This is a genomic window from Bacillus sp. AK128 (assembly GCF_053903075.1).
On the sequence record NZ_CP096379.1, the window covers coordinates 1,384,116 to 2,306,861 of the forward strand.

At 36.2% G+C, this 922,746-nt stretch carries 943 protein-coding genes, 3 rRNA genes, 1 other RNA gene, 11 pseudogenes, 6 riboswitches and 5 other annotated features (2 of these 969 running past the window's edge); of the genes and pseudogenes, 797 read left to right on the plus strand and 161 right to left on the minus strand.

Annotated features, from left to right (window positions below; translation table 11 throughout):
• Positions 1-368 carry the final stretch of a radical SAM protein gene (locus M1D60_RS06660; protein WP_456279371.1) on the plus strand. Its footprint begins 460 nt before the window's first position, so 368 of the gene's 828 nt are visible here — the last part of the coding sequence; its start codon lies off the left edge, out of view; its stop codon occupies positions 366-368.
• Positions 369-788: 420 nt separating this feature from the next.
• Here the strand turns inward: M1D60_RS06660 and M1D60_RS06665 are convergent, their stop codons facing one another.
• Complete coding sequence (locus M1D60_RS06665) at positions 789-1,850, minus strand: C40 family peptidase (RefSeq protein WP_456278385.1); 1,062 nt, start codon at positions 1,848-1,850, stop codon at positions 789-791.
• 188 nt (positions 1,851-2,038) lie between these two features.
• Between M1D60_RS06665 and M1D60_RS06670 the strand changes: the two genes are divergently transcribed.
• The 3 genes from M1D60_RS06670 to M1D60_RS06680 all read left to right on the plus strand — a co-directional run bounded on the left by M1D60_RS06670 (position 2,039) and on the right by M1D60_RS06680 (position 7,232).
• Positions 2,039-2,203: a hypothetical protein gene (locus tag M1D60_RS06670; RefSeq protein WP_456278386.1), complete on the plus strand. Its 165-nt coding sequence runs from the start codon at positions 2,039-2,041 to the stop codon at positions 2,201-2,203.
• A gap of 513 nt (positions 2,204-2,716) precedes the next feature.
• Entirely contained in the window at positions 2,717-3,214 is a 498-nt protein-coding gene (locus M1D60_RS06675) for a fasciclin domain-containing protein (RefSeq protein WP_456278387.1), read from the plus strand.
• A gap of 283 nt (positions 3,215-3,497) precedes the next feature.
• On the plus strand, positions 3,498-7,232 hold the full coding sequence (locus tag M1D60_RS06680) for an ABC transporter permease subunit (RefSeq protein WP_456278388.1): 3,735 nt from the start codon (positions 3,498-3,500) through the stop codon (positions 7,230-7,232).
• 59 nt (positions 7,233-7,291) lie between these two features.
• On the opposite strand, the gene M1D60_RS06685 is transcribed toward M1D60_RS06680, so the two are convergent.
• Both M1D60_RS06685 and adh read right to left on the minus strand, forming a co-directional pair.
• Positions 7,292-7,645, minus strand: a complete 354-nt coding sequence (locus M1D60_RS06685; RefSeq protein ID WP_456278389.1) for a DUF779 domain-containing protein — start codon at positions 7,643-7,645, stop codon at positions 7,292-7,294.
• Between the two features lie 3 nt (positions 7,646-7,648).
• The gene (adh, locus tag M1D60_RS06690; RefSeq protein WP_456278390.1) at positions 7,649-9,169 is read right to left on the minus strand and encodes an aldehyde dehydrogenase; all 1,521 of its coding nucleotides are present in this window, start codon (positions 9,167-9,169) and stop codon (positions 7,649-7,651) included.
• 217 nt (positions 9,170-9,386) lie between these two features.
• On the opposite strand from adh, the gene M1D60_RS06695 reads away from it, so the two are divergent.
• From M1D60_RS06695 to M1D60_RS06720, 6 genes are all read left to right on the plus strand, one after another.
• A complete protein-coding gene (locus tag M1D60_RS06695) occupies positions 9,387-9,854 on the plus strand; it encodes a chemotaxis protein CheW (RefSeq protein ID WP_456278391.1) in 468 nt (155 codons plus the stop codon).
• A gap of 209 nt (positions 9,855-10,063) precedes the next feature.
• Positions 10,064-11,314, plus strand: a complete 1,251-nt coding sequence (locus tag M1D60_RS06700; RefSeq protein ID WP_456279372.1) for a DNA polymerase IV — start codon at positions 10,064-10,066, stop codon at positions 11,312-11,314.
• A 14-nt stretch (positions 11,315-11,328) separates the two neighbouring features.
• Positions 11,329-12,267 (plus strand): ribonuclease Z, encoded by a 939-nt coding sequence (rnz, locus tag M1D60_RS06705; protein WP_456278392.1) that lies wholly within the window; start codon positions 11,329-11,331, stop codon positions 12,265-12,267.
• A gap of 204 nt (positions 12,268-12,471) precedes the next feature.
• Positions 12,472-12,795, plus strand: coding sequence for a hypothetical protein (locus tag M1D60_RS06710; protein WP_456278393.1), 324 nt, complete (start codon positions 12,472-12,474; stop codon positions 12,793-12,795).
• 784 nt (positions 12,796-13,579) lie between these two features.
• Entirely contained in the window at positions 13,580-14,614 is a 1,035-nt protein-coding gene (locus M1D60_RS06715) for a methyl-accepting chemotaxis protein (RefSeq protein ID WP_456279373.1), read from the plus strand.
• Between the two features lie 173 nt (positions 14,615-14,787).
• Positions 14,788-14,949, plus strand: a complete 162-nt coding sequence (locus M1D60_RS06720) for a hypothetical protein (RefSeq protein ID WP_456278394.1) — start codon at positions 14,788-14,790, stop codon at positions 14,947-14,949.
• Between the two features lie 547 nt (positions 14,950-15,496).
• Here the strand turns inward: M1D60_RS06720 and M1D60_RS06725 are convergent.
• From M1D60_RS06725 to M1D60_RS06735, 3 genes are all read right to left on the minus strand, one after another.
• Positions 15,497-15,946 (minus strand): PaaI family thioesterase, encoded by a 450-nt coding sequence (locus tag M1D60_RS06725; RefSeq protein ID WP_456278395.1) that lies wholly within the window; start codon positions 15,944-15,946, stop codon positions 15,497-15,499.
• Between the two features lie 212 nt (positions 15,947-16,158).
• Positions 16,159-16,554, minus strand: coding sequence for a secondary thiamine-phosphate synthase enzyme YjbQ (locus M1D60_RS06730; RefSeq protein ID WP_456278396.1), 396 nt, complete (start codon positions 16,552-16,554; stop codon positions 16,159-16,161).
• Positions 16,555-16,574: 20 nt separating this feature from the next.
• The gene (locus M1D60_RS06735) at positions 16,575-17,654 is read right to left on the minus strand and encodes a M42 family metallopeptidase (protein ID WP_456278397.1); all 1,080 of its coding nucleotides are present in this window, start codon (positions 17,652-17,654) and stop codon (positions 16,575-16,577) included.
• 305 nt (positions 17,655-17,959) lie between these two features.
• On the opposite strand from M1D60_RS06735, the gene M1D60_RS06740 reads away from it, so the two are divergent.
• Positions 17,960-18,403 carry a GNAT family N-acetyltransferase gene (locus M1D60_RS06740; protein ID WP_456278398.1) on the plus strand — a complete coding sequence of 148 codons (444 nt, stop codon included), beginning with the start codon at positions 17,960-17,962 and terminating at the stop codon, positions 18,401-18,403.
• 435 nt (positions 18,404-18,838) lie between these two features.
• Positions 18,839-21,898: an efflux RND transporter permease subunit gene (locus tag M1D60_RS06745; RefSeq protein ID WP_456278399.1), complete on the plus strand. Its 3,060-nt coding sequence runs from the start codon at positions 18,839-18,841 to the stop codon at positions 21,896-21,898.
• A 314-nt stretch (positions 21,899-22,212) separates the two neighbouring features.
• Here M1D60_RS06745 and M1D60_RS06750 read toward each other — a convergent pair whose 3' ends face one another.
• The gene (locus M1D60_RS06750) at positions 22,213-22,824 is read right to left on the minus strand and encodes a LysE/ArgO family amino acid transporter (RefSeq protein ID WP_456278400.1); all 612 of its coding nucleotides are present in this window, start codon (positions 22,822-22,824) and stop codon (positions 22,213-22,215) included.
• Positions 22,825-22,894: 70 nt separating this feature from the next.
• Complete coding sequence (gene namA, locus M1D60_RS06755) at positions 22,895-23,911, minus strand: NADPH dehydrogenase NamA (protein ID WP_456278401.1); 1,017 nt, start codon at positions 23,909-23,911, stop codon at positions 22,895-22,897.
• Between the two features lie 130 nt (positions 23,912-24,041).
• Between namA and M1D60_RS06760 the strand changes: the two genes are divergently transcribed.
• Positions 24,042-25,703: a M20/M25/M40 family metallo-hydrolase gene (locus M1D60_RS06760; RefSeq protein ID WP_456278402.1), complete on the plus strand. Its 1,662-nt coding sequence runs from the start codon at positions 24,042-24,044 to the stop codon at positions 25,701-25,703.
• A gap of 89 nt (positions 25,704-25,792) precedes the next feature.
• Complete coding sequence (locus M1D60_RS06765) at positions 25,793-26,818, plus strand: DUF3231 family protein (protein WP_456279374.1); 1,026 nt, start codon at positions 25,793-25,795, stop codon at positions 26,816-26,818.
• Positions 26,819-27,050: 232 nt separating this feature from the next.
• On the opposite strand, the gene M1D60_RS06770 is transcribed toward M1D60_RS06765, so the two are convergent.
• Positions 27,051-27,833, minus strand: a complete 783-nt coding sequence (locus M1D60_RS06770; RefSeq protein ID WP_456278403.1) for a tyrosine-protein phosphatase — start codon at positions 27,831-27,833, stop codon at positions 27,051-27,053.
• Positions 27,834-27,850: 17 nt separating this feature from the next.
• Entirely contained in the window at positions 27,851-29,158 is a 1,308-nt protein-coding gene (locus M1D60_RS06775) for an MFS transporter (RefSeq protein ID WP_456278404.1), read from the minus strand.
• A gap of 139 nt (positions 29,159-29,297) precedes the next feature.
• On the opposite strand from M1D60_RS06775, the gene M1D60_RS06780 reads away from it, so the two are divergent.
• From M1D60_RS06780 to M1D60_RS06815, 8 genes are all read left to right on the plus strand, one after another.
• Positions 29,298-30,740, plus strand: a complete 1,443-nt coding sequence (locus M1D60_RS06780; protein ID WP_456278405.1) for an FAD-binding oxidoreductase — start codon at positions 29,298-29,300, stop codon at positions 30,738-30,740.
• Entirely contained in the window at positions 30,741-31,298 is a 558-nt protein-coding gene (locus M1D60_RS06785) for an MFS transporter (RefSeq protein WP_456278406.1), read from the plus strand.
• 129 nt (positions 31,299-31,427) lie between these two features.
• Positions 31,428-32,393 (plus strand): MBL fold metallo-hydrolase, encoded by a 966-nt coding sequence (locus M1D60_RS06790; RefSeq protein ID WP_456278407.1) that lies wholly within the window; start codon positions 31,428-31,430, stop codon positions 32,391-32,393.
• 311 nt (positions 32,394-32,704) lie between these two features.
• Positions 32,705-33,493 (plus strand): SDR family NAD(P)-dependent oxidoreductase, encoded by a 789-nt coding sequence (locus M1D60_RS06795; RefSeq protein WP_456278408.1) that lies wholly within the window; start codon positions 32,705-32,707, stop codon positions 33,491-33,493.
• A gap of 72 nt (positions 33,494-33,565) precedes the next feature.
• On the plus strand, positions 33,566-34,147 hold the full coding sequence (locus tag M1D60_RS06800) for a hypothetical protein (RefSeq protein WP_456278409.1): 582 nt from the start codon (positions 33,566-33,568) through the stop codon (positions 34,145-34,147).
• A 48-nt stretch (positions 34,148-34,195) separates the two neighbouring features.
• On the plus strand, positions 34,196-34,729 hold the full coding sequence (locus M1D60_RS06805) for a DUF3221 domain-containing protein (protein ID WP_456278410.1): 534 nt from the start codon (positions 34,196-34,198) through the stop codon (positions 34,727-34,729).
• Positions 34,730-34,894: 165 nt separating this feature from the next.
• On the plus strand, positions 34,895-35,365 hold the full coding sequence (locus tag M1D60_RS06810; RefSeq protein WP_456278411.1) for a DUF2243 domain-containing protein: 471 nt from the start codon (positions 34,895-34,897) through the stop codon (positions 35,363-35,365).
• A gap of 3 nt (positions 35,366-35,368) precedes the next feature.
• Complete coding sequence (locus M1D60_RS06815; protein ID WP_456278412.1) at positions 35,369-36,145, plus strand: cytochrome c oxidase assembly protein; 777 nt, start codon at positions 35,369-35,371, stop codon at positions 36,143-36,145.
• 29 nt (positions 36,146-36,174) lie between these two features.
• Here M1D60_RS06815 and M1D60_RS06820 read toward each other — a convergent pair whose 3' ends face one another.
• Complete coding sequence (locus M1D60_RS06820; RefSeq protein ID WP_456278413.1) at positions 36,175-36,375, minus strand: YqzH family protein; 201 nt, start codon at positions 36,373-36,375, stop codon at positions 36,175-36,177.
• A gap of 173 nt (positions 36,376-36,548) precedes the next feature.
• Between M1D60_RS06820 and M1D60_RS06825 the strand changes: the two genes are divergently transcribed.
• From M1D60_RS06825 to M1D60_RS06850, 6 genes are all read left to right on the plus strand, one after another.
• Positions 36,549-37,805, plus strand: a complete 1,257-nt coding sequence (locus M1D60_RS06825) for a DNA polymerase IV (protein WP_456278414.1) — start codon at positions 36,549-36,551, stop codon at positions 37,803-37,805.
• A gap of 14 nt (positions 37,806-37,819) precedes the next feature.
• A complete protein-coding gene (locus M1D60_RS06830; RefSeq protein WP_456278415.1) occupies positions 37,820-38,146 on the plus strand; it encodes a YolD-like family protein in 327 nt (108 codons plus the stop codon).
• 125 nt (positions 38,147-38,271) lie between these two features.
• Positions 38,272-38,796 (plus strand): HD domain-containing protein, encoded by a 525-nt coding sequence (locus tag M1D60_RS06835; protein ID WP_456278416.1) that lies wholly within the window; start codon positions 38,272-38,274, stop codon positions 38,794-38,796.
• A 107-nt stretch (positions 38,797-38,903) separates the two neighbouring features.
• Complete coding sequence (locus tag M1D60_RS06840; RefSeq protein ID WP_456278417.1) at positions 38,904-39,455, plus strand: DUF3231 family protein; 552 nt, start codon at positions 38,904-38,906, stop codon at positions 39,453-39,455.
• Positions 39,456-40,266: 811 nt separating this feature from the next.
• On the plus strand, positions 40,267-41,151 hold the full coding sequence (locus M1D60_RS06845; protein ID WP_456278418.1) for a PhzF family phenazine biosynthesis protein: 885 nt from the start codon (positions 40,267-40,269) through the stop codon (positions 41,149-41,151).
• A gap of 141 nt (positions 41,152-41,292) precedes the next feature.
• Positions 41,293-41,430 (plus strand): hypothetical protein, encoded by a 138-nt coding sequence (locus M1D60_RS06850; RefSeq protein WP_456278419.1) that lies wholly within the window; start codon positions 41,293-41,295, stop codon positions 41,428-41,430.
• A 301-nt stretch (positions 41,431-41,731) separates the two neighbouring features.
• On the opposite strand, the gene M1D60_RS06855 is transcribed toward M1D60_RS06850, so the two are convergent.
• The 6 genes from M1D60_RS06855 to M1D60_RS06880 all read right to left on the minus strand — a co-directional run bounded on the left by M1D60_RS06855 (position 41,732) and on the right by M1D60_RS06880 (position 47,726).
• Positions 41,732-43,348 (minus strand): outer membrane protein assembly factor BamB family protein, encoded by a 1,617-nt coding sequence (locus M1D60_RS06855; RefSeq protein WP_456278420.1) that lies wholly within the window; start codon positions 43,346-43,348, stop codon positions 41,732-41,734.
• 211 nt (positions 43,349-43,559) lie between these two features.
• The gene (locus M1D60_RS06860; protein ID WP_456278421.1) at positions 43,560-43,718 is read right to left on the minus strand and encodes a YjcZ family sporulation protein; all 159 of its coding nucleotides are present in this window, start codon (positions 43,716-43,718) and stop codon (positions 43,560-43,562) included.
• Between the two features lie 121 nt (positions 43,719-43,839).
• On the minus strand, positions 43,840-45,291 hold the full coding sequence (gene hpaB, locus M1D60_RS06865) for a 4-hydroxyphenylacetate 3-monooxygenase, oxygenase component (protein WP_456278422.1): 1,452 nt from the start codon (positions 45,289-45,291) through the stop codon (positions 43,840-43,842).
• A gap of 316 nt (positions 45,292-45,607) precedes the next feature.
• Positions 45,608-46,525 (minus strand): alpha/beta hydrolase, encoded by a 918-nt coding sequence (locus tag M1D60_RS06870; protein ID WP_456278423.1) that lies wholly within the window; start codon positions 46,523-46,525, stop codon positions 45,608-45,610.
• A gap of 94 nt (positions 46,526-46,619) precedes the next feature.
• Positions 46,620-46,751 carry a hypothetical protein gene (locus tag M1D60_RS06875; protein ID WP_275580258.1) on the minus strand — a complete coding sequence of 44 codons (132 nt, stop codon included), beginning with the start codon at positions 46,749-46,751 and terminating at the stop codon, positions 46,620-46,622.
• Between the two features lie 84 nt (positions 46,752-46,835).
• Positions 46,836-47,726, minus strand: a complete 891-nt coding sequence (locus M1D60_RS06880) for a hydroxymethylglutaryl-CoA lyase (protein WP_456278424.1) — start codon at positions 47,724-47,726, stop codon at positions 46,836-46,838.
• Between the two features lie 196 nt (positions 47,727-47,922).
• On the opposite strand from M1D60_RS06880, the gene M1D60_RS06885 reads away from it, so the two are divergent.
• From M1D60_RS06885 to M1D60_RS06900, 4 genes are read left to right on the plus strand one after another with little or no spacing between them, the layout of a single operon-like run.
• Positions 47,923-49,104 (plus strand): acetyl-CoA C-acetyltransferase, encoded by a 1,182-nt coding sequence (locus M1D60_RS06885; RefSeq protein WP_456278425.1) that lies wholly within the window; start codon positions 47,923-47,925, stop codon positions 49,102-49,104.
• Between the two features lie 48 nt (positions 49,105-49,152).
• Positions 49,153-49,839, plus strand: coding sequence for a CoA transferase subunit A (locus M1D60_RS06890; RefSeq protein ID WP_456278426.1), 687 nt, complete (start codon positions 49,153-49,155; stop codon positions 49,837-49,839).
• Between the two features lie 18 nt (positions 49,840-49,857).
• Positions 49,858-50,526 carry a CoA transferase subunit B gene (locus M1D60_RS06895; RefSeq protein WP_456278427.1) on the plus strand — a complete coding sequence of 223 codons (669 nt, stop codon included), beginning with the start codon at positions 49,858-49,860 and terminating at the stop codon, positions 50,524-50,526.
• A 56-nt stretch (positions 50,527-50,582) separates the two neighbouring features.
• On the plus strand, positions 50,583-50,834 hold the full coding sequence (locus M1D60_RS06900; RefSeq protein ID WP_456278428.1) for a YqkE family protein: 252 nt from the start codon (positions 50,583-50,585) through the stop codon (positions 50,832-50,834).
• A 33-nt stretch (positions 50,835-50,867) separates the two neighbouring features.
• Here the strand turns inward: M1D60_RS06900 and M1D60_RS06905 are convergent, their stop codons facing one another.
• Positions 50,868-51,668, minus strand: a complete 801-nt coding sequence (locus M1D60_RS06905) for an MBL fold metallo-hydrolase (RefSeq protein ID WP_456278429.1) — start codon at positions 51,666-51,668, stop codon at positions 50,868-50,870.
• 270 nt (positions 51,669-51,938) lie between these two features.
• On the opposite strand from M1D60_RS06905, the gene M1D60_RS06910 reads away from it, so the two are divergent.
• Positions 51,939-54,188 carry an MASE3 domain-containing protein gene (locus M1D60_RS06910; RefSeq protein WP_456278430.1) on the plus strand — a complete coding sequence of 750 codons (2,250 nt, stop codon included), beginning with the start codon at positions 51,939-51,941 and terminating at the stop codon, positions 54,186-54,188.
• Between the two features lie 27 nt (positions 54,189-54,215).
• On the opposite strand, the gene M1D60_RS06915 is transcribed toward M1D60_RS06910, so the two are convergent.
• The 3 genes from M1D60_RS06915 to mciZ form a co-directional block, all read right to left on the minus strand.
• A complete protein-coding gene (locus tag M1D60_RS06915) occupies positions 54,216-54,749 on the minus strand; it encodes a hypothetical protein (RefSeq protein WP_456278431.1) in 534 nt (177 codons plus the stop codon).
• A gap of 69 nt (positions 54,750-54,818) precedes the next feature.
• On the minus strand, positions 54,819-55,727 hold the full coding sequence (locus M1D60_RS06920; protein ID WP_456279375.1) for an aldo/keto reductase: 909 nt from the start codon (positions 55,725-55,727) through the stop codon (positions 54,819-54,821).
• Positions 55,728-55,952: 225 nt separating this feature from the next.
• Positions 55,953-56,141: a Z-ring formation inhibitor MciZ gene (mciZ, locus tag M1D60_RS06925; RefSeq protein WP_456278432.1), complete on the minus strand. Its 189-nt coding sequence runs from the start codon at positions 56,139-56,141 to the stop codon at positions 55,953-55,955.
• 72 nt (positions 56,142-56,213) lie between these two features.
• Between mciZ and M1D60_RS06930 the strand changes: the two genes are divergently transcribed.
• From M1D60_RS06930 to M1D60_RS06940, 3 genes are all read left to right on the plus strand, one after another.
• Positions 56,214-56,768 carry an NUDIX domain-containing protein gene (locus M1D60_RS06930; protein ID WP_456278434.1) on the plus strand — a complete coding sequence of 185 codons (555 nt, stop codon included), beginning with the start codon at positions 56,214-56,216 and terminating at the stop codon, positions 56,766-56,768.
• A 3-nt stretch (positions 56,769-56,771) separates the two neighbouring features.
• The gene (locus tag M1D60_RS06935; protein ID WP_456279376.1) at positions 56,772-57,935 is read left to right on the plus strand and encodes an endonuclease Q family protein; all 1,164 of its coding nucleotides are present in this window, start codon (positions 56,772-56,774) and stop codon (positions 57,933-57,935) included.
• Between the two features lie 512 nt (positions 57,936-58,447).
• Positions 58,448-59,419, plus strand: coding sequence for an alpha/beta hydrolase (locus M1D60_RS06940; RefSeq protein ID WP_456278435.1), 972 nt, complete (start codon positions 58,448-58,450; stop codon positions 59,417-59,419).
• 99 nt (positions 59,420-59,518) lie between these two features.
• Here M1D60_RS06940 and M1D60_RS06945 read toward each other — a convergent pair whose 3' ends face one another.
• Positions 59,519-60,079, minus strand: a complete 561-nt coding sequence (locus M1D60_RS06945) for a GNAT family N-acetyltransferase (RefSeq protein ID WP_456278436.1) — start codon at positions 60,077-60,079, stop codon at positions 59,519-59,521.
• Between the two features lie 184 nt (positions 60,080-60,263).
• Between M1D60_RS06945 and spoIIM the strand changes: the two genes are divergently transcribed.
• The 20 genes from spoIIM (at position 60,264) to lysA (ending at position 77,126) form a co-directional block, all read left to right on the plus strand.
• Positions 60,264-60,908: a stage II sporulation protein M gene (spoIIM, locus tag M1D60_RS06950; RefSeq protein WP_456278437.1), complete on the plus strand. Its 645-nt coding sequence runs from the start codon at positions 60,264-60,266 to the stop codon at positions 60,906-60,908.
• A 110-nt stretch (positions 60,909-61,018) separates the two neighbouring features.
• Positions 61,019-61,477: a ferric iron uptake transcriptional regulator gene (gene fur, locus M1D60_RS06955; protein WP_456278438.1), complete on the plus strand. Its 459-nt coding sequence runs from the start codon at positions 61,019-61,021 to the stop codon at positions 61,475-61,477.
• A gap of 117 nt (positions 61,478-61,594) precedes the next feature.
• The gene (locus M1D60_RS06960; protein WP_456278439.1) at positions 61,595-61,822 is read left to right on the plus strand and encodes a YqzK family protein; all 228 of its coding nucleotides are present in this window, start codon (positions 61,595-61,597) and stop codon (positions 61,820-61,822) included.
• 7 nt (positions 61,823-61,829) lie between these two features.
• On the plus strand, positions 61,830-62,720 hold the full coding sequence (gene xerD / locus M1D60_RS06965) for a site-specific tyrosine recombinase XerD (protein ID WP_456278440.1): 891 nt from the start codon (positions 61,830-61,832) through the stop codon (positions 62,718-62,720).
• A 230-nt stretch (positions 62,721-62,950) separates the two neighbouring features.
• Positions 62,951-64,102: a phosphopentomutase gene (deoB, locus tag M1D60_RS06970; RefSeq protein ID WP_456279377.1), complete on the plus strand. Its 1,152-nt coding sequence runs from the start codon at positions 62,951-62,953 to the stop codon at positions 64,100-64,102.
• A gap of 4 nt (positions 64,103-64,106) precedes the next feature.
• A complete protein-coding gene (locus M1D60_RS06975) occupies positions 64,107-64,934 on the plus strand; it encodes a purine-nucleoside phosphorylase (protein ID WP_456278441.1) in 828 nt (275 codons plus the stop codon).
• Complete coding sequence (locus M1D60_RS06980) at positions 64,934-65,755, plus strand: purine-nucleoside phosphorylase (protein WP_456278442.1); 822 nt, start codon at positions 64,934-64,936, stop codon at positions 65,753-65,755. Before M1D60_RS06975 ends, M1D60_RS06980 begins: the two co-directional genes overlap by 1 nt.
• A 311-nt stretch (positions 65,756-66,066) precedes the next feature.
• Entirely contained in the window at positions 66,067-67,371 is a 1,305-nt protein-coding gene (locus M1D60_RS06985; protein WP_456278443.1) for a pyrimidine-nucleoside phosphorylase, read from the plus strand.
• Positions 67,372-67,654: 283 nt separating this feature from the next.
• Entirely contained in the window at positions 67,655-68,821 is a 1,167-nt protein-coding gene (locus tag M1D60_RS06990; RefSeq protein ID WP_456279378.1) for a D-alanyl-D-alanine carboxypeptidase family protein, read from the plus strand.
• 108 nt (positions 68,822-68,929) lie between these two features.
• Positions 68,930-69,280, plus strand: coding sequence for an anti-sigma F factor antagonist (gene spoIIAA, locus M1D60_RS06995; RefSeq protein WP_456278444.1), 351 nt, complete (start codon positions 68,930-68,932; stop codon positions 69,278-69,280).
• Position 69,281: 1 nt separating this feature from the next.
• Complete coding sequence (gene spoIIAB, locus M1D60_RS07000; protein ID WP_456278445.1) at positions 69,282-69,722, plus strand: anti-sigma F factor; 441 nt, start codon at positions 69,282-69,284, stop codon at positions 69,720-69,722.
• A gap of 13 nt (positions 69,723-69,735) precedes the next feature.
• Positions 69,736-70,494: an RNA polymerase sporulation sigma factor SigF gene (sigF, locus tag M1D60_RS07005; protein WP_456278446.1), complete on the plus strand. Its 759-nt coding sequence runs from the start codon at positions 69,736-69,738 to the stop codon at positions 70,492-70,494.
• 187 nt (positions 70,495-70,681) lie between these two features.
• Positions 70,682-71,302, plus strand: coding sequence for a stage V sporulation protein AA (locus M1D60_RS07010; protein WP_456278447.1), 621 nt, complete (start codon positions 70,682-70,684; stop codon positions 71,300-71,302).
• Complete coding sequence (locus M1D60_RS07015) at positions 71,292-71,714, plus strand: stage V sporulation protein AB (RefSeq protein WP_456278448.1); 423 nt, start codon at positions 71,292-71,294, stop codon at positions 71,712-71,714. The genes M1D60_RS07010 and M1D60_RS07015 overlap by 11 nt, the downstream gene beginning before the upstream one ends.
• A 36-nt stretch (positions 71,715-71,750) precedes the next feature.
• Entirely contained in the window at positions 71,751-72,191 is a 441-nt protein-coding gene (spoVAC, locus tag M1D60_RS07020; RefSeq protein ID WP_456279379.1) for a stage V sporulation protein AC, read from the plus strand.
• Between the two features lie 49 nt (positions 72,192-72,240).
• Entirely contained in the window at positions 72,241-73,272 is a 1,032-nt protein-coding gene (gene spoVAD / locus M1D60_RS07025) for a stage V sporulation protein AD (RefSeq protein WP_456278449.1), read from the plus strand.
• Positions 73,260-73,610: a stage V sporulation protein AE gene (gene spoVAE, locus M1D60_RS07030; RefSeq protein WP_456278450.1), complete on the plus strand. Its 351-nt coding sequence runs from the start codon at positions 73,260-73,262 to the stop codon at positions 73,608-73,610. The genes spoVAD and spoVAE overlap by 13 nt, the downstream gene beginning before the upstream one ends.
• Before the next feature lie 6 nt (positions 73,611-73,616).
• Positions 73,617-74,201 (plus strand): stage V sporulation protein AE, encoded by a 585-nt coding sequence (locus M1D60_RS07035; protein ID WP_456278451.1) that lies wholly within the window; start codon positions 73,617-73,619, stop codon positions 74,199-74,201.
• Positions 74,179-75,654 (plus strand): spore germination protein, encoded by a 1,476-nt coding sequence (locus M1D60_RS07040; RefSeq protein WP_456278452.1) that lies wholly within the window; start codon positions 74,179-74,181, stop codon positions 75,652-75,654. The genes M1D60_RS07035 and M1D60_RS07040 overlap by 23 nt, the downstream gene beginning before the upstream one ends.
• A gap of 149 nt (positions 75,655-75,803) precedes the next feature.
• On the plus strand, positions 75,804-77,126 hold the full coding sequence (gene lysA / locus M1D60_RS07045; RefSeq protein ID WP_456278453.1) for a diaminopimelate decarboxylase: 1,323 nt from the start codon (positions 75,804-75,806) through the stop codon (positions 77,124-77,126).
• Positions 77,127-77,237: 111 nt separating this feature from the next.
• On the opposite strand, the gene M1D60_RS07050 is transcribed toward lysA, so the two are convergent.
• Positions 77,238-78,104: a DUF1002 domain-containing protein gene (locus tag M1D60_RS07050; protein ID WP_456278454.1), complete on the minus strand. Its 867-nt coding sequence runs from the start codon at positions 78,102-78,104 to the stop codon at positions 77,238-77,240.
• Positions 78,105-78,425: 321 nt separating this feature from the next.
• Here M1D60_RS07050 and M1D60_RS07055 point away from each other — a divergent pair, with 321 nt between their 5' ends.
• Both M1D60_RS07055 and M1D60_RS07060 read left to right on the plus strand, forming a co-directional pair.
• Complete coding sequence (locus M1D60_RS07055) at positions 78,426-78,863, plus strand: peptidylprolyl isomerase (RefSeq protein WP_456278455.1); 438 nt, start codon at positions 78,426-78,428, stop codon at positions 78,861-78,863.
• An 85-nt stretch (positions 78,864-78,948) separates the two neighbouring features.
• Complete coding sequence (locus M1D60_RS07060; protein WP_456278456.1) at positions 78,949-79,071, plus strand: hypothetical protein; 123 nt, start codon at positions 78,949-78,951, stop codon at positions 79,069-79,071.
• Between the two features lie 46 nt (positions 79,072-79,117).
• On the opposite strand, the gene fabF is transcribed toward M1D60_RS07060, so the two are convergent.
• A complete protein-coding gene (gene fabF, locus M1D60_RS07065; protein ID WP_456278457.1) occupies positions 79,118-80,359 on the minus strand; it encodes a beta-ketoacyl-ACP synthase II in 1,242 nt (413 codons plus the stop codon).
• Positions 80,360-80,631: 272 nt separating this feature from the next.
• Positions 80,632-80,781: riboswitch (FMN riboswitch) on the plus strand.
• A 202-nt stretch (positions 80,782-80,983) separates the two neighbouring features.
• Here fabF and ribD (M1D60_RS07070) point away from each other — a divergent pair.
• The 5 genes from ribD (M1D60_RS07070) (at position 80,984) to M1D60_RS07090 (ending at position 85,111) form a co-directional block, all read left to right on the plus strand.
• Complete coding sequence (gene ribD, locus M1D60_RS07070) at positions 80,984-82,078, plus strand: bifunctional diaminohydroxyphosphoribosylaminopyrimidine deaminase/5-amino-6-(5-phosphoribosylamino)uracil reductase RibD (RefSeq protein WP_456278458.1); 1,095 nt, start codon at positions 80,984-80,986, stop codon at positions 82,076-82,078.
• 4 nt (positions 82,079-82,082) lie between these two features.
• A complete protein-coding gene (gene ribE / locus M1D60_RS07075; RefSeq protein ID WP_456278459.1) occupies positions 82,083-82,733 on the plus strand; it encodes a riboflavin synthase in 651 nt (216 codons plus the stop codon).
• A 117-nt stretch (positions 82,734-82,850) separates the two neighbouring features.
• Positions 82,851-84,044, plus strand: coding sequence for a bifunctional 3,4-dihydroxy-2-butanone-4-phosphate synthase/GTP cyclohydrolase II (locus tag M1D60_RS07080; protein WP_456278460.1), 1,194 nt, complete (start codon positions 82,851-82,853; stop codon positions 84,042-84,044).
• Positions 84,045-84,132: 88 nt separating this feature from the next.
• Positions 84,133-84,603, plus strand: a complete 471-nt coding sequence (gene ribH, locus M1D60_RS07085; protein ID WP_456278461.1) for a 6,7-dimethyl-8-ribityllumazine synthase — start codon at positions 84,133-84,135, stop codon at positions 84,601-84,603.
• A gap of 124 nt (positions 84,604-84,727) precedes the next feature.
• Positions 84,728-85,111, plus strand: coding sequence for a GNAT family N-acetyltransferase (locus tag M1D60_RS07090; protein ID WP_456278462.1), 384 nt, complete (start codon positions 84,728-84,730; stop codon positions 85,109-85,111).
• A 36-nt stretch (positions 85,112-85,147) separates the two neighbouring features.
• Here the strand turns inward: M1D60_RS07090 and M1D60_RS07095 are convergent, their stop codons facing one another.
• Positions 85,148-85,672 carry a DUF309 domain-containing protein gene (locus tag M1D60_RS07095; protein WP_456278463.1) on the minus strand — a complete coding sequence of 175 codons (525 nt, stop codon included), beginning with the start codon at positions 85,670-85,672 and terminating at the stop codon, positions 85,148-85,150.
• 217 nt (positions 85,673-85,889) lie between these two features.
• Here M1D60_RS07095 and M1D60_RS07100 point away from each other — a divergent pair, with 217 nt between their 5' ends.
• Genes M1D60_RS07100 through M1D60_RS07115 form a run of 4 tightly spaced genes read left to right on the plus strand, consistent with a single transcriptional unit; the run spans position 85,890 to position 88,244 of the window.
• Positions 85,890-86,669, plus strand: coding sequence for a segregation/condensation protein A (locus M1D60_RS07100; RefSeq protein ID WP_456279380.1), 780 nt, complete (start codon positions 85,890-85,892; stop codon positions 86,667-86,669).
• A complete protein-coding gene (scpB, locus tag M1D60_RS07105) occupies positions 86,656-87,246 on the plus strand; it encodes an SMC-Scp complex subunit ScpB (RefSeq protein WP_456278464.1) in 591 nt (196 codons plus the stop codon). Before M1D60_RS07100 ends, scpB begins: the two co-directional genes overlap by 14 nt.
• A gap of 44 nt (positions 87,247-87,290) precedes the next feature.
• Positions 87,291-87,707: a hypothetical protein gene (locus M1D60_RS07110; protein WP_456278465.1), complete on the plus strand. Its 417-nt coding sequence runs from the start codon at positions 87,291-87,293 to the stop codon at positions 87,705-87,707.
• Between the two features lie 48 nt (positions 87,708-87,755).
• Positions 87,756-88,244, plus strand: coding sequence for a YpuI family protein (locus tag M1D60_RS07115; protein WP_456278466.1), 489 nt, complete (start codon positions 87,756-87,758; stop codon positions 88,242-88,244).
• Positions 88,245-88,295: 51 nt separating this feature from the next.
• Here M1D60_RS07115 and M1D60_RS07120 read toward each other — a convergent pair whose 3' ends face one another.
• Positions 88,296-89,105: a DUF2935 domain-containing protein gene (locus tag M1D60_RS07120; protein WP_456278467.1), complete on the minus strand. Its 810-nt coding sequence runs from the start codon at positions 89,103-89,105 to the stop codon at positions 88,296-88,298.
• A 388-nt stretch (positions 89,106-89,493) separates the two neighbouring features.
• Here M1D60_RS07120 and M1D60_RS07125 point away from each other — a divergent pair.
• From M1D60_RS07125 to M1D60_RS07280, 32 genes and pseudogenes are all read left to right on the plus strand, one after another.
• Positions 89,494-90,123: pseudogene (locus M1D60_RS07125) on the plus strand (superoxide dismutase); the annotation flags it as partial.
• 674 nt (positions 90,124-90,797) lie between these two features.
• Positions 90,798-91,952, plus strand: coding sequence for a serine hydrolase (locus M1D60_RS07130; RefSeq protein ID WP_456278468.1), 1,155 nt, complete (start codon positions 90,798-90,800; stop codon positions 91,950-91,952).
• The gene (locus M1D60_RS07135; RefSeq protein ID WP_456278469.1) at positions 91,945-92,544 is read left to right on the plus strand and encodes a nucleoside recognition domain-containing protein; all 600 of its coding nucleotides are present in this window, start codon (positions 91,945-91,947) and stop codon (positions 92,542-92,544) included. The genes M1D60_RS07130 and M1D60_RS07135 overlap by 8 nt, the downstream gene beginning before the upstream one ends.
• Complete coding sequence (locus M1D60_RS07140; RefSeq protein WP_456278470.1) at positions 92,541-93,071, plus strand: spore maturation protein; 531 nt, start codon at positions 92,541-92,543, stop codon at positions 93,069-93,071. The genes M1D60_RS07135 and M1D60_RS07140 overlap by 4 nt, the downstream gene beginning before the upstream one ends.
• A 267-nt stretch (positions 93,072-93,338) precedes the next feature.
• Positions 93,339-93,956, plus strand: coding sequence for a hypothetical protein (locus tag M1D60_RS07145; RefSeq protein ID WP_456278471.1), 618 nt, complete (start codon positions 93,339-93,341; stop codon positions 93,954-93,956).
• A gap of 227 nt (positions 93,957-94,183) precedes the next feature.
• Entirely contained in the window at positions 94,184-94,915 is a 732-nt protein-coding gene (locus M1D60_RS07150; RefSeq protein WP_456278472.1) for a pseudouridine synthase, read from the plus strand.
• A gap of 189 nt (positions 94,916-95,104) precedes the next feature.
• Positions 95,105-95,626, plus strand: coding sequence for a thiol-disulfide oxidoreductase ResA (gene resA / locus M1D60_RS07155; RefSeq protein ID WP_456278473.1), 522 nt, complete (start codon positions 95,105-95,107; stop codon positions 95,624-95,626).
• Positions 95,627-95,646: 20 nt separating this feature from the next.
• A complete protein-coding gene (resB, locus tag M1D60_RS07160; RefSeq protein ID WP_456278474.1) occupies positions 95,647-97,272 on the plus strand; it encodes a cytochrome c biogenesis protein ResB in 1,626 nt (541 codons plus the stop codon).
• Between the two features lie 17 nt (positions 97,273-97,289).
• Positions 97,290-98,477: a c-type cytochrome biogenesis protein CcsB gene (gene ccsB, locus M1D60_RS07165; RefSeq protein ID WP_456278475.1), complete on the plus strand. Its 1,188-nt coding sequence runs from the start codon at positions 97,290-97,292 to the stop codon at positions 98,475-98,477.
• Between the two features lie 423 nt (positions 98,478-98,900).
• Positions 98,901-99,617 carry a response regulator transcription factor gene (locus tag M1D60_RS07170; RefSeq protein ID WP_456278476.1) on the plus strand — a complete coding sequence of 239 codons (717 nt, stop codon included), beginning with the start codon at positions 98,901-98,903 and terminating at the stop codon, positions 99,615-99,617.
• A complete protein-coding gene (locus M1D60_RS07175; protein WP_456278477.1) occupies positions 99,614-101,395 on the plus strand; it encodes an ATP-binding protein in 1,782 nt (593 codons plus the stop codon). Before M1D60_RS07170 ends, M1D60_RS07175 begins: the two co-directional genes overlap by 4 nt.
• 138 nt (positions 101,396-101,533) lie before the next feature.
• Positions 101,534-101,749, plus strand: a riboswitch (cobalamin riboswitch).
• Positions 101,750-101,925: 176 nt separating this feature from the next.
• A complete protein-coding gene (locus M1D60_RS07180; protein ID WP_456279381.1) occupies positions 101,926-102,921 on the plus strand; it encodes an ABC transporter substrate-binding protein in 996 nt (331 codons plus the stop codon).
• Positions 102,884-103,936 (plus strand): FecCD family ABC transporter permease, encoded by a 1,053-nt coding sequence (locus M1D60_RS07185; RefSeq protein WP_456278478.1) that lies wholly within the window; start codon positions 102,884-102,886, stop codon positions 103,934-103,936. The genes M1D60_RS07180 and M1D60_RS07185 overlap by 38 nt, the downstream gene beginning before the upstream one ends.
• 4 nt (positions 103,937-103,940) lie before the next feature.
• A complete protein-coding gene (locus M1D60_RS07190; protein WP_456278479.1) occupies positions 103,941-105,422 on the plus strand; it encodes an adenosylcobinamide amidohydrolase in 1,482 nt (493 codons plus the stop codon).
• Positions 105,415-106,383, plus strand: a complete 969-nt coding sequence (cbiB, locus tag M1D60_RS07195) for an adenosylcobinamide-phosphate synthase CbiB (RefSeq protein ID WP_456278480.1) — start codon at positions 105,415-105,417, stop codon at positions 106,381-106,383. Before M1D60_RS07190 ends, cbiB begins: the two co-directional genes overlap by 8 nt.
• Before the next feature lie 49 nt (positions 106,384-106,432).
• Positions 106,433-107,440 (plus strand): aminotransferase class I/II-fold pyridoxal phosphate-dependent enzyme, encoded by a 1,008-nt coding sequence (locus M1D60_RS07200; RefSeq protein ID WP_456278481.1) that lies wholly within the window; start codon positions 106,433-106,435, stop codon positions 107,438-107,440.
• Positions 107,440-107,973, plus strand: coding sequence for a bifunctional adenosylcobinamide kinase/adenosylcobinamide-phosphate guanylyltransferase (locus M1D60_RS07205; protein ID WP_456279382.1), 534 nt, complete (start codon positions 107,440-107,442; stop codon positions 107,971-107,973). The genes M1D60_RS07200 and M1D60_RS07205 overlap by 1 nt, the downstream gene beginning before the upstream one ends.
• Positions 107,974-107,991: 18 nt before the next feature.
• Positions 107,992-108,777, plus strand: a complete 786-nt coding sequence (locus tag M1D60_RS07210; protein ID WP_456278482.1) for an adenosylcobinamide-GDP ribazoletransferase — start codon at positions 107,992-107,994, stop codon at positions 108,775-108,777.
• Entirely contained in the window at positions 108,735-109,373 is a 639-nt protein-coding gene (locus tag M1D60_RS07215; protein WP_456278483.1) for a histidine phosphatase family protein, read from the plus strand. The genes M1D60_RS07210 and M1D60_RS07215 overlap by 43 nt, the downstream gene beginning before the upstream one ends.
• Entirely contained in the window at positions 109,316-109,762 is a 447-nt protein-coding gene (locus tag M1D60_RS07220; RefSeq protein WP_456278484.1) for a bifunctional adenosylcobinamide kinase/adenosylcobinamide-phosphate guanylyltransferase, read from the plus strand. The genes M1D60_RS07215 and M1D60_RS07220 overlap by 58 nt, the downstream gene beginning before the upstream one ends.
• The gene (locus tag M1D60_RS07225; RefSeq protein ID WP_456278485.1) at positions 109,759-110,337 is read left to right on the plus strand and encodes a cob(I)yrinic acid a,c-diamide adenosyltransferase; all 579 of its coding nucleotides are present in this window, start codon (positions 109,759-109,761) and stop codon (positions 110,335-110,337) included. The genes M1D60_RS07220 and M1D60_RS07225 overlap by 4 nt, the downstream gene beginning before the upstream one ends.
• Positions 110,334-110,810: an ECF transporter S component gene (locus tag M1D60_RS07230; RefSeq protein ID WP_456278486.1), complete on the plus strand. Its 477-nt coding sequence runs from the start codon at positions 110,334-110,336 to the stop codon at positions 110,808-110,810. Before M1D60_RS07225 ends, M1D60_RS07230 begins: the two co-directional genes overlap by 4 nt.
• Before the next feature lie 2 nt (positions 110,811-110,812).
• The gene (locus M1D60_RS07235) at positions 110,813-111,532 is read left to right on the plus strand and encodes an ATPase (RefSeq protein WP_456278487.1); all 720 of its coding nucleotides are present in this window, start codon (positions 110,813-110,815) and stop codon (positions 111,530-111,532) included.
• Between the two features lie 296 nt (positions 111,533-111,828).
• On the plus strand, positions 111,829-112,137 hold the full coding sequence (locus M1D60_RS07240; protein ID WP_456278488.1) for an Mpo1-like protein: 309 nt from the start codon (positions 111,829-111,831) through the stop codon (positions 112,135-112,137).
• A 141-nt stretch (positions 112,138-112,278) separates the two neighbouring features.
• Positions 112,279-113,490 carry a hypothetical protein gene (locus tag M1D60_RS07245; RefSeq protein WP_456278489.1) on the plus strand — a complete coding sequence of 404 codons (1,212 nt, stop codon included), beginning with the start codon at positions 112,279-112,281 and terminating at the stop codon, positions 113,488-113,490.
• Positions 113,491-113,532: 42 nt separating this feature from the next.
• Entirely contained in the window at positions 113,533-114,111 is a 579-nt protein-coding gene (locus tag M1D60_RS07250) for a histidine phosphatase family protein (RefSeq protein WP_456278490.1), read from the plus strand.
• Positions 114,112-114,206: 95 nt separating this feature from the next.
• Complete coding sequence (locus tag M1D60_RS07255; protein WP_456278491.1) at positions 114,207-114,668, plus strand: DinB family protein; 462 nt, start codon at positions 114,207-114,209, stop codon at positions 114,666-114,668.
• 259 nt (positions 114,669-114,927) lie between these two features.
• Positions 114,928-115,383 carry a DUF4269 domain-containing protein gene (locus M1D60_RS07260; protein WP_456278492.1) on the plus strand — a complete coding sequence of 152 codons (456 nt, stop codon included), beginning with the start codon at positions 114,928-114,930 and terminating at the stop codon, positions 115,381-115,383.
• Between the two features lie 23 nt (positions 115,384-115,406).
• Positions 115,407-115,643, plus strand: a complete 237-nt coding sequence (locus tag M1D60_RS07265; protein WP_456278493.1) for a hypothetical protein — start codon at positions 115,407-115,409, stop codon at positions 115,641-115,643.
• A 179-nt stretch (positions 115,644-115,822) separates the two neighbouring features.
• On the plus strand, positions 115,823-116,374 hold the full coding sequence (gene sigX / locus M1D60_RS07270; RefSeq protein ID WP_456278494.1) for an RNA polymerase sigma factor SigX: 552 nt from the start codon (positions 115,823-115,825) through the stop codon (positions 116,372-116,374).
• On the plus strand, positions 116,349-117,557 hold the full coding sequence (locus tag M1D60_RS07275; RefSeq protein ID WP_456278496.1) for a hypothetical protein: 1,209 nt from the start codon (positions 116,349-116,351) through the stop codon (positions 117,555-117,557). The genes sigX and M1D60_RS07275 overlap by 26 nt, the downstream gene beginning before the upstream one ends.
• Before the next feature lie 235 nt (positions 117,558-117,792).
• Positions 117,793-118,683, plus strand: a complete 891-nt coding sequence (locus M1D60_RS07280; protein WP_456278497.1) for a peptidoglycan DD-metalloendopeptidase family protein — start codon at positions 117,793-117,795, stop codon at positions 118,681-118,683.
• A 175-nt stretch (positions 118,684-118,858) separates the two neighbouring features.
• On the opposite strand, the gene M1D60_RS07285 is transcribed toward M1D60_RS07280, so the two are convergent.
• Positions 118,859-119,107: a 4Fe-4S domain-containing protein gene (locus M1D60_RS07285; RefSeq protein WP_456278498.1), complete on the minus strand. Its 249-nt coding sequence runs from the start codon at positions 119,105-119,107 to the stop codon at positions 118,859-118,861.
• 287 nt (positions 119,108-119,394) lie between these two features.
• Between M1D60_RS07285 and M1D60_RS07290 the strand changes: the two genes are divergently transcribed.
• From M1D60_RS07290 to M1D60_RS07305, 4 genes are read left to right on the plus strand one after another with little or no spacing between them, the layout of a single operon-like run.
• Positions 119,395-120,459, plus strand: a complete 1,065-nt coding sequence (locus M1D60_RS07290; protein ID WP_456278499.1) for a helix-turn-helix domain-containing protein — start codon at positions 119,395-119,397, stop codon at positions 120,457-120,459.
• The gene (locus M1D60_RS07295; RefSeq protein ID WP_456278500.1) at positions 120,434-121,936 is read left to right on the plus strand and encodes a RecQ family ATP-dependent DNA helicase; all 1,503 of its coding nucleotides are present in this window, start codon (positions 120,434-120,436) and stop codon (positions 121,934-121,936) included. Before M1D60_RS07290 ends, M1D60_RS07295 begins: the two co-directional genes overlap by 26 nt.
• 12 nt (positions 121,937-121,948) lie before the next feature.
• Positions 121,949-122,533, plus strand: coding sequence for a CPBP family intramembrane glutamic endopeptidase (locus tag M1D60_RS07300; protein ID WP_456278501.1), 585 nt, complete (start codon positions 121,949-121,951; stop codon positions 122,531-122,533).
• A gap of 4 nt (positions 122,534-122,537) precedes the next feature.
• Positions 122,538-123,197: a LysM peptidoglycan-binding domain-containing protein gene (locus tag M1D60_RS07305; protein WP_456278502.1), complete on the plus strand. Its 660-nt coding sequence runs from the start codon at positions 122,538-122,540 to the stop codon at positions 123,195-123,197.
• A gap of 67 nt (positions 123,198-123,264) precedes the next feature.
• Here the strand turns inward: M1D60_RS07305 and M1D60_RS07310 are convergent, their stop codons facing one another.
• Entirely contained in the window at positions 123,265-123,585 is a 321-nt protein-coding gene (locus tag M1D60_RS07310; protein ID WP_456278503.1) for a hypothetical protein, read from the minus strand.
• A gap of 411 nt (positions 123,586-123,996) precedes the next feature.
• Between M1D60_RS07310 and M1D60_RS07315 the strand changes: the two genes are divergently transcribed.
• The 4 genes from M1D60_RS07315 to M1D60_RS07330 all read left to right on the plus strand — a co-directional run bounded on the left by M1D60_RS07315 (position 123,997) and on the right by M1D60_RS07330 (position 127,250).
• Positions 123,997-125,337, plus strand: a complete 1,341-nt coding sequence (locus M1D60_RS07315) for a hemolysin family protein (RefSeq protein ID WP_456278504.1) — start codon at positions 123,997-123,999, stop codon at positions 125,335-125,337.
• A 305-nt stretch (positions 125,338-125,642) separates the two neighbouring features.
• Positions 125,643-126,080, plus strand: coding sequence for a MarR family winged helix-turn-helix transcriptional regulator (locus M1D60_RS07320; protein WP_456278505.1), 438 nt, complete (start codon positions 125,643-125,645; stop codon positions 126,078-126,080).
• A 32-nt stretch (positions 126,081-126,112) separates the two neighbouring features.
• Positions 126,113-126,664, plus strand: a complete 552-nt coding sequence (locus M1D60_RS07325; RefSeq protein WP_456278506.1) for a hypothetical protein — start codon at positions 126,113-126,115, stop codon at positions 126,662-126,664.
• 127 nt (positions 126,665-126,791) lie between these two features.
• Positions 126,792-127,250, plus strand: coding sequence for a DUF2663 family protein (locus M1D60_RS07330; RefSeq protein WP_456278507.1), 459 nt, complete (start codon positions 126,792-126,794; stop codon positions 127,248-127,250).
• Between the two features lie 32 nt (positions 127,251-127,282).
• On the opposite strand, the gene cotJC is transcribed toward M1D60_RS07330, so the two are convergent.
• The 3 genes from cotJC to M1D60_RS07345 are packed head-to-tail and all read right to left on the minus strand — an operon-like array spanning position 127,283 to position 128,369.
• Positions 127,283-127,852, minus strand: a complete 570-nt coding sequence (gene cotJC / locus M1D60_RS07335) for a spore coat protein CotJC (RefSeq protein ID WP_456278508.1) — start codon at positions 127,850-127,852, stop codon at positions 127,283-127,285.
• Positions 127,853-127,880: 28 nt separating this feature from the next.
• Positions 127,881-128,141: a spore coat protein CotJB gene (locus M1D60_RS07340; RefSeq protein WP_456278509.1), complete on the minus strand. Its 261-nt coding sequence runs from the start codon at positions 128,139-128,141 to the stop codon at positions 127,881-127,883.
• Complete coding sequence (locus M1D60_RS07345) at positions 128,142-128,369, minus strand: spore coat associated protein CotJA (RefSeq protein ID WP_456278510.1); 228 nt, start codon at positions 128,367-128,369, stop codon at positions 128,142-128,144.
• Positions 128,370-128,605: 236 nt separating this feature from the next.
• Here M1D60_RS07345 and M1D60_RS07350 point away from each other — a divergent pair, with 236 nt between their 5' ends.
• The 7 genes from M1D60_RS07350 to M1D60_RS07380 all read left to right on the plus strand — a co-directional run bounded on the left by M1D60_RS07350 (position 128,606) and on the right by M1D60_RS07380 (position 134,981).
• Positions 128,606-129,238 carry a CBS domain-containing protein gene (locus tag M1D60_RS07350; RefSeq protein ID WP_456278511.1) on the plus strand — a complete coding sequence of 211 codons (633 nt, stop codon included), beginning with the start codon at positions 128,606-128,608 and terminating at the stop codon, positions 129,236-129,238.
• 60 nt (positions 129,239-129,298) lie between these two features.
• Complete coding sequence (locus M1D60_RS07355; RefSeq protein ID WP_456278512.1) at positions 129,299-129,694, plus strand: hypothetical protein; 396 nt, start codon at positions 129,299-129,301, stop codon at positions 129,692-129,694.
• Positions 129,695-129,754: 60 nt separating this feature from the next.
• Positions 129,755-130,468 carry a metallophosphoesterase gene (locus M1D60_RS07360; protein WP_456279383.1) on the plus strand — a complete coding sequence of 238 codons (714 nt, stop codon included), beginning with the start codon at positions 129,755-129,757 and terminating at the stop codon, positions 130,466-130,468.
• 286 nt (positions 130,469-130,754) lie between these two features.
• Entirely contained in the window at positions 130,755-131,663 is a 909-nt protein-coding gene (locus M1D60_RS07365; RefSeq protein WP_456278513.1) for a MerR family transcriptional regulator, read from the plus strand.
• Positions 131,664-131,785: 122 nt separating this feature from the next.
• On the plus strand, positions 131,786-132,376 hold the full coding sequence (locus M1D60_RS07370; protein WP_456278514.1) for a genetic competence negative regulator: 591 nt from the start codon (positions 131,786-131,788) through the stop codon (positions 132,374-132,376).
• Positions 132,377-132,619: 243 nt separating this feature from the next.
• Positions 132,620-133,900, plus strand: coding sequence for a Glu/Leu/Phe/Val family dehydrogenase (locus M1D60_RS07375; protein WP_456278515.1), 1,281 nt, complete (start codon positions 132,620-132,622; stop codon positions 133,898-133,900).
• Positions 133,901-134,006: 106 nt separating this feature from the next.
• Positions 134,007-134,981 carry a YpdA family putative bacillithiol disulfide reductase gene (locus M1D60_RS07380; RefSeq protein WP_456278516.1) on the plus strand — a complete coding sequence of 325 codons (975 nt, stop codon included), beginning with the start codon at positions 134,007-134,009 and terminating at the stop codon, positions 134,979-134,981.
• A gap of 340 nt (positions 134,982-135,321) precedes the next feature.
• Here M1D60_RS07380 and M1D60_RS07385 read toward each other — a convergent pair whose 3' ends face one another.
• Positions 135,322-136,293 carry an asparaginase gene (locus M1D60_RS07385; protein ID WP_456278517.1) on the minus strand — a complete coding sequence of 324 codons (972 nt, stop codon included), beginning with the start codon at positions 136,291-136,293 and terminating at the stop codon, positions 135,322-135,324.
• Positions 136,294-136,439: 146 nt separating this feature from the next.
• Between M1D60_RS07385 and prsW the strand changes: the two genes are divergently transcribed.
• From prsW to fni, 9 genes are all read left to right on the plus strand, one after another.
• Positions 136,440-137,111: a glutamic-type intramembrane protease PrsW gene (gene prsW, locus M1D60_RS07390; protein ID WP_456278518.1), complete on the plus strand. Its 672-nt coding sequence runs from the start codon at positions 136,440-136,442 to the stop codon at positions 137,109-137,111.
• Positions 137,112-137,692: 581 nt separating this feature from the next.
• Positions 137,693-138,970, plus strand: a complete 1,278-nt coding sequence (locus tag M1D60_RS07395; protein ID WP_456278519.1) for a cell wall hydrolase — start codon at positions 137,693-137,695, stop codon at positions 138,968-138,970.
• Between the two features lie 12 nt (positions 138,971-138,982).
• Positions 138,983-140,329 (plus strand): germination protein YpeB, encoded by a 1,347-nt coding sequence (gene ypeB, locus M1D60_RS07400; RefSeq protein WP_456278520.1) that lies wholly within the window; start codon positions 138,983-138,985, stop codon positions 140,327-140,329.
• Between the two features lie 96 nt (positions 140,330-140,425).
• The gene (locus M1D60_RS07405) at positions 140,426-141,088 is read left to right on the plus strand and encodes a flagellar brake protein (protein ID WP_456278521.1); all 663 of its coding nucleotides are present in this window, start codon (positions 140,426-140,428) and stop codon (positions 141,086-141,088) included.
• A 49-nt stretch (positions 141,089-141,137) separates the two neighbouring features.
• The gene (locus M1D60_RS07410; protein ID WP_456278522.1) at positions 141,138-141,314 is read left to right on the plus strand and encodes a YpfB family protein; all 177 of its coding nucleotides are present in this window, start codon (positions 141,138-141,140) and stop codon (positions 141,312-141,314) included.
• 327 nt (positions 141,315-141,641) lie between these two features.
• Positions 141,642-142,331: a (d)CMP kinase gene (gene cmk / locus M1D60_RS07415; protein WP_456278523.1), complete on the plus strand. Its 690-nt coding sequence runs from the start codon at positions 141,642-141,644 to the stop codon at positions 142,329-142,331.
• Complete coding sequence (locus tag M1D60_RS07420) at positions 142,318-142,899, plus strand: lysophospholipid acyltransferase family protein (RefSeq protein WP_456278524.1); 582 nt, start codon at positions 142,318-142,320, stop codon at positions 142,897-142,899. The genes cmk and M1D60_RS07420 overlap by 14 nt, the downstream gene beginning before the upstream one ends.
• Before the next feature lie 146 nt (positions 142,900-143,045).
• Positions 143,046-144,185 carry a 30S ribosomal protein S1 gene (gene rpsA, locus M1D60_RS07425; RefSeq protein WP_456278525.1) on the plus strand — a complete coding sequence of 380 codons (1,140 nt, stop codon included), beginning with the start codon at positions 143,046-143,048 and terminating at the stop codon, positions 144,183-144,185.
• A gap of 11 nt (positions 144,186-144,196) precedes the next feature.
• Positions 144,197-145,243, plus strand: coding sequence for a type 2 isopentenyl-diphosphate Delta-isomerase (fni, locus tag M1D60_RS07430; RefSeq protein ID WP_456278526.1), 1,047 nt, complete (start codon positions 144,197-144,199; stop codon positions 145,241-145,243).
• Positions 145,244-145,266: 23 nt separating this feature from the next.
• Here fni and M1D60_RS07435 read toward each other — a convergent pair whose 3' ends face one another.
• Positions 145,267-145,401: a YpzI family protein gene (locus M1D60_RS07435; RefSeq protein ID WP_456278527.1), complete on the minus strand. Its 135-nt coding sequence runs from the start codon at positions 145,399-145,401 to the stop codon at positions 145,267-145,269.
• Positions 145,402-145,519: 118 nt separating this feature from the next.
• Between M1D60_RS07435 and M1D60_RS07440 the strand changes: the two genes are divergently transcribed.
• The 39 genes from M1D60_RS07440 (at position 145,520) to M1D60_RS07630 (ending at position 181,887) form a co-directional block, all read left to right on the plus strand.
• Positions 145,520-146,125, plus strand: coding sequence for a YphA family membrane protein (locus M1D60_RS07440; protein WP_456278528.1), 606 nt, complete (start codon positions 145,520-145,522; stop codon positions 146,123-146,125).
• The gene (locus M1D60_RS07445) at positions 146,122-147,018 is read left to right on the plus strand and encodes a YIEGIA family protein (RefSeq protein WP_456278529.1); all 897 of its coding nucleotides are present in this window, start codon (positions 146,122-146,124) and stop codon (positions 147,016-147,018) included. Before M1D60_RS07440 ends, M1D60_RS07445 begins: the two co-directional genes overlap by 4 nt.
• Positions 147,015-147,200 (plus strand): capping complex subunit for YIEGIA, encoded by a 186-nt coding sequence (locus M1D60_RS07450; RefSeq protein ID WP_456278530.1) that lies wholly within the window; start codon positions 147,015-147,017, stop codon positions 147,198-147,200. The genes M1D60_RS07445 and M1D60_RS07450 overlap by 4 nt, the downstream gene beginning before the upstream one ends.
• 154 nt (positions 147,201-147,354) lie before the next feature.
• Positions 147,355-148,665 (plus strand): ribosome biogenesis GTPase Der, encoded by a 1,311-nt coding sequence (gene der, locus M1D60_RS07455; RefSeq protein WP_456278531.1) that lies wholly within the window; start codon positions 147,355-147,357, stop codon positions 148,663-148,665.
• Positions 148,666-148,680: 15 nt separating this feature from the next.
• Entirely contained in the window at positions 148,681-149,724 is a 1,044-nt protein-coding gene (locus tag M1D60_RS07460; protein ID WP_456278532.1) for an NAD(P)H-dependent glycerol-3-phosphate dehydrogenase, read from the plus strand.
• A 90-nt stretch (positions 149,725-149,814) separates the two neighbouring features.
• A complete protein-coding gene (locus tag M1D60_RS07465; protein WP_456278533.1) occupies positions 149,815-150,060 on the plus strand; it encodes a stage VI sporulation protein F in 246 nt (81 codons plus the stop codon).
• Between the two features lie 683 nt (positions 150,061-150,743).
• On the plus strand, positions 150,744-150,947 hold the full coding sequence (locus M1D60_RS07470) for a DUF2768 domain-containing protein (RefSeq protein WP_456278534.1): 204 nt from the start codon (positions 150,744-150,746) through the stop codon (positions 150,945-150,947).
• Between the two features lie 25 nt (positions 150,948-150,972).
• Positions 150,973-151,692 carry a hypothetical protein gene (locus M1D60_RS07475; protein WP_456278535.1) on the plus strand — a complete coding sequence of 240 codons (720 nt, stop codon included), beginning with the start codon at positions 150,973-150,975 and terminating at the stop codon, positions 151,690-151,692.
• 394 nt (positions 151,693-152,086) lie between these two features.
• Positions 152,087-153,565, plus strand: coding sequence for a stage IV sporulation protein A (gene spoIVA / locus M1D60_RS07480; RefSeq protein WP_456278536.1), 1,479 nt, complete (start codon positions 152,087-152,089; stop codon positions 153,563-153,565).
• Positions 153,566-154,211: 646 nt separating this feature from the next.
• Complete coding sequence (locus tag M1D60_RS07485; RefSeq protein WP_246942210.1) at positions 154,212-154,484, plus strand: HU family DNA-binding protein; 273 nt, start codon at positions 154,212-154,214, stop codon at positions 154,482-154,484.
• Between the two features lie 306 nt (positions 154,485-154,790).
• Entirely contained in the window at positions 154,791-155,360 is a 570-nt protein-coding gene (gene folE / locus M1D60_RS07490; RefSeq protein ID WP_456278537.1) for a GTP cyclohydrolase I FolE, read from the plus strand.
• A gap of 73 nt (positions 155,361-155,433) precedes the next feature.
• Complete coding sequence (gene mtrB, locus M1D60_RS07495) at positions 155,434-155,661, plus strand: trp RNA-binding attenuation protein MtrB (protein WP_456278538.1); 228 nt, start codon at positions 155,434-155,436, stop codon at positions 155,659-155,661.
• A 261-nt stretch (positions 155,662-155,922) separates the two neighbouring features.
• Positions 155,923-156,720 (plus strand): heptaprenyl diphosphate synthase component 1, encoded by a 798-nt coding sequence (locus tag M1D60_RS07500; protein ID WP_456278539.1) that lies wholly within the window; start codon positions 155,923-155,925, stop codon positions 156,718-156,720.
• 3 nt (positions 156,721-156,723) lie between these two features.
• Complete coding sequence (locus tag M1D60_RS07505; RefSeq protein ID WP_456278540.1) at positions 156,724-157,431, plus strand: demethylmenaquinone methyltransferase; 708 nt, start codon at positions 156,724-156,726, stop codon at positions 157,429-157,431.
• A gap of 40 nt (positions 157,432-157,471) precedes the next feature.
• Positions 157,472-158,434: a heptaprenyl diphosphate synthase component II gene (gene hepT, locus M1D60_RS07510; RefSeq protein WP_456278541.1), complete on the plus strand. Its 963-nt coding sequence runs from the start codon at positions 157,472-157,474 to the stop codon at positions 158,432-158,434.
• Between the two features lie 87 nt (positions 158,435-158,521).
• The gene (ndk, locus tag M1D60_RS07515; protein ID WP_456278542.1) at positions 158,522-158,968 is read left to right on the plus strand and encodes a nucleoside-diphosphate kinase; all 447 of its coding nucleotides are present in this window, start codon (positions 158,522-158,524) and stop codon (positions 158,966-158,968) included.
• Between the two features lie 415 nt (positions 158,969-159,383).
• Positions 159,384-160,157, plus strand: coding sequence for a CheR family methyltransferase (locus M1D60_RS07520; RefSeq protein ID WP_456278543.1), 774 nt, complete (start codon positions 159,384-159,386; stop codon positions 160,155-160,157).
• A gap of 540 nt (positions 160,158-160,697) precedes the next feature.
• The gene (gene aroC, locus M1D60_RS07525; RefSeq protein WP_456279384.1) at positions 160,698-161,867 is read left to right on the plus strand and encodes a chorismate synthase; all 1,170 of its coding nucleotides are present in this window, start codon (positions 160,698-160,700) and stop codon (positions 161,865-161,867) included.
• Positions 161,867-162,949, plus strand: a complete 1,083-nt coding sequence (gene aroB, locus M1D60_RS07530; RefSeq protein ID WP_456278544.1) for a 3-dehydroquinate synthase — start codon at positions 161,867-161,869, stop codon at positions 162,947-162,949. The genes aroC and aroB overlap by 1 nt, the downstream gene beginning before the upstream one ends.
• A gap of 2 nt (positions 162,950-162,951) precedes the next feature.
• Complete coding sequence (gene aroH, locus M1D60_RS07535; RefSeq protein WP_456278545.1) at positions 162,952-163,332, plus strand: chorismate mutase; 381 nt, start codon at positions 162,952-162,954, stop codon at positions 163,330-163,332.
• Between the two features lie 252 nt (positions 163,333-163,584).
• Positions 163,585-165,102, plus strand: a complete 1,518-nt coding sequence (gene trpE, locus M1D60_RS07540) for an anthranilate synthase component I (protein ID WP_456278546.1) — start codon at positions 163,585-163,587, stop codon at positions 165,100-165,102.
• Positions 165,096-166,124 carry an anthranilate phosphoribosyltransferase gene (gene trpD, locus M1D60_RS07545; protein WP_456278547.1) on the plus strand — a complete coding sequence of 343 codons (1,029 nt, stop codon included), beginning with the start codon at positions 165,096-165,098 and terminating at the stop codon, positions 166,122-166,124. The genes trpE and trpD overlap by 7 nt, the downstream gene beginning before the upstream one ends.
• Complete coding sequence (gene trpC, locus M1D60_RS07550; RefSeq protein ID WP_456278548.1) at positions 166,117-166,878, plus strand: indole-3-glycerol phosphate synthase TrpC; 762 nt, start codon at positions 166,117-166,119, stop codon at positions 166,876-166,878. The genes trpD and trpC overlap by 8 nt, the downstream gene beginning before the upstream one ends.
• Positions 166,875-167,537 (plus strand): phosphoribosylanthranilate isomerase, encoded by a 663-nt coding sequence (locus tag M1D60_RS07555; protein ID WP_456278549.1) that lies wholly within the window; start codon positions 166,875-166,877, stop codon positions 167,535-167,537. The genes trpC and M1D60_RS07555 overlap by 4 nt, the downstream gene beginning before the upstream one ends.
• The gene (gene trpB, locus M1D60_RS07560; RefSeq protein ID WP_456278550.1) at positions 167,515-168,708 is read left to right on the plus strand and encodes a tryptophan synthase subunit beta; all 1,194 of its coding nucleotides are present in this window, start codon (positions 167,515-167,517) and stop codon (positions 168,706-168,708) included. The genes M1D60_RS07555 and trpB overlap by 23 nt, the downstream gene beginning before the upstream one ends.
• Positions 168,708-169,517 carry a tryptophan synthase subunit alpha gene (gene trpA / locus M1D60_RS07565; RefSeq protein ID WP_456278551.1) on the plus strand — a complete coding sequence of 270 codons (810 nt, stop codon included), beginning with the start codon at positions 168,708-168,710 and terminating at the stop codon, positions 169,515-169,517. Before trpB ends, trpA begins: the two co-directional genes overlap by 1 nt.
• A 16-nt stretch (positions 169,518-169,533) precedes the next feature.
• Positions 169,534-170,622 carry a histidinol-phosphate transaminase gene (hisC, locus tag M1D60_RS07570; protein ID WP_456278552.1) on the plus strand — a complete coding sequence of 363 codons (1,089 nt, stop codon included), beginning with the start codon at positions 169,534-169,536 and terminating at the stop codon, positions 170,620-170,622.
• 300 nt (positions 170,623-170,922) lie between these two features.
• Entirely contained in the window at positions 170,923-172,023 is a 1,101-nt protein-coding gene (locus M1D60_RS07575) for a prephenate dehydrogenase (RefSeq protein WP_456278553.1), read from the plus strand.
• A 14-nt stretch (positions 172,024-172,037) separates the two neighbouring features.
• Positions 172,038-173,324 carry a 3-phosphoshikimate 1-carboxyvinyltransferase gene (gene aroA, locus M1D60_RS07580; protein WP_456278554.1) on the plus strand — a complete coding sequence of 429 codons (1,287 nt, stop codon included), beginning with the start codon at positions 172,038-172,040 and terminating at the stop codon, positions 173,322-173,324.
• Between the two features lie 139 nt (positions 173,325-173,463).
• Positions 173,464-174,360 carry a hypothetical protein gene (locus tag M1D60_RS07585; protein ID WP_456278555.1) on the plus strand — a complete coding sequence of 299 codons (897 nt, stop codon included), beginning with the start codon at positions 173,464-173,466 and terminating at the stop codon, positions 174,358-174,360.
• Between the two features lie 328 nt (positions 174,361-174,688).
• Positions 174,689-175,951, plus strand: coding sequence for a tetratricopeptide repeat protein (locus M1D60_RS07590; RefSeq protein ID WP_456278556.1), 1,263 nt, complete (start codon positions 174,689-174,691; stop codon positions 175,949-175,951).
• A gap of 114 nt (positions 175,952-176,065) precedes the next feature.
• Positions 176,066-176,605 (plus strand): ReoY family proteolytic degradation factor, encoded by a 540-nt coding sequence (locus M1D60_RS07595; protein ID WP_456278557.1) that lies wholly within the window; start codon positions 176,066-176,068, stop codon positions 176,603-176,605.
• A gap of 377 nt (positions 176,606-176,982) precedes the next feature.
• Positions 176,983-177,441 (plus strand): YpiF family protein, encoded by a 459-nt coding sequence (locus tag M1D60_RS07600; protein ID WP_456278558.1) that lies wholly within the window; start codon positions 176,983-176,985, stop codon positions 177,439-177,441.
• Positions 177,442-177,585: 144 nt separating this feature from the next.
• On the plus strand, positions 177,586-178,092 hold the full coding sequence (locus tag M1D60_RS07605; RefSeq protein WP_456279385.1) for a QcrA and Rieske domain-containing protein: 507 nt from the start codon (positions 177,586-177,588) through the stop codon (positions 178,090-178,092).
• A gap of 3 nt (positions 178,093-178,095) precedes the next feature.
• Positions 178,096-178,770: a menaquinol-cytochrome c reductase cytochrome b subunit gene (qcrB, locus tag M1D60_RS07610; protein ID WP_456278559.1), complete on the plus strand. Its 675-nt coding sequence runs from the start codon at positions 178,096-178,098 to the stop codon at positions 178,768-178,770.
• A gap of 92 nt (positions 178,771-178,862) precedes the next feature.
• Positions 178,863-179,630 carry a c-type cytochrome gene (locus M1D60_RS07615; protein ID WP_456278560.1) on the plus strand — a complete coding sequence of 256 codons (768 nt, stop codon included), beginning with the start codon at positions 178,863-178,865 and terminating at the stop codon, positions 179,628-179,630.
• A gap of 85 nt (positions 179,631-179,715) precedes the next feature.
• Positions 179,716-180,297, plus strand: coding sequence for a lipoprotein heptaprenylglyceryl N-acetyltransferase LhaT (lhaT, locus tag M1D60_RS07620; RefSeq protein WP_456279386.1), 582 nt, complete (start codon positions 179,716-179,718; stop codon positions 180,295-180,297).
• Positions 180,298-180,356: 59 nt separating this feature from the next.
• Positions 180,357-181,148, plus strand: a complete 792-nt coding sequence (gene ypjB / locus M1D60_RS07625) for a sporulation protein YpjB (protein WP_456278561.1) — start codon at positions 180,357-180,359, stop codon at positions 181,146-181,148.
• 61 nt (positions 181,149-181,209) lie between these two features.
• Entirely contained in the window at positions 181,210-181,887 is a 678-nt protein-coding gene (locus tag M1D60_RS07630) for a zinc metallopeptidase (protein ID WP_456278562.1), read from the plus strand.
• A 297-nt stretch (positions 181,888-182,184) separates the two neighbouring features.
• On the opposite strand, the gene M1D60_RS07635 is transcribed toward M1D60_RS07630, so the two are convergent.
• Positions 182,185-183,057, minus strand: coding sequence for a YitT family protein (locus M1D60_RS07635; protein WP_456278563.1), 873 nt, complete (start codon positions 183,055-183,057; stop codon positions 182,185-182,187).
• 147 nt (positions 183,058-183,204) lie between these two features.
• Between M1D60_RS07635 and M1D60_RS07640 the strand changes: the two genes are divergently transcribed.
• The 20 genes from M1D60_RS07640 (at position 183,205) to M1D60_RS07735 (ending at position 201,445) form a co-directional block, all read left to right on the plus strand.
• Positions 183,205-183,531: a nucleotide pyrophosphohydrolase gene (locus M1D60_RS07640; RefSeq protein ID WP_456278564.1), complete on the plus strand. Its 327-nt coding sequence runs from the start codon at positions 183,205-183,207 to the stop codon at positions 183,529-183,531.
• Between the two features lie 12 nt (positions 183,532-183,543).
• Positions 183,544-184,344, plus strand: coding sequence for a 4-hydroxy-tetrahydrodipicolinate reductase (dapB, locus tag M1D60_RS07645; protein ID WP_456278565.1), 801 nt, complete (start codon positions 183,544-183,546; stop codon positions 184,342-184,344).
• 10 nt (positions 184,345-184,354) lie between these two features.
• Complete coding sequence (gene mgsA / locus M1D60_RS07650; protein ID WP_456278566.1) at positions 184,355-184,759, plus strand: methylglyoxal synthase; 405 nt, start codon at positions 184,355-184,357, stop codon at positions 184,757-184,759.
• Positions 184,746-185,465: a bacillithiol biosynthesis deacetylase BshB1 gene (gene bshB1, locus M1D60_RS07655; protein WP_456278567.1), complete on the plus strand. Its 720-nt coding sequence runs from the start codon at positions 184,746-184,748 to the stop codon at positions 185,463-185,465. The genes mgsA and bshB1 overlap by 14 nt, the downstream gene beginning before the upstream one ends.
• Complete coding sequence (gene bshA / locus M1D60_RS07660; protein ID WP_456278568.1) at positions 185,465-186,592, plus strand: N-acetyl-alpha-D-glucosaminyl L-malate synthase BshA; 1,128 nt, start codon at positions 185,465-185,467, stop codon at positions 186,590-186,592. The genes bshB1 and bshA overlap by 1 nt, the downstream gene beginning before the upstream one ends.
• A gap of 29 nt (positions 186,593-186,621) precedes the next feature.
• Positions 186,622-187,803: a CCA tRNA nucleotidyltransferase gene (locus M1D60_RS07665; RefSeq protein WP_456278569.1), complete on the plus strand. Its 1,182-nt coding sequence runs from the start codon at positions 186,622-186,624 to the stop codon at positions 187,801-187,803.
• The gene (locus tag M1D60_RS07670; RefSeq protein WP_456278570.1) at positions 187,776-188,768 is read left to right on the plus strand and encodes a biotin--[acetyl-CoA-carboxylase] ligase; all 993 of its coding nucleotides are present in this window, start codon (positions 187,776-187,778) and stop codon (positions 188,766-188,768) included. The genes M1D60_RS07665 and M1D60_RS07670 overlap by 28 nt, the downstream gene beginning before the upstream one ends.
• Positions 188,769-189,074: 306 nt before the next feature.
• Positions 189,075-189,911 (plus strand): 3-methyl-2-oxobutanoate hydroxymethyltransferase, encoded by an 837-nt coding sequence (gene panB, locus M1D60_RS07675; RefSeq protein WP_456278571.1) that lies wholly within the window; start codon positions 189,075-189,077, stop codon positions 189,909-189,911.
• Positions 189,911-190,756 carry a pantoate--beta-alanine ligase gene (gene panC, locus M1D60_RS07680; RefSeq protein ID WP_456278572.1) on the plus strand — a complete coding sequence of 282 codons (846 nt, stop codon included), beginning with the start codon at positions 189,911-189,913 and terminating at the stop codon, positions 190,754-190,756. The genes panB and panC overlap by 1 nt, the downstream gene beginning before the upstream one ends.
• A 33-nt stretch (positions 190,757-190,789) precedes the next feature.
• Positions 190,790-191,173 (plus strand): aspartate 1-decarboxylase, encoded by a 384-nt coding sequence (gene panD / locus M1D60_RS07685; RefSeq protein WP_456278573.1) that lies wholly within the window; start codon positions 190,790-190,792, stop codon positions 191,171-191,173.
• A gap of 132 nt (positions 191,174-191,305) precedes the next feature.
• Complete coding sequence (gene dinG, locus M1D60_RS07690; protein WP_456278574.1) at positions 191,306-194,101, plus strand: ATP-dependent DNA helicase DinG; 2,796 nt, start codon at positions 191,306-191,308, stop codon at positions 194,099-194,101.
• A gap of 78 nt (positions 194,102-194,179) precedes the next feature.
• A complete protein-coding gene (locus tag M1D60_RS07695) occupies positions 194,180-195,013 on the plus strand; it encodes a ComEC/Rec2 family competence protein (RefSeq protein WP_456278575.1) in 834 nt (277 codons plus the stop codon).
• A 313-nt stretch (positions 195,014-195,326) separates the two neighbouring features.
• Positions 195,327-195,497 (plus strand): YpmA family protein, encoded by a 171-nt coding sequence (locus M1D60_RS07700; RefSeq protein WP_456278576.1) that lies wholly within the window; start codon positions 195,327-195,329, stop codon positions 195,495-195,497.
• A 9-nt stretch (positions 195,498-195,506) separates the two neighbouring features.
• Entirely contained in the window at positions 195,507-195,977 is a 471-nt protein-coding gene (locus tag M1D60_RS07705) for a PepSY domain-containing protein (protein ID WP_456278577.1), read from the plus strand.
• A 12-nt stretch (positions 195,978-195,989) separates the two neighbouring features.
• Complete coding sequence (locus M1D60_RS07710; RefSeq protein WP_456278578.1) at positions 195,990-197,177, plus strand: pyridoxal phosphate-dependent aminotransferase; 1,188 nt, start codon at positions 195,990-195,992, stop codon at positions 197,175-197,177.
• A 123-nt stretch (positions 197,178-197,300) separates the two neighbouring features.
• On the plus strand, positions 197,301-198,593 hold the full coding sequence (gene asnS, locus M1D60_RS07715; protein ID WP_456278579.1) for an asparagine--tRNA ligase: 1,293 nt from the start codon (positions 197,301-197,303) through the stop codon (positions 198,591-198,593).
• A gap of 289 nt (positions 198,594-198,882) precedes the next feature.
• Complete coding sequence (locus tag M1D60_RS07720; RefSeq protein ID WP_456278580.1) at positions 198,883-199,359, plus strand: hypothetical protein; 477 nt, start codon at positions 198,883-198,885, stop codon at positions 199,357-199,359.
• Positions 199,360-199,555: 196 nt separating this feature from the next.
• Positions 199,556-200,206: a DnaD domain protein gene (locus M1D60_RS07725; RefSeq protein ID WP_456278581.1), complete on the plus strand. Its 651-nt coding sequence runs from the start codon at positions 199,556-199,558 to the stop codon at positions 200,204-200,206.
• Between the two features lie 41 nt (positions 200,207-200,247).
• Positions 200,248-200,922 (plus strand): endonuclease III, encoded by a 675-nt coding sequence (gene nth / locus M1D60_RS07730; protein WP_456278582.1) that lies wholly within the window; start codon positions 200,248-200,250, stop codon positions 200,920-200,922.
• Positions 200,900-201,445 carry a YpoC family protein gene (locus M1D60_RS07735; RefSeq protein ID WP_456278583.1) on the plus strand — a complete coding sequence of 182 codons (546 nt, stop codon included), beginning with the start codon at positions 200,900-200,902 and terminating at the stop codon, positions 201,443-201,445. The genes nth and M1D60_RS07735 overlap by 23 nt, the downstream gene beginning before the upstream one ends.
• A 15-nt stretch (positions 201,446-201,460) precedes the next feature.
• Here the strand turns inward: M1D60_RS07735 and M1D60_RS07740 are convergent, their stop codons facing one another.
• Both M1D60_RS07740 and recU read right to left on the minus strand, forming a co-directional pair.
• Positions 201,461-204,031, minus strand: coding sequence for a PBP1A family penicillin-binding protein (locus tag M1D60_RS07740; protein WP_456278584.1), 2,571 nt, complete (start codon positions 204,029-204,031; stop codon positions 201,461-201,463).
• Positions 204,032-204,068: 37 nt separating this feature from the next.
• On the minus strand, positions 204,069-204,674 hold the full coding sequence (gene recU / locus M1D60_RS07745) for a Holliday junction resolvase RecU (protein ID WP_456278585.1): 606 nt from the start codon (positions 204,672-204,674) through the stop codon (positions 204,069-204,071).
• Between the two features lie 200 nt (positions 204,675-204,874).
• Between recU and M1D60_RS07750 the strand changes: the two genes are divergently transcribed.
• The 3 genes from M1D60_RS07750 to M1D60_RS07760 all read left to right on the plus strand — a co-directional run bounded on the left by M1D60_RS07750 (position 204,875) and on the right by M1D60_RS07760 (position 206,899).
• Positions 204,875-205,858 (plus strand): DUF2515 family protein, encoded by a 984-nt coding sequence (locus M1D60_RS07750; protein WP_456278586.1) that lies wholly within the window; start codon positions 204,875-204,877, stop codon positions 205,856-205,858.
• Between the two features lie 376 nt (positions 205,859-206,234).
• A complete protein-coding gene (locus M1D60_RS07755) occupies positions 206,235-206,471 on the plus strand; it encodes a hypothetical protein (RefSeq protein WP_456278587.1) in 237 nt (78 codons plus the stop codon).
• Between the two features lie 68 nt (positions 206,472-206,539).
• On the plus strand, positions 206,540-206,899 hold the full coding sequence (locus M1D60_RS07760; protein WP_456278588.1) for a YppE family protein: 360 nt from the start codon (positions 206,540-206,542) through the stop codon (positions 206,897-206,899).
• A 29-nt stretch (positions 206,900-206,928) separates the two neighbouring features.
• On the opposite strand, the gene M1D60_RS07765 is transcribed toward M1D60_RS07760, so the two are convergent.
• Both M1D60_RS07765 and yppF read right to left on the minus strand, forming a co-directional pair.
• Complete coding sequence (locus tag M1D60_RS07765; protein ID WP_456278589.1) at positions 206,929-207,105, minus strand: hypothetical protein; 177 nt, start codon at positions 207,103-207,105, stop codon at positions 206,929-206,931.
• A gap of 74 nt (positions 207,106-207,179) precedes the next feature.
• Positions 207,180-207,368, minus strand: coding sequence for a YppF family protein (gene yppF / locus M1D60_RS07770; RefSeq protein WP_456278590.1), 189 nt, complete (start codon positions 207,366-207,368; stop codon positions 207,180-207,182).
• 197 nt (positions 207,369-207,565) lie between these two features.
• Here yppF and M1D60_RS07775 point away from each other — a divergent pair, with 197 nt between their 5' ends.
• Both M1D60_RS07775 and M1D60_RS07780 read left to right on the plus strand, forming a co-directional pair.
• Positions 207,566-208,081 (plus strand): YppG family protein, encoded by a 516-nt coding sequence (locus M1D60_RS07775; RefSeq protein WP_456278591.1) that lies wholly within the window; start codon positions 207,566-207,568, stop codon positions 208,079-208,081.
• A 174-nt stretch (positions 208,082-208,255) separates the two neighbouring features.
• The gene (locus M1D60_RS07780; RefSeq protein ID WP_456278592.1) at positions 208,256-209,515 is read left to right on the plus strand and encodes an MFS transporter; all 1,260 of its coding nucleotides are present in this window, start codon (positions 208,256-208,258) and stop codon (positions 209,513-209,515) included.
• 1 nt (position 209,516) lies between these two features.
• On the opposite strand, the gene M1D60_RS07785 is transcribed toward M1D60_RS07780, so the two are convergent.
• The 4 genes from M1D60_RS07785 to M1D60_RS07800 form a co-directional block, all read right to left on the minus strand.
• Positions 209,517-209,666 (minus strand): hypothetical protein, encoded by a 150-nt coding sequence (locus M1D60_RS07785; RefSeq protein WP_456278593.1) that lies wholly within the window; start codon positions 209,664-209,666, stop codon positions 209,517-209,519.
• A gap of 544 nt (positions 209,667-210,210) precedes the next feature.
• Complete coding sequence (locus tag M1D60_RS07790; protein ID WP_456278594.1) at positions 210,211-210,783, minus strand: YitT family protein; 573 nt, start codon at positions 210,781-210,783, stop codon at positions 210,211-210,213.
• A 142-nt stretch (positions 210,784-210,925) separates the two neighbouring features.
• Positions 210,926-211,177, minus strand: a complete 252-nt coding sequence (locus M1D60_RS07795) for a sigma-G-dependent sporulation-specific acid-soluble spore protein CsgA (protein ID WP_456278595.1) — start codon at positions 211,175-211,177, stop codon at positions 210,926-210,928.
• 15 nt (positions 211,178-211,192) lie between these two features.
• Complete coding sequence (locus M1D60_RS07800; protein ID WP_456278596.1) at positions 211,193-211,387, minus strand: hypothetical protein; 195 nt, start codon at positions 211,385-211,387, stop codon at positions 211,193-211,195.
• A gap of 150 nt (positions 211,388-211,537) precedes the next feature.
• Between M1D60_RS07800 and M1D60_RS07805 the strand changes: the two genes are divergently transcribed.
• Positions 211,538-211,894, plus strand: a complete 357-nt coding sequence (locus tag M1D60_RS07805) for a hypothetical protein (RefSeq protein ID WP_456278597.1) — start codon at positions 211,538-211,540, stop codon at positions 211,892-211,894.
• Between the two features lie 144 nt (positions 211,895-212,038).
• Positions 212,039-213,166 carry a phosphatidylglycerol lysyltransferase domain-containing protein gene (locus M1D60_RS07810; protein WP_456278598.1) on the plus strand — a complete coding sequence of 376 codons (1,128 nt, stop codon included), beginning with the start codon at positions 212,039-212,041 and terminating at the stop codon, positions 213,164-213,166.
• 113 nt (positions 213,167-213,279) lie between these two features.
• On the opposite strand, the gene M1D60_RS07815 is transcribed toward M1D60_RS07810, so the two are convergent.
• A complete protein-coding gene (locus M1D60_RS07815) occupies positions 213,280-213,570 on the minus strand; it encodes a DUF6509 family protein (RefSeq protein WP_456278599.1) in 291 nt (96 codons plus the stop codon).
• 101 nt (positions 213,571-213,671) lie between these two features.
• On the opposite strand from M1D60_RS07815, the gene M1D60_RS07820 reads away from it, so the two are divergent.
• Positions 213,672-213,848, plus strand: a complete 177-nt coding sequence (locus M1D60_RS07820) for a hypothetical protein (protein WP_456278600.1) — start codon at positions 213,672-213,674, stop codon at positions 213,846-213,848.
• Positions 213,849-214,195: 347 nt separating this feature from the next.
• Here the strand turns inward: M1D60_RS07820 and M1D60_RS07825 are convergent, their stop codons facing one another.
• Entirely contained in the window at positions 214,196-214,822 is a 627-nt protein-coding gene (locus tag M1D60_RS07825) for a LysE family transporter (RefSeq protein ID WP_456278601.1), read from the minus strand.
• A gap of 119 nt (positions 214,823-214,941) precedes the next feature.
• Between M1D60_RS07825 and M1D60_RS07830 the strand changes: the two genes are divergently transcribed.
• Positions 214,942-215,586: an MOSC domain-containing protein gene (locus M1D60_RS07830; RefSeq protein WP_456278602.1), complete on the plus strand. Its 645-nt coding sequence runs from the start codon at positions 214,942-214,944 to the stop codon at positions 215,584-215,586.
• A gap of 47 nt (positions 215,587-215,633) precedes the next feature.
• Here M1D60_RS07830 and M1D60_RS07835 read toward each other — a convergent pair whose 3' ends face one another.
• Together M1D60_RS07835 and M1D60_RS07840 are read right to left on the minus strand one after the other, a co-directional pair.
• Positions 215,634-215,876: a hypothetical protein gene (locus tag M1D60_RS07835; RefSeq protein WP_456278603.1), complete on the minus strand. Its 243-nt coding sequence runs from the start codon at positions 215,874-215,876 to the stop codon at positions 215,634-215,636.
• A 22-nt stretch (positions 215,877-215,898) separates the two neighbouring features.
• The gene (locus tag M1D60_RS07840) at positions 215,899-216,423 is read right to left on the minus strand and encodes a CBO0543 family protein (protein ID WP_456278604.1); all 525 of its coding nucleotides are present in this window, start codon (positions 216,421-216,423) and stop codon (positions 215,899-215,901) included.
• Positions 216,424-216,573: 150 nt separating this feature from the next.
• Here M1D60_RS07840 and M1D60_RS07845 point away from each other — a divergent pair, with 150 nt between their 5' ends.
• From M1D60_RS07845 to M1D60_RS07875, 7 genes are all read left to right on the plus strand, one after another.
• On the plus strand, positions 216,574-216,747 hold the full coding sequence (locus tag M1D60_RS07845; RefSeq protein ID WP_456278605.1) for a Spo0E family sporulation regulatory protein-aspartic acid phosphatase: 174 nt from the start codon (positions 216,574-216,576) through the stop codon (positions 216,745-216,747).
• A gap of 146 nt (positions 216,748-216,893) precedes the next feature.
• Positions 216,894-218,267 (plus strand): spore germination protein, encoded by a 1,374-nt coding sequence (locus tag M1D60_RS07850; protein ID WP_456278606.1) that lies wholly within the window; start codon positions 216,894-216,896, stop codon positions 218,265-218,267.
• Positions 218,264-219,352, plus strand: coding sequence for a GerAB/ArcD/ProY family transporter (locus tag M1D60_RS07855; RefSeq protein ID WP_456278607.1), 1,089 nt, complete (start codon positions 218,264-218,266; stop codon positions 219,350-219,352). Before M1D60_RS07850 ends, M1D60_RS07855 begins: the two co-directional genes overlap by 4 nt.
• Positions 219,349-220,446 (plus strand): Ger(x)C family spore germination protein, encoded by a 1,098-nt coding sequence (locus M1D60_RS07860; protein ID WP_456278608.1) that lies wholly within the window; start codon positions 219,349-219,351, stop codon positions 220,444-220,446. The genes M1D60_RS07855 and M1D60_RS07860 overlap by 4 nt, the downstream gene beginning before the upstream one ends.
• Before the next feature lie 406 nt (positions 220,447-220,852).
• Entirely contained in the window at positions 220,853-221,215 is a 363-nt protein-coding gene (locus M1D60_RS07865) for a DUF2294 domain-containing protein (RefSeq protein WP_456278609.1), read from the plus strand.
• A gap of 113 nt (positions 221,216-221,328) precedes the next feature.
• Entirely contained in the window at positions 221,329-222,336 is a 1,008-nt protein-coding gene (locus tag M1D60_RS07870) for a sodium-dependent bicarbonate transport family permease (RefSeq protein WP_456278610.1), read from the plus strand.
• 11 nt (positions 222,337-222,347) lie between these two features.
• Positions 222,348-222,827, plus strand: coding sequence for a hypothetical protein (locus tag M1D60_RS07875; RefSeq protein ID WP_456278611.1), 480 nt, complete (start codon positions 222,348-222,350; stop codon positions 222,825-222,827).
• Positions 222,828-222,892: 65 nt separating this feature from the next.
• Here M1D60_RS07875 and M1D60_RS07880 read toward each other — a convergent pair whose 3' ends face one another.
• Entirely contained in the window at positions 222,893-224,587 is a 1,695-nt protein-coding gene (locus tag M1D60_RS07880) for an ATP-binding protein (protein ID WP_456278612.1), read from the minus strand.
• A gap of 315 nt (positions 224,588-224,902) precedes the next feature.
• Positions 224,903-225,118, plus strand: a binding site (T-box leader).
• Positions 225,119-225,227: 109 nt separating this feature from the next.
• On the opposite strand from M1D60_RS07880, the gene proS reads away from it, so the two are divergent.
• Entirely contained in the window at positions 225,228-226,664 is a 1,437-nt protein-coding gene (gene proS / locus M1D60_RS07885; protein WP_456278613.1) for a proline--tRNA ligase, read from the plus strand.
• A 281-nt stretch (positions 226,665-226,945) separates the two neighbouring features.
• Here the strand turns inward: proS and M1D60_RS07890 are convergent, their stop codons facing one another.
• Positions 226,946-227,821 (minus strand): LysR family transcriptional regulator, encoded by an 876-nt coding sequence (locus M1D60_RS07890; protein WP_456278614.1) that lies wholly within the window; start codon positions 227,819-227,821, stop codon positions 226,946-226,948.
• A 130-nt stretch (positions 227,822-227,951) separates the two neighbouring features.
• Between M1D60_RS07890 and M1D60_RS07895 the strand changes: the two genes are divergently transcribed.
• The 27 genes from M1D60_RS07895 (at position 227,952) to M1D60_RS08025 (ending at position 256,464) form a co-directional block, all read left to right on the plus strand.
• Positions 227,952-228,740, plus strand: coding sequence for a SagB/ThcOx family dehydrogenase (locus M1D60_RS07895; RefSeq protein ID WP_456278615.1), 789 nt, complete (start codon positions 227,952-227,954; stop codon positions 228,738-228,740).
• A 165-nt stretch (positions 228,741-228,905) separates the two neighbouring features.
• Entirely contained in the window at positions 228,906-229,493 is a 588-nt protein-coding gene (locus M1D60_RS07900) for a GNAT family N-acetyltransferase (RefSeq protein ID WP_456278616.1), read from the plus strand.
• 145 nt (positions 229,494-229,638) lie between these two features.
• Positions 229,639-231,894, plus strand: coding sequence for a DEAD/DEAH box helicase (locus M1D60_RS07905; protein ID WP_456278617.1), 2,256 nt, complete (start codon positions 229,639-229,641; stop codon positions 231,892-231,894).
• A 22-nt stretch (positions 231,895-231,916) separates the two neighbouring features.
• Positions 231,917-233,170, plus strand: coding sequence for a ribonuclease H-like domain-containing protein (locus M1D60_RS07910; protein WP_456278618.1), 1,254 nt, complete (start codon positions 231,917-231,919; stop codon positions 233,168-233,170).
• Between the two features lie 386 nt (positions 233,171-233,556).
• A complete protein-coding gene (locus M1D60_RS07915) occupies positions 233,557-233,874 on the plus strand; it encodes a CotD family spore coat protein (protein WP_456278619.1) in 318 nt (105 codons plus the stop codon).
• A 154-nt stretch (positions 233,875-234,028) separates the two neighbouring features.
• The gene (locus tag M1D60_RS07920) at positions 234,029-234,589 is read left to right on the plus strand and encodes a DUF1273 domain-containing protein (protein WP_456278620.1); all 561 of its coding nucleotides are present in this window, start codon (positions 234,029-234,031) and stop codon (positions 234,587-234,589) included.
• Between the two features lie 84 nt (positions 234,590-234,673).
• Positions 234,674-234,970, plus strand: coding sequence for a cell division regulator GpsB (gene gpsB / locus M1D60_RS07925; RefSeq protein WP_456279387.1), 297 nt, complete (start codon positions 234,674-234,676; stop codon positions 234,968-234,970).
• A 103-nt stretch (positions 234,971-235,073) separates the two neighbouring features.
• An RNA gene (gene rnpB / locus M1D60_RS07930) (RNase P RNA component class B) lies at positions 235,074-235,466 on the plus strand.
• 609 nt (positions 235,467-236,075) lie between these two features.
• Positions 236,076-237,215 carry a THUMP domain-containing class I SAM-dependent RNA methyltransferase gene (locus M1D60_RS07935; protein ID WP_456278621.1) on the plus strand — a complete coding sequence of 380 codons (1,140 nt, stop codon included), beginning with the start codon at positions 236,076-236,078 and terminating at the stop codon, positions 237,213-237,215.
• Between the two features lie 146 nt (positions 237,216-237,361).
• Positions 237,362-237,553 carry a DUF3921 family protein gene (locus tag M1D60_RS07940; RefSeq protein ID WP_456278622.1) on the plus strand — a complete coding sequence of 64 codons (192 nt, stop codon included), beginning with the start codon at positions 237,362-237,364 and terminating at the stop codon, positions 237,551-237,553.
• A gap of 129 nt (positions 237,554-237,682) precedes the next feature.
• Complete coding sequence (locus M1D60_RS07945; RefSeq protein WP_456278623.1) at positions 237,683-239,614, plus strand: ATP-dependent DNA helicase; 1,932 nt, start codon at positions 237,683-237,685, stop codon at positions 239,612-239,614.
• Between the two features lie 65 nt (positions 239,615-239,679).
• On the plus strand, positions 239,680-241,197 hold the full coding sequence (locus M1D60_RS07950) for a carboxypeptidase M32 (protein ID WP_456278624.1): 1,518 nt from the start codon (positions 239,680-239,682) through the stop codon (positions 241,195-241,197).
• A gap of 141 nt (positions 241,198-241,338) precedes the next feature.
• Complete coding sequence (locus M1D60_RS07955; RefSeq protein ID WP_456278625.1) at positions 241,339-241,842, plus strand: LysM peptidoglycan-binding domain-containing protein; 504 nt, start codon at positions 241,339-241,341, stop codon at positions 241,840-241,842.
• 160 nt (positions 241,843-242,002) lie between these two features.
• Positions 242,003-242,581: a beta-class carbonic anhydrase gene (locus tag M1D60_RS07960; RefSeq protein ID WP_456278626.1), complete on the plus strand. Its 579-nt coding sequence runs from the start codon at positions 242,003-242,005 to the stop codon at positions 242,579-242,581.
• 130 nt (positions 242,582-242,711) lie between these two features.
• A complete protein-coding gene (locus M1D60_RS07965) occupies positions 242,712-243,485 on the plus strand; it encodes an SDR family NAD(P)-dependent oxidoreductase (protein WP_456278627.1) in 774 nt (257 codons plus the stop codon).
• 181 nt (positions 243,486-243,666) lie between these two features.
• Positions 243,667-244,770, plus strand: a complete 1,104-nt coding sequence (locus M1D60_RS07970; RefSeq protein WP_456278628.1) for a PRK06851 family protein — start codon at positions 243,667-243,669, stop codon at positions 244,768-244,770.
• Between the two features lie 253 nt (positions 244,771-245,023).
• Positions 245,024-246,106: a type III polyketide synthase gene (locus M1D60_RS07975; protein WP_456278629.1), complete on the plus strand. Its 1,083-nt coding sequence runs from the start codon at positions 245,024-245,026 to the stop codon at positions 246,104-246,106.
• Between the two features lies 1 nt (position 246,107).
• A complete protein-coding gene (locus tag M1D60_RS07980) occupies positions 246,108-246,665 on the plus strand; it encodes an isoprenylcysteine carboxyl methyltransferase family protein (protein ID WP_456278630.1) in 558 nt (185 codons plus the stop codon).
• 129 nt (positions 246,666-246,794) lie between these two features.
• Positions 246,795-250,457, plus strand: coding sequence for a dynamin family protein (locus tag M1D60_RS07985; protein ID WP_456278631.1), 3,663 nt, complete (start codon positions 246,795-246,797; stop codon positions 250,455-250,457).
• Between the two features lie 20 nt (positions 250,458-250,477).
• A complete protein-coding gene (locus tag M1D60_RS07990) occupies positions 250,478-250,672 on the plus strand; it encodes a hypothetical protein (protein ID WP_456279388.1) in 195 nt (64 codons plus the stop codon).
• 3 nt (positions 250,673-250,675) lie between these two features.
• Complete coding sequence (locus M1D60_RS07995; protein ID WP_456278632.1) at positions 250,676-250,942, plus strand: YpbS family protein; 267 nt, start codon at positions 250,676-250,678, stop codon at positions 250,940-250,942.
• Positions 250,942-251,772 carry a sulfurtransferase gene (locus M1D60_RS08000; RefSeq protein ID WP_456278633.1) on the plus strand — a complete coding sequence of 277 codons (831 nt, stop codon included), beginning with the start codon at positions 250,942-250,944 and terminating at the stop codon, positions 251,770-251,772. Before M1D60_RS07995 ends, M1D60_RS08000 begins: the two co-directional genes overlap by 1 nt.
• A 420-nt stretch (positions 251,773-252,192) precedes the next feature.
• Complete coding sequence (locus tag M1D60_RS08005; protein ID WP_456278634.1) at positions 252,193-252,942, plus strand: SDR family oxidoreductase; 750 nt, start codon at positions 252,193-252,195, stop codon at positions 252,940-252,942.
• 37 nt (positions 252,943-252,979) lie between these two features.
• Positions 252,980-253,792 carry a GNAT family N-acetyltransferase gene (locus tag M1D60_RS08010; protein ID WP_456278635.1) on the plus strand — a complete coding sequence of 271 codons (813 nt, stop codon included), beginning with the start codon at positions 252,980-252,982 and terminating at the stop codon, positions 253,790-253,792.
• Between the two features lie 127 nt (positions 253,793-253,919).
• Positions 253,920-254,045 carry a hypothetical protein gene (locus M1D60_RS08015; RefSeq protein WP_456278636.1) on the plus strand — a complete coding sequence of 42 codons (126 nt, stop codon included), beginning with the start codon at positions 253,920-253,922 and terminating at the stop codon, positions 254,043-254,045.
• Positions 254,046-254,456: 411 nt separating this feature from the next.
• Entirely contained in the window at positions 254,457-255,074 is a 618-nt protein-coding gene (locus M1D60_RS08020; protein ID WP_456278637.1) for a hypothetical protein, read from the plus strand.
• A 553-nt stretch (positions 255,075-255,627) separates the two neighbouring features.
• Entirely contained in the window at positions 255,628-256,464 is an 837-nt protein-coding gene (locus tag M1D60_RS08025) for a 5'-3' exonuclease (protein WP_456279389.1), read from the plus strand.
• Positions 256,465-256,497: 33 nt separating this feature from the next.
• Here the strand turns inward: M1D60_RS08025 and sspL are convergent, their stop codons facing one another.
• Positions 256,498-256,635 (minus strand): small, acid-soluble spore protein L, encoded by a 138-nt coding sequence (gene sspL, locus M1D60_RS08030; protein WP_456278638.1) that lies wholly within the window; start codon positions 256,633-256,635, stop codon positions 256,498-256,500.
• Between the two features lie 118 nt (positions 256,636-256,753).
• Here sspL and M1D60_RS08035 point away from each other — a divergent pair, with 118 nt between their 5' ends.
• On the plus strand, positions 256,754-257,212 hold the full coding sequence (locus M1D60_RS08035) for a divergent PAP2 family protein (protein WP_456278639.1): 459 nt from the start codon (positions 256,754-256,756) through the stop codon (positions 257,210-257,212).
• A gap of 40 nt (positions 257,213-257,252) precedes the next feature.
• Entirely contained in the window at positions 257,253-257,516 is a 264-nt protein-coding gene (locus M1D60_RS08040; RefSeq protein ID WP_456278640.1) for a DUF6123 family protein, read from the plus strand.
• A 187-nt stretch (positions 257,517-257,703) separates the two neighbouring features.
• On the opposite strand, the gene M1D60_RS08045 is transcribed toward M1D60_RS08040, so the two are convergent.
• Positions 257,704-258,099 (minus strand): DUF3224 domain-containing protein, encoded by a 396-nt coding sequence (locus tag M1D60_RS08045; protein ID WP_456278641.1) that lies wholly within the window; start codon positions 258,097-258,099, stop codon positions 257,704-257,706.
• A 407-nt stretch (positions 258,100-258,506) separates the two neighbouring features.
• On the opposite strand from M1D60_RS08045, the gene M1D60_RS08050 reads away from it, so the two are divergent.
• From M1D60_RS08050 to map, 6 genes are all read left to right on the plus strand, one after another.
• Positions 258,507-258,908, plus strand: coding sequence for a hypothetical protein (locus tag M1D60_RS08050; RefSeq protein WP_456278642.1), 402 nt, complete (start codon positions 258,507-258,509; stop codon positions 258,906-258,908).
• 47 nt (positions 258,909-258,955) lie between these two features.
• The gene (locus tag M1D60_RS08055; protein ID WP_456278643.1) at positions 258,956-259,546 is read left to right on the plus strand and encodes a histidine phosphatase family protein; all 591 of its coding nucleotides are present in this window, start codon (positions 258,956-258,958) and stop codon (positions 259,544-259,546) included.
• A 42-nt stretch (positions 259,547-259,588) separates the two neighbouring features.
• Positions 259,589-260,227 (plus strand): hypothetical protein, encoded by a 639-nt coding sequence (locus M1D60_RS08060; RefSeq protein WP_456278644.1) that lies wholly within the window; start codon positions 259,589-259,591, stop codon positions 260,225-260,227.
• 132 nt (positions 260,228-260,359) lie between these two features.
• Complete coding sequence (locus M1D60_RS08065) at positions 260,360-260,737, plus strand: RidA family protein (RefSeq protein WP_456278645.1); 378 nt, start codon at positions 260,360-260,362, stop codon at positions 260,735-260,737.
• A gap of 233 nt (positions 260,738-260,970) precedes the next feature.
• Positions 260,971-262,254, plus strand: a complete 1,284-nt coding sequence (locus M1D60_RS08070; protein WP_456278646.1) for a hypothetical protein — start codon at positions 260,971-260,973, stop codon at positions 262,252-262,254.
• Between the two features lie 66 nt (positions 262,255-262,320).
• Positions 262,321-263,061, plus strand: a complete 741-nt coding sequence (gene map / locus M1D60_RS08075) for a type I methionyl aminopeptidase (protein ID WP_456278647.1) — start codon at positions 262,321-262,323, stop codon at positions 263,059-263,061.
• A 181-nt stretch (positions 263,062-263,242) separates the two neighbouring features.
• Here the strand turns inward: map and M1D60_RS08080 are convergent, their stop codons facing one another.
• Together M1D60_RS08080 and M1D60_RS08085 are read right to left on the minus strand one after the other, a co-directional pair.
• Positions 263,243-264,160, minus strand: a complete 918-nt coding sequence (locus M1D60_RS08080) for a DMT family transporter (RefSeq protein ID WP_456278648.1) — start codon at positions 264,158-264,160, stop codon at positions 263,243-263,245.
• A 20-nt stretch (positions 264,161-264,180) separates the two neighbouring features.
• Positions 264,181-264,570: a reverse transcriptase-like protein gene (locus M1D60_RS08085; RefSeq protein ID WP_456278649.1), complete on the minus strand. Its 390-nt coding sequence runs from the start codon at positions 264,568-264,570 to the stop codon at positions 264,181-264,183.
• 153 nt (positions 264,571-264,723) lie between these two features.
• Between M1D60_RS08085 and M1D60_RS08090 the strand changes: the two genes are divergently transcribed.
• Both M1D60_RS08090 and M1D60_RS08095 read left to right on the plus strand, forming a co-directional pair.
• On the plus strand, positions 264,724-265,383 hold the full coding sequence (locus M1D60_RS08090; RefSeq protein WP_456278650.1) for a reverse transcriptase-like protein: 660 nt from the start codon (positions 264,724-264,726) through the stop codon (positions 265,381-265,383).
• 16 nt (positions 265,384-265,399) lie between these two features.
• The gene (locus M1D60_RS08095; RefSeq protein ID WP_456278651.1) at positions 265,400-265,576 is read left to right on the plus strand and encodes a zinc-finger domain-containing protein; all 177 of its coding nucleotides are present in this window, start codon (positions 265,400-265,402) and stop codon (positions 265,574-265,576) included.
• 52 nt (positions 265,577-265,628) lie between these two features.
• Here the strand turns inward: M1D60_RS08095 and M1D60_RS08100 are convergent, their stop codons facing one another.
• Entirely contained in the window at positions 265,629-265,877 is a 249-nt protein-coding gene (locus tag M1D60_RS08100; protein WP_456278652.1) for a DUF2564 family protein, read from the minus strand.
• 126 nt (positions 265,878-266,003) lie between these two features.
• Between M1D60_RS08100 and M1D60_RS08105 the strand changes: the two genes are divergently transcribed.
• On the plus strand, positions 266,004-266,255 hold the full coding sequence (locus M1D60_RS08105) for a hypothetical protein (protein ID WP_456278653.1): 252 nt from the start codon (positions 266,004-266,006) through the stop codon (positions 266,253-266,255).
• Between the two features lie 4 nt (positions 266,256-266,259).
• On the opposite strand, the gene M1D60_RS08110 is transcribed toward M1D60_RS08105, so the two are convergent.
• Positions 266,260-267,366 (minus strand): MGDG synthase family glycosyltransferase, encoded by a 1,107-nt coding sequence (locus M1D60_RS08110; RefSeq protein ID WP_456278654.1) that lies wholly within the window; start codon positions 267,364-267,366, stop codon positions 266,260-266,262.
• Between the two features lie 141 nt (positions 267,367-267,507).
• Between M1D60_RS08110 and M1D60_RS08115 the strand changes: the two genes are divergently transcribed.
• Together M1D60_RS08115 and M1D60_RS08120 are read left to right on the plus strand one after the other, a co-directional pair.
• Positions 267,508-268,080 (plus strand): YkoP family protein, encoded by a 573-nt coding sequence (locus M1D60_RS08115; protein ID WP_456278655.1) that lies wholly within the window; start codon positions 267,508-267,510, stop codon positions 268,078-268,080.
• Between the two features lie 88 nt (positions 268,081-268,168).
• Positions 268,169-269,029 carry a metallophosphoesterase gene (locus M1D60_RS08120; RefSeq protein ID WP_456278656.1) on the plus strand — a complete coding sequence of 287 codons (861 nt, stop codon included), beginning with the start codon at positions 268,169-268,171 and terminating at the stop codon, positions 269,027-269,029.
• A gap of 104 nt (positions 269,030-269,133) precedes the next feature.
• On the opposite strand, the gene M1D60_RS08125 is transcribed toward M1D60_RS08120, so the two are convergent.
• A complete protein-coding gene (locus tag M1D60_RS08125) occupies positions 269,134-269,304 on the minus strand; it encodes a hypothetical protein (protein ID WP_456278657.1) in 171 nt (56 codons plus the stop codon).
• 293 nt (positions 269,305-269,597) lie between these two features.
• Here M1D60_RS08125 and M1D60_RS08130 point away from each other — a divergent pair, with 293 nt between their 5' ends.
• The 3 genes from M1D60_RS08130 to M1D60_RS08140 all read left to right on the plus strand — a co-directional run bounded on the left by M1D60_RS08130 (position 269,598) and on the right by M1D60_RS08140 (position 271,561).
• Complete coding sequence (locus tag M1D60_RS08130; RefSeq protein ID WP_456278658.1) at positions 269,598-270,119, plus strand: N-acetyltransferase family protein; 522 nt, start codon at positions 269,598-269,600, stop codon at positions 270,117-270,119.
• Positions 270,116-270,808, plus strand: a complete 693-nt coding sequence (locus M1D60_RS08135) for a class I SAM-dependent methyltransferase (RefSeq protein WP_456278659.1) — start codon at positions 270,116-270,118, stop codon at positions 270,806-270,808. The genes M1D60_RS08130 and M1D60_RS08135 overlap by 4 nt, the downstream gene beginning before the upstream one ends.
• Positions 270,809-270,991: 183 nt before the next feature.
• Positions 270,992-271,561 carry a hypothetical protein gene (locus tag M1D60_RS08140; RefSeq protein ID WP_456278660.1) on the plus strand — a complete coding sequence of 190 codons (570 nt, stop codon included), beginning with the start codon at positions 270,992-270,994 and terminating at the stop codon, positions 271,559-271,561.
• 43 nt (positions 271,562-271,604) lie between these two features.
• Here the strand turns inward: M1D60_RS08140 and M1D60_RS08145 are convergent, their stop codons facing one another.
• Positions 271,605-272,750, minus strand: coding sequence for a diglucosyl diacylglycerol synthase (locus M1D60_RS08145; protein ID WP_456278661.1), 1,146 nt, complete (start codon positions 272,748-272,750; stop codon positions 271,605-271,607).
• Between the two features lie 211 nt (positions 272,751-272,961).
• On the opposite strand from M1D60_RS08145, the gene M1D60_RS08150 reads away from it, so the two are divergent.
• The 4 genes from M1D60_RS08150 (at position 272,962) to M1D60_RS08165 (ending at position 276,965) form a co-directional block, all read left to right on the plus strand.
• Positions 272,962-274,644, plus strand: coding sequence for a formate--tetrahydrofolate ligase (locus M1D60_RS08150; RefSeq protein ID WP_456278662.1), 1,683 nt, complete (start codon positions 272,962-272,964; stop codon positions 274,642-274,644).
• Positions 274,645-274,723: 79 nt separating this feature from the next.
• The gene (locus tag M1D60_RS08155) at positions 274,724-275,236 is read left to right on the plus strand and encodes a hypothetical protein (RefSeq protein WP_456278663.1); all 513 of its coding nucleotides are present in this window, start codon (positions 274,724-274,726) and stop codon (positions 275,234-275,236) included.
• Between the two features lie 19 nt (positions 275,237-275,255).
• Entirely contained in the window at positions 275,256-276,464 is a 1,209-nt protein-coding gene (locus M1D60_RS08160; RefSeq protein ID WP_456278664.1) for a DEAD/DEAH box helicase, read from the plus strand.
• Positions 276,465-276,488: 24 nt separating this feature from the next.
• Positions 276,489-276,965, plus strand: coding sequence for a glutathione peroxidase (locus tag M1D60_RS08165; RefSeq protein WP_456278665.1), 477 nt, complete (start codon positions 276,489-276,491; stop codon positions 276,963-276,965).
• Positions 276,966-277,183: 218 nt separating this feature from the next.
• Here M1D60_RS08165 and M1D60_RS08170 read toward each other — a convergent pair whose 3' ends face one another.
• The gene (locus M1D60_RS08170; RefSeq protein WP_456278666.1) at positions 277,184-278,101 is read right to left on the minus strand and encodes an AraC family transcriptional regulator; all 918 of its coding nucleotides are present in this window, start codon (positions 278,099-278,101) and stop codon (positions 277,184-277,186) included.
• Between the two features lie 212 nt (positions 278,102-278,313).
• On the opposite strand from M1D60_RS08170, the gene M1D60_RS08175 reads away from it, so the two are divergent.
• The 11 genes from M1D60_RS08175 (at position 278,314) to M1D60_RS08225 (ending at position 290,623) form a co-directional block, all read left to right on the plus strand.
• The gene (locus M1D60_RS08175) at positions 278,314-278,856 is read left to right on the plus strand and encodes an NUDIX domain-containing protein (RefSeq protein ID WP_456278667.1); all 543 of its coding nucleotides are present in this window, start codon (positions 278,314-278,316) and stop codon (positions 278,854-278,856) included.
• Positions 278,857-278,993: 137 nt separating this feature from the next.
• On the plus strand, positions 278,994-279,695 hold the full coding sequence (locus M1D60_RS08180; RefSeq protein WP_456278668.1) for a response regulator transcription factor: 702 nt from the start codon (positions 278,994-278,996) through the stop codon (positions 279,693-279,695).
• A complete protein-coding gene (locus M1D60_RS08185) occupies positions 279,688-280,713 on the plus strand; it encodes a sensor histidine kinase (protein ID WP_456278669.1) in 1,026 nt (341 codons plus the stop codon). Before M1D60_RS08180 ends, M1D60_RS08185 begins: the two co-directional genes overlap by 8 nt.
• Positions 280,714-280,814: 101 nt before the next feature.
• Positions 280,815-281,579, plus strand: coding sequence for an ABC transporter ATP-binding protein (locus M1D60_RS08190; RefSeq protein ID WP_456278670.1), 765 nt, complete (start codon positions 280,815-280,817; stop codon positions 281,577-281,579).
• The gene (locus M1D60_RS08195) at positions 281,569-283,530 is read left to right on the plus strand and encodes an FtsX-like permease family protein (protein WP_456278671.1); all 1,962 of its coding nucleotides are present in this window, start codon (positions 281,569-281,571) and stop codon (positions 283,528-283,530) included. Before M1D60_RS08190 ends, M1D60_RS08195 begins: the two co-directional genes overlap by 11 nt.
• Before the next feature lie 188 nt (positions 283,531-283,718).
• Complete coding sequence (locus M1D60_RS08200; RefSeq protein WP_456278672.1) at positions 283,719-284,048, plus strand: PadR family transcriptional regulator; 330 nt, start codon at positions 283,719-283,721, stop codon at positions 284,046-284,048.
• A complete protein-coding gene (locus M1D60_RS08205; protein ID WP_456278673.1) occupies positions 284,035-285,240 on the plus strand; it encodes a DUF2812 domain-containing protein in 1,206 nt (401 codons plus the stop codon). Before M1D60_RS08200 ends, M1D60_RS08205 begins: the two co-directional genes overlap by 14 nt.
• An 820-nt stretch (positions 285,241-286,060) precedes the next feature.
• Positions 286,061-286,573 carry a GNAT family N-acetyltransferase gene (locus M1D60_RS08210; RefSeq protein WP_456278674.1) on the plus strand — a complete coding sequence of 171 codons (513 nt, stop codon included), beginning with the start codon at positions 286,061-286,063 and terminating at the stop codon, positions 286,571-286,573.
• 318 nt (positions 286,574-286,891) lie between these two features.
• Complete coding sequence (locus M1D60_RS08215) at positions 286,892-287,383, plus strand: sigma-70 family RNA polymerase sigma factor (RefSeq protein WP_456279390.1); 492 nt, start codon at positions 286,892-286,894, stop codon at positions 287,381-287,383.
• Positions 287,376-288,161 carry an ABC transporter ATP-binding protein gene (locus tag M1D60_RS08220; protein ID WP_456279391.1) on the plus strand — a complete coding sequence of 262 codons (786 nt, stop codon included), beginning with the start codon at positions 287,376-287,378 and terminating at the stop codon, positions 288,159-288,161. Before M1D60_RS08215 ends, M1D60_RS08220 begins: the two co-directional genes overlap by 8 nt.
• Positions 288,162-288,163: 2 nt before the next feature.
• Positions 288,164-290,623 (plus strand): FtsX-like permease family protein, encoded by a 2,460-nt coding sequence (locus M1D60_RS08225; RefSeq protein WP_456278675.1) that lies wholly within the window; start codon positions 288,164-288,166, stop codon positions 290,621-290,623.
• 112 nt (positions 290,624-290,735) lie between these two features.
• Here M1D60_RS08225 and M1D60_RS08230 read toward each other — a convergent pair whose 3' ends face one another.
• Complete coding sequence (locus M1D60_RS08230) at positions 290,736-291,371, minus strand: TetR/AcrR family transcriptional regulator (RefSeq protein ID WP_456278676.1); 636 nt, start codon at positions 291,369-291,371, stop codon at positions 290,736-290,738.
• A gap of 128 nt (positions 291,372-291,499) precedes the next feature.
• Here M1D60_RS08230 and M1D60_RS08235 point away from each other — a divergent pair, with 128 nt between their 5' ends.
• The 7 genes from M1D60_RS08235 (at position 291,500) to M1D60_RS08265 (ending at position 299,024) form a co-directional block, all read left to right on the plus strand.
• Complete coding sequence (locus tag M1D60_RS08235) at positions 291,500-293,719, plus strand: MMPL family transporter (RefSeq protein ID WP_456278677.1); 2,220 nt, start codon at positions 291,500-291,502, stop codon at positions 293,717-293,719.
• A gap of 307 nt (positions 293,720-294,026) precedes the next feature.
• Complete coding sequence (locus M1D60_RS08240) at positions 294,027-294,644, plus strand: alpha/beta family hydrolase (protein ID WP_456278678.1); 618 nt, start codon at positions 294,027-294,029, stop codon at positions 294,642-294,644.
• Positions 294,645-294,751: 107 nt separating this feature from the next.
• Entirely contained in the window at positions 294,752-295,213 is a 462-nt protein-coding gene (locus M1D60_RS08245; RefSeq protein ID WP_456278679.1) for a hypothetical protein, read from the plus strand.
• A 172-nt stretch (positions 295,214-295,385) separates the two neighbouring features.
• On the plus strand, positions 295,386-297,077 hold the full coding sequence (locus M1D60_RS08250; RefSeq protein ID WP_456278680.1) for a methyl-accepting chemotaxis protein: 1,692 nt from the start codon (positions 295,386-295,388) through the stop codon (positions 297,075-297,077).
• A gap of 174 nt (positions 297,078-297,251) precedes the next feature.
• Complete coding sequence (locus M1D60_RS08255) at positions 297,252-297,482, plus strand: hypothetical protein (protein WP_456279392.1); 231 nt, start codon at positions 297,252-297,254, stop codon at positions 297,480-297,482.
• A gap of 191 nt (positions 297,483-297,673) precedes the next feature.
• Positions 297,674-298,300, plus strand: coding sequence for an HD domain-containing protein (locus tag M1D60_RS08260; RefSeq protein WP_456278681.1), 627 nt, complete (start codon positions 297,674-297,676; stop codon positions 298,298-298,300).
• Positions 298,301-298,472: 172 nt separating this feature from the next.
• A complete protein-coding gene (locus M1D60_RS08265) occupies positions 298,473-299,024 on the plus strand; it encodes a GNAT family N-acetyltransferase (RefSeq protein WP_456278682.1) in 552 nt (183 codons plus the stop codon).
• 60 nt (positions 299,025-299,084) lie between these two features.
• Here M1D60_RS08265 and M1D60_RS08270 read toward each other — a convergent pair whose 3' ends face one another.
• Complete coding sequence (locus M1D60_RS08270; RefSeq protein ID WP_456278683.1) at positions 299,085-299,636, minus strand: GNAT family N-acetyltransferase; 552 nt, start codon at positions 299,634-299,636, stop codon at positions 299,085-299,087.
• A gap of 255 nt (positions 299,637-299,891) precedes the next feature.
• Here M1D60_RS08270 and M1D60_RS08275 point away from each other — a divergent pair, with 255 nt between their 5' ends.
• Together M1D60_RS08275 and M1D60_RS08280 are read left to right on the plus strand one after the other, a co-directional pair.
• The gene (locus tag M1D60_RS08275; protein ID WP_456278684.1) at positions 299,892-302,969 is read left to right on the plus strand and encodes an N-acetyltransferase family protein; all 3,078 of its coding nucleotides are present in this window, start codon (positions 299,892-299,894) and stop codon (positions 302,967-302,969) included.
• 2 nt (positions 302,970-302,971) lie between these two features.
• Positions 302,972-303,826, plus strand: coding sequence for an amidohydrolase family protein (locus M1D60_RS08280; RefSeq protein WP_456278685.1), 855 nt, complete (start codon positions 302,972-302,974; stop codon positions 303,824-303,826).
• 343 nt (positions 303,827-304,169) lie between these two features.
• Here M1D60_RS08280 and M1D60_RS08285 read toward each other — a convergent pair whose 3' ends face one another.
• Positions 304,170-305,321 carry an ATP-binding protein gene (locus tag M1D60_RS08285; protein WP_456278686.1) on the minus strand — a complete coding sequence of 384 codons (1,152 nt, stop codon included), beginning with the start codon at positions 305,319-305,321 and terminating at the stop codon, positions 304,170-304,172.
• A 632-nt stretch (positions 305,322-305,953) separates the two neighbouring features.
• On the opposite strand from M1D60_RS08285, the gene M1D60_RS08290 reads away from it, so the two are divergent.
• Positions 305,954-306,796, plus strand: coding sequence for a DegV family protein (locus M1D60_RS08290; RefSeq protein ID WP_456278687.1), 843 nt, complete (start codon positions 305,954-305,956; stop codon positions 306,794-306,796).
• A 2-nt stretch (positions 306,797-306,798) separates the two neighbouring features.
• Here the strand turns inward: M1D60_RS08290 and M1D60_RS08295 are convergent, their stop codons facing one another.
• The gene (locus tag M1D60_RS08295; RefSeq protein WP_456278688.1) at positions 306,799-307,032 is read right to left on the minus strand and encodes a hypothetical protein; all 234 of its coding nucleotides are present in this window, start codon (positions 307,030-307,032) and stop codon (positions 306,799-306,801) included.
• A gap of 149 nt (positions 307,033-307,181) precedes the next feature.
• Between M1D60_RS08295 and M1D60_RS08300 the strand changes: the two genes are divergently transcribed.
• Genes M1D60_RS08300 through mobA form a run of 3 tightly spaced genes read left to right on the plus strand, consistent with a single transcriptional unit; the run spans position 307,182 to position 310,374 of the window.
• Positions 307,182-307,823, plus strand: a complete 642-nt coding sequence (locus tag M1D60_RS08300) for an HD domain-containing protein (protein WP_456278689.1) — start codon at positions 307,182-307,184, stop codon at positions 307,821-307,823.
• Positions 307,820-309,718, plus strand: a complete 1,899-nt coding sequence (locus M1D60_RS08305; protein ID WP_456278690.1) for an ABC-F family ATP-binding cassette domain-containing protein — start codon at positions 307,820-307,822, stop codon at positions 309,716-309,718. Before M1D60_RS08300 ends, M1D60_RS08305 begins: the two co-directional genes overlap by 4 nt.
• Before the next feature lie 59 nt (positions 309,719-309,777).
• On the plus strand, positions 309,778-310,374 hold the full coding sequence (gene mobA, locus M1D60_RS08310) for a molybdenum cofactor guanylyltransferase (RefSeq protein ID WP_456278691.1): 597 nt from the start codon (positions 309,778-309,780) through the stop codon (positions 310,372-310,374).
• A 653-nt stretch (positions 310,375-311,027) separates the two neighbouring features.
• Here the strand turns inward: mobA and M1D60_RS08315 are convergent.
• Positions 311,028-312,059 carry a C40 family peptidase gene (locus M1D60_RS08315; RefSeq protein WP_456278692.1) on the minus strand — a complete coding sequence of 344 codons (1,032 nt, stop codon included), beginning with the start codon at positions 312,057-312,059 and terminating at the stop codon, positions 311,028-311,030.
• Between the two features lie 199 nt (positions 312,060-312,258).
• Between M1D60_RS08315 and M1D60_RS08320 the strand changes: the two genes are divergently transcribed.
• The 11 genes from M1D60_RS08320 (at position 312,259) to M1D60_RS08370 (ending at position 321,837) form a co-directional block, all read left to right on the plus strand.
• Complete coding sequence (locus M1D60_RS08320) at positions 312,259-313,377, plus strand: conserved virulence factor C family protein (protein ID WP_456278693.1); 1,119 nt, start codon at positions 312,259-312,261, stop codon at positions 313,375-313,377.
• A gap of 69 nt (positions 313,378-313,446) precedes the next feature.
• On the plus strand, positions 313,447-313,884 hold the full coding sequence (locus tag M1D60_RS08325) for a BrxA/BrxB family bacilliredoxin (RefSeq protein ID WP_456278694.1): 438 nt from the start codon (positions 313,447-313,449) through the stop codon (positions 313,882-313,884).
• 45 nt (positions 313,885-313,929) lie between these two features.
• Positions 313,930-314,721 (plus strand): class I SAM-dependent methyltransferase, encoded by a 792-nt coding sequence (locus M1D60_RS08330; protein WP_456278695.1) that lies wholly within the window; start codon positions 313,930-313,932, stop codon positions 314,719-314,721.
• Between the two features lie 50 nt (positions 314,722-314,771).
• Positions 314,772-314,903 (plus strand): YuzL family protein, encoded by a 132-nt coding sequence (locus tag M1D60_RS08335; RefSeq protein WP_456278696.1) that lies wholly within the window; start codon positions 314,772-314,774, stop codon positions 314,901-314,903.
• A 323-nt stretch (positions 314,904-315,226) separates the two neighbouring features.
• A complete protein-coding gene (locus M1D60_RS08340) occupies positions 315,227-315,820 on the plus strand; it encodes a YpjP family protein (protein WP_456278697.1) in 594 nt (197 codons plus the stop codon).
• Between the two features lie 158 nt (positions 315,821-315,978).
• Complete coding sequence (locus tag M1D60_RS08345; protein WP_456278698.1) at positions 315,979-316,722, plus strand: anthrax toxin lethal factor-related metalloendopeptidase; 744 nt, start codon at positions 315,979-315,981, stop codon at positions 316,720-316,722.
• Between the two features lie 276 nt (positions 316,723-316,998).
• Positions 316,999-317,793, plus strand: coding sequence for a thymidylate synthase (locus M1D60_RS08350; RefSeq protein ID WP_456278699.1), 795 nt, complete (start codon positions 316,999-317,001; stop codon positions 317,791-317,793).
• Entirely contained in the window at positions 317,790-318,278 is a 489-nt protein-coding gene (locus M1D60_RS08355; RefSeq protein WP_456278700.1) for a dihydrofolate reductase, read from the plus strand. Before M1D60_RS08350 ends, M1D60_RS08355 begins: the two co-directional genes overlap by 4 nt.
• 141 nt (positions 318,279-318,419) lie before the next feature.
• Positions 318,420-319,133, plus strand: coding sequence for an AAA family ATPase (locus M1D60_RS08360; protein ID WP_456278701.1), 714 nt, complete (start codon positions 318,420-318,422; stop codon positions 319,131-319,133).
• Positions 319,134-319,215: 82 nt separating this feature from the next.
• Positions 319,216-320,097 (plus strand): GNAT family N-acetyltransferase, encoded by an 882-nt coding sequence (locus M1D60_RS08365; protein ID WP_456278702.1) that lies wholly within the window; start codon positions 319,216-319,218, stop codon positions 320,095-320,097.
• Between the two features lie 39 nt (positions 320,098-320,136).
• Positions 320,137-321,837: a M3 family oligoendopeptidase gene (locus M1D60_RS08370; protein ID WP_456278703.1), complete on the plus strand. Its 1,701-nt coding sequence runs from the start codon at positions 320,137-320,139 to the stop codon at positions 321,835-321,837.
• Between the two features lie 46 nt (positions 321,838-321,883).
• Here the strand turns inward: M1D60_RS08370 and trhA are convergent, their stop codons facing one another.
• Positions 321,884-322,525: a PAQR family membrane homeostasis protein TrhA gene (trhA, locus tag M1D60_RS08375; RefSeq protein ID WP_456278704.1), complete on the minus strand. Its 642-nt coding sequence runs from the start codon at positions 322,523-322,525 to the stop codon at positions 321,884-321,886.
• Between the two features lie 442 nt (positions 322,526-322,967).
• Between trhA and M1D60_RS08380 the strand changes: the two genes are divergently transcribed.
• From M1D60_RS08380 to M1D60_RS08405, 6 genes are all read left to right on the plus strand, one after another.
• Positions 322,968-323,219, plus strand: coding sequence for a DUF2535 family protein (locus M1D60_RS08380; RefSeq protein WP_456278705.1), 252 nt, complete (start codon positions 322,968-322,970; stop codon positions 323,217-323,219).
• A 179-nt stretch (positions 323,220-323,398) separates the two neighbouring features.
• Positions 323,399-323,965, plus strand: a complete 567-nt coding sequence (locus tag M1D60_RS08385; RefSeq protein WP_456279393.1) for an SCO family protein — start codon at positions 323,399-323,401, stop codon at positions 323,963-323,965.
• A gap of 205 nt (positions 323,966-324,170) precedes the next feature.
• Positions 324,171-325,007 (plus strand): SGNH/GDSL hydrolase family protein, encoded by an 837-nt coding sequence (locus M1D60_RS08390; protein WP_456278706.1) that lies wholly within the window; start codon positions 324,171-324,173, stop codon positions 325,005-325,007.
• A 135-nt stretch (positions 325,008-325,142) separates the two neighbouring features.
• On the plus strand, positions 325,143-326,888 hold the full coding sequence (locus M1D60_RS08395; protein WP_456278707.1) for an EAL domain-containing protein: 1,746 nt from the start codon (positions 325,143-325,145) through the stop codon (positions 326,886-326,888).
• A 122-nt stretch (positions 326,889-327,010) separates the two neighbouring features.
• Positions 327,011-327,187 (plus strand): SE1832 family protein, encoded by a 177-nt coding sequence (locus M1D60_RS08400; RefSeq protein WP_456278708.1) that lies wholly within the window; start codon positions 327,011-327,013, stop codon positions 327,185-327,187.
• Between the two features lie 422 nt (positions 327,188-327,609).
• The gene (locus M1D60_RS08405) at positions 327,610-328,365 is read left to right on the plus strand and encodes a hypothetical protein (RefSeq protein ID WP_456278709.1); all 756 of its coding nucleotides are present in this window, start codon (positions 327,610-327,612) and stop codon (positions 328,363-328,365) included.
• A 437-nt stretch (positions 328,366-328,802) separates the two neighbouring features.
• Here M1D60_RS08405 and dat read toward each other — a convergent pair whose 3' ends face one another.
• Together dat and M1D60_RS08415 are read right to left on the minus strand one after the other, a co-directional pair.
• Positions 328,803-329,630: a D-amino-acid transaminase gene (gene dat, locus M1D60_RS08410; protein ID WP_456278710.1), complete on the minus strand. Its 828-nt coding sequence runs from the start codon at positions 329,628-329,630 to the stop codon at positions 328,803-328,805.
• Positions 329,631-329,657: 27 nt separating this feature from the next.
• Positions 329,658-330,707 (minus strand): DmpA family aminopeptidase, encoded by a 1,050-nt coding sequence (locus tag M1D60_RS08415; protein WP_456278711.1) that lies wholly within the window; start codon positions 330,705-330,707, stop codon positions 329,658-329,660.
• Positions 330,708-331,061: 354 nt separating this feature from the next.
• On the opposite strand from M1D60_RS08415, the gene M1D60_RS08420 reads away from it, so the two are divergent.
• From M1D60_RS08420 to M1D60_RS08515, 20 genes and pseudogenes are all read left to right on the plus strand, one after another.
• Complete coding sequence (locus M1D60_RS08420; protein WP_456278712.1) at positions 331,062-331,841, plus strand: undecaprenyl-diphosphate phosphatase; 780 nt, start codon at positions 331,062-331,064, stop codon at positions 331,839-331,841.
• Between the two features lie 137 nt (positions 331,842-331,978).
• Entirely contained in the window at positions 331,979-332,119 is a 141-nt protein-coding gene (locus M1D60_RS08425) for a YjcZ family sporulation protein (RefSeq protein ID WP_456278713.1), read from the plus strand.
• Positions 332,120-332,542: 423 nt separating this feature from the next.
• On the plus strand, positions 332,543-333,544 hold the full coding sequence (locus M1D60_RS08430; RefSeq protein ID WP_456278714.1) for an NAD-dependent epimerase/dehydratase family protein: 1,002 nt from the start codon (positions 332,543-332,545) through the stop codon (positions 333,542-333,544).
• 148 nt (positions 333,545-333,692) lie between these two features.
• A complete protein-coding gene (locus tag M1D60_RS08435) occupies positions 333,693-334,598 on the plus strand; it encodes an NAD(P)/FAD-dependent oxidoreductase (RefSeq protein WP_456278715.1) in 906 nt (301 codons plus the stop codon).
• Positions 334,599-334,764: 166 nt separating this feature from the next.
• Positions 334,765-336,114: an aspartate aminotransferase family protein gene (locus tag M1D60_RS08440; protein WP_456278716.1), complete on the plus strand. Its 1,350-nt coding sequence runs from the start codon at positions 334,765-334,767 to the stop codon at positions 336,112-336,114.
• 12 nt (positions 336,115-336,126) lie between these two features.
• The gene (locus M1D60_RS08445; RefSeq protein ID WP_456278717.1) at positions 336,127-336,807 is read left to right on the plus strand and encodes a CoA transferase subunit A; all 681 of its coding nucleotides are present in this window, start codon (positions 336,127-336,129) and stop codon (positions 336,805-336,807) included.
• A complete protein-coding gene (locus M1D60_RS08450; RefSeq protein ID WP_456278718.1) occupies positions 336,792-337,454 on the plus strand; it encodes a 3-oxoacid CoA-transferase subunit B in 663 nt (220 codons plus the stop codon). The genes M1D60_RS08445 and M1D60_RS08450 overlap by 16 nt, the downstream gene beginning before the upstream one ends.
• A gap of 14 nt (positions 337,455-337,468) precedes the next feature.
• Positions 337,469-338,740 (plus strand): peptidase, encoded by a 1,272-nt coding sequence (locus M1D60_RS08455; RefSeq protein ID WP_456278719.1) that lies wholly within the window; start codon positions 337,469-337,471, stop codon positions 338,738-338,740.
• 300 nt (positions 338,741-339,040) lie between these two features.
• A complete protein-coding gene (locus tag M1D60_RS08460; protein WP_456278720.1) occupies positions 339,041-339,268 on the plus strand; it encodes a hypothetical protein in 228 nt (75 codons plus the stop codon).
• Positions 339,269-339,285: 17 nt separating this feature from the next.
• On the plus strand, positions 339,286-340,413 hold the full coding sequence (locus tag M1D60_RS08465; protein ID WP_456278721.1) for a GerAB/ArcD/ProY family transporter: 1,128 nt from the start codon (positions 339,286-339,288) through the stop codon (positions 340,411-340,413).
• Positions 340,397-341,986, plus strand: a complete 1,590-nt coding sequence (locus M1D60_RS08470; protein ID WP_456278722.1) for a spore germination protein — start codon at positions 340,397-340,399, stop codon at positions 341,984-341,986. The genes M1D60_RS08465 and M1D60_RS08470 overlap by 17 nt, the downstream gene beginning before the upstream one ends.
• A complete protein-coding gene (locus tag M1D60_RS08475) occupies positions 341,986-343,173 on the plus strand; it encodes a Ger(x)C family spore germination protein (protein ID WP_456278723.1) in 1,188 nt (395 codons plus the stop codon). The genes M1D60_RS08470 and M1D60_RS08475 overlap by 1 nt, the downstream gene beginning before the upstream one ends.
• A gap of 95 nt (positions 343,174-343,268) precedes the next feature.
• On the plus strand, positions 343,269-344,126 hold the full coding sequence (gene ablB, locus M1D60_RS08480) for a putative beta-lysine N-acetyltransferase (RefSeq protein WP_456278724.1): 858 nt from the start codon (positions 343,269-343,271) through the stop codon (positions 344,124-344,126).
• 143 nt (positions 344,127-344,269) lie between these two features.
• Positions 344,270-345,697 (plus strand): lysine 2,3-aminomutase, encoded by a 1,428-nt coding sequence (gene kamA / locus M1D60_RS08485; protein WP_456278725.1) that lies wholly within the window; start codon positions 344,270-344,272, stop codon positions 345,695-345,697.
• A 9-nt stretch (positions 345,698-345,706) separates the two neighbouring features.
• Positions 345,707-345,988 carry a YokU family protein gene (locus tag M1D60_RS08490; protein WP_456278726.1) on the plus strand — a complete coding sequence of 94 codons (282 nt, stop codon included), beginning with the start codon at positions 345,707-345,709 and terminating at the stop codon, positions 345,986-345,988.
• A 297-nt stretch (positions 345,989-346,285) separates the two neighbouring features.
• Positions 346,286-349,882, plus strand: a complete 3,597-nt coding sequence (locus M1D60_RS08495) for an SIR2 family NAD-dependent protein deacylase (protein WP_456278727.1) — start codon at positions 346,286-346,288, stop codon at positions 349,880-349,882.
• A gap of 608 nt (positions 349,883-350,490) precedes the next feature.
• Positions 350,491-351,294: a hypothetical protein gene (locus M1D60_RS08500; protein ID WP_456278728.1), complete on the plus strand. Its 804-nt coding sequence runs from the start codon at positions 350,491-350,493 to the stop codon at positions 351,292-351,294.
• A gap of 17 nt (positions 351,295-351,311) precedes the next feature.
• Positions 351,312-352,067: a hypothetical protein gene (locus tag M1D60_RS08505; RefSeq protein ID WP_456278729.1), complete on the plus strand. Its 756-nt coding sequence runs from the start codon at positions 351,312-351,314 to the stop codon at positions 352,065-352,067.
• A gap of 431 nt (positions 352,068-352,498) precedes the next feature.
• Positions 352,499-352,915: pseudogene (locus tag M1D60_RS08510) on the plus strand (lysine 2,3-aminomutase); the annotation flags it as partial.
• Positions 352,908-353,195 (plus strand): YokU family protein, encoded by a 288-nt coding sequence (locus M1D60_RS08515; RefSeq protein ID WP_456278730.1) that lies wholly within the window; start codon positions 352,908-352,910, stop codon positions 353,193-353,195. The pseudogene M1D60_RS08510 and the gene M1D60_RS08515, both read left to right, overlap by 8 nt.
• A gap of 271 nt (positions 353,196-353,466) precedes the next feature.
• Here the strand turns inward: M1D60_RS08515 and M1D60_RS08520 are convergent, their stop codons facing one another.
• The 3 genes from M1D60_RS08520 to M1D60_RS08530 form a co-directional block, all read right to left on the minus strand.
• Positions 353,467-355,020, minus strand: a complete 1,554-nt coding sequence (locus tag M1D60_RS08520; protein ID WP_456278731.1) for an ABC-F family ATP-binding cassette domain-containing protein — start codon at positions 355,018-355,020, stop codon at positions 353,467-353,469.
• Positions 355,021-355,060: 40 nt separating this feature from the next.
• Positions 355,061-355,402 carry a hypothetical protein gene (locus M1D60_RS08525; RefSeq protein ID WP_456278732.1) on the minus strand — a complete coding sequence of 114 codons (342 nt, stop codon included), beginning with the start codon at positions 355,400-355,402 and terminating at the stop codon, positions 355,061-355,063.
• Positions 355,403-355,853: 451 nt separating this feature from the next.
• A complete protein-coding gene (locus M1D60_RS08530) occupies positions 355,854-356,048 on the minus strand; it encodes a hypothetical protein (RefSeq protein WP_456278733.1) in 195 nt (64 codons plus the stop codon).
• 624 nt (positions 356,049-356,672) lie between these two features.
• On the opposite strand from M1D60_RS08530, the gene M1D60_RS08535 reads away from it, so the two are divergent.
• From M1D60_RS08535 to M1D60_RS08580, 10 genes and pseudogenes are all read left to right on the plus strand, one after another.
• Entirely contained in the window at positions 356,673-356,819 is a 147-nt protein-coding gene (locus M1D60_RS08535; protein WP_456279394.1) for a HepT-like ribonuclease domain-containing protein, read from the plus strand.
• A gap of 50 nt (positions 356,820-356,869) precedes the next feature.
• Positions 356,870-356,920 (plus strand): annotated as a pseudogene (locus tag M1D60_RS08540) (hypothetical protein); the annotation flags it as partial.
• A gap of 50 nt (positions 356,921-356,970) precedes the next feature.
• Entirely contained in the window at positions 356,971-357,927 is a 957-nt protein-coding gene (locus M1D60_RS08545) for a helix-turn-helix domain-containing protein (protein ID WP_456278734.1), read from the plus strand.
• 358 nt (positions 357,928-358,285) lie between these two features.
• Entirely contained in the window at positions 358,286-358,855 is a 570-nt protein-coding gene (locus tag M1D60_RS08550) for a lysophospholipid acyltransferase family protein (protein WP_456278736.1), read from the plus strand.
• 268 nt (positions 358,856-359,123) lie between these two features.
• Complete coding sequence (locus tag M1D60_RS08555) at positions 359,124-359,756, plus strand: hypothetical protein (protein ID WP_456278737.1); 633 nt, start codon at positions 359,124-359,126, stop codon at positions 359,754-359,756.
• A 505-nt stretch (positions 359,757-360,261) separates the two neighbouring features.
• Positions 360,262-360,681, plus strand: coding sequence for a DUF2500 domain-containing protein (locus M1D60_RS08560; RefSeq protein WP_456278738.1), 420 nt, complete (start codon positions 360,262-360,264; stop codon positions 360,679-360,681).
• Positions 360,682-361,278: 597 nt separating this feature from the next.
• Positions 361,279-361,965 (plus strand): hypothetical protein, encoded by a 687-nt coding sequence (locus M1D60_RS08565; protein ID WP_456278740.1) that lies wholly within the window; start codon positions 361,279-361,281, stop codon positions 361,963-361,965.
• A gap of 460 nt (positions 361,966-362,425) precedes the next feature.
• On the plus strand, positions 362,426-363,340 hold the full coding sequence (locus M1D60_RS08570) for an NAD(P)-dependent alcohol dehydrogenase (RefSeq protein ID WP_456278741.1): 915 nt from the start codon (positions 362,426-362,428) through the stop codon (positions 363,338-363,340).
• 282 nt (positions 363,341-363,622) lie between these two features.
• Positions 363,623-365,161 (plus strand): tetratricopeptide repeat protein, encoded by a 1,539-nt coding sequence (locus M1D60_RS08575; RefSeq protein WP_456278742.1) that lies wholly within the window; start codon positions 363,623-363,625, stop codon positions 365,159-365,161.
• Positions 365,162-365,334: 173 nt separating this feature from the next.
• Positions 365,335-366,408, plus strand: a complete 1,074-nt coding sequence (locus M1D60_RS08580) for a DUF1835 domain-containing protein (protein WP_456278743.1) — start codon at positions 365,335-365,337, stop codon at positions 366,406-366,408.
• Positions 366,409-366,610: 202 nt separating this feature from the next.
• On the opposite strand, the gene M1D60_RS08585 is transcribed toward M1D60_RS08580, so the two are convergent.
• Complete coding sequence (locus tag M1D60_RS08585) at positions 366,611-367,729, minus strand: metallophosphoesterase (protein ID WP_456278744.1); 1,119 nt, start codon at positions 367,727-367,729, stop codon at positions 366,611-366,613.
• A gap of 327 nt (positions 367,730-368,056) precedes the next feature.
• Between M1D60_RS08585 and psiE the strand changes: the two genes are divergently transcribed.
• Both psiE and M1D60_RS08595 read left to right on the plus strand, forming a co-directional pair.
• Positions 368,057-368,503: a phosphate-starvation-inducible protein PsiE gene (gene psiE, locus M1D60_RS08590; protein ID WP_456278745.1), complete on the plus strand. Its 447-nt coding sequence runs from the start codon at positions 368,057-368,059 to the stop codon at positions 368,501-368,503.
• A 322-nt stretch (positions 368,504-368,825) separates the two neighbouring features.
• Positions 368,826-369,041, plus strand: a complete 216-nt coding sequence (locus M1D60_RS08595; protein ID WP_456278746.1) for a YqaE/Pmp3 family membrane protein — start codon at positions 368,826-368,828, stop codon at positions 369,039-369,041.
• Positions 369,042-369,389: 348 nt separating this feature from the next.
• Here M1D60_RS08595 and M1D60_RS08600 read toward each other — a convergent pair whose 3' ends face one another.
• Complete coding sequence (locus M1D60_RS08600; RefSeq protein ID WP_456278747.1) at positions 369,390-370,085, minus strand: hypothetical protein; 696 nt, start codon at positions 370,083-370,085, stop codon at positions 369,390-369,392.
• A 229-nt stretch (positions 370,086-370,314) separates the two neighbouring features.
• Between M1D60_RS08600 and M1D60_RS08605 the strand changes: the two genes are divergently transcribed.
• From M1D60_RS08605 to M1D60_RS08665, 13 genes are all read left to right on the plus strand, one after another.
• Complete coding sequence (locus tag M1D60_RS08605; RefSeq protein WP_456278748.1) at positions 370,315-370,464, plus strand: hypothetical protein; 150 nt, start codon at positions 370,315-370,317, stop codon at positions 370,462-370,464.
• Between the two features lie 285 nt (positions 370,465-370,749).
• On the plus strand, positions 370,750-372,282 hold the full coding sequence (spoVB, locus tag M1D60_RS08610) for a stage V sporulation protein B (protein WP_456278749.1): 1,533 nt from the start codon (positions 370,750-370,752) through the stop codon (positions 372,280-372,282).
• A 192-nt stretch (positions 372,283-372,474) separates the two neighbouring features.
• On the plus strand, positions 372,475-373,443 hold the full coding sequence (locus M1D60_RS08615) for a Gfo/Idh/MocA family protein (protein WP_456278750.1): 969 nt from the start codon (positions 372,475-372,477) through the stop codon (positions 373,441-373,443).
• Between the two features lie 357 nt (positions 373,444-373,800).
• Positions 373,801-376,329, plus strand: a complete 2,529-nt coding sequence (locus M1D60_RS08620; protein WP_456278751.1) for a GH39 family glycosyl hydrolase — start codon at positions 373,801-373,803, stop codon at positions 376,327-376,329.
• A 645-nt stretch (positions 376,330-376,974) separates the two neighbouring features.
• Complete coding sequence (locus M1D60_RS08625; protein WP_456278752.1) at positions 376,975-379,722, plus strand: glycoside hydrolase family 3 N-terminal domain-containing protein; 2,748 nt, start codon at positions 376,975-376,977, stop codon at positions 379,720-379,722.
• A 74-nt stretch (positions 379,723-379,796) separates the two neighbouring features.
• Positions 379,797-382,133 (plus strand): glycoside hydrolase family 3 C-terminal domain-containing protein, encoded by a 2,337-nt coding sequence (locus tag M1D60_RS08630; protein ID WP_456278753.1) that lies wholly within the window; start codon positions 379,797-379,799, stop codon positions 382,131-382,133.
• Positions 382,134-382,301: 168 nt separating this feature from the next.
• Positions 382,302-383,009, plus strand: a complete 708-nt coding sequence (locus tag M1D60_RS08635; RefSeq protein WP_456278754.1) for an HAD family hydrolase — start codon at positions 382,302-382,304, stop codon at positions 383,007-383,009.
• Between the two features lie 255 nt (positions 383,010-383,264).
• Positions 383,265-384,164 carry a M23 family metallopeptidase gene (locus M1D60_RS08640; RefSeq protein WP_456278755.1) on the plus strand — a complete coding sequence of 300 codons (900 nt, stop codon included), beginning with the start codon at positions 383,265-383,267 and terminating at the stop codon, positions 384,162-384,164.
• Positions 384,165-384,475: 311 nt separating this feature from the next.
• A complete protein-coding gene (locus M1D60_RS08645; RefSeq protein WP_456278756.1) occupies positions 384,476-384,679 on the plus strand; it encodes a helix-turn-helix transcriptional regulator in 204 nt (67 codons plus the stop codon).
• 1 nt (position 384,680) lies between these two features.
• Complete coding sequence (locus tag M1D60_RS08650) at positions 384,681-385,358, plus strand: DUF3169 family protein (RefSeq protein ID WP_456278757.1); 678 nt, start codon at positions 384,681-384,683, stop codon at positions 385,356-385,358.
• 32 nt (positions 385,359-385,390) lie between these two features.
• A complete protein-coding gene (locus M1D60_RS08655; RefSeq protein WP_456278758.1) occupies positions 385,391-386,317 on the plus strand; it encodes an ABC transporter ATP-binding protein in 927 nt (308 codons plus the stop codon).
• Complete coding sequence (locus M1D60_RS08660; RefSeq protein ID WP_456278759.1) at positions 386,310-387,545, plus strand: ABC transporter permease; 1,236 nt, start codon at positions 386,310-386,312, stop codon at positions 387,543-387,545. The genes M1D60_RS08655 and M1D60_RS08660 overlap by 8 nt, the downstream gene beginning before the upstream one ends.
• A gap of 96 nt (positions 387,546-387,641) precedes the next feature.
• Positions 387,642-388,415 (plus strand): MerR family transcriptional regulator, encoded by a 774-nt coding sequence (locus M1D60_RS08665; protein ID WP_456278760.1) that lies wholly within the window; start codon positions 387,642-387,644, stop codon positions 388,413-388,415.
• Positions 388,416-388,671: 256 nt separating this feature from the next.
• Here M1D60_RS08665 and M1D60_RS08670 read toward each other — a convergent pair whose 3' ends face one another.
• A complete protein-coding gene (locus M1D60_RS08670; RefSeq protein WP_456278761.1) occupies positions 388,672-389,604 on the minus strand; it encodes a GNAT family N-acetyltransferase in 933 nt (310 codons plus the stop codon).
• 985 nt (positions 389,605-390,589) lie between these two features.
• On the opposite strand from M1D60_RS08670, the gene M1D60_RS08675 reads away from it, so the two are divergent.
• The 7 genes from M1D60_RS08675 to M1D60_RS08705 all read left to right on the plus strand — a co-directional run bounded on the left by M1D60_RS08675 (position 390,590) and on the right by M1D60_RS08705 (position 398,415).
• Positions 390,590-392,581 (plus strand): methyl-accepting chemotaxis protein, encoded by a 1,992-nt coding sequence (locus tag M1D60_RS08675; protein WP_456278762.1) that lies wholly within the window; start codon positions 390,590-390,592, stop codon positions 392,579-392,581.
• A gap of 203 nt (positions 392,582-392,784) precedes the next feature.
• On the plus strand, positions 392,785-393,141 hold the full coding sequence (locus M1D60_RS08680; protein WP_456278763.1) for a hypothetical protein: 357 nt from the start codon (positions 392,785-392,787) through the stop codon (positions 393,139-393,141).
• A gap of 267 nt (positions 393,142-393,408) precedes the next feature.
• Positions 393,409-394,167, plus strand: a complete 759-nt coding sequence (locus M1D60_RS08685) for a Nif3-like dinuclear metal center hexameric protein (RefSeq protein ID WP_456278764.1) — start codon at positions 393,409-393,411, stop codon at positions 394,165-394,167.
• Positions 394,168-394,211: 44 nt separating this feature from the next.
• Positions 394,212-394,421 carry a hypothetical protein gene (locus tag M1D60_RS08690; RefSeq protein ID WP_456278765.1) on the plus strand — a complete coding sequence of 70 codons (210 nt, stop codon included), beginning with the start codon at positions 394,212-394,214 and terminating at the stop codon, positions 394,419-394,421.
• Positions 394,422-394,863: 442 nt separating this feature from the next.
• Positions 394,864-395,637 (plus strand): GNAT family N-acetyltransferase, encoded by a 774-nt coding sequence (locus M1D60_RS08695; protein WP_456278766.1) that lies wholly within the window; start codon positions 394,864-394,866, stop codon positions 395,635-395,637.
• 360 nt (positions 395,638-395,997) lie between these two features.
• Positions 395,998-397,179, plus strand: a complete 1,182-nt coding sequence (locus tag M1D60_RS08700) for an NAD(P)-binding domain-containing protein (RefSeq protein ID WP_456278767.1) — start codon at positions 395,998-396,000, stop codon at positions 397,177-397,179.
• Positions 397,180-397,218: 39 nt separating this feature from the next.
• Entirely contained in the window at positions 397,219-398,415 is a 1,197-nt protein-coding gene (locus M1D60_RS08705; protein WP_456278768.1) for a GTP-binding protein, read from the plus strand.
• Positions 398,416-399,539: 1,124 nt separating this feature from the next.
• Here M1D60_RS08705 and M1D60_RS08710 read toward each other — a convergent pair.
• From M1D60_RS08710 to M1D60_RS08725, 4 genes are all read right to left on the minus strand, one after another.
• Positions 399,540-399,731 carry a DUF4177 domain-containing protein gene (locus M1D60_RS08710; protein WP_456278769.1) on the minus strand — a complete coding sequence of 64 codons (192 nt, stop codon included), beginning with the start codon at positions 399,729-399,731 and terminating at the stop codon, positions 399,540-399,542.
• Between the two features lie 179 nt (positions 399,732-399,910).
• Positions 399,911-400,687 carry a TerC family protein gene (locus tag M1D60_RS08715; protein ID WP_456278770.1) on the minus strand — a complete coding sequence of 259 codons (777 nt, stop codon included), beginning with the start codon at positions 400,685-400,687 and terminating at the stop codon, positions 399,911-399,913.
• 530 nt (positions 400,688-401,217) lie between these two features.
• Positions 401,218-401,613: a sporulation protein gene (locus M1D60_RS08720; protein WP_456278771.1), complete on the minus strand. Its 396-nt coding sequence runs from the start codon at positions 401,611-401,613 to the stop codon at positions 401,218-401,220.
• A gap of 11 nt (positions 401,614-401,624) precedes the next feature.
• Positions 401,625-401,750 (minus strand): FbpB family small basic protein, encoded by a 126-nt coding sequence (locus M1D60_RS08725; protein ID WP_456278772.1) that lies wholly within the window; start codon positions 401,748-401,750, stop codon positions 401,625-401,627.
• Between the two features lie 560 nt (positions 401,751-402,310).
• Here M1D60_RS08725 and M1D60_RS08730 point away from each other — a divergent pair.
• Positions 402,311-403,519 carry an MFS transporter gene (locus M1D60_RS08730; protein WP_456278773.1) on the plus strand — a complete coding sequence of 403 codons (1,209 nt, stop codon included), beginning with the start codon at positions 402,311-402,313 and terminating at the stop codon, positions 403,517-403,519.
• A 209-nt stretch (positions 403,520-403,728) separates the two neighbouring features.
• Positions 403,729-405,327 (plus strand): aspartate:alanine exchanger family transporter, encoded by a 1,599-nt coding sequence (locus M1D60_RS08735; protein WP_456278774.1) that lies wholly within the window; start codon positions 403,729-403,731, stop codon positions 405,325-405,327.
• A 107-nt stretch (positions 405,328-405,434) separates the two neighbouring features.
• Here the strand turns inward: M1D60_RS08735 and M1D60_RS08740 are convergent, their stop codons facing one another.
• Complete coding sequence (locus tag M1D60_RS08740) at positions 405,435-407,132, minus strand: M3 family oligoendopeptidase (protein ID WP_456278775.1); 1,698 nt, start codon at positions 407,130-407,132, stop codon at positions 405,435-405,437.
• A gap of 211 nt (positions 407,133-407,343) precedes the next feature.
• Between M1D60_RS08740 and M1D60_RS08745 the strand changes: the two genes are divergently transcribed.
• The 11 genes from M1D60_RS08745 (at position 407,344) to M1D60_RS08795 (ending at position 416,041) form a co-directional block, all read left to right on the plus strand.
• Positions 407,344-407,799: a GNAT family N-acetyltransferase gene (locus M1D60_RS08745; protein ID WP_456278776.1), complete on the plus strand. Its 456-nt coding sequence runs from the start codon at positions 407,344-407,346 to the stop codon at positions 407,797-407,799.
• Between the two features lie 213 nt (positions 407,800-408,012).
• Entirely contained in the window at positions 408,013-409,383 is a 1,371-nt protein-coding gene (locus M1D60_RS08750) for an erythromycin esterase family protein (RefSeq protein WP_456278777.1), read from the plus strand.
• Positions 409,384-409,702: 319 nt separating this feature from the next.
• Complete coding sequence (locus M1D60_RS08755; RefSeq protein WP_456278778.1) at positions 409,703-409,975, plus strand: hypothetical protein; 273 nt, start codon at positions 409,703-409,705, stop codon at positions 409,973-409,975.
• Positions 409,959-410,252, plus strand: a complete 294-nt coding sequence (locus M1D60_RS08760; protein ID WP_456278779.1) for a type II toxin-antitoxin system RelE/ParE family toxin — start codon at positions 409,959-409,961, stop codon at positions 410,250-410,252. The genes M1D60_RS08755 and M1D60_RS08760 overlap by 17 nt, the downstream gene beginning before the upstream one ends.
• Before the next feature lie 636 nt (positions 410,253-410,888).
• The gene (locus M1D60_RS08765; protein WP_456278780.1) at positions 410,889-412,748 is read left to right on the plus strand and encodes a glycoside hydrolase family 3 protein; all 1,860 of its coding nucleotides are present in this window, start codon (positions 410,889-410,891) and stop codon (positions 412,746-412,748) included.
• 265 nt (positions 412,749-413,013) lie between these two features.
• Positions 413,014-413,493 (plus strand): hypothetical protein, encoded by a 480-nt coding sequence (locus M1D60_RS08770; RefSeq protein ID WP_456278781.1) that lies wholly within the window; start codon positions 413,014-413,016, stop codon positions 413,491-413,493.
• Between the two features lie 220 nt (positions 413,494-413,713).
• A complete protein-coding gene (locus tag M1D60_RS08775) occupies positions 413,714-414,421 on the plus strand; it encodes an SAM-dependent methyltransferase (protein ID WP_456278782.1) in 708 nt (235 codons plus the stop codon).
• 60 nt (positions 414,422-414,481) lie between these two features.
• Positions 414,482-414,670, plus strand: a complete 189-nt coding sequence (locus M1D60_RS08780) for a hypothetical protein (RefSeq protein ID WP_456278783.1) — start codon at positions 414,482-414,484, stop codon at positions 414,668-414,670.
• A 76-nt stretch (positions 414,671-414,746) separates the two neighbouring features.
• The gene (locus M1D60_RS08785) at positions 414,747-415,433 is read left to right on the plus strand and encodes an HAD family hydrolase (protein ID WP_456278784.1); all 687 of its coding nucleotides are present in this window, start codon (positions 414,747-414,749) and stop codon (positions 415,431-415,433) included.
• A 198-nt stretch (positions 415,434-415,631) separates the two neighbouring features.
• Positions 415,632-415,808: a hypothetical protein gene (locus tag M1D60_RS08790; protein ID WP_456278785.1), complete on the plus strand. Its 177-nt coding sequence runs from the start codon at positions 415,632-415,634 to the stop codon at positions 415,806-415,808.
• Positions 415,784-416,041: a GNAT family N-acetyltransferase gene (locus tag M1D60_RS08795; protein WP_456278786.1), complete on the plus strand. Its 258-nt coding sequence runs from the start codon at positions 415,784-415,786 to the stop codon at positions 416,039-416,041. The genes M1D60_RS08790 and M1D60_RS08795 overlap by 25 nt, the downstream gene beginning before the upstream one ends.
• A gap of 567 nt (positions 416,042-416,608) precedes the next feature.
• On the opposite strand, the gene gltX is transcribed toward M1D60_RS08795, so the two are convergent.
• Positions 416,609-418,273, minus strand: coding sequence for a glutamate--tRNA ligase (gene gltX / locus M1D60_RS08800; protein ID WP_456278787.1), 1,665 nt, complete (start codon positions 418,271-418,273; stop codon positions 416,609-416,611).
• A 46-nt stretch (positions 418,274-418,319) separates the two neighbouring features.
• Positions 418,320-418,557: a binding site (T-box leader), on the minus strand.
• Between the two features lie 428 nt (positions 418,558-418,985).
• Here gltX and M1D60_RS08805 point away from each other — a divergent pair.
• Both M1D60_RS08805 and M1D60_RS08810 read left to right on the plus strand, forming a co-directional pair.
• Complete coding sequence (locus M1D60_RS08805) at positions 418,986-419,645, plus strand: HAD family hydrolase (RefSeq protein WP_456279396.1); 660 nt, start codon at positions 418,986-418,988, stop codon at positions 419,643-419,645.
• 162 nt (positions 419,646-419,807) lie between these two features.
• Positions 419,808-419,999 carry a hypothetical protein gene (locus tag M1D60_RS08810; RefSeq protein WP_456278788.1) on the plus strand — a complete coding sequence of 64 codons (192 nt, stop codon included), beginning with the start codon at positions 419,808-419,810 and terminating at the stop codon, positions 419,997-419,999.
• A gap of 30 nt (positions 420,000-420,029) precedes the next feature.
• On the opposite strand, the gene M1D60_RS08815 is transcribed toward M1D60_RS08810, so the two are convergent.
• Positions 420,030-421,325: an MFS transporter gene (locus M1D60_RS08815; RefSeq protein WP_456278789.1), complete on the minus strand. Its 1,296-nt coding sequence runs from the start codon at positions 421,323-421,325 to the stop codon at positions 420,030-420,032.
• A gap of 108 nt (positions 421,326-421,433) precedes the next feature.
• Between M1D60_RS08815 and M1D60_RS08820 the strand changes: the two are divergent.
• From M1D60_RS08820 to M1D60_RS08875, 12 genes and pseudogenes are all read left to right on the plus strand, one after another.
• A pseudogene (locus tag M1D60_RS08820) lies at positions 421,434-421,641 on the plus strand (hypothetical protein).
• 183 nt (positions 421,642-421,824) lie between these two features.
• Complete coding sequence (locus M1D60_RS08825) at positions 421,825-421,974, plus strand: hypothetical protein (RefSeq protein ID WP_456278790.1); 150 nt, start codon at positions 421,825-421,827, stop codon at positions 421,972-421,974.
• A gap of 131 nt (positions 421,975-422,105) precedes the next feature.
• Positions 422,106-422,705 (plus strand): hypothetical protein, encoded by a 600-nt coding sequence (locus M1D60_RS08830; protein WP_456278791.1) that lies wholly within the window; start codon positions 422,106-422,108, stop codon positions 422,703-422,705.
• Between the two features lie 137 nt (positions 422,706-422,842).
• The gene (locus tag M1D60_RS08835) at positions 422,843-423,022 is read left to right on the plus strand and encodes a hypothetical protein (RefSeq protein WP_456278792.1); all 180 of its coding nucleotides are present in this window, start codon (positions 422,843-422,845) and stop codon (positions 423,020-423,022) included.
• Positions 423,023-423,270: 248 nt separating this feature from the next.
• Positions 423,271-423,783, plus strand: coding sequence for a DUF4367 domain-containing protein (locus M1D60_RS08840; protein WP_456278793.1), 513 nt, complete (start codon positions 423,271-423,273; stop codon positions 423,781-423,783).
• 143 nt (positions 423,784-423,926) lie between these two features.
• The gene (locus M1D60_RS08845; protein ID WP_456278794.1) at positions 423,927-424,433 is read left to right on the plus strand and encodes an NUDIX hydrolase; all 507 of its coding nucleotides are present in this window, start codon (positions 423,927-423,929) and stop codon (positions 424,431-424,433) included.
• A 311-nt stretch (positions 424,434-424,744) separates the two neighbouring features.
• On the plus strand, positions 424,745-425,428 hold the full coding sequence (locus M1D60_RS08850) for a hypothetical protein (RefSeq protein WP_456278795.1): 684 nt from the start codon (positions 424,745-424,747) through the stop codon (positions 425,426-425,428).
• A 64-nt stretch (positions 425,429-425,492) separates the two neighbouring features.
• On the plus strand, positions 425,493-427,082 hold the full coding sequence (gene istA / locus M1D60_RS08855; protein ID WP_456278796.1) for an IS21 family transposase: 1,590 nt from the start codon (positions 425,493-425,495) through the stop codon (positions 427,080-427,082).
• Complete coding sequence (istB, locus tag M1D60_RS08860) at positions 427,079-427,852, plus strand: IS21-like element helper ATPase IstB (RefSeq protein WP_456278797.1); 774 nt, start codon at positions 427,079-427,081, stop codon at positions 427,850-427,852. The genes istA and istB overlap by 4 nt, the downstream gene beginning before the upstream one ends.
• Positions 427,853-427,865: 13 nt before the next feature.
• The gene (locus M1D60_RS08865; RefSeq protein ID WP_456275192.1) at positions 427,866-428,186 is read left to right on the plus strand and encodes a hypothetical protein; all 321 of its coding nucleotides are present in this window, start codon (positions 427,866-427,868) and stop codon (positions 428,184-428,186) included.
• A gap of 130 nt (positions 428,187-428,316) precedes the next feature.
• On the plus strand, positions 428,317-429,207 hold the full coding sequence (locus M1D60_RS08870; protein ID WP_456278798.1) for a hypothetical protein: 891 nt from the start codon (positions 428,317-428,319) through the stop codon (positions 429,205-429,207).
• A 282-nt stretch (positions 429,208-429,489) separates the two neighbouring features.
• Positions 429,490-429,918 (plus strand): hypothetical protein, encoded by a 429-nt coding sequence (locus M1D60_RS08875; RefSeq protein ID WP_456278799.1) that lies wholly within the window; start codon positions 429,490-429,492, stop codon positions 429,916-429,918.
• A 776-nt stretch (positions 429,919-430,694) separates the two neighbouring features.
• Here the strand turns inward: M1D60_RS08875 and M1D60_RS08880 are convergent.
• Positions 430,695-431,837, minus strand: coding sequence for an HD domain-containing protein (locus tag M1D60_RS08880; RefSeq protein WP_456278800.1), 1,143 nt, complete (start codon positions 431,835-431,837; stop codon positions 430,695-430,697).
• 383 nt (positions 431,838-432,220) lie between these two features.
• Here M1D60_RS08880 and M1D60_RS08885 point away from each other — a divergent pair, with 383 nt between their 5' ends.
• From M1D60_RS08885 to M1D60_RS08955, 15 genes are all read left to right on the plus strand, one after another.
• Positions 432,221-433,444, plus strand: a complete 1,224-nt coding sequence (locus tag M1D60_RS08885; RefSeq protein WP_456278801.1) for an MFS transporter — start codon at positions 432,221-432,223, stop codon at positions 433,442-433,444.
• Positions 433,445-433,558: 114 nt separating this feature from the next.
• Complete coding sequence (locus tag M1D60_RS08890) at positions 433,559-434,026, plus strand: NUDIX hydrolase (protein ID WP_456278802.1); 468 nt, start codon at positions 433,559-433,561, stop codon at positions 434,024-434,026.
• A 128-nt stretch (positions 434,027-434,154) separates the two neighbouring features.
• The gene (locus M1D60_RS08895; protein ID WP_456278803.1) at positions 434,155-434,586 is read left to right on the plus strand and encodes a GNAT family N-acetyltransferase; all 432 of its coding nucleotides are present in this window, start codon (positions 434,155-434,157) and stop codon (positions 434,584-434,586) included.
• Positions 434,587-435,077: 491 nt separating this feature from the next.
• Positions 435,078-435,416, plus strand: a complete 339-nt coding sequence (locus M1D60_RS08900; protein WP_456278804.1) for an ASCH domain-containing protein — start codon at positions 435,078-435,080, stop codon at positions 435,414-435,416.
• 9 nt (positions 435,417-435,425) lie between these two features.
• Positions 435,426-435,713 (plus strand): hypothetical protein, encoded by a 288-nt coding sequence (locus M1D60_RS08905; RefSeq protein ID WP_456278805.1) that lies wholly within the window; start codon positions 435,426-435,428, stop codon positions 435,711-435,713.
• Between the two features lie 163 nt (positions 435,714-435,876).
• Entirely contained in the window at positions 435,877-436,749 is an 873-nt protein-coding gene (locus M1D60_RS08910) for a phosphotransferase (RefSeq protein WP_456278806.1), read from the plus strand.
• Positions 436,750-436,887: 138 nt separating this feature from the next.
• A complete protein-coding gene (locus M1D60_RS08915; RefSeq protein WP_456278807.1) occupies positions 436,888-437,424 on the plus strand; it encodes a nucleotidyltransferase domain-containing protein in 537 nt (178 codons plus the stop codon).
• Positions 437,425-437,538: 114 nt separating this feature from the next.
• A complete protein-coding gene (locus M1D60_RS08920; protein ID WP_456279397.1) occupies positions 437,539-438,300 on the plus strand; it encodes a Nif3-like dinuclear metal center hexameric protein in 762 nt (253 codons plus the stop codon).
• Positions 438,301-438,461: 161 nt separating this feature from the next.
• The gene (locus tag M1D60_RS08925; protein ID WP_456278808.1) at positions 438,462-438,989 is read left to right on the plus strand and encodes a GrpB family protein; all 528 of its coding nucleotides are present in this window, start codon (positions 438,462-438,464) and stop codon (positions 438,987-438,989) included.
• 144 nt (positions 438,990-439,133) lie between these two features.
• Positions 439,134-439,415 carry a DnaA N-terminal domain-containing protein gene (locus M1D60_RS08930; RefSeq protein ID WP_456278809.1) on the plus strand — a complete coding sequence of 94 codons (282 nt, stop codon included), beginning with the start codon at positions 439,134-439,136 and terminating at the stop codon, positions 439,413-439,415.
• 336 nt (positions 439,416-439,751) lie between these two features.
• Positions 439,752-440,051 (plus strand): hypothetical protein, encoded by a 300-nt coding sequence (locus M1D60_RS08935; protein ID WP_456278810.1) that lies wholly within the window; start codon positions 439,752-439,754, stop codon positions 440,049-440,051.
• Positions 440,052-440,208: 157 nt separating this feature from the next.
• Positions 440,209-440,682 (plus strand): DinB family protein, encoded by a 474-nt coding sequence (locus M1D60_RS08940; protein WP_456278811.1) that lies wholly within the window; start codon positions 440,209-440,211, stop codon positions 440,680-440,682.
• 78 nt (positions 440,683-440,760) lie between these two features.
• Positions 440,761-440,946 carry a hypothetical protein gene (locus M1D60_RS08945; protein ID WP_456278812.1) on the plus strand — a complete coding sequence of 62 codons (186 nt, stop codon included), beginning with the start codon at positions 440,761-440,763 and terminating at the stop codon, positions 440,944-440,946.
• A 136-nt stretch (positions 440,947-441,082) separates the two neighbouring features.
• Entirely contained in the window at positions 441,083-441,538 is a 456-nt protein-coding gene (locus M1D60_RS08950; RefSeq protein ID WP_456278813.1) for an NUDIX hydrolase, read from the plus strand.
• 129 nt (positions 441,539-441,667) lie between these two features.
• Entirely contained in the window at positions 441,668-441,838 is a 171-nt protein-coding gene (locus M1D60_RS08955) for a hypothetical protein (RefSeq protein WP_456278814.1), read from the plus strand.
• Positions 441,839-442,468: 630 nt separating this feature from the next.
• Here M1D60_RS08955 and M1D60_RS08960 read toward each other — a convergent pair.
• Positions 442,469-443,245 carry a hypothetical protein gene (locus M1D60_RS08960; RefSeq protein ID WP_456278815.1) on the minus strand — a complete coding sequence of 259 codons (777 nt, stop codon included), beginning with the start codon at positions 443,243-443,245 and terminating at the stop codon, positions 442,469-442,471.
• Between the two features lie 329 nt (positions 443,246-443,574).
• On the opposite strand from M1D60_RS08960, the gene M1D60_RS08965 reads away from it, so the two are divergent.
• On the plus strand, positions 443,575-443,889 hold the full coding sequence (locus M1D60_RS08965) for a hypothetical protein (protein ID WP_456278816.1): 315 nt from the start codon (positions 443,575-443,577) through the stop codon (positions 443,887-443,889).
• A 47-nt stretch (positions 443,890-443,936) separates the two neighbouring features.
• Here the strand turns inward: M1D60_RS08965 and M1D60_RS08970 are convergent, their stop codons facing one another.
• Together M1D60_RS08970 and M1D60_RS08975 are read right to left on the minus strand one after the other, a co-directional pair.
• Entirely contained in the window at positions 443,937-444,368 is a 432-nt protein-coding gene (locus M1D60_RS08970; protein ID WP_456278817.1) for a hypothetical protein, read from the minus strand.
• Positions 444,369-444,690: 322 nt separating this feature from the next.
• Positions 444,691-445,572, minus strand: a complete 882-nt coding sequence (locus M1D60_RS08975; RefSeq protein WP_456278818.1) for a helix-turn-helix domain-containing protein — start codon at positions 445,570-445,572, stop codon at positions 444,691-444,693.
• 241 nt (positions 445,573-445,813) lie between these two features.
• On the opposite strand from M1D60_RS08975, the gene M1D60_RS08980 reads away from it, so the two are divergent.
• The 38 genes and pseudogenes from M1D60_RS08980 to M1D60_RS09165 all read left to right on the plus strand — a co-directional run bounded on the left by M1D60_RS08980 (position 445,814) and on the right by M1D60_RS09165 (position 472,250).
• Positions 445,814-446,416 (plus strand): hypothetical protein, encoded by a 603-nt coding sequence (locus M1D60_RS08980; RefSeq protein ID WP_456278819.1) that lies wholly within the window; start codon positions 445,814-445,816, stop codon positions 446,414-446,416.
• 239 nt (positions 446,417-446,655) lie between these two features.
• On the plus strand, positions 446,656-447,084 hold the full coding sequence (locus M1D60_RS08985; RefSeq protein ID WP_456278820.1) for a hypothetical protein: 429 nt from the start codon (positions 446,656-446,658) through the stop codon (positions 447,082-447,084).
• Between the two features lie 45 nt (positions 447,085-447,129).
• Positions 447,130-447,483, plus strand: coding sequence for a DUF3221 domain-containing protein (locus M1D60_RS08990; RefSeq protein WP_456278821.1), 354 nt, complete (start codon positions 447,130-447,132; stop codon positions 447,481-447,483).
• A 152-nt stretch (positions 447,484-447,635) separates the two neighbouring features.
• Entirely contained in the window at positions 447,636-448,067 is a 432-nt protein-coding gene (locus M1D60_RS08995; protein ID WP_456278822.1) for a hypothetical protein, read from the plus strand.
• 76 nt (positions 448,068-448,143) lie between these two features.
• The gene (locus M1D60_RS09000) at positions 448,144-448,986 is read left to right on the plus strand and encodes a DUF2785 domain-containing protein (RefSeq protein WP_456278823.1); all 843 of its coding nucleotides are present in this window, start codon (positions 448,144-448,146) and stop codon (positions 448,984-448,986) included.
• A gap of 129 nt (positions 448,987-449,115) precedes the next feature.
• On the plus strand, positions 449,116-449,283 hold the full coding sequence (locus M1D60_RS09005; protein WP_456278824.1) for a hypothetical protein: 168 nt from the start codon (positions 449,116-449,118) through the stop codon (positions 449,281-449,283).
• A 135-nt stretch (positions 449,284-449,418) separates the two neighbouring features.
• Positions 449,419-449,856, plus strand: coding sequence for a hypothetical protein (locus tag M1D60_RS09010; protein WP_456278825.1), 438 nt, complete (start codon positions 449,419-449,421; stop codon positions 449,854-449,856).
• A gap of 218 nt (positions 449,857-450,074) precedes the next feature.
• On the plus strand, positions 450,075-450,860 hold the full coding sequence (locus tag M1D60_RS09015) for a class I SAM-dependent methyltransferase (RefSeq protein WP_456278826.1): 786 nt from the start codon (positions 450,075-450,077) through the stop codon (positions 450,858-450,860).
• 122 nt (positions 450,861-450,982) lie between these two features.
• Positions 450,983-451,645 (plus strand): Type 1 glutamine amidotransferase-like domain-containing protein, encoded by a 663-nt coding sequence (locus M1D60_RS09020; protein WP_456278827.1) that lies wholly within the window; start codon positions 450,983-450,985, stop codon positions 451,643-451,645.
• A 137-nt stretch (positions 451,646-451,782) separates the two neighbouring features.
• Positions 451,783-452,024: a binding site (T-box leader), on the plus strand.
• A gap of 86 nt (positions 452,025-452,110) precedes the next feature.
• The gene (locus M1D60_RS09025; protein ID WP_456278828.1) at positions 452,111-453,361 is read left to right on the plus strand and encodes an MFS transporter; all 1,251 of its coding nucleotides are present in this window, start codon (positions 452,111-452,113) and stop codon (positions 453,359-453,361) included.
• Between the two features lie 25 nt (positions 453,362-453,386).
• Positions 453,387-453,848 carry a DUF5662 family protein gene (locus M1D60_RS09030; protein WP_456278829.1) on the plus strand — a complete coding sequence of 154 codons (462 nt, stop codon included), beginning with the start codon at positions 453,387-453,389 and terminating at the stop codon, positions 453,846-453,848.
• A gap of 214 nt (positions 453,849-454,062) precedes the next feature.
• The gene (locus M1D60_RS09035; protein WP_456278830.1) at positions 454,063-454,494 is read left to right on the plus strand and encodes an NUDIX hydrolase; all 432 of its coding nucleotides are present in this window, start codon (positions 454,063-454,065) and stop codon (positions 454,492-454,494) included.
• 34 nt (positions 454,495-454,528) lie between these two features.
• A complete protein-coding gene (locus M1D60_RS09040) occupies positions 454,529-455,068 on the plus strand; it encodes a histidine phosphatase family protein (RefSeq protein ID WP_456278831.1) in 540 nt (179 codons plus the stop codon).
• Positions 455,069-455,215: 147 nt separating this feature from the next.
• Positions 455,216-455,575 (plus strand): YciI family protein, encoded by a 360-nt coding sequence (locus M1D60_RS09045; protein ID WP_456278832.1) that lies wholly within the window; start codon positions 455,216-455,218, stop codon positions 455,573-455,575.
• A gap of 161 nt (positions 455,576-455,736) precedes the next feature.
• Complete coding sequence (ribD, locus tag M1D60_RS09050) at positions 455,737-456,159, plus strand: bifunctional diaminohydroxyphosphoribosylaminopyrimidine deaminase/5-amino-6-(5-phosphoribosylamino)uracil reductase RibD (RefSeq protein ID WP_456278833.1); 423 nt, start codon at positions 455,737-455,739, stop codon at positions 456,157-456,159.
• Between the two features lie 125 nt (positions 456,160-456,284).
• Complete coding sequence (locus tag M1D60_RS09055; RefSeq protein WP_456278834.1) at positions 456,285-456,710, plus strand: NUDIX hydrolase; 426 nt, start codon at positions 456,285-456,287, stop codon at positions 456,708-456,710.
• Between the two features lie 196 nt (positions 456,711-456,906).
• The gene (locus M1D60_RS09060; protein WP_456278835.1) at positions 456,907-457,134 is read left to right on the plus strand and encodes a hypothetical protein; all 228 of its coding nucleotides are present in this window, start codon (positions 456,907-456,909) and stop codon (positions 457,132-457,134) included.
• Positions 457,135-457,284: 150 nt separating this feature from the next.
• A complete protein-coding gene (locus tag M1D60_RS09065; protein ID WP_456278836.1) occupies positions 457,285-457,881 on the plus strand; it encodes a protein kinase in 597 nt (198 codons plus the stop codon).
• Between the two features lie 122 nt (positions 457,882-458,003).
• Positions 458,004-458,438 carry a hypothetical protein gene (locus M1D60_RS09070; protein ID WP_456278837.1) on the plus strand — a complete coding sequence of 145 codons (435 nt, stop codon included), beginning with the start codon at positions 458,004-458,006 and terminating at the stop codon, positions 458,436-458,438.
• Between the two features lie 120 nt (positions 458,439-458,558).
• Positions 458,559-459,200, plus strand: a complete 642-nt coding sequence (locus M1D60_RS09075; protein WP_456278838.1) for an HD domain-containing protein — start codon at positions 458,559-458,561, stop codon at positions 459,198-459,200.
• Positions 459,201-459,257: 57 nt separating this feature from the next.
• Positions 459,258-459,911, plus strand: coding sequence for an HAD family hydrolase (locus tag M1D60_RS09080; protein WP_456279398.1), 654 nt, complete (start codon positions 459,258-459,260; stop codon positions 459,909-459,911).
• A gap of 112 nt (positions 459,912-460,023) precedes the next feature.
• Complete coding sequence (locus M1D60_RS09085) at positions 460,024-460,173, plus strand: hypothetical protein (protein WP_456278839.1); 150 nt, start codon at positions 460,024-460,026, stop codon at positions 460,171-460,173.
• Positions 460,174-460,270: 97 nt separating this feature from the next.
• On the plus strand, positions 460,271-460,444 hold the full coding sequence (locus M1D60_RS09090; protein ID WP_456278840.1) for a hypothetical protein: 174 nt from the start codon (positions 460,271-460,273) through the stop codon (positions 460,442-460,444).
• Positions 460,445-460,526: 82 nt separating this feature from the next.
• The gene (locus tag M1D60_RS09095; protein WP_456278841.1) at positions 460,527-461,063 is read left to right on the plus strand and encodes a hypothetical protein; all 537 of its coding nucleotides are present in this window, start codon (positions 460,527-460,529) and stop codon (positions 461,061-461,063) included.
• A gap of 474 nt (positions 461,064-461,537) precedes the next feature.
• Positions 461,538-462,323, plus strand: coding sequence for a class I SAM-dependent methyltransferase (locus M1D60_RS09100; RefSeq protein WP_456278842.1), 786 nt, complete (start codon positions 461,538-461,540; stop codon positions 462,321-462,323).
• A gap of 105 nt (positions 462,324-462,428) precedes the next feature.
• Positions 462,429-462,656 (plus strand): hypothetical protein, encoded by a 228-nt coding sequence (locus M1D60_RS09105; protein WP_456278843.1) that lies wholly within the window; start codon positions 462,429-462,431, stop codon positions 462,654-462,656.
• 221 nt (positions 462,657-462,877) lie between these two features.
• Positions 462,878-463,162: a hypothetical protein gene (locus tag M1D60_RS09110; protein WP_456278844.1), complete on the plus strand. Its 285-nt coding sequence runs from the start codon at positions 462,878-462,880 to the stop codon at positions 463,160-463,162.
• Positions 463,163-463,284: 122 nt separating this feature from the next.
• Positions 463,285-463,467, plus strand: coding sequence for a hypothetical protein (locus tag M1D60_RS09115; protein WP_456278845.1), 183 nt, complete (start codon positions 463,285-463,287; stop codon positions 463,465-463,467).
• Positions 463,468-463,584: 117 nt separating this feature from the next.
• A complete protein-coding gene (locus M1D60_RS09120) occupies positions 463,585-464,088 on the plus strand; it encodes a phosphoribosylanthranilate isomerase (RefSeq protein WP_456278846.1) in 504 nt (167 codons plus the stop codon).
• A 97-nt stretch (positions 464,089-464,185) separates the two neighbouring features.
• Positions 464,186-465,136, plus strand: coding sequence for a GNAT family N-acetyltransferase (locus tag M1D60_RS09125; protein WP_456278847.1), 951 nt, complete (start codon positions 464,186-464,188; stop codon positions 465,134-465,136).
• Between the two features lie 127 nt (positions 465,137-465,263).
• Entirely contained in the window at positions 465,264-465,869 is a 606-nt protein-coding gene (locus M1D60_RS09130; RefSeq protein ID WP_456278848.1) for a rhomboid family intramembrane serine protease, read from the plus strand.
• Between the two features lie 136 nt (positions 465,870-466,005).
• Positions 466,006-466,776, plus strand: a pseudogene (locus tag M1D60_RS09135) (phosphotransferase).
• 135 nt (positions 466,777-466,911) lie between these two features.
• Entirely contained in the window at positions 466,912-467,427 is a 516-nt protein-coding gene (locus M1D60_RS09140; protein WP_456278849.1) for a hypothetical protein, read from the plus strand.
• A 205-nt stretch (positions 467,428-467,632) separates the two neighbouring features.
• On the plus strand, positions 467,633-468,037 hold the full coding sequence (locus tag M1D60_RS09145; protein ID WP_456278850.1) for a GNAT family N-acetyltransferase: 405 nt from the start codon (positions 467,633-467,635) through the stop codon (positions 468,035-468,037).
• 281 nt (positions 468,038-468,318) lie between these two features.
• Positions 468,319-469,173 carry a copper amine oxidase N-terminal domain-containing protein gene (locus tag M1D60_RS09150; protein ID WP_456278851.1) on the plus strand — a complete coding sequence of 285 codons (855 nt, stop codon included), beginning with the start codon at positions 468,319-468,321 and terminating at the stop codon, positions 469,171-469,173.
• A gap of 256 nt (positions 469,174-469,429) precedes the next feature.
• Positions 469,430-470,290, plus strand: a complete 861-nt coding sequence (locus M1D60_RS09155) for a hypothetical protein (protein WP_456278852.1) — start codon at positions 469,430-469,432, stop codon at positions 470,288-470,290.
• An 11-nt stretch (positions 470,291-470,301) separates the two neighbouring features.
• Entirely contained in the window at positions 470,302-471,198 is an 897-nt protein-coding gene (locus tag M1D60_RS09160; protein WP_456278853.1) for a CPBP family intramembrane glutamic endopeptidase, read from the plus strand.
• A 164-nt stretch (positions 471,199-471,362) separates the two neighbouring features.
• A complete protein-coding gene (locus tag M1D60_RS09165; protein ID WP_456278854.1) occupies positions 471,363-472,250 on the plus strand; it encodes a protein kinase domain-containing protein in 888 nt (295 codons plus the stop codon).
• A gap of 142 nt (positions 472,251-472,392) precedes the next feature.
• Here the strand turns inward: M1D60_RS09165 and M1D60_RS09170 are convergent, their stop codons facing one another.
• A complete protein-coding gene (locus tag M1D60_RS09170; protein WP_456278855.1) occupies positions 472,393-472,737 on the minus strand; it encodes a hypothetical protein in 345 nt (114 codons plus the stop codon).
• Between the two features lie 78 nt (positions 472,738-472,815).
• Positions 472,816-473,538 carry a ZIP family metal transporter gene (locus M1D60_RS09175; protein WP_456278856.1) on the minus strand — a complete coding sequence of 241 codons (723 nt, stop codon included), beginning with the start codon at positions 473,536-473,538 and terminating at the stop codon, positions 472,816-472,818.
• 226 nt (positions 473,539-473,764) lie between these two features.
• On the opposite strand from M1D60_RS09175, the gene M1D60_RS09180 reads away from it, so the two are divergent.
• The 4 genes from M1D60_RS09180 to M1D60_RS09195 are packed head-to-tail and all read left to right on the plus strand — an operon-like array spanning position 473,765 to position 477,319.
• The gene (locus tag M1D60_RS09180; protein ID WP_456278857.1) at positions 473,765-474,217 is read left to right on the plus strand and encodes a FixH family protein; all 453 of its coding nucleotides are present in this window, start codon (positions 473,765-473,767) and stop codon (positions 474,215-474,217) included.
• Positions 474,218-474,233: 16 nt separating this feature from the next.
• On the plus strand, positions 474,234-475,220 hold the full coding sequence (locus M1D60_RS09185; RefSeq protein WP_456278858.1) for a hypothetical protein: 987 nt from the start codon (positions 474,234-474,236) through the stop codon (positions 475,218-475,220).
• 4 nt (positions 475,221-475,224) lie between these two features.
• On the plus strand, positions 475,225-475,893 hold the full coding sequence (locus tag M1D60_RS09190; RefSeq protein WP_456278859.1) for a response regulator transcription factor: 669 nt from the start codon (positions 475,225-475,227) through the stop codon (positions 475,891-475,893).
• A complete protein-coding gene (locus M1D60_RS09195; protein ID WP_456278860.1) occupies positions 475,886-477,319 on the plus strand; it encodes a sensor histidine kinase in 1,434 nt (477 codons plus the stop codon). The genes M1D60_RS09190 and M1D60_RS09195 overlap by 8 nt, the downstream gene beginning before the upstream one ends.
• Positions 477,320-477,634: 315 nt before the next feature.
• Here M1D60_RS09195 and M1D60_RS09200 read toward each other — a convergent pair whose 3' ends face one another.
• Both M1D60_RS09200 and M1D60_RS09205 read right to left on the minus strand, forming a co-directional pair.
• A complete protein-coding gene (locus M1D60_RS09200) occupies positions 477,635-478,102 on the minus strand; it encodes a FixH family protein (RefSeq protein ID WP_456278861.1) in 468 nt (155 codons plus the stop codon).
• A gap of 21 nt (positions 478,103-478,123) precedes the next feature.
• Entirely contained in the window at positions 478,124-479,503 is a 1,380-nt protein-coding gene (locus tag M1D60_RS09205) for a PepSY-associated TM helix domain-containing protein (protein WP_456278862.1), read from the minus strand.
• Between the two features lie 366 nt (positions 479,504-479,869).
• Between M1D60_RS09205 and M1D60_RS09210 the strand changes: the two genes are divergently transcribed.
• From M1D60_RS09210 to M1D60_RS09275, 14 genes are all read left to right on the plus strand, one after another.
• Positions 479,870-480,745: a DMT family transporter gene (locus M1D60_RS09210; protein ID WP_456278863.1), complete on the plus strand. Its 876-nt coding sequence runs from the start codon at positions 479,870-479,872 to the stop codon at positions 480,743-480,745.
• 16 nt (positions 480,746-480,761) lie between these two features.
• A complete protein-coding gene (gene nikA, locus M1D60_RS09215) occupies positions 480,762-482,291 on the plus strand; it encodes a nickel ABC transporter substrate-binding protein (RefSeq protein ID WP_456278864.1) in 1,530 nt (509 codons plus the stop codon).
• 70 nt (positions 482,292-482,361) lie between these two features.
• A complete protein-coding gene (gene nikB, locus M1D60_RS09220; protein WP_456278865.1) occupies positions 482,362-483,312 on the plus strand; it encodes a nickel ABC transporter permease in 951 nt (316 codons plus the stop codon).
• Positions 483,312-484,172, plus strand: a complete 861-nt coding sequence (gene nikC / locus M1D60_RS09225) for a nickel transporter permease (RefSeq protein ID WP_456278866.1) — start codon at positions 483,312-483,314, stop codon at positions 484,170-484,172. Before nikB ends, nikC begins: the two co-directional genes overlap by 1 nt.
• Positions 484,165-484,983: an ABC transporter ATP-binding protein gene (locus M1D60_RS09230; RefSeq protein ID WP_456278867.1), complete on the plus strand. Its 819-nt coding sequence runs from the start codon at positions 484,165-484,167 to the stop codon at positions 484,981-484,983. Before nikC ends, M1D60_RS09230 begins: the two co-directional genes overlap by 8 nt.
• Complete coding sequence (locus M1D60_RS09235) at positions 484,980-485,747, plus strand: ABC transporter ATP-binding protein (protein ID WP_456278868.1); 768 nt, start codon at positions 484,980-484,982, stop codon at positions 485,745-485,747. Before M1D60_RS09230 ends, M1D60_RS09235 begins: the two co-directional genes overlap by 4 nt.
• Positions 485,748-485,773: 26 nt before the next feature.
• On the plus strand, positions 485,774-487,123 hold the full coding sequence (locus M1D60_RS09240; RefSeq protein ID WP_456278869.1) for an MATE family efflux transporter: 1,350 nt from the start codon (positions 485,774-485,776) through the stop codon (positions 487,121-487,123).
• Between the two features lie 579 nt (positions 487,124-487,702).
• On the plus strand, positions 487,703-488,662 hold the full coding sequence (locus M1D60_RS09245; RefSeq protein ID WP_456278870.1) for a metal ABC transporter solute-binding protein, Zn/Mn family: 960 nt from the start codon (positions 487,703-487,705) through the stop codon (positions 488,660-488,662).
• Positions 488,662-489,417, plus strand: a complete 756-nt coding sequence (locus M1D60_RS09250; protein WP_456278871.1) for a metal ABC transporter ATP-binding protein — start codon at positions 488,662-488,664, stop codon at positions 489,415-489,417. Before M1D60_RS09245 ends, M1D60_RS09250 begins: the two co-directional genes overlap by 1 nt.
• The gene (locus M1D60_RS09255; protein WP_456278872.1) at positions 489,395-490,315 is read left to right on the plus strand and encodes a metal ABC transporter permease; all 921 of its coding nucleotides are present in this window, start codon (positions 489,395-489,397) and stop codon (positions 490,313-490,315) included. Before M1D60_RS09250 ends, M1D60_RS09255 begins: the two co-directional genes overlap by 23 nt.
• Positions 490,312-491,187 (plus strand): metal ABC transporter permease, encoded by an 876-nt coding sequence (locus M1D60_RS09260; RefSeq protein ID WP_456278873.1) that lies wholly within the window; start codon positions 490,312-490,314, stop codon positions 491,185-491,187. The genes M1D60_RS09255 and M1D60_RS09260 overlap by 4 nt, the downstream gene beginning before the upstream one ends.
• 18 nt (positions 491,188-491,205) lie before the next feature.
• Positions 491,206-491,328, plus strand: a complete 123-nt coding sequence (locus M1D60_RS09265) for a hypothetical protein (RefSeq protein WP_456278874.1) — start codon at positions 491,206-491,208, stop codon at positions 491,326-491,328.
• A gap of 64 nt (positions 491,329-491,392) precedes the next feature.
• Entirely contained in the window at positions 491,393-491,767 is a 375-nt protein-coding gene (locus M1D60_RS09270; protein ID WP_456278875.1) for a metal-dependent transcriptional regulator, read from the plus strand.
• Positions 491,768-491,993: 226 nt separating this feature from the next.
• Positions 491,994-492,755, plus strand: a complete 762-nt coding sequence (locus M1D60_RS09275; protein ID WP_456278876.1) for an alpha/beta hydrolase — start codon at positions 491,994-491,996, stop codon at positions 492,753-492,755.
• Positions 492,756-492,966: 211 nt separating this feature from the next.
• Here M1D60_RS09275 and M1D60_RS09280 read toward each other — a convergent pair whose 3' ends face one another.
• Both M1D60_RS09280 and M1D60_RS09285 read right to left on the minus strand, forming a co-directional pair.
• Positions 492,967-493,725, minus strand: a complete 759-nt coding sequence (locus tag M1D60_RS09280) for a YibE/F family protein (protein WP_456278877.1) — start codon at positions 493,723-493,725, stop codon at positions 492,967-492,969.
• Complete coding sequence (locus M1D60_RS09285; protein WP_456278878.1) at positions 493,722-494,846, minus strand: YibE/F family protein; 1,125 nt, start codon at positions 494,844-494,846, stop codon at positions 493,722-493,724. Before M1D60_RS09285 ends, M1D60_RS09280 begins: the two co-directional genes overlap by 4 nt.
• 232 nt (positions 494,847-495,078) lie before the next feature.
• On the opposite strand from M1D60_RS09285, the gene M1D60_RS09290 reads away from it, so the two are divergent.
• From M1D60_RS09290 to M1D60_RS09305, 4 genes are all read left to right on the plus strand, one after another.
• The gene (locus M1D60_RS09290) at positions 495,079-495,807 is read left to right on the plus strand and encodes an MOSC domain-containing protein (protein ID WP_456278879.1); all 729 of its coding nucleotides are present in this window, start codon (positions 495,079-495,081) and stop codon (positions 495,805-495,807) included.
• Between the two features lie 51 nt (positions 495,808-495,858).
• Positions 495,859-496,026: a hypothetical protein gene (locus tag M1D60_RS09295; protein WP_456278880.1), complete on the plus strand. Its 168-nt coding sequence runs from the start codon at positions 495,859-495,861 to the stop codon at positions 496,024-496,026.
• Between the two features lie 574 nt (positions 496,027-496,600).
• Positions 496,601-497,578, plus strand: a complete 978-nt coding sequence (locus M1D60_RS09300; RefSeq protein ID WP_456278881.1) for a tRNA dihydrouridine synthase — start codon at positions 496,601-496,603, stop codon at positions 497,576-497,578.
• A 306-nt stretch (positions 497,579-497,884) separates the two neighbouring features.
• A complete protein-coding gene (locus M1D60_RS09305) occupies positions 497,885-499,942 on the plus strand; it encodes a catalase (RefSeq protein ID WP_456278882.1) in 2,058 nt (685 codons plus the stop codon).
• Positions 499,943-500,049: 107 nt separating this feature from the next.
• Here the strand turns inward: M1D60_RS09305 and M1D60_RS09310 are convergent, their stop codons facing one another.
• Entirely contained in the window at positions 500,050-501,240 is a 1,191-nt protein-coding gene (locus M1D60_RS09310; RefSeq protein ID WP_456278883.1) for an MFS transporter, read from the minus strand.
• 390 nt (positions 501,241-501,630) lie between these two features.
• Positions 501,631-501,730: riboswitch (purine riboswitch) on the minus strand.
• A gap of 376 nt (positions 501,731-502,106) precedes the next feature.
• Between M1D60_RS09310 and M1D60_RS09315 the strand changes: the two genes are divergently transcribed.
• A complete protein-coding gene (locus M1D60_RS09315) occupies positions 502,107-503,714 on the plus strand; it encodes a glycoside hydrolase family 43 protein (RefSeq protein ID WP_456278884.1) in 1,608 nt (535 codons plus the stop codon).
• A gap of 126 nt (positions 503,715-503,840) precedes the next feature.
• On the opposite strand, the gene M1D60_RS09320 is transcribed toward M1D60_RS09315, so the two are convergent.
• A complete protein-coding gene (locus tag M1D60_RS09320; RefSeq protein ID WP_456278885.1) occupies positions 503,841-504,476 on the minus strand; it encodes a YczE/YyaS/YitT family protein in 636 nt (211 codons plus the stop codon).
• Positions 504,477-504,588: 112 nt separating this feature from the next.
• On the opposite strand from M1D60_RS09320, the gene M1D60_RS09325 reads away from it, so the two are divergent.
• From M1D60_RS09325 to M1D60_RS09340, 4 genes are all read left to right on the plus strand, one after another.
• Entirely contained in the window at positions 504,589-505,041 is a 453-nt protein-coding gene (locus M1D60_RS09325; protein ID WP_456278886.1) for a MarR family winged helix-turn-helix transcriptional regulator, read from the plus strand.
• 25 nt (positions 505,042-505,066) lie between these two features.
• Positions 505,067-505,585, plus strand: coding sequence for a GNAT family N-acetyltransferase (locus M1D60_RS09330; protein ID WP_456278887.1), 519 nt, complete (start codon positions 505,067-505,069; stop codon positions 505,583-505,585).
• Between the two features lie 12 nt (positions 505,586-505,597).
• Complete coding sequence (locus tag M1D60_RS09335; RefSeq protein ID WP_456278888.1) at positions 505,598-506,212, plus strand: FMN-binding negative transcriptional regulator; 615 nt, start codon at positions 505,598-505,600, stop codon at positions 506,210-506,212.
• 535 nt (positions 506,213-506,747) lie between these two features.
• Positions 506,748-508,850, plus strand: a complete 2,103-nt coding sequence (locus tag M1D60_RS09340) for a putative bifunctional diguanylate cyclase/phosphodiesterase (RefSeq protein WP_456278889.1) — start codon at positions 506,748-506,750, stop codon at positions 508,848-508,850.
• A gap of 95 nt (positions 508,851-508,945) precedes the next feature.
• On the opposite strand, the gene M1D60_RS09345 is transcribed toward M1D60_RS09340, so the two are convergent.
• Positions 508,946-509,782 (minus strand): cytochrome c oxidase assembly protein, encoded by an 837-nt coding sequence (locus tag M1D60_RS09345; RefSeq protein ID WP_456278890.1) that lies wholly within the window; start codon positions 509,780-509,782, stop codon positions 508,946-508,948.
• Between the two features lie 299 nt (positions 509,783-510,081).
• Between M1D60_RS09345 and M1D60_RS09350 the strand changes: the two genes are divergently transcribed.
• From M1D60_RS09350 to M1D60_RS09490, 29 genes are all read left to right on the plus strand, one after another.
• On the plus strand, positions 510,082-510,729 hold the full coding sequence (locus M1D60_RS09350) for a DUF1349 domain-containing protein (protein WP_456278891.1): 648 nt from the start codon (positions 510,082-510,084) through the stop codon (positions 510,727-510,729).
• 257 nt (positions 510,730-510,986) lie between these two features.
• A complete protein-coding gene (locus M1D60_RS09355) occupies positions 510,987-511,361 on the plus strand; it encodes a hypothetical protein (RefSeq protein WP_456278892.1) in 375 nt (124 codons plus the stop codon).
• A 421-nt stretch (positions 511,362-511,782) separates the two neighbouring features.
• Positions 511,783-512,244: a PH domain-containing protein gene (locus M1D60_RS09360; protein ID WP_456278893.1), complete on the plus strand. Its 462-nt coding sequence runs from the start codon at positions 511,783-511,785 to the stop codon at positions 512,242-512,244.
• Between the two features lie 53 nt (positions 512,245-512,297).
• Positions 512,298-512,852 (plus strand): GNAT family N-acetyltransferase, encoded by a 555-nt coding sequence (locus tag M1D60_RS09365; protein WP_456278894.1) that lies wholly within the window; start codon positions 512,298-512,300, stop codon positions 512,850-512,852.
• A gap of 148 nt (positions 512,853-513,000) precedes the next feature.
• The gene (locus tag M1D60_RS09370; protein ID WP_456278895.1) at positions 513,001-513,729 is read left to right on the plus strand and encodes a class I SAM-dependent methyltransferase; all 729 of its coding nucleotides are present in this window, start codon (positions 513,001-513,003) and stop codon (positions 513,727-513,729) included.
• Complete coding sequence (locus M1D60_RS09375; protein WP_456278896.1) at positions 513,726-514,184, plus strand: DinB family protein; 459 nt, start codon at positions 513,726-513,728, stop codon at positions 514,182-514,184. Before M1D60_RS09370 ends, M1D60_RS09375 begins: the two co-directional genes overlap by 4 nt.
• A gap of 404 nt (positions 514,185-514,588) precedes the next feature.
• Complete coding sequence (locus M1D60_RS09380) at positions 514,589-515,119, plus strand: hypothetical protein (RefSeq protein WP_456278897.1); 531 nt, start codon at positions 514,589-514,591, stop codon at positions 515,117-515,119.
• A gap of 180 nt (positions 515,120-515,299) precedes the next feature.
• Positions 515,300-515,526: a binding site (T-box leader), on the plus strand.
• A 63-nt stretch (positions 515,527-515,589) separates the two neighbouring features.
• Positions 515,590-516,042, plus strand: a complete 453-nt coding sequence (locus M1D60_RS09385; protein WP_456278898.1) for an HIT family protein — start codon at positions 515,590-515,592, stop codon at positions 516,040-516,042.
• Complete coding sequence (locus M1D60_RS09390; protein WP_456278899.1) at positions 516,035-516,847, plus strand: protein phosphatase 2C domain-containing protein; 813 nt, start codon at positions 516,035-516,037, stop codon at positions 516,845-516,847. The genes M1D60_RS09385 and M1D60_RS09390 overlap by 8 nt, the downstream gene beginning before the upstream one ends.
• Before the next feature lie 141 nt (positions 516,848-516,988).
• Complete coding sequence (locus M1D60_RS09395; RefSeq protein WP_456278900.1) at positions 516,989-517,705, plus strand: alpha/beta fold hydrolase; 717 nt, start codon at positions 516,989-516,991, stop codon at positions 517,703-517,705.
• Positions 517,706-517,850: 145 nt separating this feature from the next.
• Positions 517,851-518,057 carry a hypothetical protein gene (locus tag M1D60_RS09400; protein WP_456278901.1) on the plus strand — a complete coding sequence of 69 codons (207 nt, stop codon included), beginning with the start codon at positions 517,851-517,853 and terminating at the stop codon, positions 518,055-518,057.
• Positions 518,058-518,105: 48 nt separating this feature from the next.
• Entirely contained in the window at positions 518,106-518,411 is a 306-nt protein-coding gene (locus M1D60_RS09405; protein ID WP_456278902.1) for a hypothetical protein, read from the plus strand.
• A gap of 252 nt (positions 518,412-518,663) precedes the next feature.
• Positions 518,664-519,242: a group-specific protein gene (locus M1D60_RS09410; protein ID WP_456278903.1), complete on the plus strand. Its 579-nt coding sequence runs from the start codon at positions 518,664-518,666 to the stop codon at positions 519,240-519,242.
• A gap of 133 nt (positions 519,243-519,375) precedes the next feature.
• Positions 519,376-519,648, plus strand: a complete 273-nt coding sequence (locus M1D60_RS09415) for a hypothetical protein (RefSeq protein ID WP_456278904.1) — start codon at positions 519,376-519,378, stop codon at positions 519,646-519,648.
• A gap of 104 nt (positions 519,649-519,752) precedes the next feature.
• Positions 519,753-519,902, plus strand: coding sequence for a hypothetical protein (locus M1D60_RS09420; protein ID WP_456278905.1), 150 nt, complete (start codon positions 519,753-519,755; stop codon positions 519,900-519,902).
• Positions 519,903-520,035: 133 nt separating this feature from the next.
• A complete protein-coding gene (locus M1D60_RS09425; RefSeq protein WP_456279399.1) occupies positions 520,036-520,464 on the plus strand; it encodes a site-2 protease family protein in 429 nt (142 codons plus the stop codon).
• 139 nt (positions 520,465-520,603) lie between these two features.
• A complete protein-coding gene (locus M1D60_RS09430) occupies positions 520,604-521,116 on the plus strand; it encodes a fructose-bisphosphate aldolase (RefSeq protein WP_456278906.1) in 513 nt (170 codons plus the stop codon).
• A 133-nt stretch (positions 521,117-521,249) separates the two neighbouring features.
• Positions 521,250-521,687 (plus strand): hypothetical protein, encoded by a 438-nt coding sequence (locus M1D60_RS09435; protein ID WP_456278907.1) that lies wholly within the window; start codon positions 521,250-521,252, stop codon positions 521,685-521,687.
• A 138-nt stretch (positions 521,688-521,825) separates the two neighbouring features.
• The gene (locus M1D60_RS09440) at positions 521,826-522,170 is read left to right on the plus strand and encodes a hypothetical protein (RefSeq protein ID WP_456278908.1); all 345 of its coding nucleotides are present in this window, start codon (positions 521,826-521,828) and stop codon (positions 522,168-522,170) included.
• Complete coding sequence (locus M1D60_RS09445; RefSeq protein ID WP_456278909.1) at positions 522,133-522,390, plus strand: hypothetical protein; 258 nt, start codon at positions 522,133-522,135, stop codon at positions 522,388-522,390. The genes M1D60_RS09440 and M1D60_RS09445 overlap by 38 nt, the downstream gene beginning before the upstream one ends.
• A 53-nt stretch (positions 522,391-522,443) precedes the next feature.
• On the plus strand, positions 522,444-522,773 hold the full coding sequence (locus tag M1D60_RS09450; protein ID WP_456278910.1) for a peptide ABC transporter permease: 330 nt from the start codon (positions 522,444-522,446) through the stop codon (positions 522,771-522,773).
• Positions 522,774-522,923: 150 nt separating this feature from the next.
• On the plus strand, positions 522,924-523,196 hold the full coding sequence (locus tag M1D60_RS09455; RefSeq protein ID WP_456278911.1) for a hypothetical protein: 273 nt from the start codon (positions 522,924-522,926) through the stop codon (positions 523,194-523,196).
• 445 nt (positions 523,197-523,641) lie between these two features.
• Positions 523,642-524,208 (plus strand): hypothetical protein, encoded by a 567-nt coding sequence (locus M1D60_RS09460; protein ID WP_456278912.1) that lies wholly within the window; start codon positions 523,642-523,644, stop codon positions 524,206-524,208.
• A gap of 66 nt (positions 524,209-524,274) precedes the next feature.
• Entirely contained in the window at positions 524,275-524,424 is a 150-nt protein-coding gene (locus M1D60_RS09465; protein WP_456278913.1) for a hypothetical protein, read from the plus strand.
• An 87-nt stretch (positions 524,425-524,511) separates the two neighbouring features.
• Complete coding sequence (locus tag M1D60_RS09470; RefSeq protein ID WP_456278914.1) at positions 524,512-524,850, plus strand: ASCH domain-containing protein; 339 nt, start codon at positions 524,512-524,514, stop codon at positions 524,848-524,850.
• A 145-nt stretch (positions 524,851-524,995) separates the two neighbouring features.
• Positions 524,996-525,223 (plus strand): hypothetical protein, encoded by a 228-nt coding sequence (locus M1D60_RS09475; RefSeq protein WP_456278915.1) that lies wholly within the window; start codon positions 524,996-524,998, stop codon positions 525,221-525,223.
• Between the two features lie 367 nt (positions 525,224-525,590).
• Positions 525,591-526,178 (plus strand): GNAT family N-acetyltransferase, encoded by a 588-nt coding sequence (locus M1D60_RS09480; RefSeq protein ID WP_456278916.1) that lies wholly within the window; start codon positions 525,591-525,593, stop codon positions 526,176-526,178.
• 122 nt (positions 526,179-526,300) lie between these two features.
• Positions 526,301-528,097, plus strand: a complete 1,797-nt coding sequence (locus M1D60_RS09485; RefSeq protein ID WP_456278917.1) for a S41 family peptidase — start codon at positions 526,301-526,303, stop codon at positions 528,095-528,097.
• 930 nt (positions 528,098-529,027) lie between these two features.
• Positions 529,028-529,498: a DUF6376 family protein gene (locus tag M1D60_RS09490; RefSeq protein WP_456278918.1), complete on the plus strand. Its 471-nt coding sequence runs from the start codon at positions 529,028-529,030 to the stop codon at positions 529,496-529,498.
• Between the two features lie 104 nt (positions 529,499-529,602).
• Here M1D60_RS09490 and M1D60_RS09495 read toward each other — a convergent pair whose 3' ends face one another.
• Entirely contained in the window at positions 529,603-530,055 is a 453-nt protein-coding gene (locus tag M1D60_RS09495; RefSeq protein ID WP_456278919.1) for a hypothetical protein, read from the minus strand.
• A gap of 154 nt (positions 530,056-530,209) precedes the next feature.
• Here M1D60_RS09495 and M1D60_RS09500 point away from each other — a divergent pair, with 154 nt between their 5' ends.
• The 16 genes and pseudogenes from M1D60_RS09500 (at position 530,210) to M1D60_RS09575 (ending at position 542,430) form a co-directional block, all read left to right on the plus strand.
• On the plus strand, positions 530,210-530,791 hold the full coding sequence (locus tag M1D60_RS09500; RefSeq protein ID WP_456278920.1) for an NUDIX hydrolase: 582 nt from the start codon (positions 530,210-530,212) through the stop codon (positions 530,789-530,791).
• 437 nt (positions 530,792-531,228) lie between these two features.
• Entirely contained in the window at positions 531,229-531,717 is a 489-nt protein-coding gene (locus tag M1D60_RS09505) for an RNA polymerase sigma factor (protein ID WP_456278921.1), read from the plus strand.
• Positions 531,717-532,463, plus strand: a complete 747-nt coding sequence (locus M1D60_RS09510; RefSeq protein WP_456278922.1) for a hypothetical protein — start codon at positions 531,717-531,719, stop codon at positions 532,461-532,463. Before M1D60_RS09505 ends, M1D60_RS09510 begins: the two co-directional genes overlap by 1 nt.
• A 339-nt stretch (positions 532,464-532,802) precedes the next feature.
• Positions 532,803-533,264, plus strand: a pseudogene (locus M1D60_RS09515) (SMI1/KNR4 family protein); the annotation flags it as partial.
• Positions 533,265-533,638: 374 nt separating this feature from the next.
• Positions 533,639-534,175 (plus strand): DUF1572 family protein, encoded by a 537-nt coding sequence (locus M1D60_RS09520; protein WP_456278923.1) that lies wholly within the window; start codon positions 533,639-533,641, stop codon positions 534,173-534,175.
• A gap of 236 nt (positions 534,176-534,411) precedes the next feature.
• On the plus strand, positions 534,412-534,876 hold the full coding sequence (locus M1D60_RS09525) for an NUDIX hydrolase (protein WP_456279400.1): 465 nt from the start codon (positions 534,412-534,414) through the stop codon (positions 534,874-534,876).
• 193 nt (positions 534,877-535,069) lie between these two features.
• Positions 535,070-535,624 carry a GNAT family N-acetyltransferase gene (locus M1D60_RS09530; RefSeq protein ID WP_456278924.1) on the plus strand — a complete coding sequence of 185 codons (555 nt, stop codon included), beginning with the start codon at positions 535,070-535,072 and terminating at the stop codon, positions 535,622-535,624.
• Positions 535,621-536,337: a nucleotidyltransferase domain-containing protein gene (locus M1D60_RS09535; protein ID WP_456278925.1), complete on the plus strand. Its 717-nt coding sequence runs from the start codon at positions 535,621-535,623 to the stop codon at positions 536,335-536,337. The genes M1D60_RS09530 and M1D60_RS09535 overlap by 4 nt, the downstream gene beginning before the upstream one ends.
• 234 nt (positions 536,338-536,571) lie before the next feature.
• Positions 536,572-537,006, plus strand: coding sequence for a hypothetical protein (locus M1D60_RS09540; RefSeq protein ID WP_456278926.1), 435 nt, complete (start codon positions 536,572-536,574; stop codon positions 537,004-537,006).
• A gap of 400 nt (positions 537,007-537,406) precedes the next feature.
• On the plus strand, positions 537,407-537,781 hold the full coding sequence (locus tag M1D60_RS09545; protein WP_456278927.1) for a VOC family protein: 375 nt from the start codon (positions 537,407-537,409) through the stop codon (positions 537,779-537,781).
• 354 nt (positions 537,782-538,135) lie between these two features.
• Complete coding sequence (locus tag M1D60_RS09550; RefSeq protein ID WP_456278928.1) at positions 538,136-538,762, plus strand: NUDIX hydrolase; 627 nt, start codon at positions 538,136-538,138, stop codon at positions 538,760-538,762.
• A gap of 364 nt (positions 538,763-539,126) precedes the next feature.
• Entirely contained in the window at positions 539,127-539,588 is a 462-nt protein-coding gene (locus tag M1D60_RS09555) for an NUDIX hydrolase (RefSeq protein ID WP_456278929.1), read from the plus strand.
• A 350-nt stretch (positions 539,589-539,938) separates the two neighbouring features.
• Positions 539,939-540,247: a hypothetical protein gene (locus M1D60_RS09560; protein ID WP_456278930.1), complete on the plus strand. Its 309-nt coding sequence runs from the start codon at positions 539,939-539,941 to the stop codon at positions 540,245-540,247.
• A 91-nt stretch (positions 540,248-540,338) separates the two neighbouring features.
• Positions 540,339-541,193: a GNAT family N-acetyltransferase gene (locus tag M1D60_RS09565; protein WP_456278931.1), complete on the plus strand. Its 855-nt coding sequence runs from the start codon at positions 540,339-540,341 to the stop codon at positions 541,191-541,193.
• A gap of 128 nt (positions 541,194-541,321) precedes the next feature.
• On the plus strand, positions 541,322-541,660 hold the full coding sequence (locus M1D60_RS09570) for a cell division protein FtsK (RefSeq protein ID WP_456278932.1): 339 nt from the start codon (positions 541,322-541,324) through the stop codon (positions 541,658-541,660).
• 479 nt (positions 541,661-542,139) lie between these two features.
• Positions 542,140-542,430, plus strand: coding sequence for a hypothetical protein (locus tag M1D60_RS09575; RefSeq protein ID WP_456278933.1), 291 nt, complete (start codon positions 542,140-542,142; stop codon positions 542,428-542,430).
• Positions 542,431-542,503: 73 nt separating this feature from the next.
• On the opposite strand, the gene M1D60_RS09580 is transcribed toward M1D60_RS09575, so the two are convergent.
• The gene (locus M1D60_RS09580) at positions 542,504-543,673 is read right to left on the minus strand and encodes an ROK family protein (RefSeq protein ID WP_456278934.1); all 1,170 of its coding nucleotides are present in this window, start codon (positions 543,671-543,673) and stop codon (positions 542,504-542,506) included.
• A gap of 276 nt (positions 543,674-543,949) precedes the next feature.
• On the opposite strand from M1D60_RS09580, the gene xylA reads away from it, so the two are divergent.
• The 9 genes from xylA to M1D60_RS09625 all read left to right on the plus strand — a co-directional run bounded on the left by xylA (position 543,950) and on the right by M1D60_RS09625 (position 555,009).
• Entirely contained in the window at positions 543,950-545,272 is a 1,323-nt protein-coding gene (gene xylA / locus M1D60_RS09585; RefSeq protein ID WP_456278935.1) for a xylose isomerase, read from the plus strand.
• A 72-nt stretch (positions 545,273-545,344) separates the two neighbouring features.
• On the plus strand, positions 545,345-546,847 hold the full coding sequence (gene xylB / locus M1D60_RS09590; protein WP_456278936.1) for a xylulokinase: 1,503 nt from the start codon (positions 545,345-545,347) through the stop codon (positions 546,845-546,847).
• A gap of 25 nt (positions 546,848-546,872) precedes the next feature.
• Positions 546,873-547,904: an aldose epimerase family protein gene (locus tag M1D60_RS09595; RefSeq protein WP_456278937.1), complete on the plus strand. Its 1,032-nt coding sequence runs from the start codon at positions 546,873-546,875 to the stop codon at positions 547,902-547,904.
• A 239-nt stretch (positions 547,905-548,143) separates the two neighbouring features.
• On the plus strand, positions 548,144-549,871 hold the full coding sequence (locus tag M1D60_RS09600) for a sensor histidine kinase (protein ID WP_456278938.1): 1,728 nt from the start codon (positions 548,144-548,146) through the stop codon (positions 549,869-549,871).
• On the plus strand, positions 549,864-550,625 hold the full coding sequence (locus M1D60_RS09605) for a response regulator transcription factor (RefSeq protein WP_456278939.1): 762 nt from the start codon (positions 549,864-549,866) through the stop codon (positions 550,623-550,625). The genes M1D60_RS09600 and M1D60_RS09605 overlap by 8 nt, the downstream gene beginning before the upstream one ends.
• 109 nt (positions 550,626-550,734) lie before the next feature.
• Entirely contained in the window at positions 550,735-552,084 is a 1,350-nt protein-coding gene (locus tag M1D60_RS09610) for an extracellular solute-binding protein (protein WP_456279401.1), read from the plus strand.
• A gap of 416 nt (positions 552,085-552,500) precedes the next feature.
• Positions 552,501-553,379, plus strand: a complete 879-nt coding sequence (locus M1D60_RS09615; protein WP_456278940.1) for a carbohydrate ABC transporter permease — start codon at positions 552,501-552,503, stop codon at positions 553,377-553,379.
• On the plus strand, positions 553,360-554,217 hold the full coding sequence (locus tag M1D60_RS09620; protein WP_456278941.1) for a carbohydrate ABC transporter permease: 858 nt from the start codon (positions 553,360-553,362) through the stop codon (positions 554,215-554,217). Before M1D60_RS09615 ends, M1D60_RS09620 begins: the two co-directional genes overlap by 20 nt.
• A 273-nt stretch (positions 554,218-554,490) precedes the next feature.
• A complete protein-coding gene (locus M1D60_RS09625) occupies positions 554,491-555,009 on the plus strand; it encodes an NUDIX hydrolase (RefSeq protein ID WP_456278942.1) in 519 nt (172 codons plus the stop codon).
• A gap of 559 nt (positions 555,010-555,568) precedes the next feature.
• Here M1D60_RS09625 and M1D60_RS09630 read toward each other — a convergent pair.
• Both M1D60_RS09630 and M1D60_RS09635 read right to left on the minus strand, forming a co-directional pair.
• Entirely contained in the window at positions 555,569-556,219 is a 651-nt protein-coding gene (locus M1D60_RS09630) for a YesL family protein (RefSeq protein ID WP_456278943.1), read from the minus strand.
• Positions 556,220-556,415: 196 nt separating this feature from the next.
• Positions 556,416-556,727, minus strand: a complete 312-nt coding sequence (locus tag M1D60_RS09635) for a YrhK family protein (RefSeq protein ID WP_456278944.1) — start codon at positions 556,725-556,727, stop codon at positions 556,416-556,418.
• Positions 556,728-557,175: 448 nt separating this feature from the next.
• Between M1D60_RS09635 and M1D60_RS09640 the strand changes: the two genes are divergently transcribed.
• From M1D60_RS09640 to M1D60_RS09655, 4 genes are all read left to right on the plus strand, one after another.
• Positions 557,176-557,970, plus strand: a complete 795-nt coding sequence (locus M1D60_RS09640) for a fumarylacetoacetate hydrolase family protein (protein WP_456278945.1) — start codon at positions 557,176-557,178, stop codon at positions 557,968-557,970.
• 182 nt (positions 557,971-558,152) lie between these two features.
• The gene (locus M1D60_RS09645; RefSeq protein WP_456278946.1) at positions 558,153-558,890 is read left to right on the plus strand and encodes an HAD family hydrolase; all 738 of its coding nucleotides are present in this window, start codon (positions 558,153-558,155) and stop codon (positions 558,888-558,890) included.
• A 130-nt stretch (positions 558,891-559,020) separates the two neighbouring features.
• Entirely contained in the window at positions 559,021-559,896 is an 876-nt protein-coding gene (locus tag M1D60_RS09650; protein WP_456278947.1) for an alpha/beta fold hydrolase, read from the plus strand.
• Between the two features lie 146 nt (positions 559,897-560,042).
• Positions 560,043-560,300 carry a hypothetical protein gene (locus M1D60_RS09655; RefSeq protein WP_456278948.1) on the plus strand — a complete coding sequence of 86 codons (258 nt, stop codon included), beginning with the start codon at positions 560,043-560,045 and terminating at the stop codon, positions 560,298-560,300.
• Between the two features lie 115 nt (positions 560,301-560,415).
• On the opposite strand, the gene M1D60_RS09660 is transcribed toward M1D60_RS09655, so the two are convergent.
• Positions 560,416-560,670, minus strand: a complete 255-nt coding sequence (locus M1D60_RS09660) for a hypothetical protein (protein WP_456278949.1) — start codon at positions 560,668-560,670, stop codon at positions 560,416-560,418.
• Positions 560,671-561,116: 446 nt separating this feature from the next.
• On the opposite strand from M1D60_RS09660, the gene M1D60_RS09665 reads away from it, so the two are divergent.
• From M1D60_RS09665 to M1D60_RS09690, 6 genes are all read left to right on the plus strand, one after another.
• Positions 561,117-561,581 (plus strand): DinB family protein, encoded by a 465-nt coding sequence (locus M1D60_RS09665; protein WP_456278950.1) that lies wholly within the window; start codon positions 561,117-561,119, stop codon positions 561,579-561,581.
• 75 nt (positions 561,582-561,656) lie between these two features.
• Positions 561,657-561,902: a hypothetical protein gene (locus M1D60_RS09670; protein WP_456278951.1), complete on the plus strand. Its 246-nt coding sequence runs from the start codon at positions 561,657-561,659 to the stop codon at positions 561,900-561,902.
• A gap of 11 nt (positions 561,903-561,913) precedes the next feature.
• On the plus strand, positions 561,914-562,555 hold the full coding sequence (locus M1D60_RS09675; protein WP_456278952.1) for a hypothetical protein: 642 nt from the start codon (positions 561,914-561,916) through the stop codon (positions 562,553-562,555).
• A gap of 172 nt (positions 562,556-562,727) precedes the next feature.
• Positions 562,728-563,441 carry a hypothetical protein gene (locus M1D60_RS09680; protein WP_456278953.1) on the plus strand — a complete coding sequence of 238 codons (714 nt, stop codon included), beginning with the start codon at positions 562,728-562,730 and terminating at the stop codon, positions 563,439-563,441.
• A 172-nt stretch (positions 563,442-563,613) separates the two neighbouring features.
• Positions 563,614-563,838, plus strand: a complete 225-nt coding sequence (locus M1D60_RS09685) for a hypothetical protein (RefSeq protein WP_456278954.1) — start codon at positions 563,614-563,616, stop codon at positions 563,836-563,838.
• Positions 563,839-564,142: 304 nt separating this feature from the next.
• Positions 564,143-564,796 carry a hypothetical protein gene (locus M1D60_RS09690; protein ID WP_456278955.1) on the plus strand — a complete coding sequence of 218 codons (654 nt, stop codon included), beginning with the start codon at positions 564,143-564,145 and terminating at the stop codon, positions 564,794-564,796.
• A 94-nt stretch (positions 564,797-564,890) separates the two neighbouring features.
• Here the strand turns inward: M1D60_RS09690 and M1D60_RS09695 are convergent.
• Both M1D60_RS09695 and M1D60_RS09700 read right to left on the minus strand, forming a co-directional pair.
• Positions 564,891-566,951, minus strand: a pseudogene (locus M1D60_RS09695) (heavy metal translocating P-type ATPase); the annotation flags it as partial.
• Between the two features lie 94 nt (positions 566,952-567,045).
• On the minus strand, positions 567,046-567,393 hold the full coding sequence (locus M1D60_RS09700; RefSeq protein WP_456278956.1) for an ArsR/SmtB family transcription factor: 348 nt from the start codon (positions 567,391-567,393) through the stop codon (positions 567,046-567,048).
• A gap of 312 nt (positions 567,394-567,705) precedes the next feature.
• Between M1D60_RS09700 and M1D60_RS09705 the strand changes: the two genes are divergently transcribed.
• The 12 genes from M1D60_RS09705 to M1D60_RS09760 all read left to right on the plus strand — a co-directional run bounded on the left by M1D60_RS09705 (position 567,706) and on the right by M1D60_RS09760 (position 577,594).
• Positions 567,706-568,398 (plus strand): thioredoxin domain-containing protein, encoded by a 693-nt coding sequence (locus M1D60_RS09705; protein ID WP_456278957.1) that lies wholly within the window; start codon positions 567,706-567,708, stop codon positions 568,396-568,398.
• A 2-nt stretch (positions 568,399-568,400) separates the two neighbouring features.
• Entirely contained in the window at positions 568,401-568,823 is a 423-nt protein-coding gene (locus M1D60_RS09710; RefSeq protein ID WP_456278958.1) for a disulfide oxidoreductase, read from the plus strand.
• Between the two features lie 63 nt (positions 568,824-568,886).
• Positions 568,887-570,758, plus strand: coding sequence for a copper resistance protein CopC (locus tag M1D60_RS09715; protein ID WP_456278959.1), 1,872 nt, complete (start codon positions 568,887-568,889; stop codon positions 570,756-570,758).
• Between the two features lie 14 nt (positions 570,759-570,772).
• Entirely contained in the window at positions 570,773-571,345 is a 573-nt protein-coding gene (locus M1D60_RS09720; RefSeq protein WP_456278960.1) for a TIGR03943 family putative permease subunit, read from the plus strand.
• A 271-nt stretch (positions 571,346-571,616) separates the two neighbouring features.
• Positions 571,617-572,180, plus strand: coding sequence for a hypothetical protein (locus tag M1D60_RS09725; RefSeq protein ID WP_456278961.1), 564 nt, complete (start codon positions 571,617-571,619; stop codon positions 572,178-572,180).
• Positions 572,181-572,309: 129 nt separating this feature from the next.
• A complete protein-coding gene (locus tag M1D60_RS09730) occupies positions 572,310-572,660 on the plus strand; it encodes a hypothetical protein (RefSeq protein ID WP_456278962.1) in 351 nt (116 codons plus the stop codon).
• Positions 572,661-572,751: 91 nt separating this feature from the next.
• Positions 572,752-573,297, plus strand: a complete 546-nt coding sequence (locus tag M1D60_RS09735; RefSeq protein WP_456279402.1) for an N-acetyltransferase family protein — start codon at positions 572,752-572,754, stop codon at positions 573,295-573,297.
• Positions 573,298-573,689: 392 nt separating this feature from the next.
• Positions 573,690-574,229, plus strand: a complete 540-nt coding sequence (locus M1D60_RS09740; RefSeq protein ID WP_456278963.1) for a GNAT family N-acetyltransferase — start codon at positions 573,690-573,692, stop codon at positions 574,227-574,229.
• A gap of 121 nt (positions 574,230-574,350) precedes the next feature.
• Positions 574,351-574,776 carry a hypothetical protein gene (locus tag M1D60_RS09745; protein ID WP_456278964.1) on the plus strand — a complete coding sequence of 142 codons (426 nt, stop codon included), beginning with the start codon at positions 574,351-574,353 and terminating at the stop codon, positions 574,774-574,776.
• A 317-nt stretch (positions 574,777-575,093) separates the two neighbouring features.
• Positions 575,094-576,038: an ABC transporter ATP-binding protein gene (locus M1D60_RS09750; protein ID WP_456278965.1), complete on the plus strand. Its 945-nt coding sequence runs from the start codon at positions 575,094-575,096 to the stop codon at positions 576,036-576,038.
• A 5-nt stretch (positions 576,039-576,043) separates the two neighbouring features.
• Positions 576,044-576,808: an ABC transporter permease gene (locus M1D60_RS09755; protein WP_456278966.1), complete on the plus strand. Its 765-nt coding sequence runs from the start codon at positions 576,044-576,046 to the stop codon at positions 576,806-576,808.
• Complete coding sequence (locus M1D60_RS09760) at positions 576,809-577,594, plus strand: ABC transporter permease (RefSeq protein ID WP_456278967.1); 786 nt, start codon at positions 576,809-576,811, stop codon at positions 577,592-577,594.
• Positions 577,595-577,716: 122 nt separating this feature from the next.
• On the opposite strand, the gene M1D60_RS09765 is transcribed toward M1D60_RS09760, so the two are convergent.
• A complete protein-coding gene (locus tag M1D60_RS09765; protein ID WP_456278968.1) occupies positions 577,717-578,151 on the minus strand; it encodes a DUF3888 domain-containing protein in 435 nt (144 codons plus the stop codon).
• Between the two features lie 275 nt (positions 578,152-578,426).
• Between M1D60_RS09765 and M1D60_RS09770 the strand changes: the two genes are divergently transcribed.
• From M1D60_RS09770 to M1D60_RS09795, 6 genes are all read left to right on the plus strand, one after another.
• Positions 578,427-578,753: a PadR family transcriptional regulator gene (locus tag M1D60_RS09770; protein ID WP_456279403.1), complete on the plus strand. Its 327-nt coding sequence runs from the start codon at positions 578,427-578,429 to the stop codon at positions 578,751-578,753.
• A gap of 111 nt (positions 578,754-578,864) precedes the next feature.
• Complete coding sequence (locus tag M1D60_RS09775; protein ID WP_456278969.1) at positions 578,865-579,635, plus strand: HAAS domain-containing protein; 771 nt, start codon at positions 578,865-578,867, stop codon at positions 579,633-579,635.
• Between the two features lie 80 nt (positions 579,636-579,715).
• Positions 579,716-580,207 (plus strand): NUDIX hydrolase, encoded by a 492-nt coding sequence (locus M1D60_RS09780; protein ID WP_456278970.1) that lies wholly within the window; start codon positions 579,716-579,718, stop codon positions 580,205-580,207.
• An 89-nt stretch (positions 580,208-580,296) separates the two neighbouring features.
• Entirely contained in the window at positions 580,297-580,692 is a 396-nt protein-coding gene (locus M1D60_RS09785; protein WP_456278971.1) for an NUDIX hydrolase, read from the plus strand.
• A 106-nt stretch (positions 580,693-580,798) separates the two neighbouring features.
• Complete coding sequence (locus tag M1D60_RS09790; RefSeq protein ID WP_456278972.1) at positions 580,799-581,263, plus strand: NUDIX domain-containing protein; 465 nt, start codon at positions 580,799-580,801, stop codon at positions 581,261-581,263.
• Between the two features lie 122 nt (positions 581,264-581,385).
• Positions 581,386-582,270, plus strand: a complete 885-nt coding sequence (locus M1D60_RS09795; RefSeq protein WP_456278973.1) for an alpha/beta fold hydrolase — start codon at positions 581,386-581,388, stop codon at positions 582,268-582,270.
• Between the two features lie 103 nt (positions 582,271-582,373).
• Here M1D60_RS09795 and M1D60_RS09800 read toward each other — a convergent pair whose 3' ends face one another.
• The 3 genes from M1D60_RS09800 to M1D60_RS09810 form a co-directional block, all read right to left on the minus strand.
• On the minus strand, positions 582,374-582,910 hold the full coding sequence (locus tag M1D60_RS09800) for a hypothetical protein (RefSeq protein ID WP_456278974.1): 537 nt from the start codon (positions 582,908-582,910) through the stop codon (positions 582,374-582,376).
• Between the two features lie 246 nt (positions 582,911-583,156).
• Positions 583,157-583,423 (minus strand): DUF3006 family protein, encoded by a 267-nt coding sequence (locus tag M1D60_RS09805; RefSeq protein WP_456278975.1) that lies wholly within the window; start codon positions 583,421-583,423, stop codon positions 583,157-583,159.
• Between the two features lies 1 nt (position 583,424).
• Positions 583,425-584,699: an MBL fold metallo-hydrolase gene (locus M1D60_RS09810; protein WP_456278976.1), complete on the minus strand. Its 1,275-nt coding sequence runs from the start codon at positions 584,697-584,699 to the stop codon at positions 583,425-583,427.
• 468 nt (positions 584,700-585,167) lie between these two features.
• On the opposite strand from M1D60_RS09810, the gene M1D60_RS09815 reads away from it, so the two are divergent.
• The 9 genes from M1D60_RS09815 to M1D60_RS09855 all read left to right on the plus strand — a co-directional run bounded on the left by M1D60_RS09815 (position 585,168) and on the right by M1D60_RS09855 (position 590,968).
• Positions 585,168-585,314: a hypothetical protein gene (locus M1D60_RS09815; RefSeq protein ID WP_456278977.1), complete on the plus strand. Its 147-nt coding sequence runs from the start codon at positions 585,168-585,170 to the stop codon at positions 585,312-585,314.
• 111 nt (positions 585,315-585,425) lie between these two features.
• Positions 585,426-585,968: a DUF402 domain-containing protein gene (locus M1D60_RS09820; protein ID WP_456278978.1), complete on the plus strand. Its 543-nt coding sequence runs from the start codon at positions 585,426-585,428 to the stop codon at positions 585,966-585,968.
• 274 nt (positions 585,969-586,242) lie between these two features.
• A complete protein-coding gene (locus tag M1D60_RS09825) occupies positions 586,243-586,926 on the plus strand; it encodes an HAD family hydrolase (RefSeq protein ID WP_456278979.1) in 684 nt (227 codons plus the stop codon).
• A gap of 177 nt (positions 586,927-587,103) precedes the next feature.
• Positions 587,104-587,820: an alpha/beta fold hydrolase gene (locus M1D60_RS09830; protein WP_456278980.1), complete on the plus strand. Its 717-nt coding sequence runs from the start codon at positions 587,104-587,106 to the stop codon at positions 587,818-587,820.
• A 118-nt stretch (positions 587,821-587,938) separates the two neighbouring features.
• Entirely contained in the window at positions 587,939-588,382 is a 444-nt protein-coding gene (locus tag M1D60_RS09835; RefSeq protein WP_456279404.1) for a site-2 protease family protein, read from the plus strand.
• 253 nt (positions 588,383-588,635) lie between these two features.
• Positions 588,636-589,007 (plus strand): hypothetical protein, encoded by a 372-nt coding sequence (locus M1D60_RS09840; protein ID WP_456278981.1) that lies wholly within the window; start codon positions 588,636-588,638, stop codon positions 589,005-589,007.
• Positions 589,008-589,162: 155 nt separating this feature from the next.
• Positions 589,163-589,717 (plus strand): histidine phosphatase family protein, encoded by a 555-nt coding sequence (locus M1D60_RS09845; protein WP_456278982.1) that lies wholly within the window; start codon positions 589,163-589,165, stop codon positions 589,715-589,717.
• Between the two features lie 108 nt (positions 589,718-589,825).
• Positions 589,826-590,362: a 2'-5' RNA ligase family protein gene (locus M1D60_RS09850; protein WP_456278983.1), complete on the plus strand. Its 537-nt coding sequence runs from the start codon at positions 589,826-589,828 to the stop codon at positions 590,360-590,362.
• 48 nt (positions 590,363-590,410) lie between these two features.
• Positions 590,411-590,968: a YdcF family protein gene (locus M1D60_RS09855; RefSeq protein ID WP_456278984.1), complete on the plus strand. Its 558-nt coding sequence runs from the start codon at positions 590,411-590,413 to the stop codon at positions 590,966-590,968.
• A 157-nt stretch (positions 590,969-591,125) separates the two neighbouring features.
• Here the strand turns inward: M1D60_RS09855 and M1D60_RS09860 are convergent.
• Positions 591,126-591,928, minus strand: a pseudogene (locus tag M1D60_RS09860) (tyrosine-type recombinase/integrase).
• A gap of 150 nt (positions 591,929-592,078) precedes the next feature.
• On the opposite strand from M1D60_RS09860, the gene M1D60_RS09865 reads away from it, so the two are divergent.
• The 17 genes from M1D60_RS09865 to M1D60_RS09945 all read left to right on the plus strand — a co-directional run bounded on the left by M1D60_RS09865 (position 592,079) and on the right by M1D60_RS09945 (position 605,364).
• Complete coding sequence (locus M1D60_RS09865) at positions 592,079-592,765, plus strand: HAD family hydrolase (RefSeq protein WP_456278985.1); 687 nt, start codon at positions 592,079-592,081, stop codon at positions 592,763-592,765.
• Positions 592,766-593,133: 368 nt separating this feature from the next.
• Entirely contained in the window at positions 593,134-593,706 is a 573-nt protein-coding gene (locus M1D60_RS09870) for a hypothetical protein (RefSeq protein ID WP_456278986.1), read from the plus strand.
• Between the two features lie 196 nt (positions 593,707-593,902).
• Entirely contained in the window at positions 593,903-594,421 is a 519-nt protein-coding gene (locus M1D60_RS09875; protein WP_456278987.1) for a hypothetical protein, read from the plus strand.
• 71 nt (positions 594,422-594,492) lie between these two features.
• Positions 594,493-595,455, plus strand: a complete 963-nt coding sequence (locus M1D60_RS09880) for a S66 family peptidase (RefSeq protein ID WP_456278988.1) — start codon at positions 594,493-594,495, stop codon at positions 595,453-595,455.
• 301 nt (positions 595,456-595,756) lie between these two features.
• Complete coding sequence (locus M1D60_RS09885) at positions 595,757-596,896, plus strand: serine hydrolase domain-containing protein (RefSeq protein ID WP_456278989.1); 1,140 nt, start codon at positions 595,757-595,759, stop codon at positions 596,894-596,896.
• 235 nt (positions 596,897-597,131) lie between these two features.
• Entirely contained in the window at positions 597,132-598,325 is a 1,194-nt protein-coding gene (locus M1D60_RS09890; RefSeq protein ID WP_456278990.1) for an erythromycin esterase family protein, read from the plus strand.
• Between the two features lie 103 nt (positions 598,326-598,428).
• Positions 598,429-598,983 (plus strand): hypothetical protein, encoded by a 555-nt coding sequence (locus M1D60_RS09895; protein ID WP_456278991.1) that lies wholly within the window; start codon positions 598,429-598,431, stop codon positions 598,981-598,983.
• A gap of 180 nt (positions 598,984-599,163) precedes the next feature.
• On the plus strand, positions 599,164-599,706 hold the full coding sequence (locus tag M1D60_RS09900; protein ID WP_456278992.1) for a hypothetical protein: 543 nt from the start codon (positions 599,164-599,166) through the stop codon (positions 599,704-599,706).
• Between the two features lie 178 nt (positions 599,707-599,884).
• Positions 599,885-600,073 carry a hypothetical protein gene (locus M1D60_RS09905; protein WP_456278993.1) on the plus strand — a complete coding sequence of 63 codons (189 nt, stop codon included), beginning with the start codon at positions 599,885-599,887 and terminating at the stop codon, positions 600,071-600,073.
• Between the two features lie 89 nt (positions 600,074-600,162).
• Entirely contained in the window at positions 600,163-600,606 is a 444-nt protein-coding gene (locus tag M1D60_RS09910; protein WP_456278994.1) for a hypothetical protein, read from the plus strand.
• A gap of 143 nt (positions 600,607-600,749) precedes the next feature.
• The gene (locus M1D60_RS09915) at positions 600,750-601,199 is read left to right on the plus strand and encodes a hypothetical protein (protein ID WP_456278995.1); all 450 of its coding nucleotides are present in this window, start codon (positions 600,750-600,752) and stop codon (positions 601,197-601,199) included.
• A 387-nt stretch (positions 601,200-601,586) separates the two neighbouring features.
• Positions 601,587-602,540, plus strand: a complete 954-nt coding sequence (locus M1D60_RS09920; RefSeq protein ID WP_456278996.1) for an NAD(P)-dependent alcohol dehydrogenase — start codon at positions 601,587-601,589, stop codon at positions 602,538-602,540.
• A gap of 230 nt (positions 602,541-602,770) precedes the next feature.
• Positions 602,771-603,322, plus strand: coding sequence for a hypothetical protein (locus M1D60_RS09925; RefSeq protein WP_456278997.1), 552 nt, complete (start codon positions 602,771-602,773; stop codon positions 603,320-603,322).
• A gap of 81 nt (positions 603,323-603,403) precedes the next feature.
• Positions 603,404-603,781: a hypothetical protein gene (locus tag M1D60_RS09930; protein ID WP_456278998.1), complete on the plus strand. Its 378-nt coding sequence runs from the start codon at positions 603,404-603,406 to the stop codon at positions 603,779-603,781.
• Between the two features lie 156 nt (positions 603,782-603,937).
• Positions 603,938-604,717 (plus strand): class I SAM-dependent methyltransferase, encoded by a 780-nt coding sequence (locus tag M1D60_RS09935; protein ID WP_456278999.1) that lies wholly within the window; start codon positions 603,938-603,940, stop codon positions 604,715-604,717.
• Positions 604,718-604,821: 104 nt separating this feature from the next.
• Positions 604,822-605,001 (plus strand): hypothetical protein, encoded by a 180-nt coding sequence (locus M1D60_RS09940; RefSeq protein ID WP_456279000.1) that lies wholly within the window; start codon positions 604,822-604,824, stop codon positions 604,999-605,001.
• Complete coding sequence (locus M1D60_RS09945; RefSeq protein WP_456279001.1) at positions 605,002-605,364, plus strand: DUF3221 domain-containing protein; 363 nt, start codon at positions 605,002-605,004, stop codon at positions 605,362-605,364.
• A gap of 703 nt (positions 605,365-606,067) precedes the next feature.
• On the opposite strand, the gene M1D60_RS09950 is transcribed toward M1D60_RS09945, so the two are convergent.
• Positions 606,068-606,799, minus strand: a complete 732-nt coding sequence (locus tag M1D60_RS09950) for a class I SAM-dependent methyltransferase (protein ID WP_456279405.1) — start codon at positions 606,797-606,799, stop codon at positions 606,068-606,070.
• Positions 606,800-607,042: 243 nt separating this feature from the next.
• On the opposite strand from M1D60_RS09950, the gene M1D60_RS09955 reads away from it, so the two are divergent.
• The 3 genes from M1D60_RS09955 (at position 607,043) to M1D60_RS09965 (ending at position 608,848) form a co-directional block, all read left to right on the plus strand.
• The gene (locus tag M1D60_RS09955) at positions 607,043-607,816 is read left to right on the plus strand and encodes a Cof-type HAD-IIB family hydrolase (RefSeq protein WP_456279002.1); all 774 of its coding nucleotides are present in this window, start codon (positions 607,043-607,045) and stop codon (positions 607,814-607,816) included.
• 263 nt (positions 607,817-608,079) lie between these two features.
• Positions 608,080-608,259 carry a hypothetical protein gene (locus tag M1D60_RS09960; RefSeq protein WP_456279003.1) on the plus strand — a complete coding sequence of 60 codons (180 nt, stop codon included), beginning with the start codon at positions 608,080-608,082 and terminating at the stop codon, positions 608,257-608,259.
• A 106-nt stretch (positions 608,260-608,365) separates the two neighbouring features.
• Complete coding sequence (locus M1D60_RS09965; protein WP_456279004.1) at positions 608,366-608,848, plus strand: NUDIX hydrolase; 483 nt, start codon at positions 608,366-608,368, stop codon at positions 608,846-608,848.
• A 560-nt stretch (positions 608,849-609,408) separates the two neighbouring features.
• On the opposite strand, the gene M1D60_RS09970 is transcribed toward M1D60_RS09965, so the two are convergent.
• On the minus strand, positions 609,409-610,407 hold the full coding sequence (locus M1D60_RS09970) for a DUF3231 family protein (protein ID WP_456279005.1): 999 nt from the start codon (positions 610,405-610,407) through the stop codon (positions 609,409-609,411).
• A 519-nt stretch (positions 610,408-610,926) separates the two neighbouring features.
• On the opposite strand from M1D60_RS09970, the gene M1D60_RS09975 reads away from it, so the two are divergent.
• The 5 genes from M1D60_RS09975 (at position 610,927) to M1D60_RS09995 (ending at position 614,213) form a co-directional block, all read left to right on the plus strand.
• Positions 610,927-611,100, plus strand: coding sequence for a serine kinase (locus M1D60_RS09975; RefSeq protein WP_456279006.1), 174 nt, complete (start codon positions 610,927-610,929; stop codon positions 611,098-611,100).
• A gap of 352 nt (positions 611,101-611,452) precedes the next feature.
• Positions 611,453-611,917, plus strand: a complete 465-nt coding sequence (locus M1D60_RS09980) for a hypothetical protein (protein ID WP_456279007.1) — start codon at positions 611,453-611,455, stop codon at positions 611,915-611,917.
• A 261-nt stretch (positions 611,918-612,178) separates the two neighbouring features.
• The gene (locus M1D60_RS09985) at positions 612,179-612,580 is read left to right on the plus strand and encodes a hypothetical protein (protein ID WP_456279008.1); all 402 of its coding nucleotides are present in this window, start codon (positions 612,179-612,181) and stop codon (positions 612,578-612,580) included.
• On the plus strand, positions 612,577-613,395 hold the full coding sequence (locus M1D60_RS09990) for an MFS transporter (protein ID WP_456279009.1): 819 nt from the start codon (positions 612,577-612,579) through the stop codon (positions 613,393-613,395). Before M1D60_RS09985 ends, M1D60_RS09990 begins: the two co-directional genes overlap by 4 nt.
• 287 nt (positions 613,396-613,682) lie before the next feature.
• Entirely contained in the window at positions 613,683-614,213 is a 531-nt protein-coding gene (locus tag M1D60_RS09995; RefSeq protein ID WP_456279010.1) for a tubby C-terminal domain-like protein, read from the plus strand.
• A gap of 152 nt (positions 614,214-614,365) precedes the next feature.
• Here the strand turns inward: M1D60_RS09995 and M1D60_RS10000 are convergent, their stop codons facing one another.
• The 4 genes from M1D60_RS10000 to M1D60_RS10015 all read right to left on the minus strand — a co-directional run bounded on the left by M1D60_RS10000 (position 614,366) and on the right by M1D60_RS10015 (position 618,495).
• The gene (locus M1D60_RS10000; protein WP_456279011.1) at positions 614,366-614,986 is read right to left on the minus strand and encodes a flavodoxin family protein; all 621 of its coding nucleotides are present in this window, start codon (positions 614,984-614,986) and stop codon (positions 614,366-614,368) included.
• A gap of 399 nt (positions 614,987-615,385) precedes the next feature.
• Complete coding sequence (locus M1D60_RS10005; protein ID WP_456279406.1) at positions 615,386-616,741, minus strand: PQQ-dependent sugar dehydrogenase; 1,356 nt, start codon at positions 616,739-616,741, stop codon at positions 615,386-615,388.
• Between the two features lie 453 nt (positions 616,742-617,194).
• Positions 617,195-618,193 (minus strand): LLM class flavin-dependent oxidoreductase, encoded by a 999-nt coding sequence (locus tag M1D60_RS10010; RefSeq protein ID WP_456279407.1) that lies wholly within the window; start codon positions 618,191-618,193, stop codon positions 617,195-617,197.
• Positions 618,194-618,210: 17 nt separating this feature from the next.
• Positions 618,211-618,495 carry a DUF3219 family protein gene (locus tag M1D60_RS10015; protein WP_456279012.1) on the minus strand — a complete coding sequence of 95 codons (285 nt, stop codon included), beginning with the start codon at positions 618,493-618,495 and terminating at the stop codon, positions 618,211-618,213.
• Positions 618,496-619,125: 630 nt separating this feature from the next.
• Between M1D60_RS10015 and M1D60_RS10020 the strand changes: the two genes are divergently transcribed.
• From M1D60_RS10020 to M1D60_RS10110, 19 genes are all read left to right on the plus strand, one after another.
• Entirely contained in the window at positions 619,126-621,273 is a 2,148-nt protein-coding gene (locus M1D60_RS10020) for a hypothetical protein (protein WP_456279013.1), read from the plus strand.
• Between the two features lie 13 nt (positions 621,274-621,286).
• Entirely contained in the window at positions 621,287-622,186 is a 900-nt protein-coding gene (locus M1D60_RS10025; RefSeq protein ID WP_456279014.1) for a hypothetical protein, read from the plus strand.
• A gap of 2 nt (positions 622,187-622,188) precedes the next feature.
• Entirely contained in the window at positions 622,189-624,189 is a 2,001-nt protein-coding gene (locus tag M1D60_RS10030; protein WP_456279015.1) for a protein kinase domain-containing protein, read from the plus strand.
• 15 nt (positions 624,190-624,204) lie between these two features.
• Positions 624,205-624,891, plus strand: coding sequence for a vWA domain-containing protein (locus tag M1D60_RS10035; protein ID WP_456279016.1), 687 nt, complete (start codon positions 624,205-624,207; stop codon positions 624,889-624,891).
• A 13-nt stretch (positions 624,892-624,904) separates the two neighbouring features.
• Positions 624,905-626,059 (plus strand): PP2C family serine/threonine-protein phosphatase, encoded by a 1,155-nt coding sequence (locus M1D60_RS10040; RefSeq protein ID WP_456279017.1) that lies wholly within the window; start codon positions 624,905-624,907, stop codon positions 626,057-626,059.
• A gap of 51 nt (positions 626,060-626,110) precedes the next feature.
• Entirely contained in the window at positions 626,111-627,256 is a 1,146-nt protein-coding gene (locus M1D60_RS10045; protein WP_456279018.1) for a hypothetical protein, read from the plus strand.
• Complete coding sequence (locus M1D60_RS10050) at positions 627,257-629,041, plus strand: PIN domain-containing protein (RefSeq protein ID WP_456279019.1); 1,785 nt, start codon at positions 627,257-627,259, stop codon at positions 629,039-629,041. It begins immediately after the preceding gene.
• On the plus strand, positions 629,041-629,715 hold the full coding sequence (locus M1D60_RS10055; RefSeq protein WP_456279020.1) for a vWA domain-containing protein: 675 nt from the start codon (positions 629,041-629,043) through the stop codon (positions 629,713-629,715). Before M1D60_RS10050 ends, M1D60_RS10055 begins: the two co-directional genes overlap by 1 nt.
• Before the next feature lie 23 nt (positions 629,716-629,738).
• Positions 629,739-631,157: a tetratricopeptide repeat protein gene (locus tag M1D60_RS10060; RefSeq protein ID WP_456279021.1), complete on the plus strand. Its 1,419-nt coding sequence runs from the start codon at positions 629,739-629,741 to the stop codon at positions 631,155-631,157.
• Between the two features lie 17 nt (positions 631,158-631,174).
• On the plus strand, positions 631,175-632,638 hold the full coding sequence (locus tag M1D60_RS10065) for an AAA family ATPase (RefSeq protein ID WP_456279022.1): 1,464 nt from the start codon (positions 631,175-631,177) through the stop codon (positions 632,636-632,638).
• A complete protein-coding gene (gene grpE, locus M1D60_RS10070) occupies positions 632,635-633,702 on the plus strand; it encodes a nucleotide exchange factor GrpE (RefSeq protein ID WP_456279023.1) in 1,068 nt (355 codons plus the stop codon). The genes M1D60_RS10065 and grpE overlap by 4 nt, the downstream gene beginning before the upstream one ends.
• Before the next feature lie 28 nt (positions 633,703-633,730).
• Complete coding sequence (locus M1D60_RS10075) at positions 633,731-635,464, plus strand: Hsp70 family protein (protein WP_456279024.1); 1,734 nt, start codon at positions 633,731-633,733, stop codon at positions 635,462-635,464.
• Between the two features lie 7 nt (positions 635,465-635,471).
• Positions 635,472-636,767 (plus strand): tetratricopeptide repeat protein, encoded by a 1,296-nt coding sequence (locus M1D60_RS10080; protein WP_456279025.1) that lies wholly within the window; start codon positions 635,472-635,474, stop codon positions 636,765-636,767.
• A 112-nt stretch (positions 636,768-636,879) separates the two neighbouring features.
• Positions 636,880-638,217 (plus strand): J domain-containing protein, encoded by a 1,338-nt coding sequence (locus tag M1D60_RS10085; protein ID WP_456279026.1) that lies wholly within the window; start codon positions 636,880-636,882, stop codon positions 638,215-638,217.
• Positions 638,218-638,240: 23 nt separating this feature from the next.
• On the plus strand, positions 638,241-639,419 hold the full coding sequence (locus tag M1D60_RS10090; RefSeq protein ID WP_456279027.1) for a J domain-containing protein: 1,179 nt from the start codon (positions 638,241-638,243) through the stop codon (positions 639,417-639,419).
• Between the two features lie 85 nt (positions 639,420-639,504).
• A complete protein-coding gene (locus M1D60_RS10095) occupies positions 639,505-640,884 on the plus strand; it encodes a CorA family divalent cation transporter (protein WP_456279028.1) in 1,380 nt (459 codons plus the stop codon).
• Positions 640,885-641,176: 292 nt separating this feature from the next.
• Positions 641,177-641,890, plus strand: a complete 714-nt coding sequence (locus M1D60_RS10100; RefSeq protein WP_456279029.1) for a lysophospholipid acyltransferase family protein — start codon at positions 641,177-641,179, stop codon at positions 641,888-641,890.
• A 330-nt stretch (positions 641,891-642,220) separates the two neighbouring features.
• A riboswitch (purine riboswitch) is annotated at positions 642,221-642,322 on the plus strand.
• A gap of 152 nt (positions 642,323-642,474) precedes the next feature.
• Positions 642,475-643,068: a xanthine phosphoribosyltransferase gene (locus M1D60_RS10105; RefSeq protein WP_456279030.1), complete on the plus strand. Its 594-nt coding sequence runs from the start codon at positions 642,475-642,477 to the stop codon at positions 643,066-643,068.
• Positions 643,069-643,087: 19 nt separating this feature from the next.
• Entirely contained in the window at positions 643,088-644,611 is a 1,524-nt protein-coding gene (locus tag M1D60_RS10110) for an NCS2 family permease (RefSeq protein WP_456279031.1), read from the plus strand.
• A gap of 102 nt (positions 644,612-644,713) precedes the next feature.
• Here M1D60_RS10110 and M1D60_RS10115 read toward each other — a convergent pair whose 3' ends face one another.
• The gene (locus M1D60_RS10115; protein WP_456279032.1) at positions 644,714-645,754 is read right to left on the minus strand and encodes a YeiH family protein; all 1,041 of its coding nucleotides are present in this window, start codon (positions 645,752-645,754) and stop codon (positions 644,714-644,716) included.
• 325 nt (positions 645,755-646,079) lie between these two features.
• Between M1D60_RS10115 and M1D60_RS10120 the strand changes: the two genes are divergently transcribed.
• The 6 genes from M1D60_RS10120 (at position 646,080) to M1D60_RS10145 (ending at position 654,074) form a co-directional block, all read left to right on the plus strand.
• Positions 646,080-646,811 carry a GntR family transcriptional regulator gene (locus M1D60_RS10120; RefSeq protein WP_456279033.1) on the plus strand — a complete coding sequence of 244 codons (732 nt, stop codon included), beginning with the start codon at positions 646,080-646,082 and terminating at the stop codon, positions 646,809-646,811.
• A gap of 115 nt (positions 646,812-646,926) precedes the next feature.
• The gene (locus M1D60_RS10125) at positions 646,927-647,982 is read left to right on the plus strand and encodes a TRAP transporter substrate-binding protein (protein WP_456279034.1); all 1,056 of its coding nucleotides are present in this window, start codon (positions 646,927-646,929) and stop codon (positions 647,980-647,982) included.
• A gap of 73 nt (positions 647,983-648,055) precedes the next feature.
• Positions 648,056-649,954 carry a TRAP transporter large permease gene (locus tag M1D60_RS10130; RefSeq protein WP_456279035.1) on the plus strand — a complete coding sequence of 633 codons (1,899 nt, stop codon included), beginning with the start codon at positions 648,056-648,058 and terminating at the stop codon, positions 649,952-649,954.
• Between the two features lie 119 nt (positions 649,955-650,073).
• Positions 650,074-651,264, plus strand: a complete 1,191-nt coding sequence (locus M1D60_RS10135; protein ID WP_456279036.1) for an iron-containing alcohol dehydrogenase — start codon at positions 650,074-650,076, stop codon at positions 651,262-651,264.
• Positions 651,265-651,308: 44 nt separating this feature from the next.
• Positions 651,309-653,090, plus strand: coding sequence for a sulfoacetaldehyde acetyltransferase (gene xsc / locus M1D60_RS10140; RefSeq protein WP_456279037.1), 1,782 nt, complete (start codon positions 651,309-651,311; stop codon positions 653,088-653,090).
• Between the two features lie 72 nt (positions 653,091-653,162).
• The gene (locus M1D60_RS10145; RefSeq protein ID WP_456279038.1) at positions 653,163-654,074 is read left to right on the plus strand and encodes a selenium metabolism-associated LysR family transcriptional regulator; all 912 of its coding nucleotides are present in this window, start codon (positions 653,163-653,165) and stop codon (positions 654,072-654,074) included.
• 87 nt (positions 654,075-654,161) lie between these two features.
• Here the strand turns inward: M1D60_RS10145 and mreBH are convergent, their stop codons facing one another.
• A complete protein-coding gene (gene mreBH, locus M1D60_RS10150; protein WP_456279039.1) occupies positions 654,162-655,169 on the minus strand; it encodes a rod-share determining protein MreBH in 1,008 nt (335 codons plus the stop codon).
• A gap of 209 nt (positions 655,170-655,378) precedes the next feature.
• Here mreBH and M1D60_RS10155 point away from each other — a divergent pair, with 209 nt between their 5' ends.
• The 8 genes from M1D60_RS10155 (at position 655,379) to M1D60_RS10190 (ending at position 665,182) form a co-directional block, all read left to right on the plus strand.
• Complete coding sequence (locus M1D60_RS10155) at positions 655,379-655,960, plus strand: cell wall hydrolase (protein ID WP_456279408.1); 582 nt, start codon at positions 655,379-655,381, stop codon at positions 655,958-655,960.
• Positions 655,961-656,077: 117 nt separating this feature from the next.
• On the plus strand, positions 656,078-656,500 hold the full coding sequence (locus M1D60_RS10160) for a DUF6526 family protein (RefSeq protein ID WP_456279040.1): 423 nt from the start codon (positions 656,078-656,080) through the stop codon (positions 656,498-656,500).
• A gap of 68 nt (positions 656,501-656,568) precedes the next feature.
• A complete protein-coding gene (locus M1D60_RS10165) occupies positions 656,569-657,489 on the plus strand; it encodes an ATP-binding cassette domain-containing protein (RefSeq protein WP_456279041.1) in 921 nt (306 codons plus the stop codon).
• On the plus strand, positions 657,486-658,586 hold the full coding sequence (locus M1D60_RS10170; RefSeq protein ID WP_456279042.1) for an ABC transporter permease: 1,101 nt from the start codon (positions 657,486-657,488) through the stop codon (positions 658,584-658,586). Before M1D60_RS10165 ends, M1D60_RS10170 begins: the two co-directional genes overlap by 4 nt.
• A gap of 561 nt (positions 658,587-659,147) precedes the next feature.
• Positions 659,148-661,814 carry a response regulator gene (locus M1D60_RS10175; RefSeq protein ID WP_456279043.1) on the plus strand — a complete coding sequence of 889 codons (2,667 nt, stop codon included), beginning with the start codon at positions 659,148-659,150 and terminating at the stop codon, positions 661,812-661,814.
• Positions 661,815-661,840: 26 nt separating this feature from the next.
• Positions 661,841-662,716 (plus strand): CheR family methyltransferase, encoded by an 876-nt coding sequence (locus M1D60_RS10180; protein ID WP_456279409.1) that lies wholly within the window; start codon positions 661,841-661,843, stop codon positions 662,714-662,716.
• 42 nt (positions 662,717-662,758) lie between these two features.
• A complete protein-coding gene (locus M1D60_RS10185; protein WP_456279044.1) occupies positions 662,759-664,372 on the plus strand; it encodes an ATP-binding protein in 1,614 nt (537 codons plus the stop codon).
• Positions 664,373-664,639: 267 nt separating this feature from the next.
• The gene (locus M1D60_RS10190; RefSeq protein WP_456279045.1) at positions 664,640-665,182 is read left to right on the plus strand and encodes a hypothetical protein; all 543 of its coding nucleotides are present in this window, start codon (positions 664,640-664,642) and stop codon (positions 665,180-665,182) included.
• 332 nt (positions 665,183-665,514) lie between these two features.
• Here the strand turns inward: M1D60_RS10190 and guaC are convergent, their stop codons facing one another.
• On the minus strand, positions 665,515-666,498 hold the full coding sequence (gene guaC, locus M1D60_RS10195) for a GMP reductase (protein WP_456279046.1): 984 nt from the start codon (positions 666,496-666,498) through the stop codon (positions 665,515-665,517).
• 92 nt (positions 666,499-666,590) lie between these two features.
• Positions 666,591-666,690: riboswitch (purine riboswitch) on the minus strand.
• Between the two features lie 280 nt (positions 666,691-666,970).
• Here guaC and M1D60_RS10200 point away from each other — a divergent pair.
• Positions 666,971-668,017 carry an ADP-ribosylglycohydrolase family protein gene (locus M1D60_RS10200; RefSeq protein ID WP_456279047.1) on the plus strand — a complete coding sequence of 349 codons (1,047 nt, stop codon included), beginning with the start codon at positions 666,971-666,973 and terminating at the stop codon, positions 668,015-668,017.
• Between the two features lie 188 nt (positions 668,018-668,205).
• Here M1D60_RS10200 and M1D60_RS10205 read toward each other — a convergent pair whose 3' ends face one another.
• The gene (locus tag M1D60_RS10205; RefSeq protein WP_456279048.1) at positions 668,206-668,445 is read right to left on the minus strand and encodes a hypothetical protein; all 240 of its coding nucleotides are present in this window, start codon (positions 668,443-668,445) and stop codon (positions 668,206-668,208) included.
• A 549-nt stretch (positions 668,446-668,994) separates the two neighbouring features.
• On the opposite strand from M1D60_RS10205, the gene M1D60_RS10210 reads away from it, so the two are divergent.
• The 6 genes from M1D60_RS10210 to M1D60_RS10235 all read left to right on the plus strand — a co-directional run bounded on the left by M1D60_RS10210 (position 668,995) and on the right by M1D60_RS10235 (position 675,122).
• Complete coding sequence (locus M1D60_RS10210; RefSeq protein WP_456279049.1) at positions 668,995-669,552, plus strand: nitroreductase family protein; 558 nt, start codon at positions 668,995-668,997, stop codon at positions 669,550-669,552.
• 204 nt (positions 669,553-669,756) lie between these two features.
• On the plus strand, positions 669,757-671,544 hold the full coding sequence (locus M1D60_RS10215) for a PAS domain S-box protein (RefSeq protein ID WP_456279050.1): 1,788 nt from the start codon (positions 669,757-669,759) through the stop codon (positions 671,542-671,544).
• Positions 671,545-671,746: 202 nt separating this feature from the next.
• Entirely contained in the window at positions 671,747-672,646 is a 900-nt protein-coding gene (locus M1D60_RS10220) for an ABC transporter ATP-binding protein (RefSeq protein WP_456279051.1), read from the plus strand.
• A 1-nt stretch (position 672,647) separates the two neighbouring features.
• Positions 672,648-673,385, plus strand: a complete 738-nt coding sequence (locus tag M1D60_RS10225; RefSeq protein WP_456279052.1) for an ABC transporter permease — start codon at positions 672,648-672,650, stop codon at positions 673,383-673,385.
• A 7-nt stretch (positions 673,386-673,392) separates the two neighbouring features.
• The gene (locus M1D60_RS10230; protein ID WP_456279053.1) at positions 673,393-674,523 is read left to right on the plus strand and encodes a sensor histidine kinase; all 1,131 of its coding nucleotides are present in this window, start codon (positions 673,393-673,395) and stop codon (positions 674,521-674,523) included.
• Entirely contained in the window at positions 674,520-675,122 is a 603-nt protein-coding gene (locus M1D60_RS10235) for a response regulator (RefSeq protein ID WP_456279054.1), read from the plus strand. Before M1D60_RS10230 ends, M1D60_RS10235 begins: the two co-directional genes overlap by 4 nt.
• A gap of 58 nt (positions 675,123-675,180) precedes the next feature.
• On the opposite strand, the gene katG is transcribed toward M1D60_RS10235, so the two are convergent.
• A complete protein-coding gene (gene katG / locus M1D60_RS10240) occupies positions 675,181-677,364 on the minus strand; it encodes a catalase/peroxidase HPI (protein ID WP_456279055.1) in 2,184 nt (727 codons plus the stop codon).
• An 870-nt stretch (positions 677,365-678,234) separates the two neighbouring features.
• On the opposite strand from katG, the gene M1D60_RS10245 reads away from it, so the two are divergent.
• Together M1D60_RS10245 and M1D60_RS10250 are read left to right on the plus strand one after the other, a co-directional pair.
• Positions 678,235-678,927: a response regulator transcription factor gene (locus tag M1D60_RS10245; RefSeq protein ID WP_456279056.1), complete on the plus strand. Its 693-nt coding sequence runs from the start codon at positions 678,235-678,237 to the stop codon at positions 678,925-678,927.
• Positions 678,905-681,082, plus strand: a complete 2,178-nt coding sequence (locus tag M1D60_RS10250) for a histidine kinase dimerization/phospho-acceptor domain-containing protein (RefSeq protein ID WP_456279057.1) — start codon at positions 678,905-678,907, stop codon at positions 681,080-681,082. The genes M1D60_RS10245 and M1D60_RS10250 overlap by 23 nt, the downstream gene beginning before the upstream one ends.
• Before the next feature lie 209 nt (positions 681,083-681,291).
• Here the strand turns inward: M1D60_RS10250 and M1D60_RS10255 are convergent, their stop codons facing one another.
• Complete coding sequence (locus tag M1D60_RS10255) at positions 681,292-681,678, minus strand: hypothetical protein (RefSeq protein WP_456279058.1); 387 nt, start codon at positions 681,676-681,678, stop codon at positions 681,292-681,294.
• Positions 681,679-682,297: 619 nt separating this feature from the next.
• On the opposite strand from M1D60_RS10255, the gene M1D60_RS10260 reads away from it, so the two are divergent.
• The 5 genes from M1D60_RS10260 to M1D60_RS10280 all read left to right on the plus strand — a co-directional run bounded on the left by M1D60_RS10260 (position 682,298) and on the right by M1D60_RS10280 (position 686,169).
• On the plus strand, positions 682,298-682,573 hold the full coding sequence (locus tag M1D60_RS10260) for a hypothetical protein (RefSeq protein ID WP_456279059.1): 276 nt from the start codon (positions 682,298-682,300) through the stop codon (positions 682,571-682,573).
• Positions 682,574-682,601: 28 nt separating this feature from the next.
• Entirely contained in the window at positions 682,602-683,381 is a 780-nt protein-coding gene (yidC, locus tag M1D60_RS10265) for a membrane protein insertase YidC (protein ID WP_456279060.1), read from the plus strand.
• A gap of 335 nt (positions 683,382-683,716) precedes the next feature.
• The gene (locus M1D60_RS10270) at positions 683,717-684,571 is read left to right on the plus strand and encodes a DegV family protein (protein ID WP_456279061.1); all 855 of its coding nucleotides are present in this window, start codon (positions 683,717-683,719) and stop codon (positions 684,569-684,571) included.
• 227 nt (positions 684,572-684,798) lie between these two features.
• Positions 684,799-685,479: an HAD family hydrolase gene (locus tag M1D60_RS10275; protein ID WP_456279062.1), complete on the plus strand. Its 681-nt coding sequence runs from the start codon at positions 684,799-684,801 to the stop codon at positions 685,477-685,479.
• Between the two features lie 12 nt (positions 685,480-685,491).
• Positions 685,492-686,169: a 5'-methylthioadenosine/adenosylhomocysteine nucleosidase gene (locus M1D60_RS10280; RefSeq protein ID WP_456279063.1), complete on the plus strand. Its 678-nt coding sequence runs from the start codon at positions 685,492-685,494 to the stop codon at positions 686,167-686,169.
• 202 nt (positions 686,170-686,371) lie between these two features.
• Here the strand turns inward: M1D60_RS10280 and M1D60_RS10285 are convergent, their stop codons facing one another.
• Complete coding sequence (locus tag M1D60_RS10285) at positions 686,372-686,794, minus strand: nitrate- and nitrite sensing domain-containing protein (protein WP_456279064.1); 423 nt, start codon at positions 686,792-686,794, stop codon at positions 686,372-686,374.
• Positions 686,795-687,298: 504 nt separating this feature from the next.
• Between M1D60_RS10285 and M1D60_RS10290 the strand changes: the two genes are divergently transcribed.
• From M1D60_RS10290 to M1D60_RS10305, 4 genes are all read left to right on the plus strand, one after another.
• Positions 687,299-687,952 carry an NAD-dependent deacylase gene (locus M1D60_RS10290; protein ID WP_456279410.1) on the plus strand — a complete coding sequence of 218 codons (654 nt, stop codon included), beginning with the start codon at positions 687,299-687,301 and terminating at the stop codon, positions 687,950-687,952.
• Between the two features lie 91 nt (positions 687,953-688,043).
• Entirely contained in the window at positions 688,044-688,724 is a 681-nt protein-coding gene (locus M1D60_RS10295) for a hypothetical protein (protein ID WP_456279065.1), read from the plus strand.
• 194 nt (positions 688,725-688,918) lie between these two features.
• Positions 688,919-689,932 (plus strand): macro domain-containing protein, encoded by a 1,014-nt coding sequence (locus M1D60_RS10300; protein WP_456279066.1) that lies wholly within the window; start codon positions 688,919-688,921, stop codon positions 689,930-689,932.
• Between the two features lie 87 nt (positions 689,933-690,019).
• Positions 690,020-690,676, plus strand: coding sequence for a vWA domain-containing protein (locus M1D60_RS10305; protein WP_456279067.1), 657 nt, complete (start codon positions 690,020-690,022; stop codon positions 690,674-690,676).
• 794 nt (positions 690,677-691,470) lie between these two features.
• Here the strand turns inward: M1D60_RS10305 and M1D60_RS10310 are convergent.
• Positions 691,471-692,526: an SDR family NAD(P)-dependent oxidoreductase gene (locus M1D60_RS10310; RefSeq protein ID WP_456279068.1), complete on the minus strand. Its 1,056-nt coding sequence runs from the start codon at positions 692,524-692,526 to the stop codon at positions 691,471-691,473.
• A gap of 586 nt (positions 692,527-693,112) precedes the next feature.
• Here M1D60_RS10310 and M1D60_RS10315 point away from each other — a divergent pair.
• Complete coding sequence (locus M1D60_RS10315) at positions 693,113-693,448, plus strand: phosphorylase family protein (RefSeq protein ID WP_456279069.1); 336 nt, start codon at positions 693,113-693,115, stop codon at positions 693,446-693,448.
• Positions 693,449-693,897: 449 nt separating this feature from the next.
• Here the strand turns inward: M1D60_RS10315 and M1D60_RS10320 are convergent, their stop codons facing one another.
• Positions 693,898-694,200, minus strand: coding sequence for a nucleotide pyrophosphohydrolase (locus M1D60_RS10320; RefSeq protein WP_456279070.1), 303 nt, complete (start codon positions 694,198-694,200; stop codon positions 693,898-693,900).
• Complete coding sequence (locus M1D60_RS10325) at positions 694,197-695,843, minus strand: DUF2075 domain-containing protein (protein WP_456279071.1); 1,647 nt, start codon at positions 695,841-695,843, stop codon at positions 694,197-694,199. The genes M1D60_RS10320 and M1D60_RS10325 overlap by 4 nt, the downstream gene beginning before the upstream one ends.
• 413 nt (positions 695,844-696,256) lie before the next feature.
• Here M1D60_RS10325 and M1D60_RS10330 point away from each other — a divergent pair, with 413 nt between their 5' ends.
• Genes M1D60_RS10330 through M1D60_RS10340 form a run of 3 tightly spaced genes read left to right on the plus strand, consistent with a single transcriptional unit; the run spans position 696,257 to position 699,108 of the window.
• Positions 696,257-697,060 (plus strand): sce7726 family protein, encoded by an 804-nt coding sequence (locus M1D60_RS10330; RefSeq protein ID WP_456279072.1) that lies wholly within the window; start codon positions 696,257-696,259, stop codon positions 697,058-697,060.
• A gap of 11 nt (positions 697,061-697,071) precedes the next feature.
• On the plus strand, positions 697,072-698,007 hold the full coding sequence (locus M1D60_RS10335) for a sce7725 family protein (RefSeq protein WP_456279073.1): 936 nt from the start codon (positions 697,072-697,074) through the stop codon (positions 698,005-698,007).
• 12 nt (positions 698,008-698,019) lie between these two features.
• On the plus strand, positions 698,020-699,108 hold the full coding sequence (locus tag M1D60_RS10340; protein WP_456279074.1) for an RES domain-containing protein: 1,089 nt from the start codon (positions 698,020-698,022) through the stop codon (positions 699,106-699,108).
• A gap of 587 nt (positions 699,109-699,695) precedes the next feature.
• On the opposite strand, the gene M1D60_RS10345 is transcribed toward M1D60_RS10340, so the two are convergent.
• Positions 699,696-700,601: a mechanosensitive ion channel family protein gene (locus tag M1D60_RS10345; protein WP_456279075.1), complete on the minus strand. Its 906-nt coding sequence runs from the start codon at positions 700,599-700,601 to the stop codon at positions 699,696-699,698.
• A 445-nt stretch (positions 700,602-701,046) separates the two neighbouring features.
• Between M1D60_RS10345 and M1D60_RS10350 the strand changes: the two genes are divergently transcribed.
• Together M1D60_RS10350 and M1D60_RS10355 are read left to right on the plus strand one after the other, a co-directional pair.
• On the plus strand, positions 701,047-701,400 hold the full coding sequence (locus M1D60_RS10350) for an STAS/SEC14 domain-containing protein (RefSeq protein ID WP_456279076.1): 354 nt from the start codon (positions 701,047-701,049) through the stop codon (positions 701,398-701,400).
• Positions 701,401-701,595, plus strand: coding sequence for a hypothetical protein (locus M1D60_RS10355; RefSeq protein WP_456279077.1), 195 nt, complete (start codon positions 701,401-701,403; stop codon positions 701,593-701,595).
• 255 nt (positions 701,596-701,850) lie between these two features.
• Here M1D60_RS10355 and M1D60_RS10360 read toward each other — a convergent pair whose 3' ends face one another.
• Positions 701,851-702,537, minus strand: a complete 687-nt coding sequence (locus M1D60_RS10360) for a cell wall hydrolase (RefSeq protein WP_456279411.1) — start codon at positions 702,535-702,537, stop codon at positions 701,851-701,853.
• A 544-nt stretch (positions 702,538-703,081) separates the two neighbouring features.
• Positions 703,082-703,846 (minus strand): CPBP family intramembrane glutamic endopeptidase, encoded by a 765-nt coding sequence (locus tag M1D60_RS10365; RefSeq protein WP_456279078.1) that lies wholly within the window; start codon positions 703,844-703,846, stop codon positions 703,082-703,084.
• Positions 703,847-704,067: 221 nt separating this feature from the next.
• On the opposite strand from M1D60_RS10365, the gene M1D60_RS10370 reads away from it, so the two are divergent.
• The 5 genes from M1D60_RS10370 to M1D60_RS10390 all read left to right on the plus strand — a co-directional run bounded on the left by M1D60_RS10370 (position 704,068) and on the right by M1D60_RS10390 (position 707,774).
• A complete protein-coding gene (locus M1D60_RS10370) occupies positions 704,068-705,816 on the plus strand; it encodes a M3 family metallopeptidase (protein ID WP_456279079.1) in 1,749 nt (582 codons plus the stop codon).
• 246 nt (positions 705,817-706,062) lie between these two features.
• Positions 706,063-706,257 carry a DUF3221 domain-containing protein gene (locus M1D60_RS10375; protein ID WP_456279080.1) on the plus strand — a complete coding sequence of 65 codons (195 nt, stop codon included), beginning with the start codon at positions 706,063-706,065 and terminating at the stop codon, positions 706,255-706,257.
• Positions 706,258-706,331: 74 nt separating this feature from the next.
• Positions 706,332-706,733, plus strand: coding sequence for an HIT family protein (locus tag M1D60_RS10380; RefSeq protein WP_456279081.1), 402 nt, complete (start codon positions 706,332-706,334; stop codon positions 706,731-706,733).
• The gene (locus M1D60_RS10385; protein WP_456279082.1) at positions 706,734-707,249 is read left to right on the plus strand and encodes a DNA topology modulation protein FlaR; all 516 of its coding nucleotides are present in this window, start codon (positions 706,734-706,736) and stop codon (positions 707,247-707,249) included.
• 153 nt (positions 707,250-707,402) lie between these two features.
• Positions 707,403-707,774 carry a hypothetical protein gene (locus M1D60_RS10390; protein WP_456279083.1) on the plus strand — a complete coding sequence of 124 codons (372 nt, stop codon included), beginning with the start codon at positions 707,403-707,405 and terminating at the stop codon, positions 707,772-707,774.
• 89 nt (positions 707,775-707,863) lie between these two features.
• On the opposite strand, the gene M1D60_RS10395 is transcribed toward M1D60_RS10390, so the two are convergent.
• The gene (locus M1D60_RS10395) at positions 707,864-708,760 is read right to left on the minus strand and encodes a LysR family transcriptional regulator (RefSeq protein WP_456279084.1); all 897 of its coding nucleotides are present in this window, start codon (positions 708,758-708,760) and stop codon (positions 707,864-707,866) included.
• 183 nt (positions 708,761-708,943) lie between these two features.
• Here M1D60_RS10395 and M1D60_RS10400 point away from each other — a divergent pair, with 183 nt between their 5' ends.
• The 3 genes from M1D60_RS10400 (at position 708,944) to M1D60_RS10410 (ending at position 713,356) form a co-directional block, all read left to right on the plus strand.
• The gene (locus M1D60_RS10400) at positions 708,944-709,843 is read left to right on the plus strand and encodes a 3-hydroxyacyl-CoA dehydrogenase (RefSeq protein WP_456279085.1); all 900 of its coding nucleotides are present in this window, start codon (positions 708,944-708,946) and stop codon (positions 709,841-709,843) included.
• A 27-nt stretch (positions 709,844-709,870) separates the two neighbouring features.
• Positions 709,871-711,397, plus strand: coding sequence for a flavin-containing monooxygenase (locus M1D60_RS10405; RefSeq protein ID WP_456279086.1), 1,527 nt, complete (start codon positions 709,871-709,873; stop codon positions 711,395-711,397).
• A gap of 405 nt (positions 711,398-711,802) precedes the next feature.
• Positions 711,803-713,356 (plus strand): histidine kinase N-terminal 7TM domain-containing protein, encoded by a 1,554-nt coding sequence (locus M1D60_RS10410; RefSeq protein WP_456279087.1) that lies wholly within the window; start codon positions 711,803-711,805, stop codon positions 713,354-713,356.
• A gap of 55 nt (positions 713,357-713,411) precedes the next feature.
• On the opposite strand, the gene M1D60_RS10415 is transcribed toward M1D60_RS10410, so the two are convergent.
• Complete coding sequence (locus tag M1D60_RS10415) at positions 713,412-714,521, minus strand: AI-2E family transporter (RefSeq protein WP_456279088.1); 1,110 nt, start codon at positions 714,519-714,521, stop codon at positions 713,412-713,414.
• 214 nt (positions 714,522-714,735) lie between these two features.
• On the opposite strand from M1D60_RS10415, the gene cls reads away from it, so the two are divergent.
• The 7 genes from cls to M1D60_RS10450 all read left to right on the plus strand — a co-directional run bounded on the left by cls (position 714,736) and on the right by M1D60_RS10450 (position 719,853).
• Complete coding sequence (gene cls, locus M1D60_RS10420; protein WP_456279089.1) at positions 714,736-716,187, plus strand: cardiolipin synthase; 1,452 nt, start codon at positions 714,736-714,738, stop codon at positions 716,185-716,187.
• 239 nt (positions 716,188-716,426) lie between these two features.
• Positions 716,427-717,041 (plus strand): TetR/AcrR family transcriptional regulator, encoded by a 615-nt coding sequence (locus tag M1D60_RS10425; protein ID WP_456279090.1) that lies wholly within the window; start codon positions 716,427-716,429, stop codon positions 717,039-717,041.
• 4 nt (positions 717,042-717,045) lie between these two features.
• Entirely contained in the window at positions 717,046-717,192 is a 147-nt protein-coding gene (locus M1D60_RS10430) for a hypothetical protein (protein WP_456279091.1), read from the plus strand.
• 83 nt (positions 717,193-717,275) lie between these two features.
• The gene (locus M1D60_RS10435) at positions 717,276-717,956 is read left to right on the plus strand and encodes a GTP pyrophosphokinase (protein ID WP_456279412.1); all 681 of its coding nucleotides are present in this window, start codon (positions 717,276-717,278) and stop codon (positions 717,954-717,956) included.
• A 35-nt stretch (positions 717,957-717,991) separates the two neighbouring features.
• Positions 717,992-718,420: a DUF5392 family protein gene (locus M1D60_RS10440; protein WP_456279092.1), complete on the plus strand. Its 429-nt coding sequence runs from the start codon at positions 717,992-717,994 to the stop codon at positions 718,418-718,420.
• Positions 718,421-718,669: 249 nt separating this feature from the next.
• The gene (locus tag M1D60_RS10445; RefSeq protein WP_456279093.1) at positions 718,670-719,023 is read left to right on the plus strand and encodes an SCP2 sterol-binding domain-containing protein; all 354 of its coding nucleotides are present in this window, start codon (positions 718,670-718,672) and stop codon (positions 719,021-719,023) included.
• An 86-nt stretch (positions 719,024-719,109) separates the two neighbouring features.
• Positions 719,110-719,853: an alpha/beta hydrolase gene (locus M1D60_RS10450; protein WP_456279094.1), complete on the plus strand. Its 744-nt coding sequence runs from the start codon at positions 719,110-719,112 to the stop codon at positions 719,851-719,853.
• A 229-nt stretch (positions 719,854-720,082) separates the two neighbouring features.
• Here M1D60_RS10450 and M1D60_RS10455 read toward each other — a convergent pair whose 3' ends face one another.
• From M1D60_RS10455 to M1D60_RS10465, 3 genes are all read right to left on the minus strand, one after another.
• Positions 720,083-720,397: a spore coat protein gene (locus M1D60_RS10455; protein WP_456279095.1), complete on the minus strand. Its 315-nt coding sequence runs from the start codon at positions 720,395-720,397 to the stop codon at positions 720,083-720,085.
• A gap of 12 nt (positions 720,398-720,409) precedes the next feature.
• Positions 720,410-720,595 (minus strand): hypothetical protein, encoded by a 186-nt coding sequence (locus tag M1D60_RS10460; RefSeq protein ID WP_163180209.1) that lies wholly within the window; start codon positions 720,593-720,595, stop codon positions 720,410-720,412.
• Positions 720,596-721,030: 435 nt separating this feature from the next.
• Positions 721,031-721,492, minus strand: coding sequence for a DIP1984 family protein (locus M1D60_RS10465; RefSeq protein ID WP_456279096.1), 462 nt, complete (start codon positions 721,490-721,492; stop codon positions 721,031-721,033).
• Positions 721,493-721,657: 165 nt separating this feature from the next.
• On the opposite strand from M1D60_RS10465, the gene M1D60_RS10470 reads away from it, so the two are divergent.
• The 5 genes from M1D60_RS10470 to M1D60_RS10490 all read left to right on the plus strand — a co-directional run bounded on the left by M1D60_RS10470 (position 721,658) and on the right by M1D60_RS10490 (position 727,242).
• Positions 721,658-723,094: a DDE-type integrase/transposase/recombinase gene (locus M1D60_RS10470; protein WP_456277055.1), complete on the plus strand. Its 1,437-nt coding sequence runs from the start codon at positions 721,658-721,660 to the stop codon at positions 723,092-723,094.
• A gap of 617 nt (positions 723,095-723,711) precedes the next feature.
• Positions 723,712-723,814: riboswitch (TPP riboswitch) on the plus strand.
• A gap of 101 nt (positions 723,815-723,915) precedes the next feature.
• The gene (locus tag M1D60_RS10475; RefSeq protein WP_456279097.1) at positions 723,916-725,190 is read left to right on the plus strand and encodes an acetylornithine deacetylase; all 1,275 of its coding nucleotides are present in this window, start codon (positions 723,916-723,918) and stop codon (positions 725,188-725,190) included.
• Between the two features lie 16 nt (positions 725,191-725,206).
• Positions 725,207-725,881, plus strand: a complete 675-nt coding sequence (gene tenA, locus M1D60_RS10480) for a thiaminase II (RefSeq protein WP_456279098.1) — start codon at positions 725,207-725,209, stop codon at positions 725,879-725,881.
• Between the two features lie 322 nt (positions 725,882-726,203).
• Positions 726,204-726,422, plus strand: a complete 219-nt coding sequence (locus tag M1D60_RS10485) for a YozE family protein (RefSeq protein WP_456279099.1) — start codon at positions 726,204-726,206, stop codon at positions 726,420-726,422.
• 124 nt (positions 726,423-726,546) lie between these two features.
• Positions 726,547-727,242, plus strand: a complete 696-nt coding sequence (locus M1D60_RS10490) for a hypothetical protein (RefSeq protein WP_456279100.1) — start codon at positions 726,547-726,549, stop codon at positions 727,240-727,242.
• Here M1D60_RS10490 and M1D60_RS10495 read toward each other — a convergent pair.
• A complete protein-coding gene (locus M1D60_RS10495; RefSeq protein WP_456279101.1) occupies positions 727,239-727,427 on the minus strand; it encodes a hypothetical protein in 189 nt (62 codons plus the stop codon). The two genes, M1D60_RS10490 and M1D60_RS10495, sit on opposite strands and share 4 nt — an antisense overlap.
• Before the next feature lie 150 nt (positions 727,428-727,577).
• On the opposite strand from M1D60_RS10495, the gene M1D60_RS10500 reads away from it, so the two are divergent.
• Positions 727,578-727,760 carry a YozD family protein gene (locus M1D60_RS10500; protein WP_456279102.1) on the plus strand — a complete coding sequence of 61 codons (183 nt, stop codon included), beginning with the start codon at positions 727,578-727,580 and terminating at the stop codon, positions 727,758-727,760.
• Between the two features lie 112 nt (positions 727,761-727,872).
• On the opposite strand, the gene M1D60_RS10505 is transcribed toward M1D60_RS10500, so the two are convergent.
• A complete protein-coding gene (locus tag M1D60_RS10505) occupies positions 727,873-728,976 on the minus strand; it encodes a DUF2515 family protein (protein WP_456279103.1) in 1,104 nt (367 codons plus the stop codon).
• Between the two features lie 547 nt (positions 728,977-729,523).
• Between M1D60_RS10505 and M1D60_RS10510 the strand changes: the two genes are divergently transcribed.
• From M1D60_RS10510 to M1D60_RS10520, 3 genes are all read left to right on the plus strand, one after another.
• Positions 729,524-730,036, plus strand: coding sequence for a hypothetical protein (locus M1D60_RS10510; protein WP_456279104.1), 513 nt, complete (start codon positions 729,524-729,526; stop codon positions 730,034-730,036).
• Positions 730,037-730,105: 69 nt separating this feature from the next.
• Positions 730,106-730,717 carry a hypothetical protein gene (locus M1D60_RS10515; protein WP_456279105.1) on the plus strand — a complete coding sequence of 204 codons (612 nt, stop codon included), beginning with the start codon at positions 730,106-730,108 and terminating at the stop codon, positions 730,715-730,717.
• Positions 730,718-730,933: 216 nt separating this feature from the next.
• Positions 730,934-731,254, plus strand: coding sequence for a hypothetical protein (locus M1D60_RS10520; protein WP_456279106.1), 321 nt, complete (start codon positions 730,934-730,936; stop codon positions 731,252-731,254).
• A 57-nt stretch (positions 731,255-731,311) separates the two neighbouring features.
• Here M1D60_RS10520 and M1D60_RS10525 read toward each other — a convergent pair whose 3' ends face one another.
• Positions 731,312-731,440: a hypothetical protein gene (locus M1D60_RS10525; RefSeq protein ID WP_275580297.1), complete on the minus strand. Its 129-nt coding sequence runs from the start codon at positions 731,438-731,440 to the stop codon at positions 731,312-731,314.
• A gap of 123 nt (positions 731,441-731,563) precedes the next feature.
• Positions 731,564-731,776: a binding site (T-box leader), on the plus strand.
• 54 nt (positions 731,777-731,830) lie between these two features.
• Between M1D60_RS10525 and argS the strand changes: the two genes are divergently transcribed.
• The 3 genes from argS (at position 731,831) to M1D60_RS10540 (ending at position 736,183) form a co-directional block, all read left to right on the plus strand.
• Positions 731,831-733,513, plus strand: coding sequence for an arginine--tRNA ligase (gene argS / locus M1D60_RS10530; RefSeq protein ID WP_456279107.1), 1,683 nt, complete (start codon positions 731,831-731,833; stop codon positions 733,511-733,513).
• Positions 733,514-733,572: 59 nt separating this feature from the next.
• Positions 733,573-734,382, plus strand: coding sequence for a bifunctional DNA-formamidopyrimidine glycosylase/DNA-(apurinic or apyrimidinic site) lyase (gene mutM, locus M1D60_RS10535; RefSeq protein WP_456279108.1), 810 nt, complete (start codon positions 733,573-733,575; stop codon positions 734,380-734,382).
• Between the two features lie 133 nt (positions 734,383-734,515).
• A complete protein-coding gene (locus tag M1D60_RS10540) occupies positions 734,516-736,183 on the plus strand; it encodes a DUF2339 domain-containing protein (protein WP_456279109.1) in 1,668 nt (555 codons plus the stop codon).
• Between the two features lie 425 nt (positions 736,184-736,608).
• Here M1D60_RS10540 and M1D60_RS10545 read toward each other — a convergent pair whose 3' ends face one another.
• Positions 736,609-736,863, minus strand: coding sequence for a hypothetical protein (locus tag M1D60_RS10545; protein WP_456279110.1), 255 nt, complete (start codon positions 736,861-736,863; stop codon positions 736,609-736,611).
• Positions 736,864-736,948: 85 nt separating this feature from the next.
• Here M1D60_RS10545 and M1D60_RS10550 point away from each other — a divergent pair, with 85 nt between their 5' ends.
• From M1D60_RS10550 to M1D60_RS10590, 9 genes are all read left to right on the plus strand, one after another.
• Entirely contained in the window at positions 736,949-737,293 is a 345-nt protein-coding gene (locus M1D60_RS10550; RefSeq protein ID WP_456279111.1) for a YojF family protein, read from the plus strand.
• 12 nt (positions 737,294-737,305) lie between these two features.
• Positions 737,306-737,971, plus strand: coding sequence for a bacillithiol biosynthesis deacetylase BshB2 (gene bshB2, locus M1D60_RS10555; protein ID WP_456279112.1), 666 nt, complete (start codon positions 737,306-737,308; stop codon positions 737,969-737,971).
• Complete coding sequence (locus M1D60_RS10560) at positions 737,964-738,230, plus strand: hypothetical protein (RefSeq protein WP_456279113.1); 267 nt, start codon at positions 737,964-737,966, stop codon at positions 738,228-738,230. The genes bshB2 and M1D60_RS10560 overlap by 8 nt, the downstream gene beginning before the upstream one ends.
• Positions 738,231-738,582: 352 nt before the next feature.
• Positions 738,583-739,608 carry a sporulation integral membrane protein YtvI gene (gene ytvI / locus M1D60_RS10565; protein ID WP_456279114.1) on the plus strand — a complete coding sequence of 342 codons (1,026 nt, stop codon included), beginning with the start codon at positions 738,583-738,585 and terminating at the stop codon, positions 739,606-739,608.
• A 326-nt stretch (positions 739,609-739,934) separates the two neighbouring features.
• Positions 739,935-740,672: a CAP domain-containing protein gene (locus tag M1D60_RS10570; protein WP_456279115.1), complete on the plus strand. Its 738-nt coding sequence runs from the start codon at positions 739,935-739,937 to the stop codon at positions 740,670-740,672.
• 164 nt (positions 740,673-740,836) lie between these two features.
• The gene (locus tag M1D60_RS10575; RefSeq protein WP_456279116.1) at positions 740,837-741,907 is read left to right on the plus strand and encodes an undecaprenyldiphospho-muramoylpentapeptide beta-N-acetylglucosaminyltransferase; all 1,071 of its coding nucleotides are present in this window, start codon (positions 740,837-740,839) and stop codon (positions 741,905-741,907) included.
• Between the two features lie 30 nt (positions 741,908-741,937).
• A complete protein-coding gene (locus M1D60_RS10580; protein ID WP_456279117.1) occupies positions 741,938-742,711 on the plus strand; it encodes a nucleotidyltransferase domain-containing protein in 774 nt (257 codons plus the stop codon).
• Between the two features lie 21 nt (positions 742,712-742,732).
• On the plus strand, positions 742,733-743,392 hold the full coding sequence (locus M1D60_RS10585; RefSeq protein WP_456279118.1) for a hypothetical protein: 660 nt from the start codon (positions 742,733-742,735) through the stop codon (positions 743,390-743,392).
• A 199-nt stretch (positions 743,393-743,591) separates the two neighbouring features.
• Positions 743,592-744,452: an alpha/beta fold hydrolase gene (locus M1D60_RS10590; RefSeq protein WP_456279119.1), complete on the plus strand. Its 861-nt coding sequence runs from the start codon at positions 743,592-743,594 to the stop codon at positions 744,450-744,452.
• 244 nt (positions 744,453-744,696) lie between these two features.
• Here the strand turns inward: M1D60_RS10590 and M1D60_RS10595 are convergent, their stop codons facing one another.
• Positions 744,697-745,104, minus strand: a complete 408-nt coding sequence (locus M1D60_RS10595) for a hypothetical protein (protein WP_456279120.1) — start codon at positions 745,102-745,104, stop codon at positions 744,697-744,699.
• Positions 745,105-745,284: 180 nt separating this feature from the next.
• On the opposite strand from M1D60_RS10595, the gene M1D60_RS10600 reads away from it, so the two are divergent.
• A complete protein-coding gene (locus tag M1D60_RS10600) occupies positions 745,285-745,683 on the plus strand; it encodes a hypothetical protein (RefSeq protein WP_456279121.1) in 399 nt (132 codons plus the stop codon).
• 71 nt (positions 745,684-745,754) lie between these two features.
• Here the strand turns inward: M1D60_RS10600 and M1D60_RS10605 are convergent, their stop codons facing one another.
• A complete protein-coding gene (locus tag M1D60_RS10605) occupies positions 745,755-746,303 on the minus strand; it encodes a hypothetical protein (RefSeq protein WP_456279122.1) in 549 nt (182 codons plus the stop codon).
• 269 nt (positions 746,304-746,572) lie between these two features.
• Between M1D60_RS10605 and M1D60_RS10610 the strand changes: the two genes are divergently transcribed.
• Complete coding sequence (locus tag M1D60_RS10610; RefSeq protein WP_456279123.1) at positions 746,573-747,397, plus strand: deoxyribonuclease IV; 825 nt, start codon at positions 746,573-746,575, stop codon at positions 747,395-747,397.
• A 73-nt stretch (positions 747,398-747,470) separates the two neighbouring features.
• Here M1D60_RS10610 and M1D60_RS10615 read toward each other — a convergent pair whose 3' ends face one another.
• Positions 747,471-748,106 (minus strand): pentapeptide repeat-containing protein, encoded by a 636-nt coding sequence (locus tag M1D60_RS10615; protein WP_456279124.1) that lies wholly within the window; start codon positions 748,104-748,106, stop codon positions 747,471-747,473.
• A 205-nt stretch (positions 748,107-748,311) separates the two neighbouring features.
• Between M1D60_RS10615 and M1D60_RS10620 the strand changes: the two genes are divergently transcribed.
• Together M1D60_RS10620 and M1D60_RS10625 are read left to right on the plus strand one after the other, a co-directional pair.
• Positions 748,312-748,629 (plus strand): hypothetical protein, encoded by a 318-nt coding sequence (locus M1D60_RS10620; RefSeq protein ID WP_456279125.1) that lies wholly within the window; start codon positions 748,312-748,314, stop codon positions 748,627-748,629.
• Between the two features lie 76 nt (positions 748,630-748,705).
• Positions 748,706-749,344, plus strand: coding sequence for an O-methyltransferase (locus M1D60_RS10625; protein WP_456279126.1), 639 nt, complete (start codon positions 748,706-748,708; stop codon positions 749,342-749,344).
• A gap of 905 nt (positions 749,345-750,249) precedes the next feature.
• Here M1D60_RS10625 and M1D60_RS10630 read toward each other — a convergent pair.
• Entirely contained in the window at positions 750,250-751,620 is a 1,371-nt protein-coding gene (locus M1D60_RS10630) for an MATE family efflux transporter (protein ID WP_456279127.1), read from the minus strand.
• A 145-nt stretch (positions 751,621-751,765) separates the two neighbouring features.
• On the opposite strand from M1D60_RS10630, the gene M1D60_RS10635 reads away from it, so the two are divergent.
• The 3 genes from M1D60_RS10635 to M1D60_RS10645 all read left to right on the plus strand — a co-directional run bounded on the left by M1D60_RS10635 (position 751,766) and on the right by M1D60_RS10645 (position 754,965).
• Entirely contained in the window at positions 751,766-752,974 is a 1,209-nt protein-coding gene (locus M1D60_RS10635) for an MFS transporter (RefSeq protein ID WP_456279128.1), read from the plus strand.
• A 126-nt stretch (positions 752,975-753,100) separates the two neighbouring features.
• Positions 753,101-754,096, plus strand: a complete 996-nt coding sequence (locus tag M1D60_RS10640) for a F510_1955 family glycosylhydrolase (RefSeq protein ID WP_456279129.1) — start codon at positions 753,101-753,103, stop codon at positions 754,094-754,096.
• Between the two features lie 467 nt (positions 754,097-754,563).
• Positions 754,564-754,965 (plus strand): hypothetical protein, encoded by a 402-nt coding sequence (locus tag M1D60_RS10645; protein ID WP_456279130.1) that lies wholly within the window; start codon positions 754,564-754,566, stop codon positions 754,963-754,965.
• Between the two features lie 103 nt (positions 754,966-755,068).
• On the opposite strand, the gene M1D60_RS10650 is transcribed toward M1D60_RS10645, so the two are convergent.
• Entirely contained in the window at positions 755,069-755,269 is a 201-nt protein-coding gene (locus tag M1D60_RS10650) for a DUF6199 family natural product biosynthesis protein (protein ID WP_456279131.1), read from the minus strand.
• A 296-nt stretch (positions 755,270-755,565) separates the two neighbouring features.
• On the opposite strand from M1D60_RS10650, the gene corA reads away from it, so the two are divergent.
• The 9 genes and pseudogenes from corA to M1D60_RS10695 all read left to right on the plus strand — a co-directional run bounded on the left by corA (position 755,566) and on the right by M1D60_RS10695 (position 763,844).
• Positions 755,566-756,516 carry a magnesium/cobalt transporter CorA gene (corA, locus tag M1D60_RS10655; RefSeq protein WP_456279132.1) on the plus strand — a complete coding sequence of 317 codons (951 nt, stop codon included), beginning with the start codon at positions 755,566-755,568 and terminating at the stop codon, positions 756,514-756,516.
• Between the two features lie 65 nt (positions 756,517-756,581).
• Positions 756,582-756,788 carry a DUF6501 family protein gene (locus M1D60_RS10660; protein WP_456279133.1) on the plus strand — a complete coding sequence of 69 codons (207 nt, stop codon included), beginning with the start codon at positions 756,582-756,584 and terminating at the stop codon, positions 756,786-756,788.
• A 307-nt stretch (positions 756,789-757,095) separates the two neighbouring features.
• Positions 757,096-757,611 (plus strand): YfiT family bacillithiol transferase, encoded by a 516-nt coding sequence (locus M1D60_RS10665; RefSeq protein ID WP_456279134.1) that lies wholly within the window; start codon positions 757,096-757,098, stop codon positions 757,609-757,611.
• Between the two features lie 123 nt (positions 757,612-757,734).
• On the plus strand, positions 757,735-759,309 hold the full coding sequence (locus M1D60_RS10670) for a peptide chain release factor 3 (RefSeq protein ID WP_456279135.1): 1,575 nt from the start codon (positions 757,735-757,737) through the stop codon (positions 759,307-759,309).
• Positions 759,310-759,353: 44 nt separating this feature from the next.
• Positions 759,354-761,642, plus strand: a complete 2,289-nt coding sequence (helD, locus tag M1D60_RS10675) for an RNA polymerase recycling motor HelD (RefSeq protein WP_456279136.1) — start codon at positions 759,354-759,356, stop codon at positions 761,640-761,642.
• 286 nt (positions 761,643-761,928) lie between these two features.
• Positions 761,929-762,063 (plus strand): annotated as a pseudogene (locus M1D60_RS10680) (zinc-binding dehydrogenase); the annotation flags it as partial.
• A gap of 103 nt (positions 762,064-762,166) precedes the next feature.
• Positions 762,167-762,601, plus strand: coding sequence for a hypothetical protein (locus M1D60_RS10685; RefSeq protein ID WP_456279137.1), 435 nt, complete (start codon positions 762,167-762,169; stop codon positions 762,599-762,601).
• Positions 762,602-762,739: 138 nt separating this feature from the next.
• On the plus strand, positions 762,740-762,982 hold the full coding sequence (locus tag M1D60_RS10690; RefSeq protein ID WP_456279138.1) for a hypothetical protein: 243 nt from the start codon (positions 762,740-762,742) through the stop codon (positions 762,980-762,982).
• A gap of 274 nt (positions 762,983-763,256) precedes the next feature.
• A complete protein-coding gene (locus tag M1D60_RS10695) occupies positions 763,257-763,844 on the plus strand; it encodes a hypothetical protein (RefSeq protein ID WP_456279139.1) in 588 nt (195 codons plus the stop codon).
• A gap of 62 nt (positions 763,845-763,906) precedes the next feature.
• Here M1D60_RS10695 and M1D60_RS10700 read toward each other — a convergent pair whose 3' ends face one another.
• Entirely contained in the window at positions 763,907-764,356 is a 450-nt protein-coding gene (locus M1D60_RS10700) for a cupredoxin domain-containing protein (RefSeq protein WP_456279140.1), read from the minus strand.
• 163 nt (positions 764,357-764,519) lie between these two features.
• Positions 764,520-764,669 carry a hypothetical protein gene (locus tag M1D60_RS10705; RefSeq protein WP_456279141.1) on the minus strand — a complete coding sequence of 50 codons (150 nt, stop codon included), beginning with the start codon at positions 764,667-764,669 and terminating at the stop codon, positions 764,520-764,522.
• 141 nt (positions 764,670-764,810) lie between these two features.
• On the opposite strand from M1D60_RS10705, the gene M1D60_RS10710 reads away from it, so the two are divergent.
• The 4 genes from M1D60_RS10710 to M1D60_RS10725 all read left to right on the plus strand — a co-directional run bounded on the left by M1D60_RS10710 (position 764,811) and on the right by M1D60_RS10725 (position 768,063).
• Positions 764,811-766,130 carry a TrkH family potassium uptake protein gene (locus M1D60_RS10710; RefSeq protein ID WP_456279142.1) on the plus strand — a complete coding sequence of 440 codons (1,320 nt, stop codon included), beginning with the start codon at positions 764,811-764,813 and terminating at the stop codon, positions 766,128-766,130.
• Between the two features lie 72 nt (positions 766,131-766,202).
• Positions 766,203-766,439 carry a spore germination protein gene (locus M1D60_RS10715; protein WP_456279143.1) on the plus strand — a complete coding sequence of 79 codons (237 nt, stop codon included), beginning with the start codon at positions 766,203-766,205 and terminating at the stop codon, positions 766,437-766,439.
• Positions 766,440-766,850: 411 nt separating this feature from the next.
• A complete protein-coding gene (locus M1D60_RS10720; protein ID WP_456279144.1) occupies positions 766,851-767,540 on the plus strand; it encodes a DUF421 domain-containing protein in 690 nt (229 codons plus the stop codon).
• A 322-nt stretch (positions 767,541-767,862) separates the two neighbouring features.
• Positions 767,863-768,063 (plus strand): cold-inducible protein YdjO-related protein, encoded by a 201-nt coding sequence (locus tag M1D60_RS10725; protein WP_456279145.1) that lies wholly within the window; start codon positions 767,863-767,865, stop codon positions 768,061-768,063.
• Between the two features lie 282 nt (positions 768,064-768,345).
• Here M1D60_RS10725 and pepF read toward each other — a convergent pair whose 3' ends face one another.
• Together pepF and M1D60_RS10735 are read right to left on the minus strand one after the other, a co-directional pair.
• Positions 768,346-770,160: an oligoendopeptidase F gene (pepF, locus tag M1D60_RS10730; RefSeq protein ID WP_456279146.1), complete on the minus strand. Its 1,815-nt coding sequence runs from the start codon at positions 770,158-770,160 to the stop codon at positions 768,346-768,348.
• Positions 770,161-770,295: 135 nt separating this feature from the next.
• On the minus strand, positions 770,296-770,547 hold the full coding sequence (locus M1D60_RS10735) for a transcriptional regulator SplA domain-containing protein (protein WP_456279147.1): 252 nt from the start codon (positions 770,545-770,547) through the stop codon (positions 770,296-770,298).
• A 153-nt stretch (positions 770,548-770,700) separates the two neighbouring features.
• On the opposite strand from M1D60_RS10735, the gene M1D60_RS10740 reads away from it, so the two are divergent.
• Genes M1D60_RS10740 through M1D60_RS10750 form a run of 3 tightly spaced genes read left to right on the plus strand, consistent with a single transcriptional unit; the run spans position 770,701 to position 772,434 of the window.
• On the plus strand, positions 770,701-771,579 hold the full coding sequence (locus tag M1D60_RS10740; protein WP_456279148.1) for an MYG1 family protein: 879 nt from the start codon (positions 770,701-770,703) through the stop codon (positions 771,577-771,579).
• Positions 771,580-771,607: 28 nt separating this feature from the next.
• Positions 771,608-772,078, plus strand: coding sequence for a GNAT family N-acetyltransferase (locus M1D60_RS10745; protein ID WP_456279149.1), 471 nt, complete (start codon positions 771,608-771,610; stop codon positions 772,076-772,078).
• A gap of 17 nt (positions 772,079-772,095) precedes the next feature.
• On the plus strand, positions 772,096-772,434 hold the full coding sequence (locus M1D60_RS10750; RefSeq protein WP_456279150.1) for a nuclear transport factor 2 family protein: 339 nt from the start codon (positions 772,096-772,098) through the stop codon (positions 772,432-772,434).
• A gap of 984 nt (positions 772,435-773,418) precedes the next feature.
• On the opposite strand, the gene M1D60_RS10755 is transcribed toward M1D60_RS10750, so the two are convergent.
• Complete coding sequence (locus tag M1D60_RS10755) at positions 773,419-774,171, minus strand: hypothetical protein (protein ID WP_456279151.1); 753 nt, start codon at positions 774,169-774,171, stop codon at positions 773,419-773,421.
• Between the two features lie 210 nt (positions 774,172-774,381).
• On the opposite strand from M1D60_RS10755, the gene M1D60_RS10760 reads away from it, so the two are divergent.
• The 4 genes from M1D60_RS10760 to M1D60_RS10775 all read left to right on the plus strand — a co-directional run bounded on the left by M1D60_RS10760 (position 774,382) and on the right by M1D60_RS10775 (position 777,219).
• Positions 774,382-774,537 (plus strand): aspartyl-phosphate phosphatase Spo0E family protein, encoded by a 156-nt coding sequence (locus M1D60_RS10760; protein ID WP_456279152.1) that lies wholly within the window; start codon positions 774,382-774,384, stop codon positions 774,535-774,537.
• 140 nt (positions 774,538-774,677) lie between these two features.
• Positions 774,678-775,301, plus strand: a complete 624-nt coding sequence (locus M1D60_RS10765; protein WP_456279153.1) for a CAP domain-containing protein — start codon at positions 774,678-774,680, stop codon at positions 775,299-775,301.
• Between the two features lie 317 nt (positions 775,302-775,618).
• Complete coding sequence (locus M1D60_RS10770; protein ID WP_456279154.1) at positions 775,619-776,590, plus strand: ring-cleaving dioxygenase; 972 nt, start codon at positions 775,619-775,621, stop codon at positions 776,588-776,590.
• A 23-nt stretch (positions 776,591-776,613) separates the two neighbouring features.
• On the plus strand, positions 776,614-777,219 hold the full coding sequence (locus M1D60_RS10775) for an alpha/beta hydrolase (RefSeq protein WP_456279155.1): 606 nt from the start codon (positions 776,614-776,616) through the stop codon (positions 777,217-777,219).
• Between the two features lie 71 nt (positions 777,220-777,290).
• On the opposite strand, the gene M1D60_RS10780 is transcribed toward M1D60_RS10775, so the two are convergent.
• The 3 genes from M1D60_RS10780 to M1D60_RS10790 form a co-directional block, all read right to left on the minus strand.
• Positions 777,291-778,223: a 3'-5' exonuclease gene (locus tag M1D60_RS10780; protein WP_456279156.1), complete on the minus strand. Its 933-nt coding sequence runs from the start codon at positions 778,221-778,223 to the stop codon at positions 777,291-777,293.
• Between the two features lie 79 nt (positions 778,224-778,302).
• Complete coding sequence (locus tag M1D60_RS10785; protein WP_456279157.1) at positions 778,303-779,427, minus strand: CapA family protein; 1,125 nt, start codon at positions 779,425-779,427, stop codon at positions 778,303-778,305.
• A gap of 305 nt (positions 779,428-779,732) precedes the next feature.
• Positions 779,733-780,503: an alpha/beta fold hydrolase gene (locus M1D60_RS10790; RefSeq protein ID WP_456279158.1), complete on the minus strand. Its 771-nt coding sequence runs from the start codon at positions 780,501-780,503 to the stop codon at positions 779,733-779,735.
• Between the two features lie 393 nt (positions 780,504-780,896).
• Here M1D60_RS10790 and M1D60_RS10795 point away from each other — a divergent pair, with 393 nt between their 5' ends.
• Together M1D60_RS10795 and M1D60_RS10800 are read left to right on the plus strand one after the other, a co-directional pair.
• Positions 780,897-781,625, plus strand: a complete 729-nt coding sequence (locus M1D60_RS10795; RefSeq protein ID WP_456279159.1) for a CBS domain-containing protein — start codon at positions 780,897-780,899, stop codon at positions 781,623-781,625.
• A gap of 24 nt (positions 781,626-781,649) precedes the next feature.
• Entirely contained in the window at positions 781,650-782,420 is a 771-nt protein-coding gene (locus M1D60_RS10800; RefSeq protein ID WP_456279160.1) for a sporulation protein, read from the plus strand.
• Positions 782,421-782,457: 37 nt separating this feature from the next.
• Here M1D60_RS10800 and M1D60_RS10805 read toward each other — a convergent pair whose 3' ends face one another.
• The gene (locus M1D60_RS10805; RefSeq protein WP_456279161.1) at positions 782,458-782,805 is read right to left on the minus strand and encodes a hypothetical protein; all 348 of its coding nucleotides are present in this window, start codon (positions 782,803-782,805) and stop codon (positions 782,458-782,460) included.
• 158 nt (positions 782,806-782,963) lie between these two features.
• Between M1D60_RS10805 and M1D60_RS10810 the strand changes: the two genes are divergently transcribed.
• The 23 genes from M1D60_RS10810 (at position 782,964) to M1D60_RS10920 (ending at position 810,942) form a co-directional block, all read left to right on the plus strand.
• The gene (locus M1D60_RS10810) at positions 782,964-783,164 is read left to right on the plus strand and encodes a hypothetical protein (RefSeq protein ID WP_456279162.1); all 201 of its coding nucleotides are present in this window, start codon (positions 782,964-782,966) and stop codon (positions 783,162-783,164) included.
• A gap of 39 nt (positions 783,165-783,203) precedes the next feature.
• Positions 783,204-783,440, plus strand: a complete 237-nt coding sequence (locus tag M1D60_RS10815; protein WP_456279413.1) for an OsmC family protein — start codon at positions 783,204-783,206, stop codon at positions 783,438-783,440.
• 160 nt (positions 783,441-783,600) lie between these two features.
• On the plus strand, positions 783,601-783,792 hold the full coding sequence (locus M1D60_RS10820) for a hypothetical protein (protein ID WP_456279163.1): 192 nt from the start codon (positions 783,601-783,603) through the stop codon (positions 783,790-783,792).
• A gap of 105 nt (positions 783,793-783,897) precedes the next feature.
• Complete coding sequence (locus tag M1D60_RS10825) at positions 783,898-786,414, plus strand: DEAD/DEAH box helicase (RefSeq protein ID WP_456279164.1); 2,517 nt, start codon at positions 783,898-783,900, stop codon at positions 786,412-786,414.
• A complete protein-coding gene (gene dacB, locus M1D60_RS10830; RefSeq protein ID WP_456279414.1) occupies positions 786,392-787,912 on the plus strand; it encodes a D-alanyl-D-alanine carboxypeptidase/D-alanyl-D-alanine endopeptidase in 1,521 nt (506 codons plus the stop codon). The genes M1D60_RS10825 and dacB overlap by 23 nt, the downstream gene beginning before the upstream one ends.
• A gap of 56 nt (positions 787,913-787,968) precedes the next feature.
• On the plus strand, positions 787,969-788,565 hold the full coding sequence (locus M1D60_RS10835; protein WP_456279165.1) for a polysaccharide deacetylase family protein: 597 nt from the start codon (positions 787,969-787,971) through the stop codon (positions 788,563-788,565).
• A gap of 13 nt (positions 788,566-788,578) precedes the next feature.
• Positions 788,579-788,869 carry a putative quinol monooxygenase gene (locus M1D60_RS10840; RefSeq protein ID WP_456279166.1) on the plus strand — a complete coding sequence of 97 codons (291 nt, stop codon included), beginning with the start codon at positions 788,579-788,581 and terminating at the stop codon, positions 788,867-788,869.
• 656 nt (positions 788,870-789,525) lie between these two features.
• Positions 789,526-791,065, plus strand: a 16S ribosomal RNA gene (locus M1D60_RS10845).
• Positions 791,066-791,369: 304 nt separating this feature from the next.
• Positions 791,370-794,294: ribosomal RNA gene (locus M1D60_RS10850) — 23S ribosomal RNA — on the plus strand.
• 65 nt (positions 794,295-794,359) lie between these two features.
• Positions 794,360-794,475: ribosomal RNA gene (gene rrf / locus M1D60_RS10855) — 5S ribosomal RNA — on the plus strand.
• Together the 16S, 23S and 5S rRNA genes form the textbook arrangement of a ribosomal RNA operon.
• Positions 794,476-795,267: 792 nt before the next feature.
• The gene (locus tag M1D60_RS10860; protein WP_456279167.1) at positions 795,268-795,675 is read left to right on the plus strand and encodes an ATP-binding protein; all 408 of its coding nucleotides are present in this window, start codon (positions 795,268-795,270) and stop codon (positions 795,673-795,675) included.
• 9 nt (positions 795,676-795,684) lie between these two features.
• Positions 795,685-797,151, plus strand: coding sequence for a SpoIIE family protein phosphatase (locus M1D60_RS10865; RefSeq protein ID WP_456279168.1), 1,467 nt, complete (start codon positions 795,685-795,687; stop codon positions 797,149-797,151).
• 12 nt (positions 797,152-797,163) lie between these two features.
• On the plus strand, positions 797,164-797,460 hold the full coding sequence (locus tag M1D60_RS10870) for an STAS domain-containing protein (RefSeq protein ID WP_456279169.1): 297 nt from the start codon (positions 797,164-797,166) through the stop codon (positions 797,458-797,460).
• A 73-nt stretch (positions 797,461-797,533) separates the two neighbouring features.
• A complete protein-coding gene (locus M1D60_RS10875; RefSeq protein ID WP_456279170.1) occupies positions 797,534-797,989 on the plus strand; it encodes a chemotaxis protein CheX in 456 nt (151 codons plus the stop codon).
• A gap of 21 nt (positions 797,990-798,010) precedes the next feature.
• A complete protein-coding gene (locus tag M1D60_RS10880) occupies positions 798,011-798,370 on the plus strand; it encodes a response regulator (RefSeq protein ID WP_456279171.1) in 360 nt (119 codons plus the stop codon).
• A gap of 279 nt (positions 798,371-798,649) precedes the next feature.
• Positions 798,650-799,099: a chemotaxis protein CheW gene (locus tag M1D60_RS10885; RefSeq protein ID WP_456279172.1), complete on the plus strand. Its 450-nt coding sequence runs from the start codon at positions 798,650-798,652 to the stop codon at positions 799,097-799,099.
• Between the two features lie 10 nt (positions 799,100-799,109).
• A complete protein-coding gene (locus M1D60_RS10890; protein ID WP_456279173.1) occupies positions 799,110-801,671 on the plus strand; it encodes a chemotaxis protein CheW in 2,562 nt (853 codons plus the stop codon).
• A gap of 1,770 nt (positions 801,672-803,441) precedes the next feature.
• Positions 803,442-805,454, plus strand: a complete 2,013-nt coding sequence (locus M1D60_RS10895) for a methyl-accepting chemotaxis protein (protein WP_456279415.1) — start codon at positions 803,442-803,444, stop codon at positions 805,452-805,454.
• Positions 805,455-805,563: 109 nt separating this feature from the next.
• On the plus strand, positions 805,564-806,364 hold the full coding sequence (locus M1D60_RS10900; protein WP_456279174.1) for a CheR family methyltransferase: 801 nt from the start codon (positions 805,564-805,566) through the stop codon (positions 806,362-806,364).
• 4 nt (positions 806,365-806,368) lie between these two features.
• Positions 806,369-807,418, plus strand: coding sequence for a protein-glutamate methylesterase/protein-glutamine glutaminase (locus M1D60_RS10905; RefSeq protein ID WP_456279175.1), 1,050 nt, complete (start codon positions 806,369-806,371; stop codon positions 807,416-807,418).
• A 70-nt stretch (positions 807,419-807,488) separates the two neighbouring features.
• A complete protein-coding gene (locus tag M1D60_RS10910) occupies positions 807,489-807,836 on the plus strand; it encodes an STAS domain-containing protein (RefSeq protein WP_456279176.1) in 348 nt (115 codons plus the stop codon).
• A gap of 437 nt (positions 807,837-808,273) precedes the next feature.
• Positions 808,274-809,944, plus strand: coding sequence for a response regulator transcription factor (locus M1D60_RS10915; protein WP_456279177.1), 1,671 nt, complete (start codon positions 808,274-808,276; stop codon positions 809,942-809,944).
• 80 nt (positions 809,945-810,024) lie between these two features.
• Entirely contained in the window at positions 810,025-810,942 is a 918-nt protein-coding gene (locus tag M1D60_RS10920; protein ID WP_456279178.1) for a beta-propeller fold lactonase family protein, read from the plus strand.
• 65 nt (positions 810,943-811,007) lie between these two features.
• Here the strand turns inward: M1D60_RS10920 and M1D60_RS10925 are convergent, their stop codons facing one another.
• Positions 811,008-812,021 (minus strand): LLM class flavin-dependent oxidoreductase, encoded by a 1,014-nt coding sequence (locus M1D60_RS10925; protein WP_456279179.1) that lies wholly within the window; start codon positions 812,019-812,021, stop codon positions 811,008-811,010.
• A 364-nt stretch (positions 812,022-812,385) separates the two neighbouring features.
• On the opposite strand from M1D60_RS10925, the gene M1D60_RS10930 reads away from it, so the two are divergent.
• From M1D60_RS10930 to M1D60_RS10940, 3 genes and pseudogenes are all read left to right on the plus strand, one after another.
• Positions 812,386-812,499 (plus strand): peroxiredoxin family protein, encoded by a 114-nt coding sequence (locus M1D60_RS10930; RefSeq protein WP_456279180.1) that lies wholly within the window; start codon positions 812,386-812,388, stop codon positions 812,497-812,499.
• A gap of 15 nt (positions 812,500-812,514) precedes the next feature.
• A pseudogene (locus M1D60_RS10935) lies at positions 812,515-812,670 on the plus strand (thioredoxin family protein); the annotation flags it as partial.
• 36 nt (positions 812,671-812,706) lie between these two features.
• Positions 812,707-813,150, plus strand: a complete 444-nt coding sequence (locus tag M1D60_RS10940) for a thioredoxin family protein (protein ID WP_456279181.1) — start codon at positions 812,707-812,709, stop codon at positions 813,148-813,150.
• A gap of 63 nt (positions 813,151-813,213) precedes the next feature.
• On the opposite strand, the gene M1D60_RS10945 is transcribed toward M1D60_RS10940, so the two are convergent.
• Positions 813,214-814,224 (minus strand): DoxX family membrane protein, encoded by a 1,011-nt coding sequence (locus M1D60_RS10945; protein WP_456279182.1) that lies wholly within the window; start codon positions 814,222-814,224, stop codon positions 813,214-813,216.
• Between the two features lie 355 nt (positions 814,225-814,579).
• On the opposite strand from M1D60_RS10945, the gene M1D60_RS10950 reads away from it, so the two are divergent.
• From M1D60_RS10950 to M1D60_RS11080, 27 genes are all read left to right on the plus strand, one after another.
• Positions 814,580-815,020 carry an ACT domain-containing protein gene (locus M1D60_RS10950; RefSeq protein ID WP_456279183.1) on the plus strand — a complete coding sequence of 147 codons (441 nt, stop codon included), beginning with the start codon at positions 814,580-814,582 and terminating at the stop codon, positions 815,018-815,020.
• 25 nt (positions 815,021-815,045) lie between these two features.
• Positions 815,046-816,344 carry a homoserine dehydrogenase gene (locus tag M1D60_RS10955; RefSeq protein ID WP_456279416.1) on the plus strand — a complete coding sequence of 433 codons (1,299 nt, stop codon included), beginning with the start codon at positions 815,046-815,048 and terminating at the stop codon, positions 816,342-816,344.
• A 1-nt stretch (position 816,345) separates the two neighbouring features.
• Positions 816,346-817,419 carry a threonine synthase gene (thrC, locus tag M1D60_RS10960; RefSeq protein ID WP_456279184.1) on the plus strand — a complete coding sequence of 358 codons (1,074 nt, stop codon included), beginning with the start codon at positions 816,346-816,348 and terminating at the stop codon, positions 817,417-817,419.
• Complete coding sequence (thrB, locus tag M1D60_RS10965) at positions 817,406-818,323, plus strand: homoserine kinase (protein WP_456279185.1); 918 nt, start codon at positions 817,406-817,408, stop codon at positions 818,321-818,323. The genes thrC and thrB overlap by 14 nt, the downstream gene beginning before the upstream one ends.
• A 923-nt stretch (positions 818,324-819,246) precedes the next feature.
• On the plus strand, positions 819,247-819,615 hold the full coding sequence (locus M1D60_RS10970; protein WP_456279186.1) for a hypothetical protein: 369 nt from the start codon (positions 819,247-819,249) through the stop codon (positions 819,613-819,615).
• Positions 819,616-819,715: 100 nt separating this feature from the next.
• Positions 819,716-819,985, plus strand: a complete 270-nt coding sequence (locus M1D60_RS10975) for a hypothetical protein (RefSeq protein ID WP_456279187.1) — start codon at positions 819,716-819,718, stop codon at positions 819,983-819,985.
• A gap of 334 nt (positions 819,986-820,319) precedes the next feature.
• Entirely contained in the window at positions 820,320-821,384 is a 1,065-nt protein-coding gene (locus tag M1D60_RS10980; RefSeq protein ID WP_456279188.1) for a M42 family metallopeptidase, read from the plus strand.
• Between the two features lie 127 nt (positions 821,385-821,511).
• On the plus strand, positions 821,512-822,426 hold the full coding sequence (locus tag M1D60_RS10985) for a ketopantoate reductase family protein (protein ID WP_456279189.1): 915 nt from the start codon (positions 821,512-821,514) through the stop codon (positions 822,424-822,426).
• Between the two features lies 1 nt (position 822,427).
• Positions 822,428-824,104 (plus strand): sigma-54 interaction domain-containing protein, encoded by a 1,677-nt coding sequence (locus M1D60_RS10990; RefSeq protein WP_456279190.1) that lies wholly within the window; start codon positions 822,428-822,430, stop codon positions 824,102-824,104.
• A 302-nt stretch (positions 824,105-824,406) separates the two neighbouring features.
• Positions 824,407-825,993, plus strand: coding sequence for a long-chain-fatty-acid--CoA ligase (locus M1D60_RS10995; RefSeq protein ID WP_456279191.1), 1,587 nt, complete (start codon positions 824,407-824,409; stop codon positions 825,991-825,993).
• A 16-nt stretch (positions 825,994-826,009) separates the two neighbouring features.
• Positions 826,010-826,873, plus strand: coding sequence for a branched-chain amino acid ABC transporter permease (locus M1D60_RS11000; RefSeq protein ID WP_456279192.1), 864 nt, complete (start codon positions 826,010-826,012; stop codon positions 826,871-826,873).
• On the plus strand, positions 826,873-827,880 hold the full coding sequence (locus tag M1D60_RS11005) for a branched-chain amino acid ABC transporter permease (RefSeq protein ID WP_456279193.1): 1,008 nt from the start codon (positions 826,873-826,875) through the stop codon (positions 827,878-827,880). The genes M1D60_RS11000 and M1D60_RS11005 overlap by 1 nt, the downstream gene beginning before the upstream one ends.
• Entirely contained in the window at positions 827,880-828,653 is a 774-nt protein-coding gene (locus M1D60_RS11010; protein ID WP_456279194.1) for an ABC transporter ATP-binding protein, read from the plus strand. Before M1D60_RS11005 ends, M1D60_RS11010 begins: the two co-directional genes overlap by 1 nt.
• Positions 828,637-829,344 (plus strand): ABC transporter ATP-binding protein, encoded by a 708-nt coding sequence (locus tag M1D60_RS11015; RefSeq protein ID WP_456279417.1) that lies wholly within the window; start codon positions 828,637-828,639, stop codon positions 829,342-829,344. The genes M1D60_RS11010 and M1D60_RS11015 overlap by 17 nt, the downstream gene beginning before the upstream one ends.
• Before the next feature lie 122 nt (positions 829,345-829,466).
• Entirely contained in the window at positions 829,467-830,708 is a 1,242-nt protein-coding gene (locus M1D60_RS11020) for an ABC transporter substrate-binding protein (protein WP_456279195.1), read from the plus strand.
• A 132-nt stretch (positions 830,709-830,840) separates the two neighbouring features.
• Entirely contained in the window at positions 830,841-831,242 is a 402-nt protein-coding gene (locus M1D60_RS11025; protein ID WP_456279196.1) for a PaaI family thioesterase, read from the plus strand.
• A 217-nt stretch (positions 831,243-831,459) separates the two neighbouring features.
• Positions 831,460-832,626, plus strand: a complete 1,167-nt coding sequence (locus M1D60_RS11030; RefSeq protein WP_456279197.1) for a thiolase family protein — start codon at positions 831,460-831,462, stop codon at positions 832,624-832,626.
• Between the two features lie 34 nt (positions 832,627-832,660).
• Positions 832,661-833,809, plus strand: coding sequence for an acyl-CoA dehydrogenase family protein (locus M1D60_RS11035; protein WP_456279198.1), 1,149 nt, complete (start codon positions 832,661-832,663; stop codon positions 833,807-833,809).
• A 42-nt stretch (positions 833,810-833,851) separates the two neighbouring features.
• The gene (locus M1D60_RS11040; RefSeq protein WP_456279199.1) at positions 833,852-835,036 is read left to right on the plus strand and encodes a thiolase family protein; all 1,185 of its coding nucleotides are present in this window, start codon (positions 833,852-833,854) and stop codon (positions 835,034-835,036) included.
• Between the two features lie 49 nt (positions 835,037-835,085).
• Positions 835,086-836,261 carry an acyl-CoA dehydrogenase family protein gene (locus tag M1D60_RS11045; RefSeq protein WP_456279200.1) on the plus strand — a complete coding sequence of 392 codons (1,176 nt, stop codon included), beginning with the start codon at positions 835,086-835,088 and terminating at the stop codon, positions 836,259-836,261.
• A gap of 35 nt (positions 836,262-836,296) precedes the next feature.
• Positions 836,297-837,061 carry a 3-oxoacyl-ACP reductase FabG gene (gene fabG / locus M1D60_RS11050; RefSeq protein WP_456279201.1) on the plus strand — a complete coding sequence of 255 codons (765 nt, stop codon included), beginning with the start codon at positions 836,297-836,299 and terminating at the stop codon, positions 837,059-837,061.
• A gap of 14 nt (positions 837,062-837,075) precedes the next feature.
• Entirely contained in the window at positions 837,076-837,525 is a 450-nt protein-coding gene (locus tag M1D60_RS11055; protein WP_456279202.1) for a MaoC family dehydratase N-terminal domain-containing protein, read from the plus strand.
• A complete protein-coding gene (locus tag M1D60_RS11060) occupies positions 837,522-837,926 on the plus strand; it encodes a MaoC/PaaZ C-terminal domain-containing protein (protein ID WP_456279203.1) in 405 nt (134 codons plus the stop codon). The genes M1D60_RS11055 and M1D60_RS11060 overlap by 4 nt, the downstream gene beginning before the upstream one ends.
• 29 nt (positions 837,927-837,955) lie before the next feature.
• Positions 837,956-838,906: an alpha/beta hydrolase gene (locus M1D60_RS11065; RefSeq protein WP_456279204.1), complete on the plus strand. Its 951-nt coding sequence runs from the start codon at positions 837,956-837,958 to the stop codon at positions 838,904-838,906.
• 457 nt (positions 838,907-839,363) lie between these two features.
• Positions 839,364-840,734, plus strand: coding sequence for an MFS transporter (locus tag M1D60_RS11070; RefSeq protein ID WP_456279205.1), 1,371 nt, complete (start codon positions 839,364-839,366; stop codon positions 840,732-840,734).
• A 518-nt stretch (positions 840,735-841,252) separates the two neighbouring features.
• Positions 841,253-842,536 carry a histidine--tRNA ligase gene (locus tag M1D60_RS11075; protein ID WP_456279206.1) on the plus strand — a complete coding sequence of 428 codons (1,284 nt, stop codon included), beginning with the start codon at positions 841,253-841,255 and terminating at the stop codon, positions 842,534-842,536.
• Positions 842,537-842,808: 272 nt separating this feature from the next.
• Entirely contained in the window at positions 842,809-843,264 is a 456-nt protein-coding gene (locus tag M1D60_RS11080) for a GNAT family N-acetyltransferase (RefSeq protein ID WP_456279207.1), read from the plus strand.
• A gap of 122 nt (positions 843,265-843,386) precedes the next feature.
• Here M1D60_RS11080 and M1D60_RS11085 read toward each other — a convergent pair whose 3' ends face one another.
• Positions 843,387-843,836, minus strand: a complete 450-nt coding sequence (locus M1D60_RS11085; protein ID WP_456279208.1) for an Lrp/AsnC family transcriptional regulator — start codon at positions 843,834-843,836, stop codon at positions 843,387-843,389.
• A gap of 255 nt (positions 843,837-844,091) precedes the next feature.
• Here M1D60_RS11085 and M1D60_RS11090 point away from each other — a divergent pair, with 255 nt between their 5' ends.
• The 7 genes from M1D60_RS11090 to M1D60_RS11120 all read left to right on the plus strand — a co-directional run bounded on the left by M1D60_RS11090 (position 844,092) and on the right by M1D60_RS11120 (position 851,025).
• A complete protein-coding gene (locus M1D60_RS11090) occupies positions 844,092-844,673 on the plus strand; it encodes a chromate transporter (protein WP_456279209.1) in 582 nt (193 codons plus the stop codon).
• On the plus strand, positions 844,670-845,200 hold the full coding sequence (locus M1D60_RS11095; RefSeq protein ID WP_456279210.1) for a chromate transporter: 531 nt from the start codon (positions 844,670-844,672) through the stop codon (positions 845,198-845,200). The genes M1D60_RS11090 and M1D60_RS11095 overlap by 4 nt, the downstream gene beginning before the upstream one ends.
• Before the next feature lie 367 nt (positions 845,201-845,567).
• Positions 845,568-846,401, plus strand: coding sequence for a halocarboxylic acid dehydrogenase DehI family protein (locus M1D60_RS11100; RefSeq protein WP_456279211.1), 834 nt, complete (start codon positions 845,568-845,570; stop codon positions 846,399-846,401).
• A 170-nt stretch (positions 846,402-846,571) separates the two neighbouring features.
• Positions 846,572-848,356: a S9 family peptidase gene (locus M1D60_RS11105; RefSeq protein ID WP_456279212.1), complete on the plus strand. Its 1,785-nt coding sequence runs from the start codon at positions 846,572-846,574 to the stop codon at positions 848,354-848,356.
• Positions 848,357-848,409: 53 nt separating this feature from the next.
• On the plus strand, positions 848,410-849,624 hold the full coding sequence (locus M1D60_RS11110; protein ID WP_456279213.1) for an MFS transporter: 1,215 nt from the start codon (positions 848,410-848,412) through the stop codon (positions 849,622-849,624).
• Positions 849,625-849,775: 151 nt separating this feature from the next.
• The gene (locus M1D60_RS11115) at positions 849,776-850,495 is read left to right on the plus strand and encodes a nucleotidyltransferase domain-containing protein (RefSeq protein ID WP_456279214.1); all 720 of its coding nucleotides are present in this window, start codon (positions 849,776-849,778) and stop codon (positions 850,493-850,495) included.
• 62 nt (positions 850,496-850,557) lie between these two features.
• Positions 850,558-851,025, plus strand: a complete 468-nt coding sequence (locus M1D60_RS11120; protein ID WP_456279215.1) for an SRPBCC family protein — start codon at positions 850,558-850,560, stop codon at positions 851,023-851,025.
• Positions 851,026-851,094: 69 nt separating this feature from the next.
• On the opposite strand, the gene M1D60_RS11125 is transcribed toward M1D60_RS11120, so the two are convergent.
• On the minus strand, positions 851,095-852,258 hold the full coding sequence (locus M1D60_RS11125) for an iron-containing alcohol dehydrogenase (protein ID WP_456279216.1): 1,164 nt from the start codon (positions 852,256-852,258) through the stop codon (positions 851,095-851,097).
• Positions 852,259-852,409: 151 nt separating this feature from the next.
• Here M1D60_RS11125 and M1D60_RS11130 point away from each other — a divergent pair, with 151 nt between their 5' ends.
• The 3 genes from M1D60_RS11130 to M1D60_RS11140 all read left to right on the plus strand — a co-directional run bounded on the left by M1D60_RS11130 (position 852,410) and on the right by M1D60_RS11140 (position 856,677).
• Entirely contained in the window at positions 852,410-853,819 is a 1,410-nt protein-coding gene (locus M1D60_RS11130) for a M20/M25/M40 family metallo-hydrolase (protein ID WP_456279217.1), read from the plus strand.
• 18 nt (positions 853,820-853,837) lie between these two features.
• Positions 853,838-855,070, plus strand: a complete 1,233-nt coding sequence (locus M1D60_RS11135) for a cysteine desulfurase-like protein (RefSeq protein WP_456279218.1) — start codon at positions 853,838-853,840, stop codon at positions 855,068-855,070.
• Between the two features lie 506 nt (positions 855,071-855,576).
• Positions 855,577-856,677 (plus strand): alpha/beta fold hydrolase, encoded by a 1,101-nt coding sequence (locus M1D60_RS11140; protein ID WP_456279219.1) that lies wholly within the window; start codon positions 855,577-855,579, stop codon positions 856,675-856,677.
• A 293-nt stretch (positions 856,678-856,970) separates the two neighbouring features.
• Here M1D60_RS11140 and M1D60_RS11145 read toward each other — a convergent pair whose 3' ends face one another.
• Complete coding sequence (locus tag M1D60_RS11145; RefSeq protein ID WP_456279220.1) at positions 856,971-857,780, minus strand: HAD family hydrolase; 810 nt, start codon at positions 857,778-857,780, stop codon at positions 856,971-856,973.
• A 514-nt stretch (positions 857,781-858,294) separates the two neighbouring features.
• Here M1D60_RS11145 and glcT point away from each other — a divergent pair.
• The 11 genes and pseudogenes from glcT (at position 858,295) to M1D60_RS11200 (ending at position 871,399) form a co-directional block, all read left to right on the plus strand.
• The gene (gene glcT / locus M1D60_RS11150) at positions 858,295-859,155 is read left to right on the plus strand and encodes a glucose PTS transporter transcription antiterminator GlcT (protein ID WP_456279221.1); all 861 of its coding nucleotides are present in this window, start codon (positions 858,295-858,297) and stop codon (positions 859,153-859,155) included.
• A 292-nt stretch (positions 859,156-859,447) separates the two neighbouring features.
• Positions 859,448-860,242: pseudogene (locus tag M1D60_RS11155) on the plus strand (glucose PTS transporter subunit IIA); the annotation flags it as partial.
• A gap of 59 nt (positions 860,243-860,301) precedes the next feature.
• Positions 860,302-860,568 carry a phosphocarrier protein HPr gene (locus tag M1D60_RS11160; RefSeq protein ID WP_456279222.1) on the plus strand — a complete coding sequence of 89 codons (267 nt, stop codon included), beginning with the start codon at positions 860,302-860,304 and terminating at the stop codon, positions 860,566-860,568.
• A complete protein-coding gene (ptsP, locus tag M1D60_RS11165; RefSeq protein WP_456279223.1) occupies positions 860,568-862,286 on the plus strand; it encodes a phosphoenolpyruvate--protein phosphotransferase in 1,719 nt (572 codons plus the stop codon). Before M1D60_RS11160 ends, ptsP begins: the two co-directional genes overlap by 1 nt.
• A gap of 81 nt (positions 862,287-862,367) precedes the next feature.
• Positions 862,368-863,219 carry a patatin-like phospholipase family protein gene (locus tag M1D60_RS11170; RefSeq protein ID WP_456279224.1) on the plus strand — a complete coding sequence of 284 codons (852 nt, stop codon included), beginning with the start codon at positions 862,368-862,370 and terminating at the stop codon, positions 863,217-863,219.
• 311 nt (positions 863,220-863,530) lie between these two features.
• Positions 863,531-865,714, plus strand: a complete 2,184-nt coding sequence (locus M1D60_RS11175) for a malate synthase G (protein ID WP_456279225.1) — start codon at positions 863,531-863,533, stop codon at positions 865,712-865,714.
• A gap of 66 nt (positions 865,715-865,780) precedes the next feature.
• Positions 865,781-866,536, plus strand: a complete 756-nt coding sequence (locus M1D60_RS11180; protein ID WP_456279226.1) for a fumarylacetoacetate hydrolase family protein — start codon at positions 865,781-865,783, stop codon at positions 866,534-866,536.
• Between the two features lie 43 nt (positions 866,537-866,579).
• Entirely contained in the window at positions 866,580-867,359 is a 780-nt protein-coding gene (locus tag M1D60_RS11185; protein ID WP_456279227.1) for an IclR family transcriptional regulator, read from the plus strand.
• Positions 867,360-867,562: 203 nt separating this feature from the next.
• Positions 867,563-869,347 carry a S9 family peptidase gene (locus M1D60_RS11190; protein WP_456279228.1) on the plus strand — a complete coding sequence of 595 codons (1,785 nt, stop codon included), beginning with the start codon at positions 867,563-867,565 and terminating at the stop codon, positions 869,345-869,347.
• A gap of 1,066 nt (positions 869,348-870,413) precedes the next feature.
• Entirely contained in the window at positions 870,414-870,908 is a 495-nt protein-coding gene (locus M1D60_RS11195; protein WP_456279229.1) for a DinB family protein, read from the plus strand.
• 71 nt (positions 870,909-870,979) lie between these two features.
• Positions 870,980-871,399 carry a universal stress protein gene (locus M1D60_RS11200; RefSeq protein ID WP_456279230.1) on the plus strand — a complete coding sequence of 140 codons (420 nt, stop codon included), beginning with the start codon at positions 870,980-870,982 and terminating at the stop codon, positions 871,397-871,399.
• Positions 871,400-871,575: 176 nt separating this feature from the next.
• Here the strand turns inward: M1D60_RS11200 and M1D60_RS11205 are convergent, their stop codons facing one another.
• The gene (locus tag M1D60_RS11205; RefSeq protein ID WP_456279231.1) at positions 871,576-872,949 is read right to left on the minus strand and encodes a hypothetical protein; all 1,374 of its coding nucleotides are present in this window, start codon (positions 872,947-872,949) and stop codon (positions 871,576-871,578) included.
• Between the two features lie 346 nt (positions 872,950-873,295).
• Here M1D60_RS11205 and M1D60_RS11210 point away from each other — a divergent pair, with 346 nt between their 5' ends.
• The 11 genes from M1D60_RS11210 (at position 873,296) to M1D60_RS11260 (ending at position 884,484) form a co-directional block, all read left to right on the plus strand.
• Positions 873,296-873,742 carry an Lrp/AsnC family transcriptional regulator gene (locus tag M1D60_RS11210; protein WP_456279232.1) on the plus strand — a complete coding sequence of 149 codons (447 nt, stop codon included), beginning with the start codon at positions 873,296-873,298 and terminating at the stop codon, positions 873,740-873,742.
• A 30-nt stretch (positions 873,743-873,772) separates the two neighbouring features.
• Positions 873,773-874,987, plus strand: coding sequence for a M20 family metallopeptidase (locus M1D60_RS11215; protein WP_456279233.1), 1,215 nt, complete (start codon positions 873,773-873,775; stop codon positions 874,985-874,987).
• A 33-nt stretch (positions 874,988-875,020) separates the two neighbouring features.
• Entirely contained in the window at positions 875,021-876,034 is a 1,014-nt protein-coding gene (locus tag M1D60_RS11220) for an ABC transporter ATP-binding protein (protein WP_456279234.1), read from the plus strand.
• Complete coding sequence (locus tag M1D60_RS11225) at positions 876,031-877,044, plus strand: ABC transporter ATP-binding protein (protein ID WP_456279235.1); 1,014 nt, start codon at positions 876,031-876,033, stop codon at positions 877,042-877,044. The genes M1D60_RS11220 and M1D60_RS11225 overlap by 4 nt, the downstream gene beginning before the upstream one ends.
• A gap of 20 nt (positions 877,045-877,064) precedes the next feature.
• On the plus strand, positions 877,065-878,015 hold the full coding sequence (locus tag M1D60_RS11230; RefSeq protein WP_456279236.1) for an ABC transporter permease: 951 nt from the start codon (positions 877,065-877,067) through the stop codon (positions 878,013-878,015).
• Between the two features lie 12 nt (positions 878,016-878,027).
• Positions 878,028-878,948, plus strand: coding sequence for an oligopeptide ABC transporter permease (opp4C, locus tag M1D60_RS11235; protein ID WP_456279237.1), 921 nt, complete (start codon positions 878,028-878,030; stop codon positions 878,946-878,948).
• A gap of 45 nt (positions 878,949-878,993) precedes the next feature.
• On the plus strand, positions 878,994-880,649 hold the full coding sequence (locus M1D60_RS11240; RefSeq protein ID WP_456279238.1) for an ABC transporter substrate-binding protein: 1,656 nt from the start codon (positions 878,994-878,996) through the stop codon (positions 880,647-880,649).
• A 77-nt stretch (positions 880,650-880,726) separates the two neighbouring features.
• The gene (locus M1D60_RS11245) at positions 880,727-881,578 is read left to right on the plus strand and encodes an alpha/beta fold hydrolase (RefSeq protein WP_456279239.1); all 852 of its coding nucleotides are present in this window, start codon (positions 880,727-880,729) and stop codon (positions 881,576-881,578) included.
• Between the two features lie 51 nt (positions 881,579-881,629).
• Positions 881,630-882,895: an amidohydrolase family protein gene (locus tag M1D60_RS11250; RefSeq protein WP_456279240.1), complete on the plus strand. Its 1,266-nt coding sequence runs from the start codon at positions 881,630-881,632 to the stop codon at positions 882,893-882,895.
• A 183-nt stretch (positions 882,896-883,078) separates the two neighbouring features.
• Positions 883,079-883,972, plus strand: coding sequence for a CPBP family intramembrane glutamic endopeptidase (locus M1D60_RS11255; RefSeq protein WP_456279241.1), 894 nt, complete (start codon positions 883,079-883,081; stop codon positions 883,970-883,972).
• 44 nt (positions 883,973-884,016) lie between these two features.
• Positions 884,017-884,484 (plus strand): GNAT family N-acetyltransferase, encoded by a 468-nt coding sequence (locus M1D60_RS11260; RefSeq protein WP_456279242.1) that lies wholly within the window; start codon positions 884,017-884,019, stop codon positions 884,482-884,484.
• A 243-nt stretch (positions 884,485-884,727) separates the two neighbouring features.
• Here M1D60_RS11260 and M1D60_RS11265 read toward each other — a convergent pair whose 3' ends face one another.
• A complete protein-coding gene (locus tag M1D60_RS11265) occupies positions 884,728-886,197 on the minus strand; it encodes a potassium/proton antiporter (RefSeq protein ID WP_456279243.1) in 1,470 nt (489 codons plus the stop codon).
• Positions 886,198-886,428: 231 nt separating this feature from the next.
• Here M1D60_RS11265 and M1D60_RS11270 point away from each other — a divergent pair, with 231 nt between their 5' ends.
• The 3 genes from M1D60_RS11270 (at position 886,429) to M1D60_RS11280 (ending at position 887,944) form a co-directional block, all read left to right on the plus strand.
• The gene (locus M1D60_RS11270) at positions 886,429-887,025 is read left to right on the plus strand and encodes a DJ-1/PfpI family protein (RefSeq protein ID WP_456279244.1); all 597 of its coding nucleotides are present in this window, start codon (positions 886,429-886,431) and stop codon (positions 887,023-887,025) included.
• A 42-nt stretch (positions 887,026-887,067) separates the two neighbouring features.
• A complete protein-coding gene (locus tag M1D60_RS11275; protein ID WP_456279245.1) occupies positions 887,068-887,571 on the plus strand; it encodes a GNAT family N-acetyltransferase in 504 nt (167 codons plus the stop codon).
• A 178-nt stretch (positions 887,572-887,749) separates the two neighbouring features.
• The gene (locus M1D60_RS11280; protein ID WP_456279246.1) at positions 887,750-887,944 is read left to right on the plus strand and encodes a YwbE family protein; all 195 of its coding nucleotides are present in this window, start codon (positions 887,750-887,752) and stop codon (positions 887,942-887,944) included.
• 39 nt (positions 887,945-887,983) lie between these two features.
• On the opposite strand, the gene M1D60_RS11285 is transcribed toward M1D60_RS11280, so the two are convergent.
• Positions 887,984-890,038, minus strand: a complete 2,055-nt coding sequence (locus tag M1D60_RS11285; protein WP_456279247.1) for an EAL domain-containing protein — start codon at positions 890,036-890,038, stop codon at positions 887,984-887,986.
• 279 nt (positions 890,039-890,317) lie between these two features.
• Between M1D60_RS11285 and ade the strand changes: the two genes are divergently transcribed.
• Positions 890,318-892,072, plus strand: a complete 1,755-nt coding sequence (gene ade, locus M1D60_RS11290; protein WP_456279248.1) for an adenine deaminase — start codon at positions 890,318-890,320, stop codon at positions 892,070-892,072.
• Positions 892,073-892,074: 2 nt separating this feature from the next.
• On the plus strand, positions 892,075-892,845 hold the full coding sequence (locus tag M1D60_RS11295) for a TatD family hydrolase (protein WP_456279249.1): 771 nt from the start codon (positions 892,075-892,077) through the stop codon (positions 892,843-892,845).
• Between the two features lie 731 nt (positions 892,846-893,576).
• Here M1D60_RS11295 and M1D60_RS11300 read toward each other — a convergent pair.
• Both M1D60_RS11300 and M1D60_RS11305 read right to left on the minus strand, forming a co-directional pair.
• Complete coding sequence (locus M1D60_RS11300) at positions 893,577-894,536, minus strand: phosphotransferase enzyme family protein (protein WP_456279250.1); 960 nt, start codon at positions 894,534-894,536, stop codon at positions 893,577-893,579.
• Between the two features lie 52 nt (positions 894,537-894,588).
• Positions 894,589-895,521, minus strand: coding sequence for a DMT family transporter (locus tag M1D60_RS11305; RefSeq protein WP_456279251.1), 933 nt, complete (start codon positions 895,519-895,521; stop codon positions 894,589-894,591).
• 182 nt (positions 895,522-895,703) lie between these two features.
• Here M1D60_RS11305 and M1D60_RS11310 point away from each other — a divergent pair, with 182 nt between their 5' ends.
• From M1D60_RS11310 to M1D60_RS11325, 4 genes are all read left to right on the plus strand, one after another.
• Complete coding sequence (locus tag M1D60_RS11310; protein WP_456279252.1) at positions 895,704-896,432, plus strand: gamma-glutamyl-gamma-aminobutyrate hydrolase family protein; 729 nt, start codon at positions 895,704-895,706, stop codon at positions 896,430-896,432.
• 43 nt (positions 896,433-896,475) lie between these two features.
• The gene (locus M1D60_RS11315; RefSeq protein ID WP_456279253.1) at positions 896,476-897,231 is read left to right on the plus strand and encodes an exodeoxyribonuclease III; all 756 of its coding nucleotides are present in this window, start codon (positions 896,476-896,478) and stop codon (positions 897,229-897,231) included.
• A 359-nt stretch (positions 897,232-897,590) separates the two neighbouring features.
• Positions 897,591-897,977, plus strand: a complete 387-nt coding sequence (locus tag M1D60_RS11320; protein ID WP_456279254.1) for a VOC family protein — start codon at positions 897,591-897,593, stop codon at positions 897,975-897,977.
• A gap of 372 nt (positions 897,978-898,349) precedes the next feature.
• Positions 898,350-899,912, plus strand: coding sequence for an acyl-CoA carboxylase subunit beta (locus tag M1D60_RS11325; protein WP_456279255.1), 1,563 nt, complete (start codon positions 898,350-898,352; stop codon positions 899,910-899,912).
• 118 nt (positions 899,913-900,030) lie between these two features.
• On the opposite strand, the gene M1D60_RS11330 is transcribed toward M1D60_RS11325, so the two are convergent.
• From M1D60_RS11330 to M1D60_RS11345, 4 genes are all read right to left on the minus strand, one after another.
• Positions 900,031-900,336, minus strand: a complete 306-nt coding sequence (locus M1D60_RS11330) for a MerR family transcriptional regulator (protein ID WP_456279256.1) — start codon at positions 900,334-900,336, stop codon at positions 900,031-900,033.
• 216 nt (positions 900,337-900,552) lie between these two features.
• The gene (locus M1D60_RS11335) at positions 900,553-900,705 is read right to left on the minus strand and encodes a hypothetical protein (RefSeq protein WP_456279257.1); all 153 of its coding nucleotides are present in this window, start codon (positions 900,703-900,705) and stop codon (positions 900,553-900,555) included.
• Between the two features lie 15 nt (positions 900,706-900,720).
• Positions 900,721-900,858, minus strand: coding sequence for a hypothetical protein (locus M1D60_RS11340; RefSeq protein ID WP_456279258.1), 138 nt, complete (start codon positions 900,856-900,858; stop codon positions 900,721-900,723).
• A gap of 351 nt (positions 900,859-901,209) precedes the next feature.
• Entirely contained in the window at positions 901,210-901,731 is a 522-nt protein-coding gene (locus M1D60_RS11345; protein WP_456279259.1) for a hypothetical protein, read from the minus strand.
• Between the two features lie 292 nt (positions 901,732-902,023).
• On the opposite strand from M1D60_RS11345, the gene M1D60_RS11350 reads away from it, so the two are divergent.
• The 6 genes from M1D60_RS11350 to M1D60_RS11375 all read left to right on the plus strand — a co-directional run bounded on the left by M1D60_RS11350 (position 902,024) and on the right by M1D60_RS11375 (position 908,624).
• Entirely contained in the window at positions 902,024-903,190 is a 1,167-nt protein-coding gene (locus M1D60_RS11350) for a GAF domain-containing SpoIIE family protein phosphatase (protein ID WP_456279260.1), read from the plus strand.
• A gap of 387 nt (positions 903,191-903,577) precedes the next feature.
• Positions 903,578-904,717, plus strand: a complete 1,140-nt coding sequence (locus M1D60_RS11355) for a branched-chain amino acid ABC transporter substrate-binding protein (RefSeq protein WP_456279418.1) — start codon at positions 903,578-903,580, stop codon at positions 904,715-904,717.
• Positions 904,718-904,845: 128 nt separating this feature from the next.
• Positions 904,846-905,832, plus strand: coding sequence for a branched-chain amino acid ABC transporter permease (locus tag M1D60_RS11360; RefSeq protein WP_456279419.1), 987 nt, complete (start codon positions 904,846-904,848; stop codon positions 905,830-905,832).
• Positions 905,833-905,841: 9 nt separating this feature from the next.
• Complete coding sequence (locus M1D60_RS11365) at positions 905,842-907,137, plus strand: branched-chain amino acid ABC transporter permease (RefSeq protein WP_456279261.1); 1,296 nt, start codon at positions 905,842-905,844, stop codon at positions 907,135-907,137.
• On the plus strand, positions 907,118-907,912 hold the full coding sequence (locus M1D60_RS11370) for an ABC transporter ATP-binding protein (RefSeq protein ID WP_456279262.1): 795 nt from the start codon (positions 907,118-907,120) through the stop codon (positions 907,910-907,912). The genes M1D60_RS11365 and M1D60_RS11370 overlap by 20 nt, the downstream gene beginning before the upstream one ends.
• Before the next feature lie 4 nt (positions 907,913-907,916).
• Complete coding sequence (locus tag M1D60_RS11375; protein ID WP_456279263.1) at positions 907,917-908,624, plus strand: ABC transporter ATP-binding protein; 708 nt, start codon at positions 907,917-907,919, stop codon at positions 908,622-908,624.
• A gap of 433 nt (positions 908,625-909,057) precedes the next feature.
• Here M1D60_RS11375 and M1D60_RS11380 read toward each other — a convergent pair whose 3' ends face one another.
• Positions 909,058-909,351, minus strand: a complete 294-nt coding sequence (locus M1D60_RS11380; RefSeq protein WP_456279264.1) for a Dabb family protein — start codon at positions 909,349-909,351, stop codon at positions 909,058-909,060.
• 157 nt (positions 909,352-909,508) lie between these two features.
• On the opposite strand from M1D60_RS11380, the gene M1D60_RS11385 reads away from it, so the two are divergent.
• From M1D60_RS11385 to M1D60_RS11395, 3 genes are all read left to right on the plus strand, one after another.
• Positions 909,509-909,736, plus strand: a complete 228-nt coding sequence (locus M1D60_RS11385) for a hypothetical protein (protein WP_456279265.1) — start codon at positions 909,509-909,511, stop codon at positions 909,734-909,736.
• A 168-nt stretch (positions 909,737-909,904) separates the two neighbouring features.
• The gene (locus tag M1D60_RS11390) at positions 909,905-910,882 is read left to right on the plus strand and encodes a ring-cleaving dioxygenase (RefSeq protein WP_456279266.1); all 978 of its coding nucleotides are present in this window, start codon (positions 909,905-909,907) and stop codon (positions 910,880-910,882) included.
• A 324-nt stretch (positions 910,883-911,206) separates the two neighbouring features.
• Positions 911,207-912,181, plus strand: coding sequence for an HD domain-containing protein (locus M1D60_RS11395; protein ID WP_456279267.1), 975 nt, complete (start codon positions 911,207-911,209; stop codon positions 912,179-912,181).
• Between the two features lie 138 nt (positions 912,182-912,319).
• On the opposite strand, the gene M1D60_RS11400 is transcribed toward M1D60_RS11395, so the two are convergent.
• Complete coding sequence (locus tag M1D60_RS11400; protein ID WP_456279268.1) at positions 912,320-912,790, minus strand: nucleoside deaminase; 471 nt, start codon at positions 912,788-912,790, stop codon at positions 912,320-912,322.
• 367 nt (positions 912,791-913,157) lie between these two features.
• On the opposite strand from M1D60_RS11400, the gene M1D60_RS11405 reads away from it, so the two are divergent.
• The 9 genes from M1D60_RS11405 to M1D60_RS11445 form a co-directional block, all read left to right on the plus strand.
• A complete protein-coding gene (locus M1D60_RS11405) occupies positions 913,158-914,207 on the plus strand; it encodes an XdhC family protein (protein ID WP_456279269.1) in 1,050 nt (349 codons plus the stop codon).
• Positions 914,200-914,832 (plus strand): nucleotidyltransferase family protein, encoded by a 633-nt coding sequence (locus M1D60_RS11410; protein WP_456279270.1) that lies wholly within the window; start codon positions 914,200-914,202, stop codon positions 914,830-914,832. Before M1D60_RS11405 ends, M1D60_RS11410 begins: the two co-directional genes overlap by 8 nt.
• Positions 914,829-915,704 carry an FAD binding domain-containing protein gene (locus M1D60_RS11415; protein WP_456279271.1) on the plus strand — a complete coding sequence of 292 codons (876 nt, stop codon included), beginning with the start codon at positions 914,829-914,831 and terminating at the stop codon, positions 915,702-915,704. The genes M1D60_RS11410 and M1D60_RS11415 overlap by 4 nt, the downstream gene beginning before the upstream one ends.
• A gap of 14 nt (positions 915,705-915,718) precedes the next feature.
• Complete coding sequence (gene pucD / locus M1D60_RS11420; RefSeq protein WP_456279272.1) at positions 915,719-917,998, plus strand: xanthine dehydrogenase subunit D; 2,280 nt, start codon at positions 915,719-915,721, stop codon at positions 917,996-917,998.
• Positions 917,989-919,008, plus strand: a complete 1,020-nt coding sequence (gene uraD, locus M1D60_RS11425; protein WP_456279273.1) for a 2-oxo-4-hydroxy-4-carboxy-5-ureidoimidazoline decarboxylase — start codon at positions 917,989-917,991, stop codon at positions 919,006-919,008. The genes pucD and uraD overlap by 10 nt, the downstream gene beginning before the upstream one ends.
• Positions 919,009-919,021: 13 nt before the next feature.
• The gene (gene pucL / locus M1D60_RS11430; protein ID WP_456279274.1) at positions 919,022-919,975 is read left to right on the plus strand and encodes a factor-independent urate hydroxylase; all 954 of its coding nucleotides are present in this window, start codon (positions 919,022-919,024) and stop codon (positions 919,973-919,975) included.
• Entirely contained in the window at positions 919,972-920,325 is a 354-nt protein-coding gene (gene uraH / locus M1D60_RS11435) for a hydroxyisourate hydrolase (RefSeq protein ID WP_456279275.1), read from the plus strand. The genes pucL and uraH overlap by 4 nt, the downstream gene beginning before the upstream one ends.
• A 5-nt stretch (positions 920,326-920,330) precedes the next feature.
• Complete coding sequence (gene allB / locus M1D60_RS11440; protein WP_456279276.1) at positions 920,331-921,686, plus strand: allantoinase AllB; 1,356 nt, start codon at positions 920,331-920,333, stop codon at positions 921,684-921,686.
• 335 nt (positions 921,687-922,021) lie between these two features.
• Positions 922,022-922,746 carry the 5' portion of an ArgE/DapE family deacylase gene (locus M1D60_RS11445; protein WP_456279277.1) on the plus strand. 535 nt of this gene lie beyond the right edge of the window, so only the first 725 of its 1,260 coding nucleotides appear in the window; it begins with the start codon at positions 922,022-922,024; its stop codon lies beyond the right edge, outside the window.

Consider the following 922,746-nt stretch of genomic DNA (forward strand, 5'->3'; position numbering starts at 1 on the left):
TTAGAAGAATTTTTTCTCCAACCGCTCCCCCCATTCCAGCTAGGCTAAATGTATTAAAGAAATTTGTCAATGAAGGAGTACCATGTCAGGTGGCTGTTGCACCAGTCCTTCCATATTCAGAGAGGTTTGCTGAAATTCTTGCCTCCACAGTTAACCGAGTTACCATTGATGATTATTTTATGGGTGACGGAAGTAAGGGGAAAAGAACGACAAATCTAGGGATTGAAAACATTTATAAAGAAAATAACTTGTCAGATTGGTATCATCCTGAAGTATATAAAAAATTAGTGACTGAATTAGGCAATTACATGTCACAAGAAGAAATATATATTAGCCAAACTGGCTTCTTACCACCAACTAAGAATTAAATCTTCTAGCAAAAGAGGCTGGGACAAAACCTAATACCCTAGTCTCAAAGACGAATAATCTCAAAATTAGTCTACCTATCAAATATAATACTGTTTTCGTTTTTTTTTTATGTTATTAACTAGTTAAGCTGGAAAACAGGGTTGTTCCATTGCGCTGCAGCCGCTCGCTTTCCGCGGGGAGGAATCTGAGCCTCCTCGGCTACGCCTGCGGGGTCTCAGCCTTTCCTCTATCTCCCGCAGGAGTCGAGCGTCTTCCGCTCCATTCCACTAGTTTTAAAAAAAGAATGCAATTATTAACAAATCAATAAAAGTAACAAAAAAGACCCGAACTAGCAGGTGAAAGCTACATCGAAATATCACCTAATTGTTCGGGTTTTACCACTAACTGAAATATTTATGTCCCAGCCTCTTCTTGTCAGCTTATTTAATTACTCGTTTTGCAAATAAATAATTTTTACCCCAATAAGGGTTATTTAGAACGTTTTTAGTAATGATTACACCTTTTGAGGAAGAAGCGTGAATCATGCTACCATCTGCCATATATATTCCAACATGCCCAACTCTACCATCAGAATATAATTGACTATCTGTGAAAAATAGCAAATCACCCTGTTCTAGTTTCTGTACATAAGCACCTGTACTTGCTTGATCTCTTGATGTTCTTGGAATACTAATACCGTTTTGTTTAAAAACAAGCTGAGTATAAGAAGAACAATCAAATAGTCTAGGTGCTTCTGCTAGAGTTGCCCCAAATTTGTAGCCTGCGCCTAAGTATTTTTTTGCCTGATTAATGATATTTGTTCTAACTGTGCTTACTTTCGGTTGCTTGTTCGTAATCTTAACCGGAGCTTTTTCACGGATTGGCTCTATTTCTTTTGTTTTACTTGTAGCAGGAATCTTTAATCTTTGTCCAATCATAATCATGTTTGACTTTAAGTTATTTGCCGTTTTCAAATGATATTCAGTTGTATGATGTGCGCGAGCAATTTCATATAGAGTATCACCACTTTGAACAATATATTGCTGTGCTGGTTTTTGAACCTGTATTGAGCCATTTTTAGGATTAAAAGTCATATAGACATTAAATAACGAGCTACCAGCAGCAATAGAGATGTAAGCAGTGTTTTGATACCAGCGTAAAGGATCAATATGAATATACTCATTACTTTTACGAGCAATGGCACCACCTACTGTTGCTCTTACCATTGTAGATCCATCTGTTGCTTGGAATGTGGCATTATTACGGTTATATTGAATGGAATTGTAACCTAAAATTTTTGAAAGCCTTACAAAAGGTAAATACATTTTTCCATCGATTTTTATCGGTTGTATTCCATCCACCATTTTCCCATTAATTGCTATACCGGCAGTTGGAATTTTTGTTGTCTGGGCATGAGTCATTAATGAACTATTCATACAGAAGACAAGGACTAACAGTACAATGAGAATTCTTTGAAGTTTACAATACTTATCAATTTTCACTTTAATTACTCCTTTTCATTGATATTGTTATTGACTCTATCTTCTGCCAATTAAATTTTTTAATTCGTTTTATGAAATGAAAACATAGTGATGGAGGAATTTGGAATTGATTTGAGTATTACATTAAGTCGAAACAAGAGCATATCCATTTGGAAAAAATGCAAACTAGTTATAGGGTGTTTTCTTCAATGCACCTAAACTTAAGACGTGGTGGTGGGACAATGACTAAAAATAATAAAAATCAACCGAAACATGATAATGCTCTACCAAAAGCAGATGTAGAATTTGCTGAGGCAAGAGATAATGGACTTGAAAAAGTAGCATTACGAGCACAAAGAAATCAAAATAAGTAATTTCGGCCTACATCATCCATTAGGTGGATGGTGTTTTTTATAGGATTATTAAACAATGTTGCTTGAGTTTCGTTCACAGTACTTCGTTTTCCACGAATCTAAGACAGAGAAGTAAACTCGAAAGGAATCAATCTTACTTGGTAAAAACAATGTATAAAAAAATAGAATTAATCACACTTTCCATAAGGATAAAATTGTTAAATAAACGAATACTACTTTTGAGATTTATACATAACGGGGGTGGCGGCAAGCTAAGGAGTAAAACAGTGGATTTAATGTGTACTTAATGTTGGGTAGTCCTAAAAAAAGACTCTGTTAAAGTAGAGTATTGGATTTTAGCAGAGTTGATTGTAGTGGAAGGACGCGAGACTCCTGCGGGAGCAGCGTGACAGGTGAGACCCCGCAGGCGCATGCCGAGGAGGCTCACCGCACGCCCCGCGGAAAGCGAGTGTCCTGTAACGAAAATCAACAACAAGTTTAACACAGTTATAGAAAAAAGGAGGATTTAATTAAATGAAAAAGAAAATGAGTGTAGTGGGATTGATGATTTTCATGATATTGATTTCTTTCTCAACTGGTGTGTTTGCAGCAGAAGAGACAGAAAGTAAAAGTGACATTATTGATACTGCAGTAGAAGCTGGTGACTTTACTATTTTAGCTGCTGCCTTAGAGAAGGCTGATTTGATTGACACTTTAAAGGGAAAAGGTCCATTTACTGTATTTGCTCCTACAGACGAAGCATTTGAAAAATTGCTAAAGGATTTAGATGTAACACAAGATGAGCTATTAGCTAGAGAAGATTTAAAAGAAATTTTGCTATACCATGTTGTCTCAGGTAATGTATTATCTAACGATTTAAAAGAAGGTATGAAGGTAAAAACGTTAGCTGACAAGGAAGTAAAGATTTCTTTAGATCCTGTTCAAGTAAATGATGCAAAAGTTGTGAAAGCAGATATCGAGGCTTCAAATGGTGTGATTCATGTAATCGATAAAGTTTTATTACCTAAGTAAGGGGAAACAAACACTAAGGATTGAATTCAAACCCTATTGGATGAATTCAATCCTTTTTTATTTATTTGGTTTTCGCGAGGGAGATATATAAATAATCCTTCCCCTTTAAATTCATGTCTAGATACGAACTAAGTATCAAAAATGGAAATTATTGCATATTTATTACAATTATTGTAAAATTTTTACAAATAGGTTAAATAATATCGGTAAAGGCCTTAATTAGACTAGTATTCTAAAAGATTACTAACTCCATAGATTTTGAGATAAAAGGGGACTGATTCGTTTGCAGCTACTAGTAAAACAACTTAAAAATTTAATGATTATTTCATTTGTAACCTTTGCGGTAATGTTTATCATTTTAATTCCGAAAGATGATACGGTTTTATATAACCTTCAGTACAACATAGGTGGGGTCATACAATCTGTAAAAGAAACATTTATGAAGGTCATAACTGGTGAAAGTTTAGGAAATGCTCAGTCAGGTGCCCCGGTTTGGACTGAAGTGAATAGATACATGATAAGAAGTTTGAAGTTAATCATTCCATCATTTTTAATTAGCATGATTGTGGGTGTTCTGTTAGGGTTATTTAGTTTTAGATTTAGAGAGAAGTTAGCAGGGAAAATAACCAATTCGACTACGATGGTGGCTAGTGCAATTCCTGACTTCTTTTTATTTATTTTAATTCAATATAGCTTGCTGGTCTTAATCAGAATGGGCTTTCCAAAATTAGACTTATTTGGACATGAGTATTGGTACAATCTCATTTTACCTACCGTCAGTTTATGCTTATACCCAATGATCTATATATCAAGAATATCTTTTTCGATGCTAGAAGCGGAGTCTATTAAAAAATACGTATATACGGCTAGGGCAAAAGGTAAGTCTGAGTTCTACATACTTAGAACCCACCTATTATGGAATATTTGGGGCACGGTATTAGTACAATCAAAAACGGTCATGCTTTATATTTTAACGAGTCTACCAATTATAGAATTGTTAGCTTTCTACAAGGGGGCAGGCCATCATCTTCTTAGTGCTATAAAGCCACCTCAGGACCAAATGCTAATAGTTGGTTTTGTCCTTCCCTTTATATTCATCATGTACCTTGTGATGGTAATAAGTGATTTTGCTGCATATTTTCTTCTACCAAATCATGTTGACAACTCAAAGGCAATGAAACCACTAAAGTCTGGAAGATATAAAAAATATGTTGTATCAATCGTCTACCACTTATCCAATATTTTTTATTTCTTATTCAGAAACCCACTACTATCTTTTAGTAGTCTAGTTTTGATTATGGTGATCTCACTTACTATTTTAGGTCAATATCTTCCTTTTGTAGATAAGGACTTAAATACTGTTTTATATATTATGGACGAAAATAACAAACCAAAGGTACCCCCTATTCCACCTTCTGAAGATTATCTATTTGGTACTGACAGACACGGACGAGATTTATTAAGTTTACTTATACTAGGAGCGAAAGAAACATTACTAATTGTTTTAATCGTGTCTTTACTTCGATTTATTATTTCGATTCCTTTAGGATTCTTTTCTGCAAAAGGTTCGTCAATCTTTAAGTCTATTTTAAAAATATCTCAAATATTGTTTTCCTATTTTCCGATTTTGTTTTTAATCATGATCCTTATGTCATTTAGTGAATTAATGACTCATGAGAGAAGGGCCTATTGGTTTGTCTCCTTTCTAGTTATTGTTGAGGTAGGAAGACTAGGTCAAATTTATCAGAATGAGTTCAAACGAATTAGTGAAATGGATTATATGCAGGCAGGTATTTCAGTTGGTACTAAGGGGTGGAGTCTCTTTAAGGGCTACTATTTTCCTCAGCTGAAGCATAATACGATTATCTATTTTACAACGGATTTAGGTAGATCTTTATTTTTACTTTCACAGCTTGGTTTTGTTTCAGTTTTTATAACACAAAATCTTGTACAGGATGATACTGGGCTATGGGTTCTAGTTAATACCTCTCTAAACTGGCCAGTGTTACTATCCAATTCTTTACAAGATATTAGAGGGGCTACGTGGATTCCATTCTATACCTCTATGTTTATAGCTATTACGATTCTTTCGTTTACTCTTCTTGGTGAAGGATTAAGACAATATTTTCATAAAGATAAGATATATATTTCAAGGAAGACTGTCACTAGTAAAATTGATAGATTACTAACGTTACTTTCACCTGTAAAAAAGTTTAAAGGGAAGAAAGTTGGTATTATATTATCTATATCAATAGTACTTTCTGTTCCGCTCTTTGTGTTCTTATCATCCAACGATGTAATTAGTAATAAAGTAGTAACAACAACAGGCAAAGAGGAAGAAAATTATGATCAGCAAGTTCAAAATATCGCTACCTTTGCTAAAGTTTTCGGATATGTACGTTATTTCCACCCTAGTGACCAAGTAGTGTTCACAGATTGGAATACATTTGCGAGTGAAGGAGTTAGTGAAATTAAAAATGCTACGGATGAGCAACAGCTTATGGCGATCATAGAGAAGAGTTTTTCCCAAATTGCTCCTACTATACAGTTCACGTATAAGGATGAGGAAGCCAAAAATCCATTTATCGATATTCAACAAGACGATCCTAATGTAGAACTTGTGGCATGGCAGCATAGGGGATTAGGAAAACAAGACTCACCATATATTAGTCAGAGAGTTGCTTATAAACCTGGGACTGTAGCGGGACCTCTTTTTGAAGGGTTGCCAAAACAAGAAGAAATCATTGTGAAGAAGATTAGCGAGAACATTACTATGCATCTGCCTTTAGCCATTTATCGTGATGAAAAGATGGTATTGGACAATGCTGAAATGGAGTTCTTTGAGAAAAACCTTCCATTGGATGATGTAGATGTAAGAGTTGGAAATATCATTATTGCTTGGAATATGATAAAGCATTTTTATCCATATAAGAGTGAAATGAAGGAGCCTTGGGATGATGTTTTAATTCCTGCACTTAATGAAACGCTTAAAGCTTCGACTGAGCAGGAATATTTGGATGCGTTTAAAAAGATGTTGGTTGCTACAAATGATGGAAATGCAACGATCAAAATTTTAGGTTCGAATGAAAAAATAATGTTACCATTCCGTGCTACTATAAAAAATGGAAATCTAGAAATTATCGCTGCAAGTCCAGATTCACCATTTAGAGTAGGGGATATTGTCTTAAAGAAAAATGGAAAACCTGTATCCAATCAGTTTATGGCTATCATGGATTTAGAGACAGGTTCTGATCAATATCGGATGTATAAAGCAATAAATTCATTGATATCCGAATATGTTGGAGAAAAAGTCAATTTTACATTAAAACGTGGAGAAAGTGAAATTGACGTTGAAATGAATGTGACAGAAGAAGTGGAAGTAGATGAATTCAACCGAAATATAGCGATAGAAGAAATGGAGAATGGGATATATTATGTGAATCTAGACGGTCTTAAGATGAAAGATTTAGAGCCGTTCATGAATGAACTATTGCAGGCAAAAGGAGTAATGTTTGATTTGAGGGGAACTCCTGATCCATCTACTAAAGTCATATTATCTCATTTGGTAAAGGATCAGGTGATAGGTGCCCAGTATAAAATACCTCATATCATTTACCCGGATTTGGAGAATCTTGCAGGATATGATCAATTGTTTACACAAAATTGGACGTTTGAGCCGAAAGAGCCTTCTTTTAAGGGGAAAGTGGTGTTTCTAGCATATAGTGGAACACATGGTCTAGCTGAATCTTATTTAAGTGTAGTAGAAGAGAATAATCTAGCTGAAATTGTTGGTGATATGACAGCCGGTAGTAGTGGAGATATTTATAAAGCGAAATTACCTGGGAATCTTGTCTTTACATGGACCAGTATGAAAGTGGAAAAATCAAACAAAGATCAATTTCATGGAGTAGGTGTTCGACCAACCATTCCAGTACAGAGCAGTAATGAACAGTCAGAATCGATTCAAGATGAGTATGTAGAAAAAGGGATTGAAGTCATTAAAAGATCGTACAGGTGACAATGTAAAAAAACTGATGCGCTCAAGTGTTTCTACACTCGGTGCATCAGTTTTTTATATTATTTTAGAGAGTTACGTTCTTCCACTGTAAACACTCTTGATCTAGTTAGAAACCTTACACCTTCTGGACCTTCTAAGGAAAACATGCCACCTCTACCCGGAACTACATCAATGATTAATTGTGTGTGTTTCCAGTATTCATATTGAGCCTTACTCATATAAAAAGGGGTTTCACTTATAAATCCTAGCAATACGTCAGCATCACCAATTAAAAAGTCATCTTTTGGATAGCACATCGGAGAGCTACCGTCACAGCAGCCTCCTGATTGATGAAACAGTAAATCTCCATGAATGGACCGTAAATGCTGGATGAGCTGGACTGCCTTGTCGGTTGCGGTTACTTTTTCGACCATTTATTAAAAGAATCCTAATTTTTGTGGGCTATAGCTGACAAGTAAATTCTTTGTTTGTTGATAATGACTTAACATCATTTTATGGTTTTCACGACCAATTCCGGATGATTTATATCCACCAAAGGCAGCATGAGCAGGGTAGGCATGATAGCAATTTGTCCACACGCGCCCAGCCTGAATTTCACGTCCAAATCGATAGGCAGTGTTGACATCTCTAGTCCACACTCCAGCGCCTAATCCATATAGCGTATCATTGGCAATAGCAAGAGCTTCAGCTGGATCTTTGAAAGTTGTAACAGATACAACTGGTCCAAAGATTTCTTCTTGGAAGATTCGCATATTGTTGTTACCCTTAAAAACAGTAGGCTTAACGTAATATCCCCCTTCGAGATCTCCAGCTAAATAGTTTCTTTCTCCTCCGGCAAGAACCTCTGCACCCTCTTGCTTACCGATTTCAAAGTAAGAGAGGATTTTTTCAAGTTGTTCTGTAGAAGCTTGTGCTCCAATCATCGTGTCTGTATCTAATGGATTTCCTTGCTTAATCTGAGCAACTCGAGCGAGCGCTTTTTCCATAAAACGATCATAAATGTTTTCGTGAATTAACGCACGAGAAGGACAAGTACAAACCTCACCTTGGTTTAAAGCAAACATAACAAAGCCTTCAACCGCTTTATCTAAGAAATCATCATCTTGTGCCATTACATCTTCAAAGAAGATATTAGGTGATTTTCCACCAAGCTCTAATGTAACAGGAATAAGATTTTGCGAAGCATATTGCATAATTAAACGTCCAGTTGTTGTTTCACCAGTAAAGGCTACTTTTGCTACTCGGCTGCTCGATGCCAGAGGTTTACCAGCTTCAACACCAAACCCATTAACAATATTCACAACTCCTGGAGGAAGTAAATCCTCAATTAACTCCATTAAGACTAAAATTGAAGTAGGAGTTTGTTCTGCCGGTTTTAAGACCACACAGTTACCAGCAGCAAGTGCAGGTGCAAGCTTCCAAACAGCCATTAATATAGGGAAATTCCAAGGGATAATTTGTCCAACTACACCTAGTGGCTCGTGGTAATGATAGGCTACTGTATCCTGATCGATTTCTGATAAAGCCCCCTCCTGAGCACGAACTGTCCCTGCAAAGTAGCGGAAATGATCTACTGCCAGTGGTAGATCAGCAGCAAGTGTTTCACGGACTGGTTTTCCATTATCCCATGTTTCTGCAACAGCAAGTAATTCTAAATTTTGCTCGATTCTATCAGCAATTTTATTTAATATATTGGCTCTTTCTGTTACCGAAGTACGCCCCCAAGCACCCTTTGCTTCATGTGCTGCATCTAATGCTAGTTCAATGTCAGCTGATGAAGAACGGGCCACTTCGCAAAATGCTTTCCCAGTTACGGGTGTCACATTTTCAAAGTATTGTCCGTTTACTGGTGGTGTCCATTTTCCACCAATAAAGTTTTCATAACGACTCTTAAAATTAACCTTAGCTCCATCTTGACCTGGCTGAGTATAAATCATGTACATTCCTCCTCTTTCTAAATAGGTGCATTGGTGTATATAAACTATGTATAGTAAAGATGTATGCGATTTCATAGATTTGAGAACATAAAAGTGAATTTTTTTTGACACATGAAGTGAGCGGGTTCATAGAAAAATTGGAACCTCTACAAAATCCGACATACGTATAGTATAATAGGTGTAAAGACAGCTAGAGATAAATGATGGAGGTCGTACTATGACAGAAAAGCTTACACTCGATAAAGTGGTCGTATTTCAAACTAAGGAAGAAGAATACGGGATCCCGATTCAGTTTGTTGTGTCAATCGAAAAGTTGCAACCACTCACAGCTGTACCGAATATGCCAGAATATATGAATGGTGTCACAACAATCCGTGGTGAAGTTACCCCAATTCTGGACGCAAGTCAGATTTTATATGGAAAGAAATCAGAACAAACAGATCAAACTAGAATGATCATCCTAAACACTGAAAACGTTTCTTTTGGTTTAATAGTAGATGACGCAAAGGAAATTATTAATATCCCAGAAAACTCTGTCCAGCAACTTAACATGATGGCATCTCTTCAAAACTCATTTTTGATGGGAGTTGCTAATTTAGAAGGTAGATTATTGACTCTAATCGAACCGTCTAAGTTAATGAATTCGTTAGAAGATATGGTAGAGGTAAATAAGCAGTTAAACTAGACCCTTTGTTGGGTCTTTTTTTATGCTCTATTCGTAAAGCTGTTTTCATATAGTTTGTTAGAAATTCCAAAAGCCCGATTTTTACCTAAGTATCAATATGTTGCTGTATGTATTAATCTCTCTTGCTGCTACTCTTTTTCTTATTTGCTTTACTCCTTTAAAAGGGCTTATGATAATGGTAATAAATAAGGGTAATTAAAGGTGTTATGATGAAACAAATGTATCCTAAAAAAGGTCGAGTGATTCTTCATGTTGATATGAATAGCTTTTATGCTTCAGTGGAGATTGCGCATGATCCCTCTCTGTCTGGAAAGCCGCTGGCTATTGCTGGTAATCCAGAGGAGCGAAGAGGGATTATCGTTACCTGCAGCTATGAAGCAAGAGCTTTAGGAATAAAAACGACAATGCCGTTATGGGAGGCAAAACGGATTTGTCCTCAATTAATAGTTAAAACTCCTAATTTTGATCGTTATCGTAGTGCTTCACTAGCTATGTTTGAGTATCTTCGCAGTTATACAGATATGGTCCAGCCTGTTTCAATTGATGAAGGGTATATGGATATCACTGACTGTTTTGAACAAGGTACGCCTCTCGAACTTGCTCGAAGAATTCAATTAGAACTAAAAGAAAACTATAAACTACCCTGTTCGATTGGGGTTGCTCCTAATAAATTTCTTGCTAAGATGGCATCCGATATGAAGAAGCCACTTGGTATAACTGTACTAAGAAAACGTGATGTGAAAGAAAAGCTATGGCCTCTTCCTGTTGCAGAGATGCATGGGGTTGGGAATAAAACGGCAGAGAAATTAAAGCCCTTTAATATCATGACAATTGGAGATTTAGCAGAAGCCGATGTCAGGCAGCTAAAAGGATTACTTGGAATTAATGGAGAGCGTCTTAAATCTAGAGCTAACGGAATCGATGATCGTCCTGTAGATCCAGATGCTATATATGAATTCAAGAGTATTGGCAATTCAACTACATTAAGGTCAGACACAACTGATGAACAAGAAATATTCACTGTCTTACAACGCTTATCAGAATCTGTATCAAGAAGGTTAAAAAGAAAAGAGTCCTTAGCGAGGACCATTCAATTAACCATTCGTTACCACGACCGGAAGACGATAACACGTAGTAAAAAAGTGGGGAATCCGATAGTAGAATCGAAGGATATACTATTGGTGATTCAGCAACTTTGGAAAAAACATTGGAATGAGGAACCCGTCCGTTTACTAGGGATTACCACTCAGGACTTACTTGAAAAAAACGAAGCCTATAAACAGTTAGATATATTTACATACCAAGAAGATGCCAAAAAGGAACCATTGTTTCAAACGATTGAAAAGCTACAAACTAAATTTGGGCAAAACGTAATAAAAAGGGGATTACCATCTAAAACTGAAGAACCTAAAAGCAAGGGGACCAGTTTTAATAAGGATTTTTTACAAGATGATCGTTAGGGAGTGTTACCTGAATGGAATTAATATTTTTAGGAACAGGAGCAGGGATACCAGCAAAGGAACGAAATGTGACTTCTATTGCTTTACAGCTCCTCGAAGAACGAGGTGTGACTTGGTTATTTGATTGCGGGGAGGCTACTCAGCACCAAATACTTCATACGTCCATACGGCCTCGTCGAATTGAAAAAATATTTATTACTCACTTACATGGAGATCATATATATGGTTTACCAGGGCTACTCGGAAGTCGTTCCTTTCAAGGTGGAGAAACTCCGTTAACAATATACGGACCCACTGGGTTAAGGGAGTTTGTAGAGGTCACGATCAAGATTAGTCGTACTCATCTACGGTACCCAATTGAAGTGATTGAAATTGAGGAAGGCATTCTGTTTGAAGACCATCAATTTATTGTAGAGGCAAAGCAACTAGAACACGGAATCCCGAGTTTTGGTTATCGAATTCAAGAAAAGGAATTACCAGGTACTTTACTTGTAGATAAATTGAAAAAAGAATGCATTCCAGAAGGACCACATTTTAAACAACTTAAGCTTGGTGAAACAATTACTCTTTCTGATGGTAGAGTGATAGACGGTAAAGAGTTTATTGGTGAACCAATTCCAGGGAGAGTTATTACGGTTTTAGGTGACACCAGGTATTGTGAACAAAGCGTGGAGCTTGCCAAGAATGCGGATGTCCTTATTCACGAAGCTACCTTTAGTCAAGAGGAAACAGGACTTGCTTATGATTATTTTCATTCCTCTACTCTCCAAGCTGCTACTGTTGCTAAAAGGGCAAACGTTGATAAGCTTTTATTAACCCATATCAGCTCTCGTTATCAAAAGGAAGATATTGACTCTTTAGTGGATGAAGCTAAACAAGTGTTCTCAAATGTTGATATAGCTTATGACTTCTTCTCCTTTCCTATTAATCGAAAGGGGAAAGGGTCAAGATGAAAACGATTTTGTAGTTAGACATTGTAAAGTTACGGGGGACAGGAACCAGATGCTGAATTAACGAAGGAGTCAAGGATCCCTGTAGAATAGCATCGTTTCTGTCCAATTATCCCATTGGAGCTATAAGATCAAAGCCCTTATAAACGCGCACTCGAAACACGAAAAAGAACTTTTAGGAAAATATAAGGCAGGTGACTAGATAAGATGCCAATTCAACATATTACAAAAAAGAGAACCGGAAAAGCAAATAAGCGTAAGAAAGCTGAAGATACAAAAATAGTAGCAATTAGAGCAATGAGAGCAACTTTTTTTCTATTAATAGGCTTGATAATCGTTTTTGTTTATTTCCTTTACGAGAATGGTAGTCTTATAGAACATCTTAGTAATTTAAATATTCCAGGGCTTTTCTCAGCAGGTTTAACAGCAATCATTACCCACCCCATTATTATCTTCTTTTTCTTAATTTATGGTGTGGTATTGCTATGGATAGGTTATCGTGTGGGTCAAAAGAGATCTAAAAAGCAATAGGAAGAATTCAGAAAACTCATTGACAGTCTAGTGCGAAAGTATGATAATTAATCTAATATTGTAGAAATATATCGAAAATTGTAGCAAACAGCAAGAGTTTTCCACACCATTCCATCAATGAGGAGAGTTAACTTGTATGAAAAGCTTAAAATGGAACATCTTATTTTCTTTTGGAATTATTTTAGTTATTCTTACCGTCGTGTCAATCGGGACTAATGCAATGATTGTTAATTACAATCAAAAAGTAGAAGAAATGATAGAAGTAGAGTCTAAACTGCTAGTAAATAATGTGAAACTTAGCGGTAATATTCAAGAGAGAATTGGTTTAATTCGTGGATATGTACTATTTGAAGACCAAGAATATCTAGACCAATTCATTGCAGTTTCTGAAGAAAGTAAATTACTTGAAGAGGAGCTGCTAAAGAAAGTAAACTCAGAGGAAGCTACTAAACTCGTTGAAATGAGTGGTGAGTTGGTGGCAATGATTGATGAAAAGCTAGTGAAGCAGGTTGAGTCAGGTAGTGCAAGCTTTGCATTGTCTGTATTACGTCAGCATGTAACTCCGCTTGGAAGAGAAATTGCAGGAGGTTTTACAGTACTAGCGGATGAAAGAGAAGCCAAAATAGAAGCTTTAACTGATGAGCTAATAACCTTTGGAAATACACTTATCATCATTAATTTTATTTTAGCAGGAGCAGGGATTTTATTAGGTGTTTTAGTTGCCTTATTTATGGCAAGAAGGATCACTCTTCCAATCCTACAAGTGACTGATCGTATGCAAAAGATGGCTGAAGGTGATTTCAGTCAGGCTGAATTAAAAACGAAGGCGAAAAATGAACTTGGAATATTAGTAACCTCTGTAAACCAACTAGTTTATAAGTTAAGAGGTCTAATTGGACAAGTCGAAGAGTCAACCTATCAATTAACAGCAGCTAGTGAAGAGTTATCAGCAAGCTCTGAACAAAGCACGAGAGCAGCTGAACAAGTTTCAGCAATGGCACAATCTGCAGCTGAAGGAGCAAATAACCAATTAGCAAGCTCTGAAGATGTATTAGCTTCGATGCAACAGTTATCTGCAGGCTTGACCCAAGTATCGCAAAACGGTAGAGAAATGAATGGTCTCACGAAAGAAGCATTAACCGCTACGACTAGTGGTTCTAGTAAGGTAACAATGGTTGTAGACCAAATGAATCAAATTCAGAGCTCTGTAAGAGAAACATCAACTAGAATTTCCAAGCTAGGTGATTTGTCTGGTGAAATTAGTAGCATTTTAGAGCTAATCACGTCAATTTCTGACCAAACGAATTTATTAGCATTAAATGCAGCAATTGAAGCAGCACGTGCAGGTGAGCATGGAAAAGGCTTTGCTGTGGTAGCAGATGAGGTTCGTAAACTTGCAGAAGAGTCTCGTAAATCTGCAGAACAAATTACAAAAATGATTCACGAAATTCAACAGGAAACAGGACAAGCTGTTTCCTCAATGAAGGATGGTCAAGAAAGAGTAGAAAAAGGAATTACCTTCACACATGATGTATCTGAAGCGTTCCAATCGATCCAACAATTAAATGAAAAGGTCTCAAGCACTGTTACCGAAGTGGCATCAGCCATTGAACAGATGACTACGGTAAGTGGCCAAGTACTTTCATCCGTAACAGAGGTTTCAGAGATTGCTAAGGAAAGTGCAAGATTTAGTGAAGAAAGTTCCGCTGCAAACGAAGAACAACTAGCAACAATGGAAGAAGTAACAGCATCTGCTGCTTCTCTTGCTCAGTTAGCAGAAGAACTAAATCGCAATTTGAGTAAATTTAAAACGAAGTAAAGACCATATAAATTAAGAGGTACAAATCGAGTTTCGATGAGTACCTCTTTTTTATTTATCCTGAATTAACGATTTTGCAGGATATATTTTCCTTATCCAGAATACTATTATGGGAGTCATCTTTTTAGGAGAAAGACTGTTTGTAAGTCTTCTAATCGGTTAGGGGGTTGATTATGGTTTTCGGAATCATGTTATTTATATTAATTTCATTGTGGTCTATTACGACGACATTAGAAAAGTTGACCGATAAAGTGTTGGAAAGACAAGACAAACGGAATCAATTACTAGAAGAAATAAATAAAAAGCTAGATATAACGATCTCGAATAAGGAATGAATGCCAGCTCCCAAAAAGTAGGAGTGGTAAAGAAAGGTGTGTACAATGAAGTCTTTTCTAGTAATAAGTAATATCATTTTTTGTGGTTTAATTACATTTTTCATATCGTTATTTTTTGCAGAAGGTGCAATAGGTGAAAATTATACGGACAAAAGATTTGTAGCACCCCAATTCTTCTTAATTTTACCAATATGGATGTTAGGGTTGATGTTAGTTTGGAGGTCTTTTACAAAAGTGAAAGTAGAAAATACTTCATATATAAAGATTATACTCATTAACTTTTTGCTTTGGACATCCATTCCTATTGGGTTTATTTTCTCTTCTCTCTTTCTGTAAGAAAGCTGTTTTAGCCGGGATTGCGATATACTTTGCCGTAGAAGCATCATTTGATTTAAGGACTTCACTCCAAGATGCGAGATATTATTATCTAATACTCACTAAATAGATTTCATAGACCACTGTTAAAAGGGCACAAATTAATTTTAAGGCTGAAAAGTAGGTTTACATTTCAATTTAAAAAAGGCCGAATGGCCAATAAAAATAGTTACTACTTGTTTTGGTTAGGTAGGACATAGAATGTTGCTGAAACAGTAGATAGGGGTAAGCCTTCCTTTGTTTTAACCTCACAGTCGATGAAAATAATTGTCTTTCCTTTTTGCCTAAACCTCGCTTCAGCCACAACGGTTCCTTCTTGAACAGATTTTAAATATTGAGTTTTTAGCTCAAGAGCTACAAATGGTGAATCAAGATACTTAAAGCAAAGGTGACCCATACATGTATCTGCTAAGTAAGTAATAAATCCTCCATGAATAAAGCGCAACGGACCAAGCATGATCTCGTGAAGGGGTACCTCCATCGTACACACTTCATTTTCATCATCATAATCAAATGTAAAGTTAAAAAGCTTAAACAGAAATAACTCTTCAGGCTTCATTTGATGAGCTTTAATGGCATCTTTTGTACGTTCTAATAATGCTTTTTCTTCAAGGGAATCCATTAGTTTACCTCCTTGTACTGAAAATTCTGTTATTTTTTTATTGTACTAATTAGCTTGCATAATTACAATGAAAAGGGTTTCGAAAATAATAAAAGCCAGCTTTTTTTGCTGGCTTACTCATTGATCAAAATGAAGGTTGCTCACTTATAAACTGGTTCTTCATCCTAACTAAAAAAATCCCAAAAGAAACAAGTTTTCGAATAGAGCTTAAACTATAGTACTTTTATGTAGAAATTTCGCTGGCGCGGACCGTCAAACTCACAAAAATAAATGCCTTGCCACATTCCTAACAGTAACTTGCCACCTGTTACAATTACTTGCTGTGAAACCCCTACCGTGCTAGCTTTCATATGAGCAGCAGTATTACCCTCAGCATGACGGTCATGCTTATTGATCCACGGGTACACTTCGTCAAAACGACGTAGCATATCCCTTTTTACGTCTGGATCTGCATTTTCGTTGATGGTGATTCCAGCTGTAGTGTGGGGACAATAAACCACCACTACACCTTCTTGAATGTTCTTCTCTCGGATAAAGCCATGTACAATTTCTGTCACTTCAAGCATTTCATCTCGCTTGTTAGTTTGCAGAGTTAATTTCTTAAGCATCTTTTCTTCCTTTCCTACATTTAAATAAAACCAAGTTCTCCCCAGTTTTCATTATCCGTAATTATTCTTTTAAGTAACAAAAAGCCTAGTTCAAAATCTCGTAAATGAGCAACCTCTACTGGGGAATGTGAATACCGTCTAGCAAATGTGATGGCACCAGCAAGAACTCCCTCTCTTTCTAAATGGACAGCAGCTAAGTCCGTTGTTGCACCTGTCATAACCGCTAGCTGATAAGGTATATCCAATTCATTAGCATAACGTATTAGTAATTTCTTAAATTGAGGTGACATTAGGTTACCCCTTACAGAACCGCCAGCTAGTGCAGGGAATACTGGTCCTCTACCAATCCCAACTGGATATCCACTGTTTAAGCTGTCTGGAGTATCAGCACAAGGAATGGTATCTAATACGATTGCAAAATCAGGATTTACTTTATAAGTTGCTATCTTGGCACCACGTAACCCCACTTCTTCTTGAACGGCAATCACGCCAACCAGAGTTCCAGCGAAATCCTTCCCTCCATGTAATGCTTTAAATAATTGAAGTAATAATACACAGCAAGAACGGTTATCGATTGCTTTTCCACAAATTAAGTCTGGGTTTGTAAACTGTTCTATTTCACTTACATATGTAATTTGGTCTCCAATTTGAATCCCAATATTATGTATTTCTTCTTTTGAAGTAGCACCAACATCAACATACAGTTCGTAAATGGATGGAATTCGCGTTCGTTCCTCTGGAGTTTGAAGGTGTCCTGCCTTTACTCCAACTACTCCAAAATGGCCATTCACATTTACTTTACGACCAATTAACAAGGATTCAATCATTCCACCGGTACGTTCAATTCTAATAAAACCTCTCTCATCAATATCACGAACCACACACCCAATTTCATCCGAGTGGGCAGAAACCATAACAGTTGGTCCAGGTTTATTGCCTTTCATATATGCATAAAGATTTCCCATATGGTCAACCTCTACTGAATCTGCATAGGGTGAAAAAAGCTCTACCAGTGCCTTAACAACATTCATTTCTTGACCAGGTGCGCCCTGAATCGCTGCTAGTGATTGTAGCTGTTCTAAAAATTCCGACTTTTCCATTCGTATTTCTCCTTTCTGTTCTGCGTTTCCTATTTATCATATCATATTGAGGTATTTAACATAAAAAGCTCTTCTTCTTAAAGCGTTTTACAAAAGTGAAATATGCTTCATCGCCTTACCAAGGAAAGTAAGTAACGAAAGTCTTTAACTAATTCCTATAAAGCCTGTTTTATAAATCAGAGATGATGTCGAAAATTATTCAATATAAGAAGGAGAATCATCACTTCATAGCTAATTAAACTATGAATGTCCTTTACAAGATAGGTTTGTGAACGGCATTAAATCTTACTAATGAGGTGCATTTTTTGAATTTATCCCTAAAAAGCATTAATCGAGATAACTGGGAGGACGCCATCGCGTTATCAGTAACCGAGGAACAAAAGAGTTATATGGCATCAAATTTGTACTCTATTGCAGAGGTTCAGTTTTTAGAGAATTTCCAAGCAATGGGTGTCTATTTAGATGAATTACTGATTGGCTTTACGCTGTTTGGTATCGATCCTGATGATGGGAACTACTGGATCTATCGTCTCATGATTGATAAGGAATACCAGGGCAACGGCTATGGAAAGAAAGCAGTAGAGCTGGTTATTTCAAAAATTAAAGAAATGAATACAACAAATAATTCCCTCATTATGATTGGGTATCATCCGTTAAATATTGGTGCTAAAGTAACCTATGAGAAGGCTGGTTTCGTTGAAACGGAAATGGCACCATGGGGTGAACAGCTAGCCAACTATAATCTATAAACATTGTTTGAGGAAAGTGAGAACCAACAGAAAAATGATGTTTTAATGGAGTTAAAGAAAGATTTGACTCAGGAGCAGGTAGAGGAATTTAAGGATGAGTTACTTCAGCTAGTAGATAAATGGTTTGAAAGAAAGAAAGTTAATGGTGAAACCAATTTATAGCCTTTCACTTTTTCAATGTTTCCTGTTAAAAAGCCCAAATGATTAAGGGCTTTTTATTTTATATTTATTGTCAATAAAAATTGACTCCTAAGAATCCCGTTCATACAATCTATTTAATTATTTGAACGTGCTAGTTCCAATTAAATCTACAAATGTTAAATTTATGTAAAAATAGTATTATTTTACCATTTTTGAGTTATAATAACTTCTTGTGTGAGATTTTAAAATTGTTAGGTTTATAGATTTAGGTTAATTGGAACTGGAGGAGTTTTTTTGAATTTATTGAAGTTTATTGTTGAACGTAAAATTTTAATTGGATTATTGGTAGTATTGGTTTTAGTTGTCGGTAGCTTTTCACTTACTAAGTTAGATAAGGAGCTAATGCCACCGATTGTGTTTGATGCTGCTTATGTAAGTGTGAATGCTGGAGAAATGGCGGCGATTGAGGTTGAGCGTACGATTACAACTCCATTAGAACAGAAGATTTTGGGGATTGATGGAGTAGAAGGAGTAACGTCAACAACAAATATTGGTCGGAGCTCTCTACAGGTAATCATCGAAAGTGGTCGTGGGGATGATGTGACAAAAGAGATTCAGACAGTAGTGACCACAGCCACATCTAATTTGCCAGGTGTGAAGGACGTTGTCGCAGACCAAGCGGGAACGACGCAAAGCTATGACTTCTTCATGGACCTATCAGCTGGAGATATGGAAGAAATCACGGCTTTCGGTAAGGAAGTTCTAGAGCCAAGGCTAGAGGAGCTTCCAGAAGTTAATGATGTATTGCTTTCTGGGTTTCAAGAAAATGAAGTAACCATTGAATTTTCTCGAGAAAAAGTGATCGAAAAAGGCATCGATATTATGCAGGTAGTCGGGATTATTCAACAGGGGAATAGTGAAGCAACTGTTGGAGAATTAAGCAGTGAAGAGGATGCCCCATCATTGCGTTGGAATACGTTACTTACAAATGTTGAGGACATAAACAACTTAAAAATTCCGAGTTCTACAGGTGTAATTAGCCTAGATGAAATTGCAGAGGTTACCATTCAACCATTAGAAAATTCTAATTTCGTTTGGAAAAATGGTACAAAGGACTTTATTTTCGTTCAAATAGGCCGAGTGTCTGACGCTACTCAAATTGAAATGGCAGAGGCCGTACGAGAAGAACTAAAGAATATACGTGAAGAAGGTCTAGTAGACGGGTTTGAGCTTAATGAAATGGTGGCTCAAGCCGATTACGTAAAAGATTCTATTGATGGTGTTACTAGTAATATCCTAATCGGCGGTCTTATTGCGGTTGTGATTTTACTATTATTTTTACGAAATATAAGAGCTACCATCATTGTAGGTCTTTCCATTCCGACATCGGTGTTATTGACGTTTACTGCAATGTGGTTGTTTGGATATAGCTTTAATATTTTAACATTGATTGGACTTGGGCTTGGAATCGGGATGATGGTTGACTCATCGATTGTTATCTTAGAATCAATCTATCGGAAGAAAGAACAAGGTATTTCAAATTTTCAGGCTGTCATTGATGGGACCAAAGAAGTTGCAACAGCGGTTATTTCATCGATGCTAACAACCATTGTAGTCTTCCTACCAATTGGATTACTTGGTGGTGAAATGGGTCAATTTATGATCATGCTTTCTGCAGTAGTAGCCATCACTTTAATTGCTTCTGTAGTTGTAGCATTTACGCTCATTCCATCTCTGTCAGAGAATTTCTTAAAGCTTGGTAAGAAAAAGGTTAAAAAAGAAGGTCCTCTATTACGCGGATATAGTAAAACTGTTGCATGGGCAGTGAAGAAAAAGCGTTATAGCTTCGCAGTGATCGGAATCTTTTTCTTAATGTTTGTCGGTTCTTTAGCGTTTGTAACGAAAATACCGATGACTATTATGCCAGATGTCTTAAATCGTTATCAGGAACTAATGGTTACCGTTGAAACAGGCTTGTCTCTAGAAGAAAAAGAAGAGGTTGTTGCCGAAATTAATGAAACCCTTGCTTCGATAAAAGATGTGGAGTCAAACTATGTCATGGATAATGGGAACATGCTATATACCGTTATTAATATGACAAAGGGTGATGATATTACAAGAGAGCAGAAAGAAGTAAATGATGAAATATTTAGTTCATTGCGAAAGCTACAAGATACTCTTCCAGTCAAGAGTGTAGTGGGTGCAATGTCTGCTGGGGGCGGTTCACCTGTTCAAGTTAATATTAAAGGTGAAAATTTTGAAGAGCTACAAGCAATTGGTCAAGACTTTATTAGTGAACTAGAGCAAATTGAAGGAATCGTCGGTGTCACGAATTCAATTGAACGTACATCGATTCAAGAAGTCATTGAATTAGATGAACAAGCAATTGAGGATGCAGGACTATCGAAGATGCAAATTAAACAATTTATTGAAACGAGCTTCTTACAAATGCCAGTCGGAGAGGTAACCATTGATGAAGAAAGTCTTGCAATGGTTGTCCAATGGGATGAGAAGATTGACAGCAAAGGAAGTCTTCTTGATTTATCAATTCCAACACCAACTGGTGAAAAAGAACTTTCCACCTTTATTTCTTTAGTGAGTGTGGATACACCAAATGAAATAACACATGTGGATGGTGAGCGTCTAATTACGATTACGGCAGATATTGAAGGACGTGATTTAGGAGCGATCAACCGAGATGTACAAAAGCTAATTCAAAACTTCGAAGCTTCACCAGGCTATTCAGTGGAGGTGGCTGGAGATTTAGAAGAACAACAAAAACTAATGCAAGAAATGCTGATGGTTTTAGGAATTGCCATCTTCCTTGTATACTTAGTGATGGCAGTTCAGTTTAATAGCCTGACACATCCGCTTGTTGTTATGTCAGTCATTCCAATGACAATCGTCGGAGTCATTTTGGGGCTTCTCCTTACACAACGGGAGCTAAGCATCATGTCAGGTATGGGTGTTGTCATGTTAATTGGAATTGTCTTAAATAATGCGATCCTATTAATCGATCGTACCAATCAATTGCGAAAAGAAGGGTACCGTGTAGAGGAAGCGTTGGTGGAGGCTGGGAAAAACCGTGTTCGTCCAATCTTTATGACCACCTTAACAACTGTAGGTGGAATGGTTCCACTGGCGCTTGCTTCAGGGACATCTGGTAATTACCAGGCTCCAATGGCTACAGTTATTATCTCAGGTTTGATGTTTGCAACATTAATTACGTTATTGTTAATTCCATCTGTATATCGCCTTTTTGATTCATTCGGAAAAGGGATTTCAACATTAGGTGGAAAACGACGTAAAAAGTCTCCTAAAGAAGAAAAAGCAGTAACTGAAGCTGCAAGCTAAGTCTATAAGAAAAAGTAATTATATGCATATATGCTTTAAGGCGGTGACTCTAGTGGTCCCGCTTTATTTTAATCAATGATTTATTTTGGGTATTTTCGTAAAGTTTTTCTTATTTTTTTAGCCAAGATTCTCTAGCAGAGTTGATTGTAGTGAAAGGACGCGAGACTCCTGCGGGAGCAGCGTGTCAGGTGAGACCCCGCAGGCGCATGCCGAGGAGGCTCACCGCACGCCCCGCGGAAAGCGAGTGTCCTGTAACGAAAATCAACACCAGATTTTAACATAGTTTTAAACATACCAAATTAAAAGTTATCGAGCTAGAATAATAAATCGAAAGCTAGTAAACCAGCTATCACCCAAATGATTATGGCTGATATGCGGTTTATATTTCGTTGTAGAGACTGACTTGAGTCAAGTTTGCCTGTTAGTCTTCCTATGTAGGCTAATAGGAAAAACCAAAGCCATGATACGGCGATACATCCTATTGTAAATAAATATTTATCCCCACCACTATAAGCTAATGAACTAGTGCCTATTACTCCAATTGTATCTAGGATGGCGTGAGGATTTAACAAGGAAACAGACAACGCGAAGCTGATTTGTTTCTTAGGTGATAAAGGTTGTTGGTTTTCTGTTAATTTTTGTTGAGTCGTGGAGCGCCAAATGGTCCAGCCCATGTAAAGTAGAAAAAGGATTCCGAGACAGATCAGAACACTTTTAAGCCATACAATTTTAAAGATTAATAGTGATACACCTGAAATGGCTAAAATGATTAATAGACTGTCACATAAAGCCGCGGTTAAGATAACAGGCAACACTCTTATATAAGTAGGCTGCGAAGCCCCTTGATTAAATATAAATACATTTTGAACACCCAAAGGTAAAATAAGTCCTATTGCTAATAGGGCACCATGAAATAATGCTATCATGCGATCATCTCCGTTATGTATAGGTAGATTTTAAAAGAACCGAAGTAATGTACTTCGGTTCTCCAAAACGTTACCAGCCACGATCATATTGTTTAGGTGGTTCGATTGAAACACCAAGCTGATTTGCGGCGGTTCTTGGCCAGTAAGGATCTCTTAATAGCTCGCGTGCTAAAAATACTAGATCTCCACGATTATTTTGTAAAATCTCTTCGGCTTGATTCCCTGTTGTAATGAGGCCAACTACACCAGTTGGGATATTTGCTCCATTTTTAATCGTTTCTGAAAATCCGATTTGATAACCAGGGAATACATTAATTGGGGCTGGTACAACAGCACCGGAGCTTACATCGACAAGGTCTACACCTTGTTCCTTCATCCATTTTGCATATGTAACATAATCCTCAGGGGTTAACCCGTCAGGATGGTAGTCATGTGCTGACACTCTGACAAATAGCGGGCCATCCCATACTTGTTTGACTCCATCAATGATTTCACGGAGGAATTGATAGCGTCTTTCTTGATTCCCACCATATTGATCGGTTCTCTTATTAGTAAGCGGTGATAGGAACTCATTAATTAAATATCCATGTGCACCATGAAGCTCTATGATATCAAAGCCAGCTTGTTTAGCTCGGTTAACACCAGCTTTGAATGCCTGAACGGTTTCTCTGATGTCATCTATTGACATTTCCTTTGGTGTTTTCATTTTTTCATTAAAAGCAACTGAAGAAGGAGCAAGGATTTCTCCATCGACTGTGGCCTTTCGACCGGCATGAGCAATTTGTATGGAGGTAGCTGCACCTTGTTCCTTCATCATATCTACTAATTTAGCTAGCCCTGGAATATGCTCATCATTCCAAATGCCTAGATCGCCACTCGAAATTCGACCTTGTGGTGTAACAGCAGTTGCCTCCACCATAATTAAGCCTACCCCACCAACAGCACGGCTTACATAGTGAGTGTAATGCCAATTTTGTACCATTCCATCTTGATCATGTGAGGAATACATACACATGGGAGACATAACAATTCGATTTTTAAGGGTAACATTTTTTATTTGATAAGGACTAAATAATTTTGCTTCCATCTAGGCTCTCCTTTACTAATTGCTATTTTTCTCCATTCATTATATCACTGCGAATTTTAATCACATAGTTAACTGCTCATAAAGAGTGGTATACTATCTTTGAAAATTTGTCGAGAGAAAGGTGTAGGATATGCTAAAGTGGCAGTCAAAAGAACAATTAGTACAGTTGCTATCTACATTAGTTAAGATGCCTAGTGTAACCGGCTCTGCTCAAGAAGTGGAAATGGCCAAGTTAATCCATTCTGAGCTCCAAGGTCTCACTTATTTCCAGGAAAATACTGACCATCTGAAGTTACATCCAATCAGTGATGGTCGTTTGTTTGTAACAGCACTAGTTAAAAAGCCGAATGTCAAGAAAACAGTTATTCTTCTAAGTCACTTTGATGTGGTGGAAGTCGGGGATTATGGAAGTTTTAAGGATTTAGCCTTCCAACCACAAACCCTTACGAATGAATATAAAAAATATAAACATCTCTTCTCAAAAGCAGTTCAAGAAGATATTGAAAGTGAAGATTGGTTATTTGGAAGAGGAAGTATGGATATGAAAGCAGGTCTTACTTTACAGATGTCCATGATTGAGAGAGCAATTGATGGTGAATTTGATGGAAATCTCCTTCTATTATCCGTTCCTGACGAAGAAGTGAATTCAGCAGGTATGATTGGTGCAATCCCAGCATTGGTAAACCTGGCATCTACATATGACCTTACGTACACAGCCTGTCTAAATTCGGAACCGATGTTTTCGAAATACCCAGGTGATGACAATTTTTATATGTACACAGGCTCGATCGGAAAGATCCTTCCAGGATTTTTTTGCGCTGGCAAGGAAACTCATGTAGGCGAACCATTCTCAGGCTTAAATGCGAATCTTATGGTATCAGAATTAACAAAGACTTTGGAGCTTAATACAGAGTTTTGTGAGGTAGTAGATGGAGAAGTAACTCCACCACCAACTAGTCTTTTGCAAAGGGATTTAAAAGAAGAGTATTCGGTGCAAATACCGCATACTGCAGTTACCTTATATAACGTACTTTTTATGAAGCGGTCGCTGAACGAACTAACCAGTTTATTAATGGAGCAAGTAAAAACGGCGGTCCACAACATTGAACAGCATTACAAAAAGCACGTAGAGCAATATCGAAAGCTAGAGTCTTTTACTGAAACAGATATAAAGGTGAATGTTTATACTTATGACCAGCTCCTCCAGCTAGCAATTAACAAGCACGGTAGGGAAGAGGTTGAAAAACGCCAAAGGGATGTAATCGCGAGTCGCTTGAATGAAGATGACCGCGAATTTTCGATTAGGATGCTCCAGGAATTAACGGCTCTTTGTAAGGAAGCTTCGCCAATGATCGTGTTATTCTATTGTCCACCCTATTATCCGTCAGTTTTATCGAGTGATGATGCGGTTGTATCATCAACTAAAGAAGAACTATTATCCTATGCAAAAGAAAAATATGATATTGAATTAAAACCGCTTCATTATTTTTCAGGTCTTTCTGATTTAAGTTTTGTTGGATTGCGGGAAACAAAGGAGGAACTGCATCCTTTTCTATTGAATATGCCATTGTTCAATAAAGGCTATGATCTTCCATTAGAAGAGCTCGAAAAACTACAAGTTCCTGTTTTAAATGTTGGTCCTTTTGGAAAGGATGCACATCAATGGACAGAGCGACTGCATGTCCCAATCAGCTTTGGCATCTTTCCAGATCTGATTTCGAAAACAATTAAAATATGTTTAGATAAGGGGCGCAGAGTTAACGACAACAATAGAAATCGCGAAAAGATGTAGTAAAAATGAATCATTTTACTGTATTACAAATATTCCCAAACAAAGTAGGGAAGGATACTCTCATGATATGTTTTGGGGGTAATCTGTTGATGCAAAATAAAGAAATGAAGGAACATAGTATAAAATTAACTTCTGCCGAATTAGGAGTGCTGTGGTCCTCCTATATGGCTGAAAGTGCTACCATACCTGTCCTTACTTATTTTAATGAAATCGTTGAGGATTTGGAGATAAAAAAAGTGATTAGCTTCGCTCTAGAGAAATCAAAAGAACATCTAGTCACTCTGACAGATCTTTTTAAAAAGGAAAACTATCCAGTCCCGATTGGCTTTTCAGAGGCTGATGTGAACCTTCAAGCACCGAGACTTTATTCTGATACGTATATGCTTTATTTTATCCGAAATTTAGGGAAAGCAGGATTAGCTGCTGATGGGGTGGCCTATTCAATGGCTGCTAGAAAAGATATCCGAGAACTATATCGTCATTATATAGATGAAGCCACTTCCGTAGAGGACTTTGCTAAGGAAGTAATGCTTTCCAAGGGGGTATTTATTAGGCCACCTTATATCGCTACACCAAATGAGCCGAATTTTGTAGAAAAGGGCAGTTTTTTAAAAGGATGGTTTGGTGAAAGAAGAACACTATTAGCAACTGAAATTGCCCATATCTATTTGAATTATACGAATAATGCATATGGTAAATCCTTATTGCTAGGTTTCACTCAAACAGTTGAATCTAAAGAGATTAAGAGTTACTTTGAAAGAGGAATTGAGCTAGCTCGTTCGATCATGGAAACCCTTCGTATCCTTTTAGAAGAAAGTACATTGCCATCCCCAATGACTTGGGATACGGAAGTGAATGAATCGACGATCGCTCCTTTTTCTGATAAATTAATGCTTTTTCATGTAAATACATTAAATTCCATTGGCCTTGGAAACGTAGGGGGGTCTCTGGCTTTAAGTATGAGAAGAGATTTATCCGCCAAATACATAAGCATCCTGAAGGAAATCGCCATGTATGCAGAAGATGGTGCTAATTTAATGATTAAACATGGCTGGTTTGAACGTCCACCGCAGGCAATTGATCGAGAACATTTAAGTAAAGAGAATAACCAGTGAATTAATAAGGAAGTCTTGGAATATAAAAAAAATTGAATCTATATTTGGTCCATTGATTTACGCTACAGCCACTCGCTTTCCGCGGGGAGGGACGTGAGCCTCCTCGCCTTCGCCTGCGGGGTCTCACGCTTCCCTCTATCTCCCGCAGGAGTCGAGTGCCTTTCGCTACAATCAACTCTATGCTTTAACAAAGTCAAATGACAATAATCTTTTCGAAAAGAGACTTTTATTATTAATCAAGAACAAGCTTTCTTAGTTGATTAAGTGTTCCTTTTTCAATCCCGCATCCTTTTATTAGGTAATTCTCAACTGTACCATATTGAGTAAAGATGGGCTGGAAAATATCATCTAAGTAGTCTCGTTCCACGATTAATATAGGCTTAATTTGTTCTTTTGTCACCCTGAAAAAACTAAGCAATTGAATGAATTGTGCTACCTTATCCATTCTTGGTCCTATTAGCTCATTGGAGTAAAGATAGTGTTCGATCACTTGTTCATATTCGACACCGACTACAAGTTGAATGAGAGCTGTTATAAAGCCAGTTCGATCCTTGCCACCGGTACAATGAATCAAGGCAGGGCTATTTTCTGAAGAGGACAACTGCTCGAATACTCGTTTAATCTCAGCATGGCGTTCGGTAGCCATTCCATGATAAAAGTCCTTCATGATTTTATGGAAATCTAACTCCTTTGATTTAATCAGCATTTTCATAAATTCAAGGTGAGTATAATTCTGTGACTGATCATGAATGGAAATAGGTTCTGTTGTAATGGTTGACTTTGTAGGAAGTCGGTCTGGCTTTGACTTTCTTTCATTGTCAGTCCGGAGATCACAAATATATTGAATCCCTAACTTATGAAGTTGTTCTAAATCCTTTATAGTGAGCTTAGATAGCTCATCAGAACGGTAGATGAGACCACGCTTTATCCGGCGGTTCTCCTTAGTCTTTAATCCACCTATATCTCTAAAATTATAGGCTTTTTCAAATACGATGTGCTCATTCTTTATAGCCATATTATTCTTCCTCCGTACTATTGTATAGATTGATTGTTTGTTTTGGTATGATTTGTCGAATAAATACTTGGTAACATGTAGCTACAGTAGGCAGCAGCTACTAGTAAAATAATAGAGTAGATAAAGGTGCTACTATAGCCACCTGTTAGGTCAAAGAAAACACCAGGTAAATAAGCACCGAGTGCCGATCCAATTTGATGGCTTAAGAATAGCCAGCCTACAATCGCACCTACTGATAGATTTTTAAAATATTCAGTTGCAAGTTTAATAGTCGGAGCAACTGTTGCAAAATCGACGATTCCAAAACTAATGGCAAATAAAAGTAATAGGTAAGACTTATTTAAGAAAAAACCAAATGCAGTCGTGTTATAAATAATAAGTAACAGAATAACGATCGTAAGGGCACGGCATCCATATAAAAAGGTGAGCATGTTTTTACAGTTAAATCGATCAGATAAATAACCAGAGTATATCGTTCCAAATATATTAAATCCTGCCAATAAGCTCACAGCAGCTCCTGCAACGACGGGTGTAATCCCGCAATATTGTGCAAATGGGATTAGATGTGTATCAATTAATCCACTAGTGGTGACCCCACAAACGAAAAAGGGAAATAGTAGAAACAGAAATTGTTTTTTCTTTAGTAACATAAAAATGGATACCTGTTTTCCAGAAGTAGTTGATTTGGTAGGTTCCTCTATTCTTTCTTCTACCGTTCCGCCTAAAGGAGAAGTGTCCTTTTCAGAAGGATGAGTTCTTAAGAAAATATACAATAATGGAAAAACAATAAAGGTTAAGAAGGCTCCAAGAACGAGTACCGTTGACTTCCATCCAAGCTGAGTAATAAGTAATAAGGAAAGTGGAACTAGTAATAGCTGTCCACCTGCTGAACCGGCTGTCATAAGTCCAATCGCAAACCCTTTCTTCTCAACAAACCAGTTGGTTATAGCTACCGAACCAGCTACATTAGATGCCCCGCCAAATCCTATCGAGGCAATCACTCCATAGATCAGCATGAGCTGCCATGGACTTGAGGTGAAAAAGGTAGCTATGGTTGATATCCCTATTAATAACACACTAAATGAGAAAATAATCCGAACACCATATCGATCAATGAGTCCTCCAATAAATGGCTGAGAGAAGCCATAAACTAGATAACTAATGAGTGCAATAAGGGAAATGGTTCCTCGACTTGTAGCAAATTCCCCTTCCCATGGTTGTATAAATGCTCCAAACGACAGTCGAACTCCTTGTGCAGATAATAAAGCAAGAAACGACAGTGCTAAAATAATCCACGCGTAATGAATGTAACCGACTTTTCTCATAAGGCACCTTCTTATATTTTAATCCTATCCTGTAAAGATTAGCAGGTTTAAAGAATGATATTCTTCCTGTATCATATCAATAAATTAGTAAAAATTGTATAATCCAAATAAAGAATAAATTTTGTCTGGGGAGTCACGAATGAAGAGACTATTGGTCTGTCTAATTGTAATGGGGTATATTGTTGCATTTTGCTTTTCCATTATAAAACCAGAAAACGAGACTTCTTCGCCATCGTTGATCGAGGATGTAAGCGGTCTTATGCCAGTAAAGGTCAATCAGGTTGTAAATGGAAAGGAAGAAGAATCTATAAAACAAGTAATCAAGGACGCTAACAATCGAGATATGAAGGTATCGATTGCGGGAAAACGCCATAGTATGGGTGGCCATACGTATTATAATGATGGGATTGTCCTAGATATGACGACGTACAACAAAATTCTTGAATTCGATCCTGAAGCGAAAACGATTACCGTTCAAAGTGGTGCAACCTGGGATGATATTCAAAAACATATCAATCCGTATGGACTAGCCGTAAAAGTCATGCAATCTCAAAATATTTTCACAGTCGGAGGCTCTATAAGTGTTAATGCTCATGGAAGAGATATCCGATATGGTTCTTTAATAGATACGGTTCGCTCTTTTCGTCTTTTACAAGCGAACGGGGAAATTATCCATGTAAGTCGGGAAGAAAATTCTGAGTTATTTTATCTGGTCAATGGAGGTTATGGACTGTTTGGAGTGATCCTAGATGTGGAGCTTGAATTAACAGAGGATGAACTTTATACAACAGAAACCAAAGAACTACATTACGATGAGTTCACCGACTATTTTAAAAAGGAAGTACTTGAAAATGACCAAGTCAGAATGCATTTATCGCGTATTTCCACTTCTCCTGAGCATTTCTTGAAGGAAATGTATGTCACTAATTATGTGTTAGCTGAGGACCAATCAAGTGAAGGATTAGCGAAGCATAGTGAATTGAAAAATGACCGAATGACATGGTTAACTAAGTTTTTGCTAGGTCTTTCTAGAAGCTATGATTGGGGCAAGACGATGCTTTGGGATATGCAAAAAGCTTATTTTTTACAAACAAATGGCAGCTTAGTCACGCGTAATAATGTCATGAGATCGGAGTCAAAGTTTTTAGAATATGAAAATGAATCAGATACAGATGTTCTTCAAGAATATTTTGTTCCGATTGATCAGTTTGCTGATTATATGGATGAGTTACGAAAGACCCTTACTCACGAGGATTTCAACTTAGTCAATATAACGATTCGATATGTACAAGAGGATGAAACGGCCGTATTATCCTATGCGAAGGATGATATGTTCGCTCTTGTTTTACTAATTAATCAGGGATTATCGATGGAAGATCAAGAAGCTACCAAGCATGTTGTTCGCAAAATGATCGATGTGACCTTAAAGCATGATGGCAGCTACTACCTTCCTTATATGCCTTATCCGACAAAGGAGCAAATGAAAACCGCTTATCCCCATACGGATGAATTTTTTATAAAGAAGAAATTGTATGATCCTGATGAACGGTTTTATAACTATTTTTATGAGGAGTATAAATAAATGAATGAAAAGAGACTAAGACTGTTAGTGTTCTCTCAAAGCATTACCTTCTTTGCAAGTAGCTTAATTTTTCCTTTTTATATTCTCTTTCTAAAAAACGTAGGGACTTCTTTTACTGCTTTCGGATTATCATATGGACTTTTTGGATTAAGCTCGGCATTTGTCTATCTCCTATTAGGAAAAGTATCGGGGTTTATGGAAAATCGTTATTTATTGTTAATCAATAGCTGGGGAATGGCTTTCATCTTGCTCACTTTTCCGCATGTAACAAGTGTAATTCAGGTATTTACGATCCAGGTTTTTTTAGGCGTTTTAGGAGCCTGCCAAAAGCACGGTGAAAAAATGTTGCTTGCTACCTATACAGACTCAGGAAACCGAGGGGGCAAAATGGGTCATTATCACTTTTGGACGGCCCTGTTTTCTTCCATTGCGATTATTTCTGCAGGATTTCTAGCTGACTACTTTACCATTGATCTCATTTTTTATAGCAGTTCGTTTCTTTACTTTATAAGTGGATTTTTAATTCTTCCTAAGAATCGGAAAGTTACTAGCCTATAATGTTTGGGTAATTCGTTCAATTCCCATCTAATTTCTGAATAATTATTTGAAAATAATGACAAAAGAATGTTTAAACGTTATCCTTATAGTTAGAGAGTCATTTTTAGAAGATAGCTGGAGGGATTACATATGCAAGAGGTCCTAGTGAACCCCTGTGAGATTTATTGTATATCGCTACCCACCCCTTTTCCTGTGGGTGACGTGAATGTACATCTTGTTAAATCTGAAAAGCTTACGCTAGTTGATGCAGGGGTTAAGACAATGGAAGCGTGGAACCACTTTACTAAAGAGTTAGGAAAGCTGGGGTTTACTCCTAATGATATAGAACAGATTGTTATCACCCATCATCATCCTGATCATGTAGGAATGCTAGACTATTTTCCTGAACATATACCAGTTTATGGACATCGTTTTAATCAACCTTGGATTTCTAAGGATTCAGTGTTTTTTGAGCGTCATGATCTGTTTTTTTATGATTTACTTGTAAAGCTCGGTTTAAGTGAAATGTTTTTGCCAAAAGTGAATAAGTTAAGGGAGACATTGGCTTATAGTTGTAACCGTTCTCTTTCTCATCAAATTAATGAGGGAGATTCAATACCGGGACTACCCGGGTGGACCGTTATCGAAACCCCGGGACATGCCCAAAGTCATATTGCACTTTTTCATGAAGAAAGTCAGGTTTTACTCGGTGGTGATTTATTACTCGGTCACATTTCCTCAAATCCGTTAATTGAACCTCCAATGGAGGGCGAGGAACGACCGAAAACCTTATTGCAATATAATAAATCTTTGAGGCGGATTTCTGATTTACATGTTCGTACTGTATATCCAGGTCACGGAGAAGTGGTTACTAATGTATCAACGCTTGTCATAGAACGACTACATAAACAGGAAAAGCGCGCCGAAATAGTTTTAGAGATGGTAAAAGAGAAGCCATTAACGGCCATACAGGTTTGTCAGCAGCTGTTCCCACAAATTTATAAAAAGGAAATTGTCCTAACCTTGTCTGAAACCATTGGTCAGCTTGACTACCTAATAGAAGAAGGTCACATTAAACGAAAAACCGAAAACGGACAATGGCTGTTTTATATATAAGTTTATGCAGCGATTATATGAAAAAACAGTCTTATATTAACATCACTCAAGGACACAAGGCTATTAGTTGCATCCAGGACTTTACTTAGGTTAGTCAAGTTTTTTATGCAAAGCTTTGTTAAAGTAAAATGTTGATTTTAGCAGAGTTGATTGTAGTGGAAGGACGCGAGACTCCTGCGGGAGCAGCGTGACAGGTGAGACCCCGCAGGCGCATGCCGAGGAGGCTCACCGCACGCCCCGCGGAAAGCGAGTGTCCTGTAACGAAAATCAACACTACGGTAACACAGCTTTATGAAAAGGTGGAGTAATCAATGAAATTGAACGGTAAAAATGTAGTAATCACCGGGGCTTCAAGTGGAATTGGGGAGAGATTGGCCTATAAGGTAGCAGAATATGGTGGTACTCCTATTCTTCTTGCTCGAAATGTGGAAAAACTACAAAGTATTTCACAATCAATTGAACAGAAGTATTTACTTTCATGTCCGTTTTATCAACTCGATGTTCAAGATCTCGAGAAAGTGAATCAAACCTTCCAAAGCATGTTAGAAGATAGAGAAACCGTTCATATATTAGTCAATAATGCAGGCTTTGGCATATTTGATGAAGTAGTTGATATTAATTTACAAGAAATGAAGGATATGTTTGAAGTGAATGTCTTTGGTTTAATTGCTTGTACGAAAGCAGTGCTCCCGTCTATGCTTCGTAATAAGGAAGGTCATATCATTAATGTTGCCTCTCAAGCGGGGAAACTTGCGACACCGAAGTCCAGTGTTTACTCGGCAACTAAGCATGCTGTTTTAGGCTTTACCAATAGCCTTCGAATGGAATTGAAGGAGTCGAATGTGTTTGTGACGGCTGTCAATCCAGGACCAATCCGTACGAAGTTCTTTGATATTGCTGATAAAACAGGTGGCTATCAAAAGAACGTGGAACGCTTTATGCTGGACCCGGATGTTGTGGCTGAGAAAATAATCGACGCCATGTACACTTCTACTCGAGAAGTGAATGTACCTGGCTGGATGAGTGCAGCTAGTAAATTTTCGCAAGTATTTCCAGAAATAGTGGAAAAGGTAGGCGGAAAAGCATTTTTTAAGAAGTAGTTAATAAGGTAATTCCTTTACGCACGAGTAATTCCGTGCGTTTTTTAGTACTTGATAAAGTGGGGGGACTGAATGCAAATTGTAGGACGAATCGTGATGATGAGTATTTATTTGGTTCTTTTCATATCCTCTACTGCTTGGGCTGCTGCCGATCCAATAGAGGTAGAAGAAATGAAAAGGAATGCCCCTGTTCAATTGATTGGTAAGGTTGTGGAAGATGAGTTGGATCGTGACTTGACTGTTGACCAGAAATATTCTCAGATTAGAAGAATGACTTTGCAAGTTCACCAGATTATCAAGGCTCCTTATGAAATCGAAACCGTCGATGTTTTCTATACTTATATTCCAGCTTGGCAGGCTAACCAGTATGCTGGTGGTAACCGGGTTGATGTTGTAGTCGGTGATGTAATTGAGATTTGGCTCGAAACAGGAAAGGATGGTTTTGAGCCTGTCCTGGGTGGGGATACAATTGAACATCTCGCTTACGTAAAGGATCGTGTGGAACCTATCCCTGAACCAGTTTCCCATCAGGTAAGGCGTGAAGTGAATCAGTGGTTGGATACACACTTATCTACCATCGTCTTTGGTGCTTTTATGCTTTTAGTAATACTGATTATTTGGGCTCAAACTAAGAAGAATAAATCCGTTAATTAGTGTAACGTTTTGGTGCCCTGTTCGACTTATTTATTGAGGTGACTTGATATGATAAAAAGAACATTTATAGGGGTTATGATTGGGTTATTCATGTTTATCGTAAGCTGTGCGCAGAATAGCTCCAGTGATACAACTAATGAAGTTAAGGATATTACGGGTTATGTGATGACTGTAACTGGTGACATCATTTTAGTGACAGAAAAAACAGATGGCTCGCAGCCTAATGCTGCGGTGTATACGATAACCGAAGAAACGACGATTGTTTCTTCTGATGGTGAAACACTTTCAAAGACCGATCTTACAATTGGTGCAGAGGTGACAGTTTGGCATACTGGTGTAGTCCAAGAATCGTTTCCGACGCAAGCGACAGCTGCTAAAATGGTCGTTAACACAACGGAACAAGCACAAACAATTGCCAAGGCCATTCTTGTCGCAAACGACACTCTAGATTCAAACGAAACATGGTGGGTAAAGTCCGTTGAGGAAAAAGAGAACATGTACCATATTACATTTTCAGTACTGATGGGTGAGGAAGATCCTATTATGGTGAAAGTGAATCAGGATTTTCAGGTTGTTGAGTAATTTGAACCTGTTAGGAGCATTTTATTTTTTTTACAAGGAAAAAGGTCGATCGGTCTTTTTCTTTTTTTGTCCGTTTTTCTACCCCCTTGGTTATCCTTTTCTGTTCTTGGATACACTGGATTTTAGAATCTAGAGTGTGTTACTAAATAAAAGGACGTGGAAACTATGGGGAGTGAGGTAATTAGTCAATCTCATTCGAACTTCTTGTCTCGGAATTTGTGGTCGGGAGTTTTATTTGGTCTTGGACTAGCAGCATTTATAGACGAAACCGTGTTTCACCAGCTTCTACATTGGCATCACTTTTATGACAAATCTACATCTGACATAGGATTAGTTTCAGATGGATTTTTTCATGCTTTTAGCTGGTTCGCAACCATTGGTGGCTTGTTTATGGTTGCAGATCTCAGGCGACGATCTGCTTTTTTACTAAAGCGGTGGTCGGGTGGTTTATTGCTTGGGGCCGGTGGGTTTCAGCTATATGATGGAACGATTCAACATAAACTGATGAGAATTCATCAAATTCGCTATGTTGAAAATGTGTTCATCTATGATTTGATTTGGAATGCTGTTGCCATTGTCATGATTATAGCTGGAATCATCTTAGTAGTTCAATCCAAGAAGACAGCGAGGACCTAGTAAATGCATAGTCATCATCATGAAAGCTACCTTTTAGATCTGGTTTGGTTAAGTTTATTCCTTGTCCTTATTTTTACCTATCTCTTTGTCGCGTCTAGCTTTAAACGGTGGCCCGTTTATCGTTCCGTATTTGGAGTAATAGGTATTCTTAGTATCGCCGTGTCAGTCATTGGACCGTTAGCCAGTATTGCTCATACCAACTTTACTTATCATATGCTTACGCATTTACTACTCGGAATGTGGGCTCCTCTCATGCTTGTACTATCTACCCCTATGACCTTTCTGTTTCGGGTGCTACCTGTGAAAGGAGCACGTCGTCTTTCTGGTTTTCTGAAAACCCAACCAATTCGTTTCATTACAGATCCTTTCGTTGCATCCATTCTTAATATAGGGGGTCTTTGGCTTCTGTATACAACGAACCTATATGAAAAAATGCACGAAAGCATGCTCATGTATGTGTTCATTCACATACATGTTTCCCTTGCAGGGCTTCTATTTACGATGTCATTGGTCTCTATGGACCCAAACCATCATCAGACTAAGTTCCTCTACCGTGCGGTCATATTCGTAGTGGCACTTGCTAGTCATAGCATCTTAGCCAAATATATATACGCCCACCCTCCAATTGGGGTTCCTTTGGCTGAAGCTGAAGCTGGAGGGATGCTCATGTATTATGGAGGTGCTTTTATTGATAGTATATTGATTTTCATTTTTTGTTATCAATGGTTTTATGCCACTCGTCCTCGAGTTGGGCAGATAGAAAAACGAGAGATCATCTAAAGAGCCAGGATTTTGTCTCCTGGCTTTTGTCATTCTTCATTATTTGTCAAATATCCATACACAACATCCTCGATGATCTCATGTAGGTCACCTTTACTGCTCTTATAAATAGTTAAAACTCGCTCGTATAAATAACTATAGTCATTTTCAGATAAAGGAATTGACTCGTCTGTATGCTGATACTGATATAAGCAGTTTCGAATCATCTTTTCAATCAATGGTTTTTCCATATGGACAGCCTCCTGCTATATTCAATCCAGTTATACTATGTCCTCTCTGCTTTTTCAATGTCAAAAGATGATGGCTCCTGAAATTACCATTTGAAAACGAACGTATATTCGCTTAAAATATGGAATATAATAAAAATACGAACGTATATTCTTTTTTTCGTGGAGGAGTAGTAATGGATTACAGTCAATTTCCGTATGAGCGAATTCTTTGTGTTGATATGAAAAGCTTCTATGCTAGCTGTTCTGCGGTGATGCTGGGGCTGGATCCACTAACATGCTATTTAGCTGTTGTGGGAGATACTGAACGTCAGGGGAGTATTGTTTTAGCTGCATCTCCTAAGATGAAGGCAGAATTTGGAATTAAGACGGGCTCAAGGCTTTTTGAAATACCTAAGGATCCACGCATTCAAGTGGTCAATCCTAAAATGGCTACATATGTAAGGATTTCGACAGAGATTACGAAGCTCTTTCATCGCTATGTTCCAAAGGAGGCAATCCATACCTATAGTATTGACGAAAGCTTTCTAAAGGTTGACGGGGTGGAGAAGCTTTGGGGAGATGCGATTACAATCGCTCAAAAAATCCGACGTGATATTCAAACAGAGTTTGGCCTTCCTTGTGCAATTGGAATAGGACCTAACATGCTATTGTCAAAGTTGTGCTTAGATTTGGATGCAAAGAACAAAGGGATTGCTGAATGGACCTTTGAGGATGTTCAAACAAAGCTATGGCCACTTTCTCCACTAAGTAAAATGTGGGGAATTGGGAGCCGGGTAGAACGAACATTAAATCGAATGGGGATTTTCTCAATTGGACAGCTTGCTAACTATCCACTTGACCGACTAGAGAAAAAGTTCGGTGTTATGGGAAATCAGCTTTATTATCATGCACACGGGGTGGATCTATCAGATATTGGTGCTCCGATTATGGAGGGTCAAGTCAGCTTTGGTAAGAGTCAAATATTGCTCCGTGATTACCCAGATCCAAACGAAGTAAAGCACGTCATTTTAGAAATCTGTGAAGAGGTAGGAAGAAGGGCTCGTCAGCATGGGAAGGCTGGTAGAACAGTTAGCCTGGGGATTGGTTATAGTAAGGATGAATTTGGTGGTGGCTTTCATCGTTCTAGAAGTATAGATGAACCGACTAATATTACACTAGACCTTTACAATGTCTGTCTCGAGCTATTTAAGGAGCACTATCAAGGAAGAACCGTACGGAAGATCTCCGTTACGCTCTCCAATATTGTCGAGGATAACGAACTGCAATTGAGCTTATTTTCGAGTAACAAGCCAAAGCAGCGAGCATTAGGCTATACGATGGATGCGATTCGTGCGAAATATGGTTCTGCTTCTATTTTACGAGCCGTTTCCTACACAGACGCAGGAACAGCTAGGCATAGAAGTAAGCTTGTTGGAGGGCATAAAGGATAAAGGAGCGGATAACGATGATTCGAGATCGTGGGAACATCAAGTGGACGGCGATGATGCTTCCAGAGCATGTAAAGCTTTTACGAGACTGGGCAAAAGAGGATGAGTATGAAACGAAGCCTGAGCTAGACGAGCAAAAATTAGAGCAAATGAATGAAGTAATTTGCGAAGCAATGGCTCATGGTGCAGAGCTCTCCATTACGTACTTTGATCAGGTACACCATAAAACAGTGAGAGGCACCATTCATTATGTCGATGAAATGAACCAAAGGCTACGGGTTGTTTCAAAGGAAGGGACAGTCATTCAAATTCCATTTCATTCAATAGTGGAAGTAATAGGTTGATTTAAGGAACACTCAATAACTATTGGGTGTTTTCATCATTTTTACTGATTTTAGAAGAAGTAAATTGCTTTACAATGGTAAAAATGATAACATATCGATAATTTAACTAAAAAGGAGGAATCAGAATGAGAGAGGTTACATTAAAAGATATTTATCTTCATCCGATTACACAAAAGTATGTCAGAAGGTCTGGCATGGCGCATGCGATATCAGTAGCTTATCATTCATTCCGCCTTGCTTTACAATACAATGCAAATCCCGACTGGGCGGCTAAAGCAGGATTTCTACATGATATTGGCCATTATAAATGGTATAAGGACGGGGAGTGGGATTACCAGCAATACCGTGATTGTGACATCCATCCGATTAAGGGAGCTGAGCGAGCGCATAAGCTATTAGTTCGCTTAGGTGAGGATCGCCAGGCCGCAAAGGAAATTGCCCACGCCATTCTATATCACACCGACTCAGCACTTCCAGAGGGACAATTCAAATTTAACTCCTTGCAAAAAATAGTCCATTTAGCCGATGAAAAAGATAAAAAACCAGGTGATCAGCATCATTATTCAAAAATGGATCGACAAAAGGAAATTGCACTAATTGAAAAGCTGGATCAGGAAATCGACCGATCGTTGTTAAAATTAGGAATGTAAAAAGCAGATAGGAACTCCTTGATAAGGGCAAAATGTAGTGGATATGATTTAAATTTCCATACATATCTCCTAGTCTTTTGAAGAAATTAACGTCAAGGAGGTTAGAAATGACAAATCCATTTGAAGCAGTATTAACTACACTAAGAACAGCCATCGATACGACGAATGAACCGAAATCACCTCTACATGTTATTGAGGTAGGAGACTGCTGGAAATATGTAACGACACTTGAAGAATATATTCGTTATGAGGAAGTGGCATTAAACACCACTACAGATGATGAACTGATTGAAATGGTGAACGATGCCCTTCGATTATGTGAGTCACAGGTAAAGAGATTAAGCACATTTATGAGGGAGGAGGGCATCTCGTTACCTGATGTAACATCAGCAAAGCCTAAATCGGAGTCAAAGAGTATTCCCCTAGGAGTAAAGCTAACAGATGATGAAATTGCAAACGGGATTATGGCTAAACTAGTAATGGGTCTAACACTATGCTCGAAAGGCCAAGCTGATTCTATTCGAAATGATGTAGGGAAGATTTGGTTAGAGTTCTACCTAGAATGGTCTACATTTGGTGCAACCTTAAAACAGCTAGCAAGGAAACGAGGTTGGATTAAAGTGCCTCCCTATTATTATCCTCCAGGTTCACCCGTATAATAAAGGAAAAACCGTCTCCTGGGTAGGCAGCTGTTCTTACCTAAACGAGAGTCGGTTTTTATTTATGGTTAATATTCAAAAATAAACAGTTCCTAATTATTCTTCATCGTTAATTTCTCCATCTCCAATCTCATCCTCACCAGGTGCATCATCACAAGCAACTAAAGAAGTCGCAAGAGAAATAGCTAACATAATGGTCAACAATCTTCTCAGCATACTGTTGTAATCACTCCTCTCTAAATGAACTAAAAAGTGTCCATATCTATATAGTAGGTTGTGTTTTTTTGAAAAACTTATGCAGCGCTTTAAAGCAGTGGGGGCCTGGCCCCCACTGCTTTAAAGCGATAAAATGTTCTTATTTAAAGGATGAAATTATATATTGTTAAAAAGGGATCTCCAAACGGACACTTGTGATTAGTTGGGAGGAGTTGACAATAATATGTTGGAACTAAAAAATACAGTAGACACTTTAACAGTAGTAGTAAGTAATTATTACTGGAAGGTTGAGAAAGTAAATGCTGAGAATTAAAGGATCCTTCTTATGGTTGTTATGGACCTTTCTATCGACAATCATAGCCTTTGAATTCTTTTCAATAACAGTAGTTATTAGCTGCTTTATCACTGGAATTATTTTTTGTTGTAGGTCAATGGTGAAGGAGAATATAAGGAATGAACGCTAAAACCCTAGCCTAGGCTAGGGTTTTTATATGGAGGAATCGAATCGTCAATCTCATGCATGCCAAGTGAGAATTAGACATAAGGAAGACAAATAGCTAAAATTTAATTAGTAGAAAGCAAGGGAGCGACTAACATGAAAACCATTCCATATTACATTGTTGATGTATTTGCAGAAAATAAATTTGAAGGAAATCAACTAGCAGTCTTCCTCCATGCGAGCGAATTAACGGACGAGGAAATGCTTTGTATGGCAAAAGAGATGAATTTTGCAGAAGTATCATTTGTTTTGTCACAGGACGAGCTTGGTTTTAATGTCAGGATTTTTACACCGGTTGAAGAGGTTCCATTTGCGGGACACCCTTCTTTAGGAACGGCTTTTGTGATTAGACATCACGTCATTAAGCAACATGTTGATGTAATCAATTTACACTTAAAAGCAGGAGAAATCCCAGTAACGATAAATGACAAGAATACTAAGACAGAGTTGCTATGGATGAACCAGCTAAACCCAGTCTTTTTGGAAACCATCGATCCTCATGAAATTCTTGAAGTATTAAATATTGAAATGGATGATCTTGATCCCCGGTTCCCGATTCAAGAGGTTTCAACAGGTTTACCAACTCTAGTAGTACCTGTAAAAAATTTAAAAAGCTTAGAAAAGTGTCTCATTAATCGAGAGAAGTATTTTAAGCTGGTCAACAAGTTAGACGCGAAATTAATTCATGTATTTTGTCCTGAAACTTATAATCCGAAGAATCATTTAAATGTGAGAAACTTTGGTGACTATTATGGGGTTTCAGAGGAGCCTGCAACAGGAAGTGCAAATGGCTGTCTAGCAGGTTATTTAATTAAGCATAGGTATTTTGATGCTGATGAGTTTGATATACGAGTGGAGCAAGGTCGTGAAATAGGCAGGCTCGGACATCTTTATTTACAAGCACACAAGGATGGTGAAGACATCAATATTAAAGTGGGAGGAAAAGTGATTCCAGTTGCAAAAGGGGAGTTTTATATATAACTAAACACTCCATTTAAGCTTACCTGAGCCATAAGAGTATTTATCATGATTAGGAAAAAAGTAGGAAATCTATTATTTAAAATGGTTAATATTTGAAAATAGATGACTCGATAGATTAGAATCATGGTAGGAGGTGAGTGGATGAGAGAAAGAATTGGAAAACTATTAATTGGATTTGTCGCAGTTGCTATATTTATTGGATTAGCAGAGACGAACACAGAGTATGCGAACAAACAAAATCAAGAGTCAAAAGAGTCAAGGGTAGAACAAAAATTATAATATAGAACCATCTATTTATATAAAAAACCATGGTATCCGCCATGGTTTTAATTATTAAGGCTGTTTTCGTAAAGACTGTTGCTAAGCTTTGTTAAAGCACTGAGATGATTGGAGCGTAAGGCACTCGACTCCTGTGGGAGTAGCGGGACATATGGACAAAGGAATTCGCTTTGTCCTTGGTGAGACCCCGCAGGCGAAGCCGAGGAGGCTCACCGCCCGCCCCGCGGAAAGCGAGTGCCTGCAGCGGAAATCATCGGACCTAGTATAATTAATTTTTCTATAAAAATAGCCATTATTAATATTATTTAATATAGAATGCTCCTATTTGTCCACCTCTATTTGCCACGACCATCATATTTTGATAGATTGCAGGCGAAGCCTCCATGTTTGAGTTAAAAGGATAGTTAGCGATTATTTCTCCGGTAGTTCCATTGAGTACAGATATATTTCCGATTGAGTCGCACTGGATCATAAATGCTTCACCTTCTTCAGTATAGACAGGAACAGGTGATGACCAAGCATAGTTCGGCATTTCCCAGCTCCATATCTCCTCACCGGTCTGTTTATCAAGTGCAATCATAAGACCACCAGCCATTGTCTTGTAACGAGCAATTGTATAAATGACTAAATCAGAAATCTCATGCTCACCGATAACAGGAGTTGCTAATAGTCCTCCATTAACGGGATGATCACCTAGTTGACTGAGTGCAGGTATATTTTTTTGCCATAGGAGCTCACCGGTTAAACCGTTAAGCTTTCTCAGTATACTGTTTCCCGTTGTTCCTTGTTTATCAACCTGAGTGCCTGTATAAAGAACAGGAATTTCATCCATTTCTTCTACTACAAGTGAAGCATCAGTATCATCTGTTGGTCCTAGTGCCCAAACTGGTTGCATGCTCCGTAAATCAATGGCTTGTATGCTCCCACCATTATCAGAAAAGTAAACTAAATTTTTATAAGCTGCCACGGAATTTTCAATGCCTTGATAGTGATTTCCTTTAATTTTATAACGATATTTCATGGTTTCAGGGTGAATCGAAATATGTTGAGCTTCCTGATCAAAGCTTGTGTTTAGCTTCACTGTATAAAATAAACCATTTTCTCCCCCTAGGACCATCGTGTCGGTGTCTCGATTGATTAAGGGTGCCCCGTCAAATGCTCCCCAGGCACGAAAGGAGTAACCATCTGCACCTTTAATAAAATGCAAGAGAGAATGGTCTAGTAAGCTATAGATTCGGTAACCGATTTTTTGCTGACCTGTTTCCGGAATCCCTTGCCCCACATATAAAAGAGGGAATCCTCTCGAATCAATAGAAACACTTCCTTTAATAGGATTGTTAATATTAATTGGCTCCCGGCTTTCTACACCTGTTTCAAGATCGAAAAAGTATATGTGACCATCTAAGGAACCATAAATGACCTCAACAAAATTCTCCTTCTGTTTGAATTCATCTTTAATGTTCATTATTTGTTTGATTTCATCTTCCCATTTTATAATTGAAGGTTGTCCTGTCCATCCTGCTCCACCACCCCAGTTTGGACTAGCACTAGTTTGAAACTCCCATGCTTTTTCAATAGTTGTCGGACGGGCGGGAATGTTCCCATAGGAAGGAGCTGTACGAGTATGATTACCTCGGAATGTTAATACACCCTCTACTTCGGTATATACCTCAGGAAAACTTTGGAGAGGATCTAAAATAAGGTCTCCAGTTAATTCGTATGTAAGTGTAGATAAATCTTGATTTGCAACATCAACAAATGGAACCCATTCTGCTTTTAAAGGAGATTTGCTAGTTGGATTAACTTCTGAATAGGAATGATTGGCCATTTTTATTTCGTTTAAAACACTAGGACTAGACTGGCAGCCTGTTATAAATAAACAGGACAATAGGATGTAGATACCATTTTTTCTACTCAATGAATGACGTCCTCTCTAAGGTGTTGTCTCATCATCATCTATATTCATGAAGTAGATAAAAATTGTACGTTTTTATAAAGAAAATTAGGATTATATGCTCATACCTAAGAGGGTTCACACTATGGAATAAAAAAAGACCAGCTTCAGGCGGGAAGCTGGTCAATAAAGGAGACAAACATCATGACGGTTACTACTTTACTTAAAACTTAAATTAGTTAACGTAAGCAGCGCCAACGATAATTAAAAGAATAAACAATACTACGATTAACGCAAAACCTGTACCTGCACCTGCACCGTAGCCACCATAACCAGCACCAGCTACTCCAGCACCGTAACCATAGCCACCACCATAACCAAATCCGTAACCCATTGTAACACGCTCCTTCTTTTGTTTTATTAGTAATACTTAATTGGTATTACACTATTACTATATGAGCGAATCTATAAATGGTATGGACAAATACACATTAGAAGGAGAAATGGGTGCTAGTCTACATATCTTCTTTACTCAAAAATTCTTTAACAAGATTCGTATAGGGCTCGCGTTCATAGCGTTTGAACAAATTCCCTTGAAGTCTAATCGGATCTCCAAAGAAGAATCGTTCATATAAGGTTTGTCTCGATCCAAACGCACTCATACAATAATCCCAGGCAAGGCGGTATAATTGGACACGCTCCTTGGCAGGTAATGTTGCCGATTGGAGATAGAGATCTAAATCAGGTCGGATCTCTGAAGCAAAATCATCCTCAGTGGGTAGGGAAGCTAAACCACTAGCTCCTAATAACTGAATAATGTCTGTAATTCGAGGATAAATAGTTGGGAAAGTGGTTGCTGCAACGTATAGAGGATCTAAAGCTGGTACCCAGGTGCCAAATTTATCTGGACCACTGTGTAATTCAGAGGATTCCAGCAATGATTTAATGGTTTCAAGGCTAATAATGATTTCACTGATTTTCCCTTGAACATGCTCGTATTCCTGGATTTGAATGGTTTCAACTAGTAAAAGAGCAAGCCCTAGTAAGAACTCTAATTTGGCATATCTTCTTGTAATGACTTGATGGAGAATGAGCGGGAAGAAACTCGTATCTGTATACAGTGTCTGTGCCATTTCCTTGCTGTTATGAAAGAACACGCGATTCCAAGGAACTGTAACATGATCAAACACGACAATCGAGTCAATCTCATCAAATCTTGATGCTAAAGGATGGTCATAGGAGGAATCACGATATGAATAGGGCTCACGACAAATAAACTTTAGACCCTTGGCATTGCTTGGAATTGAAAAAGCATAGGCGAGTGAATCACTTGTCAACCCACCACCTGAGGGAAAGACCATCATCTCATCGGTCATCCCACCTTGGGTAGCAAGAAGCCTTGCTCCCTTTATGACAATGCCGTCTTCATTCTGATCCACGACCTGTGCAGCAATAATGTCATCCTCAAATTCCGAAAAATAAAACGACGAGCGATTTACTTGTGGATTCACAAACGTATGTGTGAACGAGAGGTCCTGCTCCCTTGCCAGCTCATAAAAGTTCCAAACGTTTTGTTCCCAAAGTGTATCATAGTCCCCAAACCGTTCTTTCCCAGCTGCAAATGCCATTAGTGCAGTATTCATATAATCCGGAGATCTTCCCATTAACCCTGCAGATTGTTTAGCCCATTCTTTAATCATCGTTCTTCTAAATTCTAAATCTTCCTTAGATTTAGGTATTAAATAGGAGGCACCGACAGTATGACCTGTTAGTGGAGAAGGATAAGTCATCTTTTTCCTGTGATTCGGATGGAGCTGTACATCATAAAGTCGGGCCTGACTTTTAATAATCCCTTTAAATGAAGGATGATCTGAAATATTACCTGTCACCTTTTCACCGTTTACCCATACATTAGACTTTAAGCGATCAATCCGCTTTATATACTCCTGTCCGGAAATCGCAGACATAGAATATCACCTCTTCCTGAATTCCTGCTCATAAAATATGCAATTGTCACGGTTCTGTTACTGATAAGTACAAGACAATTGGTTTAATTACCTAGTTGGTGGAAAGAGAGTTGAAATGGAATCGTATAATTTATAAATTATGTTAAGAACGGATATTCACCGATGATCATCAATTGAAAGTAACAAATAAAAACCCAAACGAGAGGTGAAGGATACATCAAAATATCACCTAACTAGTTCGGGTTTATCGCTGGTATATTTCTATCCAGCCTCATTGAGTTTAGAGGTAAATAAGACAAAGTACGCTATTATCTAACTAGCTCCTAATCTTCATAAAATCAGCTAAAAAGTCATCAACGACTTGTTCATAAAGCTCCGGGTTATCACCGTAGGAATAAGCATGAGATCCTTTTGGGGTAATCACTAGCTTCTTAGGACCGATTTTCTTATCATATAACTGCTTTGACATGCTAGGGAGGATATAATCATCATCCCTACTATGAATAAAAAGTACAGGACTCTTGATGTTTTCTATACATGAAATGGGTGAGACATCTCTTGTTGTGTATTGATCACGTAATTTCAAGAAGGCATTTCCAAATGGAAGGACCGCTTGTTTTGGTAACTTAAAATCCTTCCGTAACAGGTAGGTTAACTGCTCTTCAAAATCAGAAAAAGGACAATCTGCTATATAAAAATCAGCCCCATCCTCCAGCATTCCCGCATACAGTAAGGTTGTAACTGCTCCCATTGATTCCCCGTGAATCCCAAGAGTAATATCGTCTCCAAAGGTCTCCTTTGTCCAGTTCACAACGGCCTGTAAATCATATTTTTCATAATGACCATAGCTAGTTGTTTTACCACCTGACTCACCGTGTCTACGGTGATCATACATAATAACATGAAAGTTACGGTGGTGAAATAAATACATATATTTGATAGAATTTATTCGATTCATCGTCACGCCATGGCAAATGATTAAATACTGATCTGTCTCAGCCTTACTGGGGATAAAGGTTCCTTTTATGTCATAGCCATAAGGCGAAGGAATGCTAATATCTTCTTTTTCTGTATCCTCGTATTCAGATAAAATGAAACGCTTTTCTCTAATTTCCCGGTCTAGAATATAGTTTTCTTCTTTTTTCTTTATGTACATAATTCGATTGCTGAAAAATAAACCTATGGATACCATATAGGTGAGCAATAATAAGAATAACGTAAAAAACTTCTTCATGTCTTCCCCCTACGAACCGATGATTTTTTCTTATTTAGTGTACCAATTTACATTAGAAAAAGCACACCAAAGGATGTGCTCGTCATCAAGAAGTTTATTGTGGCGTATTTTGTCTGCCAGTAGGATGAATAGCCTTTTCCATTTCTTCGGCAGCCATTACATTTTTGGTGCCAATCGCCTCATTTGAAGGCTTCCCTTTTTGACCATTTTGTTTAGACTTTGCCATACATTCACCCCCTTTGCTTTACTATTACTTAAAGTAGCCAAAAGTAAGTGAATTATGTATTGCAGGGGCTAACATCTTGATCCACTATTCTTCTGGAAGATTGAAGAATTTACTCTCAATGGATCTCGATATATGAGGCTGGATGAGCTTTACAGCAGCCTTAATTCCTCGAATGTCAATTCCGGTTTGAATCCCCATCTGATGTAGCATAAATACAACGTCCTCAGTAGATACGTTTCCTGTAGCACCTTTTGCAAAAGGACAGCCCCCAAGTCCACCAGCGGACGAATCAAATCGGTTTATTCCAGCTTGAAGGGAAGCAAACACATTAGCTAACGCCATTCCTCTTGTATCATGAAAATGTGCGGTAAGAAGGACGTCTGGAAAGTGTTCCTTTAAAGCTGAAAACAGCTCGTAGCTTTCATTTGGAGATGCCATTCCTATCGTATCTGCCACACTCAATTCATCGACACCAGCTTCAACAAAAGAGGAGCATAAAGAGATGACATCTTGTATCTTCACTTTTCCTTCATATGGACAATAAAATGAAGTCGAAATGCATGCTCGAACAAATTTGTCTTGCTCTTTTAAGTCACTGATGATTGGTTGTAGCTCTGCTAAGCTTTCAGCAGTTGTTTTATTAATGTTTTTAAGATTAAAACTATTGCTTACCCCAACAAAAAACGCAACCGATTGGCAATTTTCTTCTAGCGCACGATCAACACCTTTTCGATTAGGTGTCAGGACGATATTTCGAGCTGAATCAGTGATTGCCCGAACAATCTCAGAAGCATCGCTCATCTGCGGCACCCACTTAGGAGAAACAAACGATGTAAGTTCCATTTCCTTAATACCGGCACCCTTTAATGCTTTAATAAATTCAATTTTTATAGAAGTAGGAACGATACTAGCATCATTTTGGAGACCATCCCTTGGCCCTACTTCAATCATGGTAACTTCTTTAGGTAAGTACAATCTAAACACCTCCAAGCTATCTATCTGTCTCTATTCTATTCGTTTAGGAAAAACAATAACAAGAGTTATAGAAAAAAAGATGAAATAAAGGAATTTAGTTAATTTTGAAGAAGTATTATCTATAGAAAAGCGTTTATGAGCAATATTGTAAACGCTTCCTTTAAGTTAAAGGGATGAGTACATAGGAGGAATAGGAATGAATAATAAAGAGGTTGTCATAGTTAGTGCAGTTCGAACACCAATTGGAAGCTTTAATGGGGGATTGGCCCCGGTCAAAGCGACAACATTGGGAGCAATTGTCATAAAAGAAGCGCTAAACCGAGCAGGAATTGCTGGGAATCAAGTGGATGAAGTCATTATGGGGAATGTGTTACAAGCAGGATTAGGTCAAAATCCTGCACGACAAGCAGCAATGGAGGCTGGTTTACCAATCGAAACTTCGTCGATGACGATTAACAAAGTTTGTGGATCTGGCCTAAAGGCAGTCCATCTTGCCACCCAAGCTATTTTGGCAGGAGATGCCGATGTCGTGGTCGCAGGTGGGATGGAGAACATGAGTCAAGCTCCCTATTTACTCGAAGGAGCAAGGGATGGCTTTAAAATGGGGAATCAAACATTAAAGGATAGTATGATTCAGGATGGATTATGGTGTGCCTTTAACGATTATCATATGGGAGTTACCGCTGAAAATCTATGTGACAAATACGAGATTACAAGAGAAGAACAGGACGAATTTTCAGCAAGAAGTCAGCAAAAGGCGGCTATAGCTTTACAGGAAGGTAGATTTAATGATGAATTGGTATCTGTTGAAATTAAAACTAGAAAAGGCACCATTACGATTGATACAGATGAATATCCAAAACCAAGCTCAACACAGGAAAAACTAGCAGGACTAAGACCTGCCTTTAAAAAGGACGGTTCTGTTACGGCAGGAAATGCATCTGGCATCAATGATGGAGCAGCTGCTGTCGTAGTAATGAGCAAGGAAAAAGCCTTAGAGCTTGGTATTACCCCACTAGTAACAATAAAAGGAAATGCCTCAGCTGGCGTTGACCCATCTACAATGGGATTAGGTCCTGTACCTGCAGTTAAGCGAGTGTTGGAAAAAGCACAGCTTGGGCTTGAGGATATTCAGTTAATCGAAGCGAATGAAGCTTTTGCCGCTCAGTCTATTGCGGTACATAGAGAGCTTCAATTTGATCCAAGTATTCTTAACGTGAACGGTGGAGCGATTGCCCTTGGACATCCTATCGGGGCAAGTGGAACAAGAGTGTTAGTTACGCTTATCCATGAAATGAAGAAGCGTAACGTGAAAACTGGGCTAGCCACTCTTTGTATTGGTGGAGGTCAGGGTGTAGCAACAGTGGTTGAAAATTAGTAATCTAAAGGACAATTTTGATCGGATGAAATGAAAGAGGTGAATCAAATGAAAAAGGTCCATTCTTCCTTTACAGAAGCAGTGAAGGATATAAAAGACGGTTCAACCCTTATGGTTGGCGGATTTGGATTAGTTGGAATTCCCGAAAATTTAATATTGGCACTTGTTGAAACGAATGTGTTGGATTTAACGGTAATCTCAAATAATTGTGGTGTAGATGATTGGGGACTTGGATTGCTTTTAAGAAACAAGCAAATTAAGAAAATGATTGGCTCCTACGTAGGAGAAAATAAAGAATTTGAACGTCAGGTTCTCTCAGGAGAAATAGAGGTGGAGCTTGTTCCTCAAGGGACATTGGCTGAGAAAATCCGTGCAGGTGGTGCTGGAATACCGGCTTTTTATACCCCAGCAGGAGTAGGAACCCCGATTGCAGAGGGAAAAGAAATCCGTGTATTTAATGGGAAGGAATATGTACTTGAAGAAGCCTTACTAGCTGATTTTAGTCTCGTGAGAGCTTGGAAAGCAGATAGAATGGGGAATTTGCGATATAACAAAACAGCCCAAAACTTTAACCCAATTATGGCTGCTGCTGGCAGAGTTACCATTGCAGAGGTGGAAGAACTATTCGAAATTGGTGAACTCGCGCCAGACCAAGTTGATACGCCTAGTATATATGTGCAAAGCCTTGTGGTAGGGAACCAGCAAAAACGAATTGAGCGGCTAACGGTAAAATAGGAGAGGAGGTTTTATAGAATGGCTCAAAACCAACTACATACACGTGAATTAATTGCCAAGCGTGCTGAGCAGGAGATTCAAACTGGTTATTATGTAAACCTTGGAATCGGAATGCCTACTCTTGTAGCTAACTTTATTTCGGCAAATAAACAGGTTGTATTGCAATCGGAAAATGGGCTACTCGGAATTGGACCATACCCAACTGAAGAGCAAGTCGATCCGGATTTAATCAATGCTGGGAAAGAAACGGTGACGGCTATACCCGGAGCTGCTTACTTCAATAGTGCTGAATCATTTGCGATGATTCGTGGAGGACATATTGATATTGCGATACTTGGTGGAATGGAAGTATCTGAGACTGGAGATCTCGCCAATTGGATGATTCCTGGTAAGATGATCAAAGGAATGGGAGGAGCGATGGACTTGGTTCATGGCGCTCAAAAGACCATCGTCATCATGGAGCATGTGAACCGAGATGGAGCACCAAAAATCCTGAAAAACTGCTCTCTACCTTTGACAGGTAAAGCAGTGGTTAATCGTATTATCACAGACCGAGCAGTCATTGATGTAACGGAAGAAGGCTTACGATTAGTGGAGGTGGCAGAAGGTTATACAATCGAGGATATTCAAGCCATGACGGAACCTACCTTGCTAATCGATCAAGAGGTTCGATTGAATGCCTATTAGGATTACATCTCTACTATTCTTTGCTATAATATAATTCGTCTGAAAGGGTGAAAGATATGGCAAAGAAAAAACAACAAACAAAGCATATGAAACAGGATGATGACAAACTACTTCTAAAAGAGCGTCTGAATTCTGATTTATTTCAACAGCTTAAGGATAAGCAAAAAATGCTTCAGGAAAATGAACAACGAGCAAAAGAGGAAGCGCTTGCTAGGAAAAAGGAAGAGGCTCGCCTTCGCGAAAAGAATAAATCCTTTGAAGAGCTACTGAATGAAAGTAGCTTAGACTGGAAGAATTACAAAAAATAAAGAAAACGAGACCTTCACGAGGTCTCGTTTTCTTTATTTTTTATTCGCTGGTATTTCAGTTTCATCAAAATTTTCGGCTAGAGTGCTAAGTTGTTCAACAAGAGTATTCCCTGTCATTGGTAACCCATGACCTGTAATTGCCGTTTTTGGCTTTAGCTTCGCAAGCGTTTTAACACTTTGGGATGCAGCCTGCCAGTCCATTGTGAAGTAAGCTGGTGGTCCATGGATTTCTTGCTTCTGGGTCAGAACCTCATATAGAGATTCCTGTTCAACCGTAACAAAGGCATCACCTGCAATTAAAGCTTCATCACGCTCGCGATATAAAGAGATATGGCCAGGCGTATGACCAGGTGTATGGACCACTTTCCATTCAGGTAGAACTGGTATCGAGTTGTCCTTAGGAAGTACGTGAAGCTGTTTACTAATGTTAATGCTTTTTCGTGGAAAGAGCGGGGATAGCTTTGCCACTAATCCCTCCGCTCCCGTGTTAGGCGGTGGATAATTTTCCTGTCCAGTTAAAAAAGGTTCTTCTAAATGGTGAGCATAGACGGGTACATCCCATTTCTTTAATAACTCCTCAAGTGCTCCTATATGATCAAAATGACCATGAGTGAGGACAATAGCTTTGGGTTTTGCATTAGGTCCAAATCTTCTCTCAACCTCTTCGATGATCATATCATGAGAATCTGGCATACCCGCATCTACAAGGACAAAGTCGTGGTTACTTGGGTCACCGATCAGACAGATATTAACAATTTGGACAGGAAAACAATAGAGATCAGGCACTACCTCTACCCCAATTCCACTAGTAAAAGAAGTTAAGGGCATTTTCATTTCATATTCCTCCATTCATATTCTAAAAATAGTATTTCTTAACGAAGGAATAATTATTTTCTAATTCACTTTTTTCAGGGACATAAAACTTCATGGTGTATTTTCGTTACAGGACTCTCCTTCCCGCACTAAAAATACCATATTTACATTAGAGTAGGGAAAAACATTGAAATCCTTTTCATAATTCGATAAAATTCTACTAATGAATGTTAAAATTTAGAAGATTATGTAATTTTATAAAATGGTTATTCGTATATAAGGTTGGTGTATATGGTAGAGTTTATGGGAAATAGGTTTGCTTTCTTTTTACTTGTAGGATCAGCTTTACTCATTTTATCTGCACTTTTATTTGATGGTTTTTTCAATCAAATCTATTCAATACAGTACCATCTATCTATTCATACACTTCTTGAAATCTTCAGTGTAATGGTTTGTTTTTCAATTAGTATGTATGGCTGGAAAGCCTTTGATGATGTGAGAAGTCATGCTTTTTTATGGATTCCGTTCATCTTTTTAAGTATTGGTTTATTGGATTTGTTACATCTTCTGACTTACCCAGGAATGCCTTTTTTTATAACAGATAGCTCAATTGAAAAAACAGGATGGTTTTGGATCTTAGCTCGATTGACAGCATCAATGGGATTATTATTCTTAACATTGTCAGATGGACGTGAATTAACCTTTACAAATCGAAAGGTCATTTCAATTTTAACTATTTCCCTTCTAATGATCAGTTCCTCCATCATATTTACATTTGAAAAAAGTTTACCAGCACTCATCATAAACGAGGTAGGCCCTACAGCCTTAAAGAATGGGATTGAATATTTTTGTAGTCTCATTTTATTAATAACTTTGGTCAACACTCTTAGAAGATTTAATCTTACAAAAGAATCGGTAGATCTTGACCTCTCATATGCACTTGTCTTTCTGTTGCTTAGTGAGTTAACCCTTACGATTTATCATCAGATAAATGATATTTATGTAGTAGTCGGTCATATCATCAAAACATTTGGTTACGCGTATATTTTAAAAGCTTACTTTTTTTCAAAACTCCAGGTTGTATTCCTACAGAAAGCGAACACAGAGAAAACATTAAGGCACACTCAAGAGCTTCTGCATTCATTTTTTAAATACACCCCTGATAGTATTACAATCATGGACATTGAGGGTCGGATTTTAAGTGTGAATTATGGATTTGAAACCGTCTATGGCTGGCGAGAGGAAGAGGTAAAAGGTAAGCTCTTTAGAGAACTCATGCCTAATTGTAAGGACGATATAGATCAAGTAATCGCAGAGATATCAAAGGGGAATAGTCTGATAGCTCATGAAACCATTAGACAAAGAAAAGATGGGAGCCTAATCAACATCAATATGACAATATCACCTGTGAGAAATGAACAAAATGAGATAGTTCGTCTAGCAGCAATTACGCGTGATTTAACGAAACAGAAGAAGGTAGAGAAAAAGCTTCTGGAAGCAGAACGCGAACTAAAGGATACCGTAAGGAGACAACAAGGAATTATTTTTAAATTTTCAAGAATTGATGGTAAGTATATACACACTTTATGCGATGGGGAATTATTATATGAGTTAGAAATAAAGCCAGAGGATATAGTGGGGAAAGGACTAGATGAGCTTGAAACCGAAGAATATGTTCCTACTCTGATTGATTATTATCATCTAGCTTGGGCTGGTCAAGATGTCTCTTTTGAGGTTACTCTTAAAAATAGAATTTGCGTAATCACCCTTAAACCTATAAAAAGAGGCGATGAGGTTTATGAGGTGATTGGATCATGTATTGATATTAGTCAGCTTAAGAAAACAGAAGAGCTGCTCCAAAAGTCTGAAAAACTAGCGGTTGTGGGTGAATTAGCGGCAGGACTTGCGCATGAAATTAGAAATCCATTAACTACTCTAAAAGGCTTTACCCAACTCATCGAGTCACAGGAAGGGCGCGCCAAAAAGAGTTATATAGAGTTAATGCTGTCTGAATTAGATCGAATCGAAATGATTACTAATGAATTTATGGCTGTCGCAAAACCACAAGCTGTTCACTACCGGGAGCAAGACATGACTCATCTAGTTTCACAAGTAGTTAAGTTCTCAAAACCACAAGCCTTGCTATTTGGAATTGAGATTAACGAAAACTATCAAGTGAACGAAGCAAATATTTTTTGTGAAGGAAATCAAATTAAACAAGTATTCATTAACTTGATAAAAAATGCAATGGAAGCCATGCCTCAAGGTGGTAAATTGTCCGTCACGATTGAAGAATTAGGTGACTCACAAGTTCAAGTGAGTATAAAAGATACTGGTGTAGGGATTCCAAAAGACATTCTTCCCCGATTAGGAGAGCCCTTCTACACATTAAAGGAGAAGGGGACGGGGTTAGGTTTAATGGTCAGTTATCGAATTATTGAATCCCATCAAGGCAGAATTAGTTTTGAGAGTGAAGAAAATAATGGAACGACAGTAAGAATAATCTTACCGCTTCTAAAAAGTCTGGAATTAGCGAAATAGAGAATCTCATTATGAGATTCTCTATTTTTATAGCTGATTCTTTATGGTGAAACCTTTTAATTCCTTAGTTATATAATCTGGTAATGGTTCTCTCAAAAGTATTCTTACTGCTTCATGATCAGCACCATGATTAATTAAATACGTTTTTAATAGATTAGCTTTTACTATTCTCCCCATAAGCATATACCCAACATACCAGACAACTGGGCTATTGACGTAAATCTCCTTCCATCTGAAGGCCTGAATTGTTGGTAGGGTACAAAGCTTGTCCTCGTGATAAATGGAAAACCCACCGATGATTTCAATCTCTGGATTGGTATCAAAGAGTAATTTGAACTTGGTTCCAAATGGATAATCTCCACATGAAATTAAGTTGTAGGGAAGTGGGTAAAGCGCATCTGTTACTTCTTCAAGGGAAGCATCTGTCGTGAGATCCCAGTCTCCTACACGATTCCCCAATCCTAAGGAATAAAGTAACCCACTCCCGCCCAGCGCATAGTTGATTTGATGTTGTTCCAACTTATCTGTAATTTTTTGTAAAGTTGTAGTTGATAGATTCATGAATAGAACTCCTAGTGTGAGGTTAAGCCCAAGTCAAAAAGGAAGCTTTAGTGCGCCTCCTAATGCTTTTTATCTATGCTGTTGATAGGTATCTGCAGGTATGATTTGTTTAATAACTTGCATGTCTTGCTCTGATAAAGGATTTGACGAAGCAGCGTCAATATTTTGTTTTACTTGAGTGAGACTACTCGCTCCAGGCATCACTGCGGCAACTGCTGGATGAGCGAGGCAATACTTTAAAGCATATTCTTGAACAGGTCTTGACGGAAGTGCATTCACTAGTTCTGATAGACTGCCCATCAATTGTTCTTTGGAAAGATGTAGATAGCCTTTCTCACTAACTTTGTCAGCCCATGAGTTGGTTAACATTCCTCTAGCAAGCGGTCCTCTTGCAATGACGCTAATCGAGTTATCGTTAAGAAGATTAAGAACCTCTTCTTCAGGTCGTCTGTCTAAGATACTATACTGCATCATGACACTAACAATAGAAGATTTATTTATGTATTCACGAATGACATTTGGCCGAATGGAGGAAATACCATAGTGACGAATTAAGCCCTCAGCTTTTAATTCTTCGAAAGCCTCTATAGTCTCGTCGATTGGATCCTCAATGGTTCCTCCATGTAATTGATACAAATCAATATAATCAGTTTGAAGTCTCTTTAGACTATCCTTGACCGCCTCTTTTATATAGGCTTTGCTTGGATCCCAGCCCCAACCGTCCTGTCCGTCAGTCCAACGGTTTCCAACCTTGGTCGCAAGGATGATCTTTTCTCTGTTTTTCTTAATCGCTTTACCTACAATTTCTTCATTAACTCCACGATCATACAAGTCTGCAGTATCTAAGTAATTGACACCGAGATCAACTGCCTCATCAATAATGGACTTTGCCTTTTCAAGCTCCGTTCCAAGAGACATACACCCCAACCCAATTTCACTAACCAACAAATCTGACTTCCCTATATAACGTTTATTCATCATTATTCCTCCTTTTCAATCTTAGTTAATGGTCACGAGTCATGTTGAATAATACTATCTTATCAAAACATTGATAGTGGGTAAATTTGAATGCTATTCTTTATCTTAAAAGGAGGAATGACAGTTGGGTCATGAGGTAGCGGATCAAGGGAGTCTAAAACTTGGAGAAAAGAGCTAAAGAAACGTTTATTAACCATAGAAAACCATCATTAAGTAGTTCTACTACTACTCTTTCATTGAATGAGTGCGTTTGGTAGAGATGGGAATCACTTTACTCTTTCTTTTTGCCAATCTTTCATCTGTAATCCAATCAGAAATGGTATCGTAATGTTGACTATATTCTTTCAGTTTACTTTGTATTTCCCAAGCCTTACCTGCCATATAAATACCTTGTTTGTGTAAATGTATTTTCACTTAAAATCCCCCCATTCAACTATGTTAGAATGTATGAAGGACAAAACTTAGATAGAACAAGGAGAGAATAAGATGACATCATCCTTTGAAGAAAAAACTCTTTCATCTAAAACATTGTTTGAAGGAAGAGTTATTGATCTAGTATTAGAAGAAGTACTACTTCCTAATGGTAAAACGAGCACACGAGAAATTGTTAAGCATCCAGGTGCAGTCGCAGTTATTCCAATAACAGATGATGGCAAAATTGTGATGGTTCGCCAGTATCGAAAAGCTCTAGAAAGAGAACTAGTGGAGATTCCTGCAGGAAAGCTTGAAAAAGGAGAAAAGCCAGAGCTTACAGCAAGAAGGGAACTTGAGGAGGAAACGGGTTATGGATGTGCCAGCTTGACACATTTAATCTCGTTTTACACGTCACCGGGCTTTGCTGATGAAATGGTCCACCTATATGTTGCTGAAGGTCTTACTCAGAAGGAAAATAAATTAGAATTGGATGAAGATGAATTTGTCGAAGTGATTGCCTTGTCTATAGAAGAGGCGAAGCAATATATACATGAACAAAAAATTTACGATGCGAAAACAGCATATGCGGTACAATATTTAGAATTACAGAAGGCAGTGAACCGATAAGTGATGGAAGAATACTATGTTGATTTACATATCCATATTGGAAGAACGGGTACAGGTAAGCCGGTCAAAATAACTGGGGCCCGTTCGCTAACGATAGAGAACATTTTAATTGAATCAACGGAAAAAAAGGGAATGGACATGATTGGCGTAATTGATTGTCACGTTCCTGAAGTTATCCAAGAATTAGAGGAATTCATCAAGAAGGGAGAGGTCATCGAACTTTCAGACGGTGGGTTACGATTTCAGCACGTTACCCTCATTCTGGGGACAGAGATTGAAATCTATGATGAAAACTGTAAAGGGCCAATCCATGTACTAGCATTTTTACCAAAAATTGCTCAAATGAAAGAATTCTCTTTTTGGATGAGTCAGCGAATGAAGAATATTACGTTAAGCTCCCAACGGATGTATGTCAATGCAATTGAGCTTCAGAAAAAGGTAAAAGAGTTAGATGGTATTTTTATCCCTGCTCATATTTTTACCCCTTATAAAAGTCTATATGGAAAAGGGGTGGAAACCACTCTGCAAGAGGTGTTTGATCCTGAATATATAGATGCTGTTGAGCTAGGGTTAAGCTCAGATACGTCGATGGCAGATCAAATCGAAGAATTGCACCCTTATAGCTATGTAACAAATTCGGATGCGCACTCCTTACCCAAGATCGGACGGGAGCATCAAATCATCAAGATGAAGGCTCCAACTTTTGAAGAGTTAAGAAAAGCACTTCATAATAAAGAGGGTAGAGGAATTGTTGCTAATTATGGTCTTGATCCCAAGCTTGGTAAATATCACCGGACCACCTGTGATCAGTGTTTAACTTTATTAGAGAATACGATGGAGGCATGTCCAACCTGTGGAAGCTCGAAGGTAGTAAGGGGAGTATATGATAGACTGCTGGAGCTAAAGTCATTTAATGGTGTACACGAACCGCGTCCCCCTTATATTCATCAAGTCCCATTAGAATTTATACCTGGTCTTGGTCCCAAAACATTGGAAAAGCTCCGAGATTATTTTAAAACGGAAATGGCAATTATCCACAAAGCACCTGAAGCCACTTTACATGAGCTAGTGCCGCCTGCCATAGCAGAGTCCATTATAAAAGCAAGAAATGGTACACTTTCCTTCCAAGCAGGTGGTGGAGGTAAGTATGGCAAGGTCGAGAAGTAAGAGGCTGGGACATAAGTATTTCAGCCAGTGATAAACCCGAACTATTAGGCGATATTTTGATGTATCTTTCATCTACTAGTTCGGGTCTTTATTTTTTATCTTCAATTAAGTTGTTGATTTTTCATACAATTTTTATAACCTGGTGGAATGGAGCGGAAGGCACTCGACTCCTGCGGGAGTAGCGGGACAGGTGAGACCCCGCAGGCGAAGCCGAGGAGGCTCACCGCCCGCCCCGCGGAAAGCGAGTGCCTGAAGCGCAATGGAGCAACCTTGTTTATCCAGTTTAACTGGTTAATAAGTATGAAAGAAACCAAAAACAGTTATATATGATCGGCAGACTAATTTAGAGATTATTCGTCTTCGTCTTTGAGACTGGTGTATTAGGTTTTGTCCCAGTCTCTTTTTACTATGATTAAATAACCATGGTAAACCGATAATTGGTAACATATTTATTCTCTTTTTCCTAAAGCTTTCTGTTACTATATTCATAGTACTATAGATTAAAAAGGGGAATGAATGTGAAAAATAAAGTATTAAAGATAAGCATGATTGTGGTACTAGTGTTGATTACTTTACTCGGAATCGCAGGTAACTACTTCTATCAAGTTGCTATAAATCGAGGGCAAGATGGACCTGAATTACACGGTGGTGGGGAAAGTGTTGCAGCTGATAGCTTAATGGCTACAGAAGAACAGCAAAATAAACTAGCTGAGCTTATGGAATGGACAGAGCAACAAACCTTTGAAACCGTTGAGATTAAATCTGCTGATGGTTTACTCCTAAAAGGTCGCTTCTTAAAAAATGAAAATTCGAATGGAAAAGCAGTCATTTTAGCTCATGGCTACCGAGGGAATAGTGAGCAAATGCCAGGGATTACAAAGTATTACTATGACCTGGGATATGATGTGTTAAAACCCGATGCCAGAGGGCATGGTATGAGCGAAGGAGATTATATTGGCTACGGTTGGCATGATCGTAAGGATTATGTAAGCTGGGTAAATCTTTTAATAAATGAAAAGAAAGAAACTGCCATCTTTCTTCATGGTTTTTCAATGGGAGCTGCTACTGTCTTAATGACAAGCGGAGAAGAACTTCCTTCTGAAGTAAAAGGAATCATTGCAGATAGTGGGTATACATCAGTGAAGGATGAGTTGTCTCATCAATTAAGATATCTATATCGTCTTCCTGCATTTCCAATTATGGAAGTAACAAGCATTGTGACAAAATTCAGAGCAGGTTATACCTTTGAAGAGGCCTCGGCAGTTAACAGTGTAAAGAAAAACAAATTACCTCTTTTTATTATTCATGGTGATGAAGATAAACTTGTTCCGACTGAAATGGCTGATGAGATATATAGTGTAGCTGTTAGTGAAAAGGAATTATGGATTGTGCCAGGAGCTGGACATACTGAAGCCTATACTGTAGCTGAGCAGGAATATCAGGAGAGATTAAAGCTGTTTTTGGAATCTGCTAGTTTAGAATAGTTATGATAAAACCCTGCTTGGTTCAATGGACCAAGCAGGGTTTTACTTTGCGAAACACCTATGGGGAAATTTAGTCTCTAACGTTACTTTATTTAAGATTCATCGAACCATTGCATATACACATGTATCTCGAATCCCAGATCCATCCACAGCAAGGTCATCATTCCGTAAAATCCCTTCTAGTACGTAGCCTAATCTCTCAGGTATAGCACGACTTCGCTCATTTCTAGAATCCATTCGGATTTCGACTCTTCTTGCCTTTAGTATATCAAAAGAAAAACGAGTGATCGCTTCAACCGCTTCAGTCATGTAACCTTTACCACTGTATCGACGATCAATCCAATAGCCAATTTCAAACTTAGGTACGTCCCAATCTATTCGGTGCAATCCTGAAGATGCAATAAATTCACCTGTTTTCTTATCAAAAACTAGTAAACGTAAATCCTCCCTAAGTAAAAACTTCGCGTGAGCTTCCCGTATGTTTTCCTCTACTTGTTCAACTGTTTGATCTTTTTGGGCAAAAGGTAACCAAGGCTTTAATTCTTCTCGAGATGCAATGACTGCATCATGAACCACCTTACCATCCCCTGGTAGAGGCATTCGAATTAATAATCTCTCACTTGTAAACTCACTTGGGAAATCTAGTAATACTGGTTTCATAATGTCACACTCCACATACATTTTTCAGAGTATATCATACACCTACAAATTCTGGAATATTTTTCTTCTATTAAATTGTCATAGATTTGGAAATGGCTCATAAAATCAAGTAAAGAGCCGTTTAATAGTATTCAAACCGCATAAACCAACAACCAATAAAATGTAAAGTTAATAGGAGGGCCAAATGAAGAACCAATCATTGAAGCATCTGATTTCCAATCATATAAAAGAACATTCCTCAATCTACTTATTTATAACAGTATTATTTATGATGGGTATTGTGTTTGGAGCCATTGTCGTTAATAGTTTAAGTCCTGGCCAGAAACAAGATTTATATCTATATATCAGCCGTTTTTTTGGACAGGTTGTTGAGGGGGAGTTTGCAAACGCGAATGACTTATTTCTTCAAAGTTATATGCATCACCTTAAATACATTGGACTGATGTGGATTTTAGGAATATCCATTATTGGTTTGCCGATTATTTTGATCCTTTTATTCTTAAAAGGAATAGTAGTAGGTTTTACAGTTGGCTTTTTAGTGAATCAGTTAGGATGGGAAGGCTTTTTACTGTCATTTGTATCGGTTTTACCTCAAAACTTAATTGTCATTCCTGCTTTTATTATTATCGGGACGGTAGCTGTATCATTCTCACTCCGATTAATTGGACAAATAATCGCCAAACGTGCGAATCTTCCTTTCATGCAAATTTTTAGTCGGTATACGGGAGTAGCAGTTGTTATTTGTTGCATTGTTGCATTCGCTTCAGCATTTGAAGCATATAGTTCTCCGTTACTTATGAAACATGTTGTAAATATTATTAATAAATAATAATTATTAGTTAGTAATATTTACATATTCCAAATTATAATTATTTTATTTTGACAGTTCCTCCACATTTGCTATAATTAGGTAGTGAACGGCGAGGGAGGGAATATACAATGGAAAATCGCATTGATCGGATAAAGAAGCATCTACACTCTTCAAGCTATAAATTAACTCCTCAGCGTGAGGCAACTGTAAGAGTGCTTCTTGAGCATGAAGAAGACCATTTAAGTGCTGAAGATGTCTACCTCCTCGTTAAGGAAAAATCTCCTGAAATTGGACTAGCAACTGTGTACCGAACATTAGAGCTTTTAACTGAGTTAAAGGTTGTAGATAAAATTAATTTTGGAGATGGCGTTTCCAGATATGATCTTAGACAAGAGGGAGCTGCTCATTTTCATCATCACCTTGTTTGTATCGAATGTGGTGCAGTGGATGAAATTCAAGAGGATCTCCTTGGAGATGTAGAGGAAATTGTAGAGCGTGACTGGAATTTTAAAATCAAAGATCATCGACTGACTTTTCATGGCATCTGTCATCGATGTACTGACAAAGAAGAAGCCGTGGAGGAATAACCTTTCAGATTTTGGAGGGTTTTTTTCTTTTTTTATAGTATAAAGATTGTCCTATCTGGCATATACCTTCTATTAGGATAGTTTAATTTTTAGATGGTTATGATTGGGGGCAAACAAATGATTACATGGCTAAAGTTAGCTTTTAATACAGTGAAAGTCTTTATCTTATTTACGGGGTGTACCATTTTATTTTATTATGGACTTATATGGATAAATCAAGAATACCAAGACTATCACAGATATGATGAGCCCGAGGGATCGGCCATTAAAGTGACTGCAATGGTATCAGAATCTGAAAACAGCTTATTAGACAGACTAAAGCTATTTTATCACTTCGGGGAGTAGAAGAAACTTGAATGATCAATTACAGGATTTCCTTCATTACTTAACAGTAGAACGTGGATTGGCAGCGAATACGCTAGAGTCCTATGAGAGAGACTTAAAGAAATATATCCAACATATAAAGGACGTTGACAAGCTTGATGCCTTAGAGTCAATTTCTAGAATACATATTCTTGGTTTCCTCAAACAATTAAAGGAATCAGGTTTATCTTCTAGAACGCTTGCTAGGCATATTGCCTCAATTCGCTCCTTTCATCAGTTTCTGTTGAGGGATAAAGCTGTATCACATGACCCATCAGTTCATGTTGAAACACCTCAACCTGAACGCACGTTACCCAAAGTACTCTCTATGAAAGAGGTTGAGCTCTTACTTGAAACTCCTAATCAAGAGACTGCGTATGGTATTAGAGACAGAGCAATGCTAGAGGTTCTATATGCTACGGGTATTCGTGTATCTGAGCTTATTGGATTGGATTTAGGTGATATCCATTTAACGATGGGCTTTTTAAGGTGCGTAGGAAAGGGCAATAAGGAACGAATTATCCCGGTTGGACGAGCTGCTTCAGAAGCATTAGAGAATTACTTGGATCGAGGAAGAGTCGAGCTAATTGGTAAAAAGACAACAGACGCCTTATTTTTAAATCACCACGGGAACCGTATTTCACGCCAAGGGTTTTGGAAAATACTAAAACGTTTAACAGCTGAAGCATCCATTAAAAAGGAGTTAACTCCACATACATTACGACATTCGTTCGCTACTCATTTGCTTGAAAATGGAGCAGACCTAAGAGCGGTTCAAGAGATGCTTGGCCATGCTGATATATCGACTACACAAATTTATACACATGTCACGAAAGCTAGAATGAAAGATGTATATAAAACCTTCCACCCACGTGCCTAGAAAAGCTATATTTTCTAGGCCTTTTCTTCTAAAAAGAGAATAATAGATTGAAGGACTTGTAACCAAACGTTATACTTTAAGTTGTCTGACCTCTGACGTTTGAAGTTAGGGAAAGTCGAAAATGTATACTATTTAATGTTATATTGGAAAATATAATGATAGTTAATGAAACCTTAGGAGGGAAGTCTTTGACTAAGAATTATCCTTATAAACGTATATTTCTGATCGTCATGGATTCGGTTGGAATAGGTGAAGCACCGGATGCCAAAGAATTTAACGATTTAGGTTCCGATACACTTGGACATATAGCCGAACATCGAAATGGACTACATATGCCGAATATGGCAAAGCTAGGAATAAGTAATATCCGTGAGATCAAGGGGATAGAGAAATCTCAAAATCCGCTTGCCTACTATACTAAAATGCAGGAAGCATCCAATGGAAAAGACACCATGACAGGACACTGGGAGCTTATGGGGTTACATATAAAAACACCTTTTAGAACCTTTCCAGAAGGATTTCCACCTGAGCTTATTCAACAGCTTGAAGAGCATACCGGTAGAAAGGTGATCGGAAATAAACCTGCTTCAGGTACTGAAATCCTCGATGAGCTTGGGCAGGAACATATCGAGACGGGTGCTTTAATTGTGTACACATCTGCTGATTCTGTTTTGCAAATAGCTGCACATGAAGAGATTATACCGATTGAAGAACAATATCAAATTTGTGAGTTTGCACGAAAAATCACATTAGATGAAAAGTATATGGTTGGTCGAATTATAGCTAGACCGTTTCTAGGTGAGCCAGGTAATTTTAAAAGAACTGCAAATCGTCATGATTATGCATTAAAACCATTTGGTAGAACCGTAATGAACGAATTAGCAGATCACCAGTTTGATGTGATTGCGATCGGTAAAATCTCCGATATTTATGACGGAGAAGGGGTAACACAAACATTACGTACTAAATCCAATATGGATGGAATGGATCAACTAGTTCAAACACTTCAAGCAGATTTTACTGGTTTGAGCTTTTTAAATTTGGTTGATTTTGATGCATTATTCGGACATAGAAGAGATCCAGAAGGGTATGGTCAAGCACTTGAGGAGTATGATGCTAGGTTACCAGAGGTTTTTAACTATTTAAAAGAGGATGACCTTTTAATCATAACAGCTGATCATGGAAATGATCCGACCCATCCAGGAACAGACCATACGAGAGAATATGTGCCATTGCTAGTATACAGTCCTTCATTTAATCAAACGGGTGAATTACCAATCCGTATGACCTTTGCGGATGTTGGTGCCACTATCTCTGATAACTTCCAGGTTCCAATGCCGGAACATGGAACAAGCTTTTTAAAAGAAATAATAAAGGGGTAATCATATGGAGAAATCAGTGGTTGAACAATCGGCTAATTATATTAAAGAAAAGCTAGACAAAACACCCAAAGTAGGTCTCATTTTAGGTTCGGGACTTGGGGTTTTAGCAGAAGAAATAAAAAATCAAATTACAATACCTTATCATGAGATCCCAGAATTCCCTGTATCAACAGTAGAAGGACATGCTGGACAATTGGTGATTGGAGACCTAGAAGGTGTTCAAGTGGTAGCCATGCAGGGGCGTTTTCATTTTTATGAAGGATATAGTCTTCATAAGGTAACCTTCCCTGTTCGAGTGATGAAGGAAATTGGAGTAGAGACGGTAATTGTCACAAATGCAGCTGGTGGAGTAAACACCGCTTTTAACCCAGGTGATCTGATGCTTATCACGGATCATATTAATAATATGAGCCAAAACCCACTAATAGGAAAAAATGATCCGGAATTTGGGGTTCGTTTTCCTGATATGTCAAATGCTTATTGTCCAGAGCTTCAAAAGAAGGCCAAAGCAGTAGCAAGTAAACTAGGAATCGATTTAAAAGAAGGAGTCTATCTTGGCAATACCGGCCCTTCATATGAGACACCTGCAGAAATTCGTATGATTCGAAAGCTTGGCGGGGATGCAGTTGGTATGTCAACTGTACCTGAGGTAATTATTGCAAGACATGCAGGCTTACGTGTGTTGGGGATCTCATGTATATCCAATATGGCTGCTGGAATTTTAGATCAGCCACTTACTCATGATGAGGTAATGGAAACAACAGCTCTGGCAAAAGCAAGTTTTCTCTCACTTGTAAAAGAGGTTGTTAAGGAAATAGGAGGAACGAATTAATGGAGAACATACTAGTTAAAATGAAGGAAGCTGTTACTTACATAGAAGAACAAACAAAACTTAAGCCAGAGTTCGGTTTAATACTAGGCTCAGGTTTAGGTGAACTAGCAGATGAAATTGAAGAAGCGGTCAAAATAGATTATGAAAACATCCCTAATTTTCCAGTATCAACAGTAGAAGGCCATGCTGGAAAGCTAGTAGTCGGAAAGCTAAAGGGTAAAGCAGTGATCGCTATGCAAGGAAGATTCCATTTTTATGAAGGCTATTCGATGCAGGAGGTAACTTTTCCGGTCCGTGTAATGAAGGGATTAGGGGTACACTCCATTGTTGTAACCAACGCTTGTGGTGGTATGAATAAGGAATTTGAACCTGGAGATTTAATGTTAATTGAAGATCATTTAAATATGACTGGTGGTAATCCTTTAATAGGACCTAATGAGTCTGAGCTAGGACCTCGTTTCCCAGACATGAGCCGTGCTTATACGAAAGCTTATATTGAGACAGCAAAAGAAGTGGCAAAAAATCTTGATATTAAAGTTCAAAAAGGCGTTTACGCTGGAATTACAGGACCAACCTATATGACTCCTGCAGAGCTAATCATGCTTCGAAATCTAGGAGCGGATACGATTGGTATGTCGACAGTACCAGAAGTAATTGTAGCAAGTCATATGGGAGTAAAGGTACTTGGAATCTCTTGTATCACAGATATGGCAATTGGCGAAGAACTAGAACCTTTAACACATGAACAAGTAGTGGAAGTAGCAAACCGTGCAAAACCAAAGTTCATTAAGCTGGTAAAGGAATTCCTTGCGACGGTTTAATACGAAATGGAAAGGGCTATTATGGCCCTTTCTTTCGTAAAATGAATCTTTGAAATTGATGAAAGCAACACTAAAAATTAGCAAGGTCTTTTTGTTAACAAGTCTTGATAAATTTTAAAAAACAGGCTCTTTTCGAAAGATTGTTGCTATTTGTAAAGCTCTTTGTTAAAACATAGAGTTGATTGGAGCGGAAGCGAGTGCCTGTAGAGGAAATCAGCGGACCCAATACAAATTTATTTTTTGTTAAAATATCAACAAAGTATGAGAAAACAGCCTGTAAATAGAATCTTTTTACTAAAGGATGATGAACGATGAGAATGGTAGATTTGATTCAGAAGAAGCGCGATGGTATTTCACTATTAAAAAAAGAGATAGATTTTATTATCCAAGGCTACACAAACGGCGATATTCCCGATTATCAAATGAGCGCGTTTGCAATGGCTGTATTTTTTAAAGATATGAGTAGCCAAGAGCGAGCAGATTTAACGATGGCCATGGTCGAATCAGGTGATCAAATTGACTTAACCATGATTGAAGGAATGAAGGTTGATAAACATAGTACAGGTGGAGTAGGCGACACCACGACTCTTGTATTAGGTCCTCTCGTAGCATCCGTTGGTGTACCTGTAGCTAAGATGTCTGGAAGAGGGCTAGGTCATACAGGAGGCACCATCGATAAGCTAGAGGCAGTAGCAGGATTTAATGTAGAGATTACCAATGAGAAATTTGTCTCACTAGTCAACCAACATAAGCTAGCAGTGATCGGTCAAAGTGGAAATTTAACTCCAGCTGATAAGAAGCTGTACGCACTTCGTGATGTAACAGCAACTGTTAACACGGTTCCTCTTATTGCGAGCTCCATTATGAGTAAAAAAATTGCAGCAGGTGCAGATGCAATTGTATTAGATGTGAAAACCGGTGCTGGAGCATTTATGAAGGATCTAGATGATGCGAAGGTCTTAGCAAAAGCAATGGTTGAAATCGGCAATAATGTTGGACGTAAAACAATGGCTGTCATTTCTGATATGAGTCAGCCATTAGGATTTGCTATCGGGAATGCGTTAGAAGTAAAAGAAGCAATCGATACATTGCAAGGAAAAGGACCACAGGATTTAGAAGAATTATGCTTAGTATTAGGAAGTCATATGGTCTGTTTAGCAGAAAAAGCAGAAACTCTTGAAGAAGCAAGAGAGCTCCTTTCCAATTCCATAAAATCCGGGCAGGCATTATCCACATTCAAGACCTTCTTAGAGAATCAAGGTGGTGATGGTTCAGTCGTGGACGATCCAACCAAACTTCCTACTGCTACGCATATCATAGAGGTTCAAGCAGAGCAGGCAGGTTATGTTGCTGAAATTATTGCAGATGAAATGGGAACTGCTGCCATGAAGCTAGGTGCTGGCCGTGCAACCAAGGAATCTGAGATTGACTTAGCTGTCGGTCTTGTTCTAAATAAGAAAATTGGTGACCACGTAGAGATTGGTGAATCGCTCGTCACAATCCACAGTAATCACGAAAAAATAGACGATATTAAGAATAGCGTCTTATCAGCAATTAAACTTGTTCAAAATCCAGTCGAAGCTCCAACACTCATATACGATACTATTACATCATAAGCTAGTGCTTAACAAAGCCATAAATCTCAGCTCAACTTAGAGATTTATGGCTTTTTCTTTCTAAAAAAGAGCGGTTTATAAACATCTGATTAATACGATTGGAGAGTAAAAACAAGCGGTCAAGTTATTAATATTAATAGAGCCGAGTAGTCAAAAAGGATGAGGTGTTTACTTCATTCTTTTTTGTTTGGAAATTAATTTTTCGTTATTTTACTTAAAGTTGTATAAATGTCCTTTTATTGGTAAAAATGTCATCTATAAAGAATGGAGGGGTTCTGTAATGATAAAACAATTTTTACACCGAATCGTATATATGACATTAGCTTTATCATTGATATTTCCTGCTTTAACAATGGCTGAGGAATCACAGGTAGAATTAGCAGAAAAAGCAAAATCAGCAATTTTAATTGAAAGAGATACTGGAACAATTCTTTATGACAAAAACAGTGATGAGAAGCTTCCACCTGCTAGTATGACAAAGATTATGACGATGCTTTTAATTATGGAAGCGATTGATAGTGGAAGTATTACTCTTGATGAAAAAATTCGCACAAGTGAGTACGCTGCTTCAATGGGTGGGTCGCAAATATTCCTTGAAGCAGGCGAGGAAATGACGGTCGAGGAGATGCTAAAAGGAATCGCAATCGCTTCGGGTAATGATGCTTCGGTGGCAATGGCAGAAAGAATTGCCGGATCTGAAGAGGCGTTCGTTAAGATGATGAACGATAAAGTAAAGGATCTTGGATTGAAGAATACCAACTTTATGAATCCAACAGGACTTCCTGCAGAAAACCATTTTAGTACAGCTCAAGATATGGCGTTAATGGCAAAGGAATTATTAAAATACGATTTAATCACAAAATTTACAAGCTTATACGAGGATTACCTACGTCAAGATACCGATAAGAAGTTTTGGTTAGTTAACACCAATCGTTTAGTGAAATTTTATCCGGGGGTAGATGGTTTAAAAACTGGTTACACGAGTGAAGCAAAATACTGTTTAACAGCTACTGCTAAAAAAGACAATATGCGTGTTATAGCTGTCGTAATGGGAGCCCCAACTCCAAAAGACCGAAATGCACAGGTTACCAAGATGCTCGATTATGCATTCAGTCAATACAAGACACATCCTTTACTAGATCGAGCTGCTGTTGTAGGAAAAACAAAAATAAGCAAAGGAAATACAAAGTATGTGGATGTAGTAACATCGGAAAGTATTTCAGTACTAACTAAAAAAGGTGAAAACATTGATGATGTAACACAAGAGGTTGTATTAAATGAGAATGTAAAGGCACCTGTTAAAAAAGGTGATGAGTTAGGGAAATTAATCATTAAGAGAAGTGATAAAAATATTGTCGAAAGCCCGATTTTAGCAGCTGAGGATGTTGAAATGGCGAATTGGTGGCAATTATTTAAACGTTCAGTCGGTTTATTCACGAAGACTTCCTAATATGTTGACTAATTTAGGCGAATTACCACTAGTTTTGTCATCTTGAAGGAATTCAAAATACAAATAGCGAAATGACTCACTAGCCTAAGAATTAAGGAGGAATTAAAAGTGAGTCTTTCGATTGACTTAGAAATTAAACACAGCGTACTTTGCATCCGACTAGCAGGTGAATTAGATCACCATACGGCTGAAGAGTTAAGGGCAAAGGTAACAGCGTCCCTTGAAAAAAATAATATCAATCATATCATCTTAAATTTAGAGCAATTATCCTTTATGGATAGCTCTGGTCTAGGAGTCATTTTAGGAAGATATAAGCAAATCAAGAATGCAGGTGGAGAAATGGTAGTTTGCGCAATTTCTCCTGCTGTAAAACGATTATTTGATATGTCAGGACTGTTTAAAATTATCCGTCTTGAGGAAAATGAAGAATTTGCACTTGTTACATTGGGGGTGGCGTAACATGAAAAATGAAATGCACCTTCAATTTTCCGCATTAAGTCAAAATGAATCTTTTGCTCGTGTAACGGTTGCGGCCTTTATTGCGCAACTAGATCCAACTATGGATGAATTAACGGAAATTAAAACAGTTGTTTCAGAGGCTGTTACCAATGCAATTATCCATGGCTATGAAAATAATCCAGATGGTGTCGTTTATATTTCAGTTGTTTTAGATGAGCATACCGTACATTTAACTATTCGAGATAATGGGATTGGGATTTCTGATATTGAAGAAGCGCGTCAGCCGTTGTTTACTACAAAACCAGAGCTTGAACGTTCTGGAATGGGCTTTACCATTATGGAAAACTTTATGGACCATTTTGAGCTTGAATCTCATGAAACAAACGGTACAACCATCCGCTTGACTAAGCATTTAACGAAGAGCAAAGCGCTTTGTAACTAAGGGAGAACTGTATATGGATGTGGAGGTCAAAAAAGAAAAGAACGAAACATACTTAAAGGATCATGAGGTCAAGGATTTAATCAAGCGAAGTCAGCTTGGCGAGCAAGGAGCGAGAGATTTAATCGTTCAAAAAAATATGCGTTTAGTTTGGTCAGTGGTCCAACGCTTCTTAAATAGAGGATATGAACCAGATGATTTATTTCAAATAGGGTGTATTGGATTATTAAAATCCGTCGATAAATTTGACTTATCGTATGATGTTAAATTTTCAACCTACGCTGTCCCTATGATCATTGGAGAAATTCAACGTTTTATAAGGGATGATGGAACAGTCAAGGTAAGTAGATCGCTCAAGGAATTGGGCAATAAAATTCGAAAAGCTAGAGATGAACTTTCAAAAATTCATGGAAGAGTTCCGACAATCACAGAGATTGCTGAACGTTTGGAGATATCTCCAGAGGATGTGGTTCTAGCTCAAGAAGCAAGTCGAGCACCATCATCAATTCATGAAACAGTTTATGAAAATGATGGAGATCCAATTACTCTTCTAGATCAAATCGCAGATGATACAGAAACAGGATGGTTTGATAAGATTGCATTGAAAGAGGCCATTCGAGATCTAGATGAGCGGGAAAGATTGATCGTTTATCTGAGATATTACAAGGACCAAACTCAATCGGAGGTAGCCACTAGATTGGGCATATCTCAGGTCCAAGTGTCACGACTTGAAAAGAAAATATTGCAACAAATGAAGGACCGAATGGGCGTATAGCCTGTTTGGTCTTTTTTTGTTGATATAGACGAAATAGGAATTGTGCAATTATTTCTAGTTTGGTGCAATTAGCATCGATTTTGACGCAATTATTTGTTGATGTTGGTACAAATACCCAAGCATTAGAGAAAGGTGTAACATGCATACTAATTGTTACAAGGAAATTCTTGTGTAGGATGTGATATCGATGGAAGAAACTCTATATTTAAGGATGCGTCACAAGATAAAGGTTATGCCGAATCACACGGTTACCATCGGTGATCTTGCTCAAATTATTTCTACTGATTCGTTAAAAAAGGTAATCGGTGAAAAAATTGTGTATCACATCAATATGAGTGATAAAAATATCGTAATAATTGACGTGATGACAGTCATTGATAAAATTTATTCGCTTTTTCCGAATGTCGATATTCAAGTAACCGGTTCCTCCCAAACCATTGTAGAAATTGAATATAAAAAGCGTAATTTCTCTCCAATATTTTTTGTTGGCGTCTGGTTATTGCTTTTTGTTGGGGCTGGTTTAGCCATCATGAATTTCCATGAGGATGTTAGTATGCGAGAGGTCCATAAGCGAATTTACTACATCATTACAGGGGAAGAAGTAGAAAAGCCATTATTTTTACAGATTCCCTATTCTATTGGCCTTGGTCTTGGAATGGTTTTATTTTTCAATCATTTATTTAGGAAGAGAATTAATGAAGAGCCCAGCCCATTAGAAGTCGAAATGTTTAATTACCAGCAGGATTTGGATCGATATGTGAGTATGACAGAAAATAAAGAAAGCACTAAAAAGCTGCATGATCATTGAGATGTTTCTTACACTATTTATCGGGCTTGCTGGTGGGTTAGCGGTCGGAGCTGGCTTGGTTGCTTTTTTAACAGTGCTAGGAATTATTCCAAGACTAACACAGTTAACAAAAACGATAAAGTTTATCCAAGCCTACGAATGGGCGATCATCCTCGGTGCAGTAACAGGTGGAGTGTTAAGCTTACGAGATCATAGCTTTAATATATCTGGCTGGTGGACCATGCCAATTGGACTTTTATGTGGGGTGTTTATAGGAATGCTAGCGGCAGCCTTAACTGAAGTGGTTAACGTATTACCAATCCTAACGAAAAGAATAGGTGTATTTGATAAAATCATTATTCTCGTAATGGCGATTGTGCTAGGGAAGGTACTTGGCTCATTATTCCATTGGATTTATTATGTTGATCTATAGAAGGGAGTGTACCACCAAGTGACAGCTGGCTCGAAAATGAAAGATGATTATCTAAACCAGATTAGAAAATTTCAGCCTAAGCCCCCTTATATATCTAATGGTATAAAAGCATTTTTAGTAGGTGGATTTATTTGTACAGTGGGTCAGGGAATACAAAATTTTTTTATTACCTTCTTTAATTTCACTGAAAAAACAGCAGGGAGCCCAACAATTGCGACGTTAGTTCTGATTTCATCCATACTTACTGGACTTGGTGTTTATGATAAAATCGGCCAGTTCTCAGGTGCTGGATCGGCTGTCCCAGTTACAGGGTTTGCGAATTCTATGACTAGTGCAGCCTTAGAGCACCGTAGTGAAGGAATCGTCTTAGGAATTGCCACTAATATGTTCAAATTAGCAGGAAGTGTCATCGTTTTCGGGGTAGTAGCAGCCTATGTTATTGGTGTGATTCGATACTTGATTAACTTTATTTTTTAGTGGAGAACTAGCAACTTGACTCTCAGCAAGAATGACCAGGAGGACGAGTATGAAACTTACTGGCGGCCAAACATGGAATTTTAAAGATGACATTTATGTTCAATCAGTCGGTACAGCTGTCGGTCCTAAGGAGTCTGAAGGTCCATTAGGTGAGTATTTTGATCATTGTTACAAAGATCTTTATTGCTTACAAGATAATTGGGAATTGGCTGAGCGGCATCTCATGTCTCAATCCATAGAGACTTGCCTATCTAAGGCTAGTCTGACTGCTAAGGATGTAGATTTATTTCTAGCGGGTGATCTATTAAATCAAAATGTAACTGCTAATTATGTGGCTCGCATGCAAGCAATGCCTTTTCTATGTATGTTTGGAGCTTGTTCCACTTCTATGGAAACATTGGCAGTAGGCTCGGCTCTTATAGATGGAGGCTTCGCAAATCATGTTCTTGCAGCAACTAGTAGTCACAATGCCACAGCAGAGCGACAATTTAGGTATCCAACCGAATATGGCGGACAAAAGCCTGATACCGCCACATTTACTGTAACGGGTGCAGGAGCAATTCTTATTGGAAAAAGAAGAAGCCCCGTTAAAATCACGAGTGCTACGATTGGTAGAGTGGTTGATTATGGAGTGAAAAATCCATATGATATGGGCTCTGCGATGGCGCCAGCGGCAGCGGATACCATTCAACAGCATCTTAAGGATTTAAATCGAAAGCCTGATGATTATGACTTAATCGTAACAGGAGACTTATCAGGTATTGGTTCTCCCATTTTAAGGGAGCTCTTGAAGGAAGAGGATATTGATATTTCTGGTATCCATAATGATTGTGGACTCCTGATTTTCAGACCGGATCAAGAGGTTTTTGCTGGAGGAAGCGGATGTGCATGTTCTGCTGTTGTAACATTTAGTTATTTGTTAGATCAATTGAAGCAGAAAAAATACAAGCGTATTTTAGTGGTTGCAACCGGAGCGTTACTAAGCCCTGTTATGATTCAGCAGAAAGAAAGTATCCCTACGATTGCTCATGGTGTTGTATTTGAAGCTGTGCAAGAAGGTGACCAAACGTGGAATATTTAATGGCCTTTGTAGTTGGAGGATTTATTTGTGTAATTGGCCAAGTCCTATTAGACTTTGCCAAGCTTACACCGGCACACGTAATGAGTATTTTTGTAGTAGCAGGGGCAGTACTTGATGGTTTTGGTCTCTATGATCGGTTAATAGAGGTAGCTGGTGCAGGTGCAACTGTTCCGATTACAAGCTTTGGACACTCTTTATTACACGGCGCGATGCAGCAGTCAGAGGACCACGGTTTCATTGGGATAGGGATTGGTATCTTTGAATTAACATCTGCCGGAATCTCATCAGCGATATTATTTGCATTTTTAGTAGCAATAATTTTTAAACCGAAAGGATAAGGATTCATGGAACAAAAGAGAAGGGTTATTCTAGTGACAGATGGAGATGAATATGCACATAAAGCTGTTCAACATGCTGCAGCTCAGTTTGGGGGAAGATGTATTTCTCAATCACAAGGGAACCCCTCTCTATTAACTGGACAAAAACTTGTTCAGCTAATCTTAAAAACTCCATATGATCCTGTGTTTGTATTATTTGATGATTGCGGGTATATAGGTGAGGGTGCTGGAGAGCGGGCATTGTTATATGTAGCAAATCATCAGCAAATTGACGTGTTAGGTGTAATTGCTGTTGCTTCTAAATCACATCATGACGAATGGGCCAAAGTAGACGTATGTATAGACCGGTTTGGTGAATTGACAGAGTTTGGCATAGATAAATACGGTCTAAAGGAACTAGATATAGGGAGAATAAATGGTGATACGGTTTATTGTCTGGATCAACTAGAAGTTCCCATTAAAGTCGGTGTAGGTGATATTGGAAAAATGGCAGGTAAAGATGACTTGAAAAAAGGCTGTCCGATTACCTTAAAGGCTGTCGAGATTATCCTAGAAAGGAGTGGATACTATGACCGAGCAAACTCAGAATAAAAAGCCCATTTCTCCAGTTCTGGAGGAAAATGAAAGATACTTTAAAGAGAGAGTTGGAATGGGTACCACTTTTGATATAGGCATCAGAAAATTTAAAGTGGTTGATGTCGATGTGCACATGCTCTTTTTAACAGGGCTTAGTGATACCCAATTTATTTTAACTATTCTAAAGCAGGTTCAAGCTATTGATGAGAAAGAAAACCCAAAGAAAGATCCTGTCAAGGTTATTGAAGAACATATTAACCATCAGCAAGTTGCTAAGGTTAAAAACTTAGATGAAGTGACTGATAAACTTCTATCTGGACTTATAGTATTTTTAATTGAAGGAGAGAATGAGGGTCTTGCAGTTGATGTTCGTAGTTATCCTGGAAGAACACCTCAAGAGCCTGATACGGAAAAGGTTATAAGAGGTGCAAGAGATGGTTTTACTGAAAATATTATAGTTAATACAGCGCTGATTAGAAGAAGATTGCGTGACGAACGTTTACGGCATGAGATATTACAAGTAGGTGAACGGTCAAAAACGGACGTGTGTATTGCCTATCTGGATGATGTAGCGGACCCAGGGCTGGTTAAAGTAATTAAAAAAGAAATAAAAGGAATTGAAACAGACGGATTAACGATGGCAGATAAGACAGTCGAAGAATTTTTGGTGAAGCAAGGGTATAATCCATATCCTCTAGTACGTTATACAGAAAGACCGGATGTAGCAGCTTCTCACTTACTTGAGGGCCATGTTATTATATTGGTCGATACGTCTCCGAGTGTAATTCTAACTCCGACAACATTGTTTCACCATGTACAACATGCCGAGGAGTATCGTCAAGCACCTGCTGTTGGAACATTCATCAGATGGGTTAGATTTATTGGGATTTTTGCGTCATTATTCTTATTACCACTGTGGTTGTTATTGGTTTTAGAACCACATCTATTACCAGATCCATTAGACTTTATTGGGCCCAATGAATTGACAAGCATTCCAATAATCGTACAATTATTTCTAGCAGAGGTTGGGATTGAGTTTTTAAGGATGGCGGCCATTCATACTCCGACTCCATTATCAACTGCCATGGGGTTAATAGCTGCAGCACTAATTGGACAAATAGCAATTGACGTAGGGTTATTCGTTCCAGAAGTCATTTTGTATGTTGCTATTTCGGCAATAGGTTCCTTTGCAACACCAAGCTATGAGCTGGGTATTGCTAATAAAATTTCAAAACTCATCATGTTAATTTTTGTCGCAGTGTTCCATGTACCAGGGTTTGTAATAGCAGTAACTCTATATATCCTGTTACTAGCAAGTATAAAATCTCTGAACACGCCATACTTATGGCCGTTCCTACCTTTTGAACCTGTTGCATTCCTGAAGATATTAGTGAGATCATCGGTACCAGGATCAAAATTACGTCCTAGTATTGTCCATCCACAAAATAAGAGAAGAACACCTTCTTAACTTATTGCACGTACCTTTTAATTATGATACAGTTTGTTTTAATAGCTAAAGTATCTAAACAGTTAATAGCCATTGCTATTAGCTGTTTTTTATAATATTCTTTTTAAATAGTGGATGACGTATATATAAATAGGAATGAGGAGAAGATTATGTTTTTTCACGGAACGAGTACAGTAAATGAAAAAGGCCATTTACAAATTGGTGGAGTGGACACAATTACTCTTGCAAAAGAATATGGGACACCTTTATATGTGTATGACGTAGCATTGATTAAAGAGCGTGCTCGTGGGTTCCGTAAGACATTCGAAGAGTTAAATATAAAAGCACAGGTTGCTTATGCAAGCAAAGCATTTTCTTCCATTGCCATGTTTCAGCTTGTCGAAGAAGAGGGACTGAGCTTAGATGTAGTATCTGGTGGAGAGCTATATACAGCTATTGCAGCAGGATTTCCAGTTGACCGAATCCATTTTCATGGAAATAACAAAAGCCCTTACGAAATCCAAATGGCATTAGAGGCTGGTATCGGCTGTTTCGTTGTGGACAACTTTTATGAACTTTCTCTATTAGAAGATATTTGTCGAAGCCTGCAGAAGAAAACTCAAATATTAATTCGTGTAACACCTGGTATTGAAGCACACACGCATGACTATATTCTGACAGGTCAAGAGGATTCTAAGTTTGGCTTTGATTTACAAAGTGGTCAAGCGGACGAAGCAATTAAATTAATTAACACCTTTGAATATGTTGAATTACTAGGGATTCATTCTCATATAGGCTCACAAATCTTTGAAACAAAAGGATTTGTAATGGCAGCTGAAAAGTTATTTGAAAAAATGAAAGCCTGGAAGGATGAACTAAGCTATATCCCTAAGGTTGTCAATCTAGGAGGAGGCTTTGGAATCCGCTATACAGCAGAAGATGATCCGATTCCAGTTTCTCAATATGTGATTGAAATAGTGGATGCTGTAAAGGCAAAGGTTAAGGAACTTGGAATTGATATGCCGGAAATTTGGATTGAGCCAGGTCGCTCCTTAGTTGGGGATGCTGGGACCACCCTATATACAGTTGGATCTCAAAAAGAAGTTCCTAATGTTCGTAAATACGTTGCGATTGATGGTGGGATGAGCGATAATATTCGCCCTGCCTTATATGAAGCGAAATATGAGGCGATCCTAGCCAACCGTGTCAATGATAATAAAGAAGAAACAGTTTCAATAGCAGGTAAATGCTGTGAATCAGGTGATATGCTAATTTGGGATATTGATCTACCTAAAGCTACTGCAGACGATATTCTTGCCGTTTTCTGCACAGGTGCATACGGATACTCAATGGCAAATAACTATAACAGAATTCCTCGCCCTGCTGTTGTGTTTGCTGAAGAAGGAAAAGCTGAGCTTGTTGTGAAACGCGAGACTTATGAGGACTTAATTAAACTTGATGTGCCCCTCAAGCAGGCATTAAACCAAAAATAGTAGATATAATTAAGCTTAAAGCCCACTAGAAACCTGATTCTAGTGGGTTTTTAATGGTTCGAAAAGTAACCATAAAAAAAGAAGAGGAATCCCCTCTTCTCTGTTTACACATTAACTAAATAATGAGCGAATTGCGTCAAAAACACTAGCAATAAAATCTTGCAGTCTTGTTAAAAAGGTTTGTCCTTCTTCTGATTGTAGGAAGGTTGTTAGCTTTTCTTTTGCGATGTTTAACTGCTCTCCAACTTGATTCCAGTCGATATTTAACTCTTTCATTTTATTAAAAAGGGCAATAAGACTATTAATATCTTCTTCTGTTAAAGTAAGCCCAAGCTCTGCAGCAGCAGCCTCAATAATTGCTCGTAAGTCAGCATCCGTTTGTGGGGCATTTTTTGCAATTTCTTCTTTTATGCTGGCCATCAGTGCAGCAGCTTCTTCTGTTCCAAGCTTATCACCAAGTTCTGCTGTTTTAACCATTTCTTCATTTGCTACTTTTTTAACGTCCTCAGGTATTACCTGGTCAGAAGATAATTCATAGGCTTTTAATAGACCTGTAAGTGCAGCCGTTCCAGACACTTGAAAAGGTGCTGTAATGTAAATGGTGGCATCCTTAACACCTGCTGTAATCAGTGCATTTGTATACATATCCTCCGTTACCCAAGTGATATTATGTGCTTCAACCTGCAACCCCGCCTCGGGTTCCGCGATGGTAATGATTGAGGAGGAAATAGCCTTAGTACCAATTTGGGCTTTTGGAATATAGTCTCCTAAATATTTATGCTCTTCATCGTTTGAAACAGTAATAATTTCAACACCCTCTGGTGCTTCCATTTCTGATAGCAAGGCTTGCTTTTGTTCCTCAGTAAGATTTTCTCCTAATGTTACAACCTGATCTCCTACAACTGCATCTGCTAGCGCAACAACTGGAAGAGTAAATAGCGAAACTAAAACAAGTAAAATAGAAAAATGCTTTTTCAAGGAAAATCTCTCCTTTCAAATAATAACGCCTATATAGTATATACACTGAATGGGACAAAATATAAACCATTATTTTCATATCATATAAAAAATAGTTAGAAATTACCATTATTTGTAAAGTAATCTCTGATCTTATAGGTTGGATTGTTTAAAGTAGAAAGTGGACGCAATAATAGTATAACCGAAAGAAACACCTGAAAATATTTCAGGAGTTCCATAAATCAAGCAATACTTGTCGATTATTTTCTTTTTGCTTTCGTTTGTCGTATACTTAAGAAGTATGATTTTACATATTTGACGTTTGAAAGGAGTTCATTACATATGAGCAAATACGCTGTTATTGATTTAGAAAAAGGTGGACAAGTTAAAATTGAATTATTTCCTAATGAAGCACCTGGAACTGTTGAGAACTTTGAATCGTTAATCAATAAAGGGTTCTATAACGGATTAAACTTCCACAGAGTCATTCCAGGATTTGTTGCACAAGGTGGTTGTCCAGATGGCAGAGGTACTGGTGGTCCTGGTTATACAATCAAGTGTGAAACGGAAGGAAACCCTCATAAGCATGAGCGCGGTTCTTTATCAATGGCTCACGCTGGTAAAGATACAGGTGGAAGTCAGTTCTTCATCGTATTCGAACCACAACCTCACTTAAACGGAGTTCATACCGTGTTTGGTAAAGTAGTGGAAGGTATGGAATATGTGGATGATATCCAACAAGGCGACAAAATGAAGGAAGTAAAAGTAATAGAAGAGTAATATTGGTATCCCCTCATTTTGAGGGGATATTTTATTTTTAATGACTAAAACTATGGGAGATTGAACTGAAAAGGAGAGATCTTACATGGCAAAACGTAATGAAAAAACATCTAAAGAGGTTGACCAAAAAGCGATTGTTAATGAAAAAGCTAAACATGAGAATGAACATATTCGTCATGTTGGCCCAGTGGGTGTGCCTAAACAATAAATACGTATACAGAAAAAGATGTGGGACTAAACCCACATCTTTCTATTTAATTTTCATATTTTCGGAAGGCTAATGTAACATTATGTCCACCAAATCCTAATGAGTTGGATAATACGGTAGTAACAGTAGACTGCTTACTTTGATTTGGAACATAATCCAAATCTAAATCCTCATCAGGTGTTTCGTAATTAATAGTTGGTGGGATGATTTGATCTCTGATCGATAGTAAAGAAAATAATGCCTCAATGGCCCCAGCTGCACCTAGTAAATGTCCTGTCATTGATTTAGTAGAACTAATAGACAGCTGATAAGCATGTTCCCCAAAAACTTCTTTAATGGCTCTCGTCTCATATAGATCATTATAATAGGTACTGGTTCCATGTGCATTTATATAATCTACTTCATTTGGAGAAATTCCAGCTTCTTCTATAGCAAGTTTCATAGCGCGTTGTCCGCCCTCACCATTTGGTGCCGGTGTTGTGATATGGTAGGCATCTCCTGTAGCGCCATACCCAATTATTTCACCATAGATATTCGCTCCACGAGCCTTTGCATGCTCCAACTCTTCTAGGATAAGGATACCAGCACCTTCTGCAATGACAAAACCATCACGGTTCTTATCAAATGGTCGACTTGCCGTGTCAGGATTAGCATTAGTTGATAAGGCTGTCATATTTGTGAAGCCTGCAATAGTCATTTCAGTAATAGCAGCCTCTGTCCCACCAGAAATCATGGCATCTACCACTCCATTTTGAATGGCCCGATAAGCATCTCCAATCGAGTTGGCACCAGAGGCACAAGCCGTTACTGAGCAATTATTAATTCCCTTTGCGCCTAATTCAATCGAAACACGTCCAGAAGCAAGATCCGGAATCAGCATAGGAATTATAAACGGACTGACACGCCTTGGACCTTTATCAAGGAATTTTTTATGTTGTTCCTCAAACTCACCCAAGCCACCAATTCCAGAACCAATCCAAACACCAACACGTTCAGGGGCAATATTTTGACCAATGGAAAGGCCAGAATCAAGAATAGCCATCTTACTCGCAGCGACAGCAAACTGTGTAAAGCGGCCCATTCTTTTTGCTTCTTTTCCATCCATAAATTCCTCAGGTGAAAAATCTTTCACTTCTCCTGCAACCTTTACCGCAAATTGTTCACAATTAATTCTTGTAATAGGGGCAATACCAGATATACCACTTTTTATATTTTCCCAGGTAGATTCAATATGGTTTCCAAGTGGAGTAACTGCTCCGATTCCTGTAATGACAACTCGTTTCTTCATATCATTGCCTCCTTATTTTTACAAATAGTTAGCCCTAACTAGGATTAGTAGAATTAAAAAGGAAGACTAATCAAAGCGAGCAAGCAAATAAACAATTATGTATGTACTAAATCAGACCCTCTACTAAACTACTACCATTATATAGCAATTAAGAACAGTCGGGAAGGTGGCCAGACCAATTTTTCTTGTATCATTTTAAATTCCAAGCTGTAAACTAGACAATAAACCTTTCAAATATGCTATAATGGAAAAAATTAAATATAACCAATTATGAAATCCTTCGGGGCAGGGTGAAATTCCCTACCGGCGGTAACGAATGAATTTAATTCGAAGCCCGTGAGCGCTTTTTTACTTTTTGATAAGAGTGCTGATTTGGTGAAAATCCAAAGCCGACAGTATAGTCTGGATGGGAGAAGGATGTAGGAATACGTAAAAGGTAATTCCCTAGTAGTAGGGAATATTCTGTCCGTATACCCTTTTTTCAATTTTTAAATGAAAAAAGGGATTATTAAGGCTGAACTCATACAAACCTTCAAAACGTGTATACATACATCACCCTTAGGATCTCGTCCTAAGGTTTTTTTATTTTTAGGGGCATAGAAATGGCTCTTAGGAGGAGTTAATATGAATGATCAGGATTACATGAGATTGGCATTGACACTCGCTCAAAGTGTAAAGGGACAAACTAGTCCCAATCCTCCAGTTGGGTCAGTCATTGTTAATAATGGCCGAATCGTTGGAATGGGAGCTCATTTAAAGGCTGGTGAAGGTCATGCTGAAGTTCAAGCAATTAAAATGGCGGGAGACCTTGCAGAAGGTTCAACTGCATATGTCACATTAGAGCCTTGTAGCCATTTTGGTAAGACCCCGCCCTGTGCTGATTTATTAATTACTCATAAAGTAAAGAGAGTTATCATTGCAACGAAGGATCCGAATCCTTTAGTAGGTGGAAAGGGAATCGAAAGACTAAGGAAAGCGGGTCTTGATGTCGAGGTTGGAATTTTACAAGAAGAAGCCAATGAAATATATGATATGTTTTTTCATTACATATCCACAAAGACGCCGTATGTTACCTTGAAAACAGCCGTGACTCTTGATGGTAAAACAGCTACAACAACAGGGAGTAGTAAGTGGATAACAGGTCCTGAGGCAAGAGAGGATGTCCATCGCTATCGCCATTTACATGATGCTATCTTAGTGGGGGTTAATACCGTTATTAAAGATGATCCTAGTTTGACCACTCGCTTAACTGGCGGTGGTGTTCATCCGATTCGAATTGTGTTGGATCATCAATTAAAAACACCGTTAACCTCCAAAATACTAAATGATGGTTTAGCTGAAACATGGATTATTACGACCTCTTTTGTAACGGAAAAACAGAAGGATCCTTTCCTGTCAAAAGGAATAAAATTAATACAGTTGCAGGAAGAAAGAATTTCCATTAGAAGTGTATTATCTACTTTAGGTGAGCATTCCATTACGTCTCTTTTTGTAGAGGGTGGCTCAGAGGTTAATGGAAGCTTCATGATAGAACAGGCTTATAATCAAGTTATAACCTATATTGCTCCAAAGCTTGTTGGAGGGAAACTAGCACCTGGTTTTATTGGTGGCGAAGGAATCCTTGAAATGAAGGACGCCCATCAGTTAACAATCAAATCGATTGATCAGCTTGGTGAGGACCTTAAAATAATCGCAGTTCCGCATGACGGAAAGAGGTGACAGCATGTTTACTGGTATAATCGAAGAAATTGGTACGGTTGATCAAATGGTACAGCAAGGAGAAGCAATCGTACTAACATTACAAGCGAAAAAAGTGTTAGAGGATGTCCATCTTGGAGATAGTATCTCAGTAAATGGAGTATGTCTAACAGTTACATCTTTTACAAATAATAAATTTACTGTAGATATTATGCCCGAAACAGTAAGAGCAACCTCGCTTCAAACGTTACAAAAAGGGTCTTCTGTTAATCTAGAAAGAGCGATGGCGGCAAATGGCAGATTCGGTGGTCATTTTGTATCAGGACATGTTGATGGAATCGGAACAATCCGAAAAAAAACAAGAGTGTCTAACGCTGTATATTATGAAATTGAAGTTCCAGAAGATCTAAGGCGTTTTATCTTATTAAAAGGTTCCATTTGTGTAGACGGTACAAGTCTAACTGTATTTGGTACAACAGATAAAACCTTTACAATCTCTCTAATTCCCCATACTTTAAACGAAACCATTCTCGGACAAAAAGGTGTGGGAGATATTGTAAACCTAGAATGTGATATGTTGGCTAAATATATAGAACAATTCGTATTTTTAAGAGAAAAGGAAGCGAAATCCTCTGGGATGTCCGAAAGCTTTTTAAGAGAGCATGGTTATTTATAACGAAAACTTTTGCCGTTGTAATGCGAGCATTTCTGTTCGGAATAAACACTCTCTTAGAAAATAGCAACATAGTTTACTAAATGAGCCTAACTTAAAGACGATAGGGGATGGATATATATGTTTGACCGTATAGAAGAAGCCATTTACGAATTAATGCAAGGAAATGTCGTCATTGTTTGTGATGATGAAGATCGAGAGAATGAAGGAGATTTTGTTGCACTAGCAGATAAAACAACTCCTGAAGTTATTAATTTCATGATTAAGCATGGTCGGGGATTAGTATGTGCACCGATTACACAAGAAACCGCGACAAAACTAGATTTAGCTCCTATGGTTGGTCAGAACACCGACCCACATGGTACGGCCTTTACAGTTAGTGTAGATTACAAAACAACGACAACAGGAATTAGTGCCCATGAACGTTCAGAAACGATTAGACGACTAATCGATCCTGATACAAAGGCAGCTGATTTTAAACGCCCTGGACACATATTTCCGCTTATAGGAAAAGATGGAGGGGTTTTAAGAAGAGCAGGACATACTGAAGCTGCGATTGACCTTGCTCGTTTATGCGGCTCTGAACCGGCTGGAGTCATTTGTGAAATCATTAAAGAAGATGGTTCAATGGCGCGTGTCCCAGATTTGCGTCAAATTGCGGATGAATTTGATTTAAAAATGATTACGATTAAAGATCTTATCGCTTATAGAAGAAAAAAGGAAAAGTTAGTCACCAGAGAAGTGGAGATAAAGCTTCCAAGCGAATTTGGTGAATTTAAGGCAATTGGTTATACGAACGTGTTAGATAACCAGGAGCATGTTGCCCTTGTAAAGGGAGAAATTACAGAGGATACACCAGTATTAGTTCGTGTACACTCTGAGTGCTTGACTGGAGATGTGTTCGGATCATATCGGTGTGACTGCGGCCCGCAATTACATGCTGCGCTAACACAGATTGAAACAGAAGGTAATGGAGTACTTTTATATATGCGCCAAGAAGGTAGAGGTATTGGCTTAATTAATAAAATGCGTGCTTATAAGCTTCAGGAAAAGGGCTATGATACAGTAGAGGCCAATGAACAACTTGGTTTTGCACCTGATCTTCGCGATTACGGAATTGGTGCACAAATACTTCAGGACTTAGGAATTAAGAAAATGAAGCTATTGACCAATAATCCAAGAAAAATTGCGGGATTAGAGGGCTATGGACTTGAGGTAGTAGACAGAGTTCCAATTCAATTGCCTTCAAAGAAAGAAAATGAGGGTTACTTAAAGACAAAACATGAAAAATTAGGTCACATGTTACATTTTTAAACCCGTTTTGAATGATTGCACTAAAAAATGGCTTTAGGTATGATAATAAAATAAATACAAACAAGTAACTACTAGGAGATGAGTATAAATGGGTAACGTATTTGAAGGGCATTTAATTGGTACTGGGTTAAAGGTTGGAATTGTTGTAGGAAGATTCAATGAGTTTATTACAGGTAAGCTTTTAGGTGGAGCACAGGATGCACTTAAAAGACACGGACTACAAGAAGCTGATGTGGATATTGCTTGGGTACCAGGTGCATTTGAAATTCCATTAATTGCTAAGAAAATGGCAGATTCAAAAAAGTATGATGCAGTGATTACTCTTGGTACGGTCATTCGTGGTTCTACACCTCATTTTGATTATGTTTGTAGCGAAGTAGCAAAAGGTGTTTCCGCAACAACGATGCAATCAGGAATTCCGGTTATTTTTGGTGTATTAACCACGGATACAATTGAGCAAGCGGTTGAGCGTGCAGGTACAAAAGCCGGAAACAAGGGCTGGGAAGCAGCAGTTTCAGCTATAGAAATGGCAAATTTAACTCGCTCTTTCCAAGATTAATGTTTAAAAGGGTAGAACTTAAGTAATAATAGATTTTAGGTGTTATAGATTTTATTACCCAAAATTAATTATTTTCTGTTATAATCTATCCATCAGAATGTTATTTTAGTTATGAGGGGTTACTATGCTAATTCGATATAAGAAAAGTTTTGAGAAAATTGCAATGGGACTTCTTTCTTTTATGCCTACAGAGAAGGAATTAAAAAAACTCCAACTGTCTATGAAGCAGTATGAGAATGAAGAAAACTGGCAATTATTTCTTTGGAAAGAAGAAGACATTATCGGGATCATAGGAGTATCCTTCATAGACGAGAACAATCTCGAAATTCATCATATTTGTGTGAATCCTTCCCACCGACATCAAGGAATTGGTAAGAAAATGGTGCGAGCACTAAAGGATCTATTACCTAACAAAACAATTATACCGACAGAACATACTGCGCCATTCTTTGAAAAATGTGATCAAGCTAATGATGTTCTAGAGGACGATAACAATAATGAATCATAAAAAAGGCTGTCTACTATGACAGCCTTTTTAAATGTCTTATTTTCTTGATCTGCTTTTAAGCTCCTTTTGCCGTAAACGTTCTTCAATAACATCTCTTCGGTTTCGTAACGTATGTTTATTAAGAAGGTATTGATCTTCAAGGTTACTATGAGTTCCCCATACCAAATGCCTCACTTTACATTCTTTTTGACATTCAGAAAGTAAGTGTCGGTCTTTTATGGGTAAAGAGATACTTGAATAGGGTTGTTCAATTTCAATCTCAGTTATTCGATCATCTAGTATTTGTAAGAGCTCATCATAATCAAGGCCGAGCTTTTTAACAGCAGCCTCCTCATTTTTTAGAATGATCGATGCATTTTTCATCATTTTTAAGGATCCTTTAAAGTTGCCTCTTCTTTGATGGTAAAGAGAAACGGCAATCTGTATAAGGGCTACCCAATGAATTTTTCGATTTCCTTGATCATCCTCTTTCCAATATTCCTCTAGCACTTCATGACATTCAAAGTAATCTCGGTCCCCATGAAAGTGAACTAAATAATCGATATACGCTTGTGGATACATCTTCTCACCCTTTAAAGCTATTTGACATGAATTTTTCTATCTGTAGTGTATCATGAAAAAATGCTCGGGGAAAATTCCCAGTTACCAAATTAAATCCAAGTTTTTCTATATAAAATTATATTGGACTAGCTTATAATATCGACTATACTAATTATATCTTGAAGTTTCTGCGTCGTATGGAAACTGATCAAAAGTGGATGGAAATAATAATGGTGGGATGATAGTGCAACAATATAGTGTAAAGCTAGATGCATTTGAAGGTCCTTTAGACCTCTTGTTGCATTTAATTAATCGATATGAAATAGATGTATACGATATTCCAATGGCTGAGCTAACGGAGCAATATTTATTATACATATACGCCATGCAAGAATTGCAGCTTGATATAGCAAGTGAATATTTAGTCATGGCTGCAACCTTATTAGAGATTAAAAGTAAGCTTCTTCTACCTAAGCAAGAGGAAGAATTATTTGATGAGGATATGGATTTGGATATGGAAGAAGATCCTCGAGATGAACTCATGGAACGACTTATTGAATATCGTAAATATAAAGAAGCCGCAGAGGATTTGAAAAATTTAGAGGAAGAACGTGGACAAATGTTCACAAGAGCTCCTAGCGACCTAAGTGAGTATGCGACTGAGGCAGAAGAGAAGGTAAATCTAGACGTCAATATTTATGATATGCTGGGTGCTTTTCAAAAGCTACTTCGTCGGAAAAAACTTCAAAAACCATTACAAACCAGAATTACTCGACAAGGAATTCCAATCGAGGTAAGAATGGAACAAATTATCCAGGAGTTAACCTCCCTTAAAGTTAATGAGAAGAAGAACTTTTTAGATTTATTTCCGTATGAGGATAAAGAGCATATTGTAGTAACCTTTTTGGCATTGCTTGAACTAATGAAGTCAGATGCCATTCATATGGAACAAACTCAAAATTTCTCGGCAATTTTTCTTTCTCTAAAGAAAGGAGAACCTTACGATGGACATTCATAATTGGAAGGCTATTATTGAAGGCTTACTGTTTGCAGCTGGTGATGAAGGCCTAACTATTAAACAGCTATCAACCGTTCTTGAACTACATGTTGAAACACTTGAGGATATAATGAACGAAATGAAAATAGAATATGAAGGAGATTCCAGAGGAATTAGAATAATTGAGATAGCTGATGCGTATCAATTAGCAACAAAGAAAGAGCATGCTCCTTATTTTAAAAAGCTAATGGAAAATCCTTCAAGTCAAACCTTATCACAGGCAGCTCTTGAAACGCTAGCAATTGTGGCGTATAAACAGCCAATTACTCGAGCTGAAATTGAAGATATTCGTGGTGTAAAAACAGATCGACCGATTCAAACCTTAGTAGGCAAGCTTTTAATCAAGGAAGTGGGTAGAGTAGAAGGAACTGGCCGTGCGATCTTGTACGGTACAACAAAAGAGTTTTTAGATTACTTTGGCTTAAAGTCAGTGGAGGAACTTCCTAAATTACCAGAAAATACAACGGATGATTTTGTTCAAGAAGAAGCAGATCTATTTTTTGAAAAATTTGCAGAAGCTTTTGAAGATCTCCCATAAAGTTATGGTAAGATGGAACAAAGAGCAGATAGAAAGGTGAGACTATGCAAATTATAGAATGTTTTGGGAGTGAGTTGGAGAAAGCTCAGCCCAATACCTCAGAAGATTTCTTTAACAGATCCAGTGTAACCTTTATAGAAGAAGGAGAGGAAAAAACATTTCATCTCCTTTATATTCGTTACTTTGATGAAGTGTTTTCAGAGTTTACTCCTTTTACAGAAAATCCTATTTTTACTGTATCGGGAAAAGAGATTATGTTTAAGGATATAGTTGGACTCGTTTGTTTGTTGAAAAGTCCAAGTTTCCGCAGTAGAAAGAGAGTGTATATTAATACTCAAAAGGAATTTGCACAATTTTTTCAGGGTATTGATTACGAAAAGGTTAAGGAAGTCTTTCAACACCTTGCCGATCAGGGAAGCTATCAATTAACATCTCCACTTTTGTTTATCGAACAACCGTAGAGTTTTATACATAAGAATAAAAAATAGGATGATTTGGGGGAGCTAACGATGGGAAACGATATTGTATATAGTCAAATAGAACAGGTTGAGGCATTCCTTAAAGAAACGGTGGAGTCCGTTTCAACTTTTTTAAATGATGTCACAATTTCAACCCTGAAAAGTGAAGGGAACGAGGAAAAGGAAGAGTATTATAAACAGCTTTTATCTGGTTTAAGACGATTAGTTGTTTTTTGCGAAGAAGGTTTGGATGCGTGTCAGGTTGTATTGAAAACAACTCCATTTCGAAAGCCTGCTGCTGAAAAAACATTATACAAAATCTATCATCAATGTATTGAAGAGTTTTTCTCACCGAAAAATGATGTATGGTTTGAAAATAGTCGTTCCGCTTATACGGGGAAAAATGCAATTAAATTCTCTGATGAGGCTCCAGCTTCTTTAAAAGTATTGTTTGCTCAGCTTGAGGGACAATTTCAGAAAGTTAGGGAAGAGTTAGAGTATTATGAAACAGACTATCGAACTAAAATGATGCAATCATAAAATAAACAACAAGAAAAGGGTGGCAATTTGCCATCCTTTTCTTTGTGTTCACTAGTTTCCCGTCCTTGGCTTAGTAGGGTCACAATTCGGTGTGTTAACGACATCTGTTGACTCGGCCAGCTTCATTAAATAATAACATTCTTCTCTAGCCATATGATCTGCCATTAATGGAGTTAATACACTAAGAGTTTGACCTGTTAATTCAAGCTCTTCGATTTCCCGAAGAAATGCTTTGAAAATCGTAAATTCTAAATCTATTTCATGGTGGAACCGAGCTAACGCTGGAAAACTGGTTAAGTTCGTCCTTAGGTAGCCTGCCATCTCAACTGCTTTTAAATAAAAATCCTCAAATTGTTTGGTGAACATTTCACTTTTTTGCTTAAGATCCTTTTCTACACGATCTAGGTTGGCATCAATTGCTCCTGCATGTCCAGCAGCATCTAGTAACCAAAGAAGGTCATGGTGTAATGGATGAACAAGAGGGGGGATTTGTTTATCAGTCAAATAAGTCAATACCCGTAAAAATTCATCAAGCTCGTTTACCATGTGATTTAGAAATGAAGGTGGTAATGAAATGGAAACATCCTTCAATAATAATTTTTCTAAAAGCAGCAGCTTGAATTCTCTTAGCTCTTCTCCCCCTTCTTCTGCCTTAATGGCTAACCCATGTAAGGCATCCTCTGAATGAGCCTTCCTTGATTCAGAAAGAAGGCTATCAAACAAATGTATAAAGGCTTTTGCTTTCTCAATATGTTTTGTTTCCTTTGGAGCTAGAGAATCTCTAATAAATCTGCCATGATCTCCAAGTACCTGTAACCAAAACTGTAGTTCAAATGAGACGGTTTCTTTATATGTTTTCACCAATCCTCCTCCTTCCACTCCATCTTATGTCGATGATTTTATTTACATGTATGTCCATATGGCACTTTTAAAAAGGAGTGACCATATCATAGAGGGGTGAATGTAACTAAGGAGGGATTGGATGGAACAGCAAAAATATTTGGTCTATTTTGAGGAAGTTGTGAAATGGGCAAGTCAATTAAAAGGTGTAATTGGGGAGCATAATCTAACGGCCGAGCCTTTTCTTCAGTTAGACCAAGAGCTGACAGTTCTTGTGTCAAAAGTAGATGAAGTCAGTTCAAATAACCCAGTCACAATAGAAGGTATTGAAGAAGTAAAAGGGATGGTTGCTACTTTATTTCAAAAAGCACAGTTTCTAATTGATGGGAATAATAGAAACACTCTAAACCGAAGAGTACCAATTGGAGAACACGAATTACCGCCGTTACCTTATCCATATGATGCGCTTGAACCACATATCTCGAAAGACATAATGAAGCTCCATCATGACACCCACCATAAAAGCTATGTTGATGGTTTAAATAAGGCAGAAAAAATGATGGAGAAGGCAAGATATACAAATAATTACGACCTTTTAAAACACTGGGAAAGAGAAGCAGCCTTTCACGGATCAGGGCACTATTTACATTCGATTTTTTGGTTTGTCATGAAGCCTAACGGTGGGGGGAAACCAACTGGTAGTTTATTAGGTCAAATCAAAAAGGATTTTGGAAGCTTTGAGCAATTTAAAGAGCATTTCACAGAAGCTGCGAAAAAGGTAGAAGGCGTCGGCTGGGCTTTACTAGTTTGGTCACCAAGATCACACCGTCTCGAAATACTTCAAACCGAAAAGCATCAACTAATGACACAATGGGACACGATTCCTTTATTAGTTCTAGATGTGTGGGAGCATGCCTACTACCTCCAATACCAGGCGGACCGAGCGGAGTACGTTTCAAACTGGTGGAACGTTGTAAACTGGGATGAAGTAGAAAACAGATTTACCCAGGCGTCAAAATTAAAGTGGCAACCATATTAAGGAGGCTTATTATAATTGTCAGCTGACTTGGTTTTGCCGTAAAGGTGGTAACAGTGCTGCTGGTTAGTCTTGTGCGCCGATATATGTTGGGAAGTCGCCGATATATGTTGGGAAGTCGCTGATAAAAATGGAAAGTCGCCGATATATGTTGGGAAGTCGCTGATAAAAATGGAAAGTCGCCGATATATGTTGGGAAGTCGCTGATAAAAATGGAAAGTCGCCGATATATGTTGGGAAGTCGCTGATAAAAGTGGAAGTCGCCGATATATCTTTGAAAGTCGCTGATAAAACAAGGGAAGTGGCCGATAAAAGTAGAAAGTCGCCGATAAACCTCAGAAGTGACCGATAAATGTAAAAAGTCACCGATAAAAGCATAAAGCCTCCACTTCAGCGGTTAAACTATAGTCAATATCGCACAGTTAGTTTAGGAATAGTTTCATATTTAACACAGAATGTAGAGTAAATCGAATAATCTTATAAATTACATCTTCTAAACGCGACTCTGTCGTGTTTTTTTTTTGAGAATCTATCGGAACAGGACAGTACACTCATAGCCTTCTAACCTCTCCCTTGAGCACTAGAGCTTTTCCAATAAAATTCATTTTTTCATCATAACTGGACAGGTCATGCATAAACTTGTACAAAAACATGGAAAAAAGCGGGGGGATTTGCAGATGAGGCTACGGACATCGCTCGTATACATATTGCTATTGTCATTTTTAATTTCAATGATGCCTTCAAAGGTAGAAGCTGCACCTGGTGTAAGTGCTCATAGTGCGATAGTAATTGAACAGGAATCGGGCAGAGTCATCTTTGGAAAACAAGAGCATGAGGTTAGAAGGATTGCTAGTATCACCAAGATTATGACAGCGATTCTTGCTATTGAATCGGAGAAGCTAGAAGAAAAAGTGACCGTGAGCAAAAATGCGGAAGGAACAGAAGGGTCTTCTTTATATTTAGTGGCGGGAGAGAAAATCAAGCTTGAGGATCTGGTATACGGGCTTATGCTAAGATCTGGTAATGATTCTGCAGTAGCTATTGCTGAACATGTAGGTGGAAGTTTAGAAGGCTTCGTCTATATGATGAATCAAAAGGCAGAGGAAATTGGAATGAAAAATACCGTTTTTTCAAACCCACATGGATTAGATGATCATGAAGAGCATTACTCAACTGCCTATGACATGGCGATACTGACAAGATATGCAATGCAAAATGAGAAATATCAAGAAATTGCTGGTACTAAGGTCTATCGTTCACCTCATCCAGAAGAAAAGTGGGACCGTATTTGGAAAAATAAAAATAAGCTATTAACTGGCCTTTATTCTTATTCAACTGGTGGGAAAACAGGTTATACAAAGCGGGCGAAAAGAACATTGGTTTCGACAGCTTCTAAGGATGGGATGAATTTAGTGGCTGTTACCCTAAATGCATCTGGTGATTGGCAGGATCACATTTCTATGTTTGAATTTGGCTTTAATAACTATGATCTAGTTAAAGTTCTTAAACAAGGTAAGCTCTCTAAGCTTGATGATCCATTTTATGAAAATAAAGTTTATTACAGCCATGACTTTGTTTACCCTGTTTTAAAAACAGAAAAAGAAAGCTTGAAAGTAGAGATAAAACTAGTAACTCCAAATGAATCAAAATGGAAAACGCCTCAAGATATTCCAGTACCAATTGGGAAAACAATTGTATACCTTGATAATAATATCATTGGCGAGCAAGCAATCTTTTTTGAAACAGATGAGATGCCTGCACCGAAAAAATCTTTTTTTGATTTGTTTAAAAGCTTATTCTTCTCCTTTTTAGGTGTAGAATTCTATGGTTAATATAATTTGGATGCTCTTAACGGTAATAGGAATTGTTTTTGCTATGATTAACGGGACAATGGAACAGGTAAATGAAGCGGTATTTACGGGTGCTAAGGAAGCAGTAACCATTTGTATTGGATTTATCAGTATACTAGTGTTTTGGTTGGGCCTAATGAAGATTGCCCAAAATGCTGGATTACTAGAATCCTTGGCTAAGCTTTTCCAACCAATTGTACGCCGATTATTTCCAGATGTTCCTATTAAGCATCCAGCAATGGGTTATATCCTTTCTAACATGATTGCCAATATGTTCGGGTTGGGAAATGCAGCTACTCCGATGGGAATCAAGGCGATGGAACAGTTACGTGAGTTAAATGGTGGGAAGGATTCTGCGAGTCGATCGATGATAACCTTCCTTGCCATTAATACCTCCAGCTTGACCCTAATTCCAACTACGGTCATTGCGATTCGTATGCAATATGACTCGGCGAACCCAACAGAAATCGTCGGGACCACATTAGTGGCAACCTTTTTATCAACAATAGGAGCTGTTCTAATTGACCGGTACTTTTATTATCGAAGAGTCAGGAAAGGAGAGGAGCGAAAATGAGTGTCATTTCAACTGTCTCTTTATGGTTGATTCCTTTAATCATCGGATTCGTCCTCTTATATGGTACCTTTAAAAAAGTTCCTACTTATGAAAGCTTTGTTGAAGGGGGAAAGGATGGGTTAAATATTGCCTTTTCGATTATCCCCTATTTAGTAGGGATGTTAGTGGCCATTTCAGTCTTTCGTGCTTCTGGAGCCATGGAATTCTTTACTGGTTTAATTAAACCTTTCTTTGAGATGATTGGAATACCGGTTGAAATTGTTCCTTTAGCGCTAATTCGTCCCATTTCAGGAACGGCCGCACTTGGTTTAACTAGTGATATCATCGCTAACTACGGACCAGATTCATTTCTTGGTAGACTAGCCTCTACATTACAAGGTAGTACAGATACCACATTCTATGTTCTGACCGTCTACTTCGGAGCAGTAGGTATTAAGAAAATGGGAGACGCTCTAAAAATAGGTTTATTAGCAGACCTAGTAGGGATAATTGCAGCACTTGTCGTCGTGACGTTAGTGTTTGGATAAAAAATAAGTAGTTCAGTTTTAAAAGTACAAATTATTTGTACCTTTGAATTGAGCTACTTTTTTGTTTAAAAAATTATATAACAACATGGACTTGTAAAATTAAAAGAGAATCAAAAAAATATAGAGAACACCAGGTGGAAAAATGGTAAAATTAAACAGGTTGATTCTTCATTCAGTTTTTTGCTGCTTTTCAATGTTGGGTTAAAAAGCATGCTTGATTTTAATGCCTGTCAGAAAACAGTCTTTTAATATAGGGAGTTGAATAAAATGAAAAAACTACTTTTACTTGCAATCATAGTTATTCCTATTATCCTGCTAGTAATGTTTTTTAGAAGTAGTGATCCGATACAAACGATTAGTGATGTTAGAGACGGGATCGCTATCAATATAGAAGAGATTGATCAAGTGGAAACGGAAGATGGGGTTATTGTTTATTCGGTTGGAGAGTCAAATAGCGGAGATAATTATATGTACTCAGTTGATCAGTTACGGAAATCAATAACAGGTTATAAATGGCTAGGGGGTGGTGGACATGTGAATCAAGATGTCCCACTCAACAAAGAATTTGCTCTTTCATTACAGTTATTTAATGAAAAACAGAATATTGTCCCCACCATATTCGGTGTTCGGAAAGATCAAGATATCAAAAAGATTAATGTTAGTACACTTGGAGAATCTGTTGATGCAGTTATGCATAGAGGACCAGAGGGTGAAATGTTTTACGTAGTCCATTTTAGTAGAAATGTTGTTGATTCTACTAATTTTCAAATCATCATTACTTACAAAAATGACACAAGTCTTGCTTACGTGATCTCAAGTGATGAAGAAATTTCTAAGTTGCAAGAGGGAATGCCGTTTTATTTGAATAAAATGGACTTTAAATAATCACGCTAAGTAGAATAAAAAAACGGAGCATTTCCTTATTGGGATTTGCTCTTTTTTAGTGTCTTGGCTATTAAACAAACATTCTCGTTATAGGCTATTAATCGATAAATGTTAAAACCGATGAATAAGCCAACCGTGTATTTTAGGATTTGAACATCCACACAATAAAATCATGCTTCTTGTTTATTCGACATAGACAAGCTAATATGTAGAATGAGGTGAAAAACATGGAACGTTTACAAAAAGTTATTGCCCAAGCGGGTGTTGCATCAAGAAGAAAAGCAGAGGAGCTCATCCAAGAGGGAAGAGTAACAGTTAATGGAAAGGTAATGAAAGAACTAGGGACGAAAGTGTCTTCTAATGACAAGGTAGAAGTAGATGGAATTCCTCTTGAACGAGAACAGCCTGTTTATTTCTTGTTATATAAACCAACTGGTGTTATTTCTAGTGTTTCCGATGATAAAGGAAGAAAGGTCGTAACAGACTTTTTCCCACTTTTAAAAGAGAGAATCTATCCGATTGGACGTTTAGATTACGATACATCTGGAGTGCTATTACTTACAAATGACGGAGACTTCGCAAATACATTAATGCATCCTAAGCATGAAGTAGACAAGGTCTATATTGCAAAAGTAAAAGGTGTTCCAACTAGAGAACAACTGAGACTTCTTGCAACAGGAGTTAAGTTAGAGGACGGAATAACAGCTCCGGCAAGGACAAAAATGATTTCTTCGGATAAGAAGAAAAACACTTCAATTATCCAGATTATTATCCACGAGGGACGGAATCGACAAGTGAGAAGAATGTTTGAAGCCATTGGGTGCCCTGTTATGAAGTTAAAGCGAGAGCAATATGGATTCATTACACTTCATGGCTTAACACCTGGAGAATCAAGAGAGTTATCCCCGCATGAAGTTAAACAGCTTAGAGCGCAATCACAGGCAAAAACTAGAAGATAATCCTATTTACAATGATATTTGTCACATAAGATTCATATTCTAGATTCGGTTATTTATGAACAGAATGCTATAATTAAGACGATTGTCCTTATAAGAGAAATAAACTTTTTTTTCCTTAAGAAGAGAGTTTGTTGTCTACACTTGGAATTGGACTTGCAAGCTTTCTAGGGGTAAAGGAGAGAGTGTGTTTTGAAGAAAAAACGGCTTATTCTAAGAACTACAATTTTAAGTGTGCTAGCCTTAGCATTATGCTATACCTTGTATGTCAATTTCTTTACCAGTAAAGAAAAGGTAAAAGTAGGTAGCATTGCACCTAATTTTATATTGAAGGACCTAGAGGGTAATGAGTATGAACTTGAGAACTACCGGGGAAAAGGAGTTTTCTTAAACTTCTGGGGGACCTATTGTAAACCTTGTGAAAAAGAAATGCCTTATATGGAAAATCAATACAAGCATTTTAAGGATCAAGGTGTTGAGATATTAGCGATTAACGTAAATGAAGCCCCAATAGTTATCCAAAACTTCGTCGATCGTTATGAATTGACGTTTCCTGTTCCGGTTGATAAAGGGGATCAGGTGCTAAATGCATATGGAGTTGGACCAATTCCATCCACATTCTTAATTGATAAGGATGGTAAGGTAGTTGATATCATTACTGGATCCATGACAGAAAAGCAGGTTTATGATTATATGAATATGATTAAACCTTAACGGACAAGTAGGTGGGAGAAATGGAGAACGTAAAATGTGAATGTGGTCATGTTAATCCACTTGGTACAGTATTATGTGAATCATGTGGTAAACCACTAGAAGATAAAGCACCCCAAAAACTATTAGATATGAGATATGATGGTAGTGCTAGACGGTCACAGGTTTATAAAAAGTCTATTATAGATAAGATTTGGAATTTCTTTTCCTCTGTAAAAGTAGGGGTTTGGTTAATAGTCATAACTCTGGTGGCGTCTACCTTAGGTACCATTTATCCACAAGAAATGTATATACCTCCAAATGTGACACCAAGTGAATTCTATAAGGATCAGTATGGTTGGACAGGTCAGTTATACTATGCTCTAGGTTTTCATGATATGTATGCATCTTGGTGGTATCTAATTATGATTGCATCAATTGGAATTTCACTAGTCATTTGTTCGATTGACCGTGTTGTTCCATTATACCGTGCACTAAAAAAGCAAGGTGTAACTAGACACGAAAGCTTCTTAAAGCGTCAGCGTTTATTTGCAAAAACAAGCTTTCAGGAAAATCAAAATGAAGCATTCAAAAAAATTGAGGAAAACCTTAAAAAACGCAAGTATAATGTTAGAGAAGAGAATGGAAATATACTAGCAGAAAAAAATCGTTTTTCAAGATGGGGTCCTTATGTAAACCATATTGGACTTATCATTTTCCTTATTGGTTGTATGTTGCGATTTGTACCAGCTATGTATATTGATGAAGTTTTATGGATTCGTGAAGGCGAAACAGAAGTAATTCCTGGTACAGAAGGGAAATACTTTTTGAAAAGCGATTCCTTTAAAGTAGAGCTTTACGATAGAGAAACAGAGCCAGAGGTCTTTGATGCAACTCTAGAGCGTGTTGGATCTGTCGTTAAGAACTATCAGACGGATGCAGTTCTTTATGAGCGTAAAGGGGATATTATTCATGGAGCAGATCCTGAGCTAGAAGTAGTGAAGGAACATCCAATTCGAGTGAATGAACCATTGAAGCATGACGGCTATGCTCTTTATCAGGTAGATTATAAGCTAAATGAATTTAATTCTATGTCTTTTAATCTAGTAGATAAAGCGACAGAAGAAACATTTGGACCATTAAAGGTTAATCTTTTAGATCCTGCCACTGATTATGATTTAGGAAATGGATATCGCGTCGAATTAATGAGTTATTTTGCTGATTTTTACTTTGATGGTGATGGAAATCCTGCATCTAAATCCAAGGTGCCAAATAATCCTGCCTTTGTTTTCAATATGATAACACCTTCAACTCCGGATGGTGAGGTAAGCTTTGTGGCGATCCAGGAAAATATTGAGCCACTTGGTGAAAATCAATATAAGATGGAGTTTGCAGGTATTGAAGTGAAAAACGTGTCTGGTCTTACTGTTCGTAGAGATTATACACTTGGGATCCTTGGTGTTGGAGGAGCGATTTTCATGATTGGTGTTATTCAAGGTATGTACTGGCATCATCGACGTATTTGGATATATCAGAAGGAAAATGAAATCTGGGTTGCTGCTCATACGAATAAAAATTGGTTTGGTATTAAGAAGGAATTAGAAATAGTAGTAGCTGGAACAGGAGTAACTGTGCCAGTTGATCAAACGGACGAGCAGAAACCTGCTTAAAGAAAGGAGGATTTAGAATGGTTGAACTAAGTAGTAATCTACTTTATACAGCATTTATACTTTACTTAGTAGGTACCTTCTTTTTTGGAGGAGCTATTCGAGATAAGCAAAGTGAAGTGAAAATAAATAAATGGAGTAAAATAGGAATCTTTACAACAATTGTCGGCTTTTTAGCCCAACTTGGCTATTTTATTCTAAGATGGATTGCTTCAGGACATGCTCCTGTAAGTAACTTGTTTGAATTTACAACTTTCTTTGGTATGATGCTAGTTTTGGCGTTTATTGTTCTATTCTTTATGTACAAAAGTAGTGCACTTGGATTATTTACGCTACCTGTCGCCATTTTAATTATTGCATATGCTAGTATGTTCCCGCGTGATGTGGCACCACTGATTCCAGCACTACAAAGTGACTGGCTGCACATCCACGTAACCACGGCTGCACTTGGAGAAGCGGTACTTGCAGTGAGCTTTGCATCTGGACTTATTTACTTAATTCGTGTTGTCGACCAAACAGTAAAAAGTAAGAGAACCTTATGGCTTGAAATTATCATGTATAGTTTATTAAGTGTTATAGGTTTTATTATTGCAACAGTAGCTTTTTCTTTATCAAACTACGAAGCTACTTTTACTTGGATGGATCCAAACATTGATCAGGAGGTTGAGTTAGTCTATACTCTACCACCTATTGTTGGACCTCTTGATGGAACTGAAGTTAGTACAGATACGATGCACCCGATCTTTAATGCACCTAGCTGGATGAAGGGGGAAGGGGCACCTAAGAAATTCAATACCCTCATTTGGTCATTAGGAGTTGGATTACTTTTATACTGGGGATTACGATTAGTGTTAAGAAAGAGAATTGCTGCTGCGATTAAACCACTTCTTAAAAATGTAAACCCAGAGATTGCTGATGAAATTACGTATCGCTCTGTGGCAATTGGTTTCCCAATCTTCACGTTAGGAGCACTTATTTTCGCCATGATATGGGCACAAATTGCTTGGACAAGATTTTGGGGATGGGATCCAAAGGAAGTATGGGCTCTAATCACGTTCTTGTTTTATGCAGCCTTCCTACACCTACGTATTTCACAAGGCTGGCATGGTGAGAAGTCAGCATGGTTAGCTGTTTTAGGATTTGTTATTATCATGTTTAACTTAATTGTAGTAAACTTAGTAATAGCAGGCTTACATTCTTATGCGTAAATAACAGACTGAAACAACGATAGAACTTAAAAGCCTTCACCGCTAATGTGAAGGCTTTTTTTAGAAGAAGGACATTTTAATTGGGTAGTTTAAAAGAAATTGGTGTACTTTAGAACTATGTACCATTTATTCCAATAAATCTTGGAATGTAAATTACAAAATAAAGTTTACAGAGACATCCATGAAAGAAATTTTACACCATGGAGTATGAAAGTAATTCTTTTATTTCAAGCAGAGATCGTAGTGGAGGAACGCGAGACTCCTGCGGGAGCAGCGGGTCAGGTGAGACCCCGGAAGCGTAGCTGAGGAGGCTCACCGCCCGCCCCGCGGAAAGCGAGTGTTCTGGAACGAAGATCCCTTATTTTCAGGATACCCTTAATTTAAATAAGGTTTTTCATAAACAAATTGTCGAGGTGAAAATACATGGAACAACTATTAAATATTCTTGTTGTGGATGATGAGGAAAGAATTAGAAGGCTGTTAAAAATGTATTTAGAAAGAGAAGGCTATCAGACCGAGGAAGCGGAAGATGGGATCGAGGCTCTAGAAAAAGCTATGAATAAAGACTATGATCTCATTTTATTAGATGTAATGATGCCTGGTAAGGATGGAATAGAGGTTTGCAAAGAACTTAGAGAATTTAAAGCGACTCCGATTATTATGCTTACTGCAAAAGGTGAAGAAATTAACCGAGTTCAAGGGTTTGAGGTTGGCACGGATGATTATATCGTCAAACCGTTTAGTCCTCGAGAGGTCGTATTACGTGTGAAAGCGTTGTTAAGAAGATCATCACAGACTTCATTTTTACATACAGAACCAACAACAAAGGATGTCCTTGTCTTCCCACACTTAACGATTGATAACGATGCTCACCGTGTGACTGCTGATGGAAAGGAAGTAGGTTTAACTCCTAAAGAGTATGAATTACTCTATTTCCTAGCGAAATCACCTGACAAGGTCTATGACCGGGAGCAGTTACTTAAGGAAGTATGGCATTATGAATTCTTCGGTGATTTACGTACGGTTGATACCCATGTGAAGCGCTTAAGAGAAAAGCTGAATAAGGTCTCTGAAAAAGCAGCAAAGATGATCATTACAGTATGGGGAGTAGGCTATAAGTTTGAGGTCGTCGAGGAATGAAGCTTTGGAGAAGTGTAGTTGGTAAGCTATGGATGACGATCTTGTTTTTAGTGTCATTCGTGTTATCCATCCTTACCTTTATGCTATTGGAATTCTTTGACCAATATTATGTAGAAAAAGCTGAGGATGATTTAAGTCAGGTAGCTAGTAAAATTGCCAGAGTCATGGAGGAGCATGAAGACGAGAGCTTGGCCCGTTCAATTTCCTGGGAGATTGTTGACCCTTTAACAAAAGTAATCATTGCACAAGATGATGAGCATTATTGGTACTCTCCTTCGAAGGGTGAAATGATTGATATCCCGTTATCCTTCCTGAAAAATGATCCGGAGTTATCGAAGGTTTTAGCAAATCAAGAGACGGTCATCAAGAAAACCGAATACTCCTCCATTTTAAAAGGAGGAGACGATTATAATGAAATCATTATTGTTGGGGTACCGTTTACTTCACAGGAAGGAGAGGAAAGTGCCGTATTTCTCTATCAGTCACTTTACGCCGTAGAGAAAACGACTGAGCACACAACAAAGCTCATCTTTCTTGCAGCAGGAATTGCCTTTATGCTGACAACCTTCTTTGCATTTTTCCTTTCCTCGCGGATTACATCACCATTAATTAAGATGCGTGAAGCAGCTTTTCAAATTGCCGAAGGAAAATTTGAAACAAGGCTACCTGTTTTAACCCAGGATGAAATTGGTGAACTTGGGATTGCGTTTAATAAAATGGGGAAGCAGCTTAAATTAAATATTGATGCACTAAGACATGAGAAGGAACAATTATCTAGTATATTAAGTAGTATGGCGGATGGTGTGATTACCCTTAACCGTAATGGCGTCACACAGGTATCAAATCCACCAGCTGAACGCTTTCTTCAGGCATGGTATTATGAGCAAGGCATGGAAGAAAATCAAGATAAAATGGTTCCTGCAGAAATGAGAGAGCTTTTTCGCCGAGTCGTGTCATTGGAAAGTGAACAGCTTATAGAAATGGACTTTCAAGGACGAAATTGGGTAGTTGTCATGAGTCCTTTATATAATGGAGAACAAATTCGAGGTGCAGTTGCAGTAATTCGTGATATGACAGAGGAAAGACGTCTTGATAAGCTAAGAAAAGATTTTATTGCCAATGTTTCTCACGAGTTAAGAACACCAATTTCGATGCTCCAGGGTTATAGTGAAGCAATTATTGATGACATTGCTGGTACAGAACAAGAGAAGAAGGAAATCGCTGAAGTGATCTATGAGGAATCTCTTAGAATGGGTAGATTAGTGAACGAGTTACTTGATATAGCAAGGATGGAAGCAGGGCATATCCAGCTTCAAGAGGAGCAAATTAATGTTCAAGAGTTTTTAGAAAGAGTTGTTCGAAAGTTCCAAGGCCTTGCCAAAGAAAAGTCCATCACACTCACTTATCATTGTGATAACTGTGATCAATCTCAGTTTACATGTGATCCAGACAGGATGGAGCAGGTGCTAACTAATCTAATCGATAATGCGATTCGCCATACTGATCAAACTGGTATAGTAGAAGTAAGGGCAACGATGATAGAGAATGGACTGAAAGTAGATGTCCAAGATTCGGGTTCTGGTATCCCTACTGAGGATTTACCATTTGTCTTTGAACGTTTTTATAAGGCAGACAAGGCAAGAACAAGAAGAAAAGGCGGGACAGGCTTAGGGCTCGCCATCGTGAAGAATATTATTGACGCGCATCATGGTCAAATCTCTGTTCACAGCAAAATAAACGAAGGTACGACATTTTCCTTCTTTTTACCACGAAAATAGCAGATTTTCCGCATGTCTTGACGAAGATTCTTGTTCCATACGAAACATTTTATCGTGTAAACAAAAACAGGAGTAAGAAAAAAACTACTTGTTTCATGATAAGTCATCGTGTAAGATTGGATTGGAATGAGTCGAATTATATACTTTTTAATTTTAGGTGTTCAGTGAATTCTTTTCACTGACTTAAAAGGGAATCTGGTTGAAATCCAGGACTGTCCCCGCAACTGTAAGTGCAGACGAAATGAAAGTAACCACTGTATAAATGAGATGACCCTCTGGTTGTTCCTTATACGGGAAGGTTTCAAAGTAGAGTGAAGCACAAGTCAGTAGACCTGCCTATCATAAAGTTCATGAATCTTCGGGGGTTGAGAAGAAGGAACGATCAACAGTAGTTTATTATATATTGATCGTTTTTTTGCTTGCCCTCATAAAAGGGCAAGTTTTTTTATTTGAATACGACATTAGGGTAGTAAGCCATAAGGGCTTTTACATAAAAATTTTTAGGAATAAAGGGGTCAAATAGGATGAAAATGAAGCAAAATCTATTAATGTTACTACTTGCACTTTTCACAGCTTTTACATTAGCTGCATGTGGTGCTACAGATGAAGCACAAGAAGAGCCAGCAACTACAGAAACTGAAAGTGCTGAAACAGAAGAAAGCGCAGAAGGTACTGAAGAAGAAAGTAGCTTTCCCGTTACCATTACGGACGCTGTAGAAAATGAAATTACGATAGAGAAGCAACCGGAAAAAATCGTATCTTTAATTCCAAGTAATACTGAGATCGTCTATGCTTTAGGTATGGGAGATGCAGTCGTTGGGGTATCAGATTTTGATAATTACCCTGAAGAAGTTACAGCTAAAGAAAAGATTGGTGGAATGGAATTCAATGTTGAAAAGGTGATTTCCCTTCAACCAGACTTAGTATTAGCTCATGGTTCAAGTGCATTTAGCTCAGAAAGTGGATTAGAGCAATTACGTAGTGCAGGGATTACAGTAGTGGTCGTTCCTGATGCAACGTCGTTTGAGACAACTTACGGTACAATTAATATGATTGGTCAGATTACAGGAACAACAGACAAAGCGGAAGAAATTGTTGAAGGAATGAAATCTAAATTAGCTGAGATTAAAGAAAAGGCTTCAGCTATTACAGAAAAAGCTACAGTATGGGTTGAAGTTTCTGGAGCACCTGAAATTTATACGACAGGAACAGGCACATTCATGCATGAAATGCTTGTAGCAATTAATGCCAATAACGCTGCAGGTGACCAAGAAGGATGGGTTATGCTGACAGAAGAGGAAATCGTTGCTTTAAATCCAGATGTAGTCGTTACGACTTATGGAAGCTATGATCCAAATGCTACAGCCAATGTGTTAGCAAGAGAAGCATGGAGTGAGGTTCCTGCCATTCAAAATGAACGTGTCCATGACATTCATTCTGATTTAGTATCACGTCCAGGTCCTCGTTTAATTGAAGGAGTAGAGGAACTTGCAAAAGCAGTATACCCTGAAGTTTTTACAGAGTAACAAGTATGTACCTTATATCATTAGCGGTGTCGTTTCTGTCACCGCTATATTTTTGGGGATATCGATAGGTTCCATATCGATTCCCTTTTCTACTATCTTCTCCATTTTTCTTCAGGAATTCTTTGGTTTCCAATCCGAAATTGATCCGATGCTAGTTAATATCGTGATGTCAATAAGGTTTCCACGCGTTATTTTAGCCTTTTTAGTAGGTGCATCACTTTCTCTTGCAGGAGCGGCATTTCAAGGGCTTTTGAAAAACCCTTTAGCCGATCCGTATACATTAGGCGTATCTTCAGGAGCATCTGTTGGAGCTGTCGTTGTGTTGTTTTTCACCATTCAAATTCCTGGCTTAGGTATGTATACCCTTCCCGTATTTAGTATAGGTGCAGCTTTTTTAACCTTAATTCTGGTATTAGCCTTTGCGAAACTAGTAGAAAAACGGATGACCGTAGAAACGATTATTTTAACTGGTATTATTTTTAGTTCATTCTTAGGATCCTTTATCTCTTTAATGATTGCGTTAACTGGAGATGAGCTTAGACAGATTATTTCTTGGTTGCTCGGAAGTGTTTCGATGCGAGGCTGGGAATACATCAACCTTATGCTCCCTTTTGTAATAGTAGGTGTCATCCTTTTGCTTACCCAGAGTAAAGAATTAAATGTACTTTCATTTGGAGAAGAATCGGCACAGCAATTAGGTGTAAACGTCCAGTTAAGAAAGTTTATGATTCTAGTCAGTGCTTCCTTACTAACCGGGGCATCTGTAGCTGTTTCTGGTACAATAGGATTTGTAGGTTTAGTCATTCCACATCTAACAAGATTATTATGGGGACCTAACCATATTCATTTATTACCATTATCGATGCTGCAAGGTGGCGCTTTTTTGGTATTAGCTGATTTAACAGCTCGGACGATTATCGTACCAAGGGAGTTACCAATAGGAGTCATTACTTCTTTAGTTGGAGCACCTGTTTTCGCTATGATTTTATATTATCGAAAAAAAGCAAGGATGTGATCACATGCTTCAAGTGGAGCAACTAGCATTCTCTTACACGGATGAACAAACCATTAAACCAATTACCTTCTCTGTAAATAAAGGGGAGGTATTTGGCATCCTTGGACCTAATGGGAGTGGCAAAACGACGTTATTAAAACTGCTCGCTAAAACACTTACCCCAACTAGCGGCTCTATTACCATTAATAATCGATCAATTACTGACTTTACCAATAAGGAATTTGCACAATCGGTTGCAGTTCTGCCACAAATCACAGATACGGCCTTCTCTTATACAGTGAAGGAAACGATTAAGATGGGCAGATACGCTCATCAAACAGGGCTTTTTTCAACTTGGTCTACTGCGGATGAAGAGGTTGTGCAAGAGGTGTTAAAAGATACAGGACTTGTGCGGTTGCAGCATAAAGGAATTCAGCAGTTAAGTGGAGGAGAACAACAACGAGTATTTCTTGCCCGTGCGCTCGTTCAACAGCCTGATTTATTATTACTGGATGAACCTACTAATCACTTAGATGTTTCCTATCAGATTAATCTATTTGATGGACTATTAAAACTTAAACGGGAGAAACGGCTGACCGTAATTGCCATCTTTCATGACCTTAATTTAGCTAGTCTATACTGTGACCGGGTTTTACTTTTACATGAAGGGCAACTTGCTTCAATTGGTACACCAAAGCAGATTATGCAATCTACTCTTTTAGAAGAAATATATAAAACTGCTATCATTAGGAAGGATCATCCAGAGCTGGCGAAGCCAATTCTCGGATTACTTCCAAGGCCTATTGGGGAAGAGAATGGTTCAGTTATTGAGCAACTCAGTGTGATACATAGACCGGAATATACCGTTATACATTCAAAGCATGATTTTAAAACTTTATCGTCCGCATTAATTGGCGATGGATTCAGATGGTCTCATACCTTTGTAAATCGTCATGTCGATGCTACGTATGTTTGTTCAGATGCAAAGGTAGAAATGAATCATTATCTAGAAACCAATGGCATTGATTCATCCAATACAGTAGCCATGATGACAGCTGTTAACTTAGAAGATGTGGTCATTCAAAGAGTAGAAAATTCTGCGGGTGCTTTTTTTGTAATGGTGACAGCAGGGACTGGAAATGCTATTGATGCCTCACGTGCCCTAGACCATGAAATCCCGATTCTACATCCAGGCACCATTAATATATTTATCTTACTTGAAGCAAAACTTACAGAGGCTGCATTCGTACAAGTCCTAACGACCGCAACAGAGGCGAAAGCAAAAGCGTTAGCATCTCTACAGGTAATTGATCCAGTAACCGGTACGGTTGCAACAGGAACCTCAACGGATAGTATATGCATTGCGGCTAGTCAAACAGGTATTGAGTATGAGTATGGTGGCCCATTAACCCCAATTGGTAGACAGATTGGAAATATGGTGGCAGAGGCGACTAAAAAAGCAATTAGTCATTACAAGAAAAGAAGGAAAGACCAATCTTATGATTGAACATATTGTTGCAGTAGTCCTTGCATTAATTTTAGATAGATTGTTTGGTGATCCAAGATGGTTACCACATCCAGTAAGAGGGCTGGGCTGGTTAATTAGTAAATTAGAACAAATCTTTAACAAAGGAAACTTTCGAATCTTAAAAGGAACAGTTACTGCCTTTATCGTTGTGATTTTGCCATTTACAATTTCCGTATTTATTATCATATTTTTTTATCAACTTCATTCCGTTGCGGGTGTCCTTGCTGAAGCCATCATCATTTTTACTACCATTGCTCCTAAAAGCTTAGCTTCTGCTGCGATGGATGTGTACACACCTCTTAGAAATGGGCAAGTACCAGAAGCAAGGGAAAAGCTAAGCTGGATTGTTGGTAGAGATACCTTGCATTTAGAAGAAGATGAAATCACTCGTGGTGTCGTTGAAACGGTGGCAGAAAATACAAGTGATGGGGTAACAGCTCCAATTTTTTATGCCATTGTTGGAGGAGCTCCCCTTGCAATGGTCTATCGTGCCATCAATACATTAGATTCTATGCTTGGCCATAAAAATGAGCGTTATCTATTGTTTGGAAGAGCTTCAGCCAATTGGGATGATTGGGCAAATTGGATTCCAAGCCGCCTAACCGGTTTATGTATGGTAACGGCAAACCTCCATGTCTCTTCTGTAACAATCGATAAAATTTTTCCACTTTTGGTTAGAGATGCGAAAAAGCATCCGAGTCCAAATAGTGGCTGGGGAGAGGCGGCTATGGCCTTGTTACTGGGAGTTCAACTTGGGGGAGCTAACTATTATCAAGGGAATCTATCCATTCGCCCGAAGATCGGTCTTCGGTTAAGAATTCTCCATAAGGAGCATATTCTTCACTCCATCGTGATCATGCAACGAACAGTGCTGTTATTTACTTTTCTATCAATTATAGGAGGTGTGCTTTATTACTACCTATCCCTCACATGGAGCTAACCCTATATATCTATATGAAAAATTACAAATTCCTTTCCAAAATGAGGTATTGGACTTTAGTGTAAATGTAAATCCATACGAGCCACCTTATGACCTAACTAGCCTATCTCCTTTTTTTACGGATTGGCTAAAGGAATATCCAGACCCAAAAAGTATTTCTTTGAAAAAGTCGATTAGTTCGTTTGATCAAGTAAGATTTGAACATTTATTTATAGGCAATGGTGCTGCACATTGTATTTTTCTTTTAGCTCAACTATTTAAAGAACAAACAATTGGTGTCATTCAACCCACTTTTGTTGAATATAAAGAAGCTGCGAAGCTCTACGGTTGTACCATAAAGGAAATAACCGTGACAAAAGAAAATGATTGGTTGGTAACAAATGAGGAACTTCTTCCATTTTTAGAAGAAATAGATGTTTTATTCCTCTGCAATCCTAATAATCCTACTGGTACTGTATTAGGTAAAGAAAGGATGGAGGAAGTGATTCAATTAACAAAGGCAACTAATACCTACCTAATTGTGGATGAAGCCTTTTATGATTTTAGCTCTGTGCCATGTTCAATTGCCCATGAAGTGGAAAAACATGCTCATGTCATCGTGTTAAGGTCATTAACAAAGATGTATAAGCTAGCTGGAATCAGAATTGGATACGTGATTGGCCCTACCTCCATTGTCGAAAGACTTAACGCGAATTCACCACCGTGGAGTGTGAATCGTATTGCTGCTGAATTGGCAGAGCATGTTCTCTCTAAAAGGGATTACCCTGATGAAATCAGAAGAAGAACTCAAGTAGAAAGAGAGCGAGTCCTACTGGAATTAGAAAAGCTCGGTTTCTATGTTTCGCCATCTAAGGTTAATTTTTACCTTTTATCTGACATGATTAACCAAGACAATCTAGATGGACTAATTAACCATTTACTATTGAATGGTGTAGTCCCAAGGCATACATATAATTTTCCGGGTCTAGATGGAAAATATATTCGACTTGCGGTAAGAGAGCAGAAATCTAACAACGTATTACTGTCACATTTAAAAGGATGGCGAGAGCATTGCTAGTGTTTGTGTCGGGTGGAGCAAGAAGTGGCAAGAGTACCTTTGCAGAACAGCTTGTTGAGCAAGAAGCCAACTCAGGTCCCCTTCATTATATTGCAACAAGTAAACCAACGGATTCAGAGATGAAGGATCGAATTATTCATCATCAAGATAGGAGAACAGCAAACTGGAAAACATGGGAGCAGCCCACTTCAATCAACGAGCTAGGAAGAAAATTTTCCGATAAAGACTGTATTTTATTAGATTGTTTGACGATTTGGACAGCAAATGAACTATTCAAAAATGGTGTCATACAAGACGGAAGATCTGTATATGAGAGAATACTCCATTCCATTCAACAGTTCAACCATGTTCATTTGCTTGTGATTGTCTCAAATGATCTATTTTCTGACGAGGTTCCTAGAGATGAAGGCTCTTTTATTTACATGAAACTATTAGGTTCTTTACATCAAGAGGTTGTAAGGATAGCTGACTGTGCCTATCAAGTGACACATGGAATTCCAACGAAAATGAAGGGTTCATCATCATTATTGTAACTGGGGGAGGGGTTATCTTTGCTTAAGGGTTTATTGCTATGTATCCAATTTTTCACGATCATCCCCTATAATAAAGAAATAGCTTGGGAAAGAAGGACCATTAGTTGGTGCTTAGCATTATTTCCGTTTGTTGGACTCCTAATTGGGCTGGTCGGCTTCCTACAATATTGGCTACTTTCCACCTTCACTCCTTTTCCAACCATGTTTATTGCTTTATGGATTATGTTTTATTTTATTGCCATAACAGGTGGCTTACATATTGACGGCTGGATGGACTGTAGTGATGCCTTTTTCTCTTACCGAGATCGGGAAAGAAGACTTGAAATTATGGAGGACCCTCGTGTGGGTTCGTTTGCTGTACTGTCCGTACTGTTTTTACTAGCCTTTCGATTGCTATTTTTATACGATATACTAAACCAATCCTTTTCTCTAGGAGTAGCGGGATTACTTTTGGTCCCCCTTTTAATAAGAGGGATGGTAGTCTTTATGTTAGTTAAGGGTCGCCTTACGAGGAACAAAGGGCTTGCAGCGGCATTTCAAAAAGAAGCTTTGCCAATAATCCTACCTTGGACAGGTGCTATATTACTTCTTTTAGTAATTGCTCTTAGTCTTTTGCTTCCCATTTCTTTGTTTTTGAGTGTGGTTCTAGTTGTAGCTTCGGTTGTGTTTGGAACTCTATTTTATAGATTTTGTGTCAAACAGTTTGGTGGGATTAATGGTGATACATTAGGTGCATTACTGGAAGGAGGAGAGACCTTCTTATGGTTCGTACTGTGGCTATTACTCTACTTCGTCATGGGATAACAGAGGAAAATCAACAAAAAAGATATATTGGTTGGACGGATGTACCGCTTTCAACTGAAGGTCGATCTCACTTAACGAGGATGCAGTATCCAGAACCAGACTATATCATTTCTAGTGATTTAAAACGGTGTATGCAAACAGTAGAAGAAATCTATGGTTCTAACCTCAATGTGCCAGTGACTTATTCAAGTAAATGGAGAGAGCTATCTTTTGGTGATTGGGAACGTAAGAATCATCTTGAGTTGAATGGTAATCCTTTATATGAAAAGTGGTTAAATGAATGGGAAGTTGCTCAAATACCGAATGGTGAGAGCTACCCTACCTTTAGAAATAGAGTAATGAATGGGTGGTTGGAAGCAAAGAAACTTCTTGTGGATTTTAATTATAGTGAACTTGTCATCATCTCCCACGGAGGACCGATACGATTGTTCTTGAGTGAAATGGCTCCGAACCGCAAGCCATTTTGGGACTGGAAAGTTGATAATGGAAGTGGTTATCGATTAGTAACCACAGAAGAACGGCTAAGGAGGAACGAAAGATGTATTTCGTTACAGGAGGTGCCTTTCAAGGAAAGCGAAGATGGGTTCAAGAATTAATAGATGCGAAGCTCTCTTCACAACCTCATATTTGGATCAACGGCTATGAACATCCTGTTCCTACTCTAGATGAAATAGACCCAAACATAAAGACTATTATTATGGAGGGTATGGAAAGGCACATACAAATGGCTCTTCATGAAGGAAAGAGTCGTGAATATTGGCAGCAGAAGCTTAAGCCTTTTATAGAGTGGGAGAATGAGTCCCAGGGTAGAACACTCATCCTCATTGGGACTGAAGTTGGATTAGGAATCGTTCCTATGCAGGCGGAGGACCGCATGTACCGTGATGTGGTAGGATGGGTATATCAGGACCTTGCAAAGGAATCAAAACTAGTAGTAAGACTTTGGTGTGGATTACCACAGTTTTTAAAGGAGGAACAAACATGAAGATTTATACAAGAACAGGTGATAAAGGACAAACAAGTATCATTGGTGGAAGAGTGGAAAAAGATGATATTCGAGTACATGCGTATGGAACGATTGATGAAGTGAATTCGTTTGTCGGCCAAGCCATGCAGGAGCTAAATCCTGAATTATTTTCGGATGTTCTAGCAGAGCTTGAAAAAATCCAGCATGAATTATTTGATTGTGGAGGAGATCTGTCAACAGTAGAAGGTAAACGTCCATATCAGGTTACTGCTGAAATGGTAGAATTTCTTGAAACTAGAATTGATGCATACATAGATGAGGCCCCTGAGTTAGAAAGATTCATATTACCAGGTGGAACAAAAGCTTCTTCCATTATTCATATTGCAAGGACCGTTACAAGAAGAGCAGAACGCCATATTGTAAGCTTATCAAGAGAAGAAGCTATTAATAAGGTTGCGCTTCAATATGTAAATCGTTTGTCTGATTATTTCTTTGCTTTAGCACGCGTCATTAACGTACGTGAGGGAGTAAAGGATGTGGAATATGAAAGAAGTGCAATTGTATTTAGAGGTGGTAAGAGGAAGGAAAAATGAGCTCACTTAAGAACAAAGTCATCATAATCGTGTTTTTTGCTTTGTCAGTTGTCGGGGCAGCGATTAAGATTCCACTAGGCATTTCAAGTATTGCACTTGATAGTGCCCCTGCATTACTTGCAGCCATTTTACTTGGACCGATTTCAGGAGCTGTAATAGGGACAATCGGTCATTTAATCTCAGCGTACATAGGAGGCCTTCCTCTTGGCCCCTTTCATCTTTTGATTGCTCTTGAAATGGGGGTAATTATTTTTCTGACTGGGATCTTATTAAAAGGCAGAACGCCCATGATCGGGCTATGCTTTTTTATCATCTGTACAACAATATTAGCACCACTCCCTTTCTACTTTATTTTAAGTCCAGCCTTTTTTTGGACAATATTATCTCCATTATTTATTGGAGCAGGGGTAAATAGCTTGATTGCATTTTTACTCTACAAACCTTTACAAAGCTACTTTAGAAGGAATAAATGATCATGAGAGATGGAATATATCTTCAAGTAGAGAGCGCGTCTGAGTTCGTCATTACGGCTGATAACTCAGGAGGGATTGGCTTAAAAGAACAAGATTTTGTTCAAGTGCCTAATGAAATAGTCGGCTATTTTTCTGCTAGAGTAGCATTGATGGAGAACCTGAGCTTAGGGGGTGCTCCACAAGCAATTATCCTGCAAAACTTCTCTGGAGATGTTGTGTGGGAGGAGTATAGAAAAGGAATTGATCGGACGTTAAGGGAACTAGACCTTCCATCTCTGCCTCTCCTTGGAAGTAGTGAGTCAAACTTTAACCTTGTTCAATCAGCTCTTGGCTTAACGATTATTGGAAAGCGGAATGAAAAGCTAAAAAACAACAATACGACTGAAGCTGCTGACTTTGCAGTACTTGGAACACCTTTAGTAGGACTGGACGTCATCACTAATCAAGATCAAGTACTTCCCCTTCCATTGTTTAACTCATTGCTCTCCCATGAAGGAATCTATGAAATAGTACCAGTTGGTTCAAAAGGAATTCAAGTAGAATGGGACATGCTTTGTCAACGAAATAATCTGCCGTGGACAAACTTAGAAACCGCTGATGGCATCTCTTTAACTCAGTCATCAGGTCCCGCCACTTGTGTGTTAATTAGCTATGACCCAACCCAACTTAATAGTATTTACAACAAAACATCTCGTTACTTTCATCCATTAACGAAGAGCTAATAAAAAGAAACGATTCAAAAATTGAGTCGTTTCTTTTTTTTATAGTTTTATAGCCATCAAGGGTAAAAGGACCAGCTAATGACTTCCATTTACTATTTACTTTTCTCATTTTTTCTCCCTGGCGTTATAAAATTCAGCTGTTTAATTATGGTAAACTAATCAGTGTGATGGCAATCATTGGCTTAAAATCGATAGAGTTGTTATGACATCTAATGAAAATGATATATCTGTTTTTGAAAAAATAATACTTATAAGCGTTGATACACTTCATAATCATTAATTAAGGAGTCCTAAAAATGCGTGAGAGATTAAGACGAGATTTAATCCTATATCAAAAGGCACACAAAAATGTATGGAATCAATGGCTACATTATTTTGCCTTTTTGTTTGCGTTCATTGCTTGGATTTTTATATTTATAGATATCTTAGTGACAATCATATTTGCCTTTTTACATTATGTATTCTCATGGATTGGCCATTTTTACTTTGAAAGAAATAAACCAGCTTCATTTAAATATCCGTGGCTTGGATTTTATGCCGGATTTAGTTGGTTCTTTATCAGAAGCTTTGAATTAATTACTAGAAAAAACGTACTTCCTAAATAATCATAGGATTATTCCGGACCTTTAAAATCATAGACAAGAATAAAAGTTACTTTCTACTTAAAGTTTGTCAGAAGCCTTGTGTTAAACAGATTGTTGAAAAATAGTATAAATTAGGCTTAAATATTTCAAAGGGGGCCTATAATGAGCGATATTATCCTAATTGTGTTACTTATTCTTTCAATTATTGCTTGGGTTATTTTATATCGAAAAGCTGATGAACCAGAGCCATACTTGTTTTTAAAGCTTTTTGGATATTCATTCCTTGGAGCTACTATGATAAATCTAAATGGACTTAAGCTGCCACTTGGCTTTGTAGTGTTTCTCTTGTTTTTTCGAAACATTTCTGTAAATGGAATGATTAAAAAACAGGCTGCTTACATTGGTTTTGTTGTATTTTTAATTTCATTAATAGTTCCTTTTATTGAGGAAAAGTTGTATGAAATTCCAAGAAAAATAGACATACAGGATACGAACTTTTACAGTGGAAGCTTAGTAGAAGAGCTGAATAAGGTAAAAGAAGAATTTATGATGGAAGGTTATGGACTCCAGATGACTGATTTTAGAACGGTGTTTACCAATGATGGTCAATACAAGACTCTAGAAATGTCACTTTTAGAGGATGCCTACCCAATTCAAAATCATTATACAATCCATTTAAAGGAGGACGGGAAAACCTTAATAGTTAAGAGAAGAAAAACAGAGTATCAACATTGGGAAGGGATGAGCTATACAGAAGCGGACTTTTTACTAGCAAATATAGATTTAATAACAAAACCAATGTTAAGTCATAAAGAAATGAAGTATTATGGGCTTCGTACTGATGGGGGGCGGAGAGATTACGCAATCAGAGATCAGGAAAAATACAAAATTCATACAGGTGGAAAAGAAAAAATAGAAAATAATAAACTTCCAGTTGATGGCTATCTTGTTGAAGTATGTGGAACAAGTGAAGAAATTGAACAGGGGCATTCAATGTTTGAGTGTGATATTAACGAGCATTACTTGTTGGATATGCTGGAAAGAGAAGTAGAAATTAATGAATCTACTATACTATCTGTTGCGAGAAATATCTCATCAGAAATTGATCAATGGTTAACTGAGCATATGGGTGACTATATTGCATTTGAGATGAACGGGGAGTATGTATTAAAGCAAGATGGAGTCGAGAAAAAAGTAACAGAACAAGAATACACGCAGGCTCTAAAAGAAACTCCTATTACCAATATCAGGTTTGATAAACAAAAGGAATTTTGGGAAGTCAAGGTTGAAAATCAATATGGAAACCAACCACACACTATGGAATTTGCCATAGATGGTGTGACGCGTGAGGTTGTGTCGTTGGAATTTAAATAAAAATGGTGAATCTATTTATAGGTGAATTTTGGAGGGAAAGTGATGACTACTGTTTGTTTAATCAGACATGGTGAAACGGATTGGAATGTAATAGGGAAATTGCAAGGGAAAACAGATATCCCTTTAAATGCTCGTGGGATTTCACAAGCTGAAGAATGTAGAGAGTATTTTAAAGGAGCAAATTGGGATATTGTGATTACGAGTCCATTGATTCGGGCCAGAAGAACGGCAGAAATTATTAATGAAGGTATTCAAATTCCACTTGTCATTATGGAAGAATTTCAGGAGAAGTCTTTTGGTGAGGCAGAAGGAATGACCGTCGAGGAAAGACATGCTGCATTTCCAGACCGCAATTTTACCAATCAAGAGGAAACAGCGGTATTTCATGACCGTCTGATCAAAGGATTAGATAGGATTAATGAACTTTATAAAGATAAAAAGGTATTACTAGTGGCACACGGGGCTGTCATTCATGCGCTATTGAAAATTCTTTCAAATGGAGATGCTGAAATAGAAAAAACTCCACTACGAAATGCTTGTATGAATAATCTCCACTTTAATGAAGAACGATGGCATATCAAGGATTATAATCAAGTCTCTCACCTTTCAGATATAAAATGAGGCCTTTAGGTAAATTAAAGAAGTACAAACAGGGATAAATTTGATTTTTCCCTGTTCAAAGTGATTAGAAAGAAATAGTTTATGGAGGTACACCCTTGCTAACATTATTTAAGTACAACTGGCAGGTTAGGAATGAATGGTTTGATTGGTGTGACTTACTCTCTAGTGAAGAGCTATTGAGGCCGAGAAAGGGTGGAGTTGGAAATATACTTCACACTCTTATTCATGTAATTGATGTTGAGTATAGCTGGATTCGTGGCATAAAAGATCTACCCGATGTTGAGATTCCATTTAAACATTATGAGACCGTTGATGAAGTGAAAAAATTATGTATTGAGCTTCATAAAGAAGTAAGGGACTTTGTAGAAGGTTGGTCATCGGAAATGGAAGATCAACTAATCAAGGTCAACTGGAGTCATGAGACCTATACAAAAGGTGAAATCTTGAGACATATTATTGCCCATGAGATCCATCATATCGGACAGCTTTCCGTTTGGGCACGTGAACTTGGTTTACAACCAGTTTCAGCAAACTTAATAGGGAGAAAGTATGTTTAAGACAATAGAGTATTTACAGGATGGTTCTAATAAGCAAAGGAACGTTTATAAGACTCTTAAAAATATAGCTGTGTTAAAGTACAGTGTTGATTTTTAGCAGAGTTGATTGAAGTGGAAGGACGCGAGACTCCTGCGGGAGAAGCGTGGTGAAGGAGACCCCACAGGCGGAAACGCCGAGGAGGCTCCCGAACCCGCCCGCGGAAAGCGAGTGTCCTGAAACGGAAATCAACAACAAACTTTAACAGAGAATATAAATATCATGAATGATCTAAAGGAGTTCTCACCTGTTTTATGTGGAACTTTTCCGATTCAAGTGGACATTGAAGGGTCTGATTTAGATGTTATTATGCATGTTAAAGATGAACATGCTTTTGAGTGTAAAGTGAAGAATTTGTATGGTGAAATGCAACAATTCGTCATAAAGAAAACAATAATAAGAGAAACTGGAAGTACAAAGGTGAATTTCTTATTTGAAGGGTTTGAATTTGAGCTGTTTGGTCAACCGCAAGAGGTAGAACAACAACACGCTTATTTACATTTAATTACTGAGCATGAGATTTTAAAAAGAAATCCATATCTTCGGGAACGAGTAATTGGTCTTAAACAAATGGGCTACAAAACGGAACCTGCTTTTTGTAAGGTGTTAGGGCTAGAAGTAGAAGATCCTTATCTAGAACTTCTTCATTATGGACGTGCAAAAGGGTATATTGAATAGAAGCTAGATTGGAGAGAGTAAAAATGAAGATTAAAGAAACTAAAACAGGTGTTTCTATTAATGGATTTGAGTTTGAGGGGCATATTGATGAAGATCAGTCTTGCACAGATTGTCATCACTTTCTAATTTATTCCGATGAATTTGATGCATATTTTTGTCCGAATTGTAATGAGTGGATTGAATCTAAATGCAGTGACCCTACATGTTTTTATTGCCCTAAACGGCCTGATCAACCACTTCCAAAAAAGATGAACACGTAAACTTCGAGTTACTCAAGGGTAGCTCTTTTTTTATTTAGGCTCTTTTTTAAAACTTACACGAAAAATTCTTATAGATAGTCCATCTTGCAAGATGCTACAATAATAGTACAAAAATTTTTCGGAAAACTGTAACTTTTATAATTTATATTCGACTATATGATTAACGGGGAGGGTAAGGCATGAACACCGTGTTTCAAGAGCTTTACGAGAAATACCATCAGGATTTATTTCAGTTCCTTTTTTACATGGTAAGAAATCGGGAGCAGGCAGAGGATTTGGTACAAGAGGTATATATAAAAGTGTTAAAAGCATATGAGCGTTTTGAAGGAAAGAGCAGTGAAAAAACATGGTTGTTTTCGATCGCAAGACATGTAGCCATTGACCATTTCCGAAAGCAAAAAGGTTGGAAGCAGCGTCTTCTCGAAACCTTTGATTGGAGCACACAGCAAGTCCAGGATCACCAACCCTTACCGGAAGAAATTGCGTTACAAAATGATGAAATAAAACTAATGTATCAATGTTTAGATCAAGTGTCTGTGGATCAGCGTGCAGTCATTATTTTAAGATTTATGCAATCCTTATCCATATCAGAGACGGCTGAAGCTCTAAATTGGACGGAAAGTAAAGTGAAAACGACACAGCATCGTGCCCTTAAGATCCTGAAGGGGATTATGGAACAATCAATGGGAAAGGAGGGGAGTTCAGTTGAAAAAATCAGAGTGGAGCGATAAGCAGCTAGAAGAGCTTCTCGAGCAATTGCCACAAGTAAAAGATCGTCAAAGTCCAGAAGAATTATACCGTAAAATTAATGCTCGCTTGCAGGATGAGCAGGTTCGGAAAAAATCAACAAAGACTTGGATGCTCCCAAGCGTAGCCGCAGTGGCTGCCGTACTCCTAATCATCGTAATTGGCCCTTCCTTTCTAAATCTTACGGGTGGATCATCCCAGGAGAATGCAAGTGAGGAATCGGTTAGTGAAGGGGAAATGGCTAGCTTAAACACAGCAGAAGAAAAAGGGGCCACTTCTTTGGCAGATGAGGAAGAGGCAGGTATTACTAGTACGGAAGAAAGTACAGATTTACGAATGCCTACTTCTGAAATTAATCATGTTCTTACTGGAACAAATGGTACTTATGTAACGATAGGTATTATGAATGATCAAGCGTCGAATCTCGTCCCCATTACATTTGTCTCTGAAGATTCGAATGTATCCCGTGTTGATTTGTTGGAACAAGTATTAGACCAACTCCCCTATGGAGATTTTGGTTTAATCCCTACCCCGTTAAGCGAGTTAATGTTTAAGGAGATAGATGGGAATCGTATTGAAATCACATTTCCAAATGCAGTCAATGCGACAGGGGCAGCCTTAAGCAATGAGTACTATAAGGGTATTGAAGAGGTTCTTAGATGGATGGGGTATTCAGCAGCCGTTCTAAGAATGGAAGATGGAAGCGAGGTTGAGATTGGTGAGTATGGAAATATCCCATCTATTGATTCACCTACTTCTTCAAGGGGATATTTCTTATATACAAATGGAGCTGGCTCAACTTATTTAGTACCTGGGAATAGTCCTTCTACTACTATGGAAGAGGCGTTGGAAATAATGAAGATAAATGACGGGCTTTTAGAACCTTCCATTCCAACTGACATCATAATTGAGGATATAACGGAAGTAGATAAAGACAGAATAACAGTTACTTTTTCGCCTGATAGTAATGTAAATCAAGAGAACATTTCTCATGAATTAATGATTAAAGCGATCCTATTAACAGCAAAAGAATTCGGATATGCCGATGTCACTTTTGTTAATACATCTGAAGAAATTGGAGGCCTCCCATTACAAGTAAATGGACAGCCGAACCCAATCCCAGTACCAGCTGCACCAAATCATATCGATTTTCCAATTACTAATTAGAGGCTGATGCCTCTTTTTTTTTGGTCTATTTTAAAACTTGTCCTCATATTTTATAGCATTAATGGAAAACTTTACAGGGTGTGAGTATTTTTTCTGAAGAAAATAGGAAAAGTAATCACTTAGGATTTTGAAGATATTCCAACCTAAAGAAAAAGTGAAACCAGATGCTACAATTTGATCCTTTCTTATTGGGGATACGACAAAGGTAGCAAAAGCTTGGAGGAGGACAAGGAGTATGTTGGATTTTTCAAGACGTATTTTAATTGTATTAATTATGGGATTTTGTATTGCTTGCATGTTTTTAAGTGTAAAGACAGTTAAGGCAGAAGGACAATCCCCTATCATATTAGCTGAAACGATTAATTGGGTATGGCCTGCTTATGGAGAGCTTACCGATCATTTTGGGACTAGAGATGGAAACCATCATGGTATAGATATTGCAGCACCAACCGGAACGGAAACCTTCTCTGTGGAGGAGGGGGTTGTAACAAAGTCATATTATTCATCTACATATGGACATGTGATTTTTGTTAAGCATCCAACAGGATTTGAAACGGTGTATGCCCATTTAAGTGAGCGATTAGTGGAAGAGGGGCAAGAGGTTAAAAAAGGTGATATCATTGGTAAAGTGGGTAATACGGGTAGATCAAGAGGTGCGCATTTGCATTTTGAAGTCCATATGGGGGATTGGAACATTGACAAGTCGAATTCAATAAACCCACTCCTTGCTCTAGATGTATCGGTATTAATCGACGGAAAAGTTAGTCAAGCCATGGCAGAGCAAAAGCAAGCAGAAAAATTGGCCTTATTAGAAACCGTCATCCAGGAAGACCAAGTAGTGGAATGGAGTGCTACTGAGAAGGAGGCTGAACAATTATTATCAACTTCAGTCATCGTGTCCTCAAAGGATTATAATGCAGACGAATTAGTTGAATTAGAAGAGTTGATGAAAAAGGAAGAACAAAAAGTCATCGAAACAGACCTAGTTGTTGAGGTTGAGGAAGGTATGACTCTTTGGGAGCTGTCTGAGGAATATGATATACCAGTCTCATCCATTAAAGAATGGAACCATTTAGTCTCAGATAAGATTTTAATAGGGCAAGAGCTCTTGATTATTCAGAAGTAGGAATGATTTCTTAGTAAAATGTAAGCATACATACATGAATGAGCCTGACTAATATCGGTGCGTGAAACTCACCCATAATTGCTAAAATGAACCAAAATACAACCATAACAAAACAAAAAAACCTCTGGTCAACAGAGGTTTTTTTCGTTAAATAGAGAATGATATACTCTAGGTTCTATTCGAATTTTAAAGCGTCACCATCAAATGGCTCATCAGCGATTTTGATGGAGTCAGTAGGACATCCTTCGAAAGCGTCCATCATATCTTCTTCTAGTACTTCTGGAATTTCAACGATCCCAGCATTGTCATCAAGTGTTACGAATGCAATACCATCATCATCATAGTCATAAATATCAGGTGCTGCTGCACCACATGCTCCACATGCAATACAAGTTTCTTTGTCAACGATTGTATACTTTGCCATTATAAAAACCCTCCTGAATCTAAAATACACATAAATAGTTTATGCTAGAATACCGCTTTTGGGTAAACCACTTACATTTACTTAGTTGTATCTTTGTAAAGTGGAAACGAATTCCTCATACATATTGTAAAACTGTTTGGCCAACTTTTCAACAAAAAAAGTAATGAGAATGCTTATCATATAAGGTTTCACAATATATTAATACCCTTTCCTAGAAAATATAAACTAACCCATTTTTATTGAAAATTTGTTAAAATAAAAAGAAGAAAGTGAAAAGGAAAGTAATCATGAATTATTTATTTTTAACAACTCTATATGGATTAGATAAAATTAATGGAGAGAGAACGATTTATTCGATCTTTCACTTATACAAAGGAAAACGCTCCTCCCAGACAATTCAAGATGCTAAGTTATTTAATTTAGAGCCTTTATTTGGTGTAATACCAGATCTAACAAGAACAACCTTAGATCAAGTGATAAACACTCTAGAGAATAAAGAATATATATCTTCCGTTGGTGATGGTGCATATATCCTCACACATTCAGGAAGAAATGAACTGAACTCTTTTGACTTACCAGAAGCATTGAATGGATGGGCTTATTCAAGCATAGCTCCGGTTCTATGGGAGAGGCTGTCTCTAACTATTCAGTGCTTGTCTTATCTTATTCATCATAACAATCGATTTATTCCCATTAATCGTGATCCAAGTACATTACAATGGGTAAAATCGTTTTTAAGGAAGCAACCGGCAACTAGAGAGTTAACAGCGAAGAAACTTCATGAGGAGATGTTTTCAATCCTTTCTTTATTGGGTGATCAACACTCGACGATACTTGTATATAAACTGACAAGTGTTGAGCGAGTGGGCTATACGAACACACAGATAGCAGAATTATTAAATTTAGACCCATTAAAGGTATCCATCTTATTCCAATCCACCCTTCACTTCATATTAAGAAAAACGGAAGAGAATATAGAGAACTTTCCGGTACTAAGGCAGTTATCTATGATTGCTAATAAGCCTTCTACTTTAACTCACTCTACCTTTAAAACCTTAGAGCTCATTCAAAAGGGAAAAAGTATTGAGGAAGTCGCGGCTATTCGTTCTCTGAAGAAAAATACGATTGAGGATCATGTTGTTGAGATCGTATTAACCAATCCTTCATTTGATGTTACACCTTTTATCACAAAAGCTCATTTCGAAGAGATTTCCGAATGTGTTCAAAGGACAAAAACAAATCAATTAAAAGTTATAAAGCAAATATTAACAATAGAAGCTAGTTATTTTGAAATTAGATTGGTTATGGCCAAAATGGGTGGTGCTCATGAAATTACAAACAGTGCTAAATGAAAAATTCGGGTATAGCTCATTTCGGAAAGGTCAAAAAGAAATCATAGACGATGTAATCTCAGGTAATAATGTTGTGGCCATGCTACCAACAGGGGCTGGGAAATCCCTATGTTATTTATTACCGGGCTATGTGCTAGACGGTTCAGTTGTTATCGTTTCACCTTTATTATCACTGATGGAGGACCAGGTCCAGCAGCTTCAATTGATTGGTGAAAAGAGAGCAGTAGCGATTAATAGCTTTTTATCGTTTGAAGAAAAACGTAAAACGGTTGAAGAGTTGTCTATATATAAATTTATTTTTGTTTCACCTGAGATGCTTCAGAATCCGTACTTTTTGAAAAGGCTGAAAAGTCTCCATATCTCATTGTTTGTAGTAGATGAAGCCCATTGTATATCCCAGTGGGGACATGAATTTAGAACAGATTATCTAAAACTTGATGGAGTAATCAGCGAGCTAGGAAATCCCCCTTGCTTAGCTTTGACAGCAACCGCAACACGTGAAGTTTTAGATGATATCGTTGGCTTTTTAAAGCTTGAGAAGGTGAATTTCCATCTTCACTCGATCGACCGACCGAATATTTCAATAAATGTTGAAAAATTGGCGACAATTGACGATAAGAAAAGTAAGCTATTGGAGTGGGTAGGGAAGCTTCAAGGTCCGGGAATGATTTACTTTTCGAGTCGGTGGTGGGCTGAAAATATAGCGTACCTCCTAAAGGGAGCGGGAATTAACGGAGTTGCTTTTTATCATGGTGGAATGGATACAGAACAACGACTTCTGATCCAACAACAATTTCTATCAGACCAGATCCAAATCATTTGCTGTACAAACGCTTTTGGAATGGGTGTGAACAAGCCAAATGTAAGGTTTGTTATTCATTTTCATTATCCATCAACGATTGAAGCTTATCTTCAGGAAATTGGACGAGCAGGAAGAGATGGAAAAAGCAGTATTGCAATTTTACTCCATACACCTGCTGATCAAGAGTTGCCTGAAGCTCTTATAAACCAGGAATTCCCCTCAAAGGATGAATTAGAGCATATAATAAAAACATTAGAAGAATCATATCAAATTAATCAACCAATCATAGAGGAAGCCTTGCTATCCTATACCACCATGAATGAAACAGCTTGGCGATTTTTAAAATACCAACTAGAAATCGGTGGTTGGTTAAAGGATAACTCGTTAATTAAACCAATTGAACGTGAAATAATCATAAGAAAAATTACTTCGTTTATTGAAAATAGACTGACATACAAGCATACAAAACTTCGGGAAATGAAGAGCTGGATTCATTCATCAACTTGTAGAAGAGAGAACTACTTAACCATATTTGATGAGAGTTTACAAAATAAGATACCACAGTGCTGTGATGTATGTGGTGTGGATGTCCAAATGTACGAGAAACACGAGGAATTCACAAGTACGGGGCTAAAATCTTGGCAACAAGAGCTTCAATCAATCCTTCTAAAGTGAGAGATGTTTAACATGAAAAATCAAGCTGATCTTATAGAACATATGACAGATAAAGAAGTACTTTCGCATCTCTATCTTACTCAATTTTTTTTACTGGCGAGTGCTTCTGTGATTGGCTTTTTTCTCTTTGATTCAAAGGAGTTCCAATCTATTTGGCAGTTGGACATACCAGAAATTCTCTTATATGGCGGTATAACCGCACTAGGTGTCGTATTTATCGATCTTTGGTTAATGAAAACATTACCGGATCACCTCTTTGATGATGGTGGTATTAACAACCGGGTTTTTCAAAAGCGGTCATACCTCCACATTTTTGTTTTATGCTGGATTATTGCTATTGCCGAAGAATGGTTATTTCGGGGAGTTATTCAAACGCATTTCGGTTTAGTTATAGCAAGTATCATTTTTGCTATTTTACATGTCCGATATTTAAAAAAGTGGGTACTTTTTATCATTGTTATTTCCCTTAGTTTTTTATTAGGAATCCTTTATGAAATAACTGAGAATTTATTCGTTACCATTTTCGCTCATTTTCTAATAGATTTTATTTTTGGCGTTAAAATAAGGAAAGACTACTTGATAGCGAAGGAGGAGTGAAGCTATGTCGGATTTGCATGACCATCGTGACCAAGCTCAGATACTGAGAGAGCGGATGAATAAAAAGGAGCTGGAACCATCATCTCCTAATTCTCTCGATGTACTTTCACTACCACCTAGAAGCAAGGTCCATCATGAGAAGGATGAAAAAAAGAAAACAAAAATTAAATTTAGATTTCCTCTCCTTCGGCTACTGACATTTTTGTTTGTGTTATTGCCGATTGCAATTTTAGGCTATACATTTCATCAAGAAAATGAAAATTCATCAGTTAGTAGTGTGATAAAAAAAGATTCTACACATAGTGAAGAAATATCAATTGGTACAAAAAAAGAAGTCAATAACACGATGATCGAAAATGAAACGAGCGGAGAAGAAGATTCGGTGTCTGAACCAATAGAAGATGATGTGGATAATGAAAAACCTTCTGAGGAAACTGGAAATAACACTTCCTCTCCTTCTGAGTCAAAGCAGCAAGCTACCGAGGAAATAGATTACCAAATCATTCGCCATGAGGTAAAACCAAATGAGACTCTCTATTCAATATCACAGCTATATTTTAAAAGCAGAGATGGAGAAAAGATTATTAAAGAGTGGAATCAATTAACAAACAATAAGGTTAAAAACGGCGTAATATTAGAGATTCCGCTAAAACCCACTAAATAATGTTGAATAACAAGTTGTTAAACGTCCAGAGCAATCTCGGGACGTTTTTTCTTTACATAAAATTTAATTAACTAGTTTTCTTCCCTATAATGTCACGAATCATAGTCATAACATTTAAAATGATCGTAAGGATGAGAAGACCTGCTGAAACGAACGCCACAGCATACATTGTGTCCAAAAGAGCACTCCAGTCCTCAACGGTTACCTTGTGATAGGTATAAAAAATCTGAAAACATAAGGCAATACCACAAGCACTAAAGCTAATGATGATGGACAAAGTTTTCCAATTATTCATTTGTTGTTTTTTATCATGTATTAAATGAACGGTTGGAAGTATCAACGCAATCAATCCTAGCACGAGACTTCCAAGATTAAGTAAACCAAACATCTCTTTAATTCCTCTCTGTAAATATATTCTTATTTTTGGAATTATTTTACCATAAATAACCATTAAACTCGCATTAAAAATTCGAATAATACAAAGTTGTAATTATTTGTTCATGAACATCCGTATTCTTATTAAACAAGTGTTAAGAATTTTAGTAAGAACCTTTCAAACTTGGCCATTTGTGAACTTTAATGTTCTAAATTTATTTAAAACCGTGATTATTCATGTGAGAGCTAAAAAATAAAAGAGGCAGTTATCTAGATATCTATTTTTAGGTTAAATCAGTTAAAATCGAGCTTAATTAAACAAAGGTCAACTTTGAGGAATTTTCTTGTTTTAATTATAGTTGTATTAGGGTTCTGTAAGCTTACAGAATTACTTATAATTGAAACCTTTTGGAGGTATTTTTAATTGGGGATAGAGATTTTTATACTTTTAATACTTATTGTATTAAATGCTTTTTTTGCAGCATCTGAAATTGCTCTAATTTCGCTAAATGACAACAAGGTAAAAATGATGGCAGAGAAAGGAGACAAAAAAGCAGTTTTACTTCAACAGCTTTTGTCGGAACCAAGCCGATTTCTAGCCACTATTCAAATAGGAATTACACTAGCAGGTTTCCTAGCCAGTGCATTTGCGGCCGAAAGCTTTGCTGGACAGTTTACTGAATGGCTTGTAGCCCTAGGAGTCCCAGGTTCTCAAGGTGTATTGGAAGTAATATCTGTAGTGGTAATCACACTAATACTGTCTTATTTTACATTAGTTTTAGGGGAGCTTGTTCCTAAAAGATTAGCTCTTCAAAAGGCAGAAGCCATCTCGATGGTAGCTGTTGTGCCCCTAACCATCTTATCTAAGGTATCTTCACCGTTTGTAAAGTTACTGACACTTTCTACAAACAGTATTGTAAGACTTTTTGGGGTGGATCCACATGCAGAGGATGAAAATGTAACAGAAGAAGAAATTCGAATGATGGTAGATGTGGGGAAAGAAAAAGGAACAATCCAGGAAAATGAAAAAATAATGATTAACAATATTTTTGAGTTTGATGATAAATATGTGTCTGACATTATGACGCATCGTACAAATATAGTTGCAATATCCAAGCACTCTAGTTTGAATGAAACAATCCAGGTTGCTAACCTAGAGAAATTCACTAGAATTCCAGTTTATGGTGATAATCTTGATCATATAATCGGAATTTTACATGCAAAGGATCTAATCCAATTTGCTAATAAGGGTGACGACACCACGTTCAATCTTTTAGAGCTTATTAGAGAGCCACATTATGTACCAGCATCTAAAAGGATAGATGAGCTATTAAAAGAGATGCAAAAAAATAACACACATATTGCTATTGTAATAGATGAATATGGTGGAACGGATGGATTAGTAACCATCGAGGATGTTCTTGAAGAGATTGTAGGTAATATTTTTGATGAATATGATGAACCAGAAATGGACGATCAAGAAATAAAGATGATCGATGCAAACACCTACATGATTATAGGAACAACTAATTTGTATGACGTAAGAGAAGTCCTCAAAGTAAACCTTCCATTAGATGAGTTTGATACGTTAAGTGGATTTTTCCTTGGTCAGCTTGGCTACATTCCAAGTCAGGACGAACGACCTACAGTCGAATATGAAAATGTTCTATTCTCCATCGAAGAGTTAGATGAAAAAAGAATCACCAAAATTAAAGTGTCCGTTAAGGATAATGATGATCAAGAGTTATTTTTAAAAAGCTCTTAAAAATAGAGGAACACCAAAGAAGTAGTTTACTGTAGCAAATTTATAATCATAGTGCAAATTTAAAAAACGCAAAGGGGTTGTTCACCCTTTGCGTTTTTATATTACCATTATGTTAAATTTTGTTAATTATAGTTGATGTTAAATTGTTAATGTTATAAAATAGTTAAGTGAAATAAAATATTTAAAAATATAAAACATTTATAATGATTAACAATTAAAATGCGTTGTTTGATGGTTGAAAATAAGGTTGTTTTCAGTAGCTTTATAGATCGGGTGCGGATATAAAAAAGAAAGGATAGTGGAAAATGGATTTAAAAAAGATTCTACTAGAAGCAAATCTTTACGCAGATGAAATTAAAACAGTCATGATAGAGGATTATAAGAAAATATTAGATGAACATGACTTATCAACCAAACAATCAGTAGTGTTAGGGTTTTTAGAGAAAAAAGAAAAGCTAAATATGAACGAGGTTGCTAACATCATTAACGGTACTCCAAGTGCAGCTAGTCAGTTTATCAAGAAATTAGAAAACAAGGATTACGTTCAGAGAGAAGTAAACAAGGAGAACAGAAGGGAAGTATTTGTATTATTAGGAAAGAACGGGAAGAAGTTTTTTAAAGAAATGAATGAACTAGATGAAAAGGTGTTAGAGAAATACTTCTTGCAACTACCAGAAGAAGATATCTTAAAATATCATGAAATACTAAAGAAATTGCACGGTATGATCACAAAAGAATTGTAATGGTTTTCTAACAGAAAAGGAGGTTAAGAGTTATGAATAATAAAGTCATAGAAAAGACAAGTGAAAACTCGTTCATAGAGTCAGTCTCTTTTACGTATCATCAAAAATCAGGGTATGTTGGTATAATGTGCGCCATGATATTCGTTGCGCTTTTAGAAACAGTAGGTGTATCTTTCCTTCTATACAACTGGAGTCCTTTACTGCATTGGATCCATTTGATACTTGGTGTCCTAACAATCGTTTTTATCATTCTTGATTTAAGAGCAGTAGTTAAAAACCCAATTAGAATACAGGGAAACATGATGTATTTAAAAATAGGGGTTCGACCTGAAGTGAAAATAAGTTTGGAGAATATAGAAGAGATTAAAAATGGCAATATTAATTTTGAAAACGATAAGAAGAATAAAGAAGTTTTAGATTTATCCTTATTAGGGTTAGATGAACCTACATTTGAAATAGTATTAGAGGAACCAATTGAATACAAGAGCTTTATAGGTAAAACAACTACTATTCGGAGAATATTTTTTACGGTAGATGAAAAATCGGATTTTTACAATATGATTAACAAATATCGCTGCGTTTAGTAATAAACCTAGTGAAAGTACCTCTTTCTGAGATTTTTTATATGGATTACGTAGACATGCTTCTTCTAAGTTAGCTTGAGCTCGAATATATATGAGACAAGTATCATCTTAGAAAGGAGAGAGGTAAGTGGAACAGTTCATTAAAGATCTTGGTAGTCATACGGATGAACCAACGAAGGTTATGCTTCAAAATGTATATAAGCACAAAGTTAAATTTGATGATTATAAACGAAAGCTGATTTTTTGTACGTGGTGCTCGTTATTTTGTTTTTTAGTGATGTTTGGCTATATCAATTATTTTATTTTACAGCCGAACTCTTCTAATGCTGATCAAGTATTTGGATTAATAGTCTCAAATGGTATTCTTTATGTTTTGATTGGAGTTTTAATTTTTTTAACAGGTCTTGGATCCTATTTAAAGAAAAAGAAAGATAAGCATGAGAAGGAGTACCAAGATTTACGAAAAGAGATTGTCCAAAAAAGTCATCTTCAGTGGAGATACCCATTCGACTGGGAAAAACGAAGTGAAGTATTCGCGAAAATGAAGGAAGTAAAGGATATAAATTTGTATCATGAAAATAAATAGCTGAATTGAACGTTCAATTCAGCTATCATCTATTAGAAAAATTGTTTTTTATCTCGTTCATCCTTAAGTATTTCAACAGCCTCTCTAAACCTCTGCGAGTGAACAATCTCACGCTCACGTAAAAATCGTAAAGAGTCATTTAAATCAGGGTCATCACTCATATTAATAATCCACTGATAAGTAGCACGAGCCTTTTCTTCAGCTGCAATGTCCTCATATAAGTCAGCGATTGGATCGCCTTTCGCTTGAATGTACTCTGCTGTAAACGGATTCCCTGCTGCATTATGATAAAAAAGTGCACTGTCATGATTAACATAATGAGGTGCTAAACCGGCAGCCTTAAGCTGTTCAGGCGTGGCATCCTTTGTTAATTTGTAAATCATGGTTGCAATCATTTCAAGATGAGCAAATTCCTCTGTCCCAATATCAGTGAGTAAGCCAATCACTTTGTCAGGAATCGTATATCGTTGGTTCAAATAGCGAAGCGCAGCGGCTAACTCTCCGTCGGCTCCCCCGTACTGTTCAATTAAAAATTTGGCAAGAGTCGGATTACACGTGCTAACCTTAACCGGGTACTGCAACTTCTTCTCGTAAATCCACATGTAAACTAATCCCTCCTAAATTTAATCGTTATACCTGCCAAGGCCAAGGAGCGTCATCCCAGTTCCAAGGATAGCCTGAGTAACTGTTTCCGTATTGCTGTAGTGGCCCAAACTTCGACTCAATTTGCTTTTTCAAAAGTCCTCTTTGTTGAGCAAATTGATTATATTGTTGAATGGCTTCATAATCATGTGGATGAGTGTCCAAATAAAGGGTTAGTTCAACCAACACAAAATCTACAGCCTGAAGGTCCTCTAATAACGCGTAGTATTCAGGTGGGAGCTGTTTCATTTATTTCTCCTCCCTTAATGGCTTCTCATAAGGGTTATAGTAAGGATCATAAAAAGCTGGCCATAAAGTTCCGGCGCATAGCGCTTCCTTAGGTGAAAATTGAGGAAGCCCATAAGGCTGAAAGCCAATGTAAAGGTTAGGTGGAGTAGGATATGTTTTTACAGGTATGGGTGGACATGGGTCAAATGGACTAGCATACGGATAATAATTTTTTCTTAACGTATACACAAGACACCCTCCTATTCTTCTAAAGTTGAAAAATCATGATGCTTACGTAAAAACATTGATTTCATAAAAATGTATGATGGAAAATAAATAAAAATGTCAAAACGTAAGAGGGTTTTTTTGAAAAGATGTTGAATATAATTAGTAGGGATAAACACTATTGTAAAAAAGGAATGTGAAAGTCAAGGGTAAATTGCTACAGAAAGTCTTTCTGTTTAATTAAAAGGGGTGTCTAGCACATGTTTGTAAAAAGTATTATGATTCCAAAACACAAGAGCTACACAGTAGACTACAATGAAACGCTTCAAGAAACGTTAAAAAAGCTAGAGGGGTATTCGGTTGATGGAGTTCCCGTATTAAAAGATGGTAAATATGTGGGTATGGTAACCAGATACCACGTTTATGAATGTTTTTTTGAAGCTCCTCAAGACAAAGAAACCTATTTAACGAATACAACGGCTGGAGAAATAGCTACAAGGCAAGATATCTATCTTGAAGGCGACGAAATATTTGAGAGAACATTAGTGATGCTGAAGGACATGCCAATTTTAGCAGTTGTGGATGACAATCTAAATTATCTTGGTGTTGTAACACGCTATGATGTTTTAGAGCAATTCCAAAGTGCCTTCGGAATGCACCGTTCAGGAGTTAGAATTGCCTTTTCATCGGTCGAAACAGAAGGACGTATTGCTCGTTTAGCCGAAATTGCTAAACATTACCATGAGAATATTATCTCATTGTCGACTTTTGATGAAACGGATAAGCTTGTACGTAGAATTGTCATGAAGGTTGAGAAAAACGATAACATTGACAAATTCATTAAGAAACTTGAAAGTGTAGGCTTTAGAGTTCTGGATATTACTGAAGATTAATAAATTTGAAATCATGTTGACCCTCTTACCTTCATACACGTATGGTAAGGGGGTTTTTATATGTTTGCTACATTCATCTGTTTATTTATTGGATTGGCTGGAGGCATGATCGCAGCGAGTTCGATTTCACCTAATCTATTGAGCAGCCAATTCGTGACAAACACGATTCTAGACCCTTTCTCATTCTTTTTTGGAATGATCTTTTTCTTTTTTGGCTTTATAGCAAATGCCAAATTAATTAGGGGATCCATTGAGTTGACGTATGCACGATTTAAGGGTGTATCGATTCCTCCTCTCCAACTATTTTTCTCTTATTTAGTCATTTTCAGCTTAACCCTAATAATCTTCATAAATCCTACAATCGGTTTTCTATTTTTATTATTTTCATTGATCTATGGTATGATTTCATTAAAACTTAAAAGATACATACCATATGTAAAAAGACAGGAGATGTAGGGGTTGCTTTTAACCTTCTTTTTTATTTGTATTGTAATTAGCATATTACTTTTAATCTATATGTACATGGAAGCTCATCGGAATGACATACACACCGTCCACTTAACCTTTGATGAGTTCCCAGAAAGCTTAGGTAAGGTGTCAATCTACTTTATTTCAGATATACACAGAAGGACGATTTCGACAAACATGTTGTCGGCTATAAAAGGGAAGGTCGACTTGGTTGTTATAGGCGGAGATTTAACCGAAAAGGGAGTTCCCTTTTCAAAAGTGAACGAAAACATTAAAAAATTAAAAGAACTAGGACCTACCTATTTTGTATGGGGGAATAATGATTATGAAGTAGATTATCATGAGCTAGATTCAACGCTGTTAAGTCATGGAGTTAAGATATTGGACAACACTGCTGTTTCATTTGAATCTGAAAGCGGGGATAAGCTTTGTCTACTTGGCGTTGATGATTATGGATCAAGAAGAGCACGTCTTGACCTGGCATTAATGGATGCAGAACCTAATAGCTTTAAAATACTATTAAGTCATAACCCGGAGATATTACATGTAGTGAAAGAGGAACAAAATATCAAACTTATTTTAAGTGGACACACCCATGGCGGGCAAATCAGACTTGGCAATTGGGGACTACAGAAAAAAGGTGGACTAAAGCAAGTAAAATCTTCCAAGGTCTTTATTAGTAATGGGTATGGAACCACCTTCCTACCGTTACGATTAGGGGCTCCAGCAGAATCCCATCTAATCATCCTATCTAAAAATTAGGCTGTGTTAAACTTTAGTGTTGATATTTAGCAGAGTTGATTGAAGTGGAGGGACGCGAGACTCCTGCGGGAGAAGCGCGGTGAAGGAGACCCCGCAGGCGAACACGCCGAGGAGGCTCCCGAACCCGCCCGCGGAAAGCGAGTGTCCTGGAACGAAAATCAACAACAAACGTTAACAGAGCCAAAAAATAATAGCTAATTGATAGAACAAAACTTGTACAAAGTTTAAACAAGTGGTAATCTTGGCTATAATTCTAATGGATATAAAGTATTATGGAGGATGTTAGATGGTTTCACCTGAAGGGAAGTACAATATAAAAGCAGTCTCCCAGATGCTTGGCATTCAAGCAGGAACCTTGAGGGCTTGGGAGAGAAGATATAGAATCATTGCACCTGTTCGAAACGAAGCGGGACATCGACTATATACAGAGGAACATGTCAAAATTTTAAAATGGTTAATTGAAAAGGTGAACAAAGGGTTTACAATTAGCCAAGCAATTAATTTATTAGAAACTAGTGGATTAATTACTGAGGGTGCAACTCAACCAATTACAGAAGGTGGTCATGACAAGGAGCTTGCTGAGAAGCTAGTTAATAGCTTATTACAGTTTGATGAAAGCCAGGCGCATGAATACTTAAACCATGCTTTTAGTTTATATTCCATTGATAAAGTTGCCATTGATATATTAGGTACCGTATTAGTTCAAATCGGGGAATTATGGGAGAAAGGAAAGATTACAAGTGCACACGAGCATTTTGCCTCATCTTTTCTTCGGTCTCGAATTGGACATATTATGTATACATTACCAACTAATTCCTATTTACCTAAAGTTTTAGCCGTCTGTGGGCCCAATGAATGGCATGAACTGGGTCTATTAATCTTTACACTCTATATACGTAAAAGAGGCTTTGAGGTAATTTATTTGGGAACTAGTATCGAGCCGAAAGATATGGATGTTGTTCTTCAGCAGATTAAGCCTAGGTTTCTGTTTTTATCTTGTACAATGGTTTACAATCTAACAGAAACGTTGGAATTAGCTGATCGAATTAGGAGAGAATATTTAGAAATAGAAATTGGTCTTGGAGGTCATGCTTTTTCTTATCTAGAAGCCGACAAGAGAAAAGAATATGATAATCTATTGCTAGGCTCAACAAGAGAAGAATGGGATTCATGGCTTGAAAGTAAGCTCAAGTAGAATGCTTGTTTTTTTATAATAATTGGGTGTAAACTGAGAGTGAAATGTGATGAACCATCTTACGATCCAATCATATAGTAGTAGTAAGGATGTGGGAGTTGATGGTAAGGAGGTTACCATAAATGCGCTTAGAACGTTTAACCTATAATAAGATTAAGGTATTTCTCACATTTGATGACCTCCTTGAGCGCGGTCTAACAAAGGAAGACTTATGGCATGATGCTCCTAAAGTTCAGGAATTATTCCGAGACATGATGGATGAGGCTAGTATGGAGCTTGGTTTTGAAGCTGACGGACCTATTGCCGTGGAAGTGTTTTCCTTACAAGCACAAGGAATGGTGGTCATTGTGACAAAAGAAGCTGCAACTGATTATGACGATTCAGATGAATTCTTAGATGAGTATATTGAGATGCAGGTTACACTTGATGAAAGTTACGATATATTTTATGAGTTTCATTCATTTGAAGATGTAATTTCTTTAGCAAAAAGAATGTATAGCCTAGGAATCACAGGTGGCTCACTTTCTTCCTATGAAAAAAAGTATTACTTACTATTTGAAGATACTGATTTTGGAGAAAAGAATGTGGATAATATGATTGCTTTGCTAGCAGAATTCGGTAATCCAGCGACTCTTACGACTTACCGAGTTGCCGAATACGGAAAACAGCTAATGAAGGACCAAGCATTGACACAATTAAATCATTACTTTTAAGATAATGGCCAGTATAGGAGTTTTCCTATACCGGCTATCATTTTTTAAACGGTTGATTTCGATTCAATTTTCGAAAAATTCAAGTTATAAATCGTTGATTTATGAAGGATGTAATCGTTTTCAAAAAAATCTTATCTAAAACAATAAAATGTTATTTTTCTTATTTGCATAAGCTAACTGAAGGTGTATACTAAGTACCGAATGGGGACAATACATAAGGTAAAATTTTTGGGAGGTTTATAGATGGTAGCGGAAAAGAACACAGAACGTACTCTTGAAGGTGAAGATAAATTAGATGTCTTAAAATCCACACAGACAGTTATACATAATGCTTTAGACAAACTCGGCTATCCTGAGGAAGTTTACGAGCTACTAAAGGAACCAATTAGATTAATGACGGTAAAAATTCCAGTCCGTATGGATGATGGCTCTGTAAAGATATTTACCGGGTACCGTGCTCAACATAATGATGCTGTAGGACCAACAAAGGGTGGCATTCGCTTCCATCCAAACGTTACCGAAAAAGAGGTTAAGGCCCTATCCATTTGGATGAGCTTGAAATGTGGAATTGTTGATCTACCATATGGTGGTGGTAAAGGTGGAATTGTTTGTGATCCCCGTGAAATGTCATTTAGAGAGCTAGAACGTTTAAGTCGTGGCTATGTTCGTGCAATTAGTCAAATTGTTGGACCAACAAAGGATATCCCAGCACCAGATGTATTTACGAATTCTCAGATCATGGCATGGATGATGGATGAATATAGTCGAATTGACGAATTTAACTCACCAGGCTTTATTACCGGTAAACCATTAGTATTAGGTGGTTCACATGGTCGTGAATCAGCAACAGCAAAGGGTGTTACGATTTGTATCCGAGAAGCAGCTAAAAAACGTGGCATTAATATCGAGGGTGCTCGTGTTGTTGTTCAAGGGTTTGGAAATGCAGGAAGTTTCTTAGCGAAATTTATGCATGATGCTGGAGCTAAGGTTATTGGAATTTCTGACGCGTATGGTGGACTGCATGATCCAAATGGTTTAGATATTGATTACTTATTGGATCGTCGAGATAGCTTTGGAACAGTAACAAAGCTATTTAATAATACAATTTCGAATAAAGAGTTACTTGAGTTAGATTGTGATATTCTGGTGCCAGCAGCTATTGAAAACCAAATCACAGGAGATAATGCTCATAATATTCGTGCAAGTATTGTGGTTGAAGCAGCTAATGGACCAACAACCTTAGAAGGTACGAAAATTTTAAGTGACAGAGACATTCTTCTTGTTCCAGATGTTTTAGCAAGTGCTGGGGGAGTAACAGTTTCTTACTTTGAATGGGTACAGAATAATCAAGGTTATTATTGGACTGAAGAGGAAGTTGAAGAAAAGCTTGAAAAAGTAATGGTACGCTCATTTAACAATATTTATGATACCGCCCAATCACGCCGTGTGGATATGCGACTAGCTGCCTATATGGTAGGTGTTCGTAAAATGGCAGAAGCATCAAGATTTAGAGGCTGGATCTAATTAATTGCATATACGTAATAAATCCCCTATCATTCTGTATGATATGGGGATTTTTATATGAACCTAAAGACAGTGGTATTGCCACCTTTCAAAAAGGGGGATTTACATGAAAAAGGAAGAAATCATAATTGTTGGCGGTGGCCCATGTGGGTTAGCAGCTGCAATAGCTTTGAAAGAAAAAGGGCTTAATCCATTAATTATTGAAAAAGGGAATATTGTAAATGCGATTTACCATTATCCAACGCACCAAACCTTTTTTAGCACAAGCGAGAAGCTTGAAATAGGGAATGTTCCTTTTATAACTGAAAATCGAAAGCCGGTAAGAAGCCAAGCTCTAGCCTATTATAGACGAGTTGTTTCAAAAAAAGAGCTACGAATTCATGCGTTTGAACAAGTAATGAGTGTGAATAAACAATCAGACAACTTATTTATGGTTCAGTCGATTACTCAATCAGGTGAAGAGAATTGGTATGAAGCAAAAAACATCGTGATTGCTACGGGGTATTATGATCATCCAAATTTATTAAACATTCCAGGAGAAGAGCTGGAAAAAGTATATCATTACTTTAAAGAAGCCCATCCATATTTTAATAAAGACGTAGTTGTCGTTGGAGGAAAAAATTCATCCGTTGATGCTGCCCTTGAGCTTGAAAAAGTAGGGGCCCGTGTAACAGTGTTATACCGTGGATCTCAGTATTCATCTAGTATAAAACCTTGGATACTACCTGAATTTGAATCCTTAGTTAAACATGGTCAAATCACCATGCACTTTAACGCACAGATTGAAAAGATTACAAATGATTCGGTTTTGTTTAATAAAGATGGCCAAACGCATGAAATTAATAACGATTTTGTCTTTGCCATGACAGGATATCACCCAGATCACGGCTTCCTTGAAAAAATGGGGATTCACATTGATTCTGGTTCAGGCAGGCCTTTTTTTGATCCAGAAACGATGGAAACGAATATAAAAGGAATTTATATTGCTGGTGTTATTGCGGCTGGCAATAATGCTAATGAAATTTTCATAGAAAACGGCCGATTTCATGGTGACTTAATTGCATCTTCTATTTCGAGATAGGATCTTTTCGTAAAAATTGTAGCTATATACACTTTGTTAAAAAGTAGAGTTGATTGGAGTGGAAGGCACTCGACTCCTGTAAGGAAAAAGGAAAGAGCTTTTTCTTCGGAGATAGAGGGAAGTGTGAGACCCCGCAGGCGTAACCGAGGAGGCTCACATCCCTCCCCACGGAAAGCGAGTGCCTGCAACGGAAATCAACGGACTAATTTTTAAAATTCTTTTTGTTAAAAAGGAACAAAGTTTAGTAAAACAGCCTGAAATAAAAACATGTACATTAAAAATGATGGGACTAATCGAAACTCAATTAGTCTCATCATTTCTCTGTGAAGAAAGAGCCAATTCATATTAGAAAGATCTCTTGTAATTCATTAAAGTCATGTGTGCGTTCTAAAGCTACCATTAACTTGATTCTTGCTTTTTGACCACTCAAGCCGTTTGAGAAAATAACTCCGAGTTCCTTGAGCTGTCGCCCTCCACCTTCGTAACTGTAAATATCCTGGACAATTCCATTAAAGCAACGGGAGACTAGAACAACTGGAATCTTCTTATGTAACAGTGCTTTTAAACCATCAATCATGGCTGGTGGTAAATTTCCTTGTCCAAGTGCTTCAATGATTATTCCGTCAATATCCATATCCCTGAGGGTGTTAAGTAAAGATGAATCCATGCCTGCATAAGCTTTTAAAAGAACAACCTTCTTGCTGATCTGATTAACGACAAAATTTTCACGATTGATTGGAACATGGTGAAACGAAACACCACGCTTTGTCACAATTCCTACTGGTCCATATTGTGGACTTTGGAACGTAGCAATATTACTCGTATGAGTTTTTGTCACGTTCTTAGCAGTATGAACCTCATCATTTAAAACGACAAGGACACCTTTCCCCACTGCTTCGTCACTAGACGCAACCTTCAATGCGGAAATCAAGTTATACAGACCATCTGCACCAACCTCGTTGCTAGAACGCATGGCACCGGTTAAAACGACTGGAATATCAGAGGTAACAGTTAAATCTAAAAAATAAGCTGTTTCCTCAAGTGTATCTGTTCCATGCGTGATGACTACCCCTTCAATTTTTTCATTCAAAGCTGCTTGTTCAATTCTATTTTTTAAAATAAGCATCTCTTTTGAGGTAATGTGGGGCGAGGGTAGATTAAAGGCATCCTCACTAATTATATGACCAAATTCACTTAATGAGCTAAGAGTCTCGTTTAGGGGATGGTTGCCAACTTGTCCAACTGACCCGTTTTGCTTATCTTCTTTCATGGCAATAGTGCCACCAGTATGCAGTAGTAAAATATTCTTCATAACTCCTCCATAAAACTTCAAAATGTTGATTCTCAATTATCTACTATCATGTTACGATAAGGAAGTGAAATTTACTAGTTACATGAAATCTTAATTAAACAAGAAAATAGACTTTTTTAGAGTCGAATAGAAATGAGGAACACAATATGCTGGGGATCATTACAGCTGGTATTGCGCCTGGTGTTGCCTTACTAAGTTATTTTTATTTGAAAGATCAATACGGTTCAGAGCCTGTTTCTATGGTGATTCGAACCTTCATATTTGGCGCTTTATTAGTTTTTCCGATCATGTTTATCCAATACGTACTTACCGAAGAGGGTATTATTCAGTCTGCCCTTTTAAAATCCTTTATGCTTTCTAGCTTGTTAGAGGAGTTTTTTAAATGGTTTATTTTGTTTTTTATTGCCTACAAGCATGTTGAATTTGATGAGATTTACGATGGGATTGTCTATGGTTCATCTGTCTCTTTGGGCTTTGCCAGCGCTGAAAATATTCTATATTTGTTTGCACACGGTGTTGATGTAGCAATGGGAAGAGCACTTCTTCCTGTTTCCAGTCACGCTCTATTCGGAGTGATTATGGGGTATTATCTAGGGAAGACCAAATTTACAATTGGAAATGTAAAACAAAGATTTCTCTGCTTTTCCTTAATGATTCCATTCTTATTACACGGACTTTATAATTATATTATTTACTCCATCGAGGAATGGGTCATCTATATTATTCCTTTCATGATCTTTTTATGGTGGCTTGGCCTAAGAAAAGCAAGATTAGCCAGAGTCATCCAAAATACATCAGCAAAACAACTGTCACAGTAGGCAGTAGCCTGTTGTTAGTATTCTAAATGTGTCTACGCGAAATAAGATACAATGCTTGAAAATCCCATTTTCACTAGGTGAAAATGGGATTTTTTTTATTAATGGAAATAGTAATGGTTTTTTTTGTTGGTAAAAAAAGGCATTTAGTTGATATATGGAGTTTTTCGTTGATAAGCGAGAGTTTATCGTTGATAAAAAGTAAGGAATGGTTGATAAACAAGGGTATTTCGTTGATAAAGTAGTAATTTTCGTTGATAAACGAAATTTGAGTAGTACTCGGATAGATGTATTCAAGTTCGAAAGGGACAAATTAGTCTTTTTATACCTGTATTAGCCAATATTCTTGCTACTTACCTACATAATCTTTCCACTTTGGGTGAGAATCTTGCAGAAGCCCCTAAGAAACTTGCCAGTACCAATGATTATCACTACTTTCCTGCAGTCTTTTTAAAAAATCCATCCATTCTTTGCATTGGGAATCTGTCTACTTTATTCTTTATCATCCAAGTTTTTGAATAAAATTGGCGACAATACAGAAAATACTTCTAGACACCTAAGAAATTGGTTAAGGAGGTAAAAAGATGAGGCAGCAATTAATCTGGAGAATTCCTCTTTGCATCATGATTTGTTTTAGTATTGTTGTTTCTATAATACCAGCTCAAACTAGCTATGCGTTTAGTGATCAAATCATTCAACGTGGAGCTACTGGGGACGATGTTATTGAACTACAAGCCCGTTTACAATATAACGGTTTCTATCATGGTCCAATTAATGGAGTATTTGGATGGTCCACCTATTGGTCAGTTAGAAATTTCCAAAAGGAATTTGGATTGGAAGAAGTAGACGGATTTGTTGGACAGAAAACAAAGGATATGCTTACTAGAGCTACCAAGTATTATAAGGATTTTGTTTATAAGCAAATTGAACAAGGGAATCGGTTTACACATTATGGTGGAATGCCATTGGCCAAGCAATCGGCACCAAGCCCACAAGTCATTGAACAGGCCAAAAAGGCAGCCGAGCAAAAACGTGCTACTCAGTTAAATGCTCACAAACAGGCGCAGCAAGGTCAACAACAAACCCAGCAGCCTGCAAAACAACAAGGAAACCAACAGGCAGAGCAAGGTCAACAACCAGCCGAACAGCCTGCGAAACAACAAGGAAACCAACAGGCAGAGCAAGGTCAACAACCAGCCGAACAGCCTGCGAAACAGCAAGGAAACCAACAGGCAGGGCAAGGTCAACAACCAGCCGAGCAGCCTGCAGAGAACCAAGGGAATCAACAGGCAGGGCAGGGGCAACAACCAGCCGGGCAGCCTGCAGAGAACCAAGGAAATCAACAAGCACAACCAGGAAATCAACAGGCCCAGCAACCTGCAGAACAGCAAGGTCAGGCAAACCAACAACCAGCCGAGCAACCAGCTGAACAACCACCTCAGGAGGAACAGGCAGAGGAACCAGCTCCTGGACCTCAGGAAACAGCTGTGAATATGCCAAATGGTTTTTCACAAAATGATATTCAGTTAATGGCGAATGCTGTTTATGGGGAGGCAAGGGGTGAACCTTATATCGGCCAGGTCGCAGTAGCGGCAGTTATATTGAACCGTGTAAATAGCCCTACATTTCCTAATACAGTTTCAGGTGTAATTTTTGAGCCACGCGCATTTACAGCAGTCGCTGATGGGCAAATTTGGTTAACTCCAAATGAACAAGCTAAGAAGGCTGTGTTAGATGCTATAAATGGGATGGATCCTTCAGAAAATGCAACATATTATTTCAATCCAGATACAGCGACAAGTGGCTGGATCTGGGGAAGACCACAAATTAAACGAATCGGAAAGCACATCTTCTGTAAGTAGAGGGGTGAAATTATGTTAAGAGGAATAATTATTGGAGTACTTGCAGTAGCGATAACTGGAACAGCCTACTGGGGGTATCAAGAACATATTGAGAAGAATGCAATTCTTATTCATGCCGAAAACAATTATCAGCGAGCCTTTCATGATTTAACGTATCAGATTGATTTATTGAATGATAAAATTGGATCAACCTTAGCGATGAACTCTAGGGATCAACTTTCACCATCATTAGCTGAGGTTTGGAGAATTACATCAGAGGCACATTCAGATGTGGGCCAATTGCCATTAACTTTGCTACCCTTTAACAAAACAGAGGAATTCTTAGCAAATATCGGCGATTTTAGTTACCGAGCAGCAGTTCGTGATTTAGGTAATGAACCACTTTCTGATGATGAATACAAAACTTTAGAATCTCTCTATGAAAAATCTGGGGAAATTCAACAAGAGCTTAGAAAGGTCCAGCATTTAGTACTTGAAAATAACTTGCGCTGGATGGATGTACAACTTGCATTAGCGACGGATAATCAACAAGATAATACCATCATTGATGGATTTAAAACAGTCGAAGAAAATGTGGATGCATACTCAGAAGCGGATTTTGGTCCAACCTTTACAAGTATGAATAGTGAGGACGATAGCTTTAAGTATCTAACTGGCGGAAACATTGACGAAGAAAAGGCCAAAGAGATTGCAAGGGATTTCTTAGGGCTAGAAGGTCAAGAAGAGATTCATGTCAGTGAAAATGGTGAAGGATCTAACTTCGGATTTTATAGCTTAGAGATTGACGATCCAAAGGCTGAAACCGAAATATATATGGATATTACTAAAAAAGGTGGTTACCCAATTTGGGTCCTGCGCAACCGAGAAGTTGAAAAAAGAGACATTAGTCTAAACAAAGCAATGGAGAATGCTAAAAGCTATTTAAGTGAGCATGGCTTCAAGGATTTAGAGATGTATGATAGTGCTCAGTATGACAACATCGGTGTGTTTACCTTTGTTTCGGTAAAGGATAAAGTTAGAATTCTTCCAGATTCAATTACCATAAAGGTAGCATTAGATGATGGTAATGTTGTCGGGTTTACAGCTCGAGCATATCTAATGGCACATCATGAACGTGAGCTGCCAGAAGCAACTCTAACTTTAGAAGATGCAAAAGGCAAACTTAATCCTAGTGTTGAAGTGATGGACAATCACCTAGCTGTCATTAAAAATGATTTAAATGAAGAAGTACTTTGCTATGAATTTTTAGGTACAATCAAAAATGATACCTACCGAGTTTTTATTAACGCTGAAACAGGTTATGAAGAAAAAGTTGAGAAATTAAATAATGCAGAGCAAAAATATCAAAGTGAAGTATAGAAATTTTATTATAGGAAGAGTCAATATGGCTTTTCCTTTTTTTTATTCCGTGAGATAATAGAAAGAGCATTTGGAAAATTAAGTGAGGGATTTTTCATGATTAACATCGGAGACACAATCATTTTAGAACCAAAGAATTCCATTGAAAATGAAAAATATAGATGCAAGCTTGTGGAGAAAAAAGGGGAGCTTTTATATATTGATTATCCCATCAGTATGGAGACAGGGAAAACCGTTTTCTTACTAGATGGGTCTCAATTAAAGGGATCTTTTGTAGGCAAAGACAATACCGTTTACTTGTTTGAAACAGAGGTTAAAGGTAGAACCAAGCAGAATATCCCCATGATTGTACTATCATATCTAGAGGAAGAACATTTAGTAAGAATTCAGCGCCGTCAATTTGTTAGAGTTGAGACATCAATAGATATCGCGTTACATCCCATCAAAGGGGAATTCACTCCTTTTGTTGCGATTACAGGTGATATAAGTGCAGGTGGGGTGGCTGTTATTCTACCACCAACTAAAATCAAGATTCCAGAGGGCACTATTTTTAATTTGTGGCTCGTTTTGCCTATGCAGTCAGGTGACTATCATTATATGATCCTTAAATCAAAAGCGATTCGGATTATACCAGGTAGAGATGGCGCACGAGATAAAATGCCGGTAGAATTTGTAAATATTAGTGAGAATGACCGACAACTATTAATTCGTTTCTCTTTTGAAAGACAAATAAATTTAAAGAGAAAAGGGATTAACTAGTATAAAAAATCCAATTCCCTCTCAAACTATTTATAAGGGAGGGAAAGTTATGAAGAATATAGAACGGGTTTTAGTAAAGCTAGTGGTTGTTCAAATTATTTGTCTAGTAATTGCCCAAGTAATCATGACAAATCATCAGCTTTCTCCTTACTTATCAAAAGTAGTAGAGTATGAAGGTGTAACAAAGGATTCCTATAGTAAAGTAGTAGAAACATTCGACCAGTAGTATAAGCTATGTTAAAATGTGAATAACTATCTGTATCAAATCCTTTATCATCAGCAGGTAGAACCTGCTTTTTCTTTTGGAATGAAAGTCTATAATTTTTAGGCTCTGTTAAAGTACAATGTTGCTTTTCTAGCAGAGTTGATTGTAGTGGAAGGATGCGAGACTCCTGCGGGAGAAGCGTGACAGGAGAGACCCCGCAGGCATAGCCGAGGAGGCTCTCCGCACGCCCCGCGGAAAGCGAGTGTCCTGTAGCGAAAATCAACACCAAGTTTTAACACAGCCAATTTTTAAAAAATTAACCATGAACGAGTGTTTTCAGGAGGACCAATGACTACTAAAATTTCTATAGCAATTGATGGACCAGCTGCAGCAGGTAAAAGTACAGTTGCAAAGCAAATCGCAGAACAACTAACATATATTTATATTGATACAGGTGCAATGTACCGTTCTCTTACATACAAGGCTTTAGAGCAAAATATTGATGTTCATCACGAAGATGATTTATCAAATGTACTAACAGATACATCGATTGAGCTAAAGCCATCAGCTGATGGACAACTCGTATACTTAGATGGGGTAAATGTGACAAATGAAATACGTTCTAATGCCGTGACGAATCTTGTTTCATATGTGGCATCACATCGCCTTGTTAGAGAAGAGATGGTTCAACGACAAAAGAACATGGCTCTTAATGGTGGAGTGGTGATGGATGGTAGAGATATCGGTACACAAGTACTTCCTCATGCAGAGGTGAAAATCTTTCTGTTAGCTTCCGTCGAAGAAAGAGCAAAAAGAAGATATGATGAAAATATCAAAAAAGGTATTGAGTCTAACTTAGAGCAACTTAAGGTTGAGATCGCCCAGAGAGACAAACTAGATTCAGAAAGAGAGGTTTCACCATTGATCAAAGCTCATGATGCAGTTGAAATTGATACAACCTCTTTATCAATCTCACAAGTAGTAGATAAAATCATGACAATTGTTCATGAAAGGATTGATGGAAATGAACCTTTATAATCTTGGTAAGCAATTATGTTCAATCATTTTAAAACCTTTATACAAAATCGAAGTAGTCGGGAAAGAAAATATTCCAACGAAAGGCGGAGTATTAATTTGTTCCAATCATATTGATAACTTAGATCCTCCTGTTGTAGGGGTTGCTTCACCCCGTCCGATACACTTTATGGCGAAAGAGGAACTTTTTAGATTACCTATTCTTAAAAGCTTATTACCCACGATTAATGCCTTTCCTGTCAGAAGAGGTATGAGTGATAAACAAGCACTTCGAACCGGTCTTCAATTACTAAAGGATGGAAAGGTACTTGGATTATTTCCTGAAGGGACAAGAAGTAAAACGGGCGAATTAGGTAAGGGCCTTGCAGGGGCAGGTTTTTTTGCGCTCCGTACGGAAGCATCTGTCGTCCCTTGTGCTATAATAGGACCATACAAACCTTTTAAATCTGTCAGGGTGGTATTTGGTAAACCTATAAATATGCAGGAGGTTAAGGACCGAAAAGCTTCTGCAGAAGAGGCAACCGATTTAATTATGGATACAATTGGTGAGATCTTGCAAAAATATAAATAGCCAATCATATCACTTGACAAATATTAGTATTTATTAGAAGTTAGAAAAAGGAGTTTCTTTTAATTTATTTATACATATTAAAATTTATATAGTTTGCAACTCAATAATTTATTAAAGGATTGGGTTGAATAAGGAGGCGCTTGGAAATGGAAGAAATGAATCAGGAAGTAGTAGAACAAACAAACCTAGAGGTAGGTGCAGTTGTAAAAGGGCAAGTGACAAAGGTTGAGGATAAGCAAGTACTAGTAGATATTGGCTATAAGTCTGAAGGGATTGTGCCAATCAGTGAACTATCGAGTTTACACGTGGAGCAGGCTAGTGAGGTTGTATCAGTTGGAGATACTTTAGAATTAAAAGTTACTAAATTAGAAGATGACGCTGTAATCCTTTCTAAGAGAGCAGTAGATGCTGATCAAGCTTGGGGTAACTTAGAAGCTAAATTCCAATCTGGAGAGGTTTTTACAGCTGAAGTCAAGGATGTAGTAAAAGGTGGTCTAGTTGTTGATTTAGGCGTAAGAGGATTTATCCCGGCTTCTTTAGTTGAATCTCACTTTGTGGAAGACTTTTCTGACTACAAAGGTAAAGAGCTTACTTTAAAAGTGGTGGAGCTTGACCAAGAAAAGAATAGAGTGATTCTATCTCACCGTGCAGTGGTAGAGGAAGAACAAAAGTCGAAAAAGAAAGATACAATCTCTGGATTAAAGGTTGGGCAGGTTTTAGATGGGACCGTTCAACGTTTAACTGATTTCGGTGCTTTTGTTGATATCGGAGGCATTGATGGATTAGTTCATATCTCTCAGTTATCACATGAACACGTAAGTAAGGCATCAGATGTAGTGGAAGAAGGGCAACAAGTTAAAGTAAAAGTATTAGCAGTTGATGTAGATAACGAAAGAATCTCCCTTTCAATCAAAGAAACACTTGCTGGACCTTGGGATGAGCTATCAGATAAGGTTCAAGTAGGAGCTGTTGTTGAGGGAACAGTAAGAAGACTTGTATCTTTCGGTGCATTTGTTGAATTATTCCCAGGTGTAGAAGGACTTGTTCATATCTCACAAATCTCTAACAAGCATATCGGTACACCAAGTGAGGCATTAGAAGTCGGTCAGCAGGTAAAAGTTAAGGTTCTTGATATTAATGCTGCAGACCAAAGAATTTCTTTAAGCATCCGTGAATTGTTAGAGGAAGACGATAAAGTTGACTTCCGTGAATATCAACAAAAAGAAGAATCTACAGGCTTTAGTCTTGGAGACATGATTGGAGATCAACTTAAAAAATTGAAATAATGGTGATAACTGTGAGTAGAGCACAACGAAAAATTGATCATATTAAGCATGCGGTCGAAGTAGGTCAAGTCCGTGCTCATGGATTTGAGGATATCCAGTTTGTCCACCAGAGCTTACCCAATTTGTCTCTTGAAGACATTAAATACGATAGTAAACTAGGCGAACTTTCCTTAAGTTCGCCTATTCTTATCAATGCGATGACTGGTGGCGGCGGACAGAAGACATATGAAATTAACCAAAAGCTCGCGATCGTAGCAAACGAGTGTAATCTAACTCTAGCGGTTGGTTCTCAAATGTCAGCTATCAAAAATAGAACAGAACGAGATACCTATGAAATTGTTAGGAAAGAAAATCCAAACGGGATCATATTTGCTAACTTAGGAAGTGAAGCAACTGTTGATCAAGCCCTCGAAGCAATTGATATGATTGAAGCTAATGCAATACAAATCCACTTAAACACTGTTCAAGAATTGGTTATGCCTGAAGGAGATCGAGACTTTACCGGGGCATTAAAACGAATTGAACAGATTGTTAACCATATATCTGTTCCAGTTATTGTGAAAGAAGTAGGATTTGGTATGAGTCATGAGACAGCCAAAACGTTACAAAGTATTGGTGTCAAAATGGTTGATGTTGGAGGTTTTGGTGGAACCAATTTCTCTCGAATTGAAAATATAAGAAGAGAGAGAACTATTGATTTTTTTAATGACTGGGGCATACCAACTGTTCCATCTTTAATTGAAGTCACCACAAATTCACCATTACTTTCTGTTATAGCTTCTGGTGGAATCATGTCAGCATTAGATATTGTAAAAGCCATCAGACTTGGAGCAGGCTGTGTAGGTATGGCAGGTTATCTATTGAAGGTACTGTTGGAACAAGGTGTTGAAGGAGTAATAAATGAAGTAAACATTCTTCATGAAGATATTAAATTAATCATGACTGCTCTTGGAAAAGAAGATTTTACTTCTTTAAAAACCTCACCTATAGTTATCAAAGGTCCTACTCATCACTGGTTAACAGAGAGAGGCATTGATACAACTATATATAGTAAATAAAAAAACAGCCCAAGGCTGTTTTTTTATTTTGTATTTCTATCCCTTGCCGCGTCTGGCCCTTCCATTCTTGTCGATCCAGGATAGTTTAATTTTTGATCTCGATCTGACTCCACTCTTTTTTCTTTTCTAAGTTTTGTCTCTTGGCGATCTTTTCCCATTTTAACCCCTCCTTTTTTTCTTTTTTATCCTTTCCTTTAAATGAAACACACATTCAAGCAACAAGTTGATTATTTTTTAATAAATGAAGAAATAATGGAAAAGATAGGAGGGATGGATTTGGAAGGCATCTGGTTTTATTGGTTCGCATGGATAGGTTGGATTATCCTGACGTTCTTTTTTAAAAAGGATCGGCTCAGAACCACGTTAACGTCAATATTACTGCTGATTTTGATAACGGCACATCATAACATTCCCATTTTACATACAGAAGTATCCTTAGGTTTTCTTGTCATACTTGTGGTGAACTATTGTTCTATAGCTAATTTCTCCTACAAGAAATTAGCATATCTATTCATTTATACAGTGATTCTTGCCTTTTCATATGTAAGCTTTCATTTGTTTAGTATTTATGATCCAGTTTGGGTGTTCTTTCACCCATCCTTTATGGTGGCCATTATTTTAACGTATTTAACACTCCTTTTGATAAAGGAAAAGAAGGAGCGTTATATTCTATATTTATTTGGCTTATCGCATGGTGAGTTATTATATGGATTTATAATGGATTACCACCGGTTTCCGATTACGTTTGGAGGTCTTTCTTTTTTTGATATTTTTGCTATAGGTGCAACATTCATTTCAATCTGGAATGGATTTGAATTACTATCCGCTGCATTAAACCAAACTTTAAGAAAAACAAACAAGAGAAAGGCAGGGATTTTATGAGTGAATACACTTATCCCATTCTATTTGGTGTAATGGTTGGTACACTTACCAGGTTATATATGTTGAAAACAGATTACCGCCAATACCCAACCTATTTACATGGGAAAATTATACATATTGCACTTGGATTTATTGCTGCTGGTCTTGGTACAGTCGCGGTACCCTCTATTATGGAGGAGGATTTCACAGCCATTACCTTTCTTACCCTAGCCGCTTCACAATTTAGGGAAGTCCGCAATATGGAAAGAAATACATTAGCACAATTGGATGGCTTTGAACTTGTGTCGAGAGGAAATACATATATAGAAGGAATTGCAGTCGCTTTTGAAGGTAGAAATTACTTAGTTATATTCACTTCCTTCATATCTACTTTTGCTTACATTGTATGGAATATATGGGCAGGTTTATTAGCTGGTTTGATTGGTTTATTCCTTTCTAAAAAGCTAATGAGTGGAGGAAAACTGAAGGATATCGTTGATATCGAATTCGTGGAACCAAGATTTGAGGGTGCTGGATTATATGTAGATAATATTTACATTATGAATATCGGGATTCCAGAAAGGCAAAAGGAAGTCTTGAAATACGGAATGGGATTTATATTGAAACCAAAAAACTTTAATGCGAGATCAACAATCGCTAATTTAGGTCAACGACAGGCTATTTTACACGATGTATCTACGGCTATGGGTGTTTATCGTGACTCTGGTACCCCTGCACTTGTTCCATTAGCGAAACGTGACTTAGATGATGGTAGAATAGGGGTTTTTGTTTTACCACAGGTTAGGGATCATGAGAAAGCCATCGAGGTTATTGGTATGGTTCCGACCCTAGAAAACGCGATTCGTATGCCAACAGAAGCAAAAGCAAATCAAAAGGGGAAAAAAATTAAATGAATCTTGAAAAGTTTATTTTAGCGATTGTAACAACAAACAAAAATAAGGCAGCAGGTGGAACCGCTATTTTTACTTGTGACACGGTTGCAGAGATGGATGAATTCGCAAAAAATATTGAAGCAATCACAGATGGGATCGCTCATAAATTAAGCGAAGAGGTATATATCATTGTGAAGCATTAAGGAAAACATTGTTCTCTTTGCACATTTTTGGTAGGATTAAAAAGATTAGCAGGTATTGTCCCTTCTGTAAAATATGGAAGGGATTTCCTAGCTTACATGATAATCATTGAAGTGGTTAATACCAATGTGTATGGAATAGAAAGGAAGTAAATAAATGCCAAAACCAGTTATTGCGATAGTTGGGAGACCAAACGTAGGAAAATCAACTATTTTTAATAGAATTGTTGGTGAAAGAATATCTATTGTAGAAGATATACCTGGAATTACAAGAGATCGTATTTATAGTTCAGCAGAATGGCTTAATCATGATTTTAATATTATTGATACAGGTGGAATTGAAATCGGAGATGCCCCGTTTCTAGCTGAGATTCGTCAACAGGCAGAAGTAGCCATTGATGAGGCAGATGTAATTATTTTCATGGTTAATGGTAGAGAAGGAGTGACCTCTGCAGACGAAGAGGTTGCAAAAATACTTTATCGTTCTGACAAGCCCATCGTATTGGCAGTCAATAAAATTGATAACCCTGAAATGAGAACGGATATTTATGATTTCTACGCGTTAGGATTTGGGGAACCGGTCCCGGTATCAGGATCTCATGGGTTGGGAATTGGAGATTTACTAGATGCAGCAGCTGCCCATTTTCCAATTCGAGAAGAGGAAGATTATGATGAAAGCACCATTCTTTTTTCTTTAATCGGCCGACCGAATGTAGGGAAGTCTTCACTTGTAAATGCACTTCTCGGAGAAGAACGAGTAATTGTAAGTGATATCGCTGGGACTACAAGAGACGCTATTGACACGCCGTATACAAAGGATGGTCAGGATTATGTGATTATCGACACAGCGGGAATGAGAAAAAAAGGAAAAGTGTATGAAAGCACAGAAAAATATAGTGTTTTACGTGCGTTAAGAGCGATTGAACGCTCGGACGTTGTTCTAGTCGTTATTGACGGAGAAGAAGGAATTATTGAGCAGGATAAGAAAATTGCGGGGTATGCTCATCAGGCTGGACGAGCTGTTGTAATCGTGGTTAATAAATGGGATGCTGTTGAAAAAGATGAAAAGACCATGCAGGAATATGAAAAGAAAATTAGAGCCCATTTCCAGTTTCTCGATTATGCTCCATTGGTTTTCTTATCGGCAAAAACAAAGCGTCGAATCCATACCTTACTACCAATGATTAACATGGCCGCTGAGAACCATAACTTACGCGTTCAAACCAATGTCCTGAATGACATCATTATGGACGCAGTAGCGATGAATCCAACACCAACTGATAATGGCAAACGCTTAAAGATCTATTATGCAACCCAGGTAGCTGTGAAGCCGCCAAGCTTTGCAGTATTTGTAAATGAACCGGAGTTAATGCACTTTTCATATGAGCGCTTTTTAGATAATCAAATTCGGGCAGCATTCGGATTTACGGGTACGCCGATAAAGATTTTTGCAAGAGCTAGAAAATAAAGTATGAAAGGGAGGATGAACGTGGGGGATGTTACCGTTGTAGGTGCTGGAAGCTGGGGAACAGCATTGGCCATTGTGCTAGCAGATAACGGATATCAAGTCAGGTTATGGGCCCATAAAGCAGCACAAATTGATGAGATTAATCATAAACGTACGAATGAAAAATACCTACCTGGTATTGTGTTACCAGACAATGTAAAAGGATATACGTCACTAAATCAATCTTTAGATGGGATTGAAACAATTATTCTTGCCGTGCCGACAAAGGCGATCCGCGAGGTAATGGCACAAATACGTGAGATTCTTAAAAAACCAATTACAATTGTTCATGTTAGTAAAGGTATTGAACCAGATACCTTTAAAAGGGTGTCTGAGGTCATAACAGAGGAAATGCCAGCTGATTTACTAGTGGATGTAGTCGTCCTCTCTGGACCAAGTCATGCTGAAGAAGTGAGTAGAAGACAGCCGACAACTGTAACAGTTGCTTGTGAGAATATGGTGTCTGCTGAAAAAGTCCAAGATATGTTTATTAACCAGCATCTCCGTGTCTATACAAATCCAGATGTGGTAGGTGTTGAGATCGGTGGCGCATTAAAGAATATTATCGCCCTTGCTGCAGGTATTACAGACGGACTGGGCTATGGAGATAATGCAAAAGCTGCCTTAATTACTAGAGGGTTAGCTGAGATTGCCAGACTTGGTGTAGCAATGGGTGCCAATCCATTAACTTTCGCTGGTCTTACTGGGATTGGTGATTTAATTGTAACTTGTACTAGTGTACATAGTCGAAACTGGCGTGCAGGTAACCTACTAGGTAAAGGGCAAAGCTTAGATGAAGTATTAGAAAACATGGGTATGGTTGTTGAAGGTGTTAGAACGACTAAAGCAGCTTACCAGCTTGCCCGAAAAATGAATGTCAGTATGCCTATCACAAATGCTTTATATGATGTGTTGTTTAATGACAAGACACCGAAGGAAGCCGTTGATTCACTAATGGCCAGAGGGAAAACACATGAAATGGAAGATCTTGCTTCCATTCTAGGAAAACCTTCTAACTAAGGCAAACATAAAATCAAGCCTACTTTTTTATCACAGTTCTGTGAGCTCTGCATAGGATATGGTGAGTCTATGTAGAGGAGGATTTATGTTATGAGCCTATTTGATAATATTGAAAAGAAAACAAACATAAAAAAAGAAGATATATTTAATCTAGCTGACTCTGTAAAGAGTGCAAATTTCCAGGATGAGCAAACGGTGCGTCAATTGATTAAACAAGTTTCTGCCCTAGCCGGTAAACCTGTTGCTAAGGAAAAAGAAGATCAGATTGTAGAGGCAATTATTAGTAATAATATGCCGATGGATATAAATACAATCGGTAAAATGTTTAAGAAATAATTTAGCAGAAATAGGCTACAAGAGGATGCAAATATACTTGGAATCGCATAGAATAATACGAAGCAAACTTTGAGTTGAGCTGCTTTGTTGTATGGTATATCTAGTCGACAAGCTGAAGTGAGGATGCCCCCTTTACTTCAGCTTTTTTGTGTATTTTCGCCTAACTAGTTACAATTAACTTTACTAAACTCTTGAAATACATAGGTTTTGATCCTACTTTCAATAGAGTCTTTATGTAAAGAATGTTAATATAACTGTGTTAATAAAAAATGAACGCCCTTTTGGGGAGGATTGCTTCATGTTCGGTCGTTTATAGGGTGAATGAACGCCCTTCTAAGTAGGATTGCGCCAGGTACGGTCGTTCATAAGAGGAATGAACGCCCTTTTGAGCAGGATTACGCCAGGTTGGGTCGTTCATAGGGTGAATGAACGCCCTTCAAAGCAGGATTGCCCCAGGTACGGTCGTTCATAAGGTGAATGAACGCCCTTCTGAGCAGGATTGCCCCAAGTACGGTCGTTCATAAGTTTAATCAACGTTGGCTAGTCTTAACGCCCTGCAAGATGCCGGTTAGGCAGTCGGTGCAGGACTAAAGCATGCGAATCCAGCCACTCGATAAAATAAGCTTTCTCTAATTATGTAGTTTTATGTTATAATATTTGACGATTTAAGAAGGAGTGAGAGGATGTCAACGGGACTTATAAAAATGTGGTTTGCACTAGGGGCAATGGGTTTAATGTTTCTTTCAGTCATGACAATTATGCTTAGTAGATATAAACTTAAAAATGCTTTTTTTAGATGGACAACCGCTGTTATTGCTTATGCAATGATGATTATAGCAGGAATCGTCATATTTTTTGTTGTGTTTACAGGACCAGTTAGTGAATAAATAGGCTTAGATAAGGCGGAATAAGATGAAAAAATATATGTTTATCCTGATTTTATGCTCGTTTATTTTGTCAGGCTGTTTATATCCTGATGATCGGTTGGCTCAAAATACCGTTCCATATGCTGAACAGCTTGAATCTGTACAAAGAGCTGTAGATCAATTTAAAGAAGATAGTGGTGGTTTATTACCAATTAAAGATCGGGAAATGGGTACACCGATTTATCAGAAATACCCGATTGATTTTGGGAAAATTGTACCACGTTATATGTCAGAGCCACCGTCAACTGCATATGAAAGCGGTGGGATTTATCAGTATGTATTAATCGATGTAGAAGAAAATCCAACAGTGAAATTAATTGATGTAAGATTAGCTGATGAAATTCGGGACTTAAAAACTAGAATTCTCGTTTACAAGCGCTCTAACAACGGCTATCCACCGTTTGAAAAAGTGTTAGCCAATCATATTTTTACAGTTGATTATCAAAAACTAGGCTATGAAGATCCTCCGTTTGTTGTAAGTCCTTATTCGGGAGAAACATTGCCGTTCATTATCGATAATCAAGGTGAAATATATATAGACTATTCGTTAGACTTATACAGAGCTCTGCAAGAGACAGATACTGTTGTTGAACCTGGTGAAGACATTCGACCGATCCTTTTAGAGGACTCCGTCTTTGTTCCGGCTTTTTCTGTACCCTATACAGTTGAAAATAATGAACCAATATTTTTAGAGCCACAAAAATAGTAGTGTAGTCTTGGATAAAATCATAAGCTAAAAATCATGTTTTCCTAAAGAAATAAAAAAATTTAATAAAATTGTCATGAACCCTTCTGTTTAGAATAAACTCTACAGAAGGGTTTTTGTATGAAACGAGTAATCATTACCGAAATAGAAATTATTTCTTTATTTTGTAGAGCCACAAAAAACCCTTTCACAAACGTATGCTTTGTTAAGAAAAGTAAGCCTAATCAACATTTGGCTTTTAACATAGCAAAACAATCTAGTAGAATTCAAAAAAATTTCTACAACAATAGTCATAATTAAATAGGACAACATCATAAGATATATTGTCCTAGATTATTAGTCATTTTTGGATAGATATTATCCCAAGAAGTTTTGAAGATCGGGAGGGGATCACTTGGAAAAGGTAGATATTTTTAAGGATATCGCTGAGCGCACTGGTGGCGATATATATTTAGGAGTTGTAGGTGCAGTTCGAACAGGGAAATCTACTTTTATTAAAAAGTTTATGGAATTAGTAGTTTTACCGAATATTGCAAATGAAGCTGACAAAGCACGCGCACAAGATGAATTACCTCAAAGTGCAGCTGGAAAGACAATCATGACCACTGAACCAAAGTTTGTTCCGAATCAAGCGGTATCGCTTCATGTTTCGGATGGACTAGATGTCAATGTTCGTCTAGTAGACTGTGTGGGATACACAGTTCCAGGCGCAAAGGGTTATGAAGATGAAAATGGTCCAAGGATGATTAATACACCGTGGTATGAGGAGCCGATCCCATTCCATGAGGCAGCAGAAATCGGGACACGAAAAGTTATTCAAGAGCATTCTACAATCGGAGTAGTCATTACAACGGACGGATCCATCGGTGAAATTCCACGTCATGATTATTTAGAATCCGAAGAACGTGTTATTAACGAGTTAAAAGAAGTAGGAAAGCCATTTATTATGGTGATCAATACGGTACGTCCACATCATCCTGAAACAGAACAGCTTCGTCAAAAGCTATCAGAGCAATATGATATTCCAGTTTTAGCGATGAGCGTAGAAAGCATGAGAGAAACTGATGTGTATAACGTACTTCGTGAAGCATTGTATGAATTCCCAGTATTAGAGGTAAATGTAAACCTTCCTAGCTGGGTCATGGTACTTCGTGATAACCACTGGTTACGCGAAAGCTATCAGGATGCTGTAAAAGATACAGTAAAGGATATTAAACGTCTACGTGATGTGGACCGAGTCGTTGGACTCTTCAGTGAATATGACTTTATCGAAAATGCCGGGTTAGCTGGTATTGAGATGGGGCAAGGTGTAGCAGAGATTGATCTATATGCTCCTGATACACTTTACGATCAAATTTTAAAAGAAGTAGTGGGCGTAGAGATTAGAGGAAAAGACCACTTACTTCAGCTGATGCAGGACTTTTCATATGCAAAGGCAGAATATGATCAAGTTGCTGATGCGCTTAAAATGGTAAAGCAAACTGGTTATGGTATTGCTGCACCTGCTTTATCAGACATGGCACTTGATGAGCCTGAAATCATTCGTCAAGGCTCGAGATTTGGTGTAAGACTTAAAGCTGTTGCACCATCAATCCATATGATTAAAGTAGATGTTGAGTCTGAGTTTGCACCAATTATCGGAACTGAGAAGCAAAGTGAAGAGCTAGTTCGTTACTTAATGCAGGATTTTGAAGATGACCCACTTTCAATTTGGAATTCTGATATTTTTGGTAGATCACTTAGCTCCATTGTCCGTGAAGGTATTCAGGCGAAGCTTTCACTAATGCCAGAGAATGCAAGATATAAACTAAAAGAGACATTAGAGAGAATCATTAATGAAGGATCTGGTGGTTTAATCGCTATTATCCTATAAGCCTCGACTCCGTATAGGGGTCTTTTTTTTGCTCTTTTCCAATACCTTGTTGTGTATAGGTACTAAGTCAAATGTACCTTTTTTAAGATGGGGCCATATTCTTTGGCTCTTGTTATTTTAAAAATAACAGTGAGGTAAACCTAATACATAGATAAGAGTTTTAATAGTAGAGAAGTGTTTTGCCTATTTGTTTATGTAACTTTAATCAAATGGTAAAAGTCTTAGCCGAAATCTTCTCATTCATCCTAGCTCGAAGTAAATAAACTTGACGAAATAAAAGAAAAAGTTACTTTTTTTCTTGAACAGGAATTGGCTATACCTTAGACTGAACAGGAGGTTAGCGCCTTTTGTGATAAACTTAATAGAGAGTGTAACGAAATGGAGAAATATGCCTAAATATGAAATATTTCTATTGAAATGTATTGAATTATGTCAAAATATCGTTTAATATAAGGCTTGCAGGCGAATTGCTTTGCTTTTAGAAGTATAGAAACTTTAAAAAATGTGAAGTAATGATAGTAGGCTGTTATTTCACAACAATTAACTAATGTGTTTAATCGCATTTGTAAAAAAACAGAATGAATGTGACGTATATCTCTATAGAGACTATATGCACCGAATATCCATTTGGGAGGAGGTGAATGGCATGAACAAGACAGACTTAATTAACGCAGTAGCAGAAGCTAGTGAACTATCTAAGAAGGATGCAACAAAAGCAGTTGATGCTGTTTTTGATTCAATTTTAGAAGCACTTAAAAATGGTGATAAGGTTCAATTAATTGGTTTTGGTAACTTCGAAGTACGTGAGCGTGCAGCTCGTAAGGGTCGTAACCCACAAACTGGTGAAGAAATCGAAATCGCTGCAAGCAAGGTTCCTGCATTCAAACCAGGAAAAGCACTTAAAGATGCAGTAAAATAATCCTTACATACTAAGGTGAGAGAGTCGCACATTTGTGCGGCTCTTCTTTTTTGCTTAAACAAGTTGCATATGCTAGAATTCTTTTAGTGAAAGAATCTGATTCTTAATCTTTTTTAGGGCTAAGTTAAGTAAATGACCTTGAATAAGTTGATAAATAATTTAAGTGTTAGTCTGCTTCGTATGCATTGTCTTTCTTTTTTCTTTTCTGGAATCTAAATTAATATATATAATCTGTAGTTGATCACTTCTAATCAATTAACAGTGTGAAAAGTAAATATTTTATAAACATTATCGGAGGAACCACTTATGTCTAATACAATCAATTATGAACAAATTGAACATGCTATAAAGTTAATTTTAGAAGCTATTGGAGAAGATCCTAATCGTGAAGGGTTATTGGATACACCTAAACGTGTAGCTAAAATGTACGCAGAAGTTTTTTCAGGATTAAATGAGGATCCAAAAGAACATTTTAAAACAATCTTTGGAGAAGATCATGAAGAACTTGTCCTCGTTAAAGACATTCCTTTCTTTTCTATGTGTGAACACCATCTTGTTCCATTCTATGGTAAGGCACATATAGCCTATATTCCAAGAGGGGGAAGAGTAACTGGCTTAAGTAAACTAGCTAGAGCAGTTGAAGCGGTTGCTAAAAGACCTCAACTTCAAGAACGAATTACATCAACTGTAGCAGACTCTATGGTAGAATCGCTTGAGCCACTTGGTGTGATGGTGGTGATTGAGGCAGAACATATGTGTATGACAATGCGTGGTGTTAAAAAGCCAGGTGCATCCACAGTTACTTCTGCAGTTAGAGGAGTTTTTGAAAATGATGTGTCAGCAAGAGCAGAAGTACTTTCATTAATTAAATCATAATTCTATTATTGACACTTTTTACGGATTAAGGGATAGTTAAGGAAATAAGTTCGTGTTGAAGGGGAGCTATTGGATGAAAGAGCAAACAAATAACGACTTCTTCGTCATTAAGGCAAAGGAAAATGGTGTAAATGTAATCGGGTTAACAAGAGGTTCTGACACTAGATTTCACCATTCCGAGAAATTAGATAAAGGCGAAGTAATGATTGCGCAGTTTACTGAGCATACCTCTGCTGTGAAAATTAGAGGGAAGGCCACCATTATTACTGCACATGGCCAAGTAGATACCGAAGTAGAATAAAAATATGATTGATAGAGCTGTTATGCAAAGAAAAACTTTGTTTAAAACTTGGCACTAGCCAAGTTTTTCTGCTTTTTTACTTTAGCTTCCAATCTATGGATAATTTCATTTTATTGTTTTAAAAGCAATTATTAAGAACTTTTAGACTGTCTATGCTATAATGGATGATGCCTAATTGTATAGCTATTGGCGAATAAATTCGAATATAGTGATACTTCAACGTGGAATACTAGGACTTGACTGGGGACAAGGGTGATAAATGTGAGTGACATCAATAGAAAAAAAACATATATGCTTGAAAAGATTAACCAATTTATTCACCATTCATATTTAAAAAAGTTTATTGATACCCCTAAGGTAGACGAAGATAAGCTGCTCCTTTTAGTAGCTATGTGTGATCACATAGATTATGAAAAGGATAAAACAATAGAAGCTTATATCATCACTACCATGCTAGTCCAAGTGGCTTTAGATGTACATGAAGAAGTATCGACTAAGGATGATCTTGGTGACCTTGAACAGAAGCAACAACAGTTAAAGGTTTTAGCAGGTGACTATTTTAGTGGACTATACTACAGCATACTCGCACAAATTGAAGATATACAGATGATTAAAACTATAGCGACTAGTATTAAGCGGATTAATGAACATAAAATCAGAGTGTACCGGCAGGAATCCTCTTATCTAGAGACCATGATTGATAGCTTGCGAATTATTGAAAGTGAGCTTTTCGTTAATGTTGCACAAACCCTAAAGTTAACAGGCTGGAGCTCGTTAATCGGTGAAATCCTGTTACTTAAACGACTATATAAAGAGAAATTCCAATATATTGATAGAAATTCTTCCTTACTTTCTCATCACTTAATAAAAGAAAATTCTTCTAGCAAAACGGCTGAAAATAAAATAACAGCTAATATTGATCTAATGATCATGAATACACAAGAACGAATTCAATCCATACTAACTAAAACGACTATTGAATCATCCATCATAAAAAGCTTACGGGAACTAATTAGAAGCTTTGACCGTCAAGTGCATCAAATAGTGGAAGAAGGGTGAAATATGCAAGAATCTAAAGAACAGAGAGTTCACCGTACATTTGAAAAGATATCTGATAAATATGACCTGATGAATTCCATTATAAGTTTTCAACGTCATGTGGCATGGCGTAAAAAAACGATGCAATTAATGAATGTTCAAAAAGGCGACCATGCTCTTGATCTTTGCTGTGGTACAGCTGATTGGACAATTGCATTGGCAAATGAAGTAGGACAGACTGGAAAGGTTTATGGCCTTGATTTTAGTAAAAACATGCTTAGTGTTGGTGAACAAAAGGTGAAAGAGCTAAAGTTGGATCAGATCGAACTTATTCATGGGAATGCAATGGAACTTCCTTTCCCAGATGAATCGTTTGATTTTGTAACAATCGGATTTGGCCTTCGAAATGTTCCTGACTATATGCAGGTCCTAAAAGAAATGCACCGCGTACTCAAGCCAGGTGGACAGGCAGTCTGCTTAGAAACCTCTCAACCAGAGCTTCCTGTTTTTAAACAAGTTTATTATTTATATTTCCAATATATCATGCCATTATTTGGTAAGGTGTTCGCAAAGAGCTTTGAGGAGTATTCATGGTTGCAGGAATCAGCTAAAGACTTCCCAGGAATGAGTGAGCTAGCAAAGATGTTTAAAAATGCTGGTTTCTCAAGAGTAGAAGTAAAGGCTCACACTTTCGGTGTTGCTGCTACTCATATTGGTTATAAGAAAGCATAATAACAATAAGTAAATTTGTAGAAAAACTTAGGTGAATCATATGAAGTTAAATAAAATGTATTCGTTTTTGAATACGGACCTAAAGGAAATAGAAAGAGAGCTTCAAGAAACGATTAAGTCTGAGCATCCATTGCTTCAAGAGGCCTCATTACACACACTTCAAGCAGGAGGAAAGAGACTTCGTCCTGTTTTTGTGTTGCTTGCCGGGAAGTTTGGTGATTATGATCTTTCCACTATCAAAAATGTGGCAGTAGCTCTTGAGCTCATTCATATGGCTTCACTTGTGCATGATGATGTAATAGATGATGCCGAATTAAGAAGAGGTCAGCCTACGATCAAATCAAAATGGGATAACCGAATCGCTATGTATACAGGGGATTATATTTTTGCGAGATCTTTAGAGCTCATGACAAATATAGAAAATGCTGAAGCCCATAAAATTCTTTCTCATACAATTGTTGAAGTAAGTTTAGGGGAAATTGAGCAGATTCGCGATAAGTACAATTTTAATCAACATTTAAAAACATACTTACGTAGAATTAAACGAAAAACAGCTTTGTTAATTGCCGTAAGCTGCCAGCTTGGTGCCGTTGCTTCAAACGTACCTCGAGAGGTTCATCAGAAGCTTTTCCTTTTTGGATATTATGTAGGGATGTCCTTCCAAATAACAGATGATATTCTGGATTTTACCGCGACAGAAAAGCAACTTGGAAAACCAGCCGGTGGGGATTTAAAACAAGGGAACATAACTCTCCCGGTACTCTATGCTATGAAGGATGAAAAGTTACGCAAACAGATAGAGTCCGTTCATGAGCATATAGAAGATACCGAGCTTAAAACAATTATATCTGCTATTAAACAAAGCGGGGCAATTGAACGTTCTATTCATTATAGTGATTGGTACTTACAAAGAGCACTAAAGGTCATTGAAGACCTTCCGAACAATACCTCAAAACTAGCACTCATTAATATTGCGAAATATATTGGTAAGCGAAAGTTTTAGCTATATTGCGTAACACCGAAAAGAGTGTTACTATTTTCTTTGGGCTTGAATATAAGCTTATACATAATGTAACAGGAGTGAATTAAAATGGAAAAAACGTTTTTAATGGTAAAGCCTGATGGTGTTCAACGTAATCTAATTGGTGAAATCGTAGCACGCTTTGAGAAGAAGGGATTCCAACTTGTTGGAGCTAAGCTAATGAGCATTCCTACTGAATTAGCAGAAACTCACTATGGTGAACATAAAGAACGCCCATTCTTCGGTGAATTAGTGGACTTCATCACATCAGGTCCTGTTTTTGCAATGGTTTGGGAAGGCGAAAATGTAATTGCAACAGCTAGACATATGATGGGTGCAACAAATCCTAAAGATTCTGCAACTGGCTCTATTCGTGGTGACTATGCAGTAACAGTTGGAAAGAACATTATTCACGGTTCAGACTCTCCTGAAAGCGCAGAACGCGAAATCAATCTATTCTTCAAACAAGAAGAGTTAGTTGAATATACTAAACTGATCAATCAGTGGACTAACTAATTTATAGCTAGAAATTTACCCTTTTGTTTAAGGGAAAGTTATTAAAATAATGGATCTGTTAAAGTTAAGATGTTAACTTTTTAGCAGAGTTGATTGTAGTGGAAGGACGCGAGACTCCTGCGGGAGAAGCGTGACAGGTGAGACCCCGCAGGCGCACGCCGAGGAGGCTCACCGCACGCCCCGCGGAAAGCGAGTGTCCTGTAACGAAAATCAACAACAAATTAAACATAGCTAAAATAATAATAGTGTTCAAACCAGTCATTCATCACGACTGGTTTTTTTCTTTCTGTACTTCCATCATTTTGTAAAAATAAAAAGATTAACTATCTTATTTCCGTCCTGTATAATCAAATTAAATACTAACTATTTAGTCATACTAATAGTAGTAGATCTCTCTTATAAATGAGGTAATAAAATGTCACAGGACTATATTGATTTTATAGAAAATGTAAAAAAGAAAACCGGAATTAACTTAGCATTATATAAAGAAGCTCAAATGAAAAGAAGACTTACCTCTTTATATGAAAAAAAGGGGTTCAAGAACTTCACTGAATTCTATAAAGCAATGACTACTGAACAAAAGCTTTATGATGAGTTTTTGGATCGAATGACGATTAATGTTTCTGAATTTTATCGAAACGGAATGAGATGGAAGATCCTACAAGATAAAATTGTTCCTAGATTACTTCAAGAAAATAAGCGGTTAAAAGTTTGGAGTGCTGCGTGTTCCACTGGAGAGGAACCCTATTCACTAGCAATGGTATTATCTAACTTCATGCCACTAAGCAGCATTTCAATTTTGGCAACTGACTTAGATGAGAATGCTATTGCTCGTGCAAAGACGGGGATATATCCAGAGAGATCTCTTTTAGAAGTTCCAGCTGACATGAAGAGTAAATATTTTTCGAAAGATGGCATGTTTTATAAGGTGGACGACGCTGTCAAGAAGACTGTTACCTTCAAAAAACAAAATCTACTTTCTGATTCCTTTGACCAAAACTTTGATTTAATCGTATGTAGGAATGTCATGATCTACTTTACAGACGAAGCTAAAGATATCCTTTATCACAAATTTAGCCGTGCTTTAAGACCAGGCGGTATCTTATTTGTAGGGAGTACCGAGCAAATCTTTAATCCGCAAACCTACCAATTTGAATCGGAAGATACCTTTTTCTATCGTAAAGTCTAGGCCCTCAAGAGAGGGTCTATTTTTTATGAATGCTGTTATACATAAGAAGGCAATTTAAAAAGAATGATAGTCGTACTTTAAAACTTCCAACTATCAAATCAGCTAACGGGAATGGTAAAATATAGTATCGAGAGGATTATTTTTTAATCAGCCGTGTTAAAGTACAGTGTTGATATTTAGCAGAGTTGATTGAAGTGGAAGGACGCGAGACTCCTGCGGGAGAAGCGTGGTGAAGGAGACCCCACAGGCGGTAACGCCGAGGAGTTTAAAAGGAACTTCTGCTAGGGTCGCTCACGTCCTGTGAGCAACGCAGAAGCCAGCACATCCTGTGCAAGTGCGGAAAGCGAGTGTCCTGGAACGGAAATCAACAACAAACTTTAATAGGGCCTTTTTATTTTATCGAATCCTAATTTTTTAATGATGTATACAAAAAAATGATAAATTATACTTCTCGTATACTTTCAAAGTATGATATATTTGTACTTAACTATTTATCAACACATAAAAGCTTTAAAGCGATAAAGGAGGATGTTCAAGATGATGAGGTATTTAACAGCTGGAGAATCACATGGACCACAACTTACCACCATAATTGAAGGAGTACCAGCGGGTGTTCCTTTAACGGTTGAAGATATTAATGAAGAATTAGCGAGAAGGCAAAAGGGTTATGGCAGAGGCCGTCGCATGCAAATAGAAAAGGATCAAGTGAAAATTGTAAGTGGAGTTCGTCATGGTGTTACACTTGGCTCTCCCATTACATTAGTGGTTGAAAATAATGATTGGAAGCATTGGACAAACATTATGGGAATTGAACCGACCGACTTAGATGAAGCGGAAGTTAAGAGGAAGGTTTCTAGGCCAAGACCAGGTCATGCTGATTTAAATGGCGCGATCAAATATGGTCACCGTGATATGAGAAACGTATTAGAGAGATCATCTGCCCGTGAGACAACAGTTCGAGTAGCAGCTGGGGCAGTAGCTAAGAAGGTTCTTAGTGAATTAGGTATCCAAGTAGGCGGACATGTCCTAGAAATTGGTGGAGTTAAGGCTAAGCCTGCAGAGTACGATAGCATAGAACAGCTTCAGTCTGTTACAGAAGATTCTCCTGTTAGATGCTTTGACTCAGAAGCAGGGCCAAAAATGATGGAAGCTATTGATCAAGCAAAGCAAAATGGGGATTCAATTGGTGGAATTGTTGAGGTAATCGTTGAGGGTGTCCCAGCAGGTATGGGGAGCTATGTCCACTATGATCGAAAATTAGATGCTAAGATCGCTGCTGCTGTCATTAGTATAAATGCATTTAAGGGTGTTGAATTTGGAATTGGTTTTAAAGCTGCTGAGGTACCAGGTAGCTTAGTTCACGACGAAATTCTATGGGATGAAGAGAACGGGTATACTCGTCGTACTAATAACTTAGGTGGTTTTGAAGGTGGAATGACGACTGGGATGCCAATTGTTGTACGCGGAGTTATGAAGCCTATTCCAACTTTATATAAGCCATTAAAAAGTGTGGATATTGATACAAAGGAACCATTTGAGGCGAGTATTGAGCGCTCTGACAGTTGTGCTGTTCCAGCTGCAAGTGTTGTAGCAGAATCTGTCGTAGCATGGGAACTAGCTACGGCTATTATCAACCAATTTGGTCAAGACCGATTGGATTTGGTGAAGCAAAATGTTCAACAGGCTAAAGAGTGGGCGAGGAAATTTTAATGAAGGAACTATTAATACAAACGAACTCAAGGGAATATCCTTTATTAATAGGAACAGATCTGTTTCAACAAAAAGTAATCCTTGATTCTGTATTAAAGGATACACCTTCTACAATATTAATTATTACTGACAGTGCCGTAGCGCCTTTATATTTAACCGATGTTGAAAAATCACTAGCTCAGTACACATCTGTATTTTCAAAGATTGTTCCTAGTGGAGAAAAATCTAAGTCTGTTGATCTATTTTATGAATGTCAAACCATGGCGATGGAAAAGGGTCTTGATCGAAATTCCTTAATCATAGCCCTAGGTGGCGGAGTAGTAGGGGATTTAGCAGGATTTGTAGCGGCTACTTTTATGAGGGGAGTAAGGTTTATACAAGTCCCGACCACTTTATTAGCTCATGATAGTGCAGTTGGTGGAAAGGTTGCAATTAACCATCATCTTGGGAAAAACTCAATTGGTGCATTTTATCAGCCTGAAGCAGTCATTTATGATCTTTCTTTCCTGAAATCACTTCCTGAAAGCCAGTGGAGAGCAGGATTTGCGGAGCTTATTAAGCATTCTCTTATATGGGAGAAGGAATTTTATCCATGGTTACGTGAAAACGTCCCGACTTTAGCTGATTTAAATGGAGCTATTCTTGAGGAAGCACTAAAACGGGGGATTCAAGTTAAAGCAACAGTGGTGAATCAAGATGAAAAGGAAACCGGGATACGTGCCTATTTGAATTTTGGTCATACCCTTGCGCATGCCCTGGAGTCTGAGTTAGGCTATGGAACGATTAGCCATGGTGATGCGGTCGCAATTGGAATGATTTTTGCCATGAAAGTTAGTGAAAGGATTTTAGGTGTATCATTGCCTATAAAAGAGTTACAGGACTGGTTTGACCAACTTGGGTTCCCGGCTTTTCCACCTAATTTATCCGCAAGTTCATTACTAGAGAAAATGAAAAAAGATAAAAAAGCACTTAGGGGAACGATTCGGATGTGCTTAATGAGTGAGATTGGCAGTTTGACCATAAAAGAAGTTGAGGATCAAATTCTTCTTGAAGTCCTTCAACCATACTGTAGGGAGGGATAGCCTTGATAAGAGGAATCCGTGGGGCAACAACAGTTATAGAAAACATGCCGGAGGAAATTTTAAATAAAACAGAAGCTTTGTTAAGGGAAATGGTGGAGGAAAACAATGTGGAACCCTCTGATATAGCAACCATTCTCATAACCGTTACAGATGATATTGATGCGGTATTTCCAGCTAAAGCAGTAAGAAGATTAGTTGGTTTTACTTTTGTCCCAGTGACGTGTGCAAGAGAAATACCTGTTCCTGGCTCACTAGCCTTGTGCATAAGAGTCATGATGACCGTTAATACAACCTTGGCACCACATGAAGTGAAGCATATTTATCAGGAAGATGCAATTCATTTAAGACCAGACCTACGGTTGACAAAAGGTAGTGAATTGTAATAGTATTTAAGATAGTTTAGTAAGAGTATAGATTAGCTTAAAAAAGAGATTCCTATAGAATAATAGGGTAGATGAGAATGAGTTGAGATAGTTGAGGTTAGCTGAGAAATAATGCGATAAATTCTACCCAAAGGCTTATTTGTCTTTGGGTTTTTATATTTTAATATCGTAGAAGAACGAACTTGGTTATGACCATCCTCGACTTCTCTCATTCTCCGAAGCGACTAATCGTTTGGAGGAGTGAGTGAAGAAATGTCCACTTATAATGAAACTGCATTTTTAGAAGATACAAACTACTACCGTACCATTCCAATTTTACAATCTTATTTTGTTGATACGTTAACCCCCATTCAAATTTTTCAAGCATTTAAAGAAGAAGCTGTTTATCTTCTTGAGAGTAATGATGAAACATCACCTTGGTCGAATTATTCTTTTATTGGCTTGAATCCTTTTATCACCATCGAAGAGGTGCAAGATGAGATTCAGGTATTGAATAAACAAAGGGAAATATTGTTTAAAACAAATGAATTACAACAAGCTATTCACTTTGTGAAGGATTTTGTAAAGGTAAAAGAAATTGATCGCGATATTCCTTTTAGAGGAGGAGCGGTGGGCTATATTGGCTATGATGCGATTTCTAGCATTGAAAAGGTTCCTAAGCATGCACATGATGATTTACAGTTAAAAAATTACCATCTATTATATTGTGAAACAATTATTGTGTATTCTCATTCTAAAAAAGAGATGACGTTTATCCATTATGCTCAATTAAATGGTAATGAGGATTTAGAGGAGAAGAAGGCCAGCTATAGCCAAGCTGAGCAGTTAATTCAACAATATTTCAAAGTGCTTTCTGAGCATCAGTACCATCATGAGCCTTTATTAAATCCGAAAGATTTTGATGTGGATTTTTCAAATGTCAAATCTAGTTATGATAAAGAAACCTTCGTAAATCATGTTAATAAAATCAAAGAGTATATTTCAGCCGGGGATGTGTTTCAAACGGTCTTATCACAGCGTTTTGAAATCCCAGTTAAAACAAAAGGCTTTGATTTGTATCGAGTTTTGCGTTTTGTTAATCCATCACCCTATTTATTTTATATTAAGCTTCAAGACTGTGAAATTGTTGGAAGCTCACCTGAGAAGTTAATCCAGGTGTCGGATGGTCATCTTGAAATCCACCCGATCGCAGGAACAAGAAGAAGAGGAAGAACAGAAGCCGAGGACCAAGCTCTAGGAGAAGAGCTTCTAAAAGACGAAAAAGAACAGGCTGAGCATTATATGCTCTTAGACCTAGCTCGAAACGATATTGGAAGAGTAGCGAAATATGGAAGTGTTAAAGTACCAATGGTAAAAGAGCTTCATTATTTCTCCCATGTGATGCATCTTGTTTCAAAGGTTACTGGTGAGATTCGTGAGGATGTCGATCCCGTAGAAGCACTTTTAGCATCATTTCCGGCAGGAACCGTTTCCGGTGCACCAAAGGTGAGAGCGATGCAAATTATTCAAGAGCTTGAACCAGTAGCAAGAAATGCCTACGCTGGTACAGTTGCCTATATTGGTTTTGATGGGAATATTGATTCTTGTATTACCATACGAACGGCTATTGTGAAAAATGAAACAGCCTATGTTCAGGCTGGTGCTGGAGTGGTTGCAGACTCAATCCCTGAGTTAGAGTACAAAGAAACAATTAATAAAGCCAGTGCTGTTATAAAAGCAATTCAATTAGCTGAGAAGACGTTTAGTAGAGAGGAGAGAGTAAAGTGTTAAGAGAGCTTTTACATCAATGTATAGAGGGTAAAACACTTACTTTAGCAGAGGCAGAAGAGGCAATGAATGAAATCATGAGCGGGGAAGCAACAGCAAGCCAGATCGCCAGCCTGCTTTCGATTTTACGACTTAGAGGAGAAACTGTGGAAGAAATTACAGGATTTGCTCAAGCGATGCGCAATCATATGAATACTTTGAATTTAGATATTGAAGAAGAAGTCATTGACACGTGTGGAACGGGTGGAGATGGAGTGTCTAGCTTTAATATCTCAACGGCTTCAGCAATTGTGGCAAGCTCTTTGGGTATTAAGGTTGCCAAGCATGGAAATCGAGCAGTGTCATCTAAGAGTGGAAGTGCAGATGTGTTAGAGGTGCTAGGAATCTCAATCCAGTCCACTCCTGAAGAAGCAGAACAGGCACTTAAATATCACAATATGTCGTTCTTATTTGCTCCTAACTATCACAAAGCAATGAAACATGCAGTAGGTCCAAGAAAAGAAATTGGGTTTCGTACCGTCTTTAACATCCTTGGACCATTATCGAACCCTGCACAGTCAAAACGACAAGTAATTGGTGTTTATGATTCAAAGCTTGCTTTAAAAATGGCAGAAACATTAAAGGCCCTTGGTTCTAAGCATGTTTTATTTGTTACCGGGAGAGATGGTTTAGATGAAATCTCAGTTACAACACATACGGATGTAGTCGAGTTAAAAGATGGCGTAATTACTAGCTATACGATTCATCCAACTGATTTTAACTTACAACCAGGTAATCTTGAAGATATCCAAGCAGATTCGGTTGAGGCCAGTGCGAAGCTGATCCTAGAAGTTTTTAATAACCAAGCTAATGACAGTGCCATTAATACAGTTATACTAAATGCAGGTGCTGCCATTTACGTATCAGGCAGAGTTGGTTCTCTCCAAGAAGGAGTTGACTTAGCTAGAGAAGCGATTGATACTAAAAAGGTGAAACAACATTTACAATCATTAGCTAGTCGTAAGGAGGCGCAACACTATGCTTAATAAAATCGTTGAAGTCAAAAATGAAGAAATGCAACAGTTCCAGCTTCCAATCCAGCAGGAGGTACAGCACTATTCCTTATACAATGCACTCCGAAACGCTAATAGAGAAATTGGTTTAATAGCTGAAGTTAAAAAAGCTTCTCCATCTAAAGGTATTATTAGAGAAGATTTTCATCCCGTTACGATCGCGGAGCAATATGTCCAAGCAAAGACAGATGCGATTTCTGTTCTAACGGATGAGCAGTTTTTTCAGGGAGATAAGAAATATTTATCAGCTATTAAGAAGGTTGTTGATGTACCTGTACTGCGTAAGGATTTCATTGTAGACCGTAAGCAGCTTCTGGAAAGTAAATATATTGGGGCTGATGCGATTCTACTAATTGGTGAGGTATTGGAGCCTAGAAAACTAAAGGAATTTTATCTAGAAGCAGAGGAGTTAGGTCTTGAATGTCTAGTCGAAGTCCACTCCATTCAGACTGTTGAAGCATTATTAAAAGAAATTGCACCCAAAATAATTGGGATTAACAATAGAGATTTATCTACTTTTAAAACGAGTATTGAACACACGAAGGAAATTGTAACCTACTTACCAACAACAAGTCTTGTAATTAGTGAAAGTGGCATTCATACGTATCAGGATTTACAATTTGTGAAGGCTGCAGGAGCCCATGCGGTTCTTGTTGGGGAAGCGTTCATGCGAGAAGAACACCCGGGTATTGGGATTGAAAAAATGTTTGGAGTAGAGCAAAGTTGAATAGACCTTTAGTAAAGTATTGTGGAAATCGAAGCTTTGAAGACTGGTCAAAGGTGGTCGAAAGTAAGGCGGACGTAATAGGGGTCATTTTTGCTCCTAGTAAACGTATGGTTACTGCCGATCACGTTAAAGCGTGGTTGGAACAAATACCGAAACCATCTGATAAAAAACTTGCTGGTATTTTTGTAAATGCGAGTATCGAACAAATACAGGAGGTAACGAATCAGGTTCCTCTTGATATCGTCCAATGTCACGGTAAAGAAACTCCGTCCTTCATAATTGAGTTGAAGGCCACAACAGGACTAGCAGTCTGGAAAGCGATTCATCACGATGAAGAATCATTAGAATATATGAAAACTTTTCAATCCATTTCAGATGGCTATGTGGTTGACACTAAATCCACAAAGGCATGGGGAGGAACGGGCCAATCCTTTGAATGGGAAGCAATCCCGGGTTATCTAAACGAAGCAGCTGCTCAAGGTGTCCCTTGCTTTATCGCAGGTGGAGTAAAGGTAGAAAATATAAAAGAACTCTTACTATATAATCCTATTGGAATCGATCTTGCTTCTGGGATTGAGATGAATGAACAGAAGAATAAGGATTTAATAAAGAGAATAGAAGAAGAGGTTGATAATTATGTTAACAACATTTCCAGATAAATTTGGAAGATTCGGTGACTTCGGTGGTAAATTTGTTCCAGAAACACTAATGAACCCACTCGAAGAGATTGAGCAAGCTTTGCAAGAAGCCAGTAAAGATGAATCATTTAAACAAGAATATATTTCCTTACTTAAGAATTATTCAGGCCGACCAACAGCTTTAACGTTTGCTGATCATTTAACGGAGCAGCTGGGTGGGGCAAAGATTTATTTAAAGCGTGAGGATTTAAATCATACAGGTGCACATAAGATTAACAACGCCATTGGCCAAGCTCTATTGGCTAAACGTATGGGTAAGAAGAAGATCATTGCGGAAACAGGAGCGGGTCAGCACGGGGTAGCGGCAGCAACTGTATCTGCTAAATTTGGAATGGATTGTATCGTCTTTATGGGTGAAGAGGATGTAAAGCGTCAATCCTTAAATGTTTTCCGTATGAAGCTTCTAGGAGCAACAGTCGTTCCCGTTAAGAGTGGTAATAGAACATTGAAGGATGCAACTAATGAAGCTATTAGATACTGGGTTGCTAATTGTGATGACCATTTTTATATGATTGGATCTGTAGTTGGACCACATCCTTATCCCAAAATGGTACGTGATTTCCAACGCATTATCGGTGATGAAGCAAGAGAGCAGTTCCTAGAAAAAGAAGGAAAGCTACCAGACACGGTTGTTGCCTGTGTAGGTGGTGGTAGTAATGCAGCAGGAATGTTTTATCCGTTTTTAGAAGATCCGGTTAAACTTGTTGGAGTAGAAGCAGCAGGAATGGGAGTAGATACTGAACACCATGCTGCTACGATTACAAAAGGGACGACAGGTGTAATTCATGGATCATTAACCTATCTACTTCAGGATGAAAATGGACAAATTATTGAACCATACTCTATTTCTGCCGGATTAGATTACCCTGGAATCGGTCCTGAGCATGCCTATTTAGCAAGTGTTAAGAGAGTAGATTATGTGAGTGTAACAGATGACGAAGCGTTAGAAGCCTTACAAACGTTAACGAAAACAGAAGGGATTCTTCCGGCTATTGAGTCAGCACATGCTTTATCAAGTGCCATTAAACTTGCAAAGGAAATGGACCCATCTCAAACAATTCTGGTCTGCTTATCAGGACGTGGCGATAAAGACGTTCATACTTTAATGGAACGAATGGAAGGTGAAGCATAATGACGATATCAGTTGAAAGAACAATTCCAACAACGAAATTTTTATTTGTACCTTTTATTGTCGCTGGTTTTCCAGATGAAGATACAACGGTAGAGCTAGCTCTTATGCTTCAAAAGCTTGGTGCATCTGCTTTAGAGCTAGGAGTTCCTTATTCAGATCCACTTGCAGATGGTCCAATTATTCAAGAAGCTGCTTCAAAAGCATTAAAAAATGGGATGTCGATTAAAAAAGCAATGAAGCTTGTTAGCGTAATGAGAAAAAAAGGTGTACAAATCCCGATTATTCTTTTTACCTACTATAATCCTGTGCTACAATTAGGCGAAGAATCCTTTTTCGCTTTAGCGAAGGAAAATGATATTGATGGATTATTAGTTCCGGACATACCTTTTGAAGAGAGTGGTCGACTTCGAACCAAGTGTAAGGAGGAAGGAATGTTCTTTATTTCCTTAGTAGCACCAACGTCGGAAAAACGAATTGAGATGATAGCAAAAGAGGCTGAAGGGTTTCTATATTGTGTATCCTCACTAGGTGTTACAGGTGTTCGTAAAGAATTACACGACAGTGTTTATCCATTCCTTGAATCTGTTAAAAAGCACTCAAATATTCCGGTTGCAGTAGGATTTGGAATATCAAACGCTGAGCAGGTGACAAATCTATTACCAGTTTGTGATGGAGTGATTGTCGGTAGTGCACTCTTAAAAAAGCTATCAGAGCTAGAAACTACTATTCAAAATCCAAGTACAAAAGCAGCAGCATTAGAAGAATTTGAGGATTTTGTAAAGTCCATTATATCTCCTATTTCAGTTTAAGAGAGGAGTTTTGTAAATGGAGATTAAAAAGCAGCTATTATCGTTGAAGCCTTACCAGCCAGGTAAACCAAGTGAAGAAGTCAAAAAGGAATATGGGTTAGACAAAATTGTAAAACTAGCATCTAACGAAAATCCATTTGGCTGTTCTCCTGCAGCAAAAGAAGCGATTAAGAGTGCAATTGATGAACTAGCTATTTACCCTGATGGATATTCAACCAATTTACGGGAAACAATTGCAACTCATTTAAATGTAGAAGGAAATCAATTGATTTTTGGAAACGGGTCTGATGAAATTATTTTAATCTTAACTCGTGCCCTATTATCTCCTGAAACGAATACAGTAATGGCTACCCCTACTTTTCCTCAATATAAGCATAATGCAGTAGTTGAGGGCGCAGAGGTTAGGGAAGTAGAATTAATAGATGGAAATCATGACTTAGACGGCATGTTAAAGCAAATTGATGAGAATACGAGAATTGTTTGGGTATGTAGTCCTAATAACCCAACCGGTACGTATATAAAGAAGGATGCTTTATTATCATTCCTTGAACAAGTACCCCAATCAACGTTGGTTGTATTGGATGAAGCTTATTATGAATACGTAGAGGCAGATGACTTATTGGAAACAGTGCCTTTATTACAGCAATACTCAAACCTAATAATCCTTCGTACATTCTCAAAAGCATATGGTCTAGCAAGTCTTAGAATTGGATATGGAATTGGGAATGCTGACTTCATTCGTCAAATTGAACCTGCTAGAGAACCTTTTAATACATCAAGAGTTGCCCAAGCAGCTGCAATAGCATCTATCCAAGATCAGGACTTTGTCGCGGCATGTAAAACTAAGAATCGCGAAGGTCTAAACCAGTTTGAGGCGTTCTGTCAGGAACATAATCTAGGCTATTATCCTTCTCAAGGAAATTTTATTTTAATTGACTTCAATCCTTTACAAGGAAATGAGGTATTCCAATACCTACTAGAGCGTGGCTATATCGTCCGTTCCGGTAATGCACTAGGCTTCCCAACAAGTGTCCGCATAACAGTAGGAACACAACAAGAAAATGAAGAAATCATCTCGATTTTAAAAGAGATGTTGGGGAAGTAATCTATTAGCATGTTAAAGAGTAATCTAGATAGTAGCATAGTTGATTGAAGAGGAAGGATGCGAGACTCCTGCGGGAGAAGCGTGTTGAGAGAGACCCCGCAGGCGCAAAGCGCTGAGGAGGCTCACGAGACCGCCCGCGGAAAGCGAGTGTCCTGGAGCGGAAATCAACAACGAGGTTTAACAGAGCTCGAGATAGAAGCACGAAAAAGTATGAAAAGGCTAAAACAATAGTAACAAACAAAGGATGGTAGGTGCGAACCTACCTTTTTGTCTACATATCTTTAAAAATTAGGTGATTACATGAAGAAACGAGTTTTACTAGTAGGTCTAGGTTTAATTGGTGGTTCCATTGGACTTGCTATAAAAAGAGAGAAAGACGTAACCATTGTGGGCTATGATATTCACTTTGAACGGTTAAAGCTGGCACAAGCTCTTCATGTAATTGATGAGATTGGTACAGAGCTCTCAGATGAAGCAAGGTTAGCCGATTATATAATCATTTCAACCCCTGTTACACAAACCGAGCAGATCTTGTCTGATTTAGCTAATTTACCTTTAAAAAACGGTGTCATTATTACGGATGTAGGGAGCACTAAAAAACAAATCGTTTTAAAAGGTCATGCCATTCAACAGGATGAGGTTTATTTTATAGGTGGACATCCTATGGCAGGTTCTCATAAAACGGGAGTGGAATCCTCAAGAGCTCATCTATTTGAAAATGCTTTTTATATATTAACACCTACTCCAGAAACACCACGCTATGTGATTGATTCCCTAAAGGAGTTGCTTTCTGGTACAAAGGCAAACTTTCTTGAAATGACTCCTGATGAACATGACCAGATTGCTGGGCTGATCAGTCATTTTCCGCATATCATTGCAGCAAGCTTGGTTCATAATGTCGCTTCGTATCAAAGCGAAAGTCATGACATAAGCCGACTAGCTGCAGGGGGATTTAGAGATATAACGAGAATTGCATCCTCTAGTCCTACGATGTGGAGAGATATCCTGATTCATAACCGTGAACCATTGTTGAATATGTTTGATGAATGGATGAAGGAAATGAATTCTGTTCGAGAAATGATTGATCAATTTGATGCAAATCAGATTTATCAATATTTTGAGACGGCAAAGCAATATAGAGATGGACTTCCTAGTAAGACAAAGGGAGCTATACCAGCCTTTTATGATTTGTTCGTGGATGTGCCTGACTATCCAGGGGTCATCTCTGAGGTCACAGCTATTCTAGCAGAAAACAAAATCAGTATTACAAATATCAGAATTATAGAAGCTAGAGAGGATATCTACGGAGTGCTACGCCTTAGCTTTCAAACAGAGGATGATCGCTTAAGGGCGAAGCAATGCTTAGAGTCTAATAAATATGAAACATATGTTACCCAGTAAGGAGGCTAGTATTAATGAAAAAATTAAACTTCTTTGGAAAACCATTAAACGGTGAAATACAAGTACCAGGAGATAAATCAATTTCCCATCGAGCTGTTATGCTTGGATCTATAGCTAATGGGACCACAACCGTTGACCATTTTTTACCTGGTGAAGATTGCTTAAGTACGATATCATGCTTTGAAAAAATGGGAGTACAAATTGAGCGTAACGGTGAAAATGTAACGGTCTATGGTAATGGCTTTGAAGGATTAGTAGAACCTAAGGATATTCTAGATGTTGGAAACTCAGGAACAACTACACGTCTACTTCTCGGGATTTTAGCTGGTCTGCCTTTTCACGCCTGCTTAATCGGGGATGATTCGATTGCAAAACGTCCGATGAAGAGGGTGACTAATCCCCTTCGAGATATGGGAGCTAAGATTGATGGTAGAGAGAATGGACAGTATACTCCTTTATCTATTAGAGGAGGAAGTATTCAGGGATTGAGCTATCAATCTCCTGTAGCAAGTGCTCAGGTAAAGTCATCGATCTTACTGGCTGGCCTAAATGGTAAAGGGGTGACAACTGTTACAGAACCACATCAATCAAGAGACCATACCGAAAGAATGCTACAAGCCTTCGGTGTAACGGTTGAGGTTAATGGTGATACTGTTTCTGTCAAAGGTGGACAATCCTTATCAGGAACTTCCATCTATGTACCAGGAGATATCTCTTCAGCAGCCTTTTTCCTTGTTGCAGGGGCAATCACTCCAAATAGTACAATTGTTTTAAAAAATGTCGGCATTAACCCATCTAGAACAGGGATTATTGATGTATTACAGCAAATGGGTGCAGAAATAAGAATTGAAAATAAACGAGAAGAAAATTTTGAGCCGTTTGCAGATTTATATATTTCGACGTCCAATCTTCATGGAACGGAAGTAAGTGGAGATGTCATTCCACGTCTGATTGATGAGATTCCGATTATTGCATTACTTGCAACTCAAGCAGAGGGAACAACAGTGATTAAAGATGCTAGTGAGCTAAAAGTAAAGGAAACAAATAGAATTGATACTGTCGTTAACGAATTAAAGAAACTAGGAGCTAACATTGAGGCTACTGACGACGGGATGATCATACATGGTCAATCTAGTAAGCTGAGTGGAGCAAATGTTAAAAGTCATGGTGACCACAGAATTGGAATGATGCTTGCAATAGCCTCATTTGTTTCAGAGGGTGACATGTATATTGAGGATACTGAAGCAATCGCCGTTTCGTATCCAAGCTTCTTTGAGCATATTAACGAATTAGTGGATTAAACATTTTACGGACTGCCATACATTGTATTGGCAGTCTTTTGTATGAGTTAATTACTGATTTTATACATACTTTCCTTCTGAAATTCATAGCTTGTCATAAGGGTATTTTTAGGACTAGCTAAAGGAGGGAGACGCAAGTATGCCATATGTCATTGACCGTGCAAATGTAAAAAAAGAACGGGAAATTATCCAATGCTCCTTTACCGTAAAAGAGAATAAGATTGAATACATAAGACCGCATATGGATAATGTAAAACTACTGAAAATGGATGCATCCCCTTATTTATTAACCCCAGGACATATAATGCTCGATTTTACTGTCGAAACATTAACCACTTTTGCTTCTCAAAAAGACTATATGAAGGAATTGATACGGAAGGGCTGCACTACTTTATTAGTTAGTGTAACAGTTAATTATGAAGCAGATTTAAAAAAGGCGATTAAAAGGATCTCTCATTTGATGATTAATAGCCCAATTGACTACTGTATTGGAGTGAAAATTCCAATTAGAGCATTGACCCCAAGCTTTGTGAGACAATGCAAAAGATTAAAAATCCCTGTCATTTTTGTTGAGTTGGCAGAAGTCGACATGTATAACGTGGCGTGGGGATGGATTCGAGATGCGTTGTACCCATACTATCTTTCCATTGTTCCAATATGGAAGGACGTTTCTAGTAAGGGGAAGTTTAAAAAACTGACGGAGAATTGGACAGCTCTTATGAGTGAAGAGAGGATCCCAACTGTTCCAGAGTGCCCTCAAGCAGGAGAGCCCTTACCTCTTAATGTAATAAGGAAAATTGGAATCTCTCCTTTAAAGGGAGAAATTCGTATTGGCGGGGATCTAGATTATAATTTATATGGCCTAAAAAGCAGGGAATTTGCGAATCAGGGAGAAGTTAACTATGATATGAGTAAACCACTTATAACCGTTCATAAAGGACGTGTCATTAGAGTAGTTGACCAATTCTCTATTAATCCTGGATATGGGCAGCGGGTTACAATCAAGGTACCTGGCTATTATTCTGCAAGCTTTTAGTATGAGCTTTTTTCGAAGGATTATAGTTTTGCAACTATCTTTTGACAACTAATTTGTCTTTAATTAAGATTTTTTCAAACGGTTGTTGCTATTTCATCAACTTTGTTAAAGTATTGAGTTGATTGGAGCGGAAGTCACTCGACTCCTACGGGAGATAGAGGGAAGCGTGAGACCCCGCAGACGAAGGCGAGGAGGCTCACGTCCCTCCCCGTGGAAAGCGAGTGACTGCAGTGGAAATCAACGGCCCCAATGTAAACTCCATTTTTTTATAGAATAGCAACGAAGTAAAAAAAAAGTCTTACTAACTTACGATAATTGAGGGAGCTATATGAAAACAATACAAGCAGCACTTGAACTAGTAGAATATGGAGAAGTTGAAAAAGGATTAGCAGAACTTGAAAGATTATTACCAAAAGCATCAGATGATGATAAATACAGTGTAGCTAGCGCTTATTATCAACTAGGTTTTTTAGAAGAAGCAAAAGCTCTATTAATCAGCTTACTCGAAATCTATCCAACTGAAAGTGAGCTCTTACTTTTATTGGCGGAGGTTTACATAGATCTTGATGAAGAAGAGCAAGCTATTGTGCTGTTAGATCAAGTTGATGAAGAAGACGAGGAGTATCCAAGAGCCCTTTTATTACTTGCTGATTTATATCAAATGCAAGGCTTAGATGAAGTTGCTGAACAAAAACTCTTAAAAGCGAGAAACCTCTTACCGAATCACTCTATTATTCAATTTGCACTTGGTGAGTTTTACTCAGGAAGAGGAAATTACAAGCAGAGCATTCCTTACTATGAAAAAGTCTTAGAGTCAGATGATCATGTGGGTGACATTAATGTCCATTTACGATTAGCAGAAAGCTATGCAGCTACTGGGCTATTTGAGGAAGCTTTTACTCATTATGAAACGGGGCTTGAGGACAAGATAGAAATCGATAGCTTGTTTGGATATGCTTGTGCGGCTTTCCAAGCAGGAAACTATAAAACAGCTATTAATAAGCTTCTAGAGCTTAAAGATATGGACCCAGCATACAGTTCCCTGTATCTTGTACTTTCAAAAGCGTACGAAGCAGAGGAGCTAGTAGAAGAGGCTTTAAAGACTACTCAAGATGGCTTGCAAATTGATGAGTATAATAAAGAGTTATATATTCATGGCGGCAAACTTTCCATGAAGCTTGGCAATAACGAAAAAGCGAAAAAACTTCTTGAAAAGGCAAGGGAGCTAGATCAAGAATCAATTGAAGCTTCCTTTTTATTATCAAGAATTTATATCAATGAGGGTGACTATGAATCAGTTGTCCCAATTGTTGAAGCCGCCATTAATGGTGGAGATGAAGATCCACAAATGCTATGGGATTTAGCAACGGCAAAGAAGGAATTAGAAGAATATTTAGATGCATTAAAACACTACCGTGCTGCATATACTTTTTTTAAAGATCAACCTGATTTCTTGGAAGAATATGGTCGGTTCCTTTTAGAGGAAGGTTTAAGACAGGAAGCATTGGTACAATTTAAGCATTTACTCAGCATAGAGAAAACTAGAATTGATATTGAAGAATTAGTCATTCAACTTGAAAATGAAAAGTAAGTAATTTGGCTGAAATTGTAGAATTAGTGAAGAAGGAATTTCTTCAAGAGGCGTTGAATTTTATTAAGACGAACCCCACTATACTAACTCATTAAGAACAGAGGAGGGACAACAATGGCAACCCCTGTATCTGTAAATGAAAAGAAGGAATTTATACGTTGGTTTTTAAATAATTACCAACTAAAAAGAAGAGAATGTGTTTGGATTTTAAATTACTTAATGAGTCATGACCAATTAATGAGAAAAGTTCATTTTGTTGAGCAGGCTCAGTATTGTCCGAAAGGTATCATAATGTCCACTCATTGTGTGGATGATGTTCCATTTCGCTTTTACAAAGAAAATGTGATGACTACCGATGCTGAAAAATCCTTTCACGACATTCGGTTAAATCGTGAGGAAGATATATACATCCAGCTAAACTTCCGTGAGTCCTTCCACTCATCTCATTATGTTCTTGTCCTCGAAGACAATCCTTTTATGCCAAGACATCTAGGAATAAGTGATAAGGACAAAAAATTAGCGGAAAAATTTTTAGAAGAAACAATCTTTACTTTTCAAAGAGATAAATTGTTAGTCATGATTGATGAGGCCCTAGATAAGCAGGACCAGGATGAATTTATCAGACTGACTGAACTATTGAATCGTTTAAATTAACTCTTGTTGTATGGCTAAGCTTTATTGTACTAATTATTTCTGTCTATCAACCTTCGTGAAAATTAAATTTACAAGCGTTTACAATGAAACACCCTGCAGATGCAGGGTGTTTTCTCTGTGTGTAGAGTAAGTCGAAAGCAGATGGAGTAAAGTGGCAAGAAAACCAGGAGGAGTCGAAGGAAAACTCTTTTAAGTATCAATACTCTCCCCTTCACCAATAAGTTTTCTACTTCTTCTAAATTTCTTACCAAATTTAGAAATTTTTGTGAACAAAATTGGAGATACTACTTCATTAATGTATGTACAAGGTTATAGAGGATGAAAATAAACGTAGAATATGGTTTAATAATATCGAGACTTCTAAGGGGAGGATTACGATGAAGTGGGTAACAACGGATATTGATGTGTACGTACAATCCAAGGAATATGTGGATACAGTTATTGTTCCTCTCATTCCAATCGCTACTGGACAACAAATGAAAAATACAGTTCTTAGTGGAGAGTTTATTACGATTCTAACTAATGAGCTTGAAAGGCAATTCAAAGGTAGAGCCTTTCTAGTACCGCCATTTACTTATTTGATGGGAAACGATTCTGAAAAAGAATTTGCGAGGCTATTAGAATGGAAGGATCACTTTTTGGAAAATGATTTTAAGCATGTAGTATACCTAACGAGTGATTCTAAATGGAAGCAATTCGAGGGAGAACTGGGAGAGTCTTTAATATGGCTACCAGCAGTTCCTTTAGAACATGTTGACTCAAAAGTGAAGCAACAAATTATGACAGATCAGATTCAGCAAGTCGTTCCATTATTATTATCTGCTTGGAGAAATTAACAGGATTATACATATTAGTTCACTTTATAGAAAATGATATTATTGACCTCGTATCAATATTGATATATCATGAGTATGTCCTAGTTTTATAAGTGTTAAAAGTATGTCCGAACGGACTTAGCTTTGTATAGAGGGGGGAAAATGATGAGTGAGAAAAAGCATCGGGTTTCAAGACGTCAATTCTTAAACTATACCCTTACTGGTGTTGGTGGATTTATGGCAGCAGGAATGCTTATGCCAATGGTTCGTTTTGCTTTAGATCCGGTTTTACGTCCTGCAACTGAACAGGATTTAGTTCCTGTTGCAAATGTTGAGGATATCACAACTGAACCACAGCGTTTCGACTTTAAAATTGACCAAGTTGATGCTTGGTATAAGTCAGAAGAACCAAAATCAGCATGGGTATATAAAGATGGCGATAAGATTGTAGCACTTTCACCAGTGTGTAAACATCTAGGCTGTACGGTCAACTGGAATTCAGATCCGGCAAATGAGAATATGTTCTTCTGTCCATGTCACTATGGATTGTATGAAAAGGACGGTACAAACGTACCAGGAACTCCACCTCTTGCACCATTGGATGTTTACGTGTCTGAAGTAAGAGACGGGAAATTATACTTAGGTAAAGCACAACCAAAAGGGGGGGCGTAATAGATGTTAAACAAAATTTATGATTGGGTAGATGAACGTTTAGATATTACGCCAATGTGGCGTGATATTGCGGACCATGAGGTTCCAGAACACGTTAACCCTGCTCACCATTTCTCAGCATTTGTTTACTGTTTTGGGGGATTAACCTTCTTTGTAACAGTTATTCAAATTCTATCTGGAATGTTCTTAACTATGTATTATGTTCCAGATATTAAAAATGCGTGGGAATCGGTTTATTATTTACAAAACGAAGTAGCGTTCGGACAAATTGTTCGTGGAATGCATCACTGGGGAGCTAGTTTGGTCATTGTTATGATGTTCCTACATACGCTTCGTGTGTTCTTCCAAGGTGCGTATAAGAAGCCACGTGAATTGAACTGGGTAGTTGGAGTTCTAATTTTCTTCGTTATGTTAGGACTTGGTTTCACAGGTTATCTACTACCTTGGGATATGAAAGCACTGTTTGCAACAAAAGTAGGATTAGAGATTGCTGCTGCTACACCGTTTATTGGTGGAGCGATAAAAACATTGTTAGCGGGTCACCCTGAAATTGTAGGTGCTCAAACATTAACTCGTTTCTTTGCAATCCATGTATTCTTCTTACCAGGTGCTTTACTTGGGTTAATGGGAGCTCACTTTGTAATGATTAGAAAGCAAGGTATTTCTGGACCACTTTAAAAATTACTATACTAGAAAACTTCACGGTAAATACAATTGGCATTTCCAAATGAATTTCCGGGATTTTTCACCTACAAAAGGAGGGGAAATGAATGCATCGTGGAAAAGGTATGAAATTTGTTGGAGATTCACGTGTTCCTGCTGAAAGGAAACCGAATATCCCAAAGGATTACTCTGAATTTCCAGGAAAAACAGAAGCTTTCTGGCCAAACTTTCTATTAAAAGAATGGTTAGTAGGATCTGTTTTCCTAATTGGATTTCTCTGTTTAACTGTCGCTCATCAGCCCCCATTAGAGCGTGTAGCTGATCCGACAGATACAGGTTATATCCCTTTACCTGACTGGTATTTCTTATTCTTATACCAACTTTTAAAATATGAATTTGCTGCAGGACCTTATACAGTAATCGGAGCAATGATTATGCCTGGTTTAGCATTTGGAGCATTATTGCTTGCACCTTTCTTAGATCGCGGACCTGAACGACGTCCTTCTAAACGTCCAATTGCTGTTGGAATGATGTTACTTGGTGTCGCTGCAACGATCTTCTTGACTTGGGAATCAGTTGTTCAAACAGACTGGGAAGCAAAAAAAGAGATGGGTAAAATCGTTGAAGAGGTTCCAATTGATACTGAAGCGGAAGGCTATGCCATTTTGGAAGCCAATACATGCTTATCCTGTCATGGTAATAACCTAGCTGGTACATCTTCAGGGGTATCTTTAATTGGAACTGGATTAACGCCAGAGGAAATTGCTGATATTGCTGTAAATGGTCAAGGTAACATGCCAGCTGGAATCTTCAAGGGTACGGATGAGGAATTACAGATTTTAGCTGAATTTATCAGTACAATAGGTGAAGAATAATAATGATTAAAAGCTGACGTTATCGTCAGCTTTTTTTACTACTATCACTTACTTAGCTTTGATAGGAGGGAATAGATTGATTAGAATGTTTCAACTCTTTCTTGCCCAAAGATGGGTGTTATGGACTTTATTAGCAGTAAATGTAGCAGGAACCATTTATGGCTATGAATGGTACGGGTGGCAGCTAGCTGATACACCTCCGATCTTTTTAATATTTGTTCCAGATAGTCCGACAGCAAGTCTCTTCTTTGCGTTTGTCCTAATTGCATTTATACTTAAAAAAAATTGGCCTATATTTGAAGCTTTAGCTATTGTAACGTTGTTTAAGTACGGAGTTTGGGCTGTTGTCATGAACCTTCTTGTTTTATCGATTCATGGTGACCTTGCTTGGCAAGGATATATGTTAATTTTCTCTCATGCCGCGATGGCTGTACAAGGGTTATTATATGCTCCCTATTACAGAATGAAGCTCTGGCATCTCATTCTGGCTGCTGTATGGACGCTACATAATGATGTAATTGATTATGTATTCTTCATGTATCCTAGATATCGCCTTGAAGAGTATATAGCCTCTATTGGATATTTTACATTTTGGCTGAGTATAGCTTCACTATTAATTACCTACATACTTTGTATACGAAAAAATAGAGTGGAATTATCATTATAAATGGTCTACTCTTGTCCACCTCCTCATACAATCTATTAGTAGTAAGGGGAGGGACGAGTATGAGTAGATGGATGATTATTTTTACATTAATTTTAGTTTTTATGAAGCCTTCAATTGGACTAGCAGATCATACAGATAATTGGGAACAACTTGATGTCATTACAGATCAAGCCCTTCAACTAGTGAAGCATCAGAAATATGATGATGCACAAAAACTACTTTCTTATTTTTCTAATCAATTCTCGAAAGTGACAATACATGAGCATTCTTTTACAATGGATGAAATTAGAGTCATTACTACCTCGTATGAGGAAGCAAGAGGATCTTTAGCTTCTGATGAGACCACACCGGAAGAGCGTATTAAAGCAGTGACGAAATTTCGACTTGTAGTTGATGCTGTTAAATCTGAACATCAGCCTCTTTGGACTGAGATGGAGACATCTGTAATGACTACCTTTCATTCTTTAAAGGAAGCTGTAAACATCGGTGATGACCAAGTTTTCCAGAATGAACTTAATTCTTTTCTTGGAAAGTACGACATGATTTATCCAAGTGTACGATTGGATTTAGATGCAGAGCAATCTGCAAAAATTAACGCTTATGTGACGTATATGGATGAATCTCGTAATGAGTTATTAGAGCATGAATCCAGAGTGGAACACATGCAGGTAATGGAAGAGGAATTAGTTCGAATGTTTAAGCAAATGAAAGAGGATGATGCAGATCCTTCATTAATTTGGGTAATGATTTCGACTGGAAGCATTATCATTGTTACATTATCTTACGTAGCCTGGAGAAAATATAAAGGGGACAAGGAAAGAAAAGAATCGAGAAGAAGGTTAAATGATTGACACCATTACCTGTCTTGCTTACAATTAGGATAGTATAATGTTTTTATGGAGGATGAATGTCATGGGTTTTATCATTTACTTCGCTTTAATTATTATTATCCCACTTTGGGCACAAATGAAAGTGAAAAGTGCATACAAAAAGTATTCAAAAGTGGCAGCATCATCAGGTATGACGGGAGCACAGGTTGCTAGAAAGATCTTAGATGACAACGGCTTATATCATGTAGGTGTTGAAGAAACTCCTGGTACATTATCTGACCATTATGACCCACGTTCAAAAACAGTAAGATTATCAACAAATAACTATTTCGGGAATTCAATTGCGGGTGCAGCGGTTGCGGCTCATGAAGTCGGACACGCGATGCAGGACCAAGAGGAATATGCATTCCTACGATTCCGTCATGCTCTTGTACCTGTTGCAAATATTGGTTCTAATTTTTCTTGGATCTTAATCCTTATTGGTTTCTTTGCAAGTATGAGCGGACTAGTTTTACTTGGTATCGTATTTATGGCAGCTGCAGTTCTTTTCCAACTTGTCACGCTACCTGTAGAATTTGATGCATCAAACCGTGCAATGAACCAAATTGTTTCCGCAGGAATTATCAGAAATGATGAAGAACGTGAAACTCGCAAAGTCCTAAACGCTGCTGCTTTAACATACGTAGCTGCTGCCCTAGTTGCAGTATTAGAACTTGTTCGTTTAGTTTTAATCTACACAGGAATGCAAAGCGAAGATTAATAATAAAAATCCTACTTGAAAACCTCAAGTAGGATTTTTTTAGTCTAAACTTGTTTAAAAGCTTTTGTTTGTCATTAGAAAGTTGTGTAAAAACCTAGAGTTGATTGGAGCGGAAGGCGCTTGACTCCTGCGGGAGATAGAGGGAAGTGTGAGACCCCACAGGCGAAGCCGAGGAGGCTCACATCCCTCCCCGCGGAAAGCAAGTGCCTGCAGCGGAAATCAACGGACTAAATATTAATGTAAACTTTATAAAAAATAATAAAAAACGATTTTGGTGAAAAGAAGTCTTTCCCTTAATTACTCACGCAAAGGCTTCTTATTCTCATCTAATGTAAACCCTTCTCCCAGAACATCTCGTACATCACTGACAGCAACAAAAGCATGAGGATCAACAAATGTAATAATATTTTTTAACTTAACAATCTCATTACGCCCAACCACACAGTATAAAACCTCTTTATCCTGCCTTGTAAAAGAACCTTGTCCTTTTAAAATGGTAACGCCTCGTTCCATGTCTTTTAGAATCTTTTCAGCTATTTCGTTATTCTTAGCTGAAATAATGGTAGCTCCTTTAGCAGAATATGCCCCCTCTTGCATAAAATCAATTACCTTTGCCCCGATGAAAACCGCAACTAGGGTATACATGCCCTGGCGGTAGGAAAGATAAGCTAAAATGGATATAGCGATTATACATAAATCAAATAAAAACATCGTCTTGCCCATACTCCATCCGATATACTTATAAGAAAGACGAGCAATAATATCTACTCCGCCAGTAGTACCACCAAAACGAAAAATAATACCTAAGCCAACACCAAGAAACACACCTGCAAAGAGCGCTACTAAAGTCAAATCGTTCTCAAGTTGAAAATCAACCGGGTAGCTTTGAAAGATCCATAAAAATCCAGATACACTAAAGGTACCAACCATGGTATAAATAAATGATAACCTTCCAAGTATTTTCCATCCTATAAAGAATAAAGGAATATTAAGAATCAAGTTAGAAATGGCGGGGTTAAAATCAAATAGAAAATAAAGTAATAGAGTAATTCCAGTAAAGCCACCTTCTGCTAAATGATACTGCATATTAAAATTCACTAAACCAAATGAAAAGATGGCAGCACCTAGAAGGATGAAAAATATATTGACTAATTTTATACTTCCAAACATATAAAGCCTCCAGTTTGTTATTTTCCAGTTCGTTACAAATTATAGACTACGGCTTGATTTTGGGCAATTGCAACTTTATAGTTTTAATATTTGTCAAATTCTCTTGTTTTAGCTAACATGGAAGAAGAAAAATATGAGGTGACAAATATGGCCAAGACATTACAAGAGATTCAAAAAGAAGTAGATCAATACATAGGGCAGTTTAAAGAAGGCTACTTTACCCCTTTAGCGATGCTTGCCAGATTAACAGAGGAGCTTGGTGAGCTTGCTCGAGAAATTAACCATTATTATGGGGAAAAGCCGAAGAAAACATCAGAAGAAGTAAAATCGATGGAACAGGAGATTGGTGATATGCTATTTGTATTAACTTGTCTAGCTAACTCCTTACATATTGATTTAGAAGAATCACATGATTTAGTTATGAATAAATTTAATACTCGAGATAAAGATCGTTGGACGAAAATAGAGGAATAGGAGCTGTGTTAAATGGATCAGATTAAAATTGTCATTGCAGGACCAAGAGGGAGAATGGGGAAAGAAGCGTTACAACTCATCCATTCAACCGAGCATTTTTCATTAGTTGGTGCGGTGGACCGTGTTAATGGAGGAAAGCTTATTTCAGATATTGATGGTTTACCACCACTTAATGCCCCTATTTTTGAAGATATTGAGACATGCCTTCAGCAGGTAAGGCCTGATGTATTGCTCGATCTTACCACACCGGAGATTGGAAGAAAGCATACTAAGATAGCGTTAGAATACGGTGTAAGACCGGTTGTAGGGACTACTGGTTTTTCTTCACAGGATTTAGCAGAGCTACAAGAACTCGCTCAGCAAAAGGAATTAGGGGCAATTATAGCTCCTAATTTTGCAATTGGTGCGGTGCTTATGATGAAATTCTCTCAAATGGCAGCAAAATATTTTCAGGATATTGAAATCATTGAACTACATCATGACCAAAAGCTTGATGCTCCTAGTGGTACAGGCATCAAGACGGCTGAAATGATGGCAGAGGTAAGAGAGAAAAAGCAACAAGGTCATCCAGATGAAAAGGAACATATTAAAGGAGCAAGAGGAGCAGATTTTGAAGGGATTCGACTACATAGTGTGCGTTTACCAGGTTTAATTGCTCACCAGGAGGTTTTATTTGGTGGTGATGGACAAACCTTAACGATTCGTCATGACTCTTATAATAGAGCATCCTTTATGTCTGGTGTGAAATTAGCTATTGAGACAGTCATGAAAGTGGACTTACTAGTTTACGGATTAGAAAATATTATGGAATAGAGGGAAATTTATGAATATTGCTTTAATTGCTCACGATAAAAAGAAACCAGAGCTAGTCCAATTTTCAATAGCCTACGAGGCAGTATTTAAAGAGCATGAACTTTTTGCTACAGGAACAACAGGCACCAAAATAATGGAGGCGACTAGTCTTACCATTACAAGGTTTAAATCAGGACCACTTGGTGGAGATCAGGAAATTGGCTCATTAATTGCAAAAAATAAAATGGATGCTGTGTTCTTCTTTAGAGATCCGTTAACGGCACAACCACATGAGCCTGATATAACGGCACTTGTTAGACTCTGTGATGTGTATAATATTCCACTTGCAACGAATATGGGTACAGCGGAAATTCTAGTTCGTGGTCTTGAAAGAGGCGATTTAACCTGGAGGCAAGTGATTAATGACGAGTCCTAGTCAAAAGCTTGAAATACTAGCCTTTGGGGCTCATGCTGATGATGTAGAAATTGGTATGGCGGGAACAATTGCCAAATATACTAATAAAGACTTACGTGTTGGAATCTGTGATTTAACTGAAGCGGAACTGTCATCAAACGGGACCGTGTCATTACGTCACCAGGAAGCCAAGAGAGCGGCAGAGATTCTAGGAGTCACATATAGAGAAAACCTAAAGCTTCCGGATCGGGGACTATTTCCAACACAAGAATTCATTAGAAAAATTGCTTTCATCATTCGAAAGTATCGTCCAATTAGTATCTTTGTACCTTACCCAATCGATCGTCATCCTGACCATGGTCAGTGTGCCTCCTTAGTAGAGGAGGCAGTTTTTTCTGCAGGCATTCAAAAATATGAAGTGAAAGATAATCTACCAGCACATAAAGTTTCGAATTTCTTTTATTACTTTATAAATGGATTCCACGCTCCTACGTTTTTAATTGATGTTTCTGATACGATGGAAACAAAGATTGAAAGCTTAAAAGCGTATGAAAGCCAATTTATAAAAACAGCAGGGAGTGTTGAGACTCCTTTGGTTAACGGATATATTGATACCGTCATAAACAGAGAGAGATTATATGGCCAGGAGGCTGGAGTAAAATACGCAGAAGGCTTTATAAGTAAGAAACCATTCCTTTTAGAGGAAGGTTTGTTAGGGGAGAAGTAATGAAGCTTAAAATAGGAATTACTTGTTATCCAACAGTTGGTGGATCTGGTGTGATTGCAACTGAGCTTGGTAAACTTTTGGCTGAAAACGGGCATGAGATCCACTTTATCTCATCTAGTCTTCCATTTCGGTTGAATAAGGTTTACTGCAATATTTATTACCATGAAGTACAGGTCAATAATTATTCTGTTTTCCAATACCCACCCTATGATTTAGCATTAGCTAGTAAAATGGCGGAAATTATTGATCGTGAAGAACTAGATTTACTACATGTTCACTATGCTGTTCCTCATGCGGTTTGTGCGGTACTTGCCAAGCAGATGGCAAAAAGGGATGTCAAGATTGTGACGACTCTTCATGGTACGGATGTGACAGTGTTGGGGTATGACCCTTCCATGAGTGACTTAATTAAATTTGGGATTGAGAAGTCTGATTCAGTCACCGCTGTATCAAAATCTTTAATTGAACAAACCTTTGATTTGTTAGAACCTGATCAACAGATTACACCCATTTATAATTTTATCGATGAGAGAATTTATCATAGAAAAGATGCGTCCGCGTTAAAAAATGCGTACGGGATTCTTCCAGAAGAAAAGGTAATCATACATACATCTAATTTTAGAGCAGTTAAAAGGGTCCCAGATGTAATAAAAGCTTTTGATCATATTCAAAAGCATCTAAAAGCAAAGCTACTCTTAGTTGGTGATGGACCTGAACTAACGGTTGTCAATCGACTAGTAAAAGAAAGGAATTTGACAGACAAGGTCCTTCTTTTAGGAAAACAGGATAAGCTAGAAGATTTATATTCCATGAGTGATTTAAAGCTATTGCTTTCTGAAAAGGAAAGCTTCGGTTTAGTTTTAATCGAAGCAATGGCTTGTGGAGTGCCTTGTATTGGAACAAATATAGGTGGAATTCCTGAAGTTATTATTGACGGGGAGACGGGGTATCTTTGTGAACTTGGAGATGTTGATATGGTCGGTGACCGAGCTATCTCTCTTTTAAAGGATACCCAACTATATGACAAGATGGTTCGCAAGTCGATTGAAAGAGTTCATGAGCAATTTAGCTCACACAAAATTGTTCAGCAATATGAAGAAATTTATAAACAAACATTACAAAAATAGTGGATGTGGTTGTGTTGAAGGATGTCTTTTTGAAGCCAATAGAAATTATCAAAAAGCTAAACAATGAAGGATACCAAGCCTATATTGTTGGAGGGGCGATTCGTGACTCAATCATGGACCGTCCAATTGGTGATGTCGATCTTGCTACTTCAGCACTACCTCAACAAGTAATAGAGATCTTTCCAAAAACGGTCCCAGTAGGTATTGAACATGGGACCGTCATCGTTTTAATAGATGAAACTCCTTATGAGGTCACGACTTTTCGTAAGGATGAAGATTACATAGACTACCGTAGGCCGACGAGCGTTCGGTTTATTGATTCATTGAAAGAGGATTTACAGCGACGTGATTTTACGATGAACGCGATCGCAATGGGATTAGATGGTGAACTATTCGATCCCTTTCATGGACAAGTTGCCATTTCAGAAAGAAAGATTAGAACAGTTGGAAATCCTAATGAACGTTTCAAAGAGGATGCCTTACGAATGCTTCGGGCCATTCGTTTTCACAGTCAGCTTTCTTTTGACATTGAAATAGAAACGCTTCAAGCAATTACTAATAATGCGAATTTAATGAACCATATTTCCATCGAGCGTATAGGTATTGAGCTAGAAAAGACGTTGGTGGGAGCATCCTGTCAATCAGCCATGAGACTAATTAGCTCTACTGGATTGGCGGATTTTATAGGGGGCTTATCCCCTTTTAAAGAAGCGCTCAAAGAATGGCCTGCTCTAGACTATACAGCTTTAAACACAAGGACAGAAAAGTGGACAATACTTTGTCTGAATTTACAAGTTAACGAAATAGAGAGCTTTATGAAAAAATGGAAATTACCTAACAAGGTTGTGAAAGAAGCGATTACAATTGTAGAGGCCCTAACTGAGATTAAGAATATTGGTTGGACGAACGAACTCATGTACAAGCTTGGTGAGGAACTCACCCTTACAACAGCAAGGCTAGAGTCAGTCATGTCAGCTTCAATGGTTGAAAAGAATCTTTCTACTCGACTGAAACTCTACCAACAGCTACCGATTTTAACTAGAAAGGACCTTGTTATTGACGGTCATGATCTAGTTAAGATGATAGGAAAGCCACCTGGCCCATGGATTAGTGAAATGATGATCAATATTGAGTCTGATATATTAAAGGGAACCCTTCTCAACACTAGGGATTCCATAAAGGAGTGGCTCATAAAGTGCAATCAGCTTTAAGGGAGAAATTATTAGAAGTGTTTACAGATGCAGATGGTGAATTTGTGTCAGGGCAAAAATTGAGTGAAGTTTTAGGTTGCTCGAGGACTGCTGTTTGGAAGCACATTGAAGACCTTCGGAAAGAGGGCTATGAGCTTGAAGCGGTTAGAAGAAAAGGGTATAGAATTACAATAAAGCCTGAAAAGATTACATCTAATGAAATACAGTTAGGGTTAAAGACTAAGTATCTTGGTCGAAGCATTCATTATGAAGAAACGGTCACATCTACTCAAAAAATTGCCCACAAGCTTGCTTATGATGGAGCAAATGAAGGGACGATCATCCTGGCGGAAGAACAAATTGCCGGAAGAGGTCGTTTGGATCGCTCTTGGTATTCACCCAAATATACGGGAATTTGGATGAGCATTATCCTGCGTCCTGCTATACCATTACCACAAAGTCCGCAATTAACTTTATTAGCAGCTGTCAGTATTGCACAAGCAATCCAAGAAGTTACGGGTCTAGAGCCTGAAATCAAATGGCCAAATGATATTTTATTTGATCGAAAAAAAACGGTGGGAATACTCACCGAACTTCAGGCAGAGGCAGATCGAATTAATTCGATTATTATTGGCGTCGGAATAAATGTTAACCAATCAGAGCAGGATTTTCCAGACGATATAAAAGAAAAATCGACTTCGCTATTTATTCAATCCGGCAAGAAAGTAAACCGTGCAGAGCTCATTCAAACGATCTTAGAAAAATTGGAGAAGCTATATGAATCCTACTTACAAACTGGCTTTTATCCGATTAAGCTTTTGTGGGAGGCTTATGCTATAAGTATAGGGAAAGAGATTGTGGCAAGTACTTTAAATGGAAAGATAATAGGCATGGCAAAAGGGATTACGGATGAAGGTGTGCTAGTCATAGAGGATGAAAGTGGAAAGACTCATTACGTTCATTCTGCCGATATAGAAATAAAATAGTAATTGTTTGAAAAATCAGAAGCTTTAAGGATAGCCTAATGATAAAATCGTTGATATAATGAACTCGGGTAGTATCCCATGTGGGAACTACACCATTTATTTACAATCTAGTCAAAAAAATAATCTGCCTTGATCCATTAGGACTGGGACAGAGGGATGAATGAAACCGAAAAGTGCTTATGTTATGAATCCTTCTTTCCAATTAAGAAGGGTTTTTTTGCTCTTATGAGTTAGGGCAAAAAACACAACACAACCCATTTACTCTTCGTCGGTTTATTCATTACCTCTATAAAAGGAGGAGAATGAATGAAGCAAACAACTGATTTTATGAAAATGAAACTAGAACAAAAGAAAATTGCTATGCTAACTGCATACGATTATCCTACAGGGAAATTAGCGGAAGAAGCTGGTATTGACTTAATTCTAGTAGGTGATTCATTAGGAATGGTTGTACTTGGCTATGACAGTACAATTCCAGTAACAGTTGAAGATATGATTCACCACACAAAGGCAGTAAAACGAGGAGCAAAGGACACTTTTATCGTAACGGATATGCCGTTTATGTCTTATCATATTTCAAAAGAAGATACTTTAAAAAATGCAAAGAGAATGTTTCAGGAATCTGGTGCACACGCATTAAAGCTAGAAGGGGCTGGGGATGTAGTCGAACTAATCCGCCTATTAACAACTGCGGGCATTCCGGTCATGGCTCACCTTGGACTTCAGCCTCAATCTGTTGCTGTACTTGGCGGGTATTCGGTTCAAGGAAAAGATGCTGAAAGTGCAGCACGACTTTTAGAGGATGCTAAAAAATGCGAAGAGGCAGGGGCATTTGCGGTCGTGTTAGAGTGTGTGCCAAAGCAAGTTGCTGAACATATTTCTTTAAATATAAACATCCCGACAATTGGTATTGGAGCAGGTAACCAAACAGACGGACAAGTGCTAGTCTTTCATGATCTAATTAAATTCGGGGTATCAAGGGTTCCTAAATTTGTTAAAACGTATTTAAATGTAAACGAAGATATTAACCAAGGAATTGCTCAGTATATAGCTGAGGTGAAAACAATGGATTTCCCTTCAGAAAAACATTCCTTTACGATGAAGGAACACGAACTAGCAAGCTTGTATGGGGGAAATAAATAGTGGAAATTATTACAACGATTCAAGAGATGCAGCAAAAGGTAAAAAACTTTCAACATGAAGGAAAGACGATAGGATTTGTTCCGACAATGGGTTTTCTTCATGAAGGCCATTTATCCTTAGTTAAAGAAGCTCGTGAAAAAGCTGATGTAGTGATCATGAGTATTTTCGTTAATCCACTACAGTTTGGACCAAATGAGGATTTTGACCGCTATCCTCGTGATATTGACCGAGATGAAAGACTAGCCCGTCAAGAAGATGTGGACTTGTTATTTTATCCGAGTGTAGAAGAGATGTATAAAAATGAGAAAACTTTTAAGGTGAAAGTTGAAAATAAAGTTGATGTCCTTTGTGGTAGTAAAAGACCAGGACATTTTGATGGGGTAGCAACTGTTCTCATCAAGCTTTTTAATATTGTTCAACCTACCTTTGCTTTTTTTGGGATGAAGGATGCCCAACAGGTAGCGGTTGTTTCGTCTCTAATTCAAGAGTTCAATTTTCCAATTGAATTAGTACCGGTTGACACCATTCGAGAAGATGATGGTTTAGCCAAAAGCTCACGAAACGTTTATTTAACTGAGCAAGAACGGAAAGAAGCGGTTGTTATTTATCAATCACTTCAATTAGCGAACAAATTAATCCAAGCAGGAGAACAAAATCCGTTAACGGTTCAACAGGAACTAATCCAGTATATTAATAATCATTCATCAGCGGAAATTGATTATGTGGAGATTTATTCGTTTCCTGACCTGAAACCGTTATCAAAACTATCTGGATTGGTTTTAATTGCCGTTGCGATAAGGTTTACAAATGTAAGACTAATTGATAATATGACATTTGATATATAGAAGTTGCTGTCATTTGGCAAAGGGGGATTTTACATGTTTCGAACTATGATGAATGGAAAGATTCATCGTGCCCGTGTAACAGAAGCAAATTTAAATTATGTGGGTAGCATAACCATTGATCAAGATTTATTAGACGCTGTTGGAATGGTGGCCAATGAAAAAGTTCAGATCGTGAACAACAATAATGGTCAACGTTTTGAGACATATATTATTTCTGGAGAAAGAGGCAGTGGAGTTTGCTGTTTAAATGGTGCAGCGGCCCGTTTGGTTCAAGAAGGAGATGTTGTCATCATCATCTCTTATGTATTAGTTCCAGACGAAAAGGTAGCCTCTCATCACCCGAAGGTAGCGATTATGAATGAGAATAATCAGATCGTCCAATTATTACATGAAGAACCAGCAAGTACCGTGATGTGAAAAATCCCTTTTTAGGGATTTTTTTTATGCAAAAATAGGTGGGTTTTGCTTCACTAATAGTAATTTTTTATTAATTATGGTATTTTTGAAGGTAGTAAATGGATGTTCCCCTAATCAGAGGTGGTAATAATCGTGAATCGATTTGTAGTGATTGATTTAGAGACAACTGGAAACTCTCCTAAAAAAGGAGATAAAATTATACAATTTGCAGCAGTGGTGTATGAAAATGGAGAAATTGTTCATCAATATTCTACTTTTCTAAATCCATCCCAAGCGATTTCTCCCTTCATTGAGCAGCTAACTGGGATCAATGATGAGATGGTGAAGGATGCACCATTTTTTGAAGAAATTGCTCCCATTATCTTGGATTTACTAGAGGAGTCCTATTTTGTTGCACATAATGTTATTTTTGATTTGAGCTTTTTACAAGAAGAATTAAAACTTGCAGGTTATGGGCCGTTTTTAGGTCCTGTTCTAGATACAGTAGAAATGACTCGTTTTCTCTATCCAAACCTTAACAGCTATCGGTTAGGAGGTTTGGCAGAGCAGTTTGAGTTTCAACATGACCGACCTCACCAGGCAGACAGTGATGCGGAGGTAACGGCTTTTTTATTACATCAACTGTTGCAAAAGCTTGTCAGCTTACCTTTTGTAACCATAAAGAGATTATTAGAGCTATCTGCAAGCTTTACAAGTGATTTGCAAGATCTTTTAGAGGAATTGCTAAAAGCTAAAGAACAACAACAAAGATTGGATGAAGACCAATTCGACATTATAAATGGAATTGCTTTACGGAAATTGATTGAGGTGGAGGAAACGAACCATACAGCTTCAAAACTTTCCTATCCAACTGTTCGTCAACAGTTTGTTTCGAAATTAAAGGAGTCTCAACTGTTTCCAGAGGGTGAGATTCGAGAAAGTCAGTTAGAAATGATGGACCTTATTCAAAAGGCATTCCATGGAAGAGAACATGCGCTAATTGAAGCAGGAGCAGGTCTGGGCAAAACGATTGCCTATCTATTACCGGCTGCTATACATAGTCGATCAAAGGGTAGTAAGGTTGTCATTAGTACGAATACGATTCAGCTTCAGCATCAACTTTTGCAGCGTGATCTCCCTCTAATAAATAAAATAGTAGAACAAGATATATCAGCGGTTGTAGTAAAAGGAAGATCCCATTATTTAAGCTTATTTAGATTTGAACAGCTTTTAAAAGAATCTGATGATAATTATGATAGCATTCTTACGAAAGCTAAAATTCTAATTTGGCTAACAGAAACAGAAACGGGTGATATTGAAGAAATTAATTTACCATCTGGTGGTCAGTTTCTGTGGGAGCGTCTTTCAACCGATTATCCAACAAAAGATCAAATTTCAAGCCATTGGAATTCTCGTTGCTTTTACAGGCAGATGCAAAAGAGAGCTGAGAGAGCGGATTTAATTATTACGAATCATTCAATATTGTGTAGGGATTTACTTCAGGAATCATTTATTCCGGAATATCAAGAGGTCATCATTGATGAGGGTCATCAGTTTATTGATATTGTAGGGGAGTTTTTAGGAAGACAGCTCGACTATGTATCGGCCAGTTATACGCTGAGTAGACTCGGGAGCCTACAAGAAGGTGGAATTGTAAGAGACTTAAGTAAAGTCTTAAAAAAACAACTAACCTCGGATCTATATTCGCTTGATGAAAAAATTGTCTTATTAAAAGCAGAGCTAGATGATTTATTTAGGATGCTTAGATCTTACGCATTATCGAAGGCGAGAAATGATAATCAAGAAGGTACTCGAATAACGTTTAAATTTGAAGCATCTAAACAAGCTGGACTTAAATGGAATGCGATTATTGAATGTGTAAACCGAATTAGGTTTACTATTTCAGACACGTCAATAATCATGGATCACATCTTACATAAAATAGAGAAAAATTTCACCAAAAATTCAAGGCTAACCATGATCGCAACGGACTTTAATCAAATTAAAAATCGCATGTATGAATGGAACCAAAGTCTTATTGGTTTATTTCTCTCAGAAGATGACCAATATGTAACATGGATGGAAATTGATGAAAAAGGTGCTTTTAACTCAACTTCTTTATTTTTACAGCCCTTTGATAGTAGTGACATACTTGCAGATACACTATTAGCTAAAAAAAATAGTGTGGTCTTTACATCTGCTACTTTAAGTGTAAAACAATCGTTCACCTATATGATTGAACGAATAGGCTTAAGTGATTTTCATCCTATTTGTGCATCACTACCTTCTCCCTTTGATTTCTCTGCTCAAGCACAGGTTTTAATTCCAACGGATTTGCCAACAGTAAAGGCAGTATCAAACGAGGAATACATTCAAGCAATTTCTACCCATATTGCGGCGATTGCGAAGGTAACAAGAGGGAGAATGCTTGTCTTATTCACTTCGTATGACATGTTGAAGAAAACCTATTTTCAGGTAAAAGACCAATTCGAACTCGAAGGTATGACATTAATAGGACAGGGAATTAGTAGTGGGGGGAGATCTAAAATCACGAAAACCTTCATGCAAAGTGAACATGCTGTTTTGTTTGGAACAAGCAGTTTTTGGGAGGGGGTAGACTTTCCAGGAGAGACGCTAACTTGTTTAGTAATCGTTCGCTTGCCTTTTACTCCACCAAGTCAGCCATTATTCGAAGCAAAAGCGAAACAATTGGAGAAAAATGGGGTTAATTCCTTTAATGAGCTTTCCTTACCACAAGCAGTTCTTCGGTTTAAACAAGGCTTTGGTCGTCTAATTAGGACAAAAAATGATAAGGGTGTCGTTTTCGTATTTGACAAAAGAATTATAACTACTTGGTATGGAAAAGCCTTTTTACAGTCTCTTCCTGAACTAACAATCAAAAAAGGAAGCTTACCATCATTACTTCAAAATATGAAAAGTTGGCATTAGTCAACAATTTAGTATTAACTCTCATATTAAATGGAAATTTGACACATTCTAATGCTAGACCTTTTTGGAGGGATTAATATGAGAAGAGTCCTTTGGCTATTTTGTGTCGTTTTACTTTTAGCTGGGTTTCAGGAAAATCAGGATATACCGACAAAGATAGAGAAAGTTGACTTAAAGTTAATGAGGGACGAGATAGCAGTTACTTTTGTAGACCTTCCGGATGGAGAAGCAACTGTTATCCAAAATGATGAGGGTAAAGCGATCCTCATTAATACAGGAAATGAGAATTCAAAGGAACACTTAAAAAAGACATTGGATTTATATGGAGTTACCTCTATTGAAAAAGTAATCCTTACGAAGCTTGGTCCCGATTATCAAGGAAACCTTGAATGGTTATTGAAAGAATACCCTATTCAAAAGATCATCATACCTTCTTCAGTAGACAAGGAAGAACTTGGATTAAATGCTGCCATAGAAAAATGGAATATTGGCAAAAAAGAGTTATTTTCGGATATCGTCATAAATGTTCTTCAGGTTATGGACCAAGAGAAATCGATGAACTTTTCGATGAAATTCGGTGAGCATCGTTTCCTATTTATGGGTGTTGCCAGCAAGCTGTTAGAAGAACAATTGATAAAAAGTTATCCTCTTAAGGATGTTAACATCCTTAAGGTAGCCGAATTTGCCAGTAATAATGGGACATCCCAGGAGCTACTAGAAGCAGTTGATCCACAAATTGCGATAATCTTTCAAAAGAAAAAACTTTATCCAAGTGCTGATGTACTAGAGCGACTCCAGAACACATGGATTGACATCTACTATTCAAAGCAATTTGGAAATGTCACGATCAGATGCTCAAAGGAGACGTATGAGGTAATAACTTTAACAGTAGAAAGTATTAATTCATTGTAATAACTCTTCTAGAAAAAAAGGGTGAACGTTCCCTTTATTTCTAGAAGATTGTTTTGCTATTATAAAATTTTTAATGTGAAACAGTGTGTCAAGTATGCAAAACAGCCTAATAAAAAAACCTGATGCGTAGGCAACAGGTTGTAAGTGTGGGTAGGAGAAATTTTTATTTTGAAAAGTGGTAATGAACCATTTTACTTCTGATGTAAACTGTTATAATAGTGGTAGCAACAATGCTTACTTGTTGTAATAGTATTGTTGCCTTCTAAGAGCTGATCTATAACATGCAAAATTTGTGATTATCGGAGGAAATAAAATGGAAAGCAAAATAGAAATTTTACAAACTGTACGAATCAAAAATACTCCTGACTTATATAAGATTGTCGATAGTTTAAATCGAACGTTAAAACACCAAGATTTAATGTTCGGATTAGCACTGGACCAAGAAGACCAAGAAACTGCAGTGTTTACCATTTACAGAACGTAAGGTATTAAGATGAAGAAATGGATCGCCTTATTAATTGTCATTTTCATCATTGTAATTTGGACAAGTATAGATACATATAGAACTGCAAACCTCTATCGTACAGAGCAGGGGGATCAAGCAATAAATGTTGCCAAAGAACAAGAACCAGATCTTGAGATTACCGACATAACTTTTTATAACGGAAACCAATCCTACACCATAATATATGGAAGAATTGGTGAAAAAACTCAAATTTTTTGCGTTCCTACAGATGAAAAAGGTGAAGTTATTATCATTGATCCTAAGAATGGAATTAGTGCAGAAGAGGCTGTTAACCTTCTTACGGAGGAACGTAATCCATCTAGTATCCAATCAGTTAATTTAGGAATTGAGCAAAATGTACCGATTTGGGAAATCATCTATTTAGACCAAAATAATCGATACACTTATTATTATGTTACGTTTGAGGATGGAGAATTTATAAAAAGGTATACACTTTAGGGGGAAGTTTATATGGAATTAGCAAAAAGAGTTGCAGCACTTACACCTTCTTCTACTTTAGCAATAACAGCTAAAGCACAGGAACTAAAGGCTCAAGGCCATGATGTAATTGGTTTGGGTGCAGGAGAGCCAGATTTTAATACGCCAGAGCATATTATCAATGCTGCAGTAACAGCAATGAATGAGGGTCATACAAAATACACACCTACAGGTGGCTTAGCTTCTTTAAAGCAAGCAATCATAAAGAAATTTGAACAAGATCAACAATTATCATACCACCCTTCTGAGATCATCGTTTGTTCTGGTGCAAAGCATGCACTATACACGCTGTTTCAGGTCATTCTTAATCCTGGTGATGAGGTGATCATCCCAACTCCATATTGGGTAAGTTACCCAGAGCAGGTAAAATTAGCAGAAGGTACGCCGGTTTATATTGAAGGCCTTGAATCAAATTCTTTTAAAATCACACCTCAACAAATTAAAGATGCTGCGACGAATCGTACGAAAGCAATTGTTATAAATTCACCTAGTAATCCAACGGGAATGATTTATACTCCCGAAGAGCTAAAAGAGCTTGGTGAGGCTTGTCTTGAACATAATATTTTAATTATTTCAGATGAGATTTATGAAAAGTTGGTATACGGGAATCACACCCATGTATCAATTGCTCAGCTTTCGCCAAAATTAAAAGATAATACTATCATCATTAACGGTGTTTCTAAATCCCACTCAATGACAGGCTGGAGAATTGGCTATGCAGCGGGTAACAAAGACATTATTAATGCCATGACAAACCTTGCTAGTCATAGTACATCAAACCCAACCTCAATTGCTCAATATGCTACTATTGCGGCTTATCAGGGATCTCAGGAAACGGTTTCCATGATGAGAGAGGCTTTTGAAGAACGCTTAACTATTATTTATGAAAAGCTTATCCAAATTCCTGGTTTCACTTGTATCAAACCACAAGGTGCCTTCTATTTATTCCCGAATGTATCGGAAGCTGCAAAGTTAAGTGGTTATGCTTCTGTTGATGATTGGGTAGCAGGACTATTAGAGGATAAAAAAGTAGCCGTTGTTCCAGGTTCTGGTTTTGGAGCAGACGATAATATTCGACTTTCCTATGCAACCTCACTTGATCAACTTGAAAAAGCAGTAGAACGTATGCACAGCTTTATGACAGAGAGAGTTAAGGGCTAATTGGTTAGCCCTCTTCTTTTTTAGAGGCTAGTTTCACAACCGGTTGTGAACAGCCTTTAAACTATACTATAATGGACTATAATACATAATTTTATATGGTACATAGCTTTAGGAGGAAATAAATTGAAAACAACAATAGCTGAAGTAGGAAAATATGTAGGACAAGTAGTTACAATAGGAGCATGGCTTTCGAACAAACGCTCGAGCGGTAAGATTGCCTTCTTACAACTACGTGACGGAACAGGATTCATGCAAGGTGTCGTTGTAAAAAGTGAAGTAGAAGAAAAGGTGTTTGAAGCAGCTAAAGCAATTACTCAAGAAAGCTCACTTTATGTTACTGGCGAAATTCGTGTTGACGAACGCTCTCCGTTTGGATATGAGTTAGGAGTTCACAACATTGAAGTAATTCAAGAATCATCCGAGTACCCGATTACGCCAAAAGAACATGGTGTAGAATTTTTAATGGATCATCGTCATTTATGGTTACGTTCTAAAAAGCAGCATGCTATTATGAAAATTAGAAATGAAGTAATTCGTGCAACGTATGACTTCTTTAATAGCAATGGATTTGTTAAAGTTGATCCACCTATATTAACTGGAAGTGCTCCTGAAGGAACAACTGAGTTATTCCAAACAAAATATTTTGATGAGGATGCTTATCTTTCACAAAGTGGACAACTCTATATGGAAGCTGCAGCAATGGCGTTAGGGAAGGTTTTCTCATTCGGACCGACATTTAGAGCAGAAAAATCAAAAACGAGACGTCATTTAATTGAGTTTTGGATGATTGAGCCAGAAATGGCATTTTATGAGTTTGAGGATAGCTTAAAAGTACAGGAGGAATATGTTTCATTCATCGTCCAATCTGTGCTAGAAAACTGTAAGTTAGAACTTGGTGTATTAGAAAGAGATGTGACAAAGCTAGAGAAAATCACAGCGCCTTTCCCAAGAATTTCGTATGATGATGCAATTGAGTTCTTAAAGAGCAAAGGCTTTACAGATATTGAGTGGGGAGATGATTTTGGTGCTCCGCATGAGACGGCTATAGCTGAAAGCTATGAAAAGCCAGTATTTATCACACATTATCCAACTTCCCTAAAGCCGTTTTATATGCAGCCGCACCCTACTCGTGAAGATGTTGTACTATGTGCAGATTTAATTGCTCCAGAAGGGTATGGAGAGATTATCGGTGGATCTGAACGACTTCATGACTTTGATCTTCTAAAGCAAAGACTGGAAGAACATGGACTTCTTGATGGAGCATATAAATGGTATTTAGAACTTCGCCAATATGGTTCAGTACCACATTCAGGTTTTGGTCTTGGTCTAGAAAGAACGGTAGCTTGGATTAGTGGAGCTGATCACGTTCGTGAAACAATCCCGTTCCCAAGATTACTAAACCGTTTATATCCTTAATAAGTAAGAGCCTCCCAATATAGGAGGCTCTTTTTGTACACAAGGCTGTGTTAAACTTTGTTGTTGATTTTCGTTGCAGGACACTCGCTTTCCGCGGGCGGTCTCGGGAGCCTCCTCGGCGCTCTGCGCCTGTGGGGTCTCTCTCAACACGCTTCTCCCGCAGGAGTCTCGCGTCCTTCCACTACAATCAACTCTGCTAAAAATCAACACTCTACTTTAACAGAGCTTTACACAAAAAATGAAACTTTGAATAGAGTAAACCCGTCAATTTATCAAAAGGGGTGATCTTATGAGATTAAGGAGATTTTTAGGTGGGATGTTCTTTATGCTTTTATTGACAGTTACTGGTTGTTCAAACGCTTTAATGAATGAGAATAAACAAGTAGAAAATGAATTTCCTCCATCTATGACCGGAGTAATCATTAGTAATGGAATCGAGCATGAAATGGAGGCAGGGAGTTTTGAGTGGGAAAGAAAAAAAGGTATAGAGACTGAAGTGATCCAGACAGACCATGCATCTCCGTATCAAATGGCAGACCATTTAGAATCGATTAAGGTAAATCCGAATCAAAAAATCGAAATAAAGGTTGAAGAAGATCCAAATATCAAAGTTTATTTATGGGATGAAAAAGGAAGAGGAAAAGAAATTGAACAAGATGATTTTCAAATAATGACTCCTTCCACTAAGGGTAAGTATATCTATGAAGTACTAGCAGAATGGAAAAACGGAACCATTTCCTACACATTTGTTATAGACGTACCATAGCAGGTTCCCTTTTTAAAAGGCATTATATAGCTATCACATTTGATCCAATCTGTAGAGTATACTCTTTTGGGCGACTCTTGTCACAGCAAACCAAATGGCTCTAGACGACTTTTTCTTAGCCAAGTTTTTCTATCATGTTAGAGGAGTCGTTCATGATATACTTAGTGGAGATGTTCTGATTAAATGGGGTGTTGGATTGAAAAAAGAAAAAATGATTGAATGGTACGAGCAGGGAAGTCTAGCTATCCCGAAGCTCTTAATAAATAACTATGCGAAATTGGGCCTAAATGAAAGTGAGTTTATGTTGCTTTTACATGTCCATTCTTATATTGAAGGTGGGAATACGTTCCCAACCCCAGACGAAATTGCTAGTAAAATGACCTTATCGGTTAATCATTGTGCAGACTTATTAAGGAAGCTTTCACAAAAAGGCTTTATAAAAATTGAAGACAATGAGAGTGATGGGGTACGAGGGGAAAGATATTCATTACAACCTCTTTGGGAAAAGATGCTGATGTTCTTTTTACAGGAATCAAAAGAAGAGGACACAGAGACTAGACGGAGCTTAGAATCTAAACTATATTCACTTTTTGAAAGTGAATTCGGTCGTCCATTATCTCCTATTGAAATAGAAACCTTGTCCATTTGGTTGGATCAAGAAAACCATGATCCATTATTAATAAAGGCAGCATTACGTGAAGCTGTATTATCAGGAAAAATGAACTTCCGATATATCGATAGAATCTTATTTGAATGGAAACGCAATGGAATTACTTCAATTGAAAAAGCAACACAACATGGACAAAAGGTTAGACAGCATCAACAGTCAAGATTAAGACAAACCTAGGTCAAATAGATAGGACAAGACTCAAAAAGGAATGAAGAATTATGCTTAATAAACAACAAATAAGGTTTTGTTTAGATCAAATGGGTGAGATGTTTCCAGATGCTCACTGTGAGCTAAATCATGAGAATCCGTTTGAACTTGTGATCGCCGTTAGTTTATCGGCTCAATGTACCGATGCTTTAGTAAATAAAGTAACAAAGAATTTATTTAAAAAATATAAAACACCAGAGGATTATCTTGCTGTAACAGAGGAAGAATTGCAAAACGATATTAGGTCTATTGGGCTATTCCGAAACAAGGCAAAAAATATTCGAAAACTATCGCAGTTACTAATTGACGAGTACGGTGGAATTGTACCAAAGGACCGAGATGAATTAACAAAGCTGCCGGGTGTTGGACGAAAGACTGCTAATGTCGTCGTATCTGTGGCCTATGATATTCCTGCAATCGCAGTTGACACTCATGTTGAACGAGTGAGTAAACGTTTAGCATTTTGTCGATGGAAGGACTCTGTCCTTGAGGTAGAAAAAACGTTAATGAAAAAAGTACCGGAGGATGAGTGGTCTGTTACCCATCATCGTATGATCTTTTTCGGTCGTTACCATTGTAAGGCTCAAAACCCTCAGTGTGGAGAATGCCCATTACTTGAAGTTTGTAGAGAAGGACAAAAACGTATGAAGGGTGGTAGAAAGAGTGGTGGAGCAGGTGTACGTTAACGTTCCTCCAGTCTTTCTCCATCCTCTCTTTTTTTCAGATTCAGAAAATACGATAGAAGTTCCCTTAGAGAACAAGAGACTTTCTATAACTGAGTTAATAAAGTTTCCCTTTGTATATGATATTTTATATCATCTTAAAATGGATTCGTATAAGCCTTGGGAAGACAGGAAAAGGGCCGTTGACGAGGTCATCAGGCAGTGGGGTGACCATAGTAGTAAAGTAAGAGAGTTATTTAATCTTCGTCAACGAGAAGAGGCCAAACCCTTAATGATTCAAAGCATTGCATACTATCTTCTTGCACTTGCCTGGACAAATAATTATCCATTGGAATCGTTAGTTCACTGGAAAGAAGAATGTAACCGCTATAAGACTCAACCAGTAAATGGAGCCGAGAGATTAGAATATATTATAAATAATCCAGATCATTATCATTCTTTCTTACAGCTAACTGAACTTTTCGAAGAACTTAATAAACAATTTCAGCTCTCAATTATCAAACAAAAAAACAGCCCAAGACCCTAGTCTTGAGCTGTTTTTTTAGTTATTTCCATTATTACCAGAACCAGTTCCAGAACCAGTTCCAGAACCAGAACCAGAACCAGAACCAGAACCAGTTCCGTTATCATTACCGGTGCCATCACCAGTATTTCCTGTGTCACCTTCATTCTGTTCTTCATCAGATTCATCAGGATTTGGATCTGTTTCCTCATCATCTTCGCCCGGTATTAAATCAATCTCATCCTCAATTATCAAAGCAGGGATGATGATTTCCGTTTCAACAGGGTCACTTTGATTCTCAGGATCTGCTTCTCGGTAGGCAACCACTCTAAATTTATAAAGGGCTTCTGGTATTGGATTTTGTACAATAAGTCCAAGTTCTTTTACTGTTTCTAGTAACTCAAATGGACCTTCATCAACTGAGTATTGTACATCAAATACTACCCCTTCACGTTTCTCTTCTGGATAATTCCATCTTAGCGTAATCTCATTAGTCTCATCGCTATAAGCTGCAGTTAGGCCACTTGGAGAATCAAGTTTATTATATGTTTCTGAGACTTCTGTTGGTTCAGTTCCCTTAATAAAATATTCTTTTACAATTTGGTCATCAGGCGTAAACTCACTTGGAAGTTTAGGTGGGTTCGTGCCTTTCTCAACAGCAACCTGAACCACGCTATTAGGTTTTACGAAATCACCTGTCTCTTTACCCTCAGACACCTTCTGGATGACTTCTTTAAACAACTTCTTTGCAATTTGAGTTTCATTCCCTGAAATATAGCCTTTTTCAGGAGTATCATATCCAGTCCAAACGGCTGCTGTATATAACGGTGTATAACCAGCAAACCAAATATCATTAACGCCACCACTTTTAATGTTATACTTCTCTTTTACGTCAGCAGGGAAGTTAGTGGTTCCTGTTTTCCCCACGACAGGTAATCCTGAAATATTTGCAGCTGTTCCCGTACCAGAGGTAACAACCGACCTCATCATGTCTGTAACCATAAATGCGGTAGATTCCTTCATGGCCGTTACAGACTTTGGCTTTAAATCAGCCTCCGTGCCATCCATATATACCACTTTTGTTACAGCATGTGGCTTGTTATATATTCCCTTATTTCCAAATGCACTAAATGCACCAGCAAGTTCTAGAGGGGAAACACCATTAAATCCACCAATAGAATGGGATTCAAATACGTCTCCAACTCTAATACCTAAGCTAGAGGCAAATTCACCAGCTCGTTCAGCACCAACCTCTTGGAATGTTTTTAAAGCGGGAATATTTCTTGAGTCTGCCAAAGCTTGACGAATAGACATTTGACCTTTGTAATTACTGTCATAGTTTTTAATAGAAGAACCGTCTGAATACTTGTATGGCTCATCAACAATTTGATGGTAAGTGGACCATTGTAAGTGTTCAATTGCAGGCCCATAATCCATAACTGGCTTAATAGTAGAACCTGGTTGACGGTTAATCGCAGTAGCATAATTAAAGCCTCTTGCTACTTCTGAGTTTCTACCTCCACCTATTGCTTGGATTTCACCAGTTTGTGTATTTATTAATGCAATACCTGCCTGGAATTCCTCATTAGGATATTCAATAACCTCATTCGTATTAAGTGCCTGCTCAACATAGGTCTGTGCAGCAGGATCTAAAGTAGTATGAATTTCTAGACCTACAGAAGATACATCAATTTCACCTAAGGCTGAAACTTCCTTTAATACCTGATCGATAAAAGCATCATAAGGTTGTGGATCTTTTTGACCCTGAACCAATGTACTATTAACCGGAATAGCCTTCGCTTCTTCCGCTTCCGCCTCTGTAATAAAACCGTGCTTTGCCATTAGTGTTAAGACGATATTACGACGCTTTTCGGCAGCCTCTGGATGATCAAATGGGTTGTAGTTGTTAGGACTTTGCGGCATCCCGGCAATCATCGCTGCTTCATGAATCTCTAATTCATCTAAAGTTTTTCCATAATAAGCTTCGGCTGCTGATGCAACCCCATATACTTGACCATATGAAGGAATACTTGAAAGATATATCTTATTTGCATACATTTCAAAGATTTGTTCTTTTGAATATTTTTGCTCCAATCTTACTGCAAGCCATTGTTCTTGTACTTTACGTTCAATCGTTTTTTCAGGTGTTAAGAAGGAGAGTTTAATGACTTGTTGAGTAATCGTACTAGCTCCTTCCGCACCGAACCCTTCCTGGAAGTTTGCAATGACAGCGCCGACTAATCGGCGTAAATCTACACCATTATGTTCATAAAACCGAATATCCTCTACGGCTAAAATGGCATTTTCCATGAGCTTGGGAATATTTTGATATTGGACATGAGTCCTTTTTTCAATCCCAATTTCGGCAAATTTATTACCGTCTTTATCCAGCAGTTTAGAGGATACTGGGTCCTTTAATAATGCTTCATCAATGGGCGGGGCATCCTTTACAAGTGCAAAGAAAGTGATGCCACCAGCAATCATTCCTACAATACCAAGTATAAAGAATGCAATGATTACTTTTTTAAATATAGAGCCAGCAGAACCAGGTTTTTTCTTTGTTTTCTTTTTGGCTTGTTTAAGTTCTGCTCTTGACTTGTTTTCTGCCATGATCATTCCTGCCTTTCAACTAATAAACACTAAATAATTACTTGAAGTAAATCTGTTCAACCACTGATATATACGGAATACGTGGCTGGTAACCAATTGGTATTAGATAAGCGAATTCTTCAATTTCCGACTTTGTCATTGACTTTCTTCCGCCCTTTAATTGTCGTGTCCAAAAGGTTAATAAATGTTTGGCTTCAAGTAAATAGATTTCATCTGTAGCACTGAACCTTAAAATGACAAAGCAAATTCCACCTTGATCTAATATCTGTTTCATATGGTCGATTTGATGCTGATGAAAATTCTGAAGTGGAAAGGAAGTATTGTTCTTAGTTTCCTTTGCTTCAAAGTCAATATACCTACCCTTATAAATTCCGTTATAGTCTGTGGTAGATGCTTGCTTAAAATATGCTTCCTTTATAACTGCAGCACTTCTGCTTGGATAATCGACCTTAACAATTTGAACGGGTGTCGGTTTTTTATGAATGACTGCAATTTGCCTTTCTAGATAATAAGTATTCGTTTCATTTAGATCTTCTTCGAGGGTCATTCCACGATTACTAAATGAAAATTTCTTCTCAGCGGGTGTTTTCTTTTGAATGGTAGTAGCTTGATAAGCTTTTCCGTTAGGATATCGAATTGACATAATAATCTCCTCCAAATGCAGGGAACACTTAATAGACGAATGTAAAAACTAAGAAGTTACATTAAATTTGTTCACGTTATGTACCAAATCAAGCCTACTTAGTATCATACCAAAAATTAGACCATAAATGTTGTGACAATTCATCATCATTTGTTTCGGTAGTATTGTAAAGGATAAGGATAGTGAGGTGAGAATTCGTGGTGAAAACCTTTACTTTTTCTAAAGAAGAAAGAGAAATAGTCCATCAAGTAAAGAATGTAGTAGATCTTCTAAACACAGATAATATTAGCAGGACTAATGCATATGGTCACTTTTATGAAAGAAACCCAGAAGTGAAATGGGCTTTTCTTGCTAGCATGGTGTCTCGTAATGCCGGTTGGAATATGTGTGATTTAAAAGGCAAATGGTTTCCGAAGGTTCTATCTAGTGAATTGAGACAAAGGTTGTTTTTAACGTATGAGCGAGCAAATTGGTTAATTTTTTCAGATGCTTATCCACAACTATATTTATACGAATTATCAAAAGATCTTAAGAAGGACCTTTCATATCTGCTTCCTTGTTTTTATATTTCACCTTTTATGCAAAAAGCGTGGGAACAGTTTATGAAATATGGACATCAACAGAACCTTTTGCGATCACTCATTATAAATGAACAAAATCTGATTCAAAGACCTGTTATTGAACATCCTGTTTATAAAAATCAAGTGTTTAAAACATGGCTATTTTTACTTCAGGACTGGCTCCATTTTAGTGTCGTATTGTTCCCGTCACGCAAAGGTAATTTATACGGTAGCTCTGTTCACGATTTCCGGAAAATTGATTCTAGAATTAAGTTAGGAAAGAGACTTGCAGCTATTCTATTTCACCCATCATACTATGACCAGATTTTCGAATTTTCTAAATCAGTCCCTCATACAGGCTCTCGGCATGATTATGAGCAATTTGTTTATCAAGGGAAGGATAATGATACTCCCCTTTTACGATCTGTATTCCCGGTGATTGAGCATCACCGTCAGGATTTTAAGGGCTGGTACGCTTCTGAAAAAAAGTTGCTTAAATGGATGGAGCCCTATGATGAGCCCTTAAAAAAAATAGAAATCAATGACTGGTATAAACATAAACAGGAACAGCTTCACTCTGGCATCTATGTGGATTCTCTAATCATGAACTTTTTAACAAAGTAAACTTTCATGTTACCATTTCCCCAAAAACAAAAAATAAAAAGCAAGGATATGCTCCTTGCTTGTAAAGCTTTACACAGAAGGTCGATTTGGGCCTTCTATTTTTTTATCTCCATAGCCAGCTTGTGTTTCTTCAAGACCCTTGCCTGGCTTTGCCTTATTTTCTTTTTTTCCTGCCATCTTAACAGCACCTCCTCTTAACTTAGTTTTCACAACGCGACATTTTTCATTCCAAGTTTTATAGGCCTTGTCGATATGTTGAAAGTTGAAGTGAATTCCTACTTTTATTGCCGAATGAACACTAGTTTTGTCAGGTGTGAAGGGGAAATAAAAATCGTATGGAATATAGTTGAAAATAATTAATTTGGAGGGATTCACGTTGAATAAAATGGTGTCAATGAACGTAATTGAGCATGCTTTTGATGAAGTGTTAGGTAAGATTGATCAAATGGAAAAAACAGTGGAGTCCCAGACGGAAATTGAGATTAATCAGATTAAGCTTGCGCAGCAGGAAAAAATTCTTTTTGTGAATGAGCAATTAGTTAGGCTAGAGGGCGGAATGACTAAGAAAAAGTTTGAACGAGCCATGCCTCTTAAGGTTGTATTCAGTAGATAGAAGTTGTACACCCCTTTTAATAAAGGTATGATGAAAAGTAACGACTGTCTTAAAATAGGTGAGGATGAATGGAATATAAAGAATTAGTAAGATTGACATTACAGTTACAACAATATAATCAAGAACTAGAAGAAATTTTCGAACGAGTGAAGCAAACAGGTGAGGCTGAGGACTTTTTCATGACGGTGAAGCCATTTGCAGATAAGGTAAGGGATTGTTTAGAGGAGTGGGAAAGTTTTGTACTTCCATGGATTAAAAAAGAAAAGCCAAAATATTTTTATCAGCAACAAGTTGACAATTTGAAGGAAAATATTACAACCGTTTCTGTGCAAGCCTTTTTCCCTAAAACCAGTATGAAGCGGTTCAAGGAGTTAATCCGATCCAATCAATATACGTTAGACTCAATCATCCAAAAACTTACCATGTAAAAAAGAGCCGATTGGCTCTTTTTTCATTCTTATAAATCACTATCTTTTGTTACTTGAACAGAGACAGCTGGACGCTCTGCTGTAGCAACGGTTTCAATTTCATATTCAACATGCTCGGTATCCTTAGCTTCTACTTCTTCACCACGAACAGGAATTTCACGGTCATGCCCTTTAGTTTTATGGTTAAATGATTTACCTCTTCCCATAGTAGTCACTCCCTCTTATATAGTTACATTATTAATGTGCATAATTAAGGGTGAAATCACTAAGGTAACTTTTGTCATGTAGACGGTTGTACTTGTTCTCTTACGTCACTTTGTTCTAGCTCTTTTATTATATCTCGATACTCAATGATGGTAAGATCTCCTCTAACGTAGGATCGCTTGGCGAATTGGAGAAGCTCTAAGTTGTCTACGGGTTCCTTTTTATTAACAGCTATATACAAATTACGAAGTTCCTTTAAGTTCATTCAAGCCACCTCCATTTAAGTTGGTACTATCGTAACATGGAACAAGTTGCTTTTATCTTTATTTAAATATTTAGTTTTCCGACAATAAGTTACATTTTTTTGTTAGGAAATTAATGCTTGGTCATTATTCACACATTATATTCCTCCTTACATAAACTACTAAAAACAAGACATTTACCTAAGGAGGAGACATTCTGATGTTTGGAATGAAACAAAAAAGGAGAATGGTTAGAAACCCATATATGCATAATCAACCTGTTTATCCCTATCAAGGTTTTCAGCAAAATCAACAATTTCAACAGAGCCAACAGAACCAGCAAAACCAACAATTTCAACCAATTCAGCAGAGCCATCAAAATCAGCAATTTCAACCAAGCCAACAAGTCCAATCTAACCAGCCAAATCAATACAAAAATTCACAGAATATGTACAATAACCAAAGCAACCCCTATGCGAACTACATGAATTATCCGAATTACATGAACCAACAAGGGACGGCACCTTTTCAGATGCCTTATCCAAACCAAGGGAACAATAAGAACCCACAAACACAGGCTGGGGGATTTACTTCTATTTTAAATCAATTTAAAACAAAAGAAGGCGGATATGACGTCAACAAGATGATGGATACTGCGGGCCAAATGGTCAACACTGTCAATCAACTGAACGGAGTATTTAAACAGGTAGGGTCCTTTTTTAAGCCTAAGGTTTAAGATGAGTAGTGGAAAACTACTCATTTTTTTATATCTGGGGTCAAGATCGACCAAGGAAAGCAGACTACTATAGGCTGTTAAAAATTTATCTTGCAAGTTATTAGCTTCAGGAGTAAACTCCTTTTAGAACTATTTCGAGACGCGAAAAATTTTAAAAGGAAGAGGAACAAATCCATGAAATATTCAATGGACATCATCAAAAAGAATGAACGGTTAAGTATATGGAATGGTGCAGCTTCAATTATTGCTCAAAGCTTTATGACTAGTTTTATTCCTTTGTTTGCCATTCAAGTTCTCGGTGCCTCCAATTTTCAGGTAGGACTAATAAGCTCCATGCCTTCGTTTATGACTATGCTTGCGATGATTCCTGGAGCTATTTGGGTTAGTAAATTAGAGCTAAAGAAGGCATTTACAGGCTACAGTATTTTTGCTGCAAGATTTGGACTATTTTTAATCAGTCTAATCCCGTTTATTCCTTATACAAATCAAGCTTGGATTTTGGTCGTGTTCATTGGATTACTAAATTTCCCTAATGCATTAGCGACGTTGTCCTGGCAATCCTTTATAGGTGATTTAATACCAGATGAACGTAGGGGAAGATTCTTTAGTGAAAGAAGTCAGATTTTAACGATTGTCGGGATGATTACTACATTCATAACAGGAGCATTATTGAATATCTTTGATAAAACGGATCCAATTCCTTATCAGTGGATATTTTTAATCGGTTTTTTATTTGGAATTATTGAGGTTTATTATTTAATTCGTCATATTGAGGTAAAGAGGGTAAGTAAAAAAGAAAACAGCTTAAGCTGGAACATGATATCAGGAATATTTAAGCATAAGCCTTATTTATATTTTCTAATTTGTGCGATTATTTTTAATTTTGGTTGGCAAATGGCCTGGCCTCTTTTCAATATCTATCAAATCAATGATGCTCATGCGACGGCCTTTTGGATTAGTGTTTTTACCGTTGCGAATCAGGTCTCCCAAATTATTAGTTATAAATGGTGGGGAAGACTTTCAGATCGATATGGAAATACAATGATGCTCTTTATTGCATCTGTTGGTATTGGGACCGCTCCATTTTTAACGATTTTATCAACAAATCTCTACTACTTAACCTTAACCAACCTTTGGGCAGGGGCATTTGTTGCCGGTACAGTGATGCTGTTGTTTAATCAACTATTAAAAGTGTCTCCAGAGGAAAATCGCACAGCCTTTTTAGCCAATTATAATTTTTTAATTGCCCTAATGGGCTGTATTGCACCCCAGGTAGGTGTATGGCTTTTAGAACTTTATGGAATTCAGTTTGCGATGACATTTTCATCATTTATAAGATGGATTGGTGCATGTTCATTTTTAATCGTTGTATATATTGAGTTTAAGAACAAAAGAAAAGAGAAGGCACTAAAAGGGCCTTCCGTTTCAGTCTAATCTATTTGTCATTTTGACGCTCAAGGTAGCGTTTACCAAGTAAAGCAAATACTTCGTTATAGGAGAGCCCTGAATTAGCATTTTGTCTCTTTACTTCTTCAACATTTGTATCACTAAACTGTTTCGTTGAAAATGTAGGTTTCTTATTCATTTCAACACCTCCCAGTATTAACGTGCCCACATGAAACGTCGAATATTTTAAAATAGGAGTGCGTATCAATATGCGGAAATGTTGGTGATAGAAGACAATATTAATAGCTACAAGGAGGCTGGGACATAAGTATCTCAGCCAGTGATAAACCCGAACTATTAGGCGAGATTTTGATGTATCTTTCAACTACTAGTTCGGGTCTTTATTTTTTACCTTCAATTAATTTGTTGGTTTTGCATACTATTTTATAACCTAGTGGAATGGAGCGGAAGGCACTCGACTCCAGCGGGAGTAGCGGGACAGGTGAGACCCCGCAGGCGAAGCCGAGGAGGCTCACCGCCCGCCCCGCGGAAAGCGAGTGCCTGAAGCGCAATGGAACAACCCTGTTTTTCCAGTTAACTGATTAATAAGTATGAAAGAAACCGAAAACAGTATATATTTAATCGACAGACTAATTTAGAGATTATTCGGCTTTGAGACTGGTGAAAAAGTTTTGTCCCAGCCTCTTTGTATATATTTATTCGTGGTATCAGTTCTAGAGTATTTAGATCTTTGCATACGAATACGTGCAATAAGTAGTAAAAAGACCAACAAAGCACACGGCCAGAGTGGAATATAGAAGGGAAGTGGCTTCAATCATTTGACTTCCTGTCAAAATAATGGAAATGTCAAAGACGAAAATAATGATACCAACATTAATAGGAGTTACTTTCGATATAAATTGAGCTAGTAAATCAAGACCACCTGTACTTGTCCGATATCGGAGCATTAAACCGATTCCAATCCCAATCAATGAACCTCCAATAATGGCACTGGTAAATATAGATAAGTCGAAGCCTGTTCGAAGGGGTTTTAATAAATCAATAAAAAAAGACGAAAGAAGGAGACCATGGATACTTGTAAAAAAGTATTCACGGTTAAAAATATACGTAAATAAATAAATTGGGATACTCAAAATGATGATAGTTAGACCTGTTTCAAATCCCCACTTATAATTGGCAATCAGGCCAACTCCAATCATTCCACCTTCCATAAGATGGTGAGGTATAATAAAGCCGTTTACACCCAAACCAATTAAAATGCTTCCAATTGTCACAGCAATGATTCTTTCTAACAAAACCAACCATCCCTCTCGTAGGCTGTCTAATCAAGTATATGTACAGGCAATGGTTGTAAGAACTTTAGAATAGAGACAAGAAGGGACACTAAGGAACAAGTATTAACTTGTAACAATAAAAAAACCACCCTGAGGTGGAGTATTAAATTAAAAGTTCATAAACATGATTTAGCTCTTCTAGTCTTGTATAATCTAGCTCTTCTAATGCATATTGAATTTCATCCGGTAAGATCTTATTCAAAAAATGTGCTTCTTCTTGGTCAAGAGCTCTGACAAATGATAGCTCACCCTGCTCAGCTGTTTCTTTTAGTTTTCCATATATAGTCTTAGATATCTCATAATCATCTGTGTAATTTGATAGGATCTCACGTAAATAGGCAAGTGTTGTATCCATAGTATGTCAACTCCATTATGAATTCCCGAAATATTCGTCTAACTTTTGTCTGTCTTTTTCTGTAATGTTTTCACTGTAATAAGGGTTTTCTTCTTCAGGGCTTTGTGGATCGAGATTAGTCTTAATTGCAAAAATTGGTTGCTCCGTTGGCTTTGCAATCATTCGGTCAGACAATGAATCAAAATCAGGTAAATCTTTCTTGTCAGTCATTTTATCACCTCCATTCTTATTGTCCGTTTATTAAAAAATTATATTCCTGTTCTTTTGACTCATCCAATGAAACAAAAAATCTAATATATCGGTCCATATTCCAAGCCCACCCACATACATTGATAGGGAGGATTTTAAAGGAGGGACAACATGTCAAGTTTTAGAGATTATCGATACTTTGGTGGACAACCATTTAAGCAAGAGATTATCCGGGAGTTCCCTGAGGTAGACACAACGATGTTTAAAGAGTCAGCCGTAACATTTAAACAAATGCTAAAAGATGCCTCGACTGTATTAAATGAATTAGCTGAACATAAAGATTTTGCTTATGAGGTGATGTCAGCTGCCCAACATTCTAATACGAGTAAGGTTGAAAAATTAATTGAATCAACAGGTATATCATCCGATGTTAAAACGAGCTTTAACCCTGATGGAATTACATTTAAATTTAAGGAAAAAGTTCCAGGTGCAGATTGTTGTAAGCTTTCCATGACGTTAAGATGGTGAAAGATAAATACCCTCCAAATTGGAGGGTATTTACATCTTCATCTAATGTTCACAATTAACAATTTTTCCAAGTAAATAAACTATCCTCAATTGCAAAAAACTATGGTATCTTGTATGAGTAATTCTTTTTTGCAGGAGGACATCATGATTACTATTGTATTTATATTATTTAGTTTGGTAACGATTATTGGACTTATTCTATTTTATTTATCCTATAAGATGAGATCGAGTGAGACAATTTTAGAAAATTCCTGTTTAAGCGAATTATTTAGCTTTATGACTAACCATGGTGGTCATTTCTTATCACATTTAATGTTCTTAAACGATAAATATGGGTATTATGCAGCCAATCGCTCTGTTTATTTTAGTTTTCAGAAAAAGGCAGGTCGAATTGTTGTACTAGGTGATCCAATAGGAGACCAAACAAAATTTAAAGAGGCCGTCAACGAGCTTCAGGTAATAAGTAAATCAAGCTTCACGAAGCAACCGATTTTCTACCAAATTTCTTCGAATTATAAAGAAATGTACGAACAACTTCATTATAAGGTTATCAAAATTGGGGAAGAGGCAAAGGTATATTTACCTGACTTTAATCTTGAAGGAAAGAAAAAAACAAGATTAAGAACTCCTAGAAATAAACTTGAGCGTGAGGGCTTTATCGTAAAAGTTGTCTCTCCTCCACACTCAAGTAGTCTAATGAATGAAGTTAAGCTCGTTTCCGACGCTTGGTTGGGTAATCGGACGGAAAAGGGATTTTCAGTTAGTTATTTTGACTCTGAATATATCTCCAGGTTTCCAATTGCCTTATTATTAAACAAAGAGGGTCAAGTTGTTGCCTTTGCAACATTACCTAGTCACGACCAAAACGGAGAAACGACTATCCATATAGACCTGATGAGATATCTACCAGATAGTCCTAATGGGGTAATGGACTATTTATTTACATCGGTTTTCTTTTGGGGAAAAGATCAAGGATATCATTATTGCAGTCTAGGTATGGCTCCATTATCAAATGTCTGTGCCAATCGTAATCCGCGAACGCTTTACGAATGGACAGCTAATTTTATGTATGAACATGGAGAATCTTTCTATAAGTTTAAGGGCTTAAAGGATTTCAAAGCGAAGTTTGCTACCCACTGGGAGCCAAGATATATTGCTTATAAAAGAACAACTACAATTGGAGTTCTATTTAGATTAATCGTTCTCATTCACCATAAAAGATCTGAAAAGAGCTCGAGAGCTGTATACCATTTACTAAAAAAAGTAAGTTAAAAAGAGAGAGCCACATTTAAGTTTAGCTCTCTCTTTTAATGTTGATAAATAGTATGTAGCAAAAGAATTACTAGAACAGATAGAACAGATAGAAGACATTCCTTCTCACTTAACTATTCGGTTGGAAGATTGGTCTCACAAAATTGGGAGACCAAAGTCTGTTCGTCCTCCTCAAGTTCAAAATCTAAATAACGATCAGTTAGCTGCTCATGGAAGGATGCTTGAGATACCTTCTTAACACCATCTTCAACCTTAAAAATAGCTCGAACATACACTCCGTTGTCTAGATAAAGCTCATCATCTTCATCAACAGATAAAAATAACTTGAACTCATAAATGTCTCCGGATAATAACCCAGTTGGGTCTTTTAGCTTTTCAACAGTAAATTCTTCAATGGTAAACATTTTTTATCACCTTTACAGTTTATAGTTTCTATATTATTATACACTGAAGGAATAATAGAAAATCAAATAAACTTTTACGCCTTAAAAGGAGTATGAAAAATATGACAGAAAAGAAAAAAATTAGCCTGCAGGATGCGATTAAGCAGCAGCTTGCTAATAAGAAGCAAAACAATGATAGTGGAAAGGCTGGAAATAACGGTGCAGGTAATTCAGCACCCAAAATGAAGAGCCAACATACGAAAAAGCCGAATAATCAACGTAGAAAAACAGGTGCTTAATCAAAAAAAGGAAAGTCTCATATGAGATTTTCCTTTTTTTTTGGTCTTAAAATATTTAATTGATAAGGTCCTAAAACTTAGGGTCTGTTAAAGTACATTGTTGATTTTCATGCAGGTTGATTGTAGTGGAAGGATGCGAGACTCCTGCAAGGAAAAAGGAAAGAGCTTTTTCTCGGGAGCAACGTGACATATGGACAAAGGAATTCGCTTTGTCCTTGGAGAGACCCCGCAGGCAAATCCGAGGAGGTAGGTTTTTCATGATAGTGAAAATACCCCTCACCGCACGCCCCGCGGAAAGCGAGTGTCCTGTAACGAAAATCAACACCAAGGTTTAACACAGCCAAAGCTTAAAAAAGAAGATGCATGGCTTGAAGACCAAAGTAAGCTCCAAAACCAACTAATGAGAGACCTGAGATGATTGAAATAGATCGTAATAACTGAGGGGTTAACAGCTTTCTAAAGCTACTAGCAACTGCAGCCATTGTAAAATCCCATACAAGTAATCCTAGAATGATGGCAAAACTATAAAGCATAAGTTGATCTGTTTCAAGTGTTGCAGATGTTTTCGCAAGAATAGAGCCGTAAATTCCAAGCCAAAAAAGAATAGTGAGTGGGTTCGATATAGACATAAAAAATCCGGTTATAAATGTCTTTATATAGGAATCATGATGGTCACCACGCCCATCTGCCTTTAGTTGAACAGCACTAATAATACTTTCAATTCCTGTGTAAACTAACACAAAAAAGCCAAATAACCATAAAAATGCTTTTACAATTGGAATTTCAATAAAATGGACCATCCCTAAGTAAACCGCACACATATAAACAATGTCAGCTGCAACAGATCCTAACCCAATAATCCAGGCATGGAAGAAGCCGCTTTTGATTCCTCTATCAAGTTGAGCAGCATTTATGGGGCCAATTGGTGCTGCCAAGGATAAGCCTAATAATATATAACTAAAAAACACACTCACTTCTTCATCACTCCTGCCAATGTTGTTGTATAATTTTTAAATAGCCTTGTACCATTTCTATTCAAAACATAGAGGTTGTACTACATAATTATTTAGATTCTATAAAAGGGAGAATAAACATGTCTGAATTTAAGATTAAATCATTGAATATAGGTAAACCTGAGACCCTTCATTATTCAAACAAGGAATACATCTCAGGTGTTGGGAAACATAGCGTCGATAGAGTGTATCTATCAAAATTAGGGTTTGAAGATGATGGAGTTCAGCAAAAAAATCATGGCGGGCCAGATCGTGCTGTTTTATTTTATTGCTTTGAACATTACGATAAATGGAAAGATGATTTTGGGAAGGATTTGACGGTACCAGGATTCGGCGAAAATATTACGGTTTCAGGATTATCTGAGGATGTCGTTCATATTGGAGATGTGTATCAAATTGGAGAGACTATTATTGAAATCTCTCAATCGAGAATACCTTGCAATACCTTGTCTAAGTACAATGATGAAAAATCCCTCCTAGGGAGACTTGTCGAAACTGGCTATACCGGTTATTTAGCCCGTGTAAAAAAAGAAGGCTGGATAGAAAAAGATTCAACGATTACTCTAATCAATCGAAATCCAAATTCTGTTTCGGTTCTGTACTCAAATGAAATCTACTTTCACGACAGAGATAATTTAGAAGGCATGAAAAAACTCCTCGACATAGAGGAGCTAGCGGTGGCTTGGAGAAAAGAAATTGAAAAGAGAGTTAAGAAAATGAGCTAATAAAAAAGCAGGACAAAATATGTTCTGCTTTTCTGTTGAATTTTCATTTAATCTTCTAATGATTGATGCGCTTCCTCCAAATGTCGGAGATGCTCCTGTGCCTGATGAAGGCGGTGCTGTTTTTCTTCAGAATCCCTTATTTCATTCTGGGCAAGATGAAGCTTTTCCTTAGCTACCTGTATATGTATGATCGACTTCTGGCGATCTCCTATATCTGTTGAAGCTTGTGCATGATAGACGGCTTCCTCCGCATGATGCACGGCTCTTAGAGCATCCTCATATATGGACATTTTCATACCCCTTTCTAAAACATTAGTTACGATCTTCAATTGGTACGTCAACTGGAATCTTAAAATACCATAGGAAGAAAAAGGCAATTGGAATTGATAAAATATAAGCTAACAAAGGTCGTTTGTAATAAAGTCTTAGCATCGGAAACATTAACATATCAAATCCAATGGACCACGCTAAAGTCCATCCATATTGATATTCAATATAGCCTGTTTTTGTCATGATCCACTCAATCCCACCATAAATAAAAACCCAATAGAGATAATGAAGAAAAATTTTACGCTTTCCTTTGTCTTCAGGGTAATTACAAATAAACAAGAGTGCAGAACCAGGAAAGATTATAAAGGTATAAAGCATTTCGGTTGTTGTATGGTTGGGCATAAAGTCAGCGTCTAATCTCCATAGGAAGTGACCGGCAGTTAAAAAATTATATGTTAAATTTCCTACTGCGAAATAAAGCATAACGGTATGGTACTTTTGCCAGTTACGCCAATCTCCCCATTTCCAAACTGCAAATATCACAAAAAGCGCTAAGATGATGTGCATAATACCAACCTTTTTCTTGAGTCTATTCTTGTCTTATTTTGGCTAGTTTTAGCGAAACCATTCTATTAAAGTCAAATAATGCTATAATAATTTTTATTTCAAGCTAGTTATTAATGCCCATGAATCTCTAAATAGTAAGGAGTTACCCCTATGAGACAAGAGAAGTTAGTTGAGGCAATACAAGTGAAAAGAGAAGAGATGATTAGAATAGGGATTGCTAAGGGACTCCGTGCTGAAGAGACGATCAGATGTAGTCAAGAGTTAGATCGTTTGTTGAATGTGTATGTGATTATACAAAATGAAGATAATGAGATGACAGGTTAATAAACATATATAACACAAAATGCTTTGCACACACGCAAAGCATTTTTATTTTGTGGCAAATAGTTAGAAAGACCATCATTAGCAGTATATTCCATGCATGAAAGAACAAGCTAAGAAAAGATGCAAAAGAAGGGACTTGTTCTTTTATGTTCTTTAAGAAAAAACAGACTACCATTGATTGGCTTAAAGTCCAATTAGGATCTTCTAAGGATATAGTTAGCCAAACGTTACAAGCTGAACATAATAAAGCAGAAATTTTCTATATTAAAAGCTTGTGTGATGATCAACAGATTAATAATTTGTTTATAGATCCATTTTACGAAGAAAGTTCACAGCAGTATAAAAACTACCTTCACTCTCTTCATAACAAAAAAGATACTAATTCAAATGAAGATATTTTAATAGAGGTTTTACAAGGTACACTCGTAATGCTGTTGGAGAAGGAGATATACCTATTTGATGTACAAAAGGTAATCACTAATGCGGTTAGTGACTCTAGGGTTGAGACTGTCATTCAAGGACCACAAAGCGCACTTACTGAGCATGTATATACAAATATAAATTTAGTTCGTAACCGCTATCCACAACCCTCACTCCGAGTGGAAGAGACTAAGGTTGGAAGGGTTTCACAAACTAAAACGATGATTGTTTACGATGAAAAGCTTGTTCACACAGCGGTTTTAGAGAAGGTACGGCAATCTCTAACCAAAGTTAATGTTGATATGATTCAAGCAGCGGGTGAGTTATCTAAACATCTAACAAAAGCAAAAAAGACATTATTTCCGACAATGATGATTACCGAGAGACCTGACCGAATTGCTCATAATTTATCACAAGGGAAAATAGTGCTTCTAATTGATGGAACCCCCTTTGCATTAATTGTTCCTGCTGTATTTTATGACTTCATGTCATCTATGGAAGATGTATATCAGTCGTTTTGGATTAGTCGGTTTATTGTTTCCCTAAGATATATAGGGTTATTTATTAGCCTGGCACTACCTTCTGTGTATGTAGGTGTTACTGCTTACAACCCAGAACTATTTAGAGTTCAACTCGCTTTAAGCATTGCAGGGAGTAGAATGGGGGTTCCTTATCCTGCCTACTTAGAAGTGTTCTTAATGTTGATTATGATGGAGCTTTTGACAGAGGCGAGTGTCCGGCTTCCTAAAGCAATTGGTTCTACCGCAACAACGGTTGGAGGGCTTATTCTAGGGCAGGCTGCTGTTGAAGCGGGTCTTGTTTCTAACGTAATGATTATAATTGTAGCAGCGGTCGCTATTTCAAATTTTGTTATACCCATTAACTCCATGAGCTTTGCAATGCGCGTGGTCAAATATGCCTTGCTTGCCTTTACGACATTCTTTGGGATGGTAGGGCTTGTATTTAGCTTCATTCTATTAATTGCTTATTTAACAAATTTAGATAGTTTTGGAGAGCCTTATTTAAAGGTATTCTTTATATCAAATTCAAAGGAGAAAAATCTAGCTAAGGAGAGAAAAAGGGAGGCACGAACTAGTTGAATAGGTACTTTTTCTATCTTTTAGTAGTCAATATGTTAGGTAATATTTTTCTACATGTACCCACCATATTAATTCAAAACAGATATGAAGGTACTGTTTTAGGTATATTAATCGGGACGATTATTGGCTCCATTTTTCTTTTTGTATTTACTGTATCATTAAATAAATTTCCTGGAATGGATATTGCGGAGATACTAGAGAAGACACCGAAATGGTTTAGGCTATTGTTCTTATTATTCTTTTCCATGATGTGGTTTTTGGCAGGAGTTCTAACGTTATTAGCCTTTAATAATGTAACGATTCGATTCGTTAATCCAGATATATCTGGACTTAACATGATTTCTATTTTCGCGATTAGCATTATAATTATCATTGCAAGATTAAAATCGGAAAAAATCCTATACACAGTAGAAATCCTACTGTTAATAAATATCCCTTTTCTTCTCCTTATACTAACTCAAGCATTTTTACATGATTATTTAACAATCGATGCAATGATTGAGATAGGAACTCATTTTAAAAAACTCCCTTCCTGGGATGTATTATCCGCAACAACCTATACTTTCTCTGGCTATGCGAATATGGTTCTGTTTAACCGTGTGTTTAAGGATAAGATTAAGGTTCGAACATTGTGGTTTATCCCCATTTTGGGCTTTGTGAACTTATGTATTACTTTCTTTATTCCCATTGGTTTCTGGGGAACTGAAGCTGTAGGTGATCTGACATTTCCGTGGGTGTCAACCGCCGATGCATTAAAAATTGAATTCGGCCCCATCGAACGTCTAATTACAGTATTTATACTTATGTATGTAAGTCTCTCAATTATAAGTGTGATTGTTCACTGGCATGTTGCATTTGAAATTCTAAAAAAAGTATTAAAAACAGGAAACATAAAAGATAAACAAAGAACAATTTTAGAGTGGTCGATTCTTTTCTGCTTTGGGTTAATCGTATATATTGTAGAAAATAACTTTAGAGAAGCCAATATTTTTGAATTTGGTGCAATGTGGCTGAATATTCGCTTCCCTAGTGAAGGGTTACTGGTTGCATTAATGTTTTTTATGGCTAGGAGGGCAGCCAAGTGAAGCTTTATATAAAGAAGTGGATACTCTTAATGATTTTATTTGTGATTCTATTCAGTCTTAGTTCTTGTGGCTATAAAGACATAGATAAGCGCTTTTTTGTTGTGAGTATCGGAGTTGATGAGTCAGAAAAAAAGGAACAAAAATATAAAGTAACCCTTAAGCTCGCAATCCCTACCGCAGACCCTAAAGCTGGAGAACCTAAATTCATCTTGTTAGAAGAGGATAGCAGAACGATTACAGAGGCAGTAAGATTGATGAAATCAAGAATTGATAAGGAACTTGATTTCAGTCATGCAAAAGTCATTATCATTAGTAAAAAGGTTGCGGAAAAAAATATTAAAGAGGTAATGGACTGGTTTCTACGTAGGCGTGACATCCAGGGAATTGCATATATTGCAGTAGGAGATCCAAGTGCAAAAGAAATTTTAAATGTTCAATCTAAAGGAGAAAGATTACCATCCAATTCGCTATTTTTAGTATTTGCAGATACAGGAACAGAGTCACCATATATCGTAACAGAGTACTTATTCGATTTATGGAAGAGGTTAAGAGAGAAAGGGTTGGACCCTTTACTCCCAATAATTGAAGTTCATGATAAGGGAGAATTGTTTGAAGTTGAAAAGTCTGCTCTGTTCAATAAGGAAAGACTGAAAATAACTATATCGTCACATGAGACAAAAACTCTACGGATGTTGATGAATAAAGTGTCAAAGCTAGATGTAGAAGTGAAGTCAGGAGAGGGTGAAGAGGTGTTTATTGCCATAGATTCATCCAAAACTGGAATTAAAATTAATGACGAAAGAGTTGACATTGATATTCAACTAGAAGGAATTGTTGAAGAAGCAACGAATAACATGGATAAATCAGATATTCCAAAGGTAACAAAGCTAGCAGAGAAACAAGTTAAAGAGAGAGTAGAAAATCTTCTACAAAAATTACAAAAGGAAGAACTTGATCCAATAGGTTTAGGCTTGTTATATCGGGCCTCAAACTCTTACGAAAATGAGTGGGAGGACTGGCAACGAATGTACCCAGATATAAAGTTTAATGTAAATATTGAAATGACAGTACAAGGGACAGGTTTATTAAATTAGCAGGTAAAGAGGCCTTAACGAAAGTAAGGGCCTCTTTGCTGGATTTATGATGATACTTGCAAAATGATTTTCCCAAACTGTTTAGCGCTCTCAAGCTCACTATAGGCTTGATTATATTCTTTTTTCGAGTATATATAAGGAATATCTAGAAAGATAAAACACTGAGATAAGCAAGTCATAAAAGTTGACAAATTTTAGAATAAAAGGTAAAGTTAAATAAATTAAATAACCGACTGATATTTTCAAAGCTTCATATTTTACAAGCTTTAGCAGACCGTTAATAATGATATTGACTGGATGAAAAAGCATTTAATTTAATATGAAGTGAGGAAAAGGATACATCGGTGTATTTTCTAACTAGTACGTAGTTAGGGGATATACCGTTTTTTTGTTAAAGGGGGATCTTATGAAATCGAAAGGGTTTGTCGAAGCTGAAATTAGTAAGGCCATAACACAATGGGAAAAAGACTATCTTGGACGGGGTTCAGTCGCTGTAAAATCCGATATATTACGGGATATGATTATTATCACGTTACGAGGAATCTTAACGCCTGCTGAATATACGTTAAGCGAAACAAAAGAAGGCACTTTATCGATTAAAAGGGTTCGTTCAGACCTAGTCGAATCTGGGGTCGAGGATTTAAAAGAAATCATTTTTAGTATTACTGAAGAAAAAGTGAAAAGCTTTTACACCGACATAAGTACCCGAACAGGTGAACGAATAATGGTGTTTCGTTTATTTAATGATTATGAAGCTACATTTGAATAAGGTAGATTTTCAAAAAACGATTTTGTTAGTTGAAAATAAGCCGGCAGTTTCAAATTAACCTCTAAAGTAGGGGTTAATCTGAAGCTGCCGTTTTTCTTTAAGGAGGATGCAAAATGTCAGAAATTATTCTAGGAAACTTGCTTTCACCAGTGGTGATGTTTTTTGTATTAGGAATCATTGCCGCTTTATGTAAATCAGATCTGAAATTCCCACCTGCCTTAAGCGACGGATTAAGCATTTATTTATTGATTGCAATCGGGATAAAGGGAGGGATTGAGCTTTCCCATTATTCAGTGGACTCTGTTTTAGCGCCTATTTTAGGAGCCCTTTTTCTTGGAGGGGTCATTCCATTTATCACCCTCCTTATTATGAAATTTTTGAAGATGGATCTCCATAATTCTATTGGTCTTGCGGCAACATACGGATCAATTAGCATCGTTACTTATGGTGCTGCTATATCTTTTCTTGAGAAATCAGGAACGAGCTATGAAGGATTTATGAATGCTTTGGTTGTACTTATGGAAAGTCCAGCCATTCTCGTCTCCTTATTTCTCTTAAAAGTGATTGAGAAGAACAATCATTCACCAGCCATGTCTTCACATAGTATGGGTGTTCTTCCCTCTAGCTTTAAATTAGTAGATAAAGAGGTTCTACGTGAGAGTTTGTTTGGGAAAAGTATCATCCTACTTGTTGGGAGTTTAATCATTGGAGTAATTCTAGGGGAAGCCGCATTACCAATGGTGAAGCCGTTATTTTTTGATTTATATAATAGCGTCTTAATATTATTCCTATTAAATATGGGGTTAATTGCAGGGTCCAGATTACCCGAAGTAAAAAAACACGGAGTGAAATTGCTACTATTTGGTGTAATTTCACCACTGATTTTTGGAGCTTTAGGTGTTGTTACAGGTAGTTTAGTAGGGTTATCAATGGGTGGCACCATGTTAATGGGAGTTCTTGCAGGTAGTGCATCCTATATTGCTGCTCCAGCTGCTCTTAAAACCTCAGTACCTGAGGCCAATCCATCTATATATTTGGGTTTATCTCTAGGTGTTACGTTTCCTTTTAATCTAATTATTGGTATTCCTGTTTATTATGAAATGGCAAAATGGCTACAATAGGGGGGAGAAGCATGGGGAAAGAAGTAACGAATAAAAAAGCAGTAGTTCTAACTGATTTACAAGAATATGAGAAATTTCTTCCGAGTATCCTTAATTATAATAACGAAGAGCTGATTGTTATTAATAGTTTTGGATCGGTTACTACCCATTCTTATGGATGTCTCATGAGGAGCGTCCTACTTGCTGTCTATACCGAGAACGTAAATCAAATATATATTGTTGCAGATCATGAGAACTCATTAAAGGATTGCAAAGTTGATCTCCTTCAAAAGCTTGACCAATCTGGAGTTTCAAGAGATGTCATTCAGACACTTGAGTATATTGATGTAGTGAATCATGATCTGGTGGAATGGTTAACGGGTCCAGAAAATCCCAAAGATACAGTACAGGAGAATATAGAGATGATAAAAAATCATCCATTACTACCAGAGTCGATAGAAGTTAATGGATATTTGATCAGTAAACAATCAAATGAGATTACAGTAGTTTAAGACTTAACAAAGCTATTAAAAATAACATTTTTATACGAAACACCCAATATAAAAAGCTATGATTTTTATTCATAGCTTTTTATTAATGGGAGAGTTACAGTAAAAGTTGTACCTCTTCCAACTTGACTATTCACTTTTATCGTACCTTTATGATTATTAATAATTTTATAGGAGACCATGAGTCCAAGGCCTGTTCCTTTTTCTTTTGTAGAATAAAAGGGTTCGCCTATTCTCGATAGTAACCTTTTGGGCATTCCTGGCCCCTCATCGATAATGTCTATTTTAATTTGATCTTGAATCTTTTCCAACTGAATATAGATCTTGCCTTTATCCATAGACTCAATAGCATTTTTAACTAAATTAATAAATACCTGTTTTATTTTAATTTCTTCCCCTTCAATACATAAATCTTCCTCTGAATTATTTATTACTATCATATCAATATGTTTGGATAAGGCATCTTGCTGTAACCAAGTCTGAACATTCTTTAAAATTTTATGTATATGGATAGGCTTACTGTTTTCTCGGTAAGGTTTTGACAACATTAAAAACTCACTAGATACTTGTTCAATTTTATCGATTTCATCTTCAACAATCTTAAAATAGGATTCTTTACTAGGATTATTCTTAATTAAATGGATAAAACCTTTAATCGACGTTAATGGATTCCTAACTTCATGAGCAATAGAAGTTGCTAACTCTCCTGCTATGTTAAGCTTTTCGCTACGAATTAATTGTTGTTCCTTTATTTTTTTCTCGGTAAAGTCTAATAAGGTGTGTAAAGTAGCTTCTCCCCCTAAATACCAGGTTGGAATTGACTTCATTTGCAGAGTGAGAGTGTCTCCGGTATTAGTTATAAGGTTAAATTCTCTTATATTTACCTCTGAATTTTCAGGTTCAATTCCAGTTAAAAAAGGAGAGAGTTGTTGTTCTAATAAGTCAAGATTATTCGAAAAGCGTAAAGAATGTTTTCCTTCTTCATTCATAAATACAATTCTTCCATTTTTGCTAATAATGACGCCGATAGGGATTTCACATAGTAGGCTTTTATAAAATTCTTCGTTTTGATTCAATCGTTCATTCTGAACACTGATTAATCGATGATCAACTATTCCCTCCATTAAAAATCGACTATTTTCTGATTTTCTTTCTAGGTGATTGGTTTGATAAAAAGGTGAATGTACAACCTCAAAATCTGTCATCATGTATGAATGAACCTTGAGCATTTCATTCTGAATGGTAGAAGGTACCGTTAAACCGTCATAAGCACAAATACAAAGGAGTTGATGATGATGAAGGAATATGTCAGACCTAGATTCATATTCTCTTAGGTGAGATAGGTTAGCATGTGAATCTGGAAAAACAACATGGCCCCATATCCTTACCTTTAACCCGTTGCTTAATAATGAGTTTAGATGTTGGTGTAGTCTATCTATCGTGTAATCTACATTAAAAGATTCGTCGGTTAAATAGAAACGGTTTGCCTCCATGAAAATGATGGAATTTAGATCAGCCTCAGAAAAATTCATCGTATACAATTTATGTTTTAACTGGTTAAATCTTTCAACTGTATCAATAAAAAGGACCGTCTCACATTTGGTGATTCCATCCACAACAAATTCAATAACATTTTCGATATATTGCTCCTGATCGGTATAGGTATATAAGATATGACCACCATGTTGGCAAATAGATGAACTATTTAATAAATTCCTTAAGTTATTAGGTTGTTCTATGGTTGCTTTTTGATAATTTCTCATATATACCCCCCGTTTGTTCCTTTAAATCTATATAACTTATCTAATTAGAAAATTCACTTAACAATATTTACCCTATTCAGGACTTAAGTAAACCTACCGTTCGACAAAAAAGATAAAAATTAATCAACTTATGTATAATAGAAATAAAATGGGGGAAGATAAAACTCCCTCGTAGAAACCATACATCTAGATAAAGCCTGATTTCACAATAGTGAAGTCAGGCTTTTGTATTTTTGTGATTAAGATCATTAATTGAGAAATATCAGTAAGTAAGGATTGTATTACATGTAACAAATTGATATATTGATTTATAAATAATAATCAATGAAGTGACTAAGTAAATAAGAATTGTGAAACAGAAAATATAGCCCTGGCTGAAAGCTATATCACCCCTTCTTGTTGAACCCTACCACAGAGATGTTAGCTCAAACTAACCGAGTCGTTTCGTTACAAACGTTTGAGGACTTAATATTTTTTATTAATGTCGAACTAAGGTGGTACCACGTCTATAAGCATAAAGACGTCCTTTTTATAGGACTCTTTATGCTTTTTTTATTTGGTGTGACTATTGTTGATTATTTGCAGCTTTCGTTACAAAGCTTATTTAAAAAAGCTATTTCATTCGCAGGAGGAAAAGATAATGTCTGAACAAATGAAGGATTTTTCAAAATGGTATATTAATACCATTCAAAAAGCTGATTTAATGGATTATACGCCAGTTCGAGGATGTATTGCCTTTAAACCAGATGGTTATGAATTATGGGAACATATTCAGAATGAAATGGATAAGCGGTTTAAAGAAACAGGCCACCGTAATGCCTATTTTCCGATGTTAATCCCAGAGTCCTTCTTCCAAAAGGAAAAGGATCATATTGAAGGTTTCTCTCCAGAACTTCCTTGGGTAACAGAAGCTGCCGGAGAAAAGTTAGAAGAACGTTTAGCATTGCGACCAACTTCAGAAACTATGATTGGTCATTTGTATTCAAACTGGATTAAAAGTTATCGAGATCTTCCAGTTCTAATTAATCAATGGGCAAATGTATTTCGTTGGGAGAAGAAAACTCTACCATTTATCCGTACTTCTGAATTCTTATGGCAAGAGGGTCACACCGCTCATGTCGATGAAGAAGACGCACGTAAAGAAACGATGCAAATGTTAAATATTTATAAAGAAGTAGTGGAAGGATTACTGGCGATTCCCGTTTATGATGGGCAAAAGACACCATCAGAACGCTTTGCTGGGGCAATTGATACTTACTCCATTGAAGCCATGATGAAAGATGGTAAAGCGGTTCAAGCGGGGACCTCTCATTATTTGGGGACAAAATTTGCAGAAGCATTCGAGATAAAATATTTAAATAAAGAAAATAAACATGAATATGTCCATACAACCTCATGGGGTACCTCGACACGTTTAATTGGTTCGGTGATTATGGTTCATGGTGATGAACAAGGTCTTGTCTTACCACCAAAAATTGCGCCGACTCAGGTTGTGTTAATCCCAGTGGGGCCATGGAAAAAGAACCCTGTTATTATCGAAAAATTAGATGAAATCTTTACAGCTTTAAAAGATAGAGGAATTCGAGTTCGACTTGATGATTCTGATCAGTCTCCAGGCTTTAAATTTAATGAGTGGGAGTTGAAAGGTGTACCTGTTCGTATTGAACTTGGCCCACGTGATTTAGAAAATAACCAAGGTCTAATGAAAGCCCGTGATGAAGAGGAGAAAATAGCCGTGCCTTTAGAATCATTGGTTGAGAGTGTTCTAAAAGAACTTGACACCATGCAATCACGTTTATTCGAAAAGGCTAAAGCATTCCGAACCAATCATTCACACACGCATATCGATACAATCAAGCAATTAGAGCAACATCTAACAGAATCTGAACAAAATGAAACCATTCCTGGTTGGATTTTAGCAGGTTGGTGTGGAGATGATGCTTGTGAAGAAAGTGTAAAAGAAAACACTAAATTTACAACACGTAACATTCCATTTAACCCACCGACCACAAAGGAAACTTGCATTAACTGTGGGAAAGAATCAAAACACACAGTTTGGTTTGCTCGTGCTTATTAATTAAGCTGTGTTAAAGTACAGTGTTGATTTTTAGCAGAGTTGATTGAAGTGGAAGGACGCGAGACTCCTGCGGGGGAAGCGTGGTGAAGGAGACCCCGCAGGCGGTAACGCCGAGGAGGCTCCCGAACCCGCCCGCGGAAAGCGAGTGTCCTGGAACGGAAATCAACAACAAACATTAACAGAGCCATTAATTAAGATAGTGTATTTAGTATCCAAAATAATTTAGGCTTAGAGGAAATTTCCCTCTAAGCCTAGTTTTGTAATAATGTTTGGTAAAAAAACTACTCCATATCTTTTATAGATTTCCTTGCATGTACAATAAACTCAGCTACACCTGGTGAAATGGACTGAATATCCTTTAAAACAAATCCAATATTTCTTCTTTCAGCTGAAAGTAAAGGGATAGGCTTTAAATCCGAAAGATCTAGAGGAATTGAAAGCTCAGGCAGAATGGTTAACGCTATTCCCTCTCTTACCATAGATATAATCGTTGATGTATCTTGAATTTCATATTTAATAGTTGGTACTAATTGATTTTTGCTAAACTCTTGCCTAATCAGAGTATCACTATCCCCTTTTGGCATAATAAAGCAACTTTCGGTAATTTGATGTAAGGCAATAGAATCTTCTTTCTCTAGTGCATGATGTTTCGGAAGAATAACCATAAGTTGATCGTGAATGAGTGGCACTTCATCAAATTGATCTTGGTTTTCTAAAATCGTAAAACCTACATCAATTTCGTCATTCTCAATCAGTTGGAGAATGTCTTTTGATGTGCTTTCAAAAATAATGAGATCAAGCTCAGGATAGAACTTGCGAAATGATCCTACAATTTTGGGTAAGACCTTTGTAGACACACTTGGAATAACACCGATTTTAATAGAGCCAACATTCAGGCCATTAAATGATGTCGCTTCCTGAACCATGGTTTTTCTAATCTTAATGATTTCTCTCATATGCTTGAGCATTCTTTCCCCTATAGGCGTAACTGATACACCTGCTCGACCACGTTCTAATAACTTCACATTAAGTTCTTCCTCTAAGCCTCTAATCATTTGAGATACCGCAGATTGTGTATACCCTAACTTCTCACTAGCTTTGGTAAAACTCTTTAACTCTACAACTGTAATGAATACTTCAAATTGTAATAGCGTCATTCGAGCCTCTTTCCATTAGTTTTTACTAATGCTTTTATAAAATATATTAATTTTACTAATGCTGTTAATGATTATATAGTAAAAGTAACCAAATAATAAAATGTTTAATTTATGGAAGGGGTAAGGGGAAATGTTGAAAGACTGGGAGTTGGCATGTAAGGAATTTGTGGAAGCTACCTCATATGGTTTTGGTGATTTAGAAAAGGGTTGGCATTTGAAGGTTGATTCTTCGAAGAAACCTCCAACCTATTTAAAGTATGAAGATGCGATTGTGAAAATCCCATTAGGTGAACCTAACTTTAAAGAGGTTCCATCATTGTGGAATATACTGCAAAACAGAAGATCAAAACGTAATTTTCTGGATACGCCTATTACCTTAGATCAGCTTAACTTACTACTATGGGGAACCCAAGGAATAACCGCTGATCTAGGAGACTATCAAGTGAGAACCTCACCCTCAGCTGGTGCTCTCTTCCCGATAGAGACTTTTATGATTATCAATCATGTAGAAGGATTAGAAAAAGGACTCTACCATCTAAATGTACAAGATTGGGTGTTAGAAGGAATTAAACTCGGGGACTTTTCAGAATTCACCTTTGAAGTAACGGAAGAGCAAGAGATGACAAAAAAGGCAGCAGTCAATTTCGTGTGGACAGCGGTAATTGATCGAACTGCTTATAAATATAAGGAAAGAGCATACCGTTACATATGGTGGGATGTGGGCCATATTGCACAAAATTTCCATCTAGTAGCAAATGGATTAGGCCTCGGTTCATGTACAATGGGACACTGGTTTGATAAAGAGTTGAATAAATTCCTTGGGATTGATGGTCAAAAACACTTATCTGTTTTAATGGCATCTGTAGGAAATGTGGAAGGAATAGATTGGTTGAAAGATAGAAGACCTCCTAAGCTTTAAAATAATAAGTTAAATGCTTCTGAGACACTAGAGTACTGGTGTCTTTTTTATGAATTCTCTTTACCCTAATTTACAAATTGTGGTATATTTTTGGTTGAATGTAGGTTAACACACTACTAATAATAGTTTCAGTTATAACTGACGATTCTTAAGCGGTTAACAAGAATGATAAATCCAAAAGGAGTGTTACACGGAATGTTTGTAGATGCGAAAATCGAAACGGATCGTCTCTATATACGTCCATATCAGATTGGGGATGCCCATTCCCTCTATCAAATGACTCTTGAGCCAGGACACTTTACATATATGCCTGAGTCTCCTCCTAAGAATATAGAAGAAATCCATAGATTAATAAAGTGGTCAATTGACTGTAACGAAAAAAATACAACTGAAAAAATCTATAAATTCAATCTATCAGTCTTTCTTAAGGAAACAGGAGAGTTTATTGGTATCTGTGGATTAGGGCCTAATGATATAAATAAGGATGAGGTAGAGGTATATTATAGCCTAGTTAAAAGGTTTCAAGGGAAAGGGTATGCACATGAGGCTGCAAGAGCAGTACTATCCTATAGTTTGAATGTTATTGGATTAGAGAAGGTTGTTGGCCTTGTTCATCCAGATAATATTGCGTCCCTTACTATTATTAAAAGGTTAGGTATGAAATTTTCCCATGAGCTTTCTGACTTTCAAGGTGATTTACAAGAATTTAACGGCTATCACTTATATATGATCAAAAAATCGGAAGTTCAATGATATGAGTGGTTGGAACAATTTACCTGCGTATTGTTATTAAAGTGATTTTACTAAAAAAGTAGCAACGATCATACATGGTCGTTGTTTTTTTTGTTTACGAACCGAACGTTTATTCGTTAAAATAAAAGGATAGAGGTGAAGAAGGATGAAACGATTCGCTAAACAAACGATGCAAGAAATCATACATGAGCTAAAACAAAATAAACAGATCGTCCACTGGCACACGATTGAGGCAAAACCAGCGAAAACTGCTCCGATTCCTCATACGGTCGATCAGAAGCTTTCGGGTGCACTTCAGGCACGAGGAATCAGTGAGTTGTATACACACCAGGTCGAAGCCTATGAAACCATTAAAAAGGGGAATAGTTTTGTTGCCGTTACTCCGACTGCTTCTGGAAAAACCCTATGTTATAACCTTCCTGTTTTACAGACTGTAATTGAAAATGAAGATGCTAGAGCCCTTTATTTGTTCCCGACAAAAGCATTAGCACAGGATCAAAAAAGTGAGCTTAATGAATTGATTGAGCAAATAGGAGTTTCAATCAATAGCTATACGTATGATGGTGATACATCACCTGCAATCAGACAAAAGGTTAGAAAAGCAGGTCATATCGTGATCACGAATCCTGACATGCTTCATTCTGCAATATTGCCACATCATACAAAATGGGTCTCTCTATTCGAGAATTTAAAATATATAGTAATTGATGAGCTACATATCTATCGTGGTGTATTTGGTAGTCATGTTGCAAATGTGATTAGACGTCTTAAGAGAATCTGCCAATTTTATGGAAGTGATCCGCAGTTTATCTGTACGTCTGCAACGATTGCTAATCCTAAGGAACTTGCAGAACAACTAACGGGTACAGACATGGAGTTGATTAATGATAACGGGGCACCATCAGGGAAAAAGCATTTTGCTTTTTATAATCCTCCTGTTGTGAACAAACCTTTAAATATTCGAAAAAGCGCGACACTAGAGGTAAGAGATCTGGCCGGCCAACTGTTGAAAAATAAAATTCAAACCATTGTCTTTGCACGAAGCCGTGTGCGTGTTGAAATTATTCTGACATACTTACAAGAACTGGTTAAAAACGAGCTAGGTCCAAAGTCGATACGTGGCTATCGTGGTGGATATTTACCTGTTCAAAGAAGAGAGATTGAGCGAGGGCTAAGAAAGGGAGAAATTTACGGGGTTGTTAGTACAAATGCATTAGAATTGGGAGTTGATATTGGTCAGCTTCAGGTTTGTATTATGACCGGATACCCAGGAACGATTGCCAGTGCTTGGCAGCAAGCAGGAAGGGCTGGAAGAAGGCAAGGGGAAGCCTTGATTATCATGGTTGGAAGTTCGAGCCCCTTAGACCAATATATCATTCAGCATCCTGAATACTTTTTTGAACAAAATCCTGAGACAGCAAGGATAAATCCTGATAATTTAGTGATTCTACTCGATCATGTGAAATGCGCTGCCTATGAGCTACCATTTAAGCAAGGTGATACATTTGGTGGAGTAGAACTAGAAGATATCTTGGAATTCTTAACAGAAGAAAAGGTGTTACATCATCGTGGTAATAAGTGGTTTTGGATGAATGATGCCTTTCCTGCTCATAACATTAGTCTCCGTTCAGCTTCACAGGAAAATGTGATTATTATCGATCAAACCATAACTGCAAATGTAAAAGTAATTGGGGAGATGGATCGATTTAGTGCGATGACGTTACTTCATGATGAAGCAATCTATTTACATCAAGGGACTCAATATCAAGTAGAAAAGCTTGATTGGGAGGAAAAGAAGGCATTTGTTCGTGAGGTAGAGGTTGATTATTTTACTGATGCCAATTTAGCCGTACAGTTGAAAGTGCTTGAGGCTGATAAGGAAAGGGAAAATGAAAACCTAAAGCTTGGTTATGGAGATGTAATGGTTACGGCGATGGCTACTATCTTTAAAAAGATTAAATTTGAAACACATGAGAACATTGGTTCAGGACCCATTCATCTCCCAGAGGAAGAGCTTCATACAAATGCAGCCTGGTTTACCTTTATAAAGGACGATGAGATGAGTGAAAAGAAACTAGAACAAGGCTTACTAGGAGTAGCACACGCAATCAAGCATATCGTACCTTTACTAGTTATGTGTGATCCAGGTGATGTCCACATAGTTCCACAAGTAAAATCAACTCATTCTGGAAAACCAACTATCTATCTCTACGATCGTTACCCGGGTGGTATTGGATTAAGTGAAAAACTCTATGACAAAATGGAGGATATTTTAGTGGAAGCGAAAAAATCAATTAACGGTTGCTTATGTGAAAGTGGATGTCCATCCTGTGTCGGTTTGGATGCTTATGACACCAATACAAAAACAGCTTCCCTCCGTTTGTTAGAGCAGTTTATATAATAAACCGAAATGAGGTGAAGGCATGTCGTTAAAGCAAAAACTAAACCGAATGAAAAAACATTTAGTAACTGATCAAGTTGAAATTGAAAAGCAGGAAGTTCTTGAGCAACAAGCAGATATCCCTTATTTAGAAGAATGGAATCAATTTGATGTAAAACCATATTTCTTTGAGGGAGAATATATTTTTATTCGTGAAAAGGAATTTCCATTAACGACGTTACATGGCTTATATCCGTTAGGTGACCTTCATGAAGTAGTGAAAAGCTGGAACCAATCGAGCTTTAGTCATCCTTTGTCAGTTGCAGGATTTGAAAGTGAGAACCTATTCTTTTTTGATACAGAGACCACTGGCCTTGGTGGTGGTACGGGGAATACAATCTTTCTACTTGGCTATGCAAGAGTATTTCAAGATAAGGTAATCGTAAGACAGTTATTTTTACCTAGTCCTGCTTCTGAGGTTGCTCTCTATCATTATTTTCTTCAGGAAGTTGATTATACAACTCTAGTCACGTATAACGGGAAGTCGTTTGATTGGCCACAAGTAAAAACAAGACATACGTTGATCCGTGACGAAGTACCGAAACTTCCTAAATTTGGCCATTTTGACTTACTACATGCCAGTCGAAGACTATGGAAAAATCAGTATGAATCTTTAAAGCTGAGTATGGTTGAAAAAGAAATTTTAAATATTTCTAGAAATGATGATATACCAGGTTTTATGGCTCCAATGATTTATTTTCATTATTTAGAGGATCAGAATCCAGAAGGTATATTTGGTATCATGAAGCATAATGAGACAGATATTCTAACTCTGATTACCTTATTTGTTCATATTTCTAATAAGCTTCTTCATGCCAATAAGGGAAGCAATATAGAACAGTTTGAAGTAGCAAAATGGATGGAATCGGTTGGCGAAAAGGAAGCTGCTACCCAACATTATTACGACCTAGTCCAACAAAAAGGTAAAAACCTTTCTTCGGCTAAAATTGCCCTTGCTGCTATATGTAAACGAGAACATAGATATGAAGAATCAATTAGACTCTGGAAAGAGCTTTGTCATTCAGAGGAAAAGGGAGAAGTTAAAGATCGCTTGGCGGCAGCAATAGAACTCGCAAAATATTATGAGCATAAACAAAAAGAAATTCAGACGGCTTTGGATTATGCCATGCTTGCACGTGAGATCTCAGAAAGTATTCCTTTCTATAAGCAACAGGACATAAAAAAGAGGATAAAACGGTTGGAAATAAAGGAGCAAAAATTTTCAGATATTTCCTAGGTAAGCGCAAAACTCCCTATAATTCGGCAAACGGCGCTGTCGAATACTGTATAAATCACGACTTTCTAGAATTTACATGTTGAATTTGAAAAACGCAACTTTTAAAATGAAGCATTGAAAGTTCTTGTATAGGAGAGAGTGACGATGCCGAAAACTTTGCTATTTCTTTTCTTTTTTATGATCGGTTTGACAATCTTTCTGTTTTCCGAATTCAAGACCAGCTTCCATCTTCTATTTGGTTGATCTTATCGGTGTTTTACTAGGCATACGTGGAGTTTTGGGGTAGACAACCTAAAAATAGGTGTTTTCATTAGTACATGTATCCTTGTTTCCTCATAGGCTGTTAATGTAAAACACAATAAGAGAAACCGAAAGGAGAAATTAGCATGCATCATTGTCAACCAAAAGTATTATCACCTATTGTTTACCCAACTAAATGCTGTGTTCAAAATTTCCATGATACAACGATTGTTCCGCATATTCATCCGAGTCATACAACAAACGTAAATCACCATTTATATCAACACAATCACTATTTCCCTCACACTGAATCAGCTGTGAATGAAGTAGCTAATCAACACTTTGTTTGCCCTCCAGGAGCTCCTGTACCACCAGTAGCGCCAGGAACTCCAGGAGTAGCACCAGCACCAGGAGTTATGCCAGGACCAGGATTTCCTGGAAACAACAACATGCTATTAGGCTAATAAAGTATTATAATAAACAAGAACTGGCTTTTAAGTCGGTTCTTGTTTTGTTTTGTTAAGGCTCTTTTCTAAAACTTTGTTGCTTACGTGACATTTTGAATAAAGAGTAACTTTACTGATTATAAGAAGTCCTTGTTTTATAAAGGAGGTAAACATGTTAAAAGTTTTAGCCATAACAGGATATAAATCATTTGAGCTAGGAATTTTCCAAAAAGATCATAAAGGCATACAATACATAAAAAAAGCGTTACATAAGCGTTTGATTCCTTTAATCGAAGAAGGATTGGAATGGATCATTGTGAGCGGTCAAATGGGTACAGAGTTATGGGCAGCCGAGGTGATCATAGAATTAAAAGAAAAATACCCTATACAATTGGCGATCTTAACTCCATATTTAGAACAGGAATCCAAATGGAATGAAGGAAATAAAGAAATGTATGGATGGATTCTTTCCCAAGCGGACTTTGTGGATAGCATTACAAAAAGGCCATACGAAAATCCTGGTCAACTGAAAGTGAAAAATCAATATATTGTTCAGAAGAGTGATGGTTTATTAGCCTTTTATGATGATGAGAAAAAAGGGAGTCCATTTTTTATGGTACAAGAGGCCCAAAAGAAAATGGAGCATCAAAACTACCAGCTTTTTTTTATTACCCCATACGATATTGAAGACATTGTGAATGAAGAACAGTTTAATGATTCTACAAATTGGTAACTAACACTAATATAAAATTGACAATTTGCTGTTTTTTTGAAAAAATAAAAAAGATGAATGGTAAAGGGTATTGAGGTGAATATGATGCTATCAGATAAAATTAAATTAACAGCTAAGGATATTTTAGAAAAAGAATTTAAATCTTCATTTAGAGGCTATAGTCAAGAGGAAGTTGATAAGTTTCTAGACTATGTTATTAAGGATTATGAAGCGTTTCATCAAGAGATTGAAGAGCTTCAGCAAGAAAATCTTCGTTTAAAGAGACAAGCAGAAGAAGTACCAAAGAGACCAACCCAGCCAGCTGGAAATACAAATTTTGATATTTTAAAGCGTTTATCCAACTTGGAAAAGCATGTATTTGGAAGTAAATTGTTTGATTAAACAGTAGCATGTTGACTTACAAGAGATTCTTTGGCAATATTCCCAGTAATTGATATTGCTAAACGAAGTTAAGTGTAATATACTAAGTCTTACTTGATCAATAGCGTTTGGGTAATCGCTGCATGCTAGTCATGTAGAGGAAAGTCCATGCTCGCACGGGCTGCGATGCCTGTAGTGTTCGTGCCTAGTGAATTCATAAGCTAGGGCAGTTAAGGATTCTTAACTGACGGCAGGGAAACGACCTAAGTCCTCTGGATATGGTCCGACTACCTTGAAAGTGCCACAGTGACGAAGTCTAACTAGAAATGGTTAGAGTGGAACGAGGTAAACCCCACGAGCGAGAAACCCAAATTATGGTAGGGGCGCGTTCTCTAAGGAAAATGAACGATGAGAACGACAGATGATGATTCATCTGTAGATAGATGATTGCCACCTGAGTACGAGACGCTTGAGTCAGTCGCTTGGAGTACGATGGTACAAAACATGGCTTACAAAACGCTATTGATGGACTTCAAACTTTCAAATGGTAAAGCTCTCCAGTTAGGGGAGCTTTTTTATTTCGTAAATGGGTATAAGAAAACAAAAACTGCATCAAGATGTAAGTAACAAGGATTATTCTTGATAGAATGTTACCGATAACGCTTTTTTTAAGAATTATAATAAAAACAAAACTTGAATAGGTTGTTGCTATATGAAAGCTTTGTTAAAATATAGAGTTGATTGGAGCGGAAGGCACTCGACTCCTACGGGAGATAGAGGGAAGCGTGAGACCCCGCAGGCGAAGCTTGTCTAGTTGTAGTGCCCAGCTCCTCGAGGTCAAATAACCCTACATCAAGAAATGGGAAAGATCACCCTTTTCTTGATGTAGGAACATTTGCTTGTCGGAGCTAACCGGGGCACTTCCACTTTTCGATGAGGAGGCTCACGTCCCTCCCCGTGGAAAGCGAGTACCTGCAGCGGAAATCAACGGACCTAGTATAAAGTGAGTGTTTGTTAAAATAACAACAAAAAGTTTTATAAAACAGCCTGATGATACATTAATACATAGACTAAAAAATCTAAGAGGCAACATATGTGCTATTTTAGAATAAAGAGGGAGCGTTTTATGGGTAAAGTAACGTTAATTGCAACAGCTGCTATGGGTATAGAAGCAATAGTTGCCGATGAAGTAAGGAGTCTAGGATACGAAAATTGTATAGTTGAAAACGGGAAAGTAATCTTTGAGGCCGATGAATTAGCTATTTGTCGAACTAACCTGTGGCTTCGAACAGCTGACAGAATTAAGCTAAAGGTTGCTGAATTCAAAGCAACCACCTTTGATGAGTTATTTGAAAGGACAAAGAAAATAGATTGGTCTCAGTTTATTCCGGAAGATGCTGAATTTCCGGTGATTGGTAAGTCTGTAAAGTCCAAGCTTTTTAGTGTTTCGGACTGTCAGAGTATTGTAAAACGAGCAGTGGTAGAAAGTCTAAAAAATACATATAAACAGACAACTTGGTTTGAGGAAAGTGGTCCACTTTATCGGATTGAAGTGGCACTTTTGAAGGATGTTGTTACGTTAACCATTGATACAAGTGGAGTTGGATTACATAAAAGGGGCTACCGAGTCGATCAAGGGGAAGCGCCATTAAAAGAAACGTTAGCTGCAACTTTAGTAAAGCTAACCAACTGGACCCCTGATAAGCCTTTCATTGATCCATTCTGTGGTTCAGGTACGATTCCGATTGAAGCAGCTCTGATCGGCCAGAATATTGCGCCTGGCTTCAACCGTGAATTTGCTTCTGAAAACTGGAGCTGGATTGATTCCTCCTTATGGGATAAGGCAAGGGAAGAAGCTGAAGACTTAGCGAAATATGATCAATCTTTAAATATAATGGGGTCTGATGTTGATCATCGGATGATTAATATGGCAAAAGAAAATGCAATCGAGGCTGGATTAGCAGATCTCATTAATTTTAAACAAATGCAGGTTAAGGATATTACCTCAAGAGACGAATATGGAGTTATTGTGGGGAACCCACCATATGGTGAACGTATAGGTGAGAAGAAAGAAGTTGAACAAATGTATAAGGACATGGGGAAAGCCTTTGAAAAGCTCCCTACTTGGTCTGTTTACATGCTAACTTCACATCCGGAATTCGAGAAGCTTTATGGAAAACAAGCGACAAAGAAAAGAAAGCTATTTAATGGCTTTATCAGAACAGATTATTATCAGTTCTGGGGACCAAGACCACCTAGAACCTAAATGATACCTAAGGTAGAGATAAAGGGATATGACTTGACCACTATATCCTTTTATCCTATATTGAGTAGGGGACGCTTACCATGCATAGCCTTTTTTAAGACCGCATATACTGTTAAATGTTTCAAAATTTAACGGGAGTGAGAAAAATGTTAAGTGACCCACTAGATTTCACTAGAATTACAAAGGCAATTGAAGACACAAATAAGTTGTTTGAAGCCGATATGAATTCAGATAATGCAGTTAATGGTGCTATTGTAGAAGCACAAGACCATTTGCGGGATGCCATTTCACATGCCATGTCCGTCGATAAAAAATATTTAAAATACACAAATAGTTAGGCAGTTTTCCCTTAGGGAAAACTTTTATTTTTTATAAACTATTGTCGATACATAAAGGATTTAGAGGTTGTGCTGTAGAATAGTATTTTTGGCCATAAACGAACGAACAGGTTGTTGGAGGGTTATAGATTGATTAGACAAAAACTCCCTTTTGAAGTAGGGAAAACAGATAATTTTTATAATAAGTTGAATGAATGGGTTGGGGATGTCTTTTACGACATTCTCCCGGATGCTGGTTTTGAACTACGTGATGAGCAAATTTTCATGGCTTTCCAACTTGAAAAGTCATTTCGTGATAAGCAAATAATATTTGCTGAAGCTGGAGTAGGTACAGGGAAAACTCTTGTTTATTTACTGTACGCCGTTTGTTATGCAAGATTCACGGGGAAGCCTGCAATCATTGCCTGTGCAGATGAAACACTTATAGAGCAGCTTGTGAAAAAAGAAGGCGATATTGCAAAAATTGATAAATTCTTGAACATTCAGGTTGATGCTAGACTTGCTAAATCTCAAGATCAATATTTGTGCTTAAATAAGTTAGATGATCGAATGAGCGGAGGAGCATCTGAAAAAGAGGAAGACTTATTTGATGAGCTGCCAAGTTTTGTTCATGATCATAGTGGCTTGCAAAAGTTTCATCACTATGGAGATCGAAAGGACTATGCTCATTTTTCAGATGATGAATGGGTAAATGTTGGTTGGGACCCATTTCAAGATTGCTTCGCCTGTTCTAAACGTCATCGATGTGGACAAACTTTATCTAGAGATTATTACCGAAAAGCAACGGATATCATTATTTGTTCGCATGATTTCTATATGGAACATATTTGGACGTCTGAGTCTCGCAAAAGAGAAGGTCAATTACCACTATTACCAGAAGCTAGCTGTGTAGTATTTGATGAAGGTCATCTTGTTGAATTCGCTGCTCAAAAGGCTTTAACCTTTAGAGTGAAGGAACGTACATTAGAGGAATTGTTAACTAGACTTTTAGGAAATGATTTAAGAGAGGAATTTGCCTATTTAGTAGAACAGGCCTTGGTCGATAACGATGAATTCTTCAGAGAGTTGAAAGACCATAGTACACCTGTTAAGGGTTCCACTCGATTAGAGATCAACTTTCCAACCTCCCTTTTATCTGCAGCTGATACGTTATATAAAAGAATTGTAGAAATCGGAGAAGCGTTAGTTTTTGAAGGTGAATTACATACCATTAATCACTATGACTTAAAAATTGTTGAGGAACATTTGGATCAATTAGAGCATTCTCTACAATTATTCCTAAAAACTGATGAAGTCATATCATGGGTTGAACCTGATGCTGAAAGCTTCCATTTAGTGATTATGCCAAGAACGGTTCAAGAGGTACTAAGTGAGCAAGTATTCTCACAAAGAATACCATTTATTTTTTCTTCAGCTACTTTATCCCAGAATGGGCAATTTGACTATATTGCGAATAGCTTAGGAATTAAAAAATATTTGTCCTTTATTGTTGAATCTCCATTTGAGTATGATGAGAAAATGAAGATCTATATAAATAAGCTTGAGGATCACGACCTATTTAATCGAAAGCTTGAGGTTGCTAAACAACAAATCGATCAAACAAAAGGACGAGCGCTTGTCCTCTTTAATAGCCGTGATGACCTTGAACAATTTAAGACAGCTGTTATACATGACAGTGATTATATGTATCTTTTTGAAGGGGATCGAGAAATTAGTGAGTTAGTATCCACCTTCCAAAATGAAGAGGAATCCATTCTTTGTGCGGTTCATCTTTGGGAAGGGTTAGATATTCCAGGTCCTTCACTTTCGAATGTGATCATCTGGTCTTTACCGTTTCCGCCACAAGACCCAGTTTTCCAGTCTAAAAAGAAAACCGTGGAGAATTACCAACAGGAAATTGAAATTCCTTATATGCTCTTGAGATTAAGGCAGGGAATTGGGAGGTTAATTCGTACCCAAGAGGATGATGGCATGATTACCATTATGATGCCAACCTCTACTAGTCCTGAAGTAGTGGCAGAAGTACAAAAAATTTGTCCTACTGAACCTGTTTTTCTTTAGAGGTATTTTTTAAAGAATATAGAACTAATGTACATAGAATCAATGTACAAGAGGGGGAAATATTGATGAGTACTATTCAACAAATTGAAAAAGATTTCTTAGATCATGTAAAAAAGATGACTGCCTATAATGAAGCAATTGGTCTTATCCATTGGGATCTTCGAACAGGTGCACCGAAAAATGGTGTAGAGCAGCGTTCTGAAGTATTAGGAGTACTTTCTTCAGAAGTTTTTGCCTTGTCTACATCAGTTGAGATGGAACAATATATTCAAGCATTAACTTGTCCAGAAGCAGAAGGGCAAATCTCTGAAATTACGAAGAAGTCGGTAGAGGAATGTAAGAAGGATTTCGAAAGAAACAAGAAAATTCCTGCTGCTGAATACCGTGAGTACGTTATTTTAAGATCAAAGGCTGAATCTGCTTGGGAAACGGCTAAAGAAGCTTCTGACTTTGCTGCATTTCAACCATATTTAGAAAAGCTTGTAGAATTTAACAAAAAGTTTATTGGTTACTGGGGCTATGAAGGTAATAAATATAATACTCTACTTGATGATTATGAGCCTGGAGTTACAGTAGATGTATTAGATCAAGTGTTTGGACAATTAAGAAGCAAAATCGTTCCACTTGTTCAAGCTATTGCGGAGTCTACCAATAAGCCAAAAACAGACTTCTTATACCAACCATTTCCTATGGAAAAGCAACGTGATTTCAGCTTAGCGGTCCTAAAGGAGCTTGGCTATGATTTTAATTCAGGACGCTTAGATGCGACGGTTCATCCGTTTGCTACTGGTTTAAATCCTGGAGATGTTCGTGTAACAACTAAGTATGATGAAGCGGACTTTAGATCAGCCGTTTTTGGTACGATTCACGAATGTGGACATGCTCTTTATGAGCAGAATGTTTCAAAGGACCTAATTGGAACGCCTTTATGTGGCGGTACATCCATGGGGATTCATGAATCACAATCTTTATTTTACGAAAACTTTGTAGGTCGTAGCTTCCCATTCTGGAAGAAAAATTATGACCTCTTTAAGCAATATGCTGAAGGTCAATTTAACGATATTTCATTAGAGGACTTCTATCTAGCAATCAATGAATCAAAGCCATCGTTAATCCGTATTGAAGCAGATGAATTAACATATCCACTTCATGTAATGGTTCGTTATGAAATCGAAAAAGGTTTATTCAATGATGAAATAGAAGTGAAGGATCTTCCTGAGATCTGGAACAATAAGATGGAAGAGTATTTAGGCGTTCGTCCAGAAAATGACGCTCAAGGTGTTCTGCAAGATGTTCATTGGTCAGGTGGAGCGTTTGGTTATTTCCCATCTTATGCATTAGGCTACATGTATGCTGCGCAAATTAAAGAAGCGATGTTAAAAGACCTTCCAAACTTTGATCAGCTAGTAGAAGAAGGAAACCTAATGGCAATCAGAGAGTGGTTAACAGATAAGGTTCATCGTCATGGACGTATGAAAAAGCCACTTGAGATTTTGAAGGATGTAACAGGCGAAGGATTAAATGCTGAGTACCTTGTTAGATACTTAGAAAATAAATATAATGCTATTTATAAGTTAGACTAATTGCTATGGAAAGAGCCGGTTCATTTTGGTTGAATCGGCTTTTTTAATTGGGTGTTTTTTAGGCTCATCCTCCTGTAACTTGAGTAGACCACGTTCCGTCTTATAAGTGAATGAACTTAAAACAACAGGAGGAAACAGCAGATGAAAAAAATGATTGCCACAATGTCACTTGGTCTTATGCTCACTTTAGGTATCTCAGGGACGCAGGTAGCTGACGCCGCATCTAATACAGTTATAAAAAAGGGAGATACGCTTTATTCAATTGCCAAGAAACATAATATGACAGTAGAAGATTTAAAGTTAGCGAATCATCTTACATCCAATATCATATATACAGGAAAGAGTTTGAAGGTAAAGGATGCAAATGAAGTGGTCATCAAAAAAGGGGATACCCTATATTCACTAGCCAAAAAGAACAAAACCACAGTTGCTAAACTTAAGGAAATGAATAACCTAAAATCCAATACAATTCATGTCGGGCAGATCCTGCAAGTAAAACCAGAACTAGTAATCCAAATTAAAAAGGGAGACACCCTATATAGTCTAGCAAAAAAATATAAAACAACTGTTGCAGAACTAAAAGAACTAAACAACCTAAAATCCAACAAAATCCATGTTGGCCAAAGCCTTATCATCGAAGAATAATCGATCAATTTCATATTTGCTTTAACACTGTAAAGGATTGGGGGCCAGGCCCCCAATCCTTTACAGTGTTAAAGTGGTGCGTGGGAAGTTTTGATTGTTTAGGGGAGGGCTTTGGTGTAATGTTATATCATATATTTAGAAGTGTGAGGGGGAGTGTGTGGTGTCGAGTCGACTTACGGATATTTTGAGCTTTAATAAAGAATTCGTAGACAATGGGGATTATCAGACATTCAACACAACAAAATATCCGAATAAAAAGCTTGTCATCTTAACTTGTATGGATACAAGATTAATAGAATTACTTCCAAGGTCTATGAACATTGGAAATGGAGATGCTAAAATTATTAAAAATGCCGGTGCTTTGGTATCTCACCCTTTCGGAAGTGTGATGAGAAGCATTTTGATAGCAGTTTACAGCTTATATGCCGAAGAGGTTCTTGTCATTGGACACCGAGACTGTGGTATGACTGGTATGCATGCAACTCCTATTCTTGAAAAAGCAATGAAAGCCGGGGTTGCTCCCGAAAAGATAGATACACTCAAGCATGCTGGGATTGATATTGATCAATTCTTACAGGGATTTGAAAGTGTTGAAGATAGTATCAGAGAATCCGTTGCGATCATCAAACAACATCCATTATTACCAAGTCATGTGGTAGTTCATGGCTTAGTGATTGATCCTAGTACTGGGCAGCTAGAGCTTATTATGGATGGAAGTAAAGTAAACGCACAATGTTGATGCAGTATGGGGAGTTCCACTCATACCAGTTTATAAGCCAGGCTACTGGGCCTCGTGAAGGCAATCACATACACCATGTAGAAGACTTTAAATGACAGATGAAAATTAGCTAATTTAAAGGAGGATCAATATGTTTTTACCATCATTTCAACTTGACGGAAAAGTAGCAATTGTAACAGGAGCAGGAAGAGGGATCGGACGGGCTATTGCAATAGGACTAGCCGAGGCAGGAGCAGACGTGGCCATTCTCTCAAGAACTGAGGATGACTTACATGAAGTAGCAGAATACATTCATAAACTAGGAAGACGAGCCCTCATCATTAAAACCGATGTAACGAGTCGCCCTGATGTTCAACATGCCGTGAACAAAGTTCAAGAGGAGTTTTCTAAAATTGATATTCTCATCAATAATGCTGGTATGAATATCCGTTCAAAGGCATTAGACGTAACCGATGAAGAATGGCAAAAAATTATGGACACTAATTTAAAGTCAGCATTCATGTTTTCGCAAGAGGTTGGTAACAAAATGAAAGAATCTGGAACACAAGGAAAGATCGTTAACATCGCATCAGTGGCAGGTCATGTCGCACTTCGAACAGGAGTCGTCTATGCAGCATCGAAAGCGGCACTCATTCAAATGACAAAGGTATTATCTCTTGAATGGGGACCGTACGGAATTAACGTCAACTCAATTGGTCCATGGTATTTTAAAACAACCTTAACAGAAAAATTGCTCCAAGATGAGAAATATGTAAATGAGATTCTAGCTGTCACCCCGTTAAAACGCGTTGGTGAGTTACCTGAGCTAGTGGGACCTGCTGTATTTTTATGTTCAGAAGCAGCCTCCTATATAACGGGTCAAACACTATATGTTGATGGCGGTATGACCATACAAGGATTTTAAGTGATCCACATCCACCTGTTCATAAAATGAGCAGGTTATTTTTTTGCAATTAAGAGAAAAGGTGCAATAAGTCGAGTAAATACCAAGCACTAATTTAAGCTATTTCACACAGTCACACATCTCCCCCTTCGCCATATTCTAACAGTAGGCGTTCTTCTAGTATGCGAAGGAGATGGTATGAATGGCAATAAAGAATTTTTATGCTGGATCTAATTCAAGTCAAGGGTTTTATTCGTTGTTTGAGGAAGCTACAAAAGACCTCGAAAGACTTTATATACTTAAGGGGGGACCGGGTACTGGTAAGTCAACTTTTATGCGGAAGATTGGCTTAGTTCTTATGGATAAAGGGCTAGATTTGGAATATTTACATTGCTCAAGTGACAACAAGTCAATTGATGGGATGATTATTCCTAAACTTAAGGTAGGAATTGTTGATGGTACTGCACCTCATATTGTCGAACCAAAATATCCCGGAGTAGTAGAGACAATTGTTGACCTGGGAACCTATCGAAACGATGCCTATTTAGCCAAGTATAAAAATATCATAATCTCACTAACCAATGATATAAGTACAAATTATAAGGCCGCTTATCAAACGATGAAGGAAGCAAAAACGATACACCTAAAAAAAGAAGAAATCTATTTGAGCTCTATGGATTTTGAAAAAGCAAATGTGATTACTGAGGATTTAATTCGCTCTATCTTTACTTCGCCATTCGAGAGGGAGAAGGATCCGAAGGTAACGAGGCGATTTTTTGGTGCGTCAACACCAAATGGAGCCGTTAATTTTATAGATAATATTACCGAAGATCTGTCAAAAAGATATATTATTAAGGGTCGTCCTGGTAGTGGGAAGTCCACTTTAATGAAAAAGATTGGCAGTCATGCTGAAGCAGAAGGATTGTCGGTAGAATATTATCCATGCGCATTTGATCCAGGAAGTATTGATATGGTCATCATTCCAGGCTTAAGTGTTGCGGTTGTTGATGGAACAGCCCCTCATGTAGTAGACCCGTTCCGTTTAAATGATATCGTTGTGGATATGTTCCGACTTTGTATGGATGCTAGGATCGAAGAGACGCACCGTAAAGAAATAGGAGAGCTAAATATGTCATATCAAACGAAAATGACACTTGCTACAAATTTCCTGAGTGAAGCAAAGCGGCTTCATGACCGATTAGAGGAATACTATAAACAGTCAATGGACTTTGAAAAGGTCAATAAAAGAAGAGAAGAAGTTCTTCAAGAAATTCTTTATTTAGCAGCAGTGGTGGAAACTACCTAGTAAGAATAAAGTGTTTCCAGAAATTTACGGGATGTAACGAAGCATGATTTGAGTTATAATAATGAAGCACAACAACAACAAGTTTCTCCAAAACGTTAGCTTCCCTGTTCCGGGAAGCTTTTTTTGTCCCCAAAAAACTAACCTTCACCTAGAGTAGTTCACCTTTAATGTTATTGATGACTTCCCTTTTTCATGCATATTTTACCTCTAATAGAAAAAAATAATATAAATCAGCTAGAAGAAGGGGTATGCTATGCCTAAAATAACCTCCGTTGGTGTTTGTGTTCCACCGAATGCATTGACACAGGATACCACAGCAGAATTTGCACGAGAATTATTCCATGAATCCTTTAGGGATATCTCTAGATTGTTAACGGTGTTTGAAAATGGCCAAATTGAAAAACGACATTTTGCAAAAGACCTCAACTGGTTTAAGAAAAGCCATAGTTTTGAGGAGCGAAATAATGCTTACATAGAACATGCTGTCGAATACAGCATCGAGGCAATTCAAAGCTGCTTGGAGCATGAAAAGTACCTAAAGCAAAAAGTCGACTTTGAAGAAATTGAAGCGATATTTTTTATTTCAACCACAGGACTTTCGACACCCAGTATTGATGCGAAAATTATGAACCATTTACCATTCTCCGCTCATACTAAACGGATTCCGATATGGGGCCTTGGATGTGCGGGTGGGGCCTCTGGATTATCAAGAGCCTTTGATTACTGTCTAGCATACCCCTCCGCTAGAGTTCTGGTTGTAGCAGTTGAGCTTTGTGGGTTAACCTTTCAACATAATGACCGTTCAAAAAGTAACTTAATTGGAACATCCTTATTTGCGGATGGGGTGGCTGCTGTACTTGTAGAGGGAGACCAAACAACATCTCAAACTAAAACGAGCATTCCATATATTATTGATACTCAATCTACCCTCATGCCAGATTCAGAAGAAGTAATGGGGTGGGATGTGAAAAATGAAGGACTTTATGTGATCTTTTCAAAGGATATTCCGACTATTATTAGCGAATGGCTAAAGCCGAATGTAGAAACACTATTACAGAAAAATGGACTTGAGTTAACTGATATTAAACACTTCATTGCCCATCCTGGTGGAAAAAAAGTCATTGAAGCATATGAAACGGCCCTTGGTTTTACTAAGCAACAAACGAGTATCTCACAAAAGGTGCTGCAGAATCATGGTAATATGTCTTCTGCAACGGTTTATTATGTATTAGATGAATTTATGAAACAGGATTTAGAAAAAGGGGACTACGGATTAATTGCAGCTCTTGGGCCAGGATTTAGCTCGGAACTATTACTAGTGAAATGGGGAGTTTAGGGTGGTATTTTATCTATTGATCGGATTTATAATTCTACAAAGATTTGCAGAGTTAATCATCGCTAAGCAAAATGAAAAATGGATGAAAGGTAAAGGAGCAATAGAGGTCGGTAAAGAGCATTATCGATTTATGATTTTATTGCATTCTTCCTTTTTTCTAGTCTTACTCATTGAGTTCACTTGGTTAAATAAAGATTTATCTCCCTTATGGCCAGTATTAATCACTTTCTTTTGCTTAACACAGCTCCTTAGAGTGTGGGCGTTAACCTCGTTAGGAAAATACTGGAATACTAAAATCATCGTTCTCCCCAATACTGAAATTGTAAAAAAGGGCCCTTACAAATGGATTCGGCATCCTAATTACCTTATTGTTATGCTCGAAATTATCCTGATACCGCTCCTATTTCAGGCATATTGGACTGCCGTCATCTTTACGGTATTAAACCTGTGGATTCTCTCAATAAGAATACCATTAGAGGAAAAAGCATTACTTTCACAAACCGATTACAATCACAAGTTTCAAAAAGTATCACGATTTTCACCAATCCGATTAAAATAATATAAGAAATTAATTGAAAGGCTAGAAATAACTCTAGCCTTTTTAAGTTGTTTTTTATATGAAAATCATGCTATTTGCAGTAAAATGAATTATTAGAAATGTTTAACGGCATAAAGGGGATTGAACGCCATGAATCAAAAGCTAGAATCAATTCAAATAAAGACTCAAGAAGACTTACTAACAAACCTAACAGGACTATACTTAGAGCTGAAAAAAGCAGGGAACACTGACTTAGCTAAAAAAATGAAGCAATTAGTAAAAAAGGTCTCAGACCGTGAATACAGTATCGGTTTCTGCGGTCACTTCTCAGCAGGAAAATCAAGCATGATCAATGAAATAGCTGGACAAGAAATACTTCCAGCAAGTCCGATACCAACGAGTGCCAATTTAGTGAAGGTTCGCTCTGGAGAAGAAGTGGCTAGAGTGTACTTATTCAATGGAGAAGTAGTCGAATTTCCGGCTCCGTATGATATCAATGAAATTAAAAGTTTTTGTATGGATGGGGATTTAGTAGAATGGGTGGAGATTGGGACTCAATCAACATTTATTCCAAGTGATGTGACCATTCTCGATACACCGGGTATTGATTCAGTAGATGACGCACATAGAATCTCGACTGAATCAGCACTACACTTGGCGGATCTAATCTTTTACATGATGGATTACAACCATGTCCAATCAGAGGTAAGTTTCCATTTCACGAAAAAACTTCAAGAAATGAATAAGCCGCTCTATTTAATTATCAACCAGGTTGATAAACATCAAGAAACTGAGCTTCCCTTTAAAGAGTTTCAAGATGGAGTGCTACAAGCCTTTCACGATTGGGGAGTTCATCCAAATGGTATTTTCTATACCAGTTTAAGAGACAAGGATCTATCCATTAATGAACTAAAAGAGTTAAAGGAGCTTCTTACCTTTGTATGGGACACGAGAGATCAGTCTTTTATAAAGGGAATTATCGATTCTGCGAAGACTCTTATTATTGACCATATTGAATGGCTCGAGGATCGTGGCAGTGATGAAGCTTTAGCATGGGAAGAAAAGCTCTCAAGCTTAACAAGTCAAGAAAGACAAAATATCTCAAAGAAAATAACAGAAATTGAAAATGACATCAATGAACTGGATTCTGAAGTTGAACAATCTAGAATTCAATTTCAGCAGGGTCTGACAAAATTACTAGACAATGCTTACATCATGCCCTTTCAAACAAGAGAGTTGGCAAAACAGTTTTTAGAAAGTGAGCAGCCAGAATTTAAAGTAGGGCTCATCTTTTCTAAGCAAAAAACGGAAAAGGAAAGAGAAGACCGTTTACAGGCATTTTATAAAGATTTAATGGAAAAAGTAGATGCTCAAATTGATTGGCATGTGAAAGATGTACTGACTAAGTTTTGTAAGAATAATGGATTACATGAAGGCTTATTGAACGATGTTTATCAGTTGAATGTTTCGATTGAACCAGCTGATGTACGAGATCTTGTGAAAAAAGGGGCAAAAGTAACAGGAGATGCCATTTTAAACTTTACTAATGATGTCGCTGCTGAGTGTAAAAAGAGATATCGAGCAGAAGCGTTACACATTCTTGATGGATGGTTAGAAGAGCTTTCCATTGAGATAAAAGGAAAAACACAGACACTTAAAGAGGAGCTTGCTCAATACAGTGATTATAAAGTAGCCATTCAAAAGCTACAGCAACGTAATCATGAACTGCAGCTTGCCAAAGATTTGCTAATGGATATGTTGGATCAGGGACCAGAAAAGGATCTTGAAGAAGAAAAGCAGGAACTTCTAAACTCGCTTGAATATAAAAAGGGATCTGTGAGTACTAGTTTCAAGAAAAACAGCGAGAAGCAGGAAGTAGAAGCAGAGACAAATGAGCACATTCAAGTAGAGGCTCAGGTTGGAAAAGTAGATGCTTCAGAAATGGTATCCAAAATCAATACGGTAACCCAGTCTGTTCAACAGTTAAAAGGACTTCAAACTGTTGTCCAACAGCTTAAAGAAAAGGCTGGTCGACTATCAAATCAATCATTCTCAGTTGCTTTATTTGGTGCGTTTAGTGCTGGGAAATCTTCATTTGCCAATGCATTAATGGGTACAAAGCTTTTACCTGTATCCCCAAATCCAACTACAGCTACCATAAATAAAATAAAGCCAGTAACAGAGGAATTTCCTCATGGAACGGTTCGTGTTCAGCTAAAGGACTTGAAACAGCTTGAAACCGATTTAGCCTTTTCATTAAAGTTTTTCCATTATACGTTTACGAACCTATCAGAGGCGATTGAAAAGATTCCACATATTCTTAAGCTTGAGCATATTGACCCTAGGCAAAAGCCGCATTATAGCTTTTTAAACGCTGTTCTAAAAGGCTATCAAAGCATAAAGGATGACTTAGGTGAACTTAAATTTGTGAGCTTGGAAGACTTTAAGGATTTTGTTGCCAATGAGCAGAAATCCTGCTTTGTTGAATGGATTGAGGTGTATTATGAATGTGAACTGACAAAACAGGGTATTACGTTAGTAGACACACCTGGTGCTGACTCAATTAACGCTAGACATACAGGAGTTGCATTTGAATACATTAAAAATGCAGACGCAATCCTATTTGTGACGTACTATAACCATGCATTTTCAAAAGCAGACCGAGAATTCCTCATTCAGCTTGGTCGTGTAAAGGATGCATTTGAGTTAGATAAAATGTTCTTTATGATTAATGCAGCAGATCTTGCTTCGTCAGTAGAGGAGCTACAGGTCGTTCAAAATTATGTGAATACCCAACTAGTGTCCTATGGAATTCGTAATCCTAGATTGTATCCAGTCTCAAGCTTGTTAGCTCTTAAGGAAAAGGAAGGGCAGGCGGTCCAAGATCAATCGGTGATGGAGGACTCGGGAATTGTAAAATTCGAGGATGAGTTTAAGCATTTCATTCAGCATGAGTTAACAGAGCTAACGGTTACGTCTGCTCAATTAGATCTCAAGCGAGTTCACCAAGTGGTCAAAGAATATATTCAAATGGCAACTATCGGTAACGATGAAAAGGATTCGAGAAAGAAACGATTAGAGGCAGAACAGCAAGAAATCGTAGCACATCTAAAGCAAGTTGACACGAGTTCTTCTAAGAAAGCAATCGAGATGGAATTAAAGGAATTACTCTATTATGTTAAACAACGTCTGTTCCTACGTTTCACAGATATGTTTAATGAGTCCTTCCACCCGTCTGTTCTTTCAGATGAAAATAAAAATATTAAACAAGCACTAGTTGACTGTTTGGAGGAATTACTAGAGTTTGTAGCATTTGATTTACTACAAGAGCTAAGAGCGACAAGTGTAAGAGCAGAAGGGTTTATCAAAAATCAATTACAGTTTGTCCATCAAAAAGCAAATCAGAGAGTTAGTGAATTTCATGAGGGATTAGCGTTAACATTTATTACACCTGATCAAATAGAAATTCCTGAACTGTCATCAATTACTCAAACATTAGATCAGCAGCAATTAGCAAAGCCACTTTCCAGCTTTAAAAATGCCAAAACGTTTTTCGAAAACAATGGTAAAAAGAAGCTGAGAGAAGAGCTAGATCAACTGTTACAAGAGCCTGTTAGTAACTATTTAGAGGGTCAGTTGAAGGGAATGTCTACTTATTATGTAGATATCTTTATGGACCAAATATCTAAATGGGAGCAGCACTCCATTACAGAAGTAAATCATTATTTTGAAGGGTTATTTGATGTAATGTCTGATAAGATGGATGTTGAAGAACTAAGAACCATAGAAAAACAAGTATCGCACATGATTTAGGATGATAGGGGGAGAGTAAAATCAAACAACAGTCCTTTCATGCCTGTGCTACATGTATTCATTATATAACTGAAAAAACTGAAGGAAACATGTCCTATCGTTGCTCACGATTAGGCTATGAAACCAAACCGCATTACCAATTTAGTTGCTGGACTCCTAAAGAGCAAGTCAAAAAGCTTATGGAGAAGCGGGGTTTATTTAGGAAAGGGGAATAAAGAATGAGTGTCCATCATGCGATAACAAAGCATTCAACTAAGCAACATGAGATTTTAAAGAACTTTTTACAATTAGATCAACTACGTGAAATGTATATAGAGGAAGCTGTTTCATTATGCAAACAAGGTTCGAGCTTTTCAACTGAGCCAATTAATCGTGTAACGGCTGAAATTAATAATCTAGCGAAACAGGGAGTCGTACCTCAAAGAAAGCTTGTAACAGTTGAGATGGTAAAAGAATACGTCTTAAAGCAGGAGATGAGTCGTTAATGTCTCACTTAAAGTCCTTTGATTGGGTGGTAGAACATCTAAATGATGAGCAAGTAAGAATCATTGATTGCAGGTTTCAATTAAATGACCCCAATGCTGGTATAGAGGCTTATAAAGAAAGTCATCTATCAAATGCAGTCTATCTTCATCTAGAAAAGGATTTATCAGGTCCAGTAAATACACATGGTGGTCGTCATCCATTACCAGATAGTCAGCAATTGAGTGAGACGTTGGCTAGCCTTGGAATTGACAAAGGAACTACCGTCATTGCATACGATGATCAAAACGGTGCAATGGCCTCAAGATGCTGGTGGCTCCTCCAATACTTAGGGCATGAAAAGGTCTATGTAATGAATGGATCGTTCCAAAGCTGGAAAAATCAAGGCTTACCTTTATCATCAGAAGTGAAGGAATTCCAAAAAAGAGAATTCCAGCCTAACATCCAAAAACATTTATTAGCAAATGTAGAGGATGTACAGGATAATTTACACACTAATGCCTCAGCGTTAATTGATTCAAGAGAGGAAAAACGGTATAAGGGTGAGATTGAACCGATTGATAAAAAAGCAGGACATATCCCAGGAGCATTAAACTACTTCTGGCAAGAAAATATTGCCTCAGACGGAACTTGGAAACATCCTAAGGAGCACGAAGAGAGATTTAAAGATCTATCCAAAGAGCAATCAGTCATTGTGTACTGTGGTTCCGGAGTTACCGCTTGTCCCAATGTACTAGCACTAAAAGAAGCAGGATATCAAGATGTTAAGCTTTACTTAGGAAGCTGGAGTGATTGGATTACGTACGAAGATAATCCGGTTGGAAAAAAATAATAAATGTGAATCGAGCAGGAGACTACTACATTGGTTTCTTGCTCGATTTTTTATTTGGTTCTAGCTTAACAGAGCCTACTTAAAAGAGTGAATCACTGAAAAAATATAGCACATTATCCTCCTGATACTGTAAAATATTACCTATATAACTCTTTGTTAGGAGAATGTTCATCATGTGGATCAATAGAACTTATTTAAAGGCTTTGTTAAATTACAGTGTTGATTTTTAGCAGAGTTGATTGAAGTGGAAGGACGCGAGACTCCTGCGGGAGAAGCGTGGTGAAGGAGACCCCGCAGGCGAGAAGCGCCGAGGAGGCTCCCGAACCCGCCCGCGGAAAGCGAGTGTCCTGGAACGGAAATCAACAACAAACTTTAGCAGAGTTTATTTAGAAACGATGACTCAAATAATAAGGAGAATCAATGATACATACACAAAAAATTGCCATTGTAACTGGTGCTAGCCATAGAAACGACATCGGTACTGCTATTACTCACAAGCTCGCGTCCCTAGGAATTGATATCTTTTTTACCTATTGGAATGCTGAAAAAGAAAGGCCTCAAACACTTAAGAGAGAGCTTACAGATCACGGGGTTAGAAGTGAATGTCTTGAAATTGATTTAAGTCTACCAACTGCTGCCCAAACGATTTTAAAAGAAGCAACAGCCTCTTTAGGTAACCCAACCATATTAATTAATAATGCTGCTCATTCTATAAATGGTGGGTATTTAGAGCTTGATGCTGGCTCATTAGATCAGCATTACGCGGTGAATATGAGATCAACATTTTTACTAAGTGTTGAATTTGCCAGACAGTTTCAACAGGAAAAGCTTAAAAATGGAAGAATTATTAATCTAACATCAGGTCAAGACATAGGAGCTATGCCTGGTGAACTAGCATATGCTGCCACTAAAGGGGCAATCTCAGCGTTTACTCGTTCATTAGCAATTGAGCTTGGACCAATCGGAATCACAGTAAATGCCGTTAACCCAGGACCGACTGATTCAACCTGGATGAATGATGAGATAAGGAAACAGCTTCAACCTAAATTTGCAATGGGACGAATCGGTTTACCGGAGGATGCAGCTAATGTAATCGGATTTTTGGTAAGTGAAGATGCGAAATGGCTGACAGGTCAAATTATTCATTCAGAAGGTGGGTTCCACCGCTAATAAGTGGAACCATTAAAAAGTTTTAGGAAGTGACTATATGAAAACTACTGTTATGAATAGAGAATTAGCAGATTCGATTGAGAATGCTGAAATAGAAATGTTTGAATCTAGACTAACTGCTATTCAATCGTTAACTGGTAATCCAATGGGGGTTGAAATAAAAAAGTTTGGACATGCTACTTGCTTTTCTGTTCAACAAATTCCTGGGCCATCCTACAATACTGTAAAAGGATTAAGAGCAGGAGATGAACCGTTCGTAGAAGAAATTTTGAGCTTTTACAACGAAAAGAACATTCCTGTTCGTTTTGAATTAACTCCCGGACATACATCACCCGAACTACTAATGTATCTTAGTAAACAAGGCTATTATCAAAATGATTTTCACACAGCCTTGTACCAATCCCTGGACAACACAAACCTTGAACCAAACGATCATAATCTTTCCATCCGCGAATTAGCTGGGGATGAATTTCAGGTGTTTGCTGAACTCTATGTAAAAGGATTCGGAATGCCTCCCTTCTTAGTGGAAGATGTAGCGCAAAATAATCAGGTGCTTCATGGGAATCCGGACTGGACATTTTATCTGGCGAGTCTGGGTGAGGTACATGTAGGAGTAGCTGTTGTGTTTATAAAAAACCGAATAGCAACCTTAGCCGCTGCTGCGACATTACCAGAATACACAAAAAAGGGTATCCAAAGCAGTCTGATAAAGGCAAGAATGAATCAAGCCATTCACAATAAATGTGTCTATATACTGGGACAAGCGCAATTTGGCTCTACTAGCCATCGCAACATGGAGAGAGCAGGAATGAAAATTGCTTATACAAAGGCAATCTGGGTTAAAAATTAATACTTAACTAGATATGTCAAAGTGAAGTTTAGATTAATTCAGTGAAAGTTAGTTATAGCCTGTACCGTCATATTTTCCTGATCACTTGGAATACTATTTTTTGAACGCTAATAAAGGAGATGATAGTATGGGCAGAACGAAAAATGCAAATGCGAATGCACAGCGTAACAATAATGCGAAAAAAGACAATCAACAAGAATTCACATCATATGCAGAAGTAGAGGCAGCAAAAGCAAACTCTAAGAAAAAGTAAACCTTACTGTAGTAACATGAAAAACTAAAAACATACATCTGGTCCTATCTAAAGTGGATAGGACCTTTTATTTTTTCAGAAAGTCTATGTTAAAGTACAATATTGACTTTTAACAGAGTTGATTGAAGTGGAAGAACGCGAGACTCCTGTGGGATAAGCGTGGTGAAGGAGACCCCACAGGCGTTTACGCCGAGGAGGCTAAAAGGAACTTCTGCTAAGATCGCTCACGTCCTGTGAGCAACGCAGAAGCCAGCACATCCTGTGCAAGTGCGGAAAGCGAGTGTTCTGGAACGGAAATCAACAACAAACTTTAACAGAGTTTCAGAAAAAGGAAAATTCACAATATTTATCTCCTGTTTTTGGAAGATTTCTGATAAAATGATTAAGAAGTAAATAGAAGGAGAATCACATATGTCTAGTTATACTATTACTAAAAAGAAGAAGCAATTTGACCGGTCTTCATTTCTTGTAATGCTTTCGATTGTTCTTGTATTATCATGTTTAATTGTTCCATTTGTTGCTATTTATACATATCAGGATATGTTTATAAATAAAGTACCATCTTGGTTCTTTGCAACACCTAAGATTAATTATTTTATTTTTGCTGGAGCACTTGTATGGTTTGCTTTATTAATTATTGCCTTTCTTATTTACCAAAACAAACAATTAATGGCGGATAAGATTGTCAAACTGTATCCTTTTTATCTATTAATTTTACCAGGGCTACTTGTCATGTTCCTATCTCTTCATAATTACTTTTATTTAAATGAAGAAGGAATCCATAGTAGGGGGTTAACTGAATTTACTGAAACTACCTATAAATGGGAGGATGTAGAAGAGGCCAAGCAACTTCAAATCGTAAAAAATGGGGTAATGTTTGAGGGAGATCTCGTATTTGAATTTAAAAATGGTGATACCTTTAACTTACCTGTTACTAAAGAGGTTCAGTTAAATAAACGCCGAATTTATACTGCACTAAGGGCATATGATATAGAAGTACAGCGTGTTCTTCCTGAAGGTCAAGAATAGCTAAAAGAGTGCTAAAAGAGTCTGGGACATAAGTATTTCAACCAGTGATAAACCCGAACAAGTAGGTGATATTGTGATGTATCTTTCACCTACTAGTTCGGGTTTTTATTTATTACCTTCATTTAAATTGTTTAATTTGCATACTATTTTTATAACTTAGTGGAATGGAGCGGAAGGCACTCGACTCCTGAGGGAATGGCGGGACAGGTGAGACCCCGCATGCGAAGCCGAGGAGGCTCACCGCCCGCCCCGCGGAAAGCGAGTGCCTGCAGCGCAATGGAACAACCCTGTTTTTCCAGCTTAACTGGTTAATAAGTATGAAAGAAACCGAAAACAGTATTATATTTGATAGGTTGACTAATTTAGAGATTATTCGTCTTCAGACCGTGTATTAGGTTTCGTCCCAGCCCCTTCTATTTTAGAATAGGTGGAAAGTCATAGAAGTCCCCACAATGAACCACATATATATGGTATAATGGACAAGTTGTTATTAACTATTTAATGAGGTGTTAAAGTGGAACAATCCAATAAATCAATTTTGCTAGTAGACGGAATGGCCCTATTATTCAGAGCATTCTTTGCAACTGCAGTTAGCAATTATTTCATGATAAATAGTAAGGGTATCCCAACAAACGGGATCCATGGGTTTGTTAAACATTTATTCACAGCGGTCGAGCATTTTAATCCAAGTCACGTAATCTGTTGTTGGGATATGGGAAGTAAGACTTTCCGAACAGAGGAATTTTCAGATTATAAAGCAAACCGAGCGGAGCCACCAGTAGAACTTATTCCGCAATTTGATCTAGTAAAAGAAGTAGTAGAATCCTTTGATATACCTAATATAGGATTAAAAGGATATGAGGCAGACGATTGTATCGGAACATTAGCGAAACAATATAGTAGTATGGATCACAAAGTAACAATCTTAACTGGAGATCAAGATATTTTTCAATTAATTGATTCAAATATCTCTGTTGCAATAGTTCGGAAGGGCTTTGGTAACTATGATGTGTATGATTCTGATCGATTAATGGAGGAAAAAGGAATTACGCCAATCCAAATGATTGACCTTAAAGCTTTAATGGGAGATCCGAGTGATAACTATCCTGGAGTAAAAGGAATTGGTGAGAAAACAGCAATCAAACTTTTACTTGAATTTGATTCCATTGAAGGTATCTTAGAAAATCTTTCAAAGTTAACGAAATCACAGCAAAAGAAGATTGAAGATAGCTTAGAAATGCTTCATTTATCTCATCGACTAGCGCGGATTCATTGCGAAGTACCAGTTGAGTGTACATTAACTGATGCTGAATATAAAGTAAATAAAGAACGTGCCCTTACAACATTTCGGGAGCTTGAGTTTAAAGGACTAGACCGTTTATTAGGTTAATTAGGAATGGGGTAACCCCATTCCTCCTTTTTATTAAATCTTTGTGTTATCTTTTTTCGCTTTATTCTCTAATTCTGTCTTAGGGTCTGGTGTGCGAATATCTGCACCAAATCCTTGGGGGTTAACACCAGAGAACGCTTCAGTTCCGCGGTTAGCATTTTTTTGTGCCATGGTTACTCACCTCCACTTCTATTGTTTGATGAACGGAAGCCAAATATGTAAGGAACAATATTGGGTAACATGAATAGTTTTTCATCACAACTTAGAAACTAATGTTGAGGTGAAAGACATGAATAAAGGAATGGTAACGGCGATCACAACGATAGGTTTAGCTCAATTTATAAAAATACCGTTAAAAAAGATAAAAACAGGGCAATGGGATTGGGGAACGTTTGTCGAAACAGGAGGCATGCCTAGCTCTCACTCTGCTGGAGTTACTTCATTAGCAACGTTTATTGCGTTAAAAAAAGGAGTACCCACAGTTGATTTTGCTCTTGCCTCTGTATTTGGAATGATTGTCATGTATGATGCACAAGGCATTAGAAGACAAACAGGTGAATTAACTTTGTTGGTTAACGATATGGAAGAGGAACTAGAACAGATGAAAGGTGAAGCAGATCATCACTTTCATGATAAAAAAGATAGAAAATTAAAAGAAATGTTAGGCCATCAGCCTGAAGAGGTGCTCGGTGGGGCTATACTAGGATTGCTTACAGGTGCAATTGGTCACTTTCTAACGAAAAAATAAAGATATTGATTGAGCAGTAAGAGTAAGGATGGGGAAAACGGTGGTTAAGCTAGAAGAATACTTACAATTTTTAAAGCAAAAAGGATTTATTTTTGGGGAAGAAGAGCTAGGCTTTATTTCATTTGGACAAAGATATTCAGGAACAAATGATATTCAGGTTATAGCCGCAATCGAAATAACACTTAAAGCTCAGAAGCATTTTGATGGAAGTTATTTTGTCGCTTTATTAGAGCAGTTAAAAAGTGAGGACATCACAACCCGTAAGACAGCTTTTCAATATGCCGAGGCAAAGGGAATCATATAAAGAAGAAATCTCTACCAATACTGTGGAGAAACAATCAAGAACACTAATTAACAGGCCAAATCGCATATGATTTGGTCTCTTATTTTTTATTACATAACTTATAAGAAGTTAAGTGAGTAACAAGTAGTTGAAAAAGGACATTTTTGGAATCAAGAATGTCCTTTCTACTCTGCTTAGAGTATTCTTGTTAGAGTTCAAATTCTAGAATCAAATGACTAGTTTGACCAGCAAACTTATAATTATAGGATCCCTTCAAGCTTTCTAAGTCACCAGTCGCTTTAAAGATTGTTCCGGGCGAATCTAGATGCCCTTTATCAAATAATCCCTGTTCTATTGCCGTAAATGTCCCTTGTTTTCCCATATAAGTTCCTTCAAAATGAAGGAATCCAGAGATTTTTGCAGTGGCCAAATGACCATCGTTTAAATTGGATTCTAAATAATATAATAAGTATTCAACTAAAGCTTTTCCTTTTAATTCACCATCAATTTCATATTCAACGTGAGCAATATTAATAGGGAAAACATCACCATTGTCATGAAGTGATTTTTCATCCCATTTTGTTACTGTAAATGATACGTCCACTCAAGTAACCCTCCCTTCTCCTTATAAGTAGTAATTCCTATAGTTTACCAGAATAATCCATTAGATTCGAGTGATGAAAAATATTTTACGTTTCTTCTTTGTTAAAATTACACTAGAGAATAACTGATACCATAATAAACTAATAACGGCCACTTTTCTATGCAGGATTAGTGGCCGTTATCATTTAAGTAAAGGAATTCTTATTTGTAATTAATATCAAATCTCTTTATAAATATGTAATTAATATTATTCAATAAAAATACATTGATAAACAATAAATTATGTAATATTATGGAATTATTAGAAAAGTATTAATCATGCAATTGAACTCATAAAATTATCTGCAATGACAGTTCAAATGGAACTCTTCACCTGTTCCTAAAGTGAAAATCAAAGGAGGAGGAAGAATGGTACTTAAAAATATTACTAATCTTTATAATTTTTTATTGTCTATAGGGGCTTTTTATATAAGCGTAATGATGTTTTCAGGAAGTGGAGTTTTCGCTACCTTTCCACAAGAATGGAAAGGTATGCTGCTCTTGAATGATTGGGTAGGTTTCGCCATATTTACAATTATAATTTTTGGACTTGGTAATGCTATCGCTTTAATTTATGGACTAATTATAAAAGATAATAAAATATTTATAGTTACAATTTTTATGGGAGCATTATTTTTGATCTGCATAATAATGCAAATTATATTGGTGGGAGAATGGTATTTAGCAACGGTACAATTTTTAGTAATTAGCCTCATACAAATATTGCTTGGTTCATATGGTTTTGTTACAAATAAATCATTTTTTCACTAGAAAATGAAGAGGCTTATTTGAGGAAGCGCTTGGGGGAAAAGAAAATTATGAGTACGTTTATTTATATGGTAAGACACGGGGAGTCGCCAAAGGAAGGAATTGAAAGAACAAGAGAATTAACCGAAAAAGGTTACAATGATGCTCAACGAGTAACTGCCATTTTAAAAGATGAGCATATTGATGCAGTTGTTTCTAGTCCATACTTAAGATCAATTCAAACTGTCGAAAAGTTAGCTAAACAACTAGGTAAAGAAGTGTTAGTATTTGAAGATCTAAAAGAGAGGAAATTCTCTTCTGAGGACACTAGAATATCTGATAAAGAATTGCTTCCACTGCTAGAGAAATCCTTTTTAGAGTGGAATTTTACTTTAGAGGGTGGAGAATCAAATGCAGATTGTCAAAAAAGAGCTGTTAAAGTATTAAAAGAATTACTAATTACCTTTAGAAATAAGAAAGTAGTAGTAGGGTCTCACGGGGCTGTTATGACATTAATGATGAGATTCTTCGATCCTAATTATGACTTGAAGTTCCTACATAGCACCTCTAAACCTGATATTTATAGGATGGAGTTTAATGGAGAACTATTAGTGAAGGTTAAGAGACTATGGAGTTTAGACAATGGTGTTATCAATCAATAATTAGAAGTTGTTTAATGGATGGCCACTTATCTAGCAGGATAAGTGGCCATTCTTGTTGAATTAGAGGGGAGATTTATAGAGAGTATCTTGAAGAATACAAATACAAAGGGTTCAGATCATATTAAGGGGGATGATACTATAAAAAGGAAGAGGATGTTTATAGTTTTCATATGCTTTGTAAGTTTAGTTAGTTTCGGAATTTGGTCCTCCATTCCAAAGGAAATCAACCATGTATTTGATGGATTCGTATACGGAGTTGGAGGAGAAAATATCCAGATAAATGAAAAAGTTATCATAACAATAAAAGGGAGTTTATATAAAAAAATATTTAATCAAGATCGTTTTAAAGGAACCATTGATATTAAAGGAGAGGTGCCAACAAATATAATAATAGAACATAAAAAAGTAGAAGTTGTTTTTCTTGGTAACAGCGGTAATTTATTTTTTAGGGATTATTCCCAACCAAATAACCACAAAAGCTATGGTAATCTTTATATAAATAGAGATTTTAGTGAACTAAGTATTATGGTTTATGAATTAGCTGAATCGGAAAGAAGAAATCCTTCGTATAAATGGGAGCCTGAAGACGGGCTAGTAATTTCTGCACCAGCAAAAAACAGAAAAGAAGCATTAAGCATATCAAATGAATTAATAGGGGATTTGCTGAAACCATTAGAATAGAATGATTAAGTTGGTTTGCTACACGGTTGGTTAACGTTTTCAAGTAGGGAATAAATTTAGTAGAAAAGTGATGGAGAACCCTATGTATTACGTATACCACAAAATCTAATAGGTTTATTAGGAGGAGTTTATATGTCAAGAAAGGCTTTTAATGCAACTGATGCTGTTGCTGTTGGACCTTACTCACATGCAGTAGAATCAGGAGATTTAATATTTCTGTCTGGGCAAACCCCAGTAGATTCAAAGACGGGTAGGCTTGTAGAAGGTGATATTGTAGAACAGACAAATCAATGTTTTAAGAATCTTTTCAGTGTATTGGAAGCTGCAGGGTTAACTCCTGATCATGTGCAAAAAGTGAATGTGTTTTTAACTGATATGGATAATTTTACTGCAATGAATGAAGTGTATTCTAAACAATTTTCTGAGCCATATCCTGCTCGTACTACTATAGGAGTGTCGTCCCTCCCTCTTGGTGCACAGGTTGAAATCGAGATGATAGCTAGAAGATAAAGTCTAGATTTTGGTGTTTATGCTAACTGAAAGAGTTAACTAACAACGTTGATCAATTACAAAGAGGTGGACATCGAAATTCAGTCCAAATGTCAGAAGTAATGCAAAAGAGGTTAGAACAAACAACTGAAGATTGGTTCACACCAAAACAATCCCTAAAGAAGAGAGAATGAATAGAAAGGTAATTTCAGGAAAATCTATGATAAGATAGAAATCCGAAGGGAGAAAAAGCAATGCCCCATCAGAAGTTCCTTTCTTCTACCATCAGACCTCGCTATGCAAAAGGAGCATTATCTACATTTGGAGGCAACTCTGTTTATCCCCGCATTCCTTGGGTGGCAGCTTGGTGGTCATTTACCTTTCCTGGATTTGGGCATATATTTATAGGTAGGTACCTGCCAGGTTTTATTTTAATTCTTTGGGAGCTTGTGGTAAATACTCAGTCCAATTTAAACCTTGGTATAGCTTTATCCATGCTTGGTCGGTTCGATGAGGCAAAGTCTGTCATAAATGAGGAGTGGGTTCTGCTTTATATGGGAGCATATATATTTAGTATCTGGGATAGCTATCGCTCTGCTGTTGAAATAAGCAAAAGTCATATACTCTCCGAAGTGGAAGATGCACCTGTTGGACCTTCCAATGTTAGCGCCTTGGACATAGTTGTTATACATAAGAGAAAACCCTGGTTAGCAGCGGTATGGTCAACTTTATCGCCTGGATTAGGACAATTATATAGTGGTCATACGATTGCGGGCACATTGATCTTGGGATGGTGGATTTTTGTTACTTATAAAGCCCACATGATTGGTGCATGGTTTTATTCGTTTACTGGGGATTTTAGCAATGCAACTGGAATGGTAGACTGGCAATGGTTTCTTTTCATACCTTCTATGTATGTATTTTCCATATATCATGGCTATACGGCTGTAAATGAGAACAATTTATTATACGATATTGAACAAGCACGCTACCTTAGAGTGAGGGATGAAAATTTGGCACAACAAAGACAAAATACGCTAGATGAGGATTCAGTAAAAATCATTGCCACTTTTGAACACACACCCTTTGTGGAGATGGCCATTCACGATATAGAGACAATGGGAATACCGTCGAAGAATATTATTGCATTGCCTTTTGAAAACCTTGAATCCCAAACGTTTATCCTTGACTCTATTCATCGGGCTGATGGTAGAAGTGTTCTGGATGGAGCTATGGTTAGCGGAACAATATTTATGGTTCTTGGAACGATCTATGGATTCGTATGGTACTGGGGACCAGTTATTTGGGGCTTACTGGGCTTGTTAGGTGGTTTCTGCTTGGGATTATTAATCGAAATAGCTTTCCAAAAAAAGAAAATAAAGCTTTTTGCTAACCGTAAAAGTGAAGTTTTTTTGGAGGTAACATGCCAAACCTCTATGAAAGAGCAACTGTTTAAAGTTCTTAAAGCAAGGAAGGCAAATTCTTATCTAATTATGCCACAGCGAATTTTATCTGATAACATGACAACAGAAGGTTAATAGATTTTAATTACATTTAGCGTTACGTTTCGTACAATAAATGTAAAAAGTGAGTGAGGATATACGATGATTGCAAAAACAGAAGCAGATTTTAATGGTTTGAAGGAAATAGGCAAAATTGTTGCCTCCATTAGAGATGAAATGGTACAAAGAACAATTCCTGGCATAACGACTAAAGAACTTGATGATATAGCCAGAGAACTTTTTAAGATAGCAGGTGCAGTTTCAGCACCAAAAGGTGAATATGATTTTCCTGGCTACACTTGCATTAGTGTGAATGAAGAAGTGGCACATGGTATTCCTAGCCCACGGGTTATTCATGAAGGAGATATTGTAAATATAGATGTATCTGGTTCCAAAAATGGTTATTTCGCAGATACAGGAATCTCGTTTGTAGTAGGGAAAGGAGAAGAAATACTAACCCAAATATGCGACGTTGCTAAAAAGGCATTTGAAGCAGGGCTCAAGAAAGCAAAGCCTGGTTCCAAAAAAAGCGGAATCGGAAAAGTAGTATTCCAAACAGCGAGAGAGAATGGATTAACTGTTATCAAAAACCTAACAGGACATGGTATTGGACGTACTATACACGAAGAACCTGACCACATTTATAATTATAATGATACATGGGATGATGAATTATTAATGGAGGGGATGGTTATCGCATTCGAACCATTTATCTCGACCTTTGAAGAAGAAGTATTCCAAAAAGAAGACGGATGGACCTATGTTACAGAGAAAAGCTTTGTAGCCCAATTGGAACATACAATTATCATTACAAAAAATGGTCCGATTATTGTTACACTTTAATTGAAGCCGACCTTCAATAAGAAAAAACCAAAAAACAGAACACTTGGGGAAAATCCAAGTGTTCTTAGTGTGTGATCTTTCCACTTACTTAAAGTGCTATACCTTTTAAAGCTCGGTAAGTCAGCTCACCTGTTTTTTTTACTGTCCTCCACGGTATTCTGTGTGAAGTGAGTTTATCTTTTTATGAAGCACTTTGAACAGTAGCTTGAACCACTTTTTTCTTACTCGGCCATTCTGATAAAATCATCCCAATAAAGATAAATATACACCCTGACACGGCAATCCATCCTAATCGTTCATCTGCCCAGAAGTAAGCAGTAATTGCTGCGAAGACGGGCTCCGTTGCAAAAATGAGCGCAACCCGTGTCGGCGTGGTATATTGTTGAAGCTTTGTTTGAGCAAAGAATGCAAATGCAGTGGCTAAAATGGAAGTAACTAGTAGTGCGATCAGTACTTCGCTCTTCACTAAAGTTTGAAGGTTAAAGCCTCTTTGCCAATCCTCAAATAAAAAGGCACATATACTAGAAAATAACGCTACACCTAGAATTTGACCGATCGTTAATAACAGCGTAGGAAATGCATTTGTATATTTTCCAGTTAAGATGATGTGCATAGCAAATGCAAATGCACAGCCTAAAACCATCAAATCACCTATATTCAATGAAAAGGTATCTCCAACCGTTAGCATAAATAAACCAAAAGCTGCAATAATGGAGCCTATAATAGCAATGGAACGCGGTCGTTGTTTTAAAATAAGCAAGGATAGTAAAGGCACTAATACGACACTTAGACCAGTGATGAAACCAGCTTTTGATGATGTAGTATATAATAACCCCATTGTTTGTAGCGCATATCCTAAGAAAAGACTCATTCCGATAAAAAATCCAGCTAGGAGAAACTTAATATTAATTGCCGAAAGCTGGTCTCGTTTATAAATAAAAAACCATATCATTAGAATAATGGCAGCCAATGAAAAACGGATTGCATTAAAGGTAAACGGTTCTAAAAAAGAAATAGCTTGTTGTACTAGAACAAAGGTTGCTCCCCATATAAAGGCAACAAAAAGTAATATACTGTCAGCAAGTAAACGAGTTTTCATACTGTAATTCCCTTCTTTTGTTACTGATTATCTCTTATTGCTTTTCTAGCAAGCTCATCAGCGATTTGATTCTGATTACTAGGTATCCATTTCATAAAAAACAAATCAAACTGTTTGGTTAGCTCTAATGCTCTCTCTAGCAAGGGAATATATTGTTTGTTTTTTACATATTCTTTTTCAATTGCCCGGTCCACGAGCTGTGAATCCGTTCGAAAAGATACAATCGAAAACTGTCTTTCAAGACAAATTTCTAATCCTTTTATTAAGGAGTAATATTCTGCCTCATGATTTGACATAACGCCAAGAGGGATGGAGTGCCTTTCTAATACACCGTTCCCTTTTATATAAATACCTGCGCCAGAGGGTCCAGGGTTACCAGCACTTGCTCCATCTATATACACTTCGATCAAGTGATAACCTCCTTAATAAATATCCATAAAAAATACTATATCATTGATTTTTCTTATATTGAAGAGGAATATACAATTACTGTTTAGAATAATGAATAAGCAGGAAAAAGTAAGGGAAAATGTAGATACTAAGGTTTTGGAGGATGAAGTAGGGTGAATGTTTGGATTGAATGGAAGTATAAAACAGCAAAGAACCAAGAAATAACGTTAACAACTGAAACAATACCAGCAAAAAAAGCTTTACTAATTTCTGAGGACTTTCTGAAAACGGGGCGTACGAAGGACTTAGTGTTCTATGATGAACAACATACCATGTGGACGAAAAAAGAATTTGAAAAACTTCTAAAGGAAGTGGAAGAAGAACCTCATCATATCGAGGTATTCTTTGATGGTGGGTACGACCTAGAGACAAAGAAGGCTGGGGCTGGAATCGCGATCTATTACACAAAAAATAATCAAGATTATCGAATCAGAGAGAATAGTGTACTGGATGAATTAGACAACAATAATGAGGCTGAATATGCCGCCTTCTGGAACGGTGTATTACGTTTAGAGGAGTTAGGTGTACGCAATATAGGTGTTCATTTTAAAGGCGATTCTCAGGTAGTCTTAAACCAATTATCAGGTGAATGGCCGTGCTTTGAGGATGAGTTTAACAGATGGCTGGATCGGATTGAAGAAAAGCTAAAGGAGCTTGGAATTAAACCGACGTATACGGCTATTTCAAGAAAGGAAAATAGAGAAGCCGATCAATTAGCTACACAAGCGTTACAAGGAGTCATGGTGTCAAGTCATCTCAATCGATCGGAATAGAGAGGAGCCGGGTTAGATGAGACAGCGGAAGACGATTATTGAAGTAAGTGAATTGTTAGATACTTTTTGTGAGAATTGCTTTCTTCACTCTTATTTCAAAAAGGAATATGGGAAATGCCAGGCTCATAAATTTTGTATTAAGGAATGTACGGTTGGCCAAAAGCTAAAAGAATACGGAAAAATCCTCTCATAAAAAAACTTCAGTTGGTAAGGAATACATCCTACCATCTGAAGTTTTTGTTTTATTATTGCCTTGCTTCATTTAATTGCTGTTCACATTGAGTGAGTGAGAGATCTTGTTCGTTAAGAAAGTCCTGGTCTACACCCGTTTTGTTATTAAGTGCATGAGACAGCTGAGCTCTTGCATCCTGAATGGCTTGCCCGGCTTCTTCTAGTTGTTCCCGGTCCATACTCATTGTTGCGGTACCTACCATTTTTTGAGCTGCCTTAACTGACATTGCTACCTGAGTTAAATCATTATATGGTTCTGACATAAAAAACTCCCCTTTCACTATATCAAGTTTAGCGTCACCAATTTAGACGGAACTATACCTAAATCATGACTACTTTTTATAGAGGCTTCATAAGATGATAGAAACCTTTCTTTTAGGAGTGTTCTTATGCTTAGAGCCAATATTAATGATCAACAAGTTGTGATTAGATTTCCTTTATCCTATCTGCAAAGAGAAGAAATTGAGGAAAACCAGATTATTCAAGAGGTCTACCATTTAGGTGAACAGCTTCTATCATATAAGGATGATTGTTTTGCATTAGAAACAAAAAACGGAGATTTAGTCATTGTTTATGTTCAATCAGGTGAGGTTCTTGATATCCAAATTCAGCAAGTAGTTTTGCAAGGGAATCGTTTATAGCGTTCTATCCCATGGATGCCTTTATGAAATCTGTGACAGTAAAATGGCTGATTTCTTGATGATATCGGGCCATTCTCTTAGAATGCTGACCTACAAAACCTCCTGAATTCAACCTTTCTAATAGCTTGTCTTCAAAATGAATGGATTCATTAATTGGCAAGATCGTGATTAATTGATTCTGGCTTAATACATCCACATTGATTTTTTCCTGTCCGGGAAGATAATCATATATAAAAATCGGCAATCGTTTGGTCAGACATTCACTAATTGTTATTCCACCAGGCTTTGTTAAGACTGCATCAACTGAATGATAAATTAGATTCATTTGTTTCTTCGATGTAATATACGGGAAGGGTGTAATTCGAGGGTGTTGTTTATTTAGTAGCCTTGTATAAAGGCTACTATTATTTCCGCATAGAACATAGTAATGAATCTTTCCCTCAACCGGAATCCTGGAAAGCAAATGTTCAATTTTCCCGACCCCTAAACTCCCCCCAGATAATAAAACGGTAAAATCATTCTTCTTAGGACCCTCATGTTTGATTTGCTTTTGAAATTCAGAATGAACCGGAATTCCAGTTTGATATATAGATTGTTCGGGGACTCCTTTAGTTAGTAAATACTCCTTCATGGTTGGAACTGATATAAAATGGCCATCCACTTGCTTTGTACCCCATATATGATGAATGAAAAAGTCAGTATAAACATTAATAATGCTGGCAGAACACTCTCCATTTTGCTTAAGTCTAGATGATAAATAAGAAGGAAGAGCATGCGAACAGATTATAAAATCTGGTTGATGTTCGTGAATTAAACGACGCATCGAAGATAAAAACAGCCATTCATAATGAATGAATCTTTTTTCCTTGTGTAAGGAACGATAAACAGATTGAACATAGATCCAGTGATAGAGAGAGGGGAGTGTGTCAATCCATTTTAAATAAACAGTGGAGATTAACCGTTCAAGCTGGTTGTTTGCAGCACTTAGCAATTCTACACTTTTATACTGGATGCCTAAACCGCTTTGATCAAACTGCTCAGAAAGGCTTGTAATGACCTGATGATGACCAGAAGGTATTTGTAAAAGTGGGAAGAATAGAACCTTGGGCATAATGAACTCCTTAACCATAATAGTGCTTATAGTATGAGATAAATAAGTGTTTTTATGTTAAGCTCCCTTAAATTCCCAAAATAAATGACAATATAATTGGTGAAAATGATATCAACACATTGAAAGAAGGGGAAGTGTGTCGTGAGTAACGTCATGAAAAGCTGGTTGCTTTCCATATGGTATTTACTTGATCCAATTTATTATTCATTTACGAGGCTGACATATGTTCAGGATGATTTAAAGCAAAACTTAATTTTCCGTGTTCGAGTGACTAAATATAAAGGAAGAGAAGTTGTTCTTGCTGATGGAACTGTTATACGGAAAAACGATAGGCTGTTAAAAATTCACCTTCACAATGCAAAGCTATTAAAAGAGCTACATGAAGTCCAGTGTGAAATAAAAAGAGGAAGGCATATTTTTCAAGCTGTGTTAACGGCATTACCAGCCTTAGCTTCCTATATTGAAGAACATCCTGAAAAGGACCACTTAAAGGCTGTGATTGGAATTACAACCCTCCACCGTGGCTGCAGAAGACTTGGTTTTGAAACCCATGATATTAAAAGTAAATTGTATCACCTATTTAAGAAGGCGACCTTTATTTTTATTTATATTTTATCTGCGACTACATTATCTAGAGAATCTATGCAAAAGCATCAACCTAAATACTTATTCATGTCTACAAAGGATTTATCAAGACGTTATCGTATTGAATAATTTTAACTTAGATTTACAGAAAGTTAACAAGAACTACCATACCAATCCGTACCTTCATTTGCTATACTCTTTAACGAGGAGGGGATATATGATGGTAGTTCTTTTAATGATCACTTTCTTTGTTATTGGCATGATGATCTACGGCTATAAAAAAGGAAACCAGAACACAAAAGAAATCTCTATTCAATATTTAAACTCTGTCTCTACTAATCCTTCAAAACTAAACTCTACAAACATATCTGTCCTACATCTCTCAGACTTACATTTAGAAAACATCTCCATTTCTCCAGATGAACTGTATGAAAAAGTTAAAGATCACAATATTGACTTAATCGCATTAACAGGAGACTTCTTAGACCGTAAACGTACGATTCCAAAGTTAACGGAGTATTTAGAGGTTTTCCAAAAACTTGAACCAACCTATGGAACGTTTGCTGTATACGGAAATCATGATTATGTTCTAAGAGAAGAGCCGTTTCAACAGTTAGAAACTCTATTAAATGATTATGGTTGTAAAACACTTCGTAATGAAACGATTACGATTCAAACTAAGGATGGTCGTCTAAACATTATTGGGATTGATGACTTCAGTACAAAGCGAAGTAACTTAGAAGAATCATATGAAAATGTCGAGGATGGTTATAATCTTGTATTAACGCATGATCCCAATATTGTCATGCATATGAAAGATTATCATTTTGATTATTTATTATCAGGTCATTTTCACGGTGGACAAATTTGTTGGCCAAAGCCATACCACCTAGTGAAAATGGGGAAGCTAGTTCGCTTAAACATGGTAAAAGGCCTACATTATTTTGATGGAAAGCCGTTTTACATCAGTGAGGGACTAGGACAGACAGGTTTAAATATTCGTGTAGGAAGTAGACCGGAAATTACCTTTCACCAAGTAAATGTATCGACTGCACAATCTTTAGAAATGACATCTTAGAAACTATCGGGTTTTCTCGATAGTTTTTTTATATGATTATAATGACAAGTTTTAAAATCTAATTAAATTACGGCCTGTATATAGGCCGCAATTCTACATATTATTTATAAATTGTCTCGTTCACCCTGTGGGTTTGTTTTATCACGCTTTTCTTTGTTTCGTTTATTCCCTTTGTTGTTATCACCAGGAACAATCTCTTTTGCAAATTCCTCTAAGTTATTTCCTCTTCGCGGAGAGTTTTGATTAGAGCTTCCTTTATTCGGAATTTTAGTCATAATAATCCTCCTATTTTTTTATTTAGGCTCTGTTAATGTAGAATGTTTAGATCCAAGCACAGTTGATTGTAGTGGAAGGATGCGAGACTCCTGCGGGAGGAAGCGTGACAGGTGAGACCCCGCAGGCGAATGCCGGGGAGGCTCACCGCACGCCCCGCGGAAGCGAGTGTCCTGTAACGAAAATCAACAACAAGGTTAAACAGAACCTTTATTTAAATCATCTTTTAGTATTCCTTGATCTTGTTTTAAGTATGTTGAGTATTTTAGCTTTGTGCTATGATAGGAGTAAAGGGATGGGGAATTTTACCATGAGGATCCGCGAGATAAAAGTAGAGGATGCACCATTATTTTTGAACTTAGCGAAACAATTAGATGAAGAAACTGCCTTTATGCTATTTGAGCCAGGTGAAAGAAAAACAACTGTTGAACAGCAAGCTGAAGGCTTAAAGAGAATACTCTCGCAGGAAAACTCCATGATTTTTGTAGCTGAAGAGAAAGACCAACTTGTTGGATTTTTAGGTGCAATGGGTGGAGGAAATAATAGAAAAAAGCATTCTGCCTATATTGTGATTGGAATCTTAAAGGATTTTCATGGAAGAGGAATTGGCTCTGCATTATTTGACACCCTATTTGTCTGGGCAAAGGAAAAAGGAATATATAGAACCGAGCTAACGGTGATGACTCATAATGAAAAAGGAATTGCCTTGTACGAAAAAATGGGCTTTAAACGAGAGGGAACGAAGAAGGCGTCTCTTCGAATTAATGGGAAATGGGTCGACGAATATTACTACTCACGCCTATTGGAGGAAGCATGATGTTTGAATGGCATAATGAAGCGGCGAAGCAATGGGATGACAAAGCTGATTTTTGGAATCAAAGTAGTAAGGATATGTGGAATCATGGCAGTCGACAAACCATCATTCCGTTCCTTAAAAAATATAGCCAGTCTGGTTCAATTTTAGATGCTGGTTGTGGGGATGGTTATGGATCCTTATTACTAGATAAGCAAGGTTTCCAAGTTACAGGTGTGGATGTATCCGCTAATATGATTGATAAGGCAAGGAAATTAAATCACGATACTAGTAGTCAATTTCTAAAAGCTGATATTGCAAGTCTACCGTTTCCAGACGGTACCTTTGATGCGATCATGGCTATTAATTCACTAGAGTGGACAGTCGATCCCTTACATGTACTAAAAGAATTCAGCAGAGTTCTGAAAACGTCAGGTGTATTGTGTATAGGTATACTAGGTCCAACAGCAGGACCGAGACATAATAGCCTTCCTCGCTTATATGGAGAGAATGTGATCTGCAATACCATGATGCCATGGGAATTTGAAAAGCTTGCAAAGGATGATGGGTATCATCTAGTTGATGCACATGGAGTATACAAAAAAGAAGTGAAGCCAGCGAATTTATATGGTTTATCAACTGAGCTACACCAAGCTTTATCGTTTATGTGGGTTTCTATTTTTGAGAAAGGCTTTGTTAAAGAACATTCATGATTTTAGCAGAGTTGATTGAAGTGGAAGGACGCGAGACTCCTGTGGGAGAAGCGTGTCGAGAGAGACCCCACAGGCGCAGAGCGCCGAGGAGGCTCAAGAGACCGCCCACGGAAAGCGAGTGTCCTGGAACGAAAATCAACACAATGTTTAACAGATTCTTAGAGGTGGAGGGTGTTCTTAACTATGCTTACATATGGTAAGAAAGGGATCTTCGTCATTTTATTATCCTTTATCACGGTAGCTTGCTCCATTATGGAAGAAAAGGATATTGTATTTATTCGCCAACATGTAGATCAATTCGATGTTCAAACCGTCCCTTACGAGGAGAAAGTCAAGTTGGAACTCACAACGGAAGAAATACTAAATGGGTTAGAAGAACCCATTAAACTCAATACCATACACAACACAGATGTTTATCTGACGGAGATCGTCGAAAGAGAAAATTCATTGAACGGTAATGCTGAAGTTATTATTAATATTGGTTTCGATAGTGTGTATCAATCTCCGAACGGAACGATGATCAGTTTATTTCAATTGAACCCTGAAGAAAACACATATACAACTGGAGATGTAAAATTAGAGGCTTTTGATAATGAGGGTGAACCTACTAGTTTTGGAAGCGGTATGGGGGATCATGAAGGGGAGTATGAGCAATTCGTCGGTTATGTGTTGGAAAAAGAGACACTCATGACTAGCGACACATGGACGTTCGAGATAAGTGGTCTCAACCTTTTACATTATAGTGAGAAATAGCAAATGCTTGGATTCGTCTTCCAAGCACTTGCTATTTAGATAGCTATCGTGCTTTAGTTTGATGGATGTGACTCCGATTTTCGTATTGTAGTAAAATATCTTCTATAATGGTTTGTGCAGAGTTGCTTTTAGAAATATCCTTTAAATTGTTCTTCATTGATAATAATCTTTCTTCGTATTTTAATAGATGTGTAACCTCGTTTAATAAATACTCCGGTCGATCTACTATGATAGCAGCACCCTTAGCTTGAAAATACTTGGCATTTTCGTTTTCTTGCCCAGGTACTGGCTTATAAAGCACTAATGGTAGACCGATGGAAGCTGCTTCACTTAACGTGATTCCACCTGGCTTTGTAATCATACATGTTGAAACTCGGAATAACTCATCCACACGTTCTACATAACCAAAAACAAATAGTCGATCTTTATGCGAAGCTACTAAATGATTGAGTTCTTCTTTCAGAAGTCTGTTACTCCCACACACTACAATCAATTGAATGGAATCGGCTTGCAATAAGCTTTCACAATGTTCCACTGTATGTTTTAATACTCCGTGAGCACCTGCCATAATGAGGATGGTCTTTTTCTGAGTATTCAACCCGTATTTTTTATAGAGAGAAGAAAGAGGTTGACCTTGAGTAAATGAATCTCTAATAGGGATTCCCGTCACAAGAACTTTAAAACCCTCCACACCCTTTTGGATCAATCGATTTTTTACTTCTTCAGTTGCAACGTAATACTTTTCGATCTCTCGATGAATCCAAATTTGGTGTAAACAAAAATCAGTCACAACATTGTAGGTTGGAATTATTGATTTTCTTTTTGTTTGTAACTCTGGTACGACAATCAAGGGGAATGTATTGATAATAATGTCTGGTTTCTCCTGGTCTAATAGAAGAGAAAGTCGCCTTTTACCAAAATTCCTATACCAATAGGCAATCTTTTTATCATGAATCTTTTCAATTCCATAATAAAAAAGGCGATAGAATTGAGGGCCAACAGTAAAACATTTTAAATATAAATACTTTGTAAATTCAGTAATAATGGGGTGAGCTTCAGCGAACAGGTCAATTACTTTAACATTGTCAATGCCTAATTCATGGAGTTTTTGTTCAAGCGTATGTGCTACTTGAACATGACCATTGCCATATTTAGCTGTTAAAATTAAAATCTTCGGCCGTTCCCTCATTAGCATGCTCCCCCTTGACTCAGTTTGATATATGTTAACCTTATCACATCCATGTAACGTGAAAATAAAGAGAACATATAGTTATATAAAGGGCTCAATAAGTTTTTGTAAAAGTATATTAAACTTTATGGACGTAAAGAGTTATAATGAGAAAGGTGATTTAAAGTCCTATATTCAGCTTTTGAAAAATGAAAATAGCGGGGGTCTCAACATGGGAAAACAGGTATTATCAGACATCGAGATTGCACAGCAGGCAAAACTAAATCAAATTTATAAAATTGCTGAGGAGCTAGACATTAATCAAGAAGAGCTTGAGCCGTACGGTCATTATAAAGGAAAGCTAAACTTATCATTGCTTGATCGATTAAAGGATCAATCGGATGGTCATGTGGTCCTAGTTACAGCAATCAATCCAACTCCTGCTGGAGAAGGTAAATCAACGGTAACAGTTGGGCTTGGACAAGCTTTACATAAATTAGGAAAAAAAGCGATGATTGCAATGAGAGAACCTTCCTTAGGCCCAACAATGGGAATTAAGGGTGGTGCCACTGGTGGGGGGTATTCCCAGGTGGTTCCAATGGAGGATATCAATCTTCATTTCACAGGAGATCTCCATGCCATTACTACAGCGAATAACGCATTATCTGCTTTCATCGATAATCATATTCACCAAGGAAATCAACTTCAGATTGATGCTAGAAGAGTAGTATGGAAGCGGGTTGTTGATTTAAATGACCGTTCACTTAGAAAGGTGATTGTTGGTCTTGGTGGACCTATTCAAGGTGTTCCACGTGAGGATGGCTTTGATATAACTGTTGCTTCAGAGATCATGGCAGTATTTTGTTTAGCAACAGATTTAAAGGATTTAAAGATAAGATTAGGACGAATTGTTGTAGCCTACAATTTCAATCGAGAGCCGATAACAGTTAAGGATTTAGGCTATGAAGGTGCACTAACGATGATTCTAAGAGACGCCTTAAAGCCAAATCTTGTTCAAACATTAGAAAACACTCCTGCGATCATTCATGGAGGTCCATTTGCTAATATTGCACATGGATGTAATAGTGTCATTGCGACGAGGTTAGCCGCAAAATTAGGGGATTATGTCATTACAGAAGCTGGGTTTGGTGCGGATTTAGGAGCAGAGAAGTTCTTAAACATAAAGTGTCGGGCTGCAAACATTAAACCGAGTGTAGTTGTAATCGTTGCTACGATTCGAGCATTGAAAATGCATGGAGGGCAATCGAAAGACCAACTAAAAGAGGAAAATGTTCAAGCATTACAAGAAGGAATTTTAAATCTTGAAAAGCATATTGAAACCATTCAAGGGTTTGGATTGCCATTTGTAGTAGCCATTAATCGTTTCATCACTGATACGGAAGAAGAAATTTCTTGGTTACAGCAATGGTGTAAGGAAAAGAAAGTAAGAGTGGCTTTAACTGAAGTGTGGGAAAAGGGCGGAGAAGGTGGAATTGAATTAGGAAACCAGGTAATTGCTGCCATTGAAGAGGACGATAATAAATTCACCTTCTTATATGATGCGAATGAATCTATCGAACAGAAGATAACGGCGATTGCCCAGAAGGTATACGGAGCCAAAGGTGTGGATTTTACAACTGCCGCAAGAAAACAAATGGTTCAATTTGAAAAAGCTGGTTGGGGGAACCTCCCGATTTGTATGGCTAAAACACAGTATTCCTTATCAGATGACCCTACCAAGCTAGGACGCCCCTCAGACTTTACGATTACAATTCGTGAGCTTAAGGCATCAATTGGTGCAGGCTTCATCGTCGCATTAACAGGTGATGTCATGACAATGCCAGGTTTACCAAAGCAGCCTGCTGCCTTACAAATGAATGTTGATGAAGAAGGAAATATGGTAGGTTTGTTCTAAACTTCCAGATTAAGTATGATGTGACTAATCACTGATATAATAAGACTAACAGTTTGAGTCTGTAAAGGAGAGAATGCTTTTGTTTGATCCCACGATTTTTGATAATTTAAAGGTAGTGGTAGAAGGTGCCGTTTATGACCGGGATCTCGAAGGAGAACTAACGGTTATAAATAGGAAGGATATGATTGATCTTGCAACTATGTCTAGACACTATCTCATCACATTTAAGCTACCTGATCAAACTAGAGCATGCTGTTCATGGGAGTTGGCTTCAACAGTAAGTCAGCTTTCAAGCGAACTGTTGGTCTTGAATAAAGAGAAAATGGGTTGTTCCACTGAAATTACCTTCAAGATGGATCTTGATCAATCGAGTGGAGATGTGACAGGTTTACAATCAATTGTTTCAAATGTATGGGGAGACCGTGAAATAAAAACAAAAATAATTTCTGACTTTCCTGAAACAGGACAAAACGAAGTCGAGATTAAGTTAATATTTAACCGAACCATTCAAGAGGAAGATATAGATGATTTACTAGACATGTTCCACTATATGGAGAAGACTTTACATTTGCTTCAGGCAAATGGTTATTAATCAAACTAGGAGAGTGCAAATGGAAACTTCGATTAAAGAATTTCGCTCATTCCTTTCTGAGGCATGGACAAAGGCAGGTTTTTCTGAGTTTACTAAAGTTCAATCAAACGCGATACCAGGAATGCTTCAAAAAAAGGATATGATGGTTGAATCACCACCTGGTACAGGAAAAACTCTAGCTTATTTACTACCGATTTTTGAAGCATTGAATGAAGAAGTGAAGAGTCCTCAAGGAGTGATTGTTGCCCCGACGAAAGAATTAGCGATGCAAATTCACGAGGAAGCTCAAAAATTCTTAAAGGATAGTCCCTTTTCCTCAGCTTCGTTTATTGGAGGAGCGGATTTAAAGAGACAGCTGGAAAAGCTCAAAAAGCATCCTCAAATTATAATCGGGACACCACATCGGATCGTTGAACTGATTGAGCTAAGAAAACTTAAAATGCACGAAGTAAAAACAATCGTATTGGATGAAGCTGATCAGCTATTAGGCTCGGGTGCAACAAAAGAAATTGATCGTATCATTCAATCTACGTTAAAAGATCGTCAGCTAGTTGCCTTTTCTGCAACGATTCCACAATCTACGATGGACCAGCTTGAAAAAAGAATGAATAGTCCAGAGAAATTAACCATTGAAACAACACTTGAGCTTAAGGAAAAAATTAAGCACCTCTACATAGTCTGTGAACGTCGTGAGAAAATTGACTACTTACGTAAGCTTTTACACACAGAACCAGATATGAAAGCTATTGCCTTCATCAATGATTCTTTTCATCTAGAAGCATTAGGCGAGAAGATGAAGTATAGAAAAATTAGTGCTGGTATTTTATACAGCCAGTCCACACAAGCAGAGCGGGAAGCAACGATTAAGAAGTTTAGAATTGGTAAATATCAATTACTGCTGGCAACCGATGTTGCTGCGAGGGGACTTGATATTGAAGGAATTACTCATGTGGTTCATCTCGATCTTCCTGAGGCTATTGAACAATTTGTTCATCGTTCAGGGCGAACAGGAAGAATGGGGGCAACGGGTACAGTTGTGTCAATCGTTACACCGGGTGAGGAACAAGGATTGCTTCAATTTGATAAAAGACTGAAGCTAGGTTTAGAAAAGGTAGCTTTATATAGAGGCCAATTGACGGATGAGCAGTCAAAACGTCCAGAAAGAAGTAAAGGTACTGGATCACCGAATCGTCCGAAGAAGAAGGTCGTAAATAAAAAGAATCGTTAATCATGTTAAATGGGGGGAGAAACAATGTCCGTTTACGACTACAACGCCTTAAATATTATGGGAAAAGAAGTTAAGCTTTCTGACTATAAAAATAGAGTCCTTTTAATAGTTAATACGGCAAGTAAATGTGCGTTAACCCCGCAATTTAAGAAGCTACAAGAACTGTACAATGATTATAAAAATACAGGCTTAATTGTACTTGGGTTTCCTTGCACCCAGTTCCGTAACCAAGAACTTGGCAATAACGATGACATTGAGGAATTTTGCCAAGTGAACTACGGAGTAACCTTTCCCATGTTTGGAAAGGTTGATGTTAAAGGGGAGGATGCCCACCCCTTATTTCAATATTTAACAAAAGCGAAAAAAGGGTTTCTAGGCTCTGAAGCAATTAAATGGAATTTTACGAAGTTCTTGATCAATAAAAATGGTGAAGTCGTTAAGCGATACGCACCTACAACGAATCCAGCGACCATTCGGAAGGATATCGAGGAATTACTTTAGTGGGGACAGGTGTTAGAGCAACGAAACAAGCGGATTTTTCCGGCTATTGCAATTCCAATTATTTCGACTTCGATTTCTTACTAATCCTATTCTCAAGCGAAAAAGCATGATGATTAAAAAATCACCATGCTTTTTATTACGTTATTTGTACTGTTATTGATGATTTTGTACTTCAGAAGAGGAATCGTTATCTAGAATGATAAGTACTCTCTTACTTATTAGCTCGAGTATACTTCTGAATTTCCTCTTGCAACTGCTTGTTTTTTTACAGGGATGTAAAGATCCATCTCTTTATCCACTGCTCCGTAGCATCTTTCATCATACAATTCGAATTCTACTGTTCCATCATGTTCATAATTTGATTTCGGGAACCATTCTGTAAATATTTGATTCCAGGTGGACTGAATAGAAGAGGTAAACGATTTCTCATCTGATTTAGGTGTTGTGAATACCGCATATTCTAGTTCTGGAATTGTTATAGAAACCATTCCTTCAGGTACATCTGTCCCCTTTGGAACTTCCATTCCAATTACATATACAAATTCACCCGTTTCAGGATTAAAATCCGTACAGATTCCTAACTCTTGATTTTGATGAATGGGATTTGGAATTTTACATCCTAATTGATTCTGCATATATTGTTGCCAAAACTCTGGGATGTCTCTATTATTCTGGCCGTCTACATTTCTCGTTTTAAGTTCATAGCCAATAATATGAAGCTCTGGTTTTTTTATAATATTTGGTTCCATACAAATACCTCCTAGAGAGTGAGTAATAACAAGGCGAGCTTTTCCTATTAGTGGTCCAGATAAGCACTTGGAGTCACGATATTGTCTGGGTGAAACAGCGTAGAATTTTTTGAATGCTCGATTAAATGATTCAGGATATTGAAATCCAAGATCAAAAGCAATATCAATCACCTTTTCGTCTGTGTAAAATAATCTCTCTGCAGCGTTAGTAAGTCTCCTTTTACGAATGTAATCCATCACCGACTCTCCGACCATTGTCTGAAAAACACGGTGAAAATGAAAAGGCGAGAAACAAGCAACCTCAGCCAGTTCTACTAACGTAATTGGGCTATTTAAGTTTCCCTCAATATAATCAAGTGTTCTTTGTATACAGACCTCATATTCCAATGCACTCACCTGCCTTATATTCACTATAACAGTGGTAGTAAATAAGTTCTTAACCATTTTTGCTATATTTGCTATATTTTTATATCAAGGAGAATTACCGCTCTTGGTCAAGTTACTTACAAATTGTCCAAAATAGTATAAAATGAATTGGAAATAATATCAAACTAATATACTGTTTTTTAATCTATTAAGTAGAGGTTTAGTAAGGAGAGATGTTTCTAGTGAGTGAAGAACTATTATTTAATATATTCTTAGAAGAGATTGAATCAAATCATACATATTGTAAGGTCAAACATAGAGAAGCAGTAAGGGCAATTATTCTTCATGATCATAAAATCCTCTTAATTCAGTCGAATAAAGGAGATTATAAATTTCCGGGTGGAGGACTCGAAGATAATGAGAACCATTTAGATGCTCTAATTCGTGAGGTGTCAGAAGAGACTGGTTATATCAACTGTGAAGTCAAAAAAAAGATAGGGACATATATTGAAAGGAAATTAGATGAATACGAAACTGATACATTATTTCAAATGTCCTCATATTATTATATTTGCCAATTAACAAATAAGGAAAAAGTAGAACAACAATTAGATGACTATGAGCAAGCTTTGCAATTTACACCAGTATGGGTTCCTTTAGACAGTGCGGTTGAACAAAATGAGTCACTTATTCATGAAAGTGAAATGAATGGATGGATTAAACGAGAAACACTGGTTTTACAGAAGCTAAAAGATATGCAAAAGAGTTGTCTGTAGAGGCAGCTCTTTTGTAAATGAGACTTTGTCCTATCTTAAAAAGTGATATTATGGAGAGAAAAGAAGTCCTCATCATAATAGTATTTTAGCCTATTATAAAGGTTGTTTTTCAGCAAATAGTAAAAAGGAGCTCTACCATGTACAAACTTATGCTTGTTGAAGATGACATTCAGTTAAGTAGACTGATGAAAGATAACTTGGAGCGGTATGGGTATAACGTTCACCAATCCGAAAATTTCCTGAGTATAATAGATGAATTTATTAAAGTTCAGCCAGACCTAGTTTTATTGGATATTAACTTACCTTATTATGACGGCTATCATGTATGTAGGAGTATTCGTAGACAATCCAAAGTACCCATTCTCATCATTTCAGCACGTAGTCAAGAATTAGATCAGATTATGGCTCTTGAACTTGGGGCAGATGATTATCTGACAAAACCATTTACCTTTGAAATGCTGCAGTCCAAGGTGAAGGCAACAATCAGAAGAGTATATGGGGAATATGCCTCGGTAGAACAGGCGGACACTTCTGTGGGTGACATGAGTATAGATCCTAACAACCTGACCCTAGCTTATCAGGGGAAAAAAGTTGAGCTTAGCAAAAATGAATATAAGCTATTGAAAAAGTTAATGGATCAACCTAATGTTTTTGTTTCGAGGGAAGAGCTGATCGAGGAAGTCTGGGATTCTGTTCATTTTGTCGATGATAATACGCTTACGGTCAATATTAGTAGAATTAAGCAACTTATTTCAGAGCTTGGATTGAATGGAACGATAAAAAGTAAACGAGGGGTAGGGTATATGCTTACATCACCTAAGGAGGATAAAAATGCTTAACCATACCCTACAAAAGTTTATAAAAGATAGAATCCTACTAATTGGGTTTTTCCTTTTAAATATGATATGTGTAATCGCATTTTTTCATCTGAGTGAGTCATCTAATACGGAGTTACTATATCCTTTTAGCGTAGGTATCTTCTTATTAGCTTTGTATCTCGTTATAGACTGGTTCCGGTATTATCCGATGAACAGTCAGATGGAAGGCATGTTAAATAACCAGGACGTACAGTTAAAGCCACAATCAGAAGAGCAGAAGTTGTATCAGCAACTATTAACGAAAATCGTCTCCGAGAATACTAAAAGAACCTCAGAAATGAAAGAACAAAATAAAGAACGAATCTATTTTTTATCTCATTGGATGCACCATTTAAAAACACCCGTTTCCGTTATCGAGCTCATGATTAATGATGAATTAAAAACAACAGAAACTCCTCAGGTATACGAAAGAATTCTTCAAGAAAATAATCGATTACTCACTTCTATCGAACAAGGTTTAACGATGATCAGAATTGATCGTTTTGAAAATGATTTAGATATTAAGTCTGTGGATTTGTTACCCTCTTTAAGAAAATTGATAAACAACCGAAAGAGAGAATTTATCTATAACTCAATATTTCCTTCTATTGAATTTGAAGGGAAAACTACATTTATCGTGACAGATTCCAAATGGAACGAAGTGCTACTAGATCAAGTCATTTCAAATGCCATCAAATACTCAAGTATAAAAGAGGGAAGTAAGAAGCTTTCCTTCATCATCAGAGTAGATGAAGAGCATACAACCCTATCAATTATAGATGAAGGGATTGGAATCCCTACATATGATGTACCAAGAGTCTTTCAACCTTTTTTTACAGGGGAAAACGGTAGAGAACTTTCAAATTCAACAGGGATTGGACTATACTTATGCAAGAAAATTGCGGATCGGCTTGGTCAAACAATCTCCATTCATTCAGAGGTCATGGTTGGAACAACTGTTACGATTCGCTGGGTAACAGGAAAGCAAGGTAAGCACTAAGAAACCTTACAAAACTGTAAGGTTTCTTTAGTCTCTTCAATGGCTATCGGGCCTAATCTTGTTTAGGATGATGTTATAGTCACTTGTTTAAGGAGGAAGCTGTGAACATTTTAGATGCTAACAATATTGTGAAAATATATGGTGAAGCGGGGAGCGCTGGCTCTACAACTGCACTGGACGGGGTAAGTCTTTCTGTTCAAAAAGGAGAGTTTATTGCGATCATGGGTCCGTCTGGGAGTGGTAAAACCACATTACTGAATCTATTAAGTGGAATGGATCAACCTACTTCAGGTGAAGTTACCATCTCTGGTGAGAATGTAAGCTCCCTAAATGTAAACAAATTAGCTCTGTTTCGGAGAAAGAAATTAGGGTTTGTGTTTCAGGATTTTAATCTCTTAGACAGCTTGTCTGTCAGAGAAAATATTCTACTTCCCATGATCTTAGAAAAGAAAACGGTAAATGAAATGGAGAAGCAAATTCAAGTCTTAGCGAATCTATTTGATATCAAAGGAATTTTAGAGAAATATCCGTACAATATATCTGGTGGCCAACAACAACGTACTGCTGTATGCCGAGCACTCGTGAACGAGCCAGAGCTAATTTTTGCAGATGAACCGACCGGGAATTTAGATTCTAAATCTTCTGCAGTCATTATGGAGTGCTTTGAGAAAATCGTGCAAGAGTTGTTAACAACGGTATTAATTGTAACTCATGATGTGTTTGCCGCAAGTTATTGTCAAAAGGTCATTTTTATCAAAGATGGTACCATTCATTCCTATATTGTAAAGAAGGGAAGTAGGGAGGAATTCTTAGATCAAATTATGGATAATGTAGCGATCTTAGGAGGAAAAGCCTATGACCTTTAATCACATCATCTGGAAGATGGCAAAAGCTCATTATAAGAAATATCTATTTTACTTTCTATGCAACAGTTTAACGGTAATGGTGTTCTTTATGTTTTCGTCTATCTATTTTAATGAGAGCATTGTTCAGGTGAAAAAACTAGATTCCATTAAATATGTGTTAACCGTACCGGCTGTTTCTTTAATAGTTTTTACTGTATTTTTCATTCACTATTCACATAAGATTTTTATGAAAAGAAGAAAAAGTGAGTTTGCTTTATTTATGTCAATTGGGATGTCGGGGAAAGATATTGGAAGGTTATTACTAGTAGAAAATGGAATCATTGCTCTCTTGTCCATTGGTTCAGGTCTCTTAGCAGGTGTAACTTTTTCTAGACTATTCTTTCTCATCTTAATTAATACTTTGGGGTTAGAGGTAGTTCCCTTTCATGTGAACAGCAGTATGTTCCAGTATACGGTGATCATCTATCTAATTGTATTTTTGGTCGCAGTTGCACATTCTCTTTTCCTTACTCTAACAAATCCGACCGTTTATTCCTTAAAAAGTGACAGAATGGCTGAAGAGGGAAAGTTTAATAGTCCACTACTAGGCTTGATCGGACTATTCATTCTGTTTGGTTCGATATTGGGCCTCTATTTAACGTATACCGGGCTTTATGGTGGTTATTTCCTTCTATTATGGGCTCTTTTAACTTTGCTAGGTTTGTTTATTTCTATAAATCAATTCTCTAGTTTTTTTATAAAACTAGCTAAGAAGTATCCATCTTTTTACTATCGGAGATTGTTTCTTCTTACAAATCTAGATTATAAATTTAAGCAGTTTACCTCTATTTTTATGCTCGTCACCGTTATGATTATGGTCACGATTTTATACAGTACGATTATTTTATTCACCTACTTAGAATATGAAAAAGAAGTATTGATTGCTAATCCATTTGATATAGCGCTCATACAATCCGAACATGAACAGTTATCTAAAGAAGAGTTATTTGCAATGGTTGATCAAAGAGAAAATCCGGTCCAAGAACATCTAGCTATACCGATTTATACGTATATAAAGAAGCTACCTTATAACAATAGTGATTACCATAATGAGGATCGTTTTGTGTTTATGTCCTCAGAGTATTTTAACAAGTTAACTTCAAGAGCAATAGAATTGAAGGATACCGAATTTTTATACTTTATAAATGAACAGCGACAATACGTGGGAAGTACGAATTTTAGTGAGAAACTTAACCTTCCTATTCTAGGGGAGAAAAAAACGTTTAGTCTTAAAGATATAGTGGTTGGGAAGGAACTCAACTATGTTGGTAATCTTCGAGAATTTCTAATCGTCAGCCCAACTCAATTTGAGTTAATAAAAAAGTATATAGAGGGAACCTCTTCCACGATTCATCTACTCAATGTTCAAGATTGGAAAGCAACAATGGGGGTTGTAAGAGAGTTAGAAGAGAAATTAACTAAACCTAATATAAATGATCATGCAGAAGATCTCTCTGTTTCTTCAAAAGTGGAGGATTATCAATACAATAAAAATGCTAACGGGGTATTATTTTTTGTGACATCGTTTATTAGTGTGATTTTCTTCTTTGGCTCGTTTATTTTACTTTATTTACACTTATTTTCCGAAGTTGATAAGGAAAAGGAAAAATATAAGAAGTTGTTTAAAATTGGAATGACCTTCAAAGAAATAAAGAAAACTGTTTCAACAGAAATCACAATCCTATTTTTTATCCCTACTATTCTTGGAACAGTTTTGTCCTTTTTATACATTGTAGCGATGGCAACAGATATAGGTGGTGTGATTGAAAATCCGCAAATTCTTGTTCACTTCTTAATCATAGCTAGTATGTATCAATGTATTCAATTCGGCTTTTTCTTATACGCGAAAAGAAAAATGGTTTTGTTAACTGCGTATAACGGGGAATTTAGACGCTTTTCATCTTTGAGTTGATTGCATAAGTTAGTAATCTAATTCAATATAGAAATCAAAAAAGTCGAATTCATTGCTAGTGAAATTCGGCTTTTTTATTTTAATTTAAATGATTTACAGTTGAAAATTCATGAAGTATTATTATGTTATACGATATATCGTTACGCATAATATCGTCTGACATACTATTGAGTTGAACAAGAGAAGGGATGAAAAAAATGACATATAATGGTGGGCCGATGACCGAAGCAATGTATTATGTACTACTATCCTTAATGCGTCCTAACCATGGTTATCAACTTATGCATGCGATTACGGAAGTTTCGAATGGAAGATTAAAAATGGGTCCAGGGACACTTTACGGAGTTCTCTCAAGGATGCAAAAAGACGGACTAATTTCACTAGCAGAGAATGATGGCAGAAGGAAGACATATCAAATTACAAAAGTAGGAGAACAAGCACTGCGTATAGAGTATAGTCGATTAAAATCCTTGATCATAGACAGCAAGATTTTGGAGGAAGGTGATGAGAATGAATAAAACCGTACATAAAATTCGTCCTAGTGATTATTGGCGAATCGGTGAGCATGAAAGCTGGTTTGCAGAAATGGCGGCTAAAGGTTTACATCTAAGGAAAATGGGGATCCATTTTGCCAAGTTTGATAAAGGTGAACCAAAGAAAACAAGGTACAGAATAGATGTATTCATGAGGAAGAAGACTTCACAAGAACAAATTAAGATTTATGCTGAAAGTGGTTGGGATTATGTAACAAGCTATAGTTTTTTTCATGTGTTTTCATCACCAGAAGAGCTCGATGCACCAGAACTTCATACAGACCCCGCCGAGCAATCATATACATTAAAAGAACTAGATAAGAAATTAGTTTTGAACGCTATTACAATAATTGTCGCAATGATTTTAATAATCGGTATGTTATCTTCAATTTGGTTTCTTGATGGGACACCTACCTTTATTATGGTCGACGGCGGGGCTATTCAACAATCAATCCTAGCAATCTTTTTTTTGTATTTGGCCTATCAATCGCTTCAAGCATCCATTTCCATTCGTGCTTTGAGAAGAAATCTACTTGAAGGAAAACCGATCGATCACCATGCTCCGTGGAAAAAGCACTATAAAATACATTCTACCATGGCTTTTCTCTTTACATTAGTAATTGGATTGAGCGCTATCATTCCATTCGTTCAGCTTGTGAAGATGGATACAAAAACATTACCCGAAGGAAATCTTGACTTACCGATTATTAGGTTAGCTGACGTAGAAGAGAATCCAGCTCTAATTCGTGGGGAACCTTCTTATGAGAGTGAAGGTGTGGATTGGGGCAACCGGTATACGTTTGATTGGAGTCCATTGGCACCCGTGCAATATGAAACAGATGAACAGGGGCTGGTTCCTGGAACAATGTGGAATGATGGAAGTGGTGTATATTCACCGGCAATTCATACACAGGTGTATCAGCTAAACATACCGACTCTGGCGGACAATCTTGTCTCAGATTTAATCGAAAGATACAGTTATGAAACTAGTAGAGAAGAATATGTTGAAACAAAACATCCAGACTTGGATCTTTTAGTTGTTCATGAAGAGAAGGAAATGAAAGAAGTGTTTGCATTCAAAGGAAGAGCGGTCATGTATGTAAGGTATTATGGCTATGCAGATATAAATTCAATCATAGATAACTTAGTGGAGAAGATTAATTTAATTTCGGAATAATACTGAGTTTGATAGTCTTTTGTTATCAAGCTTTTTGACAAATGAATCCTACTCTTTTTTATCTAGGCGGGGATTAATCCAAGAAGGATTAACCCCTTTTTTGTAGAATTTATTCAATGATTAATTAGCATAAGATAAAATAAAAGTATGTTAGAGACGAAATAGAAACAGTGTATAAGATAATAATAGTCAAAATTGACATGAGGTATTATTTATTAACTGGTAAAACTGAAAATTCTACCAAGAAAATGTGGAGAACTATGATAAAAGAACCTCCAAAATTTAAAAAGTGGGTTTTAATCTTTAGCGTTTGATCAAGCTGAAACTGCCGAACTAGTACCTGAAAATGTATGAATAGAAGAGGCGGATTTTTTCTTTTTTTCAATATATGCTCCTACTCGAAAGAATACAAGAAATGAATATGGCATAGTCCATCTTGGTATTATGGGTACTTTCTTTAAAGTGAAAGACGGACAATATGATGATTCAATTTGGGTAAATTTCTTAAAGTAATGGATGTACTCTTTAACAATGTTCTTTAAGAAAGGCCTTTTTGTTAAGATTCTTGCTTTAACTTACCTTTGTTAACAAGTATAGTTGATTGGAGTGGAAGGCACTCGACTCCGGCGGGAGAGTGAGGGAAGTGTGAGACCCCACAGGCGAAGCCGAGGAGGCTCACATCCCTCCTCGCGGAAAGCGAGTGCCTGCAACGGAAATCAACGGACCAATTTTAAATAGTCTTATAAAAGAAGCAACAAAATATCTGAAAATCCCTAAGAATACCCAGGGTGACTTTTATGTTCAGTTAAGAGGGAGCTAGATGGATATGAATGTAAAAAGTAATCAAGCTATCAAAATAAGACCTATAACTATAGATGATTTCGAAAATGTTCTAGCATGGAGTAAGGATCTTTCGTTTTGCTTAGCAAATGATTGGGAGAAAAATAGAGACGAGAAAGAATTATATAGCTGGTGGCTCCATTGTGTAAATAATCTTGCTGAAGACTTTATTCGATTGGGAATTGAAATGGAAAATAGACTAATTGGTTATGCTGACCTAGCTTGTATTAAAAATACCACGGCTGAATTAGGCATTGCAATTGGTGAAAGCTCACTATGGGGTAAAGGAATTGGCTACACTTCTAGTAAATGTATGATGGACTACGCTTGTACCCATTTAGGAATTACAGTCTTTACTGCAGAAACACACGAAACAAATATTCGCTCAAGAAAAATGCTCATCAGATTAGGATTTAAAGAAGTTAGTAGAATCGGAACTGAAGAGTACTTAGGAGCAGAGAGTCAATTAATACAATTCAGGCTTTCATTATGATAAAGCACTAACACAAACGATTGGGAGCGATAATCCAAAGAGGGTTATCGTTTTTTTGAGGGTATTTATTTTTACTTAGGCTCTATTTCTGATTCAAAGATTATTTCACTAAGGCTGATTGACATTCTTTGTTACTTTTTATAATTACGTGATTTAAATCTCTCATTCTACAATTGAATAAAATATAAAAATTTTTGAATCAAAACGATTAGTTGTAGAGTCTAACAGTTTGGAAGGGGGGCGGTTTTCATAGTAAATCATACTATTTCTCTTATTGAACAAGCGAAAAATGGCGATGAGGAAGCCTTTTATAATCTTATAGATCAGAAAAAGACTGAACTTTACCGCATGGCATTTATCTATGTACAAAACGAAAATGATGCCATTGAAATATATCAGCAAACCATCATTCGAGCATTCGAGGGATTACCCAAGCTGAATGAACCTAAATACTTTTCTACTTGGATTACACGTATATTGATTAACTGCTGTAAAACATACATAGCAAAAAGGAAGAAAATGGATCTTGTTGATCCGACGAGTTTCGAAACAATGAACACCATATCATACTCCAATATTGAAGAACATTTAGACCTATGGAGTGCACTTTATCAGCTTGATGAAAAATATAAAACGGTTCTATTATTACGATTTTATCAGGATTACTCGATTACCCAAATTGCTTCAATTTTACAATATCCTGAAGGAACAGTGAAAACCTATATTAGAAGAGGGTTACAAGCATTACGATCACAGTTAAAGGGGGCGTATATTGATGAATGGGTTCAATCCGTTGAAAGAAATGATTGATACAATTCCTGTTCCAGAAAAGCGATTATCTGAGGTATTGCGTATTGAAGGCATGACCAAAATCTTTAGACAGAAGGAACATAATGTAACGGCCATAAAGAATATCCATTGTACTATTTACGAGGGGGAAATGGTAGCGATTATGGGAACGAGCGGTTCTGGTAAGAGCACCTTACTTAATATGATTAGCGCAATTGATGAGCCCACGGAAGGTGCACTTTTCTTATTTGGGAAGCAAGCAAATAACGTGTATAAAGAGCCGAATGCTTCTAATTTTAGGAAAGAAAATATTGGCTTTGTATTTCAGTCATTTCATTTACTTAAAGACCTGACCGTTGAAGATAACATTTCTTTGCCGCTCATTCTTAACGATGTGCCAAGTAAGGAAATCAAAATCCGTGTAGAAAATATAATGGAAAAATTACAGATTTCAGCATGGCGTAAGCACCTTCCGCACGAACTATCTGGTGGTCAAAAACAACGTGTTGCCATTGCTCGGGCGATTATTACAAATCCTCCTATTTTGCTCGCGGATGAGCCAACAGGAGCACTTGATGTCAATACAACCGATGATATTTTACATCTTCTTGTCAGTCTGAAAAAGGAAATGAATCAAACCATTTTACTTGTTACTCATGATCCTTATGTTGCAACATTCGCAAATAGAATTCTCTTTTTTCATGATGGTAGAATTGTTGATTCTTACCATAATACCAATACAGATGAAGATTTAGATAATATTTTATCCAAATTTAAATCGTGTACTCGAGGTGATTGATCATGTTTAGTATTCGTAGCATTGCGATGAAACTATTTCGTGCTGCTTGGGCTCATGTTGCTACAAGTATTAGCATGATCGCAATTAGTATTTGTTTAATAATGACAATGAGCCTTTATATTTGGAATGCTAATGCACAATTGCAAGAGGAAATTCACGCAGTGTTTGGAGATGCTGATTTAACAATCGGATACAATCCTGAACAAGAAAAAACTATTTCAACCGCACTTTATAATCAATTAAGCTCTCTAGATGGAATTGATATGGTATCACCTGTTTTGATTGCGCAAACAACTGTAGAACAGATGGATTCTGTATATACTCTCGGGGTTGAGAATGATGATCTTGTAAAAAGTAGGTACCATTTTTCAACAGACCTAAAGAGTAATGAAATCATCTTATCAGAAGGAATTGCCAAGGTATTACAGAAGAATATGGGGGACCAAGTCCTCGTTCAAAATACGACCTTTATCATTAAAGAAATACTACCAACTGTAAAAATGGCCGAAGAAACAAGCTTTGTACTATTGCAGAATTCCGTTGTAAAAGAGTGGGTTCCGTATGCGGATCATGAAACAAAGGGTCTTTTTGCGTTAATTGAAGCCGATCATCCTTCAGAGATTGGTAGAAACATAAAGCAAATAGACAGCAATTTGAGAGTAGACATTACGAACGAGTATGATTTTGTGAAAATGAATTTGCAGTCTTTAATGATTTTTATCATTGTTTTATCAGTTTTTATTTTAATCATCACAGGGATGTTATTACTATCAACCTTCCAATTACTATTCTACAAATTAAAGGAACAACTAATGGTTTTGAGATCTCTTGGTGCATCTTCTAACCAAATTGGGAAAATTATTAACACGCAACTATCTTTCATTATCTTATTAGGAGTCATCATGGGAACAGTAGTCAGCCTATTGGTCATCAAATTAGGATTGCCACAGCTGATTTCATTCTTATCACTACCAATTGCTAGAAATGATTTTCCTGCCATTCTCGTGTTATCTATTGGGTTCATTAGTTTTGGAATTCTTCACCTTATCACAAGGTGGCAGATTAATAAGGCAATGAAGCTCCTTCCTTTACAAATCGAAAGTGACAATGAAGATCTTCAGTTAAAATTGACTACTTTTAGAGTAATGGTGATTAGTGTGATGTCATTTATATCACTTTTTTGTTTCGTTACCGGACAGTTGCAAGAGAATTCAGGTGGAAAAGGCCCTTTACTGATTATTTTCGGCTCGCTTATTCTATGTGGGGTGGTTCTTCTTCTAACCCCATTTATTTTAAAAGCGCTTTTATCAATAACCTTACAGCCTATCCGAAAACTTTTTGGAAATGAAGTTTATTTAGCTAGCCAGCAACTATTACCACAAATTAAGCGCAACTCAACAGTTGTTCTAAGTTTAATTGGATTAATGGTGATCTTAATCTTTGGCAGTTCCTTATTAAAAAGTATTCAAGCCAACGAACAGGAGTACATTCAAAAGAGTTACGAGACTCCGGTTATTTTAAGTAATGAGATAGAGGATCAGTCTATAACACCTACTATAATGAACGAAATAGAAGACCTGCCTTCCATAACTTACGCATATGCCAAAAGTAATTTGAGTTTAATAGAATTTGAAAAAGACGGAAATTCCTTTAGTAGTGATTATACAACCATTGATGTTGATACATATACAAAGATGAACCGAATAAAACAGGTTCATGGAGACTTAACCAACGGACTGATTATTACAAGTAAGTTTGCCGATGAAAATCTGCTCTCAGTGGGAGATACACTTACCATTCATTTACCAGTCATATCAACTTCAGAGCTTGTAACAGCTGGGACGCACCAAGTAGTAGCAATCATTCCTGAGCCACTTAATCATGCTGATGTTTATATTGATTGGTCTTCCACCATTACCAAACAAGAGCAGCCGATTATAAACGAAATTATGGTGGAAACCACAGATACAAAACAAACAATAGCCGAATTACAAGGAATCTTAAACAAGTACCCTTCTTTTCTATTGAGAGATCAAGACACCATGTTAAAGCAAGCAAAGGAGATGTTTGAACAGCGTTGGAGTTTGTTTGTGGGAGTTTTCATTGTTTTGATTGGGGCAACATGTATAGGTGTAATTCAATCCTTACTTCATACCATTTATGTGAAGCGTAGTGACTACGCCGTTCAACGTCTTGTTGGACTTTCGCCTAATGGTTTAATAAAACTTATCCTTACCCAAGTACTGTCCTTTGTGCTATACGGCTTAACAATAGGGACGTTCCTCGGTCTTCTTTTAACAAGGATGTTATCAATAATTGATCCTGAGGGTCAGCTGAGGTTTAATTATTCGACACTTATTATAGTAAACACGTTCTTACTACTCGCCACGCTATTTGTTTTTACAGCACAAGGTTACTGGATCAGTCGAAGTAAACTTGCATTGGAAATGAAGAATATATAAAAAAAGTAAAAGGGCTGTGAAAGTTATTATAGCTTAGCCCTTCGTAAATCAGGCTGCCATTTTATGATGGCAGCTTATTATGTTTATGCGAACGTAAATAGGACTATTTCTCCTAATTGGATGGGTTCTGTGGAAATAAGCCGTTCCAATAAAAATCCATGATCTGACTGGCTGTTTCTTCTATGGTCGGAAACAGGCCTGTTTGGTCCGGATTGCGGTAATTACCGACCTTCAGTAAAGAAGTATAGCTTTGGACAGCAAATTCAGTATGAATCTCTGGAATTTCATTGTTATTAATTGAATCAGTAAAGGCCTTTTTAAGTGCATCGAACATTTTAGACTCTGCATTGTGCATATCCTGGAGTTGCTTCTCTGTCAATGAACTCTTAGCTTCTCGTAGAAAACCATCTAGGTCAATGTTAAAAGTTGCTCTTAAATGAGCTTCTGTTACACGATAAAGTCTTTGGCGTAATGGCTCAGGCTCAAGAAGCATTTGTAACATGTATCCTCGAATTCGAGTCATGAGCAAAACCATTGCCTCTGTGAACAAATCCGCTTTACTTTCAAAGTAATAGTAGATGGTTGCCTTCGTCACGTTACATTTTTTTGCTACATCATCTAAAGAGACATTCTGAAACCCATTGCTTAAAAACAGTTCTAATGCTGAATTAAGGATGATTTCATTTGTCGGTGTTGTTTGTTCATTTGAACGCGGTCTTCCGAGCGAGCGTTTTTTCTTCTCTTTCAAGCATGTCCTCTCCTCACTATTGAATCTTTTATATTATAGCACGTAGAGATATTTGTTGATAATTAACTTACCAGTATATATAATTTAAGTGCGTACAGGAATTAGTTGTAATAAAAGGGGAGAATAGAATGTCTATTAAAAAAATGGTGGAGTTTATCACTGGGCCAAGAAGTCGCTGGCTGACATTAGTGATTTGGGTATTTATTGTATTTTTATTAACTTCTGTGTGGCCACAAGTGAATAGTCAGGAAACAAATTCAAGTCAGCTACTTCCTGATTCAGCTATGTCTGTGGAAGCAGAGCGTATCACCGAGGAACAGTTTCCAAATGAAACAGGGGTTCCGTTATTGGTCGTGTGGTACCGTGATGGTGGGCTGAACGAAAGGGACTTTGAGCATGTTCAAGCATTATACAAGGACCTAAAAGAAAAACCTCTCGATTATCAATCAATGGTTCCAGACTTTGGAAGTGTCCCACCAGAAGTACTACTACAGTTAACTTCTGAAGATGGCGAGGCCCTATCTACACCTATTTTTTATGATACAGAGGCATCGGTGGACGAATTACAGGAATCACTGGATGTTATAAATGAAAAAATAAAAACGCTAACTGGTAAGGATTCATTTTCACAGGAGTTAACAGAAGGTGGATTGCATGTTCGATTTACAGGACCAGTTGGCATTCAGACAGATGCCACTGCCCTATTTAGTCAAGCTGATGTAACATTGCTGATTGCGACAGTCTTGCTTGTTTTATTCTTATTAATCATCCTCTACCGTTCTATTATTCTGGCATTAGTCCCATTGATTGGAGTGGGCTTTGCCTACGGAGTCATTAGCCCTTTACTAGGGTTTCTAGCAAGCAACGGGTGGATCGTGGTTGATGCACAAGCGATTTCTATTATGACGGTTCTACTTTTTGGTGCTGGAACCGATTATTGTCTATTTCTAGTGTCAAGATACCGTGATGAGCTACAACTCGAACAAAATAAATACAAGGCACTTCATTTGGCGATTGCTAATTCAGGTGGGGCTATTCTAATGAGTGCGTTGACCACGGCATTAGGACTTCTTACTTTAGGTCTAGCACATTATGCATCCTATGACCGATTTGCTGTTCCATTTAGTGTGGCCATTATCATCATGGGGATTGCTGTATTAACGTTGCTACCGGCGATTCTTTCTGTACTTGGCCGAGCGGCATTCTTCCCGTTTATACCAAGAACAGAGTCGATGTTTAAAGAGTTAGAAGCAAAAAAAGGAAAGCCAGTGCGTCGACCTAAGTACCGAAGCGCGTTTAGTAGAATGGCAGGAAGAGTTGTCACAGAAAAACCGTGGGTGATTATTACCATCACATTTATATTCCTAGTTGTATTAGCAGCCTTTGTACCTAGAATTGAATATACGTATGGTGTGTTTGAATCGTTCCCTGAGGATATGCCGTCTAGAGAAGGAAATACGATTATTGCTGAACACTACCCTGTTGGTGAAATTGCACCGGTGCAATTATTAGTGGAAACGGACGGTCAAGAAGTTTCCATTGAGGAAGAACTATCTTTATTGCCTTATGTAGAAGAAGTTAGTGAGCCTTTAGTTGGAGAAAGTAACGAAAACATGAAGGAATACAACATCATTCTATCTATAAATCCTTTCTCGAATGAGGCGATTTCTGTAATCCCTCGATTGAAAGACCAAGTAGAAACTATGTTACTAGAATCAGGTGTCGACCAAGCAGAAAGTCGAGTTTGGCTTGGAGGAGAAACCGCAAAGCTGTATGATACAGAGCAAATCACAAGTAGAGACCAAAGTATCATCATTCCTGTTGTGTTAGGAATTATAGCGATCCTACTGGTAGTTTATTTACGCTCTTTTCCTGCGATGCTTTATTTATTACTAACTGTCGGATTATCATTTTTATCGGCACTTGGACTCGGTTGGCTTGTCATTCACTATGGTTACGGAGCAGAGGCAATGCAAGGATTAATCCCTCTTTATGCGTTTGTCTTCTTAGTGGCTCTAGGGGGAGATTATAACATCTTTATGATTTCGAGCATTTGGAAAAATCGTAAGAAGATGTCACTGAAAAGAGCCATTTCAGAAGGGGTTGAAGAAACGAGTAGCGTGATTACATCTGCAGGTCTCATCCTGGCAGGAACGTTCGCAGTCTTAGCGGTTTTACCTTTACAAGTATTGGTGCAATTCGGAACGGTCACAGCGATTGGAATCCTGTTAGACACATTTATTGTCAGACCTCTTCTTGTCCCAGCCATTACAACAGTCCTTGGGAGATTTGCTTTCTGGCCAGGTGAGTTGTGGAAGAAAGAAGATGGCGAGAAGGAAGAAGCATAGTCGAAAAGTAAGGTGATAAAATTAGATTCTTCGTTAGTAATTATTTTGTCCTTAGGATATGTAGTGAGAAAACAGCTTTTCCGTAAAAAGGGTATAAGTATTCAAAGAGTAACACTTTCATCAAGTGTTGCTCTTTTCGTTTTAGAATTTTTTATGTCAGCTATAAGAGATTAGAATTCATACGTGGTAGGATTAATTATTGCGAATAAAGTAACTTTAGAAATATATCGGAGTTTACTTGAAGAAGGAATATTGCCTTATAGTCAAGAATAAATCACTCTATAAAACACTAGGGAGCGAGATAAGGGTGACAAATTTTAAAATCATTGGACCTAAGATTATTCCTTTTAGATTGATTGAACAAAAACAAGAATCAACTACCTTAGTCATTGTTTTACCTGGGGCAGGGTACACAGTACAAGCTCCATTGTTACACTTTACAACAGCTCTTTTTTACAATAAAGGTTTTGATGTATTACATATCAACTATACATTTAGTAGGGAAGAGATGTCTGCTTTAAAGGAAAGTGATTTCGCTAGAGATGTTCAACTTGCAATTGAAAGCGCAATTAAGGACAAAAAATATAGCAATTATTATGTAGTGGCTAAATCAATCGGAACAAAAGCTTTGAGTTATCTACTCGATCATACAATGTTCAAGGATGCGAGAATAGTATGGCTGACTCCCATACTACAAAATGATGCCGTTTTTCATGCAATGGTAAACAGTAATCAAAGAGGACTTTGTATCATTGGCGATAAAGATAGTTGCTTCATTAAGGAACGCTTTGAAAATTTAAAACATAATCAAAATCTACTTTTAAAAGTGGTCGAAGGAGGCAATCACAGTTTAGAGCTTGATGGAGAACCTTTGGAATCAATTGATGTGTTAAAGGATGTAGTATTTGAAATAGATAAATTCTAGTAGTCTACTGTTTTTTTTAAGGCTTATACTAACAGGATTAAGTTCAAAAAAAGGTTAAAGTACAAAGTGAATTTTAGAACCTCTTCTATGATAGGTGGGGAAGCATTTTGAGAAAGAAATATTGGGCAATATTAACCATCTCAATTTTTATTATTTTTTATTTAGTGATGTTATATTTTAACAGCAGTAAAGTTGCTAGGAATTATGTGAGTGAACACAACTACTTGATCCTCTGGTCACACGGAGATATACATACATTTACGTTAAATCAAACGAACTTACTAGAAATGCCTCAAAATTATATTTGGAGTTTACAAGAAAAAAGCCCAATCCCCTACCTAGGCAAAGAGATTACCACTGAACAGTTTTTTGGTTTTCATCCCCGATATGGTCTAAGGTACCTCAATGTGATGAAGGTTAATCAAATGTTTATAGGTGGGTATTCTGTAGAATACAGACTACTTCCAAGCAATGGATCGCCTGAGTCTATAACTGGGGAAGAGGTTTCAAATGGCAGACTTTACAAATGGAAGAACAATATTGAATTAGAATTGAGTAAACTGGATTAAGATCATAAAATGATAATCTTCTTAGGTTGCAGTCTTTATATCAAGTTACAGTTTGTATACTAAAAATGAATTTTTAAGCCACTTTGATAGACCATGGTAGTCCTACTATATTAAATAAAGATTCATTAAAAATAGCCGATATATTTAGTAGGCTAAAAACTAGGGGGACATCATGAAGATTAAAGCAAAATTATTTTTAATTGTTTCATTATTTACTTTGGCGGTTGTCGTCATCGTTGGTTTATCAGCGTTTCAACTTAATAATACTAAAAGTACGTATACAGAAATGCAGGAAGATGAAGCAGTTCAATTGTTACTAAAATCTATTCAATATCGATTTACAGGGATATCAAATGATGAAAGGGCTTATTTATTAACAGGAGATATGGAACTTGTTGAGGGAATTGAAGAGAAAATAGGTAAGATTGAGAGTTATTTTACTGAATTAGAGAAAATGAGCCACCTGGAATTAAGTGATCAGGAAGACTTTCAAACCATTAAGGAAACCTTGGCTGTTTATTTTGATAAAAATAAAGAGATGGTAGACGAATATAAAAGTGGCAATGTCGAACAAGCTTTAGAAACTCATATGAAAGAACAAAGAAGTATTCGTAAGGAACAAGTGGATCCTAGTATTGAAAAAGTTATAGAAAAATTCGAGAAAGAAATAGCAGAAGATAAAGAGATGTTTGCTCAAAAACAAAAAACAGAAAACATGATCTTTTATACTGTTGTTTCTGTTTTACTAGTAGCTGGACTTGTTTTAGCATCTATCATCATTCAATCCATCATAAAACCAATTAAGGTAATGACGAAATCACTTCAAGAAATTGCAGAGGGAGAAGGAGATCTTACTAGGGAGATTTCCGTTTCTTCAAAAGATGAATTAGGATTGATGGCTCAATCATTTAACAAAATGATATTTAACCTACGTGAATTAATTAAACAAGTTGGATCAAATGCTGAACAAGTAGCAGCTGCAGCTGAGGAATTAACAGCAAGCTCAGAGGAGACAACTCGTGCCACTGAGCAGATTTCATCTACTGTTCAAGAAGTGGCAAGTGGTTCTGATAGACAGATTACTAGTCTAAAAGAAACGTCTAGATCAGTAAGTCACTTAACAGGGACGGTCACTAAAATAGCTAACAGTTCAGAACAAGCATCACAAACTGCTGATATTGCTTCGCAGAAGACAGTTGTCGGTAATGAAGCGATTAAAAAGATTGTGATTCAAATGAATGGAATTAATCAGACAGTCAATCAATTATCAGACGAGGTTACTAGATTAGGTGAGCGTTCTAATGAAATAAGTAACATTGTTGAAACAATTACAGGAATCGCAAATCAGACTAATTTACTTGCATTAAATGCAGCAATCGAAGCTGCTAGAGCAGGTGAACATGGACGTGGCTTTGCAGTTGTTTCTGATGAGGTTCGTAAACTAGCTGAACAGTCAGCAGCATCTGCTCAGCAAATATCAGAATTAATAGAAACCATTCAATCAGATACGACTCGTACAGTCGAATCAATGAACGAAACGACTAATCAAGTATCACAAGGAATTTCACTTGTTCATAGTACAGGCCAGTCATTCACTGAAATTCAGCAATCAATTGCCGAAGTATCCATCCAAATTCGAGAAGTATCTCAATCTGTTATGGAAATGGATCAAAACACCAAGGATATGGTTAAAGATGTTCAAATTATAAAAAATATCTCAGACATCACTGACAGAGGAACCCAAGAGATGGCATCTGCAACAGAGGAGCAGGTGGCATCAATGGAGGAAATTGCAGCATCCGCAGCTTCATTATCTAAGATGGCTGAAGAGTTACAAACATTAATTGGAAAATTCAAAGTGTAAAATTACATTCAGCGTACCTCAAAATGAGGTTCGCTGTTTTCATAAGTTGTGTATTTTACTGATTTAAAATGTTTTGTATATCCCCTCATGTTACTATATTTTTATACCGTTAAAGGTAAAATATGTTAAAAGTGAATTAACTTGTAAACTAGTATCATGAATAGCATAAATGGGGTGATTTTCTTGAGTAATGACAATCAATCTAAATTAGAACAATGGCGGTCCAAATATGCAGCAATTGCGACAGCAATAACGTGTTTATGTACGGTAATCATGAGCTGGGGAAATAATTGGATCCTTACAGGTATTTTGGGATTAGGGGTAGTGGTTTGTGGAACGATGGGATTTTTTGATATAAAGCGTTCTAAAGAGGAAAAAAATAAAAAGAGGACTTTTTCTAAATAAAGAGGCTTTAAAGTGCATGTAGGTAAAGAATGGTGAACACTTATTTAATAAAAATTCTTAAAGAGAAAGAAGCTTAGAGATTAATAGTTGAATCTATAGTAATGGCTTATTTTAGTTGAACACTTTTTATATTAAAAGGTATTATAAAGTTGATGGTATATATTAACAATTAGTGGGAGAGGTAAAATATCATGAATAATGACCTTATAAAGGTGTTGGAAATAGTCAGGTTAGGGGAAAAACTAAAATATGAAATGAGACATAGTTGGTTATCTAATGGTAGACAAGAAAGTGTTGCAGAACATACTTGGAGAGTTTCATTAATGGCAATGTTAATAGCGCCGTATTTAAAGGAAGAAATAGACACATCTAAGCTTTTAAAAATGATTATTATCCATGACCTTGTTGAAGCAGAAGCAGGAGATATCCCTGCTTTTGATACTCTAGATAATTCGGAGATAAAGGAACAAAAAGCCTTAAATGAAATAAAAGCAATCGAGAAGATTAGAGATACACTTGGCAATGAATTGGGAAATGAATTATACTCCCTATGGTTTGAATTCGAAGATAAGGTTACATATGAATCCAAAGTAGCAAATGCCTTGGATAAACTCGAAGCACAAATACAACATAATGAAGCTGATCTTTCATCTTGGATAGAAATTGAATATAACATGAGCTTCCTGTTGGATAAACATGTTTCTTTTGATCCAGTTTTACAACAATTGAAAGACTTAATTGAAACAGAAGCAGAAATGAAGATGAGCAGTGCAGGAATTGATGTTAAAAAAATTAAGGATAGTATTTTTATAAAATAACCGAACATTATTTACTAACCGAGAGTTTTATATATGAGGATTTATAGGAAAGGTGTGATTAAGATGAAAAACGTACTATTAAACAAGGTGATTGAAGAGTAGATAGAAGTTTAATATCTTCTTTTCAATTTTCAATTTGATAAATTAAAACACATGTGAAAAGAGGATCTGTATGTATAGAGATAAAGAATTAGCAATTCGTCCAGTTGAGGAAAAAGACCTGCCCAAACTTTGGGAATTAATTTACAAAGAAGATGCACCAGAATGGAAAAAATGGGATGCTCCTTATTTTCCTCATGAATCGATTCCTTTTGAAAAGTTCATGGAAACTGCACCAACTTGGGTTGGAAAGGAAGATTTCTGGGTTATTACGACTAATGAAGAAGTAAGTGGAATTGTTTCTTATTATTTTGAGGATGAACAACGCAAATGGTTGGAATTAGGGATTGTAATCCACGAAGGTCATAATTGGAATAAAGGAATAGGGACTCGTGCACTCAAGCTTTGGCTCAATCATATCTTTACATCGCTTCCACTTGTCAGAGTGGGTTTAACTACGTGGTCTGGCAATGAAAGAATGATTCGAGTTGGGGGAAAAATAGGGATGCAAATGGAAGCACGAATTAGAAAAGTTCGCTTCTATGAAGATAACTATTATGATTCAATTCGGATGGGAATTTTAAGGGAAGAATGGGAAGCATTAAGATCCGCTATCAAAATATAACAAAAAACAAACAAGAGTTGACGGTTCAACTCTTGTTTGTTTTTTGTTAACAACTTATTGCTACTTCACACCGAATCTCTCGATATACTCTTCTCGTAAAATTGAACAATAGGCCAAATCCTCATATCTATCATTCTTCAAGACATGCTGGCGAAAGGTTCCTTCATAGGTCATGCCTGACTTTTCCATTACTTTTGTAGAAGCGGGATTTCTCGTGAATGCTGCTGCCCAGATCTTATTCAACTTCTTTTCTTCAAAGCCAAATCGGAGCATTAATTGGGTTGCTTCTGTTGCATAGCCTTTTCCCCAATATGGAACACCAATCCAATATCCTAACTCAGCTTTAGCATCATGGCCCATACCAATTGAAATGGCTCCAATTACCTCATTTGTTTCTCTAATCACCATAGCAAAGCTAAAGGATTTGTTTTCTGCAGCAAGGTCCTTATGGCTATTAATCCAATCAACAGCTCCTCCCTTTGGATAAGGGTGAGGTATATTCAAGGTTGTATCTGCGATTAATGGGTCCTTCGCTAATTCTTCAACCTTTTGTGAATCTTCAAGTGTAAAGGGTCTGAGTAGTAATCGGTCAGAAATAAGAGTAGGAATCATAATAGTACCTCCTTTAATAGTAGGATTATTATAGGAGGTACTTAACATATCGTCAATCATTTTTTAACAGAAATTACCTTTACAACTTAATTCGACCTCCTTTATAGTAGTAATGTGGTGTAAAAACCATATTTTTCCTAAAAATATAAAAAGGAGGAGAAGGACATGATTAAGAATGTACTTGGCAATGAACGTAAGGGTTTTGATGGGAATAGGGAAATTGATACGTAGAAAAATAGAATCGGAGGATTCATCATGGAGAAAATAAAGCAAAAGATTAACATAGTGGAGTATCATGAAGGCTTGGCTGCTGGAGTTGCGGATATGTGGAATCATAGTCGTGAAGGCTGGGGCGGAGATTCACACGTGACGACGGAAGAGAAAGTCAGAACACAAGAAGGGAATTCTAGTAATCTCAATCTCTATTTAGCGATGGAGGATGACAGAGTTGTTGGCTATTGTGGGTTGTCTGAGTATAGGGAGGATGAAGGAGCTCTTTATATTCCACTATTAAACGTGAGAACGAATGATCATGGAAAGAAAATTGGTAAGAAACTTGTCCTAACTGCGATTGAACGGGCAGTTGAATTAGGGTGGCCAAGATTGGACTTGTATACATGGCCAGGGAACACAAAGGCTGTGCCGTTGTATAAAAAATGTGGATTCTTTTGGGAGGATCGTGATGATACGACCCATTTAATGAATTTCATCCCGACAGTACTACAAACAGAGGCAGTTGCTGATTTCTTCCAAATTAATAATTGGTATGATGCAAGCTCCAGAGTGATTGAAGTGACACCCGATGGAAGGAAGGACAATGACTTTAGCTACTATGAATATAAGTGGGAAGGTCATGACCAGACTTTACGGATGGAATTTGAGCGGACGGGAAGAGGCTTGAGATTAATTGAAACGGATGATTATGTGATCTCATGTGAAGTTGAGAACTTCAAGCTTGTTACAGATGCAAGTTATAAGGTTAGCTATCATGTGCGGAACAAAACCGGTGTACCATTACACATAGAGCTTGAAGGGGAAAATCATAGGCTGATTCAATTTCCATTTAAGCAAACTGCCAATGTTGAGGATGAAACGGTTCTAGAAGGAATGTTTCGATTAAATGGATTTGAAGAAGAACAAAGTAATTGGCGGACACATCCTTCTGTCATTACGAATCTAAAAATTAATGGTAAACAAGCAAGGTTTGCAGTAGGAATTTTACCGAAGCTACCAGCTAAAATGAAAGGAATCGTCCCTGAGTCACAGTGTTTCCTGAACGATACGAGCGTATTTTATGTGGATATCGAAAATAACTACCAAGAAGAGGCTAGCTTTACCTTACTTTTCCCAAAAGAGGAAATGCTTCAGTTAGGAAATGAAAAGTATGTAGCTAAAGTAGCTGCAAAAGGTAAAGTATCTATTCCAATTTCATATAAGCTAAATCAATTTGGGTTTTATTCACCTGAAATAGAGGTGGAGGTTCTAACACAGTCTGGTATAGCAACGCGATTTACAAAGAAAATTGGAGTAGGGTTTAAGGGGCTTGGTGCTCAATTTAGCGGTGAATGTGATGATTATTGGCATATTTACAATGGTCTCTATCACTTATACTTAAGCAAATTTGATAGCAAACTAATTCCAGGTAGACGAACGACTGATAGTCAAAATACGTTTAGTATGTTCCCGAAAATTGGTAAGCCATATTCTGGTGAGTTTTCAAAGAGAAAACCTAAGAGTATTCAATATCAAGAGGAAAATGGGGCAATGGTTTTATATGCTACTTATGAATCAACTGAGTTTCCTGGACTTGATTTGATCAGTGTTTCAAAGCTATATGCAGAGGGACTAGTAGAACAATCTTATAAGCTTGCTAACCACCTCGATACGGAAACTGAACAAGAAGCATGGGTATATCAACCGATTGTCCATCAAATGTTTAAGCCAGTTTTCCCGATGAATCATCAAGTTATTGAAGTAAATGAGCAGGCTTATGCAGATTTTGGACTATGGAATAGTAAAAATCTTACTGAATCATGGTTATTCTCAAGACACAATCCATACCCTCATGGGATATGCTGGCCGAAAGAAGCGAAAGTTAACTTTGAAAGCTGGTATATGTATGTCGAGCATAACGTAGGAAAAGTACCGGCTCAATCAGTGGTTGAAACAAAACCTGTCTATTTATCAATAGGAGCCTATCAGACTTGGGAAGAATTTAGAGATTTTGCCACAAGAAAAACACAGGCAATGGTAACTCCTGTAGATGATATGATGTTAGCTGGAGTAGAGGCGAACGGACAACAGGTTGAAATTAGTTTTATTGATCAGAAAGAAAGCTTATTTGATGGGAACATTTCAATAAACTATGGAAGCAATAAGGTTAACAAGGAATTCAAGTCAACGGATCAGAAAAGAAGTATGATGGAAAAAATCACTTCCAATAATACGTTGTCATCTGTGAAGGCAAGCTATGATTTGAATGGAATTCATTCTTTTAAGAATGCTCTAGTGTTCACACCAAATAGTGGTAGGGTTCAATATAGAAATGAACTGAGAGAGAATCATGAGGTCACTGTTGCAAGTAATGGAATGCTATCTATTTCTGCTTCAGCTTCGTTTTATCCGGGGTTATTTTCATTAGTTGCCCACGATAAAGAGTGGTTAGATTCTTCTTTTCCTACCTTAAAACCAAGAGCTTGGTGGAATCCATGGAGTGGTGGAATCCGTTCATCGATTCAAGGTATGAGCCACAAATCCTTTGCAAAAGAGGAGACAACCGTTTCAGAAGGAAGCCTCTATGATTGTAATAATGTAGAGTGGAAGGGCCTAAAAATTACTTCTAATGTACAAGTGAAAGAAGAATATAAAGGGCTTGAAGTACAGCAATATTATGTCATGCTTCCGAACGCTCCAATCCTAGCGCATGTAACAAAGTTCGTCCAAAACACTGGAACGTATTTTCATCATAAAAAGTGGTTTACGGAAACCTGCTTTCTACCAGGTGAAACCCTTGATCAAGGATGGATTAAAAGCAATCGTGAAAAGGGTACGTACTTTGCAGGGAAAACCGAAATTGCTGCCTTAATAAGTGAACATGTTATAATGGGCTCAACAATAGATGACCATATTTTACAGATGATTATTGACCGAGACGTTGTGGAGTCGGAGACTTATATGAACAAGGAAATTCAATCACTGGCAGTTTGGCATTTACTTAGCCTAGCAAGCGGGCAAGAGTGGATCTCATCTCCGAGCTTCTATGTGGCGATGGATACACTACTTTCTGAAGATGAGGTTAAACAACTGCAAAGGATTCAGCTAAGAGAGGTTTAATTATGAAAATCATTGATGCACATATTCATTTTTCTAAGATCGGTAGCTTTCATGAAACAGCAACTTCCATCTCAAAGGTGGATTATTCAAATGAAGGACTACAAAAGGAATTTAAAGACAACAATGTTGTACTCGGTATTGCGATGGGAGTAACCGAGACGAGTGGAGAAGGGTTTCCCGACTCTGCTTCTTCCTCCCCAATGGGGATTGATTTAGCTCCAGAGATACCGTCTAATGTTGTGTACTGTGCTGGAATCAATCCATACCGATTGGATGAAATGGCCTTAACAAATCTAAGGGATGAACTTGAGAAACCAAACTGTGTAGGAATTAAGATTTACTTGGGGTATTATCCGTTTTACGCATATGATGATGTGTATGAGCCTGTTTATAAACTGGCTAAGGAGTACGATGTACCAGTGGTTTATCACACAGGAGACACTTATTCCGAACGAGGGAGATTACGCTTTTCGCATCCGCTGACCATTGACGAGGTTGCCGTTAAACATCGGGAAATGACGATTATGATGGCTCATTTCGGAGATCCATGGGTGCTGGATGGAGCAGAGGTAGTGTATAAAAATCGTAATGTGTATGCAGACTTGTCAGGACTTGTTGTGGGTGAGGATGGAGATATAAAGAAGCTTCAAGATACAAGGTTTTTTGACCATTTACTGCATGCCCTAACGTTCACTAATAACTACGAGAAATTCTTATTTGGAACGGATTGGCCATTGACACCAATCAAACCATATATTGAATTTATCCAAGATATCATTCCAAAAGAATACCATCAAAGCGTGTTTTACGACACAGCGCTTAAGGTATTCCCGAAGATAAAACCATTCTTAAAATGAGTCTATTTATTTAGGCTCATTTTTTTCTTGTTCGGGTTCAAAGGCATCTAACCAATCATCATAATAATAAGTTTCAGTTACTTCCATATTTTTCATACTGCCTCTAAAATTACTTTCCCTATCATGGAAATCGGATGTCAAAACAATTCTTCCGTTGAAAGAATACTCTTACACTCCATGTCAACCGCATACCAAGTGGAGGCATCATTTTCTGACTGTGCTTCAATACAAGACCTAGAGGTATCTTAACGTAAGGAGAAGTATAAAATGATTGCTCGACTTAATTTCCATAGTAAGTATTAATTCAACAAAAAAGCCTTACTCCCTGCAAAAGGAATAAAGCTTATATACTTTCAACTTCTGTTAAAGGTAATTTTATGGAAACCTTTGTTCCATGAGGTAGACTTTCAATTGTTACTTCACCATCATGACCTTTAATAATTCTATTTGTCATCGTTAATCCCAATCCTTTAGCATTATCTTTAGTTGTATAAAAGGGTTGATTGATCTTTTGTAGGTCAGATATAGGAATTCCAGATCCATTGTCTTCAACTTCAATCATGATGCTATCTTCTAATGAATAACAACGAATATGAACAAAACCGCTGTTTTCTTTCAAAGACTCAATCGCGTTCATGATAATGTTTTCCAAAACGAACTTAATTTGTTCTACATCTATGACGATCCCTGGTAGCGGGAGATTGACACTCATATCGAATTTAATAGAAGAGTATTTGTTTACTTCCATAGAATGAAGTAAATCAGAGATCACATTTGTAATATTTACTTTCTTTCTATCTGGATATTGTGGGCTTGTCTGTAATATGTAATTACTTAAAGCCTTTTCAATTTTCTCTAACTCAGATTCTATTAAATCTTGATATTTGAGTAAATAGTTTTTACTTATAGAAATTTTAAGGAATCCTTTTATAATCTGAAGAGGGTTCCCTATTTGGTCTGCTAAATCAGCTGATAACTCTCCCACAACAGATAAACTCTTTGATCTAATGACAGAAGCTTTATCTATAGGTTTTTCTAAGAGTAGGTCAACGACTCGCGCAAGTAATCCAGCTAACCTGTTCATATCGCTAATTTCTGTTTCATTGAATGAATAGCGTGATGGGTCTGCAGCACAAAGAGTTCCATATAAAGTTCCATCATACAGTTCAATCGGGATCGCTAAATAGGATCCTATTTTCAATTCTTTTGTCACCCAGCTGTCTTTTAAACGTTCATCAACTGACGTGTCTTCAACGATAAAAGGCTCACGGTAATTTTCAAAATTAACGTATTGACAAAGAGAATCTCCGTAGCTCACTGTTTGGCCAGCTTCTAAATCAATACCCTCATTATTTAAAATCTTTGATACTTCAAAAATATCATTTTTTAATCTAGTAACAAAAAACGTTCTTGTACCAACAACAACCGTTGCTAAATATAAAATATCACTGATTACTAACTCTAATTGATCTGATTTTTCAGCCGTACCAACCATTTGAGTTCATCCTTTTAGGTGTGTCATCGTTAAAAATTAGGCTCTGTTAAAGTTTGTTGTTGATTTCCGTTCCAGGACACTCGCTTTCCGCACTTGCACAGGATGTGCTGGCTTCTGCGTTGCTCACAGGACGTGAGCGACCTTAGCAGAAGTTCCTTTAAGCCTCCTCGGCGTTATCGCCTGCGGGGTCTCCTTCACCACGCTTCTCCCGCAGGAGTCTCGCGTCCTTCCACTCCAATCAACTCTGCTAAAAATCAACACTGTTCTTTAACACAGCTAAAAGTTAAGAAAGGAGTGTTAAAAACGGTATGTATAGATTTCTAGTTGAATATCACACATTTTTTTTGAATCTTCTATTATATTAATATTATCATTTTGATGATAATAAGTCTTTGTTATTAACTTATTTAGCAGTCAATCTAATTGTCCTTAGAAGCTTCATCTCGTTACTCTAATAATTCTTTAACAGACTAATCCTTGTATTTTTGGTCATCACTTGCACCAATAGTTTTTTACAATAATAGTTTTTTGTAAGCTCCCTATTTTGATAGGTTTTTTCTTATTTTTTAAGAGAAATAAATGAATAATTACCGGGAATTTATTATACTTTGAAGTAAAGGGGGTTGTTTTATATGAAAATTGCTTGGGTTACAGATAGCACGGTTTATCTAGAGGATCGACTAAAGGATCATCCTGATATTTATATTGTTCCTTTATTAATTTTATTTAATGAAGTGGAATATAAAGATGGGAAAGATATAACGTTGGAAGAGTTCTTCGAGAAGCTTGAAAGCTCTCCGCAATTACCTACTTCCTCCCAGCCTGCCGTCGGTACGTTTGTGGAGTTATACGAAAGATTAAAACAAGACTATGATGCTATTATTTCTGTCCATTTATCTAGTAAGCTAAGTGGGACTTACTCCTCTAGCATACAGGGAGCTCAAATGGTTGATAAAGAGATTAGTGTTATTGATTCTAAAATATTATCCCTGCCAATGGGTGAGATTATTTCACACGGATTAGAGCTTCAAGATCAAGGTAAAACTTACGGAGAAATTGTGGAGGAATTAACAAATCTCTCTGAAAAGCATAAAACCTATGTAACAGTGGGTAGCTTAGAACAGCTACATCGTGGAGGAAGAATGAATGCTGCTCAATTTTTAATTGGCTCTGCACTTAAAATTAAACCAATATTGGCTGTAAACAACGGTGAAATTGAAACGGTTGAAAAGGTTCGCACAGAAAAAAAGGCCCATCAACGAATGGTTGATCTATTTGTCGAAGCGAAAGCAAAAGATCCGTCTATCTCAAAGCTATCGTTAATTTATGGGAGAACTCCTGATGTGGCAAGTGAGTGGAAGGAAAAGCTCCATGCTGAATTTCCAGACCTCCGGATTGAATTATGTCCTTTAGGCTCAGTGATTGGCGTACATGCCGGTGCTAATACATTTGGTATCAGTTGGTTTAATAAATAACCTTACTTCATTAATAGATAATGAACTTCATGTGGAGAAATAGTATACGTAGAAATGAGCTGATAGCCAATACTTAGGAATTGAGCTAACGTCTCAGCACAATTAGATGAAGGTGGCTCTGTAGGGGCATGGAGACTTGTATGCATACCAATAAACTGATTTTGTAAGGGCATACATCGCAAAATAACAACATGCCTCCCATACCAAGCTGTTCCAATCTCTCGTTTGGTGACCATTTCGTTCATCTCCTTCATTAAAAATATGTTCTCACTCTACATAGTTTATGGAATTTCCCTATGACTTGCGAATTGTCCAGAGAATAAAATTCCTACCTCTTTCTTTTAATGTTAAAATAGGAATAATTGTTTGGAATAAGGAGTAGATCATGAGCGAAGTTATTAAACATACACAGGATTTTGTTAGAAATATATTGGAAAACGACTCGAGTGGTCATGATTGGTGGCATATTGTTCGGGTATATAATATAGCTAATGAGCTTGCTAAAGAAGAACAAGCTGACTTATTTGTCGTTAAAATGTCTGCCCTCTTACATGATGTCGCAGATGAAAAGCTTAATGAATCAGAAGAAATAGGTATAAAGCGGGTTTCTGATTGGTTAGATTCTTGTCATATAGAGCAGGAGAAGAAAGATCATATCTTATATATTATTCAAAATATGTCTTTCAAAGGTGGGAATCAAGCACCTCTTACATCGATTGAAGGGAAAGTGGTTCAGGATGCTGATCGCTTAGACGCCATTGGGGCAATTGGTATTGCGAGAACCTTTGCTTATGCAGGGACTAAAGGTGATGTACTTCATGATCCTACACTCCAAGTAAGAGAAAACATGACCAAAGAAGAATATCGTAAAGGAAAATCAACACCTATTAATCACTTTTATGAAAAGCTCTTAAAATTGAAAGACTTAATGAACACAGATAGTGCTAAACGAGTAGCAGAACAAAGGCACCTATATATGGAACAATATTTAAACCAGTTTATGAAGGAATGGAATGGACAAGCATGAAAATGTTAACAGTGGAAAATGTCTCAAAAAGCTATGTGGAAAAACAATTATTTCAAAATATTTCTTTTACGATTACTGACAATGAAAGAATCGGGATAATTGGTATTAATGGTACTGGGAAATCTACATTACTAAAAATAATTGCAGGCGTAGAAGTTGCAGATGAAGGCTCAATCACTTCTTCAAAGGATTACACGGTTACATTTTTATCACAACAGCCGGAGCTAGTCGAAGACTTAACGGTGATTGAGCAGTTATTTCATAAAGATACGCCAACGAATAGAGTGTTAAAGCAATATGAAAAGGTGTTATCGGATTTAGAACTGAATTCATCAGATGAAGTGTTGCTAAGTAAGCTATATACGCTTCAGCAAGAGATGGATACGCTCCAAGCGTGGGACGCAAACTCCAATGCCAAAGCAATCTTAACAAAGCTAGGAATTACTGATTTTCATCAATCCGTTAATGAGCTATCGGGTGGACAGAAAAAACGAGTGGCTCTTGCACAGTGCTTAGTCGAAATGCCAGATTTATTGATATTAGATGAACCGACTAACCATCTTGATGCAGAATCAATTGAGTGGCTTGAGGAATGGTTAGGGAAATATCAGGGATCACTGTTATTTGTTACCCATGATCGATATTTTCTAGATCGTGTATCAAACAGAATTATTGAACTGGATCAAGGAAAGCTTTATAGCTACAAGGGGAATTACACCGATTTCTTAGAAGCAAAGGCGATTCGAACGGAAGAAGAACAGAAATCATGGCATAAGCACCAACAACTATTTAAGCAGGAGCTTGAGTGGATGAGAAAGGGTGCAAAGGCTCGAACCACCAAACAGAAGGCAAGAATTCAACGGTTTGAACAGTTAGAACAAGTTGACGGTCCTGCTCAAGGTGGAAAGCTCGATGTTAGTTTAACGACCAATCGTCTAGGTAAGAAGGTCATTGAGTTTAAAGATGTATCTAAATCATTTGATGAAAAAGTATTAATTAAGGACTTCAGTCTTATTATCAAGCCGAATGACCGGATTGGAATCATCGGCCGAAATGGAACAGGGAAATCGACGTTATTAAACATGGTGGCCGGAGAATTTTCACCTGATGAGGGAGAAATTGAAAAAGGGTCAACGGTTAAAATTGGATACTACACTCAAGAGAATAAGGATATGGACCATAGTCTTAGAATGCTCGATTATATAAGAGAAACTGCATCTGTGATTCATACTAAGGATGGTTCGACCATTTCTGCTTCACAAATGCTAGAACGGTTTTTATTTCCTCCTTCTACCCATGGGACTCCGATAAGCAAGTTATCAGGTGGAGAAAGAAGAAGACTGTACTTACTAAAAATCTTAATGGGTGAGCCTAACGTTTTATTATTAGACGAACCTACCAATGATCTTGACACAGAAACATTAACGGTACTAGAAGACTATCTTGATGAATACCCAGGTGTCGTTATTTCCGTTTCCCATGATCGCTATTATCTGGATAAGGTAGTGGATCAATTATTAATTGTAGAAGGTCAAGGGAGAATTTCAAGTTACTTTGGCTCATATAGTGACTACTTGGATCTTAAGAAGATCGAAGAAAAGGAAGCGACTGAAAGAGAGAAGCGAGTCATCGAAAAACAAGATGACAAGCCTGAAAAACCTAAAAAACGAAAGCTTTCCTACCAAGAGCAAAAGGACTGGGATCGTATAGAAGATGTGATTGTTGAATTAGAAGAGAAGATTGCTGCCATTACAAAGGAAATTGAACTGGCTGGATCTGATTATGGTAAAATCTCGACACTAATGGAACAAGAACGAAAGCTAAAAGAGGAATTGGATGAAGCACTAGACCGTTGGACATATCTATCAGAATTGGTAGAGGAATTGAATCAATAATAATACTGGGGATTTCTAGGAGGTGTCTAGAAATCCTTTTTTAAAAGGACGTGATACAGTTGATTACTCAAATATCGGGAATTATTTTATCTGGTGGAGAATCGAGAAGGTTTGGGAAGCCTAAGGCATTTGCTACATATGAGGGCATACCTTTTTGGAGGCACTCCTATCACGCCATTAAACCACATACTGAATCTCAAGTGATTGTTAGTCATGAAACACTCAGAGATCAGTTTGTAGAGCAATCTAACCTTCCTGTCATATTAGATGATCCTTCTGTAAGAGCAAAAGGTCCGATGGCAGGGATTTATTCAGGGATGAAGGAGCTTCAGGCCGAATGGTATGTAGTAGTATCCTGTGATATACCTGCTATAAATGAAGAAGTCATACAAAAGCTTTTAGCCTATACAAGTGATTCTGTTCAGGCAGTAATTCCGATGATTGACGGAAGGTTTCAGCCACTGGTTGGGGTCTACCATTCTTCAACCTTCCAGGTTATAGACCAGTTATTACATAGTAACCATTTTCGAGTCATCACAATGCTTGATCAAGTAAAAACCCTATACGTTACCGAAAAGGATTTACAAGTTGACCCAGCTATATTTCAAAATATTAATGATCATGATGCGTATGACGAACTGCTAAAGAAAAAATAGCTAGACTCTAAACGGTTCTGTTTACGTGTAGAAACATTTTTTGCAGAGTAAATAAAAGAACGGTTTTCATAGAAATATCGATGTAGCACCCCAATTAACATCATGACAAAAGCTGTCATTGTGCGAATTAGGGTGCTATTTGACTTGTTGTATAGGATAGTAGATTTTTTAAATCATAAACCAAGAGGTTCACATGCATAAAACTTCAAAAATTCAGTCTTTCAAGAAAGGGTATTTTTGCAGAAGATGTGAAACTTTTCATAATGAATTTCGTATTAACAACCATCAGAGAAAAATGGCGAAAAAATAATTGATAAGTTGATATTGAATATATAAATAGAAGAGGTGATATAGTGAATTGGATGACATGGATTGCAATGATTATTGCCGTGGCAGTTGTATTCGGTTTCTTTAATAGTAAAAACAAAGGTGATAAGTAAATTTGCAAGCCGATTGCTCTATTTTAATAGGAAAAAAACGCTTAGATTAAGCGTCTTTAGGTTCCTATTTCTAATGACTATTTATGGTGCTAAAATTACTGTGTTTTGGTATGTTATTTCAGCTGTTTTTATTTCCCCTACTGTATCGGATACGTATAGACTGACTCAATACTACTTTATTTCTAAGTATTTTGTTGTTCAGATATAAGTTAATTAATTATATTGAACAATTCTCTTAGAACCTAGGTATCTTTGCTGCCAATAGGATGTACCCATCTTACTAATGGTTACTCCCTTTGATCCGGAGTGAATAAACTTCCCATCTCCTAAATAAATTCCAGCATGAGAAGGTCCTTTTTTATAAGTTTGAAAAAAGACAACATCTCCAACACTAGGCTTAGCTACTGAAACAGCAAAATTCCAAATATCACTTACCGTTCTTGGAATCGAAATCCCTTTTTGGGAATAGACGTACTGTAGGAAACCACTACAATCAAACCCACTTGGACTTGTTCCACCCCATTTATAAGGGGTTCCAATAAATTGAGTCGCAACGCCCAAAATAGAGGCATCAACAGAATGATAAGTATCATTTTTAACTTTTTTTGTAACGATTGTTTTCCCTTTGACATCAAGCTTTTTAGAAACGATCGTTTTTCCTTTCACATTCTGGTTAGCAAATAAATGCTTTAAAGTAGTAACTCCAGCAATCCCATTAGCTGTCATTCCGTTTCTTTGCTGATAGTTGGCGATCGCATCCTTTGTTAAAGGTCCGAAAACCCCGTCAACTGAATAAGAATAATAACCAAGCTTTTTTAATTTCTCTTGTACCTGGGCAACCTGAGTACCTTTGTCACCACTTAAGAGCTTACTAGATGTAAATTGCTGATAGGTTTTCGCACCATTAGAGAAATAAAGCCTTCGCAGTGTCATCGGCCCAGCTACTCCATCAACCTTTATGTGGTGAACAAATTGAAATTCTTTAACAGCAGCTTGAGTCTGGGGACCATAGTTCCCGTCTAGTTTACCTGTGTAAAATTGAAGTGCCTTTAATTCTAATTGAAGAGTTTTAACAGACATTCCCTTATGTCCATACCGCAGAGTTTGATTTGTTTTTTCGGCTTCATTATTTGATATAATCGGAGGGGTTTCCGATGCACTTGCTTTTTCAGGTCCTAACAATACAAAACCAGCTGCTACTGTTGAGAGTACGAGTGCTCCTCCAACCCCATTACGCTTGTTCATATTTAGCCTCCTAGATGTATCATCTTGTTGTGTAATTAACTCTAGCTACTTAATCGATATTTATAATAAAAAAAGATTATGACAGAATTTTTCGTTTTTTTATTCTATGGATTGAAATATCACAAAATACCTATGAATGGATTCGGTATATTACGTATGGTACTATTTCTATAAGAAAGTAAAATGGAGGAATTTATTGATGAAGATTAAAACAATCGAACCAACTCCTAGTCCTAATACAATGAAAGTTATTCTTGATCAAGAGTTGAAAAGTCATGAACGAAATAACTATACAAACAAAAACATAGAAGATGCTCCAAAGATTATTCAACAGATATTAGCTATAGATGGGGTAAAAGGTGTATACCATGTTGCTGATTTTCTTGCTTTGGAACGAAACTCGAAGTTTGATTGGCAGGACATTTTAGCCGAGGTGCGTCAGGTGTTTGGAGAGGAAGAAAGTGTAGAAGCTGGAGAGAAAAAGATCAATGATACGTTTGGTGAAGTAAAGGTTTTCCTTCAGATATTCAAAGGAATTCCAATGCAAATCAAGCTCTCAGATGGAATGTCAGAACAACGTGTAGGTCTTCCGGACAGATTCAAAAAGGCGGCAATGGAAGCCGAGTCTGCCTCTTCAAACCTAGTCATGGAACGTGAGTGGAAGGAGCAGGGAATCCGCTACGGTGACATGGAGGATATCGGTACTGAAGTATCGGAAGAAATTTCAGCTGCTTATCCACAAGAACGTTTAAACCGATTAGTCACAATGGCTCATTCTGACCAAAGTACTAATACGCAAAGGAAAAGCTACCAAGTCACACTAGACATGCTTGATGATAAGGAATGGACGAACCGATATGCACATCTAGAGCAAATGAATCCAACCGAAGCAGATCTTCCTGTATTAGCAAAAGCATTGGATGATGAAAAAGCATCAATCAGGAGATTAGCGACTGTTTATTTAGGAATGATAGAGAGTGAGGACGTCCTACCTCTATTATTTAAGGCTTTAAAGGATTCTTCCGTCACTGTAAGAAGAACAGCGGGGGATTGCTTATCTGATGTAGGAAACAAAAAGGCAATTGGTCCAATGATTGACGCATTAAAGGACAAGAATAAGCTCGTTCGATGGAGAGCAGCGATGTTCCTTTATGAAGAAGGCGATGAAACAGCTTTACCAGGATTAAAGGAAGCACAGAACGACCCAGAGTTTGAGGTAAGTATGCAGGTTAGAATCGCAATTGAGCGTATTGAGGGTGGCGAGGAAGCTAAAGGTTCAGTGTGGAAGCAAATGACTGAGAGCAGAAAAGGGTCATAAAAGTTGCTCGTTGAAAAGGCGTATAGTATTCTTTAAATTACAAAGAGATTTATAAGGGGTGTTGTTTACATGTCAATGGCATATGATGAGTATATGAAACAGGTTGTTAAACCAATGAGAGCAGAATTAGTAAACGCTGGATTTCAAGAATTAACAACAAGTGACGAAGTAAATGAATTTTTAAAGGATCGTACAGGAACAACTTTAGTTGTAGTAAACTCTGTTTGTGGTTGTGCTGCTGGACTAGCTAGACCTGCTGCAACACAGGCCATTCTTCAATCAGATAAGAAGCCTGAAAACCTAGTGACGGTATTTGCTGGTCAAGATAAGGAAGCTACAGCTACTATGAGAGAATATTTTGATGGCTATGAGCCTTCTTCACCTTCTATGGCACTTTTAAAAGGGAACGAGGTTGTTCATTTTATTCCTAGACACGAAATTGAAAGTCACTCAATGGAAGACATTATGAACAATTTAACAAGTGCATTTGAAAGACATTGTCAATAAACGGGATGCCTATATAGGCGTCCTTTTCTTATAGGAGATCACGATATGATAATCACAACATCCTCTAGAGCCAATCATTTGTTAGTTCAAAAAGCTATACAATTAGCAGAAGAGTGGGGAGAAACCTTTCATCGTAGAGGTAGAGATTCTATCCAAGATTTACAAAATGAATTTCATGAAGAGGTATTAGTAGTAGGGAAAGAACGGATTGAATTATTTGTTCCGAATGATACACATCCAATCTTTTTCCATCCTAATTCAGCAATGTTTCGTGTGAAAAGATTACGTAGTGGGGGAAACGATCCATTTGTACAAGCGTGCGCCTTAAATAAAGGGATGACCTTCTTAGATTGTACGTTAGGTCTTGGTTCTGACTCAATTGTTGCAAGTTATTGTGTGGGGCCAAATGGGAGTGTAACTAGCCTTGAAGGAAGTAAGACACTTGCCAACCTAGTGAGTACAGGTTTTCAAACCTGGGAAACACAAGTACCTGAAATGAATCAAGCAATGAGAGCAATAGAGGTAATGCATACCTCCTATCAAACATATTTACAAGAATGTAATTCTGATTCAGTTGACATCGTCTACTTCGACCCAATGTTTGAAGAGACTATTCAGGAATCAGTTGGGTTAATTGGAGTTAAACAATTTGCTTTATATGATGACATAACGGAACAGACAATCAAGGAAGCGAGACGAGTCGGAAGAAAAAGAATTGTGTTAAAGGATCATTGGAAAAGTAGCCGATTCGAAAAACTTGGCTTTGTGCCAATTCGAAGAAAAAGTGCAAATTTTCATTACGGTATCATTGAATTAGGTAAGGAAGTAAATGGATAGGATAAAAGAAGGAGACATTGGAAACGTTAAGGGTGATGGGGGTGAACCATATGCCTAAACGTAAAGCTGATCCTTCAAAGGGTCCATTAAACTCTCCTAATGTAGAGGGTCAAGGAACGACAACCACTGAAACTGGCTCTGTTACACGTGATTCTGCAAGAAAGAAGACGAAAATTAAGTAAGGTTCCAAAACTCGCTGCTAGCGAGTTTTTTTATGAAAAAAACCAAGGATGAGTCATCCTTGGTTTTCTTACTGTGCTACTTAATCAGAATCTGTTGCAGAAGCATAAATAAAGTATGTTAATGTAGCAAAGCTTAATACTGATAAAATTAATTGAATGTCCATTGAATTTACCTCCAAGCTATTATATGTACTATTTTTAATCTTACCATGTTTTTATGATTTTATGAAATCGGATATTTGGAATAATTATGAACGATATTTATAGGCTAATAGATTGAAATATAGTATAATGAATGCAAGAAATAAATAGAGGTGAGTTCGTTGCCAATTTGGATTAGAAAATCATTCGTTGTCATATTTACGATTCTTACATTTGGTCTTATCACACCACCCCAAATTATTATTGCAGAAGAGAAATCAAATGAATCCTCGAAAGCGAACGAACTTGAAGAAGTTAATCAATTAGAAAATGGATTTATAGATCCTTTTATAGAAGAATATGCCAATCTTACTCCATCTTTTTTCGATTATGCCATTCACCAGGCGGAACTGCAATCAAAGATGAAATTTGGACCAGTTATTGAAGAATCAATTGGAGATGAATTCAGAACAGTAATTCTACCTAAAATAGAAGAAGTCATTATGACCCTTTCTACAAGATTAGATGAAGAACAATTACAAAATTTGGTTATCTCAAAGAATCCAACAGGTGGAATGAGCGAAAAAATCTTTCACATTTATGATGCACAAAGTGGTCAAGATATTATTCGCTTTCACGTAAGAAGAGATCATCCACCTCTTGATGGTTACTACTTTAATTTTCACTATCACACATTTGAAGATTCCTTTCACACACACCATGAACTAGGAAGTATCTACTGGGACAAAAATACACCGCCAAACTGGCAGTCTTAAAAAGCGCACAATTAGTGCGTTTTTTAGTGTCCTTCTTTTATCCATTTCCATCATTTTCTATTATTCTACCACTCTATAATATGATAAACTTATATTATCTGAATATTATATAAACTATTGAAACTGTTACTACCATCCATGGAAGGGATTTAACAACTATGAAAAAAACAGTCATCATCATGATCAGCATGATGCTATTATTTATACCCATCCTTGTAGGATTCGAGCAGACCAAAGCAAACGGTGGAGTTTTACTTGTTTACGATAAAAAAGCATTGGAAGCGATTACCCAGTTGCGTACTACCGAATATGTGAAGAACATCGTTGTTCTCCCCACTGAAAGTTATGAAATGGATGAAGTGGTACCCATGATTAATAGAATATCCCGCATTCATCCTTCCATTCTAAAAAAGGCCGCAGACCAAGGCATTAAATTAAAGCTTTTTGAAGGACCATTAACTAATCAACCGGGCTACACTGAATTAAAAGGAGTCAAGCCTAGGGGCTATAAACAGCTTACCTGGGATCAAATTCCGGGAGCTGGCGGTTCAAAAATGGCACTTGCTAAGATTGGACATAGCCATAAAGGTGAAAGTCATGGATCAGTAAATCTTGAGCTACATGAACTCGCTCATTCAATTGATCAACATGTTTTCCATTCCTTAAGATACGAAAAAAGGTTTAGAGATATATGGCATGAAGAAGCAAGCTTACTTTTTCCAAATCAACCTTATTTTATTGATCACGCTGAAGAATATTTTGCGGAAGTATTTGCAATGTTCTATTTAAATGGAAGAACAAAATTAGAAATTGTCCAAAAAGCACCGAAAACATATGAATATATGAAGGAGCTCGAACAACGAAAAGAAACAGACTTACAGCTTGCCTATACGTTTCGTTAAGCTTTGCTAAGTGGCGAAGCCTTTTTTAATGGCTTTGTTAAAGTAGAGTGTTAATTTTTAGCAAAGTTGATTGTAGTGGAAGGACGCGAGACTCCTGCGGGAGCAGCGTGTCAGGTGAGACCCCGCAGGCGCATGCCGAGGAGGCTCACCGCACGCCCCGCGGAAAGCGAGTGTCCTGTAATGAAAATCAACAACAACCTTAACATTCTAATTAAAAATTAATAGTTTTCGAAGACAATTTCAAGTAAAATTAGTAGAGACGAAAGGGTGATTCTCGTGAAACAATACTTAGACCTAGGAAAACATATACTAAATAATGGTGTAAAAAAAGAAGATCGTACAGGAACAGGGACGATTAGTACATTTGGATATCAAATGCGTTTTAATCTTCAAGAAGGATTCCCATTAGTTACAACTAAAAAACTTCATCTAAAATCAATCATACATGAATTACTTTGGTTTTTAACTGGAGATACTAATATAAAATATTTACAAGAAAACAATGTCCGCATTTGGAACGAGTGGGCGGATGAAAATGGTGACTTAGGCCCGGTGTATGGTCATCAATGGCGTTCATGGACCGTCAAGGACGGAACAACTGTCGACCAAATCACAAATCTAATTCAGCAAATTAAAACCAACCCTGATTCTAGAAGATTAATTGTAAGTGCATGGAACGTAGGAGATGTGGAGAAGATGGCACTGCCTCCATGTCATTGTTTATTCCAATTCTATGTGGCTGATGGAAAATTATCGTGTCAGCTATATCAAAGAAGTGCTGATTATTTTTTAGGGATTCCATTTAATATTGCATCGTATGCTCTATTAACGATGATGATTGCGCAGGTTTGTGATTTAGAACTTGGTGAATTTGTTCATACCTTTGGTGACGTTCATATTTACACCAATCATTTAGAACAAGTGGAACTTCAACTCTCAAGAGACCCTAAGCCAATGCCTACTATGAAAATTAACCCGGCAGTAAAGGACATCTTTGGGTTTACGTTTGATGATTTTGTATTGGAAAATTATGAAGCTCACCCACATATAAAAGGGGTTGTTAGTGTATGATTTCATACATCGTAGCAATGGATGAAAATCAAGTAATTGGTAGAAACAATGAACTACCATGGCATCTTCCGGCTGATTTAGCTTATTTTAAAAGAGTTACCATGGGTAAGCCGATTATTATGGGAAGAAAAACACATGAATCAATCGGGCGTGTTCTACCTGGAAGAGAAAACATTATTGTTACTAGAAATGAAAGCTATCAATCAACTGGTTGTAAAGTTGTCCATAGTATAGATGATGTTAAAGGGTTAGAAAAGGAAATAGCCGAAGAACTGTTTGTCATCGGTGGTGCAGAGCTATTTAAAGAGCTTCTTCCTGTCACGGATCGTTTGTACATCACACATATTCACCACGAATTTGAAGGTGATACCTTCTTTCCAAGAATAGATTGGAACGAGTGGACCGTCATTGAACGAGAGCCAGGCATAAAGGATGAAAAAAATCCTTATGATTTTGAATACGTGGTGTATGAAAGAAAAAAGTAAGTTGAATATATGCAGATAGAAGACCAAATCTAAATATGGATTTGGTCTTTTTGCTATTTAAGTTCCACCAATTAGCATCCCCTTACAATGTAAGGATATGGTAAAATATAGTGAGTAAAAATAATTCCTGAAGGTGAAAACATGTTTTTAAAAAGAATACAACTACAGCACGAACTGATTCCGTCTTTTAATAAGTATCCATTTTCAATTCCCTCCATTAAAAATTTCCAACAACTGGATTTAAAGAATAAAGTAACCTTTTTCGTAGGAGAAAATGGTTCTGGAAAGTCTACCCTCTTGGAAGCAATTGCAGACAAATGCGATTTTAATACGGCAGGAGGGGGGCGGAATAATTATTATGAGGTGGATGCTTCAGAATCGGCACTTGGAGATTACATAAGGTTATCTTGGCTACCGAAAGTGACAAATGGTTTCTTTCTTCGAGCTGAATCTTTTTATCAGTTTGCATCGCATGTTGATTCACTGGGGGATTATGATGCTTATGGTGGTCGCTCTTTACATGAACAGTCGCACGGAGAATCCTTTTTCTCACTCTTCTTAAATCGGTTTAATGGAAAGGGCATTTATTTATTAGACGAGCCAGAGGTTGCACTATCACCTCAACGACAGCTTTCCTTTTTAAGAATTATTCATGATTTAGTCTCATCAGGCGATAGTCAATTTATCATAGCCACTCATTCACCCATTCTATTAGGCTATCCGAACGCAACCATCCTTAGCTTTGACGATGGCGAAATCAAAGAAATCGAATATGAGATGACGGAGCATTATCAAATTACAAGATACTTCCTAGAGAATCGAGAAAGGTTTTTACGAGAGATTCTAGAAGATTAACTTTATTATCGCTCTCTTAATAGATTTAAAGAAGACCATGAATTGAAAAAACAATTTTTACCCAGTAAAGGAGGGGAGTATTGTGTTAGAAGTCAAACCCATACATAAAGAGGATTTAGAACTTGTAGCTAAATTTATATCAGAGCTGAATAACTGTGAGACCTCACATATTGGATATTGTGGAAAAGTTAGTAATGAGATTGCTTATGCTTTAGTAAATGATCTGACCGATATTCCGTTTACCGATAGTTTCTTTGCTGCCTATGATGATAATCAATTAGTCGGAATTCTAGGTTTTGATGCTTCTCTCGAAGACCATATTGCGGAAGTTTGGGGGCCCTTTTTAAAGGAGGATTATTTGGATTCGGCTACTTTACTTTGGAATGAGATGAACAAGACTATTCGACCTGACATTCATACATTACATATGTTCCCAAACAAAAAAAATAGTCCTGCAATCAAACTAGCTAAAAGTCTAAATTTTACAGAACACAGTGAGCAGACGATTCTGTCCTCCTTTCGAGGTGACTTTAGTAAGCTGGAACATTCGGAGAGTGTGGAATTAACACAAAATTATTTTGCTGAAATGATTCAACTCCATGACCACGCATTTCCTGGTACCTATTATAGTGGAGAACAAATAGTAGGACGGCTCAATAATGAGCGAAAAGTGTTTGTCCTTACTTCCGGAGAAGGTCTATTAGGTTATATATATGTTGAGGCTGAACCTGAGTTTGGAGAAGGAAGTATTGAATTCTTTGCGGTAAAAGAATCGGAACAAGGAAAAGGGCTAGGCGGGCATTTATTGAAAATCGGGTTAAACTGGCTATTTACGTTTAAAATGATTGATAATATTACCCTTTGTGTGAACTCAACGAATAAACAGGCGGTTAGTCTTTACAAAAAGGTAGGTTTTAAAGTAATCCATGAATTGCGTTATTTTACTAAGAATGTATTAGAATAATAGAATAGTAGATTTCCTAATAGAGAAAGGAGAAATGAAATGAGTACCGTTTATATAGAAAAATACGATTTGCAAGATTTACCCAGAATCGAATCGAAATTAGAGAGCTTTGTTCAATTTCCATTTGAATCAGTGACAGATGTAGAAAATTGGTTAAAGGATGTCTCTGTATTTTTTGACGAATTACAAGAAATTCTAGATGGCCATTATATTGATTTCCAAGCACATAATCAAGATGAAAAGGCGAAAAGGAATTTTGAGTATGATCAAGAAAAAATTGAACCTTTATTGAAAGCATACACAGCCCGCCTTGATGAAAAGTTAATGAATTCGACTTTTAAAGATATGCTAGATCAAGAAAAATATGGTCGGTTATTACGAAGTAAAGAAAATGCGATAAAGCTGTTTAGAGAAGCGAATATCAACCTAGAAGTAGATGAAGATCGTCTTGCTACACGTTATTTTGAACTAACAGGTGGCTTAACATCAGTTAGGGACGGAGAAGAAAAAACAATCCCTGAGTTGTTTCCTTACCTGGAGGATCCGAAAAGAGAGACGAGAAAAGAAGCCTTTGAGAAAATCTTCACCTCGCTAATTTCAGTTGAAGATGATCTGCAGGAAATCATGAATGAGTTAATGGAAATTCGAAAAAAGAAAGCATCGAACTCAGAACTCAGCAATTATCGTGATTTCATGTTTAAGAAGTACGAACGATTTGATTATACGGCAGAAGATTGTAAGGTACTAGCTGAATCGATCCGTGAACATGTATTACCAGTAGTGAAGAGGATTGAGGAAAAGAAGAAGGATGAACTAGGGGTTGATGTGCTAAGACCGTATGATCTCAAAGCTGTCCCAGCAGACCGTAAACCACTTAAACCCTTTTCTACTCGTGACGAGCTAGTTGGTCGAACGGCACAGGCATTAGGTGAATTGGACCCAAGGTTCGCTGAACTGATTACCTTAATGGATGAAAGAGGTATGTTAGACCTTGAGACACGTAAGAATAAGTCTCCAGGAGGATTCTGTACCTCGCTCCCTGTCTCTGAGCTATCGTTTATTTTCATGAATGCTTCTCATACGCATGATGATATGTTGACACTATTCCATGAAATGGGTCACTGTATACATAACGATATGAAGAGAAGCCTTCCACTTTCATATGACCGGGATACCCCGATGGAATCATCTGAACTAGCAAGTATGACGATGGAACTATTGTCTTTGGACCAATGGCATTATTTCTATTCTAAGAAAGAGCAAAAGCAAGCAAAACTCGATATGCTAAGAAGAATTGTGACGTTCCTACCGGATGGAATTCAAATAGATCAGTTTCAGCATTGGATGTATGAAAACCCTGACCATACGGCAGCAGATCGTATGAAGAAATATGTTGAGCTATCAAAAAGTCTTTCATCCGATGTGGTTGATTGGAGTGGCTACGAGGATGCCCAAATGAAGGAATGGCTATTTGTCCTTCATATCTTCGAAGTACCGTTTTACTATGTGGAATATGTGATTGCGCAGTTAGGTGCACTTCAAATGTACAAAAACTATAAAGAGAATCCAGTGGGCACACTTGAACGATATAAACAAGCTCTTTCTCTTGGAAATACAAAATCTTTATACGAGGTCTATGAGGCCGCAGGTATTCGGTTCGATTTCTCTGGAGCGATGATCAAGGAATTAATGGAGTTTGTGGAAAATGAAATAAATGAGCTTGAAAACATGAAGGTGTAAGGACGAAGTAAATAAAAAAACGTACAGTTCAACTGTACGTTTTTCATTATGGTAATAAGTAGAACAATACAGCGAAAAAGTGAGCTGCAGAACCACCTATAACAAAAATGTGCCAAATCGCATGATGGTATTTAAAGCCTCTCCAAACGTAGAAAATAGCTCCGAGTGTATAAAGAACTCCACCGACAACAAGTAACGTAAGTCCATTACCTGGAAGGTTTTCAGCTAATGGTTTCCATGCAAATACAATCATCCAGCCTAGCAATACATAAAGTAAAGTAGACATGTGTAGATATTTTTTAACGAAAAATGATTTGAAGATCGTACCACCAATAGCTAATCCCCAGACAACTCCGAATAAAGTCCAGCCTAGCCAACCTTTAACTGCAATAAATAAGAAGGGAGTATAGGTACCCGCAATAAAAAAGTAAATAGAAGAATGATCGAGAATTTCAAAGAAATCCTTAACCTTTCCTGGGGGGAAACTGTGAACCAACGTTGAAGCTGTATATAAGAGCACCATTGTCGTACCAAATAAAGTAAAACTAACAACATGCCAAGCCGTACCATATAACGATGAAAATACAATTAAAACAACAAGACCAGCAATACTAAGCAATCCTCCAATGCCATGTGTAATGGAGTTTGCAATTTCTTCGCCTTTAGTGAAGGTGTGTGTTGTAGCCATTCACTATCATTCCTTTCAACATCAACATTACTTACTCTTACTATAGTATAGGATTTGAAGTGATAATACAATTGAATTGTCGGGGGCATGAACTAAAATCTACTTAAAAATAAGTATATTAGTATAGTTAGTTTGGTGTAATACACCAGTTATATTTGGTTATTCTCTAATGCTTCATACTAGAAATTGTTGCTTTTTTAATTTGTGTCAGAAAAAGTAATGTTTATAATTTCTTGAAAACTTGATTGAGTTGTAAAGTGAGCATCCTAAAGCAAATATCAATCCAACAAGATTATTATTATAGTGTAAATCTCAAACAAAATGTATCCGTTTTCATATCCAAAAAAATAATAAAAAATATATTAATTTTTACAGGAAAAGACAGACTTCGTAACGATTTTACAGTATAATAAAGGAAACGGTTAAAAAGAAGGTTGGTACTTTGCTACTTAAGAGTCTAGAATTTACTCATCAAAGTGGTCAGAAGGTCAAAGTCACAGAAATTCCAGTATGGGAGGAAGATAATCTTTTTACATTAAAGATTAGAATTAGACTTCAGACGTTCATAACGAAGATTAGTACAGACTCAAATCCAAAAAAGATATACTCATTTAGAGATCATTTGAAGAAGACTTTAAAATGGCATGAGTATACAGAAATTTACAAAATTGATATTCTTAAGAACAATGCATAATTGGGGACCTTTTCAAAAAGGTCTTTATTTTTTTGCTATTATATATAGTATGATGATGAATTGGTTTATAACAAATTTGTGACAACTTGAAAGAAACTTTTATTATGATGCTTATTTTTGCTATGATAGAGTCGGTTGTACTACATATTTAGAAAAAGGTGAGTTTATTGAATAGAAAAATGTTAGTCGTTCTTTTCATTTCATTGTTAGTAATTTTAGCAGGCTGTGGTGGAAATGGACTAGATGTACCAAGTGATGCAACAACGGTCCAGGACTTTACTTATATTAACCAGAATGGTGCTGAGCTTGGCTTAGAACAATTAAAAGGTAAGGCATGGGTGGCAGACTTTATTTTCACAAACTGTGAAACCGTATGTCCCCCAATGACAGCTAATATGTCCAAGCTTCAAGGGATGGCAAAGGAAGAAGAACTCCAAGTAGAGTTTGTGTCATTTAGCGTTGATCCCGAAAATGATACACCTGAAAAATTAGTAGCCTTTGGTGAACAGTTTGATGCTGATTTCTCTAATTGGAACTTCTTAACTGGTTATTCACAAAGTGATATTGAAGCTTTTGCACCCAAAAGCTTTGCCACTCACGTCCAAAAGCCAAAATCTACAGACCAAGTTATTCATATGACTCGTTTTTATCTTGTTAACAAGGATGGAATCGTTGTTAAAAGCTATAGTGGGCTAGAAAACCCGCCTTATGATGAAATGATTGAAGATATTAAAAAGCTGCAATAGTCAAAGTCTCCCTAACTTTAGGGAGATTTTTTTGTATCTAATGTTGTACCAGTATTCCTAAGGGTGTTAACCAATCACCTCTTAATATTGGTAGTAAATAGATAAGGAAAAAGCTTGTCCCTCATTATATAATAAATGTTTATGGTCATTGATTTAGTAAAAGGTTGATACACTATAGTATGGGACACTACGAGGAGGGACAGCATTGTTTAGACTTGTCATACTACTTTCCGTTGCTGTCATGCTTATGGTTATGTTTAATTCCAAGAGTAACGAGCCATTACAAGCTTCAGCAAATCATTCCTATATAGAAAGAGGAAGTAATTTATATAAAAAAATAGATGCTTCCTTTTTCCCGAGAGATTTAAAGATTGTCGCATTGGGAGATTCATTGACTTCAGGGTTCGGGGACCAGTCAGGTAATACAGGCTATATAACTGTTCTAGAGCAATTGCTACAAAATCAACGAGGCGTAGATGAAACGTCTGTGAAAAACTTTGCAATTGAAGGACATCGTTCAGACCAGCTCCTAGAAGAATTAGAGAGATCTGAAGTCAAGTATTCATTAAGTAAGGCTGACTATATCTTGGTAACCATTGGTGGAAATGATGTCATGAAGGTAGCACAGGAAAATATTTTTGATTTAACAAATGAACCTTTTTCAGAAGGAAACAAGCAATATCAAATCAATTTAAATCTAATCGTCTCTAAAATTAAAGAGGTTAATTCTGATGCACAATTGTATTTTGTTGGGATTTACAATCCATTTGCGACCATGTTTTCAGCTGTTCCAGAAATAGAACATTTGATAGAAAGCTGGAATCAAAGTACAGAAAATACCTTATCAAGCTATGATGATACGTATTTTATTCCCATTGCTGATGTGTTTGAAGGCAAGGAAGAGCATTATTTATATGATGACTTAATCCATCCTAATCAAGTAGGTTATAAACATATGGCTAATCGGATATTAACATATATCTCTCATTATGATCTTACAGCCACATATGTAATCGCAGAAATAGATGAAGAAGAATATTAAAAAATGAAGGTTGCATCTCCCAAATTGTAAAAAGGTATTGCATTAGCTGTCGAATCACGCTTATGATAAATGTATAGCTTGTATACAATGAAGTGAACGCCTTTATAAAGGCATCACTATGGGAGAGCGGCTAACATGAATTCGGATATCCCCTTTATATTAATAGGTGCCATCATACTAATTAGCATTATCTTTATGGTTTTTACATATGGTATTCGATTTAATAAAGCTGCAAGAAAGCAGAAGAAATACGAACAAGTTTTTTTGAATCACCCGGATGCGATTTTTGAAGTCAATCCAGTCGGAAGAATTGTAGCCTCTAATGTAGTTGCCCAACAACTGTTAAAACAGATTACTAATGGTTCAATGGTGAGGGTGCAGGACTTATTTGAAAAAAATGAATACCTTAAAATGAAACAAAAGCTTTTGCAGGATCATACAGTCCAGTTTCAAAGACAGTTATTCTGTAAAAATGGTAAACCCATAGACTTAGATATCACGGGTATTCCATCCATTGTTAATGGTAGACTTCATGACATGATTTTTATTGCAAAAGATCAAACTGAGCAAAATAAAGCACAAGAAATCATCCTGCAGATCGCTTATCATGATGTATTAACAGGTTTGCCTAATCGGCAATCATTCGAAAACCTTCTAAAAAAGGCAATTGAACATGCTAAAACTAATAATGGACAACTAGCTTTGCTTTCCATTGATTTAAATAATTTTAAAATGATTAATGATTCTCTCGGCCATTCAAATGGAGATATCGTTCTTAGAGAGGTAGGAGATCGTCTTAATAGGAAACTAGACGGACAGCTCCTGGCTAGAATGGGTGGAGATGAGTTCTTTGTTTTAATTGAGGGTCAGCACATAGATGATGTGTACTCACTTTCTCAGAGTCTACTAGATGAAATTCAGATGCCATTATTTGTCTTAGGTAAAGAACTAATGCTGAATTGTAGTATTGGGGTCGTTCAGTATCCAGAAGGTGGTGCGACACCTAATTTGCTCATGAAAGCTGCTGATGTGGCAATGTACCATGCCAAAAAGGAAAAAAAGAATATTAGTATCTATGAGTCTACGATGAATGACTCAAGTCATTTACTTGAATTAGAAAAGTACTTAAGAAAAGCGTTACTATTCGAAGAGTTTGAATTATATTATCAGCCACAAGTGGATGTGAAAAATGGTCGATTATTAGGAGTGGAGGCACTAATCAGATGGAACCATCCTGTATTAGGTGTGGTGTCACCTGGTGAATTCATTCCACTTGCTGAAGATACTGGTTTAATCATTCCAATTGAAAAGTGGGTATTAAGACAAGCCTGTATTCAATTAAAAACCTGGCTTGAGTCTGGTAATGAACCGTTTCGCGTTGCGATCAATATATCCGCTCAGCATTTTAAAGAGCAATTAGTTGAGCATGTATCAGAGGTTCTTCTAGAGACCAATATTCCACCTTCACTTCTAGAGTTAGAAATCACAGAAACAATGGTGATGCAAAATCCTACCGAAACGATTGAGAAGCTAAAACAGTTGAAGAAACTAGGAGTGTTACTTGCAGTAGATGATTTTGGAATGGGCTATAGCTCATTAAAATATATTGCAGATTTCTCAATAGATCGAATCAAAATTGACCGATTTTTTATCATGGATTTGTTGGAATCCGATAAGAAAAAGGCGATCGTCAGAACGATCATTGGATTAGCACAGAATATACAGGTTGAGGTCATTTCAGAGGGTGTCGAATTACAAGAACAGGTAAGTCTATTAAATGACTTAGGCTGTTATCAGGCACAAGGTTACCTATACAGTAAACCTTTCCCTGCTCATGAGGTGCCACTTCGCTATGAGCAATTGCTTAAACATGCAAATTAAAATATGGTACATTGTTAAATAGAGGAGAAGGAAGGTCCATTCACTGTCGTGAAGCAACCTTCCTTTTTTATAACAAAAGGATGATGAAGATCCAATGAAAGATAAGGAGATCGAAAAACGATATGGAAAAGAAAGAAGTTGAATACAAAATTCTAGAATTAAAGGATGAATATCTTCAACTCCAACATAATCTCGAAAAATTGGAGTATGTAAAAGGCAACATGACGCCATTGGAAAAACGTTTAACGGAAGTAGAAGAGGAGTTAAGTTCTCTTAATCAACTGTTACGGACAATGTAAAGCAGGTAATAAAAGCAGAAAAACATTTACAGATTAAATCTGCTATCAACAGTTTGCAAATAAAGTCAGAGCTAATTGCTCTGACTTTTTTGCGTGCTTTGGCTTATAATGTCTCTTGTTTGTGTTTCTTCACAACCATATATTGCCTACCTCTACACATAGCAAAACACTTACAAAATACTTCTAAACGACCACACAATAAGGAGGATACTCATTACCCCCCAAGCTGCGGTAGCTATTATCCACCAAACTATAGATTGGGTAGATGAAATTTTCTTATATTCCTTATTATTCTATTATTTTTGACCGTTCATATCCAATGTTCTTTGGAATAAAGGACAAAAAAATTTGTTTTCTGATTTAGAAATCATAAAACGAAATATGGGGAGAATATATATATCCTACTTCTAGAGGTGTCAACTATGAAGTTATTATTAACAATATTCCTTTTCTTCCTTGTAACCGTATCTCCTATATATAGCGTTCAGGCTGAAGTGAATCTCAAACTTGAGGATGTTAGTTCAATAGAAGTTAGTCAATTCTCCGGAAAATCTCGTTTATTCCAAATAACAGATGGTTATGAAGAAAAGATTATGAGAAAGGTGCTAAATTGGTTAAATGAATCAAGCCTCGTTAAGAGTGAAAGTAGTGTAGACTCACCCAAAATACCTATCTCTCTGACAGTAAACATGAGAAATGGAGAGGTTATTGTGATTCAACCTACATATAGGTGCATCTTAGAAGAGAATCAAACTAAAATATGTACACCCGTTGATGGCGAGATTCTCTTATACAAAGGTGAACACCTGAAGGCTCAATTAAAATCACAAGAACTGTATGATTGGCTTATGACCGGTTGGAAATATGAAGTGGAAGGTCCTCCAAAACAGGAGCTATTAGAGGAAGTGATATATACAAGGTACCTCACCTATCTGAGTGAAAAAGACTATTCAGATTTCTTTATGTGTCCAAAAATTGATCATATTGAACGAATCAAAGGAGATACCCGTAGACATATCGTTTACGCAAGTGCATTAAATTATGGAGGCCACCACGGTGGAAACTACGACCGACTTAAAATCGTTTTAACTGATACACCAGAAGATGGTGTTCAAATTAAACAAGTCAAGAAACTGAAAAACATTTCAGAAAATGAAAGTTTGGAGCAATGTAAGTAAGGGGGGAGTCCTTCATCGGGGAAATGAACGCCCTTTTCAGTGAAATCGAAGCAAGTTCGGTCGTTCATAAAGGGAATGAACGCCCTTTCTGGTGAAATTGAAGCAAGTTGGGTCGTTCATAAAGGGAATGAACGCCCTTTTCAGTGAAATTGAAGCGAGTTCGGTCGTTCATAAAGGGAATGAACGCCCTTTCTGGTGAAATTGAAGCAAGTCCGGTCATTCATAAAGGAAATGAACGCCCTTTCTGGTGAAATTGAAGCAAGTCCGGTCGTTCATAAAGGGAATGAACGCCCTTTCTGGTGAAATTAAACCGAGTTCGGTAGTTCATCAGAGTAAATAAACAGTGATGTCGTTAAATTAGCTAGAAGCAATGAACTAAAAAAGCTCAAGCCCGTTTAATTTGGCTCAAGCTATGTTAATCAACAGTATATTGGTTATTAATACAATGTTTTAAACGCATCCTGTAGCTGATGTGTAATGTTAAAATGAGTGGGTAATGACTGATCGTCCACTTTGTTAATAGGTAGTACTTCAGATGTGGTGCTTGTAATAAATGCTTCATCCGCATTCTGAAGAAACTCTACTGTAAAGTGTTCTTCATGAATCGGAAGGTTTAGTTGTTCAGCTAATTGAAAAACAGCCTTTCTTGTTATGCCATGAAGAATATGCCTAGTAGCCGGTGTGGTGTAAAGAGCACCGTCCTTTATCACAAAGAGGTTACTACTAGAACCTTCTGTCACATAACCATCTCTTACGAGGATAGCTTCCTCGCACCCTTTGTTTACCGCTGCTTGCTTAGCCATTACGTTAGGGAGTAAATTGAGAGACTTAATATAGCAATTTGCCCAACGTTCATCATCCATCACTAGTACCGCTACACCGTTTTTCTTCTTGGTTTCATCTAATTGCTTGGATGGCTTAATGACCATGGAGTATACGGCCGGCGTGTCCGGATAAAGGTGAAGTCTTGGTGCGATTCCACGAGTCACTTGAAAATATACATCCACATTCTTCTCTTGTGAACGATTGATGCCTTCAGAGATGATTTCCTTTAATTCCTCACGAGAATAGGGAAGTGTCATAGAAATTGCTTCTGCACTTTTCTCAAACCGATCTAAATGTTCCTCTAGCATAAACGGCTTTTCATTATACACTCTTACTACCTCATAAATACCATCACCGAATTGATGACCACGTTCTTGGATTGGAATGACTCCTTCATTTACTTCCGTCAGAAACTGATCCTTATAATAAGCAATTTCCATACATTTTTCCTCCTGTAGCATTTCTTCCTACAATATATCATTAATGAATGTTCGTAAAGAATGAATCGTTCGATTATTCCGGCCTTCGGTTGTTTCTGCTGCTAGCAAAGAATTTAGGATTGCTTCTTCAGTTGCATCAGCAGCGGCTTCAAATACCGAATCTAAAGCATAATCCTGAACAACCTGCTGTGAGGAGAAAATGGCTTTGTCCTCATGTCTCACTTTATGAGCGGTAGTAAAGCCAATCGCAAGATCACCACTCCCGTGTCCAATATAGGATCCCGTTTTACCTAAACCAACAGTAGTTCTTTTTAAAACTCTTTTAATTTGTCTTTCGTTAAGTGGTACGTCGGTTGCCACAAGAATGATAATGGAACCTTGTTCTCGTCCCTCTTTATGTTGAAGCTCAGTTTGTAGGCGTTCAACAGCAGGTCCCACATGTTTGCCGGCAATCGTTAAGTTTTCCATCTTACCGAAGTTCGTTAACACCATTACCCCGACAGTAAACTCTTTTTCTCCTAAAGAAACTAATCTTGAGGCAGAACCTATACCTCCTTTTAGTCCAAAACAAACCATTCCTGTTCCTGCACCTACGGCTCCTTCTTCAAAAGTACGGTCAGCTGAATGGATGGCATCTAGTACATGCTCCTTCGTAACCGCAACATGACGAATATCGTTAATAAGCATATCGTTACATTCACAAACTAGACCATTTACAGTTCCAGTCGTTCTCCCAATTGAAGGGTTATGTGAAAGTGTATAATCAATCACACCTTGAAGTCCAACGCCAACGGCTAAAGTATTCGTTAAAATGATAGGCGTTTCAATCGTTCCTAGTTCCTCAAGTTGGATCGAGCCAACCGTCTTTCCAAAACCATTAATCGTATAAATTGCACCAACAACCTTTTCCTGAAAAAGGTTTCCTCCATGAGGTAACACAGCTGTGACACCTGTTTTTGTTTCATCATTCATAATCGTAGTATGACCGACCTTTACTCCATCTACATCCGTAATCGAATTGGTTGGACCATTTGGAAGCCTACCAATATGTATTCCATAATCCATTGCTTTTTTCATTTTAATCCCCCTTAATTAAAATTTATTTTAAAATGGACTCTTTGCGTAATATTGTTGCTTTTTTTAGCTTTGTTAGGAACCTAGAGTTGATTGGAGCGGAAGGCGCTTGACTCCTGCGGGACGAAGAGGGAAGTGTGAGACCCCACAGGCGAAGCCGAGGAGGCTCACATCCCTCCCCGCGGAAAGCAAGCGCCTGCAGCGGAAAGCAACGTACCAATTTAATATTTGACCTAAGGTAAGGAATCAATAACGTAAACACCAGACTTAAAAATTAAGATAAACATAAAGATAAAGTTTTGTTTGTCCTAGTACAAGAATAAGATAATATATCACAAAATTGAAGGGGATTTGTTTATGACGAAAATAGAAGCGTTTATTTTAGGAATCATCCAGGGGTTTACTGAATTTTTACCGATAAGCAGTACCGGCCATCTGTTCATAGGCAGACATCTATTTGGACTCAATGAAGCGGGGTTATTTTTAGACACGATGCTTCATGTGGGTACACTTGCTGCTATTTTAGTAGTTTATAAGCATGAGTTTATATATATAATAAAAAATCCAATTAGCAAACGCACGTTTTTACTGATTGTAGGGACAATCCCGGCAGTTGTTATAGGGCTAGCCTTTAAGGATTATTTTGAAGCTATATCCGATACGGGCGTTACAATTGGTTGGGAGTTTTTAGTGACAGGTCTATTTCTATGGTTTGCTGATAATATAAAAAATGGCTATAAGAAGATGGAGGATATTAGCTACACTGATGCTTTTTTTATCGGGACCTTTCAAGCAGCGGCGATTCTTCCAGCCATTTCAAGGTCAGGCTTAACGATTGTTGCTGCTTTGATTCGGAAGCTTGACCGCGAGACCGCAGCTTATTTTTCTTTTTTATTATCAACACCGGCGATTGCAGGTGCGTTAGTCCTGCAGTCAGCAGATTTGTTTAATGGAACGGTTGAAAATATTAGTTTATCTGCTTTAGGTGTTGCCTTTTTGTCGTCTGCTTTTTTCGGCTATATAGCTGTGAAGTGGATGATTGCTTACTTGAAAAAACACTCTTTAAAAGTGTTTGCTGTTTATGTATGGGCATTAGGACTTCTTGTAATTAGTTTGCAATGGATGGGGAAATCTTAGGTCTTATAGAATTATAGACTAGCCTCACATCTTTTTTAGGTAGAAAACCTAGTAAAATGGGCATTCGCACATACGCTATTAACCCACTCCACATATGTTATGAATGTAAGCTTTAAAATTAAAAGGAGTGAGTGAATATGCATTACGGTTACGGTAATGATTGCTTTACAGGATATGGTTACGGTTATGGTGCTCCAGTAGCAGGAAACAGCTTTGCGTTAATTGTTGTATTATTTATCTTGCTGATTATCATCGGCGCATCTTATCTAACTGTATAATTATATGTGAAGGGTGTATCCTCAGGCGGGGATACATCTTTTTTTGATTATATAGTTTAGGAAATATATGAGTGTAAACATCTTTATAGAAATGACTTAGCAATGTGAAACAAGTATCGCAGGAGTGTCATCAGACTGAAAAAAATATAATATTTGAGTAAATATACTCAGTTGATTGGTTCTGACTTACTACAAAGTACCTATTTTATTTGAATAGTTTTGAAATTTAATGTAGAAAAAAAACTATTCTTAGTATATGATTTAAGTAATTTACGTAGTTTTTAGTGCATATTTCTTGCAATTCCAGTTCATTTCGTTATACATAACTCATGAAAAAGACAACCATAGAATACATATAAGTAGATAGTCCATAACAATTTACTAACAAGTAGTAGAGGAAGCCATTTTAAAGGAGCGAAAACCATGAATATCCTCATATTAGGGGGCACTAAGTTTTTAGGTAGACATCTGGTAGAAGAATCTCTTAGACGTGGACATGAAGTCACTATTTTTACAAGAGGTAAAACAAATGCAGAGCTCTTTCCTGAAATTGAACGCTTAACCGGAGATCGTGATGGAGATCTATCTAGTATAATCGGAAGAAAATGGGATGCAGTTATTGATACGAGTGGTTATGTACCAAGAGTTGTTGGGCAGTCCGCAGCTATATTAGCTTCAGCTTGTAGTGTATACACGTTCATTTCATCCATTTCAGTATATAAAGATGTATCCAAACCAGGTGTTACCGAAGAAGCGGAGGTATTAACCCTAGAGGATGAATCAATTGAAGAAATAACGGGGGAAACATATGGAGCACTAAAAGCCTTATGTGAAGAGGAAGTGAAGAAAACATTTCCTGACCGCCATTTAATCATCCGTCCAGGATTAATTGTCGGGCCCCATGATCCAACAGATCGATTTACCTATTGGCCATCAAGGATTGCTGAAGGTGGAGAGGTATTAGCACCCGGTGACCATGATACACCTGTGCAATTTATTGATGTTCGTGATTTATCTTCGTTTATCATACAGCAATTAGAAAATAAAGTAGTTGGTACCTACCATGTAACGGGACCTAACGAGCAGCTTACCATGGGTGCGTTCTTAAATGAATGTCAAAAAATTTTAAACCCGAATGCAAACTTAACATGGGTATCAAAAAGCTTTTTAGACGAAAATGAAATGAAATATTGGACGGATCTGCCACTTTATATACCACTTGGAATAGGTATGGACGGTTTTTCGGCGGTGAATCTTGATAAATCCCTATCGGCCGGTTTAACGTTCCGTCAAGTACAAGAAACAATTCGAGACACCTCTGAATGGGCGAATACGAGAAGTGAAGAATACCAAATGGTAGCGGGAATTTCGCGTTCAAAAGAGGCTGAATTATTAGAGGCATGGAAAAAAACAGAAGCTGTGTGAATATATAACCAAATAAAGGAAAAACTACCTCCTAGTTATCAATTAGGAGGTTTTTTTGTACTCCTTTCATCCTATTTTAGAAGAATGCTCATGGTAACTGGTTAGACCCAGTTACTTTTCTATTTCGGTTAAAAGGAGGAATCTATAGATGAAGTCCTATCCATGCATGATTGTTGGAGGTGGAATTGCAGGTTTACAGGCAGCGATTATGTTAGGTCGGTACAGTCATGAGGTAGCGGTCATTGATAAAGGAGAAGGCCGGTCCACTTTATGTAGATGCTACCATAATGTACTCGGTTATCCTGATGGTGTTGACGGTGAACAATTAAGAAAGCTTGGTAGGCAGCATGCAGAGAAATATGATGTTCATTTTATCCAGGATGAAGTGGTAGAGGCAAATAAGAATGGTGATTACTTTAACCTGAAGACAAGCTCTAACCAGGAATTCCAATGTCAGTACTTACTCATGGCAACCGGGATTCAAGATCGTCTCCCACTTCATATTCCTAATCTAAAAGAATGTCTCGGAATATCCATCTACATTTGTCCGGATTGTGATGGGTATGAAGTGAAAAATAAAAAGTTAGTCGTAATGGGCTCAGGTGATGTTGGGGCAAATATGGTTAAGACATTAACATATTTCACTAAGGATATTACGTATGTGAACCATGAAGGAACACCGGTGGATGGAAATTTACTCCATGACTTAAAGACTCAAGGAATAAAAATAATCAATGAACAAGTAAAAGCAGTGAATCTGAATCAAACCTCAGATTTTACGGGAATCACGCTAGCTTCTGGTGAAGAAATTCAAGCAGAACGAGGCTTTTTAGCTTTTGGAGGCAGTAAAGTCAATACTGATTTGTTAAAGCAATTAGGAGTAGAGCGTTTAGAAAATCATCATATTGCCGCAGATCCTAGGTCAAAAGAAACGAATATTAAAAATGTATGGGTCGCTGGTGATATTGTCGCACATTCCGAACAGTTGACGATTTCAATGGGAGATGGAGCACAAGCGGCTATTTGGATGCATAAGCGAATTGTAGGTCAGTGACGGAACAATTGTGTCCGTCTTTTTTTGCGTTTTTTTCTAAAACTGTGTTGTTATCGTGACATTTAGTTAAGGGGAACAATATATACGAAAACACCCTTTTTTATTTCATCAAAAATGAATCCCTCGAATAAACTTTAAGGAAATACGTTGGTAGGGGGGAATTAAAATGGTGCATTCTCGCCTCATAAAGCCACTACTTGATGAAGTTTATCCAGTCATTAGCCATGGAAAAGGGATCTATCTATATGATGCAGATGGAAAGAAATACGTAGATGGTTCTTCCGGTGCCATTACAGCAAGTATAGGCCATGGTATACCCGAAATTGTCGAAGCCATGAATGAGCAGGCAAATAAAGTTTCATTTGTTTACCGTTCCCAGTTTACCAGTTTGCCAGCCGAACAATTAGCAGAAAAGCTATCAAAGCTCATACCAAATGCTGATTATTGGAGCTTTCTCGTTAATAGCGGCTCTGAAGCGACAGAAACAGCCTTGAAAATTGCCATTCAATATTGGCAGGAAAAAGGCGTTAAAACTAAACAGAGAATCCTTTCGAGATGGATGAGCTATCATGGTATTACTATCGGTGCTTTGTCCATGTCAGGCTACCAAGCACGAAGAGCACGGTTTGTTCCACTTTTAGAAGACTACCCTACAGTGTCCCCACCCTATTGTTATCGTTGTCCCTTTCATGATACCTACCCCAATTGTCAGCTGAAATGTGCAAATGAATTAGAACGAGCGATCACTCGAATAGGTGCAGAACATATTGCTGCGTTTATCATCGAGCCTGTTGTCGGGGCTGCTGGTGCAGCTTTGACTCCACCGCCAGGTTATTATGAGCGAATTCGTGAAATCTGTGATCATCATCATATTCTCCTTATTGCCGATGAAGTGATGACAGGGATCGGAAGAACGGGAAAAATGCTCGCTCTTGAACATTGGAACACAATTGCAGATATCGTCACACTCGGTAAGGGAATGAGTGCGGGCTATACACCAATTGCTGCGACCCTTGTTGAAACTAAGATTTTAGAGCCTATTCAAAATGGTTCCAAACTAATCATGAGTGGACATACCTTTAGTGGAAACCCTCAATCAGCCGCCACTGCTCTTGCTGTATTAGAGTATCTTGAAAAACATGATGTGATCAAACAAGTTGTAGAAAAAGGGGAGTATTTAAAAAGTAGATTAATAGCTCTTCAACAAAAATACCACTGGATCGGGGATGTAAGAGGGAAAGGACTTCTCATCGGGGTAGAGTTTGTCCAAAATGATCTAAAGCTTCCGTTTCCAAAAGAGTTAGGTATGACAACCTTGGTGATCGAAAGGGCAAAGGAGCATGGCTTGCTCGTTTATCCTGCGGCTGCAGGTGAAGATGGGGTACAAGGAGACGGGATTTTACTGGCTCCACCGCTAACGATTACGAAAGCTGAAATGGATGAATTACTTCATCTACTTGATTTAGCACTCAATGATATTACGTTAGAGTTCCTACAAACAGGCATCATAGCATAAGGAGAAGAGGCTATGACGAACAAACAAAAATCAATTGATGATTTATTAGATGGTATAAAGGATGGTTGCACCATTATGTTTGGCGGGTTTGGAGGAATCGGGACACCACCGACCATTGTGAAAAAAATCCTAGAAAAAAATGTGAAGCATTTAACCCTGATTGGAAATGATACGGGTTTTCCAACGATTGGAATAGGTCCGTTAATTGTAAACAATCAAGTAAAGAAAATTATCACATCTCATATAGGTTCAAATCCGATTGCCGGTAAGCTCATGAATGAGGGGAAATTAGAAGTTGAATTTTGTCCACAAGGTACGTTAGTCGAAAGAATTCGTGCAGGAGGAGTCGGGTTAGGCGGAATCCTAGTTGACGTAGGGTTGGGAACGATTGCCGAACGTAATAAAGAAAAGCTAGTAGTAAATGGGAAGACGTATATCATAGAGCCAGCTTTAACGGCTGATGTTTCCATCGTCTTTGCTAAAAAGGGAGATGTATGTGGAAATCTTGTTTATGACAAAAGTGCTAGAAACACTAATCCACTTGTGGCCATGGCTGGAGAAATAACCTATGCAGAAGTTGAAGAGCTCGTCCCTATTGGTACTCTATCCCCTGAAGAAATCGTCACCCCTGGCTGTTTTATTAATGGTGTCATTCAAAGTGAAGGGGTGAACTGGAAATGGGCATGGGAGTAGATCTGCGAAATAAAATTGCGTTTCGTGCAGCTCAGGAAGTAAAAGAAAATATGGTCGTAAACTTAGGAATTGGTATTCCTTCCTTAGTCCCTAATCATCTCTCATCTACCTTACATGTAATGTTCCACGCCGAAAACGGCATATTGGGGATGGGACCTAGCCCTGAAATAGGTAGTGAAGATGAGAATTTATGTAATGCAGGAGGATATCCAGTAACGGTCGTCCCTGGTGCATCATATTTTGATAGTTCGATAGCGTTTGCCATCATTAGACGAGGGTTAATAGACCTAACAATCCTTGGTGCACTTCAGGTAAGCGAACAAGGAGATTTGGCGAATTGGATTGTCCCGGGAAAGAGAGTTCCAGGCATGGGGGGAGCCATTGACCTTGCCCAAAAAGCAAAGAAAGTCATTGTGGTAATGAACCATCTCAATAAAGATGGTAGTTCAAAGGTCGTGAAAAACTGTACACTACCACTTACCTCTACTAGATGCGTAGACATGGTTATTACTGATCTTGCTGTCATAGAAGTAAAGGAAGATGGAATGTGGTTAAGAGAGATTATGCGTCCCTATACATTAGAGAATGTATTAGAACACACTGAGGCGACTTTATTAATAGATCCAGACTTAAAATTTATCGATTAAAGGAGAGAAACTGATTGGATGTACAGGGGAGAATTCATGAATGGCTAGAAACAAACAAAGACAGGGGGGTGAGACTGTTAAAAAGACTTGTCCAAGAGCGAAGTATAACGGGTGAAGAAAGCAAGGCACAAGCCATCATTGTTGAAAAGCTCAGAAAGCTAGGCTTAGAGATTGATATATGGGAGCCTGATTTTACATCTTTACAGAACCACCCATACTTCGTCTCACCTAGAACCAACTTTTCGGGAAGCGCTAATGTAGTCGGAGTGAAAAGAGGAGAAGGTGGAGGGAAGTCTATTCTCTTAAATGGTCATATTGATGTGGTGCCTGAAGGAGATCTCAAACAATGGACATATGAACCATATAGTGGTGAGGTCATCAATGGGAAAATGTTCGGAAGAGGTACTACCGATATGAAGGGTGGTACTGTTTCGATGCTTTTAGCCATTGAGGCTCTTCAAGAATTGAACCTACCAATAAAGGGGGATATCATTTTTCAAAGTGTAATAGAAGAGGAAAGTGGAGGAGCAGGTTCCCTGGCTGCTATTTTACGAGGATATCAAGCAGACCTAGCACTGATTCCAGAACCGACGAGTATGAAAATATTCCCGAAACAGCAAGGCTCGATGTGGTTTTGCATAACGATTACGGGTAAAGCTGCACACGGAGGCACTCGCTATGAAGGAGTAAGTGCCATAGAAAAGAGCTTATTAGTCGTTGAAAAGATACTAGAGCTTGAGAAGCAAAGAAACGAACGCATTCAAGATCCACTCTATAAGTCCATCCCGATCCCTGTGCCGATTAATATTGGGAAAATCAATGGAGGCAATTGGCCGTCCTCTGTCCCAGATTGTGTAACGCTAGAGGGGAGAATAGGAGTAGCACCTGAGGAAGAGATGGAGGAAGTAAAGCAAGAATTTGAAACCTTTATTCAGAAGTTAGAAGCATATGATCAGTGGTTCGAAACAAATCCAGTCGAAGTGACTTGGTTTGGAGCTAGCTGGGTACCAGGTACCATCGATTTAGAACACCCTGCCATGATAATCCTTGAGAAAAACTTTGAAAAAATTAAACTACAAAAGCCCGTGATCGAGGCGTCACCATGGGGAACAGACGGTGGATTATTTACGAAGGTTGGCCAAATTCCAACCATTGTCTTTGGACCTGGTACAACAGAAGTGGCTCATTATCCAAACGAATACATCTTAATAGATCAAATGATCGAAGCAGCAGAAATCATCGCAAATATGATGGTGGAGTGGTGCAATACGGAAGACGATAGCTAACGCTGTCGTCTTTTTTCAAAGGCTCTTTTCTAATACTTTGTTGCTTTCGTGACCTTTAGTTTAGCTAAAGAACCTGTTTGAAAAGCAATTTGAATATAGATTAGAAAAGAGCAACTCTCTTTATTTATAGTAAGAGCTTGATACTAAGGTAAAAATCCGGCTTTTGGGATTTTTACGAAAAGCAACAATCTATACGAAAACAGCCTTTTTCAACGGACGTTTATGGTAATACTTACATAAAAATCTAATGATTGGTGAAAATAAGCGTACAAATCTTTGTTGTATTTAATCGGAGGTACAATGGTCACTTTAGCCTTACTCCTATTTTATGGTGGTTCCGTTCTCATTCTTTCTTATATTGATACTTTTTTTTATGATATTTCATTAATAGAATCTGTCTCTTTTATGCTATACCCTGAAGGTGCAACCAGAGAAAGTATCGTTGTATTGGCAATGATGGCAGGGATTATTTATTCCATAATCGTGGATTATCGACATCGTAAAAACAAACAAACGGTCTCAAAATGAATCAAGGGGAAGTAAATGTGAACAATGAATTAATTGAAAAAATATCACTATGGCAATTATTTATCCTTATCTTCATCTTTGAGATGGGTAGTGCGATTATTGTTGGGATTGGAAATGATGCGAAACAGGATGCGTGGATTGCGATCTTCCTTGCTTCCATAATAGGAGTGGGAATTGTCCTTTTCTACCATCAAATTTCATCAAGAGTGGAAGGAAAGAACCTTTTTGAAATCATGGTGTGGGCAATGGGGAAATGGATGGGGAAATTGCTGACATGTTTATACGTTTTTTATTTTTTTTATATTGCAGCTAGAGTTCTAAGAGATTTTGGTGAGCTTCTAACATCTTCAATTCTCCCACAGACTCCGATTGAAGTGACTATGATCATGGTTATGCTGATTATTACCTATGTCCTTTATCTAGGGATTGAAGTGTTAGGAAGAACAGCTGAAATATTTTTACCTTATGTCATCCTCTTTATTTTCGGTATTGGGCTAGGTATTTTAATTTCAGGAGAGTTGCACTTTGAAAACTTATTACCGATTATGCCTGAGGGAGTGGGGCCGATTGCTAAAGCCATTTTTCCGTCCCTACTCACGTTCCCTTTCGGAGAGTTGATTGTCTTTACACTTCTATTTCCATATGTATCAAAGGCTAAGTATGTAGCCAAAGTTAGTGCAGGTTCGGTATTGGCAGCTGGGTTATTGCTTGTCTATTCTTCCATTATTCAAATCACGACCTTGGGTGCTGATATGAAAAATCGAGCTAATTTTCCATTGCTTTCGGCAGCAGGGGAAATCTCCTTACTGCAGTTTATTGAACGGATTGATTTATTGATCGTTTTTATTATGATGTTCGGAGTCATTATTAAAGTCGCTGTCTTTACCTATGGTGGGTTAAAGGGCTTAGAGTTAGTATTTTCACGTCCTTATCGCTCCTTTACTTTTCCATTTTGTATGTTAATTGCCTATCTAGCAGTAGTGGTAAGCGATAACTTTGCAGAGCACTTAGAAGAAGGGTTAACCTTTGTTCCCAACTATTTACACCTACCTTTTCAGTTAGGCATACCTTTTCTTTTATTCCTCATCATTTTATTGAAAACTAAAGTATTAAAGGGGGGACAACAGCATGATCAATCTAACTAAGCTTTTTTCCTCTCAAAAGTCAAACCAACCTACCACTAGTCAAGAGCTCCTGTCAGAAGGGGAAGAGGCGAAAGAGCTATCCTCTTCTCTGACAACCAATTATGAGCTCCTTAAAAGAACGTTTCAAAACACCATTGATTTTAATCAAAGCAATATCAAAGTAGGCGGACAAAATGGGTTTATTTGTTATCTGGATAGTATGATTGACTCGAAACAGCTCGCAGACAAAATAGTCGATCCGTTATGGAACTCGATTGAACAGGAAAAAGAGATAAGTACAAAAGCCTCGTTCAATGAATTTCGTGAAACGTATTTTACTGGAATCCCTTATGAGTTTGTGTCAAAGGAGCACGATGCGATTTGGTATCTTTTATCAGGATACGTAACCTTATTTGTTGAGGGAGTAAACGAGGGACTAGCATTAAAAATATTTGATATCCAATTTCGGGGAATTGCTGAACCCAGTACTCAGACAATCATAAGAGGGCCGAAGGATAGTTTTACTGAATCAATGGAAACCAATGTGAGCTTAATTAGAAGACGAATAAAAAACCCTCTTCTCCGGTTCGAATCAACGATTGTCGGGAAGGACACTCAAACGACAGTGGTAATTGGTTACGTAGATGGGATCACAAATAAAGACCTAGTGGATGAAGTACGAAAACGGATTAATAGAATAGATACAAGCTATATTTTAGATTCAGGTAATATTGATGAATTCATCACCGATAAAAGCTTTACCGTTTTCCCCATGTTATATAATACTGAACGTCCTGATAGTGCATGTGCGAATTTACTAGAGGGAAAAGTGATTGTCATAGTAGATGGTAGTCCTTTTGCATTAATTGCACCAGTTGTATTTACCGACTTTTTTCAATCAAGTGAAGATTATTACCAACCTTTTGTCATGGGTTCATTCATCCGGTTTATACGGTTTGTGTCTTTTATGATTGCTCTGATCTTTCCTTCTATTTATGTCGCACTATCTACCTTCCATCATGAGCTACTACCCACTTCCTTATTAATTAGTGTCCAAGCACAAAGAGAAGGGGTGCCTTTTCCAGCTGTAGTAGAAATACTAATGATGGAATTTACGTTTGAAGTCCTAAGGGAAGCGGGAGTGCGGATGCCAAGAGCAGTAGGACAAACCGTATCAATAGTAGGTGCACTTGTTATTGGACAAGCTGCTGTTGAAGCAGGATTGGTTTCTAATGTACTAGTTATTGTGGTAGCCTTTACCGCCATCGCAAGCTTTGTTTCGCCCATCTACAATTTTTCAATTTCCACTAGATTGTTACGATTTGTCGTCATCATATTTGCAGCGGTTTTTGGATTGTTTGGTGTTCTTGTGTTTCTTGTCCTCATGGTGATTCATTTGAGTAGCTTGCGTTCTTTTGGAGTGGCTTATTTAGCCCCGGTTGCACCATTTATCCTAGAAGACCAATCAGATGTTTTTGTACGTTTTCCTTTCTGGGGTAATAAGGAACGCCCAAGTTATTTGAATAGCAAGGCCCCATTAAGGCAAAAGAACAGTAAGTCACCGAGTCCTCCTTCAAAAGGAGAGGATACCTGATGAAAAAAATACCATCCCTCTTTCTTCTACTTCTCATTATCTGTCTTTTATCCGGATGCTGGGATCGTACTGAACTAAATGATGTCTCGATCGTAACTGGAATCGCAATTGATAAAGGGAAAAATCACAAGTTCAAAATGACTGTAGAGGCAATCAATCCTTCAGAAAACGCGAAGCTTCAAGCCCAAGGATTTGCACCTTCCATTACCTACTCTCAGGAGGGTGATTCACTATCTGAGCTAGCAAATCGGATGAATGTAGGAATGTCAAGAAAGTTGATTTACTCCCACACAAGAGTGGTTGTCATTACAAAGGACATTGCCAAATGGGGCTTAATAGGTTTCTTAGATTATTTAGAACGCAGCGGAGAATTTCGGAATGATTTTAATATAGTCTTATATGAAGGTGAGGAAGCAGCTGAAGCGCTTAAAATTACATATCCTCTTCAGAAGATTTCCTCTTTAAAGTTGGATCGACAAATAGAAACCCTCCATCAAAACTGGGGTGGGGACCCGAACATTAGACTCACTGACTTTATTTCATCAATTACTTCAAAAGGCAAGGATCCTGTTCTTGCCACCATAAAGATTAAAGGATCACCAGAGAAAGGAAAGTCAGTCGAAAATATGCAAAAAGTAGAACCTGATGCCCTCATTGAAGTATCCGGTCTTGGTGTTTTTGATGATGATAAACTTATTAGTACCTTACCTATAACTGATACAAGAAATTATTTATGGGTTAAAGGGTTACCAGCCACGAATATGAGCATTCCCTGTGACGATCAGGACGGATTCTTTGATGTGAAGATTAGAAGGGCCCATTCAACAATCAAAGCAAGCTATGAACAAAATAAACCAAAGTTTAAGGTGCTTATAAAGGCAGAGGGTAAAATAGAGGGTACACAATGTGCGGTGAATCTTGAGAAAATTAAAACCTATCAGGATCTTGAAGAGAAAACGATGGAAAAAGTGAAAAATGACGTAATAGGCACCATTAAGACGATGCAAGAAATGGAATTAGATATCTTTGGATTTGGTGAAGAGTTTGAAAGGCAACACTATAAAGAATTTCAAAAACTGATGGCAGAATGGGGGAAGCATTTTGCCAATGCAGATATTGAAGTGGAAACGAATATACATTTAAGGCGTTCAGGTGTAAGAAACAAAAGCTACCACTCTGAAAATTAGGAAAATAATTGGTAAATTCTTATTCAATCATAGGGCCTATTCATAAAAGTATCCCTCCTCTCGTAGGATGTAAAGACAGAAGAGGAGGGATACGATTGCAAACTCCAGCGTTTTATGAAGAACAAATCATTGATAAAAAGTCCTTTTATGTTTCGGCTGTTTTTGATCATTTTAATCATCGCTTAAGAGTTGTCGATTACCGTGGGAATGTGGAAGATATTGCGAGTGAAATCATTAGTCTATCAAACCTCCATCAATATACAAAGGCAATCATTCACTCAAGACGGGAACATGTGCATGTTTTTGTAGAAAAGGGATTTTTATTAGAAGCTATTTTTGAAGGGTTATACCACGGTAGTCATGCCTATGCGCTAACGAAATACTTTAATCAGGATCGAAAGTATAATGAGCACTGGGTTGAGGAAGATGAGATCTTGCACAAGGTGTTAAAGTCAACACAAAAAGCTAGTTCAGAAAGTTTGCCTTTCCAATATGTGTTAAGAAAAGGGACCCCAGCAGATGCAGATGAATTAGCTAAGCTTTACAGTGAGACTTTTGAAATTTACCCGACACCACTGAATGACCCTAATTATCTGAAAAGCTTAATGGAAAACAATGTTTTATTTTACGTAGTTCAAGCGAATGATTCAATTGTAAGTGCAGCCTCCGCTTATATTGACCGACAATACTTTAATGCGGAAATTTCAGACTGTGCAACCCGTCCTGAGCACCGAAAACATGGGTTAATGAAGCACTTGATCAGTAGTTTGGAACAGGAGCTTTTAAAGGAACGAGTGTTTTGTGTATATTCCATGGCAAGGGCGCTTTCCTATGGAATGAATTCTGCCCTCAAACACTTACAATATAAATACAAGGGAAGAATGACAAATAACTGCTATATTTTTGATAAGCTTGAGGATATGAACGTGTGGGTGAAGGATCTATCCGAGTAGAAATTCCGCGTAGGTTTTGTGCATAAACAATTCTGTGCACAAAATCTATCCATTTACATTTTTGAAAGCGTTAACAATCTGATAACCCTTTTTTTGTCCTTCACATATACTTATGTAAAGTAGGTTAAGGAGGAGGATTTCTCTTGAAACATGACGTTTATAAACCGAAACGCCATTGGAAGGAAATTGAGCTCTGGAAGGATGTATCAGACGAACAATGGAATGATTGGCTCTGGCAGTTAACCCATACTATTCGTACGTTAGACGATTTACGAAAGGTAATTGATTTAACACCTGAAGAGGAAGAAGGTGTTAAAATTGCTACCAAAACGATTCCACTAAATATTACTCCCTATTATGCTTCTCTCATGAATCCGCTTGACCCAAGATGTCCAATCCGTATGCAATCCGTTCCCTTATCAAAAGAAATCATGAAAACAAAATATGATTTAGAGGACCCACTTCATGAGGATGAAGATTCACCTACCCCTGGTTTAACTCATCGATACCCAGACCGAGTACTATTTCTAGTCACCAACCAATGCTCGATGTACTGTCGATACTGTACAAGACGAAGATTTTCAGGACAAATCGGAATGGGCGTCCCGAAAAAACAATTAGACCAAGCAATTACTTATATAAGGAATAACCCAGAAGTACGTGATGTACTAATATCCGGCGGAGACGGCTTATTAATCAATGATCAAATACTAGAATATATTCTAAAAAATTTACGCGAAATTCCTCATGTCGAGATTATCCGGATTGGAACTCGCGCACCAGTCGTGTTTCCACAAAGAATCACCGAAAAGCTATGTGACATCTTAAAAAAATACCATCCTGTCTGGTTAAATACTCATTTTAATACATCGATTGAAATTACAGAAGAAGCAAAAAAGGCCTGTGAAATGCTAGTCAACTCAGGTGTTCCCGTTGGAAATCAGTCAGTCATCCTAGCCGGAATTAATGATAGTGTCCCGATTATGAAAAAGCTCATGCATGATTTAGTGAAGATTAGAGTAAGACCATACTATATTTATCAATGTGACCTTTCTGAAGGAATTGGACATTTCAGAGCACCGGTTTCAAAGGGACTAGAGATTATGGAAGGCCTTAGAGGTCATACATCTGGTTATGCAGTCCCGACCTTTGTGGTCGATAGTCCTGGAGGTGGTGGGAAGATTGCCTTACAGCCTAATTACTTGATTTCACAAAGTGCGGATAAAGTGGTGTTGAGGAATTTTGAGGGAGTAATCACTTCTTATCCGGAGCCACAGAACTATGTGGCAGGTACAGCTGAAGATTATTTCAAGAGTGTCTATCCTGATTATGAAAAGTATAAATCCAATGTTGGGATATCTGCGGTTATGAATGACAGTAAGTTTAATCTTGTACCGGATGATCTTAATCGATTAGATCGTAGACAAAAGTATCAAGAAGATCCAGCCCACTCTTCACTTAAGGATAAACGTGACAAGCGCGATGAACTGAAGGAAAAGAAATTTCAATCCCAGCAGCAAAAATCTACCGAACTTGGTGATCAAGATAAAGCATCTTCGGTTAATGAGTAGGTGATAGTTATGAATTTAAAATGTGAGTGGTGTGGAGGTAAAGCAACTTCTGGAGAAAACAAGGTTTATTGGGAGTTGCCGGATGGTTCAAGGGCGATTGAAATTACGATGACACCAGCTGTTGCTTGCAATGAATGTAAGATGGTGTATCAGAATGAAGACATTATTAAAGAAATTGAGGATCAATTGCTTTTAGTGGATACGAAAAAGATAGATAGTTCGATAGGGTTTAAGGAACTGATGGAATTGGCTAGATTGTTGAAGAGGAATTACTTTGATTTTTCTTCTTAAATATATTAGCGTTGAAAGGTACTCAAGATGGGTGCCTTTTTATCGTGTTTATGGAGGAAATTTACAAAAACATGTCGAAATATGTGTGATATAGAAATTTCCACATAACATCAATTATAGGTTGTGGAATCATTTTTTGTCTCAAAAGTTATATAGAAACAAGTACATAAAAAAGTAGTCTTTTGATATGTTTTATAAATATTTTTTCGATCCTTTTTATCCATTTTATAAAGAAACTAATAAAGTGGAAATTAGTCGTCGGAGGTTTGGAGAGCTTTTATCGAGGGAGATGGATAGATGGGTGCTGAGTTAGTTCATACCTACATAAATGATATTGCAAAAAGGTTACATGATCCTAATAAATATGGATCTACTTCAGTTATGGTGGGAGCAGGGTTTTCTAAAAATGCAATAAGTTTAGCAGAGAATACGGTTTCACCAAACTGGGAAGAGCTCGCAAAAACGATGTATGAATCGCTGTATCCACGTCCTGATAATAAGGATGAAAGAGAAAAATGGGAAAAAGTATTGGTGAAAAAGACATCTGGGAAAAATGTTTTAAAGCTGGCTGAAGAGTATAAGGTAGCTTTTGGTAGAAATAAACTAGATAAATTTATTGAAGACAGCATAGAAGATGATAAATTTATTCCTGGGGATTTACATGTAAAGTTACTAGATTTGAATTGGAACGATGTTTTTACTACTAATTATGATACTTTACTTGAAAGGTCAATAGATAATATTTCTGTCCGAAAAAATTATAAAATATTAACTTCACAAAATGATCTTCCGGGCAGTACCCACCCAAGAATAATAAAACTACATGGGAGTATACCGAATGCAAAGCCGTATATCATTTGTGAGGAAGATTACAGAACCTATCCGGTGAAATATGCTCCATTAGTAAATACTGTACAGCAGTCTATGCTTGAAACTCAACTTTGCTTACTTGGCTTCTCCGGGGATGATCCCAATTTTCTTAATTGGTTAGGGTGGTTACGAGACAATATGGGGGAAAATTGCCCTCAAATATATCTCTGTGGAATTTTCAGTGAGATGAGTGAATTTGAAAGGAAGATGTTGGAAAGTCAGAATATCACTGTTGTAAATTTAGAATCCCTTATAGAAAATAAATCAGCTAACAAACATTATGATGCGATTAATAGATTTTTAGAATTATTGAAAAATTTTGGAAAGAAACGAAATATCTTTAAAGAGATACCATTCAGACATGACTCATTATGGGAAATTGCTAAAGAGGAATATTATAATACGATGCTTAAGTACACTGAGGAAGTAAATTCCGAAGTATCCAAATACTTAGTATTGCCAGTAAACGCAATAGGTGATTTTCATAAACAATTGTATTATCATTTTGAGTATGTACTCAGACAAGAAAATGATCAAAATAAATTTGCTTTAGTTAGTAATATAGCAGTCTTGTTGAGAAAGTGTTATATGCCACTAATGGATCATGATAGCAAACAGATTCAAAAATTATTAAATGATTACCCTTTGGAGAATTTACCTAAAGATTCAGAGACAAACAACTTTAAATCATTGTGGTTTGAATTAGTAATGTATCTGGCAGAAATGTATCGAGTAGAAAGTAATTTTGACCAATATCATGAAGTGATGAAATTGATTGAGTCTAACATTAGTCAAATGGATACACAAAGAAAGTCTGAATACCAAATAGAGAGATGTAAGTATTATATTACAGAATTCAATTATACACAGGCGCTAGAGTATGCGAAAAAGATTGAAGGAGATCTTTCTTTTGAAATGCAGATAAAAAAAGCATGTCTTTTAAGTCAACTCAGAATGGTGGATGATGCTCTAGATATATTGAAAAAGTGTTCTGCGTCAGTGGCACAAAAATCCTATTCGGAAAATAAAACAGCTGCATTGATGAGTTATATAAATCTTTGTGCAAGATCTCTTAACTTGTATGGTAACAGCTTAAGTGCCTTCTCGGATCAAGACTTTTCAGATAATAAATATAATGTGAGGAAAATTCTTATTGAAAATAAAGAGAAGTTGATTAATAGTTTGTTTGCAGCAGAACACAAGAAAAGAGGGGAGTCACAGGCATTCAACCCTAATACATACACAATTACTTACGGTACCACACCAACTGAAGTTACAGATGCTTTCATTGACGCTTTCCGTTATTTGCTTGTTCAAGATAATTTGTGCCTGCCCATATATAGTGATCATAGACAACTCATAGCCAAAGCTTGTACTGATTTAATTTCAACTAGTGAAAACCCTCTTTGGAAATGGTCTTATATCATTAGAACAGATGATGCAAAAATAATTAAGGCGTTTTTTACAAAAGAAAGAATAGTAACAGCAAGTATTGAGTGGACTCGTAAATTATTTGACCAACTAATATTTCTGTTAGATTACCTTCAACAAAAAGGGTACAGTCATCAATTTAAGCGTATAATATCTCAGAAAGCGATTTTTGTTGTTTTACCGAGATTATGTTGTGTACTAGATAATGATAGGATTATAAAATTCCTAGACAATATTTATGAAACTATATCTAAAATCGATGATATAAATAAAAATGATATTATTAACGCCTTACATGGAATATCATTTTATTTTAATTCAAATATATTAAAGGGAAATATTGATAAGGTCCTAAAGCAATCTTCAACAAATGATATTCATTTAGCGGGATTTTTCCAAGATATTAAGATGGATGATATGCAGGACCAAGTTTCACATGATTTAATTTTAAAGATTATTGATGAAGTAGAAAGTGAAGATATTAATATTCGTGATAATGGACTAACAAAGCTTGTATTGTTAAATGAAAGCAATCTGCTGTCAGAGTATTACGATAAAGTTTCTTCAGCGATTTGGGGCCAAATCGGTAAATTTGATATTCCAAAGTCTAAGATTTATTCTATTATGTTGTGGGAGGAGTTACCTCACAAATCAGAAGTGCCTTTTAAAGAAATGTATATCTCATATCTAAAGAACCCTAACTTTCCTCGTTGTGTGGAAGGAGGGATCATACACGGTTACGTTAGCGTAGATAGTGCAATTCAATCATATAAAAATAGTTTTTATGCATTGTCATACTTCAGAGACAATAACTATACTACATTTGAGTGGGATAACAATTTAATCATTACTATATTGGAGTTTCTTTTTGAATACTTAGAAAATGAAAAAAGTTTAATCATTGATCATAAGTATGACATATTTGGGCAAGGAAAAGAGGCCCAGAAATATTTCTCGAAATTGAGTGAGTTAGTGGCTTATGTTTGTACTCAGGCTTCCATTTCTGACTGTTACGATAATTCTGTAATGGACCTTGTTAGAAAAATAAAAGGGGTACTTCAGGAAACAGAAACTTCAATATTATGTATAAATATATTAGAGAAACTTGTTAGTGATAATTGGCTAGACATTTATAAAGATATTATGAAGCAAATTATGTCGGGCTCTCTAGACCATACATCACAAGCTTTTACTGCTTTAGATATTGTAGTTGTATATAAGAAATACAAAAATAAGGACATTAAAATAGAGAATGAATTACTAGATCTTATTAAGTCCCTAAAGTATATGGACGTAAAAAATAGTCGGTCAATTTTATTACATATTTCACCAATAATTACTAGAGAAATGTTCTTAACATCTCAGTTTAAAAATGTAATAATTTCATCATTACATGATTGCTTGGACATCTATGAGATTGCAATTACTGACATTAATAAAGACTATTTAGATGCTTTATTTAATTTGTCAAAATTGGCCAATCGGTATTATATCGAGCTACAAAATCATCAAATTCAAATTCCTGAAGAGATGTATCAGTTGATTGATAAACTGAGAAAGTTACCATTTAATGAAATTAGAAACATGTGGTAGGGAAATCAATTTTATTCCAAAATCTATAGTTAGAAGGAATAAGTATCCATGAGGTCCAACCCACTTATTACTAATGGATAAACGTGATGAGCTGAAGGAAAAGAATTTTTTATCCTGTAAATAGAAATTAACCTAACTGGTTGATCAAGATAAAGCACCAGCGGGTAAATGAGTAGATGTAAAGTGTGTGAAGGAAAAACAGAATTTAATCGGAACTGCCTGATGGGTAAAGGGATATTGAAACAATTTGATACCAGCTGTTGTTCGCACTGAATGTGAGAGTCTATCAAACAGAAGAAATAATTAAGGAAATTGAGGATCAGTTGTTCCTATATGGTAGCTTATTAGTTTTGAAGAGCTAATGGAATTACCTAGATTGTTTAAGAGGAATTATTTTGTTATTTCTTATTTAAATGGATTAAGGAATCATCAGGGGTGACTTTTTGCTGTATTTATGGAGGATGTTTGCAAATTATGTCAAATATATCTAACGTACTTTTATTCATAAATTTGATGGATTCCATTAGTTTGTGTCCGTTTTTATTTTGAGGAATTTGCATAGTGGATTTAATATAAGCTTTTAAACTTTGTAAAGGGGACTATTCTAGATGAGCGAAAATAATCAAAAGTTAGAAGTTGTAGGCGATATACTAACACAAGCTTCAACTTCAGGTGTATTAGGAAACACTTTAGCTCTAGCGCTTAGTGGGGCAGAAGACTTAAATTTACTACTTAGCATTGGTATTCCAGCTATAGGCGCAACATCTGCTGTGCTTAGCTCAGTTGGATTGAGGGAAAATAATAAAGTAATAGAACTAGAGATTGAGAAACTAGAGAAGACAATTAGCAAAATTAGAGAGAAACTTGAAAAGCACGGTAAAGAGAATATGGTCAATTTATTTGGTGCAAGGTTGAATACCGATATGTATCAATTTATCAAAAACATCTTAAATGAAGCTATCAATGCAAAAACAGATGCTATTAGAGAGTACTGTGCATCGTTTATTGTCTGGGTTGGTGGATGTGATTACGAAAATGAATTAGATTACAGAAAGTTATATAGATCCTTAAACATAATTAAAGAGTTAGATGATTTAGATTTTGACTTATTAAATATCTATGTATTAGGCCTTCAAGTTTATAAGGATAGCAAGAATATGAAGCTATATGAAAGGTTAATTTATTATAAAGAGCTCTTACTTAGGAATGAATCCATCTTAACTCAAGAAATTAAAATATCAATTAATAAGCTTGCTAATTTGGGATTGTTCCAGAAAAGTAGTGAATTATATTCCTATGAGAATCTCGAAACAAAAACTAAAATGATCGAGCAAATAGAAGTAGTTAATCCAAGAGATATAACAACAGGGGTATTTGATGATTTTAATAAATATGTCTTTACATTCTTTTAAATAAGGGGTGAATACTGATGTTAGAAGTATACAATTACGATCCTAATTTTCTTTTTTCATTTAATAAGTTTAATGTAGGGAGGGTTAAGTTAATCTTTTGCATCCGTGAAAAGGAGAATTACCCACGGCAACATATATTATTTATATTACAAAACGGTTTTGCGAGTACAATTAATGAAATAGAAGTTATTGCAAGTCAAGTTCAGAAAGAAATACTTAATAAGTTATCACTTTGCATAGTTAACGATTTTGAGGTTTACATTGTAAACCCTAATAAAAATGGAACAAAAAAAGTTAAAGATTTAACAAGTATTAAATTTCCAGATGGGCTAGATAGAACAGTAACATTTTCAGGGGATATCAATTTTAAAGATTTAGGTATTACAAAGGATGAACTCGCAGATACACTTAATGAGTATATTGCAGATTCATATTTACCATATCAACTCTTAAATCCAAAATTATTTATAGAAGACTTTAACGATAACTCAACATACTATGTAAAAAATTTGTTATTATACCTATTTTTAAGAGAAGTTAAGAATACTAATTACACGGATAAAGTCTTTAAGTCAAGACTAAGGCAAATAAGTATTGCCTTTGTAAAAAGTTTAGATGATGAAAATACAGAAGTTTCCCAAAGTTTATTTAATAGTAAACTGAGTTCACTAAAAAGTGAAGATGGAGTTAATAGTGATTGTTATGATGAATTAGAGAAGATATTCGATAAATTTACTAAAAACTACGATAAAATTAAAGAAGAATTCGTCTAATAAATAAGAAGAACTTTATTGGATCAAGCCATCTTTTTATAAAGATGGCCTTTTAAAATTGATACAGAATCAAATATCCGGTCACAATGTCCAAACCAGACTGAAACGTGTTTATACAATTAGTTGAGTGAACAGTTTAGCTAACGGGATTAAGTCCCACGGGAGCGACGTTTTTCCCCCGACTACTGTAATAATAAGACCATATGAAAAAGGTCAACCAGAAATATCTGGCTAACCTTATTCGAACTGGGGTTTTTAGATTAACAAGATTGTCATTTATAACAGGGACTTTTGTTGAGTGTTACAACGATACTATACAAACTGAACTGCTACTCAAGATAATAAATATAGTGTCTTAATAATGCAAATTAAGATGATAAAAATGATCTTGATTTGCGTTTTTTAGTGTTTTCATACTTCCTTTAAAAAACGCAGTCCCGACTTTTGTAGTCGATAGTCCTGGAGGTGGAGGGAAGATTGCCTTACAACCGAATTACTTGATTTCGCAAAGTGCGGATAAAGTGGTGTTGAGGAATTTTGAAGGGGTAATAACATCCTACCCAGAGCCTCAAAATTATATACCTGATACAGCGGAAGAATATTTCAAAGGTGTATATCATGATTATGAAAAGTACAAATCAAATGTTGGGATTGCTGGAGTTATGAACGACCAGAAGTTTAATCTGGTGCCAGAAGATTTACAACGTCTAGACCGGAGAGAAAAGTATCAGGTAGATCCATCTCATTCGTCATTAAAGGATAAACGTGATAAGCGCGATGAAATGAAGGAGAAGAAATTTAAGGTAGAGCAGAAGAAGTATTCCGAAAGGCCGACTGCAAATGAGTAAGGAAATGACTTGTGAGTGGTGTGGGGCCGAAGCGAGGGCAGGTAGTGGGACTGTATATTGGGAGTTGCCTGATGGGACAAGAGCGATAGAGATTACGGAGGCACCTGCGGTGGTTTGTTCTGATTGTGGGATGGTGTATCAGACAGAAGAGGTGACGAAGGAGATTGAGAATCAGTTGTTTTTGGTGGATACGAAGAAGATTGATAGTTCGATAGAGTTTAAGGAATTGATGGAATTGCCAAGGTTGTTGAAGAGGAATTATTTTGATTTTTCTTCATAGGCATCAACTAACTGTCAGTTGACACTCAGAAATAGGTGTCTTTTTTTATTAAGGGGTTAAGAATTATTCAGTTCACGCACTAAATCCATGTTGAGTGTGTAAAGAAATTAGTAATAAAATAATATGCATGCCACTTAGAAGCTGTTGTAAAAACCCGAAATTGAAATAGGTAGACCTCATTCCTAACTTTAGTTGGGATGAACTCATAAGTTTATTTAAAATTTGCAAAGATGTTAAAAGGGGTACCGAGTTGTTGGGTACCCCTTAATCTTTAAAATACTTTCGTAGTCCAATCCTCACAATTCCAAATATCGGTCGCAATTTCACGATAGAAATCAGGTTCGTGGGATACCATCAAAATACTTCCGCGATATGCTTTTAGAGCACGCTTCAATTCTTCTTTTGCGTCCACATCCAGGTGATTGGTAGGTTCGTCTAGAATTAATAAATTCGTTTCGTTGTTTAAAATTTTACACAAGCGAACTTTCGCTTTTTCACCACCAGAAAGGACTTCGATTTTACTTTCAATATGTTTCGTCGTTAATCCACATTTTGCAAGAGCAGCACGGACTTCAGCCTGATTCATACTCGGGAATTCGCTCCAAATCTCTTCAATACAAGTGTTGTAGTTGGACTGCTTCATTTCCTGCTCGAAGTAACCGATGTATTGATACTCACCTCGTTCCACTTTACCCGAAAGCGGATTAACCAGTCCAAGAATACTTTTTAAAAGAGTAGACTTACCAATACCGTTTGCACCAACGAATGCAATTTTTTGTCCGCGTTCCATTTTCAAATTCAGGGGGCGAGAAAGTGGTTCGTTGTAACCAATTACAAGATCTTCCGTCTCGAAAATCCAACGACTAGCTGCACGAGCTTCCTTAAAGTTAAACTCTGGTTTTGGCTTCTCTTTCCCTAATTCAATAACTTCCATTTTGTCGAGCTTCTTCTGACGAGACATCGCCATATTACGAGTCGCAACACTTGCCTTGTTACGAGCAACAAAATCCTTCAAATCAGCAATTTCTTGTTGTTGACGCTTGTAAGCAGACTCAAGCTGCTGCTTCTTCATTTCATAAACTTTTAAGAAGCTGTCATAGTCACCTACATAGCGATTCAACTCTTGGTTCTCCATGTGATAGATCAAGTTCACAACATTGTTCAAGAATGGAATATCATGTGAAATCAAGATAAATGCATTCTCATATTCCGTTAAATAGCGCTTCAACCATTCGATATGCTGTTCATCCAAATAGTTTGTCGGCTCGTCGAGTAATAGGATTTCAGGCTTTTCTAGCAAAAGCTTAGCCAGCAGCACTTTGGTACGCTGCCCACCGCTAAGGTCATTCACATCCCTATCAAGACCAACATCGTCTAATCCTAGACCACGAGCAACTTCCTCAACCTTTGCATTAATTTGATAGAAATCATTACTATCTAAAGTCTCTTGTAGCTCTCCAACTTCTGCAAGTAAGGCATCGATATCAGCACCTTCATCACCCATTTTTGCATAAAGCTCATTGATTTCTGATTCAGCATCAAAAAGATATTGAAAAGCAGTATTCAAAGCGTCACGCATCGTAGTCCCTTTTTGAAGTACAGCATGCTGATCTAAATAACCAACCCTAACTTTTCGTGACCACTCAACTTTCCCCTCGTCAGGTTGCAACTTCCCAGTGACAATATTCATGAAAGTAGACTTACCTTCACCATTTGCCCCAACTAGTCCAACATGTTCGCCTTTTAATAGTCGAAAAGACACATCATTAAAAATTGCACGATCACCGAAACCATGACTTAAACTTTGTACATTTAACACGCTCATTTTTTTTACCCCTTATCTAATGTCACATGTGGATATCTTACTAGATTTTAGCTGCTTTTTCTATATTGTAGTTGTATTTTATGAAAAATATTATTTGATTTTTGCGCAAAAATGAAGTCTGCCCTGAGAAATACAAATCAAAATCTTCAGGTACCAGATTAAACTTCTGGTCGTTTATCACTCCAGCAATCCCCACATTTGAACGACTAGTTTGGAAAGATATAATTAAAGCAATAAAATTTTTTATCCAATTGATGATTAATATAAGTGCATCAATTATATTTATCTTATTTATATAGGCTACTATTGGGGTTACAATAATAGTTCCAATCACTGTTCCAAGTACCGTAGAAACAGTTGGGTGTTTTAAAATTTCTTTCATCTTTGCAATTCTCCTTTAACATTAGAACTGCCTATCCATTTAATACCACGCAAATATATAAGTTAGGATAATGGTGAGTCTCATGTTCCTCTTTCTCTAGGCAAACGGAGCTTTCAACCAATTAATTAAACTATTTTTGACCATTTTGCGTTAAATTAGAAAAAATAATATATATGATCCACCTGACTTGACTTATTCATGGTCTAGGTTAGTTTGGTTTTAGCAGTATTAACATTTTCTCCTTTGTGATTTATTTGTGTGTTGTAAGAAATACAAATTTTGTTATTAATTTTATAACTCTGACTAAAGTAGACAAGGACTAAATAAGGCAAAAAAAAGAGAGGACTTTGCTCTCTTTTTACTCTCAATATTAATTTTTAAAAATATATTCTATCCAGTTATGGAGATACTAAGCTTTTACTTATACCCTAAATTTCACTACATGTAAATTCTATCTCATATTCTCATAAAGTAATATTCCAATTATTACGACTGCTAGTGGACCAACGTATAATAGAGTAAGACGTATTAAGTTACCTCTTCTAGAAGCTCGATAGTCTGTTTCTGCATTTCCTGCTAACTTTACTGTTGCAAAAAATGCCCCTATTAATAGAATAACTGCCAAAATAGTTAAAAAAATAACCATAAGTGTTCCTCCTTATCTATTATTGTGAGTTCCCTGTCTAAAAGGGTGATCTATAATTGATGTTCTACAAAACTTAACTCCCTTTATCTAATGAATACATATTTTGCACATCAAGAAATTGTGCTCCATACATATTTCTATATTATAAATTTACTAATCTACCAGTTTAAAATTGTTTATAGTTTATTACTTCCCGTAAATATTTATTTCAAACAAATAAAAACTTCTGTTCATTTAACTTCCTAGATTAAACAAGATGCACTAAGCGATGGGTGCATTTTGCAATGAGGAAAATCTATAAGGAAATACTGTCAGCAATCCCGGAAAAGTTTAGTTTGCCATGAATTGCTTATTTACTAAATTCAGAAAATGATATAGTGGAATTAAAGGTAAGAAGAATGAAGGGATTTTTTGTGCTATACGATATTCTTCAAGAGAAACGTTATTTAATACTAAAAGTAGCAAAAAATCATGGCATTAAAAATGTACGCGTTTTGGTTCGCTTTTAAGGTTAGAGGATGGCCCAAATAGTAATCTTGATTTACTTGTCGATTTTGATAATGGTAGGAGTTTATTTGATTTTTCGCTTTAAGCATGAAATAGACATTGAATCTTATCTTCCAAATGGTAAAGCAGATTTTTCCTAGCTCGAAACTAATTCAAGATGCTGTTATTCGTAATTTAGAGATTATCGGAGAAGCTACTAAGCGAATATCGAAAGAATTTCGAGACGAACACCCAAATGTCCCTTGGCGGTATGTGATAGTGTAAACCACTACTATAGGAAAAACCTTCAGCTGCTTTAGTTAGCTGATTTTTTTATACTTACTTTAAAAAATGCAGTCCGGACCTTCGTTGTCGATAGTCCTGGCGGTGGTGGGAAGATTTATTTACAGCCGAAGCTACAACAGGAAGCGGGACTGTGTATTGGGAATTGCCTGATGGAACAAGAGCGATTGAGATTACGGAGGCACCTGCGATTGTTTGTTCTGATTGTGGGATGGTGTATCAGACAGAAGAGGTGACGAAGGAGATAGAAGATCAGCTGTTTTTCGTGGATATGAAGCAGATTGGTAGTTCGATAGGGTTACATCAATCTTCCATTCCCATTTATGAGTTAGAAGGAAAAACTGCCGATGAGTTTCACGATCATGGATCACTATATCAAATAAGCATCCCCCTTTTAGGGAAACCAATAATGGGATATTTGGGAGAAGAGCGATCGTTAGATGGTAGAGCTGTCACAACGGTTGGGGAAGAGCATAGAAATTTTACAAACAATGATCGAATCCGGCTTCTAATTGTAAGCATTGAAAAAAGTTTAGTTCAAAAAATATATAGTGAGAAGACAGGTGACACATCCGAAATTGAATTTGCAAGGTGGGGTAATAATTCCTCAGAATCTTTTATTAAGTTAGCTGAAAGGGCGTTTAAAGCTAGACTTGACTTTCATAGTGATGTGTTAGAAACTCAGCAAATTGAACTAGAGCTAGTCTCACAATTATTACAGCTCCAAAATGGTTCTCACACAGATAAGTGGAAAGGTTCAAAACATATGTATGAAAACCCTTCCCTTATGTATTTGATAGATTATATTCATGATAACTATAGAGAAAATTTAGTTCTTGATGAGCTGTCCTTCGTGAGTAAGCTTAGTAAAATGCATATTAACAGACTGTTTCAAGAAAATATCGGCACCTCGCCAGCTAAATATATTAACGCTTTAAGAATAGAAAAAGCAAAGGAGCAACTAAAGAGAACAAATCACGGTATCACTTCCATTGCGTTTGAATGTGGATTTGGTAGTTTAAGTACGTTTGAACGGGCATTTAAACGAATCTATCATTGCTCGCCGCAAGAGTTTCGAAAAAGAGTATAGTGCGCACTATGTATTTACCTATTCTTGTTGGGAAACTTTTTTGTATATGGACAAAACTTATAGAAGATTGGCAGTTCGATAGAGTTTAAGGAATTGATGGTATTGCCGACGTACTGGACTTGCTAGTGAATGGTTACAAGAACGTGGGTTTAAAATTAAAAATATGACAGGCAGAATGAGTGAATGGAAGGGCGATATAGAAGGATTCGTAGATTTATAAAAGTGTTTATATAGAAGCGGATGAGAAAGTTTTTAACAGATTGACAAAAAACAATGGTGAAAAGTTATTCTATATGCTATTTTATGAATCATAAAAGATATAATCAAAAATATTTAAAAGAAAAAGGGAGAGAATCAGTTGGTTTATAAAATTGTACGTAGTTTGGTTCGTTGGTTTTTACATATTCGTTTTAACGTAACAATAAAAGGAAACGAAAATATTCCAGAGGGTGCGGTTATTTTGGCGATGAATCACCAGACAAACTGGGACTCACTCTTGGCCGGGACACACACCCCGAGGAAAATGTATATTATGGCAAAGGAAAGCCTATTTCGAAATAAATTCGCTGCGTGGCTCATTACCGAAATGGGGGCATTCCCTGTTAATAGAGAAAAGGCGGATATTAAATCGTTAAAACATACATTAAAACTATTAAAAGATGAAAAAATTTTTTCCTTGTTTATCGAAGGATCCAGAAGCCAAACAGAGGATATGCAAGACCCGAAAAAAGGAGTCGGCTTTATTGTCTCAAAAAGCAAAGCACCAGTAGTTCCTACTTACATATATGGGGTTCGAAATAGATGGGGAGGGAACGCAGGAGTTATATTTGGGAGACCGATGTATTTTGAAGGGGAGACAGACTATGAGGAAATATCGAAACAAGTAGCCGCAGGGATACAAAAGTTAAAAGAAAATCTTCCATCATAAATTCTTACAAAGAAAGGAAGCGCCGTATGCATAGACCGCGCTTTCTTTTATTTGCCTTTGCCAGTTGTTTTTACTTTCCTTGAACGTAAATAGATGCTTCTGAAAATAACATTTACTGCGTAGTACAACCAGATTATGCAAGACAACAGGCTGAGCGACAACAGATACCGGAACTGTTTATTGGGAGGTGCCTGATGGGACAAAAGAGGAAATATTCATTTGCGTTTATCATACGGCATAGTAAGTGGAAAGATTTAAAGGGGGAAACATGAAGAACTTTTTACTGAGTTTATTTTTACTTGGCCTACTATTTATGACTGCTTGTTCTCACCATGAAAAAACGATAAACGAGGATGAAAGTATTATATTATCTGATAAAGATGTGTTACTACAAAAAAGTAAAAAAATATTTAATAACCTAAAGGAACTAAATTGGACTGAGTTATCTAAATATGTTCACACTGAGAAGGGATTAACTTTTTCGTTTTATGCTGATATGGGTAGTCCTCATAGTAACGAAATAACATTTACTAAAAATGAAGTCGAGAAATTTAGTTCTGATGAAAAAATATATACATGGGGTCATGATTTTTCTGACAAAGCTTTTAAATATACTCCAAATGAATATGTTAAAAACTATTTGTTCTCCCATCTCCAAGTTAATCCAGTAGAATATACCGAGATAACTTATAATGATTATTATTATGAGAGTGGCGGGATAACAAATACAATTCATGAGTATTACCCTAAAGCTATTTTCGTAGAATATCATTCACCCCCTCCAACTAATTCTTCTAATGAGTATACAGAATATCAATGGCAATCATTAAGGTTTGTGTATGAGAAGGTTGAAAGTGAATGGTACTTATTTGCCATAGTTAGGGATGTCCACAGTCCTTAAATCTATTCAACAAACGAGGTTGTGAGTTCTGATCAATAGTTACTTGTTGTGCTAAAGGTGATTTTGGTTTCAAAAATTTTCCAATATTATGGTAGTATCTATAGATAGGAGGTGAATACATGAGTAGAGATAACGCTGATAAAAATACTTTTATTAGTACCATCTTAGGATGGACTGTTGATGCAGTCTTATATCTACCGAGGGTTTTGATTACCTTTGTGAAAGCCGTTTTTTAATGTTGTTTTCACTATGAGAGTAAGGAAGTTGTTGCCAGCTTCCTTTTCTTTTTTAGTGGATAGTCATGAAGCTCAAAAGGATGATAAGAAATTTAAGCAAGTGCTATTGCAAATATTGTTCAGTATTACTTTTACTGTTATTTTATTTGTGGTTGGATTTTGGATATTGACATTTCTATAAAATTTAGCAGTTGCAAATATCTATACTATGAAACTTTTAATATTCTTACTCGTATATGATGAAAAGATGTAATAGAAGGAGTGGTTACATGCCAGGTTCGTTTCTTATGGGTGATCTTATGTTTCAAATCGTCCCTATTTTTATTGCAATTATTTTTGTGTTTGTTATCGGTAGTATAATATTTTCAGTTTTTAAAGGGATTGGTCAGTGGCACAAAAATGAGCAGTCTCCGAAACTAAGGGTGTCGGCTATAGTTAAATCAAAACGAGCAGATGTCTCCAGAAGTTCGAATATGCATCATCATCAAGACAACCATCACCACCATTCTACAAGCACACATACAAGATATTTTGTTACGTTCGAGTTCGAAAGTGGTGACCGTTTGGAGTTTCATGTTTCTGGTAAAGAGTATGGTTTACTTTCTGAAAATGACATAGGAATATTAAACTTTCAAGGGACTCGATATTTAGGCTTCGAGAGGGAAAAAGTAATGCAAGAGAATAAATAAGCAGAACGAAAACTCTCAAAAAAACCTCAATTTTATTTATCCTATTTTGTTACAAGTGTGTAACTCAACATACTTACTATAAGAACGACGTTTGTGGTCGATAGTTCTGGAGGTAGCGGGAAGATTGCCTAATAAAAAATCTGACTATTGACAATTTTTAATTATTATGGAACTATTATATAGAAAACCCCACAAACCTCTATCCTGTAACCAGATTTTTCTTCTCTGATTAATTATTCTAGTTTTTTTAATCTTCCTCCAATTGATATTTCAAGTTTACTTACTCTTTTATCACTTTTCTTATTATCTACTAGTTCATCAATAATCATTAAATATATTTAACATAGGAAGGAGTGGTAAATCATGTAATCTATTAAAGAATTCAATCTTTTAAAGGGTATGTAAACAGAAAAAATATTTCTGAGTATGAATTGAGTTTAAGGGAGGATATGTAACGGGTGAGGATCTATTTGGTTAGGATAAGTGAAAAAGGAATTGTCTATGCACACTTTAATATGTTACCGTATTGTACAGTTTATTTCACTGATCCTGCATAGTAATTATTTGGTAAATCCATTTAGGAAGGTAGATTTTTTATTGAATGCGAATAAATCTAAGAAAGTTGTCCACTTCTCTGAAAATGTTAACGATCAACTATGGGGGATTATAGAAGATTTGACATATTTCTCATTTGAAAAATTCGAAAAAACAATCTCATCAAAATTAGATCACTTTTTCAACCAGTTTCCAATAAGTGAGGAAGAAAGAGAATATTTATATCCATATTATTTTTGGTGGATGGTTTTTTGTTCAAGTGGAACTATTTCTAACAACAAAACAATTTACCAGCTGTTTTTACAACAAAATCAATGGAAATTTAAAAAGAAACCTCATCTTAAAAGTACTCTTTTAAAGTGGCAAGATGCAATCCCTAGTTTCTTTGTTATAGAAGAAATAGCATCAAAGAGGTTTTTTTGCTTGGTGGATATTTGTGATCACCGAGAGTACAAGATAGTATATGTACCCCAGGATACGTTCAACCAACCAACTAGCTGTGACATGCTTGCAGGGATTATACTCCCCTTAGCTGATGGCGGATATTTTTCCGTTATTGACCCCCTGATTATTCCAGATAAAGTAAAGACTCCATTCATTTCAAAACTTAAAAGCTCCTACCAAAGTGATTCTACAATGCCTCCTAGAGAATTCTTCTCAAAAAATTATCCTCAAATATTAAAAATGACTATAGAGTATTTAATAGAAAACAAAATTAAGATTCAGTAATCATTAAGTAAACAGATTATAATTAAGTATTGTGTGAATGCTAACGGATAATTTATGTATATAATAATGTTATAATATAGTTAGAATAATGTTCACACCTGCTGTAATTGATGATATGGATAAGGGACTACATTGTGGTCCCATTTTTTATTGGATAATATCAAACATCCACGACTCTTACTGCGCAACAGACCAAGTTTGATATATGTTCCTCTGACCATTTTCTTGGGTTATTATAGGTTGTCTTAATGTGGGTGCCTCAAGATGGGGAACCTTATTTTATTACATAGAAGAATTTTCTTATTTTCTATGTAATATGATTTGAATAGTACCTTTATTTATAGATGAAGTAAGCAAGTATTCTGTATTTTCTTCACCTATTAGAAGTGCCCTTTTTAAAAGGGAAAATTCCTGTTATTTATAATGATGATTCAATAACAATAACAGAGGGAGCAAATACATGAAAGTAATCGTATGCAAAAAATCAGGTCCACCGGATGTATTGAAATTGAAAGAAATTAATAAACCTACTCCAAAACCAGATGAAATTTGTGTCAAAGTGTATGCCTCTTCTGTTACAAGAGGAGATGTCATGTTACGTAAGATTCCGCGCTTTATTCTATTCCCTATTGGGTTAATGTTTGGATTTAAGGCCATGCAGATACCTGGAGTTGAGTTTGCTGGCGAGGTTGAAGATGTTGGTGAAAATGTTAAGGATTTTAAAAAGAGCGATCAAGTATTTGGCACTGCGACTGGATTAAGATTTGGTGGTAATGCCCAATATGTATGTGTTCCGGAAAAATCTAAGACAGGGGTTGTCACCAAAAAGCCTGAGAACGTTACTTACTCAGAAGCTGCTGTCATTCCAGTTGGGGGCATGACAGCACTGTATCTATTACGAAAAGGAAATATAAAAAAAGATCAGAAGGTTCTTATATATGGCGCATCAGGATCGGTAGGTTCATATGCAGTTCAACTTGCTAAGTACTATGGAGCTAAAATAACCGCTGTATGTAGTACAAATAATATAGATCTAGTAAGATCTATAGGAGCAGATGAAGTGATAGATTATACTACGGAAGTATTTACAGAAAGAACAACAACTGACTATGATATTATTTTTGATGCTGTAGGAAAGATATCTAAGTCTATATGTAAAGATATCTTAGTGAAGAATGGAACTTATATCTCTGTAAAATCGCCGACAAAGGAAAAATTAGAAGACTTGTTGTTCCTTAAAGAGTTGGTAAAGGCAGAGAAAATAAAACCGGTTATTGATAGGGTGTATATGTTAGACCAGGTTGTAGAAGCTCACAGATATGTAGAGAAAGGACACAAAAAGGGTAATGTTGTCATCACGGTTGAACATAACTAAAAGATGTTTTTTGGATTACCAAGTGTTTGGGAGCAGCGATTCGTAATAGTTAGGATTCTAGTTGAAAACTACAAATTAAGACGATAAAAATCATCTTAATTTGTAGTTTTTTTATTGATTTTTATACTTACAATAAAAACTAGTTTAGAAATGTATATGTAATATTTTATGAGTTGGAAGGGTTGTGGTGAACCTCCTAATATACTATTTAAATGACGAATGATTCGGAAAATTCAAGGAAATATGTGGTATTATAGTAGAAAAAGACTTTGGAGAGGTAAAATGAAATTAGGTGCAAAGCTAGTACTTACAATGTTAGTTTCAACACTTACATTCTGTCTATTAACCGGGATCATCTTTATATTGGATGGCATGCAGGGGATCATACTTGGTGTGGTGGGTGGTATAGTATATATTAGTCTATTTTTCTATTCATTCATTTTACTTGTTAGTGGGAAGTGTTCCTTTCTATTTTGGAAGGGTCGGGCTGGCTCTCTGCTTGTAATGATGTTAACGGTCTTCTTCTTTTTGTATACGACTGTATTAGTGTTGATTAACACCTATATAGAGATAGAGCATAAAGCAGCGAACCTAGGATTAGTGGGGAAAACTAGGATAGCTGTTAATCTTTTTATACCACTAGGTTATATGGACGATTTAAAAAAAGAACAGTTTCGTGAGATTACATTCCAATACCAAGCGGGCGATGAGGAAACGGTTCAGTTTATTAAAGCCCTTTATCCAAAAACAAGGGAAAAAGTAGAAACATACTTAGGGGATTTTTCTTATGAGCCATTAACCATTTTTATCTATCCTGATATACATACTCTAGCTAAATATACATCCCTTGAGGAAATAGGCGGATACTATCAGCGCAGTAATAGATCCATTCATGTTGTTAGTAAAAAGCAATATAGTGCTGACTATCAATATGAAGAATTAATAAAGCATGAATACACCCATTATGCATACGATATGTTTTTAAAGCAAAATAATATTAGCAGCTTTAACATTCCTTTATGGTTTACAGAAGGAATAGCTAATCTCGTGGCGAAGGATGGGCAAGTAGATATTAGTTTTACAAAGACTAGTTTTCGTGAGTTAGATACTAGCACTAATTTTCATCAAGCTAGAAAGGATTACGATCCCTATCTTCAAAGTTATTTTGCTGTTCGGGAGCTTGTGTTAGAGCATGGGCCACAAGTACTTCAGAACCTCTTACTACAATCAAAACATCAAGACTTTTATGAAGGCTTTACAGCTGTTACAGGACTGACAATTGTTGAATTTGAAGAGACATTTATGAATAGAAAGGAAAAGGTTCAATCGCTTCAAGAAGCATCATTTGCGGCTTCACAGACCAAGGATTATGCAGAGGCAGAAAGATTAATTCTGGAAGCATACAGTTTGGATTCCGAAATACTTGATCAATATGATTTTCTTCCACATCTATATATAAAGCAGCGTAAGTTCGATGATGCCATTCAATTATTAGAGAAAATTAAAGATCATGATTATTCAGGTGTAAGAAACTATAGGCTTCTATCAGAGTTATACTTATTAAAAGACATAGATAAGGCACTTGAGTATGCAGGCATTTATGAGCAAGGTGTTAATGGTGGTGGGGAGTATGGAATGAAGTGGTTACAAGCTCTTAGCCAGCTAGAAGGATACCAAAACCCTGAAGGATATATCACTTTATTAGAGAGTGATTTAATGACATATCATGAAATAAAGATTGACCTGTTAGCTCTTCTAATAAGAAATCATCCAAATGACAGTCAATTAAAACAATTGCAAGCCTATATGAAGGAATCATGACCACATTTTGTGAGGTACTTGCTCTGTTCAACTTGGTGTCTATTTTCACGCTTGTGAAATTTCATAGCTTGTAGTAGTGGTTGGTAATATTTAGTAAAACGGAGGTGTGCGTAATTAGAACTAAAGCCAATTTCCCATTTATCTATTTTTTTGTGGAACCTAATGTAGTTTACGTGTATAAAATTGTAACGCTAGATTATTTAACTGTTTCGGATATGACTGAAAATGGAGAGTGGCAAACATTTGAGCTAGACCATGAAGATGAATTCAATGCTTTTAACCACGAGGAAAACAAAGCACTTGAAGGTAGAGGCTATTTTTTAAATCAAGATTATTTAAACATGATGGTTGAAGAAACTAATAAACACATTCAAAAATACCGTAAATTACATATTGTTACAGAATCTTCAGATGATGTAGTATACAAGACTGGTGCTGTACATATTGTTGCCTCAGAATCAGCAGCAGGTACTTTAAGAGTAGGATTAGAAATACCTAAGCAAGTGATTGGTTTACCAGACTCACTTTCTATTGGACCATTGTGGAAGTTGGATGAAAATGTAGGACAAACATTTCGCAATGAATGGATATACGAACACATCAACTATGAACAAGATGACAATGAGTATGAAAATAAATTTTTCAATATATTGCGCGAGATAGAAGATATTCCTCATCAAGTTCCAATCTACTTATGGTATGGAGATAATGCAGATGAACAAATTGGATTGCGGTTTCTTCTATATATATTGCGGGGCAAAACAAATGAAATGATTATTTTGAACTCTACTGAACTCTATAAAAAATACATAATTCCCAATGTTGGTTGTCCGGAAATATTCCATACAAGTCAAATCGAACCGAAGGATATAAGATCTCTATTTGAAAAAAATAAGGAAAAGCATCCTTTATCTGAACAGGAACGAACTCAATTTCATATCGAATGGAAATCCTTATCACAAACAAAGGGAACCTTGCATTTATGGAAGAATAAAAAAATAATAGGTGTCGATGAAAATCATTATGATCTACTGATATTAAATACCATTAAAATGCTTCATGATGAACAGGAAAGAAAGGACTTTATTAAGGTAGGAATGTTGATCGGTGAGATTCTAACTGACATCAACAGTCTAATTAATGCTTACTATTTAGAGTATAGGATTCGCCATTTAATATATAGTGGGGTGCTTGAGCTTAAGGGAATACCAAAATCAATGAGACACTATAGCGTTAAACTACGGTGAGAAGTATCATTATTTCAATGGAATTTATAACTATAGTACGTGTAATTGATCCTGCAAATAGAGAAGAGAGTTCATCTTTATTTGCAGTTTTTTAATGTTTTCATACTTCCTTTTAAAAACCGAGGCATCAACCATTCCACTACTTCCCGAGGGAGTCGAGTGGCTTCCTTTCAATCAACAAATCACTATTGCTTTTCATAACCTAGCTTCCTTGAGTAAATGTTGCCTTAACCTGGATAATTTCGGAACGTGATCCAATGCGAACTGGAGGTCCCCAGAAGCCATACCCAGAGGACACCAACGTATGTAGTTGCTCTTTTTTCAAGTAGCCCCAGTCAACTTCGTATATTTTATCGGTGATTAGGTTACCTGGAACCACCTGTCCGTGGTGCGTATGGCCTGAGACTAATAAGTCGATACCGTTTTGCTGTGCAATATCGAGTTCATATGGCTGGTGGTCAAGCATAATAACTGGTTTTGATAAATCGATACCTTTCACAAGTTCAGAAACCGGGAGTCTATTACGGTCTGTAAGATCCTTTCGTCCTATCAGTGTAAAGCTATCCTCAACCAACAACGTCTCATCATACAGAACCTGAATATCACTATCTTCTAGTACGTTAATCAGTTGTTCCATCGTGCCATCATGCCTATCATGGTTGCCTAACGAAGCATACACACCGTATGTGGATTGAATACCGACCATTACTTTGTCTATACCTTGCTGAATATACTGTTCAATATTATCATCGAAAAGATCCCCAGGGAATAGCACAATATCAGGTTGAAGTATGTTGATTTCCTTTACAAGACGTTCAGCATGGTCCCTGTTTGATAATAAACCAAAGTGCATGTCAGATGCTATGACAATAGTAAGCTCATTTAGTTCACCCGCAGAAGCTGCAATATTCATTTCGTAGCTGTTCACTTTTGGATTGTAGGCATTGTAAGAGCCATAACTTACCAAACCTAGTAGGAGTAAAAAAGTTACAATTCCTGTCCAATTCTTTACAAGTTGGTGTGGGATTCGGGTAAGCCGCAGTAACCAGCCGCTTAGATGAGCCAATGGAAGTAGAATAATCAATAAATAGAATAATGCCATCCAATAAGCACCTAAAATATCAAACAAGACAAAACCGAAAATCCGCCCTACAATGAAAGAGGTTGAGACAATCGTCAGCGTAATAATATATAGTATTTTGATAATACGTTTATAGGGACTTTCTGTAGGCTGAAACAAATTCCAACCGGCCCACCCAATGTAGGATACGAGTGCTCCGTACAATAGGATTGATGCAATGCCTATAAAAACAATTCCCATAACATAACTCCATTCCATTTTAGGTAGCTAATTGCTTTAGCCTCTTACCTAGTATTGGAACAATTAATTCATTCTATGATACCCTCTACTCTAACTTTATAGTGGAACATTGCACTAGCCTGCAATAGTTCCATGTTGCAATTAAATTAGCGTAGTAGATTAAATACTATGCAGCATTTTTCTTCATTTTTGGGTCACTCTTGAAAGGTCTATCCAAACGAGTTTCGTTTTAAAAGAATTTGGGAACCAGTTACCGCTAAATATACCATTGATATGAATCCTGTTTAAAGGCTATGTTTATTATAATAAAGAGGAAAGGGTGTTAAAATGAGAAAAAAGTTTACATACGTATTAAAAATGGCTCCGAAGTTTTTTCAAATCGTTTTAAATGTGTCTCTTCTTTTCTTAGCAGTAATTCTCTCATTTTTATTAGTACAAGAGTTGTTCACTTTCTCTTACATATTATGGACGGATGGTGTTAATGATTATAAAGAATTTCTAGCAAGAATTCTTATTTTTTTCCTATACTTTGAGTTTATTGCAATGATCGTAAAATACTTCAAAGAGGATTACCATTTTCCATTAAGATACTTTTTGTATATTGGTATTACGGCAATGGTTAGATTAATCATTGTTGATTATGATAACCCCATAGACACGTTAATTAATTCACTTGTGATATTGGTGCTCATTATTGGCTATTTCATTATGAATATTACACCACGGGAAAGACCTGAGGTAAATGCCTTGTTAAATAGGGAGAAGGAAAAGTAACTTCCCTCCCGAACTCGACTAGGAACTAAATGTTGCATATTAAAAAAAATTACATATTACTGTAACATGTGTCGAAGAAGAATGTTGTTAAGTTCTTGTGATACAGATTATAACAACAACGCCTTTTACCGATACTTTTTGATGATTATGTAAGATTCTTATGTAAATTCCCTGTAATAGTCGAGAAATTCTCATGGCTATGGCTATATTGATGACGAGTCTCCTTTTGTAATTTCAATTTATGGCTAATATGTGCTTAGGAATAAGTTAAAAAGCATGTTAAAATAGTGGGATAAATTACAGTTATAGGAGCGTGTTTCGTATGATGTATCTTCTAGCGATAGTGTTGCCTCCAGTTGCGGTTCTGTTTGCAGGTAGACCGTTTCAGGCGTTACTTAATCTTATATTAACATGTTTCTTCTGGCTTCCTGGAGCTATTCATGCGGTATTAGTCGTAAAGGATAAGAAGGACGATAAGCGTATGGAGAAGCAAGCGAAACTGATCGCTAAGGAACGTGCTAAGTACGATCAACAATAACGGGAGCCACTAACTTTTGTATAGTTAGCAGTACTTTTCCAACTAATATGATACTTCGCTAGTACAAGAACACTTTTTATAAAGTGTTCAGGAAAGAGACGATTACGTTTAGCGTAATCGTCTTTATAATTTCCTGCTGTCTGTTTTTACTTATTTCTGCTCTGCAAAATAATGATCGACTTCAACAACCAATTACATCTTTACAAAAGAATAGTGGTGATACCAAGGATTAAATGTAAATAACTTAGGTTGATACCTAAACAGGCTCGTTAGGAGCATGAACGAAGAAGTTAGGTATGTTATTGCCACTATAAGAAAACTAATAAACCGACCATTACAAATGCTCTCTCAAGCTCTCTCCTTATAACGATGTTTCCAAATTACCAGCGCAATCCATATACAGCCTATTGCTATGACAAGTCCGTGTATTATTCTGAGTGGCTGGGTGGCTACATATTGGGGAAGGTATAATATAAATCCAAGCGCGAGCGGGATACCAGCCCATTTTGTCATGGTTCCGGATCTCCAAATTGAAATCGCAACCAAGGCTGAACCGATTGCAAGTAACGTGAGCCCAATCAGAATCATAAGAAACCCTGGACCAAATCGGATCGCATTTGCTAGTTCTAGCACGCTATCTCTATTTTGATTAAGTGCTTCCTGACCAATTACATCAAGCGCGAACACCTCTGCACCGTAAAACGGCAACGTACATCCCATTCCCACATAGCAAAAAAGGAACCCATAGAACGCAGTCTTTTGCGCATTTTTGTTTTCGATAATGTCATATAATCCGAGCAACCCAACTGGTAATAACATAAAAGCGATAATTCCGAGTACATGAGAAAGTAACCAGGACAATGATGCAAAAGCTGCAGCCCCCTGCAATGTTGTCTCATCTGAAAATGGTCGAAGTGTAGGATACAAAAAGAATAAAATGCCTGAAAACAAGAGTGCAATCACGGCAATTTGATGAAAAGCTCCCATTGATTTCGGTTCGTTAATCGTTTGTTTCAACGCCGAAACAGTCTTTAAATGATTCATTTTTCTCTCTCCCTATTGTAGAGTTGACTTAAAACTAACGGCATTAGTTTTAATGTAATTATAAGCTAACTATGTTAGTTTTGTGTGAAGATAATGTAAATTTCTTAAAAAATCTTGTGGATGACTGGAGTAAGAATGTGAGGAATGATTCGTATTATACGTACATCATAAGGTATATTATATGTATTGAATTATTTCTTCTTAAAGACAAGAAAAGTAGGTGAACAAAGTGGGGAAATATCAATTGGATAGCAAAGGTCAGGTGGCTGTGACAAAATTTCATGAAAAACAGACGCCTGCCAAGTTTGATAAAAAGCAACAACTTGAAAAAATTCGTGCGGAGTATTTGAAAAAAAAGCAAAAACAAACAGATCAATAATATGAATGAAAACATAGGAAGACTAAAATCTCCCTATGTTTTCTTTTTTTTTACAGAGACTTCCATGTAAGAGAAAAGGATCAGGAGGATCATCCCATTCATCGTTAAAGGACAAACATGATATTCCCATAACTCAATCCATAGATGCAACACTTATTAAAATGTATACAGTAGAAAGAGGAGAAGGAATATTATCTTTTCACCCGTTGTATTGATTAAACAATACATTATCCACCTTTTAACTACATATACATTGGAAATGGACAAGTTAAAGGGTGAGTTTATGTGGCAAAGCAAAGCCTTATACAAGGTACAATAATTCTAACTGTAGCAGCATTTTTTACAAAAATACTAGGATTCCTCAATGGAATAGTCATGGCAAATGTTATTGGTCCGGAAGGTGTAGGACTGATTATGATGGCTACACCAGTAACAGGATTATTAATAACATTAACAACCATTGGATTGCCTGTTGCTATATCTAAACTTGTAGCGGAAGCAGAAGCAAAAAAAGACTACCAACGGATAAAAAAAATACTGGTTGTTTCGTTAGCTACAACAAGTATTATAGGGTTACTTTTGATGATAGTAGCATTTTGGGGAGCTAAATTTTTATCTTCCACTTTACTAGCAGACCCCAGAGCCTACTATTCTCTACTTGCTGTAATACCAATTGTACCTATAATAGCCATTTCATCAGTCATTAAAGGTTACTTTAGAGGTAAACAAAATATGACTCCTATTGCACTTTCTCAAGTTATTGAGCAGGTTGTGAGAATTGTGTGTATCCTTATAATAGTTAAGCTGTTGTTGCCTTACGGGATCGAATATGCTGCTGCTGGGGCTGTTTTAAGTGGAATAATTGGTGAAGCCATATCACTTCTTTACCTTTTATCTATGTTTAAACGGATCAAACGAAAACAGTTTAAATTACGGCGTTCATTTATCACCCAAATAAGTAAAGGGAAACATATTTTCTTTGATTTACTCCAAACGGGGCTTCCTACAACAGGTAATGGGCTAATACAATCAATAATAGGGGTTTTTCAACCTATTATTATTACTCAAAGTTTGGCTTTAGCTGGTGTTGGAACCGTACTTGCTACACAACAATACGGAATTGTTATGGGGTATGTTTTACCTTTGTTAATGCTGCCGGGATTTATAACAAATTCTGTGTCTGTTCCTTTAATTCCGTCCATTAGCGAAGCGAAAGAAAGAAACCAACTATCACTCATTCATAAAAGAATTCAGAAAGCCGTTAAACTATCTTTAGTTGTAGGAGTCCCATCAACCATTATCTTATATTGCTTTGCAGAAGTTTTAACGACTGTCATTTACAAGTCTCCGGACGCGGGGATACTGTTAAAAGTTATGACTCCTTTTTATCTCTTACAATATTTTCGAGCTCCTTTACAGTCAGTCTTAATAGCCTTAGGAAAAGCGAATGTCGTAATGATCAATGATTTAGTCGCTACAAGTTTTAAGCTCATTTTAATATTTGTTTTGGCTTCCAATCCTGACTTTGGAATATTTGGTGTATGTATAGCCATTAGTGCAAGTGTAGTATTAGGGACAGCCCTTCATTTTTTATCAATAACAAAATTAATTGGATTTACTATTAATTTAGCTGATTTTATAAAGGTTACTGTTTCTGGTATAGCTATGGGATCTGTGGGTATAGCTGCTTTTAGATACTTAAGTGAAGATGTAAAAAGTCAGATCGTAATACTAGTCATAACTTTGTCGTTATCACTGTTAATATATCTATTATTCTTAATAAGTTTCAAAGTCATTAGTTTTAGAAAAAAGGTTTAAGAAATATTTAGCAAATTTATTAAGCTATGTCTTAGTCAAATCTACTTGTAGTTAAATAATCATTTTTGGCGTCCACTCCTTTGGGGTGGTTTTTTCCGTATTAGACTACTTCATGATTTAAAGGAGGTAGTCTATACTTAGTTGTAACACGAAAGTTAATTTAACTTGTTATGAAATAGGAGGCGCTTTACCTTGGATAAACGATTTGGGTGGGCATATATTGGAAGTGGAAGTATAGCACAAAAAACAGCTAAACAAATACTTGCTACAGGTGACCATAAGATTATATCAGTCTGGTCCAATCAAAAAGAAAACGCAGATAAATTTGCTAAGAGATATAATTGTTTAGCGTTTGAAAAGATGGAAGATGCTATACAGGCACAAGGGGTTGAAGGTGTTTACATAGCGACACCACACACTGCACATTTTAATAATGCATTACTAGCTTTAAAATGCCAAAAACCTGTCTTAATTGAAAAATCAATTACAGTAAATTCAAAAGAATTAAAGATACTTTTAGAATATGGAACAAAACACAACTTGTATGTAGGTGAAGCAATGTGGATGAAATTTAATCCATTAACCAAATTTATAAATGAATATGTTAACGCAGGGAATATAGGTGATATTTTAGAGTTAGATGCTAGTTTCTGTGTTTGGACCCCAAGAAGAGAAAGGGTTATTAAACCTAAATTAGGAGGGGGGGCTTTACTTGATTTAGGAGTTTACCCCATAACATATAGTCATATGTTAGTAGGAAAGCCATCTGCTATTAATGCCAGTACGAAATTAAATAAATATGGTGTAGATGGTGATGATAAAATTAAACTAATTAATATAAATGACTCAGTAAGTAATATTTCAACTTCCATCTTTAAATATAGTATGGTCCAGGCAAATATTATAGGAAATAAGGGTAAAATAAAGGTGCCTAATTTCTTTTCTGGTAACATAGCAGTTCTAACATCGAATGGAAAAAAGTTAATCCATAAAACAGATCGTAGTAGTTATACCTATCAATTTAATAAGGTAGCTCAGGATATAAGGCTCGGAAAATTAGAAAGTGAAGAAGTAAAGCATAAAGATAGTCTAGAAATAATGGGAATCATGGACGAGTGTCGAAAGCAATTTGGTGTTTATTACGAAAATGATAGAATCTAAAATTGAAGAGAAATATAAATTGGCCAGATTAAGGCAAAGTATGTTTACATTTAATAATAAGATAAATTATTAGTAGATAACTATAAATAATTTATCTTATAAGATGTGTTTGAAAATCCAAAGAATGAAAAAATACATGCTTGTTTATTTCATATAATGATTAGATTATATATTAGATATAACAGTAAACAATAGGAGCTGTCATAATGACAGCTCCTATTTACAGTATTTTCGATTAAAACTCTTCTTTTTGAATTATTTAATTATTACACACTTGTAATATGGCTAGTCTACTTAGTTGTTAACAGTTTCTGATTATGCTAAAGTAAATTTAATTTTCGGGGGAGGAGAAAGAACATGGATACCCGTTACCAATATGAGCAAATAGATTACCAAGTTGATTTGCCAATTAAAATTTTTACACAAACCGTTGAACGTTTTCCATTTCATTGGCACGAGGATCTTGAACTCCTTTTCGTTCTAGATGGCTCCTTAGAGATAAGGGTTAATCGGGATAGCTTTCACCTTGAGGAAGGGGATTTGTTCCTTGTGAATGGGAACGAACTCCATTTCGTTACCTCTAAAACTGCAGTAGGAAAAACACATGTTTTAGCTCTTCAAATTGATCATAAATATGTAAAAAAACATAATATTAATCTTTCTGAAAAAAGGTTTTATTTAAACTCAAAAGAGATGCAAACTAAATCTACATACACACTTGATCAGATTAAATACATATTAGCAAACATGATGGATCTCATACTTAACAGCAAAAATCTGTACCACTTAAAAATTGAGAAATTATTACTTGAGTTGATCGTCATACTATTGGAACATTATGAACTCCCTACACAAACCAAGGAAATAGAAATAGATCGCGATCAAAGACTGTTAGAAATTCTAAAATATATGAATCACCACTGTATGGATTCTCAATTAAGCTTACAGGGAATTGCAGATGAGTTTGCGTTAAATCCACAATATTTATCAAGATATTTTAAGTTAAATGTTGGGGAATCTTTCAAAAAGAAACTAGATAGCATCAGGCTAAATAAATCATTATTTTCATTAAGAACAACAGATGAGACGATTACAGAAATAGCACTAAAATATGGCTTCCCAGATAGCAAAGCTTATTACAGGGTATTTAAAGAAGTAGTCGGAATTACACCGATGCAATACCGAGAGGAATATAAAATTGATATTGAAAAAAACATTCCTAAAGATTACCTGAATATAAATAGCCGTGAATCACTGGCGAATTTATTCAAACACCTAGAGAAAAAAGACAACAGAAATGATGAAAATAGAAAAGACTTGATATCTGCAAGGGAACAATATCATATTGATCTAAAGCAATCTAAAGGAAAGATTACTCAAACCTTTACTAAATTAATGACCTTCGGATATGCCCCTCACGCTCTGAGAAGGGATTTCACCGATCAGCTACATCAAATCCAAGAAGAAATAGGGTTTGAATATGTTCGATTTCATGGAATCTTCGCCGATCAACTTCTTGTTTATAATGAGAAGCAGGATGGAACCTATTATTTTAATTTCAATCATATTGACTCTCTTTTAGATAATTTATTACAAGCAAATGTAAAGCCTTTTATTGAAATAGGCTTTATGCCAAAGGATCTAGCGAGTACAGAAGATAAGATTTTCTGGTGGAATGCGTTCGTTTCCCCACCTAAGGATATGAAACGGTGGTTAGCATTGTTAGACGCTTTTTTCAAACATATCATTAACCGCTACGGTTTAGTAGAGGTAAGAACCTGGTATTTTGAATTTTGGAATGAACCTGAGGTTAGAAGTTTTTGGTCGGGAACCGAAGAAGAGTTTTTTGAGTTGTATGGAGAAAGTTATAAAAAAATTAAAAGCATTGATTCTGAAATAAAACTAGGTGGATTTGGGCTTATGTCACTTGCGGGCAACTGGTTGGAAAGCTTTGAGTCTTTTATGAAGAAAAAAAATCTCCACATAGATTTTATTAGTTTTCATGTTTATAACCTTTCTATCAACAAAAAACCAATAAAAAAACCACTACCTAAGCTTGATAATGTTAGCGTTTCAGAAAATCCTATTGAACAGTTCTCTGAATTTGGAAGTGTCATGTTAGGGGATGAACATAATCTTACTAATAAAATTGACCAGACGATCCAAAAACTTAAAACATACCAGTTCGCTGATGAAATATGGATTTCAGAATGGAATGCAAGCATAAATAGTAGAGACTTACTACATGATACTTGCTACATGGGTACGTTTGTTGTTAAAAATTCCATTCAAAACTATTGGAAAGTGTCGGGGATGGGTTTTTGGACTTTTACAGATATATTTGAAGAGTTTCAATTAGAACAACCTTTATTTCATGGTGGGTTTGGACTTATGACATATAATGGTATAAAAAAAGCTGCCTACCATGCCTATTATTTTCTAAGTAAGTTGGGAGACGAATTGATTTATCAAGAAGATGATATCATTGTGACAAGAAAAGGGAATGATTATCAGATTTTACTGTATAATTATAGTCATCCAAATCAACTATATCGATCATTTGACTATTCCCAATTAAATCAAACCAGTCGCTATACCGTATTTGAAACTGAAAATAAAAAAAATCACGAATTACTTTTGTATGGTTTAAATGGAAGCTATCTAATAAAGAAACAATTTGTTAATAGAAAACAGGGTTCCTCCTACGATGCGTGGGTAGATATAGGGGCACCACAACATCTAGATACAGATATGCTAAATTATCTTAAAGGAAAAGCAAAACCAGGAATCCATATAGAATCAGTAACAGTAGAGGATCAATATACCTTACTTACGACCCTTCAACCGCACGAGGTTCAGTTTATTGAAATAAAGCAAAAGTATTAATAGTGGGGATACTTTTATCTAGCATTCGCAATACAATTTTTACTACATCTACATAAAGTGCAATGGGCAATGTCAATATGACAATGCCCATTTTTTTATTGTTTTGGAAATTATAAAATAATCGATTTGTGGATAACTAGTGTCAGTGCATTTCAATCCAGCTCCAGCGCCCAGCCCCTCGAGGTTAAATAACCTGAAGAGAAGAAAATGGAAAGATCACCATTTTCTTCTCTTCAGAACATTTACTTGTCTGGGCTAAATGGGGCGCTTGCGCTTTTTGTTCTGAAAAAGTCAAAAATCGGAATAGCATTTCTTAATTAATGGAATGTACTCGATGACTTTGGATAGTATATTGTAGCTAAGGAGTAAGACAGTACTCTTTCAAAATCAAATCGATCTATTATGGAAAAGGTGGGAGGGATAAATAAGATTAGATACGATCTTTAACCTAAACAATAGTGATGGAGATAAGAGTTTTTTAGAATGAAATGGAAGCGTTATCTCGTTAAATTAAAGTGGAGAGAACTAGTTGTGAAAGATTGTTAGATTTTATTTCGGTGGAAAATTTGCAATTAGAGATTCGGACACTTTATATAAAAGTTTACAACTAGATTTGCTTTGAAATGAAAGGTAGGAGGGGTCATTATGATTGAATACTTTAAAAAGAGACAAGCAAGGAAGCAAGAAATATTGCAACGTGTGAGGGAAGATAAGGCTAAACGTAAGGAAAGAAAGCAAGAAATTGCTGCTATGTCAGAGGCTGAGCGAAAAGGAGCAATTGTAAGCGATAAACATTTGCGAAAAGAACAAAAACAACAACAAAAAGAAGAACTAAAATCATTAAGCCGTAAAGAAAGAAAAGTAGCGAAAAAAGAAGCTAAAATATACAAAAAACTTAAAAATAGACCAAGACGAATTGCGGGATGGTCAGTTGTTGCGCTGCTAGTACTAACAGTTGGTGTAACAGTAGGACCAACAGTTTCAAGTGTCGTTGGGAACGTTACTGGTAAACATATTACGATTGATACAACAAGTGATGAAGGTATTAAAGCCAGAGAAGCTGCTGATGTTGTTTCAGAAAAAATTGCAAACGAAGGTTTAGTTTTATTAAAAAATGAAAATAACTCACTTCCGTTAGCTGATAAAAAAATCAATGTATTCGGTTCAACTGCATTTACTTTTAAATATGGTGGTGGTGGTTCTGGTGCTTCAGACCAAACTCGTGCTGTTGATTTATTTGATGCGCTGAAGAATGCAGGGGTTGAATATAATCAGGAGCTATATGACTACTATTCTGGATTGCCGGAATTAGAAGGAGTAACAGGTGAGTCAGATACTGGTATTGTTCAAGTAGTAAAAGGGATGTTAAGTAGTAGCGAAGCAGCTGGAGAACCAGATGTAAGTGATGCTGCCTTAACCCAAGCGAAAGAGTACTCTGAAAATGCGATGATTATTATTCAGAGTGAAGGTGTAGAAGCATCAGATGTAAGTATGGATCAATTAAAGTTATCAGATGAAATGCATGGCTTAGTCAAAAAAGTGGCTGAAAACTTTAGTAATGTTACTCTTATTGTCAATGCTGGTAATACTTTAGAGTTAGGATTTGTTGATGAGTATCCAAGTATTCAGTCTGTTCTGTGGGTTGGAACACCTGGACCATTTGGAACAAACTCACTTGCTAAAGTACTTTCAGGAGAATTAAACCCTTCTGGACGTATCACTGATACGTATGTATATGATGTGGAATCTTCACCAGCAAGTGAAAATTTCGGAGATTATCAGTATGAGAATTTAGATAAAGCTTATCTTAATTATGAAGAAGGAATTTATGTAGGATACAGATTCTATGAGACTTATTATCAAGGGAATGAAGAAGGATACAAACAAGCGGTTCAATTTCCTTTCGGTTCTGGTCTAAGTTTTACAACATTTGATTGGAATATCGTGAATTCACAATTAAATAATGATTCTATTGAATTACAAGTAGAAGTGAAAAATACAGGCGAAGTAGCTGGTAAGGATGTGGTTCAAGTCTACTATTCTGCTCCTTACACACCAGGTGGAATCGAGAAGTCTGCCATTAACTTAGCTACATTTGCAAAAACGAAGTCACTAGAACCAGGTGAGTCTGAAGTAGTAACGATTAAGTATGATACAAGAGATATGGCTTCTTACGATATGGCAAATGAGAACTATATTTTAGAAAAAGGAACATACCAAATTAAACTTGGTAAAAATGTTCATGTGATTGACAGTACCCTTGATTTCGAACTAGCTGAGAATCTTGTCTACAAAGCTGATGCTGATACAGGAACAGAATACAAAAATCGTTTTACTCAATCAGAAAATGAATTAACGATTCTTTCTCGTAACGATTGGGAAGGGACATACCCATCAGATGAGGATGATTCAAAAGTTGCATCAGATCAAGTGATTGAAAGAGTTCAAGGACATGAGTTCAATAATGATATGGAAATGCCTACAACAGGTGCTGACAATGGTCTCAAATTAGAAGACTTAAAAGGTTTAGATTATGATGACCCTAAATGGGACGAATTTTTAGACCAATTAACTGTTGATCAAATGATCGACTATGTTACAGAAGGTGCTTATCATACAAGAGAAATTGATGAGCTAGGTATTCCGAAAACAGTATTAATGGATGGACCTGCTGGATTTAGTTTCTTTTTTAAACAATTTGAAGCAGGTGCATACCCAACAGAAATCGTAATGGCATCAACTTGGAATAAAGAGTTAGCCTACGAGATGGGTGAAGTGATTGGAAAAGAAGCAAAAGCATACGGAATCCATGGGTGGTATGCACCAGCTCTTAATATTCACCGTACTCCACAGGGTGGAAGAAACTTTGAGTATATGTCAGAAGACCCTGTTTTAAACGGTATGATTGGTGCTGGTATGTCAAAAGGTGCACAGGATCAAGGTGTTACAGTATTTATGAAGCACTTTATCATGAATGAGCAGGAAACCAATGCAAGATCCGGGCTTCTAGTATGGTCTAATGAACAAGCGATGCGCGAAATTCACCTGCGTCCTTTCGAAATGACTGTAAAAGAGGCTGGCGTAACTGGTGCAATGTCTAGTTTCTCTTACATTGATGGAAAATGGGCAAATCCAGAATTATTAAATGGAATGCTAAGAGATGAGTGGGGCTTTGAAGGCGTAGTATCTTCAGATGCGGTGTTCGGATTCATGGAACCACAAAAAGCTATAACGTCTGGTAATGACTTAATGTTAGATGTCTTATCGGTTACAAAGAACAAACAACTATTAGAAGAAGCATATAATGAGAATCCAGAAGCGATTACAGTAGGACTACGAACTAGCATGCATAACTCACTATATGCAACACTTAAAACATATCTTTTTAACTAACGTATTTTGATATATGGAGAGAAGGCGGCCAAAATTCGCCTTCTTCCTATTTCTATAGAAAAGTGGTGTGAAATATGAAGTATAAAGATTTAATAAATCAGATGACTTTAGAAGAGAAAGCTTCCCTCATGTCTGGACAAAACTTCTGGAATACAAAGGCAATTGAACGTCTGGGAATACCTTCCATTATGCTAACCGACGGACCACACGGACTGCGTAAACAGGGTGGGAAGGCTGATCATCTTGGATTAAATAAAAGTCTACCAGCAACTTGTTACCCAACAGCTGCAACGCTAGCAAATAGCTGGGATAAGTCACTTGTTTATAACGTAGGACGTGATATTGGTAAGGAAGCTCGCAGTGAAAAAGTAAGTGTCTTGCTTGGTCCGGGTTTAAATATTAAACGTAATCCACTATGTGGACGTAATTTTGAATATTTTTCGGAAGACCCTTACTTGACTGGTGAACTAGCTAGTGAAATGGTAAAGGGAATTCAATCAAATGGTATTTCAGCTTGCCCTAAGCATTATGCTGTGAATAGTCAGGAGCATTTGCGAATGACAATTGATGAAATTGTTGATGAACGTTCGCTCCGAGAAATATATTTAACAGGATTTGAGAAAGTTGTAAAAGAGAGTAATCCGTATACAATGATGTCTTCTTATAATAAGGTAAATGGGGAATATGCAAATGAAAATCAACATTTAGCGAATGACATTTTGTATACTGAATGGGGCTTTGACGGTGTGGTTGTAACGGACTGGGGAGGAAATAATGACCGTGTTGCAGGGTTAAATGCTCATAATCAGTTAGAAATGCCATCTACTAACGGAATTACTGATAAGGAAATTGTTGATGCAATCAATGCAGGAACATTGGATGAATCCATTTTAGATCATGCCGTAGATCAGTTACTGTCTCTCATTTATAAAGTACGTTTAGATGATCAAGACCTAGGACAAGTAGATTATGAAGAGCATCACAACAAGGCAGTTGAAGCTGCTCGACAGTCTATGGTACTTCTGAAAAATGAAAATAATATTCTTCCACTTAAAGCGGGAACACAAGTGGCGGTTATTGGTGATTTTGCAAAAAATCCAAGATACCAAGGTGCAGGGAGTTCATTAATTAATCCCTATAAATTAAGTAGTGCGTTTGATAGTTTAGAAAAGTCTTCTTTAAATATTGCTGGGTATGCACAAGGATTTAAGCGTATGGGAGAAAAGAGCAGTAAATTATTGCAGGAAGCAACAAGTCTTGCGAAATCTGCTGAAGTAGTGCTTTTATTCATTGGTCTTGATGAAAGCAAAGAGGCAGAAGGTGTAGATCGAGAGGATTTAAAACTAGCTGAAAACCAGTTAGAGCTTGTTGAGTCAATTGTTAAGGTAAATAAGAATGTCGTCGTTGTACTATCGGGTGGAGGTGCCCTTGAATTACCATTTGCAGATCAAGTACAAGGGATGATTCACACTTATCTTTCTGGACAAGGTGGGGGTGAAGCAATTGTTGACATATTGCTTGGTAAATATAATCCAAGTGGTAAATTAAGTGAAACATTCCCACTTCGTTACAATGATGTTCCATCCTCTCCGTACTACCCTGGACATCAAGCAACAAGTGAACATAAAGAAGGACTATTCATTGGATATAGATATTTTGAAACGGCAAATGTACCCGTCCGTTATCCATTTGGGTATGGGCTATCTTATACTACCTTTGAATACAGTGATATGGTGCTTGATGACTTAACTGTAAGATTTAATTTAACAAATACAGGTGAAGTTGCAGGAGCAGAGGTTGCTCAACTGTATATTGAAAAGGTGAATTCAAAAATTTTCCGATCAAAGATAGAATTGAAAGCTTTTGACAAGGTCTACTTAGAACCAGGTGAAACGAAGCAAGTGACACTAACATTAACGAACCGAGATTTTTCTTATTATAATCCTGAAATGAAGGATTGGGAGGTTGAATCAGGGGTTTACAAGATTCTAGTAGGAAGTACAATCCAAGAGATTCACTTAGAGGAAACTCTGGAGTTGGAAGGTGTTACTCCAACTGTATTCTTAAAGACCGAATTTCCAAACTACGCAGAGGCTAATGCAAAGAAAATTACTGATTCTGAGTTTGAAAAATTATTAGGTAGAAAACTTCCAGCTAAAAATTGGGATCGTCATAAAGATTTAGGAATGAATGACACGATTAACCAAGCCCAGTATAAAAACTGGGTAGGAAAATTGCTTTACCATTCTATTATGTTTTTCCACTATTTCTTTAAAAAGATTGGAAAACCATTAACGGCAAATAATGTGTACTTTGTGATCAACATGCCATTTAGACAAATTGACCGCTTTTCGGGTGGGAAAGTGAGTAAGAAGAATGTTGAGAGAGTGCTGCGGTGGATTAATCGATAATATTGAAACGTTGATCTTTAACAATAACTAGAAACGGCACCTTTCCCACTTGTCAGGGTAGGTGCTGTTTTTAGTTTGTTGGATTAGATGAAGGGTGAAGTTAGTTTGCTCTCTGTTTTCTCTAGCCAATAAATAAATGATATCATCATAATATAAGGAGGGCTATGAATGGATACGATAATTTTTGATGTCGATGATACACTATATGATCAAGCACAATCTTTTCATAAAACGGTGAGGAAGCTTTTTCAAGAGCCATTTTCAGACGAAGAAATCGATCAATTATATAAAGCTAGTCGTAAGTATAGCGAGATTTTATTTGATCGAAGTGAAGCAGGTGAAATATCCCAATTTGAATGGCAAACCGGACGAATCATGGCTGCCTGTAAGGATTTTGACATCCCTATAGATACGGAAAAAGCGACTGTTTTTCATGAAACGTATGTGACGGAGCAAAACAATATTACCTTGTTTCCGGAAGTCGAAGAACTATTAAATGTGCTTTACAAAGAAGGGAAACAGCTTGGAATCCTTACAAATGGTGAAGAAAAACATCAAGCAATGAAAATTAAACAACTTAGTCTTAGTCGGTGGATTCCGGCAGAGATGACGTTTATTTCTGGTACGATTGGTCATGCAAAACCGAAAAGAGAAGTATTTGATTTTATTGAAGAGAAATTGAAACTTGACCAAACCAAAACCGTGTATATCGGGGACAATTTTGAAAAAGATATAATCGGAGCAAAACAAGCAGGCTGGCAAGCGATCTGGATGAATCATCGTAAGAAGGATTTACCGACAAATACTGCCTATAAACCAGATAAAGAAGTACATAGTGCTAAGGAGTTATTAGAATTATTTACGAAAAAGGCCTAGGTCTTTTTCGTAGAAATCAGTGATTTTTATCTACAAAAGTTTCTTTGCTGTGCACTACAACCATACTTGTAACTAAAAAATATTAAGGTTAGGCGATCACTTTTCGGTGGTCGTCTTTCTTATTGGCTGTTTATCAGCTTCGTTTTTACTGGAACATAGATTATCTCGCGGCTTTCCAAGTTTGTGAAACCTTTTCGTTTTGTCACCGTATTACCATGTAATAAGTTTTGGTAGAATTTGAGAGGGTGAATATCTATGAACATAGCTGTCATACAATTAATTATTTTTCAATTGGTTTTACCAATTGTGTTTATCATTCCCTTTTTCAAAGGGCCTATGCGTAGTAAGTTGGAATGGATCATCCAATCCTTATTTACGTTGTCCTATCTATCATGGATTTTTTTCTCGTCGCCTTGGGATTGGTTCAGCTATTATTTAAGGTTTCTATGGCCTGTACTGTTCGTTCTGGGACTCTATCTTTCTTGGAAAAAAGTAAGAAATGAACCATTTAAAATTACGTACACTCGGAGCCAAAAATGGTCTATTGGTATATATGTTTTACTTGCACTAATTTTTGGCATGTATCATTTCTCTATATTTGGTGGTTATGGAACAGATGAAAAAGCGGTAGAACTAGATTTTCCATTGAAAAATGGTACCTATTATGTTGGACAGGGCGGTGGGAGTATACAAGTAAACTATCATTATGCCTATCTACCACAACAGTTTGCCCTTGATATTGTAAAACTAAATGCTTTTGGTGCAAGGGCAGCGGGTGTATATCCTAACGCGTTGGAAGAGTATACGATATTTGGTGACGAATTGTATAGTCCTTGTATGGGTCAAGTGATTGAAGTGCGGAATGATGCACCTGATTTAATACCACCCAATGCAGATCCAGAAAGACCAGAAGGGAATTATGTCAAGCTATATTGTGAGAATGAAGAAGTTGATGTTTTCATCGCTCATATGCAAGAAGGTAGTGTTGATGTAACAGTTGGAGATACTTTGCAAAAAGGACAGTTCATTGGATTAGTTGGAAATTCAGGAAACACAAGTGAACCACACCTCCACATTCATGCTGAAAGAAACGGTGAAGGTGTACCTATCCACTTTAATGGTAAGTTTCTTGTTAGAAATAGTATTGTGAGGTAAATCGGAGTTGGAAAGTTTGTACATTCAGATTAAAACTGGGTATAGGTTTAGCAATTGGTTCCGGTTTGGATGAGGATGCAAAGAAAAAAGGAAAAACGATATGGACAGTATGAAATTGAGAAATAGTATATCCCAGCGCACAAGGGATTAGTTTATTCAAATTCGTTTATAAGACAGTGTAAAAGAGGCGTGAATCTTGAGGAGGATCGCTTTTTTTATTGGATTAATGACCTATATATTTATCATTTTGACAAGTATAGTTGTCAAAATGATAAATATGATTTACACTATTAGTGTGAGGTGATGCGAATATGAAAAGCAGACTGAAAGAGCTACGTGCACGGGATGGACTAAACCAAACACAACTTGCAAAGCTTGCAAAGGTTTCAAGGCAAACCATTAGTTTAATTGAACGTGAGGAGTTTATACCGTCCTTATTAATCGCTGTTCGGATTTCCCGAATCTTTAATGAACCTGTTGAAAATGTATTTTTAATAAAGGAGGAAGAGTTATAACATGAAAAACTGGATACGGATCCTTTTAAGTGCGGTCGGCGGATTTGTCGTCGTAACATTTTTATTAAATGGTTTTACCTTTGATTTCACTGTACATGGGACTACCATTGTGGTAGGTATGTTAGTGCTTATTTTCCTATTGCTGGTGATAAGTCTCGTGATCTACAGACAAATCATTAATCTAAATCGTAAAGAAGTTTATGGTGACGATGAAGACGAAAAAGATGTGCTGATTTACAAGAAGTTTACAGATTACTCATTTTTTGGTCAGGCTAGTCTTACTTTTTCTCTTTTAGCTTTATGTATATCAGGTACTGTAAATACAGAACTTACTCTCACCATTCTAGCTATTCTAGGAATCTTTATAAGTTATTTTTTATCTATGCTTAGTGCTCGTCTATTACAACTGGTTTATCCTGAGCGAAATCTTCCGAAACTATCAGAAGCAAACTATGCAGAAAGACTCTTAGAAGCGTCAGATGAAGGTGAACGACATGTCATGCTAATAGGACTCTATAAATCCTACAATTTACTTTCTATATCTTTAGTCATTGCTATGTTACTTTCAACTGTCTATTCGATTTCGTCGGGTCAATCTCAACTATTTTCAATCATGGTAATGGGAGCAGTTTTACTGCTTGTTCATGGTAAGTATTGTGCATCAATTCGAAATAAATAAGCGTTTCACTAACAAAAGAGGGGGAATCAGTGATGGAACCTATTTTAAAGGTCGAGCATTTAAAGAAGTCATTTAAAGACACACAAGTCTTAAAGGATATCTCGTTTGAGGTGAATAAGGGAGAAATAATGGCTATTCTTGGTCCTAATGGGGCAGGTAAATCCACAACCATACGAAATATTATGGGGATTATGTATCCGGATGAAGGTAATATTACGTTTAAAGGAAATAAGGAAATTCCAAGAAATAAGATTGGTTACTTACCTGAAGAACGTGGCCTTTATAAAAATGTGAAGGTAATGGATATTCTCCTTTACTTAGCGGATTTAAAGGATTATCCAATCAAAAAAGCGAAAGAGCGGGCCCTTTTATATCTTAAGAAATTTGGACTAGAAGGGAAAGACAAATCTTCTCTTGAGGAATTGTCAAAAGGAATGGGGCAAAAGGTTCAGTTTATCGCCTCTATTATACATGAACCAGAGTTTTTAATACTTGATGAGCCTTTTTCTGGACTTGACCCGGTCAGTCAGGAGTTATTTAAACAAGAGATTAGGAATCTAGCGGCAGGTGGTACTGCTATTCTATTATCTTCTCATCAAATGAATCTAGTTGAGGAGATGTGTGACCGATTGTTCTTAATCCATCGTGGGGAAAAGGTGATCTATGGGACGATGGATAATGTGAAAAAGGAGTACGCAAATTTCAAGTGCACGATCAAAGGAAGAAACAAAGTGGAAGATCTTGAAAAGCTACCTAAAGTTCAACGTGTCGAGCAAAGGGAAGGCGCCGTTATTTTATACTTAACGAAAGACATAGAAGTGGCAAGCTGGCTGAGGAATTTACCAGATACATTAGAAATAAATGAATTATCTATAGACAGAGTTTCTCTTCATGAAATCTTCATTGATATTGCTACTGATAAAAATTTGTTAAAGGAAGGGGCTGAGGTCGATGCGTAATGCTCTAAAGGTTGCAAAGTGGGAAATAAGAAGAAACATGAAAAATAAATCCTTTCTTATTGGATTGTTCTTAACGCCTATATTATTTTTAGGCTTTATGTTAATTGGGAGTTTATTCGGGGATTCTGAGCCAACTGAAGAACCAGTAGTACATCTCCTTATTAATGACAGCATCGGTGTATTTAACACTCTTGAAGAAACAGCTAAGACTTTAGATTTGAATGTGGAACTAGAGCAGACTGATACAAGCAAGGAAGTTATGATAGAAGATCTGAAGCAAATGGAAAACACTGCATATATTTTCATTAATGAATCTTCTTATGAAAGTGGTTTGTATTCTGTCTACACGAGCGAAGAGATGAATTCATATTTTATGAGCCAAATTCAAGCATTTGCAACACCTTTAAAGGCAGTCCAAATGAGAGATTTGGGTTTATCAGATGAAGAATTGATGGCTGTTTCAAAAGAAATTGTTTTTGAAGAAGCATCGTTAACCGAAGAGGTAGCTAATGAAGAAAGCGGTGAATCGTTAGGTGGAGAATCGTTAGAACGTGTGATACCTGGAGCATTTGCTGGAATTATTCTTTTATCCATTGTGTTCTCAGGAATGTATATATTCCAAAGTGCTTCCCAGGAAAAGAAGGATAAAGTTGCAGAAATTATCTTATCTTCTTTAACACCAAGTGAATTAATGCAAGGGAAAATAATAGGTTATTTTGGACTTGGGATGATCCAGGCAATTGTTTACTTAGTCTTTGGATTACCGATTGCACTGTGGAAGTTAGACATTCCTTTGTTTGAGTATCTATTAGTTCCAGAACTTCTCTTATTTGTTGCGATCGCGATCATGGGGTACTTTCTTTATGCAGCTATCTTTGTTGGAGTTGGCGCGACGATGGCAGACATGTCCTCAGCGGGCAACTTTCAAGGCATGGTAATGATGCTTCCTTTCTTACCGTTTATGTTTATAGGTCCAGTATTTAGTGACCCGAGTGGTTTCTTTGCACAAGTGGGTACCTATATTCCTTTTAGTGCACCAGGTGTATTATTATTACGTCTAAGTTTATTAGAGAGCTGGCCATGGGTTGAGATTGCTATTTCATTAGCTATTTTATTAGTTAGTATTTGGGTGTTTATGAAGCTTGCAGGTAAAATCTTTAAGGTTGGGATCTTAATGTACGGTAAAAATGCGTCTCCAAAAGAAATGTTAAAGTGGTTACGTGCTTAATTCTTACTTTTTCTTGATATAAAATTAAATTCCTACTTGAACCTCCAGTTACGTGAGGGGTTAAAATGGAGCTATATCTTAATAGGGGGAATGGTAATGAGCACAAATACTAGCTTTTCTATTGGAGAATTTGCAGAAAAGACAGGAATTTCTATTCGCACGTTGCATTATTATGATGAGATGGGACTATTACGCCCTGAAAAGCATCCGACTTCAGGGCACAGGATTTACAATCATCAAGATTTAATTACTCTTCAAAAAATCATAAGTTTAAAGTTTCTAGGCTATAGCCTTGAAAAAATTACTCATCTGATACATGAACAAAGCTTTACTGTTGATTTAACAGATACATTGTCCCAGCACCTTCAAGCACTAGAAAAAGAAAAAGAACAAATCGAACAATCTATGAAGACTATAAAGAGAGTCATTAAGTTGCTTGAGGATGAAGGGGAAGTAGATAGCACAATACTGTCAAGCCTAATACGTGGGATGCATACAGAACATATTCAACATGAATGGATGGATCGTCATGACTTATCTTATGTGACAGAAGAGTTGTCAAAGAGATCTGATGAGGAAAAAATTGCATTAGATAAGACATTTATTCAGTTTTCAAAAGAAGTAAAGCAATTGGTAGGAACATCTGTAGAGGATCCAAAGGTACAAGAAGTCGTTCGTGCCTATATAGAGACTTCTTTCGCATTTCTTGGTGAGGAATTGATGCAACAGCTTGCAGAAGCTGATGTGGAAGAAATGGATATTCAAGAAATTGAAGGAATCGTACCCTCTCCATTTACTGAAGAAGAACAGCAGTGGTTAAATGAGGCAATGCAATTTTATATGAAGCAGGTAGAAATGGAATCTAATTAGACTCATTATTCTCTCTAATATTTTGAAAATGTTATAGAGGGAAAGAAGATAAATAAATTAAGTACTTTCTTTGCTGGTTTGATTGGATTACACCTTCCAATCCATTTGCATCATTGTTTTGTAGTTAATTAATCAAATTTAAAGTGTTGTGTCAAAGTGAGAGAAAAGGCAGTTGAAATGAATAAGGGGCAGTGGACAAGTATCTTACCCGTTTTTTCTAGTTGGGAAGTTAGGACCTGTCTCATGCCCCTAGACATTAGATGTTTTTTTGAAACAATGCAACTTCGAATATTGGCTTAAATCCTGCTTTTTCATATAGGAGATTTGCTTTTGTTAAACTATTAGAGTCAACCGAAATTAATACTGTTTTATTTCCTCTTTCAAAAGATTCTCTGAAAACTGTATTAATAAGAGTCAATCCAAGTCCATGTTTACGCCAGGGACGTTTTACACCTAATAGGTCTATATATATATCTTTTCCATCAAATATTTTACAAATAATGAATCCAACAAGTTCATTTTCCGCATAAGCCACAAACCATAAACTCTGATCATAGTTAGGTGTGCTTTTCTTCATGATCCACTCTTCATATGATTGTGTAGTAAAATCCCTCGTATCCTTAAAAACTTCTTGGTGAGCTGAATGAAGTAGAATGGCATCAAGTTTGTGTTCATATGGACGTATAATTAATCCATCTGGTATAGAAACAGACTCTGGCATTTCTACCAAATCAATTCGCATTCTTTTATATAGCCTATTAAATTGGTAATCTTTTGATTCCACAAGCTTGATAGCAGCCTTATTGTTTGCAGGAATAACATTATCTAATTTTAGTGACAGGTTATTTGAATCTTTAATTTCTATGGCACGCTTATCAATTAACTCTAATAAATAAGAACCGATTCCTTTGCAATTGTATTGAGGGTGAACATATGCACTTGAGTATAGGCTATCTCCTCCAGAATCCTCAATAAATCCATAACCCACAATTTCCTTTGTGTCAGTTGTTTCGATAATCCATACATTTGTGTGGATGGGAAGCTCGTTCCATAAATCGATTACATCTTGTATCTCTATGTCTGGAAATCCAAATTCATCAACATCCACAGTAGCTACAAAGTCAGTAACTCTATCAGCATCCTCCAACAACGGTGATCTTACTATAAAGTCTTTAAGTATAGGTTTCATAAAGTTATCTCCTTTTCAAAATAAAAAATCGTAAAATATAATTCTACGATTTGAAGTGGAGGAGGTAAAAGCACAGTAAGCTAGGAAAACGATATGATAATAGACGTTCCGCTACAACTTACATGCTTAATCATTTTAAGTAACCCGTAAAAGGTATCCACAAAAATGACATAGTAATCCCGTACTCTTCAAAAAGTAGAGTGGTGTTCTTGTTTAAGTTAACAAGGACATGGGGAATTACTTTTTCATCACCAATGGGGAAACCTCCTTCATATTTGCTACGTTAATTATATGTAAACTATTTCAAAAATGTCAATCGTTTCCTTTTTTTAGCAGTGGTATAAGACTTTCCTATGAACAAGACTGAGAACACTAAACATATGGAATGAGAGTAATAATTTAGTGTGAATTAAAAATATTCAAATAACAATACTGAAATATTAATTCAAATCTTCTAGTAATTTTTGGTAATCCCAAAATTCTTTACGGAATTAGTCCATCACTATAGGATGGGAAGCAATATTTCTGTAACGTGGTTTTGTCCTTTTTTGTTTGGGAAGTAAGATGTGAATGTCATTACAAACGTTATTATAGCAGCGATTTATTCGTTTCAAAATAAAATATAAACTGCAAAAAAATAATACAAACAAGGTGACTTCTCTTCCGTATTTTGGTTTAATGGACTTTAAAAATTCACTTTTTTGACAATGGCAAGAAGTGTTTACAAAGATGAACGATGATAGTACTATCATAATAGTAATATAGTAACAAACGATTAAAACTTAATAGTTTATTTGGCAAATGATCTCAAAAGATGGGACGCAAAACTAAAGGGGCTCCATTTTTTTCTTCTAAAAGAGAGAGTGGTTTTTTGTTACTTTAAAGAGCCATCCATTGTCTTTTTACTTTAGTTCGGTAACTTGTTAAAGTGATAAAACCAAATGGACGATTACTATTTTGATAACAACAGGAGAGAGTTAGACACATGAAGAGTATTAAAACAAAATTAGTCGTTTCTTTTTCAATTTTAATTTTAGTCATTTCACTATCATTAAGTTATTTTATTCTCCAGAGAGCAAGTGATTCTATTCTGAGTGAAGCTGAAGAGGGATTACAGGCAATTTCAGCTGAAGGAGCGCGCTTGGCAGAGAGTAGAATACAAACCCAACAACAAGCATTACAAATGTTGGCTGGTACTGAAGCTATCATAAGCATGAATTGGGACCAACAACAGCCATTTTTAAAACGGCAATTAGAAAAAACCAATTTTTTAGGACTGGCCGTTGTTAGTAAAGATGGTGTCGCTCGATACCAGGATGGTACAACAGCAAACATAGGAAATGAACCATATATAAAGAAGGCTCTTAGTGGAGAGGCGAATATTTCCGATTTATTTTTTAGTACTGTAACGGGTCAACCAGAAATCGTGTACGCTGTCCCTATTGAAAATAATCAAGGAGAAATTGTAGGTGCTCTTATTGGGCAAAGGGATGGAAATGCGCTGAGTGCCCTTACAAATGCAATGAAGTATGGTGAACAAGGTTACGCTTATATGATTAATGCTAGTGGAACTGTTGTTGCCCATAAAAATACAGATATGGTATTAGATCAGTTCAATCCAATTGAAGATGCAAAAGAAGATAAAAATTTACAGATTGTTGCTGACTTATTCAATAGAATTCTTCAAGAAAAAAGTGGTGTAGGTAATTATGTTTTTAAAGGAAACCATTTATATGCAGGTTATGCCCCAGTTTTAGGTTCTGAATGGATCTTAGTTATTACAGCCGATGAAACTGAAGTATTAGATGCTATTCCAGATCTTCAGAACAAAATCATGCTTGTCACTCTTATTATTTTAGTAGTGAGTATTTCAATTACTTATATAATAGGCAGTTCAATTACGAGACCTATTATAAGCATTAGTAAATACTCAAAGAAATTAGCAAATCTTGATATTCGAGAGGATGTTCCAGATTCACTTATTCGAAAAAAAGATGAAGTTGGTAGTTTAGCAAAAACATTGCAAACGATCACCAATAATTTGAGAGAGATTATTAATGAGATAAGTCAATCATCGGAGCAAGTATCTGCATCATCTGAAGAACTTACAGCTAACTCACAGCAATCAGCAAGTGCTGCTGAAGAAGTAGCAAGAGCAGTTGCAGAAATAGCAAATAGCGCATCAAATCAAGCTCGAAGTACAGGAGAAGGATCTTCTAAGGCGGTCTTCTTAGGTGAGACCGTAGAAAAGGATCAACAATATGTAAAAGAGCTAAATCAAGCATCACAGCGAGTATCTAAAGTTGTGGATGAGGGATTAGTAGAAATAGATAAGTTAACAACAATTGCTGGAGAAAGTAATATTGCAACAAAAGAGGTTCAGGAAGGAATCTTAAAAACCAATGAAAGTGCTAAAAAGATCGAGGAAGCAAGTAGTGTAATTGCATCTATCGCCGAGCAGACAAATCTATTAGCGCTTAATGCTGCGATTGAAGCAGCTCGAGCTGGTGAAGCAGGAAAAGGGTTTTCAGTGGTAGCAGATGAAATTAGAAAGTTAGCAGAACAATCGACTGCCTCTACGAAAACAATTAATTCAGTTGTTAACGAATTACAGCATAATTCTAAGATAGCTGTTGAAATAATGGAGAAGATGTCTGTCATTTTTCAAGAGCAAGCCAATAGCATCATGGCTAGCAAAGAAAAATATGGTTCAATCAACAAAGCTATGAAGGAATCAAGTGAAACTGTCCAAAAGCTAATAGAGTCAAGTAAAGATATGGAAGCAGTGAAGGATTCTATCATCATCACACTAGAAAGTCTATCTGCGATTGCAGAAGAAAATTCAGCGTCAACAGAGGAAGTGTCGGCATCAATCGAGGAACAGACAGCTTCAATTGAAGAAACGTCTAGAGCAAGTGAAGAGCTGTCCCGTTTAGCACAAGACTTACAATCTGTTATCGCAAAATTTAAGATATAATGTATAGATTCAAGAGGCACTCAGTGATGGGTGCCTTTTATCATGTAAAAATTTAGCTTGGTTTGTACTAATTTGTGATTTACTTAATTTATGAAATCTAACGTGAAATAGATTATTACACATTAAAAGGTATCTAATTCGGTTGACTTTATGAAAGAATGTACATAAAAGATTCTTATAAACTTATTAAGGGAGCAGGTAAAATGTCATTGGAGATTATTTTTATATACAACGCTAAAAGTGGTATTTGGAATGGAATTCTTGATAGTCTTCATAAACGAGTTTCGCCTGAAACCTATCCGTGTGAGCTATGTCAGCTAACTTATGGACTAATTTCAATGAACAGAGAGTGGAAGAACTTTCTGCAGACTCTTCCATATAAAGTTACGTTTCTACATCTTGATGAGCTTCAAAGTGACTTCCCAAAAGTTAAATTTCCTGCTGTATTTTTAAAGGGAATCGAAGGTTATGAATTACTTATTAGTAAGGAAGAGATGAGAAGCTGTAAAGATATAGGAGATCTCATAATATTAATGAACTTAAAATTAGCAGATTTGTAGAATTTATATGAAATGCCTATGTTAAAGTAGAATATTGATTTTTAGCAGAGTTGATTGAGTGTCCTGTAACGAAAATCAACAACAATGTTTAACACAGCTTTTGAAATAAAGACTGAGCCTAAATAGGTTAACTATAAATTGGCCTTCTGAATCTTTAACTAAACTTAAGGTTAACGGGTTTTCAATTGGATATTTATGTTAAATTATAATTACAAGAAGAATAACAGAATTGGATACAAAGCATGGTGAATTAGAGGAGGTAAATATATGGATGTGTCATATATAGTTGAAAGAATTAATGATCTTTTTAATGTAACAAGTAAAGAAATCTATTCAAGTGAATCTGGGATTACATACCAAGCAAAAAAGAAAGTTAAAAAAATCGGATACTGTGTAAACCTAACTCTTGATACTATAGAGGAAGCAAGAAGTCATGGGGTTGATATGATGGTGACACATCACGATGCATGGGATGAAATATATGGATTAAAAGAGGCATGCATAGAAAAACTAGAAGAGTATGGTATAAGTCACTACTATAATCACTTGCCACTTGATGACTGTAACTTTGGCACAAATGATAGTTTACTAAAAAAGTTGGATTTACAGATTGTTAAAAGAACCCATGAATGGGAAGGGTTATATTTTGGTAGAATCGCAGAATATGATCATGAAATTGAGTTTCAAGAATTAGTAAAAATTCTTGAAACTCTACTTGAAGAGCCAGTAAAATCATGGAGGTTTAATGATAAAAAGGTGAAGCGAGTGGGATTAGTCTGTGGTAATGGAGCGCCAACCACTTGCCTTAAGGAAGCAGTTGAAAATATGTGTGATGTATACATAACAGGCGAATGTAATTTGTATACGATTCAATATGCTAAGTTTAAAGGGATCAATCTAATAATTGGAAGTCATACTTTTATAGAATTTTTTGGAATTCAAAGTTTAGCATTGAAATTAAGTGAAAACATAAAAGAACTTGAGCTAGTGAAGCTTGATGAAGAGCATTATGAAGCGAATTTATAAAAAGAAATACTTTGAGGCTTTTGGGATTTGGGAGGAATTAAACATTGGTAAATAGAAACGTTCAAAAAATTATATGGTTTGCACTTGCGATACTAGGTTTAGGAAGTGGAGCAATGACTTTAACTATTTATAAACAGAGCACATTATCAGTTTTGGCTGGTACTATACAAATATTAGGCGGAATTATTCTTTTAACAGTTACGTATATGGCCTTCAAGAAAAAGGACGAGAGTCGTTCTATTTCAAACAAATAGAAACTATTGAAAAAATAGAGTAAGTAGTAAAAACAATGAAAGCTAAGTAAATAGTCAAGGCTACGTTATGAAAAAGTATTAATCACAGGATAGAGCGTTTAGAAGGATGCTGGATGTTTGTGAATGGGTCTATACACTTGGATTCGCAAACCAAATCGCACCTAAAATAACATAATGACAATAACTGTTGTTAACGCACTAATTAATACGTTAGTTGGTATGTCATTTCCTTTAGTAATTTTAAAAGAGCCATCAATTAATTGTAATTTAAAGTTAAAATAAACATAGAGTTGTGAAGGTTTGTTTTTAAATGAAGCAGGATTGTTTAATATGATATCAATGTTAAAATTTAAAAAAACTCAATATTTTCCATTACTCATGTAATTACTATGGTAGTATGGTTTAGTAAAATGAATTTACTTTTAGGGAAAGTAGGAATTTAATGATTTATGAAGCAGATTTCAATGTAAGGCAAAAATTAGTACCTATGTTTGAAAAGATTGATAGCTCTATTTTACTTTCATATCTCCAAGGACATATGGGGACTGCTTGGGTGGACGACCTTGAGAATCCAACAGTTGCTCAGATAACTGTGGGGATTTTTGTGTTTTATGCTGGGAATCCCAATGCCAAGGAAGCCGAAGAATTACTCTTCAATCTTCCAGAATTTACTCTTGCAATTGTTGATTCTGATGTATGGAAAAAACGTTTAGAAACAGTTCATATCTACAATATTGAGAAGTTTCAACGATATAGGTTTAAAAAGAATCCCGAACATTTGGACAGAACGCATATAGAGAACCTAATGTCTTCGTTACCAAAAGGCTATGAACTTATGAGAGTTGATAAAAATATAGCACAATCATCATCTTTCAATGAACTTTCAGAAGATTTCACAAGTCAATTTAATTCTATTGATGACTTTGTTAATAGAGGGTTAGGTTATGCTATTTTAAACGAAGGAAAAGTTGTTTCAGCGGCAACATCATTTAGTATATATGACGAAGGGATTGAGATTGAAGTTGCTAGTCACCCAGTCCATAGAAGGAAAGGTTTAGCGACAATCGTAGCCTCTGCCTTAATATTAGATTGTATTGATAGAGGAAAGTACCCTAGTTGGGATGGAGCGAATTTTGAATCTGTTGAATTAGCTAAAAAGCTGGGTTATGTATTTAAAGAATCGTATGATACATATTTTATTGATAATAATAAATAGCTATTATGTGATAAATCCACTTTAAGATAGGAAATAGGAAACTAAAAACGCTTGATTTCAAGCGTTTTTAGTTTCCTATTTCCTATTCTAATTAAGGTGCTAAAAGGTCAACCTTTACAAATTTATATTCATACATTATGAAAACCGCCTGTTTATGAAAAAATTTATTATATGGATGAAGCACAGTAATAGTTGCGACGGATGTTGTAAAAGTAAATTCCCCAGAAATTAAACGAGTGTTTTCAAATCAGATTCTTGGACCAAATCCTTTATTAAAATAAATATAATGAACTTGAATTTATTTAAGATATTATATACAATATAAATCGTAATAATTACGATTTAAAAAAGGGGATTAACATGTTTGATTGGATAATTGTGGGGGGCGGGATTCACGGCTGTACAATTGCTACATATTTATTAAAGAGTGGTGTGGCACAGGTAGAAGATCTCTTAATTATTGATCCAAATGAAAGGCTGTTATTTAACTGGCAATGTAATACGGACCGAATAGGAATGGAATATTTACGCTCTCCTGGAGTTCATCATATTGATGTAAAGTCATTTAGTTTAGAGAGGTTTGGTAAACAGTTAGGAGATAGAAAATGTTTTTATGGTCATTACAAACGACCATCTCTCGACCTATTTAATGAACATTGCATGAATGTGATAAGAGAAACGAGATTGAATCAAGCATTTTACCAAGGAAAAGTGGTGAGTCTTAAACGACATGGCCAAAGTTGGAATGTTCATACAAACAAGGGGACTTATTTCTCTGGGAAAAGAGTCATTGTTGCAATTAGTACTAGTGGAGAGCCGGTACTACCTGAGTGGGCAAAGACGATAAAGGGAGACGCATCAAATCATTTACATCATATTTATGATCAAACTGATTTAAGCTTAACGAATCTTAACATACCAATTGTTGTCGTTGGAGGAGGGATTTCAGCAGTTCATACAGTTATTAAGTTATCTAGTCTTTACCCAGGAAAGGTTTCATTGCTAAAACGTCATCCGTTTCGAGTCCATGATTTTGACAGTGATCCAGGCTGGCTTGGCCCCAAAAATATGAATGCTTTTAAGAAGATTAATGATTACAATGAACGAAGACGGATGATCCAAAACGCACGTCATCGAGGCTCCATCCCAAATGAACTTCACCTTAAAATACGTAAGTTAGTAAAGGAAAGAATGTTATTTATTGTAGATGGAGAAGTAAACAGCTTATCCACCTCTCATTATAAATACAATTTTTTATTACATCTTAATGACGGCCAGCAAGTAATGAAAGCTAACTCCCTCATTTTAGCGACTGGATTTCAATCAACATTGCTAGAACAAAGCTGGCTAAAGCAATTAATAGTTGACGAAAATCTGAGCTGTGCTAACTGTGGTTTTCCAATCATCAATGAAAATCTAGAATGGTGTCCTCATTTATATGTTACTGGTCCTCTAGCAGAGTTAGAAATAGGACCCGTATCAAGAAATATATCAGGAGCTAGAAGAGCAGCTGAAAGGATTGTTTCTACCTATACCTATTAAATCGTAATGATACTTATTATCAAAATCGGAGGATAGAAAATGATTAATAAAATTCCAGTAACAGTTCTAAGTGGATATCTAGGTTCTGGAAAAACAACCTTACTTAACCACATTTTAGCTAACAAAGAAGATAAAAAGATTGCTGTAATTGTAAATGACATGAGTGAGGTGAATGTTGATGCGGCATTAGTAAAACAAGGCGGGTTTACAAGAACAGAGGAAAAGCTAGTTGAACTCCAAAATGGTTGTATTTGTTGTACCCTCCGTGAAGATTTAATGATTGAAGTGGAGAGGTTAGTTAAAGCCAGTGATATTGATTATATTGTAATTGAATCGACTGGAATATCAGAGCCAATTCCAGTTGCACAAACTTTTACGTACATAGACGAAGAGCTTAATATAAATCTTTCGGAATATTGTAGACTAGATACTATGGTAACAGTTGTGGATGGAAACCGATTCTGGGATGACTTTGCTTCTGGTGATAGCCTGTTAGATCGAAAAGAAGCCACTGATGTGACAGATACCCGAGATGTTGTTGATTTGATAATCGACCAAATTGAATTTGCAAATGTGATTCTACTAAATAAGGTTGATTTAATAAAAAAAGAGGATCGCCAAGAGCTACATGCTGTATTACAAAAGCTAAATCCTCATGCCAAGGTTATTGATACAATTCAATCAAAGATCGACTTAGGTGAAATATTAAATACATATCTTTTTGACTTTGAAGAGGCTAGTAATGGTGCTGGATGGATTAAAGAGCTAAATGAAGAGCATACTCCAGAAACCGAAGAGTATGGTATAAGTTCTTTTGTTTATCGAAGGAAAAAGCCATTTCATCCTGAGCGATGGAAAAGATGGTTAGAGACATGGCCGGTAGACGTAGTTCGAGCAAAAGGGCTATTTTGGTTAGCTTCAAGAAATGATATCGCTGGTCTATTGTCTCAAGCTGGAACATCTATCATTATCCAAGGAGCTGGAGAATGGGTTGCAGCTTATTCTAAAGAGGAGAAAAATTATATATTACAAGAAGAGCCTGAACTTTTAAAGAAATGGGACGACAAATATGGAGACCGTATGACAGAGTTAGTTATGATCGGTATAGATATGAACCATCAAGAAATTTCTGATTTGCTTGATGAATGTTTGTTAGCGGATAAAGAAATGGAAGAAGACTGGTCAACATTTAAAGATGAATTACCAGCATTATATATGGCGGGACATACCAGTTAGTCCTCTTTACTTAATTTCTTGATATTGTTCAATTGGAGCTGGGTTTAGATAAAGGTTTGTGAGATGACAATCCTTCTTTATGGAGAGAAAAAGGATTATCATCAAAAAGTTAAATAATCCTTTTTTAGAAAGGTCCAAATAATCCACGTCTAAATCCGCGTACATATCCTGGTACAAATCCAGTTCTATATCCAAGTCTATAACCACGACGGTATATTGGAAGTGGACGAACAAAACGAGGTCCGAAAAAATGGCATTAAAATCCCTCCCTTCTAACTTGTCATAGTTTATGAAATGAAAAAGTTATTCGTATAGGTTAGGGACTAGTTTTGATTAGATATTAAAATCCATGGAATTGCTTTCCTGATTTTGTTAAATACGCACTAAAGAGAGGTAACCCATAAGGTATTCTAACTATGGATTACCTCTTGTTTTTCTAGTTAACAAAAAATTACGGGATTTTTTCTTGAAATCTATAGATCAAGTGGAATGGTGGACTAAAGTGATTATTAAGGGTCTAAATAACTAGTACATTTAGTTGAAAGCAATAAAAGAAAAGCGTGTAGTTCTGTTAATTTAACATTCTCTAACACCAAACTATTATTTTATATGGTGTAGATTGAGAAGGGATACTTTTTGTGGAAGGTCCATAGCTTACAATTAAATTTCGGTTTGAAGGGTTGACCATTAGTAGAACATATGAGAAATCATCTATGGAAAAGGGTTTAAGTTTTAAATTTTGAAAATTTCTACTTTTCAAGCTTAAATAATTCCTCCAAAACTACATTTATAAGTAAGTGTTTATATACTTCAATAGAAACAGGACAGTAACCTTCTATGAGATTAAAAATGTTTTTTAGGAACGTGGGAGAGTGGTTATCCTTGAAAACAACTTACATTAGTTACTTCGTAAAGATAAAGGTCAATGCTCTTCTATAATACAGATTGTGAGACCTCTCACTTAAGGTAACGTTCAATAAGAACATAAAAGCAAAAAACGCTTGGACACAAACTCCAATCGTTTTTGTTTTCTATTTCAAATGCTAACTAGGTGTTAAAATACCTGTTTGGTATGTTATTTCACTCGTTTTTTTACGTTTTCCCCACAGTATTGGAACCGTTTACTATGAATCAAAGGACCTTTCAAAGATAATTTCAAAATATGCGGCAGAACCATATCCTCTAGTAGCAGGTGCAAATATTTGGACAAATCTCCAACCATCCTTTGCATGGTTAACAATAACATCTTGATAATCCTCTTTTGGCTTACTGTTCCAATTACTAAGGTCCACCTTCACAAATTTATATTCATACATGATGAAATCCTCCTGTTTATGATTTATTTATTATACGGATGAAGCACTGCAATAGTTTCAAAGAATGTTGTAAAAGTAGCGTTGCCAATATAAACATAACAAGTTACTGTGGAAAATTAAAAAACCTGAATCCGGTATACCAGACTCAGGTCTAACAAGTTGCTTTAATATTAATGTTACTATACTGCCGGTGTGTTTTCTTCTTTTTTCTCTTTTGATAAGAACCAACCAGCTGCGGCAATTAGGATAAGAACTACATAGAATGTAACCTTCCATTCAGGTGATTTCGCAAAACCAACTGGTAAAATAGCAAGGTCAGGATGAGATAACGTAAATACAGCTAGCTTAACTCCAACCCATCCTACTATAACAAATGCAGCGATTTCCAATCCTGGTCTCTTTTGAAGTAATGTTACAAAGTAATTAGCGGCAAATCGCATGATAATTAATCCCATTAATCCACCTGCAAAAATGACAAGGAATTTCCCACCATCTAGTCCTCCGATTTTTGGGAGATTTGTATTTGGTAATGTAACAGCTAATGCAACTGCTGCAAGGATCGAATCAACTGCGAAAGCAATATCAGCTAACTCAACTTTAAATACAGTCATCCAGAATCCAGACTTTTTCTTTTCTTTTACTAGACCAGCTTTTTTCTTTTCTCTATTAACCAATATCTTTCTGAAAATATGATTTAAAGCTATGAATAAGAGGTATAGTGCACCTAGTGCTTGAACCTGCCATACATCAACAAGGAACGAGATCGCAAACAGTGAACCGAAACGGAAAACAAAGGCACCTACAAGCCCATAGAACAACGCTTTCTTTCTTTGCTCTTCTGGAAGATGCTTAACCATAATTGCAAGCACAAGTGCGTTATCAGCTGCCAATAATCCTTCTATTGCGATTAATAAAAGTAGTACCCAAGCATATTCTATTAAAATTGAAAATTCCATTTATAAACTCCCCCTTAATAATGAACCAATTAATCTGTTAGAAAGGATATAGGGTTAAATTAAATATCCTGCAAAGATTACTCAAAAATTGTTGATTTTATCCTCTTAGTAAAAGGCTGTTTTCGTAATGATTGTTGCTATGTGAATTGCTTTTGTTAGAACATTGAGTTGATTGGAGCGGAAGGCACTCGACTCCTACAAGGAAAAAGGAAAGAGCTTTTTCTTTGGAGATAGAGGGAAGCGTGAGACCCCGCAGGCGAAGCTTGTCTAGTTGCAGTGCCTAGCTCCTCGAGGTCAAATAACCCTTCTAGAATAAAAGGGAAAGGCACCCTTTTTTTTCTAGAAGGAACATTTGCTTGTCGGAGCTAAACGAGGCACTTACACTTTTCTAGTGAGGAGGCTCACGTCCCTCCCCGTGGAAAGCGAGTGACTGTAGCGGAAATCAACGGACTCAATATTAATTTATTTTTTGTTAAAATAGCAACAAAGTATGCGAAAACAGCCTAGTAAAAAGAATCTATTACTCTAGTTTAGACAATCCTTATAAGGTCTTGATCTCTACTTTCTACTCCTTTATTAAACGTAAGCTTTGTATGAAAACGATATGATATCTCATCAGATGAAACGGGAACATCATTCGGTAATATAAAAGTAAATGGAAATTCATTTTCTTCGGTTGAGTTAATTAGTTTTTTTGTGAGTATTGTTGTGAAGTCAATAACCTTTTCATTCTTTTTAGTCTGGTTAACTAATACCAAATCACTGTCAATACGAGTAATTTGCTGACCAATTGTCCCACCTACAATTTTAAAATATCCTTTAATTCTTTCTCCTGGACTATATGTTTCTTTTGGTAAAACAAGATCGATCCTTGCTGAACCGACTCCTAATAGAGACATGTATTTCCTTAGTATCAACCATTCCACCTCCTAAGAAATTATTTGAAGCTAATTATTTTTTGCTCAACGCGCTTTTCAATCTTTTCAACTTGAACCTTATCTTTTAATAGCTCTTCTTTGTTCTTCTTTACTAACTCCATAAAATTAACCTTAGTTTTTCTCATCTTTATCTTCTCTCCTTTTTTAATGATCATTTTGAAACATCAGGATAAATTGGGTGAAAATACAGGAATAATATTGGTAACTGATCACTTCGTGCACAAAAAAAACCTTTACCAAGAATGGTAAAGGTTTAATAAACATAAAATAGACCTTTACCGATATATGGTAAGGTCTTGCTAACAACATAAGTTGCCAATAAAGCCGAGAACTATTGTTCCGCAATGACGACTTTATTGTAAAAGCTACTCCCCTTAGGAGATAATATTTAACTGTTAGGATAATATTATGTTAAAGTTATGATTCTGTCAATTATAATTTTTTTATCTGATCTTTTTAATATTTATTAAAAGTAGATGGGTCTCTAGGTCGTTATTTGGGTTTCCTGCAGGATAGAACCTAGTAAACTGGAACAGTCCTAAATTATGAGGAATTCAAAGAACACCGAGGTCGATTAAAGACATAACTTAAAAGAATCTAAATATACCAATGAGTAGTTTGTGATTCACCCCGGAGTACAAAAGTACATCTTAAGTAAGTACAGTGAGGAGATAATGTAGTAAACATGACAATATTACTTTTGGTTATTATTTATTTAGCGTTTATTAGTTTAGGTTTACCAGATTCAATATTGGGAGCTGCTTGGCCTGTCATGCAACGGGACTTTGGAGCTTCCCTTGATACTGCAGGGTTACTTTTCATGACCATTGCAGGGGGAACGATTGTTTCAAGCTTATTTAGTGGTAAAGTAATAAAGCGGTTTGGAACTGGAATGGTCACATTTTTTAGTGGCTTAATAACAGCAAGTGCTTTATTAGGCTTTTATTTTGCTCCAACCATTCTTTGGTTAGTTGTATGGGCTATACTTCTTGGAGTAGGTGCAGGAGCTGTTGATGCAGCATTAAATAATTATGTTGCGATCCATTATAAAGCACATCATATGAGCTGGTTACATAGTTTTTGGGGCGTTGGAGCCACCTTAGGTCCTATTATTATGGCACAGTTTATCTCAGGGCAACATGCTTGGAGAAACGGATATCTTACAATCTCAATCATTCAGTTCGTGTTGGCAGCTATTCTTCTATTCTCATTACCCTTGTGGAATAAAATAACGAAGAACAATCAAACCAAGTTAAATGAGACTTCAGAGGACATCCCAATTCAGTCTGGTCATGAAAATACCGAACAAGTAAAGCCATTGCAAATAAGAGGAGTAAAGCTATCAATGCTGACCTTTCTTTTTTATTGTGGGGTTGAAACAACAATAGGGCTATGGGGGAGCAGCTTTCTTGTAAATGTTAAGGAATTACCTGCGGTGACAGCGGCACAGTGGGTGTCATTCTACTGGGGAGGACTAACGGTTGGTAGATTTCTAACTGGATTTCTTATGTTCAAGATCGGCAGTCGTATGCTAATTCGATTGGGTCAAATAATAGCACTAGTTGGATCTTTACTTCTATTGCTTCCATTGTCGTCGACAATTTCTCTTGTTGGTTTTATCATGATTGGACTTGGATTTGCACCAATTTTCCCATGTATGTTACATGAAACACCGTCACGTTTTGGGAAAACTCATTCCCAAACTATTATGGGCTATCAAATGGCTGTAGCTTATACAGGTGGTACCTTTCTGCCACCTCTTCTTGGTATCATTGCGTCGAATACAACAATTGGAATCTTCCCGTTTTTTGTCATGGTATATATTGCGGCTATGCTTCTCACCTCAGAACGATTAAATACTCTACTAAGCAAAAGGGATGTAGTGTCTAATTAAAGAGTTTTAAATAATAATAACAGCTACTGATTCTTCATGGATCAGTAGCTGTTTGTTTTTGTTGCTTAAGAAGGAAAAGGTATAAAACTCAACCTGTTTCAAGCTATTAGATAAACTTAATTCAATTATCACCTTATGATTCTTACCTAAGAAGCCATACTACATAATGCACAATTTAGCTGCTAAGGTAAAAACTGGGGGTATTTAGAATGAGGTGGATGGAAGGGTTCTTAGAGGAACCACTGTTTTTGTTATTTTTCATTCTATTTTTAGGATCATGGATTGGCCAAATAAAGGTCAAAGGCCTTAGTCTTGGCTCAGCTGGAATCCTTCTCTTTGCAATGGTTTTTGGCCATTTTGGCTATCAGGTATCCCCAATTGTTCAAAACTTTGGGCTAAGTTTATTTGTTGTAGCAATAGGACTTCAGGCTGGACCACGTTTCTTTAGGATGATTCGTACGAGTGGAATGATATTTGGACTTATAAGTATTCTAATTGTTTTAATAGCTGCTATAACAACAGTTATTGTTTCAAAAATATTTAATCTTTCGGAAGCGTTAAGTATTGGAATCATGACAGGAGCATTAACAAGTACACCCGGCCTTGCAGCAGCGCTTCAGGCAACTAATGATCCCAATGCATCAGTTGGTTATGGGATTGCTTACCCCTTTGGTGTAATCGCAGTAGTCCTTTTTGTTCAACTATTGCCACGTGTATTAAAGGTAGATGTGTATAAGGATTTGCAACAGAAAATGAACCCCATTAAAAATGAAGAATCACCAGAAATGATATCAATTGAAGTGACGAACCCAACAATTAACAAAAAGACCTTGCAGGAGCTAAAACTCCATGAAAATTACTCGGTTGTGATTAGTCGTGTAATCCGAGGCAAGCGTAGTATCATTGCTCTGAGTGACACGGTTCTATTAAAGGGGGATCGGCTTGTCACGATTGGTAATAGAACAGAACTAGAAAAATTTTGTAAATATGCAGGGAGAGAAGTGCCGTCTGACTTGCAAAATGTTGATCATATTAAGCTACGAAAAGTAGTAGTCGATTCGTATGACATGATCGGTAAAAACATCAAGGAACTTAATCTTAGAAGAAACTATGGAGTAACCGTAACACGAATTGAACGCGCCGGTATAGAATATAGCCAAAACACTAGAATGCGTCTTGAACGTGGTGACGTTTTAACTGTAGTAAGTAGTGAGGACCGACTAAATGATGTTGAGAATCTATTCACTCGAAATAAGTTGACGGTTACTAATGTCCATATCCTTTCACTCAGTATCATTCTATTATTGGGAATTTTGTTAGGCATGGTTCCAATTCATATACCTGGTTTAGGAACACTTACGTTAGGAGTTGCTGGAGGACCATTGTTTGTTGCTCTAATCATAGGGCATTTTGGGAAACTAGGTCCAATTAAAGCAAGATACTATCAGCCTTCTAATCAAGTTATTGGTGATATAGGTCTCGCCTTATTTTTAGCAGGAGCTGGTACAACAGCGGGACAAGGTATTGTTACTGTGATTCAAACTGAGGGAATCCGTTTAATTCTGGCTGGGGCTATTATTACCATTGTCCCCATTTTTATAGGATTTCTTATTGCTAGAAAGATCTTTCACTTAAGCATGATTCATGCACTCGGTGCCCTTTGTGGTGGAATGACAAGTACACCTGGATTAGGAGCGGTTAATCAATTGATTGAGTCAGAGGATCCAGCAATTGCATATGCAGCAGCATACCCATTTGCCCTTATTTTAGTAGCGGTAGTATCTCAGTTATTACTCTTCTTTTTATAACCTTGGTCGCAAATGATGAGTAAAGCAAAAGGCACAACTAGTTCTTCTCACTAGCTGTGCCTTCAAAAAGAAATTTTTATCAGAATCCGTGCCTGATTTCCACTTTGTTAATGAATGTCTTGAATGACTTTCTCCAGGAATTCACCCATTCGCTTAACAGCCGGCTCTGTAAAATCAAAACTTACGCCAGTTTCTTCATAAACAGCTGCAATGGATTGGTTGTAGTCCGCACTTGCACCTTTTTTAAAGGATTCAACAGCTTTCTCTGGGTTTTTCTGATAGTTTTCCAGTAATTGTAGGGCACCAAGCATTGAAATTGAGTACTCAATATTATAGAAAGGAACTTGGAAGTAATGAAGGGTTCCTGCCCAGCTCATTCCAACTTCTTCCTCAAGCCCAGTAGTATCAACTGGATTTAAACCATAACGTTTTGAAATTTCATAATATTTTTCATCACGCTCTTTAGCGGTGTGATTAGGATTCGTATACATCCAATGCTGGAAGAGATCCCCTGCCAATGGGCCGTATAACATGGTAAATGCACGTCTTAGCTCTTCACGCTGTGCGCTCTTAAAATCTTCTTCCTCTGGGTAAAAACGATCCAGCTTATCCAATAAAAGCAATTCCATCCCATGAGAATACAGCTCAGCAATTTCCATACGCTGTTGGTAGTCTTCAATAGGGCCGTGTTCGGTAAACTCGAGGTACCCATTCACCGCATGACCCATTTCATGAATTAATGCGATTAAAGAGAAAAAGGATGGACTAAAGTTCGCAAAAACAAAGGTATCCCCTGAAACTGGTAGTGAGGTACAGAAACCTCCAGGGCTTTTTCCTTTACGATCTCCAAGATCTAGTAACCCATTTTCTCTCATATAATCAAAACGGTCTGCAAAATAAGGGTCAGTCTTACCTAGCATCTCTGAAACTCCATCCATAAGAGTAGAAACCTCAGCGTATGGTGGATTTTTCATCAATTTAGCGGTGTTATCCCAAGGGCGATAAGTATCGACACCAAGCTTAGACTGAAATACCTCAGCCAGTCGATTCCAAGCTGGAATAATATGCTTCTCTACATTTTCATGAAAGTCATAACAATCCTGGACACTATATTCACGGTTTTTCACCACAAACATATAATCACGATAATTTTCAAACCCTGCATTTAAAGCAATTTGATGTCGTAGCTGAACGAGCTCGTCCATGATTGCATCCATATCAGGCTTAATTTGACGATGGGCTGACATCATTGCGTGATAAGCTTTTTCTCGCACGTCTCTGTCTAGATGGTCAAGTTTAGATTGGATAAACGGAAAAGGCTTTTCCTCTCCTTCCCATTCAACCGTTAAACCTCCCATGATTTCACTATACTTCGTATTAAGTTCTTGTTCTTTTACCATTAATGGAATGTTTTCTTCTCTAAACAATTTAACTTTGGACTCGCGAACACGTCGCATTAAGCCGTAACGTTTTTCATCTAATTGTTGTAAATATGGAGACTCACAGAATTTCTCATTTAGTTTTGCTTCATATTTCATTAATAGTGGTTGGATAACTTGCTGATCATGAAGATAAGTCGACTTAATATCTGGATCCTCTGTGTTTCGGTAGAAGTCGACTAGATGACCTGTTGTCGCCTCTGTGATTTTAATCATTAAATTCTTTTCTTCTTTTAACCACTTTTCTAGGTCGGAAACAGATTCAATCGGAATATCAAGTAAACGTTGAATTTGAGCTTCTAAACCTATTACATCTTGCAAATCAATTAATTCTTTATAATATGTATGACCTAAATCTTTTGTCATGAATCATTCACTTCCCCTTTTTAATGATCTCACTATTATATTATCGAATCCTAGTTCTTAAATCTAGTTTTTTGAAAGAGGATGGAGTAGTGAACAAAGAGAGAACTGATTTACAAATAGTACCAACTGGATTATCATAAAAACTATATAATCAGTTTATTAGGAATGCTGATATAGGTATAACTTAGTAATGGTAGAAGGTGGACTGTAAATGACAACAGTAAGTGTAAGAGACTTATCTTTAAATAATTTCTATAAATGTATAAATCTAAAGCTAAGAGAAGAACAGGAAAAACAAGTTGTTTCAAATTTATATTCGATTGGTGAGTCAAAGGTTAATCCGTGTTATACACCTTATGTTATATATCTAGGTGAAGAAGTAATTGGGTTTGTAATGACAGATTATGACCCATCCTTGGAGGATCAGAATAAGTACTGGGTTCCACGTATGATGATTGACCATCGTTTTCAAGGAAAAGGGTATGGAAAGGAAGCAATGGAGATTGTTATAGAGAGACTGAGTGTAAACGAAGATTGTAAATATATTAGATTATCAACTGAACCAACAAATATTAATGCTATAAAGTTTTATGAATCAATAGGGTTTAAAAATACGGGTGAATTATTAGAAGAATCAGAGGTTATTTTAGAATTTAGCGTTCTATAATGCAGTATGCTCGATTGTTTACATTTCCTTTATTAAAGGCTGTAATTCTAGTTTAGAAGGCTACTGATCCTAAAAGGATTAGTGGCTTTTTTTGTGGATATGTTTAGTTCAATAAGGAGGATTTTATTTCCTATTAAAGAATATCTAGTTAATAAAAATTTCAGTTTCCTTAAATTAAGTTTGTTGAGAAAGGAGAGGTTTACAATTCGAAACTTGAAATGTTTATTCTTATTATTCTTGATATCATTATTGCTTCTAGGCTGTACGACCGAACCTGAATTATCAGACGAAAATATGACTGTAAAAGAAATTGATGGTGAACCTGAAGAAGATGAGAACATATATAAGGAGTATTTTAACGAGTATGGGTTTCCAATTGATTTAGGAAAAGCTCAGAATTTCGACTTCTTAAAGGATCTACTTAAAGATAAAAAGTATCTATTTCTGGGTGAAAATGGTCACAGTATTGCAGAATTTAATCAAGTTAAGACTGAGCTAATTCCGTATCTGCACGAGGAACTAGATTTTGATGTGTTGGTATTTGAAACAGGCTTCCCCGAAGCGAATATCGCATACTCCGCAGCAAAAGATCTCTCTTATCATACTCTAATGAAATATTCAGTTTGGGCTACTTGGCATAGTGATGCTACTCTTCAACTCTTTAAATATATAAGTGATCAAGCACAAACAGATGATCCATTAATATTGACGGGTTTAGATATTACTAGCTTCACTTCAGAATACGCAGGTACAAATTTAACAGAATATGAACTAGGATCGTTCTTACAAGAATGGTTTCTACCCATTAACTCAGATATGGCTGCATTAGTGAAAGATACAGAAGAAAAATATGCACAAACCTCTTATCTTACTAGTCAGGAAGAACGAGAAGAACTAACTCAGAAATATAAACAGGTTCTACAATTTGTTGAAGAACAAAAAGAGAGTCTTCTAGAAACTTACCCTAATAGCCAAGATATGATTCCAACATTAATAGAATCTATTAAGCATAGGGTGTGGGTCTTACAAGAAGTTTATGATGAAGGATATTTGGATTTAACAGAATACACCAATGATTATCAGAAAAATATAAGTTTACGAGATCATGCAGCTCTAGAACAATTCATTCAGCTCACTGAAGAGAGGTATCCAGATAAGAAGATATTATTCTGGTATCATAACTACCATATTATGAAAGATGCAAATAAGATTAACATGGTGGATCAAGACCTAAAAACAATGTATGAGCCTATGCCAGAATATTTAGGGACCATTCTTCCAGATTCTATAAAAGAACAGAGCTACGTATTGGGATTATTTATGGATTCAGGTTCTATCGTTTCTGATGGACAAAGGTATAGTATTCCGCCAAAGGAGAAAAGTACGGATTTGGAATGGATTCTGAAGCAAAATGAAGATCATGCATTTTGGGTTGACCTTAGCAATGAAAGGACCAGACCTGAATGGTTAAATGAGACATTAAGTACCTATGAAGAAGGTTTTTTTGAGTATAAGCTCAATCCAAGTGAACAGTATGATGGGTTATTATTTATTGAAACTGTTAGTCCTACTATTTACAGATAGAACTCTTAAAATAGATACTATTCAAGGGAGAACATTAATTAAACATACAGAGAAACCTATTTCCAGTGAACCGTCAGTTCACGACTATATTCCAAATGGAATATCAATTATTACCAGTACCCTCATTCCTAATGTTAGGAGGTTCTCGTGGGGTGAAATGAGCAGTTTATTCTGAAATGTTTAAGTAACATAAACAAGTTTGACCTGGATTTAATCGTAAGGATTTTTGAGAGTATTGGATGCCAAGTTAATAATGTATTACTTTTGAATAGAATTCTTTTAGAGAAATTTGATATAATTAAACTGAGGTGAAATCTAAATGAATTCAATGAGTGATCAGGCAAAACAAGAATTATTCAGTGCTCTAAATGGAAGAGAGTCAGGTGTTTTTGTTATGAATGGTAAATTAGTATCTGTTGAAGTAGAAGGTGATTCAGAAAGAATAGAGCATACTTTAGATTCTGATTTAGCACAAGAAATTGAAGAATATCCTGAACTTAAAGATTCATTGACTAGGTATTTAGACAACCCAGATATGAAAAGGTATTCTGGAAGAGAGCTGAAATCTAAGCGTAATGGAAAGAGAAAATAAAAAGCCTTATACTGTTCTTTTTACAGAGGAATTTGAATTTTGTTTAGATAAAATTCAAAATTTCTTTTCTGAGCAAGGAGAAGAGACTTTAAACTGGTGGTACGTTAAAGAAGATGAAATAATTGATTATATTGATAATAACCTTTCTGGTAATCCTTTCATAGGTCAATTAGTTGAAAGAGGAAGCTTTAAAGGGCTAAGAAGATTAATATACGGTAAAAGTAGACATAAAATGTTAAACTATATCATTTACTATACAGTACATGAAAATGAATGATGGATATATTGATGTAATTACCATATTACCTTCAAGAACTGAAAGAAAGCGTATAAAGAGATAATGTAAAGGTTGTTGCTAATATAAAGTGACCACCTTTTTTATATCTTAAAAAAACAGTGACTTTCTTAAGCAAAAGGGTGCACTTCATAATAAGCGAAATCAGAGATCAGCAGCTGCTGGTCTCATTTAATAAACCATTGGGAGGTGTTAAATTTAATGTTGAACATCCAATAACACTTTGGATTTATATAGCCTATTACTGTTTATCAATATACTTTTGTTATAAGATCGAAGTATTCTTTTTAGAGAAAACACGCTCTTATATAAAGAGTCTTTCAAGTAGCTACCTGTTTAGTTTTTTCTTTTGTGTTATTGGAGTAATTATATGGATTATTCTTTGGTTCCCATGTAGCAAAACAATAATTTTAAAACTCTACTCAATAAATTGAGCAGGGTTTTTCTTTGTTCTACCCTTATAATGGAGGTTTTAAGTCAAGAAGATAACCCATTTTTTTATAGACTTATGTCGCTATATTTTGCTACTAAAGGGACAAACTGGGTGGTAATAGTCATCAACCTCCTCCTAACCAGAAAAGTGGTACAATAGTGAAAGCGAATACACTTTATAGGGGGATGATGAACGTGACTGCTAAGCGTGTGGTCTATATAGTAATAGCTGTTGCTATAGTACTTGCTGTTTTTCTAGTACTAGCTTTGAACAAGGACGAAGTAAATGGACTGAGCGGAGGAGAGGAGCCGGATAGTGATGCAATATACAAGAATTCTTCCGCTCAAGTAGAAGACCGTGTAATAGATCTACTAACAAGAATGACATTGGAGGAAAAAATCGGTCAGATGGTCCAGCCAGAGCGGGCTGCTGTAAAGCCAGGTGACATTACTACATATGGGATAGGATCGGTCTTAAGTGGTGGAGGCTCTGTACCAGAAAAGAATACACCTGAAGGCTGGGCGGATATGGTGGATGACTATCAACATGGCGCACTGAATACGAGACTTGGCATACCTATTATTTATGGTATTGATGCCGTCCATGGGCATAACAACGTTAAAGATGCGACAATATTCCCACATAATATTGGTTTAGGTGCTGCTAATGATGTGGAGTTAATGAGGAACATTGGTAGCGCAACAGCAAAAGAAGTACGTGCGACAGGGATTAGTTATACTTTTGCACCATGTTTATGTGTACCGCAAAATATTCGTTGGGGTCGTACGTATGAAGGGTATAGTGAGGATCCAAAACAGGTGGCAACACTCGGAACTGCCATCGTAGAAGGGCTACAAGGCATGCCATCAGATCGTGACTTTCTCAAAGGGGAAAACGTTGCTTCTAGTATTAAACATTTTGTAGGTGATGGTCTTACTTTAAATGGAATTGACCAAGGAAATGTGACTGAATACTCAGAGGAAGAGCTTGGGGTTTATATTCAGCCTTTTAAGGAAGCGATTGACGCTGGTGCTAGAACGGTAATGGTTACTTTTAGTAGTATTAATGGGTTGAAAACTCATGGAGATTATCACATGATTACCGAGGTGCTTAAAGGCGAGCTTGGATTTACCGGATTTGTTATTTCGGATTACAATGGTCCACAGCAAATAGTACCAAATGATTTTAAAGAATCTATTAAGCAAAGTATTAATGCTGGAATCGATTTGTTTATGATACCTACCGACTGGAAGCAGTTTCTGTCTGTAACTAAACAATTAGTAGAAGAGGAAGAGGTATCCATCGAAAGAATTGACGATGCCGTAACGAGAATTTTACGTGTCAAATTTGAAAACGGGTTGTTTGAAGAACCGTTAGCCAATCGAGATTTAGTTGCTGAAGGTGTTGGGCAAGCAGAACATCGTGCGCTTGCTCGTGAAGCTGTCCGAAAATCTCAGGTATTATTAAAAAATGAAAATGATACACTGCCATTATCAAAGGAATCCGATATAGTTGTTGTGGGTAGAAAGTCAAATAATATCGGAATTCAATCAGGTGGCTGGACGATGCAGTGGCAAGGGTCCACAGACGCTAATCTAACTGAAGGAACTACTATTTTTGAAGGAATCGCCCAAGCCGGCACTGCCGTTTCATACAGCGAGGATGGTTTGGATGCTGCAAAGCATGACGTGGCAATCGTTGTTGTGGGTGAAGAGCCCTATGCAGAATACGAAGGAGACCGCGAGAATTTAGTACTCAGTGAGGAAGATTTGCAGTTACTAGAGACGGTCAAAGATTCTGGTACTCCGATGGTGGTCTTGCTTTTATCCGGGAGACCTATGATCATTACAGACGAAATGAATGATTGGGACGGGTTCGTTGCGTCATGGCTTCCAGGTTCAGAGGGAGCAGGTGTAGCGGACGTCTTATTTGGAGACTATCCTTTCACCGGAAAACTTTCATACACTTGGCCAAGAAATATGGATCAAGTGAATCAACATGATAAAGAAGATCCATTATTTCCATTTGGTTATGGATTAGAGTGATAGGTTTGTGAAAATGCTGCAGTGACAATGTCGCTGTGGCTTTTTTTTTGTAAAAAATATGCAGCCTCTTTTTTAGGCCTCTTCTAAAAGTAGGGATCGCCTATGTTTATAGGATGGATTTTTTGCTTATGAAAATTTTCAGCAAGAAAATTACCAAACATTTCTAAACAGCAAATTTAGGGAAGTTTAGCCATTAAAATATAATAATAAGAGGAAAGAATGTAAATACTAACCCCAAATCTTTTTTTGAGGGTGTGATTTATTAATGAAAAACATCATAGTCATTGGAATGATTACAGTAGTAATCCTATCTTTACCGCAATTCACTGAGGCGAAATCAAGGGAAGAGCCTATTTCGTTTGAGTCTGATGAATGGACCCTAACTATAGATGAAGCTGAGATGATGAATGGACATATGTCTGAAGATCATGAGAATGCGGATTTTTATTCGTTGAGAATTGTTAACAATAATGGTGAAAAACATAATGTGACTGTACATACTTTTAGAAAAGAAGAAGGTAAAACGTATGATTATGGAATGTCTGTGAATCAAACTAAAGGAAAAAGTGTTGAAGCTGCAAATGAAGAAATTATATATGTTCAAAACTTTCCTGTCCCAAAAAATACAAAGGAATATTCTGTTTCTATTATGTGGCAAACTGAAGGCTCAGACCGGTTCTACAAGCAAGACTTTAATATTCCGGTAAGGTTCTATAAAAAAGAATTTAATGTTCCAGTAAGGTAATATAATAATTGTTCAATAAAAGCGCTAATCCAAAGAAGCAGGATTACCGCTTTTATTGAACCTTTTTAGAGTAGCAAACAAGTTGAATCACTCGAGAAAAGGATTTCTTTATAAGGTAAATAGGATGGTTTGTGTAATAAAAAAAAGTAAACATAAAGGTAACAATTTCCATTTTATTAATGGTAAAATAAATTCAATCTTTTGGAAGAGGTGAGTTTAGTTGAGTAGAGCTGAGCAGTATACAAAGTTAGATTTAGAACGGATTATTTTTATTGGTAGAACCTTTGAAGAGTATTTGGAGATGTTTTCGCTTTCAGAGGAAGAACTACAAGGAAAGAAAATACTCGATTGTCCAGCAGGAGCTTGTTCATTTACTGCTGTTGGTAATAAATTAGGTCTAGACGTAACAGCCTGTGATATTGCCTATTATCATTCGGGTGAAGTCCTGAAAAATAAAGGCCTCCAGGATATTGAACACGCAATGGAGCATATACAAAAAGCTCGAAGAAATTACAAATGGGATTATTTTAAAGATATTGATAGTCTTAGAAATCATCGTTTGAGTGCATTACTAAACTGTGCGAGTGATATGAGGGAATCTAGCGAAAGATATGTTCCCGTTACCTTACCTTTGTTACCGTTTAAAAATGAAGAATTTGATATTCTTCTCTCCGCACATTTTCTATTTATGTATGCGGATCGATTAGATTATCAATTTCATATAGAAACGTTAAATGAATTAATGAGGGTCACGAAAGAGGAAGTGCGTATTTTCCCTTTAGTTGATTTAGAGGGCAAAAGATATAACCATTTAGATAGCATAATAAGTTACCTTATTGATAATGGCTGTAAAATAGAAGAAGTTAGAGTACCATATGAATTCCAGAAAAATGCTAACTCGATGTTAAAGATAAAAAAAGGTTATTAAGATAGGGCGGCGGCGTAGGCGTTCCCCCCTTTAAAAAGAAATTTTGTTTGAGTAAAAGGAATGATAGTTTCGGAAGGTGAATCACTAAGAGTAGTCATCAATTTAGGACGTATTAATGATGAGAAAATCTCTAAAATCTATGTGAATCATACGGATGGAAAAGTATCTGGCCAAATTTTAGATGAAAGTCAAAAAACGGAGCCAATATCGGCTCAGTTTAAGGTTAGGGGTATACACATAGGGTATTAAACATTGGGAAATAGAAGAATGAAAGTACAACTTTATAAACCGAAATATATAGGAACTATCTTTTGGGGGAGATTTTTTGTGTGCTAAAGCATTATTTTTAGATTTCTATGGAACTGTGGTACATGAAGATGGTGAGATTATCTCAAATATTTGTAAGCAAATAAAAGAAAATTCAAAGACAGAGGCCACAATATCGGAAATTGGGGGCTTATGGTGGAATAGTTTTTCTGAGTTATTTCAAGAAAGTCACGGCAAGACTTTTCAAACACAAAGAGTATTAGAGACTATCTCTTTAAAAAATACACTTTCTCACTTTGGATCTTCGTTAGATGAAAATGTATTAAGCGAACTAATGTTTAATCATTGGATGAAACCTTCTATTTTTAATGACTCATTGTATTTTTTTAAACGAAATACAACTCCCGTCTATATACTCTCGAATATTGATACTTTTGATGTGAAAACAGCAATTGAATTTCATAAATTAAAAGTCAGAGAAGTTATTACGAGCGAAGATATAAAATCATATAAACCACGTCCGGAAATGTTTGAACAAGCCCTTAAATTAAGTGGTCTATCAAGAGACGAGGTTCTACACGTTGGTGACTCTCTTTCAAGTGATGTTACAGGAGCAACGAATGTGGGGATTAAAAGTGTTTGGATAAATCGCAATAACAAAGAATTTAGGGGTATTGATAAACCAACTTATATTATAAATAAGCTAGATGAATTGCTTGATCTTGAGCTGCTTGTAAAAAACTAAGTGAAGTTTCAGCTTCAACATATGTGCGAGTGTTCAATAAGAGCATTCGCTTTTTGACTAATAGGTATGTTTAGTGGAATAAAAGCCTCACAGTATGATTAATCTTGACCTAACGGCGCAGGAGTGTTGGCAAGGTAATTACACTTTATGTATAGAATGATATATTGAAATGTCTATTATAGATTTGGAGGAGCAATAGTGGAGTGGTATAAAGAAGATTTTATAGTTAGTGACGATAAAGAAAGAATAAATTTTGAAGATGTCTCTAAGTTACTATCTACAACATATTGGGCATCGAATAGAGAATTAGAGCCATTGAAAAAAGCATTAACAACTCTTTATCATTCGGGGTGTATCATAACGGAAAACAAGTAGGGTTTGCTAGGATAGTTACAGATAAAGCTGTTTTTTCATGGATATTAGATGTTGTTGTGGATGATCATTACAGGGGTAAAGGGTTAGGAAAATGGTTAATGGAATGTATATTTGACCATCCAGAAATTAAATTTACAGCATTTGCTTTAGCAACATCAGATGCACATGATTTTTATAAAAAGTTCGATTTTAAGGATAACGTTTGTATGACGAGGCCTTTACTGTCCAAATAAGTATCGTTCAGTTTGTTTTCTTCGTTTCAAAAAAAGCAACCGATCGTAAGCAGGATTAGTAGCTATTTTTGTTGAAGTTGAGTTACAGGCATAATTTTATGAGAATTTTTTACCTGGAGGGAATTATCTCAGTACAAAACGATGAAATTATTCACTATTAATGTTACTTACTATAATAGGGTTAAGTGGAGTTTCATTAATTCTTTAAAAATAAGGATGTTCAAGGGAATTAATACAAAAAGATCCACTTATTTTTAAGTACCATATTTACGAGCACAACAAGGGCATTAGATTCACAGAATAGGATTTTATTAGAGGATACAATATTAAGAATATCGACCTTTGAAACCTTTCATACACCTTACATAAACAATGCTGCATATGCCCAATCAGCATTTGAGGCAGATAGTAGGATTTTTTTACGACCAATAGAAGTGAACCGTGCCATAAATAATAGTAGAGCTTAGGCTGGTAGTGCTTAATCTGAAGGTTGTGGCTATATAAAATAGAGTTAAAAATGACCGGGAAAGTGATGTCCGGTCATTTGTTGATATTCTTTTAAATTGGTTAAATGGAATCACCGAAAAATGTCTCCATTCTTGAAAGAACCCTTGTTTCGCCCATTACTTTCATAATATTAAACAAATCAGGTGTATTGGTTCTGTTAGTTAGAGCGACCCTAATTACCATTGCTACATCACCAACATGCCCTTTGTAATTGTTAGGATTGGCTTTATATTGCTTCATATCCTTTGCGAATCCAAGTTCCCCAGCAAGTTCTTTAATATTAAGGAACCAAGCCTCCTTTTCATTATTAAACCGATAAGATTTGCTGAAACCTAGTACAATTTCTTTCGCAACATCAAAATTTACACTTGTAGGTAACTTGTATCCACTCAATACTTTCTTTTCAAACAATTCATCATAAAAGAATGCAATCATTGGCTTCACATCTGACCACTTTGAATAGTCTTTCCTTGGTTTTTCAATGGTTCTTCCTATATTTAGAATGTTTAAAGTGTAATCTTGATTCCTGTCAATTAAACTATAAAGCTCAGAATCAAACTCCTTGGACCAAGTGTATAAATACTCAAGGACTTTTTGACCCGTGAGCCTGGAGATAACATCCTTACTGATGTCATCCAGTTTATTCATATCAAATAAAGCACCACTAGCATTCATTTTCTCAGTATGAATAAAAAACTCTCTAAATGATTGATTAGGATTTGCCATTCTCCATTCTTCAAAGTTGGAATTAATGAGATTCATGAAGTATTCACTGATAGCGATTCCTGGGTATCCTTGTTCTTTGTAGTACTCAGCCGTACCATCAAGATCCTTACGCTTACTAAACTTTCGTTTAGAAGCTCCGATTTGCTTCATGATGGGAGCAATATGACCGAATTCCGGTATTCTAAAACCTAAGGTTTCAAACAATTGAATATGGATCGGCACTGAAGAAAGCCATTCATCGCCCCTAATGACATGGGTTGTACCCATCAGAAAGTCATCTATGGCATGAGCGAAGTGATAGGTTGGTAAACCATCCGTTTTCATAATCACAATATCTTGGTCATTTTCAGGTACCTCAATCGGACCTTTCACCAAATCATGGTACGTTATTCTCCTATCTGATGACCCGGAAGATTTAAGTCTTATAACAAACGGTTTACCATTTAAAATCTCTTCCTTGGCTTGTTCAAAAGTAATATCTCGATGTTTGGCCCATTGACCATAGTATCCTGTTGTTACTTTTATGTCTTGTTGGTTTTCTCTTATCTTTTGTAAATCGTCCGTATCACAGAAGCAGGGATACGCTAATCCATTTCGCACTAGATGCTTAATAAACACCTGATAGATTTGTATTCGTGAGCTTTGTTTATATGGTCCGTAATCCCCCTTATCTTCGCCTGAAAGCTGAGGTCCCTCATCAAAATGAATATCAAAGTATGACAATGAATTAATGATGTTTTCGAGGCTGCCATCTATTTCACGCTTTTTATCTGTGTCTTCGATACGAAGAAAAAATACTCCATTACTTTGGTGGGCTAATCTTTCCGATATTAAAGTTGCGTAAAGTCCGCCAATATTCAATGAACCCGTTGGGCTCGGTGCAAAACGTGTTACCAAAGCCGATGAGGGTAAATCTCTTGGCGGGTATAGTGAATAAATATCAGCAGGTACTTGCCTGACATCCGGAAATAACAGTTCTGCTAGATTCTCATTTGACATAATGGGTTTCTCCTTTAAATACAAAATAAAAAAGCCCTTCATCCTATATAAGGACGAAAGACTTGCTTCCGCGTTACCACCTAAATTGGTTAAAAACCCGCTCATGATACAGCCCTTCATGATCTGGCTGTAAATTTCTTTAACGGGAAATACCCGATAGACCTACTCCAATTTTTCAGTCACTGCTCCAAGGCTTCATTCATTAAGCTCGAATGCCCAATTTCACCAGAATGGGCTCTCTAAGATTCGAGTGATTAATTACTCTTCCTCTTCGTTGCATTTTTACAATATGTTGTATAATTAGAGATACAATAATACATTTTTATCCAATTGTCAATAATACTATTCGGATTAAAATCACAACATTTTGCTAACTACTGTCCTTTGATTGGTAAACCACTCGCTAAAATCGAGAAGTGGTAAGAAGACTACTAATAAAGGTTGAATTATTATTACGCAGTTTGAAAATAATGTACTTAAACAAACGGATTCTATGATCCAAGAAGGATTATCGCTTATTTTAGTTGAAGTTATTAAGCTAAAGGGAAGAATAGTTCAGTGGGTATTATTGTCAAAATCCTCATTAAGTTGTTAGAATAAATAAATAATTGGATAGATAAGGGGAAATGATCACAGGATCTCCTAAAATGATTGAAATGTATAAATAAAAAAAATCATAAATGGAGGATTTTATTTGCGAGGTAAAAAGGCAATCCTATTTGATTTAGATGATACCTTACTTAATAGGGATGGGGCTGTAGAAATACTGTTCTCAATTATCTTAGAAAAGTGTTATGAAAATATTAAACATTCAGTTGCAACCGAAATGTTACATAGATTCAAAGACTATGATAAAGAAGAATACGGCTATAGTGATAAAACAAACGTTTTGGAATCACTTTTTAATTATTTTCCACCCCAATATAGATTGCCACGGGAACACATTCAAGAATTTTGGAATCATTATTTTCCTCAGTGTTTCTCTGTAAACCAAGATGTTTTAAATATCGTCAATTTAATAAAGATGCATGTTAAAGTTGCAATTATCACAAACGGCACAACTCAGAGACAGAATGCTAAAATACATAACACTAATTTAAATAGTTGTTTTGATATCATCATTATTTCTGAAGAAGTGGGATTAAGTAAACCTGACAATCGCATTTTTGAAATGGCATTAAAAAAACTTGATGTCAAACCGGAAGAGGCATTATTCATTGGCGACGATATTGAAAAGGATATTGCGGGTTGTCAAAATGCGAATATTGACGGGATATGGTTCAATCCACATAGAATCAAGAATGATACCAATATAAGACCATATGCCGAAATCGATTCTCTCGATAAATTACTAACTTATTTTACATATTAAGCTTAATCAGATTTTCTTCTTTTTTGCCCAAATAATGATATTAACGTTAGGATTATATGAAGGATTACGTACTATTCAAGCTAGCGGAGCAGTAACATAATAGAACTGATTGAGAATTTAAAATGGCAAAATTATTTTGTTATTGAAAATAGGGGGAGAAAAATGGAATTTTTAATATATGGTGCAATCTATTTAAACCCTATATTTGCTATAGTATTTTGTCTGAATTTAGTAATAATCATTAGGAAAACCTCAGCTAATCCTGAAGCTGAGACTGCAAAACATACATTTTGGATGACTATATCGTTAGCATACATTATTGGAACAATTACAACTGCGATTCTTATGCAATAAAATGGGGAAGTAATTTTTTATGATGAATAGTTAAGAATTTATTCTTACATTACTTTTAGAGTAATTGTTTGTATCATACGCGTTTTCTTCTGTAATTTTAATGTGTGCAAGTTTATAGACGTTAATATAAATATAGATTACTAAGATACCGATAGAAATAAAAATATATGTTATACCTATTTCAGGGATGTATTCCATTCCCAAAATGAAAAAGCTAGATAAAAGTCCACCTAAAGCTCCTACTAACCCAAGAATTGATAAATGTGTTCCTCTACTTTGCTTAGGAATTGCTTTAGCTGTAATCGCTTGTAATGTGGGCAAATAAATTAAACCTCCAACAGATATAAACATCATTCCCAGTAATAAGGATACCGGATGTATAAAATAACTTAAAAAGATATATCCCACTACCAATGATAGTAAACCTATGATTAGACTGCTTCTATCAGAAAGCTTTCTTGTCAGTTTAAGTATTATACCTGCCCCCAAAGTTATTATGATTGTGTCTTCTAGGTTTAAGTATCCAATCATTTGATAACCTGATATATTTAAACCTTCGACAGGATAATTAGAAACGATTCTTATACTTAAATAATTTGGAAATTGTTCTTTAAGAATATTTAATAATAGTTGACCTATACAAAGAAAAATGAATAAGTGTGAAAAAAGGTTAATAATACTAGGTTTTCTGTTTGTTATCTTTTTAGGCTCATCAACTTTGAGATTTAATGATTGATTATTAGATTCTGCTAATATTTCTTCTTTTATAAGGAATTTGGTGAAAATAGCAGAGATCAATGAAGTGATACCTACCAAGAAAAATAACCAAAAAGAATAGTTTTCAAATAGAAATCCTCCCAATAGACTTCCAACAGCAAAGGCAACACTTGAAAACCACATAAAGTATGTATATATAATTTTTCTATTATGATCATTACTTGCATCAATAATTAAAGCAGCATATGCAGGGTTTGCGGCACTTTCAAAGAAATAAACAAAACTAAATGATATTAATATAGGTATTGCATAAAAGTAATGTAACGAATCAAAAAAGCCTACAATAATAAAACCAATTCCAGCTATGATCTCGCTGGTTATGATCACTCTTTTTCTACCAAAACTATCAGTAAATCTCCCTCCTATAAGATATCCTGTCATACTAATAATTCCGATAAATATAATCATAGTTGTTGTTAATGATGGTCCGATTTTTGCAGAAAAATAAACAACAGTATATGGCATGACAGTTGTTTGTGTAAGTACAGTAAAAAATTTTAATAGCATACGAATACGAATAGTTTGATTAAAAGATAAAAATTGTTTCATTACTAACATCCTCTTATATTCCCATATCATAAAACTATAGTACTACTGTATAAATTTAGTATTCTATTAAATAATTGTAACATCATATCCATAATTTGTTAATTTGAAATTATAAGGAGAATAGTCAATGATTTCGTTATAGCATTAACAATTTGTGCAGATTGCAGTTATCTAATTCGGTGGGTAAAAGTGGAAGATTGGGTGGCTTTTTCGGATGTAATACCTGGTATGGCTAGGGCATTTTGGTTTTAACAATTGATTGTTTCTATTTTATTAAATATAGCACCTATATTTAGAACGAAAACGAAAGAAATAATGACTTATTATCACATCATTTATTTAATATTTAATTATTGTGTGAGTCTTTATGTATAACGAACGAGATGCATATTCTTAGGAAGGATTAAGCACCTTATTTATTTAAAGTAAAGGAGAAGAAGAGTTGAGTAGTACAATAGATGTAGAGTCATATATTAAAGTTTAGATAAGGGGGAATTATGTGGGTATTTTCGGAATTATGGGGTTCATAATCGGAGCTATGGGATTTATTTTCGGACTTATTGCTTTTACTACAGCATTGACTAGTAGTAATAAAATAAAAGAGCTTGAACAGAGAATTGATGATTTAGAGGGAAAACGAAAACCGTGAACGATGTCTTGTGGCTTTGTTCCAAGAAGAGATTGACGCTTTTTTGTTGAAGTTACTGTACTAACGAGCAGATTAGTGAAAGAAGGATGGCTTATTCCGAAAAATATGCAATTTTAAATGGGAGGAGTTTAATGAAAAGAATTTTAAATTTAAATACGGTATATATTGTTGCAGCAATAATAGTTCTTGGTGTTTTGTTCATACCTCGAGCAGTGGATATATACAACCTTCGGACACATGGGATAAATTATTTTACTAATGAGATTGAAAATTATCACAATAGTGCACACCCTATTGAAGGAGAATATTCAATCGAGATTGGTTTAAATAATTTAGATAATAACAAAGGAAAAGAGCTTTTTGATGATGGGGAAAACCAAATTTATGTGTCGAAAGTAATCGCTCATAATACTAATGAATATGAATTGTTCTTTAGGTCAAGTGGAAGTTCTAGTTTAGGTGGTGCAACAATAATATCAGGTGTTGAACACAAACATAATAATGAAGGTTTAATAAGTAAATTTCAAGCGAAAGCAGAAGCAACGTATAGAGGTGATACTTATAAACTAATTCCTTCTGAATATTCAGGCTTAAACTACAGTGATGCAGATGAGTTTAGCTTTTATTTGGAGTTACCAGAAGAGTTAGTTCATGATTTTGAAGAAGAAGGAATGATTGATGTGACAGTTACAAACTTATATATAAATTTATGGGCAGAGAAATCATTTTAAACGAAAGGGTGCGATTGCTTAACAAATAGCGGTTGCCTTTTTTATTACCGGTGCAGGTAAAGAAGGATGATCTATTAATTGTGGAGAATAACCATTCATTCAAATAAGAATAAGAACAGTTCTAAGGGGGAGTAAAGATGACTTATATATTCCTGGTGATTATACTGGCAGTAATTGCTACTGTCACAATGAAAACAATGAAGAATAAGAGATTTCCTTCCAATAACTATACACCTTTTAATAACATCGTGAGCGGCAAGAACGAAGATGAGCCAAATCACCCTACTCATTATCAAGAAGATAAGAAAGATTTATAGGGGCAGCCGAAACATATAATACAAAAATAAAGGTAGTGAAAGATAAATTGGTTAACTTTTCAACAACTATGATAGAACGTAATTAACTTTCAATATATGGAATGGAAGGCTAAAGGATGCTTTAACGTAAGAAGGAGTTGTCAGTTGCGACAGCTCCTTCTCTTTTTGAAACAATATCTGGTGATTATATAAGTAAATATACATAGGGAACACTATAAGTAGAAATTTAACGAAATGAGGGAATAAAAGTGAAGTGTTTTCTAAGGTTAGTATTAACTTATATTGTAATCATTGTAATCACTTGTGTACCTTTGGGAGTAGTACAAGCAAAAGAAATTAAATACAATCATAATAGTATTACGATTACTGAAATCAAAGGAAAAGTTGATTTTAAAGTTATTTCTCCAAAACAGATTCCCGATAGTTGGACATTAGAAATAAAAACTTATCCTTGGGTAGAGAAAGATAATATTAATTCTTTTAGGTTACATTACATGGATAAAAATGATGAGAACTTAATGATCGGTATCGAAGAAAGGAAAGCAACACCTAAGGAAATTGAAGATAAGACACCGAATAAGATAACTATAAACGGAAATAGTGGCAATTTTATAGAGTGGGGAAATAGTGGGGAAAAATTAAATGGAAAGATTATTGTAGGTGGAAAGCTTTGTTGGGTACAAGATGGAACTTATATAGAAATGGACAGTTCAGATATATCAATGGATAAGATGATAAAAATCGCAAATTCAATGAAATAGCTTATTCAATAAAAGGGGACGATTGCTTAAACAAGACAGTCGCTTATTGTGCTAAAGTGAAGTTTAGTTGAACAAAAACAGTTGATTTTGTGTTAACAGTGAGAATTTATTATAGAAATAAATAACTCAAGGTGGATAAAAAAATGGGAATGTCAGATTACTATAAAAACCTCCGTGAAAAAGTCGGTAATGGACTAATTTTTATGCCAAGTGTAGCAGGACTTGTTCGAAACGATTTAGGAGAAATTTTATTACAAAATAAAGGAAATGGGGAGAAGTGGAGTCTTCCTGCTGGTGCAATTGAACTTGGAGAAACGCCTGCCGAAGCAGTTGTTCGTGAGTTATGGGAAGAGACAGGATTATATGTTGTGCCAAAGAAGTTATTAGGCGTGTTTGGTGGGAAAGACTTTCGATACCAATATCCTAATGGTCATCAAGTAGAGTACAACGTCTTTATGTTTGAGTGCGTTATTCAAAGTGGAGAACTAAGTCCAATAGATAACGAAACTGCTGAACTTCATTATTTTAGTCCAAGTAATATGCCTGAACTTGCTTTACCTTATCCAAAAGAATTATTTTTACAAAGGAAAAATACTGATTTATATTTTCAGTGGGATGAACAGTGGTTAAAAAATCTTCCTCAAAAATAACTATTCCTTGTTCCAATAAAGGGTGCGAATGTTGAAGAACAAAGGATCAGTTGATGCTGATCCCTTATTCTTTATTGGATCGTTTAGTGAAAGAAGTCGATGTTACTAGTAATACAGTTGACAGTCCTTTTCAGTTAGCGATATTCCTAGATATCTTTTAGATTAATTTAACTTCCTTTTCACAACAAAAACTCTTTCGGCCTAAGTAACTCATGTATAAATTCCATAGGGTTAGGGTCTTGAAATGAAAATGGATATTCATGTTAGTATGAATAGATAAATCAAATAGAGAAAGATAGGCGGTATGTACAATGATTAATCCTTTTAATAAAAAATTGTACCCCTGGACTAATAGTGTTTCAATTTATGAAGCTTTGAAGGAACAAGTTGACCAAATTGGTAAAATAGAAAACGATAAATTACCAGATGAAGATGAATTTTGGGGAGACAAACCTTTTCGGTGGGTGGCTGGTGGCTTAGATAGTATTATAGGTCGTAATTCCATTGATAATAGTCAAGCTGAAGTAATGAATTTAGTGCAGTTACTTATTAACCAGACCAATAAACCTTCTAATAAACATAGAAAGAAATTATATTTAAAGATAATGCAAGATAATACCTTAAATATTATAGATGAACTTTTAGACGCAATACATGGGCAGTCTGTAATTAACGATGAGAACTTATATAACGAAGCAATATGGCTTGCTGAAAATGGTGCACATCGGAACGTAGTTAAATTTGGAATAGCTTTATTGGGACTATTTAGAACGGATAATCATTTATCGTTATTACAAACGTTAGGAAAGCATGAAGAATTTACTTTGTTTACAGCAGTAGCTATTCAAAACAGTATAGAGGATTCAAATAACCAATTATTTGTACTAGCAAAATATGTAGATGGCTGGGGGAAAATTAATCTTGTCGAACGCTTAAAACCTGAAACTAGGGAAATTGTTTATAGTAACCTAAAAATGGACCACAGTAGTCATTGAAAAATCCCCCAGTATATAATAATCCCACAAAGAAAAATATTCATTATGTGGGGAGTCTGGAGAGTTGATTACATTGAAGAAGAAACAAGAGGTCCTACTTATGTATTTAAGGGAGGGCAGATCGCAGAGAGAGATTGCTAGAATGCTTGAAATTGACCGTAAAACAGTTAGTAAATACATAAATGAGTATGAAGACAGGCGGAAAGAAATTGAAGAAAACAAAGATTCTATTCATGTTGGGGAGCTGATACAAGAACTAGTTGAATCTCCAAAATATAAAGTAGAAAATCGTACAAGCCGAGTTATGACAACGGAAATTAAACAACAAATTATGGATCATCTTAGGGAGAATGATGAGAAAAAGCAAAAGGGTTTGAGAAAGCAATTAAAGAAACCTATAGACATCTATGAGGCTTTGGATGCCGAAGGTATAGAAATTAGCTATAGTACGGTTCTTCGAACCATTCGTAAGATAGAAAAGAAAGTTAAAGAGGCTTTCATCAAAGGCTCCTATTTACCAGGAGATATTTGTGAGTTTGATTGGGGTGAAGTGAAAGTAAACATAAACGGAAAGTGGACAAAGCTTCAAATGGCGGTATTTACATCTGCCTTTGGGAACTTCCGAATGGCCTTCTTATTTACGAAGCAGAAGATGGAATGCTTCCAGGAAGCGCATGTTCTCTTCTTTAAAGAAACTGATGGCGTATATAAAACAATGGTCTATGACAATATGAGGGTCGCTGTTAAACGCTTTGTTGGTACAGAAAAAGAGCCAACAGATGGCCTCTTAAAGCTATCAATCTATTATGGGTTCGATTATCGCTTCTGTAACGTTCGCCGTGGAAATGAAAAAGGGCATGTTGAACGAAGCGTTGAAGTCATCCGAAGAAAAGCATTTGCGTTCCGTGATACCTTTGAAACCCTTGAAGAAGCAAATCAATATCTGTATCAAGTTTGTGAACGGCTTAACCAAAAACCACAGCCATCCAACCAAAATCAGACTGCGAAACAGTCTCTCATACTAGAACAGGAACTTTTCCTCCCTCTTCCCCATCCGTTCGATGCAGCTCGTGTCCAAGACGTGCGCGTGGACAAATATTCAACCGTCGTCATTGATCAAAGCCATTACTCGGTTCCTGATCATTTAGTCGAACAAAAGGTAACAGTGAAAATCTATTCAAATCGAGTTCTCTGTTTCTATGAGGGGAATAAGATAGCTGATCATGTCCGTCTTACTGGGTGTCATGAGTGGAGGCTACAACTTGAACATTATCTAGAAACGATAAAGAAAAAGCCTGGTGCATTAGCTGGTAGCACAGCATTACAACAGGCAGACGAAAAACTAAAAAATATATACAAGACTTATTATATCAGCCGCGAGAGAGAATTTGTAGAGTTAATACAATATTTAAAAGGAGAATCAAGTGTTAGTGAAATTGAACAATGTATTGAAGAGCTTCGCCGAATTAATCCTGTGCATGTAACAACAGACAAGATTAAAGTTTTATGTGCAAAGAATAAAACGAAATTATCCTCCAGTCTGCCTATTTCAAAGGAATCAAAGGAAATAAATGATCAAGCTATTGCTCACCTTAAAAAGTATGATGAGCTATTCCAGATTGAGACACTAGGAAAACAGGAGGCCATTGCATGAACAAATCAAAACAAAGAATCGATGAGATCTGTACTTACACAAGTGAGTTAAAGTTACCTATGATCAAACAGACTTTTCAAGAGGTCATTAAAGACGCGAATCAAAAAGAAACATCATATGAAGAGTTTCTAGCTTTACTATTACAAAAGGAATGGGATTTCCGTCAGGAAAATGCACAATATAATCGAATTAGAAGAGCAGAATTTCCTTATAAAAAATATTTAGAGGATCTTTCAGTCGAAGATTTACCTGAAGATGCCCAAAAGAAATATAAACACCTTAAAACGCTAGAATTCATAAATGAAGGCAGGAACTTAATTTTAGCAGGTAATCCAGGTACTGGTAAGTCGCACATGGCCATAGGCTTAGGGTTAAAAGCTTGCATGGAAGGTTATAAGGTTTGGTTTACTACGGTTCCCTTATTGATTAATCAGATTAAAGAATGTCGATCTGAGAGAACTCTTCGTTCTTTTCAAAACCGATTCGAGAGATTTGACCTCGTGATAGCGGACGAAATGGGCTACATCTCATTTGATAAAGAAGGAGCTGAGTTATTGTTTACTCACCTCTCACTGAGGGCTGGACAGAAATCAACTATCATTACAACAAATCTATCCTTCGAGAGATGGGGAGAGATCTTCCAAGATCCGATTATGACAGCTGCCATGATTGATCGGTTGACCCATCAAAGTTATTTTGTAAATATGAACGGCAACTCTTACCGAATGAAACAAACAAAAGAGTGGCTAGCAAAACAACAATTAGGGTAAGGGAGAATTATTAATGAAAAGATTAGAAGCAGTGGAGACTATGATTTTCTTTCGGTCTTATGGAGTGAAGTGCGAAGAGAATCTAGTCCAGCAGTGGTTGATAGAAAGTCAAACCGAAAGAAAATCTTCTGTAAGTGAAGAAGATTTATATCAGTTTAATGAATGGTGTAGATGGAAAGGTACTCCTTATGAAGAAGGAATTGATGAAAAAACAAAAATCGATAGATTGCTTGAAGAAAATAAAAATCTAAAAAACGAAATTAGAAATCTGCGGAATGAAAAGGCTAGAATAATAGAGCAATTAGAAGTTCACTTAGAGAAACTGCCCTTTTAATAAGTCCTTCCTCTGCCTAACTGGAAAAATTAGGTGGGGGAATTTTAAATGATTATGTGGTGGAATTTTGAGTTGACAATTACAGGAAATAAAACAATGGTTACTCAAAGAGGGTTATAAGAATAATATAATGTACGAATACCTAGCATATATTTGTGCAGTTAAAGGTGAACTACATAATGCTATCAATAATGATGAAATTGATATAGAGCTATATGAAGGAGCTGGAGATATTATTTCTGCTCTAATTGATGGTGGACCTGCAGAAGAGATTGATGACTATGAACATGCTCCGATTGTAATTAGAGATTTCTTAAGACATTCTGTTACAATGTGTAACTCGATACAAAAGCTGAATGATGTTTTAGATATATTTGGCTTTTTAAAAGATGAAGAAGATTGGATCAAACGTTTTTCAAAAGCTTGGAGCCCAGAGCAGAGAGATCAATACATAATATTATGCAAAGATATTTCAAACGAAAAGAAATGGGAGTCAATTATTTGGGAAGGATTAGATTCTGAAGATCGTCTTACTCATTGGAATTGTGTGCGGGCAGCCCAAAAGTTAAATATAGATATATGGGATAAATTATTTAGCCAGTTAACAAAAGAACCAGTTAATAGTTCCTTATATTTTGAACTGATGCAAACTGACAAAGAAGAACGTGTAGAGAAACTAGTGAAGTTTGCAACTGAAAATCTACCTCTTAAAAAGATTGCTTCTGGACCGGGGGAAGAGATGGGGTTAGGGAAAGATTTTGAAGCACATAGTTGCCTAGATTTTATTCTACAAGATTTAGATAAGTTTGACGGATTAGGAAAACAGTTAGTTTTTACAGGCTTAAGAAGTTCAGTAATAAGGAATCGGAACATGGCAATTAAAGTATTGGAAAAATGGCCAAGTTCAATATGGGGGGAAACATTAGTATCAGAAGTGAAAAAGTTATTAAGAATTGAACCTACTTCAGATATTAAGGATAGATTAAAGGTACTAATTAATGAAAAAGGTATAAAATACTGATCTTAAATTAATAACTTTAACACTTATTCAGCAAAAATGGTGCCAATTTTGAATAAGTAAGATGAAAAAAGAACAGATCACTTGCTTCATATTACAAGAATACTGTTCAGAAACGAATTAAAAAAGTACGATTTCCACAGAAACGGTAATCGTACTTCTTCAACTATAGGGTGCGATGATCCATGAAGGATTTTCGCACCTACTTCTTGAAGTAAAGGAGAAGAATAGTTAAAGAAATAAAAAGGTTTAAATGATAAAAACTCCAAAAGGGGATTATAGATAATGAGTATTGTTAACTATCTTGGTTGTAATTTTGTGTTACCAGTAGATGTCAGTGACGAGAAGGTTAGCTTTGAGGAAGGTTTTTTAGAGGATCAAGATAGAAAGATGGTAAAGAAACATTTTACAACTAATAATATATATGAAGTCTATACTGATTTGACTGTTGGTATTTCTTTTATTGCAGATAACCATGACTTTTATTTTAAGAAAGGTGACAAAGAAGAGGCTAAAGAGAGTTTCCTTAATTTATGCTCTTTCTTAAATAGATACCTTAAAGACGGAGAATATTGTGAATTTTATACCTGTTGGCATGGTGAAGAGGAAGAACAAAGAGATCATAATTTTGACCAAACAATCTACTTAAATAATATCGACATTAATAATGTCTCGATAATGGAGAGAACACTATTGGTAATAAGGAAGAAATAGTTATTCAACTAAAGGTTGCAATAGCTAAACAAGGGGCTGCCGAATGCGACAGCTCTTATTGCGTTAAAGGGCAGGTTAATTTAGCATTGTTATTGTTCTTTTTGTGAAAAAATGAGTGGAAGGAGTTAGGGGATTATTATGGGTAACCTAAAAGAACTGTGGAAGATTGGTTCCGTAATTTTCGGAGGATTGTTCATATTAAATCTATTGATAGACAAAACAGTAGAACTTCCACTTTTGTTTATCTTTCTAATATGCCTAATACTTTACCTTTATAAGTCTCTTAAAAAGAACTGAATACTATAACTATACAACAAACGAATTGATAAAAGTTGTCCAATAATGAGGAATAGGTAATATCCAATATCCTTATTGAAGTAACGGGAGTTTAGTTCAAGAAGGGATTTCTTTAAGGAATATAAAAACTATGAAAACACAAGAAAATTGTTATTGCATCTGTTGTCTAAATAAGCATCTATTATCGAGCTTAGTTTATAAAGATATTTAAACGCAAAAAACGCTTGGTCCTGAAATGAATGAAGCGTTTCTTTATTGAATATCAACCTATGTTTTTACAGAGCCTAATTATAAGTACAGCAGCTGTTTAATAATAGAGACCACTAGAAGCACAATGTAACTGATAGATAAGGATGGGATCGAATTTCTCGTTTTTTGAGTCATAATAGACTCCATCAAATATAATAACAGTTCCCAATTTCTCTTGGTTCTTCATTTTCAATAACTTTATAAAAAAACTATATAATCAAGATGATATTCTAGGAGTTTACTGGATAAATTTCATTTATATAATATACAATTTTTTTCGTCCTTTTATTCTTCATATATTCGATATATCCTGATAAATCAACAATATCAAATAAATCATCATCTGATTTAACAAAGACGCCTCCTACATATGAACTGTAATTTTTCTTTTCCTGAACAATTATTATATTTCCCTTTTCAGTAATCTCTTGATCTGTGTCTAAAACCTTATAATCTAAGCTATCATCCATTGATAAATAAGCATTGGCTAAATCACTAATTAAAACTTCCTCATTATTGGAGAGGTCTCTTATTACATCTACAATATCCATATCCGTAACACTTATATAGTCTTGAAAACTCACATCATATAAATCTGAATTTAAAATATTTTTAAGATGATTATTAGCAACTTTTATATTTTTTTTAAGACATAAATTGAATATCTCTTTTAGTAAAATATCTTTCCCAATAATGAAAGGATGACCAAACCCTTTATGATATAAAGCATTTTTTATCCTAATCATTTGTTCAATTTGCTGAATACCATTGTTTGTGATACAAACCTTATTGTCTTTAATTATAAAACATGATAATAAACTATCTAAATTCAACGGTTTTAGATCAATTCTGGAGTAGTAGAGGTCACGATTCCAGAAATCTAGTTGATCAAGAGAGATACTACCAAATAGTATCTCTTCTATTAATGCAAACTTTCCATCACGTTGTAGAACACTAATTATATCCTCAAACAATTTTGGCGTTCTTCGCAGTATTAGATCTAATTCTCTTGACTCTTTTACTATCTTTACAGTCCAATCACCATGATCCTGTCCAGTAATTCCCTTAAAGCAATGAGAAAATGGTCCATGACCGATATCATGAAGAATCGCTACAAACCTAGCTAATTTTTGCTCGTAAATACTTAATGAAAGTTTATTTTCATCAATCATTTTATCTAGGGCTAAATTTGTTAGGTGATATAAGCCAAGTGAATGCTCAAATCTTGTATGTGTAGATTCCGGGAGTAAAAAGAAAGTATTACCTTGTTGTTTAATTAGTTTAAGTCTACTAAAAATTTTTGTGTTTATTATATCTATTATATCAAGGTCTACTATTTCTATATCTCCATATAGATTATCTTTAATTATCAAACAAATTTCTTCCTCTCTATAATACATATTTTTTTACATAATAATTATGTAGAAATATTTGGAAGATGTAAATAGTATAAACATTTCTAGGAGAAAAAACAGTACGATATCGAACCGGGCAATAACCAAAATGGAGAAAGAAATTTTAGTAGACGTTAAGCAAGAGAATTGTACATATAAATACCCCTTTTAAACAATCGGGTGCGTTGATTCAAGTAGTGATTGACACTATTTTTATAGAATTGATTGAAAGGTAAGTTTACTTCAACAAGAAGTTCTTAACGAAAATAATTGTGGTCACTCATACGTAAGATTTTACAAGTTTTTATGAAAATAAGTCTGAAGATTATGATATATTAAAAGTAAAAATTTGGAGGTTTCAATTGAAATACTCACGATCATTTTACATGCTATGGTCAGGTCAATCACTAGGGGTTCTTTCTGATGTATTGTTTACCGTTGCACTGACTGCTGCTGTTTATGTCCAAACCAACTCTGCAACAGCAACATCACTAATACCTTTATCATCATCAATAGCTAGATTAATTAGTGGATTTATTGCTCCTTTAGTCATTGAAAAAGTCCCTTCTAGAAAATTATTGGTACTATCACAAGCCGTGAAGGCAATCATCGTAATAGCATTCCTGTTTCTAAATATTACAGCGAGCCTATTACCCATTATTGTTTCAGTTGTAGTCCTTTTAGCCATATTTGAGGGATTTATATCTCCTACAAGATCTAGTCTCCTTCCGAGGGTCGTAAACAAAGAGAAAATTGTAAATGCGAACAGTCTAATTTCTACTACGGATTCTACACTTTATCTGGCTGGTTGGATGGTAGGTGGTGCTCTTGTTTCTCTTTTAGGTAGCACTGTAGTTTTATGGATGACAGCTCCGTTAATGGCACTAGCTGCAATCCTATATCAATTCATAAAGGTTAGTTCTATATCGGTTCAAAATGAAAAGAGAAGTGTGATCAAAACGATCCAAGAAGGCTGGGTTATCCTGTGGAAGAATAAGCTCATTAGAGGGATAACTGGAATGAATATATCGGAAGGACTTGCAAACGGTGTTTGGACAGGAGCGATCTTATTAGTTTACGTTCAGGAATTCCTTAACCAAGATGAAGCGTGGTGGGGATTCCTTAATTCGAGCTATTATATCGGTTACATTCTAGGGAGTATTATAACTTTAAAACTTTCGAGTGTAATTAATAATCACCTTGGTAAAACCATTATAATTGGTGGTTCTCTAATGGCATTTCTAACAGTATTGCTCGCTTTTATTCCAAATCCGTGGATAGCCTTACTAATCTGTGTGCTTATGGGGACAGCATATCAAGCAAGGGATATAAGCCAGAACGTCATATTTCAACTTTCACTAGAAGAAAGTCAGTTAGCTAAAGTCTATGCTTCTTCGGGGACTCTCATTTCAGCTATATCGGGAGTCGCAATTTTAATAATGGGATTTGTTTCTGATTTATTTGGAGTCGCAATGGCGTTTATAGCAGCAGGAGTTTTATACTCGATTTCAGCAATAATTGGATTAATGCAAGGTAAGTTGCGAATCTATTCTCAACCTAACAATTCTACAGCCACAAACATGTGATGATTACTCATAGAGGTTTTTGTACAAGGACAATAAAAGTAGTAATTGTCCTATTCTTATTCAGCTAAAGGGAAGTTTGTTTAATAAGAGATTTAATTATATGGAGGCTAAAAAGTGGATTACATACAACACTTAAGATCAATGGTAGGAACCGAGAAGGTAATTATGGTTGTTGCGGGTGCATTTGTTTTTGATAAAGAAAATCGAGTGCTGATGCAAAAACGGTCTGATAATGGACAATGGGGTTTTCCAGGGGGATTTATGGATCTAGGAGAAAGCATTCTAGATACCGCTAGAAGAGAAGTTTATGAAGAAACGGGACTTAACATAGAGGAACCAAAGTTATTTGGGATTTATTCTGGTCATCAATACGATAAAACATTTTCAAATGGCGACCAAGTTTCATTGGTGCAAATTTTATTTATTTGTAATCGATACAGTGGGAATTTAGTTGAAAACAACGAGGAGTCAATCCAGAATAAGTTTTTTCCACTTGAAGAACTTCCAGTAAATATATTTAACGAACATAAAATATTTATCACTGACCTATTATCAAGAAAACCACAGCCGATTATTAGTTAGTTAGCCCTTTATACAACTAAAGGGAAGGTTTGTTTAATTAGATTATACGATTAAATTATATTGAATAGCATTTTCAAAAATATAATTATTTAAGCCTATTTAGATTTTGAAAGGTAGTTGAATTTCCTATGATTCGTGAAGCTGAAAGAACAGATAAGGAGCAAATTTCCGAATTATATCGAATGTTAGTACCGAACAGTAAAAAAAGAAATGTTCTTGAAGAACAAATTGATCAAATTAGAAAGGACCCAAACAATTTTTTACTTGTTTTCGATGAAGGGGGAGAAATTTTAGGGACGCTAACAATGAATATTTGTCTTCAAGCATTACATGGATATAGTCCTTATGCAGTAATAGAGAACATTATTGTTCATGAGAATCATAGAAATAAAAAAATTGGACAAAAACTTTTACAATACGCTGAGGAATATTGCAAATCAATAGATTGCCATAGGATTATGTTACTAAGTAACTCGAAACGCCATAGTGCACACAAGTTTTTCGAGAGAGAAGGATACGACGGTAATGTAAGTAGAGGATTCAAAAAATATTTAAAATGACTTTGGCTAATTTTATTTATTCATCAAAAGGGTTTATGGTAGAGCCTTATGCAGCACCAACTAGTAATTAATCTTGTTGAGCTAAAGGAGAAGTTTAGCATAAGAAGGAATTTGTGGCTAATAACAAGAATACTATTACCAAACTGTACGATAACTAGCTGCCAACATTGTTAGGCAGCTCTATTTATAAAATTATAGAAGTTTTTAAACTTAGGAGAGGATATATCTAACAATGCAGGTACTTATATATATTTTATTTGGTATGATTTTGTCATATGCCTTAATGTTTCTTGGGAATTTCGGTATGGTCCTATTAGGTGGAGGTGCCTTTGGTTTACTACTGTATATTTCTTTGAACATTAATAAGAGAAATAACTGAAGTATATGGATCATGGTTATCTATCAAAGATTTCCGAACCTTCTTCTTGAAGTAAAGGGTTAGGTTAACACAATTAAACGATTGATGACATAGATAGAGAGGTTAAATCTGAATGATACATCAAATGGGGTTATATGGTGAGTATTTCAATTCTATTAAAGACGGTAAGAAAACAGTTGAAGTACGCTTATATGATGAAAAAAGAAGAAAAATTAGGGTTGGAGACACGATTGAATTTATAAAGGTTCCTGAACAAGATGAAACAATAAAAGTACAAGTAACTAACCTAAAAATATACGATATATTTCAAGCGATGTATGAGGATATTCCGTTTCAAGATTTTGATTGTGAAGGTTGGACCTTGGAAGAAATGATAGAAGGAACATATGAAATTTACTCTCCTGAACAAGAGAAAGAATGGGGAACGTTAGCAATTACAATAAAATATTAAAGCCTTATAGTGTTTTCTATTGTTACTGGATGTTCGAGTGATGATGATAAAGGAGTCGAACTTGTTATTTCTCAATTCACTGATTTTGGTTTAATCGCATACAAAGATTTAAAAGATCCAACAGCAGAAAATCCTTCTTATAATATTCAACTAAATGATGATACTGATATATACATTAATGATTCAAAAGGGAACATAGATGATTTAAAAATAAATCAAATCATTCTGATTAAGCTAGAAGATGGAATTTTGGATGATTCAACAGAGACAGCCGTTGAACTTAACATTGTTGAGTGAGTCTGAAAAGTTGAAAATTCTTATTCAACTATTGAACTAGAGCGTGCGGTTTTTAAATAACAAAGGATCGGCTTTTTATTCAAGTAACGAGGAAGGATAGTTAAAGAAGATGGCGAATTTTAACTTATATAGTATTACAAAAATTACTAATGAGGATTAACAGATGGAAAAAATTAATGAAATCATTGATATTCTAATTAATAAAGATTTGATAATAAACGATGGTTTAGAATTGAAGGGGTTAGAAAGTGGCACAACTGATGGTGTATTATATACTCTCCTTTATAATAAAATACCAACCTATGTGATAAAAATAGATAACCCTTTGATTATAACTGCAACTCAGGATTTTCTTGTTGAATACAATGATGTAAGGTTGTTGCCAGATGTTCTTTTTACAGACAATGAAAAAGAATTTATTGTCTACTCTTATATATTTGGGGAGACCCACTATAATCGAGGTTCTAAAAGGGAATGGATGACAATTTTAATAAAAGAACTTTTCAATAAATACAAAAAGGTGGATAAAGACACACCTTGGGGTAGAATCAATGGAATCCATAGAAATACTTGGTCAGATTTTAACCAAAGTAGTTTGGAGTCTGCTCAAAAGAATATAGGAGAATTCCTTCCAAGTGAGGATCATAAAAGAGTAGAGTTTTTGGTAAATAAATTGAAAACCTTTCATAATCAAGAAGAAAAGTATTATTTACATGGAGATACTGGTGTACATAATTTTGTATATTTGGACAACCAAGTAAAAGGAGTTATTGACCCTTCACCATTAATCGGACCGAAAATTTACGATTTTACTTATGCATTTTGTTCTTCGCCTGATAGTCTAAATTTAAGCACGCTATTTTCATTGTTTTCGTTGTGGAACAATCAGGCTTCTATTACAAAGGAACGGCTATTGGATGAAGTTCTTTTTCAGTTATATACACGTATTGGAGTATGTATTAAAGTTCATCCGCACGACCTAAATGGTTATATGGAAGCCTGGAAAGAATGGAGGGAATATCTCCCCTCTAACTAAATAGTGTTTCTTCTTGAAGGGTGCGTTTCTACAACAAGTGGAGACGCGTTTTTACTAACGGAGCAGTATAGTGAAACAAGAATGAAAATACAACAAACTCTCAAGTTTGTTGAGAATTAGGGGAGTAGGGGATTTTGCATGATACATGAAATTTTAGATAATCAAACAAAGTTACAAATAGAAGTATTGGGTGAGATTAGTACAATGTTAGAAACTATTGAAATTGAATTCTGGTTGCGAGGCGGATGGGCAATTGATTTTCTACTTGGAAAGATTTCTCGCCCACATAACGATATTGATTTAGTAACATGGATAGATAACAGAGAACAGTTAGAAAATCAACTATTAAGAGCAGGTTTTGAGCAGATACCCGTTAAAGAGGAATTTCGTAATAGGCAGTCTGATTTCCGTAAGGGGAATGTAGAAGTCACATATAGTTATATAACCCAAACCGTTGACGGAAACCTAATTATGAACGGATTACCTGAATGGATATGGCGAACAGATTCCTTGATATCTCAAAGTATAGTCTTGCATGGGATTTCAGCAAAGGTCTTAAATCCAAAACAGCTTTTGGAAGAGAAAGAAGTATATGAACAAATTGGTCGCCCATACCGACAAAAGGATGCAGAAAGCAAAAAGATATTGTACAGTATAATATCCGAGCTTAAATAGATTGAAGAGTGTTACTTTAAGTAACAGGTGCGATGATCCAAGAAGGATTTTTTGCACCTTCTACTTGAAGTAAAGGGAGTTTAGTTTAAGAAAAATCAACATAGGGGGAGAATGATGAACTTAGAGCGGTTTGAACAGCATATTAAAAAACTTTTTGATGAAAAATTATTAGAAGAACTTGAGGATGATTACGGTTTTACTAATAAGTCGAATAATTTGATTTCAACAATTGGATATTCAACAAATTTATCAATCGAAACTATTGAAAAAGCTGCGGAAAACAATGTTGATTTGATGGTTACTCATCATGATGCCTGGGATTTTATTTATGGATTAAGAGAGGAATGCCTTAAGAAATTACAAGAGCATAATATTAGTCACTTCTGGATACACGGTCCTCTAGACTTTAGCGAATTTGGCACCTGTACTTCTCTTATGAAAGTTGTTGGTATAGATAACATTATTAAATACTCGGTTTATGACAATGGGGATGTTCCTGGGATAGGAGAATTTAGCGATCCTATTGATTATAATCTTCTTATTCAAAAAATGAGAGAGGAGTTAGATGAGCCAGTTAGAGCTTGGAGGAATAATGATAAGAAAGTAAAGAAGGTTGGAATGTTAACAGGTGCAGGGCATTCTACAAACCATATAAAAATGGCAGTTGAAGAAGGTTGTGATACCTATATAACAGGAGAAGCAACCTTATACACTATTCAATATGCTCAATTTGTGGGGATTAACCTTTTGGTTGGCAGTCATACTTTTACAGAAATATTCGGTGTAGAAAGTCTCGCAAATAAACTCCAGAAGCTAGATAAAGACATTAAACTTGTTAAGTTAAAGGAAGAGCATTTTGAGTTCAATCATAAATGATGTTTATGTTTTTCCGATTATGTGAAGAATACCACTTAATAAAACGGGTGCGAGTGTTCAATGAGTACAGTTTTTCTTGTGCTAAAGGTAAGGATTGTTGAAGAATAACTAATTTATAATGAAGTCCAACAAATGAAAAAAGTATAGGGAGGGTAGTTCTTATGAGAAAAACTAAAATACTTCCTTGGAATGAAGAGTGGACAAAGTTATATAGTCTCGAAGAGGAATTATTAAAAGAAATATTGAAAGATGAAGTAGTTGAAATTTTTCATATTGGAAGTACCTCGGTACCAGCAATAGGCTATGCAAAACCAATAATTGATATTTTAGTTGTTGTTAAGAATATTGGAGAAGTTGATTTATACAATCAGGAATTGCAGGGATTGGGGTATGAACCTAAAGATGAGAATGGAATTCCAGGAAGAAGGTACTTTCCGAAGGGAAAAGAAAATAGAACCCATCACTTACATATATTTCAGAGTGGTAATACAAATATAGAAACACATTTGGATTTTAAAGAATATTTAATTAAGCACCCAGAAGATGCTAAAAGGTTTGGAGATATAAAAATTGAATTGTCAAAAAAATTCCCTGAAAATCATTATAAGTATCAAGCTGAAAAACAAGAATTCGTTAATGAATTAGTCACAAGGGCAAAAAAATGGGCTGTAAAAAGAAATTCTTATTAAAGTAACGGGGGCATTCCTTCAATAAGAAGTGCTTTTTTTTATGTCAGTTAAAAGGAAATTAATGTTAAACTAAAGAAGCAGATTAGTTAAATAACGATGTGTTATAATAAATGGATATATTTGCTATTTTAGGAGGGGATTTAAGTGGAAAACAACACACTATTAGAAAAAATATTAGAAGCTGTAAAGTCAGATATTAGCCCGAAAGCGTTTAACACTTGGTTTAAAAGTACAAGCCTTGAAGTAAAAGGAGATAACAATTTAATAATTTATGTAGCAAATGAATTTGCTTCAGATTGGGTTAGGAAGAATTATTTTAAATTACTACAGACTACTGCTGAAAACCTATTAAAAAAGAAAGTTGAAGTAATCATTACCTCTAAAAATAATGAGGAAGCCTCCGACACAATCGCTTCTTTACTTTAATAAATTGAAATAACGATACTTTAATAGTGGTATCGTTTTTTTCTTATTCAATTACCATGAAAATAAACTTCTGTGATATCGGAAAAAAGCAATACTAAAAAAGACGCAGCTCATTCAATTTTTTTAAAAGGGAGAGCGCCGATCTTGAGTTCATTTATAGATAGTTGACTATAGGGGTGCGATTCTTCCAGAAGGAGATTGCACCTTTTTTATTGAACTAAAGGTAAGGTTAGTGGAAGAACAGTTTTACAATAAAAGGAATCAATTAAAAACTCTTGATATATTATTTTACCAACTAGATTAAGGGGGAATTCTGTGAAGAGCATAATAAATATAATGATAATTATAGTGTTTTCTATTGTTACTGGATGTTCGAGTGATGATGATAAAGGAGTCGAACTTGTTATTTCTCAATTCACTGATTTTGGTTTAATCGGATACAAAGATTTAAAAGATCCAACAGCAGAAAATCCTTCTTATAATATTCAACTAAATGATGATACTGATATATACATTAATGATTCAAAAGGGAACATAGATGATTTAAAAATAAATCAAATCATTCTGATTAAGCTAGAAGATGGAATTTTGGATGATTCAACAGAGACAGCCGTTGAACTTAACATTGTTGAGTGAGTCTGAAAAGTTGAAAATTCTTATTCAACTATTGAACTAGTGCGTGCGGTTTTTAAATAACAAAGGATCGGCTTTTTATTCAAGTAACGAAGAAGGTTTGTTGAAGAAGGAATTTAGTCAGTAGCATAAAACCAAAGTTAAGATTGGGGAAAATAGAATGAACGTGTATTGTAAAGGAATTATAAATCAGATGGATATGGCAGTTGATTCGGTACTAAAGCTGATAAATACTATAACCGAAGAAGACTTGGACATCAAACCTACGGAAGAAAAATGGTCAATTGGTGAGCTGCTCGTACACATGTCGGTTATATGCAAAGCAGATTTCCTAATTGGTTTGGGGGCATCGGAGGAGGAACTGGACCTTTATTATGAAGAGACAGAACCAACAGCGAATCTAAAGTCTATAACTTCAACACTTATAGACAATTATGCTTTTTTCAGAGACGGTGTAGCCGGACTTGATGATGCAGAGTTATTGCGAGAAACTACTTCCTTTTTTGGGGCTGTCCATTCGCGGTACGAGTGGTTGCTTGATACTCAGGCGCATTTTTACCATCATCGAGGTCAGCTGCATTCCATGATCGTTCACATTCTTAAGCTGGAACCTAACGTACAGCTATTTGAATGATATACAGTTATTTTTTGTAGAACTTCTAACTAACGGGCAGTATTGTTTAAGAGATTAGAGAAAAGAGGTGACTTTACTTTGAAGTATTGGCTCTTATTTTTTGGAGTTATTATTACTATTATATTTGGTGGAGGATTTTTAATTCGATTGGTGAGAGATAGCGAATTTTTTATTGCCGAGTGTATTGGTGGAATTATTGGTATTATTATTTTGTTAATAGGGTTATTTAAAAAGGGTTCAATGAAGCCTGATAATTTCTTATGAAAGTAACGGGGGCGATTGCTAAACAAGAGCAGTCGCTTCTTTCGCTAACGGGAGTTTAGTGGAAAATGAAGGGGAATTCTTTACGGTTGTCGAAATATGTTTTTAGAAAAAAATGAGTTTTATCAGGGAGGATAATATGGGGTATATAGAAGGTTTACGCAAAGTAGCAGGAAACCAACCATTAATTTTAGTAGGAGTTGCAGTAGCTGTTATAAATGAAAAAGGTGAATTCTTATTACAAAAACGCAGTGACGGACTTTGGGGAGTTCCAGGTGGATTTATGGAATTAGGTGAATCTACGGAAGAAGCAGGAAGAAGAGAAGTATTTGAGGAAACTGGCATTGAAGTAGGTAAACTTGACTTAGTGGGAGTTTTTTCAGGAAAACAGTATTTTGTTAAATTACCAAACGGGGATGAATTCTATCCTGTTACAGTTGCATATATTACAAAAGAAATAAAAGGTGGATTTCTTAAGGCAGACGGTCAAGAAACTACGGATGTAAAGTTTTTTAAAGCTAATGAGTTACCAGAAGGACTAAATCCTTTAATAAAAAACCTCATTAACCAATATTCCCTGTCATTTTCACAATAATTAATAACAAGACTGTGAAGAAGTCTACTTAAAGTAAAAGGAGCGATTGCTAAATAACAGCAGTCGCTATTTTACTATCGGAGCAGGATACTAAAGAAAATACAAACAAATTAAGAAAGGGGGATTAAAATGAAGTTATTAGGGGCTTTTTTTGCTTGGGTATTTATTTTGTTTATAGAAATTATGTGGTTATTGATTGAGTCATCAGATGCTAAAAGCGAGGTGATTTACGTTATCATAGTTATAACCTTAGTTGTAGGTGCTACGGGACTTAACATTTTCAGTAAAAACTCTAAGTAAAAAACTAAACTATTCAATAATCTTGATTATTCCTATAACAGAAGCCAGTATTCTTATTGCGTTAACGGGGGCTTTAGTTGAAGAAAGAGTCACTTTTCAAACAGCGAATTTCTTATGGATTTAAATCCCTATAAGAGAATGAATGAACCATAATGGATAAAACCCGTTATGGTTTTTTGCTGCAATTCGCAAGTGAATTCGCTACATAAATCACATGACTACAATATATATTTCATTGTTGTTTTGAAAAGGTATACGAATTAAGGTGTGAAAACACCGTAAAAATGAATCAAACGTTATTATATCAACAAAAAAGAGCATACGAAATTTGTTGCGAATTCGTATGCTAAAAATATTGTTTTTTCTTAGTTTGCACTCCAAAACTGAACTACTTATTCCAATAACTATACACCTTTTGATAATATTGTGAGCGGTCAGCACGAAGATGGTTTGGGTTACCATGCTCATTATCAAGAAGAAAAGAAAGAGTTATAGATTCTGCTCGTTGTACTTCTTGTATTGTTCTATAGGGAGACTTGTTTAAGAAGTTGCTCCTCTTCCAATTACTCAGTAAAGAATGGACAGTTACTGAAAAATGCTCCATAAGGAGCATCAATAACTTGCGAATTCCTATCTAAACACCGAGTTAACTACTTGTATTAATTTATTTTTAGCTTTAGGGTCTCCCATGTGGTTTTGAAATCTAAAGCAAACAGAATACTCAAGACCATCATAAACAAAGTCAATTTGATAACCATTTGAAAGTTTATGGACGTATGCCTCTTCACCATTTTTAATTTTCACTTTATCAGACCCTTGATTTATAGGGCTAACGTTTTTATTTTTGAGTTGAGATGCTTTAAGTTTTAGTGTGCTTTCGTTACTCACATACTCTATAGTAATCTTATCATCGATGATGTTGCTTTTCACATGAGTAATATCATATGGGAAATAGGAAGGAACAAGGACTGTCTTATTATATTTGCTTCTGTAGGTTTTTGTTGCTCTAAGTTCGTTCATAAAGGGGTTAGCAGCATCAGATACTACTGTGATGTTAGAGACTTTATTATTGGTTAAGGTTACTTCCCAAATAAATGCGATTCTTGTAATACCTTCATCACTATTCTCTAATTTTTCTTCTTTAAAGTGCCCAATTAAGACCATTGTATCTTTTTTAGAGGAAGGCAATCCTTTTATTCTTGAGATAGGAGTATCTTCCCTAATATCTGGGATTGTGACATTTGGTAATACCAGTGTCGTCAATTTTTCTTGATCTCTATGGACGATTGCATCAATAAATTGAATTCTGACAAGATCACTGTAAATCTCTTCTGCTTCTGAATTCATAGGGAACAGAACTGTAACTATTAATAACAAGCTTAATAACATATGCAATTTTATTTTCATGTTTAATCACCCATATATATCATTTACAATTGAATATATAGTTATGTGATTATGGAAAATTACAACAAAATAAGGATGGATTGTTAAATTCTTAGGTACTGTATTAAACACAATTATGGACAAGATTGAAAAGTAAGAATGTCAGACAAGAAAAGACCATTGGGAATACCTCTAGTGAGAGGTAGAGAGGTTTCCTTCTACTCGACTTGTCCATTAAGGGTTGTCGCTCTTACTTCTACTAACGAGTAGAAGAGATAAATTAAAAACTGTAAAGGGGAATAATCTTTAAACATTTTTTAATCTTTATTGTCACTATCTTAGGATTTCTCATGTCTAGCTGTAATGATACTACAAATAATAGCAATACGGCTGTTTTAGCTACTACGGAAATTCAAGAAACAGTTAAAGAAGCATTTAGGTTTGAAGATATTGAATTAATTGAATCGGATAAGAAGTCTAAGACCTTTGATTATTCCATAACAGAAGAAATAAACTACAAATTTGATGGAGGGACAGTTTACGTATTCTATGGATTTGAAAGTAAAAACGACATTAAAAAGAAGATTGAATCTACTTTTAACGGGTTCTCTTTTCGGAGGGAAAACTTGTTTTATATTACTGAATTGACATTAAATCGCAGCTAATTTAACATAGCAAATCATACAAAAAAAAGCAGGCATGACCTGCTCTTTTAGTTATTCAACAAAATATCTTTTAGTTTTTGAACATCTTCTTCATCTAATGTTCCTAAAGCATTCTTTTCTCTGTCAAGTATCGTTGCTGATGCATCGCCTTGATTAAACCATATAAAATATTCAAATAATCTCTCTGGCATATTTTTGTCAAACGTGAAAAATAAAGTAGCTTTCACATCTTCCTTTCGAGCCATTTCAGCCTTCACGTTCTGTTCCCACTCAATTCTTGCAATTATTTCTCTTAAAGTTTTAATCTTTGCTTCTTCTGTAATTATCTTTTCATTGTCACTGTTTTCACCAGTGAATAATTGAACATCAACTCTAGTTAGTTGCTCCAAATCAAACTCTTTAGGGACTTCATCTGAACATCCAATAAGTGATGTTGGGAAGATGGTAAATAAAAACAAAATGACAAGAATTTTCTTCATTCAAAAGACCTCCCGTATAATTTTACTTTTAGAAGAGAACATAGAAGTTGATGATAAGGTAAAAGCAGTTCTTAACTCAATTTAACGAATAGGGGCTTACTTAAAGAAGATTTGATGCTTGGGAGTCCAAATATCCAAGCAATTCTAGTAATGCTACTACTAGAACTGATTAAGGTACTAAAATCACTCTGATTTTGGTAGGTTATTCCCTATTGTTTTACATTTCCCCTCAGTATTCGTAAATCTCTATGTGTTACCAATTCTTTAACGTATAATAAACCTCCGTTTGAGTTAATAAAGGGAAGAGTGTCGCCCTTCACTCTTAAGAAGTTATATCTATCATGCTACCTTTTTGATTAACAACCATCTCCGTAAAACCTTCACGATTTAACATTTTGAAAATGATATAAGAACTTTGATAGCAGTTCTTAGCCTCTTCTAATGACCTGTTTAATTTTTCTAGCGCCATGCCCTTTTGAAAATATAGTTGTCCTAACACGCTCATATCCTCAGTCTTTACGGAGTGAATTATGCCTTCACTTGCGTAATATAAACTTTGTTCAAACTGTTGATTCATATAATACGTTTTTGAGAGGTTATACAGAAGTTTTAAGAGAAACTTAGGTTGTTGTCGCAAAAAATCTTTCTGGTCAAGAAGTTCATGATAGTGTGATAGGCTTGTCACATATTCACCGTTTTCGGCGTAAATGATCGCAATACTATTTTGTATCTTAAAATCCTCTAAGCCTCTTCCGTATAAAGGATGAGTAAGATCTTGTAAGGATTGAAGCTGATGGATGCATTCTCTCCAATTCATGGCACCTGTATGATAACTAGATATAAGATGAACCCATGAAATAAACTGACTAAATTGGTAGCCCCTGTTCATGTTTTGTTTACGTTCAAAAGAAGTAATAGATAGAATCTCCTTATACTCTTTTAATTTTAAACGTTCGTTAATATAATCAATTGTTTCGTTAATATATAGCTCCGATTCATTGAGGAGTATCGTAATAAAATAATCTAATCCTACCTTTAGGCGAAGGGATAATGAATACAAGATGTCTATGCTCGGATATACTTTGCCAGCCTCAATTCCAGATATAGTTGGTTGCGTACAGATCCCATCAGCGAGCTGTTGTTGCGAGTACCCGTATTTTTTTCTAAGTCGTTTGATCTCTTCACCTAATAAAACTGCATTCACTGTTAACCCTCCACAAAATATAAGATATTTTATAAATCCGACCCTTATTAAAAGATTTGAATGATAATTCAAGTTAAAGAGCGTATACAGGCTAAAATAAAATCCTAATCCTATTATGACATGTATTACAATAAAGAATAAATAAAAACTGATTATTTCAAAAAGTAGTGAAAGATAGAGAGGACATAAAAATGATTCTTATAATCCATAGTCTACTAACTGTATTAGAACGGATACAGAAATGAAAAAGATACTCTTTTCGGTTGTTGTCATATTTAGTTTGTATTTATTAGTACCACTACATGACTATCATGTAGAACTCATCCATGCAATACCATACAACGATGTTAGGATTGTCCGTTCTATTGAATTAGAAGAAGGTTCAAATGTCGTTCTATTTGAGGACAAGACAACCCGTTCATTTGGAATAGTCAAAATTGAAACAAAATTTGGCTTTTTATATAAATGGGATTTCGGAATAGCAGATTCTAGAGTAGATGAAGGAGAACCTTTTCATGCTAGTGGTTTAGTTGCTGGCGATGAGTTGATATTAGCGGTAAAAACAGCACAACATTCTCGTATCGTGAACATTGTACTTAGTCCCGATTCAGGTATTGAGGGAAGAATTAATGAATACGAACTCTCTCTTGCTGAAAGTAAACCGGAACATGAGAACTATAAACAAGAAATAAAGAATGGTTATGCGTTGTATGTGCTAAATGGTCAAGATTTGATTATGGGAAGCGCAACTATAACAGCTTTTGATCAAAAAGGCCATTTAGTTGTAAAGGAATCTATAGGTGGGGATGTAGACTTTATAGATATAAGAGAAATATTACAATAGTACTAGAGTTGATAAAATGAAGGTTATTCGGAATGGGACTTGGGACCAAGTATGCTAACCGCGAGCGTAATCAACTTAGTTATTTAATGCTAAGAATCTCGATTATGAATGAAGGGAAATAAAAGATAAGAAGATTGTAGTGTTATTAATTAAACGGAGCAGGTTAATTAAAGACGAAACCCTTAACCAGATTAAAACGTAAAATTTTCATATGTATTTATTATGTAAGGGGGAGAATTATGAAATCTGTATATAGCAATCTCTTATATGCTCTGGTGTTGTTCGGGACAATATGTTTAATGGCATACATTGATTTAAGAACAGAACTTATTGCGAAACAAGACTATCGAGTATGGAAATGGATTGTCATTAAATCAGTTTTGTATATACCTGTTGGATTTATCCTTGCTTTTCCTCATTTTTTCCAACAGCTTAAAAATAGCGGAGTTTGGAAGATAGATTATATAAAATTATTATTACTGGCTTTGCCTGCATCATATCTTACGTTTTACCTTCCAGTTCATTTCCTTAGTCCACTAAACACGATAAATGTCCCTTGGTTCATTGTCTCTGGGATAGAGTTATACAAATTAGGTGGAACGATTTTAGGATATGTTGTCTTAACTAGTCTCTATAAAACTGAGCATAATAATGGCTTATTCAACTAAGGTAAGATTAGTTGAATAAGCCATATAGATAAAAGGGGATGAACCATGATGAAGAGAATGGCAGTAAAAGTCCCAATACTTTTTCTGGTGTTAATGATAGGGTGGTGGAATGGAATACCAGATTCAACAGGAATCATTTATAGCATTAGTGAAGATAGTATTCTAGTTATAAGTGGAATTGAAAGAGAGGATATCTCATCTGAAGAATGGTTTGAAAATAATAAACCAGCAACTGATTACCGAATCACAGAAGATACTAAAATCGTTTTAAGGAGTGGAAAGGAAGGCTTATTAACTAGATTAAAAGTTGGTCAAAAAGTAAAGGTGTGGAATAGCGGTTACGTTCAAGAGTCCTATCCTTCTCAGTCAACAGCAAAAAAAATAAGAGTGATAAGATAAACTGTAAAAAGTTGTTTATGATAAAGCTTAGATGAATAAGTTTATCAACCAATGTCCTTAAAGGGTGCGAATGCTCAACAAAGGACAATGGTTCTTGTGCTACCCCTTTAGTATAAGAAGGATAGAAATAAAGATATATCAGATTTTTAATAATGAAAATGGTTGTCTACTTAAATAAGGGGGTGTTAAGACTGAAGAAAGTCACTCTATCTATTATATCCGTAGTTATGATGTTGGGACTAATCGCTTGTTCTATCCAAAATGACGAAGTGGATAATAATGACCAGAAAGTTGCTAATAAAAACGAACAAGAGACTAACGTTGAAAAGGATGTAAGGGATGTGGTTTGGGCACAGTTGTCCTCAGTAGATAAAGAAAGGATCGCTGGTTCTTGGGAAGATGGAAAGGTGTCTAAAGTTACCTTGAACGAAAATATGATGAGACAAGTCAAGGAACAAACCTACGAAGGAAAAGAAGTGTATGTCATTGACTTTCCTACAAAATCCATATCTAAGCCCCACAATATATTGGTGTATGCAGATGTAAACACATTGAAGTTCATAGGATATGGTCTGGTAGATTAAGTTGGATATTAATAAATATTCTTAATCATAAATAGAGAAAAGGTTTTGTTTAGTGTAGTTCCTTGGAGGCTAAAATATGAATTTAAAATCACGACTTTCTCATTTAAAAAATGAAAATTTGCACCATCTTCGTTTCAAAGATTTAGAATGCTTAATTGATGAAATGTTAGATAATATAGGGGCAATTGACCCTGAATTAAGAGACACCCTCATATATCCAACTTTTATTAAGATTATAGACCAAGGGGGATTGACTAAGGAGCAACATCAATACATATTGAACCACTGCTTAGATGACCAACACTTATTATATAAAATCGGAGAAAAGAACACAGACTCCGTTTTTACACGTTCTTTTTCTTCTTTAGTAATCGCCGGATTATTGTCAAAAGATCGCCAAATAGGGGATTTCTCTCATGAGTGTATCAAGAATGTCTATCAAAAAACTGAATGGTATCTAAAGAATGAGCAAGATACCAGAGGTTTTGTAGAGGAGAAAGGTTGGGCTCACAGCATAGCACACGGAGCAGATTTATTAGTGTCTGTTGTTCGACATCCAAAATCTACAGAGAGTTGCTCATTGGAAGTTCTCAATATCATCAGTAATTGCTTACTTAAAGATGCAACGTATATAGATGATGAAGATGAACGCTTAATTTTTGTAATAGAAGCTCTTATTGAACGAAATTTAGATGAAAAAATGCTGAATGAATGGATTATCCAACTTCTGAATCAACTCGAATGGATTAAAGAACAAGAGAGTACCTCCAATCGCTATTATCGTACTAAATTCAATATCTCCAATTTCCTAAAGGCGCTTTATTTCAGAATGGGGTTCAAAGAAATAGGGTCAGGTGTAAGGGATGTAATTAACGATGAACTAAAGGTACTTCATGAAAAGGTGTATGGTCCATTTTAATCATGCTGTCGATTAGGAGCGGAATAACTGTGAATTTCAACTGGACTGTGGTTAAGAATGTATTTAGAGAGGCTTGCTTTGTTTTAGACTCTCTAAAATTTTGAGGTTAAAATTAAGGGGAATAAATTAATGAAATCAGATTTAGAATTGATAAAAGTCATTTCACTTGTTGTTATAGCAATCAGTACATCAATAATTGCATTATGGGTAAGTCAGATTCCCGATTTATTGGGAATTATTAATGATAATCTTCTAGGAATTAATACTAGTTTATTTGATTATTTTAATAGGGAATAGTGGAACTTAGATTGTTGATAGGTTTTTTCTAAAGGGAAAGATTTGTTTAACAGGGAATATATACAGTAGGTGAAAAAACAAGAAGAAGTTAGCTTAGGAATTGAGTATTATTGGTCTAAAGATAGGAGGACATAAATGAAAAAGAAATGGTATTTAATCATTGTTGTTGTAATAATAGTCTTTTTGTCTATTAAATATTTTAATGACCATAGAGAAAAAGGTTTAGATGATGTAATTAGCTACGATATATCTAATTTCGAATCTTTATCATTTAATGAAGGCACAGAACGGTTTGAATGGAAAACTGACAAAAAGGAACACGCTGAAGAGTTTAAAGATTTTTTAAATCAATATCGAGTAAAAAGGATGAAAGATTCCGAGTGGAATAGCGATGTTTCACAGGAAGAAGGATTTATAGTTAATATCTACTCAAAAGGTAAACAGATACCGATAACTGCTTCTATTTATGAGAAACGTGTACATTTCTTTAATGAAGGTAATTATTACAAGGTTATCAATGAACAAATTGATATTGAATGGGTCAAAAATTATATTACAGAACACTCACATTAAGAAAATAACGTTAGTTCGTTTATTATTGTTCTTCAGCGAACGGGTGCTAATCTTTAAGAAGGAGATTAACTCCTTTTTATTGAAGGAAAGGGAAGGTTTGTTCAAGTAGATCGTCATCTAGGCGGTCTTTTTTTATTCTTTTCAGAATATAGGAGTTCCTATTTGGAATATTATGTTAAAATTGTAAAAACTAAATTTTTTTAAAATGAGGGTTAATCATGATAAAGCTTATGGATGGGGGAATTGGATTGTCCACTGAAATTCTTAAACAAAACAAAAATAGCTGGGATGAAGTAGCACATCACTTTAATGGAAAGGGTGCATTACCTAGTTATGGTCCTTATGCACAAACCGAAGACGAGTTATTACTTTTTGATGAAATAAAAAATAAAAAAGTTGTTGAAATTGGTTGTGGAAGTGGTCATTCATTGAAATATATGGCAGATAAAGGTGCCAGAGAACTTTGGGGAATTGACTTATCAGAGGCCCAAATTAAAGTAGCAAAGGATACTGTTAATGATGTAAAAGCTAATTTATTCTGTGCACCAATGGAAGATGACATCGGAATACCAAAGCAATATTTTGACGTGGTTTATTCTATAAATGCTATTGGATGGACTACAAATCTTGCTGCAACTTTTGGGCTCATTTATTCATATCTAAAGCCTGGTGGGTACTTTATATTTAGCTGGGATCACCCTCTCTATGCTCATTTGAAAAGTCAGAATGGTCAAATCTACCTTCATGGGTCTTATCAAAATGAAGGAGTTATTAAATATCCTAACTTTAAGGGAGAAGATGCACCCGTTGTAATTCCTAAAAGAAAGATGGCAACCTACATAAATGAGCTCATAAGAGCAGGGTTTACAATAGAGTCTGTCATTGAAAGTGATGTTTCAACTGGAATAGATACAGAAGGTGAAGAGGTTTCTGACCGTTATTATTCTCTATACAAGGCTAGGAAATTTCCTACTACTATGATTATCAAAGCTATTAAAAAATGAATTTTTCATCTTGAGCTAACGAAGAAGGTCTGTAACACAAGTAATTTATGTGCCGAAGACGCAAAAAAGACACTCATACAGAACTGTAAGTGGAAGAAAGAACAAAAAAATGGGGGATAAAAATGAAGGTATCAATACTAACGAGTGGTTTTCCAAATGGATTCACAGATGATTTCGTTAATTGCATAAAGGAAAACTATTCTAATGATGGGTCGTTTCTTTTTATTGCATCTGATTTTTCGGGACATTCTAAAACAGATAGATATTCAGATGCAATTTTAAATATGTTTAAGGATAAAGGAATTGTATTTAATGAATTCCTAATCATTGATGATAGAATAACCACTGAGAAGGCAGTGCAGTGTATAAAGAAGGCAGATGTTATTTGGCTTTCAGGGGGAGATACACTCAAACAGATTGCATATTTAAAAGAATATAACCTAATTCCATTTTTACAAAGAAGAGAAGGTGTAACCATTGGAATGAGTGCAGGTTCTATAAATATGGCTAAAAGAGTTGTACTGGCAAGGGATATAAATAACAATATACCAGAGTTAGGTATATATGATGGCATTGGGCTTGTAGATATTAACATCGAACCACACTTAAACTCTGCAATAGAAGAGCATATAGAAGAAATTCATGAAGCATCACAGTTTGCTACAATTTACGGACTTTATGATAACTCATTCATTAAGATTGTCGATAATAAGATTGAGATGTTTGGAGATTGTTATAAATTCGAAGATAAGCAAGTAGCCCAAACGATTGATTACTCCCACTAACGAAGCGTTAATTCTAGAAGGGATCAACGCTACTTTTATAGAATTTTTTGAACTAAAGGTAATTTTTTTTAAATAAGAATAGAAGTGAAAATTCCCTTTACATATATTGTAAACATCTGTAAAATTAGAACAAATTAACAAATGCAATGAAGAGAAGAGTAAATAAACCGTATTCTTTCCAGAGAGCTCCGTTTGCTGAAAAGGAGTAAGAATAGGTTATTGAACCAAGGCTCTGAGCATCACATTGGAACCAATTGGGTATGGTGTGGCGGGTGCTCCCGTTATAGGGCTAAGGTATAAAATTGTACCTGAAAAGATTAATATGGCGACATATTAATAAACTGGGGTGGCACCACGAAGATAAAATCTCGTCCTCAAGGCTTCATAGTCTTGGGGGTGGGATTTTTTATTTACTCTTTTTTAGAAAGATCTATGTCTTAACTTGCTGCCATTGGGGGGAGAGCATTGAATTTAAAGAAAATAATAGCGCCGTGGAAATATCCATCAATATTATTAGTCGGAATTGGTGTCTCGAATATCGGTGAGTGGATATATTTTATTGCTCTTAATCTAATTGTATTCGACATGACAGGTTCACCCTTAGCAGTTTCTGGATTATATATCATTAAACCTTTAGCTACTTTATGTACTAACTTTTGGGCAGGAAGTTTGATAGACCGTCTCAACAAACGAAAGCTTATGGTTTTACTTGATATAGTCAGGGCTTTATTTATAGCTTTATTGCCATTTTTTTCAACAATAACTCCAATCTATTTAATCGTATTTATAATCAACATTGCGAGTTCAATGTTTGGTCCAACATCTATGACTTATATAACAAAATTAATACCACAAGGACAACGAAAACAATTTAATTCACTCTATAGTCTAATTACATCTGGTGCATTTTTAATAGGTCCAGCAGTAGCAGGAATGTTATTTTTAATTGGAAATCCGATATTTGCAATCTATACTAATGCGATTGCTCTATTCATATCAGGTGTAATCACATTAGTCATGCCAGATATTGAGAAATATTCAACTGTCTCTTCTGCAAATGAAAGAATATCATTTAAAGTAATTAAAAAAGATTTGTCATTGGTATTTGAGTATAGCCGACGGAACAGATATATTATGACCATTTACTTATTGTTTAGTAGTGTTATGGTCATAATGGCAAGTGCTGTGGATTCCCTTGAAGCAGCTTTTGCTAAAGAAGTGCTTTTTTTGACAAACAGTGAGTATGGTTTTTTAGTAACTATTGCTGGAGCAGGTATTGTTTTTGGTGCCTTAATTAACTCTTTAATTGTAAAGAAAATTCACACCTCTGCTTTAATAGGTTTCGGAACTGTCTTGGTTTCAATAGGCTATATTATATATTCTTTTTCAAGTTTATTTACAGTTGCGGCCATAGGGTTTTTTACTCTTGCCTTTTTTATAGCTTTTGCTAATACAGGGTTTCTCACTTTCTATCAGGAAAATATACCAGTGGATGTGATGGGAAGAATTGGAAGTGTTTTTAGTTTAATTCAAGCTGTTTTAGTTATTATAGCTACCAGTATTATGGGGATTGCTGCACATCTAGCTTCCATTCAAATGGTTGTTATTGCAGGTGTTCTTGTCATGGCGAGCTTATCTATTGCATTATGTGTGATTTCCTTATTACCATCGAGGAGTCATTTCTTTCAATCTGAACTTATTGCTAAGGGCACATAGTATATTAATAGAAAGGTGGATACTTTTGTTAAATGCTTATTGGAGGAACTTCATATATATCTTTGAACATAAATTGAATGTACTTATTGAATGTTGGAAGGAAGGATTATATATACAAGGTATTATTCATGACTTTTCAAAGTTTTCACCAAAAGAGTTTTGCCCCTATGCTAAGAAATTTTTTTTAGGTAGAGAACTAAGTGTCGAAGAAGAAATGAAATGGAAGTACGCTTGGCTTCATCACCAACATAAAAATAAACATCATTGGGAGTATTGGGTTGTAGATCCGAAAAACAAAAAAGCCCTACCTATGCCCAGAAAATACCTCCTAGAAATGGTCTGTGATTGGCGATCATTTTCAAGGAAGTGGGGAAGGAAGGTTGAAAATTCAACCTTGGACCTTTCCGAGAAGATTGTATTACACCCTGATACAAAAATAGAATTGCAATTTATTATGAAAAGGGTAAGAGAAAAGAGTGAAAAGTAAATTTTGCTTTATCTTTCGTTACTTTTTTAGTTCATCAACATTGTGAATATATGTACTAATGGGTGCGTATGTTGAATAACAAAAAGGGATTAGCTGCTGCTGATCCCTCATTCTTTATTGGGTCGTTTAGTTCAATAATCAAATGTTTTGAAAGGAAAATAACAAAACTTTGATTAAGTAATAAAGATAATTTATTGGGGGAGGGTACTTAAAAATGTTTTTCGTAAATGTTGAAGGTGCTATAAGGAAAAATGATAAGTGGCTAATAATTGAAAGAAGCAAACATGAGGAACATGCAGGCGGTCTGCTTTCCCTTGTTGGAGGTAAGTTGGATATAGAAGGAAATTCATCAGATATATTAGAAAGAACATTAAAGCGTGAAATTTTAGAAGAAGTCGGTGTGGAAGTAAAAGACAGGTTAACTTATGTACACAGTACATCTTTCGTTACAGATGCTGGTGAGAATGTAGTGGATATTGTTTTCCTTTGCGAATATGATTCTTGTGAGGCATTTCCTAAAAGTCCTGATGAGGTAGAAGAGGTATTATGGTTAACTACTGAAGAAATATTAAGACACCCCAAATCACCAAACTATTTAAAGGAAAGTATTAAATGTGCCGAGGCTTTGCTTTCAATTCAATCGTAATGTTAACTTTATACATAATATTGGAGTGGTATAATTGAAGAAAATTTATGTTATTAGGCATTGTGAGGCTGAAGGACAGCCACCTGAAGCACAACTTACAGAAAGTGGTTTAAAGCAATCCATAGATTTGACTAATTTTTTCGCTGACATTAAAGTTGAACGAATAATATCAAGTCCTTATAAACGTGCTATCCAATCGATACAACCACTTGCCAATCAGTTAAATATTGAGATAGAAATTAACAGCAAACTAGCAGAACGTTTGTTAAGTCCTAAACCTCTTTCGGATTGGTTTGAAAAGTTAAGAGCAACATTTGAGGATTTTGACTTAAAGTATGAAGGTGGAGAGTCTAGTCAAGAGGCGACGGATCGGATTGTAAGTGTTCTAAATACCGTTATAAATAAAGGTGTTGAAAATACTATTATTGTTACGCATGGAAATATAATGTCCTTACTATTAAATTATTATAATAAAGAGTTTGGTTTTGAAGATTGGAATAAGTTAAGTAATCCAGATATTTATCTTCTAAAAACAGAAAACAATGAAATAACTTTTGAGCGAATATGGAATTGAAATATCAACGGAGATTGTGAATATTTTCACTTCAACTAAAGGGGCGATGATCCAAGAAGGATTATCGCTTATTTTCGTTGAAGTTATTAAACAAATGAAGAAGTAGAGTTTAATAATCTCAAAAGAAAAATTAAAGGAGAAAAGCCTATGAGGTATTTAATATTGTTAACTCCATCAATAAATTGGAGAGATGGAGTAGTTCTACATAATCAACCGTTCATGCCTGAACATGCAGTGTATGTCCAAACCGAATATAATAAAGGGAATATAATTTTAGCTGGCCCATTTGGAGGTTCAGCTGGAGGAGCAATTGTTATTGATGCAGCTAAGGAAGATGATGTTATTAAATTTGCTGAAAATGATCCTACAGTTAAAAATGGGATCTTCAGTTATAAGATAGAAAAATGGGATTATAAAATGAGTAAATATGAAAATGAAAGTCCAGATTTTGACCAGGGATATATAGATTACAAACATAAGATTCAAAAAGAACTAGGGATTATTTAGTATATTATTAGTTCAAGTAAAGATTGCGCTCCTGCAATAAGGCATGAGTTTTTTTGTATGCTAATGAATAGGAAATTAATGCCAAACTTAAAAAGCAGCCTAACGAAAGAGTAACGTTAATAAGAGGAGGGCAAAAATGCATTATAATTGATGAAAAGTTCATGTATGAAGCCATTTTAGAAGGTAGATTAGCTAAAGGTAAAACAGGTGGAAATCCTCCTGTTGGAGTTATCATAGTAAAAGATGGAGAAATAGTGGGTAAGGGTCATACAAGTATGCAAGGTGGAAATCATGCAGAAGTGAATGCATTAAAACAAGCAGGAGATAAAGCTAAGGGTGCTCCATTATATAGCACATTAGAACCATGTTTTCATTATGGTTTAACACCTCCCTGTTGTGAAGCTGTGGAAGAAGCAGGAATTAAAAGAGTTGTAATCGGTATAATAGATCCTTATTTTAAGGTGAATGGAAAAGGAGTAAATTTCCTGAAAAAACAACATATTGAAGTAGTTACCGATCTTTATACTGATGAAATTAAAAGAGATTTAAAAGACTATTTGACAAAGGTTACTACTGCTTTGTGAAGATTTTCACTTAAAGTAAAGGGGGCGTTGATCCAAGAAGGACATATCGCTTATTTAAGTGGACTGATTAAGCTTATAGGGTAAGGATAGTTGAAAATGGATATATCTTTTTAGGGGGTTGCTTTATGTTTGTAGTAAATGTAGAAGGTGCTATACACCGTGATGGTAAATGGCTTTTAATTCTGAGAAGTGACAAGGAGGAACACGCTGGAGGTTCTCTTTCACTAGTTGGCGGAAAGTGTGAAATTGAAGGTGTTTCATCTGATATTCTAGAGAGAACCTTAAAACGAGAAATTCTTGAAGAAGTAGGTAGCGAAGTTACAGGTCTTAAATATGTAAATAGTTCCTCCTTTGTTACTGAATCAGGCATCAATGTAATTGATATAGTTTTTCTGTGTCACCACAAAACGGGAGAACCTTACGCAAAAAGCATTGAAGTTGATGGTGTAATTTGGATGACTACTTCTGAAATTCTTGCTCATACGAAACTACCTGCATATTTAAAGGAAAACATTAAACTAGCCGAGAAAATGGTACAAGAAAGTTACTAAATGAATTATTAGTATTATGCATTATAGAGGGCGCTGAACAAGCTGCCGCCCGTTGTTCCAGTATAGGGGAAGGATTATTCTTCAAGAGGAGATCGCACCTTTTTTTATGGAAGTAAAGGGTAAGTTTACTTCAAGAAGGTTCGATTGAAATTTGGATAATTATGTTATTATAGGGTAGATATTGGGGGGATATGAAATGAAGTTTTTCATAAATTTATTGCCTTTGCTATTGGTGATTTTAGGGGTTTTAAATTATATGTATTTTGTTAAAGACATTGTTTCAACTGTTGTACTTTTAACTCTTGGTGTAATAGTTTCGATATTTAATCTATTTAAAAAGAAATATACGATTGCTTTATTAAGCATTGCAATTGTTATAGGGTTGGTAGGATTGTTTTCGCATCTGGTCAATTCGGGCATATAAAATTTATCTTATTAGGCTAAAAGGGGCGATGATCCAAGAAGGATTATCGCCTATTTATGTTGAAGGTATTAAACAAACGGGAAAGGTTAGCTCAAGAAGGAAGAAATCGATATTTATTACTCTGCATAGAAGTATGAGGTGAAAACAGTATTGCTTGAACATTTAATTCAAAATTGGAAAGTGTATTGTAAAAATGAAAACTTTGTTGGTATAGGGTCCACAAGGAAAGTTTATAGAATTGCCGATTATGTTGTAAAAATACATTTGCATCCACTTGGATATAAACAATCATATAATGAATTAAACATCTATACTTCAATGGTGGCTAAAGGTCTTGATATGTTACTTGCTCCAACATTTTACGTTGATGAATATATTTCTGTACAGAAATACTATCGACCTTTAGATCTCAAGGATAATCAAACCTATGAGATAAATTTACAAGAACATCATTATTTACTGCCAAATTTTTATAAAGGTGTATTACATATATTAGATCAAGACTTTGACTGTTTTGATCTAAAAGACAGTAGCAATTATGGCTTGAATAACGATGGCAAACTCGTCTTTACGGATTATGGAATGACGAAGAGTTTATATGAACAGGAGTGGGTTCCTTTAGCTGAAGAAGGTGTTCTTCCGCAAATTCACTTTGATTTCTGCAACGTTTGTGGACGGGAAAAGGAGCTACGGATGTATGGGGAAAATGACATAGATAAACGCTGTCATAATTGCGGTAAGGAGTAAAGTGAATGATTGTAGTAGATTTGCGAAGAAATGTACTTAAACAAACGGGGGCGTTGATCCAGAAAGTATTTTAACGCTTTTGGATGAAAGGACTCTCAATTATAAATTGGTGGAGATTGTTGATGATTAGAAAATTATTAAGTTCCATATTATTGTTCACATTCTTGTTACCACTTCTAATATCGAATAAATCCTTCGCTGAATGGGCACATTCATTTGTTGTCTATGATGGTTATGTTTATGTGGTTAGTGATGAGTACGTCACAGAGATTGAAAAAGAAATAGGAAAAGTCACAAAGCATTCAGATATTGAGGGTACTTATTATGGTAATTTTTCAAATACTTATAAAAGAGGTACAAAATATTATTCAATAAAGAATGTAAGTACAGAGATTGCAATAGCTGTGGATGATAACGGTGCTTATATAAAAGCTATAAGAGATGGGGAATATGCAGGAAAAAGTATATATAGTCCTTTTTATATGGCAATAGGTGCGATATTATTCTTTGTAATAATAACATACATAGTAGAAAAGAAAGGTAGAAAACCCTTGTAGGAACAAGGGATTGCCCTTTCCTTATTGAAGTAACGGAGAAGGATAGCTTAAAAAGGAAAATGATGCTTCAGTAGGGAATGAGTTATAAATACGGATTTAAAAGAAAGGGAAAGAAATCCCATGAAATATATATTGGATAGAAATTATGCAAATGAGCTTATGGAATGGGCATATAACCAAAACCCAGGACCCTGGTATAAACATTCTATAAATGTCGCAAGAGCTACTGAGAACATCTTGATGGAATTAAATAAACATGGGTTTGAACTTGATGTTGTTTTAGGTTATAACGCAGCCCTTTTGCACGACATAGGTAGGTATAAAGGATTTACCAAATCTGTTATTCATTCATACGATGGGTACAATTATTTCAAGGAATTAGGTTTTACAGGTAATGCAATTATTTGTGTTACCCATTCATTTCCCTGCAAGAATGATCATATAGAAATAGCAGCCGATTGGAGCCTTGTTCCTAAACACATGAAAATAAAGTTGGTTGAAATTCTTGAAGAGAACAGCACATATGATTTTTATAATAAAGTAATCACTTTGTGTGATGCTCTTGCTGATTCCGAGGGCTATACTACACTTGAAAAAAGATTGGTATCAGTTGGTTTACGTCATGGAACAACTTCAAACACTTCCTTGCACTGGAAGGGATTTTATACAATTAAAAATGAGCTTGAAGAATTGCTCGATAAAAGTATATACAAACTGCTCCCAGGCGTAGAGGATTCAATATATACCAACATAGATTTCTAGTTTCAAGGCTTCTTTTATATAGTAGGTATATTAATATGATAAAGGGTGTGTAGGGGTATTAAAGCGATTATTTTTGATTTTGATGGAACACTTGCTGATACTTTGCCAGTTTGTTTTTATGCATTTCAAGCTGTATTTAAGACCTTTGATAACAAAGAAGTTACACCAGATGAAATAAAGGCAATGTTCGGTCCTTCTGAGACTGGAATCATTAGAAAAAATCTTATGGATACAAATCCTGACAAAGCAATTGAATTATATTATGAAAAATATAGCGAAAAGCACCAAGAGCTTGTTATTGAGATTGAGGAGATTAAGGATTTACTACTGTTTTTGAAAAAAGAAGGGTATAAATTGGGGATTGTAACAGGAAAAGCTAGTAGAAGTCTGATTATCTCTTTGGATTGTCTTAATATGAATGACTTATTTGATGTGATCATCACAGGTGATGATGTTACTATACCAAAGCCTCATCCTGAAGGATTGAACAAGGCATTGGCACAGCTTAACATAAAAAACAAGGATGCTATTTTTTTAGGAGATAGTGACGCTGACATTTTAGCTGGTAAACAAGCAAACGTACATACAATCGGAGTACAATGGTTGCCAAATTATCAGACATTAGAATTTAGTGTTCAACCAGATCAAATGTTAAGTAACATAAGTGAATTCATAGAATCACTAAAAAATTTCAGGTATGAAAAAGAGTAAAAAAAGCCTTATTCAAGTAACGGGTGCGATGATCCAAGAAAGGATTATCGCTTATTTTTGTTGAAGCTATAAACAAACGGGAAGTTTAGTTCCACAGAAAGGGGGAATCTATTTGTTTTTTACATGGGTTATTGGAATCATTAGTATAATTTATTCTTCTATATGGATTGGCGGTGCTCCCTCACCTACAGATGTGTTTTCAGGTTTTATATTTGGTGCCTTAATTGATCTGTACGATCTAATTAAAGAAAAAAGAAAATAATCTATATTAAGCTAAGAAGTTATTTTAACTAACGGGAAGGATAATTCAATAGGTTAAAGTATATTTTATTGAATAAAAAAATATGGGGGTAATCGTTTTGGATTTATTTATATTTGGAGTTATGTTTTTGTTACTTTTAATTGTTATCGGTATTTATTTAGCTAATAATAAAATCGAAAAAATTCTTATAGAACTTAAATTTGGATCTGTTCAAAAAGGAAAATACATTGAACTCTTAAAAGAAATTAAGGAAGAATTACAAAAAAAGTAACATCGTTTTTATTAAACTAAAGGGTGGCTTAAGTTTAATAGCTAGATAAACGGAAATGCAGCTAAGTAATGGAGGTGTTGGAATGAATTTTTTGAGGAAAATAAGATTTGTTATCATAGGTGTATTTATTCTATTAGTTTCGGTTTTTATTTATATAAATCAAACCTATTTATACAATCCATTTACTTTTCCAAAGGGGAATATTGATGAATATCCTCATTATTCTTTTGTACCATTCAAAAAACCAATGGTTATGGAAGCAATGAAACGAGAAACAGATGGTGAACGAAGCTTTTATCAATATGTATCAGATGAGAAGGAAATAAAAAAATTACTCAGCCAGTTTGATGAGGCACATAAACATATAGGTAAATATGACATTGAAAGGTATATATCTGAGCTGCCTGAAGATAGAGGTGCAGAATATACGATAATATTTAGGCAAGTTGAGAAGTGGGAGGATGAATTAGCTCAGGGGAGAATATTAATACAATTTTTTTTCTATGAAAAAAATGATGTTTTCGAAATGTCTGGTGTTCATTTTTATAAATTAAATGAAAGTTTTAAAGAAGACATTTTAAGTGTATTATCCGATAAGGATAAGTGGATAACTAATTAAAGTTTTATTGTGCTAATAGGGGCGTTAATTTAATAAGGATTTTAAACGTGAAGCATGATCCAAAAGGGTTAATGCTTTTTTTGTTGAATATTATTAATAAATTATTGATTAATGGGAGGACATCATGGATTTATATTTCCTATTCAATATGTTAAGGAATATTATAGCTACATTTTTTCAGGATGGAATTTGGGTTGTAGGATTTTTTTATTTGTTAACTAAGACCTTTAACAGTGAAAGAATCAGGAATTACTCCAAAAATGTAATATTAGTTGTTATGGTAATATTACTCATTTATTCAATAATAGATAGTATCTAAATTTATATTTCCTTCTTCAGCTAAAGAGGAAGGTTTGTTCAAGTAGATCGTCATCTAGGCGGTCTTTTTTTATTCTTTTCAGAATATAGGAGTTCCTATTTGGAATATTATGTTAAAATTGTAAAAACTAAATTTTTTTAAAATGAGGGTTAATCATGATAAAGCTTATGGATGGGGGAATTTGCTTGTCCACTGAAATTCTTAAACAAAACAAAAATAGCTGGGATAAAGTAGCACATCACTTTAATGGAAAGGGTGCATTACCTAGTTATGGTCCTTATGCACAAACCGAAGACGAGTTATTACTTTTTGATGAAATAAAAAATAAAAAAGTTGTTGAAATTGGTTGTGGAAGTGGTCATTCATTGAAATATATGGCAGATAAAGGTGCCAGAGAACTTTGGGGAATTGACTTATCAGAGGCCCAAATTAAAGTAGCAAAGGATACTGTTAATGATGTAAAAGCTAATTTATTTTGTGCACCAATGGAAGATGACATCGGAATACCAAAGCAATATTTTGACGTGGTTTATTCTATATATGCTATTGGATGGACAACAGATCTTCCTGAAACTTTTAGGCTTATTTATTCATATCTAAAGCCTGGTGGGTACTTTATATTTAGCTGGGATCACCCTCTCTACGCTCATTTAAAAAGTCAGAACGGTCAAATCTACCTTCATGGATCTTATCAAAATGAAGGGGTTATTAAATATCCTAACTTTAAGGGAGAAGATGCTCCCGTTGTAATTCCTAAAAGAAAGATGGCAACCTACATAAATGAGCTGATAAGAGCAGGGTTTACAATTGAGTCTGTCATCGAAAGTGATGTTTCAACTGGAATAGATACAGAGGGTGAAGAGGTCTCTGACCGTTATTATTCTCTTTACAAGGCAAAGAAATTTCCTACTACTATGATAATCAAAGCTATTAAAGGATGATCTTTTCATCTTAGCTAAGGGAGAAGGATTGTTTAAGAGTTGGTAGAATTATAACAATGTACAAATAATCATAGTTTAGTGATATTGAAGGGGAAGTGTTTTTGAATGGACCAACTAGCTTTTACGGGTTCAATAGGAATTTGGTTAGGGATATTCTCAGCCTTTATGTTGACCGCATGTCTTTATTTCGCTCTTACATACTTCGAACACCTAAAAGAGGCAGATGATCGTCTGATAAAACAATCAAAGCTTCTTGCAGTAATTACTCTTTTTCTTGCTTTGTTAGTTCCTGGCTTTCATCAATTATATCTATTCTACCAAATGATGCAATAAGAAGTAGTTAGCTTGTAATGTAAGGTAATGTAATGTACTAAATTATTGGGGCTAATATGAATGAAGAAGAACAGCTACTGATCCAAGAAGGATTAGTGGCTGTTCTTATTGAAGTATAGGCACGTTTGTTCAATAAGAATTCACGAAAGGAACGGTGATATGATTAGAAGTAAGAAGATATAATTTACACTACATAAATAAAAATATATGGGGGAATAGTTATGTGGATAATATTAGGTATTATTGCAATAGTTGCAACTGTTATAAATCTTTCTTTGTATGCAGCAGGAAAAGATTATAAGCTTGCAATGGCGATGGCATTATCATTTACAGCATTAACAATTTGTGCAGATTACAGTTATCTAACTCGGTGGGTAAAAGTGGAAGATTGGGCGGCTTTATCGGATGTAATACCTGGTATGGCTAGGGCATTTTGGTTTTTGACAATTGTTTCTATTTTAATAAATATAGCACCTATATTTTTAGAACAAAAACGAAAGAAATAATGACTGATTGTCATCATTTATTTAATATTCAACTATTGTGTAAGTCTTTATGTATAACGAACGGGGTGCGTATTCTTAGGAAGAATGAAGCACCTTATTTATTAAAGTAAAGGAGAAGAGAGTTGAGTAGTAAAATAGATTTAGAGTCATATCCTAAAGATAAAATTAGGGGGAATTATGTGGGGTTCATATTAGGAACTATGGGATTTATTTTCGGACTTATTGCTTTTACAACAGCATTGACTATTAGTAAAAAAATAAAAGAGCTTGAACAGAGAATATATGATTTAGAGGGTAAACCGTGAACAATGTCTTATGGCTTTGTTCCAAGAAGAGATTGACGCTTTTTTGTTGAAGTTACTGTACTAACGGACAGTAGAGTTGAAGAAGCATGGTGAAATAACGAAAAAATGGAGAGGCAAATGGATAAACAAAAGTATGATGAGTTTATTATAATTGCAAAAAAGCTAAATGATATTAAAATTGTTCCATTGTTAATGGGGTCTGTGGGTTTAGAGGTCATTACAGGAAAGAGTTGGGATGCACAAGACTTAGATATACATGTGCCTGGTGATAAAAGAGGTTGGGAAGTACCGCCCGAATTAAATATACATAACTGGAATGAAATAGTGAACATTATGAATTTAATGGAATATAACTTGATTGATTTACATGAACATGAGTTCTCGAAAGACGGATTATCAGTTGAGTTTGGTATAATTGACACTTTGCCAAGTTTTGCAGGAGTACAATTAGAAGATTTAGAAATGCATCAAATGGGAGATGTAAAGTATTATTTACTAAATCCGAACCAATATTTAAGTGTTTACGAATCTTCATCCAAGGACAGTTACCGAGCAGATAACAATAATAGTAAAGATTTTAGAAAGATAGACTTCTTAAAAAGTATGATATACGCTAACTAAAATCTTATTGCGAACGGGGGCTATTCTTCAAGAAGGAGAAGGGCTTTTGGCTTTGGAAGAATAGATTTAGATAGTAAACGAGAGTGAAGTGATGACGATGTACAATGATGAAATATTAATTAAAGAATATAATTCTGTTCATAACGATTCTATAAATCAATTGCTTACTATTTGTTTTGGAGATGATAACAATTCCAAGATGTATTTCGAACGAGGATGGAAAAGTCCTAGTAACCTTTGCACCTATGTTGCTTTACACAAAAATGAAATTGTAGGTGGCATTACAAGCTGGAATACAAACTTCCATCCAAATTGCTCTTATATTTCTATTATTGTAGATCCTTTGTTTAGGGACATTGGTATGGAAGATCAGTTATTAAAATTAGTAGAAAGTAATCAGGATATTAATTTCCCACTTCAAACCTTGATTTGTGAAACTAATTATTTCACAAAAGAGTTTTATGAAAAAAGTGGTTTCAAAGAGATTAGACGAACTTATTTGCCCATATTAAAAATAACTAAGATTCAAGAATTAGATGTGAAATTCATAGAAAAGTATAGTAATACTCAGATCTCTATTGAAACTTTAAATGATATTAGAAAAGATGGACAATTAAAAAAGAAGCTAATCTCCTTCGTAAAAGAAACTTATGAAGCTACACATAAGGATAATCCTCCAAGAAAAAATGATTTACATGCTTGGGAGAAGTTAATATTCAGTAAAGATACTTTGGTGAATCATAGTTACATTGCATTATCTGAGAATAAAGATATTCTTGCATTTGCTCTATTACATGAAGGTGAAGATGATAATACCCTGGAATTTGGGTGGAGAGGCACTAAGAGAGAAACGGATTTAAATTTAATTATTTTATTAACTGCCATTCAAATAAGGTCTACCAAAAGTGAGGGCTATAAATACATTGTAGGTGAGATTGATACGACTGACTTATACTCAATAGAGATGTTTAGAAATTTCCCCTTTTCTCCGTCACCTTCGTTAATTACTTATCAAAAAGAAATTGAAACTACAATTGCCAGTTTGTGAAAAAGTGTACTTAAGCTATAGGGTGTTAGTATTCAATAAGAGCATTCGCTTTTTGACTAGCGGTAAGGTTTGTGTAATAAGGAGTTTCAGTAAATGTACATAAAAAGTGATAAGAGTTGGTGATATATTGTTTAAAGTAAGAGAGGACATTTATACATTTATTAGAGTGTATCCGATTACAACTATAGGGTTATCTAGTTATACCCTTTTAGCAATCATTGCTCTAATAGGTGGGTTCGATAATGAAACACGCCTACTATTAGGTGCATATGACAAACAAAAAATTAATGATGGACAAATTTGGCGTTTGTTAACCTATTCATTTGGTCATATGAGTTTACTTCATTTTCTTATAAATTTTCCTTTTCTATTAATACTTTCAAGACCTCTTGAGAAGCTTATAGGGAGTAAATTAATCCTATTTACATATATTATGCTCAGTGTTTTTGCAGGTTTAATAATTCATTTGTTTTCAAATTACCCAGTACCGTTAGCTGGTTCCTCTGGTGTAGGTTATGGTTTTTTGGGAATATATATATTTGTGCTTTTAAAAGAAAGGCATTTATTCTCTCTTTTTGATAGAAGATTTATTCTCTATTTTACATTGTTTGGGTTTGTAGGAACTATATTAACACCAAATATTAGTATATCAGGGCATCTTGGAGGTTTTTTTGGGGGACTATTAATTGCACCTTTACTATTCAAAGTTAATACGAAAATGAATCCTAATTAGCATTGTATTTGGTAAATAGGAAAAAAGGCTTCTTCAAGTAAAAGAGGGCATTAATTCAAGGAGGAATAGAGTTTTTTTGTTGAACTATAGTGCAGGAGAGTTTAATGAGAGTTAATGTGAGTACGAAAATGAAGAAATGCTAACAGGGGGTAACGTCTCGAACGTATATCTTTCAGAAGATACTGTTCGGCGAGAATTAAAGACTAATAGTGTTAAAACTCATAAACTTTTTAAACATTTGGAAAGAAAAGGTTTTTATTTTGCGCCGAAGTTTTTAGGAATTGATGAAAATAATAGAGAGATTTTATCATTTATTGAAGGAGAAGCTGGTAACTATCCTTAAAAAAAATATATGTGGACTAATGATGTTTTAATAGAAATAGCGAAAATGCTTCGGCTTTATCATGATGCTGTCGTTGATTTTCCATTATTACATGATTGGAAACAGATGGATAATACTCCGAGTAATATAGAGGTTGTATGTCACAATGATTTTGCTATCTATAACATTATTTTTAATAACAAAAAGCCAGTAGGTATTATTGATTTTGACGTTATTGCTCCTGGTCCGAGACTTTGGGATATAGCATACACTCTTTACACTTGCGTTCCTTTAAGTAGGCTTCATCATAATGAAACAGGGCAGCCTGTCTATTATAATTCAACAGAGGATGCAGATCGAACAAAACAAAGAGTTGAATTATTTTTTGAATCTTACGGTATTGATGGAATGCGAGAAGGATTTTTAGAGATGGTGTTGTTGCGATTAGAGGGATTATGTAAATACATGAAAAGAAAAGCTAATGAAGGGGATATGGCTTTTCAAAAAATGATAGATGAAGGGCATCTTGAACATTATGAAAACGATATCAAATTCATTCGTGAACATGGGGAAGAGTGGATATAAAGGTGAGAAAATTTTTATGTGGTGTTGTATAAGAGGTAGATTTCGGGTCAAATCATCAAAACGAATGTAGGATTTTTATGGTGAAATTGTAAACCATGCAAATATCAAATTAAGGGTTTTAAATGGAGGTATATAGTGAGAAAAACTCTTTTTACTGTTTCGGCTTCAGTATTAATGGCCCTTATGCTTTTTTTAAATGGATGTTCTACAAAAAATGAAACATCTCTTGCTCAACTAATTTATAATAATATTCCCGAAAGTGAAGGGGTTCAAGTGGTATACCATATTGAGGTGATTGATTATGGTTTCCTTGTCTTTTATCGAAGTAATGGCGGTTTAAGAGCAGGAGTAATAGATCAGAAGTTTAATTGGATAACAAAATCAGGTGAAGCTTCTCTCAATCCAGAAAAAGGTTTGTCAGCTGTTTTCTCGAACAGAGAAGAAGTCCTTTATTTCTCATATGGTGTGGTGAAAAACCCTGATATAGTTGAAGTTACTTCGTCTAATGATAAAAAAGCTAAAATTATAAAGACAAATGAAGGCATTAGATTATGGTTTATTTCTTATGATCAGCCACTAGATTCCATATTACCCGATATTATAGGTCTTTCAATAGATGGTGAACAGTTGGTAAACAGCAATGATGAATAATCGCTAACGGGTGAGAATGTGAAGATGAACACTCTAAGATTAGTAGTTAGCCTAATTGAAGAAACAGGTAAATTATATAAAGGAAATTTTTCCATTGTGGAGAATAGTAATATAGTAGCACTTTAAAGCTAGGAGGTAATTTGTTGTTACTTTATAATTGATATTTATCAACTTTCTATACTATTAAAAAATAGGAGTTGATTTTATGATCTATAAAACGTCTATAGAAGATATAACACCTGATATGTTGATAGGTTTTTTCGTCGATTGGCCTAATCCACCAAGTCCTGAAACGCATTTAAGACTATTGCAAAATAGTTGGAAGATTGTTGTAGCCCTAGATGGAGAGACTGGAAAAGTAGTAGGATTTATTACTTCAATAAGTGATGGAATTCTTAGTGCCTATATTCCGCTTCTGGAAGTCCTTCCAGAATACAAAAATAAAGGAATTGGGAAAGAATTAGTTAAACTCATGCTTAACGAATTAAATGAGATATATATGATTGACTTATGTTGTGATGATGATTTGGTTGAGTATTATTATAAATTCGGAATGATTAAAGTAAATGGGATGATCGTAAGGAATTACGAGATGCAATCAGGGATTTAATTACAGAAAGTGGATCGTCTGATGACGGTCCCTTTTTACTTATCCGTTAACAAAATTTCTCATATAGTTGCTCCCTATAAGAACATGTGTGAGGTTGAAACAAACGGGAGTTTAGTTGAACAAAATATTTTCTATCATTCTTGGGAAAAATTTAAAACTAAATTTTTCTTTTTTACGTCTATATTGTAGATGGAGAGATATGGAAGAGAAGGTATTAATTTAACTTTCTTTTAAGTTAGGTTATAAATTCTTACATTAACTACAAAAGGAGCTATTAAACAATGAAAAAGGTTTTCTTAGGAATTTTCCTAGCATTGATTTTATTTATAACTACATCAAATACAAATACCTATGCAGCAGGTGTTCAAATTAAAGTTGACGGTGTTCCTGTCTTATCCGATGTGGAGTCAGAAATAAAATACAATAGGACAATGGTGCCTTTACGTGTAATTAGTGAAAATTTAGGAGCTAAAGTCGAGTGGTTTGATCATAACATCACTATTACTAAAGGCGACATGAAAGTAGTCTTAAAACCGAATAGCAAAGTAGCTTTAAAAAATGGTAAAACAGAGTTGTTAGATGTGAGCCCATATATCAAGAATAACCGTACAATGGTTCCGCTTCGTTTTCTATCAAAAACGTTTGGTTGTAAAGTTGAGTACAAAAACTCAACAGTAACAATCGATACCGAACCATTATTTATTAATGGGGTAAAAGTAAATGTATTGCAAAGAGAATACCGCATGACTATGGGGGGCGTAGTAGAGCAATTCCAAGGAAATGTATATAACACAGCATTTTATGATATTTTTGTTAAAAATAAAGGTGAAAAGGTTAACCCTCCTACTAGATACGCATGGCATATACATAGTGTTGAACCTGGGGACTATTATAAAAATGGTCAATTTGACTTTCTAGACAAAGAAGGGAAAAGTATAAAACGCTTTGATATATACTCTTTAGTTCAACCTTATCAAGAAGAAACTTCGTCTGAACTACCTGAAGTCTTGATGTATGACGCTAATGAAAATCAATGGTATTTGTTTAACAAAGATGCAAGTGAATCTATTCTTCAGTTAATTGAATCTGCATCAAAGAACGGTTTCCGAACAATTATTAGTGATACAGTAGCATGACCATATGACTGTTCCGTTCCCCTCGATAAGTAGTTAGAATTAAGTAAATCTTTTTTTGAAACAGACCTTCTTATTTTCAGAGGGTCTTTATTTATTTTCAGCTTTCCTTACTAACCACTATGAACATCTATTATTAAATAAGGCGAAGATAAATGGAAGAATTCTGTAAACATTTACTTTGCTAAATATTCCTAGTATTCGAATCTAGTTTCAGTCTGATATGATGAAAACATTATATAGGTAAGGAGAACGAAACATGAGACAAGTATTGCTGCCTCTCAACAAATGGGTTATTTCTATTGTACTATTTTTATTCATTTTTAATGGAATCGGCTACTATGTTCTCTCATCTGAAGAACACTCCGAAATTGAAAAATCTCCTAAAGAAACGATTACGGTTACAGACGTCTCTATAACAGTCGTGAATAACGGGGAATACGATCATCAACTTATGAAGGATATCATTGAAAAGATAGAATCCTCAACAAAAGCCATCCTAGAGGCAACACAATCTCATTTAACACCCATTCAGAATGTGACACTGGTGTTGGAGCCCTATACAGAAGGTGAATCTTATTTGCCTCCTTACATCTCTCCTACCATTTATGATCCTGATCAACTATTTATTGAAACATGGAACATCGAAGAACAATTGTTATATAATTTGTTTCCAAAGCGAGCAAAAACGAGTCCATTTACAACGATTGGACTTGGGTACTATTTATTTTTAGAGGAAAATCCAACAGAAGTGATGGATGCTCATGATTACTGGCTGATTCACGAGGAACATCACGACCAAGTCAGTTTGCCCTCTCTTTTTGTCAATCATGACTTCACAGAAGATGTGATTTACCAGGATTATGGGCCACTGCCACAAGCACGTTATTACGGTGTTGCTTCTTTTTCAAAATATTTAATAGATACTTACGGAATCGATCTATATGTTTCTCTATATGATTCACCAAATGTAATAGCAACCATGAATGAGAATTACGGTGCATCCTTAGAGGAATTACTTTTTGAATGGGATGACTATATTAAAACAAAACGGTCTTATTTATCTACCTATCAGATCAATTCGTATCAATATGAATATCAATACCTTTATGAGGAATAAAGGAGGATTATATGCAAACTAGTTTTTCGCAATTCACCAAACCGGTGTTAATCGGCATGCTTCTTGTCACAGTGGGAGCCGAACTTTTGTTATGGGGAAGTGGGTATAGCTATTTTTTAGATGAACTCTATATGTATCTCTTAATTGCTTCAATCTTTCTAGCCGTTCCCCTTCATAGAACATGGAAAGAACAAGACATTAAAAGGTCAAGACTGTATTATTTGTTTCAATTTTGTACGGCTTTTTTAGTGTGCTTCACATTAACTTATTTACTAGACCATTCTACTGCTTCTTATTTAGATGAATTTATGACAGGGTATCAAGAAGATACAGAAGACCATTTAGGATATGCTCCTACTTTTTACGAAGATATATACTTTGAAGAAGAGGATGGGGACTACAGTACTTATCATTTATTTGAAAATCTTGATTATTACGGTTCCTCTATAACGCGTAGTGTGTTGGCTGGTCTAGAAGAAGTATCCAGAATTTCATATATCTTGCTTACCATGTGTTTAATTTCGTTAATTTATCGTCGGTATAAACCAGAGAGAAGTCAATTTCCAGCATTATTAACTGGTCTTTTTCTCTCATCCCTTATGTTTGGAATTGGACATATTTTGGCTAACGAGTACACGTTTTCTGAGAGCTTTGGGAGTTTTATCTATTATACAAACGTTGGTCTCATTCTTGGTGTTCTTTTAATTTGGACAAGAAATCTATGGATGATGATTGCCGTTCATGGACTCTATAATCTTAGTATGAGCTTGAATATATATTTCTTTGAATACAGTAGCCTAATTATTATTCTGCTAGTCTTTCTTATGTGGACAGTGTTTGGCATTGTCTTGTTCAACAAACGTCGCCTTCCAAACGTTCAACAAGAGGTAAAACAAGTTCAACTGTAGGGTTTATATACTTGTTTGGGTAGCTCAAAATTTCAATAAGCTAAATAAATATAAGAATAGCCTAGTTTATATGGGACTAGGTTATTTTTTAAGCAGCTAAGATTACTTAAAATTTACCTTGATTATCATAGCAGGTTTGATTTCTATATAGGAGGGTTCGTATATTGGAAGAAATTCAACAAACTAATTTAGTTACTTTCACACTTGATAAGGTGGATTTTCAACTTCAAGAAGAGCATACTTTTGATTGGTTAAAGCAGTTGGGTACTATTTTTTGTGTGTTTGATAAGCAAGATTCAGGAAATATTAGTTTCGGTGTTGAAAGAGATAAACGAAAGTATTTTGTTAAATATGCTGGATCAAAACCTATTAACTTCACTGGAAACCCTGAGGATGCTGTTGAAAGATTGAAAAAGGCTGTGCCAGTTTACCAAGCGTTAGAACATCCACACTTAATAATGTTATTAGATCACTTTTCCACCCCAAATGGGTATGCCTTAGTATTTGAATGGTTCGAAGGTGAATGCTTACATTCTCATTGGTCATTTGGTGGTAAAGCAAAATATACAAACCCTGAATCACCATTTTATCGTTTTAAGAAATTAGGAGTTGAAAAATGTTTAGAAGCTTTAGATGTAATATTTTCTTTCCATACTTTTGTAGAATCGAAAGGATATGTTGCAGTTGATTTTTATGATGGTAGTATTTTGTATGACTTTAGAAACAATAAAACAAAAATATGCGATATTGACTTTTATCGGGTTTCACCTTCTATAAATAATTTGGGAGAAGATTTTTGGGGTTCAAAACGTTTTAAATCACCAGAAGAATATGCATATGGGTCTCCAATTGATTCTGTTACCAATGTTTTTAATCTTGGAGCAATTGCGTTTGGATTAATAGGGGGTGAAATGGATCGGTCTATTTCTAAATGGGAGGCTAATCTAGGGCTTTATGAAGTTGCATTAAAAGCGGTTGAAGAAAATCGCAGTAAAAGATATGGAACTGTAAAGGAATTTTATGATGATTGGAACTGTGCCTTAAATAAATAAAACCATGATTCAACCGAAGAACTCTAAATGTTAAGGTAAGTCTTTGTTAACAGTAAGCCAGCTTGTTTTTAAGTATACTAATTTAAGGCTCATGGATGAATAGCCTATATAAAAGAATATACATAAGCCGAAGAAATAGTGTCTATTTTCCTTTTAGTACCCAAAAGCCAACTAATATAATGGCTATTCCCATTGCTGTTCGCCAGTTAGGAATTTCCTTTAGAAATAAATAGCCAATTGCCACGCTAACTATAATTTCTAACCCTTTAGATAAGATCAGAGAGAAGGTTAGATTATTTACAATTTTGGTTAGAAACTTTACTCCGTATCCAATCATCATACTGGCAGATAGAAAAAAGGGGAAAAGTTTAACATAGTACCACAAAGTAGATAAAAAATGAGCATCAATATGTTTTGTGTGATAAGCATAAATAGCATTAATAATGATTAATCCACCTATTATTAACAAAAGGGCAAGAAATATCATACGTGTTGGTCTCCAATATGCTAGTTTCTATAATTGTTTCCTAAAGGAAAAATATTTATGTGAAGACCTACGTAAAATTTACCTGAAAAACTCCGTTAACCATATCATAGTAATAAATCCTAAGATAAATGTAATGGTGGCTGCTCGTTCATGTCCATCCCCATGACTTTCTGGAATTAATTCCTTATATACGACAAACAACATGGAACCAGCAGCAAAAGCTAACCCATATGGAATTACATATTGAAAGATTTCTCCAAAAAAATGACCGAAAATTCCCGCGCTAAATTCGATTAATCCAGTAACCGAAGAAAACAAAATTGCCTTCATACGACTAATTCCCTGTGTAACCAAGAATAACGCAACTAAAAATCCTTCAGGAATGTTTTGTAATCCAATGGCAAAGGCAACAAGAGGCCCCAGATCAAGGTCACTACTTACATTGGATATACCAACAGATAAACCTTCCGGAAAATTGTGAATCGACATGGCGATCATAAACAACATGACATGGGCATGTCCAACTGGCTGTTTAGAATGATCTAAATCAGTATGAGGAATCAGAACTTCTATTAAAGTAAGCACAAATGTCCCTATTAATATACCTACAATTAAAGTGGATATATTAGATAATTTGATTGCAGATGGAATTAATCCATATGCGGATGCTGCAACCATAATCCCGGCAGTAAAAGCTAATGTAATATCTTTTCCTTTATGAGATAGGTTTTTAATTAATAGTACAGGGATAGCACCAAGGGTTGTACAAAATGAAGATATAAAAATTGGTAAAAGGGACATATTGTTTCCTCCACAATGGTAATTGATATATCCTATGTAGGTATAGGGAGAAAGATGTTAATAGTTAGATGTATAAAGAGACTTACAGTAAGTTGGATAACCTGGATAGAAAGTAAATGTGAACAGAAGCCTAAATTCACTTAACTTCACAATGATTTCACATTCTTTTATTACAATAATCTGTATATTGATCATCGTTAATCAAAAAGAAAAGGAATGGTATGATATGTTTAAGAAAATATTCTTCATATTGGCAATGGTTATGACGGCTTTAGTAGGATGCAGCGGAGCAGGTGAGGGAAATCTCAATGAAAACCAAAGCAACATGGCTGTGTTAGAAGTTCATTTAACTGTTAATCCAGAGAATCCAGAGGTTAATGAAGAAGTGACATTTAAAGCACATGTTACTCAGGGTGAAGAGAATGTTGAAGATGCAAATGAAGTGATGTTCGAAATTATAGAGTCAGGTCAGGATACTAGTGAGATGGTGGAAGGAGATTACCTTGGAGAAGGAGTATATAGTATAGAAAAAAACTTCCTTCATGAAGGGAAATACTTTGTAGTAGCTCACGTCACTGCTAGAGATATGCATACGATGCCAAGAGTAGAGTTTCATGTCGGTTCCCAGGAAGTAGAAGCTTCAGAAGAAGAGAGTAACGAAGGTTCACATAATCATTAATAAGTGAGGTTTGTTTATGAGGAAGGCTTTAAAAGGAACCGTTTTATATAAAAGCTTAGTTACACTATTCTTTCTGGTAATTGTAATGAGCGGCTGTGTACAAAAGATTTCTTTACCAAAAGATATGGAATACGTGCTAATTACTCATTTGAAAAGCCCATCTATATCGATTTACAGCTTGGATGAAAAAGAGATAATAGAAACGATGAATGTCGATTTTACTGTCAAGGCAATTGGGAAACAAGACAGCGATCAGGCAATCTTCACAAAAGAAAATGAAAATGGCATATACTCTCTTAACTTTTTAGATGGAACCATTAAGGAGATTACTTCAGAAATTGGGATCGGAATCACGAATATTCTTGATACTTCTGAAACGGATTATATATTTTTAGCTGATACAAAGGAAAATAAGGTTTACTTTTTTGATAAAAAGAAACAAATCATTAGCGATGAAATAACAGTAGGTAGTTCTCCCATGTCTATGACAATTAATCCTGCTAAAAATCATCTATATGTGTCCAATTTAGACAGTGCCACTATTTCAGTGATTGATATAAAGGAAAAAAGGGTTGTAGAATCTTTTCCTGTCATAGACCGACCATCAGGAGTGTTTTTTGATGGAAATCGTTTATGGGTTGGGGGCCATGGTCCATATGGTGAGCTTAACAAAAGCATTTATTTATATGATGTAGAAACAGGTAAGGAAGAAAACCAGATAGAAGTTGGGTTAATGCCAATTGAATTATATAGTGTGACAAAATCAAACGTTTATGTGATCTGTCATGGTTCAAATGAAGTATATCAAATAGATACACAAGAGCAACAAGTAAAGGCTATTATTGATGTCAGTCAAAACCCTTATCACATCATTAGTGATGAGAAAAATCTTTATGTAACAAGTATCGATGGAAATCATCTTTCTATTATAAATTTAGATAACTTTACTCTAGATCGGCAAATTGCTCTTCAAGATGGTCCCTATTTAATGCTAAGAAGGTGATGGATTGAAACCGTATAATATACTGCTTGCAGATGATGAAGAACAAATGCTCAATCTCGTAACCTCTTATCTTGAAAAAGAAGGTCATCGTGTAGTGAAGGCATTGAATGGTAAAGAAGCATTGGTCAAGATGACCCAAGAAATTGACCTTGTTGTGTTAGATGTCATGATGCCAGTTTTAGATGGATTTTCAACCTGTCAAGAAATTCGAAAGCATTCAAATGTTCCCATCATCATGCTAACAGCAAAGGGTAGAGAAATGGACAAAGTTCAGGGCTTGAAGATTGGCGCAGATGATTATATTGTTAAGCCATTCAGTCCGAAAGAGTTAGTGGCCCGAATAGAGGCATTAATAAGAAGATCAGTTGGATTTAAACAAGAAAAGCTCTTGCAATTTAATGAATTAGTAGTTGATGTAGAAGGACATAATGTGACAGTTAATCAATCTGAAATTCTGTTAACTAGAAAAGAATATTTGCTACTTGAGTTTTTGCTTCAGAGTAGGGGTCAAGTTTTTTCAAGAGAACAACTGTTAGACCATATATGGGGATATGATAGTGTTGGTACGATTAGAACAGTTGATACCCACATAAAAACACTTAGGTTGAAGCTAAAAGAAGCTGGTGGTTATATAAAGACCGTATGGGGTGTTGGATATAAATTCGATGTTTAGAAATAGCTTCACCATAAAAAGTAGAATATGGATTACTGTCACTTTAGTCTCTTTTATGATGATTGTGATTGGTGTATCTCTTACTTACTTTCTCTATGAGAGACTTTACGTTGATAAACAAATTGGATTATTAGAAAAACAGGGTGCATTATTAAAAGAAGTTTATTTGGATGAGCAGGAAAGTGAAAAATTCACTCAACTTGCGAACTGGATGAAAGATACTTTAAATATTAATGTGATTGTCACGGAAGATCCTATGCAACTAAGTGCTGGAATTCCATTTCAGGATGAAATGGAAGATAATTTAATTACGTTTGACGAAAGACAGAATTTATTAAAAGGGTCTGAGGTTTTAATAATCCGCAACCATCCTCAATTTGATCAAAAGATTATCGCTTTAGCAGTCCCGATAATTAGTGAAGAGATATTAGTCGGAGCCATTTTTTTATACATGTCAGTTGATCAAGTGTATGAACCATTTAAACCAATTCAGACTTTACTAATCATTGTTTTATTACTCTTCCTCTTATTGTTAATATGGGGTGGAAACAGAATATCTAGCTCTATCATTAGACCTCTGAAGGAAATCGAAATGGTTTCTGGCCAAATGGCAAAAGGAGACTTAACTAAAAGAATTCCAATAAACCATCATGATGAAATTGGAAAACTTGCAGATAGTTTAAACTCAATGGCTCATTCTCTCCAGCAAGTCGAAGTTCAACGAAATGAATTCTTGCAAAATGTCTCCCATGAATTACGAACTCCTTTAAGCTATATAAAAGGGTATACCGAAGCAATTTTGGAAAAGGTCGTTGAAAAGAAGGATGTAGATAAATATCTACTCATCATTCAGAAGGAAACTGAAAGGTTGAGAAGACTAGTTCATGAACTTCTTGATTTAGCTCAGCTTGAAGGCAATTCATATCCAATGAAAATGTCACCGATTGCTTTTGCACAGTTAATTGCAGATGTTGTAGACAGATTTGAATTAGAGGCCAAACAAAAACAGCTTCATTTCAATTTAAATCTCGATGAAGGGGTCATTATTGAAGGGGATTCAGATCGATTAGAGCAAGTCATCTCGAACTTAATTGATAATGCAATTAGGTACTCACCTAATAATAGTCAAATTCAGGTATCCTTAACCATAAGAACAAATGAATCAGAATTGATGATCAAGGATTTTGGTTCGGGAATATCGTCTGAGCATGTTCCAAGATTGTTTGAACGTTTCTACCGAGTAGAAAAAGCCAGGTCACGAAATGAAGGAGGAGCCGGTCTAGGACTTGCCATAGTACAAAATATTATTAAAAAACATAGAGGAAATATAGTAGTAGAATCTGAGGTTGAAAAAGGAACTACATTTAGAATTTCCTTACCACTTATAATGGAAAAGAGGATGGGACATAAGTATTTCAGCCAGTGATAAACCCTAACTATTAGGCGATATTTTGATGTATCTTTCACCTACTAGTTCGGGTCTTTATTTTTTACCTTCAATTAAGTTGTAGATTTACATACTAATTTTATAACCTAGTGGAATGGAGCGGAAAGCGAGTGCCTGAAGCGCAATGGAACAACCCTGTTTTTTCAGCTTAACTGGTTAATAAGTATGAAAGAAACCGAAAACAGTATTATATTTAACCATCAGACTAATTTATAGAATATTCGTCTTTAAGACCGGTGATTAGGTTTTGTCCCAGCCTCTTTCTTGTTAAGAGCTATCTATCAGAAAAAGCTATTAATGATGACTTTCTGAAACATCAGATTCAACTTTTAACCCTTTTTGCAAGAACTCTAGTTCACTTTTTGAAAGTTCACCAACTATAAATTGTTTTTGAGGGAATATGATAGACCCAGCACTACTTGCGTGTACTTTGACAAAATATAATCCATCTTGGTCAAAATCCTTAGTCACACGATAAGTTCCTTCTCCTATTTTGCTTGCTTCTTCCATTGGATAATGAACACTTCTGTCTTGCTTCCAAATCTCAAGATGAACATAATCAGGATTTGTGACTTTGCCTTCATTCTGAATTAGTACAACCTCAATGGCCTCTTGTTGCCCAGCTGAAAAGTTCTCAGGAATAAATACTTCTGCTTTAAGCGGGTTTTCTTTTTTATATAAGTCAGCAACACCCTCATTAAGCGAACATGCGCTTAACATCATACTGACGAGTAAAACTAGAACTAGTAAGAATTTCTTCAAGATTTGACCTCCTTTCTTAGTTTAAGCATTAAGAAATTTCTTTACTGCCGGAATTTTTTGAATGATAAGCCAGTCAACGATCCACACAATTAGTAAAGATAAGCCAACTAATGGAAATATGATCCCTAGAACCACTAAAATGAGTAAAAATGTCTTCTTTTTGAAGACTCGTGGTGCTTTCGGTGCACCCATCTCTTTCTTTGGCTTTCGTTTTAACCATAAATAAAATCCACTCGCAGCTACTAAAATAATCCCTAAACAAATAAGTAAGCTGATTAATTGATTAATAAAGCCGAATTCAGTTCCTTTATGCAAGGTAATTCCTAGTGCAACCATTTGTCCGACAACTCCGTAGTGATCAAAACGATAATCAGTTAAAACCGCACCTGAATATTGATCAACATGCATCGTGATTTCATCTTTAGCTTTAGGAGGATAAGCAGAAATGGTATAAACACCTTCTTTTGAAGAAGGAATACTTATCGAATATGTTGGATGGACTCCTTCTCGATTGGCAATGGTCATGACTTCATCAATAGAGAGTGGAATAAATCCTTGTATATCTGATTTCGGAACATCCAATGTCCCAGCTGCCCAAGGTACATCTGCAATGTCTTTCGTCTGTACCGTTGACGTGGGTGCACTACCTGCCCAAATAGAAGGCGGATAACCGGCTCCAGAGTTTGTAGCGAGTGTTTGAAAATGAGCACCCCAAAATCCAGACCATGGTAAACCGGTCATAATTAAGAAGACCATTCCTGCTGAAATCCAGATGGCAGGAACAGCATGGAGATCTCTCGCCAAAATCTTTTTCCCCTTGGTTAGTCTAGGAATAATTACTCCAAAAACTTTCTCCTTCTTTCTCGGAAACCAAAGGTAAATACCTGTAATTACTAAAACGATGGCCCAACAGGAAGCTAATTCTACCACTCGATCTCCGAGTGTACCGGCCATTAACTCTCCATGTATTTCTTCAATTTTATTCATGATTCTATCTTCATTATTTAATGATCCAATCGTTTTTCCTGTATATGGATCCATAAAAACAGTTAAAGATTCACCATTTGAAGTGGTAATCTGTACTTCACTAGACCGAGCTTCATGCTCTCCAGGACGATATTTAGAAATAACAGCATTAGGGTATATTTTCCTTACTTCCTCTAACTGTTCAGTAGCAGATACCCGTTCACCTTGTGTATTTACCTCATAATACTCCTGATAAAGTACTTGTTCAATTTGGGGTTTAAATAAATAGATAGACCCAGTGATTGCTAGAATGATAAGAAAAGGGGCAACAATAATTCCTGCATAAAAATGCCATCTCCATATAGAGTGATAAAGAGATAAATCTCTCTGTTTCTTATTTTGAATAGAAGGGTTTTCCTTCTTCACCAATTGCATATCACAATTCTCCTTTAAAGTTCGAATGTTAATTCTTCTAGATTATAAAGAGTAATTGTGAGGAAAGTATGAAGTTTATAAAAAAACAATGCCTAGTTTTACAAGTATAAAAAAATAGATGTTGGAATACATTTAGGCATGATTAAAACTAGGATAATCTGTTGTTATGCAAATAAATCGTAATATTTACGATTTAATCGTTGACTACAGATCAAACAGGAGTTATATTAATTTATGCGATATAAATCAAAACGATTACGATTTAAAAACACTTATTTTCTAGGCTTGAAGGAAGATTTATACACTGTAAATCGTAATCATTCTATTCTACTTAAAATGTAATCCATAAGGGGGTAATGGGCATTTGTGAAACAAGGAATTATTCTTGCAATTGCTTCAGCTTTTATATTTAGTATTATGAATGTCTTTGTAAAAGCAGCTAGTGAAACCATTCCAGTATCTGAAATTGTATTCTTTCGAAGTGTCATTGGAGCTGTAATCATCTACTATCTAATGAAACGGGCTAAGATTTCACTTTCAAGGAAAGGAATTCCTATGCTAGTGCTTAGGGGTTTGCTAGGAGCTCTGTATCTTCTTGCTTACTTTTTCACCATTGCTCATATACCACTGGGAGATGCAAGTATATTAGCCCATTTGTCTCCATTCTTCGCAATCATTCTCTCCAGTTACTTTTTAAAAGAGAAAATGAGCAAACAAATGATTATACTTTTTCCAGTTTTTATTTTAGGTGCCACGCTGTTAATGAATCCCTTCCAATATGGTTCATATACGATATATGCATTAGTTGGAATTTTAAGTGCATTTTTAGCAGCTTGTGCAGCAACGTCAATTCGCATTTTAAGTGTAACCCATCATAAATACGAAATAGTATTCTACTTTTTAGCCGCAGGCACCATTGTGTCTGTTCCTCTAATGTGGAATGAATTTGTGATACCTAGTTTACTAGGATGGTTCTATCTGATTTGTGTTGGTGTTGTTTCTTTAATAGGGCAGATTGTCCTAACGAGTGCCTTCACGCATGAAAATATTATTGTCGTCGAGGTTGTCCGATACATAGGAATCTTTTTTAATGTCATGTGGGGATTTGTCATATGGGGTGAGACGATCAGTATCTTATCTGTCATTGGTGGTGCGTTAATCATCGCGGCCTCGATCGCATTATCACGCCAGAAGAACAACGTGGTTTCTCTAAAAAAGAAAGTCAGACCAATAAAATACTAGAGTAGGAGTTGAATACATGTTAAACAAGTATCTCATGTCTTTTATGTTGATCGTTTTATTTATGTTAGCTGCAGGTTGTAGTACGAATGAGGAAGATAATGATTCATCGAAAAACGAGGAAAAGTCGATTACCTTATTATTTAGTTTTGCTTCTTCAACCATTGATCCTCATCAGGATTGGATGGGTGTACGTGCTGGGATCGCAGAAACGTTAGTGAAGATTGATGAAAACCTTACGATTCAGCCTTGGTTAGCGGAGTCATGGAAACAAAATGATGAAAAAACCTGGACGTTTACGTTGCGTAAAGGAATAACGTTTCATGATGGGACGCCTGTAGATGGAGAAGCTGTCAAAGCTTCATTTGAAAGGCTTCTAAGTGTGAATGATACGATTGGTAATAGCTTGAAAATTGAATCAATGGAAGCAAGCGGACAAGAAATTACCTTTAAAACAACGGAAAATTACCCAGCATTTTTATCAGAGCTAGTACATACGAATGCTTCAATTGTTAAAGTTGATGCTGAAGATATCAGTGAAAGACCTATTGCGACAGGTCCATTTAAAGTCATTGATTTCTTATCAGAGTCTGAAATTAAGCTAGGAAAATACGACGGCTACTGGGATGGAGCAGCAAAGCTAGATAACGTTACCATTAAATTTAATTCAGATGGCAATGTCCGTGCTTTAGCTCTTCAATCAGGTGAAGCGGACATTGCGTACCATTTACCTCCTGAAGCCCTAGAGCCTATTGAAAGTAGTGACAACCTTCGAGTAGAGTCAGTATCAAGCTTACGTGTTCATTTTATTTTATATAATCAAGCTAAGCCAGCCCTACAAGATAAAAAAGTTCGACAAGCATTAGACCTATTAATTAATCGCCCTGTTATGGTAGATGAGATTATGAATAGCCATGCTACTGCAGCAAACGGCCCGTTTAACCCGTCCTTCCCATTTGCTTCAGACGCGGAACCTAATAGCTATGACCCAGATCAAGCTCAGGCGCTATTAAAAGAAGCAGGTTATCAGAAGAATGATGCTGGAAAGCTAGAAAAAGATGGTGAGGTTCTTCAGCTAACGCTCGCTACTTATCAAGGAAGACCTGAGCTTCCTTTAATGGCTCAATATTTACAAGCAGAAGCGGCCTCGCTAGGAATCGATATAAACATCGTAACCGTTGAGGACGTTGATAGCTATCTATGGGAGAAACAAGAGGAATGGGATATGGTAACTTATTCTAACTTGACCGCTCCAAGAGGAGATGGTGGATACTTCTTTAATGTAGCCTACTTACCAGGAGGCTCTGTAAATCCAGGACAGATCGATATAACTGAATTAAATGAATTAACGCAACAACTAAATGGAACAGCTGATTCACAAGAACGTGTGGCTTTACAAAAGCAAGGTGTGGCCATCATTCAAGAACAACTTCCTCAATCCTTTATTCTACATCCGCATATTATTGTTGGTGTTAATGAACGGATAAAGAACTGGAATCCAGGATCTGAGGAGTACTATCTCATTACAAATCTAATGGATGTTGAATAAATAGGAAAAATAGTGAAGGTGTCTTAGACATTTTCACTATTCTTCCGTTCAGGGAGTAGGAGGTGTTAGGATGAAAACGGTAGTGTCCATTGTTACTTCTAGGTTATTACAATTACTGATCATGGTTTCAATCCTTTCTTTTGTTACGTTTGTATTAATGAAAGTCACACCAGGTGATCCCATTCGGGAACTACTAAAGGTTGAGGATGTGGTTGCTACTAAAGCTGACGAGGAAAAGCTAAAGAAAGAGTATGGCTTTGATCAACCCATTCTTGTTCAATATGGACAATGGATTTACAATGTTATGCAATTAGATCTTGGAGAATCTATTATTTCCAAACGCCCTGTTATGGAAGTAATCCTTAGTAGGCTCCCGGCGACGGTTTCTCTAGCCGCAGGAGGGATGATTGTTTTGTTTCTTATAGCAATTCCATTTGGGACATTAGGAGCTATATACGAAGGTCGATGGCCTGATTTTATTAGCCGGTGGATTGCCATGTTAGGTGCTTCTGTGCCTAGTTTTTGGCTGGGCCTTCTATTAATCTATCTTTTTTCATTAAAACTTAATCTCTTGCCTGTAATGGGTCAAGGGACGTTCTCTCATTTTGTGTTACCCTCGATTACAATGGGCATTGCGATGGCTCCTATATATATACGTCTTTTACGAGAACGTCTAATCGCTACTTTACAAAGTCCTTATATAGAGGCGGCTAGGGCAAGGGGATTAAGTAAAAATCGTATCCTATTCTCTCATGCCTTGAGAGGAAGTCTTATTCCGTTAATCACCATGTTTGGATTAAGTATTGGGAGCCTTTTAGGTGGTATTACCGTCATTGAAATACTTTTTTCTTGGCCAGGAATGGGAGAGTTGATTGTTACCTCAGTCGTGCAACGTGATTATCCAGTCATTCAAGGTTATATCCTAATTGTAGGGGTTTTAGTTGTCATCACAAATCTAATCGTTGATTTATTATACGTAGTCGTGAACCCACAGATTGACCAAGGAAAGGAGTCATTGTAATGGAAGAACCTGTTTTGATGATAGATAAAACGACTAAGCGTTACAGAGATCCAAATATGTTGATAGGTATCTTCCTTGCAGTGTTATTAGCGGTGGTAACCATTCTGGGTGGCTTGCTGGTGCCACACGACCCTTTTGAAATCAATATGAATAATAGATTACAAGAAGCTTCTGCAATACATTGGTTTGGTACGGACCAATTAGGACGGGATGTGTTTTCTAGAATCATCTATGGGGCAAAATTAACGGTCGGTCTTAGTTTGTTTACGATTGTATTGGCCGTTTGTATTGGGGTGCCTATAGGTCTTTTCTCTGGATTTATAGGAGGGAAAATTGATGCGTTCTTGATGAGAATAGTAGATGGAATATTAGCTTTTCCTGACTTTATCCTGGCCATCGCAATTGCTGGTATTCTAGGTGCTAACTTAACAAATGTAATAATAGCGATTGTTTTAGTAAGATGGATTGTTTACGCACGAGTAGTTCGAGGTTTAATATTGGCTGAGAAAGAGAAGGAGTATGTACTAGTTTCAAAAGTCTCGTTTTCTAGCACCTTTAAAACAATAAGGATGCATCTACTTCCACAAGTACTTCCAGATATTATTGTCATGGCAGCAATCGATGTTGGAAAAGTAATTCTACTCATTTCTGCCTTCTCTTATATTGGTCTTGGTGCTCAACCTCCTATTCCAGAATGGGGAGCGATGTTAAATGAAGGAAGGACCTTTTTTCAAGTGTTACCTTCCCTTATGATTTATCCCGGTCTCGCCATTATGTTAACCGTACTATGCTGTAACCTATTAGGCGATGGATTGAAGAATCATTTTGATATCCGGAAAAGGAGGGGGAATAGTGATTAATACATTAATCTCTATACAAGACTTGCAGATTAGAAGTATGTCTACGGAAAAAGAACTAGTAAAACATGTAAATTTAGAAATTAGAGCAGGAGAAATGATTGGACTAATTGGAGAGAGTGGTAGTGGGAAAAGCTTAACGGCTAGAGCACTTATGGGCCTCCTCCCTTCAAATATGAATGTTAAAGGCAAAATATTATATAAGGATACTAATTTACTAACTAAACAACCTAAACAGCATAAACATTTGCTCGGAAGTAACATAGGCATGATTTTCCAAGACTACAGAGGTAGCTTTACACCTTTTATTAAGATTGGAAAGCAAATGATTGAAACGATTCGAACCCATGAAAAAATGACTAAAAAGGAAGCAAAAGATAGGGCTCTTGCCGTTCTTGAAGAAATGGGACTAGAATCAAAACGAGTGTTTGATAGCTATTCGTTTCAGTTAAGCGGGGGTCAAGTGCAACGTGCAGCCATCGCGATGGCAATTTCGTTAAAACCAGATCTACTTATATGTGATGAAATGACGACAGCGCTAGATGTAATGAGTGGTGAAAGAGTGTTAGATTACATTGATCACATTAGAGATACCACAGGTTGCTCTATCTTAATGATTACCCATGATTTAACGTTAGCCTATAAGAGGACTGACCGCATGTATGTTATGAATCAGGGTGAAATAGTAGAACACGGTTTACCTGAGCAAATTCGTTGCCATCACAAACATCCATATACTAAAAAACTTTGTTCTTGTTTACTTTCTCTTCCAGCAAAAGAGTTATTACCACAGAAAAGAGTGCAAACCGTATGAACTTATTTATTGAGGGGCTTTCAAAACAATACTCAAGAGGTGTTCGGGCATTACAGCAGATTTCATTAACAATTTCAGAAGGTGAAAGTGTTGGGATAATTGGTGAAAGTGGAAGTGGGAAAAGTACGTTAGCGCGCATTCTATTAGGCTTGGAATCTTTTAAAGAAGGATCAATTACATATAACGATAAGCCAATTGCACCCAAGAATCGTGCAGCATTAAGAGAATATCGTAAAAATGTACAAATGATTTTTCAAGATTCAACAAGCACTTTAAATCCTAAATTACCAATATGGAAAAGTTTGCTAGAGCCATTAGAGAATTATAAAGAAGTATTACCTTCTTTTCTAGATCCGAATTTTAGCAAAATAGAAAAAGCTGAAAAGCTATTAGAAATAGTCGGATTAGAAAAAGACATGACCCATCGTTATCCGTGGGAATTAAGTGGAGGTCAAAAGCAGCGTGTTAGCATTGCTCGTGCGATCAGCCTAGAGCCTTCACTGTTAGTCTGTGATGAGCCAACAGCTAGCCTAGATGTAACAGTTCAAGTTCAGATTTTACAGCTACTAAAAGAACTTCAACACAAAACAAATATGACCATTCTATTCATTTCACACGATATAAGAGCAGTTGCGTATTTATGCGAACGACTCGTCGTGTTAAAGAATGGTGTAATCGTGGATGAATTTAAATTAGAAGAAATCTATCAACAGGAACGCCATTTTTATACAAAAGCATTAATTCAAGCTGCTTCATTTGAATAGTTTTACGTTTTAAGCAGGAGGAGATTATGAACTTAGCAACTAATTCAATGGCAATCAAAAACACTGCCTATAGCCATAGGGAGTACTTAGTGTTAGCCATTCCGCTTATTATATCAGGAATTTCAACACCCATTTTAGGAGCGGTTGATACAGCTGTAATTGGAAGAATTCCTGACCCGGCGTCCATTGGTGGAGTTGCGGTTGGAGCTGTGATCTTTAATACGATGTACTGGCTACTTGGTTTTTTGCGAGTCAGTACAAGTGGATTTACTGCACAGGCAGAAGGAGCAAATAACCAAAATGAAATGATGCTATCCTTTCTTAGGCCAATGATTTTAGCAATCGTATTTGGCTTATTCTTTATTATTCTTCAGACTCCCATTTTAACCATTGCACTCTCCTTAATAGGAGCAAGTGAAGCCGTATCATCTTTTGCTTCCGATTATTTTTCAATTCGAATTTGGGGTGCACCGTTTATTCTGTTAAGCTACGTCATCATTGGATGGCTAATAGGTATGGGGAAGGTCCGTCTAGCTTTGGCTACTCAAATATGGATGAACGTTTTAAATATTATTTTAGATTTTGTGTTTGTATTAGGGTTAGGAATGGGAGTGAAAGGAGTTGCTTATGCGACTCTTATTGCTGAGGTAAGTGCTGTAATTCTAGGAGCAGTCATTGTATATATGAAGAATAGGGATAAACTAGCTCATATAAAGTTATCGATGTTAATAGATACTGAACCTATTTTAAAAATGATGAAAATGAATCGTGATTTATTCTTGAGGACGGTCTGCTTACTTACTATGACTGTCATGTTTACTTCAATAGGGGCAAGCATGGGAGAAGTCACATTAGCAGCCAATGCTATTCTTTTGCAAATCCACTATATTATTGCTTATTTATTTGGTGGTTTTGCGAATGCTTCTAGTATTTTAGTAGGTAGAGGGATTGGCAGACAAGATCAGCTACTGTACAAGCGGGCATTTACTCTTTCGGTCCAGTGGGGAGCGGTATCTGCAATTTTCCTGAGTGGTGTAGTTTTTATTTTTGGTGAAAGTATCATCTCGTTATTTACAATCATACCAGAGGTAAAGATTTTGACAGCAGACTTCTTAATCTGGATGCTACTATTCCCAATCTTTGGTTTCTGGGGACTGCAGCTCGAAGGAATTTTTTCTGGTGCGACCGAAGCAAAGTCGATTAGAGATTCAATCGCAATAGCATTGATTATTTATTTAATGGCTCTATGGTTGTTTGTTCCTTTGTTTCAAAATCATGGACTATGGTTGGCGTTTGTTACATTTAGCTTAGCGAGATCTATCTTTTTAACGTTATTTGTTCCAAAATTAACCCGTGAGAAGTTTGCAAGTCAATAATAGACCAAATTCTATGCTTAGTTATACTCCCGAATTAGTGGAAAAATGATAATTGCGTAACAAGTAGAAATAATTGCGTGGCTATCACAACTAATTGCAGAGAGATTGCATGTAATTGCGTGGGATTCTGACGTAATTGCGTGTGTTTTAACCATAATTGCGTAAACGGTCGAAACTGGTGCAGATTCTAATTGGCAAACAATACCCAGAAAAAGATGGTCATCTCACATACGATTACTACATCAAAGTAGAGATAAAAAGAGTAGGCCATTTTCAGCCATTTATATTTCAAATTCAAAAAGAACTCTTCAAAGTTAAATCTTTGAAGAGTTTTTTTATAAGTAGAAGCTCAAGTACCGATTTACCTGTTTAAGTGAGCTCTTCAGTTAAATCAGCCTTCGTTAAAACAAGTGGACAAACAGTTTTTTATTTTTTCTGAAATTAGGTATTGACAGAACTTGCCGTTGTGAATTAAATTTGCCTTAAGGAAACTTTATAGCATGAGACAAAGATTATATTTTTTTGACTCAATGTTTCCCTTGTGCAACATTTATAAAACAATCCAAGGAGGCGTTAGGAATGAAAAAGTTAACAGCATCTTTTCGTTTTTTAGTTTTAGGATTAGGAATTGCACTCTTTTTAGGTGGGTGTAATACAGCAACAAGTAATCAATCAGATGAGAATGAGTCGAATGAAGACGTAATTGAAATTGTTGCGACAATTGCACAGATCGCTGAACCAATGGAGATTATTGGGGGCGATCGTGTAGAAGTGGAAAGTCTAATGGGTCCTGGGGTGGATCCTCATTTATACGAAGCGACACAAGGTGATATCTCAACTCTAGAAAAAGCAGACATTATTTTATATAACGGACTGCATCTAGAAGGTAATATGGGTGAAATTTTTGAAAAGCTAAGTGAAAGTAAGCCTACATTAGCTATTGGAGAAACAATTGAGGAAGACCGATTATTGGAAGATGAGGAAGGTGCAATAGACCCACACATCTGGTTCGACCTAGATCTATGGAAGGATGCACTAGAACATGCAACTGAAGAACTAAAGAAATATTCACCTGATGATGCAGAATATTTTGAAGAAAATAAACAGGATTACTTCGCAAAAATCGATGAGTTAAAAGCCGAAGCAGTTGAAAAAATGTCTAGTATTCCAGATGAACAACGTGTACTTGTAACGGCTCATGATGCATTTGGATATTTTGGTCGGATGTATGACATTGAAGTCGTTGGTTTACAAGGCTTAAGTACAGAGGATGAAGTAGGTGTATCAGATATTCAATCGACAGTACAGTTGTTAATTGAAAAACAAGTTCCAGCCGTATTTGTGGAAAGCAGTATTAATCAAAATTCAATTAAGGCAGTCATTGAAGGTGCAGCTGAAGATGGACTTGAAGTTTCGCTAGGTGGAGAGCTTTTCTCAGATGCTATGGGTAGTGCAGGTACGTTAGAAGGAACTTATCTTGGTATGTATCGACACAACGTTGATACAGTTTATGAAGGATTAACTGGAGTTGAAAAATAATGGATGTATTGAAAGTTAACCAATTATGTGCGGCTTACCGTAAGAATACCGTTCTTCACGATGTCTCGTTTACCATTAAGCCAGGTACATTAACGAGTATTGTTGGTCCCAATGGGGCTGGAAAATCCACACTTATTAAAGTATTGCTGGAGCTACATCCTAGTTTATCTGGTGACGTTACCTTTTTTGGATCATCCTTGAAAAAAGTGAAATCAAAAATAGGTTATGTTCCCCAACGTGGTTCTGTTGACTGGGATTTCCCAACGGATGCGCTAGATGTTGTTATGATGGGCATGTATGGACAAATCGGATGGTTAAAGTGGCCGAACAAAAGTCATAAGGAGAAGGCACTTGAAGCATTAAATAAGGTTGGGATGGCAGACTATGCGCATCGTCAAATAAGTGAACTATCAGGTGGACAGCAACAACGAGTCTTTTTGGCAAGAGCGTTGATTCAAGATGCGGAATTGTATTTCATGGATGAACCACTTGCTGGAGTTGATGCAGCAACAGAAAGAGCGATTATGAAAATCTTAAACGAATTAAAAAATAATGGAAAAACGGTTTTAGTTGTTCATCATGATCTTCAAACAGTAGAAGATTATTTTGATCAGGTGTTATTTTTAAACCGTACAGTCGTAGCGCAAGGCGGTGTCTCTTCCACCTTTACAACAAAGAATATTGAAAGAACTTACGGAGGGACGGCTCGCTTAATAAAGGAGGGAGTTGGAATTGTCAATCCTTCTCTCCAGTAACTTTCAATGGGTCTTAGTTAGTACATTACTCCTTGGTGTTGCTTCAGGCGTAGTGGGTTGCCTCGCTTATTGGAAGAAACAAAGCTTAATGAGTGATGCGTTGTCGCATGCAGCACTACCTGGAGTGATTATCGCATTTATGCTGTTCCAGGTAAAAGATTTATTTGTGTTAATAGTCGGTGCAAGTCTAAGTGCATTACTTGGAGCATTTTTTATCATGGCAATTAAATCTACAACACGGATCACGGAAGATACAGCCATGGGGATGATTCTAGCCGTATTTTTCGGAGGAGGGATTATTCTTCTTACCTTAGTGAACCGAAATGGTGGGGGCAACCAGGCTGGGTTAGACGACTTCATTTTCGGTCAGGCGGCGGCAATGGTACGATCAGACGTATTATTAATGTCCGCTCTTGCCTCCGTTGTTATCTTAATTATTATCATTGGATTTAAAGAGTGGAAGCTTTTCTTGTTCGATCCAAACTTTGCTAAGGGTCTTAATCTTCCACTAAAAACAATGAATGTGCTATATATGATCATCCTTGTTCTTACCATTGTTGTAGGCATTCAAGCAGTTGGGGTTATACTCATGTCAGCCTTGCTCATTATTCCACCTGTAAGTGCAAGGTATTGGACACATTCTTTTAAGATGATGATGTGTTTATCTGGGATATTTGGTGGAGTAGCTGGGGCGATTGGGACGACAATTAGTGGCCTTGGATCAGGCTGGCCAACGGGACCCTTTATTGTAGTTACTTCTGGTTCTATCTTTCTAGTATCCTTATTTTTAGGAGTTAAAAAAGGTCTTGTCGTTGAATATCTCATGTTACGGAATAAAAAGAAGGAAGTATACAAACCGTTGTCTAGCACCTCTTTAGAAAAGGAGGGGAGACCATGACCATGTATACAGTATGGATACTACTAACAGCTTCACTAGTGGGAGTTTCTTGTGGAATTATTGGTGTGTTCTTGATTCTACGTAGAATGGCGATGATGGCTGATGCAATCAGTCATACGGTACTACTTGGGATTGTTGTCGCTTATTTATTGACACATAGTTTAAGTGGTATGCACATGTTAATTGGCGCTGCGATAGCAGGAATATTTACCACATTCCTTGTACAGTTGCTCCATTCAGGGGGAGTACAGCAAGATGCATCCATTGGTGTAGTGTTTACAACTCTGTTCGCACTCGGTGTTATTCTGATTGCAACGAAGGTTGGAAATGCACACCTTGATGTACAGCATGCTTTAATGGGGGAAATTTCGTTTATCCCTTGGAATACCATACAAGTTCCAATAATCGGAGAGGTCCCTCTGGCAACCTTTATATTACTAATTGTCTTGTTTATAGTCTTGCTAGTCATTGGGGTCTTTTATAAGGAATGGAAAATTACTACATTTGATCCGGCTCTTGCAGCTAGTATAGGGATCCCAGTTCTTGCCATGCACTACCTATTCATGACGCTGGTTTCCATCACTACGGTTGCAGCTTTTGATGCGGTTGGTGCAATAATGGTTGTCGCGATGTTGATCACTCCTGCTGCATCGGCTTACCTTTGGACAGATAGACTTCTTGTGATGATCGTCTTAAGTTCATCTTTCGGCATTGTATCAGCTATTATGGGCTATTACTTTGCATTATGGATTGATACATCCATTTCAGGATCAATGGCGTTCGCAACAGGTATCGTGTTTTTCATTAGCTTTATTTGTTCTCCAAAACATTGCTTATTGGCAAATTGGATTAAACCATCAACAGTAAAGTGAGGAAAGGAGGGAGTAAACATGAGTCAAAGCCCAAGAATTCGAAATAAAATTCTCAAGTACTCTATAATCTTTAAATGTATGGGCATTATTCATGAAGAAGATTTTACTACTATTAACCGCAAGCCGTCTGGAGATAGATAAGGATCATTAGAGATTAGAAGAATCCCTTTGGAAAATAACCTGCATGGGAGGCATCAAGAAGGTTATGGGTTCACCTATTCAAGAAAAATACCTTAAGGTCATATATGATAATTTAAACGATGAAGGGTTTATTAGGGTTTCTGAACTAGCCAAATCATTAGGTGTCACAGTTTCTTCTGCTTCTAAAATGGCCAAAAAACTAAGTGAACAAGACTATATAGATTTCCAACGTTATGGGAACATAACCCTTACAGTTAAGGGAATAAAAGAGAGTAGGCAGATCTATAGGAAGCATGATGTTTTAGTTCGATTTTTTCGCCTCATTGAAATCGAAGAAGAAAAGATTGAAGACGAAGTAAAAAGTATCGAAAATATGATAAGTCTTGATGTGGTTAAGAAGATTGAAGCCCTCTTGACAAATAAAAAGATAGTAACATAGATTTTTACTAGGTCAACAAGTATTGGGAAAGTTATTAAATCGTACACTAAGGTGCTAACAATTAGTCACAATTAAAGTATAAATAATTGTCCCATAAACCAGGCGCTCTTCATTCATAGGAAGTGCGCCTTTGCTTATGAGAATATTTACTCCTAGCTTGACTTGTTAATTGATAGTGATTATCATTTACGTATTATACCATGGATACAAAAGGAGAGAATGGCGGTTGGATTATTTTTCTTTTCAATCAAATTTTACAAATACAGAGTATGACATAAATGTCTATGTACCTGAGGTAGAAGCTCCTGAAAATGGATTTCCTATCATTTATGTGTTAGATGGATCCTCTTACTATTACTTCGTTAGAGATACGGTGAGATTACAGCATGGTAACTCTATTAAAACAGGAGTAAAACCGGCTATAGTAGTTGGTATAGGTCATAGAAAAGAAGAAATGCGCAGAAAGAGATTTATAGATTTTACTGCACAAGCTGAACAACTAGTAGTGGCAGAACATGCAAAGGGGAAAATTCCAGAAGAGTATGGGGGAGCTGAGCTATTTTTATCATTCATTGAAAAAGAATTAAAACCATTGATTGAACAACAGTTTACAATTAACTTAAAGGAGCAATCACTATTGGGTCACTCTTTAGGTGGTTATTTTACTCTGTGGTGTCAATTTAATCATTCCTCACTTTTTCAGAATTATCTTGCGATTAGTCCATCTGTTTGGTGGAATGGAAAAGAGTTAGTCGCTATGTGTAAAGAATTTATAGTTAAAGAAAAACACCCTAACGTGCTTACCTTTATTGCAGTCGGTGAACAGGAAGGATTTATGGTAGAAAATGCTCGGGAAGTGGTAGAAATTTTACAGACGCAAAACCGTAAAGTAGAATGCTACGTTGCACCAGCTGAAAATCATGCTTCAGTCGTACCTACTGTAATGAGTCGTGCTCTTCGTTTTGCCTTAACAAATGAGTATAAATGATAAAGAGTAGCATTTTGTCCAACGGAAGCTGCGTGCCAAGATCATACTCGTGATTTGTAGTTTAGCCAGTCACTCATAAATAGGTGGAAAACAGGTTACCGCTAGGGGATATCCTGTTTTTATAACCTAATCCAGTGGGCTAAATAATCACCGAGGTACAGTTGCTACTGTAACTTAAAGCGTTGGTCAACTTATCCAGGATGTCTTCTCATTATTTCCCTCTCCCCACTAACACCAAGGCTGTGATATAGGAAGTAATTGGAATCACGATCATCACACCAATTCCTGCACAAAGTATGGTAATCATTTCAGCACTAAATACCTTAGAATTCACTATTTCCCCAAGTGGATAAGATAAATCTTTAAACAAGATAAACAATGCTAAGGACCCACCAAAGAAGGCGAAGAATAGGGTATTGGTGCTTGTCCCGATAATATCTCTGCCAATACTTAATCCTGATCTGAACAAATCTTTCCTAGTAATGGTTGGGTTATGGTAATGTATTTCGCGCATAGGTGAGGAAATAGCAATGGCTGCATCTACAATGGCACCAATTGTACTTATAATAATGACAGATACGCCAATTTGTACAAAATCAATCCCAACATGAAGAGAAAACCCACTAAGCTCTCGAATTTCTTCTTCACCAAAACCTTGAATCATAGCTTTCTCAGTCACAATCAAAATGAAAAATAACAGAATAACCGTTGTAATAATAGAAGAGAGAAAAGCTGTCTTTGTTTTTGTGTTGATGTCATTAATAAAAAATAGATTAATACAACTAATCACTGCACATGCCACTAATGTTAAAATAGTCAGATTTACATTGGGATCATGCATAATAAATATGATGATCATCAATACTCCAAAATTGAAGAATAAAGCAAGAAAAGACTTTATCCCCTTTTTTCCACCAATTACTGTCATCAATAGAAATAGAATGATTGATAATAATACTAATGCATTCATAATCTAGCCCTCTTTCTATTAATGAAGAATATCGTCGTGTAAATGCCAATAGGAATAGTTAGCACAATTCCTATCCCACCAGCTAAGGCTCTAGCTAATTCTAATGAAAGATTCATGGAGAGAGTGTAGCCAAGAAGAGAGTTGTTTTTTAAATAGAGAATAAGCATAGGGATTGAACCACTTATATAGACGAAGAACAAAATATTTGTCATCGTCCCCATTATATCTTTTCCAATCTCCATTCCTGAAGCTCGTAGCGCCTTTACTGATATCTGGTTATTCTTTTCATACAAGCTGAAGATCGAGGAAGACATAGTAATCGCTATGTCCATTACTGCACCAAGAGAACCGATGAATAACCCTGCCATGTATACCATTTGATAGGGGCGTGATAAAAATTGGACGAGGCCATTCCCTGATGTGCTCCAAATAACAATGTACGCAATGAAAAGAGAGCTAAAAGTTCCTAACAGGGTGGCTATGATCGCTGAGTACGTTTTTTCATTAAACCCGTTAACGAGTAACAAAGAAATACCAGTAAATAAAATAATACTAACTCCAGAAATCCACAAAAGGCTTATTTCCGAATGATTAATGTATACATCTAAGGCATATGAAAGTAAAACTGCATTTATTGCCAAACTTAAAATAGAAAAAAGCCCTTGCTTTCTACCAATAATCAGTAATGTAATAATAAACACCCAGGCAACGAATACAACATATGTATCACGTTTAAAATCTTTTATAGTTCCAGTTAATTCTTGAGTTGCAGTCTCGACCTTATCAATTGATACGAAAATATCCTGGCCAACTTGAAATTCATCATCATAAGCCTTCGACAATGAATACTCATTAGGTAACTGAATAAGCTTCCCTTTAAACTCACTATTTTTTAAGACGGCCGTAATTTTTTGAGTGAATGAACGGTCCTCATTACCATACATATCAACAAGATTGGTAGTATCTATTAATTCGGTCTTTGTAATCTCGGCTATTGGTTGTTCATAAAATGAATAATTGTTGTGTACAAAAACAATCGAGATGACAAAAGAAAGTATCAAAATTATATATATAAAGAGTTGTTGTTTCGTAATCTTCTTGAATTGATTTACAACCTCCAAAGCTAAACCTCCAACTACTACAGAATGATAAATTCAACTTTCCTTTTGTGACTATATCATAATACCACCAAATGTTTTAGTAATGTAAGGAAATGTAAAAGGGTAATCTATAACATATTCTTTGGAATTTTATAGATTGTTCTGGAAATCTCTATTAGTAGATCGCAGTAGAGGATGAAAGATAACTCTGTTACACTCATGGTAGAATCAAGTTCATATTGGAGTGAATCAAATGTTAATTGGTCATATAAAAGAAATTGTTCGCCACCCAGTAAAATCTCTTCGTGGAGAAAGTGTCCATGGAACCAAAATTATGGAGTATGGTTTATATGGTGACCGAAGCCATGCATACATAGACGATTCTAACCAGAAAAATTTCTTAACCATCACACAATTTCAAGAAATGGTTCAATATAAAGCAAGATTTGTAGGAGAAGAATCGATGGAAGTATACCCAAAAGTGGAAGTAGTCACGCCTGAAGGGAAGGTTTTTGATTGGAAAGATGAAGATTTAATTAAAGAAATGGAAAACAAATCAAATCGATTAATTTCTACGAAAGAATATGCTCCATCTCATGTACCGATCGGACCAATTGAGGTAGAACATATTCTACTAGCAACAGATGCTTCCTTAAATAAGTTGAGTGAGCTTTTGGGAAAAGATGAAGTTGATTTGAGGCGTTTTCGTCCCAATTTATTTATTTCGCTAAATGAGAAGGAACCTTTTATTGAAGAAAATTGGATTGGAAGACGTATTAAAATTGGATCGGAAGTAGAATTGGAATTTGTAGGACTCTGTAAGAGATGTATGATTATTACGGTTAATCCAGATACTGCTGAGCGAGATCCGAGTTTACATAAAACGATTATAAAAGAAAGAAATAATAATTTTGGAGTGTATGCTTCCGTAATTAAAACGGGGGAGATTTATGTAGATGACGAGGTACATCTTCTTGTTTGAAGGCAACCGTTTTTATGATTTGTTTGTGAAATATGATATGGTGTAAAGTTATTGTATCCAGGCCAGGAAATTAAGAAGGGGAATGAATCTATTTGGCTAAAAACGAACCCGTATGTTGGAATAGATGAAATAGGTGCAAATGAAATCTCAGCTCAATTAATCGAAGCAAAGGAACAGTTGCTCAATTTAGATTATTCAATACTCCAAGCGTTGGGTTGATTACCTTAAAGACTAAGTAACCAAAGGAAAACACAAGTTACTATTAAAATAAATCTCAGTCCGGATCTTGATCTCGTTTTTTTATGATTTCGAGGTCTTTTTTCTTTTAATTGATTTGTTATTTTTAGTTGGCTCTTTTAAAGTTTGTTGTTGATTTCCGTTCCAGGACACTCGCCTTCCGCACTTGCACAGGATGTGCTGGCTTCTGCGTTGCTCACAGGACGTGAGCGACCTTAGCAGAAGTTCCTTTGAGCCTCCTCGGCGCTCACGCCTGCGGGGTCTCCTTCACCACGCTTCTCCCGCAGGAGTCTCGCATCCTTCCACTTCAATCAACTCTGCTAAAATCAACACTGTACTTTAACACAGCCTTAAGGTAAGACTTGATTTCAACTTAACAAGTGAATGGTTAGTTATTGGTTTATGATGACTATGAAGTAAAAATTAACATGTTCAATTAGTTTGATAAAAAGTATATAAGCATGGTATAAGTGTAAAAGAAGCAGGGACATGTTGCTTTTTAATATTGGGATAAGTGTTGAATGGTTTCCCACAATGAAAGGATTTGAATCTTGAAATGAATGATAATTTTTGGCGTGATTTACCACGACCTTTTTTTATACTAGCACCAATGGAAGAAGTGACGGATGTTGTGTTTCGTCATGTAGTGAGTGAAGCAGCGAGACCTGATGTGTTTTTTACAGAGTTTACAAATTCGGAAAGTTATTGTCATCCAGAAGGACAAAAAAGTGTACGTGGACGTTTGACTTTTACAGAGGATGAACAACCGATTGTTGCCCATATATGGGGAGACAAGCCTGAATACTTTCGTCAAATGAGTATTGGTATGGCGGAGCTTGGGTTTAAAGGAATTGATATTAATATGGGCTGCCCTGTACCTAATGTAACGCAACATGGAAAGGGAAGTGGTCTTATTCGCAGGCCTGATGTTGCGGCAGAGTTAATACAAGCAGCCAAGACAGGAGGATTACCTGTAAGTGTAAAAACAAGGCTTGGATTCAAGGAGTTAGACGAATGGAGAGACTGGTTGACTCACATTTTTAAACAAGATATCGTCAACCTCTCGATCCATCTACGTACAAGAGAGGAAATGAGCAAAGTAGACGCTCATTGGGAACTGATCCCCGAAATTAAGAAACTTCGTGATCAGGTGGCACCTGATACACTCTTGACGATTAATGGGGATATCTCTGACCGTCAAACTGGCTTAAAACTTGCTCAACAATATGATATTGATGGGGTGATGATTGGACGTGGTATTTTCCATAATCCATTTGCCTTCGAAAAAGAGCCAAAAGATCATAGTAGTAAGGAATTGCTAGACCTCTTAAGATTGCATATGGACCTCCATGATCAATACTCAGGTTTAGAGCTCCGTAAGTTCACAGCGCTTCATCGTTTCTTTAAGATCTATGTCAAAGGATTCCGTGGAGCAAGTGAATTAAGAAATCAACTGATGAACACAAAGTCAACAGATGAAGTGCGTACATTGCTCAATGACTTTGGATTCAATAACGATGGCATGGGAGAATAATAGAATTTTCCTAAGTAGGGCTTGGGCGGGACCTCAAAACACACTCTTGGCTTGTCGAGAGTGTTAACAAATTTAACACTCTAACCAATTAATCCCTGATTTTCGCATAGAGACCCTGCGATTTCAGGGTCTTTTTTGTATTAACTTTCAACTGTTTATCTTAAATTTTCTTCTAATTATTTTTCCCTTATTAATTTTGATCGAATTATTGTCATTCCTAGAAAGGGCGTAGTCTGGTATAAGAGGAATAACTTTGCAATATATATGAATGGATATACTTCTTAAAATCCTTAGGCAGGTGATTACATGGATCAATCATCAGAATTTAATAAAATGGACGAGAGTAATAGGAAAAAAGAACAACTCGATCAATTTCGTGTGGAAAATACCGGTAAGAGAATAACAACAAATGAAGGACTAAAGGTTTCAAATAATGAGAACACCTTAAAAGTGGGCGACCGTGGTCCTGTTTTAATGCAGGACTTTCATTTCTTTCAAAAGCAGATGCACTTTGACACGGAACGAATCCCTGAACGAGTTGTTCATGCTAGAGGATTTGGAGTGCATGGGGAATTTGAATCCTATAAGTCGATGAAAAAGTATACAAAGGCTGGATTCTTGCAGGAACCAGGGATTAAAACACCTGTGTTTGCAAGATTTTCTACGGTTCAAGGTGGCAGAGGGTCCATGGATACTGCACGGGATATACGAGGCTTTGCGGTTAAGTTTTATACAGAAGAAGGAAATTATGACTTTTTAGGCCTTCAATTTCCCATTTTTGTTATTCATGATGCCTTTAAATTTGTGGATTCGCAGCATGCTCTTAAGCCAGAACCGCATAACGACATGCCAACCGCTTCCGCAGCACACGATAACTTTTGGGATTTTGTAGCTAATAACCAAGAATCCGCACATTTTGTTATGTGGGCAATGTCTGATCGAGCTGTTCCGAGAAGTTGGAGAATGATGGAAGGGTTTGGCATCAATATTTTCCGATTTGTTAATGAACAGGGGAAATCGCACTTCGTCAGGTTTCATTGGAAGCCTGTCCTCGGTGTTCACTCCTTCCTCAACGAGGAGTCTCTTATCATTGGCGGAGTGGATCCAGATTACCATAGACGAGATCTAAGGGATGCAATTGAGCGTGGTGCTTATCCTGTCTATGAATTTGGGGTACAGATGATTGCCGAGGAAGACGAGCATAAGTTTGATTTTGACGTAATTGATCCAACCAAGATTTGGCCTGAGGAATTAATACCCGTAGAAAAAATTGGAAAAATGACACTGAACCGAAATGTAGATAATTTCTTCGCTGAAACAGAGCAAGTGGCTTTTGATGTAACCAATCTTGTTCCAGGAATTAACTTTAGTAATGATCCAATTTTACAGGGAAGAACCTTCACCTATAAAATTACACAACAACATAGGCTTGGAGGATCAAATTACCCTGATTTACCGATAAATAAATCGCTTTGTCCTTTCCATAATAATCAGCGAGACAGCTTTAGCAGATATCGAATTGATGTTGATCAAGTAAACTATTATCAAAACTCTATCGCAAACAATACACCTGGCCCAACACCTACAGAGGAAGGTGGATTTGTTCATTATCCTGAGCAAGTAAAAGGACCTATAGTTAAGGCGAGTAGTGAGTCTTTTAAGGATTTCTTTTCACATGCACGCTTTTTTTGGAATAGTATGTCTCCTGTTGAGAAGCAGCACATTATTGAGGCATTCAGTTTTGAACTTGCTAAAGTAAAAAGGGAATCTGTTCGCCAACAAGTAGTAGATATGTTTGTAAACGTTGATCAGGAAATGGCAACTATCATTGCCGAAAATGTTGGAGCAAACCCGCCAACTGGTCAGCATGTTCCCGTTACAGCTTCTTCCCCTGCTGTAAGTCAAGCGAATACGCCTCATTTTCCCCATACCTTAAGAGTGGGTGTACTTATTGGTGACGGGTTTAATGGGCAAGAGGTAAGAAAAGTGATCGGCACTCTGAAACAGCATGGTGTATTCATTGGATTTATTAGTGACAATCTTGGTATGGTAACTGGGGAAGATGGTACCAAAATAAAAATTGATCAAATATTTGTTTCAACTCACCACGCTCTCTATGATTCTCTCTATGTAGTGGGTGGGTATACGAAAAATCAAACAAGCTTCAATATTAACGTTGCTGAGTTTATAAATGGAGCCTACAAATACTATAAGCCAATCGGTGTGGCAACAACTGGACAGTCCTTTATTCAACCATCGGAATATAATAATTTAGCTGGTGTGGTTTTTGCTGCGGAAACCCAAGACTTCGGAGGAGAATTTGTTACTGCCATCGCTTCCCGACGTTTTTGGGATAGAAGGTAAGTTAAGTTAAGTAGTCTAAGAGAGTGTCTTGGAATTTGGATACATAGAAGCAGCACCACTCAGCTATACTGAAGTGGTGCTGTTTTTATTTAATCTATATCCTAAAATCAAGCATTAAACTGTTGACCAGAAAGTCTAGAAGTCTGGTTTCTAACGGTCATAGGTCTTGTTAAAGAAAACACTGCACACATTAAAGCAATAATTACGAGGACAGCTCCATACCAAGAAGTATGAGAAACGGTCCCGGTTTGACTCAACACGATCCCACCGAATGCGGAACCTAGTGAAATACCGATTTGTAATGCTGAATTATTAAAACTTTGCTGAATGTCAGATGTAGCAGGGTCTGTCTGAATCAAGTAGCTTTGCTGTGGTGGAGCTAACCCCCAACTTAATGCTGCCCACAACATCATCATCGGTATAAATAGAACGAGTGAGGAAGTTGAAAATGGCAATATAAACAGTATGACAGCAAATGCACTAATTACAGCGATGATGCTTTTAGGAGCACCTATCGAATCCGAAAGAATTCCTCCAAATGCTCCACCACTTACCGCGGCAATCCCAAACAGTAAATAACATAGACTAATCCAATTAGGGCTCAATTGCAGCTCTGTTTCTAAGAATGGAGTGAAGTATGCATAAAGCGTATAATGCCCTGCCAACATGAACATTGTTGCCAAATGGGCACTACCTATTTTCAAGCTAGCTACTGCTTTTAATTGTTGGGAAAGTGGAATCGTATTTTCTCCAGGGATTTTCTCAAGAAAAATTGAAATCAGAACAAAGGATCCAATCGATAAAAGAGCAATTCCAAGGAAAATAACTCGCCAGCCGAACGTATTGGAAATCAGAATACCTAGTGGAACTCCCATAACAAGCGAAGAACTAATCCCCACATAAATCAGACCTAAGGCCTTTGCACGATGTTCTGGAGAAACAATCTTGGCCGCAATAGTTAAGGAAAGTACAACAATTAGAGCTGTACTCATAGCGGTTAACACCCTTGCGGTCATCATAAACGTAAAATCCGAACTGAAATAGGTCATGATATTCCCTAAGAAGAACAGAAAAAGGGAAATTAAATATAATTTTTTTCTTTCTATTTTGCTAGTCAAAACTAATAACACTGGACCAGCAATAGCATAAATAAGTGCGAAAACCGTGATTAATTGTCCAGCTGAGCTTAATGAGATCTTTAAATCGTTTGCTATGGTAGGGAGTATGCCTCCTACGATTAATTCAACCAGTCCAACAGCAACCGTTGATAATGCGAGTATAAAAACTTTTATATTCATATTCTTTTTTTCTTCCTTTCTGCGAATAATCAAAATGAGACTTTTTAGAAAATAGCTCTGTTAACATAGGTGTTGATTTTCGTTACAGGACACTCGCTTTCCGTGGGGCGTGCGGTGAGCCTCCTCATCGAAAAGTGGAAGTGCCCGGTTAGCTCCGACAAGCAAATGTTCCTACATCAAGAAAAGGGTGATCTTTCCCATTTCTTGATGTAGGGTTATTTGACCTCGAGGAGCTGGGCACTGCAACTAGACAAGCTGCGCCTGCGGGGTCTCACCTGACACGCTGCCTCCCACAGGAGTCTCGCATCCTTCCACTACAATCAACTCTGCTAAAAATCAACACTCTACTTTAACAGAGCCCAAATAATAAAAAAAATCCTGATTACAAAAAATGAGCGATTCATTTTCTGTAATCAGGATTTTATGGTTCCTGGTAGAGACCCTCAAGCCATATTATTGAGGTTATACAGGTATAACTTATTTGGTTAGGAAAGCACTTTGAACAGTTTACTAGGTTTCACATGATTTTTCAAGTGTTAATTTCTAAATACAGACTATCTTAGCAAAGAAGGTTGTTATTTTTATAAAAAACCTGAAGGTAGTTGGTGCGGAAAGCAAGCACCTGAGACGGAAATTAACGGACTGGATTTTCAACTAAAATAAGAAGAAAATACGCGAGTAAGCATTTACTATAAAACTAAAATCATACTAAATATTAGATAAAAGTATACTATTTTTAGAACATAGCCTAGCTGATGATTATTGCATTGCTGTTCCTAATAATACATGATATCTTCAAAATGACAGCGCTTTTATTCTGAAAAATCTGTACACATACTTATCATAAAAATCAGTAGGAGGCACTTATGGCAACGATTATAAATCCGATTTTACCAGGCTTTAATCCTGATCCGAGTATTTGTCGTGTTGGAGAAGACTATTATATTGCTGTATCTACATTTGAATGGTTTCCTGGAGTTGGAATCTATCACTCTAAGGATTTGAAAAATTGGCGTTTAGCTTCTAGACCTTTAAACCGATTAAGTCAATTAAATATGATGGGAAATCCTGATTCTGGCGGAATCTGGGCACCACAGCTATCTTATAGTGATGGGAAGTTCCATTTAATTTATACCGATGTAAAAGTAACTGAAGGACATTGGAAGGATTGTCATAACTATCTTGCGACTTGTGAGACGATTGATGGTGAATGGTCAGATCCTATTTATCTAAACAGTTCAGGCTTTGATCCTTCACTTTTCCATGATGAAGATGGAAAGAAATACTTAGTCAACATGAACTGGGATCATCGTGTTGGCAATCATCCGTTCTATGGAATTGCTCTACAAGAATATAGCCCTGAAGAACAAACTCTGATTGGCAAGACGAGAATTATCTTTAAAGGAACAGATGTTAAACTAACAGAAGCACCACACCTTTACCGTTTGAATGGCTACTACTATTTATTAACAGCTGAAGGTGGAACAAAGTACGACCATTGTGCGACAATTGCTAGATCAAAAAGTATTGAAGGACCATATGAAGTCCACCCTGATAATCCATTAATTACATCGTTCCCTTATCCAAGGAACCCATTGCAAAAAGCAGGGCATGCTTCAATTGTTCAAACACATACAGACGAATGGTTCCTTGTTCACTTAACGGGTCGTCCATTACCTGATGAAAATAAAGCGTTATTAGATCCTCGGGGCTTTTGTCCACTGGGTAGAGAGACGGCGATTCAAAGACTAGAATGGAAAAACGATTGGCCGTATGTAGTAGGAGGTAATGAGCCTTCACTTGAAATAGAAGGACCTAACATTCCTGAAGTGAAGTGGGAGAGCGACTATCCCGAAAAAGATGAATTTGATTCAGAAACACTAAATGCTCATTTTCAGTCTCTACGTATTCCATTAGGTGAGGAGATTGTATCTCTGAAAGACAATCCGGGACACCTTCGTCTCTATGGTAGAGAGTCACTAACATCTAAGTTTACTCAAGCGTTTATTGCAAGACGCTGGCAGCATTTTAATTTTATTGCGGAGACAAAGGTAAAGTTCAATCCAGAAACGTTCCAACAATCTGCTGGTCTAGTAAACTACTACAATACCCAAAACTGGACATCATGCCAAATTTCATGGAACGAGGAAAAGGGAAGAATCCTTGAATTGATGACATGTGATAACTTCACATTTGCCCAACCACTACGCGGAAATGAAATTGAGATTCCTGAAGATATGGAATATGTGCACATCCGTGTGGAAGTAAAGACAAATGTCTATCAATATTCCTATTCATTCAATGGTGAAGATTGGATGTTGATTCCAGTTACATTCGAGTCATACAAACTGTCTGATGATTATATCCAAGGCGGAGGATTCTTTACGGGTGCATTCGTCGGTATGCAGTGTCAAGATACTTCTGGTCGAAAACAAGCTGCAGACTTTGACTATTTTATTTATAAGCCTGAATAAGTATTGGATTGCAATAGAATGATTTAAAAATAATCCAATTAGAGATCAAATCGTCTTTGATTTGGTCTCTTCTCTTTTTACTTGCGATGTTAAAATACTAGTTAATCACATAAACTAAAAACCATCCTAGACCGAATGGTTTTTTTGTTTATCAAGAATATTAGAGTCTAGTAAAATCCGATTTAATACTATTTCTGTATATGGCATAAAGTAGTTAAGGATTAGGCCGCCTAAACAAACGGTTAAGATCGTACCAACACCAATTGGGCCATTGAATAGTAAGGCCATTATCAAGAATATAAGATAAATGGAGGTTCTTGAAATCAGTATAGACGTTCTAGTTAATTCTTGGATGATTAAGATTAAACGGTCGATTGGAATAGGTGCAAAATTTGTGTGTAAATAAATAGCTGTCCCTATTCCTATAACCATTAAGCCAATTCCAAAGTATACAAGTTTGATAGACCAAAGTTCAGGTGTAATCAAATCCTTTAATAGAAATAGCCACATATCAATGCCAACACCCGTTATAAATGCGGTTAACAACCCCAAAACTTCAGGTCGTCGCCTTTTTAAAAATGAGTTGCAACACATTATGATAATAGCTATTATGATTTCCCAACTTCCCACTGTAAGCCCAATATTTATTGCTAGTCCTACCAATAGAGCATCATATGGTGAAGTCCCAAGGTCTGAATATATAGTAATTGAAATTCCAAGGGTTAATAGTAAGATTCCTATTACATAAAAAACATATTTCACTGAAATCACCTCTTTTTTAATTATTTTTGTTGCAAATGCAATAAAATAAAGTTACATTAACTATATGGTGAGTTTGTTGTATTTACAACAAAATTTTTCTAAGGAGATTATAATGAAGGAAATTCTTCGTGAAATTGGTATGATCGCAAGGGCTTTAGATTCGATTAGTAATATTGAATTCAAAGAATATGACCTAACAAAAGGGCAGTATTTATACGTTGTACGAATATGTGAAAATCCAGGAATCATCCAAGAAAAGCTTGCTGAGCTGATAAAAGTAGATCGCACAACAGCAGCCCGTGCTATAAAAAAACTTGAAGCAAATGGTTTTATTGAAAAGAGAGATGATGAAAACAACCAGAAAATTAAAAAGCTCTTTCCAACAGAAAAAGGAAAGAATATTTATCCATTCATAATAGGAGAAAATAATCATTCCAATAAGGTTGCATTAGAAGGTTTTTCTGAAGATGAAGTAGAGAATCTTTACAACCTTCTTCAAAGAGTAAGGAAGAATGTAGAAGTCGATTGGGAATTTGTAAAAAAGGGAAACAAGAGAAATTATTGATTAAATAGAAGGAGTGACAATATAAATGACAACAACTATAAAAAAGTGCACACTTGAAGATCTAAAGACACTTCAAGAAGTGAGTTATGAAACTTTTGACGAGACGTTTAAGGACCAGAATTCACCCGAAAACATGAAAGCCTATCTGGAAAAGGCGTTTGACATAAAGCAACTAGAAAAAGAATTAACTACGGTTTCCTCGCAATTCTTTTTTATTTATTTCAATGATGAAGTAGCTGGATATTTAAAAATCAATATGGATGATGCTCAGTCAGAAGAAATGGGTGATGAATCACTTGAAGTTGAGCGGATTTATATCAAAAGCAGCTTTCAAAAATACGGGCTGGGCAAAGAACTACTCAATAAGGCGTTAGAAATTGCAACCGAGCAAAATAAAAGGGAAATTTGGCTAGGTGTATGGGAAAGAAATGAGAATGCAATCGCGTTTTATAAGAAGATGGGGTTTGATCAAACGGGTACCCACTCTTTTTATATGGGGGATGAGGAACAAATTGATTTAATTATGACCAAAACGATTATATAAAGGTGGGTTCTTATGTACATTCCAAAGCATTTTAAGGTCACAGATGTAAATGAGATTTGGGAGTTTGTTCAGCAACACTCTTTTGGAACAATTGTAACAACTGAACAAGGGAAACCAATCGCTACACATTTGCCATTGGGGTTAAAGAAGAACGGGGATGATTGCTATCTTACAGGACATTTGGCTTATGGAAATCCGCAGTGGAAAACATTCGAAGCTAGTAAAGACGTGCTAGTTATGTTTCAAGGCCCCCACTCCTACATTTCTTCTTCTTGGTATTCGCACGAAAATGTTCCAACTTGGAACTATCAGTCGGTACATATTTATGGAAAAGCAAGTCTAGTGGAAAAAAATGAATTAATAGATGATTTAACAGCAATGTTGTATAAGTATGAACAGAAGCGTGAAAATCCTGTACTATGGGACACACTTTCTCCTGACTTATTAGAAAAACAACTTAAAGGTATTGTTGGTTTTAAGATTAAAGTGGAAGAAATCCAGGCTGCATATAAATTAAGCCAAAACCGGAATGAAACTGATTATAAGAACATCATTAATCATTTAAAAGATGATGGAAATCCAAATTCGAATCAAACAGCAGAACAGATGGAAAAAAGGTTGCGTTAATCGCAATCTTTTTTAGTTATGGTTAGTAGCAATTTTTTCATTTTAAATTCTTACGGAGCATGATGGAACATTAATAATCTATCATCGAATCCAGTAGGTTTAACGATTTAAAGAGGGTATTTTAATTTTTTTGCTCTGTTAAAGCTCGTTGTTGATTTCCGTTACAGGACACTCGCTTTCCGTGGGCGGGTTCGGGAGCCTCCTCGGCGTTACCGCCTGCGGGGTCTCCTTCACCACGCTTCTCCCGAGAAAAAGCTCTTTCCTTTTTCCTCACAGGAGTCTCGTGTCCTTCCACTTCAATCAACTCTGCTGAAAATCAACACTGTACTTTAACACAGCTAATTTTTTTTAGATAGCAAACTGAACTCTATCTTAGAATAGTGAATAAACTCTCATGTAGAGTACTAGTATTTTGATATATATCCAAAAATGTGATAATTTGTATAAATATTGAAGATTAACACCTATTGTTAAAATTCTCATATTTTGGCCGATAAATATTATAATAGCAAAATATCTTACAAGAGGTCTTACTATGAAACACTTACTTCCTTGGAACTTTGATTCCCATCATATTGTGTATTATACGATTTGTTTATTCATAATATTGACCACACCCATAATCATTAGGATCATTTCACAAAAAAAGTTACCCCATATTCCTAGAAAATTTAGTATCTTTTCTACGGTTTTATTCGTTCTGCTGACATTCACTACATTTTTCTTAGGACAAATAGCTCATGTTGTGTTTGTGGACAAGGAGCATGAGATTATTGAAAGCTATGCAAAAGATACGGGTAGTCTGATTGGAACGGAATTACTAGAATTCGGACACGAAGCGCTACATTTCAATACTAATAGCGATGATGAGCTTTATCAAACGCTCCTGACCAAAATGACAACCTGGCAAGAGAAATTGGAAATCCAAAGTATATATACGTTAAAGAAGAATAGTCAAGATGAAATCTACTTTGTTGTTTCTCCGCCAACAGATTACAATAATGATGGTTTAATAAATGCTGATATTGAACAAGTAATCCCAATCGGAAGCATATATGATGAAAATATTCCCGAGCTTAAAGGAGCATTCTTGGGTGACTTCATGATGCAAACTGTTCCAACAGTTGATTATGGGGTCAGTAGTATAAGTGCTTTTTATCCAATCATCAACCAATATTATCAAGTAGAATCTGTACTAGTATTGAATTTTGATGGTGATGATTATGCCAAACGTGTAGAAGAAGAGCATCTAAAAATTAATATATTAATCATCTCTCTTTTAATTATTGAGGGACTTCTCTATTCCTTGTTTTACCTTTCTTCAATTGAAAAGCTAAAGCTAAAACAACATCATAAAGAACTTAATCAACTAGCTTATTTTGACTTATTAACTGGATTGCCGAACCGAAGATATGTAAATGATGTAATGAACATAAAAGATCATGATGAGATAGCTCTATTATTTATTAGTTTAGATGGTTACTTTAAGGTAATAGATTTATTGGGATATGGAAAGGGAGAAGAGTATATCTCAAAAATTATAAATACAATAAAACCCAAAATTGATCACTACGGAATACTAGTTAGGTGGGGTGAAAAGGACTTTGTTGTACTTGTTCCCGAATTTAGTAATTGTGATAATCTACTGGCAACTTCACAAACAATCCTAAAACATTTACCTACATCAATTAGAATTGGTGAGAGACAGTTTGAAGTAACACCAGCTATAGGAATAAGTATCTATCCTAAGGACGGGAATGATTGGTCAACACTTATTAAAAATGCAGATATAGCCAGATTTCATTCTAAACAGTTAACTAATGGAAATATTAAATTTTTTGAAGAACAATTACTAGTTAGTATTCATGAAAAATTGTCTTTTGAGATGGATTTCCGCAAAGCAATAGAAGCTGAACAATTTGTCGTTTATTTTCAACCTCAAATAGAATTAGTGTCTGGTAAATGGATTGGTCTAGAAGCCTTAGTGCGATGGAATCACCCTGAAAAAGGTCTTCTATCACCCTTTTATTTTATTCAACTTGCTGAAGAACTACATCTAATTGATCAACTTAGCGTTTGGATTTTTGAACATGCATTCATGCAAATCAAGGACCTTAATGATGAGTTAAATATGAATCTAAAGATTTCCGTTAATCTATCACCAACTCATTTTAAAAGTAACACCTTATTAAGCGATCTACAATCAGTGGTTCAAAAATCAGGAATTAACCCGGCTTTAATCGATTTTGAGATTACAGAAGGAGCACTTTTAGATTTTAATCATTCTATTACAATTTTGAACCAAATTAAAGATTTAGGAATGTCCATTAGCTTGGATGATTTCGGAGCAGGCTATAGTTCGCTTAGTTATCTAAGTAGATTACCAATAGACCGATTAAAGATTGATCGACAATTTCTACAGAACAATGACTTTACTAACAACACATTATTGAATTCTATTGTGAATCTTGGTCATAATCTAAACCTAATTGTATTAGCAGAAGGGGTAGAAACAAAAGAACATGTGGAACTTTTGAGGGAATTCGGATGTGATGAAGTACAGGGTTACTATTATTCCAAACCGGTATCGCTAGAAGAGTTAAAAGCATTGCTTCTAACATACGAGGATCATTCTTAATTGATTACCGGGTAGCATGAGTGTAGGATATTAGTCTAAAAGCACAAGCTCTAAAAACTATGAGCTTGTGCTTTTTCATGATATCAAAACAAACATTATTTTACAGCATTTTTTATAAAAGTATAGAGGCATAAAGAGGCCAACTGGGTTGTAAAAAGAATCATACTACCGACAACCTGTTCCCGTTGTGGGGGAAAAGGAAGTAGCGCCTCGACAAGATCTTCTTCGATAATGGGCTCTGCTAATTCTCCTAAGGGTAAGCAAAGTTCAAGTGAAGTGATTATTAAATCCATGTCTGTATAAATAGAATAGAAGCTTTGTTTAGATAGAAAAAATACAGCTGCCAAAGGGATGAATAAAATGATATAGCCCATATAATATATCTTCCGATGCTTGTTGGTTAACCGATTTAATTCTTTTATTGGCGGGAAAATAGCACACCAAAATATAAGGGCAACTACAAACATCGCAAATAAATAAAAATAATGTAAGAAGAGGTTGATTCTAACGTAATCAAAGATAACTGGAATATGATAACTAATAAATAGTACGTGAAACAAAATTAATGAACCAGTTGGTTTCATGAGTCTAAGCAATAGCTGATCTAAAAAGGGTACAGAAATTGCTTTTTTTAGAAACTCACCTTTTAGCCCTATAGCGAGTAAAGGAGCTGAAAGGAAAAAAAGCATAATCATTTGGATCATATGTGCTCTAAATTGAATTCGTCCTAATAAGTTTAATGGACTACCTAAAGCAAAGAAATAAATGAAAAGCCCCAATACAAATAAACCTGATTTAAGCCTTGTGTGAGTAGGGGAAGTTGGTAATAAAAAAAAGTACAAAGCAATGGTCAATAAAATAAAGTAAAGCACACCGAAATTCCATTTTTCATGATATGTGAAGTCTTCTAAAATCGTTTGAAGTATATCCATGTGATCTCAACCCTTAAATAGTAGTAGTTGCTCTTATTTTAAAGAAGTACATGTGAAGTGGATGTGATGTTCGTCACTTTTATAACAAGAAAGGGAGAGGGAATAAGGGGAGAGACTGTATAGAAGCTATTTTGAAATGATAGGTGCGAAAAATGTAAATTATTAACATAAAAATGCAGTGTATGATATTATATCTGTACATTCCTAAAGAAAAAAAGGCCTTTCATCAACAGGAAAGTATGCTCATATAAAAACCAAGATTGGGAGCACTTGTAAGTAGAAAACACTTTTATGATGAGGTGATTTTTTTGAGTACAAATATTATCCTTAGTGAACAGTTTGAAAACAACAGATTGGACAATAAATTAGTGTGGCAATGTGAACCTAAAGAATGGTTTATAGACAGGAGCACCTCACAACTCGTTATAAAAACGGATGAAAACACCGACTATTGGCAAAAAACACATTATAATTTCGAAGCAGATAATGGTCATTTTCTATATACCGAAACAAATAAAAATTTCAGAATAACTACAAAAGTCAAGACATTACCTAAATCAAAGTATGATCAAGCAGGACTGATGATCAGAATCTCGAAGGACGTATGGATGAAAACGTCATTAGAATACATACCAAATGGAAAAAGTAAATTGGGGGCAGTTGTGACAAACCACGGCTATTCCGATTGGTCTACACAATATATAGATTATGAATATGAACACTTGTATTTCAGAATATCAAGGATTGGTCAAAACGGATACGTTGACTATTCACTTAACGGAGAAGCATGGAATCAAATACGTATTGCTCACTTAGATATACCAGGAGACTCTGAAATTAAAGTGGGCTTATATGCATGTAGTCCACAAGGGAGTAACCAAGAAGCCAGATTTGACTATATAGACATTGAACAAATTTCTAATGATCCTAACGAGGCTTATTTATAATTGAAGAGGTGCTAATATTAGACTGTTTTTATGATGTTGATCTTAGTTTTCATAGTTTGAATGTTAAGATAAAAGTTACATACTGGCAAGACGATAACGGCGAGAACATTTTAATATTTAGATTCCTGAACATCATGAAGATTCATGATAGCTATCGACGGATTTAATAAAACAACTAGAATGGTAGTTCATTAGCATAGTTAGTTTATTAATTAGTAATCGTTGTGAATTAACCATAGAAGGATTGGGGGGCTTTAATGTTTTTAAGGAAATTTTTAGTATCTGCTTTAACCACTGTCTTAACTGGATTTTTTCTTAACCTATTTTTTGCAATAATGGATGGCTTTGATCATTATGATTTATTTGCTGTTTTTGGAGTTCTTCTTGTTGGTGTGGCTCCATTTATACTTTTTATTGGCTTACCAGTATCAATCCTATCTGACTATCTAACTAAGAATTTAAACGGCAAACAAAGAAATAAAAAAGCATTTTTGATTCATAGTATTTTTGGTCTAATTATTGGTGTAGTCCTTTCTTACTTTTTTGAACACTTCCTTCTTAGTCCATTAACATTAATAGCCGCATTAATATTCTGGATCGTTGATGAAATTTTTAGAAAGAAATTCAAGTAACGAGAAATTATCTTCAATAAAGACTTGTACTCTTATCCAATTAATAAAACGGTCACTAATCTAAGAAGGATTAGTGACCGTTTTTTGAAGGGAAGGTTAGTGGAAGATGATGAAACTTTTAGTTGTTTGAATCGTATTTATTTGAAAGTCTCTTTTGGTAAAGATTGTTGTTATTTGATTAGCATTGTTAAAGCATTGAGTTGATTGGAGCGGAAGGCACTCGACTCCTGTGGGAGATAGAGGGAAGCTTGAGACCCCGCAGGCAAAGACGAGGAGGCTCAAGTCCCTCCCCACGGAAAGCGAGTGCCTGCAGCGGAAGTCAACGGACCCAATATAATTTCATTTTTTGTGAAATAGCAACAAAGTATGCGAAAACAGCCATTTGAAAAGAGAAAATTATATAGGGAGGAGCTTTTACTTTATGATCTTTCGTTCAAAAATAGATACCTTTTTTATCAACTTTATGTCAGTTGTTGTACTCGTTATTGCTGTAGTATCATTCTTTCCATTATTCGTCGAAGGCGGGACACAATTAGCAGTGGTTCTAATTCTCAGTTCAACTTTCCTTATTGTGTCAAGTTTAATTTTATGGACTGCTTTTTCAGTTAAGTATATTTTCTATCATGATTATTTACTCATAAAAGGTGGACCGTTTAGAAGTCAAATTCATTACGAAAACATAACAAAGGTAACACCTACAACTGATATATTTACAGGATATAGAATTTTATCATCGAGAGATGCACTTGAACTTTTCAATAAAACAACACTTTTCGGAAGTGTTAAAGTTTCACCTAAAGCGAAAAGAGAATTTATTAATGAATTAAAAACTAGATGTCCCAACGTAAAAATACAAGGTTTTGAAGGAATACAATTAAAGTAACGAGTGGCTATTGTAAAATTAGAATGGAACTAATATTTAGATGAGGTGTTTATTTGGAAAGCTTTACTTACACAACAGAAACAGAGAGATTAATAGTAAGACCATATAGCAAAGAAGATTATTCAAATTGGTTAACTCAATTTAATAATAGAATGCCTTCACAGCACAAGTATGATGACGGTAAAGTAGATATGAGTATTTGTACTGAAGAATGGTTTAGAGATTTGGTAGATAACCATCAACAGATGGCTTTAGAGGATAAAGTGTATGTCTTTGGCGTTTTTCGAAAAGAAGACCATGCTCATTTGGGTGCAATAGACTTCTCTACAATTATGAGGGAAGATTTTCAATGGGCGAGGATAGGTTATACCATCCATAATCAATTTTGGAGAAAAGGTTATGGAAAGGAATCTGTTAAAGCTGCAATAATTCTAGCTTTTGAAAAGCTAAATTATCATCGTATTGAAGCACATATTAATCTTGATAATAATCCTTCAATAAGATTAGCAGAAATTGTTGGAATGCAATTTGAATGCATTAGAAAAGGTTTTATTTATGAATTTGACGAATGGACTGATAATCTAATTTACTATATTAATTCAAAGTAGCTCTTATTAAACGGTACAATTGAAGCTGTTTCAGAAGGAAGAGATGAGTATATGAGGAGGCTTCGAGACTCTTTCTTTATTGAGATATAGGTAAATTTAGTACAAAAGCACGGGTTGAATACTGTTAAATAAATTTTGGGGGTGTTATATGAATAATAGAGTTAAAGATGCCTATAATCAGCTTGCTAGAGATTATGAACATAATGTAGATACTAAGAACGTATATAACATTGATTATGAAAGACCTGCTATGATGAAATTAATTCCAGCAGAAATAAAAGATCTGAAGGTTTTTGATGCAGGTTGTGCAGCAGGCTGGTATACACTTCAGTTAATTAAGCTTGGTGCAAAAGTGATTGCTTCAGATATAAGTCCCGAAATGGTAGCAGCTACTAAAAGGCGTATTGGAGAAGATGCTGAGGTTTTTTGTTTAGATATAGAGCATAGACTTCCTTTTGAAGATGAATCTTTTGATCTTATTGTAAGTTCTCTTGTACTTCATTATGTTAAAGATTGGAGTAAAACCTTCAACGAATTTCAAAGAATATTAAAACCAGGTGGAAAATTGCTCTTTTCAGTACACCATCCATTTATGGATATTAAACTGTCCGAAAATGACGATTACTTTTCTACTGAACTTATTATCGATAAATGGAAGAGACAAGGGGAATTAATTGAAGTTCCATTTTATCGACGACCTCTTAATATAATATTAAATGAAACGCTTAAGTACTTCTCAATTGAGAAGGTAGTCGAGCCTCAACCTACTAAGGAATTTAAAATAAAAGAGCCTGAAAAGTATGAAAGATTAATGAAGAATCCGCATTTCATAATTGTAAAGGCTATGAAAAGTAATAAAGGGAGATATGATTTATGAGTGAAGAACAATTATTTCAACAAATGAAAATGTGGCGTAACTGGACTGTTGAATTTCTTCGTACAATTCCCGAAGAAATCGCCGACCAAATTCCTCATGGTCATAACAATAGTATCCGTTGGAACACTGGTCATATTTTAGTAGGTTGGGATCATACAATGTTTTCAGCTGTTGATAAGGAGAGACAAATGCCCCTGTCTTATCACTTGATGTTTCCGAGAGGAAGTAAACCAGAAAATTGGACAGAACAACCTCCGACAATGGATAAGCTTATTAAACAGTTGGAAGAACAACCTATTCTTATTGAGCATGCGTGTAAGGACCACCTTGATAAACCACTTAAAGAATCTTTTTTAGGTATGAGAACATTGGGAGATATGGTAGTTTTTCATATGAACCATGAAAATCTACATATGGGAATAATTAAAAGTATGAAGCAAACTCTTTTAAAATAATTACATTTTTATTAAGGGAGCGTTGATCCAAGGATTAACGTATTTTTTTTGTTGAAGTTATTAAACTATTGGAGCCGATTATCAAATTCGTAATAGTTGTGACTTATTCCTAAAGATTAAAGACTTGCTGACAGCCGCGAATAGAAAAATTAATGTTTATACACCTTGATGTGTAATCTATGTGGCTATATCTGTAAAGTGTTCCTCTTATATTGAAAAACCAAAAACCGCTTGTTAAGCTACCTTTGGAACATGGCTATGTATATCGATGAACGAAAGGCGAATTACACCTACTCTTTCGTCAAAGTTTATCCTTACCATGACTAATGGTAAAAGTGTTGATGTAACAAGAAGTTATTACTACATTTTTAAAGAGTATTTCGGAATATAGAGGAGGCGATTACATGGTTTTTCCTATTTATTTTCTCGCATTGTTTGCAATTCTAATGATATTAGTCGCTACCGTTTTCATCTATTTTCAAGTCTATAAACGGCATATTAACAAGGCTTTAGGAGCAAACGAAGGCAAGCGTACTTCAATGGTCCCTCCATATACTATCGCTGCTATCGTTATGACCATCATAGTCTTCCTTATTTGCATATTGATTAGCTATTTTGTCGGATATGTTAATGCCTATAAAGATCACGAAGAAGATGCATGGGTGATGTCACATTCTGATATTCAGACATTCTATGCAGAAGTAAATGAAGTTGGCGAGAACACACTATTGGTTGAAGGTATTTCCCTCAATGATGAGAATTATCGAGGTGAGTTCCAGTATGATGTATGGGGAGAAGTGAGTATATATCGGCAGGATACTGTGATCCCACTTTCTGATTTGTCAGAAGGTGATTTGGTTTCAATTACACTAGTCACTGACCGCACTGGTATTACAGATATCTTCAAAATTCAGCTATTAGCTGACAAGAAGTAATCCCCGTGTTCGGACAATATCATATCATTGTCATAGGGGGGATGTTGTGAAAAATAAAAGATGGTTCTTATACCCTGCTTATGGCAATAAAACATACAACTATTAAAAGGTAAGTTAGTTCAATAAAAAATGTTGACTGAATGTTTAGTATATTGTATGATTAGAAAAATTTTACATAATACAAACACAGTGATTAGGAGTATTAAGGAACCTTTATTGTTTAGAGAGCTACCGTTTGCTGAAAAGGTGGTCAATAAATTCCCCAACTCGCCTATGAGTGGTTAGACTGATATGTAAGTCTAGACGGTTTACTTCCGTAAAGAAGTTATTGAGAAGGTTTGTTCAAGTATTTTTAGGCAAACCAAGAAGAGTGGTACCACGTTAGGGTTAATCCTGTCGTCTCTTTATGAGATGATAGGATTTTTTATTTTTTCTATAAAAATATTAAAACAGGATATGGGGGATGTTTCATGGTAGAGTGTTTTATTTGTAACAAACATAATGGAACCATAAAAGTTGCTGGAAATAGCATTTTTGAAGACGAGTATATTTATGTTGGACATATTGATAATAATGGGAAACCAAACTATTTAGGACATCTAATGATTGACTTGAAGAGACATGTGCCTACTCTTGCCGATATGAAACCAGAAGAAGCCAAAGCGTTTGGGGTTATTATGGCTAGATTAAGTAAAGCTCTTAAAGAAGTTGAAAAGGCTGAGCATGTATATGCTCTTGTGTCAGGTAATGCCGTTCCTCATCTTCATATGCACTTGGTTGCTCGCTATCCAAACACTCCTGAACAATATTGGGGTCCTTTTGCAGTCTATGACTCTCCAAATGCAAGGATGGGCGAGGAAAATGAAGTGGTGGAGCTATGCAATAGAATTAAAGTTTATTTAGAGACAAATCCATATGAATAGAATAGATAAAGACGTAGAATACACATGGGTAGGAAGCCAAGAAAATTTCGTAGATACATTAAATATATATAAGATAAGTCATATTGTCTTAGGACGTTTTGGAGGTAATACTGCTGCTGGTCAATATAAGAATGAAGATGGTTGTATTGCATGGGTTAATGAGGAGTTAGATTATGAGTTTGTAGTGCTTTTAGATGCACATTCTTCGGCTGAAAGTGCTGAATTAGTAGTGGCAACTATTCAATCTCTAAAGGAAGAAATTAAAAAGCTACTTACGTTTACACCTCGAGAATCCTATGATTGTCTTTATAACCTATTTTTGACTACTTTTGAAAGTAAGAGTTTTAAAGAAGCTTGTAGAAATGTACAAGGAGAAACAGCCTTTTTATGTGTTGTGAGAAAGTATAAATTCATTTGGTGGTTCTCAGTTGGCGATTGTGTACTTTATTTAAATCACCCAGAGTTATCAGATCTAAATGAATACCAACAAAACCATCGTAGTTTCTATGAATGGATTGGAAAAGTGAATACTTTTGAGTTAGACGTACCTTGTTTCAGTTCAGGAACAAAGGAGCTTAGAAAAGGGAGAAATCATATATTTTTAACTACTGACGGGCTTATAGAATGTCCTAACACAAATTTTAGTAATCCAAATGAGTTATTTAAACCATTTGATAGTTTCACAAATGATGAAAGTGTACGGAGGTTGTTGGAGGAAATAAAGAAGAATAATGTCCGTGATAGCACGACAATCTTATCATGGTTTGTTGACATTAACGAGGTAGGAAGTCAACCAAGCAATTGAAGTATATTCACTAACGGGTGCGCGTTGTTGATCCTAGAAGGGATTGACACTATGTTAAAAAAATCTATTTAACTAATAGCAGTAATGTTCAATGATATAAAATTCTCTACTTCATGTGAAACTTTATTGGGGAGGATCATCATGGCTTTATTAGAATGTGTGGCTAAAAATAATAGTGTTTCTATTCATTACTTAGAATCTATGGATTATACCTCTTACTTAACCCCTTTAGTTTATGTTCCAGGGGGATTGGGTTTTGCGGAAAAATTTAGAGATGAGATGAACTTACTTTCTCCAAGACGATGTATTTCTCTTAGTTTAAGAGGTAGAGGGAAAAGTGATGGACCTCTATCAGGCTATACTTTTGAAGAGCATGTTTCAGATATTGAATCAGTTGTATTAAATAGTGGAATTGATGGATATTGTTTAATGGCTTATTCTATGGGGGTTCCTTATGCAATTAAATTTGCTTCAGAAAATCCAGAACAAATAAATGGGTTAATATTATGCGATTATCAAGCAAAGTATCCTTCAATTCCAGAGTCGTGGGTAGAATGGGTTTTATCTAGAGGGTTAATAAAAGAAGAACGTCGCCACGTGGTAAGGGGGATCCAACATGATTCCAAAGAAATTTATTTATGGGATGAGTTGAAAAAAATTACTTGTCCAGTTTTAGTTATCAAAGGTGGAACAGAACAGGCACTCTTAAAAGAAGAAGCTACTGAAATTTATAAGAATCATTTAAGTAATGTGGATATAGTAGAGTTTTCTGATTCAGGTCACGAATTATGGATTCCAGATTACAATAGGTTTTTGACCAAGATTGGACAATTTTTAGAAAAAGTTGATAAAGAATGAGTGATCAATTAGGAAATAAATGACTTTAATAAACATTAAACCATAAATCCTCTATTGACGTAACGTAGTTTAGTGGAATAATACTTTTCTTTAGGCCTTACTTGTCAGGAGTAAGGTTTTACTTTTGGTTAAGGGAGAAGAAAAAATGTGGGAATATCTTGTAGCTAGAATAACAGCCTTAATTACTTTAGGTATCGGAACATTACTGATTGTTCTATTTCCTATAATTTATAAAGAGAATAGGTACTTTGCGTGGGTTAGTTTATTAGTTGGGATTTTTATGATCGCGATTCTATTATATTGGATTTTTGGTTACGAGGTTTATAGAGATGGTTTTACTCCACCTTATTAAACAATAGAAGTATGTTTAATAGAATAGGAAGGGGAAGAGTTTAAGAAAATGGCTAAAAAACAGAATATTATTGGTACGATACTTTTCTTTTTTATTATTTTTTCCATCATGACAAACCCATCGAAACAAGATTATATCAACTATACCAACTTTGATGAAAAAAAGATGGAGGAATCCCATGAACAACTTAATTTTGAAGTAGAAAGAATCAATTTCTTCTTATTTTCAACTTACGCAGTAAAAGAGTTAACACTTGATCACTATGGTATTGTTCATTTAGGATTTTCGGGAAATTTTTTTCAAATATCTGAGGGGCAATACGATTACCCATGGTGGTTAGAATTATTCAACTAAAGGGATAGTTGAACAAGCTAATTCTGGGTAGAAGACACCTTAAGAGTTTAGTGAATTAGGAGGATATAATGTTTACTTTTTTAGTAGAAAACGAATGTTGGATTATATTCTTAAAACACACAAGAAAGAGGCTAAGCTAACACGTGCGAGTGCTTATAAGCACTTGCTTCTTGTGCTAACGGTAAGGTTTGTTCAAAAAGGAGATCGCTTTTTTGGAAGTAGGATAAGCAATTTCTATATGGGGGAGATAGCGTGAATTATATTTACCACATGGTTCCAAAGGATATGAAGGGTTTGGAGCTACATCCATTGAATCAACTTAAAAATGAATATCCCGAACTCTTTGAAAGGTATATTCAAAAATATTTTGATCACCCTGAGAGACCAAAACTTCTAGAGAAGAAGGTGCCTAAATTAGACTGCTTATGGAATGACGTATTGCACTTTCTACCTATACACCCCTTCCACGTTTATAGTGCTATCACTGACTTAGGAATAAAAACTAAAGAGGAACAACAGTTTTATAAAATACCTATCCATAAATTACAGTCAAATAAAACTGCTATATATCATTATTCGAAAGAAAACTATGGTGGACCAGCTGCTGATATTGATGTGAATGAGATTGAAATTTTAGATACTGACGAGTATGAAGAACTAATAGAATTACCAAGGGATACTATAGAGTATTACAGAGTTGAAAACGAGAAAGGAAATAGATTCGGACTTTTTCCTTATATCCCTCATGTTCTAAGCCTTGGGAAAGTTAATATAGAGGATGTGGAAGTCATAACCTGGAATGAAAAACCGACCTCTATTAACCTACATTAGTTGCTCGTTTGTTTCTTTCACGCTACGGGTTCGGATTGAAGAGGAAGTCCCTTTTTTGCTAACGGAGAAGAAGAGTTTAATAAAGGTATTTCAGTTGATGAGTAAAAAATTTAGTTAAGGAGTTAGCGAACAAATGAATAAAATAAGTCGGTGGTTGATTGTGTGTGTTCTAATTTTATTTGGAGTTTTATTGTTAAACAAAGGATTAGATTTAAGGTCACTTGGAACGAATGTTGATGGAGATGGCATTGGAGTATACTTTTTAGGTTTTGAAATAAATGATAGAGTACCAGAAGAAAGTATCCCATCATATGCAGTTGGATTTTTCATATCAAGTTTTTTAGTGGTAATCGCTTCGCTTACTTTTGTTGGAATGAATTTGAAGTCAAGAAAAAAGGAAAGTTAATTTTTTATAACTTTTGACTAACGGATGCGATTCTTAAATAACATAGGATCGCCTTTCTATTCAAGTAACGGGTAAGGTTAGTTTCACAAGAAAGGGGGATCTATTTGGTTTTTACATGGGTTGTTGGAATCATTAGTATAATTTGTTCTTCTGTATGGTATGGCGGTGCACCCTCACTTACAGATGTGTTCCTAGGTTTTATATTTGGTGCCTTAATTGATCTGTACAATTTAATTAAAGAAAAAGGAAAGTAATCTATATTAAGCTGAGAAGAGTTATTTTGACTAACGGTAAGAAGAGTTGAACAAGACATAAAGGTGAAATTCAATCAGTAGAGGGGGAAACAATATAGAATTCGCATTAACATTCTTACTATTTGTTGCAATTATCCTTCCATTTACCACCTTTGTCCATGAACTTGGTCATGCCTTAGTAGCATCTAAATTACTTAAAGTACCCGTGGAGATTAGATTAGGGAAGAAATTTAAAGGTAATGGTTTTACTGTTGGAAGATTAACCATAAAGGTACAACCATTGAGTGGGTGGGTTGGGTTTTTTAGTTATAACGTTTCAGCAGAAAAAGGCAATAAGGCTAAAAGTATCGCCATATTCCTTGCAGGTCCGTTTTCATCACTATTATTATGTTGTATTTGCTTTCTACTAATTTCTTATGTTAGTTTTCCTACGGTTGTTAACTTTATAATGAAAGCAATTATGAATGCAGCACTAGCTCAATTTGTAATTACAATAACACCGATAAGGTATCCATCTTTTTTGGTGCATATAGTGGAATATCCAGCGATGGTTATAAAGTAGCAAAATTACTTCAACGTTTGCTTGTTGCATTAACGGGGGCAATTCTTCAAGAAGGAGAATTGCTTTTGCTTATTCAAGTAAAGGGAAAGTTAAGAAGGTGTTGGGGTTTTATGGTATATTTGTGTGGGAGGTGAAATTTTTGCGAAAATTATGGATGTTGCTTTTCTTATCATTTTTACTTTTTTTCACTACTGCTTGTAACATTTCACAAGAACCCAAGATAACTATCGAAGCAGTCGTTTCAAAATTAAGTGAAGAAGAATTTGATTATTTTGGAACACATGGATTAGACAATCCTACAAAGGATGATTTTCGCAAATTCACCTTTGATTTTGAAGTTGAACACTCGACAGAAATTATAAGAAAAGTTGAATTCCCTGAACGTAAAAGTTGGAAAGAGGCTATAAATACAATAGACAATAATAAAGATAGATATTGGTTTGGCGAAGGTAATAGCCAAAATAACGATAGTGAAAACTTTGCAAGTTATGGGAGTGAATTTGTCTTCTATTCCAAGGGATTGAGTGAAGAAGAAATTATAAATGCTTTTAATTCCATCATTTTAGAGCTTTATCTGGACACAGAAGAAGGAGAAAGTATTACAAGTGAGTATAATGTTGGTGATTTAATTGAATTTGATACATTAAACTAATGGGGGCGTTGATCCAAGAAGGGATTAACGCTATTTTTATAGAATCTATTGAACTAAAGGTAAGGTTTGTTGAAAAAGAATTTCAATGTGAATAAATAAAAGGGGGATAACTGCTATCGATAAGAAAACTATTGTGGGTGGGATTGTACTTATTATTTTTGTAGGTTACTTTTTATATGAACAATCAAAGAAAACGACTTATGAAGAAGTTATAGCTAATTTGATTGATGAAGATGAAAAGGTAGAACAGATAATAATTTATAGTCAAATACCACTTGTAACAAAAACTGCATCAGCTACAATAAATGACCCAAAATTGATAGTTAATATTTTAGATCAACAGATAAAGTTAAAAGAAATAAACACACTGAAACTTCCTCCAATTATGACCACTTTAGTTTTAAACACTGATAAAGACTCATATGAAATAGGATTTGATGCAGGAAGCATAATGATAGGAACAGTACGATATAAGACAACAGACCCAATGACTAATCCGATCAATACTGTGTTAGGAGAAGAAGATTTAGATTGGGAAATTATCGAGTACACACCTTTTATGTGGAGATAAAGTTAATAGACAAGATTTAACTAAACTGGTGCTAGGTTTTCAATAACAGCAGTCGCTTCTTGTTCTAAGGGGTAAGGCTGATGGAATAACGAAACTTTGTTTAAGATTATTCGTAACTAATATTAAAAAGTTACGGTTTTGAAGAGAGGTGTAAAAGTTATATATAAAATTTTTTGTTTTATTATTGTTATTTATTTAATTTCCTTAACAGGGTGCTCGGATTCACCCAAATATAAGGATGAAGATATTGCTGCTATTGTAAGAGGAGAGAAAATAACCATTGGTGAATTACGTTTTTTATATCCTGATGATAAGGTACTGGACATGATTGATGATACTATAAAAGCTAAATTAGTAGTGCAAGAAGCTAAAAAGTTGAACATCGATGTGTCTAAAGAAGTAAAAGAAACCGTTGAGGGGTTTGCTGTTTATCCACCTGATCATAATGATACGGAGACTGCAAATTCAATTCGAATTTGTTGAACCACAAGCTAAAAAGCTTGGAATGGCTCCAGAAGAATATTTTAAAAAATACATTGAAAAAACAACTGAAACCAGCTTGTATGTAACTGCATATGTACAAAAACTATTCCGTGAACCAAATGTTGAGAATATTGAAGAATATGATGAAAAAGTAAATAATCATCTGAACGAACTAGTTGAAGAAAATAAAGCCAAAATTAAGATACTAATTAGCAACTGATGGAATTGCTTCTTCAACTATAGAGGGAAATGGTTTAGTATGGGGGGAGTTAATTGGACTTTAAAATTGAACTTTATGAAATGATCATTTTTATGCTTGTGTACGGTGGTCTTTTTTTACATACATTACGTTCAATCTCTTCAAACAACAAAATATTATTTTATATAAAGTCAGCGTTCCTAATAATTTGTTATGTTTTCTTTATTACTATTGTTTGGTTCACGTACAAAAGCGAAGAACATCATATTAACAACCATAGTGGATATGAACCGATTAGTCTTACAAGTGAAACAATTTTTATGATAGTAGGTTTTAGCATCTATAGCCTAATTCTGTTATTGTTAGGTGTTTATTTGAAAAGAAAGAGGCATAAAATTACATAAATCCCTTTTCAGCTAACGGGGACAGTTGAAAATGTAATTGGCCACTGATCCTAGCAGGATTGGTGGCCTTTGTTGTTGAAGTAGAGGGTGAGTACAGTGAAGAAGGGATTAGAGAACCAGAGCGGAATTTTATTAAATCGGAGGGGTTATATGACAAAGGGTCATTTTAATCGATTTGTAACTATTGGGGCTACATTATTTATAACCGGATTTATACTTTTGTTCTTCAGCACAAACTTTGGTACATCAATGGCTGACAATTGGCTTATGGAGCAGCAGGGTGGAACGGATACCGCTATGTTTCATATTAGGATTGAAAGCTATATAAATAACTTTGTAGTTTCTGGAGGTATACTTTTCGGTATTGGGCTTTTCACTCTTATCCTAACTTATTTTATTAAGATGATTTTTACGAAAGAATAGTAAACACTGTTTAAGAAAAAACAAGAGGTCAGTGTCTAAACAGATATTCTTATTGAACTACAGTCGCTCCTTGTGCTACAGGATAAGAATTGCGGAGTAATTTATATTAGGGGGAAGTTATGAAAAAAGGGTTAATATTTTGGGGGATATTGATATTAACAGGGTTTGGAACCAACTTTCTTATTCGTTTTCTGAGGGACGGAGATTTTTACTACGCCGAATTTATTGCGAGTCTTATAGGTGTTATTATAATTTGCATTGGGATAACTCTGAAAAAGAGTTCTAAGTCGTCAAACGATTCTTATTGAAATTTTGGGTGCGTTTGTTCAACAAGGAGTATCGCCTTTCCTTATTCAAGTAAAGGAGAAGGTTAGTGCAGTTAGTAGGAAAAGATATAGTTCTACTCTTATTAATAAAAAAATGTTAAAATTTCTATATTTTTGAGGTGTATTTATTGAATATTCAATTCGCAAAATTATTAGGTGAAATGACATTTATAGATAGAGAGAAAAAATTTAGAAATGCTGATGTAGTAATCTATCACCCAGGACACTTTCCTGAATTAAATGGACATATTCTCAGACTATACCAAGAAGAGCCATTTAAGAAAATAATGATCCCAAATGTACATAATAAATTTCTAAATGAAGATGAATTTTTCTACCACAAAAAGTTGCTTGTGGAATTAGGAATACCTGAAGATATTCTTTTTCCAATTAGAGGAGAAGCAGAATCGGCAAATGATGTAATAAGAAATGCAATGTTTCAAATAGATAATAAAACAGATAAAAACATACTTTTAGCAGGGAAGACATTTTTTATGAGCAGATTTTTATTAATTGCTTCCCTATATGCAATGGATGACGTGATTTTAGACGTATTTCCATTAGAAGATAATCGTGGATTGAATAAAGAAACTTGGTATTTATCAGAAGATGGTAGGAAACGAGTTATAAACGAGTATCAGATGATTTCTCAATTTTTGAACAAAAATAGCCAAGACATATTTTAAAAACTAGAATAACCGAGAGCAATTGTACTAAAGGGTAAGTTTAGTTTCACAAGAAAGGGAATCTATTTGGTTTTTACATGGGTTGTTGGAATCATTAGTATAATTTGTTCTTCTGTATGGTATGGCGGTGCACCCTCACTTACAGATGTGTTACTAGGTTTTATATTTGGTGCCTTAATTGATCTGTACAATTTAATTAAAGAAAAAGGAAAGTAATCTATATTAAGCTGAGAAGAGTTATTTCGACTAACGGGTTAATACAATAAGACAGATTGTTACATAAGTAGAGAGGTGAAATTTAGAATGATACATCAAATGGGGTTATATGGTGAGTATTTCAATTCTATTAAAGACGGTAAGAAAACAGTTGAAGTACGCTTATATGATGAAAAAAGAAGAAAAATTAGAGTTGGAGACACGATTGAATTTATAAAGGTTCCTGAACAAGATGAAACAATAAAAGTACAAGTAACTAACCTAAAAATATACGATACATTTCAAGCAATGTATGAGGATATTCCGTTTAAAGATTTTGATTGTGAAGGTTGGACCATGAAAGAATTGATAGATGGAACATATGAAATTTACTCTCCTGAACAAGAGAAAGAATGGGGTACGTTAGCAATTACAATAAAATATTAAAACCTATTTTACTTCACGGGGGCATTGAACCAAGAAGGATTAATGCCTTCGCTTATTGAAGTAAAGAGAAGGGTGTTTAAGAGTTATTAGAATTATAAAAGGTATAAAGCATAATTTAGTAAAATTGAAGGGGATGTGTTTTTAAATGGAGCAATTAGCTTTTACAGGGTCAATAGGTATTTGGTTAATAATCATATCAGCCATTAAGTTGACCGCATGTCTTTATTTCACTCTCACATACTTTGAACACTTAAAACATGGTGAAGACCGTCTGATAAAACAATCAAAGTTATTTGCAGTAATTACTCTTTTTCTTGCATTGGGAGTTCCTGGGTTTTATCAACTATATCTATTTAACCAAATGATGCCATGAGCAGTTGATTTGTGATGAAATGTACTTAAGTTATTGGGGGCATTGTTTCAAGAAGTATTAGTGCCTTCGTTTATTGAAGTAGAGGGCAGTTTAACATAAAAATTTAGTCTTTACTTTTATTAGAATTTTCTATAAAATCATTATTATTAGGAAATATAAGGAATTAAAGGAGGGGATTTATATGAAAACTAATAAATATATATTGAAAGTCTACACGATGGTTTCTTTCCCTTCCCTGAGAGAGTAAATAATTTTAAAAATTCATTTTACTAAACAAGACCTTCGTATTCCGAGGGTCTTTATTTATTTTATGGTTTTGCTTTTCATCCTAACGATGACAAACTTTTACTAAAAGGAGTAAGAATATATGGAGATAAGAAGATATAACGCAGATGATAAAATAGGTTGGGTACGTTGTAGAATACTGTCATTTCTCGATACAGCTTATTTTGATAACGTGCTAAAGGAAAAAGAAAAGTATATAAATCCGTCTATTGAATTAGTCACAGTGATTGAAGGACAAATTGTAGGTTTGATAGATATTGAATATGAGAAACAAGAGGGAACTGTTTGTTCAAGAGGAACAGGACTTGGTGGAATGATCTGGCATATAGCAGTGCATCCTGATTTTCGCAGGAGAGGAATAGGTGCAAAACTTTTATTAGAGGCTGAAAAAATATCCAAAGAAAGTGGAATAAACCGTCTTGAAGCATGGACGAGAGATGATGATTGGGTTCGTAATTGGTACGAATATAACCATTTCGAAAAGGTAGATTCATATTTACATGTATATATTGATGGTGAGGAAGAATTCAAGGGAACTCTACAAAGTGAATTTCCTAAGTTTTATCCAGTTCATGCATTTGCACATTACGTTGGTGATGATAGAGATGCTATGAAGAAAAAGTTTAAGCGAGTTCATGAATGTTTCTGTTATGAAAAACAGTTAATATAACTTCTTAAAGTAAAGGGTAAGTTTAGTGCAAAAAGTCGCCATTTCTTAATTATTAAACACATACTGCCAGAGTTGATTGTTGATAAATAGTTACATAACAATGTTGGGGAGGTTTAAGGTAAATGAAGAGAATACTTTTGTTGTGTCTAATTTTTATAATAATTGTTGGCTGTTCTTCAAAAACTCCTAACCAACCATTTGATCCTATTAAAGTCTCAAAAGAGAAGCCATCTCATGAGCAATCAATTGAGAACATATATGCTTTTTCAAAACTTTATGGTTATGTTAGGTATTTTCATCCTTCTAGTGAGGGGGAAGAGATGAATTGGGATCAATTTATTCTTTACGGTTTACAAGAAGTAATAGATGCAAGTAATACAAAACAGTTAGAGGAAAAACTGTTCAACTTATTTTCACCGATAGCCCCTACTCTTAAAATTTCGGATAACTATGAGGAATTAAAAGAATCAGTTGTATTAAAGACTGAAGAGTCAGATGATTATCAGCTTGTAGCATGGAAACATAATGGTGTAAGTGGTTCTAATAAGGAGGCTAAATTTCTATATAATAGTGAGAGGATATTATCTACTAACTCTAATTCCATAAATATACTAGGTCATTCAGTAAAAAGTGATGAGTATATACTAGAACCAATCAACAATAGTTTATTTGTAAAACTACCTATCGTTCTCTACGTGAAAGATGACATCACTGTAGGAACAACCGATGTATCTCGAAAAAATTTCAATAAGCTTCTATTAGAATTTGAAAGTCATACAAATAAAGATAGGGTAATAGGTAATGTAGCAGATATAGTTGTTGCCTGGAATGTTTTTCAACACTTTTATCCTTATTTTCATACAATTGATATAAACTGGGAATTGGAACTGAATAAAGCTATAAAAGCTATACTATCCAATGAGGATTTTAATGTTACGTTAGATAAAATGTTGGCAGAACTTAGAGATGGTCATATTAAAACGGTTGATAAGAGTGTATTATCCTATCTTCCGTTTAGTGTTGACTACATAAATAATCAAATTGTGGTAACTAATGTTAAAGAGAACTCTCCTATTAAAATAGGGGATACCATTCTCTCAATTGATGGAGTAAATTCAGTAGAGAAACTGAATCAATTGGAAGGTGAAATTTCAGGTTCACCGCAATTAAAACGTTATCGTGCTTTACAATATATTCTTTCTAATACTCTGAGTTCAAGCGTCATAGAAGTAAAAAGGGGAAACAAACTAATTAAAGAGACAATAAACTACTCTGAATATTATCCCTTATATGAGCAAAGTATTTATGAAACAGGCAGTGAAGTCGATTCCAATATTTTCTATATTAATTTAGTGGAAGGAAAGATGTCCGAATTTCTTTCTTCTCTAGAGAAATTAAGAAATGCAAAAGGGGTTATTTTTGATTTAAGAGGTTATCCAACAACAGATATTTTTGAAGTGATTCAATATTTGATAGAAATTCCAGTTGATTCACCTCCTATGAAAGTTCCAGTTAATATTTATCCTGATCATAAAGAAATAATAGGATATAAAAGCGAATGGGGTTGGAGCCTTACTCCAAAAGAGCCAAAACTTCAAGGTAAGGTTGCTTTCTTAACGAATGCCGGGGCTATTAGTACCCCTGAAACTTTTATGGGAATTGTAGACCATTATAACCTCGGTAAAATCATTGGACAGCCAACTGCTGGTGCAAATGGAAACATTAATAATATTCAATTACCAGGGAGCAAGAAAGTAATCACTTGGACTGGTTTGGAAGTGACTAAGCACGATGGCTCACAGCTGCATATAGTTGGAATTCAGCCTGATATTACTGTCGAAAGAAGTATAGAGGCAGTGCTTGAGGGAAGGGACGAATATATTGAAAAAGCAATTCAATGGATAAATCAAGAGAACTAAAGAATGGTCTGAATTTTAGTGCGTCAATATATCTCGGTTGGTAAACTTATGAGTAACTGGTTTCCTTATTTGGAGCAACTTATTATGTATATTCTGAAATAATAATGAAGAAACCTTATGACTTGACATAAACATAAGCAACTAAATAAAGTCGAAGCAAAATACGAAAATGAGTTGTAATGATGCAGTACAGCAAGAAATAAAAAAGGACGAATGCCACAAATTGTTGTTCGTCCTTCTTCAACTGTAGGGGGCTTATATGTAGTATGATTTTCGACCGTATTAAACATTAAACGTAATTAAAGATACAAAACAGCCTATATTTTATCTTTGTTTACTTATTATATTTAGTAAATAATTATAGTTTTCAACGTAAACAACGATGGACTTTACTTGGAGGGGTGGGTATGATACGCTGGCTAGCCTGATGAAACCTTAGCTTCAGCCTTTCAAGACAAATCGTACCCACAGAGGCTCCAAGTCAAGTCCTTAACCACATTTTTTTTGTTACATGTAAACAATGATAAGGGGTGCACCAGATCAATGTTTTGATGATGATACTATATATAAGCACTCATTCCTTCAAGTAAACGGTTCCGTTTCTGTAGAGAAAAATATGAAATAGCATACTAATTAACAGACCAAATCGCATATGATTTGGTCTGATGCTTTTTCCTTATATATCAATGTTTATTGGGTATAAACACTTGGAATAGAATACTAAATCGCACCTTAAATAGCATACTGACAATAGCTGTCAACGTGCTAATTACTATGCTAATTGGTATGTCGTTTGCCATAGTGATTTTTTGAAGGTCCATCCATTAATTGTAATTTTATGTTAAATTAAATATAGAGTTTGTGAAGGTTCTTCTTAAACAAACGGGTAAGGTTTCTTTAATAAGTAACATTATACGAGGTGGGTTAATAATGAAAAATTTTTTTATTTTATTCGTTTTAATATTATTTAGCATACTTACTATAGGGTGTCAAAGCGAAGATGATTATAAGGATTATTTTGTAAGTGCCGAGGAATACCTTCATGAGATCGATAACTTTAAAAAAGATATCACTAAAATTGTTCAAAATAACGAAAGGGATTTGTCGAAGATCAACCGCATTGAAGGTAGAATCGAGCAAATGAAAACAAAAATCGAGCTGATTAAGAATTTAAATCCACCTGAAGGCTTAAAAAATGGGCATGACGCTCTACTTACCTATAATAGAACTATTGAATCTTCACTGAATAAATCTTTACAAGAAATGAAAAAAGAAAATTTCATTTCCGAACTATCAAAAGATTATCTAATGGGGGATTATATCACCGCCGTTCAAAATAATTTATCTCACCATATAAAATATTTGATACTGGAAAAGAAACAAGTTAAAGATGGCTCATGAACGTTGTTTCATGAAGGATTTTCACACCTTCCTATTGAAGTAATGGGAAAAGAAGGGAACTCTATAAATTTTTCAATTCCCTAAGAGCTAAATATACATACTAGTTATTGGAAAAATTCAAAGCCACCAACTTTATTGAAAGAGTGTGAATTATCAACTTCTTCTATATACCCGTTTATTCTAATAGTAGGTTTTTCAATCAATAATTCTTGATTACTCATTCCTACAAATGGGGTAAAAATAGTTAAAGTTACTTCTTCATTTGGTTCAATGTTTAATTTGTTCCCCCTTGCCTCAACTTTAAATTCATTTCCTTTAGAGCCGGTGTCAGTTTTAATTGGGTAATAAAGATAAACATTGTTTTGCTTGATCACATAGTCGCTACCGTTTACTAAATTAATTGTATAACTTATTCCATCTTCCATTTCTTGCTTTTCCACTAATTTGATTTTGATTTTTTCTATATCATCAGATGTGAATATTCGGGTTTGGTCATTACTGCATCCTATGATAAATAAAGTAATAAAAATATATAATATTAAGAATTTAGTCTTCATAATAGCACCTCTATCTTACATTTTACCATATTAATCCATTGTTGGAATATATAGTTTTTGACTAACGGAGGCGATTACTGAACAAGAAGCAATCGCTTTTTGATTAATGGTAAGGTTTGTTAAAAAATAAGCGAAACTAGAGGAGAGGTTAAATATGATAGTTCCAAATAATATACGAACATCAGGTGCTTATGTTTTATATAAAGGGTTATTTATATTTCAAGTTGGTCCAACAAAAGAAGGTGATAAACTTGGAGTGGTAAGGTTGGGAGGACATAGGGAAGAAAATGAAACCGCACTGAATACAGCAAAACGTGAAGTTTTTGAAGAGGCAAAAGTTGAAATAAACCCTTTCAATCCTAATGCGACATTTCATCTCAATGAATGGGAGGAGGAGCCAATTAGAGTACAAATAGATGAACCTATTGCTCCGATTTTAATTAAAGGGAACGAAGAGTCCTCGTATACAGTCATGTATCTTTCTAATACATTTAGTAAACCAACTCCTTCTTCAGAAACAAATGGATTATTATTGCTTTCTCCAGCAAATGTGCACCTTATATGCAATAACAGAATTACTTTAAGAGATTATCTTAAACAGAACGGGATTTCTATTCTAAAGTCAGAGCTAAATCAAAGTTTAGTCTTAGAACCTTTTCCTCAATTATTATTCCTTTCGAAGTTGTTAAGTGAAGAAACAGAGCTAATGAATCAATTTATTAGAACATCTAACTAAAATAACGCGGGCGATGATCCAAGAAGGATTATCGCTTATTTATTTTGAAGGTATTAAACAAACGGGTGAGGATAGTTAAACAAAGCAATGGAACCTAGTAGTAAAGATTTATACATTAAATAGGGGGGGGATTTTATGGGGAAAAGTTTTCAGTCTTTCTCGGTCGTAATTTTAGGGGTGTGTATTGTTCTAGGAAGTTGGCTTATTTCCAGTTCATTAAACTCCAATAAAGGAGAGGGACAGTTCAGATATGAATTTTAAGAGGAAATAACGAATGATATTCAGGCATAGCGATATACACCAGTATAAAATATATTCCCTTAGATCCGGAAATGAATCTTTGGGAATTTATATTTCATATTTACGGTTTGTTTTTGTAATTAAAAGTCACCAAATCTTATTTTCATGTGTGTTATAAGTGAAAGGAGTTGAAAGAGTTGCAACAAGCAGTTTGGTCAACTGAACAAGATATAGAGCGAGTTGTTGATACGTATGGAAATATGCTATTTAGAATATGTCTTGTCATTTTATGTAATGAGAAGGATGCAGAGGATGTCGTACAAGAAACTTTTATTACTTATCTAACAAAATCTCCCTCCTTTCACGATTCAAAACATGAGAAAGCATGGTTGATCACTGTTGCCACTAATCGCTGCAAGAATATGAGAAGGTTCAATCTTATGCGCAGGCATATAGATATCAGTGATTTGCAACTATATTCTAAGGATGTTGAAAGCTATGGATTGCTCGACCATCTAATGAAATTGCCAAATAAGTATAAGATTGTATTACTACTATATTATGTAGAGGGTTATAAAGGAGATGAAATAGCGACTCTACTAAACATTACATCGTCTGCTGTTAAAAAGCGATTGCAACGTGGGAGAGTGCTTATCAAAGAAAATTATCGGAAGGAGAATAGTTGATGGACTTTGACAAGATGAAAGATGCTGTTAAATCTATTGAAATGCCAGAAACAATGAAAAGCCGTGTTAAAAGGAATAGTTTATTAGACAAAGAAAAGTCGGTTCGATTTAGTCCTAAAAAGTGGATTTCAGTAGCAAGTGCAGTTGCTGTCTTATTATTCATTATAATTGGCCTTCCGTTACTGGATAGGAATGGAAACGTAGTTACAAATTTTACAATTACAGCCCATGCATCTACTGATGATGGTAATGAGCTTTATACAAATCTTTCAGAAGAAAAAGCTATTTTTGAACTATCAACAGAACAAAGAATGGGTGTTATAAGTAGTGTAGGTGGCAGTGGGTTAAATTTAAATTTTACTGATGTTATTCTGAAATTAACTGGAGATGAAATTGACTTAATCACTTATACTATAAGCGAAGGTATGTTTATAGAAGATGTTATCCTTACGGCTAAAGAGTATAAAGACAAAGACTGGTTGGTATCTGAAAAGATATTTATTATTTCTAGATCAGCTGGTTCAGATCTATATCAAGGTATAAAGGAAATCGGAAATACATATTCTGTCCATTATAATGAACAAGATAACCATGAATATTCACTGGCAATTCCCCATGATGGTAATGGAGTCATAGCTGATGACATTATAATCCAAGTTATTGTAAAGTATACGGATGGAAGTATTAAACAACAAAATATTCTTCTTACGCAAGAATCCGATTCCATTTCATTAACTCTTATTTAAACCTAGAAAATAATCTTGTTAGTAATCTAAAATTTACAGGAACCTTTGAAACTATTCCTTAACATAGGGTGTAATAGTTAAACAAGGAGATCCAAGTGGGGTCGCCTTTTCTTATGGTTAAAATTCTGATTCTACTTTTGGGATATTATGTTAGTTTTTATATAGAAGTTATTATTCTTACGGGGGCATTCCTTCAATAAGGAGTGCTTTTTTTATGTCAGTTAAAAGGAAAAAAATGTTAAACTAAAGAGCAGGATAGTTGAGGAAGAATTGTTAAATAATCATTTCAAAATATAGGATGATAAACGGTGTTTATTTCATTTTAGGGGGAGTAATGAAGTGGTGAAAAATATATGGCAAGAAGATGATGAATATTTTAAGTTGGCACCTTTAACAGATAAAGCAGTAGAAGAAGCAGAAGAAAAACTTAAAGTAAAGTTGCCTACATCCTATATTAATCTACTTAAAGAACAGAATGGTGGATATATTAACTATGATTCTTACCCTTCTGATGTCCCAACATCTTGGGCAGATGACCATATTAATGTAGACCATATTTTAGGTATAGGTGAAGAGAACGGTATATTAGAAAGTGGATACTTAATACAAGAATGGGGTTTACCAAAAAATATAGTTTTAGTTTCAGGAAGTGGGCATTCGTGGGTTGCATTTGATTACAGAAATAAAAAAGAAGAACCTCCAGTTATATACATTGATGTGGAATCTGAACAGATTATTGAATTAGCTCCTAATTTTGATACATTCTTAAATAGATTATACGTAGAAGAAACAGAAATTGAAGATGCATATTTTGAACAAGTTGAAAGAGATTGGACTCCCGAAATACTTAATATATCCTTATCAACTACCAACGAACAAGAAATTACCATTGCTTTAAACTATCTTTATGAAAATACAAAGGGAAATGAACACTTCATTGAACAAAAGTTAATTGTTCTCCTTCAAAATCCAATGCTTGAAATTAAACAGTTAGCAGTCAATTTTGCTAATCATTTCAATGAAATAGGGATACTGTCTTCTAAAGGGGTTAAGGAAATGGTTACCATCATAAGAAAAGACACCGAAATCGAGTATTATGCAGATATGTATTTCAGTGAAAATTGAGGTGTACTTCTTCAACAAAATTATAATTTAAATCAATTAGGGGGGATATTTTGAGCAACTTTGAAAAGGAATACCTTACAATTGCAGCTGGGCAATTTAAACACTTTAAGGAACGTGCCGAAAAGGGTTTACAGCAATTATCAGAAGAAGAATTACACTGGAAGCCAAGTGGAGAATCGAATAGCATTTCAATAATAATCAAGCATTTAAGTGGGAATATGCACTCTCGATGGGTAGATTTTCTGAATACTGATGGAGAAAAGTCTTATAGAGATAGAGACTTGGAATTCATTGATAATAATGAATCCAAGGAATATCTAATGCAAATTTGGGAAGACGGATGGAAATTACTTTTTAATACAATTGAAAATCTTAAGGCAGAGGATCTAAATAAAACTGTTACTTTAAGACAACAACCTTTAAGCGTTCTTAAAGCAGTTCAAACTGAAGTGGCTCATATTAGTTATCACTTAGGACAAATTCTTTATATTGGAAAACAAATAAAGGACAAGGATTGGACTATTTTGAGCATTCCTAAGAATGGTTCAAAAGAATTTAATGATAAGGTATCAGCTAAAAAATTATGAAATAGCTTTTTTCTTCTTTAACTAATAAGCGATTTGTCGATGGCAGGTCGCTTCTTCTATTGCCAAAAGCAAGAACGTGAAATTTTGCACTTAAAGTAACGGGAGCTAATCTTGAACAAAAGAATAGCTTCCTTTTTATTGTAGTAAAGCAGCAGTTAAGTAATAAACAAGTCAAAAAAACAAGGACTTTCCATTGTTAATCAAGAAACTGTTATTAACAGAATATGGGGGAATGTATTATGCACACCACACCGAAACATCTAATTGCAGTTTCTGCTTATGTTACTAATGAAAAAGGAGAAGCTCTATTAGTCAAGACCCACTGGCGGTCTGATACTTGGGAAGCTCCAGGAGGACAGGTAGAAGAAGGAGAACCTCTTGATAAAGCTGTATCTAGAGAAGTATTAGAGGAAACAGGAATAGTTATTTCACCTATTGGAATAACAGGTGTGTATTATAATGCCACAAAACATTTATTATCAGTGGTGTTTAAGGCGGAATATGTAAGCGGAGAAGTAAAAATTCAGCCAGAAGAAGTTAAAGAAGCGAAATTCATTAAGCTTACCGAAGAAAATATAGATAATTACATAACTCGCCCGCATATGAAATCCCGTACACTTGATTCTATGAAAGCAATCAACTTTATCCCATATGAAACTTGGGAAGTAAATCCTTATAACTTGATTGGTAGATTAATTTAATTATTCTATTAAGGGTAATTGCAAGCATAAAGCAATCGGATTCTTGTGCCAAAGGGTTGAATTTCTTTAGGAAAGAGATGTGCTTTTTTGGTAGAAGTTATTAAGCTAACGGGTAAGGTGAATTCAACAGTTATTGCAACAAAAATCTAACTTTTTGTATGTGAATAGAAAGATAATTAAGGGAGATAAAGAGATGGAAATAGCAGAATTACCGAAAGTACAATTAAGAGAATTAACTCTTGAAGACGTGGAAGACCGTTTTCAATGGTGTTTAGATAAGGAAGTAACAAAGCATTTAAATATGCCAGAGAGGTATCCACCTTTTAGTAGAGAAGAAACTACAATTTGGATTAAAATGTGCATAAACAAAACAAATGGATATGAACAAAAAGCTATTGTCACAGAAGAGGGAAAACATATTGGCTGGGTTGATTTAAAAAACATCGACAAGTTAAACAAACACGCTGAATTAGGGATTGCAATAGGAGATAAAAACTATTGGGGTAAAGGATTTGGTCTTGCTGCGATGAAAGAAATGCTTTTATGGGGATTTAATGAATTAGGACTAAATAAAATTTGGCTTAGAGTTGAAGTAGACAATGAAAAAGCAATAAAATCTTATAAACGTATGGGCTATGTAGAAGAAGGTATTTTAAGACAAGATAGAATAAGAAATGGAGAATTTGTTGACCGACTTCGTATGAGTATGTTGAAAGGCGAGTTTCTTCAAAAGGAGCAGATAAAATGAAATATAGACCTGAACCAACAGAACCGGCATTTCAGTTTATTGAAAAACATTTTCCCAATTGTCAGGGAGCTATGTTAGCTGGGAGTGTTGTTCGTGGACAAGCAACTGAAACATCTGATTTAGATATAGTGGTTTTTGATGAAAGTTTATCTTCTTCTTATCGTGAATCACTTATTGAATTTGGATGGAATATTGAATTATTCGCACATAATTTATCGTCTTATCGTTTCTATTTTGAAAGTGATTGTAAAGAAGCAAGACCTTGTATGCCAAGAATGGTAAGCGAAGGGAAGATTTTAAAAGATACAGGTGTGTTGACAGAAATAAGAAAAGAAGCTAAAGACTTATTAGAACAAGGACCAAAAGAGTGGTCAAAAGAAACAATTGATATGAAGCGATATTTTATCACTGATGCGTTAGATGATTTAATCGGTTGCCAACAAAACAGGGGCGAAGGGATTTTTATTGCAAATAAACTTGGTGAGTTAGTTAGTGAGTTCATTCTTCGTAGTAATCGTAAATGGATCGGGTCATCAAAATGGGTTGTTCGTTCATTAGTTCATCACGACAAGGAACTTGCAAACGAAATCGTTGAAGCATTTGACACGTTTTATAAAACAAATGATATTGATAAGATAGTTACCCTAATTGATAAAGTTCTTAAACCTTTTGGTGGGAGATTATTTGTGGGTTTTTCTTTAGGAAAAAACTAAACCTTATTGTGCTAACGGGGGCGTTTCTGCAACAGCAGTAGGTCCTAAATTGCCTTGGATTATAAGGTTTATCATTATTTTTATCGGTGTCGGATTTACTATGTATTCTATATTAGGGCTGCTATTTGGTTTAGTTCCTTCTTAAAGAAACGGGTGCGAATATGAAAGGACCAGAAAGTATTTTAACGCTTTTGGATGAAAGGACTCCCAATTATAAATTGGTGGAGATTGTTGATGATTAGAAAATTATTAAGTTCCATATTATTGTTCACATTCTTGTTACCACTTCTAATATCGAATAAGTCCTTCGCTGAATGGGCAAATTCATTTGTTGTCTATGATGGTTATGTTTATGTGGTTAGTGATGAGTACGTAACAGAGATTGAGAAAGAAATAGGAAAAGTCACAAAACATTCAGGTATAGAGGGTACTTATTATGGGGATTTTTCAAATACTTATAAAAGAGGTACAAAATATTATTCAATAAAGAATGTAAGTACAGAGATTGCAATAGCTGTGGATGATAACGGTGCTTTTATAAAAGCTATAAGAGATGGGGAATATGCAGGAAGAAGTATATATAGTCCTTTTTATATGGCAATAGGTGCGATATTATTCTTTGTAATAGTAACATACATAGTAGAAAAGAAAGTTAGAAAATCCTTATAGGAACAAGGAAGTGCCCTTTCCTTATTGAAGTAACGAGGCAGTATTGTTGAATAAATAAATTTATTTTCATTAGAAATTTAGGAGGATATAGATGAATGATATTATAAAAAAACCCCCATTTCTAAAATATAGTTTTTTTGTTACTTTCGGCTTTTTATGCCTTTCATTAGGATATATTCTAGGAAAGTGGATTATTGCATTTTCCTAATAAACTTTTCCGGATAACAACAATTTGCAGGTCGTTAATGAGCTCTTATTTAACAAACCAGTGCTATTCTTCAAGATGAGAATGGCTTTTTTTTTGCAGTAAAGGATAGGGGAATTCAATATATTGGAAGGGAAAAGGTATATATAACGGGAATTACTTAATATATCAGATTTATAAAAAGTGAGGTAAATTATGAGTAAATCATATATTGAACAAGTCCATTATATTAGAATACCTGTAAAAGATTTAGAACAGTCTGCCCAATGGTATAAGGATGTATTAGGGTTACAGTTATTAACCGTTACTGATGATCCATTTGCGATTATTAAAGTAAATGAGGGACCTTTTTTACTTATCTTAGTTCCTACAGACGATGAAACATTTTCACATTTTACAATTAATAATGAATCGGCTTTTAGTATCGGTTTTTCAAGCCCAGAATTATCTGAATTTCATCAACACTTAATTAATAATCAAGTTATGGTCGAGGATATACAAGAAGATAATGGTCATGCCTATTTCCACTTTTATGATCCAAATGGTAATAAACTTCAAGTACACTGGTAAGATTAATAGCTCTGTAAAAAAGGATTATTTATTAAACTGAGAGAAAACGCTGGAATACTGGTCATATTTTAGTAGGTTGAGATTATTCAATGTTTTCCACCTGTTAATTGGGAGGGACTAATGCCTCTATCTTATCACTTGATGTTTCTAGTGCGGAAGCAAACCAGAAGATTGCACAGAGGAACCGCCGTCAATGAATATGCTGATTAAGCAATTGGAAGAACGTAATTGTTCTTATTGTACTAAAGCGGGCAATGATCAAAGAAGGAGTATCGCTTAATTTAGTAACAAACGGTAAGTAGAGTTTGAGAGAGCGAGAATTAGAAATAGAGATATTCATAGGAGGAAAATTTGATGGAGGAACAAGAGCAATTAAAGATTTTTGATGATAATAGAAACCATATAGGGGTAGCTTCTCGGAGTGATGTACATAAGAACGGATATTGGCATGAAGCATTTCATTGTTGGTTCATTAGTAATGAACAAGGAATAGATTATATCTATTTACAACTTCGTAGTAAAAATAAAAAAGACTATCCTAACCTATTAGACATTACTGCTGCTGGACATTTATTAGCTGAAGAGACAGTTCAAGACGGAGTAAGAGAAATAAAAGAAGAAATAGGAATTGATTTAGCTTTTGAGGATTTAGTTCAGCTAGGTGTAATTGAATATTGTGTAATTAAAGACAATTTTATTGATAAAGAATTAGCAAATGTTTTTATATATATGAGCGAAGGAACTTTAGACGACTTTACACTTCAAGTAGAAGAGGTTTCAGGGATGGTAAGAGCTAAATTTACCGATTTTGCTGAACTTTGGTTTGATGAAAGAGATGAAATTAGAATTAATGGATTTGAAATAAATAATGATGGAAATAAACTTATTATCGAAAAAAATGTAAACAGGGATAAATTCGTACCACATCAAGTCTCTTTTTATAAAGAAGTTATTCAAAAGATACAGGAACATATTCGTTAAAATTACCTTGTTTCATTTTTGGAGTGAGTGTTAACAAGAGCAGTTACTTCTTGTGAATACAAGGGTAATAAGGAGTGACAATTTTTAAGGTATTTCTAATGTAGATAGAAATGTTTTTCTTTTCGGTGATTTTCTTACTAATCAAGGGTTATTAGGATGGAGTTAGGTTTTAAGATAGGAATGAAATACAAACTACTTTGCCTTATGGAGTTGGATTTCAACTAGCATTAAACCATTTAGATCCACCACGGCCTTATACATATAGTGGAAATTGTTGTATTAGATATTATTCTTGGGATAAATATTGGTTATCGGTAATAATAACTTTTATTTCTCTTATAGTGATATTTAAAGGGGGAATGATATGAGTTACGTTATGGAATTAAGAAAGTTAGTGGGTACCAGACCATTGTTACTACCAGGATCAGTAGTATTAGTTATAAATGAAGATAATGAATTGTTGCTACAACATAGAAGAGATGGAAGTTGGGGAGTACCTGGTGGACTGATGGAAGTAGGTGAGAGCTTAGAAGATACTGCAAGGAGAGAGGTTAAGGAAGAAACTGGTCTTGAAGTAGGAGAGATAGAGTTACTTGATGTATGTTCAGGTCCTGATTATTTTTTAAGGTTACCTAATGGTGATGAAATATATTCAATTACTGCTGTTTACTTAACTAAACAATCAAAAGGAACCATAATAATGGATGATAGTGAGTCAATTGAATTACAATATTTTAACATTAATGATTTACCTAAAGGTTTAAATGAGGCAAATCGGAAGTATATAGAAGTATATCTAAAAAAAATGAAAAATAATCCTTGTTAAGCTAAAGGGTACGTATCTGGAATAGAGAAGGAACCGCTTCTTTTTTTTTTACCTAATAAAAGGAAATTAATGTTACGATTAACTTAATATTGAAAAACAGGGGGAATAGAAGAGACAATGAAGGATTTTTTTATAGTAACAGCACTCTACATTAATCCAATATTATGTATCTTTCTAACTTTCAAATTTGTTCAGTTACTAAAGCAAATCAAACGTGGAGAAGATAGCACTCAATTGAATACTTTTTGGGTTGCTATTACTTTGTCAGTAATTGTTGCCTCTCTTACATGGAGCATGTTTTATTTGTTTGAGTAGAGTTGAACGCGGCTGTTTTATTTGGGGGAATTAATATGTTTGTTAAAGTTTATAAATATCACATTCAGAATGATAAAGTGGACGAATATTTAAGTATTCAAGAAAAAGCTTCTAAAATTTACGGTAAGTATATAGATCTTCAAACTACTTACCTTCAAAGCATAGACGATCATACAAAATGGTTGGAGATCTCAAAGTATAAAGATGAAAATGAGTACCAAAAAAGTATGGACCTTATCAATAAAGAGTTTGAGATCAAAGAACTATTTAAAGCGTTTCAATGTCTTTTAGTGAGTGATAGTGAAATAAGTGAAGAGGATTTTATTATAAGAAAAAATCGATGAATTCCTTCTTTCAGTAAAGGGTGCTATTGTTCAAGAGGAACCGTTGTTTATTGTAAAAAAGAGTTGCTTTATTATGAGTGAGGTGTTGAAAATGAATTTTAAAGTTTATGATAATGCTCATGAGTTTGAGAGAAAGATAGAGTCGTTTTTATTGGAGAGGGAAGATGTATTCAGTCTTTTTTACGGTGTACTGCAAGCGATTAAGGCTGGTAATTATGAGAATCCATTTACGGCAACAATTGAGGAAGATGGAAATGTATTAGCCTTTTTTCAAATGACACCCCCGCATCCGTTAAATCTTATTTTTGTCGATGAAAACCGTTTAGAAGAACTAATAGATTTCTTCATAATAAATATGGTAGAACTTGAAATTGAATTTAGTTCAATTATCAGTTTAAAAGAATGGGCATACAAAGTCGCGGAAAAGTGGGAGATTAAAACAGGTAAGCCTCATCAACTACTTATGGATCAGGGATTGTATCGTTTAAATAAGGTCAATGAAACGCTTGAATATAGTCCCGGTTCTTGGCGTTATGCCGAAGAAAGTGATTCTCCACTAATAGAGAAGTGGTTTAACTCATTCGAAAATGATGCTGGACTGCCGATTTCCCCAATCGAACAAGTGAAAAAACGTGTTGCCATGTTTCTTAAGGGACAAGAGATTTTTATTTGGGAGGATAAAGGAAAGATTGTATCTATGATGAAGAAGTCACGTCCTACAAAGAACGGTGTAACCGTAGGTCTGGTTTTTACACCAAAGGAAGAACGCAAAAAAGGATATGCCAGGACGCTTGTGGCAGCGGCATCAAGAGAACTACTTAAAGACTTCAAATTTTGCGTCCTGTACACAGATATGATGAATCCGACATCTAATAAGATCTATAGGGAAATTGGCTATAAAAAGATTGCAGACTCTGTTCACCTCGGTTTTGATAAAGGCAACTAATTCTGTTCCAATAACAAATCAATATTGGATAATGAAAGTTAATTTATTTTTAATAGGTCTTTTGTTAATTGGATTTGTTCTTAATCTAGCAAAAGGAATATGATACTTTTCAAAAAAGGTGACAAAATATGAAGATGTTTAATAAAATTATTGATTTCCTCAATAGACAAAAAGATAAAGACTTATGGGGGGATAGTAATAAGGATTTAACCCAAGATGAAAAAGAATATTTAGACAGAATTCCAAATCAAAATCCATATGGTATGGTAGGATTGATTATTAGTGGAATTGCTTTTATGTTTCCTCAATTTGGCATTTCTCTATTAACACTTTTCTTTTGCATGATAACGTTTTTTACTTTTGATAAGAAAAAAGAAGATAATCCTTGGACGTTTTTCATAGGTATAATGCTATCTTTGTTGGGAGTATATATGTTCATTATAGGTGAAACTCCTCCTCTCCTGTAATGATTTAAACCGTCTTCATGTCATAGAGCTTAGTAAAAATCGTAACAAGTAGGTTAGTAATTACATTTGAATGCTTATTTCAGATAGAGGTAAAAATGACTCCTCAAATTAGTTAGTTTGAATAAAAAATAAACCGATTAGACAAATAAAATAAGAGGAGGATAGCACATTAATATGGGGAAATTAAAATGGTTCTTTTACTTGATTGCAGTCTTATTAATTGTCATTCCAATATCTTTGGTTCTGATGTCTGATGATGTTACATTCAGTTCCGCTTTTAGTAACACAGTAATTACTTCGTCAATCTTATTAGTGATACTTGGGAAGTTGATCAGTATATTTGAAAAGAGAAAAGATAATAAAAGTTTTGTTTCAGATTTTGGAATAATAATAGGAGTATCTATTGTGTTAATTACCAGATTGATTTAATTAAGGATATTGAACGTGAAATAGATATCGGGCTTGGTAGGGGATAAAAATTGAACCCAAATAATAATAAATCTCAAGAAAATCCTTTTGTGTTAGTAATAATGAGTGTTGTTGCTATTTTATTAGGTTTTAGTGGTGTCGACCGTTTGTTTAATAATGATTTTTTAATCGGAATACCTCAAGTGATTTTAGGTTTTGTAGCTGGAACCCTAGGATTTAAACAATATTGGAAAACCAAAAAACGAGGAGGCTCACCGCACGCCCCGCGGAAAGCGAGTGTCCTGCAACGAAAATCAACAACAAACTTTAACAGAGCTAAACACAAAAAGCCTGGATTTTAACATCCAAGCATTTCTCATTTTCTAGTCAAATACTTAACCAAATCGATCCAGAGAGATAATCTCTTTATTAATTCTAGTTAACCTGCTCAAACAAATTATTAGCAAGAAACGTTTCTATTGTTTGAGCGGAAACACCTAAAGCCGAAGAATAGATAGATAGGTCAGAAAACCGTATGTCCAGATGTGAATTACTATGCTTAAGTGTAGTAGCCTTAACAAAATCAACCATGGGCTCCATTAACCATTCCTTTGCCATGGCAAGTCTATTTCCGATAATAATTTGCTCTGGGTTAAACGTATTAGAAATATTATTAATGCCGATTCCTAAGTAATGACCAATTTCAGTAAACAAGGCTTGTATTTCTGTTGACTTGTTTGCTTCCTCGATTAAGTATTCTAATGTGATGTCGTTATTAGTCTGTATGAGTGAAGAAGCAGAGTTCAATAGAGACTGCTCTGACGCGTACTGCTCCCAGCAGCCCTGACTTCCACAGGTGCATTCTCGACCGTTAACATGGATAATCATATGGCCCATTTCACCTGAGAAACCTTCTGCCCCTCGGTAAAGCTGGTTGTTGAGAATAAATCCAACCCCAATTCCGATGCCAGCACTTACGTAAATGAGGTTTTCCTTTTCTTTGCCTGATCCGAAAACCTTTTCTCCATATGCACCAGCATTTGCTTCATTTTCAATGAGGACTGGCAGGTTAAACTCTTCTTCAAGTTCACGTTTTAGGTTACTATTTTTCCAACCAAGGTTTGGTGCCAGCAATACTTCCCCTTCTTTATTCACAATTCCAGGGACACCTACACCGATCCCGATGACACCATAGTGGCTAGCGGGTTTTCCCTTTATGAGGGAATGAATGATTTGTTTGACAATCATCATACCCTCCTCATAAGATTCCTTCTTAATCGTCTGCTTTAATTCGGAAATGATATTGCCCTCAAGATCTGTAAGGATTCCTAATATATAATTAACCCCAATATCGATACCAATTGAAAAGCCAGCATCTCCATTAAATAGAAGCATAACAGGGCGTCTGCCTCCACTTGATTCACCTGGGCCTGACTCATAGCAAAGGTTAGCATCTAACAATTCACTGACAAGCGAGGAGACAGTTCCTTTGGTTAACCCAAGTTGCTGAGCAAGTGTCGCACGGGAGATGGGAGCCTGTTCTTTAATCATTTGTAATATAGTCTGTTTATTATTTGCCTTTACTACTTGCTGATTCCAAGTCATATCGTTACTCCTTAACCTAACACTGTTGCGATAGTTTGTCTTTTTAGTCTGTTTTTTAAAATCATTGTTTTAAGGCGTAGTACACCAATCAAGTAAACTTCACCTAATTTTCTACGAAAGAATAGCCTATTAATAAAATACTATAAACTTGTGGAAATTTCTAAATTTTATTGACTAAAAACTTAGTTCGTTCTCTAGACAAACTAAGTATACGTTGTTATAATCCAATTGTACAGATGTAAACGATTTCATATATACTAATTGGAGGAATGTTAAATGAGTTTCTTTGAAAATGTGAATCAAATTAAATACGAAGGTCCAAATTCAAACAATCCATATGCATTTAAATATTACAATCCAGAAGAACAAATCAATGGTCAGTCCATGGAAGAGTTTATGCGTTTTGCTGTATCCTACTGGCATACGTTCACAGGTGAAGGAACAGATCCATTTGGTCAAGGCACGATGGTAAGACCGTATGATAAGTTTTCAGGAATGGACTTAGCAAAAGCTCGTGTAGAAGCTTCCTTTGAATTTTTCGAAAAGTTGAATGTTCCTTTCTTCTGTTTCCATGACTTTGATGTAGCACCAGAATCAGAATCACTACAGGAGACTTTCAAGAACTTAGATGAAATTGTTGTGATGATTAAGGATTACTTAAAGACTAGTAAAACAAAGCTTCTATGGAATACAGCGAACATGTTCTCACACCCTCGCTGGTTGAGTGGTGCGGCAACATCTCCGAATGCGGATGTGTTTGCATACGCAGCTGCTAAGGTGAAAAAGGGATTAGAAATTGGAAAAGAGCTTGGTGCAGAAAACTATGTATTCTGGGGTGGCCGTGAAGGGTATGAAACATTATTAAATACGGACATGAAGCTTGAATTAGATAACTTAGCTCGATTTTTTCATATGGCAAAGGACTATGCGAATGAAATTGGTTTTACAGGTCAGTTTTTAATTGAACCAAAGCCAAAAGAGCCAACAAAGCATCAATATGATTTTGATGTAGCTACTGGTCTAGCTTTCTTACAAACTTATGGTCTAAAAGATACGTTTAAGTTTAATATAGAAGCAAATCACGCAACGCTAGCTGGTCACACATTTGAGCATGAGCTACGTGTAGCACGTATTAATGGAATGCTTGGCTCAGTTGATGCAAACCAAGGTGATACATTACTAGGATGGGATACAGATGAATTCCCAACAGACTTATATTCTACTACATTAGCAATGTATGAAATTATTAAAAATGGTGGCCTTGGTTCAGGTGGTCTAAACTTTGATGCAAAGGTTCGAAGAGGTTCATTTGATCCAGAAGATTTATTCCTAGCGCACATTGCTGGAATGGATAGCTTTGCAGTCGGAACGAAGGTAGCTCAAAAGCTAATTGATGATAAAGTGTTAGATGATTTTGTAGCAGATCGCTATAAGAGCTATACAGAAGGGATTGGACTTGAAATCGTGGAAGGAAATACAGATTTCAAAAAGCTAGAACAATATGCCCTTGGTCTTGATGGCATTACGAACAAGTCAGGAAGACAAGAAAACTTGAAAATGATCTTAAATCAATACTTACTAGATGCATATCGCGGATAACAAACAATCAATGCTGGACTACATAATGTAATCCAGCATTTTTTCCTAGAAAATTTTAAAAGGGTGAGAGAGATGAAATATGTCATTGGTGTGGACCTAGGAACAAGCGCTGTAAAAGTGTTGCTAGTCAATCAAAGCGGTGAAATAATAGATGAAGTTTCAAAGGAATATCCATTAATCCAGGAAAAAGACGGATATAGTGAGCAGGATCCAAATGAATGGATTGAAAAAACGACAGCTGCTTTAAAAGAGCTTGTTGAAAGGTTTGCAGGAGATGTAAGCTCTATTGAAGGAATTAGTTTTTCAGGACAAATGCATGGTTTAGTGTTGTTAGATGAAAATCAACAGGTTTTACGTCATGCTATTCTATGGAACGATACAAGAACGACGGAGCAATGCAGGCAGATCTATGAACTTGTAGGTGAGGAAAAGCTTTTACAAATCACGAAAAATCCTGCTCTTGAAGGATTCACTTTACCGAAGCTACTATGGGTGAAACAATATGAATCTGAAACGTTAGAAAAAGCAACAACGTTTATGCTCCCAAAAGATTACTTGCGTTTTAAAATGACAGATGAGATTCATATGGAGTATTCAGATGCGGCGGGTACATTGCTCTTGAATATTGCAGAGAAAGAATGGAGCCAGGAGATTTGTGAGTTAGTGGGTATTAATAAAGATCTTTGTCCACCATTAGTTGAGTCAACGGCTTGTGTCGGTTCGATTACAGAAGCGTTTGCTGCACAAACTGGCTTGAAAACCACGACAAAAGTGTTTGCAGGTGGGGCAGATAATGCTTGTGGAGCGATTGGATCTTCTATATTATCAGAAGGAAAAACACTTTGTAGTATTGGTACATCTGGTGTCGTTCTTTCATATGAGGAAACGAAAGACCGTGATTTTGCAGGAAAGGTTCACTATTTTAATCATAGTAAAGAAAATGCTTTTTACACGATGGGTGTGACATTATCAGCTGGACATAGCTTAAGCTGGTTTAGAGATACATTTGCTCGTGGAGAAGAGTTTACAGCTTTGTTGAAAGATTTAGCCAATGTCCCGATCGGTGCAAATGGGCTGTTATTCACGCCTTATTTAGTAGGAGAAAGAACTCCACATGCGGATGCCACTATTAGGGGAAGCTTTATTGGAATGGATGCTTCTCATAAACGGATTGATTTTGCACGTGCCGTTATAGAAGGGATTACGTTTTCTTTACGAGAATCGATTGATATTTTCCGTGAGAGTGGCAAAACGATTGATACGATTATTTCCATTGGGGGTGGAGCCAAAAATGATACATGGCTTCAAATTCAAGCAGATGTATTTAATGCTAAAATTGTGAAGCTAACTAATGAGCAAGGGGCAGCAATGGGGGCTGCCATGATCGCTGCATACGGGGTGGGTTGGTACCAATCACTTGAAGATTGTGCAAGTGAATTTGTAAGCTATGATCAAACGTTTGAACCTATTAAAGAAAATGTTGAAAAATATAATGAGCTTTATCATTTATATAAAATGGTTTACTCTCAAACAATAGAGCTAAATACTGGCTTGAAGAGATTTAGAAATAATTAATGCAAGAGAGGTAGATGTAGGGAACATGAAAGTGATAGAAAAGATCTTCGGTTCATTAAACGGGAAAGATGTAAAATCCTATACAGTTACAACCGAGAATGGGTTAGAACTTACTTGTATAGAGTATGGATGCGTCATTACAAGTATAAAAGTACCAGACCACGCGGGGAACCTTGAAGAAATTGTACTCGGTTATGACACGATTGAAAAATATGTGAGTCAATCGCCACATTTTGGTTGTATCGTTGGTCGAAACTCGGGTCGAATTGAAGGGGCTTCCTTTGAATTAGATGGTGTTACCTATTCTCTTTCTAAAAATAATGGAGAGCATAATCTTCACGGTGGCCCGAACGGGTTAGATAAGGTGATTTGGAGTTCTTCGGTTGAAACAACTGAAGACAATGTAAAAATAATCTTCGCTTACTTAAGTCCAGATGGTGAAGCAGGGTTCCCAGGAAACCTCAACGTTACGGTTACGTATACGATTAATCAAGACAATGAATTACTTATTTCGTATGAAGCCGTCTCTGATCAAAAGACGATCGTGAATCTAACTAATCATACGTATTTCAACTTAAGTGGCAATTTAAAGACAAACATACTAGATCATGAACTGACGTTAAAAAGCGGTAGTTATTTAGAGCTTGATTCGACTTTGATTCCAACGGGTGTTGAGGTACCAGTAGAAGGAACTGTATTTGATTTTAGACAACCTTCTTCTTTTAAAAGAGGAGTAGACTCAAATGATGCCCAAACGGTGATGGTTGGTGGAGGGTATGATCATCCATTTTTGTTAAGTACCAATCATGACAAAGAAATTGAGTTGGTAGATCGAACAAGTGGAAGGAAGCTCGTAATAGAAACAGATGAGCCTTCCGTTGTACTCTACACAGCCAATTCATTAGGAAATGAATTTTCGATCCGAGGAAGACAATCGGAAAACTATTTAGGTGTATGTCTCGAAACGCAAAAGCCACCAAATATGATTCCTTCTTTTATCATAGAAGCAAATGAAAAATACAAAACAAAGACAAAATACTCCTTCCAACTAAGCTAAGGCTGCAGTAAGAAGAGTCCTATCTAAGAATTAAAAAGAAGGGGAGTTATGATTCACATCGAATATTCTATGTGATACATTTTTCCCCGTCTTGTAGGATTTGCAAAATATTAAGCGTTTACATTGAAGTGATAATCTTCAAATCTACAAACCAATCCATTAATTACAAACAGTTAAGGGATTTCCTTAACCAACTTTTTAGATTAATAAACTGCTATTGTTTGAGAGGATGAAACACGATGAAATCATGGCTTAGGAGATATAACACACTACGAAACAAAATACTATTTATCTATCTATTTGCCATGATCATCGTGTTAGCCTTCGTCGGCATGATTACGTATACCATTGTTTTAAAGCTGATCACAAATAATGCAGAAGAACAAATGCAGCAAACAGCGGTTGAAGCGATTGGTAGAATGGATTCTCTCTATCAACAGATTAATAATCTAAGCATCCAAGTTGCCACAAATTCCAATGTTCAGTCCATGCTAATAGCTGAACAGTCAGGTACAGAGCCTACCTTTTCTGACCGTCAGTCACTAGTGGATAAAATTAATAGAATACAAATCTATTCAACTGGTATTGCTTCTGTTGACCTTTATTCAAGTGACTTTGATAAGCTTGTTCCCCTTGATGATATTCGTTTATCAACACGCTTAGAGCATGACTGGATTTACAGTGCCCAAAAGGCGAATGGAGGGCTTGTTTGGGTCGGAAGAGATTCAAGTTATCCTTATAATTTCCTGGCCATAAAAAGTGTAAACCTAATTGATCGAGATTTCTCGATTGGTGGCTACTTACTCATCGAAATAAACCCTGATTATTTTCAGCTTAAACATTCAAGTGATTATATGATTCTAGTTGGAAATAACGATCAGATCATTGCATCCAATTACAACGGAGATATAGATGGAATTTTAAGCCATGAAGATACGAGGGTTAGTCTAAATGAAAATGATTATATGGTCGTTAAACAGCAATCTAGTTTAACGGACTGGACACTAGTTATGTTAATGCCATTCGACGAATTAATGGAAGGTGTCTCAGTCTTACGAACGGCCACTTATATCTCAGGAGTTTTTGGTTTCTTCTTCTTCCTAGTCTTGTCTTATATTATTTCTACGATGATCACTAGGCCCCTCTTTAAATTAACCAATACAATGAAGAAAAGAAGAAAGGGAGAATTATCCTTCAATGTCGAGTCCTCTCAAACATTTGAGATTAAAGAACTCAACAAAACGTATAACGAAATGGCGGAAGAAATCAATCATTTAATTCAAGTGGTTTTCGAAAAGGAGCTACTTCGAAGCCGGACAGAATTAAAGGCGCTACAATCCCAAATTAATCCTCATTTCCTCTTTAATACGTTAAATGCTATTTATTGGCATTTAGAAGAACAAGGTGATGAAAAATTAGCGGAGTTAATCATCTCGATGTCGGAGCTATTTCGTTATACGATAGATCACAATTCTAATGGTGAATGGGTGACCTTGAAGCAAGAATTGGATCATATTGAAAAGTTCATGAAGGTAATGAAATTTAGATTTGATCATATTACCTGGACCATTGAAATAGACGAGCGATTTGAGAATGTTAAAATACCGAAACTATTGATACAACCTTTAGTAGAAAATGCAATTATTCACGGGGTGAACAATAAAATCGGTAATGGATTTATTAAGGTGGTCGTTGAAAAAATTGAAGAGAAGAACAAGCTTCTTTTTAAGGTGATTGATAATGGAAAAGGAATGGATCTTCAAACAATAAAAGGGTTATACGGACAGTTTGAAGACCACGATTACGCTCAGATAAAGGGTAATGGTATTGCCATCAAAAATGTGAATAAGAGACTAAAGCTTTATTATAAGGAAAATCAAGAAGGTTTGAAGATTGAAAGTGAAGTCAATAAAGGCACAAGTTGTACGTTTGAAATTCCATTAGATGGAGGTATGGATCATGCGTAAAAACATACTGGTTGTTGATGATGAGTCCATAACACTACAAGGATTAAAGAAAACACTGGAAGGCTGGGCAAATTCTAATAAGGAGATATTAATAGCGCCAAATGCGGCCTCAGCCATTGAATTGTTTCATACCAAAAAGATTCACTTGCTTATAACAGATATTGATATGCCAGAAATGACAGGACTGGAAATGTTAAAAGAAGTTAGGAGTAAAGGGCAGCTTCCAGTAGTCATTGTTATTTCAGCTCACTCAGATTTTAAATATGCTCAGGAAGCAATTGAGCTAGGAGTAGTCCATTATTTGCTAAAACCTATTAATAAACAAAAGTTGATTGATGTGGTTGAAAAGGCCTTAGAAATAGAAGATAAACGAATTAGAGTAAGCATCATTGAAAAGGTAGTAGATGATCAACTCATCCATATAAAAGAGGATGAGCAAATTGATGGCCCAATTGAAAAAGCGATTAAATACGTAGATTCCAATCTTTCTAATCCCATTAATCTAAAGGAAGTTGCTGGACATGTACATTTAAACCCGAGCTACTTTAGTGTCTTATTTAAAGAGCAGACGAATATGACATTCAGCGAATACATCACACGAAGTAGAATTCAAAAAGCGAAAAACCTATTGTTAACCACGAATTTATCGGTAAACGAAATTGCAGAAAAAGTGGGATATAATACACCAAAGTATTTTATCAAAATCTTTAAGGAGTACGAAAATGTGACACCAAGTAGGTATAAAAGGAAGTAATCTAAAAATTATGGAATTTTAACTAATCAATGTTACCTTACTAGGAAAACCCTGTGGTGATACTATTAAGTTGTACTAATCAATATGGAAAAAAACAGGGGGTAAGATGATGCTAAAGAAGAAAGCGTTTACACTTAGTGCGATTCTTTCAATAGTTTTTGCACTTGTATTAGCAGGATGCTCAGGATCACAGGAAAGCAGTGGAAATGATAATTCAAACTCAAACTCAAACTCAAATTCAGATTCTGAGTCAGAAGAGCAAGTTACAGTTAACTTTATGCACTTATGGCCAGCAGGTAGCTCCAAGCAACATAACATGATTGTACAAAACATTATTGCAGAGTATGAGGACGCAAATCCAAATGTAAACATCGAAGAGGAAGTTCTTTCAAATGATCAATATAAAGAAAAAATTAAAATACTAGCTTCTTCCAATAAGTTACCGGATGTTGGATTGACTTGGGCTGCAGGCTTCTTGGAGCCATATGTAAGCGGTAACAAGTTTGCGGAATTAGATGATGTATTAGGAGATGGTTTATCAGATTCATTCATCTCAGGTACAACAGAAGCTTATGCAGTGGATGGTAAGACATACGGATTACCGTTAGAGTTAAACATTGCACCTATATATTACAACAAAGCAATTTTTGCTGAACATAATTTAGAAGTACCAGAAACATATGAAGAATTTAAGAATGTAGTGAAGACATTAGCAGATGCAGGTGTTACGCCAATTACAGTCGGAAATAAAGAACCTTGGACTGGTTCTATGTGGTACATGTATTTAGCTGACCGTTTCGGAGGTCCTGAAACATTAACGAACGCGATTAACCGCTCAGGCACATTTGAAGATCCAGCTTTAGTTCAAGCTGCTGAAGAAATTCAAAACTTAGTGGATATGAATGCATTTGTAAAAGGATATAACGGACTTGGAAATGAAGAGGCGAAAGGTCCATTCATGAACAACCAAGCAGCAATGTATCTTATGGGTACTTGGGAGCTTCCAAACTATACAACAAATGAAGATGTTCCACAAGAATTCAGAGATTCAATCGGTTTCTTCAAGTTCCCAACAGTTGAAGGTGGAAAAGGCGATATTGATAGTTTTGTAGGTGGTCCTGGTGTAGGTCTATTTGTATCAGAAAACTCTGAGGTAAAAGATGAGTCGAAAGATTTCGTTAAGTTCTTTGTAGAAAAATGGGGAGAAGTCTCCGTTACAGATGCGGGTGTAATCCCAGCAACAAAGGTTGATACGTCTTCAATCGATTTACCAGAAATGTATATTGAAGTATTAGATGAATTAAGTAACGCAAGCAATATCACATTATATGCAGATGTTCAAATGAGCCCAGCAGTAGCACAAGAGCACTTAAATATGATCCAATCTTTATTTGGAGGACAAATTTCTCCAGAAGAGTTTGCGAAAAAACATGAAGAAGCTCTAGCTGCAGAGGAATAAGATTTAAACTTTTACTAAAAAGGACATATCTTGATCTTCCGATATGTCCTTTTCTAGTAATCTATAATTTGCTAGTAAAGAGCTCTAACATCCAGCAAGGGCTAAGCAAATAGCAAATGCTTTTTTTCTTTTGAATCTGTTAAAGTAGAGAGTTGATTTATAGCAGAGTTGATTGTAGTGGAAGGACGCGAGACTCCTACGGGAGCAGCGTGACAGGTGAGACCCCACAGGCGCAGCCGAGGAGGCTCACCGCACGCCCCGTGGAAAGCGAGTGTCCTGTAACGAAAATCAACAACAATGTTTAACAAAGCCTTTCTTTTTGGCTGATTCGTGGGAAATTAAGATTTCTTAGGGATCAGTCAAAAATAAACAAGTGCACTGAACTGATAACTATTTATTTTTAAGGGGATGAAAGAATGAACAAAGTCATGTCTAATAAACTCATCATTACTATGTATGTACTCCCCGCGCTACTGTTAATCATGGTATTAATCTATATCCCTATCATCTTAACTGGATATTATGGACTTATGAAGTGGGATGGAATCGGTGAGATGTCATTTATTGGCTTGGATAACTATATTAAGCTCATACAAGATGGAGATTTTTGGAGTAGTGCCCTGCACTCGTTTCTATTAGCACTCTTCTCAGGAGTAAGTTTAATCGGTTACTTGGCTATTTCTCTCGTTCTGGCAACGAAAATTAAAGGTGCCAATACGTTTCGAAAAATCTACTTAATTCCGATGCTATTATCATCAGTAGCAATCGCCCAGCTTTGGTTAAAAATCTATCATCCTTCAAACGGTATGTTAAATAGCTTTTTAATGGCAGTGGGAGTCGACAACCCACCAGCATGGTTAGCCGAGCCAAAGTATGTTCTATTCGCTATTTTTGTACCCATCATTTGGCAATATGCTGGGTTTTATATCATTATTTATTATGCTGCTTTAAAGAATATCCCAGATTCAATAGTGGAGGCAGCAAGAATTGATGGAGCGTCTCCTTTACAAATTGCCTATAAGATTAAGCTGCCATTAATTGCTGGAGTGATAAAAGTAACGATTGTTTTAGCCATTGTTGGTTCACTAAAATACTTCGATCTCATTTATGTAATGACCGGTGGAGGCCCTGATGGTGCTAGTGAAGTAATTGCATCGTATATGTATGACAAAGCCTTCGTAACCTATGATTTCGGATATGGTAGTGCAATCGGTTTCTTCTTACTACTAATCTGTTTAGTGGTGACATGGTTGATTCGCAAACTTACAGCGACAGATGAAGAAATTCAATACTAAGGAGGGGAATTCAGTGAATAAACTAGGATATGCAATTCTGTATACAATATTAGGCATCTTTGCTTTTTTTCAAATCTATCCATTAGTTTGGCTTGTATTTTTCTCCCTTAAAGATAATTCGGAAATATTCAATGACTCACCATTTTCATTACCGTCAGATCCGAAATGGGAAAACTATGCGACTGTTTGGACTCAGGGGAATATTGGCGTGTATTTCTTCAATAGTGTATGGATTACCGTTACTTCTGTTGCCCTTACCGTAATTGTTGCAAGTTTAGTAACATTTGCGATTACTAGAATGAACTGGAAATTAAATAAATTGGTCCTTGGGTTATTTATGGTAGGACTAATGATTCCCGTTCACTCTACATTAATTCCGTTGTTCGACTTTTTCTTACGAGTAGACTTAATCGATCACCCTCTAGCGGTTATTCTATCGTATGTTGCCTTTAACTTACCGCTCACGATCATGATTTTGCTCGGGTTTTACTACACGATTCCTCGTGAGATTGAAGAAGCGGCTATTATGGATGGATGCTCGGTACACCGACTCTTTTTCCAGATTACTTTACCAATCACGATGCCGGTAATCTCAACCACCGTCATTATTAATATGATCTATAACTGGAATGAATTTGTGTTTATTAATACTTTCATTAGTGATGATAATTACAAAACGTTAACGGTCGGAATCCAAAACTTCATCGGTCAGTATATGACAGATTGGGGAGCAATTGGGGCAACGCTTGTAATCAGTATTTTACCAATCCTTCTAGCTTTCTTATTTTTTAGCAATAAGATTGTGGAAGGAATTGCGGCTGGGTCTGTGAAAGGTTAAGAAATAGCCCAAATGTAATAAATGTTGTTTCAGTGAAGCAACATTGGAAATGTCATATCTTTTAGCAACTGAAATAGCACCATAACTCACATCTAGACAAGGATATTGTCATCTTGTGAGTTATGGTGCTATTTGTTTTTAGTCAGTTTCTAAGAAACTCCATGATTTTATGCATTATATGGTAAAATATACTAAAAAATAATGAAATTAGAATGTAAGTGTGTATTAATCTTAATAAAGAGAGAAATGTCTAATGAAGGTAGAGGTAGATTTATGGAATTATGGGATGTGTATGATATAAATCGAAGCAAAACGGATCGTACATGGGTTCGTGGAAAAGAGCTTGAACCTGGAGATTTTCATTTAGTTATTCATGTATGTATTTTTAATTCAAAAGGGGAAATGCTCATTCAACAAAGGCAATCCTTCAAAGAAGGTTGGCCTAACCTGTGGGATCTCACGGCAGGAGGAAGTGCCATTGCTGGGGATACAAGTCAATTAGCAGCTCAAAGAGAACTGTATGAAGAGATTGGATTAAAACTAGACTTCCAGCATTTACGACCGCACTTAACGATTAATTTTGAGAATGGATTTGATGACTTTTATTTAATCCAAGAAGACGTGCAATTACATATGCTTACGTTACAGTATGAAGAGGTTCAAAACGTAAAATGGGCAAGCAAGGAAGAAATTTTGTCGATGATCAAAAACGAAGAATTTCTTCCTTACTATGAAAGCCTTATTCACTTACTATTTGATTGCCGGGACAAGCGTGGAACTATTCAAAGGTAAAAGAGAATGACTCCCCAAAAACTAAAGGGAGAGGGTGTGGAATAGGAAACTTTAACTAAAGCAAATAAATGTTAGTTTAGTCAGCAGCAAAATTTATTATGAAGAATTGCACTTTATCAAAAGGATAGCTTTAATGGCATAACCAACCAAAGCAAATAAAAACAAGAGCCTTAGCGATTTATTCCTCGAGCTCTTTTTGTGTGCTTTTGTATCGTTAATGCTCGTACTATGTATACTATGAAATTAGGACTGAGGGTCCTCTATAATCTGGTGCGGACCCTCAGTCCTCTAATTCAAGTGAAATTGGTGAAAATGCCGACAAAGTGGACCCAGTGTCCTCTATTTGCTCAAATGCGCGTAATTTTCACTATAATTGCTCTAAATAGAGGACTGTGAGTCCGCAACAAGTTCAAAACGACTAGAAATCGCTGATATAGAGGACTCAGGGTCCGCATGAGAGTCTACGCGGACATTTGGTTTAGCTTTTTGACTTTATTGTGTGAAACTCTTTAGTTGTTTAGACTGCATATAAAGGTCTTACAATAGCAGAAGGAACCTTCTAGTCAGAATGTTCTTCTTCTTTTTTCGTTTGTTGCTGCTCTTTCTTTTTATCAACATGATTAAATGCTTGATAGCAAGCCCACATGATGACATATGCGGATGCACTACCGGCAAAGAAAAATGCTAATGGTGGGATGATTCGGAAAATAGAATACAGCAACACTAGCCCAAGTGCCATGACGATATTATAAAAAGGGTTTACTAGAAATAGAAGTAGAGAGTTTTTGAACAATTGAACAATGGTAATTTGATAGTGTACATAAGTAGGCAAAATATATAGAACTAGGAACAAAAAGACGCCCACCAGCAATAAAAATGGATATTTGCTAAATTGTACGAGCGGTTCTGTACTTGAAAAGATGATTTTGCTTTCTATATAGATGACCAGGCCTACGCTTACTAAAATAGCACCAATGATATTTGCTTTTACCCAGTCATTCTTGTAAGAGTTCCAAAATGCCGGAAAGATTTTGATATCGATCTCACCCTTAATCCATTGTCGAACGACTGTGAACATGGCAATCGTGGAAGGAAAAGTTCCAAGAGCAACGAGACCTAATACAGAAAAGGAAATCCATAGCAAATTGACATACGCTAACCTCATAATCCATTCACAAACTCTGTATATAAAAACAGTAACGTAATTCAAGTTTAGGACAACTCCTTAGGATTAACACTACTTCTATTATAGCTTTATATGGTTGTAAGGGACATAGAAATAATCTTGAAGCTGGATATATGCTATGTAGAAATGTAGGTTAAGAAGACAATACTAAGGATTAAATATAAAACTATGTTCCATCTACCCTATCGATAGCCAGATTCGTCCGTCAAATGTGATTTTCCTATTCACTATTGTAGTTATCTTCATTACCTAACCTCATTAAATGTATATCTCTAATGATATGAATGACCGACCGGGTAACCATTAGGATACTTCCGGCTAGAAAAAAAGATATAGCGATTACTCTGTTTATTTTAATTAAAAATAGGATACTTCCAACCATATATAGTAGGCCTTGGAATATATTATTTAGGTAGTAGAATAATTGATAACGATTTTTTATGATCATTTTCTTTTTTCTTAATTGAATTTGAATAGTTTGTTCATCTAATGTGGTTCTGTTTTTTAGCTTCTTTAACATTTTTTCACCCATTCGGTATTTCTACTCTTAATTTTCCCTTTTGTGTGGTTTTAAAACTATTATTCTTTTCATGTGAATTAATAGAATGAATTTCCTATCACATCGTAAAGTAGGCTAACCTTGTTATTATGATTAAGCATTTGAAGATTAAATGTAATGACTATGGTAAAATTGGTTTTCATAATTTTTATGCACAAAACAACCTTTTAAAAAAACCATACGATATAATGAAAGTAATATTTGTGTATTTAGGAGAGCTTTTATAACAATTGTAAACATGATGGAATATAAAGATGTTATAATGAACCGTTACTTTCAATTGTAGATAGCGTTACCAAAAAACACTATTTGAAGAAATTAATTCACACGCGTAGAATTAAGATGGATTAAAAAAAGAGAAAAGAACGAATAGTAGTTGAAGTAAGTACATTTATCAAGTATGTAAGGGAGTTCATGTTTTATGAAAACATTACAACAAGTGAAAACAATAGTTCGATATCAAAAAGACGAAAAAGTGTATTATGGATTAGTTGAGAATGATGAAATTATCCAGCTTGCCAGCGATTTTTCCGAAATTGTTAAAAATGAGTTAAAATATGATGGCGTAAGGCTTAAATATAATGAAGTAAAGATTTTGGAGCCAGTTGTTCCTTCAAAAATTGTAAACTTTGGTTGGACTTATGCTGCACACGCGATAGAGACTGGTGGAGAAGCCCATCTACGTGAACCATTTCTGTTCCTTAAGCCAGCATCCTCAATGATTCCAGATGAGGGTGAGATTATTCTTCCATCTACTGATTTAACAAATCAGGTAGAATTAGAGGGAGAAGTTGCACTTGTCATTGGAAAACGAGGAAAAAATATAAAAGAAGAAGATGCCTTAGATTATGTGTTTGGCTGTACAATTTTTAATGATGTAACAGCAAGAGACCTTACTAAAACAGATCCGCAGTTTACAAGAGGAAAAGGCTTCGATACGTTTGGTCCATTAGGTCCCTATATTGTAACGGGAATCGATCCGACGAATCTACGAATTGTCACCAAGTTAAACGGAAAAGTCGTTCAAGATGGTAATACGAATGAGATGTCATTTTCGATACCTTTTCTAATTAGCTGGATTTCAAAGGTTATGACCCTGGAGCCGGGAGATATTCTCGCAACTGGTTCACCTTCAGGAAGCTGTCCAATGAAATCAGGCGACACTGTAGTCGTAGAAGTAGAGAAAATCGGTAAGCTTCGTAATTACGTTAAGTAGGCCTAGGCCATTGTAACAATAACTTGTAAAGGATTGTTATAGTTATAATAAAATGACTTGTAGGGAGAGCATGTAAGTGCTCTCTTTTTTCTGTATAAGCTTTCAAATTCGACTAACCTTTCATCATTTATTAAAATAGTAGATAATAATAAAAGATTCACCTACTTAATAAGGAGACAACTATGACCAAAAATAAAGCAGCTTTTTTTGACATCGATGGTACGTTTTATCGGGACTCATTACTTATTGAACATTTCAAGAGAATGATTAAGTATGAAATTATATCGCCATCTGTTTGGCATGAACAAGTGAAACATACTTTTCAGGATTGGGATAAGCGTCAAGGTAATTATGATGTGTACCTTCTCGATGTTAGTAAAATTTACGTTGAACATTTAACCAATGTATCAAAGGAAGATATTGAGTTTATAGCAAAGCAGGTGATTCGCCTAAAAGCGGATCGAGTGTATAAGTACACTAGAAAGCAAATTAAATGGCATTTGGAAAATGGCGACAAAGTAATCTTCATTTCCGGGAGTCCTGATTTTCTCGTATCTAAAATGGCTGAAAAGTATCATGCTACTGATTATCGTGGGTCGACTTATCATATTGATGAGCAAGGGTTTTTTAATGGTAAGGTTCAACCGATGTGGGATTCTGTGAATAAAGAGAAGACCATCATTGAGATGGCGGAAAAGCATAATATCGACTTAGACCAAAGTTATGCGTATGGTGATACAAACGGTGATTTAACTATGTTCAAATATGTTGGGAATCCTGTTGCAATTAATCCTGCTAAAGAATTATTAGCAGCGATAACCGATCAGGAAGATTTAAGAAACAAGATACGTATTATCGTCGAGAGAAAAGACGTAATTTATCAAATTGACCCTAAGTCAAATTCTGTTACTTTTGATTAGGGATATTGTGACTCAAAACTTAAAAGGTTTTGGGTCATTTTTGTATTAAATGTAAAAATATCCCTATCCTTTGATGATATAATATATATAACGTTTTAAAGGCAGTTAACCATCTTTTGGAGGTAAAACCATGATACAAAGAATATCATTGGAAAACTCAATGAACATTAACGTCAAGCACGAACTTAACAAGCACAATCAAACTATCTTATTTCTGCACTTTAGTGGTGGAACTTTACATATGTGGAATGGTGTCTTTCCTCTCTTTGAAAACGAATATAATATCATCGCACCAGATTTTCGTGGACATGGAGAGTCAGATAAACCTCCAACAGGCTATCATATAGATGATATGGCTCATGATATCGTTTTACTACTAAGAGAGTTAAAGGTCTCGAAATGTCATATTGTTGGAAGTTCGATGGGGGCGGAAGTAGCTCTAAGTATAGCAGCATCTCACCCAGACTTAGTCAGCTCAATTATATGTGAAGGAGCTCTATGCAATGAGTTTGGACCACTTGGATTATTTAATGGAAGTAAAGAGGAAATCATTATTGAAAAGAATAGACAGAATATCGAACTAAAGAAGAGAGTCATGCCTATGCATGAAAGTAGACCAGATTATGTTGAAGAACTAGTCCAATCATTTAAGAAACAAGGCTTTTATAATGAATACTTTTCAAGATTCATAGACAGTTGTATAGAAGAATCAGCTGAAGGCTTTTATACAAGCCATTATAGAAATCACGTTCGAATAGAATATATACAAAAGTATTGGGAGCTAAGGTTTGAAGATTACTATAAAAGGGTAACATGTCCTATTTTATTCCTTCCAAGTTCGGAGGAGTGGCAAAACGAAACAATTAAAAAATCTTTGGCCGCCTTTACTTCTCATTTACATAAATACGAGATTTCCCATATTAAAGACTCCGTCCATGCCTATGTATGGATGCAACAACCTAAAATTGCAGGTATAGAGGTAAAAAGATTCATAGAATCTATTTAATGTTCGGATGTAGGGTTTTTGTTAATTCTCACGGTACGGTGTTTTATACGGAAGTTTAATGTCATTAATATGAAACTTAAATAAGTTGCAAACCGTATATAGAAATAGAGTGGGTTGTATCGATTTCTAAAAAGGAGTGAATGAAAATGGTACCGATTATATTATCAATTATATTAATCATTTCATTTATCTTTTCCTTATCTATTTTGCTTAAAAAGAGAAAGAAGGCAGGTATAACAGGGGTAAAAAGTGCCTTAACGTCAATTTGTTTTTATCTAATTGGACTAATAAATCTTCTCGCGTATTGGTTTAATTTTATAGGGTTATTAAATTGGACTATTACTGTTATTTTGTTGATTTTAGGTGCTTATTTTACAAAATATATGCCGGTATCTGAGAAATGATCAAAAGCTAATTGTTCTAATTAGGATTAACAAATTAAGATTTTATGATTTTATGTAACAAAAAGCAATATGGAGAAAGTTACATATTGCTTTAATTTTTCCTCTTATAAGAAATTTAAGTTTTGTACATTTTAGTTTTTAGTAACCTAAACGATTTTTGAACAAATTCTTTGATCTGAATTTTTCCTTTTACAAGCTCATATTCAACCTCAAATTGATCTCGATCACAAAGGTACTGTTCTCCGTTCTTATCTGTGATTAGATAATCCCCTGGGAGCCCCTTCATTGTACCATTCGATGTCTCAAGTGTTAGAGATCTTTTAAGTTTCACAGCTTCAACGATAATTGGTTTTTTTCTATACTTAGGCAATGGAAACCCACCTCCTTTTCTATACAGTATTAAACTATGCAAAAAGGGGCGAATGTGTATAGGCTATAGTTGTCTTAGTGCGTTTTTAAAATAAGATTCGAATTATTGGTTATTATATGGACTTAATAAGTCGTTCATTTTATGAGACGCATTAATTTAAAAGGCTCTTTTAAAAAGATGGTTTTATTTGAATAGCTTTGTTAAAACATTTAGTTGATTGGAGCGGAAGGTACTCGACTCCTGCGGGAGATAGAGGGAAGCGTGAGACCCCGCAGGCGAAGCCGAGGAGGCTCACGTCCCTCCCCGCGGAAAGCGAGTGCCTGCAGCGGAAATCAACGGACCCAGTATAAATTTATTTTTTGTTAAAAAAGCAACAAAGTATACGAAAACAGTCATTTAAAAAGAGTAATTCCTTCGCTTATTGAATAATGGGAGCAGGTGTACTAATGAATTGTAGTAGCGTTTTGTACCAAATCGAAGTTGCAATCAAAACAGTCATCAAAATAATAGATACATTAGATGAAGGCGATTTACAAAAAAGACCAACAGGTAGCAAGCATTCTGTCGGTGAGTTATTGGAACATATTGCGGTGATTTGTGAAGCCGACTGGAGAATTTCTAAAGAGGCAACCCAAGAAGAGATGGAAAAATTTTATTCAACTATATCATATAAAAGCCTAGATACAATTAAGGTTGGCTTGCTTACTAACTTTGAATCTCTTAAAACAAATTATATGAATTTATCGGATGCAGACCTTCTATTTCAAACTACTTCTTATTGGGGAGTCACTTACACAAGGTATGAATGGTTGTTACAGATCTTATCACATATTTATCATCATAGAGGGCAATTACACGCAATGTTGGTCCACTGTTATGATCAAGACCCGAAGATCTCAATGTTTGAATAACATGTTCAAAGACTGAAATGACAGCAATCTTCGAACTTAAATATTTACACTAGTTGTTACCAGGGAGGTAAGAAAATGCAGTGGAAATTAAGAATACCAATGATGCTTTTCATTTTTGGATTAGTTTCAGGAATTTATCAATATTACCCAAATATAATAATCTTCAAAGAAAATTACCTTCTGAACAGTATACAATACTTAGCTTCAGTAGGACTCCCAATATATTTGTTAGAAAAAATAGGCGTAAATGATAAAAAGGTAAACTTTCTATTTGGTATTATAATAATTTCAGGACTGTTAATAGATTACTATACGATGTAGGAGGAGATGTATTGAATAAATATCTGAAAATTACACTTGGTGTATTGGGTGTGATCTTGTTAGGGATTGGAATACTTGTCATTTCCTTTGTTATAGAAATGAAGCCTGATCATGATGAAGAAGAAAAGGTAAAGGCTCAAGCTGAGCAGTATTTAGAAGATGCATTTACTGATCAATTTGAGGTATATGATACTGTGTATGACAATATGGGAAACTTTGAATTTGAATATGCGGCGAAGGTTAGGGATCACAAAACTAATACAACATTTTTAGTTTATTATGATGACGAAACACAACAAATGGTCGACACTTACAATGCTGATAAATGGAGGGATGATATAGAAACTGAATTACGTCCATTTATTATAGAAAATTTTGGTGAAACAGCTAATTTGTTAGTCTATATCAATGATAAAATTGGCCAGGAATTGGGGATTGACCCTGTTAATCCTAAAAGTTACAAAGAGTTCGACATTACACCTACCATACGTATTAGTGTTCCCCGAAACAGAAGCGACGAAGACGAAATACTTCTTAATGAGCTCATATCATTTATAAAAAGCGAAGGTGGATTACAACATGGTTTAGTTATCTTAGAGTATATTGCTGAGAATGGTGTAATTTTAGATGATGAATGGGGAAAAGAGTTTTAACAGTATATTTTTCTCGAATTACGATTGCGTTGATCCAAGGGAATCTATCTGAAAAGTTGGTTGCATGTCTATCCCAAAAACATACTTATGACAGAACGGATTACCTACGAATAAAAGTGCACTTCAAAAAGATTAATAACATAATGACCTTTAGGAGTTATGAGGTGAAGGTATGAAGAAAAAATTAGTCATCGGAACTTTATTATTGATAGTAATTATTTTAATTCTCTTAAATATTTATCAGTATTTTAAAGATACAATCCATTCAGAATTATTATCAGATTTAGAGGGTACGATTTACTATACCGAAAGAGTTGATGGCGTACTTACTTTATTTAAGTCGGATGCTGCACTGAAGAATAAAGAATTACTATATAGCCATAAAGGAAAAGGAAAAGACAGTTACGGAGACTATAATGATAATATCTTAGACTTTTATTATGATAAAACCAGTAAAACTATTTACTTTATAGCTATGGACGAAGGTTCATGGAGTTTATTTTCCTTAACGGAAGGAGCAAATCAACCGATTTTGCTGGAGAAAGAAATTATGGAAACTGATACAGATTATATAGAAAATCAATTTAAAAACCTTACAGCTTCTTCGAAGAAAGGGACCCTTTATCTTTCAGAAAATGGAAGTGAAAAAACGATAAAGAAATTCTATGGGATATACGATGAAAAATTAACTGGATATCACCCTATTGGGTTTTCACCAGATGGAAAATATTTAGTTTATTCTTCAATGGAACATTTGACACCATTAGGCAGCCTGTTAGAAGGTTTTGTTAGTAATTCTTTTGGGGAAATTTATATAATGGATTTAACAACAATGAAGAGTACCAAATTCATAGATGCTTATAAAATCCAATGGATTATAGAGTGAATTTATTTATGTCTTAGGCTGTAAAAGACCAAATATTACATCTTTAATTTTTACGATCTTGTGGATTAAATTTCATATCGCACCTCGGAAAGCGAGTGTCCTGTAACGAAAATCAACAACGAAGTTTAACACAGCCAAAATTTAAAGTTAGAAGAATTAAAGGAGTGTAAAGATGTATTTATTATTATCGATCATTCTAGCTGGTATTCTAGGATTTGTCTTACTAATGATGGGTCCTCTTGTAGGTGGTTTAATTGCCTTCGCTATTGTAGGAGGTTGTTTGTTTAGAGGCCTATATTTACTTCAAGATATCCACAAAAGATTAGAAGTAATAGCACCCAAAAGAGACAAAGTTCAAAAGGCTATTGATCATTATTTAATGGAAAAAGATAATTAACGTGACTATTAAAATTAAGTTATATGATTGATTAGCAACCAGTCGTGATTACATGGTTATAGAAATTGATGGATATGATCGTCATTTTCTTCTTAACTTTTACAAGTATTTTGTAGACTCCACAATTTTGAGCAAGTCCCATATGATGTCAATATCAAGGTTGAGTTTGTTATTGATACTAATACAGAAAGATTATACTCTCCGTCCTATTAAGGAGATGAGTAAAAAGGAGTTTTAGAGCACATTTTAGGGGACTCTATATAAAACAAATCTCCTTTGTGAAGATGATCATGTAGGAGGCATCATGAAGAAAAAACTATTTTTAATTATACTATTTATTTTTGTACTAATTTGTATAATGTATTTACAAGATAAAGCTTTGGGGAAACACGTTACTGTAGAAGAAGTTAAACAGTACTTTGTAACTTATGAAACCGTTGTTCAAGACTTTTTTAAAGACCCCTCGGAAGTGAAAATAGAAAAGGTATATAAGGCAGAGGATGAGTTTACTAAATCTTACTTCTCACTAGCAACTAGAGATAAGAGATTTTATGAAAAAATCTTACATATAAATCCTATACCTAGTGAAAATGAATTAGCTGAATTAAAAGGAAAGTATTCTTTAGTAGCTGATTTTAACAAACAGATTGAAAACATAGCTATAACAGAAGTATTTAAAGCTAATGACTTTTCGAAATTACTTCAAAAGGCCAAAGAAATAGAATACTATCAGGATGAAGATATTTCTATAAAGGTATTAGACGAGGGTCAGTATTTAATCACTATAGATGGAAGTTTTAATACCGATATAGTAAGAAACTATTTTATTATAAAATCTGAAAATGGTAATTATTTTTGGAAATCTCCAAATCCTTATTCAATTCAGTATAGAGATCAAGAACTAACAATACATTCTGGTGGGGTACGCTATAAAATTATTACTGATCTTGTTCAATAATGTTTATTTAATGATAGTGTAGTCTCGTGTAATCTTATACTACTAGAAAAGAGCTGACAGTTTTCTGTTAGCTCTTTCCTTATTTGTGAAATTGTTATTTTAATGGATTAATCTTCAAAAGTCTCATTGCATTTAGTACCACAAGTACAGCTGCCAATACATCGGCTAAGGCTACTACAAGTAATGAGGCAAAGCCAGGTACAATTAGGATCATGGTTAAAAAGTTAATACCATTTGAGAACCAGATGTTTTGTTTAATATTTCGAAGAGTGGCTCGACTTAATCGAATGGTAAAAGGAAGCTTTGTTAAGTCATCGGCCATTAACGCAATATCAGCTGTTTCTAGTGCTGCATCTGTTCCAGCTACTCCCATTGCAATTCCTAAGTTTGAAGTAGCAAGTGCCGGAGCGTCATTTATGCCGTCACCGACCATGGCAATTTTCCCGTATTTTTTCTGTAGTTCCTTAATTGCCTTCACTTTGTCTTCAGGAAGTAACTCAGCATGAAATTCATCCACTCCAATTTTAGAAGCAATTGCTTGGGCAGTTGCCTTGTTATCACCTGTTAACATAATGGTACGTTCAATGCCTGCTTCTTTTAGGCGAGCAATGGCATCCTTACTAAGATCACGTACTTCATCAGCAACGGCAATGACACCAAAAATCTTTTCCTTCGTTCCCAGTAGCATGGCTGTTTTTCCTTCTTGTTGAAGTCGCTCCACATCTGCTGAAAATTGAGTAATGTCAGTACCTAACTCACTGAATAACCTTGGATTTCCAATATAGTAGGTGATTCCATTTACTACACCTTGAGCTCCTTTTCCGGTAATAGAAGTAAAATTCTCTGCACCAGGGAAAGACAGTTTTTCACGCTCTGCCTTACGGACAATGGCTGCAGCTAATGGATGCTCTGAATATTTTTCCAATGCTGCGGAGATGGATAGTAAATCTTTTTCCGATGTCCCGACAGCAGTAAGGATATCTGTTACCTCGGGGCGCCCAACAGTAAGGGTTCCTGTTTTATCAAAAGCAATGGCTTTAATAGCTCCTGCTTCTTCTAGAAATACCCCACCTTTAATTAACACCCCGTTATTGGCAGAGTTCCCAATCGCAGAAATAATGGAAACTGGACTTGATATGACGAGGGCACACGGACAAGCTGCAATTAGAAGTGCGAGCCCACGATAAATCCAATCTCCCCATACTCCGTCAAAAAATAGAGGTGGAACAATTGTAATTAGTACAGCTAGTGCAATAACAATAGGGGTATAAACTTTTGCAAAGCGATCAATATATTCTTGGCTTTTTGCTCGTTGACCTTGGGCTTCTTGAACAAGATGAATAATCTTAGCTAAGGTAGTATCTTCAACACGTTTGGTTACTTTTACTTGAATAGAGCCTTGTTGGTTGATCGTTCCAGCGAATACTTCACTACCTACTGTTTTTTCAACCGGCATGGATTCACCAGTAATGGCTGCTTGGTTAATAGAAGATACCCCTTTAACGATTGTCCCATCCATGGCGATTTTTTCACCTGGTTTTACGATCATAATATCATCAACTAGGATTTCTTCGACAGGAAGAAGCAGTTCCTCTCTATTTCTAATAATGGATGCTTCTCGTGGAGCTAACCCCATTAATGCCTTTATAGAGTTACGGGCTTTTTCTAACGTATAGACAGAAAGGGTATTACTAAGTGAGAAAAAGATAACGACTAATGCCCCTTCAATCCACTCACCAATTGCAATTGCTCCGATGACTGCAATTGTCATTAAGACATTCATATCAAAATTTAGTTTTTTAAATCCGTATAGTGCACTTCGAGCCGTCTTATATCCACCAATGATAATCGAAAGGGCCAATAAGCTGATTTCGGCTGTTGAATAGCCAGCCATTCCGATCAACCAGCCTGCAAGAAAAAGAAGCATAGACGTACCCGTAATAATGGAATCCTTGTGTGACAGGAAGAAAGGCTTTTCTTCGTCTTCTTCCTTAGCCCCCATAGGTTTGGCGGAGACTCCTTCTTTCTCGGCTTCTTTTATAACCAGTTCATGTGGTACGTCACCCTCGACAATCAGGTTTGAGGCGCCAAAGTTAATGGTAGCTTTAATGGTACCGGGTAAATCAGACACTCTCTGCTCAACCTGAGCAGCACAGCCAGCTCAGTGAAGGCCTGATAAAAGATAGGTAGTTCGTGGTGCTGAGTTCAATTGTTCTTCGGTTTTCATACTACATTCCTCCTTTCAAAAACTATTTGATCAATTGATCATTCTGATTACACGTTGACATTTCTCCAGATAATCCCTTGAGGATTACCTCAGCTTGTAACAAGAACTGTTCAATCTCATTATTCTGAATACTGTAGAATGTATATTTTCCTTCCTGACGACTTTTTACAATTCCGCAGCCTTTGAGACAGGATAGATGTTGGGAAATGTTTGATTGATTTCCACATTTACCTGAGGTAAACTCAACGATTTCTGAGACTGTTTTTTCTCCTTGTTTTAAAGAATCCAGAATGGAGAGTCTAGTCTTATCGCCAAAACCTCGAAAAAATTTTACTTGTAGCTCTATGAAATTAGTTGATTCATCTGTCATAAAGACACCACCTTGTATATTGTATTAGTGACTGCTAATATGATATATTAAGCACATATTAGCAATTACTAATACGTTAGTCAATAATTATGATATTAAGGGTAAAGGAATATGTGAATCATTTACCAGGCCTATTTAATTGTGTTCGAGGATTGAGGTACCTTATGATAATATACGATGTCAGTGTAGTAAGGTCCGGTCAAGCAGGGCTTGAATTCAAAAAAATTAATAGAATTGTCATGTTTTGATAAGTAATTGAGGTTCAACTTGCCTTATAATTTGAAGGAAACTTAAGAGTTTGGAGCGATGATCATGGGAAAACAGCAAAAAAAGAAGATGACTCCAGTTAAACTAGCAGTCTTCATCACAATCGCAACATTTATTTTACTTTCAGCTTTAGTCGTCCTTTCAAACAAGGCTAATGATTCTGCCGGAATCGTTAAGTTTGAAAAGACACCACCAATTGAAGGACAACCAATTCTTGGTGATCCGGATGCTCCTGTGACTGTAATAGAGTTTGGTGATTTTAAATGCCCAGCATGTAAGTTATGGGGCGAAACTGTATATAATGACCTTGTAAAGGATTATGTGGACACTGGTAAAGTTAAATTTGTTTATATCAATGTTCTGTTTCATGGTAAAGAATCACAACTGGGTTCCCTTGCGGCGGAAACAGTTTGGAAACAAAATCCAGACATTTATTGGGAGTTTCATAAGAAGTTGTTTGAAGCACAACCGAGTAGAGAACAGCATGATGCCTTATGGCTAACAAAAGAGAAGGTCGTAGAAATCGCTGAATCTATTTCAGAGATGGATGTAGATCAATTTAAGTCGGAGTTAGAGAAGCTTACAGAAATTGAAGAATTGAATAAAGACAATAGATTGGTAGAGGAATTTGAAGTAAGCCTTACACCAACTATTTTCGTTGAAGGGACAGCTCTTGAGGACCCATTCGATTACGACAAAATAAAAAACCTAATTGAACAACAAATGAAGGAACAATAAAAATGAACCAAATGAATCCTCAAAAGAATCAAATGTTCCTCTATTTAGCTTGGTTTATTTCGCTAGTTGCTACATTTGGGAGTCTCTATTTTAGTGAAATAAAAGGATTTATTCCTTGTGAATATTGCTGGTATCAGCGCATCTTGATGTATCCACAAGTGTTAATCCTTGGAATTGGAACATTTCAAAATGATCAATCCGTCATAAGATTCTCCTTGCCTTTATCCATTTTAGGTTGGTTTATATCACTGTATCACTACCTTGTACAAAAAGTTCCGGGTTTTGCTGAAATCAAACCATGTAAGAGTGGTGTACCATGTTCGGGTGAGTATATCAATTGGTTTGGGTTTATCACCATACCATTTCTTGCATGGGTAGCCTTTAGCCTAATCATCATATTCTTATTATTAATGAGAAAAAAATAATCAATTGTTAAGGGTTCGATAGGAAGAACCCTTTTTATTTTATTTTTGAAAGAAGTGTTATAAATGAAACCAAAACCTCTACTATTACTTTTCTTATTGTTCATCATACAAATCACAACGGTGCATGAGACTATGGCACATTCTACTTTAGTAGATACCTACCCTAATAACTTTGAAACAGTAGATGATAGTCCTACTTCTGTAGAGGTGACTTTTAGAGATCCTGTTGTTGTTCATTCTAATTCTATACAAATCCTACGATCAAATAATGAACCAATTCAGATATCCGATACTAGATTAGATGAAGACGATAAACATATAGTTGCCACATTAGGTGAAGACTTAACTGATGGATCATATACGGTAAATATAAATGTGATCGCGTTAGATGGTGACATTATCACTGAATCCTTCCAATTCACCGTCAAACAAGAGCAAAAAGTTGATCAGCCACTAGAAGTGACTCAACAGTTTCCAATGGACGGACAAATTCTAAACACATCTACGGATTACATTGAATTACAATTCAATCAACCAGCTGAATTAACTGCGATCGGACTTTTTAATTCGGAAAAGGAAGATATCAGATTAAATCAAATAATAGTAGATCCTAATAACCTTTCTATTATGAAGATTCCTATTCATGAACCATTAAAAAAAGGGACATACCAAGTAACGTGGTATGCGAAACCTCAAGACTCTACAAGTTATTTATCAGAAGAAGTAGATGTTTTTTACTTTGCTGTGGAAGAATATACACCTATTACTCGTGATGTCCTTAGTGTAATGGGAGATGACCGGTCATGGTTAAAAGAAATAAGCTTAAAACAGATGGCTTATTTTTTTATTTTTTTATCTATGATGTCCCTATTTGGTGGAACACTGTTAACGGCAAAAGTAGATTCGGGTCAACATAAAAGATGGAATAAAGTCATCTATTCTTTATCATTATTACTAGTAGTAGGGATCGTTTTGCTCCTATTTTCTCAAAAGCAGGAGTTGCAGCAGATAGGGTGGATTGAATTTTTCTCCATTAAATTTGTTTGGATTCCATTGCTTCAGCTCCTTATTGTCCTATTAGGAGTCTTGATGAAACGTTATCGAATTATTTTGTTTGGAATCGGTTTATTACTCACGCCTTTTTATATTGGTCACGCTACTTATCCTCAATATGGAGGTTTTCTTACTGTTTCCGTAAGTCTCTTACATGTGTTCACTGCTTCTATCTGGCTTGGTGGAATACTAGCATTGTTAATTCCATCCTCTTCTAACTTTGAAGCGTGGATTAAATTAGCTGGGCCTCAGTTTTCAAAATGGGCAATGGTATGTTTACCAACCACGATCATTACAGGAATTTGGATGACATTTATTTTTGTCCCTTCATTTAATTTTGCTAGCTTGTGGAGTAGTGATTGGGGAAAAGGGATCTTATTAAAGTCACTAATCACCATGTTTGTTTTTTTACTTGGGTTTATTCAGAGGAAGGCTCTTCTTCAGTTGGTTGGAAAAGGAACAAGAATTTTTAGAGGAAGACTTTTATTTGAAGCAATCTACATTCTATTACTGCTTATTTTTGTTTCTAATGTAGTCGTATCAGCACCAAGTGCGGCGGAAAGAGCCATTTATCCGATTCACCAGGAACAGGATTCACCTGAATTAAGTGTTGAAGTGGATCCGTTAAAAAAGGGATTAAATGAATTAACCCTGAAGTTTGACAATACCCTAATTAAGAATGTCGATATTACCTTTGTCATGCCTCCTGATTATGAGGCGACTTACCGTGCTTTTCGAATAAATGATCAAACCTTTAAGATTACTGGTAACATCATTCACACTGCAGGAATAACAGATCTTATAATAAAGGCTTACCAAGGTGATGATACTGTATTTAATTATAGCTACCAACTAGTTGTGCCAGGTGAGATAAGTGAGTAGGGAGAGTAATAATCATGCAAAGGAAATACATCTACATTATTATTTGTGTTCTTGTTGCAGTGATAATTGGAATGATAGCTATTGGTTCATTACCTGAAAAACAAAACATAGCTGAGGATTTTCTAAAGGATCCAGAAGAATATATGCATGAACTAACAGAAAAGTATGAGAATCACCAGGATCATTCACATACGCATGAAGATAAAGAAATTGATTTAGAGAGTCTTGAGCAATTAAAGTCCAATGTTCTTGAGATGGACAAAATTACTGTGTCCGATGATGACTTTGTTATGATGATGGTTTTGTTGGATCAAGATCCTGATTCATTTGTAGGAAAAGAAATAGAGCTAAGTGGTTTCATCTATCGTGAACCTGAATTTGAAAATACCCAGATGGTTATTGCTAGATATAATGAAGGACATGATGGAGAGATTTACGGCATACTATCAACGACTCAACAAGCAGATGCTCTAATTGATGGACAATGGGTAGGAGTAAAAGGTACTCTTCAAAAAACAAGATATATGGCTAGTGAGGTTCCATACATCGTCATTAATGAGCTACAGTTAATGGAGGAACTCAAATAGAGCATAAATTTTCGTCAGAAGTATTCTCAAGTGGATGATTTCAACAAACTACCTCAGACTTGATTAACGACTACTGTTCCTGCTTGGATCAGTAGTCGTTATTTTTTTTGAAAAGAGAAAGATGCTCTCATTAGTTTAAGTTATAATCTAAAATATACCATTTAGCATTTAGATAGATGTTTTTATATCATTTGATGCTATTTTAAAGAAGGTTCTCATTTAACCAAAGGGAGTAACATGTAAATCAATTTTAGTAATGGGGGTTGTTTTCATGAGAAGGGTTTCGTGGGGAGTTACTGGAGTTCTATTTGCGATTGGAATTTATTTATATTTTTCATCAGAACAAGCACGCCTAACAGAAAATATATATCACCAAGAACAAGGTTATGAATTGACATTAATACAAGAAGCTTTCCCGGTGGAATTTCAATTTGAGGAACATTGGTTAAATTTAGTACCTGGTGAAAATAGAGAAATAAATAAAGTCTTGCTTACTAAAGAAAACTCATCTGTCATACTAAAAAAGGTCTTTAGAGAAGAATCAACTGAAGATTATGGTGTTGAGTTGGATATTACACATAGCTTCCAAGATCCTAAACACGGTAGATTTTTAAGTTCCAGGGTAATTGAAAAAAACTCGTTTACATCAAACACGGCTTGGGACTTTTATACAATGGATGGTAGGGAATTAAATTCAAGATTGATAGTAAGTGGGGCGAGTTATGGTCCATCTGAGCTTTCCGCGGTACGAATGAGTTCAACTGAATTAGATCAGTTGAATACCCCTTTTATCATTAAATGGGATCTGTATCTTTACCAATACGATAAAAACTAAGCTCTTACCTGTATGATTCCGAAGTTAAAACCACATTCAATCTAGGAGAATAGTACCCTATATTATTGGATTAAGGGGAAAGGAATTTAGCTCATTAAGTTATTATTCTTTCATACTGTGGGGTGAACGATGAAATATGATTATGTAAAGCTTTTCATTTTAATAATACCTATTCTGCTGTTAAATGGTTGTAATACAAATTTCAAGATACCATTGATAAATGAGAAATTTGATTTGGTTAGTGTTTATGAAGATGAAACTTTGATATATGAAACAAATGATTCCAAGAAGATTGAAGAAATAATTCATAAGATAAACACAAGTAGAAGAGATTCAACCCATACATGGCAAATACCTGAGTCTACAGGTAAGATCATCTTTCTAAATGAGGACAAAGAAGAAGAGCTGGTTCTTAATTTACATAACGGTGGAGATGTTACATGTAAAGGATATTATATTTATTCGGGTCTGAGCTTTTGATCTCAAGTTTGTCAAGGAAGATTAGTTGAAGTAGGAAATAAGAGACAAGAAGGTTCTTACAGTAAATCGTATAAGTAAGGAGGAGATTTTAATTAGATTAAATCCAATAGAATTTCATATTAGTAATTTAAGTTATGTGATTAGGTTAGCAAAAGAGAACGATGCGAAAAACTTGTCTGAAGTACGATTGCAGATAGACGGTGAAACAGAAAATATGGATAGAGAAAAAGGCGAAGCATACATAGACGAAGTGGGTTTTAAACACCTAATCAAAGAAGACACCGAAAGTCCCTATAATCTATTTTTAGTTTGCGAGACCAATGGTGAGATTGTTGGCTTCTCGAGGTGTGAAGGCAATCAGTTAAAAAGAATGTCTCATAAAGTTGAGTTTGGCGTATGTGTACTAAAAGATTTCTGGGGATATGGTATTGGCACCAACTTGTTAAGAGAAACCATTAGATGGGCTGATACAAACGAAATTAAAAAAATCACTTTGAATGTCCTTGAAACCAATGAAAAAGCTATAATGCTCTATAAAAACCATGGGTTTGAAGTAGAAGGAGTATTAAAGAAGGATAAGTTACTATCCGATGGTAATTATTATAATACCGTAATAATGGGTAGGCTCAATGAATAATTAAAACTATGAGTTCTCATTCTTCAGCAAACGAGTGAGATGCCTCCCATAATGAATAAACGTTTTTTTATTGTAGTAGCTGTGTTAAAGTACAGTGTTGATTTTCAGCAGAGTTGATTGAAGTGTAAGGATGCGAGACTCCTGCAAGGAAAAAGGAAAGAGCTTTTTCTCTGGAGAAGCGTGGTGAAGGAGACCCCGCAGGCGACGCGCCGAGGAGGCTCCCGAACCCGCCCGCGGAAAGCGAGTGTCCTGGAACGGAAATCAACAACAAACTTTAACAGAGCCATTGTAGAAGAATAATTTAAGCAGGAATTACGTTGTTAATGTTAAATTAATAGTTTCATAAGAAAGTTTATAGAATAAGTATTTTTGATAAGAAGGAGAAAAAGGTAATGGGCAAAATTGAGTTTGTAAAACTTACTAATGAATCAGATGAACTGGTAAAATTCTATACAAAAAATAGTTGGGATTTTCATGCTGATCCATCACCATCAGGAGATGAAATAATGAGCCGTTATGAATCAGGCTGGTATGAAGATGACAAAGAAACTTTTTGGATACAGAAAAATGGTGAAAACGTAGGGATCATTATTATCAGTGATATTACCGATACTATTCCGTTATTATATGATGTTAGATTATCTAATGAGGCACGCGGAAATGGTTATGGAGAGCAAGCTGTGAAATGGGTGACTGATTATATTTTTTCAAATTCTGAAGAGAAAATTAGAATAGAAGCATATACTCGTCACGATAATTACGGAATGAGAAAAGTGTTCTTTAAATGTAACTTCCAAAAAGAAGGATATTTAAGGAATTCATGGGAAAATGATGATGGTACTGTGGATGATTCTCTAATTTATGGAATCATTCGAGAGGACTGGGAGCAAGGTAAGAAAACACCTATAAAGATAGATGAAATTGATTTTTAAAAATCTTCAAATTACATAAGCGGGTACTAATTCAAGCAGGATTAGTGCTCGTTTTTTTTGAACTATTGATAGTATATTTCTGCTACATGCTCAAAAAAGGTGAAAGATGGAGGAATTATGAATGGAACTAATAAGACAAAGACTTTTACAAGCATTGAGTTTAACAGATGACTTTTTTAATCATATAAATGAAGGTTGTTTAGGCTTAAGGATTTCAGACGCACCCTCAAATACAATTGGAGAACAAGCATATTGTATTATTGGGGCGAGGGAAAGCTATTTAAAGGCTTTAAAAGTAGGTCACTGGGCAGGATTTGATTGTAGTCTAATTGAAACTAATGATCAAACACTATTAATTAGCAAATTGGAAGAAACTCATAGAAACATAGAGATATTTTTAATAGATAGTAGTGTAGGTGAAATTAACTATAATTTATTAATTGATTTATTAGAACATGAGGTTCAGCATCACGGGCAGTTAATTCGCTATGCTTATGCTAATAAAATTCAGTTCCCAAAAAGCTGGAATATTCGATATACTGTTTAGGTTTTTCCTACAACAAACAGGTGCGATTGCAAAACAAGCAATCGCTCTTTTCATGATAGTGAAATCTATTCGAAGAAGCAGCAAGGTACCCAATCATTCAATTTCGGTACCTTTTTTAGTTTTCACAGGATTATTGTTCTATATCTACTAAAATCTCATGTTAGTAAATATAATAAGGCTTACTATTTTTGAACAATTGTAATATATAAATTTCTATTAATACTTTTATTATTTAGAAAAATTAAAAAAGTCATTCACGATAGGAAATTAAATATGGTAAAATTATCTAGCTATTATAACTATTAAGAGGTGAATATATGACAAAGGTAATTGAAGTTAAGGGATTATCGCGCTCTTACAAGCTAAAAAAGGGAACAAAAACGGCATTGGATAGCATTTCCTTTGATGTTGAAAAGGGCGAGGTGTTCGGTATATTGGGACCTAATGGTGCTGGTAAAACAACAACGATTAAAATCCTAACAACCTTACTGCTACCATCAGAAGGTGAAGCTAGAGTACTAGGATATGATGTTGTGTCAGAAAGTCACAAAATTAGAGATCAGATTAATTTTGTCTATGGTGGAGAACGAGGGGTCTATGGTCGTTTGACAGCTAAAGAGTATATGCATTATTTTTGTACGCTATATAAGATTAAGAATAAGGATCAAGCTCCATTAATTGATGAGTTGCTTGCACTCGTTCAGCTAGAGAATACGAATGAACAAAAAATACATACCTTTTCAAAAGGAATGATTCAGCGTTTACATATTGCAAGATGCTTAATTAATAAACCAAAGCTGTTATTTTTAGATGAACCAACGATTGGACTAGATCCGATTGGAGCAAAACTATTACGAGATTTAGTCAAGGAACTATCTAAACAGGAAATCACTATTATTCTCACTACTCATTACATGCAAGAGGCAGATGAGTTGTGTAACCGAATGGCTTTTATAAAAGAAGGGAAAATTAGTCTCATCGGTGAGCCTAAGCAAATTAAGGAAAGCTGTAATCACCTTAACCTCTTTGAAGTGACGATGAGTTTGTACGATACAGAAACTATTAAACAAGACTCATATTTTACTAAACTTGAGATGGAGCCAATTAAGGAGCCATTTTATCAGCTAAAAGTGGAAGTGGAGGATTCAAATGTAGAGGCTCTAACAGAGAGACTAGCAAAGTATGGTGAAGTGTTAAAAATACAGAAGAAGGATATCTCACTAGAAGATGCCTATATTTATCATATGAAGGACGTTGGGTGAGGTCTATGAACTTTTTATTTTTAGTAGCTAGAGAGATTAAGTACTTTACCAATTTTAATAATAAGATGTATCAGTTTTTGCTTTTCTTTCAGCCCCTTATGTTTCTTGCCATTATCTACTTTTTAAAGAAGCTACGTGGAGATGTAAATACAGATAGCTTTGTCGTGGCAGCTGCCTTAATAAGTATGTGGAGCTATGTTCTTTATTCATCGGGATCGTCATTAATATCCCAAAAATGGAATGATACTTTAAAGCTGTTGATTGCAGCCCCCGTATCTTTGTTTCAAATTATTTTAACAAAGGCGATAAGTAACTCTTTTATTGCATTGATTTCTATGGCGCTCAGCTTCATTTATGCGAAGCTTATTTTTCAATTTACAATTCAGATAGGCAATTACGGCTTGTTTATATTATCAGTACTCATTCTTGTTTTTTCCCTAAGTGTAGCTGGGTTAATTTTAGCCATCGTATTTGTCGCGTTTCAAAATGTATTTGACTTTCAAAATTTAATTTTAACACCGATGATTTTATTGTGTGGTGTGTTTGTACCTGTACAAGAATTTCCTCTGGTTTTAAAAGTACTTGCTTACCTTATTCCCATGACATGGGGAGTTAAAGCTGTTCAGGATACATTACTTCTGTCCCCAGAAATGTTTATAACGATGGGACTATCAATCGGGGTAAGTGTCGTTTATTTAGGGATAGCCTATTTCATCGTTAAAAAGATAGAGGGCGTAATAAGAGAAAATGGAAGTATGGGGGCGATCTAAATGATATTATCCTACAAGTATGGATTTACAAACATTTCCTATAAGGCTCTTTATTCCTTCCAAACCTTACGTTTGTTTATTTTATTTCGAATTGTAGATCCGTTTCTGCATTATTTATTCTTTGCAACTTTAGCAAGCGCATTGGTTGGGTCTGATTACTTAACGTATGTAGTAATTGGGAATATTGCTTATTATACATGTCATACGATGATGATTAATTTTATGAATATGTTTAGGCTAGAGCGGAGGTTTGGTACGCTAGAATTGAATATTGCCTCACCTACTCCAACACTTTTTATCATCCTTAGAAAAGCGGTTGTGCCATTATTAGACGGGCTGTTTGTGTTTATAATAGGACTTTTTATTGGAAGTATATTATTTGGACTGCCATTTCCGTTTGAACGATTTGGAGAGTTGATGCTCCTATTTGTGGTCATGCTGTTCTCAATCCTATGCTTTTCCCTAATATTTGCATCGATTAGTTTACTTTTTGAAAACGCAAATCTATTTTTAAATATGGCAATAGCTGTGTTCCATGTGTTTTGTGGAGTCAATTTCTCGGTAACTCTATTACCTGAGCCAATGGAAATGATAGCTAGAATTTTGCCGTTAACTCACAGTATTGAGGCATTGCGATCCATTTACGGGGCTGAGTCTTATGCGGTAATGCCTTTACTAGTTACTGAACTAACCATTGCATTATGCTATCTTGTTGCTGGTATCCTTCTCGTCTTCATAATGGAAAGAGCTGCAAGACATAATGGGTCATTGTTTAAAAATACATAGGTTGTGACTTATAAAGTGGATTGAGTATACCAAAAGTATTTAAACATGAATTATATAAGTAAATCCTTATTTGAACCACATGGTTTTAATTTTAAGACTAAGAGAGGGTGACTTAGCCTCTCTTAGTTTTTTAAAATATGTTTCCAATGATCAGGTAGTTCATAGTCCTTTAGATGCTCAAACTTTGTAAGCTTTATTTGTCCACTTCCATTAATATAGAATGTTAATCGGTCTAGCCCAACCTGGATATGGGGCCCAACTACTGGAAGAACATTCATAGTCACAATAAATTCAAAACTTCTATACCCTCCAATTCGTTCAGCCTTTTCTATATAGACTTGAAAAGGGTATACAGTAGGTGGATCGTTTAAAAGGTGTTTGTAGTATTCGTTTATGGCTCTATCAATTTCAACACTTAGTAATGAAACAAATATGTCTTGGTACAATTCTTCTGTTGATTTTACAGGAGGCGGATCGAAAGTTCCCGCATCACACTTAAAGCCCATACTCATTGAAAAAATAAAAACTAACCCTACGATCATACCTAACCTTTTCATCAAGATACCTCCAAAAACGTTTATTTAATTTTTCCCTATGAAAGGAATTAATATTTAACTCCAGCAAGGAGCGAATAGTGCTTATTAATGTGCTTGTAACAAAATAAGAGCCTATTGACAAAGAAATAGAAAAATTTTACACTAAGAACAGCTACCATGTATAACAAAGTAGTTATTTTTATAAGAGCTATCTTGTTTTACCAAATACCTAAGAGTAGTGCTTTTGTTTTGTTCGCTACCTTGTATAACAAGTTAGGTAAGGAAGGGAAATGAAAATGTCGAACAGAAGCCAATTGTTAAAGGGAATTTTAGATGGATGTGTCTTGGCTGTAATAGAAAAGGAACCTGTCTATGGTTATGAATTATCACAGAAATTATTACAAGTCGGCTTGGCAGATGTGAGTGAAGGAACGATTTATCCCGTATTATTAAGACTCCAAAAGAATGGACTCATTCGAGGAGAAATGCAACCATCCGAATCAGGCCCCAATCGGAAATATTACTTTCTAACAGAATCGGGACAAAAGGCTTTAGACAACATTACTGAAGAATGGCAGCAAATCTCAAAGCCGGTAAACAAATTACTGATAGGGAGAGAATAGTGATGAACGCCAATGTATTAATAGAGGAAAACAATAGAAAAAGAAAGTTGTTAACTCCTGAAAATGAATCCTATTATAGTGATCTGCAAAAAGATAAGGGTGTGAAGTAGTATGCTATCTAAAAAAAGCGAGGAATTTACTGATAATTTAAGAATGTATTTAATGATGTCAGGCAAAAATGAACGAGAAATCAAAGAACTAGTAGAGGAGCTTCAGGAACACCTCAAAGAAGCTGAGAAAAGTGGAAGAAGCATAGATGATATTATCGATCAAAGCCCTGAGGAATATATGGATTCACTGAAACGAGAAATGAAGACAGATTATAAGCAACTGATAAAACTTCTACCTATCTATTTTCTCGGTGTGATTGCCTATCTCCTAATGGGACCTGCAATAAGAGGGGAATTTGAAATAAACATTATACAGGTAGCTGGATTTCCAATATTAGCTGCCGTTGGGTTAGTCGTTTACGTGTACTTTCTTCAGCAAGCTGGTAGAAAGCAGTATTCTAATAAGAGGTTTTTTCTTGGGGGAATGATTGCATATAGTTTGGTTTCCGTTACTGCCATCCTCTTATTACTTGCAAGTAACTTTATCGTCGATCCGTTTTTTATAGGTAATGGAACTTCTGATGTCATTGTTATTTTGATATGTAGTTGTATTTTTATCACCACTGCCATTTGGAGTAAGTCATGGGTTTCCATTTGGTTACCAGCTATCCTTTTTATTCCAGATGCTTTTAGCCGTTTTACTAGCTTGAGTGATATTTCAATTCTATATATCAGTATGGGCTCTTTCCTATTAATCTTTGTGGTGATCTTTTTAACTCTCTGGAGACTAGAAAAACAGAAAAAGGTAGAGATGGAACAACCTAAAGGATAATAGGCAAAAGAGGTGTTAAAGGAAAATAGTCATTCACTAAATAAAGTATTAATATAAACTTATAAAATGGAGAAATTTAGATGACTACCATATATGTTAATTGGGGAGAAGGCAAAATTAAATTGACTTGGAAACCTGAAAAGCTACTCCCGCCAAGAGAATTAATAACAAGTGTTCATGGATTTTGTTTTAGGGATGGAAATATATTATTAGTCAATTTAAGTAACAGAGGCTGGGACTTCCCAGGGGGGCATATAGAAAATGAAGAAACCCCTGAAGATTGTTTAAAAAGAGAAGCTTATGAAGAAGGTTATGTCACAGGGAGTTGCTCATTATTAGGGCATATAATCGTTGATCATAACGAAAACCCGAACTGGGATGAAAGTAGCCCGTACCCTAAAGTAGGGTATCAAGTTTTTTATAAAATGAATATTGACTTCTTACATGACTTCAAAGGAAAGTACGAGTCAGTTGAAAGAATTCTAATAAATCCAAGTGAAGTACCGGATTATTATCTTGGTTGGAATGAACTATACGAAGGGATACTTGATTTTGCGTTAAAGCAGGAATAATTTAACCAGTTTGATAGAATCGATATTGGTTATAGTTTTTTTTGCTTATTTAATTATGTGTAAAGCTTAGGTAGGCAAGGGTGTGAGTAGTGCGAAAACGATCTTCTATAGTCATTATTCAAAATAATAGGGTTGGACTAATTAAAAGAATTAGAGAAGGTATTGTTTATTATGTTTTTCCTGGTGGTGGTATAGAGCACGGGGAAACACCTGAAGAAGGAGCGAAAAGAGAAGCATTAGAAGAATTGGGAGTAGAAGTTAAACTTATGAATTGTATTGCAGAGGTTGAATTTAATGGAACTCAATATTTCTTCCTAGCTGAGATAATTAATGGTGAATTCGGAACTGGACAAGGGGAAGAATACTTAGATCTAGATAGGGATAGAGGAATATATTTACCTATATGGGTTGATATAAATAAATTATCATCTATTGACGTAAAGCCTAAAGAAGTTGCTTTAAAAATTCAAGCCTTATTCAAGTGAAAGGGAGTTGATCCAACAAGGAATCAATCCCTTTTTCATTAGGGATGGTTAAGGTTTATTAAGCTTTACCTATTATGATAAAATTGGGATAAAATAGGGGGTAACCATGAATATTAGAAATTCAGCAAAAGCTCTCATACTTAATAATAATAAACTCTTACTAACAAAAAATAAGGATGATGACGGTTATTTCTATCTCTTTCCTGGTGGAGGGCAAGAACACGGTGAAACACTTCATAGTGCTCTTATTAGGGAGTGTATGGAAGAAATTGGAGAAGAAGTGGAAATAGGCGAGCTTCTCCATGTACGAGAATACATAGGTAAAAACCACGAACATTCATCCTTCGATTCTAATTTTCACCAAGTTGAATATTACTTTGTTTGCAATCTTATAAATGGAGAAAATACTCATGCAGTACCGACTAATCCTGACAGTCATCAAGTTGGAGTGGAGTGGATTCATATTGATCATTTACTAGAGTATAGGATTTATCCGAAGGAACTAAGGAAACATGTTATAAAATATGTAAAGAATGAAAAAACTCCCGTTTATTTAGGAGATATAAATTAGAATCGTTGTTTAGTAGGTTAATATTAGGGAAGCTATGAAGGTCGTAGAAAGGTTCCGATAAATATTACCTTAAAGAAAGTGAAGTCACAATAAGTCGAGTTAATTAGAGGAGAGGTATTGCAATGGTTTCTATTTTTAAAAATGAAGTGGTTGAAAGGGAATATCATCATTTTTATGATAAATCTTTAGAGTTGGCAGGAATCTCTTATTCTACAAAAAACATACAAACCTCATTTGGTGAGACTTATATTCTTGTCTTCGGAGATTCAAATAAGCAGCCATTATTGTTACTTCATGGAATGACCATGAGTAGTACGATGTGGTATCCAAATATTCAACATATCATTCAAGAACGGCAAGTTTTTGCAATTGACACAATAGGGGATTTTGGTAAGAGCAAAGCTATGAATATCATAAAAAATAAGGAACAAGCTGCGCAATGGCTCCTTGAGGTATTGGATGGGTTGAACATAGAACAAACCGATTTGGGTGGACATTCAATGGGTGGATTTCTAGCATTAAATTTTTCCGTTGTGTATCCTGAACGGATATCAAAGCTCTTACTTTTTGCCCCTGCAGGAACTTTTTATAAGATGAATCCACTCTTCTTTATTAAGATTTATCCTGCATTATTGTTTCATACTGAAAAGTGGATTGATAGAGCTTTTCTTTGGTTTTCAGGTAAGGGTGAACTTCTTCACCCCATTTTTCGGAGCCAAATTATAGCAGGTTACAGTTATGCCAAGCCAGCTTTACATATCATGCCTTCCGTTTTCTCAGAAGAAGTTTTACGAGATTTCCCTCTCCCAACCTTACTAATTATAGGTGAGAAAGAAGTCATCTACCCTGCTAAAAAAGCAATTGCAAACGCTAAACGGCTAATTCCTAAATTGGAGTCCCATATAATTCCTGGTGCTAATCATTCTCTTACCATAGAACACTCTGATATTGTGAATGAACATATAATTAATTTTCTTGTAAAAAATTCAAAAAAACTAGCGAATTGAGTGGGGACCTGGTCCCCAATTGTTTAAACTACAACTTTTTATGAAATGAGTAAGGCATTTGTTCATCACTAAATGGAAAAAGTATGATTCTGTCTGAACTTGATTATGGGTTTATCGAGTTTGCTATCTCTACTAAGATTTCGGGAGTTACTTGGTCTGAGACACCTTTGTTAATGTTTAAGACATACTGCCAGTCTTTCTTCTCAAATACTAATAGATTAAATCCTTTTGCGATGTTTGTACTATAATACGCCTTGCTTCCATCTCTAAGTTTTAAGGTTTGTTCAATATGCTCCTTTCTGATTGGTAAACCGTATTTCACTGGATGAATCCTAATCATATAGTGATTTTTCGGTTTATCCTTATGAAGATATTCAATCTCAAAGCCATCGTTTATATCTCCTTTCAAGTCACTAAACCTACCAAAGCTGTGTGTAAATGAAATAGGAGGAATTTGTACGGGTAAAGGAATATCTTTTTTAAAGTGCTCTTTACTTTCAAATAAAGCAAGGTTAACTTCTTTGAAGCCAAACTCATAAAATGAATCTTGGAATTCTCTGCTTGTATAGTTAGCATTAGCAAAGTTTGAAAAAGAAATTGTTGTTAGAACAAATATAATACATGATAGGAGAAGCCTCATCTTATCAGTCCTTGTATTTTTTAAGATAGTATTCGCAATTTATACGACAAATATAATAATTGCATGATTAGAAGAAGTTGTTATTGAAGTATAGGGGAAGGATATTACTAGGAGATGTGCTTTATAGCATTAAACTTATTCATAACAAAAGGAGCTGGATAATCCAGACTCCTTTCTATGTGTATTGTTCACATTGTCTTTTAGTGTTATTAGGCACTCCAAATCCTATCAAGTTAAGCTAAAAACTCACTGTTTTTTAAACTTACTACCTTTACTCTTGGATCGAAGCTTTGACATCAAATCATCTACTTGTTGTTGTTCAGTAGTTGTCATTTGCTCGTTTAATTTTATTGAAGTGATCTTTTCATTTTCGATTATGAGGTCAAAGTATGACTTCACCTTACTACCCTCTGGAAGTTCAGTGCTTGGTATAATGAACTCCTTTTGAATTTCTTCAACTAATATAACCGCAAATTGATCATCTTCAATTCTGTCTAAATAGCCCTTCAACATGTTAACCTCCTATGCAAGCAAGTCCTTGCGCGTTAATATCTTTTACTCTCGATGGACCAATTCCACTTATTCGAGTTAGATCATCAATTGAATGAAAAGGTCTCAGGTTCACCAAATCTTCAGCTCTTGCTGGACCGATGTGAATGATTTCTTGAACTTGTTCAATACTTGCAGAGTTTACGTCAATGCAACTGTTAGTTGGAGATTTTGGTTCGCTTTTTGATTCCTTCTTGGTAACTGTATCATTGCTGCTTTGTGGTGAAATCGTGCCATGATGTTTGGTTAGTACGTTATAGTCTACCCCGTCTGTTGTCACAATAATTGTTCCGTGTACATCAGTGCCATATAGCTCAATACCGGAGCTTTGAATGAGTTCCACTACTTCGTTATGCGGATGTCCATAGCTGTTATCTAGGCCCGCACTGTAAATCGCAACGGATGGGTTCACTTCGCTCAAAAAAGTTGGATGCGTTGAGGTTGAAGAACCATGATGACCTAGTTGAAGGATGTCTGCTTGCATGTTAAATCCGCTATTTAGCATGTTTATTTCATCACCAGTGCTTGCATCTCCTGTAAAGATAAAGCGTATCTCACCATATGTGATCATCATGGAGATTGACTCATCATTATCATCTTCTGATATGGTACTGGGGTACAATACATCAATCTTGAGTGGACCTATTTCAAACTCGTCTCCCATTCTCGGTTCATAGTAATCTGCTCCGCTTGCATCAATTGCACGTATTACCCTTTGGAATGTTTGCGAAGGATTCGTATTACCCGATAACCAAACTTCACCAACGTCCATTGTGTTCAAGACTTTATCTAATTGCCCGATATGATCAGCATCAGGGTGTGTGCCAATAGCAATATCAATTTGTGATATGTTTTGGGCAATAAGATAATTCACAACATCGCTTCTATTCCAGTTCCCTGCATCTATGAGAATCGTATAATCTTCACCTTCATGAGAGTATTGAAATAATGTTGAATCTGCTTGCCCCACATCCATGTAATGAACTTTAAGTTCAGATAGATTGTTAGGTGCTTCATTAGGATCATCAACGATTTCAGTATCGATATTTTCTTTTTGCTTCTCTGGAGGTGTTGAATTTCCCCCTTTGTCTTCAGATTCATTCAAATCGCCAGTTGATTCTTGTTCAACAGTATCCGTATCCGTACCAGTATTGTTTATATTATTGGGTTCTTGAGTGCATCCACTTATAAAAAAAATAGTGAATATACAAAAAAGAGTCAACAGGTTGCGTATGTACATATGATCCCCCTTTTTCTAGTAATAATCTTATCATAGACTTACATACATCATAATATTTGTATGGCTTCTGCGATTTAAAGATACCCTGGAAACTAGGATACTGATCATCATTTAAGTATTGAGTGATATAGAAAATGCAATCACCTCTAGCACCCAACAGTGAAGAAATAGCGTGACCGGTCTTGTCAAGAATGCATTACAAAAAACCACTAACGCTTGTTAGTGGTTTTCCCTGTAATGGAGACAGTTCCATTTGTAGATTTTAGGAGAAAATTACTTATTGATCGATGCAAGAGTTGATGCTGAATTTATCAAATAAAAGTGGGGTTTTTCACTAAGGAAGACGTTGATCTAAGAAGGATTATCTCCTATTTTTGTTGAAGGTATTTAACAAACGAAGAAAGTAATTCACATTAGCATAGAAGTAAGGAAAAGTATTACAAAACTTAGGAGAGGATGTAATTACCGATGAAGGTGTTTCTATATATTTTATTAGGTATGATTTTTTCATATGCCTTAATGTTCCTTGGGAATTTCGGTATGGTTTTATTAGGTGGAGCTACCTTTGGTTTACTGTTAAATATTGCTTTAAACATTAACAAAAGTAATAAATGAATTCATGTTCAATTTATGGAAATAGGTAGCTCTTATTGACTAAAGGAGTTTAGTTGAAGAACAAATAACGAAAATTAGCTTCAATAATAGGGGGAAGTTTGGGGGATGAGGATGCTTAAAAGAAAATATGGAGACCGCTCGGAATGGAAACGAATTGTGAAGAGGAAATATGCACAGTCATATCTAGAAACTACTGAATTTAAGGGCTATATAACTTTATTAAATACATTAAAAGTCACTGAACCATTATTTGTCAGCTATGGGGAGAGAAAAGTATGTATAGTTGACGATGGGTATATGTGGCTTCAACAATTTCCTTTAGAGAAAAATCATTCTGTAACTACAATGTTTGATGCTAATGGGAATATTGTTCAGTGGTATATTGATATATCCCTTCGTAATGGCGTAGAAAATAATATTCCTTGGATGGAAGATCTATTTTTAGATATTGTTCTATTACCATCGGGAGAGATAATTGAGAAGGATGCTAACGAACTTGAAGATGCTTTAGCAGTAGGAATTATTGATAAATCTCTTTACGATTTGGCGTGGAGTGAAGTAATCACCCTTAAAAGTTTAATAAGTACAGGTAATTTCGACTTGATAAACATGTCAAACAACCATAAAGAAATTTTATCAAATATTTTGAAGTAGATATTTACATGCTGAAGATGTAAAAAGCAAATTATACATAAGCCCATATTCAATGATCTAGGCTAAGTTAACGTGTAGTGATTGTTGAACAATCATAATTTCTATGCTTATTGAAGTAACGTGTGTGAAAGGCAAATATTAACGATAGTTGCTTCTTGCCTAACGGTAAATTAGGTTAATAGAATTGATATTAAATGGATTGTTAAATTTAAAGGAAATCCGATTTAAATATAGAAATCTACTAGGGGAAATGCCTCAAAAAGTGGAGGTTAAAATGATTTTCTTTGATATAGACGGTACTTTACTTGATTATGATTATGCAGAACGGGAAGGGATTTTAGACTTTTTCCGAACTAACCCTTATCTATTTTCTTTTTCGGAACATCAGGCTATTGAAGTTTGGAAGAAACTTTCTAATGAATACTTTGAGAGATTTTTAGCTAATGAGTTGTCGTTTCAAGAACAAAAGAGGGCACGTATGATTGAACTTTTTAAAAGGGTTGAGATTAATCTAACCAATGAAGAGGCTGATGAGAAGTTTGAGATTTATATGTCTCTTTATAAGAAAAATTGGAGGGCTTATTTAGATGTCATAGAGGTTTTAGACAAATTAAAGACACTAGGTTATCCATTAGGTGTTATTAGTAATGGTGATTATCAACAACAAGTTGAAAAATTACAACGTATGGGTGTAATTGAATATTTTGATTGTGTTATCACTTCAAGCGAAGTAGGTGCAGCCAAACCAGACAAATCAATCTTTATGGAAGCCTGTAAACATACAAATACTCCAATTGTAAACTGTTACTATGTTGGAGACAGGTTGGACACTGATGCGTTAGGAAGCATAATGGCTGGAATGAGAGGAATATGGATCAATCGAATAAAAGATAAACAACACCATCCAGAAGTTATTGAGATAAATTCTCTCCAAGAATTATTAAAAGTTATCGCATAAACCTTTTTTATCTTATATTTGGAAAAATATTAAAACCATCTTTCAACTGCTTAATAAATAAAAAATGGGATTTGCTGCGGTCGCTTTTTTGTTCAAGGATTTGTATAGACAATATTTTCGGAAAGTAATGTTAATAGAGAAAAGAAGTCATTCATTTAAATTTACTAGGAGGATAATATGATATTAAATAAACAGATAATTGGGAACGGAGAGGAAACAATTGTGTTCCTACACACTCTATTGCAGTCAGGAGTCAATGATTTCGATGAACAGGCAAATTATTTCAAGGATAAGTATAGAGTAATCTCTCCTGATTTACGAGGCCAAGGTAAATCAATATCTAATCGTTTTGATAACTACATAGAAGAATGTGCAAATGATTTATATGAAACACTAACAAATCTAAATGAAAGAAAGGTCCACTTGGTAGGCTGTTCCTTGGGTGGGGTAGTTTCAATTGTTTTTGCAAAGAGGTATCCTGAAATGGTAAAAACATTGACATTATCTGGAGTAACAAAAGATAAACCTTTAAATTGGGAAGAAATTTCTAAAGAAGAAAAAACAAATGCTGAAAATATCTTAAAAGACCCACAGAACGTATCATATTTTGATAGTCTACATCCTCATAATCATTGGAGAGAGCTGCTTGAATCTACCTTTGATCCAGAGTGGTATCCTTTTGTGCATACAGGAAATCTGAACGGAATAGCCTCACCAATCCTTTTATTGATTGGTGAAGATGCTATGGATGAAGTGAAAAGTGCAATAGCATATAAAGAAGCATACGAAAACGTCAAAATTGCAATTCTTCCTTTCGCGGGGCATATGGTTCATCATCAACAACCAAACTTATATATTAGTGTACTAAATAACTTTCTTAATAGTTTAGAATGATCACATTAAGTTAGGAGAACAGTTTCTTAATAAACTTTAGGGGAATTCAATTAGAAGAGGAGGGAACAATATAGAGTTCGCATTAACATTCTTACTATTTGTTGCGATTATTCTTCCAATTACTACGTTTGTCCATGAACTTGGTCATGCTGTTGTAGCTTCTAAATTACTAAAGGTACCTGTGGAGATTAGGTTAGGAAAGAAATTTAAAGGTAATGGTTTAACTATTGGAAGATTAACCGTAAAGGTACAAGCAGTGAGTGGGTGGGTTGGTTTTTTTAGTTATAACGTTCCACCAGAAAAAGTCAATAGAGCTCATAACATTGCTATCTTCCTTGCAGGCCCATTTTCATCACTATTATTGTGTTGTATTTGCTTTCTACTAATTTCTTATGTTAGTTTTCCTACGGCTATTAACTTTTTTATGAAATCAGTTATGAATGCGGCTCTAGTCCAATTTATCATTACAACAATACCAATAAGGTATCCATCTTTTTTTGGTGCATATAGAGGAATATCTAGTGACGGATATAGAGTAGTAAAATTACTTCAACGCAGATAAAGTTTGTTTGCTTTTTCCATTAAGGAGGGCGATGATCCAAGAAGGATTATCGCTTATTTTTGTTGAAGCTATTAAACAAACGAAGAATAGTTTAGTAAGTAGATGAAACCAGGAGGAATTGTTAATGAGGAAATCCATGAAATGGTTTAAGAAATACAATGATTCTACTAACATAAGTACTTTAGTGTCCCAGATTCCTGTATTTAAGGGGTAGGTATAGTTGTGTAAGATTATAGAAATGGAGGTGGTTTCAATGGAAAAGAATAGAAATACATTAATTATAATGTTAGCTCTAGTTTTGTTCTTATTTGTTGGTTATCAAACTTTTGGATACATATATTCAGAGTTTCTTTACCCACCAAAATATGAGATCTCCATCGTTGAAGGTGATGAAGAAGTCATTAAGCAGTTCCGTCAATTTGAAGGGAACGACAGAATTATCGTTATTGAAAATATGAGTAAACAAGAGTTCTTAGATAAATATGGAAAGACCGAATTGGCAGAAATAAAAAGTTCACCATTAGTGAGGATCTACAAATATACAAGCGTAAAAACAGGTAAAGTAGAATTAGCAACAATTAACGTTAATGAAGCGATTGATTACCTCACAGAAGAATTGAAGTAGTAAAAATAAGGTTGATTCCCAGATGAAAACTGTCATTCAGCAAAGAATGTTTAATGGCTCAAGTTGAAAGGGAAGGTTTGTGGAAGAAGGAAATTAATTACATATGTTGAATTTATCTTTTTATAGAAATTTCGGACCCTATAGGAGAGGTAAAGTTGCAAACAAACTTGTATTTTGTACGACACGCACATTCAATATATACACCAGATGAGTTATTAAGGCCCTTATCAGAACAAGGACAAAGGGATGCAGTAAGAATTACTCAACTTCTAGAAAAGGTAAGTATAGATTATGTGATTTCGAGTCCATATAAAAGAGCTGTTCAAACAGTAGAGGGAATCGCAGATCTTTGTGGTAAAGAGGTTATTATTGAAAACGGCTTTAAGGAACGATTATTATCTGAAGGCCCTGTTGAGAATTTTGATATAGCAGTCACTAAAGTTTGGGAAGATCCCACCTTCTCTTGGCAAGGTGGAGAATCGAATAATATTGCACAGAAACGTGGAGTACAAGCAACACTCAATGTTTTAAAAATGTATAGTGGAAGTAATATTGTAATAGGAACTCACGGAAATATAATGGTTCTAATAATGAATTATTTTAATGAAAAGTATGGTTTTAATTTTTGGAAGGCACTAGAGATGCCTGATATGTATAAACTACTTTTTGACGGAACCACACTGAAACAAGTAAAACGTATCTGGAAGTAATTATGTACTGTTGTAAAATAGTTAAAATCCTTATAGAGCTAAGGGAAGGTTACTTGAATAAGCAAAAAACTGAGTTTGTTTATTAACGATTTGTAAGGGGAAGTATATATGCAATTTTTCATTGGGATTGTACCACCAGAGGAATACAAAGAAAAAATAAAGAAATTTCAACGAAACTGGGCAAGTAACTCACTTCCAGACGTTGTTGAACCTCATATTACAGTGAAGGCACAAGGTGGCTTAAACACAGAAAAGAATTGGTTAAAAGAAGTCGAAAAGATATGTCAAGGCACCTCTCCATTCAAACTAACATTAAATAAACCAGCCTTTTTCGGTGAAGTTGTCATGTATTTAACCGTTGATTGCAGAGAGATCTATGAGTTACATAGAAAAATTGTTAATGTTATTTCTCCTGGAAATGAATTAATAAAAAAGTATTTGGAATTGGAACACTATGTACCTCATTTAACCTTAGGACAGACTAACTGGGGATTAACCAATCTAGAATTAAAAGAAATGGCAAGAATAGCTGAAGAAGAACTAAGTCCTTATCCAACATTCATTATTGACTTTTTAAGAGTGTACCAGGAAGTCGAACCACATAAATATAGAAAGCTTCTAGATATTCAACTGAAAAAAGATTAGGTATAAAATGTAATAATGCCTTATTCACTTAACTAAGGGGTACTACTAATGACAAATCCGATTGATTGCATCACTGACTTTATTTTTGTTGAAACAGAACTTTCCTCAGCTGATGTAATTTTAGTTCCTGGATCAAATCATCCTCAATTAATGGAAAAAGCAGCTGCTTTGTATAAACAAGGATTAGCACCATTTATACTCCCATCTGGCGGATATAAGCCACACGTTGGAACTACTGAATGGGAATACCTACGCAACATTGGAATTGAGCATGGAATACCTGAAGAATCAATATTACAGGAAGATAAGGCGCAACATACTCTGGATAATGCTCGTTTTTCTTTAGAAATCCTTAAGGAAAAGGGTCTACAGTTTAATAAAGTTATAATTGTTTGTAAGGCTGCACATTCTCGACGAGCATTATTATGCTATCAACATGAATTTCCAAAAGAAGTAGAGTTTCTTGTTTGTCCTGTTGTCGATAGGTATGAGATTACTAAAGATAACTGGTTTCTTTCTGAAGTAGGAATAAATCGGATAATGAATGAAGTACAGAAAATCGGGAAATATTTTGGAGAACTAATTCCAAGTTGGGTAAATCGATAAATACTAGGGCGTTAATCCAAGAAGGGTTAACGCCCTAGCTAGTAGAAGATACTACATTAAATGAAAGTATAAAAGAAAAGGAGAGAGTTGAGTTGTTAGTATATAAGGGTGCGAGAGTTAGAGAGCAACACTAATAAGCGTTGCTCTTAATTTTTATCTAGAAGTATTTTTGATAAAATTCCTTTCTAAGTCTTCCACTTAGTTGGGCGTAAATACTAGTGGTTTCAGTTCTTTCATGGCCTAATAAACTTTGGATAACCTCAAGAGGAGCTCCGTTATTCAGCATGTGGGTCGCATAGCTATGTCTAAGTTGATGGGGATGTATTTCTTTATTGATTCCAGCTCGATTTGAGATACGTTTAATAACATACCGCATTTGTGCAATGCTCATCTTATGAGGAAATAGTTCCGTAACAAAAATAGCAGGGTCCTTGTCTTGTCGGCTTTCTACATAACGTTTCAACCATATGTCACAGCGAGTATTAAAATAAACCTCTCTTTCTTTGTCGCCTTTACCTCTAACGATGGGAATTTCTTCAATTCTACAGCCGGTCGAAAACATAAATTCAAATAATAATGCATTCTCCATCAGTGTTATACACGCTTCAAGTAATAGCTCTATTTCTCTTTCAGTTAGAAACTTAGGAATACGCTTTCCAATCTTAGGCTCTTTTATTTTGTATGCTGGTATTTTTGGTATGTGTCCTTCTTCATGTGCCCAACGAAAGAGTGACTTCATAGACCGAATCCTATGGGCAAGACTAGAAGGTTTAAGGGTATTGCTTAGTTCAGCTAAGTGTATCCTTTAAGATCTTCCGTTGTTACTGAACTGATCTCAACATCGCCAAAATGTCTTGCTAATAAATTTGTCTGAAGTTGGTATGCCTTTAATGTTTGTTTTGAAAAAATTTCAATTTTCTTATCAGCTTCATATCCTTCCCAGGCTTTAATAAAATTCATATACATTCCTCCAATCTCATTAGGTTGATAGAGGAATTATTGCCAGATTTATGGAATATAAGCCTATCAAGTATTTAAGGTCGACTATTTCATGCATAGAAGATGAGTTTTGTGAAAGAAAGATATAACGGTTGGAGGGAGTCGAGAGAATTGGTTAAGGCGGTTTTATTTGATTTAGATGGGACATTGCTCAATAGAGATGAATCAGTAAATAAGTTCATTGACAATCAGTACGAGAGATTATATAAGTTTTTAAAACATATTCCAAAAGAGGAATACATAAAGAGATTTATTGAACTCGAAAAGCGTGGATATGTTTGGAAAGATAAAGTGTATCAGCAGCTGACTCAAGAATTCATGATTACAGAAATAGATTGGGAAGGTTTGCTTCAAGATTATATTAATGAGTTTAAGTATTACTGTGTTCCCTTCGCAAATTTAAATCCAACAATGGAAGAATTAAAGAGTAGAAACATTCTTTTAGGTATGATTACAAATGGGTACGGACAGTTTCAGATGGGGAATATTAGAGCGTTAGGAATTGAGGATTATTTTGATGCTATATTAGTTTCTGAATGGGAAGGTATAAAAAAGCCTGACCCATTAATATTTAAAAGAGCTTTAGATAAGCTTAATGTAACTCCAGATCAAAGCATCTTTGTTGGAGACCATCCTGAAAATGATGTTAAGGCTTCACAAATTGTTGGAATGAAAGGTATATGGAAAGAAGATTATCAATGGGACAATGTTGAAGCAGATTTTATTGTTAAAGATTTAGCAGAGATACCATTAATTATTGCAAAATTAAATGAGAACAAAGTTGAAAATATTAATTAACGGGACGATTCTTAAAAAAGGAAAATACTCTTTCTTCTTCGAAAATAGAGCAAAGAGATGAGATTGATTTGAAAAAGTTAGAGATAAAGGGGATTGCTGATCAGAGTAACCACTTCTTTCGCTAACAGGTGCGATTGCTGACCAGCAAGTCGCTTGTTGTGCTAAAGGTAAGGATTGTTTAAGAAATCGGGGGAGGGGAATCTGTTGGAAAGAAAACTTAACGTTAAAGAGGTTAGTATTTAATCTACAAAAAAATATAGATTAGAAGTGCGGCTGTTGAAAGGCAGTCGCTTCTTGAGCTAAAGGGAAAGATAGTTGAACAAGAGCTATGGACTTATACGGTAAAATTAAACAAAGGGGGAAAACCAATGAAAGTGTTTCGAGTTTTATTTGTTGGTATTATTTTATCTGTTATTATGCCTTCTTGTTCAAAGCAAGAAAATCTCACCAACTTTAATAAGGTTAATGTGGAAATCGTTACAGATGTATCTGTTAGTGGCAAAATAAATGTTGATGATAAAAAAGGGCGATATGTAACACCAACTTCACTATATTATAATTTTACAATACAAAAGCCAAATCTTATGACATCCAAACAGTTTCATGAACTTTTTAATCAATATGAATTCATCGTAGAACCTTCCGCTGAACTAAAAAAAATACTTCAAGAAAATGTAGGTCGGAATATTTTTGACCTTGAAAAAAATAAAGCAGGAGCTAATGTTGATTATATGGCACAACGAAATATGACGTATAAAGACAATGAAATTGATTTTTCCATTGCCTATTCTTTAGGAGTAAAAGAACAAAATCCACTTGTACCTATGTTACCTAACGATAAAGTATTAAAATTGATTGAACAAAATGCGTTTGAATCATCATTAGTATTTAAATCAGAGGATGGAGAAGAGGTTAGACATAACTTAAGTGAGTTTAAATGATAGGTTTTCATTAACGGTTGCTTGATCCAAGAAGGTTTAAGGCACCTTTTTGTTGAGATCCTTATTAAGGGAAGTTTAGTGGAACAAGAATTTTTCAATTTTGACAAATATTTCTTAATAAAGGAACATGGCACTATTAAAGAAATAATAATCCAGCAGCAAGTCATTGGATTAGAGTGTTTAAGGAGAGGGTATTTTGAAAAAAAGTATTAAATTTTTATTGTTTTCAATATTGGTTGCGTTAATGGTAAGTGGTTGTTCATCAGATACTTCTACTGAACAAACTACACAACCGTTAAATGAGAAGGAAATAGAAGAGTTGGCAGCAAGCAAAGATATAAATGTAATTGCACATAGAAAAGTTGGAGAAAGTTTTAGCGTTATTCTGTTTAACGGGGGCTTTTACACAGCCTATAAGCAAAATGGAGAAATACTTTCAAGACCTGTAAAGTATTCAGGAAATTCGAAGGTCTCCGTGGGAGGTGTTTCGACTGGTATTCCCTTTGTCACTGTAACAATAAATGATAAAGAAATTGCCAAAAAAGGAAAGACCATTGAAGTACAATGGGAGGATGGAATAACGACCACTGAAGTATTACAAAATCAATCAGCAGTAATAATTCCGTATTCCAATCAAAACACTAAAGGTGAGAAAGGCTTTAGTAGTATTACTATTTTAGATAAAGACGGTAAAGTGATATACAAAACCAGTTGATTTGCGGTGTTGAGCTAATGGGTAAGTTTACTTTAAGAGAAGGAATAAAATTAAAATTAGGAGAAGTATCTATGTTAGCAGCTAAACTCAAAACAGGAGATGAAATACGAGTAATTGCTCCAAGCAGAAGTGCTAGTATCTTATCTGAGGAAGGTATACATATAGCTAAAAAGCGTTTAGAAGAATTAGGATTTATTGTGACGTTTGGAAGACATATATTTAATCATGATTTACATAATTCTTCCTCTATTAATCAACGACTTGAAGATTTGCATGAAGCATTTCAAGATAGTAATGTAAAGGGAATTTTAACGGTCATAGGTGGTTTTAATAGTAACGAACTACTGCCGTATATTGATTATGAATGTATTAAACGAAATCCTAAAGTGTTTTGTGGTTATAGTGATATAACAGCAATTGCAACTGCGATCACAACAAAAACTGGATTAGTTACTTATTCTGGGCCGCACTTTTCTAGTTTCCAAATGGAACAAGCTCAAGAGTATCAGATTGAGTATTTTAAGAAATGTTTAATGCAAAGTGAAAGCTATATTATTAATCCATCTACAGAATGGAGCGATGACCTATGGTTCTTGGATCAGGATAATAGAAAGTTTGAAATGACAAACTGGAAAGTTTATAACAACGGAGAAGCTCGTGCCCAATTATATGGTGGGAATTTGTGTACACTAAATCTACTGCAAGGGACAGAATATATACCAAGTCTTCAAGGTAAGATTTTATTTATAGAAGATGATGAAATGACGATTCCTGAAACATTTGCTCGTGACTTAACATCATTATTACAAGTAGCAGGGAAAATAGAAGGACTGGTCATTGGACGTTTCCAACGTGCATCAAAAATGACAGAAGAACATCTTAAATATATTCTGGATAAACATCCTGTATTGAGATTAATTCCAGTCCTTTACGATGTTGATTTTGGGCATACACAGCCAATTATTACATTTCCAATTGGTGGGTTTGTAGAATTAAATAGTGAAGAGCATCAAATAAAAGTCACTAAATTCTAATTAATAAAAATTAGTTTTATACAATGTGATTAACTAACCAACTGTGTGCGATCAATATATTAAAAGGCCATTAATGAAGCAGGATTAATGGCCTTTGTTGTTTAAGTAAAGGTAAGAATAGTTTAGTGGGTATTATTGGTAAAGTCCTAATTGAGTTGTTAGAATAAATAGCCAAAATAAATAAGGGGAAATTCCTATATGTACTCTATTTTTAATTTCATATAACGTAGAACCAGAGGACCTCCTAAAATGATTGGGAATGCACAAATAAAAACAAATCATAAATGGAGGAAATAAAATAATGGTTAAACAAGAATTAAGAAAAAAAGAACTTGATAAGTTTTTTGATTTCTTAGAGAGTAATCGGTTATTTAGTGGAGTTGTACTTTTGTCTGAAGAAGGTAAAGCTTTTTACAAAAGGGCTGTAGGAAGGAAATCAGATTCAGAAGAAAATTCACTCGATTCAGTTTTTGAGATTGCCTCGATTTCAAAGAGTTTTACTGCAATGGCAATCATGATGTTAATCGACCAGAAAAGAATTAGGCTTGATGATGACATAACAGAGTTTTTTCCCTCACTCCCGTATAAAGGTATTACTATAAAAAACCTTTTAAATCATACCTCAGGACTGCCTGACTATATGGAGTGGTTCGAAGATACATCTAACTGGGATCATAGTAGAATCGCTACAAATAAGGATGTATTAAATTACTTAAAAGAGCAGAAACCTGAAGTATTATTTAAAGTTAATGCAAAGTGGGAGTATTGTAATACTGGTTATGTTTTGTTAGCAGAAGTAATTGAAATGGTTTCTGATCTAACTTATGGTGAGTTTCTTCAAGATAAAATATTTACCCCTCTAGAAATGAGGAATACATCAACTCATTCGCAATTTATAGATAATGAATTAAAGAATCTTTCTATTGGTTTTATTTATGATTGGGAAAAAAATCTATATTACCTTCCAAATGAGTTAGTTGAGCACAAGTATGTTCACTTTTTTGATGGTGTAAAAGGTGATGGCGGTATTAAGTCTACTGTTGATGATCTTTTCATATGGGAAAAATCAATATTAAATAATAAGCTTCTTTCACAAGAAGTTAATTATCTCTTATTAGAGCCTGCTTCTATACTAGGAAACGTTACAACAGGATATTGTCCTGGATTGCATGATAAATATGGTGGGTATGGTCTTGGATGGAAGTTAGAGAATCATCCGAAATATAAGGATATTGTGCTGCATGATGGTTACTGGGCAGGTTATTGTACAGGACTGATAAGTTACAAAAACTATAATAAGTCCATTATCATGTTATCTAACTTAGATTTTAAAAATAATAAGTTAATAAAGATTCCACATATGGTTACGTTAGCTTTAGAAAACATTTTATTTAATGAAAAAGTGGATATAGAAGAATTTAAGAAGCTAATCAATTTATAAGTCCAAAAGAAGGAGGACTCTTTCCTTCCTTTTTTAATACCAATATATTTATAAACCTCAAGTTTGTGAAATCTTTCATTTGAACTATGGGGCGATTCTTAAATAACAAAGGATCGCCTTTTTATTCAAGTAAAGGGAAAGGATGAGTTTAACAAAAAATCTCAAGAATCTTTTGCTATGTTAAAATTATTGTAAGTCTTGGAGGTGTTGACATATAAAGTTCCTAAAGGTTCTTTTGCTTATTTTTATACTTATGGGTTGTAGTACAGTCCATCCAGAAGAAGATATTGTTATAAAAAGAATAGAAGTTCAAAGTGAAAGGTATAACGACCTTGAATTTCTAGAAGATATTTTAAGGGACAAACGAATAGTCATGTTAGGTGAAAGCTCTCATGGTGTTTTGGAATACAATCTTCTTAAAGGTCGATTAGTTAAATATTTACATGAAGAAATGGGTTACAATGTTTTGGCTTTTGAAAGCGGTTTTGCTGAATTAGCATTTATGAATAATAGTCTTGATGAACTAAGCCCTGAAGTTGCAATGCAAAATTCTTTATTTGGAGTTTGGCATACGACTGAAAATGTAAGGTTATTTTCATATCTGAAGGAACAGCAATCAAGTAAACAGCCTCTTTCAATAGCAGGATTTGACTTCCAACGCTCCAGTCACTACCCCTCTGAATACCTCCACAATTATTTTGTTGACTTAGATCCTGATTTGGCAGAGGGGTTTAAAAGAGTTGAAGAATCCTATCTTGACCTAGTGAGAAAAAACTTCCCAGAGGAAGAAAAGATTGCCCTTATTAATCAATATAAATCACTTTCAAACATGATAGAAAAAAAGAAACTAGATGAAAATGATAAGAAGATTTTTATTAAAGTAATCGAGCAAAGAATCTATACCCTTACAGATATATTCACTCCTGAATACAATGAGGATATTGGTTATTCCATTAATGTCAGAGATGAAGTAATGGCAGACTATTTTATGTATTTAATTAAAGAATTGTATCCCGATGAAAAATTTATTGTCTGGGCACACAACTCACATATAATGAAAAACAAGTCAAAAATCAAACCTGACTATGAGCCATATTATGTCCATAATAGTTTTGTAGAAAATTTACCTGAAAGAGTAAAAGAAGAATCCTATATAATCGGGTTTTATATGTATGAAGGTCACCACAAAAGTTATGATGGTAAAACATCTGAAATTGATAATAAGCATCAAGAGAATTCAATCGAGAACTATATGTATGTCCCTGAATATGATGCAACTTTCTTGGATTTAGCTCTAGAAGGAGATAAGTGGTGGAACCGGGAGACCTCTAGTAAATACTGGGGAGAACTTGAAGAGTCATTTATTCCGAGTGAACAATACAATGGTCTTATTCTCATAAATGAGGTGAATCCGCCTTTTAAATACTAAGTTTTATAAACTTCCCTTTTTAAGCTAATGTTAATGGAAGATCGAAACTTTGTTTAAGATTATCCGTAACTAATATTACTAAGTTACGGTTTTGAAGAGAGGTGTGAAAGTTATATATAAAATCTATTGTTCTATTATTGTTATTTATTTAATTTTCTTAACAGGGTGCTCGGATTCATCCAATTATAAGGATGAAGATGTTGCTGCTATTGTAAGAGGAGAGAAAATAACCATTGGTGAATTACGTTTTTTATATCCTGATGATAAGGTACTGGACATGATTGATGATACTATAAAAGCTAAATTAGTAGTGCAAGAAGCTAAAAAGTTGAACATCGATGTGTCTAAAGAAGTAAAAGAAACCGTTGAGGGGTTTGCTGTTTATCCACCTGATCATAATGATACGGAGACTGCAAATTCAATTCGTCAATTTGTTGAACCACAAGCTAAAAAGCTTGGAATGGCTCCAGAAGAATATTTTAAAAAATACATTGAAAAAACAACTGAAACCAGCTTGTATGTAACTGCATATGTACAAAAACTATTCGGTGAACCAAATGTTGAGAATATTGAAGAATATGATGAAAAAGTAAATAATCATCTGAACGAACTAGTTGAAAAAAATAAAGCAGAAATTAAGATACTAATTAGCAACTGATGGAATTCCTTCTTCAACTATTGGGGCCATTTTAATCAGCAATTTATTTTGATAGTATTTTTACAGATGATAATTATGGACTATAATTTAATGAAATTCTAGTACTCAAAGATGGACACTATAACTATAAAGGTAGCAGCATTGTCTTAATTGAAGCGGAATAAGAAGGGGAATGTTTTTATGTTTAAACTAAAGACCATCTTAATCTTTTCATTAGTCATTAATTTGATTCTATCCACATATCTTTTCTTACAGAATAGACAAGTGGAAGAACACTTAATACAATCATCTCGCGAATACATTGGTGGTTTAGAAAGTGTAAGAACAAACCTAGAATATATACTAAATAATAAAGAACAATATGTAAAATCAAATGATAGAAATGCTTTTTATACAACATACAATGAACTATCAATAGCAAATGAAACATGGTTAATGAACGAACATAATCTTAATAAAAATATCACCATGCCCAATGGATTAATAGAGTTCATTAATTATCATACACAACAGGATATGTATAACTTCTTGGTAGAAACTCATCGTCAAGATGTATCATACGATGAGATAGAAAACCTTGAACACTTTTATCAACACCTAGATAGTTTCCTTGAAGGTTTAAATGGATTTTGGGATGTAGACGAGGACTTGTCTCTAACTCAAATTCAAACTTTGATCAATAAAGCATATGAAGATTCAACTATTGAAGAGTGGAGAACGTAAGATATATGGGCAGCAGTATCTATTATAATGGTACATTCTTATACAACGAACAGGGGCTAGTCAATAATGAGATGGGGTACTGATCCAAGGAGGATTAGTACCTTCTTTTATTGAAGTATAGGGAAGGCTAGTAAAAAAAGAGAGTAAAGTAAGGATCTGAACTTTAAGGAGGATAAATATGGAATTGATTTACGGTCTAATTTTTTTATTTATTTTTTATTTGATTATAAAAACAGCCGTTACCAAAGGTATAGATGATTCAAGAGTTATCAAAGAATTGAAAAAAGAAATTAAAGAGTTAAAAAAACAGATGTCAGAACAACAAAACAATGAAGAATCTAAGCACATCATAAATAGGAACGTGTAAACAGTATAATAAAGCTAACTTCTTTAATAAGATTTTTAGTTTTAAGGTAGAGTGAACTAGAAACTCTCTTTGTACAAGTGGAGGTCTGAATGAAGAAAAATTATGTTGTTTTTATTAGTATTTTATTATTTCTAATGGGTTGTAGTAGCAGTGTTTCTAATGAACCCATAAGCGAGGAAAAGCAATTGTATGATTTTATCTTATCAATCGAAACAGATAAGGGTGTTTATGAAAAAGGAGATACAATTGAAATTTCTTCATATTTTGAATATGTTGGTGAAGAAATAAAGTTTAATGAAAAGCCTCAAATTTCAATTGTTATAGTAAACAAAGAAAATGGAAGTGTTGTTAAACAGGTTGCTTTTGATGATGTTAAAATAACTATGAAAAAAGGAGATAAATTTACTAAATCAATTAAAGCTCTTGAACTTCCTAAAGGAGATTATCGATTAAATGTAGGAACGTCTCCTTTTAGTGTTGGTCCGGGAAGCTATTTAATAAATACTATTCCGAGAGAATTTAAAGTAAAGTAATTCAACTAGAGGGTATGATTCTTAAATAACAAAGGATCGCCTTTCTATTCAAGTAACGTGAAAGTTTAATAGGGATTATAACAAAAGGATGCTTTGAAACTAAAATTGTTTTTAAACGTAAATAAAGAAAGGAGGCGTTGTTCTTGAAGGATCCTAGATGGAAATCTATTTTTTGGAAGTTACTTTGGACGATGGGACTTATCATCTTAGCAATCATAAGTTTATATATTGTAAACCATTTCAAACAATTGGCTGATAATACATTCAATTTAATTCCATTGCTTTGGACTAATTTATTCGTTTCGATCATATTTGGAGTCTATGTTGCTCTTATTTTAGTAAAAAGATGGTCGCTTAAGTTAAATCTAGCTTTATTATGGTGTATAACCATTCCTTGTATATTAGTTTCGTTTTGCTATCCTATATTGGCTACAGTTAGCTCTATATATGATAATTTACAATTTTCATTCATTCCTTATTGGCTAATAAGAATATCCACAATAGAAGTGTTTGGTATTATTGCGGGTAAATCTCTAATGTTAGGTATTTTTAATGCTCAACCAACAGGTGATGATTCGGTCAAAAATTTGTGACGTATTTAAAATAACGGTCATTGAAACACGGCAGAATAAAACTTCTAGATCGTTGAACTTCCTTTCCTTATTAAATGGAAGGTTAGTGGAAGAAGGATTAGTAAGAATTAAATCAATGTGCCGTAATGAATTATATCTTGCGTTAGCGATCAATTCTGTATGCAGCTTTAATCTTTGAAAATAAAGACTTTAAGGAGAAAATATTGGGTTAATGTTATATTTTATTTTTCGGGTGGTTGTTCTGTGCGTTAGCCATCTTGAACTGATAAAGTAGGTTAAAAAATTTTTTATTGAAGAGTCCGAATATTTAGAAATACACCATATAATAAGGGAAAGAGTTTCTATTAAATAAACGCTTTAAAATAGAATTATTATGGAGGTATGCAGGTGAGAGCAGCAATTTATAGTAACTATGGTCCCCCTGAAGTTATGAGTATAAAGGATATTGAAAAGCCATCCATCAAGGAACAAGACAGGGTGTTGATTCGTGTTCACAGTGCATCTGTCAATACTATGGACTATTTGTACCGAAAGGGTTATTTACCAACAAGGTTGGATAATGGACTAACAAAACCAAAAAGTCCCATATTAGGCATAGATGTTGCGGGTACTATTGAGGATATCGGTGAAAATGTTCGCAAATTTAAGGTGGGTGACCACGTTTTCGGGAGTTGCTTCGGGTCCCATTCTGAATATGTCTCTCCACGTGAGAATTTTCTATGTCATATGCCGAAAAACATAACTTTTGAAGATGCTGCTGCTATTCCGTGTGCTGCTCAAACTGCGTTACAAGCATTGAGAGATGTAGCACAGGTAAAGCAAGGACAAAGAGTCTTAATATATGGAGCATCTGGAGGAGTAGGGCATTTTGCTGTTCAACTTGCAAATTACTATGGTGCTGAAGTAACTGCCGTTTGTAGTACCTCCAATTTAGACTGGGTTAAGGATCTTGGGGCTCATTATGTCCTTGATTATACTAAGGAAGATTTTACTGATCATAGAAATAAATACGATGTTATTCTGGATGCTGTTGGTAAGCGAACCTTTTTCAGTTGCTTACGTTCTTTAACAGATAATGGTGTATATATTACTGAACACTTATTTTTCCCTAAATACCATCCGTTTCAAGTGATGATAGGATCATTTTTTGGTAGAAAAAAGGCAAAGATTCATTTTACAAAACCCAATGATGGAGACTTGGCTTTTTTATGTAATCTTGTGGAACAAGAAAAGTTAAAACCTGTTATTGAAAAATGTTATCCATTGGAACAGATTGTAGCGGCTCACCAGCACATTGAAAGTGGGCGTACAAAGGGAAAGATTGTTCTAAGAGTCACATAGGCTATATACATAATAGATGAGTTGTTGGAGTGAATTCCATTTAAAAAAACAGGGCATTTTTATTGATTGTGAAAAAATGTACTTAAACTATCTAGGGCGATTCTTCAGGAAGGAGAATCGCTTTTCCTTTTTGAAGTAAAGCGTAAGGTTGAAGAAGGAAATTACATTATTTTACACATGTTTATTGTTAAGCATGATACGATTAGGTAAAAGACTTTTAGGAGGCCAAGATGAGAAAGTTACTAATTGGCGCTGTGATAATGGCTATCTCTTTTTGCTTATTTCTAATCTATAATCACAAGGAACTCCCCACTAAAGAAGATGTGTTTAACATTTCAGATAATTGGTCTCAAAAAACTGAGGAAGTTTATCTGGTTAAGAAGATAGATGATAAGTGGTTAACCATTTTCAGAAGTAGTCATCTTACTATGATTAGTCGATTAGAACAAAACTGGTTGGGAGATTGGGAGTTTAAATATGGTGCATCATTAGTTTCAACTTCTTATCCTCCCGATACAGACGTAGACTTTACATGGAATGCTCAAGGTAGAGCTGATGTACCCATGTCATATTACTTTGGACAAATTAACAATTCTAAAATACAAGAAGTCAAAGTTGAAATTGAAAAAGATATCTTTGATAACGCGATAATAATTGATATAGGAGAGACTCATTTTTTCTTTTTAGAATCAGAAGCACGAACGTTATTACCGATTAACATTAACGGGTTTTCTGAATCTGGTGATTTAATATATTCTACAATAAAAGATTGGATGAAGTAACTGTGGTGTCATGGAGCGGAAAGCTAGGTAACTGGCACGTTCTGTGTGGAGCACGGGGAATTTTGGAGAAGGAGATATTTTATGAGAAAAATTAGCCTTATTTCTATTATTCTTGTATTTTTAATTGTTGGTTGTAATCAACAGCCTGACATTGACATTAGTTCAACAATAGGGAAATCTGAAGATTACTTTAGACAATTAGAGGAAATAGATACAGTAGCCTCAGCATTTAATGGTAAAAAAGACATTAAGTTTAGACTTATGGTTGAAGGAACCCCAACAGAAGAAGAAGCAACCATCTTGTTTAATGAAATACTGGATAGATTTAAGGAATACTCTAATCATCATGATATATGGGAGTATTACAATGGTTATTTTGATATAAAGAATTACGACGATGGTGTAATTTACGAAGCTACCAAAGTTATAAATGAAGAATTAGAAGTAGAATCTAAGTAAACACAAAAAAATTGTACGAGTTGAACGAATGGTTGCATTCAAATGTTTAGCTTAAAAAGCTTGTGACAAACGTAGAAGCATCCTGTAAAAAGTGAAAATGATGTTTTTCACTTTCGTGTTGAATAATGATGTTCTCGATATGCAAGGAGGTAAAATATGGTGTTACTTAACCCAACAACTTTAGCAAATTGGTTACCACCACATTCAATAGAATGGTACAAACAAATTAGTAACCTTCAAGGTAAATATACATATCCTTGGAATTCTACTCTTACAGAACCCAATGGAGAATCAATATTTGATAAAGAAGTAGTTCAAAGCATAGTAGATAAGAAGGTATTAGATGTCGGATGTGGACACGGTGAGTTCACACTTAAATGTAGTTCTTTTGCAAAAGAAATAGTAGGTTTTGATGTAACAGATGATTTTGTGAAAATCGGTAAAGAAAATAAAAAGAAAAATGTATCTTTTGTTGTTGGAAATACAAAAAATGGATTGCCTTTTGAACCCGATGAGTTTGATTTTGCGTACAATCGAAAAGGACCTACTTCCGCATATCCTTCCCTCAGAAAAGTTGTAAAAAAAGGTGGGAAACTTATCGGACTTCACCCTGGTGATGAGTTGGGAAAAGAATTACCAATCTTATTTCCTAATTTATTCGAAACGCTGCAAGGTACTCCAATTTTAGATAGGATTTATCAAAGACTTGAAATAAGTAATTTCTCTCATATAGACGTTAAAGCTATAAATAGTATTGAATACTTGCATACACCATTAGATGTAATAAAATTACGATGCTTTGGTCAAACTCCTAAAGTTTATGAAACATTGAAAGAAGAAAACCAATCTGAAATATCTAAGATTTTCGAACAAAATACTACAAAAGAAGGTTTACCAATAACATTCTCTCGTTATATAGTTCGTGTAATTGTTTAGTTATTATATCTATCATCTTGAGCTAAAGGGAAGAATTGTTGAAGAGGACTTCATTGTAACTTTAGGGGAATGAATTTTAATCTGTTAAACTGGAGGGAGAAAAAATGACTTATATATTCCTGTTGTTACTTCTTGCGATTATTGCGATTGTTACAATTAAAACGATGGAGAAAAAGAGGTTTCCTTCCAATAACTATACACCTTTTGATAATATCGTGAGCGGCCAGGACGAAGGTGGTTTAGGTCACCATACTCATTATCAAGAAGAAAAGAAGGAGTTATAAATGCTCTTCTCAAAATATATAAGAAGAAGTTTGGTTTTACTACTTTTCGGTTCAATAATAAGTGGTTGTTCAGTAGAAAAATCTAAATCTAATCATCCTGATACAACAGGATACATTCTTGAAGTAGAAGGTAACAGGATGTTGTTGGCAGAACGCATAACGTCTAAAGAATTCGATGAAATAAAAGATACTCCATTAGAAGAGTTGGTCAATAAAGAAAACCTATATTTAATTTATATAACTTACGATGATGTGAAAGATTTTAACAAAGGAAATGAAATTGACATTTGGTTAGAAGGAGAAGAGATAGAAGCTAGCAATCCTGGCCAAGCCAAAGCAGAGAAAGTTGTATTAATTGAATAAGTGCTGTTCTTAAGCGAAAGGTAAGGTTAGTTAAACAAAAAGAGGAAAACAAGGGAGTGGGTTTTATTGAACAAGAGGAAGAGATATTGGATTTTAATGCCGCCTTTTCTTATTATAATGCTGGTGTTTTTCTTTACTCTACCGAGCCAGTATAAAGGATTTTCTGTAGCTGTAGCATTAATTTTTTGGATAACATTATGGATCTGGAACTATTTTGGAGAAAGAAGAAAAAGAGGTATCGAGCAATAATATTTTCACAAACGGGGGCATTGATCCAGGAAGGATTAATGCCTTCGTTTATTGAAGTAAAGGGAAGAATACTTAAATAACGAAAATTTTTTGGAGTGGTAACTGTAAATAGATATAAGATTGTGTAGGGAAGTGAGTAAATTGGAATTCTTAATTAGTTTAATTATAGGGTTTTTATTCTTAGCGGTTGGTATTATAGCATTTTTTCCTCCTCCTAAATTGCCTTGGATTATAAGGTTTATCATTATTTTCATCGGTGTCGGATTTACTATGTATTCTATATTAGTGCTATTTGGTTTAGTTCCTTCTTAAAGAAACGGGTGCAAATATGAAAGAAGAGCAGCTACTGATCTATGGAGGATTAGTGGCTGCTCTTGTTGAAGTAAAGGGTAAGGATAGTTCAATAAAACAACAATTAAAAGCTTGGTTCTACTACCGAGCTTCCTCTATTTATTCACTTAACACAAGAAAAAACCAATACTACTGGTATTCTTTGTCTTCTTTCAAACTCTTCTTGATTACTAAAATACTCACGTTTCGGAGTGCCTTCTTGTAAGTCAACAATCGTAAAGCCTGCTAAGGTAAGAGACTTAAAGTATTGTTCAATGGAGCGATGAAATTTAACCACTGTTTGTTCAATCCAAGGTTCTCTTCTTTCACCTTCAATAAAATAATCATCTACAATCCAATTCCCTCGTTTATCTCCTGTTTCTTTACTAATGAAGGAAGATGTAGTAAGTGGATGTTGAACACTGAATATAAATTTACCTTTATGTTTTAGTGATTTATAAACATTATCAAACAGTTCATTGATATTTGACACATAGTGAAATGCAAATCGAGAAGTTACTATATCAAATTCATTAATAGGGTAACTATAAGACTCCATAGTATTATGTTGAATTCTCCCGTTTTCTCCAAGAATATTTCTATTGGCGCAATCCACCATTTGCTTAGACCCTTCAATTCCTGTATAAGAACCCGCACCTTGCTCTAAAAGTTCTTTACCAAAGGATGCATCACCACAACCCAGGTCTAAGATATATTTATCTTGAAAATCTCCAATGAGTTCATAAATAATGGGTCCCTCGATAGCATTGTTGGGGCTATCTTTTCTTTCTCTTCTCTTCATATAATTTGAAAAGAAATCCTTTTGGTCGTAAACGCTAGCTCCTCTATAGTCCATATACATTTTCTCCCCCCATTTAAACATCTTTACATATTTTAACATATTACTTGTAATGCCTGTTATGAAAATTAGTTTCTAAGTCGGAAATATAATGTCTTTACAAAAGTGCGTTTGGTCCCTAAAGGGTCAATGCATTTTCTTATTTAAGTAAAGGGAAGTTTCTTGAAGAGGGATTCACTGTTCATAGGTCGAATATTAGAAGGTATTACATTTTTTGGGGACTATATTAAGGGAGATCTTATGAGCTATAAAATTGTATTTTTTGATGTTGATGGGACTATTACAAACCACATAGATGGCAGTATTCCTGTTTCTACAATTGAAGCTATAAAAACTTTAAAAACTAAGGGACTTAAAGTTGTGGCTGCAACAGGAAGACCACTTTCAATGTGTAATGAGCTGAAGGAATTAGGTATAGAAACATTTATTACGGCAAATGGTGGATACGTCAAACACATTCAAGAAGTTATACATAAAGTACCAATGGATAAAAGTATTATTGAAGAAGTGATTGAATATGCAAAATTAGAGAATAACGGTTTGTCATTTTATACAGAAGGTTTCAATATGAATGGTGTTACAGAGGAGAAAATATTAAAAGCTTTAAAGGAAACATTGTCTCTAGATACATACCCTGAAGCTAATCACCTTATTCATAAAGAAGATATATATTTATTGTGTTTGTTTGCAAATGATGAAACTGTTGAAAAGTATAAACTAAAGTTTCCTCACCTTACATTTAAAAGATGGCATCCTTATGTGTTAAATGTTTTACAGGAGGAAGTTTCAAAGTCCTTAGCTATAATGAAAACTCTAGATTTCTTTGGTATTGATAAATCAGAAGCTATCGCGTTTGGTGATGGCGAAAATGATATTGATATGTTGGAATTGGTCGGGTTAGGTATAGCAATGGGGAATGGAAGCGAAAAATTGAAAAATGTTGCGGACTTTGTTACTAACCCATCAAGTAAAGATGGTATTAATTACGCATTAAAAAAGTATGGAATTATTTAAAATATAATCCTTGTTTCGGAAAGCGTTCTTTCAATTAAGAACATCGCTGTTTTCTTATTAAAAAACGAACCAGGTATTTTGTGTTATGTGTTGGAGAAGCACTATTTTCTATCATTTTTGGAATAGCTGTCGGGCAGTTTGAAATACTTGGTCTAACCAAAACGCACTTAGAACAAAAAGGAGCTTTGGTAATAGAAAGGTTAGCTTGTTAAACAAAAGGGTGCTTTATTTGAACAATTATTATTTCTTCGGGAGGTTTTTGATTGAAGAAACCAGTTGGAGTTCTATTAGAAGGAACTATATATAATAGCGATGGTAAGGATTTAGGAAGTAATCATTTCATGGATGTATTTATTGAATTCATTGAAAGCAAGGGTTGGAGTTTCGGTGGAGGTATCTACCAGATAGATGAAGAGGGTAGAAAGATAGATGATATTGATTAGGTTCTTCAAGTAACGGGCGCATTTCTTCAAGAAGGAGAAATGCTTTTTTAATTGAACTTATTAAAATAACAAAGCTGTTGAATAAAGTTACTGGAGGTTAAAGGGTATGGAGATGCCAACACATATTGTTGCAGTAGGCGGTATCGTAGAGGATGAACAAGAAAATATCTTATTAGTTAAAACTCATCATGGAGGGTGGGTTTTCCCAGGTGGACAAGTTGAGGTTGGAGAAAACTTAATAGATGCTTTAACTAGAGAAATAAAAGAGGAAAGTGGCATAGACGTACATGTATCAAACTTGATTGGTGTATATTCCAATACAGGAATCCATAAATGGTATGATGGTATAACTGATGTTCCAACTAAGCTAATGTTAGATTATGTTTGTAAGCCAATCGGAGGGGAACTAGCTACTTCTGATGAAACTACAGAAGTTAAATGGATAAAAAAAGAAAACGTGTTGGATTTTATTTCAGCACCAGCAATTCGTACTAGATATAAAGCTTATTTAGACTTCGAAGGGAAAATTAATTATATGGAATACGTGACTAGACCAGGGTTTGATTTAAAGCTTAATAGGAAAGTATAGTTTGTTATTGAAGTAACGGGTGCCTTAGCTCAACAAGCACTCTCAATTATATCCTGATTTTTTTGCTGCTGAGTACAACGATACTTGTATTTGAACAATCTTATGAGAAGGGGCGGTCGCTAACTAGGTGAGCGTTTTTTCGTATTAGACCTAATACTATGCAATAAGCAGTGTCGTTCTAGAGGATTATGATTAGTGGGAGTTTCACTTAATCTAACCGCCCCATTAGTAAAAAGGTCTATATAAAGAGGCAAGCATAAATATGCTTACCTCTTTAAGTACAATGTGAACATGAATATGACTTGAATATCTAATAATGCTTATGTTAAAGTTGGCATTCTAAACAATGAGTTAATTCTCGAGTTTGTTTTGTCTATAACAAATGCCATTTTAATAATCCATTCAATTAAGATTGAAAATAAGCAAATTAGAATATTCACAGTGTAATCCCTCCACATTGATTTTAGTGTTAATTAATAACACTATTGATAGTGTTCAATTTAATATAGAAATTTATACTTTCTTGATATGAAGAGGCCATTTGATTATATAAATATATTTTAACTTTTTATTATCTTTGCTCTGTCCTCCATTTGAGGGGGTTCCTCCATCCATCCGTTTTTAATCATAAGTTTTATTCCTTCATTACCATAAAAATATATATCTTTCGCAATTAAGGATTGTTTCACGGTTAGATCATTCCTTAAACTAAATAAAGCTCCAAAGCTACTTCCCACAATACCAAATCCGTTTAAAAGGAAAATACAAAACATCATGAGCTTTTCTGAAAAAGGAGAAGTTGTAGAATTAGTTACTGTGCCTCCAGAGGTAGCAGAAAACGGAATATCATTATCAAGAAGAATTTCTTCAAAGATTTTAATTTGTTTTTTCGCAAGTTCTTTACCTTTTACAAAGTATTGCTTAATTTCATCGTTATTGGCACATTGTGCAAATCCAGTGATTAGTTGCATCCCAATATTATTTGTTTCTATTCCATGGTGAAGTGTCCCCAATTCAATGACGTTTAGAGACCTGTTTTCATTGAAAAGGTGAAAACCATTTAAGTAACTTTTATTTTTTATAAATTCAGTCGTTTTAGGCATAGTTAGTTTTGGAGGTAATGTAAGAATACCGTTTTTAAGCAAATAGAGAGTGGAAAGCTTATAAATTTTTTGAGTAATTGAAGTGAGACCTTCATATAGCGAAATTATATCTTCTCGATACGCCATATTTATATTTATTGTGTACAAACCCATACTAAGTTCTTTTAAAACGCGTAAAAACATAATATCAAATCCATTATCATATAACTTTGGGGCTTCTAGGTTAACATCTTCTTTGGTAAACCCCTTAGGTATAGCTACACCTTCATTTTCGAAAATTTGTTGCATTTTCCCTACATAAAGATCTAGCTCTTGCCATAACCCCCCCATAATATTTATTGCTTGCTGATCAGTAGATTTTTCAATGAAGTATTCTAAAACCCTTTGAATTAGGGTTTTTTCTTGATATGTTAGCCATAAAGCTCCAATTTCTGATGAGCTTAGGGGATTTTTCAACTGTTAGCACCTCCATTGTTTTGGTTCTAGTATGCCAAGAAAAATTCTCTATTATTTAAATATATATTAATAACTCTGCAAGCGTTCAATAAGAAGGGATAGCTTTTTTACTGACGTGAAAAAAGTGGGAGGCATTATTTTTGTTTTATTCCGAGTGGTATAGCTAAGAATAAAAAAACTTCTAAAGGGTGTTTTCGAATGCATATTATTCTTACGCTTATCAGCATCACAATGGGTAAAGAAAGGACTATAGGTACTGGATGAAGTTCTATTCAAGAATGCAATATGAGAAGGGGCGGTCATTTATTAGGTGATCGTCTTTTCGTTTTAGACCCTATACTGCGCATTAACATTTTTCATAATTATGGAAAATACAAATAATAATTTGTTATTTTCTGGTATGATTTTAGTATGAAGTAACATGACATTGTGAAGCTGTTCACTTACGCTAAAGGGGAAGGTTACTTCAATTAGGAAAGACGAATTTATATTGTTGTTTAAATTGGAGGATGGAAAGAATTGCGGTTATTACTTGCTATTTTACTTATTTTGATTGGGAGTTTATTAATTGGGTTAACAGTAAACAGTTTGGGCAAGACAGGTAATTTAATTATGAATCTAATAGGAATAGGATTCCATTTAGGGGCTATCTTTGTTGTAAGAAGAAAGAAAACCAACAGTCATTTAAGATAAGAATTCAATGAACTATGAAGAAATGGCAACTCATTTTAAAGTAACGGGAGGTACCCAAAAGAAAGAGAGGTGTTTTATGAGTCGAATAATAGACAAGAATGCTGGTCCCCCATATATTGAATATCTTTTTATTAGGTACTATCATTTCTGACATTTAGAAGGTTATCCTGGGTTGAAATGAGGAGAGCATACGTTAAGGAAGAACTTTCTAAGCATCATAAGCAAGTATGAACAGGTTATAAGAGGTAATGATGTCTATGTTCTATAGTTGGTTCTCGTTTGATTAAAAAAAGATTGTGAAGAAATATACTTAAACTATAGGGTGCTTATCTTGAACAAGGAGTTGTCGATATTGGCAACACCTATTGAGTTAAAGAAGCAGGTTAATCTGAAAACACGTACTGTCAAAAGTTGTGATGAGGGGATTTTTATGAGAAAATTTTTATTACCGTTTATATTTTTGGTAATCCTATTATTATTTGCGTGCGAAACGAACGATAATGAACTAACATTTATAGGGAAAGGGAATAATTGGTCAGCAGAACTTACTGTTAATCAGGATGAAGGTAAAGAAACTTATAAAATTCAGCTTAATTATAAAGGTGATAACGTAGAAGAAATTGAAACTTTTCACTACAATATTAAATCCCAAAATGGAGCAGTAGATTACAAACAGAATAATGCTGAATTGAATAAAGAAGGCATATTTAAAAATAATCTTTTAAGTGAAAATAGCCCTTCTACCAGTGCAGAAGAGGATTTAGTGATTGAAATAGAATGGAATGACAAAAGCGAAAGTTTCAATTTAAGAAATTAGTAAGGATATGTGAATAATTGTACTTAAAGTAACTGGGGCGATTGCTTAACAAAGGCATTCGCTTATTGTGCTACTTGCCAAAGGGAAGTTTACTTTAAGAAGGAATATTAAATCATCTGATGAATATAAAGTTCATATGCACTTGAATGATTCTCAACCCCCATGAGAATATGCTGAAACCAATAAAAAGGAGCTAGTCATGAATAGTCCAATTTAAAATCCCATTTTATTTGATTTATTTGAATATGAAGGGGGTTTATCATGAAATCAAATAAAAGTTTTGTTTATTTATTGTTAGGTCAATCTATCTCTAATATCGGTGATGTACTGTATATAGTTAGTTTAACTAGTATGTTATTTAGTCTAACGGGATCTGCAATAGTGGCTTCATTAATTCCGTTTTCAATAACCACGTCAATGTTTATTTCTAGCTTATTAATACCTATTTTAGTTGGTAAAATCAATTTGAAGTATCTAATTTGCTATTCGCAATTAGGGAAGACAATTATTATGGTTGGTTTAAACCTTTTAATAATGACTGGGGTATTGGATACCAATTATTACTTGATTTTTCTAATCATTGTTCCCATTGCTCTCCTAGATGGTTGTGCAAACCCATTAAGGCAAGCGATGGTTCCCTTTATGTACTACAGGAAGAATTGATTCGTGCTAATAGTATAAGTGAAACTGTTACACAAACTATTCACATGATTATGTGGTTTATTGGTGGTTTGTTAGTAACCTCTTTTACTTCAACTACAATTCTATGGTCAGTGGCTGTATTATTTATTGTTTCCACATTTTTATTGAGTTTACTTGATCTTATAGAACAAGAAAATAAGGATGAGATAAAAATGAGTGAACAATTTTTAGAGGGATGGAAAACAATTGCACACGATCCTGCTCTTCGAAAGATAGCAAAAATTATGTTTTTAGAATCAATTGCTGATACTGTTTGGGTTGCTGCGATTCTACTTGTTTTTGTAGAACAAGCATTAGGAACTGATGAAAGCTGGTGGGGTTTAATAAATGGGGCTTTCTTTGTTGGGGTTATTGTTGGTAGCATTTACTGTGTAAAGTATAGTTCTTATATAGAAAGGAATCTAACTACTTTCTTTTATATGAGTACCTTTGTAAGTTTTGGATTAACTATAATATTTAGTATGACGAGTATACCCTTACTAGCAGTATTTCTCTCTGTAATAATTGGGATTGCTGGTCAATTAGAAAGTATTCCACAGCAGACTATTATACAAAGAACTGTACCTGCCAAGCGTCTGGCAACTGTATATTCTTCTCTTGGAACCATTGTGACAGGAATCTTTGGCGTTTCGGTTTTAATAATGGGCACAATAGCTGAGTATTTTGGCGTTAGATATGTATATCTGATTGCAGGTGCTTTACTTTTAATTGTTTCTATTATTGCCTTTAGAGGAAGACATGAATTTATTACGAATACCAGTAAGGTTGAGGTCTAAACTAGTAAAGGGTAAAAGCTAGAAATCTAGCTTTTGCCCTATTTTTATTGTGAAATGGATATGAATGACATGGATTAGCAATAAGTAGGTTAATTAGAAAGGAGTACTAAATAGTTCTTGAATAAGAGGTAGCATTCCTTAAATGAGCAGGAATTTCTCTTCGTCATATTGAAATAAAAGTAAGGTTCATTGAATTAAAGGGGAATCGAATGACCTAGTTTTTTGTTGTTCCGCTATCGAAGCAATATAAAAAGAAACGCAATATCTTTATTTGGAGGCAAAATGAGATGCAATATACATATCCTACAACTATGTTGGGTTCATCAACAAAACCGTTAGAGATTAAAGTAGGGACAACAAAAATAGGAGCCATTCAAGCTTACTATAAAAACATTTTTGTAAAGATTGTTGATAATATTGGTTCTAGTCCGCCGTTACTTCTTAGATACCGAATACATGATCATAATGGAATTGAAAGAGTACATGCAAAACTCTCTGGGTTCATAAAGAACAAAAGAGAACTACAGTATATAGATCAACATCAAACTGTACATCAAGTTGTGATGGAAGATACTAAACATTTTGATGGTTTTGGTGAAAAAGGTGTAATTGTAACCTTTAAAGGAAGTGAGTACCGAATATCTCGAAACTTTTTGAAGGCAGCTGAGTTGCATCTAGGAGAAGAGTTAATTGCAGATTGGAGAATAGAAGTTTCCGATAAACGTGTTTTAGTAAACATATATGATAAAAAACATATTGAACACGAATTTTTGATTATAGGATTATTTCATACTTGGTTTTATGCAACTAAAGGGTAGTGGATTCAATACGATATAGTCACATTCAACTAGGAAAGACAAGACAATACAAGAAATGGTCCAGCTTTATTTACTGGACCATTTTAATGTACAACTTTAAGTGTAAATTACTTACTAGTGTCTTCTATACCATCATCTTTCTTTGACAGAACTTACTCCATAACATTCCCTTCAGCAGGAATAGGATGTTCTTCTAACATACTGCCAAAGTGAATAAGGTTGTGTGACATCATTTCAATATGTTGGCTTGTAAATTCATTATTCATTCCTTCTGCTTCAATGAATGATGAACCAGGACCCGCTTCTCCAACCCAATAGGCATCTGCATTAGGCGGTACGGTAAATCCTAAATGGGATAAACCATAAAGGATCGATTTAGAAGCGTCTTTTGCTCCATCCTCATTACCAGTAACAATAACTCCTCCAACTTTATTATAGTAAATTTGTTGTCCCTTCTCATTGGTGACTCTACTACCACCTAATAAACGTTCCATCGCTAATGTAGCTAAACTACTCTTTTCTCCTAGCCACAGAGGTGTCCCGATAATAACGATATTGGCTTCCTTTATTTTATTGAAAATATAAGGCCACTCATCTTTTGGACCTACATTTTCGGAGATTCCCAAAGGAATTGAATAATCAGCAAGTCTAATTACTTCTGTTTCAACATTATTCTTGTCAAAAATCTTTACGGCTTCACCTATTAACGCTCTCGTATTGGAAGTTTCATCACTCTTTTTTAATGAACAATTTAAAATCACTGCTTTTAACATATGTTACGTCCTCCTATAGTTTTTATAAAATGAATTTTTAAGTTTTTTTAAAAAATGTTTATAAATTGTTACAAAGTATATGCCTCCTTAATTTTCCTTTGTACTAGTTTAATAGCCTCAATGATGAGTATTTAAACGTAAATCTTTAAAGAAATTGGATGATGAATCTAGGAACCGAATAATAATAGTTTTGAATAATGTTACGGAAAACGAGGGTTACTAGTACCTATAGTTTGTAGAAACCTTAGGGCGGGTTTCCCAGAAAACCAAGGTTAAAAAGAGCAAAAAAAGAAGCAGTAACCCATTAAGGTTAAGACTGCTTCTAACAAGAAGTAAATGTGATACTAAGGTTTATATGAGTTGAGTAGATGGGTTCCCAGATAGAATGAAAATGACCCATCATCTAATAATTTCAAATATAGTTCCTTGGTTAAGATCTGTCACTTTCATAGAATTATAGACTCCTAAATAAAGTCTGGTTTGATTTGAATTTGTTCCTAGACTAATAAAATATGCCGATTGTGATCCAAAATCATAATCAGTTTCAATCATCCCAAAGTCATTTAGAGTACGATCTAAACTTGCTCGCGTATAGGCTAACGCTCCTCTAGCTGGAGATTCATTTTCTCCACTCCGGGATAAATCAGTAAATAGTACGCTTCCTGTTAATTCTGGTATTTCATACCCCATATAGGGCTGGACTCCCGTAAGTGCAGTTGCTTCAAACTTATCGGGGCGGGGATCCATATGATAGTAACTAGTTAGAGGAGGAAGACGATTAGTGGAGAGCCTTACAGCTTCATCATAGTAAGCCATCGTTTTCTCATCTAAAGATGAATCTGAGGAGCATTCTCCTATAATGGAAGTAGGGAAGGGACCTTCCCATCCTCGCCATCCAAAGTTAATCAAGCCTTCTTTGTTAGATTCAGTTTTCATTAAATTAGCTTGAACAAGCTCCTTAACAGGTATTGGTTTATAGTATACAAATGAAAAAATGGATTCTGCTAATTCTTGACCGACATTTCCTACATACTTTACATAGTTATTATTAAATCTTTGAAAGGAGATCCCAGGTATATTCCGAACCCCTTTGGCAATCACAGTGAGCGTTTCCTGGATGGGGGTTGGGAGCTCATTAAACTGTGTAACTACAGGTGGATCAGTGATAAATGTATTTTTAGAGATGTCTATTTCAATAATTTTACCGGCAATTTCCATGTTATCCTGGCTTAAGTTAAATGGATCATACGCTGAACCACCATCACCGCTGGTTAACACTAGCTTTCCTGTTTCAGGAGAAAAATTCAAGCTATTGACACCATTATGATTAAAGAAGGGTCTTCTCAGATTAAGTAGTGTTCTTCGTTTCCGAGGTTCATCATTTGTTTGTAAAACCCATTCTTCAACCGTATCAATATGGTCATATTGAGTTTCTCTGTTTTCCCATTTTAGGTTTAAGGTACTAGGGTCACATGGATCAGGCTTAAAAGAATTAGTAAGAGCTCCAGGGCCTTCTGTCCCAGCAACAGAATAATGAAGATAAAACAAACCGTTATAATAAAACTGAGGATGAAATGCTAGTCCTAACAAGCCTCGTTCATCATAACCACCACGTTTTTCACCTAGTTTTATAATTCGTGACCGAATATCTAAAAAAGTTTTTACCTCTTCATCACCGATGTAAAAGATTTCTCCAACTTGGGTTGCCATAAATAATCTTTCCATCGTGTCACCGGGGAGGACGGTTGTTTTCATAACAGTGGGTAAGTTTATCTTACTAACAATAGGTTGTAAACGTACCTTAACTTTTTTCAACTAATACTCACTCCTTCATTTGCTATCTTTTTATATAGTTAAAATCCCCGAGCCACGAGGGAGTTGCCGATATCATGGAGGGTTTGGCTGATATTCCTGTAAAGTCGCCGATATATATGCCGAAGTGGCCGATAAAATTAGCAAAGTAGTCGATATAATCAAAAAAGTCGCTGATATCAGGAATTTAGTGAAGATTGAGCAGCATTCAGATTCATTTCGGCAGAGTTTTAGAGCGATGGAACAAAGTTTGTATCAAATTATGATTCAAAGGAGCCATTTAGTACCAAAATAGCTTTAGGATTCTATGACCATTTCAATAAATAGAGCGGGAAAAGTGTGATATTGGTCACCTAAATAAAAAAAGAATACCCTCCATTGGAAAGGTACTCTTTGCTATAAATCAAATTCTTTAGCTATTAATTCATAAGATCGTATTTTATCTACTAGTGAATGGGTAATGGTGACAATCATGATTTCATCGGCTTGATAGGTTTTTTTCAAATCGATAAGCTTTTGTTTCACTTCTTTTGGATTGCCGATCAATAAGTTTTTCTTCCTTGTTTCAATCGATTCTTTTTCTTTCTCATCTAGTTCGTAAGCCTTTGCTTCTTCAATCGACGGAATCCCTCGATTTCCTTCACCTTTAGCCATTTGAAGGGACCATAAAATTGTGCTTAGAGCAATTTCTTCCGCTCTTTCAGTAGTTTCTGCACATATAACGGATACGGTTACAATGACGTCAGGCTTTTGCCCTTTTCTTTTCGGTTGAAAGGTATCTCGATATTGTCTAATAATTTCTTCGCCGTCTCGATCACTCATAAACTGACCAAAGGTATACGACATCCCGTTTCCTGCTGCGAGTAATGCACTTTTTTTACTCGTCCCAAGTAGCCAAGGAACTGGAGGACTTATTGGCAATGGTGAAGCTTTCACTTTTGTATGTTGATGGTCACTAGGGAAATCATCGTAAATAAAATGAAGCAATTCTTTAACTGCGTTTGGCATATCATATACCTTTTGTAAAAAATTATCGTTTAATGCATTCGTCGCCTCAGCTGATCCACCTGGTGCTCGGCCGATTCCTAAGTCAATACGGTCAGGAAATAATGTTGCCAGCATATTGAATGTTTCAACAACTTTATAGGGTTTATAATGCGGTAATAACGTTGCGCCAGACCCTATACGTATGGACCGAGTATGTGCTCCTATATAACCTAGCATCACTTCGGGTGCAGGACAGGCAAGCCCTGGTAAATCATGATGTTCCGCGATCCAATACCGAGTATATCCAAGCTTTTCACCAGCTTGTGCTAGTTTCGTCGAATTAAGTAATGCATCTTGAGCGGTTTGGTTAGACGAAATCGGTGATTGATCTAATATGCTCAGCCTCATGGCAGTTCCCTTCTTTCTCATTTCCTTACTTCTAGGAGACTCAAGCTAAACACCCCAACTTGATCTTTCTCGTACAAATTAGTAAATGAAGTAGAGTATTGCCGAATGCTACCCTGAAAGATTAAATCCTTTTCAGGCACTTTCACTTCAAAAGTTCCTTTATATAGTAAGGTGGTAATGTCATGATAGTCGTCACTTGTTACGTTAAACATTACTGAAATCATGATTAATCCGTCTATGTTATCTTCTGAGTAACTGTTGATTTTAATAGGAAGGTTATTCAAGAGTATTTCCTTTACCAATACGACATCTCCCTTACAATCTTTTTCATCATTTTAAACCAAAAGAAAGAGGAATTCTAATAAGGTATTTTCTAGTTAGTAAGGTGGAACATAAATCTAATCAAAATGTAGATAAAATAAAACAGGTACAAGGGTTCCAATATAAGATTATAGAACGTCATGGCTATTGAAAGACCGATGTTTAATGCTGAAATAATATTGCTACATATTACTAGCAATTCAAGGTCTTTCCTTCCTCACTTCCACCTTCTTCTAAAGGTTAGAAGTGGTATATTCAATGCCACAATCTTACGAATCATATGTTTTAGAGTAAAAAATAGAATAGATTATATTTTTTCACTCAACAAATTATTCGGAACTTGCATTTGATGTCTTACTTGACCTATAAGTACCGTAAAGATAAATCCTTAGGATAAAAGTGCTAGATTCCTGGTATTTCGAAGTAGGTAGAAATTCTAAATTACCGATCATGATTCCAATTGAATAAATGTTAATAGAACTTTGAACAGCAAACAGCGATAATTACCAATAAAAATACAATTAAAGGAGATGAAAATTTCGATTTTCTATTACAAAATTATTACAAATGTGATAAATTTGAACTATATTATTCGACACAAGGAGCGTTTTATGACAAAATACTACCTTTTATTAGATGAAAGTGGTGACTTTGTAAAAGACCTTGATGGTAAAGAAGTACCATCTATAGTTGGTGGGTTATTATATTCTAATAAAACAGGACTAAACCTCGACAAGATAAGTGGAATTTTTAAACGATCTTGTGAAAAGCAAAACTTAGATTCAGTGAGTTATCACAGTACAGATTTGCCTAAAGCCTCGTTTTCGAGATTTACGCTTGACTTACTATCAGAACTTAAAGCTAATGGTGCTACATATGTTATTTTTGAGAATCTAGAACGAGTAAAAATTGTTAATGCTACAACAACTTATATTAATATACTCTCCGAAGGATTAATTCAACTCTTCCAAAGCCTGGCAACAGCTGAAGAAATTATAGAGATTGAGATTATTGCTGCATTGAGGATGGAACCAGTTCATGGCATAGACGGAAAATCATATTTGCGTAGAATTCCTATTGAAGAGTATCAAATTAGGCTAGAAGAGAAGCTGGTCGTTGGTCTAGCAAGAAAAAATCTGGCTTCCTCCATTCATAATTGGAAGTGGTCTTTATCACTGGGTTCTGCTAGAAAGGATAATCACCTTAAAGTGGCTGACACTATTTGTCATGCTTATTTTCGACAAAAACAAAAGTTCTCCTCTGATCAACAAATAGAATTACTAAATTTGTTAGAACAAGATCATGTGTACACCTTATTTGATCATGAATCCTCCATCTCTATTAGAAGGCTACTATCAAATGGAATGGTAGGCATGGCAGTATTTGAGTGGATTGTTGCCGAAAGATTTTCTAGTCGCAAGGATCATAGTCATTTTTATGAAAAGGAATTCCTCGATTTAATCCTTACTAAGCTTGAACAATTACCGCACCAATCACTTAAAGCGGAACTGCAAGTTTTTCTAACAACATTACAAAATTTGAATCATGTTGAAAGAAACTTTACCAAGGCTGAAGAAACCTTAAAAAAGGTGACATCCTTACTAATACCCAAAATGAAAGAGCGAGGGATTAAAGCTCATTTATTTTATCTAGATTCATATTTAAGCCTATTCACAACCGCTACTCACCAAGGTCATATAAGACTAGCTGAAGAACAAATTGAAAATATACAAGAAGTTCTTCCAGAATTGGGTAAAAAGTGGGAAAACATTGATTACGTAATCGACTTCATGCTTCGTGAAGCAGTTCATGATTTAAATAAATACAATTTTGAGCGTGTCATTGAAAATATGACGAAACTAGAAGAATTTATTACACAAATGCTTTCACTACTTCCAATAGCTGGAGAAATTAGTTATTTCCAACAGGATGACCTTTATTCTGATTTGCTTGGAAAGACACTAGGAAATCGTATGCAAGCCTATTTTATGAGAGCCAGCTATAGTGAGTCCTCTATAGAAGACTATGAAAATGCTAAAAGAGATTCTGAACTAGCCCTTGAACAATTCAAAGAAGAGCATCATAAAAGTAGACAATTTCAGTACCGTGCACAAATTGAAAGTAATCGAGGGAAAGTTGAGGCATCTTATAAGTATTTATGTCTCTCATACTCACTGCCTCAGTCAACTACTTTCGATGAGTTTCTTCGTTATATACTTAAACAACCGAAATCTAGCTTTCTATTTGGATTCATGCATTATACTCGCTTAATGGCTGCTACAGATCAGTCACAACAAGTTGCTGAGTCCATGTATAAAGCTTTAATCAGCAATGATGTGTTGAAGCATCACTATTTTACGTCAGTTGAAAACTTTCATCCAAAGCAAATTATTTATTGGAAGATTGGTAGTTACTTAGCTAAAAATGGAAGCTTCACTGCTTCTTTAAGTTATTATGAGCAAGCAATGGCAATTTGCCAAGCAGATTCCGAATGCTTAACTCTCCGTTCTATCGGTATAGGGATTGCATTTGAGCATGCCTCATATCTATTCCTCGGAGATGCTAAAGTGCTAAAAGAAGCAAAAACTTCACTTAGACTAGCACTTAGATTATACGACCAATTCATGGAGGAGGAACTGCCACTAAGTATGAGTGCTTTCTTTCATAAATGGAGATCAAAAATAAACCAGCTAGAACAGTTAAAAGATAAAGAGAAAAGTAGCGTGCTGTTTTCTCTTTCAACACAAATTCCGTATTAGAGGTGTAAAAAACATGGTAAATCAATTTTTAAAAGCAACTGAGGAATGGTTATGTTCAGAACTACGTCTATCAGAACCGTCTTTTATTTGGGCTCAAGCAGAGCAAAGAGTAATTGACGAAATTCATGATGTAAAGCGCTGGTTTGATTACTTAAAGGAAATGGATGTTATTCCACAATATTTCCGCATTGAGGCTTTTACAATTCCTCGACTCGATTCATTTGAGGGTGACGATATACTTGTTGTTTATAAAGAAGGCTCTCTTTGGACAGGTTACCCTCTATCTAGATTTACTGCCTTTACAAACAAGTGGAATAAGCAGGGACTTATTGAATTTTCACAAACATTATTTCCGTCTAAGTTTGTGGAGCAAACACTAGACCAGGATAAAATTCTAACGGAAAATAATCATTCGGATTTTACTAGTCTTGGTGGCTGGGGTTCTATTAATGCAGAAATCTCTGATGTTGAAATAGAGGATTATTATATTGAGGAAGATCTTTTTAATAATGAAGACGAAGAGACAAGCAATGATAAAAAGATTGAAGCGTACTCTGTAGTTGGGGATGAGTCTTTTGAAGATGATTTTGATGATGATGAATTCGATGGTGATTTCACAGAAATTGAGTTAGAGGATTCTGAATTTGATGAAGACATCGATGTTAAGAATGAAACTAACCATGAATCAGAAAATCATGTTGACACAGTATACGTTTCTCAACTACTAGAAGGAATTAACGGAAAATTAAATACAAGCATTTCAACTGTTGAGGAATGTGTGCAGGAAGCAATAGATTTAGCAGCTCAAAAGAAAGGCTCCAAGAAACTTGTTCGGTTGATTTTGGAAGTGGAAGAGGAATTAATAGAGTTAAAAGATCAGCTAACTAATTCAACAGATTCAGATGAGGAATAAGTATGAATATTCAAGATATTATTAAAAACTATAAGCTTTTCATTGATACAAGTACATGGATGACACCTCATGCCAATGAGTTTTTAGAGAATAAATTGACAAGTATTCTATTAGCTTCAAGTAAACAAGTTATTCTTCCTCAACGTATTGTTCAGGAAGTAAATAAGATGATGAAAAATGAAGATCGAGAAAAAAGGCATAAAGCAAAGGCGGCAGCTAATCTACTAAGGATTTACTTGAATCAGGGAGTGGCAGCTGTGTTTGGGGACCCAAGTGACCCTTTTGCCGATCAAACGTTTTTATATGTTTTCCAACAATTTAGAGTAAAGTACAACTTGGCATTAATTACACAAGATCGTGGTTTGGCACATGATATCTTAAATTTAAATAACCAGCATGCAGTTCAAGGGAAGCGTATATACGCTTTTAGAATAAATGAGTCTGGAAATATAGAGGAATGGAATTTAGATAGAATTTCATCAAGGTCCCAGCAACCTTCTGCACCTTCTCGTCCAACGAAGACGAAGGAACACAGATCAGATCCACCACCAAAGCCGCACGAAAAATTCATATTAGGGACAAAGGTTATTACGCAAAAAGAAACACCAATGTCTGTCAGTAAAGTACCTGAAAAAAATGAAACTGTGTATTCAAAGTTGTATGGAAGTCTGCGTTTAAAAGAAGAAATTGGATCGGGTGGAGAAGGGAAGATTTTTCTAGCTTCAAATGGAATGGTTTGTAAGGTTTATAAAGAAGACCGAATTACACACGAGCGCTACTATAAATTAAAAAGAATGCTAGAAGTCCCAATCAATAAAAAAGGGATCTGTTGGCCAAAGGATATCTTAACCAATAGTAGCAATGAGTTTGTAGGATATATTATGGAAACAGCTGAAGGGAAACCTATGCAAACATCCATATTCCTTCGTCCAGTTTTAAATAAAAACTTTCCAACTTGGACACGTAAAGATCTTGTGCAGCTCGCTATTACCATTATAAATAAAATTATCTACCTTCATGAAAGAAACATAGTCATTGGAGATATAAACCCAATGAATATACTCATTAAAAATGAAAAGGAAGTCTATTTTGTTGATACGGATAGTTATCAAATTGAAAACTACCCGTGTCCTGTAGGAACGATAAATTTTACAGCGCCAGAGTTGCAAGGTAAGAATTTTTCTACTTTCTTAAGAAGCTTTACTCATGAATATTTTGCCGTTAATACGTTAATGTTTATGATTATGCTACCTGGACAACCACCATATTCACACCAAGGTGGTGGTACACCGGGAGAAAATATTAAACAAATGGGCTTTCCTTATCCGCTTGGTGAAGAAGGAAAAGGAACTGTTCCAGATGGTTCATGGAAATACATTTGGAGTCACTTACTCTATGACTTAAAAGATGCTCTATATAAAACGTTCACTGGTAAAAATAGAGCCACACCTGAAGAACTAAGAGATCTACTTGTAAAGTACCGACAAACCATATCTAAAGGATATCTTAGTGATGAGCTCTTTCCAGATAGTATGAAAATACCACAAGGAGAAGAAGCTGTTTTAACTTGTAATGATTCCATGTGCAAAAATCCGCAGGTAAGAGTGCATACAAAATATAAGAATAAAATAGAAAGTCGGGGAAGCCGATACATCTGTGATAAATGTAGGTTCAGAAGGAAAATCTGGAGAACATGGGAACAAACGCGCTCAGGTCAAGTTGGAGAAGTATCTTCAAGTTCTTCTGTATCAGAGGTTAGAACAAGAACAACACCTTCTAGAACGCCAAATGTACCACCTAATCGTAGTCACACGACACAGACAAGAACGATCCCTAAAAAGAATCCAACAAGCAAACCAAAACCAAATCAACAGGTACCAAGAAACAATCCTGTTCCCAAAAAACCTGTAAGTTTAAACCAAAACACGAAAAAACCTAATCAACAACAGCCCCAAAATGTTTTGGATAAAATAATCAAGGCACTAAAATTTTTAAATAAATAATTGGAGGAATTCACAATGTCACACCATTCACAAGAAGAATTTTTACTCTCTCAGATTGAGCTTTATGAAAATCCATCTACTAGACTACCAATCTGCTTAGTTCTGGACACAAGCTATTCCATGAATGGAGAACCAATTAAAGAGCTAAATAAAGGTGTAAAATTATTTATGGAATCAATTCGTAAAGATGATATCGCTTCTGCTTCTGCAGAAATCTCAATGGTAACGTTTGGTGGAGAGGTTAAGCAGCTATTTGATTTTGGAAGCATTAATCGTCAAACCATTCCACACTTAACAGTTGATGGATTAACTCCTATGGGTGAAGGTATAAACTTAGCCATCGACCTATTAGAACGTAGAAAAAATATGTATTCTCAATCTGGTGTTAGCTATTTCCAACCATGGATCGTTATTATGACAGACGGAGCACCTACTGATGATATTTCATTAGCTTCTAGACGTACAACAGATCTAGTTAATAATAAAAAATTAACCATTTTTCCATTAGGTATTGGTCCTAATGCTGATATGGCAACATTAAAGCAGTTTTCTCCAAAGAGACCACCATTAAAAATCAAAGGGCTAAACTTTGTTGAATTCTTTGAATGGTTAAGTAGTAGTGTGTCAGCAATTTCTGCCTCTACTCCTGGAGAAGATGTAAAGCTTGATGTAGATGCCATTCAAAAATGGGCAGTTCTGTAAAAGGAAGTTTTATATGACCATTACACATTGGAAGTTGGCTAATGCCCAAGTCGTTGGGCGTAGCCATCTTAAACAACAACTACCATGTCAGGATTATACATTGAGTGTGCAAACGCCCGATATGACCATATTAGTTTTAGCAGATGGTGCTGGTTCTGCCTCTTCTTCACATATTGGCTCCAAAACGGTTGTTCATAAAATGATAAACGTTCTCCAAATGCATTTTGAAGATATGTTTAAGGAAGAGGATCATCAACTGCTTCGTAAGAGAATTATTGGGATTCTCTTAAATGAATTAGAAGGCATTGACGATTTTAGTGGGAATATTAAGGATTATGCCTCGACGCTTCTCTATGTTGCAATTAAAGGTGATCGATACTTAGCTGGCCATATTGGGGATGGTGTGATTGGACTGCAAGTTGCAGGAGGGAATTTCAAGGTACTTTCGAACCCTGAAAATGGCATGTATGCAAATACTACCTATTTTATTACTTCTGATGAGGCTTGGAAATTCTTGAGACTATATAAAGGATCCACTGAAGAGAAGACTGGCTTTATTTTAATGTCAGATGGTACAGCAGAATCTTTATTCAATAAACAAATACAAGGCTTTGCACCTGCCATTACAAGAATGCTAGACTGGCTTCGAGACCATTCCAATCAAAAAATTTCAGTAGTTCTTGAAACAAACCTAGAAACAGTTATTAAGCAACAAACGCAAGACGACTGTAGTATTGCGCTTGCAAGTTTAGTAAGGTTGGGAACAGAAGAACTGTTGAATAGACCCTCTGATTATCTGACTGACTTTATAGGCATTCATAGTCATTTAATGAAGCAATCATTTGTTGAAATCAGTCAACAAGAACCAGCACTAACTGAAAATCTTCAATTAGTTGATGATATTGATGAGGAAATCATCCAAATTAATGATGAACGTGAGCTTGGAGACATGGACCTTGATAATAAAAGGGAGGTGGAATCTGAGGAAATAGATTCTACAGAAACAGTTTCTGTAGAAAAGCTAGAAAACATGGAAGAAATTCAATCCTTAGAATCACCTGAAGAAGAGTCTGTAAATATAACCCAAAGCTTAAATGACATAACATCAACAAGTAAAGACATTATTGAAAATGATGAATTAGAAGTATCTGAAGAGAACGAGAAGTAAATAAACATTACTTCTCTTCTTATAAAAACCACATGAAATGGAAGGTGAGATATGGAAAAGCTTAAGAAAATGCGCTTTATTGAGCATAGAGCGATCCAATCCATTGACCGCATATTATTCGTATTAAGCTTCGGTTATCTATATTTATATTTTCAATATGGATATGCCATCGATATGTTATCAACAATCTTTATTATAAGCATCCATGGCTTTAACTTTCTTTCAAAGGCCAAAGCAAACTCCTTGTTTGCAGCCTTTGGATATAGTCTGTTATCTTTTGCTATTTTGTATTATTATTACCCGAATGTTGGAGACATGAAACTACTTTTCTTTCTGCCATTTATTCTATTTTTTGTCGTCTTGTTTAGTAATTTCCCAAGTACTTTATTAACAGGATTTTTAGTAGGCTTTTGGGTCCTATTGTTTTATTTTGCGTTTACAAATGGATGGTCAGGAATTTATACAATATTAGCTAGCTATGCTAACTATAACATTGTTATAAATCACATTTATTTTTTATTCATGACAGCTGCCATTATCTACTTATTTTCTAAAACTAAACCATATTATGGGGTAACAAAGACAACGAAGATTGCCCAATTATTAGTCTGGCTAGGAATACCGTTTATCCTTGTAGTTATAAATGATTCACAACCTGCTGAAGGAATACAAATAGCGGGGATCTATATGTTATTAGCTATTGTTATATACCGGTCTTTTATAGCAAATAAAATAATACTTTCCTCCATTGCATATGCAATGGTGACATTTATTGGTTGTACGTTTATAAAAGAGTATTTTAGCATAGAGAATTTTTACTTTGTTTTAATAGCACCATTACTAATTCTGTTGTTAGTAAACTATTATAAAATGAGTGTTCGATTTCTAATAGGATTTGTGTTTACTTATTGGTTCATTCAACTTTTGATTTTTTATAAAGGTCTTGATAATGGAGTAGTTATAACATTAGAAGGAATTTTCTCTAGAGATGGAATCATGTCTAGCATAAAATATGGATGGATTCCAGTTATTGTTGGATTATTCTGGTCCCAGAAATCTTCCTCTATTAATTTGATAATTCAATACTTGGAACGCACAAACCGGAAGATAAAACAACGAAAAACAGTAAAAATGGATCGTAAGCCAGTTCATAGTCAACCGGTTCATCCAAATACAAAAGGCTGGGAAGAGTTGTAGATGAGTAAAATAGCTATTAATTCAATTGATCTATTAAAAATAACCAACCAGTATCGTATCTTTATTGATACCTGTGTATGGATGTATCCTCCTTCAAAGGATTTTTTAACTAAGGCCCTTCCAGAAGCGTTATTTGTAAGAAAAGCAACAACAAAGATCCCTTATCGCGTGATTGAAGAAGTGATACGTAAATCAAAGGATCCAAATAAGGAAACAAGAAAACGAGCGAAATTTGCTTCAAGAATGATTAATCTTTATATTAGAGCAGGCCTAGCAGAAGTATTAGGCGATAAAGAAGATCCGGATGTAAATGATAAGACCATACTTTACGTCTTTCAAAAATATAATGATCGCTATTTATTCTGCTTATTTACTAGAGATCGAAAGTTAGCTGATGATGTATTTCATTTAAGGGACCAAAAAGCGGTAGATAACAAAGAATGTCTAATATTTGGGATAAAAGAAGATGGCTCTACCTATCAATGGGATTTTGATAAAGAACCCAACCAACAGCCTGTTTTATTTCATTATAAAAATAAACCAAGCTTTAGTAGAGAGCCGGTCTTTGATAGAACACTTTTGACTAAATACCCTTTAAACGTTAGGAACAATATCCAGGTTCAACTAGGTGATACAATTCAAACGCTACGACATGGCGAATTGACCATCGGCGAAGAACTTGGTGCTGGTGAAGATGGCACGGTTTACAGAGTAAAGAAGGGACTTGTGTGTAAGATTTTCCATAAACAGAGGCTAAGCCCCAATATGTATCTAAAACTTATGGACATGCTCTCGATTCCAGTTCATATTCAAGAGGTTAACTGGCCAACAGACCTTGTTTTTACGAAAGATAAACAGTTTCTTGGTTATGTTATGAAGGAAGCAAAGGGAAATTCACTTCAAAAGGCACTGAAAACAAAGTCTAATTTAGTGAAATTATTTCCGGAATGGAATAGACAGCATTTAGTGGAATTAGCCCTTTCCTATTTAAGAGCAGTAGGACAGCTTCATGACCATGGGATTATATTGGGGAGTGTCGATTTAGACCACGTCTTTGTTAAAAACGAAAAAAATATTTCATTGACTAATACTGATGGCTATCAAATAAATACCTTCCGCATTGACCGTTCTTTAGTGAATTTCACTCCACATGAGGTACTAATTAAAAATGAAGAAGAATTACGAACAAAAGAACATGATTATTACTCAGTGGCAGTTGTTTTATTTGCTATCTTGTTTCCAGGAAGAATGCCATATACCTTCCAAGGTTCTAACGCAAAAGCAGAGCATGTTATAAATAAACGTTTTGAGTTTCCTTTTCACCCTTCGTTCATACCGAATTATGAAAAGAGTCCTTGGGCATTAATTTGGGCAAGTCTACCTTTCCATCTACAGCAGCTCTTTTATGAAACCTTTGTACAGAACCAGCGAATCCCTATAGAGGTTTGGGAAACAGGTATAAGGTTATATCGTGATAGTTTAAAGAATGAAGAACTGCCTACAGACCTTTTTATTATCGAAATGGATAAAATAACTGGGAAAAAGGTCTTTGCTAAATGTATGGCTTGTAAATCATACTTACGTATTTCAGAAAATGAGTATAAAAGGATTACCGAAATTAATCCAAATCCATTATGCGAGAGATGCTATAAGCTTTATACGATTAAGCAACCATCGAAGGTCGAACAATCCAAACCAAAAGAGAAAAAGCTTTACTGGACAGAAAAGACAAGCTTTCTTGAAGCAATTTCTACCTTTAGAAGTGAACTAGGGAGTGACAAATAGTGGATGATTTAAGTCTGAAGAGTGAGGAACTACTTAATAACCCCTCCACAAGATTGCCGATTTGTTTAGTGTTAGATGCAAGTGGATCAATGATTGGAAATCCACTTAAGCAATTACGCCTGGGCCTACAGCAACTTTTTAACGACCTATTAAAAAATGAGGTTTCAAAGGCATCTGTAGAGATTAGTATTATTACGTTCGGAGAAAATGTAAAAACGGTATTAGAGTTTCAACCAATTAAACCAACCATCCGATTTAAAATATCAGCTGGTGGAACCTCCCCAATGGGAGAAGCGATGAAGTCCGCCATCACTCTGGTAAAGAACCGTGTTACACTCTATAAAACTCACGGCCTTCAATATTACCAACCATGGATTGTCCTATTATCAGATGGTTCACCCACTGATGAAATAGAAGATTCAATTTCATATACCGTAAATGGTTTGACAAATGGAGATTTTACAATTTTTCCAATTGGAATTGGAGAACATTCAAATCTTGACATCTTAAAACGTTTTTCACCATCAAGACCGCCTCTTGTATTAAACGAGGTAAAGTTTAAAGAGTTTTTCTCTTGGTTGAGTGAAAGCTTAAATCGAGTTTCGGAATCACAACCCTTTGAAAAAATTGAATTTCCTTCTATTGAGGATTGGTCTGCGCTGAAGAAGAAGTAGATGATGGAGTGAGGTGAAGAGATATGAGCAAAACATACTATCAAATGTTAGAAATTGAAACAACTTCTACAGAAGAAGAAATCAAAAAAGCCTATTTTAAGATCATTAAAAGATATCCAGTTGACCAATATCCAGAAGAATTTAAATCCATTCGAATTGCCTATGATACTCTACGAAACTCTCAATCTCGTAAAGAATATGAAACAAACTTGGTACATGGCGACCTAGTTGAACAGTTACAAAATGAAGCTATGGAAGCCTACTCTAACGATGATTACAAAAAAGCACAGAGATTATTTAAAGAGATTCTAATGATTGTACCAACTCTAACTAATACACGTAATTACTATGCATTAAGCTATTTGTTTTCAGAAGAATATAATCAAGCACTTCAGCAATTTAAGATTGTTGTTCAAGAAGATTCAGATAATGAAACCTACCAGCTCAATTATGGGAAAGCTCTTGAAAAATGTGGGCTCGAAGAAGAAGCGATTAGGCTATACAAAAAGATGTACATTATGTCTCCTGATAATATGGACCCATTGTTTGCGTTAGTTGATCTCTATTTAGATAGAAAAGAAGACAATAAAGCAGTTAGAACATTAGACCAGGCCATTTCAAGTCAAGAGAAAACTGGAAACTTTCACGTTTTTTACTATTTAGTAAAAAGACTTAAGGTCTCAGTGACTCTTCGAAACAAAATAGAATTAATGAAATCTATCGAGTTATGTAAAAAGCTACTATATAAGCATGAATCAGACCGTGGTTCTATGATGGCAGATTTAACTGATTTAAGCATTGATTTATATGACCGTAAGTTATATGGATATGCAAAACCGATCCTTGAATTTATTCAACAGGAGCGTTCTGAACCTAATGAAAAATTCAATTCGTTAGTTGAAGAAACCATTAATAGAGCAAACGTTTATGATGAGTTTGAACTACTTGAGCGTGATGACAAAGTTATAAAATGGGTGAAGAATATCTTTATTCTTTATCTCCACGGTGATGAATTTACAGAAGATGAATTCGATGAATATACAGATAAAACCTTTGACAATCTATACGACAGTTCGTTTTACAACGCCGAAGAAACGTTAAAATCCATTAAACGAGTACTTATTAAATATCCAAGTCTCTATGAAACAAGAGAAAATGTCTTAAATAACTCTATGAAAACTTGTAAGGATTCTATTCAGAGTCAGGAAGAGTTTGAACGACTTAAGAATGATTACGATGTTTGTCATCCTGTGAAACGATTAGTTGCATATTACCTTATTTATTTTGATTCGGATGATGAAAAAGAAGAAATGTTTGCATCTATTAAAGCGGATTTTATTGAGGAAACAGATTATACGCTGAAAAGATCAGTTGATCGCTTAGAGACACGTTATCCTGCTCTTTACCGACTCAATGAAAAATTCTTTCGTGGCCTACAGTAAAAGAGGAGGAGACCAATTTGGACCATTCGAGACTAGAGATGTTGCATGATTCGATGAATGCACTAGATAAAGAAATACGAGAGGCAATATTAGCTGAAGATACTTCTCTTGTACATTATCATCTATTTCGATGTTACCGACTGATTGAAAAAGTGCAATTAGAAAACAAGCATTCCCTTCTACCATTTTACCATTTTATAAGTAAATGGCATCAACGACTAGCTCAAATGTACGAAAGCAAAGGCTATATAGAGGAAGCAGAACGAGAGTGGTTATCTTCTATATCCTTTCATGTAGGAGACACTGATCAAAATCCTTATGTACAATTTGCACATAGTACATTAGCTGTTCAGAATCTATCAGTAAGTCGAGAGATTAAGGAGCATATGCCTTATATATCTATGGAAAATATCAAAAGTGTACAAACATCCTTACGAAAAGCCAAGTTCTCTCTAAAAACTGCTACCTTAAAATCTGGTATTAATGATTCAACAAGTTATATTCTCGGGTGGATTGATGAAATGGAAAAAGCCCTTGAAGCAAGAGACGACTTAAAAAGTGATGAGTCACAAGAGTTCACTAAACCTGTAGTAGAGGATGTATTAAGAGAGCTTGATTCCTACATTGGTCTCGAAAAGGTGAAGCAAAGAGTCCGAGAGATTTGTAATCTAGTCATCTTTAATAAATTGAGACAGGATCAAGGACTAAAAGTAGAGCAACCTAGTCTACACATGGTATTCACCGGAAACCCTGGTACAGGTAAAACGTCAATTGCTAGAATTATCGCTAAGGTGTTTAAAGCGCTGGGCGTCTTGAAAAAAGGGCATCTAGTGGAAGTAGGCCGAGCCGATTTAGTTGGTGAATATGTTGGACATACTGCAGTAAAAACACTAGGGAAATTAAAAGAAGCAAGAGAAGGTGTATTGTTTATTGACGAAGCTTATTCACTAGTTCGAGGACAGGGTAATGACTTTGGCATTGAAGCAATTGATACGATTGTGAAGGAAATGGAGGACAAGCGTAAAGAATTAGTCATTATTCTAGCTGGTTATCCAAATGAAATGGATCGTTTCCTACAATCAAATCCTGGTCTACAATCACGTTTTAACAGCCATATCCTGTTTGAGGATTATAGTATTGATGAATTACTGGAAATCGGTAAAATTATGCTCCAACAAAAGCAGTACCAAATGACAGATGAAGCTGCCCAGGTCTTTAGAAAGATTCTCGTCCAAAAAGTAAGTGAAAACCCTAAAAGTCATGGGAATGGTCGACTAGTCCGTAACATCATTGAAGAAGCAATTTTATGTAAGGCAAATTATGTTGTGACTTGTAAGCAACGGAACCTCCCATATGGCCAACTAGATGAAATTGAAAAGATAATCATGAACATGGTTTTGTTAAATATGACCACACTGTCAGATGCAGAAAATCTAGTAAAAGGTAAATACCAAATGGATCCAAAGGGGCTGATAAATTGAGTTCTAATAAAGGACCATATTTTAAAGGACTTTCTTTGGAAGATTTAAAGAGATTGGGTATAGAAGAAATAGAAGAAAGACAAACAGTACAGATTATTAGAATTTACGGACATCAACATCAAAACTATTTCAAACCATCTATATCATACGAACCAAAAGTAATACCAATTAAGCGAATCTATCCTGAACTACAAGTGAAAAACGATTTTTCTTTACTAGATGTGGCCAAAAGCATATCTGCATACTTTAACCTAGTATCAAAATTGACGATATTAAACTTGCGTGAATGGGCGATCAATTCCATTAATTACTGTAAGATTACAATGAAAGATCATGTTACAAGCAAAGACTTTCCGGTTGAAAAATGGGAGAAGGAACTTGATCGAATGAACCAACAGCTAATTAACAAATTAGCCCTTTATTTTGAGGAAGGAGAGAAAAACTTGAACGAAACAATGCAAGAAATACTTGAACAAGAAAAAGAAAGCCTTCAGCCATTAGAAGAGTTTTACTATAACCCCGAGGCAGGTCAGCCTAATTTTTTAGTTAATCTTCAAGAATCATTAGCAGAATTACAAGAGCAAATTAAGGGTGACTTTAAGAATAGTAACCGTATCACATATAAGCTCATGCAGGATTTCCAACAGCAATTAGAAGAGTTTGGTCAAATGTCTGATGAAGATCAAGAAAGTAAGATTGAAGAAGTTAAGTTAGAATCAATGAAAAACATTCAACAGATGAAACTGGTTGCTATTGAAATTTTCGATATGTTAGATCTAGTTTATCAAGCAACATTAAAAGTGAATGAAACAAAATGGAGTAACGAGATTGAAAAGGCGATTTTAAAGATTATGTCGTTATTAGAAGCTCATGGTATTGTGGAAATTCCTGTCCTAGGACAAGTAGTTGATGGGAAAACAATGGATACTATTGGAACTGTTTCACAGCACGAGCTTTCAGATTCGATAGAAAAATATCAAGTATTTGCAGTACATCAGCGAGGATTTATGGATAAATCAACAGGAAAAGTTCTACGGAAAGCTAGTGTTACAACAGTCTTATAATCTATAAAACTATTTGGAGGAACTAATAATGGCAATTATCGGTATTGACTTAGGTACAACAAATTCTGCAGTAGCTTATTTAAAAGGAGAAAAACCTGAAATCATTCCTAATACAGAGGGAGGGCGTACAACTCCCTCCGTATTCCAAATCAATCATTCAGGTGAAATAATTATAGGGCAAAACGCAAAGTCTTCAATGGTAGCTTTACCAGAACATACTGTTACTGAAGTTAAAAGGTTAATGGGTAGTGATAAGGAAGTAACTGTTGGAAGCGATAGTTACCGTCCAGAAACGATTTCCGCACACATTCTAACATACTTAAAGAAAAGTGCAGAAGAATTTTTAGGTGAAGTTGTAACAGAGGCAGTTATTACAGTTCCTGCTTATTTCTCAGATTCACAACGTAAAGCGACTCAGAAGGCTGGAGAAATTGCTGGATTAAAGGTAGAACGTATTATTAACGAACCTACAGCTGCAGCAATTGCTTACGGGCTTGAAAATATAGATAAAAACCAACACATTTTAGTTTATGACCTTGGTGGAGGTACATTCGATGTATCCGTTGTTGAAATTTTCGAGGGTGTTGTAGAGGTTAAAGCAAGTGCAGGTGATAACAATCTGGGTGGTGTTGATTTTGACAATGCACTAACAGATTGGATTATTCAGAATTTCAAACAACAAGAAGGTATTGATTTAAATACTTTAGATACACAAGTAGATATAAATCAAAGAAAGACTAGAATAAAACTAGAAGCAGAAAATATTAAGAAAAGTCTTTCGAGTCAATCGACTGTAAATATTAATATACCTTTTATTGCCATGTACAATAATGCACCTATAAGTATAAATATGAATATTACACGTGATGAATTTGAGGATTTAATTAAGGAAATGGCTTTAAAAACGATAGCAGAGGTTGATAAAGCACTAGAAGATTCCCGCCTATCGGTATCAAATATTGATGAAGTATTACTTGTGGGAGGATCTACACGAATTCCTTTGATACAAAAACTTGTTGAAGATAAGTTTGGTAAAAAGTCCAAGAAGGATATAAATCCAGATGAAGCTGTAGCACTTGGAGCGGCTGTTCAAGCTGGTATAAAATCAGGTCAAATTGATACTTCTAAAGGAATTATGGTCATCGATGTATGTCCATATACACTTGGAACAGAAGTGGTTAGACAAATAGGCGGACAAACAGTACCAGGATTCTTCGATCCAATTATTCCAAGAAATAGTACGATACCAATTACAGAAAGCAAAAGATATTACACGGTTAATGATAACCAAACAAGTGTGAACGTAAATGTATTCCAAGGTGATAATCAATATACAGAACAAAACATATTCCTTTCTGACTTCGTACTAGAAGGAATTCCATCTGCATCAAGAGGCCAAGAAGCAATTGACGTGAAATTCTCTTATGACATTAACGGTACTCTTCAAGTAGAAGCAACGATTGTGAGTACTGGAAGAAAAGCTTCAGCTATCGTCAAAACACAAGCTGGTACAATGACTGAACAAGAAGTAAACGCTGCTAGATCTCAAGTTGAAAAAGATTATCAACAATCTGAGCTTTTCAAAGAAGTAAAGAGTGTTATTACAAGAGGGGAGCGCATGTTAAATAGCGTAGATGGGCTTGAAAAAGAAAAATTAATTTCGCTTCTTCAAAATATTAAAATTGCACTAGAAAAAAACGATCGTGCCTTAGTTCAAAAATACGAAGAAGAGCTAACAGATCTATTAATTGAATTAGTATAGGGGTTGTATGATGAAACAACTATCTAACAAATACAACAAAGCGATAGCATTAGTAAAAGAAGACCGATTAGAAGAAGCTAAATGGATTTTAGAATCCATTTTAGCTTCTGCTCCTTTTCATTCCGAGACCAATTGGACTGCAGGTTTAGTTGAGATCATGATGGGGAATCCAGTTGCTGGTTTAACATATTGGGAGCGAGTTAATGTCGTAGGATTTCCTCAACTTGTTGAAAGAAAAGAACAAGTCCTTTCAACATTAGGAGCCTACGAAGAAATCCGTGTTGTTTATAACCAAGCGTTATCTTTAGTAAAGGAAAAAAAGGTTGAAGAAGCAGAAACTGTTTTATCACCATTATTCCAACGTAAGTCATCTTTTCCATTACCTCAACACGTGTTTAGATTGTTTTTTATTGTTCTTGTTGAAAATGGGAAGATTGAAGAAGGGTTTGAGTTTATATCAAAATCACCTGACTGGATCCAGAAAACCCCTACTATTAAGCGATTAATCCATGCTGTTAAGGATGGTATGCTAGCTGAAAAGACAGAAGTTGAACGCGAACAGGCAACTGTATTAGCCATGCAACGCAAGAAAAAGAGAAAGCAAGGAAAAATTGTGTTAATAGCTAGTGTTATTGCTGCTTCAATTATTGGAGGATCCTATGTAGCAAGCAGAGAATGGAAGTCCATCCCTACTAATTATGAAGTGGCTTCAGTATCAGAAGAAGCAAGTGCTGGTACAAATCAATTTGAGCAAAAAATTGCTGAGCTAGAATCAAAGTTAACTAGTGTTGAGTCCGAAAAAGAAGACTTGAAGAAAGAACTTGAATCAGAATTAGCTAAGGTGTCCCAGTATGAAACGACTGAAGACTTATATGAAAAAGCAAATCTTGATGTTCCTTCCTTGCGATCTAAGAAGGCAAGACAAGAGTTTAATAGCGGTTATTCCTTATACAAAACAGGACAATATAAAGCCGCAAAAGAAAAGCTAGAGTTAAGCCTTCAGCTAGATTCAACTCAGTACTTTAGTGATGATAGCTTATACTATCTTATTCAAACCGTAAACCAATTAGGCAGCCTATCTGGTGATTCAGAGTTGTTTCAACAATTCTTCCTAGCTGATTCTGAACACTTTACAGAATCGCCTTACCAAGATGATTTATTAGTAATTCAAGCTGACTCTTATTACCGTGAAGGAAATAAAGAGGAAGCTATAGCGATTCTTTTGAAGATACAAGAGCAGTTCCCTGCAGAATGGACGTCTTCATACGCTAGGAAACTAGTAAAAGTAATTCAAGAGGGTTAAGCTTTAAAATTATGTTCTGGAGATAAATGAGTTCATACTTGTTTATCTCCATCATGATAAAGACTTATGATTACTGAAATCTATAAAGAAGGTTCTTAACGGGGGCAATGAAATGAACTCGGAAAATTACTATAAGGTACTAGGTTTATCTGAAACTGCCACAGATGCAGATATTAAAAAAGCCTATTTTAAAAAGATTAGACAATTTCCAAATGAAACACATCCTGTGGAGTTTCAACTTCTAACAAAAGCCTATAAGATCTTGTCTGACCAAGAGCAGCGTACTCACTATGATGCACAACTTGAAGAACAGCGTGCACAAAACCGTTTCACTACAAAACCACACCCTCCTGTTCAAACAGACACAGCAGAACAACACACGGTTCATACAGGAGTTCCAAACAACCAATCTCAAGCAACAATTCATTCGAATCAAGGTGGTAAAAAGAAAAAACCAGTTCTGCAAATTCTTTTAGCGATTGCAGTCGCTTACATTCTATATACGACCTTCTCACCTTCAAAAGAGGTAGCTGAACCAGCTCAAACTGTTGAGGAAGAAGTAGACTCTGCAATAGAAAGTGTAGAATCTAGTAATTCTAGCCAAGAAACTGAATTCACAGACGAGGAATCTGAAACAACAGTTGGGGAAACCACATTTGAATCCGAGACAATTAAAGTTACTATTCCATCTGAAGAAACAATAGGAGATTTCCTTCACCAGTACTTTCTAACGTCTGTTGAGGTCATTAATGGAGTTGTGGAATTTTCAATAGTGGAACCTTTCTTGGATCCAGCAGGAAAGAAATTAGATGAGCAGCGATCCTATACTCAGTATCTACTTGAAAAAGGAATTACCGAAGAATTCATTAGTATGTTTGTAAAAGATATACAGTCTAACGAAGAATTTATTGTGGTAACCACTGAAGAAACCTACGATATTTTCTATTCGGACGGAAGTGCCAAAAAGAAATCCTTTGAGAGTCGATACAACTTAAGAGTGCAAGGGCAGCAATTATTTGTGAATGAATTATTATCTACAAATGAATTAAGCAGTGAAGACTTAAGTGGACCTGAATTGACGATTGACTTGTTCAGTATGGAGCAATTTCTAAACAATTACCTTGTAGATAGTGTAAATGCTATAAATCACCAAGATTTTTCATATGTAGACCCTTACCTTGCTTATAATAGCAATCGTTATAGTGAGCAACTAAATTATACAAATTATTTGATAGATAAAGGGATTACTGAAGAGTTAGTAAACTTTGAATTAGTACAGGTTGAAGATCTAGGTGATCAAACATATGAAGCAACAACTATGGAATCATATTATATTTATTATGCAGATGGTACAACTTCTTTTAAGGAGTTCGAAAGTAAATTTCAAATTATTCAAAATGATAATTGGTTTGAAGTTTCAGATTTAATTTATACAAATGAAGTTCAATAAGTAACAACAGCGGGGGCAATGGCATGAATTCGGAAAATTACTATGAAATTTTAGGTGTATCCGAAACTGCGACAGGTGCAGAAATAAGAAAAGCCTATATTAAAATGATAAGACAATATACGAATGAAACTCACCCTGAAGAGTTTCAAATTATTAATAAAGCATATAAAACATTAGAAGAGCCAGAAAAAAGAAAACAATACGATATATCCATTCAAGGTGGAGGAAAGTATCAAGAAAATATAGATAAAGTACAAGAATATTTTGAAAGAGAACAATATCATGTCGCTATGCAACAAATTGAAAATATGCTTAGAGACTATCCAGATGATCCGACGGTGTTAGATTTACAAGCACAATGTTATTATTTTCAAGAAAGATATGATGATTCTGAAAGAATTTTAAAGAGATTATTATTGGATCATCCTCAGAATGAACTGTATGTCTCGCAATTAGCATCCTTATACTTTTCAATTGAGGAATATAGTAGAGCGATTAGCTTTTATGAGAGATTAACTAAATTAAACCCAACTGAAAACAATTATTATTTACGATTGTCTAATTGTCACTATCAATTAAATAATTTTAATGAAGCTTGCCAAGTTCTAGAAAATAAATTATCTAGCCATGGTGAAGCAGTTTATGATTTTCCTTTATTATCAGAACTATACTTTTTAACGATTCACAAAAATGATGATCGCTATCACAGTAGAGTGGTAAGTCGGATCGAATCACTAGCGAAGAGTCCTGAAGAACGAAAAACGCTACTAAATTTAATGATTGATGTAGCTTTTGAAATTAATACAGAGCATTATTTGTTTAAAGAGCTTACTTATTTGATTAAAAAGATTAATCGTAATCAAGATGCAAATGTGTCTGATTGGGTTGAAGAAGCAGAAGAGAAAATGAATCCAAATAGAATCTATTATGGTGATTCAGAGGCTCCTCGCCAACAATCTAGCTATCAACCTACTAATCAAAACCACTCAAGTACTACAAACTCTAGTGATCCGGTAAGAGGATCTATTGGAATGTCTATCTTATTAGGTATAATTGCATCATTCTTCTTAACGCCAATAGTTGGTATTATCGTAGGATTTATTTATTATTATAAAGCAGAAAAAATAAAAGAAATCTTAAGCTGTTTAGGGTGCTTAATTGTTGTTTTATTTGTACTTGGTTTAATATTTGGTGGATTTTAGTATGTATAAGAAGGAGAAGTTGTAAATCTCGCAGCTTCTCCTTTATTTGTAAAGTCCATAAATTGAATAGAGAAGGTGATCCTTTATGCATCCAGAAGTTACAAAATATATTACATTTTTAATTATACCATTTTCATTTGACAAGGATTATAAGCAGTTAGTTAAAGAGATGAATCCGGAGTATTTTGTTCGGAACGAGATACAAACAGAACGTTTGTTTGAACATGTTGAAAAGCTTGTTTCTAGTGAGAATCATCCTGAAACAATAGGTTCTTATTTCTCCATGACCCAAAAAGCCCGTTCTAAATTTGGTTTACCAAACAAAAATGATTACATGTTAACTTGTAAAACGAAACAAGAAAAATATGAATTTTGTATTCCTTCTTTAGATTTATATTTATTTGAAACTCATGTAGGATTTTGGGTAATTAAATTAGGTTTTCCAGAAGGGATTAAAATGGAAACCTTGATAGAAACTATTTATTATGCAAAAAAACTAGAGCAATTTGAATACCATCTATCCTTTACCAAAAAGATAGGGAAAGATGAATTTTTTGAACAGAACGTACATATAGGCAACCTTATTAACGAATTGTCTCAGCCATTTGAAGTTTCATCTTACTTTGAAGGAAAAAACACACCATCACAGGCACTTGTATATAGCTCAGCAAAAATTAACACTGAAGCAGAAAATTTTTCATTCTTAACTTCCTATCTATTTCAATTGCGACGAAGCTTTAAATCAACCTATAAACCGAGCATTATAGAAAAAGATTTAGATAAGAATCCTGGTTTGCTACCTTTGTTTGATAATAGTTATTGGGGAATTTCTCTTGAGGGATTAGCCAATATTATTACCAAAACAAATGACCCTAAAACGGAAACGTTTTTTAATACAAGTTATTTGCATCAAATAGAGAAAACATATTTTTATATTTACATCCTTGCACTTCATCAAAAGTATGCACTGTTGCGTTTATCAATTGTTGCATCAAAGCTTTCTTACGATTTAGAGCAAGTGGGAGAAGAAAACTATAAAGAGCAAAATAGTTTGATTTCAAAGCTTCGCAATCAAATTGTCCGATTTATGCTTCGTAGTTCCTATAATCAAGTTTCTAATATTACCCATTACGGGCAATTATACGAAATGATAAGAGAAAATCTTCGAATAAATGATCTTTTTAAAGAGCTACATGATGAGCTTGATGCTCTATCGTCATATACTTATGCAGCAGAACAAAGAATGCATCATAATGAAGAGCAGGAAAAGATTGTAGCAACTGAAAAATTTAATAATAAAATTACAGCTATCACTATTTTTTTCCTTCCAGTTACAGTAATAACTGGATTTTTCGGGATGAACTTGAACTTTATTTCTGATATAGCAGAGCATTGGTGGATTTTAATTCTATCTGCAATTTTAGTATATCTTATGGTGGTACTGTGGTTTAGTGAGCAGAAGTAAATATATTCATTGATTTATTCTAGATTCAAAAACCATATAAACCTATTAGTGGCGAACTACTACTAATTAAAAAGGTCAATGAAGACAAACTTGTAAGAAATTGATGCACAGGGAGAGTCCTATATAATTTGGAACTTGACCTGATAAATTAGTTGAATAAAATAACTGTTATAGACAAAGAACACTATTATAAGGCAGTATATAAAAAGAAATAGTTCATTTTACTACTTTTATAATGTGCGAGAGCATCGGTGTTAGCCTTACTACCTCGTAGACTGAATGGAGAACAATTATGTTACGAACAATTTATGGATTTAGTTATATGTGGCTTTATTTAGCTTATTCAATTCCTACATTACTCAAGTGGAAGAGGAGTTCTTTAGACCACTTATCTGTTAAAGAACGAGACGAGCTGGTTCATGACATTCCTAAACGTTGGGCAAAGGGTGTTGTAAAAACTTCAGGAGCAAGGGTTTCAGTGGAGGGTGAGGAATTCATCCCAGATGGTCCGGTTTTATTTGTTTCAAATCATCAGGGGAATTTTGATATTCCTTTATTAATTGGCTATATCAAGAAACCAATCGGATTTATCTCGAAGATTGAAGTAAAGAAGCTACCGATCATATCCCATTGGATGGAAGTCCTGCCGTGTATTTTTATGGATCGAAATAACCCAAGACAATCAGTAAAAGCAATGAAAGAGGGATCAGAGTTACTGACAAAAGGCCACTCGATGGTGATTTTTCCAGAAGGTACTAGAAGTAAAGGTGGTCCAGTTGCTCCGTTTAAGTCCGGGAGTTTTAGACTTGCGACAAAATCAGGTGTACCGATTGTACCAATTACAATTGATGGTTCCTACAAACTATTTGAGGAAAAGGGATTTTTGTTTCAACCAGGAGATGTCAAAATTACCATTCATCCACCTATAGTAAGCGAAGTATATAATCAATGGAACATAAATGAGTTAGCAGAGGTTGTACAGGAAAAGATAGCATCTAAACTATAAGAATTCTGCGGTAAACTACGTTTAAAGCCTATCAAGTCATGATTTAAAATGTTCATGACTTGATAGGCTTTTTATATATCTTCTAAGTTAATTCAATGCTTATTTTAGTAGGCTATAAGGGGAGTAGGTTTAAAGCTAATAAAGTCTCTTGCAATAGCCATTATTGTACTTAATTAATCTGCTCTTTCTGAAATTGTTAAATTGTAAAATTTTCACTATTATGTAACTAATATCCGAACTGAAAATTCCGAAAAGTAATTTTTGTTCGGAATTTTGACTAAAAGTATTCCAATTTAGTGTGAATTAATTTATAATCACTTCCATACCCGAAAATTTAATATAAAATACACTTGTATAATCGTGGGGATATGGCCCAAAAGTTTCTACCAGGTTACCGTAAATGACCTGACTACAAGTGATTGTTCTTACAGGTATAGGGTTATTTCGTTACTCTTTATCTAGGTTTATTTCAAATTGTTAAACCGAATGGTAGGAGATCACTTTAGTAGAAAGGGATCTTCTTGCTATTCGTTTTTTTTGTTTTAGGGTTTATGTTGAAAAGTTGTGTAGGGAGGTAACTCTGGGTGGATCAATTAAAAACAGCAATTTTAGAAAAAGGAACGGTTCTTTCAGGTGGCGTGTTGAAGGTCGACCATTTTTTGAATCACCAAATTGATACGAGTTTGATGATCAATATTGGTAAGGAATTTGCGGCTAGATTTAAAGAGAGTAAGATTACTAGAGTCCTAACCATTGAGTCATCTGGTATTGCACCAAGCTTTATGGCGGCACATGAATTAGGAGTACCGCTTGTATTTGCTAGGAAAAAGAAGTCACTGACGATGACGGATGATGTGTATACAAGTAATGTTTTCTCTTTTACGAAGCAAGAAACGAACACGATTACGGTATCTAAAAGCTTCCTGACTCCTCAAGATCACGTATTAATTATTGATGACTTTCTAGCGAATGGGCAGGCTGGGTTAGGGTTAGCAGACATTGTTGGACAAGCAGGTGCTACGGTGGCGGGATTTGGTATTGTAATTGAAAAATCATTTCAAAATGGTAGAGAAAAGCTAAAAGAAAAGGGGTACCGTGTTGAATCCCTTGCTCGCGTTCAATCACTACAAGATGGAAAAGTAATATTTCTCGAGGAAGCAACTATACAAAATTCATAATAGATAGGAGAAAAACATCATGAACCAGTCCGTTAACTATCCTTTATATAAAAAGGAAGATACAGATGCATTCTTTGCCCTTTTTCAAAATAACTTAGCCAACTTTGTCATTATAGCTGTGACAATGCTTGGGATGGGCTTTCCGGCTAGTATTGTGTTTGGAAAAGTAATCCCTGGTGCAGCTGTGGCTGTTATGGTTGGTAACTTATATTATGCTCATATGGCAAAGCGCTTGGCTCAAAAAGAGGGAAGAACAGATGTTACAGCTCTTTCATACGGAATAAGTACGCCTGTTATGTTTGTATTTTTATTTGGGGTTTTGGCTCCTGCAAAAGCATTAACAAATGATCCTGAGCTTGCTTGGAAGATCGCAGTAGCGGCTGCTTTTTTAAGTGGATTAGTGGAGGCATTAGTAAGTGTTACTGGGAACTGGGTTCGTAATCAAATCCCAAGAGCCGCCATGCTAGGTGCGTTAGCAGGGGTAGCGCTTACGTTTATCGCTGGTGAGATGTTATTTAATACATTTTCAATTCCGGTAGTAGGGTTAGTCACACTCGTCATCATTATTGTCGGGGTTATTGGAAAAGTAGCCATGCCGTTTAAGATTCCTACTTCACTATTTGCGATTTTAGTTGGGACGATTCTAGCATTTACTTTAGGTTATCAATCTCAAGATAAGATTGTCGAAGGTCTCGGTAATATTGGTTTTTATCCGATTTTACCCACTTTAGCTGGACTTGATGGAATGAGTTATCTTTTTGGTAGCTTAATCGGTTTAATGGCTGTTATCTTACCAATCACTTTATATAATGCGATTGAAACCATGAATAACGTAGATGCAATGAGTGCTGCTGGTGATTCTTATGATGTTCGTGAGTGTCAGGCAGTGGATGGTGTTGGAACTATGCTTGGGGCTGTGTTTGGAGGGTTATTTCCAACAACTGTCTATATTGCGACTGTTGGCTCCAAAGCGATGGGGGCAGGACGAGGATATAGTATTTTAAATGCTATTGTATTTGGTATTGCTGCAATGACAGGAGTCATCGCGCTATTAGCGGCTATTATTCCGGTAGCTGCAGTTGCTCCAATTTTAGTATTCGTTGGAATTTCAATGGTTAGTACGGCATTCCAATCTAACGAAACAAAGTACTTCCCGGCAGTTGCAATTGCTATGCTACCATACTTCGCAAACTATGTGATGACACGTTTTAATAATGCTGCAGGAGAAGTTGTGGCAGGTATTTCAGGAGGGATAGTACCACTTGGGCAAGGGGCAATGTTTACTGCAATAGTTTTAGGTGCTATTACTGTATTTGTCATTGATAAGCAGTATGTGAAAGCTGGTATGTTTTCATTAGTAGGTGCAACGCTATCGTTCGTTGGGTTTATGCATGCTCCTAAATTAGCATTTAATGCAGCGCCGCAATTCTCGATGGCTTATGTGGTAGTAGCTGTGTTCTTAGGATATTGTGCATATCAGCATGTAAAGTTGACCCGTAAAGAAAAAGTAGACCTTTCTGTTGGACAGAAAGTCGCTATATAAATATATTATTACAGTATCAATTTTAAAGCTCTCCTTAATTTGGAGAGCTTTTTTGTGAGCACACCCTTAGATGTGGTCTAAGGGAGAGCCCACAGAGCATTGTTAAACTAAAAACAATAAAAATGGACCTAACAATCCAAGTAGAACTGTTCCAACTACCCCTAGAATAATTGGTTTAGGCCCAACTTGCTTGAAATCGGAAAAGTTAATGCTAAGACCAAGTCCAGCCATAGCCATGGATAATAAGTAAACACTTAGTATAATCAGCATGGTAGTGATAGAAGATGAAAGGATCCCTAATGTGTTAATAACACTCATTGCTAGAAAACCAAGAATAAACCAAGGAATAGGTAAGTCTTTAAAGGATTTCTTTTGGGTTTTGGTTTCTTCGTTTCTAGTAAATAAGTACTCCATCAAAAAGGCTACTGGAATGAGTAGGGCAACCCTACCTAGTTTTGTTAGAATAGCCGTTTCACCGCTAACATTTCCTCCAGGAACTGCTGCTGCAATTACGTGAGCTAGTTCATGAAGGGTTGCTCCCACAACCACACCATAGGAATAATCGTCCCAGCCTAGAAATGGATAGATGAAAATATAAATAAGTGCCCCAACTGTTCCAAGGATAGCAATACATGCTACTGCTAGTGCAGTGTATTCTTTTTTGCTCTTAATTAATGGAGCAACCGCAACAATTGCAGCTGCACCACACACCGCTGTTCCAACCGCTATTAATGCAGCAAGGTGCTTTTGAACATTAAGTGCTTTTCCTAACGAAAGCATGACAACTAATGTAAAGACAATCACAATTGCATCAATTAGTATGATTGAAAATCCTGCTTCTACAATTTGACTTAAATTCAAACGTAGACCCATTAAGATAATCCCTACTCTTAAGAGTTTCTTGCTACTAAAGGTAATACCGGGATTCATGATCGTTTGAACACCCATCACAGATTTCCACGTCATCCCTAACAGGATGGAAACAATCATTACTCCCATAATAGAAAAGAAAGGTAGTCTTACAATTTGCCCTGCTATGATGGCAAGTACTAACGTTAGTAGAATTCCCTTCAGTTGCTCTTTTGCTAACAAACTTTCCCTTTTCTGGGGGAGTGGAGACTGTAGCTGTCTTTCTAGTTCCATTAGATTCTCTCCCTTTCATTTATTTTTATTTACCTTAGCATAGATATATGGATATAAATCATCGGAATCTTTTATAAGAGTTATAAGGATTCGTAATAGACTAATAAAAGATTAGTAACTTTACGATTATACACATTGAAAAAAGATGAGTACATAAGTATAGATTCATTATTTGATATTGTAATAACACTTATCACGAATAGTAATCTTTTAATTCTGAAAATTAGCTTGATATTTTTTTCCAATTCATGCTTTAATTGTATTAACAAAAGCTGATCTTGTTCAACTGGTCCGTACGTTATTACCTCATGAAAGGAGGACGAAGATGATTAATTCAGATAGTCCAATACCTCTGCATCTTCAAATTAGTCAATGGTTAGAGAAGGAAATTAAAAAAGGGATTTATGATGAACGAATTCCTAGTGAAAGAGAATTGATGGAACGGTTTTCAGTAAGTAGAACCACAATAAGGGAAGCTGTCTCAAGGTTAGTAAACGAAGGAACCTTAACAAAGATTCATGGAAAAGGTACGTATATTTCGAAGAAGCCTCCTGTTCATGAATGGCTTTCTCAATTAAATAGTTTTTCAGAAACCGTAACTAATATGGGAATGAAGCCTGGTAGCAAGCTTTTGTACTCAGGAGAAGATATTGATTCTGAACAGGCAGCTGATGTATTTGATCAAGATCATCTATATACAATCAGACGATTACGTTATGCAAACAGTACTCCCATTGCAATTGAAAAGCATTACTATAGAAGAGATGTAGGTATTAAACTTACAAACTATGATTTAAATACAGCAACAATTTATGATCTGTTGGAGAATCAGTTAGGCATTGTACTTTCTGAGGCAGAACAATTTATCTCTAGTGAAACAACAAATTTACATGATTCTAAGCTATTAGAAGTAATGCCTAATTCAAGTGTACTAAGTGTTGAGAGGATTATTTATGATCAGCATGGCCAGCCAGTAGAATTTTACCAAGGTTATTTCCGTCCTGATATGTATGTTTTTCGCCTTAAGACAAAGAGAAAATCACCACCTTCCTTTTAATTCGGAGTCAATCAATTGGACATAGATTTTAACTGGTCCGGATGTCATGATGTTTTAGCAGTAAAATGAAAGCGTTAACATTTAAGCGTTACTATAAATTGAGGGGGAATTGTTGATGAGAAGTAAACGAAAAGGATTCCTGTTCTTATTCATGTTTGTACTTACAATCAGTGTAATTAGCGGCTGTGGGAACGAAAATGCTGGTACAAATAGTGACAACGGAGAAGTTATTGAGATGAGACTTGGTCAATCTAAGGCAGGTAACCATCCAGTTTCACAAGGTATTGATAAATTTGCTGAACTGGTGAAAGAAAAATCCAACGGAACGATCATTATTGAAACCTTTCATGACGCTGTCCTAGGCAGTGATCGAGAAGTTATAGAGGGAGCTCAGCAAGGAACTCTTGAACTAGCAAGCTCGTCAACTCCTAATATGTCAAGCTTTACAAACCTTTTTACAGCTTGGGATTTGCCATATATTTTTGAAACAAAAGAAGAGGTGTATAAAGCAATTGATGGTGAACCAGGAGATGTAGTTCGTGAAGAGATGGAGGAATCTGGATTCAAAGTAATCTTCTTCCCCGATTACGGATTCCGACAGGTTGTTAATAATGTAAAACCTGTTAAACTTCCAAGTGATTTAGAAGGATTAAAAATTAGAACAACCAATTCACCAATTGAACAGGCTGACTTTTCACAATTTGGAGCCAATCCTACTCCAATTGCATGGGCTGAAGTATTTACAGCATTACAGCAGGGAACGGTTGAAGGAGAAGGAAATAGTTACTCCTTACTATGGGATACGAAGCATCAGGAAGTACTGAAGTATGCTACAGAAGTTAACTATAACTATAGCTCTGATATTGTTGTGATGAATAAAGCAAAGTTTGATAGTTTAACAGAAGAACAACAAGAGATTTTAATGGAAGCAGGAAAAGAAGCGGTTGAATGGCAGCGAAACCTTGCAAATGAACGTGAAGCAGAAGCAAAACAACAATTTATCGACTTTGGAATTGAAGTTTACGAGCCTTCTGAAAAGGAAATGAAGGAATGGAAAAAGGCAGTTGAGCCTGTATGGGATGAGTTTGTAACAGAAGGAAAAGCGGAGCCAGAGTATGTAGATCTAATATTAAAAACATTAGGTAAAACGAAAGATAGTATTTTTGAATAATTATAAAAGCTATAGCTGATTTCATTTCATTGCCGAAATGAAATGAAATCAGCTTCACTAGGAGGTGAGGCATTTGGATCAAGGTGCAGAAATTGTAAATTCTGTTGATACTACTTCAGTAAAAAACAAAAAGTATTCTTTTATAAGAATACTAGATAACCGATTTGAAGAAGCGCTAATTGTCCTTGGTTTCTTAACTTTTATTATCCTAATCAATTTTCAAGTAATAAATCGGTACCTCTTACCTTTCATTGAAATTGCTAATATTACTACATGGACAGAGGAACTATCTCGTTACGTATTTATTTGGATTTCTTATTTAGGAGCAAGCTTGGCGATTAAAAAGAGAGAGTCCATTCAAGTGGATCTTATAGTTGGAAAGTTTCCAGAGCATATTCAGAAGTCCATTCATGTTGCCAACAGCTTGTTTATTTTATTCTTCAGTTACATCTTAATTAAAGATGGTTTTCAGTTGATTACCTTCCAATTTTCAACACAACAAACTACACCAGCTTTAGGTATTCCAATGGCAATTCCGTATAGTGCAGTGCCAATTGGTTTTGCCATTATAGCGTTTCGAATCATTCAAAACTTACTAACAGATATTAAAGGGATGACAGTAAAGGATGGTATGATCTCTTTGGTATTGGCTGGTATTATGGCAATACCTATCTTCATCCTCGGAGAATCAAATATTACTCTATTATTATTCGGATATTTCACATTGTTTATTTTAATTGGCATGCCAATTGCTTTTGCACTTGGAATCTCAACTCTCTCTACAGTGTTAGCTTCAGAGGTAATTCCCATTAGCTTTTTCCCGCAAACAGCGTTTACTAGTATTGACAACTTTCCTATCATGGCGATTCCTTTCTTCGTTGCAGCAGGAATCATTATGGGTGGGGGAAGTTTAATTAAGAAGCTTCTTAAGCTGTCAGATGAATTGCTTGGCTTTCTACCTGGTGGTCTAGCGTTAGTGGCAGTTGTTACGTGTATGTTTTTCTCTGCCATAAGTGGTTCTGGTCCAGCTACAGTTGCTGCAATTGGAACATTATTAATTCCAGCAATGATCAAACAAGGCTATAGCCCAGGCTTCGCTACAGCGATTATCGCGACAGCAGGATCAATCGGAGTAATCATACCTCCAAGTAATCCGTTTGTTATATATGGGGTAGTTGCCCAACAATCCATCTCACAATTGTTTATCGCAGGAATCATTCCTGGTGTATTAACAGGAGTTGCTCTTATGATTGTTTCATTTTTCATCTCTAAGAAGAATGGTTGGAGAGGAGAAAATAGAAGCTTTAATCTGCAGAATATGCTTCGGGCTCTATGGGATGCTAAGCTCGCTTTATTAGTGCCAATCTTAATCTTAGGTGGTATTTATGGTGGTATTATGACACCAACTGAAGCAGCTGCAGTAGCTGCCGCATACGGTCTGATTATTGGAATGTTTGTCTATCGTGATTTGAGTTTAAAGTCTGTCTATAAATGCTTATCTCAAGCGGGTATTACTTCATCTGTCATTATTATGTTAATTGTTATGGCTACTATATTTGGGCGCCTTATCACAATTGAACGGGTAGCAGAAACCGTTGCCGCATTTGTGTTGAGTGTAAGTGAGAACAAATTTGTCATTCTTCTCTTAATAAATGTATTCCTTTTAATAGTTGGGTTTGTATTAGAAGCACTTGCAGCCATTGTTATTTTAACTCCAATTCTACTCCCAATGATCTTGATGTTAGATATCGATCCGATTCATTTTGGATTAATTATGGTATTTAACTTGTCAATTGGATTTATCACTCCACCTGTTGGCGTAAACCTCTTTGTCGCAGCCGGTGTTGCCAAATTAAAAATTGAACAGGTAATTAAAGGAATTGTTCCTTTACTAATTACCATGATTATTGTTCTATTACTGATCACGTATATTCCTGAAATTAGTTTATGGCTAGTTGGATTTATGAAGTAGTTTGTAAATCAAAGGAGGGTATGGCTTGATGAAGCTCAGAATCTTTTTACAGTTGGGGAGATCACCCTAGAGCAATATATACATCCGCAATTGTTTGAATAAGAGAGAGGAGGAAGTGAATGACGACTATTTCGTTACCACGCCATATGGAATTTGGTCCCGGTTGTTTACAACAACTAGGTAAATTGGCTAGCTCACAAGGAGCTACACATGTCTTTGTTGTTATTGATGCTTTTTTAATATCAGAATCATTACGATATGATCAAAAAATCCAACAAATCTTGCTTCAAGAAAATATTAAGATGACGACTTTCTCTGATTATCGAGGTGAACCAACTACTGATCATTTGAAAGCTGCCTTGGCTACATTAAGTACCACTGATGCTAATTGTGTGGTTGCTGTAGGTGGTGGGAGTGCAATTGATTTAGCAAAAGCTGTTGCTGTATTCGGAAAAAATTCAACTGTAAAGTGGGAAGACATTCCGAACTTAGGAAAGGTAGATCGACTTCCGTTGATTGCCGTACCTACAACAGCAGGAACTGGTTCTGAGGCTACAAAAGTAATGGTGATTACCAATTCTGAAACGAGTGTAAAAATGAACCCTGGTCATCACGACTTAATTCCAGATGTTTGTATATTAGATGCTCAATTGACGGAAAGTTTACCACCATCGTTTACCGCTTACACAGGTCTTGATGCTCTGACACATGCAATGGAAGCTTTCGTCTCTAATCGCTCTAGCTCAGTAAGTGATCATTTCGCTAGAACCGCAATAACTATGGTTGGGAAGGCCCTTTCTTCTGTTTACCATGATGGAAAGAATATTAATTCAAGACAGGAAATGCTTACTGCAAGCTGCTACGCAGGGATTGCCTTTTCAAATGCTTCAACGAATCTTGCTCATGCTGCAGGGCGGCCATTAGGTGCAAGATTTCATATCCCTCATGGACTAAGTGTTGCCTTATTATTACCTTTTGTCATGAGGTTTGGATTAGATGTGGCAGAAAATCAATACGCTGAGGTTGCGGTTTGTCTTGGAGAAGATCGAACACAATCTACTTCATATTTAGCTAATCGTGCAGTTGAAATAGTAGAAGAGTATAACAATGAGTTTCAAATATGGAAGGATGCTCTTACGTTTGTAAATAGTGATGAGCTTGAAAAAAGTATCCCCGTTTTAGTTGAGGACGCTTTAAGTGGAAATGGAATCTTAACAAATCCTAGAGTACCAACAAAGGAAGATGTTACGCACGTATACAAACTGCTAGTAGAAAAGTTAAGAACGGCTGAACTGGTACGTACGTCATGACGAGATGATAATAACTGATCAAACAAAAATGAGGAGGAATCATAATGGCAAAATTAGAATCTGAGGTAAAAAACGTGAAGAAACAAAAACAAAAGATGACGCCAAGTGAGGCAATTGTTGAAACATTAGTAGCAGAGGGTGTAGAAAACGTATATGGGATCGTTGGATCAGCATTTATGGATATGCTTGATTTATTTCCAACGGCAGGAATCCGTTTCGTGCCGGTTCGACATGAGCAAACAGCAGCTCATGCAGCAGATGCCTATACTCGTGTAACAGGAGTAGCTGGAGTGGTAGTAGGTCAGAACGGCCCTGGTATGACAAATATGGTAACATCTGTTGCCGCAGCATATCAGGCACATACACCAATGGTTATCATTTCACCTTCAGCTGGAACACCAACCATTGGTTGGGATGGATTCCAAGAATGTGATCAAGTATCTGTATTTAGTAGTATTACAAAAGAAACGGTTCGTGTTACTCACCGAAGTCGTGTAGCAGATTGTTTACGTACAGCATTTAGAATTGCTTATGCTGAGAGAGGACCTGTTTTATATGATATTCCTCGTGATTATTTCTACGGAGAACTAGAGGATTATATTTTAGAGCCTCATCAATACCGTGTAGATTCTCGAGGTGCAGGCGACCCTCAATCATTACAACGTGCTGTTGAATTATTAAAAGAAGCAAAAAATCCTGTGATTATCTCTGGGCGTGGGACTGTTGATTCAGATGGAATCGAAGCTGTAAAAGAGATTGCGGAGCTTTTGACAGCCCCTGTTGCAGTATCCTACATGCATAATGATGCTTTCCCAGCTAATCATCCTCTTGCCGTTGGTCCGATTGGATATATGGGTGCAAAGTCAGCCATGTACTCTTTACAAAAGGCAGATGTTGTGTTAGCAATTGGAACAAGACTTTCCGTATTCGGAACATTACCTTGCTATGATATTGACTATTTCCCTAAGGAAGCAAAAATCATTCAGGTAGACATTAACCCTCGAAATATCGCAAGGACTCATCCAGTGGAGGTAGGAATCATTGGAGATGCAAGGGCAGCTAGTGAAGAACTTGCGACTCTATTAAAAGAAGCATTGGGTGATAGAGAAAGTAATCAACCACGTTTGCTAGAAACTACTAAATTGAACCAAGAATGGTTACAGGAATTAGTAGATTTGGCGATGGTAGAAGGAAGCCCTATAAATCCAAGAAGAGCATTACTTGAATTAACAAAGGTCTTGCCTGAAAATACGATTGTATCAACCGACATTGGGAATGTATCATCAACGGCTAATGCTTATTTACGATTCAATGAATCAAGAAGACATATTGCTGCATTAACATTTGGTAATACAGGGTTTGCTTATCCGGCAGCATTAGGAGCTAAGATGGCTGAGCCTAATACACCAGTTGTTGCGATCATTGGTGATGGTGCTTGGGGAATGAGCTTACACGAAGTAAGTACTGCTGTTGAGCAAAATCTACCTGTTGTAGCATGCGTGTTTAATAATGAAGCATGGTGCGCAGAAAAGAAAAATCAAGTAGATTTCTATAATAATCGTTTTATTGGTTCAGATATTGATGGGCCAAATTTCGCGGAAGTTGCTCAATCAATGGGTGCAGTCGGAATCCGGGTAGATAAAGCTGAGGATGTTGGTCGAGTTGTTGCCGAAGCACTTAAATCAAATAAACCAACTGTCATTGACATAATGGTTGATGGTACACAGTTAGCACCTCCATTTAGAAAGGATGCTCTTGCACTTCCAACACGTTATTTAACAAAATACAAACACCTTGACTTTGAAAGCTGGAAGGGCCAAGAATAATAATTTTATTAACCAAAATCTCCTTATTTCTATAAGGGGATTTTGGCTATTTCATAGATTGGTGGGGGAACTATGAACTATGAAAAGTTACGAACCTTTATAATCGTTGCAGAGAAGAAAAGTTTCTCAGAGGCTGCTAGAGTCCTTTATTTATCTCAGCCAACCATAACTTCACATATAAAATCCTTGGAAGAACATCTACATACATCATTGTTTGAACGTTCAACGAAACAAGTAGAACTGACACAAGCAGCCAAAGTTCTCTATCAATACGCAAAAGAGATTATTAAATTAATAGAGAATGCAGAGAAAGAAATTACCAGCTTGTCCGATAAAGTATACGGTGAACTAAATGTAGCATGTAGTTTAACAATTGGTGAAAATATATTGCCGCAAATACTAGGGGCATTTAAAAATGATTATCCAATGATCCAAATCAGTGTAGATATTACAAATACGAATAAAATTCTAACCAATATCAAGGATCGCAAATATGATTTGGGGTTGATTGAAGCACCAGTAGAGGATCCGGATCTAGTTCTTGACCCCTTCTTAGAAGATGAATTAGTGTTAATTGCTAAACCTGGATATTTTGACAAAGGGAAGATTAGTATTAATATTCAAGAACTAAAGAGTTTTCCATTAATTTTACGAGAAAAAGGGTCTGGTACCAGAACGGTCATGAACCAATACTTACTTAAAGCTGGTATAAATCCTGAGGAGCTTCAGGTTCATTTAGAGCTTGGAAGCACAGAGGCTGTTAAATCGGCAGTTGAAGTAGGTCTCGGTATTTCGATTCTTTCTAAAAGTGCTATAAAGAAAGAACTTAAACTGGGACTTCTACAGACCATGCCATTAAAGGATTTAACCCTAACACGATATTTTTATATTGTTTACCACCGAGATTCCATATTGAAGTCAACCGTTGACGTTTTTTTGCAAGAGATAAAAAAGATAAATAACTCAATCTTCCTGCTGTTGTAATATCTAATTAGAATCTATTCTTTCCAATTATTTAAAATAGCCGATTATTTCATTCAGTTTCGATGACATAATCGGCTATTCTATTTCTTATTTCGCTGCTTTTAAAAGCTTGTTAATAACCGATAACGATCTTCCGGTTCCAATTGCTACTGACTCAAGCGGGTTAGGGGCGATATGAACAGGTACCACAATCTCTACACGTAGCCAATCTTGAATGCCATTCATTAAAGCGCCACCACCGGTTAATAACACACCACGATCCACCACATCCCCAATGAGCTCTGGCGGACATGCTTCAAGTGTTGCGCGTATGGCATCAAGTATTTGAAGTAACGAATCCTTCATGGCTGCCTGCATTTCATAGGATGAAACAGAAATCGTTTTTGGTAAGCCAGTCACTAGATCACGTCCACGGATATCCATTCTAACTTCAGTGTGTTCGAGTAGGGCATATCCAATCTCAAATTTCATTTCTTCAGCGGTACGTTCGCCGATTAGTACATTGTACGTTTTACGGATATATTGAATAATATCATCATCAAATTGGTCCCCGCCAATTCGGACGGAATGACATGAGACAATTCCCCCGAACGAAATAATCGCCACTTCAGTTGTACCGCCTCCAATGTCAACAACGACATTAGCAATGGGTTCATCTACGGGTAAATCCGCTCCAATAGCTGCCGCAACAGGTTCTTCAATTAAGAAAACTTGATTGGCACCCGAGCTTTTAACAGCATCCTCAATTGCTCTTTTTTCAACAGATGTGGCACCAGAAGGAGCGCAAATAACAACATTTGGTTTTCTTAATGACATGCCAAGCTTTCGGGATGTCATTTTCATGATTGTTCTGAGCATGGAGGTTGTAATATCATAATCTGCAATCACTCCATCTTTTAAGGGACGAATGGCTTCAATATGATCTGGTGTTCGACCAATCATCCGTTTTGCCTCCGAACCAAGTGCTACGACTTTTTTAGTGTTTTTATCAATAGCTACCACTGAAGGTTCATTGAGTACCACACCTTTTCCTTTACTATAAACCAATATATTAGCTGTTCCTAAATCAATTCCAATTTCAGCTGTAGAAAACATAACAATACCCCATTTCTTGTTCTTACTATAGTGTTTGTAGAATTTTGTTGGTTTTTGTGGGTTGTTATTGTTTTGAAAAAGGAACGTCATCTTTGTCATATGCCTGTCATAATACGACCAATCATCTACTAAGGAATTGTTGGATATATATGTTACCCTAGATATAGGCCTGTTCCTAAGAAACTAAAACAGGAGGTAATGCGATGAACATAACCATTCGATTCATGACAATATGTATAGTGGCAATCAGTTTGGTCGTTCCAGCAGGGACCATAAGTAGTGCATCATTACTAGATCAACAAACGAAGCAGACGTTGAAGAAGCTCTATGAACAAGATCTAGCGGGAATAGAAATGCCAACCTATCAGTTTTTAACTGAGGAGCTTTCAAATAAGCATCTTAATGAGGAAGAAATGAAGAAGCATAAGATAGTAGTTTCAGAAGCTGAAAAGAACTTACTAGCACGTCTCGTTTTAGCCGAGGCAAAAGGCGAGCCGTATTCAGGAAAAGTCGCAGTAGCAGAAGTGGTATTAAACCGAGTAGAGGACGAGCAGTTCCCGAATTCAATAAACGAAGTAATATATGAAGAAAATCAGTTTGAACCTGTTCAAAATAACTCCATTGAACAAGCAGCTGATCAAGAGTCGATTGAAGCAGTTGAAGAAGCCTTACTTGTAGAAAAGCATGACACAGTGGCCCTGTATTTTTATAACCCTGAAACCGCCTCAGACCATTGGATTCGAGAAAGACAAGTAATTGACACAATTGGGAACCATGTGTTTGCGATATAGCTCTTGTGAAAGGTTTACTACATTATTTGTGCTTAAAAGTATGCCTTTCTTACGTACTTCTTTATAATAGAATCTGAGATACATAATCTTAGATTCTAATGAGGAAGGTGTAAAAGGATGGAACAGGAACAAAATTATAACAAGCACGCCATGATTGATCCACTTTTTCATTACGTTTTGGCGCCACTAGCTTTACTTACTGTCATTCTAGGTATTATTCAAATTGGTAGTGGATTTTCAATAACGAATTTATTGTTATTGATCGGGCCGGTTTTGTTTTTACTCATTATTGCGAAACTAAGACTTTATGCATTAAAGCTGCAAGACCGTCTCATTCGTTCTGAAGAAAATTTCCGTTATTTTGTTTTAACGGGGAATCGGTTGGATCCTCAAATTTCGATGAAACAGTTAATCGCATTACGATTTGCGAGCGATGACGAGTTTCCTAGATTGGCTGAAAAGGCAGTAAGTGAGAGTTTAACACCAAAACAAATCAAGCAATTGGTTGAAAATTGGCGTGCAGATTACCATCGCGTATAATAAAGATAGAAAAAGACCTCTACCTATTGTTGTAGAGGTTTTCTTTAGGATTGAAAGGTGTGAGAAGAATGAAAGAAGACATGATTGAAGTGGATGGATTAGTCAAGAGATATGAAAAACACACCGCTGTAAACGATTTGACATTCACCGTTAAAGCTGGAGAGGTATTTGGGTTACTTGGACCTAACGGTGCAGGTAAAACGACAACAATTGAAATGCTTGTTGGACTTCGGAAGCCTGATGAAGGCACGGCAAGACTAGCTGGCTTTGATATACGTAAGCAGATCGGACAAGTGAAAGAAGTGATCGGTGTACAGCTGCAATCCACTTCTCTTTTTGAGTTATTAACCGTTCAAGAAATTATGGAGATGTATGCCAGCTTTTATCCAAGTCATGTATCAATACCAGAATTAATTAATGAAGTGCTTTTGTCAGAAAAGAAGAAAGACCGAATTAAATATTTATCTGGTGGTCAAAAACAACGATTAGCCATTGCACTTGCCATTATTCACGATCCTAAAATTGTCTTTCTTGATGAACCTACAACAGGTCTAGATCCCCAAGCACGCAGAACACTATGGGATATCATTGAAAAGCTGAAAGCAAGAGGTAAAACGATTGTCCTGTCGACTCATTATATGGATGAAGCCCATGTACTATGCGACCGAATTGCAATCATGGATCAAGGTCAGCTAATTGCACTAGATCCACCTGCGACTTTGGTTAAGAATCTTCAATCAGATAGCGCGGTTGAATTCTCCCTTTTACAAAATGAGGATGCTTCTTTCTTAGAGTCCTTACAAGGTGTAAAGCAGGTAAGTAATCGCAATGAGCGCTATGTTTTATACACTGATTCGATTCAATTAACATTAACTGATTTGATTCAACAAGCATCCAAGCAAAACATTAACCTGCAAGATCTCCAGACGAGAACGGCAACTTTAGAGGATGTCTTTATACATATGACAGGAAGGAGCTTACGAGAATGAAAGCATACTGGCAATTAACATTAGCCCAGCTCCGTATCTTTGCACGAAACCGGCAAGTTCTCTTTTTTACCTTACTTTTTCCACTTATTCTAATGATTGCACTAGGATCATTTGTAGGAAATGGTGGTGGTGTCTCCATTTCACTTACGATTGTGGACCGAGATCAAACAAATGCTTCAGAGGAACTTGTTTCTCTTCTTAAAGAAAATGAAGCGGTAAACGTAAATGAATCTGATGATTTGACTGAAGCACTGGATTCCTTGGAAAAGGGAGATGTACAAATTGTAATGGAGTTTCCCGAAGGCTATGGGGAGTCTGTCACAACTAGATCAGATATTGATCCAGCCTATATCTTACCTGTTTACTATAATGAAACGAATATGACCGCGTCTGAGCTAGGCCTTACAGTGGTGAATGCGACCATCGATGAATGGAGTAAGGAAGCTACTAATTACACTCCAATTGTGGAAGTGGAAGCAGAGGGGATTCGTGCTCTTGACATTGGATATATAGACTTTTTAGTTCCGGGAATTGTCGCTATGATGATTATGAGTAACAACATGAATGGTGTTGCAGGTCAAATATCAGCGTGGCGTGAGCGTGGTATTTTAAGAAGAATGCAAGGCACTAGACTCAAAGCTTCGACATTTATTGCCGCTCAAATTACAGCAAGGCTTTTCTTAAATGGTCTACAAGCTTTACTTGTTTTGCTGGTAGCAAACTTAATCTTTGGAGTCAATGTGAGTGGGTCCTGGTTGGTATTAATCGGCTTTGTTATTTTAGGAACATTAGCTTTCATGGCGCTTGGCTTTATCATCGCAGGTATTGCGAAGAATCCTGAGAGTGCTGGACCCATCGCTGGATTTGCAACATTTCCGATGCTATTCCTAGGTGGCGTCTTCTTTCCAATTAGCAATATGCCAGATTTTCTCCAACCTATTGTAAAAGTATTGCCAATCGCTCATTTAAGCACGGCTCTCCGTGAAACAATGAATGTAGGAACACCCATTACGGGACTTTGGCTAGAAGGACTGATTCTCAGTACATGGGCAATAGTTGCCTTTATCATTGCAAGTCGTACTTTTAGGTGGGAATAAATCTTTCTTAATAAAATAGAAAAAGTCCAGTAGGAGGCTGGGGTATGAGTATTTCAGCCAGTGATAAACCCGAACTGTTAGGTGATATTTTGATGAATATTTCACCTACTAGTTCGGGTTTTTATTTGTTTATTATTAATTGATTTGTTGATTCTGAACACTATTTTAAAACCTAGTGGAATGGAGCGGAAGGCACTCGACTCCGGCGGGAGATAGAGGAAAGGCTGAGACCCCGCAGGCGTAGCCGAGGAGGCTCAGATTCCTCCCCGCGGAAAGCGAGTGCCTGCAGCGCAATGGAACGAACTTATTCTCCCAGTTGAACTGGTTAGTTAGTAATAAAGTATATTAATTTAGAAAATCAATGTAATTATGACCTTGTCATGGTTAATCAATTATCTTCAAAAGATTATATAAGCTTCTATGGAAAAACATTTTCGACATATACTACCAAAATTTTGATATTTAGGATAAATATTTACAATCTTTTGTAAAAATACAGCATAATGATGGTATATTAAAGTATAGTCTAAAAAACCACATAGAAGAGAGGTAGCACACTTCATGAACTTTAAAACTATATTATTCACCGGTTTTGGAGTTGTTATCATTGCAGTAGGTATGATCATAGGTATTATTATTAATACATATTACAACCAGACACAGCAGATGAATGAACTGGTCAACGATCGTTATTTTAAGATTGAACATGCTAATACGATTCGTTATGAATTGGGCTCTATCGATTTAGATATCTTGACTGAGAATAGTGAAATTGACATACATTCCATTGAATTGTCTGATAAGGCCTTTCAAAGTGCTAATCAAAAATTAGTAGAGTTAGAGAATATCATGGAATTCCAACAGGCGAAGGATATTTTAGCAAAACTTTCTAATCATTATGATTCCTTTAAATTAAGTTATGACGAATTAATTGCAAATAAATTTACCAGGGATGCGAGCTTACTAGAATCAGCTAAAGAAGATAAAGAACAGATTATAAAGACGGCTGAAGAGCTAATCCATTTCCAAGAAACAGTAATGCAGGATACGTTAAAAGAAACAGAGCAAGCATACATTAATGCATTTAAAACTATTATCATCTTAGGGATCACAGGCCTTATTCTTACTGTTGCAATAGCACTTATAGTCATAAATAATATTACAAAACGTTTAAGGAAGTTTAAAAACGTATTAGTCACGTTGGCAGATGATAATGTTGGTTATACAAGAGTAGATGTTCATTCAAATGATGAAATTGGCGAAATCGCCAAAGCTTATAATGAATTGGTAAGTACTCTTGAAAAGCAGGAACTGGTTGAACAGCAATACCGTAAGAAAATTGAAGATCAGAACTGGTTAAAAACAAGCTTTGCTGACTTATCTGTGCTTACCCAAGGGGTTAATGATTTACATATTGCTGGCGAACGCTTTATAGAAAAAATCTCTCAAACCATAGGGGCTAGTTATGGGGTCCTATATTTAATACAAAAGGATGAAGAGAATCATTATTTAGAAAAACTTTCTTCTTATGCTTATACTCCATTGCAAAATGGTAAACCAGGGATAGACAGAATCAATATAGGTGAAGGGTTAGTTGGTCAATCTGCCAAAACAAAAGAGATGATTCTTTTAGAAAATATTTCTGAAGATTACATTAAAATCTCTTCAGGACTTGGTGATTCAAAACCAAAGAACATCATCATTGTTCCTATTGTTCTGGATGATGAATTGTTAGGTGTTTTAGAGCTTGCTACACTACAATCTATTACAGATCTTCATCAGGATTTCCTTGAGCAGGTAAACGATACGGTTGGAATAACGTTTAGCCGAATCTTTAGGCATAAGCAGGTAGAAAAGCTTCTAGAGGAATCACAAACTTTAAATGAAGAACTTCAAACACAATCGGAAGAATTACAGCTTCAGCAGGAAGAATTGCGAACGATGAATGATGAAATTGAGGCACAGTATCGAAGTTCCGAAATGAAAACAAGGGAATTAGAAGAAATAAAAGAGTCTCTTGAGAAGAAGACAAAAGAGATTATAACGAGCTCAAAGTATAAATCGGAATTCATGGCAAACATGTCACATGAACTTAGAACGCCTTTAAACAGTTTATTAATTTTATCGCAAATGCTGCTGGAAAATAGAGAGCAAAATCTAAACGCTAAACAATTGGAGTATGTTAATACCATTTTCACATCTGGACATGACCTGCTTCAATTAATAAATGATATTTTAGATCTCTCTAAAATTGAATCAGGAAAGATGGAGATTGTTGAGGGAGAAGTGTTTATAACTGATATCGTTCATTCTCTAAATGGTCAGTTTATGCCAATTGCCAAGAAAAAAGGATTAGCGTTTAACGTAAATACGGATCCAGGTTTGCAGGATATTATTTATACAGATGAACAGAAATTAAATCAAATTTTAAAGAACCTATTATCCAATGCTTTTAAATTTACAGAAAAAGGCCAGGTACAATTACAAATCTCTTACACTACTCATGAAGATGAAAAAGGCATTGCATTTTCAGTTATTGATACAGGGATTGGAATTCCAAATGATAAACTTTCTGTTATTTTTGAAGCGTTTACTCAAGCAGATGGAACAACAAGCCGAAAGTATGGTGGAACCGGGCTTGGATTATCAATCTCCCAAGAACTTGCAAAACTATTAAATGGGACAATTTCCTGCCATAGTTTAGAGAATCATGGAAGTACCTTCACTCTATTCATTCCAGAAGGTGAAGGGATAAGATCAAACGACGTAGAAAATGAAGCTTCCGTTACAATCCCAGCATTTTCTGACTACAACTCCAACCCTGAAGTGGCTGTAACGAAGGAAGAGCCTTCTTTAATAGGTAAAAAGGTCCTTGTTGTGGACGATGATATGAGAAATATTTTCGCTCTGACAAGCTCGTTAGAAGCAGCAGGAATGGAAGTAACTTTTGCAGAGAATGGTAAAGATGCAATTAGAATTCTACAAGAACAAATAGAAACGGATATTGTGTTAATGGACATCATGATGCCCGAAATGGATGGGTATGAAGCAATGAAGATCATTAGACAAAAGCAGGAATATGCAAATCTACCAATCATTGCCCTAACCGCCAAGGCTATGAAAGATGACCGCCAAAAATGTATTGATGCGGGTGCATCTGATTACATTAGTAAACCTGTTAATCTTGAACAATTGTTTTCAATTATTCGAGTTTGGTTACATCATTAACTAGATTAGGTGATGCTATGACTTATATGAATGAATATCAACATGAAGTAGCTTCAACAATACCAACACAAGATTGTTCAGACTTGGAACGAATAGAAATTCAATTACTGTTAAATGGAATTTACTTAAAGTACGGGTTTGACTTTCGAAACTATTCTTTTAGCTCGATCCGAAGGAGAATTTGGTATCGAATTAAAGCAGATAAGCTTGGAACCGTGACTTCGTTACTAGAGAAAGTGTTGCACAATCCTGAAACAATGAATCGGCTATACGCTGACTTTTCAATCAATGTAACCGAAATGTTTCGTGATCCTTCATTTTTTAAAGCTTTCCGGGAAAAAGTTGTTCCTGTTCTAAAAAATCTCCCTTCTATAAGAATTTGGCATGCGGGATGTTCCACTGGAGAAGAAGCTTTCTCTATGGCCATTCTCTTATACGAAGAGGGTCTCTATGAGAAAACGAGAATTTATGCAACCGATATGAATGGAAAAGTTCTTGAAAAAGCTCGAACCAGGAAGTTTCCCCTTCATCGAATGCAGTCGTATACAAGTAATTACATTAACTCTGGTGGGAAGAACGCATTTTCAGAGTATTACACAACAGATGAGGAGCATGCTTGCTTTCATTCACATTTAGCAGAGAATATTATTTTTGCCCAACATAACCTTGTAACAGATGGCTCGTTTAATGAATTTCACGTGATCATTTGTCGTAACGTTTTAATCTATTTTGACCGGGATTTACAAGAACGTGTCCATCAGTTATTTTATGATAGTTTGGCCACTTCAGGAATTTTGGGTCTTGGAATTCGAGAGGGCCTTTCTTATTCGAATTATGAAAAACGCTATATGGAGATAGATAAAAGTGAGAAGCTTTATCAAAAGCAAAGTCTCTTAAAGTAGCTATATCAAAAACATAAGGACGAGATGATGATGGAAAAACCCATGATAAACATTTTAATGGTAGATGACAGACCGGAGAATTTACAAGCCCTTGAGGCTGTATTAGGATCATCAGGTTATCAATTAACAAAAGCCAATTCAGGTGAAGAAGCTCTGAAGTGGCTATTAATTAAAGAGTTTGCCATTATCCTTCTTGATGTACAGATGCCTGGTCTGGATGGATTTGAGACGGCTAAGCTAATCCGTGCACGTAAAAAATCAAAGGAAATTCCAATTATTTTTATCACTGCATTGACTCAAACACCAGATTATACAATCAACGGGTACTTAGCAGGGGCGATTGACTTCTTGTTTAAACCGTTTAATCCCTATATTTTAAAAAGTAAAATAGAAGGCTTCGTTAAAATATATGAGACGAAGTGGGAGCTGCAGAAACAAAATGAGTTATTACAGCTGCAGTCGAAACAATTAGATGAAGCACATTCAAAACTAGAACAATTGGTTGAGCAGCGAACACAAGAACTTCGCTATACAAATGAACAGTTGGAAAGGGAAATTAAAGAGAAAAGACAAGCTCTTCAACTAGTACAAACGAGCGAAGAAAAATATAGACTTCTAGTTGAAAATTCACCTTTGACAATTATCTTACATGAATTACATAAAGATTGCTGGACTTTCATCAATCAGACTGGGATTAAAATGTTTGGGGGACAAAGTTCAGAAGATATTCTCTCAAGAACCCTGTTTACATTTGTATCTCCGGATGACCATGCAGCTGTGAAAGAGCGAATTCAATGGTCTATGCAAGGGGAAAAAGTTGAAGATAGTGAATTAAAACTAATCCGACTCGATGGTGACATCATCCATGCAGAGGTTACGATTATTCCTTTTGAATATGCTGGTAATGCTGCTGTACATATTGTTGTTAGAGATTTAACAGAAATTAAAAAGACTAATGAATATATATCTCAATCTGAAAAACTATCTGTTGTGGGAGAACTTGCCGCTGGTATTGCACATGAAATTCGGAATCCATTAACAAGCTTAAGAGGATTTACTCAATTGCTGGATTCTAAAGATGACATGAATGAGCCATATTTACCGATTATGCTAGGAGAAATAGACCGTATTAATACCATTGTGAGTGAGCTATTATTGCTAGCTAAGCCAAATGAAGGGGATTTTGGAAAAGTGGAAATATCTGATCTTCTCCAAAGAGTTGTTCTCCTTATGAATGCCCAAGCAAACTTACAAAACATAGAAATAAAATTTCATAATTTTGCAGAGCAGAAGCATGTTATTATTGATGGTTTAGAAAATAAACTCAAGCAGGTCTTTATTAATCTCCTAAAGAATGCGATGGAAGCCATGCAAGGTGGGGGAGAAATCACTATTACTATCACAACAGAAGGAAACTTATTAAATATTGAGTTTTCTGATCAAGGTTGTGGGATCCCTGAAGAATTTCTGTCAAAACTAGGCCAGCCATTCTTTACCACAAAGGAGAAAGGGACTGGACTAGGCCTAATGGTATGCAAAAGCATTATAGATAGTCATAAAGGACAAATGACAATTAAAAGCATGGTCGGGAGCGGTACAACCATGACTTTAATATTCCCGTTAAGTGGAGTTGAGAGAAGGGTAGAGAGTATATAGCGGCTCTTTGATAGAAATTTTGATTCCTAACTGAAATTTCTGTTTAGTGCCCCAAATGACCGACTAAAATACACACAACTGCAGTAACACCATGACATTACCCGTAAACGTACTATTAATGCGATGATTACGGGTAATTTACTATGTTGATTTTAGATTTTATATAAATCAACATAGTGAATTTTTTATGTTAAAATTAATAAGAAGATTGTGTTAGATTGTCTTTACGGAGCAGTATTGTTGATAGAAAAAAGGGTGGAATCATATATGATTGAGAAATTAATACCAAGAATACGATTAGCCTTGTTTCATCTATATTTTGTTCTTATCTTTCAAAAAAAGAAACGTAGGCTAAAAGATGATCAAATTCTCATTAGAAACATGAGACATTTACATATGCGTTTAATTCAAGCAGGATATCTAGATTCTGAAAACAGGCTTGGAGATCAATTATCAAAATCTCAAAGAGTAAAACAATTAGCTCTTATTTTCAGTAATGAACAGGGTAATGAAATGACTAAAGAAGACTTCTACATTGAAGTATCGAGAAAGTGGAGCCGAACTTTTAACTCTACAGCGGAAAAAATATCTTTACTAACTTTTATTGGATTTTTGCTTTTGTGGCTGTTTCCATTAATTATAGGTATTCAATCCATTTCAGGTGTATTTATGTTGTTGTATATAACCATCTTGATTGGATGCCCAAGTATTGGCTTATTTTTTGCGTTATTGATAACAGGGTGGAAAAGATGGCTACTCACCTTAGCACACCTATTTTCAATGAGCGTCATAATCTTGTCCTTGTTGTGATTACCGGAAAATCAATTTTGAGGATTCACCCTTCATTTAGAGAGAAAAAATCAGAGGTATAAATAAAAACCAGCTTCCGCATTATTAATCGGATGGAAGCTGGTTTCTTTTTTTCTTTTATCATGGATCTGTTAAAGTTTGTTGTTGATTTCCGTTCCAGGACACTCGCTTTCCGCGGGCGGGTTCGGGAGCCTCCTCGGCGCGTCGCCTGCGGGGTCTCCTTCACCACGCTTCTCCCGCAGGAGTCTCGCATCCTTACACTTCAATCAACTCTGCTGAAAATCAACACTGTACTTTAACACAGCCTTTATCATATAAATTTAAAGGTTAACTTAAAACACTTTATCCCCATTAAAAATAGAATTTTTAACAATCACATAATCAACGTGACGAATTGCGTCTACCTTAGTTCCGCCCGCATATGAAATAGAGGACTGTAGATCTTGTTCCATCTCTGTTAATGTGTCTTGTAGGGAACCTTTATGTTCAACAAACATTTTTTTGCCTTCTACGTTTTTCTTTTCACCTTTTTGGTATTCAGAAGCTGAGCCAAAATATTCCTTATAAGACTTGCCATCTTTCTCAACAGTTTCACCTGGAGACTCTTCATGTCCGGCAAAAAGGGATCCAATCATGACCATTGTTGCACCGAAACGAATCGACTTCGCTATGTCACCGTGAGTACGGATTCCACCGTCAGCGATGATTGGTTTACTTGCTGCCTTTGAACACCAGCGAAGTGCTGCTAACTGCCAGCCGCCTGTACCAAATCCTGTTTTGATTTTTGTGATACATACTTTACCAGGGCCAATACCCACTTTTGTCGCATCAGCGCCAGCATTCTCAAGTTCTCTAACTGCTTCAGGTGTTCCAACATTACCTGCAATAACAAAGCTTTCAGGTAGATGCTTTTTAATATGTTGAATCATTTGGATTACGGCATTTGAATGTCCATGCGCAATATCAATAGTGATATATTCAGGTGTAAGTTGTTCTTTCACAAGCTCTTCAATAAATTGATATTCTTCTTCTTTCACACCCACACTAATAGATGCAATGAACCCTTTAGATTGCATATCTCGTACAAATGAAATCCTTTTTTCAGGCTCGAAGCGATGCATAATATAGAAATAATTATTCTCTGCAAGGTAAAGGGCTATTTTTTCATCAATAATGGTTTGCATATTAGCCGGCACAACAGGAAGTTTGAATTGACGGCCTCCTAGTGTCACGGTCGTGTCGCACTCTGAACGACTAGTTACTACACATTTTGCTGGAACTAACTGAATATCCTCATAATCAAATACATTTTCCATGATCTACACTCCTAAGTAAGAATTTAAGTAAATAATGTCACGTAATATATGATTTCTCTAAACTACATAGAAAAACCTAACTAAAAATGGGTACAGTAATACTACCCATTCGTAGTTAGGAATTATCGGCTCCTAGTAGAAACTCTTAGACCATGCTTCTAAGAATATACGAATACTTTTCATTTCATTTAACTAACTCCAAAATTGATTATATACGAACTTTATAAGTATGTAAATAATAAATGTTCGTGATTTTTAACAAAATATATGTGAATTTAAATTTTCAACTTGAAAACATCGACTTTTTGATGAATCGGGCAGGAGAAAAATCGATAGTACTTACATAATAGAAACTACCATAGGTTTTTATGAAATTAGATTATAGTGAAGATCAGCTGTTATACTAAAGGCAAAATTACATTGAAATTGATATCTATTTATAACTAAGCTATGACTAGAAAGAGTTGATTTGATGAAAAAGACGAAAGAATTTTATAGAGGTTGTCTTTTAGGTGGTGCGATCGGTGATGCCCTTGGGTGGCCGGTTGAATTCCTAAGCTATAAACAGATTGTAAAGAGATTCGGGGAAGAAGGAATACATGATCTTGTTTGTAGTACAGCTGGAAAAGCTGAGATCACAGATGATACTCAGATGACTCTTTTTACTGCAGAAGGAATTCTTCGCTCAGAAACAAGAGGGATGGAAAGAGGTATTTGCCATCCACCATCGGTAGTCTATTATGCCTATCAGAGATGGCTATGTACTCAAGGGTATCAAAAGTCAAAGGAACTAGATTGGGTTTATGATGGATGGCTGATTGAAGTAAGAGAACTCCACGAGCAAAGAGCACCAGGGAATTCATGCTTGTCAGCCCTCTCAAGTGGAATTCAAGGTTCCATTGATGAACCAATAAACAACAGTAAAGGCTGTGGGGGAGTCATGCGAGTTGCACCTGTAGGGTTATTTTACCCTACAAATAATGCATTTAAGATGGCTTCAGATTTTGCAGCTTTAACACATGGACATCCATCTGGATATTTATCAGCTGGAGCCCTTGCTTATCTTATTGCGAATATTATAGATGGAACAGAACTTGAAACAGCTGTGAAAGAGACATTAATAGAACTTCAAAAATATAAGCATCATGAGGAATGTTTTAATGCTCTTGAAAAAGCATTGCGTTTATCCAAAAGAAATGAAAAACCGTTAGAGGCCATTACTAGTCTTGGAGAAGGCTGGGTGGGAGAGGAAGCGTTGGCAATCTCCGTTTATTGTGCATTAAAATATAAAAATGATTTTAAGAAAGCATTGATTGTCGCTGTAAATCATGGAGGTGACAGTGATAGTACCGGAGCTATTACTGGAAATATATTAGGTGCGTACCTAGGATTGGACGGAATACCAACAGAGTGGCTTGAAAAAGTCGAGTTGAAGAATGAAATTGCACAAATAGCGGATGATTTGTTTAGTGGATATAAAAAGGAAAGAAGCTGGTGGGATCAATATCCTGGGTATTGATTTGCCTATGTTATTTGTAAAAGGTAGGTTTCGTCAGCAAGTTGTAAAAGTTCTCCTCATTGGGAGAGCTTTTTGTTTAGGAGGGAAACTGAGAGGAGTTAACTTTCCAAATAGAAAATGCACCCACTCCAGGGTGCAAGATTTGCTTCAAGAAGGGTGCAATAATATTGCAAAATCCATAAACTATCTCATAACATTTTTATTTTCTTTTCAAACATAAGAGAATGAGCTTTACCAACTTTTTCTTCTAAGTATTCAAGTGAGTAATTTCCTGATGGATCAGACAAGTCTCCAATGGCACGTGACAAGTTATCAATAATTGAAACTAATACCTCAGGTGGTCGTTCATCATTCCGGAAATTTACTTCATCCATAATTTCATGTGCTTGTTTTTGTATATTTCTTAACCGCATACCGTTTGATGCCATAGAATCCCCCCTATATTTTATTTCAACAAAGTATATGAGGGGAAAAGTGGTTTTTTGACATTTTTAAAAAATAGCTCCGTTAAAATTTGTTGTTGATTTCCGTTCCAGGACACTCGCTTTCCGCACTTGCACAGGATGTGCTGACTTCTGTGTTGCTCACAGGACGTGAGCGCTCTTAGCTGAAGTTCCTCCAAGCCTCCTCGGCGAAAACGGCTGTGGGGTCTCCTTCACCACGCTTCTCCCGCAGGAGTCTCGCATCCTTCCACTTCAATCAACTCTGCTAAAAATCAACACTGTACTTTAACACAGATTATAAAATAGTAAACATATATTGACATTGATAATCGTTATCAACTAAAATGTGCTTATGTTGATAATTAATCTCTTAGAATTACAAGACAGAATAATATAATGAAAAGCTGAACAAAAATAGAAGCTTTTTAAAGGAAATGAACGACTCTTGGAAAGACAAAAAGCTATTGGATTTTTACATATAATCTAGTAAGAAAAACGAGTATAAACATTTTGGTATTAAAGGAGAATCGGAATATGGAAGTGACAAAATCAAATTTAGCAAAAATTATTCGTGAACGACGTTCGATAAAAAGTGGTTACACAGATCAAGACGTTTCCCAGGAGGTAGTGCTTGAACTACTTAATGATGCAGTTTGGGCACCCAACCATGGACTAAGAGAGCCTTGGCGCTTTATGTTTGTTTCCGCACAGGAAAAGGAAGCGTTTGTAGAAGAATTAGTAGAAACCTTTCCACCTGATATGAAGGAGAATCGAAGAAACTACTTCAATCAGCCAACCGCTTATCTGATTGTAATCATGGAAGAGGACCCTAGACAAAAACAGTGGGAAGAGAACTTTGCTGCAGTTAGTTCGCTTATTCAAAACTTTCAGCTGCTAGCTTGGGAACGTGAATTAGGAGTAGTATGGAAAACGAATCCTCATATATATGACCCAAAAGTCCGTAAACTTTTAGATGTCAAGCCTGGAGAAAAAATTGTCGGGTTTTTACATATGGGTTATTTTAATCAAGTACCTGAAGCAAGACTTCGAAAAACAGCTGAAGATAAGTTTACGGTTTATAAGTCAAAGTAAGGAGTCATCCTAAAATCTAAGAAAATGACAGTTCAGAAATTTATATAAGAAGGCTTACCACCGAAACGCAAGAGTTATCGGTGGTATTTTTTTACTATTCTAAAGTAATTCTTATAATAATCTGATATATTAAAATTCTAAGACTTTAAACAATATTATAATAGATTATTCTACATATATAGATTTATAGATTAGGGGACTATTATGGCAAATAACTATAAAGAATTAGATTTAATAAATCAGGAGTTATATTATAGAGCTTTTTCTTATGCTCCAATTGGGATGGCCTTGTTAGATCAGTCAGGAAATTTTATAAAGGTGAATTCTTCATTATGTGATTTTCTTGGTTATAAAGAGGAAGAATTGATGAAAAAGAACGTGATAGAAATCAGCTATCCAAAAGATTTACAAGTTGATTTAGATTTAGATAGAAGATTGGTAGAAGGTGAATTCAATTCCTTTGAAATGGAAAAACGCTATATACATAAGAACGGGGATATTATCTGGGGATTACTTAAGGTCTCTAAGGTAGAAGTTTCAGGGGAATTATTTACGATTGGACAGGTCGTAGATATAACAGCAAGCAAACAAGCTGAAGTCGAAAAGCAACGTTTAAAATCCTTTTATGATTTATCATCTGAAGGAATTGGAATTTTTGACTTAGAGGGTAATATTATTCAGGCTAATAAAGCTTTTGAAAAGATATTTGGATATGAAGAATCCGAAATTATAGGGCGTAAATTACCTGTCACACCAGAATTTACGAAGAATGATGCTATGTACTTAATCAAAGAAACGGTTGAAGGAAGAATTGTTAATGACTTTGAAACCATTAAACAAAGAAAGGATGGGCGGTTAATTACAACAAGTATAAATATGTCACCAATATGTGATCATCCTGGCAATGTGATTGCTCTTGCTGGAATGGTTAGAGATATCACCCATCAAAAGGAAGTATCTAGCCTTTTAGAATCCTTCTTAACAAATAATCTTGATCCCATCCTTATCTTTGATGCAGAAGGGAAGCTAATTAAAACAAATAGTGCAATGGTGCAAACCTTTGGTTGGAGCACTGACGAACTAATTGGACTCAATATGGGAGAATTACCCTTAATTCCTGATAGGTATACTCATGAAGTAGATGAGATTAAGAAAATAGTCAAAGATGGGGGCGGAGTCCGTGAATTGGAAACGGTTCGCCTTCAAAAAGATGGAGCTTTATTGGATGTCTTGATTACGAGTTTTCCTATTAAAGATCATCAAGATTATATAAATGGATTTGCAATCATCTATAGAGATATTACCGAAAGGAAAAAGTCGGAGGAATTAGTCATTCAATCTGAGAAGTTATCTATTGCTGGTCAGCTGTCAGCAGCCATTGCACATGAGATTCGTAACCCCATCACGGCAATAAAGGGTTTTATTAATTTACTTCAAAACTCAGAAGAAAAAAAGCTATACTATGATGTTGTTAACTCTGAAATTGGTAGAATAGAACTCATTTTGAGTGAACTCTTAACGTTAGCTAAGCCACAAAAAGTCGTGTTTAATCAAGCAGATATTAGTGAAATTGTAAATCAAGTCATAACCTTGTTAGAAGCAGAAGCCAATATGAATAATATAGAGATTATCAAGGGATTTGAAGAGAATTTACCGGGAACAATTTGTGATGAAAATCAAATTAAACAGGTGTTTATTAATATTATTAAAAACGCAATGGAAGCAATGCCAGAAGGTGGCCAGTTAAAAGTAGATATACACACTGAAAATAGAAGAGTGTTGATTCGATTTTCGGATACATGCTGCGGCATTCCAAAGGAAATCTTAGCAAAAATAGGTCAACCTTTTTATACGACAAAAGAAAAGGGAACAGGTTTAGGGTTTATGGTTAGTAAACGGATTATTGATGACCATAATGGTACTATTCACATTTCCAGTGAAGAAAACAAAGGGACGGTTATCGAAATTAACTTACCAATTGATGAAACATAATGCTGTTTTTTTGTCTCTAAATAAGAAACAAGAAAAATTTATAAGTAAATTAAAACGTGTAGTGGGTCTCTGCTACACGCTTTTTTTATGTTTCATACTAATGAAAAATGACACTTGTCATATGAAATCGATGACACTGTATACTAAAATGCCATTTTCTATGATTGTAAAATGGACCTATCGTTATCGGAGGTGTTGCAAGGTGAGTGAAATCGTAATGGTAAATACAGTAACAAAGGTATTTGGAGATAATAAGGTAGTGAATGATGTGTCATTCTCTATTTCAAAGGGTGAGGTTGTAGCCATTTTAGGTCCTAATGGAGCAGGTAAAACGACAACCATTTCCATGATATTAGGATTGTTACAACCTAAGAATGGTGAAGTTCGACTATTTGGTAAAAATCCAAAGGAAAAAAGTGTAAGGGAACGGCTAGGGACAATGCTGCAGGAAGTAAGTCTAATGCCAGGGGTCACGGTGAAAGAGTTAATGAAACTTGTTCAAAGCTATTATCAAGATCCACTGCCGTTTAAAGAACTACTATCGTTAACAGGGCTAACAGATCATGACTTACGAACATTAACAGAGAAGTTATCAGGTGGTCAGAAACGGAGAGTGAATTTTGCTTTAGCGTTAGCTGGTAATCCCGACTTGATTATCTTCGATGAACCAACCGTTGGGATGGATATTCAATCAAGAAAAGCATTTTGGACAGCAGTGAAGAACTTAGCTGCAGAAGGTAAAACGATTATTTTTACGACACACTACCTTCAAGAAGCTGATGAGTTTGCCGAGAGAATTCTGTTATTTAAGGACGGCGAAATTATTGCAGATGGTACGCCAATGGATATTAAAGGGAGAATAGCAACTAAAACTGTTTCGTTTAAATTAGATTCGACTATGAACATTGATTTCAACGCTCAACCATTTGTGACTCAGGTTTATCAAAAAAATGAGCGAATCTATATGCAAACCACAGACTCAGACTTAGCTTTGAAATGGCTTGTGACAGGAAACTTTGGCGCAGAAGAAATCGAAGTGGAGCGGGGAAGACTTGAGGAAGCGTTTGAACATTTAACCAGTAGCCAAAAGGAGGTCATTTAAAGTGAAGGCTTTTATTGCACAATGTAAAGTAGAGATCATTCGAATTGTGAGAAATCGTTATTATGTATTCTGGTCATTAGTGATGCCGATTTTGTTCTATTATATTTTTACGAATGTTGTAAATACGAATTTACCTGATCAAGAGCTTTGGCAAGCACATTATCTAATGTCAATGACAACATTTAGTGTAATGGGTACGTCTATTATGACACTTGGTATTCGGTTAGTGCAGGAAAGAGCACAAGGCTGGAGTATGTTTATGAAGGTAACCCCATTATCAGAAACCAGTTATTTTATAGCTCAAATGGTAGGGCAAACCTTTATTCACTCCTTATCCATTATTGTAATCTTTTTAGCAGGAGTGGTTTTGAATGGAGTATCCCTAACATTCGGACAATGGCTTTTAAGCGGACTGTGGATCTTGGTTGCTGCTGCTCCTTTTCTAGCACTAGGCAGTTTAATTGGACTCATGAAAAAAGTAGAAACGGCTTCTGGTGTTAGTAATCTGATATATATGTGTTTAGCTATATTAGGTGGGATGTGGATGCCGCTTGATATTATGCCAGATCTTATGCAGTCAATTGGGCAATGGACTCCATCCTATAATTTTGGTGACGGTGCATGGTCGATCATTCGAGGTGAGTTACCGAGTTGGATAAATATAGGAATATTGGTATTCTTTATGGGCTTTTTCATGATACTATCTAAATATATTCGAACAAAACAAGAAGCGGTGTGAGGATGTAATGAGTAGTAAATTTTCAATTTTTCCTAGAAGATATGGGTTTTTCCCCTATATTTGGCTAGTGTATCTTTCTTTTCCCATTTATTTTGTATCAATCGAACAAGGACTTAAGCAAGTCATTGGGTTTGGCTTGCTTGCGGTCTTTCTTGTCACATACAGGCAGCTTTACAATTCACCACAAGAAAAATTATTTGCTTTTTGGCTTGCTATTCAATTGTTGATTATCTTTGTTTTTTGCTTGTTTTATAATCTGAATTTTATATTTTTAGGATTTTTTGCTGCGAATTTTATAGGTTGGTTTACAGACAAAAAGCAATTTAGAATCGGGTTAGGAAGCTTGTTTTTTGTAGAAATAGTCCCGATTGCCATTACTATTGCTAGAGAGGGCTACTCGTTTCAATTATTTAATGTAATTCCATTTGTCATCATTATGTTAGTGACGCCTTTTGGTATACGCTCTATGTATAAAAGAATGGAATTAGAAGAGCAATTGGATCAAGCAAATCAACAAATAGAAGAATTGGTAAAAAGGGAAGAGCGGCTCCGAATTGCTCGCGATTTACATGATACACTAGGGCATACGTTGTCCCTCTTAACCTTAAAAAGTCAATTGGTTCAACGACTTGCTAAAGTTGATTCAGAAAAGGCGAGATTAGAAGCAAAGGAAATTGAACGCACCTCAAGAGCAGCACTAAAACAAGTACGTGAACTCGTGACAGATATGAGAGCAACGACGATAACCGAAGAACTGCTCCAAATACAGGAAATACTAAAGGCTTCTAACATTAATTATCAATATAATGGAAAGGAAGATTTTGAAGGTATTCCTTCTGTAACACAGAATATTTTATGCATGTGTTTAAGAGAAGCCATTACTAATGTTGTTAAGCATAGTCAGGCAAGTAATTGTGACATTTCTATTAGTCAGGAAGATTATCATTGTTCCGTGGTGATTCACGATGATGGTATTGGCTTAGAAGACGAACATGTCATTGGAAATGGATTAAAGGGAATGAAAGAACGACTTGAATTAATAGACGGCTTATTTACGATCCGAGGTAAGAATGGAACAAGGGTAGAAATAACGCTTCCTATTATTAAAAAGGGGACAAAGGAAGGAAAAGCAGTATGATTACTTTATTTATTGCCGAAGACCAAGGCATGCTACTAGGTGCACTTGGATCCTTACTAGATTTCGAGAGTGATATGAAAGTAGTAGGGGAAGCGCAGGATGGAGAAACGGCTATTCAACAAATTTTAAAATTAAAACCCGATGTTTGCCTTTTAGACATTGAAATGCCTAAAAAAACAGGATTAGATGTCGCTGAGGAAATAGCGGAGCTGCTTCCTAGCACGAAAGTCATTATTTTAACAACATTTGCGCGACCTGGCTATTTTGAACGAGCTGTGAAAAGTGGAGTGCACGGATACTTATTAAAAGATGGTTCTGTAGAAGAATTAGCTGAGGCGATTCGAAATGTTATGCAAGGGAGACTTGTGTTTAGTCCAGAGCTCTCATTCTCAACGATCCGTGAAGAGAATCCATTAACTAGTAGAGAACAAGAAATTTTACGGTTAGCGGCAGAAGGAAAAACAACGAAGGAAATCACGCAAGCTCTGTTTCTATCAACAGGTACAGTCAGAAACTATATTTCTGAAATTATTCAAAAGCTAGAGGCAAAAAATCGCATGGATGCAGTAGGCATTGCTAAGGGAAAAGGCTGGATTTAAGGTAAAGAAAAGGCTTAGAGAATATCATTCTCTAAGCCTTTGTTAGTTACTGTTCCTATTATTTTAAATCAAAACGATCTGCGTTCATTACTTTTACCCAAGCATTTACAAAGTCACGAACGAACTTTTCTTGGTTGTCGTCTTGAGCATAAACTTCAGCGATTGCACGTAGTACTGAGTTTGAACCAAATACTAGGTCAACTCTAGTTGCTGTCCGTACTACTTCACCAGTTTTACGGTCACGGCCTTCGAATACGTAACCGTCAACTGACTTCCACTCAACAGCCATGTCAAGTAAGTTTACGAAGAAGTCATTTGTTAATGAACCTACACGGTCAGTGAAGACACCGTATTTCGTTCCACCATGGTTTGTACCTAGAACACGCATACCACCAACAAGTGCAGTCATTTCTGGAGCAGTTAATCCTAGTAATTGTGCCTTGTCAACAAGTAGCTCTTCAGAAGTTACACTGAATTGCTTCTTCTGGTAGTTGCGGAATCCGTCAGCAACTGGCTCTAATACGTCAAAGCCTTCTGCATCTGTTTGCTCTTCCGTTGCATCGCCACGTCCTGGAGCAAAAGGTACCGTTACATTAAACCCAGCTTCTTGTGCAGCTTTTTCTACTGCAGCCGTTCCACCAAGTACGATTAAATCAGCAATACTTACGTTCTTGTCTAAATGCTTTTGAATGTCTTCAAGAACAGAAAGAACTTTTGCAAGTTGTTCCGGTTGGTTTGCTTCCCAATCCTTTTGAGGAGCAAGACGGATACGTCCACCATTTGCACCACCACGGTTATCTGAACCACGGAATGTGCTAGCAGAAGCCCAAGCAGTTGTCACTAGTTCGCTGATTGTTAAACCAGAATCTAGGATTAATACCTTGATTTTTGCTACTTCTTCTTCTGTTAATTCATAATCAACAGTTGGAATTGGATCTTGCCAGATTAGTTCTTCAGTTGGTACTTCTGGACCTAAATATCTTAGAACAGGACCCATGTCACGGTGTAATAATTTAAACCATGCACGAGCAAATGCATCTGCGAATTCTTCTGGATTCTCATAGTAACGACGAGAAATCTTCTCGTAAGCTGGATCCATACGAAGTGCCATATCTGCAGTAGTCATCATCGTTGGTACCTTGATCGATGCATCTTCTGCATCTGGTGCAAGATGATCTGCATCAGGATTAATAGCCTTCCATTGGTGTGCACCAGCAGGGCTCTTTGTAAGCTCCCACTCATAGCCGAATAATAATTCAAAGAATCCATTATCCCATTGTGTTGGGTTAGCCGTCCAAGCACCTTCAATACCACTAGTGATGGTGTCGCGACCTTTTCCGCTTCCGTGAGTGCTCATCCAACCGAAGCCTTGTGCTTCAAGTGGAGCTGCTTCAGGGTCTGGACCAACATGAGCTGCATCTCCAGCACCGTGTGCCTTACCAAATGTATGTCCACCAGCTACTAATGCAACTGTTTCTTCATCGTTCATCCCCATACGTCCAAATGTTTCACGGATATCATGAGCACTTGCAAGTGGATCTGGGTTACCGTTTGGTCCTTCAGGGTTAACATAGATGAGACCCATTTGAACAGCAGCAAGAGGATTCTCAAGCTCACGATCACCTGTGTAACGGTTATCACCTAACATTTCAGTTTCAGAACCCCAGTAGATATCTTCTTCTGGATGCCAGATGTCCGCACGTCCACCACCGAAACCAAACGTCTTTCCACCCATTGATTCAATCGCGACGTTACCAGTTAAAAGGAATAAGTCAGCCCAAGAAATCTTGTTTCCGTACTTTTGCTTAATTGGCCATAGAAGACGACGAGCTTTATCAAGGTTACCGTTGTCAGCCCAGCTGTTTAATGGAGCGAAACGTTGGTTACCAGTTGAACCGCCTCCACGTCCGTCACCTGAACGGTACGTTCCTGCAGCATGCCAAGCCATACGGATAAAGAATCCACCGTAATGTCCATAATCAGCAGGCCACCATTCTTGGCTGTCTGTCATTAAATCATGAAGATCTTGTTTAAGAGCTTGATAGTCTAGCTTTTTGAATTCTTCTGCATAGTTAAATTCTTCTCCCATAGGATTAGATTTTTTGTCATGCTGATGAAGAATATTTAAGTTTAACTGGTTTGGCCACCAGTCTTTATTTGTTGTACCGCTTGATTGTGGGCTAGTAGCTGCTCCGTGAAATACCGGGCACTTACCAACGTTTGCATTGTCCATACTTTTCATATGTACTTCCCCCTTGTTAAAAAAATTAGATTAGAACAATAATTATACCTGAAAGTAGAAACTAATAACTTCTAGATAATAATTATTACAATGTAATCATTATAGTAAACTATTAAGAAAAATGGAAGGAATATAACTCATATTTATAAAAAAAAAATATTTCCATGAAACTTTTGTTCACATTTTATTGATAATAGAGTGGAGGTAATTGAAAATATTCAACTAGCTTTCTTCTTAAATATAAGCTCTTCTATCATTCAAAATTGTACTACCTCTTATCTATACGGTAAGTATAAGTGTAAGTATAAGTGTAAAATGCTTATAAAAAGGAATAAAGGAAATGCTGTTTTTATACTTTGTTGCTTTCTTAAAAATCATTTAATAATTGGTCCGTTGATTTCCGTTGCAGGTACTCGCTTTCCGCGGGGAGGGATGTGAGCCTCCTCGGCTGCGCCTGTGGGGTCTCACACTTCCCTCTATCTCCCGCAGGAGTCGAGTACCTTCCACTCCAATCAACTCTAGTTGTTAACAAGGTGTATAAGTAGCAACAATCTTTACATAACGAAAAGAGCCATGTGAAAAGAAAATGGAATGTTTACGTATTTAGTTTTTTTATACTTTTAGAAGGAATTTTGGTTTATTCTTTGTGATACATTATTTAAATTCCTCTCTATATAAGCTTCTAATTAAAAGAGCGTCTAATCATAAATTAGTATGAGTTCGTCCTTAATTAAAACTATAAGTGACAAGAAATCTCTTAAATCGTAAGAAATTCTTCATAATTTCGATACCTTTTATGTAAGAACTGTTGTCTATACTAAATTTATCGTTAAATGATACATACCAAAGGAAGAACAAGGAGGTGGTTGGATGAATCAGCATGTTGTGTTAGTGGTAGATGATGATCAGGATATCCGTGATGGAATTGAGATTTATTTAAAGAACGAAGGGATGAAGGTGTTAAAGGCCAGGGATGGTATAGAAGCCTTGGAATGTTTAAACGAGCATGAGGTTCATTTGATTTTGTTAGACATTATGATGCCTAGAATGGATGGTATTTCCGCAACGTTTAAAATTCGTGAGCAGCGAAATATCCCGATCATTATGTTAAGTGCTAAAAGTGAGGATACAGATAAGATTTTAGGTCTACAGGTTGGTGCGGATGACTATGTTACAAAGCCATTTAATCCACTTGAACTTATTGCTAGAGTAAAATCTCAACTAAGAAGATATGTAACTTTTGGGGAATTTAAAGGCAAAAATCAAACGATTAACTTAAATGGGCTTATGATTGATCAGGAAGCGAAAGAGGTTAGCTTATTTGGGGAGCCGGTCAAATTAACACCAATCGAATATAGAATTGTTGAGCTCTTAATGGTCAATGCCGGTCGAGTGTTTTCGATCTCTGAAATATATGAAAAAGTTTGGAATGAACCTTGTTACAATGCTGAGAATACGGTCACGGTTCATATAAGAAGAATCCGTGAAAAAATAGAAATTGATCGAAAAAATCCAAGATTTTTGAAGGTGGTATGGGGAATTGGATACAAAATGGAGAAATAGGATTGTTCTCGTGGCTTGGTTAGTTTTGTTTACGTTTGGGGTCAGCGGTTTACTTACAGCCCTATTCAGTGAAAATGATTATATGAAAGAAAGCTATTTCGAAACCAGACAATTTGAGCGAACGATGGAGAACTATACTAGGTATCTACTTACGTTTGGTGTAACAGATCAGTCTATGGAAGAAATGAAGGAGAATATTTCGGTTACAGAGCAAGAAATCGAGGAATATAGAAATGAATACGGAAGCCTAGCAGACCGAGTGGTTAGTATAGGGCAACAATACGATCATAGAATTGACGAAGCCCAGGCAACTAACAAACAGGATGTTGCTGAGCTTTATATAAAAGAGAGAGACAATAAAATTGATGAAATTACTAACATCTTTGAAAACGATGAGTATGTAGTAGGAGAAATTATTGAAGAAAAAGAAGCAAGAATTCATGAGTATTTCACAAATCTCGAGCGATATAGAGCAACGTTTGAATCATACGATGAAGTATTTGCCTATTATCTAAAAGATACGTCTAGCGGTAAAGTTTATACAAATCTATTAAATAACAACCTCTCAGCTTTTAACACAAAGAATATGCACTTTACAACAAGTTATCCCTTACAAGATAACGATTATATAGAGCCTCTTGTTGCTGGGTATGTGGATCTAGTAGATGATTCCTATGGATATTCTCATTCACGGTTTGAAGGGAAGATTGGTGTTTCTAAAGATGCCCCACAAACAAACCAGGTTATTCAAGCGTACGAGAACTATGGTAAGGAAAGAATGTCATATTGGATTTGTTTACTAGTAGCGATAATCGCATTAATTTCTAGCTTGTTTATTGGTAAAAGAACTGGAGTTTGGTCTAAAATTGCCCCGAGAGATTGGCAGAAAAAATATAATAAGATTCCACTAGATTTGGCATTATTATTATTTGGTACGTCTCTAATGGCAACGTTTGGCATCATTGGAAGTGGTGGTACGTATCTCTATTCCCATTTCAACTTGGATGATCTACTTCTACTCTTGTTCTGGGGAACTATATTTACGGGATTAACCATAATGCAAGCAAACTATCTATATACACGGCTTAAAAATAGGAAAACGGAAGAAAGTGTTTGGAAAGATACTTATATAGGAAGATTGGGTCAATTATTCAAAAATGCATTCTTGAATCGAAGAGTAGGTACACAAATCACCCTTGTTTTATTATTCATCTTTCTGTTAGGAATAAGTTTTGGACTTGGTGGTCTTGAAGAAGGGTTTCTAATTGTAGCTTTTCTTGCATTTTTTATTATAGGGATTCCACTTTTTATTTTGATTTTAAGAAGAGTAGGTTCCTTCAATAAAATAGTGAATCATGCAAGGGCTGTATCAACTGGGAATTTTGAACCTGATCTAAGTATAAAAGGAAAATCAGTCTTATCTGATTTAGCTAAGTCAATCAATATTATGAAATACGGAGTAAAGACATCACAAAACGCTCAGGCGAAAAGTGAAAGGCTGAAAACAGAGCTTATCACAAATGTTAGTCATGACTTAAGAACACCGTTAACCTCTATCATCACTTATACGGAGTTACTTAAAGATTTATCGATTAATGATGATGAGCGCAACTCATATATAGAAGTTATTGATCGAAAATCGAAGCGTTTAAAGGTGTTAATAGATGATTTGTTTGAAGCATCAAAAATGGCAAGTGGTGCAGTTGAACTAACAAAATCAACCGTTAACATTGTAGAATTACTTCACCAATCTCTTGAAGAATACCATGATTCCTCTGTTCAATTACGTATTTCAACACCTGACCATCCTGTATTGGCATTTGTAGATGGACAAAAGCTTTCGAGAGTACTAGAAAATCTAATAGGGAATGTTGTCAAATACTCCCTTGAAAATACTCGTGCTTATATCTCAATTGTAGAAAATGAGAATCAAGTAACCATCACATTTAAAAATATTACAAAATATGAGTTAAGTGAAAATATCGATGAATTATTTGAAAGATTTAAACGCGGGGATGATTCCCGACATACGGAAGGGTCCGGTTTAGGTCTAGCCATTGCCAAGTCCATTATCGATTTACATGAAGGTGATTTGGATATAGAAGTAGATGGGGATTTATTTAAAGTAACCATTGCTCTTCCCATCAAGGGATAAATTAGTAAACTCCTCTGTAACTACTAAACGGTTCCGATACTGTGGGGAAAACGTAAAAAAACAGGTGAAATAACATACCAAACCACAGTTATTTTAACACCTTAATTAGCGTTAGAAATAGCAAATAAAAATTGCTTGGAGCCTTTCGTACCCAAGCGGTTTTTTGTTTGCTATTTTCTTATTAAAACCCGTAAACAGTTAAAATAGTTTTAATCGAAATGTTTTTTAATATCTTTAAGGCTTTGTGTCTTTATTAGCACTTCTTCGTTTGGTCCACCAATTATAATTGAAGGAAGTGTCTTAATATCGAAATGAGATGTATATACAGGATCAGGGTTAATAAAGTAAACTATATGGTCTACCTTACAAGAATTCAGAGATTTCCTTAGTTTGGATTTAAAATTTTCTGTAGGTTCTTCTTCTATAAATACGGTAATTGTTTGTTTTCCATCAGTATTTGGACTTATACCAAACTCTCCTTCTGAACTTATGTGCACTTTTTCCTCTAATACTTCACAAGAATTGCTATTATCTGTACAACCAACCAACATTAATATGAAGAATAATATTGCCGTTGATTTATAAATAGAAACCATCCCCTTACTGTATATCCTAATGTACTTAGTACTTACAAACGCATATTAAATTTAACATAAAATTACTATTAACTGGTGGTTCTTTAAAAATTATTAGTGTATCAAATGACATACCAATTAACATAGTAATTAGCACGTTGACAACAGCTGTTGTCATTATGTTATTTAAGGTGCGATTTAGCATGCGAATCCAAGTGAATATACCCAATAAACATTGATATATAAGCAAAAAGCAACAGACCAAATCATATGTGATTTGGTCTGTTAATTAGTATGCTATTTCATATGTTTCTCTACAGAAACGGAACCGTTTATGTAACTACAGGGGAGTTTTATTTTCTATTCAGGGTTATATTAAAAGCTTTCAACAAAGAAACCTCTTATAGTGGTCATAAAAAACGTGCCAGGATTTCTCCTGGCACAAATAACATTGGGTAATATTAGATTACCACACTTACCATATTATTCCAATACTTAAATTGGAAATATTTTCTATAATTTTAATACCTTTATAGTTTAAAGCCATTTGGATAAAAATCAGAAAATCTGAAACCAAGATGAAAGGTAATCCGTATTATTACAGGAAGGTAATTTTAGTATTTACAATGAGGTGTTTTCATTGTTTGAAATGTTGGAGACCATTTACATACCAAGTGCTTATACGATTTATGTCAGCATGATATTTAGCATGATTTTCGCTTATCTTTTCTACATTAATACAAAAGCAAACATTACTAAGCGTAAATTCGATTATATAGAAATAGAAAATATACATCATGACCTTATCCAAACTGATTTACAATGTGGTATTGATTCAGTTTTTGTTTGGTTGATGAATTTATATAGGAAGTATGAATCTACTAATGATGATGAGGATTCTTTATTTCTTACCTAAGAAAAATTAAAATTAGGGAGGAAATAAAGTGTATTTTAAAAAATTTAAGGTTTTATTCTTGTTAATTGTAATGGTAGGTGTACTATCAGCTTGTCAGTCATCACCTGGTGAAGATAACCTATTCCAAACGGGTTTAGTAAATCCATTCATTCAAGTGATCGATGCTTTGGCTTCGGTAAGTGGGGATAATTATGGAATTGCGATTATTGTCATCACCATTCTAATCAGACTACTCATAATGCCTTTTATGATCAAACAGTATAAAGCTCAACAACTAATGAAGGGTAAAATGGAAAGCATGCAACCTGAAATGCTAGAGATTCAAGAAAAGTTGAAAAACACCAAGGATCAAACAGAACGACAAAAGCTTCAGCAAGAAATGCTTTCCCTATATAAAAAACATGACTTAAATCCATTTAATATGGGATGTTTACCTCTTCTCATCCAAATGCCTATATTAATGGGATTGTTTTACGCGATACAAGGTTCTTCTGATATAGCAAGTCACTCATTTCTATGGTTTAGTCTAGGTGAGCCGGACTTTTTCATCACGTTGATCGCTGGGGTGGTTTACTACCTTCAATTTAAAGTAACCCAATCAACATTACCATCTGAGCAACAAAAACAAATGAAGTTATTGGGATTACTGTCACCGATTATGATTATTATTTTCTCATTCAGTGCTCCAGCAGCCTTACCTCTATATTGGGGAGTGGGAGGATTATTCCTGGTCATACAATCTTTTGTTACGAAAAAAATTTATTCTTCAATCACACAGGAAGAGATAAGTGTTGAAAAAGTTAAGTAGAAATACTGTTATTATGTAAACTTAAAGATTCACTCCTCTGTCGCATACTACAGGGGAGCTTTTTATGTTTTTATAATTCTCTATACAAAAGAGTATTCATACAAGGTAAATTTAAGATGGTAGAAGGATAGTTTAAGAATTTATAACATGATAAAGACGGTTTGCCAAAAAACAGTAAATGAATAGCATGTTGGAAAGTTATGAGAATAACAGGAAGTTTGAAAGCTATCAATATTTTGATCACCTAAATAAGCCCAACACTTTTCCTTTTATTGTTAGGTAGAGTAGGTCATAATGAAGAGGATATACTTTATTGTTATGAGAGGGGATGTACGATGAGAAAAATAGTTTTCTCAACAGAGAGTGGTGCAGATTTACCAAAAGATTACGCTGATCAACATGATGTCCGAGTGGTTCCGATGCACATCATCATGGAAGAACAGGATTATTTAGATGATGGCTCTTTACCAGTAGAGGATATTTATGATTATTATCAGCGCACTAAGAAAATACCCTCTACAACGTCTACCAATCCCCATGAGTATCAAAATTTGTTTTCGGAAATTAGACAGGATTTCCCTGATAGTATCATTATTCATATTGGTTATACGTCAAAGGCTTCTTCTTCTTTTCAACATGCGGTCATTGCCGCAAGAGAATTTGAGGATATCTTTCTTATTGATGCATTGAACGTCACCGGTGGATTAGCTGTAATTGTTATGTATGCTGCTAGACTTTTAAAAGAAGAACCTACCATTGAACCTGTTCGATTGATAGAGAAAATAGAAGCAATTGTTCCTAAATCTAAGTTGGCCTTCGTTCCCGGGAGTCTAGAGTTTTTAAGAGCGGGTGGAAGGGTAAGTAATTTTGCTTACCTCGGCGGGGCTTTATTAAAAATAAAACCGTGTATCGAATTAATAGAAGGAAAACTTGTATCAACTAAAAAATACCGTGGAAATATAAATGTGGTAGCAGAAAAGCTGATGCAGGATTATCTATCACAATATGATATTGATCAGGAACAGCTTTATCTCATTTATTCAATTGGTCTTGAGGAAGAAATCAAGGAACAGATGTATGAAAGGGCAAAGGGGTTTGGGTTCAAAAATGTAACATGGATTCAAGCGGGTACTATGATTTCTACTCACGCCGGCCCTGGAGGATTCGGAATTGCAGGATTAGAACGGTAGGACCGCATGGAAAAACAAAGTGGCAGATTAATAACTTAGTGGTGACCTCTTCTGTAGAAATCTACAGGAGAGTTTTTTAATTTCCTCAGAGTTCGTAACCTGTTCGTGTCTTTATAAAAATAATACAAAATATGGATATAAAGCGGCACATTTAGTAAGATGAATAATAGATTTAGAATGTTTTTTCATTAAATTAGAATGATAACGTTTAAGGGGAGAATTCAAGAATGATTAAAGCAATCGTGTTTGATTTTGATGGACTAATTGTGGATACAGAATCTGTTTGGTTTACTGTTTTTAAGGAAGCGATGCTCGAGTATGAGTACGATTTACAGCTAGAGGAGTTTGCGATAAGTATTGGGACGACAGACGATGTACTGTTTCAAAAGCTAGCTACTTCTGTTGCAGTACCTTTTGATCCAAATGATATCAAAGAGAAAACAGAGTTATTATATGAAAAGAAAATGAATGAGTTAACACTAAGAGACGGTGTGTTAGATTACCTACAATCGGCAAAAGAGCTGGGATTAAAAATCGGGTTAGCATCTAGCTCGAGCAGAACATGGGTAGAAGGATTTTTAAATCAATTTCAAATTAAAGACTATTTTGAGGTTATTAAAACAAAAGATGATGTGAAAAAAGTAAAGCCAGATCCGGAACTCTATATACAAGCTGTTTCTGCATTAAATGTGAAAGCAAGAGAAACGTTAGCATTCGAAGACTCTAAAAATGGTCTACAAGCAGCCATCTCCGCAGGTTTACATTGTGTCGTTGTTCCCAACCCTGTTACTAGCTTGCTAGACTTCGAAGGGCATTTGCATAGGGTGGAGACTATGGATCAGGTAGGACTAAAGGATTTATTAAACCAATTAAATGAAAAAATTGAACATAGGACTAGTGGTCTGTAGGAGAGAATATATATGAAGAAAATCGGAATTATGGGTGCCATGCAGGTAGAAATCGAGCTCATATTAAAAGAAATGGAAATTACACAGGAATATAAATTTGCGGGCTTTCCATTTTTTACAGGCGTATTAAGAGGAAAAGAAGTAGTCCTAACTCGATGTGGGGTAGGAAAAGTAAATGCCGCTGCCTGTACGCAGCTGCTAATTGATAAATTCAGTGTAGACTACATTATTAATACGGGGATTGCTGGTAGTTTAAGAGAGGATGTAGGAATCTGTGATCTTGTTCTGTCCACAGACGTCACCCACCACGACGTCAGGAAAGCCCAAATGAAAAACCTCTATCCTTTTCAAGAGTCGTTTATTGCAAGTGAAGAGCTAATAACTCTAGCAACAACAGTATGTGAGAAAAAAGGAATTAACTATCATTCTGGTAGAATCGTTAGTGGTGAATGCTTTGTAGATGATTCAGAGCTTAAAAAGAATTTAATTAATGAATATTCTCCAGCTTGTGTAGAAATGGAAGGCTCTGCAATTGGGCATGTGGCGTACATGAATGAAGTGCATTTTATTGTTCTGCGCTGTATATCAGATCTTGCTGATGATGAGGCGGGTATGACTTACGAGAAGTTTGAGGAGATAGCGGGGGAGAAGTCGGCTTTGGTTGTGGTGGGGATGGTAGAGTTGGTCTAATATTACTTTACATTAGAGTCAATCAACAAAACTTCTAAAAGCTGATACATTATGGATGGATGGAGCAGCCTCCGATTAGGAAAGGGAAGGTTAAGTAGAAACTAGTATTACCTTTATGAACTTTCTAGTATCCGTTTAAGACCAATACAAAAAGAGGGAACAGGTTGATATACAACTGTTCCCTCTTTTTGTATTGTATTATTTAGAGGTGGAAACGCTGAATTTGTTTAGTAAGCTGATCAGAAAGTGTAGCTAAATCGTCAGCTCTTCTTGCTACCACGTCCATTGCTAGCTTGTCAACTTTTTCTCGGTGCGAAGACAATTGGTCCTTGATCTCAATTGCTCCTTCAAGCTGACTTTGAAATTCACTACCATGTGACGCTGAATCAAATGTGTCTAGAAATGAGTTGAGGTCTTGTAACTTTTCATCCGTCAAGGTTCGTTGGTCTTTAACTTCGTTGCTAAACTTTTGTCCATCACTACCCATAAAAACACCAGTAGCACCGCGTTCCTTCTGCATTTCATGTACGTATGCACTAATAGTTGTAGATAGATCAATTAATTCTTGTAGTTCTGTAGTTTCGTTGGCTGTCTTCATTCGTTCCGCAATACTAATCCCTGCCAAGCTAATATCACTATTAACGGCATAGTGACTAGGATTAACAGCTTTCTACTTATTTTCATGACTTTTCTCCTACCTATAATATGATGTATTTTTGGCGAATGAGAAAATTATAAAACACTAGTTGGTTATTAAGTAACAGGATGGTATCCTATTTTTCGTGTTACATAGGAAACTGTTCCTATTTTGATACATTGATTGTTGAAAGTCCTCGAGAGGAAAAGTGGGAAGAGGTGGCAGAAAAGAATATTCTTAAATAAATTGGAAGTTTTTTAAGTAGCAAACTAACAGGATAATATAATTACTTGGAGAATACAATTAAAAGTAAATTATTTTCCATTTTATTAAATTATCCATAGTCCTAAAGGAGGGCCAAAAGTGTCGTCAAATTGGGAAGAAATTATAAAGCTTGGTGCTGAAGGCGTTGATAAAAATATAGAACTTGCAAAGAAGCTTAAACAATATCTACAGGAATCCAATTATACCGTTGTACTAACAGGAGCTGGTATGAGTACGGAGTCTGGGTTGCCTGATTTTAGATCTGCAAAAAATGGTATGTGGAAAGGTATTGATCCTTTAAAGCTAGCAAGTGTAGATGCACTTGAAAATAACAAGAATGACTTTTATAAGTTCTATAGTAAACGAATTGTAGATTTAAAAGGAGTCCATCACCATATAGGCCATGAAATTTTAGCAAATTGGGAGAGGAAAGGGATCGTTAAATCCGTCATCACTCAAAATGTGGATGGTTTACATCAGCAAGCTGGTAGTAAGAAAGTGTATGAGCTTCACGGTACACTTCGACAATGCCATTGCCATGATTGTTTCAGGAACTATTCTTGTGACGAGTATGCCGCTGGAACTATTCAATGTAAGTGTGGAGGAACTATTAGACCTTCTGTTGTATTATTTGGAGAAGGTTTGCCTGAAGAAGCTATCCTAGGAGCAGCCGAAGAGACAGCGAAAGCCGATTTGTTTATCGTATTAGGTTCTTCTCTCACCGTATCACCGGCTAACTGGTTTCCAATGGATGCTAAGGAGAATGGGGCAAGGTTTGTGATTGTGAATATGGATCCAACTGAATTGGATGAAATGGCTGATTTGGTTATTAATGATATAAAGATTGGTGAATTACTCAGAACATTGAATGATAGATTGTAAAGTTATCAAAATAGGAAAGTATGAAGCTGCCTATATACAGCCAAATTATGACGCTAAACAATACTTTCTAACCTAAAGGAGTGATAATACAATGAAAGGTAGTCAACTACATCTAAGAAACTATGTTAATAACCATAGTAGTCTATTAAATAAAGCAGTCTTCTCTTGTTCGACATCGCTTCTTTCTTTTGTAAGAGGAGAATTGGACATTGAGTGGAAGTCTCCTCTTATGGAAGAGGGGTATAAGGAGTATCAGGATGATTTTCTTACATTATATTTTAATAATGTAAATGATTCTAGTAAAGCAACAAAGGATATAAGGGAGTATTGGCCTGCAAAAGGTCCAGTATGGGATGGAGTCGGCATTGTAGAGGGGCACGAACAAACTGGGTTAGTTCTAGTTGAAGCGAAAGCACATATAGGAGAGACTCATTCAAAGATAAAGGCAACATCAGATGCAAGCATATCAAAGATAACTAATACATTAAAAATTACTCAACGCGAATTCCACTCTAATTGCTCAATTGATCCTTGGTTAGAGGAATATTATCAGCTATCTAATCGCTTAGCATTCTTACATATTCTTAATGACAAATTGAAAATACCGACGTGGCTGGTGTTAGTTAACTTTAATGAAGATGAAACTTACATTAAGACGTCTAAGGAAGAGTGGCTTTCCCATTATCAACATGTTTTCGAAACGTTAGACATTAAACATGATTCTAAAATGCTTTCAAATGTTTGTATGGTCTACCTCCCAGGGCTTTCGTGAAAGATGGGAATGTATAATGAATGATTCTAAATTAGTGATCGGCCAGATGATTCAAGCAGATTGTCTATACCGTTTACTCGTGAGTAACACAGACATAAATTACCCTAGTACTTACTTACATCATCTGAAAAAAATTTTTTAAAGTTCTTTGTGTAGTAAAGTGTGAAACTCAAAACCAAAAGGAGACGAGATAAGTGCCATTAGAAATTGTTCGTCAGGATCTTACGAAGATGAAAGTAGACGCGATTGTGAATCCCACCGATACAGAATTGAAAATGGGTGGAGGTGTTAGTGGTGCAATTTTCCAAGCTGCCGGTGTGGATGAGCTGAAACAAGCATGTGATGAAATTGGTGGATGTTCAGTTGGCCAAGCTATTATAACGGATGGCTTTCAGTTGCCTTCCAAATACATCATTCACACAGTAGGTCCAGTGTGGAGGGGTGGTTCTGATCAGGAAGCCAAACTGTTAAAGAATTCGTATACTCATTCTCTTGAACTAGCTGAAAAATATCAATGTGAGTCAGTTGCCTTCCCACTCATTTCAGCAGGCTTCTCAGGATATCCAAAAGAGGAGGCACTTCAAATTGCTGTAACTACGATTAGTGAATTTTTAGTGAATCATGAGATGCTTGTTTACCTAGTCGTTTTTGATAAAACTTCTTTTGGGTTAAGTCAACACTTATTCCAATCAATTAGTGAATATATAGATGAGAACTATGTAGAGGAAGTAGAGGCTAATTTCAGTCGCCGTAACGAACTCTTTACAAATGAACCATTGCTAGAGTCTGAGATAATATCGGAAGAAATCGATGAAAAACAGAGTGAAATCGTAATTGAAAATAGCTTACTGCATCTAGTAGAGGAACTTGATGAGTCCTTTTCGGAACGTTTACTTAGGATGATTGATGAAAGAGAAATGACAGATGTTGAGACTTATAAAAGAGCAAATATCGATCGTCGCTTATTTTCGAAGATTCGGAATGAAGTGAGTTACTCCCCTAAAAAGAAAACAGCCATTGCCTTTGCCATCGCTTTACAATTAAATGTAGATGAAACAAACGACTTACTGTCTGCTGCAGGATATACCTTGTCACATAGTAGTCTATTTGATGTCATTATCAAGTATTTTATCAATCAGGGTAATTATAATATTCATGAAATCAATGAAGCATTGTTTGCTTTTGACCAACCTTTATTAGGTGCTTAAAAATGTCGCTTTTCATGCGACCAACTCAAACTGAATTCTTGGTATCCTTCATTTATAAGTTAAATGAAGAGTGGAGGATGAAATGGGATGAAAAAGGGTATAACCGAGATAGTGTTCATTTTAGACAAGAGTGGTTCAATGTCAGGGCTAGAAACAGATACAATTGGTGGCTTTAATTCAATGCTGAATAAACAAAAAAAAGCCGAAGGAGAAGCTTTTGTCACGACTGTATTATTTAATCATGGTTATGAGTTATTGCACGATCGCATTAATGTAAGAGGTATATCACCTATTACTGATAAGGATTATGAAGTAGGTGGGACGACAGCATTATTGGATGCAATCGGCTTTACCATCCAAAAAATTGTAAATGTACAGAAGCGCACCAGTGTAGAAGAACGAGCGGGTCGGGTGCTTTTCATCATCACAACGGATGGTATGGAAAATGCCAGTCGTGAATTCTCCCCTAGCAAAATAAAGAAAATGATTGAACACCAAAAAGAGAAATACGGTTGGGATTTCATGTTTCTAGGGGCCAATATTGATGCCATTTCAACCGCTGCACAATTTGGCATCGATGAGGACTTTGCAGTTGACTATCATGCGGACAATGTAGGCACAAAATTAAACTATGAAATGGTAAGTGAGGCAGTAATAAAGCTACGACACGGGAAAAAAATCGACCGAAGCTGGAAAGAAGGAATTGAACGAGATTATAACCAACGTTCGAGAAACGATTACTAGGGGGGAGTTCTGATAGTGAATTTCAGTTAGCGAACTCGTGCTTAAGATTTTAAGATTGTTAGACTTATTAGTAATTGAAAAAGGAGTGGTTTCAATGAAAAGGTCAGCTATCTTTGATGAACATATGAAATATAGGGATATACAGGTTTTTTAACAATTAGCCACTCGTCTGTGTTATTCCGAAATAGATCTAAACATTCCGGTTCGTTTGGGAACTTTGACAGCCATAATACTTCATCGTAATTTTTATAACTAGAAACTGGCTTTTGTTTAAGTTGTGCTAGTTCTTTTATATATTGAATTAAATTAATCGCTTGTTCATTTAATGGTAATGTAGAAATCGGGTCCACCTCAATTCAATTTATCTAAGTTTCTACTAAGAAATTATAAGGATATTTTATCATACGAGATAGCTGATGGTTTGGATTTGAATTAATTGGCAATGGGAGATTGGGCCAGGAGTAATAAGGATGTTCATTAAAACTGGATTCACCATTCGTGAAAGAAGGGATAAGTTGTCCCTTTGGCTCTTCATATAAAAATAAGAGATTAAAAAAATTCTAATGACGGATCCTGACCTACATTACGCTGAAGCTTAGTGTAATGAAGGTCAGGATCCTCCCCCAATTACCCTCTTTTTTCAATAACAATAATCGTTTGGAATTTATAGTAGATTCTCAATTCATGGGACAAAGTCTCACTACGTCCCTCGGGATTGTAGCAATTAAAGACAGTCTATACATACTCCAAATACTAGTCATTATAAAAAACTGTAAACAAAGTAGAACACCTCACTATATGAGGAGTCCTACTTTTCTACCAATAATTCTTATAAGCATTTCCCGGTCCAATACGAGCTCTTTGATTCCAGCTGCTGCTAGCAATTCTCTCGTATTGGTGTCGTTGAATTGTAGATTTTTCCCCCAATAGTCATAAAATACACTCATTGGTTTATTGAAGGATTGTTCTTCTGGTGACAATTCTCCTGTATAGTCCATTGGAACCATCTCTATATTAGGTATATTAAAATGCTCCCGAAGTAGTTCGAACATGACCTTGTTACTTGGTGGATTGGAATTGGTGATATGGTAGATTGTATTACCTTTTGCATAAGCTAACGCTGCTGTAAGCACATCAACCACGTAATCTACAGGCACCAAGTTTTGAGCAGTGTCTTGATTGCATAAAAACTTGAAGCTTCGATTTTGTAATTCTTTTTTTCGGTCTAATTTTCTTTTCAGGAGTTCAAGGCTTTTAATAACTCCATACAAAGCAAAGGAAGTCTCGGCTTCTCCTGTTTTAGAATCACCAATAATAATGGAAGGCCTAAAAATACTAATATTGAAATTTTTCTGGTACTCAAAAACTAAATGTTCTGCATGGCATTTGCTTTCTTCATAAGGATTGATAAATTGATTGTCAACTGGGTGTAGTGTTTCTGCCCCAAATAGTTGCTGTCCAAGTGTATATGCCGTACTTACATGGAAAAAGTTTTTCGCTTTAATTTCCTTTGACAGCTCTAAAATATTTCTAGTTCCTTCAAAATTAATGGCAAATGTTTGATCTTTTACGTTCTCATCAAAGGATAGGAATGCTGCCACATGGTAAACTGTGTCAATAACTCCTCTTAAAAAATTTACTACTTCAACAGGTAGACCTGCTTTCCTTTTAGAAACATCCCCTTCGACCAAAATCAGGTTCTTTTGGAGATCTGTCGGTATAGAAGAAAATAGTGCCTCGGCCTTTTTCGAGTTTCGAATCAGTCCATAGACGACATGTCCTTGCTCTAGCAGATTTTCTGTTAACTTTTTACCAACAAACCCTGTTGCACCTGTCACAAATATGTTCATCTTTTCTCCTCCGAATTCGTTCTTGTTTTATAGAACCTAAAGTTTTTGAGTTTAATATATTAATATACAAGACTAGTATTTCATAAATAGAAAATTCATAACTTCATAGCTAGTGGGCACCAACTCACAAACCACCCTAATGTATTCTAGCATTACGTAAGATATTCTTTCCACAATAGTGCTATTTCTTTCACAACGTTATCTAAGTCACTTCTGCCATCTTTACCTTGCGTGACAACTTTGTGTGCAGCGTAATTCTAATCTTGCATTAGTTCATCTTTAAGAAGAACAATTCGTACATAAATTGCTTATTTAGTTCTCCGTTTCTTCCCCAATCGACCTCTCCAAAACAAACCTTGTACAAGCATGTTTTACTTTGGTTTGAGACTACAGTGTGCTCTTCAATGGGCTTCTTTTTTATCCACAAGTCTTCACCCTATAGATAGGTTAACTTGATTTTATAACGAAAGCGTAAAAATCTACTAACCCTTATTTCTGCTAAATATGGAATTTAGCTCCTATTTGCTAACAAACTTCCTATAATGTTTATAGAGCGAGACTATTTGGGGTAGCTTCAAGTGGCGACTTGACGGATTATTATATCAACACTTGTATCTTAACATCAAAGAAACCAGTTAATTTAATGGAAAACTTAAAGCTCAAGGCCAAAAAATTATGGGACAAAGTCCCTGTCACTATGTCCCTGAAAGAGATCCTAATAAAAGAATATTCTCCAGCTTGTGTGGAGATGGAAGGCTCTGCAATAGGGCATGTGGCATACATGAATGAAGTACCGTTAATCATAATACATTGCATATCCGATCTTGCAGATGAAGAGGCGGGTATGAGTTATGAGAAGTTTGAGGAGATAGCGGGGGAGAGGTCGGCTTTGGTTGTGGTGGGGATGGTAGAGTTAATATAGTAAAACGTCTGTTCAATCCTGACCACCGATATCTTCAGAAAAAAACGAGTTTATTTAAGAAACGATAAAACACTCATAAATGGTGATAAATCATAGTTTAAGAGTGTTTTTTACTAGTTGAGAAAAAAGGTGGGCTTTGAACCCGATTGACACATTTTTTACACAACGAATCTCATATAATAATAGTTATTTCCAGTGTGGAATATACTAAATAACTTAGATTAGCTAGTTTTTTATGTGTAATAAAGCTATGTTTGCAAGATCACTTACAAAGATAATTTAAAGTATAATATAAGTATTGATGAGATGTACTTGATTTACTAATTAAATAGTAGTTAGGAATATCACAACCCCTTAATACGTTGTAGACTAGATACTGTGTACCAACATATGTAAGGATACTGGCCTTTAATAAAAAGGCCCAATGTGAAAGAGAAAGTACCCAATACTCACTCAAGTGGATACTTCTTTCCATTCTTCACTATCTTTTCTTCTACAATCTCTTTAACATCCAATCCAAGGTCAGAACACAACATAAATGAGTAGATTAAGACATCAGCGATTTCTTCACGGATGTTTTCTTTATTAGTTTTTAGTGCATCCTCGCTATTAATCCATTGAAAGTCTTCAAGAAGTTCAGCTGCTTCAATAGAGATAGAGATAGCAAGGTCTTTGGGATTGTGATATTGTCTCCAGTTACGCTCATCTCTGAATTTGTTAATCTTATTGATTAAGTGCTTAATATCGCTCATGCCTTTCTTCTCCTTTCTAAATCTAATAGATGTTTTCTTAGTTTTGGATCTGTAGCATAAATGTATAAGCCGCTGATTCCTCTTTTCATTAATACATTGATGGAATTGAGGATGATTTCTTCCTTAATTTCTTGGTTCTTCTCTTGTGATAAGTCAGAGCGTGAAGCAAATGCCCCTGTATCTTTGTATTTAGAAACTTCAATAAATAGTTTGTCTTCATCTTCATTATAGCTAACCGAAGGGCCAAGAACTACACCGACATAGTTAAGATCAAAGCCTTGAACAGTATAGATAGAGCCTACTTCTTTAATGGATTCCGGATTCTCAGCCCATGCTACATTATTCATTGTGTTATTCCAAGGCATGTTTATTCCTTCTTCATCGACTATATATAATTTCTTATCTTTCTTATGTAAGTAGTCAAAGGTTGAGACAATACGCGATAGTCCAACTTCATTATTCTTACTTTCTATAGCCGTTTTAAAAGACTCAGCATCTTCGAAAACCTTAAGCTCAAAAGAAGAGTCTGTTTCTACCGGAAGTGGAAGAACGTCTTTGGCGACAAAATGATTAATCCAATTTATTGTTTCAGGACTAGCATTCATCCTCATTTGGTCTGTTAACTTTACGGTTTTTGCGGAATAGTGTCTCGTTATTTCCTCAAGCAAACTATTGTTCCAATAGCTTTTTATCTTCAATACTTGCTTTGGATCAAAGATGACGATGGTAATCTTGCTACGTTTAATAATTTCATCCAATTGATTTTTATAGTTAAAATTGTTATAGCTATCTTCCTTCGTCAATAGTAAATGCGCCTCGTCAATGAGAACAATATCTGCTAAAGTATCCGATTTCGTTTTCTCATTAATAAACGGTGTTGGCTTCATGAGATTCTTTTTCTTTATATTTGGCAAGCTGTTGGCAATATTTTTATACGTCTTTAGCATCTCGCCATTATTCACAAGCAAGTAATTATCGGTTCCTTGTAGAAGAGAGCTATTATCCTTAGATAGATCCTGAAGAGTATTAAACAAAGAGCTTAATAGGACACTTTTACCCGTCCCAGCATCTCCTTCAACTGTAATTACATGGTTGCCTTCTAACTTGATATGTTCCTTACAGAAATTAAGAATTTCATTTTTAATGTCTAGCTGCAGGGGGGATAATTCCTTATAAGGTGATAGTTTATAAATATCTTTATTCCTAAGGTTTTCAAGGGTATCACTCACAATTTTCTCCTCACGAAGCTTCTCCCAAATTGATTGAAAAAGATCTTCATTATAGAAAGATTTCTCATAATAATTGTGCATTTCCCTTAAGCTGGTCTGACTAACATTTTGTAGTTGATAGTAGTTATCGGCAATAAAATAATTTATCAAGTTTGACTCAATATTATACGTAGCTGACTGATTAAACTTCTTATGTCCGATTAATATAGTGCGGTTCAAATCTTTTCGCCTTTTATCCTCTAAATGATTCTTCAGCCTTCTGGTAGCCTGAACGGTTTGTCCAATATAAGCTGATGGCCTTTTTTTCTCGTTATAAAGAATATAGACGATAGGATAATTATTTAGATGAACTGTCTTAACGGTATAGTCAGCATCTCGAAAAAAATCTCTCTTTTCAAATACTAATTCACTCATACTAGGGCCTCATAATATCTTTTTAGATAATAATAACATATTTTAATGTAAAGAAATTAGCAATTTATGGATTTAAAAGGATCATCTAGTATATTATATAAATATTATATTCGTCGGTATAATAGGTGAAAGAAAGGGAATCATCAATGGATTAAACTAGGTTACAGCCTAATAGTTTTTATCTTAAAATGAACCGCTAGAATAATTAGTCCAACTGAATGTACAATATAAGAAAATTTATCTAGAGATTATTGTTAAACTTTGTATATATATGTAATTTTATGGTAGTGTATAGGTGGGACGTTAAAGCTCTTAAGCAAATAAAATAATATAAATCATGCATATAACCTTTTGAACTGATAGCTGAAAATGTTAAACTGAATGCTAAAGTAGTTAGGGAAAGTGTGATCAGTATGAATTCTATGTACTTAAATAGATTCTTTAGTAAAAAGTATTTGTTGAATTCGTTGTTTACAGATGAATTCATTGCAGAATCATTTAATGATGAAATAAACAAAAATTATAAATTTTTGACAAAAGATTATAGGAATGAGTTTTTCTTTAAAAATACATTATTTAATAAGCTAGTGTTGGGTAAGTATAGTTTAAATACTACTTCTGCATTTAGTGAGGTTGTTGTTGGTAAATCAAAGGCAGATTTTGTTTTAATTAATCATAGTAAAGGGATGGTTTACGAAATAAAAACTGACCTAGATAATTTAGACAGATTGGTATATCAATTGGATGATTACTCCAATGCCTTTAGTGAGGTGTACGTTGTAACTTCTGAGAAGAATTATTATCCCGTATACAAAGTAGTAAAAGAATCAAATCCATCTGTTGGCATTATTGTTTTAACAGATAATGTTAGCTTAAGTGTTAAGAAAAAAGCTATTAAAAATGATAGTAATCTTAATCATGAGGTTTTATTTAAGTTGTTGAGAAAAAAAGAATATGAACAAATTCTATTATCTAAGTTTGGATCCTTGCCCGAAGTAAAGCCTGTACAGTATTTCAAAGCATCTTTGCAATGGTTTATAACTATAAACATAAATGAAGCTCAAAGATTGGTATTTAATCAGTTAAGGCAGAGAATTGATACAGAAGGGTATCACCTTTTAAAGCAATTACCGATCCCGATTAGATGGCTAATTTACACGGGTAATTTCAATTATAAAGAGTTACGTGAGATATCTGGAAAACTAAATATACACTAGGGGGAGAGATAATGTATTTTCCGATAATTAGAGGAAGACAATATGATTTACTAGCTATTAGGGAGCTACAAGCAAGTAAAATTTTAAATGAAAGAATCATTCCAATCATTGAGCCTATTAAGTTAAGTTCTACTTTATTGTCTACTGTCAATCTATTCGAAGAGAACCAAAGAGATTTAATTATTATTGCGAATCCCAAAGTTGGTTCGTTTACGGGTGAATTAGCTCTTCCTAGTGTTTATCAACAATTTAGAGAAATAATGCTTAATGATTCAGTTATTATTGGACACTATTGGAATAAAGAATCAGATAATCAAATTAAGCAGCTTCAACAAGAGTTTAATATAAAACTAGAGGACCTAGCCATTATCCATTCTGAGAGAAGTCTTGTACCTATGTATAGAGAAGTTTTTAACGAAGAAAAGGCTCTATTTAATGTAATTCCAACTGATAACGCTTTTAAAAGGCAATTGCGAGGTCAGGACATAGTGGGAGTAGATGATAAATTCAACAAGCTCTCCAGAAATGTAGATTACATGGATCAAGAAAATGAGTTCTTTTCAGAAGAACATCTTTTTTTCAAAGATGAAGGGTACATTGGATTTTCAGATTTTTCTATTGTAGGAGCGGAATATAATGAAAGTGGTTTTGCACCATATGCGGTAGCAATCCACATTGTTTATCCAAATTCAGAAAATGCACTAGAAATTATGCATTTCGTATCAGATTCTAACAGCGATACAAGTGACCCTGCAGGTAAGTTTTCAGAAGCCTTGGAAAAATTAATAGATTGGTATCAACAATTTATTTCAGATGAAAGAATGAATACTATAGCTATGAAGTGCTTTTTGAAACACTATGAAGAAGGTACTTACCCTGGTTTACCGACTCTGAAAAAGTTATCTATTATGCATCATCTGGAATTAATCGGTAGTTTGATAGACTAGGAGATGGAGTATATGAATTGTTGTGTTAAATGTTTCATGTCTTCAGAAATAAAAAGTATCATAAAAAGTTTAGGTAAGACTGGTGGTTGTGATTTTTGTGGCAGTAACAATGTACATGTTTATAATCTTCATAACGATAATGGATTAGATGATTTGTTTTATGATATTTTAAGCATATTTAAATTAGGTACAGATTTAATTGCTGACGGTTTTTCTCAATATAAATTAATTAGTATAAAAGATGAGTTTGAGAGAAAATGGAATATCTTTAACAATTTTGATGGTAGAAAAATTCATCTCTTTTTAAACTCACTTCTTGAACGAAATTATGCAGATAAACTTAATTTTCTAAATAACCAAGTTGGAATTATAGAATGGATGAATGAAAGATATCTCGAAAAGAAATCGGTATTAAAAGGATATTCATGGGAAGAATTTGTAACTTATATTAAACACGAAAATCGATTTCATTCAAATCATGTAAATTATGAGGTACTAAAAGATTATATAGAAAGACTTACAACTAATGTAGAGGAAGATACTTTCTATAGAGCAAGAATTTCAAATAATAAAGAGTTAGATGAAGATGAAATGGGAGCACCTCCTCCATCATCGGCAACAGCTGGTAGAGCGAACTCAGAAGGAATTAGTCATTTATACTTAGCAAGTGATACTGGTACAGTAATTAGTGAAATACGCCCAAGCCTGAGTGATACTGTTTATATCGGCAAGTTTCCAATTAGTCAAGAGTTAAAGGTAGTCGATTTTAGATTACTAAAGAACTTAGATGTTTTTGCATTCACTGACCCTACAATGTATGCAATAAACTTAGATACATTTAATGAAATGGCCAAAGCTATATCTAAGCCAGTTCGTAGTGGGGATAGTAAGTTAGATTATTTACCTACGCAATTCATTGTTGATTACATAAAAAGCCTGAATGAAACTGAATCAGCAGGCTTTCATGGTATTGTCTTTGAGAGTACATTAAGTACTACAGGTTATAATCTAATGATTTTTGACCCTAATCTATTAAGGTGCACAAGAGTGGAAAAAAGAATAATTCAAACCCTAAACTATACTCATATTCAATGTGTTTAATGAATCTTGACTTATTATATAGAATTATATAATTTCAGCCAAATTAGGATAAGACGAGCTGATTTTTAATTGTTTAATTAGAGTATTAAAATTGAACAAACAAAACACCAATGCTTTTTTTGCCTCTTAAATAATCATGGTTAGCCATATCATAAGTAGTATCTTTAGGTAAACACCACTACACCATTATATATCTGCGATCACCACCCAAGCCATGTGGAGTGTGTGTCCATTTAGTCATAAAATAAAAATCTGCAATTTAGCATCCAATACACCTTAAAAATATAGGAGTATTTAAGCACCCCAATAATAGTAAGGAGTCCTAATAATGGACTCCTTTTATTTTGAATACAAGTTAGCAGTCTATAATAATGCTGCTGTTTGTAGAGACTATGTTTATAAATGGGATTTGTAATGGTAGTACAAATCAAGTGGATTGTCCCTGAAGTTTAAACAAAAAGACCAGTTCTTTAAGATGAATTTTTATTTTACTTAGAAAGAAAGTAGTATAAAACGTGTGATTAATCGCACGCGGTTACTAAGTCATTAAGCGAGCTAAACAACCCCACTGTTATGTTCACCAATAGTTACTCCCTCTGATGAACATTTACATCCATCTTAGGCAATCCAACAACATCGAACGTAGCTGATGCAAATTGAATCTGCTCAGGACTGTTATCAATCTCCTCTAGAATCCTCGTAAAGAGGTGATCTTTTGTCGTTCTTCTTGTACGGTAATCGACCACATAGCGAAGGGTGTATTCTACCCAGTTATCATTTGCGATGACGGTCACCATAGGTTGGGTGCTGGCATCTTCAATTAAGTATTTTTTTACCATGTCGTTCCAGTGCTGTTGCGCTTTGATTGAATATTCACCTGTAATTTCCATTCCGACTCTTGAAATTAAGTTTTTAACCTCACGATAATCGCTCCCATATTTAATCGGTATTTTAATTTCATCCCAAAGAAACGGAAAGTCATTTGAGTAATTATAAAGGGGTTGTTTAAAAACAAAACTATTGGCAACCCGAACAATTCGACCATTATACAAATCACCATCTACCCATTCGTTGACTTCCATGATTGTCGTTCGTAATATGCCGAGGTCGATCACATCCCCTTTAATGCCTCCCATTTTGACACGGTCACCCGTCTTGAAAATATTTCCGATTAAGATGGAAATCCAACCAGCGATACTGATGATGACCTCCTGCAAGGCGAATGCGATTCCGGCACTAGCCACACCCAGCACGACGGTAATTCCTCCGAGTTGGTCACTAAAAACAACGGCAATAAAAATGAGAGCAATTACATAACCGAAGATGTTGATCATTTTTCTCGTTTTATAAAAATTGTCAGGTTCCTTCACGTATTTGTTCATGCTTTTCTGAAGTAATTTCGTAATAATAATGACGAGCGTAATTCCAATAATGATAATGGCTACTTTCGTTAGCAGTAGGTTGGATAAAAGTTCTCTTATACTTTCTTCCATGTAAGTTGCTCCTTTCTTATAAAAATAGATCTATCTTAATCAAGAATTCTATGAAAATTTCCTGTGTGTTTTGGAAGAGGAGGTAAAACCTACTCGGGTAAGTGATTGATAGACCCTCAAGATTTGTATTCCTCATAAATTTCCCTATCTTAGAGTTTATAAACGGTTGGCACCGAAGTTAAACATTATTTGTCTGTTTTTAATAAAATTAATAGCCTCTATGTACCTACTATTTCTTATTCAAGGCTTCAAGAATGGACCGATTATATAAAAGGTTTTAAACTTTCTCACTAAGGAACCATCAATGGTTTTTTCTAGGTATAGAAGATTTCTACGTGAACCCTAATGTTTAAATCCTATTAAACTGAGGTAAAAGTTAAGTAGACAAACAATTTGGATACTGGTGATTTTCAAAAAGCCAGCTACTAGTTAAGGAGGAATTAGAATGCTATCCATTAAAACGAATGACATGCCTAAGGTAATAGAGGTGGAAATAGAAGGAAAGGTAACAGAGGGAGATATTAATGAATTTAAGGACTACTTAAAACAGAAGGAGCAAAAAGAAGATGGTGTTAATGTGATGCTTACCGTTAACGAAATGAAATATTCTTTTGAAGGTTTTATAGAAGATATTAAATTTGAAGCCAACCATTTGGATACATTCAACAAGGTTGCTGTTTTAAGTGATAAGAAATGGATAAGTGCCTTTGGTAAACTTGCTAATCAAATACCAGATATCGAAGTCGAAAATTTTGAACTCAGTGAGAGAGATAAGGCTGTTGAGTGGATTACTCAATAGATGGAAAGGAATGAGACGATGTATACACTTAACAAAGGAAGTGCACAAATAGAACTAGTAAATATCCTAGAGGATGCATTAAATCGTGAGTTAACATTAGATGAATTAAGATTATTTAACTATGAGAATAAGAAGGACCAGATCATTGGCCTGGAACTCATGAAGGAACTTGTTAATATGCATAAGACTTATTAGCACAGAGATATATAAGAAAGAAGAAGCAGTCCAAATTATCATTCGGACTGCTTCTTCTTTAGATTAGTATTCGGGGTGACCTTTTACCAGTTCTACGAAATTATCTATATAAATCCACTTAAACGAGGAAGTGAGAAAGAAAGTGTAACAGTAAACTTCAGCATGGAGCTTAGAATTACTGACCAGCAGACTTGTTTAAAAATAATCCAATTGAGTTCTTAAACCCCATTAACATCTGAACTAGTGTAAATCACGTCAATATTTAAATACATGTTGTCCAATCACAAAGGCAGTTGCTCGGGAGTCAAGCCATCGACTTGTTGCTATGGTTGGATTATAAAAGAATAGTGAGTCTCCTGCAATATTTCTCATATGTGATAGAGCAGCATGAACAGCTTGAATTGATTCTTGATCTGCTGGTTTATTGATTTGTCCATTTGAAACAGGCTGGAATTGACCTCGTTGATAGATGACTTCTCTAATTGTGTTAGGGAATTTAGGGCTTTCCACTCGATTTAAAACGACATTGGCTACTGCCACTTTGCCTTCAAATGGTTCAGTTTGAGCTTCAGCTCGTACAATTCTAGCCAATAAATCTATTTCATAGTCAGAGAGACTAAGAGTGTTAGACGTGGCCTGTTGGATTTTAACAGTGTTACTGCTTTCTTGGGAGGTTTCATGATAAATTTCCGCTGTGATTTCTTCTTGCATTAGTAATTCACTAGAGCTTTGATCTATATTTGTATGAATAACTTGTCCGACCAAAATCAGATCAAGGTTTTGAATTTGTGGGTTAGCTTCTGCTAATTCTTGTAATGTTAAACCATATTCCTTTGCGATTTCTGTCATTGTGTCCCCTTTTTCTACAGTATATGCAAATGCAGAATCAGCCATAAAAAGAGTAGCTAAAAATACTAGCGCAAACATTAGTTTTTTCACAATACAGTCCTCCTAAAGGTTTCATTATTGGGTATCTCTTGTATGTCCTATTTCTATGAATGAAAAAAATTGAATAGTATTACAGCTTGGTTACATGAATGTTACAAGAGGTTATCAATATGTAATTAATATAAATGGTAGAGGGGTTATTCTAAGATTCCTTACTGATAAATAGTAATAAGGGCTTAGCCAAAGACCAATGTCGGATGAGTAGAATATAATGTTGAAACAAAACAATACCCATAAACAAGACTGAAAGTTATAATTGAGAGAGGCCATTTGGTTGTGGTATTTAAATTTAAATAGGGAGGGAAGTATATGGCACTTTTTAATTTCTTTAACAATAAATGTGCAATTTGTAAGAGAAAAATAAAACCGTTGCGAAAGTATCTTAGTGATCATGGTAAACAAATTAAAGTTTGTTTAGAATGTTCTACCTATGCTGAAAGAAGAGCCTATAAAAAAGTGAAGTGATTGAGATCCTCTGTAGGAAAACAATCACTTCACTTTTTTTAATTCATAAATGAAAATTGTTATTTTAAAAGGTTTAAAACATCCCTGGTATGATAAAAGCAAAAAACAAACCATTCCCTATACCGTGTGTAACTGCAGCCATCCAAGTGCTTTTGTATCTTTGCGCCATAAATGAAATGAGGAAGCAGGTAGGAATAAGAACGATAAAGTTCCATTTTAAAAATGCATGAAAAAAGAACAGCCATAACGCCCCGTGAATCACCCACGCCCATTTTCCAAAGGCGATTTCCTGACGAGGCAGAATATACCCTCTCCACCAAAATTCTTCTCCTACTATATTGCAGACTAGACAAGCTAGCCATACTAATAGTATCCACCAGTTGCCTTCCAATGGAGTACCCATAAATTCAGTGAATGGTAGTACGAGAGTTTTAGTAGGATCAATAAATTCAGGAAGTATTTCCGGTGGTGCAAAGAAAGGAATGGAAGCTAGTAGTTTGCTAGTGAATTTGAGCATTTCCTCTAAGACCATGATTACTAGGAATGTTCCTATCGAGATCATCCACATTTTCTTATTCATCGCTTGAAGACGAAACCTTTTTACGAATGCCTCTTTCGTAACTGGATTTCCTTCAATTTTATAAGCGATTAAAGAAGTAAAGAAAAGTAATCCGAGGAGCCCGTACAAAGCTAAAGGAAAACTTATGATTAATGGAATGCCTATTGAATCCAGATAAGGTACCCCGTAGTAGATGTTTATATAAAGGATGATACTAGGAATACCGAAATAAAGCAGTGATTCACCCAGATACATTGGTTTTAGTTCTTTAGCACTCACAAATCATTCTCCTTTTGGGTTATATCTGAATTCATAGCCTATACTTCATAAAAATAATTGTAAAATTTTGTTATTCCTTTATAAAAATACCACAACTTCCCTCACTGTAATAGTCAATTTCTAAATTTTTCATTTTAATGTTAAGTAAAAGTAGTTGGGATTTTATGTTAATATTATAGAGTGGGAGTTACCTAACAATAATGATAAGAGGTGGATGGGGTTTGGAAACATTCAATTTATCAACTCGCTGGAATTTGGATCATCTTCAATGTGGTCTTGACTTGGAAAAATTTAAAAATCATTTATGTAATATTAAAGAAAAGTTAATAGAAATTGAGGAGTATTCAAATTCAAATCCCTTATATGAAAGTGACCTAATAACAATCTCTCAGTTAATTAAGCAGATTGAATCAGCTGAATCCTTTTATTATTGTTTAACCACAGAAGATATAGAGCCATCTCAATTAACCTCATTAAATGGAATCATCTCAATGTTAAAATCACAAGTTTATTCCGTTATCTCCAATTTGCAAGAAAGACTAAATAATTTGAGTGAAACACAGTTTACTGAGTGGGCGAACCATGTTAAACAGCCTAATTTTCTTGCTGAATTGGTTAATGCTAAAAAAAGTGCAAGCAAACAAGAAAAGATATTTTCAAGCTTTGCTAGAGAAACATTAAGTGGTCTTGAAGACCTTTATGTACAAGTCCGAAATAATATAAAAGTAAAACTAGATGCTGATAATGGAGTAAATGAATTATCTTTTACTGAAGCAATTAATTTATGCCTAACACACCCAGAGCAATCTAAAAGGCATCATGTATTCAAAGAACTAAACAAAACCCTTGAAACACAAGAGAATATCTTTGCTTCGATATATAATCAAATGGTAGGACTAAGACTTAATGAAAACAAGATAAAAAAGGTAGATTTCCTTACCGAATCTTTAAAATTAAATGGCATATCTAGCACAACACTTACTGCAATGTGGGATGCAGTAGAATCGAATATACAAGAGCTTTCAGGTTATTTCAATTCCAAAAAGAAAGCTGGAACTGGTAAAATCTCTTGGCATGAATTGATGACATCATCTCAGAATGTCTCTATTCAGTTTACTTTCTCACAAGCTGTTGATGAAATAACAAAGTCTCTTTTGCAAATTGATACTAACATGTGTGAATTTGTAAAAGAAGCAATAACAAAAGGATGGGTAGATGTAGAGCAACGTAAAACTAAACCACCTGGTGGATTTTGTGCTCCATTTATTTCAGAAGGTGAATCACGCATTTCATTAAGTTTTGACAATAGCATAGATAGTGCTAGAAGACTTGCACACGAACTTGGTCATGCTTGGCATTTTAAACAAATGAAAGATACCCCTTCACTACAATTTTCAGATGATACGTTTGAAATGACCATGGCGGAAACCTCTTCAATCTTTTTTGAAACTGCATTTATTGATCATATAATTCAAAATGCTAAAGAAGCTTCGGTTAGAAAAGCAATTCTTGGTTCAAAGATTGAGCGGAGTCTAAATTATTTAATGTCAATAAGAGGAGCTTTCTTATTTGAGGAAAAGTTTTATAAGTGTAGAAAAAAAGGAAAATTAGATGCAAAACAGATAGAAGAACTTTCGTTAACATGTCAAGAAAAAGCATATGGAAGTAGTTTAAGTGAATATGAGCCTTTTGTGTGGATTAAATATGGACAGTTCTATCAAGCGACTATTCCTTTTTATAATTATCCTTATTCTTTTGGGTTTTTATTAAGTATTGGACTCTTAGAACTAGCTAGAGAGGATAAACAATTTAAACAAAAGTTTCAGGGGTTCCTAAGTGAAACAGGGATCCTGCCGCTCGAACAGTTATTTAAGAAACATTTCCAAATTGAAATTTCACAACCAGATTTTTGGCAACAATCGGTACAAAGATTAATACAAGATATAGGACAATATAACCGACTTTCGTGAAGTATTGTATTTATAGTAACGGTGAGTGATTGCTGAACAAGGGCAGTCGCTTCTTTCGCTCGGTAAGGTTAGCTGAATAATATAAATCTAATATTATGAAATTAGGAGAGTGATTGTATTAGAATTCTTACAATCTTACTATTTTTCAGTTTTTCTGTTACAGGTTGCTCTGAGGAAACACCAACAACAGAAGGTTATGTACTTGAAGTTGAAGAAGGAAGAATATTAGTTGCAGAGGGTGTTACATTGGAGCAATATAAGGAAATCAAAGGTAAAACTCTTCGTAAATTGGATGAGGTAAAAATCTCATTAATTTATCTTAGTTACGATCAATCTAGTATTTTAAGAATAGGTAACAGAGTTGAGGTATGGATTGAAGGGGGTATTGATGAGTCTTTCCCTGCTCAAGCAAGAGCAAAGAAGATTGAAGTGAAAAAATAATATGCCCTTTAGTTGATGTTAAACCAAAAGAAGTTGCGTTGACTATACAATCGTTGATCAAGGGGGATACTGCTGTGAAAGATTGCGTGTTTTGTCATCCAAGATTAGAACCAAATCAGAACATAATAATGAGTAATGACTATTGTATGTTTTTACAGTTAGACCAATCTAAAATAAAAGGAAGCCAACTCGAAGGTGCAGGACTTATTGTTCCAAAGGCACATAGGGAAACAGCTTTCGATTTAACTCAAGAAGAGTGGAGTGCTACATATGAGCTTCTTCATGAGGCGAAAAAATACATAGATGAAAACCATCGACCCCAAGGATACAATCTTGGATGGAACTGTGGGGATGTAGGTGGACAGCATATTTTTCATGCTCATTTTCATGTGATTCCACGATATGAAGATGAACCACTAGCGGGAAAGGGTATAAGATATATGTTCAAAAGTTCAGAGAATAATAGGGTGAAGTAAATGGGAAAGATGATACCAAAGAGAATACATATTATTGGATCTGTAGGAAGTGGGAAGACTACGTTAGCAAAAGATTTATCTTCAAAATTAAATATCCCGTATTATGAATTAGATAATGTAGTTTGGATTAGGGATCAATCAGGAGATATAAGAAGAACGGAACAGGAAAGAGAAGAGTTTCTTGATAGTATTATACAATCTGAAAGCTGGATTATTGAAGGAGTCCACAATGAGGATTGGGTAAGGAACTGTTTTCATAATGCAGATTTAATTATCTTTTTAGATCCCAATTATTCAGTAAGAACTTATCGAATCATTAAAAGGTTTATTAAACAAAAACTTCGATTAGAGAAGTCCAATTATATACCAACATTAGAAATTTTTTTTAAAATGTTTAAATGGAATCGGTATTTTGAAGAGGTGGGAAAAGTTAATTTTTTCAGTAATTACGCTAAACATAGAGACAAGATAGAAGTTGTTAAAAGCACTAAAAGGATTATGAAATACTTTAACTGATGGGAGCGATTGCTAAATATTATGCAATCGCTTTTTTTGTATATGTACTGGATAGTTTGCCAGTTAAATAGAAAATAATGTTAATATATTCTAAAGCGACCGAGGAGTGTGCCATTTAAAACAAAGAGTTAGAATGTTGAAAGGAGATGGAAGATGGCTAAAAAAATTGGAAGTGTGGTCTTTGCAATCGTCATCATTTCTCTTATATTTATTTGGGTAATCTTCAACAATAAAATAATAGAAGAGAATAAGTATGATAAAGTAAGCATTACAAAATCGGGAGAAATCATTCAAGTTATCACGAATAAAGACGATATTCAGAGACTGATTTCTGAGATAAATAATAGCCCAAGAACATTAACACTTAGAAAAGGGTTTAAATATGACTATTTACCTCATGGTGTAGTAACATTTGAAAATCAGAAAGAGAAAATAGAGGTAGGTATTGTATACCCAATAGGGAATATTTTGACTAGATACTGGGATATTAAAACCGAGTTTGATTTAGAAAGTGAACCTAAGTGAAACAAACTTTCTATTTAAATAGTGTGTTAGACTAATAACCCCAGTAGCCCGTACAAGACAAAAGTGGAATTCAATGGATTGAGTTCTGCTTAAAACCTAGATAAAAGATTAGCTGTAAACTGTTTAATAATGTCTGTGACCTCTTTTTCCTTTTGGGTTACCCTCCAGATATAATTGGGTAGCGGGAACATGTCATCATCTATTTTGTAGGGAATCGTAATAATTTCATTTTTTACATGTGGCGGCAAGGAGTGGATGATATATTGGGTCGAAAGGCTAATGGCCTTTCCATGAATCACCATATGTAACAAAGCTTCCATATTATTAGAAATGAGAGCAACTTGGTTTGTCTGATCGCCTAAGAATAGTTTGTCTGCAATCATTTTGATGAAGGGGTCATTGTATAAAACGATGGTTTCGTTTTTGATGTCGTCACTGGAAATAATGGTATTAAAACGTAATAACGAGCTTTTGGGTACAACTAGTACGGCTTCATCCTTCATTACTGGATCCCAGGTTAATGCTTTGTCTTGGTGCTTGGTCCCGAACGAAACAAAGCCCATATCTGCATGTCCATTCTTCACATGGCTAATAACGACGGTCGTATCTCCTTCGATAATTTGAACATTTAAATAAGGAGAACTCTCGCGAAACTCCAGCGTAGTGTTTAAAAGTAGTGGAACTAAACCAGGAATCGTCGCAACTAGAATATTTCCTTGATTAATATTTTTAGTCAAAGATATGTCGTTTTTCATTTGATCGACAGTCTTTAGGATTGTTTTAGCATGTTGAATGACTTTTTTTCCTGCTGGTGTAGGGATCACACCTTTTCTAGTACGTGAAAAGAGCGACACCTCTAAAGCGGTCTCTAGTTGGCTAATCGATATACTGATGGCTGGAACCGTGATATGGTTCTTTTTGGCTGCCTTAGTAAAGGAGCCCATTTCTCCTACATCAACAAGATATTGAAGCTGGATCATATTCATTTTTTTTACTCCCTACTAAATATTCTATATATTTTATTTTAGCAAACTCTAAGTCTTCGAGTATAGGAGACTATCTAATTAAGTAAAATTTAATTGAGATTAAATCTTTTTAAATTTATTTATCTGAAAATTCATACTAATATAGTAGTATAGACAATAATGATTGATAAGAGGTGAAACGATATGGATTTCAAGAAGATCATGGTAGCAGGAAGTGGAGTATTAGGAAGTCAGATTGCGTTTCAAGTTGCTTTTAAAGGATTTTATGTAAGCGCTTACGATATTAATGAAGACGCCATTGTACGAGGTAAGGAAAGAATCTCGAACTTGATGATTCGGTATCAAGATGAGATAGGGGCTACAGAGGAAGAAGTCCGTTCTGCCTTTAGTCGTATTACTTTTAGCAGTGATTTAGCAAGTGCAGTGGCTGAAGCTGATCTCGTCATCGAAGCAATCCCTGAAGTTGCTTCTATCAAAACTGATTTTTATCAGAAGTTGGCGAAAGTTGCCCCTGAGAAGACGGTATTTGCTACGAATTCTTCTACCTTGTTACCAAGCCAGTTTGCTGAAGCGACAGGAAGACCGGAAAAGTTTTTAGCCTTACACTTTGCGAATGAGATTTGGAAAAATAACACGGCAGAGATTATGAAACATCCTGGAACAGACGCAGCCGTTTTTCAAGATGTCATTGGATTTGCGAAGGCCATTGGAATGGTTGCCTTACCTCTACATAAAGAGCAGCCTGGTTATATTTTAAATACATTATTGGTTCCTTTTCTTGAAGCGGCTCAGATGCTGTTCTTTGGAGAAGTTGCTGATCCTGAAACGATTGATAAAACATGGATGCTCGGAACAGGTTCTCCGTATGGTCCGTTCGCTATTTTAGATGTGATTGGCATCAATACGGTCTACAATATCGTACTTGCAAAAGCGCAAGCAACAGATGATTTAAGATACCATCAGGTCGCTCACGTGTTAAAAACAGAGTTTATCGATAAAGGAAAGCTAGGTAGAGAAACAGGAGAAGGCTTCTATAAATATCCTAATCCGTCTTTCATGGAAGCGGATTTTTTGAAAAGTTAGGGATTTACCAACAAAGGGGGTAAAAAGATGAATGATGAAAAGCTATTTAACGGGAAAAAGGAAAAACAGAAAGCGAACGTCATTATAATCGGAACTGGCTTTGGTGGAATCGGGACGGCAGTTAGGTTGAAACAGGAGGGTTTGGACGACTTTATTATATTAGAGCGTGGAAATGATGTAGGTGGCGTATGGCGTGATAACCAATATCCTGGCTGTGCTGTTGATGTGGAATCACATCTTTACTCATTTTCGTTTGCACTTAATCCCAACTGGACACGTGTCTTTTCTCCACAACAAGAAATTCATGCGTATTTAAAGGACTGCGTCCGTAAATTTGGCTTGGAGGACCAAATGAAATTCCAGCACGAGGTAAAAAGGATGGATTGGAATCATACGAAGGGTGAATGGATGGTTCATACGAGTAAAGGAGAGTTTAGTGCTCGTTTCGTTGTCGGTGCCTTTGGAGCACTTAGTGACCCAATGATTCCAAAGCTAAAGGGAATCGAATCATTTAAAGGAGAAACCTTCCATTCCGCTACTTGGCCAAAAGGATTTAATTCGAAAGGAAAGCGGGTGGCAGTGATAGGGACAGGAGCGTCGGCGATTCAGTTTATTCCGGAGATCCAGCCAGATGCAGAATCTTTACATGTTTTTCAGCGAACGCCTGCATGGGTGCTCCCTCGGTTAGATGGTCCAATCAGTTCGACAAAAAGAGGTATATACAAGAAGCTCCCGATTCTCCAAAAGGCAGTTAGGTTAAAAATCTATTTGCAGCGTGAATTAATGGTATTGGGTTTTAAAGATCCGAAAAAGATGAACCAAACTAAAAAGATAGCTCTTCAACACTTGCATGATTCAATAGAAGATCCCGTGCTACGTCAAAAGCTGACACCAGACTATACAATTGGCTGTAAAAGAATTTTGCTTTCGAATAAGTACTACCCGGCCCTTTCACAACCAAATGTTCATGTAAATACGAATGGTATTTCTGAGATTACAGAAGATGGGATTATTGACAGCAATGGAAATAGGACAGAAGTGGATACGATTATTTATGGTACAGGGTTCAAAGTGACCGATCTTCCTTTTGCACATCATATTTATGGGAAGAGAGGGCATTCACTTGCAACAGAGTGGAAGGGAAGCCCTAAGGCTTATATGGGAACAACCATTGCAGGTTTTCCAAATTTGTTCCTACTTCAAGGTCCGAACACAGGTCTAGGTCATTCTTCCGTTGTGTTAATGATGGAGGCTCAAATTGAACATATCATCAAAACGATGGAATACTTAAAACAAACCAAGCTCGATATCATTGAGCCCAAACAAATGGCTCAGCAAAGCTTTGTAGAAGAAACGAATAAAAGTATGGAAGGAACCGTATGGACTGCCGGCGGGTGTGCCAGCTGGTATCTTGATCAAACTGGACGGAACTCCACTTTATGGCCAGGGCATACATTCTCGTTCCGCAAGCTAGTGGCTAAGGTGAACCCTGAAGACTATGTGACTTGTAAAGCATCAACAATCGGAGATCATGAGGAGACCAAAGCCATGTAAGTTTGATATATGAAGAGAGTGGTTCGTTTCTCGTGAAATAATACTAACCTTATAGATTAATTGAAAGGCGATTAGTTTCTACTACAAGTTGGGTAGATGATTAATCGCTTTTTTTCTCTTTTTAAGAGGTTGTTGTATTAAATGTATAAATAACAAAGTAATAACCCGATTGATTGGAACGGAAGGTGCGAGACTCCTGCGGGAGCAGCGGGACAGGTGAGACCCCGGAGGCTTAAGCCGAGGAGGCTCACCGCCCGCCCCGCGGAAAGCGAAGCATCCTGGAGTGGAAATCAATCGACTGAGTATAAGGCAACAAAATATGTGACAAATTTACTAGTAAATATTTAATAGCCTAGTATATAATTAGTTGAAACTAATTCCTAATGTAATGGAGTAAAATAAATCATGAATCAAGAAATATATGGTTACGTAGTCGCTACCGTATTAGGTGGTATCCTAAGTCTATTATTATGTATATATGCCTATGTGAATATCAAGAATTCACCAGGTGGGAAATACTATATTTTAGCTACATTCATGGCTTCATTTTTCACTTTTTCATATGCTCAAGAATTATTAAGTACGAATCTTGAACAAATACTGTTCTGGGTGAAAATGGAGTATCTAGCACTTCCGTTTATTCCAGTATTTATTTTTCTAATGTGTATGGATTTTGTTGGGAAAAGGCCGAACCGTTTAGTCACTGTGTTTCTTTACGGAGTACCATTGCTAACCATTACGTTGCAACTAACCAATGATTTTCACCACTTATACTACAAATCTACTTCATTAAGAAGCGATACGGCGTACCCGATTGCACAGCTTGAAGGTGGGCCGGGGTTCCTTATTCATTCTTTATTTTTATATGGATTAGTGACAGCAAGTATCATTATATTATTAATGGAGTTTAAGACAGTATCCTCCAAGTTTAAAATTCAATTACTTCTATTGATGTTCGGTGTACTTGTTCCGATTATTTCAAGTGTTTTTTATATTATGGGCCTAAGTCCGAATGGAATTGATGTTGGTCCGGTATCGATGTGTGTCTCCTTTGTTTTTCATGGTATCGCCTTGCTTTCATTTAAGACGTTTGATATCGCTCCGATTGCTAGAGACCGTGTTTTTGAGAGTATAAATGAAGGTGTTCTAGTTCTTAATATGAAAAATGTCTTAATCGATTATAATCCATCTATGCAACAGGTCTTACCAACACTAAAACCTATCAGTATTGGCAAGCCTATTAAAGATGTTTTAAATGGGAATCCAGAGGTCCTTCATGTAATTACGAGGGAAATAGAGTCTGACTATCAATCAACTCAAAATGGCCAAACATACTATCATGAAGTGAAATTCAGCCCGGTCTTAAATAAAAAGGGTGTGCAGATCGGAAAAATAATATCATTTATGAATGTTACCAATCGGGTGTTGTTAGAGGCGAAATTAAAGAAAACGGCAAGTATAGATGGCTTAACCAACATTTATAACCGTTCATTTTTTATTCAAGAGTCTGAGAAGTATGTAAATAGAGGAGCAAAGGTTTCCATTTTAATGTTTGATATCGATCATTTTAAGAGGGTGAATGATACATATGGACATGCTAACGGAGATAAGGTTTTATGTCATGTAGTAGATGTCGTTAAGAATTCTATAGATGAAAAGAGTATTTTCGGTCGATTCGGTGGGGAAGAATTTCTCGTTTGTATCCCAGACGCTTCATTAGAAGATGCTCTAATTACAGCAAATAAAATTCGCCTTAATATTGAGAGTTCGTATATTAAAATCAATAACCAACCTATTTTTGTTACTTCTAGCTTTGGGATTGCCACGTCTGGCTATCCTCAAAAAAACCATTCCATACAAGAATTAATCCAACTAGCAGATCAAGCCCTTTATCTTGCAAAGGGGAATGGACGGAACTGTGCAGTACCGTATACTCCTTTAGTAAATAAGGTTCATTGAAAATGAGAAATGCCCCAGGCTAATTAGCTTGGGGCATTTCTGATGAGTTTTAAATTTAACCAGTTGGTGGTGGATCTGGTGAAATAGCCAATTTTCTGGCTCGTAAAAACTTGATTAAGTTTAATATAACCGTCTTGCTTACTGCATAGGTTGGGACAGCTAAAATCATCCCTAGCACACCAGCAATATTACCAGCGGCAAGTAATAGAAGAATAATTGTTACTGGATGAGTATTGAGTGTTTTCCCAAGAATCAACGGGGAAAGGAAATTTCCTTCGACTTGTTGGGCAACCACGAGAACGATTAAAACTAAAAAGGCTTTTGTAGGAGAATCGAATAATCCTACGATGACAGCAGGTGCACCACCAATTAGTGGACCTACATAAGGTATAATGTTGGTAAACGAAACCGTAATTGCCAGTACAAGTGCATACGGTAAATCAATAATGAGATACCCTATAAAGGATAGTATTCCTACAAAAAGACCTACTGTGAACTGCCCTTGAATGTACGATGAAAGAGTACTTCCTGTTTCCTTTAAGATGGTAAGTCCTTCTTTTCTATATTCGGTCGGTATAAACTTGGAAACCGCAATAGGGAAGTTGTGTCCATCTTTGAACATATAAAATAGTAATAGAGGAACCGTAACTAGAATAATCGCTATGTTTGCTACTAAACTAAGAATATTTTGGAAGCTACCAGTAATGAGCGTCGGTAACTCATTAGCAAAACCAACGAGTCTTAATCTTGCATCCTCTATTAAATCTTGTTGCTCAGTCATAAATAATTGGAACTGGGCAGATTGCGATAATCTCTCAAAATATTGAAATGCTTGGTTTGTATAAACAGGTAGAGCATTGGCTAGTGATGTAAACTGTTTCGTAATTGTTGGAACAAGATTAACAGATAGAAGAACAATTACTCCCACAAACAATACATAAATAATAATGATGGCAATGATTCTAGGAACCTTAAACCGCTGGATTAGATTCACTATAGGGTTTAATAGAAAATACAAAAAACCTGTAATCAAAATGGGGAAAAACAATGTGGTAATAAAAATCCCGATTGGCTGAAATAAAAAAGTGATCCTGGTTGAAACATAAACAATTAATACGATTAGCAGAATTTGAATGAGCCAATATTGTAATCTTTTTTTGGACATGGTTTACCTACTTTTTTTAGAATAATTTGGTTAATTATATCAAAAATAGGCTATTAGAACAATGAGTACTATTTTAAAGTGACTGTGGAAAGATACTATTTCAGTGTTTAGTGATAAGGTTTGTTCATGATACAATTTTATTGTTAAGTTTTAGAACTGAAAATTGTATCCTACAATTAGGATTGTCAATGACTTAAGTGACAGAGAGGTATGTATGGAAACTAGTAACGTATTCACACTGATTGTTCCAATGATTACGATTATAAATATTGTTCTCGCTGCAGGGGTTGTGTTTTTAGAAAGAAGAGATGTTGGTTATACTTGGGCTTGGGTGATGGTCTTATTTTTTATCCCGATTCTAGGATTTATTGTTTATATCTTTTTTGGTCGTCAGTTAAAACGGAAGAACTTCTATCGGCTTTCATCTGAAGAGAGGGAGTTTCTTCAACTGGCTGCAGACAACCAGCTTTCTTCTTTGCATGATGAAGAAAAAAGATCTCCTTTATTACATAAATATGCTGATTTAGTACGAATGAATTTAGCTTCCTCTAATGCTTTATTTTCAAATGATAATGAGATTGTCATTTTTAATGATGGAAAAGAGAAATTCCGTGCTTTGCTTGACGATATCAAAGGCGCAAAGAAAGAGATTAATATCGAATACTACATCATTCAACCAGATTCATTGGGGAGGAAGCTAAGAGAGGAGTTAACGAAAAAGGCCAAAGAAGGAATTAAGGTAAGACTTCTTTATGATGAAGTAGGTTCGAAAAGGATTTCTCCGAGGTTCTTTCAGGAATTACGTTTAGCTGGTGGAGAAGTAGAGGTTTTTTTTCCATCCATTCTAAGGCTCGTCAACTTCCGTATTAATAATAGAAATCACCGGAAGCTTTGTATCATTGACGGGGAAACGGCCTATATTGGTGGTTTCAATGTTGGAAATGAATATCTCGGTATGGATCCAAAGTTTGGGTATTGGCGAGATACTCATCTTAAAGTAAAAGGTGATGCGGTTAATAATATACAAGGTCGATTTATACTGGACTGGCATCAAGCGGGAAACCACGAAAAACTGAGCTATGAAGAATTTTCCTTTAACACCGAGAGGCATACAGGCGATAGCTACGTACAAATCGTTTCAAGTGGTCCGAATTCGAAAACAGAACATCTAAAGAATATGTATATCAAGCTAATCCTGACTGCAAAGAAAAGTATCTATATCCAGTCTCCGTACTTCGTTCCGGATTCAACCTTCATGGATGCCTGTAAAATTGCCTTATTATCTGGCGTCGATCTAAGGATTATGATTCCGAATAAACCAGATCATCCTTTCGTATATTGGGCGACTTGGGCCCATGCTGGAGAGTTATTGAGTTATGGGGCAAAAATATTATTGTATGATAACGGGTTCTTACACGCTAAGACCATTGTAGTTGATCAAGAAGTTGCATCAGTTGGGACAATGAATATTGATGCCCGTAGCTTTCGCTTGAACTTTGAGGTAAACGCGATTGTATATGATGAAAAAATAGCGAACCAGCTTTACGAACTGTTCCAAAAGGATAGTGAGCTGAGTAAAGAACTTACTCTTGACCAATATCGAGAAAGAACATTATTAATTAAGCTAAAAGAAGGTATTTCGCGACTTCTTTCTCCAATTTTATGAGGAGCGGTTACACCAGTTTGAAAATTTAAATCATTAGACATGGCGTTCATCTACTAGGGTGGGCGCTTTTCCTGTTTTAATCATAAATTAGTTTATCCCAGAACCAGAATGGGGAAGGTTATATATATGACATTTATGTGACACTATGTCACTTCACGTTGACACATGACACGGTGTCACCTATGATGGAGATATAGTTATTGTGACACCATGTCACATATCTAGATTGGAGAGAGATTATGCCAAAACAGACGTTTTTTCATTTACCTAAAGAGAAACAGGATACGTTAATACATTCGGCAAAAATAGAATTCTCACGAGTCCCTCTTCATGAAGCATCGATTGCCAATATTATAAAAAGTGCAGGTATTCCAAGAGGAAGTTTTTATCAGTATTTTGATGATAAAGAGGATTTATATTTTTACCTGTTGAGTGAATTTACACAGAGCACGAATAAAAAAATGATGGCCATTCTTGAACATAAGCAAGGCGACTTACTCGAAACGATTATTGAAATCTTTCAATATATGGTGAAGAACCATCATAATCCAGAAAATAGTGCCTTCTTTAAAAATGTATTTTTAAATATGAATTATAAAATTGAAAACACCTTAGCAAGAAGCATTTATGAGCAACATCAAAAAGATCAATTCTTAAGTGCTGTTAAATTAGTCAAAACAGATCATCTCAATATTGAGACGGAGCAAGATTTACACCATATGATTGAGATTTTACTCTCTGTAACGATTCATCATTTAGTTCACACGTTTGTCCTAGACTTATCTGAAGAAGAAGCAATAAACAAATATATGAGTCAAATTGAATTACTTAAAAAAGGTTTTCATAAGGAGTGAAATAGTGGAAGCGGATGTTGAGAAGAGGAAGATTGATTTTAAAAAAATAGTGGAAAAACTGCAAGGACAAGGTATTAATGCTCAAATCATTAGAAGGCCCAGAAAAGTACTAAGCTTTAGTGAAAATACGGTCAGTAATAGTAAGAGTTAATGGTTTCTAGAGAAATTCATTTCTACTAAAGGAGTTCAATAAAATTGGGAAGTGTAAGATTAGAAGAACCATTCGAGAAGAGAATGGATAAAAAAGAACTGTTAACGTTTATCATGACATACAAATTTGCCATTGATGAAATTACAACAAAGCTGAATATATTAAATGAAGAGTTTAAATATGTTCATGATTATAATCCAATTGAAAGTATAAGCTCTAGGGTAAAAACTCCAGAGAGTATTTTTCAAAAGGTAAAGAGAAAGAACTGTGAGTTATCTATTGAGTCTATTAAGGAAGAAATCAGAGATATAGCAGGTGTTCGAATTACTTGTTCCTTTATATCTGATGTGTACAAAGTGTATGAGATGCTTCAAAGACAAAAAGATCTAGAAGTAATCCAGTGTAAAGATTATATTAAAAACCCTAAACCTAATGGTTATCAGAGTCTTCACCTGATTATTAAGATTCCTGTTTTTATGTCAGACAGAGTGGAAAACACGTATGTCGAAATTCAGATTAGAACGAAAGCGATGGACTTTTGGGCAAGTTTAGAACATAAAATTTATTATAAATTTGGAAAAGAAATACCGGAGAACTTAACTAATGAGTTAAAAGAAGCGGCCCTTTCTGCTATCGAGCTAGACAAGAAGATGGAGAGGCTACATGAAGAAGTCAAACAATTTAAAAATATCGGAAGCGAAAATAAATCAATGCTAAATATCCAAATCAATGGAAAAGATCTTATTCAATCGTTTATAGGTTGATGGAACTGTTTGTTACTAGTAAGGAGGTAAGTAATATGAACTTTTTCAAGTTGGAAGTTCCAAACTTCGCCAAGAAGGAGATCGAAAAATTACAGGAAGTAATCGCTCCAGTTGTAAAGAAAGCTTCCCGCTATGTTTTTTGGTCCTTTCCTTTAATCGCTGTATCGCTCATTAATATTTTTGTGCTTTTATTTGTTACGGGGTTTGATGAATCATTAACATCCTCTTTAGTCATCTATGCAATCCTTGGAGCGCTTGGCATGGCTCTATCGAAAGAAGCAAAACATCAGCAAGTGGAGATACAGAGAAGAAGTAGAGACTATATCGTGGATCGAATCAAGAATAGTGATCATGTATCGGATCGTGTAAAGGAGAAATATATAACACTTGTAAAAGAAAATCCTCTCCAGATTATGAATTACTTCGTGAATTTTCTAGAAGTTGAGAATAGATCGAGTAAATAATAAAAACCAAGGTGTTTCAACAGTAATTTACTTTGAAACACCTTTTTTAAAAGTGGTAAAGTTTGTTAAACTAGTTCTTTCAATAAGATTTACCATATGGTATGTTTTAATCAAGATATCATTTGCACCCTAGGCATAGGTGGAAAAGTAGTATGACTTACATATTGATTACTACAGTATTATTTGTAAGCGATTTCAATTCATGCCTCAAGAGAAATAAGTTTACTAGATTAAAAGGAGATGATTTTAATGAGTAAAGAGGTAGTAACGTTAACTGAAACAATGGAAAAGATTGAGAAAGAGGTTAATCAAAATCCAAACCCGATTTCAGGTGTAAATACCATCTATCAATTTAATCTTAGTGGAGACGTTGAAGGTTCTTTTCAACTACAATTACAAGACGGTAAGGCGAATGTGACTCAAGAGTTAGCCACACCTGCTGATTGCACGTTAATCATGTCTTATGATAGTTTCCAAAAATTCTTGGCTGGAAAGTTAAATGGGACGATGGCCTTTATGACAGGAAAGCTAAAGATAAATGGTGATTTAACAAAAGCTATTAAGTTGGAAGCCATTTTAAAAGAATATAACTTTAGTGAGTAAGATAATCCTTAGTTTTAATAGAATCAAGGTAGATAGAAGTAAAAAAAATAAAAACTCTTTATTATATCCGCACGGGAGGTATGAACATGTCTGAACGCTATCCAATCTTAAAAGATGCAGAGCCATTTTATTTTGAAGGGAATAACATTGGGATTTTAGTGTCTCACGGTTTTACCGGTTCCACACAAAGTATGCGTCCGTTAGGTGAAGCATATGCTGCAGCTGGCTATACTGTTTGTGGACCTCGTCTAAAAGGACATGGTACGCATTATGAAGATATGGAACAAACCACTTTTCAAGACTGGATTGACTCAATAGAAGAGGGGTATCAATGGTTAAAAGAGCGATGTGATACGATCTTTATGACTGGTTTATCAATGGGAGGGACGCTGACCCTTCATATGGCAGCCAAGTACCCAGAGATTCGTTCGATTGTTCTGATAAATGCTGCGATCGATGTTCCAACAATGGAGCCCGTTTTACAGTTAGAGGGAGTTAGATTTTTGGATGCGATCGGTTCTGATATTAAAAAGCCAGGAGTCGTTGAACTTGCCTATGAAAAGACACCTGTTCAATCTATAAAAGAGCTGTTAACCTTTATGAATGAGGTAAAAGGAAAGCTAACGGATATTACGTGTCCGGCACTCATACTAGTATCAGAAGAGGACCATGTGGTTCCACCAAATAACGCTCAATTTATTTATGATCGAATTGGATCAGAAGTTAAAGAAATCCATCACTTGAAAGATAGTTACCATGTTGCAACACTTGATCATGATCAGGAAATTATTATCAATAAAACGTTAGAATTTTTTAAGAAGTCACTATAAGTAGTCATAATTGAGTTTCTCGCATTTATTGCGAGAGGCTTTTTTAGTTGCGGTTAACCCCAAGCGAAAGAAATAAGCGGAGTTTTTCCGGCTATTGAAATTCCAATTATTCCCACTTTGATTTATTACTAATCCTATTTTAAAGCGAAGAAGCATGATGATTAAAAAATCACCATGCTATTAATTGAGTTATTTGCATTTCAAAAGAGAACCTGTTAGGTTGATCTCTTTATTGAAGTTGATTTTGATTAGTCATACCTTGATTCATTTGCTGATTCATGGCATTCATTTGGTTCCCTTGTGTGAATTGTTGCTTTACTTGCTGTATAGTTTGTTGACTTGCTTGAGAAGCGGGAGTGTAGTAATTGCGTTGGACTGCAGCTTGATAAACCTCCCATTGCTTTTGCTCATCTGAATTTCTAATTTGCTCAATTGTATTACGAAGTTCCTTATTATCACACTGGGCAATCACTTGTGCATAACTTGCTAGACTTGAGTTTAAATTTGACAGGTAATCAGATACCATATCCTTTTCTTTCATCATGTTTATACCCTCCTATCCTAAAAATGACATTAATTGTTGTTTTGTTTGTCTTGCACTTTGCGCATGCTGTTGTAACATTTGCTTAATTTGTGGATCCTGACATTGCTGGGCATATGTATCTAATTTGGTTGCACAAGTTTCATGGCCGCCAATTAGATGACGAAGATTTTGAAGCTCAAGCTCATTTAAATTTGCCATCCTAATCCCTCCTTTCTTTTACCCATCTTACTATTTGTTTCGAGGCGTAGTTTTATGCCTGTATGTAGATGGTGAAGAGGAGAATATTTGACTAGAATTTGTAAAGATTAAGAGTTGGCTTGAGTATGAAATTTTCCAATACTTGCAATTTGTTTTAGGATATTTTTTAAATAATAAAAAGGGAATCAATCCCTTGAGATCAATGCCCTTAAGTTAAACTTTTTTCCCCTATCCACCCTCACGAAACGAAAATCAATACCCGGTTGTTAGTTGTGTTTGGTCATTTGTACTATTGTTACAGTACTGGGTGTAAATTGTGAAGTGAGGAGTTGAACCTCAGGGTCACCCCTAAACCCTTGCCATCAAGTACAACTTTAACCCGTTGTTAGGTCGGTATTCGCCTTTTCATGTTTCGCTACCAACTTGAAATAATGATTAGCTCTCTAATAAGTCCGTTTTCCAGTTTAATTCTTGTAATTTCACGTCAAGGTTTCTATAGCGCTGTGCTAGTTCATCCACATACTTTTGAGTTTCTTGCACATTGATCGTCGTTACATACTTAATTTCAGATCTAGAATAGCGATCATGTCTCATGGTTGCTTGTCCAAGTAAGTCACTATATATCTTCCGCTCTTGTCCAAGCAAATCTCTACTTGTCAAAGCATCAGCAAGAGATTGTTTCTCATCATAACTAGTATGTAAATTGGTTCTATTTATACTTTTGATTAAGTGATTTAGCTTCTCTAGGAGCTCCGTTAGTTCTTTCATTAGAAGTTTTGGCTCCTCATTAGGAAGGTCTCCTTCTTGAACCCTTATATTTTGAGTTAGTCGATTCTTCAACTGTTCAATCCTTTTTTGATAATCAGAACGCAAAATTAATGCCTCAGCCAATTTCATAAAATTCCCCTCCTAGATGATCTCGTATTGTCAAAACTTTTATAAGAAATAGGTTATAGAATACTGTGATAGAGGGCTTTATAAGCAAAAAAATTGCCACCCCCTGAATTCTAAGGATAATTGAGGTTACGACACTCTCAACAACCTTAGAAAGGAAGCGACAATTTGTACCCTCAAATTATAACCTATTTATTAACTTTTATAAACTACCAAGAACAAATTATTCGAACATTACTAACCTTACTTATTGGAAAAAATATGTTTGATAAACCGACTGAACAGCCTATAAATAAACCTTATCGTAAACTCCAGGTTGATGATCTGCCGATCATTGAAATTCCAGAAAAACAAGATTATCAAGTTCTCCTCAGGGAATACGTAGAGAAAAATGGTAAACCCTTGAAACCTGTACGCAGGCATAAGAACACAAAGGTTACGGTACCAAAATCTACGATCTGTCCAAAGTGTGGTGCTCCATCTACTTACCTTTATACCAATAATGGAGATAAAGGGCAGTATCAGTGTAAGGTCTGTTCCTGTCTGTTCAGTGATAAAAACCGTTTTTCAAAAGAAGCCGTATTAAAGTGCCCGCATTGTTCCAAAAATCTTGAAAAGATCAAAGAAAGAAAAGACTTTCACGTGTTCAAATGCAAGAACGATGAGTGTCCGTATTATCAAAAAAAGTTAAACGCGATTTCATCTAAAGAGAGAAATCAATTTAAAAAACATCCTCAGGCATTTAAATTAAGATACATTTTCCGTCAGTTTCACATTGAATTTCAACCACTGTCGAAGGATTCTCCAAAGAGACCAAAGGTTGATTTATCTAGGCTTCATGCTTCGCCACATACATTAGGACTGATATTAACCTATCATGTCAACTATGGCCTTTCGGCCCGTAAAACAGCTGCCATTATGCAGGATGTTCATGGTGTGCTTATTTCACACCAGACCATATTGAACTACGAAAACAGCGTGTCATTAATGCTTAAGCCTTATGTGGATCATTATCCATATGAACTATCTGATCAATTCTGTGGTGATGAAACCTACATCAGAGTAAACGGCCGATGGCACTACCTTTTCTTTTTCTTTGACGCGGTGAAAAAGATCATCCTTTCCTATCCAGTGTCAGCAAACCGAGATACAACGTCTGCCATTCGTGCAATTGATGAAGTGTTGTTAAAAATGAAAGACATTCCTGAGAACCTTACATTCGTGGTAGATGGTAATCCCATCTATCTACTAGCACAACACTTTTTCGCTCAGCACGGAATCTCATTTGATGTCACACAAGTTATTGGGCTAACCAATGAGGATGAAGTATCAAAGGAGTTCCGACCATTGAAACAAATTATTGAGAGACTTAATCGCACTTTTAAGAGCAATTATCGATCTACTCACGGGTTTGGATCGGAACATGGATCAGTATCCTATGTCACCTTATTTGTGGCTTATTTTAACTTTCTAAGACCACATGCTTCTTTGGAAGGAAAGGTGCCAGTCGTTAATCCAGAACTATTAGGGCTTCCTAATATGCCTGCACGGTGGACAAAATTGATTGAGTTAGCACAACATTGGATTGTAGAACAGACTGCCTAACTTTTTGTTTAGCAGAGCCCTAATTCAGCAATCGGCGGAGCGAACTCTTGACAAACCGAACTTGCCAATGGTTTAAAATGGAAATAACCAAGGGCTATTTGGCTTGCCATCTTTTTGTCCCCTTCGCCCTTGTTAAACTACCATCAAACCATTGGCGTGTTTGTCAAGAGCGGTTGCGTGGCCCTCCATCCCAATAACTAGGAGAGGGTTTAAATCTTCAGGTAGTTTTCATAGAACTTTTGACACTACCGATGATCTTATATACTATTTCTCTCTTTTTCATTCTTTTTCCTGCATGAATAAGGTGAAAGGACCAATCGGTAAGGATTATAGCTATTGGAATACTTGTTAAAACATTGAGTTGATTGGAGCGGAAGGCGCTCGACTCCTGCGGGAGATAGAGGGAAGTGTGAGACCCCGCAGGCGAAGCCGAGGAGGCTCACATCCCTCCCCGCGGAAAGCGAGTGCCTGCAGCGGAAGTCAACGGACTCAGTACAAATTCATTTTTTCTCAATATAGCAATAAAGTATGCTAAACAGCTTTTGCTTATTAAGGAGAAAAACTTACAGTTGAGTTAAAATCCATAATCTGCTAATGTTTTAGATGAATAGAATAGTGTAAAACACTAGGGGTGCTTTTTATAAGCTGAGAAAGACAAATGTCTTAACCCTTGAACCTGCTCTAGATAATGCTAGCGAAGGGAAGTGGTACGTGACATAACGATAACGTGGAAACACGTCTAAGTATATTACCCACTTCAGGATTTTTGAAGTGGTTTTTTTTGTTGCAAAACAAAATCAGTAATGAAAGGAACGATTGAAATGAATCAAAAAGTAGATTCATTGATAGAACTAGTGGATCAACGTCAAGATGAACTTATTGCACTACTAGAGAGACTAATCCGTTTCAAAACGCCAGCACCTCCAGCAAGAAATACTGAAGATGCCCAGCAGTTTATTGCTTCTTTTTTAAAGGAAAGAGGATTTGATGTGGATAAATGGGATATTTATCCTGGAGATCCGAATGTGGTGGGTGTTCTAAAAGGAACGAATTCTACTGACTATCAAAGTTTAATTATTAATGGTCATATTGATGTGGCTGAAGTCCATGAATCAGAACGGTGGGAAAAGGATCCTTTTACTCCGATTGTAAGAGATGGTGTCATCATTGGCAGAGGAGCCTCAGATATGAAGGGAGGTCTCGCTGGTGCAATGTTTGCGATTCAACTTCTAAAGGAAGCGGGAATTCAACTACCAGGAGACTTACTGTTTCAATCAGTTATTGGGGAAGAAGTGGGAGAAGCTGGAACATTAGCGTGTTGTCAGCGTGGATATAAAGCTGACTTTGCTCTAGTGGTCGATACGAGTGATTTACATATCCAAGGTCAAGGTGGAGTCATCACCGGGTGGATTACGGTGAAAAGTAACCAAACCTATCATGATGCCACCAGGAAACGGATGATTCATGCCGGTGGAAAGTTGTTTGGAGCGAGTGCTATAGAGAAAATGACCAAAATTATTCAAGGCTTGCAGGAGTTAGAAAGACATTGGTCAGTGATGAAGAGCTATCCTGGCTATGAGCCTGGTACCAACACCATTAATCCTGCCGTGATTGAAGGAGGAAGACACGCTGCATTTATTGCGGACGAATGCCGATTATGGATTACTGTTCACTTTTACCCGAATGAAACTCATGAACAGGTTGCTAAGGAAATAGAAGAACATATTCAAAAGGTTGCTGAGGGAGATATTTGGTTAAGGGAAAACCCACCATTGTTTGTTTGGGGTGGAACTTCGATGATTGAGGATCGTGGAGAAATCTTCCCGTCTTTAGAGGTTGACCCTAATCATAAAGCGGTGAAAACATTAATGAATTGTCATGAATCTACTCTAAAGGAACAAGCCATTCTCGATGTATCACCAACTGTTACGGATGGTGGATGGTTTGGGGATGCAGGTATTCCAGCCGCTATCTATGGACCAGGAGATTTAACCAACGCTCATTCAGTAAATGAGCAATTATCTATTAATCAATTACTAGCTTATACAAAAGTATTAATACGATTTATTTATGAATGGAGTCATACCAAAAAATAACGGAGAGTGAATAAAAATGAAATTTACCGAACGTCTGTATCATAATATTCAGCCAGACTGGCAAAAAAATCATGCCCATCCGTTTGTCAAAGGAATGGGTGATGGAACACTTGATAAAGAGAAATTCCGATTCTATATGATTCAAGATTATTTGTATTTAATTGATTATGCAAAGCTGTTTGCCTTAGGCGCTATTAAAGCCAATGATCTAGAAACAATGGGGAAATTTGCAGCATTATTAAATTCGACTTTAAATGAAGAAATGTCTCTACACCGTAGCTATGCAACTAAATTTGATATATCAAACGAAGAGATAGAAAATGCAGAGCCATCCCCAATCACACTCGCTTATTCACACTACATGCTTCATCAGGCACAAAACGGCACATTAGCCCATCTTGTGGCTGCCTTGCTACCATGCATGTGGAGCTATTGGGACATTGGTAAAGAACTAAGTAAGATTCCAGGAGCAGCTACCCATGAGTTTTACGGAGAATGGATTAGTATGTATAGCTCAGAAGAATTCGGTACGCTAGCAACCTGGTGTATAGACTTACTTGATGAATTAGCAGAAGGAAAGCCTGAAAAAGAACTATTAGAATTAGAACAAATATTCCTTAACACAACTCGTTTTGAATACATGTTCTGGGATATGGCATACAACCTCCAAATGTGGCCAAAAGAAAACTAACATATTTACGGATAGAATGAGATAAGGACTGCTTCTTTTTACAAAAGATTTGTTAAAGAACATTGTGGATATTTTGCAGAGTTGATTGAAGTGGAAGGATGCGAGACTCCTGCGGGAGAAGCGTGGTGAAGGAGACCCCGCAGGCGGAAACGCCGAGGAGGCTCCCGAACCCGCCCGCGGAAAGCGAGTGTCCTGGAACGGAAATCAACAACAGAGTTTAACATTCTTTACAAAAAATCGCTTAACGATTGGACAAAATATAGGTCTCTGCTATAATGATAAACTACAGATTACAAGCGAATGATGTAAGGAGGCAGTACCCTTGACCAAATCTTTTTATCACTTTTTATTAAAATATAGGGCATTAAAACCCAATGACGAAATTTCTGAATTTGCCAATGCTGCCTACGAGGACCATGGTTTCCCCAAGCAGTCAACAGACTATTATGAATTAACGAATTACCTAGAATTAAACGGTTTTTATTTAAAAAGTATGGCTGTGTTTGATCATGCATGGGACTTATATAAACATAACGGATAGTGCTCAACCTGAGCACTATTTTTCTTTTGCCTAGAATATCCAAATCTGATTTTCTTCTTTTCTTATTCGCGATTCCTTATATTTTGCATATACTACACTATCAATTATTACGATGTCTAAGGGAGTGATCACCTTGAAGAATAAAAAACCAAAATTTAAGGTTGGAGACATCGTCGTGATTACTATTTTTGGCACTGTTTGTAAAATATCTAGCGTAAAGAAGCTAGATGGTATGTTTGTCTATGAATTAAGCAATAAAGAAGGCATTTACTTAGAAGACACACTGACAAGTATTCGAGAATACGATGATACAATCCCTAAAAAAGAGTCTCTTCAGATTGAATTTAAATATTTTTTCGGAGACATTGTCCAAGTAGAAGGATATGAGGGAGATCTATTTAGAATTGTAGGACTCAGAACTGAAATATGGAGATATAAAAAAGATGCATGGGAAGATATAACCTATGAACTATCCAGGATATCTGATGGAGAGTGGTTGGAGGCTAGTGAGGAAGAACTTGTGTTAATAGCCGACCAAGCGGATGCTCCTGTATTTCTGCAAAAGTTAGACGTGTCTTATAAAAAATCAAAAGAAACTAAGGTGATGGAGTTGTTACAGGCTATGAATCTGCAACGAAAGACAGAAAAAGAACTCCTTCGGTTAAAACGAGAGCGTAAAGCTATTATTGATGGTTTGCTAGATGTATATAACGACTACAAAACTCTTTATGAGCTTTTTGAAGAAGAAGAATATAAAGATGTAATGGATCTCGTGATGGATAATTTGGTGAAACTCACCACAGATAAATCAGCCAACTAAAACTTAATCATAAATTGAATAAAAATCCATAGAAAATAAGGAATCCCACCAAATAAAATCACCTTAAACATGCCGTCCGTAATTTTTTCCATAACTTCATCGAAAGAAGAGTACTGCTCAATTATTTTCACTTCATTTGCTGGGCGTTCTAACTGATTCCTTTTTAACTCTAATAACTTGTCCATTGTTTAGCCTCCTATTTAGCTTGTCCATTTTATATTTACTAACATCCTATGATTTCCGTTTTAGAATAGAACTGATTTATTCGAACGAATATGAAACTTTTTATCATAAAAATGGAATGGACAACATAAATCGAAATAAGGGGTGATAACATGAAAGAGATTGAAGTGGTGATAGATACTGAGGAGCTAGCTGAGTTTATTTATGAACAACTTCTTCTTAGAGGTTATGTCCCTAGTGATGAAGAAGTCGAAGAGGTTGCTGATGTGGTGTTTGATTACTTATTAACAAAACAGGTTGTTGAAGAAATTTGGGAAGAGGAAACCGATTCATGAACGGCGATTCATTCGTCGTTTTTACTTTTCAATAGCTCACCAAAAAGAGTAGCGCTTAATGTGCTACTCTTTTTGGATGAATTCTAGCTGCCGACACTAGTTCGGCGGCTTTTTACGTTACTATCTCCTTAAGATTTTTCAAGACCTCTAGGTGCTCAAGATCTGATTTATAGTCCTTTGTTAGTTTATAAGAATAAGGAATATAGTACTCTTTTAACTGTACAATCATCTTGTTCGAGGTGAACCAATCAGGAAAGTCCTTGAAGGTGTGCGTAAAGTTAGGCCATGTTTGCTCTAGGGTAGGACTGTAGAATAAGTGTTCGTTCGTTGAAACTGTCGTGAAGATATCTGGCCAAAAGTCTGCTCTAGAACCACTATGAGGGGTAAGTTCAGCAAATGAAAAAGCTGGCTTTAGTATACTGTGAAATAGGATTCCATAAAGCTTCTTACCCGTTTCAATTCGAGCATCTACATCCTCGAAATCGTGGACAGTTACTCCTGCTAACTCCATATTTTTACGTTTGTAAGGAAATAAAACATCAGTAAAACCGAGTCGTTCCTGACCTTTAAATAGAATCGTGTTTAAAACCTCTTTTTTGTAATAACTATTTTCAATTAAGCGTGTTTGGATATAATTTTGTTCATTTATAATGAGTGCGATAGTTAAAAGCTGAGAATTTTGAGATGTCCAGAAAAAATCCCAGATAGGTGTCATGAAAGCTGAAACCGAGAAATGGGGAAGCAAGTGAAAGAGAGGCTTCTTCACTTTTTTACTATGTTCATAAAGCAATAATTGCGGATATACGTCGTGAAATATTAGAGCATTTGCCTTTTCAAGAAATTCAAAAAAGGTGTTTGATTGACCATCTGGAATGAACGGACTGATTAGAGAACCTTTTAAATCCGTCATATTCCATCCACCATTCCGAGATACCATATGAGCTAGAAATGACCAATGGATTTCCTTATGCCTTTTGTAAAAATCAAGATAAGCCTTCGTTCTTGTGATGTTATTGAGGTTCCACTCTTTCGTTTCTTTTTGTATACGTTCAATGATGTGCTGATCAGTGATTTGGAGTGGTTTAGAATCTTCTTTTGGTGAAAGCAAATTTGATTTAAGTGATTCAAATTCTTTATTAGTAACAGTTGACTTTATTTTATAACGAGACTCCTTACTAGGATGTAAGGAATGGAAAATCTTCTTCAATAGATCCACCTTAATGCCCTCCTCTATTGTCAAAATATGAGGTAGGGCTGTTAAGGTGTTTAATTTTTCATATAAAATATTTATTATTTTCGTACATATGTCATGTTGCTCTCTCAAGAGTCTCGCACATTTTGATCCAGTAGTTGTTTTAACAAAAAAATTTTAAGAATATAGTCCCTTACTTTCCGTTGCGGTCACAAGATTCGCCGGGTAGGGTAAGAAGGTTATTTTCATTAACGTGAAAAAACCTACCTCCTCGACCTCTAAACTGTTCCGTTTTGAGGTGCATTATAATAAAATGACAAACTAATTGGGATTGGGATTGACGTGTGTCAATTCTTATTATATAAAGGGTTTTTGATATATTTCATAGAATAATGCCATATGAAATCTAAAAGATAATAGTTGTTGTACACCATAAAAAGGGTGTCATTTAGCCTGTCATTTTGATGACAATTTAACCGTCCTTTCAATTAATAAATTAATTAATAGTTATTATAAAACACAAGAGTTTATTAACGAACGGAGCAGTTTAGTGAGGGAAGGGGAGAATGTCATGTTAAAAAAAATGGGAATCTTTATAGCGGTAATTGTGATTATATTAGTCGGTATGCTACTGTATTTAAAAATTAATCCTCCTTTAGAAATTCGAGGTCTTGGTGGTAATGCCGAACAGGCTGAAAATAACCCAAGTGAAAAAGGAAATCCTTTTGTAATTGTGGCTCAACCAGAGAATAAAGGATTCGTTAATATAAGATTAAAAGAAGTTCTTATAAATTCGAATGAAAAGCCTATTAAAGCAGAACTTGGAGTTGGTCGTTCTAATCATATGGTAATGGTTACACAGGCGTTAGGAAATATCGGTGAAGATGAAGCAATCAGCTTTCATCAGATAAGTGAATATCCAATAAGGCCATTAAATAAGGTCCAAAATAATCAAGTGAATTCTAATACAATTAAGCATTATGGTATTTCAGTTTTTCATGATAAAAAAATAAATAATCTTATCATTAAATATATTTATTTTGGAATACCTTTCGAAAAAGAAATAGACTTAAATGCAGACTAATATTCTAGGGGTGCTTTACTTGAACACAGTTTATGCTTTTTTTGGAACATTAAATTTGAGGTGAAGGACTTGCAATTTACGAATGAACAGTTAAAAGCAATAATTTCAGAAGAACCAATTGGCGAAACATTTCCATATAACACAAAGGATAAGAACGAAATTGAAAAGCATATTAAAAATCTTTTTTGTACTCTTAATCGTTCAGAATCCTTCAAATGTGAAGCTATCTTTGATCATTATGGAAGTGGTTATGCTTCCTATGTCGATTTATTTTGTTATAGAAGAGATGGAAGTAGTAAGTTAAGTGAAAAATATATTGAAAAGGATTCTCTTACTTCTATCCAATTCGAAGGGCTTGTTATTTACATAAGTCGTTTAGCACCCGTTGCCATTATTGGAAAAGATGAACGTTATAAGTACATTATAGATAATGACAAAATAAAAGATGAATTTTTCGGTGCAATGAGCATGATTAGTAAGCCAGAAGATGTATTGGATGAACCACCACATTTTATGGTAGATGAATTTCGAGAAATCAAACAGTTATTAAATCATAAGGGCTATACCATTTTAAATAAACAATATTTGTCTCAAAACCTCCCGTTTAAAACGAAAATTGCGACGCTTACAGAGCCAAGGCAATATAAAGTGTTCGATGCTATTTTTTATTGGATGGATTAACTTTATGTGTAGCATCATCTTCAATTATTAGGGGCATTTCTCCAAGAAGGAGAAGTGCTGTTTTAACTAAACAATGTCTTTGTAAGCTAGATCAACTTTTATATCATAATAATTTTTTATTAGACAAAAATTTCACCCGATAGATGACGATATTTGACAATTTTTTCTATGTAATTTATGTATGATGGTAGAAAAGCATGTCTTGGGGTGAGGGAAATGATCGATCCAATGACAATTTCACCAAGAAAGAACGAAGTAAACTGCTATGATGTCACATTATTACAAACGCCTAGGATTGGCCAAAAAAAAGGATATCGTTCGGTTTACCGCTTAAATGTTCATGCGGGCAACCATCATGAAGCAATGTATGAAGTGTTTAAAACATTTAATGTAAAAGAATTAATGCCACAAGGAACAGAAGCTAGGTACATCCGAACTGGGGATATTTTGTATTTTGATGAAGGACGAGATGGTATGACCTATTATCAATTAAAGCCTGAAGGTTGGCGGAAAATTGGACGAGTTCATGTCAGGTAAAGCTTATTAAAAGTAAAACAAGAAAAAATAACTTTTTCTTGTTTTACATGGTTATGCTTAAGTGTTTTTTCTTTCCTTGGCAGAGTTTTCTTTGCCGTGTGCATTTTCCTCTGCAATGATTGCTTCCGGTGGAATATGATTGTTTTTCTTTGGCTGATTGACACGATTACGGTGTTTTTTACCCATGTTGATTCCCTCCTTTTTTGTCTATAGTATTTTTTGTAATTAGTGAAATAAAATTGATGGTAAAAAATACTGTTAAAAAAATAGTTGATGAACTGGAAAATTTATGTATAATTAATAAAAAATAATGAATCAACGATGAAGAGAGTAATAACCAATGCTCTAGAAAAGCGAATCAGGGATGGTGTGAGCCTGGTCTAACATTGCTTATGAAGCGCACTTCTGAGATGTATACTCAATTCGAAAAGAGTATGCCGGCTTATAGCCGTTACCTAGTAAAGTGGTTCTTTTTAAGAACAAACAGAGTGGTACCACGGGAATTAAACTCTCGTCTCTAATTTATAGAGGCGGGAGTTTTTTGTATTCCCACGATTAAGTAAAGGAGGAAGGCATATGTTTGTAAAGAAAACAGCAGAAGTTCTGTCTGAGTATATTTCCCTGAGTGAATTGGAAATTTATTTGGCATTAGAAAAACCTAAGCATAAAGGTTACGGGGATCTTTCGTTTCCATGTTTTATTTTGGCGAAAAAATTAAAAAAGTCACCTACCCAGATTGCAAATGAGCTGATCGCTTCAATCAATCATCCATATTTTAGGGAATTAGAATCTGTTGGTGGTTATCTAAACATCTTCTTGGAACAGGAGACTTTATTTGAATCAGTTTTAGAAAGCATTCATAAAGAGAAAGAAAAGTATGGCTATAGTCCAAAAGGGGAAGGACAGAAGATTGTAATTGACATGTCTTCTCCTAATATCGCGAAGCCTTTTTCAATGGGGCATTTGCGGTCAACAGTCATAGGAAATGCCATTTCAAACCTTTATGAAAAAATGGGGTACCAGGTTACTAAGATTAACTATATTGGGGATTGGGGAACCCAGTTTGGAAAACTTATTGCCGCCTATAAGAAATGGGGAGATGGTGGTGATCTTACTAATCAGCCTATAAAAGAATTATTAGCGCTTTATATAAAATTTCATGAGGAGGCAGAAAAGAACCCATTATTAAATGATGAGGGAAGAGAGTGGTTTAAAAAGCTAGAGGATGGTCATGAAGGAGCGACAGAGCTATGGAATTGGTTCAGAAACTTGTCCCTTGAAGAATTTGAGCGAATTTACAAACTGTTAGATGTAAATTTTCATCATATTCAAGGAGAGTCGTTCTTTAACGATAAGATGGATAAAGTAATTGAGGAACTTAATGAAAAAGGATTATTGACAGAGTCAGAAGGTGCTCAGATTGTCTCCCTTCAAGATAAAGAGCTACCACCTTGTTTAATTGTTAAGCGGGACGGTGCGACTTTATATGCCACTCGAGATCTGGCTGCGGTTTTATACCGAAAAGAGGCTTATCACTTCAATAAAGCTATTTATGTAGTAGGTCAAGAACAATCGCTCCACTTTAAACAGATCAAAGAGGTCCTTAAGAAGATGGATTATGAATGGGCGAATGAATTGATTCATGTTCCTTTCGGGTTGATTTTAAGTGATGGAAAGAAAATGTCGACGCGTAAAGGAAAGATTGTCTTACTAGATGAAGTGATCAATGAAGCCATCTCCTTAGCAAAAAAGAACATTGAAGAAAAAAATCCTGATTTACAGAACCAATCAGAGATCTCCACGATGATAGGCGTTGGTGCAATTGTCTTTCATGATTTAAAACACCATCGAAATCATGACTTTGAATTTTCTCTAAAGGAAATGCTAGCTTTCGAAGGAGAAACAGGACCATATCTACAATATACCTATGCCAGAATTCAGTCTCTTCTTAAAAAGGGAGAGTTTAAGTCACAAGCAAAGCATTCTATTCGTGCATATGACCAGGAAGGGTGGGAGGCTGTTAAGTTACTTTCCCAGTTTCCACAAGTAATTGAGAAGGCCTGTGACGACCATGATCCATCTCATATTGCCCGTTTTACACTTGATCTTGCGAAGGAGTTTAACTCGTATTATCATTCCGTCAAGATGATTGACTATTCCGATTCACAAGGAATGAGATTACAGCTCGCGTACTCTATAGGGGTTGTTTTAAAGGAGTGCCTAAGACTTCTTGGGGTTAAGGCTCCAATGAAAATGTAAATTTGGTGATTTGAATTGACGGCTACTACAAAAGCTAGATAAAAAAGTAGGTGATTTATATGCCCGAACTTCCAGAGATGGAAAATTATCGAAGACTTTTAAGTAGACAGGTTCAGCACAAACCCATTACAGATGTACATGTAAATCGAGAGAAATCCATTAATGTTTCTGTCAGTGAATTTCATCGTCGTGTCGTTGGTCAACACATCGTCGAAATCAAACGAAGAGGTAAACACTTGATTTTTGAATTGCAAAACGGAGATTCTCTTTTGTTACACTTAATGCTTGGTGGGACGATGTACTTAGGCTCAGAAGTGGATCAACCAAAGAGGACGAAGCAGGTCATTTTTGATTTTCAAAATAGTGAATTGTTTTTTATTGGACTAAGGCTTGGCTATCTTCATCTCTTATCAAGGGAACAACTTGAAGCTGAATTTAAGGATCTTGGTCCAGAACCATTGGATCCATCCTTCACATTTGATGTATTTAAAGATAGAGTTGGGAAGAAAAAAGGTAAGCTAAAGCCGACACTATTAGATCAACAATTCGTCGCCGGAATAGGTAACTGTTATTCAGACGAAATCTGTTATCATGCACAGTTACTACCGATGAGGAAGTGGAATGAGTTACAGGATAACGAGCTACAGCAGCTCTACTCAAGTATAGGTTTTGTTTTAAATCGTGCACTTGAGCTTGGAGGTTATATGGAGATGCCTTTATTTAAGCTTGATCAGTTAACAGGTGGATATAATGAAAACTGTCTGGTGTATGATCGTGAAGGAGAGAGCTGTAGCCGGTGTGGTCAAACGATTGTTAAGGTTGAACTAGCATCTAGAAAATGTTTTTATTGTCCGGGATGCCAACACTAAGAGTATTGACTGTAACTTAAGAAACTTGCATCTAAAAGAGAAACTCAACGATTTCAAGCAGGTAAATAAAAGAGTAAAGAGAATTAATTAATAGTATAACTAGGGAGAAATGCTATTAAGAAAGAGGTTCTCAATGACTGAACAAGAAAAGATTCAAGAATTAGAGAAAAGAGTATACCAGTTAGAAAAAGAAGCACATGATTTAAAAATGAGCTTACTTCAATTAAAAAGAGAAAGTCGTATGGAGACGAAACAAACTCCCTTAAGTGAGGAGCAAGCTACTTCCATAAATACTAATTCTCAAAAAGTTCAAGAAGAAAAAAGAGTTATTGATTGGGAAAAACAAATTGGTCAGGTTTGGATGCCTAGAATTTTTATCTTTGTATTGTTATTAGGAGTTGTATGGGGATTTAAGGCGGCTTCAGACTACGGATATTTAAATCATACCGTTAAGATTGGTATTGGGGTCATTTCAGCTTTCGTATTATTTTATCTTGGGCAACACCAAATTAAGAAGAGTAGAGTGGCCCTAGGGCAGGTTTTACTAGGCGGAAGTATTGTATTACTATTTATCGTTACGTTCGCTGCACATATGTTATACGGGATGATTTCTACACTTCCTGCCTTGCTATTAAATATAGTATGGATTGTTTTAGGAATGTTTTTAGCACATCAATATAAGTCTGAACCATTGGCGGTTCTTACCGCTGTTGGTGGTTTCCTAATCCCATTCCTTCTTGAAAGTCAAAACCCAGCAGTACTTAATTTTGTCCTATTCGAAACCCTATTGTATATTGCTTTTTTACTATTTGCGCTAAAGAAGTCTTATCCAATTCTATACCATGTGGCGTTTGGATTATTGCATATAACCCTTTTAATCGGGGCCCTTGTTATCCAGCCAGACCAAATTGAACTATTCGGGATAGCGGTAATGATCCAGCACATTGTTTTATTAGGAACATTCATTTGGAAGCACACATTTATTAAGCATCAAATTCCAGTTTTATTTACAAGCTCTGTTTTAACCTTTACCTGGATTAGATTTACCTTTTCAGTCGGTGAGTTTGAACTCTTCACTCTCTTGATGTTTGCAGGATATGGGATTTTGTCGTTTTTTTATTGGAAAAAGGACAGAATTCGCTTATCTGTAACTATAGCGGTTGCTACTGTTTCTTTATTGCTATTGATGGTAAGTAGATTTGAACTAGAAAATATTACTGGTTTGCTAATTGTTCATGGGTTGATCTCGTTCTTCCTAGGTATCATTTCAAAGTCAAAACTTCAGCAAGCAATTGGTGCCATTATATATATTGGCAACTCATTTCTAGTGCTTAGTAAGACATTTGAAGAAATCTTGTCGGTTGAATTTGTTAACTGGGTCCTACTTATTGGATCAGTTTTCCTGATAAGAAGTATGATATTACCTAGGATGGAAGTTAGAAGAGACTTAGAGAGAACCAAGATTGATCAGATTGTCCATATTATCTTACTAGTTCTCATTCTATTCTTCATCACGCAAACAACAGATGCACTTACAGTAAATCTATCAGTAAATGTACAGTACATGTCGATTTCCTTTGCATGGGCAATTTACGCCTTGACCTTAATTACTTTAGGTGTGAATAAAAAACATAAACGTTTACGTTTAGCCGGATTATGTCTATTATTTGTCACCTTAGCCAAGCTAATCCTTATAGATCTAGCATATATTTCATTACTAATTAGAGCGATCTTGTTCTTTGGGATTGGAGTAATCGGGGTAGTGGGGTCAAGAATTTTTTATAAGTCTGGTTCCAATTAAAAGAAGCTGGGACATAAGTATCTCAGCCAGTGATAAATAAACCCGAACTATTAGGCGAGATTTTGATGTATCTTTCACCTACTAGTTCGGTCTTTATTTTTTACCTTCAATTAATTTGTTGGTTGTGCATACTATTTTTATAACCTAGTGGAATGGAGCGGAAGGCACTCGACTCCTGCGGGAGTAGCGGGACAGGTGAGACCCCGCAGGCGAAGCCGAGGAGGCTCACCGCCCGCCCCGCGGAAAGCGAGTGCCTGAAGCGCAATGGAACAACTCTGTTTTTCCAGCTTAACTGGTTAATAAGTATGAAAGAAACGAAAAACAGTATTATATTTGGTCGGCATACTAATTTAGAGATGATTCGTCTTTGAGACTGGTGTATTAGGTTTTGTCCCAGCCTCTATGAAATATGTAATCGTTTTGAATTATGATGCAGTTCCATCTGATGCAATCAATGTTACCTCACTTAATAAAGAGGCTTCGTCAGCTAAGATTAAGGACCCATCCCTAATAAGTCCTTTAAATTGATGAATAGGAAAAGCACCGCGAGATTTTGATTGTTCCATTTCGATTTTAACTGTCTTTTCATTAAGTTGGATAATGCGTAAAGTTTGTGCTTTACTAAAATTAGGGATAAACTTTTCAGTAATAGAGAAAATCATATTTTCTTGTAATTCCAATATTCTCACCCTTTGTTAAGATTTACTAATTTTAATGTGTCCTTGTATGATTGAATACATACATAAAAATATGGAGGATCGAAAGATGGAACCAATTATAAAAGAAAAAGTTCAACAAGCAATTGATCAGTTTGCAAACAAGCCCGTATTTTTACATTTAGAAACAACCAATGGTGCTTATGCAAGTCATTTACATGAAAAGATGGTAGTAGGTGCATATATCCGTAATGGGAAAATTGAATTTGAACATGGCAAGATTACGGGAGATGGCCCATACCGTGTAGGTCTTAAGATGGATTTAGGATGGATTTACGCTGAAGGTTTAACTGATTGGGAAATTGATGACCTTGGCAGACTTTTGGTCGCCGGTCATGATGGAGATGGAAAGCTTGCGGTAGCCTTTCAGTTAAGCTTAACACCATTTGAATAAGGAGTGAAACAAATGAAGGAACATATATTAGTTGTATTACCTCACCCAGATGATGAAGCCTTTGGGGCAGCAGGAATTATTTCTCTACATACTAAAAAAGGTGTCCCTGTAACTTATGCATGCGCAACACTTGGTGAAATGGGTAGAAACATGGGAATTCCTCCGTTTGCTAATCGAGAGACATTACCTAACATTCGTAAAAAGGAGTTAGAGGAAGCTTGTGAGGCAATGGGCATTCAAGATTTAAGATTTCTTGGATATCGTGATAAGACATTGGAATTTGAAAAAACGGAAGATGTAGCCGATACCGTTTTTCAGCTATTACAAGAGCTCCGTCCATCATTAGTTATTACACATTATCCTGGCTATGCTGTTCATCCAGATCACGATGCTTGTGGGGCTGCTACAATCCTTGCGGTATCTAGGTTACCAAAGGATGAGAGACCACCTGTTTATGCCATGGCATTTTCGAAAAACTGCCGAGAAGAGCTGGGAGAACCAGACATCTCGATTAATATTGAAGAAGTAACAAAGAACAAGATTGCTGCTTTAGCTGCCCATAAAAGTCAAACGAGCCAGATGATGAATGGTTTGGAAGAAAAGCTTGCAGCGGGAGATCAAGATTTAAAGAAATGGTTATCAACAGAATCATTTTGGACGTATCATTTTAATGACTAAATCAAATGAAGAATTATTAAACTCATTCAAGCTTTTATGGACGAATAGAAGATTTAATGAGGAAGAAGAGGCCAGTCATATTATCAAGCAGGCAATTATAACTGATCTAAAGGATGAGTTATCTCATCCACGAACAAGAACGACTCCACATAAAAAGTTTTATCTGGCCGTAAAAAGAATCACTCACTCTTCAATTCCAGAAGAGGATCAGCTGCAAATTATAAAGCTATATATAGAAGAGTTAGAACAATTATCTTAAAATCCGCAAATTTTGCGGGTTTTTTTGGATATATTATAGGACTAGGGTTAATTTATGTACATATTTATGAAAAGTGAAAAAAAGACACAAAATATTTTGTTTTATGCCGATAATTATACTTGAAAAGCTGTACTAGAAAAGGTTACTTTTAATATATGGCTCTTTTCTAAAACGTTGTTTCTTTCGTGAAGTAGATAGGGTGTTCAACCAGTCTTATAAGTTACTGATTAATGAGTAGAAAGACCAACTTTCTTTATAGCTCCATCTTATTCCTAAGGGATTTTTACGCAAGGAACAATCTATACAATAAACAGTTCACTATATAAACCGGTTAAGAAAGACAGGAGCAATCATGAAAAAATTCGCGGTGATACTTTTACTTCTCATTTTAGCGATTTACTTACTTCCAAAGAGTGTACCAATCATACTTGGATTGATCACTGCGATTATGTTTGAGCCTCTGGTATTGTTCCTACAGAAGCGCTGGAAGGTAAAAAAAGTACTTTCAGTGGTCATTGTATTTATTTTATTCTTATCTGTAACAGGCTTTTTAGGTTATTTAGTGTTTGCACAGCTTGTCGAACAATTTTTATACTTTTCAAAGAATCTACCTTTCTTACTAGCTAAATTAAATGTAATCATTGCTTTATATATGAACCAATGGGAGGTATTCTCAGCCACGGTTCCGAAAGATGTAATTGATGCAATAGAAGGAAGTTTCCGTTCACTAGAGGATTCGATCCTGAGTGCTACATCTACTATTACACAATCTATTCTTTTATTTGTTACGACGATACCGGAGCTATTAATTGAAATATTGGTTTATTTAATTGCCTTTTTCCTATTTAGTTTAGACCTACGAAAGCTAAAGATTCAAATACTTTCGTTTTTCTCTGATGAAACTAGGGATAAATTTCTTCTCATGTATCATCAGTTAAATAAAGCGGGTATTGGTTTTTTAAAGGCACAACTCCTATTTAGCTTATTAACCTTTGTATTAGCTTATTTTGGGCTATTACTACTAAATGTTGAATACACAATCCTGCTATCCATCGTGATTGTTTTTGTAGATATTTTACCAGTATTAGGAACAGGCTCAGTATTAGTTCCCTATGCAGTTTACTGTTTTATGACCAATCAGCAGGATACAGGTATTGGTCTACTCATTTTATTCCTAGTCATCACTGTGGTTAGAAGAGTAATCGAGCCTAAAGTGTATTCAACCAATATGGGGATCAGTCCTATTGCCTCATTAGTAAGTATGTATTTAGGCTTCCAGGTCCTTGGATTTATAGGCTTAATACTGGGTCCAGTCGTTGTAATTATTTATGAAACATTAAAACAAGCAGGCATTATCAAGTTTCGATTCAAACTATAAACGCTCCTATGGGCGTTTTTTTGTTGGTAAAAAATATGTTACCTCTGTTATCTTTTTTTAACAATTGTCATAATTCTTTATGTATTAAAAGTATGTCAATATGTATAAAACGGTAAAATATATTAAGAATGGTTAAAATTAGGAATTTTGCTTCTTGAGGTATTTTTTTAAAAAAAGTATAGTAATTCTAGTTTTTTTGACTAAAACAGGAAATTATCATAAATACCATTTCATAGAATGGTAGATTTGACCAAAATTATTACAAAAACCTCGTGCTATGATGTACCCGTAACAAAGTAGTTTTCTAAAACGAGGAGGTTTTTGGATTGAAAAAGACATTATTGTCGGTAGTGGTAGCAGGGACAGTCCTGATCGCAGTTCCAACTGCTGGGGCAGCCCAACATCAGGATGCAGAGACATCAGTTGTTCAGTCTCGTTATGTGGTTTCCCTTTCAAATTGGAATGAGTTTGTCCAAAAAATGTTCAAGTACTATTACTCACAACCATCCAATCAACGTACAAACAGTAATCAGACCATTGTCAAAGAGCCAGTCGAAGAAAAACAACAAGAAGTGTCTAAGGAACAACAAGCAGTAACGACTGATCAGCCACCAGTCTCACAGCCTACTAATCAAGCACCGGTACAAACGCAACCTGAAACGGTAAAGGAAAACACAAATACTTATTCTATTAGTCAATTTGAGCAGCAGGTTGTCACTTTAACCAATCAGGAACGTGCAAAATACGGTCTAAAGGCATTAACCCTAGATACAAAGCTTAGTGAGGTTGCTAGAGCGAAGTCATCTGATATGCTCAATAAAGGATATTTTTCACATACAAGTCCGACTTATGGATCACCATTTGAGATGATGAAACAGTTCGGGATTAGCTACCGAACAGCTGGTGAAAATATTGCGATGGGTCAACGTTCACCTCAAGAAGTAGTACAAGCATGGATGAACAGTGAAGGACATCGTAAAAATATTCTAAGTCAAAGCTTCACACATATCGGAGTAGGACATATTGAAGGCAATTATTGGACACAAATGTTTATAGGGAAATAAATGGCCAGAAAAGAGTACTCTTACGTTGAGTACTCTTTTGGTCACTAAACGGATTTTTTAAAAATTCATATTTCTAAACTAAACTTCCTCATTTCCCTATATAATGTAGATAGAGTGTAAAAAAATAGCGAAAAGAAGTCTACAAACAAGTGAGGTTATACATAATGAAAAAAAGAATGGTTTTTACAGGTGGAGGAACAGCAGGTCATGTCATCTTAAACTTAGCGTTAATTCCACATTTTAAAAAAGAAGGCTGGGAAATTAGTTACATCGGTTCCGAGAATGGGATTGAAAGGGAGTTAATTTCTAAGGTTGACGGAGTGACGTACTATCCCATCGCTACTGGAAAGCTAAGACGATATTTTGATTGGAAAAATGTAAAAGATCCTTTCAAGGTGATAAAAGGAACGCTTCAGGCTTATCGTATTTTAAGAAAGTTGAAACCGTCTATTATCTTTTCAAAGGGTGGGTTTGTATCCGTTCCTGTTATTTTGGCTGGAAAGTTAAATAAAGTTCCCTCAATCATTCATGAATCAGATGTAACACCTGGTCTTGCCAATAAAATAGCCATTCCATTTGCAACAAAGGTATGCGTAACTTTTAAAGACACGGTTAAACATATAAAAGAATCCGGTAAGGTCGTTCATACTGGTGCGATCGTGAGAGAAGAGATTTTTAAGGGGAGTAGAGAAAAAGGACTGAAAGACTACCTGTTTCTAAAATCGAAACCAGTTCTCCTTATTATGGGAGGAAGCCTCGGCTCTAAAAAAATTAACGAAATGGTTCGTGCAGGCCTCCAAGAGCTGTTAGAACGTTTTCAAATCGTTCATATTTGTGGAAAAGGGAATGTAAAGCATTCTCTTCACCAACAGGGCTATAAGCAAGTTGAATATTTAACGAATGAGCTTCCTGATGTGTTAGCGATGACAGATATTGTAATCTCTAGAGCAGGCTCTAATTCCATCTTTGAATTTTTAGCGTTGAAAAAGCCAATGGTCCTCATTCCCTTAACAAAGGAGCAGAGTAGAGGGGATCAAATTATCAATGCTGAGTCGTTTAAAAAAGCAGGATATGCCGAGGTTCTACAGGAAGAGAAGCTTACCAAGGAAAAACTAGTGAAAACATTAAAACAGGTACTAGACAATAAGGATCAATTCTTAACAAACATGGAGAAATATGAAGGGGATTTTTCAGTTAACCCTATTCTCTCTCTCATTAAAGAAGTTTCCAAATAGGCAAAAAAGCGATTTAAAAGCGGTGAACTTATGAAAAACGAGATTGATGATTCTTTGAAGGCTATTGAAAGGGAATATGGAGTTCAGATTATTTATGCCTGTGAGGCGGGAAGTCGAACTTGGGGAACACATCATGATGAAAGTGATTATGATGTACGTTTCTTATATATTTATCCATTCAGGAAGTACCTAGAACTAGATACACCGAAGGATTCGATAGAGGAGAAAGGCTCGCTTCATCTTGAATGTGTAGGATGGGAGCTAGGGAAGGCACTTCGTCTTCTTCGGAAACAAAACCCTTCAATTATTGAATGGATCCATAGTCCTGTTGAGTATGTGAACTGTTTTCAAATCAAGGAAAAGTTATACTCAATGCATCAATCTTACTTTGATAAGAAGCCCTTGCTTTATCATTATTTAAACATGGCCACCACCAATTTTTCCTTGTTACAAAAAAATAGACATGACATCAAGTTGCAGCTTAATGTCATTCGACCATTATTGGTATGTGACTTTCTGTTTTCTAACGATCGCTTTCCGCCGTTGCTTATGGAGAAACTACTCCATGAGCTTAAGGAAGACAGGGTAAGACTTAAAATTTCTAGTATTATCTCTTTAAAAAAACAAGGTGTGCTTGAGGGAATCGAATTCGACTCATTCGTTGAAAATTGGGTAATTGACCGTTTGGAAGAGTTTAAGGAAAAACTGACAAATGGTGAGTATTCAGTATCATTTTCTAGTAGGGAGTTTACCCATGAGTTAAACAGATTGTATCAAGACATCGTGTTAGAGGATACAAAATGAATAAGTGATGTGGGGGAGAGTATGAGACTGAGAAAAACTAGACTATGTTTATTTTTCTTCATCCTTTTTGTTATTTCTGGCTGTTCATCTGATGAATTAAGCCAATTACGTGAAGAACGTGATCAGTTACGTAGCAAAATAAATCTGTTAGAAAAAGAAAATAAACAATTAAGGAAGGAAGCTAGTCAAGTACCATCTAATCAGGATATGCTCACTTTTACCTATCTAGATATAAAAGAGTCTCATCGATTTATTCCAAAAGAGGTTCCATTATTAATCCTACCTAATAAGGAATCACAGCAGCTTAATCAGATTCAGCCTAATACGGTTGTTGAAGTACATGATTTTGTAGATGTAAATGGAGAAGTGTGGCTACATGTCACCATACCAGTGTTTGATACCCCCATCAATATGAAGGGGTGGATCAAAGAAATAGATACTCAGCTGTATACAACAGAAATACAAGACCTGGTATCCCAACCTATTTTCTTAAAAAAGGGAACCCCTGTTTATCAGTTTGGTTTATTTAACGAACTACAGGCTGTTGAACCAGTTGAAATCGACATGGACCAAAACTGTTTCGTATCTGATCGACAGGATGATTTTCTTGCACTAGGCTGTGCAGGAGGTACTTCCTATATCGTAAGTAAAGAATTTGTTGTTTTTCCTGAAGTGAAATAAAATTGCATCTTTTCTCGCAGTAATCCGTTCGGCTGAGAGGGAGAAAATTTAAATTGGTAGGCAAATTAACTCTGGTTTTGATAGTCGAATTAGCAATATAAAAAAGCATTACCTTAAAAATATTTACAAGACGATTTGAAATAGAGTTAGAAGATAATAAATAATTTTAATATAAATAGTTTACAAGGGAGGCGTTTGCTTGAACGAATTTAAAATAACTAAAAACAATCATACATATCATGGATATGAGTTTGGTGACAAGAAAAACCCAACTCTTATTTGTCTACATGGGATGACAGGTGACGCAAAAAGCTTTTTAGGAATTATTGAATTTCTTAGTAAAGACTTCCATTTCATATTATTAGATAACCCAGGTCACGGAGAAACGGAACCATTAATAAATGAAGAGGATTATTGGTTTTCTTCACTAGCAAATAGAATGGATGAAGTTATAACCCCTATTGTCAATAAGCCCTTCTATATTTTGGGACATTCTTGGGGAGCAGATCTTGCACTAAATTATACAAAAGTTTTTCCGCAGAGAGTAAAAGGAGTCATTCTAATTGATGGTGGGTATAATTTTCCTGAAAATGTAGAAGGAATGACAGAAGAAAAAGCTCTTATAGATTGGGAGAACTATATTAAATCATCCAATTATAACTCATGGGATGAAGTAGTAAAAACTTATCAAGAATATACAACAAAGGAATGGGACAAAAATCTTGATTCTATTATTTGCTCTAACTTTAATAAAATCAACGGAAAATACGAATTGAAGGCTGATGGTTTTAGTCTTCTTTCAACCATAAAGGCATTTTATAAAGAACCCTGCTCCACTACATTTGATAGTATCAAATGTCCTGTACTATTGTTTCATGCAACCATGCCAGAGAACGATTCTTCTATAGTTAGGGCATTACAAAAAATAAAAAATAGTATTAAAGATGTAAAAATAATTGGGATTAAAAACACCAAGCATAATATTCACTGGGATAAACCTGAGACAGTTGCAAAAGAAATTTTAGAGTGGAAAAAAGAGAAGGAGTTCTTGAAATTTTAAATAAGGTATAGATTCCTTATACTGTAAATTTGAGTAAATTATGAACTTGAAAGTACAAGTTTTAAAGCATAACGAATAATTATCCGTTATGGTTTTTTTATGTTGTTTGGTAGTTGAATTCGTTACCTGAAAGTGAATGTTTTTTTGTGTTTTGTACTTCAAAACGGAACTGCTTATCATAACCTTCTGATTCTTTTGCTTTGGCTTCTTACATCACACCCACCGTTTGTTCAATAAGAACACATCAACGACCAGCAAATTGGTTGCCGAAGATTTTCTCTAAATGATGTAAAATCACCTTATTCTTGCCTGCATAATGAACAATAATGTTACCCTTTTTAAAATAATGAGGGTCTGATATATAACTAATTGAAGCATTTCCAATATTCCCATCTGGATGAATAGCAGAAGCATCTTTTTCCATATCACCTTTTGTTGGATACTCATATATCAGAATATATTCTCCTTCTACATCAATCACATTTGGTGGAACCGAAAAGAATGGGTCTTTTTCGTTATTTTCAATTATGCTAAATTTCACTTTTGCTTTTTCAAGTTCCTTTCCAAGTTGAGCAAAATCAAATAAATCTGTGTTGTTTGAACACCCAAATAATATTGAAAAAAGAATAACATTGATATATATAATTCTCATTTGCCACACCTCTTTTTAATACATTGTGTGACCTAAAATTATTAATTATACTGGGAGGCTTATCTCCACTAAACTCTCGTTAGCAAAATTGACGACTGCTGATCAACAACTAATTCCCTTTACTTTGAATAACACATATCGAACCTTATCAAGTAGATACTACCTATTGAGGTGAAAGCAATGATATTAAAGTTATTACTTGCTCTAAATATCTTAACAGCAGTTCAACTGAATATTAGTCAAGAATCTCCTTCGCAACCACCTAATCCAAAGGTATTAAGTATTAGTACAGACTATCCTAATGATGGAAATTGGATACAGATACCTAAAGGGACTAAGGAAATAACCTTTGAGGTTAAAGCTGCAAACACGGAAACCGTTTTATTTTGGCTAATCCCTACTGGTACTCAAACATGGGCAGAAAGAAAACTAATAGGATATGACATTAAGGAAAACGAATACGATCATGACTTTTCTTTGACTTGGAAAATTGATATACCTGATCTTCATGACCATTTACATATTCAAGCAATAGGAGACGGTGTATCAAATCACATTATAAACTTATCAATGAACTAATATTAGTTCAAAGTCTGTACGAAAAGCGTTTCTGTTAATTAGAAACGCTGCCGTTGGAAAAGAGATATAAGTTATTGTGTTATCTGTTCAATTATTTCGCCGTCTGAAGATAAACCTGTAATAGTCGAGCCTACAAGGTCTTCTCCATTTGTAACTAAAAACCAAAACTTCTCGTTATTGTTATATTCAATGATCTTGGCTCTAAAATCAGTTCCAACATTAGTTTTAACATTCACTTCTTTTATTTGAGGATCAAGTATTTTCCCTCTGATTAAATCGGTATAGTCTGAAAAATGAAATTCTAAGTTCGAAAACCCCCAATCTAATTTAGATGCATGTGAAATTTCACTAGTGCTACTACTCACAAGTTGCCAACCAAATAGGTTTTTCTTAAGGAGAGCACTTCCAAAATGGAGGGTTTCGTGATTACCCCATTCATAAAAACCAATTGCTAGATTGTTATCTAAAAATTCAATGTGAGCAATGTTCGTCATGGGTTGATTTAATGTGTAGATAACCTTTTGAATTTCTTGAACATCATCTTTTAATGCTGAATTGATTAGATAGACACCAAATAAAATCAAAATAATAGATAAGAAAATTATTAGTTTCTTAGACATAGTAACGATCCTCCCGTACAAAAAAGTTTATGAAATATACTAATTATATGTATAAGTTCATTTACCAATATATATAGGCTTCTTCCACTAAAGGGAAGTTGAATTAGTCTTCCATAGAATAACACATTTACGGAATATTCTTATCAATGTTTAAACATTGAACATCTAGAAATTAATTAATTAGCAACCGAACGGGTGTATTATATTTCATTTTGAATAAGAAGATTGATTCTGGTAAATATAAACCCATTAATAATGGGGTGATTTAATTGTTAGCAGGCTGTCATGTTAGTATTCGAGAGGGATATCTAGGGGCTGCGAAGGTGGCCTATCAATTAGGTGCGAATGCGTATCAGTACTTCCCTAAAAACCCGCGGAGTTTAACGATTAAGGATTTTAATAAAGAGGATGCACGGTTATGTAAGGAATTTTGTGAGAAGTATAAGATTCAGTCAGTTGCACATACCCCGTATCCAACAAACCTAACACCATCAGACGATAAACGAGAATTAAACGTCCACTCTCTATTAAACGATTTAGAAATAGCAGAAGCATGTGGGTCCATCGGGGTCGTTGTTCATTTTGGGTCTCAAATTGATCCTGCCCAGCCATTAAAGGCGTATGAACTGATGATTAGTCTCTTGAATGAAGTATTATCAAAATGGGAAGGGAAAGCCATGCTTTTAATTGAGAATGTTGCAGGTAAACCTGGAACGATGGGTACCTCAATAGAGGAGCAAGTTCAGGTCAGGAGCCTAACCCAATACCCTGAGAAAATCGGCTTCTGTCTGGATACATGCCATGCTTTTGCTAGCGGTGTATGGACAGGGGAGAAGCATATCCCGTTTTTGGAAAAAGGTAATGATCTAGACTATTTTTCACATCTTCGGGTAGTCCATTTAAATAACTCGAAATATGAAGAGAATTCTGGTAAGGATCGTCATGCAGAAATTATGACCGGAAAAATAGATCCCGAACATATCGGACAATTGGTAAAGTCAGACGAGGTTAGAGATCTTCCATTTATTTTAGAAACCCCAACAGAAGATCATCAGCAAGAAATACAAGATATTCGTGCTTTCCAAGCAAGGTAGTTTTAAGAGGACAAAGACCAAATCGAATATGATTTGGTCTTTTGCTTTTGTTCAATGTAAGAGTTCATAATAGCTAATCAATAATGACTAAGCCTAATAAAGAAGCAAATTGAATGGCCTGAAAGGTCGATACTTTGCACCCTCTAAGATCAGATAGTGAAACGGTAAGTGATTCAAAAGTAGAGCTACTAATATCAATTTCCTTTAATGATGTTTTCTCAAAATTAGCTTGGTTCAGGTTACAAGTATTAAATTCAACCTTTTTTAATAGGCAATAATAGAAATCTGACTGAACTAGAGAAGACTCTTTAAATATGACTTTCTCTAATTTTGAATTACCGAGTGCAGCTAAGTTGAGCAAGGATTGATTAAACTCAACGTTACCAAATCGAGATTCCGTTAAGTCTACTCCCAATAATTTACAGTCCTTAAATATCGATCTGTGAATGGTAGCACTACCTAAGTTGGCATTTGAAAAATCACAATTCTCAAAAATGACATCGGTCATGTCGATTCGATTAAAATCAGTATTATTAAACTTACAATTTTTAATGATCATTTTAGACAACCGAACTCTATGTAACACTTCATTATCAAAATTGGAATCATTAATGCTCCCCATTTCAAGCTCGGGATCTTCTTCATAAAAAATATCATGAAAATTCATGGAAGATAATTCGTATGGGATTTTTGGCGAATCAAGTTTCATATGGGACCTTCTTTCAGAAGATTTTTTAAATATAGCTTATCCTCTTACTAAGTTTAAAAAAATATAAACAATATTAAAAGACTAGATTTATATGGGAACTTGTGTGCAATTTATGTAATTAACCTAATATACCTTCGTAATTGACTAGATGTATACAAATGTATACAATTTGATTAAGTTAGATTTTTTTAAGAGGGGGTGAATTATGAGGCACGAGGAGGAAGATGTTCATATTGAAGGACGAGAGGATCGTAGAAGAAAGAGAGACCATCGCATACACCATCATGGGCCAAAGACGTTTCGTAGGGGACGGGCCATTGCTTTTTTAGAAATGTTACACCTTAAACGTTCGACGATTAGACAGCAACTAGATCAACCAGAATTTCAATCTATTAATCAAGTGTTAGTAGGAGAATTAAAAGCTATTGACATGGTCATCAACGAATTCAGTCAATTATTTGAAATCCAAGAAAATGAAGCAGTAGAGCCACGTAGTAAAAGAGATGAAACAGATCTGACTTGAGCCAGTTTGTAATTAATAGTTGTTGTCATCTATTGGAAAATGTATTTAATTTTAGATTAGAATGGGGTTATAGAAAATGAGAAAAGTTAATTCGTACATAGATTCCGTTTTTTCTTTACAAGACAATTTATTAGAGGAAGTCATCTCGACCATAAAAGAAAACGGAATGCCATCGATATCCGTTTCACCTTCCTCAGGGAAATTACTGACCATGCTCGTAGCTATTTCAGGTTCAAAGAATGTGTTAGAGATTGGAGCACTTGGCGGTTATAGCGGGATTTGTTTAGCTAGAGGATTTGGAAAAGAAGGAAAGTTAACTTCACTAGAATTAGAAGAGAAGTATGCAAAGCTAGCACATAACAATCTATCAAAGGCGGGTTTTGGAAATCAGGTTTCATATTTAACAGGTCCTGCTTTGGAAAGCCTTGAAAAATTAGTAAATGAAAATAAGAAATTTGATTTTTTCTTTATCGACGCTGACAAAGATAACTATAAGCATTACTTAGAATACTGCATTAAACTAGCTGAGCCAGGGGCATTAATTATGGCTGATAATGTTCTTTCACGTGGTAGTGTAGCTGACCCAGATGCTGAACTAAGACATTCCACTAAGTCTATGAGGGAATTCAACGAGATTGTGGCCAATCACCCACATTTAGAATCGATTTTAGTTCCGATTGGTGATGGACTAACAATGTCTAGAGTGAAGAAATAGAGGGGATTGGGACCTTTTTAAGCTGAATCGACCGAGGTCGATTGTTCATCGGGTAAATGAACGCCCTTATTGGGTGAATTGAACCGTGGATGGTCGTTCATCGAGGTAATGAACGCCCTTTTGAGCTGAATTGAGCCGAGGCCGGTCGTTCATCGAGGTAATGAACGCCCTTTTGAGGTGAATTGAACCGAGGCCGGTCGTTCATTGGGTAAATGAAAGCCCTTATTGGGTGAATTGAACTGAGACCGGTCGTTCATCGGAGTAATGAACGCCCTTTGTGAGCTAAATTGAGTCGAGGCCGGTCGTTCATTGGAGTAATGAACGACCTTGTGAGCTGAATTGAGCCGAGACCGGTCGTTCATTGGAGTAATGAACGCCCTTGTGAGCTGAATTGAGCCGAGACCGGTCGTTCATCGGGTTAATGAACACCCTTTGTGAGCTGAATTGAACCGTGAATGGTGTTCAGCCGGGTAATGAAAAGTCCTTCATAAGCAAGATGAAGGACTTTTAAGAGCAAACCACAACCAGAAAAGTCCTTCATAAGCAAGATGAAGGACTTTTAAGATCAAACCACAGCCAGAAAAGTCCTTCATAAACAAGATGAAGGACTATTAAGAGCAAACCATAACCAGAAAAGTCCTTCATAAGCAAGATGAAGGACTTTTAAGAGCAAACCACAGTTAGAAAAGTCCTTCATAAGCAAGATGAAGGACTATTAAGAGCGAACCACAGCCAGAAAAGTCCTTCATAAGCAAGATGAAGGACTTTTAAGATCAAACCAAAGCCAAAAATACCTTCATAAGCAAGATGAAAGCCCTTCAAGATTCATACATTCAAAAAGGCGTGGATCCCTTACCGGGGGAATCCACGCCTTTTATAAAACCTCGCTATTTTTTTGTCTTACTTCACTCAGCTGCCACATGGACTAACTTCTTATCATACTTTTTCTGAATATGGCGGAGTCTTAAAAATAACAAAATGGCTCCTGCGGTTAATCCTGAGCTAAGTCCAATCCAGTAGCCAAAGGCTTGAAAGTCAGTGTATGTTGCGAGTACATAACCTAATGGAAGACCGATGATCCAAAATGAAATAAGAGAAAGGACTAATGTTGTATTTACATCCTTGTATCCTCTTAATGCTCCTTGAATCGGTGCACCCACTGCATCAGATAACTGGAAGAATATGGCGTAAATCAGGAAGTGCTGGGCAAGGGTTATGACGGCCATGTCCGTGCTATACATAGTAGCAATCACATCATTAAATAATATGAGAATAATTCCGGTTATGATGGAGAAGCCAAGTGCGAGACCAATACCCATATAGCTATACTGCTTAGCATCTCTCGTTCGCTTTGCACCAATTTCAAATCCTACACATATGGTAAGACCCATTGAAATGCTTAAAGGAATCATATAAAGGAATGAAGCAAAGTTTAAGGCAATTTGATGGGCGGCAATGGTAACCGTATCATATTCACTCATTAGGAGAGTAACCGCCGAAAATATACTGGTTTCAAAGAAAATCGAAAACCCGATTGGTACTCCAATTAAAAGTATTTCCTTCCATTTTGCAAAGGAAACTCGGAAAAAGGTCCGGAAAATTTGATACTCAACAAATGGAGACTTCTTTGCCACCATCCAGATTGCTATACCGAATATACACCAATAGGTAATCGCGGATGCATATCCCGCACCAATTCCACCTAAGCGTGGGAATCCAAATTCACCAAAAATAAGCAGATAATTAAACATGGCATTGATGGGAAGTGACGATAGTGTTATAAACATCGTCATTTTCGTTTGACCTAACGCGTCCATAAAGGAACGAAGAACCGAATACATAAATAATGGAATCATTCCAATGGATAAGCCTAGTAAATAATGATAGGCGATTCTACTAACCTCTGGTTCAAGATTCATAGCATGTAAAATGGGCTTCAGAGTTAAAGCTCCAACTATGAAAATGATAAAGGGGATAATGGTCGCTAAATACATTCCTTGCATTACTGTGTTAGGTACATCGTCTTTCTTTTTACTGCCAATTAATTGGGCAACGATCGGGGTGATCGCAAGAAGAATCCCACTTAGTCCTGTATAAATTGGAACCCAAAGGCTAGACCCAATGGCTACTCCAGCAACATCTGATGAGCCTGCACGACCTGACATCATGATATCTAAAAAATTCATCGCAAAAAGTCCAAGCTGGGTAATTAAAATCGGAAAAATAATCTTACAAAACAGTATTGTTTTCTCTCTAAAGCTGTCAGTCTGGTACATAAACGCTCCTTAAGGAAATACATAATTAAACCAAAATGAATTATAACACAAAACCTACATTTGGTTAAACTTTCGTATGGCGAAATACTTTTTAAGATGGTATATTTAGTAAAGAACTAAGTATACAGGAACGGGGAAAGAACACATGTGGAAAAACAGAAATGTTTGGATCTTGCTTACTGGTGAATTTATTGCTGGTATTGGATTATGGACAGGAATTATTGGTAACTTAGAGTTCATGCAAAAGCATGTTCCTTCTGATTTTGTTAAAGCTCTCATTTTATTTACTGGTTTACTTGCGGGAGTAATGGTTGGTCCGTTAGCAGGTAGAATAATAGACTCAGCAAGCAAGAAGAAGGTATTAATATACGCTGGATTTGGAAGGATGGTTAGTGTCTTATTTATGTTTTTAGCGATTCAATTTGAATCCATTTGGTGGATGGTAGTTTTTATGATCGCCATTCAGCTCTCGGCAGCTTTTTACTTCCCAACGATTCAGGCATTAGTACCGGTTGTTGTTGCTGAAAAAGATTTATTGCAGATGAACGGTGCACATATGAATGTAACGACGATTTCAAGAATTATTGGCACAGCCTTAGCAGGAGCAATGCTTGCCATCATTAGTTTATATTCTCTTTATCTTGCTTCGTTTATTGCATATGGATTTCTATTGATTTCAACGTTCTTATTAAAAATTGACGAAGATACAGTGAATCAAAAAGCGAAGAATAATAAAAAGTCAGCAAGCTTTAAAGAAGTGATTCCGGTTTTAAAAGGAATACCAATTGCGATGACGGCGCTTATTTTAACAGTGATTCCGATGTTGTTTCTTGGTGGTTTTAACCTAATGGTCATTGAGATTAGTGAACTACAAGACGATTCAACGATTAAGGGGCTTATTTATACAGCTGAAGGAATTAGTTTTATGATTGGTGCATTTTTAGTGAAGAGAATTACTGAGAGATATAATCCAACTTCACTCATGTTTATCTTTACTACAATCGTTGCTCTAACACAGCTTTCATTATTTTTTGCAGATAGCAAAATCTTATCATTAGTCTCATTTGCGGTATTTGGGTTTGCGCTTGGATTTTTCTTCCCAATTGCGGCAACCATTTTCCAAACGAAAATTCCAAAGGACTTCCATGGTCGTTTTTTCTCGTTTAAAAATATGTTAGATCGAGTTATGTTTCAGGTCGTACTTTTAGCAACAGGTTTATTCTTAGATACAATTGGTTTCCATTACATGGTTTTAGTGTTTGGTACAGTATCACTTGCGTTAGTTGCATACTTCTCCGTGAAACACTCAAAAACTGTCATTAAAGAGCCTGTATTAAAACAACAGGAGTTATAAATAAACAAAAATTCCTCTTGACCTATGTCGAGGGGTTTTTTGAATTAAGAAAAGTTCTATTTGTTTATTCATTTTGTATATGAAATAATATATAAAGGACAGATTTAATCATTTGGAGTGTTCAAATTGAAATATATCGTATTCTTTCTAGGATTAGGAATTGTGTTACTGCTATTTTTTTCAGCTAACGGGAATAACAGTAACGAGGAAAGTGATTCGTTAGAAGATCAAGGTTTTGAAAATAGAAAAATGGATGCGAAACCTATTGGTATTGATTTTGCAGGTCATGAATTTTTTCAACCTCTAACTGAGCCTGTCACACACTTACATGGACTAGGCTATCCGAATAATCAAGATGCATTATTTATTGCTACCCATCATGGAATTAAAGTTTTTTCTAATGGGAAATGGTATGAGACGCTTGACAATCAACATGATTTTATGGGATTTCAGGCAACCGCAACAGGATTCTATAGCAGTGGTCATCCTGCAGAGGGTTCTGATTTAGAGAATCCACTCGGATTAATGAAAAGTGAGGATTTCGGTAGAACTCTCGAAAAAATTAATTTTTATGGAGAATCAGACTTTCATCATTTATCAGCTAGCTATTTCACACAAAGTGTTTACATTGTTAATACAACACCAAATAGTCAAATAGGCACGGGTTTGTTTTACAGTTCAGATGGAGGGAATGTATGGGAGCAAAGTCAACTTGATGGCCTTCCACCTTTATCAACACATTCTATTGCCACACATCCAAAGCTTTCAAAAATTGTTGGGATTTCAACACCTGAAGGACTTTATCTTTCCCATAATAAAGGAAATTCATTTTCTCTAATTTCTATGGAGCTTCCGGTAGGAGCCTTGTATATAAAGGATGAATCGATCTTGTACATAATGGTTGATGGAGATGAACAAGCACTTCTCGAACAATCATTAGAATCGGATGATGCGACGGAAATTAAACTACCGCGAATTGAAGGAGATTCGATCTTATACATAGCTGTTAATCCATTAAATGAAGAAGAAATCAGTTTTTCTACAGCTGATGGAAATGTGTGGATGACAAAGGATTACGGAGAGACCTGGTCAAATATCTTAAATGAAGGAAGATTACCCTAGAACCCTCTTATATAAGGGTTCTTTTTTAATATGCGATCATTTTGTACACCCAATTTTTACTAAAATATATTTCTTTTTAAAGCGGATACTAACTTAAATAAAAGCTCTTTTATAAAAATGCTGCTTTTAGTCCACTTTAGATTTGGCTTCTAGAGAGATTAGAAACAACAATTGATATGAAAGCAGCCTTAAAAAAATAAGGGGGGATTTTCATGACAAAACGTAACCGAAAAACAAAATCAGGTTTACAAAGTGCAAAAGGTATTACTGAGTTCTCACAGGAACTGACAAAGGATACAAATAAGAGCGTTGAGAAAACAAAACCACACTAAAGACGAAAAGTCGTGAATAATAATTGTTCCTTCTAGATAAAGTTCTAGGAGGATTTTTTTATATGAGAAAGTATACAGAATGAATTTAACTTCTCCGTCATATGATGTAGCAGGTAGTGGAGGAGGGAATAAACGATGACAAATCAAATACAGGAAGATCGTATAACTGAAAAGCTTTTAGAAAGATATGTGTTTTTAAATAATTTAACAAAAGATGCAAAAGAAGAAATGGACAAGATAAAACAGGTGTTCCATGCTTTTTTTGATGAGAAGTCAGGTGTAAATGCGAAAGCAGAAGTAACGATTGGGGATTATTTTGTTCAACGCCAAATACGTGTCTCAGAAAGCTTTGATGACGAAAGAACAGTTGATTATTTAGAGAAAGTAAATTTAAAAGATTGTATCCAGCATGTGAAAAAGCCTGATGAGAAAAAAATTGAGGCTGCCATCCAGCTAGGATTATTAAACGGACCTGAGATGAATGAGCTAAAGATAAGTAAAGCTACCCAGGCCATTTCAGTTAAAAAAATTAAATAGTTTTTAGGAATGAGTGTCTATGAAAATGGAGCATTGAGTGATTAAGCGATCGATGCTCTTTCTTTTCAATTCATGTAGGAACTTCTCTGTTTTATTATGCACTTTATAACCAAAAGCTAGTAATAATAACACTGATCCCTACAAGGGAAAACATAATTCCGCCAAAACGTGTTGACCAAATATATAATCCTGAAGGGTCGTCACCATCATTTGTTTTCCATTTCTCTGTAATCATCCAGAAGATGGAAGGCTTAATGATCATGAATAAACCAAAAGCTAGTAGGAATATGCCAAGTAACATCATTAGAATTCTCCCTTTCGTACATTACTTTAATAGGATGTTGAGTCCTAACCACTTACAATAAGACTCCCTCTGTCTACTCTTCCTAAGAATCATCTATTATTAGTACGTTACCTATCTAGAAAAGTTTCAACTTAAAATATAGATATCCCCGTTATTGAAGCATCAAACATCTCTCCAAGACTGAACTTCTAAGAAAAGGTTCATCATATACAATCTTAATAAAACCAATCCTTTTGACATGCAACCAGTTGTCCTGTTAATGTTTTAACAAACTGGATTATTAAAAGGAGTTACATATGCTTCAAACATTTATAGTTAACCAACATGGGGAAAAGAAAATAACGAAGAATGTAGTAGAATTCGATTTATCTAATAATCAATGGATGTGGCTGGATCTGACTGACCCCACTGATGAAGAAATTAAGATATTATCCAATGTGTTTGCATTTCATCCTTTAGCAATAGAGGACTGTATTAATCATACCATTCAAAGACCAAAGCTTGATTATTTCCATGACCATAGTTTTTTTATCGTTCATGCATTAAAGGAAGATTTAAGAAAAGATGAGTTAAGTATTTTTATAGGTGAGAATTATATTGTTTCCTTTCATTATAGTGATCTTCAAGAAGTCAATCAGGTTTGGAATCGCCTCATTGCAACTAGTAACATAAGTGATTGGGATCATTATTATATCTTCCATCAGTTACTTGATAAGGTGGTGGATAATTACTTTCCGATACTTTATCAGCTTGAAGATTCATTAGATGTGTTAGGGGAGAAGAAACGACAGGATAAGAACGAGAAGCAATTAGATTTGTTGTTTGAAATAAAGAGTAAACTGATTTCAGTTCGGCATACGATTAATCCAATGAGGGACTTATTATACCGAGTGTTAAATTCACAACATTTAGATCGGATCACAGAACGTAAGGAATATTTTTCTGATATCTATGATCATTTACTAAAGCTTTCCGAAATGGTTGATTCTAATCGAGAAATGACTAATGATCTACGTGATAGCTATTTATCTGTAACGGCCCATCATCAAAATCAGATTATGCAAACGTTAACGGTTATTACAACCATCTTCATGCCTTTGACCTTTATCGCAGGTATTTATGGAATGAATTTTGAAAATATGCCTGAATTAAGATGGGATGCTGGGTACTTTATGGTCCTCGGGACTATGGCAATCATTGGGTTTAGTATGTATCTCTGGTTTAAAAGGAGGGGCTGGTTTAGATAAATCTACTTTGAAAATACGTCATTTTTGTGTATGATAAATGAAACGATTTTTTCAGGAGGCTACTTATGATTCATCTAAATTGGAAAGAAAGACAAACGGTTAAACAAGTAAAATGTGTACATACAGACGCAGAGAAATATATGGTTAAAAATGTACTAACTGCTGGAAAAGTGTATGAAGTTAAAAATGAAACGGAAGAGTTTTATTTTCTTGTAGATAACACAGGTACAGTTGGTGGATTTTATAAGGATTATTTTGAGGATGTAAAATAGCATTGATAAAGGGCTAACGACGTGTGCGTTAGCTTTTTTTGTTTGTCCTTGTATTCTTATTAGTGCTAACAAAACAGGGGTTTTTATTAACTTGGCTAATCCAACATATTAAGGTATAACTGAATTAAAATTTTTCTGTCTCTATACAAAATATTACTTTTAATAGCTTAGTAAATCAACGGACTACATATTAAGTTTGAAATTATGTTAAAAGTAGCATAGTCGTAAAAACAAACTCATATATAAAGGGTTTTTCCCCTCCTAGATAGAATATTGTAAAGTAATATCTAGTAAGGGGGCATTAGGTGTGGAACAATTAAAATACCCAATTGGAAGGTTTCAGGTTCCAAGTGACATTAATGAGCAAGTGATATCAACAGGAATTGAGTCAATTAAACAGCTTCCTATCGTACTAAATGAAAAGGTAGTAAATCTTACAGATGAACAGCTTGACCTCACTTATCGAGAAGAAGGATGGTCAATTCGTCAGCTTGTTCATCATATTGCGGATAGTCATATGAATAGCTTAATCAGGTTTAAACTTGCTTTAACAGAAGATGCACCAACTATAAAACCCTATGATGAAGTTCAATGGGCACTACTCCCTGATAGTCATATCGCTATTCACTCGTCTCTTCGAATTATTGAAGGGGTACATGAGAGATGGACCACCCTTTTGCAATCTTTAAAGCATGATGACTATAGCAGGGTATTTATCCACCCGGAACTTGGTCAAGTTCCGTTATCTACAGCCTTATTTCTCTATGTTTGGCATGGTAATCATCACTTAGCTCATATTGATCTAGCCATTCAACCAAAATAACGACAAAGCTACCGAAGAAATCGGTAGTTTTTATGTGCAAATGGGCTAATTTATTGACTTTTGTTGCATTTTTCGGTAAAATTATCATTCTGATTTGAAATATTCTGTAAAAAGAGGGACGGCATGAAAACAGAATCTACTAAAGATAAAATATTGTCACGAAGGACCTTTGCGATTATCTCCCACCCAGATGCTGGGAAAACAACATTGACTGAGCAATTGCTTTTATACGGTGGTGTAATTCGTGATGCTGGTACGGTAAAAGGAAAGAAGTCTGGGAAATTTGCTACATCAGATTGGATGGAAATTGAAAAGCAACGTGGAATTTCCGTAACATCAAGTGTGATGCAATTTAACTATAAAGATCGAAACATTAATATACTCGACACACCAGGGCATCAGGATTTTAGTGAGGATACGTATCGAACGCTTACTGCGGTTGATAGTGCGGTCATGGTAATTGATTCTACAAAAGGAATTGAAGATCAAACGATTAAACTATTCCAGGTATGTCGAAAGCGCGGAATTCCGATTTTTACTTTTATGAACAAGATGGATCGTATAGGGAAAGATCCTCTTGAATTATTAGCTGAGCTTGAAGAAGTGCTAGGGATTGAATCTTACCCGATGAATTGGCCGATTGGAATGGGTAAAGAGTTCCTAGGAGTATATGATCGCTTTTATAACCGAATTGAACAGGTTCGTGTGGAGGAAAAGGATCGCTACATCCCTCTTGATGAAGATGGAAGAGCATCTGAATCTGCCCCTATTGTTCAAAATGATCTATATCAAAAATGCTTAGAGGAAATTGAACTGTTAAGTGAAGCAGGAAATGAATTCTCTAAAGATAGAATTAAAAATGGAGAATTAACTCCTGTATTTTTTGGAAGTGGACTAACCAATTTCGGTGTTCAAACATTCCTTGATACGTATGTTGAACTAGCGCCATCACCGCAGCCACGACATTCAACAGAGGGCGATGTAGACCCTACAGAAGCTCCGTTTTCAGGCTTTATTTTCAAGATACAGGCTAACATGAATCCTGCTCACCGAGATCGTATCGCCTTTTTACGTATTTGCTCTGGTAAATTCGAAAGAGGAATGAATGTAACCATTTCTCGTACAGGAAAGCAGGTTAAATTATCTCAGTCTACTCAGTTTATGGCTGATGATCGACATACGGTTGATGAGGCTGTTGCTGGCGATATCATTGGCTTATATGATCCAGGTACGTACCAAATTGGAGATACGTTAGTGGATGGAAAAGACTTATTCCAATACGATCGACTTCCACAGTTTACACCTGAGCTATATATTAAAGTTACAGCTAAAAATGTTATGAAGCAAAAGCAATTTCAAAAAGGGCTCACTCAGCTTGTACAAGAAGGTGCCATTCAGCTCTTCCGTTCTGTGCAGCTCGAGGAATATATACTAGGAGCGGTTGGTCAGCTTCAATTTGAAGTATTTGAGCACCGAATGAAAGGTGAATATAACGTTGATATCTCGATTCAGCCAATGGGCTCAAAAATTGCGAGATGGATTGACGGAGAAGTATCCGAGAATTTATCAAGTTCTAGAAGCTTACTAGTTAGAGATCGTTATGATAAAAAAGCCTTTCTATTTGAAAATGATTTTGCATTAAGATGGTTTGAGGAAAAGAATCCAGAAGTTAAATTATATAATCCTATGGAGGTTTAACGTGATATCACGTTAAACCTTCTTGTCCTGAAAGGAGATTGTTGATGTCTTTACCAGAACATCCGGATTACCAAGATGAACTAAAGCGACTACAGTTTACGAGAAATTATATCGAATCAATTATTATTGCAACGGAAACCTCGAAGGAGAATTACCGTGAGAAAATGGCTGAAGCATTTCAGGATTTAAATTGGCTGGATAGTAGTTTAAGCTATTCCAGTATTTTAACGAATGCTCAGTTTATGGAGCGGTCTGCAGAAGAGGTAAGAAACCTTAAAAAGATTCGACCTAAACCTTATTTTGCTAGAATTAACTTTAGACATCATGATCGACATCAGGACGAAATTTTATATATCGGTAAGGCCTCAGTGTTTGACCGGGAAACCCAACAGCCCATCATCGTAGACTGGAGATCCCCAATTGCGAATGTGTACTATGATGGTAGACTTGGTGAAGTGGAATATATGGCTGAAGGTGAGACCTATGAGGGATATCTGTCTTTAAAAAGGCAGTACGAGATAGAAGAAGGCTCTCTTCAGAGTTACCGGGATGTGGATTTGACCACGAATGATGAGCTTCTTCAAGACTCATTAGCAAAAAGCTCGGATAATCGTTTAAGCGAGATTGTCTCAACGATTCAGGCGGAGCAAAATGAAATTATTCGCGCGGATTTAAATCGGCCCATTATTGTTCAAGGTGCGGCTGGTAGTGGGAAGACCACGATTGCATTACATAGAATTTCTTATTTTATTTACACATTAGGTCAAGAGTTCGATCCAGAGAATATGATGGTGATTGCACCTAACCGGTTGTTTATTGATTATATTTCTGATGTTCTTCCTGAACTAGGTGTAGATCGAATTCGTCAGACTACTTATATTGACTATGTTCAACAATGTATTGGTAAAAAAATAAAGGTGATTCCACAAGAGAAAAAGCTTGTGGCAATGGTTCAAGACGATCAAGAAACGGTTGAAACGATTAAATGGATTTCGGCTTTTAAAGGGTCATTTGAATACCAAAAAATGATTGACCGGTATATGAAGGAAGTTCGGGCAACTTTTTTCCCTGAAGAAGATTTTGCGGTTGAAAAGTTCAGATTGATGACAGCGAAAAAGCTTAAGCATCTTTTCTTGAATGAGTATGACTACCTTCCTTATTATCGGAGGGTTGAGCGAATTAAAAAAGTGCTCCAAGGTGATGTAAGGCGAAAGAAGAAGCAAATGCTTCATAAGGTTCAAGTAATCTATGAGCATAGACTTGATGTTGCCTTATCTATTAAGGAACCTCTACAAAGAAGAGTGAAGGTTTCGGCTTGTATGGATGAAAAGGATCAACGTCTAGGTGAGTTAACGAAGGCAATTAAGTCCTCTGTTACCACCTATATGAAACAGTATCCTAAACAGACTTTACTAGCTTACTATCAAGATTTCTTTGAACGTGATAGATTTACAAGATTAGCTGACGGAATCTTATCCAAAAAAAAGGTACATGAATTTCTTACTTATCAGGAAGCACTTTTTAAGAAGAATAGTTATGAAATTGAAGATTTAGCCTCTCTTTTATATTTACAGCATTATTTATTCGGGGTTACTCCTGAGTTAAAGGCTAAAAATGTAGTTATTGATGAAGCGCAAGACTATAGCTACTTCCAGTTTTCTGCATTAAAATCGTTGCTAGGGACAGATATGTTTACAATTGTTGGGGATCTTGCACAAGGAATCCATGCCTATCGTGGAATGACTGACTGGCAAGTACTAGTAAATAAAGTCTTCCCACGTGCGAATTATGTTACGATGCAAAAAAGCTACCGAACAACAGTAGAGATCATGCAGGCAGCAAACGAAGTTCTTGATTTAATGGAAGAAGATATACCTAAGGTAGAGCCTGTAGTAAGGCATGGTGAAAAGCCGGTATTCATACAAACAGAAGAAATGGACGACGTGATTCAGTCTATTTTAAACAGGATTCAAAATCATAAAGAAGAAAAATGTAAAACCTTTGCAATTATCACGAAAACTGAACGAGACGCAAGAGCCCTTCATATTGCTTTTAAACAACAAACCAAACAAGAAACTAGTTTATTAGTGGATATGGATTCAATGGCAAGCAGTGAGGTAGTCATCATACCTTCCTATATTGCAAAAGGCTTAGAGTTTGATAGTGTTTTTATTGTTAGCAGGGAGGATTCCTATTCCTTAACAGATGTTGATATAAAACTTTTATATGTAGCCATGACTCGACCGCTTCATCGTTTAACCCTTATAGGTAAAAAGAAGAACGATCTACTACTTAATTGGGTAAAAGACCATTTAGTTGAGTCGGAGACATAAGCTAGTTGTATGAGAACTTGGTAGCCAACTAAAATGATCCTGTAGAGAAGCATACGAAATAGCATACTAATTAGCAGACCAAATCGCATATGATTTGGTCTGTTGTTTTTCCCTTTATATCAATGGTTATTGAGTATAAACACTTGGAATCTCATGCTAAATCGCACCTTAAATAGCTTATTAAAATAGCTGTTGTCAGCGTGATAATTACTATGTCATTTGCTATAGTGAATTTAAACGGCCATCAGTAAATTGTAATTTTATGTTAAATTAAAAATAGAGTTTAATCGCAAAATATATTGAGGCAGGAAATATCAAACCCATAATTGATAGAGTTTTTCTTTTTGAAAATACTCAAGAAGCTATGGAATATGCAGAGTCTGGAAGGGCTAAAGGGAAGATAATAGTAAAAATCAAATAGTTAAGTTAAAGGATGAACTCCCATGCTAGGCGAATCTTTCATATTGAACGGAGAAGTTTAATGAAAGAAGGACTTAAACTATAATTTGTAGGTGTTGAATCATATGCATAATTGGAAATATAAAACCACAAATGATTTTTTTGACTACTTGGATTTTCACGACTGCATAGTTGAGAAGACAATAGTTGAAAAAGGCACAGTCATTATTGATTTTGAATTTGTGTATGTTTCCCCAGAACATCCTCTTAATCCATATGGTGTAGCAAAATCAACAGATAGATGCAGGCTTACTTTCAATGAAGTAATTGATAGTAATGGGATTATTCACTTTGAAGATGGGACGGAAAAGCAAGTTCAAATAACTGACTTAGAAGAAATGGAATTCTTGCAGTTCAACCATAAACCATTAGAAAGTTATATCATTTTTAAAATGTTTGGTACTGATTGGAGAACACATCAATTTTGTAGTATTCAAATTAAAGCAATCGGTTTTACTTTAGAATGGAATGATTTTAATGAAAATGCTTGGTATGTCTAAAACCAATTAGGACATCTTTGGTGAAATTCTTATTGAAGTAAAGGGGGCATTTCTTTAATTAGCAGTCGAATATAAGTTTATATAAATAAGCATTTCTTCTATGGTATAATAGTTTTATATGTTTAAAGAGGTGATTATATGGATAATGAACAATTGTTAAAAATCATCTTAGAGCGGTTTGATAAAGTTGACCTACAATTTAAAGAAGTACTAAATAGGCTTGATAGTATTGAAAGAAGTCAACAAGAAGATGTTCAAGGAACTTTAAACGTAATATCTAAGAAGGTTGACGGAGTTATGTATGACGTTGAGTTTTTAAGTGAAAAGACAGGTAAACACGACACTAAAATTAATAGCCTAGAAAAAAGAATTCAGTCTTAACATTGGCTGGATTTTTTTATTTTATATAGATGTGAATTTTATGTACTTAAAGTGACGGGGGCTATTATTCAATAACAATGGTTTAATTTTAGAAAAATTGAACCATTGGAAACAAGTTGGGGTTGAAGTATTGAAAATTGGAACAGTATTAATTTGTAAGGTACCACACATTACACCTGAAGCGTGGTTCCATATAATATTGTAAAGTTAAAAGGACTGTTAATGTAATATATAGAATTATAAAGGTAAAAGGATGAACCATGGAGGAGAATTAATGAGTGAAAAGTTACTACCCAATTTCGTTATTAGTCATACTGGAGTGGTTTCCAATGCGTTTTTAGAAAGAGGGATTAATACGTTTCACCAAGCCTTAAAATACATAGGAGAACTTCCCTACGGTAGGAATAATAATCGGACAGAATGTATGTTAGTTCTAAGCGAGAATAAAGGGACCTGTAGTACGAAGCATGCCTTGCTTGCCCAATTATGTATGGAACAAGATGTAAGAGACATTAAACTATACACAGGCATTTATGATATGAATGAGGAAAATACTCCAGGTGTAGGGGGTGTTTTACAACAGTATGGGTTGAACTCCATTCCTGAAGCCCATTGCTACTTAAAGTATCAGGAAGGTCGGTTTGACTTTACAAGATTATCTGTAAAAGGTGAACCGATTCAAGAATTTTTGACTGAACTAGAAATCATTCCGTCACAGATAGGCGATGACAAGGTTCGCTTTCACCGAAGCTATATACCGACATGGCTAAAAAATAAGGACCTTGTACATAAATTAAGCGTAGAAAAGTTGTGGGAAATAAGAGAAGAATGTATTAAGGCTCTATCCGAACTTAATTGTTAGGGATTAGGAAGCTTGAGAATGTTGTCCTCAAGCTTTTTTGCTTGGTTTATGAGATGAACTCGTTAATCCACGACAATATAAGCAATCATTGGTCCGTTATGGTCTATATCAGCATGAGCTGTACAAATTAACCGGTATGTACCTTCTTTAGAAAATGTTAACCGGAGAACCGTTTCTTCCCCTTTTTTAACGACTCCTTTTGCATTCGTACCTTCAATGAAAAAAGGATGTTCTTTTCCATTTACTCCGAAAATACTGAGAGTTATTTCTTCATTTTTAGGAACAACAATCGTTCCAGGATCGAAGCGATAGGATTCTATTTCTTTTCCATCGTCTGTTTTTGAAGAAAATTCTCCAGTTACCATATGAAAGGTATATACGTTATGCTCTAAATCAGTCTCTCCGTCAACTGGCAAAGCACTTGGTCTAAAAAACAGTAGACTGCACATGACTAATACCAACCCCAAGGCTGCATAAATAATCCAGTTTCTTTTTATAATAACAAATCTCATTCATACCCCTCCTTAAAATTTCACTTAGTTTATATGTATGTGAATAGAAGGGGGTTTTGTCCATTTTTTTCATAGACATCCATGAGAAATTGAAATTAATCATGGATGAACTCATTTTCGTATAAAACAACCGTGTATATAAAGGCGAAAAAATAGCTCTCTGTTAGGCAGACTTTCTATCATCTTCATCTTGGATTGATGGAGCTTGATTTAACTCCCAGTAATAGACTTTTGGAAAACCAACATATAACCAAAGGTCTTTTAGCAGTGATCCTCCTACGAAATAAACAAGTTGCCAGTCTATTTGTTTCATCTTTATGCACCTCTTCCGTTGATTACTATTAGCATACATATCGACTAAGTTGTCTTATGATATTTTTTTCTTTACAAGTGGATAAAGCGGGAGTATGATTCTTGACATAATACTATTTGAACGTATGGTGAGGTCCTTGTGATGAAAATTAAATATATTAAGTTAAATCCCTCTCAGCTACTTGTGCTTGTATTTACGGTGTTTATATTACTAGGCACAGTGCTGTTAATGCTTCCAATTTCAACGAATGAATCCATTACCTGGATTGATGCACTATTTACTGCAACGTCAGCGATGACAGTAACGGGGTTAGTGGTATTTGATACAGGTACCGTCTATACCACATTCGGTGAGGTGATCATCTTATGCCTTATACAAATTGGCGGCTTAGGGATTATGTCATTTGCGGTCCTCATTTTTATCGTATTAGGAAGAAAGATTGGGATGAAAGAACGAATACTCGTCCAGCATGCATTAAATCAAACGTCCCTTGGTGGGGTTATTAATCTAGTTAAATATTTATTTATCTTTTCGTTTTCAATTGAGATCATTGCCATGCTTTTCTTAGCCATTAGATGGGTTCCAGAGTATGGGTGGGGTGATGGTTTATATTACAGCCTTTTTCATTCCGTTTCTGCATTTAATAATGCTGGTTTTGGACTATGGCCTAATAACTTAATGAGTTATGTAGGTGATCCCATCGTAAACATTATTATTTCACTTCTGTTTATAATTGGTGGGATTGGATTTACTGTTTTATTAGATATTAAAAGCAAAAATAGCTACAAACGACTGTCACTTCATACCAAACTGATGATTTGGGGTTCACTATGCATTAATGTGTTTGCGATGTTAGTGATCTTCGCCATAGAATATGGTAATCCCCAAACTTTAGGTTCTCTTTCGTTTATAGAAAAGCTGTGGGCTTCTTATTTCCAAGCAGTTGCCCCTAGAACAGCGGGTTTTAATACCCTTGATTTAGCGGCATTAAAAGAACCGACGATTTTACTTATTATCATTCTGATGTTTATTGGTGCGGGAAGTGGTTCAACCGGTGGGGGAATCAAGTTGACCACCTTTATCCTGATCATATTTAGTGTCATCTCATTTTTAAAGGGGCGCGAAAATATCGTGGTTCTTAGAAGGACGATAAAAGAACAATTAATCGTAAAGGCATTAGCAATTACCGTGATTTCGTTACTCTTTGTCGTGTTAGGAATTTTTATTTTGAGCTTAACAGAAAACGCCCCTCTATTATCAATCTTTTTTGAAGTCGTATCGGCATTTGGGACAGTTGGCTTAACACTAGGTTTAACCTATACATTAACACCGATAGGGAAATTGGTTATTATTGCGATCATGTTCTTTGGCAAGCTGGGTCCATTAACGATGGTATATTCCCTTGGGAAGCCTAAGAAAGAAAAAATTAAATATCCAAATGAGGACGTTTTAACTGGGTGAATGGAGACATTCACCTTTTTCCTTTTTAGGCCATAATCTAATGAAAGAACGTAAACAAAAGGAGATATGCATATGCCTTCATTCGTAGGTGGTGTTCAAATTCATAATGTAGGGGACGGTGCCTTTACAGTAGGGGATGCTTTTAGAATTTCTCCTAATGGTGTCTCCCATGATAAAGGAGGAGCTGGTGCTTTTAATACAGGTTCATTTATGAATGTTTCAAGTAAAAGAAGTGTAACTGGTGTGTTAGATTCCGATATTAGTGATCAAATGACAACTTCACTTCGTCCGTTTTTATTAAATATATAGCTGTGTTAAAGTACAGTGTTGATTTTTAGCAGAGTTGATTGAAGTGGAAGGACGCGAGACTCCTGTGGGAGAAGCGTGGTGAAGGAGACCCCGCAGGCGGTAACGCCGAGGAGGCTTAATGGAACTTCTGCTAAGGTCGCTCACGTCCTGTGAGCAACGCAGAAGCCAGCACATCCTGTGCAAGTGCGGAAAGCGAGTGTCCTGGAACGGAAATCAACAACAAACTTTAACAGAGCCAAATATATAAGTAGAAGAAACAAGGCTACTAGAAGTCATAGAGTTCTAAATTGGCACTTTCAATAGTTAAATTATAAATCAAACTAATACGTTCCAATCCGATTAGTATGTATATAAAACCCTTTGATGAGTCACTTTAATAGTATCTTATTTAAAAAGGGAGTATGGACTGAAATGGATTGGAGCTTACTTTGGAAAGCAGCCATTATTGTTCTGGGTGGTACACTCTTACTTAGAGTAGCAGGACGTAAATCAATATCACAGATGACCATTGCGCAGGTAGTAATTATGATTGGGTTAGGCTCACTATTAGTCCAGCCTATCGTAGGAACAAACGTATGGATGACTGGTTTAGTGGGTTTCATGTTAGTGCTTTCATTAGTTGTTATTGAATTTTTACAGGTGAAATTTAATTTTATTGAGAAGTTTATTACGGGTCAGTCAAAAATTCTAATTGAAAATGGAGACATTAAACATAAAAATCTGTCAAAATTAAGAATGACGGTCGACCAATTGGAAATGCAACTGCGTCAAAATAACGTAACGAATTTCTCAGATGTCCAATATGCAACCTTGGAGCCAAATGGTACGGTAGGATTCGTTTTAAAGCCTAGTAAACAAAATGCAACCAAAGAAGACTTAGACCAAATTAGAACAGATATACAACAGCTTAAACAGTATATGGATACATTAATACCGAAAACTAAGGTTATTTATAAAACTTCAAAGGACACCAAGGCCATTAACAAAACACCATCTATAGCTAGTCAAACAAATTACAAGCAAAAGCCCACGGAAAATGGCTTATTTGAAGAGGTTACGCATAAGGGACATAAACAAGAACCGCCTGAATTTCTTCAATAGGGGTCCTTTACTTGCTATTTAGACCAAACTGTTATATAATATATTCTTAAGCAAACATTACTTTTTGAATTTTTCACATATTTTAAAAAAGTGATCATGATTTTGGTACTTTTTTACAATATGTGATTTTTTTATGAATGTTTGGCATATACTATAAATGTTGGAGGTTTTTATGGAAAAGCAGTAAAGATTTAAAGTAGGCTGAGATAAGCAAAGTCTGTTCTTTGCACAAATCGTAGTCTGTATTTTTGATTTTCAATAAAATAAGGTGTGTGTTCCGAGTTGCGTAACCACTACTCTTATTGTATAGGGGGCAAAAGTAATGGTATTTGGAAAAAAACCAATGGAAGAAATAAAAATGGCTGTCACAAAAGTGTGGGAGTGTACATCAGATACATGTAATTGCTGGGTAAGAGATAATTTTAAGAGCAAGGAAATTACTACATGTCCAATTTGTAGTAGTCAAATGGAAGCTTCAGAAAAAGAACTGCAAGTCATTCATAACCACTCCGTAGCAGAATAATGTAATCCCTTCAATGTATCCACTTAATTTTTAAGACTTTTCCATGATCCCAAATTATTAAACAATATCTTATAGAAAAAAGCACTAATTTTTCTATTCCTAATTCTCACTGGCATGACCTAGGAGTCATAAGGATGGAGGAGAGGTAGGGCTTTCATTGTTTTAGGATTTACAAAAGATTAAGTTTCATTCTTTACTAAGACCACCTAGAAATTGAATTTACTATGTAAAAACCCCTATTCAGAATTTCTCTGAAGTAGGGGTTTTTTATGGTTTACTTTCTTAGGCAAAGCTTTTTTCTAGTTCATCAATCAGTGTGCCCACATAGGCAACAGCCTTTTTAATAGCATCCGGTTTCGTCATATCTAGACCTGCATATTTAATTAATTCCTGTGGAGTCATCGTTCCACCAGCTTTAAGAACCTCTAACCATCGATCAACGACTGGTTGACCTTCTTCTTTGATGAGCTGTGCAACAGCTGTTGAAACTGTAAGACCAGCTGAATAGGTGTATGGATATAGTCCCATATAGTAATGTGGCTGACGCATCCAGGTTAATGATGCACCTTCATCAATCTCTACTGTATCTCCCCAGAATGATTTCAACACGTCTGCTTTTTGCTCGCTAAGGGTAGTAGCGGTTATTGATTTTCCTTCTTCAGCTAAACGATACACTCTGCGCTGAAGCTCACCTTCTAATAAGTGAGTAACAAAATTATGATAGTACGTTCCTAGGAATTGAAGAATAACCCAACGTCTCATTCTTGGATCCGTTGTATTTTCTAAAATATGCTGACCTAGTAATAACTCATTCATTGTAGAAGGTGCTTCTACAAAATAAGTAGATGGTCTAGTGTTTAAAATCGTTTGGTTTTTATTAGCAAGGTAGAAGTGACCAGCATGACCAAGTTCATGTGCAAGGATAAATGCACCTCTCATTGTGTCTATCCACGTCATTAAAATGAACGGATGTGACCCATAAGGACTTGCACAAAATGCACCGGTTGATTTTCCGATATTATCTGGTAAGTCAACCCATCGTTCGGATAAGCCTTTTTCCATAATTTCTACATATTCAGGACCCATTACCTGAAGGGACTCTAAAATAATTTTAGATGCTTCTTCATATGTGGTTGCTGGATTAAAGTCAGGGTCTAGAGGAGCCTTTAAATCACAAAACTTTAACGTATCAAGACCAAGTACTTTTTTCTTTAATTTAGCAAACTTCTGCATATGTGGAGCTAGTTCTTGCTGAATAACATCTAACTGGTTGTTATACATTTCTTCAGTTACCTGTTGGGGTTTAAGAAGCATATCCGTAACTGAATCATAACCACGTAATTTTGATAGAGTAACTTGTTTCTTGATCTCAGTCGCGTAGGTAGCCGCATATGTGTTTTTATACTGCTTTAATGTCGATGTAAATGAATCAAAAGCTTTTCTTCGTAAATCTGTATCAGATGAAAGCTCGTAATGATCTTCAAATAATGCAAACGACACAGGCTGCTCATTACCATTCTGATCTACAATGGAGTCGAACTGCATATCAGAAGATTTACTTCTAGAGTAAATCATATAAGGCGCTCCGTGAACTTCCCCTAGTAAAGCAAGTGCTTCTTCAGTTTCAGGTTGAAGTTGATATGGCTTTGCTTCTAAAATATCCTTCAAAACCTTTCGATATGTAGTTAATTCATTATTTTCAGCTAAGTAGCTCTCGACTTGACCGTCAGGAAGACTTAAAATCTCTGAATTAAAAAATGAAACAGCTGCGTTTACTTTAGCTAAAACGGAGCCAATTCTTGATGTATCAGATTGATTTACTGGATTCGTCCCATCTTCTGAAATTCTTAAGTTTGCATAGGTTGCAATTCTTACTACTTTTTCTTGTAGAAGCTCCTGAGCTTTTATACAATTTAACAGGTTTTCTGCACTTTGACCAAGCTTTCCTTTATACTGTGTTACGTTAGGAAGAGCCTCCGTTACTTCATCGATTGCAGCCTCGAAGTCTTGATAGGTTGAAAATAAGTCTTCTAATTTCCATGTGGTTTCTACTGCTACTTCTGAACGGCTTGGGCGTTTGACGACTGTTTTTTCCATTTGTCTTGTCTCCTTTATACAAAAGTTATTTCGTGTTGCTAATTAAATTTCATTATAGAACATACAAGGTCGTATTGTCAGTATTTTTTAAAAATTGTCAAAAAAAAAGAGAGACGAAGTTCGTCTCAGCTAAGATTATAAAGTGGGCTGATCTCCATATAGTTCTTGATAAGCAGTTTCTGCTGCTTGTTCAGAGCTAAATAATGCATCATCGTCCTCAATCACATGGAAGGTTTCATGAAGAAATAGCGCTAATTTACCAGGGTCATGTGGGTGTTCGACAATTTCTGCCTTTTTAACATTAGCAACTGAAGCCGTATGTGGGTTATGATAAATGACGTAAACCTCATCGCCTGATCTGGTTTCTTTTGGATCAATGGTTTCCATAGAAGTACTCCTCTCGATATGAATTTTGTTTTAGTGTATGGTAACTGGGAAACGAATATAAGAGGTAAAATCGGGAAAAATGATTTTTTAATAAAGTTAAAATTAGGGGAAATTAAGTAGTCTTAAAGCATATTAAAAAAGGTGGTAATTTTGGTGAATATAAAAAAAGTAGGCACACATAGTGGGAGCTTTCATGCTGATGATGTTGTAGCATTTGTTATTTTAGATGAGTTATATGGTCCTTTAGAGCTAGTCAGGTCTAGAGAAGATGCAATTCTTTCAACTTGTGATGTAGTATTCGATGTAGGGGGTGGTCAGTATGATCATCATACGAACGATAAGGAATACCGTGAAAATGGAATACCTTTTGCAGCAGCAGGTTTAGTGTGGAGAGATTTTGGAAAATTGCTTTTAGAAAAGAGAGGGTTTCAGCAGGATTCCATCAATAGAGTGTTTAACTATATTGATGAGCAATACATACAAGGCCTAGATGCAATCGACAATGGGGTGCGTTTTAAGCGAGAGTTAATTATCCCAGATTTAACTTCAGAGATACAGCGATTTAATCCTAAATGGAATAAAGCTCAGGATGAAAATGAACAGTTCCAGAAAGCTGTTCAATTTGCGAGAATTTCTTTTGTTAATTTACTTGAGGACCAGTTATCGAGGCTTGAAGCGGTAGACATTGTGAAAGAAGCCTACACAAATCGAACTCAGAAAGAGCTATTAGTGTTAGAACAACATTGTCCTTGGCAAGGCTCGTTGATGGATATGGATCGAGAAGAAGAAGTTAAGTTTGTCATTTATAAGGATCCAAGAAAAGGTTATTTAATTCAGGTGGTCCCAGTTGGACGAAATACATTTGAAGCTAGAAAGGATTTACCAGAGGACTGGGCTGGGAAAGACGCAGATGAATTAAATCAAATTATCGGTATTGAGGATGCCATTTTTGCTCACCCTGCTCGTTTTATAGCGGGAGCCAAATCGAGAGAAAGTATCATGAAAATGGCAGATTTAGCATTAAAGGCTTAATAGTCATAGAGGAGAAACGAAAAGACAAATGGTTGAGCTAAGAGCAGTTAACAGAGAAGAGAAAAAAATACTAGAAAATCTTTTTGAATACTATGTATACGAGTTCAGTCCTATCATAAACATAGATGTTTCAAGCGAAGGTAATTATGGGTTTGGTAAAATAGAAGAATATTTTTCAAATCCTAATTTTTATCCCTATTTTATTATGGAGGAACAGCAGCTAGCTGGATTTTGTATCGTAGAAAAAATGGTTGAGAAAGATTTTGATTACCGAATTGATCAATTCTTTATATTAAAAAAATATGGAAATAAGGGAGTAGGTAAAGCTGCTGCGATAAAAGCCTTCGAATTATTCCGTGGAGACTGGCAAATCACTCAAACAGAGACTAATTACCGAGCTCAGGCATTTTGGCGCAAGGTTATCAAGGAATACAGCCAGAATACATTTGAAGAGTCATATGATGAGCAGAGACGGTCCGTACAAACATTTACAAATTAAGAAAAGGGGAAGCCAATATGTTAAAACCAGAAGATCTAGCACAGATGCAATTAGATGCCTATAATGAACAGGATATTGAACGATTCGTTTCTGTTTATAGCGAGGATGTACTAGTACGAGAATTCCCATCAAATGACGTTATGCTATCTGGAATGGAAGAATTCAGAAATAGATATGCCAATTTATTTTTAACTAATCCAAATCAACATGCCGCTCTAGTTTCAAGAACTGTAAAAGGAAACATCGTGATTGATCACGAACACGTAACCGGCAGAGCAAATGGTGTTGATACAGAAGCAATTGCTATTTATGAAGTAGCCAATGAGAAAATTGTTCATGTTTGGTTTGTGAAATAGAGCAAGACCTCGTTCATAAGGTAGATGAACGCCCGAAAGAGTGAAAAAAGCATGAGGAAGGTCGTTCATTAAGTAGATGAACGCCCGGATGGGAGAAAAAATGGGGGGGAGGTCGTTCATAAGGTGGATGAACGCCCGAATGAGAGAAAAAATCATGAGAAAGGTCGTTCATAAGGTGGATGAACGCCCGAATAAGAGAAAAAAGCATGAGGAAGGTCGTTCATAAGGTGGATGAACGCCCGGATGAGAGAAAAAAGCATGAAGAAGGTCGTTCATAAGGTAGATGAACGACCGAATGAGAGAAAAAAGCATGAAGAAGGTCGTTCGTAAGGTGGATGAACGCCCGGATGAGAGAAAAAAGCATGAAGAAGGTCGTTCATAAGGTGGATGAACGCCCGGATGAGAGAAAAAAGCATGAGGAAGGTCGTTCATAAGGTAGATGAACGCCCGAATGAGAGAAAAAAGCTTGAGGAAGGTCGTTCATAAGGTAGATGAACGCCCGAATGAATGAAAAAATGGGGGGGAAGGTCGTTCATAAGGTCGATGAACGACCGGATGAGAGAAAAAAGCTGGGGAAAGGTCGTTCATAAGGTAGATGAAGGACGAAACTACTGGAGAATCAACGAGAAAAGTCCTTCATCCCGCCGATGAAGGACGAAACGACTAAAGATCCCACGAGAAAAGTCCTTCATCCTGCCGATGAAGGACAAAACGAGAAAGATCCAATAAGAAAAGTCCTTCATCCCGCCGATGAAGGACAAAATGAGTAAAGATCCCACGAGAAAAGTCCTTCATCCCGCCGATGAAGGACAAAACGAGTAAAAATCACACAAGAAAAGTCCTTCATCCCGCAGATGAAGGACAAAACGAGTAAAGAAACCACAAGAAAAGTCCTTCATCCCGCCGATGAAGGACAAGACGAGTAAAGAAACCACGAGAAAAGTCCTTCATCCCATCGATGAAGGACAATCCCTCGTCCAGGTGTTATTGCTTTGTAATTTCCTCTTTTGTCTCTTCCTCATTATGCTCGATATAATCGGTATCAGACTTACTTCTGAAAAAACCGGTTGTGAACTTAAAGCTGTTTTCTATTTTGTCAGTGAGGAAAGAGAACCTTTCGAAAATGACGCCCTTTAAGTACTCGAGCTGTCTTGAGATTTTTTGAGTTAGGGCTTCCTGACTGTCTAGGCGCTCCATTAAAGTTTGGTGGAACGCTTCTTGAATTTCAAGTTTTTCTGAAAGAGTCTTACATAGATCTTCTTGGCTTACGAGCTGCTGATGAATAAATTCAAGCGTTTGATCATTTGCTTTAATATGCTTTGAAAGCTCTTGAGTTGTTTGGTCCTGCGCGTTTAATCCATCAAAAATCACTTGGCTCATAAGCTCATCATTATTCATTTTCTTCCGTAATTCTTGACTTAACTGCTCCACATGGTAAATACGCTCTAATATGAATTGACTAGTTTGTTCTTGTTCTCCAAGACGGTTTTGTAGCTTTAGATTTGAATCCTCATGCTTTGAAATGAATTGATTAAAATGATTCATATGCTCTAATTTTGTATCATGCATTTGATGATTCATTTTCAAAATAGACGCACTTAGTGTTTGGTTCATCTCTTTTTGTTGCTCCATATATTCCTTGATGTCACTTGTACGAAACAAGTATTGATTTGAACGTCTATTGTCAAGCGAGGATGTAAATAACTTTGCTTGTGCAGAGTTGTTTTCATTAACCATCTGATAATCACTCCTCTAACAATATGTTGGATCAAAAAATGTTATTCTATTGTATGAGTTTGAGACTTGTATACGTGCAAAAAGATTATTCACTTTCTAGTTCCTCAATTGAGAAATTTGTCTTTTTATAGCTTTATTCGTCGAATGGATATTAAACTTTATCAATTCCTGTCATAATAGAAATTGTATTTGAAAAAAGGACGGGTTGAGATGAATGATACAAACCTCAAACAAGAAATTGAAAAAAAGAGAGATGAAATGACACAGCTTGGTATTCAAAAAGGCTTAACTGATGCAAAGACGATCCAGTCGAGTCAACAATTAGATCACCTATTAAATCTCCTTCAAACAAATAAAAAAGATTGAAATTTTTAAGAAGCCATTGGCTTCTTTTTTGTTGTGTGCCACATAAAAAAGTGGCTAAATTTTAAAAAGATGAATGGTAGATAAAAAAGGCGACAAAATAAGTATTGGTTGAAACTATTACTTAATAATTGGAGGAAAACATGCTAAGAAGAATTATTGCTATTATGTTTGTAAGCTTACTTCTATTCCCAGTGTATTCAAATGCTCAAATTAAAATGTTTAAAGAACCACCATTTTCACATTACAAAGTTTCACCTGGGGATTCATTTTGGTTTATTGCTAAACGTTATGGGCTAGATTACCGTGAATTGATGAGACTCAACCCTGATGTCCAACCAACAAACATGCATGTGGGCGAGGTCATTCGATTAAAAGATACTGCTTCAAACCATAATGCATTTGAAGACCAAGTTGTGCAATTAGTTAATCAAGAACGAGCAAAGCAAGGCCTAAAGGCTCTTACTCATCGAGCAGATTTAAAGGCTGTAGCTCATAAGAAGGCTGAAGATATGATTAACTCAAACTATTTCTCACATACGAGTCCTAATTACGGATCACCATTTCAGATGATGAAAACGTTCGGTATTAGTTACACAACAGCTGGAGAAAACATTGCTAAAGGTCAAAAGACACCACAAGAGGTAATGAATGCTTGGATGAACTCACCAGGCCATAAAGCAAATATTCTCAAGCCTGAATTTGATTCAATTGGTGTAGGTTTTTACCACGGGGCATGGGTACAAATGTTTATAAAAGCAAGATAAAAAGAAAAAGCACTCCTTTTTTAGGAGTGCTTAATCATCAATTGAAGGGAATCAATAAAAAAGACGCCATAAAGGCGTCTTTACGCATTGAGGCGACAGACTGCACGCCACATCGTGCATTCGCGCTAATCGCGAGTGTCAGTCGACTTACACAATTCAGCTCATCGCTAAATAAATATAACATCTTCCATCAAAAAAGACAAGTACCATTTATTTCTTGTTAAGCCCAAATAGTTGCAAAAAAATAGAGAATCTATAACAATAGAAGATAAGATATCTTTAATTCAAACTAATTTTTATTGCTAGGAGGTACACTTATGGATTTGAAGCCTCTTAAAGGGCAGCATCATGTTTCAGCCATTACTGCAGATGCGAAGAAGAACTATGAATTTTATACAAAAACATTGGGGTTAAGACTTGTTAAGAAAACAGTGAATCAAGATGATACGTCTGTTTATCATTTATTTTATGCAGATGAGCGGGGAAACCCTGGTACGGATTTGACTTTCTTTGAAATCCCTCGTGCTGGTCATACTTATTATGGAACCAATAGTATTTCATCAACATCATTACGCGTACCGAATGATGAAGCATTACAATACTGGAAATCTCGATTTACTGAACTAGGTGTAGAACATGAAGAGATTTCTAATGAAACAGGACGTGCTACGCTAACTTTTATGGACTTTGAAGGTCAAAGGCTCATGCTTGTATCTGACCAGGATAATCAAGGCGTCGAAGGTGGGAAGCCATGGGATCAGAGTCCAATTCCTCAAGAATACGCAATTATAGGACTTGGCCCTGTCTTACTTACTGTTTCTAAGAAGGAACTGACAGCTAGGGTTTTAACAGAGATCTTAGGGTATCGTGAAACAAGAACCTTTACGGCTTATGGTAATGAAGTAACGGTATATGAAACTGGTGAGGGTGGTACAGGTGCAGAAGTTCATCTATTAGAGCGCTCTGATTTACCAAGAGAGAGACCAGGTCGTGGCAGTGTCCATCATGTTGCATTTAGAGTAGAAAGTCAGGATGAACTCAATAAGTGGGTGAGCTTTTTAAAGGAGCAACGAATACCGAATTCAGGATTTGTTGAACGCTACTATTTTAAGTCTCTATACTTTAGAGAACCAAATGGAATCCTGTTTGAATTAGCAACAGATGGTCCAGGATTTGAAAGTGATGAATCGTTTGAACATTTAGGTGAAGGATTAGCACTTCCGCCTTATTTTGAGGATCAGCGTGAAGCGATCGAAGCTAAGTTAAAACCACTGGATACAAAAGAATAAACGACAGAAATGAGGATATAAAAATGGAGCATGTGTTTAAAAAAGGGACTTCCGACCAAACGTTATTATTACTTCATGGAACGGGAGGGAATGAGAGAGATTTATTACCACTTGCTGAAATGATAGCACCTGATGCTTCTGTTCTGGGGATTAGAGGCAATGTACTGGAAAACGGAATGCCACGCTTTTTCCGTAGACTTAGAGAAGGTGTCTTTGATGAGGAGGATTTAATCTTTCGAACGAAGGAATTACACGAAACGATTAATGAGCTGTCTGAACGCTATGAATTTAATCGTGATGAAGTTGTAGCCATTGGATACTCTAATGGTGCCAATATTGCAGCAAGCCTTCTTTATCATTATGAGAACTCTTTAAAAGGGGCAATATTGTTTCACGCAATGGTGCCTTTACGAGGAATTACGCTACCTAATTTAAGTGATACACCTGTATTTATAGGAGCTGGAAAGCGAGACCCGTTAATTCCTGCGCCTGAAACGAAGGAGTTAGCCGAGGTATTAAGAAAAGCCCATGCAAATGTAACCGAGCATTGGGGTGAAGGTGGCCATGAATTAACAAGAGAAGAAGTTGATCAGGCAAAACTTTGGTATGGTGAAAACATAAAAGCATAAATGTGACGCGAGACCTTTTGTACTAGTTGCAAAGGGTCTTTTCTATGTAGAAGGAAGAAACAAATCTACCTTCATATTGTAGTTAGCCTTTTTAAATCTTGAATTGTTTGTTCATCCCATATGACGATTCGTGATGAATGCTGTAAATGCTCCTCATACGATTGAAGCAATTGCTGATACCATAATATAATTTCTTTTATATTTTTTCTGAGCTCAACTGAAAATAAACCAGACCTATTTGTACTAATATTTTGGTATTTTGCAACAACTTTTTTGACCTTTTTAATATATTTAAAACCGTCCTTTAACATCATATATTCACGATGTTCCTGAGATAACAGGCGTACATCCTTTTCAACCATTAGCTTAATTAATTTATTTAGATAGATGGGATCATCTGGAATGTCAGTACCCAATACATAATGGTTGAGCATGAGTAAGTCAGTTTGTTTTCTATCCGTTAGGAATGATTGGTAAATTCTAAAGGTATTGTATGCATCATACATAGGATGATGGGGCTCGCCAATAAATTCTAAGTCAAATAGTCGTAAAGCATTTTCTACAGAATAGGGGGTTTTTGAAACCCGCTTAGAAAAAACAGCTTGGAAGTCAATATAACGGTCTTCGATTTTCTTAAAGATTGAAGGTGGTAATTGATGTCTCACGGTATCATGCTGAAGCCTGGTTAAATCACTTTGAGACCATGAAAAAAATCGAGATTTTTTCATCCCATTTACCCATCTTAGAAATTCGTGTAGAACATCTACAAACGAATTGGCATTTACTAAGTCTTCATCCCTGATTCCAGTTAGGTTGGTACAAAAAGCGCTAAGTGGTTTAGAATGTATGGGTTTTATATAGCGATCAAAAAATTCGACTTCTTCTGTTTTACAATTATATTTAACCGCACCTAATCGTATTGCTTCCATATCTTCAAAAGGCATTCCTTGGTCCGAACATAGCATTTCAAAATCAAAGAATACAAATTGTTGAATCTCTGCCATACAATCTCCTCCTTTCTATCAAGGGAATTATAATGGAGATCATGCAAAAGAGATAGGGACAATATTTTCCTCAACGGTTTTATTTAGAGCTTTCATAAGCTACCCAAACAGGTTCACTAATTTGTGCTGAAAGTTTATAGATTTTTGACATGACTCGCTTAGCTTCCTCACCTTCTAGAGGAGTGGGTTGATAATTATTTCTGGCTGTTGTTGATGAAATTCTAAAAGGAACCACTTTAATTTCCTTTTCGTCAAGAAGGTCTCCATCCTCTAAGTGGAATGTTTGTTGAAACACAAACGTGTCTTTATCTGAAGGATTGCGATTTCCACCGAACATGAAATTACCTAAGCTATATACAATAAATTTTCCATTATGTTCTTCAATTCCTTGGACAACATGGGGATGGTGTCCAACAACTAAATCAGCCCCCATATCAATTGTAAAGCGGCCAATTGACTTTTGAACTGAATTTGGAACATAGCTTCTTTCTTCACCCCAGTGGAAATGAACAATGATTATTTTCGCTCCCTGTTCTCGTAAATGTTTCAGGTCCTGTTCAATGCTATTTCTCAATTCTGTTGTATCATTCCAACCGTTGTAGCCTAAAGCCCCAATCTTAACATCTTTAATGGTTGTTAGATAATGGTCACCGTTACCAAAATAACCGACATTATGAGCTTTGAGGTTTTCAACCGTATCCGTGTATCCTTTCTGTAGGTAATCATAAGTATGATTGTTTGCTAGATTCACTGCTTCTATGCTGCCAAGATTAAGAATCTTCGTGTATTCCGGATTGCCCTTAAATCTAAATTTTTTATCTGCTTTTTGATTAGAGTTGGTTAATGTCGTTTCAAGGTTTACAGATGTGAAGTCATCTTGACTAAAAAGTGAGCTAATGTTCTCGACAAAAAAGTTTAAACCATTTTGATCAGCTTCGTGGATAAACGTTTGGTTGTAACCAAAGCTCTCGTCACTTCCAATTGTAAAATCACCGGCAGCACTAAATGTAATTGTCTTTTTGACGGGTTTAGGGGGTGGTGTTCTCTCTGTAACTGCATAGTGAACAGTAGGTTGAGGAGTGACTTTCAGCTCTTCTTTAGGATCTTCGTCAATTGGATTCATCCCAGTAATGGTGATACTACTACATGATGATAAAACCAATAAACAGACTAATGATAAAAAGCTATATTTTACTATTTTCATAAATAGATCCTCCAATTAATATCCGGAATAAACTTCCAACAAAAGTAAATAAATGGATATTAATTGGTATAATACGTCGCGTTAATTTTGTTTACCTTCTTGGTGACAAAAGAAGTCAAAACATTCTAAAAACATACAAAAGACGCAGTTGATTTCGAGTTGGTTTTACAGGGAATCAAAACTAACTATTAATATCCATTACTTGTTTATTCCATGAAATAAATGGCTAGAACTTATTTAAGAACTTAATTGATTTGATTAAAAGAGTGAAAGGTGAAAACAAAAATGAGCTAAAAGAGTAAGTTTTACTCTTTTAGCTCATTTAAGAATTTAGTCACAATTTTATTCACTTCTTCAGGACGCCTTGTCGGTACCTGATGAGATTCACCTTTTACAATATGGATTTGGATATTGGAAAGCTGTTCTTTATATAACTTTTGATAAGTATTGATATGGTCTGCTTTACTTCCATAAAAAATGAGCACCGGCATTTTCATTTTGCTCACATCATTTTTACAATTGAATTGAAGAGATTCCTCATAATAGTCAGACCAGACCTTGCTGTTGGATTTAAGCATATGTTCTTTAAGAACTTTTCGGAAGTGTTTATCCTTTGTGTGACTAATGGCAAGTACAGTTGATAGAAACTTTTTACTTTTGTTTATGGCATAAATCCCAAGCTTGTGTTCAGTCTTGAACGTTACATTATCTACTATAGGGTAAGCTCCAGACATAATAATAGCTTCTACCCGATCTGAATAATGGATTCCAAGATATTGAGAAATGATTCCACCCGCTGAATAACCAAAAATAACCGCTTTGTCTATTTTTAAATCATCCATGAGTTGGATTATATCTTCGGCAAATCGTTTTACAGTAACTTGTGATTTTCTGTCATAGGAACTATCACCTTGTCCCATCAGGTCTGGCAAGATGAGTCTGTATTGGCTGGATAAAGGCCTCTGATAGTCAAATACTTTTCGACCCATACCAGGGGGATGGATAAATATAATCGGCTTGCCACTACCAACATCTTCATAAGCCATTTTTTCATTATTTATAGTCATAACCTTCATATGCTTTTCTCCTATTTTTGGCTACCTAAGACCCTAATCAAGAAGGCTCTGTGCATTTTTTAGCCTTTTCTTTTAGTTTTCACTCAAATGAATAGATATATGACTAAAGTGACATTTTTTTAGTAATTGGCTCTGTTAAAGTACAATGTTGATTTTTTTGCACATTTGATTGAAGTGGAAGGACGCGAGACTCCTGTGGGAGTAGCGTGACAGGTGAGACCCCACAGGCGCAGCCGAGAAGGCTCACCGCACGCCCCACGGAAAGCGAGTGTCCTGTAACGAAAATCAACAACGAGGTTTTAACACAGCCTAGTAATTAAAAAGGTTAGTAAACCAGTCAGAATCTTTTGTATAATAGGGGTAGTTAAAATTGCAAGTGTAAGGGGAATACATATGATTACATCAAGCAGTACCATTAAAAATGCAGAGCGATTTGAGGTGGCATTTAACCAAATTCACGAAGCGTTAAAACGAATAGTAAAAATAAACGATGATCGATTTGTTGTATTGGTAAGAGTTGGATCGAAACACCATCAAATTATTGATACATATAAAGATGACTTAGAGCAATATGCTAAGCTTAGAAATTCACTTGTCCATGATAAAATAAAGATTGGTTACTATATTGCTGAACCACATGAAAGCATTGTCGAGCATATTGAAAAAATAGCTACCATTTTTAATAGACCCAACCATGCGTTGTCAATTGCTACAAAGAAGGTTATATTTTTTCAGTATGAAGACAGTATTCTAAAGGTGATACAGGGAATCAAGAAGTTCTCTTACTCACAATATCCAGTATATAAAGGTAAGACATGTATGGGGCTATTAACGACCGAATCAATTGTAAAATGGATGGCGACAAATATTGTAAATAATAGTATATTGGAGTTATCAGATATAGTCGTAGCTGATATCATGCAATATGAAGAGCATCACCCCATTTTATTTGTTCCTAAATCAACGAATATATTTGAGATAGAAGAACATTTTGAAATGGCTCATAAACAAAAAGCAACTCTTGAGGCTGCTATTATTACCGAAAATGGTAATCGTGATGAAGCACCACTTGGCGTGATCACAGCTTGGGATTTAATTGAAATTGATTATACAGTTGATTGAAAATTAGAATGGGGGAACTGAATCATGTCTCTATTTAACAAAGTGTTAGCAAGTGTTGGGATTGGGGCTACTAAGGTTGATACGAAGATTCCTAGGGGTTCATACACGATTGGTGATGAAATCAATGGAGTTATTGAGATAACTGGTGGGAATGTTGAACAACCAATTGATGAGATTTATTTAACTTTAATGACTCAATACATAAAAAAGTCAGATGATAAGGAATATGCTCAAACTGCTGATATCGCGAGGTTTAAAGTAGTCGAGAAGTTTACCATTTTACCAAATGAGAAAAAAGAAATACCATTTTCCATATCATTACCTTTGAACACACCCGTGACACAGGGGAAGACAAGGGTTTGGATTCGAACAGGCTTAGACATTAAAAATGCAATTGATCCTAAGGACCAAGATTTTATTGAAGTGCTACCTCTACCTGTTATGAGTGCTGTTATGCGTTCTATACAAGAGCTAGGTTTTAGAACCCGTGAAATCGAGTGTCAACAAGCACCAAGACACTTAAGAGGATCACTGGAGTTTGTTCAAGAATTTGAATTTGTCCCAGTAAGTGGTGCATTTCGTGGTAGGCTAGATGAACTGGAGGTCGTATTTGTTCCGAGTTCAAAGTCTCAAATAGAACTTTTCCTTCAGATTGACCGAAAAGCAAGAGGATTAGGTAGTTTCCTTTCTGAAGCTTTAGAAATGGATGAAAGCAATGTTCGATTAACCATTTCTCAAGCAGATCTTCCTTCTTTGACGACAAAATTATCCGATGTAATCAAGAGATATGCATAAACAAAAAAGGCTCATCCTTGCAGATGAGCTTTTTTTATTATTTGTTGTCTGTTTCATTTTTTATCGTCTTTAGTGCTGCCTCTGCATCAAAGCCGGAAAATTCGTCTCCAAATTCTATATTTGCAAGGTTGATTTTTGGTTCGAAGCTTGATGAAAACTTATCTTGAGCTTGACCTTTAACCTTTTGAAACAGATCCTTCGTTGTATCCACCACTTGTGTACTGTTTGTTCTTTTCGTTAACATGCCAATCACGGTACCAATTAGTATATAAGCCACAATAGACCAACCGGAACGTTGCTTTCGTCTTTTTGAAAATATATTTAACAAGTTATTCATTTTATCGCTATTTGCTAAAAGGGGAATTATGGTGTTTAACATATTCATTCAAATTTCCTCCTTACTTAAAAAGTATTGGTTCTTGAATAGCTTGTTGGAAAATGTGTTTTTTTATGTAGGTAATTGATGTCATCAAAAGGTTCTTAGAAGGGATTTTATCAATTAAGTAAGAATATAATGTATACAAGCCACATCCAAAAAGGAGAATGTATTTGACTAACCCAATTGAATTAACAAGGATAACTATTACGCAAGAGAAACCACCTCATCGATTAGCCTATATTGGTAAATTTGAACAGCCTATCGATTATGGAGTTCACGGTGGGGTGCAGGAGTTTTATGGATATAAGCCTGAAACCGAGATGCCATCTACTCTTGACCATATTGTTGCTGCAGCTGGTGGCTGACTAACTGGAACATTATCTGGCGCGCTGGCAGCGCGTAAAATTCCTCCTTATCCCAATAAGGTAAAAACTCAAGTTGTTGGAACGATTGAAGCTCCTGAAGGTGTGTTGAAAATCACCAAAATAACATGCCATTATGAAGTAAAGGTACCGTTTGGTAAGAAGGACGCGGCTGAAAGAGCTTTACAGGTGTTTGAAGCAGGCTGTCCTGTCGCACAAACACTTAAAGGATGTGTAGAATTTGTACACTCTTGGGAAATAGAAGAATACGATCAGTAGGAACCTCACTTTGGTGGGGTTTTAATTTTTTTAGAAATAGCATATTAAAAATATATAATTAGATTAACTTGGAAATTAGATGCTTATTCAATATAATAGCATTAAGTAGCAAGTTGCTAGCAAAATGATAAGTGTTTGATAGAGAGGGAGTAAAAACTACATGAGTAATGAAGAACGGATTCAATTAAATGTTAGAATTTCGATGGAAACATCGCAAAAATTGGATGAAATAGTAGACTATTATCAGCAAAACTTGAAGCTCGGTCGAATTTATAAGGGAGATGTTCTGACTGACATTATTGAAAAATCGTATGAGATCATGAATAAGCAAAAACAATCGAATAAACGATAATAAATGTATTGTTCGTAAGAAATTATTGACCTGAGTTAAGTTTTTCTAATAAAAAAGCAAAATATAAGTAAAATAATTAAAACTAATAAAATAGGAGTTAGGCTTGTGACAAACCTCCAGTCTCTATACAGTAGAGCTATTCAACAAACAAAAGAAAAGATATATGAGGATTTGGATCGTTATCTAGAACAATTTGAAACGGTGCCTACTTATCAACAATATTTAAGAGAACGTGAACAATATATCATCCAAATTTGGCCAAATGTGTGGTTAAATACTGCATCGAGTCACGCCTCTTTAAAAGATAAAAAAACATATCTAACCAACTATAAAGAATATGACATAGAAAATATTAATAGGAAACAGATCAATCAGTTATTTCGAACAGAAATAAGAGAGTATGATCCATTTGATGCTATTACTTGGCTTAATCAGGTTTTTGAAGAGAACGAAGAGGTTTGGCAGAAACGGTATCAACATGTAAGAAGTGCTTTTATCAAAAAAGAACGAAGACGGAAAGAATTAGAGTCGAAAAAGCATATCAAGTTTACTCTTGAAAAAGAAGTCGAAGATTTACTGAGTGAAAACTATTTAGAACTGTACGTTAATATCCGTTATTTTATTGCTAGGAAAATCAAGATGGATCTTTCTAAGAATGGGTTGATCTTGGATTCTCCGTTTACAACTCTCCATACGTATTTATTTGATTCCATGAATGAATTTTCTGTACAAAACCCCTATCAGTTTGATGAATTTGACGAAGAAGATAAATATAGGGCATTAGTGTTTGATTATATAGTAAATAATGCTCCTAGCTATGTTCTTCCACTTCTGTCGATGGAGATCCAAGATTCTTATCGTACTGTTTTTGAAATAGAGTTATCCCATACAGTATTAAAGGAACAGGTTGCTGAGTCCTTTAATGACTTAAGTAACGAAATGGTCGATGACTTATTGGATGAGTATGTTGAAGACCTTATTAAAATTGAACAGATTCCGTTTGATTATAAAACTCATAGTGAACTTCTACTAAAGGATTTAGAAGACCGAGAAAGTAAAATGTTGAAAGAGCAGGAAGAAATCGAACGCCAAAAAGAAGAAGAAGCTAGAATGCTTCATGATATATTTGGACGTGTTTATAATTCTTCTATTAACCCAGATATTCGTTACATCCTTCACATTGGTGAAACGAATACAGGGAAAACCTTCCAAGCGCTACAAAGAATGATTCAAGCAAATAGCGGTTTATACTTGGCACCACTCAGGCTCCTGGCTCTAGAAGTATACGATAAATTAAATGCAGAGGGAGTTAATTGCTCTTTAAAAACAGGGGAAGAAGAGAAGATTATTAAAGGAGCTCACCATATATCATGCACGGTGGAGATGTTCCATGAGAAAGATTATTATGAAGTTGTAGTCATTGACGAATCTCAAATGATTGCCGATAAAGATCGAGGCTTCTCTTGGTATAAAGCTATTACAAAGGCCAATGCAAAGGAAGTTCATATAATTGGCAGTTATAGTATGAGTCAGATCATTTTACAAATAATCGGAGAGTCTAATGTAACTGTTCATGAATATTCAAGGGACACCCCTCTAAAGGTTGAAGAACAGGAATTTAAGTTAAAACAGACAAGGAAAGGAGATGCACTTGTTTGTTTCTCAAGAAAAAGAGTTCTTGAGACGGCATCTCAGCTACAGAAGGATGGAAAAAAAGTAAGCATGATTTATGGAAGTATGCCCCCTGAGACAAGAAGGAAGCAAATTCAATTGTTTATTGAGGGGACTCATACCGTTATTGTCGCAACAGATGCAATTGGGATGGGCTTAAACTTACCTATACGAAGAATTGTCTTTCTAGAAAATGAGAAGTTTGATGGTATAAGTCGCCGTAGATTAACTTCTCAAGAAGTCAAACAAATCGCAGGACGTGCAGGTCGGAAAGGTTTGTATGAAATAGGGAGAGTAGCTTTTTCACAAGATATTCAACTAATGTCCCGATTACTTGAACAAGAAGATGAGCCTATACACACCTTTGCCATTGCTCCCACATCAGAAGTGTTTGAGCGATTTCAAAAGTATTCACGGAATTTAGGTGACTTTTTTTATTTGTGGGATACCTATGAAAGCCCTGAAGGAACAAAAAAGGCCACGCTTATAGAAGAGCGGGAGTTATATGAACTAGTACGGGGTACAATGGTGGAGGCAAGGTTATCCTTACAGGATCTCTACAGTTTTTTACATTTACCTTTTTCATCTTACGAGCCAATCTTAACCAAACAATGGCGTGATAAGTTGATGTCAGTTGTGGAAGGCACTGAACTACCAGAACCCCTTATCAAATTTGATAACTTGGAGGAATTAGAGTTATCTTACAAAGCGGTTGGGCTTCATCTTTTATTTCTATACCGTTTAGAAATGAGGACTGAAACTTCTTATTGGGAGAAAATTAGGGCAGAAATCAGTGATAAGATTCATGAAATTTTAAAAACAGATGTTCAAATTAAACAACGTAAATGCAAGAGATGTGGTGAGGATCTTCCACCTAAGTTTTCTTTTCAAATTTGTGATAAATGCCATCATAAACGCTTTGAACGATATAGAGTATACGGACGTAAATAGTCTATTAAAGAAAAGGAGAGACACCAAGATTATCATTAGAATATTAATCATCGTTTTATTACTTTTCGGTTCTAGTCTAGAGATTACTTATCAAAGTGGATTTGCTCAGGAAAACTTCGATATAACGAGTCAAAAATTAGACCAGTTGTTACTTTCCGAACCTTCGTTAAAGGGTGCCGTTGCTAGTATCAGTATAAGGTCTGCTTCTACTGGTCAGCAAATCTATGACCATAATGGGGAAATTAGACTAAAGCCTGCATCTAATCTAAAACTACTAACCGCAGCGGCAGCCTTATCCGTATTAGGTGAGAAGCATAAGTTTGGAACTGAACTACTAATCGATGGTAAGGTAGAAGCGGGAGTGCTAAAAGGAGATTTATACTTTAAAGGTAAAGGCGATCCTACTTTAATGGTGTCTGACCTAGAAGAAATGGTAAAGGAGCTTAAAAGTAAAGGTATTACAAAAATAAGCGGGGCTCTTATTGGGGACGACACTTGGTTTGATAACGAAAGGCTGTCGATAGATTTACCGTGGAGTGATGAAACGACCTACTACGGTGCACAAGTCTCTGCGATTACTTTATCACCTAATGATGACTATGACGCTGGTACAGTCATTGTTGAAATAAAGCCTAACCCTACTGAAGGTAAGCCGCCAATTGTAGAAATAACCCCGCAAACAAATTATATGAAGATTGTAAATAGCGCCGTTACTGTAAAAGCAAAGGATACTAGGGATCTAACAATAGAACGAATGCATGGAGAAAATACGATTGTGATATCTGGTAAAATCCCTCAACATGGCGCAAGAGTGAAAGAATGGGTATCTGTATGGGAACCAACAACATATACTTTAACTCTATTTAAACAAGTTTTAAACGCGAACGGAATTGTTGTTGATGGTCCTATTTTAGTTAATGAAACTCCAACACATGCAGAAAAACTAATCACTCATTCTTCAATGGAGCTATCGGAGTTACTCATTCCTTTTTTAAAATTCAGTAACAATGGTCATGGTGAAGCATTAGTTAAGGAAATGGGGAAAGTGGTAAAAGGCGAAGGAAGCTGGGAAAAAGGACTTGAGGCGATGCTTGAGGAGCTTGAAAAATGGGGAGTAAATACATCTACCATGCTCTTAAGGGATGGTTCAGGGATCTCACATGTCAATTTGATTACAGCCAGTCAATTATCAAAGCTCTTATTTATGATTCAAAAAGAGGAATGGTATAATTCATACTTGAATGCCCTACCACTAGCTGCCTCGAGTGATCGGCTATTAGCAGGAACCCTATTACATAGGATGACTAATGTATCTGAACAAGCAGTTGTTAGAGCTAAAACTGGTACACTTACAACGGTGAGCTCACTATCGGGTTATCTAACAACGAGAAATGGAGAATCTCTAATCTTTAGCGTCCTTCTCAATAATTTACTTGATGAAGATGATGGTAAAAGAATAGAGGATCAAATCGTAGAGATCATAGCGAATAACAGTTAATGTACATGGGAGACGATACGATGATAAATAATCCATGAGTAGTAAAGGAAGAGATCGTGTACGATCTAGGAGACAAGCGTTGGCTTACTAATTTAAATCAGATAAAACCTATTGGTAAAAAAGTAATGTTGACCTTTGATGATGGTCCGGGCAGACACTTACCTTCTATATTAGATGTGCTGCAGGAGAAGAACGTGAAAGCTCTCTTCTTTTGGCATTCCAGACTCTTATATAATGAGCGGCCATGGAAACGAGTAGTAGAAGATGGACATAAGATCGGTTCACATGCTGCTAATCATAAAAATTTGACTACCTTATCAAAAGAAAGACAATACATGAACATAAAGACTAGTGTTGATAAGCTAGAACAAACAATCGGACAGAAGGTACATTATTTTAGACCACCGTTTGGTCAATATAATGAAGAAACGATGAAAATCATTGAAGCATTAAACTTAACACCAGTCATGTGGGACATAACTTCCTACGATTGGAACCATAAAACCAATCCTACCTGTATTAAAACGAATGTGATTGATTATTTAAAAGAGGGCTCAATCATTTTACTTCATGAACTCCAACAGACAGCAGTGGTTTTACCTGAGTTAATTGACGAGATTAGAAATAAAGGTTTTGAGTTTGACGTATTATAAGGAGGAATCTAACATGATTATTATTCATGCGCATATTTTCGTAAAGGCTGAACACCGTGAAGGTTTTTTAAACGATGTCATTAATTTGGTTCAACAATCCCAAGCTGAGGAAGGAAACATAAGCTATCAACTTTATGAAGATACCTCAAAGGCTAATAAATTTGTCATGTTAGAAGAATGGAAAGATGCTGAGGCTGTAAACTTCCATTTCAATACACCTCATTTTAAAGAGTTTGGGAAAATGGCAGAACAATATTTCCAAGAGCCCCCACGAGTAAATAAGTACGAGGCGACAAGCCAATAACCGTTATAGTTTAAGAATAAAGAAAGAAGCTGTGAAACTGTGGAACAATTACAGATTTAATAAATTTTGATAAAACATAGATCAACCAGTTGAAAGTGCTTGGGTTTTTACTCAAGCATTTTTGTTTTACACCAGCAATGTTAAAAGAAGACTTAGATAGTAAAATGGAAAAAAGTTCATCTTGAATGATTTTTATGAAACGTGGTATATTAGTTGTCCGGCTCACGAGAGTGAAAAGGAATTAAGAAATAAAGTTAAATGGAAATAAATTCATCTTGAATTGATTCTATGAAACATGGTATATTGGATGTCCGGCTCACAAGAGTGTGAAAAGGATTAAGAGATATACAGTTAAATGGAAGAAAGTTCACCTTGACTTGATTCTATGAAACATGATATATTGATTGTCCGCTCAAAAAAAATGATTGAAGAAAATGAGTGATCACAGTTAATTGGAAAAAAGTTCACATTGAATGTAATCTAGTAAACGTGATATACTAATTATCCGCTCAACATTAAGAGCTATGAGTTCTTTGAAAACTAAACAAAACGTCAAGCGTGTTGGTATTCTATTAAATACCAACGACAATATTTAAATGAAGGTTATTTTCGCTAACGCGAAAAAACCTAGCCGGTGTAATGAGCAATCAAACACTTTATTGGAGAGTTTGATCCTGGCTCAGGACGAACGCTGGCGGCGTGCCTAATACATGCAAGTCGAGCGAATCTCTTCGGAGATTAGCGGCGGACGGGTGAGTAACACGTGGGCAACCTGCCTGTAAGACTGGGATAACTTCGGGAAACCGGAGCTAATACCGGATAATTTCAGACACCTCCTGGTGACTGAATAAAAGATGGCTTTTAGCTATCACTTACAGATGGGCCCGCGGCGCATTAGCTAGTTGGTGAGGTAACGGCTCACCAAGGCGACGATGCGTAGCCGACCTGAGAGGGTGATCGGCCACACTGGGACTGAGACACGGCCCAGACTCCTACGGGAGGCAGCAGTAGGGAATCTTCCGCAATGGACGAAAGTCTGACGGAGCAACGCCGCGTGAGCGATGAAGGCCTTCGGGTCGTAAAGCTCTGTTGTTAGGGAAGAACAAGTATCGTTCGAATAGGGCGGTACCTTGACGGTACCTAACCAGAAAGCCACGGCTAACTACGTGCCAGCAGCCGCGGTAATACGTAGGTGGCAAGCGTTGTCCGGAATTATTGGGCGTAAAGCGCGCGCAGGCGGTCCTTTAAGTCTGATGTGAAAGCCCACGGCTCAACCGTGGAGGGTCATTGGAAACTGGGGGACTTGAGTACAGAAGAGGAAAGTGGAATTCCACGTGTAGCGGTGAAATGCGTAGAGATGTGGAGGAACACCAGTGGCGAAGGCGACTTTCTGGTCTGTAACTGACGCTGAGGCGCGAAAGCGTGGGGAGCAAACAGGATTAGATACCCTGGTAGTCCACGCCGTAAACGATGAGTGCTAAGTGTTAGAGGGTTTCCGCCCTTTAGTGCTGAAGTTAACGCATTAAGCACTCCGCCTGGGGAGTACGGTCGCAAGACTGAAACTCAAAGGAATTGACGGGGGCCCGCACAAGCGGTGGAGCATGTGGTTTAATTCGAAGCAACGCGAAGAACCTTACCAGGTCTTGACATCCCTTTGACCTTCCTAGAGATAGGAATTTCCCTTCGGGGACAAAGGTGACAGGTGGTGCATGGTTGTCGTCAGCTCGTGTCGTGAGATGTTGGGTTAAGTCCCGCAACGAGCGCAACCCTTGATTTTAGTTGCCAGCATTCAGTTGGGCACTCTAAGGTGACTGCCGGTGACAAACCGGAGGAAGGTGGGGATGACGTCAAATCATCATGCCCCTTATGACCTGGGCTACACACGTGCTACAATGGATGGTACAAAGGGCAGCAAAACCGCGAGGTTGAGCAAATCCCATAAAACCATTCTCAGTTCGGATTGCAGGCTGCAACTCGCCTGCATGAAGCCGGAATCGCTAGTAATCGCGGATCAGCATGCCGCGGTGAATACGTTCCCGGGCCTTGTACACACCGCCCGTCACACCACGAGAGTTTGTAACACCCGAAGTCGGTGAGGTAACCTTAGGGAGCCAGCCGCCGAAGGTGGGACAGATGATTGGGGTGAAGTCGTAACAAGGTAGCCGTATCGGAAGGTGCGGCTGGATCACCTCCTTTCTAAGGATAAGTGGAAACTTTCGTTTCCATAAAATAGCGCTTGAACGTTTTGTTTAGTTTTGAGAGAATCATCTCTCAGTTAGATAATGAAACTTTTTGCTAACGCAAAAACTCATTATTTAACCTTGCGCTTGCGTCTGCAAGATTAATCAATGATGATTGATTCCTCAGCGCATGGCAGCATGAAGTAATGCTACGAAGTTCATTCATGATGTGATTGAAGTCAGTAGCCATGTTCCTTGAAAACTAGATAATAATTCGTATGTAAGAAAGTCAAGAAATTGATCGAATGATCTTTAACAACGGTTAAGTTGTTAAGGGCGCACGGTGGATGCCTTGGCACTAGGAGCCGATGAAGGACGTGACTAACAACGATATGCTTCGGGGAGCTGTAAGTAAGCTTTGATCCGGAGATTTCCGAATGGGGGAACCCACTGCTCGTAATGGAGTAGTATCTTCACCTGAATACATAGGGTGATGATGGCAGACCCGGGGAACTGAAACATCTTAGTACCCGGAGGAAGAGAAAGCAATTCGCGATTTCCTGAGTAGCGGCGAGCGAAACGGAAGAAGCCCAAACCAAGAGGCTTGCCTCTTGGGGTTGTAGGACACTCAACATGGAGTTACAAAGGAACGAGGTAAGTGAAGCGGTCTGGAAAGGCCAGCCATAGAAGGTAACAGCCCTGTAGCTGAAACTTCGTTCCCTCCTGAGTGGATCCTGAGTACGGCGGGACACGAGAAATCCCGTCGGAAGCAGGGAGGACCATCTCCCAAGGCTAAATACTCCCTAGTGACCGATAGTGAACCAGTACCGTGAGGGAAAGGTGAAAAGCACCCCGGAAGGGGAGTGAAACAGATCCTGAAACCGTGTGCCTACAAGTAGTCAGAGCTCGTTAACGAGTGATGGCGTGCCTTTTGTAGAATGAACCGGCGAGTTACGATCCCGTGCAAGGTTAAGTTGAGAAGACGGAGCCGCAGCGAAAGCGAGTCTGAATAGGGCGATTGAGTACGTGGTCGTAGACCCGAAACCAGGTGATCTACCCATGTCCAGGGTGAAGTTCAGGTAACACTGAATGGAGGCCCGAACCCACGCACGTTGAAAAGTGCGGGGATGAGGTGTGGGTAGCGGAGAAATTCCAATCGAACCTGGAGATAGCTGGTTCTCTCCGAAATAGCTTTAGGGCTAGCCTCGAGTTTGAGAGTCTTGGAGGTAGAGCACTGATTGGACTAGGGGCCCTCATCGGGTTACCGAATTCAGTCAAACTCCGAATGCCAAAGACTTATACTCGGGAGTCAGACTGCGAGTGATAAGATCCGTAGTCGAAAGGGAAACAGCCCAGACCACCAGCTAAGGTCCCAAAGTATACGTTAAGTGGAAAAGGATGTGGAGTTGCCCAGACAACCAGGATGTTGGCTTAGAAGCAGCCACCATTTAAAGAGTGCGTAATAGCTCACTGGTCGAGTGACTCTGCGCCGAAAATGTACCGGGGCTAAACGTATCACCGAAGCTGTGGAATGTCTAACGACATTGGTAGGAGAGCGTTCTAAGGGCGTTGAAGCTAGACCGTAAGGACTGGTGGAGCGCTTAGAAGTGAGAATGCCGGTATGAGTAGCGAAAGACAAGTGAGAATCTTGTCCACCGAATGCCTAAGGTTTCCTGAGGAAGGCTCGTCCGCTCAGGGTTAGTCAGGACCTAAGCCGAGGCCGAAAGGCGTAGGCGATGGACAACAGGTTGATATTCCTGTACCACCTCCTCACCGTTTGAGCAATGGGGGGACGCAGGAGGATAGAGAATCGCGCGATTGGAAGTGCGCGTCCAAGCAGTTAGGCTGGTAAGTAGGCAAATCCGCTTACCATAAAGGCTGAGCTGTGATGGCGAGGGAAATATAGTACCGAAGTTCTTGATTCCACACTGCCAAGAAAAGCCTCTAGCGAGGTGAGAGGTGCCTGTACCGCAAACCGACACAGGTAGGCGAGGAGAGAATCCTAAGGTGATCGAGAGAACTCTCGTTAAGGAACTCGGCAAAATGACCCCGTAACTTCGGGAGAAGGGGTGCTCTGGTAGGGTGAAAGCCCGAGAGAGCCGCAGTGAAAAGGCCCAAGCGACTGTTTAGCAAAAACACAGGTCTCTGCGAAGCCGCAAGGCGAAGTATAGGGGCTGACACCTGCCCGGTGCTGGAAGGTTAAGAGGAGAGGTTAGCGTAAGCGAAGCTTTGAATTGAAGCCCCAGTAAACGGCGGCCGTAACTATAACGGTCCTAAGGTAGCGAAATTCCTTGTCAGGTAAGTTCTGACCCGCACGAAAGGTGTAACGATTTGGGCACTGTCTCAACGAGAGACTCGGTGAAATTATAGTACCTGTGAAGATGCAGGTTACCCGCGACAGGACGGAAAGACCCCGTGGAGCTTTACTGTAGCCTGATATTGAATTTTGGTACAGCTTGTACAGGATAGGTAGGAGCCTGAGAAGCCGGAGCGCCAGCTTCGGTGGAGGCGTCGGTGGGATACTACCCTGGCTGTATTGAAATTCTAACCCGCAGTCGTAACCCGGCTGGGAGACAGTGTCAGGTGGGCAGTTTGACTGGGGCGGTCGCCTCCTAAAATGTAACGGAGGCGCCCAAAGGTTCCCTCAGAATGGTTGGAAATCATTCGTAGAGTGTAAAGGCACAAGGGAGCTTGACTGCGAGACCTACAAGTCGAGCAGGGACGAAAGTCGGGCTTAGTGATCCGGTGGTTCCGCATGGAAGGGCCATCGCTCAACGGATAAAAGCTACCCCGGGGATAACAGGCTTATCTCCCCCAAGAGTCCACATCGACGGGGAGGTTTGGCACCTCGATGTCGGCTCATCGCATCCTGGGGCTGTAGTCGGTCCCAAGGGTTGGGCTGTTCGCCCATTAAAGCGGTACGCGAGCTGGGTTCAGAACGTCGTGAGACAGTTCGGTCCCTATCCGTCGTAGGCGTAGGAAATTTGAGAGGAGCTGTCCTTAGTACGAGAGGACCGGGATGGACACACCGCTGGTGTACCAGTTGTTCTGCCAAGGGCATCGCTGGGTAGCTATGTGTGGACGGGATAAGTGCTGAAAGCATCTAAGCATGAAGCCCCCCTCAAGATGAGATTTCCCATTCTTTGAAGTAAGACCCCTGAAAGACGATCAGGTTGATAGGTCTGAGGTGGAAGCGTGGCGACACGTGGAGCTGACAGATACTAATAGGTCGAGGACTTAACCATATTTAAACGACATTCTTGCATACGATATTATCTAGTTTTGAGGGAATAATTTTAATCCCTTATTGTCTGGTGATGATGGCGAAGAGGATACACCCGTTCCCATTCCGAACACGGAAGTTAAGCTCTTCAGCGCCGATGGTAGTTGGGGCATTGCCCCTGTGAGAGTAGGACGTCGCCAAGCAAAGAGAAAAAGCGTAGCTATTGCAGCTACGCTTTTTTGTTGCCAATTTTAAAATAAATTACTTGCAAATATGTAATAATATGTAAATATCGTTTTTAAGTCTGCCATTTACTATATAAAACATAAAGATCGTTGATAAGCTATATAGTTTGGTTGATACTTTTGGAAAGTCAGATTATGTAGATTCAATTGGTTTCTGCGGAATTATTATAAGAAATCGTGAAATAAATGAAAAAATCGCGGAAATAAGATAGATTTTCATGGAATTAACTTAAAAACTACGGAATTAGATGTATTTTTCGTGGAATTATCTTAAATCTAAAGAATTAGATTCATGTGTTCGTCATGGATTAGCCTTTGTATCAGCTGTTTATAGTAACATGCTTTATCTATAGTGATCTTATAGGGAAAAAAACTAAATTAAAACTCTAAAATTTGTTATTTATGTCATGTCTTATCATGTACGTTACATACCAACAGGCTAGATCTCAAGCACCAATGGTAGTTGGGACATTTCCCCTGTAAGAGTGGGATGTCGCCAAGCCAAGTAATTTGCCACAAGTGCAGCTACTGTAGCTGCGCTTTTTTTATAAAAAAGCAATCGAAGTAATGAATTATTTAATCTTAGGAAACCTGTGAGCAATAAAAGGAGCAAGAATGATTTGTACATAAAATGAGAGAAGAGTAGCGTATGAATTCAAATATTTAATGGCTCATCTTATATAAAATTCACATATATTAAAGCTGCTAGCAGATACTAGTAAAAAAGTCGAAAAAAACGGTGACTCATATATGAATGTAACCTATACCTTTTCAACCTATAATGAATTTCAATCGATTTTATTAAATGTGGAAGATTTTTTATCTAGATATGCTAGTGAAAAGAAGAATTACGCTATGTTTTCAATTGTTGAGGCAGTTAATAATGTCTTTGAGCATAGCCATCGACCTGAACATAGTCTAAACATCACCTTATCTTTGACCTCTAAAGAGAATTGTTTAATTATTGAGAGTAGTCATAATGGGATTGAATTTAATTTTAAAAATAAGCTTGAAAAAATAGGTGATCCTGATACGTATTTTCAAGATCATTTAAGTTCCTTACGAGGAAGAGGAATTGCGATTATGAAGAAATGTGCGGATCAACTTCAATATTTTGATAATGGCAGGAAAATTATGCTAAAGTTTCAACTTAAATAGGTGGATATCATGATATTTAAACATATGGAAATTTTAGAAGAGTTAATTGAACATGCTCCCGATTTAATCATGATTTTAAATACAAAAGGTGAATATGTTTATGTCAACAATACACTTGTTCAAACCTTTGGACGTCCAAAGGAAGCTTATTTAGGTAACCATTTTACTAAAGTAAATAGGCTCACCCCTGATTCATTGGACTATTGCATCAATATTTTTCCTGAAATTATAGATGGAAAGACAAGAGTGATAAAAATAAGAGCTCTAAACATTTATGAAAAAGAAATAACCTTGAGTGTTAACTGTAAAATGATTCACTCGAATGGGCAGTCTTTCCTGTATCTAATCCTGCGTGATAGTACAGAGGAATATATTTGGGAGATTGAAAAGGGAGAGTTGTTAGAATATAACGATTTACTTGGTTTTACTATGAATCAGATTGGTGTTGGAATTCTTATCACTGACCCTAAGCTAGATGATAACCCGATTATTTATGTAAATGAAGGGTTTAAACTCATGACTGGTTATTCAGAAGATGAAGTTATTGGAAGAAATTGCAGGATTCTTCAGGGGCCTAAATCAAATCAGGAAACTGTAAGTAGAATGAGGAAAGGCATTAATCAAAAGACTCTAGTTCATGAAGAGCTGGTTAATTACCGGAAGGATCAATCTACTTTTTGGAATGAACTTACAATTAGTCCTGTTTTTTCAAAAAATGGTGAAGTAGAATATTTTATTGGAGTTCAGCAAGATGTAACGGCCAGGAAGACGTTGGAACTTGATTTACAATACGACTTAAAGTTAGCAAAAAATCTACAACAGGTATTATTAAGTAAGCCTTTAAAGGAAAAGGAAATACATCTTATTGGATATTATAGGCCTTCTCAAGAATTAGGCGGAGACTTTTATAAATATGAACAGATTCAAGATGGGCTATATATTGTTTTTATTATCGATGTAATGGGACATGGCATCACTTCATCTTTACTAACAATGTCAATACATACTGAAATAAGTTCTATATTGAATAGAAAAATACATAAGCCTGATGAAATTTTGAAGCTCTTAAATAAACATATATTGCAAATGTTTTCAGATGAAGCCAATCCTGATTTACTTAAGTATTATTTTACCTGTGTTTGTCTTTTGATTAATACCAAGGATAAAAAGATTGAATTTGTTAACGCAGGGCATCCTGATTTTATTCTTGTCAAAAATGGAAAACCCGCATTTTACTCTTCGACTACCATTCCAGTTGGCTTATTAGAGGATGCATCTTTTAAAGTAGACGAAATAGATTATGAACCAGGTACAGAAATATTATTATACACGGATGGCCTATTAGAACATTCTCATTTACAGAAAGAAGATGTAGGATTTAAGCTCATTAGTGGTAATCTTGGAGAGTTGTTTGATGATCTTCAAGATCAAATGCCAGAAGATGATATTTGTATCATTCATATTGATTTAAAATAAGGAAGGTTATTCATGAAGAAATTTCAAGTCCAAGAAAGTGTGATAAATTATGGCAATCATCGTTTACTGGCAGAGTTATTATTGTCTAACTTAGAAGATAGCCAGGAAGGATTAGAAGTTGATCTTTTATGTGTGGATAGTATTGATAGTACCGGAATTTCCATTTTTGTCAAATTATTTCACGAAGCTAAAGACTTAAAGCGAAAAATAACATTAATCAATGTAAATGAAAAAATATTAGAGGTATTCTATATGACTAGACTTCAAACTCTTTTTGAAATAAAAAGCTTAGAGACTAGGAATACATGACTATTTTATAGGAACCTAAAACTCGTTATAATCCCTTTATACATTGTAACTAAATGGAGTAAGGGGGGAGAAGATGACATATACAGGTTCAAAGTCTGTAACTGAGCTTCAGGAAGGCATTCTTGAATCAATCCAACATATCATCCCTGTTGTATCTAGTCTTGAGGGGCTAACTTACATACAGGATTATATACCTTTTGAACACGGTGTATTAGTAGGTTTAACAGGTGATTACAAAGGCAAATTACTTTATAAGGCTGAAGAAGAGTTCTTTTCGAAAATGGCAGAAAAAATGTATGGAATGGAGCTAACGGGAGATATGCTTACCTCCTTCATTGGAGAGTTTGGGAATATGCTATCAGGCCGGTTCTGTACTTTTGTTTCAACCAATGGTGGAAATATTGATATTACAGCACCGACAGTTGTAACAGGAAACTGTAAGATTTCTGGTTTTAAGGAAGGCTGTGAGTTGGAGATCTCGTTAGAAAAAGTTGGTCAATTAAGAGTATATATTTTATTAGACATCTAAACATAAAGGGGAAAACAAATAATGGCAAAAGTACTAATTACAGATGATGCAGCGTTTATGCGTATGCAATTACGAGATATGATTACAAAAGCTGGTCATGAAGTTGTTGGGGAAGCTGAGAATGGTCAACAAGCAGTAGAACAGTATAAGCAGTTGATGCCAGATTTAGTAACAATGGATATTACCATGCCGGTTATGGACGGTGTTCAAGCAGTTAGAGAAATAAAAGCATTTGATCCTCAAGCGACCGTCATTATGTGTTCGGCTATGGGACAACAATCCATGGTGTTAGAAGCTATTCAGGCTGGAGCAAAAGATTTTCTCGTAAAGCCTTTCTCACCTGATCGGATTTCGGAAGCGTTGAAAAAGCTATTTTCATAGTTTTTAGCTAGACCACTCGCTTTTTAGTGAGTGGCCTTTTTAATTTATAGTTGTTAGTTTAAAATAACCACCTCCATAAGAAGAATCTCCTAGTATATAGGAATCACTTCCTATATAGCCTAACGCAGGACTATATAACTAGTGTTATATAGCCACCCCTTCCTGTTATTTATTAGTGATAGTACTTAAAAAATAGGAATACCATCTAGTGCAAAAAAAACTAAATCGGTTGCAAAATAGTTTTATAAGGAAATCACAAAAAGTTAGGAGGCGATAAAATTGACGGATGCTAATCAGATCGGTAGGGTTCAATTTGTCGTGTTTTCCGTAAATCAACAACTTTATTCTTTATCAATAGAAGAGGTTGTTGAAATACTCCGTGTACCAACTATAACAAGTATCCCTGGAATAAATGAAATGATTGAAGGAGTTATTAACTTAAGAGGAAGTATTATTCCAGTTGTAAGTCTTCATAAGCGTTTTAATTTACAAGTTCCAGTAAAACATAAAAAAAATAGAGTGGTCATCGTACAAGGCGAAAATGAAAACATTGGATTAATGGTCGAAGATGTTAGGATGGTTACCAAATTTAGTGCAGACCATGTTGAACCACCACCAGGTATGAGTATAGACGAGGATATATTTACAGGCTTTGCAAAGCTTGATGGTCAGGTGATTGGAATTCTTAATCTCAAAAAAGTGTTATATGAGCATCAAATTATAGGATAGGAGGTGCAATATGGCTGATTTCGATTTATCTGCTTATCTTGGTGTATTTTTAGATGAGGTAGATGAGCAGCTACAGTTACTAGATTCAGAGATTTTAATACTGGAAAAAGAACCAAATAAACTCGAAACAATTCAAAATATTTTTCGAGCTGCCCATACTTTAAAGGGATCATCAGCTTCAATGGGATTTGAACAGATGAAGGAGTTTACTCATCATCTTGAAAATATTTTTGACCTTGTTCGAAATAAGAAACTGGTCGTATCACCAGAGTTAATAAATGTCATCTTTGAAAGTATTGATTTTATAAAAGAATTAAAGGAAGGAATTGTAAATGGAAATCTTGATTCCATTGATATTCAACCTTTTGTGAATAAGCTAAGTCAATTTAACAAAGACAGTGAAATAAAGGTGGAAACTACTAAGAAGTCAAAGAAACCAGACCTTTTAAAGGTGGAGCTTGATGATTATCATAAAGCAGTTATTCAAAGTGGTATGGAGTTCGGACATAACGCACTAGAGATTACGATTAAGCTCTCGCAGGAAGCGTTAATGAAAAATGTAAGAGCCTTATTAATTCATAACAACTTAAAAGAAGCTGGAGAAATCGTGGCAGCTTTTCCCTCAATTGAAGTGATGGAAAAGGAAGACGACTTTGATGGTGAAATGAATTATATTCTTCTCACGATGCAAACGAAACAAGAAATCCTAGAAAATATTAATCAGATTTCTGATATTAAGTTTGTAAACATAAATGAGATAACTGAAGCTAATATCAATCAAGGCGTGGAAGTTAATGAAGAGGAAGATTTATCAACACTTTACTCATCAAACTTAGAAACGAACTCGGATTTGAATGTAAGTGGTAAAAATCAGAAGACAAAAATTAACCCGACAGTACGAGTTGATGTTGATAAGCTGGAACACTTAATGAATTTAGTGGGTGAACTAGTTATTGACCAAACGAGATTAGTAGACGTAAGAGGCCGTTTAACGGAAAGAGAAACCAAGCAAGAAGATGACTTAGACATTCTTGATGAAGTCACCAATCACCTTAGCAGAGTCATTACAGAGCTGCAAGAAGGAATGATGAAAACAAGAATGCTCCCTATAGAGCAATTATTTAACCGATTTCCCCGCATGGTTAGAGATACTGCTCAAAAAGCAAATAAAGAAATTGATTTTATTTTGCAAGGTAAAGAAACGGAGCTGGATCGCACATTAATCGAAGAAATCAGTGATCCGCTTATCCACCTATTAAGAAATTCTATTGACCATGGGATTGAAAGTCCTGCTGATCGTGTAAAGCTAGGAAAACCAACTCGAGGTAGAGTAGAACTCCGCGCAGCACATGAAGAAAACCATATTGTTATTTCCATCAAGGACGATGGAAAAGGAATTGATCCTGAAAAAATTAAGCAAACTGCAATTAAAAAGGGAACGATTACAGAAGAAGAAGCTGCCAAGCTGAATGATAAAGACTCTATGTTCTTAATCTTTAAATCTGGAGTTTCTACAGCAGAGAAAATAACCGATATCTCCGGACGTGGTGTAGGTATGGACATTGTCCGTGCACACATTGAAAAATTAAACGGAATTATTGATATAGACTCGACTGTTGGTGTAGGTACAACCTTTACCATCAAACTACCATTAACCTTAGCAATTATCCGATCATTACTAGTGAAGTTTGGTAGTAAAACCTTTGCCATTCCTTTAGTCAACGTATTAGAAATCATTCGATTAAATAAAGAGGATATACAGATGATTAAGGAAAAAGAAGTTGGACTAGTAAGGGGAAGAGTTCTTCCACTTGTAAGAATGAAAGACAAGCTAGGTATGAAAGACGGTCAAATAACACCCGAACAAAAGAAACGGGAGTTTGTCATTGTGGTAGGAATTGCTGATAAACGAATTGGTTTGATTGCAGATAAAACATTAGGAAACCAGGAGATTGTTATCAAGTCATTAGGACCTTATATTGGTTCTCCACGTTATATAGCGGGTGCAACCATTATGGGAGATGGAAGTGTTGCCTTAATTTTAGATGTATCTTCTGTTGTGAGAGAACAAGGTACACAGTACCTAGAAAATGTGGACAGTCAAGTTAAGAAAGAGTTAGCAGATGAGGGCCAATATGTTACCTTCAAGCTAGCTTCTGAAGAATATGGAATTGAAATTCATCGAGCTAAAGATATAGTGTCTGTTCCTGTGATAACAAAGGTTGTAGACGCTCCAAAAGACTTGTTAGGGATTATTAACCTAAGAGGAACGATGTTACCAGTGGTTGACTTGAGAGAGAGATTTAATCTATCAGCAGTAGAACGTACGAAAAAATCAAGAATTATTGTTGTAGAAAATGGAGATCAAGATGTTGGATTCCTTGTTGATGAAGTGACACAAGTTCTTAAAACAAATAATCATTCCATTGAAAAGCCACCGATTGAAAGTAAATATAACCAATCAAATTTAATAAAAGGTATTAGTAAGATTGAACAACGAGTTGTCATGATTCTAGAGTTTGATGAAATCTTGAAAACAGTAAATCTAGAACAATTAACTAGTGAAAACTAAGAATTATACCATATCGATAGATCGATTTCATTAAACTTATCTAATAGGAGGCCATTGGCTATGAGTATTTTTAAAAAATCAACGATTCAGAAAGAACAATTCTTAAGAGCAACTTCTAATATAGAACAAGACTTAACTCAGCTTACCGAAGTTATTGCACAAATTATGAAAGGAAACCAAACTCAAGCGTCTTCCTTAGACGAAACGGGTTCAATGATGTCCAATCTCTCACAATCTATTACAGGTGTAGTACAAAACGCTGAAAATTTAAGACAAACAACTACAACTGCATTTAGTTCTTTAGAAGGAATTTTACAATCTATTAAAAATCTAGATCAAAATGTAAGCAGTAGTTCAAGTTCACTTGAAGAAATCTCTGCTGCAATGGAAGAAATGGCTAGTCAAATTAAAGGTGTAGCAGGTAACGCGGATCAATTAACCTCTTCTGCAAAAGATGCTACTCATGCGATTCAAGAAATAGCAGTATCCATTCAACAGGTCTCAGGAAACTCTGTGAGTACAACGAACTCAGTTGAAAATGTGTCAGTTGCGATGGAACAAATGAGTAAATCGATTGTTGGTGTTGCTAAAAATGCAGAAAGCTTAACAAACTCAGCAAAAAGTACGAGTGCGGCAATCCAAGAGCTAGCTGCATCAATCGAACAGGTGGCAGGTAATTCAGGTAAAACAGCAGCCTCTGTGGAACAAATCTCTGTTTCGATTGAACAGATGGCTAATTCTATTAAGGGTGTAAAAGAAAATGCAGAAAGTTTAACATCTTCTGCAACAGAAACAAATAATGCGATGCAAGAAATGGCCGCTTCGGTTCAACAAGTTGCTGGAAATGCAACCAGTACTTCAAGCTCGGTAGAAGAAGTATCAGCTGCTATTGAAGAAATGGCAGCATCAATTGAACAGGTTGCTAATAATGCAGAAAGTTTAACATTATCTGCAAAAGAAACAAATGATGGGATTCAAGAGATGGCAGCATCGATTGAACAAGTTGCGAAAAACGCGTTAAGTGCTTCTGGGGCTGTCGAAGAAGTATCAGCAGCAATTGAAGAAATGGGAAGTCAAATTAAAGGTGTAGCAGGAAATGCAGAAGTATTAGCTATTTCAGTAGAATCTACAAGTTCATCCATTGAAGAAATGGCAACATCGATTCAACAAGTCGCAGGTAATGCGGCAAGTACTGCGGGTTCTGTAGAACAAGTATCAGCGTCAGTTGAGCAACTAGGTGGACAGGTTAAGGGTGTTGCGGGAAATGCAGAAAGTTTAACTGCATCTGCTCAAGAGGTAAGTGCAGCTATTCAAGAAATGGCAGCCTCCGTTCAACAAGTGGCTGGTAACTCAAGAAGCACAGCGATGTCTGTCGAAGAAGTATCAGCGGCAATTGAAGAAATGGGAAGTCAGGTAAAAGGTGTAGCAGCCAATGCAGAAAGTTTAACTAAATCATCAGGAGAAACATCAGCGTCTATACAAGAGATGGCAGCCTCCATTCAACAAGTTGCAGGAAACGCACAAAGCGCTGCTAGTTCAGTAGAACAAGTATCAGCATCAATTGAACAAATGGGTAAATCAGTTAAAGGTGTTTCAACCAATGCAGAAAGCTTAACTAAATCTGCAAGAGAAACGAATCAATCTATTCAAGAAATGGCGGCTTCCATCCAACAAGTAGCAGCTAATGCAGAAAATGTGAACAAGCTTACAAATACTGTTGCCCATGATGCTCAAAACGGAAAAGGTGCAGTTCTTGAGTCTGTTGACGGGATGAAGGAAATCGGTGAAGTCGTTCAACAAGCTTCAACAGTTATGCAAAGCTTAGGGAAAAGCTCTGATGAAATTGGAAGTATTATCGAAGTTATTGACGATATTGCTGAACAAACGAATCTATTAGCTTTAAATGCTGCTATTGAAGCAGCAAGAGCAGGAGAGCATGGTAAAGGCTTTAGTGTAGTAGCTGATGAAGTTCGTAAGTTAGCGGAAAGAACAGCTTCTGCAACAAAAGAAATTGCTACTTTAATAAAAGGAATCCAAGCGGAAACCTCGGACGCAATCAAAGCCATTGAAGTTGGGGAACAAAAGGTTGAACATGGTTATAAGCTTTCGGATCGCGCAAGTGAGGCCATTACTAAAATAGTTGTTGGTGTGGAGAGCATTACAAATGAAATCTCTCAAATCACAACAGCTACAAATCAACAGGCAGTACAATCACAGGATATTGTTAAATCAATTGAGAATGTTACACTACAAGCCGATCAAGTTACTCAAGCAACAGTTGAACAAGCTGCTGGAGTTGAAGAAATTATTAAAGGTGTTATCAGTTCACGTGAACAAGTGAAGCAAATTACAGATGCAACAACTGAACAAGCAAAACAGTCCGGACACATTGTGAAATCAGTAGAGAGTATGACAAACCAAGTTGAGCAAGTGACTCAATCCGTAAAAGAACAAGCGGCTGGTGTGGAAGATATCATTAAGGGGGTTACAAATGCTCGTGAACAAGCAAGACAAATTACAACCGCAACAGACGAGCAAGCAAAGCAAGCTCAAAATATTGTAAAGTCAGTAGCTAATGTAACGTCACAAGCAGAATTAGTAACAAATGCAACGAAAGAACAAACGATCGCAGTAGAGGAAATCATTCTAGGCGTAAGAAACTCGCGTGAGCAGGTTCGCCAAATTACGACGGCTACAGCAGAACAAGCTAAACAAGCACAGGGTATTACTGAAGAAGTGTTTAGCATGGTTAACCAAACGAAGCAGGTTACTGAATCGATGAAGGAGCAAGCAGCAGGTGTTGAGGACATCATTAAGAGTGTAATCAATGCACGTGAGCAGGTAAAGCAAATCACAACTGGTACGCAAGAGCAAACAAAGCAAGCTGAATTCATCGTGAAGGCAATGGTAAATGTAACAAATCAAGCAGAACAAGTGACTCAAGCTACAGTTGAGCAAAAGGACAGCGCGAAGGAAGTCATTCGTGGGGTTGCTAATGCACGTGAACAAGTGAAGCAGATTACTACAGCTACATTAGAGCAAGCAAAACAAGCCCAAGAAATTGTTAAAGCAGTTGAAAGTGTAACAAATCAGGCTAGTCAAGTAACGGTAGCAGTGGCTGAACAAGCAACAAGTGTTGATGAAATTATTGCAGGAGTAGTAGAAGCACGTGAGCAAGTGAAGCAAATTACTGTAGCGACAGCCGAGCAAGCAAAACAAGCTGAAGGAATTGTTGCTTCTGTTCTAAATGTTACTGAACAAGCTGAATTAGTTGCAACTGCGACAGTAGAGCAGGCTGGTGGAGCAGAGGAAATTGCTCGTGAAGTGATCAATGCAAAAGAACAAATGCTACAAATTACTCAAGCTGTTTCGGAACAAGCGAAGCAATCAAGTGAAATTGTATCTATTATGAGTGATGTAACGAATCAGGCAGAAATTGTAACACAATCCACAAAGGAACAAACAGCAGGAGTAGAAGAAATCGTCAAGAGTGTGGTTAGTATCACAGAACAGATGGCTGATATTACTCAAGGAACAAACGGGTTAACTTCAGAAACTGATGATGTTGTCAAGTTGATCGATACAGTAAAAACTCAGTCTGCTGAAGTTACAGAAGCATCAAAAGTACAAGCGGATGAAGTTAAAAATATAGAAAGAACGATTAAAGAAACAAGTTTCATGTTTAATCAAGGTGGGAAAGATATCGAGAGTGTTTCTAAATTTACAAACAATATGAAGGATAAGAAGTTTGAATTACAGCAACTAGTCCAAGCTATTAAGTAAAATAATGTAACCGTTGGTGTTCTAAAAAACACCAACGGTTAATTTTACAAATTTAGGTCTACTTATAAAGCATTTACTAAAGAACTAACAGTCATAAGGGGAAGAGAAGATGGAGAATATAGCGCTAAATCAATTAGGAAAACTAGTGTATGATTATTGTGGATTAAACTACTTATCTAATTTATCTTCATTAGAATCAAAAATTGCCAAGAGGCTTCAGGAGTTAGATATGTCTCTTTGGAGCTATATTCGCTTATTAGAAAATTCTAAAGAAGAATGGGATTTTTTAATGGTATTGTTGACCATAAATGAAACGTATTTTTACCGTGAAGATAAACAGCTTTCAGTTTTTCAAAAGACTGTTCTACCAGCATTAAGAGAAAAGCAAGTGAATCCAATAAAAATCTGGAGTGCGGCTTGTTCTACTGGTGAAGAGCCATACTCTTTAGCAATGAGTATTTTAGATTCAGCGATTTACACTCCAAACGAGGTTAGTATAACAGGGACAGATATTAACAAGAAAGTATTACAAACTGCTATAAATGGAATATATAATAAACGTTCCCTCTCCTTTAGAAGAATCCCAGAAGCTTGGCTTTCAACTTATTTTGAAGAACAGCCTAATGAATACCATATTAAAGAGAACATAAAAGAGATGGTATCGTTTAAATATTTAAACCTACTAGATGAACACTTAATGCGAGATCAGAATCAATTTGACGTTATCTTTTGTAGAAATGTCCTCATTTATTTTGATGCTGATACCATCAAAAAAGTTGCAACTTATTTTTATCATTCACTAAAAAAAGGTGGTTTACTTTTTCTAGGACACGCTGAAAATATAACAAACATGGGCATTGGATTTGAAACGATTAGCACGGATGGTACCTTCTATTACAGAAAGGGGTAACTAAATGAACGAAAAATATGGCGTGTTGATTGTTGATGATTCTGCTTTTATGAGAAAAACGATTAGTACATTTATAGAAGATAGTGATGAACTTTACGTGGTGGGCAAGGCGCGAAATGGCGCAGATGCTATTGAGAAGGTGAAGCGTCTAAAACCGGACCTTGTAACGCTTGATATAGAAATGCCAGAATTGGATGGCTTAGAGGCGTTAAAAATTCTAATGACAGAGAATCCCGTTCCAGTTGTCATGTTAAGTAATGGGAAAGATTCTACTCTAGAGGCTTTTGAATTAGGGGCAGTTGACTTTGTATTAAAGGAAGCTCTAGTTCAACCTAACAATAAATCAGCTATTCAAGATTTTTATGAACGGTTAGTCGTTGCAGCCAATGCAAAGCTTCAACTCCCAATAAAGAAAGAAGATGTTCACCCTGAAGTCGATCATGATAATGAGTCTCCTAGTAGGAAAAAAGATCCTTCAAATAAAGAGTTAATTATTATAGGTAGTTCCACTGGTGGCCCTTCCGCGTTACAAACAATATTAACAAGATTCCCAAAAGATTTTGATCTGCCAATTGTCGTCATTCAGCATATGCCACCTGGTTTTACTAAGCCGCTTGCCGACCGGTTTAATGGGCTTTGTGAATTACACGTAAAGGAAGCAGAGCATAATGAAGACCTTGTTGCTGGTACTATTTATATTGCTCCAGCTGGTCTACAAACAACATTGAAAAGAAATGATCGAAATGGTTTCACCATTAAATTGAAAATAAGTGCAGGAATAGAAACTTTATATAAACCATCTGTGGATGTGACATTGCTTTCAGTAGCAGGTCAAATTAAAGAGAAACTCGTCACCGTTATTTTAACAGGAATGGGCGATGATGGCTTAAGAGGGTGTAAAGCCGTTAAGGAAGAAGGGGGCCATGTATTAGCAGAGTCAGAAGAGACATGCGTTGTATATGGAATGCCTAAGGTAGTGTTTGAAGCTGGTTTAGTTGATTTACAAGTTCCGCTACCGAAAATGTTTGATAAATTGATAAAGTTTATAAAATAATAGTAAAATGATATTATATAGTAAGATTAATTCTCTGGGCTAAATGCTAATAAGAAAAGGGTGTAAACTTATGTTCCTTATTGATAAGGATTTAGTAAAGGTTTTAAAAATTGAAGAAGAAATTACAATTAAAAATAATGAGCAATTTAAATTAAATATGTCTAAATTTCTAGTTGAATCGGGACCGTATATGGTATTGGATTTAGACCAAGTTAAATACCTAAATAGTTCAGCTTTAGGGATTATCGCAGATACGGCTATGAAGGCGCGAAAAGATGAAAAAGAGCTGGTGATTTCGGGGGTAAAACCTCCTATTAATGAAATTTTTAAGATTGTAAAATTTGAAACGTTTATGAGTTTATTTACTAACTTAGACGATGCTGTGAACTATTTCCATAAACAAATAGAAAATAACTAAACATTCTGCCACAAGAAACAATCTTGTGGTATTTGTTTTTAACATTGTTTTATTAAAGGCTCTGTTATCGTTTGTTGTTGATTTTCGTTCCAGGACACTCGCTTTCCGCGGGCGGGTTCGGGAGCCTCCTCGGCGCTTCTCGCCTGTGGGGTCTCCTTCACCACGCTTCTCCCGCAGGAGTCTCGCGTCCTTCCACTTCAATCAACTCTGTACTTTAACACAGCCTTATTAAAAAGGCTGTTTCTTATAGATTACTTAAAATTAAGATGTTCTTTTCTAGTTAATACTTAATTTGCTTTTAAAACTTGTCTGTACACCAAACTAAATGTCACGAAAGCAACAAATTTTTAGAAAAGAGTCCTTAAAAAAGGGTAGAAACTCTTTCGTTTCGGTAAACTAAGATAACAAGCTAGATGTGATTGGAAGGATGCAAAGAAATGGACATTGTAATAGATTTAACCGAGACATACTCTGATTTTTTGCCGGTTCCGCTTATGGTTATTACCGAAGACGGGATTGCTGAAATTGCTGACCATATTGAAATTCAAACACTTGAAATAATTAAATCATCGCAAATATTAGTTGATTTACTTTCTGTGGGAAAGCGAATCAATAGACCTACGATCATAACTCCTATGAAGGAACAGTTTGCTAATTTGAACTTTGCATTATCCCCTATATTCAAACATAATAAAAAGCCGCACTATATAATAAGTGGTCCTTTTGTTGAACAACAAAATGAAATGAATTATTTTGAAGACTCTTTAATTCCAATTTTAAATCCAGACCAAAAAGATACAATTTTTAAAAAAATGGCAACATTAATGAGTCTCATTTCATGCTATTCAGAAAAAGAATCATTAGAGACGAATCAATCTCGGCTTGTCGATGTTTTTTCTCTTATCAGCAAACAAAAATACGAACTTGAAGGACATGAGTCTTATGTTAATACGATATTCAGTAATTTAATTAAAACTAATAAAATCGATTTCATCGGGGTTGCCTGTAAAAATACTGAGGAAATGTTTGAGATTAAAAGTATATTGGGAAAACAAACGGAAGAATTAGAGGGAAGAATGTTTCATGTTGGAGAAGGTGTTTTAGGCCAAGCTGCTGTATTTGGAAAAGGTCAGATTTATACAAATATTAAAGATTCTCCTCGTTTTTCATGTTTTCATCAATATGGAGTTAGACCTGTAAACTTCTTTAGCCTGCCGGTACAAAATGGAGAAATCATCGATGAAATATATTTTGGAGGAACCTCCGGAGACCAGGAGATTTCTCAAGAGTTAATAGAAATTATTGAATATCTTATTTTTTATATCAAGGAGAAGCAACAATATTGGGTCAATGAGCGTAAAAGTAGGGAAAGAGAGTATACATATGAAGCCTTCTTTGACTTACTTCATTCCTCTTTACATACAAATAACGCGAAATCCATTATTTTAAAACTACTAGATTTTAGTAAAAAGACGCGTTTGATTGAATTTTGCTGCTTTACTTTTAATAGTGGTGAATACTTAAGTCGTGGAAAAACAGATGAAAGGGTTCAAGCTCAACACAATAAGTTACTAAGTTCAGGGGAACTCATTAAACGTAGGGATATCAGTAATAATCAAATTATATCCCACTATTCACTGTCTTTATATCAAGACACAGGTGTGTTATCGGTAGTGCTTAACGATTTGGAGGAGCATGATACAACGATTACTCTTATGCTTTTTGACCTATTGGTCGCCTTATTTACTAAGAAGTTTACTGAACCTTCTTCTAAACAAGAACAGCCAATCTCAGTACTACTGAAAGAATTCGACACTGAAAATCTATTGGTAGAAGAACATCATTCTAAAGTAAATCTAGACGTAGTAGATATTGAAAACATGATTGATATAGAAAGTGTAATTAATCAATTAGCATTAACCTCTCGGGAAAAAGAGATTCTTCATTTAATTTTAGAGGGATTAAATAATCAAGAGGTAGGTAGCTATTTAAGTATTAGTGTTCATACTGTAAAAAACCATATTACCAATATCTATAAGAAATTGAATGTTACCGACCGTGTACAAGCGATGACTAAAATTTATCGAATAAAGTATGGTGACGAGTAGAGGATCAATCCATAATAGTTGAAACATTGAAAATATAGTTTATGATGGAAGTATACTTTCAAAAAGGGAGATTTGTTATTATGGCAGAATACTTAATTGTCCTAAATAAAGATGAAGATACGGTATCGGTGATTGATGTAGCTTCAAAGGAAATTGTAAAAACAATTGAAACTGACTATAATCCTCATGAGGTTGTCGTGTCATTAGACCAGAAAAAAACGTATGTTGCGTGTTCACTTGGAAATAAAATTAATATCATAGATAATGAAACGTTTGAAGTGACGAAAGTAATTGAGCATCCTGACTTTAATTTTCCTCATGGTCTAGGGTTAACAAAGGACGGAAAAAAGCTTTACTTAGCCTCTACATATAGTGAAAAGATTTTTATCATTGATACTGAAACAGATGAGATTACAAATGTATTTCCAACCTTTCAAAAGTATTCTCACATGATTAGCTTTTCACCAGATGGACAAAAGGTTTATGTTCCGAACATCGGAAGCGATAATATTACTGTAATTGATGTGAATAAGGAAGAGGTTATTAATCATTTCCCTGTAGGTAAAGGGCCAGAAGGTGTTGCGGTTCATCCAAATAACCGAGAAATATATGTCGCAAATCAAGATGATCATACACTGTATGTCATGGATCTTGAGACATATACGGTTACTCATAAAAGAAGAATAGGGGCAGTACCTGTAAGATTGGTTTTTTCACCTGATGCAAAATATGTGTTAATACCTAATCGGGAATCAGGGGATTTATCAATCATTGAAACAGAGCATAAGCTGAAGGATATGGTTAGACCGTGGGAAATTAAAAGGATTCGTGTTGGTGTTTGGCCAGGTGGAGTTGTATTTAATCCTGAGGGGACTTTAGCTTACGTAGCCAATAATAAAACAAATGACATTTCAATTATTGATATGAACGAGCTTAAAGAAATTGGACGTATTAAAGCAGGAATTCACCCAGATGGGATTGCTTACTTATCTAAATAAAGTAATTCTTATCATAGAAAAAGGCAGTGGACCAAAAATCCATTGCCTTTTTACATTAATGTTAATTAGTCCTGCTTAGCAACCTCTGCAACAATTTCATAGGAGCGTAACCGAGCCTCATGATCAAAAATCATTCCATTTACCATTATTTCATTTGCTTGAGTTTTATTTAAGAATGCTTGAAGTTGATTTTTAACGGTATGAGGATCTCCAACAATAGAAGATTCTAGTCTCTCTTGTAGAGCAGTTCTTTCATGCTCACTACAAAGCTCATAAACATCGTCAACTGGTGGTGGTAATTGGCCAGGCTTATTGCGAATTAACTTTAAGAATGACTGTTGCATAGAAGTAGCAAGCTTAAGCGCTTCTTCATTTGTATCGGCTGCCACAACATTCACGCCTACCATGGCATAAGGCTCATCTAATACTGATGAAGGTTTAAAGTAAGTACGATAAAGATTAAGTGCCCCAACTGTATTTTGGGGAGCAAAATGACTTGCAAATGCAAACGGAAGTCCAAGTTCTCCTGCTAACTGTGCACTAAAACCACTAGAGCCAAGTAACCAAATTGGAATGTTTAAACCTTCACCAGGAATAGCTCTAACATGCATCCCACCCGTTGCTAATGATGGATCAAAATAAGCTCGAAGCTCGGCTAGCTGTTCAGGGAAATCTTGACCATCTCTTCTTGGATCACGTCTAAGAGCTTGAAGTGTAAGTTGATCGGTACCAGGTGCACGTCCTAGGCCGAGATCAATTCTTCCAGGAAATAGGGATTCCAGCGTTCCAAATTGTTCTGCAATGACTAATGGTGCATGGTTAGGAAGCATGATTCCACCGGACCCTACTCGGATTTTGGAGGTTCCAGCAGCCACGTGCCCAATTACAACTGAAGTTGCAGAACTAGCAATTCCAGGCATATTATGATGCTCTGCCAACCAAAAGCGTGTATAACCCCATTTTTCACTGCTTTGTGCGAGACTAAGTGTATTCTTTAATGATACAGAAGGCGAACTACCTTCGACTATTGGAGATAAATCCAATACTGAAATGGGTATATCTTTTAGAAGTTTTGACATATTCTATCAGCTTCTTTCATTATATGATATGTATTCAGCAGTCTTTCCTTTGTTTATAGTATCAGTTTATTTTTCTCATTTAAACTATTTAACCTTGCTACTACCCTTTAAGTGAGTGCTTCAAGTGGGGGTAGATGCCGATATAAACAGTATTTTCGCTGATAAAATGAAAAGGTCGCTGATAATATGAACTAAGTGGCCGATATCTAGGCAAAAGTCGCTGATATAAATGTGAAAGTCGCCGATAAGACACTAAGTTTAGCAATTGTAGATATGTATTCTTAATGCTTTAAAATAAGTTAAATCATTTGTTAAAAGTTCACAGACTTTGTAAACTGAATATATAAAATAAGGAGGGATATGTGTGCTTTTATCTAAAATTGAAGATTTTACGCTTATGGATCTTCATGGAAAAGAAGTATCTATTACAGAATACCGTGGGAAAAAAACATTAATTTTCATGTGGGCTTCCTGGTGAAGATGTCGTGAGCAACTGCCAGTTTGGCAGGAATTTTATGAAAAATATAAGAATGAAAACTTTGAGATATTATCTGTTTCTGTTGATATCCAAGGAGCCGAGGTTGCTAAGTCTTATACAAATGGAACAACGTTTACAACTGTAGTCGATACAGAAAACAAACTAGCCAACATATTTGGCTTTAAAATCGTACCTAATGGTATTTTCTTGGACGAAGAAGGTACAATCCGTTTACTAAAGCAAGGCTTTCGAGTTACTGAGGCAGAACATACAGAAGCAGTAGAAAAGCTCATTCGAGGTGAAGTCGAAAAAGTGGATCTTGATGATCATTATTATGAACCGAAAAATACGTTACTTGGTTTAGAATTACAGCTGGCTCAAACTAGATTTAAACTAGGGATGGAATATTCTAAAACTGGAAAGAAACTTGAAGCTCTTCATGAGTTAGACGCGGCATTACGATTAGATCCAGATAACTTCCTGATTCGAAAGCAAAGATGGTATATCAGACATCCAGAAAAGTTTACCCCAACGATAGATATTGATTGGCAACAAGAGCAGTTAAAAGCAGAAAAGGAAGAAGAAAGCAAGCTACAGGGACTAGATTGCGGTCCGGAAGGCTGTATGATTCCGGGTACGGAGCAGAAATAAACATAAAAAGGAGTAGATATGGTAGGTTGACTACCGTATCTACTCCTTTTTTTAGGGTGTGTTTTACGCAAAGCGGTAATAAATCAACACAAAAGTAGAAAGTACAAAAATAAAGTTTAGGAAGACGAAAATCATTTGGTCCAGCGTGGTTTTATGCATTTTAAAGGGAGGATTATAGAATGATACTCCTTCGATAATAAAGATAATCAAGATGATGTGAATCATAAAGTGACCAATAATTTCTGTTATTCCAAACAGCATTGTCGTTAATACGAAAATAACGGTGACTACTAGGGCTAATAAACGGTTTAAAATTCCTACAACTAGTAAATATCCAACGATGAATTCGACAAAAGCAGCTAGGACGATAAAGACACCAGGATCAAAACCGAAAGTTGGGACTTGGTGATTCACTACAATATCTAGAGACATAGCTGGATATACCCATTTTTCTACTGCTACCCAGCAGAGAGATAATCCTGTCCCCAAATATAAAAATGGAAATCCAATTGATTCGTATTTAGTACGCCCTACTAACAACACCCCGATAATGGCTACATAAAAACCGTAATCCAACATGTGAAAAATACCAACATCAATCGTCATATAAATAAATAACCCTAATAAGACGATTGCTGCAGCTTTCGTGGAGATATGGTGTGGGATTAAAAGTAAGGCAATTGCTACCCAGACCAGAATTACTATAAAAGCTTCATCAATTAAAAACTCCGGTGCGAAAACAGTCCCATTTACAACCTGTATAACTAAAGCTAGAGCCGTTCCATACTTTAAGATATAACGAGAGTACCTTCGTAACCCTGATAATTTCTTGTCAAGAAGCATGGAATATTTCCAATTCATAATGTGGGGTAATACCTGTGGTAAGATCGCTAAGACTATTGCAGCAAGTAGGGAAACCCCAAGAAACAAAGGCGATAATATATTCTCAATTGTTTCCTTTGTGGGGTCTAATTCAGTGAACCATTTAACATGCGCACTTGCTAGAAATGGAGTCAGGCCAATGAGACCTACAATAATTAAAATAAGCGAAATCTTTTTAGTCAAACTTAACACTTCCTTGTAATAAATAGTTTGGTTCTGTTCATGGGATCCTTTTGGATGAGTGGCCTTGTATTAAAGGGGAGTAAAAGGATGTATTGTTAAGATTTTACCACCTTGATTCTGCACGGATATGTTTTATGTACCCTCATGTACAAAAAATTAACTATTGAGCAGGTCTTTTTTAGTATGTATCTATCATGGACGCATAATCCAGTGTTATTTTGCATGAATAGTCGTCTTTGTATGAAAGATAATGGTAAAAGAAACAAAATGAATATTTTTCTTTTAGAAAAGGGGTTGTAAAAGATATTTTTCTACTCTATAATGTCCATATCAGGAAAACAAATGTTCATATACGGAGGACTAAATGAACACAGAAAAGTTTTATCTCATTCACAGTGATATTTTACCCGAATCAATTTATAAAACAATTGAAGCTAAAAAGCTGTTTGAATCAGGTGAGGTTGAGACGATTAATCAAGCAGTTGAACGAGTTGGCTTAAGTAGAAGTGCCTATTATAAGTACAAGGATAAGATTTTTCCTTTTAATGCGGCTACATACCAACAAATTGTGACTGTTTCGTTTACCTTAGAGCATAAATCTGGAGTTCTCTCTCAAGTGCTCCGATTTGTAGCTGATAAAGGTGGAAATGTATTAACGATCAACCAAAGTATTCCCTTGCAAGGGATAGCAAACGTAGTTCTTTCAGTTGATACCGCCTTACTGAATATACCTACATCAGAGTTTTTGGATGAATTGCAGAATATCGATGGGGTTAAAAGGGTGATCGTGGTTGGACAAGGCTAAAACTCAAAACGGAGAGGTGAAAGTTATGAATGACAAAAAAGTAAAAGTAGGCTTGATGGGATTAGGTACAGTAGGAACAGGAGTCATTCGTTTAGTTGAGGGTCATCAAAACGACCTCTCACAGCAAACTGGACTGCAAATTGAAGTCGCTAAAGTTCTTGTTCAAAATCGCGGAAAAGAAAGAAGTATCAATGTTAATCCGGATGTGATGACGACCGATCCATATAGTCTTTTACATGATCCGGAAATTGATGTGATTGTTGAAGTAATGGGTGGCATAGAACCAACCTTAGAATATATTTTAGAAGCTTTAGAACAAGGAAAGCATGTTGTGACAGCTAATAAGGACTTAATGGCACTACACGGAACAGAAATACTAAAAAAAGCTGTTGAAAAAGAATGTGATGTATTTTATGAAGCAAGTGTGGCTGGTGGGATTCCCATCCTTCGTGCTCTGGTAGAGGGTTTTTCGTCAGATCGCATCACTAAAATGATGGGAATTGTGAACGGAACTACTAACTATATTTTAACAAAAATGAGTCAAGAAGGTGCTTCCTATGATGATGTGTTAAAAGAAGCACAAGAATTAGGCTATGCTGAAGCAGATCCGACTTCGGATGTTGGTGGACTCGATGCTGCAAGAAAAATGTCTATTTTAAGTACGTTAGGTTTTCATGCAGGTATGAATCTTGAGGATGTGTCATGTAAGGGGATTACAGGCGTAACAATTGAAGATATTGAATATGGAAAGAAACTAGGCTATGTTATGAAATTAATTGGAATCGCACAGCAAAATGATGAGTTGATTGAGGTCAGTGTGGAACCTACTTTTGTTAAGAAAGCTCATCCATTAGCTTCTGTAAATGGAGTCTTCAATGCAGTTTATGTTTATGGTGAAGCAGTCGGTGAAACGATGTTTTACGGACCAGGTGCTGGTGAATTACCTACTGCAACTGCGGTTGTCTCCGATTTAGTTACTGTGGTTAAAAACATGAAACTTGGTGTAAACGGTAGAGGAATGGTCGCTCCTTATAAAGAGAAAAAGCTTAAAACGGATGAGGAGATTGTAGCTAAGTACTTTATCAGATTTATAGTGGAAGATAAAAGTGGAGTCCTTTCACAAGTAACGAAAACAATGGCAGATCATGTTGTGAGCTTAGAGCAGGTTATGCAACAGCCGTATAATAGTGGTAGCAAGGCTGAATTAATTATGGTTACTCACACTTCTTCTAAGAAGAGCATTCAAGATGTATTAAAGCAACTTAAAGAATCTGACTATGTAAATGAAATTAAAAGCTTTTATCGTGTAGAAGGCGGTGAGTAAAGTGTCAGGAATTATTAGTAGATATAGGGAGTTTTTACCGGTAACGGATCAAACTCCTCTTTTGAGCCTTCATGAGGGAAACACTCCATTATTATTCGCTCCGAGACTTTCTGAAAAGCTTGGAGTGGAATTATATTTTAAATATGAAGGACTAAATCCAACAGGTTCTTTTAAGGACCGTGGAATGGTAATGGCAGTAGCAAAAGCAATGGAGGAAGGTAGTCACACCATCATGTGTGCTTCTACTGGGAATACATCTGCAGCAGCAGCCGCTTATGCTGCAAGAGCAAATCTAAACTGTTTCGTACTCATACCTGATGGGAATATTGCACTCGGTAAGTTAGCACAAGCCATGATATACGGAGCAAAAATTATTGCTATTAAGGGTAATTTTGATGAAGCTCTTTCCATAGTGAAAGAAATTACATCTACACAACCAATTACCTTAGTGAATTCATTAAATCCTTATCGCCTAGAGGGACAAAAAACAGCTGCATTTGAAATATGTGATGAATTAGGAGAAGCCCCTGAAATATTAGCAATCCCAGTTGGAAATGCTGGTAATATATCAGCCTATTGGAAGGGCTTTGTTGAATATGAGAAACACGGGAAGATACAAGCACTTCCAAGTATGTATGGCTTCCAAGCAGCAGGAGCAGCTCCGATCGTTCGAGGTGAGGTAGTAACTAACCCAGAAACGATAGCAACAGCTATTAGAATTGGTAATCCTGCGAGCTGGAATTTAGCTACTAACGCAATCCAATCTTCTAATGGTTTAATTGATGAAGTAACAGATGAAGAAATTTTGGATGCCTATCATTTATTAGCATCTACAGAAGGGATTTTTGCTGAACCAGCATCGGCTGCTTCTTTCGCAGGGATTATTAAGTTAAGAAAGAACAAACAGCTGGAAGCGGGTAAAAAGGTGGTTTGTGTGTTAACAGGTAATGGCTTAAAGGATCCAAACTCTGCAATTCAGAAGGTTGCTTCAGAACCAGTCAAAGTGGATAGTAACTATCAATCTGTACTCGAAATCATTGAGCAATACTCTGGTGAGCTTTATGGAAAAGTATGATGTAGTCGTAAGGGTACCTGGTAGCACTGCAAATTTAGGTTCGGGCTTTGATTGTGTAGGGATGGCTTTTCAGCTTTATACGACCATTAAAATGAAAAAGGCTTCAACGACTTCTATCCTATTAAAAGGGGATAATTTAGAAGGGATTGCTGCCAATAAAGATAATCTTATTTATAAAGTTGCACAGCAAATTTTTCAAAAAGCACAGTTTCATTGCCCAGAAATTGAAATTGAAATTGAAAGTGAAATTCCGTTAACCCGAGGATTAGGCAGTAGTGCAGCAGCTATAGTAGGGGCTGTAACAGCTGCCAACGTCATAGCGGGAGAGCCTTTTACGGCTGATGAGTTATACCATTTCACAACCGAACTTGAAGGCCACCCTGATAATGTGGGTGCATCGCTGTTGGGAGGAATCGTAATCGCGACATGGGATCAAACCAGGGTATCTTATATCCGAGTTCTTCCTCCTGAAAATATGAAGGCGATTGTGGCAATCCCTCATTTTGAGCTTTCAACGAAGCTTGCAAGAGATGTGCTACCGAGCTCCTATTCTAAAGCAGATACCGTTCATGCCATCGGTCATTCAGCCCTTTTAGCCAGTGCTCTTGTTAGTGGAAACACCTCTGTTTTGTACGAAGCAATGAAGGATCGTATTCATCAACCGTATAGAACTAGTCTAATACCTGGTATGGATGTGTTATTAGAAAACTCAGAAAAGCATGGTGCGTTAGGAATTGCTTTAAGTGGGGCTGGTCCTACGATTATCGCCCTTACCGACAAAGAAGATCAAAGATTAGCAGATTACATGCATAATGTTCTATTAGAACACGGTATTACATCAACGATTACGACCTTAAGTCCAGATCTTGAAGGAATTCGTATTCAATCATTTGTAAACTGTTAACGAGCTTTTAGAGGCTATCCATGAGTCAGTGTACCTTTTAGAGGGAAATTTTTTATAAGAAAACAACACTAAAATACTATAGTTAATAGCACCCCAATTAACATCTGGACAATGGATTTTGTCCTCATGTGATTAAGGGTGCTATTTTACTTGTTATGTAAATTGTAACATTAGTGTGTTTTAAGAAAATTCAGTCGGTAATAGCATCTTATGGTAAAATTCAATTAAAGATTATGATATGATTTTTCAACTAAAGGATAATGAATTTGTCTTTACTTTTGGCTCTGTTAAAGTTTGTTGTTGATTTCCGTTCCAGGACACTCGCTTTCCGTGGGCGGGTTCGGGAGCCTCCTCGGCGTTACCGCCTGCGGGGTCTCCTTCACCACGCTTCTCCCACAGGAGTCTCGCGTCCTTCCACTTCAATCAACTCTGCTAAAAATCAACACTGTACCTTAACACAGCTTTACTTTTAATAAAAGGTAAATAGATTAAAAAATTGTGATAGGTGTTTTTGTTTAACAATGGCAAGCAAGAAGGAAGTGGTATTATATGAGGATTTCTACCTTATTATCCTTGGTTATTTTATTCATAACTTTCGGAGTTTATTTTTATTCTATTGAACCGCTATTAGATTATGTATGGCAACGATTTTTGATTTTCATACTGCTTCTTATTACAGTACATTTTTTAGTTAGAAAGCTGGAATTACATTATAAATTTCTAGATAAACGAATTAATAAACATCTTAGCGTGTGGATCGTTATTGGTTTATTTTCTATTATTATTATAATTGGAATGATATAAAAATAGTTTGGTGAATTCTTAACAATGAATAATCTTGAAATAAGAGGAAGCTACTATTGTTTACTTTGTTGTTATTTAATTAGTTGTTTAATATAAAACTTAATAAAAGAGGTTATGTTATGAAATTTTTAGGACCACTGGAATTCATTTATATTTTGGCTTTTACAATCTTATTTGCTTATAACTATTTCCCCAACATTCCACTTGCGAACCATATCCCAAATGGTTTGCTTATTTCACTTATATTAGGACTTTTCTTGTTTAGTCTTATATTCAAGAAGTACAGAGAAACAAATAATAAAGAGATACTAAAATGGCAAGTTTTCATGACCATCTATATCTTTTTCCTAATGGGGCTATTTACAATTTTAGGTGGGCAATCATCTTCTGGTTTATCCTTTGATAATGGTTTTCTATGGATCGTCTTTTTGTTTTCACTTTTTGAAATGTATTCACAATGGAAGAAGGTTAAAATGTCAGAAGCATAGGTGTTCAACTTATGTTTTGTAGATAGAGTTAAAGAACGATTGTTGAATATGATGACACATCAACAAGTATTTAGCAAAGTTATAGAAAGGGGAATGTAAAGTGAGACTAGAACTACCTGTGAGACTGAGGAATCCGTTATATTTATGTGTAATATTTATATTTATTTCAGGATTGAATTTTTTTGATACTTTAGAATTAGGATTCTGGAAGTATATCATAGGTATAATACTTTTTATCCCAGTAATGTGGATATTAGAGAAATCTGGACTTGCTGAAAAGGAAGTTCCTATTTGGGTAGGGGCTTTTATTATAATACTAGGGTTTTCATTTGGATTCTTTCTAGATACGCTTATTGTAAATAGTATTTAACAGGTGCAAGAGTTTGAAAGAAACACAAATTGGTGTTGCTCCCTTTTATAGTAAGTATTTTTGATTTAAAAGTAATATTTGGGTCTTTACCGAGACCTCCGCCTGTTACAATATGGTTTGTTCTGCTTACACCCAATACAACATCGAGAATAAACGCTAAACCGTTTATTACTTTAATAAGAAATAAAAAACGCAGTTACATGAGAATGATATATGTAGTGATGTCCAAGCCTTATTAGTACTTATTTCGATTGACGAAAGGTTTTGGAATAAGGTATTCTTAACAAAAGGTAGTTTAACGGGTTACAGTATTAAAGTAAAGGTGGAAGATACGATGAAACAACTTGTAAAAGAATTAGCAGCGATACACGGACCGTCTGGCTTTGAACAGCCGGTTGTTCAGTTTATCCTTGAAAAGCTTAAAAACAAAGTTGATGATGTTCGAGTTGATAGTCATGGAAATATTATTGCCAGAAAAAAAGGAAAGACTGCCGGTCCTAAAGTGGTCATTACGGCACATATGGATGAGGTAGGATTTATTGTTAGAAAAATTGATGAAAATGGCTTACTAAGATTTGAGCAATTGGGTGGTCATGATGAGCGAGTTTTACCAGCTCAAAAGGTACAAGTTCGCACAAAAACAGGTTTTTTAACAGGGGTTGTTGGCACTATTTCCGCCCATTATAAAAAGTTTGAACAGGATAGCAGAATTAAGAAATTAAGAGAATCATACATAGATATTGGTGCCGAATCAAAGCAGGATGCAGAAGAATTAGGTGTGAAACTAGGAGACCCGATTACTTGGGCACCAAGTTTTGATTTTTTAGGTGACGAGCGGACAGGGAAGGTCGTAGGAAAAGGGTTTGATGATCGTGCCGGTTGTGCGGTCATTTTACAGACACTAGAAGAATTGGACCAGTTTACAGGCGAGGTTATTGCTATTTTTGCCGTCCAAGAGGAAATTGGACTAAGAGGTGCAAAGATTGCTATTGAATCTGTTGAAGCGGACCTTGCAGTTGCTGTAGATACCACTGCAGCTAGTGATACACCTGAACCTGTTCAAGATGATATTATCCAAATCGGTAAAGGAACAGGAATTAAGGTAATGGACTTTAGTCTAGTTGCACACCCTGCCATTAAAGAAAGATTGGTCGAAGTGGCTGAATCAAATGGAGTTGATTTCCAATACGAAATCTTCCCGGGTATCGGTACAGATGGAGGAGCCATCCATCTTGCCAATAGTGGAATTCCAACTGGTGTCCTGTCGATTCCATCCAGATACACACATTCAGCAGTTGAGGTTATTTCACTAAAGGACTTAGAAGCTACTAAAGATGTTTTAAAACATTTCATTCTTTCTTTAAAAGAAGATGATCAATTTACATTCTTAAACTCATAATTTGTATGCTGGTAGGAGAAAAGCTCCTACCTCTTTTTTTTGCAGGAAAAAACGATCCATTGCCGAATATATATACTAAGAAAATTAAAACTATTCTCATAATAAGACTTCAAGTAAGGGGGTTTCTATGAAGATTGTAGTTGTCGGAACAGGAGCAGTTGGTGGATTTTATGGAGGGCTTTTACATATAGGAGGAGAAGAGGTTACCTTTATTGCAAGAGGAGAGCATCTGTTAGCCATGCAACAACAAGGCTTGAAACTATCTACTCAACAAGGTGAATTAAGTATTCGAGCTACATTTACTGATAAATATAACGAAATTGAAAGAGCCGACCTCGTTTTATTAACGGTAAAATCTACAGAAACCAAATCGACACTAGAAAAAATCAGTCACTTTTTTAATAAAGGGAATGCACGCATCCTTACTTTGCAAAATGGTGTTGATAATGAAGAAGTACTAATTAATAGTCTTGGTATCGAGAGAGTATTGTCAGGATCAGCCTATATTTCTTCCCAAGTAAGAGAACCAGGACATGTTATCCAACAAGGAAATCATGCGGTATTCATCGGTGCCTTACATCAATCACAGGAGGAACTTGTTGAAGCTTTAGCTCTTACACTCAATAAATCAGCAGGAAATGCGATTGTAACGGATCACATCCTGAAGAAAAAGTGGGAAAAGCTTCTTTGGAACGTGACATTTAATCCATTGTCAGCAGTTTCCAAAACAACAGTTGGCGAGATTCTCGATCATGAACATCTCAGTCATGTAGCTAATCATGTGCTAGATGAAGCAATGAAAATAGCGGACAAATCTGGCATACCGTTACCTGAGGATATGAAGAGTAGAATTTTTAAGGATGCTGGTTCGGTTCGGGGGCATAAAACATCCATGTTACAGGATCGAATAAAAGGAAAACCAATGGAAATAGAATCTCTATGTGGCTTTTTTGTTAAAAAGGGTCAAGCGCTAGGTGTTGAGGTTCCTGTCATTCGTACTATTTATTCATTACTTGCTTTTATTGATGAAAAGGGTGATTAAGATGATCAGTGAAAAACTGGACCTGGGCTTGTTTGATTATATAGTGACAACGGAAACAGGTGTGATTGTTTCTTATCAGATTAACGATGATGAAAGTTTGTCAGAGCACCTATCTATAAACGAATTGTTGAAGGATGCTTTTGATTATTGGGATGAAAAGGAAGATCATATTATTTTAGCTAAAAAAGATGAGTCTTCGTATATGTTCTTTTGTAAAGACTGTTTCACTAGCAATCTACATTATAGAATATACGTCGTTAACCACGGTCAGTATTTGTCTCATCTTGAAGAGCGGGTAAAGGAACTAGATAAATCAAATCGAGAGCTAGATGCAATCATTGAAAGCTCCTATGATGGGATTTATATTACCGATAAGTTTGGTAACACGTTAAGAACAAATTCTGCCATTGAACGCCTTACTGGAATTCCTAAGCATTATTATATAGGTAAGAACATTAATCACTTAATTAAAAGAGGGATCCTTGAGGAATCTGTAACACTTAAGGTCATTGAACAAAAACAAACTGTTTCGGTCGTTCAAAAGAATTTTAATCAGAAGGAAACATTAATGACAGGTAATCCGATCTTTAATGAAGATGGTGAAATTGAAAAGATTGTTACCAATATCCGAGACTTATCAGAATTAAATCAGGTTAATAAAGAATTATTAAAGGTTCAACAATTAAATGAACAATATAAAGAAGAGTTAAATAGATTAAAAACCTTTACAGGCCCTGACCAAGATGTTGTCTTAAAGAGCGATAAAATGATTGAGATTTATAATATGGTAGGCAGACTCGCTAATTTTGATACGACCATTCTTATTTTAGGTGAAACAGGTGTTGGGAAAGATGTGTTAGCCAGGCATATATACAGAATTAGCACGAGATTGAGGGAAGGACAGTTAATCAAAATAAATTGTGGTGCGATTCCTAAGGAGCTACTTGAATCTGAGTTGTTTGGATATGATCCCGGCGCTTTTTCAGGTGCAAATCGAACGGGTAAAGCAGGAATGTTTGAGTTAGCCCACAAAGGAATGCTGTTTTTAGATGAGGTTGGTGAGCTTCCATTAGATCTACAAGTAAAACTATTACGAGCTATTCAAGAGAAAGAGATTATGAGAGTCGGAGGAACAAAATCAAAGAAGATCGATGTCCGCTTAATCGCTGCAACTAATCGTGATTTAAAGGAAATGGTTAAAAAGGGTCAATTTCGAGAGGACCTTTATTATCGCTTAAATGTTGTCCCAGTATTTGTACCACCACTAAAAGATCGACAAGATGATATTCTACCTCTAGTTCACTATTTTATTGAATCCTATAATAAGAAATATCACGTCACCAAGATTTTAGACAAAGAGCTACACAATTTCTTTTATTATTATAGCTGGCCTGGAAATGTCCGGGAGCTTTCTAACTTATTAGAACGTATGATTTTAACTATCCCACATGATGTATTAACTGTTGAAGACTTACCGGAAGAGTATAAACTAAATCAGGATCTAACTCCTGTAATGACCGAAGAGAAATCTTTAAAGGAAACCGTTGAATTAGCTGAAAAAACTGCCTTACAAAGAGCGATGCTTAAGTATAGAACGACATATGAAATTGCAAAACATTTAAAAACAAGCCAAGCTTCAGTGGTTCGGAAGCTTCAGAAATATAATTTATCTCAATAATTAAACTTTTTTTCTTATCATCTTGAATGGAAAGGGATAATATTTCGCAAAAAAATGAATGCGCTTCCAAAAATAATTCATTAGTGAATTTATAATTCATTATTGAATTAACAGACAAACCATTAATTGTTAGAAAAATGTAAAAATTTAATTCAATTTTGAATCAAGTGACAGATTTGTGAATTTTATTCATAGGTTTATCACTTGTTTCATTTTTGGCACACTTCTTGCTTTGTTATAAGGTATAGAAGTTTGTGCCTTTTTTTATCTATATCAATTAACTTACTAAAGGGGGAAGGTTAATGGAAAGACCTTGGTTAAAGCATGTTGTAGAAGGAAACCCACTAGAAATTGAAATACCTGAAATTTCATTAATACAATTATTTCAACAATCCGTACAAAAATTTAAGGACCATACGGCTGTTACTTTTTATCAAAAGACGTTTACTTACGGTGAGCTTTACCATTGCATTCAACGGGTAGCTAGTTCATTGGCAAAACGAGGTGTGAAAAAAGGGGATAGCGTAGCAATCATGCTTCCTAATTGTCCGCAATATCCTATTTCCTATTATGCGGCATTAATGTGCGGTGCGACTATTGTTCAAATTAACCCGATGTATAAATCCTCTGAATTACTTTATGTGTTAAATGACTCTAATGCAAAGGCATTGATTGTACTAGATCAGCTTCTACCGGTTGCTGAAGCCATTTTAGATCAAACTCCTGTAGTGAATACGATTACCGTGTCGTTTGAAAAGGAAAGTACGTTTAATCAACTCCTTCAGGATCCTGATGTAAAACTGCCGACTGTTGATATTAATCCAAGAGAAGATGTAGCTGTCCTACAATATACGGGAGGAACTACAGGACGTTCTAAGGGAGCGATGTTAACACACTACAATTTAGTTGCTAATACGCTACAAAGTGCTGCGACTGCTCAAATTAAAACACGCCTTGGAGAAGAACGTGTACTAACCATTTCTCCATTATTCCATGTCTATGGAATGACTAGTGCCATGAACTTAACATTTCTAAATGGAGGGAACTTGATCCTAGTCCCTAAGTTTGAAGTAGAGCAAGTTGTAAAGATCATAGAGGAAACAAAGCCCACGGCCTTTCCTGGTGTACCCACCATGTATATTGCTTTACTTACCTATTATAAAAGTTATCAGTTTGACCTTAGCTGCTTAACAACATGTACGAGTGGATCGGCACCATTACCAGTCGAGGTAATCAATCAATTTAATGATATTAGTGGAACCGCAGTAGCGGAGGGTTACGGTTTATCTGAAGCTTCACCTGTTACTCATAGAAATCCTATATCAGGCCTTCAAAAGCGTGGAAGTATCGGTATACCGATTCCGAATACTGATGCAAAAATAGTAGATATTGCAACAGGAGAAGAGGATTTACCAATCGGTGAAGTAGGAGAATTAGTGATCAAGGGTCCGCAGATTATGAAGGGATACTTAAATATGCCTGAGGAGACAGCTCAAACCATTAGAGATGGTTGGTTATACACAGGTGATTTGGCCATGATGGATGCAGATGGATTCTTCTATATTGTTGGACGTAAAAAGGAAATGATTTTAGCAAGTGGATTTAATGTTTATCCAATTGAAATTGAGGACGTGATCTATAGCCATCCAAGTGTGCTAGAAGCAGCAGTCATTGGCATCCCTGATGAGTATAGAGGAGAAACAGTGAAAGCGATTGTTGTACTAAAGGAGAACACTACATTGTCTGAAGAGGAACTTATTCAATATTGTCGTGATCGATTAGCGGCTTATAAAGTTCCAAGTATAGTTGCATTCGTAGAGGAACTTCCAAAAACAGCTGTAGGAAAAATTTTAAAGAGAAAATTAAAGGAACTTTACTCAGCCAAGTAAGAAAAGGAGGCACGAAATGGATATTTTAATTCAACAAATATTTAATGGCCTTACAATTGGAAGCGTTTACAGTTTGGTCGCCTTAGGCCTTACTCTAGTTTATGGAATTCTTCATATACCAAACTTTGCGCATGGTGCTCTATATATGGTTGGGGGCTATGTAACATTAATGTTTATGGAAAGCTTTGGTTTTCATTATTGGCTAGCTATCTTCTTTTCTATTATTGTGATTGGACTTTTAGGAGTAGTAATGGAAAGGCTAGTGTTTAATCCATTACGCCATGCTCCACCGATTCACGATAAAATCGCTGCCATTGGTATGTTACTTTTCTTAGAGGCATTAGTTCAGTTAGTTTGGGGTGCCGAATATAGAAGAATGATTTCACCGTATGACAAGGTAGTAGAGTTTTTAGGATTAACGGTTACCATCCAACGATTATTAATTGTATTTACAGCTATTTTAGTAATGGTGCTACTATATCTATTCTTAAAGAAGACAATGACTGGAGCAGCTATTATTGCAATGTCTCAAAATCGAGAAGGGGCTTTCCTTGTTGGGATTAATGCCAATAAAGTTGCGATGATCACCTTCTTTATATCAGGAGCGTTAGCTGCGATTGCTTCATCTATTGCATCACCTATAAATCTAGTATTCCCGGGAATGGGGCATCTCGTTATTTTAAAGGCATTCGTCATCATTATTATAGGTGGCATGGGAAGTATCCCAGGTGCAATTATTGGAGGCTATATTATTGGGTTCTCTGAAAGCCTAAGTGCAACCTTTATCTCTAATGATTACAAGGATTTAATTGCCTTCTTGCTACTAGTGGTTATTTTAACGATTAGGCCTAAAGGGTTGTTTGTTAAGGGGGTTCAATAATGTCGAGTTTATTAAACAAGAGAAATTTAACAATAGTCCTGTTGGTCATTGCGATCATTATTCCTCTTGTTACGGAAAATCAATACTACTTACACATTTTTTCCACTGTATTCATTTGGACGATCGCTGTTTATGGCTTAAATATGATTGGTGGTTTTACAGGTCAGCTTTCACTAGCTCATGCAGGATTTTTCGCAATTGGAGCTTATTCATTAGGGGTGTTGACTGTTAAAGTAGGTCTTAACTTCTGGTTATCATTTATATTAGCGATTATCATTACCACGATTGTCGGGTTTTTAATCGGGTTGATTGCCTTAAGAACGAAGGAACATTTCTTTGCGATTTATACACTATGTGTAGGTTACATCATTTATTTAATCATCTATAAATGGGAAGCGGTTACAGAAGGAGTAAGAGGTTTAATTGGGATCCCGGCACCAACACCGATTGGACCCATCACCTTTGATTCTCCAAAGTCAGTCTATTACTTGATGCTTTTCTTCATGGTCGTAGCCATCTTCTTATTTAAAAGAATTATTGATTCCTTAGTTGGACGTACCTATATTGCGATTCGTAATAGTGAGGAACTTGCTCAAACAATTGGAATTGAAACGATGAAGCAAAAGCTAATTTCGTTTGTGTTATCGACTTTCTTTGCTGGTTTAGCAGGAGCGTTATATGCATCCTTTGTACGCTTTATTGGTCCAGATATTTCGTACATCAATATAACATTTGATATGCTTACTTATTTATTAGTAGGTGGCATTGGGACGATTTCAGGACCATTAGTCGGTACATTTATTATTGTTTGGGTATCTCAATATTTACAGTTTCTACAGGATTATCGAATGTTAATCTTTGGACCGATTCTAGTGCTGTTAGTTATTTTCTATCCTCGTGGTATCGCTGGAGGAATTCAGACTTGGTTGGCTACTCGGAAGGTTAAGAAGGCTAAGGCTCAGATCCAGGTTTCACAGAATTCTGTAACAGTAAAGGAGGAGAAATAATGCTAGTTCAAGTAAAGGGATTAACCAAGAATTTCGGTGGATTAACAGCAGTGGATGAAGTGGATTTTGAAATCGAAAAAGGAAAAGTTACCGCAATTATTGGACCGAATGGTGCAGGTAAATCTACCTTTTTTAACTTGATCAGTGGCTTTCATCAACCCTCCTCTGGGTCAGTTATTTATGATGGTACGGATATTACTAAGTTAAAATCATTTCAGATTGCCAAATTGGGAGTGGCAAGAACGTTCCAGACTACCCATTTATTCGAGCAATCCACCGTCTTAGATAATGTCATCATAGGTCACCGGTTGAGAACTAAATCTAACTTGTTTGATGCGATTTTCAATACCTCCAGATTGAAAAAGGAAGAAAAGGAAAGTAGAGAGAAAGCATATGAAGTTTTAGATTTTGTAGGCTTAACAGAAATTGCTAACCATCCTGTAGCTGGGATCTCGCAGGAAGCAAAAAAACGAACCGCTTTTGCTTTAGCGCTAGCTACTGATCCGTCAATAGTATTTCTAGATGAACCTGCTGCTGGTGTAAATCCTGATGAAACGGATGGTCTTGCAGAGCTCATTAAAAAGATGGTTAAAAGTGGTATTACCGTTTGTCTAATCGAGCATAAGATGCAAATGATCATGAATCTAGCAGATAAGATTATGGTTTTAAATTATGGAAAGAAAATTGCTGAAGGAACTCCAGAAGAAATACAAAATAATCAAGTTGTAATTGAAGCTTATCTAGGAGGTGGGGATGTTGCTGAAGCTAACTAATGTATCTGTACATTATGGATCCTTTCAAGCGCTGCGGAATATTAATCTTGAGGTAGAGCAAGGGGAGCTCGTAGTCCTTTTAGGTGCTAACGGAGCAGGGAAAAGTACCATCTTCCGAACCATCAGTGGCTTAAGTAAGCCTTCAGAAGGAACCATTCATTTTATGGATCAGAACGTCGGTGGAATGTCAGCCGACCGCTTAGTAGGGGCCGGCATCGTCCAATGTGCGGAGGGAAGAAAGCTGTTCCCGCAGATGACCGTTTATGAAAATCTCCTTTTAGGCGGATATGTGAACAGACGAGATAAAGAAAAGCAAAAGAAATCCTTACAGGAAGTTTATGAACTGTTTCCGATTTTAAAGGAAAAAAGAAATGACCCAGCTGGTTCATTAAGTGGTGGTCAGCAGCAGATGCTAGCAATTGGTAGAGCTCTGATGGCACATCCTAAGCTCATTCTTTTAGATGAACCTTCAATTGGATTAGCTCCTCTAATCGTTGAGCAAGTATTTGATGTAATCAAACGGATTAATAAAAATGGTACAACTGTGCTACTAGCTGAACAAAACGCGAATGCAGCACTTAAAATAGCAGATCGTGGTTATGTAATTGAAACAGGAAAACTCGTTTTAGAAGGAAAGAGTCAGGAATTGTTTGAGAATGACGATATTCGAAAGGCATATATTGGGGCGTAATTCTTTAGAAGTAATAAACCCTCAAAGATTCATGCCATTTAAAGGAGGTGAAGGCCTGGTCAGTTACTATTGTTCTTCTGGAATCCTTACTAAACTATTAAGTTATTAAAGGGGGAAAAGTAATGTCAATGTTTAAAAGATTTTCTTTGCTTGCTGTTTTACTATTAACTTTTATAGTCGTTGCTGCTTGTAGCACAACGCCGTCTTCACAACCTGCCGAAGAGGAACCAACTGATTCTGGTACTGAAACAGATACAGGCGGTGAAGCAGCAGAGGAAGAAGAAGCTGGTGTTGTAAATATTGGTTACAGTGGACCGTTGAGTGGACCAGCGGCATTCTATGGGGAAAACACATTAAGTGGTGTAACAATGGCCGTGGATGAAATTAATGCAGATGGTGGTTTCGAGGTTGACGGTAAGAAATATACACTAAACCTTGTAACTTTAGATGATAAATACTTACCAAATGAAACTGGAGCAAACGCTAAGCGTTTAGTACAAGAAAACAAAACACCGATTATTTTTGTTCCGCATAGCGGTGGAATATTCGCGACTCAAGTATTTAATACACAGGATAACTTTATTATCGGAGCTTATTCTAGTGAACCAAAGATTACTGAGGTTGGAAATCCTCTAACACTTAGAATCCCTCCTAAATACAGCTCTTATATCGAACCATTTTCTAAGTATCAAATGGAGCGATTCGGTAAGAAGCTTGCCATGCTTCCTACAGCAACTCAATATGGAAAAGATTGGGCAACTGCTCTGGAACCAGGCTGGAAGGATTTGGGTGGAGAGGTCGTTTATAAGGGGTCAATTGACTTTAGTAAAGATACGGACTTCTTTACAATCGTTACAAATGCACTAAAAGAAGAGCCGGATGTATTATTCGTTGGTGGACCATCAGAACCAACAGCATTAGTTATCAAACAAGCTAGAGAACTTGGCTTTAAAGGTGGATTCCTGATTATGGACCAAGCAAAGCTTGATGAAATTGAAGCGGTACTTGGTGGACCAGAATTAATTGAAGGATCTGTGGGTGTACTTCCATTAGTTAATTCTAGATATGAAGGAAATGAAAAGTTCCTTGATGATTACAAGGCTGAACACGGTAAAAACCCTGGTTCAGAAGCTGGTTATCACTATCTTGCTACTTATATTTTTGTAGAAGCGATGAAGGCAGCTGGTTCAGTGGATGATCCTGCGGCAATTATGGCGAAGGTACAAGAGGGATTAGGAAATGTTCCAGCTGATAAGAAGATTTATGAAATTGAAGAAATTGAAGACAATGGTGGTTTAGTAACCCCTCTTCGTATGGGTGTAATTGAAGATGGAAAGATTGTTGATGTTTCTTTAGAACAATAATTATGGAAGCGCTTAAATTATAAACAATAATTCATAGATGGTCGTTTCTCCAATGCGACCATCTATGTTTTTGGGAAAATTTATAAGGAAACCGCTCTTTACGTACTGCTGGATTGAAAGGGAGTGAAAAAAGTGACGTTAAATCATGAAACGAAAAAAACTGGTCAAAGTGAGTTCTCAAATTTATTAGATATAAAAACGGTTCAATATGAAAAAGGAAATGTCGTTCTTCAGCTACGCGTTGATGACAAACATATTAATGGTATTGATACCGTACATGGGGGAGTGATTGCTACTTTAATAGACAATATCATTGGTGCTACTATTTCTTCCATTGTGAATCTACCATCTACTACCATCAACCTTACTATTCAGTATTTATCCCCTGCAACAAGTGGGACATTAACTGCTAAAGCTAACATTCTTCACCTTGGGTATAAGCTTGTGACGGGTGAAGGGATCATAACGGATGAGAGCGGAAATCTTATTGCTAAAGGTACAGGTACCTTTAAAATTATCCATCCAAAGAATTAAAGTGTCTTGATTCAATAATGAATTATTAATACAAATTTGAATTAAAATGCGTAATAGATTGCTATATATATGATTCAAAAATGAATTAACAAGAGTGTAAGCCCTTATTATTACTAAATGATAAAGTTGGCATGGTTCTTGCTTAATTATAATTGATTGAATAAAAGGAAAAGGTTTTCATTTTTTTATATCCAATAACAGAAAGGGTGGCTCATAAATGACCAAAGCGGTAATTGTATCTGCAGTCCGAACACCAATCGCCAAAAAAGGAGGAGCACTTGCTGGATTAGACCCTTCTATTTATGGAGCTCATGTGTTAAAAGAGGCTTTGAAGCGAGTTAACGTAAACGGTGAAGATGTAGATGATGTTATTCTAGGAAACTGTTTATCTGGTGGAGGCAATATGGCAAGACTCACTTTACTACAAGCAGAACTTCCTTTTACGGTTCCAGGCTTGACCATTGATCGACAGTGTGGTTCAGGAATTAATAGTGTTGCCTTGGCAGCCGAAGCTATTGTCGCTGGTAAGGCGAACATTGTGGTAGCAGGTGGAACAGAAAGTATGTCGAGAACTCCTTATTTACTAGCCCCACAAGAACGTGCATTTGATAGAATGCCACCTAGATTTATTTCTCGTCAATTATCACCAGATTTTGTTGGTGACCCACCAATGGGAATTACAGCTGAAAATCTAGTGGAGAAGTACTCCATTACAAGACAAGAACAGGATGAATTTTCATTAAGAAGCCAACAAAGAATGGCGGCTGCTATGGAGAATAACCTGTTTGAAGAACAAATAGTTCCTATTCCACTTAAAACAAGAAAAGGCGAAGTACTTTTCTCAACAGATGAACATCCTCGTCCTGGGGTAACATCAGAGGATCTTGCCAAGCTTCCACCGGCATTTAAACAAGGAGGAAGTGTAACTGCTGGAAATTCATCAGGTGTAAACGATGGTGCCTCCGCACTCGTCATTATGTCTGAACAAGAAGCCGAAAAAAGAGGCTTAGAGCCTTTAGCATATATTACAGATTGGGCAGTAGCAGGTGTCGATCCTAATATTATGGGAATTGGTCCTGTACCAGCCGTTCAAAAATTATTAGCACAAACGGGTAGTGAATTGGCTGATTACGATTTAATTGAAATTAACGAAGCGTTTGCAGCTCAGGTGTTAGCATGCGATCGTGAGCTAAAGCTTGATATGGAAAAGGTAAATGTAAACGGTGGAGCAATAGCTCATGGACATCCGATTGCGGCAACTGGAGGCATGCTTGTCACAAAGCTTGCGTATGAAATGAAGCGCAGAAATGTTGCCAAAGGGATTGTAACTGCTTGTATCGGCGGTGGTCAGGGAATCGCGCTGGCGTTGGAAAGAAAGCTATAAACGATTAGTTAACTCTACCGAAAGGAGTGAAAGAATGGATTTTCAATTGGATCAGGAAATACTATCTCTAAAAAACACAATTAGAGATTTTATCAAATATGAAGTAGACCCTTACGCCATGCAAATCGAAGATGAAGATCATATTCCAGAGGAAATTATTCAAAAGTCAAAGGAAATGGGTTTATTTAGCTTAAGTATCCCTGAAGAATATGGTGGACTTGGAATCGGCATGGTTGGTAAATGTGCTCTTTATGAAGAAATTGGTAAAACTCATAATGGTTATACGACTTTAATTGGTGCTCATACTGGAATCGGCTCAGTCGGAATTGTTGAAATGGGTAGTGAAGAGCAAAAGAAAAAGTATTTACCGAGGATGGCAGCAGGGGATTTAATTGGTGCCTTTGCATTAACAGAGCCTCAAGCAGGGTCACATGCCACAAATTTAAAGACAACAGCAGTGAAAAAGGGAAATAAGTACATTTTAAATGGAACAAAACATTATATAACAAATGCGACTGTTGCGGACGTTTTTACGGTTATGGCAGTCACCGACTCGACTAAAGGTGCGAAGGGAATTACGTCCTTTATTGTTGAGAGAGGGATGCCAGGATTTAAGATTGGAGCTGTTGAACGAAAGATGGGCTTACGTGGCTCTCATTCAGCAGAGCTTGTCTTTGAGGAATGTGAAGTTCCGGAAGAAAATGTCCTAGGTGAGGTTGGTCAAGGTTATGTGAATGCATTAAAGATCCTTGCAAACGGAAGGGCTGGGCTTGCAGCAAGGAATCTAGGTTCATCCCAGATGTTATTGGATATGTGTATGGCGCATGTAGAGGAAAGGGAGCAGTTTCATGTTCCGATTATCGAGCATCAAGCAGTTGCCCATATGCTTGCTGATATCGCATTAGAAATAGAAGTGCTTAGGTCGTTTACCTACCGAGTAGCTTGGATGGTAGACCGAGGTGAAAAGGTCATTAAGGAAGCTGCCATGCTGAAGCTTTTCGGTTCTGAGGTGTATAACCGGGTAGCTGATAAGGCCGTTCAAATCCATGGTGGACTCGGATATATCAGAGACTTTCCTGTGGAACGATTTTATCGTGATGCACGAATTACAAGAATTTATGAAGGAACCTCTGAGATTCAAAAAAATATCATCGCATCGCAGCTCAGAAAAGAATATAGCTAGTTTCTTTTTATACTAGTCAGCTAGTTTACAAGGAGGGATTACATGAATGAGGAGTTTGTGATTGTTAGTGCGGTTCGCTCTCCAATCGGTCGATTCGGAGGGGCACTTAGAAATATGAGCTCCGGTCATTTAGGATCGATCGTGATCAAAGAAGCGATCCAAAGAGCAGGTATTTCACCCGAACACGTAGATGAAGTGATTTTAGGAGAAGTAAGACAATCGACTGAATCTTCAAATGTTGCACGTGTAGCTGCCCTTCGTGCAGGTATCCCAGATTCTGCACCTGCTTTCTCCATTAACCGTCTTTGTGCTTCTGGTATGCAGGCAGTAGCCTCTGGTGTTCAGCAACTTGCATTTGGGCAAGCAGAGATTGTGGTGGCTGGTGGAACAGAATCGTTGAGTAGAGCTCCTATTTACTTGAGAAATTCAAGATTCGGAGAGGGAAATCCAGTTCTTGTAGATTCTAATCTCGAAAATGGACAGCAACCGATGGAGATCTATGGAACCAAGCTTGGAATGGGTATGACAGCAGAAAATGTGGCTGAAAAATACAATATTTCTAGGGATGATCAAGACTTATTTGCTCTAAATAGTCAGCGGAAAGCAGCTCGAGCCCTAGAAGAGGGCATATTCAAGGATGAGACAGTCGCAGTTAAGGTTAAAGAGAGAAAGAAAGAATTTTTCTTTGATCAAGATGAGCATCCAAGACCAGATACAACCATAGACGCCTTGCAAAAATTAAAGCCTGCTTTTAGAGAAGATGGTTCTGTTACGGCAGGAAATGCGTGTGGTCGTAATGACGGTGCGGCTGCCATGGTGATTATGAAAGCGTCTAAAGCAAGAGGACTAGGTCTTACTCCTTTAGCTAAAATTGTGGGTTGGTCAACGGCAGGGGTTTCCCCAGAGGTGATGGGAATTGGTCCAGTTCCAGCGATTCAAAAACTACTTAATCAGACAAACAAAAGTTTATCTGATATTGGATTAATTGAGCTGAATGAAGCATTTGCATCCCAAGCACTAGCAGTTATAAGAGAAGCTAATCTTGACCCTGAAAAAGTAAATGTAAATGGAGGGGCAATTGCACTTGGACATCCACTTGGTGCGACTGGCTGTAGGATTATGACAACGCTTCTTTACGAAATGAAAAGACGTCAGGAGCAATTTGGCATCGCTACTCTTTGTGTCGGCGGTGGGCAAGGAATGGCTATCTTATTAGAACTAGCGTAATGAAATACTTAACTAAAATATAAAAACAAACCGAAATGGAGTGGAGAATATGCATTTACGTTTAACAGAAGAACAAAAAATGGTTCAAAGAACCATTCGTAAGTTTGTTGAAAAGGAATTAATCCCACTTGAGAACGATGTGCTAAGAAATGAAAGAGAAGGAAAGCCTAGTCTACCACCTGGTAAATTAAAAGAGCTTCAGCTTAAAGCAAAGGAAGCGGGTTTCTGGGGAATTAACACCCCTGAGAAATATGGTGGTGCAGATTTAGGACAAATGATGCTGGCCATCGTGCTTATGGAAGTTTCTAAAACGTTTGTTCCTTTTTCATTTGGAGGATCTGCTGATAACATTCTTTATTATGCAAATGAAGAACAAAAACAAAAATACTTATTACCGACAATTAACGGTGAGAAAAAATCATGCTTTGCTATGACAGAGCCAGGTGCAGGATCTGATACTAGAAATATTAAAATGACAGCTGTCAAAGAAGGTAATGAGTGGGTTCTTAACGGAGAAAAGACCTTTATTACAGGTGGAAATGAAGCAGATTTCGTTATGGTTATTGCCATTACAGACAAGGAAAAGCACCAAGCAACAGGTCGTGATGGTGTAACTTGCTTTATTGTCGATCGTGATATGGGTTGGAAATCAGAATATATCCACACAATGGGTGAGTGGGGACCTGCTGGACTTGTGTTTGATAATGTCCGTGTTCCAGAAGAAAACATTCTTGGGGACGTAAATGGAGGTTACAATTTAGGTCTAGAGTGGATTGGTTTTGCCAGATGGATTGTAGGGGCTAGAGCCGTAGGTGCTGGTGAAAGATTATTACAAATGGCAATAGATTATGCAAAAGAAAGAGAAACGTTTGGAAAACCAATTTCGGAACGTCAAGCGATCCAGTGGCAAATTGCCGATTCGGCTGTTGAGATTGAAGCGGCACGATGGCTCGTTTTAAATGCTGCATTTACTCTAGATGAAGGAGAAGATAACCGTCATCTTGCATCTATTGCAAAGCTTTATGGTGCTAATATGGGGAATAATGTTGTCGATCGTGTTTTGCAGATTCACGGAGGTATGGGTTATACAAGAGAGCTTCCTATTGAACGCTGGTACCGTGAAGCAAGACTTTGGAGAATTTATGATGGAACTGACGAGATCCAGCGCTTAATTATTTCTAGAAATCTATTAAAAGGTCATGTGAAGGTAGGACAATTTATATAATTTATAGAATAGATTAGTAAAGGAGGAGGAAAACAATGGCAGGAAGATTTGAAGGTAGAGTAGCTTTTGTTACAGGTGGAAGTAGAGGAATAGGTCGAGCTATCGTTGAACAATTCGCGGAAGAGGGTGCGAAAGTAGCAATCATTGATGTGAATGAAGAAGCACTGAATGAAGTGAGTCAAGTTTTAAAAGAAAAAGGTTACGAGTTCTATACAAAGGTAGCGAATGTAGTGAATGGGGATGAAGTAGAGCAAGCAATGGAGGAAGTCTTCAACGCTTTTGGTTCTATTGATATTTTAGTAAATAACGCAGGTGTTATTCGGGATAATTTATTATTCAAAATGACTGAAGGTGACTGGGATACAGTCATGAACGTTCACTTAAAAGGATCGTTTAATGCGGTTCGCTCTGTTCAAAAGTATATGGTTGAAAAGAAATATGGAAGAATTATTAATATTTCTTCAACCTCTGCTTTAGGTAATCGTGGTCAGGCAAACTATGCAACAGCCAAGGCTGGTCTTCAAGGTTTTACGAAAACGCTTGCAATTGAGTTAGGTAAATTTGGAATTACAGCTAACTCAGTTGCACCAGGTTTTATTGAAACTGATATGACAAGAGAGACGGCAGCTAGGATTGGAATATCATTTGATGACTTAATTAAAGCAAGTGTAGCTAAGATTCCGGTGGCACGTAGTGGTAAGCCTACCGATATTGCAAACGCTGTGGCTTTCTTTGCTGATGAAAAGTCGTCATTTGTAAATGGGCAAGTGATTTATGTTGCTGGTGGCCCTAAAAATTAATTGAGGTGAACAATATGTATCATGATGCGATTGGAAAGCGTTCTGAGAAAGTAAGAAATGTTGTTGAAAGAGGAGCGGTACGAAAATTTGCAGAGTCGATTGGTGATCCCCATCCAATCTTTATGGACGAGGAATTCGGCAAGCAATCAAGATATAAAGAAAATATTGCTCCTCCCACTTTTCCAAGGATTTTCGATTACGGAGTGATTCAAGATTTGAAACTACCATCAAAAGGGTTGATCCATGGTGAGCAAGTCTATCATTATGAAAGGCCTTTATTAGTGGGGGAAGAGCTTAATTGCTATCAAGAAGTAAGTAAGTACTATGAAAGAAAAGGTAATTTTGGTGAGATGGGCTTCTTGGTAATTAAGGTATATGGTGAAACCTTAGCGGGAGAACTTGTCTTTACAGCCGACCAGGTTGTCATTATCAATGAAGCTGTAAGAAAGGCGATGAGCGTATGAGTAGTTTAATAGGATTACAGGTTGGAGAGTCACTCGAGGATATTCAGTTAACTCCTGTATCAAGATTGGATTTAATTAAATATGCAGGAGCATCTGGTGATTATAATCCTATTCATACGATTGACGAAGAAGCAGAAAAGGCTGGATTGCCAGGAATAATTGCACATGGAATGTGGACAATGGGGAATTTGGCAAAGCTTTTCACACCTTTCTATGAAGAAGGATTTATTCAAGACTATCAAATTAGGTTCCGGAGCATGGTGTTCCTTCAAGATGTGATTACATTAAAAGCGGTTCTGAAGGAGAAAACAGATGATGGACTTACCTTTGATGTAGCAGCTGTAAATCAGGAAGATAAGGTAGTTATTAAAGGCCAGATAAAATTTTCAACCTATTCGTAAAATAAAATGGTGATTAGGAGGAAAGAACGATGAGTTTACATCCACAAGTAGTTGGATTGTTAGAAATGTTTAAGGCTAGAAATATACCACCGATTGAGGACCAAGGTTTACAAGCAGGGAGAGCAGCGTTCGTTGAGTCTACTAAGCTGTTAAATAAGTATGAAGAAGTATTACGTGTAGAAAATAAGAAAATCAAAGGGTATCAAGATGAAATTGATATCCGCATTTATACACCAAACGAAGAAGCTGATTTACCAGCTTTCGTTTACTTTCATGGTGGAGGATGGGTAATTGGAAATATTGATACCCATGATCCTCTTTGCCGTATGTTTGCAAACGAAGCACAATGTAAAGTGATCTCAGTTGACTATAGCTTAGCACCTGAACATAAATTCCCAACTGGTGTGGAGGATGCTTATTTAGCTACTAAATGGGTGTATGACAACGCAGCTGACCTTGGCATCGATTCGAATCAGATTTCAGTTGGTGGAGACAGTGCAGGCGGAAACTTGGCAACAGTCGTTTGTTATCTAGCAAATCAAAGGAAAGAATTTTCTCTTCAACAACAATTACTATTCTACCCTTCAACTGGTTTTGGACCAACTGAATCATATGAAAAGTTTGGTGAAGGCTACTATCTAACAAAATCTACTATGCAATGGTTTGGGGAGCAGTACTTTAATCAGCCGAGTGAAACACAGAGTCCGTTGGCTGCCCCTGTGTTGATTCCTGACGATGAGGCAGCTCTCCTTCCACCAGCTTATATTTTAACAGCAGAGTTTGATCCATTAGTGGATGGTGGACAAAATTACGCAAACAAGCTCCAAAATGCTGGTGTTAAGACTACCTATGTTTGTTACCCTGGCATGATTCATGGTTTTATGTGTATGACAGCTGTAATTGCTGATGGAGAAAAAGCGATTAGAGAAGCGGCCGGATACTTAAAAAGCCAGTTTTCAAAGAATGTCCCAAATGTATAAAATGAGGGAGGAGGATGAGCATTTTGTTCATCCTCTTCTGTTTTTTGAATTTCGATAATCGAAGCTTTATCCCTTTATCATTTCCAAAAAACTGTATATGATGGAGTTAGAAGATTTTTACTTTAGATGGTTCTGTTAATGTACAATGTTGAGTTCTTAGCAGAGTTGATTGAAGTGGAAGGACGCGAGACTCCTGCGGGAGCAGCGTGTCAGGTGAGACCCCGCAGGCGCATGCCGAGTCTAGCTACAGTGCCCAGCCCCTCAAGTCAAATAACCCTACATCAAGTAAAGGGAAAGTTCACCCTTTTCTTGATGTAGGAACATTTGCCGGTGGGGGCTACCCAGGGCACTTCCGCTTTTCAATGAGGAGGCTCACCGCACGCCCCGCGGAAAGCGAGTGTCCTGTAACGAAAATCAACAACGAAGTTAACAGAGCCTAATAATTAGGTGGGTTCGCATGTCATCGATATCAGTTTCTTTGAAAGGCCAAGAAAATACAGAAGTGATCCAAGAAAACAAGATCATTTTATTATGGAGCTTTACTGTTTGGTTAGTTGTCATGAACACAACGATGTTTAATGTCGCTCTACCTTCCGTATTAAGTGATTTGTCCTTAACCTCTTCTACTGCTTCATGGATTGTTTCAGGTTATTCCATCGTATTTGCCATATCTACGCTAACCTACAGCCGTCTATCAGACTTCATTCCCATCTCTAGATTATTATTGACTGGTTTAACTATTCTAGGAATTGCCTCAATTATTGGTTTTCTTGCCCAGCATTTTTACGTTCTATTATTAGCACGAGTACTACAGGCTGCTGGGGCTGGAGCTGTACCTGGATTAGCAATGGTATTAGCTGGAAGATATATTCCCATTTCACGAAGAGGTAAGGCTATGGCTTATATAGCATCAGCTGCTTCACTTGGATTTGGATTAGGACCTGTATTAGGAGGAGCCATTACTCAGTATTTAGGCTGGAACTTTCTTTTCACCGTAACGGGATTTGTCATCCTGTTAATCCCCATCTTTGTTAAGCTACTTCCCGTAGAGCCGGTAAAACCTATAAAGTTTGATACACTGGGGGGACTATTAACGGGTATTGGTGTAACAGGGCTATTACTTTTCCTGACAACCTTCTCCGTTCCTATAATAGTTGGGAGTATGATAGTGCTAGCACTAATGTGGTGGCGTATCAATAAAGTGGAGGTTCCTTTTGTGCAACCTCAGCTGTTAAAAAATGGGCAATTCACTAAGCTATTATTCATTGGATTTATTGCCTTTATTACTCACTTTGCGACACTTTTTTTAATGCCACTCATCTTATCAGAGGTATTTAATAAGGAACCTGCAGCTGTGGGTATGATTATCTTTCCTGGTGCTATTCTTTCAGCCATCGCCGCTCAATTCATTGGTCGATTTATTGATCATGTGGGGAATAATCCGGTAATCCTTTTTGGCCAAGTGTTTTTAATGATCTCAACCATTTTATTTTCTTTATTATCAACGGTTTCACCTTATTCCGTTCTATTTATCTATATGTTTACTAGCATTGGATTTTCTGCGCTTACCTCAAGTATCTCAAATGAGGTTACAAGAATCTTATCTAGAGATGAACTAGGGGCAGGGATGGGAATGACACAGCTGGTTCAATTCTTTGGCGGAGCTTTTGGGGTTACATTAACTGGACTACTGTTAACTTTGCAAAACGGTATATCATCCAGACTCGTTTATTTTAATATATACGGGGGGATTACCTTGCTACTGCTCATCTCCTTAGTATCGTTTGGGCTATATTTTTATAAAAGTAAACGATTAGAAAGTAATTGATTTTCCACATAATGTATGATACATTATGTGGAAATTAGAGGTGACAAGTATGCTAATCAAAATAAAACTAGCATCATCATCACAATTTCATCATCATAAAAAATAGTCTTGCTATTCGATTTCTAAAAAATCGTACATAGGAAGACTATTTATCATGAAACCGCATGGATTAATATTTCTTAATCTTATGCGGTTTTTTATTTTTTTCTAACAAAGAATGGTCTTGTCAAGGGAACCCTGTTAAAACATTTGCTAGGCGAGGATACAATTTTGGGATTTGTTTAAACTTTTGTTGTTGATTTTCGTTCCAGGACACTCGCTTTCCGCGGGCGGGCTCGGGAGCCTCCTCGGCGTTTCTCGCCTGTGGGGTCTCCCTTACCACGCTTTTCCCGCAGGAGTCTCGCGTCCTTCCACTTCAATCAACTCTGCTGAATATCAACACATTACTTTAAACAGACCTCAGAAAAACTAAATATACAAAATCAGTATTTTAGAAACAAGTAGGAGGAAAAAGAAAAATGAAGAAATTAGATTATCAAAATGTTAAGGGAACTCAGGATTATTTGCCAGATGCAGAGGTGGTAAGACGGGAAATTAGAAGAGTGTTAGAAGACGTCTTTATCCAATACGGTTGTAAGCCGTTAGAAACACCGATTTTAAATTATACAGAACTACTTGCTTCTAAGTATGGAGGTGGTGCTGAGATATTGGAGGAAATGTATACATTAACAGACAGAGGAGACCGGGAATTAGCATTAAGGTATGACCTTACGATTCCTTTTGCCAAGGTGGTTGCGATGAACCCGACAATCAGAATGCCCTTCAAAAGGTACGAAATAGGCAAGGTATTCCGCGACGGTCCTATTAAAACGGGAAGGTTTCGAGAGTTTACTCAGTGTGATGTTGATATTGTCGGGGTTGAATCTCAGTTAGCAGAAGCGGAGTTAATGGTAATGGCATTAGATGCCTTTACAAAGTTGAATCTTCAGGTCGTAATCCAGTATAATAACCGAAAATTACTAACAGGAATGCTTGAAGTGTTTAACACCGAATCTAATCTAATAAACAAAGTGGTGCTAATACTTGATAAAATTGAGAAGATCGGTTTAGAGGCTGTAACTAAGGAGCTTACAGAACTTGGTCTCTCGGCAAATACGGTTGAATTAATTAAACAGTTCTTAACGAATAAAAATAATTCAGATTACAGCTATTATGACCCATTTGCCAATGAAAATAATCTAGTAAAGCAGGGCTTATTAGAATTAAAAGAGCTAGACTCTTATTTAAACTTCCTCGGGGTAAATAAGCAATGTGTATTTAATCCATTCCTAGCTAGAGGCTTGGAGATATATACAGGTACCATTTATGAAATATTTCTATCAAACCAAGCTATAAAATCTAGTATTGGTAGTGGCGGTAGATACGATCAAGCGATTGGTGGGTTACTTGGGACAAACGAGAGATTTTCAACCGTAGGAATTTCTTTCGGATTAGATGTAATTTATACAGCTTTAAGTGTTTCGGAAAATAAGAGTCCTCGGAGCTCGTGTATCGATTATTATGTTATCCCTATAAAGACGGAAAAAGAATCGTTTCTAGTAGCTACTTACTTAAGGAAACGAGGATTTAAAGTAGAGCTTGAAATGAGCAATAAACGGATTGGAAAAGCCCTTGATAAAGCAAACAAAGAGAATGTTCCTAAGGTAATTATTATCGGTGATGACGAAGTGGAAAATAATCAATACTTGGTAAAGGATTTGGCTACGGGTGAAGAAAGTCTGGAGTATTTTAAATATAAATAAATGGCTGTTTTCGTATAGATTGTTGCTTAGCGTAAAAATCCCAAAAGCCGGATTTTTACCTTAATATCAAGATTTTACTATACATATAAAGAGTTGCTCTTTTCTATTCATTAATCAATTTGCTTATAATACTATTTTGTACATTCAAACTACATGTAACGAAAGCAACTAAGTTTTAGAAAAGAGCCAAATAAATGGAGTTTTGCTAAAGGAGATTATTCCTTTTCGCAGAATAAGAGAATGGTAAAATAAACGGTTTAAGGAGGATTCTTATGGAAATAAAAATAGATGATTTATCAGGTGTAAAGGTGGCGGAGTTGATATTGAATCACCTTCAAAGTATGACCCTTCATTCTCCACCTGAAAGTGTTCATGCCCTTAATCTGGATGGTTTAAAGAAGCCGAACATCACAGTTTGGAGTGCCTGGGAGGGAAATGAACTACTAGGTTGCGGGGCATTAAAAGAACTCAATTCTCATCATGGAGAAATAAAGTCTATGAAAACCGCTTCAGGACATCTAAGGAAAGGTGTCGCTAAGCAAATTCTCGAACATATAGTTGAGGTTGCTAGGGAGCGAGGGTATCAAAGGGTCAGTTTAGAAACAGGTTCAATGGAGGCTTTTGCCCCTGCTAAAAAGCTTTATGAACGTTTTGGGTTTCAATATTGTGAGCCATTTTCAGATTACGTAGAGGATCCAAATAGTGTGTTTATGACGAAGGAGTTGTAAGAATCAATTTCAAAAGGTGAATATTATCTCAAATGTTTTAGAAAAACCAAGTCAATTGATTTGGTTTTTCTATTTATATGTTTAGGTTTAATGGTATATAAACAGTGGTTTTAATAAGTCTATTACAACTTTAATCCTGTCCGACTCTTGAAGCGTCGCAATAAAATATGACTTTCAACTCGAGTGATTCCTTGTAAGCTATATAACTCCTCATTAATAAAATGTTCAAGCTTAGAAAAATCCTCAACCAAAACATGCATATGGAGAGTACTTGGACCTGTCATTTGGTAGCAACTTGCAACAGCTGGGTTATCAACTAATGTTTGAGCAACTTGGACAAGCGAAGCGGGTTCACAATCAACCTCAAAGAATGCAGAGACTCCTTTTCCAACTTTTTCAGAGTTAATGACCACTGAAAATTTCTCAATCACGCCACCCTCAATTAACTGATTTACTCTTTCTCGGATTGACACTCTTGATAGATTTAGTTGTTTACCAATATCAACATAGGACATTCTTGCGTTATCAGTAAGTAGTTGTAGTATTTTTCTATCTATCTCATCTAGTTTCATATGATCATCACCACTTTTTATCAAGATCTAGTTAAATTAGTTTGTTCCCATTTATTATAACATTTGTATGTCTTATTATCATATTACCTTTCGTTTGTAAGTTAAAACTACAAATAAACTTTCCATATGAAAATTATATGAAATTTGTTAAACTAAATAATATGTGAAAAATATGTGAATACAAATCTGTAAATCTAAAAAAAATTGGTACAGAAGCGGGCAGGTTATATTTAAAGAGAAAAGGGTTGATAAAAGTTGAAGCATGCTCAATTATTTTTAGCATTTTTTCGAGTAGGGATGTTAGGGTATGGTGGAGGTCCAGCGTCTATCCCGCTTGTTCATAAAGAGGTAGTTGAAAAATACAAATGGATGAATGATGATGAATTCGCAGATGTGCTGGCTTTGGGTAATACGCTACCTGGTCCGATTGCTACAAAAATGGCGGGTTACATTGGTTATCGTGTATCAGGAATACTCGGAATGATTAATGCTGTATTAGCAACGATTGTACCGACGATTATCTTAATGATTGTTTTATTAACGGTTCTTGCTCAATACAAGGATCTCCCTTGGGTTAGTGGGATGTCGAAAGCCGTTGTCCCAATTGTTGGAGTAATGCTAGCAAGCTTAACATGGGATTTCTTTAAGAAGTCAAAGGATACTTTAGGATGGATGTACGCAGTGATTATTGTCATCGCTAGTATTGTTCTAATCGAACTTCTCCATGTACACCCTGCTATCTTGATTGGTAGTTTACTAGCTTATGCTCTACTTAAAAAGGATAAGTCAACTAAAATTGAACAGCCTGTCGAAAGAGAAAGAGGTGTTGGTTTATGATTCTATGGCATATATTCCTAGCTTTCTTTATCCCGGGGATTGTTGGATATGGAGGAGGACCTGCTTCGATTCCTCTTGTTGAAAATGAAGTCGTTGAACGGTATGGGTGGATGACAGTATCCGAATTCAGTGAAGTACTAGCGCTTGGTAATGCACTTCCTGGACCGATTGCTACAAAAATGGCAGGGTATATTGGTTATCAAGAAGGTGGAATTCCTGGAGCAATTGTAGGAATTTTTGCAACGGTTGCTCCTTCGCTTATTTTAATGATTATTTTACTTAGTGTTTTATACAAGTTTAAAGACTCTCCAAAAGTAAAGAGAATGACAAACTATGTACGCCCTACGATTGCTGTTTTATTAGGGGTCATGACATATAGCTTTTTCTCTACTTCTTATGTGGATGCTGGTTTAATGCAAACGATTATACTTATCGTGATAGGCTTTCTTTTATTGGAAAGATGGAAGGTGCATCCAGCTTATGTAATTGTAGGAGCACTCGTTTACGGAGGAATCTTTTTACAGTAACAAGTATGGTCAGACAAATCAGTCTGGCCTTTTTGTATGTCTATAATAAATGGCTCTCTTAAAGTTTGTTGTTGATTTCCGTTCCAGGACACTCGCTTTCCGCACTTGCACAGGATGTGCTGGCTTCTGCGTTGCTCACAGGACGTGAGCGACCTTAGCAGAAGTTCCATTAAGCCTCCTCGGCGTTACCGCCTGTGGGGTCTCCTTTACCACGCTTTTCCCGAGAAAAAGCTCTTTCCTTTTTCCTTGCAGGAGTCTCGCGTCCTTCCACTTCAATCAACTCTGCTAAATATTCAATACTTTACTCTAACACAGCTAAATAAATAAGAAGGAAGGTGAATATCATTTAGAAAAACGAGGTGATGGTGTGGTTAGGTATCGATACGGCGTTCCCGAAATAATGGAGTCCGGGGCAACAGGCAATTTGAAGGTTCTATACGAGGATATTAAATATGTGCTGAAGGTTCCCATTGTTAATTTTATTTTTCGAACACTTGCTTATTATGATCATTTTTTACAAATTGGCTGGTCACAAGTAAGGGGGAATATGGTAACTAGTAACATGGAAGAGGCTGCAGCATCATTGCGATACCCAGAAACTTCTTTTCAGCCTCCTGCTGTTGATTGGGGAATTTTTTATACTTTGGGGACAATCGGAAAAATAAGAGGGACCATATTTACTTTTAACTATGTTAATACAAAGCTACTACTAATTGCTACAGCATGGGAGGAAGCCTTAAGCCATCGCCCTATACTAGGAGGAAAAGCAAATAAAGGGTTCCTACAGCCGGGGGTCCTGCCAGGACTACCTAGTATTAACCTCGTTAATATACCAGAAGCTTCTAAAGACGTTCAGCAGTTACTTATTGATATTATAAAGACGAAGAAGGGCTATGATGCTGCTAGTGATTACCGGGCTCTTGCTCAATATCCTAGGTTCCTAGAAGTTGCCTGGCCTTCTATGAAACCTCATATTGGCTCAGATGAATATATTTTAAATAGTCATTCGATTAGAGAGAAAGCGAGAACGCTGGTTCATCAGCAAATGCCATACCCGGTGACATTAACGCCTGAGTACTTATACTCCTTTTATTCACCGAAGGATGTAGCTGGAATTATGGGAGTCGTCGCTATGTTTTCTAGTTTTCTTAGTGATTTAATTATTGATGGAGAATATCTTCGGAAATGTATATCAGTATAATACAAGGTAGAAGATATAAGCGTTTATAGTAAGAAATTGACTAGGATCAATTAATGTTTTTTTTGAGACGGAATATTTCGAACTATTAAAAAGCAGATACAAAATTCTTCTATTCATAGGCGAATATTGGTAAAATAAAATAGATTAATGAATAAAAAGGAGACCAATAAATGATTACATTTCCCAAAACTGGTATTGATAGCTTTTTTCGAACAATCAATATAGTAGATTTTGACGTACATAGCTCAGAAGAAGAAATCATCTATTCAACCAATTTAAATGGTTATTATAATGTGTGGGCAATGAATCTTGAAAAAAGGTATCCTTATCAGCTGACAACAGCTAATCAAATGAATTCATTTGTAAAATATAACTCGAAGAAGGACCTTCTTTTAACTGGATATGATCATGATGGTGATGAAAATTATCATATTTATGCCCTGCAACCTTCTGGTGGTGAGGCTGCACCACTTTTACAAGCTGAGGGAGAAAAGTTTTATTATGGAGATCTCTCTAAGGACGGAAGAAACCTATATTATATAACAAGTGTAGATAATCCAAACTTCCTTTCCATTCGTCGCTTAAATTTAGAGACTGGTGAAAATGAAATCCTAATTCAAGGGGATGGCGGTCCTAGCTATTTATACGCGGTAAGTCCAAGTGAATCTTCTTTTGCTTATTCAAAAGAAGTTGGGAACACCAGTTCGTTTGGCTATATATTCTACAAGAATGAGTCTATCGCTATTACTCCTTCTCAAGAAACCCCACATCGGGTCAGAGAGGTTGAATACTTAGATGAAGATCACTTATTAGTACTTACAAATTACGGAAGTGAATTTTCTTATATCGCGAGCTTTGAAATTAGTACTCGCACCTTTAAAAGGCTTTTTGAATTGGAAGGTCATGAATTATCAAAGCTTACATTAGACCGAGCTAAAAATAAGGTTTACTTTGTTGCACAGCGTGGTGTGGAAGACCATTTATATTCATATGACTTAACTGCTTCAACTTCACAGCTAGTAGAAAAGCCGTTTGACATGGTTGATAAACTCGTCATTGGTGAAAAAGGGACGGTATTTGCTTTAGGCCGCTCTACCACAAAACCAGCTAATCTATTCCGAAGCTATGATCTAGCTCAATGGGAACAGTTAACCGAACACCAAATAATTGGAGTGAAGCAGGAGGAGCTAGCAGAGCCTGAAGTATTAACGTATTCTAGCTTTGATGGACTGGAAATTGAAGCTCTTTACTTTGCGCCACCAAAAGATCACGATAACGGTCACACGATTTTATGGCCGCATGGTGGACCTCAGTGGGCTGTTCGAAAGACGTTTAGTCCTCTTTTCCAATACTTAACGACACAAGGATTCCGGGTGTTTTCACCTAATTTCCGCGGAAGTACGGGGTATGGTGAAACATTTGTGAAGCTTGTAAATAAGGACTGGGGTGGAGGTCCGCGTTTAGATATTGTGGCAGGTATGGAATGGTTAAATCAGCAAGGAAAATCAAGTGCTGATAAGTGGTTCTGTATTGGAGGTAGTTATGGAGGCTATATGACACTTCTTCTTCATGGCCGCCACGCTGATCTATTTAAAGCATTTGTTGATATATTTGGACCAAGTAACCTATTTACGACAATTGAGACAGCGCCTGAGCATTGGAAAGCTGCTGACCGAGAGTTAATTGGAGATCCCGTCGAGGACCGAGATAAGCTTATTGAGGATTCTCCTATGACATATATAGATCAGATGACGAAGCCGATGCTTGTCATTCAAGGTTCAAATGATCCAAGAGTGGTTAAGGTAGAGTCAGATGTAATTGTTGAAGCCATGTCAGAGCGTGGTCAAGATATCGAATATTTAGTTTTAGAGGATGAGGGGCACGGATTTTCTAAAACAGAAAATGCATTAAAAGTTTACAGTTTAATGGTGAGTTTTATAAAAAAATATATTTAATAATTGGGGCGAGGATGGTAAATCATCCTCGCTTTTAAGGGTGGTTGAAATATGTGAATACAAAGAAAAATAGTAGTCTTTTACTAGCCGGAGTAGGAATATCAACACTTGGGGATTTTATTTATTTGGTTGCCATCAATATCCTCGTGTTGCGATTAACGGGATCTCCAGCAGCTGTTGCAGGTTTATGGATTATGGGTCCTTTAGCATCCATACTGACAAAATTTTGGTCCGGTAGTTTGATAGATCGAATGAATAAACGCTCCTTAATGATCGGTACAGATTTGATTAGAGCGGTGTTGATTCTATTCATTCCTTTTATTTCTTCCATTTGGCTATTGTATCTTTGTTTATTTTTACTTTCGGTTGCCAGATCATTCTTTGAACCGACTTCAATGGCATATATTACGAGCGTGATTCCAAAGGAAGATCGTAAGCAATTTAATTCATTTAGGAGTATATTTACATCTGGTGCATTTCTAGTAGGACCGGCAATAGCAGGGGTATTAATTGTTTCTGTTTCAATAGAAATGGCGATTTGGTTGAATGCGCTTTCGTTCCTTGTTTCCGCCATCGTTCTTTTGTTTTTACCTAATATTGATCAGAATTCAAAAAACTCACAGGTTATTAAATTTAGGGATTTAGTTAATGACTGGAGACATGTGATTCAGTTTAGTCGAACTCATATTTATATTATAAAAGTATATGCTATTGCCCAATTTTTTATGGTTATTACGCTAGGCTTGGATGCTCAAGAGGTTGTATTTACACAACAGGTATTAGGATTAACAGAAACACAATTCGGTTTATTAATAAGTATTACTGGAATTGGTTCAATAGCCGGAGCCACTTTTGTTTCACTTATAGCAAAACGAATGTCGATCCAATTATTAATAAGCTCAGGTTTTATACTCGTTGCAATTGGCTATATTATTTACGCCTTTTCGTTTTCGTTTGTATCTGTTGCAATTGGTTTTATCATTTTAGGTTTTTTTAATGCTTTTTCAAATACAGGCTTTATGACCTTTTATCAGAACAATGTGCCTGTAGAAATGATGGGAAGAATCTCAAGTGTTTACGGTGTAGTGGTAAGTATTTTCCAGATCATCTTCATCTTATTAATTGGTTTTACCGGAGAAATGATTCCATTACGCTATAGTATCATTTGTTCATCCTTATTGGTGTTAGGGAGTAGCATCTTATTGGCTTTCATGGTACATCGTCCGGCAAATAAGCATTTTTATAGTGAGGAAACTGTACAGGGATAAAGAGTACAGACATACTTCACTTGTATGGTTTGGCAACAACTTACGTCTGACCCCAATAGAAAGCATTAATCCAAGGAGGATTAGTGCTTTTTCATATTGAATTACTAGTTATTAACTATAAAACTTTTTCTGAATCTAAGAGGTGAAAGAAGTGAATCGTTTTCAAAAATTGAATCCAATTGAAGCAGCTCAGCTATTTATCTCAAAACAATATCCTAATTGTCAGGGTGCATTATTAGCTGGTAGTGTTGTGCGCGGGGAAGCAACTGAAACATCGGATTTAGATATTATTATATTTGATCAAGAGAAACGTTCTTCTTACAGAGAGTCATTGATCGATGTAGGATGGAAGATTGAAGTCTTTGTCCATAATTTAGATTCTTATAAGATATACTTCAAATGTGATGCTGAAAGAGCAAGACCATCCCTTCCTAGAATGGTAGTTGAAGGAATGGTTATAAAAGATATTGGAGTAGTAGACACAATCAAGAGGGAGGCACAAGAATTACTAGATAATGGTCCGGTGAATTGGTCAGGAGAAATGATCAAAACTAAGCAATATTTCATTTCAGATGCTCTAGATGATTTGATTGGCAGTACAGACCGAGCAGAAGAAATCTTCATAGCTCAGACACTTAGTGAATTAGTAAGCGAATTTGTCTTGAGAACCAATCGGAAATGGATTGGTTCATCTAAATGGGTAATTCGCTCTTTAAGGCAATATGACGCTAGATTTACAGAAAGGTTTGTTTACGCATTTGACACTTTTTATAAAACTGGAGATAAAACTAAAGTCATTCAACTAGTGGATGATACGTTACAGCCTTATGGAGGGAGATTATTCGAAGGATTTTCATTAGGCAAGAGTTGAATCCTTTAAGTGACCTTTTTGTTTTGTCTCTCTAAGAAATCACTCCTGAAAAGAGGGAATGTATGCCGACTATTAAGCATGAACAATTAATAAAAGCACCATTGGAATTATGTTTTGATCTTGCTAGAAGTGTTGATATTCATATACAAACTACAGCAAAAACAAAAGAAAGAGCGGTGGAAGGTGTAACGGAAGGTTTATTACAGGAAGGAGATACCGTTACTTGGGAAGCTTATCATCTTGGCGTTAAACAAAGGCTAACCGCTAAAGTTACCCATATGGAAAGACCTTATAAATTTGTAGATATCATGGTAAAAGGTGCCTTCTCTTCTTTTACCCATACCCACGAGTTCGAAGTAAAATCAGGTGGGACTTTAATGATCGATACATTCGAATATAAATCTCCACTAGGACCAATTGGGGCTTTAGCTGATTATTTATTTTTAGAGAGATACATGAGAGATTTTATAGCTACTAGAGCTCGTGAACTAAAAGTGATTGCTGAGAGTTTTTTAGAAGAAGAAATATAGAAGAGGTAGAAATATAAGAAGAACGCTAGAATTTCCTCCTAGCGTTCTGGCAAAGTTATTTTTTCACCATTACTCATTTCTAAAAGCTTTTTTAAATAGGTCTAAGTATGCTTCCTTTGAAATCTCTCTTGCATTGCTTGGTGTAGAACCGTTTAAAAATGAAGATTCAGCCAAGTAGTCAAAATCCTCTTCTTTTACCTCAGGAAGGCTTGCAAAACTCGGGATTAAAAGGTCTTCCGCTAATTGCTTCATCTCAGTCACTAGTTTTTTGGTAGCCTCCTCATCGGAATCCTGTTCTGAAGAAATTCCAATGGTTCTGGCAATTGTCGCGTGCTTTGTAATGTCTGCCTCTGCATTGTATTCCACAATATAAGGAAGGAACATAGAGTTAGCAACACCATGCGGGGTATCATACAAACCGCCAATTGCCTCTGCCATACAGTGGACGGCAGCTACATCAGCATGAGAGAATGCCATTCCTGCAATAGTAGAACCAATCATCACCTGATTTCGTGCCTCTTTATTACTTCCTTCATGAACAGCTGTTCTTAAATGAGGATATATATGTATCATCGCTTGAAGGGCAAGGCCATCAGCAATAGGGTTGGATCGTTTACAGGTATATGCCTCAATGGCGTGAACGAGCGCATCCATACCGGTTGACGCAGTTAAATGCTTAGGCAATTTATATGTCAATTCAGGATCAACAATGGCAAGCTTAGGAGCAATGTGAACATCCTTAATGGTAAACTTCGTCTTTTTCTCCGTATCTGTGATCACAGAGGACCTGGTAACCTCTGCACCTGTTCCTGCAGTGGTAGGAATAACAACCAAAGGAGTAACAGCTTCAGGCACATTATTTCTACCAGCATAAACCTGTGGTTTTCCGCCTAGTTTTTGCAGAATAGCAATCGCCTTCGCTGAATCGATTACAGAGCCACCGCCAATCGCAACAATTAGATCAGCTTCAAATAGTCTTGCAGCCTCTCCACCATTCATGCAATCAATATCCTTTGGATTAGGTCTTACCTGATTAAAGATTTCAATCTGATACTCTTCTTTTAATAGAAGGCTTGTTAACTCATTAACTAGTCCTATTTGTTCGATTCCAGGGTCAGTTACGATTAAAATCTTGTTTCCAGTCATCGTTTCTCTAATCAAACTGCCTGTTTGCGAGAATAAACCCGTTCCTAATTTGATTTTAGTTGGTAAGAAAAATTCAAATGTCTCCATGTATGTACCTCCGTATACTAGATAATAGGATTCTATCATAATCACCTTTAAAATGTTAAAATATTTTATCGAAATTATCTGAAAAAGGAAAAGGGATTTTTCTTTCGTATCACGAATTATAAAACATACCTATTATGAAGGAGTGAGTAAAATGACTGATCAATTAGTAACGACTTTAAAAACTCTTACCAAAAATGTAGTATCAGATTCAATAGAAACACTTAAGGATTATTTACGATTACCAACTATCTCTGCTCAAAATAAAGCAATTCCAGAAACCGTTAAGTTTGTGGTTCAATTATTTGAACAATCCGGTGGAGAAGCAAAAGTATTAGACGAACTAGGCGGAAACCCTGTTGTTTATGGTTTTTTCCCAGCGGGTAGTGGTGGCGATTCAACTAAGACACTACTTTTTTATAATCATTATGATGTTCAACCTCCTGAGCCATTAAATGAATGGAATAGTGAGCCTTTCGAACCGACTATTGAGGATGGAAAGCTATTTGCTAGAGGCGTTTCTGATAATAAAGGGGACTTGATTGCTAGACTAACAGCGATTAAGGTGCTTCAACAGTTGGAGGGTGGCCTTCCTTGTAATATTAAATTTATGGTCGAAGGTGAAGAGGAGATTGGTAGTCCCAATCTAGCTCCTTATTTAAGAGAATATAAGGATTTATTTAAGGCTGATGCTTGCATTTGGGAGTTTGGTGGAAAGGATGAAGAAGAGAGAGTCAACATGGTCGCTGGAATTAAGGGGATGGCTTACATGGAGCTAACATGTATTGGTGCTGACATTGATATGCACTCATCTGTAGGCGCTTATGTTGATAATGCGGCATGGAGATTAGTTCAAGCTTTAGCTACTATGAGAAATGAACAGAATGAAATTCTTGTAAAAGGATTTTATGATGGTATAACGGAACCAACTGAGCTTGAAAAGGAAGTAGTCTCAAATCTACCGTTCAGTGAAGACGCGGTTAGTAATCTTTACGGTTTGAAACGTCCACTTATTACTGCAGCAAAAGGAATTGATCCAAGGGAAGCCATGGTGTTTCAACCAACGATGACTATTTGCGGGATTGAAAGTGGCTATACAGGTGAAGGGGCGAAGACAGTATTGCCAAAAAGTGCAAAGGTAAAACTAGATTGCCGCTTAGTACCAGGTCAAGATCCACAACATATTTTTGAAAGTATTCAAGCTCATCTAAAAGAGCACGGATTTACTGATGTGAGTGTTGTTCTCATTAATGGTCAAAAAGCTTACCGTTCCGACTATAACCATCCCTTTGTTAAACATGTATTAGAAACGGCTAGTGCGGTGTATGAAAAAGAAGCTGTACTGGCACCAAACTCTGCAGGAACTGGACCTATGTATGAGTTTGGAAATCAGCTTCAAGTGCCAGTGGTTAGTACAGGTGTAGGCTGGATTGAATCAAAGGCCCATGCTCCTAATGAATCGATTCGTTTGGCCGACTTTGAGGAAGGTGTTGTCCATATGGCCTATATGCTGGCTGGATTCTCATCTGCTATGAGTAAAAATCCATTAGAAGCAACTAAATAGATAGTAAGGAGAATATAAATGAGTCAATGCATACGAACTTTTCCAATTACTGAAGTACGTAATCAATTTCCAGCTTTAAAACGAACCTATAATGGAAAAACTGTTACTTATTTTGATGGACCAGGTGGTACACAGGTAGTGAAGTCGTCAATTGAGGCAATTTCTGCTTATATGGAAAATGGCGGTGCAAACCTTCACGGTGCATTCCCAACAAGCCGTGAAACAGAAGAAATCATTACTGAAGCCAAGCAAGCTATTGGTGATTTTCTAGGTGTAAAGGAACAAGAGGTTGCCTTTGGTGCCAATATGACAACATTAGCACTTGCAATTGCCAGATCATTAGGGAAAAAATGGGGACCTGGTGATGAAATTGTCGTAACCGAGATGGATCACCGCGCTAATGTTGACCCTTGGATTACGATGGCAGAAGACCGTGGAATCAAAGTTAAATGGATACCCGTAGATACCGAAGCGCTTACCCTGAATTTAGAAAACCTTAAGGAAATCATTAATGATCGAACTCAACTTGTGGCAGTTGGGTTAGCTTCTAACGCAGTAGGGACAATTAATGATATAAAGGAGATATCTAGTCGAGTAAAAGAAGTAGGTGCACTTCTTGCGGTCGATGCGGTACATGCTGCTCCGCATATACAAATTGACCGAGATGCTCTAAATATAGATATTCTATTATGTTCAGCGTACAAATTTTTCGGTCCACACGTAGGTGTTGCAGCCATTAGAGAAGAGCTCTTTGAGAAGCTTGAGCCCTTTAAATTAAAACCAGCACCAGGCTATATTCCTGATAAGCTAGAAACAGGTACTCAAAACCATGAAGGAATTGCTGGTATTAAGCCGGCGATCGAGTTCATTGCTAGCTTAGGTACTGGTATGACGCGGAAGGATAAAATAGTTTCAGGTATGGAGTTAATCGATTCGTATGAGACTAAACTTGTAACAAAACTTCGAGAAGGCCTTTCGTCACATCCAAAAGTAAATTTGTATCAAGCGGATTCATCTGTACCGAAAACTTCAACAGTTGCCTTTACGGTAGATGGGTATACACCACTTGAGGTATGTAAGACGCTGGCAGAAGAACATGGGATTTTTATTGCCGACGGCCATTTCTATGCAACCACACTAGCAGAAAAGCTTGACATTGTTGAAAGTGGGAGCTGGATTCGTGCAGGCTTGGCACCTTACAATACGGAAGAAGAGGTTGAGTTATTTATTCGGGCGATTCATCAGCTCTAATCCAACTTCTAATCTAACTAGTTCTGCTTTAGTAAAAGAACATTATGGTATAGATAAGCATGTAACACCTCTTAATGGCATCTTGACAACTAATGATATTGTCGTGTAATTAAGGAGCTAGTTTTACTTGTCAATTCAAGAAAATTGAGAAATTAAAGGACGATAACATTAATTGTAAGTAGTTCAGTTTGGAGGTGGGAATTTCTTTTTCGTACCCCTAATTGAACTACTTTTTTCGTTGTAATTTAATATCCCTACAACCACAATATAACGGTGTGATTAAAAATATATACAATTATTTTGAGATAGCTTATAATTTTCCCATAAATAACAAAAAAACCATTAATTGGGTGTATTCGTAATTAAGATAGATCTGTAAAGGTGGAGATGGTTTCATTTATTTTAGCAGGAGTTTTTAACCTGCAAAAACGTAGTAGAACCGATTAACCAGAAGTGGATTTTTTTAGTTAAAAGGTTAATAGTGAGGAAGAGGAGAAGGCTAATGAATGGGAATACTTAAATGGATTGGTATCACCATAGGAATTATTTTACTTGTTTCAGTAGTAACCCTACTAACCTTTCGTGAGGTAAATCAATGGATGCTGAAGAAAGAAAGTGAAAAGGTAATAGAAAACGGTGGTGTGAGCGAGTTAGTAGAATTAGAGATTAATGGGACAAAACAGTATTTATTCATCGAAGGGAAAAGTGAAGAAAAACCAGTACTTTTGTTCTTGCATGGTGGACCAGGGCAACCCTTTCCGTTCGGTGTTGGTATGAGAGGGGCTTACCCCGAGTTTACAGAGCACTTTGTAACTGTATATTATGACCAAAGGGGATCGGGTAAAAGTTACTTCAAGGACATACCAATGGAGTCTATGAATATTGAACAGTTTGTTGAGGATACGGATATCGTTGTAGAATATGTAAAAAATCGATTTAACAGTAATAAAGTAATAATTGCAGGTTTATCATGGGGGACAATCGTAGGCACCAAATACAGTGTTCTCCAACCTGACAAAGTTGGCGCCTATATTGGTCTGTCTCAATTTGTGAATCAAACGGAAAACCAGCAACTTGCAATGGACTGGCTCATAGAAGCGGCCGAGAGCAACGAAGATGAAAGGATGGTCCAAGATCTTACATCCCTTGGGCAGCCGCTTTTGGTAGGAGAAGAGGAAGAACTACTAATGAAGTATCTCTCCAAATATGGAGGAGATAATTATAGTGATGAACATACGGAAAAATCTAATATTTTCAGTATGATTAAACCAGCACTTTTATCCCCTGACTACTCCCTAGGGGATATTTATAAATCGATGTTATCTGGTCCAGTCTTCAGCCTGGTAAAGGCAAAGCAACTGCAAGCAGAGATTAATGAGGTCAATTTGAAGAAAGAAGTTCTCGAATTACAAATGCCCGTATATATTTTTCAGGGTAAGCATGACAAAATAACCAATTATGACCTTACTAAGGAATATTTTGAAGATCTGTCTGCTCCTGCTGGCAAGTATTTCATTACACTTGACCAGTCGGCCCATTATCCAAATGAACATGATTTCAGTCTTATTAACAAAAAACTAAAAGACATTTCTGAGGACTGGCAATAGGATTTACAAGGGAAAAAGATCATACAACATTCAGGCACAATTAATTTAGTAACCTAGCCCCCCTAATAATGATTGGTGTGACTTACGCTAAACTATACATTTCATGCAAAGGTTAAGGAAGGAAATCTATAAAAGTTAACTTTAGTCAAAAAGCTTGAGGTTTGTGATCCTCAAGCTTTTTGTGGTGTTAGTTATAATCTTGTTTATATTAATATTACCAGTCCTAGTGTTTAGATCTCTTCACAAAAAAGGACTATGGTGTCCCTTTGTTATACAGAACTCTATATTCGAAGTTACTTATTAGCAGCACCTAGTGAAGAATTGATACCTATAATCTTTTCTATTGCTTCTCCCACTGAATCTACGACATAGTCAGCATGCTCTTTGACTCCAGGCTTTGCCTCACTCATCGCAAAGCTATACTTAGCCACCTGAAACATCGGAACATCATTAAAAGAATCCCCAATGCAAGCAATTTCGTGTAGTTGAATTCCAAGATGTTGGGCTAATTGTCTTACGGCATTTCCCTTACTAATATTTTTCGGCATAAGATCTAACGTATACTTAGCAGAAATGAAGGCATCTATTTCATTAGGATAGGCTTCTAGCAACTCTTTTTGTAGTGCTTCGATCACCTCGTCCTTGCCGGAAACAATAATTTTAGATGGGTGGACACTTACTCCAATTTCGTTTTTTAAGTTAGGATTAATTTGGAGTGGGGAAAATAACACCTTTTGAATTTTTTCCACCATTTCATTATTTCGATCTATAATTTCAGAATCTCTTGTTGAAACCAATGTTAGCACGTCCCGATCGATCACGTGGTTATAAAGCTTTTGAGCAAGAGAGGCATTGAAAAAAGTACTATGTAAATCTGTTTGGTCTTCCATGACAATAAATGCTCCGTTTTGACTAATTCGATGGAAGGTGTGATTGATCATTTCAGCAACTTCCAGGATATCTGAATCCTTTCTACCGGTCGCTACACAAAATTTGATCCCTTCTCTTAATGCTTTATGTATACACGTTATATCATGCTCTCTAACCTTAATACTCTCATCAAGAAGAGTACCATCTAAATCACTAACAATTAATTTGATCATGTTTTTTATATCTCCTTTGGTTACAATAAGCGAAACATTCGTCAATATAAGCTACTTGATTTTAGACCATGTTATTCTAGCTTAACTGCGTAAGTCAAGAAGTATGCATGTTCTATTAAGTGGGTTTCGGATATTTTTTTAAAAGGCTTTGTTAAACTTTGTTGTTGATTTTCGTTACAGGACACTCGCTTTCCGCGGGGCGTGCGATGAGCCTCCTCGGCTACGCCTGTGGGGTCTCATCTGTCACGCTGTTCCCGCAGGAGTCTCGCGTCCTTCCACTACAATCAACAGTGCAAATAATCAACATTGTTTTTTAACACAGCCAAAATCAAAATAGTTTAGCCTTAATTAAGAAAGTTAACATTTAACTAGCTTAACGTGGAGTTTGTTGGAGCGGAAGGCTTGAATATACACCCTTGTAAAAACAAAGTCTACAAAATCAGTCTTTTCTATTGACCACGAAGGTGAGATTCCGTACATTAATAAATAGAATCATTGGTAAGAAGGTGTTGAAATGGGCGGTTCTTATGTTGTTAAAAAGGTTTTAAACAATAATGTGGTCATTGCCAATAGCTTTTCTGGCCAGGATGAGGTTGTCTTAATTGGAAAGGGAATAGGTTTTAATAAATCAAAAGGAGACAGTCTAGATGTTTCTCCGGTAGAAAAGATATTTATATTAACTAGTGATAGAGAGCAAGAACAGTATAAAAAGCTCCTTCCCTATATAAACGAGCAAATCATTGAGTGTATGAATGATGTTATTCACCTTATTACAGAACGAATTAGAAGAGAATTAAATCAGCAATTACTAATCTCACTAACTGATCATATCTCTTTTGCAGTTAAAAGATTACAGGATGGCTTGGAAATAAAAAACCCGTTCTTAATGGAAACAAAAACACTATATCCAGAGGAATATAGCATTGCCGCAGAAGTGGTCGATCTCATTAATGAAAAGCTTGGATTATCCTTTCCTGAAGGAGAGATTGGCTTTATTGCTTTACATATTCATAGTGCCATATCTTCCCGAAACCTATCAGAAGTAAATCAATACTCACAGCTGACACATACAATGGTGGAAGTTATTGAAAATACGCTGAATGTTAAACTTAATCGCGAAGGGGTTCAGTATATTCGTCTTGTTCGTCACATACGATTTATGATTGACCGGATTAGATCAGAAGAAAAAGTTGAGATTTCAGCAAATATTTCAAAAATCTTGCAGGCAGAATATCCGATATGCTATAATCTCGCTTGGAAGCTGATAAAAATTGTACAACAAAAAATTCAACTGAAGGTAGCGGATGCAGAGGCGGTCTATTTGACCTTGCACTTGCAAAGGCTTTCAGCTAAAAATGAAGAAATAACCTTATAAAACGTGTTACTGATTCGATCAGGCATGAGTGAAGAATACTGATAGATTTTTACAATTGGGGAATAATACCTTTGTAATTCTATCGGATTTTTCCTCATGCCTTTTTTATTTCTCATTTATATTGTAGAAGAATTTTGTTTGATATCTTTAATTTGAGGAAAAGTTATAAATGGTGACGTTTCTACATAATGATGGACAATATTCTGTAACCATTCTTGGGGAAATAAAGATTGGAACCAGTCAACAGGTTAATATATCTAAGGGGGAAACAGTGTTCAAGAGTGTCTTTGGTACGGTAAAAGCTGAGGAGCTTCCATTAAATATTATTGAAGCGATGGGTGGAAAAGAAAATATTTCTCATCTAGATGCATGTATTACTCGTTTGCGTGTTAATGTAAATCATCAAAAGCAAGTAGATAAGGACCGTCTTAAGAAGTTAGGAGCTTCAGGTGTAATTGAGGTTGGTAATAATATTCAGGCGATATTTGGACCATTATCTGACAATATAAAAACTCAGATGCAGGACATTATGAGTGGTAAAACACCAAGACCAATCGCAAAGTCTACTGAAAAAGTAGTAGAACAGCATATCGAAGAAGTAAATCCAGAAGCTTTACAAACAAAGCCTGAAATAGAAGAGTATATAAATCCTTTAACCGGTAAGGTCATGCAGTTGGATGAAGCTCCAGACCAAGTTTTCTCACAAAGAATGATGGGAGATGGCTTTGCTGTGTTACCAACTGAAGGGATCGTTATTTCACCAGTTGATGGAACGATCGTAGACTTCTTCCCAACGAAGCATGCAATTGGAATTGAATCAAAGGATGGTAGAGAAATTCTAATTCATGTGGGAATTGACACAGTCAATTTAAAAGGTGAAGGGTTTACAGCACTTGTTTCTCAAGGTGATGCCGTTACGAAAGGTCAAGAGTTGTTGGAAATTGACTTGGATTACCTAAAACAACATGCACCATCGCTGATTTCGCCGATTATTTTTACAAACCTAAAGCAAGGACAAATGGTTACACTAAATAAAGTGGGTAATGTAACCCGAGGAGAGAATGTAGTAAAAATTCAAGGTTCATAAAAAATAGCAAACTCGTTTCATGAATTTTGCAATATAAACCAAAAGGGAGATGTCTTAACATGGCAGAAAAAACATTTAAAATTACAGCAGAATCAGGTGTTCACGCAAGACCAGCAACAGCTTTAGTTCAAACAGCAGGACAATTCAATAGTGATATTAACATCGAATATAATGGTCGCTCTGTAAACTTAAAGTCAATTATGGGTGTCATGTCATTGGGGATTCCTAGTGGAGGAGAAATTAAAATCAGTGCAAATGGCGATGACGCTGATCAAGCAATTACTGCTCTAACAGAAACGATTAAAAAAGAAGGACTTGATGAATAATGGGGAATTCAATTGCGGGTATTGCTGCTTCACAAGGAATCGCCATTGCTAAAGCTTACCATCTAGTTCACCCTGATTTAACAACTGAAAAAAAAGAAGTGACGGACATTGATGCAGAAATTTTAAGACTTGATCAAGCAATAAAGGAGTCTGCAAACGAGTTGACTGCTATTAAGGAGCATACATTAAAGGAGCTTGGACCAGATAAGGCTGCTATTTTTGATGCTCATTTATTAGTTGTAAATGATCCTGAACTCATTCAACCTATTAAGGATAAAGTAAAGAATGATAAGGTGAATCCAGAGTTCGCATTACGTGAAGTTGCTGATATGTTTATTAGCATGTTTGAAAATATGGACAATGAATATATGAAGGAGCGTGCTTCAGATATTCGTGATGTAACGAAACGAATATTAGCACACCTATTAGGGGTTAGTATTCCGAATCCAAGCTTGGTAACAGAAGAAGTAATTATTGTCGCTGAGGATTTAACACCGTCTGATACCGCTCAATTAAATCGTCAATTTGTTCTTGGATTTACTACCGATATCGGTGGTCGTACTTCTCACTCGGCCATTATGGCTCGTTCCATGGAAATTCCAGCGGTGGTTGGAACAAAGAGTGTTACGACTGATACAAAAAATGGCGATATCATCATCATTGATGGTTTAGACGGCCATGTAGTGGTTAACCCAACTGAAGATGTGTTAAACCAATATAAAGAGAAACAACAAAATTATCAAAAGCAAAAGGAAGAATGGGCCAAGTTAAAAGGTGAAAAGACCACTTCTCGTGACGGTCATCATGTGGAGCTTGCAGCTAATATCGGAACGCCTAAAGATGTAAAAGGTGTCCTAGATAATGGCGGTGAAGGGATTGGTTTGTACCGAACGGAATTTCTCTACATGGGTCGTGATCAGCTTCCGACAGAAGAAGAACAGTATGAAGCTTATAAGACTGTTCTTGAAAACATGGGAGACAAACCTGTCGTTGTTAGAACGTTAGATATTGGTGGGGATAAAGAGCTACCTTACTTACATTTACCTAAGGAAATGAATCCGTTTTTAGGATTCCGCGCGATCCGTCTTTGCCTTGAAGAACAAGATATTTTCCGTACCCAACTCCGTGCATTATTAAGAGCAAGCGTGTATGGTAATTTAAAAATTATGTTCCCGATGATCGCTACTTTAGATGAGTTTCGTCAAGCAAAGAGCATCTTATTAGAGGAAAAAGAAAAGCTTACAACGAATGGCACTAAAGTATCTGATTCCATTGAAATCGGAATGATGGTTGAAATTCCATCAAGTGCTATAATAGCTGATCAATTTGCTAAAGAAGTGGACTTCTTTAGTATTGGAACGAATGATCTGATTCAATATACAATGGCTGCAGATCGAATGAATGAACAGGTTTCTTATTTATATCAACCTTATCATCCTGCGATTTTGCGTCTAGTTAATATGGTGATTGAAGCAGCTCATAAGGAAGGCAAGTGGGCTGGTATGTGTGGAGAAATGGCTGGAGATCCCATCGCAATTCCATTATTACTTGGATTAGGTCTTGATGAATTTAGTATGAGTGCAACCTCGATATTGCCTGCACGCTCACAGCTAAAGGGATTATCAAAAGAGGACATTGCGAAACATAAGCAAACCATTCTCTCAATGAGTACAACGGAAGAAGTCATTGAATTTGTAAATAAACATTTTATGAAGTGAGAGTAAAGAGTAGGAAAAACTTTGTTTTTTCTACTCTTATTTTTTTGCAGTTGAAATACAATAAGAAAAGGAGGGGATTACATGTTGGACGTTGGATTAGTTTTAGAAGGCGGTGGGATGAGAGGCCTCTATACAGCTGGGGTCCTTGAATTTTTTATGGAGAAGGATTTATATTTCCCATATGTAATTGGTGTTTCTGCGGGTGCCTGTATGGCGGCTTCTTATTTGTCTAGACAGAAGGGCAGAAATAAAAAGGTGAATATTGATCTAGTTAGTGACCCGCGCTACCTTTCTTTTCGAAATTTACTCCGCCAACGTGAGATTTTTGGAATGGATTTCTTATTTGATGAGGTGCCTAACCGGATTGTTCCCTTTGACTTTGATACCTTTAAAAATGGATCGGAAGAGTTTTTGGTAGGAACCACTGATTGTCAGACAGGGGAACCCATCTATTTTAACAAAAGAGAACATGGTGAAAATATGCATAAGATTATTCGAGCATCAAGCTCTGTACCCTTTATCTCTTCTTGTGTTCACTATGAGGATAAACAATTACTCGATGGAGGTATTGCTGATCCGATCCCCATCAAGAAATCACAAAATGATGGCATGGATAAAAATATTGTTGTTTTAACAAAGCGGGCTAAAAGTAAAAAACAGCCGAAAATATCCACACTTATCAAATATAAAGATCATCCTAAAATTCAAGAGGTCCTCCAAATCCGCCATCATATATATAATCAAACCATTTCTTATTTATATTCTGAAGAGAAAAAAGATCATGTCTTCCTCATTCAACCTAGTATGGACCTACCTGTAAGTGCAATCGAAAGAAATCAAATTAAACTATACCAGCTATATATATTAGGATATATGGATGCTAAAAGACAGTATAAAGAGATCTTGCAATTTGGAGATCGTCAACATATTTAAATTAGCTAGCATTCGTGATGTTGGAATTTTTACTCAATTCAAAATAATAATTGAAAAAAGAGGTAACTAATGGTTTAATTTAGGTAATTAATTAGTTGCTTTTTTTATTTAAAATTAGAAACGGTGTTTGTTATTACGAAACAAAGGGGTGTGTAGATGGTTGTTTAAGGAACAATTAAATGAATCGATTCCCACATTGCTTTAATTAGGTAGACTGTATTGAATTATGAGCTTTTATCATGGTAAAATTTTTTTATCATATATTAAAACGTTGTTTGGTAATAGGAAACATTCAAAAGGAGGAGTTTTTAATGAATCAATACGTAAAAGTAGGAAAACTTCAAGTAGATTTAGGATTTTTTGAGTTTATTAATGGTGAAGTTCTTCCAGGTAGTAATGTTGAAAAAAATCAATTTTGGACAGGATTAGAGGCTTTGGTTACTGAGTTAACCCCGAAGAACAAGACTCTATTAGCTGAGCGAGATGAGTTACAAGAGAAAATAAATCAATGGTATAAGAACAATAAAGAGTCTTTTAGTTTTGAAGATTACAAGACTTTCTTAACTGAAATCGGCTATTTAGAACCAGAAGTAGATGATTTTACAATCACTACGAAGAATGTAGATGAGTCGATTTCTGTTCAGGCTGGACCTCAGCTTGTCGTTCCTGTTAATAACGGTCGATATGCGATTAACGCAGCAAATGCAAGATGGGGAAGTTTGTATGATGCACTATACGGGACAGATGCCATTAGTGAAGAAGAAGGAGCAACCCGAAGCGGAGGTTATAATCCTATTCGAGGCGATAAGGTCATTCAATATGGTAGAGAATTTTTAGATCGAGTCTATCCATTGAACGTTCAGTCTCATATGGATGCCGTCCAATATTCAGTTTCTACTAATGGATTGCTCACTGTTACTTTATCAAATGGAGTCACAACAGGACTTGTTAATGAATCTCAGTTCGTAGGTTATCAAGGTGATGCTGAAGCTCCGTCGGCGGTTCTTTTAATAAATAACGGCCTTCATGTTGAAATCCAGATTGACCACAGCCACCCAATCGGCAAGACAGATGATGCGGGTGTTAAAGACCTATTAATGGAATCTGCTATCACAACCATTATGGATTGTGAAGACTCTGTAACTGCGGTAGATGCAGAGGATAAGATTATTGTGTACCGGAACTGGTTAGGGTTAATGAGAGGAGATCTTGCTGCTACCTTTGAAAAAGGCGGTAGAACAATGACACGTACATTAAATCCAGATCGAAAGTACTCGACTCCTTCTGGTAATGAGTTACTATTACCTGGGCGTTCACTAATGTTCGTTCGTAATGTTGGACACTTAATGACGAATAGTGTGATATTAGATGAATTCGGTCAGGAAATTCAGGAGGGTATTCTCGATACAGTCGTTACGAGCTTAATAGCCAAGCACTCTCTTTTAGGTAATGGTCCCTATCAGAACTCATCTAAGGGGTCGGTTTATATTGTGAAGCCGAAAATGCATGGGTCAAAAGAAGTAGCCTTTGCAAATGAGTTGTTTGATAAGGTTGAGAATTTACTTGGCTTAGAACGAAATACTTTAAAAATTGGTGTGATGGATGAAGAACGTCGTACCAGCTTAAATTTGAAAAATTGTATACGTCAGGTTAAGGACCGTGTAGTCTTTATCAATACAGGTTTCCTGGACCGGACAGGAGATGAAATTCATACGTCAATGGAATTAGGCGCGATGATCCGTAAGAATGATATGAAATCGACTAGTTGGCTCCAGGGTTATGAAAAATCAAACGTTTTTGTTGGTTTAGCAACTGGATTCCAAGGTAAAGCTCAAATTGGTAAAGGAATGTGGGCCATGCCAGATCTAATGGCAGAAATGATTAAGCAAAAGGTGGGTCATCTTCATGCAGGTGCAAATACTGCTTGGGTCCCATCACCAACTGCAGCAACACTTCATGCCTTACATTACCATGAGGTGGATGTCGTTGAAATTCAAAATCAGCTTGTTACACAACAAAGTGATTTAAGAAATGAGATATTGCAGGTTCCAGTAGCTGAAGCACCCAATTGGAGTGCAGATGAAATCCAGCAGGAGTTAGATAATAATGCACAGGGAATCCTTGGTTACGTGGTGCGCTGGGTTGAGCACGGTGTAGGGTGCTCAAAGGTTCCAGACATTAATAATGTTGGGTTAATGGAAGACCGAGCAACTTTACGAATTTCAAGTCAGCATGTAGCAAACTGGTTACATCATGGAATTTGTACGAAGGAGCAAGTGCTAGAAACCTTACAGAGAATGGCGAAAGTAGTGGATGAACAAAATGCAGGGGATCCTGAATATCGTCCGATGGCACCTAATTATGAACAGTCGATTGCTTTCCAAGCTGCTTGTGATCTTGTCTTTGAAGGATATAACCAGCCTAACGGTTATACGGAACCCATCCTCCATAGAAGACGCATTGAGGCAAAGGAAAAGTTTGCTGTTCAAAAATAAATTTGTAAAAGGGGCATGATTTAGTGCCCCTTCCACCATTAGTAGAAAAAGAGAGGGGAATATTTTATGAAATTTGCAAGATTCTTAGCCAATAATGAAACGTATACAGGTGTTTTAACGGAAGAAACCATTAAAGTTATAAGTGGAGATCTATTTTCGAATTGGGAGTATACAGGTGATACATATAAGTTAGCGGAAGTTAAACTACTTGCTCCAATAGAACCCACTCATATTATTGGAATTGGGGCGAACTTTGTTACAAAGGTAGAGGAACTGCCTAGTGAACTACCTGAAATTCCAGTCTTCTTCTTTAAACCGACGACCTCTGTTATCGGCCCGGAGGATGAAATAATCATCCCTAAAGGAATTGATGATGTCAAATTCGAATCCGAACTTGCTGTTGTTATTGGGAAGAAAGCAAAAAATGTCGAGGAAGCTAATATATTAGATTATGTTTTTGGATATACAATTGGAAATGATGTGACGGCCCCCCAGTTTTTTCATGAAGCGGGACATTGGGCAGTTGGAAAGGCATTTGATACTTTTACACCACTAGGACCTGTCATTGAAACCGAGTTGGACCCTTTCCAGGTTAGGGTTGAAGCTTATTTAAACGGTGTTGAAAAGCAGAACAGTGGTACGGAATTAATGATTGTTCCTATCAAAAAAATGCTTTCCTATCTATCACATGTGATGACACTACAACCAGGAGATGTAATCCTAACAGGAAGTCCGGTTGGTGCTGAAATGGTAGGAGAAGGTAATGTAATTGAATGTACGATAAAAGAAATTGGAACATTGAAAAACTCTTTTATAAAATAAAAGAAAAATGTGGTACTGTAAGAATTTCCTGAGGTGATTGTTGATGGATCGAGATAATATGGTAAAGTCTGTGAGTAGGGCATTAGATATTTTTCACCTTGTCAGTCTGAAAAAAGGTGGACTAGGAGTTACTGAAATTGCTAATCAAATGGATATAAATAAAAGTTCTGTTTATCGAATCCTGTCAACGTTAGTCCAATATGGATATGTCGAACAAGATGAGGAAACAGGGCGATATAAACTCGGTTACAAATTCCTAGAAATCAGTACAAAGCTTCTTGAATCCATTGATTTGAGGACTGAAGCAAGACCATTCCTACAAGAGCTTGAAAGGGAAACCAATGAAGTAATTCACTTGGTAGTGTATGATCAGGGTGAAGTAGTTTATATTGAAAAGCTTGACGGTACCCAGACATTGCGTACACATTCAAAGGTAGGGAAAAGAGCACCTATGCATTGCACTTCAGTAGGAAAAGCAATCTTGGCCAATTTACCATCTAGTATCGTTTTGGATATATTAGATCGTAAAGGATTACCGATGCATACGGATAAAACGATAACAGATAAAGATGTCTTTCTTCAAGAATTGGTCAAGGTTAAACAAAATGGGTATGCACTCGACCAGGAGGAAAATGAGAACGGCATTTCCTGTATGGCGGTTCCTATTTTTGATCATCTAGGTAAAGCAATAGCAGCTATGAGTATTTCCGGTCCGACGATTCGGATGACTGGTGAGAGAATGGAGCATCTTCAGGGAAAAATGAAAAAAATGGGCCATGAACTTTCAACTAGGCTTGGTTATTCGTCTAGTTCCCTCGGATGATAAAAAATGAACCAAAAATATGAATCGAGTACAGATTCTCTTGTTAGAGTCTGTACTTGTTTTTTTAGTTGATTATGAATTTATAAAATGGATATTTTTTACAAAATAATTTAGAAACCGAAGTGAAAAACAACCTAATCATGGTGGATTATCGTATAATGATAATGAGTGTTAAATCTTTTAGAAAGCAAGGTGTTGAGAGAATGAACTTTAAAAAGCCAGATGTTGAGAATTTCTTTAGAACATTTGCCATTCAGAATTTTGCCGTAAGTCCTGATGAAAAGCAGTTAATTCTTAGCACGAACCTGAGTGGAAAGTACAATCTTTGGGGAATGGATTTACCCAATCAGTTTCCATATCCATTAACTTTTATAGACCAAAGCTGTCAAGAACTTACATATGATCGTGAAGGTAGATTTATTATTGCGGGCTTCGATCAAGATGGGGATGAAAATACACAGCTATATGCTCTACCAACACAAGGGGGCGAGCTTAAGGAGCTACGTGTTCTAGAGGGTCATCGTCATATGAACCCGATCCTATCAAAAGACGGGAAAACCATTTATTATACATCCACAAAGGAAAACGAAACTTATTTAAATTCATATAGCTACGACTTTGAGGCTGATCAAGAAGTAAAAATTAATGAGGGTAAAAAAGCTGCTACGTTTTTAGTAGATGTGAGTCCAAACGAGCAACTATTTGTCTATCAAATGCTTTTTGCTAATACATACACGCTTGCCTTTGTAGAGATTGATGGAGAAGAGGTACTATTAACACCTCCGACTGAGGCGCAGCACACCGTTTCTAGTGTTGTGTTTACAAGCGATACAGAAGTCTATCTTTTAACAAATTATGAGGATGATCATAGCTACTTAGCTAAATTTGATATCCAAACAAAAGAATTTACAAAAGTGTTATCTCTTGATAAAGAGGACCTTTCAAACCTTAAATTCAATAAAGAATTAAATCAATTATTTATCACTAGCTCTAGTGGCGTGGAGGATAAACTTTATCAATATGACCTAGCTAATGGTTCATTATCAACGATTGAAAAGCCTGTCAGTGTGATTGAAAAGCTTGTTGTGACAAAAGCGGGGAATTTATATGTTCTTGGTCGTTCTGCGACGAGTCCATTAAATATTTATAAGCGTTCTGCAAACGAACAGAACTGGGTAGCTTGTACAAACCTTGCTGTTCCAGGTGTTGCTGAAAGTGAACTAGTTGAGCCTGAAGTCATTACGTATCCTTCTTTTGATGGTTTAGAAATTGAAGCATTATTTTTTAAAGCTAGAGAAGAAGTTAGTAACGGGCATGTCATCCTATGGCCACATGGTGGACCTCAAGCTTCTGAGCGGAAATCATTCCGAGCATTGTTCCAGTTCTTGGTGAATCGTGGATATAGCTTATTTGCTCCAAACTTCCGTGGTTCTTCTAACTATGGATTATCTTTCATGAAGATGGTGGAAGGTGACTGGGGTTATGGCCCAAGACTTGATAATGTCGAAGGGTTAGAATGGATGATTAAGAATGGCTACGCCGACCGTGAGAAAATTCTATTAATGGGCGGTAGCTTTGGTGGTTATATGGCGTTATTACTACACGGCCGTCATCCTGAATATTTCAAAGCAGTGGTTGATATTTTCGGTCCTAGTGATTTATTCTCATTTATCGACTCTGTACCGGAACACTGGAAGCCAATCATGAATCAGTGGGTAGGCGACCCTGTGAAGGATAAAGAAAAGCTTACTGAATATTCACCAATTACTTATCTTGAAAATATGACGAAGCCGATGCTTGTTATTCAAGGAGCCAACGACCCTCGCGTTGTAAAGGCTGAATCAGATAAGATAGTAAAAGCACTTCAGGATCAAGGTGTTAATGTTGAATATTTAGTCCTAGAGGATGAAGGTCATGGCTTCTCTAAGAAAGAAAACGAAATTAAAGTTAATCGTACCATTCTAGAGTTTTTTGATCGGTTTATCTAAATAGATTGGGTTGATTGTAATTAAGAGGCGTGAATTCTGGGAATTCATGCCTTTTTTCTGTTTTAGTAGCAAAGGGCTACATGTATATATTATTTAGGTTTGATGGATGAAGGCCAAAGCTTGTATGGAAAGTAGGGGGAAAGTCCTTCATAAGGGGGATGAAGGCCAAAGCTTGTATGAAAAGGAGGGGAAAAGTCCTTCATAAGGATGATGAAGGCCAAAGTGTGTCTGGAAAGCAGGGGAAAAGTCCTTCATAAGGGGGATGAAGGCCAAAGCGAGTTTGAAAAGCAAGGGAAAAGTCCTTCATAAGATCGATGAACACCCGTACCAGCAAAAAAAGCAAGCAAAAGGTCGTTCATAAGACCGATGAACGCCCGAACCAGTGAAAAAAGCAAGCAAAAGGTCGTTCATAAGTCTAATGAACGCCCGAACCAGCAAGAAATGCAAGAAGAAGGTCGTTCATAAGTCCAATGAACGCCCGAACCAGCGAAAAAAGCAAGCAAAAGGTCGTTCATAAGACCAATGAACACCCGAACCAGCGAAAAAAGCAAGCAAAAGGTCGTTCATAAGACCGATGAATGCCCGAACCAGCGAAAAAAGCAAGCAAAAGGTCGTTCATAAGACCGATGAACACCCGAACCAGCAAGAAATGCAAGAAGAAGGTCATTCATAAGACCCATGAACGCCCGAACCAGCAAGAAATACAAGAAGAAGGTCGTTCATAACACCGATGAACGCCCGAACCAGCGAAAAAAGCAAGCAAAAGGTCATTCACAAGACCAATGAACGCCCGAACCAGCGAGAAAAACAAGCAAAAGGTCGTTCATAAGACCGTTGAACACCCGAACCAGCGAAAAAAGCAAGCAAAAGGTCATTCATAAGACCGATGAACACCCGAACCAGCGAGAAATACAAGCAAAAGGTCGTTCATACTAACCCCAGTTCGCAGGTGTCCGTTTATTGAAACAAGATTAATAAATTTATAGATTTTTCCGATTATTCTTTAACCATTATGAGCTTAGATGGTATAATTTACTAAAGTGAAGTTACTAAGGGGGCTCTTTTAATGAATGATAATGAACAAATTAGAGAAGATTTGATTAAAAGTGTAAGCGGATTCACAGATCAACAGTTAAATGAACGTGTTGATGAGGATAACTGGTCGATCATGCAGAACCTTGAACATCTGCTCTTAATGGAGCGTCTAATTACGAGTTCCATTTCTTATCAATTAGCTAATGAGAATAGTAAACCGACCCAGCCAAAGCCTATTCATTTTACGATTAATCGCTCTAGAAAAGTAAAAGCCCCATCTAATCTGGAACCTTCTAGTGCGTTTATTAGTTTGACAGAAATCGTAAATAAGCTTTCTGAATCAAGGGAGAATCTTATACAAGTCGTTAAAGATGTGAGTGATGAAGTTCTCGAAAATAAATCGTTTGACCATCCGATTTTTGGAGGATTAAGTTTAAAGCAATGGGTTGAGTTTATAGGTTTTCATGAGAAAAGACATCTTGAGCAAATCGAAGAAATTAAACAACAGTTAAAAGCCACCAACTAGTTATTCGTTGGTGGTTTTATAGTAATAGATTACAAAGGTCGTAAAAAAATAATAAAAAAGGAGAATGTAAGATGTACAGAAAAATATTACTAGCTGCTGATGGTTCTGAACACTCTAAACGAGCTGCAGAAAAGGCTATCCAATTAGCTAAATGTAGTCAGGATTCCAGCATAGTAGTTGTCTATGTTGTTGATCCAGGACGTGCTAAGTCAGACGTGTTATCAAACTGGAATTCTACTGATGTTCAAGGTGCTAGAAAAGAAAGAGTAAAAGAAGTTGAATCGAAAATAAAAGAAGGAGGCGTGGCATATCATCTAGAAGTGCTTCATGGAGATCCTGGACCCACGATTGTAGACTTTGCAAATAAGAAAAAGTTTGATGTAGTGGTCATTGGAAGTAGAGGATTAAACGGTTTACAAGAGTTTGTGCTTGGTAGTGTTAGCCATAAAGTAGCTAAGCGTGCTAATTGCCCAGTATTAATAGTCAAATAGTTAGGTTGATCTATTTGTTGTTATGAAAAGTTGCAAGGCTATGTTAATAGTCCATTTATTAATTATTTCTACAACAAAATGTAAGCGTTATCATAGGACGGGAAATCCATTTGAAAATCCTCTACGATAGTAGGACTTTTAAATGGATTTTTAAATTAAGATTTACTATCAAATTATTACAACCATCCCATTATTAAAAAACAAAAGGTAACAGATGTTAAAATTGCTGCAAGTAAAATTGAGAATAGTACGTTTTGTTTAATGATAGCAAGGGGTTGTAAATTCATCAAACGAGAAGTCATTAATACCTGGCCTGAAAAGGGCGACATTTGAGTAGCGGATGTCCACGCAATCAAGAGGATAAGTGCCATATATTCAGGACTAACACCAAATTTTTCAGGTGACAGTGAACTGCCAATCCCAATCACAATAATGACAGGATGAATGCCAACTAGGGCTAACAGAATGGTGAGGAGCACAATATAAATACTTAATAAAAAAATGGACCCTAATGAGGCATTGAATAGCATATTCGAAATAAAAAAACCGACATCAGTTTGAGATAGTGCCATTCCAAAGAATCCAGCACTAATGAAAACAGCTAATTCATTTTTTAATCGAACAAAAGAATACTGAACTTGTGAAGATACATCCTGTACAAATGGTCTAAATACTTTTGTAAACAGTGCCCAAATGAATGGGAGTGTGATTGCAAGTAAGGAAACGACTGTAATCATATTAACAGGTAGCAAGTAATCTAGTAAGAAGGATAGAGAAATTAAGACCACACAAAATATAAAAAAGGGTTTAAGCGATTGTCTGTAATGAGATGAGGAAGTACGCTTATTATTCTCAATGATTGGGTCATTAGAAAACTGTATTCTTTTAAATAAAATCCAACTAATTAATAGTGAAATAATTGCTAAAATAAAACCAAAACCACCAATATCAAACCAGGATAAATCAAATAAAACAAGGATAAGTCCAATATTTACAAAGTAAGGTGACCATAGCATACAAAAGCCAAAAGCTCTCATAATGTTTAAAGTTATTTTTTTATCTTGATAATATGAAAAGCTTTCAGTAGAAATTCTTTTTACAATCGCAATAGAGCCATAATTTAAAATCACCCCCGTCATAGCTGTTAAAAAATAGCTTAAGCGATAGGGATGCTGGGCTCCAGTAGCTTCTTTTTCTTGCACTTTTTCCTTTAATGCTGATAAATAACCTGAAGAAGACATAAAGGTCCCAATAATGGGGATCAGTAAAAATAAGGATAATAGATTCATATTTTCACCAAATCCAATGATTGCCTTAGTAATTGGAACAGATTGAATGATTAAACAAATAGTTCCGATCAAGATTAAGGTGCTAATGATGATTCGATTGGCAACAGAAATATAAAAATATGAGAAGATTAATAAAATAGCACCTAAAACACTATATGTATATTCAAGAATGCTACTCAAAAAAAAGTTAGATATCACATATAACACGGTTGTTACATAACAAAGTACACCTAAAATACGTGATGATCGTTGTAGTTCCATATTCCCCTCCTTAAAACTTTCTTCAAAACAGCTGGTTCCCTTTATATTATCATGAACTCCATCCTATTTTGTTACAAAACCACTTTTTAAGCTCCATTTTAATATGAAATCACAAAATTACCACATTATTACATATTTGTCTATATGCATAATTATAAATAAAATAATATTGTAAATTTTCTAAAAATTGGTTGATTTTTCAAGAAACCTGTTTTATAGTACTAACAATAGTTTCATTTTTCAGTAAATTAATGATCATTAATTACTCAAATATGAGAAGTCTTGTTACATATTCTACGAATTACATCCAAGATTAACGCCTTCTATACGAAAGGGGGTAATTTCCTTGAATGGTCAGATCGATGACTTAGATAGGGGAATTATAAAATGCCTATCAGCAGATGGAAGAATGTCCTTTACTGAAATAGCGACACAGTTAAATGTCACGGAAAAAACAATAAGGAGTAGGTATAAAAACCTATTAGACCATGAAATCATGCAAGTAGTAGGTGTTGTCAATCCTACTGCAATTGGTGTTAAGGCTGGAGCTATTATTGAATTGAAGGTCGAATTGGTAGCGTTGGAATCGGTCATTGAAGATTTGAAAGATCTAAAAGAGGTTAGATTTATTACCACTGTTTCAGGAAAATATCAGCTAATTATACAACTTGCTGCCCCTACTCACGATGACTTATCTGTAAGCTTTAAACGGATTCGAAATATCCAAGGAATAGTAGAGATGAATAGCATCATTCAACTTCAAGTGTATAAAAATACATTTCAGTATATTTAGACTATTAAAAATATAAAAGGATGTGTTTTAATGCTAGAACATTGGAAAGCAAGTTTAGAAGGTTTATATGATCAGATGGTTGAGTGGAGAAGAGACTTTCATATGCATCCGGAATTATCGTTTCAAGAGGAAAAAACTCCTCAAAAAATTGCCGAATATTTAAAAGGTCTTGGTATTGAAGTGAAAACGGGAGTTGGTGGACGAGGGGTAGTCGGCACAATCCGAGGTGGAAAACCTGGAAAAACGATTGCCCTACGTGCTGATTTTGACGCACTCCCTATCAATGACGAAAAGGATGTCCCTTATAAGTCTACCGTACCTGGAGTCATGCATGCATGTGGTCATGATGGTCATACTTCCACACTTATGGGAGTTGCTAAGGTATTATCTGAAAACCGAGAACATTTACATGGAAATGTTGTACTTATCCACCAACATGCAGAAGAACTAGCACCAGGTGGGGCAATTGCAATGGTGGAGGATGGTTGTTTAGAAGGGGTAGACGTTGTATTTGGAACACACTTAATGTCAAACGCTCCATATGGAGGATATGCCTATAGAAAAGGTGCAATGATGGCAGCTGGTGATGCTTTCGTTATTAAGATTCAAGGTAAGGGCGGTCACGGGGCTTCACCACATGAAACAATTGATGGCATAGCCATTGGTACACAAGTGGTTAACCAGCTTCAACATATCGTTTCAAGGCAAATCAATCCATTAAAGCCAGCTGTTGTTTCAGTAGGGTCTTTTCATGCAGGAGCTGCCTTAAATGTAATTGCTGATTCAGCTGAAATAAAAGGTACTGTTAGAACATTTGATCCCGAAGTTAGAGACCATATTGAAAAAGAAATAAAACACATTGTGGAAAGTGTATGTTCAGCTTTTCATGCAAGCGCAGAAGTTAGCTACAAAAGAGGATATCCTGCTGTAGTTAATCATGATAAAGAAACAGATGTTTTTGTAGATGTCATGAAAAAATCAGTTGGTGTAGAGGGTTTAATGAATATTGATCCTATTATGGGCAGTGAGGATTTCGGATACTTTATACAAAATAAACCAGGTATGTTTTTCTTTACTTCAGCAGGAAATGAGGAGATTGGTGCGTGTTACCCACATCACCATCCTAAATTTGATTTTGATGAAAGAGCGATGGTAATGGCTGGGAAAGCACTCCTATCGATTACCCATCACTATTTAGTAGAGAAGGAGAATAGTGAAGAGAAGTTTCTAGCTGAGCAGGCGTAAGCAGAATAGATAAAGCAAGGGGGGGGCGAAAAAGTGGGAGAGTATTTATTGAATGTTGACAAGCTTCAAACTGTTTTCAGAACAGGGAAAGGAGAGGTGACTTCAGTAGAGGAAGTAAGCTTCAAGCTTAAGCCAGGTGAAACCATCGGAATCGTTGGAGAGTCTGGTTGTGGTAAGAGTGTTACATCACTATCCATCATGAGGCTCCTTGGAAAGCATGGATTGGTAAAAAACGGTTCCATTCATTTTAATGGAAAGGATTTAGCCAAGATTCCTGAATCAGAAATGAGAGCTATACGTGGGAATGAAATATCAATGATTTTTCAGGAACCGATGACTTCTCTTAATCCTGTATTTACAATCGGAAATCAGTTAACTGAAGGAATAAGACTTCATATGAAGCTAGGCAAAAAAGAGGCAAGGAACTATGCGATTGAAATGCTAAGTAAGGTAGGAATCCCTAGACCAGATGCAATTATGGATGAATATCCACATGCCTTATCTGGTGGGATGAGACAGCGCGTTATGATTGCGATGGCACTATCCTGTATGCCGAAGCTCCTGATTGCAGATGAGCCGACAACAGCTTTAGATGTTACGATTCAGGCGCAGATCCTAGAGTTGATGAAGAAATTAAGGTCACAATCCAACACCGCTATTGTGTTAATCACTCATGATTTAGGTGTTGTTGCGGAGATGGTCGACCGGATTATCGTGATGTATGCAGGTCAGGTTGTAGAAGAAGCCGATGTTTACACTTTATTTGATGACCCGAAGCATCCTTATACTAAAGGTTTAATAGGTTCCATTCCACATATTGAATATGATGCAGAAGAAAGGCTTGTTTCCATTCCAGGTGCTGTTCCAAGCTTACAAAACATGCCTTCTGGCTGTAGATTTCATACTAGATGTGAATTTGCAACCGAACGCTGTGTACAGGAGCAACCAAGCTTAATTCATACAGATGAGTATGAAAACCACAAAGTACGCTGTTGGTTGGTGGAGGAAAGTAACGTAGATCAACCAGGGGAGGAGGTCCAAATATGAGTGTGCAATCAGTCATTGATGTGGAAGAAGCAGGCACAAAGACTGCCCCTTTGTTACAGGTTCGTGATTTAAAACAGCATTATCCAATTACAAAGGGAATTCTATCTAGAACAGTGGGGCACGTAAAAGCTGTTGATGGTATTTCATTTGATATTTTTCCCGGTGAAACCTTAGGCCTGGTTGGTGAGTCTGGCTGTGGGAAATCAACGACAGGGCGAGCGATTGTTCAGCTTGAGAAACCGACTGAAGGGGAAATCCTTTTTGATGGCCAGAACTTAACGAATCTATCAGTCTCAGAGATGAGGAAGGTCAGAACGGATTTGCAAATTATCTTCCAAGATCCTTATTCTTCCTTGAACCCTAGGAAGCGAATTGGTGATTTGCTCAGTGAACCCCTTTTATTCCATAAGCTTGCCAAGCCTTCTGAGGTGAAAAAGAAAGTAGCAGATATTTTAGAAATTGTTGGATTACCAAGGTCCTATAGTAGTCGTTATCCACATGAGTTTTCTGGTGGACAACGTCAGAGAATAGGAATTGCTAGAGCCCTTATTCTAAATCCAAAATTAATAGTTTGTGATGAACCTGTATCTGCACTCGATGTTTCCATACAAGCTCAAGTGTTAAATCTATTAAAAGATTTACAGAAAGAGTTTAAGTTAACATTCCTTTTTATCGGTCATGGATTAGGTGCCGTCAAGTATATAAGCGACCGAATTGCCGTTATGTACTTAGGTAATATCGTGGAAATAGCCACTACAGAAGAAATCTTCAAAAAACCAAAGCATCCTTATACGAGTGGATTGCTCAGCGCTTACCCTATTCCAAATCCCCATATGCGAGGACGTGAAAGGGTCGTGATTGAAGGGGATGTACCAAGCCCGGCAAATCCACCTAAGGGGTGTAAATTTCATACCCGTTGTCCGTTTGTTCAAAACAAATGTATTGAGGAAGCGCCAGCTTTAACGGGAGCCAATCACTCCGTTGCCTGTCACTTTCCATTAAACGAATAGGAATGAAGGGAGGGTAAAAAATGTTTCAGTATATTATTCGACGAGTGTTAATAGCCATTCCGGTATTGATTGGGGTAACCATCTTTAACTTTTTCATTATTAATCTAGCACCGGGTAATCCGGTTGATATGTTTGTGAATCCAAACATGTCAGAAGCTGATAAGGAAGCAAAAAAGGAAGCACTTGGATTAAATGATCCATTATGGGAGCAATACGGCAGGTGGATGGGGAATATGGTACAGGGTGACTTTGGCTATTCCTTTGCCTCATACGAGCCTGTTATGAATAATATTATGGACCGGATGGGACCAACCATTTTACTTATGGGAGCAGCATTAATTATTGCCTATCTTATTGCCATTCCTGTTGGAATTCTGAGTGCGACGAGACAATATTCCTTTATTGATTATTTAACCACTTCTGTATCATTTTTAGGTATATCGATTCCGAACTTTTTCTTAGGTCTAGGCGCAATCTATGTTTTCTCTATTGTATTTAAGATTCTTCCAACAGGTGGAATGACTACCCTCGGCTCCTCTGGAGGTTTTATGGATGTATTTATGCACTTAATCCTTCCGGCCACTGTGCTAGGGACTGCGATTGCAGGAAACATGGTTCGTTATGTTAGATCCAGCATGCTAGAAGTTTTGGGTCAGGATTACCTCAGAACCGCACGTGCAAAAGGATTACGTGAGTTTCTAGTAAATAATAAGCATGCTTTAAGAAATGCATTAATTCCAATTGTCACAGTAATAGGATTAGATATTCCGATGTTGATTGGTGGAGCGGTAGTAACAGAACAAATATTCCAGTGGCCAGGGTTAGGTCAGTTAACAATTCAGTCAATTGGTTCACGTGATTATCCAACACTAATGGCTCTGAATTTCTTAGCTGCATTTACAGTCTTGTTTTCTAACCTTTTAACTGACGTCATGTACTCAGTTGTGGATCCTCGGATTAAATACAACTAAGGGGGGAAGTAAATGTCATTGCCAAATTTAGATGTAGATAAATCCCAGGTTGTGATCAACACAGCTAACCAAGAAGGTTTAGGTAAAGAGGAAAGCTATCTAAGGGTTATAACGACCCGTTTTCTTAAACATAGGCTTGCTGTTTTAGGCTTAATCATGTTTGTAATCATTGTCTTAATGGCTATATTTGCTCCTCTTATTGCTCCTCAGGACCCTTATGAGGTTGGTTATGAGTTTGAAGCAAAGCCTTCAGCGGAACACCCACTTGGAACAGATCAAGTAGGGCGTGATGTATTAAGTCGTTTGATATATGCATCAAGAGTCTCGCTATCAGTTGGTGTCGGTGCTGTTGCTATTTATGTAGTAATAGGAACAATACTAGGTGCAATGGCTGGTTATATGGGTAAATGGGTAGATATGCTAATCATGCGTATCACTGATGTATTTATGTCATTCCCATATCTAATGGTTATTCTAGTGTTAGTTAGTGTGATGGGGCCGAGTTTATTTAATATCATTCTAGTTTTAGGACTGCTTGGTTGGCCACCGATTGCGCGATTAGTCAGGGGAAGTGTGTTATCTCTTAAAGAAATGGATTATGTTAAAGCGGGGGTAGCATTAGGATATACAACACCAAGAATCTTACTAAATCATATTTTACCTAATGCAATTGCTCCGATCCTCGTTAATGCAACCTTTGGTATTGCATTTGCGATCATTATGGAAGCATCGTTAAGTTTCTTAGGAATGGGAGTTCAACCACCTACGGCAAGTTGGGGGAATATGTTAACGGAAGCTCAATCGTTAACTGTATTAGCTCAGCAGCCTTGGTTATGGGTTCCGCCGGGATTAATGATTGTCTTGGCTGTAATTTCTATTAACTTTATGGGTGATGGCCTTCGTGATGCAGTTGATCCAAAAAGCTTTAAGTAGTTAACACTTCTTATATGTAACTATTAAAAAAATGGGGGGAAAAACATGAAACACTCAGTTCAAAAGCTATTGAGTTTACTAGCAATACTTTCTTTATTATTTATTGCAGCTTGTAGTGGTGCGACAGATCCAGCAACTAGTGAGGAACCTGCAGAAGGATCTTCTGAACAACCGGCGACTGTCGAAGGGGACCCAGGTACCATGTTTATCGGGTTAGTTAACCCACCTACAGGATTCAACCCTATTAACTCTGGAGACGTAGCGGCGATGTTTATTCAAAAGTTCTTCCAGGATACGTTATTAGAAATGGATGGACCTTTAAACTTCGTACCCCGCTTAGCCGAATCATTTGAATCGACAGATGGACAGAATTATACGATTAAAATCAATAAAGATGCTGTATGGTCTGATGGAACTCCAGTAACAGCAGATGACTTAGCGTTCACAATTAACACAATTGCAAATCCAAAATCAGAAACATCTCAAGGTGCTAATATCTCCATGCTAGATGGCTTAGAAGCTAATGGTAAGTTACCTGAAGGCCAAACAGAGCTTTCTTCTATTAAGGTTGTTGATGAAAAGACAATTGAATTAAAGACAGCCGTACCTGTTGATCCTAACTATATGAAGGAAATGTTTGGACTGAACATTCTAACATTACCAAAACATATTTTAGGTGATGTACCGGTCGAGGAGCTTGCTACACATCCATATATGCAAAACCCTGATGTAACAAATGGAGCATTTAAATTTGTAAAATATGAAAAAGATCAATACGTAGAACTAGAAGCTAATCAAGATTATTATGCTGGTTTGCCTGAACTTGAAAAATTATTTATCAAAATCATGCCAGCTCCAAACTTAGTTGCTCAGCTACAAACTGGAGAACTTGATTTTAACGTATCAAAAGGTATTGGTAAAATCGCTGTTCAAGATTACGATACAGTAGCTGCCTTTGAACATGTTGAAACATCTGTAGAACCAACGATTGGTTTCCAAACAATGATGTACAATACTGATAAATTAAGCACAGAAGTACGTAAAGCACTATCTATGGCAGTTGACCGTCAGGTTTTAGTAGATAAGCTATTAAAAGGATATGGTGAATATATTGATGGACCTTATTCTTCTGTTTCTCCATTCTTAGATAAGAGTGTGGGAAGTATTGATTATGATCCAGAAGCTGCAAAGAAAATGCTAGAAGATGCAGGATTTGATTTCAGTAAGCCATTAGAACTAGTTGTACCAATTGGTAATAAAGTGCGTGAGCAATCCGCTCCGATTATCGCACAAAGCTTAGCACAAATCGGTGTTAAAACGGAAATTACAAACTATGACTTCCCGACAATCATGCAAAAAGGTGCAGCTGGAGAATTTGATTTACTTTTAATCGGATTTACATTAACACTTGATCCTGATGTATCGAGCGTATACTCTACAGGATCTACTTATAACTTTATGCAATACAGCAGTTCTGAAATGGATAGCCTACTTCTAAAAGGTAAGCAAGAAGCAGATCCAGAAAAACGTAAAGCGATCTATAGTGATATACAAAAGCTAATCATCGATGATATTCCTGTTCTAACGTTATATTCTGACCATGACTTTGCTGGTGTGAATAAGCGTGTTGAATTTGGTAAGCCAAAAACATTTGGTACGCACCACGACCTACAAAAATGGGCAGTTAGTGGGGCAAACTAATCGTTTTACCTGAAAATGAGAAAAGACGTCGTTCCTACGACGTTTTTTCCTTTTCATTTCATAAAGGGAGGGATTTCATGTTCACAAGGATTAATGGTTGTCAGATTTATTATGAAGTACACGGAAAAGAAGATGGTAAAGCGATATTTTTTATCCATGGTGCTCCAGGTTTAGGTGATTGTCGTGCAGACCTAAGTGCCTTTCGTTCTCTTGGTGATGAGTATAAACTAGTGTTTTTAGATATGAGAGGATCTGGTAGATCTGAAGAGAAACCGCCTTATACACATGAGCAATGGACTTCAGATATTGACGAATTAAGGAAACATCTCAGCCTTGAAAAGATTATGATTCATGGTGGCTCATACGGTGGGTTCCTATCACTTGTATATGTTCTTCATTATCAAGAGAATGTTTCTCATGTGTTTTTAAGGGATACTGCTGCTAATCAGGACTATCATCACCTCTCCACAGAAACAGCACTAAAGGCCAACTTACCTGGAGTAACAAAAGAAGTCTTAGATCGGCTTTGGAAAGGAGAGACTGAATCCAATCAAGATCTTAAAGAAATTTTCGGTGCCCTTTTACCACTTTATACCGTCGAACAAAATCCAGATCAAATTCAAGAAAGAATTGACTCGATCTATTACCACTATGAAACTCACAACTATGCTTTTAAATTTAACCAACCAACTTACAATTTGCGAGATCAGCTTAAACTAATTCGTGTTCCCGTTCTTATATCTGTAGGAAGACATGATTGGGTAACGCCAGTCGAGTGTTCTGAAGTATTGGCAAAAGAAATACCTTTTTCGAAGCTCTTAATCTATGAGAATAGTGGCCATTCACCTCATGCCGAGGAAAATGAGAAATATCTAAAGAATCTACGTCAATTTATCAATGAAACCTCAAATGAGGAAGTGGCTCAATGAATTAACAATCAATTCAGGAAAAAGAGACTTATAACGAGAGGAAGATGAGAAATGACAGTCACAATTATTAAAAATGGTAGATTAATAGATGGTAATGGTGGGGAGCCGATTGTGAATGGAGCTATTGCATTTGAAGGTGAAAAAATAGTCTATGTAGGTAAAGAGTCTGAATTGCCCCCTTTTAATGGAGAAGTAGCTTATATTGATGCAGAAGGAGGAACCATTCTCCCTGGATTTATTGATACTCATGTTCATATGATGCTTGAATACGAGCCTGTAGAACAACGATTAGCGACTCCTTTTTCATATAATTTTTATAAAGCCATTAATTATATGAAAAATACAGTCAATGCTGGAATCACAACAGTCAGAGATTGTGGTGGAACAGATGTAGGCGTAAAACAGGCAGTCGAGAATGGAATAATAGTAGGCCCGCGTATGCAGGTAAGTATAACGGCGTTAACAACAACGGGTGGTCATGGTGATTCATGGACTGCCTCCGGACAAACGGTTAAACTCCTACTTGATGAATATCCAGGGATGCCGAGCGGAATTTGTGATGGTGTTGAGAGTGTTAGAAAAACTGTGAGAGAAATCCTACGAGCAGGTGCTGATGTGATAAAAGTACATAGCACAGGTGGAGTATTAAGTCCAACTGACCACCCTGAATTTACACAGTTTACGATCGAGGAACTAAAGGTAATGGTCGAAGAAGCGAAATTCCGTCGAGGATTAAAAGTAATGGCACATGCACAAGGTGCGGAAGGTATTAAAAATGCAATTAAAGCTGGTATTCATTCAATTGAACACGGAATTTATATTGATGATGAATGTATTGAGTTGATGCTAGAAAACGGGACCTACTTAGTTCCGACTTTGTTAGCTCCTGTTTCAGTTCTAGAACTTGCTGAAAAAGTTGGTATGCCTGAATGGGGAGTAAAGAAGGCGAAAGAAGCAATCGATGCCCACAGAGAAAGTATTGCAAAGGCTTATAAAGCTGGTGTAAAAATTGCTATGGGTACAGATGCAGGGGTTATGGCACACGGTACGAATTTACGAGAGCTTGCGTTAATGACAGATATCGGGATGACTCCTATGGAGGCAATTGTTGCTACAACAAAGGTGGCTGCTGAATGTATGGGGTGGGAAGACCGAATTGGAACCCTGGAAGCAGGAAAGCTAGCAGATATTGTGATTAGTAAAACTAATCCAATCGCAGATATTCGTTCATTAGAAGATCATGACAACATTAAAGTGGTGATCCAAGGTGGGAAATTATTGAAATCCTCACCAGTTGCAGTTCAAGCTACGGTGTAGGTATGTGGGACATTCGTTACGTCTGGGAATAATTAACAGCCTTTCAAAAAGAGTGTTTTGTCTTCGGCAAAACACTCTTTTATCATTTATTATAAATTTACATAAAAAAAGGAGGATTTTTTATTAGATGGGAGGAATAGGTAATTAAATTAAAATACGATTTTTTCTAGGGAGGACCAACCTATGAAAGCAAAGTTAACTCCTGCTAAAAGAATTTTTATTGCCTCAATTACAACTCTCTTAGCTATGTTTGTTGTCGCCGGGAGCCTTTTATTATTTGGTTATTTAGATGACATGATCGAAAGTAGAATCATTACATTTATCGTGAATATCTTTGTAGCCATTATTAATATTTCAATTCTGTCATTTCTACTTCGGAAATTAGATGGAGCCGATATTAGAGATTTAGGCTTCAAGATTGATCGAAGAGGACTAGTCTTTGTTACAGTAGCCTTTGCCTTAACGGTAATCTTAATTGTTAGTTACGTGGGACTATTAATCAATTTTGGTCTAATTAGTGGTATTTTTAACAAAGGATTATTAAGCGAACTAAATTTTTATTTATTGGTAGTAGGTTCATATTTGGGTTGGATCGTTGCTGCTTCTCATGAGGAAGTATTAACAAGAGGATATTTCATGAAGAATCTTTCCCATCGGAAAATAATTTCAGTTTTATTAATTTCATCATTTCTTTTTACAATCATTCACATTCCCTTTAGAGGGGTCAATCCTTTTATGTTAGTAACCTGGTTTCTGGGTGGTATTTCATATGCTTACTTATATCTAAAATCAGGAAGTTTAACCATATCAACACTAGTTCACGCTATTCATAATCTTACTAATGATCTAGCCTTCTATAATATTGAATCCTTTTCATTATTTAGTTTAGGGGAAAACCTTACCTCCATTTATAAAGGAATCTATGAATTGCTATTATGTGTGGTCATCGTTTTATTAACTTACATGTTTTATGGGAAGAATGGTTTTTTTACACCAGCAAGCCATTTAAAGAATTTTTGGGCTAAAAAAAATAAAATAGATATAGACACCGAAGAGTCTACTAATCTACCTATTTAGTAGGTTAGTGGGAGATATTGAAACTATGAATGGAGATAAAGAGTATGTCTTTAACAATTAGAAAGATAACAGAAGAAGACGAATCATTTATTCTGGGATTATCTACAAGGTTTACTGAGTTTGATTTCATGGAGTGGAGAGATTCTAAAAAGATGCAAGATGCCCAATTAATAATGGCAAAAGAATCTATTACTAACTTAGATGAAGACTCTGATATGTTTGTGGTTGAGGATGAAATGAAAAACTTATTAGGATTCCTTCACCTAACGAAGAACATTGACTATTTCACTGGGGAAAGTCAAGGTTATGTATCTTCTATCGTTGTTTCCAAAGAGGGAGAAGGCAAGGGGATTGCAAAATTGCTAATGGATAAGGCGGAAGAATGGTCAAAAAGTAAAGGCTATAAACAATTAACTTTACATGTATTTGCTCAAAATGAGAGAGCCGTGAAATTTTATGAAAAACTTCAATATGAAACTGAGATTATAAAGATGGTTAAACCATTAGATTAATAGAATCAAGAAAACCAAGATGAATGAGCCTCTTGGTTCTTTTCTTTAAGCTGTGTTAAAGTACAGTGTTGATTTCTAGCAGGGTTGATTGAAGTGGAAGGACGCGAGACTCCTGCGGGAGAAGCGTGGTGAAGGAGACCCCGCAGGCGGTAACGCCGAGGAGGCTCCCGAACCCGCCCGCGGAAAGCGAGTGTCCTGGAACGGAAATCAACAACAAACATTAACAGAGCCTTTCTTTAATTCCTAACTATGGTAAATAAACATTTTCTTTATTTTGCTAATACTGTCTTTTTCCGCCAATATATACATGATATCACCAACAAGTACTCTAGTATCACCACGGGGAGCGATCAGCTTGTTATTTCTTATTATCGCATTAATAACTACATTTTCTGGAAGAACTACCTCTTTAAGTGGTTTATTTATAAAAGAAAGATCATCTCTAACTTCTACCTCTATAATTTCTGCATTGGATTTACCAATCGATACAAGCTCAAGAGTATGAGGCGAGCTCACCCTTTCATTACCCTTTAATCCAAGTCTAGTAGCAAACATAGGAATGGTTGATCCCTGAATAAGCGCCGAAGTTAACACAACGAAGAATACAACATTAAATATAAGTTGGCTATGCTCGACACCTGCTATCATTGGAAACGTAGCTAATACAATCGGTACTGCTCCGCGAAGACCGGCCCACGAAATAAACACCATTTCTTTCGTATTGAACTGAAAGTAAGGAATGGATGAGAAAACTGCAATAGGGCGTGCAATAAAAATAAGTATAAGCGATAAAAGTACTCCCTTCCAAATCATGTCCCAAGTCATTAATTGGGAAGGGAATACTAACAATCCTAGAATGATGAACATGACAATCTGCATCATCCAGGCAAATCCTTCATTAAATCTGAAAATCGCATGGCGATAGGTTAAATCTCGATTCCCTATGACGATTGCCGCAACATAGACAGCTAATAAACCACTAGCATTCATCATGGCCGTTACACCATACGTTAGGATGGCAAAGGCGATTGCAAGTACAGGGTAAAGTCCACTTGAATCTAAATTAATCGAATTGATTGATTTTGAACCAATCCATCCAAAAATAAAGCCTAGTACTAAACCGATTCCCATTTGCCAGAAGAATGATAAAATTAAAATGAAAATGTTCGCTTGGTCATTGACAATTAATTGAATGACAGACAACGTTAAGAACACTGCCATTGGGTCATTGGAACCTGATTCAGCTTCTAATGTAGCTGAAATCTTATCTTTAACATTTTGACCTGTTAACACAGAAAAAACAGCTGCTGCATCCGTTGAGCCCACAATAGAACCTATCAGAAAAGCTTCAAGCCAGCCGATCCCTAATAGCAATTTTGCACTAACCGCAACCAATACGGTTGTTATAATTACCCCGATCGTTGCAAGGGAAAGTGCAGGTTTCGTTACTTTCTTAACCGAACTCCATTTAGTTTGAAGACCACCCTCGAATAGAATAATCACTAATGCAAGTACACCAATCAGTTGGGCGATATTAGCGTTATCGAAATAAATAATACCTAGAACATCACTTCCCATTATGATTCCGAGGATAATAAACAATACAAGAGCGGGTACTCCAAGCCTTGTTGAGAATTTGGTCGTAATGACTCCAAGTAGTAATAATAATGAGAACAGTAATATGAAATAATCCGTATCAAAGTGATGGAGCATAGGGACCTCCTTGTAATTTGCAATTTAAATAAGCGCACAAATATGTATTTTATTATTATACATTAAGGGATTAATTGAAGGTAGCGATAGCTAAACCTGAGCATTAAAAACATTAGTGTGAAGTCCTTTAAGGATAAAGGTTTTACGGGTCTGTTTGTTGAATTTAGACTTAAACTAACAATTGTTTTGTATATAGTCAGACGCATTATATTAAGAAAAGGGGGAGATTTTATGAAAAATAAACAGTGGAAAGTAGGTATCTTTTTATTTGATGAAATTGAAGTTCTGGATTTTGCTGGTCCTTTTGAGGTTTTTTCGGTAACTAGTTATGAAAATGATGATAAACCTTTTATTGTCAAAACCATTTCAGAGAAAGGAGAACTGATTCATGTCAGAAATGGATTAAAAGTTCAACCAGATTACGGATTCCATCATATGCCCCAGTTTGATATTGTTATTATTCCTGGTGGGCTGGGGGTTAGAGAAAGAGAAATTTACAATGATCGTGTAATTACGTGGATCTCAGCTGAAATGGAAAAGGTCCAGCTAATGACATCTGTTTGCACAGGCGCCCTTCTTTTAGCGAAGACAGGTATTCTTAATGGTAAAAAAGCGACTACACATTGGGCTAGTCTTGAACGATTCAAAAATGAATTTCCAAAAGTGGATGTCCAAGAAGGTGTGAAATTTGTGGATGAAGGTAACGTTATTACATCTGCTGGAATTTCTGCCGGTATAAATATGTCCTTTCACATTGTCAAAAGATTAGTGGGTGCAGAAATCGCGATGTCTGCCGCTAAAAGAATGGAATATGATATTCATTTGTAGGGTGTAATCTATGAAATTTATTTAATTTTTGGGGGAAAAGAAATGTCAATTCCAGTTGTTAAAAGATACATTGATCAATATCAAAGCCAAGTGGTTAATTTAATACTTGAAATACAACAAGAAGAATATAAGATTTCTATTACAAAAGATGATCAACCAGATTTATTTCAAATTGAAGAGTTTTACCAGTCAGGTAATGGAGATTTTTGGGTAGCTATTTATGAAAATTCAGTGGTGGGGACAATTAGTTTATTGGATATAGGTAATGACCAAGTTGCCTTAAGAAAGATGTTTGTAAAAAAAGAATTTCGAGGAAATAGCTTTCAAACTGCTAATTCATTATTACATACTGCAATCAATTGGGCACGCCAATGTAAAGTGAAAGAGATTTACCTTGGAACAACTCCACAGTTCCTAGCGGCGCATCGTTTTTATGAAAAGAATGGATTTATCAGTATAAATACTGAGGATTTACCTAATCAATTTCCTGTTCTTGACGTTGATAAAAAGTTTTATAAATTTAACCTAGAGACTGCCCTCTTATAGAAGAAATCTTATGACACTAGACTTTCTTGATGGGAAGGCTGTGTAGTTTATAGTAGCCTCATAATATTTTTTAGCAAGGATAACCTAAGGTAAAAGGAAGATTAGGTTTATGGGAATATCCTTTATAATGTTTCATTACCACATAATATGTTACGGTATAAAATAGAGGTGAAAAAATATGACTGGTACAAATCGTCAGGCTATCAAACAAGGACTAAAAGTTAAGGTTGTACAAAAGCAAGATCAACGTACTGGAACTCTTACTGAAGGAATCGTTTCAAAAATACTTACCAATTCAACAACCCATCCACATGGAATCAAGGTAATGCTGACATCGGGAATTGTTGGAAGGGTAAAGGAAATTATAGAATGAGCTAATCATTCAAAAAAGGTAGGAATCCAAAATGGAAACCTACCCAAAATTTTTCTGGTTTTCAACTAACTTTTGATTATTTCTAATCTCAAGAAACTCTCTAATTCGAGGTCCTGGTAAGGGAGCGCTAATAAAATATCCTTGAGATTCCTCGCAGTATTCTTTTGTTAAAAACTCGAACTGCTGCTCTGATTCAACGCCTTCAGCTACTGTTTTTAAATTCAATTGCTTCGTTAAGGTTAAGATGGCTTTAATTATAGCATCGCCACTTTGTATTCCGATGTCTTGAATAAATGACTTATCAATTTTCACGTAATCAATTGGTAGCTGCTTTAAGTAGCTTAATGAGGAATATCCAGTTCCAAAGTCATCAATAAAGATTTTTACACCAATTGCTCTTATTTTTGATAAAGTTTCTATGATTTCATGCTGATTTTTCATCATTTCGCTCTCGGTAATCTCTAAGCTGAGCCATTTTGGTTCAAGTTGAGTCTCCGTTAATATACTATTCACCCGTTCAGTAAAATCATGAAGCTGTAATTGTTTTATTGAAACATTGACAGCAACCCTTGTCACGATGAGGCTTTCTTCCTGCCACTGTTTATTTTGTATGCAGGCATTTCTCAGCACCCAGTCACCAATTTCATTGATTAAGCCGGTATCTTCAGCAATTGGAATGAATTCTAATGGGGGAATTGCCCCTAATTCAGGGTGATTCCATCTAAGCAAGGCTTCAACTGCTCGAATTTCATTCGTTGATAATTCAATAATAGGTTGATAGTGAAGCTCAAACTCATTTTGTTCTAGTGCACGTCGTAGATCATTCTCAAGTCGAATACGATGGTCTGCTTTAGTGTCCAACTCTCGCGTATAAACAGCATAACCGTTTCTACCATTGGATTTTGCCTGATACATTGCAAGATCTGCCTGCTGAAGGAGAGTGTGGTAGTTCTCACATGCTCCAGTAATACTTATACCAATACTACTCGTAGTCGTTAGTACCATATCATTTAATTCAAAAGGCTTTTCCATAGCTTTTATAATTCTTTCGGCAATCTCAATGGGTTCATTATTATCGTTAAGATCTGGAAGGAGAATCGTAAACTCATCCCCACCTAATCTAGCAACTGTATCAGTTTCTCGAACTTGACTTTTTAGGCGTTCTGCTACTAATTGTATAAGTTGATCTCCCGTTTTATGGCCGAACGAATCATTGATTAACTTAAATCGGTCGATGTCAATAAACATAACTGCCATTTTCCCAGCTTGCTTTGTATAACTAAATGAGTGAGATAATCGGTCTTCAAATAAGCGTCGATTAGGAAGATTTGTAAGAGGGTCATAATAGGCAAAGAAATTCGCTTGTTCTTCTGCCTTTTTCTTTTCTGTTACATCCTTGCCAATCCCGTATACACCGACGATTTCATCATTTACAATAATTGGAATGCTTGCACAGGATAATTCTACTCTTTTTCCTTCTTTATCTAATATAGCTATCTCAAATTGCTGTGTGTTTCCCTTTTGAGCTTCGCTGAAATGATTCATTGCCTCTGGGATATCTTCTACAACAATAAAAGGAGTAAAGGATTGACCAATAACATCTTCGGGCTTGTATCCCGTGATGTGCTCACAAGCAGGATTCATGGATATAATTTGGCCATTTAAGTCAATAGAGTAAATCATATCAGAATTATGGTAGAAGAAAGACTCATACCGTTTTTCACTAAGTTTTAATTGTTCTTCTAAAATAACCTGTTTTGTCACATCAATAATTGATCCTATAATGATATATGAATCAGAAAGCAAGTGGCTGTAAACTTCGAGATGAACTAAATCCCCGTTTTTTTTCATACCCTTCAATCGGTAGGCTGTTTTTAACTTAGCCTTTTCAAGTCCGTTTTGAATAATATATTCGTACGAGTCAAGATGGAAAAGACCAGCTAGTGTAATACGATTGTTGGTGAAATCGTCAACTTCGTAGCCAAATAACGTTGAAAAAGCTGGATTCACATAATTAAATTGTTCCTCTTGATAAATAAATTGAGGTATTAAAGAATGTTCGATTAATTCCTTATAAAAATTAGTTGATTGCATATTTATTCATTCCTTATAGATGGTCTTTTGACTCTGTATAATTATTAAATATAGTGGATATTAGATTGGGAAATTAGAATAATTCTATATATAAAGACTATAATCAATAAATATATCCGTAAATAGGAATCAGTTCCTAAAAGTAATGTCAAGATGTTAAATACCCTATATCTACTGAGAAGAGCAAGGGAATTAATTGTTAAATATTCTCACATGGAAGAGGCCTAACTAGAAGCCTTGATGTATACTAATTAAACATCTAAATAAGGGGGATTTTTTATGATAATTGGGACTGACGGCCTTCAAAGAAGAATTTCAATAGCTGCCAAACGAGAAAAAGCCGATTTAGTTATAAAGAATGGTGGGGTCGTAGATGTTTTTAATCAAGAAATAATTTATGAAGATATTGCTATTGCGGACGGAGTTATAGTAGGGATGGGAGTTTTTGAGGGGATAGAAGAGATTGATGCGACAGGTAGATTCATTTGTCCTTCCTTTATTGATAGCCATGTACATATTGAATCTTCCATGGTTATACCTAGTGAATTTTCCAAAGTGGTAGTTCCTCATGGTGTAACGACTATTGTTGCGGATCCCCATGAAATTGCGAATGTTAGTGGAGTGGAAGGGATTCAATTTATGCTTGATTCTTCGGAAAACCTTCCTTTAAATGTATTTTATATGCTTCCTTCATGTGTTCCTGCCACCCCATTTGAAAATGCAGGGAGTGTACTAACCGCAGATGACCTCCGCCCCTTTTATCAGCATCCTAGAGTTCTAGGGCTTGGAGAAGTCATGGATTATCCATCCGTGCTTCAATGTGATGAAGGAATGCTCAAGAAATTGTCAGATGCTATTAAGTTAGGCAAGAAAATAGATGGTCATGCTGCAGGGCTAGATGCTAAAGCGTTGAATGTATATGCGACAGCAGGGATTAAAACTGATCATGAAACGGTCTCGGTACAAGAAGCACTAGAGCGTTTACGAAGAGGAATGTACCTTATTATAAGGCAGGGTTCCGTCGCTAAGGATTTACCAAACTTAATTGAGGTGGTTACCGACAAAAATGCGAGAAGATGCTTGTTTGGAACGGATGATAAGCATATTGATGATTTGATTCATGAAGGTAGTATTGATCATAATGTTCGATTAGCAATCAAACATGGGGTACATCCAATTAATGCTATTCAAATGGCCTCTCTAAGTGCTGCTGAATGCTATGGTCTCATAACAAAAGGAGCTGTTGCACCTGGCTATGATGCTGATCTATTAATTCTAAATAATTTAGAACAAATTGAGATTGACCAGGTATACTCTAAAGGAGTATTGGTAGCTGAGAAGGGGAACTATTTACCCGCTGATGTAATGTCATTGGAACCTCCTACTACTATTACACAAAGTATCAATATAAACCCAATATCAAAAATCGACTTGCAAATTAAGCTAGAAGGAACTAATTTTGCTCATGTGATTGAAATCATACCTAATAGTCTGGTAACGAAGCATGTAGTAGAAGAGGTCTCGGTTATAAATGGAGAGTTTGATTATTCAATAGTTAAGGATCAATTAAAACTAGCTATTTTTGAGAGACATCATCGAACAGGAAATGTAGGACTAGGGATAGTAAAAGGACTTTCTATTAAAAATGGAGCAATCGCAACAACAATTGCTCATGATTCCCATAATTTAATTGTTGCCGGGACAAATGATGAGGATATTTTGTTTGCAATCAGTAGTCTAGAAGAACAAGGAGGAGGTCTAATTGTTGTGGAGAATCAAAAAGTTCTAGCCTCGTTACCGCTTAAACTAGCTGGGATCATATCTGGTAATCCATATCAAGAGATTTACAATCAGCTCCATGAAATTAAGGACGCTCTAAAAAAAATAGAGGCATCTGAACAATTTAATCCATTTTTAACTCTGTCATTTCTAGCATTGCCGGTCATACCGGAACTAAAATTAACGGACATGGGATTGTTTGATGTTAAGAGTTTTAAGCATATCGAGATTGCTTCAAAGAACAGGGAGGTATAGAGTTGTTCGATTCCCATATACATCTTGATCAATATGAAAATATTGATCAACACATTGCTAGCTGGATGATAGCAGGTGTTAGCGGTGTGATAGCAGTTTCGTCTGATCTCTCTTCCTCTTATCGAACCCTAGAGCTTCAGTATAAATATCCGAATTTTGTCCATGTAGCAGTTGGTTTTCATCCTGAGAGAGAACTTCCAACAGACTCTGATTTTAGAGAATGGGAAGCACTTGTAAGCAGTGAGCGGGAAAGAATTAGTGCGGTTGGAGAGGTTGGCTTGCCACATTACCAGTTAAACGAATTACCAGGTACAATTGAGCATTATCTCGAATTTTTTTCAGAATGTATAGCAGTTGCCTCACGTCATGAATTGCCAATTGCTCTTCATGCAGTTCATGACAAGGCATTGATGGTATACAACGTATTACAGGAGTACCAAATTAAAAATGCCCATTTTCATTGGTTAAAGGCTCCGCCTGAAGTGGTAGATCTCATCGTAAATAGAGGTTATTATATATCGGTTACTCCAGAAGTATGCTATCGAAATCGGGACCAAGTCTTAGGTAAGAACGTCCCACTATCACAGCTATTAATTGAAACCGATGGTCCTTGGAACTATAACGGTCAGTTTCGAAATCAAGAAACTTCACCACTGTTTTTAAAGGAAATCATTTCTTCTCTTGCCTTAATAAGGGGGCAGGCTATAGAAGAAATTCTTGAAAAAACCATTCAGAATACAATTAAATGTTACCGTTTGAATCCTTTTAAATAATCCTGTTCTTGAAAGAGACATAATAAAAGGGCCTAGGACAAAATCTAATACACCATTACCAGATCCGAATAATCTCTAAATTAGTCTACCTATTAAATATAATACTGTTTTCGTTTTTTTCATTCTTATTAACTAGTTAAGCTGGAAAAACAGGGTTGTTCCATTGCGCTGCAGCCGCTCGCTTTCCGCGGGGAGGAATCTGAGCCTCCTCATAGAAAAGTGGAAGTGCCCGGTTAGCTCCGACAAGCAAATGTTCCTACATCAAGAAAAGGGTGCTCTTTCCCATTTCTTGATGTAGGGTTATTTGACCTCGAGGAGCTGGGCACTGCAACTAGACAAGCTACGCCTGCGGTGTCTCAGCCTTTCCTCTATCTCCCGCAGGAGTCGAGCGTCTTCCGCTCCATTCCACTAGTTTTAAAAAAAGAATGCAATTATAAACAAATCAATAAAAGTAACTAAAAAGACCCGAACTAGCAGGTGAAAGATACATCAAAAAATCACCTAATTGTTCAGGTTTTTCACTAACTAAAATACATATGTCCCAGCCTCTTTTTAAAGGAAGGCTGTGTTAAACCTCGTTGTTGATTTTCGTTACAGGACACTCGCTTTCCGTGGGGCGTGCGGTGAGCCTCCTCGGCTGCGCCTGTGGGGTCTCACCTGTCACGCTACTCCCACAGGAGTCTCGCGTCCTTCCACTTCAATCAACTGTGCAAAAAAATCAACATTGTACTTTAACAGAGCCTAAAGGAAAAATCTATGTTTAGTAATGAGTTATTTTTCTTTAGTTGCGATTCATAAACTTGCACTAAATTTTCTTTTTCAGTTTCATTCAAGGTTGAATACTTTCTATTCATTATAAATAAATGCCTTAATTCTAAGAAAGATTGAAAATAATCTATCCATAAATAATCAAACAAGTTTTCACTCTCATATCCAGTTAGAAACTCTGTGATGAAAAAGTTTGCAAAGTCATTTCGATCCTTAGGAGAGATTGAAAAATTAAAGGTTTCATTATAAAGAGTCTTTGCTATATCATTAATAAACCAGCTATATTCTGCATCATCAAAATCAATAACTGTCAAAGAGTTATCTTTCATAAGAAAGTTTTGATGATGAAAATCAGAATGGATTAGACCGTAATGATTAGAATTTGATGGTAATGAAATGATATGTTTTTTTATTTGCTCATATTTTTTTTTGAATGTAGGATGATTTGAAGTTATTGTTTTTAAATATTTATTCTCAAACCAATGCTTCCGTTGCGATGTGTGAGGAGGAGAGTATACTTTTGATACTCTATGAATCTTCCCCATACAGGCACCCCAGTTTTGAATAATTTGAGGGGTGAAGTCTTTCTGATCAAGCAATCGTCCAATTGCCTTATGGAAAGCAATTATTGAATAATAGCTATTTCCGTCGATGAATTTTTCGACAAAGATTCCATTCTTTGAATGAATAGGGACAGATACTGGGACGTTGGATTGAGACAGAAAGTGAAGCCAGTCTGCTTCAGCATTTACTTCTTCATGACTTCGATGGTTATCATGAATAATCTTTAGAATATATTCTTTATCATCTGAGCAATAAGAATATACAAAGCTTTCGTTTCCGTCTAAATTTTCAAGTGAATCTGGGTCGATTTTATATAACTGAATAACTTCCATTAGTAGCTTTTGATTCAGTTGCTTCATTGTACATCACTCCTGAACCGCTTCTTTATTTTATTATTTCCCCAACTTAACTTTAACTTGCTATATAGGGTTGTTTTTTCTTGGTTTTAACAAACAACCTTTTATTACTAGTTCCAATATAAACGCCTGTCAGTACAAATGCCGCACCAATTCCATGTGCCCAGGTGAACGTTTCTCCTAAAAAAAGGGTGGCCATGATAACCGCAGATAGCGGCATTACGTTAATAAAGATAGAAGCTTTTGCGGCTCCGACTTCCTTGATGCCATTGTAATACATAACGAAAGAAATAACGGTTACAAACACGCTCATATGAATAATCGCAATCCATGCATCAAAACTTGCTAGTTGAATATCCTGCCAGCTTGTCTCGATGAAGGCGAAAGGGAATAACATAACTGTTCCAAATGCTACAGCATAAGTAGTGGACACAATTGAACTGAATTTTTTTAACACAATCTTACCAATAACACTATATAAAGCCCAACTAATAACAGCGCCGACTAATATAAAATCAATGGGTTCAAAACCGAGTCTGATGAGCGAAAGAAAATGACCTTCAGTTACAATAAATGCTACCCCAGTCAAGGCAACAATCATCCCAATGATATTATTCTTGGAGATTTTTTCTTTTAAAAATAATCCCGATAAAATAACAATTAATACAGGATTAGACGCAATGAAAATTGAACTTTTAATCACGGGTGCATGCTTACTTGCTAGAAAAAAGAAAATATTATACAGAGCAATGCCGGTTAGTCCAAGTATGGCAAATAATCCATAATCCTTTATGGTTGGTTTAATTCGCTTCTTATCCATCACCCACATGATTGGAAATAAAAGAATAGCTGCTCCTAAAAATCGTAAAAAAGCAACGGTTGCTGGTTCAAAGCTTTGAACTGCAAATTTACCTGCTATAAACGCACTCCCCCAGGTTGCTGTTGCGATTGTTAACATCCCATATGTTAGCCAAAGTTTCTTATTCAATTCAATCCCTTCATTCTTTGCAAATTTTATAGTTGTATTGTAACATCTTTTCGTAACTCGAAATAACTTTTTTTCATATTAAGTTTCTATTTTTCCTCCTTTTAAATGATTGTGAAAAAGGGTCGATTGTCTTATAGTACTAGTAGGTATGGTAGTTTAGTAGGTTAATGGAGGAACAATCTATGAAGAAGCCTATAATAGGAATCACGGGTGCTTATGTAAAACATAATCAACATATGGAAGGGGTGTATGTTCATCATGATTACCACAGAAGTGTGGCAGCGAATGGTGGACTCCCAATTATCCTTCCTTATATAAATTCTGAGCTTGCCATTGAGATGATCCAATTATGTGATGGGATTATCTTAAGCGGAGGAGAGGATGTCGAACCCTCCTTTTACGGAGAAGATCCACATATTCATTTAGGGGCGACTATTCCGGAGAGAGACCAAGTGGAGATAACGATTGCAAAATATGCTATTGATCATGATATTCCACTATTGGCCATCTGTAGAGGTGTGCAAATCCTCAATGTAGCCTTAGGGGGGACGTTGATACAGGATATCCCTAGTCAGTCAAAGGACCCTATTCAACATTCACAAATTGTTGACCGTGGAAGGGATACGCACTGGGTAAACATTACTAGTAGCAGTAGGCTTTATTCAATATTCGGTAGTGAAAAGTTGCGGGTAAATAGCTTACATCACCAGTCCATTCATACACTTGGTAAGGATTTATGTGTTGTCGCTATCTCTTCTGATGGAATTATCGAGGCAGTTGAATATACAAAGCCGTCAAGATTTACTCTAGGTGTACAATGGCATCCTGAGTCTATGACAAAGTCGAATGAATTAATGAATGAGCTGTTTGTTGAATTTCTCAAATGTAGCCAAAAGGCTATTACTCTATAATAACAACAACCAAGAGATTACTAGAAAGTAAGGAGTTTTAAAGATGAAACTAATATCTTGGAATGTTAATGGTCTAAGAGCCTGTGTGAAAAAGGGGTTTTTGGAGTATTTTCATGAAATGGATGCAGATATATTCTGTGTTCAAGAAACAAAACTACAAGAAGGCCAGATTGATTTAGAGCTAGACGGATATTATCAGTTTTGGAATTATGCTGAGAAGAAGGGGTATTCAGGTACAGCGGTCTTCACAAAGCATCCACCATTGTCTGTTTCCTATGGAGTTGGAGAGAAAGAAGAGCAGACCGAAGGAAGAATTATCACTCTTGAGTATGATAACTTCTATTTAGTAAATGTTTACACTCCTAATTCACAAAGAGATCTAGCTAGACTTCCTTTCAGACTGGACTGGGAAGTTGAGTTAAGAGCATACCTACTAAAATTAGAAACTGTGAAACCAGTCATCCTTTGTGGTGATTTAAACGTCGCTCATCAAGAGATGGATTTAAAGAATCCTAAATCTAATAAAGGAAACTCTGGGTTCACAGAAGAAGAACGAGCAGAGATGACGAAATTACTAGAATGTGGATTTATTGATTCTTTTAGACATTTGTATCCAGATAAAAAAGATAGCTTTACATGGTGGTCGTATATGAGCAAGGTAAGAGAAAGGAATATAGGATGGCGAATTGACTATTTTATCCTATCGTCCAAACTACAAGAGGTATTAAAAGATTCCCAAATTCACTCTACTGTTTTAGGAAGCGATCACTGTCCAGTTTGTATTGAATTAGATTTGTAGACATTCACAAAAGCGATCAACTAAAGAAATAAGAGCTTAGTTGATTGCTTTTTTATTTTCTGGCTGTGTTAAAGTACAGTGTTGATTTTAGCAGAGTTGATTGAAGTGGAAGGCCGCGAGACTCCTGCGGGAGAAGCGTGGTGAAGGAGACCCCGCAGGCGTGAAGCGTCGAGGAGGCTCCCGAACCCGCCCGCGGAAAGCGAGTGTCCTGGAACGGAAATCAACAACTAACTTTAACAAAGCCTATTTTTAAAGGGGAAATTTAAGTTAATACTTAAATTCAGACAACTTCTATAACAAAACTAAAAATGGTAATATAATCATAATTAGATAATATTACAAGATTTGGAGTGACTAAAGTGGCAATCAAGTTAGATATGGTTGGTATTGTGGTGAAAGATATGAAGCAGTCATTGGAATTTTACCGGACACTGGGGTTTAACATTCCTATAGAGGCTAACGAGGAGCAGCATGTTGAAGTCAATCAGGATGGTGTTCGTTTAGCTTTTGATACAGAAGAGATTGCAAGAGGAGTGTATGGTACTGGAAGCTTTGAGAAGGAACCAACTGGTCATCGGGTGGAACTTGCCTTTAAATGCAGTACCGCTAATGAAGTAAATGAACTGTGTGCGTTAATTGTTGAAAAAGGATATAAGCTACACAGGGAACCTTGGGACGCCTTTTGGGGACAGCGTTACGCAATTGTTGTAGATCCGGATGAAAACCTTATCAGTCTATTTGCTTAAGAGAAGGTAAAAAAGGCGGATTTTTCTATTTTAGTTCTTCTATAATATAGAGATAAAAGTTTCTTATTTCTATGATTACCAGAGTGGGGAAATTTAAATACTTCTTTATTACTCAAAACATTGGGGGGACTCAATGTTTTTTCTTATTGGAGTGTTAAAGGACAAATAAGGCATTTATTTTAAGCGAAAAATAGAAATCTATAGATAAATGAGAATTTAAGTTTGAATGTTCAGAAAATAATGTCAGATATATGCTATAATATCATCAGTTAATTTAGTAAAGTTGTTAGGTAGATTGATTATTTTACATACTAACCATTTAGTTAGCTCGGAAATGAAATCGCATACAAAATGTCAGGAGGAATCACTATCATGGATCGTCCAATTAATAATCTTGTGAATGAGGCAATTGAAGATTTATCAAAAAGAAAACAGCAAGCAAGTTTAGGTGGTGGATTAGAAAAAATTATCCGTCAACATGAAGCGGGGTTTTTAACTGCAAGAGAAAGAATAAACAAACTAGTTGATAAGGATTCTTTTATGGAATTGGGAATGCTTAATCATTCAGAAATAGTCGGTTTGGAGAATAAGTCGGCTGGAGACGGATTAGTGGTTGGTATTGGCAAGATAGGTGGCAGACCAGTAGTCGTACAAGCGGGTGATAAGACCGTTTTTGCTGGAACAGAGGGCACGGTTCATATTAGGAAAGCTAAAAAGATTCATGAATATGCATTAAAGCGGGGATTACCTATGTTTAATCTTCAGGAAGGGGGAGGATTAAGGATGCCAGATGGTATGGGGTCTGATGGTATTAGTGATAAGCTTTTCCCTAATGAGATGCTTACACATAGTCGTCAGGTCCCACTCATTACGGGAATATTGGGCGATAGCTTTGGAGGACCAACATGGGCAGCAGTATCTTCAGATTTTGTTACTCAACTTAAAGGGACTTGTATGGCAGTAGCCGGACCGAGAATGTTAGAGATGGCAACTGGACAAAAGGTGTCTACAGAAGAATTAGGAGGCTGGGACATACATGCCAGTCAAACCGGACAAGTGGATTTATTCTCAGAAACGGAAGAAGGATGTATTGAACAAATGAAGGAATTCTTTTCGTATATGCCTTCAAATGCCACAGAAGAACCACCTATGAAGGCAACTGATGATGACCCCAATCGACTTCTTGAGAACATTTCTTCGATTTTGCCCGACAAGGCCAATAGAGCCTACGATATGAAAAAAATTATTGCTGAAATTGTTGATGACCATCAGTACTTTGAATTTAAAGAACTCTTTGGTCAAGCTTTAATAACGGTGTTTGCAAGGCTTAACGGAAGAGTAGTTGGTATAGTGGCAAACCAACCAAAAAAATACGCTGGTGCTGCAGGTGTCCAAGAATGCGAGAAAGCGACAGATTTCATATGTCTATGTGATTCCTTTCATATCCCACTGGTTTTCTTACATGATACTCCTGGATTCAGAATTAGTAATGAAGCAGAAAAACTTAAAATCCCTACTAAGATTATGGTGTGGAACCAAGCGTTAGCTCAATCTACTGTACCAAAATTATCGGTAGTAATACGAAAAAGCATTGGAGCAGCCTATGCAAATATGTGCGGTCCTACGATGGGAGCAGACTTAGTGGTAGCATGGCCAACAGCCGAAATTAATTTTACAGGGCCAGAGGTTGGGATAAATGTCGTGTATGGCCGCCAGTTACAAGATGTTGATAATCCTAAAGAGGTAAGAAAGGAACTATTAGAAAAATGGGCCTTTGATAGTTCTCCTTACAAGGCAGCAGGGAAGCATTTAATTGATGACGTGATTGACCCAAAAGAGACTAGGAAATTTCTATGTCTTTCCTTAGAGGTAGCTTGTTTAAAAAATGGGTCTATGAGCGAACGTAAATTAGCAAACTGGCCAACTGGCTTTTAATAGCTTTCAGAAAAAGAGGGTTAGCTGAAACTGTTTGGAGATAAGTAATCCAAATAAAAAACTACAGACTTGTGTAGATCTGTAGTTTTTATTTGGAATACATTATAAATCATGTTCTCTATTTTCGCATATTAAAGTGAGCATTTAATTGACCGCGAAGCATTTGATTGCGAACATCACTTTTTTTCATTTCGTTGATCATATCCTTTTTAATCTCAACTGTTTGAACACCCTCTTCACGTTTATCCGCAATTTTTAACAAAATCTCAACATCTGTGAAAGAATATACTCTTGTTCCTCTTTTTGTGCGTTCGGGAAACAACAAGCCACGCTCTTCATAGTAACGAATTTTTCGTTCGGATAGTCCGGTTAATTCACTAACAATTCCAATTGTAATGACTTTCTTATCCTTATAAGAAGACATAAGTCCTCCTCCTTAACATTCTCTGTTTTAACTCCGTAGACAAAGGATATTAATTTTAAAAATAGTAATCTTAATCTATTATCTAACTTTTCTAAAAAAACCTCAATCTATATGTAAGATATTCTGACATAATTTGTGAGGTTTTGGTCAAAAGAGGGAGCTGAGGTACTTAAATTAGGAATTGCATAATAAAAAAGCCATCCTGTACGATGGCTATTAACGTTTCTTTGTCTTCTTAAACATCTCTTCAAGTTCCTTTAGTGTATATGAGTAAGGATTCTTCTCGGAAGATTGGAATACACCCTCGCTTTGGAGTTTTGATACATAGTATTGTTTCAGTTTTTCTACTGCAAGTAGAAGCTGTGTCATGAACTCAACCTCCTTTTAATGGTTTTGGACAGTTCTGAGGATTTCGTAGGCTTTTGACCCTAATAATTGAATTAATTCTTCAAACAACTCATCTCTTTTTAAATCTAATTCAATGATCTCTTCTGCTAATTTGATTCCTTTTGTTTGATCCATAACTGAACCTCCATTGGATTTATTTGTCGTACTATAGATTAATAGCTGTCAAGTTCGTGTATCGGTTTCTTGTTCAGCTTTCCTTTTAGAATTTTATATTACAAACAGCTTAATCGAAATAAGATGAAGTTTCATTAGGTTTGTTAGGATATCTGACAATGTTTTGTAAAGCTTCATTTTCTTTGTAAAGTAAAGAAACATTAAGAGGAATTTAGTGGAATTAGAGGAGACGAGTTGGGTAAAGGAGACTCCGCAGGCGATAAGTGGCGAGGAGGTGTTTTTTTTAGATAGTGGGGGGTCAACAACAAGGTTTACAGAGAAAAAATAAAAAAAGGCAATGGTAGCCTTTTTTCACAAATTGTATATTCTTTTAAAATTGTTAAGTATTTTTCTTTGTTCTTCAAGTGAGCTATCTGGCGCAACCTCTAATTGCTGCAAACGTTTTACTACTTGATTATAGCGGTGTTGAAGAATAAATTGCTGAAAGGCCATATGGAGATGAATATCTCTTACATTATCTGCTTTCATTCTAAGAGCAGAACTCAAATTATCATGAGCCATCGTTTTGGCTGTATTTCGAAGCTCTAAAGCAATCTCCTCTTCTGACATCTCAATTGTACTTGGGTTACAATTAATAGTTACAGGTTCTATATCGTTTAAACTTGCGACGGTAATTGTTTCATTAATTCGATCGTCGATGAGTGATAACATTACTTTCACGTGGTTTTTCATAATAACAAATTGTTCATAGATGGTTTGTTTTAGTTGTGGATCTTTTGTATGGCAATAGTAAGTCTTTAGCTTTGGTAATACACCCTTGTGAACAGATAAGTGTTCTGACATAAGACTTAGATCTATAGCTTTTAATATCAACCGTATCAGCCACCCTTCCTACAATTAAATATATATAGAAATTTTGTAAATCATGTATGGAAAGTTATATGCTGGTCAAAATATATGTTATGTTTCTTTTAAGTATTTAAGAAATGGTTGCTTTTGGTTGCAGATAAAGTGAATTGGGTGATATATGGAGAAGCAGAGGGGTTTATACCTCTGTTTTTTTGCTTTGAAAACATTTAATCTAGGAATCGAGTGGGATAGTCATCTGTATAAAGTTGAGTTATTATATTAATAATACTATTCTAATAAAATTGAGGAATTAATAATGACAAGACCATATGAAAGCACTTCCTTTGAAGAAATATCTAATGAAGTTATCCAGTTGTTAAAGGATTCCATTGAAGTAAATACAGTATTTATTGCTAATAATGACAAGAAATTTAATTATATTATGAAAGCGTATAACAGAGAATATGAGCTTTTGCAGGAAGGGGATACTTCACCGTTTGATGAAGTACTTTGTAAATTGGTTGTGGATCAACCTGGGGAGCCAGTAGTGATTAATAGTTTGCGAGAACATTCTCTTACAGAATCACACCCTATTACCAAGAAAATGGGTGATGGCTGTTTTTTAGGGGTGCCTATTTATACGGTAAAAGGTCGGAATGTAGGGACTGTATGTGTTTTTGATTCAAAACCATATCATTTTAAGCCTTTAGAAATTAGGTTAATCAAGACATTAGGTGGATTATTGAGTCAGTCACTAGTATTACATGTGCTGAATAATGAGTTAGAACAAAAGCAAGAAAAGATGGAAAATGATTTGCAGGTTGCTCAAGAAATTCAACAGGTAGTGTTACCGAGTTATTTGGAAACGGATGATCTTATCATAAGAGGGTTATATAAGCCAGCAGAAAAAGTTGGTGGTGATATGTATATATGGCATGAATTAGGTGATCAACAATACGCGGTAATGATGGTGGACGTTTCGAGTCATGGTTTACCAGCTGCGCTTATTTCAATGTCTATTCAATCGTTATTTCAACAGCAGATTGAGAAAGGTGCAAACCCTATTGAAATTCTATCCCAATTAAATAGCCATATGAACCGTTTCTTTGAGGAAACAGGGCAGTATTACTGTACATGTATATATTTATTAATAGACGTGAGAAATCATCTATTAACATATTTAAATGCAGGGCATCCTGAAGCATATTTATTTTCTAAAGATGGCACGCGTACTCCGTTAACATCTCAAACTCATCCATTAGGTTTTTTTAAGGAGATACAATTAAAGACAACAACGGTTCCTTTAGAAAAAGGAGCTAATCTTCATGTTTATACAGACGGCTTGTTGGAGCTCATTGGCCTGTTAGATTCAGTTAAGTCTAACCGTTTGAACGGGGAAGAGACTCTTCAGGAACTATCTGAAAAATTACCTGATCAATTACCTGATGATTTATGTTTTCTTCATATATCGGTTAAGGATTAATCTTATACAAGATGCCCCCACTTGATTTCATTCAATCAAGTGGGGGCATTTTGTTTATTGTATAACTATATTTAAAGGTTTTGTAAAGGCTTTCAGTTAAGTTGTATATTTATTCACTTAAAAGTTATTCGGATATTTTACTTCGTTAGCAGAAAGTTACGGTATGCGAAGTATGAATGCCGGTATAAAGGTATTTTCTTATTTTTTAATTTGTCAATGAAAAAAATTTACTATTTATAAAAAATAATTGTTGTCAATAAATATAAAAATAATTATAGTATTCTTAAGTTTCAAATATTTTAAAAAAATTAGAAATTTCAGGGGTGGGTCAGTTTGGTTAGAAAGAAAACAAAGGTTTTATCGTTACTTGCAACAGCGTCGTTAGCAATGGGGTTACTTGCTGGATGTGGTGGTGAAACAGCATCTGGTGGAGACAGTAGTGGTTCTGTTATTAAAATTGCAACACAATCACCTTTATCGGGTGGTAGTGCAACGCTCGGGGAAGCTATTAAACTAGGAGCACAGCTAGCCCTTGAAGATCACGCAGACAAGTTTAAAGAAATGGGATTTGAACTACAGTTAGTCCCTTACGATGACCAGGCTGATCCAAAGAAAGGTGTAGCCAACGCAGAATTAATTGGTGCTGATAGTGAAATTTTAGCAGTTGTTGGTCACTTAAACTCAGGTGTTGCCATTCCTTCATCTGTAACTTATGAGAAGTATGCGATTCCTATGGTTTCACCAGCTAACACAGCAACTGATGTTACAGACCGTGGGTTAAAAGTAACAAATCGTATCGTTGCAAGAGACGATTTCCAAGGCCCTGCAGCAGCAGATTTTGCCATTAATACATTAGGAGCAAAGAAAATCTTTATTATCCAAGATAAAACTGCATATGGTACAGGTCTTGCGGAGGCATTTAAGGGTGCAGCTGAAGAGTTAGGTGCAGAAATCGTTGGATTTGAAGGAATTACAGTAGGGGAAAAGGACTTTAATGGTGTACTTAACATCGTATCTTCTAAAAAACCTGATCTTGTATATTTCGGCGGTCTATATTCTGAAGGTGGTTTAATCATTAAGCAAGGTAGAGAAAAAGGAATTGATGTTCCTTTCATGGGTGGAGATGGTTTGGATTCTTCTACACTAGTAGAAATTGCTGGTGATGCTGTTCAAAATACTTATATTACTTCTGTTGCTGGAGATACATTTGCAACTGATGAAGGTAAGAAATTTGCTGAAGACTATAAGACTAAATTCAATAAAGAAGTAGAATCATATTCTGCTTATGGATACGATTCAATGGGAGTTGTATTAAAAGGAATTGAAGATGCAATAAATGCGAATGATGGGAAGCTTCCTACTCGTGAACAGGTTCGTGATGCCGTTCGTGGTGTAACTGATTTCCAAGGTGCTGTTACAAAAGTAACATTTGATGACAAAGGGGATAACGATTACGCTCAAATCTTTATCTATAAGTTCGATGAAACAGCTTATCCTCCTAAGCAAGAATCAGTGGTTAGTAAATAATCTCTACTTAGTTCACAACTAAATTAAGTTTTTAAAATTCATATTTTAAGGATGTAAAAAATTAATAATGGCAAGAGGGTATGCCTTTGGTCATACCCTCTTTTTACTAAGAAGGTAGGTGCATGATAATGCTAGCTGAGGTACTACACACATTACCGCAGGTTTTAATCGATGGGTTAACATTAGGAGCTGTATACGCCATTGTTGCATTAGGTTACACAATGGTTTACGGCACATTAGAGCTCATTAACTTTGCGCACGGAGAAATATTTATGACAGGTGCCTTTATTGGTACGGCTATTTTAATAACAATGACAGGGTTCGGATGGATTGCCGTTATGCCCGCCTTATTAGCACTATTACTTGTCCTTGTTATAACATCTGTACTTACTGGCTTTATAGGGATGGGTATTGAACGCGTTGCCTATCGACCGCTAAGAAAGGCCCCAAAGTTAATCACTTTAATTACTGCAATTGGAATTTCTTTTCTATTGCAAGATATTGTCCGTTTTATAACGGAATTAAAGCGTGGAAACTATATTTTGACAGGTCCAAGTATGTTTACAGATCGAATTGATATTAAGACCTCGACGTTCACTTCAATGTTTAACGATTCTTCATTTAAAGAATCATTTATCATCGTGTTCGTCATTGCGATTGTAATGATGATTTGTCTGGACCTATTTGTAAATAAGACAAAGTATGGCGTGGCGATGCGTGCAGTTGCACAGGATCGTGATACGGCATCATTAATGGGTGTGAATGTAAATAAAATCATCGCCCTGGTATTTTTTATTGGTTCAGCTCTTGGAGGAGCAACGGGTGTATTATTTGCCGTTCAATATGGAACCATTGATCCTTACATCGGGTTTATTTTAGGGTTAAAAGCTTTTACTGCTGCAGTATTAGGTGGTATTGGAAACATCCGTGGGGCAATGTTTGGTGGACTACTTCTTGGTTTACTTGAAATGTTTGCTGCTGCTAACTTAGCTGTTTTAACAAATGGAATGATGGGTGCTGAATACAAGGATGTTTTTGCTTTCGCTATACTAATCATTGTGTTAATTTTCAAGCCAGAAGGCATCTTTGGTAAAGTCGTTGCGGAGAAAGTGTAGGTGAAGAATATGAAATCATATATTGAAAAAATAAAGGATAATAAACTAACACAAGGAATTCTACTAGCCATCTTTATATTAGTAACTTCACTGAGCCTTTTCTTAGCACAAAAATCAGTTATTGCTTTCTTACTATTGCTTAGTTCATTACTATTACTTCATTTTACTAAGTTGAATCATACAACAAAATGGATTGTTGCAGGACTCGTCCTTATTGTCTTATTACCAGTTTCAGCTAGTCAAGGTTCTGCCTATCAATCCTACATGGAAGTAGTAACACTTGTTGGGATTTACGTGGCTATGGCTCTTGGATTAAATATTGTTGTGGGTCTTGCTGGATTACTAGACTTAGGATTTGTAGCATTCTTTGCGGTTGGTGCCTACACTTACGGCATTTTCGCTACTGCTCAGGCTGCTGAATTTATGCCTTTTGGAACCTTTCCTTTAGGTGGAGGAAGCTTCTGGATCTTTATTTTACTAGGATGCTTCGTTGCAGCATTATTTGGGATTCTCCTTGGAATTCCCGTTTTACGTGTAAAGGGTGATTATTTAGCGATTGTTACACTCGGTTTCGGTGAAATTATCCGAATAGTCTTTAACAATCTTGATCGTCCAGTTAACATTACAAATGGTGCAATGGGGTTATCTTCCATCACACCACCTCAATTATTTGGGATTACTTTCATCTATCCTAGTCAATTTTATTTTATTGTTTTAGGGATTTTAGTTATTGTCTTCCTATCAGTAAGACGACTAGAGTACTCTAGAATTGGTCGATCATGGAAGGCTGTCCGTGAAAATGAAATAGCAGCCCAATCAATGGGTATCCATTTAGTTCGTACAAAGCTAACTGCGTTTGCGGTAGGAGCATCCTTTTCAGGGATGATGGGTGTCGTGTTTGCTGCAAAACAAACCTTTGTTGATCCTACGAGTTTTACATTGTTAGAATCTATTACGATACTAGTAATGGTAATTCTAGGCGGGATGGGATCGGTTCCGGGTGTTATTTTAGGAGCTGCCCTCATGACCATTTTGAACATGCAGGTTTTAACTGAATTAACAAACTGGCTTAATCAGTTAAGTCTTAGTGGTGTTATAAGCATTCCAGATGCACTTTCACCTGCAAAAATGCAGCGATTTATATTTGGTGCTATTCTGATTCTATTTGCCTTATATAGACCACAAGGGTTATTGCCAGCCAAAAATCCAGTTTTTAATAAAGAGCTTTTTAAGAAGAAGTCTTCAAATAACACTGATATCCCGGTACAAAAGGAGGGTGCAAATTATGTCCATCCTAACAGTTAAAAATTTAACAAAAAGGTTTGACGGACTTGTTGCCAACCAAGATGTAAGTCTGACAGTCGAAAAAGGTTCTATTACAGCTGTAATTGGACCAAATGGTGCAGGAAAAACAACCTTTTTTAATATGGTAACAGGTGTTTATCAACCTACCGAGGGTAGCATTTTGTTAGAGGATCAATCAATTGTAGGAATGAAACCCCATTCCATTTCTAAGAAAGGAATTGCTAGAACCTTTCAGAACATTCGACTATTTGGAAACATAACGGTCTTAGAGAATGTAATGGTTGGAATGCATAACCATCTAAAAGTGGGTCTAGTAGGTACAATCCTCCAACTACCAAGGTTTAAAAAAGAGGAATTAGCAGCACAAACTGAAGCGTATCGTCTTCTTGAATATGTAGGCTTAGCTAATCATCTTAATGATGATGCCGATAGTTTACCATATGGTGCACAAAGAAGGTTAGAAATTGCCCGTGCTTTAGCGACAAAGCCAAAGGTACTTTTATTAGATGAGCCGGCTGCGGGAATGAATCCAAGGGAAACGAAGGAGTTAACTGATCTGATTCATCGGATTAGAAAAGAATTTGATGTGACAATTGTCCTTATTGAGCATGATATGAAGCTGGTAATGGAGATCTCAGAGCAAATATTTGTGTTAGATCACGGTGAAAAAATAGCCGAAGGAAACCCTGATCAAATTCGAAATAATCCGAAAGTAATTGAGGCTTACTTAGGTAGTGGTGCTACCACACCATCGGTTACTTCTATAGGAGGATAAAGGTATGCCAATACTTGAACTGAATAATATACACGCATACTATGGCGGAATTCATGCTTTAAAAGGAATTACTCTACATGTTAATAAAGGTGAAATTGTATCGCTAATCGGAAGTAATGGGGCAGGGAAATCAACCACATTAAAAACAATTAGTGGTGGAGTTAAGCCGAAAGAAGGAACGATCCTGTTAAACGGGAAAAATATTTCGGAAGTACCTCCTCATGAAACAGTTGTCTCGGGCATTGCACATGTACCAGAGGGTAGAAAGATTTTTCCGAGATTAACCGTAAAAGAGAACCTAGAAATGGGTGCCTTTTCGGTAAAAGATAAAAAACTTATTGCGGAAAGAATGGAAAAGGTATTTCATTACTTCCCTCGGGTCAAGGAACGTGTGAATCAGCGCGGAGGAACCATGAGCGGTGGAGAACAACAGATGCTTGCAATGGGAAGAGCGTTAATGAGTGGCCCCAATATATTAATGTTGGATGAGCCATCAATGGGCCTTGCACCCATTATTGTTGAACAAATTTTCACGATTATTAAAGAACTGAATGAGTCTGGAATGACCATTTTATTAGTTGAACAAAATGCTTACCAAGCGCTTCAAATAGCTAATCGAGGGTATGTCATTCAAACCGGTGAAATAAAAATGACAGGAACGAATCTTGAATTACTAGGTGATGAACAAATTAAGGAAGCCTATTTAGCTTAAGAGGGGCACTAAATAAGAAGAAGAGGCTGGGACAAAACCTAATACACCGGTCTCAAAGCCGAACAAACTCTAAAATTAGTTTACTATCAATTTAATACTTTTTCGTTTACTTTGTTACTGATTAAAGAGTAAAGGTGGAAGGACAAGGTTGTTACATTTCGCTTCAGACACTCGCTTTCCGCGGGGAGGAATCTGAGCCTCCTCGGCTACGCCTGCGGGGTCTCAGCCTTTCCTCTACGCCCCGCAGGAGTCGAGTGTCTTCCGCTCCATTCCACTAGTTTTTTAAAATAGTATGCAAAATCAACTAATTAATTGAAGGTAACAAATAAAGACCCGAACTAGAAGGTGAAAGATACATTAAAAATTCACCTACTAGTTCGGGTTTATCACTGGCTAAAATAATTATCTTCCAGCCTCTTTGTATTTATAGTAACTAGATTTCTATATCCACGCCGATGCTATCAATTCTACCTGCTTCTCGGATGAACGAAGCTACAGCTTGATGATCTTCGTTTGTTGTATATGCATCAAGTGCTGCTTGGTCCTCAAACCTTACCATTAATACAACCTGATATTCCTTGCTTCTTTCAGCAAGATTTAGTCCCGCATGAATTTCTACAATTCCAGTCAACACATTTTCCAATGCTTTAAAACGAGTAACAACCTCTTGTAGAGTTTCAGGAGTTGTTGTATCTGAGAATTTTATAAGTACTGTACGTTGGATCATTTCGATTCCTCCCATTATGTATTACCTGTTTATTTTACAGTTGTATATGAGGGATTTCAATTGATTAACTAAAAAATCGTCATTACGTCAACTTATATGAATAAACTACTATTTTAAGTTCAATCTATGTACATATATATACATTGGAGGCATTATCGTGGACGAATATAAAATTAATCATATGATTGTGGATGAACATTTTCAAGGGGAAGAATCTGTAACGGTTGAATTTACGTATCAACAAAATAATTACAGTATTACCTATAACAAGGAAGACTTTGAAGTGATTAATAGTTGGTACTTTAAAGAGGATCAAACAATACCCGCTAATCTTTCTGATACCATCATTGAATCTATTAGAGAAGAAATAAAGCATATGGTTTAAGAGAAGAGAATGGATAGGGAGAGGAAGTAGTGTTGAAAAAGGGCTTAATCAATTTTGACAAATAATAAGCTCTGTGATATATTTATCTCGAATTAAAGATATATTAATTAAAGATATTGATTGTTAGAAAAAATTCCATTAATTTATATAAGGTTGGAGGAATGAGAAGTGAACGGTTTAAAAGGCGTGCATCATGTTACAGCCATTACAAGTAGTGCAGAGAAAAATTACCAATTTTTCACTTATACTTTAGGGATGAGGTTAGTAAAGAAGACAGTGAATCAGGATGATATTCAGACCTACCATTTATTTTTTGCCGATGATACTGGTAGTCCTGGTACTGATATGACTTTTTTTGATTTTCCTCGTATTCCTAAGGGAGTACATGGAACAAATGAAATTTTTAAAACATCCTTCCGTGTACCAACGGATGCAGCTTTAGAATATTGGAAAGATCGATTTGACCGTCTTGATGTTAAACACACTGGAATTAAAGAACAGTTTGGTAAAAAGACTTTATCCTTTGTTGATTTTGATGACCAACATTATCAGTTGATTTCTGATGAGTATAACAAAGGAGTAGCGTCAGGAACACCTTGGCAAAAGGGGCCAATTCCTTTAGAATTTGCGATTACTGGTTTAGGACCAATTTTTATTCGTATTGCCAATATAGATTATTTTAAAGAGATGATGGAAAAGGTTTTATTATTTAAGGCAGTTGCTAGAGAAGGCTCGTACCATTTATTTGAAGTCGGTGAAGGTGGTAATGGTGCACAGGTTATTGCCGAACACAACGTACTACTTCCTCAAGCACAGCAAGGCTTCGGTACCGTTCACCATGTAGCATTTCGTGTAGATGATCGCACTGTTATCGATGAGTGGAATGAGCGTCTACAAAGCTTTGGTTTTCAGACCTCTGGATATGTAAATCGATACTTTTTTGAATCTTTATATTCTAGAGTGGCGCCTCAAATTTTATTTGAATTTGCAACTGATGGTCCTGGCTTTATGGGTGATGAGCCGTATGAAACGCTAGGTGAAAAATTATCGTTACCTCCATTTTTAGAAGCGAAGCGGGAACAAATAGAAAAATTAGTACGTCCTATTGATACGGTTAGAAGTACGCTTGATCTTAAAAAGGAATAGTCAAAAAAATCTTCCTCTAGGCGAGGGAGGTTTTTTAGTTGACAGAAGTAGTGAATTGGTATAATTTAGGTGTTGTTATATTACGAGCTGTTAAACCGTGGGTTAGCCACTCTCACTTAGCTGGGCCGGTTTCGTATCTTTTTTTAGATATGAAGTCGGCTTTTATGATTTCTAAAGGATACGAATGCTTTATCATTGAAATCACCCGGAGTAAAATACAGAGGAAAATCACCCGTTAATATTCCGAGAGAGTTTAGATTAAGCAACAATGGTTTTCGAAAAGCCATACTACAATACCCTTTCATAAAGGAGAAAAAAAATCCCATGCACTATATTTTTAAAGACCCTAAACAAATTTACGATCCGTTTTACCAGCTTATGACTCCAACATTCCCTTGGGAGTATGAATTATTTCAAAGTAGATCCGTTAAAAGGTTAAAATACCTATCTCATTATGGGACAGGCTCATTTATTTCGGCTGTTAAACATTCTAGGTTTGAGCATACAGTGGGGGTATGGAGTATCATTGCTCATTTTTTTCCGGATAATCATGAGCTACGAATCGCAGCGATTCTCCATGATATCGGTCATCTTCCTTTTTCTCATGCTGTTGAACGTACTCTTGGATTTAATCATCATTTGATTACAGAGGAATATATAAAAGGTGATGAAGTTTCCTCCATTCTAGAGAAATATGACTTTAAGCCTGAAAGGATTATTAATCTTTTAAATGAAGATACACCACTATCCCATAAGACAGCATATTTAAGTGCGGATCACTTAGATAGCTTTTTAAGAGATTCCTATATGTTAGGAAAACTAACTAAACATCCATCAGAGCTAATCAAAAGAATTTCTTTTTCTAGCCACTATGTGGAAACCGATCTTGAACATGGTGTGACCATTATGAAAGCTATTCTAGATGACCACAAAAGTTTTTTAGAACCAACTTGTTTAGCTTTGGATGCTCTTTTAGCTAAGTCCATATCCTTATATGGAAGTCACCACGATGTTCAATTAGAAACGATTCAACAATTGACGAATTATGAGCTATTAGAAACTCTTATTCAGTCGAAGAATAAGGAGATTGATGAATTGTTAGACATTATCATGTACAATCCTGAGAGAATCGTAGTTAGTAAGGATGAATTTACCGGTGCTGAAATGGTTGAGGTGAAAAAGGTATACGATAAAACACCTCTTGTAAACGGTCTCCCACTAACAACTCTTTTACCTGAAGCAGAGTCAATGTTAGAGAATATTCGTTCACTAAAGAGACCATATTACTATTCGTATTAAGGTGTCGGTTAACCATCCAGATTAAGCTATTTCAGTCGTAGCTTTAGTAACAAGGTCTTACATAAGGATGGGTAGTAAGGAAAAATAACAGAAACAAAAAACAAGTTTACAGCAAAGTTCTGTAAACTTGTTTTGCATTTAATAGGTGATCTTTTCTTGAGATTTTTCCCACGTTCTAAATGGAAGATCACCTTGATTTAAATACACTTTTTGCATTGGAATTTTCCGTTGTTCCATGGGTAAGGTAAGCTCTTCATAAATAAATTGATCGTCAAAACCAATTTGGGCGGCTTCCTCCTTGGTTGCAGCATAATAGACTGCTTTTGGTCTCGCCCAATAGATTGCGCCGATACACATCGGGCACGGTTCACAGCTAGTGTATATTTCACAATCATCAAGCTGGAATTTATTCAAATATTGGCACGCTGCTCTAATTGCTTGAACCTCTGCATGGGCAGTGGGGTCATTAGATGCTGTAACCTCGTTTCTTCCTACTCCTATAATCTTTCCATCTTTCACTACTATAGCCCCAAATGGCCCTCCATGATTAGAAATCACATTCTCTGAAGCAACCTTTATTGCCTTTTCCATGTAAAAATACTCATCCATATATTTCGCTCCCTTCTAATACCATACCACTCATTTTGTTTATTAATTTTGAGAACAAATATTTAACAGAGCAAACTTTAAAAAGAGGTAACATTCATTATTCTATATTTCAGTTTGATAATCTCTTAGTTCGTTAGATTTCCTGACACTATTTTTAAAATCACTGAAACAAACGGAAGTTAATTTTTAATTTATTCTTTTTTAATAACTTGGTTGATTGCTAATAGGATTGTTGAAAATATTCTTTGTTAGATAATCTTACATATTTATTTAATTAGTTTACTTTAGGTCATATACTTGTAAAAATAAATATTCTAAAATTTCTGTAAAATTAATTTAACTGTTATTTAGATAGAGGAGGAGATCGATGGAAGATTTTTATAAAATCTTAAATCAACTCGAATTTCTTACGAAAGAGGATGTGCTTGCTACTATTATTGATGTTCAAGGCTCTGCCTACCGAAAAGAGGGGACATCTATGTTGTTTAAGAAAGATGGAACAAAGACTGGATTAATTAGTGCAGGCTGTCTAGAAGAGGATCTCTCTTATCGGACAGAAGAAATTGTGAAAAATGGAGTTCCACAAACCTTTACTTACAATTTACAAGCTGAAGGTGATCAACTATGGGGGCAAGGCGCAGGTTGTAATGGTGTTATAAAGGTATTGTTAGAACCAATAACTGGTAGTTTTACAAGCCATTTAAAAGCTTTAAAAAATCATTTAGCTAAAGGAAACCGGGTTACATTTATTAGAGAACTGCAAGGGGGAAATCCTACATCTTCTTACTTATTTTATTCAAATAATGGTGCCATGTTTGGGGAATGGGATCAGCCATTAAGCCATTCGTTAAAAGGTACCATCTCTACTTTTCATCAAATGAACGTAAAAAGTGGCATACACTATTGTTCTAAATTTTCGACTCATCTTTATATCCATTCATTTAAGCCAAAACCTCGTCTAATCATTTTTGGAGCAGGTCAAGATGCTATACCTATTGCATCACTCGCCTCTAAAACAGGTTTTTATGTCATTGTCTCCGATTGGCGTCCTGCATTTTGTAAAACGAATCATTTCCCTCATGCAGATCAACTAATCGTTGGATTCCCAGAAGAAATACTAAGAGAAGTTAGCTTTACTATTGAAGATTCCGTTTTATTAGTAACACATAATTTTGAAAAGGACCGTGAATATCTTCAGTATTTAACAAATCAGGAGTTAGCTTACCTAGGAATATTGGGTTCAAAGAATCGCACCAAGCGGTTATTCAATAGTGAAGAAATTCCTTCATCTGTTACGAGTCCAATAGGTCTATCGATCGGTGCAGAAGGGCCAGAAGAAATAGCAGTAAGTGTAATTGCACAATTAATCCAGCTTCAAAGGAGTAAGCAAAGGAAAGGGGTGTTGTCTATTGAGTAACAATAAAATCATTGGAATTTACTTAGCTGCTGGTAAAAGTTCAAGGATGGGCCAAGATAAACTTTCGTTATCTATGGGTGATAGTAAGGTAGGGATTTTAGCCTTAAAGGAAGCAGTCAGCTCCACTCTAGACCATACGATTATTGTGACGAAGGAAACACAACCCTCACTTTGGATGACAGACCATTTAAAACAACTCCCGCCTCATAAAAACTGGACGTATATTGCATGTAAAGAAGCAGAGTATGGGCAGGCGCACTCCTTACAAAGTGGAATTATTACAGCGATGAAAATGGGAGCTACTGGAGTAATGGTTCTTCTGGCCGATCAACTATTTCTCACAAAAACTACTATAGATCATCTTATCCATAGATTTAAGGAGAACCAGGATAAAGATTTAACTTTCGTGGCAGCACGCTTCAGAGAAGTACCGAGGCCGCCGATTCTTTTTTCAAAGAGTGCATTCCCCGAACTTTTAACTTTAAAGGGGGATCAAGGAGCTAGGACGCTTATTAAAGAAAAGAAGCTACATGGAATTTTCATTGATTATGAAAATGAAACTGATTTTATTGACATTGATACGAAGGAAGAATATGAAAAATGGAAAGGATCTGTTGCTACATGAATAACCAAGAGGCAAATGTATTGGATTCGACTGTTTGGATACCTGAGACTTTAGACGAGGCTTGGGAATTAAAACAACAGTTTGGTACTTCTTCGGAATATGTGGGGGGTGGCACACTTTTACAAACGAAATGGTTTAAAGAAAAAAATTGTCCACCAAATTTAATAAGTTTACTGAAAATAAAAGACCTCCATGGTTATTCTACTGAGGAAATTAACGGGATTGTGTATACACGTATTGGTGCTTTAGCCACACTTGATCAAATAAAACAAAACCATCAATTATTAGCAGAGACTCCGTTATTAGAGGATGTGATTAGAAGTATAGCTGCTCCTGGTATCAGAACCCAAGCCACTATTGGAGGAAATATTGCTACTGGGATGGGGGATGCTATTCCAGTTTTATTAGTATTAGACGCCCATGTTTCTTTATTTAATGGTAAAAAACATGAGTTAATTTCATTATTTGATTATGTAAAAGGGGTGAAGTTCCTATCAAATGCACTTATTACCTCCATTTATCTACCAAAAAGCAAACCTTCTAGTAAAGAGGTTTATTTTTATAAAAAGGTAGGTCATCGAGAGGCCTTTACACCTAGTATCGTCACCGTTTCTGGTTATTGCCGACTCAATTCACTAAATGAGGTAGATCATATTAAGCTGGCTGTCAGTGGTAGTCGTATTCATCCACAACGTCTCTTACAGAGCGAAGAAGCTTTACATCGTAAAATTTTATCAAGTGAACAATTAAGTAAGGCAATCCTTTCATTAAGAGAGGAGTTCAACCCAGAATCAGATGAACTTTCCTCATCGTTCTACAAGAAAGCAGTCGTCACTAATATCATATACTCAGAGCTTGCTAGACATGTATAAGTAGGAGGGATGTTATGGGGCAAACAGAGAGCCTTGCGAATAAAAAAATGAGAGTTCGTCCGGATGGCCCTGAAAAAGTGACAGGAAAAATGAAATACTTAACGGATCTAAAATTTCCTAATATGTTATATGGGAAAATTTTAAGAAGCACATATCCTCATGCTGAAATTATTTCTATACGGACCGAAAAGGCGAAGCAAATTCCTGGGGTAAGGTCCGTGATTACCTATCATGATGTGCCTGGCATAAATGGATATGGATTGATTTTCCCAGACCAGCCTGTCCTTTGCGAGGATAGAGTACGATGTGTTGGTGACGCTATTGCAGCGATAGCAGCCGACACGGAGGAAATTGCTATAAAGGCTCTAAGTGAAATAGAGGTGGAATATAGGCCACTTCAAGTGATTGAACAACCAGAGAAGGCACTTATGCCTGATTCAATAAAACTGCATCCGAACGGTAATCTTCTTCATGAAGCTTCCTATACAAATGGAGATGTCGAAAAAGGTTTTAGAAACAGTGCTGTAATTGTGGAAGAAACCTATCAATTACCACGACAAATACATGCATATATGGAAACTGAAGGCGGGGTTATTGTACCAGAAGAAGATGGTACACTTTCTGTCTATGTTGGTTCTCAGCATGGTTTCAAAGACCGGTTTCAGTTGGCAAGAATACTTGACCTTGAAGAATCTTCCATCCGTGTTATTTCCAGCCCGATTGGAGGTTCCTTTGGTGGTAAGGATGAATTGAACATTCAACCCTATGCAGCACTATTAGCTCTTATCACAGGCTGTCCTGTAAAAATTCATCAAACTAGGGAGGAGTCTGTTAAAGCGAGTATTAAGCGTCACCCTATGAAAATTACAATGAAAACCGGAGTGGACCAAAAAGGAATGCTACTTGCTCACCAAGTAAAGATTGTAGCTGATACAGGGGCATACGCATCATTAGGACCTGCGGTATTAGATTTTGCTATAGAGCATGCAGCTGGCCCTTACCTGTTTCCAAATATTGAAACAGTTGGGCTATCTGTATTTACCAACAATGGTGTAGCAGGAGAGTTTAGGGGATTCGGTGGCAATCAAGTAACATTTGCACTTGAAGGACAAATAGACCGTTTGGCAGATCAGCTGGGAATGGATCCAATTAAATTAAGAGAAATAAATCTAAGAGGGGTAGAGGATAAGGGACCAGTTGGCCAAAGAATTGCTCCAACAAACGGAGCAGCAGAAGTGTTGGCTTCTTTTAATCAATTAAACTCCACTAAACGATATAAAAGCATCAATGATCCATGGAAGGTCAGAGGGACTGGAATTGCATTAACTATGCATGGTGGTGGACTTGGTGTTGGGAGGATAGACCCTGCTGGTGGTAGATTGTCCTTTACAAAAGAAGGAAAAATTGAAGCTGCTTTTGGGTTTGAAGAGTGTGGCCAGGGCCTTTTGTCTGTAATTGAAACCCTTTTACTTGAAGAATTCCAATGTGGAAAAGAAGAACTCAAAATAACTGTGGGAGATACGGCATTGGTTCCTGTCTCAGGTTCTTCAACTGCATCAAGGGCAACTAGCATGGTTTGGCAAGCTCTTCAAAATATGAAGGAACCCTTTAAAAACCAAGTACTTGAGTTTGCTTCACTAATTACTGGCGTACAGGTGTGTAATCTAAAGCTTGGAGCTTGTGGTATTTGGATTAACGGGGAAGGAGAGAGGGAGGGTCCAATCATTACCTATACCGAGCTTGGAAAAAGCATCCCAGCTGAAAAGATGATTTCAGTTCATACTTCCTTTGACTTTCCAACAAGTCCAGACCCCATCATCGGGAGCCATTATTTATATTCATTTGCTGCTGTGAGGGCAGCGGTAGAAGTTGATCTCTTATCTGGAAGAGTAAAGGTTTTGAGTTTAGATCAAGCAGTAGCAGCTGGTCCTGTCATCAGTCCATTAGGCTTCTTAGGTCAAATTGAAGGAGGAGGCATTATGGCACTGGGATATACATTGATGGAAGAATCGAAAATGAATAACAGTATATATGTCACAGACAATTTTGATTCCTACTTCTTACCAACCATATTGGATGCGCCAAGTCATATGGATATAACGGCAATTGAACAGTTAGTTAAAGGTGATATGCATGGACCAAGAGGAGTAGGAGAGATCGGCACGGTGGCAGTTGCCCCAGCCATTGCTAGAGCAATATTTGATGCAACGGGCTGCTGGGTCAATCAGTTACCAGTATCCCCAGAATATTTACTAAAGAATATTCAACAAGGGGTGATGCAACCATGGATGTAAAAAAACTTCAAGAAACAAAAAATGTATCTGAGTGTAATTCGAGCATGCCGATCACTCTTTTTGTTAATCAAACCAACTACAATTTACAACTGCGCCCTACAAAACCACTTGTTCATGTATTAAGAGATGACCTTGATTTAACAGGAACTAAAATTTCTTGTGGGATTGGCAGGTGTGGGGCCTGTGCTGTCCATCTTAATCATCAACTTGTCCATTCCTGTTTAGTAATGGCATATCAGGCGAACGATTGTTCTGTTTCGACCATTGAAGGGTTAGAAGATGAACACCTTCATCCAATTCAAGAAGCATTTCTAGAAGAAGGTGGATTTCAATGTGGTTACTGTACGCCAGGTATGGTGATGGCCACTAAAGCATTGCTTGATCAAACAACTAGCCCAACTGATGAAGAAATTCAAGAAGCATTATCTGGGAATCTTTGCCGTTGTACTGGCTACGGGGGAATTATTAGATCTGTTAAAAACGCAGTAAAAAAATTAACTGAAGGAGAACAACAAACCATGGAGATTTCCCAAGTGAACAAAATGGATAAGGAATCATTCATAAGTAAGGTGGGATGGGTTTTTGAGCACTCACCTTGGATAGCAGAACAAGCATGGGAATCTAGACCTTTCATGAATAAAGAGCTACTTTTAGAGACGATGAAAGATGTTGTGAAGAACTCTTCATTATCTTTACAATTATCATTATTCCGGGCCCATCCAGATCTGGGAACAAGATTAAAAATGTCAGACATGTCAATGAAGGAGCAAGCTAATGTTGGCTTAGATCAGCTTAGTAAAGAAGAATATAATGAATTTCAATCTCTAAATAAAATATATGTAGAAAAGTATGGTTTTCCTTTTATTATGGCAGTAAAAGGTCAAAACAAAGAGACCATTTTATCATTAATGAAGCAACGAGTAAGTTCAACTTATGATAAAGAGCTGTCGACTGCTCTTCAGGAGGTTTTTAAAATAGTAGACTTTCGCATAAACGATATCATCCAATAAGGGAGTGGTAGGTATGAAGAGAACCATGTATTACGGAAAAGCCGATGTATTTGTGTACAGAACTTATGCAACACCGTTAACTTGTGTGAGCATGATTCCTGAGTCCTCTTTTTCAGGACGAAGTAATCATCTGTTCTGTTTAAATGTTAAGGTTGCTGTAGAGGGGGAGGCCTTCTATTCATCTTTCAAAGATGGAGATAATTCATTGGTTGTTGCAACAGATTCCATGAAGAACTTTATCCTTACGCATGCTGGAGAGTACGAGGGTTCGACACCGGAGGGTTTTCTAGAGTTCGTGGGAAGAAGATTTCTTGAGACTTATCCGCAAATGACCGGAGTGAAAATGTCAGGTGAACATATTCCTTTCGATGATCTTCCTGTTGCAACAGAGTTAGGTTTTGAATCAAGTCCTTTAGTGTTTCGTTATTCTCTAAATGAGCAACCGGTATGTACGGTTGAATTAAAGAAGGTCAATGGAGAAATTGTTGTTAATCGTCATCTTAGCGGCCTAAAGCGCCTTAAACTAATTAAAATAAAGGGAAGCTCCTTCTATGGATTTGTGAAAGATGAATATACTACTTTACCGGAATCGTTTAATCGACCTCTCTTTGTCTATTTAAATATGGAATGGCATTATCATGATATAGAAAATGCTAAAGGAAATACATTTGATGGATATGTGGCAGCTGAACAAATCAGGGATATCGCCTATACAGTTTTTCATGAAGAAAACTCTCCCTCCATTCAAAATCTAGTCTATAAAATTGGTCAACGGATACTAAAGAGGTTCCCACAATTATCGGAGGTTCGATTTGAATCAAATAATCGGACGTGGGAAACGATCTTAGATGAGATCCCTGCCTCTCCTGAAGGAAAAGTGTTCACTGAACCTCGCCCTCCATTTGGGTTTCAATGCTTTGAAATGACAAGAGCGGATATAGAACAGGAGGAGGAGTCATTGTCATGACCCATTCTCTCTCCACACACGTGTTAGATTTGAGTATAGGAAAACCTGGATATGGAATGTTTGTTGAGCTGTGGAAACAAGTTAATCATCAATTTGAATTTATTCAAAAAGCTTGTACTAATAAAGATGGGAGACTAAATGAGCCTCTTCTTAAAGGTGATACGATGGAACTTGGTATTTATGAGCTTCGTTTTTATGTTGGAGATTACTACCGTTTAAAGGGAGAAATGACTGAGGGTTTATTTTTAGAATGTGTTCCAATAAGGTTCTGCATTTCTGATCTGCAATCATCCTACCACGTCCCTCTTTTGATTTCGCCAGGTGGTTATAGTACCTATAGAGGGAGTTAGATTGCGTGAATAAAGAAAAGTTGGTGAGAAACGGACTTGTTTTTTCTGAAGGACGATTTATGAACGTAACGATTCACATCAAAAATGGTAGGATTCTATCACTTTATGAAAAATACAAAGAGCCCTCACTAGACTCATCTGTTGAAGTAATTGATGCTACAGGGTGTATAGTCGTACCTGGTTTTATTGATTCACATGTGCATTTTAATGACCCAGGACGAACCGATTGGGAAGGGATTGAAACAGGAAGTCGGGCAGCGGCTGTTGGTGGAACGACTACCATTTTTGATATGCCATTAAACTGTTCACCATCCATCATTTCAATGGATACTCTTGCTAGAAAAAGAGAGTATTTGAAATCAAAATCTTTTATTGATTATAGACTTTGGGGGGGAATAACTGATACTTCTCTAATAGAAGGAGAGCTTTTTGACATGAGTCGCGAGATTGTCGCATGGAAGTTGTTTATGTCATCTAGTGGAATCAATGATTTTGAGTATGTACGTAAGGGACGGTTACCTATAGCTATGAAACTAGCAAAAGAACATAACAAAATTTTAGCTTTACATGCTGAATGGCAGGAAGAAATTAATCTACTAACGAATTTATATAAAGGATCAGCTATAAATGAACGACGAGCCTATTTGGCAAGCAGACCGGTTTCATCAGAAGAAAAAGCAGTTAGATATTCGTTAGAGCTAGCACAGATATATGGAACGTCGGTTCATTTTGTTCATATTAGTTCAGCAAAGGTGATTAAGCTTATACAAGAAGGGAAAGAAGCGGGTATAGATGTAACAGTTGAAACCTGCCCACATTATTTAGTATTTGATGAAGAAGATTTTGTGAGAGAGGGTGCCTTGTTAAAATGTGCCCCTCCACTAAGACGCAGGGAAGAAGTAGAGGAACTTTGGGAATGTATTGATAACGGATGGATTGATACGATTGGATCTGATCATTCGCCTTGTTTATTTTCTATGAAGCAAACAGATTCTATTTGGGATGCTTGGGGAGGTATACAAGGTGTTCAATTTACTTGGCTTGCATTTTTGGATGAAGCAATCAAGCGTAACGTCAGTTTGGAATCAACACTCTCTTTAGGGACAGCCAATGTCGCACATCGATTCGCAATAGACGATAGAAAAGGGAGCATTTCACCTGGTTTAGATGCAGATCTTGTATTCATTAGCTTAGATGAAGAAACACACGCAAATAAGGAATCCTTTCAATTTCGAAATAAATTCTCTCCATACGAAAATATGACATTTCAGCTAAAGATTAAAAAGACATTTCTTCGTGGTGAAGTGATTTATGACGATCAATTGGGGGTTGTTAATGAACCATTAGGTATTTATATTTAAGCTGTGTTAAAGTACAGTGTTGATTTTAGCAGAGTTGATTGAAGTGGAAGGACACGAGACTCCTGTAAGGAAAAAGGAAAGAGCTTTTTCTCGGGAGAAGCGTGGTGAAGGAGACCCCGCAGGCGGTAACGCCGAGGAGGTAGGTTTTTTCACAATAGTGAAAATAACCTTCAACTACCGCCCACGGAAAGCGAGTGTCCTAGAACGAAAATCAACAACAAACTTTAACAGCCAAAGAGAACATGTAGGTGAAAATCCCTTTTAAAAAAACCATATAAATTGAATGTGAGTCATATAAATGAACAACATGGGCCTTAAGAATGAGGAGGAATTTAATGAATAGAGATAAGGAAATGTTGAATAAATGGATTAACGATCAAAAGGAAGACATGATTGAATTTTTACAAAAACTAGTTCAAATACCTTCGGATAACCCTGCTGGGGATTGCTATCCAATTGCGAACTTCTTATATCAGCAGTTAGAAAGTCTTGGTTTCCATGATGTTTCCCTGGTTGAGGTAGATGAAGCTGAAGTAAAGAAGACGGGAATGATTAGTCTAGCTAGTGTTATTGCTAATACCAAGTTTGGAAGTGGTAAGGGGAGTTCAGTCACTCTTAATGCACACGGAGATGTTGTTCCACCGGGACTTGGTTGGTCAGTCGACCCATATGGTGGGGAGATTATTAATGGGAAGATGTTTGGAAGAGGAGTGGCCGTTTCAAAATCTGATATTGCCGCTTATACATATGCTGTACTTGCCTTAAAGAAAAACCTTCTAAGTACAGAGCTTGATGGTATGATTGATCTAGCGTTTACTTTTGATGAAGAAATTGGGGGAGTACTAGGACCAAAAGGGATCTTAGATCAAGAGCTTATAAAACCAGATCTTGCCATTGTTGCTGGCTTTACTTATTCAGCTGTGAATGCTCATAATGGATGCTTACACTATGAGATTACAGTAACTGGTAGGTCCGCACATGCTGCTTTACCTGAAACCGGAATTGATGCTATAGAAGCCTCTACAAGCGTTATGAACGCATTGTATGAATATCGGAAAAC

What these genes read in the sequence shown, in the direction of transcription:
- M1D60_RS06670 (WP_456278386.1), top strand. Translation starts at nt 2,039, where the DNA reads ATGCACCTAAACTTAAGACGTGGTGGTGGGACAATGACTAAAAATAAT.
- M1D60_RS06675 (WP_456278387.1), top strand. Translation starts at nt 2,717, where the DNA reads ATGAAAAAGAAAATGAGTGTAGTGGGATTGATGATTTTCATGATATTG.
- M1D60_RS06685 (WP_456278389.1), bottom strand. Translation starts at nt 7,645, where the DNA reads ATGGTCGAAAAAGTAACCGCAACCGACAAGGCAGTCCAGCTCATCCAG.
- adh (WP_456278390.1), bottom strand. Translation starts at nt 9,169, where the DNA reads ATGATTTATACTCAGCCAGGTCAAGATGGAGCTAAGGTTAATTTTAAG.
- M1D60_RS06695 (WP_456278391.1), top strand. Translation starts at nt 9,387, where the DNA reads ATGACAGAAAAGCTTACACTCGATAAAGTGGTCGTATTTCAAACTAAG.
- M1D60_RS06700 (WP_456279372.1), top strand. Translation starts at nt 10,064, where the DNA reads ATGAAACAAATGTATCCTAAAAAAGGTCGAGTGATTCTTCATGTTGAT.
- rnz (WP_456278392.1), top strand. Translation starts at nt 11,329, where the DNA reads ATGGAATTAATATTTTTAGGAACAGGAGCAGGGATACCAGCAAAGGAA.
- M1D60_RS06710 (WP_456278393.1), top strand. Translation starts at nt 12,472, where the DNA reads ATGCCAATTCAACATATTACAAAAAAGAGAACCGGAAAAGCAAATAAG.
- M1D60_RS06715 (WP_456279373.1), top strand. Translation starts at nt 13,580, where the DNA reads ATGGCTGAAGGTGATTTCAGTCAGGCTGAATTAAAAACGAAGGCGAAA.
- M1D60_RS06720 (WP_456278394.1), top strand. Translation starts at nt 14,788, where the DNA reads ATGGTTTTCGGAATCATGTTATTTATATTAATTTCATTGTGGTCTATT.
- M1D60_RS06725 (WP_456278395.1), bottom strand. Translation starts at nt 15,946, where the DNA reads ATGGATTCCCTTGAAGAAAAAGCATTATTAGAACGTACAAAAGATGCC.
- M1D60_RS06730 (WP_456278396.1), bottom strand. Translation starts at nt 16,554, where the DNA reads ATGCTTAAGAAATTAACTCTGCAAACTAACAAGCGAGATGAAATGCTT.
- M1D60_RS06735 (WP_456278397.1), bottom strand. Translation starts at nt 17,654, where the DNA reads ATGGAAAAGTCGGAATTTTTAGAACAGCTACAATCACTAGCAGCGATT.
- M1D60_RS06750 (WP_456278400.1), bottom strand. Translation starts at nt 22,824, where the DNA reads ATGATAGCATTATTTCATGGTGCCCTATTAGCAATAGGACTTATTTTA.
- namA (WP_456278401.1), bottom strand. Translation starts at nt 23,911, where the DNA reads ATGGAAGCAAAATTATTTAGTCCTTATCAAATAAAAAATGTTACCCTT.
- M1D60_RS06760 (WP_456278402.1), top strand. Translation starts at nt 24,042, where the DNA reads ATGCTAAAGTGGCAGTCAAAAGAACAATTAGTACAGTTGCTATCTACA.
- M1D60_RS06765 (WP_456279374.1), top strand. Translation starts at nt 25,793, where the DNA reads ATGCAAAATAAAGAAATGAAGGAACATAGTATAAAATTAACTTCTGCC.
- M1D60_RS06770 (WP_456278403.1), bottom strand. Translation starts at nt 27,833, where the DNA reads ATGGCTATAAAGAATGAGCACATCGTATTTGAAAAAGCCTATAATTTT.
- M1D60_RS06775 (WP_456278404.1), bottom strand. Translation starts at nt 29,158, where the DNA reads ATGAGAAAAGTCGGTTACATTCATTACGCGTGGATTATTTTAGCACTG.
- M1D60_RS06780 (WP_456278405.1), top strand. Translation starts at nt 29,298, where the DNA reads ATGAAGAGACTATTGGTCTGTCTAATTGTAATGGGGTATATTGTTGCA.
- M1D60_RS06785 (WP_456278406.1), top strand. Translation starts at nt 30,741, where the DNA reads ATGAATGAAAAGAGACTAAGACTGTTAGTGTTCTCTCAAAGCATTACC.
- M1D60_RS06790 (WP_456278407.1), top strand. Translation starts at nt 31,428, where the DNA reads ATGCAAGAGGTCCTAGTGAACCCCTGTGAGATTTATTGTATATCGCTA.
- M1D60_RS06795 (WP_456278408.1), top strand. Translation starts at nt 32,705, where the DNA reads ATGAAATTGAACGGTAAAAATGTAGTAATCACCGGGGCTTCAAGTGGA.
- M1D60_RS06800 (WP_456278409.1), top strand. Translation starts at nt 33,566, where the DNA reads ATGCAAATTGTAGGACGAATCGTGATGATGAGTATTTATTTGGTTCTT.
- M1D60_RS06805 (WP_456278410.1), top strand. Translation starts at nt 34,196, where the DNA reads ATGATAAAAAGAACATTTATAGGGGTTATGATTGGGTTATTCATGTTT.
- M1D60_RS06810 (WP_456278411.1), top strand. Translation starts at nt 34,895, where the DNA reads ATGGGGAGTGAGGTAATTAGTCAATCTCATTCGAACTTCTTGTCTCGG.
- M1D60_RS06815 (WP_456278412.1), top strand. Translation starts at nt 35,369, where the DNA reads ATGCATAGTCATCATCATGAAAGCTACCTTTTAGATCTGGTTTGGTTA.
- M1D60_RS06820 (WP_456278413.1), bottom strand. Translation starts at nt 36,375, where the DNA reads ATGGAAAAACCATTGATTGAAAAGATGATTCGAAACTGCTTATATCAG.
- M1D60_RS06825 (WP_456278414.1), top strand. Translation starts at nt 36,549, where the DNA reads ATGGATTACAGTCAATTTCCGTATGAGCGAATTCTTTGTGTTGATATG.
- M1D60_RS06830 (WP_456278415.1), top strand. Translation starts at nt 37,820, where the DNA reads ATGATTCGAGATCGTGGGAACATCAAGTGGACGGCGATGATGCTTCCA.
- M1D60_RS06835 (WP_456278416.1), top strand. Translation starts at nt 38,272, where the DNA reads ATGAGAGAGGTTACATTAAAAGATATTTATCTTCATCCGATTACACAA.
- M1D60_RS06840 (WP_456278417.1), top strand. Translation starts at nt 38,904, where the DNA reads ATGACAAATCCATTTGAAGCAGTATTAACTACACTAAGAACAGCCATC.
- M1D60_RS06845 (WP_456278418.1), top strand. Translation starts at nt 40,267, where the DNA reads ATGAAAACCATTCCATATTACATTGTTGATGTATTTGCAGAAAATAAA.
- M1D60_RS06850 (WP_456278419.1), top strand. Translation starts at nt 41,293, where the DNA reads ATGAGAGAAAGAATTGGAAAACTATTAATTGGATTTGTCGCAGTTGCT.
- M1D60_RS06860 (WP_456278421.1), bottom strand. Translation starts at nt 43,718, where the DNA reads ATGGGTTACGGATTTGGTTATGGTGGTGGCTATGGTTACGGTGCTGGA.
- hpaB (WP_456278422.1), bottom strand. Translation starts at nt 45,291, where the DNA reads ATGTCTGCGATTTCCGGACAGGAGTATATAAAGCGGATTGATCGCTTA.
- M1D60_RS06870 (WP_456278423.1), bottom strand. Translation starts at nt 46,525, where the DNA reads ATGAAGAAGTTTTTTACGTTATTCTTATTATTGCTCACCTATATGGTA.
- M1D60_RS06875 (WP_275580258.1), bottom strand. Translation starts at nt 46,751, where the DNA reads ATGGCAAAGTCTAAACAAAATGGTCAAAAAGGGAAGCCTTCAAATGAG.
- M1D60_RS06885 (WP_456278425.1), top strand. Translation starts at nt 47,923, where the DNA reads ATGAATAATAAAGAGGTTGTCATAGTTAGTGCAGTTCGAACACCAATT.
- M1D60_RS06890 (WP_456278426.1), top strand. Translation starts at nt 49,153, where the DNA reads ATGAAAAAGGTCCATTCTTCCTTTACAGAAGCAGTGAAGGATATAAAA.
- M1D60_RS06895 (WP_456278427.1), top strand. Translation starts at nt 49,858, where the DNA reads ATGGCTCAAAACCAACTACATACACGTGAATTAATTGCCAAGCGTGCT.
- M1D60_RS06900 (WP_456278428.1), top strand. Translation starts at nt 50,583, where the DNA reads ATGGCAAAGAAAAAACAACAAACAAAGCATATGAAACAGGATGATGAC.
- M1D60_RS06905 (WP_456278429.1), bottom strand. Translation starts at nt 51,668, where the DNA reads ATGAAAATGCCCTTAACTTCTTTTACTAGTGGAATTGGGGTAGAGGTA.
- M1D60_RS06910 (WP_456278430.1), top strand. Translation starts at nt 51,939, where the DNA reads ATGGTAGAGTTTATGGGAAATAGGTTTGCTTTCTTTTTACTTGTAGGA.
- M1D60_RS06915 (WP_456278431.1), bottom strand. Translation starts at nt 54,749, where the DNA reads ATGAATCTATCAACTACAACTTTACAAAAAATTACAGATAAGTTGGAA.
- M1D60_RS06920 (WP_456279375.1), bottom strand. Translation starts at nt 55,727, where the DNA reads ATGAATAAACGTTATATAGGGAAGTCAGATTTGTTGGTTAGTGAAATT.
- M1D60_RS06930 (WP_456278434.1), top strand. Translation starts at nt 56,214, where the DNA reads ATGACATCATCCTTTGAAGAAAAAACTCTTTCATCTAAAACATTGTTT.
- M1D60_RS06935 (WP_456279376.1), top strand. Translation starts at nt 56,772, where the DNA reads ATGGAAGAATACTATGTTGATTTACATATCCATATTGGAAGAACGGGT.
- M1D60_RS06940 (WP_456278435.1), top strand. Translation starts at nt 58,448, where the DNA reads ATGAATGTGAAAAATAAAGTATTAAAGATAAGCATGATTGTGGTACTA.
- M1D60_RS06945 (WP_456278436.1), bottom strand. Translation starts at nt 60,079, where the DNA reads ATGAAACCAGTATTACTAGATTTCCCAAGTGAGTTTACAAGTGAGAGA.
- spoIIM (WP_456278437.1), top strand. Translation starts at nt 60,264, where the DNA reads ATGAAGAACCAATCATTGAAGCATCTGATTTCCAATCATATAAAAGAA.
- fur (WP_456278438.1), top strand. Translation starts at nt 61,019, where the DNA reads ATGGAAAATCGCATTGATCGGATAAAGAAGCATCTACACTCTTCAAGC.
- M1D60_RS06960 (WP_456278439.1), top strand. Translation starts at nt 61,595, where the DNA reads ATGATTACATGGCTAAAGTTAGCTTTTAATACAGTGAAAGTCTTTATC.
- deoB (WP_456279377.1), top strand. Translation starts at nt 62,951, where the DNA reads ATGGATTCGGTTGGAATAGGTGAAGCACCGGATGCCAAAGAATTTAAC.
- M1D60_RS06975 (WP_456278441.1), top strand. Translation starts at nt 64,107, where the DNA reads ATGGAGAAATCAGTGGTTGAACAATCGGCTAATTATATTAAAGAAAAG.
- M1D60_RS06980 (WP_456278442.1), top strand. Translation starts at nt 64,934, where the DNA reads ATGGAGAACATACTAGTTAAAATGAAGGAAGCTGTTACTTACATAGAA.
- M1D60_RS06985 (WP_456278443.1), top strand. Translation starts at nt 66,067, where the DNA reads ATGAGAATGGTAGATTTGATTCAGAAGAAGCGCGATGGTATTTCACTA.
- spoIIAB (WP_456278445.1), top strand. Translation starts at nt 69,282, where the DNA reads ATGAAAAATGAAATGCACCTTCAATTTTCCGCATTAAGTCAAAATGAA.
- sigF (WP_456278446.1), top strand. Translation starts at nt 69,736, where the DNA reads ATGGATGTGGAGGTCAAAAAAGAAAAGAACGAAACATACTTAAAGGAT.
- M1D60_RS07010 (WP_456278447.1), top strand. Translation starts at nt 70,682, where the DNA reads ATGGAAGAAACTCTATATTTAAGGATGCGTCACAAGATAAAGGTTATG.
- M1D60_RS07015 (WP_456278448.1), top strand. Translation starts at nt 71,292, where the DNA reads ATGATCATTGAGATGTTTCTTACACTATTTATCGGGCTTGCTGGTGGG.
- spoVAC (WP_456279379.1), top strand. Translation starts at nt 71,751, where the DNA reads ATGAAAGATGATTATCTAAACCAGATTAGAAAATTTCAGCCTAAGCCC.
- spoVAD (WP_456278449.1), top strand. Translation starts at nt 72,241, where the DNA reads ATGAAACTTACTGGCGGCCAAACATGGAATTTTAAAGATGACATTTAT.
- M1D60_RS07035 (WP_456278451.1), top strand. Translation starts at nt 73,617, where the DNA reads ATGGAACAAAAGAGAAGGGTTATTCTAGTGACAGATGGAGATGAATAT.
- M1D60_RS07040 (WP_456278452.1), top strand. Translation starts at nt 74,179, where the DNA reads ATGACCGAGCAAACTCAGAATAAAAAGCCCATTTCTCCAGTTCTGGAG.
- lysA (WP_456278453.1), top strand. Translation starts at nt 75,804, where the DNA reads ATGTTTTTTCACGGAACGAGTACAGTAAATGAAAAAGGCCATTTACAA.
- M1D60_RS07055 (WP_456278455.1), top strand. Translation starts at nt 78,426, where the DNA reads ATGAGCAAATACGCTGTTATTGATTTAGAAAAAGGTGGACAAGTTAAA.
- M1D60_RS07060 (WP_456278456.1), top strand. Translation starts at nt 78,949, where the DNA reads ATGGCAAAACGTAATGAAAAAACATCTAAAGAGGTTGACCAAAAAGCG.
- fabF (WP_456278457.1), bottom strand. Translation starts at nt 80,359, where the DNA reads ATGAAGAAACGAGTTGTCATTACAGGAATCGGAGCAGTTACTCCACTT.
- ribD (WP_456278458.1), top strand. Translation starts at nt 80,984, where the DNA reads ATGAATGATCAGGATTACATGAGATTGGCATTGACACTCGCTCAAAGT.
- ribE (WP_456278459.1), top strand. Translation starts at nt 82,083, where the DNA reads ATGTTTACTGGTATAATCGAAGAAATTGGTACGGTTGATCAAATGGTA.
- M1D60_RS07080 (WP_456278460.1), top strand. Translation starts at nt 82,851, where the DNA reads ATGTTTGACCGTATAGAAGAAGCCATTTACGAATTAATGCAAGGAAAT.
- ribH (WP_456278461.1), top strand. Translation starts at nt 84,133, where the DNA reads ATGGGTAACGTATTTGAAGGGCATTTAATTGGTACTGGGTTAAAGGTT.
- M1D60_RS07090 (WP_456278462.1), top strand. Translation starts at nt 84,728, where the DNA reads ATGCTAATTCGATATAAGAAAAGTTTTGAGAAAATTGCAATGGGACTT.
- M1D60_RS07095 (WP_456278463.1), bottom strand. Translation starts at nt 85,672, where the DNA reads ATGTATCCACAAGCGTATATCGATTATTTAGTTCACTTTCATGGGGAC.
- M1D60_RS07100 (WP_456279380.1), top strand. Translation starts at nt 85,890, where the DNA reads ATGATAGTGCAACAATATAGTGTAAAGCTAGATGCATTTGAAGGTCCT.
- scpB (WP_456278464.1), top strand. Translation starts at nt 86,656, where the DNA reads ATGGACATTCATAATTGGAAGGCTATTATTGAAGGCTTACTGTTTGCA.
- M1D60_RS07110 (WP_456278465.1), top strand. Translation starts at nt 87,291, where the DNA reads ATGCAAATTATAGAATGTTTTGGGAGTGAGTTGGAGAAAGCTCAGCCC.
- M1D60_RS07115 (WP_456278466.1), top strand. Translation starts at nt 87,756, where the DNA reads ATGGGAAACGATATTGTATATAGTCAAATAGAACAGGTTGAGGCATTC.
- M1D60_RS07130 (WP_456278468.1), top strand. Translation starts at nt 90,798, where the DNA reads ATGAGGCTACGGACATCGCTCGTATACATATTGCTATTGTCATTTTTA.
- M1D60_RS07135 (WP_456278469.1), top strand. Translation starts at nt 91,945, where the DNA reads ATGGTTAATATAATTTGGATGCTCTTAACGGTAATAGGAATTGTTTTT.
- M1D60_RS07140 (WP_456278470.1), top strand. Translation starts at nt 92,541, where the DNA reads ATGAGTGTCATTTCAACTGTCTCTTTATGGTTGATTCCTTTAATCATC.
- M1D60_RS07145 (WP_456278471.1), top strand. Translation starts at nt 93,339, where the DNA reads ATGAAAAAACTACTTTTACTTGCAATCATAGTTATTCCTATTATCCTG.
- M1D60_RS07150 (WP_456278472.1), top strand. Translation starts at nt 94,184, where the DNA reads ATGGAACGTTTACAAAAAGTTATTGCCCAAGCGGGTGTTGCATCAAGA.
- resB (WP_456278474.1), top strand. Translation starts at nt 95,647, where the DNA reads ATGGAGAACGTAAAATGTGAATGTGGTCATGTTAATCCACTTGGTACA.
- ccsB (WP_456278475.1), top strand. Translation starts at nt 97,290, where the DNA reads ATGGTTGAACTAAGTAGTAATCTACTTTATACAGCATTTATACTTTAC.
- M1D60_RS07170 (WP_456278476.1), top strand. Translation starts at nt 98,901, where the DNA reads ATGGAACAACTATTAAATATTCTTGTTGTGGATGATGAGGAAAGAATT.
- M1D60_RS07175 (WP_456278477.1), top strand. Translation starts at nt 99,614, where the DNA reads ATGAAGCTTTGGAGAAGTGTAGTTGGTAAGCTATGGATGACGATCTTG.
- M1D60_RS07180 (WP_456279381.1), top strand. Translation starts at nt 101,926, where the DNA reads ATGAAGCAAAATCTATTAATGTTACTACTTGCACTTTTCACAGCTTTT.
- M1D60_RS07190 (WP_456278479.1), top strand. Translation starts at nt 103,941, where the DNA reads ATGCTTCAAGTGGAGCAACTAGCATTCTCTTACACGGATGAACAAACC.
- cbiB (WP_456278480.1), top strand. Translation starts at nt 105,415, where the DNA reads ATGATTGAACATATTGTTGCAGTAGTCCTTGCATTAATTTTAGATAGA.
- M1D60_RS07215 (WP_456278483.1), top strand. Translation starts at nt 108,735, where the DNA reads ATGGTTCGTACTGTGGCTATTACTCTACTTCGTCATGGGATAACAGAG.
- M1D60_RS07220 (WP_456278484.1), top strand. Translation starts at nt 109,316, where the DNA reads ATGTATTTCGTTACAGGAGGTGCCTTTCAAGGAAAGCGAAGATGGGTT.
- M1D60_RS07225 (WP_456278485.1), top strand. Translation starts at nt 109,759, where the DNA reads ATGAAGATTTATACAAGAACAGGTGATAAAGGACAAACAAGTATCATT.
- M1D60_RS07230 (WP_456278486.1), top strand. Translation starts at nt 110,334, where the DNA reads ATGAGCTCACTTAAGAACAAAGTCATCATAATCGTGTTTTTTGCTTTG.
- M1D60_RS07235 (WP_456278487.1), top strand. Translation starts at nt 110,813, where the DNA reads ATGAGAGATGGAATATATCTTCAAGTAGAGAGCGCGTCTGAGTTCGTC.
- M1D60_RS07240 (WP_456278488.1), top strand. Translation starts at nt 111,829, where the DNA reads ATGCGTGAGAGATTAAGACGAGATTTAATCCTATATCAAAAGGCACAC.
- M1D60_RS07245 (WP_456278489.1), top strand. Translation starts at nt 112,279, where the DNA reads ATGAGCGATATTATCCTAATTGTGTTACTTATTCTTTCAATTATTGCT.
- M1D60_RS07250 (WP_456278490.1), top strand. Translation starts at nt 113,533, where the DNA reads ATGACTACTGTTTGTTTAATCAGACATGGTGAAACGGATTGGAATGTA.
- M1D60_RS07260 (WP_456278492.1), top strand. Translation starts at nt 114,928, where the DNA reads ATGAATGATCTAAAGGAGTTCTCACCTGTTTTATGTGGAACTTTTCCG.
- M1D60_RS07265 (WP_456278493.1), top strand. Translation starts at nt 115,407, where the DNA reads ATGAAGATTAAAGAAACTAAAACAGGTGTTTCTATTAATGGATTTGAG.
- sigX (WP_456278494.1), top strand. Translation starts at nt 115,823, where the DNA reads ATGAACACCGTGTTTCAAGAGCTTTACGAGAAATACCATCAGGATTTA.
- M1D60_RS07280 (WP_456278497.1), top strand. Translation starts at nt 117,793, where the DNA reads ATGTTGGATTTTTCAAGACGTATTTTAATTGTATTAATTATGGGATTT.
- M1D60_RS07285 (WP_456278498.1), bottom strand. Translation starts at nt 119,107, where the DNA reads ATGGCAAAGTATACAATCGTTGACAAAGAAACTTGTATTGCATGTGGA.
- M1D60_RS07290 (WP_456278499.1), top strand. Translation starts at nt 119,395, where the DNA reads ATGAATTATTTATTTTTAACAACTCTATATGGATTAGATAAAATTAAT.
- M1D60_RS07295 (WP_456278500.1), top strand. Translation starts at nt 120,434, where the DNA reads ATGAAATTACAAACAGTGCTAAATGAAAAATTCGGGTATAGCTCATTT.
- M1D60_RS07300 (WP_456278501.1), top strand. Translation starts at nt 121,949, where the DNA reads ATGAAAAATCAAGCTGATCTTATAGAACATATGACAGATAAAGAAGTA.
- M1D60_RS07305 (WP_456278502.1), top strand. Translation starts at nt 122,538, where the DNA reads ATGTCGGATTTGCATGACCATCGTGACCAAGCTCAGATACTGAGAGAG.
- M1D60_RS07310 (WP_456278503.1), bottom strand. Translation starts at nt 123,585, where the DNA reads ATGTTTGGTTTACTTAATCTTGGAAGTCTCGTGCTAGGATTGATTGCG.
- M1D60_RS07320 (WP_456278505.1), top strand. Translation starts at nt 125,643, where the DNA reads ATGGATTTAAAAAAGATTCTACTAGAAGCAAATCTTTACGCAGATGAA.
- M1D60_RS07325 (WP_456278506.1), top strand. Translation starts at nt 126,113, where the DNA reads ATGAATAATAAAGTCATAGAAAAGACAAGTGAAAACTCGTTCATAGAG.
- cotJC (WP_456278508.1), bottom strand. Translation starts at nt 127,852, where the DNA reads ATGTGGATTTACGAGAAGAAGTTGCAGTACCCGGTTAAGGTTAGCACG.
- M1D60_RS07340 (WP_456278509.1), bottom strand. Translation starts at nt 128,141, where the DNA reads ATGAAACAGCTCCCACCTGAATACTACGCGTTATTAGAGGACCTTCAG.
- M1D60_RS07350 (WP_456278511.1), top strand. Translation starts at nt 128,606, where the DNA reads ATGTTTGTAAAAAGTATTATGATTCCAAAACACAAGAGCTACACAGTA.
- M1D60_RS07355 (WP_456278512.1), top strand. Translation starts at nt 129,299, where the DNA reads ATGTTTGCTACATTCATCTGTTTATTTATTGGATTGGCTGGAGGCATG.
- M1D60_RS07360 (WP_456279383.1), top strand. Translation starts at nt 129,755, where the DNA reads ATGTACATGGAAGCTCATCGGAATGACATACACACCGTCCACTTAACC.
- M1D60_RS07365 (WP_456278513.1), top strand. Translation starts at nt 130,755, where the DNA reads ATGGTTTCACCTGAAGGGAAGTACAATATAAAAGCAGTCTCCCAGATG.
- M1D60_RS07370 (WP_456278514.1), top strand. Translation starts at nt 131,786, where the DNA reads ATGCGCTTAGAACGTTTAACCTATAATAAGATTAAGGTATTTCTCACA.
- M1D60_RS07375 (WP_456278515.1), top strand. Translation starts at nt 132,620, where the DNA reads ATGGTAGCGGAAAAGAACACAGAACGTACTCTTGAAGGTGAAGATAAA.
- M1D60_RS07380 (WP_456278516.1), top strand. Translation starts at nt 134,007, where the DNA reads ATGAAAAAGGAAGAAATCATAATTGTTGGCGGTGGCCCATGTGGGTTA.
- M1D60_RS07385 (WP_456278517.1), bottom strand. Translation starts at nt 136,293, where the DNA reads ATGAAGAATATTTTACTACTGCATACTGGTGGCACTATTGCCATGAAA.
- prsW (WP_456278518.1), top strand. Translation starts at nt 136,440, where the DNA reads ATGCTGGGGATCATTACAGCTGGTATTGCGCCTGGTGTTGCCTTACTA.
- M1D60_RS07395 (WP_456278519.1), top strand. Translation starts at nt 137,693, where the DNA reads ATGAGGCAGCAATTAATCTGGAGAATTCCTCTTTGCATCATGATTTGT.
- ypeB (WP_456278520.1), top strand. Translation starts at nt 138,983, where the DNA reads ATGTTAAGAGGAATAATTATTGGAGTACTTGCAGTAGCGATAACTGGA.
- M1D60_RS07405 (WP_456278521.1), top strand. Translation starts at nt 140,426, where the DNA reads ATGATTAACATCGGAGACACAATCATTTTAGAACCAAAGAATTCCATT.
- M1D60_RS07410 (WP_456278522.1), top strand. Translation starts at nt 141,138, where the DNA reads ATGAAGAATATAGAACGGGTTTTAGTAAAGCTAGTGGTTGTTCAAATT.
- cmk (WP_456278523.1), top strand. Translation starts at nt 141,642, where the DNA reads ATGACTACTAAAATTTCTATAGCAATTGATGGACCAGCTGCAGCAGGT.
- M1D60_RS07420 (WP_456278524.1), top strand. Translation starts at nt 142,318, where the DNA reads ATGAACCTTTATAATCTTGGTAAGCAATTATGTTCAATCATTTTAAAA.
- rpsA (WP_456278525.1), top strand. Translation starts at nt 143,046, where the DNA reads ATGGAAGAAATGAATCAGGAAGTAGTAGAACAAACAAACCTAGAGGTA.
- M1D60_RS07435 (WP_456278527.1), bottom strand. Translation starts at nt 145,401, where the DNA reads ATGGGAAAAGATCGCCAAGAGACAAAACTTAGAAAAGAAAAAAGAGTG.
- M1D60_RS07445 (WP_456278529.1), top strand. Translation starts at nt 146,122, where the DNA reads ATGAGTGAATACACTTATCCCATTCTATTTGGTGTAATGGTTGGTACA.
- M1D60_RS07450 (WP_456278530.1), top strand. Translation starts at nt 147,015, where the DNA reads ATGAATCTTGAAAAGTTTATTTTAGCGATTGTAACAACAAACAAAAAT.
- der (WP_456278531.1), top strand. Translation starts at nt 147,355, where the DNA reads ATGCCAAAACCAGTTATTGCGATAGTTGGGAGACCAAACGTAGGAAAA.
- M1D60_RS07460 (WP_456278532.1), top strand. Translation starts at nt 148,681, where the DNA reads ATGAACGTGGGGGATGTTACCGTTGTAGGTGCTGGAAGCTGGGGAACA.
- M1D60_RS07465 (WP_456278533.1), top strand. Translation starts at nt 149,815, where the DNA reads ATGAGCCTATTTGATAATATTGAAAAGAAAACAAACATAAAAAAAGAA.
- M1D60_RS07470 (WP_456278534.1), top strand. Translation starts at nt 150,744, where the DNA reads ATGTCAACGGGACTTATAAAAATGTGGTTTGCACTAGGGGCAATGGGT.
- M1D60_RS07475 (WP_456278535.1), top strand. Translation starts at nt 150,973, where the DNA reads ATGAAAAAATATATGTTTATCCTGATTTTATGCTCGTTTATTTTGTCA.
- M1D60_RS07485 (WP_246942210.1), top strand. Translation starts at nt 154,212, where the DNA reads ATGAACAAGACAGACTTAATTAACGCAGTAGCAGAAGCTAGTGAACTA.
- folE (WP_456278537.1), top strand. Translation starts at nt 154,791, where the DNA reads ATGTCTAATACAATCAATTATGAACAAATTGAACATGCTATAAAGTTA.
- mtrB (WP_456278538.1), top strand. Translation starts at nt 155,434, where the DNA reads ATGAAAGAGCAAACAAATAACGACTTCTTCGTCATTAAGGCAAAGGAA.
- M1D60_RS07505 (WP_456278540.1), top strand. Translation starts at nt 156,724, where the DNA reads ATGCAAGAATCTAAAGAACAGAGAGTTCACCGTACATTTGAAAAGATA.
- hepT (WP_456278541.1), top strand. Translation starts at nt 157,472, where the DNA reads ATGAAGTTAAATAAAATGTATTCGTTTTTGAATACGGACCTAAAGGAA.
- ndk (WP_456278542.1), top strand. Translation starts at nt 158,522, where the DNA reads ATGGAAAAAACGTTTTTAATGGTAAAGCCTGATGGTGTTCAACGTAAT.
- M1D60_RS07520 (WP_456278543.1), top strand. Translation starts at nt 159,384, where the DNA reads ATGTCACAGGACTATATTGATTTTATAGAAAATGTAAAAAAGAAAACC.
- aroC (WP_456279384.1), top strand. Translation starts at nt 160,698, where the DNA reads ATGAGGTATTTAACAGCTGGAGAATCACATGGACCACAACTTACCACC.
- aroB (WP_456278544.1), top strand. Translation starts at nt 161,867, where the DNA reads ATGAAGGAACTATTAATACAAACGAACTCAAGGGAATATCCTTTATTA.
- trpE (WP_456278546.1), top strand. Translation starts at nt 163,585, where the DNA reads ATGTCCACTTATAATGAAACTGCATTTTTAGAAGATACAAACTACTAC.
- trpC (WP_456278548.1), top strand. Translation starts at nt 166,117, where the DNA reads ATGCTTAATAAAATCGTTGAAGTCAAAAATGAAGAAATGCAACAGTTC.
- trpB (WP_456278550.1), top strand. Translation starts at nt 167,515, where the DNA reads ATGTTAACAACATTTCCAGATAAATTTGGAAGATTCGGTGACTTCGGT.
- trpA (WP_456278551.1), top strand. Translation starts at nt 168,708, where the DNA reads ATGACGATATCAGTTGAAAGAACAATTCCAACAACGAAATTTTTATTT.
- hisC (WP_456278552.1), top strand. Translation starts at nt 169,534, where the DNA reads ATGGAGATTAAAAAGCAGCTATTATCGTTGAAGCCTTACCAGCCAGGT.
- M1D60_RS07575 (WP_456278553.1), top strand. Translation starts at nt 170,923, where the DNA reads ATGAAGAAACGAGTTTTACTAGTAGGTCTAGGTTTAATTGGTGGTTCC.
- aroA (WP_456278554.1), top strand. Translation starts at nt 172,038, where the DNA reads ATGAAAAAATTAAACTTCTTTGGAAAACCATTAAACGGTGAAATACAA.
- M1D60_RS07585 (WP_456278555.1), top strand. Translation starts at nt 173,464, where the DNA reads ATGCCATATGTCATTGACCGTGCAAATGTAAAAAAAGAACGGGAAATT.
- M1D60_RS07590 (WP_456278556.1), top strand. Translation starts at nt 174,689, where the DNA reads ATGAAAACAATACAAGCAGCACTTGAACTAGTAGAATATGGAGAAGTT.
- M1D60_RS07595 (WP_456278557.1), top strand. Translation starts at nt 176,066, where the DNA reads ATGGCAACCCCTGTATCTGTAAATGAAAAGAAGGAATTTATACGTTGG.
- M1D60_RS07600 (WP_456278558.1), top strand. Translation starts at nt 176,983, where the DNA reads ATGAAGTGGGTAACAACGGATATTGATGTGTACGTACAATCCAAGGAA.
- M1D60_RS07605 (WP_456279385.1), top strand. Translation starts at nt 177,586, where the DNA reads ATGAGTGAGAAAAAGCATCGGGTTTCAAGACGTCAATTCTTAAACTAT.
- qcrB (WP_456278559.1), top strand. Translation starts at nt 178,096, where the DNA reads ATGTTAAACAAAATTTATGATTGGGTAGATGAACGTTTAGATATTACG.
- M1D60_RS07615 (WP_456278560.1), top strand. Translation starts at nt 178,863, where the DNA reads ATGCATCGTGGAAAAGGTATGAAATTTGTTGGAGATTCACGTGTTCCT.
- lhaT (WP_456279386.1), top strand. Translation starts at nt 179,716, where the DNA reads ATGTTTCAACTCTTTCTTGCCCAAAGATGGGTGTTATGGACTTTATTA.
- ypjB (WP_456278561.1), top strand. Translation starts at nt 180,357, where the DNA reads ATGAGTAGATGGATGATTATTTTTACATTAATTTTAGTTTTTATGAAG.
- M1D60_RS07630 (WP_456278562.1), top strand. Translation starts at nt 181,210, where the DNA reads ATGGGTTTTATCATTTACTTCGCTTTAATTATTATTATCCCACTTTGG.
- M1D60_RS07635 (WP_456278563.1), bottom strand. Translation starts at nt 183,057, where the DNA reads ATGTTTGGAAGTATAAAATTAGTCAATATATTTTTCATCCTTCTAGGT.
- M1D60_RS07640 (WP_456278564.1), top strand. Translation starts at nt 183,205, where the DNA reads ATGGCCAAGACATTACAAGAGATTCAAAAAGAAGTAGATCAATACATA.
- dapB (WP_456278565.1), top strand. Translation starts at nt 183,544, where the DNA reads ATGGATCAGATTAAAATTGTCATTGCAGGACCAAGAGGGAGAATGGGG.
- mgsA (WP_456278566.1), top strand. Translation starts at nt 184,355, where the DNA reads ATGAATATTGCTTTAATTGCTCACGATAAAAAGAAACCAGAGCTAGTC.
- bshB1 (WP_456278567.1), top strand. Translation starts at nt 184,746, where the DNA reads ATGACGAGTCCTAGTCAAAAGCTTGAAATACTAGCCTTTGGGGCTCAT.
- bshA (WP_456278568.1), top strand. Translation starts at nt 185,465, where the DNA reads ATGAAGCTTAAAATAGGAATTACTTGTTATCCAACAGTTGGTGGATCT.
- panB (WP_456278571.1), top strand. Translation starts at nt 189,075, where the DNA reads ATGAAGCAAACAACTGATTTTATGAAAATGAAACTAGAACAAAAGAAA.
- panD (WP_456278573.1), top strand. Translation starts at nt 190,790, where the DNA reads ATGTTTCGAACTATGATGAATGGAAAGATTCATCGTGCCCGTGTAACA.
- M1D60_RS07695 (WP_456278575.1), top strand. Translation starts at nt 194,180, where the DNA reads ATGAGAAGAGTCCTTTGGCTATTTTGTGTCGTTTTACTTTTAGCTGGG.
- M1D60_RS07700 (WP_456278576.1), top strand. Translation starts at nt 195,327, where the DNA reads ATGGAAAGCAAAATAGAAATTTTACAAACTGTACGAATCAAAAATACT.
- M1D60_RS07705 (WP_456278577.1), top strand. Translation starts at nt 195,507, where the DNA reads ATGAAGAAATGGATCGCCTTATTAATTGTCATTTTCATCATTGTAATT.
- M1D60_RS07710 (WP_456278578.1), top strand. Translation starts at nt 195,990, where the DNA reads ATGGAATTAGCAAAAAGAGTTGCAGCACTTACACCTTCTTCTACTTTA.
- M1D60_RS07720 (WP_456278580.1), top strand. Translation starts at nt 198,883, where the DNA reads ATGAGATTAAGGAGATTTTTAGGTGGGATGTTCTTTATGCTTTTATTG.
- nth (WP_456278582.1), top strand. Translation starts at nt 200,248, where the DNA reads ATGCTTAATAAACAACAAATAAGGTTTTGTTTAGATCAAATGGGTGAG.
- M1D60_RS07740 (WP_456278584.1), bottom strand. Translation starts at nt 204,031, where the DNA reads ATGGCAGAAAACAAGTCAAGAGCAGAACTTAAACAAGCCAAAAAGAAA.
- recU (WP_456278585.1), bottom strand. Translation starts at nt 204,674, where the DNA reads ATGTCAATTCGATATCCTAACGGAAAAGCTTATCAAGCTACTACCATT.
- M1D60_RS07760 (WP_456278588.1), top strand. Translation starts at nt 206,540, where the DNA reads ATGGAATATAAAGAATTAGTAAGATTGACATTACAGTTACAACAATAT.
- M1D60_RS07765 (WP_456278589.1), bottom strand. Translation starts at nt 207,105, where the DNA reads ATGGGAAGAGGTAAATCATTTAACCATAAAACTAAAGGGCATGACCGT.
- yppF (WP_456278590.1), bottom strand. Translation starts at nt 207,368, where the DNA reads ATGAACTTAAAGGAACTTCGTAATTTGTATATAGCTGTTAATAAAAAG.
- M1D60_RS07775 (WP_456278591.1), top strand. Translation starts at nt 207,566, where the DNA reads ATGTTTGGAATGAAACAAAAAAGGAGAATGGTTAGAAACCCATATATG.
- M1D60_RS07780 (WP_456278592.1), top strand. Translation starts at nt 208,256, where the DNA reads ATGAAATATTCAATGGACATCATCAAAAAGAATGAACGGTTAAGTATA.
- M1D60_RS07785 (WP_456278593.1), bottom strand. Translation starts at nt 209,666, where the DNA reads ATGAATAAGAAACCTACATTTTCAACGAAACAGTTTAGTGATACAAAT.
- M1D60_RS07795 (WP_456278595.1), bottom strand. Translation starts at nt 211,177, where the DNA reads ATGGATACAACACTTGCCTATTTACGTGAGATCCTATCAAATTACACA.
- M1D60_RS07800 (WP_456278596.1), bottom strand. Translation starts at nt 211,387, where the DNA reads ATGACTGACAAGAAAGATTTACCTGATTTTGATTCATTGTCTGACCGA.
- M1D60_RS07805 (WP_456278597.1), top strand. Translation starts at nt 211,538, where the DNA reads ATGTCAAGTTTTAGAGATTATCGATACTTTGGTGGACAACCATTTAAG.
- M1D60_RS07810 (WP_456278598.1), top strand. Translation starts at nt 212,039, where the DNA reads ATGATTACTATTGTATTTATATTATTTAGTTTGGTAACGATTATTGGA.
- M1D60_RS07815 (WP_456278599.1), bottom strand. Translation starts at nt 213,570, where the DNA reads ATGTTTACCATTGAAGAATTTACTGTTGAAAAGCTAAAAGACCCAACT.
- M1D60_RS07820 (WP_456278600.1), top strand. Translation starts at nt 213,672, where the DNA reads ATGACAGAAAAGAAAAAAATTAGCCTGCAGGATGCGATTAAGCAGCAG.
- M1D60_RS07830 (WP_456278602.1), top strand. Translation starts at nt 214,942, where the DNA reads ATGTCTGAATTTAAGATTAAATCATTGAATATAGGTAAACCTGAGACC.
- M1D60_RS07835 (WP_456278603.1), bottom strand. Translation starts at nt 215,876, where the DNA reads ATGTCCATATATGAGGATGCTCTAAGAGCCGTGCATCATGCGGAGGAA.
- M1D60_RS07840 (WP_456278604.1), bottom strand. Translation starts at nt 216,423, where the DNA reads ATGCACATCATCTTAGCGCTTTTTGTGATATTTGCAGTTTGGAAATGG.
- M1D60_RS07845 (WP_456278605.1), top strand. Translation starts at nt 216,574, where the DNA reads ATGAGACAAGAGAAGTTAGTTGAGGCAATACAAGTGAAAAGAGAAGAG.
- M1D60_RS07850 (WP_456278606.1), top strand. Translation starts at nt 216,894, where the DNA reads ATGTTCTTTAAGAAAAAACAGACTACCATTGATTGGCTTAAAGTCCAA.
- M1D60_RS07865 (WP_456278609.1), top strand. Translation starts at nt 220,853, where the DNA reads ATGAAATCGAAAGGGTTTGTCGAAGCTGAAATTAGTAAGGCCATAACA.
- M1D60_RS07870 (WP_456278610.1), top strand. Translation starts at nt 221,329, where the DNA reads ATGTCAGAAATTATTCTAGGAAACTTGCTTTCACCAGTGGTGATGTTT.
- M1D60_RS07875 (WP_456278611.1), top strand. Translation starts at nt 222,348, where the DNA reads ATGGGGAAAGAAGTAACGAATAAAAAAGCAGTAGTTCTAACTGATTTA.
- M1D60_RS07880 (WP_456278612.1), bottom strand. Translation starts at nt 224,587, where the DNA reads ATGAGAAATTATCAAAAAGCAACCATAGAACAACCTAATAACTTAAGG.
- proS (WP_456278613.1), top strand. Translation starts at nt 225,228, where the DNA reads ATGTCTGAACAAATGAAGGATTTTTCAAAATGGTATATTAATACCATT.
- M1D60_RS07890 (WP_456278614.1), bottom strand. Translation starts at nt 227,821, where the DNA reads ATGACGCTATTACAATTTGAAGTATTCATTACAGTTGTAGAGTTAAAG.
- M1D60_RS07895 (WP_456278615.1), top strand. Translation starts at nt 227,952, where the DNA reads ATGTTGAAAGACTGGGAGTTGGCATGTAAGGAATTTGTGGAAGCTACC.
- M1D60_RS07900 (WP_456278616.1), top strand. Translation starts at nt 228,906, where the DNA reads ATGATAAATCCAAAAGGAGTGTTACACGGAATGTTTGTAGATGCGAAA.
- M1D60_RS07905 (WP_456278617.1), top strand. Translation starts at nt 229,639, where the DNA reads ATGAAACGATTCGCTAAACAAACGATGCAAGAAATCATACATGAGCTA.
- M1D60_RS07910 (WP_456278618.1), top strand. Translation starts at nt 231,917, where the DNA reads ATGTCGTTAAAGCAAAAACTAAACCGAATGAAAAAACATTTAGTAACT.
- M1D60_RS07915 (WP_456278619.1), top strand. Translation starts at nt 233,557, where the DNA reads ATGCATCATTGTCAACCAAAAGTATTATCACCTATTGTTTACCCAACT.
- M1D60_RS07920 (WP_456278620.1), top strand. Translation starts at nt 234,029, where the DNA reads ATGTTAAAAGTTTTAGCCATAACAGGATATAAATCATTTGAGCTAGGA.
- gpsB (WP_456279387.1), top strand. Translation starts at nt 234,674, where the DNA reads ATGCTATCAGATAAAATTAAATTAACAGCTAAGGATATTTTAGAAAAA.
- M1D60_RS07935 (WP_456278621.1), top strand. Translation starts at nt 236,076, where the DNA reads ATGGGTAAAGTAACGTTAATTGCAACAGCTGCTATGGGTATAGAAGCA.
- M1D60_RS07940 (WP_456278622.1), top strand. Translation starts at nt 237,362, where the DNA reads ATGTTAAGTGACCCACTAGATTTCACTAGAATTACAAAGGCAATTGAA.
- M1D60_RS07950 (WP_456278624.1), top strand. Translation starts at nt 239,680, where the DNA reads ATGAGTACTATTCAACAAATTGAAAAAGATTTCTTAGATCATGTAAAA.
- M1D60_RS07955 (WP_456278625.1), top strand. Translation starts at nt 241,339, where the DNA reads ATGAAAAAAATGATTGCCACAATGTCACTTGGTCTTATGCTCACTTTA.
- M1D60_RS07965 (WP_456278627.1), top strand. Translation starts at nt 242,712, where the DNA reads ATGTTTTTACCATCATTTCAACTTGACGGAAAAGTAGCAATTGTAACA.
- M1D60_RS07970 (WP_456278628.1), top strand. Translation starts at nt 243,667, where the DNA reads ATGGCAATAAAGAATTTTTATGCTGGATCTAATTCAAGTCAAGGGTTT.
- M1D60_RS07975 (WP_456278629.1), top strand. Translation starts at nt 245,024, where the DNA reads ATGCCTAAAATAACCTCCGTTGGTGTTTGTGTTCCACCGAATGCATTG.
- M1D60_RS07985 (WP_456278631.1), top strand. Translation starts at nt 246,795, where the DNA reads ATGAATCAAAAGCTAGAATCAATTCAAATAAAGACTCAAGAAGACTTA.
- M1D60_RS07995 (WP_456278632.1), top strand. Translation starts at nt 250,676, where the DNA reads ATGAGTGTCCATCATGCGATAACAAAGCATTCAACTAAGCAACATGAG.
- M1D60_RS08000 (WP_456278633.1), top strand. Translation starts at nt 250,942, where the DNA reads ATGTCTCACTTAAAGTCCTTTGATTGGGTGGTAGAACATCTAAATGAT.
- M1D60_RS08005 (WP_456278634.1), top strand. Translation starts at nt 252,193, where the DNA reads ATGATACATACACAAAAAATTGCCATTGTAACTGGTGCTAGCCATAGA.
- M1D60_RS08010 (WP_456278635.1), top strand. Translation starts at nt 252,980, where the DNA reads ATGAAAACTACTGTTATGAATAGAGAATTAGCAGATTCGATTGAGAAT.
- M1D60_RS08015 (WP_456278636.1), top strand. Translation starts at nt 253,920, where the DNA reads ATGGGCAGAACGAAAAATGCAAATGCGAATGCACAGCGTAACAATAAT.
- M1D60_RS08020 (WP_456278637.1), top strand. Translation starts at nt 254,457, where the DNA reads ATGTCTAGTTATACTATTACTAAAAAGAAGAAGCAATTTGACCGGTCT.
- M1D60_RS08025 (WP_456279389.1), top strand. Translation starts at nt 255,628, where the DNA reads ATGGCCCTATTATTCAGAGCATTCTTTGCAACTGCAGTTAGCAATTAT.
- sspL (WP_456278638.1), bottom strand. Translation starts at nt 256,635, where the DNA reads ATGGCACAAAAAAATGCTAACCGCGGAACTGAAGCGTTCTCTGGTGTT.
- M1D60_RS08035 (WP_456278639.1), top strand. Translation starts at nt 256,754, where the DNA reads ATGAATAAAGGAATGGTAACGGCGATCACAACGATAGGTTTAGCTCAA.
- M1D60_RS08050 (WP_456278642.1), top strand. Translation starts at nt 258,507, where the DNA reads ATGGTACTTAAAAATATTACTAATCTTTATAATTTTTTATTGTCTATA.
- M1D60_RS08055 (WP_456278643.1), top strand. Translation starts at nt 258,956, where the DNA reads ATGAGTACGTTTATTTATATGGTAAGACACGGGGAGTCGCCAAAGGAA.
- M1D60_RS08065 (WP_456278645.1), top strand. Translation starts at nt 260,360, where the DNA reads ATGTCAAGAAAGGCTTTTAATGCAACTGATGCTGTTGCTGTTGGACCT.
- M1D60_RS08070 (WP_456278646.1), top strand. Translation starts at nt 260,971, where the DNA reads ATGCCCCATCAGAAGTTCCTTTCTTCTACCATCAGACCTCGCTATGCA.
- map (WP_456278647.1), top strand. Translation starts at nt 262,321, where the DNA reads ATGATTGCAAAAACAGAAGCAGATTTTAATGGTTTGAAGGAAATAGGC.
- M1D60_RS08080 (WP_456278648.1), bottom strand. Translation starts at nt 264,160, where the DNA reads ATGAAAACTCGTTTACTTGCTGACAGTATATTACTTTTTGTTGCCTTT.
- M1D60_RS08095 (WP_456278651.1), top strand. Translation starts at nt 265,400, where the DNA reads ATGAGACAGCGGAAGACGATTATTGAAGTAAGTGAATTGTTAGATACT.
- M1D60_RS08100 (WP_456278652.1), bottom strand. Translation starts at nt 265,877, where the DNA reads ATGTCAGAACCATATAATGATTTAACTCAGGTAGCAATGTCAGTTAAG.
- M1D60_RS08105 (WP_456278653.1), top strand. Translation starts at nt 266,004, where the DNA reads ATGCTTAGAGCCAATATTAATGATCAACAAGTTGTGATTAGATTTCCT.
- M1D60_RS08110 (WP_456278654.1), bottom strand. Translation starts at nt 267,366, where the DNA reads ATGCCCAAGGTTCTATTCTTCCCACTTTTACAAATACCTTCTGGTCAT.
- M1D60_RS08120 (WP_456278656.1), top strand. Translation starts at nt 268,169, where the DNA reads ATGATGGTAGTTCTTTTAATGATCACTTTCTTTGTTATTGGCATGATG.
- M1D60_RS08125 (WP_456278657.1), bottom strand. Translation starts at nt 269,304, where the DNA reads ATGACTAAAATTCCGAATAAAGGAAGCTCTAATCAAAACTCTCCGCGA.
- M1D60_RS08130 (WP_456278658.1), top strand. Translation starts at nt 269,598, where the DNA reads ATGGGGAATTTTACCATGAGGATCCGCGAGATAAAAGTAGAGGATGCA.
- M1D60_RS08135 (WP_456278659.1), top strand. Translation starts at nt 270,116, where the DNA reads ATGATGTTTGAATGGCATAATGAAGCGGCGAAGCAATGGGATGACAAA.
- M1D60_RS08140 (WP_456278660.1), top strand. Translation starts at nt 270,992, where the DNA reads ATGCTTACATATGGTAAGAAAGGGATCTTCGTCATTTTATTATCCTTT.
- M1D60_RS08145 (WP_456278661.1), bottom strand. Translation starts at nt 272,750, where the DNA reads ATGAGGGAACGGCCGAAGATTTTAATTTTAACAGCTAAATATGGCAAT.
- M1D60_RS08150 (WP_456278662.1), top strand. Translation starts at nt 272,962, where the DNA reads ATGGGAAAACAGGTATTATCAGACATCGAGATTGCACAGCAGGCAAAA.
- M1D60_RS08160 (WP_456278664.1), top strand. Translation starts at nt 275,256, where the DNA reads ATGGAAACTTCGATTAAAGAATTTCGCTCATTCCTTTCTGAGGCATGG.
- M1D60_RS08165 (WP_456278665.1), top strand. Translation starts at nt 276,489, where the DNA reads ATGTCCGTTTACGACTACAACGCCTTAAATATTATGGGAAAAGAAGTT.
- M1D60_RS08175 (WP_456278667.1), top strand. Translation starts at nt 278,314, where the DNA reads ATGTTTCTAGTGAGTGAAGAACTATTATTTAATATATTCTTAGAAGAG.
- M1D60_RS08180 (WP_456278668.1), top strand. Translation starts at nt 278,994, where the DNA reads ATGTACAAACTTATGCTTGTTGAAGATGACATTCAGTTAAGTAGACTG.
- M1D60_RS08185 (WP_456278669.1), top strand. Translation starts at nt 279,688, where the DNA reads ATGCTTAACCATACCCTACAAAAGTTTATAAAAGATAGAATCCTACTA.
- M1D60_RS08195 (WP_456278671.1), top strand. Translation starts at nt 281,569, where the DNA reads ATGACCTTTAATCACATCATCTGGAAGATGGCAAAAGCTCATTATAAG.
- M1D60_RS08200 (WP_456278672.1), top strand. Translation starts at nt 283,719, where the DNA reads ATGAAAAAAATGACATATAATGGTGGGCCGATGACCGAAGCAATGTAT.
- M1D60_RS08205 (WP_456278673.1), top strand. Translation starts at nt 284,035, where the DNA reads ATGAGAATGAATAAAACCGTACATAAAATTCGTCCTAGTGATTATTGG.
- M1D60_RS08210 (WP_456278674.1), top strand. Translation starts at nt 286,061, where the DNA reads ATGGATATGAATGTAAAAAGTAATCAAGCTATCAAAATAAGACCTATA.
- M1D60_RS08220 (WP_456279391.1), top strand. Translation starts at nt 287,376, where the DNA reads ATGATTGATACAATTCCTGTTCCAGAAAAGCGATTATCTGAGGTATTG.
- M1D60_RS08225 (WP_456278675.1), top strand. Translation starts at nt 288,164, where the DNA reads ATGTTTAGTATTCGTAGCATTGCGATGAAACTATTTCGTGCTGCTTGG.
- M1D60_RS08235 (WP_456278677.1), top strand. Translation starts at nt 291,500, where the DNA reads ATGTCTATTAAAAAAATGGTGGAGTTTATCACTGGGCCAAGAAGTCGC.
- M1D60_RS08250 (WP_456278680.1), top strand. Translation starts at nt 295,386, where the DNA reads ATGAAGATTAAAGCAAAATTATTTTTAATTGTTTCATTATTTACTTTG.
- M1D60_RS08260 (WP_456278681.1), top strand. Translation starts at nt 297,674, where the DNA reads ATGAATAATGACCTTATAAAGGTGTTGGAAATAGTCAGGTTAGGGGAA.
- M1D60_RS08265 (WP_456278682.1), top strand. Translation starts at nt 298,473, where the DNA reads ATGTATAGAGATAAAGAATTAGCAATTCGTCCAGTTGAGGAAAAAGAC.
- M1D60_RS08270 (WP_456278683.1), bottom strand. Translation starts at nt 299,636, where the DNA reads ATGATTCCTACTCTTATTTCTGACCGATTACTACTCAGACCCTTTACA.
- M1D60_RS08275 (WP_456278684.1), top strand. Translation starts at nt 299,892, where the DNA reads ATGGAGAAAATAAAGCAAAAGATTAACATAGTGGAGTATCATGAAGGC.
- M1D60_RS08280 (WP_456278685.1), top strand. Translation starts at nt 302,972, where the DNA reads ATGAAAATCATTGATGCACATATTCATTTTTCTAAGATCGGTAGCTTT.
- M1D60_RS08285 (WP_456278686.1), bottom strand. Translation starts at nt 305,321, where the DNA reads ATGGTTGGTACGGCTGAAAAATCAGATCAATTAGAGTTAGTAATCAGT.
- M1D60_RS08290 (WP_456278687.1), top strand. Translation starts at nt 305,954, where the DNA reads ATGAAAATTGCTTGGGTTACAGATAGCACGGTTTATCTAGAGGATCGA.
- M1D60_RS08295 (WP_456278688.1), bottom strand. Translation starts at nt 307,032, where the DNA reads ATGGTCACCAAACGAGAGATTGGAACAGCTTGGTATGGGAGGCATGTT.
- M1D60_RS08300 (WP_456278689.1), top strand. Translation starts at nt 307,182, where the DNA reads ATGAGCGAAGTTATTAAACATACACAGGATTTTGTTAGAAATATATTG.
- M1D60_RS08305 (WP_456278690.1), top strand. Translation starts at nt 307,820, where the DNA reads ATGAAAATGTTAACAGTGGAAAATGTCTCAAAAAGCTATGTGGAAAAA.
- M1D60_RS08315 (WP_456278692.1), bottom strand. Translation starts at nt 312,059, where the DNA reads ATGAACAAGCGTAATGGGGTTGGAGGAGCACTCGTACTCTCAACAGTA.
- M1D60_RS08320 (WP_456278693.1), top strand. Translation starts at nt 312,259, where the DNA reads ATGAAGATTAAAACAATCGAACCAACTCCTAGTCCTAATACAATGAAA.
- M1D60_RS08325 (WP_456278694.1), top strand. Translation starts at nt 313,447, where the DNA reads ATGTCAATGGCATATGATGAGTATATGAAACAGGTTGTTAAACCAATG.
- M1D60_RS08330 (WP_456278695.1), top strand. Translation starts at nt 313,930, where the DNA reads ATGATAATCACAACATCCTCTAGAGCCAATCATTTGTTAGTTCAAAAA.
- M1D60_RS08335 (WP_456278696.1), top strand. Translation starts at nt 314,772, where the DNA reads ATGCCTAAACGTAAAGCTGATCCTTCAAAGGGTCCATTAAACTCTCCT.
- M1D60_RS08345 (WP_456278698.1), top strand. Translation starts at nt 315,979, where the DNA reads ATGAAAAAAACAGTCATCATCATGATCAGCATGATGCTATTATTTATA.
- M1D60_RS08355 (WP_456278700.1), top strand. Translation starts at nt 317,790, where the DNA reads ATGATTTCATACATCGTAGCAATGGATGAAAATCAAGTAATTGGTAGA.
- M1D60_RS08360 (WP_456278701.1), top strand. Translation starts at nt 318,420, where the DNA reads ATGTTTTTAAAAAGAATACAACTACAGCACGAACTGATTCCGTCTTTT.
- M1D60_RS08370 (WP_456278703.1), top strand. Translation starts at nt 320,137, where the DNA reads ATGAGTACCGTTTATATAGAAAAATACGATTTGCAAGATTTACCCAGA.
- trhA (WP_456278704.1), bottom strand. Translation starts at nt 322,525, where the DNA reads ATGGCTACAACACACACCTTCACTAAAGGCGAAGAAATTGCAAACTCC.
- M1D60_RS08385 (WP_456279393.1), top strand. Translation starts at nt 323,399, where the DNA reads ATGTTAGTCGTTCTTTTCATTTCATTGTTAGTAATTTTAGCAGGCTGT.
- M1D60_RS08395 (WP_456278707.1), top strand. Translation starts at nt 325,143, where the DNA reads ATGAATTCGGATATCCCCTTTATATTAATAGGTGCCATCATACTAATT.
- M1D60_RS08400 (WP_456278708.1), top strand. Translation starts at nt 327,011, where the DNA reads ATGGAAAAGAAAGAAGTTGAATACAAAATTCTAGAATTAAAGGATGAA.
- M1D60_RS08405 (WP_456278709.1), top strand. Translation starts at nt 327,610, where the DNA reads ATGAAGTTATTATTAACAATATTCCTTTTCTTCCTTGTAACCGTATCT.
- dat (WP_456278710.1), bottom strand. Translation starts at nt 329,630, where the DNA reads ATGGAAATTGCTTATTATAAGGATCAGTTTCTGACGGAAGTAAATGAA.
- M1D60_RS08415 (WP_456278711.1), bottom strand. Translation starts at nt 330,707, where the DNA reads ATGAAAAAAGCAATGGATTATGGAATACATATTGGTAGGCTTCCAAAT.
- M1D60_RS08420 (WP_456278712.1), top strand. Translation starts at nt 331,062, where the DNA reads ATGACGAAAATAGAAGCGTTTATTTTAGGAATCATCCAGGGGTTTACT.
- M1D60_RS08425 (WP_456278713.1), top strand. Translation starts at nt 331,979, where the DNA reads ATGCATTACGGTTACGGTAATGATTGCTTTACAGGATATGGTTACGGT.
- M1D60_RS08430 (WP_456278714.1), top strand. Translation starts at nt 332,543, where the DNA reads ATGAATATCCTCATATTAGGGGGCACTAAGTTTTTAGGTAGACATCTG.
- M1D60_RS08435 (WP_456278715.1), top strand. Translation starts at nt 333,693, where the DNA reads ATGAAGTCCTATCCATGCATGATTGTTGGAGGTGGAATTGCAGGTTTA.
- M1D60_RS08440 (WP_456278716.1), top strand. Translation starts at nt 334,765, where the DNA reads ATGGTGCATTCTCGCCTCATAAAGCCACTACTTGATGAAGTTTATCCA.
- M1D60_RS08445 (WP_456278717.1), top strand. Translation starts at nt 336,127, where the DNA reads ATGACGAACAAACAAAAATCAATTGATGATTTATTAGATGGTATAAAG.
- M1D60_RS08450 (WP_456278718.1), top strand. Translation starts at nt 336,792, where the DNA reads ATGGGCATGGGAGTAGATCTGCGAAATAAAATTGCGTTTCGTGCAGCT.
- M1D60_RS08460 (WP_456278720.1), top strand. Translation starts at nt 339,041, where the DNA reads ATGGTCACTTTAGCCTTACTCCTATTTTATGGTGGTTCCGTTCTCATT.
- M1D60_RS08470 (WP_456278722.1), top strand. Translation starts at nt 340,397, where the DNA reads ATGATCAATCTAACTAAGCTTTTTTCCTCTCAAAAGTCAAACCAACCT.
- M1D60_RS08475 (WP_456278723.1), top strand. Translation starts at nt 341,986, where the DNA reads ATGAAAAAAATACCATCCCTCTTTCTTCTACTTCTCATTATCTGTCTT.
- M1D60_RS08490 (WP_456278726.1), top strand. Translation starts at nt 345,707, where the DNA reads ATGAATTTAAAATGTGAGTGGTGTGGAGGTAAAGCAACTTCTGGAGAA.
- M1D60_RS08495 (WP_456278727.1), top strand. Translation starts at nt 346,286, where the DNA reads ATGGGTGCTGAGTTAGTTCATACCTACATAAATGATATTGCAAAAAGG.
- M1D60_RS08500 (WP_456278728.1), top strand. Translation starts at nt 350,491, where the DNA reads ATGAGCGAAAATAATCAAAAGTTAGAAGTTGTAGGCGATATACTAACA.
- M1D60_RS08505 (WP_456278729.1), top strand. Translation starts at nt 351,312, where the DNA reads ATGTTAGAAGTATACAATTACGATCCTAATTTTCTTTTTTCATTTAAT.
- M1D60_RS08515 (WP_456278730.1), top strand. Translation starts at nt 352,908, where the DNA reads ATGAGTAAGGAAATGACTTGTGAGTGGTGTGGGGCCGAAGCGAGGGCA.
- M1D60_RS08520 (WP_456278731.1), bottom strand. Translation starts at nt 355,020, where the DNA reads ATGAGCGTGTTAAATGTACAAAGTTTAAGTCATGGTTTCGGTGATCGT.
- M1D60_RS08525 (WP_456278732.1), bottom strand. Translation starts at nt 355,402, where the DNA reads ATGAAAGAAATTTTAAAACACCCAACTGTTTCTACGGTACTTGGAACA.
- M1D60_RS08530 (WP_456278733.1), bottom strand. Translation starts at nt 356,048, where the DNA reads ATGGTTATTTTTTTAACTATTTTGGCAGTTATTCTATTAATAGGGGCA.
- M1D60_RS08535 (WP_456279394.1), top strand. Translation starts at nt 356,673, where the DNA reads ATGGTAAAGCAGATTTTTCCTAGCTCGAAACTAATTCAAGATGCTGTT.
- M1D60_RS08555 (WP_456278737.1), top strand. Translation starts at nt 359,124, where the DNA reads ATGAAGAACTTTTTACTGAGTTTATTTTTACTTGGCCTACTATTTATG.
- M1D60_RS08560 (WP_456278738.1), top strand. Translation starts at nt 360,262, where the DNA reads ATGCCAGGTTCGTTTCTTATGGGTGATCTTATGTTTCAAATCGTCCCT.
- M1D60_RS08570 (WP_456278741.1), top strand. Translation starts at nt 362,426, where the DNA reads ATGAAAGTAATCGTATGCAAAAAATCAGGTCCACCGGATGTATTGAAA.
- M1D60_RS08575 (WP_456278742.1), top strand. Translation starts at nt 363,623, where the DNA reads ATGAAATTAGGTGCAAAGCTAGTACTTACAATGTTAGTTTCAACACTT.
- M1D60_RS08585 (WP_456278744.1), bottom strand. Translation starts at nt 367,729, where the DNA reads ATGGGAATTGTTTTTATAGGCATTGCATCAATCCTATTGTACGGAGCA.
- psiE (WP_456278745.1), top strand. Translation starts at nt 368,057, where the DNA reads ATGAGAAAAAAGTTTACATACGTATTAAAAATGGCTCCGAAGTTTTTT.
- M1D60_RS08595 (WP_456278746.1), top strand. Translation starts at nt 368,826, where the DNA reads ATGATGTATCTTCTAGCGATAGTGTTGCCTCCAGTTGCGGTTCTGTTT.
- M1D60_RS08600 (WP_456278747.1), bottom strand. Translation starts at nt 370,085, where the DNA reads ATGAATCATTTAAAGACTGTTTCGGCGTTGAAACAAACGATTAACGAA.
- M1D60_RS08620 (WP_456278751.1), top strand. Translation starts at nt 373,801, where the DNA reads ATGGATACCCGTTACCAATATGAGCAAATAGATTACCAAGTTGATTTG.
- M1D60_RS08625 (WP_456278752.1), top strand. Translation starts at nt 376,975, where the DNA reads ATGATTGAATACTTTAAAAAGAGACAAGCAAGGAAGCAAGAAATATTG.
- M1D60_RS08630 (WP_456278753.1), top strand. Translation starts at nt 379,797, where the DNA reads ATGAAGTATAAAGATTTAATAAATCAGATGACTTTAGAAGAGAAAGCT.
- M1D60_RS08635 (WP_456278754.1), top strand. Translation starts at nt 382,302, where the DNA reads ATGGATACGATAATTTTTGATGTCGATGATACACTATATGATCAAGCA.
- M1D60_RS08640 (WP_456278755.1), top strand. Translation starts at nt 383,265, where the DNA reads ATGAACATAGCTGTCATACAATTAATTATTTTTCAATTGGTTTTACCA.
- M1D60_RS08645 (WP_456278756.1), top strand. Translation starts at nt 384,476, where the DNA reads ATGAAAAGCAGACTGAAAGAGCTACGTGCACGGGATGGACTAAACCAA.
- M1D60_RS08650 (WP_456278757.1), top strand. Translation starts at nt 384,681, where the DNA reads ATGAAAAACTGGATACGGATCCTTTTAAGTGCGGTCGGCGGATTTGTC.
- M1D60_RS08655 (WP_456278758.1), top strand. Translation starts at nt 385,391, where the DNA reads ATGGAACCTATTTTAAAGGTCGAGCATTTAAAGAAGTCATTTAAAGAC.
- M1D60_RS08660 (WP_456278759.1), top strand. Translation starts at nt 386,310, where the DNA reads ATGCGTAATGCTCTAAAGGTTGCAAAGTGGGAAATAAGAAGAAACATG.
- M1D60_RS08665 (WP_456278760.1), top strand. Translation starts at nt 387,642, where the DNA reads ATGAGCACAAATACTAGCTTTTCTATTGGAGAATTTGCAGAAAAGACA.
- M1D60_RS08670 (WP_456278761.1), bottom strand. Translation starts at nt 389,604, where the DNA reads ATGAAACCTATACTTAAAGACTTTATAGTAAGATCACCGTTGTTGGAG.
- M1D60_RS08675 (WP_456278762.1), top strand. Translation starts at nt 390,590, where the DNA reads ATGAAGAGTATTAAAACAAAATTAGTCGTTTCTTTTTCAATTTTAATT.
- M1D60_RS08680 (WP_456278763.1), top strand. Translation starts at nt 392,785, where the DNA reads ATGTCATTGGAGATTATTTTTATATACAACGCTAAAAGTGGTATTTGG.
- M1D60_RS08685 (WP_456278764.1), top strand. Translation starts at nt 393,409, where the DNA reads ATGGATGTGTCATATATAGTTGAAAGAATTAATGATCTTTTTAATGTA.
- M1D60_RS08695 (WP_456278766.1), top strand. Translation starts at nt 394,864, where the DNA reads ATGATTTATGAAGCAGATTTCAATGTAAGGCAAAAATTAGTACCTATG.
- M1D60_RS08700 (WP_456278767.1), top strand. Translation starts at nt 395,998, where the DNA reads ATGTTTGATTGGATAATTGTGGGGGGCGGGATTCACGGCTGTACAATT.
- M1D60_RS08705 (WP_456278768.1), top strand. Translation starts at nt 397,219, where the DNA reads ATGATTAATAAAATTCCAGTAACAGTTCTAAGTGGATATCTAGGTTCT.
- M1D60_RS08710 (WP_456278769.1), bottom strand. Translation starts at nt 399,731, where the DNA reads ATGTATGAATATAAATTTGTGAAGGTGGACCTTAGTAATTGGAACAGT.
- M1D60_RS08715 (WP_456278770.1), bottom strand. Translation starts at nt 400,687, where the DNA reads ATGGAATTTTCAATTTTAATAGAATATGCTTGGGTACTACTTTTATTA.
- M1D60_RS08725 (WP_456278772.1), bottom strand. Translation starts at nt 401,750, where the DNA reads ATGAGAAAAACTAAGGTTAATTTTATGGAGTTAGTAAAGAAGAACAAA.
- M1D60_RS08730 (WP_456278773.1), top strand. Translation starts at nt 402,311, where the DNA reads ATGACAATATTACTTTTGGTTATTATTTATTTAGCGTTTATTAGTTTA.
- M1D60_RS08735 (WP_456278774.1), top strand. Translation starts at nt 403,729, where the DNA reads ATGAGGTGGATGGAAGGGTTCTTAGAGGAACCACTGTTTTTGTTATTT.
- M1D60_RS08740 (WP_456278775.1), bottom strand. Translation starts at nt 407,132, where the DNA reads ATGACAAAAGATTTAGGTCATACATATTATAAAGAATTAATTGATTTG.
- M1D60_RS08745 (WP_456278776.1), top strand. Translation starts at nt 407,344, where the DNA reads ATGACAACAGTAAGTGTAAGAGACTTATCTTTAAATAATTTCTATAAA.
- M1D60_RS08755 (WP_456278778.1), top strand. Translation starts at nt 409,703, where the DNA reads ATGAATTCAATGAGTGATCAGGCAAAACAAGAATTATTCAGTGCTCTA.
- M1D60_RS08760 (WP_456278779.1), top strand. Translation starts at nt 409,959, where the DNA reads ATGGAAAGAGAAAATAAAAAGCCTTATACTGTTCTTTTTACAGAGGAA.
- M1D60_RS08765 (WP_456278780.1), top strand. Translation starts at nt 410,889, where the DNA reads ATGATGAACGTGACTGCTAAGCGTGTGGTCTATATAGTAATAGCTGTT.
- M1D60_RS08770 (WP_456278781.1), top strand. Translation starts at nt 413,014, where the DNA reads ATGAAAAACATCATAGTCATTGGAATGATTACAGTAGTAATCCTATCT.
- M1D60_RS08780 (WP_456278783.1), top strand. Translation starts at nt 414,482, where the DNA reads ATGATAGTTTCGGAAGGTGAATCACTAAGAGTAGTCATCAATTTAGGA.
- gltX (WP_456278787.1), bottom strand. Translation starts at nt 418,273, where the DNA reads ATGTCAAATGAGAATCTAGCAGAACTGTTATTTCCGGATGTCAGGCAA.
- M1D60_RS08810 (WP_456278788.1), top strand. Translation starts at nt 419,808, where the DNA reads ATGGAATTTTTAATATATGGTGCAATCTATTTAAACCCTATATTTGCT.
- M1D60_RS08815 (WP_456278789.1), bottom strand. Translation starts at nt 421,325, where the DNA reads ATGAAACAATTTTTATCTTTTAATCAAACTATTCGTATTCGTATGCTA.
- M1D60_RS08830 (WP_456278791.1), top strand. Translation starts at nt 422,106, where the DNA reads ATGAAAAGAATTTTAAATTTAAATACGGTATATATTGTTGCAGCAATA.
- M1D60_RS08835 (WP_456278792.1), top strand. Translation starts at nt 422,843, where the DNA reads ATGACTTATATATTCCTGGTGATTATACTGGCAGTAATTGCTACTGTC.
- M1D60_RS08845 (WP_456278794.1), top strand. Translation starts at nt 423,927, where the DNA reads ATGGGAATGTCAGATTACTATAAAAACCTCCGTGAAAAAGTCGGTAAT.
- M1D60_RS08850 (WP_456278795.1), top strand. Translation starts at nt 424,745, where the DNA reads ATGATTAATCCTTTTAATAAAAAATTGTACCCCTGGACTAATAGTGTT.
- istB (WP_456278797.1), top strand. Translation starts at nt 427,079, where the DNA reads ATGAACAAATCAAAACAAAGAATCGATGAGATCTGTACTTACACAAGT.
- M1D60_RS08865 (WP_456275192.1), top strand. Translation starts at nt 427,866, where the DNA reads ATGAAAAGATTAGAAGCAGTGGAGACTATGATTTTCTTTCGGTCTTAT.
- M1D60_RS08870 (WP_456278798.1), top strand. Translation starts at nt 428,317, where the DNA reads ATGTACGAATACCTAGCATATATTTGTGCAGTTAAAGGTGAACTACAT.
- M1D60_RS08875 (WP_456278799.1), top strand. Translation starts at nt 429,490, where the DNA reads ATGAGTATTGTTAACTATCTTGGTTGTAATTTTGTGTTACCAGTAGAT.
- M1D60_RS08895 (WP_456278803.1), top strand. Translation starts at nt 434,155, where the DNA reads ATGATTCGTGAAGCTGAAAGAACAGATAAGGAGCAAATTTCCGAATTA.
- M1D60_RS08900 (WP_456278804.1), top strand. Translation starts at nt 435,078, where the DNA reads ATGATACATCAAATGGGGTTATATGGTGAGTATTTCAATTCTATTAAA.
- M1D60_RS08910 (WP_456278806.1), top strand. Translation starts at nt 435,877, where the DNA reads ATGGAAAAAATTAATGAAATCATTGATATTCTAATTAATAAAGATTTG.
- M1D60_RS08915 (WP_456278807.1), top strand. Translation starts at nt 436,888, where the DNA reads ATGATACATGAAATTTTAGATAATCAAACAAAGTTACAAATAGAAGTA.
- M1D60_RS08920 (WP_456279397.1), top strand. Translation starts at nt 437,539, where the DNA reads ATGAACTTAGAGCGGTTTGAACAGCATATTAAAAAACTTTTTGATGAA.
- M1D60_RS08925 (WP_456278808.1), top strand. Translation starts at nt 438,462, where the DNA reads ATGAGAAAAACTAAAATACTTCCTTGGAATGAAGAGTGGACAAAGTTA.
- M1D60_RS08935 (WP_456278810.1), top strand. Translation starts at nt 439,752, where the DNA reads ATGATAATTATAGTGTTTTCTATTGTTACTGGATGTTCGAGTGATGAT.
- M1D60_RS08940 (WP_456278811.1), top strand. Translation starts at nt 440,209, where the DNA reads ATGAACGTGTATTGTAAAGGAATTATAAATCAGATGGATATGGCAGTT.
- M1D60_RS08950 (WP_456278813.1), top strand. Translation starts at nt 441,083, where the DNA reads ATGGGGTATATAGAAGGTTTACGCAAAGTAGCAGGAAACCAACCATTA.
- M1D60_RS08955 (WP_456278814.1), top strand. Translation starts at nt 441,668, where the DNA reads ATGAAGTTATTAGGGGCTTTTTTTGCTTGGGTATTTATTTTGTTTATA.
- M1D60_RS08960 (WP_456278815.1), bottom strand. Translation starts at nt 443,245, where the DNA reads ATGAAAATAAAATTGCATATGTTATTAAGCTTGTTATTAATAGTTACA.
- M1D60_RS08965 (WP_456278816.1), top strand. Translation starts at nt 443,575, where the DNA reads ATGTCTAGCTGTAATGATACTACAAATAATAGCAATACGGCTGTTTTA.
- M1D60_RS08970 (WP_456278817.1), bottom strand. Translation starts at nt 444,368, where the DNA reads ATGAAGAAAATTCTTGTCATTTTGTTTTTATTTACCATCTTCCCAACA.
- M1D60_RS08980 (WP_456278819.1), top strand. Translation starts at nt 445,814, where the DNA reads ATGAAAAAGATACTCTTTTCGGTTGTTGTCATATTTAGTTTGTATTTA.
- M1D60_RS08985 (WP_456278820.1), top strand. Translation starts at nt 446,656, where the DNA reads ATGAAATCTGTATATAGCAATCTCTTATATGCTCTGGTGTTGTTCGGG.
- M1D60_RS08990 (WP_456278821.1), top strand. Translation starts at nt 447,130, where the DNA reads ATGATGAAGAGAATGGCAGTAAAAGTCCCAATACTTTTTCTGGTGTTA.
- M1D60_RS08995 (WP_456278822.1), top strand. Translation starts at nt 447,636, where the DNA reads ATGAAAATGGTTGTCTACTTAAATAAGGGGGTGTTAAGACTGAAGAAA.
- M1D60_RS09000 (WP_456278823.1), top strand. Translation starts at nt 448,144, where the DNA reads ATGAATTTAAAATCACGACTTTCTCATTTAAAAAATGAAAATTTGCAC.
- M1D60_RS09005 (WP_456278824.1), top strand. Translation starts at nt 449,116, where the DNA reads ATGAAATCAGATTTAGAATTGATAAAAGTCATTTCACTTGTTGTTATA.
- M1D60_RS09010 (WP_456278825.1), top strand. Translation starts at nt 449,419, where the DNA reads ATGAAAAAGAAATGGTATTTAATCATTGTTGTTGTAATAATAGTCTTT.
- M1D60_RS09015 (WP_456278826.1), top strand. Translation starts at nt 450,075, where the DNA reads ATGATAAAGCTTATGGATGGGGGAATTGGATTGTCCACTGAAATTCTT.
- M1D60_RS09020 (WP_456278827.1), top strand. Translation starts at nt 450,983, where the DNA reads ATGAAGGTATCAATACTAACGAGTGGTTTTCCAAATGGATTCACAGAT.
- M1D60_RS09035 (WP_456278830.1), top strand. Translation starts at nt 454,063, where the DNA reads ATGTTTTTCGTAAATGTTGAAGGTGCTATAAGGAAAAATGATAAGTGG.
- M1D60_RS09045 (WP_456278832.1), top strand. Translation starts at nt 455,216, where the DNA reads ATGAGGTATTTAATATTGTTAACTCCATCAATAAATTGGAGAGATGGA.
- ribD (WP_456278833.1), top strand. Translation starts at nt 455,737, where the DNA reads ATGTATGAAGCCATTTTAGAAGGTAGATTAGCTAAAGGTAAAACAGGT.
- M1D60_RS09055 (WP_456278834.1), top strand. Translation starts at nt 456,285, where the DNA reads ATGTTTGTAGTAAATGTAGAAGGTGCTATACACCGTGATGGTAAATGG.
- M1D60_RS09060 (WP_456278835.1), top strand. Translation starts at nt 456,907, where the DNA reads ATGAAGTTTTTCATAAATTTATTGCCTTTGCTATTGGTGATTTTAGGG.
- M1D60_RS09070 (WP_456278837.1), top strand. Translation starts at nt 458,004, where the DNA reads ATGATTAGAAAATTATTAAGTTCCATATTATTGTTCACATTCTTGTTA.
- M1D60_RS09075 (WP_456278838.1), top strand. Translation starts at nt 458,559, where the DNA reads ATGAAATATATATTGGATAGAAATTATGCAAATGAGCTTATGGAATGG.
- M1D60_RS09095 (WP_456278841.1), top strand. Translation starts at nt 460,527, where the DNA reads ATGAATTTTTTGAGGAAAATAAGATTTGTTATCATAGGTGTATTTATT.
- M1D60_RS09100 (WP_456278842.1), top strand. Translation starts at nt 461,538, where the DNA reads ATGATAAAGCTTATGGATGGGGGAATTTGCTTGTCCACTGAAATTCTT.
- M1D60_RS09105 (WP_456278843.1), top strand. Translation starts at nt 462,429, where the DNA reads ATGGACCAACTAGCTTTTACGGGTTCAATAGGAATTTGGTTAGGGATA.
- M1D60_RS09110 (WP_456278844.1), top strand. Translation starts at nt 462,878, where the DNA reads ATGTGGATAATATTAGGTATTATTGCAATAGTTGCAACTGTTATAAAT.
- M1D60_RS09120 (WP_456278846.1), top strand. Translation starts at nt 463,585, where the DNA reads ATGGATAAACAAAAGTATGATGAGTTTATTATAATTGCAAAAAAGCTA.
- M1D60_RS09125 (WP_456278847.1), top strand. Translation starts at nt 464,186, where the DNA reads ATGTACAATGATGAAATATTAATTAAAGAATATAATTCTGTTCATAAC.
- M1D60_RS09145 (WP_456278850.1), top strand. Translation starts at nt 467,633, where the DNA reads ATGATCTATAAAACGTCTATAGAAGATATAACACCTGATATGTTGATA.
- M1D60_RS09150 (WP_456278851.1), top strand. Translation starts at nt 468,319, where the DNA reads ATGAAAAAGGTTTTCTTAGGAATTTTCCTAGCATTGATTTTATTTATA.
- M1D60_RS09155 (WP_456278852.1), top strand. Translation starts at nt 469,430, where the DNA reads ATGAGACAAGTATTGCTGCCTCTCAACAAATGGGTTATTTCTATTGTA.
- M1D60_RS09160 (WP_456278853.1), top strand. Translation starts at nt 470,302, where the DNA reads ATGCAAACTAGTTTTTCGCAATTCACCAAACCGGTGTTAATCGGCATG.
- M1D60_RS09170 (WP_456278855.1), bottom strand. Translation starts at nt 472,737, where the DNA reads ATGATATTTCTTGCCCTTTTGTTAATAATAGGTGGATTAATCATTATT.
- M1D60_RS09175 (WP_456278856.1), bottom strand. Translation starts at nt 473,538, where the DNA reads ATGTCCCTTTTACCAATTTTTATATCTTCATTTTGTACAACCCTTGGT.
- M1D60_RS09180 (WP_456278857.1), top strand. Translation starts at nt 473,765, where the DNA reads ATGTTTAAGAAAATATTCTTCATATTGGCAATGGTTATGACGGCTTTA.
- M1D60_RS09185 (WP_456278858.1), top strand. Translation starts at nt 474,234, where the DNA reads ATGAGGAAGGCTTTAAAAGGAACCGTTTTATATAAAAGCTTAGTTACA.
- M1D60_RS09195 (WP_456278860.1), top strand. Translation starts at nt 475,886, where the DNA reads ATGTTTAGAAATAGCTTCACCATAAAAAGTAGAATATGGATTACTGTC.
- M1D60_RS09205 (WP_456278862.1), bottom strand. Translation starts at nt 479,503, where the DNA reads ATGCAATTGGTGAAGAAGGAAAACCCTTCTATTCAAAATAAGAAACAG.
- nikA (WP_456278864.1), top strand. Translation starts at nt 480,762, where the DNA reads ATGTTAAACAAGTATCTCATGTCTTTTATGTTGATCGTTTTATTTATG.
- nikB (WP_456278865.1), top strand. Translation starts at nt 482,362, where the DNA reads ATGAAAACGGTAGTGTCCATTGTTACTTCTAGGTTATTACAATTACTG.
- nikC (WP_456278866.1), top strand. Translation starts at nt 483,312, where the DNA reads ATGGAAGAACCTGTTTTGATGATAGATAAAACGACTAAGCGTTACAGA.
- M1D60_RS09235 (WP_456278868.1), top strand. Translation starts at nt 484,980, where the DNA reads ATGAACTTATTTATTGAGGGGCTTTCAAAACAATACTCAAGAGGTGTT.
- M1D60_RS09240 (WP_456278869.1), top strand. Translation starts at nt 485,774, where the DNA reads ATGAACTTAGCAACTAATTCAATGGCAATCAAAAACACTGCCTATAGC.
- M1D60_RS09245 (WP_456278870.1), top strand. Translation starts at nt 487,703, where the DNA reads ATGAAAAAGTTAACAGCATCTTTTCGTTTTTTAGTTTTAGGATTAGGA.
- M1D60_RS09250 (WP_456278871.1), top strand. Translation starts at nt 488,662, where the DNA reads ATGGATGTATTGAAAGTTAACCAATTATGTGCGGCTTACCGTAAGAAT.
- M1D60_RS09260 (WP_456278873.1), top strand. Translation starts at nt 490,312, where the DNA reads ATGACCATGTATACAGTATGGATACTACTAACAGCTTCACTAGTGGGA.
- M1D60_RS09265 (WP_456278874.1), top strand. Translation starts at nt 491,206, where the DNA reads ATGAGTCAAAGCCCAAGAATTCGAAATAAAATTCTCAAGTACTCTATA.
- M1D60_RS09270 (WP_456278875.1), top strand. Translation starts at nt 491,393, where the DNA reads ATGGGTTCACCTATTCAAGAAAAATACCTTAAGGTCATATATGATAAT.
- M1D60_RS09280 (WP_456278877.1), bottom strand. Translation starts at nt 493,725, where the DNA reads ATGAATGCATTAGTATTATTATCAATCATTCTATTTCTATTGATGACA.
- M1D60_RS09290 (WP_456278879.1), top strand. Translation starts at nt 495,079, where the DNA reads ATGTTAATTGGTCATATAAAAGAAATTGTTCGCCACCCAGTAAAATCT.
- M1D60_RS09300 (WP_456278881.1), top strand. Translation starts at nt 496,601, where the DNA reads ATGAATGATAATTTTTGGCGTGATTTACCACGACCTTTTTTTATACTA.
- M1D60_RS09305 (WP_456278882.1), top strand. Translation starts at nt 497,885, where the DNA reads ATGGATCAATCATCAGAATTTAATAAAATGGACGAGAGTAATAGGAAA.
- M1D60_RS09310 (WP_456278883.1), bottom strand. Translation starts at nt 501,240, where the DNA reads ATGAATATAAAAGTTTTTATACTCGCATTATCAACGGTTGCTGTTGGA.
- M1D60_RS09315 (WP_456278884.1), top strand. Translation starts at nt 502,107, where the DNA reads ATGGCAACGATTATAAATCCGATTTTACCAGGCTTTAATCCTGATCCG.
- M1D60_RS09325 (WP_456278886.1), top strand. Translation starts at nt 504,589, where the DNA reads ATGAAGGAAATTCTTCGTGAAATTGGTATGATCGCAAGGGCTTTAGAT.
- M1D60_RS09330 (WP_456278887.1), top strand. Translation starts at nt 505,067, where the DNA reads ATGACAACAACTATAAAAAAGTGCACACTTGAAGATCTAAAGACACTT.
- M1D60_RS09335 (WP_456278888.1), top strand. Translation starts at nt 505,598, where the DNA reads ATGTACATTCCAAAGCATTTTAAGGTCACAGATGTAAATGAGATTTGG.
- M1D60_RS09340 (WP_456278889.1), top strand. Translation starts at nt 506,748, where the DNA reads ATGAAACACTTACTTCCTTGGAACTTTGATTCCCATCATATTGTGTAT.
- M1D60_RS09345 (WP_456278890.1), bottom strand. Translation starts at nt 509,782, where the DNA reads ATGGATATACTTCAAACGATTTTAGAAGACTTCACATATCATGAAAAA.
- M1D60_RS09355 (WP_456278892.1), top strand. Translation starts at nt 510,987, where the DNA reads ATGTTTTTAAGGAAATTTTTAGTATCTGCTTTAACCACTGTCTTAACT.
- M1D60_RS09360 (WP_456278893.1), top strand. Translation starts at nt 511,783, where the DNA reads ATGATCTTTCGTTCAAAAATAGATACCTTTTTTATCAACTTTATGTCA.
- M1D60_RS09370 (WP_456278895.1), top strand. Translation starts at nt 513,001, where the DNA reads ATGAATAATAGAGTTAAAGATGCCTATAATCAGCTTGCTAGAGATTAT.
- M1D60_RS09375 (WP_456278896.1), top strand. Translation starts at nt 513,726, where the DNA reads ATGAGTGAAGAACAATTATTTCAACAAATGAAAATGTGGCGTAACTGG.
- M1D60_RS09380 (WP_456278897.1), top strand. Translation starts at nt 514,589, where the DNA reads ATGGTTTTTCCTATTTATTTTCTCGCATTGTTTGCAATTCTAATGATA.
- M1D60_RS09385 (WP_456278898.1), top strand. Translation starts at nt 515,590, where the DNA reads ATGGTAGAGTGTTTTATTTGTAACAAACATAATGGAACCATAAAAGTT.
- M1D60_RS09390 (WP_456278899.1), top strand. Translation starts at nt 516,035, where the DNA reads ATGAATAGAATAGATAAAGACGTAGAATACACATGGGTAGGAAGCCAA.
- M1D60_RS09395 (WP_456278900.1), top strand. Translation starts at nt 516,989, where the DNA reads ATGGCTTTATTAGAATGTGTGGCTAAAAATAATAGTGTTTCTATTCAT.
- M1D60_RS09400 (WP_456278901.1), top strand. Translation starts at nt 517,851, where the DNA reads ATGTGGGAATATCTTGTAGCTAGAATAACAGCCTTAATTACTTTAGGT.
- M1D60_RS09405 (WP_456278902.1), top strand. Translation starts at nt 518,106, where the DNA reads ATGGCTAAAAAACAGAATATTATTGGTACGATACTTTTCTTTTTTATT.
- M1D60_RS09415 (WP_456278904.1), top strand. Translation starts at nt 519,376, where the DNA reads ATGAATAAAATAAGTCGGTGGTTGATTGTGTGTGTTCTAATTTTATTT.
- M1D60_RS09445 (WP_456278909.1), top strand. Translation starts at nt 522,133, where the DNA reads ATGATACGGAGACTGCAAATTCAATTCGAATTTGTTGAACCACAAGCT.
- M1D60_RS09455 (WP_456278911.1), top strand. Translation starts at nt 522,924, where the DNA reads ATGACAAAGGGTCATTTTAATCGATTTGTAACTATTGGGGCTACATTA.
- M1D60_RS09470 (WP_456278914.1), top strand. Translation starts at nt 524,512, where the DNA reads ATGATACATCAAATGGGGTTATATGGTGAGTATTTCAATTCTATTAAA.
- M1D60_RS09475 (WP_456278915.1), top strand. Translation starts at nt 524,996, where the DNA reads ATGGAGCAATTAGCTTTTACAGGGTCAATAGGTATTTGGTTAATAATC.
- M1D60_RS09480 (WP_456278916.1), top strand. Translation starts at nt 525,591, where the DNA reads ATGGAGATAAGAAGATATAACGCAGATGATAAAATAGGTTGGGTACGT.
- M1D60_RS09485 (WP_456278917.1), top strand. Translation starts at nt 526,301, where the DNA reads ATGAAGAGAATACTTTTGTTGTGTCTAATTTTTATAATAATTGTTGGC.
- M1D60_RS09490 (WP_456278918.1), top strand. Translation starts at nt 529,028, where the DNA reads ATGAAAAATTTTTTTATTTTATTCGTTTTAATATTATTTAGCATACTT.
- M1D60_RS09495 (WP_456278919.1), bottom strand. Translation starts at nt 530,055, where the DNA reads ATGAAGACTAAATTCTTAATATTATATATTTTTATTACTTTATTTATC.
- M1D60_RS09500 (WP_456278920.1), top strand. Translation starts at nt 530,210, where the DNA reads ATGATAGTTCCAAATAATATACGAACATCAGGTGCTTATGTTTTATAT.
- M1D60_RS09510 (WP_456278922.1), top strand. Translation starts at nt 531,717, where the DNA reads ATGGACTTTGACAAGATGAAAGATGCTGTTAAATCTATTGAAATGCCA.
- M1D60_RS09530 (WP_456278924.1), top strand. Translation starts at nt 535,070, where the DNA reads ATGGAAATAGCAGAATTACCGAAAGTACAATTAAGAGAATTAACTCTT.
- M1D60_RS09535 (WP_456278925.1), top strand. Translation starts at nt 535,621, where the DNA reads ATGAAATATAGACCTGAACCAACAGAACCGGCATTTCAGTTTATTGAA.
- M1D60_RS09540 (WP_456278926.1), top strand. Translation starts at nt 536,572, where the DNA reads ATGATTAGAAAATTATTAAGTTCCATATTATTGTTCACATTCTTGTTA.
- M1D60_RS09545 (WP_456278927.1), top strand. Translation starts at nt 537,407, where the DNA reads ATGAGTAAATCATATATTGAACAAGTCCATTATATTAGAATACCTGTA.
- M1D60_RS09550 (WP_456278928.1), top strand. Translation starts at nt 538,136, where the DNA reads ATGGAGGAACAAGAGCAATTAAAGATTTTTGATGATAATAGAAACCAT.
- M1D60_RS09555 (WP_456278929.1), top strand. Translation starts at nt 539,127, where the DNA reads ATGAGTTACGTTATGGAATTAAGAAAGTTAGTGGGTACCAGACCATTG.
- M1D60_RS09560 (WP_456278930.1), top strand. Translation starts at nt 539,939, where the DNA reads ATGTTTGTTAAAGTTTATAAATATCACATTCAGAATGATAAAGTGGAC.
- M1D60_RS09565 (WP_456278931.1), top strand. Translation starts at nt 540,339, where the DNA reads ATGAATTTTAAAGTTTATGATAATGCTCATGAGTTTGAGAGAAAGATA.
- M1D60_RS09570 (WP_456278932.1), top strand. Translation starts at nt 541,322, where the DNA reads ATGAAGATGTTTAATAAAATTATTGATTTCCTCAATAGACAAAAAGAT.
- M1D60_RS09580 (WP_456278934.1), bottom strand. Translation starts at nt 543,673, where the DNA reads ATGACTTGGAATCAGCAAGTAGTAAAGGCAAATAATAAACAGACTATA.
- xylA (WP_456278935.1), top strand. Translation starts at nt 543,950, where the DNA reads ATGAGTTTCTTTGAAAATGTGAATCAAATTAAATACGAAGGTCCAAAT.
- xylB (WP_456278936.1), top strand. Translation starts at nt 545,345, where the DNA reads ATGAAATATGTCATTGGTGTGGACCTAGGAACAAGCGCTGTAAAAGTG.
- M1D60_RS09595 (WP_456278937.1), top strand. Translation starts at nt 546,873, where the DNA reads ATGAAAGTGATAGAAAAGATCTTCGGTTCATTAAACGGGAAAGATGTA.
- M1D60_RS09600 (WP_456278938.1), top strand. Translation starts at nt 548,144, where the DNA reads ATGAAATCATGGCTTAGGAGATATAACACACTACGAAACAAAATACTA.
- M1D60_RS09605 (WP_456278939.1), top strand. Translation starts at nt 549,864, where the DNA reads ATGCGTAAAAACATACTGGTTGTTGATGATGAGTCCATAACACTACAA.
- M1D60_RS09610 (WP_456279401.1), top strand. Translation starts at nt 550,735, where the DNA reads ATGCTAAAGAAGAAAGCGTTTACACTTAGTGCGATTCTTTCAATAGTT.
- M1D60_RS09615 (WP_456278940.1), top strand. Translation starts at nt 552,501, where the DNA reads ATGAACAAAGTCATGTCTAATAAACTCATCATTACTATGTATGTACTC.
- M1D60_RS09620 (WP_456278941.1), top strand. Translation starts at nt 553,360, where the DNA reads ATGAAGAAATTCAATACTAAGGAGGGGAATTCAGTGAATAAACTAGGA.
- M1D60_RS09625 (WP_456278942.1), top strand. Translation starts at nt 554,491, where the DNA reads ATGGAATTATGGGATGTGTATGATATAAATCGAAGCAAAACGGATCGT.
- M1D60_RS09635 (WP_456278944.1), bottom strand. Translation starts at nt 556,727, where the DNA reads ATGGGTGAAAAAATGTTAAAGAAGCTAAAAAACAGAACCACATTAGAT.
- M1D60_RS09640 (WP_456278945.1), top strand. Translation starts at nt 557,176, where the DNA reads ATGAAAACATTACAACAAGTGAAAACAATAGTTCGATATCAAAAAGAC.
- M1D60_RS09645 (WP_456278946.1), top strand. Translation starts at nt 558,153, where the DNA reads ATGACCAAAAATAAAGCAGCTTTTTTTGACATCGATGGTACGTTTTAT.
- M1D60_RS09650 (WP_456278947.1), top strand. Translation starts at nt 559,021, where the DNA reads ATGATACAAAGAATATCATTGGAAAACTCAATGAACATTAACGTCAAG.
- M1D60_RS09655 (WP_456278948.1), top strand. Translation starts at nt 560,043, where the DNA reads ATGGTACCGATTATATTATCAATTATATTAATCATTTCATTTATCTTT.
- M1D60_RS09665 (WP_456278950.1), top strand. Translation starts at nt 561,117, where the DNA reads ATGAATTGTAGTAGCGTTTTGTACCAAATCGAAGTTGCAATCAAAACA.
- M1D60_RS09670 (WP_456278951.1), top strand. Translation starts at nt 561,657, where the DNA reads ATGCAGTGGAAATTAAGAATACCAATGATGCTTTTCATTTTTGGATTA.
- M1D60_RS09680 (WP_456278953.1), top strand. Translation starts at nt 562,728, where the DNA reads ATGAAGAAAAAATTAGTCATCGGAACTTTATTATTGATAGTAATTATT.
- M1D60_RS09685 (WP_456278954.1), top strand. Translation starts at nt 563,614, where the DNA reads ATGTATTTATTATTATCGATCATTCTAGCTGGTATTCTAGGATTTGTC.
- M1D60_RS09690 (WP_456278955.1), top strand. Translation starts at nt 564,143, where the DNA reads ATGAAGAAAAAACTATTTTTAATTATACTATTTATTTTTGTACTAATT.
- M1D60_RS09700 (WP_456278956.1), bottom strand. Translation starts at nt 567,393, where the DNA reads ATGACAGATGAATCAACTAATTTCATAGAGCTACAAGTAAAATTTTTT.
- M1D60_RS09705 (WP_456278957.1), top strand. Translation starts at nt 567,706, where the DNA reads ATGGGAAAACAGCAAAAAAAGAAGATGACTCCAGTTAAACTAGCAGTC.
- M1D60_RS09710 (WP_456278958.1), top strand. Translation starts at nt 568,401, where the DNA reads ATGAACCAAATGAATCCTCAAAAGAATCAAATGTTCCTCTATTTAGCT.
- M1D60_RS09715 (WP_456278959.1), top strand. Translation starts at nt 568,887, where the DNA reads ATGAAACCAAAACCTCTACTATTACTTTTCTTATTGTTCATCATACAA.
- M1D60_RS09720 (WP_456278960.1), top strand. Translation starts at nt 570,773, where the DNA reads ATGCAAAGGAAATACATCTACATTATTATTTGTGTTCTTGTTGCAGTG.
- M1D60_RS09725 (WP_456278961.1), top strand. Translation starts at nt 571,617, where the DNA reads ATGAGAAGGGTTTCGTGGGGAGTTACTGGAGTTCTATTTGCGATTGGA.
- M1D60_RS09730 (WP_456278962.1), top strand. Translation starts at nt 572,310, where the DNA reads ATGAAATATGATTATGTAAAGCTTTTCATTTTAATAATACCTATTCTG.
- M1D60_RS09740 (WP_456278963.1), top strand. Translation starts at nt 573,690, where the DNA reads ATGGGCAAAATTGAGTTTGTAAAACTTACTAATGAATCAGATGAACTG.
- M1D60_RS09745 (WP_456278964.1), top strand. Translation starts at nt 574,351, where the DNA reads ATGGAACTAATAAGACAAAGACTTTTACAAGCATTGAGTTTAACAGAT.
- M1D60_RS09750 (WP_456278965.1), top strand. Translation starts at nt 575,094, where the DNA reads ATGACAAAGGTAATTGAAGTTAAGGGATTATCGCGCTCTTACAAGCTA.
- M1D60_RS09755 (WP_456278966.1), top strand. Translation starts at nt 576,044, where the DNA reads ATGAACTTTTTATTTTTAGTAGCTAGAGAGATTAAGTACTTTACCAAT.
- M1D60_RS09760 (WP_456278967.1), top strand. Translation starts at nt 576,809, where the DNA reads ATGATATTATCCTACAAGTATGGATTTACAAACATTTCCTATAAGGCT.
- M1D60_RS09765 (WP_456278968.1), bottom strand. Translation starts at nt 578,151, where the DNA reads ATGAAAAGGTTAGGTATGATCGTAGGGTTAGTTTTTATTTTTTCAATG.
- M1D60_RS09770 (WP_456279403.1), top strand. Translation starts at nt 578,427, where the DNA reads ATGTCGAACAGAAGCCAATTGTTAAAGGGAATTTTAGATGGATGTGTC.
- M1D60_RS09775 (WP_456278969.1), top strand. Translation starts at nt 578,865, where the DNA reads ATGCTATCTAAAAAAAGCGAGGAATTTACTGATAATTTAAGAATGTAT.
- M1D60_RS09780 (WP_456278970.1), top strand. Translation starts at nt 579,716, where the DNA reads ATGACTACCATATATGTTAATTGGGGAGAAGGCAAAATTAAATTGACT.
- M1D60_RS09790 (WP_456278972.1), top strand. Translation starts at nt 580,799, where the DNA reads ATGAATATTAGAAATTCAGCAAAAGCTCTCATACTTAATAATAATAAA.
- M1D60_RS09795 (WP_456278973.1), top strand. Translation starts at nt 581,386, where the DNA reads ATGGTTTCTATTTTTAAAAATGAAGTGGTTGAAAGGGAATATCATCAT.
- M1D60_RS09800 (WP_456278974.1), bottom strand. Translation starts at nt 582,910, where the DNA reads ATGAGGCTTCTCCTATCATGTATTATATTTGTTCTAACAACAATTTCT.
- M1D60_RS09805 (WP_456278975.1), bottom strand. Translation starts at nt 583,423, where the DNA reads ATGTTGAAGGGCTATTTAGACAGAATTGAAGATGATCAATTTGCGGTT.
- M1D60_RS09810 (WP_456278976.1), bottom strand. Translation starts at nt 584,699, where the DNA reads ATGTACATACGCAACCTGTTGACTCTTTTTTGTATATTCACTATTTTT.
- M1D60_RS09815 (WP_456278977.1), top strand. Translation starts at nt 585,168, where the DNA reads ATGAAGGTGTTTCTATATATTTTATTAGGTATGATTTTTTCATATGCC.
- M1D60_RS09820 (WP_456278978.1), top strand. Translation starts at nt 585,426, where the DNA reads ATGCTTAAAAGAAAATATGGAGACCGCTCGGAATGGAAACGAATTGTG.
- M1D60_RS09825 (WP_456278979.1), top strand. Translation starts at nt 586,243, where the DNA reads ATGATTTTCTTTGATATAGACGGTACTTTACTTGATTATGATTATGCA.
- M1D60_RS09830 (WP_456278980.1), top strand. Translation starts at nt 587,104, where the DNA reads ATGATATTAAATAAACAGATAATTGGGAACGGAGAGGAAACAATTGTG.
- M1D60_RS09840 (WP_456278981.1), top strand. Translation starts at nt 588,636, where the DNA reads ATGGAAAAGAATAGAAATACATTAATTATAATGTTAGCTCTAGTTTTG.
- M1D60_RS09850 (WP_456278983.1), top strand. Translation starts at nt 589,826, where the DNA reads ATGCAATTTTTCATTGGGATTGTACCACCAGAGGAATACAAAGAAAAA.
- M1D60_RS09855 (WP_456278984.1), top strand. Translation starts at nt 590,411, where the DNA reads ATGACAAATCCGATTGATTGCATCACTGACTTTATTTTTGTTGAAACA.
- M1D60_RS09870 (WP_456278986.1), top strand. Translation starts at nt 593,134, where the DNA reads ATGAAAGTGTTTCGAGTTTTATTTGTTGGTATTATTTTATCTGTTATT.
- M1D60_RS09880 (WP_456278988.1), top strand. Translation starts at nt 594,493, where the DNA reads ATGTTAGCAGCTAAACTCAAAACAGGAGATGAAATACGAGTAATTGCT.
- M1D60_RS09885 (WP_456278989.1), top strand. Translation starts at nt 595,757, where the DNA reads ATGGTTAAACAAGAATTAAGAAAAAAAGAACTTGATAAGTTTTTTGAT.
- M1D60_RS09900 (WP_456278992.1), top strand. Translation starts at nt 599,164, where the DNA reads ATGTTTAAACTAAAGACCATCTTAATCTTTTCATTAGTCATTAATTTG.
- M1D60_RS09905 (WP_456278993.1), top strand. Translation starts at nt 599,885, where the DNA reads ATGGAATTGATTTACGGTCTAATTTTTTTATTTATTTTTTATTTGATT.
- M1D60_RS09910 (WP_456278994.1), top strand. Translation starts at nt 600,163, where the DNA reads ATGAAGAAAAATTATGTTGTTTTTATTAGTATTTTATTATTTCTAATG.
- M1D60_RS09925 (WP_456278997.1), top strand. Translation starts at nt 602,771, where the DNA reads ATGAGAAAGTTACTAATTGGCGCTGTGATAATGGCTATCTCTTTTTGC.
- M1D60_RS09930 (WP_456278998.1), top strand. Translation starts at nt 603,404, where the DNA reads ATGAGAAAAATTAGCCTTATTTCTATTATTCTTGTATTTTTAATTGTT.
- M1D60_RS09935 (WP_456278999.1), top strand. Translation starts at nt 603,938, where the DNA reads ATGGTGTTACTTAACCCAACAACTTTAGCAAATTGGTTACCACCACAT.
- M1D60_RS09940 (WP_456279000.1), top strand. Translation starts at nt 604,822, where the DNA reads ATGACTTATATATTCCTGTTGTTACTTCTTGCGATTATTGCGATTGTT.
- M1D60_RS09945 (WP_456279001.1), top strand. Translation starts at nt 605,002, where the DNA reads ATGCTCTTCTCAAAATATATAAGAAGAAGTTTGGTTTTACTACTTTTC.
- M1D60_RS09950 (WP_456279405.1), bottom strand. Translation starts at nt 606,799, where the DNA reads ATGGACTATAGAGGAGCTAGCGTTTACGACCAAAAGGATTTCTTTTCA.
- M1D60_RS09955 (WP_456279002.1), top strand. Translation starts at nt 607,043, where the DNA reads ATGAGCTATAAAATTGTATTTTTTGATGTTGATGGGACTATTACAAAC.
- M1D60_RS09965 (WP_456279004.1), top strand. Translation starts at nt 608,366, where the DNA reads ATGGAGATGCCAACACATATTGTTGCAGTAGGCGGTATCGTAGAGGAT.
- M1D60_RS09985 (WP_456279008.1), top strand. Translation starts at nt 612,179, where the DNA reads ATGAAATCAAATAAAAGTTTTGTTTATTTATTGTTAGGTCAATCTATC.
- M1D60_RS09995 (WP_456279010.1), top strand. Translation starts at nt 613,683, where the DNA reads ATGCAATATACATATCCTACAACTATGTTGGGTTCATCAACAAAACCG.
- M1D60_RS10000 (WP_456279011.1), bottom strand. Translation starts at nt 614,986, where the DNA reads ATGTTAAAAGCAGTGATTTTAAATTGTTCATTAAAAAAGAGTGATGAA.
- M1D60_RS10005 (WP_456279406.1), bottom strand. Translation starts at nt 616,741, where the DNA reads ATGAAAACAACCGTCCTCCCCGGTGACACGATGGAAAGATTATTTATG.
- M1D60_RS10010 (WP_456279407.1), bottom strand. Translation starts at nt 618,193, where the DNA reads ATGAGGCTGAGCATATTAGATCAATCACCGATTTCGTCTAACCAAACC.
- M1D60_RS10020 (WP_456279013.1), top strand. Translation starts at nt 619,126, where the DNA reads ATGACAAAATACTACCTTTTATTAGATGAAAGTGGTGACTTTGTAAAA.
- M1D60_RS10025 (WP_456279014.1), top strand. Translation starts at nt 621,287, where the DNA reads ATGGTAAATCAATTTTTAAAAGCAACTGAGGAATGGTTATGTTCAGAA.
- M1D60_RS10030 (WP_456279015.1), top strand. Translation starts at nt 622,189, where the DNA reads ATGAATATTCAAGATATTATTAAAAACTATAAGCTTTTCATTGATACA.
- M1D60_RS10035 (WP_456279016.1), top strand. Translation starts at nt 624,205, where the DNA reads ATGTCACACCATTCACAAGAAGAATTTTTACTCTCTCAGATTGAGCTT.
- M1D60_RS10040 (WP_456279017.1), top strand. Translation starts at nt 624,905, where the DNA reads ATGACCATTACACATTGGAAGTTGGCTAATGCCCAAGTCGTTGGGCGT.
- M1D60_RS10045 (WP_456279018.1), top strand. Translation starts at nt 626,111, where the DNA reads ATGGAAAAGCTTAAGAAAATGCGCTTTATTGAGCATAGAGCGATCCAA.
- M1D60_RS10050 (WP_456279019.1), top strand. Translation starts at nt 627,257, where the DNA reads ATGAGTAAAATAGCTATTAATTCAATTGATCTATTAAAAATAACCAAC.
- M1D60_RS10060 (WP_456279021.1), top strand. Translation starts at nt 629,739, where the DNA reads ATGAGCAAAACATACTATCAAATGTTAGAAATTGAAACAACTTCTACA.
- M1D60_RS10075 (WP_456279024.1), top strand. Translation starts at nt 633,731, where the DNA reads ATGGCAATTATCGGTATTGACTTAGGTACAACAAATTCTGCAGTAGCT.
- M1D60_RS10080 (WP_456279025.1), top strand. Translation starts at nt 635,472, where the DNA reads ATGATGAAACAACTATCTAACAAATACAACAAAGCGATAGCATTAGTA.
- M1D60_RS10085 (WP_456279026.1), top strand. Translation starts at nt 636,880, where the DNA reads ATGAACTCGGAAAATTACTATAAGGTACTAGGTTTATCTGAAACTGCC.
- M1D60_RS10090 (WP_456279027.1), top strand. Translation starts at nt 638,241, where the DNA reads ATGAATTCGGAAAATTACTATGAAATTTTAGGTGTATCCGAAACTGCG.
- M1D60_RS10095 (WP_456279028.1), top strand. Translation starts at nt 639,505, where the DNA reads ATGCATCCAGAAGTTACAAAATATATTACATTTTTAATTATACCATTT.
- M1D60_RS10100 (WP_456279029.1), top strand. Translation starts at nt 641,177, where the DNA reads ATGTTACGAACAATTTATGGATTTAGTTATATGTGGCTTTATTTAGCT.
- M1D60_RS10110 (WP_456279031.1), top strand. Translation starts at nt 643,088, where the DNA reads ATGAACCAGTCCGTTAACTATCCTTTATATAAAAAGGAAGATACAGAT.
- M1D60_RS10115 (WP_456279032.1), bottom strand. Translation starts at nt 645,754, where the DNA reads ATGGAACTAGAAAGACAGCTACAGTCTCCACTCCCCCAGAAAAGGGAA.
- M1D60_RS10120 (WP_456279033.1), top strand. Translation starts at nt 646,080, where the DNA reads ATGATTAATTCAGATAGTCCAATACCTCTGCATCTTCAAATTAGTCAA.
- M1D60_RS10125 (WP_456279034.1), top strand. Translation starts at nt 646,927, where the DNA reads ATGAGAAGTAAACGAAAAGGATTCCTGTTCTTATTCATGTTTGTACTT.
- M1D60_RS10135 (WP_456279036.1), top strand. Translation starts at nt 650,074, where the DNA reads ATGACGACTATTTCGTTACCACGCCATATGGAATTTGGTCCCGGTTGT.
- xsc (WP_456279037.1), top strand. Translation starts at nt 651,309, where the DNA reads ATGGCAAAATTAGAATCTGAGGTAAAAAACGTGAAGAAACAAAAACAA.
- M1D60_RS10145 (WP_456279038.1), top strand. Translation starts at nt 653,163, where the DNA reads ATGAACTATGAAAAGTTACGAACCTTTATAATCGTTGCAGAGAAGAAA.
- mreBH (WP_456279039.1), bottom strand. Translation starts at nt 655,169, where the DNA reads ATGTTTTCTACAGCTGAAATTGGAATTGATTTAGGAACAGCTAATATA.
- M1D60_RS10160 (WP_456279040.1), top strand. Translation starts at nt 656,078, where the DNA reads ATGGAACAGGAACAAAATTATAACAAGCACGCCATGATTGATCCACTT.
- M1D60_RS10165 (WP_456279041.1), top strand. Translation starts at nt 656,569, where the DNA reads ATGAAAGAAGACATGATTGAAGTGGATGGATTAGTCAAGAGATATGAA.
- M1D60_RS10170 (WP_456279042.1), top strand. Translation starts at nt 657,486, where the DNA reads ATGAAAGCATACTGGCAATTAACATTAGCCCAGCTCCGTATCTTTGCA.
- M1D60_RS10175 (WP_456279043.1), top strand. Translation starts at nt 659,148, where the DNA reads ATGAACTTTAAAACTATATTATTCACCGGTTTTGGAGTTGTTATCATT.
- M1D60_RS10180 (WP_456279409.1), top strand. Translation starts at nt 661,841, where the DNA reads ATGAATGAATATCAACATGAAGTAGCTTCAACAATACCAACACAAGAT.
- M1D60_RS10185 (WP_456279044.1), top strand. Translation starts at nt 662,759, where the DNA reads ATGATAAACATTTTAATGGTAGATGACAGACCGGAGAATTTACAAGCC.
- M1D60_RS10190 (WP_456279045.1), top strand. Translation starts at nt 664,640, where the DNA reads ATGATTGAGAAATTAATACCAAGAATACGATTAGCCTTGTTTCATCTA.
- guaC (WP_456279046.1), bottom strand. Translation starts at nt 666,498, where the DNA reads ATGGAAAATGTATTTGATTATGAGGATATTCAGTTAGTTCCAGCAAAA.
- M1D60_RS10200 (WP_456279047.1), top strand. Translation starts at nt 666,971, where the DNA reads ATGAAAAAGACGAAAGAATTTTATAGAGGTTGTCTTTTAGGTGGTGCG.
- M1D60_RS10205 (WP_456279048.1), bottom strand. Translation starts at nt 668,445, where the DNA reads ATGGCATCAAACGGTATGCGGTTAAGAAATATACAAAAACAAGCACAT.
- M1D60_RS10210 (WP_456279049.1), top strand. Translation starts at nt 668,995, where the DNA reads ATGGAAGTGACAAAATCAAATTTAGCAAAAATTATTCGTGAACGACGT.
- M1D60_RS10215 (WP_456279050.1), top strand. Translation starts at nt 669,757, where the DNA reads ATGGCAAATAACTATAAAGAATTAGATTTAATAAATCAGGAGTTATAT.
- M1D60_RS10230 (WP_456279053.1), top strand. Translation starts at nt 673,393, where the DNA reads ATGAGTAGTAAATTTTCAATTTTTCCTAGAAGATATGGGTTTTTCCCC.
- M1D60_RS10235 (WP_456279054.1), top strand. Translation starts at nt 674,520, where the DNA reads ATGATTACTTTATTTATTGCCGAAGACCAAGGCATGCTACTAGGTGCA.
- katG (WP_456279055.1), bottom strand. Translation starts at nt 677,364, where the DNA reads ATGAAAAGTATGGACAATGCAAACGTTGGTAAGTGCCCGGTATTTCAC.
- M1D60_RS10245 (WP_456279056.1), top strand. Translation starts at nt 678,235, where the DNA reads ATGAATCAGCATGTTGTGTTAGTGGTAGATGATGATCAGGATATCCGT.
- M1D60_RS10255 (WP_456279058.1), bottom strand. Translation starts at nt 681,678, where the DNA reads ATGGTTTCTATTTATAAATCAACGGCAATATTATTCTTCATATTAATG.
- M1D60_RS10270 (WP_456279061.1), top strand. Translation starts at nt 683,717, where the DNA reads ATGAGAAAAATAGTTTTCTCAACAGAGAGTGGTGCAGATTTACCAAAA.
- M1D60_RS10275 (WP_456279062.1), top strand. Translation starts at nt 684,799, where the DNA reads ATGATTAAAGCAATCGTGTTTGATTTTGATGGACTAATTGTGGATACA.
- M1D60_RS10280 (WP_456279063.1), top strand. Translation starts at nt 685,492, where the DNA reads ATGAAGAAAATCGGAATTATGGGTGCCATGCAGGTAGAAATCGAGCTC.
- M1D60_RS10290 (WP_456279410.1), top strand. Translation starts at nt 687,299, where the DNA reads ATGAGTACGGAGTCTGGGTTGCCTGATTTTAGATCTGCAAAAAATGGT.
- M1D60_RS10295 (WP_456279065.1), top strand. Translation starts at nt 688,044, where the DNA reads ATGAAAGGTAGTCAACTACATCTAAGAAACTATGTTAATAACCATAGT.
- M1D60_RS10305 (WP_456279067.1), top strand. Translation starts at nt 690,020, where the DNA reads ATGAAAAAGGGTATAACCGAGATAGTGTTCATTTTAGACAAGAGTGGT.
- M1D60_RS10310 (WP_456279068.1), bottom strand. Translation starts at nt 692,526, where the DNA reads ATGAACATATTTGTGACAGGTGCAACAGGGTTTGTTGGTAAAAAGTTA.
- M1D60_RS10320 (WP_456279070.1), bottom strand. Translation starts at nt 694,200, where the DNA reads ATGAGCGATATTAAGCACTTAATCAATAAGATTAACAAATTCAGAGAT.
- M1D60_RS10325 (WP_456279071.1), bottom strand. Translation starts at nt 695,843, where the DNA reads ATGAGTGAATTAGTATTTGAAAAGAGAGATTTTTTTCGAGATGCTGAC.
- M1D60_RS10330 (WP_456279072.1), top strand. Translation starts at nt 696,257, where the DNA reads ATGAATTCTATGTACTTAAATAGATTCTTTAGTAAAAAGTATTTGTTG.
- M1D60_RS10335 (WP_456279073.1), top strand. Translation starts at nt 697,072, where the DNA reads ATGTATTTTCCGATAATTAGAGGAAGACAATATGATTTACTAGCTATT.
- M1D60_RS10340 (WP_456279074.1), top strand. Translation starts at nt 698,020, where the DNA reads ATGAATTGTTGTGTTAAATGTTTCATGTCTTCAGAAATAAAAAGTATC.
- M1D60_RS10345 (WP_456279075.1), bottom strand. Translation starts at nt 700,601, where the DNA reads ATGGAAGAAAGTATAAGAGAACTTTTATCCAACCTACTGCTAACGAAA.
- M1D60_RS10350 (WP_456279076.1), top strand. Translation starts at nt 701,047, where the DNA reads ATGCTATCCATTAAAACGAATGACATGCCTAAGGTAATAGAGGTGGAA.
- M1D60_RS10355 (WP_456279077.1), top strand. Translation starts at nt 701,401, where the DNA reads ATGGAAAGGAATGAGACGATGTATACACTTAACAAAGGAAGTGCACAA.
- M1D60_RS10385 (WP_456279082.1), top strand. Translation starts at nt 706,734, where the DNA reads ATGGGAAAGATGATACCAAAGAGAATACATATTATTGGATCTGTAGGA.
- M1D60_RS10390 (WP_456279083.1), top strand. Translation starts at nt 707,403, where the DNA reads ATGGCTAAAAAAATTGGAAGTGTGGTCTTTGCAATCGTCATCATTTCT.
- M1D60_RS10395 (WP_456279084.1), bottom strand. Translation starts at nt 708,760, where the DNA reads ATGAATATGATCCAGCTTCAATATCTTGTTGATGTAGGAGAAATGGGC.
- M1D60_RS10400 (WP_456279085.1), top strand. Translation starts at nt 708,944, where the DNA reads ATGGATTTCAAGAAGATCATGGTAGCAGGAAGTGGAGTATTAGGAAGT.
- M1D60_RS10405 (WP_456279086.1), top strand. Translation starts at nt 709,871, where the DNA reads ATGAATGATGAAAAGCTATTTAACGGGAAAAAGGAAAAACAGAAAGCG.
- M1D60_RS10410 (WP_456279087.1), top strand. Translation starts at nt 711,803, where the DNA reads ATGAATCAAGAAATATATGGTTACGTAGTCGCTACCGTATTAGGTGGT.
- M1D60_RS10415 (WP_456279088.1), bottom strand. Translation starts at nt 714,521, where the DNA reads ATGTCCAAAAAAAGATTACAATATTGGCTCATTCAAATTCTGCTAATC.
- cls (WP_456279089.1), top strand. Translation starts at nt 714,736, where the DNA reads ATGGAAACTAGTAACGTATTCACACTGATTGTTCCAATGATTACGATT.
- M1D60_RS10425 (WP_456279090.1), top strand. Translation starts at nt 716,427, where the DNA reads ATGCCAAAACAGACGTTTTTTCATTTACCTAAAGAGAAACAGGATACG.
- M1D60_RS10435 (WP_456279412.1), top strand. Translation starts at nt 717,276, where the DNA reads ATGGATAAAAAAGAACTGTTAACGTTTATCATGACATACAAATTTGCC.
- M1D60_RS10440 (WP_456279092.1), top strand. Translation starts at nt 717,992, where the DNA reads ATGAACTTTTTCAAGTTGGAAGTTCCAAACTTCGCCAAGAAGGAGATC.
- M1D60_RS10445 (WP_456279093.1), top strand. Translation starts at nt 718,670, where the DNA reads ATGAGTAAAGAGGTAGTAACGTTAACTGAAACAATGGAAAAGATTGAG.
- M1D60_RS10450 (WP_456279094.1), top strand. Translation starts at nt 719,110, where the DNA reads ATGTCTGAACGCTATCCAATCTTAAAAGATGCAGAGCCATTTTATTTT.
- M1D60_RS10455 (WP_456279095.1), bottom strand. Translation starts at nt 720,397, where the DNA reads ATGATGAAAGAAAAGGATATGGTATCTGATTACCTGTCAAATTTAAAC.
- M1D60_RS10460 (WP_163180209.1), bottom strand. Translation starts at nt 720,595, where the DNA reads ATGGCAAATTTAAATGAGCTTGAGCTTCAAAATCTTCGTCATCTAATT.
- M1D60_RS10465 (WP_456279096.1), bottom strand. Translation starts at nt 721,492, where the DNA reads ATGAAATTGGCTGAGGCATTAATTTTGCGTTCTGATTATCAAAAAAGG.
- M1D60_RS10475 (WP_456279097.1), top strand. Translation starts at nt 723,916, where the DNA reads ATGAATCAAAAAGTAGATTCATTGATAGAACTAGTGGATCAACGTCAA.
- tenA (WP_456279098.1), top strand. Translation starts at nt 725,207, where the DNA reads ATGAAATTTACCGAACGTCTGTATCATAATATTCAGCCAGACTGGCAA.
- M1D60_RS10495 (WP_456279101.1), bottom strand. Translation starts at nt 727,427, where the DNA reads ATGGACAAGTTATTAGAGTTAAAAAGGAATCAGTTAGAACGCCCAGCA.
- M1D60_RS10500 (WP_456279102.1), top strand. Translation starts at nt 727,578, where the DNA reads ATGAAAGAGATTGAAGTGGTGATAGATACTGAGGAGCTAGCTGAGTTT.
- M1D60_RS10510 (WP_456279104.1), top strand. Translation starts at nt 729,524, where the DNA reads ATGTTAAAAAAAATGGGAATCTTTATAGCGGTAATTGTGATTATATTA.
- M1D60_RS10520 (WP_456279106.1), top strand. Translation starts at nt 730,934, where the DNA reads ATGATCGATCCAATGACAATTTCACCAAGAAAGAACGAAGTAAACTGC.
- M1D60_RS10525 (WP_275580297.1), bottom strand. Translation starts at nt 731,440, where the DNA reads ATGGGTAAAAAACACCGTAATCGTGTCAATCAGCCAAAGAAAAACAAT.
- argS (WP_456279107.1), top strand. Translation starts at nt 731,831, where the DNA reads ATGTTTGTAAAGAAAACAGCAGAAGTTCTGTCTGAGTATATTTCCCTG.
- mutM (WP_456279108.1), top strand. Translation starts at nt 733,573, where the DNA reads ATGCCCGAACTTCCAGAGATGGAAAATTATCGAAGACTTTTAAGTAGA.
- M1D60_RS10540 (WP_456279109.1), top strand. Translation starts at nt 734,516, where the DNA reads ATGACTGAACAAGAAAAGATTCAAGAATTAGAGAAAAGAGTATACCAG.
- M1D60_RS10550 (WP_456279111.1), top strand. Translation starts at nt 736,949, where the DNA reads ATGGAACCAATTATAAAAGAAAAAGTTCAACAAGCAATTGATCAGTTT.
- bshB2 (WP_456279112.1), top strand. Translation starts at nt 737,306, where the DNA reads ATGAAGGAACATATATTAGTTGTATTACCTCACCCAGATGATGAAGCC.
- M1D60_RS10560 (WP_456279113.1), top strand. Translation starts at nt 737,964, where the DNA reads ATGACTAAATCAAATGAAGAATTATTAAACTCATTCAAGCTTTTATGG.
- ytvI (WP_456279114.1), top strand. Translation starts at nt 738,583, where the DNA reads ATGAAAAAATTCGCGGTGATACTTTTACTTCTCATTTTAGCGATTTAC.
- M1D60_RS10575 (WP_456279116.1), top strand. Translation starts at nt 740,837, where the DNA reads ATGAAAAAAAGAATGGTTTTTACAGGTGGAGGAACAGCAGGTCATGTC.
- M1D60_RS10580 (WP_456279117.1), top strand. Translation starts at nt 741,938, where the DNA reads ATGAAAAACGAGATTGATGATTCTTTGAAGGCTATTGAAAGGGAATAT.
- M1D60_RS10585 (WP_456279118.1), top strand. Translation starts at nt 742,733, where the DNA reads ATGAGACTGAGAAAAACTAGACTATGTTTATTTTTCTTCATCCTTTTT.
- M1D60_RS10595 (WP_456279120.1), bottom strand. Translation starts at nt 745,104, where the DNA reads ATGAGAATTATATATATCAATGTTATTCTTTTTTCAATATTATTTGGG.
- M1D60_RS10600 (WP_456279121.1), top strand. Translation starts at nt 745,285, where the DNA reads ATGATATTAAAGTTATTACTTGCTCTAAATATCTTAACAGCAGTTCAA.
- M1D60_RS10605 (WP_456279122.1), bottom strand. Translation starts at nt 746,303, where the DNA reads ATGTCTAAGAAACTAATAATTTTCTTATCTATTATTTTGATTTTATTT.
- M1D60_RS10615 (WP_456279124.1), bottom strand. Translation starts at nt 748,106, where the DNA reads ATGAAACTTGATTCGCCAAAAATCCCATACGAATTATCTTCCATGAAT.
- M1D60_RS10620 (WP_456279125.1), top strand. Translation starts at nt 748,312, where the DNA reads ATGAGGCACGAGGAGGAAGATGTTCATATTGAAGGACGAGAGGATCGT.
- M1D60_RS10625 (WP_456279126.1), top strand. Translation starts at nt 748,706, where the DNA reads ATGAGAAAAGTTAATTCGTACATAGATTCCGTTTTTTCTTTACAAGAC.
- M1D60_RS10630 (WP_456279127.1), bottom strand. Translation starts at nt 751,620, where the DNA reads ATGTACCAGACTGACAGCTTTAGAGAGAAAACAATACTGTTTTGTAAG.
- M1D60_RS10635 (WP_456279128.1), top strand. Translation starts at nt 751,766, where the DNA reads ATGTGGAAAAACAGAAATGTTTGGATCTTGCTTACTGGTGAATTTATT.
- M1D60_RS10645 (WP_456279130.1), top strand. Translation starts at nt 754,564, where the DNA reads ATGACAAATCAAATACAGGAAGATCGTATAACTGAAAAGCTTTTAGAA.
- M1D60_RS10650 (WP_456279131.1), bottom strand. Translation starts at nt 755,269, where the DNA reads ATGATGTTACTTGGCATATTCCTACTAGCTTTTGGTTTATTCATGATC.
- corA (WP_456279132.1), top strand. Translation starts at nt 755,566, where the DNA reads ATGCTTCAAACATTTATAGTTAACCAACATGGGGAAAAGAAAATAACG.
- M1D60_RS10660 (WP_456279133.1), top strand. Translation starts at nt 756,582, where the DNA reads ATGATTCATCTAAATTGGAAAGAAAGACAAACGGTTAAACAAGTAAAA.
- M1D60_RS10670 (WP_456279135.1), top strand. Translation starts at nt 757,735, where the DNA reads ATGAAAACAGAATCTACTAAAGATAAAATATTGTCACGAAGGACCTTT.
- helD (WP_456279136.1), top strand. Translation starts at nt 759,354, where the DNA reads ATGTCTTTACCAGAACATCCGGATTACCAAGATGAACTAAAGCGACTA.
- M1D60_RS10685 (WP_456279137.1), top strand. Translation starts at nt 762,167, where the DNA reads ATGCATAATTGGAAATATAAAACCACAAATGATTTTTTTGACTACTTG.
- M1D60_RS10690 (WP_456279138.1), top strand. Translation starts at nt 762,740, where the DNA reads ATGGATAATGAACAATTGTTAAAAATCATCTTAGAGCGGTTTGATAAA.
- M1D60_RS10695 (WP_456279139.1), top strand. Translation starts at nt 763,257, where the DNA reads ATGAGTGAAAAGTTACTACCCAATTTCGTTATTAGTCATACTGGAGTG.
- M1D60_RS10700 (WP_456279140.1), bottom strand. Translation starts at nt 764,356, where the DNA reads ATGAGATTTGTTATTATAAAAAGAAACTGGATTATTTATGCAGCCTTG.
- M1D60_RS10705 (WP_456279141.1), bottom strand. Translation starts at nt 764,669, where the DNA reads ATGAAACAAATAGACTGGCAACTTGTTTATTTCGTAGGAGGATCACTG.
- M1D60_RS10710 (WP_456279142.1), top strand. Translation starts at nt 764,811, where the DNA reads ATGAAAATTAAATATATTAAGTTAAATCCCTCTCAGCTACTTGTGCTT.
- M1D60_RS10715 (WP_456279143.1), top strand. Translation starts at nt 766,203, where the DNA reads ATGCCTTCATTCGTAGGTGGTGTTCAAATTCATAATGTAGGGGACGGT.
- M1D60_RS10720 (WP_456279144.1), top strand. Translation starts at nt 766,851, where the DNA reads ATGGATTGGAGCTTACTTTGGAAAGCAGCCATTATTGTTCTGGGTGGT.
- M1D60_RS10725 (WP_456279145.1), top strand. Translation starts at nt 767,863, where the DNA reads ATGGTATTTGGAAAAAAACCAATGGAAGAAATAAAAATGGCTGTCACA.
- pepF (WP_456279146.1), bottom strand. Translation starts at nt 770,160, where the DNA reads ATGGAAAAAACAGTCGTCAAACGCCCAAGCCGTTCAGAAGTAGCAGTA.
- M1D60_RS10735 (WP_456279147.1), bottom strand. Translation starts at nt 770,547, where the DNA reads ATGGAAACCATTGATCCAAAAGAAACCAGATCAGGCGATGAGGTTTAC.
- M1D60_RS10745 (WP_456279149.1), top strand. Translation starts at nt 771,608, where the DNA reads ATGGTTGAGCTAAGAGCAGTTAACAGAGAAGAGAAAAAAATACTAGAA.
- M1D60_RS10750 (WP_456279150.1), top strand. Translation starts at nt 772,096, where the DNA reads ATGTTAAAACCAGAAGATCTAGCACAGATGCAATTAGATGCCTATAAT.
- M1D60_RS10755 (WP_456279151.1), bottom strand. Translation starts at nt 774,171, where the DNA reads ATGGTTAATGAAAACAACTCTGCACAAGCAAAGTTATTTACATCCTCG.
- M1D60_RS10760 (WP_456279152.1), top strand. Translation starts at nt 774,382, where the DNA reads ATGAATGATACAAACCTCAAACAAGAAATTGAAAAAAAGAGAGATGAA.
- M1D60_RS10765 (WP_456279153.1), top strand. Translation starts at nt 774,678, where the DNA reads ATGCTAAGAAGAATTATTGCTATTATGTTTGTAAGCTTACTTCTATTC.
- M1D60_RS10770 (WP_456279154.1), top strand. Translation starts at nt 775,619, where the DNA reads ATGGATTTGAAGCCTCTTAAAGGGCAGCATCATGTTTCAGCCATTACT.
- M1D60_RS10775 (WP_456279155.1), top strand. Translation starts at nt 776,614, where the DNA reads ATGGAGCATGTGTTTAAAAAAGGGACTTCCGACCAAACGTTATTATTA.
- M1D60_RS10780 (WP_456279156.1), bottom strand. Translation starts at nt 778,223, where the DNA reads ATGGCAGAGATTCAACAATTTGTATTCTTTGATTTTGAAATGCTATGT.
- M1D60_RS10785 (WP_456279157.1), bottom strand. Translation starts at nt 779,427, where the DNA reads ATGAAAATAGTAAAATATAGCTTTTTATCATTAGTCTGTTTATTGGTT.
- M1D60_RS10790 (WP_456279158.1), bottom strand. Translation starts at nt 780,503, where the DNA reads ATGAAGGTTATGACTATAAATAATGAAAAAATGGCTTATGAAGATGTT.
- M1D60_RS10795 (WP_456279159.1), top strand. Translation starts at nt 780,897, where the DNA reads ATGATTACATCAAGCAGTACCATTAAAAATGCAGAGCGATTTGAGGTG.
- M1D60_RS10800 (WP_456279160.1), top strand. Translation starts at nt 781,650, where the DNA reads ATGTCTCTATTTAACAAAGTGTTAGCAAGTGTTGGGATTGGGGCTACT.
- M1D60_RS10805 (WP_456279161.1), bottom strand. Translation starts at nt 782,805, where the DNA reads ATGAATATGTTAAACACCATAATTCCCCTTTTAGCAAATAGCGATAAA.
- M1D60_RS10810 (WP_456279162.1), top strand. Translation starts at nt 782,964, where the DNA reads ATGTATTTGACTAACCCAATTGAATTAACAAGGATAACTATTACGCAA.
- M1D60_RS10820 (WP_456279163.1), top strand. Translation starts at nt 783,601, where the DNA reads ATGAGTAATGAAGAACGGATTCAATTAAATGTTAGAATTTCGATGGAA.
- M1D60_RS10840 (WP_456279166.1), top strand. Translation starts at nt 788,579, where the DNA reads ATGATTATTATTCATGCGCATATTTTCGTAAAGGCTGAACACCGTGAA.
- M1D60_RS10860 (WP_456279167.1), top strand. Translation starts at nt 795,268, where the DNA reads ATGAATGTAACCTATACCTTTTCAACCTATAATGAATTTCAATCGATT.
- M1D60_RS10865 (WP_456279168.1), top strand. Translation starts at nt 795,685, where the DNA reads ATGATATTTAAACATATGGAAATTTTAGAAGAGTTAATTGAACATGCT.
- M1D60_RS10870 (WP_456279169.1), top strand. Translation starts at nt 797,164, where the DNA reads ATGAAGAAATTTCAAGTCCAAGAAAGTGTGATAAATTATGGCAATCAT.
- M1D60_RS10875 (WP_456279170.1), top strand. Translation starts at nt 797,534, where the DNA reads ATGACATATACAGGTTCAAAGTCTGTAACTGAGCTTCAGGAAGGCATT.
- M1D60_RS10880 (WP_456279171.1), top strand. Translation starts at nt 798,011, where the DNA reads ATGGCAAAAGTACTAATTACAGATGATGCAGCGTTTATGCGTATGCAA.
- M1D60_RS10890 (WP_456279173.1), top strand. Translation starts at nt 799,110, where the DNA reads ATGGCTGATTTCGATTTATCTGCTTATCTTGGTGTATTTTTAGATGAG.
- M1D60_RS10895 (WP_456279415.1), top strand. Translation starts at nt 803,442, where the DNA reads ATGAAGGAAATCGGTGAAGTCGTTCAACAAGCTTCAACAGTTATGCAA.
- M1D60_RS10900 (WP_456279174.1), top strand. Translation starts at nt 805,564, where the DNA reads ATGGAGAATATAGCGCTAAATCAATTAGGAAAACTAGTGTATGATTAT.
- M1D60_RS10905 (WP_456279175.1), top strand. Translation starts at nt 806,369, where the DNA reads ATGAACGAAAAATATGGCGTGTTGATTGTTGATGATTCTGCTTTTATG.
- M1D60_RS10910 (WP_456279176.1), top strand. Translation starts at nt 807,489, where the DNA reads ATGTTCCTTATTGATAAGGATTTAGTAAAGGTTTTAAAAATTGAAGAA.
- M1D60_RS10915 (WP_456279177.1), top strand. Translation starts at nt 808,274, where the DNA reads ATGGACATTGTAATAGATTTAACCGAGACATACTCTGATTTTTTGCCG.
- M1D60_RS10920 (WP_456279178.1), top strand. Translation starts at nt 810,025, where the DNA reads ATGGCAGAATACTTAATTGTCCTAAATAAAGATGAAGATACGGTATCG.
- M1D60_RS10925 (WP_456279179.1), bottom strand. Translation starts at nt 812,021, where the DNA reads ATGTCAAAACTTCTAAAAGATATACCCATTTCAGTATTGGATTTATCT.
- M1D60_RS10950 (WP_456279183.1), top strand. Translation starts at nt 814,580, where the DNA reads ATGAACACAGAAAAGTTTTATCTCATTCACAGTGATATTTTACCCGAA.
- M1D60_RS10955 (WP_456279416.1), top strand. Translation starts at nt 815,046, where the DNA reads ATGAATGACAAAAAAGTAAAAGTAGGCTTGATGGGATTAGGTACAGTA.
- thrB (WP_456279185.1), top strand. Translation starts at nt 817,406, where the DNA reads ATGGAAAAGTATGATGTAGTCGTAAGGGTACCTGGTAGCACTGCAAAT.
- M1D60_RS10970 (WP_456279186.1), top strand. Translation starts at nt 819,247, where the DNA reads ATGAAATTTTTAGGACCACTGGAATTCATTTATATTTTGGCTTTTACA.
- M1D60_RS10980 (WP_456279188.1), top strand. Translation starts at nt 820,320, where the DNA reads ATGAAACAACTTGTAAAAGAATTAGCAGCGATACACGGACCGTCTGGC.
- M1D60_RS10985 (WP_456279189.1), top strand. Translation starts at nt 821,512, where the DNA reads ATGAAGATTGTAGTTGTCGGAACAGGAGCAGTTGGTGGATTTTATGGA.
- M1D60_RS10990 (WP_456279190.1), top strand. Translation starts at nt 822,428, where the DNA reads ATGATCAGTGAAAAACTGGACCTGGGCTTGTTTGATTATATAGTGACA.
- M1D60_RS10995 (WP_456279191.1), top strand. Translation starts at nt 824,407, where the DNA reads ATGGAAAGACCTTGGTTAAAGCATGTTGTAGAAGGAAACCCACTAGAA.
- M1D60_RS11000 (WP_456279192.1), top strand. Translation starts at nt 826,010, where the DNA reads ATGGATATTTTAATTCAACAAATATTTAATGGCCTTACAATTGGAAGC.
- M1D60_RS11005 (WP_456279193.1), top strand. Translation starts at nt 826,873, where the DNA reads ATGTCGAGTTTATTAAACAAGAGAAATTTAACAATAGTCCTGTTGGTC.
- M1D60_RS11010 (WP_456279194.1), top strand. Translation starts at nt 827,880, where the DNA reads ATGCTAGTTCAAGTAAAGGGATTAACCAAGAATTTCGGTGGATTAACA.
- M1D60_RS11020 (WP_456279195.1), top strand. Translation starts at nt 829,467, where the DNA reads ATGTCAATGTTTAAAAGATTTTCTTTGCTTGCTGTTTTACTATTAACT.
- M1D60_RS11030 (WP_456279197.1), top strand. Translation starts at nt 831,460, where the DNA reads ATGACCAAAGCGGTAATTGTATCTGCAGTCCGAACACCAATCGCCAAA.
- M1D60_RS11035 (WP_456279198.1), top strand. Translation starts at nt 832,661, where the DNA reads ATGGATTTTCAATTGGATCAGGAAATACTATCTCTAAAAAACACAATT.
- M1D60_RS11040 (WP_456279199.1), top strand. Translation starts at nt 833,852, where the DNA reads ATGAATGAGGAGTTTGTGATTGTTAGTGCGGTTCGCTCTCCAATCGGT.
- M1D60_RS11045 (WP_456279200.1), top strand. Translation starts at nt 835,086, where the DNA reads ATGCATTTACGTTTAACAGAAGAACAAAAAATGGTTCAAAGAACCATT.
- fabG (WP_456279201.1), top strand. Translation starts at nt 836,297, where the DNA reads ATGGCAGGAAGATTTGAAGGTAGAGTAGCTTTTGTTACAGGTGGAAGT.
- M1D60_RS11055 (WP_456279202.1), top strand. Translation starts at nt 837,076, where the DNA reads ATGTATCATGATGCGATTGGAAAGCGTTCTGAGAAAGTAAGAAATGTT.
- M1D60_RS11060 (WP_456279203.1), top strand. Translation starts at nt 837,522, where the DNA reads ATGAGTAGTTTAATAGGATTACAGGTTGGAGAGTCACTCGAGGATATT.
- M1D60_RS11065 (WP_456279204.1), top strand. Translation starts at nt 837,956, where the DNA reads ATGAGTTTACATCCACAAGTAGTTGGATTGTTAGAAATGTTTAAGGCT.
- M1D60_RS11070 (WP_456279205.1), top strand. Translation starts at nt 839,364, where the DNA reads ATGTCATCGATATCAGTTTCTTTGAAAGGCCAAGAAAATACAGAAGTG.
- M1D60_RS11075 (WP_456279206.1), top strand. Translation starts at nt 841,253, where the DNA reads ATGAAGAAATTAGATTATCAAAATGTTAAGGGAACTCAGGATTATTTG.
- M1D60_RS11080 (WP_456279207.1), top strand. Translation starts at nt 842,809, where the DNA reads ATGGAAATAAAAATAGATGATTTATCAGGTGTAAAGGTGGCGGAGTTG.
- M1D60_RS11085 (WP_456279208.1), bottom strand. Translation starts at nt 843,836, where the DNA reads ATGAAACTAGATGAGATAGATAGAAAAATACTACAACTACTTACTGAT.
- M1D60_RS11095 (WP_456279210.1), top strand. Translation starts at nt 844,670, where the DNA reads ATGATTCTATGGCATATATTCCTAGCTTTCTTTATCCCGGGGATTGTT.
- M1D60_RS11105 (WP_456279212.1), top strand. Translation starts at nt 846,572, where the DNA reads ATGATTACATTTCCCAAAACTGGTATTGATAGCTTTTTTCGAACAATC.
- M1D60_RS11120 (WP_456279215.1), top strand. Translation starts at nt 850,558, where the DNA reads ATGCCGACTATTAAGCATGAACAATTAATAAAAGCACCATTGGAATTA.
- M1D60_RS11125 (WP_456279216.1), bottom strand. Translation starts at nt 852,258, where the DNA reads ATGGAGACATTTGAATTTTTCTTACCAACTAAAATCAAATTAGGAACG.
- M1D60_RS11130 (WP_456279217.1), top strand. Translation starts at nt 852,410, where the DNA reads ATGACTGATCAATTAGTAACGACTTTAAAAACTCTTACCAAAAATGTA.
- M1D60_RS11135 (WP_456279218.1), top strand. Translation starts at nt 853,838, where the DNA reads ATGAGTCAATGCATACGAACTTTTCCAATTACTGAAGTACGTAATCAA.
- M1D60_RS11140 (WP_456279219.1), top strand. Translation starts at nt 855,577, where the DNA reads ATGGGAATACTTAAATGGATTGGTATCACCATAGGAATTATTTTACTT.
- M1D60_RS11145 (WP_456279220.1), bottom strand. Translation starts at nt 857,780, where the DNA reads ATGATCAAATTAATTGTTAGTGATTTAGATGGTACTCTTCTTGATGAG.
- glcT (WP_456279221.1), top strand. Translation starts at nt 858,295, where the DNA reads ATGGGCGGTTCTTATGTTGTTAAAAAGGTTTTAAACAATAATGTGGTC.
- M1D60_RS11160 (WP_456279222.1), top strand. Translation starts at nt 860,302, where the DNA reads ATGGCAGAAAAAACATTTAAAATTACAGCAGAATCAGGTGTTCACGCA.
- ptsP (WP_456279223.1), top strand. Translation starts at nt 860,568, where the DNA reads ATGGGGAATTCAATTGCGGGTATTGCTGCTTCACAAGGAATCGCCATT.
- M1D60_RS11170 (WP_456279224.1), top strand. Translation starts at nt 862,368, where the DNA reads ATGTTGGACGTTGGATTAGTTTTAGAAGGCGGTGGGATGAGAGGCCTC.
- M1D60_RS11175 (WP_456279225.1), top strand. Translation starts at nt 863,531, where the DNA reads ATGAATCAATACGTAAAAGTAGGAAAACTTCAAGTAGATTTAGGATTT.
- M1D60_RS11180 (WP_456279226.1), top strand. Translation starts at nt 865,781, where the DNA reads ATGAAATTTGCAAGATTCTTAGCCAATAATGAAACGTATACAGGTGTT.
- M1D60_RS11185 (WP_456279227.1), top strand. Translation starts at nt 866,580, where the DNA reads ATGGATCGAGATAATATGGTAAAGTCTGTGAGTAGGGCATTAGATATT.
- M1D60_RS11190 (WP_456279228.1), top strand. Translation starts at nt 867,563, where the DNA reads ATGAACTTTAAAAAGCCAGATGTTGAGAATTTCTTTAGAACATTTGCC.
- M1D60_RS11195 (WP_456279229.1), top strand. Translation starts at nt 870,414, where the DNA reads ATGAATGATAATGAACAAATTAGAGAAGATTTGATTAAAAGTGTAAGC.
- M1D60_RS11200 (WP_456279230.1), top strand. Translation starts at nt 870,980, where the DNA reads ATGTACAGAAAAATATTACTAGCTGCTGATGGTTCTGAACACTCTAAA.
- M1D60_RS11205 (WP_456279231.1), bottom strand. Translation starts at nt 872,949, where the DNA reads ATGGAACTACAACGATCATCACGTATTTTAGGTGTACTTTGTTATGTA.
- M1D60_RS11215 (WP_456279233.1), top strand. Translation starts at nt 873,773, where the DNA reads ATGCTAGAACATTGGAAAGCAAGTTTAGAAGGTTTATATGATCAGATG.
- M1D60_RS11225 (WP_456279235.1), top strand. Translation starts at nt 876,031, where the DNA reads ATGAGTGTGCAATCAGTCATTGATGTGGAAGAAGCAGGCACAAAGACT.
- M1D60_RS11230 (WP_456279236.1), top strand. Translation starts at nt 877,065, where the DNA reads ATGTTTCAGTATATTATTCGACGAGTGTTAATAGCCATTCCGGTATTG.
- opp4C (WP_456279237.1), top strand. Translation starts at nt 878,028, where the DNA reads ATGTCATTGCCAAATTTAGATGTAGATAAATCCCAGGTTGTGATCAAC.
- M1D60_RS11240 (WP_456279238.1), top strand. Translation starts at nt 878,994, where the DNA reads ATGAAACACTCAGTTCAAAAGCTATTGAGTTTACTAGCAATACTTTCT.
- M1D60_RS11245 (WP_456279239.1), top strand. Translation starts at nt 880,727, where the DNA reads ATGTTCACAAGGATTAATGGTTGTCAGATTTATTATGAAGTACACGGA.
- M1D60_RS11250 (WP_456279240.1), top strand. Translation starts at nt 881,630, where the DNA reads ATGACAGTCACAATTATTAAAAATGGTAGATTAATAGATGGTAATGGT.
- M1D60_RS11255 (WP_456279241.1), top strand. Translation starts at nt 883,079, where the DNA reads ATGAAAGCAAAGTTAACTCCTGCTAAAAGAATTTTTATTGCCTCAATT.
- M1D60_RS11260 (WP_456279242.1), top strand. Translation starts at nt 884,017, where the DNA reads ATGTCTTTAACAATTAGAAAGATAACAGAAGAAGACGAATCATTTATT.
- M1D60_RS11265 (WP_456279243.1), bottom strand. Translation starts at nt 886,197, where the DNA reads ATGCTCCATCACTTTGATACGGATTATTTCATATTACTGTTCTCATTA.
- M1D60_RS11270 (WP_456279244.1), top strand. Translation starts at nt 886,429, where the DNA reads ATGAAAAATAAACAGTGGAAAGTAGGTATCTTTTTATTTGATGAAATT.
- M1D60_RS11275 (WP_456279245.1), top strand. Translation starts at nt 887,068, where the DNA reads ATGTCAATTCCAGTTGTTAAAAGATACATTGATCAATATCAAAGCCAA.
- M1D60_RS11280 (WP_456279246.1), top strand. Translation starts at nt 887,750, where the DNA reads ATGACTGGTACAAATCGTCAGGCTATCAAACAAGGACTAAAAGTTAAG.
- M1D60_RS11285 (WP_456279247.1), bottom strand. Translation starts at nt 890,038, where the DNA reads ATGCAATCAACTAATTTTTATAAGGAATTAATCGAACATTCTTTAATA.
- ade (WP_456279248.1), top strand. Translation starts at nt 890,318, where the DNA reads ATGATAATTGGGACTGACGGCCTTCAAAGAAGAATTTCAATAGCTGCC.
- M1D60_RS11300 (WP_456279250.1), bottom strand. Translation starts at nt 894,536, where the DNA reads ATGAAGCAACTGAATCAAAAGCTACTAATGGAAGTTATTCAGTTATAT.
- M1D60_RS11310 (WP_456279252.1), top strand. Translation starts at nt 895,704, where the DNA reads ATGAAGAAGCCTATAATAGGAATCACGGGTGCTTATGTAAAACATAAT.
- M1D60_RS11315 (WP_456279253.1), top strand. Translation starts at nt 896,476, where the DNA reads ATGAAACTAATATCTTGGAATGTTAATGGTCTAAGAGCCTGTGTGAAA.
- M1D60_RS11325 (WP_456279255.1), top strand. Translation starts at nt 898,350, where the DNA reads ATGGATCGTCCAATTAATAATCTTGTGAATGAGGCAATTGAAGATTTA.
- M1D60_RS11330 (WP_456279256.1), bottom strand. Translation starts at nt 900,336, where the DNA reads ATGTCTTCTTATAAGGATAAGAAAGTCATTACAATTGGAATTGTTAGT.
- M1D60_RS11335 (WP_456279257.1), bottom strand. Translation starts at nt 900,705, where the DNA reads ATGACACAGCTTCTACTTGCAGTAGAAAAACTGAAACAATACTATGTA.
- M1D60_RS11340 (WP_456279258.1), bottom strand. Translation starts at nt 900,858, where the DNA reads ATGGATCAAACAAAAGGAATCAAATTAGCAGAAGAGATCATTGAATTA.
- M1D60_RS11350 (WP_456279260.1), top strand. Translation starts at nt 902,024, where the DNA reads ATGACAAGACCATATGAAAGCACTTCCTTTGAAGAAATATCTAATGAA.
- M1D60_RS11355 (WP_456279418.1), top strand. Translation starts at nt 903,578, where the DNA reads ATGGGGTTACTTGCTGGATGTGGTGGTGAAACAGCATCTGGTGGAGAC.
- M1D60_RS11360 (WP_456279419.1), top strand. Translation starts at nt 904,846, where the DNA reads ATGCTAGCTGAGGTACTACACACATTACCGCAGGTTTTAATCGATGGG.
- M1D60_RS11365 (WP_456279261.1), top strand. Translation starts at nt 905,842, where the DNA reads ATGAAATCATATATTGAAAAAATAAAGGATAATAAACTAACACAAGGA.
- M1D60_RS11370 (WP_456279262.1), top strand. Translation starts at nt 907,118, where the DNA reads ATGTCCATCCTAACAGTTAAAAATTTAACAAAAAGGTTTGACGGACTT.
- M1D60_RS11375 (WP_456279263.1), top strand. Translation starts at nt 907,917, where the DNA reads ATGCCAATACTTGAACTGAATAATATACACGCATACTATGGCGGAATT.
- M1D60_RS11380 (WP_456279264.1), bottom strand. Translation starts at nt 909,351, where the DNA reads ATGATCCAACGTACAGTACTTATAAAATTCTCAGATACAACAACTCCT.
- M1D60_RS11395 (WP_456279267.1), top strand. Translation starts at nt 911,207, where the DNA reads ATGCACTATATTTTTAAAGACCCTAAACAAATTTACGATCCGTTTTAC.
- M1D60_RS11400 (WP_456279268.1), bottom strand. Translation starts at nt 912,790, where the DNA reads ATGGATGAGTATTTTTACATGGAAAAGGCAATAAAGGTTGCTTCAGAG.
- M1D60_RS11405 (WP_456279269.1), top strand. Translation starts at nt 913,158, where the DNA reads ATGGAAGATTTTTATAAAATCTTAAATCAACTCGAATTTCTTACGAAA.
- M1D60_RS11415 (WP_456279271.1), top strand. Translation starts at nt 914,829, where the DNA reads ATGAATAACCAAGAGGCAAATGTATTGGATTCGACTGTTTGGATACCT.
- pucD (WP_456279272.1), top strand. Translation starts at nt 915,719, where the DNA reads ATGGGGCAAACAGAGAGCCTTGCGAATAAAAAAATGAGAGTTCGTCCG.
- uraD (WP_456279273.1), top strand. Translation starts at nt 917,989, where the DNA reads ATGGATGTAAAAAAACTTCAAGAAACAAAAAATGTATCTGAGTGTAAT.
- pucL (WP_456279274.1), top strand. Translation starts at nt 919,022, where the DNA reads ATGAAGAGAACCATGTATTACGGAAAAGCCGATGTATTTGTGTACAGA.
- uraH (WP_456279275.1), top strand. Translation starts at nt 919,972, where the DNA reads ATGACCCATTCTCTCTCCACACACGTGTTAGATTTGAGTATAGGAAAA.